We start from the raw sequence: 922,746 nt of genomic DNA on the forward strand, positions 1-922,746 counted from the left end.
AAATCATTGAAAATGCAGTCAGTGTCTCAGACTGCAGAATCGGAAATGCTGCACTAGCACCCGACATAGCAATATGGGGTGATTCATATGCTGATGCACTAAAATCAGGTTTTTCTTCAATTCTACAAGAACGATCTGCGATCGGGTTCATCTTGCATTCTTGCCCAGCAATCCTCGACACGATTAGAGTGGATGATAGACCGGGTTGGCGAAATTTTGGCCGAAAATGCGAAGAACATAATGCCCGGGTTATGACAGAACTTGCTCAGAATAAAAACATCAAAACCGTTGTGATTTTTAGTGGACTAGGTAGCGCCATGGCACCATATGGACCTAACGCAAAGCTAATTCCAAAAAATATGGCCAACCTTGCCAAAGAGGATGTCAGACAGGCGATAGCGGATCGTGTCATTGAGACAGCTCGCTCAGTAGAGCGGCTGGGCAAGGGCGTCATCCTGATAGGAGGCTTCTACGCTGAAGCGAGACATGGCGCGATAGATTTGCTCCGCGCCTATAGGAATGACACCTCAGTCCTCGAAAATGCAACATTTGAGAAAGAAGCTTACGATGCCAAGACTGGGCCTTTGAATTACTACCTCCAGTCTAACAGCCGTGAACGCTTATGGTTCATTGATCCTCAGAGCTTATTCTGTAAATCTGGCTCTGCTGTTTGCACATATTATGACAAAAGAGCGCTTCTAAGGGACAGCGGGCACCTCACTGTTGAAGGGGCTCGTAGACTATCTATCATGATAGCAACGGTTCTCGATCAAAACCATATCCCCAGATGATCTCGGATTTTTGCAGCGAACACTTGCAATAACGCTAAAGCAAAAAAACTTGCGAAACTTCCGTATTGGGAAAAATAGGCTTGGTGCGGACGGCGGGACTTGAACCCGCAAGACCAGAGGCCGGCAGATTTTAAGTCTGCTGCGTATACCGATTCCGCCACGTCCGCTTGCGGGTTTTATCTACACAGCGCAGGCGGGTGTGGTCAACGGGGCGTTGAGGGTGCGGGGTGGATTTAACCGCACCAGCTCTGATTTCTCGCGCCAGCCGGGCGAGCCAGCCCTTCGCGAACAAGCTGATCGGCAAAGGATACACCTGACCTTGACAGGGTGGATGCGCCGCCAGCAGATGCCACCTGAAAGCCGCCGGAATTCAGCATGTCGCGCAGACGTACCTTGGCGGTAAAACCTCGCTGACGCTCCTCCAGGCAGCGGGCCTGATCGGTTTGCGGCACGTCGATGCCGGCCAGCTTCATTTTCTCGCCATTCAGCCAGAACGTGTTGCCGTCAGCCACGCAATTGTTGAGGCCAGAACGACCACAAAAGGCGAAAGTGCCGGGCTTTGCGGTTAGCGATACCTTTTCCACCGATGGGCGGGGGGATGGCAGCGTGGCGCTTGCCGTCTGCGTCGAGGCGCCTGCCAAGGGCATGGCGATGCTGCGCGGTGGCACCGGTGCGCCGCTTGCCGGAAGTGCCACGGTCTGTGTTGCGGCAGGCCTCATGCGCTCGCTCGCTACATCACGCGTCACGGGTTTGGGTGGGGTTGTCGCCGGTCTGGAGACGGCAGCGACGGTGCCTTTCAAGGCTGGCATCAGGCTGTCGCGGTGCTCATAGACCTGGATGCCGCCGACGGCGACACCGAGCAGCAACAGCCATGACCACATGCCCGAACCGCCAGATTTGGCAGATGAACGGCGGCGGCTTGTCGGTTTTCTCTTGCTCACGGGGATCACTCCTTGTCCATGCGCATTATCGGCCCAAGGGGTTTCCGAAAGGTTGGCATTTGACATAAATGCGGATCAAAAAATGAATTTATCCACAACTCATGTGCGTCGCCGCACCCTTTAATCCTGCACGTGTCGCACAAACAAGGAGACGTTAGCGCACCTGATCCAGCAGGCGCTTGCATTCCAGAAGGTCGAACAGCGCTTCCTGCAACAGTGCCCGGTCATCCTTGCTGATGCTGGATTTACCGATGGAAATCTCCGGTGTGTCGTCTCCAGCACCTCCGAAGCCGAAGAATCGGCCACTTGGTTTGGCCTTGGGACGTCCGACGACTTCGTCTTCCTCTGCGTTCGTGACACGTGGCTCAACCGTTTCACCGCTGGCCGCCATGATGGCTTCCATCGTTGCCATATCGCCTGAGGCGATAGCCGAGACGAAGCGGTTGCCGTTGGTCTTCAGCAGCTTCTGCACGCCCTTGATCGTGTAGCCGTGGTCGTAGAGCAGGTGGCGAATGCCCTTCAGCAGATCGACGTCATCGGGGCGATAATAGCGGCGGCCGCCGCCGCGCTTCATAGGCTTGATCTGCGGAAAGCGGGTTTCCCAGAAGCGCAGCACGTGCTGCGGCAGGTCCAAATCCTCAGCCACTTCACTGATGGTTCGAAAGGCGTCGGGGCTTTTATCCAAGGTCCACTCCCATCCACACCAGAGGCAGGATTTCAAAACACCATTTAAGCTACGATGCGAATCGCACTGATTTCAACGGCTTGAAGGTTGAAATTCAACTATGTTCACAGGAGATAAGGAATCCTAGCGTGCAGAAATCAAAGCCCTGCACGATGGCGACTGCGTCAGGAGACCGCTTTTTGAGTCTTCTGCTTTGCCTTGCGGGCGGAGTGCGCCTTGAGAATGCGCTGCTTCAAAACGTTGGAGGCCTTGAAGGTCATGACGCGTCGTGGCGAGATCGGAACCTCTTCGCCGGTCTTGGGATTGCGACCGATACGCTCGTTCTTCTCGCGGATCTGGAACGTCGCGAAGGAGGATAGTTTTACAACCTCCCCACGTGTTATCGCGTTGCAGATCTCGTCGATCACGGTTTCAACCAGTTCGGCGGATTCGGTTCGGGACAACCCCACTTTTCGAAACACAGACTCGGCTAGATCCGCACGTGTCACTGTTTTCCCGGCCATATTTCCCCGCACCGCTCTCTTTTATCTCGTTGAAGCCGTCCAAGATTATTGCCCTTGGGACGACCGGTCAAGCAAAGTTTCAGAATCGTTTAGGCATTTCCAGCAATGGTGGCAATGGCTTACACGGCTGCGTAAAGAGAATTTTACCAGCGCAGCAGAACTGCACCCCAGGTAAAACCGCCACCCATGGCTTCCAGCATGACCAGATCGCCCTTTTTGATGCGGCCATCGGCGGCTGCAACGGCCAGCGCAAGCGGAATGGATGCGGCAGATGTGTTGCCGTGCTGGTCCACCGTAATGACGACTTTTTCACCGGGAATACCAAGCTTTTTGGCCGAACCGTCGATGATCCGACGGTTTGCCTGGTGCGGCACCAGCCAGTCCAGATCGTCCGCCGTTGTTCCCGTGGCCTCGAATGCAGCCTCGATGACATCGGTGATCATGCCCACCGCATGCTTGAAAACCTCGCGGCCTTCCATGCGCAGCTGACCGACCGTACCGGTGGTCGAAGGTCCACCATCGACGTAGAGTTTGTCCTTGTGCGATCCGTCGGAGCGCAGGTTGGATGTCAGAATGCCACGATCAGACGTCTTGCCCTCGCCCTCGCCCGCCTCGAGCACCACCGCACCCGCACCGTCCCCGAACAGCACGCAGGTCGTGCGGTCGGTCCAGTCGAGAATACGCGAGAAGGTCTCGGCGCCAATCACCAGCACGCGCTTGGCCATGCCGCCGCGAATGTAGAGATCGGCAGTTGCCATGGCATAGACGAAGCCGGAACAGACGGCCTGAACGTCGAATGCAAAGCCACTGGTAATGCCAAGGCGGTTCTGGATGTTGACGGCAGTTGCAGGAAACGTGTTGTCGGGTGTCGAGGTCGCAACGATGATGAGGTCGATCTCGTCAGGCTGAAGACCGGCGTTTTCAAGAGCTGCACGGGCCGCAGCCTCACCCAGAGACGAGGTCGTTTCGCCCTCGCCCGCAATATAGCGCTGCTTGATGCCGGTGCGCTGGACGATCCATTCGTCAGTGGTATCGACGATCTTTTCGATGTCCTGGTTCGTCATGACTTGCTTCGGAAGCGCTGCCCCGAAACCACGTACTACTGAGCGGATCATCCGTTATTCCTCATCGACCACGAGAGCTTCCGGCGCCGGTGGCGGCAGCCGTCTTGCGTGGTATGCTTTCAAATCGTTTTCTATTTTTGCGGTCAGTCCGTTATGGGCCATATCATAGCCCACATCGACCGCGGACGCGAAACCAAGCGCGTCCGTGCTGCCATGGCTTTTGATGACGATGCCGTTCAGACCGAGGAACACGCCGCCATTGACCTTACGCGGGTCCATCTTCTCGCGCAGCACGTCGAATGCGCTCTTGGCCAGGATGTAACCGATCTTAGCGATGAAACTGCGGGAAATCGCCTCGCGCAACAGCGTGGTGATCTGCTTTGCCGTACCTTCCGCTGCTTTGAGCGCGATGTTGCCCGTAAAGCCTTCGGTGACGACAACATCCACGGTGCCCTTGCCGATATCGTCACCTTCCACGAAACCGCGATAATCGATGGTGCCAAGGTCGGCTTCACGAATGAGGCGACCGGCTTCGCGGACCTCCTCCTGCCCCTTTACTTCCTCGACGCCGACATTCAGCAGTCCAACCGTCGGGCGGTCGATGTCGAACAGCGCGCGCGCCATGGCGCCGCCCATGATGGCAAAGTCGAGAAGCTGCTGCGAATCCGCACCGATGGTCGCACCGACGTCCAGAACGATGCTTTCGCCTTTGAGCGTCGGCCAAATACCGGCGATCGCAGGGCGCTCCACCCGCGCCATGGTGCGCAGGCAAAACTTCGCCATCGCCATCAGCGCGCCGGTGTTACCGGCAGAAACAGCGACATCCGCTTCGCCAAGCTTCACCGCTTCGATGGCGCGCCACATGCTGGAGACGTAACGCCCGCGGCGTAGCGCCTGGCTTGGCTTTTCGTCCATGGCAACGGAAACTTCGCAATCGAAAAATTGCGATTTGTCCCGAAGCTTGGGAAATTGCGCCAGAATAGGATCGCATTTGCTCTTCTGCCCGTAGAGCAGGAAGGTCACATCGTTATGACGGTCCAGCGCCGCAGCAGCGCCAGCGATGGCAACATCAGGGCCAAAATCCCCGCCCATGACGTCAATTGCTATTCTGATCACTCGTCCCTGATCCTTTTTACCGCCCTGCGGCGAAATTTTGCGCGAAAATACCGTTTCCGCGCCTGCTTACAACTGAATTCTCGATCGCATGCGATCCGTTCAGTCCTTTTTCCAGTCCTTCAATGCTGCAAAAGGCGACGGTTTTTTGTCCTCTTCCGCCTTTGTCTCACCATAACCCGCGAAATCCACATCCGGTTTGCGCGGATAGGGGTCGATGCCGAGCGCCGCAAACTCCGTCACAACGGCACCGACGTCGATCGTATCGCCGGTGAACTGGTCCGGTGTATCGGGACCATCGGGGTCCAGCACGATTTCGCCCTGCTCGTTCGTCATCATCCGCGCCAGCTTCGAACCCTCGGGCACGAAGATGTGCTCGAAGGTCTCGTCCAGAACGCTTTCCACCGGCTCCAGCGTGACGACGCAGGACTGCGTCAACGCCGCCTTCACATCACCGGTAATCTTGACACCATCGCGTTTCCAGCGTGTGACCTGCAATTCGCTTTTCAGATATTCGACGGACAGCACATTCCACAGCTTCGCCAACGCCTTGAGTTCATCCTCACTGGCGGACAGACGAATCCTGACGGGATTGGCGGAAATATGACCTACCTTGACGGGGTAGGAAAAAGGAACGTCGTCATTGGCCGCGTTTTGCGAATTCATTAAAACCTCTTAAACTCCGGGGCGGGCAGCGTCACATTGCCCGTCGCGATCACGTCTTCCGACTGTGCAGACAGGGCGTCGGACGCCATCATCATCCAGTTGGCAAGGCCGTCCATCGAAGGGACCGGCGCTTCTGCCTGTGGGTATATATTGCGCGCGAGGGCTGCGGCAAGGGCTTGCGCATCCCCACCATCCAGCGCTGCGGCGTAGGATTCGAGACGACCGTAGAACATTCCAGCAAATTTCTTCATGCGTTTGGGCACGCCCTGGTCGCCAATGCCAAGCTCGCGCATGGAGTGGTCCAGATCCTGAAAAAACGCGTCGATGATCTCCTGGGCAATCTCCTGTCCACTGGTTTCAGAGGTTTTCGTCCGGCGGAAATACAGAATCATCACGATCGCTAGAAGCTCGAAACGGCCCATGACGGTATCGGGAACATTGAGGTGCAGATAGAAGTCAGGCTGGCGTGCAGCGCTCGTCAGCGCCGTATATTGCCTGTCAACGATCGCACCATTGCTGTTTTTCTTCTTGAAGAGACCGAAGACCATCGAAATTTCCGAATATTGATCGACGAAATCGCGTCTCGTCCATTGCCCTTGTTGCATGATTGCCAAAGCTGGTTTACCGAAGCATCCGAGAATTGCAATGCCGTTGAGGTCACGTTCATCGTTGGGCTGAAACAGTCGAAGAGAAGCGCCGGAGGAAGCGTCATTTTCACGAAGCCATTGCATTCCTTTGTGAAGCGGGGGTTTTGTGTCCCCGGATTGACATAATCATGTGTACAGAAGCGGTACACACGTCAGCATACCGGAAGGTGCCATTCATGATCGCAGTCGGGGAAACGCAGGTGAGCAAGCAGAAGTCCGCAACGCAGACACGTTTTCTGAGCAAGACTGCCGTGGCAATCGTCATCGCATCCAGCCTGTTGACGGCCTGCTCCAGCACCACCGACGTCTTCCACAACGGTTATGTCGCCGATGAACAGTCGCTGCAACTGATCCCCGTCGGCTCAAGCCGCGAACAGGTGTTGCTGACCATGGGCACGCCATCGACCACAGCCACCTTCGGCAACGAAGTTTTCTACTACATCTCCCAGAAGCGCGTGCGTAAGGCAGCCTTCATGAAGCCAAAGCTGGTCGAGCAGAGCATTCTTGCGATCTACTTCGACAAGAACGGCGTCGTATCGCAAAAGGCGAACTACACGCTTCAGGACGGCAAGGTCTTCGATACGATTTCGCGCACCACCCCAACAGGCGGCAAGGACCTGACCTTCCTGCAGCAGCTTCTGTCCGGCGGCACGGCAGGCGCTGGTATCGCCAAGAGCATCCTGGGTCAGTCCAGCGGCAGCAGCGACGGTTTCTGATCCGGCAGACGGATATGCAAAAGGCCCGCGAGATTGTCTCGCGGGCCTTTTTTTGTTTGATGTCCTATCTCCCCTATCCATCATACCGGCCTCGAGCCGGTATCCAGTCGCCACGCGTCTACGTGGCAAGAGACCCCGCATCAATTGCGGGGTGACGGAGGGTGGGACAGCAAGATCGTCTCGTTACCCCCTCACCTCACGCCATATCAATGCGCCAGCACAGCCAACAACAACAACGCCACGATGTTGGTGATCTTGATGGCAGGATTGACCGCGGGACCAGCCGTGTCCTTGTAGGGATCACCGACCGTATCCCCGGTCACCGATGCCTTGTGCGCATCCGAACCCTTCATATGCGTCACGCCATCCTTGTCGATGAAGCCATCTTCAAAGCTTTTCTTGGCGTTGTCCCACGCGCCACCGCCCGATGTCATGGAGATCGCCACGAACAGACCGTTGATAATCACACCCAGCAGCGATGCACCAAGGGCAGCGAAAGCCGAGGCTTTCGAACCTGAAATCAGCAGCACACCGAAATAGACAACCAGCGGAGCCAGAACCGGCAGCAGCGATGGAACGATCATTTCGCGGATCGCCGCCTTCGTCAGCAGATCCACCGCTCTGCCGTAATCCGGCTTTTCCGTGCCCTGCATGATGCCCGGCTTTTCGCGGAACTGACGGCGCACTTCCTCCACGATGGCGCCCGCAGCCTTGCCGACAGCCGTCATGGCGATGCCGCCGAAGAGGTAGGGGATCATGCCGCCGAACAGCAGGCCTGCGACGACATAGGGGTTGGAGAGGCTGAAGGAAATCTCGCCGATATCCTTGAAGTAGGGATAGAGATCGCCATTAGCGGCAAAGTAGGCAAGGTCGTTGGAATAGGCCGCAAACAGAACCAGCGCGCCAAGGCCAGCCGAGCCGATAGCGTAACCCTTGGTCACCGCCTTGGTGGTGTTCCCCACGGCATCCAGCGCATCCGTCGCCTTGCGGACATCCGGGTCGAGACCCGCCATTTCCGCAATTCCACCGGCATTGTCTGTGACAGGGCCGAAGGCATCGAGGGCCACAATCATGCCCGCAAGCCCCAACATAGCCGTCACGGCGATACCCGTGCCGAACAGGCCTGCGAGCTGATAGGTCGAGATGATGCCACCGACGATGACGATGGCAGGCAGAGCAGTCGACTCGAGCGAGACGGCAAGCCCCTGAATGACGTTGGTGCCGTGCCCCGTGACGGAGGCCTGCGCGATGGAATTGACCGGGCGCTTGTTGGTGCCGGTATAGTATTCGGTAATGACCACGATCAGTGCGGTAACCAGAAGCCCCAGAAGGCCGCAGAAGAACAGGTTGGTACCGGTAATGTCCTGTCCGGCAACCGTACCGATGCTGCCCCAGCCGATGGTGAGCGACGTAGCTGCCGCAAGACCCGCGACGGAAAAGACGCCGGTTGCGATCAGGCCCTTGTAGAGCGCGCCCATGATGGAATTGTTAGTGCCGAGCTTGACGAAGAATGTCCCCGCAATCGAGGTTAGAATGCACACGCCGCAGATGGCCAGCGGATAAAGCATCGCGCTTTCCAGCACAGGCGCACCAGCAAAGAAGATCGCAGCGAGAACCATGGTCGCGACGACCGAGACCGCATAGGTCTCGAAAAGGTCGGCCGCCATGCCAGCGCAATCGCCAACGTTGTCGCCGACATTGTCCGCAATGGTGGCAGGGTTGCGTGGATCATCCTCGGGAATACCCGCCTCGACCTTGCCGACGAGATCGCCGCCCACATCCGCACCCTTGGTGAAGATACCGCCACCAAGCCGGGCGAAGATGGAGATCAGCGATGCACCGAAGCCAAGCGACACCAGCGCATCGATGACTTCACGCGAGCCCGTGGCATGGCCAAGGCCTGCCGTCAGCACCAGATAATAGATGGACACACCCAGGAGCGCGAGACCGGCCACCAGCATGCCGGTGATGGCGCCGGATTTGAACGCGATGTCCAGACCTGCGGCCAGGCTGTGGGATGCGGCCTGCGCGGTGCGCAGATTGGCACGCACCGAGACATGCATACCGACGAAACCGGCAGCACCTGACAGGACGGCACCGATGATGAAACCGATAGAGGCTTCCTGCGATAGCAGGAACCAGACGGCGATTGCGACGATGATACCGACGATTGCAATGGTAAGATATTGACGGGTGAGATACGCCTGCGCGCCCTCGCGGATGTAGCCTGCTATTTCCTGCATGCGCGCGGTGCCCTGATCGGCATCCAGAACGCTTTTCGTTGCCCAGACCGCGTAAACCACGGACAGGACACCGCATAAAATTACCAATGCAATAACGGTCATTCGCACTTACCTCCTATGTGCCGGGCTCACTCCCTTCCCGGCGGGCGAAACCATGCGCGGCGCGAGAAACCAAGCCCTGACGCCGAGGTAAGCCGCTCGTTCTCCTCCAAGGACGAACGGCTTGCGCGGCAAAGATGCGTTGGCAAAACCCGCCGCGTCAAGTGCGAAGATGACTGGCGGAAATCTTATCACTCTGATTCAGAGTGGTTTTCGCTTTTGTTTTAGAAAAAGGAAAAGAATAAGCAGAAGGCATGTGCCTGCGACCGGCCATATCACGAGGTTCATGACCGACCAGCCCCATGTTGTGAACACCTGCCCCGAGGCAAAGGACGACAGCGCGACCGTGCCGAACAGGATGATATCGTGAAAGCCCTGCACCTTGTCCGCTTCGTGCGGGCGATAGCTGGAGGACACGATGGATGTCGCGCCGATGAAACCGAAGTTCCAGCCCATGCCTAAAAGAATGAGCGCCGCCCAGAAATTCCAGAGCGCAATGCCCATATGCGCAACCACGGCGCAGGCCATCAAAACCAGAAGCCCCGCAGCCACGACCTTTTCCGCGCCGAAACGGGAAATCAGCATGCCGGTGAAGAAACTCGGGCCGAACATGGCCAGCACGTGCCACTGAATGCCGAGCGTCGCCATTTCGCTGGGAAAGCCGCAGCCGATGACCATGGCCAGCGGCGCGCCGATCATCATGAAGGTCATCAGCGCATAGGAACCGATGCCGCAGATCATGCCGGTCATGAAACGATGCGTCAGCACGATCTCTTTAAGCGGCCGCGCTGGTTCTGAAATTGTGGATGCGCTGCGCAATTCGGGAAGTTTGAGAAAGGAAAAAACGGCAGCAGCGATGAGACCCAGAGGAATGAGCGCCATGAAAGCACCGGCAAACAACACGGGCTCGAATGCATCCTTGCCGAAAATGGCCAGTTGCGGCCCGAGAATGGCGGAAATCACTCCACCAGCCAAAATCCAGGAAATGGCCTTGGGCTTGTAGAAAGAAGGAGATGCGTCCGCCGCGGCAAAGCGGATTTTCTGGGTAAAGCCACCGGCGACACCGATCAACAGCAGGCCGAACGCAAACAGCCAGAAGTCGGCACGAAACAGCGCGAGTGACGCGAGCCCTCCCCCGGTGGAGCAAAGCAGCGCGCCTAGAATGAAGCCCGTCTTGCGGCCCAGAAAGCGGGCGGCGAAAGCCACCGCGATGGCGCCAATGGCAACGCCGACGTTGAAACCCGTCAGCGGTGCCGTTGCCAGCGATTTGTCCGCGCCCAGCAATTGATAGCCCGCCAGCGCCCCGACCGAAAAGCTGAGCGGCCCGGCAGATCCCATGACGGCCTGCGCCATGGTCAAAAGGAAGACATTGCGTTTGGCGTCGTTCAGTTGTTGTTCAAGTCCCGGAACAGAAACGGCGCTCATATCTTCCTCGTGTGTTTTTAGCGCTTTACCTCGCCGCGGATCTGCTTGGCAATGCGGTCCAAAACCGCATTTACCAGCTTGGGCTCGTCATGTTCGAAGAACGCCCGGGCAATCTCGACATATTCGGTCACGATCACGGCGACCGGAACGTCCTTCCGCTCCAGAATTTCGAACGTTCCAGCACGTAAGATAGCGCGAACGGTGGTGTCGAGACGCGACAGTGGCCAGTCTTCCTGAAGGGCGGAGCGCACCAGCGGGTCGATCTTGGTCTGGTCGCGCACGACGCCCGCAACGATGGAGCGGAACCAAGATGGATCGGCCTTGAGATAGGTCTCGCCGTCCACTTCCTGACCGAGGCGGTGTGCCTCGTATTCAGCAACCACTTCCATCACGCCGGTGCCGCCGACATCCATCTGGTACAGCGCCTGCACGGCAGCAAGCCGCGCAGCACCACGCTGGTTGACGGGCTTCGTGGAAGGCTGACGTGGCTCGGAACCGTTATCGGTATTGCTCATGCTTTCAGCCACCCAGCTTTTTCTTCAGTTCGATCATGGTCAAGGCAGCGCGGGCTGCAAAGCCACCCTTGTCCTTGTCGGACCGGCGCACGCGCGCCCAGGCCTGATCTTCGTTCTCGACAGTCATGATGCCGTTGCCGATCGCAAGCGATTCACTGACCGCGAGGTCCATAAGCGCGCGCGAGGATTCATTGGAAACGATGTCGAAATGGTAGGTCTCACCGCGAATGACCATGCCAAGCGCAACGAAACCGTCATATTCCGTGCCTTCATCGTCAGCAGCATCGAGCGCCATGGCGATGGCAGGTGGAATTTCCAGCGCGCCGGGAACGGTGATGATGTCATAGGTGGCGCCAGCTTCATCGAGCGCGAACTTCGCGCCATCGAGAAGAGCATCGGCCATATCGTCATAAAAACGTGCTTCCACGATGAGAAGATGAGGCTTGGACATGGGAATTTCCTGAAAAGCTGCGCCGGATCATCCCGGCTTTTGGCGCGGTCAAACCATGGCTTGCCACGCTTGGCAAGTATTTTTAATGCAATGCTGCTCACCCGCCGCCCGCGACGGGTGCTGCAAAAGGCCAGTTGCGCCAGTTACGTCAGGCAGATTGGGTCGGAAATTCCGCAAGCCTGGCCGCGTAGCGTGCCATCGTATCGACCTCGAAATTCACGAAATCACCCGCCTGCCGGTCGCCCCATGTGGTGACGGACAGCGTGTGGCGGATGAGGAGGACATCGAAATCCGTACCGTTGACGGCGTTGACGGTCAGCGATGTACCATCAAGCGCGATGGAGCCTTTCGGTGCAACGAATTTCGCAAGATGCTGCGGTGCCCGCAGGCGAATGCGCACGGCCTCGCCTTCCGGTTCGATGGACAGTATCTCGGCCTTGTCATCCACATGACCTGAAACGATGTGCCCGCCGAGTTCGTCACCGATCTTCAGCGCCCGCTCCAGATTGACGCGGGTGTCCTTGGTCCAGCTTGCGATGGTGGTCAGACGAAGCGCCTCTTCCCAGGCCTCCACCTCGAACCAGCGCTCGTTGCTTCCCTCTTCCGGCAGCTTCGTGACGGTCAGGCACACACCGCCATGGGAAATCGATGCGCCGATGTCGATCGTTTTGGGGTCATAGCTCGTCGCAACGCGCAGACGCACACCTTCAGGCAGCGCCTCAAGCTCGGACACGGTTCCGACGTCGGTGACAATTCCGGTAAACATCAAAGCGGCCTTTCAAATTCAAAACAGCGATCCGGCCCGTAAGCGGTTTCGCCGACAAATGTAAATTCCTCTGGAATATCGGACCGCTTGACCGGGCTTTCAAGCCCGCCCGCGCCGACGATCATGGGGCTTTCGAACAGCAGGATACGGTCTACGAGGCCGGCTTCAAGGAAGGATTTCGCGACGTGAGCGCCACCTTCGACCAGAAGTTCAGATATTCCGCGGTTGGAGAGCAGGGTTAGGAGAGATTGGAGGGTTTCGGTTTCGAGGATTTCGACGCCCGAGGCTTCGAGGTGTTGGCGTTTGTGGGTGGCGCTACCCCCCTCTGCCCTGCCGGGCATCTCCCCCACAGGTGGGGAGATCGACTCGCGGTTGGCTGATCGCTCCACTCCGGAACCTGTATCGGACGCGTCGACCATTGATTCATTTTTAGCGTCTGACCCTGAGGGTGAGGTGTCCAGCGATGCCAGCGCCCAGCCAATCTCCCCACCTGTGGGGGAGATGTCCGGCAGGACAGAGGGGGGTAGCTCCGCACTCGACCCCAGCCGCGCCACAACCACACCCACATCCCCAGCCGTCCGCACCAACGTCGACCCGACCGGCAACTCCAACCGCCGATCCAGCACAATCCGCACCGGCGAGCGGTGCTCAAGCCCGGCAATCCGCACCGTTAACTCAGGGTCATCGGCAATCGCAGTCCCAATCCCAACCAGAATAGCACCACACCGCGCCCGCAGCTCATGCACGGCGTGCCGCGATTCAGGACCGGTGATCGCCACCTGCCCTGCCCCAACCCGGCCAATCATACCATCCGCAGAAATTGCAATTTTTAAAATCACATGCGGACGTTTCTTCATCTTCCGCGTGAGATATCCGGCCATCAAACGCTCGCCCTCACGGCGCAGCAAGCCGGTTTCAACCGCAATCCCGGCATCCCGCAAAATCTGGTAGCCGCGCCCGGAAACCCGCTCGTCCGGGTCATCGACGGCGACAACCACGCGAGCCACACCGAAATCCACCAGCGCGTTGGCGCATGGCGGTGTTCTGCCGAAATGGGAGCAGGGTTCGAGGGTGACATAGGCCGTCGCTCCCCTCGCCGCTTCGCCCGCGATCTCCAGTGCCTGGCGCTCCGCATGCGGGCGTCCGCCAATCGCCGTCACGGCTTCGGCGATGATCTCGCCATCTTTGACAAGAACACAGCCGACGGAGGGGTTGGTATCTGTGAGGCCTGTATGGCTGCGGGAAATCTCGATTGCCCGTGCCATGAACCGTTCATCATCGGCGCGGGTCGTCAAGGTTTTACGCTCCAGCGTCCGTATCACGCGCAATCTTGGCGTTGATCTCAGCAATCACGTTCTCGAAATCTTCCGCATGGCTGAAATCGCGGTAGACGGATGCGTAGCGTACGAATGCCACGTCATCGAGACCTTTCAGAGCTTCAAGCACCTGCAAACCGATTTCTTCCGATGGAATTTCCGTCTCACCGGAGCTTTCCAGACGTCGCGCAATGCCGGACACCGCTCGCTCGATGCGATCGCGATCCACCGGGCGCTTGCGCAGCGCGATCTCGAAGGACCGCACCAGCTTTTCGCGATCGAAGGGCAACTTGCGGCCGCTCTTCTTAATGACCATCAACTCGCGCAACTGCACGCGTTCATAGGTCGTAAAGCGACCGCCGCAATCCGGGCAGATGCGCCGCCGGCGGATGGAGGTGTTATCCTCTGCCGGACGCGAGTCCTTGACCTGCGTATCTTCCGAGCCGCAAAAAGGGCAGCGCATCGCCTAATCCCTCTTATAGATATGGGTACATCGGGAACCGGTCCGTCATCGCGACAACCTTCTCCCGGACCGCAGCTTCAACGCTGGCATTGCCTTCATCGGAGTTGGCAGCCTTGAGGCCATCCAACGTCTCGACGATCAGCTTGCCGATTTCGCGGAATTCCGCTTCCTTGAAGCCACGTGTCGTACCGGCTGGCGTGCCGAGACGAACGCCTGAGGTGACGAAAGGCTTTTCAGGGTCGAACGGAATGCCGTTCTTGTTGCAGGTGATGTAGGCGCGACCGAGTGCTGCTTCCGCCCGCTTGCCGGTCGCGTTCTTCTTGCGAAGATCGACCAGCATCAGGTGGTTGTCGGTGCCGCCGGACACCACATCCAGACCGCCTTCGACCAGCGTTTCGGCAAGTGCCTTGGCGTTTTTGACGACCTGTGCGGCGTAATCCTTGAACTCCGGCTGAAGCGCTTCACCGAATGCAACGGCCTTTGCGGCGATGACATGCATCAGCGGGCCGCCCTGAAGGCCGGGGAAAACAGCCGAGTTGAACTTCTTGGCCAGATCCTCGTCATTGGTCAGGATCATGCCGCCGCGCGGGCCGCGAAGCGACTTGTGGGTCGTCGTCGTGGCAACGTGGCAATGCGGGAAGGGCGATGGATGCTGGCCACCGGCCACCAGACCGGCAATATGCGCCATGTCGACCATCAGGTAGGCGCCGACTTCATCGGCAATCTCGCGGAAACGCTTCCAGTCCCAGACGCGGGAGTAAGCTGTGCCGCCAGCCAGAATAAGCTTCGGCTTGGTTTCCTTGGCCTTGCGCTCGACTTCGTCCATATCCAGCAGGTTGTCGCCTTCGCGCACGCCATAGGACACGACGTTGAACCACTTGCCGGACATGTTGACCGGCGAACCGTGCGTCAGGTGCCCCCCGGAGTTCAGGTCAAGACCCATGAACGTATCGCCCGGCTGAAGCAGCGCGAGGAACACGGCCTGGTTCATCTGCGAACCGGAGTTTGGCTGAACGTTGGCGAAATTGACGCCGAACAGCTTCTTGGCGCGCTCGATGGCCAGCTCCTCGGCAATATCCACGAACTGGCAGCCGCCATAATAGCGCTTGCCCGGATAGCCCTCGGCATATTTGTTGGTCATGATCGAACCCTGCGCTTCGAGAACGGCGCGGGAAACGATGTTCTCAGAAGCGATCAGCTCGATTTCGTGGCGCTGACGACCCAGCTCCTTCTCGATCGCGCCGAAGATATCGGGATCAGCGTCGGCAAGCGGGCGGGAGAAGAAGGCATCTGTATTCGTCATGATGATAGCTCCTGAGACAGTCATGCGATGGCGTCTTAACGCCCTGCCCTTTCAAGAGCAAGACAGCCTGCGAGATTTGCCCGTCAAACTGCGACCTTCAGCGGAAATATTCCATCCAAGCCCCAAACAAAAAAGCCGCGCTTCGAAAAACGCGGCTTTTGACAGGCCTGACGTGGCAGATCAGTTGCGCGGCAACAGATCGTCATCGATGGAGCCGGAAGGCTGCTCCTGCGTATAGGTGGTGTTCAGCGCCAGCTCGGCATTGCCGTCCTTGCTGTAGATGTCGTCGCGGAACTGCACGACGCCATCGCGTGTCGACCATGCCGTGATGTAAACGAAATACACCGGAATTTCCTGCGCCAGCTTGATCGGCGTGTTGACACGGGTCGCGATGACCCGTTCGATTTCCTGACGCGACCAGCCGGGCGTGTCACGCAGCATCCACGATGTCAGGTCGCGAACGTTCTGCACGCGAACACAGCCCGACGACTCGAAACGCATCAGCTTGTTGAACAGGCCCTGCTGCGGCGTGTCGTGCATGTATTCGTTGTTCGGGTTGTGGAAGTTGATCTTGGTCGAGGACATGGCGTTGTTCTTGCCCGGATCCTGACGGAACATCAGGTTCGGGGCCTTAGGCGCGTTCCAGTCGATCGTCGTCGGCGACACTTCCTGCCCACGGCCATCCAGAAGGCGGATGTTGTTGCGCTCCAGATAGGTCGGGTCCTTCTGCATCAAAGGCACGATGTCCTTTTCGATGATCGAGCGCGGCGCCGTCCAGTAAGGGTTGAGAATGATCTCGTAAATCTTGGAGTTGATGATGTGGGTCGGGCGGGTATCCTTGCCAACGACAGCCGTGTTGCGCAGCACGACGCGGTTGTTCTCGACCGCTTCGATGGACGCCGCCGGAATATTCACCATCACGTGGCGCGGGCCGAGATCGCCCGACATGGTGTTGATGCGAACAAGGTTGGTCTGAAGCTGCCCCAGACGAATCTGTGCGGAAACATTCAGCGCCTTCAAGGTGTATTCACCGATAACGCCATCAGCCGGAAGGCCGTGGCGCGCCTGGAAGCGCTTCAGGGCACCATCGACATAGGAATCGAACGCGCTGGAAATACCGGCTTCACGCGGCAGGTCGCCGGAGATCATCAGACGCTGGCGCAGGGCCTGAATGGATGGATCGCTGACGCCAATCTGAAGTTTCTGCTGGCTTGGCGGCACTTCCGGCCAGCCACCGTTGGAAACGATCTGCTGATACTGCATCATCGCCTGCTGCACGAAGCCGGGCGACTCAGGGCTCAGAACCGGGGTGTTGGACGCAACACCGGCAGCGGCGCGCGACGAGTTGGCATCGAACTGATCGTCCCAATTGCCGCGACGCGACGATCCGATGAGATCGTTGAACGCATCTTGCGCAAATGCGGGCGCGGCAAGAGCCACAGCGCCGAGGGAAACGGCAGAGCGCAACATGGCGCGCCGTGAAACAACTTCGGGGACGATTTTCTTTGTCATTTTACCTACCAGCCACTTTATCAGGCATCATAAACAACGCCTAAAACAACATCGTTAACAAACACGTATGGACGCGCCTGCCGGCAGGAAGAACTCTATGCGAACGATGGATGACGCATGACGCGAACACAGGAGAAACCGCCGGCTCCTAGCATGTGGCGGTCCCATACCAATATGGCCAATTCGTGTCACCTGATGGCGCCTCACGAACCCGTGTTGCCAGGTGATTTTGCGATTGCAGCGCACAAAAATGCAACAAGCCGGATGCGCCCCCACATCCGGCTTTGCTTGATGATACGATATTGCCGATCGATTACAGGCGGTAAGCGATCGAGTCGTTCCAGAAACGGTCCAGACGCTGGAGCATCTTGTTCATTTCTGCGAACTCGCCGGTGCCGATGCCGCCGACTTTTTCGATGGAGCCGATGTGGCGCTCATAGAGGCCTGCAACGGTTTCTGCGATGTCCTGGCCCTTTTCGGTCAGGCTGATGCGAACCGAGCGGCGGTCGATGCGGGAACGCTGGTGGTTGATGAAGCCGAGGTCTACCAGCTTCTTGACGTTGTAGGACACGTTGGAGCCGAGGTAGTAACCACGCGAGCGCAGCTCGCCGGCGGTCAGTTCGGATGTGCCGATGTTGAAAAGCAGGAGCGCCTGAACTGCGTTGACATCATCGCGACCCTGACGGTCGAACTCGTCCTTGATGACATCGAGAAGGCGGCGGTGGAGGCGCTCGACCAGGTGAAGCGATTCCATGTAGAGAGAGCGGATGGTTTCGTCCTGAGCGTCGGAAACGATGGCCTGTGGCTTTGCTTTGCTATTGATCATGACTGCCTCACTGTTTTGTTTGGCGGTGTTTGTTTGTTTCCCGCCTTGAGACCAAATCTAAGCAATGCGCATAAAATTCTACTTAAAATGCACGATTAATGAAACGTTACTTGCATGTCTCGCTTTTGATGAGTGTTGTACCGGATTCAAAATCGCCCCGGTCACCGCTATATATTTCAATGACTTATGCCAAAAAATCTGCCAAAAAATGGCCTCAATAGCTTTAATTTTATGGTAAATCAATTCTTGAGCGTTCGTCGTTTTGGCGTGCATCGAGCCAGAAAGCGACCTGGAATAGTATATAAACAGTTGAGATTATGCCGTGCATGATGGGCACCATGGTGTTGTGCCCGAATATATTCGGCCACACCCTGTACATGGCGATCTGGGTTCCGGCACCGATGACCCACATGACGGCGCCCCAGGACGCGCCGAGCCAAAGGCCAAGGGCTGCAACCGGGAAAACGACGGCCAGACTGGTGCCTGCCACGCGCCATGGCATGTTGAGCATATCGAACCGCGCCTGCCCGCCCACCGAATAGCCCGTCAGCATCGCCCAATATTGCAGGCCGAACCAGAAACACGACAGCGCCACCAGTCTCAGAAAGACGATGTAGAGAATTTCCGCGAAAGGTCGTTTGGGATGAGGGAGAGAATCAGGTTCCATGGGGCGAAGATAATGACCTGTTGCGGGCGCGACCAGCAGATATTGCGCTGCGACACGGTGACTGTCAAAACCCCGCAACGATCTGCCGCATTCGCATGTGCGTTACATTGTGTTATGGGCCACTCTGAATGAAGCGACGTTTTGGACGCCGTCACATCCGCACCCCTCATTCCTGTGCTTGTCACAGGAATCCAGTCGCCGCGCGTCTGCGCTGCGCAGGGACTCTTTTCAGCCCATAGACATGGGCTGGCTGGATTCCTGTGAAAAGCACAGGAATGAGGGTGAGCAAAGTGACCGCGTCCAGACAGCGGCGTCCCGTACCGTCGGTATGAGTGGTGCCGCATCTGGAAAGGCAAAGGTATATGAACGACAAGACCCATCTGGTAGATCACATTACCGGTCACCGCCGGATGCGCAGAAACCGCAAGGCGGACTGGACGCGCAGGCTGGTGCGCGAGAACCAGTTGACGGTGGACGATCTGATCTGGCCGGTCTTCATCGTGCCGGGTACCAACATTGTGGAGCCCATTCCCGCCATGCCGGGCGTCAACCGCATGAGTGTGGACCGCTTGGTGGAGGCAGCGAAGGAAGCAGCCGATCTCGGCATTCCCGCCATCGCGACCTTCCCCAACATCGAGATGAACCTGCGTGACGAGACAGGATCGCAGTCGCTGGAGGCCAACAACCTCATCAATCAGGCCACCGTCGCCATCAAAAGGTCCGTCCGCAACATCGGCGTCATCACCGATGTGGCGCTGGACCCTTTCACCAGCCACGGCCATGACGGCATTTTGCGCGGTGACGATATCGTCAACGACGAAACCGTGGATCAGGTCGTCAAGGCCTCGATCATGCAGGCGGATGCCGGTGCCGATATCATTTCCCCCTCTGAAATGATGGATGGCCGCATCGGCGCCATTCGTCGCGGGCTGGATGCTGCCGGCCACCAGAATGTCGGCATCATGGCTTATGCCACCAAGTTCTCGTCCGGCTTTTACGGTCCCTACCGCGAGGCGATCTGCACCAGCGGCCTGCTGAAGGGCGACAAGAACAGCTATTACATCAACCCCGCCAACGGCATGGAAGCGATGCGCGACGCGGCGCTCGATGTGGAAGAAGGCGCCGACATGCTGATGGTCAAGCCGGGCCTGCCCTATCTCGACATCTGTTGGCGCTTGAAGGAAGCCTTCGGCCTTCCGACCTTTGCCTATCAGGTCTCCGGCGAATACACCCAGATCAAAGCCGCCGCCATGCAGGGCTGGATAGACGGTGAACGGGTGATGATGGAAACCCTGCTCTGTTTCAAGCGCGCGGGTTGCGATGGCATCCTGACCTACTTCGCGATCGAGGCCGCAAAGAAGCTCGCAAAGGGTTGAGCTACGGCTCATTGCATTGCACGGTTTTCCACACCATATAATTTTGCGAACAGGAGAACCCGTCGATGACACTCGACCCGAATACGACATATGTACCCACCGAAGACTGGCGCGCCTATAGCGGCGTGCTGAGCCGCCGCGTGTTCGCCTTCATCATCGATTACATCATCGTGGCTCTGCTGTGCATTCCGGCCGCCGTTATCGTCTTCTTCCTTGGTGTCATCACGCTCGGTCTCGGCTTCGCGCTCTATCCGATCCTCATCTTCGTCGTTGCCGTGCTGTATTTCGGCCTGACGCTGGGCAGCTCCGCCCAGGCAACACCCGGCATGCGCGCCATGGGCATTGCAATGGCGCGAACGAACGGTCGGCGAATCGACTTCCTTCTATCTACGATGCACATCGCGCTTTTCTGGATCCTGAACTCGGTGCTGACACCATTGATCCTGCTGGCAGGCCTGTTTACGGAACGTTCGCGTCTGCTACACGACTTCCTGATGGGCACCGTTATGGTCCGAACGACTTGATTGACACGCTCATATAAGGAAAGTCACATGGGCTGCCTCAAATTGATGTGCAGCCCCCATCTGCCAGTTGACGTTTCAGGGCTTTTTGCCATTCTGGTACCAAGGTCTTGACGGGCGAAGGGAGCGATCAGGGTTCGATGAACACGCAGGCGACGCCTTCTCCGCAATTTTATCTGACAGCTCCGGCCACCTGCCCCTATCTGCCCGGCCAGCTGGAGCGGAAGGTCTTCACGCATCTTGTCGGTCCACGCGCGACCGATATGAACGACCTGCTGACCCAGGGCGGCTTCCGTCGCTCCCAGAACATCGCCTATCGCCCGGCCTGCGAAACCTGTCGCGCCTGTGTTTCCGTACGCATTCTGGTGGACCGTTTCGTGCCCACCAAGTCCATGCGCCGCGTTCTCAGCCATAACAATGACCTCGTGGCCACCGTTCACCAATCTGAACCCTCCACTGAGCAGTTTTCCCTCTTCCGCCGCTATCTCGACCACCGCCATCAATCCGGTGGCATGTCGGATATGTCGGCGCTGGACTACGCCGTCATGGTGGAAGACACGCACGTCAACACCCGCATCATCGAGTATCGCAAGCGCGAGCCGGGTGCTGGCATCGATGACAGCAAGCGCGGCGAGCTGATCGCCGTCGCGCTGACGGACACCATGAGCGACGGCCTGTCCATGGTCTATTCCTTCTTCAACCCCGACTATGAGAAACGCTCGCTCGGCACCTTCCTCATTCTCGATCACATCGCCCGTACTCGCACGCTTGGCCTGCCGCATGTCTATCTGGGTTACTGGGTCAACGGCTCGGAGAAAATGGGCTACAAGGTGCGCTACCACCCGCAGGAACACCTGACACCGCGCGGCTGGGAACTCTACGAGCCCGAGCAGGTCTGAACAGACCGCCTTCCCGATACAATGCCAAAACAGCAGGACGCTTCAGTGCCGAAATCCTTTAAGACAGCTCTGCTCACCGCCGCGCTGATGACGATAGCCACGCCTTTCGCCCATGCGCAAACGGGCAGATGGAAACCTTCCGAGCAGATCAAAACTTACGCCATCACAGGCAGTTCCGGCATCGATCTCTACCGTTCCATCGGCGAACGTGGGCCGCAGGCCGGTGTTCAGGCCGTGGCACACACCACTTTCAAGCTGACATGGCGGCGCGATTACCGCCCCCAGCCAGACGGTGCCTGCGTGCTGGCAACCGCCCGCCCCAATCTCACTATTATCTACACTTGGCCGAAAGCACCGGCAAAACTGCCACCAGATGTCGCCGCAAGCTGGCAACGCTTCATCGCAGGCGTCGAAAAACACGAGCGCGTTCACGGCCAGCACATTCTCGAAATGGTCAAAAAGATCGAAGCCTTCAGCGTTGGCCTTCGGGCCGAGGACGATCCGAAATGCCAGAAGGTGCGCGTCGTTCTCCAGCAGCGGCTGGGAGAACTCTCAAACGAACAGCGCCAGCGCGGCCGTGATTTCGACAAGGATGAGCTATCAAACGGCGGTGCGGTGCATCAGTTGATCCTGACGCTGGTCAACGGCCCCTGAGCCAAAAGGCCCGCTACTCCGCCGCCTCGCCTTTCAAAACCGGCTCTGCCAGAATGGCGATCTCCAGTTCATAGGAATAGCCTTCCAGCATCGTATAGGCCTGCTCGATAACCTCGATCTGCGTTTCGGCGTTGCGAATGGCATCGGCAATGGACTGGCTGCGTGCCCGCAGCATCGAGCCCAGCACATCCGTTTCCGGCTTGCGGCCCAGACGGTCCATATGCTTGCGCACGCGGGCACGGTGACGCTCCAGCTCCAGAATATGAAAACGGCTCTTCAAAATATCGTCCGTCAGCTTGCGCCGCATGGCGGCAACGGGATCGAAGCTGCCGGGTTCGCGCTCGTCTAGAATGAACTCGTTGACCAGAGTTTCCAGCATCAGCAAACCCTTGAGGTCCTTGGCATCGGCCAGTTGCGGATCATAGCCCGTGTCATCAAACACCCGGCGGCGCACAGGGTCCTTCAGCAACTCATAGGCCAGTTGCAGCTTCGCGAACTGATCGGCATCGCCACCACTGTCGGGGTGCGCGCTTTTAGCCACCTTGCGATAGGCAGACTTGATCGCCGCCTCATCGGCATCGCGCTCAACACCCAGCAAAACATAAGGATCGATCACCGAAACACCTGCACTCGCATTCTCGAAAACAGCCCTCACCCACACCAAGCGGCCAGCACCATTACGGGATCATACGCAATTTTAGCCGTCCAAGGCACCCCTTGCATGAGGTTTTGAACGTAAAACAACATCACCCGCCAGCATTCACCAGCCGCGCTACGCCATTGCCCGCAAATTTGTCCAGCGCATGGCAGAACCAAAAAACCGCTCGCCATACACCATCCAGGCAGGCCTTTCGGATTATAGCGCAGCCCATAAAACCGGTGTAGATTAGCGTAAACTTCTGGAGGGAGGATCACGCCATGGCAGAAACCATTACCCAAACGGTAACCGACTACGTGCAGGCCATGAGCTACGGCGATGCCAGCCTGCTGCGCGAAGTCTTCGACCCGCGCGCCAGCATCGTCGGCAATTACGAAGGCGCCACCGAGTGGCTATCGCTGGAAGACTTCATCCACCAGATCCGCTCCGCAGGCAGCGGTTTGCAGGAACACCAGCCGGACCACGAAATCCACGGAATAGACCGCACCGGCGACACCGCCTCCGTCAAACTCACCAACCGCTTCGCAGGCATGCATTTTTCCGAATACCTCTGCCTGCTGGAACGCGACAAAAACTGGACCATCATCCACAAACTCTACGCCCTCCTGGAATAACCCAACCACCCCACCCCCAACTTTTTTCACGCGGAGACAAAATTTCTGCTTTACACCACCAGAGAATCTGATAATTCCACCCGCACTGGAATGCCCTTGTAGCTCAGTTGGTAGAGCACCTGATTTGTAATCAGGGGGTCACGAGTTCGAACCTTGTCGGGGGCACCAGTTTCTTTCCCAAAGAAATAAATCGGCGTTCTGGTGCGTAGTTGCGCACCACTTTCTAATAAGCTGTCCATCCAATGATGGTCGAAAACACGCCTTGCTTTTGGTAAGACTAATTTTTCCTGATCTAAACGGACCAGACGGAAAAGATTCCGTAGGCCGCGCCTACCGGAAATCCTATGTAAAAACTATAGCGACGCCACCAAGGATATTCTTTAGGCAGCGGCTCAGGCTCATCCTCTGGTATTTTCTTAAAAAAACTCATTATGAACAATGACATACGAGACAGGCCCGCTTCAAACAGAAATTGAATCAAAAGAAACGGCAGCATCAGGAGCAGAACTATCCAAAAGCCGCGAACGACCACGACTCCCAGCGTGGCCACCATCAACCCGACGATTGCTCCGAAAGCCAGCGTCGCAGCTGCCCACGCTAAATCGGATGGTCTGATTTTCTTTCCGCCCATTTCCAAGAAATGCTCCGATGCTATCGAAAATAAATCGAGTCCATATCACCCCAAATCCAGCGTCATCACCACCGGGCAATGATCCGAAGCCTTGGGCCGGTCCCAACCCGTCCGTGGATAGCGCTCAACCTCCTGCCCCGGCGGAAAGATGGTGCGATAAGGCTGACCACCGCGGATGATTTCAGGCGCGCTTTTGGCGCTGATCTCCGCCAGATGCGGAGAGAGCCAGATGTAGTCGAGTTGGCAGAGATGCTGTTCCTGCGGGCCACGGGAGTGGTAGAGGGTCCAGCGGTCCATCTCGTCGCGGCGTTGCATGGGGTTTATCGCAAAGCCGTCCTTGCTGAGAATATCGAGCGCGCTGCGCTCCTCTTTCACCGGCGTGAAGCTGTAGCCGGTACGGCGGTTGCCGGAAATGATGACGCGCTCCTGATAGTCGTTCATGTCGCCGCAGATGGCGAAATTCATGGAGCGGGACTTGTCTGCTCCGAAACGGTTTTCGATGATGCGGCGGATGGCCCGTACCTCCGCTTCGCGCACCGGCATGGTGGAAAGCCGGGCATCACCCGCTTCCCTCGCATTGGTCATAGACTTCAGATGCGTCACATACAGCGTGAACGGTTTGCCGCCGATGCGCAGATTGAGTTCGAGGCAATCGCGTTTGAAAATCTTGTCGTCTATGCGGTTGGTGAGTGCCAGTTCAGGCGTGAAGAGTTCAAGCTCGCGATAGGTCAGCGTCGCATGACTTTTGATCTCGACAAGCTCGATCTTTTCGCCATCCAGCGTTTCGTCGCGCATGATGACGGCGACATCGATGCCGCGGCTGTCATTGCCTTCCACCAGATATTTCTGGCGATAGCCATTGCCCACCATGCGGTAGAGATAGCCGTATTCGAAGGCCTGCAAGGCGGCCATGTTATCGACTTCCTGAAGGCAGAGAATGTCGGCATCCGCATCGGCAATGGCCAGAGCCGAAAGCTGGCGGGTATCATCGGTCGATGCCAGCATGCGCGCGCTTTCAAGCGCCTGGTAGGTCGCCTCGTCGCGCACATCGAAAAGCTGCATGGCCCGGTCGCGCCGCGTCTGGTTGCGAAAGCCGGTATAATCGAAACGCGTCATCAGGTTTTCGATGTTGAACGTGGCAAGCCGCAGCGACATGAATCATTCCCGGTTGGTCTCAGGTCAGACTAGCCGTTAATCCTGTCACGGCAAGCATTACAGCCGCCATGCAGACCTGATGATAATGGGAAGGAGCGAGCCGATGGCAGCAGGTTCGCGAGAATAGGCGCGCAACGCCTGCCCGTCCGGTAGCGTCAACCGCAGGGAATAGCGCTCGCCCTCGTAGAGAATGTTGGCAACCCGGCACGGTATGCCATTGCCATCCTGTATCACATCCTGCGGGCGGACTAGAATATCACCGTGCGGTGATAACGAGCGTTCCGTCATCATCAGCGGCTTCAACAGGCTCCAGTCCAGAGACCGTGGCGCGCTTTCAGGCAGGACCAAGGACAGGATAGCACCCTGCCCCACCAGCCCACCGACGAGCCTGCCTTCCGGCCTTGCATAAAGTTCCGCCGGTGCTGCCATCTGCAATAATTTGCCTTCGGACATCACGGCGACATCCGTGGCCAGCGCCATGGCTTCGGCCTGATCGTGGGTGACGTAGATCATCGTTGCGCCTGAGGTGGCATGGAATTCGCGGAAGGTTTCTTCCATTTCCTGGCGCAGATGCCGGTCGAGATTGGCGAGCGGTTCGTCCAGCAGAACGACGTCCGGCTCCGTCACGAGGCAACGGGCCAGCGCCACGCGCTGCCGCTGGCCGCCCGATAATTCGGATGGGCGGCGGTTGGCATAGGCCTCCAGCCGCACGGTGGCGAGCGCGTGTGCCACCTTGCGCTTGTAGGTCTCCCCGGAAATGCCGCGCACTTTCAGCGGATATCCTGCATTGTCGGCCACCGTCATATGCGGCCACAGCGCGTAGGACTGGAAGACCATCGCCATGTTGCGGCGTTCCGGTGGCACCATGCTGCCGGCATCGGCCAGCACGCGTTCGCCCAGCAGAATGGAGCCATCGGTCGGTTGCTCGAAACCGGCAATCATGCGCAGCACCGTCGTCTTGCCGCAGCCGGATGGGCCCAGCAGCGCCAGAAATCCCCCATCCCGAATGGTGATGGAGACATCATCCACCGCTGGTTTTCCGGTGCCAAAACGCTTGGACAGGCGGTTGAGGATCAGTTTCGCCACGGCACAACTCCCTTCGGCAGCCTGGCGCCGAGAAGTTCGAGAAGCAGCATCAGCACCACCACCATGATCACTACCAGCACGGACAGTGCGGAGGCCAGATTGAAGCTGCCGCTATCATCGAGATTATAGATCACTACGCCCAGCGTCTGCGTGCCCGCCGACCAGAGCAGCGCCGAAACGGTCAGTTCGTTGCAGGCGATGAGAAAGACCAGAATGACCGATGCACCCGCAGCAGGCCCGACCAGCGGCAAGATGATATCGAACATCCGCCGCCAGAAGCCAGCCCCGGCCAGCCGTGCAGCCTCCTCCAGCGCCGGGTCGAACTGCGTGAAGGCACTGACCATGGGCTTCAGGCTGACGGCGAAGAAGGAGGAGAAATAGGCCAGCAGAATGATCCAAAGCGTGCCGTAAAGCGTCACGCCCAGCAGCGGAATAGGTGCCGCAAACAGTAGCACGTAGGATACGGAAATGACGACGCCCGGCAGCGCATAGGGAATGTCCACCAGCGCCGACAGCAGGAACATGAAACGGCTTTTGCCGCGCACGAGGAAATAGGCCGTCAATACTGTCACCACAAGGAGACAAAGCGATGTCGCTGTGGCCAGAAACAACGAGTTGGCGAAGGCCGTTCGCGTCACCGCCTGCCGAAACAGAATCTCCTCATAGGCATGCAAGCTCGCGGTTTTGAGACTGAGTGGGACGCCATAGGCGGGTGCCAGCGAACTCGAGACCAGCGCCATCAGCGGCGCGACCAGCATGAAGAATATGCCGAGCCAGAGTGCTGTTTCCACCAGCCCCCGCCATGGCCCCAGCGTGAAGGTCGCCGCCTTGCCGGATAGGCCGATGATGCGATAATCGCGCCCCTTCATTGCCCGTTCCTGAATGGCAAGGCCCAGCACCGAGATGATGGCGATCATGCCGGAGAGCATGGCTATATCGCCAAAGGTGCTGCTGCCAAAGCTTGAAAAACGACTGTAGATCAGCGTCGGCAAGGTGAAGATGGAGGCGGGAATACCGAGTATGGCCGGAATGCCGAAATTGCCAACACCTGAGACGAAGGAGATGGCAGCACCCGCAATCAGCCCCGGCACGGCCAGCGGCAGGATAATGTGTTTCAGCACCTGCCAGGAAGATGCGCCGGAGAGCTTGGCCGCCTCGATGCCATCCTGCGGCAAGGCCAGAAGCCCCGCACGAAGCGAGAGATAGACCAGCGGCGCATGCTGCACGCCCAGCAGCAAGGCAATGCCAGCAATGGAATACAGCGGCTGCGGCGAGCCCAGAGGCGGCGCAAGGCCGATGGCTTTCAGCAGCGTGCTGGATGGCCCCGTCATGCCGATCCACGACAAGGCAGTCACCTGCGGCGGGATCATCATCGGCAGCATAAACAGAAAGCTTAAGATCGATTTCCCGCGGATATTGCACAGCGTCAGCGCTAGCGCGAAACCGGCGCCAATGGCAAGCGAGATCACCATGCCGAAGAAGGATGTGGACAGCGTGTTCAGCACGGCGTCCCACAGCGCCGGATCGCTCAGCAGCGGCCACATGTCACCTTTGAGTGACGAGATGACACCGGTATAGGCCAGCCGCCCGAGCGGCAGCGCGCTCAGCATGAAAACGACTGAAACCACAAAGGGAAACAGCCAGCGCGGCTGGCTGTTTCCACTGTTCGAACGTGCGGGCATGAAGGTGGATCAGCCCTTGGAGTCGAAGATATCGGAGAAGGTTTTCAGGTCCTTCTCGGAATTCTTCAACGCTTCGGACGCGTTGATCGGCAGCACCTTGATCTTGTCGCGCGCAGGAAAACCTTCCGGCAGGGCAACGTCGTTGCGGGCCGGGATATAACCGAGCTTGACGAAGCCTTCCTGTCCCTTCGCGGACAGGACATAATCCACGAACTTCTTGGCGGCATCGGCATGTTTGGTGTTGGCCAGAATGCCGACTGGCTCGGTCACGGCAGAAACGCCCTCTTCCGGAAACACGAACTCAACCGGGGCGCCCTTGGCCTTTTCGCGGATCGGCATGTAATCCACCACAACGCCATAGGCCTTTTCGCCAGATGCAACAGACTTCAACACCGCGCCATTGCCGCCAGCAGCAATCGCGCCGTTGGTTTTCAGGGCTTTGTAGTAATCCCAACTCAGGCTATCGACACCAACCAGCGTCTGCGCGTGAATGAGGGCCGCACCAGAGGTCAGTGGGCTTGGCATGGCAACCAGCCCCTTGGCGTCCGGCTTTGCCAGATCCGCCCAGCTCGTAGGCTTCATCGCGGCCTGCGTGTTGTACATGATGCCGGTCGTGATGAGCTTGGTGGAGTAGTAATAGCCATCAGCATCATAAAGCGTCGCATCGTAATGGGCTGCTTCCGGCGACTTGTAGGCCAGCAATTGCTTGGCCTGCTTCATGCGCTCCAGCGTCACGGTATCGGCAATCAGCAGAACGTCGGCAACCGGGTTGCCCGCTTCGATCTCGGCCATCAGCTTGGCCATGATCTTCGGCGTTCCATCCCGCACCCACTGAATGTCGATGTCGGGATTGGCCGCCTTGAAGCCATCGACGGTCGCCTGCGCATCCTCGTTCGGCTGGCTGGTGTAGAGCACCAGATCAGCCGCCTGGGCGCTGCCCATGAGAATGCCGAGCGATACGATGGCCGTGAAGGCGGAAAGAAGCGTTTTCATGAATGCGGTTCCAGTTGCGATCTGGCACCGCTAAAACACACATCCATAACATGTGTGTGACAGGCAGGTTTTAAGCGCCCATCACAACGTAACAGTACCCTCTATCAACACCGTCACCGCACCACCGATCCAGATATCGTCGCCGATCTTGTCGACACTCACGCGCCCGGCCCGGCCCAGAACCGTACCCTGACTTGCCACATAATGTTGTGGCGCAATGCCCTGCCCGATCAGCCATTGCGCGATGCCCGCATTCAGGCTGCCTGTGACTGGGTCTTCGTAACCATCCGCAAAGGCTCTCAGCTCGAAATCCGCCTCGATAGCATCATCCGTACCGCAAGGCGCCGCCACGCCAACCTTCAGCCCGCCGAGAACGGGATAATTCGGCTTGATGTTCAACACATCTTGGCGAGTGCGCAGCAGCAGCGAAATCCAGCCGGGACCGTTATCCGTCCAATTCGCATCGACAACGGTGTCCTTGGCAAGACCAAGACCCGCGATGACCGCCTCAAACGTATCGGCCTCCACCGGACCGGATTTGCGTAAAGGCGGTGCCGCAAAGGCAAGCTTGCCATCCGAAACTTTGACCCTGACGAGACCCGCCTCACACTCCTGCACGACCTCGCTCTTATCTGTTTTACCCTGACGCGAAAGCCAGACGTGGCATGTGCCAAGCGTCGGATGACCGGCGAAGGGCAGCTCACCATGCGGCGTAAATATCCGCACTCGGTAATCGGCATCCGGCGATGTGGGTTTTAGAATGAATGTCGTTTCGCTGAGGTTCGTCCAGTTGGCAAAAGCCGCCATCTGCGCGTCGGAAAGGCCGTCCGCATCGAAGACAACGGCGAGAGGATTGCCCTTGAGTGGCTGCGACGAGAAGACATCCACTTGCTGGAAAGCGTGCTGGCTGGTCATGGGCAAATCCTTTTGTTGGGATGGCACAAAGCAAGATTATTCGTCACCCTCGGGCTTGTCCCACTGCTGTCCGGTTTAAATTTGTAGACACGGCGCACGGTGTTGATTCTATTCGTATTCAAGCGTTTGGCGACGATTTGGACACGAAAGAGAGGCAACACCGTGCGGCATCACAATAGCGTTTTTCGTGATCTTTTGAAGCGCATTTCCTGGTCGACCTTCGAGCGGCTTGTGGATGAGCATGGCACCGATAAGCATATCCGGCGATTGTCCACCAAGAGCCAGTTGATCGCCCTGCTGTATGGGCAACTGGCCGGTGCTGTCAGCTTGCACGAGATCGAAGGCGGTCTGGAAAGCCATTCGACACGCCTTTATCATCTCGGCGCACGCCCGGCCTCACGTTCGACGCTGGCTGATGCCAATGCCAAACGCTCAAGTGCGGTCTTTACCGGTCTGTTTGCCGAGCTGGTCACACGAGCTGGGCGCGGGTTGCGACGGGCCGTCGGCGAGGCGACCTATCTGATCGATGCCACGAGCCTTCGCCTTTCCGGTGCAGGATCGCAATGGGCGCGGTTCTCCCATAAGGCGTGCGGAGCCAAGGTCCACATCGTCTATGATGCGGGCGCAGAGCGACCGATCTATGCCGCCGTTACACCCGCCAATGTCAATGACATCACCGCGGCCAAGGCCATGCCGATCGAACCGGGCGCGACCTACGTCTTTGATCTGGGCTATTATGATTTCTCATGGTGGGCCAGAATGGATCAGGCCGGATGCCGCATCGTCACCCGCTTCAAGTCCCATACACCCCTGACGGTGTTGCATGAGCAGCCGCTGGGGGACGCGGATGCAAACGGTGGTCGCATCCTGTCGGATCGCATTGGTCTGCTGCCTGCCCGTCAGGCCGGCAACCGCAAGAACCCGTTCAGCGACCCGGTTCGCGAGATCACGGTGCAAAGCGATACCGGCAAGGTCCTGCGGATCCTGTCGAACGATCTCGATGCCACTGCGCAAGAGATCGCCGATCTCTACAAGCGTCGCTGGGCTATCGAGCTGTTCTTCAAATGGGTCAAGCAGACCTTGAAGATCAAGCACTTCCTGGGCGTCTCAGAAAACGCCGTGCGCATTCAGATCACCGTGGCCCTCATCGCTTTCCTGCTTCTGCGCATGGCGCAGGCAGACCAGAAGACCATCAAAAGCCCCTGGATCTTCGCCCGCCTCGTGCGGGCCAACCTCATGCATCGAAAAAGAACAGACAGTCTTCTCAAACCACCCAACAGCAGCAGATGCCACAATGACCAGCTGATGCTCCAATGGACGGAGGATTAATAAACCGGACAGCAGTGGGCTTGTCCCGAGGGTCTAATCACGTTCGATGTTGGGGTGCGTCAGTCCCTCGGACGAGCCCGAGGAACTGACGCAAAAAGACGACCGCTTAGACCAGCGGCATCGTCGCAGTCGATTTCGTTTCCGCACCGGCAATCAAACGGCCAAGGCGCTTGATGCCTTCCTCGATCATCTGCTCGTTGGCACAGGAAAAGCTGATGCGCAGCGTGTTGGCGCCGGAGCCATCCGCAAAGAAGGCCTTGCCGGGAACAAAGGCCACGCGTTCGGTGGAAAGCGATTGCGCCAGCAGTTCCGCGCCATCGAGGCCTTCCGGCAGCGTGACCCAGACGAACATGCCGCCTTCCGGCTTCGTCCAGCGGGCAGATTTCGGCATGTACTTGTCCAACGCAGCCAGCATCGCATCGCGGCGAGCACTGTAGGCTGCCTTGATCTTGGCGACCTGTTTGTCGAAACCGCGCGACGCAACATGCTCGACGGCCATCTGGTTGATGGTCGAGGAATGCAGGTCCGCAGCCTGCTTCATCAGCACCAGCTTGCGGATGACCGGCATGGACGCAACCACGAAGCCGACCCGAAGACCCGGCGCCAGCGTCTTGGAGAAGCTGCCGGAATAGATCGTGCGGGTCTTTTCGATGCCACCGCTGCGGGCGATATCCAGCGCCATGATCGGCGTGACCGGCTCGCCATCAAAACGCAGGTTCTGATAGGCACCGTCTTCGATAACGGCGATATCCAGCTCATCCGCCAGTTCCAGCAGCTTGTGGCGACCGGCCAGATCGACGGTTTCGCCCGTCGGGTTTGAGAAATCCGCCGAAAGATAGGCAAACTTCACCGCACCGCCAGTCTTCGCCGCCGTGTCACGGTAAGCCTGCGGCGTGCGGTTACCGTTCGGGTTCAGCTGATCGTAGGTCGGCTCATAGGCGTTGAACGCCGAGAGAGCGCCGAGATAGGTCGGCCATGTCACCAGCGCGGTGTCGTTGGGTGAAATGAACAGCTTGCCGAGATAATCCAGCGCCTGCTGCGAACCCGAGGTGATGAAAACGTTATCGACGGCGCAGTCGATGCCGATCTTCGCCATGTCCTTGACGATCCATTCGCGCAGCGGCTTGTAGCCTTCGCTGACGGAATATTGCAGAGCCGAATTCACCTGCGGACCAGAGAAAATATCCGCGTAAGCCTGCTTGAATTCCTCATCGGGAAACAGCGCCGGGTCAGGAATACCGCCCGCAAAGGAAATGATGTCAGGCTGGTCCAGAAGCTTCAGAAGCTCGCGGATTTCAGAGGCTTTCATCCGCGATGAGCGCGTGGCGAAAATTTGTTCCCAATCAAGCATAGGGTGGTTTCCTCATATTTCGTTTTCTTGCGCAAATATGTACAGAAATCACGATAGGTCAGCAATGCTGACTTATCGGTTTTCGGTACGGTTTTTCAGATTTTTTGCGCCTGCTCCCAAATTGCCGATACCAAATACAATCTCTCCGCAGACTTCACAATCTGCTTCACGATGGATTGACGACAGGGCATTTTCCGGCTCGATTGCGGGCCGATTGATTTGATCGCAGGAGGAGACGACATGCTCAAGAATATCGACCCGGCGCTGAATGCCGATGTGCTGCACGCGCTGCGCGCCATGGGCCATGGCGACACGCTCGTCGTCACCGACACCAACTTCCCCTCCGACAGCGTCGCCCAGTCGACCAATGTCGGGCAGGTGCTGCGCATGGAAAACATTTCCGCTGCCCGCGCCATGAAGGCCATCCTCTCCGTCTTCCCTCTCGACACCCCCCTCCAGCCCTCCGTCGGCCGCATGGAAGTCATGGGCGCGCCTGACCAGATCGAACCGGTGCAGGCCGAGGTGCAAGCGGAAATTGACGCCGCCGAAGGCAAGCCCGCGCCGATGTACGGCATCGAGCGTTTTGCATTCTACGAACAGGCGAAAGATGCATACTGCGTAATTACGACGGGCGAGACGCGGTTTTACGGGTGTTTTATTCTGACGAAGGGTGTGATTGCGCCGGGAAATTGAGTTCGCCTCTCAACATGTTGTTATGTGAGCGAGGAATTTAATACACCTTCATTCCTGTGCTTGTGACAGGAATGAAGGAAGGCACATCCAGCTTAAACTCTAAGCTTCGGTCGGAACGCGCTCGATCACGTTAGCCCATCACCGAATCGGCGTCCCTTGATGAAACCGCAGCACCCAATCGTCACCATTCCGGCTCCAGATCGAAGATCGGTTGGCACGCTCGGTTCCGCTTGAATAGACGACTTCGCTGACATAGGTGACCTGCACGATGTCTTCCGACAAATGCCTGGCGTGGAAACTGGGGAATGGCAAAGTACACTCAATCACCGTGGCCTTGCTAGGATCAAAGACCATTTCCGCTCTGGCATAAGTCCGGCCCGAACGTCCGAACTCAAAGAAATCCTTCGCGAATATTTTCTCGATAAACGCGGGATCGAACCGCGTTTCGCTGATCCACAGGATCTCTTCCAGACGGCGGATCGTATCGAAATCCTCATCTGACAGCTGCGTGTCCGATTCATGCATGACATACCTCACTGGTTGTGTCTTGGCACTATCACAGCACGTGTTTACCAGGCTGGCAATAAAATGCCCGCGAAAAGCATTTTCGCGGGCATTCTTGATGAGTTCATGCATTTGCCTGACGATCAGATTTCCAAGGAAACCTGAGCCATCCGTCATCGAAAGGCTTAGTTCACAGCCTTGTCGACCAGCTTGTTCTTGCCGATCCAAGGCATCATGCCACGCAGCTTGGCGCCAACTTCTTCGATCTGGTGGGTGTCGTTCATGCGGCGGATGCCCTTGAAGCGCGAGCCGCCGGCGCGGTATTCCTGCATCCAGTCGGATGTGAACTTGCCGGTCTGGATGTCGGTCAGAACGCGCTTCATTTCAGCCTTCGTTTCGGCAGTGATGATGCGAGGACCGGTGACGTATTCGCCCCACTCGGCAGTGTTGGAGATGGAGTAGTTCATGTTGGCGATGCCGCCTTCGTAGATCAGGTCCACGATCAGCTTTACTTCGTGCAGGCACTCGAAATAGGCCATTTCTGGTGCGTAACCGGCTTCGGTCAGTGTTTCGAAACCAGCGCGGATCAGCTCGACGAGACCGCCGCACAGAACGACCTGTTCGCCGAAGAGGTCGGTTTCGCACTCTTCGCGGAAGTTGGTTTCGATGATGCCGGAGCGACCACCGCCAACGCCGCAGGCGTAGGACAGCGCAACTTCAAGCGCGTTGCCGGATGCGTTCTGATGAACGGCAACGAGGCAAGGAACGCCGCCGCCCTTCTGGTATTCACCGCGAACCGTGTGGCCTGGGCCCTTCGGTGCGATCATGACGACGTCGAGCGATGCCTTCGGCTCGATGAGGCCGAAGTGAACGTTGAGGCCGTGGGCGAATGCAATGGCTGCGCCGTCACGAATGTTGTCGGCAATGTCTGCCTTGTAGATGTCGGCCTGAAGTTCGTCAGGCGTTGCCATCATCAAGAGATCGGCCCACTTTGCAGCGTCTGCAACGGTCATGACCTTGAAGCCATCGGCTTCGGCCTTCTTGATGGTGGCAGAGCCAGCCTTCAGCGCGATGACGACGCCAGTCGCACCGCTGTCCTTCAGGTTCAGCGCATGCGCGCGACCCTGGGAACCGTAACCGACGATGGCGACATTCTTCGCCTTGATGAGATTGAGATCGGCATCACGATCGTAATAGACGCGCATTTCGGTAGTCCTTCCTTGATAGATGATGGTGTTGAAACCGGATGTCAGGCGGCCTTTCCGCCCGTTTCCGAATGTACCTTCTCCGTGCCGTAGAGCGTGAGAAAGGCCGAAACGGCCTTGCGCGCCCGCGCGGAAAAATCCTTGGCCTGCGCCTCGCCGAGCAGCATGCGCACATGCAGATCGGAAACGATCAGGCCGTAAAAACTGCGATAGGCGTCTTCGAGATCATCGAAGCGCAGATAACCGGAGCGGCGACCGGCCTCGATGAGACCCCGCGCCCGCTTGTCGATCTGGCGACGACCGCGCTCGACCAGCAGGTTGCCCAGCTTGGAGCCATCGCGGCTGGCCTGGCCGATGGCCAGACGGTTCAGCGCCAGCGAAACGTCGCCTGCCAGAACGTCCAGAAGATCATGGGCAAAGACCTCGAGATGGTCGATCAGTTGCGGCGCAGACACCCGGTCACCCGCCTTTTCAAAGGTACGGACCTTGCTCTGCTGAAAGGTGATCATCGCAGCCAGCAGGCCGTCACGATCACCGAACCACTTATAGAGGCTTTCCTTGGAACAGTTGGCAGCGCGCGCCAGACCCGATGTCGTCAGCGCTTTTTCCCCGCCCTCGACCAGCAAACGCAATGCCTGTTCCAGAACGGCGTTCTGGCGCGGCGAAAATTCCTGCGATGTGTTCGGATCGGTCCCCACCTTGTCCACTCCATCTCGAATATTATGTACCGTACGGTACGGTTCGAGTGTTGTTTAAGGGGAGCCACGTGCAGGGTCAAGAACTTTTTTGAAAGAGACGCGCGATTTGACGCGACGCAACATGAGCGCTTTCACAAGTGTATGAAGCATCAGGTATCCGCTTCGAAGCGCTGCCGCGCAACCTTGACGGCATCGTGGTTTTCCAGTGCCCAGTTGATCACCTCCGACAGGGGCCGGTACAGCGAGCGACCCAGCGGCGTCATGCTATATTCCACGCTGGGAGGCTTGGTGGGAAACACTTCGCGATGAATGTAACCGTCGCGCTGAAGATCGCGCAATGTCTGTGTCAGCATGCGCTGCGAAATATCCGGCACCATGCGGCGCAATTCCCCAAAGCGATAAGGCTTTTCCGACAAGGCCTGCAGCAACAATGTCGACCACTTACCGCCGATTTGGTTGAGAAGGTCGCGCACCGGGCAATTGTCGAAATCCAGATTGGCAAAATCTGGCGATGGCGCAGATGCCTTCGGCTTCAATCTGGAAATCGTCGCAGTCATGGTGGTTCCTTTTTGGTAACGTACAGCGGAAAACATGCCTTCTTTACAGATGCACCGTAATTCCTATTTTAGCCTTACTCTCTTTTTGAGACCACCGCAAAGGAAACAGTCATGAGCAAGATTCTCGTCACGGGCGCTTCTGGTCAACTCGGTCAGGCCATCATCCGCCACATCATCGAAACATACCACGTGCCCGCCTCCAGCATCGTGGCTGCCAGCCGTGACACTGCGAAACTATCAGACCTCGCCGCCAAGGGCATCGAGACGCGCGCGGCGGATTTCGACGATGCCGCATCGCTGGAAAAGGCCTTCACCGGCATCGATACACTGCTGGTGATTTCCACAGACGCCCTCGCCGTTCCCGGCCAGCGCCTGGCACAGCACAGGGCAGCGGTTGAGGCCGCGAAGAAGGCTGGCGTGAAGCATCTCGCCTATACCTCCATGCCCAACCCGGGCAAATCGCTGGTCTCCTTCGCGCCGGATCATCTGGGCACCGAACAGGCCATCAAGGCAAGCGGCCTGCCCTACACCATCATCCGCAACGCCTGGTACTTCGACAACTATCTGCATTCGGCGCCGCATAATCTGTCCACCGGCCAATGGTTCACCGCCACGCAAAACGGCAAGGTCTCCAACATCAGCCGCGATGACTGCGCTCGCGCCGCAGCCGCCGTGCTGGCCAAGGGCAAGGCCGAAAACAAGACCTACACCATCACCGGATCACAGGCTGAGACCACCGAAAAGATCGCGGAGACCATCTCGCAAGCTGCGGGCAAGCCGCTCGCCGTGGTGCAGGTATCCCCCGCCGATCTGAAAAAAGGCATCGAAGGTGCAGGCCTCCCCGGCTTCGTGGCGGACATGCTGGTCTCATCGGAAGAAAACGTCGCAGCTGGTAATTTTGATATCGTGACGACGGATTACGAGACACTGACCGGTGAGAAGCCGCAGACAGCAACGGCATTTTTCGAGGCGCATAAGGCTGCGCTGGCAGGGTAAGGGTTGGCGGAAACGCTACAACTGTCTGAACAAACGGCACCCACGTTCGTCATCCTCGGGCTCGTCCCGAGGATCTAGAGCGCTTCACCTTTTGACGGAACCATATCCTGCATTTCTGATGTAGTTTGCGCATTCGTCGGGTCGGATCGTTTCGACCAGCCCGCCAATATGCCGCCAGGTATCTTCGATGCTGCGCTTCTGTGCGTGGCGCATCCAGTGCTTTATCTTCGAGAAGGCCTGTTCGATTGGATTGAGGTCCGGCGAGTAGGGTGGCAGGAACCATAGCCGAGCACCGGCAGCCGTGATCGCCTGACGGACTGCCGCGGATTTGTGGCTGCCAAGATTGTCCATGACGACGATGTCGCCTGGCTTGAGAACCGGAACCAACTGCTGTTCGACATAGGCACGAAAGCACTGACCGTTGATCGGTCCGTCGAAGACACAAGGTGCTGCCAACCGATCCTTTCTCAATGCACCGAGGAATGTCAGCGTACGCCAGTGCCCATGCGGCGCAAACGCACGCAGTCGCTTGCCTTTGGGTCCCCAGCCCCTGATGGGTGTCATGTTGGTCTTGATCCAGGTCTCATCAATGAAGACCAGCCGTTCAGGATCGAGGTGATGCTGTAAGGTCTTCCATCGCTCTCTTCTACGGGCGACATCGGCACGCGCCTGTTCAAGGGCGAACAGCGTTTTTTTTAAAGCGCAGCCCCTCGCTGCGGATGAATTTCCAAATCGTATTGTGGGAGACGGCGATGCCTCGCAAGGCAAGTTCGGCCTTCAGTCCATGCAGTGTCAGGTGTGGATTCTGAGCGAGCCGTTCGGCAATGAAGCTGCGATGTGGCTCCAGGATGCGCTTGCGGTAACCACCCATCTTGCCTGGACGAACCGATCCGGTCGCACGATGGCGCTGAGACCATTTCACCACCGAAGACGCGGCCACATCAAAGCGCGCTGCAACGGCACGGACGCTTTCGCCGCTCGACACGGCTGCGACAACACGTTCACGAAGATCATTTGATATCGGTGCGGTCATCAGATGCTGGCCTCCATCCAGCCAACATCAGTGAATCACATCAGAACTGATTTGGGAATCAAACCCGATTTAGAAAGACGTGGAAACGCTCTAATCAGGCTTCTGCGGATGCGACGTGGCTGATATCAGGGACAGGCCCGAGCATGACGACCGTGGGTGTGGCCCTGCTCGACCCCATAGAAAGCGAACCGGACCTTATCGTGCCCAAACATGAGGGCGACCTACTAAAGCCCCTCGGCCTCATACCCATACAACCAGTCGAAATCCGCCAGAAACGCCTCCGGTGGTCGCATGGAAAGCAGCACATCGCGCCCGATCCGCATCGGCCCGCTGGCGTGATAGGCAAATTTGTTCAGCGCCGCGCGCTTGCGGGCCTTATCGATGCGCGGAAGGCGATGCGCCTCGAAACGTGCCAGCGTTTCCGCCAACGGCTGATCCCGCCCTACAAATGCGGCAAGTTCGAAAGCGTCTTCGATGGCCATGGCGGCACCCTGCGCCGCAAACGGCATCATCGCATGCGCGGCATCGCCGATCAGCACCGCGTCGCGACCATTGTGCCAGCGCCCCTCGCCTGCCTGAAACAGCGGCCAGAATGTCGGCTGGGCAGTGGTTTGCAGCATGCTGGCAAATACCGGGTTCCAGCGCCGAAACTGCTTCAGCAGCAGCGCCTGCTGCTGGCCCTGCGCCTCCGCCTTCCAGGTGTCGCCGGGATTGGTGCCAGCCGCAATGGCAACGATGTTAAACCCGCCTGTTCCCGCCAGCGGATAGGCAACCAGATGCGCGGATGGGCCGAGAAAAGCGGTAACGGAGCGGCGGTTCAAAAACGCGGGCGCGCCCTGCCCTGGCACGGTAAACCGCCACGCTATATTACCCGAGAACGTGGCCGATGGACTGCCCGGCACGGCGTAACGTGCGCTTGACCACACACCATCGGCACCCATGATCAGGTCATGCTCCTGAAATGTTATTGCCGAGATGATCGCTTTATTGACCGCATCCAGTCGCTTGCCCAGATGCAGGTGGCAGAGCGGATTTGCTTTCACCGCCGCCAGCAGCGCGCTTTGCAGCGTCGCCCGGTGCAGCACGCCATAGGGCGCACCCCAGCGCTGCCGAGCCACTTGGTGCATGGGCAGCGAGACGAGCGTTTTGAGCGACTTGCCGGAGGCGAGATCGACCGTTTCGGGCTCAAGCCATTGCGCCTCGATCTGCGGCAGAACGCCCAGCGCAGACAGAATACCGGCGGCATTGGGCGAGATTTGCAGGCCCGCGCCCACTACTTCCAGATTGTCGGCCTGCTCGATGATATCGCACCGCACGCCATACCTGGCAAAGGAAAGGGCAGCGGTCAGACCGGCAACGCCGGCACCGATGATCGCAACGGATTTTACGGGCATGGAAAGCCCCAGCTAAAATGGCAGGTCAGGCCGCCTTGACGTGGAAGACGCAACCGGGCGGGTTGGTCTGGGTTGCCTTCAGCGATCCATTGAAACGGAAAAGCGTCGAGCAGTAGGAACAGACCTTCTCGTTGTCGTCGCCCATATCGATGAAGATATGCGGATGATCGAACGGCACGGATGCGCCCGTGCACATGAATTCCTTGACGCCGATTTCGATGACGCGGTGTCCGCCATCGTTCTGGAAGTGGGGAATGGTATGCCCGGCCATGTTCGTCTCCAAATGCACGCGTGGGTGAGCCTCTGCTCACATCATTGCGGATATGTAGCGTCAAATCCTTTTGACCTCCACAGAAAATATTGCCCGATATGTTCAACCATTCGATTTCCTGACATATGGTGCCGCAAAAAGGATGTCCTTGATGAATCTCAATGTGCCGCAATATCAGTCGTTCTCCCATGAAGGCCTCCAGCTCTCGTTTTTCGATGCGGGCAACCCGTCCGGCGTGCCGGTGCTGCTCATTCACGGTTTCGCCTCCAGCGCCGCGGTCAACTGGGTGCATCCCGGCTGGGTGAAGACGCTGGGCGATGCGGGTTACCGTGTCATCGCGCTCGACAATCGCGGCCATGGCACCAGCGACAAGCCGCATGATCCCGACGCCTACTATCCCGCTAAAATGGCACAGGATGCCGTGGCCCTGCTCGACCATCTCGGCATCGCGAAGGCCCATATCATGGGTTACTCCATGGGCGCGCGCGTCTCCGCTTTCGTCGCCTTGGCAAATCCTCAGCGCGCTTTGTCGCTGGTGTTCGGCGGCCTCGGCATCGGAATGGTGGATGGCGTTGGCGATTGGGACCCGATTGCAGATGCCCTGCGGGCACCGTCGCTGGATGTCGTCACCCATGAGCGTGGCCGCATGTTCCGCGCCTTTGCCGACCAGACGAAAAGCGACCGCATCGCGCTTGCAGCTTGTATCGAAACGTCGCGCGTCCTGGTGACCCGCGAGGAAGCGGCAGCCATCGCAATTCCGACGTTGATTGCTGTCGGCACCAAGGACGATATCGCTGGTTCGGGCGAAGAGCTTGCAGCGCTCATGCCGCACGCAAAAGCCATCGATATTCCAGGCCGCGACCACATGCTGGCCGTCGGCGACCGGGTGTTCAAGGCTGCCGTATTGGAGTTCTTCCGCGAGATTGACACTGAGAGCTGATCTCAAGCACTCATTTTCTAAAAAGCTGTCAGAAAAACTCATCCTTTCGCGTCTTTAATCGCGTTGGTAAATCACCATTTCTAGGCGACGCTTTTTTCTGTATAAATCAACGACACGAATTTGAGGGAGATCCTCCATGGTCGTACGCATAGATGCACGTCAGCAGGACCAACTGTCCGTTGTTGATCCCATCTGGGGAAGCCTCCAGAACGAGGCCCGCACCGCCGCATCGCAGGACCCGCTGCTGTCGGCCTTCTTCTATTCGACAATCCTCAACCATCATTCTCTGGAAGAGTGCGTGATCTACCGCATCTGCGAGCTTCTGGACCACCCGGATATGCAGGCGGTTTTGCTGCGCCAGACCTTTGACGAGATGTTGCAGGACTGGCCGGAATGGGCCGCGATCCTGCGGGTGGATATTCAGGCCGTCTATGACCGCGACCCCGCCTGCACCCGCTTCATGGAGCCGGTACTGTATTTCAAGGGCTTCCACGCCATCCAGACGCACCGCCTCGCCCACTGGCTATGGAACAAGGGCCGCCGTGATTTCGCGCTCTATCTGCAAAGCCGCGCATCCAGCGTTTTCCAGACGGATATCAACCCGGCAGCGCGCATCGGCAAGGGTCTTTTCCTCGACCACGCGACAGGTCTCGTCGTGGGTGAGACGGCAGTCATCGGCGACAACGTGTCCATCCTGCACGGCGTAACACTCGGCGGCACTGGCAAAGAAGGCGCAGACCGCCATCCGAAAATCCGCAGCGGCGTGCTGATCGGCGCAGGCGCCAAAATTCTCGGCAATATCGAGATCGGCAGTTGCTCACGCATCGCCGCCGGTTCCGTCGTGTTGAAGCCGGTTCCGCCCAATGCCACCGTTGCCGGTGTGCCGGCCCGCGTGGTGGGAGACGGCGGATGCAACGAGCCTTCGCGCATCATGGACCAGATCATCGGCGCGGATATCTGAGAGTATTTTCAGGTGCGTCCGTACAGATCACGCCGACGATTTGCCTCTTTGACTTTACTTTCGCCTTTAAGCCATGCCAAAAGCGGGCACATTTTAAGAGTCACGGCGTCCTGATGACGCGTCTCGCAAGACGCGTTGCGCCGTGGGAACCGCACAGGAGAAGACTGGTGAAAGCCGACGAAATCAAAAAACTCGACGCCTATTTCAAGCGTACCTTCAACGAAAAAATGATCGTAAAAGCCCGCCCCCGCAAGGACGATTCGGCAGAAGTCTATGCTGGCGAAGAATTTCTTGGCGTCGTCTACATCGATGACGAAGACGGCGACCGCTCCTACAATTTCTCGATGGCCATCCTGGACGTCGATCTGTAATCACCAGCCGGTGACGACATGTTTCAAAACCGCCCGCGACGACACGTTCGCGGGCGGTTTTGTTTTTGAGAGCGTTTTAAAACAGACATACAGCTCTGGTTGTAGCCGCATTGTTTTCCTGTATCCTGCCGCGCATTGTAGACACAAATTGCGGATTTTTATCTTGGGTAAAGTTCATTTTCATTTCTCTGACATAGAGACGTCGTTCAGCACACCAGTCGCTCCACTGCCATTGTCTGAAAAAGAACGCGCCCTGATCGTAGCCCATTGGCAGCGCGTGAATGCTGAGGGCAATTTTTTCAACGGCCCGGTTCTCGCTGCTACGGCAATCGACGTTAATGGCGCGCCCAAAGTTTCGGTTTCCACCACCGACTACGCGCATTACCTCTACGCAAATGCCCATCCGACAGCCACGCCCTGCCATATCGTATATTGTGCAGCTGCCATCGTCACCAGCGACAATTACGTTCTGTTTGGCGAAATGAACTCGTCAACCTCCTCGCCGGGACAACTGCAATTCGTTGGCTGCAACGTAGAGATTGCCCCGGATGGGTCGATCAGTGGCAGGCATTGTTGCGAACGTGAAGTCATTGAGGAGATTGGGTCGGCCTTTCTGGAGATGGCTGAAGACTTTCGGCCTCTCTGCATCAAGACCAGAGGTAAAGCCGATCACGTCGGAATCTACTACGTGCTACACGTCAACGCGACCAAAGTGGAGGCGCAAGCTGCGTTCGACGCGCATCTGGCACAATTGCGCCTCGCCGGAGAAAAGCCGGAACTCGTTAAAGTCCATTTCGTGGAGTTGACGCAATCGGCCATCACGCAATTTTTCCACCAGAACAGCGAGCGTTGTGTGGACTATCTCGCGCCACTTCTCACCGATCACGGACAGGTGTTGCGCCGATAAAACTTTTTAGAATAACCCTCGGAACCAATCTTTTGCTGCTCCGTTAATCCCGCGTCCCCCGATGAAGCGTGGGGTTACGATCACCGGGACGCCCCCTGATCCCCGACGTAATCCCACGCTTCCCCCTTTCCCCACATGTGAATAACGGCGCTACCGCAGCTGCATGATTTGCCCGTCCTCAAGACGAGTTTTCCACCTAGCGGCATGGCATTTGCATAAAAATGTCATGGAAATGCAAAAAAGTGGAAATAGGCGCTTGCGGAGAATCCAGTGCCTGACTATAAGGGCGCCACAACGCGTACGCGCCCTTCGTCTATCGGTTAGGACGTCAGATTTTCATTCTGAAAAGAGGGGTTCGACTCCCCTAGGGCGTACCACTTCCCCAATCTTATCATTGCGATAAAGACATTTGCTCATCCAGAGTGCAAGCGATGTTGCGCGCAACTTCAAATATATAAAGAACAGTCTCATGGTGCCAATGCAGCGTCCAGAATGCGCAGTTGCACCTTGCGTTGGCCTTGCCACTGCTCGGCACCCAGCGTGCCTGCAACGTGGATTTGACGGCCACGGGCGTTCATCAGCATGTGGCCCAATGGGGCGTCTGCGGCGCGGAAGGCGATGCCGTCGAGGCGGGAACCATCCAGTGCTTCCAGCGTGATTTTCACATGCGAAGTGCCGACCACGCGCACGTCGCGCAGGCGGTGCGCGGGCACGGCGAAAATGGGCTGGGAGTGGCCGGAGCCGTAGGGGCCTGCCTGTTCCATCTGCTCGACCAGATCGAGCGTGGCACCGGACGCGCCAATCGCACCATCGATCTTCAACACGCTGTTTTCCACCAGTTGAAACACGGCCTTTTGAGCGGCTTCTTCGAAGAATGTTCTGAGCCGACCGAGATTGGCACGTTCTACCGTCAAACCTGCTGCCATGGCGTGGCCACCGCCCTTGACCAGCAGACCGGCCTCCACGGCATTGCGAACCATGCGGCCCATATCGAAACCATTGATGGAGCGACCAGAACCGCTGCCCTTGCCCTGCGAATCGAAGGCGATGGCGAAGGCCGGGCGGCGGAAACGGTCCTTGAGGCGTGAGGCGAGAAGGCCGACGATGCCGGGGTGCCAGTTTTCCCTTGCTGTCACGATGACACCGGCGCCGCTGCCATCTCCATATTCGAACAGCGCTTCCGCCTCGGCCTCGGCCAGCATCACGGCTTCCATGGCCTGACGCTCGCGGTTCAGCTCGTCCAGCTTTTCGGCGATCACCTCGGCCTGGCTGCTATCATCCAGCGTCAGCAGACGACTGCCGAGTGCGGCATCGCCGATGCGTCCGCCTGCGTTGATGCGCGGGCCGACGAGAAAGCCGAAATGGTAGGGCGTGACGGGACCGCCAAGGCCAGCCTTCTTGAATAGGGCGGCAAGGCCTGCGTTGTTCATATGGCGTGCGGCGATGAGGCCCTTGACCACATAGGCACGGTTGAGACCCTTCAGCGGCACGACATCGCACACCGTTGCCAACGCCACGATATCGAGAAAGGACAGGAGATCGAGCGTGTAGGCGCGGCTGTCCCGCTGGTCCTTCAACACGCGCGATGTTGCCACGAGAACGAGGAAGACGACACCTGCGGCACAGAGGTGCCCCTGCCCCGACAGATCGTCCTCGCGGTTTGGATTGACCAGCGCCACCGCTGGCGGCAGTTCGGTGCCGACCTGGTGGTGATCGATAACAACGACTTCGGTTCCCGCATCTCGCGCCGCTGTCAGCGATTCGTGGCTGGTGGAGCCGCAATCGACGGTGATGATGAGTGTCGCGCCATTGGCCGCGAGCTGCTGCATGGCGGCGGGATTGGGGCCGTAACCTTCGAAAATCCGGTCGGGAATGTAGATTTCCGGTTCCAGCCCGAAATGGTGGAGGAAGCGGTACATGAGCGCTGAGGATGCCGCACCATCGACGTCATAATCGCCGAAGATCGCGACTTTTTCGTTGCGTTTGATGGCGGTGGCGATGCGTTCTGCGGCCTTCTCGCAGTCTGTCAGCGTATGCGGATCGGGCATCAGGGAACGGATGGTGGGGTCGAGGAACGCGAGCGCGTCATCCACACTCACACCGCGTCCGGCCAGCACACGGGCGACGAGTTCGGGAATGCCGTGAACCTGCGCCATGGCCAGCGCGCGGTTCTGCCCGGCCTGATCCAGCCGCGACATCCAGCGCTGTTCCGTTGCCGACCGCTCTACGCCGAGAAAGGCTCTCGGCACAGTATCGACCGTCTCACTCATTGCCATGCTTCAGCTTACCCATACCGCCCTATGATTTCACTACGGGCTAAAGGCCGAAGCGGGCTTTTTCAAGTGCAAAGAGGTGCGCTTGCGCCGCTCACCACAGCGGCATGAAGATGAAGGCGGCAAATCCGCAGACGATGGTGGCGACGAGAGCCAGCGCCCGCCAGTCCCGCTCCTGTCCTTCCATCTCGAATTCCAGACTGCGAACGTTATCATTGGCACCGGTGCGCTTGTATTTGCGCGCGGCATCCGACTGAACGAAATGGTCTTCCTTGAACAGTATCGTGGTTTTCACGTCCGCGCCTCCCTTCGCCTGGTGAATTTGCAATCAGAATATCATCATAATCACGTTCTTTGCAAAGACTTCGATGATCAAAGACTGTGATATTGCGGTGGATAGGCTTCGCCGTTCACGCGGCGCGCAGGCGCCCGTGGCATGACTTATCCGACCCTGGAAAACACACGCAGATGCGGTGATGTCTTCTGGTATGTGTGTCGTTGGCGTCCGCATCTGCGTGGCCTCCGGGCAGTCCTCATTCCAGTCTATCGAAGGATCGGGTGTGGCTGGGACCGTGAATGATCCAGCCAGCACCCTGCCCCCGGTTTGGCAAACTGTTGCTGCTCGCTGGCCCGAATGCCCAATGGCTTCGGAACAACGTGGCATCAGCACACCGGTCAGTCACGGCACCCGCCACCACCGCCCGCACGTTACAGGCAATGACTTGAGAGTACCGGTTCCCAGTCGCCGCAGTGTCTCGCGATACACCCGGCTGTGAAGACGAGGATATTCTAGGCATGGGTTCAGGGACCATTGAGAAAAGAATCTGCGAAAAAATCGAGATTTTTCAAAATTCGCACAAGGCATTGAATTTTAATGTGTATTTCTTCAAAACAGAGAGAGATTTGCGTTTAGCTTAGCAGAAAAGCTCTGAAATCATTCACATTCGTGCCCGTTGGCCCGGGCGCGAAGATGTCTCCGGCGAGATTGAACGCCGTCCATGCATCATGCGCTGACAGCAGCGCGCGGGCATCGCCACCGGCGGCGCGGATGCGGGTGATGGTGTCGCCATCGCAGAACGCACCGGCATTGTCTTCGGAGCCGTCTATGCCATCGGTATCGGCAGCCAGTGCGGTAATTCCGTCAACGCCTTGCAAGTCCAGCGCAGCAGACAGCAGGAATTCCGTGTTGCGACCGCCCTTGCCATAGCCGCCGCTGCCGATCGTGACCGTGGTCTCCCCGCCAGAGAGAATCACCATAGGCTTGTCGAAGGCATCGCCAGCAGCAAACTCTCGCGCGAGTGCCGCATGCATGCGGCCAATGTCCTTCGCCTCGCCCTCGATACTGTCTGACAGGATGAGCGGGTGGACGCCGTGCTCGCGCGCGAGCGCCGCTGCCGCCTGAAGGGAAACGCTGGCGGATGCGATGAGGTGCACTTCGTTGCGCGCAAAGGCGGGGTCGGTCGCTTGCGGTGCTGATGCGGCAGCGATGCTGCGAAGGATCGGTTCGGGAAGATCAATGCGAAAATCTCTGATAGCCCGCATTGCGTCCTCGGCATTGCCAGCATCCGGCACTGTGGGGCCGGATGCGACGAAGGCGGGATTATCGCCCGGGACATCGGAAACGACGAGGCTGACGACACGGGCCGGATGCGCCAAGGCCGCCAGCCTGCCGCCCTTGATGCGCGAGAAATGTTTGCGCACGACATTCATGGCCGAGATCGGCGCGCCGGATGCCAGCAGCGCCTGATTGAGCGCAATCTCATCCGCCAGCATAAAGCCCTGCGGAGGTGCCGGCAGAAGCGCCGAACCGCCACCGGAGATCAGCGCAATCACCAGATCGTTTTCGCTGAGGCCACCGACATGCGCTATCAAAGCCTGTGCTGCCACGATACCGGCATCATCCGGCACCGGATGGGCAGATTGCAGGACCCGCGTTCGCTCACACTGGGCAATCGGCCCATGGCGGGCCACCACCAGCCCATCGAACGGGTGCGTCCATGCCCGCTCGAAAGCCTGCGCCATCTGGCTCGCCGCCTTGCCAGCACCGACCACTACGGTACGCCCCTTGGGTGGCTGTGGAAGGTGACGCAGGATCGCCTCATAAGGGTCCGCGGCCTTGACCGCGGCAACGAACAGCTTTTCCAGAAATGCACGCGGATCGGCAATCAATTCAGGTCTCCATCGGGCAGGCGTCGAGTTCAGTCTATTGCCGCAGCATGACCGTGGGAAAACGGCAGTGCAAGGCCGGAAAGAGCGGAATTGAACTTCACCCACGCTCGCGCGTTCGGGTTTTATGCGAACGAAAAGTGAGGAAGCCGATGTCCAACACCGAAAATCTCGGGCCGGAATATCACAACAACAAGGATAAGGAACGGCTACGCGGCCGCCGCATCGTCTGGTCCCGCCGCAAATCCAAGCCCTGGACCCTGACATTCATCGTCATCGGCGTGTTGATCGTAGCTGCCAGCGCCACGGCCGTGACCTATCTGGTGACATCGCATCCGGGCAAGCCGGAGCCAAATGTCGGGCTGGAAACACAGGCGCAACCTTTGAGGTGAGCAGACGGCTTTAAATGACCGACGGCTTCCGCCTGCTAAACCAGCAACTGAGCCCCAAACTGGGCCTCATACAACCGACTATACGGCCCCTTGCCTGCCAGCAGTTCTCCGTGATTGCCCGTTTCCACGATGCCGGTTTCGTCGACCACCACGATGCGGGAGGCGTCGCGGATGGTGGCGAGGCGGTGGGCGATGACGAGGGTGGTGCGCCCTTTGGCGAGTTCGGCAAGTGAAGCCTGAATGGCGCGTTCGGTCTCGGTGTCCAGCGCCGAGGTTGCTTCATCCAGAATGAGGATGGGTGGGTTTTTGAGGAACATGCGGGCAATCGCCATGCGTTGTTTCTGCCCGCCGGACAGTTTCACGCCGCGTTCGCCGATGACCGTATCCATACCCTCTGGCATATCCTTGATGACGTCATCCAGCCGCGCGCGGCGGGCTGCTTCCCAGATGTCGGCTTCGCTGGCACCAAGGCGGCCATATTCGATGTTTTCGCGGATCGTGCCGCCAAACAGGAACACGTCCTGCTGGACAATACCGATCTGGCTGCGCAGCGAGGTCAGCGTCATCTGCCGGATATCGATGCCATCGATGCTGATTGCGCCACCGGTCACCTCATAGAATCGCGGCAGCAGCGAGCACAGTGTCGTCTTGCCAGCGCCTGAAGGTCCGACGAAGGCCACGGTTTCGCCTGCGCGGATGGTAAGGTCAATGTTGTTCAGGACCTGCTTGCCGTCGCTGTAGCCGAAGCTGACATCGCTGTAAGCGATTTCACCGCGAAGGTGGGACGCCTCGATGGCGCCGGGCGCATCGGCAATATCCGGGTCGGTATCGACCAGTTCGGTAAAGCGGCGGAAACCGGCGATGCCCTTGGGATAGGTCTCGATGACGGAGTTGATCTTTTCGACCGGGCGGAAGAAGACGTTGACCAGAAGCAGGAAGCCGACGAAGCCGCCATTAGTGAGATCGCCCGTCAACACGAACCACGCGCCGCAGATCATGATTATCATCTGCGTCAGGCGCATGCTCATATAGCTGAGCGAGGTGCTGGCGGCCATGATCTTGTAGGCATTGAGCTTGGTCTGGCGGTAACGCTGATTGTCCTTTTCGAACAAGGCACGCTCGTGGTCTTCATTGGCGAAAGCCTGCACGACGCGCATGCCGCCGACATTTTCTTCGATTCGCGCGTTGAAGGCACCGACGCGACCGTAAAGCGAGCGGAAATTGTTGGTCATGCGGGTGCCGTAACGGCTGGTAACCCACGCGGTGATCGGCACGATGGCCGCGGTAACCAGGGCCAGTGGCACGTTGACGGACAGCATCAGCAAGAACGCGCCGATGAAGGTCATGATGGCGATGAACAGGTCTTCAGGGCCATGGTGAGCGACCTCGCCGATTTCCTCGAGGTCTTTGGTCAACCGCCCGACGAGATGGCCGGTCTTTTGATTGTCGAAGAATCGGAAGGACAGTTTCTGCAAATGGTCGAAGGCGTGTCGCCGCATATCGGTTTCGATATTGATGCCCAGCATGTGCCCCCAATAGGTGACGATGGCCATCAGCCCGGTGTTGACGACATAGATGACGAGAAGGCCGATGGAGGCCAGCATGATGATCTGCCAATCCCCGGCGGGCAGCAATACATCCACGAAGACCTTGACCGCCATGGGAAAGCCTAGTTCCAGAAGGCCGGAAAGGATGGCGCAGGCGAAATCGACAATGAACAACCCACGATAGGGACGATAATAGGAAAAGAAACGGCTGAGCATGACCACGTCCAGAGCGGCCTGTTTCGCCGCAGAGTTCTAAAATGTGACCTCAAGTCTCATATTTGTTAGAACAGGCCAAGGCATGTTGCGTTATTTTTACCAAAATCGTGCAATAAAAGCGAAGGACAATATAAAAACGAAATGCTGATGGAATATGCTGTGATCTGCACGCTAAATGATGGCAGAGTGCAATTCTCAGGGGAATGCGAGAGAGACGCTGGTGAGTAACGCAGACAATCAAAGAAAGACCAGCGAACCAAGATGGCTTGGTCCGGCCACACATGCGCGCACGGCGCTCGTGCCATCCATTTCCGCTGCCCGCTGGCTTCTGGTTCTGATTGTCGCTGCTGGTATCTACTTCTTCTACGGGTTTCTGGTGCCGGTTCTGGCTGCGCTGGTCATCGGTTTTGCCAGCTGGCCGGTTTACCGGGAATTGCTGCGCCGGGTTGGCGGCAACAATTCCATTGGCGCGACGATTGCGCTGCTTCTCATCATCGCCTTTCTGATCGTGCCGATTTTCATCGCAGCCTCCTACACCGCAAGCGAAATCCGCGAGTGGTTCGGCTGGGCCGTGGAGGTCAACAAGGTCGGCGCGCCGGTGCCCGACTGGATCGCAGCACTGCCGGGCGTCGGCGCGTGGATGAGCGAACAGTGGGTGCGCTATGTCGGCACGCCGGGTGCCATCGGCGAAGTCATACAGCTCGTCAGCGGTGCGAATATCGGCAACATCTATCGCGCCATCGTGGCCGCCGGTAATGGTGCATTCCACCTGATTCTGACGCTGCTGTTCATGTTGATCGCGCTGTTTTTCGTCTATCGCAACGGCGTCAGTTTTGCCCGTCAGATCGATCTGGTGGGAGAGCGCATTCTGCCGACGCGCTGGGAGCGTATTTCCCGTGTCGTCCCCGCCACCATCAGCTCTACCGTCACAGGCATGACGCTGATTGCGATCGGCGAAGGCATTATTTTAGGCGTGGCCTACTGGATTGCGGGCGTTCCCTCACCCGTCACGCTGGGTGTTCTGACCGGCGTCATGGCGCTGATCCCCGGCGGCGCGCCTCTGTCGTTCACGCTGGTGTCGTTCTATCTCGTTGCCAGCGGCTCTGTCGGCGCTGGCATCGCCCTGTTTGCATGGGGCTCGGTGGAACTCTTCATCGTCGACAAGACCATTCGTCCGCGCCTCGTCGGCGGGCCCATCAAGCTGCCCTTCCTGCCGACCTTCTTCGGTCTGGTAGGCGGCGTCAAAACCATGGGCTTTCTCGGCCTGTTCATCGGCCCGGTGCTGATGGCGCTGCTGGTTGCCGTGTGGCGTGAATGGGTCCGCGAAGTCGAGATTTCGGCCGTCGAGGGTGAGACGATCGAGGCGAAGGCAGACATTGTCGAGCCACCGCCGCTGCGAAAGACGGCGTCCTAGAGCTTCATCTCCATAAACATGCTGAGCGGATCGGGCTTGTAGGGCGCGAATGGCTCGATCTCGGTAAAGCCCGCCTTGCGGTAAAGCCCTATGGCTTCCGGCTGGCTGATGCCGGTTTCGAGCCGGATGGCAGAGAGGCCAAGGCCCTGCCCGCGCGCAATCAGTGCGTCCATCATCATCTGGCCGATCCGCAGGCCACGCGCCGAGGGATCGACGAACATGCGCTTGATTTCTGCCGTGCCATCGCCCGCCTCCACCAGCGCGCAGCAACCGACGATCTCGCCATCATTGCGCGCCACGAAGAAGGATACGGCGGGCTTTTCCAGCGTATCGATATCGACCATATGGTTGCTTTCCGCCGGATAGAGCGATGCCATATAGGCGTTCGACATTTCCATGAGGCGCAGCACGTCTGGCTGGCGTGGCGGTTCAAGCTTGATTTCGACTGGCATGCTGGTTCCCATTAATATTTTGCGAAGTCCGATCTTTGCGTCGCATTAAGACTGCAATTTCGCTAGATCATGGACACGTCTTAAGACAATTCTTCTGCGAGAGGCAACAGAGCGACAATGAGAACAGCGCTTGTTTTGATGACCATTCTGGGCTGCGATGACACCGCAACCGATTGCCAGCACATCGCCACGCTGCAGCAGCGCTGGACGAGTATCGAACTGTGCGATGCCGAATCGGAAAACAAGCTCGGCCAGTTCGTGAATGCGAATTATCCGGTGATTGTTGCCGTGTGCCAAACGCCGGAAGAGCCAAAGACGGATATCGCCAAGGCCGATCCGCACACGCCCGACACGGCTGTGCCACCGGCGCTTGCGCCGCAGGAAGAACAGACGCTGACACAGAAAGCCATCACCCGCGTACGCCGCATTCTGCCATCAACAGAGGGTGTGAAGGAAGTGCTGGGCAAGCCGGTGCGCATGGTGGAAGACAGCTATTCCTGGATCGCCCGTCGACTGTCGAAATAACGTCAGGCGGCCTCGGCGACCAGGGTGGAATTCAGCGAACGGGCGCGGCTGCGCTGCTGGGCCATCTGGAGTTTTTCGACCATATGGACAAGCTCGCGCATGGTCGCATCGGCGCTGGTGTCGGAAAATTTCGCCAGAAGGCCGGAGGACAGCTCGGCAACCGGGTTGGCATAAGGGGTCTCAGCCACCTGGCGCCAGAGCAACGTTGCTTCCATGAAGATATCCAGCACGGCACCGAACAGCCCGGTGGACTGGAACAGTGCCTTCATGGCGTGGTGGCGACCTGTGGCCAGAATGGAGCGCACCTGCCGCTCATCAAGGCCAGACAGGTTGGAGATGGCTTCGGCGAAGAATGCCAGCTTGCCGGAGCAGAGCAGGTTCATCAGGAAAGCGGGCGTCAGATCGCCCCTTGCGCGAAGATGCTCGACCAGAAGCGGCATGGCCTCCCCCGTCACATCGCCCGCGATCAGCACGGTTGCAGCTTCCGACGCATCGCGGATGACGCCGGACAGGCGTGCGGGCTGCATGGCATAACAGACAAGGTTTGACGCGGCCAGCGCTGCGCCGATATGGCCGACGATGGCGTAGCGCACATCAGCGGGAAGATCGTCACGGTGCAGCAGGAGGTCGCGGATTTCAGCATCCTGCGCATAGCGCTCGGCAACGCGCCGCAGCGTAAACGGCGTGATGCGCGCGCTGCTGTTTTCCAGCAGGATCGACAGTTCCATGAGATCGCCGATTTCAGCCAAGGCCGCACAGGCGCCCGGCTCCAGAAACGGACGGGCGGCAACCATGGAGCGGGTCGTGGCCGTGCCGTTGCCGACGAGATCGACAAGATCCGTCTCCCGCAGCACGGGCGAATGGATGATGACGACACAGGCGATATCCGGCTGGTCTTCGGCCAGTGCAAAAATGATGGGACGTGGGGCAACGGGCGAATAGGCCAGAGTTTCGGCCAGCGCCAACCGCACCTTGGGCGATGGATCGTCCAGCAGAAAGGTCATCGCCTCATAGGCGCTGTCTTGCCGGTCCTGCGGCAGGGTGGATTGCACATAAGCCTGCGCAAGTGCCGTCGCTGCCTTGGACCTGTCGCCAGACCGCGCCTTTTCAGACCACCGAAGAAATGCTTGTACGATCACCCTGCGCCCCAACACCAGACATACCGACTGTATCTGGCAGAATCGACGCGATGTGAATCGGGCTCTGCCTCTGTGTCGAACCTAGGGGCAAAAGGTTTACGTTTGGTTCACCATATTCATTAACTGGGTGGTGGTTTGATCGAGGTTCGAAACAATTTTTCTTTCCGTCATCCTAGGGCTTGTCCCTAGTATCTAACCACGCTTCTGCGGATGCTACGTCGGTAGATCCTAGGGACAAGCCCTATGATGACGGAAGTGGGTGTGTGATGGCGGCGCCCTAAAGTTAGGCTACAGGTCTAAGACCTTCAGCGCTGGCCGGGACGTGTGAGCTGGAACACATCCGTCCCGCCATCGCAATAATCGCGGTAACCCATGCGGGCGATGGGGCGGGCGCGGGCCATATCGATGCGCCCGTTTTCGATGACGCTCTCATCGAGATGGATGCCCATGACCTGGCCGAATACGACCCAGGTCTGCGCTTCGACGCCATCGACATCCACAGGGCGAATGATTTGCGTGACCCGGCATTCCAGTGCGGAATAGGCCTCTGCCACATAGGGCGCATCCACCAACTCGCCAGCCTTGGGTGTGAGACCGGCGATGTCGAATTCGTTCACGTCGTACTCGACCGGCGCGGACGATGCGTTCATCTGTTCCACCAGATGCCGACTGACGAGGTTTGCGGTGAAAACACCGGTTTCCTCGACATTGCGCACGCTATCCTTATGGCCGCTGGAGGCAAACATCACCAGTTTCGGTGTGTCCGACACGGCGTTGAAAAAGGAATAGGGCGCGAGATTAAGCGTGCCATCCCTGCCCTTCGAGCCGATCCAGCCGATGGGGCGCGGCGCGACGATGGCCTTGAACGGATCATGCGGCAGACCGTGGCGGTTGGTATCGGTTGCGTAAAACATCAGGCCTCACCCACCCATGTCACGACATCGGCCAATTCAGGGCGAGGACGCTCGACTGCCGGAAATGTGGTGGAGCCGATATAGATGAAGCCAGCGATCTTCTCGCCAGCATTCACGCCCAGTGCCGGGAAAAGGGCTTCGTCATAAGACACCCATTCCGTCAGCCAGTTGGCAGCATAACCGTTAGCATTGGCTGCAAACAGCATATTAAGGCAGACCGCGCCTGCGGACATGACCTGTTCCCATTCCGGGATTTTGACATGCGGCGCGGCTGTGCTGACAACGGCGACAACGACGGGCGCGCGGGTAAAGCGCGTGCGTTCGACTTCCTGATAATCGGCACCGATATCAGGTGTTTTTTCAAGCGCCCGCTTCAGGACGGCTTCGCCCAGCCGCTGACGCTCTTCGCCGCGATAAACGATGAAACGCCAAGGTGCCAGCTTTCCATGGTCGGGCACGCGCACTGTCAGGCGCAGAATTTCCTCGATCTCTGCCGTATCAGGACCCGGCTCGGTCAGTTGCAATGCCGGGGTCGAACGGCGGACATTCAAATAATCGATGAGGGAGATATTGTCTTTCATGACAGAAGCGTTCCATTGTCGTACATATGAAATCAAGGGCCTTGAAATAGCCACCGGGTGGCGTTTGAAGTGGTCCTCGAAGAACAAGAAGTCAATGCGGTTGAGAGAAATGACGTCCATCAAAATTGCGACCGGCCTATGCGTGGCACTCGTTTCGACCGCGCTGCCAATGGGCGTTGCCTTTTCGCAGGATGCATTCAAGGACTTCAAACAGCTTGGCGGCACGCAGAAAATGCCGAAGCTCAACGCGTTTACCGCGCCTGCGGCACCGGATGTCGAAAAAACCACCTCCCGCGATATCGTCATGGAAGCCAAGCTGACCAATGAAGGCGAGCCGATGATGGAAGGACTGGCATGGCGTGTTTTCAGCCCCATCCCCGGCCCTGACGGCAAGCTGCCGATGCTGGCAAGCTCCGACGGCGGCTCTGCCGAGTTCCACCTGTCGCCGGGCGATTACTTCGTCAACGTCTCCTTTGGCCGCGCAGGCGTGACAAAGAAGCTGAATGTGCCTGCCAGCGGCAAGATCGACAAGCAGGTACTGATCCTCGATGCCGGTGGCTTCGTGCTAAACGCGGTGGCCGGAACCGACAAGCGCATCTCACCGGGCCAGCTGAAATTTTCGGTCTACTCCTCCGACACGCAGGAAGATGGCGAGCGCCGTCTGGTGATGTCCGATGTCAAACCAAACACCGTGATCCGCCTCAACGCAGGCACTTACCACGTCGTCTCCGAGTATGGCGGCATCAACGCAGTCGTGCGCGCCGACATTCAGGTGGAAGCAGGCAAGCTGACGGAAGCAACGCTTCAGCACCACGCCGCACAGGTCACGCTGAAACTCGTGTCCGAACATGGCGGCGAAGCGATTGCCGATACGGCATGGTCGGTGCTGACGGGCTCCGGCGACCTCGTCAACGAAAGCGTCAGCGCCTTCTCCACCATGGTGCTAGCCGACGGCGAATACACGGCCATCGCTCGCAACAAGGACAAGGTCTACCAACGCAACTTCAAGATCGCATCAGGGCAGGATTCGGACGTGGAAGTGCTGATGAAGGACCAAGCCCCGGATGATACGATGGGTGATTTTGAATAGGATCGAGGCGGCGCTTTAGTTGTTCTCGGTGTTCCGTTGGCCTATTGCTGAAGAATAAACCTCCCACATTGACAAAATTACGTAAAATACGTAATTTATCTATCAATAAGGAGATAGATTATGGGTTCAGCGCTCCAAATACCCGCATCAGATTTCTCTCGTCACTTTGGACGAATTCGTGAAGCAGTGCATGAGGCCGGAGTGATCGAGGTCACGTCGCATAGCCGTGTTGTGGGCGCGTATATTAGCGCAGAAGAACTTGAGCATTTCAACCGCCTCAAACGACGTGAAGTACAGGTGCTTCATGTTAGCGAAATCGATGACCGGCTGCTTAACGAGATTGAAAACGCAGAGTATGGCGTCGTATCCAAGTGAACCTGCCAGACCCTACTCCGGGTCTCGTCATCCGGTTTGATTACACTTGGCACAGAAACCATTTAAGGAAAGAACGACCGTGCGCCATCGTTCTGGCCTCGAGTGAAACCGGCATTGTAACGGTTGTTCCCATTACTCATTCCTACCCAGATATCGGGGAAGAAGACCAATCGTTGCAGATACCCGAAGACATCTGCAAAGCAATAGGTTTGGACGAGGACATCAGTTACGTTCGGCTGAGCGAGGTCAATCGGTTCGAGTGGCCTTCAGACCGTATCAAACCACTACCAAACAATCCCTCTCGCTGCGACTACGGAACGTACCCAAAGATTTCTTTCTGGAAATAAAAAAGAGCCTGGCAGCCGCCGTCCGAGCCGGACGCGTCAGCACTTCCAAAGTTTGAACGATCCCAAATCGCCCGGTAGTCGATCCTCGGGACGAGCCCGAGGATAACGTTGAGAGTATCGCCTCAGGCTACGATGCCATTCGCCTTAGCAGCCTTCGCCGCACGCTTGCGCTTCACATCCGGTGGTGTCGCCTCATCCACGAGGTTGGTAATCGCTTCGTCCAGCGCATACGACGTCTGGGCCTGCGAGCCCAGGCGGCGGATGTTGACGGTGCGTTCTTCGGCTTCCTTCTTACCACAGACGATGATGACCGGGACCTTGGTGACCGAGTGTTCGCGGACCTTATAGTTGATCTTCTCGTTGCGGAAATCGGTTTCAACCGAGAGGCCCGCATCGCGCAGGGCTTCGGCAACTTCACGACCGTAATCGTCTGCATCAGACGTTATCGTTGCGACGACGACCTGCTGCGGCGCGAACCAGAGCGGCATGTGACCGGCGAAGTTCTCGATGAGAATGCCGAGGAAGCGTTCCATCGAGCCGCAGATGGCGCGGTGGATCATCACCGGCTGGCGCTTTTCCGAGGCCTGATCGATGTAGAAGGCACCGAAGCGTTCCGGCAGGTTGAAGTCCACCTGCGTGGTGCCGCACTGCCATTCGCGCCCAATGGCATCCTTCAGTGTGTATTCGAACTTCGGCCCGTAAAACGCGCCCTCACCCGGCAGAATGTCGGTCTTGATGCGGCCTTCGGACTTTTCTTCGATGGATTTGAGAACATCGGTCATGACGCTTTCGGCGCGGTCCCATACTTCGTCGGAGCCGACGCGCTTTTCAGGGCGCGTGGAGAGCTTGACGACGATTTCCTCGAAGCCGAAGTCCTTGTAGACCGACAGGATGAGATCGTTGATGCGCAGGCATTCCGCCGCCATCTGCTCTTCCGTGCAGAAAACGTGGGCGTCGTCCTGCGTGAAGCCGCGAACGCGCATCAGGCCGTGCAGCGCACCGGAGGCTTCATAGCGATGGACGTTGCCGAATTCTGCAAGGCGAACAGGCAGTTCGCGGTAAGACTTCAACCCATGCTTGAATATTTGAACATGGCCAGGGCAGTTCATCGGCTTTAGCGCGAAAACGCGGTTATCCGCTTCCTCGTCCTTCGGATGCGTGAACGCATAGGCCGATTTAACGGCGAACATGTTTTCCTGGTACCAGCCCCAGTGCCCCGAGGTTTCCCACAGCGAAGCGTCCAGAACCTGCGGCGCGTTGACTTCCTGATAGGTGCCTTCGAGGTTGCGGCGCATATAGGCCGTCAGGGTCTGGAACATGCGCCAGCCCTTGCCGTGCCAGAAGACGACGCCCGGACCTTCTTCCTGAAAATGGAACAGATCCATTTCGCGGCCGAGCTTCCGGTGATCGCGCTTTTCGGCTTCGGCCAGAATGTGGAGATACTGATCCAGCTCGTCCTGCGTGGCCCATGCGGTACCGTAGATGCGCGTCAGCATCGGGTTGTTGCTGTCGCCACGCCAATAGGCACCGGCAACCTTCATCAGCTTGAAGGCCGTGCCGATCTGTCCAGTGTTGGCCATGTGCGGGCCACGGCAAAGGTCGAACCAGTCACCCTGATAATAGATCTTCAGGTCCTGCCCCTCGGGAATGGCATCCACGAGTTCGACCTTGTAGCTCTCACCCTTGGCAGCGAAGACTTCCTTGGCCTTTTCGCGGCTCCAGATTTCCCGCGTGAACGGCTTGGAGCGCCCGATGATTTCCTTCATCTTCTTTTCGATCTTCGGCAGATCTTCCGGCGTGAAGGGCTCGTTCTTGGCGAAGTCGTAGTAGAAACCGTTTTCGATGACGGGGCCGATCGTGACCTGCGTGCCGGGCCATAGTTCCTGCACGGCTTCGGCCATCACGTGGGCTGCATCGTGGCGGATCAGTTCCAGAGCACGCTTGTCATCACGGGTGACGATCTCGATCTTGCCATCGACGATGTTGTCTGAGAGGTCGCGCACAGTGCCATCCAGCGCAATCGCGACGGCTTTCTTTGCAAGCGACTTGGAAATGGATTCGGCAACATCGCGTCCAGTCGTGCCGGGGGCATACTGACGAACGGAGCCATCGGGAAATGTTAGGGAAACGGCGTCTGACATCATAATTCTCCTGTCCAGTCCCGCCAACGAATGCGGGTGGTGCTGTTGACCGGCTGACGCCGGAATGTGAACGCGCGGGTGATAATGTGGAATCCGCGCTGAGTAAAGAATTTTAAGAAAGCGCGGGCAACCGCCAGAAGGCCCGGGCTTCCTGCGGCAGCTTCGAAAGGGTTCGATTGAAAGCATCCGGGTCTACGTTCCGCCCCAAAGCTTCTGCTACATCCCGAATGGCAGAATCGGTCGAGAGATTATGGTTGTGGCGCAGCGCTCGAACTTCCATCATCATTTCGGTTTCGCTGCCGAATGCACGCCTCTCTTCGCTGACGTCCCAATCGCTGACGAAGATAGCACGTAGAACCGGCGGCAATGCGTTCGCAAAGTCCAATGCCTGTTGCACCGTCAATCTGCGGCGAAACACCTGAAGCACTGCCTGTAACATCGTGTAGGCCTGATGCGATGTACTCAGCATGGAAACCTCTTTCAGGTCTTCCATGAACCGGTCGAAATCCACCGACGCCTGACGGTACTCCATCGGCATAGGCACGTGCTTATCCCCCTGTGTTGGTTTGCTTTCTGGCCTGCCTCCAATAGGACCATGGTGCCCACCAGACATATGTATCGTCCAATTTTTCCACGACCGGATCAAGTCCGCTCGTCCCACCGGGTCCGCAGCGGGCGACACGAAAAAGCGTCAACCATCCGCCTGCCCAGAGGCCATGGCGCGCAAAAGCCTCATAGCCATATTCGGAACAGGTGGGAATGTGGCGGCAAGAATTGCCGACGAAGCCGGAGAAGGCGAGCTGGTAGAAGCGGATAAGGCCCATGCCGAGAAGACGTCCCGGCGTTTTGGCAAAGGAGCCTGACCAGTTGCGGGTTTTCGGCGTCTTGTCGGGGTGCTGGCAGTTCGGGTCGTTGCACACAGCTTAAGCCGGAAGGCGCTGCTCGGCCTCGATCTGGTCGAGACAGTCGCAGATGGCATCGAAGGTGAGCATTGTCGAGGCGTGACGGGCTTTGTAATCCTTGACGGGTTTCAGGATGCGCATATCCACAAAGCGGCCCTCCGGCCCCTCGCCGCCTGCCGTCAGCATGGCCAGCATATCGGCGCGTGCCTGACGCACTTCGCCGCTGGTTGCGCCGACAACGTTGTTGGCCATGATGGAGGACGAGGCTTGACCCAGCGCGCAGGCGCGGACCTCATGGGAAAAATCTGTGACCACACCATCGGCAAGCTTGACGTAAACCTTGACCTTGGAGCCGCAGAGCTTGGAATGTTTCTGCGCGCTGGCATCCGCATCCGGCATGGGACCGGTCAGCGGAATATTGCCGGCGAATTCGAGAATACGGTTGTTGTAAATATCGTCCATTGGCTGGTCCATTCGCGCAGGATTGATTTTTCAAACACTGTGTCATCAGTGGCAAGGCTTTTCTGCACGGGCGTCACCATTATATGTTACGACACATCGTCGTCATCAAGGTGCGGTGAATTTAATCCTTCCGTCACCGTTTTCGTGACCACAGACTTGCCAAATTGCCTGAAACCAACCAGATAGCAGGCGCGGCAACTTTGTACTCATGCCGTAACCTAATATTCAGGTGCGGATTTTCAACCGTGCCGGGAGACCAAAAAGATGGATGCTATCGTGAAGAATTTCCCCGGTGCAGGCACAAAGAACGACGCGGTCGATACGCGCCCCACACAGGCGGAAGCCGAAGACGCCGTGCGCGTTCTGCTTCGCTGGGCGGGCGACAATCCCGAACGCGAAGGCCTGCTCGATACGCCCAAGCGCGTGGCCAAGTCCTACCGTGAGCTCTTCGGCGGTTATGATCTGAATGCCAGCGACGTTCTGGGCACCACCTTCGAGGAAGTCGGCGGTTACGACGACATTATTCTCGTGCGCGACATTCCGTTCTACTCGCATTGCGAACACCATATGGTGCCCATCGTCGGCAAGGCGCATGTCGCCTATCTGCCAGCAGGACGGGTTCTGGGATTGTCCAAGATTGCCCGCGTGGTCGAAATCTACGGCCGCCGCTTGCAGACGCAGGAAACGATGACGGCGCAGATTTCGCTGGCCATCGAGACGACGCTGAAGCCACGCGGCGTGGCCGTGATGATCGATGCCGAGCACATGTGCATGTCCATGCGCGGCGTGCAGAAGCAGGGCTCCACCACGCTGACGACCAGCTTCACCGGCACATTCAAGTCCGAACCGGCGCAGCAGGCGCGGTTCATGACGATGGTCTACAACCGCTAAGATTAAAATCGATCTGACAGGGCGGCGCGGGCCGCCCTTTTTGATTTCTGCCAAGGCAATTCTTTGCCGCTTGTCATCAGAGGTTCCCATGTCTTCGATATTTCCGCCCGCACCTGCGGACAAGGAAGAGCTTGAGTCATCAGGTGCCTTCACACCGAAATTCGATGCCCACGGCCTCGTCACCGCCGTCGTGACCGACATCAAGGACGGCGAGTTGCTGATGGTGGCGCATATGAATGCGCAGGCGCTATCGCTGACGCTCGAAACAGGCATCGCGCATTATTACAGCCGCTCGCGCGATAAAATCTGGAAGAAGGGCGAGACCTCCGGCAACCTGCAGACCGTGCGGGAACTGCGCACCGATTGCGATCAGGATGCCATCTGGCTGAAGGTTTCAGTCGCAGGCCACGATGCAACCTGCCACACGGGTCGCCGCTCCTGCTTTTACAGGACTGTGACATTGGAAAACGGTCAGGCAATCACGACCGTTACTGACGAAACGCGGCACTTCGACCCGGCGGAAACCTACGGCACTCCGAAAAACTGATTATTTCCATTCCCTGCGCTCTTGTTACGATTATTATAGGAGTTGGCACAGTAAACTACAGATTGAGTGCATCTGCTTGGGAGTGAAATGGATGTTGGGTTGGGGATTGAACCGCGAAAATCCGGCAGCGATGGCGGCCTTGGAAAAGGTCGAACAGCAAAACTCTGCGCCCCTGCCCAAAATTCCCGATAACCGCATTGCGCTGGCACTGGGTGGCGGTGCCGCACGTGGCTGGGCCCATATCGGAGTTCTGCGGGCGCTGGATGAGGCGGGCGTGCAGATCGGCATGATCGCGGGCACCTCCATCGGCGCGTTGGTTGGCGGCTGTTATCTGGCAGGCAAGCTGGACGAACTCGAAGAATTCGCGCGATCGCTCACCATGCGCCGCATAGCAGGCCTGCTGGACCTGACGATTGGCGGCGGCGGCCTGTTCGGCGGCATGCGGCTGACCAAACGCATGCAGGAGCACCTTGTCGGCCTCAACATCGAAGACCTGGGACACCCCTTCATTGCCGTGGCAACGGAGCTTAAAACTGGCCACGAAGTGTGGGTGCACCAGGGCGACCTGATCACGGCGCTGCGCTCATCCTACGCTCTTCCTGGCATTTTCGAGCCTGTCCGCTGCAACGGCAGAACGCTGATCGACGGCGCACTGGTCAACCCGGTGCCTGTCTCCGTCTGCCGCGCCTATGAACAGACGCTGGTGGTGGCGGTGAACCTCAACTACGACATTTTCGGACGCTCCGCGGTGGTCAAGCACGGTGCAGGGCAAGCCAGCGGAGAACCCTTGCCCAAAGCACCATCCGAGACAGCACGCGTGGGCCTTCCCGGCGTCATGGTGCAAGCGTTCAACATCATTCAGGACAGGATTTCCCGCTCGCGCCTCGCCGGTGACCCGCCGGACCTGGCGCTGCATCCGCGCATCAACCACATAGGCCTGTCGGAATTCCACCGCGCCGCCGAATCAATCGAGCGCGGTTATGAGGAAGCGCGCTCGAGAATACCGGAACTGAAACGGATGCAGCAGGTGTTTCAGGGGTGATTGTGTCGGAAGGCACCCTCCCTCCGTCATTCGGCCTTGAGCCGAAATCCAGCGGCGCCACCTCGACTGCCGTCATCCTCGGGCTTGTCCCGAGGATCTGACCACGTTGAATGTCGGGGTGAGTTAGATCCTCGGGACGAGCCCACTGCTGTCCGGTTTAAACTTATGTCCATTGGAGCATCAGCTGGTCATTGTGGCATCTGCTGCTGTTGGGTGGTTTTAGAAGACGGTCTGTTCTTTTTCGATGCATGAGGTTGGCGCGCACGAGGCGGGCGAAGGCCCAGGGGCTTTTGATGGTCTTCTGGTCTGCCTGCGCCATGCGCAGAAGCAGGAAAGCGATGAGGGCCACGGTGATCTGGATGCGCACGGCGTTTTCTGAGACACCCAGGAAGTGCTTGATCTTCAAGGTCTGCTTGACCCATTTGAAGAACAGCTCGATAGCCCAGCGACGCTTGTAGAGATCGGCGATCTCTTGCGCAGTGGCATCGAGATCGTTCGACAGGATCCGCAGCACCTTGCCGGTATCGCTTTGCACCGTGATCTCGCGAACCGGGTCGCTGAACGGGTTCTTGCGGTTGCCGGCCTGACGGGCAGGCAGCAGACCAATGCGATCCGACAGGATGCGACCACCGTTTGCATCCGCGTCCTCCAGCGGCTGCTCATGCAACACCGTCAAGGGTGTATGGGACTTGAAGCGGGTGACGATGCGGCATCCGGCCTGATCCATCCTGGCCCACCACGAGAAATCATAATAGCCCAGATCAAAGACGTAGGTCGCGCCCGGTTCGATCGGCATGGCCTTGGCGGCGGTGATGTCATTGACATTGGCGGGTGTGACGGCGGCATAGATCGGTCGCTCTGCGCCCGCATCATAGACGATGTGGACCTTGGCTCCGCACGCCTTATGGGAGAACCGCGCCCATTGCGATCCTGCACCGGAAAGGCGAAGGCTCGTGGCATCGATCAGATAGGTCGCCTCGCCGACGGCCCGTCGCAACCCGCGCCCAGCTCGTGTGACCAGCTCGGCAAACAGACCGGTAAAGACCGCACTTGAGCGTTTGGCATTGGCATCAGCCAGCGTCGAACGTGAGGCCGGGCGTGCGCCGAGATGATAAAGGCGTGTCGAATGGCTTTCCAGACCGCCTTCGATCTCGTGCAAGCTGACAGCACCGGCCAGTTGCCCATACAGCAGGGCGATCAACTGGCTCTTGGTGGACAATCGCCGGATATGCTTGTCGGTGCCATGCTCATCCACAAGCCGCTCGAAGGTCGACCAGGAAATGCGCTTCAAAAGATCATGAAAAACGCTATTGTGATGCCGCACGGTGTTGCCTCTCTTTCGTGTCCAAATCGTCGCCAAACGCTTGAATACGAATAGAATCAACACCGTGCGCCGTGTCTACAAATTTAAACCGGACAGCAGTGGGACAAGCCCGAGGATGACGGCAGAGGTGTATTGCCGTCTATTACCAATTTACTGGAAAGGCCAAAATGCCGTGCCATTTAAGACAGCGGCAGGTCGATTCCAGAGTGACAGCGAGGACGCCCCTACCCCGCAATATAAGCCTTGATATGCTCCGCTTCGGCCTCCACCTCGCTGATACGGGCCTTCACCACGTCGCCGATGGAGATGATGCCGACGAGGCGGCCGCTGGCTTCTACGGGTAAGTGGCGGAAGCGGCCGCCGGTCATGAGTTCCATGAGATCGTCGGTGGTGGAGCCTTCGTGACAGCGCGTCACGTTCTTGGTCATGACATCTGCCACTGTTACCTGCAATGCGCCTGCGCCATGGCTGGCGATGGCCTTGACCATGTCGCGTTCCGTGAAAATGCCGAGAATGGCGCCCTTCTCATCGACCACCACGACCGCACCGATGCGGTGTTCGTGCAGGGTCACGGCGGCATCGCCCAGCGACATGCCGGGATCGACAGTCACCACATCGCGGCCCTTGAGATCGAGAAGCTCTTTCACAAATACAGGCATATTGTCCTCCTTGTCCGACGGTCCTAGACACCGCGCGCCGCGTCTCCTCCACAAACGCACGGTCAGGCTGGATGCCAATGGTGCGCCAGCGGACCATCGAAATCAATAGATTTCAGCGGCTTGGCAAAGCTCAATCGATTGTATCTGCAAACTGGCGGTCCACAGGTTTGCGGTCGAACAGTGCAAAAAACAGGAAGCCCAGCAGGAAGCCGAAGATATGCGCATCCCACGCCACTTCGCCGCCAGCATCGCCAAACAGGGGAATGCCGACAGCAATCAGCACATTGCCGAACAGCCACATCAGCGTGAAGATAAGCACCGTTCGGTTGGACAGAGACTGGAGGATGCCCTGACGCGGCAGGAGATGGCCAAGCGACGGGTGGTAGCGTCCGCCGCGTGCGGGAAACACGAAGCGGCACGCCGCGCCCATCAGCGCCGAGACGACACCGGATGCGCCGATCAGCACCGTTGGATCACCCCAATGCAGGAATGCGTGGCCGAAGGCGGCGACGGCTGACGAAATGCACCAGAGCAAAATGAAACGCGACGTACCGATTCGGCGCAGCACCGGCGCACCGAAAGCCATCAGCCAGAGGCTGTTGAAAAGAATATGTTCGATGCCGCCATGCAAAAGCGAATAGGTGATGGGCGTCCACAGCCACTCCAGACCTTGTTGCGACAGTGCCGTGGCGTAGCGCAGGGGAATGAAGCCGAAGGTGAACAGGAACCAGCCGTAACCATCATCCGACAGGACATAGGACGAGATCACATGGATGACGACCATCAGCGCAATGACGGCGACGAGCGCGCCAGGCAGGTTGAAAACAGGGGTTTTCTGCGTGGCCTGCGCCTGCTCTAGCTCATCCACTTCGGGCCGTTCACCGTCATTATGCGTCATCAGCCCGTCTTCTCCTCGTCTCGCGTTCCGCAAAAGCCATTGGGAGCAATATAGTAACGCTGCGAGAAAAAGAAGCACCGACAAGGGCGCGCACCTGCAACTAAAAATGCCGTCGTGCCTTTTGTTGACCAGACGCGTGGCATGGAAATCGCTTGGACATCTTCAGCACCGCACATCAAGACGGCTTGTGTCCCGAAACGACACAGGTGCGGCGGCCCGGAGACCGTGTCATGAAGACAAATGCAAGTCTGGAGATCTACGCCTATTGGGATGCGTTGCGCGGCGAGCGCGCGGCACCTTTGCGCAGCGAGATCGACCCGTCGCATATCCGCCATGTGCTGCCCGACCTCTTCGTGCTGACCGATGCGGGCGATGACGCGCCCGTATTCCGCCTGACCGGAACGCGTCTCTACAATCTGTTCAGCCGCGAACTGCGCGACACGCCTTTTTCGATGATATGGCAACCGGATGCCGCCGAAGACGCCTGCCGCATTGCCAATGGCGTATTGCAGCACGAGCGGCCCGTGGTTTTCGACATCTGGTCCGAAAGCGTCAGCGGCCATGTCGCGCAGGCTTTCGAAATGTTGCTGCTGCCGCTGGAGGCGGAGCCGCACTTTCCGCCGCGCCTGCTGGGCGCCCTGATTTCCGATCCGCCGCTGGTGGATTTCGGCCAGCCCTTCAAGCCGCTCGCCTTGACGCGCAGCCGCCTGCTGGAGGAAACATCGGTGCAGTTGATGGCGCAGCGGACAGACTTCGGCTTTTCTTTGGATCGGTCTGTTTCATTATAAGAACCTACAATTATAATCGGCGTTAGTTACAGAACGGTCTGTTAACTCGACATCTGTAAAGAAGGGGGATCATTCCTCTTTACTGTGCTGCCCATGTTCTCATCCCGCTCAACCACCGTCGCATTTGCCGCCCGCTCCGTGGAATCGTCGCCTGCTGCCGAGGTTTTGCCTGTGGCACTGACTGGCCGGTTGATGGTGCCGTCGCAGGACGAGTATGATTGCACCGCGCACGAAATGACGGCAGAGACGGCACGCATCACCTGCTTCGTGCGACCGCGCAATGGCGACCGTATCATTGCCTATCTCCAGCACATCGGACGCGTCGAAGGTATCGTCAAGGCACTGACGGCGGATGGCTTCACCATCGCCATCATGGGCACGGAGCGCAAGCGTGAGAAGCTGGCTGCACAGCTGGCCTGGATTGCCAAGCGCCATGCCCTCGGCCTGCCGGAAGACCGCCGCCACGACCGTCTGACACCGCGCAACCCGCGCGCCGACCTGATGCTGAGCGACGGCAATATCGCGCCATGCAAAATCATCGACCTTTCGCTATCAGGTGCTGCGGTCGAAATCGACATTCGCCCTGCCATGGGCAGCAATGTGCGGCTGGGCAATATGGCTGGCCGGATCGTGCGCCACTTCATGGAAGGCGTCGCCATCGAGTTCGACGCGGTCCAGTCGCGCGATGCGCTAATAGAATTTCTATAATCCACCGACCCGCGCTCTAAACAACCGGCTACGCCTCGCGTCAGCCGGTTTTTTTGTGCCCGAAATTGCCGACAGCGAGCCTTGACGCGCAGTTTTTTGAACCCGAAATGCAGAAAAAACTGTGCCATTGCGGGAAAACGAAGAAATTTCAGAAAAATATCCGGAAAAATTGGCTGAAAATGCATCTCGAAACGCAACCTTTGATAGATTTTTACACCCGATAATTGTTCATCTGGCGTTCAGAATGCAAATGCATTGGGACAAGTATAGTCAAAGAATAGTTTAAGGGGCCGCACAAGGTTGAATGGTGCCCTGCCGCGTTAACCAAAAGCGGTTAAGAGACCATATTTTACAGCAACTTAAGGATAAATTCCAATAGAAATCATAATCGAAACGATAAAATTTGAATCAAATTTTGCTCAAATACAGCTAAAAACAACATCAAATAAAGCGCAGTTTTTCCTAAATTTAACGTCGAATTTGAGCGCCGTTATTTGCTGGCGGTCAAAATATCGGTGGCATTCTTCTCCTCACAACGGGGAGACAAGAAATGAAAAAAATCAGCCGTTTAGGATTTATGATTGCAGCAATGATCGCAGGTGCCTTTGCAACACAGGCAGAAGCATCGCCAGCCGCCGCAATGCGCATCATGGGCAAAGCCAATCCACCGATTGGTCACTACGAGTTTTGCCAGACCTACCAGAGCGAATGCCAGCCAACATCCGGCGACCGTGGCCCGCTGCGGTTGACGGAAGAAAACTGGAAGATGATCCTGGACGTGAACTACACGGTCAACACCACGATCACACCGATGACAGACATGGAAATCTACGGCGTTGAAGAGCGCTGGGCTTATCCAACAACTGTTGGCGACTGTGAGGACTACGTTCTTCTCAAGCGCAAGATGCTGATGAACAAGGGCATCTCCGCCTCCGACCTGCTGATCACGGTCGTCCTTCAGCCAAACGGTTCCGGCCATGCGGTTCTGACCGTGCGTACCGACCGTGGCGACTTCGTTCTGGATAACCTGCGCAACAAGGTCATGGACTGGTCCGAGACCGAATATACCTACCTCAAGCGCCAAGACAGCGCCAATCCGGGCCGCTGGGTCAAGGTTCAGGATGGCCGCGCCGTCAACGCCGTCGCAGGTATCAACTAACATCCAATGCTTATTGGCCGGCCCGTTTCCCCGCTTTTCTGACGGCCGCGCCAAAGAGCCGGTTCCTTGCCCCGGAACCGGCTCTTTTTTTGTGTCGCAGTTGCTAGAGCATTTCAGCAAAAGTGCGAAGCGGTTTTGCGCCCGGATAATGCGTTAAAACAAACAGATAGAGCGTTTTCGCGTTTCGAAGAAAAGCGGAAATGCTCTAGAGAAGGCCGAGTTCGGCGAGTTCGCGTTTCAATTCCGATGGCATGTCTTCGGGCAGGCCAGCACCGCCGAGATCACGCGGGGCATCGTCGGCAGTCAGATACCGCCAGCCCTGAAACGGTCGCTTGGGCGCGGGTGAGGTTTCGACCACCTCCGGTCCCAGAACCAGATCGCAGCGAGAAATACCGTCTTCGCCCTTGAAGGAGCGGATATCGAGGATCGACTGGCGCGCCTGTACCTGGCCTTTAATGACCCAGTATAGCGAGCCGCCATCCAGCAACTCCTCCGTCCGCTTGGGAAACATGCGCGTGGTGTGAACGCTGTGGGGTTCCAGCCCAGCCGCGATCGCGGTGAGCGCACGGTGGGAAACCCATTCGCGCAGATCGTCGATGGAATCTGCGCCGACACAAAGCTTGATGAGATGAAGAGCCATGGCCCTATCAAGGCCGTTTTGGGCCTTGCGTCAAGCATTGATAGGTTGCGCTGTTCAGCACTCCACGACATTCACGGCAAGGCCACCGGTAGAGGTTTCTTTGTACTTCTCGCTCATGTCGTTGCCGGTCTGGCGCATCGTCTCGATACAGGCATCCAGCGGCACGAAATGCTCGCCATCACCTTTCAGCGCGAGCGAAGCGGCGGTTACGGCTTTCACCGCGCCCAGTGCGTTTCGCTCGATGCAAGGGACCTGCACCAGTCCGGCGATGGGATCGCAGGTCATGCCGAGGTGATGTTCGAGTGCGATTTCCGCCGCATTTTCGATCTGCGCGGGTGAGCCACCCATGACGGCGGCAAGACCGGCAGCGGCCATGGCGGCGGCAGAGCCGACTTCGCCCTGACAGCCGACTTCGGCACCGGAAATGGAGGCATTGTGCTTGATGATGCCACCGATGGCGGCAGCCGTCAGCAGGAAATCCCTGATGTCATCCACCGTCGCATCTTCATGGAAGTGGCGGAAGTAGCGAACCGTGGCGGGCACGACACCGGCGGCGCCATTGGTCGGCGCTGTCACCACGCGACCGCCCGACGCATTCTCCTCGTTGACGGCCATGGCGTAGACGCTCAGCCAGTCATTGGCGAGCAGCGGGTTCAGGCGGTTACTGCGCCACTCGGCGTTCAGCTTGTCGTGAATGGAGCGGGCGCGGCGCTTGACCTTGAGGCCACCGGGCATGATGCCCTCGCCTTTCAGGCCGCGTTCGATACAGCCGTTCATGGCCTCCCAGATCTGGTCCAGCCGGTCATCCAGCTCCTGACGGCTCATGACGGTTTCCTCGTTGGCGCGCTTCATCTGCGAGATGGTGCGCCCGGACCGCTCGGCCATCTCCAGCATCTGCTTGGCCGAGGCGAAGGGATAAGGGACCTTGGGGCCATTATCGACCGTCTTTCCGCGCTGGCGCATTGCCTCCAGCTCGGTATCGGTCACCACAAAGCCACCGCCGACGGAGTAGTAGATGCGCTTCAAGAGCATCCGGCCCTGATTGTCATAGGCGGAAAAGGACATGCCGTTGGCGTGTCCCGGCAGTGGGTTCTTCTTGTCGAAGATCAGGTCTTCGGCGGGGCGAAACGCATAGGACGGGTGTCCAGCGGGTGAAACGCGTCCGGTCGTCTCGACCTGCGAGATAAGCGCGTCCATCGCATCGGGATCGACGAGGTCGGGGCGTTCTCCCGTCAGGCCCAGCACGACGGCGCGACCAGAGCCATGGCCAATGCCGGTAAAGGCAAGGGAGCCGTGCAGACTGACCTTGATGGCAGCAACGGTAGCGCCAGCTGGCCGTGGCCATTCATCCGAGAGGATTGTCTCCAGAAAGCGGTTCGCAGCCGACATGGGACCCATGGTGTGCGAACTGGAAGGCCCGATGCCGATCTTGAAGACGTCGAAGACCGAGAGAAACATGTGTATCCTGCCCTATGTATAGACTTATCGGGCCAGTCTATCCGAACCGTGGCATTGCGCCACATCAAAAATGGCCATGGCCTGTGCCGCCTGCGACATCATCCGGTTCAAACGAAAACAGCACGATTTCCGAGGAAACCGTGCTGCAATAACTGAAATATCGATGAGAGATTTTTACGGGCTACCAAATACGTAGGTCAAAGCGAGAAAAGCGGCAAAACCTGCAAGCGCGCGAAATGTTACGGCCCAGCAGGATTTCTGTGCGGTTTCGTCCATGATTACTCCAGCGTGTTACTCTCAGGCCGCTCATGCGTCAGCCAGTGGGTGAACCATTTATTAAAAACTTGTGACAAACGCAAATGCAAAAAACGGCTAAAGCAAGGCGTATTTGCCCATCTGCCATTCACTCACTGCATAGGTACAAGAAATTACAATGGCTTACCTGTTCAATACGAAACAAGGCATGCCGGAAGCCTGTCTCAATTTAGACCAAAGTGTAAACGGGGTCATATTTCGTTCACCATGATGCCGCCAGCTGTGTATAAACCCGCGCGGCGCAAGCCATTTGCCCCAACGGCCTGCCAGCCATATTGAACGCGTCTCGCATCTGGCTTATCGGGCATTCAAAGAATGATCGAACCCCTCGAGAAAGCGGTGACACAAATGCAAGCCACACCTTCCTCCTTCCCGGGTCGCGACACCGTCGCGGCGAAAATCGCCTCGTTCAGCCCCGAGGACGAAAGCTGGTTGAAACTGCTGCTCGAAAACGCGGCCCAGGACGAAAATCTGCTGGAAGGTCTGCGTCTGTTTCTGGACCAGCAGGCGGAAGCGCGGTTTCTCAACTCGCTGAAGCTGGAAAAATCTGGCGAATGGTTTGGTGTAAACGCCCCTTCCCGCATGCAGATTCGCCTTCACGAAGTATCGAAGAGCAGCCAGCATGCAGCCTTCACGGCATTTCGCAGCGGGCTGACGAAATCAGGCGGTCTGGAAAAGGCCTATCCGAAGGCACCGCTCTAAATCTGAGGGCTTAGTCAGGCACCCTGTCCACCACGGCAATGATGGGACCCATGGGGTGCCACCAGTCGCGACGTTTCGCGGCTGGAATATCGACGCTGGAAATGCTGCCATCCAGATAAAGCGCGTTGGGCGTATGCAGCCGATCGCGAAACAGCGTGGCGAAATCGTAGAAGCGGACGGCATTTTCCGAGATCGCGAAATGCACCATGCCATCCTCAGATACGCCGACACCATTGCGGGTATTGAGACTGTCGCTCTCGGGCAGGAAGCGCGGATGCAGTTCGCCATCGATGACGAGCATGGGGCCTGACTGGGTGGCGAAATCGGGCTTCAGATTGGCATTGAGATAGGCGCTGGTTTCCAGCACACCCGCCGTCTTGCCATCCATGAAAAATACGCCGTTGGGCTGCATGTGAAAATTGCCCCAGCCACCGCCAGTGCTGATCGTCTTCGTCTCGACGCCATTTTCGATGTGAAGGCCGACGGGCGACAAATCCCGGTGATACATGCCACCATTCATGGCAAAGGTGACGAAGCTGTGCTGGCGCCAAAGGGCCGATGACAGCGCCTCGAAGGACCCATAGGGTTTTCCCGCGACGTGGTCCCACTGGTAGAGCCGGATATTGCTTTTGGCAGGATCGAAGCTGCAGACGGTGTAGCGGCCACCCATATGGTCTATGGACTGACAGAAATCCGGCAGATCAGCCGCATTCACCGTTGTCGAAAACAGAAACGGCAGCAGATATCGTGCAAGCTTTCTCATCGTCCCTCGTCAGTCATGCGCTTCGTCGTGTGCACGCTTAGCAGAGGCAGAGAGACGAGAGTATGGCATAGCGCCAACGTTTCGGTGATAACAAAAAAGGCTGGCGAAGAGCGCCAGCCTTTTCTTGGATATTCAGCGGGACAGATTATCTGCGCGCGGCGCGATCAACGCTGCGTCCGGCAGCCTGTGTGCCATCCACAGTGCCTGCCACGTCCTTGCCAACGCCGCGGATCGTGTTACCGCAAGAGCTAAGGGAAACGAGAGCGATAAATACCGCAGCAATGGATGCGAAGAAACGTGTAGACATGCGTGAAACTCCCCTTGTGTTTGCGCAGATCGCACAAACGTGATGTCAATAGCGGGCAGATAACGCCGGATAACGGGGCCGGTTCCACGCGGTTGAAAAAATAATCCGATAAATTTCAAACAGCCTGCGCAACGTCGCGAAACGCGTTGCGAATGCTGTCTGCGACGGCCTGCACCGGACGTGTCGGTTTGTCTGCAACGATGAGACGAATATCGAAGCAGCCGAGTTCCGGCAGACCGTCTTTTTCGCTGAGGATAACCATGTCGTTTTGCACGTATGAGCGCGGCATAGGCGCAATTGCCAAGTCAGCCTCGATGGCCGCCTTTTGCGCCATGGTGTGGCCGCTGAGATAGGCCACGCGGAAGCGGCGACCCTGCTTTTCCAGCGAGGTGATGGCCTCGGAACGCCAGATGCAGCCGTCTTCCCAGATCGAAATCGGCAGCGGATCGCGAAGATGCGCCGTGCCGCATTTGGCACCGGTCCAGACCAACCGCTCGCGCATCAGCACTTCGCCGGTGTTGCGCAGTGGCAGAGAGGCGCAATTGACGAGCGCGATATCAAGCCGCTGCTCATCCATCCGCTTGTAGAGCTGTGAGCTGGAATCGATGGTGACATCGACCATGATGGCCGGGAACGCATCGGCGAAACGTTTGAGAATTCCGGCCAACAGGCGACGCTCGCCAATATCCTCAGGCGCGCCGAGGCGCACGACGCCCGACAGTTCCGGCATGACGAAGCGCGACACGGCCTCGTTGGACAGAGCGATCATGCGCCGGGCATAGGTCAGCAACGTCTCGCCATGGGCGGTCAGCGTCACGGAGCGCGCATCGCGCAGGAACAGCGTCGTCTTCAACTGCTCTTCCAGTTTCTTGATCTGCATCGATACCGCAGACGGCGTGCGGAAAACGACCTCAGCCGCCGTGGAGAAATTGCCGGTCTCGGCAATCGCCACAAAGGTTCTCAAGATATCATTGTCCAGCAGCGGCAAGGGTTGGCGGAAGGATACTGTCATGGCGATAGCCTTCAATTTTTCTCATTGATACATCGATATCATTTCGTTTGATTGAATGTCAACATTGCCGCACTCTCCTCACCATGCCGCTCGAGACACTTAGGCAAGCATAGGTTTTCGAGCATTTCGACACATAACGATTTTCGATCGATGACATAAAAATCATTCGATTGTTTGATGACATGCTTGAGCGCATATCTTCGTCGTCAACCGCCCATGAAACATGAAAGGAGATTGGACATGACCATGATCATCACCCACAGCAGGGGGCCATCGAGGGTCCGGCTGCATTCGCTATACTGGTTATCCCACCTTGTGGACCTAGGCCGTGATCTTCACGCATCCTGGCGTCGCAGGCAGTCTCTGCGCGCTCTCGAAGCCCTGCCCGCAGAAACGTTGAAGGATATCGGATGGCCATCAAGCGACAACAAGCGCATGCGAATTGCGCAGAAATAAACGCAGACAATATCGGACGTTGAATGGCTCGCAGAACCTGTTTCTGACGAGCCATTTTTTTGCACTGCGGAACAAATGGGCGACCACCACATTTTCCCCTGCCCCAATCAGCTAAGAGGATATTTATGGCCCAGTTCGGTTCCAGCATTCTGCCCGGCGACTTCACCCGTCTCGGCGCCAATTTCGACGGTGATGGCGTCAACTTCGCGATCTTCAGCGCCCATGCCGAACGCGTGGAACTTTGCCTCTTCGATGAGAGCGGTCAAAACGAAATCGAGCGCATCACACTGCCGGAATTCACCAACGAAATCTGGCACGGTTTCATTCCCGGCCTCAAGCCCGGCGCGCTCTACGGCTACCGTGTACACGGCCCCTACGACCCGGAAAACGGCCACCGCTTCAACCCCAACAAGCTGCTGATCGACCCTTACGCCCGTGAACTGGTGGGCGACATCGCGTGGGGTTCCGAGCAATTCGGCTATATCCTCGATGCCGAAGACAAGGACATGTCCTTCAACGACTCCGACAGCGCGGCCAAAATGCCGAAGTGCCGGGTGATCGACCCCAACGACCATGATTGGGGCAACGACAAGCGCCCGAATATTCCATGGTCGAAGACGATTTTTTACGAAACGCACGTCAAGGGCTTCACGCAACTGCACCCCGGCGTGCCGGAAAATCTGCGCGGAACCTATGAGGGTCTCGGCGACAAGCAGATCGTCGATTACATCAAGAGCCTTGGCGTTACCTCCGTCGAGCTGCTGCCGATCCATTCCTTCCCGGATGATTCGCATCTGCTGGAAAGAGGGCTGAAGAATTTCTGGGGCTACAACTCCCTCGGCTTCTTCTCTCCCGCATCGCGTTACTATGGCCCACGCGGCATGGCTGGCTTCCGCGATATGGTCAGGGCATTCCACGATGGCGGCATCGAGGTCATTCTGGATGTGGTCTATAACCACACGGCTGAAGGCAACGAGCTTGGGCCGACCTTGTCCTTCAAGGGTATCGACAACTTCTCCTATTACCGTACGATGCCGGACCAGCCGCGTTACTACATCAACGACACCGGCACCGGTAACACCGTCAACACCTCCCACCCGCGCGTCTTGCAGCTGGTAACGGATTCGCTGCGTTACTGGGCCGAAGACATGCACATCGACGGCTTCCGCTTCGACCTCGGCACCATTCTCGGTCGCGAGCCGGAAGGTTTCGACCAGCGCGGCGGTTTCTTCGATGCCGTTGGTCAGGACCCGGTGCTGTCAAAGCTGAAACTGGTCGGTGAACCCTGGGATATCGGCCCCGGCGGCTATCAGGTCGGCGGCTTCCCACCCGGCTGGGCAGAATGGAACGACAAATATCGCGATACGGTGCGTGAATACTGGAAGGACGAGGATGGCACGGCGGGCGACTTTGCCGCGCGTATCATGGGCTCCGGCGACGTCTACGATCTGCGCGGCCGCAGGCCATGGTCCAGCGTCAACTTCATCACCGCCCATGACGGCTTCACGCTGAACGACCTCGTTTCCTACAACGAGAAACACAACGAGGCGAACGGCGAGGACAACAAGGACGGCCACGACCACAACCGCAGCTTCAACTACGGCGCGGAAGGCCCGACCGATGATGAGAACATCATTGCCGTGCGCGATCGCCAGAAGCGCAACTTCATCGCAACCCTGTTCCTGTCCCATGGAACACCGATGCTGCTGGCCGGTGACGAATTCGGTCGCAGCCAGATGGGCAACAACAATGGCTATTGCCAGGACAGCGATCTGAGCTGGGTGCATTGGGAAAACCTGCCGGACAGCGCCGAGACTCTGCGCAAATTCACCGCGCGGTTGATCGAGCTCCGCCAGAACCACTCGATTCTACGCCGGGACAGCTGGCGCGACGGTACCCACACGACATGGCTGAACCCCGGCGGTGGCGAGCAGACGGAAGCACAGTGGAACGATCCGGGCTCCACATCGCTTGGCCTGCGCATGTCCCGCGATGGCGGTGACGATGCGGAAGAGTGGAACGACGTTCTGATTCTCTTCAACCCCCATGACGGCGCGGTGGAGTTCAAGCTGCCCGATGCCGAACATGGCTGGATGACAGAGCTGACGACCGCAGACCCGGAAACCGGAGGCGACAAGATCGCCAATGGCGATAACTACACGGTTGAAGGTCGTACTCTGGTGCTGTTGCGGGCTGCATAGTGGCGACGGCTGACGGGTTAAGTGCACACGAGCGGGGTTTGGATATCGACAGCGCTTCCCCTCACCGCCGTCATCCTCGGGCTTGTCCCGAGGATCTAATCACCCGCCCGCGCACTCTTCCCGTCGAATGCGCTTGAACGGCAGCAGATCCTTGGGACAAGCCCAAGGATGACGTCGGAAAAGAACAAAACGCCGGGCGAAATCCCGGCGCTTTTTTTGTCTCAGGGATGGCTGAGCTGGATGCCCGGTAGCCGCATGCTGCGCTTCCTGCGGCTCTTGACCTTGCCCGCGATCGATGCGCGCAACGCAAAGAAGATGTCGTCGAGGTGGTACGGCTTGCTGAAGAAGCGGACATCATTCGGCAGGTCAAGCGTATCGGGCGAATGGCCGCCTGACGTGACGATGACGGACATGTGCTCCTGACACGTCTCGATCATGCGGACCAAGTCCAGACCGGACAGGCCGCCGGGCATGTCGATGTCGGTGATGACGGCTGAGATATTGGCGACTTTGCCGATGGTGGCGACGGCTTCCAGCACGTTGGATGCTTCCAGCACCGTATACCCCGCCTCCTCCAGCGCATCGGCAAGCGTAAAACGAATGATCGGTTCGTCTTCGACGATCAGTACGGTCAAGCCAGTTTCAGACATACGCAATACTCCGCTCAAAAGCACCGGACGGGAACGGCGGCGCCGCTCAAAATGTCCGTGGCTGAAACAAAAGACGAAGCGGCGGTTCAGTGTGTCTCTCGTCAGTCCGCCGTTCCCTCACGTCGATAGAACGCGCAACGTCGCGATAGTGATCAAAGGCTGCGCCCGAAAATTGAAAACAATATTAATAAAATGCAAAATACTGAATTAAGATGTCGCTAACCTTACCATCGTCGGCTGGTGGTTTGACGAACATCAAGGCCCAATCACTCTTAGTTTTTTTGACAGCAAATAAGGCGTGTCGTATCTTGTGCCGAGAGTGTCGCATTTGCGATATACAGCGGACCGTTTCCAAGCAAGGAATTGCGTTTCCGCAATGGAGCATGGTCTTGATGAGCAAAACTCCTTCCAAAAAGCGCTCCGTGGTCTTTTTCATGGTCCCGCAATTCACCATGCTTCCCTTTACGGCGGCGGTGGAAACACTGCGCATCGCCAACCGAATGCTGGGCTATGCCGCCTATGAGTGGCGCCTGGCTTCCGCTGATGGTCAGAAGGTGGAATCATCGGCTGGGATCGCGCTGGAGGCCAAGACCTCGCTAGCGGAGGAGCGCAAATCCGTCAGCGGCGAAAACCGCCCCGACATGGTGCTGATCTGTTCGGGTATCGACATCGAGCAATACAGCAACAAGTCCGTCAACGCGTGGCTGCGGGAAGCCAACAATCGCGGCATCGCCGTCGGCAGCCTCTGTACGGGCGCACATGTGCTGGCCCAGGCAGGACTGCTGAATGGCAAGCGCTGTGCGATCCACTGGGAAAACCTGCCCGGCTTTTCCGAATCCTTTCCGCAGGTCGAGGTCTACGCCGACCTCTACGAGGTGGATGGCAACATCTACACCTGTGCGGGCGGCACGGCTTCGCTGGATATGATGCTGAACCTGATCGGGCAGGATTTCGGCGAAAACCTCGTCAACCGCGTCTGCGAGCAGCAATTGACCGACCGGGTGCGCAGCCCGCATGACCGCCAGCGTCTGCCCCTGCGCGCGCGTCTCGGCGTGCAAAACGACAAGGTTCTCTCGATCATCGAGTTGATGGAAAGCAATCTGTCCGAACCGCTCTCGCTGCTGGATATCGCCGATGATGCGGACCTTTCACGCAGGCAAGTGGAGCGGCTGTTCCGGCAGGAAATGGGACGTTCCCCCGCCCGCTACTACCTCGAGATCCGGCTGGACCGGGCGCGGCATCTTCTGGTGCAGTCGGCTATGCCGGTGGTCGAGGTGGCGGTCGCCTGCGGCTTCGTCTCGGCTTCGCATTTCTCGAAGTGTTATCGCGAAATCTACAATCGCACGCCGCAACAGGAGCGCGCCGAGCGCAAGCTGGTGATGAGCGCATCACGCATGGCAGCAGCGGCCAGTCAGGGCAAGGCCGCGCATTAAGCCCCGAACTGGCGGACCGCTGCGGCCAAATCTTCGGCGGTGAGGCCGGGGCCAAGGCGTTGCGCGGTTTCTCCATGCAGCCAGACGGCAGCGGCGGCGGCCTCAAACGCCGGAACCTTCTGAGCCAGAAAGCCGCCCGCGATACCCGCCAGCACGTCACCCGAACCCGCCGTCGCGAGATACGGCGGCGCATTGGTGTTGACGGCGGCACGGCCATCCGGGGCGGCAATGACCGTGTCTGCGCCTTTGTAGATGATGACGGCATTGGCCCGCGCCGCAGCAGTCAACGCTCTCTCGATCTTGCTCAGGTTCTTGTCCGCTATGAGGTCTGGAAACAGCCGACCGAACTCCCCCTCATGCGGCGTCAGAATGCGCGGTGCGCTGGAGGCGAACAGGTCGAAAAGCTGCTGCGGATCGTCCTTGAACGCGCTGATACCATCGGCATCCAGCACCAGCGCCTTGTCCTTCAACAGCGCGACGAAGCGGTGCGCCTTTTCGAAATCGCCGAAGCCGGGACCGAGGACATAGGTTTCGTGGCGTCTGTCCTCCAGCCACGCCGCCAGCGCATCATCGCCGTCGATGGGCGACACCATGACGGCGGTGAGGGTCGTAGAAAGCACGGGCACGGCATCTAAAGGCGCGGCGACGGTGACGATACCGGCACCAGCCCGGAAACCCGCCATCGCTGCCATGCGCGCAGCACCCGTGGCGTGGGATGGGCCGGAAAATACCGTGAGATGTCCGCGCTTGAACTTGTGCGTATCATCGTCCCCGCGCGGAAAAGCTCCGGTCCAAAGCGCCGGGTGGTTCTCCACGACAGCACCGCTGTGTTGGCTCAAAATGCGCTGGGGAATGCCGATATCGAAGACCTCGACTTCGCCGCAGAGGGAACGACCCGGCATGAGAAGATGACCGGGCTTGCGCGCCATGAAGGTGACAGTGTGCTGCGCCCGAAACGCACTGCTGAGTGCGACGCCCCGACGCCCGCACAAGCCCGAGGGAAGGTCCACGGCAATGACGGGAAGGCCCGCCTCCTCCACGCGAGCAATCACCGCCGAGACCTCTGCCGGAACATCGCGAGACAGGCCAGCACCGAAGATGGCGTCGATCACCACGTCGCCGGGTTGCGGCTGGTAGCGCTCCAGCGGTTCCGTCGGGCCGTTCCACGTTGCGAATGCCTGCTGCGCCGCGCCCTGCAAGCTCCTGATATCCCCGAAGAGATAGAGGGCGACTTCGGCACCGCTTTCGCGCAACGCCCGTGCCGCCACGAAACCATCACCGCCATTGTTGCCGGTGCCGCACAGCACAGCGTAACGCGTCGCCTGCGGGTAATGTCTGAGTGCGCTGGCAGAGACCGCCTGCCCTGCCCGCTCCATCAATGAGGATATGGACATGCCGCTTTTTTCGGCGTCCGCATCGACCCGGGACATGGCGGCGGGATTGAGTAAAGCATGGGCGATGGAGAAGGTCATGGGATCATACCAGCGCAAAACGAAGGAAAAGGCAATCGGCGCATAAATAGGCAAAATGGATTGCGCAAATGATAGGCAATTGAATAACTTATAAGCAAATGTTGATTTCGTATGACTTTTATGTTGCGCTTTTGAAATTGGGTAAAATCGTGGAAAAATCCGGTTTCCAGCCAATAGGAACGGTATATTTGTCCACAGAAACAGAGCAGACGCGTCAAAATTGGCGTGGCCGACAGTTTTTTTGAAGTTTTTTTATTCAAAGCGGCTTCCGATCTGGCACGATACGTGCATTCTTGTGGCAGAGCGGAAAGACCGCTTGAACGGGAGAAGCGGAGAGATATTTTCTCATGAAAAAGATCGAAGCGATCATTAAGCCTTTCAAGCTCGACGAAGTGAAGGAAGCCCTTCAGGAAGTCGGACTTCAGGGAATAACGGTTACAGAAGCCAAGGGCTTTGGTCGTCAAAAAGGCCATACGGAACTCTATCGCGGCGCGGAATATGTCGTCGACTTTTTGCCCAAGGTCAAAGTCGAGGTCGTGCTTGCGGATGAAAACGCGGATGCCGTTATCGAAGCCATTCGCAACGCTGCCCAGACAGGCCGCATCGGCGATGGAAAGATTTTCGTTTCCAACGTGGAAGAGGTCATTCGTATCCGTACGGGTGAGACAGGCGTAGACGCCATATAAAAAGACTGGGCCCGTAAAACAGGGGCTTAACCTTGTCATCATTACACTCAAGGAAAAGTTTAAAATGACGACCGCAAACGATATTCTGAAGCAGATCAAGGACAACGACGTAAAGTTCGTCGACCTGCGCTTTACCGATCCCAAGGGCAAGTTGCAGCACGTGACGATGGACGTCGCCTGCGTGGACGAAGACATGTTCGCTGATGGCGTCATGTTCGACGGCTCCTCCATCGGCGGCTGGAAGGCCATCAACGAGTCCGACATGGTGCTGATGCCCGACACGGGAACAGTTCACATGGACCCGTTCTTCGCGCAGTCCACCATGGTCATCATCTGTGACATTCTCGATCCGGTCTCCGGCGAGTCCTACAACCGCGATCCACGCGGAACGGCCAAGAAGGCCGAAGCCTACCTCAAGGCGTCCGGTATCGGCGACACGATTTTCGTTGGCCCAGAGCCGGAATTCTTCGTGTTTGACGACGTGAAGTACAAGGCAGACCCGTACAACACGGGCTTCAAGCTGGACTCGTCCGAGCTGCCATCCAACGACGACACCGATTACGAAACCGGCAATCTGGGCCACCGTCCACGCGTCAAGGGCGGCTACTTCCCGGTTCCTCCGGTCGATAGCCTTCAGGACATGCGTTCTGAAATGCTGACGGTTCTTGGTGAAATGGGCGTGGTCGTTGAAAAGCACCACCATGAAGTCGCTTCTGCACAGCACGAGCTGGGCGTGAAGTTCGATACGATGGTTTCGAGCGCCGACAAGATGCAGATCTACAAATATGTCGTGCATCAGGTTGCCAACGCTTACGGCAAGACGGCAACCTTTATGCCGAAGCCGATCTATGGCGACAACGGCTCCGGCATGCACGTTCACCAGTCCATCTGGAAGGGCGGCAAGCCGACCTTCGCTGGCGACGAATATGCTGGCCTGTCTGAAACCTGCCTCTACTACATCGGCGGCATCATCAAGCACGCCAAGGCGATCAACGCTTTCACCAACCCGACAACCAACTCCTACAAGCGTCTGGTTCCAGGTTACGAAGCACCGGTTCTCTTGGCCTATTCTGCCCGCAACCGTTCTGCATCCTGCCGCATTCCGTTCGGCTCCAACCCGAAGGCAAAGCGCGTCGAGGTTCGCTTCCCCGACCCGGCCCAGAACCCGTATCTCGGCTTCGCCGCGATGCTGATGGCCGGTCTCGATGGCATCAAGAACAAAATCCATCCCGGCAAGCCAATGGACAAGGATCTCTACGATCTTCCTGCAAAGGAACTCAAGAAGATCCCAACCGTCTGCGCCTCGCTGCGTGAAGCCCTCGACAGCCTCGACAAGGACCGCAAGTTCCTGACGGCTGGCGGCGTGTTCGATGACGACCAGATCGATGCCTTCATCGAACTGAAGATGCACGAAGTCATGCGCTACGAAATGACCCCGCATCCTGTCGAATTCGACATGTACTACTCGGCGTAATGGCCGGGAAAAGGCGCTCCTCGGGGCGCCTTTTTCTTTTGCCGTTAGGTATGGCGGGTGTGGCTCACCCCCCTCTGCCCTGCCGGGCATCTCCCCCACAGGTGGGGAGATCGACTCTTGGCAACCCCTCGACTATCTCTGACGTTGGGATTGGAGCATTGCCAGCGCGCCAAGCTAATCTCCCTCCTTGTGGGGGAGATGTCCGGCAGGACAGAGGGGGGTAAGCCACACCCACCACCATCAATGACCGACAGCCCGTCGACAATAATACGCATACCGGAAAGCCTCCATGACCGCAGCCACCGACACCGCCCCTCGCCTGCGTGACTGGTTGATTTTCCTCGCCGTACCCTTCTTCTTTTCCAGCAACGTCATTTTCGGACGCGGCGTCATTGGTGAGGTCTCACCCTTCGTTACCGCCTTTTTGCGCTGGTTCTTTTCGGTGCTGTTCGTCGCCCCCTTCATCATCCGAGACTGGCGGGCCTGCCTGCGTTTTATCCGTACAAAAACATTGCTGTGGCTTGTGCTGGGCTTCCTCGGCATGGGGATTTGTGGTGGCGTCGTCTATTGGGGCCTCACGCTGACATCGGCGGCCAATGGCACGCTGATCTATACGACATCGTCGCTGTTTATCATTCTGATCCAGCGCATACTCTACGGTCGCGCAATCCGACGGCTGGAGGTTGTCGGCATGGTCATCGCTTTTGCAGGTGTGGCGGCCATCGTGTTGAAAGGTGATGCGTCGCAGCTTCTGCACCTCGATTTCAATCTCGGTGATCTCGCCATTCTCGTCGCATCGATTTCGTTTGCCATCTACTCACTGCTGTTGCGAGATCCTGCTGCGAGAGAGATGGCGTCGCTCAGCCTGTTCGCCGTCATCGCATTGTCTGGCGCGCTGGTGCTGTTGCCACCTGCTGCCATGGAATTAGCCTATGGCGGCATGCTGCCCTCTTCGCTGTCCGCATGGGGCAAAATCGGCGGGATCATTGTTTTTGCGTCGGTGTCCGCGTTTTACTGCTTTACCCACACGGTGCGGGTCTTCGGACCGGCGACGGCAGGCATTACGCTTTATATGATGCCACCCGTGTCAATCGTCATGGCTGTCGCGTTTCTCGGTGAGCGCTTCGAACATTATCATGCGGTTGGTATCGTATTGGTAACAGGCGGCGTAGTGCTGGCGACAGCGCCTTTCGGAAAGCTGAGGTAACAAAATCGTACCTCACAACCGAATATCTTGATATTTTTCATTCGTACCCCAAATGGTATGGGGAAAGGATGTGCATGCCATGAAACAAAGAGACGCAAAATTTACGATTGGCGAGGTTGTTCGTCACAGGGTGTTTCCGTTCCGCGGTGTGGTATTCGACGTAGACCCGGAATATGCGAACACCGAGGAGTGGTGGAACGCAATTCCTGCGGAAATCCGTCCAGAACGTGACCAGCCCTTCTACCATCTGCTGGCAGAAAACGACGACACGGAATATGTCGCCTACGTCTCCGAGCAGAATCTGGTGCACGATGAAAGCGACCAGCCGCTGCGCAACCCCAATCTTTCCCGCATTTTCGACACCACTCCCAATGGTGTGTTGCGGGCGAAATCAGCGATGACTCACTGACCGCCATAACTGAAATCTGAACAACAAAAAACCGGCCTGAAATCTCAGGCCGGTTTTTTTAACGTCGAATATCTTAGTTCGCAGGCTTGGACTTTGCTGCGTCCTGAGCGGCTTCGAGCTTCTTGCGAGCTTCTTCAGCCTTCTTCTGCATGCCTTCCTGAAGGGAACGCTGGCTTTCAGCAAGCTGCGACTGCGTGATTGGCTGGCCGTCATAAGCACCGGTGAAGCCACTGAGAGCGATCTTGATCGGGTTTGGCGCGCGACGGAAGTTGATGGAGGTGAACACGATTTCCGTGCCCTTCTTCATGCTGGCAATCATCGCATCCGTCAAAGGCACTTCAGCCGTGCACTTGTCTGGAAGGCAGACAGCGTAGTCGAGCTTCTGGCCCTTGGCACCATCGATCTGCATCATGACGCCCGGAGGCAGCAGGCGTGCAGTTGGAACAGAAACCTGAAGCAGCTTGCGGTTGACCTTGCCTTCAACGCTGATGAGGCCGACAGCCGTGATCATCTGGCCGTTCTGGGCGAGAACAACGTTCTGCACGACGCAAACATCATTGTCTTCCTGCTTGCTGCAAGTCTTAAACCAGCCAAGCGGAGGCGCACCGGCACCACCTGCAGCAGGAGCAGCCTGCTGAGCCTGCGATACGGCTGGTGCAGACACGGCACCCAGCGAAAGAACGAGAGCAGACAAGCCTGCGCGGGTAAATGTGTTTGCGAATTGCATCATAAGAGTTCCGTCTCCTGAATTTTCTTATGCGAAGCAGAACGGGACGAACTGCTCAACATCATCGGTATCCGTCTGCCCGTTCCACTGTCGTTTAAATGAGGCAAATGCGTGACCCGACGGTTTCGGCAACCCTGTTACATCCCGTTGAGTGCGATATCCAGCACTTCTTTCAACTTTTCTTGAGCGCCGACAGATTTTCCGTGGTCGGATGCCTGCCATAGTTGGGTGTGATACATTCCCGCGGGAATCAATACAAGACGGGCGGCGTTTGGCCAACGTAGCAATGCCGTGATGAGACAGCCCGAATGTGACAGGACAATTACCATGCGAAGCCTTTTGGCGTTCATCCCCGCCCTTCTTTTTTCAGGTCTGGCGATGGCGGAACCACTCCACGGGATTTCGATGCATGGCACGGTAGCCCTGCCCTCCGACTATAAGAACTTTCCCTATGTGAAGCCGGACGTAAAAAAAGGCGGTCGCATTTCCTACGGCGTCGTTGGCACCTTCGATAGCCTCAATCCCTTTGTTCTAAAGGGCATGCGCACCACAGCGCGCGGCGTGTGGGACCCGGAATTCGGCAATCTGCTCTACGAGCCGCTGATGCAGCGGTCCAACGACGAACCCTTCTCGCTCTATGGCCTGCTGGCGGAAACCGCCGAATGGGATGACGACCGCACCTACATCCAGTTCAACATCAATACGAAAGCCAAATGGCAGGACGGCCAGCCTGTTACGCCCGATGATGTGATCTTCACCTTCAATCTTTTGAAGGAAAAAGGCCGCCCGCCCTTCAACAGCCGCCTGAACGGCGTGGCTAAGATGGAGAAGATCGGCGAGCACGGCGTGCGCTTCACCTTCAACGAAAATGCCAATCGCGAAACGCCACTCATTCTGGCGTCTTCGACACCGATCCTGCCGAAGCATGCCATCGATCAGGCGACATTCGAGCAAGGCGGCCTCGGCCCCGTGGTCGGCTCTGGCCCATACCGAATCAAAACGCTGCGCCCAGGAGAGCGTGTGGTTTGGGAGCGTAACCCTGATTACTGGGGCAAGGATGTGCCGTCCAAGGTCGGCTCTGATAATTACGACGAGATCAGCATTCTCTATTTCCTTCAGGTCACGACCATGTTCGAGGCCTTCAAGAAGGGCGATATCGACATCTACCCCGAAGGCGATGCCATCAATGGCTCAGCCGACTCATCACATTGGGGGCAGGCTTACAATTTCCCGGCCGTGCATCGCGGAGACATTGCCCGCGACGTTTTCGAATCGCGCCTGCCATCGGGCATGTTCGGCCTCGTCTTCAACACGCGACGCGCCATCTTTGCCGATGAGAAAGTACGCGAAGGCCTGTCCTATGCTCTCGATTTCGAGTGGATGAACCGCAACATTCTGGGCGGCGCCTTCCAGCGGACGCAAAGCTATTGGCAGAATTCGGCGCTCGGCGCCTTCGGCAACGCGGCGGATGCACGTGAACTTGCACTGCTGGGCGATGCCGCCAAGAAACTTCCGCCTGCACTGCTGGCTGGTACCTATGCCATGCCCGTGACCGATGGTTCCGGTGCCGACCGCAAGGTGCTGAAACTCGCCGTCGATAGGCTGAAGGAAGCCGGTTACACGATCAAAAGCGGCAAGATGTCCGATGCCAAGGACCGCCCGCTCGCCTTCGAAATCATGACACAGAACCCGGCGCAGGAGCGCATTGCGCTGGCCTATCAGCGGTCGCTGCGCCTCATCGGCGTCGATATGGCCATCCGCTCCGTCGATGACGGGCAGTATCAGGCCCGCTCCAACAGTTTCGACTATGACATGATCATCCGCTCGCTGCCGTCCTCGCTGTCGCCGGGGGCCGAACAGCTTAACCGCTGGGGCTCTGATTCGCGCGATGCCAATGGCAGCTTCAACTATACGGGCGTGGCCGATCCCGACGTGGACCGTATGCTGGAGGCGCTTTTGCAGGCGCGCTCGACCGAGGATTTCCAGGCCGCTGTGCGCGCCTATGACCGGCTGCTAACCGCAGGCCACTACATCATTCCGCTCTATTATATCGGTGCGCAGTGGGTGGCGCGGTGGAAATATATCGAGCGACCCGAGGCCACGCCGCTTCTGGGCAACCAGAAAAGCACATGGTGGGATGCACGCGCTCAATGAGGCGCGCAACATGGTTCTCTTGAGGTAACGCCTTGCGCACGCGCGGCAACGCCCCTAGATGAAGCGGATATTTTCGGGTCTGAAAGGGAAGCACCATGCAACGCATTGTTATCGACGTCGTCTCGGACATGGTTTGCCCGTGGTGCTATCTCGGCAAGGCGCGGCTCGATCTGGCGCTGGCCGAAATTCTCGATGAGGTTAGCGTCGATGTGAACTGGCGTCCCTATCGCCTGAACCCGGATTATCCGCCTGAGGGCGTGGACCAGAAGGCCGAGCTTGAAAAGAAGCTGGGCGGCAAGGACAAGGTCGAGCAGGCGCACGAGATGCTAACGCAGCTTGGCAAGGAAGTCGGCATCGCCTTCGATTTCGACGCCATCAAGGTCGGCCCCAATACGCTGGATGCCCACCGCCTGTCACTCTGGGCCCATGCCGAGGGACGCGAATTTCAGGACAAGGTCGTGAACGAACTGTTCCGCGCCAACTTCGAGGAAGGCCTGAACATCGGTGACCACACCGTGCTGGCCGATATCGGTGAAAAGGCCGGGATGAACCGCGAAGTCGTGGAGAAGCTGCTCGCGTCTGACGCGGACAAGGACACGGTCGTTGCGGAAATCGACGCGGCTCAGCAGATGGGTGTTTCGGGCGTTCCCTTCTTCATTCTCGACCAGAAATACGCGGTCAGCGGCGCGCAAAGCAAGGAAGTGCTGATTAATGCACTGCGGGATATTGCCAGAATGAAGCTGGAAGAGCATAGGGCAATGAACTGATCGTCAGCGCCTCCCCGCTGTCGATTTCCGGCCCCTAATATTTTCAGGTGTTTCCGTGTCCGATAGCACGTTGAAGGGCATTCTGCTCGCATTCGCAGCCTTTGCGGCCTACGCCTGGAGTGATGCGAGCGTGAAGCTCATCGAAGGGCAATTGTCGCCCATTCAATCCGCCTTTTTCGGCGCGCTGTTCGGGCTCTGCGCCCTGCCCTTCATCCGCAAGCGCAATGACGACTGGCGCGACATCGTGCGCACCACCAACCGCCCACTGTGGCTGTTGCGCTTCGTGTCATCCGGCCTCGGCGCCATCACCTCGGTCACGGCCTTCACCCATCTGTCGATGGCGGAAGCTTTTGCGCTTATCTTCCTGCTGCCCGCTTTCGTCACCATCATGTCGGTTCTGTTCCTGAAGGAGCAGGTCGGCATCAAGCGTTGGTCCGCCGTCATAATCGGCTTTGCCGGTGTGCTCGTAATCTTGAGGCCCGGTTTTCGCGAGCTGTCGACCGGCCATTTCTCGGCCATTGTCGCGGGTCTCTGCGGCGCGATTTCGATCGTCATCTTCCGCGCCATGGGGCCATCGGAAAAGAACATCTCGCTTTATGGTGCGGGCTTGCTGGGAACATTGGTGATTTGCGGCGTGGCGATGACGTCGTCCTTCACCCCGCCCAATGCCGAGCAATGGATGTTCCTGGCCGGTTATGGCCTCCTCGGCGCTGTCGCTAACGTGCTTGTCATGTACGCGGCGAAATACGCACCCGCCGCCGTTATCGGCCCGACGCAATACAGCCAGATGCTGTGGGCTATCCTGTTCGGTTATCTGGTTTTCGGAGATGCCGTCGATGGCTGGATGCTGGTAGGCATTGCGCTCATCATCGGCTCAGGCCTGATCACACTCATTCGCGAACGGCAGAGGCACGTCGCTCTGCCCACGTCGATTGCGGCGGCAGACCAGAATGTTGCCGTCGCGATGACACCGGAGAGCGATGGGGAAAAGGCGGACTGATCAGCCCACCCTCGGCACCGTCAATTGCAGACACGCACACGATACATATCGCCGTAGCCATCCTGACGCCATGCCAGATGGCAACGGGGATAAGCGGGCTCATAGATGACGGGTGGACCGTAGACGGGCTGACTGTAAACGGGCGTATAGCTATAGGCTGGCGGGCCGTAATAGTTCCGCGCGCCCGCAATCAACGCGCCGCCAACGACGGCCCCAGCGATACCTGCGCCAAATCCGCGTCCGAAATTGTTACGTGCTTCTGCCTGGCTGGTGGTGGCAATTGTGGTGCCCGCAATTGTCAAAGCAACCAGACCAGCGGTGACGAACCTGTTCATGGTGGTCAACATAGTCCTGCTCCTTCGTTCATCGGCTCCCGGCGAAATCATGCCGTGCCGACGAGAACGAGGTTATGCCTGCCAAGCCTACGGCCAGATGTCCGTTTGATTAAATCGCCGTAAGAAACGGCGATCCTTACAGAGTCAGGGTTTCGCCAGTTCCGCCAGCTGCGTCATCACCATCGCAGCGCCCGCCAGACGCTTCTCCGGCGTTGGCAGATCGCGGGTCAGGAACACGCTATGGTCAGGCCTGATCTTCGCCATGGAGCCTTGCTTGGCGATGTAGCCGACCAGTGCCGCGGGGTTCGGGAACTCCTTGTTGCGGAACTGCACGACGACGCCCTTCGGCCCGGCATCCAGCTTTTCGACATTGGCCGTGCGGCACAGCGACTTGACGTAGACGATCTTGAGCAAATGCTGCACTTCCTTCGGCAACGGGCCGAAACGGTCGATCATCTCGGCACCGAAGCCGTCGATTTCGTTCAGATCGGTCAACTCGCCAAGGCGGCGATACAGACCCATGCGCAGATGCAGATCCGGCACATAATTTTCCGGGATCATGACCGATGTGCCGACCGAGATCTGCGGCGACCAGCCGGTGTCGATGACATCATCCTCGCCCTTCACCTCGGCCACGGCCTCTTCCAGCATCTGCTGGTAAAGCTCGAAGCCGACTTCCTTGATGTGGCCGGACTGCTCTTCGCCCAGCAGATTGCCAGCGCCGCGAATATCCAGGTCATGGCTGGCGAGCTGGAAGCCGGCACCGAGTGTGTCGAGCGATTGCAGAACCTTCAGGCGGCGCTCCGCCATGGTCGTCAGCACCTTGTTGACCGGCAGCGTGAACAGCGCAAAGGCACGAACCTTGGAGCGTCCAACGCGACCGCGCAGCTGGTAGAGCTGCGCCAGGCCGAACATATCGGCACGGTGGACGATCAGCGTATTGGCTGTCGGCACATCGAGGCCGGATTCGACGATGGTGGTGGAGAGCAGCACGTCATATTTGCCATCATAGAAGGCGTTCATGATGTCTTCCAGCTCACCCGCCGCCATCTGGCCGTGGGCAACAGCAACCTTCAGTTCCGGTACGTCGGATTGCAAGAAGGCATGGATATCAGCGAGATCAGCCAGACGCGGGCAGACATAGAAGCTTTGGCCGCCGCGATAATGCTCGCGCATCAGCGTTTCGCGGATGACCAGCGCGTCGAACGGCGAAATGAAAGTCCGTACCGCCATGCGGTCCACCGGCGCGGTGGTGATCAGAGACAGTTCCCGCACGCCGGTCATGGCCAGCTGTAACGTGCGCGGAATGGGCGTGGCCGACAGCGTCAGCACATGCACGTCGCTCTTCAACTCTTTGAGCCGTTCCTTGTGCTTCACGCCAAAATGCTGCTCCTCATCAATGATGAGAAGGCCGAGATTGGCGAAATTGATGCCAGCGCCGAGCAGAGCATGCGTGCCGACGACGATATCCGTCTTGCCCTCGGCCACTTCCTTTTTCGTCAGCGCCAGTTCCTTGGCACCCACAAGACGCGATGCTTGCTGAACGCGGATGGGCAGGCCACGGAACCGTTCGGAGAAGGTACGGAAATGCTGGCGCGCCAGCAGTGTCGTCGGGACGACAACGGCAACCTGCACGCCGTTCATGGCGGCCAGGAACGCAGCGCGAAGCGCCACTTCCGTCTTGCCGAAACCGACGTCACCGCAGATCAGACGATCCATCGGGCGACCTGCCCCCAGATCATCCCGAACGGAATCGATGGCATTCTGTTGGTCTTCCGTTTCATCATAGGGGAAACGAGCCGCGAACTCATCATAGAGACCATCGGGCGCAATCAGTGTCGGCGCGTGGCGTACCATGCGCGCTGCGGCGATGCGGATGAGATCACCCGCCATATCCAGCAGGCGCTTTTTGAGCTTGGCCTTGCGCATCTGCCATGCGCCGCCACCCAGCTTGTCGAGATTGGCTTCCGCCGCATCCGAGCCGTAACGTGACAGAAGATCGATGTTTTCGACCGGCAGAAAAAGCTTTGCCTCATCGGCATAATGTAGCTCAAGACAATCACGCGGCGCGCCAGCCGCCTCAATGGTGCGCAGACCGACGAAGCGACCGATACCGTGTTCGGCGTGAACGACGAGCGAGCCTTCGTCCAGCCCCGCGACTTCCGAGATGAAATCCGCACCGCGTTTGCGCCGCTTTGAACGGCGCACCATGCGGTCGCCCAGAATATCCTGCTCACCGATGACTGCGAGATTGCCGGTTTCAAACCCGGCCTCAAGGCTCAGCACCGCAGCGGCAGCCTCGCCCTTACCGAGCTTTTCGACTTCCTTGAACGACTGGATGGTCTTGATGTTCTCAAGCCCATGCTCGTTCAACACTTGCAACATGCGGTCGAGCGACCCTTCCGACCATCCCGTTATCAGCACCTTCCAACCCTTGGAGCGACGCTCGGCAATGTGCTTGACGGCAAGCGTGAAGACATTGATGCGCTCTTCGCTTTCGCTCTCCGTCTGCGACTTCGCCCAACGCGGACCGACATGGGCATCCAGCGTTGCGACCGGCTTGTCCTTGGAATCCTGCTCGTTGAACGGCGTCAGGCGTACCGCGTTGACGGCGTTCAGGGCCTCATCGAAGCTCTTGCCGCCGAGATAAATCTGGCTGGGTGAGACGGGCTTGTAGGGCGCGCCCTGCGTTGCGCCTTTCGTCTGGCCGGATTGCTGCCGTGCCTCGAAATAATCATGCACCAGCTTGGAGCGTTCGACGGCAGCCTCACGCGCCGTGTGGTCGGTAACGATGCGGAAGCCCTTGAGATAATCGAAGGCCGTTTCCAGATACTCGTAAAACAGCGGCAGCCAATGCTCCATACCGGCATAGCGGCGTCCTTCGGACACTGCCTGATACAGCGCGTCATCCCGTGTCGCCGCGCCAAACAGCGAGAGATAGTTCTTGCGGAAGCGGCTGATCGTATCCGGTGTCAGCGTCACTTCGCTCATCGGGTTCAGACCGAGCGAACGCGCCTGGCCGATGGTGCGCTGGCTGGCGGGATCGAAAGTGCGGATGCTCTCCAGCGTATCACCAAAGAAATCCAGCCGCACCGGCTCTTCCGTGCCGGGCACGAAGACATCGAGAATACCGCCGCGCACGGCGAACTCGCCCACTTCACGCACCGTCGCCACACGGTCGAAACCATTGCGCTCAAGCCGGGCGGCGATGTCGTCCATGCGGATCTGGTTGCCGGGTTTGGCCGAAAAAGCGAGGCTTTCGATGACGTCACGCGGCGCCATCTTCTGCAACATGGCGTTGACGGTGACGAGTACGATGGCCGGGTGCGGCTTCTTCTGGTGGTGGATAAGGCCGGACAGGGTGGCAAGACGGCGGGCCGACACATGCGCGCTGGGCGACACGCGGTCATAGGGCAAGCAATCCCAGGCGGGCAAGCTCAGAACCGGAATGTCAGGCGCAACGAAGCCCAGCATCTGCTCCAGATCGGCCACGCGCTGACCATCGGAGAGCACATAGGCCACGGGCGTGCCCTGCCGTGCCAAATCCGCGAGCAAAAAGGCTTCCGTGCCCGAGGGCACGTTGCCAATGGTCAACGGCGTATCGGCCGATGCCACCAGCCTGACATCGAATCCGGCTATCATTTTGGGCTATGTCCGTTCTGGGCAGTGACCAGATCGAAATCTGGGCGGTAGGAAATGATCTTCTCAAAAAGGGGCGTCTGGAATTTTTCCGGGATAGCCTGCGCGCCCGTCACCATCTGCACGAGGTCCTGATCCTCCTCATTCATGATGATTTCAAGCTCGTCCAACTGTTTATCCGAGAGATCGGCAATGTTCTCTTCCGCAAACTGGCCGAGAACAAGGTCCATTTCCCTGATGCCACGATGCCAGCACCGATAAAGAATGCGCCTGCGCCTCGGATCGAGGTCGGCGCTCGTGCGTACCAGTCCTGTCATCGCATTTCCTTCCCTGTGGGACGACTTACGCTTCCACAGCCCACCTGCCGGTCCCTGCACCACCACCCTCATTCCTGTGCTCGTCACAGGAATCCAGCGACCTGACGTCTGTCAGGTCAACGAGTCTTTTCAGCCCAAGTCCTTGGGCTGACTGGATCCCTGTGACAAGCACAGGGATGAAGGAGAGGAAAGGATGGCCGAAAACAGCGGGCCTCGTAATCGCGGAGCGTCCTTCAATCAGATTCATCTGTTGCCTCTCCTATAGAACAGGACAGGAACGATTGGGAACAGGTTTTTACGCAAATATCGCCACAGGCCGGAAAATCTACCGGTGATAAACCGAGTTTCTCATCCCACCGCTCTTGCATTGCGCACGCCCTTCCACGATTTTGCTCGCCATGCGCCCCGCCCTCCTCGATCCGCTGTTTGCCACCGTCGCCACGCTGACCGGCGTAGGGCCGAAGCTTGCCGATTTGCTGGCGAAGCTTTTGGGCAGGGAAAGCGTCGAGGAAAGCCGCGTTGTCGACCTTCTGTTTCATGCGCCCTACAACATCATCGACCGGCGCAACCGACCCGGCATCGCGCATGCACCACAGGGCGCCATTGTCACCATTCAGGGACGTGTGGACCGACACCAACCGGCACCGCCCGGCAACCGGTCTGCCCCTTATCGGGTCTTCCTGCATGATGAGACGGGCGAACTGGCCCTGACCTTCTTCCGCGCCAAAGGCGACTGGCTGTCCAAGGCCCTGCCGGTGGACGAAGAGGTGATGGTCAGCGGCAAGATCGACTGGTTCAATGGCCGCGCCTCCATGGTGCACCCGGACTTTATGGTAAAGGTCTCGGAGGCCGAGAACCTGCCGCTGGTCGAGCCTGTCTACCCGTTGACAGCCGGGCTCTCGCCCAAGGTCTTGCGGCGAGCCATTGACGGCGCGCTCACCAAAATGCCGGTCTTTCCCGAATGGATCGACGAAGCGCTGGCGGCACGTGAGAGCTTTCCGCATATCGCCGATGCCTTTCGCGATCTGCACGATCCGCGGGACGAGGCCGATATCGACCCACAAGCCCCTGCCAGACGTCGCCTCGCCTATGACGAGTTTCTGGCCGGTCAGCTTTCGCTGGCGCTGGTGCGCCAGAGACTGCACAAGGTCACCGGCCAACCCATCCGCGCCAAAGGTGATTTTGCCGCCAGAATTCTGGCGAACCTGCCGTTTTCGATGACGGCAAGCCAAAGCGCTGCGGTGAAGGACATCCTCACCGACATGGCAGGTGAAGACCGCATGCTGCGCCTGTTGCAGGGTGATGTCGGCGCGGGCAAGACGCTGGTGGCGCTGATGGCCATGGCGACTGCCGTCGAGGCTGGCGGCCAGGCCGTGCTGATGGCCCCCACCGAAATCCTCGCCCGCCAGCATTTCGCGACGATCTCGAAATTCGCTGCCACCGCCGGCATTTCCTGCGAGGTGCTGACAGGCCGCACAAAGGGCAAGGAACGCCGCGAGATCGAGGAGCGCATTGCCTCCGGTGAAGCGCAAATCATCATCGGCACCCACGCGCTGTTTCAGGATAGCGTCAGCTATAAGAACCTCGTTCTGGCGGTGGTGGATGAGCAGCACCGTTTCGGTGTCCACCAGCGCCTGCGGCTGACTGCCAAGGGCATCTCGCCGCATATGCTGGTCATGACGGCAACCCCCATTCCCCGCACGCTGGTTCTGGCCGCTTTCGGTGACATGGACGTTTCAAAACTCCTGGAAAAACCGGCAGGCCGAAAGCCGATCACGACTGTGACCATTCCCACCGAGCGCATAGGCGATATCGTTGCACGGCTGAGAAGCGCACTGTCCGAAGGCAAGAAAGCCTACTGGATCTGCCCGCTGGTGGAGGAATCGGAGGAATCCGATCTCATGTCGGCGGAGGAGCGCCATGCTGTTCTGTCCAAGTCACTCGGCGCAGACATCGGCCTCATCCATGGCCGCATGAGCGGACCGGAGAAGGACGCCGCGATGCTCGCCTTCAAGACTGGTGAAACCCGCCTGCTGGTGGCAACCACCGTCGTGGAAGTGGGCGTCGATGTGCCGGATGCGACGATCATGGTGATCGAGCATGCCGAAAATTTCGGCCTCGCCCAGCTCCACCAGTTGCGCGGGCGCGTGGGCCGTGGCGACGAGGCATCCACCTGCATTCTGCTCTATAAGGGACCGCTCAGTGAAAACGGCAAGGCACGTCTTTCCATTCTGCGTGATAGCGAAGATGGCTTCCTGATTGCCGAAGAGGATTTGAAGCTGCGCGGCGAAGGCGAACTTCTCGGCACCCGCCAATCCGGCACGCCCGGCTTCCGCATCGCTAGCCTTGAAGCCCACGCCGACCTGCTGGAAATCGCCCGCAAGGATGCCGCCTATATCATCGAACGCGACGCAGAACTAACTAGCGAGCGAGGCCGCAATCTGCGCACCCTGCTCTATCTCCATCGCCGTGACGAAGCGATCCGTTTCCTCCATGCAGGCTAACGACCATGAATGACATGCCCCTACCGCCTGCAGCCTTCAGCAAAGGCTACGCGCTTTGCTCACCAGACAACCTGCTGCTGCCGGAGACCTTCGCCAAAAGTGAAAAGAAGGCCATCGGAAAGAACTTCAAGAAGCCGGGCCGCAAGAAAGCTTGGGCAGAAGCCCAGGAAAAAGGATGGAGCGTGCGCTTCGTCTATATGCGCGTGTTCGTGCCGGTGTTTCATTCGACATCCACAGTTGGCGGCGAGGTTTTTGACGACGATTGACCGTCAAACCGGCGCAATCGCCTTGGGCAGTTCGAAATCCGGGGCCACGAGACCGCCGGAGATCAACAGCTTTGCGCCGTCTTCCGGCGACATGTCCAGCATGATGATCTTGTCTTTGGGCACGAACAGCAGGAAGCCCGCAGTCGGCACCGGCGTTGGCGGCAGGAAGACGGCCACCATCTCCTGACCGATTTCATTGAAGCGATACGCCAGTTCCCCCTTGGCATCCGACGCCACGAAAACCATGGCCCATGTGCCGGGCGATGGAAACTCGATGAGGCCGACCTTTTTGAACGAGCTGGAATGTTCCTTCAGAACCGATTCGAACAGCTGCTTGATGCTTTTGTAGATGGGCCGAACGAAAGGCATGTGGTTGAGCACCGACTCGCCAAAGCCGACGATCCATTTGCCGATGAGGTTGTTGCCGAGAAAACCAATCAGCGTAATGCCGATGACCGCCACCAGAAGGCCGAAACCGGGAATGGCGACATCGAAATATTGTTCGGGATCGTAACGCGCCGGAATATAGGGCTTAACCCAACTGTCCACCCATTGCAGGAAGGTCCAGACCAGCCACATGGTAATGGTCACAGGTGCAAGGATGAGCACGCCTGTCAGGAAGCTGTTGCGCAAGCGTGTTGCGAAAGAAATTTTGACGGGAATTTCGGTCATGAATCCGCATACATTCGAGAAACTTCAAGAGATGAAGACCTTCTTGAACGGACAATGACCAGACCTGTTCCGTGTTTCAAGTGAATTATCGGTTACACAAGCTCAGCGCATGAAAGCTTTGCCGATCGCGCTATTGCGCCGACGCCTCTATGTGCTCCCCATCTGTTGAAAGAACGCGTTTTCGGGCACGGAAAAGCACGATGCTGGCAATGAGAGCAAAGACGTTGATGCCAAGGGCTGTTTCCTCGACCGATCCTCCGAAGACAAAGCCCGCTTCAAAGCCGATATTGGCGTGATATGTAAGATAAAGTAACTTTTCCTGCACGCCATTGAGTATCACCGGTATTTCGAACCCCGTGGACCAACGCATTTCCACCGGGCCCCAGGCAACGATCGGTATTTGGGTTACGAATAACCCCAGAACCCAACGGTAGGCCCAAGCGTCTCCTCTGATGAAGCGGCAGCCGACATATAGAGACCACAAAAAGAGCAAAGCAATCGTGACAAAAACGGCTACAGCATCGGAAGCGCCCTCGTTGATTTTTTGAGGTATCGTCAGCGCTAAAAAGCAGAGTGCGACGGCAGACCCCCCGATCATGGAGATCGCCAGAAACCGTGTTAACCAGCTGTGATTGAACATGAACCCTCAACATTAAGTGACGACGTTGAGGATTTCATAAGGACAGCAAAAACACAACTTTTAAGAGTTGAAACCAGGAGAATTTACTCCACCGTCACCGACTTCGCCAAGTTGCGCGGCTGGTCCACATCCGTGCCCATGAAGACTGCGGTGTGATAGGCCAAGAGCTGGATCGGGAGCGAGAAGACCATCGGAGCGATGATTTCGTCCACGTTCGGCAGAACGATGGTGGCCATCGTTTCGAGCTTGGAGGCGGCAGCGCCCTTCTCGTCGGTGATGAAGATGATCTTGCCGCCGCGGGCTGCGACTTCCTGCATGTTGGATACGGTCTTGTCGAAGAAACGGTCATGCGGGGCGATGACGATGACAGGCATGTTCTCATCGATCAGCGCAATCGGCCCATGCTTCAACTCGCCTGCAGCATAGCCTTCAGCGTGGATATAGGAGATTTCCTTGAGCTTGAGCGCGCCTTCCAGCGCCAACGGATAGCTGGTGCCGCGACCGAGATAGAGCACGTCCTTGAAGCGGGAGAGATCACGCGACAGGGTTTCGATCTGCGGCTGGATGGCGTTGAGCACTTCGCTCATGACACGCGGCATTTCGATCAGGTTTCGAACAAGGTCCGTTTCCTGCTCAACCGTCAACGTGCCGCGGGCCTTGCCAGCGGCAATGGCGAGCGAAGCCAGAACGGCCAGCTGGCAGGTGAAGGCCTTGGTGGAGGCGACGCCGATTTCAGGACCTGCGAGAATCGGAAACACCGCATCCGATTCGCGCGCCATGGTGGATTCGCGAACATTGACGACCGTGCCGATCTTGAGGCCGTTTTCCTGGCAATAGCGTAGCGATGCCAGCGTATCTGCCGTTTCGCCGGATTGCGAAATGAAGAGTGCTGCCTGCGTCGGCAAAAGCGGCATTTCGCGGTAGCGGAATTCCGAGGCGACATCGATTTCGACCGGCAGGCGCGCATAACGCTCGAACCAGTATTTTCCGATGAGGCCGGACAGATAGGCCGTGCCGCAGGCGGAAATGGCAAGGCCGCTCAGCTTGGAAAAATCGATGGCCGGATCGGCATCCTTCACGCGCTTTTCGGCGAAATGCACATAGTGGCTGAGCGCGTGGGAAATGACTTCCGGCTGCTCGTAGATTTCCTTTTCCATGAAGTGCCGGTGGTTGCCCTTGTCCACCACATAGGCCGTCGCTTGCGAAATCTGGCGCTGGCGCTGAACCGGCTTACCGGAGAAATCGATGATTTCTGCACCCTTGGCGGTGATGATGGCACAATCGCCGTCCACCAAATAGGTGATTTCATTGGTGAAGGGCGACAGCGCGATGGCGTCCGAACCCAGGAACATTTCGCCACGTCCGTAACCGATGGCAAGCGGAGGGCCGGAACGCGCAGACAGCAGCGTCGTAGGGTCATCCTGAAACATGACGCCCAGCGCATAGGCACCGGTGACGCGGTTGAGCATGGCCAGCATGGCGGCGCGGTGATCAAGACCATCGCGGGTGAATTTTGCCAAAAGCTGAGCGACGACTTCCGTATCCGTCTGGGTCGTGAAGGTGGCGCCGTCTGCCGTCAGCTCATCGCGCAACTCGGAGAAGTTCTCGATGATGCCGTTATGGACGACGGCCACGCCATCCACGAAATGCGGGTGGGCGTTGGTTTCGTTCGGCACGCCATGGGTTGCCCAGCGCGTGTGGGCAATGCCGGTCAGGCCGGGAAGCGGCTCTTCCGACAGCTTCTTTTCCAGATTGAACAGCTTGCCCTCGGCGCGGCGGCGGGCCAGTGCGCCGTCATGGATCGTTGCGACGCCAGCGGAGTCATAACCCCGATATTCCAGACGCTTCAGCGCATCCACGAGGCGCTCCGCAACCGGCTGCGTTCCAACAATGCCAACAATGCCGCACATACAATTCTCCAAAAAAATTTAGGGCATCGAGTCGGTCGAAGTCTTCTTACGATCCGATGCTTTTGATAGCCGAAGTCCTAGCGATTTCCGCAAAAATCGCAATTGCAACCGCGGTCACTTTCAATGTCTATCCGTTACGATTGTCAGGGCTTCTTCTTGGCGTTCTTGATGGCCTGCGCGCGGGCTCGAATATCCGTGGCGCGACCTTCCTTGATCTCCTGACGGGCACGGCCAAAGGCAAGCGCATCGGCAGGCACATCCGCGGTGATGACGCTACCGGATGCGACATAGGCATCGTCCCCGATATTGACGGGCGCGACCAGCGAGGAGTTAGAACCAACAAAAGCATTCTTGCCGATTCGCGTCTCGTGCTTGTTGATGCCATCGTAATTGCAGGTGATCGTCCCTGCCCCGATATTGCTTCCAGCACCGACAAAGGCATCGCCGATATAGGTCAGGTGGTTGACCTTGGCACCCTCACCGATCTCGGCCTTCTTCACCTCGCAGAAATTGCCGACCTTGGAATTGGCACCCAGATTGGCACCGGGACGCAGACGGGCATAGGGACCAACCGTCGCGCCGCCGCTGACATGCGCGCCTTCGAGATGCGAAAAGGCGTGGATGACGGCTCCCGATTCGATGGTGACGCCGGGCCCGATCACCACATTGGGTTCGATCAGCGCCTCCTGTCCAATCTGCGTATCCCAGGACAGGAATACGGTTTCCGGCGCAATCATCGAGACACCATCGATCATGAACTGATGGCGCGCGCGCTCCTGCCAGAGCTTTTCGATGGTGGCCAGTTCGGCGCGGTTGTTACAGCCGATCAATTCGGTCTCAGGCGCATCGATAGCGACGGCCTTGCCGCCCAGTGAGCGGGCGATTTCAACGATATCCGTGAGATAATATTCGCCTTTGGCGTTGTTGTTGCCAATGCGGATGAGAAGATCCAGCGCACGACGACCATTGATCGCCATCAGGCCACTGTTGCACCAAGTAACCTTGCGCTCGTCCTCCGTTGCGTCTTTTTCCTCGCGGATAGCAACGAGTTCACCATTCTCGACCAGCAGACGACCATAACCCGTCGGCTTGTCGGTATGGAAACCGATGACCACGACATCGACATTCTCGCTCAACGCCTGACGCGCCTTATCAAGCGTTTCGGATGTCAGCAGAGGCACGTCGCCATAGGTGATCAGAACGTCATCATACCCGCTTTCGATGGCGGCGCGCGCAGCCAGAACCGCGTTGCCGGTGCCGAGACGCTCTTTCTGGAGATAGGGCTCGACGCTGACGCCAGCACCGCGCGCCGCATCCGCCACCTTGTCAGCATCCCGGCCAACAACCAGTGCTGCGGCACTGACGCCAGCGCCTGCGACAGCCTGCATCACATGCGCAATCATCGCCCGCCCAGCCACCGGATGCAGCACTTTCGACATGGATGACTTCATCCGTGTGCTTTCACCAGCAGCGAGAATGACGGCAAGGCAACTGCGTTCCATTGGTATCTCCGTAACAAACAAACGACGCGTACCAGAGCACGCGTCGGTCATTTAGCAGTTGCGCCATAAAGATCAAAGCAAGATCGAAATCTTAGGATTTGACGGGGCCGTTTGCCTTATAGACAGCCAGAAGTTCGCTGATCTCGATCCCCTCGATGGTAGCACCCATCAAACCGCACCCAGAGAACTGCGCACCGGTCAGATTAGCGTTTTTGATAACGGCACCCGACAAATTTACGGCGTTCATGGCCAAGCCAGACAGGTTGACGTCATTTACGGACCAGCCACTCATGTTGCTGTCATTAAAGGACGCACCTGAAAAATTGATTTGGTTGAAAGAAGTGCCCGAAAGATTAGCATCATTGAAAGTCGAGCCGGAGAGGTCGCTGTCGTTGACTTCAAGAATCTCTGTCGTCCGAAATAACTTCATCTTTTTCTCCAAAAAAAATGCCGCGCATATTTCAATATGCGCGGCATGATAGTGATGAAGAATTTTAGACGCAACCGTTACTGCGGCAGCTTGTCGTCTACGCCTGCGACGTAGAAGTTCAGGCCGAGAAGGACCTTGTCTTCAGCCTTTTCGCCAGCCTTCAGCCACTCGGAACCGTCCTGCTTCTTGATCGGGCCGGTGAAGGGGTGCAATTCGCCGGACTTGATCTTGGCTTCGGTTTCCTCAGCCATTTTCTTTACGTCATCTGGCATGTTGGTGTACGGCGCCATGGTGAGGATGCCGTCTTTAAGGCCATCCCAGACCGATTCGGACTTCCATGTGCCGTCCAGAAGCGCCTGTGTGCGCTTGATGTAGTAAGCGCCCCAGGTATCGACGATGGCCGTCATCTGCGTGGTTGGACCGGCCTTGATCATGTCGGATGCCTGACCAAAGGCTTTGATGCCACGCTCGGCAGCAACCTGCATTGGGGCCGTGGTGTCGGTGTGCTGCGTCAGAATATCGACACCCTGGTCGATCAGTGCCTTGGCAGCATCGGCTTCCTTGCCGGGGTCGAACCATGTGTTGGCCCAGACGACCTTGACCTTGAATTCAGGGTTCACGGACTGTGCGCCCAGAACGAAGGCGTCGATGCCCATCACGACTTCAGGGATCGGGAAGGACGCGATGTAACCGGCGACACCCTTCTTCGACATCTTGGCAGCGATCTGGCCCTGAATGTAACGTCCCTCATAGAAGCGCGAATTGTAGGTCGCGAGGTTTTCGGCGTTCTTGAAGCCGGTCGCGTGTTCGAACTTCACCTTCGGGAACTTCTGGGCAACCTTGACGGTGGCATCCATGAAGCCGAACGACGTCGTGTAGATCAGTTCGCAGCCGGAACGGGCCATGCGCTCGATGGCGCGTTCGGCGTCTGGTCCCTCGGGAACGCTTTCGAGGAACGGCGTTTCGATCTTGTCGCCGAAATGCTTCTGCAATTCCTGACGGCCGATGTCGTGCGCCTGTGTCCAGCCGCCATCGGTCTTGGTGCCGACATAGACGAAGCAGACCTTCTTGGCGTCTGCGGCCTGCGCGGCGGGAATGGACCCGACGATGGCGGCGGCCGAGGCGGCCAGTGCGATGATGATTTTCTTCATTTTTACCCCTGCTTGGTTAGGCGTGAACCTGGTTTTTTAGCGGTCCGGCACGAACGGTTTGCCGAGCGATGCCGGTGTATTGATCAGCGTTGTGCGACGATTATGGGAGATGATGATGAGGACCACAATAGTCGCAATGTAAGGCATTGCTGAAAGAAGTTGGGATGGCACACCGATGCCGAGAGCCTGTGCGTGAAGCTGGCCGATGGTAACTGCGCCGAAGAGATAGCCGCCCGCCAGAACCCGCCATGGCCGCCAGGAGGCAAACACCACCAGCGCCAGCGCAATCCATCCGCGGCCTGCCGACATGTTTTCCACCCATTGCGGCGTATAGACCAGCGACAGTTGCGCACCGGCCAGCCCCGCACAGGCACCGCCGAACATGACGGCGAGGTAGCGCGTGCGGATGACATTGATGCCCAGAGCATGGGCCGAACCGTGATTATCGCCAATGGCGCGGATTTTCAGGCCCGTGCGGCTTTTGAACAGAAACCAGCCAATGCCGATGACAAGCGCAATCGACATATAGAAGATCAGATCCTGCCGGAACAGAGCCGGTCCGATGACGGGGATTTCGGACAGGACCGGAAAGACGATGGGCGGCAGTTTGACGCCGGGCAGACCGACGAAGGTCTCACCCAACATGCCGGACACGCCGAGGCCGAGAATAGTCAGTGCAAGTCCCGTCGCCACCTGATTCGTGACCAGCGTCAGCGTCAGGAAACCAAACAGCAGCGAAAAAACGGCACCGGATGCGATACCAGCGACAATGCCGATATAGGGCGAGCCGGTGATATGGGCGGCGGCAAAAGCGCAGACCGCGCCCATAATCATCATGCCCTCGACACCGAGGTTCAACACGCCTGCCCGTTCCGTAACCAACTCGCCCAGAGCGGCGATAACAAGCGGCGTAGCAGCGGTGATGACGGTCAGAAGGATCGCCTGAAACATATCCATCATGCGGCTCCTTCGCTGCTGTTGCCGCGCCCGAAACGGATACGGATTTTGTAGATGATCAGCGTATCGCAGGAGAGCACAAAGAACAGCATCAGCCCCTGAAACACGCGCGTAACCTTGTCGGACACGCCGATGGAAAGCTGCGCCGCCTCGCCGCCGAGATAGGTCAACGCCAGCACGAAGCCGGAGGCGATGATGCCGAGCGGATTCAGGCGACCGAGAAATGCAACGATGATGGCGGTAAAGCCGTAACCGGGCGAAATGGACGGCTGCAAATGGCCGATGGAGCCGGAGACTTCGGAAATACCGGCGAGACCCGCCAGCGCGCCAGATAGCACCAGCGAAAACCACACCATGCCGCGCGAGGAGAAACCGGCAAAGCGTCCTGCCCGTGGCGATTGACCCAGCACGGTGACCTGAAAGCCCCTCAGCATAAAGCGCATCATGAACCACAGCGCGATGGCGGCGATGATGGCAAAGACGATGCCCCAATGGGCGCGACCGGATTCGAGAATTTCCGGCAGCACGGCGCTTTCGTTGAAGGCTATCGTCTGCGGGAAATTATAGCCAGCCGGATCACGCCAGATACCCCGCGTCAGCCAGTCCAGGAACAGCTGCGCGACATAGACCAGCATCAGGCTGGTCAGGATTTCGTTGGTGTTGAAACGCGTTTTGAGCAGCGCCGGAATGCCCGCATAGAGCGCGCCACCGGCAGCACCCATGATGAGCATCAGCGGCAGGATCATTGGCGACTGCCACTGCGGATAAAGCACCGGCAGGATGGAACCGGTGATCGCGCCAATGGTGAACTGTCCTTCAGCACCAATATTCCAGTTGTTGGAGCGGTAGCAGACCGACAGGCCGACCGCGATGAGGATCAGCGGTGCCGCCTTGATCGCCAGCTCATGCAGCGACCAGACTTCCAAGAGCGGATCGATGAAGAAGCAATAGAGCGCGCTGAACGGGTTCTTGCCCAGTAACGCAAACATGATGGCGCCGAAGACCAGCGTGAGGGCGAGCGCCAGCAGAGGCGAGAGAATGGCGAAGAGATTGGAAACGCCGGTACGTTTTTCGAGCTCAATGCGCATGTGCGGCAGCCTCCGCATGTCCCGCGTGAACACCGCCCATCAAAAGTCCGATCTTTTCTCGGTTCATCTCGCCCGCCGGGTAGGATTGCGACAGACGTCCATCGGAAATGACGGCAATGCTGGAGGCCACTTCAAAGATTTCATCCAGGTCCTGGCTGATGACGATAACCGCAGAGCCTGCCTTGGCGAGATCGACCAGCGCCTGGCGAATGCGGCTTGCGGCCCCGGCATCCACGCCCCATGTCGGCTGGTTGACGACCAACACGGAGGGCTGGCGATCCAGCTCTCGCCCGACGATGAATTTTTGCAGGTTTCCGCCTGAAAGCGATCCCGCCAGCGGATCATCCCCACTTTTGCGCACATCCATGGAGGTGGAAATACGCTTGGCTGCATTCTTTATTGTGGAACTGCGGATGACCTTCAGAAAACCGCCGGTCAAAAAGGCTTTTTTGTCGGAGCGGCAGCGGGCGAGAAGCAGATTGTCGGATAGCGTCATGGTCGGCACCGCGGCGTGGCCGTGGCGTTCTTCCGGCACAAAACCGGCACCCAGCAGGCGGCGGCCATTGATGCCCATGCGCCCCACCGGCTTGCCACGCAGAAATATCGAGTCATCCTTCGCGACAGGATATTCACCGGAAAGCGCATCGAACAATTCCCCCTGCCCGTTTCCGGCAACACCGGCAATGGCCAGAACCTCACCGGAGCGGACGGTCATGGAGATATCTTTGAGCGAAACGGCGAACGGCGTGCGGGCCGCGACCGAAAGGCCGATCATCTCCACACTCACGTCACCAATGGTGCAAGTGTCATCGCGCTGAATGCCCGCGACATCCGAACCCACCATCATGCGTGCCAACGAGGACGGCGTTTCCTTGCGCGGATCGCAGGCGCCGGTCACCTGGCCATGACGCAGAACGGTCGCGCGGTCGCAGATGCGCTGCACCTCTTCCAGACGATGGCTGATGTAGAGTACCGAGCGGCCCTCGGCCTTCAGCTTCGCAAGTGTTTCGAACAGACGGTCGGCCTCCTGCGGCGTCAGCACGGAGGTCGGTTCATCCAGAATGATGAGCTGCGGGTTTTGCAACAGCGCACGCACGATCTCGATGCGCTGGCGCTCGCCCACCGAAAGGTCGGCGACGTGGGCATAAGGGTCGAGCGGCAGACCATAGGCCTTGGACAGCGCTTCCGCCTCGCGGGCAATCTCTTTCAATGAAATCTTCGGGTCCAGAGACAGTGCGATGTTTTCGGCGACCGTCAGCGCTTCGAACAGCGAGAAGTGCTGGAAGACCATGCCGATGCCGAGCTTGCGCGCCTCACCCGGAGAAGTGATGCGAACCGGCTCACCCTTCCACAGGATGTCGCCTGCCGATGGTTCCAGCACGCCGAACAGCATTTTGACCAGCGTGGATTTTCCAGCCCCGTTCTCACCCAGCAGCGCATGAATTTCACCGGGCGCAATATCGAGATCGATCGCATTGCAAGCGCCGAATGTTCCAAACAGCTTGGTCAGCTGGCGAACGGACAATAGAGGCAAGGCCCCAGACGTCACCGATCCCGTCACCTGTTCCCCTTTTCCAACCCGGTGCCGCACTTTCTATGAAGTGTTGAGCCGCCGGATCGATAACCATGCACGAAAATTGGGCAGTGCCCGTTATTGATACTAAATACCGGTTTTATGGCTGCGCACAACTGCAAAACAGACCGGGCATGCAAGTTTTGAACGACTGTTTTTACTATTCCGTACGGGTGCCGAGTTTCGGAAACAATTGCATGATCCCACCGACGCAATAAAGATAGAGCCCGGTAATTGCCACGCCCACGGCCACCCATGTCGGCGTGTCGAAATGCAGCAGAAGCGAATAACCGCCGAGCACGCACCATACGAGGAAAATCGTCATGTTAAGCGGGCGCAGACGCTTGACGCGCACCGGATGCAGAAAATTGATATTCAGGAAGGTCAGGATGACCGAAATGGTCACGACGGTCATGGCCGTCGTCGCGCTCGCATCTATGACGAACAGCGTAAACACCACCATGTTCCAGACCACGGGGAAGCCGGAGAAGAAGTATTCGTCCGTCTTCATGCCCATATCGGCGTAGTAAATGGCGCTGGACACCACGATCATGCCTGCAGCCACGAAGGACCAGGGCTCACCGATCATGCCGCTTTGATAAAGCGCGAAGGCGGGCAGCAGGACGTAGGTCACGTAGTCGATGATGTTGTCGAGCGTATCGCCGGACCAGTTGGGCAGAACCTCTTTTACCCGCACCTTGCGGGCAATGGGTCCATCGATACCGTCGACAGCAAGCGCTAGACCCAGCCACCAGAACATATCAACGAAGCGATGCTCAGCGGCCGCCACAACGCCCAGAAACGCAAGGAAAGAACCGGATGCAGTGAGAATGTGAACCGAGAAGGCCCGCATCTCTGCATAGGGCACGCGCTTGTATTTGAATATCTTCATCAGCGCATGCGCCTCGCTTTAATCCGCAATATCCACTCCGGTATGCGACCATTCATCGCTGTTTGCAACCATTCCTCACGGCTTATCCTCGGACTAATATGGATTTTACATCAGGATCATGGCCTCCGCGACACATCTGCCGTCTGGATTTGCCGGGCCGGAAATCCTATGTTGCAGACGTGGATGCGCGTCAGAATTGGAACGACACGATGAAAAACGTCGAGATCGCTATCGTTGGTGCTGGCCTTGCCGGACAAATCGCCGCCATTGCGCTGGCGCGTTCCGGTCGCAGTGTGGCGCTGATTGCGCCGAAAACCGAAAAGGTAGACAAGCGCACGACGGCGTTGATGGACCAGTCCATTCGCTTTCTCGACCGCCTCGGCCTCTGGTCAAAGATCGAGCCATCCGCCGCCAAGCTTTCCACGATGCAGATCATCGACGGAACCGATCGTCTTCTGCGCGCGCCGACCGTCGCCTTCCGCTCCTCCGAAATCGGCCTAACTGCCTTTGGCTGGAACATGCCGAACGAAGCACTGCTGACGGCGCTTGGCGAAGCGGTCGCGCAGGAAAACAACATCACCGTCATCGACGCGGTCGCCGAGACCATCGATATCGGTCAGCACGATGCCACCATCACGCTCGATAACGGTGAGCACATCTCGGCAAACTTTTTGATCGGTGCCGATGGCCGCAAATCCAGGGTGCGCGAGGTCGCCGAAATCGGCGTGCGCACATGGTCCTACCCGCAGACGGCGCTGGTGCTGAACTTCGCCCACACCCGCCCGCACGGCAATGTCTCCACCGAGTTCCACACACCGACAGGCCCGTTTACGCAGGTACCATTGACGGGCGACCGCTCCAGCCTCGTCTGGGTGGTAACGCCGGAACAGGCTGCGGAACTCTCCGCGCTGCCGCTCGATCAACTGAGCCTTCGGGTGGAAGAGCGCATGCAGTCCATGCTCGGCTCCGTAACCGTCGAAGACAGCGTCCAGACATGGCCGCTTTCCAGCATGACCGCCCATCGCTTCGGCAAGGGCCGCGTGGCACTGGTGGGTGAAGCGGGACACGGCTTTCCGCCCATTGGCGCGCAGGGCCTGAACCTCAGCCTGCGTGATATCATTGTCTTGACGGAGCTTTTGGGCACGTTGACGGGCGGACCCATTCCCGCCGATGCAGGCAACGCATTCGACCGTCGCCGCCGCGCAGATGTGGTGAGCCGTACCTTGAGCGTCGATCTGCTCAACCGCTCGCTTCTGTCCAGCTTCCTGCCGATGCAGGTGGCGCGCGCAGCAGGCCTGCATGTGCTTTCCAACGTCGGACCCTTGCGCGGTCTGGTCATGCGAGAAGGCATCGAGCCGGGCCGTGGGTTGAAGGCGCTGCCGTCTCTTCTGGTTGGCAGCCTCAGACGCTCATGGAACGGATGACATACAGCACGCCCGTCACGGTAAACACCGAAAGCACCGTGGAAATCAGGATGGTTGCCGAGGCGCGCTCCTGCCAGACCTGATATTGCTGGCCGATGACAAAGACATTCGTTGCCGTGGGGAGTGCCGCGAGAAGCACCGCCGTCGAGACCCAGACGGGATCGAAGTTTCCAAACGACGACAGAATGGCATAGGCCAGCAGCGGGTGCAAAATGAGCTTTGCCGGGACGATATAGCTGACCTCGACCGGCACACGCTTCAAAGGTCGCAGCGCCAGCGTCACCCCCATGGCAAACAGGGCGCAGGGTGCTGCCGATTGCGCCAGATAATCCACAAGTTGCTGCACCGGCTGCGGTGGTGCCCAGCCGATGACAGCCGCCAGAAACCCTGCAATGACCGACAGGATAAATGGATGCGTCAGCACCTTCTTCGTCACATCACCCGCCAGTTTCAGTGGTGACCGCTTGTCCCCACCGGCCAACGCCATCAGTGCCGGTGCGGTGATGAAGTGCATGGCGTTTTCCAGACAGACGATCAGCGCCACCGGCACCGCCGCCCGTTCACCGAAAGCCAGCAGCGCAAGGCCGGGGCCCATGTATCCGATATTGCCGTAGCTTCCCGCAAAACTTTGAATGGTGGAATCAGCCAGACTGTTGCGGCGGACAACGTAACCAATGACGAACAGCAGTGCGAAAATGGAATAGGTCGCCAAAAGGCTCAGGCCCACGAAATCCATGCGCGCCAGTTGATCGACCGGCGTCTTTGCCACCAGTTTGAAGAACAGCGCGGGCAATGCGGCATAGATGATGAAAGTGTTCAGCCATCCCATTGCTTCGGCAGATTGGCGGGTGATGCGCCCGGCCAGATAGCCGATGAAAATCAGTCCGAAAAATGGAAACAGCAATCCGGCGATGTCGGCCATGGCTCCCCTCGCCGTGTTTTATGCCCCGGCAGCGTTTAGCCGATTTGCATGAGGATTGGAAAGCTTTCCTGAAACCAGATTGCTACGTTGGTGACGAAACCGGACATGAAGGCAATGCCGGTCAGCACCAGAAGCACGCCCATGGCCTTTTCCACCACGCCAAGATGGCGGCGGAAGCGGGCGAGAAACCGCATGAAGCTTCCCGAAAAGGCAGCGGCAATCCAGAACGGTATGGCAAGACCCGCCGAATAGACTGCAAGCAACATGGCGCCGTCACCCACCGTGTCCCGCGATGCGGCAACGCCTAAAATGGCACCCAGCACCGGGCCGATGCAGGGTGTCCAGCCGAAGGCAAAGGCGAGCCCCATGATATAGGCACCCGACAGCGTCGCAGGCTTGCCGCCGCTTTGAAAACGCGCCTCGCGCGAAAACATGCCGATGCGGAAGACGCCGAGAAAATTCAGACCCATCAGAATGATGATGAAGCCGCCGATCTTTGCCAGAATATCGAGATTCTGCCGCAGTACCATGCCGATGCTGGATGCCCCTGCCCCCAAAGCGATGAAAACCGTGGCAAACCCCAGCGTGAAAAACAGTGCCGCCAGCATGACGGCTTTTCGCACCTGCGGCTTTGCGTCAAACTGGTCATCACGGAACTGCTCGACGGAAACACCGGCCATGTAGCACAGATAGGGCGGCACCAGCGGCAGAACGCAGGGCGACAGAAACGACAGTGCACCCGCCAGAAGCGCTGTGAAAAGGGATATATCGGCGATGGACAAGGCAGAACTCCGCGAGATTTCGAAATGCATTTAGCGCCGCCAACCCCTTACGACCAATCATCTTTTTGTATCAGCGACAAAAAAACGCAGGACGGAGAAATAATCGCGTTTTTATGGGTTGACCGCAGACCTGCCCCTCCCTATGTTCCGCCCACTTCCGAGGGGCGCTTCGCCGCCAACCGGAACAAGCGTAGTTTTGCCGATAAGGCGATTGAGACGCGCAGACGAAAATGGTGAGAGAGGCTAGCTCAGCTGGTAGAGCAGCGCACTTTTAATGCGCGGGTCGTGGGTTCGAGTCCCACGCCTCTCACCACTTCCCACTATCTTCCAAAACTTTCTCAACGTGCCTTCAATCGCGATCTCAAGCGTTATCAGAACGCTCCCAAAACCTCACCTTCGGCTTGCCGAGGGTTGAGAATACGGATGCGTATACAGCGGAATAATGCCTGTAGTTGAAACCAATCACGCTGATACCACATTGTTATGTGGTCATCGTGCCTGCCGATTATCGGCATGGGGGTGATTTGGAGGATGCATTCATGAACAATCGTACCGTGACTATCGTCATTGCGGCCATCGTCGTTATTCTGGCAGTCGCCTATTTTATGACTGGCTCTCAAACCACAAGCACGACCGGGACAACGGCCAGCCCGCCGCCCGCGACAACGACGCAGCCTGCAACACCGGCTCCGGCAACACCCGCACCCGCGACGCCAGCACCATCAACGCCTGCACCGGCGACACCTGCACCAGCCGCACCGGCTCCTGCAACGCCATAAGCGCCTTGATCTAGCGTTCGCGCTATCTGAATGAAAATCGAGCGCTCTGCCTTTTCCAAGGTGGGGCGTTCTGCTTTACAGGGAGTTGGAGGTCTTGCCGGTTCGGCGGCAGCGCCAGTTCCAGTCGCGTGGTTCACCCAGATCCATATGGACCGATTCGGTGTGGCAATAGGTACCAACGCCACCGCGATCCGGCAGAGAGCGGAGATAGTTGGCGAGGTCCCACTTCGTGACGCCACTGACCTGAATATCGGCAGCATCACAAGTATAATGTTTCGAGCCCTGCGTCGTCGCCTTGGGTGGCCGGTAACCTGAAGTTACCATGGCAGGCCGCCGGTAATGCGCCTCGACTTCCTTGATGCGCTTGATCATTTCAGGCTTGAAGCAGCCCACATTGACCTGCTCCGTCTGCACCAGCAGCCCGTTGGGCGATATGCGACTGAGACCGGAGAGAGAAGCGAGTTTCATCAGGCCCGCAGGCTTATCGTCTTCATCGACATGCGTATCGTCGAACTCATCCGTCATCGACGCGCGACCGTTGAGCGCAATGCCTGCTGCCTGTTGCCCGACGCTCGATCCCGGCAGAGCCGCGACCTGAGTAAAACCAGCCGTCGCCGCAGAGCCGCGCTTTTTTGCAGCGCTTGCGAAAAATGCCGCGATGGGAACGCTTGCCGGTTCAACCGGATTGGTGGTTTTCGTCGGCGCCGCCTGCGCAACGACAGGCGCGGCAGTGGGAACCGGTGCGGGCACGGCACTGGCAGAATGTTGCTCGGCCACCGCCGCAGCGGCAGTGTTGGCAGGCGGTTGAACGACCGCTGGCGCGGAATAGACGCTGTTCAATGCTGGCGCGACCTTCGGCGCTGGCGCATAGGCCGGAACGCTACCAGTTTCAACCGCTTGCGCTGGTGTAGCCGCGACCGGCTGGGAATTTGCGTAAATGCTCAGCGAGCTTGCGGAAATGCCAGTGGGCTGCGTGGAAAGACCTGAAATTTGTGGTGCCTGACCGTAAACCTGCGGCGTGCCCTGTGGTGGTGGCGTTGCAGCGACATGGGTGGCGGGTGCTGTGGCACCCTGTGCAGACACCATGGCGGGATCGACATATCCAGTGTTCTGACCGTGATTCGCTACGGCTGCTTGCGCTGTTGCGGCGGGGGCTGCCGTCGTTGCCGGCGTCAGCGCGGCAGACACGTTCTTGTCGTCCGAAACAGCAGAAACGCAGCCTGAAAGCGCCATAAGGAACACGACAGAGAGACAGCGCTGAGCTGTGTATGCCGATTTACCGTTGACGATTTTCAAGGCAAAGCCTCCGCAAATTCTTTTCAACTTCACCGACCCTCTATCACAGCGCTGCCGACACTGGATAGGCATTTTCGTCATTTGACGATGCCTGCCCGGCCAGTCGCGCCAGCGCTGCGGTATCTCGATGCCTCATTGAAAAGGAATCAGCTTACCAAGAGCCGGTATTCTCCATGGATATCCACGGCTCGGCTGGTGCAAGGCTTGCGCCTTTCTGCAGTATCTCGATGGAAATACCGTCAGGTGAACGCACGAAGGCCATGTGACCATCGCGCGGCGGGCGATTGATGGTAACGCCACCGGCCTGAAGCTTGGCGCAGGTTTCGTAGATATCGTCCACCTCGTAGGCCAGATGGCCGAAGTTGCGTCCACCCGTGTAATCCTCGGCATCCCAATTGTAGGTCAACTCAAGGCAAGGCGCTTTATTGTCACGCGCAGCGGGTACATCGTCGTGCGCGGCCAGAAAAACGAGCGTAAAACGCCCCTTTTCGTTCTCGATACGCCGAACTTCTTCCAAACCGAACAGTTCACCGTAAAAATTCAGGGATTTTTCGAGGTCTTTTACCCGAACCATCGTGTGCAGATAGCGCATGTACTTCTCCTTCGCGTTTTAATCTTGCCGTTACGGCAGGTAAGTCCTTCGCGTTTTAATCTTGCCGTTACGGCAGGTAAGTCAGCCCTGAGCAAGCCCAGAGACATAAAAGCAGGTGGATAAATCGAAAACTAGGGCTTGCGCGAAACCGTTACCAAGATGTTAATCTATCTTCAGGGAATCAGTTGACCGGTAGTGGTGCGTGCGTAGAGGGGCTGGGCGGAAATGGCTGATAGAATGTCGTCGAAAAATGTGATCGATTTCGAAGACCTTTCGAGCGATGCGGTAGACCTCATCGAGATCACCGGCGTTGTCAAATGGTTCGATGTTGCCAAAGGCTTCGGCTTCATCGTGCCGGATAACGGCATGCAGGATGTTCTCTTACACGTTTCGTGCCTGCGACGCGATGGCTTTCAGACCATTCTCGAGGGCACACGCATCGTGGCGCTCATCCAGCAGCGGGACCGTGGCTACCAGACGTTCCGCATTCTTTCCATGGACCAGTCCACGGCCATCCACCCATCCCAGCTTCCGCCGGTTCGCACCCACGTGCAGGTCACGCCATCCAGCGGGCTTGAGCGCGCAATCGTGAAATGGTTCAACAGAACCAAGGGCTTCGGCTTTCTGACGCGCGGTGAAGGCACGGAAGATATTTTCGTACATATGGAAACCTTGCGCCGCTTCGGTCTCGCCGAACTGCGTCCGGGACAGGTCGTGCTCGTTCGTTTCGGCGATGGAGACAAGGGCTTGATGGCGGCGGAAATCCACCCCGATAACCCTGTTACGGTTGGAATGGCACATTGATGATCAAGACTATCTCGAAATTTGCAGTGAGTGCCCTTGTGGCGCTCACTTTTTGCATTGTGTCCGCCCTGCCCCTCGCGGCCCAGGAAAAATTCACGTCCGAGCCGCTGTCCATTCAGACTGCTGATGGAAAGACCCACGACTTTACAGTCGAACTGGCCACGACGAACCCCCAGCGCGAACAGGGATTGATGTTCCGCAAGTCCATGGCGCCAGAGAACGGCATGCTGTTCGATTTCGGAACAGATCGCGAAGTAACGATGTGGATGCGCAACACGCTCATTCCACTCGACATGGTGTTTATTTCAAAAGCTGGGAAGGTAACGCACGTCAGCGCCAATGCCGTACCGCATTCGGAAGACATCATCAGTTCTCGCGGACCCGTCCGTTACGTGTTGGAACTGAATGGCGGCGTTGCGAAGACACTTGGCATCGCCAAGGGCGACACTGTTAGCAGCAAGCAGATCGGCAGCGCTCAATAGAAGCAGCCGCCGGCCGGGCGAACACCGCCCGGCAAAGGTGTCACATCAGTAGCAAGGCTCGATGTGGCTGAGGATACGGCAATTGGAAATCGACGATGCAAGGTTGATCGCAATATCGATTGCCTCGACCGAGTCGGCCGTGCCTTCCAGATAGATCACATCATTATCGACAGAAGCGGAGATGCTGGACTTTTCCAGACCCGATTCAAATGCCAGTGCTGACGTAATCGCCTGGCATACACCAGCGGTGCGTTCGCCAAAAAAGCTTTCCTGAATGCCAGATAGGTTGAACATGATCGGCCCTCCTGTATCATGAGCGTATGCTAATAACGCTCTTGTGGTGATTTCGTTCATCTTCGGTTCATTCATCTTCCATTCATCTTGGGAAAAAAGATACCCCTCCTCTGTTCACTTTTTTCGTGAACGGGAACTAATACGTGAATTTGCGGTTCGCGCAGAGGACCATGGGAAGGAGGATCCGATGCTCATTCATAAAACTGAACCCTGTCACCACGCCGAGTGGATCAAGCCGGTTGCTATCCATCTGCCGCTTTGCGCGGCACTGGAAATCTACAGCCCGCTCATCGCACTCGACATGCTGATGTACCGCTGGCCCAACGATCACGGCCCCGAATACGAAGAAGCACGCAAGAACTGCCTCGCAGCAATCGCAGGCCGATGCGACCTGGAAACAGCCCGAGAATCGTTCATGGTTGCGAGCAACCACGCGCATGTGCTGAACGTGCATTGAATTTCGGAAGTGACACGGGGGTTCGCCGCTCCCGTGTTTTTTAATTTTATGCCCGGTAGAGTTCGAGCCGGCGCAGATGCAGCGAGACCGCCATCCGTGTTGTGACACCACAATCTTCTGCCAAGCAGAGATTGCAAGCTAAGCTTTCGATGTTATATAACCGTCATGTTCCTCGCATATCCACCTGAACGTGTACGTGACCGACGTCTGGTCCAGCACGTTGCAGGATATTTTTATGACGACCACTAGCGAACGCGACCTTCCGCTCTATCCCTTTATTATCACGCTTTTTACCGGCACAGTTTGCAGCTCGATGATCGGGCCATACATGGCTTTCTATATTGTCGAAGGCCTTGGCCGTTCGCCATCTGCCATCAGTCTCTACGCTGGGATGGTAACGGTGCTGGGTATTTTCTGTACCCGCACATTCGGGCGGTGGCTGGATGCGGGAAAAGCACCATTCCCCCTGATCGGCGTCGCACTAGCAGGGTATGTTCTCGCAACATCTGCTTTGTCCCTCGCTCCGACTTTCGAAGTCTTGCTGACGTTTGGCGTGCTTGGTTTCGGCTTGAGCAGCAGTGCAGTCGCGACCATGTTCAGCTTAGGAAGAGTTGTCGCGGAACGGCGCAAAATCGCGCTTGGGCGTTCCAACGCTCTGATGCGGACAACCACATCAACGGCATGGATGATGGGGCCTGCAATAGCTTTTCTCGTATCAGAGCGATTCGGCGAGGCTTCCGTATTCAAGCTCGCACTGGGATTGGCGTTATGCTGGGCCGTGATGTGGTGGAAAATCATCCCAAGAGGCCTGACGCTGAACCCTAAAAACGGATCAGCCGACAGGCAGGTCGCGCAACGGCCCGTCGGTCTCTGGTTAGCAGCGGCCTTCATCTTTTGCCTGTCGTCAGCACACTCCCTAACGTTCAGCGCATTGCCGCTGTTCTACGTTCGAGAGGTAGGCCTGCCAGGCTATGCGCCAGGAACGGCGTTCAGCATGAAGACATTCTTCGAAGTCATCGCGATTTTTTCAACGCCATGGATCATCTCACGCTTCGGCCTTAGAGGGCCGCTCTTCGCAGTAGCGCTTCTTGCCGCAGCCACGATCCAGCTTCTGTCGCATATTCACAGTTATCCCCAGATGCTGGCGGGAGCAGCACTTGAGGGACTGTATTATGGTCTTTACGCCAGCCTCGGTATCAGCTTCATCCAGTCATTCGCCGGTGATCGCCCTGCCCAAGCGACTGCACTTTACTGGAATGTCCTGAGCGTCAGCGGAATTCTGGCGGGCCCGGCAGTCGGCCTGATCGCCCAGGCCTACGACTTCCGAACCGTCATTCAAATCTCCTCAATCGTCGCAACATTCGCTGCGCTAATCATGATGGCGTCTATGCGGCGTCGAGGGCGAGCTTGATCAAAATGAATGTTCCAGTAAGTTTGTACGGACGATAGATGGATAGGCTTTCTTCTCAAGGTTGGAAGAAACAAAATTTATGAAAAAAATTTTATTCATTATCTTCGCCGTTCTCGTTCTTTTTTTAGGATAGCAACTGATGTTCGAACGGGACGATCCTGCTCAAAATCCACCGCGGGTTATCGAGGTCGCTATGGGTATGACGGTAAAGGACTTTATTGAAAAAAACCGTCTGGATATGGGGAAGCGAGTTCCACAAGGTTATGGTATCGACGTCGATAAGCTTACTGATGTGATGCCGATATTTTTTGATGACAATTGGATTGCATTACGTTTCCTGGATGGAGCGCAGAGTTTTAACCTGCCGCCTGGACGCACACTTCAAGTCTCCCAGCGCGCGGGGCGTGTTATTGGAATTTCATTTCGTCCTTTTGCCCAACCAAGACCTCTGAAAGACATGATAATTTATGTTAACGAACTTCTTGGGACGTTAGAGAAGGAAGGATGGAAGCCGACCTCTCCTTCAACACCGCCAGCCAGTGCAGACGATTTCGACAGTGCAGGAAAAAATATATTCGCAGAAATGGTGGCCACAAGCGGTAGCAAACTTCAGATGACGCTCAGAGATTACGGTCTGGCTCCCAGACATGAAAGCTTTATACTCTTGCCAGACCCAACTTATAAGCCAGCGGAAAGTAGCCGCACATATCTACTTGAAGTCGATGTTATGGATTATGATGGCAGAGTATACGAGGAGCTTATTTATCCTAGACGATTGTTTGAGACCTCAGATCTCGACAAAGCAATACCGTTGCGGCGCTGGATCGAAGATCCCGATTGGTTCCCTGAAAAGGCAGGGATGGTGCCCACATCTTCAGAGGAGCGCGCTCAACCCGATTCCTCCAATTGGAAGATGCCGTCCCGGTAGTCCGAAAAGAGATCGGTGGGTTGCTGCTGATTGACGCGGTGCAGTGTAAGAACAACTGGAGGACAGGTTCATCTCTGGTTATGTAGAGCTAACGAGCAGTATTGTCCCAGAGATCAAGGACCGGCTTATTCCAAGCATGTCACACGGTGACTGATAGATAGAAATTCCGTCCATTATACTAGGATCGGAGATGGTTACATAACTGATGAAAAAGCTTCTGATATTTTTAATTCTATTGATCGCCCTCACTTACGTGTGGAACTTTATGTTCCAAATTAAGGACCCAGCTGACAGTGAGCCTCGCTCCATTGAAGTTGCCATGCGCATGACGGTCAGGGATTTTCTCGATCGTAACAAGTTGCAAACCGGGCCACGTGTTCCTCAAGGTTATGTCGTAGACATCGACAAGATTGGCGACACTTCACCAATCTTTTTTGATGATAATTGGATTTCGCTTCACGTGTTGGATGGCGCTCAAAGCTTCGATGTGATCCCAGGGCGCACTCTTCAAATTACGCAGAGAGCAGGAATTATCAATGGGGCGGCTTTCCGTCCCTTCGCGCAGCCTAAGCCCCTAGATGAAGCTCGGACATATGTGACTGAACTAATTACATCACTTGAGGCTAAAGGTTGGCAACCGACATCGCAAATCCGCGTGCCATCCGGTCCTGAAGATTTCGACTCGGGCGGCGAAATGTTGATCGCTATCATGAAGTCTCCTAGTGGAAACGACCTTGATTTAACACTGCGGGACTACGGCTTAGCTCCGAGACAAGAAAGTTGGATTATTGCGCCTGATCCGACTGCTCAACCTGCAAAGAGCACGCGTACCTACTTGCTTGATGTTGATGTGACCAACTTTGAAGGCGATCTTAGCTACGGAGACCTGATTTACCCGCGGCGCATTTTTGAAAAAGGCGAAACGGCCTCGTATCTCCCACTCCGTTACTGGGTTGAAGACCCGGGTTGGACGCCTGAGAAAGCCGGCATGGTACCTAAAAAACCCGAAGAGCGGGCTAATGCCGAATCGTCGAAGTGGAAAATGCCGCCCAAATAGGGGTTTTGGAGCTTTGAAATGTATAGTCCTGTCGTCTTCAAAAACCATATGCTTCTCTGCTAGATGGTTTATCCCGGTCCAAAGCCGCACGTTGGCGATCGGAATCATCCGCTCGGCTTATGAATCGACTTTCTTTTCAATGAGGTCGCGCGACATTTCAACACAATTGCATTGAAGCTTGTTGCTCGAATCCTTACACCCTGCTCGAGCAAATTTTGTTCGCGATAACAGGTCCTCTTTTTAGGTCGTTTTATGAGCCTGCATGGACGCTGACAAAGGAACGCAGATGTCGATCACCGTAAAGAAAGTTATTCCCGCTGCGCGTATGCGCCAGTTCCATCAAATGGTTGATCGCTGGCTTAACGAGGGGCCAATCAGACTCGCGACGAACGCCACGATCACCGCAATGGACAACGCCGGACTTCCGAAAGATGAACAGGCCGCGATCATTGAGGACCGGGATATCATCATGAAACACAATATGCGTCTCGGTGTCATCAGCGAGGTCTTCGCACCAGCCATCGAGAAAACGGTGAATTCGTCTCGATCAGGAAATGACGCACAAGATGAGATCGCTCGGTTGATTGTCACTGCAATCAGCATCCGTCAGGACGATGACAGTGAACTCGTCACATTCACCTTTACAAGTGAAGCTGAGGCAGACGCATTCGATAAAGCGATTTGAGAACGTGGTCGGTGGTTTTCGGTCTTACCGATTGATAGACACCGCGCCGTTTTGAGCCCATTCGCGTCAATTGGCACGAGCCCTCCCTTATCGAGGCTCGCTTCCCAAAAATGATATTTCCAGAGCGGGTTAGGTTTGTGGTGGAGGCAATTTGGCACGCAGCGTATTTGTGGTGGACTTAAATCCGGGATAGGCAGGATCGCTTGACAGCCCTACTCTTGCATCGATCTCGTCCAATTTACGCCTCGCATCCTCTGGTTTTCGTTGCAAAATCAGAGTTTCTGCCTGTAAAACCATTGCCGCAAGAACCTGGCGCCCGATTGGCCCTTCGTTGATGCTGCGGTAGAGTTCGATAACTGCATTGAGAGGCTCCAGCGCCGTCTCGAGACGATTTGTTTCGAAATCTTCATGTCCCATATTCACATAACTGGCAGCGACCATAACGCCGATATCTACGTCTTTCTTCGTGCCAAAGCGTCTCTGTAACTGACCATAGGCAGCATAAGAAGCGGACCGATCTGTGTGTTGCAACTTGTGACCCTTGTTGTACAGCGCAAGTGCCAGCAGACGCTCGTTCGCCAGTTCAGGGCTCTCCGACAACCTCTCAATCACCTGATCAAGTATTGTGACGACCTGTACGTCCGATGCGCTGGAAGCTTGCTCGATGAGGCGACGCGCCTCCGGATCGGCTCCGGGCAAGAGTCGTGTACTGATCGGGCCATCGCTTGGCAATGACGATACATACCATGGAGTGGGCTTCGGCGCCGGTGTCATTGCGACGGAATATGCGATCAGCGCCAGACCACCCAGACAAAACACAGCCGTACAAACAAGTTCGATGAGCGAAGACCTCCACCAGCCGGTTCGACGGACTGGAGGAACAGATTGCGAGTCAAAAACCAACCCTTCCCTATAGTAAGCAAGCTGCATCGGATCGACCAGCCCGCTGCGCACATCGTTGAGGCCAAGCTCGTCCACCAGAATATCGAAGCGATCTGGTTTCAAAGGCACTTGATGTTCAAACATATGTTCAGCGATGGCACGGGCAAGAACTGGTTTAGAGGTCAACGGCCAATCGGCCATGCGTTCCCGCAACCACTGTCGAAAGCGATTGGGATCAAGATGCTGACTTTCTTGCAGCAAAGGGTCCACGAAATCCGACAAGGAGAATATGAATTCTCGACCCAGCACAACGTCATCGGCAGGCAATAGCGAAAGTTCCTCGACTGGTGCCGTATCCGCAGCTGGCCCGGCGCCGGGATGCGGCATTCGTTGTGTCTCGGGGTCGCTACCTATATTTTCCAGCGGCAAAGTCGACGTTTCGTTTGCAACCGTATCCATGGGCTGGTGGCGATGGTCGCGCCAGCGGATGAAATCCAATGCTTGCTGATAAGCCTGGTGCAACGCTTGGAACCCAACCGGGTCTTCGTCGGGCCGCGTTGCCTTCAATCGTTTGGCATAGGCACGCTTGACGGCTCTTTCGTCAGCGCCCTCGTCCAGTTCGAAAGCCACCAGCGGATGGGTCATCTCGGATCGATTTCAGTGAGAACTCTGACCAGATCGTCACGAAACCGAGAGATCTGCCTTTCGTCCTGTGTGTTCAGCACACCGTTGAAATGCATGATGGCATTTTGCAACATCTCCCGGTGCTCCAGTCTTTCCTCATAAAGGCGCTCTGCCCTTGCCATCAGCGCGAGATTTTCCTGCTGCTCACGCGGGTGCACCTTGATCGCCTCCAGCTTGGCCAGCCGTTCGCGGATTTCCGCTTCACTCAATCCCGTCTGTCCGCGTTCGATGACGATCTCGTGGTGAGCGCCTGTCGCTTTGACCCGAGCCTCGACCTGAAGAATGCCATCGATGTCATAGGTAAATCGGGCAATGACCCCGCGGTCGGCGGTTTTTTGCGCTTGAGGGATAGGAACCTTCAACTCACCGAGCAGGATGTTCTTGTCTGCGATGGGGTTTTCACCCTGATAGATACCGAAGGTTATCGTTGTCTGAGCCTCGTTGACCGGCAAGAATTCTTGCTCCCGGCTCACGGGAACAGTGCTGTTGCGCGGGATGAGTGGTAGGAAATAGCCCGGCTGAAACTGCCCGCTGACATCCTGGCGTGAGATATTGGTGCCCAAAGTGTATGGGCTGACATCGGTCAGAATCACTTCCCGCAGACTGGCATCACGTCCTTTGAGCCCGCTTGCGACGATGGCACCGTGGGCCACGACCTCGTCCGGGTTGACGTGACGTAGCGGCAAACGCCCAAGCAGGCGAGTCACAGTCTTGATAACAGGTGACATGCGGCTTGCGCCGCCGACCATGACGATGTCGTCTAGATCATCCGGTCTTAATTTAGCATCGAGAAGCGCACGCTCAAGAGGGCCACGCAAGCGTGCGAGCAGCGGTTCGGCCAAAACTTCAAACCGTGCCTGATCAATCGACCATCTGATGTCGCGAGCGCCGATCTTCGCTTCCAGCGCCACCTCTTGCGTGCCGGAAAGCTGTCGTTTGATCAATTCCATGTGGCGGCGCAGTTGCAGGCGTTCGGAAGGCGGTATTTTATCGAGATCGAGCTTTAGATCCGCTGCGGCCGCATTCATCAGCAGATCGAGAAAATCCTCCCCGCCTAGAAAATTGTCGCCGGCACTGGCATGAACCTCAACGACGCCATCGAAAATCTCGACAATTGATACGTCGAACGTGCCACCGCCCAGATCGAAAACCAGAAACCGGCTTTCGCCTTCTCTGTCTTGCATACCATATGCGAGCGCCGCTGCTGTCGGTTCATTGATCAGCCGCTCGACCTTCAGTCCCGCCATCTCGGCTGCCAAGCGGGTCGCCTGTCGCTGACTATCGGAAAAATAAGCAGGCACCGAGATAACCGCTTCCGTGACTTTATGACCAGTCGCAGCTTCCGCATCGCCAATCAGGCTTCGCAGAACAAAGGAGGACAGTTCTTCAGGTCGAAAATCCTGGCCGCCAAGACGTGTTTCGCGCGCTGTTCCCATCCAGCGCTTGAAGGTAGCAACACTGCGATCCGGGTGGGTGACGAGCCGGTCCTTCGCTGCTTCACCTACGATGACGCCATTGTCGTCGAAGCTGACGACTGACGGCGTCAAGGTAAGTCCACTGGCATTGGGAAACAGGACAGGGCTTCCGTTTTCGAATGTCCCGATCAGCGAGTTTGTCGTTCCAAGATCAATACCGACGATCATGCATGCTTCCAGTCGCATAAGCCTCTGTGCAACGCGAAAACACCACTTGCAGCCTCAACGTGTCAAGCCCAAAAAGACAATCGATAGGCTATGCGAGACCGAACTTTGCGAAAGAGTGTTGCGACAAGCGTCCTTGGGCCGCTTCAGAAAAATGGAGTTAGCCGAACACCTTAGGATTTCCGTGACATCCGAGTTTGTTCGATGGTGGAAAGCATCCATGTGGCTCTGAGCCTGCGAGGGAGTCTTTCATCAGCCAGACGTTCTTTCAGGGCTTCTATCAGCTCTGGGGTAGCAATAATGCGGGCTAGACGACAATAATTGCGAAATTCTTGCGTGTTTCTTTCATCAACGATTTTGAGCAAGACCTTTTCCAATCGTCGAACCTGCTGGTTCGACAAGGTCACTTGTTTTAGAAACCTCGCAAGGTTCGCCTTGATATAGCCAGATCGAAAGAACCACGGGTCAGCCTCGAGGAACTCGATGGCCATTTCCACACCGCGCGCGTCGCCGTTTTTCAGCCGATCATAATGCTCCCAGAAGCCTGGAGGGTAAGCCGCTTTGGTGGCATTGTAAAACCGCTCTAGTAATGCGGGCTCTCGTGGAGAAGTATTGATAGCTCTTCGCGCCTCCTCAACATTTTTTGCCCGTTCTGTCCATGCAAACTTGCTCAATGCGCGCTTTCCATTCAAAAATACCTATAAACTACGACGATCGTAGCAAATAGGTCTTTCAGGTCACAATCCGGCTCCCGCTGTCCCGCTCTTCTTGGGTCTTGCGCACCCAGCGCCAGAATGGATCATCCGACGTCTTGGTGAGCTCGTCTGGAACCTCGTCCACTATGTCGGAGGCCATGGCTGGGATCGAGACACCGTAGCGCTCGATCAGCCAAGCCCTATAGACCGCATTCAGGTTATCATCAGCCGGTGGCTCGTCGGGCGCGCCCAAACAGTCCTCGCTGATGTCCTCGTAGCCGATCGCCAAAAGCCGCAAAGTCAAAATCGATCTCCAGCGCAAAATTCTCCAGCAGCGTAGGGTTCTGGATTTCCTCAACAATCGATAGAGCAATTGCGGTCACTCATTGGCTTGGCCGGATAACGATGCCGGCTGACGAGCCTACCTGAGTAATGGAGAATCCGATCGCCCCTCGCTTCCAAACTCCATTGGCGTAACGCTGCCAACGCAGCACTTGGCCCTTCGCGGACTTCCGGACCAGCTCAATAAATGACCATCGACCCGCTCGCGGAGTCCCCTTCTACGCCGCACGGGAAGTGGCCTGATAGGTAATAATACGCTAGCGAGTGATAAAAACCCGGGTCGAGAACATCTGCAAACTCGCATTCCAAGCAGAGATGCAGAATGTCCCAACGGGCCTCGAGCGTAACCGCGTCAAGGTATTGCGGGTTGATATAGGCCTGCAGCTTATCGCTGATCAGCGCCTCGGCATACGGCTTGACGATATTGACTCTATCGTTCCACGTCGCATAAGCCGATTTGTCTTTCTGAAGCAGCTTCACTCTCCATGCATTTGCCGCCTCCAAACGAGTATTCTCCCAAGCTAGGGATGAGGCATGGCTGATTGCTTCTGGCCAAGATGTCAGCAGCCTGACGCCTTCGATATCTCCAACACCAACCAGTCGAAACCACTCAACGCTATTAAGTTTGTCTAGGGTGGCAATTGTACGTCGATGCGGGTTTGCCTGAGACAAGCTCTATTTGCCTTTTTCAGCGTTGGTATCTTTAGCAAAATGTTAGCGAAGCAAGGGCACTTCGTAAATTGCTAAGTCCGTTATTAGCGCAAATCTGTTATGATGACTGACGCCGCTTTGGCCGAAGCAGACGCTGGAATTTCCTGTTTCTTTAGGCGATTGCACTATAAGCAATGGATCAAAGTTCTTATCCGTCGTACTTAGCCAGAGTCGACGAAGGCGTAGACCCTCGAGAAATCTGCTCGGGCAGCGTCCTTTCGATGGACCATGAAAATGTAGTCGCCGTGGTCGCCGAAGTTGAAATCTGCTTCGCCTCCGGATGCGAGCTTGACCAGAATGAACCAGCCATCTGCCGCGGATATATCGGACCAGCCGTGTTGTGATGCATGTTTAGCAGCCATTTGCTGGATCGCAGAGAGCTCGCGAACGCCGGTTATGCCGAACATCTGGTGCTGTGGTCCATCTCCGATTTTAAAGCGCTCGCTGATCGCGATGGAAAAATCCGATGGGTCTTCGATGCCGAGATCAGCATAGACCTTAGGGTTGTTGTTCTCGCCGCGCTGGCCAAAGGGAGCGCTTAATGAGCGTTCGAAGCGCAGCGTCTGCGCCGAGCGGCTGAATTCGTATTCGGAGGCAAAAGCCCTGACAGGTGCGCCGTCGCGGCTGAATGTCATGAGACCGGCCTCGTCAACACCAAGCGATAGTCCGTCAACAGCCTGCCCATTCGGAACAAATCGCCTGAGGTCGCTATCCCAGACGATCATCTGCGACGCCGAGATTGCCGTGTCCATCGCGTCTTCCGACACTGTATGGGGCGTGAGAGTTGCGTCCACTGACGAGTAAAGGACGCGCCAATCCGTGTAGTCCGTTCCCGTGAACAACGAGATCAACCCGGATTCCGGTAGCGCTTCCGGCCGATCGGGCACGTCAGCGAGATTGATCTGGGCAAGATAATTGAGGTGCAAGCCGTTGTCGTCGCGCGGCCAATCTACGTCGGCAGGCAGGTCGGGACCACCGCCAATGCGGCTTAGTCCAGCGATTTTGCAGTCGGCGGCATCACGTTCAACCATGGCAACCGTTGGCATCACGATCAGTCGCAGGGCGTCACGCTTATCCTCAAAACCAGCGTCAACCACAGCATCGTTAAAGCGCTCCTCGATACTGGCCACGGGTGCCTTTGCCGCCGCTGCCTTTTCCACGCGCCGTTCTTCATGGCTTTGCTCGATACGGATGGCTGACACCCGCTCCATGTCGTCCTTCAGTCTTTCAAGGACAACAACGGTCTCGGCTTCCGCCGCAGCTCTCGCCTCGTTCGCTGCATTGCCTTCAAGCGTGAGGCGGATGGATCCCAGAAGACGCTCAAAATCCGCCTCGATCTCGATGAGATCGGGCGCACTGACCATGGCAGTGGCGTGGTACCAGGTTGAGCCATCGGCCGACACCAAAAGGACGCGCAGGCGGTACCAGTCGCGTTTTTCCTTCGTTTCCCAGTCCTGCAGACGATCCTTTACCTTGCTCATCTCGCCCGTCATGCCCGCGAAGGTGACAGTCTTTCGCTCCACGATCTTACCGCCGTTGTCTGTAAGGCGTTCGCCGAACCATTTTTCCGGCGATTTTCTCTCACGCTTGGAAGACCACACGCTCATCTGTGGCGAGAACGCGGTCTCAGGATGACGACGCAATCCGATTGATCCTGCAAAGACGCGGACATTTTCAAATATCGGATTTACTTCGATCGAGAATTCCGGCGTTTCGACCAGCTTCATATGAGACCCCCAGCGCAGACGTAGTCGCTTCGATACTCGACCAGATCAAAAACTTGCGCAATGGCCACAATGCCGTGATCCGGTCGCGGCAGGTTCTGCCGATGAACGGACATGACGTCATAAGTCCGGCGAAGCCAAGGCGACAGAGCCTGACTGGTGATTGCGCCGTCTTGGTTTGTCCCTGAAGCAGTTCTGCGCATTGAAATCATTGTGTTATTTTCGGGCCTTCCAAACTCCCTTGGGCATACTGCTGGATTTGATTTGGGCAGGTTTGAGATATGGATACAAAAAAAGCCCGCCGAAGCGGGCTTTAACCTCAGGGCTAGGTAGCTCTATAGCACGTACCCAGCACGAGCCAAATCCGAGCGTCGGTAGAATCTGGCGACGAATCCGTCAGGCTCAAAAATCGGAGCAATCCCGGCCGCTTCAAGCTCGACCTTGATCAGCGCCCTGTATCTATGCAAGAAGACTTCGTCGTAAAGCTCTCCGACAGCGTAGAATCCGGAGTGAGCCGTCTTGTCGATGCCAACATGGAAGAAGTGTCCGCCCGGCTGCAGGCTCTTCAAACGCAACAGCAGCTCGCCGTTCAGTCTCTGCAGATAGCCAATTCCGAACCTCAGAATATCCTCGCGCTGTTCCAGTAGGATTCGACGTGATCAGGCTTGCGTCATTTCCAATCGTTCCATTCCCCGGACGACGGTTCTGGGGTGAACCTTGTACTGGCGGGCGACGTCGCAAACGGACATACCTGCGTTGATCGCCGCGCGAATATCGCAACACTGCACGGTGTTCAATGCCGGCCGCCGACCCGGATATTTACCGCGCGCCTTCGCCGCCGCGATGCCTGCAATGGTCCGTTCCCGGATCAAGGATTTTTCGAATTCGGAGATGGCCGCGAAGATGTGAAAGATCAGCTTTCCGCCCGCAGACGACGTGTCGATGTTCTCCGTAAGGGACAGGAACCCAATCCCGCGTCGCTTGAGCCCGTCTATGAGCGTGATCAGGTGCCGGATCGACCTTCCTAGGCGATCCAGTCTCCAAACGACCAGCACGTCGCCTTTTCGGAGAACTTTCATCGTGGCAGAGAGACCAGTCCTTGTCCGCTGGGCGCCTGACACTCCATGATCTTCAAAGATTCGAACGCAACCGGCATCGCGCAGAGCGTTCTTCTGTAGATCCAGATGCTGGTCAGCCGTCGACACTCGCGAGTATCCAATTCTTGCCATGAATCCTTCCAAATCCCCCATGCGGTTAGACCGGCTTGACAGAAACGAACGGTTTCGCGGAGCAGGAAGACGCAAGCATACAAAAAGCATTATGGACAACATTCCCAACGGGTCATGCATGAGACAAAACAGTTTTATGCGTCGTGACAAAACCGTTGGTTTTTGTCGTCGGATACCCTGGTTCCGGCCCTCGTGGATATGAGGGGATGAAGCAGCCTGCCTCGTTCAAATTGATTTCGCGGCTGATGACGGATGCGTGGATATACAGCCAGGACGGTCATCGTGATGAGTCGGGCATTTATGCTCGAATCCTTGAGAGGCTGCGGTCAAACATGATCCTCGCCGTCATCGAAACTCGGGCGCTCAATCCAGACGACTTCGCCTTGGACTTCATCCACAAGTACAAAGTGCCCACGGGGATGTCTGCCATGCGGGATCTTCTAGAGTCCCGAAAACTTTCGGAATTTCCTGACCAGCAGCATCTGCGCAGACTGATGATACCGGCTTACGTCAGTACGATGGAGCACTGTCGTCCCCGAACTGACCGTATCACCGCCGGGATCCTCGACATGAACATGATGTATGACCGCTTGATCCTCCCAAAGGAATCCCAAAGGCCGCAGCGAGTGGTGCCTGGTCCTGATCGATGTTAAGTTTCTCTTGCCAGCAGTTTCGAAGACAGCCGTGTCAGACATCGATCTCGGCATCCTGCAATTGCTCGCTGAGGGAGCGACCATGAAGGAAATCGCAGAGGCATCGCATCGATCCTTTCGAACGATCCATCATAGAGTTGAGCGTCTGAAGACACTGCTTGGCGCGAGGAACCTTGTGCACCTGGCAGCACTTTCCATATCCGCTGGGATCGCCGACGCCCCCTCCTCAGAGGAATGATCTTGCGGGAGATCAAACGGACAAGCTGCTGCAAGGCAGCCATCTCATGACTGCGCCGACATTCTATCCCGAAATGACTCGCACCACCGGCGATCGCTGTAGCGCAGCCATCTGGCGAAAAACGATGCCTCGAAGTAGTCAGGGCACAAAGTCTGAAAAGTCTGCTTGCGCGCTTCCGTTTCGATATGGGCGCCACGGGCTTCTTCCTGTGCGACGCGGTCAGCATGGGCCGACCACGAATCCAAATCATCGGCCCGATGGAGTTTGAGATGAGGGCTGCCGCGATCACGAGCGTGGCAAAAATTGGAGCGCCGACGACGACGCCGAGGAAAAGAACCCGTCTGCGCTTACGAACATGGCTGTCGATCATTGCAGCCTCACATCGTCTTCAATTCGCGGCCAGCGAACTTTTGACCAACACGGGTCTTTTCCAGTTCCTTCTGGAGCGCGAGGGAGTCCTGGCGCACACGTTCGATGCTCGCCATATGGTTGAGAACGAATAGCGCCACGGGAGGAATGAGGGCCAGCCAGAACACGTTTCCGAGCCCTATCGTGAACCGTGCCGGCAGAGCGAACATGATCAGTCCGAGGATGTAGGCGCCCGGAACGGCTTTCACCATCGTCGCTGCGTGGGAAACCCTGCTCGTATTGGCGAATGCGAAGTGATTGACACCCCGATCTTTGCTTTCACTGGCGATGAGATGAAAGATGGACTGCTTCCAGGACCATATGCGCCGGAAGTAAAACGTACATTCATTGCCGACTTCGATTTCTGGATCGATTTTTTCGTTGGTAGTCACCCGCTGAAATTTCAGCAGTTCGCCATCGGCACTTTCAACGATCACATGGGCATAGTGCCAGATGTCGTCGATGGCATCCAGACCGTTGTAACCCATGAACGTTCGTCCATTGGCCTCCCGTACGGTGCCTGTAATTTTGATAATGTTCGGATTGCTCTCGACGGTCACTTGCAGCTCCCCATTGTTTCTGGGGACGCTGCCGTATTTCGATTAAAAGTTCCGTCACCCTGCCAGGGAACGAGTGCCCGATTAGCTGCGTTTATCGGAGACGTTATCGTTGAGATCACGCTGATTTTTCGACGAGCAAAGGTCCTGTCAGATTTGAAATCCTTATTCGCCTTAATTTCGTGGAAATCCATGCTTTTGCCACAATTATCGATTGCATTTGTTTGAGATTTTGTTGGCAGATTGATATTTTCTTCACTCCATCGTCGAGGTTTCCCATGACCGACCAGCCTTCATCCGCCGATTTCATCCAGGCGAGCCGTGTTTTGAAGGTCAAGTCGCCACTCGGCGAGGACCAGCTGCTACCGGAACGGATGGTCATCAACGAGGGTGTCTCGCAACTCTTCGAAATCCAGTTGAACGTCCGTGCGAAGAAGGAATCGGTGAAGCCGGAAGAACTGATCGGCCGTCTGGTCGATGTGTCGGTTGAGGTGCAACAGGGCGATGGCGAGGCTGGCAGTGGTATCCGTCGTCCGTTCAACGGTCTGGTGACGGACCTGCATGAGGGGCCACCGATTACCCGCGGTCTACGCTCTTACGCCATGACCATACGTCCACAGATGTGGCTGCTCTCCCGCCGATCCGATTGCCGCATCTGGATGGACAAGACCTCGGTGGATATCGTCGAAACGCTGTTTTCCGAACACGGCATTCCAGCGCCGGACACGTCGGGCATAATTTCACTGCCACCGGTGCAGCACTACAGTACTCAGTTCAACGAAACGGACCTTGATTATCTCTTGCGCCGCTTTGAAGAAGACGGTCTTTTCTACTTTTTCAGCCATGAAGAGGGGTCTCACAAGCTGCATGTGGCCGATACTGCCAATGGATGGCTTGGGCCATCGCCTTCCGCACAGGGTGAAGGCAGGGTGAGATTGGCACAGGGATCGTCGGATCGCAACCACATCAATGACTGGGCTCGCCGTTTTTCCTATGTGCCGGGTCAGCGCGCCGGTGCCGACTGGAATTTCGAAACGCCCTCCATGGTGCCGGGCACAATGACGCCGTCTCTGGTGCAGATGCCGGACGCCACCAAGCGCGAGCTTTACGAATTCCCCGCCCGCATCAAGACCGTGGCCGAAGCGGAACGTGCGCAGAAACTCAGAACCCAGTCCACCGAAGCCGATCACGACCGCGTCTTCGGCGCATCGACCTCTCGCATTCTGGAAGCAGGTCGCCGTTTCACCCCATATGAGGAAGCCCACCCCGAGCACGAATACGAAGAGCATGTGATCATCCGGGCCAGCCACACCATCGTGGATCGCTCCTATGAGACCAACAGCAACGAGCCGGAATACCGCAACGCCTTCGAAGCCATTCCCGCCCGCGTACCCCTCACCCCGCATCGCACGACCAAGCGTCCGAACATTGAAGGCACGCAGGTCGCTATCGTCGCCGGTCCCAAGGGCGAAGAAATCCACCCGGATCAATATGGCCGCATCAAGCTGTGGTTCCCGTGGGACCGCAAGGCGAAGAAGGATGGTACGGATACCTGCTGGGTGCGCGTAGCGCAAAACTGGGCCGGTTCCACCTGGGGCGGTCAGATCATTCCGCGTATTGGGATGGAAGTCATGGTTGCCTTTGTCGATGGCGATCCCGATCGCCCGCTGGTGACGGGCGTCGTGCCCAACCCAGCCAATGGGGTCCCTTATGATCTTCCTGGCAACAAGACGCGGATGGTGCTCCGCTCGAACACCCACAAAGGCCAAGGGTATAACGAACTGTCCTTTGAAGATGAAGCTGGACAAGAGAACATGTTTCTTCACGCGCAGAAGGACCAGACCCTCAAAGTTCTCAACAACCGCGTGAAGCGTGTTGAAGCTCACCAGGTCGAAAGCGTGGGGCAAAACAAATCCATCGATGTCGGGCAGAACCATCAGGAGAAAATTGGCGGGTCGATGAACCTGACGGTTGGTGGTGGAGCGAGCGGCGTCCCGTTGTTAGGAATTTTGAGCGGCATTGCTGCGGCTGGCGGTCTTGACAGCAAGAATGGTGCAGCGGCGATTGATAATCCCCTGCTTCAACAATTTGCTGGTGCGATTGCGTCTTCCGGTGTGGCGACGGAGGCTTCCTCGCTCATGGCAAACGCTGATGTCACCAATGCTGGTAATTTTGCCAAGGGTGCGGGCAGCGAGCAGACGTCCACTGGCTCTGCGCTGGGTGGGCTTCTTAGCAAGTTGTTCCCACTGAGCGGCATCGTCACCACTGTGATCGAGAAATTTCGTACCGACACGATTGGTATCGCCCGGACCGAGCAGATCGGTGTCTACAAAAACACGACGGTTGGTCACACGATGACAATCAATGCCGGAGAGGAATTCATCATTAAGTGCGGCCAGTCGAAATTGATGATGGACAAGGATGGGAATGTGACGATCACAGGCACGAAATTCAATTTCGCGGCCTCCGGCCATGTTCAGATCAACGGTGACGTTATCGACCTGAACTGAGGTGGGCTATGCTGGGACGTAACAACACCCCTTTTGCCGCAATCGGCTTCGAGCAGGCTCATCGTGATGGCCACGACATGGGCGTGATCGCCGTCCGTGGCAAATACACGATTGGCGACGATGGTGAACTTGCTCTTGCCCCTGAGCAGGAGCTTGTTCTGGTCGACGAGTACGAAGGAGATCCTCACACGACGCCTTTGCTGAAAGCGGCCGATCTCATACCGTTCAAGCCATCGACCGATATCAGCATTATTGGAAAAGCTTACGCACCCGCAGGGAAACCCAGCGCCGAGTGGATTGCTGGGGTGCGCATCGGCAAGTGGGCGAATGCTGTTCGCATCAATGGACGTCGCCATTGGCTTTGGCGGGCCAAAAGCTGGCACCTCTCAGCAGCGGAACCGATCGAAGAAGCCGCAATGGATTATCGGAATGCTTCGGGCGATCTGAGCTGGGATCATCATGATGATCCAGAGGTGCCGCAAAATCCTATAGGGATCAAAAGACCACCGAGAGAGGGTAACGAAAACGATGATGCGTTACCTGTTGCTCTGATCGATTCTCTCGACGATGACTATTCCGATATCGCCAGCAAAGCACCAAAAGGATTTTCACCTGTACCGCCGTTCTGGCGTCTGAGACAGCAATATGCAGGAACATACGACGACGCGTGGGTAGCTGAGCGCCATCCGCAATTGCCGGAAGACTTCGACTACCGTTTCTACCAGTCTGCCCATCCTGATATGATTTACCCAGGCTACCTGGCAGGCGATGAGTCCATCGAGCTTGCCCGTCTGACGCCGGGAGGCGGAACCCTTCGGTTTTCGTTGCCCGGCGTACAGCCCACAGCGCTTTATCGGTGGCGTGATGGACGAGAGGTCCGGGTTCTTCTCAATCTCGATGGCTTACACATCGACCTTCGCCAAGCGCCGTACCAGGTGGATATCACCTGGCGCTCGTGGTTGCCGATCTGCCCGAATTTTTTGCGCATTGAACTGACCGTCGATGAGCTTGATACAATGCGAGCGTCAGGCCTTCCTAGAGCGACAGTTGATGGTCTTTCAGAGGAGATCGCATGAGCATCCCTCCTCCCCGTGAAGGTAGCCGCGCCACGCACGAAGGTATCATCATTTCGAAGTACCCAGACGTATGCCGCTCCCCAACGGCGCCCGTGCCCTACACCATCATCGCGTATCAAGACGATGATGCAAATACGGCTTCCAGCGTCTTCATGACGGGCCAACGCGCCCACAAGCAAAACTCCATCGTGACGAAGTGCACGGGCGACGAACCGGGCAAGGGATTGGGTGTCTGCTCCAACACAGTGTCTTCTATCTGCCACCGGAAACGGCATTCGAACAATGTTCGTATCGAAGGTCAGTGGGCCACGCGGGATAGCGACGAATGGTGGATGAATAACAAGAACACCGTTGGGAAGTTGGTCTGGCCCAAACATCAAAAATCATTCGGCCCAACGCCGCCTCTTTTAGTTTCCGATGATATGTATGCTGAGGATTCAGATGAGGGCAAGATAATGTCGGATGCATTGCCGGATCCGCTCGTTATGAATGCGCAGTATGCTCAAAACGCTGCGGTTGCTCCTACTCCGGTTCAGCAGAACAGTAATCCCGTAAATCCGGGCCAGGTTCCGAGCGGCGGTAGTCCTTTCAATCAAAATGGATTCAATGGAAAAGGCGAAATCCCACCGTCAGCCAACGACAATAAGCCAGAGGAGCTAAGCCGATGGTGGAAGATAGTGAACATGTTGAAAAACATCAAAACAATCTCCCCAAGCGGACCCGGTGCAATGGAGGCCATGTCATATGCAGATTATTGGCTGAAACGAAATGTGAACCAACCGCAAGATTGGTACAAGAAGGGTTTATGGGTTGGTGACCCGACTCAGAAGGAACACTACGTCGATAATGACGTACCGAATGGCTCAGGCATTGAGGCGACTGCACAGCGCACCGATAAAAAACCCGAGCCTCATTCAAGAACTGAAGGAAATACAAGCATTCTGGGTAAACCCAAGAAGGACGAAGAAGAAAAGAAGGACTGCGGTTGCCACGTAGGATCGTACGACAAAATGAAAAAGAGTTGTAATACTCTGTGCGGTCCAGGATATCAGGCCCATCACATTGTGCCAGATTATACTCTGCGTTATGGCACAAGAGCAGAGGCTGAACGCGATGAAAAGCGCATACCAGGATTGCCAAAATTCGGTGAAGGCCCCTCCATTTGTCTGTTTGGCCAAAAGGCGGATGCCGGTAGTGAACATGGCCTTGCCCACGCTGCAGATATGCAAGTTTACACAGCCGGATCAGGCTCAAGTACACCTCAAGGTACAACGGATATCGGTACAATAACTGCGATTTCTATGAGCGCCGCAATCTCAGCCAAGGGTGGAAAATGTGTCGCTGAGATTACTTTGGAGCTTCAAAAGCACCCTAATCTATTTTCTGACATTCTTGGTCGCACAACTATTCCGCCACCGATTGAGGGCGTTGATAAAGCTTATGAATTACTGAAAAATGGCGTTCGGGCGACAAAACATTGAAAGAAGACGATGCAAAAAAAATCCAAAATCAGTTTCACGAGACTATGCGCTGTAAGTTACGATATTGCTTATCTTGGGACGAACCCGGAAGGTCAGGAACTTGCGACGCCATTTACAGCAATATGCCAGTACAATCATGGCGAATGGTCTTACGAAGCCTTCGACTTTTCACTCGCAAGTCTCTCACTTTACGAGGCGCCGGAGCAGTCTTACCGCATTCTGTATGTTCTAGCGGAAGCCGGTATTGCGGTTGATTTCGATACGAAGGCGCGTGAAATTCTGATTCCGGCGAAGGCGCCAATACGGAAAGACCATCGGTTAGGTTATCTTAGAAAGATACGACAAATTGGGGAACATTTGTTTGCTTGTGGTGACGGAGGGCAGTTACTCCAGCGAGCATCGGGTGGTAAGTGGGAAATATTGGACCCAAAATTTCTTGATGGGCCAGACGCAACACTAGATCCAAGCTCTAAGCTTCGGCAGCATTTGTTTAAAATGCATGACCCCTCTAATAACACTCAAGAAAATTTTGATCTTACATCTAAATTGATTTTAGATAACGCACTTAATGTTATTTGGGACATTGCGGGCCTTTCAGAGAAAGACATTTATCTCGCCAGCGAAAAGAATGCCGTTTATCACTATGACGGGGAGCGCATCTCAAAACTCGAAACGGAGGCAGACAGTGGAATACTTGCAGTCCACGCGGTCGATGCCGACACAGTATATGCCTGTGGACGGGATGGTAATTTTCTCTTTGGCAATAGCCGTGACGGCTTCCGCAAATTGAGTGTCCCAGGATCGCCTGTTTTCAACGGAATGGCGAGCTTTCAGGGCAAGCTTTACCTGTCCAGTATTGGTCGTCCGCGCGGTCTTTTTGTTTTTGATGGGGCAAAACTTGAGCGCGTCGAAGGCGATCTCGTTCCCGGCATTGATGACGTCTCCGCCGTCTCTGCTGTTGGCGACGAGGTGTTGTGGGTGATGGGAGAAAAGGATTTGCTGCGTTTCGATGGAAAAACCTGGGAGCGCATTTTGTTTCCTAGCAGTGAAACAATGACGCCGTAAGGCAAGCCATGAAATTAAGCTTCACCAACTGCCAGGCTGTATCCTTGGACTTGTTTTACCTTCGAGGCAGCCGTGACGATGCAGATGCTTTCGCGCCGTCTTCTCGTGTGTTGCAATATGCCAAAGGACAACAGGGAAATGGGCGCGATTGGGCCTACGACGATTATCCCTTCGCCTCGAATGATATGACACTCTACCGCTGGGACAGGATCGACGCCCGCATTCTCTGCGTCTTGGGAGAGCCTGGTCTGGTCGTTTCTGCCGATAAAGAATTTAACGACGAGATTATGATTGATCCCTCTCGTACTTGGCAGAATGGTTTGAGGCTGGGTCGGATGACACGTCTTCGTCAAATGGGAAATGAGCTTTACGCTGCCGGTGAAGGAGGACAGACATACTTGCGCAAATCCGGCGCATGGGAACCGTTGGACGTATCATTCTTCCGTCCCGAAATGGATCCTCATTGGAACCGAGAGTTTTTTCCTCCGGGCTTTCTTGAAAATGGCGGCAACGAGAATAAATATTTGCTCGATAATCCTGATATACTAAAGCGCCATACTGATCGCCTCGTCGAAGTTTTCCGTGACGACCTGATTTACGGTATCAATGGCCCTGATGAGAGCACAATTTATATCTGCGGCAAAGATGGCCTTTTGGCCGCTCGAACAGATCAAGACGGTTTCCGACGCCTGCCGGAACTTACCGAACAGCGACTTCTTGATATTGTTGTCTTGGACGAGGAACGCATTCTGGTCTGTGGCGAAGGCATACTGCTGATCGGGAATCACCGCGATGGTTTTCGTCAGGCTGCAAACGTATCGCATGAGTTGACCTTCCGTCGGATGGCCACGTTTGGCGACAAGGTTTACCTAGCCGCACCCGGCGCTGACGGCATACGTGGCGGACTGTACAGCTATGACGGAAAAAGCCTCTCCAAAGTAGAGACCGGTTTACCCCGTGAAATCGGCGGCCTGTCCTCGTTGAGTGCTACAGATGAGATGCTGCTTGTCGTCGGTCACAAGGAAATCGTCCGCTTCGACGGAAAGACCTGGGACCGGATCGATTATCTTGGAAATGCGACGGGTGGAAAATAAGTGCTCCTCGGGCCAAGTTAAGGTAAAAAATGCCAGCCAGGAAAAACCAACATGCTTAGTATCGCAGATGATATCTTCGAGAAAATCAATTGCTTTGGCGTCGGGCGTTGGCTTGGCGACCTGGCACTGAAGCTTGGTTTTGATCTTCCGGGACAAAATCTCTCGCCTGGATCGTTTCACACTACAAACCTTGGGCGAGGCCGTATTCTCACTATCGGACGGACCGACCAGTCCATGCCGGATAATAAAGACGCACTCTATCTCTATCGTGTGCAGGGCGGCCCTTCGGGCTAAATCCAGTTGAAGAAACGCTCTCTTCGGCAATGTCGAAATTATCAAGGGATACCGCCGGGGGAGACGCAAGCGACCGCCGTGTTTCTTTTTTTCTCAACGAAGGCAAAGTGATTGAGCTTCAATTCAACGAATGGATGACCGGATTTGGAAGAATTTTGATGGCAGGTCTTGGGGGGCCTATAGGCTGGAGTGAAACGTAGGTCGCCACTTCATGTAGTATCGGGTGATTTCAACAATAACGAAGATGCGGCCTTTCTTCGCAAATTAACCCGAGAGGATGATTATGACACCAGGCACACCGGTCTCTCTCGGAAACGGATTTGCAATATCCAGCCGCTTCTGATTATCGTGGGCTTTCCAGATGAGACTTCTGAAAGTGACACTCCGCTCACGCGAATATTTTACCTGAATTTAGACGGCAAGACGTTGTTCACTTATCAAGAATGGCCCGGAGAAACTGTCGTTTCAGCGTGTTTGCGTCGGCCAACTGAATCGAGGACAAGAGCCGGATGTTTTTTGTCTGATAATGGTCGTATTCAGATATTGAACTCTAATGAACACATTAAAGAAAACTTAAATGTCGACCCTAACAATTTTGGCTCGATGCGCAGCATCCAAGAAATTGGCGAGACGCTTTATGCATGTGGTTTTGGTGGGCAAGTCTATCGGCGTTGGAATACCGGCTGGGAAGCCATTGATGGCGGCCTAGAAGATCAATCGAAACGCACTATGCGCGAGGAGCTTGGCATCGGCGAATTTGCCAACCAGCCCATACTCGACATTGAGAAACAGCTCGAATTGAGTAAACAAAGGCCCAACTTCACGAAGATCGATGGCCTATCTGAAAGCGATGCCTACCTTACCGGCTTGAACGGTACGATCATGCACTACAATGGTGCGATGCTGTCCCGACTTTCCTCGCCGACAGACGTCCACCTACTCGATATCCATTGCGTTAATCCGGATCGAATTTTGATGGTAGGGTACTCTCAAACGCTTCTAATCGGTAGCGCAACGGGGGGCTTTTCAGTGGCGCACGAATTTGATGACCCATTAACATTCTATTCCGTTCGTGAATTCCGTAACGAAATATATGTTGGCACGACGGCTGGGTTAAGAAGGTTCACAGGAAGCGGTTTCGAAGTCGTCCACGAACCGTCATCTGGTCTGGATGCCTCGACGGTAATTCAGCAGATCGATAGCGTCGACGACGAATGCCTTTGGATAGTCGGCGACAGACATATTTGTCGCTATGACGGTGTCAATTTCAAGAAAATTGAACTCGTTGATAACAAGGGGCTGTGATCCTATTCTGACAACTGGGCGTAGCGAGCAATGGCTGCCGGATTATGAAGATACGCTATATGTCTATCGCGTGCAGGCCACGCCTCTTCGTCCATGTTGCAGTTTTCTCCTTCGACACATCCAAAGTGCTTTACCTCCAATACAACGAAGAAAAGACTTGCTCTCTAGGGTTTTGATGGAGCGTCTCGAAATCAAACGCTCCTTGAAGGCACTATATCACGGGTCGCACCAATCAGCATCTCGATCTCCGCCGATCACATATCCTGGTCATGGTGAGTTAACTTTGATCTATCGGGAACGAGCTGAACAATGGAACGCAAAATGGCTAATCCCGAACCCCCAGTTCAAAAATTGACCGCTCGAGCTCAACGTCCGGTCAAGTCAGACGACAACACCATGTACGCGATCAGTCGGGTTGATGCCGACCGCCATGGCCAAAATGCATGGCTGGTCAATCTTTCCAGAGGTGGGAAAACTTTTCAGATGACGTTCAGCGACGGTACGTACGGCGGACGCGCGCAGGCTTTGACTGTTGCCAAGGCTTACCGTGATGCGGTTCTGAAGGTTGTACCACCTCTCACCAACAGAGAGATGCGTATGCAAGTGCGCAAGAACCGCTCTGAAGGTAGCAATCTGCCGGGTGTCTACTATACCGAACCCGGTAAGCACTCGAAAGATGGCGCCTGGATCGCCAGGATTGAATTGCAGGTTGATGACGGCGGCCGCGGCTCTCCGGCAAAGCGACATCGCAAGGCCCTCACACGGACGTTCAACGTCGGCAAATATGGTTACGACGAAGCGCGACGCCTGGCGGAGGAAGAGCTTATCCGCATGGTGCTCGTAGTTGAAAATGGCGAGGAGCCCGCGCTGCGAAGTCCTGCCGCTTTGGCTTTACATCGAAAGTTAAGCGATACGGAAAAGTGAGCAAGGTGCTTGGGAACATCCAACATCACGAATATCTCTTGGAAGCGCAGACCTTCTGTCTCACGGGTGACCAGGAGGCGCGAGTCTCGGATGTCAACAACCGTATTGCGTTTGACGGTGGCAATGGGAAGGTAACTTTACAGTTAGAGGGCCTTTTGCAATCAAAGCACCCTCCCCGATGAAAAGCGAGATCTTAATGCAGAGACGATGATGGAGTTCAAACCTGCGAGCCGTCCAAATTCTCCTCGGTCACAGGAAACTCGAAAGCACAGTTCGCTACCTTGGCGTCGAGGTGGATGACGCTCTGAGAATCGCTGAGCAGATTGAGCTGTAGAATTCTGACCATCGGCGTTCGCCGATGGTCTCCCTCGCGCCAACTGCGGACATCCCAGTTCGCCGGTCAATGAAGGCCCTGTTGAACCAGCTCTTCTTGTCTAGCTATCGCTTTTTCAAGAAGCCAACCATCCTCTGAGCGTGTCCGAAGGCTCACGGACAGGAGCAACGACCGTGTTCGCTCGCTGAGCAGCCAGGAACGCGTTTCGTTCACAGTCTTCTGGGGCACATTCTCCCGATAGGCCCGCTCGGATGGATCGCTGGCAAAAAGATTGTCTGATAGCAGCAGGTTGGCGACTTGGAGCGCGCAACAGTCATCATTTGATACGAGGACGTCGGTCCGCAAGCGACCAAGGTCAATGTTCAGTATCGCAAGGCCCACGAGCCACTTACCCGCAAGGTAATCATCCGTATGCTGCGTGAAAGCATCCACGCACGCGTGGACGAAAATCTCTTCGAGGGATTGCTGCTCGTTTTTCGGCCACGCCCGCCATTCTGCCGACTTCAGCTTCAGAGCAATCATCTCAGGCTCAACTACACCAGACTCCGTTGCAAGGTCAAGGAGCCGTGGCAGGAAGTGCTTGTAATCCTCGACGGTACCGACGGTCGTTAATGCTGCAGATGCATATTCTTGAACATCTCCAAGGTGCAGAAGCCTTATAGGCTCGGCGGTCAGTTGCTTCAGGAGCATTTCTGGATCGCGCAGCGGCGAAGCGTTAAGAACCAGTGGACGGCGGTATCGAGCAAACGCATCGTACGCAACGTCAAGCTTTTGACGTAAATTGAGGGAGTCAGGCACAGGCAATCCTATTTATCGGCTTCGCTTTGAACAGCGTTGATGATCACCAGCCATGGTCAATTCCGCTTTGCGTCAAGGGCGCTAGGCCCGTCGAGGGAGAAGGAAATCAACTTCTGCTTCGCATCCGCTAACGCATCGGAAAACGTCTCGAAATCGATGACGAGAGGGGCATTGGCGGGATCGCTGTCCCGATAGCGGGAATAAATGCTCACCTCAAACTGATCCAAAGATCGCTCCTGGCTCACCACCACCAATTCGCCATTGTCGAAGAGGATTTCAGCAACTAATTCTTCATATGCCGTGTCTGAGGTTATCGCAATTTTGTAGCTCAATCGAATCGCTCCGGTCTATTGTCTTCCTCCGAAGACGACGATAATCAGCCACCGGGATGGCTGCAATGGGCCAATAGCGTCGCTCACTTCGCGAAAGGCGGACATGCCTGCGCGGCTTTATGACGATCGATTCGGCTATTACGAGCTAGGATTCAGCGCTGCCGCTGGTCCGAGAGCGGACGTTCCTGCCTGCTGTCATATTGCTTCAACAGTTGGCAAACTCGTTCGACGTGCTCCCGGACGTTCTCCTTCGCCTCTCTGTCTCTTCTCGGGTTTCCACTCCATAGACAGAAATCGAAAATACCCCGTCCACCTGCTAAAAACGGCCACCAAGCCTGACCGACAGATGCGATGCGCTGCTCAGGGGCAACAGCTTCGTCACCTATCTCGGATATCAGTCCCTCAATGAAGCAGGCTGAACCAGCTTGCGCCTGATGTAAGGTCTTCCAAATGGCGACGAGGCTCTGGTCAAGTTGCTCTTCGATCGTGTCGGCATTCATTGCCTGCTCCAAAGTGTGCCTTCGTTCGATATACTATAGAGCAGAGTTATTGAAACGACAGATACTAGAAAACGTGTCCCGCACCCAAGCTGTGCCCGCCTTATGAGGCAGTTTTGGACAGGCCGCTGAAGTTACGAGACCGCTTTGGACAAAGCCGGGCGATTTCCGATGCTTACGAGACGCTCATGCCCGGTATTTGTTGCCGACGACTAGCCCTACCTGGCGGTTGCCATCTGAGTGGCCTAGGTGCCACGCTCCCGCCCAACTGGTCGGTCCTCTGGCGTATTCGGCGCGGCGAATGAGGTTGCCCATCGAGATGCGGTCGTCGACCCAAGCCAAACCGTGGTCGTGCGCTTTGGAAATCTTGACGCCATCCGCATATCCCGAGACACGATAGTCCAAATCAGTTCGATCGGAACATGCCACGATTCAGACTGCCGCCCGTAGGAAGAAGTCATAAGGCTGGGGGGCAAATCCTTTGATGTCGTCCGGTCTTCACGTCGATGGCTGGAACCCCAGAACAAACCGGGCGACCTTGGCTGACGACATCTCACACGGTTTTAGAAAAGCCCGCGTGGTTCCGCGGTAAAGGTTAAACGACACGATGTCCGTTGCACCCAGAGCCTCTGCGTAGAGCCAGAGCCGCCGTCCATCTGCGGAGCGTCTAACGCTCGCTCCCCACTTCCTTCCATCGAAAGTTCCTTCCACATAGCCCGACGGAAATTGTGCGAGCTTATGCTCAAAATCAGGTACGACGGCATTGTTCTCCTTCACGGTCACGGCGATAGGCACTCCTCGCAGATGCCGCAACAGTCTTCATCCATCGTGGCAGGCTGTCCGCAGCAATCACAAGATGCCTTCGTTCCCTCGGGACAAGAGTTCCGCTCCGGCGGCAGGATATCCATTTCGTCGTGGTCATATACAGTCGTGAGGATCAGGTCGTCCATGTCGAGGCTTCGGGAAACAGCCTTGAGATGGTGATCCCAGCCACGCAGTCAAGATGGATTTGTTAGCAGAAAATCCGCTCGGAGACGTAAGCGGAAGGCTTAGGGCACCAAGGATTGGCGTTGTGGTATTTTTGACGCCCGCATCTCAAGCTAGCCCGTAGGGTTAACGAATCCTTACCAAGATCAGTCTACTTGCAAGCCTTTACCCAGAAAATCTGTCACCGGCTCGGTCCCCTTGCGCTTGGTAAACTGTACGGAAAAACTCCCGTCATCATCGCTAATGCGCTGGATCCCTTGAGTTTTTGCAGCATCAAGAAGCTTGTCAAAGTCAGCTTTTGCCTCTGTCGGGGTCCAAGCGTGAACACGTCTCATGGATTGGCGCTCCTCTGCCGTGCTGGGAATCACAGAAAGGTTTTACCAGCCTCTCTAACGTACCGTTACAATCGTCTCCGATCAATCGGTCGGACGGTACACAGGAGTGACTGTAATGGCATCCGACTACATCATTCTCGACACGAATATTCTCTCCGACGCACAAAAACCAAGGCCTCGACCCGAGCTCGTGGCTTGGCTGGAAACACTGCCTCCATCAAAGGTAGCGATCCCCTACTCCGCATTCTTCGAAATATCTTACGGGATCGAACTTATTGCCGATACCGATCCGCAACGTGCAAATAAACTCAGGGCTTGGCGCGATCATTTTCTCAGCCTCGACTTTATGATACCCGACACGACTCCGGAAGTTGGTGCGATTATCGCGCAAATGGCATGCAGAGGGCCGCTCAAAGATCACTGGATCATGTGGCCCGACGCTTCTGGAAGTCAGAAAAAGAAGCTGAAGTTCGGCAGCGATCCCATGATTGCGGCAACTGCCATCGCACACGAGATGCCGATCGCAACCTTGAAAGTGAAAGACTTCTTACTGATTGATCGGTACTTTCCTCTTCCCGGACTGTTTGATCCACTAAGTTTGGAATGGATCGTGGATCCTCCTTTGGGCTGGAGTTTCGACGGAGACTTAAGCTCCTCGCAAGAGAAGATGCGTGTGGACGCAGCAATAAAACGAAGTGAGGCCAATTCAAGAAACTGTACAGTGATAAGGCTCCGCGCGTGAGCGAGCTTCTAACGTCGCGCATCGTCCGAAAGCAGTACACTTCAATGGCAACCCAATAGTGGCAACGCATGGAATTACACGACTGGCCCGCTCACCTGAGCGGGCCTACACGAGCGTGAATCCGAACTGAGGAAGGTCGTTTTGCAACAGCATCGCAGGCCTTGCGTCAACATCTTCCAATACCAACCTCAACCTCATTAGTCGCCTGACCACCATATGGCGATTTTATTGAACAGCAACCGACGGCGAGTGTGCATAAACCCATTTGGTTCAAGCGCTTACCCTGGGTGGGTCCGTTGCGTCGGCCCATAATGGTGCCTCAGCAAAAAGAAGTGTCGGGATAAAATGCCCAAATCAAATAACGCGATATGCCCCGATCAGACCGCGCAGGGACAAACCTTTTCAGCGAAATCAGAATCACGCACCTTAAATAAAATCAGATACTTAAAAGAAAGGTGGCGACCCCTGCAGGACTCGAACCTGCGACCTACTGCTTAGAAGGCAGTTGCTCTATCCAGTTGAGCTAAGGGGCCAATTTTTTAAATCAGTGCGTCCAGGGCTGGGTGCGGCTGAACTTGAAATTGTCGGTGTAGGATACGACCTTGCGCGTGGCTTCCTGTGGCTGAAGAACGCGGTATTCGATGCTTTTGCGCTGGGCGTAGGCTTCTGCCTGTTCCTGCGTTTCGAAAAGAAGTTTGACCTGCTGCTTCATATCGGAAGACGACGTGTAGCCCATGATCGGATCGATCTTGCGGGGCACTTCGGCATCGAACTCCAGCACCCATTGATTGGTCTTGGCCTTGCCGGATTGCATGGCAGTCTTTGCTGGGCGATAAATTTTTGCAGACATCTCAAACTGCTCCGGTCTTACGATCAAGCGGCGTTCCGCCTTTTTCAGCACAAAAAGTGATCGTTGCCGACCGCAGCAGTGCTCAAACTCGTTTGGACCGACTCAACCATGAAGTCAAGACGCTCATTCCTTACAGATACGGAAACCATAGAAAACCAGGGATGATAAAATTCGACGCTTCGACTTGCATGGAAAGGGTGAACGCTGTTTTATCGGGCCCTTATGCAAAGGGTCATCGTCATGAATGAGAACGTCATCAAATTCCGCAAGCCGGAGCCACCGAAGCAGCCTCGTCCACAGCTGCGCAAGTTCGCGATCGTTGCAGGCGTCATCGCGTTCTTCATCGCGGCCTGGGCCTATTTTCAGTTCCTCGCATGAGGGACTGAAAAGCACGCAGCACGACGCTTAAGCGCCGCAGCAGTATCAGATCATTTTTATGAGGATTTATCGAAGCCACTGTTATCACAGGCTTTTAAGAAATGGTCGGAGTGGAGAGATTCGAACTCCCGACCCTCTGGTCCCAAACCAGATGCGCTACCAGACTGCGCTACACTCCGTCTTTCGATGGTGGGGAGATACACGGTTCCCCCCTGCCCTGCAACAGCAAAATCAAAAATCTTTTCAGTTTTTGCATCGCACCATGTTTTTTGGTGGATAACGAAGTTTTCCCAAGAAACGAGTGCGTGTGCAAAGAAACGAATGACGCAGTTTTCGAAGATTTTGGCAACCTGAGGTTATTGATTTAGCTAGATTTTAACCAATGCGTCACTAAATCAGCCCGTACGACACGGTTAACACCGAAAGCATGATGCGCATGTCGGGGCCTCGGGGGCATTCTATTTAAAAACCATTGTTTTTACTGTGTAACGTTTGGTGCCGATGGAGTCGCGCACCACGCGGGGGGAACGTTCGTGCTCGAAAACTTCGGAATCAAAACCAAAATCCTGTCGCTGCTTGTTTTGCTCAGCGTCATTTCACTGTCGGGCATTGTTTACATGTCCCACCGTTTCGCCCAGGCGAACGAGATTTATCACGGCTTCATCACCAATGAGAGCCAGGCAGCCGTACTGGGTGCCCGGGCATCCGCTGGCGTGTGGACCGCAGTGGCCATTTCGAGCCGCCTGATGAACACCGATCCGACGACGCCCACTTACAAGGAAGTCAAAGAGAAGTACGACAAGGATATGCAGGTCGCCGCCGAGCGATTCGAGTCAATCGGCGTTTCCGTGCCGAGCCGGCGGGAAACCATGCAGAAGATTCTGGCGACGCAGCGCCTGGTGAAAGCCAACATCGACAAGATGCTGGCACTGGCGGCTGCCGACAACAGAGCCGAAATTCCCGCTATCCTGAAGGAGAACGACGGGCTGCTGAGACAATTGTCGTCCGAGACGGGTGGCAACAACACGGCGATGATGGAAATCCTGACATCAGGCGGTGACCGTATGTCGGCCTCCGTCCGCTCATCGATCAAGTGGAGCATCATCAGCCTTGGCCTTGGTATCGTGCTGGCTTTCGGGCTTGCTCTTTACGTCGCCAATGTCGGTATAACCGGCCCTATGGCGCGCCTGCGTGCCCTTATGTCCAGCCTTGCAAAGGGTGAAACGGCAGCCGAAATCGACGGCATTCACCGCAAGGACGAGATCGGCCAGATGGCGCAGGCCGTGGCCGTTTTCCGCGATAACGCCATCGAGCGTGCGCGGCTTTCGCAGCAGGCCGATGCCGCGCAGGTGGCGACCGAAGCTGAGCGCGTGGAGCGCGATGGCCAGAAGGCCCGCGAATCGCAGGAGCTTCAGCACGCCGTAACCGAGTTGGAGACAGCCCTTGGTCGTTTGTCCGATGGTGATCTGGCCGTACGTATCGACAACGAGTTCGTTCAGCATCTGGATGGCCTGCGCCGCAATTTCAACGGTTCTGTTCAGAAGCTGAATATCGCCATGAGTTCTGTCGGCGGCAATGCGCACACCATCAGCGCCGGTGCAAACGAATTGCTGGGTGCGGCAGACAATCTTGCCAAGCGCACGGAGCAGCAGGCCGCATCGGTCGAGCAGACGGCAGCGGCTCTGGAAGAAATCACCACGACGGTGAAGGATGCCGCCAAGCGCGCCGATGAGGCAAGCAAGCTGGTGGTTCGCACCCGCGATGGTGCGGAAAATTCCAGCAAGATCGTGCGCAACGCCATCGAGGCCATGCATCAGATCGAAAACTCCTCGAAGGAAATCGCCAACATCATCGGCGTTATCGATGACATTGCCTTCCAGACCAACCTTCTGGCCCTGAATGCCGGCGTGGAAGCGGCCCGTGCAGGCGAAGCAGGCAAGGGCTTTGCCGTGGTGGCGCAGGAAGTGCGGGAACTCGCGTCCCGGTCTGCCAATGCCGCGAAGGAAATCAAGGCGCTCATCACCGCCTCGGGTGATCAGGTGCGCACCGGTGTGACGCTGGTGGGTGAAACCGGTAAGTCTCTGGACACGATTGCGTCAGAGGTGCAGGAAATCAACCGGCATGTTCACGCCATTGCAGAAGCCTCTCGCGAGCAGTCGCTGGGTCTTCAGGAAATCAACACCGCCGTTAACACCATGGATCAGGGCACGCAGCAGAACGCGGCGATGGTGGAAGAATCCACCGCGGCCAGCCACGCCTTGGCGCGCGAAGCACAGAGCCTGACGGAAATGCTGGGGCAGTTCCGCCTTGGTGACAATGCACAGGCACAACGGCCAAACGCCTATGCTGCAAGGCCGCACGCAGCCGGAGCCGCTTCCAGCCCCGCCCCCTCACCGGCCCGCAGCCTTGGCCGCAAACTAGCCAGCGCCTTTGGCGGCGGCGCAGCAGCCGTGAAGCAGGAGCCCGAGTGGGCCGAGTTCTAAACATAAATCTCCAGCCGGGCGGCTCTGTCGCCCGGCTGTTTCTGTTTATGATGATTGCTGCATAGAACACCTGGCGCTGTCTCGCCCTTGACACCGCAAACCGCGGGTTGCGCCCATCATTACCAAGAATTCACTTCCCCCTGCCACAAAGCTGTGCGACGTCCGATGCAACGAAATTCGCATCGCCGACTTCATATTCAGCGCTGCCCCGACCAAAAAGCCGGGACATGGCGCGAGAAACGGCCAAGTTTTGCAGGTATACGACATGATAACGCCCGATGACGCTGGCAACACCACGACCAAGCCAGCGCAGGAACCCGACCTCCGCGACATTCTGAAATCCTCCCGATCCGGCGGCAAGAAATCTCGCAGGTTCACCTATGGCGTCGTCGCGCTTTTGCTGTTGGGCGGTGCTGGCACCTATTATTATATGTCCAACGCATCAGGCGTTGCCTATGTCTACACGACGCAGGACGTCAAGAAGGGCGAGCTTTCCGTCATCGTCACGTCAACCGGCTCCGTGCAGCCAACGGATCAGGTGGATATTTCCAGTGAGCTTTCCGGCACGATCCGCAAGGTCAACGTGACCTATAACACCGCGGTCAAATCAGGCGATGTGCTGGCAGAACTGGATACCAACAAGCTGGAGGCGGATGTGCAGAGCGCGCGCGCCAAGCTGGCATCGGCTAAGGCCAGTGTCCTGAAGTCGCAGGCCGATCTCGGCTCTGCCAAATCCTCCATGGAACGCCTGAAATCTCTGGTACAGAACCGTGTTTCCAGCCAGCAGGATCTGGATGTGGCACAGTTCAATTATGATGCTGCAGCCGCAACGCTTCAGGTCAACAGTGCCACTGTTCTGTCCTCGGAGGCGGACCTGCGACTGGCGGAATTGAACCTCGGCAAGGCAAAAATCATCTCCCCCATCGACGGCGTGGTGTTGACGCGGAGCGTGGACCCGGGCGCTACGGTCGCTTCGTCGCTCAACGCGCCGGTGCTGTTCACCATCGCGGGAGACCTTCGCCATATGGAATTGCAGGTCGCGATAGATGAGGCTGACGTGGGCAAGGTACAAACCGGCCAAACGGCGACCTTCAACGTCGATGCCTATCCCGAGCGCAGCTTTCCTGCCGCAATCGAGACCGTGCGTTTTGCCTCCGAGACCGTGTCCAACGTCGTGACTTACAAGGGTATTCTGACGGTGGATAATGCCGAGCTGCTGTTGCGGCCCGGCATGACGGCGACGGCAAACATCGTGGTCGAGCAGGTAAAGGACGCGATCCTAGTGCCCAACGCTGCCCTTCGCTATGCACCACCGCGCGAATCTGCATCGCGTGGCGGTGGGTTGATGGGCCTGTTTCGTCCGCCACGCATGGGCCGACAGCGTGGCGGCAATGACGCAGCGGCTAGCAATAAGCGCAGCGTCTGGGTGTTGCGCAACAACAACCCCGTTTCCGTGCAGGTCGAGACCGGCTCTACCGACGGCCAATTCACGGCCATCACATCGGGTGAGATCAAACCTGACGATCAGGTCATCACCGATGCTACCCAGCGCAGTGGTTGAGGTTGCCATGACAGCCGAACCACTCATCGAATTTCGAGACGTCATCAAGCAATATGGCCTCGGCGAAGCAAAAATCCGGGCGTTGGATCGCGTCAGTCTGTCGATCTACCGGAGCGAATTCGTCGCTATCATGGGTCCATCCGGTTCCGGCAAATCGACCTCGATGAACATCATTGGTTGCCTGGATAAGCCGACCGGCGGCGAGTATCTGTTTCAGGGCGTGCCCACCAGCGGTTTCGATAACGAGCAACTAACGCTGCTGCGTCGGCACATGCTGGGCTTCGTGTTTCAGGGCTTTAACCTGCTGCCACGAACATCTGCCGTCGAGAATGTGGAACTGCCCTTGATATATCGCGGCATGAAGGCGGCAGAACGACGCCCGCAGGCCATGGAAGCGCTGGCGCAGGTGGGACTGGCCGGGCGCGAGCACCACACCACGCAGGAACTTTCCGGCGGACAGCAACAGCGCGTGGCTATTGCCCGCGCTATCGTGACACGCCCTGCCCTACTTCTGGCCGATGAGCCGACCGGCAATCTCGATACCAAGACCAGCACCGAAATCATGGAGCTGATCACCTCGCTCAACCGCGACAAGGGTATCACCGTCGTCATGGTCACCCATGAAGAAGACATAGCGGCTTACGGAAACCGGCTCCTGCGGTTCAAGGATGGGCATCTGGAATCCGACAGCGCCGCTAAACGGCAGGAGGTTGCAGATGTTTCTTGAAACCGCGCGCCTCGCACTGCGCGCCATTAGCCGCAATATCTTGCGCTCGTTTCTCACCGTGCTCGGCGTCGTCATCGGCGTTGCCGCCGTCATCGCCATGGTCACGATCGGCAACGGCACGACCGCACAGGTGAAATCTGAACTGTCACGCCTTGGCACCAACATGCTGTTCGTACGCCCCGGCCAATTCGGCCCCGGCCGTGCCAGCACGGAAGCCAAGCGCTTCAATGACCACGATATACAGGCCATGCGCGATCAGCTGAGCGGAATCAGAGCCGTCGCGCCCGTCAACAGAAGCTCGACAGCCACCGTGATCTATGGCGGCAAGAACCACTCCACCAGCGTCGTTGGCACCACCAATGATTATCTGGTCACGCAGGACTGGACGCTGTCACAGGGCCGCACATTTCTGCCAGCGGAAGATCGCGGCGGCCAGATCGGCTGCATCATTGGCGAAACCGTGCGGCAGGAATTGTTCGGCTCGGCAAATCCCGTCGGCCAGACCATTCGCGTCAGCAATATCGCCTGCCCTGTCATCGCCGTTCTCGCCCGCAAGGGACAATCAGGTCTGGGCGACGATCAGGATGACACCATCATCATGCCGCTGAAAATCCACCAGCGACGCATTGGTGGCACCACCACCATCTCAAGCATCATGGTGTCGGCGCAGGACGGCGTATCCACGGCCAAGGTGCAGTCCGACATTGAAAATCTGCTGCGTGAACGTCGTCGCATCGCGCTGGGTCGCGATGATGATTTTACCGTCAACGACATGGCGCAGATCGCCTCCGCCATGACGGGCACCACCACATTGCTGACAGGCCTGTTGGGCGCTGTCGCTGCCGTCAGCCTTCTGGTCGGTGGTATCGGCATCATGAATATCATGCTGGTATCGGTGACGGAACGAACACGGGAAATCGGCATTCGTCTGGCGATCGGCGCGCTGGAAAAGCAGGTGCTGACACAGTTTCTGGTGGAGGCGGTCATGCTCTCTGCCTTCGGCGGCGTGGCAGGCATATTGTTTGGTCTTGGGCTTGCCTATAGCGTCGTCAGCTTCCTTGGCGTGCCCTTCGTCACCAGCCCGGCGATCATCGCGCTGGCGTTCGCGTTTTCAGCGGCGATCGGCGTCATCTTCGGGTACTTCCCGGCGCGCAGAGCCGCTAGCCTCAGCCCGATCGAAGCGCTGCGGCACGAATGACGCAGCCCGTTGTCATTCATCCATCCCCTCTCCATATAAGAAAGGTATGAAAGAGGAGTTTTGAAGTGAGCGTCGCGTTTGTCAAAGAAGAGAGTGCCGAAACCGCAGCAGAAACTCAGCTGCCGGATCGCCCCGTTTCGCCGCATCCCAATCTCGTCACCGAAGCCGGGCTAAAGGCGCTGGCGGCGCAGGTTGATGCAGCCCGCAAGGCTTTCGATGAGGCAAACGCCATCGAAGATATCAATGAGCGCCGACGACTGGCGGCACCGCACATGCGCGACCTTCGCTATTTTTCTGAACGCCTGCATACCGCCCAGCCCATGCCAGCACCTGAAAGCAACGATGTTGTCGCCTTTGGCAGCACGGTTACGTTCGACAGGGATGACGGGCGCGTGCAGACATTTCGTATCGTTGGAGAAGACGAAGCGGACCCGAAGGCGGGCTCGATGTCACATGTATCCCCCGTCGCCCGCGCCCTTTTGGGCAAAGCCGTGGGTGACCTCGTGCAAGTTGGCGATCAGGAGCTGGAAATCACCGCAATCGCCTGATTGGCGGGTTGCGGGCTGGGCAGACAAACGGTATCTGATCGGTCATCAAGCTCTGTCCGAACAATAAGGCCGGTCCTCCCATGTCTGTGGATTTTCTCGTCACCCATTCCGGTGGCTTCCATGCCGATGAACTGCTGTCCAGCGTCATCCTCACCCGGCTGTTCCCGCAGGCGAAGATCGTTCGCAGCCGCGCACCAGAATGGATCACATTGGGCGAAGATCGCATCATCTATGATGTCGGCGGCGCCTATGACGCGGAAGCACGCATTTTCGACCATCACCAGCGCGGCGCGCCGCTTCGCGAAGATGGTCAACCCTATAGCTCGTTCGGACTGATCTGGAAGCATTACGGCCATGCCTATCTTAGCGCCTACGGGATTCCAGAAGGTCACATCGAAACAATCCATCAGTCGTTCGACAAAAGCTTTGTCCTGCCCATCGACCTCACGGATAATGGTGCACTCAGCCCATCGATTGCTGGTCCTCTCGCGGGCCTGACCCTGCCGTCCCTGCTAGAAACGCTGAAACCAACCTTCGACAATGACGACCCGAAGGCAGACGATCTCGCGTTCCACGCAGCCCTTTCGATTGCCCGCAGTTTCGTTGAAGCCAGCATCGAGAAGAAGGCTGCGAAATTGCGTGCCGAAACGCAGGTGCTCCACTCTATCGAGGCCGCAGGTGAAAGCCGCGTTCTGGAACTCTCCCGCGGCATGCCCTTCCGCCCCGCCATCATCAAGGCTGGCGCAGACCACCTGCTCTTCGTCGTGCATCCCCGTGACAAGGACTGGTGCGTCACCGGCATCCGCCGCGCCGACGAAGGCTTCGAACTGCGCGCCGACCTGCCAGCCGCATGGGCCGGTTTGACGAATGGTGATCTGGAGACAGCCTCGGGTGTGGAAGGCGCAACCTTCTGTCACAACGGACGATTTATTGCTGCGGCGAAGACGCGCGAAGCAGCGTTGGCCATGGCTGAGATTGCTGTGCGGGAAGCGGTTTAAGCAGCGCTATAAAGACGCAGACTAGCCCATTCGTCATCCTCGGGCTCCTTCCGAGGATCTAATCACGCTGCGAGAAATGAGACCTAGCAGATGCACGGGCCTGTCCCACTGCTGTCCGGTTTAAACCGACGTCCATTGGAGCATCAACTGGTCATTGTGGCATCTGCTGCTGTTGGGTGGTTTTAGAAGACTGTCTGTTCTTTTTCGATGCATGAGGTTGGCCCGCACGAGGCGGGCGAAGATCCAGGGGCTTTTGATGGTCTTCTGGTCTGCCTGCGCCATGCGCAGAAGCAGGAAAGCGATGAGGGCCACGGTGATCTGAATGCGCACGGCGTTTTCTGAGACGCCCAGGAAATGCTTGATCTTCAAGGTCTGCTTGACCCATTTGAAGAACAGCTCGATAGCCCAGCGACGCTTGTAGAGATCGGCGATCTCTTGCGCAGTGGCATCGAGATCGTTCGACAGGATCCGCAGGACCTTGCCGGTATCGCTTTGCACCGTGATCTCGCGAACCGGGTCGCTGAACGGGTTCTTGCGGTTGCCGGCCTGACGGGCAGGCAGCAGACCAATGCGATCCGACAGGATGCGACCACCGTTTGCATCCGCGTCCCCCAGCGGCTGCTCATGCAACACCGTCAGGGGTGTATGGGACTTGAAGCGGGTGACGATGCGGCATCCGGCCTGATCCATTCTGGCCCACCATGAGAAATCATAATAGCCCAGATCAAAGACGTAGGTCGCGCCCGGTTCGATCGGCATGGCCTTGGCCGCGGTGATGTCATTGACATTGGCGGGTGTAACGGCGGCATAGATCGGTCGCTCTGCGCCCGCATCATAGACGATGTGGACCTTGGCTCCGCACGCCTTATGGGAGAACCGCGCCCATTGCGATCCTGCACCGGAAAGGCGAAGGCTCGTGGCATCGATCAGATAGGTCGCCTCGCCGACGGCCCGTCGCAACCCGCGCCCAGCTCGTGTGACCAGCTCGGCAAACAGACCGGTAAAGACCGCACTTGAGCGTTTGGCATTGGCATCAGCCAGCGTCGAACGTGAGGCCGGGCGTGCGCCGAGATGATAAAGGCGTGTCGAATGGCTTTCCAGACCGCCTTCGATCTCGTGCAAGCTGACAGCACCGGCCAGTTGCCCATACAGCAGGGCGATCAACTGGCTCTTGGTGGACAATCGCCGGATATGCTTATCGGTGCCATGCTCATCCACAAGCCGCTCGAAGGTCGACCAGGAAACGCGCTTCAAAAGATCATGAAAAACGCTATTGTGATGCCGCACGGTGTTGCCTCTCTTTCGTGTCCAAATCGTCGCCAAACGCTTGAATACGAATAGAATCAACACCGTGCGCCGTGTCTACAAATTTAAACCGGACAGCAGTGGGCCTGTCCCGAGGATCTAATCACATTGCGAGAAATGAGAGGTAGCAGATACTCGGGACAAGCCCGAGCATGACGAAGGTGAGGTTTGCGACCTAACGCAAAACGGTCTTCTAAACCCCAACCGCCTCCTGGCGTTGCTTTGCAAGCGCCGCCAAATCCGCAGGCTTCAACTCTACCGACTCGCCACAGCCACAGGCTGACGTCTGGTTCGGGTTCGTAAACGTAAACCCGGATCGCAGCGTCGTCGTCTCGAAATCCATCTGAGTGCCGAGAAGGTACAGCACAGCCGACGGTTCGATCCAGACTTTGGCGTCCTGAAATTCGATCAAGTCATCCTTGGCGGACGGTTCGGTCACCATGTCGATGGTGTATTCCATGCCAGCGCAGCCACCTTTTTTGATGCCCACGCGAAGGCCTTTGGCATCAGGCCCGGAATTTTCGACGATTGCTTTGACACGGGAAGCCGCAGCCTCGGTCATCGTCATTACTGCAAAGCCCATGGGCCCATTCTCCTTCAACAATCGGGTTCAAGGCCCGATGCTTTCATGGATTGAATCTAGTCTCATCGTCAGCCGGTATCAAGCCTTAGTACCAGCCGACGGCAACCTGCGCTTCTTCCGACATGCGATCCGGCGTCCATGGTGGATCAAAGGTCATCTCGACCGTGACGCCCGACACGCCTTCGACAGCACCAACGGCATTTTCCACCCAGCCCGGCATTTCTCCGGCAACAGGGCAACCGGGGGCGGTCAGCGTCATCATGATCTTGACCATGCGGTCGTCTTCGACATCGATCTTGTAGATCAGACCGAGTTCGAAAATATCCGCGGGAATTTCCGGGTCGTAGACGGTTTTGAGAGCAGCGATCACGTCGTCGCTGATGCGCGCCAGTTCATCCGGTGCGATATTGGAAACCTTTGCCGGAACGTCTGTTACGGCTGGTGTCTGCTCGGTGATGTCAGTTGTCATGATCCTGATCCTTCAGGCGAAAAATGTGCGGGCATAATCCAGCGCTTCGGCCAGAGCGTCCACTTCCGCGCGCGTATTGTAGAGGCCGAACGATGCACGGCATGTGGAGGTGACGCCGAAGCGTTTCAAGAGCGGCATGGCGCAATGGGTGCCAGCACGCACGGCCACGCCGCGCCTATCGATGACCATCGAGACATCATGGGCGTGAATACCCTCAAGCTCAAACGAAAAGATACCACCCTTGCCCGGCGCATTGCCGATGATGCGCAGCGAATTGATATCACGCAACCGCTCGGCGGCGTAAGCTGCAAGATCCGCCTCATGCGCCGCAATCGCGGCACGGCCCACACCCTCCATATAATCCAGCGCATAACCAAGACCAATGGCCTGAACGATGGGCGGTGTACCCGCTTCGAACCGATGTGGCGGCTCGTTATAGGTGATCGCATCCTCGGACACGTCGAGAATCATCTCGCCGCCGCCCTGAAACGGACGCATCTCTTTCAAGCGGTCGGCCTTGCCGTAGAGCACCCCGATGCCGGACGGGCCGTAAAGCTTGTGGCCTGTCATCACATACCAGTCGCAATCGATATCGCGCACATCGACAGGCATATGAACCGCAGCCTGGCTGCCATCGACCAACACCGGAATGCCACGCTCATGCGCGATGCGGCAAATTTCCTTGACGGGAACGACGGTACCGAGCGCATTCGACATGTGCGTGATAGCGACGAGCTTGGTCTTTTCGGTCAGACTCTTTTCGAAATCCTCGATATGGAAAGCACCGTCATCATCCACCGGCACCCAGACGAGCTTGGCACCCTGCCGCTCACGAATGAAATGCCATGGAACGATATTGGAATGGTGTTCCATGATCGAGATGACGATCTCATCGCCCTCGCCGATCTTCGGCATACCATAACCGTAAGCAACCGTATTGATCGCTTCGGTCGAGGATTTGGTGAAGACGATCTCGTCCACCGAACCGGCATTCAGAAAGCGACGCACCTTTTCGCGCGACGCTTCATAAGCATCCGTTGCGGCATTGGAGAGAAAATGCAGGCCGCGATGCACGTTGGCATATTCATTCGAATAGGCGTTCGAAATGGCATCGATGACGACCTGCGGCTTTTGCGCGGACGCGCCGTTGTCCAGATAGACCAGCGGCTTGCCATAGACCTCGCGCGAAAGGATCGGAAAATCCTTCCGCACGGCTTCGACGTCATAAGGGGCGGCCACGGCGGCGCGTTCGCGATCAGGCATGATGTTCCAGCCAGCTGGCGATGATGTCTTCCAGCGCCTCTACCAGTTGTTCGTCTTCCAGCTCTTCGATGATCTCATCGACAAAAGCGTTGACCAGCATGGCCCGCGCCTTCGCACGCGGCACGCCACGCGCCATCAGGTAATAGAGGTGGTTGTCGCTGATATCGGCAACGGTCGCACCATGGCCGCACTGAACGTCATCTGCGAAGATTTCCAGTTCCGGCTTGGCCGAAAACTCGCCATCGTCAGACATCAGCAGCGTGTTGCAGGCCATCTTGGCATCGGTCTTCTGAGCATCGGGCGCAACCCGGATCATGCCCTGGAAGATGCCCTTGGCGCGGTCGAACACAACGTTGCGGAAGACTTCAGTCGAGGTGGTGTTGGGCACATTGTGGCCGAGAACCATCGTCACGTCGGTATGCGTTTCGCCACCCAGAAGATTGACACCACGGATGGAAAGGTCGGAGCCCTCGCCGTTGACGTCAACACGCAGTTCCTGACGTACCAGCTTGCCACCGGCATTGATGACGAACAGCCGCAGCTTGGCATCCGCACCCATGATAATTCGCAGCTGACCAAGGTGCGTATCGGCTGTACCCTGTTGCTGGAGAATGACGTAGGTCGCTTCCGCGCCGTCCTGAACCTCGATCTCACTGACCGAAGAGACGAATGCGGCTTCATCGGTCACCGATAGGTGACGTTCGATGATCGTTGCCTTGGAGCCTTTGCCGAAAGTAACAGGGAAACGGCTGTGAACCTGCCCTGCCCCATGGATCGCCTGAAGCTCGAGCGGATTGACGAAGATGGAATCATCGGGAACGATGACAGTCAGACCGTCGCGCACGAAGCTGCCATTGATCCGACCAATCGCGTCATCCTTGCTGGCAGCAACGAGAGCGGCGGCAGCGGTGCCATCGGAAAGGCTCTCCGCATAGCTTTCGATCTTGAAGCCTTCGATTTCGGAATCGATAGCCTTGCCGTGCATGATGTAAGCAATCGGCGCACCGGCCACGAGTGCAGCACGCTTTTCGATCATGGGTGCAGGCGCATCTTCAGGGATGCCGCGCAGCAGCGTTTTCAGATCGGTGTAGTGCCAGGCCTCGACGCGACGCGTCGGCAAGCCGCCGGTCTTCAGATCGTCAAACAGAACATCGCGAGCAGCTACGACGTTACCGTCGCCCGGTAAAGCGCTGAACTTGGCGGTGAAAGCGTCTGCCAGCGCGAGTTCCGCTGGCGTCTGCCGGTTGGTTGTTTGCATGTTCATGACATCACCTTTCCCAGCCAATCAGGCTGCTTCACCGATGATGTCGGCGTAACCGTTGGATTCCAGATCGAGCGCCAAGCTCTTGTCGCCGGAACGGATGATCTTGCCCTTGTAGAGAACGTGAACGCTGTCAGGCACGATGTAATCTAGCAGGCGCTGATAGTGGGTGATGACGATGGTTGCACGGTCTGGAGACTTCAGCGCGTTGACGCCATCGGCCACGATCTTCAGCGCGTCGATGTCGAGACCGGAGTCGGTTTCATCCAGCACGCAAAGCTTCGGCTCCAGCAGCGCCATCTGCAGAATTTCGGCGCGCTTCTTTTCACCACCGGAGAAGCCGACATTGAGCGGACGCTTGAGCATGTCCATGTCGATCTTCAGATCGCCAGCAGCTTCCTTCACCTTCTTGATGAAGTCAGGCGTCGTCAGCTCAGCCTCGCCGCGCGCCTTGCGCTGCTCGTTCATGGCAACCTTCAGGAACTGCATGGTGGCAACGCCAGGAATTTCGACCGGGTACTGGAAGGCAAGGAAAATGCCCTTGGCCGCACGCTCGGCAGCGTCCAGTTCCAGAATGCTTTCGCCGTTATAGAGAATGTCACCGGAAGTGACTTCGTAATCTTCACGGCCCGACAGAATGTAGGACAGCGTGGACTTGCCAGAGCCATTCGGCCCCATGATAGCCGCCACTTCACCAGCAGCAACCTTCAGGTTCAGGCCCTTGATGATTTCAGTTTCGGTATCGGCGATCTTTGCGTGCAGGTCGATGATTTCAAGCATGTTTGTTTCCTAACTCTTAGGACGGTTTAAAAGTCCGTCTTGTAAGCCCTCTTAAAGGCCAGTCTCAATTCTCACATCCGTCATCCTCGGGCTTGTCCCGAGGATCTAATCACGTCAACTATAGTCACCCAACGCCCGCGTATTTTCATGCGGCATATAGGCATTTTCGATCTCGTCAATGCGCTCGTAAAGGTCTTCCCAAGTTGGATTAAGTCCCTCTATCAGCCTGATTTTCCATTCACGCAGATAGCGCTTCAACGATTTCTCCCGCTGGATCGCCAGCACGATATTCGGATGGGTTTCGAACCATACGAGGCTCTTTGCCCTGTATTTCTCGGTGTAACCTTTTCGTACTGCATTGCGATGTTCCCAAACCCGTGCCCGCAAATCGCTTGTGACACCTGTGTAGATCACACCCCGTGGTTTGTCGGACATCATGTAGACGAAACCGCTCATCCTACATTCCACGGCAGTAGATCCTCGGGACAAGCCCGAGGATGACGAAAAACGTTAGCCCACGCTTCCCTCAAGCGAAATCCCGATCAGCTTCTGCGCTTCAACCGCAAATTCCATCGGCAACTGCTGAATGACGTCCTTCACGAAGCCATTGACGATCAGCGCAATGGCCGACTCCTCGGGAATGCCGCGTTGCAGGCAGTAGAACAGCTGGTCCTCGGAAATCTTGGACGTCGTTGCTTCGTGCTCGAACTGGCAGGACGAGTTCTTTGCTTCGATGTAAGGCACCGTATGCGCACCGCACTTGTCGCCGATCAGAAGGCTGTCGCACTGCGTGAAGTTGCGCGTGTTGGTCGCCTTGCGGTGAGCCGAAACCTGGCCGCGATAGACGTTTTCCGAAAAACCGGCAGCGATGCCCTTGGCAATGATACGGCTCGACGTGTTCTTGCCGAGGTGGATCATCTTGGTGCCAGAATCGATCTGCTGATGGCCATTGGACACGGCAATCGAGTAGAACTCGCCACGGCTGTCGTCGCCGCGCAGAATGCAGGATGGGTACTTCCAGGTGATGGCAGAGCCGGTTTCGACCTGCGTCCACGAAATCTTCGAACGATGGCCACGGCAATCGCCACGCTTGGTCACGAAGTTATAGATGCCGCCCTTGCCGTCCTTATCACCAGGATACCAGTTCTGGACGGTGGAATATTTGATTTCGGCATCATCGAGCGCCACAAGCTCGACCACGGCAGCATGAAGCTGGTTTTCGTCGCGCTGCGGCGCCGTGCAGCCTTCGAGATAGGACACGTAAGCGCCCTCTTCCGCGATGATCAGCGTGCGCTCGAACTGGCCAGTGTTCTTCTCGTTGATGCGGAAATAGGTGGACAACTCCATCGGGCAACGAACGCCCTTCGGCACGAACACGAACGAACCATCGGTGAAGACGGCGGAGTTCAGCGTCGCATAATAATTGTCCGTCGTCGGAACGACCGAGCCGATATATTTCTTGATGAGGTCAGGATATTCGCGAATGGCTTCCGAGATCGACATGAAAATCACGCCAGCCTTCATCAGCTCTTTCTTGAATGTCGTGACAACCGAGACTGAGTCGAACACGGCATCCACGGCCACGCGGCGGTTTTCGACGCCAGCCAGAATTTCCTGTTCCATCAGCGGAATGCCGAGCTTCTCGTAAACCTTCAACAGCTCAGGGTCGACATCCTCAAGCGATTTCGGGCCGGGCGTGCTCTTTGGTGCCGCATAATAATACAGATCGTTGAAATCGATCTTGGGGTAATTGACGCGCGCCCAGGTGGGCTCTTCCATCGTCAGCCAGCGCTGGTAAGCCTCAAGACGCCATGCAAGCATCCATTCGGGCTCTTCCTTCTTGGCGGAAATGAAACGGATCACCTCTTCGGACAGGCCCTTCGGAGCCTTGTCCACCTCGATCTCGGTTTCAAAACCGTATTTGTACTGGTCCACATCGATCTGGCGGACCTGATCGATCGTTTCCTGAACCGCTGCCATAGTCGTTCTCCAATCTCGCCGGATCCAAGGTCCGGTGGCTTGTCAACGTATCAAGACGGAAGACCCGCCTTCATTCGTGGTCGAGCATAACTTTTATCGCTATGCATTATTTAGTGTTCGGATGGCGCTTTTCACACTCTCCGGCAAGCGGAAATTTGACTTTCCGCAATTGTTTTTGGCCTCACGCCGCCTGCACAGCCAGCTTTCGTCGCCCTGCAATCTTGGCAAACGCCGCGATGGCCTTGTCGATATCAGCCTCAGTCGTTGCCGCACCCAGCGAAATGCGCAGGGCACCCAGCTTGGGATCGTGCCCCATGGCCGTCAGCACATGGCTCTCGCCTACCTTGCCCGAAGAACAGGCAGCACCAGCCGAAAGCGCGATGCCTTCAATATCGAATGCGATCTGGCCCGTCTCTGACTTCAGGCCCGGCAGGGTGAAAAATGTGGTGTTGCAGACCCGCGCCGCATCGTCGCCGTGGATAATAACATCCGGTGCCATAGCGCGCATCGCGTTTTCCAAAATCCCACGCAATGCACCGAGACGCTGCGCTTCCTCATCGAGATTTTTCAATGCTTCGACAGCAGCCGTTCCAAACCCGATAATAGCGGAGGTGTTTTCCGTGCCGGAACGATGACCCTTTTCCTGGCCACCACCATGGATCAAAGGCTTCGGCATCATCACCTCACCGCGGGAAATCAGCGCACCCATGCCCTTTGGGCCGCCGATCTTGTGTGAAGACACGATTAAGAAATCAGCACCGAGCGCTTCTATATCCACAGCAATACGGCCAACCGCCTGAACGGCATCGACAACCAACAGACCGCCAGCGGCGTGAACCAGACGTGCAGCTTCTTCCACCGCCTGAACGATACCGGTCTCATTATTGACCAGCATCAGCGCCACCATCGGAAGACCTTTAGTGGCGTCATGCGATGCCAGCGCAGCCTCAAGCGCCGCGAGATCAAGAACGCCATTAGACGTCACCGCGATTTCGCTGACATCGGCCTTGTCAAACCGCCCGCCCTCACGAATGGCCGGATGCTCGATGGCCGAAACATAGAGACGACCGATAGAAAGCGCCGAACGCCCCATCTTGAACGTGGGCGACAGCACAAGATTGGCAGCTTCCGTCGCACCGCTGGTAAAGATCACATGTGACGCCTGCGCACCGACCAGCTCAGCCACATCGCGGCGCGCGGATTCGATTGCGGCGCGCACTGCGCGACCTTCCTTGTGGACGGAAGACGGGTTGCCGGACATATCCAAAGCAGCAACAAACGCAGCCCGGACGGCGGGCAGCAAGGGTGCCGTCGCGTTCCAGTCCAGATATGTGCGCGTTGTCGTGCTCATGGGGAAACTGTCTGTCTAACCTATGATTGATGCGCCAAAGCGCATTTTCCTTGAAATTTCCGTCGTGCTTGCCTTATGACACGTCCAACAGTGCAGACAGCACACGAAGTTTCGAATAGTTCTAAACTGGGTTTTAGAAAAGCTGACCTTCCCCGTCAAGTCTTCTTGCGCATGGAAAAGGTTTAGAAACACAAAAACACGACCGGAGTACCTATGCCCGAAGTCATTTTCAACGGCCCTGCGGGTCGCCTCGAAGGCCGCTACCAGCCGTCCAAGGAAAAAAGCGCCCCGATTGCGATCATCCTGCACCCGCACCCGCAGTTCGGCGGCACGATGAACAACCAGATCGTCTACCAGCTCTTCTACCTGTTCCAGAAGCGCGGCTTCACGACATTGCGCTTCAACTTCCGCTCCATCGGCCGCAGCCAGGGCGAGTTCGACCACGGCGCAGGCGAGTTGTCGGATGCCGCATCGGCGCTCGACTGGGTGCAGAGCCTGCACCCAGATTCAAAGAGCTGCTGGGTGGCCGGCTACTCCTTCGGCTCGTGGATCGGCATGCAGCTTCTAATGCGTCGCCCTGAGATCGAAGGCTTCATGTCGATTGCGCCACAGCCCAACACCTACGACTTCTCCTTCCTCGCCCCCTGCCCGTCGTCGGGCCTCATCATCAATGGCGATGCCGACAAGGTCGCGCCTGAGAAGGACGTCAACGTTCTGGTGGAAAAGCTGAAGACCCAAAAGGGCATCCTCATCACCCACCGCACCGTTCCCGGCGCCAACCACTTCTTCAACGGCCAGGTGGACACGCTGATGGCCGAATGCGAGGATTACCTCGACCGCCGTTTGAATGGCGAGTTGGTGCCGGAGCCTGCGGCGAAACGGATTCGCTGATTGATGTTGGTGATATCCCCGGATTAGTCCGGGGACACGCCACCGCGCCTGCTATGAAATAGCGACGGGCACCCCAACACCGTCACCCTCGGGCTTGTCCCGAGGGTCTGATAATGCTCCTGCGGATGTGACGTGATTAGATCCTTGGGACAAGCCCAAGGATGACGGCAGTAGTGGTGGCGCTGACCGTAATCTACAGGAAACCAAGCTCACCCCTCGTCCTTCAACGTTTCCTTCTGCGTGATCAGCCGGGCGCTGTGCTGTCCGCTGAGGTAGATCCACAGCCAGCTCCACGCCACCGCCAACCGCGAGCGGGTGCCGATGAGAAAGTAGATGTGGGCGAGGCCCCATATCCACCATGCCAGCACCCCTTTCAGCTTGATCCTTCCGAAGTCGGCCACGGCAGCGCTTCTGCCGATGGTGGCGAGATTGCCCTGATGGCGGTAGCGGAATGCGGCGGGCTCTGTCGTGCCATTCAACCGGGCCTTGATGACCTCGGCGACGAAAGCACCCTGCTGTTTTGCGGCGGGGGCAACGCCGGGCACCGGCTTGCCATCCGCCTGCATCACAGATGCGGTATCGCCGATGACGAAGATATCGGGATCGCCTTCGATGCTCAACTGCGGCCCGACCGTGGCGCGCCCTGCTCTGTCGGCCTTCACATCGAGCCACTGTGCGGCGGGGGAAGCCTGCACGCCTGCGGCCCAGATAATGGTGCGGGCGGGGATGAATTCGTCGCCGATCTTGAACCCGTCTTCCGTGCAGGACGATACCGGCGTGCCCAGCACGACCTCTACACCCAGATGCTCCAACGCCCGCTTGCTGTAGGCCGAGAGATCTTCGGTAAAGGCAGCAAGAACACGCGGGCCTGCTTCTACCAGCATCACCCGCGCCTTGCGCGTATCGACATTGCGAAACTCTGGCGGCAGAACCTTGTGGGCAAGGTCTGCAATCATGCCAGCCATTTCCACGCCCGTCGGCCCGGCACCGATGACGGCAAAGGTCAGTTGCGCCTGACGCTCTTCTTCCGTCTTGGCGAGTTCCGCCCGCTCGAACGCCAGCAGCAGGCGGCGACGGATGGTGGTCGCGTCTTCCAGCGTCTTGAGGCCGGGCGCGTGTTTTTCCCAAGCATCGTTGCCGAAATAGGCATGCCGCGCGCCGGTGGCGAGCACCAGAGTGTCGAAGGCGACGGTGTCGCCGGACTTTAGAATGACGGTGCGATTTTGCCGGTCTATATCGCCGACCTCGGATAGCAGCGTGGTGACCTCAGGCCTGTTCTTGTAAAGACGGCGGATCGGCCAGGCGATTTCGGATGTCGCCAGCGCGGTCGTGGCGACCTGATACAATAGCGGTTGAAACAAATGATGGTTGCGACGGTCGATCAGCGTAATGCGAACCGGTGCGCCTTTCAGTCCATGAACGACCTGCAATCCGCCGAAGCCTCCCCCAACGACGACAACGTGATGCTCCTGCATAAAATCTGCCCTTCTCAAATTGATAAGCCGCACACCCCTGTACCTCTCGGAGAGTGCGCGGCTTCAATATAAAGGCAAAAATTGACGATAGTTATGAAATAGACTGACCGCAGGCGCGGCAAAATCGCCGTACCGTTTCCGCCATTCCAAACTCCAGCGCATCGGCGGTCAGGCCGTGACCGATGGAAACTTCGGCAAGGTAGGGAATGCGCTGAACGAGCGGCGGCAGGTTGGCAACGGTGAGATCGTGACCCGCATTGACCTCCAATCCCAGCGCATGGGCAAAATCAGCCGTCGCGCCCAGCTTTTCGAGCCAGATACGGCCCTGCTCTTCATTGTCGAAACAGCCGCCGTAGGGGCCCGTATAAAGCTCGATCCTGCTCGCGCCGGTTTCCGCAGCAAGCTTGACGGCGTCCTCGTCACCATCGCCATCGGCAAACAGCGAGACACGCATGCCACCGGTTTTCAGACGCGCAACGCTCTCCTTCAAAAATCGCGCATGCTTTTTGAAATCCCAACCGTGGTCCGATGTCGCCTGCGCCGGGTCATCGGGCACCAGCGTCACCTGCTCGGGCTGAGCTTCCTCGCACAGCAAAAGTAAATCTTCGGAAGGATAGCCCTCGATATTGAACTCGGCTTTGGGAAACTCATCATCGATCAGCGCCCGCAGCACGGGCAGGTCCGAAAAGCGGATGTGCCTCTGGTCGGGGCGCGGATGCACCGTCAGTCCACTCGCACCCGCTTGCAACGCGATGCGGCCAAACTGCGCAACATCTGGCCAAGGCAAGTCGCGGCGGTTGCGAAGCATGGCGATGGCATTGAGATTGACGGAGAGTTTGGCTGGCATGGTCCGACCGTTCGTTTTCAAGAAAGGAAGCCTTGTTTCCTCCACTATTCCGCCTCCCGCAAGCGCTTTGCAAAAAATAATTGAAAACTTGCGGAACCAAACATCGACATCCGCATTCTACTGCCAATTAGGGCTAGGGATTTATTATGTCGAATGAATATTTCGCGTCTGAGACGCATCTAAAAGTGCATCAAAATCTGGACATTTCAATAGAAGCGGGAATTGACGAGCTTCTGAGGGACGAGCTTCCCACACGGCGATCCTTAACGGGAAGAGCGCGCAACGAAGCCCGCTGGAGAGCAAAACCTATGGCGGAAGAGCCCAAGACATCGCCGCAGCGGCAGATGTCGACAGTCAGCCGCAAAGGTTTTCTTCCAGAAGTTCCACTTCCCTCCAATATGCCGCCAGAACCCGTCGCGATCGCCGATATGGCCAATATGTTCGGCGTAACTCACCGCACACTGCATTTCTACGAGGAAAAAGCCATCATCTCTTCGCGCCGTGCGGGTCTGATGCGCATCTATTCCCACCAAGATGTCCACTGCATGGCCGTCGTGAATTTCTGCCGAGAGATTGGCATTCCCGTCGCCACCATTCAGGACATCATGCAGAAGCTGACGGAAACGTCGAGCCAGTCCGAGGCCGACGCGCTGTTTCAGGACGTGTTGAATACCCGCAAGAGCGAACTGGCCGGTGAAATCTCGACCGTGCGTCGCCAGATCCAGCAGATCAGCGATGTTCTCGTGGTCAACGACAGCGACGGGAAAACCGAAGACGCTGACAACGAAGGCGCTGAAATCAATCTGAACGCACAGGAACGGAAGTGCCTGGAGCTGATGGCTGAAGGTTACGCCCCTGTTCGGCTGGCACGTACGCTCGGAATTTCCAGCGACGAGCTTCAGAAGCTGGAAGCCTGCGTCATGGAAAAAGTCAGCGCCAACAATCGCTTTCAGGCGGTTGCCAAGGCCTTCATGCTGGGCGTGATCCGTCACGATGGAGAAGCGGCATCGCGCGGATAAGCGCGGCCCTTTCAACGTAAAATCAACGCCTGCGCAGCACACACTGTCGCGGGCGTTTTGCTGTTTTAGAGACTGTCAGCGAACGATGGTCAGGGTTTCCGCAGCGCGGGTAATCGCCGTGTAGAGCCAGCGCTCACGCGAATCGCGAAATGCAAAGCTCTCGTCAAACAACACCACATTGTTCCATTGAGAGCCTTGGGATTTGTGCACCGTCAGCGCATAACCATAATCGAACTCGTCGTATCGCTTGCGCGTCGTCCACGGAATTTCCGTTTCCGTCTCTTCGAACGCGGCCTTGAGCAGCTTGATCTTGGCCGCACCCCGATCCATATCGTCATCTTCAGGACGGATCATCAGGTTGATGCCGGGCTTGACCGTTTCACGCGATGAACTCATCACCTGCCACAGCGAACCATTCAACAAACCCTTTGCGGGATCGTTGCGCAGGCACACCAGCTTGTCGCCGGATTGCGGATAATCGGCCGTGAAACCCTTCAACTCGCGCAGACGCTGATTATAGCGGCGGCGGGTGCGGTTGGTACCGACCAAGACCTGATCGGCGTCCAGCACCAGTCCCTGCGTCACCTCGTTCTTGGAAATGACCTGCGCTGCGCCATAATCGCCGCGCATGATTTCCTTGCCTTCGCGCACATCCATGGCAAGCTGGATGATGGGGTTGTCCTTCGCCTGCCGGTGAATTTCCGATAGCAGGAAGTCGGGTTCCTGTTCCGTAAAGAACCCGCCACCGCTGACCGGCGGCAGCTGCCCGGGATCGCCCAGAACAAGAATGGGAGTGCTGAAGCTCATCAGGTCGCGGCCCAGTGCCTCATCCACCATGGAGCATTCATCAATGATGATCAGCGCTGCCTTGGCAAGCGGGCTCTGGCGGTTGATGGAAAACATCGGCGCGATAGATGTCTTGCCCGTCTCTTCATCCTCCACCGCCTCTTCGCCGCGCGGGCGATAGATCAGCGAATGGATGGTGCGGGCGTTGGAAGCGCCACGGGAGCGCAGAACCTGCGCCGCCTTGCCGGTGAAGGCAGCAAACAGAACCTCTCCATCGACGTTTTCAGCGAAGTGCTTGGCAAGTGTCGTCTTGCCCGTACCGGCATAACCGAACAGCCGGAAAACCGGCGTCCGGCCTTCCTTCAGCCAGCGCGAAACAGCCTTCAGGGCTTCATCCTGTTGCGGTGAAAATTGCATGCGCTCTCATCGCAGGATTCGAGCGTGCTGCGCAACCGAAAAAGAACGAAAGAAGAATAAAGGCTGGCGGAATAACTATTTCAGCCAAGAATGAATATTAAAAGTCATCATTAAGATTTTAACTATCGGTCAATTGGTTTCAAATATTATCTCGACTGTGCGGATTAGATATTAGGGATATCAAATCCGCATCATGAAACGGACCAGAACGACACGTCGGCTTTCCAAAAGAAAACCCCCGAAAACAATAAAAAAGTTGTTCGCATCAACGCCATGCCCATTCACATGCACTAACTTTGACTAAGGGGTCGGGTAAATATGTTTTCTTTCAAGAACCTATCAACCAAGACGAAAGTCGTCTCAGGCACAGCAGCACCTGTAGTTCTGGCCATTGCCATCGGTGCAATTGCCCTTACAAGCATTTCTTCCATGGTCCAAAGTAACGGTTGGGTAGACCATACCAACCAGGTCCTGCAGAAGACCGACGCGATCACCGCAGCAGCCGTGGATATGGAAACCGGCATGCGCGGCTTCATCATCACCGGTCAGCAGAATTTTCTTGAGCCCTATCGTCAGGGCGAACAGAACATCTACAAGACGATCAATGAGCTGAAAGCCCTGGTCGCCGACAACCCGACGCAGATCGGACGTATGAACAATGTCGAGAAGGCAATTGGCGACTGGCAGAAGAATTTCGCCGAGCCGCAGATCAAGACGCGCGGTACGCTGGCTGACACGACCTCCATCGGCGATCTGAACAAGCAGCTCGATGCATCGCAGGGCAAGGCCTATTTCGATGGTCTTCGCGGTTTTATCAAGGACGCACAGGCCGACGAGCGCACATTGCTGGCAAAGCGCAGCGCCGAAAACGACGCGACCATTTCCAACGCCATCAGCATGATCTGGACCAGCCTTGCGGCTGCGGTGGTCATAGCCCTTATCGCTGGTCTCATGATCGGCTCCGGCATTTCCAAGCCCTTGCTGGCAATGACATCCGCCATGAAGCGCCTTGCCAGTGGCGAAACGCAGCTGGACATTCCAGGCGTTGGCCGTAAGGACGAAATCGGCGAAATGGCGGAGACCGTTCAGGTCTTCAAGGAAAACGCCATTGCCAAGATCAACATGGAGCGCGAGGCGGAAGCCAACCGCAGCATGAGCGAAGCGGAACGTGTGGAGCGCGAGCGCCAGAAGGCCAAGGAAGCATCCGACATTCAGTTCGCCGTGGATGGACTGGCGCAGGGCCTCGGTCAGCTTGCGGACGGCAACGTCGCCCACCGCATCACGACACCGTTCGTCGAGCATCTCGACCGTTTGCGAAACGACTTCAACAACTCCGTCGGCAAGCTGCATGAAGCTCTGGTCTCCGTTGGCAAGAACGCCCGCGGTATCGATGCTGGCGCCAACGAAATCCGCTCTGCCGCAGACGATCTGTCCAAGCGCACAGAACAGCAGGCCGCTTCCGTCGAAGAGACGGCAGCAGCGCTCGAACAGATCGCCACCACCGTTCGTGACTCCGCCAAGCGTGCCGAAGAAGTCGGCGGCCTTGTCACCAAGACACGTCTCAGCGCCGAACATTCCGGCAAGGTCGTTCGTGATGCGGTCATCGCCATGCAGCAGATCGAGAAATCATCCAGCGAGATTTCCAACATCATCGGCGTCATCGACGAGATCGCCTTCCAGACCAACCTGCTTGCTCTGAACGCAGGCGTGGAAGCGGCACGTGCCGGTGAAGCCGGTAAGGGCTTTGCGGTTGTTGCGCAGGAAGTGCGTGAACTGGCGCAGCGTTCTGCCAACGCGGCCAAGGAGATCAAAACGCTGATCGTCACCTCTGGCGATCAGGTTCGCTCCGGTGTGGAACTCGTCGGCAACACCGGCAAGGCGCTGGAAGGCATCGTTTCCGAAGTTCAGCACATCAACCAGCACGTCAATGCCATCGTGGAATCGGCGCGCGAACAGTCTGTCGGCATTCAGGAAATCAACTCTGCCGTCAACACCATGGACCAGGGCACCCAGCAGAACGCCGCCATGGTCGAACAGTCCACGGCTGCAAGCCATAGCCTTGCCAAGGAAGCTGCGGCGCTGAACCACCTGATCACGCAGTTCAACCTCGGCGATGGCACGTCGGGCCGCTCGGTGCAGCTCGCTTCCTCGTCCTCGGCGCCTGTCGCCTCGCCTACCCGCCAGTTGATGCGCAAGGTGGCCGGAGCCTTCGGCGGCGGCAGTGCTGCGGCAGTGGACAAGTCCTGGGAAGAATTCTGATCCCAGCCTGAACCCAAAACAAAGCCCACGGGAAACCGTGGGCTTTTTGCTTTCTACGGCACTTATTTCAGCATCGGCCAAAGGCTGATAACCAGCAAAACCGCCATGGTGATATTGAACCATTTGAGCCGTGCCGGCACCGACAACCATTCCCGCAGCGCCGAACCGAAACCGGCCCATGTCGAAACGCTGGGCAGGTTGACCGCCGCGAACGCGACACCCACCAGCATGACTGTGAAATAGTACCGCGCATCATCCGTATAGGTCGCCATGGCCGTCACCGCCATGACCCACGCTTTCGGGTTGACCCACTGGAACGCCGCAGCGGCAAAAAACGTCATCGGCTGCGCCCCGACCTTGCCATCACCCAGACTGCGCGACGTACCGATTTTCCACGCGACCCACAGCAGATACGCACCACCAGCGAATTTCAGCACCGTGTAGAGCAACGGCACGGAATGCAGCAGCGCACCCAGCCCCAGACCGACGCCGATCAGCAGCGACAGAAACCCGGCACCAATGCCCAGCATATGTGGAATGGTGCGGCGAAAGCCGAAATTCACGCCCGATGCGAACAACATCATATTATTCGGCCCCGGCGTGATCGATGTCGTAAAAGCGAAAAGCAAAAGCGCGATAAAGGTTTCGATCGTCATCCCGTCCCCCGATACGCCAGACTATGAGAGCTTTTTCGCAAAGGCCAGTCGTTACAGCGAATGGAAATCCTCACAAGTTTTGATGGATCGACGTATCGGCTGCTTGGTTTAGACTGTTCAACGCAGCAATCTCGGGAGAACCACATGTTCGACGAACTTCCAACCGTCACCCTTCCCTCCGGCAAATCCATTCCGGCGCTGGGCCTGGGAACGTGGAACATGGGCGAAGCCAGCACCAGTGCCGCACAGGAAATCGCCAGCATTCGCAAGGCAGTGGAACTGGGCATGCGGGTTATTGATACCGCCGAGATGTATGCCGATGGCCGCTCCGAAGAGATCGTGGGTCAGGCCATCAAGGGCCTTCGCGAAGAGACCTTTCTGGTCAGCAAGGTCTATCCCTTCAATGCAAGTGCGCAAGGCACCATCGAAGCCTGCGAACGAAGCCTCAAGCGGCTGGGTACAGACCACCTCGATCTCTATCTTCTCCATTGGCGCGGCTCGCACCCACTGGAGGAAACAGTTTCTGCGTTCGAGCGGCTGAAAGCCGATGGCAAGATTCTCGACTGGGGCGTATCGAACTTCGATACCGACGATATGGAGGAACTGTTCTCCGTGCCGGATGGCAGGAATTGCGCTGCCAACCAGATACTCTACAACCTCTCCCGTCGCGGGCCGGAATACGATCTCGTGCCATGGTGCCAGCACCACGGCGTGCCGGTGATGGCCTATTCCCCCATCGAGCAAGGCCGCCTTCTTTCCAACCATGAACTCATTCGCGTTGCCAAAGCCTATCAGGCCACTCCAGCGCAGGTGGCCCTCGCCTTCCTGCTGGACCGCGACGGCGTGATGCCCATTCCCAAAACCGCCAATGTGGAACGCGTGGTCGAAAATCTCGGCGCTATCGAACTGGAGATCACCGAGGAAGACTGGGCCGCACTGGATGCAGCGTTCCCACCGCCGACGGAGAAGCGGCAGCTGGAAATGTTGTGATTCGCGATCAACGACTTACCGCAGTTTGCGGAATCGGATTGGCAACGAATTGAATTGATGATTGAGAATGCAGACACAAAAAAACCGGGCGCCAATGACGCCCGGTTTTATATTTTTCATCTGATATCAGTTGATCAGAATTCTTCCCAATCCGACTTGACCGCCGCATTACCGTTGAAGGCCGAGGCCACCTTGCGGCCAAGGGCGCGGGCTGGCGAGGGAGCGGGACGCTCGCTTGCCGTTGCCTGGCGCGGTGCTTCGTATCCACCACCCAGCCTGAACTGGCCCAGCAACTGGTTGAGCGACGCCGCTTCCTTTGCAAGGCCGTGGCTGGCTGCCGTCTGCTCTTCGACCATGGCCGCGTTCTTCTGCGTGTCCTGGTCCATCTGGTTCACAGCGGTGTTGATCTGCTGGAGACCGGAAGACTGCTCCTGCGCCGCGTCCACGATGGCCACGACATGGCGGTTGATTTCCTGCACTTCGGTCACGATGGTTTCCAAGGCACGACCGGTCTGGCCGACGAGTTCGACGCCTTCCTGAACCTGCGTGTTCGAAGTCGTGATCAGCGCCTTGATGTCCTTCGCAGCATTTGCGGAACGCTGTGCAAGCTCGCGCACTTCCTGTGCCACGACCGCAAAGCCCTTGCCTGCTTCACCGGCACGTGCCGCTTCAACACCGGCGTTGAGTGCCAGAAGGTTGGTCTGGAAGGCGATCTCATCGATCACGCTGATGATGTTGGAGATTTCAGACGAGGACTTCTCGATCTGCTCCATCGCAACGACGGCCTTGCGGACGACGTTGCCGGACTGTTCGGCACCCGTGCGAGCCTTGGCAACCAGATGACCGGCTTCCTGTGCACGCTTGGTGCTGTCCTTCACCGTCGTAGTGATCTGCTCCAGAGCTGCTGCGGTTTCTTCTACCGATGCAGCCTGCTGTTCGGTGCGCTTGGCCAGATCATCGGCAGCCGAGCGGATTTCATTGGCACCGGCGTCGATACCGCGAGCGTTTTCGGCAACGCGAGACAGCGCCGATTGCAGCTTTTCAGCGGACGAGTTGAAGTTGCTGCGGACAGCATCGAGATGGGCAGCGAAGGGCTGGCTGATGCGATAGGACACATCGCCGTCCGACAGGCGCGACAGCGCATCGGCCAGATTATCGACGGCAAAGCTGGTGTCTGCCGCTTCCTTAGCCTTCTGCTCCTCACGGGCAATGCGTTCCTTCTCGGACAGGCTGCGATTGGCATCAGCTTCCTGTTCGAGACGAGCGCGCTCAAGAGCGTTTTCGCGGAAGACGGAGACGGCCTGCGCCATATGGCCCAACTCGTCCTTGCGGTTGAGACCGTCGATCTCTTCCTTCGTCTGACCGCTGGCAAGAGATGCCATGCGTGCGCTCAAACGTGCAACGGGTCCGGTGATGCCGCGTGCAGAAACCCAGAGGGAGGCAATGATGGCGAGCGCAAAGAGAATGCCGAGAGTGACAAGCGAGGTCAGGATCGCGGAGTTCGTCTGGTCCGTCAGTCCGTCGGATTTGTTCAGGACCGACTGAAGATTGCTTTCGCTGATGTCGCGAATATCGGCGCGCCATTGTTCGATGGAAGGGCCAACCTCGAGAAGCGTCTTGCGCGCGGTATTGAAATCGCCGGCGCGGATCGAAGCCCAGACTTTGTCCAACGAACCGACAATGGTCTTTGCCCGATCGTTCATGACATCAAGCTTGGGAGCGACTTCCGGGACGAGCTTCTTGGCATTGTCCAGACGGCGCGATATCGCTTCGATATCTTTCTTGTATGTCGCCTCGATCTCGGTCGGCTTGATCGACCGCTCGGACATCATCAGGCCGATGGATGTGTCATAGCCAGCCGAAACCAGAGATGTGTTGGAGCGAAACAGTTCAGTCGCGGCTATCGCGTCCTGAGAGATGAAATCTGAATAGGTACTGTCGGCAGTTTTGTAGTTGGACGATACGAAAGCAACGCCACATAAGCCAACAAGCGCCACGGGGACGATGAGGGAGAGTATTTTGGTGCGGATTTTCGCGTTCTCTAGAAACGACATGTGTCCTCGCGTTAGGCATCTGCCAGACGACAATAGCGCGCTACCCTCCCTCCCCCTGTTTCAGGTCAGAAGCCATTGCTTTGTCGATCTCGGGGATACGCTCCATCATGGAGCGAAAGACAGTCTCTGTTTATGATGAACGCATTGATAAAGGCTTAATATACGCCAAATACGTGAAATTGAATATCAGGCGGAAAACGTAAATACCTACTGTTTTCATCAACTTACGCAACGTTATGCTGCGAAATACTGTTTCAAAAAAATACAACCAGAGGGTACCCGAGGGGCTTTGATCCGCCAATCCCGGTCTGCCGCGTATGCAATAGTTCCGTCGAATCAACGACGGAAAAACGGCGTCTGTTTCAACAGCCAATAGATCGGAAAAGCCAGGATCATTAGAAAAATGCTCGCTTCATGGGTAGACGCGGCATCGGCCCACTTGTCCACCAGCGAATTGCTGCCGAAGATGCCAAGGGCTATAAGAGTGAACCCAGTCAGGCTGATGAAGGCTGTAACGAGCCAAGCCCACCATTCAAACAGCAGTTGGCCTTCAGACGCGAGATGAAGGGTAAAGGCAGAGCCGGCAAACAGGATGACGCCAAGGGTTAGCAGATAGCTACGGCAATAGAGCGCCCATGCCTGTCGCGTTTTTGGCTTCACTTCAGCACCTCGAAAATTTCTTTGTGTCGGATGCCGGTGACGACCGCGGTGATCGCAAAGGCGACGAACAGGATGACGTGAAGCTTTCCGGCAATGGAAGACAAATGCGCTCTGGCTTCCTGACCGAATATCGTTGCTCTCTCGAGACAACGCGGGTCGAGCGGTCGGATGGATCTGGTGTGGAAAGGACCAAAATCCTTTCGGCGCGCCAATCGATAGAACATCACCAATTGGAAACCGATCAGCAGCAGAATCGCGCCAAAGCCGGAGATTACGAAAATTTCCTTGGAACTCAAATGCACGAGCCTTTCCTGTTTTCATTGAAATTACAGGATAATACGACGCGCTTGCAACCCGTAAGAGCACAAAAAAGCCCGCAGCGAAACACTGCGGGCTCATAGATTGGCAGGAGGCTGAGGGAGATTACATCCCCTGCGGACCCCGGTTCATTGCTGCAATGCCGGTGCGGCATACTTCGAGGAGGCCAAGCGGCTTTATGATCGTCAGGAACTGGTCGATCTTGGAGGACTTGCCGGTGATTTCGAAGATGAAATGCTCCAGCGTCGCATCCACCACCTTGGCGTGGAAGGCATCGGCCAGCCGCAGCGTTTCGGCGCGGTCCTCGCCCCGTCCGGCCACCTTGATGAGCGCGACTTCACGCTCGATGGGGCGGTCCTGTCCGTTCTGGCGGGCGCGAACCGTGAGGTCCACGACGCGGTGAACGGGCACGATGCGCTCCAGCTGGGCCTTGATCTGCTCCAGTACGCCCGGCGTGCCACGCGTGACGATGGTGATGCGCGACAGATGCGCCTCATGTTCCGTTTCCGAAACCGTCAGGCTTTCGATGTTGTAACCGCGACCGGAAAACAGGCCGATGACGCGGGCAAGGACGCCGGGTTCGTTAGCGACGAGAACCGAAAGCGTATGGTTTTCAACGGTTTCCGTTTCCTTCTGAATGAAGTAGGCCGAACCGGTGGGCTGTAGATGTGCATTCATATCCGTATTCCTCTCCGGTTCTCAGACTAGCTGACGGCCCTTGGCATCGATGGCGTTGGCAACGACTTCGTCTGTTGCCTCGTCCGGCAACAGCATCTCATTATGTGCCTTGCCCGATGGGATCATCGGGAAGCAGTTGGTGAGATTAGCGACGCGGCAGTCGAAAATCACCGGGCGCTTGACCGCGATCATTTCCGCGATCTTGTCGTCCAATTCTTTCGGGTCGTCACAATACATGCCGACGGCGCCATAAGCATCGGCCAGCTTGACGAAATCAGGCATGGCTTCGGTGTAGGAGTTGGACAGACGGTTGCCATGCAGCAACTGCTGCCACTGCCGCACCATACCCATATACTGGTTGTTCAGGATGAAGATCTTGACCGGCAGATTGTACTGGATGGCGCAGGCCATTTCCTGAATACACATCTGGATCGAGGCATCACCGGCGACATCGATAACCAACGCGTCCGGGTGAGCGACCTGCACACCGATGGCAGCCGGGAAGCCATAGCCCATGGTGCCCAGACCACCGGAGGTCATCCAGCGGTTCGGCTGTTCGAAGCCGAGGAACTGCGCGGCCCACATCTGGTGCTGGCCGACTTCCGTCGTGATATAGGTATCATGCCCCTTGGTCGCCTCGGACAGACGCTGAAGCGCATATTGCGGCATGATGACATCGTTGGAGTTCTTGTAGGCAAAGGAGTTGCGAGCGCGCCAGCGCTCGATCTGCTCCAGCCACTCCGCCGTCTGCGCCTTTTCAGGACGCTTCGGCAGCGCCCGCCACAGGCGAACCATGTCTTCCAGAACATGGGCAATATCCCCAACGATCGGTACATCGACGCGCACGTTCTTGTTGATCGAGGACGGATCGATATCGATGTGGATTTTCTTGGAGTTCGGCGCAAACGCGTTGAGACGGCCCGTGATACGGTCGTCGAAACGCGCGCCGACGCAGATCATGACATCACAGTCGTGCATGGCCATGTTGGCTTCGTAGGAGCCATGCATGCCCAGCATGCCCAGCCACTTCTCGCCAGATGCCGGATATGAACCGAGGCCCATCAGCGTCGATGTGATCGGGAAGCCAGTCAGTTCAACCAGTTCACGCAGCAGGCGCGTGGCTTCCGGGCCGGAATTGACGACACCGCCGCCCGTGTAGAGAACCGGGCGCTGCGCCTTCGACATCAGTTCGATGGCGGCGTGAACGGCGTTGATGTCGCCCTGAACCTTCGGCTTGTAGCTCTTCTGCTGAATGGCAGCGGATGGCGGCGTGTAGGTGCCGGTCGCGAACTGGATGTCCTTGGGAACATCGACAACGACAGGACCGGGACGACCCGTCTGGGCAATACGGAAGGCTTCATGAATGATGCCGGCCAGCTCGTTGACGTCCTTGACCAGCCAGTTGTGCTTGGTGCAGGGGCGCGTGATGCCAACGGTATCGCACTCCTGAAACGCATCGGAACCGATCAGCGAAGTTGGAACCTGGCCGGAGATGCAGACGAGCGGAATGCTGTCCATCAACGCGTCCTGCAAGGGCGTAACGGCATTGGTAGCGCCGGGACCGGAAGTGACGAGCATAACGCCGACCTTGCCGGTGGAGCGGGCGTAACCTTCGGCGGCGTGGCCTGCACCCTGTTCGTGGCGAACCAGAATGTGCTGGATGTCTTCCTGCTGGAAAATCTCGTCATAGATCGGAAGAACCGCACCGCCGGGATAGCCGAAGATATGCTCTACGCCATTGTCCTTGAGCGCGCGCAGAACGATTTCCGCGCCTGTCATGGTGTTGCTGTTATCCGTATTGTCCTTATCCGTCATTGCCTGTTCCATCCCGATTTGGCTTTGGATATCGTGGGCCATATGGCCTGTGTGAAGACATAAAAAAAGGCCCCTTGAGGAGCCTCGTTCAGCGCATGGGTGCTTTCGCCGGATGGTTACACCATCCTGCCCATGCGCCGTCCCACCACGATAAGTACGTTAAGATTTTTCATGGGTCGGAGTGTTAGACACAAAACCAATATCCGTCAACGCATGTTGCGGAAAAAATCGGCATTCATTTCCATTTATTGCGAAAGACGCGCGTTTGAAGACATAAAAATACGCACTCTCTACACCGATTATTAAACGCCATACTGTAAATTTTCAGGGATAATCGGGACAAACCCGTGGGCGGCCGAGTGAAAAGGCCAACAGGACCTATGACAGGGGCGAGACGTGTTCAACGACGACCTTCGCAAATCTGCAAAAGCAGGCGAGCATGACCGCCGCGATGATTCGACGGCAGGAAACCGCCTGCTGGGCCACGTCATTTCCTGCACCGGCGCCCGCGCCACCATTTCCGCCATCACCGAACCGGGCAAGACCGACCTTGCCGAACTGTGGTCTGTCGGACGGCTGATCTCCATCGATCTGGGTGAAACCCGCGTCGCCGCGCTAACCTACGCCATGAAAACAGGCCAAGTCGAATGGTCCGATAACAGCAGCAATACGTTGTTGATCGATGTCGAGCTATTGGGCGAAATCCACGCTATGCAGGACGGATCGGAGCGTTTCTCAACCGGCATTTCGCGATATCCCTATCTCGGCGCAGTCGCCCATCGCATCCGCTCCAGCGATCTTATGCGCATCTATGAAACGCAAGGCCGCGGTGCCTGTGTGGTCGGGCGGTTGACGCAGGATGACAGTATCGATGCCACCATCAGCATTCCGCAGATGCTGTCGAAGCATTTCGCCGTTCTGGGCTCCACCGGCGTCGGCAAATCCACTGCCGTTTCACTGCTTCTCAACAAGGCAATCGAAAAAGACCCGAAGCTACGGGTACTGATCCTCGATCCGCACAATGAATATGCCGCTGCCTTTCCCATGACATCGGTCGTCATCGATACCGATACGCTGGATCTGCCCTTCTGGCTGATGAAAATGGAGGAGTTCACCGAGGTACTCTATCGTGGCCGCAAGCCGGTGGCCGAAGAGCTGGACGTTCTGCGTGACCTCATCCCGGATGCGAAGCGTGCCTTCCGTGGTGCGGACAATTCCGTCATGCGTCGCGCCTCGGAAAAATCCTCGCTGACGTCAGATACGCCAGTCCCCTACCGTATCGCCGATCTCTTGGCGCTGATCGATGAGCGCATCGGGCGGCTGGAAGGCCGTGATGAGAAGCCTGCACTGCGCAATCTCAAAATGCGCATCATGGCCGCGATCAACGATCCGCGTTACCACTTCATGTTCTCCAACAGCACGATTACCGATACGATCATGGAGACCGTGGCGCATATCTTCCGGGTGCCGGGAGAAGGCAAGCCGATCTCGGTGTTTCAGCTTGCGGGCATTCCATCCGAAGTCGTGAATTCCGTGGCCTCTGTTCTGTGCCGCATGGCCTTTGAACTGGCGCTGTGGAGCCAGGGTGCCATCCACACGCTGGTCGTTTGCGAAGAAGCGCACCGTTACGTGCCCGCTGACCCCTCGCTCGGCTTCTTCCCCACGCGGCAGGCCATTGCCCGCATCGCCAAGGAAGGCCGCAAATACGGAGTTTCGCTCGGCATCATCACCCAGCGCCCTGGCGAACTCGACCAGACGATCCTGTCGCAATGCTCGACAGTGTTTGCCATGCGCCTCTCCAATGAAAGCGATCAGGACATCATTCGCTCCGCCATTCCGAATTCGTCCGTCTCGACCACCAGCTTCCTGTCCTCCATCGGCAATGGTGAAGCCATTGCCTTCGGTGAAGCCATCAGCGTACCGATGAGAATTCGCTTCAACCGCGTGGCCGCCCACAGCCTGCCGAAAGCAAATGGCATCATGCCGCACATCGCGGAAGACACGCCCGATACGGTCGATCTTCGCTCCATCGTCAAACGCATGCGCGCCGTCACTGGTCCCGACATTTCCGGCTTCCGCCAAAGCTACGAAGCCAAAATCGCCCAGGACGCGGATGAGGACGAGTTCGAGAGCTGGAGCCAGGAATTCAAAGGACAAAGCAACAGCAATGAACCCTACCGCCCGGAAATGTTGCCCCGCAGCTCGGTTTTCTCTGGAAAGGCGCAGATGACGGAGGCGGCTCCAAAGCTCTCGCCTCTCGCCGAAGAACCCCGGCTTTCTCTGCGCGATAGTTTGTTGAAGAAGCCGTTGGGGAGTTTGTATCGGGAGGATTGATGGGCTTACGTCATCCCTTTTCCCTCCCTCATTCCTGTGCTTGTCACAGGAATCCAGTTAGCCCAAGTCTTTGGGCTGGAAGAATCCTCCCGCCGCGCAGACGCGCGTCGGCTGGATTCCTGTCACAAGGACAGGAATGAGGGAAGAGATGGCTCACGGCAACACCCTCTCCCAATCCTCCCCCATCTGGTTACGAAACCATGTCATCTGCCGCTTGGCATATTGCCGTGTCGCCGCAGCAGCTTTTTCGATGACCTCGGCCTCGCCCATGCGTCCCGCCAGCATCTCCGCAATCTGCGAAACGCCGATGGCCTTCATCACAGTCGCATCGGGAGAAAGCTCCAACGCCAGCAGCGCCTCCACTTCTTCAACGGCACCGCTTTGCATCATGCCCGCAAACCGGCGGTTAATGCGATCATGCAACACCGCCCGTTCCGGCAGCACGACAAGCTTTTGCGCCCGCACCGGATCAATGATCACCGGTCCGGTCGCCTGCTGAAACGTGCGAATGGATTTCCCGGTGGCCTCAAGCACCTCCAGCGCGCGGACGATGCGCTGGCCATCGCCTGGCTGCAGGATTTGCGCCGTCTGCGGGTCGCCGGTCGATAGTTCGGCGTAAAGCCCCGCCGGTCCCTCTTCCAGCAGCCGCATGCGATAACGCTCGCGAATGTCTACCGGAATGGCCGGCATATCCGACAGGCCACCGGTCAGCGCCTTGAAATAGAGCCCCGTGCCGCCGACGATAACGGGGTAACGACCCTCACCGCGCAATGTTTCCAGAAGCGCCGTCACCTCCCGCAACCACTCGCCCGTCGAATAAAGTCGTGCAGCGGGAACGTGGCCGTAGAGGCAATGCGGCACACCCTCCATGTCCGCCGCGGAGGGGCGCGCTGTCAGCACTTGCAGCGTGTCATAAACCTGCATGCTATCGGCATTGATGACGACACCATTCTTCTCCCGGGCCAGACGAAGCGCAAGCGCGGACTTGCCGCTCGCCGTCGGTCCGGTTATCAGGGTCGCATTGAAGTCGTCAGCAAGGTTTTTCATCATGGCTCTCGTTGCCACGCTTATCGCCAATCCGTCAAATCCTGTTCTGAATTCCACCATTGCAGAAAGTGCCGCCAAGGCGCTCGACGCATCCGGCCTCTATTGGCTGGCGGACGGCATTGCCTGCGATCTGGTGCTGCGCGACGGAACCGATAGGGCAGCGGCAGAACGCGTGCTGCGCATGGCCATCGTTGACCGACCTATCGATATCGCCATTCAGGACCAGGACAATCGGCGCAAGAAAATCCTGATCGCCGATATGGACTCGACCATGATCGGCCAGGAATGCATCGATGAACTGGCTGCCGAAGTGGGATTGAAAGAGCAGGTCTCCACCATCACCGCCCGGGCGATGAATGGCGAGATCGCATTCGAGCCTGCGCTGCGGGAGCGTGTTGCCCTGCTGAAAGGCCTGCCGATTTCCGTGGTGGATGAGGTCATCGAAAAGCGCATCACGCTCACACCCGGCGGCATGGAACTCATCGCCACCATGAAGGCCAAGGGGCATTACACGGCGCTGGTCTCCGGCGGATTCACCGTTTTTACGAGCCGGATTGCAGCAACGCTGGGCTTCGATGAGAACCGCGCAAACATTCTGGGTGAGAAAGACGGCCTTCTCGATGGTACCGTGGCGGAACCCATTCTGGGCAAGCAGGCCAAGGTCGATGCTCTCAACGACATCGCCGCAAAGCTCGGCATATCACCTGACGATGCCTTGGCGGTGGGTGATGGCGCCAATGATCTCGGCATGTTGCATCTGGCCGGTTCCGGCGTTGCTCTCCATGCCAAGCCCGCCGTCGCAGCGGAGGCAAAAATCCGCATCGACCACAGCGACCTCACCGCCCTACTCTACCTCCAGGGCTACAGAAAGTCCGACTTCGTTACCCCATGATTGTCAGCGGAACACCAAGGCTGATCCTTCGGGATTGGAAACAGACGGACCGGGATCTCTTTCGCGAGATCAACGCCGACCCCCAGGTGATGGAGTTCTTTCCACATCAGCGCAACCATGACGAATCCGATGCTGCGCTGAAGACCGTCAACGAGATGATCCACGCGACCGGATACGGCTTTTACGCGGTGGAACTGCGCGAAACCGGCGAACCAATCGGCTTTTGCGGCATCGCGCCCGCCAATCTGGAAGGCATTTTCCCGCGCGGCACGATGGAAATCGGCTGGCGGCTGGCAACCCGTTACTGGGGTCAGGGCTATGTAACGGAAGCGGCAAAATCACTGCTCGCAATGGCTTTCGATGAGAAGAAGCTCCCCGAAATCGTGTCCTTCGCCGTTCACGACAATCTGCGTTCAATCGCAGTGATGAAACGTATCGGCCTTATCCGCGACCCATCCCGCGATTTCCTGCACCCTCGCGTGCCGGACAGCCACCCACACCTCAAGCAGCATGTGACGTATGCTCTAATGCTGGAGCGGTGGTTGGGGAAGTGAGTGGCCTGTGGTGCCCACCTCCGTCACCCCGGCCTTGAGCCGGAATGACGGAAGATGGGTAGGGCTTTAAAAATAATCAATGCAAACCGAACACCCGCAACAGTTCCTCACGCTGGCGCACGAACGCCGCTGAGCTTCTGTCACGTGGGCGTGGAAGATCGATGTCGATGATGCGAGGAGCAGCGCCCTTTTCGCGCGGCAGGATGAGAATGCGGTCGGCGAGATAGATCGCTTCTTCCAGATCATGCGTGACCAGCACCGTCGTCACGTCCTCCTCCCGCCAGATGCGCGCCAGCTCCTGCTGCATGCTGATTTTCGTCATCGCATCGAGCGCGCCAAGCGGCTCGTCCAGCAGCAGAATTTCGGGCTGCACGGCAAGGGCGCGGGCAATGCCCACACGCTGCGCCATGCCGCCGGAAAGCTGACGCGGATAGGCGGTTTCGAATTGCTGCAGGCCGACGAGATCGATGTAGCGCTGCGCCCTCGATCGAGCCTGATCTTTCGACACGCCCTGCGTTTCCAGCCCGAAAGCCACGTTTTCGAGAACCGTCAGCCATGGCAGCAGGCGCGGCTCCTGAAAGATGACCGCCCGCTCCGAGCCCACGCCGTGCACGGCGTTGCCGTCAATCAGCACCTCGCCGGTATCTGCTGCCTCGAGCCCGGCCAACACGCGCAGTAGTGTCGTCTTTCCAGAGCCACTGGCGCCGACGATAGCAAGGCTCTCGCCAGACACGATCTTCAGGTTGATATCTTTGAGAACCTGAAAAGGTTTGCCATTGAGGTGGTAGGATTTGGAGAGATGGCGGATCGCCACCTCCCCGCGAACGGATTGCGCCTGTGTCATGGTGCGTCCTCAGTTGCTGGCTGTTTCAGGCGCGTAGAGAATGTTCTTGGCCGTGATCTGGCCTTCCTTGACCTTGCCTTCACGTGTCAGAATATCGATCCAGAACTGCAAGTCACGGTCCACCGCCTTGCCGCCCGGGCGAACGCCGTAGCCCCGGAAGTATTGCGCAATATCAGGGTTCTCGCCACGTTCGGCCAAAGCCTTGGCGAAAATCTTCTTCGTTTCTTCCGGGTGCTCGCGTGCGTAATCGAGAGCACGCTGCGATTGCTCAACGAAGATTTTCGAGGCTTCGGGATGCTTGATGGTAAAATCGCGGCGCAAGACGATGAAGCCACCGGCGATATCGCCCAGCACATCGGTATCATCGAAAATCGGACGAATGCCGCCAGCGGCCTTTGCCTTGCCTTCGAATGTCGTTTGCCAGTAACCGAAAGCGGAAATGTCCACCTGCCCGGAGCGCAGGACCTGCTCCAGCTGCGGGCCGGGAACGACGACCGGCTTTGCAGCATCCGTCGGCAGGTTTACGGAATGCAGGGCTTCGCGGATGGTGTAATCCAGATGCGCGCCGAGCGTATTGACCGCGATCGTCTTGCCAGCAATGTCCTTGATATCCTTGATCGGGCTATCGTCCAGAACATAGAAAACCGACTGCACCTCGTCATTGATCCCGTTTGACGGGAACGCGGCCACGAAGTCATTACCGCCGATGATCGAGTTCAACACGGCAGCAGTCGCGGCGCTGCCGATCTCGACATCACCGGATGCCAGGGCAAACAGGGAGGCCGGGCCACCCGTGGCATAACCGACGTTTTCGATGGTGACACCGGTGCCTTTGAAGTAGCCGAGTTCCTGCGCCAACTCCTGGGCAGAAAGGCCGCCCTGGCTTGCAAGGTAGCGGAATTTGACCTCTTCGGCGGCGGGCGCGGCACTCGCGAAACCAAAAATCAGGGCAGCCGAAAGCAATAGCTTACGAGAATGAAAGCTCATGGGTTTTTCCTTTGAAAAAGAGAATGTGTCTAGCTGATGGGCATTACTGCGAAGGCTGCGACCAGCGACAAAGCTTGCGTTGCAGAAGAACCAGCACGGCATTGGCAGCTAGCCCCAGAAGCGCCAGCAGAAGGATGGCGGCAAACATCAGCGGTATCTGGAAATTATACTGCGCATTCATGACCTGAAAGCCGATACCCTTGTTGGCACCGATCATTTCGGCGGCGATCAAGAGAAGCAGCGCTGTCGTTGCAGACAGTCGCAAGCCGACGAAAATGGCTGGTACGGAGGCTGGCAGAACGACGCGGCGGAAAATCGTCAGCGGTCCGGCACCGTAGGTTCGTGCCATCTCGATCAACTTGCCGTCCACTTCCTTCACGCCGCCAATGGTGGACAGGAGTATGGGAAACAGCGTTGCCCAGAAGATCACGAAAACCTTCGATGCTTCGCCAAGACCCAGCAGCAGAATGAAGACGGGGTATAGTGCCAGCGCTGAGGTCTGGCGGAAGAACTGCAACAGCGGATCGAGAGCCCGCTCCACCGCCGTGACCTGCCCCATGAACAGACCGAGCGGAATGCCGATGGCGACCGCCGCTGCGAAGGCGATGCCGGAGCGTTGCAGACTGATGCCGATATCGTCGATCAAGGCGCCGCTGGCAATGCCCTTCCACAACGCGCCGACAATGGCGTCGAGCGGCGGAAACACCGCCGGATTGATCCAGCCCAAAACGCTGGAAATCTGCCAGGCAGCGAGAAAGCTGAGGACGAGGCCATAGCGGGAGAGGAACGGCCCGATCAGGCCGCGTACGACCTGCCCCAGCACCGGCGCTCGGGTTTCCGTCTGTCGGTATTGGAGCGACCTCGGGAGAATGACTTTTGCATCTTCAAACGACATGATCGCGTCTCACTCTGCGGCCTGAACGACCGAACGGGCGGCAGTCCAGCGATTGACGGGATATGGCAACCCAAGATTTTCGCGCAGGGTCTTGCCCTCATATTCCGTGCGGAACAGGCCACGGCGCTGCAATTCGGGAATGACCAGATCGACGAAATCATCCAGCGCGGTTGGCAACCATGGCGGCAGAATGTTGAAGCCGTCAGCAGCTTCGTTCTCGAACCATTCCTGAAGTGTATCAACAATCGTCTCTGGCGTACCGACGATGGTGAAGTGGCCGCGCGCAGACGCGATCCATTGATAAAGCTGGCGAATGGTGAAGTTGTTCTCGTCTGCGATCTGGCGGATGAGCGTCTGACGGCTCTTCATGCCTTCGGTCGGAGGTGCAACCGGCAACGGTCCGTCCAGATCATGACCACGCAGGTCCAGCGTGCCGCCCGTCAGGCCGTTCAGCAGGCCGACACCATCTTCTTCCAGAATGAGCGACGTCAGCCGCTCATATTTCTCCTGCGCCTCTTCCAGTGTGCGTCCCACGAAAGGCGATACGCCCGGCATGACGAGAATGTGGCTGGGGTCGCGACCCAGGCCCCGCGCCCGTGCCTTGATGTCACGGTAGAATTCCTGCGCCGTCTCGAGATGCTGATGCGCCGTGAAGATGACCTCGGCAGTCGCAGCCGCAAGCCCGCGCCCATCATCCGACTGGCCAGCCTGCACGATAACCGGATGCCCCTGAGCGGAACGTGACACATTCAACGGCCCGCGCACCTGAAAATGCTCGCCGCGATGGTTGGTCTCGTGCAGCTTGGAAGGGTCGTAGAAAACGCCGCTCTCGGCATCACGGGTGAAGACATCATCCTCGAAACTGTCCCAGAGCGCCTTGACCACATCCACATGTTCAGCCGCGAGACGGTATCTATCGGCATGCGGCAACTGGGTCTGGCGGTTGAAATTTTGCGCCGTCGGGTCACCGGTGGTGGTCACGACATTCCATCCTGCCCGCCCGCCGGAGATCAGGTCCAGCGAAGCGAATTTGCGAGCGGTCGTATAGGGCTCTTCATAGGTCGTGGAGGATGTCGCGATAAAGCCCAGATGGGTGGTAAAGGGCGCGAGCGCCGAAAACAGCGTCGTCGGTTCGAACCCGGCAACCTTCGCATTGCCGCCTTCCCGCGCCCCGCCAAATCCAATCGCCAGATTGTCGGCCAAAAAATACGCGTCGAAAAGGCCGCGCTCTGCCGTCAGCGCCAGTTGCTTGTGAAACTCGAAGTTCAGCGCCCCATCGGCAGGCTGATCTGGATGCCGCCACGCCGCAACATGCTGCCCACCACCGGGCAAAAACGCACCGAGCCTTATTTTGCGTGTCATATTCTTCTCCCCTATGACCTGCAAGTCATTGAAAGTAAAAACTTTCCAGACTTTGCGTCGATACCGTTCGTCTTGGAACGGCGTTGTGCGGATGAGAAGAAGCCTACATTGTCTATTATTTTAATATAGAAAATAGATTGCTTAGTTGGATGTCAGGCGGAATGATATTTGCGCATTTCGCGAAGAACGGAAAATAATTGCGGAGGGGTGTTATTTGGAGGTGTTTCAGCGAAAGTTGAATATGCGAATATTCATGCCGCCCTCATTCCCGTTCTGGTCAAAGGAATCTAACCAACCCAAGTCTTTGGAATGAAAAATCTTCCTGCCATGCGGAAGCGCGGCACCTGGATTCCTGTGACAAGCACAGGAAGGAGGGGAGAAACCTACTCGTCCCCCTCACCCTTATCCAGCTTGCCCTGATCCAGCACGCGGCTGGCCTTCTCGTTCAAAGCGGAGGTGAGGTTCTTTTCGGCCTTGGTGCGGCCAAAGGTCAGGCGGTTCTGGTCCGCCTGCTTTTCTTTTTCGGAACGCGCCTTCTGTTTGCGAAACTGGCGCAGATTAACGACATCGCCGGTCAAGACATCTCCTCATCTGCGCCGTGCAATCACTTGTTCTTGCGGAAGGCATCCAGCGAAACGACCGAACCAGGCTTCTTTTCCTCGTCGGACTTCTTGTCTTCAGACGAAGCAGGCTTGCCCTCGGCAGGAACGGGATAAGCGGTGATTTCCGCTTCCACGACTTCCTCTTCCTCGGCCAGGGGAACGTCGAATTCCAGCTCGAAATTGACGGAGGGGTCGTAGAACCCTCTGATCGCATTGAACGGAACGACCAGCTTTTCCGGTGTGTCGGAGAAGGACAGACCGATCTCAAACTGAGTTTCCGTGACCTTCATGTCCCAGAATTGATGCTGGATGACGATGGTCATCTGCTCGGCATATTTGGCCTTGAGGTGCTGCGAGATGCGAACACCCGGCGCGCCGGTCAGGAAGGTTATGAAGAAGTGGTGGTCGCCGGGCAGCCGTGTCGTGGCTGCGACTTCGCTCAATACCTTGCGAATAACGCCGCGAAGGGCATCCTGTGCGAGAATGTCGTAACGGATATGATCCTGCCCCATGCGGTCCTGTCTTTCCTTATTCGAACGTCTTTTAACCAAGTATACGCAATGTCTTACACCGCAGCAACGGAAAAGCCCTGCTTGCCGCGAGTCATTTCATCTTATAGCCAATTTCGGCGAAAGGGAGAAGGTGGAGGTTTCTGTTGCCAGGTACCTCCGAACCCCGCCTTACGGGGCTAACCGTAAGGACTTAAGTCGGAATTCCCACACCGCCATTAGGCAGCGAGAGCGTATTCCTTAGCGTTGTTGTCATTTGCAACTACACTTGTGACCCGATAACGGCGGTATCATGCCGAGCAAAAGTTCGATCTTTACACCCTTGTCGATCCTATTTCGCCCCCATCAAAAGCCGGCCTCATCAACAAGCCCGCCGGTTTTTGGTGGAGGCGCCGGGTACCGCCCCCGGGTCCAATAGGTTTATTCCATCGACCGTTTATCGCCATAGCCGGATTTGCACCCGGCAAGGCTCATATAGGCGTTTCGTAGCTCCGAGAAAAGAGGCTCCATGACATTTCGATGAAAGGTTGTGCGCAATTCTTGACGGAGCAAGGCAGTTGGCACATTCTGCTTATCAAGCGGCACCTAAACCAAGGGCCGTATACCGCGGAGGAGAAGGACATGACGGACTATCTCGCAGATGTGAAAATATACGATGCCGATGCTGATGAAGCCACGGTCAACAAGATCGTCAAGCATCTGGGCATCGCGCTGCGTAATCGCGATTCCTCTCTCGTCTCGACATCCGACGCGGAAGAGCTAACCCGGGTCAAAACCAACTGGATCGGCAAGAAGCTGGGCGTCACCGGCCCTGACGCCGATAAAGCCGTGGAAGAAACCATCACCGCAATGAAGGGCGACCGCACAAAATCGCGCGTGACCTTCTATTATCTCGTGGCAAAGCATCTCGGAAAGCTCGAAACCCTTTGATTTCTGTGGGTGAGCCCACTCCCGACACTGGTTCCGCCGCCGCAAAAGCCTATAATAACCGCTTACAAAGAATCGGCGGCGGACTGATATGAAGCAATATCTCGACCTTCTTGCACATGTGATGAACACCGGCAGCGACCGTGGCGATCGCACCGGCACCGGCACGCGTTCCGTCTTCGGTTATCAGATGCGGTTCGATCTGTCGGAAGGTTTCCCGGTTCTCACCACCAAGAAGCTGCATCTGCGCTCCATCATTCATGAACTGCTATGGTTCCTCAAGGGCGAAACCAACATCGCGTATCTTAAGGAGAACGGCGTTTCCATCTGGGATGAGTGGGCCGATGAGAACGGCAATCTCGGCCCCGTCTATGGCGCGCAGTGGCGCTCCTGGCCAGCGCCCGATGGCCGCCACATCGACCAGATCGCGCTTCTGATCGAGAGCCTCAAGACCAACCCCAACTCACGCCGTCATATCGTGTCGGCCTGGAACCCTGCCCTTGTCGATGACATGGCGCTGCCGCCCTGCCACTGCCTGTTCCAGTTCTATGTGTCGGATGGCAAGCTGTCCTGCCAACTCTACCAGCGTTCTGCAGATATCTTCCTTGGCGTACCCTTCAACATCGCATCTTACGCGTTGCTGACGCTGATGGTCGCGCAGGTCACGGGCCTGAAGCCGGGCGATTTCGTTCATACGCTGGGCGATGCGCATATCTATTCGAACCATTTCGAGCAGGCCGAACTTCAGATGCAGCGTACGCCGAAAGCGCTGCCCACCATGCGCCTCAACCCGGATGTCAAAAGCCTGTTCGACTTCAAATTCGAAGACTTCACGCTGGAGAATTACGAGGCCGACGCCTCTATCAAGGCACCGATTGCCGTATGACCAAACCTCGCGTTACGCTCATCGCTGCCGTATCTGAAAACAATGTCATCGGCCGTGATCTCGATATGCCGTGGAAACTCTCGACGGATTTGAAGCGGTTCAAGGCGCTGACCATGGGCAAGCCCATGATCATGGGTCGCAAGACATTTCTGTCGGTAAGAGAGCGGCCCCTGCCCGGTCGCCCGCATATCATCATAAGTAGAAACCCGGACTATCGCCCAGATGGCGTAGACGTGGTTTCGTCGCTTGAAGCCGCACTTGCCCTTGCGAAGGAAAAGGCGCAAGCACTTGGCGTCGATGAGATTTTCGTGGCTGGCGGCGGCGAAATTTACCGTCAGGCGATGCCCTTCGCCGATCAACTTTCCGTCACCCATGTCGAGGTTTCCCTGGAAGGCGACACGTTTTTCCCGCAGATCGATACTGATGTTTTCGAGAAAATCGAGGAAACACCCCAGCCTGCTGGGGAAAAAGACAATTATCCGGTGAGATTCGCAACCTATCGTCGCTATCGGCAAGCGGTGTGAACTATTTACCGTGATTGGGTATTAAGTTACCGCCTCTGCGTTGAAACGCACCGCTCTCCTACTTATAACTGAGCCTACAGTCCCGCCTGACATGTGCAAGCGTGTTGATGAGGGAGCGGGAGAGTTTTTTAGCATAAGAGGTATGGATGCCCTGGAGCAATCAAAATGGCGGCGGCGGTGGCCCGTGGGGTGGCGGCGGTAACGGCGGCAGCGGCGGCGGTGGAAACAACCAGGGCGGACCCTGGGGTCAAGGACCGAACCGTCCACGCGGTGGTGGCGGCGGCGGCGGCAATGGCGGCCCTCCTGATATCGAGGAAATCATTCGCCGCAGTCAGGATCGTTTCAAGAACATCCTTCCGGGCGGCCTGAATGGTGGCGTTATCGCCATTCTCGTGCTTGTTATCCTCGCCTTTGTCGGCATCCAGTCCATCTACACGGTTCAGCCGGATGAACGCGGTGTGGAACTTCGTTTCGGGAAGCCTAAGGACGAAGTTTCGATGCCGGGCCTGCATTTCCACTTCTGGCCCATTGAAACCGTCGAGATCGTCAAGGTTACCGAGCAGCAGCAGAACATCGGTGCGCGCGCCACATCTACATCCGCCGCAACGGGCGTGATGCTGACGGGCGACCAGAACATCGTCAATGTTCAGTTCTCGGTGCTCTACACGGTGGCCGATCCGAAATCCTACCTCTTCAACGTGGATACGCCAGCCGAAACCCTTCAGCAGGTTTCCGAAAGCGCCATGCGTGAAGTCGTTGGCCGTCGTCCGGCGCAGGATATTTTCCGCGATAATCGTCAGGCGATTGCCGCAGATGTTCGCTCCATCATTCAGGCGACGATGGACGGCTACGGCGCTGGTCTTTCCATCAATGCCGTCGCGATCGAAGACGCAGCACCACCGCGTGAAGTGGCCGATGCGTTCGACGAAGTGCAGCGTGCAGAGCAGGACGAAGACCGCTTCGTTCAGGAAGCCAACCAGTATGCCAACCAGAAGCTGGGTGCAGCCCGTGGTCAGGCAGCGCAGATCGTTGAAGAAGCCAACGCCTATAAGGGCCGCGTCGTGAACGAAGCTCAGGGTGAAGCACAGCGCTTTATCTCTATCTACGACCAGTACCGCACGGCGCCGGAAGTCACCCGCGAGCGCATGTTCATCGAAACGATGGAACAGGTTCTCAAGGGCTCCAACAAGATCATCATCGATGAAAAGCAGGGAGTGGTGCCTTATCTGCCTCTGAACGAAATCATGCGCGGCAATACCGGCGCAGCACAGCAGGGAGGCAACTGATATGGGTAATCGTCTAACCGCAATCCTCCTCGGCCTCGCCGTCATCCTGTTCTTCGTTTACTCCTCGTTTTTCGTGGTCAACGAGCGCCAGCAGGCCATCGTCGTCCGCTTCGGTGAAATTCAGGACGTGAAGACCGAGCCGGGCCTGTACTTCAAGCTGCCATTCGCCTTCATGGATGCGGACCGGGTTCAGTACATCGAAAATCGCGCATTGCGTTTCGATCATGACAACATCCGCGTTCAGGTTTCCGGCGGCAAGTTCTACGAAGTGGATGCCTTCGTGGTCTACCGCATCACGGATGCCCGTCGCTTCCGCGAAACGGTATCCGGCGATCAGCTCTCTGCCGAAATGCGCCTGCGCACCCGTCTCGATGCATCGCTGCGTCGTGTTTACGGTCTGCGTGGCTTTGAATCCGCGCTGTCGGATGCACGCGCCTCGATGATGCAGGAAGTGCGCGACGATCTGCGTGCAGACGCCGAAACACTGGGCGTCAGCATCGTGGATGTCCGCATCCGCCGCACGGACCTCACACAGGAAGTCTCCCAGCAGACCTTCGAGCGCATGAAGTCCGAACGTTTGGCAGAAGCCGAACTGATCCGCGCTCGCGGTAACGAAGAAGGCCAGCGCCGCCGCGCCATCGCGGACCGTCAGGTGGTCGAATTCGAATCCGACGCCCGCCGTCAGTCCGAAGTGCTGCGCGGTGAAGGCGATGCCGAACGCAACCGCATCTTCGGCGACGCCTTCCAGCGTGACCCAAGCTTCTTCGAGTTCTATCGCTCGATGGGCGCCTATGTCACGGCACTGAACGGAAACGGCACGACGCTGGTGCTTTCACCAGACTCGACCTTCTTCCGTTATTTCAACAACATCGAAGGCAGACCCACGCAGCCCGCACCCCAGGCAACCCCGCCTGCCGCACCTGCGAATTGATTGATGACTTGATAAAAAGGGCCGGTGGAAACATCGGCCCTTTTTCTATGTCGAACGAAACATGGGATTGCCGTGCGAAGCCTTTCATCGTCGATTGATGGAGCGCTTGCGCGACGACAACTTTCCTGTACGGCTTCCATTTCGGTGGATGAGCAATAGATTCGGGCTTATTCACGAAAAGGTATTTTTACACTTCATCATTCCGCCTTATGCTTGGCTATTAAGCTAGGCCCAGGTTTTGCAAGATGCGAGGACGCTGTATGCCCGTTACCACTCTTTCGCCATTCCGCAGCAGCATTGCCGCCGTGGCGGGAATAGCCATGATTGCAGGTGGAATGGCTGTTCCGGGACGCGCGATGGCGCAGAGCAACGGGCCAGCATCGGTGGCCGATCTTGCCGCTCCGCTGCTGGATGCGGTGGTCAACATCTCCACATCGCAGAGCGTGAAGGCCGAGGGTAAGGGCCCTACCCCGCCGAAAATTCCCGATGGCTCGCCCTTCCAGGAGTTTTTCAAGGATTACTTCGACAATCAGAAGCCGGATAGCGGCGGCAAGGTCAGCTCGCTGGGCTCTGGCTTCGTGATCGATCCCGCAGGCTATGTGGTGACCAACAACCACGTCATTGAAGGTGCCGACGATATCGAGGTCATCTTTCCCAACGGCAACAAGCTGAAAGCCAAGCTTGTCGGCACCGATACCAAGACCGATCTTTCGGTTCTGAAGGTAGAGCCAAAAACACCCTTGAAAGCCGTGAAATTCGGTGATTCCCGCGCCATGCGCATCGGCGACTGGGTCATGGCGGTCGGTAATCCCTTTGGTCTCGGCGGTTCTCTCAGCGTGGGTGTGGTGTCGGCACGTGGCCGCAACATCAATGCAGGCCCCTATGACAACTTCATCCAGACGGACGCCGCGATCAACAAGGGCAATTCCGGTGGTCCGCTCTTCAACATGAAGGGCGAAGTTATCGGCATCAATACCGCGATTATCTCACCCAGCGGCGGCTCCATCGGCATCGGCTTTTCCGTGCCCACCGAACTGGCACAGAACATCGTACAGCAGCTGATCGAATTCGGTGAGACACGTCGTGGTTGGCTGGGCGTGCGAGTGCAGCCGGTAACGGATGATATTGCGACGAGTCTTGGCATGGATGCGGCACGCGGTGCATTGATCTCAGGCGTCGTCAAAGGCGGCCCGGTCGAGAACGGCCCGATCCAGCCAGGCGATGTCGTTTTGACCTTCGACGGCAAGGCCATTCACGAAATGCGGGATCTGCCGCGCGTCGTTGCGGAAAGCCCTGTCGGCAAGGAAGTCGATGTCATCGTCCTTCGCGACGGCAAGGAGCAGACGGTCAAGGTCAAGCTTGGCCAGTTGCAGGATAGCGCCGACGAACAGCAGCCGGGCGCTGGCAGCGATGATGCCATGCCGGAAAACGGTGAAGGCGGCGAGATGACCGACCCGAACGACAAGAGTGGCGACCAGACCGAACAGCAGGCGCCGGACCAGCGCGAAGGCCCGCAAACCGTTCTCGGAATGAACTTGGTCACGCTGACCGATGAGTTGCGCACCGAAAAGAGCATTGCCGAAAGCGTGGAAGGTGTTCTCGTCGCCAGCGTCGAGGCTGGTTCGGTGGCTGAACAGAAGGGCGTCAAGGCAGGCGATGTCATCGTCGAAGTCGGCCAGGACTTCATGGAAGTGCCCGGCGACGTTATGGTCCGGGTCAACGGTCTGAAGTCTGCCGGTCGCAAGAATGCGCATATGATGGTCGCGGATGCGCAGGGAAATCTGCGTTTCGTTGCAGTGCCGCTGGAATAGGTTTGGGTGCGGGTCGTCAGCGTCATCGCTGGCCACCCGTCATTCCTGACCATATTGCGGGGAACTTCCCCGCAATGACTGGCGTTGTAAGAAGCCAGCAAAATGAAACAGATTCAAAATCATAATCTTACGTGCAAAACTTGAATCCAGCTGGCAACGTCTTGAATCAGTTCGGAAAGCTCATATTTTGATACGCAAGCATTCCACCACCCTTCACGGGCACCGCACGAGTATCTCACTCGAAGATGCCTTCTGGGACGAATTGCGGACCATCGCCGAAAAGCGGAAAATGAGCTTCGCTGCTCTTCTCGCCGAAATAGACGACAACCGCCCCGAGACCAGCAATCTGTCTTCCTCTCTGCGCGTCTATGTGCTGAATTGGCTGAAAAGCGAAACACTGGACGACTGATTGCGAATGACCATCCTCAAAGCTCTGGCGATCTGCATCCTCACGGTCTTTGCAGCCGGTGCCGTCAACGCTCGGGAAACCGGCGTCATCGCTGGGGTTAAAGTCGAAACCTTCAGCAGCGGACAGAACGGCCCTCGCCCTGTCGTGGTCATCCTCAGCGGCAGCAAGGGGTTCGCGGCACCAGCATATGACGGGATCGCCCGTCAGTTCTCAGGCGCTGGGATCGATGTATATCTTGCCCATCTGCTGACTACCGACGATCTGCATCAGATAAATTCCTTGCAGGGTGCGAAGCAGCGCATCGATTACTACCAGCAACGGCGAAAAGACTGGATCGGCAGCACGGCCAAACTGCTCACAGCACTAGGTAAACGACCAGAATACCACGGCCGCATTGGCTTACTGGGCATCTCTCTCGGCGCGGAAAGTGCTGCTTTAGCGATATCGAGCCGCGCGCCTTCGAACGCCGTTGTGCTTGTGGATGGAGCGCCCTCAAAAGCGTTTCCGTCAGGCAAGTCACCACCGTTCAAATTGATTTGGGGCAGCGAGGACACGGTCTTTACGCTCACCACCGGGCAGCGCTTTGTGCAAGAGGTCAACAAGGCGGGTGGCCATGCAACGCTGAACATCTTCCAAGGCGGTCACGACTTCTTTTTGAAAGATACGAAACAGGCAAGTGAAGCGTACAAGACGGCGATTCAGTTCTTCAAGTCAGAACTGGATGGAGATTCACTGGGCTTTGGTAACGTGACAAGCGCGAACCATCAAAAGCTGGCGCTGGCTACCGGTACGCCTGAAGCAGCACCACTCCGTAACCGCGAGATGGGGTCGGATAATCAGCACCCACAAACGGTATGCCCGCTCACGGCGTTCCCGTGTTCGGGGCCGGTGAATATTGCCGGATCACCTCTTGCGTCGGCGGCACCGTGAGAACTGGGCCGGACTGCGGCTTGGGCTCGGCGTCCTGCTGGCGTTTCAGCCGCTCCTGATTGGCCTTCTCGGCTTCCAGACGTTCCTGAGCCAATGCGCGCAGGCGCTCCTCTTCCAGTTTGCGGGCCTCCTCTTCTTCCTTCGCACGCTGAGCAGCCGCTTGCCGCTCCGATGCCTGGAAGCGGTAGAGCGCGACTTCACGGCGTAAGCGCTGCTTTTCCATGACGCTTGCCTGCAAGGCCTCGACACGGCGACGTTCACGCTCGAAAGCGCGCAGGGAAAGATAGCCCGTCAGTCCTGATACATCGGTGGTCAGCGCAGGCTGCGCAAGCGGACCGGTGTAGTTCAGGCGAATGGAGGGCTCGGCGCCGGCGATTTCTTCCGCACCGGCGTTGAAGAGAAGCTCGACACCGCCGGTCAGCGATTTATTGGCGAGATCAAGTGCCAGATCGCCATCAAACGAAACCTGCGGCGTGGAAGCGGTAATCGTCTGCATGCGCAAGTTGCCACCGTTCAGCGTAAACGGCATGGTCACGTCGCCAAGTGGAATTTCACCTTGCCAGAGATTCGCATCCACCAGCGGGCGAACCTTTGCGGCATCGATATTGCCTTGAAGGTCGTTGGCCGCCTGAAGCCAAAGCGGGAACGCCGCCTGGTTCAAACCGCGCAGCACGAGGCCACCAGCACGGATTTCACCAGAGCCACCTGCCGATGACAACAGCTCCGCGGCGCTCTTGCCCGTCGATTCCGCCGTCATATCCAAGGCAAAACGACCGGCTGCGACGGGCTTGTCGGCACTCTTCCACATCACGGCATCAGGGTTGGCACCCGATACCGCGATCTTGGTGCGGAAAATGCCAGCGCCATCGCCGGTTGCCAGCGCAACGCGACCGGAGACCTTACCGCCCATCCAATCGCCAGCCATATCATCCAGAGACAGCGTGCCATTGGCGTGGTTGAGCGCGAATGTGAGACCAGTGACGGTGCCGAACGCACCCGTATCGAAATTGGCAGCTTTTATCGCAAGCGAAGCCTCAAGCTTTGGAAAGGCCGGAAGAGAGACAGGCTTTGCACTGAGTGCACCGGATTCAGGGTCGATGACAGGGCCATACATGGTATCGCCCAGCCATGTCAGATCGACGTTCGCAAGCGAAAGATCACCCGTGAGCTTATAAGGTGCAGCTTTCAGGACCGAGAGATTGCCGGAAAATGCATTGCCACCCGCCTGGCCGGAGAGGTTGGCAAGCGTCGTCTTGTCCTTATCGGACGTCAGCTTCGCCGTCGCCTTGGTGGACATGCCGCCACCCAGTTGCGGCAGGCCGACGGTGTTCATAATGAGATAGGGCTCGATATCCGCACTCTCCAGCGACACATCGGCATTGCCCTGCGCAAAATTGTCAGCGCGCAGCGAAAAACTGCCATTGGCGGAAAAATGGGTACGTTCCGTCGAGAAGCGGAAATCCGTCTGCACCGGTGAACCCATCGTGCCGTTGAGCTTGAGAGACAACAACCCTTCACCGTCTGCATCGAAAGGCAATGGATCGAGACCGGCCTGCCCGAACAGGATCGCCGTGGACTGGTTCTTGAGAACAGCCTCCAGTGTCAGCGCGGTATCGTCGGTATCTGAGAGAACATCGGGAAGCTTGGCGACGGCAGACACGCGGCTGCCATTGATGGTGCCGGACACGGCTGCATTGGCACCGCCATTGTTCTTGTCGACGGACAGGTCAACGGCAATATCGGAGTTGGCATACCAGGCAGCACTTCTGACCAGACGATCGACTAGCGGATGCTGTGGCAGTTTCTGGCGCAGCAGATCGAACAAGGGCTGCATGTCGGCAGCGTGAAGGTTGATGGTGCCCTTGCCCGCGAAATCGCTAGACGAGCCCTTCACCTGCCCCTTGGCGCGCACTTCCGCACCGGCAATATCTCCAGCATTCATCATGTCCAGTGTCAGAACGCCGCCAGCAGTGGTGAAGGCGGTTTCCACACGGTTGGCCGTCACACCCGCCATATTGATGCGGTCTGCCTTGAACTTGGCGGTGATGCGGTGATCGAGAACGGAGGAGCCGACCTGATCGCCAAGAACCAGCCCGCCCAAAGCTTTGAGCGCATCCAGATCGATCTCGTCACCGGCAAGGTCGATGTCGATGCTGGCGCTCTTGTCTTCAGACTGTCGCGCGATGCGACCCTTGAGCGACGCCTGACCTATCGCAAGTTCCAGCTTTTCGAAGCGCTGCGCCTGCGTGGTCAGCGACACGGTGGAGGAGAAGCCCGCAGCATTCAATTGGCGAATGGCCGGATCGACCGAACCGGACAACCAGTTGGCAAGACCGGAGGGCTGGTTGGAGGCAACAAGGAGATCGCCGTTGAACGCCGGGCCACCGGTCAGCGTCAGAGACCCCTTTGCCTCCAACTGCGTGCGACCGGGCAGCACCGCCACCGCATTTTCCACCTGCCAGCCCGCACCATCGGGCCGCACATCCAGCCGGATGTCGCGAATGGTCGTGTCATCGGACACCAGCGCTGGAAGCCGGATGCTGGCCTTGCCCGGCACCTGCGGCACCGGTATGCGCGCGATCAGGCTGGCAAAGGCCTCGATGCGCTGACGCACGGGCACAGTCGGTGTGCGTGATGTCTTGCCGGTCTGCACCGGCGCAGGAGCAAAGCGGTTGAAATCAATTTGCTGGCCATCTGCCGTCAGTAGAAATTCGGGTGCGGCCCCGGTGTCGAGGGTCGCTTCGCCAGTAATGATATAGGGATTTTCCGTGCCACCCAGTTCCATGCGGTAGCTGGGCACCCGGACACGGCCATTGGTCAGCTCGAAGCTGCCGCGTGTGCGCGGTGCAGAAAGACTGGCCTGCGCGTTCTGCTGCTTTTGCTTGTCGTCCTGCCTGAAGTTGAATGTGAAAGAGCCGCTATAGACGGGGCGTCCACCCGTTGCGGCGATGGCGCCATCCAGATCGATTTCCACCGGATGCTCATCCGGCAGCATACGCAGACGAAGACCCATGCGACCGACGCTCGCATCCGGTTCGCCACTGGAGAGGGAGAACGACCCGGCATGGCCATCAACCGCAGCCCGGCCTTCTGCACGCCATGGACCGGCCAGCGACTTCGCCGACATATCGGCGTTGAGGCCCGTGACCGTGCGGTTGCGGCCCGATTGCTCGTCGACGAATTCGATCTGCCCGCCTTCGATGCTGACATTTTCCAGCACGACGGTCTTTGCCGGAATAACCGCACGGCTTCCGCGCGTCCAGTCCAGCGTGCCGTCTTTCAGCAGGCGAATGCGCGCCTTGGGCTCTTCGATACGCATGTCGAAAATGCGCGCTTCCCCGGAGAGGAAAGGTGCCAGTTCGGCATCCATGGAAAAACGGGCGACCTGAATTTGCGGTGATCCATCGGCATCCATACCGGCGCGCACATCATGCAGGGTAACGGATGGGAACGGCAGCAACCGCGCTTCGACAGGACCATGCACCACGACCTTCTTGCCGAGGATGAGGCTCGCCTGATCCTCGAAGTTGCGCCGGAAGTCAGTCCAGTCGATAAAATAGGGAATGAACAGCGCCGCAAACAGCGCCACGACCACAAGTCCGCCCAGAAAAACCAATATGCGTCCGAGCACGACCCGGTGTCTCCCTTAACCTGCGATGAAAACTATCTTTTTTTACTGCCAGAGCAAGCACGATTTCGCCACCGCGAAGATTGCTCATACAGGATCTATCCGAAAAAGCTTACCCGGATTAAAGATATTATCGGGATCAAGTGACCGCTTGATGGCAATCATCACATCCAGTGCATTTCCCGCCTCTTCCGCCAGAAAGCTCATCTTGCCCTGCCCTATTCCGTGTTCGCCGGTACATGTGCCGTCCATGGCGATGGCCCGCCGGTTCAGCCGGGCAACGAAAGCCTCCGTGTTGGCGACACTCGTCGCGTCCTTGCCGTCGAACAGCACAAGCACGTGGAAGTTCCCGTCACCGGCATGACCGACGATCGGCGCAAGCATTTGGTTGTCGAGGATATCCTGCTGCGTCTGCGTCACGCATTCCGCAAAGCGTGAAATCGGCACGCAGACATCGGTAGACAGAACGTCCAGATGCGGAGCAAGCGCCTTGGACGCCCAATAGGCATCATGGCGCGCCTTCCACAGTTTCGCCCGCTCCTGCGCATCATTCGTCCAGCGGAAATCGGCGCTACCGCATTCCTGCGCAATCTCGGAAAACTGCTGGGATTGCAGCGCGGTGGTTTCCTCCGTGCCATGAAATTCCAGAAACAGCGTCGGCTTTTCTTCGTAGGACAGGCCTGAATAGGCGTTGCAGGCACGGATCTGCACCTCGTCCAGAAGCTCGATACGCGCCACGGGAATGCCCATCTGCACCGTCAAAATCACGGCATCACAGGCCGCCTTGATCGTATCGAAGGTGCAGACACCACCGGCAATCTTTTCCGGGATGCCCTGCAAGCGCAAAGTCACCGATGTGATAACGCCGAGCGTCCCTTCCGCCCCGACAAACAGGCGGGTCAGATCATATCCGGCAGAGGATTTGCGTGCGCGGCGGCCCGTGCTGATTTCCTCGCCATTGGCCGTAACGGCGGTCAAGGCAAGAACATTGTCCTTCATCGTGCCATAGCGCACGGCATTGGTGCCGGAAGCCCGCGTGGACGCCATGCCGCCTATGGACGCATTGGCACCGGGATCGATCGGGAAAAACAGGCCGGTGTCGCGCAGATAGGTGTTCAACTGCTCACGGGTCACGCCGGGCTCGACCGTCACGTCAAGGTCTTCGGCATTGACCGACAGAATGCGGTTCATGCGGCTGAAATCCAGCGAAATACCGCCGGAGGGCGCGTTGACCTGACCTTCCAGCGATGAGCCAACGCCGAAGGGAATGACGGGAACCTTGTGCTGCGCACAAGCCTTCACCACTGCCTTTACGTCGTCTGTCGTCTCGGCAAACACCACACCATCGGGCAACTGCGTTGTCAGATAGGTGGTGGTGTGGGAGTGCTGCTCGCGAAAGGACTGGCCGGTCTGAAGCTTGTCGCCAAGCTGCTGTTTCAGCAGATCGAGAACGGCGGAAATAGCAGCCTCGTCCTTCGTGCCAGACACCACATCCTTTAAAGCCATGTTCTTCTCCGCTGCCATGCAAACCCGGACTCACCCTCAAGGGCAAGTCCGGCTGGTATGTGACAGGTCTTTAGCTTTGTCCAGCACAGCCGTTTCGAGATGGGCGCCAGTGCTGGCACATTATTCCGCGGCCAGAAGCGGCTTGTCTTCCTCGATCGCCCGGCGGCGGATGGCCGTTTCCAGCTCGCGGTGAAGACGCACGTCTGCATCCGCCTGCGGCTTGGCAAACCGCGCGATCAGCAGGTAGGAGACCGGGGTGATGTAAAGCGTGATCAGCGTTGCAAAGCCAAGACCGCCGACGATGACCCAGCCCAGCGCGATACGGGCTTCCGCGCCTGCACCCTGCGCCAGAACCAGTGGAACGCCACCAAGAATGGTGGCGATCATCGTCATCATGACAGGGCGAAGGCGAATGCTGCATGCCTTTTCGATGGCTTCGCGAACGCTTGCACCCTGATCGCGCAGATGGTTGGCGAACTCAACGATCAGAATGCCGTTCTTCGCCATGACGCCCACCAGCAACACGAGGCCGATCTGGCTATAGACGTTGAGGCTGGAGCCGGTGACCAGCAGCGCAATGACGGCGCAGGCCAAGCCCAACGGCACCGTCGACATGATGATGACGGAGCTCAGCACACTTTCAAACTGTGCGGCCAGCACAAGGAAGATGATGGCGATGGCAAAGCCGAAGGTCAGCACCATGCCGCTCGAATTTTCCTGCAAGGTCGCAGCTTCGCCCAGAGGCAGAAGACGCGCGCCCGACGGCATGATGGACCCGGCCAGTTCATTGACCTTGGCCACGGCATCGCCCAGCGAAACACCTTCGCGAAGGTTCGCGGTAAAGCCGACGGAGGGTAGCTGCTGCTCACGATTGAGCTGCGGCGCAACAGCCGTCTCCTTCAGCGATGCTATGACCGACATCGGCACCATGCGACCGTCTTTGGCCTTGAGGAAGATGTTTTCGAGATCGGTTGGATCGTTGATCGGGCGCGTCGAGGAAAGAAGGCGCACGGGAACCGCATCGCCATCCACGAACACATCCAGCACGGAACGGCCTTCCAGCAGCGATTGCATGGCGGTCGAAAGGCCGGTGATATCGATGCCGAGATCGGATGCCCGCTCGCGGTCGATGGAAACGGACAATTGCGCCTGGTTCGGCTCGTTATCGAAACGCGGCGTATCGAACAGGCCGCTTTCTTCCATGGCCAGCAGAAGCTTCTGCGTGGATTCCGTCAGCGCCTGATAATTGGTGCCGATCATCGCCATGCTCAGACCATTGCCAGCGCCACGAATGCGAAGGCTGTTAGGCTGCGATGCTGTGGCACGCAGACCCGGCACCGTCTGCGCGGCCGCGTTGACGTCCTGCGCAATCTGGTTCTGGGTCCGCTCCCGGTCGGCCCACGGTGCCAGCGTCAGCACCACGAAGCCTGTGTTGGACGAACCGTTCATGCCGGTGATAGAATAGATATTCTGGATCTCGCCACTGTCACGCAGTGGCTGCAAATTTTCCTCGATCCGCTGCAACTGGTCGCGCGTATATTCAAGGCTCACGCCCTGCGGCGCAGTCACGCGCATCATCACCGACGAACGGTCTTCGCGCGGCGTCAGCTCGTTCTGTACCATGCCGAACGCGGCCCAGGACACCCCGGCAAAAGCAACTGCGACGATGACGACGATCAGCGGGTTGTTGAGGCAGGCGGAAAGCGAACTCTTATAGGTGGAGGCAAACAGGTTGCCGAACCACGCCAGCGGCCCGGTCTGTTCCTGTACGCCGTTTTTCAGCATGCGCGATGCCAGCATTGGGCAAAGGGTCAGCGCAACGATGGAAGACAGACCGACGGCAAAGGCCAGCACGAAGCCGAATTCTCTGAAAAGACCACCCAACTGACCGGGCAGGAAGGACAGCGGAATGAACACGGCGGCCAGCGTTGCTGTCGTCGCGATAACGGCGAAGAACACTTCCTGCGTGCCAAGCACGGCAGCAGCGCGCGGCCCCATGCCTTCCGCTCTGCGTCGTACGATGTTTTCGAGCACCACGATGGCGTCATCCACCACCAGACCAGTGGCCAGAACGATGGCGAGAAGCGTCAGAATATTGATCGAGAAGCCGACCATGTAGATCGCGACGATGGTACCAATCAGCGCGACCGGCATGGTAATGGCCGGAATGAGCGTCGCACGCCAATCGCGGAAGAACAGATACAGCACCACGACAACGATCAGTGCGGAAAGACCGAGCGCGAGCTGCACCTCGTGCAACGCACCTTCGATGAACACCGCGTCGTCGCTGGTGATAACGATGCGAGTGTTTTCTGGAAGGTTGGGTGCCATCGCAGCCACGGCGGCCTTCACACCCGTCGAGATGTTGAGCGTATTGGATTGCGCCTGACGGATAACGCCCAGGCCCACACCCTGCACGCCGTTGGAGCGCAGCGAGGTGGTTTCATCATCCGCACCCAGCATAACGCTGGCAACATCGCGCAGACGCACGCGGTCCTTGACGATGAGATTCTCGAATTCCGCAGGCGTGGTCAAGCTGGCTGTAGCGCGCACGACGATATCCTGCGTCGAACTTTTCAGAGAACCCGCCGGAACGTCCAGCGCCGCAGTGCCAAGCGCATTCGACACATCGGTGACGGTCAACCCGCGGCTGGCGAGCGCGCCCTGATCGAGATCGATGCGGAAAACCTTTTCCTGGTCGCCGTAAAGCTCCACGTCGGCCACGCCATCCACGGCGGCCAGACGGTCGATGATTTCATCGTCTACAAGCTTGGTCAGGTCTTCCATGCTGAGACTGGAGGACGTCACGGCCAGTCGCATGATCGGCTGGCTGTCGGAATCGGCCTTGATGATCTGCGGCTCGTCGGCATCGTCAGGCATCTGGTTGGTGATGCGGCCAATGGCATCGCGCACATCGTTGGACGCAACGGCGATATCGACGGTGTCGTTGAATTCCATCGTCACGCGGCTGGTGCCGAATTGCGAGGCGGAGGAAATGGTCTTCACACCGCTGACGCGGGCTACCGCGCCCTCGATGGTCTGCGTCACTTCCTGGTCGATGGTCTGCGGCGATGCACCGTCATAGGTCGTACGCACCGTGATTACGGGGCGGTCGACATCCGGCAATTCGCGCACATCTACGCCCACCAGTGCGGCCAGACCGGCGACAACCAGAAGCGTATTGATGACGGCAGCCAGAATGGGGCGTCGGACGAAGAGAGCCGTGAAAGCCAGTTTGGAATCGGTTCCGCTCGGCGGCGTCTGCGCTGTCATCGGCTGGCGACCTCCGGTGCTTTCTTCTGACCGGCGGTACGAACCGTTCCGCCCTCGCGCACGCGCTGCAAGCCTTCGATGACGACAGGATCATCCTGCGCCAACTCGGCCTTTACCAGCACGGAATCCGGGTTGCGCTGAACGACCTGAACACGAACCTTGTGCGATTTGTCATCCTTCACGCGCCACACATAGGAGCCTTCGCCATCCCACTGAACGGCCAGGGGATCGACGGAGGGGAAGTTTTCACCGGTAAAGCCCATCGTCACGGCAAAAGACATGCCTGCGCGCAGATCGTCATTGGCATTGTCGAACACGGCCCGGACGCGGACGGTACGGCTCGCCTCATCGACGCGGTTATCCACGGCTTCGACCTTGCCTTTGAAGGTTTCGCCAGGACGCGAAATCGACGTCGCCTCCACCGGCATGCCAATCTTGATGGCCGTCGTGAAACGTTCGGGCGCCCAGAAATTGACGAGGATTTTCGAGCGGTCGTCTATGCTGACGATGCTGGTCTGCGTCGTGGCGTTATCACCCACATTGATGGCGACGATACCGGCGATGCCATCGATCGGGGCCACGATATTGCGGCGCTTGAAATTCAGCTCAGCAGTGCTGACCGCAAGCTTCGCTGCCTCTTCGGCAATCTGCGCATCCAGCACATCCAGCCGGGCAACGGAACGCAGGTTGCGGTAGGAGGTCGATTTCTCGACAGCACTGCGCAGGGAAACCTGCGCCTTTTCTCGTTCGATCAGTTGCTCGTCATCGTCCAACCTTGCCAGCACATCGCCCTTTTTGACGCTCTGGCCAGATGATACGAGGATTTCCGAAATCAGACCGGATGCCTGCGGAGTGACCACCACGGACTGGATGGCCTCGCCATTGCCAATGGCGTTCATGCGGTCGTTGACGGTACCGGTCTTGACGGGTGCGATGGACACCAGCGTTGCGCTGTTGCCTCTTCCGCCGCCCTGCCCTCTTTGACCACCGCCAGCGGAAGCAGCACCGGCAGTTTGAGCTGCAGGTTGTTCGGCACTGATCAGCCCCGCTTTGGAAAGCATGATCCTGCCGTCTGCGGACATGTATGCCCATAGACAGACACCAGCACCGACCACAGCAAGACTGACACCAACCTGCTTCCAAACCTGCATACACGTCTCCGAATTGATACTCGTAACCGCTTCATTTGCATGGATTGCGGCCGCTTATAGATTGCGCGGCAGTATGTTTGCTTGCCAAAAACAACGCAACGCACAAATCCGTTTCTTACATAATTGTAATTTGCGACGTTTTCTAAAACAGCACGAACACATGGGTAATAATAATATAGCCTGTACTTGGTTGCCAGCGTCGCGCAAAGTTTCGCCGGGCGCGATCACACGTTGGAGGAGGAGCCACGATGAGTACCGTTTCAAAAGCACGAAACCCGGAAGCCGACCCGCGTGTCAAAGCGGTGTTCGACGATATCCGCACAACGCGAAAATCCGATTTCATCAACAATATGTGGCTCTATCTCGCCTTCGATCCCGATCTTCTGGAAAAGACGTGGGCTGAAGTCAAAGCCGTCATGGCCACGCCCTCGGCGCTCGATCCTGTCGTCAAGGAAATGCTCTACATAGCCGTATCCGTCACCAATGGCTGCTCCTACTGCGCCCATTCCCACACGGCAGCAGCGCAGGCGAAGGGCATGACGACGGAGCAGCATGCCGATTTGTTGCGCGTCATCTCGCTCGCCGCCAAGACCAACCAGTTGGCGACCGCACTACAACTTCCCGTAGACGCGGCCTTCGATGCGGACCAGAAACCCCTGTAAAAATGCCCCGCAATAGGCGTTTTGATGCTGAAAAGCGGAATAAAAGCAGAACACGGTTATGGCCTTTCCGCCCCGAATCACTACATTGGGCCGCATGAGCAATAGTTTCGACGATATGCCGTTCTTCGATGAAGAACCTTCAGAGCCACGCCGCCAGCCCGCAGCCCCACCCGCCGCAGGCGGTTTGGGCATTGCTGCGCAGGCCATGGCAGCCCGCGACAAGTCTCGTTCTGCGCCGGATTATCTGGCAGGTCTGAACCCGGAACAGCGCGAGGCCGTCGAAACTCTAGAAGGCCCGGTTCTGGTTCTGGCAGGTGCAGGAACCGGCAAGACGCGGGTGCTGACGACCCGTATCGCCCATATTCTCGCAACGGGCCGTGTCTACCCCAGCCAGATTCTTGCCGTGACCTTCACCAACAAGGCCGCACGCGAGATGAAGGAACGTATCGGCGTTCTCGTCGGCGGTGCCGTCGAAGGCATGCCGTGGCTCGGCACCTTCCACTCCATCGGCGTCAAACTGTTGCGCCGCCATGCGGAGATGATGGGCCTCAAGTCGGACTTTACCATTCTCGACACCGACGATGTGGTGCGGTTGATCAAGCAGCTCATTCAGGCCGAGGGTCTTGATGATAAGCGCTGGCCCGCCAAGCAGTTCGCAGGCATGATCGATGGCTGGAAAAACAAGGGCCTGACGCCGCCGGAAATCCCGGAAGGTGACAGCCGCGCTTTTGCAAACGGCAAGGGTCGTGAGCTTTACGCCGCCTATCAGGCTCGACTGAAGACGCTGAACGCCTGCGACTTCGGCGATCTGCTGCTGCACCCGATCACGATTTTCCGCAAGCATCCCGATATTCTCAAGGAGTATCATCAGAAATTCCGCTACATTCTGGTGGACGAGTATCAGGACACCAACACCTGCCAATATATGTGGCTTCGCCTGCTGGCCCAGCGCCCAAAGGGCGAGCCGCAGAATGTCTGCTGCGTGGGTGACGATGACCAGTCTATCTATGGCTGGCGCGGCGCGGAGGTGGACAACATCCTGCGCTTCGACAAGGATTTCGTCGGTGCCAAGGTCATCAAGCTGGAGCGCAACTATCGCTCCACCGAACACATTCTCGGTGCCGCCGGTCATCTGATCGCGCACAATGAAGGCCGTCTCGGCAAGACGCTGTTCACAGACCGTGTCGATCCGAACGACGAAAAGGTCGTGGTGCATGCCGCCTGGGATTCGGAAGAGGAAGCCCGCGCTGTCGGCGAGGAAATCGAGCAGTTACAGCGCATCAAGCACCCGCTGAACAACATGGCCATCCTTGTGCGCGCTTCGTTCCAGATGCGCGAATTCGAAGACCGCTTCGTAACCCTTGGCCTGAACTATCGCGTCATCGGCGGCCCGCGATTCTATGAACGCCTCGAAATCCGCGATGCCCTCGCCTATTTCCGCCTCGTCTGCCAGTCGGCTGACGATCTGGCGTTCGAGCGCATCATCAATACGCCAAAACGAGGCCTTGGCGACACAACGGTGCGCAACCTGCATGATTATGCCCGTGCGCGCGACATTCCTATGCTGGCCGCTGCCGCCGACATCATCGAAACCGATGAGCTGAAGCCGAAGGCGCGCAAGGCGCTGTTCGATGTGGTGCAGGATTTCCGGCGCTGGCAGGGCCTGCTGGAAAACACCGACCACACGGTTCTGGCCGAACAAATCCTCGATGAGAGCGGCTACACGGCCATGTGGCAGGCGGATAAAACCGCTGAAGGACCCGGCAGGCTTGAAAACCTGAAGGAACTCATCCGCTCCATGGAAGCCTATGAAAGCATGCGCGGCTTTCTGGAACACGTCGCGCTGGTCATGGATGCCGAACAAAACGCAGAGCTCGATGCAGTCTCAATCATGACGCTGCACTCGGCAAAGGGTCTGGAATTCGAAACAGTCTTCCTGCCCGGCTGGGAGGAAGGTCTTTTTCCGCATCAGCGTTCCCTCGATGAAGGTGGTCGCTCCGGGCTGGAAGAAGAACGTCGCCTCGCCTATGTCGGTATCACCCGCGCAAAGCGCCGCTGCCATATCTGGTTCGTATCCAACCGTCGCATTCACGGTCTGTGGCAATCCACCCTGCCATCCCGTTTTCTGGATGAGTTGCCTCCGTCTCACGTCGAAGTTTCGGCGTCGGAAACCAGCTACGGTGGCTACGGCGGGCGTGGCGGTTACGGCCAGTCGCGCTTCGATAAGGCCGATCCTTTCACCAATAATTATTCCACACCCGGCTGGAAACGTGCCCAAGCCAACAAATCCGACGCCACCCGTGACAATTGGGGTACTCGCTCCGGCCACTCGGTAGAGCGCATAGGCTACGGAGAAAGCGGTCCTAAAACGCGCACGATAGACGGCGAACTCGTCGCAAAATCCGTTGCCGACACACCGTCCAAATTCTCCGTCGGCGACCGCGTTTTTCACCTCAAATTCGGAAACGGCAATGTCGCAAGCGTCGAGGGTAACAAACTGACCATCGACTTCGACCGTGCCGGACAGAAAAAGGTGCTGGATGGGTTCGTGGAGCGGTCGGACAAATCTGCCTAATCGGCTGAAAGTCCTTGAAAATCGACACGCGAAAGCAAGCGCTTGCAATCCATGCGATGCGCTTGCTATGACCATAAAGGCCTGAAATTATTGTGCTATCGGCGTCTCACCTGGCGTAAAGCCAAGGAGATAAATGGCGGCGACGATGATTGCCAGAATGAAGATCGAGATGACGAAAAGAGTCATGCGGTTCAGTGGTTTGCGGGTCGTTTTTTTCATGGCCAGATAACCCGCTGGATGCCGGATTGGTTCCGATAAAATCCTGTCATGACCATCCATCAGCGAAATTCGATTTTGCATCACTACCACATCGGCTAGAAGGTTTCGCTCTCACTGGAAACGCTACAAGGCTGCCCTGCCGCCTTAAGTATTTGGTCGATCATGAACAACAGCACACCCATGCGTTCCAACCCGCTGCACCTTGCGGCGGCCTTTGCCAGTGGCGGTCTTTTGACGCTGATGGTGCACTTCAACGGCATGCTCGCCCATTTCGGCAACGCGCTGTTTTCCTCTTGGACAGCGCATGGCACCGGCACGGTCGCGGCGCTGATATATCTTGCCCTGCTCTACCGAAAACCTGCAGGCGAGAAAGTTCAAAAGCCTAAGGCACCGCTCTGGGCCTATTTTGGCGGCGTCTTTGGTGCTGCCATCGTGATGCTGACATCCACAGCAGTCAATTCGCCGCTAGCGCTTTCAGGCACTATCGCGCTTGGTCTGGGCGGTCAGGTCATCTTCAGTCTAGCTGCCGATCTCTGGGGCATGTTCGGCCTGCCGAAGCGCCGACCTGATCTGCGTGATATCAGCGCCATCGCGCTCATCTTAGGAGGAAGCGCGCTTATTATTCTGGTTGGGAGAGCCGCATGACGCTCTGGATTGCCATGGCCATTGCAGGCGGCGTTTTCGTTTCGCTCAGCCGCCAGATCAATGGTCGCCTCAGCCTGTCCAATTCGCCGCTGATTGCGTCGTTCTGGAACCATATCGTCGGCTTTGTGGTGCTGACGGTGCTGGGTCTGGGGCTTGGCGGATTGGTGCCTGCGGGTGCAGCGGATGCGCCGTGGTACGCCTTCATCGGTGGACCGATCGGGGTCGTTTTCATTGCCTCGGGCAGTTGGCTCATTCCGCGTATCGGCGCCATCAACACGGCACTTCTGGTCATCAGCGGTCAGATGGTGTCAGGCGTCGTACTGGATCTTTTCAGCGACCAGCCACCAAAACTATGGGCGAGCCTGCTTGGCATCCTGCTGATCCTGGCGGGAATGGCGCTGACGCAACGGCGCAAATAACTTGCGTCAGCTGTCTGTGCTGCGAGAGAACATGCCAAACAGCGTTTTTCCGCCGCTCTTGGAGCCACTTGCCGTCATTGCGGGACGACCGGAAAGCTTTGGCACGACCACGATGCGCTTGACCTCGCCCCGCTTGAACGCTGCCAGGAAGCGGGTGTAATCCTTGAACACCACGCAGCCGTTGGATTCACCGCGACGTGCCAGCATGTAGGTGTGGGCCAGAAGGCCATCGCGACCATGCGGCTTGATGCCGTTTTCCGGTGTCAGACGAATGGCCTCGACGCCGTGGAACAGCGATTCGCGCATCGTCAGGCGGTAGCTGGATGGTGGCGTGGCACCGCGCATTTTCACATGCACGAAGTCTGGATTGTCGCGCATCTTGCCGATACCGGAATGCGCTTCCAGCTTCTCACCGCCCGGCATGTGCACCACGCCAGCGGAGATATCGTAGATGGCGGTGCCATTGCCACGGTCTGGCCACGGCACGGCATCCATCTTGGTCTCGCGCATCGGATTATCAGGCCGCGCGAAGGCGACCATTGTATTGGTGGCAGGCGCCGCCGGTGCAGGCGTGCGGGTCGGAACGGGGGCAGCAGCAAGCTGCTTTTCCGCCAATGCCGGACTTGCAGGGCGCGGGGTTGGCTCCACATCCGCGGCGTCAGACATTTTCGGACGGAAGCTCGGCAACGGAACTGTTTCCGGCAACAGATCGATTTCGGCGTCGGCAGTCGTCTGCGGCTTGCCGAGCGCGACTTCGAATGCGGGATGTTCTTTCGCCTGCGTTTCCAGCATGGCGAGTTCCGGGTTTTCATCGGAACGACCCAGCGCAGAATCGACGATTGCCGATGGGCGCAGTGCGGCCAGCGCCTCGGCTGTCGCCCTGCCCTTCGCGTCCAGCGCAGTGCCAGCACCGAAACGGTCGGCAAAGGCCTTGGCACCAATGTGATGTTCGGCCGCGAGACGGATGCCCTTCTGGCTACCCTGTCCGTTTTCCGAAAGGCGGGAGAATTTGCGGATGTGAACGTTGCGCGCAACGGCATCGGTCGTTGCGTTTCCAAAGCGATCGAGACCCGACACCACCATGGTGTCGAAGTGCCCTACCCCGTGGGAAGCCTGCGCCATGCCGTGAAGCGAAGCGAAGGCCGTGATGGCGCAGACGCCAGCCAGAACGCCGCCGCCCAGAATGGCGGTGAGGCCGCTGAAGCCAGATGCTCCAGGCTTTTTTGTGCGGGAAGCGCTGCGAGCGCGCGCTGCTTTACAGGCCACGACAGGTGACGCCATGATACTCGATACTCGAACTGGTTACGCAAGACCGGAAAAATCCGGTCGTCGGGTGAACGCCACGAGCACTCTGCGAAAACGACGCAGGCCTCGGAGCTGACTGGTTCGAAGGATGCCGAATTATGGTAACCAAAGTCTTTACAAGTCCCCTGAAATCGAAGTTCTTTGAAGCTTGCATGCGTTTCTCTGGGCCAGGTACCGTTTTGCCACGCAATAAAATGCGAGGCTAGAGCGATGAAAATGGCGCGCCAGAGATTTCGATATGGATACTAAATGATTCTCCCCATCGACAACGCTCCCCTATATGCCGACTTCGCCGAAAATTGGCTACAATTGCGGCGACCTTGCGGCAGAATGGACTGCGAAGCCGTCGATATCAGCCTTTTAGCTTGATTCCGGGCATCTCACTTGTCATCTTGACGGCACGTTCGGAGGAAATACCATGAAGGCGCTGCTACTCATCGACATCCAGAACGGCTTTTGCCCTGGTGGCAACCTTGCCGTGGCAGGGGGTAATGACGTCGTGCCCATCGCCAACGCCCTGATCGATAATGGCGGCTACGACCTCATCGTCGCCTCGCAGGACTGGCACCCGGCAAATCATGGCAGCTTCGCCTCCCAGCACCCCGGCAAGCAGCCTTTCGACATGGGCGAACTCTCTGGCCAGCCGCAGGTCATGTGGCCAGACCACTGCGTGCAAGACACAGCCGATGCCGAATTCCACCCGGACCTCAACACGGAGGCCTTTGATTACGTACAGCAGAAAGGCGAAAATCCCGCAGTCGACAGCTACTCGGCCTTCCGCGACAACGACCAGTTCGCCACCACCGGCCTTGCGGATTATTTGCAGCGGCAGGGCGTCACCCAGCTGGATGTCTGCGGCCTGGCAACGGATTATTGCGTGAGCTTTTCCGTGCTGGACGCGCTGGAGATGTTGCCCGAGGTGAAGGTCCGCTTCATCGAAGATGCAAGCCGCGGCATAGACTCCGAAGGCATCCGAAAGGCCATCGCGACCATGCGCGACAAGGGCGTCGCTATTATCAACAGCAACGACGTCTTGGGTGTCTGAGGCCCGTTACCGGCGCGGCGGATGCCGTTCCAGCACGTCGATATCGGCTGCCGCATCTTCCATCCGTCGCAGAATGGCGGCGTGGGCATCCAGCAGGCCTTGATTATAAAAGAACGGCCCAAGGATTTCTCCTAGCCGTTCGACCAGCATCTCGGCCTGAAGTGCGCCGATGTCGATGTCCAGTTCCTCGGCCAGAAATGCACGGGTGGCGGATATCATCTCCGCCTTCTGCTGCTTTTCGATCACCAGATCCTTCATCACCGTCTCCCTCAACCGCTCCACCGTAAGGCAAGGTTCAACAAATTCAATCAAACCATTCCTTAAATTTGTTTGTGTTGAAAAACGTCACGCGGTACGAGCGGCACTCATAGAATGTCTTTCCGGCACAGGACCGGTTTATCCCATGATCCATGCAACATTTCAGTCCGGCATCCGCCTCGGATTGCCCGTCGCCCTCGCCGTTTTTCCCTTCGGCGCGCTGTTCGGTGCCGTCGCTATCGATAATGGCCTCACCATTTACGAGGCAACGCTAATGAGCGGCGTGATCTATGCGGGCGCAAGCCAGCTGGTCGGCATAGAGCTGTTCAATCAGAACCTGCCGGCATGGCTGGTGGTGCTGTCCATCTTCGCCGTCAATTTCCGGCATATTCTCTACTCGGCAGCCATGGTGCGCATCGTGCCGGAATGGTCCTTCGCCAAGAAAGCCTTTGGCTTCTTTTTCCTGGTCGATCCGCAATTTGCCGAATCCGTGCGGCTGAAGGAGACCAATGGAAGCGTCAACTTCGCCTGTTATATGGGATACGCCGTCATCGTCTACGTGCTGTGGATGGTATCGACGGTGCTCGGCGCCTCACTCGGCAACCTCATCGGCGATCCCAAGGCCGCTGGGCTGGATGTGCTTCTGCCCATCTATTTCATGGGCATGGTTCTTGGCTTTCGCAAGCGCGCCAGCTTCTATCCCGTCATGCTGGCCAGCGCCGTGGGCGCCATCGCCGCCTATCATTTCGTCGGTTCGCCCTGGCATGTCAGCATCGGCGCGGCGACAGGCATTCTGCTCGCCGTCATTCTTCCGCCTGCAAAAACCGATGACAGCGTGACCAAAGTGGAGGCCGTGTGATGGGCGCGATGTTCGACTTGCAGACGCTGATCATCATCTTTGCGGGTGCTGTGGCGACCTATTTTACTCGCGTCGGCGGCTATGTGCTGATGACGCGCATGAAGACCATCCCTCCCCGTGTAGAGGCCGGTCTCAACGCCGTTCCCGTAGCGGTGCTGACGACGCTGGTCGCACCCGCCTTTTTCGAAGGCGGATACGAGGTCAAGCTTGGCATGATCTTCGCGCTCATCGTCGGATTGCGCTTTCCCGGCCTGATCATGCTGGTATCAGGCTGGGCGCTTGTCGTGGCGATGCGCTATTTTTCTATCGCTTGATTTCGGCGGTAGCGGCAACCAGCCACTGCTGAACATCGGCATCTGATATCAGCGGCATCAGCTTTTCGCGAACCTGCGCGTGATAGCTGTTCAGCCACGCCAACTCCTCTTCCGTCAGCAGCGAAACGACGATCAGGCGTCGGTCCACCGGGCACCAGGTCAGCGTCTCGAATGAAAGCATCGGCAGGTCACCGCCTTCGACAGGCTCTGCCTCGCGAACGTGAACGAGGTTTTCGATTCGGATGCCGAATGCGCCGGGCCGGTAATATCCCGGCTCGTTCGACAGGATCATGCCCGGCAGCAGCTCCTGCTGCGACACGCGCGAGATACGCTGCGGCCCCTCATGCACCGAAAGATAGGAGCCGACGCCGTGGCCCGTGCCATGGGCAAAGTCCGCTCCAGCTTTCCACAGCGCAATGCGCGCCAGAGGATCGAGATCGCACCCGCGTGTACCCTTAGGGAAACGCGCAAGACTGATGGCAATGAAGCCCTTGAGCACCAGCGTGAAGAACCGCTTCTGCTCCTCGGGCACATTGCCGATGGCCACGGTGCGGGTGATATCCGTCGTGCCGTTGATGTATTGCGCACCTGAATCGATCAGGAACATTTCGCCGTCATTGATGCGGCGGTCGCTCTGCGTCGTTACGCGATAGTGCATGATCGCCGCGTTTTCACCCGCACCGGAAATCGTATCGAACGAGATGTCCTTAAGCGGGTTCTGCATGGTCTGGCCAACCCGCGCGCGTGCAGCTTCCAGCGCCTCCACGGCCTTGATTTCGGTGAGCGAACCCGGCTGCTGGCCATCCAGCCACGCCAGAAACTCCACCATGGCGGCACCGTCCTGCACGTGGGCTGCGGCAGAACCGGCAATCTCGGCTTCGTTCTTGCAGGCTCGCGGCAGCTTGACCGGGTCCGGTGCGGTCACCACCGCGCCGCCAGCCTCGGTAATGGACAATGTCAGCGCAACCGGTGTGACATCTGTATCGGCCAGAATGCGCCCGGCAGCGCTGGCGATGGCGTGCAGACGCGCGGCAATTTCAGTGGGCGCCAACAGCGTGGCGAGGGGCGCGAGATAGGCACCCACTTCATCGCCCACCTTGCGTTCGTCCACAAACAGATCGGCCTTGCCGTCGGCGTAGATGATGGCGCGCGCCAGTGGATGCGGTGTGTGCGGCACGTCATTGCCACGAATGTTGAAAATCCAGGCGATCGACGATGGATCAGTCACCAGAACGGCCTGCGCCTTGCGCGCCGACACGATCTCGCCAATCGTCGCAATTTTTGCCGTGGCCGGAATGCCGGTCACATTGTCAGGCTGGAGAATGACAGGCTCGAGCGGTTCTGCCGGGCGGCCTTCCCACAGGGGATCAAGCGGATTGCTCTCCAACAGAACGACCGAACCGCCCTTTTCGGACAAAGCCGTCTCGAAACGCGTCACTTCCGCGCCGGTGTGCAGCCAGGGGTCGATGCCGAGGCGGAAGCCATCAGGCGCATGATCCGCCAGCCACTTGGCAGGCGGCGCCCCCACCAGATCGCCACCGGTAAACACGGCCGGGTCGACCTGCGAGGCAAGCTGGGTGGTATAGCGGCCATCCACGAAGACGATAGCCTGAGTGCGTGTGACCAGCACAACCCCGGCAGAACCTGTGAAGCCCGTCAGCCAAGCCAGTCGCTCAGCCGATTCGGGAACATATTCGCCCTGATATTCATCGGCGCGCGGCACCAGAAAGCCATCGATGTCGAGTGTATCGAATGTTGCACGCAGCGCCTCGACGCGGGTCTTGCCAAACTGCGGGGTGGATTTGTTTTCGAAGGACTGAAACATGAACTGCTTTCCGAACTGCTGGATTTCACAGGGACCATAGCCCGCCAGCATTGCGATGGTCCAGATGAAAGCGGCAGAAGCCGAAGAGCAGATATTTTCCGCACAGATATTGAGCATTGCACAGGAGAAACCGGTGACCTTATGACTAAGACATGCGACAGATGCATGCCTCCATTGTCGATACCCTCCTAACTCAAGGCAAACATTCGGCCTATATAGATAGCACCACAAGGGCAACGGAAAGCCCAAGGGATAAGGACCAAAGCAATGGCAAATTCGTTTTTTCGCAACGCATACGACCGGGTTGTTGAAGCACGCGCCCGCAAAGCAGACCGCTATGTCAGCCGCGCATTGCTCAGCCTCGACGACTCCACGCTGGCTGCCATCGGTAGAAACCGTGCCGAACTGAGCAGCAAGGCAAAGGGCAGCTACTCCTACTGGTAATCGCCGCAACGGCGCTTCTCGAAGCACCCATAAAATGACCGCTTGAGCTTCTCCTCCCAAAGCTCGCGGGTTCGGTCATCAAGACCGATCGAAAAGGCGGCGCGCAAGCGTCGCCTTTTTCGTTTGCTTATCAGTCGCGACGCAGATGGATCGTGACCCAGCCATTGCGCCAGATGGTTCTGACGTGGCTGAGGTGCATGCCGTTATAGGCCGACAGCACCTTCCAGCGTTGCGACGCCAGAATGCCGGACAGGATGACGGTGCCGCCGGGTGCCAGATGCGTCACCAGTTGCGGCGCCATCTTGATCAGCGGACGCGCCAGAATGTTGGCGATGATGAGGTCGAAAGGTCCGTGCTTGCGGAAGGAATCGGAATGAAAGCCGGGTGCCGTTTCCAGCGCCATGCCGGAGACGATGCCGTTCAGGCGCGCATTTTCCTTCGCGACCTTGATGGCGACGGGATCGATATCTGTTGCCAGAACCGGCACCGGGCGCATCTTGGCAACCGCGATGGCGAGAACACCACTGCCGGTTCCAAGGTCCAGTGCGTTGCGAATAGTCCGCGCGCGCAGCACCTGCTCGATCATTTCCAGGCAGCCAGCAGTGGTGCCATGGTGACCGGTACCGAAGGCCTGACCGGCCTCGATTTCGATGGCGATGTCGTTGATCCGAACCTTGTCCCGGTCATGCGAGCCGTGGACGATGAACCGCCCTGCCCGCACGGGCTTCAAACCTTCCAGCGACTTGGCAATCCAGTCGACATCGGGAATGACTTCGCGTTCGAGCTTGAGATCAGGGAACGGGACGTTCAGCGCATCTTCGACGCGTTCGCGGGTCTCTTCCTCATCGGCCATCAGCAGATAGACCGAGGCCTCCCAGATATCGCGCTTCTCATCCACCTCGGTCGTGGCAATCGCCACATCCTCTTCGCCGAAGACCTCAGACAGCAGGTCCAGCACTTCGCCAGCCTGAACTTCAGTGGTGGTCACAAAAAGACGAATTTCGCTCACGGCTCACGCTTTCTACAGATAGGTTACAGCCGTCAGCCTTTGCCATAAATCTCCAGCCAGTCCAATGCGGCAAGAGCGAGATTATGCGTCGGCGATCAGGTCTTCGTCAGATTTTGCAGTTTCTGCACCGCCGTATCGGGATTTTCGCCGTAGGCAATGGTTCCGGCGAAGCGTCCCTTTGCGTCGAGCAGAATGACAGAGGCGGTATGATCCATGGTGTATTCGCCGCTCGGGTCCTTGTCGTCCACCGGCACCTTCTTGGCGTAGATGCGGTAACCCTTCAACGTCTCGGCAATCTTATCCGGCACGCCGGTGATGCCGGTGATGCGCTTGGAGACATTGGAGATGTACTGGTTGAGAATTTCAGGCGTATCGCGCTCAGGATCGACCGAGACGAAATAGGCCTGCATCTTGTCGCCTGCCGGATCGACCTTCTCCATCCAGCCATTCAACTCGAACAAGGTGGTGGGGCAGACTTCCGGGCAATGGGTAAAGCCGAAAAACAGCGCGGTCGGCTTGCCCTGAAAGGCTTTTTCGGTAATTGGCTGGCCGTTTTGCGCAACCAGCTGGAAAGGCGTGCCGTAGACTTCCTCGACCATCTGGTCGCGGCTCTTGGTCAGTTCCATCGTTAGCCAGGCCATAACGCCCATCAACACGACCACGGCACCCCAAAGCGCAATGCGAAAATTTTTCATGCCATTCCCCGATCAGCACAGAACCAGCCTATGCGCCGCTTCTATCTCACGCTGCCGCCTGTCTGCAATTCAAGAAGAGGGTGATCGCGGCCAATGCGCTGATTTGTCTCAAAAGCACCAGGCGATGCCGCTTTGCACGGAAGACAGGAAAATATCCGTGCCATGCCGTATCCAGCCCTGAAACGTGACGATGGCAAGCAACAACGCACCGCAGGTAGCGGCGGCAATGCCAAGCATTTTTACGGGACTGGCGAGTAACTCTCTCATCTCACAAATATACTCGCAAAAAAGCCAGCGTGAAACAACGATGATGTGATGTTTAAAGCCTGCCGTTAGGAAAAGTTAAATGGTTTTTGCGCATGATCATCGCCAGCGGTCCGCATAAGCGCACGACATGACGTCACCGGGACATTGGTCCGACACCGCATTATGTTCCAAACCACATTCGGCCAGCCAAGAGAGCCGTCAGGAAAAGTGCGACCATGTCGAACGCCATCAAACAATCCGGCGCATATCTGGAAATCGTGTCCTTTCATCTCGGCGATCAGGAATTCTGCATCGACATCATGGCGATCCGCGAAATTCGCGGTTGGGCGCCGGTGACACCGATGCCACACACACCGCCTTACGTTCTCGGCCTCATCAACCTTCGCGGCGCAGTTATTCCCGTCATCGACATGGCATGCCGTCTGGGCATGAAGATGACCGAACCATCCGAGCGCTCCGCCATCATCGTCACCGACATCGGCGGCAAGTTGGTCGGCCTTCTGGTCGAACAGGTCTCCGACATGATGACCATCAAATCCGAAGACCTTCAGCCAGCACCTGAAATCATCCCCGAAGAGCAGCGCAACTTCTGCCGCGGCATCGTGGCACTGGAAAAGAGCATGGTCTGCTTCCTCAACCTCGACACCGTCATCGCCGACGAGCTTTCGCGCGAAGCCGCTTGAGGCCAAATACAGTTCACGAACGCGAACGGCGGGCCTAAAGCTCGCCGTTTTGACGTTTAACGACCACCTCTCCTCCGTCATACCGGGCCTGACCCGGTATCCAGTGACCGCGCGTCTGCGCGGTCAAAAGACTCTTTAGCGCCGCAGACGCGGCGCTGCTGGATTCCGGCTCAAGGCCGGAATGACGGAAGAGAACTCAAGGCTTGCCCTTCGCCCACGTCACCGTCTGCCCATAAAGCGGCACCGTGGAAATCGCCATCTTGGCGGAACCATCCGTCAATTCGCGGGTGTGAACGAGGTAGACCAGCGTGTCGTTGGCCTTGTCGTAAATCCGGTTAACGACCATCTTCTTCCAAACGAGCGACATACCCTGCCGGAAGACTTCCTCGCCCTCCTTGTCCAGGTCGATATCGCCCACCTCGACCGGACCGGTCTGGCTGCAGGAAATCGCGTTGTTGGAAGGGTCTTCGAACCAGTTGCCGTTTTTCAAACGGTCAATCACACCACGGTCGAAATAGGTAACGTGGCAGGTCACGCCCTTGACCTTGGGATCTGCGATGGCCTCGACCACGATGTCGTTGCCGGTCCAGTCCACACCGACCTTGCCAACAACCTGCGCAACTGCGGCAACCGGCAACAGGGCAAGGCCCGCAACCACCAGAGAACGAAACGCTTTAGCCATAACCCAAACCCTCACATGAACTGCCATAGAGATAGGTCTGCGCAGGCGTACAACAAGACGTGATATCAGCGTTTTCTCATGGTGCAGGGCGCGTAGCCTGTGGCGTGTAGCCGCCCGGCCACCATGCCGATCTTTTCGGGGATGTGGTGGATGTGCTCGACGGCAAGCGCTTTGGCCGCCGCAATCGATGCCGCCGCGCAGACAACGGCGTCTTCGGCAGCATTGTGGTGCACGAAGCGCAATTGCAGATGGTGAGCAATGATATTGAGCTTGTGCGATGGCAGCGACGGCCAGACGCGTTGCGACATCTTCACGCTGCAAAAATAGGAAAGCTGCGGATAGCTCTGGCGATACTTATCGAAACTCGCCCGCATGACGCTGAAATCGAAGGCCGCGTTGTGCGCAATCATCGTCGAATCGCGGAGATCATCGATGAACTCGTCCATCACCTCGGGAAATTCCGGCGCGTCTTCCACGTCGCCGGGTCTAATGCCGTGGATGGCAACGTTGAACGGGGAAAACCGCATATCCCTCGGGCGGATCAACCGCTCTTCCACCCGCACGATCCGTCCATCCTCGATCCACGCCAATCCAACGGAGCAAGCGCTGCCACGCTCTTCATTGGCGGTTTCAAAATCGATGGCGATGGTCTTCAAGTGGTGATTCCCGTTTGCTCTTTGCACGGCATAAAGCAAACAGACGCGAAAATGAACTGCCCACAGGAATCGGGTGGTCACGCGCATGTGAGCGGATTACACAAAAGCCAGAATAAATGGCGAGGGGACATCGAACGTGGCCGTGCATAAACAGATGAATGCGAGTGAATGGGCATTGCTGGTTGCCTTGTCGATCCTGTGGGGCGGATCGTTCTTCTTCGTCGGCATCGCGGTGAAAGAACTCCCGCCCGTCACCATCGTGACATTGCGCGTCTCGATCGCAGCACTTGCCCTGCTCACCGTCTGCCGCATTATGGGCTATCGCATGCCCAAAGCGCCCCAGGTGTTGCGCGCCTTCTTCGGCATGGGTCTGCTCAACAACATCATTCCCTTCTGCCTCATCGTCTGGGGCCAGACCCATATCGCCAGCGGCGTCGCCTCCATTCTCAACGCCACCACACCGCTTTTCACCGTCATCGTTGCACATCTGCTGACGAACGATGAAAAGCTGACCATCAACAAGCTGGCAGGCATCATCATCGGTTTCGCCGGTGTCGCCACCATGATCGGCCCGGCGGCACTGACCGGCGAAAGCTCCAGCCTCTGGGGCCAACTCGCCATTCTCGGCGCGGCAATCTCCTACGCCTTCGCCGGTATCTTCGGCCGTCGCTTCAAAACCATGGGCGTACCACCGCTCGTCACCGCCACCGGGCAGATTTCCGCATCCTCCATCATGCTCATTCCGCTGGCCCTCATCATCGACCAGCCGTGGTCGCTCGCCATGCCAAGCGGCGAAGTCTGGGCCGCCCTGCTCGGCATCGCCCTCCTCTCCACAGCCCTCGCCTACCTCATCTTCTTCCGCATCCTCTCCTCAGCAGGCGCCACGAACCTGGCGCTTGTCACCTTCCTCATCCCTGTCAGCGCCATTCTGCTGGGCTCTCTTGTGCTGGGCGAACAGTTGGAAGCGAAACATTTCATCGGCATTGCAATGATAGCTGGTGGATTGGTCGCGATTGATGGGCGGGTGTTTCGCAAAAAAATATCCGAGAAGGTGCTGTAACGGCTGCAGGATAAATCGAAGCTACCCCGCAATCAGCGCCAGCCACTCATCCTCATCCATCGTCTGCACGCCAAGCTCTCGCGCCTTGTCCAGCTTGGAGCCCGCACCCGGTCCGGCCACCACGTAGTCCGTCTTTTTGGACACGGAACCAGCCACCTTGGCACCGAGGCTTTCGGCACGGGCCTTTGCTTCGTCGCGGGTGAATTTCACAAGTGAACCTGTGAAGACTACCGTTTTGCCTGCCACCGGGCTGCCGTCCGTCGTCGGCTGTTCGGCTTCCTTCGGGCGCAGCTCTTTCATCAGCCGGTCGATGACGTCGAGGTTACGTGGCTCCTTGTAGAACTCCACGATGGCCCGGGCCACGACTTCGCCAATGCCGTCGATGCTGTTGAGCTCGTTCCAGGCATCACCGGTCACGTCAGCGGCGGCCTTCATCGCTTCTTCGAAATGCTGATAGGTGCCATAGCTGCGCGCCAGCAGTTTCGCCGTCGTCTCGCCCACATGGCGGATGCCGAGCGCGAAGATCAGCCTGTTAAGGTCGATCTCACGGCGCGCATCAATGGCGTCGAACAGCTTCTTGACGCTGGTCTTGCCGAAGCCGTCTATGTTCTCAAGCTTTGTGAGGTGCGAATCTTCCTGCCGCTTTTTCAGTGTGAAGATGTCAGGTGCGGTTTTCACCGAAAGGGCCGGATCTTCGCTTTCGAAGAAGAAATCGATCTGCTTGGTGCCGAGACCTTCAATATCGAAGGCGTTGCGCGAGACGAAATGCTTGAGATGCTCCATCGCCTGCGCACGGCACACGAAACCACCGGTGCAGCGGGTCACCGAATCCAGCTTGCCGGTTTTCTCATTGCGCTCACGCACGGCGTGACTGCCGCAGACCGGGCATTTCCTAGGGAACTCATAGGCCACTGAATCCGCCGCCCGCTTTTCCAGCAGAACATCCAGCACCTGCGGAATGACATCCCCCGCCCGCTGCACAATAACCGTATCACCCACGCGGATATCGTGATCCTCGGGGCGAATGCGCTCGCCATTATTGCCAATGCCTTCGATGTAATCGGCATTGTGCAGCGTGGCGTTGGTGACGACGACACCGCCGACCGTGATCGGCGTCAGCCGCGCAACCGGCGTCAAGGCACCGGTGCGGCCAACCTGTATCTCGATCTTTTCGACAGTCGTGAAAGCCTGTTCCGCCGGGAACTTATGCGCGGTCGCCCAGCGCGGGCTGCGGGATCGGAAGCCAAGGCGTTCCTGCAAATCCAGACGGTCGACCTTGTAGACAACGCCATCGATATCGTAATCGAGATCAGGTCTCGCGATGCCGATTTCCTGATAGTGTTCAATCAGTTGCTGGGCGGAAGTGAATCGCTTCATGAAGGGGTTCACCGGAAAGCCCCATTCCCTGAATTTTTCCACGATGCCGAATTGCGTATCGGCAATGCGCGTCGGCTGGCCGCCATCGGATACCTCACCCAAGGCATAGGCGAAGAAACGCAGCTTGCGCTTGGCTGTCACAGTCGCATCCAACTGCCGCAGCGAGCCGGAGGCCGTGTTGCGCGGGTTGACGTAGGTCTGCTTGCCCTCGGCTTCCATCTGCGCGTTCAGTGCCAGAAAATCGCTCTTGGCCATATAGACCTCACCGCGCACCTCCACCACGTCAGGCACGCCCTTGGGCAAGCTGTTAGGGATTTCCGTGATGGTCAGGATATTGGCGGTCACGTTCTCGCCCGTCGTGCCATCGCCACGGGTCGCCGCCGTTTTCAGCTTGCCGTTCTCGTAGCGGATCGACATCGAGAGGCCGTCGATCTTCGGCTCCGCGGTAAAGGCAATCGAATCATCCGGCAGGTTGCCGAGGAAGCGATAGACCGATGCCACGAAGTCCTGCACGTCTTCATCGGAAAACGCATTGCCGAGCGACAGCATGGGCCGCGCATGGACGATGGGCGCGAAGGTAGGCAGAGGCGCAAAGCCGACTTTCTTCGATGGGCTGTCCGCCCTGACAAGATCGGGGAACGCCGCCTCGATGGCGTCGTTGCGGCGCTTCAGCGCATCATATTCGGCGTCCGATACTTCAGGCGCATCATTGCCGTGATAGAGCGCATCATGCCTCGCAAGCTCTGCTGCCAGAAAGGCAAGCTCGGCAGACGCCTCAAGCTCGGACAGTTTTTCAACAGGGGTCTGGTCTTGGGACATGGGGCTCGCCTCGTGCAGGAATCGAAGTTGTTTTTAACGCAGCCTGCCCACTTTTCAACGCCAAGCTTTCGCGTAATCTGATTTCCGGGAGTGAGCAGCAACGGGGATACAACCATGGACATGACGACGCTCATCGCATTCGCCGCCGCCTTCTTCGTTTTTGCCGCCAGTCCCGGCCCTGACAATATGACCATCGTCGCTCGCACGATAACCCACGGTGCGGCATCCGGCCTTGCCTATGGCGCCGGAACCGTCGCAGGCATCCTCATCTTCCTGACGCTGGCCGCATTCGGCTTATCCATCCTTGCCGCCGAAATGGGAACGGTGATGACGGTCCTGCGATATGCGGGCGCGGCCTATCTGATCTGGATGGGCATCAAACTATGGACGGCGGAACCCGTGGTGCCGGAATTGCAAGCCGTGAAGGCGCGCGGCAACCTGTTGTCGATCTTCGCGACCGGCATGGCGCTCAACCTCGGCAATCCGAAAATGCCGCTGTTTTATGTGGCGCTGCTGCCGAACGTGGTCGGAGCCTCGCTGACGGTGGATCATCTCGCCGCGCTGGCGGGTGTCATCCTGACTGTTGAAGCCCTCGTCATCGGCGGCCATGTCGCACTCGCCGTGCGCGCCCGCACATTGCTGCGCTCTGAAAAGATCGTGCGGCGCGTCAATCGCACCGCAGGTGGCGTGATGATCGGTTCTGGGGTTGCGGTGGCGGTCAGCCGTTAATCCTGCGCCGCCAGCAGCTTTGCAGCCGCCGCCCTCGCCTCATCCGTCACCGAGGCACCGGCCAGCATGCGGGCGATTTCTTCGGTGCGGTGTTCGGGCTGCATCGTGGCAACGCGGGTCGCAATGCGTTCCGTGCCGTCGCCGGATGGTCCCTTTGAGATCAGCAAATGTGTGCCAGCGCGTGCCGCCACCTGCGGCGCGTGGGTCACCGACAGAACCTGAACGGTTTTCGAGAGGCGCTTCAACCGCTGGCCGATGGCATCCGCCACCGCACCACCGACGCCCGTGTCGATTTCGTCGAAGACCAGCGTGGGCGCCGAACCACGATCTGCCAACGCAACCTTCAGCGCCAGCAGGAAGCGCGAGAGCTCGCCACCCGACGCCACTTTCATGATCGGCCCGGGACGCGTGCCGGGGTTGGTCTGAACATGGAACTCTACGACATCGATGCCATCAGCCGAGGCAGACGCTGCATCGCTGGTCACTTCAACGGTAAAGCGCGCACGTTCCAGCTTCAGCGCCGGAAGTTCGGCCATGACAGCTTCTGACAGCGCCGAAGCGGCGTTGTGGCGTTTTTCGGAAAGCGACTGGGCGGCGCGATCGAAATCAGCCTTCACCACGCCAAGCTGCTTTTCCAACTGCCCCAGTCTTTCCTCACCGGCATCCAGATCGGCCAACTCGGCCACCATGCGCTCGGCAAGTGCGGGAAGCTCCGTGACCGGCACGGAATATTTGCGACCGGCAGCGCGCAGCGCGAACAGCCGCTCTTCGACGCGTTCCAGCTCGCGTGGATCGAATTCCGTGCGGCGAAGGGCTGCCTCGACTTCCATCTGCGCGTTCGACAGGCTGTCGAGTGCAGCATCCAGCAACTGCACCGTTTCTTCCAGCAGGCCTGGTGCTTCGTGGCTCTTGCGTTCCAGACGGCGCATCATCGACGCAATCATCGGAACTGGCGATGCGTTGCCATTGAGAAACTCGCTGGCCTCACCGATATCGCCGGCAATACGTTCGGATTTCTGCATTACGCCACGGCGCTCGGCAAGCTCGTCTTCTTCGCCATCGAGCGGCGACAACACTTCAAGCTCTTCGACAGATGCCCGCAAATAATCCGCCTCGCGGGCCGCAGCTTCCACCTTGGCGCGGTGCACTTTCAGGCCGCGCTCGGCATCTTTCCAGGTACGGTACAGCGCCTGCATGGCCACTGCTTCATCGGTCAGCCCGGCAAAGGCATCCAGCAGCGTGCGGTGGGCGTTGGTGTCCACCAGCGCACGGTCGTCATGCTGGCCGTGGATTTCCACCATGTGCAGGCCAAGCTGGCGCATCAGTTGAACGGAAACGGCCTGATCGTTGACATAGGCCTTGGTGCGGCCATCGGCGGATTGAACCCGGCGGAAAATCAGGTCGCCATCATCATCCAGCCCGTTTTCGCGCAGAAGGGCACGTGCGGGATGCTCCATGCCCACTTCAAAGGTGGCAGTCACCTGCCCCTTGTCTTCGCCGTGGCGCACAAGGCCGCCATCGCCGCGCCCACCGAGCGCCAGCGACAGACTGTCGAGAAGAATGGATTTACCGGCACCCGTTTCGCCAGTCAGCACGGAGAGGCCCGCCTCGAACCCAAGGTCGAGCCGTTCGATCAGAACGATGTCGCGGATCGATAGCTGGACCAACATGGCTTATGCTCTGTCCTCAGGCTCCCACCAGTTTTTTACCGGCGCGGGAAATCCAGGATTCCCTGTTTTCGCGAGGCGCAAGCCCCTGCCCCTTCAACAGCTTGAAGGAATCGTCGTACCACTGGCTGTCAGGATAGTTGTTGCCGAGAACAGCAGCAGCAGTCTGCGCTTCATCCGCAAGGCCCATGGCGTAATAGGCTTCGGTCAGACGGGCCAGCGCTTCTTCGATCTGGTTGGTGTTCTGGTACTGCTCAACAACGATTCGGAAGCGCGATACGGCAGCAAGATATTCCTTGCGCTCAAGATAGTAACGGCCAACCTGCATCTCGCGACCGGCAAGCTGGTCGCGTGCAAAGCGGATCTTCGCCTGCGCATCTGCGACATATTCCGAATCGGGGTAATCGTTGACCACCTTGTTCATCGCCTCGATCGTGCGCTGTGCAGCGCGCTGATCCTGCGTTACGTCGGCGATCTGCTTGGAATAGGCCAGACCGATCATGTACTGAACGTAGGCCGCATCCTTGGCACGGGGATATTGCTTGAGGAAGCGCGTGCCGGATGCAATCGCGACTTCATTCTTATTCTGGCGGGTGGCGATGAAGGTGTTCATCACCAGCGCCTTCTGGCCCCACTCAGTGAAAGGATACTGCTTGTCGATGGCCGAGAACTTGCGACCGGCTTCGGTCATGTTACCGGCATTCATGTTGGCGAGGCCCTGCTTGTAGAGCACGTCAGGCGGATCGGTTTCGACGCCGAGCTTGGTGATGTCGATGTCGGGGTCGGACTGGCAAGCTGTCACCAGTGTTCCGGCGCCAATCAGCATGAGCGATACGAGCGCTCCCCGTACCGTTCCATTCATCGCACCAGACACTACACGCTTCATTCGTTAGTTCCCACTTCCGCGTAAATACAGAACATCGGCTTTTCCTGTGGCGTTTCTAGCCATAAAAGCGTCCGCAGGGCAACGCAATGATGACGCAATAACGCATTTTTATGGCATGGCACGTCGTAGCCGATGTTTATCTGAAGGCTTGCATCGCCATTTTACTGTGTTTTTCGGTCGCGATACAAAAAAGCCGCCCACACGGACGGCTTTTTATTTTTTGTGTCTATAACTCACGCCGACCAGGGCGCAAACTCGGACTGCTGGATGGCAACGAATTCCCGTGCGCGAACCACCGGGCTGCGAGCGCCGGGAGCCTCGACGATTTCATAGGCAGACGAATCGTTTAGCAGCGCCTTCAAAGCATTGGCATTGACCTTGTGGCCACCGCGATAGGAACGGTAGCAGCCGATGAACTGCGTGCCTGCCAGGGCCAGATCGCCCACGGCGTCCAGCGTCTTGTGGCGGACGAATTCGTCCTTCTCGTAACGCAGGCCTTCCATGTTGATCACAGTGTTGTCGTCGGAAATGACGACGGAATTTTCAAGCGAGGAACCCAGCGCATAACCAGCGGCCCACAGACGCTCGACATCACGCATGAAGCCGAATGTGCGGGCGCGCGACAGTTCGTTCTTGAATGTATCGGGCGTCAGGTCGCCCTTCCAGATCTGGCGACCAATCAGCGGCGTATCGAAATCGATTTCGACTTCGAAGCGCGTGCCATCATACGGGCGGAACTCGGCCCATGAAGCACCGGCCTCGATGCGCACAGGCTTCACGATGCGGATATAGCGGCGCTTTACGCCGAGGTTCTCGATGCCGACTGATTCGATGGCTTCGATGAAAGGCATAGAGCTGCCATCCATGATCGGCACTTCAGGACCGTCGACTTCAACGATGAGGTTGTCGATGCCCATGGCGTAGATACCGGCCATGACGTGTTCAACTGTCGCGACGGATTGCGTGGCCGAGCGACCGATGACGGTGCACAGGTCGGTGTTGCCCACATTGGCGGAAACGGCCTTGACCTCAACGGAGGTGCCATTGTCGAACTGGCGGCTGAAAACGATGCCCGTGCCCGCTTCCGCAGGCTGGAATGTCATGGATACCGGGTTGCCTGAATGCACGCCAATGCCCTTGAGCTGAACGGGGTTGGCGATCGTTGTCTGGAAACCGAGCAGTCCGATGGTCATGCGAGTCTTGCCTTTTCATGTGAACCAGCCTGCTAACCCGGCATGGCCCAAATTTCAACCGAGGGGAATAATCATCGGAGAAACCGCGTTATATTCTCGTCTCATCGTCATACATACGCACAGTGGGTGCCTATCTCAAATCACTGTTGATTTCGCTTTGTAACAGACCCAAATCTTTGAAAAAGCTAATCTAAAACCGCGCAATCACAGCCTTATAAGACAACAATACCCGGGTCTTTGGGACCCGGGTATTGGCATTGCAGAGAATCGGCAGATCAGTTGGACTGGCGGCGAAGGAACGCCGGAATCTCAAGCTGGTCGTCCTCGTGCTGGCTGGCAGACGAAGGCGTCTGACGGCCATGATCGTCCAGATTGCCACGGCGCGGTGCGTAGAGGCTGGCCTCCTGCGACAGCGGGCGACGCTGCTGGTTGGCCAGGCTTGGCGCGTCCATCATGTCGGATGGAACGGCTTCTTCCTCTTCGCGGCGACCGAGCGAATTGGTGATCCGCTTCAGAAGGCCCATCGGGCCACGCTCTTCAGGAACAGCCGATGCCGGGTGGGCGCGGTGATCCATCTCAGCCTTGACGACTGGAGGGAAGTCCTCGACCTTCGGCATGCGGACCGGCTCTGGGGCGCGGGCGACAGGGGCTGGCTCGTGATAAACCGGTGCCGGTGCCTGCTGCATGCGGGGTGCAGGTGCTGCCACCTGTTCCGCCGCATGGTAAGCAGGCACTGGTGCGGTGTGCACTGGTGCTGCGGGGCGAGCAGCAACCGGTGCTTCCGCTGGAGCGGCTGCGAACAGCTTGCTCTGAGGGCGGAATTCGGCTTCTGCCTGGGCCTGACGGAGACGCTGTTCAGCGGCCGCCAGTGCCAGTTCCCGTTCCATTTCGGCATCGCGAATGGTCTGGGCGATTGGGTCTACGGTCGTCTTTGGTGCCTGCATGACTGGGGCAGGCTGCACTGCGGCCGGAGCAGAAGCAACGGCCGCGGAAGGACGGATAAGCGGCTTTGCAGCAGCAGCCTGGCGAAGCTCTTCGGCGTTGCGTTCCATCTGGCCAGGAACGCGGTCGATGCCGGTGGCAACGACGGATACGCGAATGAGACCTTCCAGAGCTTCGTCGAATGTCGCGCCGAGGATGATGTTTGCGTCTGGATCGACTTCTTCGCGAATACGGGTCGCAGCTTCGTCGACTTCGAACAGGGTCATGTCGCGACCACCGGTGATGGAGATCAGGAGGCCCTGTGCACCCTTCATCGATGTTTCGTCGAGCAATGGGTTGGCAATCGCCGCTTCCGCAGCCTGCATGGCACGGCCCTGGCCGGAAGCCTCGCCGGTACCCATCATCGCACGGCCCATTTCGCGCATGACTGAGCGAACGTCGGCGAAGTCGAGGTTGATAAGACCTTCCTTCACCATCAGGTCGGTAATGCAGGCAACGCCGGAGTAGAGAACCTGGTCGGCCATCGCAAATGCGTCAGCAAACGTGGTCTTGTCGTTGGCAATACGGAACAGGTTCTGGTTTGGAATGACGATCAGCGTATCGACGGACTTCTGCAGTTCCTCGATGCCCTGTTCGGCCAGACGCATACGGCGACCGCCTTCGAAGTGGAAAGGCTTTGTCACGACGCCAACCGTCAGAATGCCCTTGTTACGGGCAGCCTGTGCCACGACGGGTGCAGCACCTGTACCGGTACCACCGCCCATGCCGGCAGTGACGAAGCACATGTGCGTGCCGTTCAGGTGGTCGATGATTTCATCGATGCACTCTTCGGCAGCAGCGCGGCCGACTTCCGGCTGCGAACCCGCGCCCAGACCTTCGGTAACGTTGACACCGAGCTGGATAACCCGGTCGGCCTTCGTCATCGTCAGAGCCTGTGCATCCGTGTTGGCAACGACGAAGTCGACGCCCTGAAGGCCAGCCGTGATCATGTTGTTCACAGCGTTACCGCCGCCACCTCCAACGCCGAAAACGGTGATGCGTGGCTTCAGCTCGGTGATATCCGGCTTTTGCAGCTGTATCGTCATTTTAACATTCCTTCTTTCTCTGGCCGCATCGCCCCGCAGGCCAATTCTTAATCAACTCACTCAGTCCCCTGCCCGATGGGCAGACAGAGGTCAGAAACTTTCCTTCAGCCATTGCCCTACGCGGGCTATCCGGCCACTACCTGTTCCGAACGGCGAGAACATTCCGTTCTGCGCCGCATGGATTTCGATGTCCGCGATCTGCGGATAAATCATCAGCCCGCAGGCTGTGGAAAAGGCCGGGCCTTTGGCCGCGACCGGCAGGCCGGACACGCCCATGGGGCGGCCGATGCGAACGTTGCGGGCCAGAATGCGCCGCGCCGTTTCCGGCAGGCCGGTCAACTGGCTGGCTCCTCCGGTCAGAACCACGCGCTTGCCAACAATCGGGGAAAAACCCGATTTCTGGATGCGGTCGCGAATCAATTCCAATGTCTCTTCGATGCGGGCCCGAACGATGCGGCTGACGAGAGCACGAGATACCTGCGAAGGCTGGTCGCGGTCGTCTTCGCCAATCGGCGGAACGGCAATCATGTCGCGGTCGTCGGAACCGTTGGCCAGCGCCGAACCGTGAACGACCTTCAGGCGCTCCGCATCTTCGATACGGGTCGACAGGCCACGGGCCAGATCGGTGGTGACGTGGTGTCCGCCGAGACCGATGGCATCGGTGTGAACCAGACGGCCCTCGGCAAAAACCGAAATCGTCGTCGTGCCGCCGCCCATGTCGATGGCCGCACAGCCAAGTTCGACTTCATCATCCACCAGAGCTGCAAGGCCGCTGGCATAAGGTGTCGCAACAATGCCTTCGACCGACAGGTGAGCGCGGTTGATGCAAAGCTCCAGATTTTTCAGCGCCGTGCGTTCAGCCGTGACCACATGCATGTCCACGCCCAGCATATCGCCATACATGGACAGTGGATCGCGAATGCCGCGTTCACCATCCAGCGAGTAGCCGGTTGGCAGCGAGTGCAGGATCGCGCGGTCCTGGCGCAGAGACTGCTGGCTGGCAGCAATCAGAACCTTGCGCAAATCGCCCGATTCGACTTCCTGCCCGCCCAGATCAATGCTGGCGGTGTAGATGTCGCTGGCGATACGGCCTGCGGAAACATTGACGATCAGGCTATCGACGGTGAGGCCTGCCATGCGCTCGGCGGCATCGACAGCCAGACGAATGACGCCTTCCAGCGCATCCAGATCGGCAATGACGCCGGATTTCACGCCGCGCGAACGCTGGTGACCGATGCCGATGACTTCGACCTTATGCGTGCGACCCGGCAGCACTTCGGTTTCCTCACGCGGTGTGAGACGACCGATCATGCACACGACCTTGGTGGAACCGATATCAAGAACCGAAACCACATGGCTGCGCTTGGAAGACAGAGGCTTCAAGCGCGGGAGACCGAAATGGGAAGAACCAAAAAAGCTCATGTGTTCTTCTCCGCCAACTTGATCGCCTTGGTGCGTGCTTCGACAGCCTTCTGGCGACGCTCGGCTGCACCTTCGGTCAGCTGCACGGTCGTGCGGTCCGAAAGGCGCAGATCGACGGCAGCCACGTCACGGGAAAGAACCTTTTCTTCCATGTCCATACGCGACAGCAATTGCAGGGCCTTCGGAACATTCTCTTCCGGCAGCTTGACGACGATGCCGTTATCCAGATGCAGGTCCCAGCGACGTCCGGCAATGCGAACATAGGCGCGAACGCGGTTGCGAATTTCCGGCCAGTCGGCCAGCTCATCCACGAAGCTGGCAGCACCCGTTTCGGCATCACGGCCGACGAACAGCGGCAGACCGGCGTATTTGTTGTCCCGCAACGGCGCGATCACGCTGCCGCTCTTTTCGATCAACGAAAGCTCCGTGCCGTGCTGCCAGATACCAAAGGCCTGACGTTCCTTCAGACGCACTTCGATGGTCTTGGGATAAATCTTGCGGACGTCGACATCTTCGACCCACGGCAATTCTGTCAGCTTTTTGCGGGCTGCGTTTACATCAAGCGCGATCAGCGATGTCGCGCCATCAAGGCCGAGCAGCTGGAAAATGTCGATTTCGGACGTCTGGATGTTGCCGGAAACCTTTACGTCCTCGATGGCAAAGCCGGCAGCCGATGTCGTGGCCTGCGCAACGACATTGGTGTGGCCACCCAGCGACATGCCGTAAAGGCCAATTGCCGAGAAGAATGCCAGCGTTGCCAGCGAGCCGGTATGCGCGGGAATGTGGATGCGTCCGGTGGCCAGCGACACGCCGAAGCGAAAGCCCTTACGCAACGGACGTGGCAAAACCATGCGTTCATCGGCTGCTGCCGAAGCGAATTGCTCGCGCTTTTTTTGTCCCGACTTTTTGCGGTTTATCGCGAACACGAAGCGTCCTCCACCATCCAACGGACAAGCTCGCCAAACGAGCGGCCCGCATGAGCTGCCATTTCGGGCACGAGGGAGGTCGGCGTCATACCGGGCTGAGTGTTGACCTCAAGCCAGATAATCTCGCCATCTTCTGAGAAACGGTCGTCGTAACGAAAGTCCGAACGGCTTACGCCACGGCAGCCAATCACCTGATGCGCCATAACCGCCAATGATTGGATTTTTTGGTAAATTTTTGGTGAAATTTCTGCAGGAATGACATGCTTTGAGCCACCCTTCACATATTTCGCATCGTAATCGTAAAATGTGTGACCGAGTGGCACCACCTCTGTGACGCCCATCGCCTCGCCATTCATCACGCCGCAGGTGAACTCGCGACCATGAATGTAGCGCTCGACCATGACCTCATCGCCATAGCGCCATTCCGACGAACCGATGATTTGCGGAGGATGCGACTGATCTTCCTGCACCATGACCACGCCGAAGCTCGAACCTTCGCGCACGGGCTTTACGACATAGGGCGGTGCCAGCGGATGCTGGTTACCGATATCGAAACGGCTCATCAGCTTTTCCGGCGCAACAGGAATACCCGCAGCAGCAGCAACCTTCTTGGCCTGCGACTTGTTCATGGCAAGCGACGACGCCAGCACGCCCGAATGCGTGTAGGGAATTTCGAGATATTCGAGGATGCCCTGAATGGTGCCGTCTTCACCGTAGGGACCGTGGAGCGCGTTAAAGGCAACGTCGGGGCGCAACTTCGAAAGCGTCGCAGCGATATCACGGTCCACGTCGACACGTGTAACCTTGAAGCCCTCGCCTTCCAAGGCGGATGCGCAAGCCTCTCCCGTCGAGAGGCTGACTGGCCGCTCGGAAGAAAACCCACCCATAAGAACAGCGATATGTTTGCCGCTCATGACAACCTCTGACACCAAAAACACCTGACCAAGATAACCGGACCAGAAACCTGCTCCGCGATTCTCTCGCCCGCTCCGTGGCAAACACTTAAGCGCCATTAAGGTTAATGAAGTGTTTACTTTCGTTAGCCGAAACGACCAGCGACGCGATTTTTCTTAAAGAATCACATCAACCCCGGATTCCCTCCTTGGAATCAGAGAGTTGGCGCCAATGCAAGATTCAGAATTTCAACGGGATGAAATAAAATCGTTGCGCGAACGAGAGATCACAGCCGGGAAAGCAAGATCGATTCGTTAAGATCCGCCGCTTTTCCCCAGCCATTTTTGACAATTGCCGATGCGTTTACCGCGGGCTTTTGTACCTACCTCCTACTTCATTCTATGATCACGCCGAACGGAGGCACGCCTAAATGAGAGAGAATTCAATATGGCACAGCATTGCCGGTGGCAGGGAGATGCTGGACTGGTTTGGTGGCACCCATAAATTTCACGATGCGCTCTTGCAGGAACTTGTCATAAGGGCAGACAGCACGGGTTCGTTGCGGCTCAACACGTCGATCCTCACAGATGCGGTCGATGAAAATGGCTTTCTTATTTCTGAAAAGCATGCGGACGTAATCCTCAATCTGGGTGGCATTCACACCGTCAACCTGACTGACCTGGATATGATGCCCGGTATCATTTTAATGCTGGACATCATCCAAACCGACTCGCTCTTCAAAATCGAATGGTCCGCCAGCTATGGCGTAAACGGTCATATCATTGCCGGCACCTCGATTTTTCGCTCACGCCAAAACCCGCCGAACCACACATCACATGAAGCAAAACGACGCACGAACACCGATAATCGTCCATTTTTTCCAGAATATTGCGTTTTAACCGTTTCAAAGGATCGAAAATTGCGTTAACGCAACCTCACCCCGGTAAAGGGTCATAAGTGTTACTTAACAATGGAAAAATCCCATGTCCGACGCGATATCCAAGGTATCGCCGACCGCTGACGCTTCGAACGATGTAAAGACAAATTCGCCTGCACGAGTTCTTACTGCCAGCGTGGTCGGCACGACCATCGAGTTCTTCGACTTCTACGTTTATGCGACCGCAGCAGTGCTCGTGTTCCCAACGTTGTTCTTCCCCAACAACGACCCGATGACGGCGCTTCTGGCCTCTTTCGCCACGTTCTCCATCGCTTTCTTCGCCCGTCCGCTGGGTGCCGTGGTCTTCGGCCATTACGGCGACCGCGTGGGCCGCAAGACGACGCTCGTTGCTGCGCTTCTGACAATGGGTGTCTCCACCGTCATCATCGGCCTGTTGCCATCCTATGAAACAGCTGGCGTTCTGGCACCGCTGCTTCTGGCGCTGTGCCGTTTCGGTCAGGGCTTTGGCCTTGGTGGTGAATGGGGTGGCGCCGTGCTTCTGGCAACGGAAAACGCCCCTCCCGGCAAGCGCAGCTGGTACGGCATGTTCCCGCAGCTCGGCGCTCCACTCGGCCTCTTCCTTTCCTCCGGCGTCTTCTGGCTGCTGCTTCACCTGATGTCGCAGGAAGCCTTGCTCAGCTGGGGCTGGCGCATTCCCTTCGTCGCGTCGATCATCCTTATCGCCGTTGGCCTGTGGGTGCGTCTATCGATCACCGAAACGCCTGCCTTCCAGAAGGCTATCGACAAGGAAGAGCGCGTCGCCGTTCCCGTGGCCGAACTCTTCCGCCATCACAAGCGCAGCCTGCTGCTCGGCACATTCGTGGCGCTGGCAACCTTCGTGCTGTTCTATATCGGCACGGCCTATCTGCTGTCCTACAACGTCAAGGTTCTGAAAATTCCGTTCCTCGACGCGCTGGAAGTTCAGCTCGTCAGCTCCGTCGTCTTCGGCATCTTCATTCCCATCGCCGGAAAGCTGGCCGAACGCTTCGGTCGTCGCGAAGTCCTGATTGCCACGACCGTGTTGATCGGTGCCTTCTCGTTCCTCCTGCCCGGCCTGATGACCGGCGGCGAAGGCTCGATCTTCCTCTTCGCAGCACTCGCCATGGCACTGATGGGCATGACCTACGGCCTCATCGGCACGGCACTCGCAGCCCCCTTCCCGACGACGGTTCGCTACACGGGCTCGTCCATCACCTTCAACATGGCCGGCATCTTCGGCGCATCGCTGGCGCCCTACATCGCCACATGGCTGCAGGTGAATTACGGCATGGGCTACGTCGGCTACTATCTCTGCGTCGCCGCGCTGATCACTCTGTTGTGCATCATGCTGTCGCGCAAAGACGAAGTCTAAGCCGTCATCTTCACGTTGAGATCGAAACAGCCGGATCAATCATCCGGCTGTTTTCGTTTGTAGAGATCACCCTGCAAGACTTTGTTCGTCGACGACAACATGATTGCGTCCAGATTGTTTCGCCCTGTAGAGCGCAACATCGGCACGGTGCATGACGTTCTCGAACAGCTCATCATCTCTGGGCATCGAGATACCAATCGAAATCGTGACATTGATGGAAACGCTCTCGGCCACAAAAGGCTGGGCCTCAACCGACTGTCGGCAACCCTCGCAATACGCAGAGAAATCGGCGAGCGGAATGTTTGACGTCGCAACCACAAACTCCTCACCGCCGAGCCTGCTCAAAAGCGAAGATGCCGGAAACGCCTCCGCGATGCGCCGTGCAATGCCGGATATCACTGCATCTCCAGCGGCATGACCGTAATTGTCATTAATCGACTTGAAGTGATCGATGTCGAAGAACGCCAGACAATAGTCCTCGTCCAGATGCTTTGCATCGGCATGCAGCCCCGCCCGGTTCCGCAGACCTGTCAGACCATCCGTATGGCTGAGATGTTTGTAGCGCTCATGGGAAATGGAAAGACATTTCACCTGCTTGGCGATGATATGCGACAGCACGAACGAGATCGGAAACGTGATGAAAACGGTCAAAGTGCTGCCAACCCATAAAGCTGTCTTGGGGTTGGGAACAAATCCTAGGACAATCAACGTGCTGAGTGCGGTTACGTTGAGGACAAGAGCGATCAACGTAACCGTTATTGAGAAAGCAGATGCAAAACGCAGCGGCTGGAGTGTAGTGCGATCTTCGGACGTGGCTAGACGAAACAAAAGCGGGGGCAACAGATAACTGCCCGGCATCGTTTCATTGTCAGCTACCAAGGAACGCCTCTACTTCTCTCCCCGGCATGAAAAGGCCGAGGCGCTTGATTTCCCACTCCAGGCGAATGCCTGCATGTTCGAACACGCGCTTGCGCACCGCTTCACCCAGATATTCCAGATCGTAGCCGGTCGCGTGACCGGTGTTGATCATGAAATTGCAATGCAGCGATGACATTTGCGCGCCGCCGATGACCATGCCGCGACCACCCGCCTCATCGATGAGGCTCCAGGCCGAATGTCCTTCGGGGTTCTTGAACGTTGAGCCGCCAGTCTGCTCGCGGATCGGCTGAACCGTTTCGCGATGGTGGCGAACGGCGTCCATGTCAGCGCGGATTTTCGCCCGGTCTTCCGGGTGGCCTTCGAACAGGGCACCTGTGAAAATCAGATCCTTGGATGCTTCGGAGTGGCGATAGCTGTAGCCCATATCCGCATTGGACAGGGTGTGCTGATTGCCCTGACGGTCCACGGCGTAAACCTCGACGACACGATCCTTCGTCTCGCCGCCATTGGCACCGGCGTTCATGCGCAGCGCGCCGCCGATGGAGCCGGGAATGCCGTAGTAGAAATGGAAACCGCCGATGCCGTTATCCATCGCCATGGCTGCAATGTGCTTATCCGGGCAGATCGCACCCGCCTTGATGCGGTTTTCGCCTGCCAGTTCCACCTGGCCGAAGCCTTTGGCGGACAGACGAACGACGACGCCGGGAATGCCGCCATCACGGACCAGCAGGTTGGAGCCGACGCCGACAACCGTCAGCGGAACGTCTTCCGGCAGGATTTTGAGGAAAGCGATGAGGTCATCCACGTCATGGGGCTGGAACATCAGTTCCGCCAGACCACCTGCCCTGAACCACGTTACGCGATCCATCGGCGAATCCGGCGTCAAACGTCCTCTGAGTTCCTTTACTCCGTCGCCGAGTCTCTCCAGCAACTTTACCCCATCCACCTGTCTCATGCAGACTTTCCTGAAATGCTATCCAATTCTGAGGGCAGCACTGCCGCCCACTGCGTAATATTACCAGCTCCCAAAAGAACCACGAAATCACCAGGTTTCGCAATGCCTGCAACTGTCTTTGCCAGATCGTCGCGGGAAGAGAGGTGGCGCGCATCGCGATGGCCCGCAGCTCTGGTGGCTGAAACGAGCGTCTCGGAGTTCACACCCTCTATGGCATCTTCGCCCGCCGGATAGACCGGAGCAAGAAGAATTGTGTCGGCATCGTTGAAACAATGCGCAAAATCTTCAAACAGGCTGGAAAGGCGCGAATAACGGTGCGGCTGGTGCACGGCGATGATGCGACCGCTACATGCTTCACGCGCGGCCTTCAACACGGCCTTGATCTCGACAGGGTGATGGCCGTAATCGTCGAAGACCTGCACGCCGTTGGACTCACCCGTCAGCGTGAAACGGCGCTTGACACCGCCGAAAGAGGCCAGCCCCTTCTTGATGTCTTCGACAGAAATTCCCAGACGGTTGGCGACCGCAATAGCCGCCGTCGCATTCGAAACGTTGTGACGGCCGGGCATCGGCAGCACGAGATCGGTGAAAGTGAAAATCTTGCCCGTGCGGCGACGGCGGATTTCGACGTCGAAAATCGACTTGGTCCCGTCGATACGGACATTGGAGAAGCGCACATCGGCCTGCGGGTTTTCCCCGTAAGTGATGACCTTGCGGTCTTCGATCTTGCCCACCAGCGTCTGCACTTCGGGATGGTCGATGCACAACACACCGAAGCCATAGAAGGGCACGTTTTCCACGAACTGGCGGAATGCGGCCCGCACGGCGTCGAAATTGCCGTAATGGTCCAGATGCTCAGGGTCGATATTGGTGATGACGGCGACATCGGCGGGCAGTTTCAGGAAGGTGCCGTCCGATTCGTCGGCCTCCACCACCATCCACTCGCCCTCACCCATGCGGGCATTGGTGCCGTAAGCGTTGATGATGCCGCCATTGATGACGGTCGGGTCGAGATTGCCTGCTTCCAGCAGCGTAGCGACCATAGAGGTCGTCGTCGTCTTGCCGTGCGTGCCGCCAATGGCGATGGCATTACGGAAGCGCATCAGTTCGGCCAGCATTTCGGCGCGCCGAACGATCGGCAGGTGCTTTTCGCGCGCCGCTGCCAGTTCCGGGTTGTTCTTCTTGATCGCGGTGGACACCACGACCACCTCTGCATCGCCGAGGTTTTCCGCAGCCTGTCCGACAAAGACTTCGATGCCCTTGTCACGCAGACGCTGCACATTGGCGCTGTCTGCCTGATCGGAACCCTGCACGCGGTGACCGAGATTGTGAAGCACCTCGGCAATGCCGCTCATGCCGATGCCGCCGATTCCGATGAAATGGACAAGACCTATGGCTTTCGGCATCTTCATGGATGCACTCCTTCTTTATTTTTTGCTTTAAATTGCTGAACGGACTGACCAGCCGCAATCGCTTCCACCAGATCGGCCAGACGCTGCGCCGCATCCGGCTTGCCGGTCGCTTTCGCAGCCGCCGCCGTGTTGGCCAGACGATCAGGATCGTTCATGGCATCGCTCAGCAGCGATGACAGCTTTTGCGGAGACAGTTCGGACTGTTTGATAACGCTTGCACCACCCGCAGCAGAAAGCGCTGCGGCATTGGCCGCCTGGTCATGATCCAGCGCATGCGGATAAGGCACCAGAACGGATGGACGCCCGATGACGGAAAGCTCCGACACCGTGGAAGCACCCGAACGGCTGATGACGAGATTGGCACCCGCGATCCTCTCTGCCATGTCGCCAAAGAACGGCGAAACGTCCGCCTTCACACCCAGCTTGGCATAGGAGGCAATGACGCTATCCTTGTCTTCCGGGCGCGCCTGTTGTGTCAACGAAATGCGAGAACGCATCTCGTTCGGCATCAGGCAGATGGCGGCGGGCACGGCGCCGGAAAAGAACTGCGCGCCCTGACTTCCACCGAACACGACGAGCTGGAACGGCTCACCGGCCCCAGACGGCGCGTAAGCAATGTCGGCAGCCGTCAGCACGGCGGGACGAACGGGGTTGCCGGTCGTCACGGTCTTGTCGGCATAATCGCCCTTGTTTTCCGGCAGGAAGCCACCGGCGATCGCTTTGACGCGCTTGGCCAGCGCCTTATTGGCACGGCCCATTACGGCGTTCTGCTCATGGATAATCGACGGCACACCGAGGCCAGTGGAAGCCAGCAGCGGCGGCACGGTGGGGTAGCCACCGAAACCGACAACGGCCACCGGCTTCAGCTTGGTTACGAGACGGCGGGCGGCGCGAAGGCCGGTCCATAGTTTCAGCAGCGCCTTGGCAACGGAGATAGGGTTCTTGGAGCCGATGGTGGCGGAGGGTACGACGTGAATTTCATCGGCGGGAAATTTGCCTGCGTAGCGTTCGGCACGGCTGTCGGTCACCAGATGCACGGCGTAACCGCGCGCCTTCAACTCGTATGCCAGCGCCTCTGCCGGAAACACATGGCCGCCGGTTCCCCCGGCGGCTAGCAGAACGATGCCTTTGCTCATACTCTTTACTCCGCAGGAAGGCCTGCATTGACCCGGAAGAAACTGCGCTCCTGCGCACGTTTTTCAGGGCGGTGGCGTGTCAGCGCCAGAAGAAAACCAGCCGTCACGCAAATCGCCATCATGGACGAGCCACCATAGGAAATCAGCGGCAGCGTCATGCCCTTGGCAGGCATCAGTTCCAGATTGACGCCGATATTGATCATCGACTGCATGCCGATTTGCAGCACGAGACCGGCCACCGCGAAGCGGACGAAATCGTCCTTTTCCTTGAAGGCGTGGCTGAGGCCGCGCAGCACGATGAAGGCGAAAATCATGACCAGCAGCATGCAGAACAGGATGCCGAACTCTTCCGCCGCAACGGAAAAGATGAAGTCCGTATGGCTATCGGGAATGATGCGCTTGACGATGCCTTCGCCCGGCCCCTGACCGAACCAGTTGCCGCGAATGATGGCTTCGCGGGCGGTATCGACCTGAAACGTATCGCCCTCGCCCGTCCAGAACCGGTCGATACGACCTGCAACGTGCGGCAGCATCAGATAGGCAGTGATGATGCCACCGACGCCAAGGCCACCCAGCATGATGATCCAGAACCACGGCACACCGGCCATGAAGAACATGCCGCCCCAGACGACGGAGGTCAGAATGGTCTGGCCGAAGTCCGGCTGCGCGATCAAAAGCGCGGCGACGATGCCGAAGGTGATGATGGCAAAGAGATTGCCGGGAATTTCAGGATGGCGCGCACGCTCGGCAAACAGCCAGGCACAGACGATGACGAAGGCAGGCTTCATGAATTCTGAAGGCTGAATGGAGAACGAACCGATGGAAATCCAGCGGCGCGCGCCCTTCACTTCGATACCGAAGAACAGCGCAAAGATCATCATCAGCAGCGCGGCAATCAGCATGATCACGGCCACGCGGCGCACCTGCCGCGGCGTCAGAAACGACAGGCCCACCATAATGGCCAGCGATGGCACCATGAACATGGCCTGACGCTCGACAAAGAAGAAGCTGTTGAGGCCGATACGCTCGGCAACCGCAGGTGACGCCGCAAAAGATAGCATCAGCCCGATGCCCATCAGCGCGATGAAGGCCGCGAGGAAGAAACGGTCGATGGTCCAGAACCATTCCGCGACCGGTCCACGGTCGATACGGCTTACCATTTCATCACTACTCCTTTTCCGAGCCAACCAACATCGTCACGCCAGTCAGTGCTGCAACATGGCCAACGAACGAATCACCACGTATTTCGAAGTTCTTATATTGATCGAAGCTTGCGCAAGCCGGTGATAGCATCACGACATTGCCGTCGCGACCATCCTTCTGCGCGTCCATTGCGGCATGTTCGACAGCCTTGTCGAGCGTACCGGAGATTTCGTAAGGCACCGCCTCACCCAAGGTCGATGCAAACTCAGCCGCCGCCTCGCCGATCAGATAGGCCTTGGCAATATGGGAAAACAGCGGCGAAAGACTGGATATGCCACCCGCTTTCGGCAGGCCACCGGCAATCCAGTAGATACGGTCATAGCTGGAAAGTGCCGGTGCTGCGGCATCGGCATTGGTCGCCTTGCTGTCATTCACGAAGGTCACATTGCCACGACGGCCCACCGGCTGCATGCGGTGCTTGAGCCCGGGGAAGGAGCTGAGCCCGGCCCGCACCTCATCCTCCGAAATGCCGACAGCAAGGCAAGCCGCAATCGCTGCCGCCGCGTTCTGAGCATTGTGGCTACCGCGCAGCGTCTGGATGCCATCGAGATCAACGAGCAGCGACGACGTGCCACCCTGCGCCTTCATAATGCGGCTACCCTCGGCATAGAGACCATCGGCCACGACGTTGCGCTTGGAGATGCGCAGCACGGTCACACCGGCGCGCTCGATGCGGTCGGCAATCAGCGTGCAATAGCTGTCGTCAACACCAACGACGGCCGTATCGCTGCCTGCAACCAGCCGCTCCTTGATATCGGCATAATGCTGCATCGTTCCATGACGGTCGAGATGATCAGGCGTCAGGTTGAGCAGAATGCCAGCGGTCGGGTTCAGCGTCGGCGCGAGGTCGATCTGGTAAGACGAGCACTCGACCACGTAAAAGCGTTGCGCCTTCGGCGGTTCGAGGCTGAGTACAGCCGTGCCGATGTTGCCGCCTAACTGTGTATCGCGACCGGAGGCTTTCAGAATATGTGCGATCAGCGCCGTCGTGGTGGATTTGCCGTTGGTGCCGGTAATGGCGATAAAGGAGCTATTCGGCGCGTGCGCACGGCGTTCGCGCACGAAAAGCTCGATATCGCCGATCACCTCTACACCGGCGGCCTTCGCCAGATCGACGGACCAATGCGGCTTTGGATGCGTCAGTGGCACGCCGGGTGCCAGAACGAAAGCGGCAAGCTTCGACCAATCGAGCGTGCGCAAATCCGCCGTTGGAATGCCCTCGGCACTCGCCTTGGCCACACTGTCAGGATTGTCATCAAATGCCGTCACGTCGGCACCACCGGCAACCAGTGCCTTGGCAGTGACCAGACCAGAGCCGCCAAGCCCGAACAGCGCGACCTTTTTTCCGGCAAGTGAGGTGACAGGGATCATGCCGTTACCTCAACTTCAGCGTTGCGAGGCCGAGCATGGCCAGACCAACGGAAATGATCCAGAAGCGAATGACAACCTGGCTTTCCGTCCAGCCCTTCTTTTCGAAATGGTGGTGGATCGGCGCCATCAGGAAGACGCGTTTGCCGGTGCGCTTGAACCAGAACACCTGAATGATGACCGACAGCGTTTCCATGACGAACAGGCCACCAACGATGATCATGACGAGCTCGTGCTTGATCGCAACCGCGATGGAGCCGATGAGGCCGCCCAGCGCGAGCGAACCCGTATCACCCATGAAGATAGCGGCTGGCGGTGCGTTGAACCACAGAAAGCCGAGCCCCGCCCCGATAACCGCGCCAACGATGACCGCAAGTTCACCCGTTCCGGGCACGAAATTGATCTGGAGGTAATTGGCGAAAATCGCGTTTCCGACCAGATAGGAAATGATGCCGAAGGTCGCAGCAGCAATCATCACAGGCACGATGGCAAGACCATCGAGACCATCTGTCAGGTTCACCGCGTTACCCGCACCGACGATGACGAAAGCGCCGAACAGCACGAAGAAATAACCGAGGTCGATCACGAATTCCTTGAAGAACGGAAAGGCGATCGAACTTCCAAGCGTCCCGCCATGCGGCGCCGTTGCCAGTGCGACCTCCATCATGAAGAACACGGCAATCGCGGCAATGACGAACTCGATGCCGAGACGGGCCTTGCCGGAAAAGCCCTTGTCGCTCTGCTTGGTGACTTTCAGATAATCGTCGTAAAAGCCGATGGCACCGAAGCCGAGCGTTACCATCAGTACCGAGACGACGTAAACGTTGGACAGATCACCCCACAACAATGAACCGCCAAGGATACCCGCCAGGATCATCAACCCGCCCATGGTCGGCGTACCGGCCTTTTTGAAATGCGTCTGTGGACCATCGGCGCGGATCGGCTGACCCTTGCCCTGGCGAATGCGCAGCGAATTGATGATGGCAGGACCGAACAGGAAGACGATCAGCGCGGAGGTGAACAATGCAGCACCGGCCCGGAACGTAATGTACCGGAACAGATTGAAGACTTGAACTTTGTCCGACAGTTCAACGAGCCAGATCAGCATGTGTGCCCTTTCGAAAGGCGATCAAAGCAGCGGGCGTCAAAAATTGTGCCTGCGCCACCTCGAGTTCTTGTTTGTTTCAGCAACGAGCAATCGAAAACAGCATCGTGCCATTCATCCAGTGCTCTAAATCTGGCGTTCCGTCTCGGGGAATGCCGGATACTTGTCAAGAAGAGCCGTCACGATCTTGCCAAAACCGATGCCAAGTGACGATTTTATCATCAATACATCGCCCGGCTGGACCCATTTGAGAACGAATTCATTGAGTTCGGCAGTCGTCGGGAACCACGCAACGGTCACGCTCTCCGGCAGGGCATCGCGCAGTGCGGCCATCGACTCACCCGCCAGCCACACGTGCTCGATGCCAGCCGATAGAAGCGGACCGGACAATTCCTCATGCACCTCGGCAGAAAACTCGCCCATCTCCAGCATATCGCCCAGCACGGCCACGCGCCGTCCACTGCCCTTCACTTCGGCTGCGGCCAGAAGCGCTATGGCGGCCCGCATGGAAGCCGGGTTGGCATTGTAGCTCTCGTCGATCAGCAGGAACGAGCCTTCGCCAACCGAAAGACGGTGGCGCTGGCCCCTGCCCTTCACGGGCTCCAGTGTGCCCAGCGCTGCAAAGGCCTTGTCAAGGTCAGCACCCGTCACCGCAACGGTGCCGAGAGCCGCCATGGCGTTTTCGGCAATGTGACGACCGGCAGCGCCGATATGCAGCTCGCTGGTCTCGCCATTGATGATGGTCCAGATGGTCGAACCGTTGGGCGTATTCTCGTAATCGGCAAGGCGGAAATCTGCCTTGGCATGCTGTCCAAATGTCAGCACGTGTTCGATACCCGCATCGAGTGCTGCGCGCTCGAGCTGCTCGAACTGCGCATTGTCGCGGTTCAGAATAACCGCGCCACCGGGCAGTACACCGTCGAAGATTTCAGCCTTTGCCGCCGCAATCTCTTCCAGATTGTTAAAATTGCCGAGGTGAGCAGCCGCGATGGTGGTGATGATGGCCAGATGCGGCTTGACCTGCTTGACCAGCGGGCTGATCTCACCGGCGTGGTTCATGCCCACTTCGAAAATGCCGAATTCCGTATCGGCCGGCATGCGCGCCAGCGTCAGCGGCACGCCCCAATGGTTGTTGAAGGACGAGACGGCGGCATGCACCTTGCCCGAGGGTGCCAGCACCTGCCGCAGCATCTCCTTGGTCGTGGTTTTGCCGACAGAGCCGGTGATGGCGATGATACGCGCCGATGTTCGCTCTCTGGCAGCGATGCCAAGCTTGACCAAGGCCGCCAGAACGTCTTCCACCACGATCATCGGCACGGTCAGTCGTCCAAGCGCAGGCAGCTTGCCTTCCGAAACGACCAGAAGGCCCGCACCGTTGGCGACCGCAAAGCTTGCGTAATCGTGGCCATCCACCCGGTCACCCTTGATGGCGAAGAAAGCTTCGCCCGGCTGCACCGTACGGCTGTCGATGGAAATGCCCGTGATGCCTTGCGGCAGGTTGCCGACCGGACGGCCTGCCATTACGGCGACCATGTCCGGCACTGTCCATAACCAGTTCAAATCTTCAATCCTTCCAGCGCGGTACGCACCTGTTCATGATCCGAGAACGGCAATGTCACGCCGCCCACGATCTGACCTTCCTCGTGCCCCTTGCCCGCAACGATCAATGTATCTCCACTCCCCAGCAGCGACACGGCGTGGCTGATAGCCTCTGCCCTATCGGCGATTTCCAGCGCACCGGGTGCCGCCGCCATGATTTCGGCTCGGATGGTCTGCGGCTCTTCGGAGCGCGGATTGTCATCCGTGACAACAACGATGTCGGACAGCCGGGTCGCCACTTCACCCATGATCGGGCGCTTGCCCTTGTCGCGGTCTCCACCGCAGCCGAAAACCGTAATGATGCGACCGGATGTGAACGGCCGCACCGACGTCAGCACATTTTCCAGCGCATCCGGCTTGTGCGCATAATCCACATAGGCCAGCGCACCGTTCTTCGTCTGGCCGATCAGTTCGAGACGGCCCGCAGCCCCCACCAGTTTCTCAAGCGCCTTGAGCGCCACCGACGCCGAAACACCGGTCGAAATCGCAAGCCCTGCGGCAACCAGCGCATTGGCCACCTGAAAATCACCGGCAAGCGGAATATCGACTTCGTAAATTTTGCCCTGATGATGCACTTCGATCATCTGCTTATGGCGGAAATGCTCGACGCGCTTCAGCGTCAGATAATCGCCTTTGCGACCGACGGTGCGCACATCATGGCCCGCATCCGTCGCCGCCTTGATAGCGCGGTCCGACCACGGATCGTCAGAGAAGATGATAACAGGCGAACCCTTCGGCAAAAGCATATCGAACAGCCGCATCTTGGCGGCCATGTAGTCTTCAATGGTGGGATGGTAATCCATATGGTCGCGACCGAGATTGGTGAAACCGGCAGCGGCCAATTTCACGCCATCCAGACGGCGCTGGTCGAGGCCATGGCTGGAGGCTTCCATCGCCGCATGGGTTACGCCTTCGTCGGCCAATTCTGCCAAGAGCGCATGCAGGGAAACAGGATCAGGTGTCGTCAGCGAACCATATTCCTCGCGACCCGGCGCAATCACACCTGTGGTACCGATCTGCGCCGCCGCATGGCCCGCAGACTTCCAAATCTGGCGAATGAAGGAGGCGACGGAGGTCTTGCCCGCCGTGCCGGTCACGGCAATCATGGTTTCGGGCTGTTTTCCGTAGAAGTTGGCAGCAGAAAGAGAGAGATAACGACGCGGATCAGCGACAACAAGAACCGGCACAGCGGCATCCACGGCATGACCGGACACGACAGCAACGGCACCCTTGGCCACGGCGTCCTGCACGTAAGTGCTGCCGTCCGCCTTGGTCCCGGCCAACGCCACGAACAGCGATCCCGGCTGGGCCTTGCGGCTGTCAGCCGTAATCCCGGTGATTTCAAGCGCTCCGGCGTCTGTCCGAAGCAACTCATTCAGTTCGGGGAACTCAGCCCCCGAGAGATCTCGCAAATTCATCGATATGTCCGTCTTGTCCCCCCGGCGCGAATCGCCGGTCCGTGGTAAGCTGTAACAATCAATAAGACACCAGCAAGGCCGATCCGTCGCTGCCGAACTTTGGCTTTACACCGAGAATAGCAGCAGAGCGGCTGATGATATCCTTCACCATCGGCGCTGCCGTATTACCGGCAAGAGCTGCCCCATTACCCTTGTCGGTACGCGGCTCATCGATGAAGGTCAGCACCACATATTGCGGGTCATAGATCGGGAATGCGCCCAGAAAAGCGTTGAAGTTCTTGTCGTGCACATAGCGACCGTTCACGACCTTATCTGCCGTACCCGTCTTGCCGCCAACGTCGAAGCCTTCGACGCGCGCATTGCGACCGGAACCCTTGGTGCCGTTCCAGTCGAACAGGAAGCGCATGTCCTTGCTGGTCGTCGGTTTCATGACCTGCGTAGCGACCTGATCTGCCTGTTCTCTAGTGCGAGGCAAGAAGGTCGGCTCGATCAGCTTTCCACCGTTGACGAGCGCCGCACCGGCAATCGCCGTCTGCAACGGAGTTGTCGACACACCGTGACCGAAGGAGATGGTGATGGAATTGATCTTCTTCCATGTGCGCGGCTGCGATGGCATGGCCACTTCCGGCAGTTCCGTCTTCATCCTCGACAGCAGGCCAAGCTTGGTCAAAAACTCCTTGTGGCCATCAATGCCCACGGTGTCGGCAATCTTAGCCGTACCGATGTTGGACGAATACTGGAAGATTTCCGGCACCGACAACATGCGGCCTTTGCCGTGGAAATCCTTGATGGTGAAGCCACCGATGCGGATCGGCGCGCGGGCATCGAACATATCGTTGATGTGGACCTTGCCGGAATCAAGACCCATGGCGATGGTAAAGGACTTGAAGGTCGAGCCCATCTCGAACGTGCCGTTCGACATACGGTTGAGCCAGCCTTCTTTAGCGCCTTCCGCCGGATTGTTGGGATCATAATCGGGCTCGGAAACCATGGCGAGGATTTCGCCGGTATGCACGTTGATCACGACGGCGCCAGCGCCGAGAGCCTCTGTTTTCTTGATCCATTCGCTCACCACTTCGCGAGCAATCGCCTGAACGCGCAGATCGATGGAAAGCTTTACAGGCTCCAGCGGCTGATCGGACGTCATGCCAAGCGCCGTCAGATCGGCCAGGCCCTGATTATCGAGATAGCGTTCCATGCCGGCGACGCCACGGTTATCGATGTTGACGTGACCAACGACGTGAGAAGCCGTCGCGCCGCCGGGATAGAAGCGGCGCTTTTCAGGGCGGAAACCAATGCCGGGAATGCCAAGCGCCAAAATCTGGCTCTGCTGCTTCGGCGTCAACTGACGACGCAGCCACTGGAAGCGTGATTCGGATTTCAGTTTCTGATAGGTGCCGCGCGTGTCGAGATCGGGCAGAACGGTGCGCAGTTTCTCGATGGCTTCATCGACATCGACAATGCGGTGCGGTTCGGCAAACAGCGAGACGGTGCGAATATCAGTGGCAAGCACCTCGCCGTTGCGATCCAGCAGATCCGGCCGCGAGGCCATCAGCCTGTCGGCGGGCGCAATGCTGGAAACCGTTTCCGGCTGCGTCATGCCATACTGAACCAGACGACCGCCCACGACACCGTAAAAGCAGATGAAGCCGAATATCAGCAGGCCGACGCGGGTCTTTGCCTGCGTCGCACGGCGTTTGCGGGCACCCTCAAAGGCGGCGTGATCCGTCACACCTGTGGTGCTTGCGGAAAAATGAGCCCTGCTTTTCAGAACCATGACACGGGAGAGAAAAGACATCAGTCCACCGATCCAGTTATCGTTTCATCCATATCGCCAGACTCGTCACCGGCATCGACGCTGACAGGCGCTGCCGGTTTGGGCCGCGAGACCGGCGCGCGTGGTGCAGGCACCGGAACAGGCTTGCCACCGGTGGCGACGATCTGTCCTGCCGGTGCAGACTTCTGCTTGGCTCCGCCCAGTGTCGCTCCGGGCTTGGAACCATTGACGGCAGCCGCAATCACATCCTCGACGCTCATGCCTTCCGGCTCCGGCGGCTGCGGCAGTTGCGAGCGTAGCATCGGAAGCTCTTTGGGCTGCGAAAGCTGCGTCGGCTCTGTCGGCGCCAGCGAAAGATCGGCCTGATAGGCATTCACCAGCCGGTGCAGGCGGTTCGGCTGCGTCAGAAGCGCCCAGTCGGCCCGCAGAAGGTCAATCGTGTCCTTCTCCAGCCGAATTTCCGTTTCCAGCTTCTTGACCGATTCGAGCTTGAGATCGGCCTGATGCTTGATGGAATAGGTCACGACGGCTGCCGCCACCATCACACCCATCAGCATAAAATCGAGGGTCCGCAGCATATCAGCCTCCCATTTTTTCAAGGCTGGCGAGATCGGGCAGCTCGAAGATCGACAGATCGGCAGGCCGCGCTGGCGACGTGGTGCGAAGTCCCGCACGCAACTTGGCAGAACGGGCCCGAGGATTGATGTCGGCCTCTTCGTCGCTAGCCGCAATCATCGGCTTGCCAACAGCATCGAAAATCGCCGACTTGGCGGCCAGCATCGGCATATGGCGAGAGCCCGATGCACGGTCGGAACGATCTGCGAAATACTTCTTGACGATGCGGTCTTCCAGCGAATGGAAGGTCACCACGACCAACCGGCCACCGGGCTTCAAAGCCTGCTCGGCTGCAAACAGCGCCTGCGCCAGCTCGCCAAGCTCGTCATTGACGAAGACGCGCAGCGCCTGAAAGACGCGCGTCGCCGGGTGAATTTTGTCTTTCGCCTTGCGCGGGGTAACGATCTCGATCAATCCAGCCAGATCACGGGTGGTCCGAAACGGCTCTTCGGCACGCTTCTTTTCGATAGCGCGGGCAATGCGGCCCGGCTGCTTTTCTTCGCCCAGAAAACCGAAAATGCGAATGAGATCGCCCACCTTGCAGCGGTTGACGACATCTGCCGCAGATACGCCCGATGCGGACATGCGCATGTCCAGCGGGCCATTTTTCTGGAACGAAAAACCGCGCTCGGCCTCATCGATCTGCATGGAGGAAACGCCGATATCCAGCACGATGCCATCGAGGCCTTCGGCTGGTGCATGCGCGGCAAGATTGGAAAATTGCGACTGGATGAGAGAAAGACGCCCGCCATTGGCAGCAACCATGGCCTGCCCACCGGCAATCGCAGTCGGGTCGCGGTCGAGCGCGATGACATTGGCGCCCTGGTCGAGAATGGCTTGGGTATAACCGCCAGCACCGAAGGTACCGTCGAGAATGACTTTGCCGGGCGCTGGCTCCAGCGCCTTTATAACCTCGTGGAGAAGAACCGGAATGTGGCGAACCGGTCCGCCACCGGCTTCAGAAGATCGTCCGCCAGAATTCACCGCCATTCCGTTTCCCCGTCCTATCCGGGGCGACCAGCGGTAAAACCGCGCCCCGTTCTTGCCGCCTTCTGCGCCTCGTGAAACGCGTCCGGCTGCCACAACTGAAAATGATCCGCTCGACCCACAAAGGTAACCTCGGTGGTGATATTGGCGAATTCCCGAATGAAATCCGTCACCATCAATCGCCCTTCGGCATCGAGTTTCATGAAAATGCCGCCGCCGTGGACCAGCAGCGACATCGCGTTCGCCTCCGGCGAAAACGCGTCCATGGACGCGATCTGCCGTTCGTATCGTTCGAGCAAGTCCGGGCCACCCACGCTGATGGCCGGAAATGCAAAATCCTGGAGACAATAAAGCTCCTGGATGCCACGGTCCGCCAGCACCGAGCGAAACAGCGACGGAACCGAAACGCGCCCCTTGGCGTCGATCCTGTTTGTCACGTTCGATAAAAAGCGCCCCATTGTAAAACTCGCCAAAGCCACCGCATGCAGAGCCGCAACCCGCACCGAGAGGCAACACCGTTACGCACGACAAATCGCTGACCGGTAGGACGTAATGCCCATCGGACCCTTGCAGGCCTCTCCGTTTCAGAGATTGCGGGTCAAAAACACGACCCTTTGTGGTGTGCATTTGGGATACCATGGGACCATATGGGCGTCAATGGGAGAAGCCAGTGGGATACCGGCCTCGGATCGAATATTCATATCCCGTTAAGTTTAACGAATGGTTTACCGTGTGCATTCAAGCACTTGCCGGACGACAACAATTTATCGCCTCTAAAATCTTTTTTTATTAGAAAAAACAAATACTTGCGGGCCCCGTCACGCGGGGCGCACAAGCACTTGGAATAAAAAGAGAATTTGCCAGTTGGCCTGTAAGCCGGGTTCTGTATGGCCCCGGTTTGACCCGGAACGTGGCAGCCATTCATCTGGGACGGCATTTGCACGCCGCCTCTCGCAACCCACCCGGATAACTCGCCCAAAAACCGGCTGTAGATACGCTTGCGCGCATCCCGCGTTATCCCTATTCGGTCTTGCTCCCGGTGGGGTTTACCATGCCACCCCTGTTACCAGCGGCGCGGTGGGCTCTTACCCCACCCTTTCACCCTTACCACTATAAAAGTGGCGGTCTACTCTCTGCGGCACTTTCCCTAGGGTCGCCCCCGCCGGACGTTATCCGGCACCGTGTTTCTGTGGAGCCCGGACTTTCCTCACCTTACCGTCTTTCGACATTGGTAAAGCGCAGCTGCCCGGCCAACTGGCAGGGGCTCCTTAGACGGGTTCAGAAACGAAAGCCACCGGAAAATCCGCGAACGGATCATTACGCAGAGAAAGCAGGCGCGAAATCCGCAGCATATTCCGTATCGATGATCCGTCCTTCCACCAGAAGCTCAGCGCCCAACCGCCCGATTTCATCGGAACTCTTGGCCGCCGTACCGCAGCCGCCGGTCAGAACGGCGATGCTTGGTGACGCCGTATAGCCGATCGCCGGAAACCCGCTCGGCGTGTAAGATGTCACGCAAGCCGCCATGGAAATGCGCGAGCGGTCGATGGAAGGAATCAGCGTTTCGATGATATCGGAGAAGTCGTCGCGCACCTTGGCGCTTCCGCCTGAGCGGAACCATTCACGGATTTCGCGGTCGCCGTTCAAAACAATATCGACAGGCTCACCGCCGATCTTGAGATAGGTCTTGCCATAGGGATAGCGCACGGGCGGCAAGAGATAGATGTGCTTGCGCGGATCGGCTGGCTCATAGATCAGCGATGGCATGCCCGCGTAGCGATGCAGCTCGTCGTCTGGAATTTCAAAAAATGCCACCGTGCGGCCATTGACCTGCATCTCAAGCTTCTGCGGCAACAACCCCTCAGCAACGGAAAACCCGCCCGCCGCGACGATCACTTTCTCCGCCGTATAGACCTGGCCGGACGCGGTCGTCACCGTCGCAACACCGCCCTCTTCCCGCACGCTAACGGCAATGTCATCGATCCGCGTCACCCCGCGCTTTTCAGCACTGACGATCTGCGCCCGCACCATCTCACGCGGATTGACCCATCCGGCGTTGCGCCTCTCGAACACGCCTTCGCACCCACTCTCGAACGCAAAATAGGGAAAGCGATCCGCCAGCGCCACATCATCCAGAATCTCGGTTGCGACACCCAGCGTCTCCGCCGCTGCGCAAACATTCTCGATATAGTCAAAGCCGGTGCCGCGTTTCTTGCCAACAATCAGGCAACCAACCTCACCGTAAAATTCCACGCCGCTCTCACGCTCGATCTCGGCGTATCGGGCAATCGACCGATTGGCCAGCCGCGCCCAATCCGCATTGCCATCGATCGTGCGGGTAATACGCGCCGCATCATAATGGCTCGCAAAAACACCGGTATGGTTCTTGATATCCGCAGGCTCACGCGGGCCGATCAGCGCGACGCCATCCGTCTTTCCAGCCAGATGCCGCGCCGCAGCAGCCCCCATCATGCCCGCACCGACCACGATATATTTGAACTGTGTTGCCATGTTCGAGCTCACCGAGTTTCGATTCCGTTACAATGAGTTGTAGCTGCTTGGTGAATCGATTCCAGAGGTTTTGGGCTGAGATGATGGTTGAGAACAGTGGGTGTGGCTTACCCCCCTCTGTCCTGCCGGACATCTCCCCCACAGGTGGGGAGATTGAATCGCGGTTAGGTTTCGGCCATCTCGTACGTTGAGACTGGAGAGAAGTTAGTGCGCCCAGCCGATCTCCCTCCTTGTGGGGGAGATGCCTGGCAAGGCAGAGGGGGGTAAGCCACACCCGCCATCATCCAATGCAGCACCTCAAACAAAAACCGGCCCCACCTGCCCCGCAAAATTCTCTTCCGTCAGCTGTCCGTCCAGCAGTAACACCGCCCCCAATCGCCCGATCTCATCGGAAGACTTCGCCGAAACAAAGTTCCCACCCGTCAACACGGCAATGTTCGAAGACTGCGTATAGCCAATATAGGGATAACCCGTGCGGGTAATCGACGCGACGCAGGAGCCTGACGTGACCGGGCACCCCTCCAGCTTCGGCATAAGCTCGATAGCCCGCCGCTCCAGAAACGCCACCTCGCTCGCCGTGCCATCAGAGTGGAACCAGCGCACCGCCTCATCCAGCGTCTCCAGCCTGCTCTTCTCGCTCTCGCCGCCGATTTTCAGGTAGGTCTTGCCATCGGGATACAGCACGGGCGGCAGGATGTAGACGATGTCATCGGCATTTTCCGCCAGCACGATGGTCGATGGCATGCCCACGAAATCGCGCTGCTTCTGCTCGTCCAGTTCGAAAAACGCAATTGTGCGGCCCGTCGCTGCCATATCGACTTTCGATGGCAACAGATCGGCCATATTGGTGAAACCGCCCGCCGCGACGATCACCTTGTCCGCCGTATAGCGCTGGCCCTCGTTCGTGACCACCTCCACACCGGAGGCCGTGTCATCGATGCTCACCACAGTCTCGCGAATCAGCGTCGCACCTTGGCGTTCTGCAATTGCGACCTGCGCCTTTACCAGCGCGCGTGGATTGACATAACCGGCGTTGCGCGGCTCGAACCAGCCATCGTGATCATCGGGCAAAGAAAACATCGGGAAACGAGCCCCGATCTGCGAGGCAGCGTATTCCTCCACCGTAAGCCCCAGCCGGTCCCGCGCCGCCATGGCCCCCGCCACATAGTCTCCTCCAAGCCCTTTGCCGTTTCCGGTAAAGAGGCACCCCGTCTCGTGGTAAAAACGAATACCGCTCTTGGCTTCGATCTCGGCGTAACGGGCAATCGAGCGTTTCGCCAGTTCCGCCCAGACCGGATCGCCATCGAAACCGCGGGTAATACGGGCTTCATCGTAATGGCTGGAAAACACGCCGTTGTGGCTCTTGATATCGAGCGGCTCAGCAGGGCCGATCAAAGCCACGCCATCCGTTTGGGCCGAAAGATGGCGTGCCGCAGCAGCCCCCATCATGCCAGCACCGACGACGATATATTTGAAATCCGCCATTTTTCGCATCCCCACGGCCCTCGCCCAAACCCTTGGGCGGAAAAGACTTTTTTACAGCCGCGTAGACGTGCGTCTACTGGATTCCTGCGACGATCACAGGAATGACGGCGGTGGAATGCATCTAGCCTTCCAAAATCGCCTGCACCTTGCCGCAATAGCGCTTCGAAACCGGGTTCATCCGCGTAGCGCCATGGCCTGCATTGTAGCGCAGAATAGTGTCGCATACCTGCCCGCCACCTAGCTGGTGCGCGGTTGCCAGATATTGCATGCCCCAGCGTATGTTGGTTTCGGGATCATAAAGCGCTTTCGTCGTGCCGCGATAGCCCATCATCCTTGCCGTGGCGGGCTTGATCTGCATGAGACCAACCTCACCGGCACTGCCGCGTGCTTTAGGGTTGAACTTGCTTTCCACGGAAACGACGGCGTGGGCCAGATTGGTCGGCACGCCGTAGCGCTTGGCATATTTGACGATGAGATCGGAGTAGTTATTCTTCAGGCCGGTTGGAAGCGTCTTTTCGGGGATGGGATAGCCAGGCTTGCGGAAATAGGTTTCCAGAGTGACCGTCTTGGTCTTCACGTCGTCCTTGGCAAAAACAGGTCCGCTCTGTGCGGCAAGCATGGCAAGACAAGCCGAAACAGCAACAATCATTCTTCTCATTAGTATAAATGGTCTCCGACCGTGAAGACTGTGGAATTCGTCCGCAATAGCGCTCAAGTCAGGAAGATCATCGAAACGATCCGGCGCACGTCTTCATCATTGATACTGGCGACTTGGGTTTCTCACTGAAACCGGTCGCGGGTTGATGAGGCGTATTAAGTGGCGCATTAAGGATATACTGTGGCAAATCGAAAAATATCGACTGCCGAGCCCTCAATATTAGAAGAATTTTCCGAAAATCGCGTCTAGGCAGCGCGAAATTTCGGCAACTCGGAGATCAAGCGGTGCAACGTGTCGATGGTGGAAAAATCAGCAATGCCATCCACCAGAGCGGGCCGGAAATGGCGCTGGAATGCAGCCACCGCGCCTTCGGTTTTCTCGCAATAATGGCCTGTTATTTCAACGCCGTATCCATACAGCGACAACATGGATTGCAGCGCTTCGACCGGCTGTCCGCTATCGCCCCGCTGAAAGAACCTGCCACCGCCAATGGTTGCTGGAGGAACCCAGTGTCCGACACCGTTTTGCGACAACACGTCCCACGGAAACTTTTCGCCCGGATCGATCTTGCGCACCGGTGCGATATCGGAGTGCCCCAGCACCCGTTCCGGCGCGATGGACCACCGCTCGCCGCAATCGCGACATAATTCGATGACGGCACGGATTTGCGCCTCAGGAAAGTCCGGCAACCCCGCCGGATGCCCGGCATTGGCAATCTCGATACCGATGGAGCGCGAATTGATATCGTTTGAGCCATCCCAAACGCTTTTGCCCGCGTGCCATGCCCGACGCGTTTCCGGCACCAGCTGTATCACCCGGCCATCTTCAAACACGAAGTAATGGCTGGAGACCTGGCTTTCGGGATTGCACAGCCAAGACAGCGCGCTGTCTGCGGTGCCCATGCCGGTATAATGCAGAATGATGATGTCGGGCGCGCTCACATCGATGCGCTCGCCATGGTTTGGCGAAGGCACGACGGTCGCGCCCTTATAGTCCGCAGTGAAATCACTCATGCGACGCGGCGTTCTTTCTCGATGGCCGCATAGGCCGCATTCAACGCCGCCATGCGTTCATTGGCTGCCGCATGCAGTTCCATCGGCACGCCACGCGCAATTAGCTTGTCCGGGTGGTGTTCGGCCACCAGCGAACGATAACGCTTGCGAATATCCATGAAGTCGTCACCAGGCGAAACACCCAGTACACGGTAAGGGTCGCGCCCTTCCATATGCACGTGCCGCGCCATGATCATTTCGAAATGATCTTCGGTGATTCTGAAAATCTCTGCGATGCGGCCCAGAAACGCCATTTCGCGCTCATGAATCAAGCCATCGGCCTTGGCGATATGAAACAGCCCGTCAATCACGCTTTCCAGCATGTCGCAATTCTGTTCGCCCGAACCGCACAGGCCAGACAGGCGCTCTGCATAGGCCTCGTAGCCTGCAACGTCCTGTCGTGCGAGGTTGTAGAGCCGCGCAACGTTTTTGGCTTCCTCTTCAGGAAAGTCGAATATCTGGCGGAATGCTTTAACCTCGGCATCGTTGACCATGCCATCGGCCTTCGCCATCTTGGCGGACAGCGCGATGATGGCGACGGAGAAGGACACCTGACGACGGGTTTCCGGGTCGCCTTCGAAGACGGTTCTGACAGCCTCGATCACGCGTCCAAGCACGTTGCCTGCTGCATCGCCGATTGCGCCGAGCAGCCGTTCCCACAGCGATGAAAGTTGCAAACAGGCGAAATCGTACATCATTCCTCCAAGCATAAGGCCCGATTTGCTGAATGCAATATGCATAACGGTCGCATGCCATTAACTTTTCTTCATCTTGCGATCATATCGACTGACTTGAATTGCTAATACGTCGAGAACGCCAAATCGGTTTTCCACAGGCTGGGATGACCGCCGAAGGTCGCGTGTCAATTGAAACGATTATATCGGCTAACTCATTCAATCGCTTTGAAATTCCGCGATTTTCTTGAGAAATTCACTTTACATGCCACATTCTGTCACGCATCCATTTGCCACGACATCTTTGCAAAGAACTCGAAGGAGAGCCACGATGGCTAAACAGAAAGTCGCAATGTTGACCGCAGGTGGTCTTGCGCCCTGCCTTTCTTCCGCCGTGGGCGGGCTGATCGAACGCTACAGCGACATTGCTCCTGACATCGACATCGTGGCGTACCGCTCCGGTTATCAGGGCGTGCTTCTGGGCGACAGCGTCGACATCACCAAAGATATGCGCGAGAAGGCGCCTCTCTTGCACCGTTACGGCGGCTCGCCCATCGGCAACAGCCGCGTGAAGCTGACCAATGCCGCCGACTGTGCAAAGCGCGGCCTCGTCAAGGAAGGCGAAAACCCCTTGGCCGTCGCGGCAGATCGTCTCGCGAAGGATGGCGTCACCATTCTCCACACCATAGGTGGCGATGACACCAATACGACAGCCGCCGATCTTGCGGCCTATCTCGGTGCCAACGGCTATAATCTTACTGTCGTCGGCCTACCGAAGACGGTCGATAACGACGTCGTGCCGATCAAGCAGTCGCTGGGCGCATGGACCGCAGCCGAAGTCGGCGCGAACTTCTTCGACAATGTCAGCAACGAGCAGAGTGCCGCACCCAAGACCTTCGTCATTCACGAAGTCATGGGCCGCCACTGCGGCTGGCTGACGGCGGCAACCGCCCGCGCCTATATCCAGAAGACAAAAGGCAATGAATATGTCGAAGGTCTGTTGATGGGCGAGCAACTCAAGAGCATCGATGGCCTATACCTGCCGGAAATGGCATTCGATATCAAAGCCGAAGCCGAGCGCCTGAAGAAGATTATGGACGATACCGGCTTCGTCACCCTGTTCGTTTCGGAAGGTGCCGGTCTCGATTCCATCGTTGCCGAGCGTGAAGCGGCTGGCGACACCGTCAAGCGCGATGCCTTCGGCCACGTCAAGATCGATACGATCAATGTCGGCGGCTGGTTCCAGAAGCAGTTCGCGGGCCTCATCGGTGCGGAACGCACCATGGTGCAGAAATCCGGCTATTACGCCCGCTCCGCCCCGGCCAATGGCGAAGACCTTCGCCTCATCCAGAGCATGGTCGATCTGGCCGTCGAAAGCGCCTTGAACAAGGTGTCCGGTGTGACCGGCCATGACGAGGATCAGGGCGGCAAGCTGCGCACCATCGAGTTTCCACGCATCAAGGGCGGCAAGCACTTCGACCTGTCGACTCCATGGTTCGGTGATGTGATGAGCCACATCGGCCAGCCCTACAAGGCCGCCTGACCGCACACTCCATCCGTCTTTACGCCGCATTATGCGATCAAGCTGATCCACTGTGGCGTAAACACACCGCCCCGACGATATCTGTCATCGGCCTAGAAATCCGTTTTGGTTTCGGGGCCGATGCTGTATTCTTGACGAAAATGACGTCGGGGAGGGCAAGGAGGAAAGCATATGTCCGCACAAGTCTGGCTGGTCTTTTGTGCAGCCTGTGTGATTCTGTTCGCATTGCCCTCGCCCATCTCGTTCAAAGTCGCGAGCTACGCCGCCATTCGCGGTAAGCGCGCCCTCGTCGCTGCCGTCACAGGCGCAACGCTCGGCATCGTCACCACCGTTACAGCCGCAGCCATTATCGTCGCAGGCGCGGAGTTTCTCCCCTCTCCTGTTCTTTATATCGCGCAGTGGGCTGGCACCGGCTGGCTGATGCTGTTCAGCCTGTGGACGATTGCAACGCCCGCCGCCCGCGAAGCCAATGCCGACAACGACAATCTGCGCGGCAAGACGTTCGGCACCATCTTCACTGATTGCTTCGTCCAGGCATCGCTGCGTCTGCGCTATTTCGGCTTCTTCGTAGCCTTCCTCGTGCAATTCGTTAACGGCACCCGCGATGTGGTGGAAATGGTGACACAAATGCAGGCCGTCGTCCTGCTCATGGCCTTCGTCTGCATCCTCGCCCAGGCCTGCTTTGCTCGCTTCACCATCCGCTCCGTGCGGCGCATGTCGGTCGCCAAAAAGCTGAAAAATCCCCGCCGTACGCACTTCATCGCAGGCCGTGCCGTCACCGCCGGATACCGCCGTATCGCTGCCTGAAAATTCACTGTCACGTCCCGGCTTGCCGGAATCCTTACGATAGGTTAATGATCGCCGGATAGGGACTGCCTGCTTCGTTTGAAACGGGGGTATCAAGTGACAGGCGCACTCAAAGGCGGCAGCATGAAAATTTCAGGCAATTTTCGTCGAAAATCGGCGCTACTTCTGTCGTCCACGGTGGGCATCGCGCTGACACTGGCAGGATGCACCAGCGTCGAAGTGGCATCCAAGAGCGATGCGCTACAGCCGAAAATCGCCTCAGCGCCCCAGACACCCGCAAGCGTAACGACCGACGCCCAGGCCGCCTCAGCAGGCACGACCGCCCCCGTCGAAGTTGCGTCCAACACAGCAACTGAAACACTGCCCACCACCGCCGCCGTCAAGGGTGGCCGCGTGGCGCTTCCGCCAGCAGCGGAAATCGCAGCAGCCGCCGCCATAGACGCACAAATTCAGCCACAGGCCCAGACGACGGTTGAGGCCCAGCAGGTCGCACTCACAGCGCCAGCTGCACCTACACCTGCAACGACTGCGGTCATGCATCAGGCCAACACTGCCGCCCTGCCCCAGGTCGTTGCCATGAAGGGCAGCTTCCCACCGGCCCCTGGCGCGCCGGGAACACCTTCGGCTGCTGCCGTTCCACTGACAGAAGAGATGATGAAGCAGCAGAGCGTCATCCCGGTTCCGAAGCCGCAGGGCGCTATGCTCGCCTATGCCTCGGCCCCGCAAAATGCAGCGCTCGCCGCCATCAGCACCCGTGAAGGCCTGACCACCGCACCGGACGCCCCCACGATGATGGGTCGCCAGAAGCTCAGCGGCCTCATCAGCAAATACGCCACCATGTATGACGTGCCGGAAGATCTCGTGCACCGCGTGGTCATGCGCGAAAGCCGCTACAATCCCCGCGCCGTCAACGGCGGCCACTTCGGCCTCATGCAAATCAAACACGCCACAGCCCGCTCCATGGGCTTCGACGGCCCCGCCTCCGGCCTTTTCGACGCAGAAACCAACCTCAAATATGCCGTGAAATACCTGCGCGGCGCATGGATGGTTGCCGATAATGACCGCGACAATGCCGTCAGGCTCTACGCCCGCGGCTATTATTACGACGCCAAGCGCAAGGGCATGCTGCACGTGTTACGGAAGTAACGGCGGCTCGATCTTTTCCAATCATTGAATGTCGGCACATGGGGCTCCCCCCCTCTGCCCTGCCGGGCATCTCCCCCTCAGGTGGGGAGATCGAATCGTAGCAAGCTCTCGCCCATCTTGAACGTTGCGGATGGGATTAGGTGCGCGCGCCCAGCCGATCTCCCCACCTGAGGGGGAGATGGCCGGCAGGCCAGAGGGGGGTAAGCCAAGCCCGCCAACGTTTAATGCAGCATCCACACCCCGTCATCAAACTGTTGCGTCTCATCGCTAAACGCCTCTCAACCGAATGAGAGGTCGAATCCCATGACGAGTGTCGCGCCGAAGACCGGTTTCAGCAAAAACGTAAAACTCAAAGCCGCCCTCCTCCAGCACAAGGCCCTGTCCACCAGCGGCCTGTCGGAGCGCCTGTTCGGCGTGCTGTTTTCCGGTCTTGTCTATCCGCAAATCTGGGAGGACCCGGATGTCGACATGCAGGCCATGGAACTGCGCGAAGGCCACAGCATCGTTACCATCGGGTCAGGCGGCTGCAACGTGCTGGCCTATCTGTCGCGCCATCCCGCACGCATCGATGTCGTCGATCTCAATCCGCACCACATCGCGCTGAACAAGCTCAAACTCGCCGCCTTCCGCCATCTGCCTGCACATGGTGACGTTGTACGCCAGTTTGGCGTGGCGAATGTGCGCTCCAACAGCGATGGCTATGATCGCTTCATCGCCCCGCATCTGGATGCCCAGACCCGCGCCTATTGGTCCAGACGCACCCTGACGGGCCGTCGTCGCATCTCCGTATTCGACCGCAATATCTACCGCACCGGCCTGCTTGGCCGCTTCATCGGCGCGGGCCACGTTCTGGCGCGCCTGCACGGCGTCAAGCTTCAGGACATGGCGAATGCTCGCTCCATCGACGAGCAGCGGCAGTTCTTCGACAGCAAGGTCGCACCTCTCTTCGACAAGCCGATGATTCGCTGGCTGACGAAGCGTAAAAGCTCGCTGTTCGGCCTGGGCATTCCACCGCGCCAGTATGATGAGCTTGCAAGCCTTTCCGACGGCAACACGATTGCGCCGGTGCTGCGCCAGCGCCTCGAAAAACTGGCGTGCGACTTCCCGCTGAAGGATAACTACTTCGCCTGGCAGGCCTTCGCGCGCCGCTATCCTCAGTCACAGGAGGGCGCCCTGCCGGATTATCTGCGTCAGGATTACTATGCGGCAATTCGCGAAAACGCGGCCCGTGTGCATGTCCACCACGCGACCTTCACCGAACTGCTGGCCACAAAGCCTGCCTCATCGGTTGATCGCTACGTGCTGCTCGATGCGCAGGACTGGATGACCGATACGCAGATCAACGAGCTGTGGTCGCAGATCAGCCGCACGGCGGCACCTGACGCCCGCGTCATTTTCCGTACTGCGGCGGAAAAAAGCGTCATCGAGGGACGCCTCTCGCCGGATGTCGCCGCGCAGTGGACCTATCTCGCGGAGCGTTCGCAGGAGCTGAACGCGCGGGACCGTTCCGCCATTTACGGCGGCTTCCACATTTACCAGAGGGCCCAGGCATGAAGAGCATCGGCGATAATATCAGCCTCGGCGATGTCAAACACGCCAACCTGATGGACCGCATGTACCGCCACCAGCGGCACATCTACGATATAACCCGCAAATACTACCTTCTGGGCCGCGATACCACCATCGACAGGCTGGACGTTCCCCAGGGCGGCAGTCTGCTGGAAATCGGCTGCGGCACGGGCCGCAACCTCCTGCGCGCCTCCCGGCTATTTCCCACTGCAAAGCTCTACGGCCTCGATATTTCCGCCGAGATGCTGACGACCGCCAGCGAGAATTTCGGCGGCCATCGCGAACGCCCCATCCTGCGCGTTTCCGACGCCACCACCTTCAAGCCCAGCGAATTCAGCCGCACCAACGGCTTTGACCGTGTGATGATTTCCTACGCCGTGTCGATGATACCGGATTGGGAAAAGGCAATCGAACGCGCCGTGCTGGCACTTGCCCCCGGCGGTTCGCTGCACATCGTGGATTTTGGCCAGCAGGAAGACCTGCCCCGCTGGTTCCGCAGCCTGCTTCAGGCCTGGCTCACGAAATTTCACGTCACGCCACGCAACAACATGCGCTACGTGCTGGAAGCCATCGCAGGCACCCACAATGCCACACTGGAGTTCCAGCCAATCATGCGTGGTTACGCATGGCGCGCTGTGCTGACGCTGCAGAAGGGTTGAAGTCGAAACATAGCCCACGGCAGTGGGTGTGGCTCACCCCCCTTGTAACTTCCCTTCACCGTCATTTGGGTGTGTACTGTCCAGTGCGGTGGCGGATGTGAGACCGAAGCCCCTTAGGGACACCAAGCCCGTGGCAGAGCCCGGTCGTGCATCCGCCGTTCCATCGAACCCGAACAGTCGCCAGGGCCGCTTGCGCGAGCAAAGCCCGCTTAGGCAAGGATGGGATAAGATGGATATTATCGTTGGTATAGATGTCTCCAAGGATCGCCTCGACGTTGCGGTTTCACCCTCAGGTACAAGCTTTTTCGTCGGAAACGACCATGACGGCATCGAAGAGCTGGTGCTTCGCCTCAAGGCGGAAAAGGTTGATCTCGTGGCCGTGGAGGCGACGGGCGGCTTCGAAACGCTGGCGGTGGCAAAGCTTGCGGCGTGCGACATCTGCGTGATCGTCGTCAACCCGGCGCAGGTCCGGGCCTATGCCAACGCCATCGGTCGGCGTGCCAAGACCGATGCGATCGATGCAGCCCTGATTGCCGCTTTCGTCGTGGCGACGAAACCGCAGATCCGGTCGCTGCCCGATGCGCAAACCCAGGCGTTATCGGCCCTTGTCGATCGCAGACGGCAGATCGTTCAGATGATCGTGGCCGAAGAGAACCGGTTGCGGATGGCGTTGGACAAGACCACCCACAAAAGCATCAAACGGTTGTTGGCTGCGCTCAACCGCGAGAAGGACAGCATTGACACGGATATGGATGAGCATATCCGCAAGTCCCCCTTGTGGCGTGTGCGCGAAGCACTGCTGACCTCGGTTCCAGGTGTCGGGCGGGCCACGGCACGCACGCTTCTGGCCGAAATGCCGGAACTTGGCAGCCTCAACCGCCGACAGATCGCATCCCTTGCGGGACTGGCACCATGGACGCGGCAATCGGGCAAGTGGAAAGGCAAGAGCTTCATCGGTGGCGGGCGCTCCAAGGTGCGGGCGGTGCTGTTCATGGCAGCACTGGTCGCATCTCGCCACAACCCGTTGCTCAAGGAATTCCGCGATCGTCTCGTGGCATCCGGCAAGCCCAAGATCGTCGCCATCGTGGCCACCATGCGCAAGCTACTCACCATCCTCAACGCCATCATCCGGGAGAATAAACCATGGCAAAACGCTTGACTGCCAAGACAGTCGCTCTGCCCTGCCGGGCATCTCCCCCTCAGGTGGGGAGATCGAACCGCGGATAGCTCTCGGCCTCCCTGAATGTTGTGGAGTTGGAAGTGACTAGCGATAAAGTTGCGGACGGAATGCGGAGCAGGCGCCCAGCCAATCTCCCTCCTTGCGGGGGAGATGTCCGGCAGGACAGAGGGGGGTAAGCCACACGCTCTGCCTATCGATATGCTTCAACACAAGGTCGACTACATTTCTCCACACAGCACCTTGCCATAACGGCTTGTTTACCCTGTTATGGTAAACAGAAGTTAACAGCGCGTCTTGCAAGACGACTGGTGGGAAAATCATACGTTCTGGGATCATCATGCAGCGGCTACTTCCGGCTCTTTTCGCGACTGCGCTCATGTTGAGCGGCTGCACCTCTACCAGCTATGACTTTCTCGAGACAGCATCCGTCGCCAAGCCACGTTTCAAGGATAACGATCCGCACGATTTCGGCTCCAGATCGCCGCACAAGCACGAGGTTCACGGCATCGATGTCTCCAAGTGGAATGGCGATATCGACTGGGCCACGGTTCGTAAATCCGGCGTGTCCTTCGCCTTCATCAAGGCCACCGAAGGCACAGATCGCATAGACGCACGCTTTGACGAATACTGGCGCGAAGCCTCTGCGGCGGGCGTGCCGCACGCGCCCTATCACTTCTATTATTTCTGCGCGACTGCGGATGCGCAGGCGGACTGGTTCATTCGCAACGTGCCGAAGGAATCCATGAAGCTGCCGCCGGTTCTGGACGTGGAGTGGAACCCGGCCTCCCCCACCTGCAAGACGCGGCCTGCACCGGATGTCGTGCGCGCCGAACTTCAGCGCTTCCTCACCCGCATCGAAACCCACTATGGCAAGCGCCCGATCATCTACACCAGCGTCGATTTCCATCGCGACAATCTGGTCGGCCAGTTCAAGAGCTACCCGTTCTGGGTGCGCTCCGTCGCGGCGCACCCAACCGATATTTACAGCGATCGGCAATGGTCGTTCTGGCAATATACCGGCACCGGCGTCATTCCCGGCATCAGCACGCCAACGGATATCAACGTCTTTGCCGGGTCGGAAAAGAACTGGCGAACCTGGGTGGCTTCTGCGTCCAAGCCACGAAGCTGATGATCCAGGCTTGATTTTTCCACCAGATACGGCAGATGTGCTGCGAAATAATCGCTTGGCGTCGGAAACAAACCGTTCGGTTGCGCTTTTCCCACGTCTTGCCCACGCTTCCGCCAAAATCTTGGCCAAGGCAGGGGCATCATTTCATTTGAGGAATTCGGATGTTCAGCTTCTCGCCCCGCAGCTTCGCACTTGCTGCCACCCTTTTCACATTATCCTGCGGCTCCGCACTGGCCGTCCCCCTTGTAACCTCGCCGGATGACCCGAAGCAGGTTGCTTGCGGTGGCGATCTCGCAACGTTTCTGGCAGGCGTAAAGACCGAAGCCGTCGGCAAGGGCGTTCCGGCAGAGGCTGTCGACAAGGCGCTGGCTGGTGCGCAGATCGACCAGAAGGTTCTGTCGCGTGACCGTGCACAGGGCGTATTCCGCCAGACCTTCCTTGAATTCTCGCAGCGTACCGTCAGCCAGGGCCGCCTCGATCTGGGTCGCAAGAAGCTTCAGGAATACTCCGCTGCCTTCAAGCGCGCCGATGACGAATTCGGCGTGCCCGCTGGCGTCATCGCAGCCTTCTGGGCCATGGAAACGGATTTCGGCGCCGTGCAGGGCGATTTCAACACCCGCAACGCGCTCGTCACCCTGTCGCACGACTGCCGCCGCCCGGAACTCTTCCGTCCACAGCTGATCGCGCTCACCGAAATGGTGCAGCACGGTGACCTAGACCCCGCCACCAACACCGGCGCATGGGCCGGTGAAATCGGTCAGGTCCAGATGCTGCCCAAGGACATCATCGCATTCGGCGTGGATGGTGACGGCGACGGCCACGTTAACGTCAAGTCCAGCAGCCCGGATGCCATTCTGACAGCCGCCAAGTTCATCCAGCATCTCGGCTTTAAAAAGGGCGAGCCCTGGATTCAGGAGGTCTCCGTGCCCGAAAATCTCCCGTGGGAAAAATCGGGCCTCGGCGGCACCATGACGGCTGCTCAGTGGTTCGACCTTGGTGTGACCCCACGTGACGGCAACAAGAATTTCGCCGCCCTGCCCGCTGCCCTCATTCTGCCGCAGGGTCGCAAGGGACCGGCCTTTATCACCTACCCGAACTTCAACATCTATCTGGAATGGAACCAGTCCTTCATCTACACCACGTCGGCTGCCTATTTCGCGACCCGCTTCATGGGCGCCCCTGTCTACGCCAAGGGTAACCCGGAACCCGGCCTTGACGATGCCGCCATGAGGGAACTCCAGACGAAGCTCGATGCCAAGACGCATGATGTCGGCAAGATCGATGGCATTCTGGGTTCCGGCACCCGCATCGCCGTTCAGCGTGAACAGCAGCGCCTTGGCCTTCCCGCAGACGGCTGGCCGACCCGTGCTCTGCTGGACGCGCTTTAAGACGCTCGATACGCAGATTCGGACTGATTAAGACAAACGGCCGTGGCATTAACCACGGCCGTTTACTTTTTTCACATTTCGCACCTAGTTTTTCACACTGTAATATAACTTGTATATCAACGCATTGGCAGCAAAATGCTGAAATTTCATGCGCTTGTCAGGTGCACCGCATCATAGAATTTGCTTTTCAAGAGACACAAATCGGTCATAATGATTACTGTCAACGTAAAGGAGGCAGAGCATGGGACTTACAAATTCTCTTAATGCCTTAGCAGTCGGTGTTGCGTTCGCGTTTGTCGGAGTGATGTTATTCATCTGACACGCACCTTGGGGTTATCGCAGACACCCGGTAGTTGATCATCATTTGCCATAGAAAAAGCGCAGGTTTTCCAAAACCTGCGCTTTTTACATTTGATGATATCGCGTTGGAAAGTGCGGCTTTACGCCGCCGATCTTCTCAATGGCCGAAAGCCCACGTTTTCCAGAACCGCATTGACCAGCGGCGCGCGGTTCATGGTGTAGAGATGGAATTCGTTGACGCCGCGCCGTTGCAGGTCAGCGAGCTGCTCGGCAGCCACATCAGCGGAAACCTTCGCGCGTCCCGCAGGGTCCTCATCAAAACCGGCAAAACGGTCATCCAGAAATGATGGAACGCTAGTGCCACAACGACCGGCAAAACGCTTCAACTGCGTCAGGTTCTGGATCGGCATGATACCCGGCACGACTGGAATGGTGATGCCCGCCTTGGCGACACGCTCCATGTAGCGCTCGAAAATATCATTATCGAAGAAGAATTGCGTCAGCGCCCGCGTCGCACCATTGTCGGCCTTGCGCTTGAGCATATCGATATCGACAGCGTCGCTTTCGCTCTCCGGGTGCTTTTCGGGATAGGCCGAAACGGAAATCTCGAAATCACCGATCTCGCGCAACCCGCGCACCAGCGCTGCGGCGTTTTCGTAGCCTTCAGGGTGCGGCTTGTAATCCGTACCGATGCCGGTGGACGGGTCGCCACGCAGGGCCACGAAATGCTTTACGCCCGCCTCGCGGAATTCCTCAACCACATCATGCACTTCCCTCTTGCTGGCATCCACGCAGGTCAGGTGCGAAGCCGTCGGCAATCCGGCAATGGAGATCATGCGCTGCACGGCCTGAAGCGTGGGAGCCTTGGTGGTGCCGCCTGCGCCATATGTCACCGACACGAAGTCCGGGTTCCAGCGCGAAAGCTCCTCGACGGTTTCCCACAGCTGCACGTCCATATCCGCGTTTTTGGGAGGAAAGAACTCGAAGGAAAGCTTGAAATTTCCGTGTTCGCGGTGGTCTGCCTCAGTCTTCGTCATGTCATGCCCTCCCGGCGGAAAGAAGTGGTGCGTCAATCGCCTCCTCGCCCGCAATCAGCAGGCGTGGATCGCGCGCAACCCAGATTGTTACGTCGAGAGACTGGGCAGATGCCTTGCCGGAATGCAGATCGAATGCTTTTTCCGGTGTGAGGCCAGCCTTTTTCAGCCACTCTTCCATGGTTTGATGTGAGAAGCCGAGGCGCACATGCGCATGGTCTTCCCTGAGATATTCCAGCGAATGCGGCGCCAGATCGATGATGACAAGACGCCCGTTGGGGCGCAGCATGCGCGCCGCCTCGGCAAGTGCCATTTCCGGGTGATCGAGGAAGTGCAGAACCTGATGCACCACCACAAGGTCGAAATCCTGACCTTCCAGCGGCAGGTTCAGAATATCGCCGTGCCGGACAGAGGCATGCGCCACACCGGCCTTGTCGAGATTGGAGCGGGCAACGGCCAGCATGTCGCGGCTGGCATCGATACCGATGGCGCGGCGATAGGTGCCGCTGAACAATTGCAGGATGCGGCCCGTGCCGGTTCCCAGATCGAGCATCGAATCGACCGGCGTCGTGCCGATCAGTTTCAAAAGCGCACCTTCCACCGCATCATCGCTGACGTGCAGGCGGCGAAGCTCGTCCCAGGCCGAAGCGTTGCGGCTGAAGTAATCCTGCGCCCGCTCAGCCCTCACCCGCTTGACCGCAGAGAGACGCTCGCTATCACGCAGCAGAACGGAATCCGTGGGCGATGCGACAGCCAGCAACTGCTTTATCATCTCGGCGGACTTGCCATCCTGACGCAAACGGAAGTATGCCCACGCACCCTCCTGGTAACGGTCAACAAGATTTTCCTCGGCCAGAAGCTTCAGGTGACGCGAGATGCGCGGCTGCGACTGACCCAGAATCTCGGTCAGATCCGTCACGGTCAAATCGCCAGCCGCCAGAAGCGCCAGCAGACGAAACCGCGTAGGCTCCCCCGCCGCCTTCAACAGCCCAACCAGATTATCAAGCCCTAAAGCCAACACCACACCTCAAGCCAATCAACATATAAAGATATCTTTATACGATTAGCGCGGATATGCAAGACGGGTGCGTCGCTGGGCACCAGAAAATCGACACATGAATTTCAGCCGCTGCTTTGCTTTGACCGGTGGGCGGAACACGCAGTGTCTGCTCATGGCAGAAGCGCCGCCCCTGCTTTCTCACTCCCCAGAATGTCACCGGGATTCCGCAATGGACAATCCTTCACGGACAGGCACCCGCATCCGATACAGCCTTCCAGATCGTCTCTCAACTGCGTCAGCTTGTCGATCCGGCTCTGGAGTGCCGCCCGCCACGCGCTGGCGAGTTTCTTCCAGTCTTCGGCATTCGGCGTCCGACCATTCGGCAATCCCGATAAGGCCTCCTTGATTTCAGCAAGCGGAATACCAGCCTGTTGGGCAATCCTGATAACGGCCACACGGCGCAAAATCTCTCGCGGATAGCGCCGCTGGTTTCCGGCATTGCGCGACGCTGCCAAAAGCCCTTTCGCCTCATAGAAATGGATCGTGGAAACGGCAACGCCGCAGCGCCTGGCCACCTCGCCAACCGACAGCTCCCGATGAATATCAACCATACCCTATTGACCTCAACTATAGTTGAGGTCGTATGAACCCTATCAACTCATCAATCAAGCGTCAGTACGACCAACAGGAGTTGAACCATGATTTCCATCAAAGGCCTTTACGAGACCCATCTGACCGTCTCGAACCTCGATCGCTCGATCGATTTCTACCGTGACGTCGTCGGCCTTGAACTGGCGCACACCATAGCGGACCGAAACGTCGCCTTCTTCTGGATCGGCGGGCGCGAAACTTCCATGCTCGGCCTATGGTCGATCCACAGTTCACCGATGCGAATGAGGCTGCACATCGCGTTTCAGACGACAATCGATCAGGTCATCGAAGCGCCCGCATACCTGCGCACCCAAGGCATCGTTCCGCGCAACGGCGCAGGCATGGAAATCAACGAACCCAGCGTCTTCCCCTGGATGCCATCGGCCAACGTCTATTTCAACGATCCCGACGGCCATCAGCTGGAATATATCACGATTTTACCGGGCAAGGCTCGGCCCGACATTCCGGGTATGATGACGCTTTCGGAGTGGAACGCGCTCGATAAAGGCTAGCGCTGCAACGCGTGAGATATTCGACGCCTCATATAGCAAAAGAGGCGGCAAGTGCCGCCTCTCTCAGTTCTATTTTGTAAAACTTAGAACTCTTCCCAATCCGATGTCACGGCCAGCGCCGCATTGCCGTGCGTCATTGGAACGCTAAGGCGTGCCGCAGGACGCACCGCTTGAGGCGCTGAGCGTGTCGCAGGCGCCTGTCTGCTGGCACCCTGCTGACCCAGTTGGAAGTTCGAAAGAAGACCGTTCAGGTTCGCGCTTTCCTGTGCGAGCGAAGCACCCGCGGCATTCATTTCTTCCACCATTGCCGCATTTTGCTGTGTGGCCTGGTCCATGTGGTTTACGGCCGTATTCACCTCGGCAAGACCCACGGACTGTTCCTGCGCTGCTGTCGCAATCGCTTCCATATGAATATTGACCGACTGCACCAGTTCGGCAATCTCACCCAGTCCTGCGCCCGTATCGCTAACGAGGCGCACACCTTCACCCACAGCGATGGCGGAATTGCCGATCAGTTCCTTGATCTCCTTGGCGGCCTTGGCAGACCGTTGCGCCAGTTCGCGCACTTCCTGAGCGACAACAGCAAAGCCCTTGCCCGCCTCCCCCGCACGCGCAGCTTCCACACCGGCGTTGAGCGCCAGCAGGTTCGTCTGGAAGGCGATCTCGTCGATCACCCCGATGATCTGGCCAATCTGTTTGGAGGAATGCTCGATCTTCTCCATGGCAACAACCGCGTTGCGCACCACGTCACTGGACGTGCTGGCCTTTTCGCGAGCCGTCCGCACCACGCCGCGCGCTTCGGCAGATCGCTTCGATGTCGAGGTCACATTGGCGGTAATCTGCTCGAGCGCGGCAGCGGTTTCTTCCAATGAAGCAGCCTGCTGCTCCGTGCGCTTGGCAAGGTGGTCCGACGCAGACGATATCTCGTGCGAACCGCCCGTCACCGTCGAGACCGATTGGCCAACGCTGGCGAGCGTTTCGCGCAATTGCCGAACCGAACTGTTGAAGTCCACCCGCAAGGTTTCGAACTGCGATGACAGCGGTTCGTGCAATTCGCACAGCATATCGCCTGCAGCCAGCCGCTTCATGCTGGCAGCGAATGTGCTGGTGGCCTGCACCAGACGCGCCTCGGCCTCGGCTTCTGCCGCACGCTGCATCTCCAAGCGTTCACGCTCAGCCTTGGCGCGGTTGTCAGCTTCCGCCGCTTCCAGTTCACGGTTGCGGATGGCTGACTGCCGAAAGATTTCGACCGCCTGCTCCATATCGCCAATCTCGTCCTTGCGGCCCGAGGCAATGGCAGCACTGTCGATCTCGCCCTTGGCAAGCCGACCCATGGCAGCCACCATCGTCCCGATGGGGCGAACGACGGTCATAGCCATGATGCCGGAGAAAATCACCATCGCGAAGCCGCCAGCAAGTGTCAGCAAGCCGATGATGACGAGCGTCTGGAAAGCAGCCCCCGCGCCCGCCTTTGCGAGATCGGAAATGCCGGTCAGATTATCCGTTTCAATCTGCTTCAGCTGCTCGATCCGTTTGGTGGCGGTCGAAAACCACGTTGTGCTGTCCAGAGCACTTAGATCGGCATCCTGCCCGTTCGCCACGATTCGCGAGCGGAAATCGGCAATGTCCTTGGAGGCTGCGGACAGAAGGCCGCCATAGCTTGCCTTGCGCTGCGGTGTCTGCGCCAGCAGGAATGTATCGATCAGCGCCTGCTGGCCACCGGCCATGGCCGCAAAATCAGCAAAGCGCGCCGGGTCCATCTTCTTGGCCGTTATGAAGCCATTGGCGAGCCCGCGTTCCTGCCCGGCAAGCTCCTTCGCCTTCATCAACTCGGCATAGGCGCCGATCTGGCGAGCGATATTCGGATCACCCACTTCCTCGACGAGATCGGACGCGATCGAAACAATATTGCCGATTGCCGAAGTATAGGAGCCGAAGGCCTGACCACCAGTTGCCGAAAGACTATCCACAGACTGACGCAACTGCAGCGTCGATGTCAGACTTGCTTTGGCGGCGGCATATTGTGCTGCGAGAGCGTCGCCGCTCACGCCGGAAAGGGATGCGGAAATCGTATCGAACTGGCTCGCGACACCATCGGTCTGGGTGCGCGCGCTCGCAAGTTCTGAAACATTCTTGGTACCCTTGGAGCCGATAAAGCCCGCCGTCAATCCGCGCTCGACCTGAAGGGAGTGCGCAATGTCGCTCAGTTTCTTCAACTGCTCGCTGATGACAACGACATCATTCATGTTGTGATAGTCGTTCAGGCGTGCCGAAAGTTGAACATATGACAGATAACCGGCTGCAAGCATCGGAAGGGTCACCGCAGCCCACAGCCTTTTGCTGATCGCAATATCGACCAATTTCATGAGGTTCGCTCCTTCATCGTGACCTCATGCCACCCCGCCGCGCAGATCATATGCACAGACCCGAATAAACATCACCTTTATTAAATAAGACTAAATCAGAAGTATTTCTTGAGCGCGGCGGCTTATTTGACAATAATCAATAAGTATAAAATGCCCAAAATAAAAGCCGCTGCATCAAATTGATGCAGCGACTTTCAAAGCTTCGCTTATTTTATCGGCAGATCAGCGCGTCAAACGCTTACACGCCTGGCTTCCCGGGTTCAGCGCATCTGCACCCAGACGACGGATCTTGTCCTGTTCGTAGTCTTCAAAGTTGCCTTCGTGGCAAGGTCATCGGTCGGGAAGGCGGCTACCCTATCTCTGATCAACAAAATCTATGGTAACTGCGTGACATGGCCATTTCCACGTATCTCCGAGCGACGCAGGACCGCATTGCCGAACAGATCGATATTTCCGTTTCCGGAGATCGAAACATCGGCGCTTGTCTTCGCTGTTATCTCTGCATCACCGTTTCCGCGAATATCGATCTTTGCCGATTGAGTCGTCAAATTCTTGAGCATCGCCTTACCCGAGCCCGAAATAGTCAGATCGACGTTCTCTGTGGTCCCGGCAGCAATGATGCTCCCGCTTCCTCGAAGATCAAACCGTATCTTGGGTTGGTCAACATTCATCAAGCCAAGCTCAACATTGCCGTTTAACTTCCAACTGGCAATGGCTGGGCCGGATATACGCACATCCAGCGGAGATGCTGGCCAGCCAGGATCGCAGTTCAAGCTTAATTTTCCGCCCTCCATCCGAACATGGTCAAGCAAGCTTCGATTGCCGCTTATGACCATTTCCGGCCTTTCTCCACGCTCGTAGCGCACTGTGGCCGGTAGACTGATCTCCAGACTGTCAACCACATCGAAAGGTAAAGTGATTTGATCATCCGCAGAAACGGATGATCCGCAAGTCGATCCCACGGCACCCCACAATATCTTCACGTCGCCGGGGTTATGTCCGGCAAGCCCAATGCCCACCGCCAGAAAAGCGACCGCTCCTGTCAGCCCTGCCGCTGCCACCAATACCAGTCTTCGGGTCATTTTATCATCCTTGAAAAAAGGGTAGCGTCAAAGGCCGCCTTGAGCTGGCGTGGCCAATTTAAAATGCAGTCGGGCATAACGCCCAAACAGGCGGATGCCGGATCCCACCGCCAACAGCAGCAAAGCGCCGCCGCCTATGAAGAAGCTGATCAGCCCCACACCGATGAAGACATTACCCACTATCGTCGCAAGAGTGCTACCGGCTTGAAAAACCACAGCAGTAAAGATGATTTTGAGGCCAAAGGCGCCAATGGCTGCGAGAGCCAGAGCAAAGCCCAAGATCGCGGCGCTCATTATAAAAAGCATCGGCAGGAGTAAAACCACGTCCAGAATGGCCAACCCCGCCAGCGCCACAACCGCTGCCAGCATGTTCGAGACACTCCATTGCGCCTCGAAGCGACGCAGACCCGCATCCGCTTTAAGTTCTCGTGCAATTCTGGCCGGATCACCCAAGGCAGCAGCGACCTCGGCTTGCTGCCGACCGGAGATTTCAGACTCTGCGAAATGGGCAGAATAGTCTTCAACGATATCGTCAATCTCATGAGGCGGCAGGCCCTTTAGACCGCGTCTCAATGCGTGCAGAAAGGCGTCTCTGGTCATTTCAAATCCTCCAGAAGTTTTTCGACCGAGCCCGCAAAGGAGCGCCAATCCCGTCGATGAGCTTCGAAAACCGTCTGACCCAAAGGCGTTAGCCGATAATATTTTCGAGGTGGCCCGCTGCTCGATTCAACCAGACGCGTAGCCACCAGGCCGTCATTCTGCATGCGCCGCATCAGCGGATAAATCGTGCCTTCGCCCATTCCCACCGCCGCGACCAAGGTGCTGGCGATTTCGTAACCATAGCTCTCCCCCCGTGACAAAACGGCCAGAACGCATAGGTCGAGAGCGCCTTTTCTCAACTGAACCTGGATCGAGTCGACCATTCCATTCCCCGTGTTTACAAAACATATATAACACGGTACCTGTTATTGCAAGGTAGTGAGAACTAGATATCGAAGTTCACCATTTCATCGGCGACAACCCGTTCGGGAACCGGTTGCACAGCAGTTTTCGCGAGCAGGAGAAATCATCATGAAGCGCTTACATCTGGCTCTTGCCGCCAGCTTTTGTCTGGCCATATCGCCCGTTCAGGCAGCAGGCCTGAAATTCCTCCACATTCCTGACGGGCCGAATGGTCCCGCCATAGACGCGGCAATGTGGTCGCCCTGCATACAGGCGCCTGCCGATGTGAAAATCAAATCCATGACGTTACCGGCAGTGCTAGATTGCCCGATTTCCGGGAACAAACTACCGCTCGTGATTGTATCGCATGGCTATGGCGGATGGTATTTCGGTCATCATGACACTGCCGAGGCCTTGGCCGATTTCGGCTTTATCGTCGTCGCCATCAATCATCCCAACGCAAACTATGCCGATATGAGCCGCGCGAATGGTTTGGGCGCCCTCATCAACAGACCCGCTGATATCAAGCGAACCGTCGATTTCATGCTCACGGCATTTCCCGACAGGTCCAAGATCGATCCGCAACGGATCGGGTTCTATGGCTTCTCCCAAGGTGGCTATACTGGTCTTGTCGTTGCCGGTGCCAATCCAGATTTCAGCAAATTACCGCCGCGCTGCGCAGACCCGAAAGCAACAGACTGCCCGCCACCAAATCAAGCCCGTCCTGCGCAACAAAAGACACTGCCACTCGCGCCGCTGACACACGACCCACGCATCAAGGCCATGGTCGTCGCAGACCCTTTGAGCATTGTGTTTCAAACGCCAGATAGCGTGAAGGATGTCACAATTCCACTTCAGCTATGGGGCTCGCAGCTAGGTGGGGGTGGCGGCGCATCGCCAAAAGATGTTGCGACATTGGCGCGAGTCCTGCCCGAAAAGCCCGATGTACGGATCGTGCCCAATGCCGTCCACATGTCGTTTCTGACGATGTGCCCCATAGGCCGGGAGTCGTCGGACGCCTGCAAGGATGCCCCTGGCTTTGACCGAACAGCCTTCCACAGGCAATTCAATGCCGAGGTGGTCGCTTTCTTCCAACGACACCTCGCGGAATAAAACGGTCAAACATAAAAAACAAAACCCGTCGTATTCATGGAATACGACGGGTTCGGTATCGTGTCAGTTCAGGCGCAGATCACCGTGTCAAACGCTTGTAAGCCTGGCTGCCCGGATTCAGCGCATCTGCACCCAGACGGCGGATCTTGTCCTGTTCGTAGTCTTCGAAGTTGCCTTCGAACCATTCCACATGGCCGTCGCCTTCGAAGGCGAGGATGTGGGTGGCAAGGCGGTCGAGGAACATTCTATCATGGCTGATGATGATGGCGCAGCCAGCGAAGTTTTCGAGCGCTGTTTCCAGCGCGCCGAGTGTTTCCGTATCAAGGTCGTTGGTCGGTTCGTCGAGGAGGAGAACGTTGCCGCCCGCCTTCAGCATCTTGGCAAGGTGCACGCGGTTGCGCTGACCACCGGAGAGGTTGCCGACCTTCTGCTGCTGGTCGCCACCCTTGAAGTTGAACGCACCGCAATATGCACGGCTGTTCATGTCGAACTTGCCAAGCTTGATGACTTCGGCACCGCCGGAGATTTCTTCCCAGACGGTCTTGCTGCCATCCAGCGCATCACGGCTCTGGTCGACATAGCCAAGCTGCACGGTCTCGCCGATGCGAACCGAACCGCTATCGGGCTTTTCCTGACCAGTGATCATCTTGAACAGCGTCGTCTTACCGGCACCATTCGGGCCGATGATACCGACGATACCGCCCGGTGGCAGCTTGATCGAGAGATCGTTGATCAGCGTGCGGCCTTCGAAGCCCTTGACGATGCCTTCCATCTCGATGACCACCTGGCCGAGACGTTCCGACACCGGAATGATGATCTGCGCGTCGCCGGGGCGCTGCTTGTCGGCGGCATCCACCAGCTGCTCGTAGGACTTGATACGCGCCTTCGACTTGGCCTGACGCGCCTTGGGGCTGGATGCGATCCATTCCTGTTCGCGCGAAATCGCCTTCTGGCGGCCTGCGTCTTCGCGGGCTTCCTGCTGCATGCGCTTGGCCTTCGCCGTCAGATACGCAGAATAGTTGCCTTCGTAAGGAATGCCACGGCCACGGTCGAGCTCGAGAATCCAGCCTGTGACGTTATCCAGGAAGTATCTATCGTGGGTAATCATCATCACGGCGCCGGGGTAATCGCGCAGGTGCTTTTCGAGCCATGCGATGGTTTCGGCGTCAAGGTGGTTGGTCGGTTCGTCGAGCAGCAACAGGTCCGGCTTGGACAGAAGCAGACGGCAAAGCGCGATACGACGGCGCTCACCACCCGATAGCAGGGAAACGTCGCTCTCTTTTGGCGGGCAGCGCAGGGCTTCCATCGCCATTTCGACCTGCTGTTCCAGATCCCACAGGTTCTGGCTGTCGATGATGTCCTGAAGCTTGGCACCTTCATCGGCGGTCTCATCGGAATAGTTCATCATCAGTTCGTTGTAACGCTCAAGCACAGCCGTCTTGTCGGCCACGCCCACCATGACGTTTTCGAACGCGGTCTTGGTCTCGTCCAGATGCGGTTCCTGCTCGAGGTAACCGACGGTCGCACCTTCGGCCAGCCAGGCTTCACCGGTGAATTCCTTGTCCTGACCGGCGATGATGCGCAGCACCGTGGACTTACCGGCACCGTTGGGGCCGAGAATACCGATCTTGGCATCGGGGTAGAACGACAGGTTGACGTTCTCGAGAATCTTCTTTGCGCCGTAAGACTTGTTCAGCCCCGACATGTGGTAGATGAATTGGCGTGCCATTGTAGCGAATGCTCCACGTCAGTTTGGGAAAGTTGCCGCTATGTAGGGTAAATAGGGCGTTGGAGCAACCTCCAACCAAGAATAAGCCAAGCTGTGGAGACGGGAATGGACGATATGATGTTTGGCGAAATCAACCGGCTGGAAAGCCCTTCCGGCGCCACCCTCGCCTACCGGCATCAACCCGCCACCGGCACGCCGCGCGGTGTTCTGCTCATCTGTCACGGGCTTGTCGAACATGCCGGGCGCTATCGCCGTTTCGCCGAGGTCATGTCCGCACAGGGCTTCGAGGTCTACGCCCACGACCATCGCGGCCATGGACGCACGAAGGCGGGGGATGCGCCCATCGGGCGCTTCGCCTGGAAGGACGGCGTGAGCAAGGTCATCGCAGACGCGATGGCGATCCGCACATTGGCCGCAGAACGCCACCCCGGTCTGCCCATCATACTCTTCGGCCATTCCATGGGTGGCCTCATCGCGCTCAACACTGCCGTCAGCCACCCGGATGCCTTCGACGCCCTGTCGATCTGGAACTCCAACCTCAACACCGGCGTCATGGGCCGTCTGGCGCAGGTCGTTCTGCGCATCGAAAAAATGCTGAAAGGCTCCGACGTGCCCAGCGCCATCCTGCCCAAGGCAACCTTCCGCATCTGGAACAGCAAGATGCCGGAAAAGCGCACCACCGCAGACTGGCTGAGCCACGACAAGGCGGCAGTCGATGCCTATGTTGGCGATCCGCTCTGCCAGTTCGAAGCCAGCGTCTCGCTGTGGCAAGACGTGTTCGAGATGTCCTATCGCGGCCCGAAACTCATCTCCCGCCTCCCCAAAACCCTCCCCATCCTTCTCGTCAGCGGCAACGAAGACGCCGCCACCAACAATGGCCGCGAAATCGTCTGGCTGGCTCAGCAGTTCCGGGCAGCAGGCTTCAGCAACGTGACCGACCGTATCTACCCCGGCATGCGGCACGAAACGTTGAACGAAATCGGCTGGGAGGTTCCGGCAGCAGATTTCGCGGCCTGGGCGCGAGAGGTGGCGGAGTGACTTTGCTTGCGCCCTCCCTCATTCCTGTGCTCGTCACAGGAATCCAGCCGACGCGCGTCTGCGCGGCGAAAGGACTTCTCAGCCCAAGACCGGGCTGACTGGATTCCTGTGGCAAGCACAGGAATGAGGGTCGTACTGAGTGACCATACATTTCACTGCCGAAACGGAATGACTCCATGAGATTATTTCACATGCATGCAGAAGAGGGCCCGTCTATAAACTTCTGAAATGTGTGAGACAGACATGGCAGAGACTTCCGATAAGAAACAGCCGCCCTTGAAGGGCATTCGTGTGATCGAGCTGGCGCGCGTGCTGGCCGGTCCCTGGGCCGGGCAGATGCTGGCCGATATGGGTGCCGATGTCATCAAGGTGGAAAGCCCCGATGTCGGCGACGATACCCGCGCCTGGGGGCCGCCCTTCGTGGAGAGCAAGGATGGCGATAACCTTTCTGCCGCCTATTACCACTCCACCAATCGCGGCAAGCGCTCGATTACCATTGATCTGAAGACCGAGGAAGGTCGCCAGACCGTGCGTCGGCTGGTGAAAACCGCCGATGTCGTCATTGAGAACTTCAAACGTGGCGGGCTGGAGAAATACGGGCTGGATTACCAGTCGCTGCGAGCGCTGAACCCCAAGCTCATCTATTGCTCCATCACCGGCTTCGGCCAGACCGGGCCCTACGCGGATTTTGCCGGTTACGACTATATCGTTCAGGGCATGTCCGGCTTCATGTCGATTACCGGCGAGCCGGATGGTCAGCCGATGAAGGCGGGCGTAGCGGTGGCCGATATTTTCACCGGCATCTATTCCGTCACCGCCATTCAGGCTGCCCTCATCCACGCCATGCGCACCGGCCGGGGCCAGCATATCGATATGGCGCTGCTGGATGTGCAGTCTACCGTGCTGGCCAACCAGAACATGAACTACCTCATTTCCGGCAAGGCACCCGTGCGGCTGGGCAATGCCCACCCCAACATCTCGCCTTACGAGGTGGTGCCCACCGCTGACGGCTTCCTCATTCTGGCCGTTGGCAATGACGGGCAGTTCCGTCGCCTCTGCAAAATCCTCGGCATCGACGCGATCGCGGACGATGAACGCTACGCGACCAACAAGGCGCGCGTCGCCCACAAGGTCGAGGTCCGCCAGATCGTTTCCACTGAAACGCTCAAATGGATGAAGCGCGATCTGCTGACGGCCTGCGAAACCAATGCCGTGCCCGCTGGACCCATCAATTCCATCGAGGAAATGTTTGCTGATCCGCAGGTTCAGGCCCGCGGCCTGCGCGTCGATCTGGAAGCCGCCGATGGCACCGTCATTCCGGGCGTCCGCACCCCCATCGTGCTATCCGAGACACCTTTGCACTATAATCGACCGAGCCCTCGTCTGGGCGAGCATCAGGACGAAGTTCTGGCCGAACTGGCTGATATTGAAAGGACCATTGCGCCATGAAGAGAACCGGCGGACAGTTGATTGTCGAAGCCCTGAAAGCCAATGGCGTGTCGCGCGTCTCCTGCGTGCCGGGCGAAAGCTATCTGGCTGTGCTGGATGCACTCTACGAAAGCGGCATCGAATCCGTTGTCTGCCGCCAGGAAGGCGGCGCAGCGATGATGGCCGATACCTGGGGACGGCTGACCGGCGAGCCCGGCATCTGCATGGTCACACGCGGTCCCGGCGCAACCAATGCCTCCGCTGGTCTGCACATCGCCATGCAGGATTCCATTCCGATGATCCTCTTCATCGGTCAGGTGCAGCGCGATGCACGTGAGCGTGAGGCCTTTCAGGAGGTCGAATACCGCCGCGCTTTTACCGAATTTGCCAAATGGGTCGGCGAGATCGATGATGCCCGCCGCATCCCGGAATTCGTCACCCGCGCCTTCGCCATCGCCACATCCGGTCGTCCCGGCCCTGTCGTTTTGAGCCTTCCAGAGGATATGCTGGTCGATCTTGTGGACGCACCGCAGGCCAAACCCTACACGCCGGTGGAAAACCACCCCGGCTCGAAGCAGATGGCAAAATTCGCAGAGCTTCTGGGCAACGCCAAGCGTCCCATGGTCATCGTCGGTGGCACGCGCTGGACGGAAGACAGCGTGGCGAAATTCAAGACATTCGCTGAAACCTTCAAGCTGCCCGTCGGCTGCTCCTTCCGTCGTCAGGCTCTGTTCGATCACCTCAGCCCATCCTATGCGGGCGACGTCGGCATCGGCATCAACCCGACGCTGTCGAAAGAGATCAAAGAGGCCGATCTCATCGTGCTTCTCGGCAGCCGCATGTCGGAAATGCCGTCTTCCGGCTACACCCTGCTCGACATCCCCTACCCGTCGCAGACGCTGGTGCACATCTTCCCGGATGCCGAAGAGCTTGGCCGCATGTATCGCCCCGATCTCGCCATCTGCGCCTCCACCAGCGATTTCGTTGACGCGCTGGAAAGCCTTGAGGCGCCCCAAAACCCGGTCTGGGCAGACCGCACCGCTGCCATGCACGACGCGTATCTCAAATGGTCCACCCCGCCAAAGACAGGACCCGGCCCGGTGCAGATGGGCCCGATTATGGACTGGATCGAAGCCAATGTGCCCGTCGACGCCGTCTTCACCAATGGCGCGGGCAACTACGCCACATGGCTGCACCGCTTCCACCGCTTCCAGCGTTTCAACACGCAATCTGCCCCAACCTCCGGCTCCATGGGTTACGGCCTGCCAGCCGCAGTCGCCGCCAAGCACCTGTTTCCAGAACGCGAAGTCGTCTGCTTTGCGGGCGATGGCTGCTTCATGATGCACGGCCAGGAATTCATCACCGCCGTGCGCTACGGCCTGCCGATCATCACCGTGCTGGTCAACAATGGCACCTACGGCACCATCCGCATGCATCAGGAACGCGAATATCCCGGCCGCGTCAGCGGCACCGACCTCGTCAACCCCGACTTCGTCGCCTTCGCCAAGGCCTATGGCGGCCACGGTGAACTGGTGGAGAAGACCGAAGACTTCGGCCCCGCCTATGAGCGCGCCAGAGCCAGCGGCAAGCCAGCGATTATCGAAGTGAAGCTGGACCCGGAGGCGATTACGCCTGCGCGGACGTTGACGCAGATTCGTGAGCGGACGTAATGTCGCCCTTGCCGTCCACCTCATTCCTGTGCTTGTCACAGGAATCTAGTCAGCCCAAGTCCTTGGGCTGAAAGGAGTCGTCCGCCACGCAGACGCGCGGCACTGGATTCCTGTGACATCAACAGGAATGAGGAAAGATAAATGGCAGAGCAGACACCAGCGGTCATAACCGCACGCAGCGCCACAGTCGAACCATCCGTTGGTGCACCCTTCGAGGCCGTCCGCGTCGCCCGCGATGTGCTCCACACGTCGCGCACCGCCGGTCTCGCCACGCTCGATCCGCATAGCGGCTATCCCTACAACACGGCCACCAACATCGCCGTCGAACCGGATGGCACCCCCTTCTTTTTCACCGCCCGCCTCGCGCTCCACGCCCGCAACATCGAAGCCGACCCGCGTATTTCCCTGGTACTTGCGAACTTCAACAAAGGTGATGCGCTAACGTTGCCGAGGCTGACGCTGGTGGGAAAAGCCGAACTCATCGGCGAGAATGAGGTACTGCTCGCCAAAGCGCGCTATATCGCTCGATATCCGAAGGCCAAGCTCTATCTCGCGCTGCCAGACACCCAGCTTTACCGATTGAACACAGAAGGCGTCCAGATCAATGGCGGCCCTGCACGCAATGCCAGCAACATCACGCCTGCTGATCTGCGCACCAATCTTTCCGGCGCTGAGCAATTCATGGCAGCAGCGGAGGCTGAAGCAGTTCGTCTCAATGCGATAAAGGGCGAGGCATCGCGTCTGGCAGCCCTGGCGGGGAAGAAATCAGGCGCTTGGAAAATCACGTCTATCGACCCGGACGGGATCAACCTCGCGTCGATAAGTGATCTTGCTCGGCTTTGGTTTGACGAGCGTGTCGTGGATTTGAATCAACTTTCGAAGGCACTGACTCAATCTTTGAAATGATAGAGATAAGGGATTCAAAACGAAACAGAATTTCCGTCTGCTTGACAAGATAGCAAACGGCAGTGCGTGTGGCTTACCCCCCTCTGTCCTGCCGGACATCTCCCCCACAAGGAGGGAGATTGGAAAGACGCATGCTCACCGCTCAATCCGCAGCATTGAAGATGGGCGAGACCTCTCCACGAGTCGATCTCCCCCCTTGAGGGGGAGATGCCCGGCAGGGCAGAGGGGGGTAAGCCACCCCCACCAACATCAACTCAACACCCACCCCAAACAAAAAAGCCAGCCCCAAAGGACCGGCTTTCTCATCGAAACATCAAACCGCTCAAACAGCAGCCGTCACAATGAACTCGACCTTGTAATCCGGTGTCGCAAGCGCTGCTTCGCTTGTCGCACGGGCTGGTGGGTTTGCCGGGTCGATCCAGGCTTCCCAGACGGCGTTCATTTCGCCGAAGGTGGACATGTCGGAGATGTAGATGATGGTCTGGAGGATCTTCGACTTGTCGGAGCCAGCGAGCGCGAGCAAGCGGTCGACTTCGGCAAGGGCAGACTTGCTCTGCTCGGTCACGGACGTGCCTTCACCGACCTGACCAGCGAGATAGACCGTGTTGCCGTGAACGACGGCGCCGCTCATGCGCTTGCCGGGTTCGATACGCTTGATGCTCATGCTGAAACTCCTGTTGGTACTTTGGGCAGAAAATGACGGCTGAAAATCAGCCGCGGATATGATGGGTCTTTTCGTAGATCGCCGTGGAGCGCGCGCCGGAGCGGCAGAAGCCGAGCATCGGGCGCTGAAGTTCGTCCAGCGCATCCACCATGCCGGTCACGGCATCGGCATCCACGCCGAAGCGTCCAACCGGCACGTGCACGACGGCGATGCCGAGTTCTTCGGCCCGCTCCGCGATGTCGGCAAATAGAGGCTGACCCTCTTCCTCACCATCCGGGCGGTGGCAAACAATGGATTTGAAGCCGAGCGCCTTGACCTCATCGAGATCGGCAACGCTGATCTGGCCGCTTACGGAATAGTCGTCGTCGATACGCCTGATATCCATCGTCATATCCTCCTGTCGTCAACAGCAATCTGGCCTGTTTCAAGCCATGCCGCCCTAAATCCGCATTCGGTGTAAGGGGTTAAATCCAGTGCGTCAATGACAGGATTTTTCAAAAATATGGCCATTCAAAGAATAGAAAAGCGCAAGCCGTAACGCCTGCTTTCACCCGGTTGCAGCATGATGAACTCTCCCGCCTCGAGCAATTGCGCACGGTCTACCCAGCGATGCGAGACGGGCTCGATACCCATCACATCTGCGGGACTCTGCTGGTTTCGCCACATCTGGAGATAGGGCAGCGTATCGGCACGAAAGGCGACGCGAAGGGTGCGCCCGCCGATGGCTGCAATCGGCCCCACAGACATCTGCGCCCAGCCCTCACCGGTGACCGGCACGCAGAACACACCGCCCGGCTCTTCGCCAAAACGCCAGCCAAACCCGCCGCCCTCGAACATCTCACCGTCCAGCCGCACGTCGTCATCGAAAAGCCGTGCGCCGATGTTCATGTGGTACATATGAAAGACCGGGCGTGGCCGGTCGCTGGTGTTGGTAACCGTGTCATCGAGGCTGATTTCGCCGCTTGCGCCGTCAATGTGCCACTGCCGATCCAGACGGGCTGTGCCACCATCTGCAAGAACCACCGGAACCGTTGCCGCTGCGCGCGCATTATCTTCCGAGACCACCCAGTCGGTGATCTCGGCGGGGTGCGACGAGAACGATCCATGAAGAGGGTAGCGCCTGCCGCTATCATCGCCTTCGATGGGTTGAGGGTGGCGAATGTGGTCGGGGCCGCAGGTGAACATAAAGCCTTCCAGCGAATGGTCGATGCGCGCATCGCCATCATCGGGAATGGCCCGGCCGGGCGCAATATCGATGCCATCAACCACACAGGCACCGATGTCGAAAACGGACGTTTCGTCCAGATAAATGGTTGGGGATAGTCCTGCTTGCAGGGCGCGCATGCATCCTCCTCTTCAATCCGTTGGCTTCGATCGTTGACGTAGCGATCACACAAAAGCTATCGCAACGTCATGAAATTAAGATTGCGTTAATCTCGAATTCACCTTTTTCACAATAGGGTCAAGATTAACGTGTGTGTAATGGGCAAGAACCCAGGGATCGCAGAATCGTGAAACTTTTAATTAACGCAATGTTTTGTCTCGCGGCTGCGGCGACACCCATTCTGGCACCTTTGCAGGCCAATGCTCAACAGCCGATGCTTGTCGCGCCTGACGGGCGCGTGGTGGACTATATGCCGGAGCGCGGTGACATCGTCATCAGCCGAGACCGCATGGGCCGCACCGTCTATTACGACCGTTACGGCAACCTGCTGGCCACGGAAATGCCGCGCGGCGCACCAGCCCGCCGGGAGGCTCAGGCCGACCCGTATCGCGACCCGTACTACAATCAGGGCGGTGACTATTACCCACCGGCACCGGGCCAGGCCGACCAGTATCAGCAGCCGCAGCGCCAGTATGGCAACCAGGGCAACGGTATGCCCCGCGATTACCGCCAGTATCGCGGCGATGGCAGCGACGACAATGTCTATACCGGCTCTGTCGCAACCCGCCCCGGCGATGTCGAAAGCGGCCCGCTTGGCGAACCCATGCCCGGCGAAAGCACCACGGCCATCGTGCCGCAGCCAGATCACCTCGTCGAGCGTAACCAGCCGGTCACCGCACCAGTCAATCGTTCGCGCCAGGAAATCGTGGCACTTCAGGTCTTTCTCGACCGCGAAGGCATTTCGCCCGGCGTCATCGACGGCAAGATGGGCGACAACGTCAACAAGGCGATTGCCGCTTGGCAGGACATGACGGGCGAGCGTCTGGACCCCAACAACACCGACGACATTCTGGAGCGCCTGCGCAACACCGGTGGTCTGGCGATCGTCGATTATACGATTACCGCAGCAGACGCGGCAGGTCCCTACGTGGCCTCCATTCCCGATGACTACGCCGAAAAGGCACAGCTTCCGGCCATGGCCTACACCTCGACATCAGAGGCGCTCGCCGAGCGCTTTCATATGGACGAGACCTATCTGAAGGAACTCAATCCAGGCGTCGATTTCACCGTTCCCGGCACCATCATCAAGGTCGTCAGCCCCGGAGACACGAAAAAGGGACAGGTCGCCCGCATCGTGGCGCACAAGGGCATCAAGCAGGTATTTGCCTATGACGAGAGCGGCGTGCTGATTGCCGCCTATCCGGCGACCATCGGCTCCTCCGACACACCGTCGCCATCCGGTACACATACGGTAGAGCGTATCGCGCTCAATCCGGGCTATACCTATAACCCCAAGATCAACTTCCAGCAGGGCCAGAACAGCCAGATTCTGCAGATTCCGCCCGGCCCCAACGGCCCTGTCGGCACGGTCTGGATTGCTCTGTCGAAGCCGACTTACGGCATTCACGGTACACCGGAACCTTCCAAGATCGGCAAGACCAACAGCCACGGTTGTATCCGCCTGACCAACTGGGATGCGACGGAACTGGCCAAGATGGTCCGACCGGGAGTGGTTGTGGAGTTCGCGGAGTAAGGGGTACACTTCTTCTCCGTCATTCCGGACTTGAACCCCTGCTATCTGGCTAGATTGAAGGATGTCTTCGGCGGCGCGCCCCTCACCTCCGTCACCCCGCACTTGATGCGGGGTCCAGCAGACGCGCGTCTGCGCGGCGGAAAAGTTATTTCAGCCCAAGGACTTGGGCTGGCTAGATCCCGGCTCAAGGCCGGGATGACGGTCGTGGGGTGCAGACCTATCCATCACCCGAGCTTCGGCACCCGCTTTTCACCCCTGCGCTCCGTCAGGAAGAACGCAAAAGCCATCGCAGGCAGCGCAAAACCGAGCCATGAGGCCGCTGTCCACTGCCCCTGCGCATAAGCCCAGCCACCGAGCGCCGAGCCGACAGCTCCACCCATGAAGAACGTTGCCATGAAGATGCCGTTGAGGCGGCTACGGAACTCCGCACCCAGCGTAAAGATGGCGCGCTGGCCCAGTACCAGATTGGTGGTGACAGCAAAGTCCAGCACGATGGCCGCAACCACCAGCAGCGCCAGCGACAGGTGAGAGCCCTCCGGTGCTATGTGTGTCATGAGGAAGGATGCCATGGCAGCCAGCAGCGCACAGAGCGTCGCCGCCCATGTCCAACCGCGATCCGCCATCCGCCCGGCAATGGGTGCCGCCACAGCACCGGCGGCACCGGCCAGCGCAAACAGCGCGATTTCGCTTTGCGTCATGCGGAAGGCGGGCCCGCTGAGATAGAGCGGCGTGACTGTCCAGAACAGGCTGAACGCTGAGAACATGCCTGCCTGATAGATCGAGCGACGCTGCAAGAGCCGCGTGTTTACGGCCAGCTTGCCCATAGAGGCCAGCAATGTGATGTACGGCAGCTTCGCATCCGGCATGCGGCGTGGCAGCAGGCGGTAAAGCACGAGCGCCAGAACGGCCATGACACCAGCCGAGATCAGGAAAACGCCGCGCCAGGAAACCAATTCCGAGAGAACGCTGGAAACAGGCCGCGCCAGCATGATGCCGATCATCAAGCCGCTCATGATGCTGCCAACAACGCGGCCACGTGTGGCGTCAGGTGTCATATGCGCCGCCAAGGGCACGATCATCTGCACCGCAACCGAAGCGACCCCGACCAGAAAGACGGCGGCGAGAAACTGTACTGCATGCGGCGCGAAGGCAGCACCGATCAATGACAGAACCGCCATGATGACGGTGATAACGATCAGCTTTCTGTTTTCGATGAGATCGCCCAACGGCACCACGAACAGCAGTCCCAACCCGTAACCGATCTGTGTCAGCGTCACGATCAAGCCCGTTGCCGCCGCAGACAGCCCAAGTTCTGCGCCTATGGGGCCAGCGAGCGGCTGGGCATAATAGATATTGGCGGCGATCAGCCCGCAGGCCGTGGCCAGCAGAAAAATCATGGCGGAAGAGAGTGTCTCTTCCTGTGCGGCCTCAGCGCCGAGCACCGTAGATGTCATTACCCGTCTCCAAATTAGGAAATACTCATTTCCCAAATACACATAAAAATCAGTCGAAAACCTTCATGGCAACATCGACCACTGAACTCAGTTCCGCTTTCGTCAGCCCCGTCTTGCCGACCACCCGCATGCCGTAAATGATACAAAGCGCCGTCTTCGCCAAAGCGGCTGCATCCTTGACATTTGACACCGAGCCATCCGCCTGCCCCTCACGCACAAGGCGACCCAGAATGTTTTCACGGGCATCGATGGCGCCACGCACAACGCGGGCCATATCGTCATCCAGCGAGGCGAGATCGGCAGCGGCACCGACGACGAGACACCCCTGCCCGCCGGATGGGCCGACGCAGGCATCCGCATAGAAATTCATGCCCGCCAGCAGCTTTTCTCGCCCGTTCCTGCCGGTCTGAACAGACGCTTCGAAACGCCGTGATTGCACCAGTTTGTAGCGCTCGACGGCGGCAATATAGATGTCCTTCTTGTCCTTGAAGGCCTTGTAGAGACTACCCTGCGTCAGTTCCATCGCTTGCGTCAAATCCCCCACTGATGTCGCGTGGTAGCCGCGTTCCGAAAACACGCCGATAGCTTTGTCGATGGCAAGATCGACATCGAACTCACGCGGACGTCCGCGCTGGCGTGTGTTGATTAAGGATGGGCTTGGCTGTGTCATGAGTGGCAATATAGGAAACGATCATTTCCAAATCAAGCACAAAATACGCCCGGACAGAATCTGTACCGGGCGCCTGAAAAGATTAGGCCGCCCGGCGGCTGAAAAACTTGAGATCGCGACCGGAGCGAACGACGCGTACAGGCATCAGGCTCATCACCTCATTGGCGAAATTGCGCACATTCTCCATGGCTTTGTCGACATTGCTGACCTTTTGACAGTCGAGCGCAGCCAGCGTGCCGCCATAGTCGAAGATATCGCGGAACGCGGCGCGTTCGGCAATCGGCGTAGCCAGAACGCGGACATTCTTGGCGGCGAGCAATGCTTTGACCACCAGCATCGAGCGTGTGCTGACCATCGCGTTGACGCGGGTGAGAACAACCGAGTGATCAATCGTGATGCCCATCTTGCGGTTCAGCAATTCGATATGCTCGAGAACCTCGGCAGCTCCGCGCGCATCCATAGCAGAACCCTGGACCGGGATGATGACGTGGTCCGAAATGCCCAGCGCCATCGTCAGCAGCGGACTTTTGGTGCCCGGCAGATCGATGATGAAACAGTCCGTGCTGGCCTTGTTTTCGCGGATATGGGTTTCCAGCGATGCCATGGTGACATGGGAAATGACCGAGAGGTTCTGAACCGCACCGGACATGTCCGACCAGCGCGAAATCCACAATTGCGGATCGGCATCGAGAACGGTGACACGGTGACCGGTGCGCGCAAGTTCCGTGGCCAGCAGCAGAACCGCAGTCGTCTTGCCCGCGCCGCCCTTGGTGTTTGCAAATGTGATAACTGGCATAGGGCCCCCAAATGCAGAGCCTGACTTCATCGCTCTTCAACGCACCGCGACATTCATGGTGCACTGTATATTGTTAACGAAGATGGTTAACGAAATGGAAATGGCCGTTGCGATTTGTTGTATAGCTCTGCTCGGGGTCTCCAGTTCAGCCCTTTGAAAAATCCGGCAGAGCTTGAAGACAAGCGTCGCCGTTCACGCGGCGCAGATGCGCCCGAGGTGTGCTGAAGCCCTTGAGAACACACGCAAATGCGGCAGTGTTTCAGGTATGGTCGTCGTCGGTACCGCATTTGCGTGGTCTCGAGTCCTATGAATTCTCAGGCCGGGCGTTGAACGCACCGGCCTGAGTTCAGTTTTCCGATGTGCCTTTCTTCTTCCATGTCCGAAAACCGTTTACGGAATTTCGAACATTTCATCAGTCAGGCCCATCGGTCGTCGCATTTGATGATCACCCGCACGTCTACGTCCAATCACCACCCTCCGCCTGCCCCGACAGTGTCTCGCGAAAACACTCCAGCCGCGAAAGTGTGGAGATTGTAGGCATGGGGTTGGTGGCCGTGGAGAAAAAATTTTTGACTTTTTTTGGGTTGGGAAGAGTGGTGGGGGAGCCGCATATTCTGCCCTCATGCTGAGGTGGCGCGCAGCGCCCTCGAAGCATCCGCTGCTCGCTCTGCCTCAAGCCCGCAACCCTCGTCCTTCGAGGCCCCTGCGGGGCACCTCAGGATGAGGGTTGCTGCGTTGCGGCCTGTCTCCGCCTACTTCAAAGTGAGATATTGCGTTGCGTCCTAAGCACCCTGCCTCTTAACAGCAGGCAGGGCACAATCACGTCAATCAAAAGCACTCCAGAAACAGCGCCTTCGTATTCTCCGCCGTCATTTCCACCGGGTTACCACCACAGCTTGGGTCCTTGATGGCCTCTGCGACAAGCTCATCCACACGGTCAGGCTTGATGCCCATGGCCGTAAGGCTTTCGGGAACACCGAGCTCCTTACGAAGCTCCAACACATAATCATAGAAGCCGTCGAAGCCGCCTTCGATGCCGAGATAGGCCGCCGCGCGGGCGATCTTGTCTTCGATGACGGGGCGGTTGAAGCGCAGGACGGCGGGCATGACGACGGCGTTGGTCATGCCGTGGTGGGTGTTGTAGACGGCGCCGATGGGGTGCGAGAGCGAGTGGATGGCGCCGAGACCCTTCTGGAAGGCGACGGCACCCATGGCGGCGGCGGCCATCATGTTGGAGCGTGCCTCGATATCCGTACCATCCCTAAAGGCGCGCGGCAGATATTCCTTCACCAGCCGCAGGCCTTCGAGCGCGATGCCCTGACTCATGGGGTGGTAGAAGGGCGAGGAATAGGCTTCCAGGCAATGGGCGAAGGCATCCATGCCGGTGCCGACCGTGATGGCCTTGGGCATGCCGACCGTCAGTTCCGGATCGCAGATGACCACGCCGGGCAGGAATTTCGGGTGGAAGATGATCTTCTTCACATGGGTCTGCGAATTGGTGATGACGCTGGCGCGACCGACTTCAGAACCCGTGCCTGCGGTGGTGGGCACGGCAACGATGGGCGCGATGCCATCGGAGTTGGCACGGGTCCACCAGTCGCCGATATCCTCGAAATCCCAGACGGGGCGGGTCTGGCCAGCCATGAAGGCAACGGCCTTGCCGAGATCGAGACCGGAGCCACCGCCGAAGGCAACGACGCCATCATGGCCTCCATCCCTAAAGGCTTTCACGCCCGCTTCGAGATTGACCTCGTTGGGGTTCGGGTCCACGTCCGCAAAGATGGCGCGGCCAAGGCCTGCCTCTTCCAGAATATCCAGCGCGTGGCCGGTGATCGCCATATTGGCTAGGCCTCTGTCGGTGACGAGCAGCGGCTTCTTGATGCCGAGCGTCTTGCAGGCGTCAGCCAATTCCTTGATGCGGCCGCGCCCCATCTTGATCGGGGTTGGATAGCTCCAGTTTGCGACGATGTTCATTTCGTGACTTTCTTCAGATGGTAGGATTTTGGACGGGTCAGGTTCTGGAAGCCGATGACCGACAGCGAGCCGCCGCGACCGGTATCCTTGACGCCGGTCCAGCACAAAGCAGGATCGAGATAATCGGCACGGTTCATGAAGACGGTGCCGGTTTCGATCTCGCGACCGATGCGCCCTGCCCGCTCAGCATCCTGCGTCCACAGCGATGCGGTGAGGCCGTATTTGCTGTCATTCATCAGACCGATGGCTTCGTCGTCGTTCTTCACCTTCATGATGCCGACGGCGGGGCCGAAGGTTTCCTCGGTCATGAATTCCATGGAGTGATCGACATCGATGAGGATCTGCGGCGCGACATAGGCGCTTTCGCCATCGTCGGCAGCAAACAACTTGGGATCGACCAGCGCCTTTGCACCTTTGGAAACGGCATCGGCCACCTGCTGGCGCACCACCTTGGCGAAACGCTTATTGGCCATCGGGCCGAGGGACGTTTCCTGCTCCAGCGGATTGCCGAGCTTGTAGTTGGACACCCAGGCCACGGATTTTTCAACGAAGGCATCGAACAGCGATCCGTTGACATAAACGCGCTCGATGCCGCAGCAGCATTGGCCGGAGTTGAAGGTCGCACCATCCATCAGCGTGTCGACCGCCGCATCCAGATCGGCATCTTCCATGACGTAACCGGGGTCCTTGCCACCAAGTTCCAGACCAAGGCCGGTGAAGGTTCCGGCAGCGGCCCGCTCGATGGCACGACCGCCTTCGACGGAGCCGGTAAAGTTGACGAAGTTGAACAGGCTTTCGGAAATCAGCGCCGAGGTCGTCTGGTGATCGAGGAAGAGGTTGATGAACACATCCTCCGGCACGCCCGCTTCCACGAAGGCGCGGACCATGCGCTCGCCCACCAGCAGAGTCTGCGCGGCGTGTTTGATGACAACCGTGTTGCCCGCCATCAAGGCTGGCGCAATGGTGTTGATCGCGGTCATATAAGGGTAATTCCACGGCGCAATGACGAAAACCACACCATGCGCTTCGCGCTCAATGCGGCGTTCGAAATTGCCGCTTTCCTCGATGACCAGCGGTGCCAGCGCATCGGCTGCGATGGAAGCGACGTAGTTGGAGCGTTCGTTGAAGCCTTTGAACTCACCGCCATAGCGAACCGGGCGGCCCATCATATGGGCCAGTTCAGGCACCACCTCGTCCACCATCTCGTTCAGCCGGGCCACACCTTTCAGCACCAGTTGAACGCGATCTTCCAAGGGGCGGCGCGCCCAGGATTTTTGCGCGGCGCGCACTTTCGATACGGCTCTCCGCGCCGCGTCCAGCGACATCGCCTCGCGCTCGGCATAGACCGAACCGTCAATCGGCGAGATATTCTGGATCATGACCATGATGGTTTTCCTATGATTTGTTATGCCCGTTCAAAACCGCGCGCGACTTCCCAATCGGTCACGCGGCGGTCGTATTCTTCCTGCTCCCACTTTGCGGCGCGAACATAGTGGTCGATCACATCATCACCGAAAGCGCTGCGCAGCATCTTGGAAGTGTTAAGGTGATCCGTCGCATCCCGCAATGTCTTGGGTATCTCGCGGATGTCCTTGCCGCCGTAAGCATCGCCTTCGAACTGCGCTTCAAGCTCCATCTTGTTTTCAATGCCGTCAATGCCTGCCGCAAGCAAGGCCGCCATGGCAAGATGCGGATTGATATCCGATCCACCGACGCGGCATTCGATGCGGATGCCCTTGGTGTCTGCGCCGCACAGACGATAGCCCGCCGTGCGGTTATCTGTGCTCCAAACGGCCTTGGTCGGCGCGAAGGTGCCTGCCATATAGCGCTTGTAGGAGTTGATGTAGGGCGCCAGGAAATAGGTCGTCTCACTGGCATGCGCCAGAAGCCCGGCCACATAATGCCGCATCATGTCGGACATGCCGTGTTCGCCGTTCTTATCGAGAAACATCGGCGTCTTGCCATCCAGGCTCCACAGCGACTGGTGGATATGCGACGAGCTGCCTGCGGCATCGTAATTCCACTTGGCAAGGAAGGTGACAGCCTTGCCCTTGGACCAGGCGATTTCCTTGCAGGCGTTTTTGATGATGGCATGGCGGTCGGCCATGGTGAGGGCATCGGCGTAGCGGACGTTGAGTTCAACCTGGCCTGCCGACGCCTCGCCCTTGCTGTTTTCGATAGGGATGCCAGCGGCTTGCAGATTGTTTCTGATGGCGCGCATCACCTCTTCTTCCTTGGTGGTCTGGAAGATGTGGTAGTCCTCATTATAGGGGCTGGCGAGCTTGAGATCGCGGTAGCCGCTGGCGCGGGCGGTTTCGAAACTCTGATCGAACAGGAAGAATTCCAGCTCGGTGGCCATAAAGGCTTTCAGGCCCATGGCCTCCAGACGTGCGACCTGCTTCTTCAGAAGCGCGCGCGGCGAGTGGGCGACTTCGGCGTGGGTGTGATGGTCATAGGCATCGCACAACACGAGTGCGGTGCCTTCCAGCCACGGCACGCGGCGCAGAGTCGAGAGGTCAGGCTTTAGCGTATAATCGCCGTAGCCCTTGTCCCAGCCGGTGGATTTGTAACCGGGAACGGTTTCCATCTCCATGTCGGTGGCCAGCAGGTAGTTGCAGCTGTGGGTTTCCTCATAGGCGCTTTCGACGAAAAATTCCGCCTGGAAGCGTTTGCCCATCAGACGACCCTGCATATCCACGAGGCATGCCAGAACGGTATCGATGCGCCCTTCGGCCACGTCTTTTTTCAGCTCGTCGAATGTGTAGGTGGTCGTCATGATCGTTTCGTTCCCTTTGTTTTATGGGGCGACCGTTGCCGGTCGCCCTGTTTATCGGTCAAGCCTTGGAAGCCGCCGCATTGAGTGCGGCCTGCTTGTGCTCCAGCGCAAATTCCTCTTCCGGCGACAGGATGAGGCGGTGACGGCCGACCAGCGCGAAATAGGCGATGGCGACAGCAAACCACAGCGCCACCCAGATGACACCCTTGGTGAAGTTCGGGTCCTGCACCTGATAGAGCAAGGTTATGACAGCGATGATAATGGTCAAAACAGCACCGGGAATGCCGAGCGGCGAACGGAAGGGCCGTTCGATATTCGGCAGGTTACGGCGCAGCATGATGAAGGAGATGGCCTGCATGATGTAGGAGAACATCGCGCCGAACACGGCCATGTTGAGCAACACGCTGCCGATGATGCTGCCGCCTTCCGTGGCACCCAATGCGAACCAGATGGTCATCATCACGGCAAGACCGACGATGGCACCCGTCAACATCGCGACATGCGGTGTCTTGAACTTGGGGTGGGTGACCGACAGCGCCGTTGGGAAATAGCCTGCGCGAGAGAGCGAGTAGATCTGGCGGCCCTGCGCATAAAGAATGGTGTGGAAGCTGGCGATGAGGCCCGTGAGAGCCACGAAGCCCAGGAGAACCACGCCACCATCACCATAGACAGCCTTGAAACCATCCAGCAGCGGCTCCAGCGAAGAACCGAGATGGAAGGCACCAATGCCTGGTAGCGAAGGGTTGAGCAGCACAATCATGAAGGCGGAAATCATCAGCGTGATTATGCCGAGAATGATGCCCTTGGGCATATCGCGCTTCGGATCAACAGATTCTTCGGCTGCCAGCGGCAATTGCTCAATGGCGAGGAACAGCCAGACCGCGAAAGGCAATGTGGCGAGAACGCCGGAGAAGCCGAAGGGGAAGAACGAGCCATTTCCTTCAGGCAGTTCCACCGCCGCACCATCCGGGCCAACGCCGATGTTCAGAGCCCAGCGGGAGAAGTCCATATTGGGAATGGCGCTGACCCAGAAGAAGACGAGAACACCGAGCGATATCAGTGTGATGACCAACGTTACCTTGAAGGACAGTTCAAGTCCGAAGACGTTGAGCGCCAGGAAGATGACGTAGAACAGCACCCACAGAAGCGGTGAATAGACCGGATCGAGCCCCAGGATGGAGTTCACATAGGCCGTGATGAAGGTGACAATAACGGCGGGGGTGAGGACGTATTCGACGTTCTCGCAAAGCCCGGTGATAAAGCCGCCCCACGGGCCCATGGCCGTGCGCGCGAAGGAATAGGCTGCTCCCGTATGTGGCAGTGCCGGGCTCATTTCCGCAATCGAGAATGTCAGCCCCAGATACATGACGGCGATGATCATGCCCGCAACCAGCATGCCACCCCAGCCGCCGGTGGCAAAGCCGAAGTTCCAGCCGGAAAAATGACCTGAAATAACCGCGCCGACGCCCAGAGCCCAGAGCGACCAGACACCCGCATAGCGCGAGAGCCCTCTTTTTTCGAAATAGGATGCGTCAGCCTTCTTATAGCTGACGCCTGATGATGAATTATCCATGCCGTTCTCTCCTGATCAAGAAAAACAGGCCGTCAGCCGGAATGGCCGATTTTGCCCCAGTCTCGGCGCGATGGGAAAACCCGATCACGCCATGCACATCTGCTGTTCCCACGTTGCACCCCGGACCTGTGCGGCCTTCTTTGGATATGCAACGGCATTCCTGCCCGGCGGGACAATTCCCGCCAAAGCAAATTCAGGGGCTGTGAGCGGCGATTGCCTTTGTCAAAAGCTCACTCAGAAAACCGGCAGCAGCCCGCTGCCCCTCCTCATTCTGGATCAGGTCGTTTCTGACCTCGATCATGACGTTCAAAAGCCCGTTCGGCAACGCGTGGAGGCGCAGCGTATGCGTTACGCCGTCCTCTGGGCCATAGGGTTCGTTGCGCTCGACCTTGAAATCTCCAACCGCAGTGTGATCCAGCATCGCATCCACCAGCCGCGCATCCGTATCGTGCAGAAGACCGATTTCGACCTCACGGCGCTTGCCGTGATAAACGGGCGTGAAGCTGTGCATCGTCACCAGAACTGTCTCAATTCCAGCTTCCCGCCTCTCGTCGACGAGGTCGCTGACGCGGGTCTGAAACGGGATATACAGCGCTTCCGTGCGGGCAAAGCGCTCTGCCTCACTCAAATCCGCATTGCCGGGAATGTCGTAAATCTCACTGGTAACCGGCATGGCGGAAGGCGATTCCGGCGGGCGGTTGCAGTCGTAAATCAACCGGGAATAATTCTGGTAGATGACGGTGGCGTCGAGGCTTGCAGACAGAAGACGGGTGACGGCAAGAGCACCGGGGTCCCAGGCGATATGGCTTTTGCGGACATCTTCGCTGAGGCCCAGAGTGCCGAAGCGCGCGGGCAGCGTGTGAGAAGCGTGTTCGCAGACGAGCAGCACCCGGCCCTTGCCGAGCGGGTTTTCCACGACAACGGGCTCAGCCTCGCCGCTTGTGAAAAACTGTACTTGCACCGTCATGGTGTACCCCGCTGTCAACATCACTGTCCCCCGACAGTTAGAAAAGAATTCTTCACACACGCCAAAGTGTCAAATGGTTTTTGAAATTTTCTCTTCATTTTTTCGATTGACTCCTTTTCCCCGCCGTATCTTAATCAGCGCTAACAGACCGGCGAAAAGCTCGGCTAGGGGAAAAGTTTGCACAGTTCGGCTGCGACCGTTTCGGACGTTATCCAGGCTCAGTACGAGACCCTGACGCGTGCCGAAAAGCGCCTTGCCGAAAGTCTTCTCGGCAATTACCCGGTCTCGGGGCTGGGCAGCATCACGACAGTTGCGGAAAATGCCGGGGTCTCGACGCCGACGGTGGCGCGCATGGTGCAAAAGCTCGGTTTCAAAGGGTATGCCGAGTTTCAGGGAAGGCTGCATCAGGAGCTGGAAGCCACGATTTCCAACCCCATCGCCAAGCATGACCGCTGGGCCAGCAACGCGCCGGGCCTGCATATTCTCAACCGCTTCGCCGACGCGATAACGGGAAACCTGCGCGATACGCTGAGCGATCTCGATACCGCATCCTTCGACAATGCTGCCACCCTTCTGGCGGATAGAAAACGCAGCATCTATTTCGTCGGCGGGCGCATTACCGGCGCGATTGCCGAATATTTCTTCACGCATATGCAGGTCATCCGCCCCAAGACGGCGCTGATGTCGTCCAATTCCAGTTCATGGCCGCAATATATGCTGAACATGAATGCGGGCGACGTTCTGGTGATCTTCGATATCCGTCGTTACGAGCAGGACATGGTGACGCTGGCGCAGGTGGCGCACGACAACAATGTCCGCATTCTGCTGTTCACCGACCAGTGGACGTCCCCCGTTTCGCGCTTTGCCGAACATACGTTTCGCGTGCGCATCGAAGCGCCATCCGCATGGGACAGCTCGGTCGTGACGCTGTTCGTGGTGGAAGCGCTGATCGAGGCGGTGCAAAGCAATGGTTGGGATGAAACCCGTCAGCGGATGAATTCGCTGGAAGGCCTGTTCGAGCAGACCCGCCTTTTTCGAAAGCCGGGAAAAGAGGAGAACTGAAGAAAGCGTCCACCAGCGAACGAATGGCGCAACACGAATTTTTTATGTCGTTTCTCAAATATCCTGGCGACGACAGGGCGCAATGATGGCAAGAAAACGGCAGGGACCATAATGAGGGCGGGAGACCGCCTGAAAAATCCGTCACATAACATTCATGCAACCCACGTACAGCGTCGTCAGACGCATCAGACACCAGAGGAGAACTAACCGTGATCTCGCACAGCCGCCGACTGCTATCGCTCACCACCGCATTGGTCATCGCATCCACTGCGATCGCTTCTGCTGCACCGAGCGAAGAACTCATCGCTGCCGCCAAGAAGGAAGGCATGCTGACGACCATCGCCCTGCCCCACGACTGGTGCGGTTACGGCGACGTCATCGCCTCCTTCAAGGCAAAATATCCTGAAATCCAGGTCAACGAGCTGAACCCTGACGCCGGTTCTGCCGACGAAGTGGAAGCCGTGAAGGCCAACAAGGACAATAAGGGTCCGCAGGCTCCTGACGTGATCGACGTCGGTCTGGCGTTCGGCCCACAGATGAAGAAGGAAGGCCTTCTCCAGCCTTACAAGGTTTCCACCTGGGACGAAATTCCTGACAATGTGAAGGATGCCGAAGGCTACTGGTATGGCGATTATTACGGCGTCATGTCCATCTTCGTGAACAAGGACCTCGTCACCAATTCTCCAAAGGATTGGGCCGATCTGCTGAAGCCGGAATATGCCGGTCAGGTTGCTCTCGCCGGCGACCCGCGCGCCTCCAACCAGGCTATTCTGGGTGTTCTCGCCGCCGGTCTTTCCACTGGTGCCAAGGACGGCAAGGAAGCCGGTGAAGCTGGCCTGAAATACTTCGCCGACCTCAACAAGGCTGGCAACTTCGTGCCTGTCATCGGCAAGGCCGGTACGCTGGCACAGGGCGCAACACCGATCGTCGTCGCATGGGACTACAATGCGCTGTCCTGGGCAAAGACGCTGAACGGCAACCCGCCGACAGAAGTCGTCGTTCCTGAAAAGGGCGTTCTGGCTGGTGTTTACGTGCAGGGCATCTCTGCCTACGCACCGCATCCTAACGCTGCCAAGCTCTGGATGGAACACCTCTATTCCGACGATGGTCAGCTTGGCTGGTTGAAGGGCTTCTGCCACCCGATCCGCTTCAACGCGATGGCAAAGGCCAACAAAATTCCGAAGGATCTGCTCGACGCCCTGCCACCGGCAGCAGCATATGAAAAGGCCATCTTCCCGACACTCGAAGACGTCGATGCCAACAAGGCTGCCGTCACCGGCGGTTGGGACAAGGTCGTCGGCGCCAACGTGAAGTAACGAACGAAACAGCCGCTCCTATCTTTTTGAAAGCTGAGGCTTTTCAAAAGCCGGAGCGGCTGATTTATATGATAGAAGACCGCGATGATCGCGGCGTTTGGGAACATCATATGTCATCAAACACCCATGGCGCGCCACCGCGACCAGCAGCCGGGCGTCGCCTGAAGCTGGAATGGCTGGGCGTTCTGCCATTTGCAATTTTCATTGTGCTTTTTTTGATCATGCCGACGATGAAGATCGTCATTGGCGCATTTCAGACGCCGGATGGCAGTTTTACGTTTGAAAACATTGCAGGCCTGTTCACCGAATCCATTCTCTCGGCCTACTGGATTTCCATCAAGATCAGCGTCGCATCCGCCGCACTCGGCTGTCTGATCGGCTTTGGCGTCGCGACCGCCGTTGTTCTCGGTGGCTTGCCGCAGAAAATTCGCGCACCGCTTCTGACATTTTCCGGCGTGGCCTCGCAATTTGCAGGCGTACCGCTCGCCTTTGCCTTTATCGCCACACTCGGCCCTGTCGGCCTCGTCACCGTGTTTTTGAAAACCCAGCTTGGCCTTGATCTGCGCCTTCTTGGCTTCAACATTCTGTCTTTCTGGGGCCTGACCGTTACCTATCTGTTTTTCCAGATACCGCTGATGATCCTCATCATCACACCGGCGCTGGACGGGTTGAAGCGCGAATGGCGCGAGGCGGCGGAAATTTTAGGCGCAAGCGGCTTTCAATACTGGCGCATGGTGGCCTTCCCCATTCTGCTGCCCTCCATTCTCGGCACATTCTCGCTGTTGTTTGCCAATGCCTTCGGCGCGGTTGCGACTGCGATTGCGCTCACCGGCTCGTCTCTCAACATTGTGCCCATTTTGTTGTTCGCGCAAATTCGCGGTGACGTGCTGGGCAATCCCAATCTCGGTTACGCGCTGGCCTTCGGCATGATCCTTGTCACCTGCATCGCCAACATGCTCTATATCTGGATGCGCACGCGCAGCGAAAGGTGGCTGAAATGAAGCGGATTTTCGCCTGGGGCGCGCTGCTGTTCGGCCTGCTCTATTTCGCCCTGCCTTTGATCGGCATGACCAACTTTTCGCTGAAGATGCGACGCGGCGAATACTCCTTCGACGCCTACGCCAAGGTTCTCGGCGACCCACGCTTTCAGGAAACCTTCAGCTTTTCCGTCATCATGGCGCTCGTCACCATCATCTTCGGCGTGGTGCTGGTGGTGCCGACGGCCTATTGGGTGCGGCTGAAACTGCCTGCTCTGCGCCCCGTCATCGAGTTCATCACGCTGCTGCCGCTGGTCATTCCCGCCATCGTCATCGTCTTCGGTTACATCAGGCTCTACAACACCTCCAGCTGGTTGCCGCTGACGGGGACGACATCAGGCACCAACCTGCTGCTGATGTTCGGCTATACCACGCTCGCCCTGCCCTATATGTACCGTGCCGTCGATACCGGGCTGCGCACCATCGACATCACAACGCTGACGGAGGCCGCACAAAGTCTCGGTGCGGGATGGACGACCATTCTCGCCCGCATCATTCTGCCGAATGTGCTGGTAGCGGTGCTGTCTGGTGCGTTTTTGACCTTCGCCATCGTCATCGGTGAATTCACCATGGCAGCGCTTTTGAACCGCCCGGCCTTCGGACCGTACATGCAGTTGCTGGGTGCCAACCGTGCCTACGAGCCTGCCGCCCTTGCCGTCATTTCCTTCGGCATCACCTGGGGCTGCCTAGGCCTTATCCAACTCGTCTCGCGCTATCAAAAAGGCGCGCCTCCCAAGGCCTGAGGACTTATTTTATGAGCTTTTTGACACTGCACAACATCAGAAAATCCTTCGGTCAGGTTCAGGTCGTCCATGATTTCAACATGGCGATCGAACAGGGCGAATTCGTTTCCTTCCTCGGGCCATCGGGCTGCGGCAAGACCACCATTTTGCGGATGATCGCCGGTTTCGAGACGCCGAGCGACGGCTCCATCGTCATCAACGGCAAGGACCAGACGACGCTGAAACCCAACCAGCGCAACATCGGCATGGTGTTTCAGGCCTATGCGCTGTTTCCCAACATGAATGTCTACGAGAACGTCGCCTTCGGCCTCAAGATCGCGGGCAAGCCCAAGGCGGAAATCGATGCACGGGTTAAGGAAATGCTGGCGCTGATCCATCTCGATCATCTGGCCGACCGTTACCCCTACCAAATGTCGGGCGGGCAGCAGCAGCGCGTGGCTCTGGCGCGAGCGCTCGCCCCGAAGCCGCAGGTATTGCTGCTGGACGAACCACTCTCGGCGCTCGATGCCAAAATCCGCGTTTCGCTGCGCGAGGAAATCCGCCAGATTCAGCGCAAGCTCGGCATCACCACCATTTTCGTCACGCACGATCAGGAAGAGGCGCTCTCCATCTCCGACCGCATCGTGGTCATGAATGCCGGACGCGCCGACCAGATCGGCTCTCCCTTCGAGATTTACAACAGCCCCTCCACCCGCTTCGTCGCTTCCTTTGTCGGCACGCTGAACCTGATCGACGCGACGGTCGTGGATTCCTCCGCCAGCACCATCCAGATCGGCGACCAGCAGGTTTCGTTGAAGAAGCCACTGAACAAAGCCAATGGCGAAAAGGTCACTGTGGCGCTGCGGCCCGAGGCCGGTTCTCTGGGTGAGGCCAACGTCGGAGACGTCGCGATATCGGGCACGGTGACCTCCAGCCACTTCCTCGGCTCGGTCATCCGTACGCGTCTGGATGTCGGTGGCGCGACGCTGTCCTTCGACATGTTCAACGATCCCGGCACCGCACCACCGGCCATTGGTGAGCGCATCACGCTGAAATTTGCATCAGAAGATTTGATGATTGTAGCAGACTGACGCACTGTTTCCGACTGAGAGATCGGGCTAGAAAAAAAGCCATCTCAGGAGAGCCATTATGCGCGCATTATTCTACGAACGCTTCGGTGAAACGCCTATCATCGCCAACCTGCCAGACCCGGAGCCGACGCCGGGCGGCGTGGTCATCTCGGTCAAGGCTACCGGCCTGTGCCGCAGCGATTGGCACGGCTGGATGGGCCATGACAGCGACATCCGCCTGCCGCATGTGCCGGGCCACGAATTCGCAGGCGTGATTTCCTCCGTCGGCAAAAACGTCATGCGCTTCAAGGTGGGCGACCGGGTGACCGTGCCCTTCGTGTCAGGCTGCGGCCATTGCCAGGAATGCCGCTCCGGCAACCAGCAGGTCTGCGAAACGCAGTTCCAGCCGGGGTTCACCCATTGGGGCTCCTACGCCGAATATGTCGCCATCGACTACGCCGACCAGAACCTCGTGCACATGCCCGACGAGATGGGCTTCGACACAGCTGCCAGCCTCGGCTGCCGCTTCGCGACCTCCTTCCGCGCGGTGGTCGATCAAGGTCGGCTGAAGGGCGGCGAATGGCTGGCCGTACATGGCTGCGGCGGCGTGGGCCTCTCCGCCATCATGATCGGTGCCGGACTTGGCGCACAGGTCGTCGCCATCGACATCGTTGAGGACAAGCTGGCTCTGGCGAAAGAACTGGGCGCGACTGCCACCATCAACAGCCGCGATGTCGCCGATGTCAGCGAAGCCGTGCGCGACATCACCGGCGGCGGCGCGCATGTCTCCGTCGATGCACTCGGCCACCCGCAGACCTGCTACAACTCCATCAGCAACCTGCGCCGTCGCGGCCGCCATGTGCAGGTGGGCCTGATGTTGGCAGACCATGCGATGCCGCAGATACCGATGGCGCGGGTGATTGCGCATGAGCTGGAGATTTACGGCAGCCACGGCATGCAGGCTTGGCGTTATGACGATATGCTGGCGATGATCCGGACGGGCAAGCTCTCGCCGGAAAAGCTGATCGGACGGCATATTTCGTTGTCGGATGCGGTAACGGCGCTGCCTGCAATGGATGGGTTCAGGGATAGCGGGATTAGTATTATTGATCGGTTTGAGTAGGTGATTGAGCGGCAGTGGGTGTGGCTAGCCCCCCTCTGCCCTGCCGGGCATCTCCCCCACAGGTGGGGAGATCGGCTGTGGATACCTCTCGCTCATCTCTAAGGCTGCGGATAAGGTTGGGAGCATGCGTCTTGCCGATCTCCCCACCTGTGGGGGAGATGTCCGGCAGGACAGAGGGGGGGTAAGCCACACCCGCCGCCTCAACCGTAAATCCCATTGATTCAAGCCACCGCAATCGCCGCCAAAATCGTCATCAGCGCGGAGATGCGATTGATCTTGCTTGCAGTGTAAGACGCAACCCCATCCCTGCCCCAAAAAATCCACGCGCCAAGATACAGCACCGTGTGGGCAACGAAGAAGAAAACGAGCGGGCCGATGAACAGCGCGCCGATGCCAACACCCCAAGGGCCATCGTTTGCAGCGCCGGTGATGAAACCAGCACTCAGGATCGTCAGGGTGACAAACACCAGAATGAGAGATGAAAGCTGCTGCACATTAATCTCCACGTGAGGACGTCGATCACAGTCGCAACCAATAGGTACATTCAAATAATCTAATATAACGTAAATACTTTGTCGACAATGCTGCGCTCTGAGGAATCTTAAGTGCAGAACAAAAAAGGGCAGATGTCTCCGCGCTTTTTGTATTTTCAAATCAATGCTTAAGGGCCGATTTTAGAATCAAACTTGCAACCACCTGAATCGAAGTATCAGGCCGTGGTCTCTACGTATTTTTCTGCTTCGCCTATCGTCTGTTCATTGGACAATCGCGGTCTGCCGTGACGACGCATTCTCGTTCATCGGTTATCCCACCTCGCCAGTCTCGATAGGTCGCGCAGAGTTGATCGATGGGATCAACGCCATCAGGAGAACTATAGGATGTGGCATTCAACCCTTTGGCAACGATTTCGTTGACGACCGCACGGTCAGACCAGCAGATACGATTGCCAAGATAGGCGCGTTCGAGGCTTTGGGAACGAAGGAGTGGTGTAAGGTCGATCTTTCGATGCCCCTCCAGATTGACATATTTCAGATTGGGAAGCGCCGCCAGAACAGATATATCGGTGTAATCGGAGGCGCTTAGGGTGAGAGTTTCGATATCGCGCAACTGTTCGAGCACCGATAAGTCGGAAATTGCAGTATTTAAAAGAGTGAGAGACTTCAGGCGGGTATTCACCGACAGCGGCGTCAGTTCCTTAATTGTTGAATGGACGATATTGAGGTGCTCGAGCGAGACAAGTCCGGCAATTGGCGCGAGGCTGGCGAGCCCATTTGGCTGAAGCGAAAGCTGCCGCAGCCGCTTCGCGCCCGAAAGCGCCGAGAGGTCGCGTGCGCCGTAGAGCCGAACGTTGGAAAGTCCCTTGATGTTGGCGAGATTTTCGATATCGCCCGTCTGCCAGGAGTCGTGGTCAATCTCGATCTCGGCTTCCATCGTCCGAAGCGGCGCCAGATTATCTTTCTCGCTGGCACTCAGCGACAGGGATTTCAGCTGCGAGAGACCCGCGACCGCCGAGAGATCCGCTCCCCTGACCTCTCCAAGCTCCAACCGCTTGATGCCCGTTAGCTGCCCGATACTGCCGGTATCATGGATGAGAGCAACCGAGATACGAAGTTCCTGCAGGTCCTTTGCCGCGATCAAAGGCGCCAGACTATCGATCTCGGTATGACCGAGATCGATATATTGCAGGCCAGGTAAACGCGCGACGTCCGCAAGCAAACTCTTCGACACTTTCGGAGCAGACGGCACCTCGAGTGGAGAATTTGGGTCTACTAGGTTGAGCGACAGGCAGTGTGTCTTGTCAGTGTTCGAAGGACAGTCGGCGTCCGGATGAGAACCATATCGCTCCAGAGCCGCCTTGTGCTCCGGTACAACATCCGGCACCAGATAGTAATAGGCACTGCTGCCCACCAAGACGCCTGCCAGTATCCCAATCGCAAAAATGCGCGTTCGTCTCGAAAAATAAACCAAGTGAAACTCCGTGTAACACCCTTACCTTACAAGCAAGGAAAGGCGCCATGGCACTTACAGTCACGCCGCCGTCTCGACCTCTTTTTCGGCTTCGACCGGTACGTAGTTCAACACCGGTCCCAGCCAGCGCTCGATCTCCTTGACAGGCATGCCCTTGCGCTTGGCGTAGTCCTCGACCTGGTCACGCTCCACCTTGGCGACGCCGAAATAATAGCTTTCGGGGTGGCCGATATAGAGGCCGGAGACGGAGGAGCCGGGCCACATGGCGTAGCTTTCGGTCAGCACCACGCCGGTCTCTTCCGTCGCATCCAGCAGGCGGAACAGGGTTTCCTTTTCGGTGTGATCCGGCTGCGCCGGATAGCCAGGGGCTGGGCGGATGCCCGCATAGGCCTCACCGATCAGATCGTCTGGGCCGAAGCTTTCATTGGCGGCGTAACCCCAATATTCCTTGCGGACGCGCTCATGCATGCGCTCGGCAAAGGCTTCGGCGAAACGGTCGGCCAGCGCCTTGACGAGGATGGAGGAGTAATCGTCATTGGCGCGTTCGAAGCGTTCGGCAATCGCCACTTCCTCGATCCCCGCCGTGACCACGAAGCCGCCGACATAATCGGTGACGCCTGTGTCCTGCGGCATGACGAAATCCGACAGCGCCACATTGGGGCGGCCATCGCGCTTGGACAGTTGCTGGCGAAGGGTGAAGAAGGTCGCAAGGTCTTCCTTGCGGCTTTCATCCGTGAACAGGCGGATGTCGTCGCCCACTGCATGGGCGGGCCAGAAGCCGATGACGGCGCGCGGGCGGAACCACTTTTCGTCGATGATCTTCTTCAGCATCGCCTGCGCATCGGCAAACAGCTGACGCGCCGCCTCGCCCTGCTTCTCATCTTCGAGAATGGCGGGGTATCGGCCCTTCATTTCCCAGGTCTGGAAGAACGGCGTCCAGTCGATGTATTTGGCAAGCTCTTCCAGATCGTAGGTCTCGAATGTCTTGGTGCCCAGAAACTGCGGCTTCACCGGCTGGTAGGCCGTCCAATCCACCTTGTGGGCATTCGCGCGCGCACGGGCCAAAGGCAGGCGAAGCTTTTCCCGTTCATTGCGAGCATGGGCGTCTGCCACCTTGGCGTATTCAGCCCTGATACCCTCGATATAAGCAGGCTTCTGATCCTCGGACAGCAAGGCTGATACGACGCCCACGGCACGCGAAGCGTCAGTGACGTAGATCGCCTGCCCCTTTTCGTAACGCGGATGGATCTTGACCGCAGTGTGCACACGGCTGGTCGTGGCACCACCGATGAGCAGTGGAATGTTGAAGCCCTGGCGTTCCATCTCTGCAGCGACATGCACCATTTCATCCAGCGATGGCGTGATGAGGCCGGACAGGCCGATGACATCAACCTCCTCGGCAATGGCCGTTTCGAGAATCTTCGTGGCAGGCACCATGACGCCGAGATCGATGATCTCGTAATTGTTGCAGGCGAGAACGACACCGACGATGTTCTTGCCGATATCGTGCACATCGCCCTTCACGGTCGCCATCAGCACCTTGCCGGCGGCCTTGCGCTGATCGCCGCCATTGAGGCGCTTTTCCTCTTCCATGTAGGGCAGCAGAACAGCCACGGCCTGCTTCATGACGCGGGCGGATTTGACCACCTGCGGCAGGAACATCTTGCCCGAACCGAACAGATCGCCCACCACATTCATGCCCGCCATCAGCGGACCCTCGATGACATGCAGGGGACGGGCCGCCTGCTGGCGCGCCTCTTCCGTGTCGGCATCGATGTAATCGGTGATGCCGTTGACCAGCGCATGTTCGAGACGCTTCTCCACTGGCCATTCGCGCCAGGCGAGATCCTGTACTCGGGCTTCGCGGCCCGGACCGCCACGGAATTTTTCCGCTACTTCCAGCAGCCGTTCGGTGCCATCGGCACGGCGGTTCAGCACAACGTCTTCGCAGGCTTCGCGCAGTTCCGGGTCGATGCTCTCGTAAACTGCAAGCTGACCGGCATTGACGATGCCCATATCCATGCCAACCTGAATGGCGTGGTAGAGGAACACGGCATGCATGGCCTCGCGCACCGGCTCATTGCCGCGGAAGGAGAAGGACAGGTTGGACACACCGCCGGAAATATGCACCAGCGGCATGGTTTCGCGGATGGTGCGGGTGGCGTTGATGAAATCGACGCCGTAATTGTTGTGTTCCTCGATGCCCGTTGCGACGGCAAAAACGTTGGGGTCGAAGATGATATCTTCGGGCAGAATGCCTGCTTCTTCGGTCAGCAGCTTATAGGCGCGGGTGCAAATCTCCACCTTGCGCTCGTAGGTATCGGCCTGCCCCACCTCATCGAAGGCCATGACGACGACGGCGGCACCATAATGGCGCACCAGACGCGCCTGCTCCAGAAACTTCTCCTCGCCTTCCTTCAGCGAGATGGAGTTAACGATGGACTTGCCCTGAACGCATTTCAGGCCAGCCTCGATGATCTCCCACTTGGATGAGTCGATCATGACAGGCACGCGAGCGATATCCGGCTCGGCAGCGATGAGGTTGAGGAACTCGACCATGGCCTTCTGGCTGTCGATCAGGCCTTCATCCATGTTGATGTCGATGATCTGAGCACCGTTCTCCACCTGGTCACGGGCGACGGCGAGAGCGGCGGTATAATCGCCAGCGGTGATGAGCTTGCGGAACTTGGCGGAGCCGGTGACGTTGGTGCGCTCGCCGACGTTGACGAAGGGAATGTCCTTGGTCAGCACGAAAGGCTCAAGGCCCGACAGCGACATGAAGGACCGGTGTTCCGCCACCTTGCGCGGCGCATAACCGGCAACGGCATCGGCAATGGCGCGGATGTGCTCTGGCGTCGAGCCACAGCAACCGCCGACCACGTTGACGAGGCCTTCACGGGCGAATTCCGCCACTTGCGCGGCCATCATCTCAGGCGTTTCGTCGTATTGGCCAAACTCGTTCGGCAGACCTGCGTTCGGGTAAGCGCAGATGAAGGTGTCGGCAACTTCCGACAATTCCTGCAAATGCGGACGCATGGCGCTGGCACCCAGCGCGCAGTTGAGGCCGACGGTGAAGGGGTTGGCGTGGCGCACGGAATTCCAGAAGGCGGACGGCGTCTGACCCGACAGCGTACGACCGGAAAGGTCTGTGATCGTGCCCGAGATCATCACCGGCAGATGAATGCCCTTGGCGGCAAAACGCTCTTCGCAGGCAAAGATTGCCGCCTTGGCGTTCAGCGTATCGAAAATGGTCTCGATGAGAATGAGATCGGCACCGCCATCGATCAGGCCGTCAATCTGCTCGCCATAGGCAACACGCAGGTCATCGAAGCTGACGGCACGGTAACCGGGGTTGTTCACATCTGGCGAAATCGACGCCGTGCGGTTGGTAGGGCCAATGGCACCGGCCACGAAACGGCGACGGCCATCTTCCCGCTCCGCGCGCTGGGCGGCGCGGCGCACGATGAAGGCACCTTCGCGGTTGAGATCGTAGACAGCACCTTCCATCTCGTAATCCGCCTGCGCGATACGCGTGGAGGAAAACGTGTTGGTTTCGAGAATATCCGCGCCCGCCATGGCGTAGCGATAATGGATTTCCTCGATCGCATCCGGTTGGGTCAGAATGAGAAGGTCGTTGTTGCCCTGCTGATGACAGGCGCAGCCAATAAAGCGTTCCCCCCGGAAATGGTCTTCATCGAAGCCAAGCCCCTGGATCTGCGTACCCATGGCGCCATCGAGAACAAGGATGCGCTCCTGGGCCGCCTGCCGCAGCGCCTTCAGGATTTCCGCGCCGTCTCTTTTGCCCCCTACCGGGCCAAACAGATCATCCAACATCGGCACACTCCTCATTCTCTTGCTGATTTGCAATATGTCAGTCACATAAAGATATCTTTATGTCAATATATCGTTGATTTCCAGCATTGGTATCGCGTTCTATCTCAAGGCTACGAAATTTCCGTTATGGATGACACCGTTACGTCCCAAAGATATAGAGAATCGCATGAAGCCTATCATACGGAGGAAAGCATGACCGAGGCGGAACACACGAAAACGAACTGGAGCACCCTGCCCTGGCACCGGCAATGGCTGGCTAAGCAGGCTGAAGGTCTGTTCGACTTCTTCCAGTACCGCGCCATCAATCCAAAAGGCGGCTTTTTCGATCTCGACCGGCAGGGCGTGCCACTTCAGCCGGACAATCCGGTTCGCGGCATTCATATGTCGGCCCGCATGGTGCATTGCTTCTCCATCGGCCATCTGCTCGGTCGCCCCGGCTGCGGCGATGTCATCGACCACGGCATGACCTATCTGTGGAACCACCACCGCGACACCGAGCATGGCGGCTATTTCTGGCAGGTGGATGAGACCGGCCCGGTCGACGCCAGCAAGCAGGGTTACGGTCATGCCTTCGTGCTGTTGGCGGCATCATCGGCGAAAACCGTTGGTCACCCGCTGGCAGACCAGATGCTGGCCGACATTACCGAGGTGCTGGAGACAAAATTCTGGGAAGAAAAATACGGCGCGATCAAAGAGGAATTCAATCGCGACTGGTCTCCCATCGAGAATTATCGCGGCCAGAACTCCAACATGCACCTGACCGAAGCGTTGATGGCGGCCTTCGAAGCCACCGGTGATAAGACCTATCTGACGAAAGCCGAGCGCATCGCCGACCTCATCATCCGCCGTGCTGCTGGCGCGCTGGACTTCCGTGTGCCTGAACATTTTGACGAGAACTGGGTCCTGAACAAGGATTATTGCGGCAACGAGATGTTCCGCCCATCCGGTTCCACCCCCGGTCACTGGCTAGAATGGGCACGCCTCATCCTCCAGCTCTGGGTGCTGGCAGACCGCAAGCACGAATGGATGCCGATAGCGGCAAAATCGCTATTCGTCCAGTCCATGGCCCTCGGTTGGGACCGGGAAAAGGGAGGCTTCTTCTATACGCTGGACTGGGACAACACGCCCGCCAAGACGGAAAAGCTGTGGTGGCCGATGTGCGAGGCGGCCGGTGCCGCGCATTTCCTCAACGAACACCTGCCAGCAGACGAGTTCTACGAAGACAGCTATCGCCGCGTCTGGAGCACCATCACCAACAGCTTCCTCGACCACCAGAACGGTGGCTGGCATGAGGAACTGACGCACAATCTCACCCCGGCCAACACCATCTTCCCCGGCAAGGGCGACATCTATCATGCTCTGCAAGCCTGTCTCATTCCGCTGTTTCCGGCGGATGGCAGTCTGACGAAGGTGATTTTGGAAAAGGGCGGGCGGTTTTAGGATGTGCGCAAGATTCGCAGGAGAGTACACTCTCCTCTCCGCCGTCACCCTCGGGCTTGTCCCGAGGGTCTAGCAAACCCCAACATCCAACGTGGGTAGATCCTCGGGACAAGCCCGAGGATGACGAAAGTGGATGCGTTTTAGAACCCGATCGTTTCCTCGAAATCATCCCAGGACTGGTACATCTCGTAGCGACCGACGCCTTTGATCGGCACGTGGCCGTAATAGGGCGACAGCTGAAACTCGGCGGCCCGTTCGCTTTTCTTGGCCACCGCGCCGACATAGATCGCGGAGGCGAGACCGGTGCGGTTGGCGCCGTGTTCGCAGTGAATGAGGATGGGTTTCGGCGCGTCCTTCATCATCCGCACCAGTTCTTCGGCCCGGTCCTGCGGCAATTCCCTAGCGGAACTCATGGGAAAATCGATCATCGCCACGCCGTTGGCGTCAGCGGCGGATTTCTCCTGCCCATACCAGCCTTTCGGGTTTTCATCGCGCAGGTTGATGATGGTCTTAATGCCGAACTGACGTGCATAGGCCTCGACATCGCTGCCACTCGGCTGGGCAGAGCGGTAGAGTTCGCCCGGCAGAACCTCGTGGAAATTGCCGGTGAGCTGGTTGATGCCCATGTGGGCAGCAACAGACGCCGGAAGGGCGATGAGGCAGACGATGCCGATTTTCAAAACGCGAGACACAGAAACCAACGGAAGACCTTCTGGAAAATTTCAAGAATTGAGGCCCAGATGGCATCGCTTGGTGTCGCATACAATATGCTATAAGTAGTATCGCAGCCCGAAGGCCAGATATGGTCGGTCCTTGAACACCGGCAGACGCCTTGTAGGCTGGTTTCTATTAGCGGATTTTTTCTATCCTGCATGTCGGCTTCAAAAAATTGTGAACCTCGGGTCGATAGGGCTGTCAAGAGATAAACCGGCGCTACTCGAACTCCGCCGAATTCACCGTCACCCGCCATTCAAGATTTCTGGCCTCTACATTTTCGTTGTTGCGAAGCCGGAACGGACGGCACGCCGCATAGGTCTCGTGCGGTTCCAGACGACGCTCGCTGACCTGATAGGGATCGAACGAAACCGAGGCACGAAACGCGGCTTCGAACCCTTCCAGCGTATAGGTCAGGCGGCGCACGGCAACAGAGTTGGTGTTCTGAAAGCTGACGCGGATCGGCGCATTGGCTTCCGTGCAGGAGGGATCGAAGGAAGCGGTGGCGACAATCGCATTCAACCGCTCGCCGGAGCGCCACCAGTCGAACATCACCCACGCAACCGTCGATGCCCAAACAATAGCAAGACCGATCACCACGGGCTTGAGATGTCTCGGGAACGCCATCAGAAAAAGCAGCAGAGCTGCCGTTAGAACAATGCCGACGATCATGTGCGTGGGATGCCTGTTGTCGCCGTGGCCGGTTGTCTCGTCATGGTGCCTCCCTGATCAATCTGCATATGCATTCACCGATGTGGCGACCTGCACGGCGTGTCAAGCTACACGCAGTGCCTGCAACGCACCAAAGGTGGATACACCCGCCAGCGCTCCGCAGCCAACACCTTTGCGTGATTGCTCAACTCGATGGGATGGACGGTCTGCGGATGGCGTCAATGAGGGCCGAGATAACGGCGACAAGGACGAGCAGCGTAGTACCGTTAAGAGGAAGCGGCAAAAGCATTTGCCCTATCGCAACCTCTCCTCCCAGCAACAGGGCGATCTGCGTTGCTGCGACCAGAAGCGCAACAGACAAAGGAAACGTGACTCCCGAACTTGAGAAAAAGCGCCGATATCCAATGGCGAAAATGGGGATGAGAACCGGCACGATCCCGAACATGTAAATGTTCATCGAAAAGGAATGCGAGACGAAGTAGGGCGCGAGATAAGCAATCGGGGTCAGAATGTACCCACCGGCGATGGCGGCAAGCAGAGGCGGCCAGATGACGACATTCAACAAAGGTACATTGTGTTTCGCACGTGTAACGCTTGCCTGCTGCCCGCCGATGTTCATGACAGCGCGAGTGGCGAACAAGCTCAGTGCCGCACCGATGACGATCAAAAGCAACACCAGCATCAATTGCTTGCCCTCAACCGCGCCCGTGCGTAAAAATTCAAACGAATTAGACAGTTGCGCAGGCAAGCCAATGAGCGCGGGCAAAAGCCAGACAATCCAGAACCCGGCGACGAGGCTCGGCAAGGCAACCTGTCTCGATAGAAACAGCAGGACCGCAACGCCACCCACCAGCGATGCGACGATGGCAACATGGGTAAAGGTGCTGTCATCGACCAGAAAGCCCATCGCTGAAAATGATCGTGCGATGCCATCGGCCTGCGACAAGGCTACCAAAAACGCGATAATGTTTTCAACACCGACGAGAGTGGCGCTGTTGTCGAGGCGCGGGGCGACAAGGCGCACAATCTGCCCTAAAGCGAGCGCCGTCAGAACAGGCCCGGCACCCAGCGCAAGAACAGATAGTCGCGAACTGTCGCCAGCGCTCAACTGCGTTTCCATGGAAGCCGGATCCAGCCCCGGCAGCATGATATTCCACCCGACTATGGCCACGAGCGAGACCAGAACGACCCGCAGCGCAAGGCCCAAAACACTATTGCCAGGAATATTAGGATCACCAACCATAACGCTCATCAAATATTCTCCTTACGCAACCACAGATAATAGCCTAAGTCATACGCCTGTCACGTATGTCCGGCCAAAAGTGCGAAAAGCAATTCTCCACTTATCGTGTCGTCATAACATCCCTGCGATCAATAGTGCGCGGGAATTCAGAGAAGGTGCATCGGGTTGAAAAACATCCTGTTCGTTTGCAGCCAGAACAAACTCCGCAGCCCAACCGCCGAACAGGTCTTCTCAACCTGGCCACACATCGAAGTCTCGTCCGCCGGCACGAACAACGACGCCGAGAACCCTCTGTCCACCGAACTGATCGAATGGGCCGACATCATCTTCGTCATGGAAAAGACGCATCGCACGAAAGTACAGGCCAGATACCGATCCGCGCTCAAGGGCAAACGCCTGATCTGTCTGGATATTCCAGATAACTATACATTCATGGACCCAGCGCTCGTCACATTGCTGGAGACAAAGGTGCCCAGATATCTTTGAGCGGGAATCATGACGTCGAGGGAGCAAAACAAGATAATGTGGTGGGCCCGGAGAGACTCGAACTCCCAACCAAGCGGTTATGAGCCGCCGGCTCTAACCATTGAGCTACAGGCCCTTCCGGTGGCGTTTGGCCGTTCGGAATGCGGGGTTGCAATGGTTCAACCGACGCGGATTTGGCTTTAACGTAAATTTTTGGACGCGACAAGCCGTTGTGACAATCGTCGTGTGAACTATGCCGTATTAGCTACATAATCTCCTGCGACACCCTCAACAGGGACGCTAATGAAGAGGAAACTTAATGACATCGAAACTCGCACGCTCCGTGGCGCTTTGCGCTTTTACCGCTCTGGTGGCCTTGCCTTTGGTTGCATCTGCACAGGAAAGTACGAAACGTGAGCCGGTCATCAGTGTCTCGGGGGAAGGTGATGCCGCTGTTGCGCCGGATATGGCGATTTTGTCGTTCAGTGTCGTGAAGCAGGCCGAGACGGCGGCTGCGGCGTTGAGCGAGAACAGCAAGGCGATGACCGAGGTTCAGGCTGCGCTGAAGACCGCCGGTATTGCCGACAAGGATTTGCAGACGAGCAATTTCTCCGTCCAGCCCGTCTATAAGCAGTTCGAGCCAAAGGACGGGGTTTATGTTCCGCCTGAAATCACCGGCTATCAGGTCACCAACGGCCTGACGGTGCGGGTGCGTGAACTGGCCAAGCTGGGTCAGATTCTCGACAGCTCCGTAAAGCTTGGAATCAATCAGGGCGGCGATATCGCCTTTACCAACGACAAGCCGGAGGCGACCGTAACAGAGGCGCGCAAGGCGGCAGTCGCCGATGCCATCTCCAAGGCGAAGACCCTGACGGAAGCGGCTGGCGTCAAGCTGGGGCGCGTGCTGGAAATCAGCGAGAACATGCAGCGTCCCATGCCCATGCCGCAGACCATGATGCGCGCCGCCGCTATGGAAAAATCGGATAGCGTGCCGATTGCCGCAGGAGAAAACACCTACAAGGTCAGCGTCAACGTGACCTTTGCGCTGGAGCAATAAACAACTTGTGGGCGCTTGAAAAAGCGCCTCCTTTGCTTTGATCACAAACAAAAATGCCCTCGCCGCGAAACCGTGGCGAGGGCATTGTTTAGTGGCAGTGCCTGAGGTTAGCGGCGGATGACCGGGCAGCCACGAACGTTGGCGAAGACGATACGGTCACGACCGCGGCGGTCGAAACCGGCGACGACGACGCGGCGGGGCGAAACATCAACCACGCGTGCGCGGCGCAGGCCCATACGGCTGGCCTTTTCTTCGGCCATCCAGGACGAGCAACGATCGCGGTCACGTCCACGGTCCGGGCGACCCCAGCCATGGCCGCCGCCGTGGCGATAACCATCCTGCACGTAGATGCCATACTGAACATCCGGTCCTGCGGCTGCGGTGGTCGCCGTCGCGGAAATACCACCCAGCGCGATGAGGGCTGCAACGCCTGCTTTTGCAAATGTGTTGATCATTGTCATACTCCGTTTCCTGACGTTCGCCGGGCTGCCAAACAGACCGGTCGAATTACCCTGACGATAATCAGCGCCACGTGAACGCTTTCAGAACCAGTCGTTCAGCCTATATTCATGGGTTCGAACAGACATCACGGCGAGAGATGCAAGACGATTTCGCGGTGGTGTGGCTGGTTGCGATGTTCGAAAAGATAGATGCCCTGCCATGTGCCCAGCACGAGCTTGCCGCGTGAAACGGGAATGCCGATGGACACTTGCGTCAGCGCGGACTTGATGTGCGCGGGCATATCGTCGGGGCCTTCCATGGTGTGCACCACCCACGCCATGGAGGGATCGCTGGAGGGCGGCACGAGGCGTGCGAAGAATGTCCTGAGGTCCTTTTGCACATCCGGGTCGGCATTTTCCTGAATGAGCAGCGAACAGGAGGTGTGGCGCACGAAGACGGTCAGCAATCCCTCGGTCTGCCCGGATGATCTGACAAACGCCTGGGCGGCATCCGTGAATTCGTATAGCCCCTGCCCCCGTGTGGCGATTTCGATGGAAGTTTGCGGCACTGTAAATTTCACTTTCAGCTATGGAACCAAAGTTCTGCTCATTCGTTTGATGCAATCACGCTATGGTCTGTGCGGACTTTCGATGTCTAAGACGTCGAACGTGAGGGGCACATAAGGGAACCACACGAAGTATGCACGACGATACCCGGCAACAAAACTGCGAATTGCCTCTGCTGGTTCAGATACAGTTATTCCATACGTTTCCTTTGGCGGAGAATGGTTTATTGAAGAACATAAACTGTAATCCTTCCGCCCAATTGCGCCATCGAAAGACTAGCATATGACGTCGACAGTTCAGCAGGTCGATCTTACCAACTGCGACAGAGAACCCATTCACATCCCAGGATTTATTCAGCCGCACGGTTGCCTGATTGCCTGTGACAGCGCGATGCGCACGGTGCTGCGCCATTCGCTGAACTGTGCGGAAACGCTTGGGTTTTCCGGCCCGATGCTGGGCTTGCCGATCGAGCAATTTCTGGGAAATGACGTCGTTCACGACCTGAGAAACGCGCTGACGGTGACGGCGAACAGCAGTCGCCCGGCCATGCTGCCGAAGGTGAAGCTGCCCGATGGCAAGATGTTCGATGTGGCCATTCACCGCTATAAGGCTGTCTCGATCATCGAGCTGGAAGCAGCAAGCGACGAATCACAGCCACTGCACACCGCGCAGTTGATGATCGACCGCATTCGCGAGGCGGATGATGTCGACAGCCTGATTTCTCGCACGACACGGCTGGTCAAGGCGATGCTGGGCTATGACCGGGTGATGGTCTACCGCTTCGAGCAGGACGGTGCGGGCAAGGTTATCTCCGAGGCCAAGCAGCCAGCGCTGGAAAGCTTTCTGGGGCAGTATTTCCCGGCCAGCGACATTCCGCAGCAGGCGCGTGCGCTCTATCTCAAGAACACCTTGCGCATCATCTCCGATTCCAACGGTGAACGTGTTCCGGTGGAGCCAGTGCTTGATGTATCGGGCGAACCGCTCGACCTTTCGTTTTCGCATCTTCGCAGCGTATCGCCCATCCATTGCGAATATCTGCGCAACATGGGCGTTTCGGCTTCTATGTCGATTTCTATCATCAATGATGGCGAGTTGTGGGGGCTGATTGCCTGTCACCACTATTCACCGCGCATTCTGCCAATGCCGATGCGGATTGCCGCTGAGATGTTCGGTGAATTCTTCTCGCTGCATCTTCAGGCGCTGAAGCAAAAGAAAAAGCTGGCAACGGCGCAGGATGCCCATGCATCCCTCGACAAGTTTCTGCGTCTGGCCGCCCATCACAACAACATCGAAGAGCTGCTGGTCGAGAACCTGCCGGATTTTAGCAGACTGCTGCCGTGCGATGGCGTCGGCGTGTGGATGGACGAGAGCTGGTCCAGCGTGGGCCACGCACCGCCTGAAGAGATGGCGCCGCAGCTCGGCCGCCTCGTCAGTTCCATTTCGGAAGGACGCGTCTGGGCCACCCACTCCCTCATTCACCATATGCCGGAAGCCGAACATGTGTTCGACGATATCGCGGGCGTCCTGGCCGTGCCGCTTTCGCAGGTCAAAAACGACTATCTGCTGTTCTTCAGGCGCGAGCTGGTACAGACGCTGAACTGGGGCGGAAACCCGGACAAATCCTATGAGGTTGGCCCGCTCGGCGACCGGCTGACGCCGCGCAAGAGCTTTGCGCTGTGGAAGGAAACCGTTCACAAGCAGGCGCAGCCGTGGACGGAAGAAGACCGGCAGATTGCCGAGGCCGCCCGCGTTGCGCTCGTGGAAGTCGCGTTCCGCCACAGTGAGCTGCTGGCGGGCGAACGTGCGCAGGCCGAAGTGCGCCAGCGCATGTTGAACGAAGAGCTGAACCACCGCGTCAAGAACGTGCTGGCCATCATCAAGTCGCTGGTTGGTAACCCCACGCAAGAAGGCCGCACGCTGCAGGAATATGTATCGGCGCTGAAGGGCCGCATTCAGGCGCTGTCCTTTGCGCATGATCAGGTCGTGCGTGGCGAAGGGGGCGGGCTGCTGCGGGATCTGCTGGATGCCGAGCTTTCGCCGCACCGCTCTGCCGAAAGCGAAATTTACGCGCATGGCCCAAGCGTGCTGCTCGATTCGCGCGCCTTTTCAGTCATGGCCCTTGTCCTCCATGAACTGGCGACCAATGCCGCGAAATACGGCGCGCTGGCGCAGGCCGGTGGCAAGCTCAACGTTGGTTGGGAACTGAACGACATGGGCGACTGCCTGATATCGTGGCGGGAAACCGTATCCGGCACCGTCACGCCGCCGACGAGAACCGGTTTCGGCTCAGCCCTCATTAGCCGAAGCGTGCCCTATGATCTCGGTGGCAAGAGCAAGATTACCTATCACAACAACGGCGTCGAAGCGGAAATCCTGCTTCCCGCCCGTCACGTCACTGCGGGGCAGACGCCCCTTACCCAGGACACCGCCGTTGGCGGACCGGTCGACCTCACACCCTATTCCTCGGAGGAACCATTGCAGGTATTTCTTGTCGAAGATCAGATGCTGATCGCCATGGATGTCGAGTACATGCTCGAAGGCCACGGTATCACCAACATCGAGACGGCAACGTCATCCGCGATGGCGCTGGACAAGCTGAAGAGCCTGACGCCGGACGTCGCCATTCTCGACATCAATCTGGGCAATGATACCTCCATCCCCGTCGCCTACGAGCTGCTGAAACGCGGCGTGCCCTTCATGTTCGCCACCGGCTATGCCGACGGCATCATGATCCCGCCGGAGTTCGCCCACGTGCCGGTCATCCGCAAGCCTTACGACGAGGATTCGTTGATGGGCTCGATCGGGAAGCTGGTCGGCAAGCAAGTGCTGGCGTAAGCGCCGCTAATTTGCGCGCAAATCCAAACGCCTGATCTCGTCCGAAGACAGTTTTGGACGGATTTCGTAGCGAAAGTCGGTGACGATGTATTTGTCGATATCGACCTCGCAGCGATAATCGATGGGAAACCACTGCGGGCCGATGTTGAACGCTGCTTTGGCGTCCAGCACGTTACCGGCAAGGTCTCTCTTCAGGAACTGCAATCCGTCAGGCGCGCCACCTTGTGGCGCCTCCTTGATCTGCGCCACTACCTCGGCAAAGCATAGCTGCATCACCCGGTCGCGCGGCGGCAGATTACCGAAGATTTGCCGCATCATCGGGCCCGGCCGCTTCGATGCCGCCAGTATCTTTCTAGCAGGCTTTAGCTTCGGATCACCCTCTCCATCAGGCACGACTGTGGCAGGCTGTGCAGCAGCAGGCTTTATCTCCGGTTTCGGAGTGGGCACCACGGCAGCAACCTCCTGTTCCGGCACCGGCGCTTCTGCGGCAGGTATCTCGCCCTGCTCTGCTGTTGATTCGGCAACTGACGCTTCGGACGTCGCCTCCGCTTCTGCGGGTTCTGGAGACGGCGGGGTGGCAGGTTGCGGCGTGTCTGCCTCCTTTACCGGTTCTGGTTCCGGCTTCGGCTGCTCCTGCCCTGCGGCGTCCTGCTGACCCGGGTCGTCCCGCTCATCCAGTTGCGTCGGCTCCGGGCGCATGGCGACGGATGACATTTGTGATGGCGGCGGTGGCGGCGGCGGTTGCTCTTGTGGCTTTTCTTCCGCAGGTGGCGGCGGCGGAGGCGGCTCTTCCGCTTTCTTTTCCTCCGGCTTCGGCGGCTCTTCCTTGGGCGGTTCCTCTTTAGGCGGCTCCACCATTTCCACGCTGACGCTCTCCGGCTCGGCTGGTGCTGGCGTAGGTCCCGGCCATAGCAGATAGGTCGTTCCGATAAGAACATGCAGCATGATCGAGAGCGGGATTGTCCAGCTCCCCTGCCACCATTTGTTCTTGCCAGTCGTTACCATCAGGGCATCATGTCCTTTGATTGCTAGAGATAGCGGTTTCCGACGCAATCACCATCCGAAAAAAGAAAAACCCGGCCAGAAACTGACCGGGTTTGATGTCTTCCACTGGCGAGAACTCAGCTATCCAGGAACGAACGCAGCTTACGCGAACGGCTTGGGTGCTTGAGCTTGCGCAGCGCCTTGGCTTCGATCTGACGAATACGTTCACGGGTCACCGAGAACTGCTGGCCGACTTCTTCCAGCGTGTGGTCCGTGTTCATGCCGATGCCGAAGCGCATGCGCAGAACGCGTTCTTCGCGTGGCGTCAGCGAGGCCAGAACGCGAGTCGTGGTTTCGCGCAGGTTGGCCTGAATGGCGGCATCGATCGGCAGAAGCGCGTTCTTGTCTTCGATGAAGTCACCGAGATGCGAGTCCTCTTCGTCACCCACGGGGGTTTCGAGCGAGATCGGCTCCTTGGCGATTTTCAGAACCTTGCGGACCTTTTCCAGCGGCATGGCCAGCTTTTCAGCCAGTTCTTCCGGTGTCGGTTCGCGACCGATTTCATGCAGCATCTGACGCGATGTGCGAACGATCTTGTTGATCGTTTCGATCATGTGCACCGGAATGCGGATGGTACGGGCCTGGTCGGCAATCGAACGGGTGATCGCCTGACGGATCCACCATGTCGCATAGGTCGAGAACTTGTAACCGCGACGATATTCGAACTTGTCCACGGCCTTCATCAGGCCGATGTTGCCTTCCTGAATGAGATCGAGGAACTGCAAGCCACGGTTCGTATATTTCTTCGCAATCGAGATCACCAGACGAAGGTTGGCTTCCACCATTTCCTTCTTGGCGATGCGCGCTTCGCGCTCACCCTTCTGCACCATCGAGACAATGCGACGGAATTCCGCAATCGAGATACCGGTTTCGGTCGCCAGATTCTGGATTTCCTGACGGATATCACGGATCGTGTTGTTTTCTTCGCGTGCGAATTCCTTCCAGCCCTTGGCGGCCAGATTGGCAATCGACTTCATCCAGTTCGGATCGAGTTCCGCACCGTGATACTGCTCAAGGAAGCTGTCGCGCTTGACGCCGTAGGATTCGGCCAGACGCAGAAGCTTACCTTCGTTCTGCATCAGACGCTTGGAGATGTCGTAGAGCTGCTCGACAAGGCTGTCGACGCGGTTCTGGTTCAGCGACAGCGACTTCACAGCCGTGATCAACTGATCCTTCAGTTCCTTGTAGCGACGCTCCTGGCCGGTGGACAGCGTGCCGGTGCAGGCCAGACGTGCTTCGACCTGCTGATCCTGAAGCTTGCGCAGCTTCTTGTAGGTGTCAGCGATTGTATCCAGCGTTTCCATGACCTGAGGACGCAGTTCGGCTTCCATGGCTGCAAGCGAAAGGTTAGACTCGTCGTCGTCCTCTTCTTCCTCTTCCAGCGGCAGGCCTTCACCACCGACATTGGTCACGTCGTCTTCACCCGATGGCGAACGCGCGCGACGGGTCTTTTCCTTTTCCTCGGCAGCCTTGCGGTCCGCTTCGATCTTTTCCGGGCTCTGGAACTGCGGCGCAGCCTTGGCTTCCGGGCCGGAATAGGTGGTTTCCAGATCGATGATTTCGCGAAGCAGCGTCGTGCCTTCGTTGAGTTCGTCGCGCCAGATGATCAGCGCCTGGAACGTCAACGGACTTTCGCAAAGACCGGAGATCATCGTCTCGCGGCCAGCCTCGATGCGCTTGGCAATCGCGATTTCGCCTTCACGCGACAGAAGCTCCACAGAGCCCATTTCGCGCAGATACATACGAACCGGATCGTCGGTACGATCCGTCGGTTCTTTCTTCTTGGCCGTTGCGAGAGCGGTGCCGGCGGAAGGCGCAAGTTCGCCACCCTCGGACTCTTCAGCCTCGGAATCGTCGCTCTCGGTTTCGGTAGACGCTTCTTCGGCGTCCTCGTCCTCAACGACGTTGATGCCCATTTCACTGAGCATCGCCATGATGTCTTCGATGCGATCAGGATCGACCTGATCCGAAGGAAGCACTTCGTTCAGTTCGTCCATGGTGACGTAGCCGCGTTTTTTCGCGGCCTTGATCATTTTCTTGACCGCGTCATCCGAAAGATCGAGAAGCGGCCCATCCGTCGCAGCATCGCGTTCGTTTTCAGCTTCTTCGTTTTCTTTGACTTTGGTTGCCATGTATCTCGTCGCTTTCCCTGACGCTAATTCGCTTCGCCGCAAGACCGTTCGCCTTGAAAAGGCATCCGGCTATGGCCGCGAATCACTGTCAAACACCTAACGGAATGATCTTTAATTGCCGATTAACCACGGCTACCACCAGCGGAATATCAAGACAGTGCATCCGGAAATGCTTTCTCACGCAATTTCGATCCGCCAAGGCCCATTCCACCTTACTTTTCCTGGAATGGTGATTCCCGCTATTTCCCGTCACGTCAAGCCTTTATGGCCAGAGCGAGGGCTAAAAACCAAAAAAGCCGTCATTGCGGCAACATTTTGCGGGCCTTCACCAACTTAATCCCTATTTAGGGTGATCTTCACAAAAGACAAGCCTTTAACGCCACCAAAACGCTAACCGTGACTGTAGGCCGGCCCCTTTACCCGACCGGACATGACACCGAAACCATCTATGATCGCCTCCTGATTTTCCATCCGTCCAATCTCCAACTGTACCTCGGAAAGTGCGCGCATGAGCTGAACCATGCGGTCGCCATCTCCCGCTTCCGTCGCCTCGGCAATTTCACGCTCCAGATCGATTTTCTGCCACCGCAACGCCTTCGTTCGCTTGTGCAGGGAAAGCGACTGGGTGTAGCCCTCGCGGGCGTCTTCAGGTGCTGCCTGCTCGGTGGCGGTCCAAAGCCGAGCGTTGCGCACCTGCTGGTTCATCGCCTTCAAGAGCGCGTCGAAGCCATGCGCCTCCAGGCGTGCGATCAGGCCTTCACGCGAAAGCTCGGCACCGTTTTCAGCTGCATAGGTCAAAACCTGCGACCAGAGTTTCTGCAAATCGCGGTTCTCGTAATCGATGGCGGCGATCTCGTCATATTCCTCCAGCAGCAGTTGCGGATGGTTGACGATGGTCAGCGCCAATACGCTTTCACGCAGCGCAGGCGCACCCAGATAACCTTTGACCAGTCCCGACTGGCTGAGCCGATCCGAGATACTGCCGGAGCCGGTGGTCGTCCCGCGTGGAGGGGTTCGCTGCCCGTTACGCGCACTACCGCCCCCACTGCCACGCTCGAAATTGCGGTTTTGTTGGTTGCCACGCTGAAACTGCGGCTGGAAGAACGCATTCAGCCGCTCGCGCATGTCCTGCTGGTAAAAGCGGCGGACACTTTCGTCGCCGATCACGGACACGATTTGGCGCAGCCGGTTTTCAAGTTCAGCACGCTTTTCCGGCGTATCGAAGGTCACCGACGCCGTTTCGCGGCTCCAGATCATCGCGGCCAGCGGCTTGGCTTCCGCCAGCACCCGGTCGAACGGCGCCCTGCCCTCATGGCGCACCAGATCATCCGGGTCCTTGCCATCAGGAAGCAATGCGAAGCTGACGGAGCGGCCCGGCTTGATGTGCGGCAGCGCCAGATCGGCGGCACGGCTGGCGGCGCGAATGCCCGCACCATCGCCATCGAAGCAGAGGACCGGTTGCGTCGACATCTTCCAGAGCAGATCGAGCTGGCTATCCGTCAGGGCAGTACCGAGAGGCGCGACAGCGTTTTCGACACCAGCCTGATAGAGCGCGATGACATCCATATAGCCTTCGACGGCAATCACCGTGCCGGAGGACTGTGTGGCGCGGCGCGCACGGGCGAAGTTATAGAGCACGTTACCCTTGTGGAAGAGTTCCGTTTCATTGGAATTGAGATACTTCGCCATCGCATCCGCCGCCATGGCGCGACCACCGAAGGCAATCACCTTTTCTCGCGATGACAGGATGGGGAACATGATGCGGTCGCGGAAACGGTCGTAAGAAACAGGCACATTCTCATGCACCACCAGCCCGCAGGCCTCCATCTGTTCCTTGGCAATGCCCTTGGAGGCCAGATGTTCTTTCAGCGCGTTGCGACTATCGGGCGCAAATCCCAGCCGGAAGGTCTCGATGGTGCGCCCCGTCAGCCCACGGTCACGCAGATAGGCCCGCGCCCGCGCACCGGCGGCTGTCTGCAACTGATCCTGAAAAAACAGCGTGGCCATTTCCATGACGTCTTGAAGCGTCGCCCGCTCCCGCTCGCGCCGTTCCGCCTGCACATCTGGCTGCGGCATGGAAACGCCAGCCATATCCGCGATCTGCTGGACGGCTTCTGGAAAACCCATGCCATCAAGGTCGGTCAGAAACCGAAAATGATCGCCCGAGACGCCGCAACCGAAGCAATGGTAACGGCCCTTGCGGTCCTCGCAATGGAAGCTCGGGCTCTTCTCGCCGTGGAACGGGCAGCACGCCCAATAGTCACCCTTCGACGCGTTGCTCTTCTTCCTATCCCACGTCACACGTCTGCCGATGACATCGGAGATGTTCACCCGGTCCCGTATCTCGTCAAGAAATGAGTTAGAAAAGCGCATCGTTACCTGAAATCAGTGCCTGTTTCGGCCAGCCTTTTATATAAGCGCAGCTGAGAGAGATTACCAAGGCCAGAAACGGGTAGTGCCCGTTATTCACAGGATGCCTTGACAGAAGTGTATATACAAATGAATATACACATAAGCGCAGGACGTGCTGACGAACAGTGTTTCTAGGAACGCCCTATGCTCGTATCGAAAGAATTTGCCTCGTTCGAATGGGACGAGAACAAACGCAGCGAATTTGGTCAAGCACGATATCGACTTCGAAGATGCGTTGGAAGCGCTTAGCGAACCACATATCGAGCTTTTATCCAACAGAAACGGAGAAGTCCGCATCTGCGCTATTTGTCCTTTGGGTCGCCGCCTCATAACCGTCGTTTATACGATGCGCGGCGATATATGTCGGATCATCTCTGCGCGCGCGGCGAGGAAAAATGAGCACAAACTCTATCACTCGAATGACATTGAATGAACTTCGAGCCAAGCGAGCACGTGGCGAGAAAAGCGCTACCGACTGGGCGCGCGTCGATGCGTTGACTGATGAGGACATCGAGCGTGCGATGCGCGACGATCCTGATTGGGCGGAGTGGATCGATGTCGACTGGTCGAAGGCTGAGGTCGTTGTGCCCGTCGCAAAGAAATCGATCTCAATCCGGCTGGATGAGGACGTCATCGACTTCTTCAAGGCAACGGGCAAGGGATACCAGACCCGCATGAACGCGATATTGCGCCACTATGTGCGCGAGCAGAGAAGCAACAAGAGCTGATCGGCAGACTCAGTGCATGCCCACGCGCCAACTTCTGGCGAATTTAGGGCAGCAAATCTCTGCGAAACATTATGTTTTTGTAATTTGAAGGCGGTTCCATACAGGCCTAATTTCGCACCATCGGCATGATGCCGAGTGTACGCGTAATGTCTTGATTTCGGCGACTTCCCCCAATGAGCCGATATGGCGCTTCATCGAAAGCGCCTTCCAGACATCAAAAAGGCAGGGCGCCCACATGTGCCCTGCCTTTTCATTTGGTAGCGGAATTTACTTCAGCAGTTCCTTGATCAGTGCCGATGCCTTGCCGAAATCGATCTGGCCGGGGTAGCGCTCCTTGACCACCGCCATAACCTTGCCCATGTCACGCAGGCCCGAAGCTTCGGTTTCGGCGATGACGCCTTCCAGAATGGCGCGCACCTGCTCTTGCGGAATTTCTTCCGGCATGAAGCTCTTGATGATGACGATCTCTTCGCGCTCCTGATCGGCAAGCTCCGCCCGTCCTGCCTTGTCGTAGATACCGGCGGATTCTTCGCGCTGCTTGATCATCTTGGCGAGAATCTGCAGAATTTCCTCGTCGGAAACCGCGTCCTTACCAACGCCGCGATTGGCGATGTCGCGATCCTTGACGGCGGCCTGGATCAGCCGGATCGTCGAAATCTGACGAGATTCGCGGGCTTTCATGGCGTCTTTGAGGGTGTTGGCGAATGTATCGCGGATCATGGTTCTCTCCTTGAAAAAGTCCTGCCATCGGGCAAAGTCCGGTCGGGCTTTTTCTTCATAATTTTGCCAGCGGCATAAACGAGCCAGCGGCTTTCAGCAAATCTTTTACATAAGCGCCTGATTTGGCTGGATTTTAAATCCAGCTAATCCACAGGGCTGCGGTTGACCGATAGCAACCCTTTCGTTATTTTCCGGCACCTGCACAGGATTTTAACGAAGGTTACGACGCGAAGGCTTTCGCGCGCCCTTATCCGCGACAAAACATGACCGCTTTCACCCTGCCTTTCAAGAGGCGGGCCGGAACGGCAGAAACGGAAAACGAGATGACCGAGACAGCTCCCTGGACCACCCGCAAACCCACCGCCATGCTTGTTCTGGCAGATGGCACAGTGATCGAGGGAACCGGCATCGGCGCAACCGGCAAGGTGCAGGCGGAAGTCTGCTTCAACACGGCGCTGACTGGCTATCAGGAAATCCTGACCGACCCGTCCTATCTCGGCCAGATCGTCACCTTCACCTTCCCGCACATCGGCAACATCGGCACCAATGAAGAAGACATCGAAGACCTGACGCCTGCGGCCCGTCGTGGCGCAGTCGGCGTCATCTTCAAGGCCGATATTACCGACCCATCCAACTTCCGCGCAGCCAAGCATCTCGATGCATGGCTGAAAGCCCGCGGCATCATCGGCCTCTGCGGTGTCGATACACGCGCGCTGACATCGTGGATCCGCGAAAACGGTGCGCCGAACGCGGTTATCGCCCACGATCCGAACGGCGTCTTCGATATCGAAGCGCTGAAGGCGGAAGCCAAGGCCTGGAGCGGTCTCGAAGGTCTCGATCTCGCCATCGAAACCACATCCGGCCAGTCTTCCGTCTGGAGCGAGACGCCTTGGGTGTGGAACGAAGGTTACGGCAAGCTTGATGAAGCCGATGCCAAGTACCACGTCGTTTGCGTCGACTTTGGCGTGAAGCGCAACATCCTGCGCCTCTTTGCCGGTCTGGACTGCAAGGTCACCGTCGTGCCTGCGCAGACATCCGCCGAAGACATCATGGCGCTGAAGCCGGATGGTGTGTTCCTGTCCAACGGCCCGGGCGACCCGGCAGCGACCGGCATCTACGCCGTTCCAGTTATTCAGGACCTCATCAAGACCGAGCTGCCGGTGTTCGGTATCTGCCTCGGTCACCAGATGCTGGGTCTGGCCGTTGGCGCAAAGACCGAGAAGATGCATCAGGGCCACCACGGCGCGAACCATCCGGTGAAGGACTTCACGACCGGCAAGGTGGAAATCGTGTCCATGAACCACGGCTTTGCCGTCGACACCAAGTCCCTTCCCGACGGTGTTGAAGAGACCCACGTTTCGCTGTTCGATGGCACCAATTGCGGTCTGCGCCTGACCGGCAAGCCGGTCTTCTCCGTTCAGCACCACCCGGAAGCATCGCCCGGCCCGCAGGACAGCCATTACCTCTTCCGCCGCTTCGTCAACCTGCTGCGCGAGAAGAAGGGCGAACCGGCGCTCGCAGAGCGCTGATAAGACTCCGAAATTGAAGAGACCATGCGGCCCGCTATCAGCGGGCCGTTTGCATTTCGCGCTTTACCATCAGGTAGAAGCGGGTCGTTAGCAATATGGCAGCGGCCGACAGACCGACCACGAAGCCGAACCAGACGCCGGGTCCACCGAAGCCCAGCGGAAATGCGGTAATCCAGGCCAGCGCCAGGCCGATGGGCCAGTAGGAAATCAGTGCCAGGATCATCGGCACCCGTGCGTCTTTGAGGCCCCGCAGCAAACCGGCAGCAACTGCCTGAATGCCATCCACCAACTGAAATACACCGGCGATAATGACCAGCGTGCTGGCATAGGCCAGCACTTCGCGCGCGCCGGGAAGGTTGGGATCGAGGAACCAGCTTGCGAGATATTCGGGTGCCAGAGCGAATAGAAGGCCGCCGCAGGCCGCGATGGCACAGGCCACGCCGTAGACCGTGATCGCTGCGCGAACGAGGTTCGGGTAATCGTTCTGCCCGTGCGCCACGCCGATCCGCACGGTTGCCGCCTGTGCCAGCCCAAGCGGGATCATAAAGGCAATCGAGGCAAGCTGGAGCGCGATGCCGTGCGCCGCCAGCTCCAGCGTGCCGATCTGGCCCATGAGAATGGATGCAGCCGAAAACAGCGTCACTTCCGCCAGAATGGTGACGCTGATGGGCAGGCCAAGGCGGATGACTTCCCACAAGGCGTGGAAATCCGGTCTCCAGAAGCGCACGAACAATTCGTATTTCCGCGTCTCCTCCCGCGTCTGGATATAGACGACAATGAAAACAAGGCTGAAAGTGTTGACGATGACGGCGGCGAAAGCAGCGCCGATCATGCCGAAAGCAGGCAAACCGAAGTGTCCGAGCACCAACCCGTAAGCCAGAAAGCCATTCACGAGCAGCATAGCGATGGTGATGTAGAGAATGATGCCAGCGCGCCCGATGGCGCTGACCAGACCGCGCATGACATAAAACAGAAGCGCGGGCAGCAGGCCGAACTGGGCGACGGCGAGATACGCTCCCGTCTGCGCGGAGACGGCAGGATTCTGCCCAAGCGCCACGAGAATTTTTTCCGCACTGAGAAACAGCGGCACCGTCAACAGCCAATAGACACAGGCGACCCACATGCCCATACGCAAGGCACGGCGCGCGCTCGTGGCATCACCCTGCCCATAGGCGTTGGCAACCATGGGCACGACGGCGACGGAAAATCCCGAGCCGAAAATGAAGACGACGAAGAAAAACTGTCCGGCGAGCACCATCGCAGCCAGCTTTTCAGCGCCGAGCTGCCCGACGATCACCATATCTGTCGTATGAATGCCAAGCTGCGCCAGTTGCGCACCAATCAGCGGGATTCCCAGCGCAAGCGTCGCGCGCAAATGCGCACCCCAGGAGTTGGCACCAACCTTTTGGGCGTTCTCAACCGCAACCGACGATAACATGGCATTCCCTCAAAAAAACAAAAGCCGCTTCCCTGCAAACGAGGAGAGCGGCATTTTTCTCGATACGATATTTGCACCGACTGCGCAAGAATGTGGCAGACGCACAGATTTCACTCAACGCGGCACACCGCCAGACGGTTTGCAGCTGTCTTATACTCGAAATAATGAGATGCTATGATGCCGAAAATGTAATTTATATGAATGAAATCAATGGTATATATCGGCACTCACGAATTGTTTACGCACAGACGATAAAGCAAAGACTTACGTAACGGAATGATCTCTGGGTGCATGAGGCACGCCATCAAGGCCAACAGGCATGTCTCCATAATCCGGTTTCCGGCTCCACCTAGAGGTTCAAATTGCCTAGAAAATCCAACTTGATGACGCGCATCGTCGTCGCGGCATCCTGTGTCGTCGTTGCCGCCTTTGCGGGTTTTTCGTTTTACATCGACGGTCTTCAGCGCGATGCGACCAATCACTTCGTCGGAGACAAGATCAACGCCGCTGGCAAGCAATCGGCCCAGAGCATCGCCAACTGGCTGAATGGTCGCGTCATGATGACCGAAATGGTCGGCGCTTACATGGTCAAAGCAACCGATCAGACGCGTCTGGACCTTGCGCTGCAAAACGATGTGCTGGCGCGGGAATTCAAGTCCACCTATTTTGGTGATGAAGCCGGTAACTTCACCAACTTCCCGTCGACGACCATGCGTGCGGGGTATGACCCACGTCAGCGCCCATGGTACCAGGCTGCAGTCAAAGCCAATTCCACCGTGCTGACGGAGCCCTACACGGACGCGACCACGGGCAAACTCGTTGTCAGTGCCGCCCTGCCCGTCAAGCGAGATGGCAAGCTGGTCGGCGTTGCCGCCAGCGACTTCCTGCTGACGACGCTGGTTTCCATGATCGGCTCCATCGACGCGGGTGATGCGGGCTATGCGTTTCTGGTGAACAAGGACGGCAAAATCCTCATCCATCCCGATGAAGCGATGGTCAACAAGACGCTGACCGACCTCTTCCCCGTGGCGACACCGAAGATTTCGCAGGCCATGTCGCAAACGCAGATCGGCGGCGTGGATAAGATCACCAGCTTCATTGCCGTTCCCGGTCTTCCCAATGTCGAGTGGTCCGTTGGCCTCGTCATCGATAGCAAGACGGCCTTCGCCTCCATCGCCAAATTCCGCGTTGCCGCCGTCGTCGCCACCATTCTGGCCGTGGCCGGTATGATCGCGTTTCTCGCTTTCCTGCTCAACAGCCTGATCGTCAGACCCGTGACGCAGATGACATCGGCCATGGATCAACTGGCCGCTGGCGATCTGGATGCCGCCATTCCCGGCCAGGAGCGCAAGGACCAGATCGGCTCCATGGCAGCCGCCGTCGCCGTCTTCCGCGCCAATGCGCTGGAACGCCGTCGTCTGGAAGGTGACGCCGAGCAGACGCGCAATCTTTCCGAACAGGAACGTGCCGAGCGCGAGCATATCAGCGCCAAGGACGCCGCCGATATTCAGTTCGCGGTAGACTCGCTAGCCAAGGGTCTCGCCCATCTCTCCGATGGCGATCTGAACTACCGTATCGAAACGCCGTTTGTGTCGCGCATCGACCGTCTGCGTGAAGATTTCAACGGCTCCATCGCCAAGCTGAACGGCGCGCTGGTCAATGTTGGCCAGAACGCTCACGCCATCGATGCCGGGGCCAGCGAAATTCGCCAGTCTGCCGATGACCTTGCCAAGCGCACAGAACAACAGGCAGCATCGGTCGAAGAAACTGCCGCCGCACTGGAAGAGATCACCACCACGGTCAAGGACTCGGCCAAGCGCGCCGAGGAAGTCGGTCGTCTGGTGGAGCGTGCCCGCGCCAATGCCGAACAATCCGGCGTGGTCGTCGGCGATGCCGTCAAGGCTATGGAAGGCATCGAGCAGTCCTCATCCGGCATTTCCAAGATCATCGGCGTCATCGATGAAATCGCCTTCCAGACCAACCTTCTGGCGCTGAACGCAGGTGTCGAAGCCGCACGTGCCGGTGAAGCCGGCAAGGGTTTCGCCGTGGTCGCACAGGAGGTCCGTGAGCTTGCCCAGCGTTCCGCGAATGCTGCCAAGGAAATCAAGACCTTGATCAGCGCCTCTACCACACAGGTAGAAGCGGGCGTATCGCTGGTGGGCAACGCCGGAAAGGCGCTCGAAATCATCGTCGCCGAGGTTCAGGAAATCAACAAGCACATCAACGCCATCGTGCTGTCATCCCGTGAACAGTCGACCGGCCTGCAGGAAATCAACACCGCGATCAACACCATCGATCAGGGCACGCAGCAAAACGCCGCCATGGTCGAGGAACAAACCGCCGCCAGCCACGGCCTTGCCTCCGAAGCTGCCGCGCTCAACACCCTTCTGGCGCAGTTCCAGCTTGGAAATGCCGGTCACCAGAACCGCAACGGCTACCGCCGCGCGGCCTGATCTGACGACGATGTGAGAAGACGAGAGGCGTGACCGGGTAACGGCCACGCCTTTTTGTTGGAGGTATGGCGCGATGGCTATGGAGTGTCTGGGCAGCACACTGACTACCGTCATCCTAGGGCTTGTCCCAAGGATCTAACCACGCACCCGCGGACTCTCCCCGTCGAGTGCGCAGGAACGGCGGCAGATCCTTGGGACAAGCCCAAGGATGACGGCAGTGGGTCTGCACTCTCAAACCGACCTTGTAGCCCCGCCCAAAACCCGACACCTTAACCGAGAGGCAGTTGTGAGTCGGGATGGAGGACATCATGGTATGGGAAATCGTGTGGCGCGGGGTCGCCATGGGCATTGGAGGAACCATTTTCATGGATGTCTGGGCCATCATCCTCTACCGCCTGTTCAAGCAACCCGCTGCGAATTGGGGACCGGTAGGCCGCTGGTTCTGGCATTTGCCCAAGGGCACGGTTTTTCATGACAGCATCGCGAAAGCAGCACCCTACGAGCATGAAGTGGCACTTGGCTGGATATCCCATTACGCCGTTGGCATCATCTACGGCATCCTGCTTGCAATGATAGTACCCGCGGGGTGGTTTGCCGCACCGACATTTCTTCTGCCGTGGATCGTGGGCATCATCACCGTCGGCGCTGGCTGGTTTCTGCTTCAGCCCGGCCTTGGCATCGGCTGGGCGGCATCCAAAACACCAAATCCGAACAAGGTGCGAGCCCTGAACCTCGTGGCACACACGATCTTTGCCCTCGGCATGTTTGTGACGGCGCTGATCATTCGCTGATACGCGAAAAAGGGGGCTTACGCCCCCTCCCCCAAGTCTCGAACGTTCGATCAGATGTCTGCCGAAAACGTATCGCAATCTTCGACGCGACCGCTTTGGAAACCGCGCTTGAACCACTCTGCGCGTTGTGCGGAAGTACCGTGGTTGAAACTATCCGGCACGACATAGCCCTGCGACTTCTTCTGCAAAGTATCGTCACCGATCTGGTGGGCTGCATTCAGAGCTTCCTCCAGATCGCCCGCTTCCAGAATACCCTTCTGCTGCGTGGACTTGCCCCAGATACCGGCATAGCAATCGGCCTGAAGCTCAACCTTGACCGACATCTTGTTGGCCTCCGTCTCGCCCATGGACTGACGCTGGCGGTTGAACTCGGGCAGGACACCGGTCAGGTTCTGAACGTGGTGACCGACCTCATGTGCGATAACATAGGCCTGCGCAAAGTCACCCGATGCACCGAAACGCTTGTCGAGTTCGCGGAAGAATTCTGTGTCGAGATAGACCTTGCGATCGACCGGGCAATAGAACGGCCCACTGGCCGAAGACGCCGTGCCGCAGGCGGAACGCACCTGTCCACCGAACAACACCAGTGTCGGCTTCTCATAGGTCTCGTTGGAGGCACTGAAAATCTTGCCCCAGGTATCTTCTGTTTCTGCAAGAACCGTGCGCACGAACGCCGTTGTCTCATCACTGGACTGGCCCTGCGGCCTGGTGCCCGTGGTCTGTTGAGTGCTGCCGCTATCGCCGGAGATATCGCCGCCGGACAAAAGCGTTAGCGGGTTGATGCCCAAAGCCCAGCTAATCAGCAGGATGACGACGAGGCCACCGATGCCGATGCCACCGCCGCGACCGCCGGTGGGCAAGCGAAAACCGCCGCCCCCACCCATGCCGCCGGACGACATTCCACGTCTGTCTTCAATATTGTCGGATTGGCGACGCCCTCTCCACTGCATGTCAGTCTCCCCTTACTTGCCATGCTGAAACGCTAAACTCTCCAAAGCGTTCCGGCACCTTAGCTGTTAGCGAAGACGTAGGCTCCGCCCTTTTTCAAGGCGCGCTGGTATGCGGGTCTCGCGCGGATGGTTTCAAGGTAGCGACGGATCGCCTTGCGGCCTTCCATCCCCTCCGCACGGCTCATGGCCGCCTCCACCGGAAAGCTCATCGCAATGTCTGCACCGGAGAGCTCATGTCCAACGAAATAACCAGTCGCCGCGAGCTCGTTGTCCCAATAAGCAGTGTGATCCGCCAGCTGCGGGTCAACCAGCTTGCCCATCACGCCTTTTGAAATCATGCTCGCAACGGGCCGCAGGAAAAACGGGACCTGGCCCGGAATGCGCGAAAACAGAAGTTTCAGCAGCAGCGGCGGCATGGCGGAGCCTTCGGAGTAATGAAGCCAGTAGACATAACGCTGGTGGTCATCCGTTCCCGGCTGCGGGCGAAACGCACCCTTTCCATAGGTATCGATCAGATATTCGATGATGGCGCCGCTTTCGGCGTAAATCTTGCCGCCATCTTCGATGACGGGCGACTTGCCAAGCGGGTGCACCGCTTTCAGGCTCTTCGGCGCACGCATGTCCGGCCCGCGTTTATAGGTCTTTACCTCATAGTCGAGGCCGAGTTCTTCCAGCAGCCAGAGAATGCGGTGCGCGCGGGAGTTTTCCAGATAATGAACGGTGATCATAATGCCCTGTTCTGTGCGTGTGAAAGCAAACTTAATTCATTCAAATGACTATACGTTTTTGCGACCATAAAGGATCATGTCTGCTATCGCGAATAGCGTGTTCCAAATTTCCTGTCGGAAACAGAAGATTCGGGGTTCCGTTCACCAAGACATTTGCCTATAAGCCGCTTCTAGCCTGAAAAGATTGGAATTGCGCGCCCGCGGCCGGTGAGTTTCACCATGGCCGTTTTTTGCGCAACGAGAAAGCGGAACGAGAGCCATGCCGAAGCGCCAAGATATCAAGTCCATCCTTATCATCGGCGCTGGACCGATTGTCATCGGTCAGGCATGCGAGTTCGACTATTCCGGCACGCAGGCCTGCAAGGCGCTGAAGGAAGAGGGCTACCGGGTCATTCTGGTCAACTCCAACCCCGCCACGATCATGACAGACCCCGGTCTGGCCGACGCGACCTACGTCGAGCCGATCACGCCTGAAGTCGTTGCCAAGATCATCGCCAAGGAACGTCCCGACGCGCTGCTGCCCACCATGGGCGGCCAGACGGCGTTGAACACGGCGCTTTCCCTGAAGCGCATGGGTGTGCTGGATCGCTACAATGTCGAGATGATCGGCGCCAAGCCCGAGGCCATCGACATGGCCGAAGACCGCGCCTTGTTCCGCGAAGCCATGAAGCGCATTGGTCTGGAAACACCTAAGTCGATGCTGGCCAACGCCACCGACATCAAGGATGCAGACCGCAAGACGCATGAAGCAGCCCGCGCCGACCTGAAGGCAAAGCTTTCCGGTGCAGAGCTCGACAAGGCGCTCGACAACCTCGAAAACCAGTGGAACCTCGGCGAGACGGACCGCAAGCAGCGCTACATCAGCCACGCCATGGCGATTGCCGCGCAGGCTATTGATGTCGTCGGCCTGCCAGCCATCATCCGCCCGTCCTTCACTATGGGCGGCACCGGCGGCGGCATTGCCTACAACCGCTCGGAATTTTTCGAAATCATCGGAGGCGGTCTGGATGCATCGCCCACCACCGAAGTGCTGATTGAAGAATCGGTTCTCGGCTGGAAGGAATATGAAATGGAAGTCGTCCGCGACAAGGCGGACAACTGCATCATCATCTGCTCCATCGAAAATATCGACCCGATGGGCGTGCACACTGGCGATAGCATCACGGTCGCCCCTGCCCTGACGCTGACGGACAAAGAATACCAGATGATGCGCAATGCATCGATCGCCGTCCTTCGCGAAATCGGCGTCGAAACAGGCGGCTCGAACGTGCAGTTCGCCGTCAACCCGAAGGACGGTCGTCTGGTCGTCATCGAAATGAACCCGCGCGTGTCGCGCTCGTCTGCGCTTGCCTCCAAGGCCACCGGCTTCCCGATTGCCAAGGTCGCCGCCAAGCTCGCCGTCGGTTACACGCTGGACGAGCTGGACAACGACATCACGGGCGGCGCAACGCCTGCGTCCTTCGAACCGTCCATCGACTACGTCGTCACCAAGATCCCGCGTTTCGCCTTCGAGAAATTCCCAGGCGCATCGCCAATTCTGACGACCGCCATGAAGTCGGTCGGTGAAGTCATGGCGATTGGCCGTACCTTCGCAGAGTCGCTTCAGAAGGCCCTTCGTGGTCTGGAAACCGGCCTTACAGGTCTCGATGAGATCGAAATCCCCGGCTACGAAGAGGGCGAAGGCTCCAAGAACGCCATCCGCGCTGCCATCGGCACACCGACGCCGGATCGCTTGCGCATGGTTGCGCAGGCCTTGCGCATGGGCATGTCCGAGGCTGAAGTACACGAAAACAGCAAGATCGACCCATGGTTCATCGCCCAGTTCAAGGCGATCGTGGACATGGAAGCCCGCGTGCGCGAACACGGCCTGCCACAGGACGCTGAAAACCTGCGCTCGCTGAAGGCCATGGGCTTTTCCGATGCCCGCCTCGCAAGCCTGACCAAGAAGCGCCCGAAGGAAGTGGCGGAACTTCGCAACAGCCTCAATGTTCGCCCGGTCTTCAAGCGCATCGACACCTGCGCCGCCGAATTCGCCTCGCCCACCGCCTACATGTACTCCACCTATGAGATGCCTTTCGTTGGTCAGCTGCGCTCCGAGGCGCAGGTTTCCGACCGCAAGAAGGTCGTCATTCTCGGCGGTGGTCCGAACCGTATCGGCCAGGGCATCGAGTTCGACTATTGCTGCTGCCACGCCGCCTTCGCGCTGAAGGATGCTGGCTTCGAAGCCATCATGATCAACTGCAACCCTGAGACTGTCTCCACCGACTACGACACCTCCGACCGCCTGTACTTCGAGCCGCTGACGGCTGAAGACGTGATCGAGATCATGCGTGCCGAGCAGGAAAAGGGCGAGTTGGTCGGCGTCATCGTGCAGTTCGGCGGCCAGACACCGCTGAAGCTGGCCGAAGCGCTCGAAAAGAACGGCATTCCGATCCTCGGCACAGCGCCTGATATGATCGACCTTGCCGAAGACCGCGACCGTTTCCAGAAGCTTCTGATGAAGCTGGACCTGAACCAGCCGAACAACGGCATCGCCTATTCCGTCGAGCAGGCCCGTTTGGTCGCCTCCGAAATCGGCTTCCCGCTGGTCGTGCGCCCGTCCTATGTTCTGGGTGGCCGCGCCATGCAGATCATCCATTCCGAGGGACAGCTCCAGACCTATCTACTGGACACCGTTCCGGGCCTGGTGCCCGAAGACATCAAGCAGCGCTACCCCAACGACAAAACCGGCCAGATCAACACGCTGTTGGGCAAGAACCCGCTGCTGTTCGATAGCTACCTGACCAATGCGGTCGAAGTGGACGTCGATGCATTGTGCGATGGCGAAAATGTCTTCGTGTCCGGCATCATGGAACACATCGAAGAAGCCGGTATTCACTCCGGCGACAGCGCCTGCTCGCTGCCATCCCGCTCGCTGTCCGAAGAAACGTTGAATGAGCTGGAGCGCCAGACGACGGCCATGGCCAAGGCGTTGAACGTAGGCGGCCTGATGAACGTGCAATATGCCATCAAGGACGGCACGATTTACGTTCTGGAAGTCAACCCGCGCGCCTCGCGTACCGTGCCGTTCGTCGCCAAGACCATCGGCGCGCCAATTGCCAAGATCGCGGCCCGCATCATGACCGGCGAAAAGCTGGATGCGGCGATTGCGGCTTACGGCGCAAAGCCCGATCCACGCAACCTCAAGCATATCGCTGTCAAGGAAGCCGTGTTCCCGTTTGCCCGCTTCCCCGGCGTCGATATTCTGCTGGGACCAGAAATGCGCTCCACCGGTGAAGTCATCGGCCTCGACACGGACTTCGCGCTCGCCTTTGCCAAGGCGCAGCTGGGCGCCAGCGTCGATCTGCCTCGCTCCGGCGCTGTGTTCGTGTCTGTCCGCGATGAAGACAAGGAACGGGTTCTGCCTGCCATCCGCCATCTGGTGGAGATCGGCTTCAAGGTTCTGGCAACCGGCGGCACACAGCGCTTCCTCGCTGAACAGGGCATCGATGCCGAAAAGATCAACAAGGTGCAGGAAGGGCGTCCACACATCGAAGACGCCATCCGCAACCGTCAGGTCCAGCTGGTCATCAACACGACGGACAGCAACAAGGCGATCTCGGACTCGAAATCGCTGCGCCGCGCGACGCTGATGCAGAAAGTGCCTTATTACACGACGATGTCAGGTGCTGAATCCGCAGCGCTTGCCATAAAGGCGCTCAAAGCCGGCAGCTTGGACGTAAGGCCTTTGCAAAGCTACTTTTGATCCGAGCAGATCATAGAAGGTTCATAAACCGGCCTGCCAACATGCAGGCCGGTTTTGCTTTATCCAGACTTTATCATTCGGCATGGCGAATGGAGGGAAGATGATGGACACAATGGAGATTTTTAACGAGCGGCTGTTCTCAGTCGACCGCGAGACGCTGTTTCAGGCATTTGCTAATCCGAAGCTGCTGGAACAATGGTGGGGTCCACACGGCTTTACCAATAAGATCACCGCATTCGACTTTCGTCCCGGCGGCACATGGACCATCACCATGACAGCCTCGGACGGCACGGATTTCCACAACGTCTTGACGTTTCGCGACATCGTAGCGCCGGAAAGCATCGTGTTCGAGCACCATGAGCCGATGCACGTCTACACGATGAGCATGAACTTCATCAAAAACCGTGCTGGTACGATTTTGCAATGGCGAATGGTGTTTGAAGCGACGGATGCAAACCTGCATCTGGAGAAATTCATCACCGCCGCCAACGAGCAGAATTTCGACCGCCTTGAGGCGGTTTTAAACGAGATAACAACATCAAGCTGACAGCGCGGCAGCTGACGCGGGTCCCACCTCCATCAGCCTAAGAACTGCCTGCATATCCTCCCGGAACCGCTGAAACTCCTCGGCCTTTCTTTGCTCTTCCGGTATGCGCAACAAATAAGACGGATGCACCGTCACGAAGAGCATCCTGCCGCCGTCCATGGGTATGGGCCTGCCGCGCATGTCCGACAGTTTTTCCTTCAAATCCGTCAGCGCAAACATTGCCGTCGCTCCCATCGCCACAATGAGCTTGGGTTGAACCAGATCGATCTCCCGCGTCAGCCACCAGCGACAACGCTGCACTTCGCCCGCGTCCGGCCGCTGGTGAATGCGCTTCTTTCCGCGCGCCTCGTATTTGAAATGCTTTACGGCATTGGTGACGTAGAGCGATTGGCGCTCAATTCCCGTCTCGCCCAGCACCTGGTCGAACACCTTGCCCGCCGGACCGACGAAAGGACGTCCGGCCAGATCTTCGAAATCTCCAGGCTGCTCGCCAACGACCATGACGTCAGCATTGACAGGGCCTTCTCCAAACACCGTTTGCGTTGCCTTGCAATGCAAAGGACAGAGCGTGCACCCTTTCGCCTCGTGCTTCAAACCTTCCAGCGTATCTGCATCCGGCAAAACGGGCGCTGGCCTGCTTTCCGCCGCCGCCTGTATGCGATGGTGAAACAGTTGCGGCTCGGTCGCCGCCTTTACGCCCATTTCCAGCACGCGGGCCTCAGCGTTCAGGATAAGGCCGGGTATGAGGTCCGCTTCGGGCAGGTTCTTCCAGTATTTCTTCGGCATCTCCGCCGTCATCGCCTTGATTTTCAAGCGGGCGGGATTGAAAATATTGGCGTAATAGGTGCGCCACAGCTCATCCGTCTCATCGGACAAATCCGGCTGCTCGGCGGCAAGCCGTGATGTTTCGAGTGTTTTACCATCCCAGCGCGCCGACCCCTTGGGCGTTGCGATGACCCAGTCCATATCGGTGAAACGACGCTGAAAAAACGCAGCCTTTCGCTCGACGATGAAATGGTCAGGCTCGAACCACGCAATGAACCGGCGGCGAGCGGCGACACCCTCCGGCAGTGGCACTTCCTTGAAACGCACGAAAGCCGTCATCTTGTGGCTGTCGCGGCGCACGGATTTTTCCATCTTCCGCGCTTCGGAAACATCAGGGTCGGACTTGAACTGCAACAGCGCCCTGTCCTGCCCTAAACGCCACAGCAACCGATACAGCAATGAAAACCGTTCCGGTGCGCTGTGACAAATGATGGTTTGTGCCAAGGGAATGAAGGCCGAGGGCACGTTGACGTTGGCCGATCCGCCGCTCGATGGCAACCGGTCACCCTCCTCAAAGCCGAACAACCCTTTCTCTTCCCCCTGAAACCGCCAGTCGATCTCCTGCGGCGCGACATTTGCGGAAAGAAACGTTCGCGCAGCATCGCGCCACTCGTTGAAATCTCCCCGGCCCTCCAGCGCCACCCTGTACATTACAGCAGCGACAATTGTTCAGGCTTTGGGGTAAACATGTCGCGCAGGTCGGGACGCTCCGTCAGCTTGCCGGGAGTCCATCCTCCCGCCACCACAAAGGCTTTCACCTTTTTCAACGAGACGCCAAAGCGGGCGATATCCTCCAGCCGCAACTGCCGGAAACGCCGCGATGAGAGAATAGATTTGACGGTCTTGGTGCCAAACCCCGGTACACGCAGCAGCATCTCGCGATCTGCCGAATTCACGTCCACCGGAAAACGCTGGCGATTGGCCAAGGCCCATGCCAGTTTCGGATCGATATCCAAATCCAGCATACCGTCTTTCTGCGTCGAAGCGATTTCGCCGATATCGAAACCGTAGAAGCGATAGAGCCAGTCCGCCTGATAAAGCCGGTGCTCGCGCATCAAAGGCGGCTTGATCAGCGGCAGGTTCTTCGACGAATCGGGAATAGGGCTGAAGGCCGAGTAATACACACGTCGCAATCCATAACTACCATAGAGGCGCGCGCTCGTGGTCAGAATGGTCGTGTCGTTGGCACCATCGGCACCGACGATCATCTGGGTGCTCTGGCCCGCCGGGGCAAATCGTTTCACCCGCTTCGTCCGCAGCGTCGGTTCCCCAGCCTCCTCGATTTTCAGGCGAATATCGGCCATGGATTTTCGGATGTTGGCGGGCTGCTTTTCAGGTGCAAACTGGCCGATGCCGCTATCGGTGGGAAGCTCGATGTTGATCGACAGGCGGTCTGCATAAAGCCCGGCCTCTTCCACCAGATGCGCCGATGCCTCGGGTATGGATTTGAGGTGAATGTACCCCTTGAAACCGTGGGTCACGCGCAACTCTTTGGCCACCCGCACCAGTTCTTCCATCGTATGATCGGACGAGCGGATAATGCCGGAGGACAGAAACAGGCCCTCAATGTAATTACGCCGGTAAAACTCCAGCGTCAGCCAAACCACCTCTTCTACCGTAAACCGTGCCCGCTCCACATTGCTGGAAGAACGGTTGACGCAATAAGCACAGTCATAGATGCAGAAATTGGTCAGCAATATTTTCAGCAGCGAAATGCAGCGTCCGTCGGGCGCATAGGCATGGCAAATGCCCGATCCTTCCGTTGAGCCTAACCCTCCCGACCCAGAAGAACTACGCTTTGTCGTGCCGCTGGAAGCACAGGACGCATCATACTTCGCTGCATCGGAAAGGACGGCCAAACGCTCTCTAATCGACTTTTTCATAACAATGTTCACTATATGTTCTTGAAATCTCTGTCAAGAACGGTCTAAAAAGCTTCAGTTTTTTACAGGAAATCATCAGGTTCAAATTTGCTGGCAATCCGTTGCCGACTTCTGATATAGTCGCGGGAATTGTGATTTTGACTGGTTCCGTGGTTTTGCCCCGGGACCTGTTTCTTTTTGTGTCTGCGGGTACCGCAGGATGAATGCGAGGAAGAAAAAAATGGTAGAAAAAGTACCGATGACTCAGGGTGGATTCGTCAAGCTGCAGGAAGAACTCCGCTGGCGTCAGCAGGAAGAGCGTCCCCGTATCATCGAAGCTATTTCGGAAGCGCGCGCCCATGGCGACCTGTCCGAAAATGCGGAATATCACGCCGCCAAGGAAGCCCAGAGCCACAATGAAGGCCGCGTTGCCGAACTTGAAGACCTGACGGCCCGCGCCGAAGTCATCGACCTGTCGAAAATGTCTGGCTCCACCATCAAGTTCGGCGCAACCATCAAGCTGATCGATGAGGATTCCAACGAGGAAAAGACCTACCAGATCGTTGGTGATCAGGAAGCAGACGTGAAGCAGGGTCGCATCTCGATCTCCTCGCCCATCGCCCGTGCCCTCATCGGCAAGGAAGTCGGCGACAGCATCGAAGTGAACGCGCCGGGCGGTTCGCGCGGTTACGAAATCCTCTCCGTCAACTGGGGTTGATTCCCAGATCCCCTCCCCGCGAGATCCCGATCGTGCCCTATGTCGACTTGGCCGATGTCCAGGTGCTTGCGCCCAACTTCAAGCGCAGGCTCTCTGGCGTAACATCCACCATCATTCAACTCCTGCCCGTTCAAAACAGGCAGGGGCAGATGGTGGCCGCCATTGGGCCAGGACTACCACCAGACCTGCCGCATGTTCGCTTTCGCGATCTGTGGCGCCTGTGGCAGTTGGGTCCCCGCCGCACGCCCCGCATCTGGCACGCCCGCCGCAACATCGAAATGCTACCCGGCATCGTGATGCGCGATATCCTGCGCATGAAGCTAAAGCTGGTCTTCACCTCTGCCTCCCAACGCAAACACAGCGGCTGGACGAAGTTCCTCGTCTCGCGCATGGATGCAGTGATCGCAACCAGCAGCAAGACGGCGTCCTATCTGGAGGTGCCGAGCACCGTCGCGATGCACGGCATAGACACAGACCGTTTCTCCCCGCCCGCCGATAAGGCCCAGGCAAAGCAGTCGCTTGGCCTTAATAGCGGCCAGAAATATGCCGGATGCTTCGGTCGGGTTCGCCATCAAAAGGGTACAGACCTTTTCGTAGACACCATGATCGCCGTTCTGCCACAACATCCGGACTGGTCTGCTATCGTCGCCGGGCGAGCAACCGGGCCGCATATCGAATTCGAAACGGGGCTGAAGGATAAGGTTCGCGCCGCAGGCCTCAGCGACCGCATTCTCTTCGTAGGCGAACACACCAACATCAATGCCTGGTACCGCGCCCTAGACCTCTTCATCGCCCCCCAGCGCTGGGAAGGCTTCGGCCTGACCCCACTGGAAGCCATGGCGACGGGTGTTCCGGTCATCGCGACGGACGTGGGTGCTTTTCCTGAATTGATAACGGCGAATACCGGTGAAATCACCCCCCGCAATGATTTGGGAGGCATGAGCGCGACAGCAACACGCTGGATGACAGACGATGCAATGCGCGGCGAAGCATGCGTTGCAGCACGTCAGCACGTCGGGCAGCATTTCACCATCGGGGGCGAAGCGGCCAATCTTGGTCGCATCTACGACGCTGTTACGGCTTACGTTTGAAGAGTTCGATATAGGCTGAGGCGACAGCTTCTTCAGAAAACTGCTGCATCAAGGTTGCGTGTCCACCGACAGCGACACGTTCAGCTAGAGCCCGGTCACCCAGAAGATTTCCGATCGCCGCTGCAAAGCCCTTTTCATCATCAATCTCGGCCAGCAACCCGTTCTCGCCATCTTTCATAAACCAGGACGGCCCCTCGGATTTGGAGGAGACGACCGGCTTTTTCTGCGCCCAGGCTTCGAGAATGACATTGCCCAGCGGCTCATGGCTGGACGCCATCACGAACACATCAGCCGCCGCCACATAGGGTCGCGTTTCGTCCTGCCAGCCGATGAAGCGAACGCGATCACGCATGTCGCGCGAATCGACTTGCGCTTCTAGCGCTTCGCGCTCCTCCCCATCTCCCGCCAGCCACAAATAGACCCCCGGCAGTGTGGAGACGGCATCGATCAGCGTGTGAAAACCCTTGCGCTTAACGAAACGCCCCATGGACATCACCACGGGCGCATCCGGCGGCGTATCCAGTTGCGCCCGAGACACCGGCGCGATCTCCTGCGTGCTGGTGAAGTTGGAGATGACCTCCACCCCACGCGTCCAGCCAATGTTTTTCACGTGTTCGGCAATGCCGGGCGTGTTGCAAACGAGAATGTCGGTATTCTTGAAGTAATCCAGTTTTGTCGGGTAATCGCCCAGCCGAGATAACTTGATGCAGCCCTTATAGGCTGGCATCAACCGGCTTGGGCGTGTCGCCCAAGACATCAGCGCATTGGGCTGTTCGTGTCGCGCCATGCGCATCACCTTCATAGGCAGCAACAGTCTATCCGGCGAGAGATTGCGAAAGTTGCTTTCGATGATGCCGCATACTCCGTCGATATTCTTGCGCCACAAACGATTGGGGCGGATGACCGCCGTCTGCTCCACGCCCCTGCTGGCCAGTGCATTGACGAGATGCACGAAAAAACGCTCCGCGCCGCCATCCTTGCCCAAATGATAATGCATGACTTTCATGGTTTATTCCTTCCGCGCTCCATGTCATCGACATTCGGTCGCCGTTTCAGCGCGTGACGCTGATGTATTTTGGCCTGAGTGAGAAACGCGTAAATCCCGCCTGTTGCCGCCTCGATCAGGCCAGGCACACCGCAACGCCACAGGCCATTTCGAAAATAAAGCCTCAGGAAATACAGCCAGGGCGATACCAGGAGTTTTGAAAGCCGGGCCTTGCGACCCTCAGCAAATTGCTGATCAGCTTTCAGGGTGGAGTATTTGTTCTCTTTCAAAATCTGCTCATCGATGATGAGTGGGCGGTAATGCAACAGACTGCCCTTTTCCGACGCGCTGACCTGCCCCACTGGCACGATGCCCTCATGCACCTTCTGGGAAAGATCGTAAGCGCCCTTGCCGTTGCGGATGAGCCGAAGATTCTTACGCTCGCGCACATTTTCAGGCGTATAACCGAAACCGATGAGATAGGGCCGCCGCGCCACTTTCCAGCCGACAACATTCTCCGACGCAGAGAGCAGTTCTGGCAGCTTAGCTCGCAACGCATCATCCAGCCGCTCATCCGCATCGATATTCAGACACCACGCCTGCGTGCATTGCTCCAGCGCAAACTGCTTCTGCCCTGCATAGCCGCGCCAGGGCTCGTACATGAACCTGATCGGCCAGCCCTTGTCGATATAAGTCTGAACCAGCGTTTGAGTGCCATCGGTTGACCCGGAATCGACGATGACGATCTCGGCACAGCCTTCTAGGCTCTCAATGCAATTGCCAAGATAGGCTTCCTCGTTGAGGCAGATGATAAAGGCGGAGACGCTCTGTTTTTGCATACTTTCTCTTACACGGAAAAGCCTGACACGAAATCAGTGTCTGCCATTGCGACGCAAAGTCTATAGGGTGGCAAAGCGGTCAATTGCAAGCACTTGCCAGCGCGGGGAGACCTCTGCCCAACATTCATCGACCTATAGTTGGGCCAAGTGTGGAAATCTGAGGTTTATTTTGATGCGCAGTTAAGATATCGCACAATGAACAGCCAGGGTAGCAGGCGCAGGCCACATATCGCAGCAATGTCAAAAAGTTTTTTCCAAGCTCTTGTTGCATTTCCGGGATCTGAAATAGCGTGCTTGCGAGACTGATGGCTAGCAGACCACTTTTCTATTGTCCGGTTACGGTGTCTTCGTGCAGGCAGCGGCAGCGCGCGTTACTCACTCACCCACGAACTCGCCGCATTGACAATCTTCTTCTGTATTCCACGTTGATCACGCCAGTCGCGGCCTGTGTCTTCTACAACTGGAACACCGCCCGGTGAAAAGATGTAGTTTTCGAAGGGCGCTATGTGCTCTTCGAGCTTCTTGTTCACATCAGAATAGAACTGCTTTTCTGGGTCAAAGGCCGGATCCATCAGTTCGGCGCTGCTGCGCGCCACCTTTCCGTCCAGCACGGAGGGTGACGTGGTGAATTTCGTGTAGGTGCCGCGTGGCACTCTGATGCCTGCGAATTTCCAGTAGTGTTTGCCGCGGTGCAGATGACCCCGCTTCTTGATGTCCCAGTTCTGGCTCGCACTATGAAACGAGACCTGCTTGACCTTGTCGTTGAAGCAGGCTTCGACACGTGCGTCCAGAGTGTCCAGCGCAATCCAGTCATCTTCGAGATGGAATACGTAATCGGCACTCGTGGCCTGCCACAAACGTTTCACGGCGGCGCCGAAGCCCGCTTTTTCCGGCGTGTATATAATAGGGGCGGGAAAATACCGCTTGAGCAGGGAAATGCACTGCGCTTCGTCATCAGGCGTGCCGAATATGGGATCGATGTTGGCGTAGACGTTGACGACCCTGTGAAATTTGAAGGCGTTCTGGGAGAAACTTTCCAGTGTCCGTTCCAGAAGATCGGGGCGGCGGCCCGCAACGATGGTGATATCGATATGCATACTCATTCCCCGAAAACCAAACCTATCAATCAGACTGAATGCAAAAAGACCAGTTCCTCAAACCCCAACCAGCCCCAACCGCTTCACCTGACGGATCGTCAGCATGGTCCGCACCGTATCCACATGTTCGTCCGCCGTCAGCACCTCGATGACGAAGTCCTGGAACTGGGTCAGGTTTTCGGCGATGCAGTGGAGCAGGAAGTCGCTGTCGCCGGAGACCATCCAGGCTTGGCGCACCAATGGCCAGCGATCGGTGGCGGCGGCGAAGGCTTTTAGGTTGGTTTCGGACTGGCGTTTCAGCCCCACCATGCAGAAGGCCACGAGATCGAAGCCGAGCTTCGGTGCATTCAGCATGGCGTGGTAGCCTTCGATAATGCCCGCGTCTTCCAGCTTGCGCACGCGGCGCAGGCAGGGTGGTGCCGAGATGCCGACGCGGTCTGCGAGGTCGACATTGGTCATGCGCCCGTCACCCTGCAATTCACGCAGTATTTTCAGATCGATGGCATCGAGTTCGACGCTGGCCAATATGCTCTTCCTTGTTGAGCTAGAATGCTTCCTTCTACTCTACGGGACGGGATTCGCAATAATCCTACGCGCCAGCGACACAAAATTACGTGTAGAGTGGCGTATGCCCTGTTGGTAACGCAAGGCTGCCCTTGAATATCGGCACTGGACACTCTTAAATACCGGACAACGAAGGGGTGTATCGCGATTGAGCCGGACGCATGGCTCCCACATCTGCCACCCTTCACACAGAAAGGAATGTTCCATGTCCGTCCGCCACTCCAAAGTCCTGATTATCGGCTCCGGCCCCGCTGGCTATACCGCCGCCATTTATGCGGCCCGCGCCATGCTGGAACCGGTTCTCATTGCCGGTATGGAACAGGGCGGGCAGTTGATGATCACCACTGATGTGGAGAATTATCCTGGTTATGCCGACCCCATTCAGGGGCCGTTTCTGATGGACCAGATGCTGAAGCAGGCCGTGCATGTGGGCGCTGAGATCGTCAACGATCTGGTGACCGAGGTGGAGACCACCCGCCGCCCCTTCACGGTCAAAACCGATTCCGGCGCTGTCTGGACCGCCGATACCCTGATCATCTGCACCGGCGCCAAGGCCAAGTGGCTGGGCATCGAAAGCGAACAGCACTTTCAGGGCTTCGGCGTTTCGGCCTGCGCCACCTGCGATGGCTTCTTCTACCGCAACCGGGATGTCATCGTGGTCGGCGGCGGCAATTCGGCTGTCGAAGAGGCGCTCTACCTCTCTAATATTGCCAAGTCGGTCACGGTCGTGCATCGCCGCGATAGCTTCCGTTCGGAGAAGATTTTGCAGGAACGTCTGTTCGCGAAGTCCAATGTGAACATTCTCTGGAACAGCGAGATCGCCGAAATCACCGGCACGCCTGCCAAGCCACCGATGCCGCCTTCCGTCACTGGTGCAAAAATTCGCAACACGAAGACGGGCGATATCACCGACATGCCTGTTCACGGCGTCTTTGTCGCTATTGGCCACGCGCCAGCGGTCGAGTTGTTCGAAGGCAAGCTGAAGCTGAAGCCGAACGGCTATATGTGGACCGCACCTGATTCGACGGCGACCGATGTCGACGGCATTTTCGCCGCGGGCGACGTGACCGACGATACCTATCGCCAGGCCATTACCGCTGCGGGCATGGGCTGCATGGCAGCGCTCGAGGCCGAACGTTTTCTCGCAGCGCAAGCGCCGCTTGCCGTTGCCGCTGAATAAGAAAGGCTAAACACCGCATGCCTATGCCGTTGGACTGGGACAAACTGCGCATATTTCATGCGGCCGCCGAAGCTGGCTCCTTCACACACGCAGCAGACAAGCTGCATCTCTCCCAGTCGGCCATCAGCCGTCAGGTCAGCGCGCTGGAACAGGATGTCGGCGTCAAGCTGTTTCACCGCCACGCGCGTGGCCTCATTCTGACCGAACAGGGCGAGTTGCTGTATCGCACCGCGCATGACGTTCTGTTGAAGCTCGAAACCGTCAAAATGCAACTGACGGAAACGACGGAGAAACCGAGCGGCAAGCTGCGCGTCACCACCACTGTCGGCCTTGGCCAAGGCTGGTTGACGGACAAGGTGCAGGAATTTCTCCAGCTCTACCCGGAAATGGCCATCCAGCTCATTCTCGACAATGAAGAGCTGGATGTGAACATGCGCCATGCGGATTGCGCGATCCGCTTGCGCCAGCCACAGCAATCGGACCTCATCCAGCGCAAGCTGTTTACCGTGCACATGCACGTCTATGCCGCGCCCTCCTACATCAACCGGTACGGAGAGCCGCAGTCGATCGAGGATCTCGATAATCACAAGGTCATTTCCTTCGGAGAGCCGGCGCCGAACTATCTTCTGGATGTGAACTGGCTTGAGAATGCCGGGCGCTCTTCTGATAACACGCGGCTGGCGCATTTGCAGATCAACAGCCAAACGTCGATCAAGCGCGCCTGCCTGCTGGGAATCGGCATTGCATGCCTGCCAGACTACATCGTCGGGCGCGATCCCGGCCTGATCCAGCTGTCGTTGCCCGCAGATATTCCGTCGTTCGATACCTATTTTTGCTACCCGGACGAATTGAAGAACGCTGCCAAACTGAAAGTTTTCAGAGACTTTATTGTCGCCAAGGCGCGCAACTGGAATTTCTGACCCTCTCAATCAGCTGAAAACGTAGTAGTATGAGCAGCTTAGCGACATCCCTCAGAGGTGGCGCAACGCATTTTCATTGGCAGATTTGCGAAATAAATATGACAGCGAATAGCAGTGATGCGCCAGACGCAGGGCTGGCCTGCACAAAAAAGAGTTGAATGCTGCCCAAGAAAGCATCATATCGCACACAGCTGATGCACACGGCGGCTTTTCCTCCCAGTTCCGCCGCGTCAGCTGTTCCCCTCTGGAGGTTTTATAACCTTCACACTTATAAGGGCCCTGGAGCAATCCGGTGGCCCTCTTTTTTTACCCGCAAAATTTTTCTCTCTACCAGAGGTTCATTGAACAAATCGCCCTTGTTCTTGGCCGCCTGCACTTCCATATTGATATTAGCTGTTGCGGATGCGGTCGCATCGAGCAGCTGTTCCCCTCTGGAGGTTTTGGCCTTCAAACTGTCAGGCCGCGGAGAAATCCAGCGGTCTTTTTTTTGCTTTGCGAAATCAAAAAGAAATCTCATCCGCGCACTTGATATCGATAAATCTCGATATAAATATCGTAATGTGCAGATATACGGAAACGATATGAACCACGAAGACGCCCTGAAGGCCATTGCTCATCCGGTGCGATTGAAATTTCTGGAATGGCTGAAGGAGCCCGATCAGCATTTCAATCAGGCACATCCCTTCACCATGGGTGTGTGCGCGCATCAGTTCGAAATTTCAGGCCTGTCGCAATCGACCGTCTCCTCCCACCTTGCGGCCTTGCAGGCCGCCGGGCTGGTCCGGTCGCGAAAGGTCGGGCAGTGGAATTTCTACGAGCGTGACGAGGACAATATCGCAGCCTTTCTCCGCTATCTGAACCAGAAGCTTTAAGCGCGCTTTTTCGGCGCTCTCTATCAACCAGAAGAGAAAGCACTTTCATGACTAAACTGTTCGAACCTGCACAGGCAGGCGATATTTCGCTGGCAAACCGCATCGTCATGGCCCCCCTCACCCGCAACCGTTCGCCGGGCGCAATTCCCAACAATCTCAACGCTACCTATTATGAGCAGCGCGCAACGGCAGGCCTTATCGTCACCGAGGGCACGCCTGTCTCACAGCAGGGTCAGGGTTACGCAGACGTACCCGGCCTCTACAAGCAGGAAGCCATCAATGGCTGGAAGGCCGTAACCGAAGGCGTGCACAAGGCAGGCGGCAAGATCGTCGCGCAGATCTGGCACGTCGGTCGCATTTCGCACACCTCGCTGCAGCCACATGGCGGCCAGCCGGTTGCGCCGTCCGCCATTAAGGCCAAATCCAAGACCTACATCATCAATGATGACGGCACCGGCAGCTTTGCCGAAACATCCGAGCCGCGCGAGCTTGGATTGAACGAAATTCCCGTCGTGCTGGAAGATTACCGCACCGGCGCGCGCGCAGCCATCGATGCAGGCTTCGACGGCGTGGAAATTCACGCTGCCAACGGCTACCTCATCGACCAGTTCCTGAAATCCGGCACCAACCAGCGCACGGATGAATACGGCGGCTCCATCGAGAACCGCGCGCGCTTCCTTCTGGAAGTCGTCGATGCGGTCGCCAAGGAAATCGGCGCTGGCCGGACGGGCATCCGCCTCTCGCCGGTGACGCCTGCCAATGACATCTTCGAAGCCGACCCGCAGCCTTTGTTCGACTATGTTGTACGCGAACTCGGCAGCCGTGGCCTGTCCTTCATCCACGTCATCGAAGGCGCAACCGGCGGTCCGCGCGATTTCAAGCAGGGCGACAAGCCTTTCGACTATGCCGCTTTGAAGGCCGCTTACACCAATGCCGGTGGCAAAGGCCTGTGGATCGCCAACAATGGCTATAACCGTGAGAGCGCAATCGAAGCGACCGAAAGCGGCAAGGTCGACGCCGTGGCCTTCGGCAAGGCCTTCATTTCCAACCCGGATCTGGTTCAGCGCCTAAAGGACAATGCTCCGTTGAACGAGCCTAACCAGGCCACCTTCTATGGCGGCGGTGCTGAAGGCTACACCGACTATCCGGCTCTGGCATAAAACGAAAAAGCCGCGCATTCATTCGGGTGCGCGGCTTATCTCATTGCATGTCATGCATGCGATACGGCTCGCGGAACCTTGCCAACATATTCTGGCTTCAGGCATTTGAGAGAGATAAGCGTCGCACACACAGCATCATCGATGGCTGTTTGCGGCTCATCACCAAGAAAGCCGGTGAGTTTTGTGTTGCTCATCCTGATCGGCACCTTCCACAAATAGCGCATTTCGGCCACCTCTCGAAACATCGGCACGAATGGTGAGGCAAGCTTCAACAGCCACCAAGGCGTCTGCTTGACCGAAATCTTGTGACCAACCACCCGCTGGATGGCTGCTGACATGCCTTTACCATCAGCATCCCAAAATCCATCCATGTGGTAGACTGCGAATGGCTCAAGCTCATCTGCACGATCCAGCAAGCGACCCATCGTTTCGGCGACATCCGGCAGATAGGCCCACTGGTGGCCGACTCCAGGTGAACCGGGGTTGGAAATCCGCGTAATCTTTTTGCCCGGCGTGACAAGACCCTGGCTGAACCAGTTGTTGTTTGCACCCGGGCCGAAGAAATCACCGGCGCGAACGATGAGCACCGGTGTTTCCGGTGTCGCGGAAGCCTGTAGCCTTCTCTCCATCTCGACGCGGATGCCGCCCTTACGTGTCACCGCATTTTGCGAGCTATCCTCCGTTGGAAATGGAAAGGCATCGGGCCCGAAATTATAGACCGTTCCGGGTAGCACAATCCGCGCATCGACTGCTTTCGCGGCGGCGATCGTGCTGTCCAGCATGGGAAGAACGAGTGTTTCCCAATTCTTGTAACCCGCCGGGTTGACGGCGTGCACGATCAGGGAAGCACCCTCCGCTGCTTTCACCACATCGGATGCGCTCATGACATCGCCCAGAACCCATTCCAGTGTGGCACTGATCGACTGTGGAACATTGCCCCGAACAAGCGCCCGCACGCGCCAGCCCCGGCGCAGCAGCATATCCATGGCGTGTCCGCCAATACCGCCACGCGCGCCCAGAAGAAGTGCTAATGGCTTTGTCGTCTCATTATTGTTGGTCAATGCTATCACTCCATGTGAATTCATCGCTGGAGTATGAGCGCACTATCCGCTATACGAAATTGTCTAAATATGTTGAATGGCTATACGGAAATCCATGATCAAAGAACGCGAGATCAGCTGGGATTATTACCGCACCTTCCTCAATGTCCTACGCGACGGATCGCTGTCTGCCGCCGCCCGCGAACTCGGCATAACCCAGCCGACCGTAGGCCGCCACATCGGTGCGCTGGAGGAGAGCATGGGTTTTCAGCTCTTCATCCGCTCGCCCCACGGGCTGGTCCCAACGGATGCGGCAATTGCCTTAAAGCCCTACGCCGAAAATCTTGCAGCCACCGCCTCTGCCCTCTTGCGCGCCGCTTCAGGTGAAGTGGGAAAGATCGAAGGGGCCGTGCGCATCAGCGCGTCCGATGTCATTGGCGTGGAAATCCTACCGCCGATCATCGCAGCGCTTCAGGAACTGCATCCAAAGCTGGAGATCGAACTTTCACTGTCCGATACGCTCGAGGATTTGCTGCGTCGCGAGGCAGATATCGCCATCCGCATGTCCGAGCCGGTCCAGGATGCGATCGTCATGCGCTATATCGGTAATTTCAGGGTCGGTTTCTACGCGAGCAACGACTATCTCCAGAAAATGGGCACGCCGCTGTCCAAAGCCGATCTCACCAACCACCGCCTCATCGGCTTCGACAGGAAAACCCCCTTCATAAGAGCCACCCTTCAGCGAATGAGAAAAGACAACCCGAGCATCCCAGACGCCGAAAATATCCCATTTGCCATTCGCGCCGACAGCAATCTCGCACAGCTATCCATGATACGTGCCGGTGCAGGCGTAGGATTTTGCCAAGTCGGCCTTGGCAGCCGTGACCCGAACCTAACCCACATTCTGCCGGAAATGGAAATACCGCTGCACACATGGGTCGCAATGCATGAGAACCTGCGCACATCTCCCCGCTGCCGCGCCGTTTTCAACGCGCTGGTTGACGGACTGAAAGGGTTTTTAAAAACAGCGGACCCTGACGCGCTCGCCAGCAAAAGATAAATCTCCGTCTCAGCTCAGACGGCATTGCGGCTCGGTTGCGGCTCCTCATAAACGTCAACCACCTCAGCCTCCGGCCTGTCACCGCCCTGGCTGTATTCTTCGTGCCAGCGGCCTGCTTCATCCTGATAGGCAATCTCTGTGTCTTCATCGCCGACCTGCTGCTCGGCGGCGGCGATGCGGGCGGCCTGGACGGCGTCGGAATGGGTGGGAAAGGCTTCGGAATAGGCTCCGCTCATGCGGTAAGCCCAGCCGCCATCATGCTCCACAATCTCATACACCACTTTGGTCATGCACACTTCCTCCTCTAGATTGAAGGAGCGTGGCAACCTTTGCCGCAAACATGCATTGAAGGACGAGATCGCGGCATTGTTGCCATGTCCTTGAGTGCACTATCCTACCAAATTGCCCAATGTGCAAATCCCGCATGTTGCCGCAGCCTTGATCATCATCAATCCACGATACGGAAGGGCGACCATGTCGATTGCGACGACGCTGAAAGAGGAGCGCATGTTGTTTGCGGCGGTGCCATGCGCAGTCGCTGCATATTTCGCAGAACATATGGTGATGGAACAGAGCAAGACGCTCTCATTCGTCGTGGCCGCAGCGCTGATCGGCGTGATCATTCTCGTGTCGATGCGGGTGGCGCATCACGCAGAAATCCTTGCTGCCAAGGTCGGCGATCCCTATGGCACGATGATCCTCACGCTGTCCGCCGTTGCCGTCGAGGTGTTGATCCTCGCAATCATCATGCAGGAATCCACCTCCCCCACGCTGGTGCGCGATACCATCTATTCCGCCGTCATGATCGATATCAATGGCATCCTCGGCATCGCCGCCCTGCTGGGAGGACTTCGCCACGGTGAGCAGCCCTATAATGACGATTCCGCCCGCACCTATGTGGTGATGATCCTGACCGCCATGGGCATCTCCATGATCGTGCCGGAATTCATTCCAGAGGCGAAATGGCATTTTTATTCCATCTTCACCATCGGCGCGATGATTGCTCTCTACGCACTTTTCCTGAAAATGCAGGTCGGTCCGCACAGCTATTTCTTCAGCTACCGCTACCCGCGCACGGAGCGGAAGAAAACCGCTGCCGAGCAGCAGGCCGAGGCGGAGGACGAGGACGACGAAGGCCCCGCTTCCTATTCCATCGGCGTCATTCTCGTCGGCGTCGTCATTATCGGCGTTCTCGCGGAATTCATGTCCGCCTTTCTCAGCAACGGGCTGGAAGGCAGCGGCGCGCCGTTGGCACTGATGGCGGTCGTCGTCGCGACGATCTCTGCGGCACCGGAGATCATGACGGCTATGCGTTCGGCTCTTCGCAATCGCATGCAGTCGGTCGTCAACATCGCCATGGGCGCTTCGCTATCGACGGTGATCCTGACCGTGCCGGTCATGGAGGCGATCGCTCTCTATACCGGCCAGCCATTCATCATGGCCATGACGCCGGTGCAGACGGTGATGGTTTTCATCACGCTCTTTGCGGCTGCGATCAATTTGAATGATGGTGAGACGAATGCCATCGAGGGTATGACGCACTTCATTTTGTTCGCGACATTCCTCATGCTGCTGTTTCTGGGTCTCTGAAACAAAAAAGCCCAGCATCGCTGCCGGGCTTTTCCTCAATTCAATCAGGGATTAGCGGCAATTCGCGCAGAAGCGCTGAATGCGGTTGCAGGCTTCTTCCAGCAACTTCTCAGATGTCGCGTAGGAAATGCGGAAGTTGGGGCCGAGGCCGAAAGCAGAACCGTGCACAACCGCGACGCCTTCCGTTTCCAGAAGCTCTGTCACGAAGTCTTCGTCGGTTTCGAGCACTTTGCCCGAAGGTGCGGTCTTGCCGATCAGGCCTGCGCAGGATGGGTAGACGTAGAAGGCACCTTCCGGCATCGGGCAATTGATGCCCTTGGCCTGGTTCAGCATCGATACGACGAGGTCACGACGGCCTTCGAAGATCTTCTTGTTTTCAGGAATGAAGTCCTGTGTACCGTTCAGCGCTTCCAAAGCAGCCCACTGCGCGATGGAGGTCGCGCCGGAGGTCTGCTGACCTTGGATCATGTCCATGGCCTTGATGAGCTGCAACGGGCCTGCGGCATAACCGATACGCCAGCCGGTCATCGCATAGGCCTTGGACACGCCGTTCATGGTCAGCGTGCGGTCATAGAGCGAAGGCTCGACTTCCACAGGTGTCACGAACTTGAAGTCGCCATAGGTCAGGTGCTCGTACATATCGTCTGTCAGAACCCAGACATGCGGATGCTTGACCAGCACGTCCGTCAACGCCTTCAACTCGTCGTGGCTGTAGGCAGCACCCGATGGGTTGGATGGGGAGTTGAACAGGAACCACTTGGTCTTCGGCGTGATCGCCTTTTCCAGTGCTTCCGCTGTCAGCTTGAACTTGCCTTCGAGCGTGGTCTGAACGAAGACAGGCGTGCCGCCGCATATCGACACCATTTCCGGGTAGCTGACCCAGTAAGGTGTTGGAATAATAACTTCGTCGCCGGGGTTAAGCGTTGCCATGAACGCGTTGAAAAGAATCTGCTTTCCACCTGTGCCGACAATCGTCTGCTCCGGCTTGTAATCCAGACCGTTTTCGCGCTTGAACTTTTCGGCAATCGCCTTGCGCAATTCTGGAATGCCCGAAATCGGCGTGTATTTCGTTTTGCCGGCGTTGATCGCGGCAATGGCTGCTTCCTTGATATTGTCGGGCGTATCGAAATCCGGCTCGCCTGCACCAAGGCCAATCACATCGCGACCCTGAGCCTGCAATTCACGGGCTTTCTGGGAAACGGCGATGGTGGCGGAGGGCTTTACGCGGGAGAGAATGTCGGCAAGGAAGGCCATTTTTATCGGTCCTATTGAAATTGACATCGGCAGAAGTTTGCGGCTGTCGCCTTCTGCGCAAAGTGGTATGTCGAAAGACGTACCGGGTTTCAAGGTCAGATGCCATGAAAACGTTACACTTCATGCAGCGCAGATCATTTTGACGGCCTAAAAGGCGACATCCACCCGGCCCCACAGCTGTATTTTATGCATCGCTTAACTATCGCGAAACGCTTTGCGTGCTATGGTGCAGGGGTTGAGATGATTTCCGGGTAGAACGCCGTGGCACCCAAAAGCATTTTCTCGAATCTGATGCGCGAAGCGGATGGCTCTTGGTCCACGACCTACGCGCCGTTCACCCTCAAATCCGCACTTCAACCCATCTTCCGGCGGCTCTCCGACGGGCGTTTCGATATCGATTCCTTCGAAGGGCTCGTACGCCCGCATCAAGGCTCGGAGTTGGTCTCGCCAGCCCAACTGTTCGCCCAAGTCCACCCTGACGATATCGAAGCCATCGATAGCATTTTGCGGACCATTCACATTCTCAATACCGGCGCGCTGGAACGCTCCCGCGCACGCATTTTCGTCAACTTCCATCCCGGCCTGTTTCGCACACCCGGCAAGATGCGCCAGGAGGTGGAACGGATGCGGCTGTCAGCCCATGAGGCAGGCATGTCTCCGGATCGCATCGTTTGCGAAATCGCTGAAAACAATGCGTCCGAAGCGGGTCTCGTCGCCGATTTCGCCGGGCATATGCGCGCCATGGGCTTTCGCGTCGCCATTGCCGACTATGTTGCAGGCGATACCGATATCGAGCGCGTCAAACTGATCAAGCCTGATTATGTGAAGTTCGAAGCCGCATGGGCGCGGCATTTCATGCGCAATTCCGCCGGTGCTGCCCTGCTGCGCGTCATCGTCAAGCAATTTGCGACCGAAGGCATCGAGCCCATTTTCGAAGCGCTGGAAGACGAACGCGAAATCGAACTGTGTCAGGACCTCGGCGTCTCACTTATGCAGGGTTATGCACTGGCACGACCGGAGCTGGCTCCGACGACCTTCAACGAGCGCTTCCCAGAACTGCTTGGGGCATCGCGTTCCGCCCTCTCCCCACCACGCCCTACGGACCCGCCCCGCTTGGCTGCCGGGCCCGAGCCGCGCGGCGTGAAGCCCGTTCGCACCTTCGGAAAACGCGGAACGTAATGGCTGCTTAAAACAACGTTAACCGTTGCCTTGATATCGCCACACTAAATACGCCGGACTGTCCGAATTCGGTCCACATGGCGTCCACTTCCAAGTCGATTTTTGCACCACGCCGCGCATGTCTGTGCCGCAGCGAAGCAATGCCCGACATACTTCCAAAAATCGACACGCAAAGACGTGCAAAGGGACCGCGACGATGTTTCTCAATGATCGGAATTCGGCAGACCGGCTGAGAGCGCAGCGGATGCTTTTTTCTCTATGGATGGCGCTGGCCGCGCTAGTCGTCATCATCACCATGGCAGCAGGACTGGCCACGACGTCCCACGCCGCCGAAACCGTCGATATGATGACGACATCATCCATCGCCACGGCTCCCATATCCAAGGCATCCGACCGAATCTTCGTGGTCGTTCTCCTGACGACAGGCTTTCTCACACTTGCAATTGGTGGCGTCGTCCTGACGATGACAACCATTCGTGAAAGCGCACCACGAAAACGCATCGACTGATGCATAACCGGACTTGATCGACAGTCAAACGACGTGATCAGCGAAACAGGCTCAATAAAATCTGGGCGCTGTTATTGGCAATCGATAGAGCCTGAATCCCAAGTTCCTTTTGGCTTTGCAAGGCACGCAGCCGACCGGCTTCTTCTTCCATGTTCGCGTCTACAAGCCGGCTGACCCCGCTGTTCACCGAACTGCGCAAGCTCGTGACAAAATCATCCTGAAGGCCGATACGCATGCCCATCGCGCCGATCTTTGCTGCGCTGTTTTGCATGTCGCTCAACATGTAATCCACGACGGACGCCATTTCGGAGATTTGTTCATGCGTGGTCGTTTCAGATAAGGCAATCTCGACCTGCGGCAGGACCGGAGTCCCCATATAGGTGGTTCCGCTTCCACGTCCCTGGATCAGCATGTAACCCGTAGAGAGCCCTAGATTATAAGCATAAGTGTCCGTGGTCAGTATGCCAAATTCGCCATGGGTCAGAAGTGAATCGTCAATCAACGCGCCGGAAAAAGGCCAGGATTCGGGATAGGTGATCAGATCAAACGTCATCGTTTGCAAGGAAACCGAGTCGTCATCTTTCCGTACGAATGACGTCACCACCTTCGGATTGCCGATTGCCACCGGGTCATCGCCTGTGTCGAACTTGAGCCAGTTTTCCCCATTGAAACTGGCACTGCTGGCAACGGCGCGAAGCTGGTCCTTCAACTTGGTCAATTCGTCAATGATCTTCAGCTTATCCACACTGGGCTCTGCGGCGAGAACGAGTTTGGCCTTGAACTCCGACACGATGTCGATGGCCGCTTCCATGCCCGCATAGGCCGTGTCGGTTTTCGCAGCGCCTACCCCCATGGCATCCTGAACGGCTGCGAGGGCATGTTCATCCGAACGCATCGTCGTGGCGATCGACCAATAGGCGACGTCGTCGGAGGCCTCCTGCACACGATATCCCGTCGAAATATTGGATTGTGTCTGGTCGAGCTGAGAATTGATATGACGCAATGTTGCAAGAGCCGCAGTTGCTGATGAATTGCTGATCAAACTCGTCACTGATATCGACCCACTAAAAGACTGAATATTGTAAAATCTTAGATTGTAAATTTAAAAGAGCTCTTAACCATGACGGCTAGAATTCGGGTGTCCGCCCCTCCCCACGACCTTCAAGCGGGCCAGAAAGACAATCTTCCTCAGCGGTGAAATCTGGCCTCTTTCGGGGTCCAAATTGCCTTGCTGCACCCGCGCTTCGCTGATAGATCAGCCCCTCAACTCGCACCTCGCCAATTTGAAACTCGAAAAAGACGGCGCGGCGCTATTTTGTGGTGATCACCATGACGCGCATTCAGGCCAATCTTGTTCTCCTGCTCGCCGCAGCCATCTGGGGTGGCGGTTTCGTGGCGCAATCCACTGCCATGGCCAACATCGGCCCCTTCTGGTTCGTCGGCTTGCGCTTTGCGATTGCTGCACTCGCCGTGCTGCCCTTCGCCATGGCGGAAAGTAGCCGGATGAAGGCAAAGCCGAGTGCGGGCGACATGAAATCCTTCTTCCTCGTCGGTATCGCGCTGTTTCTGGGCGCCACCACCCAGCAGGTCGGCCTTTTGACCACCACGGTCACGAACTCCAGCTTCCTCACCGCACTCTACGTCATCTTCGTGCCGGTCATCGCCGTGCTCATCTATCGCCGCCACCCGCACTGGATCGTCTGGCCCGGCGCATTGATGATGCTGTGCGGCATTTTCCTGCTCTCGGGCGGCGCCGTAACGCGGCTGACAACGGGTGATTTTCTCAGCATCACTTGCGCCTTCTTCTGGGCGATCCAGATCACGCTTGCCGGTCGCTTCGTCATGCAGAGCAACAGGCCGCTGGCGCTGTCGTGCACGCAATTTGCAGTCTGCGCCGTCCTCAGCATGATCATCGGTGCGTTTATCGAGCCCATCAACTATAACGCGATTGCCGCGTCGATCACCGAAATCCTCTATGTCGGCCTGGTCTCGTCAGGTCTGGCGTTTGTGCTGCAAGTCATCGGCCAGCGCTACACGACGGCTCCGCAGGCTGCTATTTTTCTGTCGTCGGAGGCGCTTTTCGGGGCTTTGTTTGCCGCGATCTTCCTGCAAGAGGCCATTCCGTCCGCCGGTTACATCGGCTGCGCCATCATTTTCGCGGCTATTTTGCTGGTGGAACTGGTTCCAGAGCTTTCCAAACGGCGAAACAACCGTATAATCAGCGGCACATAAGCAATTTGCATCATTCTACATTCAGCGAAGATTTACTCTTTTCACGCGAAAATGCGTCGTAAATTTCATCGTCAGCGATGTTTTCGTTTCACATCCGCGAAAGCACGAGAAAAATTCTGCCAGACCTGCCGTAAGCCGCTTTCACAGCGACTGCCGAGCATTGCGCGTGTCTAAAAACTTTCGCTTGCCAATTTTAAATAAACACAGCAATCTGTTGCGGTTCGGGCAAGTTGCGAGCATGGGAAGGCCTACAAAATGAATGCTCCGGGGATAAAAACTCCGGGCGGCGGGGACAAAAAATAACGTTGATCAGAACGTCAAAAGCTTTCCACGCGAAGGTCCATTTTCTCAACATTCAAAAACTGCCTGCCGTACGCCCTCACGGGCAAAACTGTAATGCTGCCTGGAGCTGAACACGGGCAGAGCGAAAAGGACCTGATGCATGGCCGAGACTGGCACCGTTAAATTCTTCAATACCGACAAGGGCTTCGGCTTCATCAAGCCAGACAATGGTGGCGCCGATATCTTTGTTCACATCTCTGCCGTACAGGCTTCTGGCCTGTCCGCACTCTCAGAAAACCAGAAAGTGAGCTTCGACACTGAACCGGATCGTCGCGGCAAAGGGCCGAAGGCAGTCAACCTGCAGATTGATGGCTGAACCCTAACGACTTTCTCTTCTCGTTGAAGCCCGGCAGGAATGCCGGGTTTTTTTGGTTTCGGGATGTATGCCGCAACTCGCTGCCATCCCACTTCAAGGACTAAACTCCAGCAATATTGCCCTATTCAGCCGGCTTGTTCTGCTCTCCCGCCGCCGCACCCGGATGATGCGCATAAATCCCCTGCAAATAGGGGTTGGTCCGGCGCTCTTCGCCGATGCGCCCGCCGGGGCCATGGCCGCAGATGAAGCCGACCTCGTCGCCTAGCGGCAGGACCTTGTCACGGATGGAAGCCAGAAGCTGCGCATGGTTGCCGCCGGGAAGGTCGGTGCGACCGATCGAGCCGGAAAACAGGACGTCGCCGAGATGGGCGAAGGCCTGCGCACGATTGTAATAGATGACGTGGCCGGGTGCGTGGCCGGGGCAATGGTAGACCTGGAACACATGGTCACCGAAAGAGATGCTATCACCATCGTTCAGCCAGCGATCCGGCAACACGTTTTGCAAGCCGGGTATACCGTATTTTTCAGCCTGAACCTCGATGCGCTCCAGAAGCGGCTTGTCATCCTCATGCGGGCCGACGATGGGTAGCGACAGCTTTTCCTTGAGCTCCTTGGCGCCACCGGCGTGATCAAGATGCCCGTGCGTCAGCCAGATTTCCTTGAGCGTGATGCCGTTTTCCGCCACGGTCTGGAGGATGACATCGACATCCCCGCCGGGGTCCACGATCACGCCTTCCTTGGTGTCTTCATCGAAAAGAATGGTACAGTTCTGCTGAAATGGCGTCACAGGAATGATGCCCGCCTGTAGCTTACCCATGGTCTCTCCTTCTCGAAAATACGCCTCTCTATAGACTGCCAATCCACGGCGCACAACAAAGTGTCGCACACTCAGACGCCCGCAAAAACGGGTGCCGCTGAACCCCGGTGGGAATTTAAGCAATCACAAAAACGGGAACAGACCGGTAACTCACGCGTTCTTGCCCCAGTCTTCAAAGGAGTGAGACATATGAACAAGAAGCTGAAACTTATGATCGCCGGTGGTGCGCTGACGCTGCTTGCTGGATATGCAAACGCAGCCATGGTCGCGACAACGGCATCCGATCTTTCCGTTCGATCAGGTCCCGGTGAGGAATACCCCGAAGTCGGTCTTGCGACCCGTGGCAGCGATGCGGTTCTGGATGGATGTCTTGATGGCAGCGCATGGTGCCGCGTTGAAGTAAACGGCCTTCGCGGCTGGGCAAACGCCGATTACCTGAACGTGATGTACGAAGGCGCACCTGTTATTCTGCGTGAGCGTCGCTCCGACATCGACGTGCCGGTCGTGACCTATGAGAAGACATCGAGCGCGCAGGCTGAACCAAATCCGGGTGACCCCAACCTCGGTCGTGTTGGCGAAGTCGATCCACCAGAAAACATCATGACCTATATCGACCGTCATCCGGGCGAATCCGTGCGCTATGAAGGCGATGTCGTGATCGGTGGCACAGTGCCAGCCAGTGCTGAACTGGTGACGATCCCGGACTATGAATACCAGTATGTGCGTCTCAATGACCGCGCAGTGTTGGTAGAGCCCCAGACCCGTCGCGTCGTTTACGTTTACCAGTAATCGATCCGATTTTTTCGAGCGAAAGAGCGCGGCATGTCCGCGCTCTTTTTGCGTTCGGACGTGCCGCCAGCAGAATATGATTGATGTGCAACCGACGTCATATTATCGAACGCAACACAAAATGATCGCGTGCATGCTCCCGTTTGCCACATTTTCGGGTAGTGTCGCGGCATATGTAAAAGCGTCACACCGTGACAAATAAAATGAAGGAACCAAAGTGCCTGCGCAGTCGCTGAAAAAGACCGCTCTCAAACAAGCGCCAGCGCTTCCGCATGTCGATGACAGCAAGATCGATTTCGATACGATCGAGGCGTTCTTCTTCGCCTACCGCGATTTCGTGTCCGATCCCGATGTCATTCTGTCCAAACTGGATTATGGCAGGGCGCACCACCGCGTCGTCTATTTCGTCTGCCGCCAGCCCGGCATGACGGTGGCCGACCTGCTGGATACCTTGCAGATCACCAAGCAGAGCCTCGCCCGCGTGCTGAAACAGTTGATCGATGACGGCTATATCCGACAGATGGCCGGGCCCGAAGATCGTCGCCAGCGCAGGCTCTACCCCACGTTGACGGGACGCGAACTGGCGTTGGCGCTCAGTGACCCGCAATCGCGCCGCATAGACCGCGCACTTGAGGCCATGCAGCCGGAAGCCCGTGCCTGCGTGCGTGAATTTCTGGCACGCATGCGCGATGCCGAAACGGACCGGCCATTGACCGGTGTGGAGGACTAAGATGGCAAGCAGCCCACCCAAGCAGCCATTGGCCGAAGACGATGCAGCGCATCTGCTAATCGTCGATGATGATTCCCGTATTCGCGACCTGCTCCAGCGTTTTCTGGGTGACAAGGGCTACCGCATCACCGCTGCCGCAGACGCAGCAGAGGCGCGCCGGAAGATGGAGGGAATCCGCTTCGATCTCCTCATTCTCGATGTCATGATGCCCGGTGAGAACGGCCTGTCTCTGACGAAATCCTTAAACGAAAACAAATCCGTACCCGTCATTCTTCTCACCGCCCGTTCGGAAGCCGATGCGCGGATCGCCGGGCTCGAGGCGGGCGCGGATGATTATCTGGCAAAGCCTTTCGACCCGCGGGAACTGGTGCTGCGCATCAACAATATTCTGCGCCGCAACGCCTCCCCTGACACACCGAAGATCGAGCAGATCATTTTCGGACCTTATAATTTCTCTGTGCCCCGCAAGGAATTGCGGCGCGGGGCGGAGATCATCCGCCTGACGGATCGCGAGCAGGACATCATGCTGCTGTTTGCGCTGCGTGCAGGCGACACCATTCCCCGCCATGAGTTGGTGGATGCCGAAGCGGATGTAGGTGAACGCACCATCGACGTGCAGATCAACCGGCTGCGTCGCAAGATCGAAGACGATCCGGCCAACCCCGTCTACTTGCAGACGGTACGCGGCATCGGTTACCGTCTGAGTGTCGATTGAAAGCCTGTAGGGCGATACCATGGCAAGCCTCGATTTCATGACTGTGGCGAGAAACAGTGCCCCCGCACGGGCCTGGCGCTTTTTCACGCGCTGGCTGCGGCACTGGTTGCCAACGGGGCTCTACACCCGCTCGCTTCTCATCATCATTCTGCCCATGGTGCTGTTGCAGGTCGTCGTCGCTGCCGTGTTCATGGAGCGCCACTGGCAGATGGTGACAGAACGCCTGTCCGCCGCCGTCACCCGCGACATCGCCGCTGTCATCGAATTGCTGGAGACAGACCCAGAAGAGGACGATTACCAGCGCGTTATCCGCATTGCTCGCGAACGTCTCGACCTCAGCATCTATATCGAGCCGAAAACGCCACTGCCGGAACCGCGCGCGCAGCCGTTTTTCTCCATCCTCGACACCATTCTCGCCGACCAGATCCAGCAGCAGATCGGTAGGCCATTCTGGCTGGATACATTCGGCAACGGCGCGCTCGTCGAAATCCGCATTCAACTTGATAACAAGACCCTGCGCGTCTTTACCCGCCGCAGCCAGGCCTATGCCTCCAACACCCATATCTTTCTGGTCTGGATGGGCGGCGCTTCGCTGGTGCTGCTGGGCATATCCATCCTGTTCTTGCGCGGACAGATCAGACCTATTCTGGCGCTGGCAAAGGCCGCCGAGAGCTTCGGTCGTGGACAGAAAATCACCGCCTATTCCCCCCGTGGTGCAGATGAAGTCCGCCGCGCCGGTCTGGCCTTCATCCTGATGCGAGAACGCATCGAGCGCCAGATGGAACAGCGCACCGCCATGCTGAATGGCGTCAGCCACGATTTGCGGACCATTCTCACCCGCTTCAAGCTGCAACTGGCACTGGCGGGAGACAACCCTGACCTGGAGGGGTTGGACAAGGATGTCGACGACATGCAGTCCATGTTGGAAGCCTATCTCGCCTTTGCGCGGGACGATGCCGAAGAGGCGATTGGCAAGCTGGAACTGGCCCCTCTGTTCGCTCGCTTTTCCAGCGACTACCAGATGTGCGGCAAAACCTGCACCTACACCCTGAACGGCGTGGACGAGTTGTCGGTGAGACCAAACGCTTTCGCCCGCTTGATCGGCAATCTGGCTGCAAACGCCCATCGTTATGCCAGCACGCTCAACATCGAAGCGCATCGCGCCCCGAAATCGATCACGCTTGTTTTCGATGATGATGGGCCCGGCATACCGGAAGCATCCCGTGAAGACGTCTTTAAACCGTTCTACCGTCTGGACGAGGCGCGTAACCTCAACGCATCCGGCACCGGCCTTGGCCTGTCCATCGTGCGCGATATCGCCAGAAGCCATGGTGGGGATGTGACGCTGGATGACAGCCCGCTGGGTGGATTGCGTGTCATCGTGAAAATTCCGGCTTGAACTGATCGAGCAAGCCCGATCAGCACATTTTCATGCCGTTGGGAACGCCCTGCTCCACACCGGCGAGCACGATGTCGCCATTGCCGTCCGCAAAGCCCAGCGTCAGCACTTCGGAGCGGAAGGGCCCGATCTGGCGCGGCGGGAAATTGACGACGGCGAGCACCTGTCGTCCCACCAGCGTGTCCAGCGTATAGTGAACGGTGATCTGCGCCGATGATTTCTTGACGCCAATGTCTGCGCCGAAATCTATTCTGATCTTGAAGGCTGGCTTGCGCGCCTCTGGAAAGGCTTCAGCTTCGATGATGGTGCCAACACGGATATCGACCTTCTCGAAATCGGCATAGCTGATGTCTGCGCTCATCGTCGGCTCTCCCTGATCTTCAGCTGGCGCTAGACGGCCAGCTCTTCCGCGCGCAGTCTGGCAGCGGCAATCGCCTTGTCGAACAGCGGCTGCATGCCATTGTCATCCATAAGGACTGACAGGGCAGCCGCCGTCGTGCCGCCCGGTGACGTCACGTTTTTGCGCAGGCGCGAGGCGTCCTCGGGGGACTGGTGAAGCAATTCCCCAGCCCCCGCGACGGTTTCCCGAGCAAGACGCATGGCGAGGTCCGCCGGCAAGCCGCATTTGCGACCCGCCTCCGCCATGCACTCCACGAGATAGAAAACATAGGCAGGTCCACTGCCGGACAAGGCGGTAACAGCGTCGATATCGCCTTCCGTCGCAACCCATTCGACAGGGCCGCTGACTTTCAGCAGGGTTTCGACCAATAAGCGCTGCTCTTCGCTCACTGCATCATTAGCATAGGCACCGGTCACGCCACGCCCGACCATGGCAGGCGTATTGGGCATGGCACGAATGGCCGCAGACTTGCCGAGAGCCGCCTCGATGCCGGACAGCGTCTTGCCCGCAGCAATGGAGACGACCACGGTCTGTGGCCCCACCAGTGCCTTCAGCGGCGGCAGAACGACGTCCATCAATTGCGGTTTGACAGCGAGAAACAGAATGCTCGCCGTCACGTCCTGCGGTGCAGCCGTCAGATGTGTTGCGCCAGCTTCCGATATCATCGCCATCATGGCGTCAGATGGGCCGGGATCGACGACGATGATCGAGGAGCCTGCAACGCCTTTCTTCAACCAACCGGCAAGCAGGGCGCCGCCCATGTTGCCAGCACCGACGAGAACAAGCGGACCCGATGCGAGCGACACCATGGCTCAGGCCTCTCCGACGGTTTCGAAGAGCGCAGCTTCCATCGCAGCCTTGGCTTCCATGCCGGACCAGACGACGAACTGGAACGCCTGGAAATACTGTTCGCAGGCTTCGAGAGCGCTGGAAAGGAGAACTTCCACCTGCTGGTTGGTAGGCTCGGCACCGCCTGCCAGCAAAAGCGACTGACGGAAAATGATCACATCCTCCTGACGCCATAGATCGAAATGACCCATCAGCGTCTGGCCGTTGACCTGCGCCAAGAGACGGATGACTTCGTTGACGCGGTGATCGGGGATCTTGATATCGAAAGCGCAGGCGAGATGCAGCGCTTCGAACTGTTCCATCCATGAAAACGACACATGGTAATCGGCCCAACGGCCTTCGACCGTCATGGCAATTTCATCTTCGCCGGAGCGTTCGAACGACCAGTCGTTGGACGCGGCAACGAACTCGATCATATCGACCGGGTTGGAGTAACGCTCGACTTCAAATTCCATTAGGCTCATACGGCACCTTCTCAGCCGGAAATGAATGTTCTGTTTCGCACGCAAAGGCACAAAAACGCACACGCAATTGCCGGGTTACAAATTCTTACGGATGATGCCCGACGCCGCCAGAATAACGCAGTGAACCTGTCTGGAGCTTACGGAGTTCGTTTCGAATCATCATGTAAAATCAGTGTATAACGAGCGAGTCCCCGCGCCACCCCCAGCGCCCTGATTTTGCAATCAGAACTGTGTATATCTCCTGCGACGAAACCTCAGTTGTGAGTCATAACTGACTCTGCCAATTGTGTTTTTCGGGTGTTTCCACAGACGTTAAAAAAAACTGAATGAAATCGCTTGCTTACCCCCGGCGAATCCCCACTGCGGTGCAAACTGCTTCGAAATGATACAAAAACGAAAAATGCCGGACCTTGGGGAAGGCCCGGCACCAGAATCAAACACGTCAAACTGGCTCAGGAAGCAGTTGTCGAAGACTTCGCTTCGAGTGCTTCGATGCGCGCGCGCAATGCATCGTTTTCGTCGCGGGCCTGAATGGCCATTTCGCGCACGGCTTCGAATTCCTCGCGCTTCACCAGATCGAGGCTGTTCAGCCAACGCTCTGCTTGAGCATGAAAAGCCTGCTCCACTTCCTTGCGCATGCCTTGGGCTGCGCCCGCAGCATCCGTCATAAGCTTTGCGAATTCATCGAAAATACGGTTGGTTCCTGTCGTACTCATGGTGCGATGTCCTCGTCAGTATCGGGAAAGGCCAGACGCCTTTTCGGTCCATGGCTTTCAGGTAGGCACTCGCCCGCCACGTTGCAAGCAAAATAAGGAACCACCCGCGCGGCCAGCGATTTCACAGCGTCACGATGCCGCCGAAGAATCGCCTTGACCGCACCCTTTTCAGTCGCCATTTTCCCGCTCCGGGAAAAGAATGATTGAGATATCCAATTCTTAAACGAGCGCTCTTAAGTTCCTCGCCCTCAACGCAATGACAATGGATGACGCGATTTGTTTGGACCCCTCGCCCAGTTTTCGATCATGCCCTTCCCGAACATCGATCCGGTAGCGTTCAATCTTGGGCCGCTGCCCATCCACTGGTACGGCATCGCCTATGTCATCGGCATCATGCTGGGCTGGTATTATGCCCGCAAGGTGAGCCTGACGGATCGCCTGTGGCCCGGCAATGCATCACCCGTCACGCCTGTGCATCTCGATGACTTCATCGTCTGGGCTGCCGCTGGCATCATTCTGGGCGGGCGCATCGGCTATATCCTGTTTTACGACATGGCCGCCGTGGTCGAAAACCCTGTCAGAGCCTTGCAGATATGGAATGGCGGCATGTCGTTCCATGGCGGTTTGATCGGCACGACCATCGCCATGATCCTGTTTGCGCGCCGCAATGCCATTCCCGTCTGGAGCATGTTCGACATCATCGCCGCCGTTGCCCCGCTCGGCCTGTTTTTCGGTCGTATCGCCAATTTCATCAATGGCGAGTTGTGGGGCAGACTGACGGATGTGCCGTGGGCGGTGGTGTTTCCCACGGGTGGACCGTTTCCGCGCCACCCCAGCCAGCTTTACGAAGCGGGCTTGGAAGGCATCATATTGCTGATCGTGCTCGCCGTTCTTATCTATGGATTCAATGCGCTGAAAAGTCCCGGCACCGTGACGGGCGTTTTCGTATGCGGCTATGCGCTTTCCAGAATCTTCGTGGAATTCTTCCGCGAGCCGGATGCGCAGATCGGCTATCTTGCAGGAAATTGGCTGACCATGGGCATGGTCCTTTCAACGCCCATGTTCCTCCTCGGCGTTTGGGCAGTTCTACGCGCGCGCCGCGCCGTGGCAACAGAGACAATCGGGTAACACACCATGCCGACACCGCTCGCACGTCGCATCAAATCCATCATCCGTCTCAACGGCCCTATGAGCGTGACCGATTTCTTTTCGCTGTGCCTGGCAGACCCTGAACACGGCTATTACAAGACACGACAGCCCTTCGGCCGCACCGGCGATTTCGTGACCGCACCGGAAGTTAGCCAGTTGTTTGGCGAAATGCTGGGCGTCTTCATCGTACACGCATGGCAAAGGCATGGCACGCTGGCCAACGCACGGCTGGTGGAAATCGGCCCGGGCCGTGGCACCATGATGGCCGATATGCTGCGGGTGATCCAGCGCATCGCACCGCCGCTCTATGAGAGCATGACGGTGCATCTGATTGAAACCAGCCCGCGCCTGACGGAAACCCAGCAGCAGACGCTGGCCAGCCACGGGACTAAGATTTCCTGGCACGACAGTTTCGATGACGTGCCACCCGGCTTTCTGCTCATTGCCGCCAATGAGCTGTTCGACGCCATTCCCATCCGCCAGTTCGTCAAGACGCCGCAAGGCTTTCGAGAGCGCGTGGTGGCGATGGATGCGCAGGACGAGCTGATCTTCACGACCGGTCTTGCCAGCATCGACCCGGAGCTTCTGCCACCCTTCCCCGAAAAGCAGCCCATCGGCACGATCTTCGAATATTCCCCTGCTCGCGAGGCCGTGATGGCAGCGCTGTCGCAGGCGCTGAAACGGAACGGCGGCACCGCTGTCATCATCGATTACGGCCACACGATTTCGGGCTTCGGCGATACGTTGCAGGCGCTGCGCATGCACGAGTTCGATCCGGTTCTGGCGCATCCCGGTCAAGCGGACCTGACCAGCCATGTGGATTTCGAAAGCCTGTCCAAAACGGCGCAAGCCAACGGCATCCACATCAACGGTTGCCTGCCGCAGGGTGACTTCCTTTATGGCCTCGGGCTTAAGGAACGCGCCGAGACGCTGGCAGCCAATGCGACACCCGACCAGACGCTGGAAATTGCCGAGGCCGTCAACCGGCTGGCGGGCGAAGGCGTGGGGAAAATGGGTGCGCTGTTCAAGGTGCTGGCCGTATCGGGAGCACCCGTGCATCTGCTGCCGTTCCGCGCACTGGATTGACATGCCCACCGGGCTTGGGCCAACATCGCGCCAAATCGAAGCAGCGAAAAGCTGCCGTCGGCACCCAAAGCGGTGCGCCTACAGGAAACACTTGCTCGCGACCGTTCGGTTGAAAATCAGCGGCATCGCCAAGGAATGACACCGTAATGCAGGACGAAACGCTGCCGCTTCCCCTTCAAAGCCCGCTGCTGACCGCTTATAGCGGCAAGAGCATCCGCCACGGCTTCTTCAGCCGTCAGGGCGGCGTATCGCAAGGCATCTATCGCGGCCTGAATGTCGGCCTCGGCTCGCAGGATGTGCGCGACGCGGTTGTAGAAAACCGCACCCGCGTTTCCGCATGGTTCGGACTGCCGACAGAAAAGCTGGCGACCGTTCACCAGATACACTCACCCGACGTCGTGGTCATCGACGATAGCTATGCCGGTGACAGACCGCAGGCCGATGCGATGGTGACAGCCACACCCGGCATCGTGCTGGGCGTGCTCAGCGCAGATTGCGGACCCATTCTGTTTGCCGATGCAAATGCAGGCGTTGTAGGCGCGGCCCATGCCGGTTGGAAGGGTGCCGTCTCCGGCGTGCTGGAAAACACGATCGAGGCCATGATTGCGCTCGGCGCAAAACGCGAGGACATCGTTGCAAGCCTTGGCCCCTCCATCAGCCGCGAGCACTACGAGGTGGGGCCGGAGCGCGTCGAAAGCCTCAAGGAGATGAACCCCGGTTACGCCACCTATTTCTCACCCTCGCCCAATCCGGGCCACGCCTTTTTCGATCTCAAGCAACTGACCATGGACCGCCTTGTGGCTGCTGGTGTGCGGGCGGACAATCTTGGTCTGTGCACCTATCCCGAGGAAAACGGTTTCTTTTCTTTCCGCCGCACCACGCATCATCAGGAACCGGATTACGGGCGGCAGGTTTCAGCAATAGCAATTCTGGAGAACTGATATGGCTTTGCACTTCGACGCTGCCGAATTCGAGGCACGCCGCGCTCGCCTGACCGAGAAAATGGCAGAAGAAAAGCTGGATGCCATTCTGCTGTTCGCACAGGAAAGCATGTATTGGCTGACCGGTTACGACACGTTCGGCTACTGCTTTTTTCAGACGCTGATTGTCAAGGCCGATGGCACCGTGACGCTGCTGACCCGCTCTGCCGATCTGCGGCAGGCGCGCCAGACATCCAATATCGAGGACATCGTCATCTGGGTGGACCGCCTGAATGCCGACCCGACGCTCGATCTCAAAAACCTGCTGAGCGAGATGGACCTTCTTGGTTGCCGGATCGGTGTGGAATACGACACCCACGGTATGACAGGTCGCGTCGCGCGCCTGCTCGACCATCAACTCGCCAGCTTCGGCCAGATCATCGATGCATCCGGTCTCGTCGGGCAACTGCGTCTGATCAAGAGCCCGGCGGAAATCGTCCATGCCAAGCGCGCCGGGGAACTGGCCGACGATGCGCTGGATGCCGCGCTGAAAATCGTAGCGCCCGGCGCTGATGAGGCCAACATTTTGGCCGCAATGCAGGGCGCGGTCTTTGCCGGTGGCGGCGACTATCCGGCCAATGAATTCATCATCGGTTCCGGCCCAGACGCTCTGCTGTGCCGCTACAAGGCCGGACGTCGCAAGCTGGACGAGAAAGACCAGTTGACGCTGGAATGGGCTGGCGTCAGCGCGCATTACCATGCCGCCATGATGCGCACCGTCGTGGTCGGTGAGCCGGAGTTTCGGCAAAAGGAACTCTACAATGCCTGCGCGGAAAACATCCGCGCCATCGAGGAAGTCCTGCGACCCGGCAATACGTTCGGCGATGTCTTCGACGTCCACGCCCGCATCATGGACGAGCGCGGCCTGACGCGCCACCGTCTCAACGCCTGCGGCTACTCGCTCGGCGCGCGTTTCTCGCCGTCGTGGATGGAGCAGCAGATGTTCTATGCTGGCAACACGCAGGAAATTCTGCCTAACATGACGCTCTTCGTCCACATGATCATCATGGACAGCGACTCAGGCATCGCCATGACGCTCGGTCAGACCTACCTGACGACCGAAGGCGCCCCGGAATCGCTCTCGCGCCACAGCCTGGATTTGCTGACGGTTTAATCTGGATTTGACTCCCATCGAAGTCGAACCGTACATTGGTCGAAATGACGGTTCGGCGGGAGACATCATGAGGGGACATCCGGCATGCAGCGGCTAGGGTTGGTACTTGCAATCCAAAGCCTTTCGCTCGCTTTATCGGCCTGCAACACGACGGATACGCTGACACCGCTGGTGGATGTCGGCCATGGCAACACGCAATCGACACCCGTCACTCAGGGCGATCTCGACCAGATGGCGGCAGCAGCGGACCGGTCTCCATCAGGCGTTTCCGCGCAAATTCCGGCCTATGCACCGCAAAATACCCGCCAAGCCCAGGCGCAAGCGATAACGAGCGGCGCACAATATGGCCAGCCGGTCGCCTCGCAGCAGACACCGCCCGCACAGCCCCAGAACCAGCCCAATACCCAGACTGCGTCCCTGCCCTCTGGCTCCGCCGCTGGTACAATCCGATTCCTTCCCATCATCGGCGCGCCGGTTCAGGCCGTAACGCCGCTTTCACGGCAACTGGGTGCGGAAGCACGGGCAAAGGGTCTGACCATCCGCCCCTCTGGCGATACGAGCACGGAAAACATCCTGAAGGGATATCTCTCCGCCTTTGCCGATGGCTCCAATGTGACCATCATCTATGTCTGGGATGTTCTGGATGCAAATGGCGCCCGCCTCCACCGCCTGCAAGGTCAGGAAACCGTTCCCGCCCGCGGCAGCGACCCCTGGGCATCGGCATCTGACAGCACCATGCAAAAAATTGCGGCGAAGACATTGAACGATTACCAGTCGTGGAAACAGGCACAACGGGGATAGGCCCGTTGAATCCTGTGGGAAAACCTGTCGCATTGCGCGAAGTCACAAAGTTTTCATGAAAATTAAGGGTAACATCCTCTGACCTCTTGCATTCACGGGCAACACCGCTATTAAGGCGCCCATGGCAAAACGGCGTGTCCGGCACCCTTCGGGTCGGGTATTCCTCCCCGTTGAACGACGCAGGGACCGCAGAGAATATCATCTCTACCGGATCTCGGGCGATGGCATGGAAACAGGCGGCACCAATGAAGGTTTTCGCAGGCAATTCGAACCGGCATCTGGCCGAAGCGATCTGCAAGTATCTTAATGTTCCCTTGGGAAATGCCACTGTAAAGCGGTTTGCGGACCAGGAAATATTCGTGGAAATCGGTGAGAACGTGCGTGGCGAAGATGTCTTCGTCGTGCAGTCCACCTCCTTCCCGGCAAACGACCACCTGATGGAACTGCTGATCATGATCGACGCCATGCGTCGTTCCTCGGCAAAGCGCATCACCGCCGTGCTTCCCTATTTCGGCTACGCCCGTCAGGACCGCAAGGCCGGTCCCCGCACACCGATCTCCGCTAAGCTTGTCGCCAACCTGATTACCGAAGCCGGTGCCGATCGCGTCATGACGCTCGATCTTCACGCCGGACAGATTCAGGGCTTCTTCGATATTCCGACCGATAACCTCATCGCCGCGCCCATTCTGGCCCGCGACGTGAAGGAACATTACGACACCAAGAATGTCATGGTCGTTTCGCCTGACGTCGGTGGCGTGGTACGCGCCCGCTCATTGGCCAAGCGTCTGGACTGTCTGCTGGCGATCGTCGACAAGCGTCGCGACCGTCCTGGTGAATCCGAAGTCATGAACGTCATCGGTGACGTGACCGGCAAGGACTGCCTGCTGATCGACGACATCGTCGATTCCGGCGGCACGCTTTGCAACGCGGCTGAGGCTCTCCTGAAGAACGGCGCAACCAGTGTGACGGCTTACATCACCCACGGCGTGCTTTCCGGCGGTGCCGTTGCGCGTGTGGCCTCGTCCAAGCTGCGCGAACTCGTCATCACCGACAGCATTCAGCCGACGACGGCGGTTCAATCCGCCCACAACATCCGCGTCATCACCACGGCCACCCTTCTCGGCGAGGCGATCAACCGCACATCGCTAGAGCAGTCGGTCTCGGGTCTGTTCGACTAAAACAGCCAGGTTTACGCACGAATTGAACCCTATTCCGCCGTCGCCCTCGATCGGCTTTGGGTGAAAAGGCGTTCATATTCTTTCGCGCCCAGAATCCGCAGGCGCGTCCCTGACCGGTGCAAACTACCCATAACCATACGCAGCATTGCCATCGCATAGCGACCGCTTTGCACGGCGATGCACGAGATGTCCGCGAGAACGGGCCTGACCGTGAAGACGTGCCGGTGACTGCCGATTGCAAGGGCGCGGTAGAGGAAAACCGAGATCATGGCGGCGAAGAGTACCGACATGACCGTATCGCTCAGAAAATGCCGTCCAGCAGCCATACGCATCATCGCCGTGGTTACGATGGCAGCGATTGCCAGACACGCACAAACGACTTTTCCGATACGAGACAGTTGCGGCCAGATGAGCACGCAAAACGGCAGGACAAGGCTTGCCACCAACGCGACTTCGCCGGAGGAGAAGGAGCAGTTGGAGGAACACTGGTTCGCGAGTTGAAATGCTGGCGTAAACAATTGCTGCCCGCCGAACTCGATGACACCGTTAGGCCGCGCACGGCCCAGATTTGACTTGAGGATACCGTTCACCAGCATACCCGCACAGGAGGCCGTGCTGATCCACAAATAGGCCCACACCCTCCAGCCCGTTTTCTGCTGCTGCCCAAGCGCGAGATTGCCAAGGAAGATGAGGAAGGCGATGACGGCGATAACCTCGCCGCCTCTTCTGATGACGTTTCTCCAGAACTCGAAGACCGGGCCGCCTGCCCACCAGCGACCTGCCTCCCCCATGAAGAACAGTTCTGCGACTCTGAGATCGATGAAAGGACAGATGGCAAGGACGATGACAGCAAAAAGCGTTGCAATCGTCAGCCACATGGTAATCCGCATATGGGCGATATCCACGTCGGTCATCGGCTCGACCTGCGTGGCGCATGAAAAAATGGACCGCTCGTAAAAATGTAATGGTGCATATCGATCTATCGCAAAATGACAGAAACGATATGCGCTAGGCAGATTACAGTTTTAAGTCGGATCGCGTGATCCGCTGTGATGGATTTCCGGCTCCCGGAAGCTTTCGCCTCCGGGAGTATTCCGGCAGGTCACCCCACCGGTTCCGGGGAGGATCGTGCGTAACCGATCAGAAGAAGCCGAGCTTGTTGGGGCTGTAGGAGACCAGCAGGTTCTTGGTCTGCTGATAGTGATCGAGCATCATCTTGTGCGTTTCGCGACCGATACCGGACTGCTTGTAGCCGCCAAAGGCAGCGCCTGCCGGATAGGCGTGATAACAATTGGTCCAGACGCGACCCGCTTCGATGCTGCGCCCCGCCCGGTAAGCCGTGTTGGTATCGCGGCTCCACACACCTGCGCCGAGGCCGTAGACAGTGTCGTTGGCAATCTCGATGGCTTCATCTAGCGTCTTGAAGGTGGTGACGGAGACGACGGGGCCGAAGATTTCCTCCTGGAAGACCCGCATTTTGTTGTTGCCTTCAAAGATCGTCGGCTGGATGTAGAAACCGTCCTTGAGGTTGCCCGACAGCGATTTCTTGTCGCCACCGGTCAGCACTTTCGCGCCTTCCTTCTTGCCGATTTCAAGATAGCTCATGATCTTGTCGAACTGTTCCTGCGAAGCCTGAGCGCCGATCATGGTCGAAGCATTCAGCGGATCGTCCTGGCTGATGGCTTCGACGCGCTTGATGGCCTTTTCCATGAAGCGATCATAGATCGACTCGTGCACCAGCGCCCGGGACGGGCATGTGCAGACTTCGCCCTGGTTGAGCGCGAACATCGCAAAGCCTTCCAGCGCCTTGTCGAGGAAAGCATCGTCTTCGTCCATCACGTCTGCAAAGAAGATGTTGGGTGACTTGCCACCCAGTTCCAGCGTGATGTTGGTGACGTTATCGGCAGCATAACGCATGATTTCTTTGCCGACCGATGTCGAGCCGGTAAAGGCGATCTTGGCAATGCGGCTGCTCTGCGCCAGCGGCTTGCCTGCTTCGGTGCCGAGACCATTGACGATGTTGACGACACCCGGTGGTAGCAAATCCTCGATCAGCTCCATGACGAGCAGAATGGAGGCTGGCGTTTGCTCAGCGGGTTTGAGAACCACGCAGTTACCAGCGGCCAGCGCCGGTGCCAGCTTCCATGTCGCCATGAGGATCGGGAAGTTCCACGGGATGATCTGGCCGACGACGCCCAGAGGCTCATGGAAATGATAGGCCACTGTGTCATTGTCGATCTGGCCGATGGAGCCTTCCTGCGCACGCACACAGCCTGCGAAATAGCGGAAGTGATCAATGGCGAGCGGAATGTCGGCATTCGTTGTTTCGCGCAGCGGCTTGCCGTTGTCCCAGGTTTCAGCGCGCGCGATGACTTCGAGATTGTCTTCGATACGCTGGGCGATATTCAACAGAATGTTGGAGCGCTCAGTCACGCTGGTGCGGCCCCATGCGGCGCGTGCTTTGTGCGCTGCATCGAGCGCGAATTCGATATCACTGGCGTCAGAACGCGGTACGTCGCAAATCTTTTGGCCTGTGACCGGCGACAGGTTTTCCATATAGCGACCGGACTTTGGCTCCACCCACTGGCCGCCGATGTAGTTTCCATATTTCAGCTTGAACGGGGTTTCACCAGCCTTGTGCTGGACCTGAATGTTCATGAGTTCATCCTCCCTGATGAATGCGACCTTTTGGTCGCGTGACAGGAAGGTGAGCGCAGACTGGGACGATTGATAGGGCGGCGCCGATATTCCGCACCGCACAGTGTTTCACATCTGCGACAGCGCAATCTAGGAATGTATGTCCCGATGGCACGAAATCTGTTGGGATGATCATACCTCCCTCATTCCTGTGCTTGTCACAGGAATGAGGAAAGACAGCTCTTCTAGTGAACCGAAAGCTTCTTCATCTTGCGGTGAAGCGTTGCGCGGCTGATGCCCAGCAGCGCTGCTGCCTGCGTGATATTGCCATTGGCGCGCAGCAGGACGCGGCGCAACGCTGCCCGCTCTGCATCGGCGAGATCGGCGTGTTTGTCGTGCCGGTCTTCGCGAAGAGCGTCAGATGCTGGAATGCCAGCGGCGAGGTGCGAATCGTCAAGCCGCAGCGCAAGCCGTGCCGCTCGCGTTGCGCCGAGAATGATGTCGTCCTGATCGACCGCCAGCAAAGAGAGTGCCGTCGCATTGCCGGACGGAAGCATGAGAATGCGCGCGCCCGGAAAAGCACGGCGAAACAGATTACCCTCGATGCGCTGGGCAGCATCGCGCACCGCCTGCGTCAGCACGGAAAAAGTCATTTCGTTGACGTCGTCTCGGCACGTCGAAATGTCGAGCGCGCCGGTCACCTGCCCGCGATGATCCCGGATGGGTGCCGTCGTGCAGCACAGGCTGATGTTCGATGAGAAGAAGTGCTGATCGCGGTAGATGGTCACGGAGCGCTCATCGGCCAGAGCCGTTCCGATGCCATTGGTTCCGACACTCGCTTCGCTCCAGAGCGCACCAGACCAGAGACCGAGTTGGCGAAAATCGCGGTCATCCGTCGCCGCACCACGCCGCTCCAGCGCCACGCCGTCCGCATCCGTCAGCAAAAGACAGCAGCCCGCCTTGCCGACAGCGGTAAAGATACGATCCAGCTCGTCAGCACTTTCGGCAATCAGACCCGCAGAAATCTCGCGCGCCCTGCGAAACTCGGCGTCGGCAAGGAATATCGGCTCGCTGCTTTTTTCAGGCGACAGGTGATGCATCGTCATGCATCGGCGCCAGGACGCGATGATGGGTGAACTCGCCGCCGCCGATGGCTGGCTGGCGCTCTGGTACACATGATCCGCATGTGCCGTACCGATGGACATATGCTCCTCCCGATTTTTACCGGGATGGTGCGCCTGATACCATCAGCTTTCAATAGAAAAAAGTGTGAAGGGTCAGCTTGCCAGCGGAAGCGTCTCGATCGAGGCAGTCTCATCGGCAGGCAACACCCTGTTGACTATGGCATCGATGGTGGTCGCAGGGCCCGGGCGACCGTAATAATAGCCCTGAACATGCTGGCACCCTTCCTGACGCAGGAACTCCAGATGCGCCTGCGTCTCCACGCCCTCGGCCAGCACCGGAATGTTGAGACTGTTGGCGAGGATGAGCGTGGAGCGCACGATGGCCTGCGACTGCACATTGCTGCCGAGACCTTCCACGAAACCGCGGTCGATCTTGATCTTGTCGAAGGGGAAGCTCTGCAAGGTCGACAGCGAGGAATAGCCGGTGCCGTAATCATCCATCGCAATGCGCACGCCGAGCGCTTTCAGGCGGCGTATGGTCAACAGAGCGTGACGATGGTCGGCGATGATGCCGCTTTCGGTGATTTCCAGCTCCAACCGCTTGGGCTCCAGCCCGCTTTCCAGCAGGATGCGCTGCACCTTGCGCACGAAATCCGAATCCGAAAGCTGGAGCGGTGCGACGTTGACGGCAACGCTAAGCGGGTTCTTCCACCGCACTGCTTGCAGGCACGCCTCACGCAGAACCCACTCTCCCATCTCGATGATGAAGCCGGTCTGTTCGGCGATCGGAATGAACTCCGCGGGCGAAATCATGCCACGTTCGGGGTGGTTCCAGCGCAGCAAGACCTCAAAGCCAACGATAACACCGGTGGCCGTGTCATTCTGCTGTTGAAAATACAGCTCGAACGCACCCTTTCCGAGACCGGAACGCATGCTGACGGCAAGCGCGTTGCGGGCGCGTGCGGCCTCGTCCATGGATTTGTCGTAAAAGCAGATCGTCCCGGAAACATCCGTTTTGGCGCGGTACATGGCAACATCCGCCTGCGCGATCAGAGCATCCGGGTCTTTGGTGCCGGAACCGCCGACAGCGATGCCGATGCTCGCACCCACCGACAGGATCGTCTCGTTCCATTCGATAGGCCTGACGACCGCGCCCAGCAAACGATGCGCAAATTCCAGCCCGTCGGTCCGGGCATAATAGCGCGGCAAGACGGCTGCGAACTCATCGCCACCGACACGCGCGATGAATTCACCCGGCCTCAAAACGGAGCTCATCCGGTCTGCCAATGCGCGCAGCACCGCATCCCCTGCTCCATGGCCGTGGACGTCGTTGATTTCCTTGAAACGGTTAAGGTCGAAAGCCAGCAAGGCAAAGCGGGCTGTCGGATCATTGCTGCGCGTGGACAGGGCCTGCAAATGCTCCTGAAACGCAGCGCGGTTGGGAATGCCCGTCAGTGCATCGTGCAGGGAAAGATGGCGGTAACGGGCAACCGCCTGCTGGCTGTTTTCCGAATCGATGACATAGGTGGAGAAACCGAAGGCGAGAAGAACGAAAGTGATGATGATTGCGCTACCACCCATCACGCTCGGCGAAACCAGAGACGGCTCGATCGCCAACGCCGGATCGTATGATACGGAGAAGGCCGCCATGGCGGTGAAATGGGTGGAGGCAATGGCAAGCACGAGAAACGTCATGCCGCTATATTTGCAGAACCAGTTCACGGGCCGCACGACGCGGTTGGTGGCCAGTATGCCGAAGATACCACCCAACACCATGGACGCCACCACATAAGCAGGCTCCCACACCAGCGAGCCCTGCACGGTGTAGGCGGCCATGCCGGTATAATGCATGCAGGCAATGCCCAGCCCGATGATCAACCCGCCGCCTTCGGCCAGCGCCGTGTTGCCGCCATAGGTCGCAATCGCAAAACCTGCCGTTGTTGCCAGCACCGAAATAACGAAGGAAAGCCCGGTGAAGCCGGGCAGAAAGCCGACATTGCCGGGGGCCTGATAGCCCAGCATCGCCACGAAATGCGTGGTCCAGATCGTGGTGCCGCCAATCATGCCCGCGAGGAAAAGCCAGTTGACCCTCTGGATCGACGCGTATTGGCGCGCCCGTGCAAACAGCCGCATCGTCAAAAAGCTGCCCAGTATACAGATAACCACTGCGGCAAGCGTGTAACGCGGGTCGTGGTCTATCGTCAGGCAGGTCAGGATTTGATACATAGAGATCACGCATCTGTTGAATTGTTTCAGACTATAATGGTGATCCCGTTTGCGCCGGGTTTACCGACATAGATAAGCAGATATTAAATTACTCTCCTGAAAGGTGCGCTCGTCGCAGCGCGTTAAATCACGGCGCGAGGCTGGAGAGACCTGTGCGATGCGTCTGCGGCCCTTGCCTTTGCGGCATCTTTGGACTATAGGGCCCGCATCCGTGTAGACACCCTTGGAGGCAACGCGGGCGAGACGGCGTTTTCGAAGGCCTTCTCCAGTTCAATCCGCTGTGTCGGATTGGGCTCTCCAGACAACCTAAAAGGATTATGCCATGAGCAAAGAATCTTATGAGCTCAAGGCCGAAGCGCGCGAACGAGTTGGTAAGGGGTCCTCTCGTGAACTACGTCGCAACGGTTTGATTCCTGCTGTCATCTATGGTGACAAGCAAGCCCCAATTTCTATCGCGATTTCGACCAACGAAGTCACGAAGCGCGTCCAGGCTGGCGGCTTCATGACGACTGTGGCAACGCTCAACGTCGACGGCAAGAAGTACAAGGTTCTGCCGAAGGACTACCAGCGCGACCCAGTCCGCGACTTCATGGTGCACGTAGACTTCCTGCGCGTATCCGGCAACTCGCAGGTCACTGTTGAAATTCCGGTTCACTTCATCAACGAAGACAAGTCGGAAATCAAAAAGGGTGGCGTTCTCAACATCGTTCGTCACACTGTCGAAGCCCACGTACCGGCAAACGACATTCCTGATGCGATCACCGTCGATCTCGACGGCCTGAAGATCGGCGACAGCGTTCACATTTCGCAGGTCAAGCTGCCGAAGAACGTTGCCCCTGTCATCACCGACCGCGACTTCACCATCGCAACCATCGTGCCGCCAACTGTCGCGATCGTTGACGAGACCGAAGAAGCTCCGGCAGCAGAAGACGCTTCCGAGTAATTTTGCTGGCGCCAAGACGCCGCATTTTTCTCTTCATTCAAAGCCTCGCATCGCAAGATGCGAGGCTTTTTTCATGCTCTGTGACGGGCCTGTTTGCCGGTCGTTCGTTTTGTAATTCCTATTTTTAGCAAGAGTTAATCATCCCCGGCAACGATACGTCAAAACTTTAGGTTTAGGTCTGATGTATTCGCACGTTCGGACCATTCGTCGGCTCCGCTCAGCATTTTATATTTAGGGAAGAGGCTTCATTATCGCGCAGGCGGGGAATTCTGTGCGGCAAAGGGTTTACAGGGCAAAGGGACGACAGTTGCTACAGATGACTCATTCCGTCGAAAGTCGCTTCATCGCGATCGTATCAGGCACCGTTCTGGCGCTGATCGTTCCGCTCTTCACGATCCTGTTGATGCTGTCCCACCATGAGTCCGTCGCCAATCAGAAAGACCGTCTGGAAATCCTGCTCGTCGCCAACTCGCAGGCGCTCGGGCGCCCGCTATGGGACCTCGATGACGACAGCATCAACCAGATCACCGGAACGCTGGTGACGGACCCCGCCGTCTACATGGTGAAAGTGCGTGATACGCTTGGCCATCTCGACATCACCCAGACCGCAGGCAGCACCTTTTCCACCGATACGTCCTCGATCACGCGCGACATCACCTACAAGAACCTCGACGGAGAAACGAAGGTCGGCAGCATCACCGTCTTTTTCCAGAATGTCGGCCTTTTGACCTCGCTCAGCAATCTCGAACTCGCCTTCATTTCCATCTTCATCCTGGCGATCCTCACCATTTTCGCGACCGCCATCATTGGCAACCGATTGATGGTGATGAAGCCTCTGTTGCGCCTTACGGCGGCCATCGAGGCCACCCGGCGGCTGGGCGCTCGTCACCATGTGGACTGGCGCTCCAAGGACGAAATGGGGCGGCTGGCGCAGAGCTTCAATGAAATGCAAATCCAACTAGATCGCGAAGAGCAGGAAATCAAGAAAGCGCATCTGCGCACAACCGAAATCTACAATCGCACCCCTGCCATGCTGTTTTCGCTGGACCCGGCAGACCGGATTTCCGCCGTGAGCGATTACTGGGTGGAAGCAACCGGATACCAGCGTGCAGACGTTCTGGGCCGCAGCTTCGCAGACCTCATCGTGCCCGAGGATCGCGCCCGTTTCGTGCTGCGCAAACACCACGAACCCACGGCTGATTCTGCAGCAGGAAGTTCCGAACTGACCCTCCACTTCCAATGCGGTGATGGCCGCTTCATGGATGTGCTGATTGCAGAAAAGACCCTGGACCTCGGCGATGGCTATTATCGTTCCGAGGGTTTGAGCGTCATGACCGACGTGACGGAACTGCGCCGTTCCGAGCAACGGAACCGCCTGCAAGCCATCTCGGACCACCTGACCGGCCTGTTCAACCGCCAGGGCTTCGAGGCCATTCTGGACGAAAAAATCATCGAGGCCGACGAAAACGGCACCGAGCTTGCGTGTCTGTTCGTCGATCTCGACCGCTTCAAAATCATCAACGACAATCTGGGCCATGCTGCAGGCGACGCTGTTCTCAAGACCTTCGTGGAACGGCTCAAGCTGCTGCTGACGCCGCTCGATAGCGCATCGCGGCTGGGCGGAGACGAGTTCGCCATTTTGCTGGCGGGCCCGAATACCGACATCCGCGCCACCCGCATCTGCGATCAGATTTGCGCCATCTTCGACACGCCATTCGATGCTGCCGGACACAGCGTCCGGCTGAGCGCCAGTATCGGTCTGGCGCTCTATCCCACCCACGCAAAGACGGCTGCGGAGCTCCTGCAAAACTCCGACATGGCCATGTACAGCAGAAAGCGCGCGGGCAAGAACGGCGCGCAGATGTTCGACCCTGCCATCATGAACGAGGCGCGCGAGCGCGCGGAGATCGAGCAGGACATAGAGCAGGCACTGGAAGGCAACTGGCTAGAAGCGCATTTCCAGCCGATCCGCAATCTGACCAACGGCGAAACGGTGGGCTTCGAGGCACTGATGCGGCTCAACCATCCGCGCAAGGGCATCCTGCCGCCCGCCGCCATCATCGGCGTAGCAGAAGAAAATGGCACGATCCGCCGCATCGGTAACGCCATTCTGGATCATTCCATCCGCAATCTTGCAGCCCTTTCAAAGCTTCCGGGTCTGGAAAAAGCCTATGTCGCGGTCAATTTCTCCGCGCTGCAATTCGAACCCGGCCTGCCCACCCGCATTGCCGGCCTTCTATACCGCCACGGCATCGTGCCTGGCCGGTTGGTGGTAGAAATTACCGAAGCCGTGCTGATGCATGACGATCCGCAAATTCGTGCCGTGCTGAGTGCCATTCGCGAGTTGGGATGCCGCATCGCGCTCGACGATTTCGGCACCGGCTATTCCTCGCTGAGCTACCTCAATCGCTTCCCGATCGATATCGTCAAGATCGACCAGTCCTTCACGCGCTCCATTCGCGACGACGTGGCCGAGATCAGCCACAGAAGCCGGATGCTGGTCGAGGGCATCAGCGCCATCTCGCACAAAATGAACTGCATCGTCATCGCCGAGGGGATCGAGACACGGGAGCAGGAGGCAATGTTGAAGGAAATCGGCGTTGATTGCGGACAAGGCTATCTGTTTGCAAAACCGCAGCCGATCAGTGCCTATATGGCAGCCTTCGACAAGCAGGACGTAAGGATGAAAGTCGGGACCTAACATCATCGGGGAGGATGAGGGGGCGATGTGGCGAATTCTTTTGGCGTTGATGACACTAGCCATGCCCATTTCGGCATCGGCAGAAACGCTCTACATTTCAACGGAAGAATATCCGCCGTACAACGTACGGGACGGAGACGGGCACCCAACTGGCGTCTACATGGACCAGTTGAAGATCATCTTCGAGCGCACCGGCATCCAGTATGAGGCCAGTGTGCTGCCTTGGGCGCGCGCACTGGCGCTGGCCAAAACCGAGCCCATGCACTGCGTTGTAGCCGCGGCCCGCACACCGGAGCGTGAAAACCAGTTCAAATGGGTCTCCCCCATCCACACCGACCGCAATGTCCTCGTGGCAGTGAGCGGCAGGAATTTGAACATCAAGACGCTGGATGACGCCAAGGCCTACACCGTCGGCACGCAACGCACCGACTATACTGAGTCCCTCCTCAAATCGCTGGGGTTTCCCAGAGTCGATCTCAGCGCCGATTTCGACACGACGCTGCTGAAACTGGTCGCGGGCCGCATCGACCTGATGCCGATGTCTGAAAGTGCGCTCAGAAAACTATCGCCCACTGCATTTTCGGAAACCGTGCTTTTGACCCAGCAGAGCCTCGGCATGGCCTGCAACCAGCTTGTGCCGAAAGAGTTGATCGACAAAATGCAGGCCGCGCTCGACGCCATCATTGCAGACGGCACCCAGCGTCGTATCTACGAAAAACATGGCCTTGTGACCCGCCCATAGGGGATCAATATAGACAAAACCGTTGACACCTGCCCTTTTTTTCGGTGGTGAAGGGCAAGTGTAAAATCAACCGAGCGGACACGCCCATGATCATCATTGCAGGCCTCGGCAATCCCGGCACGCAATATACAGGCAATCGACACAACATCGGCTTCATGGCCGTCGATGCCCTGCAACGCCTGCCATCCTTTTCGCCATGGTCGAAGAAGTTCAAGTCCGAGATATCAGAAGGCGAGATCGCGGGCGAAAAAGTCCTGTTGATGAAACCTCTGACATTCATGAACCTGTCGGGCGAATCCATCGGTGAGGCCGCGCGCTTCTACAAGGTGAAGACGGGCGACGTCATCGCCATTCATGATGAGCTGGATCTGGTAGCCGGTCGCGCCCGCATCAAGATCGGCGGCGGTCACGGCGGCCACAATGGCCTGAAATCCATCGACGCCCATTGCGGCAAAGACTACCGCCGCCTTCGCCTCGGGATCGGCCACCCCGGCGACAAGGAACGGGTGCAAGGCCACGTGCTGGGTGACTTCGCCAAGAGCGACAAGGTCTGGCTGGAGCCGCTTCTGGACGCCATCGCCGACAATGCCGAAATGCTAGTCAAGGGCGAGGATTCGCAGCTGATGAACAAGCTGGCGCTTGCCGTCGGCGTCAAATCCGAAGAAAAGAAAGAAACAGCAAAGCCTGCTGCCAAATCGCACATTCATCAGGCCCGCAATTCCGCTCAGCCTAAGAAGCTGCCGGAGACCGGACCGATGGCGGAGATGCTGAAACGGATGTTCGGCAAGAAGGACTAATTCGACATCTGTTCAAAACGGTCGCCTTGAACTTGCCGAATATACAACCCAAGACCGATTCGATTATCCCGTTTTATTGATGTGAGGAATGTCGATGCCCGGTTTAAAAACAGTCTCCTACCGGCTGACGGCAGAGGAATTTGCCAAGGGAACGGATCACTTCAGGCGCCAAGGAAAGAAGAATTACCTGATATCTTTTCTGTTCTTTCTCGCAGTGATTGCTTTTGTAAACTGGCAATCCCATCCTTCAACGGTTTTTGACCTTGTCATCACGAACCTGACAATCATTCCTTCCATTATTATTGCGTTATATATTCTCAATCGTCTCGGCAAAAAGAAGACGATAAAAAACGTCCGAAACTCTCCCTTTGGAAATCTTGATCTCACGACCGAATGGAACGACGACGCCTTGAGCATTCGCCATTCAAACGGATTTCAGAGATATGAATGGATAAACTTTCGGGGCTGGAGCGAGGATCAAACCATGATCACCCTCTTCTACGGACCCAATCTCTACATTCCTCTGCCCAAACGCACATTCGATGATGGACAAGAATCCGACCTGAAGGCGCAGCTCCAAAGCTCAGGATTACAAGAAATCAGGCTGATGCCATTTTGACGTCACCGTAGGCGATGTCTGATGGCAGATACGCTGCCTGACATACTTGAAACTTCCCGTCCCGACACCATTTGCCTGACATGATCAAAACCGAAACACGTCCAGCCAGAGATGCAAAGCCAGTGCGGACTCCACAAAGATGAGTTCCGGCATGCAACACGAAACCATGGCGGAAGCGTTGAGCCGCCTGCCCGACGAAATGCCTGAAAAGGTTACGCTGGCAGGCCTGCTGGACAAGCTTGGAGACAAGGCCATGGCCTTCGTCCTGCTGGTCTTTGCCATTCCCGCCATCGTCCCGACGCCTGGCATTCCCGCAGGCATGATCTTTGGAACGGCGCTGGCCATCCTGTCGCTTCAGATCATGTTCGGCTCACGAAAGCTGGTGCTGCCCGGTTTTCTCGGTCGCCTTTCCGTTTCTCGCTCGATCATCGAACTTACGGCCAAGAAGGCGGCGCCACGACTGGCGAAGCTGGAAAAACTATTGCGACCGCGCGGTCATGTTCTGGCTGAACATCTTGGCCCGGTCAGCATCGGCATCGTCATTTTTCTGATGGCGGTGCTCATCGCCTTGCCTATTCCTTTCGGCAACATGCTTCCGGGCCTCGCCGTTCTGGCGATTGCGCTGGGATTGGCGCAGAAGGATGACATGGCCGTGTTGACGGGACTGGCTCTCGCCATTCTCTCCGTCATCACCAGCGGCGCCATCCTCTACGGCGGATGGGCGCTGATTTCCGGCTGGTTGGGCTTTGACCAAACTGCCGTCTAAGCGACGTCTTTTGCGGGAATCCTCGGCGTTTGCGGCAACAAGGCTTGACCTTGCCGTGCCCATTCCGCAAAAGGCTCGCTAACGGATTTCTTAAAATAGAGACAGGTTCAAGCCATGGGCTTTAAATGCGGTATCGTCGGTCTGCCCAATGTCGGCAAGTCCACACTTTTCAACGCGCTGACGAAGACGGCAGCGGCACAGGCGGCGAACTACCCGTTCTGCACCATCGAGCCTAACACGGGCGAAGTGGCCGTGCCGGATGCGCGCATGAAGATTCTGGCTGATATCGCCGGCTCTAAGGAAATCATCCCGACCCGCATTTCCTTCGTGGACATTGCAGGTCTGGTACGTGGCGCGTCTAAGGGCGAAGGTCTGGGTAACAAGTTTCTGGCAAACATCCGCGAAGTGGACGCTGTCGTCCACGTTCTGCGCTGCTTCGAAGACGATGACATTACCCACGTTGAAGGCCGTATCAACCCGGTCGGCGATGCAGATACCATCGAAACCGAGCTGATGCTGGCCGACCTCGAAAGCCTTGAGCGCCGGGTGGAACAGACCCGCAAGCGCGCCTCGTCCAAGGACAAGGACTCGTTGACCCAGCTCCCGGTCATGGAAGCCGTCATCAAGCTGCTTCATGACGGCAAGCCTGCCCGCCTGCTGCTGAAGACACTCGCTGCCGATGAAATCGAGGTTCTGAAGGGCCTCAACCTTCTGACCTCGCACCCTGTGCTCTATGTTTGCAACGTGGCAGAGGCCGATGCGGTCGATGGCAACGAGCACACCAAGGCCGTGACCGAGATGGCAAAGGCGCAGGGCGCGGAATGCGTCATCATTTCCGCCGCTATCGAATCCGAGGTTGCGCAGCTTCCCGAAGACGAATCGAAGGAATTCCTGTCCGCTCTCGGTCTGGAAGAAGCCGGTCTCGACCGCCTGATCCGCGCAGGCTACCACCTGCTCGATCTCATCACCTACTTCACCGTGGGCCCCAAGGAATGCCGCGCCTGGACAATCGAGCGTGGCACCAAGGCACCGGGCGCTGCTGGTGTCATCCACACCGATTTCGAACGCGGCTTCATCCGCGCCTTCACCATCGCCTATGACGACTACGTTGCTTTCAAGGGCGAAGTGGGCGCCAAGGAAGTCGGCAAGGGCCGTGACGAAGGCAAGGAATATGTCGTCAACGATGGCGACGTGATCCACTTCCGCTTCAACACCTGATCCTGCATCACAGAGAAAACCGGCCCGCGCCCGTCGCGGGCCGTTTGCATTTCAGATCACGACAGTTTCCAAGACCAGCATAGATTTGACCTTTACGTAAAAGACGAAGTTACGCTAGGCTGATGAAACGCATGCCAGCGAAGGAGGAGTTCGCCAGTGAAATATACGTTTGAGGATTTCACGCCGGGACGGAGCTTTCCGCTGGGCCCGAAGGTCGTCACCGCGAACGAAATCATTGAATTTGCGTTGGAATTCGACCCTCAACCGATGCATCTCTCGGAAGAAGCGGGCAAAGCCAGCATTCTGGGCGGCTTGGCGGCGTCTGGCTGGCACACCTGCGGGATGTTGATGCGCATGACAGTCGATAGCTACATCAACAACTCCACCTCGCAGGCAGGACTTGGCATCGATTTCGTTGAGTGGAAAAAACCGGTTCTGGCGGGCGATACGCTGAGCGGCACATCGACGGTGATGGACCAGCGCCGCTCTACCTCGCGGCCCGACATGGGCGTCATAAAGCTGCGGCACGAGTTGCAGAACCAGCGCGGGGAGACGGTGTGCGTCGTCGAACTCAACGCCATGCTCTCCACAGCCTCGGAGAAAGCGACATCATGAAGTTCATCGACCTCTATCCGGCAGATGTCAAACTCGAGCTTGGCACCGTCCATTTTTCGGCTGAATCCATCATCCGCTACGCTGAAAAATTCGACCCGCAGCCATTTCATCTCGATGCGGACGCGGCCAAAAACTCGGTATTCGAAGGGCTCTGCGCCTCTGGCTGGCAAACCAGCGCCTCATGGATGAAGTGCTTCCTGGCCTACTGGTCTAAAGAAGTCAGACGGCTAACGTCCGACGGCATAGAGCCACCGAAGCTCGGCCCCTCACCCGGCTTTCGCAATCTGAAATGGCTGCGCCCGGTCTATGCGGGCGACGACATCACCTATTACGCAACCATGATTGCGTCCCGCCCCCTCGCCTCCCGTCCCGGCACCCACCTCAACACCACGCTGAACGAAGGCGTAAACCAGCACGGCGAAACCGTTGTGTGGTTTGAGAGCAACGTGCTGGAGTTTGATTGAGGCTCCCGGATCGTTTCCGGCAGCCTCTCTGGTAGGTCAGTGCCCGGAAAACTCCACCAGCGTGCGGACTTCGACACCGAGGTCCTCAAGCTTCTTTCGGCCACCAAGGTCCGGCAGGTCGATGACGAAGCAGGCTGAGACGATCTCGGCCCCCATCTGACGCAACAGTTTGACGGCACCTTCTGCCGTTCCGCCCGTTGCAATCAGATCGTCCACGAGAATGACCTTTTCGCCCGGCTGGACCGCGTCGACATGCATTTCCATCTCATCGACACCGTATTCGAGGCTATAGGCAACGCGCACCGTGGTATGCGGCAGCTTGCCCTTCTTGCGGATCGGCACGAACCCGGCTGAAAGCTGGTGGGCAACAGCACCGCCCAGAATAAAGCCGCGCGCTTCCATCCCCGCAATCTTGTCGATCTTCGTTCCGGCATAGGGCTGAACCAGTTCATCCACCGCGCGGCGAAAGGCACGCGGATTGCCAAGAAGCGTCGTGATATCGCGAAAAATGATGCCCGGCTTCGGATAGTCGGGAATGGAACGAATGGCGGCAGAAAGCTCCGAAGCGATAACGGTCATGATATTTCCGATGTATATGAATGGATGGATCGTCAGAGGACCTTATCAACTCGGTCGCGGCTGACCAATAGGAAATACGTCTTCGATCCGATTGGATCATCAGGCAGTTACGCCAGGACACAAAAAAGCCCTCGCGGAAAACCACGAGGGCTGATCGTAAACAAGTGTCTCGAATCGTCAGTGTTCCTTGCGGGAGTAGACCGACTTCTTGGTGAGATAGACCAGTGCCGTGAAGATCATCAGGAAGATGATGACCATGAAGCCGGTGCGCTTGCGCTGTTCCAGATGCGGCTCTGCGGCCCACATGAGGAATGCGGAAACGTCCTGCGAATACTGGTCCAGCGTCTGCGGGGTGCCATCGTCGTAGGTCACCTGATCGTTGCTGATCGGTGGTGCCATCTTGAGGGCGATCGCACTGCCGAAATACGGATTATAGTGCGTACCTTCGGCGACTTCGATACCGGCTGGCGCATCCTGATAGCCGGTCAGCAGGGCGTGGATGTAGTCTGGTCCACCTTCCTGATAACCGCCGACAACAGGGATCATGTCGATGAGGAACTGCGGGAAACCACGCTCGACGCCGCGTGCCTTGGCCAGCAACGACATGTCAGGTGGTGCCGCGCCGCCGTTGGAGGCCGCAGCCGCTTCCTTGTTCGGATAAGGCGACGGGAAGTGATCCGATGGGACGGCCTTGCGGGTGAACATCTCACCGTCCGCATTGGGGCCGTCCTGCACTTCGTATTCGGCAGCGAAGGCTTTGACCTGATCTTCCGAATAGCCGAGATCTTCCAGCGTGCGGAAGGACACCAGGCTCATGGCATGGCAGGCGGAACAGACTTCCTTGTAGACTTTCAGGCCGCGCTGAAGCTGGCCCTTGTCATACTTGCCGAACGGTCCGGCGAAAGACCATTTTTCTTCCTGCGGTTTCAGGATCGGGAAGTGCCCGCCTGCAATCGCATGTTCGGTCTGTGCCTTGAGATCATGGCCTTCTTCTGCGGCGGAAACCGCAGAACCAAACCCGCCAAGTGCAGCGATAAGCGCGATGCTCGTTACAAGCTTTTTCATTGTAATCGTCCTTCTCTCGCGCTCAGATCTTGACGGCAGCCGCAGGGGCGGCAGCAGTCTTGCCGTTCTTTTCCAGAACGGCCTCAGTGATGGAGTTCGGGATACGCCTTGGCGTCTCAAACAGGCCAAGAAGCGGCATGATGATGAGGAAGAAGCCGAAGTAGTAGAGCGTGCCGATCTGCGACATGACGACATAGGTGCCTTCCGCAGGGCGCGAGCCGAGCCAGCCGAGCATGATGGAGTTCACCACGAAGACCCAGAAGAACATCTTGTACCAAGGGCGATAAACGGCAGAGCGAACCTTTGATGTATCCAGCCATGGCAGGAAGAACAGGACGATGATCGCACCGAACATCACCAGAACGCCACCGAGCTTGGAATCGATAGGGCCGACATTGAAAGTGATGGCGCGCAGCATGGCGTAGAATGGCAAGAAGTACCATTCCGGCACGATATGCGCCGGTGTCTTCAACGCATCCGCCATGATGTAGTTGTCAGGATGGCCGAGGAAGTTGGGCATGTAGAAGACGAAATAGGCGTAGACGAGCAGGAAGATGGAGATGCCGAGTGCGTCTTTCAACGTTGCGTAAGGCGTGAACGGAACCGTGTCCGTCTTCGTCTTGACTTCAACGCCTGTCGGGTTGGTCTGGCCGGTCACATGCAGAGCCCAGATGTGCAGGATAACGACACCCACGATCATGAAGGGCAGCAGGTAGTGCAGCGCAAAGAAGCGGTTCAGCGTCGGCTGATCAACGGCAAAGCCACCAAGCAGGAACTGCTGGATCCACTCACCCACGCCCGGAAAGGCCGTGAAGAAGCCGGTGATGACGGTTGCACCCCAGAACGACATCTGACCCCAGGGCAGCACGTAACCCATGAAGCCGGTTGCCATCATAAGAAGGAAGATGATGCAGCCGAGAATCCAGAGGATTTCGCGCGGAGCCTTGTACGAGCCATAATAGAGGCCACGGGCAATGTGCAGGTAAACGGCAATGAAGAAGAACGACGCACCATTGGCATGCATGTAGCGCAGCAGCCAACCGTGGTTGACGTCACGCATGATCTTCTCGACCGAAATGAACGCAACCGACGTTTCGGCGGCGTAATGCATGGCCAGAACGACGCCGGTCAGGATCTGAACGATCAACATGACGGCAAGCATGGCGCCGAAGGTGTAGGCGTAGTTCAGGTTGCGCGGAACCGGATAGGCTATGAAACTGTCATAGACCATACGTGGCAGCGGCAGGCGAGAATCGACCCATCTTTCGATACCGGTCGAGGGCTGGTAACTGGAATGACCACTCATTTCAAATGTCCCCTTATCCGATCTTGATCACGGTATCGGATGTGAATGCGAAGGTCGGAATATGCAGGTTTTCCGGCGCCGGACCTTTGCGAATGCGGCCCGCCGTATCGTAGTGCGAGCCATGGCAGGGACAGAACCACCCGCCGAAATCGCCGGCCTGACCCAGCGGAACACAGCCTAGATGCGTGCAGGAACCAACCATGACGATCCAGTTTTCCTTGCCGGCACCTGCGGAACGGTCAACGTCCGTCGCCTGCGCTGCGGCATCGAGGTTGGCGTTGCGGGCGACCGGATCCTTCAGATCGGCCAGCGCAACGGCGTTAGCTTCCTCGATTTCCTTGGGCGTACGGTTGCGAATGAAGATCGGCTTGCCGCGCCATTTGACGGTCAGGGACATGCCCGGCTCGACACTGGCCACATTGACCTCGATGGACGCAAGCGCCAGCGTCGATGCATCTGGACGCATCTGATCGATGAAAGGCCAGACAACGGCAGCAGCGCCGACAGCGCCCGTCATACCGGTGACTAGATACAGAAAATCGCGACGGGTTGGTTCACCCGCAGCGTCTTGGTCATTTACGTGCTCGCTCACCGCTACACCATCCTCTGCGCTGATTTTGTTGAAAGTCGCATGAGTCCTCCAGCTCTGTTTTGATCCAAGACAAACTCCGTCCCTAGAGTCCCGGTCAGTGCGCGACGATTAAATCGCACCTCTTCTGCTTGATCGCAAAATATGGCGGACCTTGGCAAGAGGAAAGCACACAAAGCTGCCGTAATTCTGCCTTGAGAGCCATTTTTCTCTGCCTTTTCCTGCCCTCATGTCCATCCTGCAACATTGTATGGCGCATTGGCGCGTGATAATTAGAATCACAGGGAGCCTGTAAAACGAGGTTTTAGGATTGAAAGCTAGGCTCACCTGCGTCACGGCGCTTGCGCTCGTACTTGCGCTGTCCGTCATAAGTGCCCGATTTTTCGTTGATTTATGGCTGCTGGCCTTCGTCACCAGTTTTCAGCTGCACATTGCCGTTCTGGTCGCAATCGCCGCTCTTCTGTGCCTTGCCGTGCTTCGCTCTCGCGTGTTCTTCATCATCATCACATGGGCATTCACGCTCAGCGCTCACGCTCTTTATATGGAGCGCGAGTTCGTGACGGACGGTTACGCGCCGAAAGACGCTCGCGCCTTCCGACTGCTTTCCTTCAACGTGTTGATGGAAAACAGCGCCAACGCCGAATCAATCGCTGACACCATCATCGCCTCGAATGCCGATGTTGCCTACGTGATGGAGGCTGCGGCCCTGACCGCTGTGCTGCCGCGCATCCAGCAGACCTACCCATATCGGCTCGGCTGTGGCGAGGGCACGCAACGTTGCGATCTGCTGATCTTGTCGAAACGACCACTGGATGATGCGCGCATCGGGACGCTGAGCTATGTCAGCCGCGAAAGGTTTGGTATGGCCGTTGTCGATATTGACGGCGTGAAGCTGACGCTGGCCGCAGCCCACCTCGCAAAGCCCTATTTCGATGAGTACCACCGCAATGAACTGAACCGCATTCGGTCCACCATCGCAGCCGTCTCAGGTCCGTTGATTCTTGGTGGCGACTTCAACTCCGCCAGTATTGCACCGGATATGCAAGATTTTCTGCTAGATACGGACCTGAAGAAGGCACAGTGGGAACCGGCGACGTGGCCTATCGACGCCGGTGCGTTCGGCATCGCCATAGACCACATCTATGCACGCAGGCCTGCAACCTTGATGAGGCTGGAACGCCTGCCGCAGAACCTCGGCTCAAACCATTTCGGGCTGATAGCCGATTTCAGGATCGCGGCGCCTTGAGACGCTACTGCGCGACCTCATCTGGCGAAAGAAACCCGCCGGATTGACGCGCCCAAAGCTCGGAATAAAGCCCGCCGCTTTCAACCAGCTGCGTATGGGTGCCCTGCTCCACGATGCGCCCGGCATCCATGATGATCAACCGGTCAAGGGCTGCAATGGTTGAGAGACGGTGGGCAATGGCCAGCACGGTCTTGCCACGCATCAACTCATCCAGATTGCTCTGAATGGCGGCCTCGACCTCTGAATCCAGTGCGGAAGTCGCCTCGTCCAGCACCAGAATAGGCGCGTCCTTCAGCATCACGCGAGCGATGGCGATGCGCTGACGCTGGCCACCGGAGAGCTTCACGCCCCGCTCGCCCACATGCGCATCCAGCCCCTTGCGGCCTCGCTGGTCTTCCAGACGTTCGATGAAATCATCCGCCTTGGCGCGTCGGATCGCGGCCAGCAACTGCTCCTCATCGGCATCCATGCGCCCGAACATGATGTTATCGCGAATGGAGCGATGCAGCAGCGACGTGTCCTGCGTGACCATGCCGATATGCGCGCGCAACGTTTCCTGGCTGACCTTGGCGATATCCTGCCCGTCGATCAGAATGCGGCCCTTCTCGACGTCGTAGAAACGCAGCAGCAGATTGACGAGTGTGGACTTGCCCGCCCCTGAACGGCCCACGATACCGACCTTTTCGCCAGGCTCGATATCGAGGTTCAGGTTGTCGATAACGCCCTTGCTTCGTCCGTAATGAAAACTGACATTGTCATAGCGAATACCGGGTTTGGATACGACCAATCCCGGTGCACCCGGCACGTCCACCAAATCGATCGGCTGAGAAATCAACTCGGCGGCATTTTGTACGGTGCCGAAATTGCGCATGATCCCGTTGAACTGCGTCATCAACCGGCCCAGCAGGAAGTTGAGACGCAGCACAAGCGCCAGCGTAAACGCGACTGCACCGGAACTGATGCGACCCGACAGCCACAGATCGATACAGAGCGCTGCCATCGACGTGATCATGATGCCGGACAGCAGCGCCATGGAGGCTCTTACGCCGGTGATGAAGCGCGTGAACATCATGGTCTTCGACTGGAAGATATCGAAACCATCACGCATATAGCGGTCGTTGGCATCGTCACGGCCAAACAGCCGCAGCGTCTGGATGTTGCCATAGGCATCCACCATGCGGCCAGACAGCATGGATGCGGCTTCCGCCGTTTCCCGCGAATGCCTGCGAATGCGCGGCACGAAATAGCGCGCCAGCATCGAGAAAATACCGACCCAGACCACCACCACCACGGCCAGACGCCAGTCCAGACCGCCAATCAGAAACAGCATCGAAACAGAGTAGATACCAACGAACCAGACGCTTTCCATCAGCGATGTGACCAGATCGCCCGCCGCCTGTCCGCCAGACCAGACCTTGGTGACAATGCGACCGGAAAAATCGTTTTGGAAGAAGCTCAGCGATTGCCGTGCCACATGCATGTAGGACTGCCAGCGCACGAGATTATAAAAACCGGGCGTAATGATCTGTTGATCCACCAGCGCCGTGACCATGGTGACGACGAAGCGCACAACCGCAATCAGAACCAGCATGCCGATTAGCTCATAGCCATGATCGGCAATGAGTCCGGCCCATCCCGCGCCCGGCTTGACGGTGGACAAAATATCCACCAGCCGCCCGACAAACCAGAACAACGCCGCCTCGATAGCCGCCGTTAGCCCACCCAGAACCAGCATGGCAAAGAACGGCGTTTTGGCTTGCCTGAGATAGAACCAAATAAAAGCAAACGTATCTTCCGGCGGACGCAGATCGTCCTTGCGGGCGAAGGGCTTGATCCAGTTTTCGAAATAGCCAAAAATACGGGTGATGATCATGGATTTTGTATAGGTGGAATTCAGCCACGGGCAAAGCGGCGAGGAGATTATATTTTGGTAATGGTTGTTAGATAAGGCGCCTAAAACCATCGTTTGCTCAAATGGATCGCTGACGCCTTGACAGACTCTTTCGTCATCCTCGGGCTTGCCCCGAGGATCCACTCACGTATCTAAAATTGCGACGAAGCAGATGCTCGGGACAGGCCCGAGCATGACGAAAGAAAAGATGCCCCAAGAGTCCGAAGCTACTCCCCCGCCACCTTCATATCCGGTTCTTCCTCCGCAATGAATCCACCAGACTGGCGCAGCCACAGATCGGCGTAGATACCGCCGTGTTCCACCAACTCCCCATGCGTGCCGGCTTCGACGATCTTGCCCTTATCGAGAATGATAAGGCGGTCCATCTCGGTCAGCGTTGACAGACGGTGGGCGATGGCGATGACGGTTTTGCCTTCCATCAGCGCAAACAGATTTTCCTGAATGGCCGCTTCCACCTCCGAATCCAGCGCCGAGGTCGCCTCGTCGAGAATGAGGATCGGTGCGTTTTTCAGGAAGACACGGGCGATGGCGATGCGCTGGCGCTGACCGCCGGAAAGCTTGACGCCGCGCTCGCCGACCTGCGCATCAAGACCTTGGCGGCCATGCATATCGACAAGCGTTTCGATGAAATCCCAGGCGTTGGCGCGCTTTGCCGCCGCGATGATCTCTTCATCCGTGGCGCCCGGATGGCCATAGGCGATGTTTTCACGAATTGTCCGGTGCAGCAGCGACGTATCCTGCGTGACGACGCCGATCAGCGAACGCAGGCTATCCTGCGAAACCGTGGAAATATCCTGCCCGTCAATGAGGATTTTGCCCGATTCCAGATCGTAGAAACGCAACAACAGGTTCATCAGCGTCGTCTTGCCTGCACCTGAGCGACCGACCAGACCGACCTTTTCACCGGGCTTGATATCGAGCGAAAGGCCTTCGATCACGCCCTTGTTCTTGCCGTAGTGGAAACGGATGTCCTCGAAGCGGATTTCGCCCTTGTGAGCCGAAAGTCCGGGTGCATTGGCTGCATCGACGATATCGTGCGGCTTCGACATCATGCTCATGCCATCGTAAACGGTCCCGATGTTTTCAAACAGCGATGTGACTTCCCACATGATCCATTGCGACATGCCGTTGACGCGCATGGACAGGCCGATGGCAACCGCTACGGAGCCGACCGAAACAGAGCCCATCATCCAGAAATAGAGGCCGAGCGTAGCAGTCGAAAACATCACCAGCGCATTGTTGATATCGATGCTGATGTTGAAGGCGGAGATACGGCGCATCTGCCGGTGGACGGTGTCCAGAAATACGCTCATGCCTTCGCGCGCATAGATTTCCTCACGACCCGCATGGGAAAACAGCTTGATGGTGGCGATGTTGGTGTAGCTGTCCACTATGCGGCCCGTCATGAGAGACCGCGCATCGGCCTGCTCGCTGGCGAGGCGACCGAGTTTCGGCACGAAATAGGTCAGGATCGCGATATAGGTGCACAGCCAGAAGAGGAGTGGCAAAGCCAGCCGCCAGTCTGCAGCCGCCACCATGAACAGCATCGAGCCAACGAAGCTGATGGCGTAGACGAAGACGTCGATGACCTTCAGCGCCACTTCGCGAATGGAGAGCGCCGTCTGCATGACCTTGGTGGAAACGCGGCCTGCAAACTCGTTGGCGAAGAACGTCATGGAATGGCGCAGCAGGAAACGGTGCATATGCCACCGGGCAATCATGCCGAAGTTTCCTGCCAGCGTCTGGTGCATCGTCATGGTGTGAATGGTGCCCATCAACGGCAGGGCCACCAGCACGAGGCCACCCATCACAGCAAGATGCCAGCTCTCGTCCTGAAGGAAGGTTTCCCGGTTGGCCGATGCCAGCCAGTCCACGATGTTTCCAAGGAACTGGTAGAGCATCACTTCCGCAACCGCGATACCCATGGACATAAGGCCCAGCAGAAGCAGCCAGGGTGCAGCGGGTTTGACGTAATGCCACATGAACGGCAACAGCCGGTTGGGCGGCACGACAGGCGTGGCTGCGGGAAAGGGATCGAGACGTTTTTCAAACCAGCCGAACATGGCCTAGCTCCGGGCATAAAAACCTTGATAACGGCGCCGGGAGACCGAAGCTCCGACCGCTGCCCAAGGAAAGAACATGGAATATGGCCGCAACAGCCACATGACGAAACAGAAAAGGAAAGCGCGGTCAGACCGCAAAAACACCTAGGCCTGTGAAGGCGACACAAGGGCCGGGAGGCGATATCGAACAGGTATATTCATCTGAACCTCCGTGGCTGGTGTTGAAGATGCGCCCTTGTAGCTCAAAAAATATGCATTGACCAGCACCAAACAGCCCTCGATTTCCAAGCACGCAGCTTACGACACCCATATGTCGGTAAGACAACGAAGCGCCTGCCCGGCTGTGCTTGTTTCAACGCCGCCCGCCGTGGTAAGCCGCCGCCAGTTCGACGCGAAAGACAAGACCATGCCCGATCTCAGGATCGCCCTCTATCAACCGGACATCCCCGGCAACACCGGCACCATATTGCGCCTGGCGGCGTGTCTGGGCTTGGGTGTCGATATCATCGAACCGGCGGGCTTCGATATCTCCGACCGCAACCTGAAACGTGCCGGCATGGACTATATTTCCAGCGCATCGCTCACCCGCCATGTCAACTGGGAGCGCTTCGAGGAATGGCGCGCCACGACCGGCAGACGCCTGCTGCTCGCCTCCACCAAAGCCGCCCTGCCCTATGTCGATATTGCCTATCGCCCCGACGATATCCTGCTGTTCGGACGCGAAAGTGCTGGCGTGCCAGACCATGTGCATAACAAGGCAGACGAGCGGCTGATCATTCCAATGGTCGAAGGCCAGCGCTCCATCAATGTCGCCATGTCGGCGGCGATGATATCAGGAGAAGCCTTGCGCCAGACGGCGTGGGCGTAAGCGCCATTTCGCTTCAAAATGTCGTAATCAGCCCTGTACGATGGCGTATTTCGGGCCTATGTTTATTAGCCAACTAAAGATTCCGCCTTCCGAAACGTTTTGCGCATCCCGTCGTCCGAACGCGCCATCGGTTTCGGGCAAGGCCATGCGTTCACAATAAGAATACTGACGGAAGGAGGGCGACCAAGCATGCAATCCACCATCATTATCGTCAATCTGTTGGGCGCTGTCGCCCTGCTGTTGTTCGGCCTCGCGCAAGTGAAAGACGGCGTGACCCGCGCTTTCGGCGTCAAGCTCAGAACCGTGCTGGCGACCGGCACGAAGAGCGCGCTGCGTTCGCTGCTGTCAGGCTTCCTCGCCACCATCGCCCTGCAAAGTTCGACCGCCACCGCACTAACGGTGGCGTCCTTCGCCGAACGTGACCTCATCCGCCCGCGCATGGCGCAAGTCGTGCTGCTGGGTGCCAATATCGGAACCGCCGTCACGGCCTGGATTTTTGCGACCGGTGTGGCGTGGCTGTCTCCCATGCTGATCCTTACAGGTCTGATCGTGCGCAAGGGCGCCTCCAGCGCGCGTCAGGGCAGCGGCACCGCATTGGTCGGCGTTGGTCTGATGTTGCTGTCGCTTCATTTGCTCAGCGCGGCGACCGAACCGATGCGTGATTCCCCCGCGCTTGGTGCCTTCATCGGCATGCTGGATGATGCGTGGCCCGTCGCGCTGCTGCTGTCGGCGGCTTTGGCCTTCGTTTCATCCTCCAGCCTCGCCGTCGTGGTCCTCATTCTGTCGCTGGCATCCGCAGATATTCTGTCCACCGGGCTCATCATCGTCCTCATTCTGGGAGCAAACCTTGGCGGTGCGATCCCGCCCGTTGTTGCCACTCTGTCTGCACCGGCATCGGCCCGCCGCATCACCATCGGCAATCTCGTGGTTCGGGCCGCAGGCTGCGCCATTGCCCTGCCGCTTGCCGGTTACGGGGCGGAATTGCTCCAGAAACTTCCACTGGCGCAGGCCATGCTGCCGGTGGATGCGCATCTGATCTTCAATCTGGCGCTCGCAACCATCGCATGGCCCTTCTCCGGTCTGATCTCGGATATGATGGCAAAGATGGTGCCGGATGATCCGCAGACGGACGAAGGTCCGCATTTTCTCGATGCCGATGCGCTCGACACTCCCGTTGTGGCGCTCGCCAATGCTACGCGCGAAGTTCTCGTGGTCGGTGACACCATCGAGCGGATGCTGATCCGTGCCGAAAATGCCTTCAAGCACAATGATCTCGCCCCGCTTGCCGAAATCATAGCGCTCGAAAAGAAGGTTGATACGCGCCAGCAGGATGTGAAGATTTACCTCTCCCAGCTGGGTCGCAAAGGACTGGACGAGCACGATGCCCGCCGCTCCATCACCATCATCGATTACGCCATCAACCTCGAGCATATCGGTGATATCGTTGAAAAAGGGCTGGCCGAACAAATCCGCAAGAAGATCGTCAACGGCTTCAAATTTTCCGATGACGGATATGACGAACTGAAGACGCTGTTCGATATGACCATCGAAAACCTGCGCGCTGCACAGAGCATTTTCGTAACAGGTGATTTCGACCTCGCCCGCCGTCTGATGGAAATCAAGATCGATATCAGGCGGCTGGAAAAACAGTCATCAGGTCGCCATCTGGAACGGCTGCGGGATGGCCTGATGCAGAGCCTGCAAACCAGCTCGCTGCATCTGGATATGTTGCGCGACCTCAAGCGCATCAACGCCCACATCGTCTCCGTCGCCCATCCCATTCTCGATCAGGGCGGCGTGTTGGGAGAAAGCCGCCTTCGGGCCGCAGACAACCGGTCGTAACATCAATCGGCAGATGGCAGGCGGCGCATGGTGAACTCAATGCGGTCGCCTTCAAGTGTGCGCCAGCTTTCCACTTCGGTCCAATAGGCCGCCTTGGGAAACTCGTCGAACCATTCCTTGGCTTTCGCGCGCGCTTCACCGCGTGTCAGACAAAAGGTTTGGCGCACGAACATGCCCTGCTTGTTGTTTTTGCGTCCGCCAGCGGCCTCGTCCTGCCGGTGGGCGTCGAGCCTGCGTTTGAGGCCAGCCAGGGGTGGCGGTCCGGTAAATTTCGTCATGACACTCACCTCTCTTTTCAAAAGATAGTGTGAGACCCGGCGCTTGGCGAGTCGAATTTGTGTCTATGCCGCGTGGCTGATAAACCGGGCTGGACTCAACGATTCGACTTGAAGGACATCGGATATGGAACGGCCCGTTTTGCCGAAAGGCTTGCCCGACGACATCGAGGACAAGAAGGCGCTGGCCAAGGCATGGTTCGAAAGCCTTCGCGATACCATCGTCGCCTCCTTTGAAACCATCGAGGATGAGCTGGAGGGCCCGCTGGCCGATCACGAGCCGGGCCGTTTCGTCCAGAAAGAATGGCAGCGCGACGGCGGCGACGGCGGTGGCGGCAAGATGTCGATGATGGAAGGCCGCGTCTTCGAGAAGGTCGGCGTTCACACCTCGACCGTCCACGGCGAATTTCCGCCGGAGTTTCGAGGCCAGATTCCCGGCGCCGAAGAAGACCCGCGTTTCTGGGCATCCGGCATTTCGCTGATCGCGCACCCGGTCAATCCCAATGTTCCCGCCGTGCATATGAATACCCGCATGGTGGTCACATCCAGTCACTGGTTCGGTGGTGGCGCAGACCTGACGCCGGTTCTCGACCGCCGCCGCACGCAGGACGACATCGACAGCCAGGTGTTTCACCGCGTGTTCGAAATCACCTGCAACCGCCACGCTGTCGCGGATTACCCACGTTACAAGCAGTGGTGCGACGAGTATTTCCATCTCAAGCATCGCAACGAGCCCCGCGGCATCGGCGGCATCTTCTTCGATTGGCTGCACCCGGATGAGGAAAAGGGCGACTGGAATGCCAATTTCGGTTTCGTGCAGGATGTCGGGCGCGCCTTCAACCTGGCCTACCCCAAGATCGTCCGCAGCAATTTCAACAAGCCCTGGACGGAAGAAGACCGCGACGAGCAGCTCGTGCGCCGTGGTCGCTACGTCGAATTCAATCTTCTCTATGACCGGGGCACGATTTTTGGCCTGAAGACGGGCGGCAATGTGGATTCGATTCTCTCATCCCTCCCGCCGGTGGTTCGCTGGCCGTGAAAGCTCACGAAAAGTTTGATGTTTGTTAGCGATTTCATGCCAAATTTAGAAAATTAGACCTTCGTAAACAACAGCACCGGTGATAGTCTTCAATCCTCAGATGACTGGAGGAGCTATCATCGTGATTACTTCAAACAGCATGCCCAAATCCGCTGTCGGCACCAATCAAACCCGTGCCGTCCCGACACCTGATGTCATAGACCGTCTTGCCGCTGAAATGCGCGCGACGGGAGACCGAGAACTCCCACATTCCTTTTACGTCGAGCAGGCAAAACGCAAGCTGGCCAATGAGGCCGCCGCGAACGACGACCGCGTGAAAATCAGCCGCACTGTGCCCGCCGCGGCAACGTCATCCGTCTTCCATTGCTGGGCGCACTCCGACACAGTCTGACGGGAACTTATCCCTGCCGCACCCGTTTGCTGAACAGCAAGGCACCTCCGCTTGAAGCCTTAGTGCCCTGCATTTCACAATGGGAGGCAATGATGAGATTGTTCGAATGTGGAACCCTTGTGCCGGGTTGCGAATGGCACTCACGCGCTGATGAAGATGCAGAACTGGTGCGCCGCGCCGTCGAGCATCTTCGGCAGGCGCATGGCGAAACTGTAATCCGCGAAAACATGGTCGAGAACATCAAGTCGCGCATTCGCGATGAAAACGTCGTTCAGGCCTGATCCCTGACCGCTGTTTCAAGCCGGGCGGTGAGCGCTGCCCGGTCGAGTGAGAAGTTGAACTCGATCCATTTCTCCTCAAGCCCCGTCAAAATCTGGCCGACACGCGGCCCCGGCTCCACGCCAGCCGCCAGCACGTCTGCGCCTGTGAGCGGAAATTGCGGCTTCTGGAATTTTTCTGTTCGGGTCAGGAGTGCCGAAAGGCGGGCAATTTTCTGCATCGCGGCTTCACCCGCCGAGATATCGGCCCTCGCCGCAGCCAGAGCCAGTTTCAATTGTAAAAGCACGCCATCGACGCCCTGTCGGTAAAGCAGACGATCAAACGCCGCATCCGCAACCGCAGGATCGATGGCGGTCGACTCGGCCCATAATTTGAGCCGCTTTGCCTCGGCATTCGACATGCGAAGACGCGCGGTCAGTGCGCTTATCCTCTCGGCATCGGGCGGTACGATTGCCGCAAGACGCATCAACGCGTCCGGCTCCCAGCCAAGGGCCTGTTCGGCTGCGACGAGACCGTGGATGGCGTCAATGCCCCACTTCTCGGTTTCAGGCAGCACCTGCGCCAGCACGCCGGATTGCCGCATCCACAGCAGCGCCCGCGAAGGGTCTGTCGCAGATAGAAGCTTTTTCATTTCGCTCCAAACACGCTCAGCCGACAGCGTGGAGAGTTTGTCCTTGGCACGAGCACTGGCCCGCAGACCATCGGCATCCGGGCGACCAGACCCGTAATGCGCAAAAAAGCGGAAGAAGCGCAGAACGCGCAGATAATCCTCGGCGATGCGGGTATCGGCATCGCCAATGAAGCGGACGTTGCGCTTTTCGATATCGGGCAAGCCGCCGATAAGGTCGATCACCTCACCCGAGGCATCAGCATAAAGCGCATTGATCGTCAGGTCGCGGCGCTCCGCATCGTCCTGCCAGTCGGTGCCGAAAACCACCTGCGCGTGGCGGCCATTCGTTTCCACGTCTCGGCGTAGGGTGGTGACCTCGAAGCCTTCACCATCCAGCACCAGCGTTACGGTGCCGTGCTCGAAGCCGGTCGGGACGGCCTTTATGCCCGCCTGTTTGGCGCGGTCCACCACGTCTTGCGGCGGCAACGTCGTTGCGATGTCGATGTCGCCCACCGGCATGCCCATCAACGCATTGCGCACGGCGCCGCCGACGACCCGCGCCTCACCACCATCGGCATTCAAAAGCGCCAGTATCCGCTGTAGCGACGGCTTGGAAAACCAGTCCTGCCCGGCAATGTTGCTCATGAATAAAACCTTTCGTAGATGCTGCGCACGATACCCGCCGTAATGCCCCAGATATAGCGTTCGCCATAGGGCATTTCATAGAAAAACCGCTCCCTCCCCTGAAAGATGCGGCTGCCGCGCTTGTGATTGTCGGGGTTCATCAGAAACGACAGCGGCACCTCGAAAACCTCGTCCACTTCTGTGGGGTTGAGGGTCAGATCAAAGCCGGGCTTGACCACTGACAGCACCGGCTTGATGCGAAAACCCGTGCCGGAAATATAATCCGGCAACCGCCCGACGGTCTCGACAAAGGAGCGCGACACGCCGATTTCCTCTTCCGTTTCGCGAAGAGCCGCATCTTCCGGCGAGCGATCTTCCTTGTCTATACCGCCACCGGGAAAGGAAATCTGGCCGGAATGCTTGCGAAGTGTCGCCGTGCGCTGCGTAAAAATGACCCGTGCTTCATCGCCATAATCCACCACCGGCACCAGCACGGCAGCATCTTTCAGCCGAATACCCTCACCCGCTAATCGTATACCCGGGTTAAGAACATGATCGCCATTGTCCCCGTCCTCACGCTCGGCCACGCCCTCGCCTTCCGAGAGAACACGATGCCGGAAATTGGCGGCTGAGAAAAATGAGAGATCATCCATGGTAGGCAAAACCACCGGAATATTCCTCATTCCTGTGCTTGTCACAGGAATCTAGCCAGCCCAGTTCTGGGCTGAAAGACTCTCCACGCTGCGCAGACGCGCAGCAACTGGATTCCTGTGACAAGCACAGGAATGAGGAGCATTGAAGGGTCTGGCAGTCGGATAATATCATTTTGACAATTCACTTAATTCAGCTGCTGGCATGATGGCAAACACCTGCCCGCCAGATCGCACGGCAAACATATCTTTTCCTTCGATTTCAACCACTTCGCCCAGTTCCACCAGATCATACATGACGGCGCGCGACACCAGAGCCTCCAGCCGACCGCGCACGAGAAGATAGGGCTTCAACTCGCTGTTTTCACCGCTGATTTCGAAACGCAGCGGGTGCTCGGGCCCCACTTCCACCACATCGCCCACATTGGTACGGAATGTGAGAAGCGGCACACCATCTTTTTCGCCCACATTCATCTCGACCGCGATAAACGGCGCATCGACCACGCGGATGCCGACCTTTTCCACAGGCGTTACGAGATAGGTCCTACCGTCTTCATCCTTGCGCAAAACGGTGGAAAACAGCCGCACCAGCGGCGCGCGGCCAATCGGCGTGCCCATGTAGAACCATGTGCCATCGGCGCGGATTTCCATATCCAGATCGCCACACAACTCCGGGTTCCAGCGTTCGACGGGTGCGGGACCGCGCACCTTTTCGCCAGTCTGGTCGGCAGCGCGCGAAATCAGGGCTGCGAGCCCTGCGGCATCCGGTGCCGAATTTATCGTCTCAACCGCCATATTCGAGCCCTGCTTTGTCCATTATTGAGAGTATCGGCATGAGTAACGAGATAGTCATTCCAAGGCTGCTTGTCAGCGGGCAGGATGACAATAAGCTATAGGCAGCGCGAAATCCGTCCTGTAAGCGGTAGTAGGCTTGTTAAGACGTGACAGCGGCGTTGGTTTTGAGGAGAGCGATATGGGCATGATGAACACCAGCGAAACCCTCGATGAAAAAGCGATCATCGCTGCTGCCGAAAAGGCGCTGTCCGACATCGCCGCCATCAGGAGTGAAGTTTCCAAGGTCATCTTCGGGCAGGAAACAGTCGTTGAAAACACGCTGCTGGCCATCCTTTCCGGCGGCCATGCGCTGCTGGTCGGCGTTCCCGGTCTTGCCAAGACCAAGCTGGTGACAACCCTTGGCACCGTTCTCGGGCTCGATGCAAACCGCATCCAGTTTACGCCAGACCTCATGCCCTCGGATATTCTCGGTTCCGAAGTCATGGATCAGGATGAAAGCGGTCGCCGCTCCTTCCGCTTCATCAAGGGCCCGATCTTCGGTCAGTTGCTGATGGCCGACGAAATCAACCGCGCCAGCCCGCGCACGCAGTCTGCGCTGTTGCAGGCCATGCAGGAATATCACATAACGGTCGCTGGCCAGCGCTTCGATCTGCCCAAGCCTTTCCACGTTCTGGCCACCCAGAACCCGCTTGAGCAGGAAGGCACGTACCCGCTGCCGGAAGCCCAGCTCGATCGCTTTTTGCTGCAGGTCGATGTCGGATATCCTGATCTGGCCGCAGAACGCCAGATCCTGCTCGATACCACCGGAACAGCGTCGGGCGAGGCCCGCCGCATGATCGAAGGCGATCGTCTCATCGAAATCCAGACGCTGATCCGCCAGATGCCTGTCAGCGACAAAGTGGTGGATGCCATTCTGGCTCTGGTGCGCTCAGCGCGCCCCGGCCATGGCAACACACTGACGGACAAGAACGTCGCCTGGGGTCCGGGGCCGCGTGCCGGTCAATCGCTGATGCTGACGGCCCGCGCCCGCGCGCTCTACGAAGGCCGTCTCGCACCATCGCTGGACGATATCTTCGCGCTTGCCGAACCGGTTCTAGAACACCGCATGGCGCTGACATTCGCGGCCCGTGCCGAAGGCATGTCCGTGCGCGATGTCATCGCAGCCCTTGTGGAACAGGCCAAGAACTGACCGTCCGCCGTCCAATACGTTAAGGAGTGCATGTGGCATCCATCGGCCAGATCGTAGAGCAGACGCCCGGCAGTGACGTGCTGGCCCGTGCGCGCCAGCGCGCCGCTCTGGTGCCCGATTGCATGGTGGAGGCAAAACGCATTGCCAACACCGTGACGGCGGGCTGGCATGGTCGCCGTAAGCGTGGCATTGGCGAAAACTTCTGGCAGTTCAGACCCTATGCCGATGGCGAAAGCCTGTCGCGCATCGATTGGCGCCGGTCCGCGCGCGACGATCATACCTATATCCGAGATCAGGAATGGGAAGCGGCCCACACAATCTGGCTCTGGGCGGATCTGTCGCCTTCCATGATGTTCAAGTCCACCTTGGGCTCAGTCTCCAAGGAAAGCCGCGCCTTGGTGCTGATGCTCGCACTCGCTGAAATCCTGGCCCGCTCCGGCGAGCGCATCGGCTGCCCCGGCATCATGGAGCCGATTTCCGCGCGCAACTCAGCGGAAAGGCTGGCAACGGCCATCATGCATGCGCCCGCAACCACCGGCCTGCCGGATACGGCAATGATCCGTGGTTCCAGCGAGCTGGTGCTGATCGGTGATTTTCTGGATGACGCCACGACCGTGATGGAGCGCCTGTCGCCGCTTGCCCGCCGTGGCCTGCGCGGTCACGTGGTGGAGATCGCCGACCCCGCCGAGGAAGTGTTTCCCTATAGCGGTCGCACCGAGTTCTCGGACCCGGAAACCGGCGAAAAACTGACCGCCGGTCGGGCAGAAACCATTCGCGAAGATTATACCCGTGCGTATTTAGCACGGCGTGAGGCAATGTCCTCGTCGCTTCGTCGCCTTGGCTGGAATTTCGTCTTTCACCGCACGGATCATCTGGCATCCGAAGCGCTGGTTGCCATGCACATGTATCTCTCCGGCACCCCGGCTGGCGGTGCCAACGGAGGCCGCACATGAGCGCCCTGCCCTTCGTTTTCACCAGTCCCTACATCCTGCTTGGTCTTCTCGCCCTGCCCGCCATCTGGTGGCTGCTGAGGCTGACGCCGCCGCGCCCGAAGGCGGAAATCTTCCCGCCGCTGCGCATTCTGGCAACCGTGCTGAAACGCGAGGAAACACCGTCTAAAAGCCCTTGGTGGCTGACAATTCTGCGTATGTTGCTGGCCGCAGCGGTCATTCTCGCACTGGCCGATCCGGTCATCAACCCGCGCAACAACACGCTGGCGGGCGATGGCCCCCTTGTGCTGATCATCGACAATGGCTGGGCCTCGGCACCCGATTGGGAGCGCCGCGTGCGCACCGCAGAGGCCCTGATCGGCGATGCCGAACGTGCCGAGCGCCCCGTGTCGATTGCCTTCACCGCAGACCGCGACCACGACGCCGAACCGGGCACGACAGCCGCAGCCCGCGAGAAGCTCGCCGCCGCCAAGCCACAGCCGCTGGTGCCCAATCGTGTGCGCACCGCAGAAGCCGTTATCGAAGCCATGAACGGCACCAATCCCGGCACTCTCGCCTATGTCACCGATGGCGTCGCCACACCTGAAGACCGGGCCGCGCTTAGCAGCCTTGCCACCATGCAGGCAGCTGAATTCCGCGTGGTCGAAGGTGATGGACAGGCCGTTACGGCGATAACAGGTGCGGAAAACGGTGCTGAAACCATGACAGTTGCTCTTTCGCGCCTTGAAACCAGCGGGCCATCGACCCTCATTGTCAGCGCGCAGGATAGTCAGGGCCGGGTTCTTGCCAGCGACAACGCCACCTTCGCGCCGGGTGCAGCCGAAACCACTGCCGTTCTCAGTGCTCCCTTCGAACTGCGCAACGATTTCGCACGCTTGTCCATCGACCGGCTATCGACGGCGGGCTCGGTGCATCTGCTGGATGACGGTTTCCGCCGTCGCCGCGTCGCCCTTCTGGCAGGCGAGACCGGCAATGATTTCCAGCCTCTCCTTCAGCCGCTGTTCTATATCAGCCGCGCGCTTCAGCCCTATGTCGATCTGGTGCCGCAACGGCAGGCGGACCTTGCCGTCGCCATTCCAGAGTTGCTGCAATCCAATCCATCCGTCATCGTCATGGCCGATATCGGTCGCCTGCCGCAGGAAACCTACGCGCCCATCCAGCGCTGGCTGTCGCGTGGCGGTACCTTGATCCGCTTTGCCGGCCCGCGCCTTGCAGCGGCCCCGGCGGACGATCCGCTAGTGCCGGTGACCTTACGTCAGGGTGAGCGCGCACTCGGCGGCGCTCTTTCCTGGGCAGAACCGCAGCCACTGGCCGATTTCCCGAATTTCGGCCCCTTCGCAGGCATGCCGAAGGCCGATGGCGTTCACATCAAGCGGCAGGTTCTGGCCGAACCGACGCCCGATCTGTCGGAACGCACATGGGCAAGCCTTGCCGATGGCACGCCACTGGTGACCACCCGCAATGTCGATGCAGGCCGCATCGTGCTGTTCCATGTCAGCGCCGAAGCCAGTTGGTCGGACTTGCCCATCTCAGGCCATTTTGTGGAAATGCTGCGCCGGATCGTCCAGCTGTCACAGGTCGGCGGCTCCTCGGCATCCGCCAATGCACCCACCGCAGCCCTGCCGCCTTACCGCCTGCTGACCGCAACCGGCGCGCTCTCGCCTGAAATCGGCACCGCCCGCCCGCTGGACGTAAAGCCCGGCCAGGCTCCTGCTGCCAGCTTCGACAATCCCCCCGGTCTCTATGGCACGGAATCCGGTTTCGTCGCGCTCAACCTGCTTCCGCCGAACGCAACGCTGCGTCCCATCGACACCGCGCTTGCGGGAACCGCAACCACGCGAGAAGGCCTCGTCGGCGAAGCCGCCAGATCGTTGCGTCCCTCCCTGTTCATCGCAGCCTTGCTGATGCTGTTTGCCGACAGCCTCATCGTTCTCTTCATGAACGGCGTCTTTTCTCGTCTGCCCCGCGCCCGCTCGTCGGCTGCGGCCATTCTGCTGACATTTGCCGCTGGCCTGACGATTTTTGCGCCTGACATCGCCCGCGCCGATGACCCGAAACCCGGTGACGAGGCCATCTTCGAGCGGCTGGACACAACGCATCTGGCCTATGTCCGCACCGGCGAAGACGATGTCGACCGCATTTCCGAACAGGGCTTGCAGGGGCTGACCGAGTTCATGACATGGCGCACGACGCTGGAGCCCGGCGCGCCGGTGGGGCTCGATATTTCCAGCGACGAGTTGTCCTTCTATCCCATCATTTACTGGCCGATTTCAGCCACCGCGCCGATGCCGTCCACTGCCGCGATCTCACGGATCGATGCCTATATGCGCGCGGGCGGCACCGTGTTGTTCGACACACGCGATCAGTTTTCGTCGCTTGATGGCGGCGGCAACACGAGCGCCAATGGCCAGCGCCTTCAGGAAATCCTCGCTAACGTCGATATCCCACCGCTGGAACCCGTGCCGAAAGACCATGTGCTGACGCGCTCGTTCTACCTGTTGAACAATTTCCCCGGTCGCTACTCCGGCAGTCCGCTCTGGGTGGAATCGCGGCAGGACGCGGCAAAGACGACATCGGGCATCTCCTCATCAGGTGATGGTGTGTCGCCCATCATCATCACCAGCAATGATTTTGCCGGTGCGTGGGCCGTCGATGCCAATGGCGCACCGGTGCTGCCCACCGTGCCGCCGGATGAGGTGCAGCGCGAACATGCGTTCCGCTCCGGCGTCAACATCATGATGTATATGCTGACCGGCAACTACAAGGCCGATCAGGTGCATGTGCCCGATATCCTCCAGCGGTTGGGGCAATGATATGACACTGACCTTCGCTCCGTTCCTGCCATGGATCGTCATCGCCATCATGGCAATCGCCGCCTTCGTGCTGGCCATTATCGGCCTGTGGCGCGGGGTGCGCGGTGCGTGGCTGCGCGGGCTGGCGCTTGCCGCACTGTTGCTCGCGATCTCCAATCCGCTTCTGACCAATGAGGAGCGCGACCCACTTTCGACCATCGTGCCCGTCATCGTTGACCGCTCGCAAAGCCAGGACGTACAGCAGCGCCCTGAACAAACGGAGCAGGCGCTGGCGACGCTGAAAGAACGTCTCGCGCGCTTCCCGAGGATCGAGCCGCGCTTTGTGGATGTCAAGAACGATCCTAACAGCGATGCCCCGGCGACCAATCTGTTCTCGGCGCTCGCGGCTGCCGTCTCGGACGTTTCGCCATCCCGCGTCGGCGGCGCGATCCTCCTCAGCGATGGGCAGATCCACGACATTCCGAACGTCACGCCCAATATCGAGCAGACTCTGGGCTTCAAGGCGCCTATTCACGGCCTGATCACCGGACGGGCAGATGAGTTCGACCGGCGCATCGAAGTGGTGCGCGCGCCGCGCTTCGGTATCGTCAACGAGCAGCAGGAACTGACGCTGCGCGTCTTCGATGACGGTCGCGCACAGGGTGGTCAGGCGGAAGTGACCGTGAAGATGAATGGCGAGGAAATCGCGACGCTGGAAGCGACGCCCGGCCAGCCTCTGCCCTTCAGTTTCAAGGTCCCGCGCGGCGGCAACAACGTCATGGAATTTTCCGTGGCGGAACTGCCGGGCGAGGTGACCACCAGCAACAACCGCGCCGTCCACGTCATCGAAGGCATCCGCCAGAACCTGCGTGTGCTCCTGGTGTCCGGCGAACCGCACGCGGGCGAGCGCGCATGGCGCAACCTGTTAAAGTCGGACACGTCGGTCGATTTGGTGCATTTCACCATTCTGCGTCCACCGGAAAAGCAGGATGGCACGCCGATCAACGAGTTATCGCTAATTGCTTTCCCGACGCGTGAGCTGTTTGTCGAGAAGATCGAGGACTTCGACCTCATCATCTTCGACCGCTACCAGCATCGCGGCGTGCTGCCGATCCTTTACTATGATTACATCGCCCAATATGTCGAAAAAGGCGGCGCGCTGCTGATTGCCGCCGGGCCCGAACATGCGGGGCAGGATTCCATTGCCATGACTCCCCTCGCCTCGGTGCTACCAGCACAGCCCACCGGCGAGATGCATCAGGCAGCCTTTTATCCGCGCCTGTCCGAAGCAGGCAAGAAGCACCCCGTCACACGTGGTCTGGAGGGTTCAGCCGAAGAACCACCGCAGTGGGGCCGCTGGTTCCGCACCGTCGGTGTCGAGCAACCGCAGGGCCAGACCGTGATGCTGGGTGATGGTCAGGACCCGTTGCTGGTGCTGAACCGTCAGGGAGAAGGCCGTGTTGCCATGCTGCTGTCCGATCAGGGTTGGCTGTGGGCACGCGGCTTCGAAGGCGGCGGCCCGCATGTCGGCCTCTACCGTCGCATCGCCCATTGGCTGATGAAAGAGCCCGAGCTTGAAGAAGAAGCGCTGACAGCCCGCGCCAATGGCCGCACGCTGGAAATCACCCGCCAGACCATCGGCGACAATCCCGGCGATGCCACGGTCAAATTCCCCACCGGCAAGACCGAGACGATGGCGTTCACGCAGACAGAACCCGGTCTCTACAAGATCGAACGCCGCATGGACGAAACCGGCCTCTACGAAATCACCAACGGCGACTTCACCACACTCGTCCATGTCGGCGCTGTGGACGCACCGGAATTCAAGGCGATGATCTCGACCACGCAACCCTTGCAGCCACTGGTCGATGCCACGAAGGGCAGTATCCACCGTGTCGTGAACGACAATGACCGCGTCGTGCTGCCAGATATCCTGCCCGTGCGCGGCGATGTGCGGGTGGCGGATAATGACCGCATGCTCATTCGCCTGACGGACGAAACAGTGCTGAAAGGCGTCAACACATTGCCGCTCTTCGCCGGTTTCGCGGGCCTTGCCGCACTTCTGCTGGCCTTCTCCGCGCTCTGGTGGCGTGAAGGGCGCTGATGGAACCGCGTATTGCCATCAGTGACTCCGACAAGGAAAGCGAAGCGGCCATCCTCGCTGGGCTGAAAGCCTACAATGCCGAACGGTTCGGCCCAAGCGATTGGCGGGGACTCGTCATATCGTTGCGTGATGACGATGATAACATCATCGGCGGGCTGAGCGGCCACACGGCGCGCGGCTGGCTTTACACCTCGCTTCTCTTCATTCCGGAAGATATGAGGGGCAAAGGTCTTGGACCAAAACTTCTCGATCTTGCTGAAAAAGAAGCCCTTAAAAGAGGGTGCCGAGGTGCCTATATCGATACGATGAATACAGACGCTTTGCGCCTTTATCAGAAATGCGGCTATGTGGTTTTCGGCCAAATCGAAGATTTTGGCAACGCGAATATTATGATCTATCTCAAAAAATCACTTTCATAAATAATAGCTTACGGAAACTCTCCATGACAGACAGCAGTTCTTTTGAACCTTTCACGTTCTCACTGGGCAAGGCCCGCATTACCGCATTATCAGACGGTATCCTCACGGCACCCATTGGCAGCCTCTACCGCCTGGGCTCCGACCAGCCCACCCCTGAAAAATTTCCAGACGCTCCGGCTGAGCTGTCAGTCAATGCATTTCTGGTGGAAACAGACGACAAGAAAATCATGATCGATGCCGGTTCCGGCGCGCTTTATGGGCCGGCACTTGGCAAACTGAGAGCAGCGCTGGAAACCTTGGGCGTGTCACCAGATGACATCGATGACGTTATTCTCACCCATATTCATGCCGATCAGACCGGCGGTTTGATCGCGGACGGCAAGGCCGTTTTCAAGAATGCCACGCTGCATATTGGCAAGACGGAAGCCGCCTTCTGGCTGACGGATGGCGCTGCCGACGCGCCCCATGCAACGGAGAAGGTCAAGGGTCAGATCGCCCGCGCGCACGACACGATCGATCCCTATGAAGTAGAAAATCGCGTCGAGCTGTTTGAAGACAACGGCGATATTCTGCACGGTTTCAGCGCAACTTTGCACGCTGGCCACACGCCGGGCCACCTTGCCATCCGGTTTGAGAACAACGGCGAAACGATCGTGTTCGTTGGCGATATCGTCCATGGCAACCGCGTGCAGTTCGACAATACGGCAGTGACGATCGATTTCGATTACGATCAGCCAACAGCTGCAATCACGCGCGCTGCTGCTTTCCAACAGGCCGCCGACGAAGGCTATCTTATCGCGGCAGCACACCTGCCCTTCCCCGGCATTGGCAATATCAGCCGCAACGGTGAGCAATATCGCTTCGACGCCTATAAGAAATAGCGAAGAACGCGGCGGCGCGTGTAAGCGCCGCCGCGTCTGAACGTACTCTCAAATTGCTAGTATCGACGCAAAGAGCTGAGTTTCAGGCTATCACGCGGTAGCGCGAAGAGGCTCCACAGTGGCTTCTTCATCGAGAAATGCGATGGATTCGTTACAGTTCCGCCAGGCAATCAAGCCCTTTAGCCGTTCATGCGTGTCATCCGCCAGCGGCACGACAAGCACCCGGTTCATATCGACAGGGCCCGGGAAATCCAGCGCCGCATAGGCGACCTTCTCGAAACCCAGCGGCATATAATACGGCGGATCACCGATCAGAATAACGCCTTCCGAACCCTTGCGCCTGGCGGCAGCAATGGCGATCCGCACCAGTTCACGACCGATGCCCATGTTCTTGTGCGAAGGCCGCACGGCGAGAGGGCCGAGCATGTGCCCTTTCACGCCGCCAGCCAGAACCGGCGTCATGCGGACCGAGGCAATCGTCTCGCCATCGTCTGCGCAGATATAGGAGATCGAGCGGTCGTGCGGGCCCTGCTCGCGAATGCGGGCAGCAGCACGGGTGTGCCGACCGGGGCCGAAGGCTTCTGCATTGATGAGTTCGATAACGGCGTCGTGAGACGCGTCTTCGGTGAGGTAGACCAGTTCGTGCTTGGACATGAAGGGACCGGAACGTTAAAATACGGATAGGACGATGTGACGGCTGCGCCGGTTAAGGCGTTCGAAGCGTCAGCGTCGTCGGAGCATCCGTGTTGCGGTCATAAAGCAGAATTCCCTCAGAATTGTGATAAACGCGGATATCAGGAAAATTCCGACGCGTCCAGAACAAATACAACCCTCAGCCATTCAATGATGCGAGTGTGATACGAACGCACTGTTCACGTCCCCAGGGGTTCACTTCCCGCAAAGCCATGCCTTACAGTGCGTGCAACAACATGAAGGAGAAAGCGCGATGGGTATGCTGGTTGAAGGTGTCTGGAAAGACGTCTGGTACGACACCAAAGAAACCAAGGGCCACTTCAAGCGTAGTGCCTCGCAGTTTCGCAATTGGCTGACATCGGATGGTGAGCCTGGCCCTTCCGGCACAGGCGGCTTCAAGGCCGAGAAGGACCGCTACCACCTCTATGTATCCCTCGCCTGCCCCTGGGCGCACCGCACGCTGATCTTCCGCAAGCTTAAAAAGTTGGAAGACTTCATTTCCGTTTCGGTGGTTGATCCGCTGATGCTGGAAAACGGCTGGGAGTTCAAACCAGCAGATGAACGCACACCCGGCGCAACCGAAGATCACCTCTTCGGCGCGTCCGCCATGTGGCAGGTCTATACCAAGGCAGACCCGAACTATTCCGGCCGGGTGACCGTGCCTGTGCTGTGGGACAAACGGCAGAACACCATCGTCTCGAATGAATCGGCTGATATCATCCGCATGTTCAACGGCGCTTTCAACGACCTGACGGGATCGACAAGCGATTACTACCCGGAAGCCCTGCGTGCAGAGATCGATCCCCTCAACGATCTGATCTACGACACCGTCAACAACGGCGTCTACAAGGCAGGCTTTGCCACCACGCAGGAGGCCTATGAGGAAAGCGCCGTCAAGATTTTCGAGACGCTGGAAATGCTAGAAAAGCGCCTGGCCGATAAGCGTTTCCTGCTCGGCTCGCAGCAGACCGAGGCAGATTGGCGACTGTTCACCACGCTCGTGAGATTCGACCCTGTCTATGTCGGCCACTTCAAATGCAACATCCGCCGCATCCACGACTATCCCAATCTGACGGGATATCTGCGCGATCTCTACCAGACATCAGGCGTTCCCGAGACCGTGGATATGCGCCACATCAAGGAGCATTATTACCGCAGCCACAAGACCATCAACCCGACGGGAATCGTGCCCGTGGGTCCAGAGCTCGATCTGGACAGAGCCCATGATCGGGACCGTTTGGGTTGAACTACCAGTAATCATCCGGCTGCACGTCACCCGCCAACTCGGCAAGCCGTCTGCGAGTTGCGGGCGTCGTGCCATCAGGCAGAGCGTCAAGTGGGAAAAACCCGCTGTCGCTGATTTCGCGGTCGGGCACCTTTGGGGCGGTTTGCGTCACCTTGAGGCGGTAAAACAGCACATGGTCACGGTTGCTGGTGCGGTTGTTGAAATAGACATGAAAAAGCTGCGGCGTGGACGTGGCAACAAGGTTGCCCTCCTCGCGGATTTCTTTGTGCAGCGCCTGTAACCCGGTTTCGCCGCGCTCCACACCACCTCCCGGCATATGCCAGCCTGAAATATAGGTATGCCGCACTAGAAAGGCCCTGCCCTCAGCATCGAAACAGGCAGCACGGACACCGAGTGTCATTCCGCGACTGAGAAAGAAGAACGCGTGAAGCATGCGTTTGGCAATATTCCGAAGCAACCGCCGGAACCCTTCACCCCGCCCAAGGTTTTCACTCACGTCTCAACTCTCCGTCAACTGGTACCCGATAAACCAGATACTGCTTCACACTTTGGCGTTCAGCGCTTATCCCTTTGAAAAATCGAGGTTTCGCATTGTACGCTCCAACATGGATAGATTATGTCTGAACGCATGTTCAAACTTGCCCACATCTCCGATATCCATCTCGGCCCGCTGCCCAAACTCACCTTTCGGGAGCTCGCATCTAAGCGCATCCTTGGATTTGTGAACTGGCGCCTCAATCGTCGCAAGCATCTTTTCAGCGACACGCTGGAAAAGGTGGTGGACGATATGGAAAGCAAGGCGCCTGATCATGTCGCGATTACTGGCGATCTGGTCAATCTGGCAACCGGCATTGAAATCCGCGCCGCCGCCGACTGGCTGGAGGAAGTGGGCGATCCGCTGAAAGTCTCGGTCGTTCCCGGCAACCACGATGCCTACGTGCCCGGCGCGCATGATAAGGCCATGGCCGCTTGGTATCCCTTCGTGCACGGCGATGGCGACAAGGAAAACTGGGACGAAGACCGCAAGATTTTCCCCTACATGCGGGTACGCGGACCTGTGGCCATGATCGGCTGCTCGACCTCCATCGCCACCCCACCCTTTTCCGCCACCGGCTATTTTGGCCGGAGACAAGCGCGCGCCACTGCCGAATTGCTGAAAAAAGCGGGCGAAATGGGCCTGTTCCGCGTGGTGATGATCCATCACCCACCCATTCGCGGTGCTGCCTCCACTCATAAACGCATGATCGGCATCCGCCGCTTCGCAGCCGCCATCGGCACCGGCGGCGCGGAACTCGTGCTGCACGGCCACACCCACCTCAACACCGTCTACTGGCTGAACACCCATCGCGGGCGTGACCACACCCCCGTCGTCGGCATCGCCTCCGCCTCGCAAGGCCCCGGCGGCGAAAAACCCCGCGCCGGATACAATCTCTTCCACATCGACGGCGGCCCAGGCACTTGGAACGTAACTTGCGAACGCTATGGCCTCAATGAGAAAGCCACCGGCATCGAGCTGGAAGATGTACGGGTGTTTTACACCAATGGCCGCCCGCTGGGCTTTAGCAACCCGGTGGAACAAGGGGATGATGAGTAGGCGGATTGATGACACCTTAAAAATCTGACTGAAGATACCCGCCTGATCTTGTGGATCACGAATAAGACATGCACTCTTTCATCATGAAAGGTTACGTCTACATCTTAGCCTCAAAACGAAATGGCACGCTTTATATCGGCGTAACCAAGAACTTATCAAACAGGTTGTTTGAGCATCAAAATGAGCTGACCCCAGGATTCACTTCAAAATATGGGGTTAAAACACTTGTTTGGTTTGAAGATCATGACCTTTTGACCACGGCCATTATGCGTGAAAAAACCATAAAAAAGTGGCCTCGGCAGTGGAAATTAAACCTCATCGAAAGCACGAATCCGGACTGGCTGGACATCTCCCATCACTTACATGGAATATGAGGGGAAGTTGCGCATTATGCATACTCCCCTCATTCCTGTGCTCGTCACAGGAATCCAGTCGTCGCGCGTCTGCGCGGCGAAGGACTCTTTTTCAGCCCAAAGACTTGGGCTGACTGGATTCCTGTGACAAGCACAGGAATGAGGAGGGGGGAGAAAGCTAGGAGACTCTTCCCCGCTGCTCCAAAACCCGGTTCGCAGCAGACACAATCGCCTCCAGCGAAGCAGCCACAATGTTCGTGTTGATACCCGCACCAAACAGCTTCCCACCCGGATGCTCCATCTCGACATAGGCGATGGCCGAGGCGTTGGAGCCGTGTTGCAGGGAGTGCTCGGAGTAATCATTTACCGAGAGATCAATGCCGAGGTAAGTCGACAACGCATTGATGAAGCCATCAATAGGGCCCGTGCCCTTGCCCTCAATACGCTTGATCTCGCCATTGTCGGTAATTTCCGCCGCGACAACGCGCACACCCTTATAATCACCCGCAGGATAGGTGTGGTGATCGACGAATTTGAGACGTGCATTCGGCTGGGTCACGTATTGCGCGATGAAGTGCTCGTAGATGCGCTTGGCTGGCAGTTCCACGCCTTCCTCATCGGTAATGCGCTGGATTTCCTCGCGGAATTCCACCTGCAAGTTGCGCGGCAGGTTGATGCCGTAATCCTGTTGCAGAATATAGGCGATGCCGCCTTTGCCGGACTGCGAGTTGATGCGAATGATCGCCTCGTAGGAGCGACCGACATCCTTCGGGTCGATCGGCAGATACGGCACTTCCCACACAGGATGGTTGGCAACCTTGATCGCCTTCATACCCTTGTTGATCGCATCCTGGTGCGAGCCAGAGAACGCGGTGTAGACCAGTTCACCCACATAAGGGTGGCGCTCGGGGATCGTCATTTCGTTAGAATATTCATAGACCGACTTAATGTGTTCGATATCGCGGCAGTTGAGTTCAGGATCGACGCCCTGCGTGTACATGTTCAACGCCAGCGTCACCACATCGACATTACCCGTGCGCTCGCCATTGCCGAACAATGTGCCTTCGACGCGGTCCGCACCGGCCATCAGGCCCAGTTCGGTGGCGGCGATGCCGGTGCCACGGTCATTGTGCGGATGCAGCGAGATGATGACGTTTTCGCGGTTGTCGATGTTGCGGCACATCCACTCGATCTGGTCGGCATAGATGTTCGGCGTTGCCATCTCAACGGTCGAAGGCAGGTTGAGGATCAGCTTGTTGTCCGCCGTTGGCTTCACGACTTCAACCACCGCATTGCAGATTTCCAACGCCACTTCCAGTTCCGTACCGGTAAAGCTCTCCGGCGAATACTCGAAGCGATAACCGCCACCGGCCTTGGCGGCCATATCGGTGATCATCTTGGCCGCATCGACGGCGATCTGCTTGATACCGGGCACGTCCTTGGCAAACACCACGCGGCGCTGCAATTCAGAGGTGGAATTGTAAAAGTGGATGATCGGGTTTTTGGCACCTTCCAGCGATTCGAAGGTGCGCGTGATCAGTTCCGGACGGCACTGCACCAGCACCTGCAATGAAACATCATACGGCACGCCACCCTGCTCCACACACCAGCGGGCAAAGTCGAAATCTGTCTGCGATGCCGAGGGAAAACCGATTTCGATTTCCTTGAAGCCCATTTCCAGCAGCAGCTTGAACATGCGCTCCTTGCGATCATGCCCCATGGGGTTAACCAGCGACTGGTTGCCATCGCGCAAGTCGACCGAACACCAGATCGGCGCCTTGTCGATAGTTTTCGATGGCCAGGTGCGGTCCTTGATGTCGATGACAGGGTATGGGCGATACTTCACGTTCGCGTCCGGCATACCCTTGGAAGTCTGAGAGGTCTTGGCGTCCATAATCTTGCTCCTTCCACGCATCGCGGCTGAAAAAGCCTTGGCAGATGCGCGCCCAAACGGGCCTTAAATCCAGTATAAAGTGAGATTTCGAGTTGAGGAGCGTTGGCACCAGCGGGCTTTCGGCCGCCGGGCGCTCCTCACTGGACCCGGCAACCGCGTGTAAGGTCGAGGCTAAGAAGCGAGAGTGCACCGCATGGGCTGGCCTTCGCAGAAATCTGCGTGCTCATGCCTAAAATGGTTGCGGTGCGAATGGTCATAGTGAATCTTATAAGCGGCGTTTTTTTGGGTTGCAAGGGCATCTTCAATTTTTCACGCGTTTCATAAAGCCCGTCAGCGCCAACATCAAACCACCACCAAGCAAACCCCAGAAAGCGCCGGAGATTCCGCCGAATGACAGGCCCGACGCAGTAATGAGGAACGTTATGGCTGCGGCTTCGCGGGTTTCGGGGTCTTTGAAGGCAGCGACGGCCGAACCGGAGAAGGCACCGACCAATGCCAAGCCCGCAACCGCCTGAATGAGAATCGGTGGGGCGAGCGCCACGAAGGCGGTGACGACGCCCGCCAAAAGGCCGAAGATCACATAGCCCACGCCGCTGACGATGACCGCCCAATAGCGACGTTTGGGGTCGGGTTGGGCATCTTCTCCAGCGCACATGGCGGCGGTGATGGCGGCGAGGTTGACGGCATGGCCGCCGAAGGGGGCGGCGAGCAACGAGAACAGCCCGGTGGTGGCAAACAATTGCCCAGGCTGGGGATCGTAATTGTTGACCTTCAAAACAGCGATCCCCGGAATGTTTTGCGAAGCCATGGTGACGATGAATAGCGGCAGCGCGATGGAGATCAAGGCTTGCAGGTTGAACACCGGCATAACGAATTCCGTCGGTGGTGCCAGCGATTGGGCTATGCTGTCCAAGGCCCCTGCGGGAATATCGACGCCGAAGATCATGACCAGTACGAAGGCGGCAAGGGCCGCGGGCACGGCAAACAGGCGCTTGAACGCACCAACGATGATCCATGCCAGAATGATCGGCAGACCGAGCGCCGGGTTGAAGCCGATGGCCTTGATGGGCGCGAAACACAGGCCGATGATGACGCCCGCCAGCATGGCATTGGCCAGCGGCGTGGGAATGGATGCCACCGCCCGCCCGAGCGGCTTGAACAGACCTGCAATGATGATCAGCACCGCGCAGATGATGAAGGCACCCACGGCAGCGGAGAAGCCACCCTCGATCACCCCCGTCGCCGCCAGTAGCGCGCCACCCGGCGTGGACCATGCAATGCTGATCGGAAGTCGTGTCATGGCGGAGAGAACAATGGCGCAGAGGCCGACAGAAACCGACAGCGCCATCAACCCGGATGCCGCTTCGAAATCCGTCGCGCCTACGCCCTTCAGCCCTTGCAGCACCACGGCAAAGGAACTGGCAAAACCGACGAAGGCCGTCAGCAGGCCCATGAACAGGCTTTGAAGGGAGAATTCTTTTAACATGGTTGGGGCTCTGGCACGGAGAAATGGCGATCATCATTGCAGATCAAAAAACACTCTCGCTGGCAAGGTTGCTTTCGCTAACGAAGGTACTCGCGTATGACTTGTGCAAGGTGCGTGTGCCCTGCCCTGTTGTTCTCGCCATCCCGCCCGTGTAAACCCACGCCATCAACAGCGAGATATCACATGCTTCCTTGGATAGAACTGGACCGTGCGGCCATTCCCGGCGACGGCACCGAACTGCGCCTGAAGCAGCGCGGCCAGGAGTTTTCCATCATGCTCGGTTCAAACGAGTTGATGAACAGCCGGCTGAGCGGCTCGGAAGAAGCCTTGGCGACACTCTCCTGCGAACGCATCGCGGGTCGACAGAACCAAAGCATGCTGATCGGCGGGCTTGGCATGGGCTTTACCCTGCGAGCAGCCCTCGGCGCCCTGCCTTCAGACGCCCGAGTGACCGTCGCTGAATTGGTGCCAGCGGTCGTGGAGTGGGCGCGCGGGCCGATGGCGGAGCTGCATAAGGGCACGCTCGATGACGCCCGCGTTGATATTCATGTTGGTGATGTCGGTGCGCTCATCCGCTCGAAAAAGGCCGCCTATGACGCCATCCTTCTGGATGTCGATAATGGACCGGATGGACTGTCGCGGCCTTCGAATGACAGTCTTTACGATCGAGAAGGACTTGAAGCAGCGAGAACCGCCTTGCGCCCAAAGGGCATCCTCGCGGTCTGGTCATCAGGCCCGGATGCTGCTTTCACCCGCCGTTTGCGGCAGGCCAGTTTCGCGACGGATGAGGTCAGCGTTCGCGCCAATGGCAAGCGCGGCGGCGCGCGCCATACGCTGTGGCTGGCGGCCAAGGCTTAGGAGCCAGCCTGCCGCCTTGAGGTCGAGCGTTCGCCAAGAGCATCCAACGCATCGGCATTGTCGCGACCCCAGGCATAGAGCATCTCCACTGGTTCGATGAACCGGTTTCCCAGCGGCGTCAGGCGATACTCCACGGCGGGCGGCCTCGTTTCAAAGACGTGGCGAGTGATCAACCCTGTGCTTTCCATTTCCCGCAGCGTCTGCGTCAGCATCTTCTTGGAAATGCCCGGCAGGCTGCGTTCCAACACGCCAGTGCGTGCCGCACCATCATGGAGCTTGTGCAGCGCATGCAGAATCATGCTCGTCCATTTGGTCGAGAAGAGTTCGAGCACACGCCTGGGCGCGCAATCCTCACGCCATTCCGCTTCATGGCTTCCCGGCTTCATCGTGGTCACCCTTTGGTATCCATGTCCCCAATCAGTGCCATCTACACTTAGGTGCGCAGAATGCCTAGTTATGTCTCAACAAAAAAGGAGCAAGATCATGGTGAAAACGGCATTGGTCGTCGGCGCAAGCGGTATCGTTGGCAGTGCAACTGCCAATCTTTTGCTGAAAGAAGGCTGGAGCGTTTACGGACTTTCGCGCAAGCCCGGCACGCAGGAGGGGATAACCCCGGTGGCCGCAGATTTGCAGGATGCAGCGGGAACGGCAAAAGCTCTGGCAGATGTTCGCCCCGACGCGGTCTTCATCACCACATGGGCGCGGCAGGATAGCGAAGCGGAAAACATCCGCGTCAATTCCGCCATGGTGCGCAACCTGCTGGATGGTTTGAGCTCGGGCAAATCCACCCGCCATGTGGCGCTGGTCACGGGCCTGAAGCATTATCTCGGCCCGTTCGAGGCCTATGGCAAAGGCACGCTGCCGCAGACGCCGTTCCGCGAGGAACAAGGCCGTCTCGATGTCGAGAACTTCTACTACGCGCAGGAGGACGAAGTCTTTGCCGCCGCCAAGCGCGATGGTTTTTCGTGGAGCGTGCACCGTCCCCACACTGTCATCGGCCAGGCCGTTGGCAACGCCATGAACATGGGCACGACGCTGGCGGTCTATGCCACCATCTGCCGCGAAACGGGCCGCCCCTTCCGCTTCCCAGGCTCAGCCGCCCAATGGAACAGCCTGACGGACATGACGGATGCCAATCTGTTGGCGAAACAATTGCTGTGGGCCGCAGAAACGCCTGAAGCGAAGAACGAAGCCTTCAACGTCGTCAATGGCGATATCTTCCGCTGGAGCTGGATGTGGGGCCGCATCGCGGACTGGTTCGGCATCGAGCCTGCGCCCTTCGACGGCACCGTCGTTCCGCTCGAAGAGCAAATGAAACACGATGCCGAGATCTGGAATAAGATTGCCATTCGCGAAAATCTCGCCGAGCCAGACCTTACCCGCCTTGCATCGCCATGGCACACCGACGCCGATCTGGGCCGACCGATCGAGGTCGTCACCGACATGGGCAAAAGCCGCCGTCTGGGCTTCAAGGAATATCAGCCAACGGATGACGCTTTCTTTGCCCTATTCGAGACGCTGCGAAAGAACCGCCTCATTCCCTGAGCGTAAAAACCTTTATTCAAAGCAATAAAAAACCCGCATCTGCCATGCCGATGCGGGTTCAATAATTAGGTGAAACAGAGCCTTAGATTTCGCCCTGCGATGTGACGATCTTGCCGACAAGGCCATAGGCCACGGCTTCTTCCGCACCCAGCCAATAGTCGCGATCGATATCCTTGGCGATCTTTTCTTCCGTCTGGCCTGTGGTCACCGAGAAAATCTTGATCAGGCGCTTGTTCATCTTGATGATCTCGCGCGCCTGGATTTCGATGTCGGACGCCATGCCGCGCGTGCCGCCGGATGGTTGGTGCAACAGGAAGCGTGTGTTCTGCAGGCAAACGCGACGCTCTTTCGGCACCGATACGTAGATCAGCGCACCAGCGGAGGCGACCCAGCCCGTGCCGATGATCCAGACCTTTGGCTTGATGAACTTGATCATGTCGTGAATGCTATCGCCGGATTCGACGTGGCCGCCGGGCGAATTGACGTAGACGCGGATATCTTCGTCGCTGGCAGCGGCAAGCGCCACGAGCTGCGTGCAAACCTTCTGCGCCAGTTCCTGCGTGATGCCGCCATAGATGAAGATCGAACGCGACTTGAAAAGATTCGCTTCCGTTTCCTTGCCGATCGGCAGTTCCTTGCTCTTGTCGTCTTCGTCTTCGTTCATGTGGCGGTCTCCAACGTAATTCATTACCTACCGGACATAGTGTGATTTGTTTCGTAAAACAATGAGCGAAAAAGACAAGGCGCGGAACTGCTTAATAAACAGAGCACCGGCAAATGACGCATGGACAGTCTGTTTGGACTTGCGATATCGTTAACTGCGCGACCCCAGGGCGACCCAAGCGCCTCTTCAGCCGCGCCTGTAAAAATTCGAGAGGGAACAATGTTCAAAAGACTTTCACTCGCCGCAGCAACGCTTGGCCTCACCACATTGCCAGCCTTCGCCCATCTGAACCCGGAAGAACACGGCTCCTTCATGGCCGGATTTTCGCACCCGCTGTTTGGTGCAGACCACATCCTCGTCATGGTCGCCGTCGGCATCTGGGCAGCGCAGATTGCCGCATCCAGAGGTAAGGACAGAGCGCTCCTCATCATTCCCGCAGCCTTCGTCGGCACCATGGCCATCGGCTTCCTGCTGGCGCTGGGTGGCATCGCGCTGCCATTCGTCGAACCGGCTATTCTCGCTTCCGTTATTGCACTCGGTCTTCTGGTCGCCATGGCGACACGCGTTCCCGTCAGCGTTGCCGCTGCCATCGTTGGCGTCTTCGCGCTCTTCCACGGCCATGCGCATGGCGGTGAACTGGGCAGTGCGGGCGCGCTTCAATTCGGCGTCGGCTTTGTGATCGCGACCGCATTTCTGCATCTTGCCGGTATTGCGCTTGGTCTTGGCATTGCGAAGCTGGGAACAATGGCTGGGCGTATCGTCGGCGGGCTGACGGCGCTGGCTGGGCTTTCGCTCGCCTTCGGCGGCTGAGCAACCTTACAAAAATGTAAGAAAATGCGGCTTTCAAAAGTCGGATTTGAACCCTAACTCCTTGGTGTGCGTTTCTCGACACGCCAAGGAGGCAAACGATGTCACCAGAAGAAACCCAACTGCTCAAATCCCTGTTCGACAGGGTCAAGTCCGCATCCGCCACGCCGCGCGATGCGGAAGCGGAAACACTGATTTCGCAGGCTGTAAGAGATCAGCCCGCCTCCCCCTATTATCTGGCACAAGCCGTTATCGTGCAGGAAAAAGGGCTGGAAGCGGCAGCGGCGCATATTCGCCAGCTAGAAGAGCGCATCAACCAGCTTGAAAGCGGCAACACGGTGCCACAACAGGCACAGCAAGGCGGCTTTCTCAGCTCCATTTTCGGCGGCAGCCAACAGCAGGCACCTGCGCCCACGCCAGCTACAACCTATCGCAACGATACATCAGGCCAAACGCAGGGCCCTTGGGGGCGAAGCAACGATGCGCCTCAACCCGCTGGCCCATGGACTGGCCAGCAGCCATCCGCATTCGGACGGACCGGCGGCGGTGGCTTTTTGCAAGGTGCATTGGGAGCCGCGGCAGGTGTAGCTGGCGGCATGCTGCTCGCCAATTCATTGAGCGGCATCTTCTCCAACCATGTTGCGTCAACAGGCTGGGGCTCCGGCCTGGGTGGTGCTGGAACCGGTGCAGCCCCGGTGGAGGAAACCGTCATCAACAACTACTATGGCGATGACGACAAGCCCCAGCCGGATGCTGACAATGGCGGCAACGATGTGCAACAGGCAAGTTACGACGACGACAGCAATGACGACGCCGACTTCGATTCAGGCGACGGTGATTCCTTCGTCTGAGCTTTGACTTGCCGAGGGGTCAGCCGCGACCGCGATAGGTCGCGACACCCTGCTCGGGTAGCCACACGCCTTCAGGCGGTGCGCCCGTCTGCCAGAACACATCAATGGGAATGCCGCCGCGCGGATACCAATATGCGCCGATGCGAAGCCACTTTGGTGCAAGCAACTCGACCAGCCGCTTGGCAATATAAACAGAGCAATCCTCGTGAAACGCGCCGTGGTTGCGGAACGCGTGCAGGAACAGCTTGAGCGACTTGGATTCGACCAGAAAATCGCCCGGAATATAATCGATGACGATATGGGCAAAATCCGGCTGGCCCGTCATGGGGCAAAGCGACGTGAATTCCGGCGCGGTGAAGCGCACGACATAATCGGTCCCGGCATTGCCGTTCGGCACTTTTTCCAGAACAGCTTTTTCCGGGCTTTCAGGCGATGCGACTTGCGCGCCCAGTTGCGACAGGCCGGAAACATCCGTGACTGACATCTTTTAAACTCCTGCTTCTTGAAACTCGACCCGAACGCCATGCGCCTGTTCACTTTCAGGCTCCACATGAATGGCCAGCACGGCACCCGGCACGGCTTCCTTTATGGCATCTTCCAGCCGGTCGCAAATCTCATGTGCCTGCCCGACCGAAAGAGATGCCGGAACCACCACATGAAAATCGATGAAGGCGACGGCCCCCGCCCTGCGGGTCTTCAAATCATGCACATTGAGGATACCGGCTGAATTCTCCGCAATCGCCTTCTTGATCGCCTCATCCTCTTCCGGCTCCACGGCACGGTCCATCAACCCGCCCAGAGAGTGCAGGATGACCTTGGACCCCTGAAACAGAATGTTGATGGCAACAACGATGGCGAGGATGGGATCAAGGATGGCGTAACCGGTCGCAATCGCCAGCACGAGGCCGATCAGAACGCCACCGGAGGTCACCACATCCGACATGATGTGCTGCCCATCCGCCAGAAGTGCCGGCGACGACTGCTTCCTGCCGACTCGGATCAACACCGTGGCCCAGATGCCGTTGAGGATACCCGCGAAGGCATTGATAGCAAGACCGAGCGCCGGTGCATCAGGCAGATGCGGAGCCATGAGGCCGCCCCACGCTTCCTTGACGATCAGCAACGCGGCAACGACGATCAACACGCCCTCGACCACGGCAGAAAGATACTCCGCCTTGTGGTGCCCGAACTGGTGATCATCGTCGGCAGGTTTTTGCGCGTAACGAATGACGAAATAAGCGATGAAGGCCGCGACCACATTGACGGTCGATTCCAGACCATCCGACAGCAGCGCCACGGAGCCTGTAACCCACCACGCCAGAAGCTTTAGCCCCAATACCGTAATAGAGAAAGGGATGCCCCATAAAGCAAGCTTTCTGACAAGCGCGTGACCCTGTTCGTTCATGACCTGTCCCCGTGCGGTTGCGAATGAATTGCAGAAATGGACCCCAAAACGCATGAACCGCCCGCACGAGGATTCGTGCAGGCGGTTCATATGTGCGGCTTCTATGATTTAAAGTGGGCGCGAGGTCAAGAGCCCTCAGCCTGTTCCTGTTCGCAGAAACGGATGCGGTTTGCGAAGGGATCGGTAATCTCCATCTGAAGCCCCCAAGGCAGCTTTTCGACACCGGGCTTCATGAAGGTGTAATCCTTGGCGGCAAGCTCCCGCTGGTAAGCCTCTACGTTGACGGTGCTGACAAACACAGTCGACCCCGGCGTCGCATCGCCGTGGTGCCCGCTGAGATGGAGGAAGAGGCCTGCGCGGGAAACCTGCATATAAAGTGGAAAATTATCGCCGAAGCGATGCTCCCAGTCGACCGAGAAGCCAAGGAACTCCACATAGAACTCCCGCGCTTTGCTCTCATCAAAAATGCGGAGGATCGGAAATGTTTTCACAAAACGAATGTTGTCGATCTCGTCTGCCATTCTGTGTTTCTCCCGCAACTGCCGTAGGCAAGATTACAAAGGTGCTGTACCAGCGCTTTGGACGATGACCTCAGTATTATGCAACCTCATCGACGCCGTCAAAAGCGGAGGAAGCGGTGTCCACCAGCCGGTCCGCACGCCCGCTTGCCGCAGGGCGGCGGCCGTCCATGTGTTGCAGCCGAGCAGAACATTGAAACCTCCGACGGCTTCGAAGAAGGCATCGTAGGGTCCGTAAGCTGTACCGAGAAGCGGAACTTGCTTTCCCTGTGATTGAGCAAAGCTGGACATGATGAAGTCGAGCAATCTTTGATATCCCTCGCCCGATAGCGCGACGGTGGTCACGCTCTCATCCGCCAGCGAAAGGTCTCCCGTCATTGCGACGTGCATAACCGCGCTGTCCAGCGTCAGGCTTTTCAACACCGGCATCGGCTTGAGGTCCGCCCATGTCGGGGTCTGCGTGTAAAACGCCCGTCCGCCCCAGCCGAACACCAGATAACGGACGCCGGGGTTATCGATTTCCAGCAGCCCCTCGCGTAGAAATCCAAAGCGTGCCAGAAGCTCTGCATCAACAGGCAGGGCAATGTCCGTGTGGATCGGATTGCTGAGAATCAGGATGCGATGAGACGTATCTGCCCCGACCTCGGATTTGTCACCAATGATCGACCTTGGCAGCAAGGTGCCAGCGGCGATGCTGATGAGGACCAGCACCAAAGCGATGCACAGATGTTTGAAGAACTTCACTATGCATCACCCGCAGAGCTGAGGGGAGACGGCGGCGCTTCATAACGCCGCCGATAGGTTTTGTCCGCTCAGGCCGCCTTGACCTTTGCCTTGCGCACCAGATGCGTCACCACATTCTCGATCATCCGCATACCTGCATCGCCGCCCAGCGTCATGATCGATTCCGGGTGGAACTGCACTGCGGCGACTGGCTCTTTCGTGTGTTCGATGCCCATGATGGTGCCGTCATCACTTTCCGCCGTGATCATGAAATCGCGCGGAAGCGTGGCCGGATCGGCGAAGATGGAGTGGTAACGACCCACCGTGACCTCCTTGCCAAGGCCGGAGAACACGAGGCCGGGTTCCAGTACGCGGATGCGCGAAGGCTTGCCGTGCATCGGCACTGCAAGCTGCCGCAACTCACCGCCGTAGGCTTCCGCCAGCGCCTGAAGCCCGAGGCAGACGCCGAAGATAGGCAGATCGCGCGAGCGGGCGGCCTTGATGGTTGCCTTACAATCAAAATCGCTGGGGTTGCCGGGGCCGGGGGAAAGAACGACGAGGTCTGGCTGAAAGCGGTCAAACACTTCGGCGGCCACCGGCGAACGCACCGTGGAAACGGTCGCACCCGTCTGGCGGAAATAGTTGGCGAGCGTATGCACAAAGCTGTCTTCGTGATCGACCAGCAGAATTTTAACGCCGGTGCCGACCTTGGCCGAATCCCGCTGGGTTGCTGCGGAGTTCTGGCCCTTGGCGTCACGGATGGCTGTAATCATGGCGGAGGCCTTCAGTTCTGTCTCGGCTTCTTCTTCCTGCGGATTGGAGTCGTTCAGCAGCGTGGCCCCTGCCCTGACTTCGGCAATACCATCCTTGATGCGAATGGTGCGCAGCGTCATGCCGGTGTTCATATCGCCATTGAAACCGACCATGCCGATGGCACCACCGTACCACATGCGGGAACTCTTTTCATGGCCTTCGATGAAGCGCATGGCCCACAGCTTCGGCGCACCGGTCACGGTCACCGCCCATGCATGGGACAGGAAGCCGTCGAACGCATCCATGTCGTCGCGCAGGCGACCTTCGATATGGTCCACCGTGTGGATGAGGCGCGAATACATCTCGATCTGGCGGCGACCGATGACTTTCACCGAGCCGGGTTCGCACACGCGGCTCTTGTCGTTGCGATCCACATCCGAACACATGGTCAGTTCGGACTCGTCCTTTTTGGAATTCAACAGCTTGAGGATCTGTTCGCTATCGGCAATGGGGTCTTCGCCGCGCTTGATGGTGCCGGAAATCGGGCAGGTCTCGATGCGGCGACCCGAGACGCGCACGAACATCTCAGGCGATGCACCCACCAGATATTCCTGATGGCCAAGATTGATGAAGAAGGAGTAAGGCGACGGATTGATGGCTTTCAACCTGCGCGAAATGGCCGATGGATTGCTATCACAACGCTCCAAGAACTTCTGGCCGGGCACGACTTCGAACAGATCGCCCCGACGGAAGCTTTCCTTGGCTTTGACGACGAGTTCGGAATATTCCCCTGGCTGGTGATCGCCACGCGGCGGAATGGTATCGGTCATCTTGAAAGGCTCCGGCGCAATCTCTTCCGCCTTGCCATGGGTCGTGACGCCATCCTTTTCGAAGTCGTAACGGTCGATCCACGCCTTTGCGGAGTGGTGATCGACGACGAGGATTTCGTCGGGCAGGAACAGAACCATATCACGCTGATCTTCGGGGCGTTCCAGCGACAGCTTGATGGCGTCGAACTGGAAGGCCAGATCGTAACCGAATGCACCGAACAAGCCGATAGCCGCATCTGCGCTGGAGTAAAACAGATCAACGACGGCACGGAGGGCAGTAAAGACCGTCGGGATTTTGGAGCGCTCTTCCTCGGTGAAAACCCGGTCAGGCTCGTTGACGACGAGGTCCAGACGGCGCGCGGTGGAGGCACCTAGCGTCAGGTCCGGTGTGGCCTTCAGCTTGTCAGCGATGAAGGAAAGCAGCACCTCGCCACGGCCATTATAGGCTTCGATCCACATGGTGCGGCCAAAGCAGGAAATGCCGAGCGGCGGATCGATGATGGCGGTATCCCACCGCGTATAGCGGCCCGGATATTCATAATTGGAGGAAAACACCGCGCCGCGGCGGGAATCCAGACCTTCCACATAGCTGTCGATCGAACTTGCGTAATCCGCCGCGCGGCGCTGGCGTGTGACCTTAATGCCGCCCTTGGTCTCGTAGATTTCGGACCCGTCATCCTGAGTAATTGTTACCATTTCCTAAGGCTCTTCCCGTTTGTAGACCCGATGACAGGCAGCAGAATAACAAAAAAGCCGCCTGAGATTTCGGGCGGCTTGGACTTGTCTTGTAAACATGACTGGTCGTGGCCGCGTTAGCTGCCCCACCACCAGATAGCAATGTTGTTCGACACTGTGTTCATGGCGCAAATTGTTAGCGGCAAGTCAGGCCCTTGGCAAGCAGATTTGCGCGGCCATCGAACCGAAACACCTGCTCAGGCGTTGTGGCTCCTGCCGCAACAGGGGAGCGACCGGTCACCATGTATTATCGTCTCATGATAACAGCAGCCAGCATGCTGCTGATCGCCGCCTCCGAACCGCCGCAGGACGTGCCGGTTCCACAGCCCAAACCCGAGCAGCAAGACAAGGCAGCCACCACACCCGCGCCCGACGTGAAGAAAGACGAAAAACCAGTCGAGCCGCCAGCGGAAAACACCGTGCCGAAGCCCGAGGAAAAGCCTGAAACCGCGCCCAAACCGGATGAGCCCAAAGCCAAAGCGGACGAGGAGAAGAAGCAACAGGAGCCTGCTCGCGAACCGGTCAAGGAAGAAAACCCGGAAGAACTGAAAGCCTGCCTCGCGGAGCTGACGCAGTTGGGCGCGCAGTTCAAGGAACTTCCGCCCATCAAAGGCGAGGAAGACGGTTGCGGCATCGCCTCACCCATCGAGCTTTCGACCGTCATCCCCGGCATAAAACTGGAACCCGAAGGCACCATGCGATGTGAAGCAGCCCTTGCACTCTCGCGCTGGGCCAAGAACGTGGTGGTGCCGACGGCAAAAATCGCGCTTCCGGGCAAAAACGTCACCGCCTTCGGCAACGCCTCCACCTACATCTGCCGCAATCGCAACAGCGCGGAAACCGGCAAGATTTCCGAGCACGCCAAAGGCAGCGCCGTCGACATCGCCACCATGACCTTCGACAAGGGCGAACCGCTGGTCATGAAACCGCGCGGCGAAGACGGCACGATGGAAGGTGCCTTCCAACGCACCATCACCACCGCCGCCTGCCTCTTCTTCCGCACAGTCCTCTCCCCCGGCAGCGACGCCACCCACCAGGACCACCTTCATCTGGATGTGCTGGAGCGAAAGGGCGGGTATTTGTATTGCCGGTAAGAGCATCCTTTGTCGCCCGAGATGTCAAAAACGCAACAATCCAGTTCACATTAATAAAACATGAGTATTTTACTCAGATTCAAACTTGACTCTTTTAGTCTTCATTTATAGCTAGAGGACAGGCCTTCCGTGGGGGTAGGCAATTCCGATGTCCGGGGCATGTAATGAATTCGAAACAATTGAAATACCGTGGTTTTCTACGCGGAACAGCGCTGCTTGTCGTAATGGGCGCAACAGTGCCAGCAATGGCACAGGAAACATCCCAGTCAGGCTCAACCCTGCTTGAGACGATCACTGTTCAAGGAAAAGTCAAAGGTAATGGAGAAGCGGAAAACTCACCTCTCACCCAGAAAACCGACCGCGTCGTCATTCAACAGCGCATGGTCACGGATTTTAAAGACTTCGCGCGTCGCGTGGACGCTGGCGTCAATTTCAACGGACGCACCAACAGTGTGAACCTACGCGGACTTCAAAACGACCGCGTTCTGACCACACTCGATGGCATTCGCGTTCCTTGGCTGACCGATCCGCGCGACTCAGCACGCGGTGGACTGAACGCCTTCGACTTCGACAGCCTTTCCTCGGTCGACATAACCAAGGGCGCAGATTCCAGCCGCTTTGGCTCGGGTGCACTGGGTGGCGTCGTTGAATTGAAGACCCTCAACGCGGAAGACATCATAGAAGCGGGTAAGAATTTCGGCGCTGTAACGAAAAGCACCTATGACAGCGGAGACACAAGCTGGAGCAACAACGCCGCCATCGCTGGTCGCGCCAACGATACGTGGTTGCTGGTTCAGGGCGGCTATAAAAAGGGTCACGAGACCAAGAACGAAGGCACGATCGGCGGGTTCGGCACAACCAGAACCGATGAAAATCCCGGCGACTTCGATCAGAAAAACATACTCGTCAAACTCCATCAGTATATCGACGGCGGCCACCGAATCGGCCTCACGGGCGAACTGTTCAATCGTGACGAAGACTTCGACAATATGCAGGGAACCACCGCGAGCTATCGACAAGGCACCCTGAAATCCGGAGAGGAAGTTGACCGTAAACGCATCTCTGCATCTTACGATTTCCTTTCGCCGGATAATTCTGACTGGCTTGATCAGGCAAATATCGTTGCTTACTGGCAGAAGCAAAAGCTGAACAACACGACCAATGGCTTCCGCTTGCAAGATGCCCGCGTTTTTGCACCAAATGGCGCGGCATTGTTGTACGGTTTTCCCACAGGCATTTATAACCGCGATAACCTCCTTGAACAAACCTCTTACGGTTTAAGTGGAAATGCGTCAAAAGAGCTTCAGCTTGGTGGTATTTCGAATAAAATTCGTTTCGGTGGAGAGCTTAGCTGGCAAGATACGCACCAGTACTCGGCTGGCATCGACAATTGCCCTGACGTGGACTGGACGACAATCGCTCAACCATACGGCCCCCAAAGCTGCCGCATGCTGCATTCGAATTCTTCTGACATGCCGGATGTCGATAGCGTCATTTTCGGCATGTATGTGGAAGACGACATCAAGCTGATGAACGACAGCCTGACCATCACGCCCGGTTTGCGCTTCGACTATTACAAGCACTCGCCCAAAAACACGGCGGCCTATCAGGACAGCCCCCTGTTCGATGCGGATTACCTTGAAGGAACGAGCGATTCTCGTTTCTCTCCGAAGCTGCGCGCCGCATGGCAAGCGACGTCGGAACTGGAACTCTTTGCGCAATGGTCTCAGGGCTTCCGCGCACCAAGCGCGACCGAGCTTTACCAGACATATGGTGCACCGGGTTCTTATGCTCGAATCGGCAACCCCGATCTTGAGACTGAAACCAGCAATGGCTTCGAAGTTGGTACCAAGTACAGCGCTAGCGATTACAATATCTCTGCGACGATCTTCGACAACTATTATCGTAACTTCATCGATACTGTGACCATAGCTCCTCCGGGCGGAGATTTTCCAGTCGGCGGTATTACAGGTTACGACAATCTCGCGCGCGTCAGAATTTATGGCGTCGAACTTGCAGGTGAATGGCGTTTTACGGACAACTGGCGCACGTGGGGCTCACTGGCGTGGTCGCATGGTCGTGACACGGGCACTGGTGCTTACCTTAATTCCGTTGCACCGCTTCGCGCCATTGCAGGTTTAGGTTATGCCGCCGAGACATGGGGCACCGACCTTTCGCTGACAATGGCATCGGCGAGAGACAAAGTCAGCGGAACAGGTTTCAAAGCGCCCGGATACGGTGTTGTCGATACCACGGTGTGGTGGCAACCTGAGCAGATTACCGGTTTGAAAATACAAGCTGGTATCTTCAACGTGTTCGACAAAAAATACTTCAACGCCATCGACGTTCCAGATGGCACCACGGTGGCAAGCACGGACTTTTACAGCGAGACAGGCCGCTCGTTTAAGGTGTCCGTTACCAAGAAGTTCTGAACTCAACCCCTTTGGAAACTAGAAAGCGCCGGGATTTATCCCGGCGCTTTTGCATTGGTGGAGCGCACAGGATGGACCTTGTCAGAAATTTTAGCCACGTCGCATTTTAAGAGCGTCACCCCACCATGGCACTTGAAGCACAGCGCGGGACCGTCTAGATCAACCCGCGAAACAAGACCCCTCAGCCAATGGACCCACCTGGAAACCGCCGATGAAATCTCTGGAACTGCTCGTAGAACGCATCATTCTTTCCAGCCGCTGGCTGTTGGTGGTGTTTTACCTGGGGCTTGTGGCGGCGCTGGCGGTTTATGCTTTGTCGTTCGGCTTCAAGTTTCTCAAGATCGCCGAGAACGTCTTCGTCTACACGGATGCCGAGATGATTCTGGCGATGTTGGCGTTGATCGATGCGGCGCTGGTGGCGAGCCTGATCGTGATGGTGATGATTTCGGGTTACGAAAACTTCGTCAGCCGCTTCGATGAGGGCGAGGACAAGGTTTCCTTTCTGGGCAAGCTGGATGCAGGTAGCCTCAAGATCAAGGTCGCATCGTCCATCGTGGCGATTTCCTCCATCCATCTTTTGCAGATTTTCCTGAACGCCAATCAGTATACCGACAGCAAACTCATGTGGTTCACCATCATCCACCTTGCCTTCGTGGTATCGGCGGTCATGCTCGGTTTTCTTGAAAAACTGATGGCAAAAAGCAAGCCTGCTCAGGGCACGACGGACATCTGATCTCTCGCCACCACCTAAAGCGATAAGGTATTTCAATAGCTTAACCAAGGGTTGCCACGCGTGCATGCAACGTTGGTTTCTATATGCACCTATTTGAATTAAAACAGTTCGTAATAATATTACGAACAGGGAACCAAAATTGAAATAAACAGTGGAATTTTTGGCTGGTTCGTATATTTGTCACCGATAACATATTAATTATCACGAACGAAAAATTTGATGATCACGCTCGAACGGCAATCGCTACTGAGTCAAGAGATATCGGCCGCAGAAAGCCGTCCTCGCTGGCTACAGGTGCTCTCGAGCATCGCGAAAGAGTTCGGCTTTACCCATGCAAGTCTGATGCGGATACCGCATCCTGAAGAGAACCTGCTGGCGGTTACACTCGTGGAATCAACCCTGCCGATACGTTTCATCAGGGAATTCGACTCGATGCGGCTGCTGGGTGTTTGCCCGGTGCTTCCGAAGGTAAAGCAGTCTTTGATCCCGCAATTCTGGGCTTTGAGTGATCTCGATACGGGCGAGCCGGAAGCGAAACCTATTGTGGAGCTTCTGACGAAGTACGGTATTGCCAATGGCTTGGTCATTCCCACAAGCGCGTTGAACGGTGACAGGCATCTGGTACGTTTCGATGGTACGTGCCCGGCGCTGTCGCAAGTTGCGATCAACGAGCTAGGCATGATCGCCATCCACGCCTTCGACGCCTATGAGCGCATGCGCCGGGCTGAAATGGTTGCGCCCCGCACCCTGACCAAGCGCGAGCTGGAGGTCATCCACTGGACTTCCCAGGGGAAAACTTCAGCCGAGATCGGCCAGATTTTGTCGCTCTCCGACCACACCATCAATGCCTATCTGAACAACGCGATCCGCAAGCTCGATTGCGTCAACCGCACGCAGCTTGTGGCAAAATCCATTCGCCTTAAACTGATCAGCTGACGCCTCGCAAAAGCGAAGCGCCAGTCTCCCTCTTTATCTGTCCAGCACGGACCGCAGCTCGACAAGGTTCGAGCGCACTCTCAGCACATAGAACCCCATGGTTGCCAGATGCGATGGCATGATCCAGCCGCTTTCGTCACCATTGGAAATAACGAATGGCTGGATTTTGAGGGCCGCACGGGTCTGAAGCAGCGTGTCGTTCCACAGGCTGGTCAGATTACGCTCGCGAATGACCTGTGAAAAATCGGCACCGGCTGCGGAGAGAATGCCGTAATAGCCGTAAAGCTGGCCGTAGGCGAACCAGAAGCGGTCATCCGCACGGGTATCGAACCAACCGCCATTGTAGTTTTCCGAACGCTCGCGAAGGATGGCGGACGTGCCACCAATATCGTTGGCGATACGGTCGATGAACTGGATGAGGTTATCCGCGCGGCCATCAAATACGGAGTTGCACTGGGACAGGCTCGCGTTGAACTTGCGTAGGCTTTCCGCCGCAGAGCGATAATAGCTCGGGCTGGGTGTTTTCGGGCCAAAAGGGTTCAGACCAAAATACCAGGAATACTCGTCGAACTGCAGATTGCCACGGGCGCTTTGAAGGTTGGAATCGATGCCGGAGGTGCCGCGAACGCGGCCAATCGAATCGACCAGCTCGACTGATGTGCGGCGCACGGCCTGATTGACGCCACGCTGGAACGAGGCCTTGTTGTCGAGAAACGGCGTGCTGTCCCAATCGATGCCGAACAGGCCCAGACGATAGAGCAGCATCGAGGAAATCCATGAATTCTGGTCGACATTGAAGTCGATCAGGTCCGCCGACATATCGACGATGGCGGAGCTCTGGCAGCTTTTGGCCGTAGCGACCACGGGTGCAGCAGGTTCGCTTGTGGTGGTGGTGCTCGTGGTAGAAGGCGCGGGCGTCGCTGCGGGCAGTTCCTGCCCTGCACTCAAAGTGCGCTCGGAGTATTTGTAATTGTTGACGTAATCAGGATTGAAGTTCGTCCATACCTGCGTCTGCCAAATGAAATAGCCGTAGAGACCAACGATGAAAATGAGTATTGCGGCAATCGGGAGTTTGACGAAGCCTTGCCGGTTTCCATACCACCCGTTGGCTGCGCGAAACGGCCAGAAAAGCCATGCGATCACGAGAGAAACACCGCTCCCAAGCGCTGCGAATATGCGCTTGAAAAACGCGATTACCGGATCGAGCATCTTTAAACTCTCCTTGACGCAACAATAACGCGATCCGTGCGTGGATCGCTGCCGACAACATATGGTGCCGACAGGCCCGATACAACGGAAGGGCGCGCGTTTTTCCCGTCTTGGTTACGTCAGGCGTCCGGTTTGGCCTCACTGGAGCGCCGACGCAGCAACGCCTCATCGATCCTTGCCTTGCGTTTGTCGATATCCTGCATGGTCACACCGCCCTCGGTGTGAAGCCGCAAAAGCTCCTCGAAAGCGTTGAGCGGCAGCGGTTTCGTTGCTGCATCATCGGAGGAGGTAGACCGTTGCGCGAGTGCCGACAGAGGTTCCAGCGTGCCATAGGCTGCATCATAAAGCTGAAGACAGCGCTCCGCCTCGATGGAAAGCTTGTTGATGACGAGTGTTTGGAGCGCAACCTGATCATTAAGCACGTCGATCAGATCACCCAGCAAAACCGCCTGACGATCCAGCACGTGGTGTTCGTCGCTCAGACGCTTGCGGGTCGCCAGAACCGTGTCGTAGAGCGCAGTCGTCTCGGCATCTTCCGCCTTCAGTTGCTCGAGTCGCACCGTATCTGTGGCGTCGTTGATCTTGCGTTTGAGGGTGCTGAGAGCAAGAGCAAGCTCCTTGTCACGCTGGCGTGCTTCATCCATGGCGGAGACGACGGTGCGGCGCTTTTCCATGCTGGCAACAAGCTTCGGTTCGCAGGAAAGAACCAGCGCGCTCGCATTTTGTCTGTCGGCCAGTGCCAGTTCATGGACGCTGGCTGCCTCCAGAAGCGTGGACCGCAAGCTGTCCGCAATGGCCAGCGTTCTTGCCCTCACAGCCTTGAACGAGCTTGCCTTGGCCCGTCGGAAGAAACTAAAAAATGATTGAAGGCGACCGACCTCATCAACCCTGTCGAAAGCCGCATAGGCGTGGTCGGTGCGCGCCGCCACCGTGCTGGCGAAAGTCAGAAGATCGGCCTCGAGCGACCCCTTCGCAGTACGAAGTTCAGCCAGTTGCGCTGTTTCGGTCTCGAAAACGGATTGCGTGGCGACATCGGGCAGATCTCCCAACGTCTCGGCCAGCATGGACGTTAACGTCTGCACATGCTGCGCCTGCGCTTTCGTTTTCTCGAGCTGGCTGTCAAAAGACGGCAATTTCGCCATATGGGGTAATCTCCCGAATCACGAGCCGGAAAAGAGGCCGCTCATATAGATATGCGCGACCTTTTCTCAATGCGGGAAACTTAAAAGCGTTCAGAGATTGAGCTTGGTCAGTTCCGCATCAAGTCTTTCCCGCGCTTTCTTGGGCAGCTTGCCCGTTTTGATCGCTTCCAGATTGGCTGGCGTCTCGCCGACGACGACCAGAGCCACCATGCCCATGCCCATATGCGGTGTGCATTTGAAGACGTAGGCGCCTTCCTTGTCCACGGTAACCTTCAGCGTTTCGTTCATCTTGCCTTTGTATTCCTCGACGCCATCGGGAATGAGACCCTTGATGGCGGCTGCATCGTGGCCCTTATCGATTGGAACGAAGGTGATGGTATCGCCGACATTGGCTTTGACGGCTGCGGGTTCGAACACCATGGCCTGGCCGTCCGAGCCCTTGTTGAGCATCCTGATCTCGATATCGGCGGCCAAAGCCGGAAATGCGAGGACACCTGCCAGAGCAGCGCCGGCAATGAGGCGGATAACATTGTTTATCATGAGGCTAACTCCCGAGCGAAACCGCGGTTGTGCGGTTTTCCATGCCCTGTCCTACGCCTCGAAGCGCCCCTGTTCCTTGACCAAAATCAAATGGGCCAACCTGTCGCAGGCAGGCCCGGACCTCACTCGCCCTTGACGGCCTCCAGCCAGTGGCGGCGGCAGAAGGACACATATTTCTCGTTGCCACCGACATCGATCTGCGCGCCTTCGCGAACCACCTGACCGTCGGAATCGAATCGGGCGACCATGGAGGCCTTGCGCCCGCAGTGGCAGATGGTGCGGATTTCGCGTAATTCATCGGCAATGGCCAGAAGCTCTTTGGATGCAGGAAACAGTTTGCCCTGAAAATCCGTGCGCAAACCATAGGCCATCACCGGAATGCCCAGCTTGTCGGCAATGGCGGCCAGTTGCCAGACGTGGTGCTCCGAGAGAAAATTCGCTTCGTCGATGAAGACACAGGCAACCGGTTCTTCCGCATGCAGACGATCAACTTCGACGAAAATATCCGTGGTATCATCGAAAACCATCGCGTCGGAGGAGAGGCCGATGCGCGACGCGACCTTGCCGACGCCTGCGCGGTTATCGAAGGCGGCGGTAAAGATCAGCGTCCGCATGCCACGCTCGTGGTAATTATACGACGCCTGCAACAGCATGGTGGATTTACCGGCGTTCATTGCCGCATAGTTGAAGTAGAGCTTGGCCATCCTGCCCTCCGGTCCTTGTTTCTGGCCTTTTGCAGGGTGGACTGGACAAAGGGCAAGAGCGGGGTGACAAAACACACAGGTTTCGCCCTTTTGAGACACGCCAGAGATGCGAGCGAAAATTTTACACCGTGTCGCAAATGCGCATGAGTTGATTGTGCGTCGCATATATTGATAATGGATAGGGAACTTGAAAAACAGGGAGTAAGCAATGCTTGCAACAAACCACCGCTGTCTGGCCCTTGCCGCAGCAGTTTCTGCAATGGCACTCTTCACCACCGCCGCTTCGGCAGCGGAACCTGCCAGTTGCGGCACCGTCCGCTTTTCAGACGTCGGCTGGACGGATATTACCGCCACCACAGCCACGGCCTCTGTCATTCTCAAAAGCCTTGGCTATGAGACGGATGTGAAAATTCTTTCCGTACCAGTTACTTACACTTCCCTGAAAAACAAGGACATCGATGTCTTCCTCGGCAATTGGATGCCGACTATGGAAGGCGACATCAAAGCCTATCGCGACGACAAGTCGGTGGAAACGATCCGTGAAAACCTGACTGGTGCGAAATATACGCTGGCCACTAACGCCAAGGGTGCCGAACTCGGCATCAAGGATTTCAAGGACATCGCAGCGCATAGCGACGATTTGGGCGGGAAGATTTACGGCATCGAGCCCGGCAACGATGGCAACCGTCTCATTCTGGGCATGGTGGAAAAAGACTCGTTCGGCCTCAAGAGCTTCGACGTCGTCGAATCCTCCGAACAGGGCATGCTGGCGCAAGTGGCCCGTGCCGAGAAATCCGGCGACCCCATCGTGTTCCTCGGTTGGGAGCCGCACCCGATGAACTCCAATTTCAAGCTGACTTACCTCACCGGCGGCGACGATGTTTTTGGGCCAAACCTCGGTGGCGCCACGATCTACACCAATGCGCGCGCAGGCTATGTGCAGGAATGCCCGAATGTCGGTACCTTCCTGAAAAACCTGTCTTTTACGCTGCCCATGGAAAACGAAATCATGGGCAAGATCTTGAACGACGGCGCAGAGGGCGAAGTCGCGGCAACCGAATGGCTGAAGGCTAACCCATCCGTCATCGAGCCATGGCTTGCTGGCGTGAAGACGAAGGATGGCAGTGCAGACGCCCTGCCGGCCGCCAAAAAGGCTCTCGGCCTCTAGCCGCAGGTCTCAGTGCCTTGAACCCGTCTTCCGGCCAGCCGGTCGGAAGACGACCATGACTCCGTTCACGAAAGGTCCGATCTTACCGTGGAATGGCTCAGCGCTTCTCAAAATCGTTTGCCGATCGGTCGATATGCCAAGGAGGCAGTCGATTGGTTGACCGGAAATCTCTCTTTTTTCTTTGATTGGTTATCCTTCATTTTCGAAAGCGTCATCGACGCTTTTCTCTATGTTTTACAAGCACCCCATCCGCTCATCATCGTCGCGCTGCTGACAGCGCTTTCGGCGTGGATGCGCCGCTCCATTGGCATGCCACTTTTTACTGCCCTCGGCCTGCTGCTCATCATTAATCTGGGATACTGGAAGGCGACTACGGAAACGCTGGCGCTGGTCATCGCAGCCAGCACCGTTTGTATGCTTGTCGGCGTGCCGCTCGGCATCTTCGCGGCCCGGCGCAAATGGGCCTATGCGTTCATGCGTCCGGCTCTGGACCTGATGCAGACCATACCGACTTTCGTCTATCTGATCCCGGCGCTGGTGCTGTTCGGACTCGGCATGGTGCCGGGATTGATCGCAACGGTCATCTTTGCCCTGCCCGCCCCCATTCGCCTGACACGGCTCGGCATCATCTCCACCCCGCCTGCTCTGGTGGAGGCTGCGGTCGCATTCGGTGCAACACCGTCGCAGGTGCTTCGCAAGGTCGAACTGCCGTTTGCTACGCCGCAGATCATGGCGGGGCTGACGCAAACCATCATGCTGTCGCTGTCAATGGTGGTTATTTCCGCTCTGGTGGGCGCCAACGGTCTCGGCGTGCCGGTCGTGCGTGCGCTCAACACTGTCAACATCGCCATGGGTTTCGAGGCCGGGCTCTGCATCGTCATCGTGGCGATCATACTCGACCGCCTGTTCCGACTTCCAGGTTCGGAGGATGAAGCATGAGTGACGCGATTATTTTTGAAAATATCGACATCGTCTTCGGCAACAATCCGCAAAAGGCTTTGTCCCTGCTGGATGGGGGCAAGACGCGTGCCGAAATCAACACGCAGACAGGCCTTGTGCTGGGTGTCGCCAATGCGTCACTCAGCGTCAAGGAAGGCGAAATCCTTGTTTTGATGGGCCTTTCGGGTTCTGGAAAATCGACACTGCTGCGCGCCGTCAACCGTCTCGCACCGGTGGTGCGCGGCACCGTGAGCGTCAAGACGCCCTCCGGCTATGTCGATCCCTACAAGACGTCTACGAAAGCGCTGCGAGAGCTTCGGACCCACACGGTTTCCATGGTGTTCCAGCAGTTCGGACTGCTGCCCTGGCGCAATGTGGCCGACAATGTCGGCTTCGGGCTGGAGCTTGCAGGCATGGCGGACGCTGAACGCAAGAAGCGGGTGGCCGAACAGCTGGAACTCGTCAATCTCTCGGATTGGGCAGACCGAAAGGTCGGCGAACTCTCGGGCGGCATGCAGCAACGCGTTGGCCTCGCCCGCGCCTTTGCGACAGGCGCGCCGATCCTGTTGATGGATGAGCCCTTCTCTGCGCTCGATCCCCTCATCCGCAGCCGCCTTCAGGATGAGCTGCTGGAATTCCAGAGCCGTCTGAAAAAGACGATCCTGTTCGTCAGCCACGATCTGGATGAGGCCTTCCGCATCGGCAACCGTATTGCGATGATGGATGGCGGGCATATCATCCAGTGCGGCACGCCGCAGGAAATCGTCAAGAACCCGTCCAATCAGTATGTCGCGGATTTCGTGCAGAACATGAACCCGATCTCGATGCTGACGGCGGCGGATGTGATGCGAAAGGGCGTGACGGCAGAAAATTCAGGGCTGTCGGTAACGGCCACGGCGCGGCCCAACTCGCCGCTGGTCGATATCCTCGACGCCATGACGCGGCAACCGGGTGCCATCGGCATCGTCGATAACGGCACCATCGTGGGCACCGTCTCCGCCGACGATGTGGTGCGCGGACTGACCATGCACCGGCACAGATGAGACAAGCGGCTGCGGCATGGAAACATCGTGCCACAGCCTCTCTTGCGCCCCCGGCTATCTGAGATCGCGCGATTCTGCTGACATATTTCCATCTCGAAATGTATCGCAGCCGCTTGCCCAAAGCGAATCTGTAAGACTGCTTTCCAACGTGACAGTGCGAAATCTGGGGGGAGAGCGGAAAAATCGTAAACCATTCAGCCGGATAATGATTTTGCAATTGAAAAAACGAAATACCCGCAACCACAGCGATAACGAAAATTTTACCCAATGAACTTTGTTAGAGCCGCTTAAAATAGAATTTTCGACTATTTATTTACAATAACACGCCAAAACACATCAATTTCACATAATGCTAATAAAGGGTAGTCTGTACCTTAGATTTAGGTATATACAACGATCTTACCGAATTGATACACTTGAGCCATATAACATTTCGTTTTGCCAATGATGTGGTCCGGGGCGGGCTTCACTCAGGAGAAGTGAGAATATGAATACAGAATCGCTTTCAGAACAGTCCACTGCAGCCGCAGGCCTTCTTTCCGCTATGGCAAACCCAAAGCGGCTGATGATCCTTTGCAGCCTCGTCGAAGGCGAAGTGCCGGTCGGCGTACTTGCGACACAGGTCGGACTTAGCCAGTCCGCGCTCTCCCAGCACCTGTCAAAGCTGCGCGCACAGCGTCTGGTGAAGACACGCCGCGACGCACAGACCATCTACTATTCCAGCACATCGGAATCGGTGAAGAAAATTCTGGCAACGCTTGAAAGCATCTACTGTTCAACAGAAGCCGCCAGCGCGGAAAAGACTGCCGCTTGATGATAGCGCGAACATCGGCTGTGGGTCGGCTTCATTAAAGCTGGCTGCGCGGATGCAAAGCATTGAGCGCCACGGGTCCGTGAGGATGCGTGGCGTTTTTCGTTTCTGCTAAGCAACAGGCTGCATCTGGGCTTTCAGATTGGTCGCAGCTTTTGCATATCCACCATCACCACCATCGACGAAATGCATGTGGTCGCGGGACAACGGTGATGGCACGATACAGGTCATGAGTGCCGTGTCCTGCTCATGCAGCCCGTAAAAGCAGATGCCCTCGCGTGATGCACCTTCCAGCCGAGCCTTGATCTTTTTCAAGGTGTCGGGGTCGACATCCACCGTCATTTTCAGTCCATCATCGAACTTTCGGAAATCCGTGTTGCTGGCGACCGAGCGTTTATATTGGACTGGATCGAACCGACCAACCGTCTTCTTGAATGAGTAAAGCACGGCGATCAGGACGGTCTGGAACAGCACCCATGCGCCCTTGCGAATTTGCGAGAGACTGTCGCGATAGCCAGACAGCGCCTTGGCTTCCAGCACCAGCCCTTCCCTGATGAAACCCAACGGCGGCCCCTCCACCGGCACCGGGTGACCACCACGCCCGTCTTCGTTTGCCAAAGCCACGATCTCGGCGACGATACCCCGGAACGCCAGTGGATCAGTGTTGGGGCCCGGTAGCGCAATGATCGAAACGACTTTGCCGCGCGCAGCTTCAATCGGGTTCCAGCGACAGGACAGCCCCGTGAGGTCAGGTCTCGAACCGCTTTCCGCAGCGCTGATGAGATAGTGCCCGCTTTTCATCTGCTCGTCCGCCCAGTGATTTCCACCCCCGGAAAACATGGCGTAGGACACGTCGTCACTGGCCTGAAAGCGCGCCACGCGAACATCGAGCCCGTTTTCGCGAATGGCCGACACGGGAACTATTGCGGCTCTCAGCGTCAGTCGGATGTCGTCTGCGACCCACGCCTGCACCTTGGACAACGCCTCGCGTGCCGCATCGATCTGTGACGGGGCAATAGCCACCGCCGCGCCATCACCGCCAAAGATGAAGGGCAGATCATGTCGTTGCAACGCATTCAGCAGGCCGGAAATCACGCCAGCGCCCGCCATGTTCACTGCCTTGTAGCGACCGCTGTCGATGGCACCGGTCGAGTCGATGATGTCAGCGAGCGCAAGTGCCCAGCCATCCGGCAAGGCGCGGTACAGCGTCGGGTCGGCCACATCTTCGAAATGCAGAAAGACCGGCAGATTTTTCAGGAACTCTTCGTCGGACGGTGTCATGGCATTACTATCTCCCCGTCAGCGTTGAAAAGCCAGAGACCATGGCCCACAGACAGGGCATCTGGTCTGCACTCACAGAGGATTTACGCTCCCCGTTCTGAAATAGATCAAACATGGCTTGCGAAATCGCCTCTGACGGGTAAGACCACAACAGGGTGTCGGAAATCAAACATGAAACGGCACCGTTTTGTCGGGGACAGGGATGATCTGCGCTGCGCAAGCGCTCCTGCCACGGTGATATCCAGGGGACACGACCCAATCCAAGGAGAGACTATCATGAAATTCAAGATTCTATCCGGCCTGACGCTTGCCGCTTCCGTCGCTTTCGCACCTCTGGCGCATGCCGAGATCGTCATCGGCCTCATCGCGCCGCTGACTGGTCCCGTCGCTGCCTATGGCGATCAGGTGAAGAAGGGCGCGCAGACCGCCGTCGACGTCATCAACAAGAATGGCGGCATTTTGGGCGAGCAAGTCACTCTCAAGCTGGCCGATGACGGCGGCGAGCCGAAGCAGGGTGTATCTGCCGCAAACCAGCTGGTTGCCGAGGGCATTCGCTTCGTCGTTGGCCCTGTCACGTCGGGCGTTGCCATTCCGGCATCCGACGTGTTTGCCGAAAACGGCATCCTGATGGTGACGCCGACGGCAACCGCACCCGACCTGACGAACCGCGATCTGTGGAACGTGCTGCGCACCTGCGGTCGTGATGACCAGCAGGCCGAAGTTGCGGCCAAGCTTGTGCTGACACAGCTAAAAGATCGCCGCATCGCCATCATTCATGACAAGGGCGCTTACGGCAAGGGCCTGGCCGATTCCTTCAAGAAGACGATCAATGGCGGCGGCGTGACTGAAGTGTTCTACGACGCGCTGACACCGGGCGAAAAGGATCTGAGCGCGCTTACCACGCGTCTGAAGTCCGAGAATGTCGATGTCGTCTACTTCGGCGGTTACCACCCTGAAGCCGGTCTCCTGGTTCGCCAGTTGAAGGATGCCGGTGCCAAGGCAACCGTCATCGGTGGTGATGGTCTGTCCAACTCCGAATTCTGGAGCATCGGGGGCAATGCGTCCGCTGGCACCATTTTCACCAACGCTGCTGACGCAACCAAGAGCGCCGATTCCAAGGCCGCAGCCGAAGCATTGAAGGCCGCCAACATTCCCGCAGAAGCCTTCACGCTGAACGCTTATGCAGCCGTGGAAGTGCTCAAAGCCGGTATCGAAAAGGCTGGCAGCGCAGAAGACGCGGAAGCCGTCGCCAAGGTTCTCAAGGCTGGTGAACCCGTTGCAACGGCCATCGGCAAGCTGACCTACGGCGAAACAGGCGACCTGTCGTCGCAGGCATTCTCGCTCTACAAGTGGGAAAACGGCAAGATCGTTTCCGCAGAGTAATCGATCCTGATAGGCAAATTGAAACCGGGTGCGGATGACGCGCCCGGTTTTGTTTTATGGTAAAGCAAGCTGGACAAGCCCTTGGCGCATCTGGCTTAATCTCCACCAACCAAGAATTGACATGAGGTGACACGTGGCATCGGCACTTGAACGCAGGATCGATCAGGGTACAGCGCGCGAGAAGGCGGATATCGTTCTGAAAGGCGGTCGCTTTTTCGACCTCGTCACGGGCGAGCTCGTGGCCTCAGACATAGCAATCTGTGGCGACACCATCATCGGCACCTGTGAGAGCTACGCGGGCGTGGAAGAAATCGACATCACCGGCAAGATCGTCGTGCCCGGTTTTATCGATACGCATCTGCACATCGAATCCTCGCTGGTCACGCCGCATGAATTCGACCGCTGCGTGCTGCCTTACGGTGTTACGACGGCCATCTGCGATCCGCATGAAATCGCCAATGTTCTCGGGTCCGAAGGCATCCAGTTCTTCCTCGATTCCTCGCTGGAAACCATCATGGACATTCGCGTCCAGCTGTCATCCTGCGTGCCCGCCACACATCTGGAGACATCCGGCGCCGATCTGCCAATCGAAAAGCTGCTGCCGTTTCGCGACCATCCCAAGGTCATCGGGCTTGCCGAGTTCATGAACTTCCCCGGCGTGATCCACAAAGACCCTGTCAGCATGGCAAAGCTGGAAGCCTTTCAGGGTCAGCACATCGATGGTCATGCGCCGCTTTTATCCGGCACTGCGCTCAACGGTTACCTGTCGGCAGGCATCAGGACCGAGCATGAATGCACGACCGCCACCGAAGCGCTCGAGAAAATTCGCAAGGGTATGCACATACTGGTGCGCGAAGGGTCCGTGTCCAAGGACCTGCATGCTCTGATGCCCATCATCACGGAGCGGTTGTCACCCTATCTGGCGCTCTGCACCGATGACCGCAATCCGCTCGATATCGCCGAGCAGGGCCACCTCGATTACATGATCCGCACCGCCATCCGCAGCGGCGTGGAGCCGCTGGCGATCTACCGCGCGGCCTCTATTTCCGCCGCGAAAGCGTTCGGACTGAGAGACCGTGGCCTCATCGCACCCGGCTGGCGCGCCGACCTCGTTGTTATCGACACGTTGCAGGACTGCAAGGCCAGCATGGTTTTCTCGGCAGGGCGCAAGGTGACCGACGAACTCTTCGCCACGCGAAAGCCTGTCGCTGCCGTTGGCCTCGACAGCGTCAAGGCCCGGCCCGTTCAGGCCTCGCATTTCGGCGTTCCCGCAACCGAAGGCGAGACGCCTGTCATCGGAGTCGTGCCGGGCAAGATCATCACCGAGCATCGCCGCTACACGCTGCCGACGGATGGAAACCAGACGACTGTCGATCTCGACAACGACATCATCAAGGTCGCCGTCATCGAGCGCCACGGCAAGAACGGCAATCACGCCAATGGCTTCGTGCAAGGCTTCGGCCTGAAGAAGGGTGCCATCGCCTCGACGGTCGGGCATGACAGCCACAACATCTGCGTCGTCGGGGTCAGCGAAGACGACATGGCGCAGGCGGCAAATCGCCTTGGCGACATCAAGGGCGGCTTCGTCGTAGTCGAGGACGGCAAGGTCACCGGCGAGATTGCCCTGCCCGTGGCGGGCCTGATGAGCCTTGAGCCTTACGAGACCGTGCGTGACACGCTGCACGACTTGCGCAAGGCAGCGTACGCGCTGGGCACTACGCTGGAAGAGCCCTTCCTACAGGTGGCGTTCCTGCCCCTACCCGTCATTCCGCATCTGAAGATTTCGGACATGGGAATGGTCGATGTCGATCGCTTTGCGCTGATCACATCTTCATCCGGCTAAAGAAATAGGCCTTAATATAAAGATGTACTCATATTAAATTAAGATAGTTACGTTAAATAACCTGTTGTGGGATTGGAGTATCGCTGCCGGAGCATTCTGTGGTTGTAACGAGGATAGACAAGTCGCAATTGAAGATTGGCATGTTCATCGAAGCTGTCGAAGGCGCATGGCAGGACAGCCCGACATTGGGGCGGCGTTTTACTGTCAGATCAGGCAGTGACATCGATCTGATTTTAAACAGCAACGTCAGCGCGGTCTTCATCAATACTGCCTTGGGCCGCGATATCACGTCTGCTTCACACGGTTCCGGCGCGCGCAACATCACCACCGCGACCAAACAGGACAAGTTCGAGACGGCACTGAAGATCAAGGATCAGGCAGCGCAAGCGCGCTCGCTGATCGGCGACGTCTGTCAGGGTCGCACCATCTCGCCTGAGGCCTTCACGCCCCTGGTCAACGACGTGGCGAAAACGATGGAGGAAAATCCATCGCTTTACATCGGCATGTCACGCCTGCGCTTCCGCGACAGCGCCACCTTCGTCCATTCGCTGGCGGTGGCAGCGTTGATGCTGCACTTCGCAAGGTCAATGCAGATGGACGAGGAAACCGTGCAGCAGCTTTGCATGGCCGGCATTCTGCACGACATCGGCAAGCTCACGATATCCTTACAGGTCCTGCAAAAGCAGGGGCCCTTGAACGCGGCAGAGCGTGCGCTGATGGAGCAGCACCCCGAACGCGGCTATCAACTTCTGTCGAACACGCCCGGCATGTCACCGCTCGTGCTCGAAATCTGTCGCTCCCATCACGAGCGTCTGGATGGCAAAGGCTATCCAGACCGGCTTGCCGCCGAAAAGATCAGCACGGAAGTGCGCATCTCCACCATATGCGATGTCTTCGACGCGCTGACCTCCGCGCGACCCTATAAGAAAGGCTGGTCATCCCAGCAGGCGCTAAGCTGGATGATGTGCCGTGAAGAGCAGTTCGACAAGGCGCTGCTCTGGCAGTTCATTCTCAGCCTCGACCCCGAGATGACCAAGGGCATCTTGTAACCGCTCAACCGATCCTGCCGCAGAACACATCCAGCGCATCAAGCTTCACCGTACCGGCATCGAACAGAGGCTCGAAGCTCGGCATGCTCAGCACTTCAGTGACCGTCAAATTCTTAGGGATCAGAAACTCGACCGGCTCCCGGGTCAGATTGAACACGAAGAGCAGTGTCTCCCTGCCCTTATGGCGGGTGAAGGCAAGAAGGTCCTGTTGAGTGCCGAGAAACACCATGTCGCCATCCCGCAGCGAGGCGTGGCTTTGCCGGAAGGCCAGTACGGCCTTGTAATGGTTGAGCACGGAGTCCGGTTTGCGCTCCTGCCCGTCCGCCGCCAGCATGGCATGTGCGTAGGGCACCGGCAGCCAGGGCTTGTCGGCGGTCGTGAATGCTGCATTGGGTTTGCCCGTTTCCCAGACCATCGGCGTGCGGCAGCCGTCACGGCCCTTGAATGCTGGCCAGAATCGTATGCCGTAGGGGTCGCGCAAATCTTCGAAGGCAAGTTCGGCTTCCGTCAGCGCCAGTTCCTCGCCTTGATAGAGGCAGATCGACCCGCGCAGCGTGGCAAGAATGCTGAAAGCAAGCTTTGCCACGCGCATATGGTCTTCCGCACCCTCAGAAAAGCGGCTGAGGTGGCGCACCACGTCATGGTTGGAAAATGCCCAGCAGACCCAGCCATCTGTCACAGCTTTCTGGAAGCCACTGACGGCACCGCGAATATGGCTGGCAGAGAAATCACCGCCCAGAAGGTCGAAGGTGTAGCACATGTTGAGCTTGTCACCGTCAGCCGTATAGGAGGCGACCGTCTTGAGAGAGCGGGCACCGTCCCCCACTTCGCCCACCGTCATGCGGCCTTGATACTCGTCCAGAAGCGAGCGGAACCGCTTGAGAAACGCGATGTTCTCGACCTGCGTCTTATCGTGGATATGGCTCTGCATGCCGTAGGGATTGACGTCAGGCGCATCTAGGCCCGCATCGTCGCTATCGGGCTCATGCGGCGGGTTATCGCGCAGCAGCTTGTCGTGGAAATAGTAGTTGACGGTATCGAGACGGAAACCGTCCACGCCGCGCTCCAGCCAGAAACGAACCGTTTCCAGCAAAGCATCCTGCACCTCGACATTGTGGAAGTTGAGGTCCGGCTGGGAGGCCAGGAAGTTATGCATGTAATATTGCTTGCGCACGCCGTCCCATTCCCACGCGGGACCGCCAAAGACCGACAGCCAGTTTGTGGGCGCCGTGCCATCCGGCTTGGGGTCGGCCCACACGTACCAGTCCGCCTTCGAATTCGTGCGGCTTGCCCGGCTGTCCTTGAACCAAGGGTGCTGGTCTGATGTGTGGGAGATCACCTGATCGATGATGATCTTCAGACCCAGCCTGTGGGCCTCGGCAATCAGCGCGTCGAAATCCGAGAGCGTACCGAACATCGGATCAACATTGCAGTAATCGGAAACGTCATAGCCCATATCGGCCATGGGCGAGGTGAAGAACGGCGAAAGCCAGATACCATCGACGCCGAGCGATGCGATATATGGCAGGCGCTGGGTCACACCGGCAAGGTCACCGAAACCATCGCCTGTCGTATCCTGAAACGAGCGTGGATAGACCTGATAGATCACCGCTCCCCTCCACCAGTCTCCGTCTTGCGTGGCAATGTTGGCGGAGGTGTTCAGGTCCGGCATGGGCAATCTCCAGTGAATCTCCCCGAAGCATATAAAGCCCGCCTCCATTCGTAAACGGCAATCATGCTGCATTTGCGAAGACAGGCCACTCATATGATGACTTGCCCTTGCCAGCTTGCGGCAGGCATCGTAATGCGAAACGTCAATGTATGGGAGGCAATTGCATGGGCGGACGGTTTCTTTCTATCGGCGAATGCATGGTGGAGCTTTCGCAGGCGGGCGATGGACTGCTGCGCAAGGGCTTTGCCGGAGATACGCTCAATACCGCCTGGTATGCCCGTGCCTGCCTGCCCGCAGACTGGACGGTGGATTACTTCACCGCACTGGGCGACGATCCACTTTCCCAGGAAATGCTCGACTTCATCCAAGCAGCGGGCATCGAAACCGCCAACGTTTCGCGCATCAAAGGCGGCACGCCGGGGCTTTACCTCATCAACCTCAAGGATGGCGAGCGCACCTTCAGCTACTGGCGCAGCACGGCTGCGGCACGCCAGCTTGCCACCGATGCCGATCATCTCCGAGGCACGATCGAGGCGGCAGACCTCATCTATTTCTCCGGCATCACGCTGGCCATTCTCGCGACACCCAACGCCGTCGATACGTTTCTTGCAGAAATGCGCCGCGCCAAGGCCGCGGGCAGACGCGTGGTGTTCGATCCCAACATCCGGCCTCGCCTCTGGTCCGACCGGCAAACCATGCTGGATACCATTACCCATGGCGCCCGTGCAGCGACCTTGGTCATGCCAAGTTTCGATGACGAAGCGGGCAATTTCGGCGATACCAATGTCGAGGCGACCATTGCCCGCTACCGCGCGCTTGGCGTGCGCGACATCGTCGTCAAAGACGGCGCAAGGGGCGCGACGCTCGATTTCGATGGTGAACGCTCCCACGCAACCGCTGTGCAATCAGCCTCGGTTGTCGATACGACCAGCGCCGGTGACAGTTTCAACGGCGCATTCCTGTCGAAACTGGTGGCGGGCGCTGCCCCTCAAGACGCCGCAGCCTTTGCCGCAAAAGCAGCCGCCACCGTCATCGGCCACCACGGCGCGCTGATCGACCCGGCCTTGCTGCCGAAGGGCTGACATCAAGCTGTAACATGCCTGCCGCATACACGCTAAAGTCCGGCCCAGCTCCGGGATTCGCTAGTGCGGGGGTCAATGCATGACCAGAATTACCATCGTCACCGATGCCTGGCATCCACAGGTCAACGGCGTCGTGCGCTCCATCGAAAACACTAATGCCGAACTGGAGCGCATGGGCGTAGAGGTCTGCATGGTGACGCCGCAGAGCTTTCATTCCGTTCCCTGCCCCACCTACCCCGAAATCCGCCTTTCCGTTGCCAGCTATCGCCGTGTTTCCAAGGAAATCGAGAAAAGCCAGCCGTCCTATGTGCATATCGCCACCGAAGGGCCGTTGGGCTTCATGGCACGCCGCTGGTGCATCAAGCACGGCATGCGCTTTTCGACTAGCTACCACACGCGCTTTCCCGAATATGTCGCGGCCCGCTTTCCTATCCCTGAAAGCTGGCTTTATGGCTTCGTGCGCTGGTTCCACAATGGCGGCAGCGCCTGCATGGTGGCGACGCCCAGCCTTGAGACGGAACTGAACGCCCGTGGCGTCAGAAATCTCAAACGCTGGAGCCGCGGCATCGACGCCGCGCAGTTTTTCCCGCGCGAGAAAGTCGCCCGCCCCTTCGACCTGCCACGCCCCATCTACATGACGGTTGGTCGGGTCTCGGTGGAAAAGAACCTGCCGGAATTTCTCGACCTAGATCTACCCGGCTCGAAAGTCGTCGTGGGCGATGGCCCGGCGCGCGCCGACCTTCAGAACAAATACCCCGATGTGCTTTTTACAGGCGTGAAAACCGGCAGGAAATTGGCCGAAGCCTATGCCCAGGCCGATGTCTTCGTGTTTCCTTCCAAGACGGATACCTTCGGCAACACCATTCTGGAAGCGCTGGCCAGCGGCGTGCCCGTCGCAGCTTTTCCGGTGACCGGCCCCATCGACATTCTGGGCGGTCACACTAAGGCGGGAGCGCTGAGCGAAGACCTGCGCACGGCCTGCCTTGCCGCGTTGGAATGCTCCCCGGACGCAGCACTTGCGCTCTCCCGCTCCTATTCCTGGGAAACGGCATCCCGGCAATTCCTGAACAACGTCACCTCGGCTGCCAGCAGCGGCGTGCCGGAATTCTACGCAACATCGCCGGCGTAAGGCCGCAAGCACGGTGAAATCTGGACGCGCCGCGCATTTTTAGCCGCAAGCGTCTGGACGAACTCCGCTTGTCCTGTCACAAGGCGTGCGGGATGCGACTGCCGCTATCTATAGAGCGGGGTCGGGCTGCTGATTGACGTCAGGCGGCTGCCGCGAGTTTACGCTGGCCGTCCTTTTCAAAATCCATCACCATGCGCCAGTCAGCGGATTTCCCACAAGCGGAATTGTCCGGCTTTTACCGTTGCTATCGCTGACAGAAATGGATGGCTGCATCTGCTTGGGCGATTTGCGAAACCATCCCGCTGCGATGGATGCGAGATCGCCGACCATGCCGTGCTTGCGCCAGTCGGCAAAACGGCGGGCGGTCGCTTCCGGCTCGGACTTGTAGAAGAAGTCACCGGACTGGCTGAGATCGTTGATGGACGGTGCCATAGATGACAGTGGCGTTTGAAACATTTTCGCCGGTATGGAGAGCCCCGCCGCCGCCTGCGTAAACGCCGGGGCCATGAAATCGATCGCCCAGCCATCCGCCTCCAGCCAGCAGTGAAAATTCTCGCCTGCACCGGTCACATGACCATCGTCGCGATGATCAGCGAACAGCAGGTTTGTGCCACCGAGATTATAAGCCGCCAACCCACCCTTCGGCTTGGCCTTCACCTTGTAATGATGCTCCAAAATGAACGCTCCAAAGGTGCTGAAAAACATCGAAGCGGTTGCTGGATCGGCATTTTCGTTGATCAGCAGGCTGTTGATGACGCGGTAGATGCGATGATAATCGGTCTGCTTGATCAGCATGATAAGTCCTCAAGAAATATTATCGATGCCTGCAACAGCGCTATGCCCGCGGCTCCGAGCCGTACGGGCTACGGTGTTTGAATGCGGAGATGGTTCGATGGACTGCGTTGAACGAACTCGGCTTCGACGTGCCGGAGCACTTTGCGTTGACCCGCGAAAGGCACCATTGTCAACGCCTCGGTGAAGGACACCCAACGGAACTCGCTGTGCTCTTCATTGATCGTGACGTCCGCACCAGCGTCGACAAATCCCACGAAAACCGGAAGCATGCTGATGGCATTGCGGTCTGCCTCGTAGAACTGCTCGCAAATATCAGCAGAATACAGCTGTTGGCAGACCAGTCCCGTCTCTTCCTTCACTTCTCGCAGCGCTGTCTGCCATGCGGTTTCCCCGTCTTCGATACCGCCCGCAATCTGGCACCACTCACCGACCAACGTATGGTTCCGGCGCAGCAACAACACCTGATGGCCGTTGGAAACTTCGCGGATTATGACAACCGATACCGCGAAACAACGGATTGGAATGTCAGCCATGAATTTCACTCCGTCGATGAAGCTTACCGCCTCTTCTTCGCCTTGCTCTCGAACGGATTATCCGAACCCCGATAATGCACGCGGATCGGCACGCCGGGCATGTCGAAATCCTTGCGCAGATTGTTGACGAGATAGCGTGTGTAGGATTCCGGGATCGATTCCGGGCGTGTGCAGGAAATCATGAATGCGGGCGGGCGAGCCTTGACCTGCGTCATGTATTTGAGACGCAGGCGGCGACCGGAGACCGCCGGTGGTGGATGCTGGGTGACCTGAGCATCCAGCCATTTGTTGAGCTTGGCGGTGGAAATGCGGCGGTTCCAGATTTTGTCGGTGTCGATGATGTTCTGCATCAACCGGTCGAGGCCGTAGCCGGAATGGCCGGACATGGGCACGGCGCGGATGCCGCGCGCCTGCGGCAGGAGACGCTCGGTCTTTTCACGCAGGTCGGCCAGGAATGCTTGGGGATCTTCGACCAGATCCCACTTGTTGAAGGCTAGCACGGCAGCGCGGCCCTCACGTAGCACCAGATCGACCAGCTGCAAATCCTGCTTTTCGAAGGGGATTGTCGAATCGAAGACGATGACAACGGTTTCGGCAAAGCGGATGGAGCGGAGAGAATCCGCGACCGAAAGCTTTTCCAGCTTCTCTGTGACGCGCGCCTTGCGGCGCATGCCCGCCGTATCGAACATCTTGATGGTGCGGCCACGCCAGTCCCATTCGACGGAGATGCTGTCGCGGGTAATGCCTGCTTCCGGGCCGGTCAGAAGGCGCTCTTCACCAAGATACCGGTTGATCAGCGTCGATTTTCCCGCATTCGGGCGGCCGATGATGGCCACGCGCAGCGGCTTGGTCTCGTCGTAAACAGGCTCTTCTTCTTCCTCGTCTTCCTCGCCATCAAGATCACCGTGGCGCAGGACGACATCGGTTTCGGCCTCGTCAAAATCATCCTCCGGCGGAAACGCCACGTACTCGCCGATGGCGGCAACGATGGCATCGCGAAGGTCGATCATGCCCTGACCGTGTTCTGCGGAGATCGGGCATGGCTCGCCAAGGCCGAGCGTATAGGCATCGTAGAAACCACCGTCGGAGCCGCGCGCTTCCGACTTGTTGGCCACCAGCACCACCGGCTTGCCACGACGGCGCAGCATTTCGCCCAGAGTTTCATCGGCAGGCGTCAGGCCGAATTTGGCATCGACCACGAACAGGGTCAGATCGGCCTCTTCGATCGCCTCTTCCGTCTGTGCCCACATGCGACCTTGCAGCGTGTCAGGCGCGGATTGCTCCAGACCGGCGGTATCGATGATCGTAAAACGAAGGTCGATGAGTTTCGCATCGCCCGGACGGCGGTCACGGGTAACGCCCGGTGTGTCATCGACAAGCGCCAGCTTTTTGCCAACCAGACGGTTGAACAGCGTGGACTTGCCAACATTGGGACGCCCGACTATGGCGACGGTGAAACTCATGGGGAAACCCTAACTTGAATAACTGAGGCGCGAATTTACGCTGCCTTGCCGGATGCGGCAATATTGTCGAGCATGATCTGCGCGCGGCTGGTGACATTACGCGGCGCCTGAACATCTGCGGTGATCTGCTCGAACCACTGCTTTGCCTTGGCGAAATCGCCCGCCTTGTAAGCGGAAAGACCCAGCGCTTCCCGTGCGGAGTTGCGCATGGCCTGCCCCTCGCCCGTCAGCACTTCCGCCTGCGCCGAAACCTGCTCATAAGTGCCGGTGTCAACCAAGAGCCATGCAGCGCGAACCTTGGCAGTATCGCGGAAGACCTGCGGAGCACTGTTGTCGTTACCGATGGCGGTGAAGGCAGCGATGGCGCCAGCAGCATCACCCTTTTGGGCCAGAAGCGTGGCGGACCGGAACTTGGCGAGAACCGGATAGGATCCGTGGCCTGCCGTTTCCAGATCGGAAAAGGCCTTCATCGCTTCGTCGTTCTTGCCTTCCTGCGCCAGCTTCAGCGCGGTGGCAAACTGGTCGCCGGAGGCCGATGCGCGGCTGGTGTTCCAATATTCATAGATACCGGCACCCACAGAGCCCAGAACGATCAGTACCGCGGCACCAACGACGACGATGCCGTAGCGTCCCCAGAAATTGTTGAACTGCTCCGAACGAATCTGCTCGTTTACTTCGCGGATGAAGGTGTCATTCTCGTTCGCCATCGAATTCTCCGTTACCCGCACCGGAACAGTTGCCGTTCATTCGGTCTGCGGACATGCCAACGCCCTTTGTCGCGACCAGCAAAAAGGCCAGCCACGATCATTGGTCGGCCTTCTAGCCTATTTTCCCCTATATGTAAGGGGAAAAGTCAATTTCTTACATCGCGATAGGCTGCACACCAATCAACCATTCGTGCAGCTTCCAGATGAAAGCCGCCCACAACACGATGCCGAGCACCACAGCGGCAATATCGTAACGCGCCGAAACGAACGCGCGGCTGACCACTTCACCGGCGCGCGCGCGACGCTTCAAGAGGACGCGCATGACCACGCCCCACGCCAGAAACGATGCAAACAGGATCACGGACGAGGTCTCGCCATTGGCCAGAAGATGCGACGTCGCCCATATCTTGACCGCAAGGATCAGCGGATGCTTGGTTTTGGCAACGATATGACCAGCAGGCAGGCAGCCTGCGGCCAGACAGATCATCGCAAACAGCATCAACGTCAGCGCGATATGGCTCATCCAGACCGGCGGATAATACAGCATGCCCGTAACCTGCCGCGCCTGATCGAATGAATAGGCAACCAGCAGAATGGCGAGTATGCTGACCAGCGAGTAGACGATTTTCCAAGGAGTTGCGCCCAGGCGGGCAATCATACCATCACGCCAAGCGGGCGCGATGAATCGCAACGAATGCGTAACAAAGAAAAACACGAGACAGAGAATCAGCAGCAGCATGTAGCGCTCCCCAGCGGTGCGAAAAAGACATGCTAGGGAAGTATGGCGAAAACCGCAAAATTGCCAGACAAATCAAAGCTTCGCCTTATTACCGCGTCAAAAGGCCTCTGCCTTCCCATAGAATGTGGTCAATCATGTTTCGTACCTTTGCTGTTTTAAGTCTTTCATTGTCCGTTGCCCTGCCTGCCCTCGCGCAAACAGACGAGAAGCCGAAGCAACTCGTCCTGGTGTCTTTCGATGGCGCGGGCGATAACGCGTTGTGGACACGCAGCCGCGAGACCGCAAAAGAAGTCGGCGCGCATTTCACCTATTTCCTCGCCTGCACGCTGGTCATGGACCGCAAGACCAGCGCTAAAAGCTATCAGGGACCGGGGCAGAAAACCGGGCGATCAAACGTCGGCTTCGGGCAGTCCATCGACGAAGTCGAAACCCGCCTTGGCAACATCTGGGCAGCGAAACAGGAAGGCCACGAAATCGCCAACCACACCTGCGGCCATTTCGACGGTGGCAACTGGACGACAGACGAATGGGACGCCGAGTTCACATCCTTTACCAGCACGCTGGAAAATGCCTGGCAGATGATCGGCAAAAAGGGCGAGGAGCCGCAAGGCTGGCGCGATTTCGTAAAAGGTATCAACGGCTTTCGTGCACCCTATCTGTCCCAGAGCGACGCCTTGACCACCGCGCAGAAGAAGCACGGTTTCGTCTATGATGCGACGAGCATCACCAAGGGTCCGGCATGGCCGGTGAAGAAGGACGGCATCGAACATTTCGGTCTGCCGCTCATTCCTGAGGGGCCGAACGACCGCCAGATCATCGCCATGGACTACAATCTCTTCGTGCGCCACTCCATGGCCATCGAAAATCGCGAGAAATCAGCGGAGTTCGAAGAGCGCGCCTACCACGCCTTCCGCGCCGCCTTCGACAAACAATATGACGGCGAACGCGTCCCCCTCCAGCTCGGCTTCCACTTCGTCAAAATGAACGGCGGCGCGTACTGGAATGCGTTCGAGCGGTTGCTGCGCGAAGTCTGCAAGAAGGAAGACGTTGCCTGCGTAAGCTATGCCGAGGCGATGCCGATGATCGAGGCGCGGCGCGGGGCGAAGTCGGAGGGGTGAAACTCTCGCGGATGGAAACGAAAAAGGGTGGCACATGGCCACCCTTTTTTGTGTCAGGTCGGCTTGTTCGCCGCCAACTCACCGTCTTCCGCCTCACGCTTCAGATAGCGCTGATCGATTTCCGGCAGCGGCTTGTCGTCAATAGCGGCCTCGAAGGCCTTTAGGCGTTTATGGATGGATAGAAGCTCGATGATCGTTGTCCACGAATTGACCAGATACTGGAAAGAGTTACTGACCTGACCAAACGCCGTGGATATCTGCTGGAATATACCATAGGTAATTTTGCCCGCGACAATGGTGGGAACCAGCATGAGTAGCAAAAATACCGCATCAGCCTGCAAGTAGAAATAGCGCGCAACGTTGAAGTATAGATAGTGCCAGTACATCCGGAAATAGTTCTTTCGGACATTGCCGAAAAGCTCTTTTACGGTCACCGGGTCCGCTCGCTCAGCATGGTCTTCGCCGTAAACAAGCTCTTTACGGTAAGCAGCTTCAACACGTTGATTTCGGAAATTCAATCCGGGCAATCTAATTCCGGCAGTAGCCAACAGTATGGTGCCAAACGCTGACCATAGAATCGCGAGCCAGAACAGAGCATGTGGTATTTCGCCGATAATTGGCAACTCAGAGACGTAGCTCGATAGCGAGAACAGAATTGGCAGGAAAACGACGAGCGTCATAACAGAATTTATAAGCGTAATTCCGAGGCCTTCGACGGTCGCCGAGAACCGCATCGTATCTTCCTGAACGCGCTGCGACGCACCTTCGATGTGACGTAGCTTCTCCCATTTTGACATGTAGAAGTTGTTCATAGCTGTCCGCCAACGGAAGACATAATGGCTTGTGAAAAAGTCGGTCATGATTGAAACAACCATGCTGAAAAATACCAGCTTGGCGAAACCAATTTGCAGACTGTAGAAATCCCAAGCCGTTATGCCTGGCTGTTTGGCAAGCGCATTCTGAAGCAAATCACCAAAAGGCCGTCGAAAATTATTAATGACGACGCTGACTTGGACCCCGAAGTACGTAACGGCGATAATCAGAAGGGAACCCCAAATCGACCAGTATTTCCATGGGTGGTCTTTGGCGGCTACCGTCCAGAATGCACCAAATATGCCAAGGCATGCCGTCAGATACGCGTAGAAATACAGATTGGCAGGTACGATGAAATAGGTGAGATCGAAGGGTTCTTGCTCAGGCATCACATATCCAAGCGAGGCACCGACAGCCTGAAATACAAGATACCAACCGAAAATAGCGACAAACGCCCAAATCACTGCGGAGGTGAAAAACAGTTTGGGTTTTGGGAAGAAGGAATGGAACACGTTTTGAACTCTCGCGAGTTTTGAGGTCGGCCATTATTGGCGAAGCAGTTTTGTGGGAAACTAGGCCAGAAATCGGTCAGCAGCAATGCGGCAAACGCTAACTTACGAAGATGTAAGATAAATCGACGGTTCGGCAATCATACATTACCAAACCATTACTTACGGCAAGCCTGCAAGCGTCGAAAATTACTCGGCAAGCGTGAGGATCAGCGGGCCGTTCTTGGTCGCCACAACCGTGTGTTCGAACTGAACCGTTGGTGCGCTCGGGTCGCTGAACAGCGTCCACGGATCGTCATCACCATCCTCGGCCCAATAGGCACCCATGGACAGGAAGGGCTCGACCGTGAACACCATGCCTTCTGTCATGATCCGGGTTTCATCCTTGTCTGGCCATGTCGCAAGTTCGGTCGGCTCCTCGTGAAGGGAGCGACCGATGCCGTGGCTGGCAAGGTTGGTGATCAGCGTGTAGCGGTTTTTCTTGGCGAAGGCCCCGATAGCATTGCCGATGTCGGCCAGCGGGCGACCGGATTTGATCTGTTGCAGGCCGGTCCACATGGCGCGCTTGCCATCGCGGCACAGGCGCTCGATTTCCTTTTTGACGGGCGGCACGGCAAAGGACGAGCCGGTATCACCGAAGAAACCATCCTTCACCGCCGACACGTCGATATTGACGAGATCACCCGCCTTGATAACGCGGGGACCCGGGATACCGTGGGCCACCTCTTCATTGACGCTGATGCAGGTGGCGCCGGGAAACTGATAGCAGAACTCCGGGGCAGACACCGCGTCGTTGTCGTCGAGAACCTTGCGGCCAATGGCGTCCAGCTCCAGCGTGGTGATACCCGGTTCCAGCCGATCAGCCATGCTCTGCATCGCCAATGCGCAGATGCGACCAATGTCTTTCAGCTTGACCAGTTCTTCTTCGGTGGAGATGACCATTGTTGTTCCGTCGTGTTTTTCAGGCCACGCCTTTCGCCCTATCGGCACGTCCAGTCAATTCTTTTCTGACGATTGGGGCGACTTTGGTGCCGTACAGCTCGATACCGCGCATGATCTGATCATGCGGCATCAGGCCAATGGCCATCTGCAACAGGAAGCGGTCATTCTTGAAAACACCGTGTGCCCTGATGATCTTTTCCGCCACCAGCTCCGGCTCGCCCAGAAACAGATTGCCTTCCGGCCCACGCGCCACGTCGTACTGCGCACGGTTGGTCGGCCCCCATCCGCGTTCGCGACCGATGCGGTTCATCACCTCGGCCTGCGGACCGTAGAATTGATCGGCAGCTTTGTCGGTGGTGTCGGCGATGAAACCGTGGACGTTGATGCTGGTTTTCTGCTTTGCCGCATCCTGACCCGCCCGGCGTGCGGCCTCGCGGTAGAGATCGAACAGCGGCGCATATCGCCGGTATTCGCCACCAATAATGGCCAGTGCAACCGGCAGACCCATGGCACCGGCGCGCGCCACCGATTGCGGTGTGCCGCCGACGGCAATCCACACCGGCAGACGCTCCTGAAACGGACGCGGATAGACCCCGCGCCCGTTGATGGGCGGGTGCGTGTTGCCGGACCACGTGACGATCTCCTGCTCACGGAGCGCCAGAAGCAGATCGAGCTTCTCGCTGAACAGCTCGTCGTAATCCTCGAGATTATAGCCGAACAGCGGATAGGATTCGATGAAGGACCCGCGACCGGCCATGACCTCAGCGCGTCCGTTGGAGAGAAGATCGACCGTTGCAAATTGCTGGAACACGCGGATCGGATCATCGGAACTGAGCACGGAGACGGCGCTCGTCAGCCGGATATTTTTGGTTTTCACGGCAGCAGCGGCCAGCACTGTCGAGGGCGACGAAATCGCATAATCGGGGCGGTGGTGCTCGCCAAGACCGAACACATCCAGCCCGACCTGATCGGCGAGCTCTATTTCCTCCAGCAGGTCACGAAGCCTTCGCGCGCCCTCTGGGCCCTTCGGTGCGTTGGGATCGACGTCCGCGAATGTGTAAAGCCCCAGTTCCATGCCTATGTCCTTCCGTATCTCTTTTCAGAGATAGGCATGGATGCCGTTGGAGGCAAACCCAAAATATAGGAGAAAACCTTCGATGGATTAGATGGACCGCTGCAATATCAATGACGCTGAAGCAGCGCCTCCATCTGCTCGGCTGCCGCGTTCCAGCCTTCCTCGAAACCCATATCCTCATGGGTCTTCTTGTCTTCCGCCGTCCAGTGCAAGGCGCGCGCGATATATTTCGTCGCACCATTGCCAGCGTCTTCGAAGGTCACATAGCCGGTCATGAAAGGGCGATCACCCGGCACCCAGCCCTCGCGAAACGCATCGGTAAAAATGAGGCGCTGGTTGGGAACAACGTCAAGAAACACCCCGAGATTTTCATAGACCTCGCCGGTCGGCGCATGCATCGTGGTGTTGAAGGCCCCGCCAGGTCGCATATCGATCACGGCCCGCGATGTCTGATACGGCAAAGGCGCCCACCACTGGATCAACATTTCAGGGTCCGCCCAGGCCTGAAACACCTTTTCCGGCGGTGCATTGATGATTCGGCTCAGTGACAATTCATGCTCTGCGATCTTCTGCATCCGCTGTCCCTCCCCTAAGACAGCGAATACCATATCGCATTTTAGCAATAACTATAACTCACCATTTTTAGGTAGCGCTCAACGTCCGGCGAACCGCATTTTTCCAGCCCTTGATCTTACGCTCGCGGGTCTCATTATCCATTTTAGGCTCGAAACGTTGGTCGCGCGACCAGGCGTCGGAAAACGCCTTCATGTCAGGCCAGACACCGGCCTTGCTACCCGCAAGCCAGGCGGCACCGAGTGCGGTCGTTTCGAGGATAACCGGGCGGTCTACGGGCGCGTCGATGAGGTCGGAGAGGCGCTGCATCGTCCAGTCGGAGGCGACCATGCCGCCATCCACCCGCAGAACCGTGTCGCCATTGGCATTTTTCCAGTCCTTGTGCATGGCGTCAAGCAGATCGCCAGTCTGGTAGCAGACAGCCTCGAGTGCCGCGCGGGCAAACTCTGCCGGACCCGTGCCACGCGTGAGCCCGAACATCGCGCCGCGTGCATCGGCATCCCACCAGGGCGCGCCGAGGCCAACGAAGGCTGGCACCAGATAGACGTCCTGAGATGGATCGGCCTTTTCGGCCAAAGCGCCGGTTTCCGAGGCAGAGCCGATCACCTTCAAGCCATCCCGCAGCCATTGTACCGCAGCGCCCGCCACGAAGATGGAGCCTTCCAACGCGTATGTGGTCTTACCATCCAGCCGGTAGGCAATGGTCGTCAACAGTCGGTTTTTGGAACGAACCATGTCTTCGCCGGTGTTGAGCAGCGCAAAGCAGCCCGTGCCATAAGTGGATTTCAGCATGCCGGGTTCAAAACAGGCCTGTCCGATGACGGCAGCGTGCTGATCGCCCGCCACGCCGAGAATGGGGATCGGCGCGCCGAACAGTTCTTCATCCGTCACGCCGAATTCGGCAGCACAATCCAGCACCTCCGGCAGAACCGAAGGCGGCACATCGAGAATGTCGAGAAGCTGCTTGTCCCAGACATTCTTTTCGATGTTGAACATCAGCGTGCGCGAGGCATTGGTGGCATCGGTCACGAAAGACTTGCCGCCGGTCAGCCGCCAGATGAGGAACGTATCGACAGTGCCGAAGCAAAGCTCACCCTTTTCGGCCCGCTTACGCGCGCCCTTGATCTTCGAGAGCAGCCAGGACAGTTTGGTGCCGGAAAAATAAGGGTCGAGCAGCAGGCCGGTTTTCTTGACGAAGGCCTTTTCGTGTCCATCCTTCTTCAGCTTTTCGCACAGCTTGGCGGTGCGCCGGTCCTGCCAGACGATGGCGTTGTGCAGCGGCTTGCCGGTATCTCGCTCCCACAGCAGCGTGGTTTCGCGCTGGTTGGTAATGCCGATGGCGGCGATATCCGAGGCTTTCAGCTTGGCTTTTTCGAGTGCCTGTTTGATGGACCAGACGACGCTTTCCCATATCTCTTCCGGGTCATGCTCCACCCAGCCGGAATTGGGAAAAATCTGGCGGAATTCTTTCTGCCCCGTGCCTGCCACCTGCATCGAACCATCGAAAACGATGGCCCTTGTCGATGTCGTACCTTGGTCGATGGCGAGGATATATCCGCCCATGCATGCCTCCCGAAACTATGTCTGCGGCAAAACAATATGCGCGGCGGGGAAAGTCAAGCCACCGCCGCATGCATCCTCATGTCAAATACGATTGCCAGTTCCCCCGGTTTAAGCATAACCTGATGTAAAGCGTTGCAACGTTGGGGAAAAAAGGGGAACGCATGCACAGGACTGTAATCGTAACCGGCTCTACCAGCGGCATTGGCCTTGGAATAGCGCAAGCCTTCGCCAATGATGGCTGCAACGTCATGCTCAACGGTTTCGGCGATGAGCACGAAATCGAAGATACGCGCCTGTTGATGGAAGCGGAAAGCGGAACCCGCGTGCTCTACCACCCCGCCGACATGACAAAGCCTGACGAAATTGCCGACCTGATCAAGACCACCCACGAGAAAATGGGTGCAGTGGATATTTTGGTCAACAATGCGGGTGTGCAGCATGTGGCCCCAGTGGAGGAGTTTCCGCCGGAAAAATGGGATCAGATCATCGCCATCAATCTGACCAGTTCTTTCCACACCATGCGTGCTACGATTCCGCTGATGAAGGCCGCTGGCAAAGGCCGCATCATCAACATCGCCTCGGCCCACGGTCTCGTCGCCTCACCGTTTAAATCTGCCTATGTCGCGGCAAAACATGGTATCATCGGCCTGACGAAATCCGCAGCACTTGAGCTTGCCGAAACCGGAATTACCGTCAATGCCATCTGCCCCGGCTATGTGCTGACATCACTGGTGGAAAAGCAGATACCCGATACGGCAAAGTCACGCGGCATCAGCGAGAACGAGGTTAAGAACGATGTTCTACTGCGGCTGCAAGCGACGAAGGAATTCGTGAAGGTCGAGGATATCGCGGCGACCGCGGTCTTCCTGGCCAGCGACGCGGCCAAGCAGATCACCGGCACGCATATCTCCATCGATGGCGGCTGGACCGCCCAATAACGACAAGCATACGAAGGCAAGGCATGAAAGACGCAATCAGCTTCATCCTCAACAACGAGACCGTTTCTCTTCGGGATTTCGGCCCGACAGAAACGCTGCTCGATTATCTGAGGCTGCAAAAACGACTGACCGGCACCAAGGAAGGCTGTGCAGAGGGTGACTGCGGCGCCTGCACCGTGCTGGTCGGGCGGCTGATGGACGGCTCACTGCGTTACGAAACCGTCAATGCCTGCATTCGCTTCATCGGCTCGCTGCATGGCAGCCACATCGTCACCATCGAGCATCTGGCCAGCAAGGACGGCGTTCTGCATCCGGTGCAACAGGCCATGGTGGATTATCATGGCTCGCAATGCGGCTTCTGCACCCCGGGCTTCGTCATGTCGCTTTATGGCCTATGGCTGACGAGCGACAAGCCATCGCGTGCAGACATCGAAAAGGCCTTGCAGGGCAATCTCTGTCGCTGCACCGGCTACGAGCCCATCATTCGCGCCGCCGAAAGCGTTACGGCTGCCAAGCCCAGCACCCTGTTCGACCCGATAGAGCGAGACCGCGCCAGCATCATGTCCCGCCTCTGGGCCATTCAGTTGAATGAGACGATCAACGTCAGCAAAGATGACTGTCGCACCATCATCCCCTCGAACCTCAACGAGTTCGCAGCCGCCTACGCCGCCGAGCCCAAGGCGACCATCGTTGCTGGCTCTACCGATGTCGGCCTGTGGGTAACGAAGCAGATGCGGGCGCTGAACCCTGTGATCTTCATCAATCACTTGAGCGAGCTGCAATCGATATCAGTCGAAGACGGCGGCATTTCCATTGGCGCTGGCGTGACTTACGCCCACGCCTTCACCGTTCTCGCAAAGCACATTCCACCCTTCGCCCGCCTGATTGACCGCATCGGCGGCCAGCAGGTGCGCAATATGGGCACAATCGGCGGCAACATCGCCAACGGCTCGCCTATCGGCGACACCCCACCGGCGCTGATCGCGCTGGATGCGACGCTCACCTTGCGCTCTGCGTCCGGCAGCCGGACCATGCCGCTCGAAAAATACTTCATCGATTACGGCAAGCAAGACCGCTTCGCGGGCGAATTCGTGGAGAAGATTTTCGTACCGATCCCGGCGGCTGATGTGCATTACGCCATCTATAAGATTTCCAAACGTCGCGATGAAGATATTTCCGCGCTCTGCGCCGCCTATCATCTGAAGCTGGATGAAGCAGGTATGGTCAAAGACATCCGCATCGCCTTTGGCGGCATGGCGGCAACGCCCAAGCGTGCCGCGAAGTTGGAAGGCGCGCTTATGGGTCAGCCATGGACTATGGAAACTATCGAAGCGGCGCGCGATGCCATCGATGATGATTTCCAGCCTTTGACGGACTGGCGCGCTACTGCCGAATACCGGATGCTGACGGCGAAGAACCTGCTGACGCGGTTCTTTTTGGAGACATCCGGCGAGCGGCAGGAATTGCAGCGCTTCGAATTGGCGGAGGCCTGAGCCATGGACACAAACACCTTCGAGCGCACCAAAACCGCTGTCGATGGCAAGATGCACAACTCTCTGCGGCATGATTCAGCGCACAAGCATGTCACCGGAAGTGCCGAATATATCGATGATATTCCCGAACCGGCGGGCATGATCCACGGTGCTATCGGCATGGCGGACCGGGCGCACGCCGAAATCGTGTCGATGGACCTCTCAGAAGTCGAAGCCACGCCCGGTGTTCTCTGGGTCATGACCGGCAAGGATGTGACCGGCGAAAATGATGTTTCCTCCGGCGGTCGTCACGACGAGCCGCTGCTGGCGGAAATGCTGGTGCAGTTTCACGGCCAGCCGATCTTTGCAGTGTTTGCCGAAACCCGCGACATCGCACGCAAAGCAGCCCGAAAAGCAAAGATCACCTATAACGACCTACCGCACTGGAGCGATATCGACGGCGCAACGGAAAACGGCGACCCGCTCGTCACCCCCGGTATGACGCTTCAACGCGGCGAAGCCGAGCTGGAAATGGACGTCGCCCCACGCCGCCTGACCGGCACGATGCGTATTGGCGGGCAGGAGCACTTTTATCTCGAAGGCCACATCGCCATGGCGGTGCCAGGCGAAGATGATGAAGTGACGGTATGGAGTTCCACCCAGCACCCCAGCGAAATCCAGCACATCGTCAGCCACATTCTGCAGGTGCCATCCAACGCCGTCACCGTGCAGGTAAGGCGCATGGGCGGTGGTTTCGGCGGCAAGGAAACGCAGGGCAATCAGTTTGCAGCCCTCTGTGCCATTGCCGCCAAGAAGCTGAACCGTGCCGTCAAGATGCGCCCCGACCGCGATGAGGACATGACCGCCACCGGCAAGCGCCACGACTTCCGGGTCGATTATGAACTGGGCTTCGATGACGAAGGCCGCATTCACGCGGTGGACGCCACCTATGCCGCCCGCTGCGGTTTTTCCTCCGACCTTTCCGGCCCGGTGACCGACCGTGCACTGTTCCACGCGGATTCAAGCTATTTCTATCCGCATGTAAAACTGCAATCGAAGCCGTTGAAAACCCACACGGTTTCCAACACGGCCTTCCGTGGATTCGGCGGCCCGCAGGGAATGCTGGGGGCTGAACGCTTCATCGAGGAAATCGCCTATGCGGTGGGCAAGGATCCACTCGAAATCCGCAAGCTGAATTTCTACGGTCAGCAGGGTTCGAACAGAACTTTGACACCATACCATCAGGAGGTCGAAGACAACATCATCGCCCGCATCGTTGAAGAACTGGAAACCTCCAGCGATTATCAGGCGCGGCGACAGGCAATCATCGAGTTCAACAAGACGAGCCCCATCATCCGCAAAGGCATCGCGCTGACGCCGGTGAAATTCGGCATCTCCTTCACCATGACCGCCTTCAATCAGGCAGGCGCGCTGGTGCACCTCTACAATGATGGCTCCATCCACCTGAACCATGGTGGCACGGAGATGGGTCAGGGCCTTTACACCAAGGTCGCGCAGGTCATTGCCGATGCGTTTCAGGTGGATATCGACCGCGTCAAGATCACCGCCACCACCACGGGCAAGGTGCCCAACACATCCGCCACCGCCGCCTCTTCCGGCACCGACTTGAACGGCATGGCGGCCTATGATGCGGCGCGTCAGATCAAGGAGCGCCTCGTCAAATTCGCCATGGAAAAATGGAATGTTGGCGAAGGCGAGGTTACATTCCTGCCGAACCGTATTCGTGTGGGAACGGAAGAAATCGCCTTTAACGACTTCATCAAACAAGCTTATTTCGCCCGCGTCCAGCTTTCTGCCGCAGGCTTTTACAAGACGCCGAAAATCCACTGGGACAGGGCAGCAGGCAAAGGCACGCCGTTCTATTATTTCGCCTATGGCGCATCCGTCTCGGAAGTCTCCATCGATACGCTGACCGGCGAATATATGATGGAGCGCACCGATATTCTCCACGATGTCGGCAAATCGCTGAACCCAGCCATCGACATCGGTCAGGTCGAAGGTGGCTTCATCCAGGGAATGGGCTGGTTGACGACGGAGGAACTGTGGTGGGATGCCAAGGGGCGACTGCGCACTCACGCGCCGTCCACCTACAAGATACCGCTGGCGTCGGACCGCCCGAAAATCTTCGATGTGAAACTGGCGGAATGGGCCGAGAACGCTGAGCCCACTATTGGTCGCTCCAAAGCCGTCGGCGAACCGCCGCTTATGCTGGCGATTTCTGTGCTGGAAGCATTGTCGATGGCGGTGGCCAGCGTTGCTGATTACAAGGTCTGCCCGAGGCTGGATGCGCCTGCGACGCCTGAACGGGTGTTGATGGCGGTGGAGCGGTTGAGGAAGGTGTGAGGTGATGAGGCAACGCTTGAGTGCGGAGCAGAGCCCCCTCTGGCCTGCCGGCCATCTCTCCCACAAGGGGGGAGAAGATATGCCGCACCCTCTCCATCACTCACGCATGTCTCTGCGACTGAAGCGAAGGCCTAGCCACACGGTTTCTCCCCCCTTGTGGGGGAGATGGCCGGCAGGCCAGAGGGGGTTCGCGGGCACCAAGGCCGACGCCCATGCCTGACACCCCCATCTCCTCTTTTCTCGATGGATCAAACCCCACCATCCTCATCGAAATCGAATCCGTAAAAGGCTCTGCCCCACGCGAAGCCGGAACCTTCATGCTCGTTTCATCAACCCGCATCTGGCAAACCATCGGCGGTGGGCAGTTCGAATATATGGCCATCGACCACGCCCGCGCGATGCTGGCGGGCAAGACAGCCAACGACACCATGGACATCCCGCTCGGCCCCGAAATCGGCCAATGCTGCGGCGGGCGCACCCTGCTGCAATTCACAAAGGTCACACCCGCAATCGCCGAAGGGCTGAAGCAGCGCCTAGTGCAAGAGCACCAGTCCCAGCCCGCCGTCTTCATCTTCGGCGCGGGCCATGTGGGCAAAGCTCTGGCCCAGGCACTGGCCCTCCTTCCACTCTCCATCACCGTCATCGAGACGCGGCGTGAGGAACTGGTTTGGCTACCTGAGACCGTGTCGTCCCACATTACCGCGATGCCCGAAGCCATGGTGAAAGCCGTTCCCGCTGGTGGAACGGTGATCATCGTCACCCATGATCACGCGCTGGATTTCCTGATTGCCAAGGAAGCGCTTGCCCGCGCTGATCTGGCCTATGTCGGCATGATCGGCTCCAAGACCAAACGCGCCACCTTCGCGCACTGGCTGGAGCGCGAAGGTCAGCCAACGTCAATGCTAGAGCGACTGGTTCTGCCCATCGGCGGAAACACCGTGAAAGACAAACGTCCCGCCGTCATAGCGACCTTGGTAGCAGCCGAAGTGCTTCACGCAATTCATCGCTTTGCCGCACCCGCCCCGGCCCGATCTGATCGCGACCATCCAGCAGGCCAAGATCGCGTTTGATGTGGTCCTGCATTTCGTCTTCCTGCGACGGGTTCGATTGAGCCGATTTTCGCGTAAACCAGTCCAATATCCATAGTCGCGCAAATAGCCGTGGCCAGACGCTGAGAGCGGCTGTACGCATATCATTTCTCCCAAAGTTCTTTTGATGCTATGGAGAAGAAATGCTCCTGTTTTCATGGAAAAACCAATGAAACTTCTGATGATATGGATAAAGAGAACTTATCCATGAAACTCTCCCGTAACGTACCCCTGAATGCCATGCGCGTGCTGGAAAGTGCCGCGCGTCACCTGAGTTTCACTAGGGCTGGCGAAGAGCTGGGCATGACGCAGACGGCGGTGAGCTATCAGATCAAATTGCTTGAGGATTTCGTCGGTGCACCGCTGTTCCTGCGCAAGCCACGGCAGGTGGAACTGACTCAAACGGGCGAGTTACTGGCAGGTCGGGCATCGCAAGCCTTCGGTATTCTTGCGACGGCGCTGGAAGAAGCGCGCAACAGGACGGCGGATGTTCTCATCATCTCCTGCACCACGACCTTCGCGCATCAATGGCTGGCGAGACGGTTGGGCGTGTTTCAGGCCAGATACCCCAAAATCTCGGTGCAACTGGCTCTCACCAACGAGATCGTGGACTTCGCCCGCACCAATGTCGATATCGGCATTCGCTGGGGCAAAGGCGATTGGCCTGACGTCATCAGCCGTCGAATCATGCGGCTGGATTTTGCCCCAGTCGTCAGCCCCAAGCTTGCCGCCACCATCGGCGGGCTGAAGCATCCCGCCGATATTCTGAAACTGCCCATCATCAGCCCCAATGATCGCTGGTGGAAACACTGGTTTGCGGAAGCAGGGGTGACCGAGACCGATCTCGACAGCCGAACCGGCAGCGACTTCGGCATCCAGAATCTGGAAGCGCAGGCGGCCATTGCGGGCCACGGCGTTGCCATCGTCAATCCGGTCCACTTCGCCGAAGACATCGCATCCGGTCGCCTGCTCCAACCCTTCGACCTGGTCTGCAATGATGGCCACGACTACTGGATCGTTCATCACGAAAGCCGCCGCAAGGTCGCCAAGATCAAGGCATTCAGCGAGTGGATGGAGGAGGAGTTTCCGACGGAGCCGTGATTGCTGCGTTTGCGCTCAACAAATCTGTCGGTTTCGCAGGTTCCCTCTTTTCTGACGCTCGAAATTCTCGCACAGTGCGGTGCAACGTCAGGGGAACATAATGTACGAATATGCCATTGCGTGGGAATGGATGGCCTTTGCCGTCAGGTGGCTGCACGTGATCACCGCCATCGCCTGGATCGGCTCATCCTTCTACTTCATCGCACTGGATTTGGGGCTGGTGAAGCGCCCGAACATGCCGCCGGGTGTTTATGGTGAAGAGTGGCAGGTGCATGGCGGCGGTTTCTACCATGTGCAGAAATATCTGGTCGCGCCTGCCTCGATGCCGGAACATCTCACTTGGTTCAAATGGGAAAGCTACGCCACGTGGCTTTCCGGGTTTGCCATGCTGTGCATCGTTTATTACGGCGGCGCTGATCTGTTCCTAATCGACCATTCCGTGCTGGAACTCACGCAGTTTCAGGCCATCTGTCTGTCGCTGGCCTCGCTCGCCATCGGCTGGGTGTTTTATGATCTGCTGTGCAAATCCCCCATCGGCAACAACACCTGGGGCCTGATGGCCGTGCTCTACATTGCGCTGGTGGCGATGGCCTGGGGTTATACGCAGGTGTTTACGGGCCGCGCGGCGTTCCTGCACCTGGGTGCCTTTACCGCCACAATCATGTCGGCCAACGTCTTCATGATCATCATTCCCAACCAGAAGATCGTCGTCGCCGACTTGATCGCCGGTCGCACGCCGGACCCGAAATATGGCCGCATCGCCAAGCAGCGTTCGCTGCACAACAACTACCTGACGCTGCCCGTCATCTTCTTCATGCTGTCGAACCACTATCCGCTGGCATTTGCCACCCAGTTCAACTGGATCATTGCAGCGCTAGTCTTCCTGATGGGCGTCACCATCCGCCACTGGTTCAACACCACCCACGCCCGCAAGGGCAGACCCACATGGACATGGCTGGTCACGGTGCTGATCTTTATCGTCATCATGTGGCTTTCCACCGTGCCGAGGGTGCTGACCGGCGAACAGGAAGAAAAAGCAGCGAAGCTTTCGCCCATTCAGCAGCTTTTCGCAGCCGATGTGCATTTCGCCTCAGCGCGGGATGTGGTGCAAAGCCGCTGTTCCATGTGCCATGCGGCAGAGCCGGTCTGGGAAGGTGTTCCCTTCACACCAAAATTGGTGAAGCTTGAGACAGATGCGCAAATTGCGGCGCATGCACGGGAAATCTATTTACAGGCGGGACGCTCCCATGCCATGCCCCCCGGCAACATCACGGCGATCACGCCGCAGGAACGCAAGGTGCTGACCGCATGGTATGAGAGCGCCGTATCCCAAGGAAAAACGGAATGAGCATGCTTCTGCTGCGCGGACGTCTCTTGAGCTTCAACCGCGCACCGCTCGCAATCGATGATACGGCAAGCTATGTCTATATCGAAGATGGCGGTCTGCTGCTGGAAAACGGCAAGATCAGCGCCATTGGCGAGTATGCGGACGTCCGCGCGCAAGCACCTGAAGACATCGAAGAAACGGACCACCGCCCTCACCTCATCGTGCCGGGCTTGATCGATCTGCACATGCATTTCCCGCAAATGCAGGTCATCGGTTCCTACGCCGCCAATCTGCTGGAATGGCTCGACACCTACACCTTTCCGGAAGAGTGCCGTTTCGTGGAAAGCGCCCATGCGCAACGCATCGCCACCCATTTCTACGACGAACTGATCCGCCACGGCACCACAACGGCTGTCGCCTATTGCTCGGTTCACAAGACATCTGCCGACGCTTTTTTTGCCGAGGCCATGAAGCGCAATATGCTGATGGTGGGCGGCAAGGTCATGATGGACCGCAACGCCCCGCAAGGCCTGCTGGACACACCGGAACTCGGCTATGACGAGACACGTCAGGTTATCGCAGACTGGCACGGCAAAGGCCGCAACCACGTCGCCATCACGCCTCGCTTCGCGATCACCTCGACGCCGAAACAGATGGAAGCAGCACAAGCGCTGGCGCAGGAATTCCCTGACCTCTTTATCCAGACGCATCTGTCTGAAAACCTGGACGAGATCAACTACACCTGCGAACTCTATCCCGATGCCATCGACTATACCGACATCTATGTCCGCTATGGCCTGATGGGCAAAAAGACGCTGCTCGGCCATGCCATCCATCTGTCGGATCGTGAAGCCGATGTGCTCTCGGAAACCGGCGCGGTGGCCGTTCACTGCCCCACATCCAACCTCTTCATCGGCTCCGGCCTGTTCCCAATGAAGAAGCTGCAACGGCGAGAAAAGCCGGTTCGCATCGGCGTGGCCACCGATATTGGCGGCGGATCGAGCTATTCCATGCTGCGCACCATGGACGAAGCCTACAAAATTCAGCAACTGCTGGGAGAACGTTTAAACCCGCTGGAAAGCTGGTACTTGATGACGCGCGGCAATGCCGAGGCGCTGTCGATGGTAGACCGCATCGGCACGCTGGATGTTGGTACAGATGCCGATATCACAGTGCTCAACGCATCTTCGACGCCTGCAATGGCATTGAAGATGGAAGTGGTGACCAGTCTGACGGAAGAACTTTTCCTGATGCTGACCATGGGAGATGACCGCACTGTGGTTGAAACTTACATCGCAGGCATAAGTGCCAAAACTATACTTTAGGATGCATAATTTTTAAGAAAAGAAGTGTGTTCGAATTTAATTATATTTAAACATTAATTATCTAATGGTCTCTTAGGCAGAACATCGACCCCGGTCGCCATGACGGCACACCGCTCTGTCATGCATCACCATTTCCTACGAACTATCCGCTCTCTGAAGTGTTTTCGCACAGCCGTTCTCCCGCGGCTGCGCCTTCGAGTGCCTTGTGTTCGCAGTAACTAAGTCTACCGCGAGGAACGATGTCATTTCTTAAAAACGCAAGTATTCGGACAAAAATCCTATCTTTGATCATTCCGCTATGCGTTGTGGGACTGAGCGCTACGGTCTTTATTTCCAGCCGCTACAAGGCAGCGGATACGAGCTATTCCGACTTCATTGCGAAGGACAACATCGCGAGCGTCGAGATGGCACGTGCTAACCGCAATATGGTCGCCTCTGCCTACGGCGCATATCAAATACTGACCTACCGTCAGCAAGACCCTGGAATGAAAAGGGCGCTGGATTTTTATAACGACAGCAAGGCCAAGCTTTTCAGCAGGTTTGACCGTGTCAAAGAACTTGTTCCAACCGAAAGCGCAAAGATCGATTCCCTTCTGACGCGCGCGAAAGAGGTTATTTCCATCACCGACCAGGCTGTTCAAATGGGCCAGGTGGATCAGGATGAACAGGCGAAAGCCGTTCTGGCGAAAGCTGACGCTTTAATTTTACCTCTGACAACGGACAATGCTGCATTTCTGGACGGCATGGTCAAAGCAGTCGGCGTCAAAAGTGACGCACTGAGCGACCAGACGAACTCCACCATTTTCACGTCCTTGATGGTGGTCGGCATCACCTTCGCACTGGGTATCATCGCCTCCCTCGTCGTTGCCGCCAAGGGGATCACGACACCGATCGCATCCTTGCGCGAACGGATGATTTCGCTTGCTCAGGGTCAGACGGCAGCGCCTGTCGAAGGCCAGGACCGCAAGGATGAAGTCGGCCAGATGGCAAAGGCCGTTTCTGTCTTCCGCGACAACGCCCTTGAGAAGATTCGTCTGGAAAAGGAAGCCGAAGCCAATCGCAGCGTTTCCGAGAAGGAACGTATCGACCGTGAAGCGCAGAAAGCACAGGACGCCGCAGACACGCAGTTTGCTGTCGATCAACTGGCAAAGGGTCTGGGCCGTCTTGCAGATGGTGACGTGGCATACCGCATCGAAACGCCATTCGTTTCGCACCTCGACACACTACGCAGCAACTTTAACGGCTCGGTTGCCAACCTGAACGACGCCCTGCGTGCCGTTGGCCAGAATGCCCGCGGTATCGATGCCGGTGCCAACGAAATCCGCTCTGCCGCGGACGACCTCTCCAAGCGCACGGAACAGCAGGCGGCGTCGGTTGAAGAAACCGCAGCCGCTCTCGAAGAAATCACCACGACGGTGAAGGATTCGAGCAGCCGCGCCGAAGAAGTCGGTCATCTCGTTGCCAAGGCCCGTGATGGTGCGGAAAAGTCCGGCAACGTCGTGCGTCAGGCCGTGACCGCCATGAACGAGATCGAACGCTCTTCGGGCGAGATCACCAACATTATCAGCGTTATCGATGAGATTGCCTTCCAGACCAACCTTCTGGCCTTGAACGCAGGCGTTGAAGCGGCCCGTGCTGGTGAAGCCGGTAAGGGCTTTGCGGTTGTTGCACAGGAAGTACGTGAACTGGCGCAGCGCTCTGCCAAGGCTGCGAAAGAGATCAAGGCATTGATCACCACGTCTGGCGAACACGTTCGCTCTGGCGTGACGCTGGTGGGTGAAACCGGCAAGGCACTTGAGGTCATCGTCACCGAAGTCCAGGAAATCAACCGTCACATCACCGCGATTGTCGAATCGTCTCGCGAACAGTCGGTCGGCCTTCAGGAGATCAACACCGCCGTCAACACCATGGACCAGGGCACGCAGCAGAACGCGGCTATGGTCGAACAGTCGACAGCGGCTAGCCACAGCCTTGCCAAGGAAGCGGCATCCCTCAACCAGTTGCTGTCTCGCTTCAACCTCGGTCAGGGCGAAGGTTCTGGCCGGACCATGCCATCGGCTGCGCCAGTCAGATCCGCATCGGCCACGTCCAGACCCGCACCATCTCCAGCCCGCGCACTCGGTCGCAAGATTGCAGGCGCCTTCGGTGGTGGTTCATCGGCAGCAGCGGTTGCGCAGGATACCTGGGAAGAGTTCTGAGCCATCCCAACAAAACACTGACACTGCGGGCGCCATTGGCGCCCGCTTTTTTATGGGACATCAGTTCCAGAAGGGTCTGGAGAACAGCTCCGCCCCGAGGACCAGAAGGCAGATCAGGAACCATTGCCGAAATCTCGCCGGACTGACGATCCGGCGGATGGATTGCCCAAGCCACATGCCAAGAAGTGCTGGCACGATGGCGAGTGCCGAAAGCCCCAAATCATCGATCTGCACGGCGGCTTGAGACGCCAGACCCAGCGCCAGCGCTACGGTTGAAACCGTAAATGAAAGCCCGAGCGCCTGCACCAGCATATCGCGATCAAACCCCATTGACTGGATATAGGGAACGGCGGGCATCACGAAGACGCCGGTAGCACCTGTCAGAAGTCCCGTGATGAGACCGATGAGCGGCGATAGAAAGCCCATCAAATGCCGGGGCACCACAAGAGGTCGCGCCAACAGGCTGTAGGCGGCATAGACGACCAGTGCCGCACCCAGCGCCGATGTCGTCCAGCGCGCCGCACCGCCCGTCATCAGTTGAACACCGATCAGGGTTCCCGCAACGATCGCAAGCATCATCGGCCAGAGACGAAGCAGAAGCTCCCGAAAACTCGGCCCCGCAAAAAGCTGCCAGATATTGGTGACGAAGGACGGCAGAAGCAGCAGGCCTGCCGCTGCGACGGGCGGCATGAAAAGGCCCAGAACGCCCATGGCAACGGTCGGCAGGCCCATGCCCGTCACCCCCTTGACGATGCCCGCTAGAACGAAAGTTACGGTTATTGCTGCAAGAAAACCAATGTCCATCGTCGTCATCAAATGCGTCTCGTCGTTGTCGTCGGGTCTGTTTTACGCCCTGAGATTTTCCGATGCTACGGCAACGACCGAAACGACGAGCGTTACCGTTCTTGTCCGCAGCGGCCCCCCATAAAACTCTTTCAGAACATGCCTTTTCACTTAATTTCAGTTACCACTCAGGCCTAAGTTCGTGTTATGCGGTTATCATTCAAATGTGAAAGATCATTTCATGGCCAAAATCCTCACCATTGCCGACCTGAAGAAAAAGGCGAAGCGCCGCGTTCCCAAGATGTTTTTCGACTATGCCGATAGCGGCGCATGGACCGAAAGCACCTACCGGGCCAATGAAGATGACTTCGCCAAGATAAAACTGCGCCAGCGCGTGCTGGTGGATATGACCAATCGCTCGCTGGCAACCGAAATGATCGGCGAGAAGGTCTCGATGCCCGTGGCGCTTTCGCCGACCGGGCTCACCGGCATGCAGCACGCCGATGGCGAGATGCTGGCGGCCAAGGCGGCAGAGGAATTCGGCGTGCCCTTCACGCTCTCCACCATGAGCATCTGCTCCATCGAAGACGTGGCATCGGTCACCTCGCGCCCCTTCTGGTTCCAGCTCTACGTGATGAAGGACCGCGACTTCGTCAACAATCTGATCGACCGGGCGAAGGCAGCGAAATGCTCGGCGCTGGTGCTGACACTCGATTTGCAAATCCTCGGGCAACGCCACAAGGATCTGCGCAACGGCCTTTCGGCCCCACCCAAATTCACGCCCAAGCATATCTGGCAGATGGCAACGCGTCCGCAATGGTGCGTGGACATGCTGCGCACCAAGCGCCGCAGCTTTGGCAACATCGTCGGCCATGCCAAGAATGTCTCCGACCTCTCCTCGCTTTCCTCATGGACAGCAGAGCAGTTCGACCCGCGCCTTTCCTGGGAAGACGTCGCCTGGATCAAGCAGCGTTGGGGCGGCAAGCTCATTCTGAAGGGCATTCTGGATGAGGACGATGCGCGCGCTGCCGCCGATACTGGTGCAGATGCCATCATCGTTTCCAACCATGGCGGGCGCCAACTCGACGGCGCGCTTTCTTCCATAGCCATCCTTCCCAAGATCGTGGATGCAGTCGGCGACCGGATAGAGGTCCACCTCGATGGCGGCATACGCTCCGGTCAGGACGTGCTGAAGGCGATCGCCATCGGCGCGAAGGGCACCTATATCGGCAGGCCATTCCTCTACGGTCTGGGTGCCGATGGCAAACAGGGCGTGACGACGGCGCTGGAAATCATCCGCAAGGAAATGGATATCACCATGGCGCTGTGCGGCAAACGACTTCTGACGGACGTCGACCGCAGTATTCTCGTGCAATGACGCTGCGCCTCAAGTGCGCTTGATCCCTCACATTCGCGTGAGGGATCAAGGCCTGTTTCTGTTGTCGTCGGATGGATGCTCTACGGAAATGCGCGACCCCCTACCGCTTATGCCCGCGCTGTCATCTTGAACCTAAGCCCCTGAAAATCAGGCTTTCGCGATACCTGTTCCTCTCCTTCAGTCACACCAACACGCCCCTTCCAAAACTCTGCAAAACCGCTGCCAAGCCCCAGATTTGACCCGCCACCAGTCGGGGTCGATTTTCATACTTAATTAAGGCTCAAGGCAGTCTTTAAAGTCTTAGCGGTTTTGTTGCCTGACATTGGCTTCAGCTTGCAAAGCTTCGGGCGGTACAGACGGACAAGGGGAAATGCATGTCGGGAAAGATCAGACGGAGAATGGCTGGAGCATGGATTTTTGCTTTTGCTTTCTTCTGCGCGATCGTCTCTTTTGGGGCAGCGCCAGCGCAGGCGCGCTATGCGCACATCATCATCGACGCGAAGACGGGCAAGGTGCTGGACTCGCAAAATGCAGATGTCATAAACTTTCCTGCCTCCCTGACCAAGATGATGACCCTCTATCTGACCTTCGAGGCGCTGCATGATGGCCGCCTGAAACTCGATCAGCGCATCACCATGTCCAAGAACGGCGCGGCGACCATTCCCTCCAAACTCTGGGTCAAGGCGGGCACGACTTTTACAGCGCGCGAAGCCATCTATGGCATGATCGTCAAATCCGCCAACGACCTTGCCGAGGGCATGGGCGATCATCTGGGTGGATCGGAAGCCAAGTTCGCGCAGATGATGACACGCAAGGCCCGGCAACTGGGCATGACGAAGACGGTGTTTCGCAACGCATCCGGCCTGCCCGACAGGGCGCAGGTGACAACGGCTCGAGATATGGCAAAGCTGGGGCTTGCGCTTCAGCGGGATTTCCCCAGAGAATACAAGATGTTCAACACAACATCCTTCAAATTCAGGGGCAAGACGATCCGTGGCCATAACAGGCTTCTGACCCGCTATCAGGGTGTGGACGGCATCAAGACCGGCTACACCAACGCTTCGGGCTTCAACCTCGTCAGCGCCGTCAACCACAATGGCCGCAGCGTCGTGGGCGTGGTTCTGGGCGGGCGGACGGCCCAGCGCCGTGACAACCAGATGGTTGCCCTGCTGGACAGGACCCTGCCCAAGGCGTCGAGAACACGGGTCAACGAACAGCTCATCGCCAGCGCCAGCACCAGCCGCACATTCGACGTACCGCCCGCAACCGTGCCGCTGCCAATGTTTGCCGAGCGGCGTGAGCCTGCGACCACTCAGGTCGCCGCAGCCAATGGTGCAATCGCCGACATGATCCAGACCTCGTCGGTGGCGCCAACCGCATCTGCGCATAGAAGTGCATGGGAAGTTCAGATCGCTGCCGCCGATTCAGAAGCCGCCGCCCTGACGCTTCTCCGCAATGCGCAATCCTCTCTCTCTGCCGGACCGGCAGCGAACATTGCACCCTACACGGAAGCCGTACGCAGTGGAGGCGTGACGCTCTACCGCGCCCGCTTCACCGGCTTTGACAATCAGGCCGATGCCCTCTCGGCCTGCAAGGACCTGAAAGCGCAATCCTATTCCTGCGTGGTCATGTCGAGCAACGGCTAGCGGCGACAGGCTTTAGTCCTGCCAGCCGCTGGCGATAGCATTTCCGATTCGGTCCATGCCATTGCGGCGCGCAAGCTCTGCCATCGGGGCCGTGTCGTAGGGTATTTGCCGGTAAGATACCTGCCACCCGTGGGCAGTCTCTTCGAGAACAGCGTAGGCCGCAAGCGCGTGTCCCGCATCCACCTGATGATGGAAGGGTTCGTCATCCTTCCAGCCGGGGCAACCGACGCTGCCCGGATTGACGATAAGACGTCCGTCAGACAGCTGAACTGTGCGCGCAATATGCGTGTGGCCGCATAACATCAATGGCTGTTCGATACCCGTCGCAAGCGCCTCGATCTCTGCACGCGCACGAAGATGCAGCACGCCCTGCGGTAGCAACTGTTCCAACCAGTAATCCAGATCGCCTTTCGGTGACCCATGGCAGCAATAGGCAACGTCCTTGAAAACCATCTCGAACGGCAAGGCCTTCAACCAGTCGAGATCGGACGGAGAAAGCTGAGGATAGACGGTTTTTTCCCACGGTCCCATCTCGTCGAATGGCTGCTCGATCAGGGCGCGGTCATGGTTTCCACGGACACTCGGAATGCCGCCATCGATCAACAGCTTTGCGGTTGGCCCGGCATCCAGTGGGCCGCTGAAGCAATCACCCAGATTGACGATGTCTTCGATCCCAAGCTTTCGTATATTTGCCAAAACGGCTTCAAGCGCAGCGTAATTTCCGTGAACATCGGCGATTGCAGCAAAAATCATGATCGTTAGCTTCCCCGATAGGTCGAGTAACTATAGGGCGAGAGCAGCAGCGGCACGTGGTAATGCCCTGTTTCATCGGCAATGCCGAAGCGAATGGGTATGACATCCAGAAACGCCGGTTCCGGCAGCGTCAGCCCTTTGGCGCGCAGATAGTCGCCTGCGTGAAAGACCAGTTCGTATTGACCGGCGCGAAACGCCTCTCCAATCAGCAAAGGCCCGCCATCGACACGACCATCGCTATTGGTTTCAACAATTTTCAGCTTCTCGCGGCGCTCCCCATCCAGCCGGTAAAGCTCGATTTTCAGACCTTGCGCGGGTGTGCCATGGGCGGCATCGAGAACATGGGTCGTCAGGCCGGTCATAGGGTTGGCTCCGCAATGAAATAGGGCTCGTCGTAAAAATATTCCTCGAGATTATTGCCCGGCCCATCCCGGTCAACAACGAGAAAATCGCAGGTCTCACCTACCGTCATCAACGGGTGATGCCAGACGTTGCGATGGTAATTCACACCTTGACCAGCATTCGCGATGAAGACGTTGGGCTTGCCCGGTCTGCCATTCTCATCATGCGAAACCACCACGAGAAAGGGTTTGCCGGACAACGGCGTAAAACTCTGACTGCCCAGTGGATGACGCTCCATCATGTCAAGCGTATAAGGAAATCCGCGTGCCTTGCCTCTGAAAATATTGAGCACCACCCGCGCGCCCTCACCCACGACATCGGCCTGCGACAGGGCGTGGTAACGTTCGGTGTTGCCGCCATTGATGAGGCGCATGGATGATGGTTCGGGCTCGATGACATCGCCGAATGGTGCGAATGTGTGCCGTGTGAGGGGCTGTATTTCAATAAAGTCAGTCAATGCTATTCACCTTGGGCCCGCCAATGACTAACTGTATCGAGCCATTGCAATAACTCTGGTATCGTCGTTTGCGTCGTTTCCCAAATGATGTTTAGATCCAGAGTAAAATATCCATGCGCAACCCGGTTACGCAAACCGCGGATCGAATGCCAAGGGAAATCCGGATGATCTTCAATAAAATCCGGGTACGTTTCCATCAGACGAACTGCGGACTCACCGATCACGATAAGGCTCATGCCGACAGCATGTTGCGTCTTTATATCTGAAAGAAACTCGCCCTCCTGCATTCCAGAAACGAAACTTCTCGCAGCTTCAGCGGCTCTCCTCATATCAGCAAGATAATCTAACCGCCGATCCAAACTCATATCGGCTTAGCTTCCGAAAGAACACGAAGCTTTACTCGCTCCGGAAAATCCCCCGGAGTGAGGAGATGGATTTTTGTTCCGAGCATCATTTGCTCAAGAGCGTCCTGAAGACCTCCAAGGCTCAGCAATGTTGAGCCCGGCAACGCATCCACCAGAATATCCAGATCGCTATCCGGCCTGTCCTCGCCGCGCGCAACGGAGCCGAAGACACGGGGGTTTGCCGCGTTAAAGCGTTTGGTCGCTTCGCGGATGGCTTCACGGTTGTTTTCTAGCACTTCCGAAGGTTTCATCGCACATCTCCTGCAACGCAATATAGAGCGTCGCAGTTACGGTGAAAAGACGGTTGTATGCGCATCCGGCTCAGCCCTGCGGCAACACGGCGGATAGGCGCAGCCACGCGATCTTTTCCACCTGCGCCGACGCCGTTGCGAACTCGTCTTGTGCATCATCATGAATACGCTGCTCGAATGCTTTCAAGATGTCAGCCTTATCAAGCCCTTTCACAGCAATGATGAAGGGGAAGCCGTTTTTTTCGACATAGGCGGTGTTGAGTTCCGTGAAGCGACCGTGCTCCTGCGACGTTAGCCGGTCGAGGCCTGCCCCGGCCTGCTCACGGCGGCTATCGTCCGTCAGGCCGCCTGCGATGGCAAGTTTTCCAGCGAGGTCCGGGTGCGCGCGCAGGACGCCCAGTCTTTCCGCCTCGGACGCCGCGCGGAACTGCGCAACGAGCGCGGCGTGCAGGCTTGCCGCTGTTAGTGGTTCAGCAATTGCGCCTGCATCGAAGGCCCGCTCAGCAATGAACGGTGAATGCTCGAATATTCCGCCAAAACGGCTGATGAAATCCCCCCGCTCCATCACAGTGTCTCCGGCTTGTGGTGCGCATGCCAATGACGAGCGATTTCAACGCGTTGCGGTATCCAGACCTTGTCATGGCCAAGAACATATTCGATGAAGCGGCGAAGTGCTGCCGCCCTACCCGGGCGCCCAACGAGGCGGCAATGAAGACCGATGCTCATCATTCTGGCAGAGCCTTCTTCACCCTCCTGATAGAGCACATCGAACGTGTCCTTCAGATAGGTGAAGAACTGGTCGCCGGAATTGAAGCCTTGCGGTGTGGCAAAGCGCATGTCGTTGGCGTCGAGCGTATAGGGAATGATCAGGAACGGATCGTTCCTGGCGCCTTTGACCCAATAGGGAAGATCATCCGCATAGGAATCGGAGGAATAGAGGAAACCACCCTCCTCCATCACCAGCCGCAAGGTGTTATCGGACGGTTTGCCCTGATACATTCCATAGGGGCGCTCGCCGGTCAGTTCGGTGTGTAGACGCACCGCTTCCTGAATGTGTTTGCGCTCTTCTTCTTCAGAGAAATCCTTGTATTCCAGCCAGCGGTAACCGTGGCTGGCAATTTCCCAGCCCGCTTCCTTCATGGCGGCCACCGCCTCCGGGTTGCGCGACATGGCTGCGGTGACGCCGTAGACTGTGGTTGTCACGCCAAGCGAGGTGAACATGCGCCACAGCCGCCAGAAGCCAGCGCGCGATCCATATTCGTAGATCGATTCCATGTTGAGGTTGCGCTGCCCGAGCCAGGGTTGCGCGCCGACGATTTCGGACAGAAGCGATTCGGATGCCTTGTCGCTGTCGAGAATGCAGCTTTCGCCGCCTTCCTCGTAATTGATGACGAATTGCACCGCAATTCTGGCATCACCGGGCCATTTTGCATCGGGAACAGTGCGGCCGTAACCGACGAGGTTGCGGGGATAGTCAGCCGAAATCATCAAATCACCTTCACGCAAATTTCGTGAACGGTAACATCGCGGCCCGGAAAGTCGAGTGCATTTTACTGCATTCTCTGATCAGGCACTCTTGCGCGCGGAGACCCGCCCCATGGGGTGCAGCGAGTGCACGCGGAAAGGTGCGCCGGGCTCGTCTTCCACGAAAAGCGCAAGGTTGGTAAACTCGACCGGACGTGCCAGAACAGGCTCGAAAACACCTCGAACGGCCTTTTCCACCCTTGCACAATCGGCTGGAACGACGCCGCCCGTCAAAATCATCTGAAAGCGAAACTCGTCCATCACGTAAGGGTGGCCCCAGCGATGAAGGTTGGTCAGTTGCGTCGCCGACAGCCGGTCCGGGTCTGCGCGTTCGATATCGGCATCGGAGAGCGGCATGCGATAACGGTCGAATTCCTGCACCACGCTTGCTGCCAGAAAATTCAGGGTTTCGGACTGCCATGACGGGACCAAGCCGTAGGTATTGCCGAGCTTGGCGATTTCGAGAGGTGGCAGCGTGAAGGGCTGATGCGTGCCGGCGAAATGCATCAAGGCGCGCAGCAATGCCGCCTCCCCCACCTCATCGAGCAGCCGAAAGGGAGCCTTGATCGCGCCGTGGAAGCCGTAACGGCGCGGCAGCGCGGTGTGATAAGAAATTTCCTGCATGCCGAGGCTTGAAACCGCAGGTGGTTCAACGCTCTGCCCGGAGTAGACGTCACGGCCCAACCAGGCGGACGCCGCATGGCTAAGCGGGTCGTTCGGGGTCGGCGTAAAATGGATGGCATACCGCATGCGTCGTCACCTCGCCGTCCGAAACGGTTTTCATAGCTCTATTGCATGAGCCAAGCTGTTAGGTGATTTGCGTGACAGATTGACGACTATAAAAGCCGCGACGTCACATCTTTGCGTTGAAAACACGAATGTGATCGTCGAGTGTAAAACTATCGGGCACAGCGGCCACGTTGCCCAAAACCGCGTCCAGCGCGGCATCGGCCAGTCCGTGCGCCAGCCCGAAACTGACCTTGAAGCCACCCGTCAGCGCCACGATGCACGGGTGATCGGGATGCCGCCCGACCATGGGGTCGCGTCCGATGGCCTTTGGCCGCAGCCCGGCCCAACGCTCGATCACGGTTGCATTGCGCAGTGACGGCACGATCTGCCTTGCTTTTTCGATCAGCGTATCCAGCAATGCATCCGTCGAAAAGGCGTCATCGAAATCCTCTTCGCTGGTGCTGCCGATGGCGACCGTGCCGTCCTCATGTGGCACCACGTAAAGTCCATTCAAGAACACCACTGGCAAAGACGGGTCTATGTCTGCGCGCAACAGCGCCGCCTGCCCTTTAACGGGCTGGCCAAGTTTTGGGTCCGAAGACAGGCCGAATGCACCCGACAGCAGCGGGAAAGACTGGTGACCTGCGCAGACAACGGCATGGCCAAACGCGATCTGTTGCCCAGTCGTCAACTGTGCCGTTCCAACGGGAGAAAGCGTCGATACGCCGCACTGCTCCATCACGCGAACATGCCGGGACTGGCGTAGATAATAGGCAAGGCTTGCGATGAACGCTCTGGGGGACACTTTGGCGGCCAGCGTGTCGTGCACGAAACCTGCCTCGCCCGTACCTGCATCCACCCAGCCATCGACAGGTGGCGCATCCAGCACGTCCCAGCGAAATTGCTCTCCGGCTGTGCACCAGTTCACGCCTGCTTCGTCACTGTGGCGTTCGGCAATTGCGCGAAGGTGAGGCTTCGGCAGCGGAATAAGCCGCCCGCAACGGCGGTAACCGGCAGACAGACCGGTCGCGGCCTCTATCGCGGCGATATCCGCCTCAAGGCTGACGAGCGCATCGAACTGGAATTGCTTCTTGTCGGACCAGCGATCCGGCATGTGCGGCATGAGAGCGCCCAGAAGCCCGCCGCTTGCGCCATCGCCGATGTTTCCCACGTCCAGCAACAGCGTATCGATACCCAGCCTGTCAGCCTTGACCGCCGCCCAAAGCCCCATGATGCCACCGCCGATGATCAACAAAGGCACGCTGGAGGGCAAAGGTGATTGACCTGTTTGATCGGGAAGACTATCGGCTTTGACCATGACACACCCCGATAACAGTGGACCGGAACGAGCCGGTTCAAACATGCTGGATTGGCGAGAGGGCGATATGCCCTATTCGTTGGCCTTTGGCGATCATTTTTATTGCCAGACCGATGGCAGGCAGGAATGCAGCCATGTTTCGCTGTCCGGCAACGGTTTGCCGGAGCGGTGGCAAACTGCGCAGGGAACGTTCCGCATCGGCGAGCTCGGCTTCGGCACGGCGCTGAACCTTTGCGAGACGTGGCGGCAGTGGAAACTCTCAAGGCCTGCCGATGCGCAGCTGCATTTCGTGTCCTTCGAGCTATACCCGATGACGGCGCGCGAGCTGGACCGAGCGCTCTCCCATTGGCCGCAATTGGATGCCGAACGCAAAGCCTTCGTCGCGCAATGGCCTTCAGACCCGGAGGGCTGGGTTGAGATCACTCTGGATGAGCAGACACGTCTGACCGTTTTCTGCGGAGATGCCATGCAGGGCATCATCCAAAGCACCGATACATTCGATGCTTGGTATCTCGATGGCTTTGCACCGGCGAAGAACCCCGAGATGTGGACGCTGGACATCATGTCGGCGGTGTTTGATAAGACCGCTCCCGGCGGCACCTTCGCGACATTTGCAGCGGCCGGTTTCGTGCGGCGCAATCTGGGCGAGGCCGGGTTTAAAGTCGAAAGACGGCCCGGCTTTGCCGGAAAGCGCGAAATGCTCTGCGGCACGAAACCCGCCCTATAGAGCATTTCCAGCAAAAGTGCTAAGCGGTTTTGCGTCCGGATAATGCGTTAAAACAAACAGATAGAGCGTTTTCGCGTTTCGAAGAAAAGCGGAAATGCTCTAGTCCCGAACGAAAAACGCCCGGATTTGCATCCGGGCGTTTTTCATTTCAGATCAGAACCGATCAACCGCGCTTGCGGCCACGACCGGCATTACCGGCAGGACGACCCTGACCGGCAGGGGCAAAGGAGCCAGCCTTACGTGCCGGACGACCCTGACCACCGCGATGGTTGCGGTTGCCAGCAGGCTTGCCAGCAGCAGCGGCAGCGCCTTCGGTCTTCGGACGCTTGAAGTCGGACGTCACTTCCAGATCGTTGTCACGCTCTACAGGTGCAAACTCGCCGGCACGCTGGCCACGGAAGTCGCCGTTGCGGCGTCCGCCGTCACGAGGACCGCCTTCGCGATGACCACCGTCACGGGGGCCACGTGCAGGACGGTCGCCATGGGCGCGTTCGCCACGTTCACCACCCTGACGACGCGGACCGTTGGCATTGGCGCGATTGCCACCGTTGCCGCCACGGTTGTTGTTGCCGCGCGATGGGCTTGCCAGACCTTCAGGACGTTCGCCCGAAAGGACCGGAATTTCGATCTTCATCAGCTTTTCGATGTCGTGCAGCAGACGGGTTTCGTCCGGTGCGCAGAACGCGATAGCGATGCCATCACGACCCGCACGCGCCGTACGACCGATGCGGTGAACATAGGCGTCGGCCACTTCCGGCAGATCGTAGTTGAAGACGTGCGTCACGGCAGGAATATCGATGCCGCGTGCTGCCACGTCGGTTGCGACCAGAACCTGAACTTCGCCGTCCTTGAAGCCCTTGAGCGCACGCTCGCGCTGACCCTGGCTCTTGTTGCCATGGATCGACTGGACCTTGAAGCCGATGTGCTCCAGATGCTTGGACAGCTTTTCAGCGCCATGCTTGGTGCGCAGGAACACGATGGCGCGGCCATCCGGGTTGTCTGTCAGCGACTTCTTCAGAAGTTCTGTCTTGTCGTTCTTGCCAGCAACGAAGTGAACATACTGTTCGACCTTGTCGGCGGCCTTGCCCGGAGGCGTGACCTGAACGGTAACAGGGTTGGTCAGGTAGCTGCCTGCGAGGTCGGCGATTGCCTTCGGCATGGTTGCCGAGAACAGAAGAGTCTGGCGGCCAGCAGGCACCATTCTGGAAATCTTGCGCAGGTCATGAATAAAGCCGAGATCCAGCATCTGGTCGGCTTCGTCAAGCACGAGATACGTGACCTTGGACAAGGAAATCGCGTTGCGTGCGATGAGGTCGAGCAGACGGCCAGGCGTGGCAACCAGAATATCTGTGCCCTTTTCCAGCTGTAGCTGCTGCTTGTTGATGGACGCGCCACCAACGACCTGATTGATCTTCAGATGCGTCTTGCGCACGAAACCACGCAGGCTCTCGCCGATCTGGTTTACCAACTCGCGCGTTGGCGCAAGGATAAGCGTTCGGGTCGTGCGGTTTGCCGGACGGTCGGGCTGCTTCAAAAGCATTTCGATAATGGGAAGGCCGAAAGCGGCGGTCTTGCCGGTACCGGTCTGTGCAAGGCCGATCATGTCGCGGCCTTCGAGAAGAAGAGGAATAGCCTTTTCCTGAATAGGAGTAGGCGTTGTGTAACCGAGCTGGGTGACACCGGCCACGATTTTTTCGGAGAGGCCGAGTTCGCTAAAACTGGTCAATAGTATACCTTTCGGGGCGCCAAAACGCTTGCATCCGGATCAGCCTTGCTGTCCGGTTGTCTTGGCGTCAAGAACCCCGCGTGAATTGGGAACTTGTGGGTTGGAATGACTTTCTGCGCTTCAGTGCGGCGCGTACGCCGTCTCCTGTATCAATGCGCTTTTCCCTCATGCGTCATCGTTTTTGTTTGACGCTGCAGCTCACGCGGCTGCCTAAGGGTGAAAGCTTGATGGGGGATGTGGTCTTTTTGGCAGGGAAAGTCAAGTGAATGTTTCTGGGCATGCTCGTCAAACATGCCCAGTTGACGAAACGGGCGATGTGCTGTGCCGTGTCAAAACACTAACAAATGGTGAAAAACTATAGTTAAAAAGCTCTTGATATCTCGTCCAGCTCATAGCCAAGTTCATCATTCTACAATAGTTTCCGATCTACAAGAAAACGTAGATAGACGCGCTGATTCTATTGCGTTTCGTAGCAACGACGGAGACTATTTTGGTTGAGGGAGGTGGATTGCTTGAAAAAGCGCGTGAAGGCGTTCTATCGCTGGATCTGCCCGCCTGCATCAAAGATAGCCAGCTTCGATATGTCTGCGTGAATGAAGCCTATGCCCGCTTCGCCGGTCGCACGCCGTCTGACTTTACGGATAAAACCACCCGCCAATTGCTTGAGACCGCCGACGACCACGAACGCGAGGACAAGGAAAGGCGCTGTCTGGTATTTGCAACGGAAGAGATTGCCGCGTGCAAGAGCCACTTTCGCGATGAAACACACGGTTTGAAATGCGAGCGCTTCGAGACCGAAGACGGCGCCCTGTTTTTATATGAGGTCTTTGAGACAAGACCGTCTGCCGCCGTTGACCGATCCGCCGATGAACCCGCAACGCTGATCGACACCAGCATTCTCGACCTTCTGGATGTAGCAGTCGCGGTCTATGCCGCCGACAACCGGCTGCTCTATTCGAACGAGCGGTTCGAGAACCTCTATGCTGATTTGAACCTGAACTGGCAACCGGGCCTGCGCCTTGAAGACATCGCTTTGGCATTCTACGACCGCTGTTTAATGGCGGGAGAGCCTGATGGCGAAAGAGTAGCTAAGCGGAAAATCTGGTTTGAGGAAAGGCTTGCAGAAATCAGCAAACCTTATTCCGAATTCATCGACGAAATTCCTGACGGTCGCTCCATCCGCTTCATCAACAAGCGCCTGGAAAACGGCATGCTCGTGGCTCTGCGCATCGATATTACCGATGCCAGAACGCAGGAAATGCTGATGGAAAAGCACACGCGCGAGAACTGGCTGTTCCGGGAAGCGCTGGAGCGCCTGCCGGTTTCCGTCTTCATGCTGGATAGCAAGCGCCGCCTCACCTATGCCAATGCCTCCTACGAAGCGTTCTGGGGCGAGCCCAGAGAAAAGTTCTACGGGCTGACGGAAGAGGAACTCTTCGTCCATGAAGGCGAACGGTTCAGAGGCGAAAACGCCCATGTTCTGGAAACCGGCGAGGCACTAGAGAGAGCCGAAGACATCACGCTGAATGACGGCACGGTCGTTCCGACTCTTGTCAGGGTGGGCCGCATCATCAGCCCCGCCAATGAGCCCTACTTGGTCGGCTCGGTCACCGACACGACCCTTTTGATGCAGCAGAGCCAGGACCTGCTTGCCGCCCGTAACGACGCCGAAAGACTGCACGCCGAAGTCGAGTCCATTCTCCAGTCGCTGCCCGTTGGCGTCATGCTGCTGGGGCCTGACCTCACCATCGAATACGCCAACAAATCCTTCTATGACCTGTGGGAAGTCACCGAGCAGATCGATCTTGTCGGCCAGCCTTACCGCCGCTATTTCGAAATGGGCTATGAAAGTGGCAAATATGATTTCGGTGATACCAGCTTCGAGGATGCCTATCGTGACCGCGTCAAACGGCTGAGCCTCGTCGAGGGTTACACGTCGAGAGAGGTCGAGAGCAAGGCTGACAAGTTCACCATCCTGTCCAAGCGACGCATCGCCGGGGACAAGATTCTCATCACCTTCGCCGATAGCACCGCCGTACGCGCGCGGGATCGGGAGATCAGCACCACGCGTCAGGAATTGCAGCGCGTCGGCGAATATATGCAGGATGCGACGCGCGTCATGGCGCAGGGTTTGGCGCTGATCCAGAACGGCAAGTTCATCATGTCGAACGAGGCGATATCGCGCATGTTCGACGTCGCGCCCGAGTTGGTAGCCCCCGGAAAAAGCTGGATGGGCTTTTTTAATTTTTGCGCTGAGCGTGGCGATCTCGGTGACGAGACAGAGACAGCATCAGCCCGCACGCAATTGATGGACAAACTCGCTTCCGGCCAGCCGTTTTCCCGATCCGTACATGTGAACAAGACACGCTGGCTGAACGTGGAATCGACCATGGGCGCCGGTGAATATTGGCTGATCATCGTCACCGACATCACCGATATGAAGCAGCGCGAGGCGGAACTTGAGGGCCTACTCGCCCGCGCTGAAGCTGCCGACAGGGCGAAATCCGAGTTTCTGGCCAATATGAGCCATGAAATACGCACACCGATGAATGGCGTACTGGGCATGGCAGAACTGCTGGCCAAATCCCAACTCGACACGCGGCAGCGGACATTTACCGATGTCATCGTCAAATCCGGCAATGCGCTTTTGACGATCATTAACGATATCCTCGACTTCTCCAAGATCGACGCCGGTCAGATGACGCTGCGCAACACGCCTTTCGACGCTGCCGAGGCAGTGGAAGACGTAGCATCCCTGCTGTCCTCACAGGCGCTGGAAAAAAACATCGAACTCATCGTCCGGGTCGATCCGTCGTTGAAGCAGATCGTCAGCGGCGATGCCGGTCGCTTCAGGCAGATCGCAACCAATCTCATCGGCAACGCCATCAAGTTTACCGAAACAGGCCATGTCCTGATCGAGCTTTCCGGCGAGAGGGCAGACGACAGCGAACTCATGCTGATCCTGTGCGTCAGGGATACCGGCATCGGCATTGCGCAGCATGAACTGGACCGCATATTCGAAAAGTTCAGTCAGGCTGATGCATCGTCCACGCGCAGACATGAAGGCACAGGTCTCGGACTTGCGATAACGGTCGGTCTGGCCGGGCTTTTCGGCGGCAAGGTGGATGTGGAGAGCATCGTCGGTCAAGGCTCCACCTTCACCGTCACCCTGCCCTTGCGTGTGGTTGAAGAACGGAGCGAACAGGCGATCTCACCGACCGACATGAGGAATGTCAGCGTTCTGGTCATCGACGACAATGCCATCAACAGGCAAATCCTGATCGAGCAATTGACGCGCTGGGGTATCGACAGCCACGCAGCGGAAAGCGGCAACGCCGGTCTCGCCATTCTGGAAGAGGCAGCCCGGATCGGCTTTAGTATCGACGCCGTTGTTCTGGATTACCACATGCCCGAGATGGACGGCATGCAGGTGGCCGCAAAGATCAGAGCCGACGCCCGCCTTGATGGCACAGCAATCATTTTCCTGACGTCGATGGACGCCGTCAACACCGAACGCGACATCCAGTTCGACGCCCATCTGATGAAACCAGTGCGAGCACGGCTTTTGCGAAAAACGCTGACGGATGTGGTCCGAACATCGCGATCAAAGCGCGCGGTTCCACACCGGCCAGATGCGACGGCTGCACAAACGCTTCCCGCACCCGCGGTCAGATCGACGCCCCATACGCCGCAGCCAAAAACAAAGACAAGGCCCACGTCGTTGGACGTGCTGATTGCCGAGGACAACGACGTCAACCAGATCGTTTTCACGCAAATCCTGCAACAGACCGATCTTCGCTTTCGGATCGTCGCCAACGGCAAGAAAGCCGTCGAGGCGTGGAGTGAGGACAATCCGTCCATCGTCCTAATGGATGTGTCCATGCCTGTGATGAACGGACATCAGGCAACGCAGGCCATTCGTGCGGAAGAAGACCGGCTGGAAACGGGTGCGCGCGTGCCGATCATCGGCGTCACCGCCCATGCGCAGGACAGCGACCGTGACCTGTGCCTCGCCGCCGGTATGGACGACTATCTGTCAAAGCCCATCAGCCCGGAACTGCTGCAAGCCAAGATCGACAAATGGTTGATGAGGGTCCCAGACAAGGCGCGAGACCTGAAATCCAATTAAAAACGCCGCCTGAGAAGCTCTCAAGCGGCGTCGGCAACTTTGTCTGCGCGGCGATAATTACCGGCGATTTCCATCCACGGAAAAAGCACCCGGGCCTGCAAAGACCAGATACAGGAAGATGAAGCAAAACAGGATGGCGCCGTCGCCACCGTTCAGCACCGGGTAAAAGCTCTTCGGTGCATGTGCCATGAAGTAGGCGAAAGCCATCAGACCCGAGGCCAGAAATGCAGCCGGACGCGTGAAGAGGCCGACGAGGATCAGCACACCGCATACGGTTTCGATAATGGCGGCCGTCAGCAACATGGGAGGAAGCGAGCCTTCCATCTGGGAAGCAGGAAAGCCGAAAAGCTTCTGCGTGCCGTGTTCAATGAACAGCAGCGCAGCGATGATCCGCAGTGCAGCCAGAGCGTAGGGCTGATACCGCGACAGTTTGTCAAAAAATGCCATGTGTTTGTCCTTATGACGCAGGTTCGATCTTTTGATCGTTAAAACCTAACTTAGAAATACAACTAATCGAGATACACGGTTTGCATCCAAAAACAACATGCTCTGCGATCACTTAGAAGTGCGTGGAAAAGGCTGATCGCCCGCCCCTCCCCACGCCCGGAGAAAATCGTCGAAAACGCAACGAAAACGGCGTCTTATCTCATGCGAACATGACGGGTCAGCGACAACATTAAGGCGCAGATCAGGATGCAATAGATGCCCATCACCATGATTTGCGCGGTGAATGCCACGCCCCAGTCGATCAGCACACCGCCCAGACCAGGCCCCAGCGCCGAGGCAAAGACCATGATCGCGACGATCACAGCGCGGATCGCGCCCAGAAATTTGACGCCGTAAACTTCCGGCCAAAGGCTGCCGAAAAGTGTGAGCGAAAATCCGTCCGAAATTCCATAGAGCACCATGAACGCGAAAACGACCCATGGCGCATCGATGACGCTGAGCAGGACACAGCCGATACCAAAGGGAATGAGATAGAAAGGCAACAGGCGGAGCGCTGAAAACCTATCGACGAGATAGCCGGAGAGCAACGAATTGGTCACGGCAACCACGGCGTAAATCAGAAACGCCGACGCGAATGTCTCGACCGGCCAGCCCTTGGATTGCGACAGATGCACCTGATGGAAGAAAATCGTGTTGCTGATAAAGGCGGGCGGCAGCATTCCCAGCATCAGGCCGTAAAAATACGGATCGCGCAGCACCTCACCGCGCGTCCAGTGTCTGGTAACAGCAGCTTTCTGAGAGACTGCCACCGGGGTTGGTATGCGCTCGTGCTTGATGAGCGAAAGAAGCGGGATCAGCAGAACAAGCATGAAGACCGCCACCGCGACCCAGAGATTTCGCCATCCGAACGCGGCGATGCCCGCCACCGCCAGCAGCGGCAACATCGCCTGCCCCGCATTCAGGCCCAGCGCCGATATCGACACGGCACGGCCACGTTCGGCTGCAAACCAGCGCCCTATAGTCGTATAGGCAGTGTGGACCATCATGCCTTGCCCGAACAGACGCAGAAGAAACAGACCGAGAATGAGCACCGCAAGAGACGTGGCTTGCGACAACAGGATGGCGCCAAGCGCGAGTGCAATGGCTGTCATCGACATCACGAGGCGCAACGCCTTGGCATCCAGAAGCTTTCCCAGCCAGACGAGACTGAACGCGGATGCAAGTGTGACGCCCATATAGATGAGCCCGAATTCCCCATCTGTGAGACCAAGCTCACGCCTGATTTCACCGCCGGAAAGCGAAATGAAGAATGTCTGGCCGAAGGAGGACGCAAACAGCATCGCGAAGCCAGCACCCAGCCAGCGGATGTTATCGCGCAGAAAGAAAAGCAATTGAAGACCCTGACATTATAGGACCAGCCTGATCAGGCTATCATGCGCACCTGGGGCTGTTCCACCGGATTGAACGGCTGGAACGTTATGTCGGTCCCGACGATGGTTGCAACCGTGTTGGCGCAAATTGTTTCCCATTTTTCCGCGCCCGTTCCAAACGGTTCGGACGCAATGGCAATGCCTGCCCCCATGTTGCGCCAATACAGGGTCGGTGGCCGGTCATCGCTCGACCAGCGGAAAGCATGGATTTTGTCCCCATCCGCGTGGATGGCGCTGAAGCGAATTGGCAGGTGGAGACCTGAGCGATCAACGACATCGAGGCACAATTGAATGGTTTTGCGAAACGCCTCGATCGGATCGAGGTCGAGACCGAAGCCCGCCGCAATCAGGAACATCGCCTCGCTATCGCCATTGCCTGCCCGCGAACAATAGACCTTATCGGGGATATGCGCTTCGATAGTGCGCTTGACCTTCTCATAGTCGCCGATCTGGCCGTTATGCATGAAGAGATGGCGGCCAAAGCCGAAAGGATGGCAATTCGCCATGGAAACGCCGCCGGTTGTGGCAGAGCGAACATGGGCGAGAAACATGCTGGAGCGCAACTGGTGGCACAGCGACGTCAGGTTTCGATCAGACCACGCGGGCAAAATCCCGCGATAAATGCCAGGCTCGTCCCGATCGCCATACCAGCCGATGCCACAGCCATCGCCATTCACCACCGTTTTCGCCTCCCGCGCCGCCATCGACTGGCTGATCAGCGAGCTTTCCGGCTCGATCAGAAGGCTGTCGAGCCAGACGGGAGAGCCGGTATAGGCGAGAAAACGACACATGCTGGGCACCGTGGCGGGTTGCGATCCGGCTCTCAAAGCGCCGGATCAAGGCGTTTCTAAGATCGTTAGGCTTGCAGAACCACCACACGAGCGCCAACAGGTACGCGCTCAAAGAGATCGACGATGTCGTGGTTCAGCATGCGAATGCAGCCACTGGACATGGCGTGACCAATGGATTGCGGCTGGTTTGTGCCGTGCAGGCGGAACATCGTATCGTTGCCGCCCCGATACAGATACAAGGCGCGGGCACCAAGCGGATTGTTCGGGCCGCCCGGCATGCCGCCTGCATATTTGAGGTTCCGCTCAGGCTCACGGCGGATCATGTTTGGCGTTGGCGTCCAGCTTGGCCATTCGGCTTTGCGACCCACATAGGCATCGCCCCTCAGCGCAAGGCCCTGGCGTCCGACGCCGACGCCGTAACGCATGGCCTGACCATTGCCCATGACGTAATAAAGACGGCGAGCAGGCGTATCGACAACAACGGTGCCCGCTGGGTACGTGGTCGCATACGCGACCTGCTGACGGCGAAGCTCGGGATTGATCTTGTCCAGCGGCATGGCCTTCAGCGGAAATTTTTCATCCGGGATGGCTGCGTAGTTGTTTCTCTGCTGTGCAAAATTGGTGCTGGCGCAACCAGCAAGAAGAAGCGGCAATCCAAACAGGACACCACGGCGCGAAATAGACATGTAACCCCCGGTCGATGAATCTCTTTGTTACCAAGGAGTATAATTTTATGGTTAACAAACCTCTAATCCGCAGCATGCGACGATTAACGAAAGATCGCTTCGAGACGCGAATTGCATGCCTACTGGCGGCGTGTAAGTGGTGAAAACTTGTGCAGTCTTTAGGTTGCAATGGTCCAAACACACCTCTTCAGACAGTTTGCGGGACGCAACCTTTTGGCCCGCTGCCGCATTTTAACGCAACAAGGACCAAAACTGCTTATTTTATGTGTGTTTAGCGTCCGGGGACCGATCTAAAAAATCTGACTTGAGACGACGCATGGTTCTTGCATTGCGCTCGTCCTTGTAATCAAATGGACAAAAATGGGGAACCTAAAGTTGGCATTTGACGAAATGATAAATGCGGACTCATCGCCGCGAAGCCCATACGAAAAGTATAATGATTGGTACAGCCGGCAGGACAGATCGCACCTGATCCAGAAATCCCGGGATGCCGAAAACATATTTCGAAAGACCGGCATTACATTCGCCGTTTATGGGCATGCCGACAGCGCTGAAAAGCTCATCCCCTTCGACATCATTCCCCGCATCATCTCCGGTCGTGAATGGCGCAAGCTGGCGCAGGGTATCGAACAGCGCGTGCTGGCGCTCAACGCCTTTCTGGACGACATCTACCACAAGCAGGAAATCATTCGCGCCGGACGCATCCCCCGCGAACTGATCGAGCGCAATGAGGCGTTTCTGCCTGAAATGATCGGCTTCAAGCCGCCGGGCGGCGTTTACACGCACATTGTCGGCACGGATATCGTGCGCACTGGCGAAGACCAGTTCTACGTTCTGGAAGACAATGCCCGCACGCCTTCCGGTGTCAGCTACATGCTGGAAAACCGCGAAACCATGATGCAGATGTTCCCGGAACTGTTCCACGAGAACAAAGTGCAGCGCGTCGAAGATTATCCCTATCAGCTGCGTCAATCGCTGGCATCGCTGGCACCTCCGGGCTGCAAGGGCAAGCCGCGCGTCGCCGTGCTGACCCCTGGCATTTTCAACTCGGCCTATTACGAGCACTCCTATCTGGCAGACATGATGGGTGTGGAGCTCGTCGAAGGATCTGACCTGCGCGTCATGGATGGCAAGGTCAAGATGCGCACGACTCGGGGCTATGAGGCCATCGACGTGCTCTACCGTCGTGTTGACGACGATTTCCTCGACCCCCTCACCTTCCGCCCGGATTCGGCGCTGGGTGTTCCTGGCATCATGGATGTGTACCGTGCAGGCAACATCACCATCGCCAATGCACCGGGCACGGGAATTTCAGACGATAAGGCCATTTATTCCTATATGCCTGAGATCGTCGAGTTCTATACGGGCCGCAAACCCCTGCTGGAAAACGTGCCGACATGGCGCTGCTCCGAGCCGGACAGCCTGAAATACGTTCTCGACAATCTGGCCGATCTGGTCGTCAAGGAAGTTCACGGCTCGGGCGGCTATGGCATGCTCGTCGGCCCAACGGCGTCCAAGAGAGAACGCGCCCTGTTTGCCGACAAACTGCGTGCGCGCCCCTCGAACTACATCGCACAGCCCACACTTTCGCTTTCCACAGTGCCTATCATGGTGAAAAACGGCATCGCGCCACGCCACGTCGATCTTCGTCCCTATGTTCTCGTCTCGGACAAGGTGAAAATCATACCTGGCGGGCTGACACGCGTTGCCCTCAAGCAGGGATCACTGGTCGTGAATTCCAGCCAGGGCGGCGGCACCAAAGATACGTGGGTACTGGAGGACTAAGCCATGCTGGGAAGAACGGCGAACGGACTCTACTGGATGTTCCGCTATATCGAGCGCGCGGAAAACATTGCCCGACTGGTGGATGCAGGCATGCGCGTGTCGCTGACCCGCAGCGGCAGTGCCGACGAAGACTGGGACGGCGTGCTGCAAAGTGCTGGCGCACGCGAGGAATTTCTCCAGACCCATGAAAAGGTGACCTCGGTCGATGCCATCGATTACATGCTGCGCGACAAGGCCAACCCCTCCAGCGTCATGTCCTGCATCGAATTCGGCCGCAACAATGCACGCATGGTGCGCACCGCACTGACACGTGAAACATGGGAAGCGACCAACGAATTCTGGATTGAACTCAAGAATCTTCTTGGTCGCAAAGTAAAAGCCGCGGAATTACCTCAAGTCATCGATGTTATTAAACATCGGGCAGGACTTGTGCGCGGCGCCTTCCACGGCTCGATGCTGCGCAACGATCTCTACAACTTCTCGCGCATCGGCACCTTCATCGAACGCGCCGACAACACAGCGCGAATTCTCGATGTGAAATACTATGTCCTGCTGCCCGCTGCGGCCCAAGTCGGATCATCGCTGGACAATGCCCAATGGGAGTCGATCCTGCGCTCCGTTTCGGCCCACCGCTCCTATGGTTGGGTCTATGACGCAGAGTATAAACCGGCCAATATTGCAGACTTTCTGATTTTAAACGGAAGGATGCCAAGATCACTGGCCTACTGTTACGAAAAGATCGTCAGTAACCTTGGCCATCTCGCCGAAGACTACAGCGAGAAACATAAAGCCCACGATACCGCAGCAGCTATTCTGGCGACCTTGCAGAAAACGACGATAAATAGGGTGATGGATCAGGGATTGCACGAGTTTCTCGAGCTGTTCGTCAACAAGAACGCCCAACTGGGGCAGGAAATCACGGATGGCTACCGCTTCTATCAGTAAGCGGACGTGAGACGGGGATACGACATGCGCCTGAAGATCAATCACACGACCGAATATCTCTATGACGAGCCGGTCCCCTATTCCCTGCAACGCCTGCGGTTGACGCCTGCAAGCGGGCCGACGCAGACCGTGAAGGAATGGGAAGTCACCGTCGATGGCGCAACGCTGGAAGTGCGCTACGACGACCACTTCGGCAATCGCGTCGAACTGGTGGAAACCGAGGGCCCGCGCAGCGCCGTCAAAGTCGTTGCCCGTGGCGAAGTCGAGACCATCGACAAGGCTGGCGTCTTCGGCGCCCATGTCGGCAACGCGCCGCTGTGGTTGTTCATGCGCGAGACGCCGCTGACCAAGCCCGGCAAGCTCATCCGTGAACTCGTTCGCCAGTCTACCGGCGACACGCCGTTGGAGAGACTGCACGAGTTGATGGCACTGGTTCATCTCGAGGTCGAATACGAAACCGGTTCGACAGGCACGGAAACGACGGCGGAGCAGGCTTTGGAAGCGGGCAAAGGCGTCTGTCAGGACCACACCCACATCTTCATTTCCGCCGCCCGCCATATGGGCATGCCCGCCCGTTACGTCTCCGGCTATCTGATGATGGAAGACGTCGCAGAACAGATCGCCACCCACGCCTGGGCCGAAGCCCACGTTCCCGGTCTCGGCTGGGTGGGGTTCGATGCCGCCAACAAGCTCTGCCCTGACGAGCGTTACGTCCGCATCGCCAGCGGTCTCTCCTATCGCGACTGCGCGCCGGTTTCCGGCATGCGCGTTGGCCTTTCCGATGAAAGCCTGACGGTATCAGTCACCGTCCAACACGCCCAAAGCCAAAGTCAGTCACAAAGCTGACCATTCCCACCTGCTGACTGTCACGCCCGGCTCGCGATCCCGTGATCGCGAGCCGGTTTTTTATATCTCCACCGTTCTTCGAACGATCCAGAGTTTCACGCGCCTTTACTGCCTACATCACCAGATTATGCTTTTATTTTGGATTTTTACTGGTCCATAATTCAAGAATGGCCTCGTTAGAATCCTACTTTTCTTGAAAACCACAACTTGAAATACTTTTTATCTCTTGGAGTCCTGCGAAAACCAGCCAAACCCAAAAAAAGTCACCATCTGGGCGTTAGAGACTGTTTTTTATTTTGCGTGCAAATACAACACGCAAATACTATTAGAATGACCTGCACATGATTCGGAAATCCATCATTATGGCTCAGCTTATTTCGCACTTTAAGAATATGAGAGTAGTTTAGACTCTGTGTTAACTTTGGTAACACATGGGTCTGCCCGTCGTGTTAACCAATAATTCACACTTGGCGTACAATAGTGACGCTGTTCATGTGAGGTGTCCGTGATCGCACGATCTTGAGTGCGACGCGCGCACCGAAAGCTTCTGTCAAATGGGCTCTAGTGAACGATGGCGTAGGGACCAGACTCTCGAAGAGAGTTCTGCACGCATGATGCCCCCCGATGCGCCGGCTCTACACGAGCCATGTTCTGCTTAACATGCTGTTGTCCACAAGGACGCTCACTCGATCGACGCTACCGTCGAGCGCTTGAGACACCTTATCAATTCGCGCCTTGCGCATCCGGGGGACCGGATCAGCCCTCGTGGTTGCGCGGCAGAGAATTGATACGGCGAATGGCGCTTTGGTCAGTTATCAACGGGGGCACGTGTCCATGACTTCGATTATTTCTTCCCTTTCTGTCAAACAGATTGCCAATCTTTCAACCACCACTATGGCCAGCCTGAAAACCTCTGACGTTGCTGCCCTGAGCGCAACCCAGACTGCTGCGCTATCTTCCAAGCAGATTGCAGCACTAGACGCTGGCACGATATCCTCATTCAAGACAGACGCGATCGCTGCCATCTCGGCAAAGGCCATCGTCGGTTTGACCGTTGATCAGCTTCAGGCGGTCGCCACGAACCAAGTGTCGGTTCTGTCCGCAAGCCAGATCGTTGCAATGTATTCCAGCCAGTTGGCAGCCCTCACGACCGGTGGCATCGAAGCATTGACCTCGACACAGGTTGGTTCTCTGACAGCCGCTCAGCTTGGAACACTCGACGCTGGCGAACTCAACTCCTTCACGACGAATGAAATTGCTGCTCTTAACGTCAAGTCCCTTGCTGGCCTGACAACGGATGCGATCTCTGGTCTTACCACCAACAAGGTGGCAGTCCTCAGCACGCCTCAGGTTGCAGCACTGACAGACAAGCAACTGGCATCGATCTCTTCCGCACAGCTTGCTGCTTTCGGAACGGGTCAGATCGCTGCACTGACTGCAAAGCAGATCGTTTCCATTTCGACCGACGCCATCGTCGGACTGACAAGCAATCAGACAGCCGTGCTCAGCGCAACTCAGCTGGCAGCTATCACAACCGCACAGTTGGAAGCCTTTACCACAGCCAACATCGCAGCATTGACCTCGACACAGGTCGGCTCCCTGACAGCCGGTCAGCTCGGAACACTCGACGCTGGAGAACTCAACTCCTTCACGACGGATGAAATTGCGGCCCTCAGCGTCAAGTCGCTTGCCGGTGTAACAACGGACACGATGGCTGCTCTTGCAACCAACAAGATCGCTGCTCTCACCAACCCTCAGATCGCAACACTGACAGATAAGCAACTGGCATCGATCTCATCCGCTCAGCTTGCTGCTTTCGGAACGAGCCAGGTTGCTGCACTGACTGCAAAGCAGATCGTTTCCATTTCGACCGACGCCATCGTTGGACTGACAAGCAATCAAACAGCGGCACTCAGCGCAGCTCAGCTGGCAGCTATCACAACCGCACAGTTGGAAGCCTTCACCACAGCCAACATCGCAGCATTGACCTCGACACAGGTTGGTTCTCTGACAGCCGCTCAAATCGGAACGCTCGACGGTGGCGAACTCAACTCCTTCACGACCGATGAAATTGCTGCCCTCAGCGTCAAGTCTCTTGCCGGTGTAACAACAGACACGATGGCCGCTCTTGCAACCGACAAGATCGCTGCTCTCACCAACCCTCAGATCGCAACACTGACAGACAAGCAACTGGCATCGATCTCCTCCGCACAGCTTGCTGCTTTCGGAACGGGTCAGATCGCTGCACTGACTGCAAAGCAGATCGTTTCCGTGTCGACCGACGCCATCGTCGGACTGACAAGCAATCAGACAGCAGCGCTCAGCGCAGCTCAGCTGGCAGCTATCACAACCGCACAGTTGGAAGCCTTCACCACAGCCAACATCGCAGCGCTGACCTCGACACAGGTCGGCTCCCTGACAGCCGGTCAGCTCGGAACACTCGACGCTGGAGAACTCAACTCCTTCACGACCGATGAAATTGCTGCCCTTAACGTCAAGTCCCTTGTAGGCCTGACGACGGACACGATGGCTGCTATTGCAACCAACAAGATCGCCGCCCTCACCGCCCCTCAGGTCGCAACACTGACAACCAAACAAATCTCATCCATCACCTCGGGTCAGCTTGCTGCGCTTACAACAACACAGATCACTGCACTGACAGACAAGCAGGTTGCAGCTCTTAATTCAGAGATGTTGTCAGGCCTGAAAAGCGAGCAGGTGCAAGCCCTGAGCAACAAGCAACTCGTTGCGCTCACAACTGCACAGTTGGCAGCCTTCACGACTGGTAGCATCGAAGCATTGACCTCGACACAGGTCGGTTCTCTGACTGCCGCTCAAATCGGAACACTCGACGCTGGAGAACTCAACTCCTTCACGACGGATGAAATTGCTGCTCTTAACGTTAAGTCCCTCGCTGGCCTGACAACGGATGCGATCTCTGGTCTTACCACCAACAAGATTGCCGCCCTCAGCGCTCCTCAGGTTGCAACACTCACAGACAAGCAATTGGCATCGATCTCTTCTGCACAGCTTGCTGCTTTCGGAACGGGTCAGATCGCTGCACTGACTGCAAAGCAGATCGTTTCCGTGTCAACCGACGCCATCGTCGGACTGACAAGCAATCAGACAGCAGCGCTCAGCGCAGCTCAGCTGGCAGCGATCACAACCGCACAGTTTGAAGCTTTCACCACAGCCAACATCGCAGCGCTGACCTCGACACAGGTCGGCTCCCTGACAGCCGGTCAGCTTGGAACACTCGACGCTGGCGAACTCAACTCCTTCACGACCGATGAAATTGCTGCTCTTAACGTCAAGTCCCTTGTTGGCCTGACAACAGACACGCTGGCTGCTCTTGCAACCAACAAGATCGTTGCTCTCACCGCCCCTCAGGTCGCAACACTGACAACCAACCAAGTTGCATCCATCACCTCGGGTCAGCTTGCTGCACTTACAACAGCGCAGATCACTGCACTGACAGACAAGCAGGTTGCAGCTCTTAATTCAGAGATGTTGTCAGGCCTGAAAAGCGACCAAGTGCAAGCCCTGAGCAACAAGCAACTCGTTGCGCTCACAACTGCACAGTTGGCAGCCTTCACGACTGGTAGCATCGAAGCATTGACCTCAACGCAGGTCGGTTCTCTGACAGCCGCTCAAATCGGAACACTCGACGCTGGCGAACTCAACTCCTTCACGACCGATGAAATTGCTGCTCTTAACGTCAAGTCCCTCGCTGGCCTGACAACGGAAACACTGGCTGCTCTTGCAACCAACAAGATCGCCGCCCTCAGCGCTCCTCAGATCGCAACACTGACGGACAAGCAACTGGCATCGATCTCTTCCGCACAGCTTGCTGCTTTTGGAACGGGTCAGCTCGCTGCACTGACAGCAAAGCAGATCGTTTCCGTGTCGACCGACGCCATCGTCGGACTGACAAGCAATCAGACAGCAGCACTCAGCGCAACTCAGCTGGCGGCTATCACAACCGCACAGTTGGAAGCCTTCACCACAGCCAACATCGCAGCACTGACCTCGACACAGGTCGGCTCCCTGACTGCCGCTCAAATCGGAACACTCGACGCTGGAGAACTTAACTCCTTCACGACCGATGAAATTGCGGCCCTCAACGTCAAGTCGCTTGCTGGCCTGACAACGGAAACGCTGGCTGCTCTTGCAACCAACAAGATCGTTGCTCTCACCAACCCTCAGATTGCAACACTGACGGACAAGCAACTGGCATCGATCTCTTCCGCTCAGCTTGCTGCTTTCGGAACGAGCCAGGTTGCTGCACTGACGGCAAAGCAGATTGTTTCCGTGTCAACCGATGCTATCGTCGGACTGACAAGCAATCAGACAGCGGCGCTCAGCGCAACTCAGCTGGCGGCTATCACAACCGCACAGTTGGAAGCCTTCACTACAGCCAACATCGCAGCATTGACCTCGACACAGGTCGGTTCTCTGACAGCGGCTCAAATCGGAACACTTGATGGTGGAGAACTCAACTCCTTCACGACGGATGAAATTGCGGCTCTTAACGTTAAATCGCTTGCTGGCCTGACAACGGACACGATGGCTGCTCTTGCAACCAACAAGATCGTTGCTCTTACCAGCCCTCAGATCGCAACACTGACGGACAAGCAACTGGCATCGATCTCCTCCGCACAGCTTGCTGCTTTCGGAACGGGCCAGGTTGCTGCACTGACGGCAAAGCAGATCGTTTCACTGTCAACCGATGCTATCGTCGGGCTGACAACCACTCAGGCTGCTTCCATCAGCGCAACTCAGCTGGCGGCTCTGACAACCGCACAGCTGCAGGCCTTCACCACCGCCAACATCGCGGCGTTGACATCCACGCAGGTAGCAGTTCTGACATCTGCACAGGTCGCAACACTCGACGCTGGAGAACTCAACTCCTTCACGACCGATGAAATTGCGGCCCTCAACGTCAAGTCGCTTGCTGGCCTGACGACTGAAGCAATCATGGGCATGGAGGACACTAGGATCGACGCAATGTCGGACACTCAAAAGCAGTCGCTCAACGATGCACAGGTAGCAGCAATCATTGCCGCCTATGGCAACATCTAAGACTGAATGATACCAAGCTCAAACACGAACGGCGCGACCTAGGTCGCGCCGTTTTCTTTTTGCCCCACCTATTACAAGACACAAACGCGGCAGATCGGGTCTCGTCGAGTGACTGACATCAAGCAGACCTGAAGCACAACAAAGACGATTGGCGAAGAACATACGGAACCACGCCCCGCAACCATTTGCGGCTATCGAGGATGCGCTTTTAACGTTACACTTCCGCCAAGCAAGAACCCGCTGCTGGCCTGAACGGCCAAGTCCCCTACAACCATCATCGTTCCATTCCCGAAGACGACCTAGAGCGTTTATTGTTAATTGAGCAGGTTTTCGTCAGGGCAAGCTTGGCTAGCGAACGGCATTATCCCAGGTACTGTCACGCCGAAAGCTTCGAGCCTAGCGAAAAATGCCCGCAGAATGCTTCCATTTAACAAGGAAGCGCTCTAGGCCACCGCAAAGACACCTTGTCAACCGTGGGTGCAATATCCCCCTTCCCGAACGTGTAGCTCTAGACCGCAACGGTTTTCGACGGCACGCAGATCACTCAGAAAAATGGATTGGACATACTGCCCAGCTATCAAGCCTGCCCGTCGGATGTCCTCATTCGACGTGGCGGCCCTCGCTCTCGCTTTATTCTCGCGAACACGCTCAGTTCTCAGAAACAAAAAAGCCCCGAGCCGGGAGGCTCGAGGCTTTGCGGTGAGGTTTGGAGCGCTTCTCTACAAAGGGGAAACGCTCTGAATGAATGGCTCAGAGTTGGCCGATGGAGATGGTTTCTTCCATTTCCACCTTTAGCACATTGCGCAGCGGCAGGCCGAAACCTTCGGCTTCGATTTCGAAGACGTCGCCTGCTTCGGGCTTTACGCCATCTGCGAAGGATAGCGTTGCCGTGCCGAACATGTGGACGTGGACTTCGCCTGGTGCGCGGAATAGGCCGTATTTGAAGTGGTGGTATTCCAGATTGGCGAAGGTGTGGGACATATTATCCTCACCCGACAGAAACGGCTTTTCGAAAATGACCTTGCCGTCGCGTAGGATGCGGGACGTACCGCGGATATCCGACGGCGGAGCGCCGATACGGATTTCTGGGCCGAAGCTTGCCGGGCGCAGCTTGGAGTGGGCGAGATAGAGATAGTTCATCCGCTCCGTGACGTGATCCGAAAACTCGTTGGAAACGGCAAAGCCGATGCGGAAGGCCTGGCCTTCATCGGAGATAACGTAAATACCAGCCATTTCGGGCTCTTCACCACCATCAAGCGCAAACGACGGCGACATCAGAGCCGCACCTGGTGCGGTCGCGACATGGCCATTACCCTTATAGAACCACTCAGGCTGAACGCCCTTCTGGCCCGCAGCAGGCTTTCCATTTTCGTGGCCCATCTTGAACATCTTCATCGAGTCGGTCAGCGTTTCCTCTGCCGCTTCGCCAGCCTTCTTATGCATGCTGTCACGCGTGGCAGCCGAACCCAGATGGGTAAGGCCGGTACCTGTCAGGTGCAGATGGGCAGGATCTGGATGCGTGATCGGCGGCAGGAACTTGCCTTCAGCATAGGCTTCCTCGAGGTCGATAGCATCGCCATAACCGCGCGCTTCGATGACCTCAACCAGCGTCTTGCCGGCATTGGCAGCTTCGAGTGCCAGCGCGTAGACGGACTCTGCATTGTTTACAGCACGCGCCTGTCCACCCTCGTCACGAGCGGCGACGATAATGCTTCCGTTCGCATTCTTGATCTGAGAAATCAGCACGGTAATTCCTTTCAAAGACGTTTGACGCCTGCATCTCATGAAAGTGGCCGGAAACCGGCCACTTGTTATCATTTCAACCTATGGAACGAGAGCAATCAGCCCTTGTTCTTGTTGTAGACGTCGAAGAAGACGGCGGCGAGAAGCACGAGGCCCTTGACCATCTGCTGGAAGTCGATGCCGAGACCGACGATCGACATGCCGTTGTTCATAACGCCCATGATGAACGCACCGATAACAGCACCGGTGATCTTGCCAACGCCGCCGGATGCCGAAGCACCGCCGATAAAGCAGGCCGCGATAACGTCAAGCTCGAAGCCCACGCCAGCTTTCGGCGTTGCGGAGTTCAGACGCGTCGCGATGATCATACCGGCGAGACCAGCCAGCACACCCATGTTGACGAAGGTTAGGAAGCTCAGTCGCTCGGTGTTGATGCCGGAAAGCTTCGTCGCCTTCTCGTTACCGCCCATGGCGTAGATACGACGACCAATGGTCGTGCGGCGCGTGACGAAGCTATAAAGCGCGATCAGAACCAGCATGACGATGAGGACGTTTGGCAGGCCACGATAGGTCGAAAGCTGGTAGCCGAGGAACAGGATTGCGCCAGCGATCAGCAGGTTCTGGACGATGAAGAAGCCGAAAGGCTCGACATCGATACCGTGGCGAACATTCACCTGACGGCGGCGCAAAGCCAGCACGAACAGAGCAAGCGTGATCGCGAGCGTCAGCACCATGGATGTGACGTTGATGCCTTCGATACCACCGATATCCGGCAAGAAGCCGGTGCTGACGACCTGGAAATCGACAGGAAACGGACCGATGTTCTTACCGCCCAGCACGAAGAGCGTCAGGCCGCGGAAGACGAGCATGCCCGCCAGTGTCACGATGAAGGACGGAATGCGGTGATAGGCGATCCAGTAGCCCTGCGCCGCACCGATCAGACCACCGACGCCAAGGCAGATGAGCGCCGCCAGAAGCGGATTCATGCCCCATTGCACGGTCAGGATGGCCGCGACCGCGCCGACGAAGGCGACGATCGAGCCAACTGAAAGGTCGATATGCCCTGCGACGATGACCAGCAGCATGCCGAGCGACATGATGACGATGAACGAGTTCTGGAGGATCAGGTTCGTCAGGTTAACAGGGCGAAACAGAATACCGCCGGTGTAAAACTGGAAGAAAACCATGATGGCGACGAGCGCGATCAGCATGCCGTATTCGCGAATGTTGGCGCGAATATACGAGCCGACTGAAACGACGTTGCTTTCTTCGGTGGATGTGTTGGCCGAACTCATCAGTTCTTCTCCCCTGAGCGCATGATAGCGCGCATGATGCTTTCCTGGCTCGCCTCTCCCTTCGGCAATTCGGCGACAATCCGTCCTTCGTTCATAACGTAGATGCGGTCGCAATTGCCAAGCAGTTCGGGCATTTCCGATGAGATCATCAGAACGCCTTTTCCGTCGGCGGCGAGCTGGTTGATAATGGTGTAGATTTCATATTTCGCGCCGACATCGATACCGCGCGTCGGTTCGTCCAGAATGAGAACGTCAGGGTTCGAGAACAACCATTTCGACAGAACGACCTTCTGCTGGTTGCCGCCGGAAAGGTTGACCGTTTCCTGAAAGATGCCGGACGAGCGGATGCGAAGGCGTTTACGGAAGTCGTTCGCGACCGACATTTCCTTGTGGTCGTCAATGACGCTTGCAGACGACACACCAGCAAGATTGGCAAGCGTGGTGTTGTGCAAAATATTGTCGTTGAGCACGAGGCCCAGATGCTTGCGGTCTTCGGTTACGTAGGCAAGACCGGCATCGATCGCTTTGCGAACAGTGCTGACATCCACAGGCTTGCCATGGATCAGAACGTCGCCGGTGATCTTATGACCATAGGACTTGCCGAACACGCTCATCGCAAATTCGGTGCGGCCAGCGCCCATCAGGCCAGCAATACCCACGACCTCGCCCTTGCGGACATTGACGTTGATATCATGTAGAACCTGACGATCCCGGTGCTGCTGGTGATAGGCGTTCCAGTTCTTGACTTCGAGAATGGTTTCGCCGATCGGCACATCGCGTGGCGGATAGCGGTCTTCGAGATCGCGGCCCACCATGTTGCGGATGATCACGTCTTCGCTGATCTCTTCGTTATGACAGTCGAGGGTCTTGACCGTCATACCATCGCGCAGAACCGTGATCTGGTCTGCCACCTTACGCACTTCGTTCAGCTTGTGCGTGATAATGATGGAGGTCAGGCCCTGCTTGCGGAACTCGATCAACAGGTTGAGGAGCGCTTCCGAATCGCTTTCGTTCAGCGATGCCGTTGGCTCGTCGAGGATCAGGAGCTTCACGCTCTTGGAAAGAGCCTTGGCGATTTCCACCAGCTGCTGCTTACCCACACCGATGTCGGTGATCAGCGTCTCAGGTGATTCCTTGAGGCCAACCTTTTTCAACAGCTCGCGCGTGCGGTTGAACGTCTGCTGCCAGCTGATGACGCCATTGGTGGCGATCTCGTTGCCGAGAAAAATGTTTTCCGCAATCGACAGAAGCGGGACCAGGGCCAATTCCTGGTGAATGATGATGATGCCTATTTCTTCACTGTCGTTGATCGCGCGGAAATTTCGCAGCTGACCTTCGTAGTGAATTTCACCGTCATAGGTGCCAGCGGGGTAAACGCCTGAAAGGACCTTCATGAGGGTCGACTTTCCGGCACCGTTTTCGCCGACGAGTGCGTGTATCTCACCCTGGCGAACCTTGAGGTTCACGTTCTCCAGCGCTTTCACGCCCGGAAACGTCTTGGTGATATTCCGCATTTCGAGGATGGTATTGTCCATATCGCAATCCAGCGCCGTACAATCCGGCGTTCTTTTTTGAAGAAGCGGGGACAGGCAACAAAGCCTATCCCCGCCACGATCATAGAAGCTTACTTGAGCTGGTCTTCTTTGTAGTAACCGCCGTCAACGAGAACCTGCTTGTAGTTCTCCTTAGTAACAGCAACTGGCTTCAAGAGGTAGGAAGGAACAACCTTGACGCCATTTTCATAGGTCTTGGTGTCGTTCACTTCAGGCTCTTTGCCCTGCATGACGGCGTTGACCATGCCAACAGTAACCTTCGCGAGTTCGCGTGTGTCCTTGAAGATGGTGGAGTACTGCTCGCCAGCGATGATCGACTTGACGGAAGGCACTTCAGCATCCTGACCGGATACGACTGGCAGCGGCTGGTCCTTGGAGCCATAACCTACGCCCTTGAGCGAGGAGATGATGCCGATGGAGATACCGTCGTAAGGCGACAGAACAGCGTCAACCTTTGCGTCTGTGTAGAAGGCAGAGAGAAGGTTATCCATACGGGCTTGGGCCGTTGCTGGATCCCAACGCAGCGTACCGACCTTGTCCATGCCCATCTGGCCGGACTTCACGACGAGCTTGCCGCTGTCGATGTAAGGCTTGAGAACGGACATTGCGCCATCGTAGAAGAAGAAGGCGTTGTTGTCGTCTGGCGAACCGCCGAACAGTTCGATGTTGAATGGACCCTTGCCATCCTTCAGGCCGAGCTTGTCGGCAATCGATGTTGCCTGCAACACGCCAACCTGGAAGTTGTCGAAGGTTGCGTAGTAGGAAACGTCGCCGCTGTTACGGATCAGACGGTCATAAGCGATGACCTTGATGCCCTGCTGGCCAGCCTGCTTGAGAACGTCAGACAGTGTCGTGCCGTCGATCGAAGCGATAACCAGAACCTTTACGCCCTTGGTAACCATGTTTTCAATCTGGGACAGCTGATTCGGAATATCGTCGTCAGCGTACTGCAGATCGGTTGTGTAACCGGCTTCCTGAAGCTGCTTGACGATGTTGTTGCCGTCATCGATCCAGCGTGCGGAAGACTTCGTTGGCATAGCAATGCCGACTGCGCCCTTGTCCTGCGCCCAAACAGGGCCAGCAAATGATGCAGCGCCGATGGCACAGGCCGCAAACAACGAAATAATGGATTTCATATACTCTCTCCCTTGGAACCCTCTTTCAGGCGTTGTTCTGTACAAATCACCTGTAAATTCATGACCGAGCGTCAGGAGTTTAGCTTACTCGAATTGAATGCAAAGACACAATCCGAACTTTTGCCACTCCTCCCCGGCACAGGCGCAACCTGTTCTGAATCCATATAACTGTCAAATAGAATATATTGCTTTTCCTATATCATTTTTGTTATATTAAATCGGTATAATTGCCTATCCCGCTTTCCCGGGGTGCAATGGGGAAAGCGCCATGGAACGAAATGGAACGGATTCGTTCGAATTTTTATCGCTGACAGAAGACAACCCCCTGTTGCGCGCAGGTCTGAAAATGACCCATTTGCGCATGCTGGTGACGATTGAAGAACACGGCCAGGTAAGCGCTGCGGCAGCTGCGCTGAACATGACCCAACCCGCAGCATCCCGAATGTTGTCCGAAATGGAGGCCATCGTGAAGACGCCGTTGTGCCAGCGGGCGTCACGCGGCGTGGTCCTGACGCAATTCGGCGAGGCACTGGCGAAACGTGCGAAAAAGATTCTTCTCGAACTTCGCGAGGCAAGTCGCGAGCTGGCACAGATGAAATCAGGCGGCGGTGGCTCGGTCTTCATCGGGTCCGTCACCGCACCCGCCATCAGCCTTGTGGTGCCTGCGTTGCGAAAGGCGATGGACACCTATCCTGGTATCGAGGTCAATGTTCAGGTGGAGACGAGCAATGTGCTGGCGCGTGAACTGCTGGCCGCCCGCCACGACTTCGTCATTGGCCGCATTCCTGATGATATTGACCCTGCTTTGTTCAACGCGCATGAAATCGGCATCGAACGCGCCTGCCTTCTGGTGCGCAAGAATCATCCGTTGTTGGCAACAGCGCCTGCGAAGCTGGAAGACCTCTCGCAATATGACTGGGTGTTCCAGCCACCGGGTGCCCTGCTGCGGCGGACGATGGAAGATGTATTTCTGGCGCAGGGCGTGGCGCTGCCGCGCAACATCATCAACACCCCCTCCATCGTGCTGACACTTGCCATCGTGACGCAGACGAATGCGATTGCGCCGCTAGCCTATGAAATGGCGGAATTCGTTTCCGGCCAGCACTCGCCCATGGGCGATATTCGCATTCTGCCGACGGAATTCGAACTCAGCGTCAAGCCTTACAGCCTCATCATGACCAAGGATCGTGCCCTGCCGCCCAGCGCGCAGTTGTTGTACGATCTCGTTCTGGAAGAGAGTCGGAATCTGACGTGGAATTGAAGGCGCAAGCCAGAGACCACCTTGTTATGATCTCGTGACGCACCAATCGGGAAGATCGAATGCTGTTCGGACAGTCTGTTTTTCAGTCAGTGGTGGAACGCCTGGAACGCGAGGCGGAGGACGAGCCTTCCGTCGAGGATGCCAAGCCAAGCCTTGGCATGAACAGTTTCAGCGCCAGTCTCGTCTTCGACACGGCAACGCAAGACCCATCCTCTGCCAATCTGCCGCTATCGTCTTACCTCGGCTTTCTGGAAGAGCCATCGGCGCCGGTCGAACCCGTGCCGGAACCCCAGGTCATGCCGCCGCACCTTGCCCGCACATCGCTGGCCGACGTCTCCGAGGAACTCGGCATTGGTGACAAGGACACGATCGAGACGCTGAACGAGAAGCGCCGCAGCTTTGCCCGGATGAACCATCCCGATACGATCAGCCCGGAATTCCGTGAGAATGCGACACTGCGAATGACAGCCGCCAATCTGCTGATCGATCAAGCCATTCGCTTCATCGGCAAATAGTCAGGCCTCGTCCGGTTCCACCGGCTTGGGCTCCTCAATCTTCTCAGGCGCAGGCTTGAACGTGAACAGCAGCACATAGGCCGAATAGGCCGCAACACCGCCCACTACCGTTGCCCAGAATATCTCATGATTGATGAATTCGATGACGGCCCACACGGTTGAGAAACCAACGATCAGCAGCCGCACCCAGAGGGGCTTGTAGATGGGGTGGCTCGTGTCGATGTTCAGCATATCGTCTCCATGCGCCTTGTCGGCTGCGCTCAGCCTGTCTGTTGCGCGGCCATACCAGAGGTCAGGATATCTCCATCCAGACGAGACAATGCAAGCCCCATGTGACCATCGAAGACCAAAGTCTGCTCATCTGGCTCGATTGTGATGTCCGGCAGGCCAGAGATGCGCACGACATTGGTCTGCACCATGCCCTCCAGAATGCTGGCCTTGAGAAGATCGAAAAACCGGGTTCCCGGCCCCGTCACGAATAACGGCATGTGACCGTGCAGGCTGAATAGCCGCGACAGACCATTGCCAAGCGCCAGTCCCGCCTGCCGAAAGGCAAAGGCCGCCATACGGTTGCCGGAGCGCGCCGAGGCGGCGATTTTCTCGACCTCTGCAAGCGGCACGAATTTGGCCGGTATCGTATTGGTCGAAACCTCGAAGGCGGTCCGCAATATTCCGTAGAACCCGCTATAGGCCTCCACGCACCCCCTCGCCCCGCAACGGCAGAGCGCACCGTCCGGCACATGCAGCATATGCCCGAAATTGAGTGCAATGACATCGGCGCGCCCGTCCCCGACATCACGCGCCACACCTAGCCCAATGCTGTGTCCGAGCGAGAGTGCCGTCAGCGACTTCGCAGCACCATCGGCGCCACGCATGCGCATCCACAGCGCTTCGGCAGCCAGCAGCGTTTCATTGTAGAGATAGACCCGTGCCCTGAAATGCACGGCCAAAAGCGTACGAAAGTTGACCTGCCCCTCCCCCAGCACCGGCGACCACAACAGCGTGGCACTTTCGGTATCCACCAATCCCTTACTGCTGATGGAGATATGAAGAATGGCGCTCTGCGCGATTTTTGATCGGGCTGCCAGACGCAGAAGACCGGCGAGAACCGCCTGCGCAAAACTCTCGCTCGTGCCGGAGGCCCGCGCCTCGCCGAAGCGGTCCATCAGCTTGCCGGTAAAATCCACGAGGGAATACTGAACGGCATCCGAGGAGATCACCACGACGGCGACATAGCCGAAGCCTCTATTGGGTTGAAACAGAACACGTGGACGCCCCCTGCCCGATGCCGCCTGCTGTTCCGTTCGTTCGATGAGGCTGAAGCGTTCCAGTTCTGCGGTAATGGCGGAAACCGTGGCCGATGCCAGCCCTGTCAGGCCTGCCATATCCGTATGGGACAGATTGCCGTGCCGACGCAGTGCGCCCAGCACGCGAAGACTGTTTTGCTGTCGGACCAGCTCTGTGCTTGCTATGGCCGACATCGCTTTTCAGTTTCCTCGTTTGTTTTCCACGCCATAAACCCTGTGCGTTCCAGCCGCAACCAACCCCATGAAAACAGACGTTTTCGGGCCTGTTGACAGCATCTGGATTCTCTGACATCTAATTTCTCGACTGTCGAGAAAAAATGCTGACCGCATAGCTCGACAGGTTTTCTGGCACGCACGCAGGCATGGAGGTGCCACGTGTGTTGCCGTCACCCGGGAGGACATTCATGAATTCTTTTGCCAAGTTGTTGGCGGGTACAGCCGTACTCGTGTCGCTGCACACCGCAGCCATTGCTGCCGATCTCGTGGTCGGCGTGTCCTGGTCCAACTTTCAAGAAGAACGCTGGAAGACGGACGAAGCCGCGATCAAAGACGCATTGAAAGCATCCGGCGCCAAATACATTTCCGCTGACGCCCAGACATCCGCTGCAAAGCAGTTGACCGACATCGAAAGCCTGATTGCCCAGGGAGCAAACGCGCTGATCGTGCTCGCGCAGGACAGCAGCGCCATCGGCCCGGCCATCGAGAAGGCCAATGCCGAGGGAATTCCGGTTGTCGGCTATGACCGCCTGATCGAAAACCCAAGCACCTATTACATCACCTTCGACAACAAGGAAGTTGGTCGCCTGCAGGCCAGGGAAGTCTTCAAGATCAAGCCGACCGGCAATTATGTCTTCATCAAGGGTGGTTCGACCGACCCGAATGCGGACTTCGTGTTCTCCGGCCAGATGGAAGTGCTGAAGGACGCCATCACCTCCGGCAAGATCAAGAATGTCGGCGAGGCCTACACGGACGGCTGGAAGCCTGAAATCGCCCAGAAGAACATGGAACAGTTCCTGACCGCCAACAACAACAAGGTCGATGCTGTCGTGTCGTCCAATGACGGCATGGCGGGCGGCGTGGTCGCGGCGCTGGAAGCACAGGGGTTGGCGGGTTCCGTTCCCGTGTCCGGTCAGGACGGCGACAAGGCTGCGCTGAACCGCGTAGCGCTTGGCACACAGACGGTTTCCGTGTGGAAAGACAGCCGCAAGCTCGGCAAGAAGGCGGGCGAAGTCGCTGTCGCGCTCGCCAAGGGCACCAAGATGGAGACGCTGGAAGGCACCATCAAGTTCAAGGGCGGCACCCAGGGTGTGGAAATGAGCTCCTATTTCCTTGAGCCGCAGGCCATCACCAAAGACAACCTGAATGTCGTTCTGGATGCCAAATGGATCACCAAAAGTGAACTGTGCCAGGGCGTAAAGGGCGGCACCGTCGCTGCTTGCAAATAACGCGCATGGGGTCGTGATGGCAGCGATGGCTTAGGCGTCGCCATCGTCACGACCTGACGCCAGCCGCCGCGGGGCAATCCTCGCGGCGTTTCCGGCACGCGCGAGACACGACATATTTCAGGGAGTATAATAACCATGGCGGAACAAACCGTTGTCGCACCGTCATCCGAGACCAGGGTTGAACGGGGCAACCCGTTGCGGCGTTTTCTGAACGCGACGGAAATAGACACCCGCTTGCTGGGGATGGTGGTGGCGCTGTTTGCGATCTGGGTCGGCTTTGAGATCCTGTCCGGCGGCCTGTTCCTGACCTCGCGCAATTTGTGGAATCTTTCCGTTCAGGCTGCATCCGTATCGGTCATGGCCACGGGCATGGTGCTGGTCATCGTCACCCGCAACATCGACCTCTCGGTCGGCTCCATCCTCGGTTTCGTCGGCATGATCATGGCCGTGACGCAGACACGCTTTCTGCCGGGATGGCTGGGCTATGACCACCCCATGTCCTGGGTGTTCGCGCTCAGCGTCGGCATCGCACTCGGTGCCGCCATCGGTGCGTTTCAGGGCGTCATCATCGCCTTCATGAACGTGCCATCCTTCATCGTCACGCTTGGCGGCCTGCTGGTCTGGCGCGGTGCCGCGTGGATGGTCACCAGCGGTGCGACGGTTGCGCCCATGGACACGCGCTTCCGCCTGATGGGCGGCGGTGCCGATGGCTCCATCGGTGCCATGGCCAGTTGGATCGTCGGCATCATCGCCTGCGTTCTCATCGTCCTCACCATCATCAATTCACGGCGACAGCGCAAACGCTTCGGCTTCCCGCTCAAGCCCATCTGGGCCGAGTATTTCATGGGGCTGGTCGGCTGCGGTGTGGTGCTGGGTGCCGTGAAGGTGCTGAACAGCTATTACATGCCTGTCAATCTCGCCCGCAAATATGCCGAAGCAAACGGCATCGCCTGGCCGGATGCGGGGTTGGAGATATCGCTGGGCGTTGCCATTCCGGTGCTGATCGCGCTTGGCATCGCCATCGTCATGAATTTCATCACCAACCGAACCCGCTTTGGCCGCTATGTCTTCGCCATCGGCGGCAACCCGGAAGCCGCCGTTCTCGCTGGCATCAAGACCCGCTGGGTGACCATCCGGATATTTGCCCTGATGGGCGCGCTCTGCGCCATCGCAGCTGCCATCTCCACCGCACGTCTCAACGCCGCGACCAACGCGCAGGGCACGCTGGACGAACTCTACACCATCGCCGCAGCCGTTATCGGCGGCACGTCGCTGGCCGGTGGTGCGGGCACCATCGCCGGTGCCATTCTCGGGGCCGTGGTTATGCAGTCACTCAACTCCGGCATGGTGCTTTTGGGAATGGATACGCCACTGCAAAGCATCGTCATCGGCATGGTGCTCGTCATGGCCGTCTGGCTCGACACTGTTTATCGCGCCAGAGCGAAATAATAAAAAGAGGAGTTTCCGATATGACGGACCGATCCACTCCGCTTGTGGAAATGCGCAATATTTCCATCTCCTTCGGTGGCATTCACGCGGTTGAAGACGCTTCCGTGGATCTGCACGCCGGTGAAGTCGTCGCCCTGCTCGGCCACAACGGTGCAGGCAAATCCACGCTGATCAAGATACTCTCGGGTGCCTATCGCCGGGACAGCGGCGACATCCTGATCAACGGCGAGGATGTCGATATCCGCAACCCGCGTGATGCGAAGAAATACGGCATCGAGACCATCTACCAGACGCTGGCTGTGGCAGACAATGTCGATGCCGCTGCCAATCTCTATCTTGGCCGCGAACTGCGCACCCCCTGGGGCACGCTGGATGATGTCGCAATGGAAGCCTCGGCTCGCGAGGTGATGGGCCGCCTCAACCCCAACTTCAAGCGTTTCAAGGAACCGGTAAAAGCACTCTCCGGCGGCCAACGGCAATCCGTCGCCATTGCCCGCGCCATCCTGTTCGATGCCCGTATCCTCATCATGGATGAACCAACGGCAGCACTCGGCCCACAGGAAACGGCGCAGGTGGGTGATCTCGTCAAGGAACTGAAGAAACAGGGCATCGGCATTTTCCTGATCAGCCACGATATTCACGATGTCTTCGATCTCGCAGATCGTGTCTTCGTCATGAAAAACGGCAAGGTCGTGGGCCATGCCAAAACCGAAAATGTAACCAAGGACGAGGTCCTGGGCATGATCATTCTCGGCAAGGTGCCAGCAGGCGCCGCCGCTGGCCCCGGCGCCATGCGCATGTGAGAGCCTTCAAAGCAAAAAGGTGCGGTAAACCGCACCTTTTTTAACAGTGCCGCGAAGCCTGCGAAGACGATATCAGTCCTGAATGCGCCGCAGAAGACCGATCAACTGGTCGCGCGCCTTCTCGCCACCCAAACGGTCGATCAACTTGTCTTCGTGCTCTCTCCAGATATGGGAGATGTCATCCATGACGGAACGACCCTCCTCCGTCATTTCCATGAAATGAACCCGCCGGTCGGTTTCCGAGCGGCGTCGCTGCAACAGGCCCTTGTCTTCGAGGCCATCGATGATGGCGACGAAATTGGCGCGTTGAATGCCAAGCGCCTCTGCGACATCGCTCTGCTTGAGGCCCGTATTGTTGGCGACCAGAATCAAAACCGAAAAATCGGCTGGCCGCAGTCCAAAGGCCAGCAAGCTCTCGTTAAATTCTGTCACAACCGAAAGCTGTGCGCGTCGGAGCCGGTAAACGACTGCCTCCGAAAGGATCGAATAATCAATTTCCCCCTTAGACACCAGGGGCTTCTCATCGGCTTCATTATAGGAAACCTTGCCTCTGCCATGCTCAAATGCGAGACCTACCGTCATTTTAGCCCCTTTGATTCGTCCCGTGAACTATAGTTAATTACCCAATTACATGTATTAGAACAAGGTTTAATAATAGATAAAGCAAAGGTATAAACTTTCGCATCCGTTATAAGTCGCACCCATGACAAGTTAGCGCAAACATCAAGCACCCCAACACGCAGACCCGCTAGCCATGCGAATGCGAGCACCCCACCACACACCGTGGAAACCCTTCAAAAGGGCAAGTTATTCAATATGAAAAGCCCGCGCGGACCCTTCACCGTCAGCCCACTGACCAAAATTTGATCGACATGCTTTCCCAGCGTGCAATTTCTAAGCGAAAAAATTTCAAGATTTCGAACGTTTCCAGACGAATCTTCCCCCCTAGCTCCTAGCCACACCATTTTACGCATTGATGCGCAAACAAAGCTGAGCTAAGAACCAATCACCACCAGTTGCGATTCATCGCACGCACGGATGCACCCGTAGCTCAGCTGGATAGAGTGTTGGATTCCGATTCCAAAGGTCGCAGGTTCGAATCCTGCCGGGTGCGCCATTAAACAATTTTTCAATATTCTCTTTTCGAGCGATTTTTGTTCTGTCTCCATTTCACGAGATAGCCGAAGCCAGGTCCGATCAGCATTCCACCGATTACCCAATGGATCAGAGTTAGTGGCTTCTCGTCAGGATCATGCCCAGTCACGAAGAGGAAGAGAAAGAAAGCGGCCACGCCAGCGGCCAAGAGGAAAACAGGAAACATCAGGCTTTGTCGAAAGCTATGCATGAGGTTTTCTCCAGAAGGATTTGTCTGCAATCTAGCCAAGTCGGACATGTTTGCAAGAAACGACCCGCCTAAACCAGCTTGGCTAGCGGTAGCTTGGCCTTATCCAACTCGGTCAATGGAAACTCCTCGCTTTAACCTTCAATCTATTAACGAGCTGATTCCTGATGAAGACATCCCTCGGTTCTCCTCTCCGCATCCTGATGGTGCTTTAAACACGGCATCCATGTCAGGCAGACCGGAAAGGTTCGCATTTTCATGCGCAGTAGTACGCCATTTCCAGATACCTCCCGTCACCGAGGCGCTTTCGCGTAGCCCTTCACCAATATCGGCCCGGTGGGACGTCCTGTCGGCGATCCGCCTGATTGTTCCAGAGTGATTTCGTAGAGTTGCTCATCCGTGGGCTTGGGAAGCCGTGGGGTCGCGAGGCTGGCGGAGCGGTGCTCGTTGAGGAGGCCGAGGGATACCGGCCCTGTGTCGCGGTTCGGCAGCGTCCAGACCTGCATGGTCTTGCCTTCGGGCACCGTAAAATCTGCGAGCAGACGGACGCTGGCGTGTTCGTTGCTGAAATCCTCAACGATGGCCTGCGGCTCGCCCGCATCGTTGAGCAGAATGGCAATGACGACCGGGTCCACCTGGCGCATGAGTGACCAGCCGAGACCCACCGTGAGCAGCAGGGACGCCGCGAGCGATGTGATGGCGGTGCGTTTCCATGGGGAGGCTGTGTTGTCGTTGGTAGCGGGCGGGCGGGCCGCGGCGCTCACAGGTGCGGGCGCGGCGCTTAATCCGTCATCGATGCGTTGCCATAGGGATGCACTTGGCGTAACGGCCTCAGCGGAGGTATCGAGCGGCAGAAAACGCTCGCGGCTGGCCGCGATGGCGCGGCGCAGATCGCCGTCATCTTCCACCTGCGCTTCGACACGGCTCATGTCGTCGTCATCCAGCAGGCCAAGCACATATTCATCAGCAATGCGGTCGAGGTCTTCGCGGGGAAATGTCATGCCATGCACTCCCGCAGAGAAGAGAGGCCGCGCCTGATCCACGACTTGGTGGTACCCAGCGGTATTTTCAGCCGCCCGGCTATTTCGCCGTGGGTATAGCCGCCGACATAGGCCATGAGAATGCCGCGACGTCTGGTTTCATCCAGCGTTGAGAGACAGTCCCGCAGCCTGCTGTCCTGATCCAGCCGGTGCCAGGATGTCATGATATGCTCGACATGGTGGGCTTCCTGCAAGGTGTCGAGGTGGTCATCGGTAACCAGATCCTCGCGTTTTCCATCGCGCAGCATGTTCAGCGCACGGTTACGAACGATGGCATAAATCCAGCCGCGGGCCGATCCGCGCTCTGGCGCATATTGATGCGCGTTCTTCCAGATGCGGATGAAAGCCTCTTGCACCACCTCTTCAGCCAGATCGCGCCGCCGCACGATACGCTCGGCTACAGTGATCAGGCGCCCGGCCTCCGTGTCGAAAATCAGTCGCAGACCATTTCGATCACCCTTGGCGCAAGCCTTGAGCGCTGCGCTAAAATCGTCTGCCACTGTCTGCCTGACGTCCAAAGGGCCTCTCCCGGGCGTAGTTTTCATATGAGAAACATACACATGAAAACCATGCATGGATGCAAATCAAAAAAAAATTTACCCACCTGCATCCAAACCGCCTTCCCCATGTGTCTACCCTTTGAGAGCGATGAACAGCGGTCTGCTGGCCACCTCTTTAAACGGATAGAAAACGGGAGAAAGATATGACCATCCTTCGCACTGCAACGATTGCTTCCGCCCTGCTCGCAACGACGGCAACCTTCGCCTCTGCTGCGCCCGTGCTGGGCCTGACGGGCGACAAGACACTCGTCATGTTCGATACCGAAAAGCCTGCCGTGACCAAGACCATGGACGTCACAGGGGTCGACAAGCTGGTCGGCATCGATTTTCGTCCGGGCAACAAAGCCGTCATCGGCGTAACGCCTGACAACACCATCGTGTCGATCAACCTCGAAACGGGTGCCGCCACCGAAGTGGCGAAGATGGACAAGTCGCTGACAATGACGCAGGCCCCTGTCATCGTTGATTTTAACCCGATGGCGGACCGCCTTCGCTACATGACCGGCACCACCAACCACCGCGTTCACCCCGATACGGGTGCTGTGACGGTCGACGGTGTGCTGGCCTTCGAAGATGCGGATATGCACAAGGGCGAGACACCCAACATCGTGGCTGCCGCCTATACCAATTCCTACGGCAAGCCTGAAAAGACGGCGATGTACAACATCGACGCCACGATTGGCGCGCTGGTGCAGCAGACGAAGCCGAATGACGGTACGCTGAAGTCCATCGGCAAACTGGGAATCGATGGCAAGCCAGCAACCTATGCCTTCGATATTCAGACGACGGCAGAAGGCAAAAACACGGCATGGCTTGCCGCTGATAAGGCGCTTTACACGGTTGATCTGGAAACGGGCAAGGCCACCAAGGCTGGCGATATCACCGGCGTTGAGACACCCGTGCGGGCCATCGCCGTTTTGCCTCCGATGTAAACCGACAACGCAATGGGCTGGCCGGTTCCGAACCGGTCAGCCCATTCTTTATTTGCCGTCGTTGGCAATCTTGGCTTCCAGCGTTTTCGCGATGGATTTCAGGTTGCGCTTCTTACCGGAGATTTTCTCGATGGCCGCGATAGCCAGATCGCTCGCGACGTAATCCGATTTATGACCGAGATTGTGCACGACGATGAGTTCAGCACCCTTTACGTCCCGCGCCAGGTGGCGTGAATGAATCTCTGTGGAAACGACATTGTCGGCATCGCCAGCAATGATCACCGTTGGCGCTTTTATATCACGAAAACTGGCAGACGCCGTCTTCGCCCATGCATTCAGGCCACCCACTTCCTGCGCATTGTGGCGGAAGGCGACAGGGCGTAACGCCTGATAGGCCCGCGTTTTGGAGATGTAATCCGCTGGTCTCGGGTTTGGCGTGAACACGGATTTCACCGCCCCATCGATAACGAGAGCACCGGCGGCAGGCGCAATCAGCGTGCTGAACAACACCCCGGCAACGGGCGTGCGGGCTGCATCATAATACCATGATACGCCGCCCGGCCATGGGTAGAGCGCAGGCGACAGGAACACCAGGCCTTCCACCATGTCTTTGTGGCGTACAGCGAATGCAGCCGTTATGGCGCCACCGAAGGAGTGGCCGACGATGATGGCTTTTCTGATACCCCTCTTCTTCATCAGAACGGCAATAGCGTCTGCCTGTGCATCCGGCTGAACATTGGCCTTGGGGCCGACATCCGAGCGTCCGTGTCCGGGCCTGTCGACAAACAGCAGCGTGGCCTTGCCTTCCAGCTTGTCGCGAAAAGCGTACATCGGATCATAAAGGCTGGTGCTCGCGCCGTGAATGAAGACGATGGGCGGCAGGCTGGCACCTTTTTTGGCGGGCAGCAGCACACTGTTCATCTTGAAACCGCCAACGTCGATTTTTATCTCTCCGGTAACGACTGAGCTTGCCGATTTTTCAGAGGCCAAAGCACTTCCCCCAAGCATGATTGCTGCGAGAATACCAAACACGGGAATGAAGTGAGACGCCATGATGAACCTGAAATAATGTAAGAACCGCTTGATGCAGCGGTGATGCTAGATACTCAAGAGATCGAGACCCGGTCGTCTGGAGACGCCTGACGCGGACGACCGGGTCCTTTAACGGGCGATACGCCCATTCAGTTTTTCCGTGATCCAGTGACCCGCGACTGCGGAAACTGCCGAAAGCGTCGAGCCCCAGATCAGGTCGGCAACGGTCAAGGTCGTAGACCAGTTTGCAAGCGTTGCCTGATTGGTCAGATCGTAGGTTCCGTAGGCCATAAAACCAAGCAGACCACCATAAAGAAACGACGTGCCGAACTTTGCGGTCACCAAACCGGGGCGCACGGCGAAGAACGTCAGGCCAGCCGCATACATGAGGTAGAACAGGATGGCGGGAGCAAGCCGAAATTCAGTGGCAAGCATGTCGCCTAGCGCTGGCCTGTAAAGCACATTGGCCATGACGCTCAACCATACGAAGTCAATCGCGACGAAGACGATCAGTGTCGAGATATAGGCAACGGCGCGCTTCTTCATTGGGTACCCTTAAAGTTTGCGATCAGGACTTGATACGTGACCAGTTGACGCCCTTGCAGACGATCCCGGCCAGAACGCAACCCTTCGTGGTCATGGTGTCACCCTTGACGGAAACGGTCAGCTTGTAGGTCAGGTCGCGCTGGGGGTCGAAGGCCGTTCCGGCATATTCGCCATCCGATGTTGGCTTGATGCTCATCACCAGCTTGTCGCCGGTCTTTTCCTTGGGCGTGCCGGGCTTGATCCACGTGTTCGTGGCACAGATATCAGCGCCGCACGGGCTGATCTGGACTTTGGCGTTTCCGTCACCCCGGGCCCACTGGCCGCTGATATCGGCGGCAGAAGCGGCGCCAGCCGACAGGGCAAAAATGCAGACTGCGTATTTGAATGCCGTTTTCATCAGTATCTCCTCCACCGAAACATTAGCCCAGCCCTGTTGTTGAAGATTAGAACGGTGGAAAGGTTTCATTGGATCACAAAGAAACTCTGCGTTGGCTTTTTTCTCTACCTGATGAAACCGATCTGTTCTGAGAACCGTAGTCTCCTGAAAGCAGAACAACGTACGGGTGAATGTGACAGCGATGAATTATGGCCTGTTGATCTTCCTTGCCATCTTCCTCAGCCTTGCGATGGCTGCGGCATGGGCAATACAGCGAAAAACCGGCGCAAGCGGCTGGATCGATACGATCTGGTCCTTTGCGATTGGGCTTGGCGGTCTCTTTGCGATCGGCTTTTCCGATGGTACGTTTGAACGGAGGGTTGCGGCTTTCCTCATTATCGCCGTCTGGTCCATCAGGCTTGGCAGCCACATCGGCTCACGCACCAAAGGCGGAGGAGAAGACCCGCGCTACGCAAAACTGGTAGAAGAATGGGGCACAAATGCCAGCCGCCGCCTGTTCCAGTTTCTGCAAATTCAGGCACTGGCCGGTTTCATTCTGGTTATGGCAATTTATGTCGCGGCCTCCAACAGTGCGCCCTTCCCGACCATTCTTGATATCGCAGGTGTCGTCATTGCACTGATCGCGCTGGCGGGCGAGGCCATCTCCGACTGGCAGCTTGCGCATTTTCGCAAGAAACCGGAAGCCCGCACAGAGGTCTGCGAGGAAGGCCTCTGGCGCTATTCGCGCCACCCCAATTACTTCTTCGAATGGCTGTTCTGGTGCGCATGGCCACTGCTGGCGTTGACGGGGCCATCACCCGCTGGCTGGGCAGCACTGCTTGCCCCGGCGTTGATGTACTGGCTGCTGGTCCACGCATCAGGCATTCCGCCGCTGGAGGAACACATGCTGCGCTCTCGTGGTGAGAAATTTCGCTCGTTGCAGCGCCGCGTCAACGCATTTTTCCCGGGTCCAAGAAAAGAGGAGGTCTAACAAAATGAACATGCTGGCTTTTGCAATCAACGCCGCAGAAAAAGCACCGCTCTCGGACAGCCTCACGCTGACCGGCATCGATTTCCTATGCAACAGAACCAAGCGCAAGCTGGAAAAAGTGCCGCATGACGAAGAGCTTGCCTTCGTCCGCGACATGGGGAGCTTCCCTGTCGCGACTCACACCGATGAGGCCAACCGTCAGCACTACGAAGTACCAGCAGAATTTTTTGCTTTGGTGCTGGGCGCGCAGCGAAAGTATTCCTGCTGCTATTATCCGAGTGCCACGACCACACTCGATGGTGCCGAAACCGCCGCCTTGGCGGAAACCGTCAAGCACGCCGATATCCATGATGGAATGGACATTCTGGAACTGGGTTGCGGCTGGGGTTCGCTGTCGCTCTATCTTGCCCGCCAGTTTCCGAACTCTCGCGTGACCTCTGTCTCAAACTCCGCATCGCAGCGGGCCTATATCATGGAGAGGGCTGAGCTTCAGGGCGCGCAGAACCTGACCGTCATTACCGCCGACATGAACGATTTTGGGCCGTCAGGCACCTACGACCGCATCGTTTCGGTTGAGATGTTCGAGCATATGTCCAACTGGCGCGCGCTGTTTGTGCGCACGCGCAGCTGGCTGAAGGAAGATGGCAAGCTGTTCATCCATGTGTTCAATCACAAGGATCGCTCCTATCGTTTCGATCAGAGCAACCCGGCAGACTGGATCGCGCACCATTTCTTCACCGGTGGCATCATGCCAGCGCTCGACCTGCCGCATCGGTTCGAGGACATCTACAATGTCGAGGCGGAATGGCGCTGGTCGGGTGACCATTACCGCCGCACGGCGATGGACTGGCTTGCAAATTTTGACAGGGAATCCGTGAAGATCACCCCTATTCTGCAACGTGTCTATGGCAAGGATGCCAACCTGTGGCGGCGACGCTGGCGGCTTTTTTTCCTCGCCACCGCCGGTCTTTTTGGGCACGACAAGGGTACTGTCTGGGGCGTTGGTCACTACCTTCTGACGCCAGCGAAATCGTAAAGCCATGGCGGAGGATGGAAAGCGCGATCCCTTGACGGCGGCGACATTGACCGTTGCCTGGGTGATTATTCTGAACAAGCCTTTCTATCCGCTGACCATCTGGTGGCTGGTGGGAACAGGTGTTCAGGCGTCGCTGATCAGCGTCGTGTCCATGCTGTTTTTCCTGTCCATTCCGCTTATCGCGCGCCGCTCGGCGCTGGCCGCGCGCGTGGCATTGCCGCTGATCGGCACCATAGACACGATCTTCGAAACCAAGCTGTTCGGCACCGACTCCGGTACCGAACTCTTCTTTGCAGCTTGCATCATGCTCGTGGCGTTATCGTTCCGGCAAAGCGAACGTCTCTGGCAGATAGGGATGACCGGCATCGTCTTCGCAGGCTTTCTCTGGACGCGCTACATGGTCGGCGATGCCCTGCACATCTGGAGCGAGTCCGATCTTGCCAAGCTTTTCAACCTCAACGCTTTTGCCGTCGCGTGTCTCACGGCTTTCATCGCACTTCGCTATGCTGGGCTGAACCGGGAGGATCACTCCTCCGGGACGAGACCGTCATAAACTTCCAGCAATGCTGCCGAAATCACCGCACCCAGATTGTTCGCCGCTTCGCGAATGGCAGCTTCGTCTCCATCACGCGAGGCGATGGCAAGGTCCGACCCCTCGGCTGAAATGATCGCCTTGGCGCGCTCGATCGCCCACAATCCAAAATCGCCGCGATTGTCGATCGATACAGTGTCCATAGCGTCTTTTCTCCACCCGTCATGCCGGTTGCGGCCTTTGTCCGATATAGTGCCAATGAGCCTCGGCTGTCAAAACTTGAGAGGTCATTGTAAACCCGCTACCAACCACTGGCTGATATCAAGCGGGATCAATGCCGCATTGTTTGCGTTATATTTCTGATCGGTTTGATCGATATATCTTTAAACGACCTGGAATAAGGAAGAAATTCTCATGAGCCTGAAGTTTGGAACGAGCGGTCTTCGCGGACTTTCGCAGGATTTGAAGGGCAAGGCATCCGCCATATATGCCACCGCCTTCGCACGACATCTTCTGGCTTCGGGACAGGCAAAAGCAGGCGATCCCATTTTGATCGGACAGGATTTCAGAGACTCAAGCCCGGACATTGCTGAGACCTGCATCGGTGCTCTGGCAGCAGCAGGCCTGAAACCCATCGATTGCGGGGCGCTGCCGACACCGGCTTTGGCGCTCTACAGCATGTCCCTCAAGGCTGCGGCGCTGATGATCACCGGATCGCACATCCCCGCAGATCGAAACGGCATCAAATTCTATCGCCCGGATGGCGAGATCGACAAACAGGACGAAACCGCGATTGCCGATCTTGCCAAGACGGTCGAGGCGGAAAATATCTCTGTAACCTCAGCGAGCGCTGAAAACCGGGCGGAGAAGGCCAATGCTTTCTTTTTCGAACGCAACGCTTCTCTGTTGCCGGAGAAGTCCCTGTCAGGCCTCAAAATCGGCGTCTACCAGCACAGCACAGTTGCCCGCGACCTCTTCGTAGACGTCCTGAAGCACTACGGCGCAGATGTTCTCACACTCGGTCGTTCTGAGACATTCATTCCCGTAGATACGGAAGCTGTCGCTGCCGACACCCTTGAGAAGCTCAAGGCATGGTCTGCCGAACATAAGCTCGATGCGATAATCTCCGCCGATGGTGACGGCGACCGCCCATTGCTGGCGGATGAACACGGCGACCCCCTGCGTGGCGATCTGCTCGGCCTCATCACCGCAAACTTCTTGAAGGCGGATGTCGTGGTCACGCCCGTCACCTCGAATTCCGGCATCGAAGATAGCGGTGAGTTCGAGGTTCTGCGCACCAAGGTCGGCTCGCCCTTCGTGATCGCAGGCATGGAAGAAGCTCTGTCGAAAGGCAACAAGGGCGTGATCGGCTTCGAAGCCAATGGCGGCTTTCTGACGGCCTCGCCTTTCACGCTGAATGGCAAGACGGTCTCAGCTCTGCCGACCCGTGATTGCTTCCTGCCTTTGCTCGCGGCTTTGAAACTCGTCGCCGAACAGAAAAAGCCACTCTCGGAAATTGCTGCCGCTTACAAACTCCCGGTCGCCGCCGCCGACCGTTTGCAGGATTTCGCGCAGGAAAAGAGCGCAGCCCTGATGGAGCATTTGCGGTCCTCCCGCACGAACCTCGAAAGCTTTCTTGCGCCGGTGGGCGCGGTCAAAGAGACCAGCGATATCGATGGCCTGCGAGTCACACTCACAAACGGCGACACCATCCACTTCCGTCCCTCCGGCAATGCGCCGGAAATGCGGTGCTATGTGGAAGCCGCCAATGAAGACGATGCCGACGCCCTGCTGAACAAGGGGCTCGATCTTATCCGCAACTTCGGCTGAGAAAATTCCGAGGTGCGGCGAAGCGAATTGCCGCACCTGTCCTTTGCTGTTGCGCTTTTGGCCGTGAAGCGGCAAAACCGACGGGAAACGGAGACTGCACCCGGTGTCGGACGAAACCATCACGCTTTATGAAGCCATTGGCGGCGAGACCACCGTCCGCGCACTGACGAAGCGTTTCTACGCGTTGATGGATACGTTGCCCGAAGCCGCCCGCTGCCGCGCCATTCATCCACCAGAGCTTTCCGGCAGCGAGAACAAATTCACCGATTATCTGCTCGGCTATCTCGGTGGACCGCCGGTTTACGTCGAAAAATACGGCCATCCCATGCTGCGGCGACGGCATTTCGTGGCACCAATCGGCGCGGCGGAGCGAGACGAGTGGCTGCTGTGTTTCCGCCGCGCCATGGATGAGACGATCGAAAACCCGAAGCTTCGCGAGATCATCTGGGCACCGATAGAACGGCTCGCATTCCACATGCAAAATCAGGAAGAGACTGCATCATGAGTATGAGCTGGCTGCGCCCGACGAGCCTTTTCCTCTCCGGTCTTCTGGGTGCCAGCGGCGTGGCGCTGGCGGCGGCGGCAACGCACACCGGCGCAACGCAATTGCTGGGCAATGCGTCCACCATGTGCCTTGCCCATGCGCCCATTCTTCTCGGCCTCTATGTCGGCTGGGAGCGCATCAAAACCGCAGCACCGGCAGCCATTCTGCTCGGTCTTGGAACCGCGCTTTTCGCCGGAGATCTCGTCTCACGCCATTTTACTGGAAGCGGTGCCTTCCCGATGGCCGCGCCCATAGGTGGCCTTGGCATGATACTCGGCTGGGTTGCCGTGACGGTCGCCGCCTTTTTTAAGGCGGCAGGCCAGTAACATCTCAATTGGCGGCAGCGCGATCGTTCATCGTCTGAAGCGCCCGCTCCAGGCTGGATTTGCTGCCATTGCGCAGCGGAATGAATGTCTTGCCGAACTTCTTGCAGCCGGACTTTACCCGCAAACACGCATCATGGCTGATACAGTCGATAGGGCAGAACACGCAATCCACCGAGGGAAGCAGCGTATCGATGCGCGAAACGGCCTCGCGCAAACCGCCATCGTGATGGATGAGTTCGGCGTCGAAATTGCTGGCGATCTGGCGAAGATGCGCAACCTGACAATCACGGCCGCCCACGTAAAGAAAGCTTTTAGGCCCGGGAGGCGCTTGTTGGACGACGGATTGCGCTGCCTGCTGCGGTGCGTTGCCCCGCTTGCCGTTTCGCTCCGCCTTCTTCTTTTCCTTGCGCGCCATGCCTCACCTTATCGTTGAAAACCATTACCTGTGCGATCAGGTTGGCGCCACGATAATAAAGATGAGTTTTAGAGTAAAGTATAAACTTGATAATTCGCATCATGTTTTTTGAGTGGGTGTGGAAACGATCCCCAGCCCGCCCATGAAAAGCTGTTCCAGAAACCGCGCGGCATCCTCAAAACGCCCATCACCCGCATTTGCGCCCAGCACGGCCCGCACCTGCACATCGAAATCCGCATAGTGCTGAGTCGTTGCCCATATCGAGAAAATCAGGTGGTAGGGATCGCAGGCCGTCATGCGTCCGGCCTTGATCCACGCGCGAATGACGTCCGCCTTTTCATCTACCAGACGTTTCAGCGGTCCCTTCAACTCATCCTCGACATGGGGGGCGCCTTGCAAAACCTCATTGGCGAAAAGTCGGCTTTCACGCGGATAGTCCCGCGCCATCTCCAGCTTACGGCGCAGATAGGAGCGGATTTCCGAGTGCGGATCACCAGCAGCATCGAAGGCGCGCAGGGGATCGAGCCACGTGTCGAGCACACGCTCGATCAGCGCCCGGTGCATGGCCTCCTTGGTGCGGAAATAATACAGCACGTTCGGCTTCGACATGCCCGCGACCTCGGCAATCTGGTCGATCGTCGTGCCACGAAATCCGTTCACCGAGAAAACATCGAGCGCCGCTTCAAGAATGGTCTCTTCTTTTTCTTCCTGAATGCGTGTCCGTTTTTGCGTTTTTGCCGCTCTGGGTATGGGCATGAAAGGTCTCTGACTGTTTTGAATGCAATTGGTAGATCGATCTGGGCAAAAAATATTCTGATATATACGCGTGTCCGGAAAATACTGCTTTACACAGCATAATTCCCTCGGTTTCTTCTAGAGGTCAAAGCCTAAATTCACAATGTTTACCAGGCGGTCAAATAATCGACCGTCCGTTTTCTGCAAGCAATTCGCCGCCCGGCCTATCGATCGGCACGCCCCTTGCATGATGACTATCAAACAGGTGAGGAAAAGACTGGCATGCCGGAAACACCCGCAAAAAATCTGACCATCAACGGCAACCGCTTGTGGGACAGCCTGATGGACATGGCAAAGATCGGCCCCGGCATTGCTGGCGGCAACAACCGCCAAACACTGACCGACGAGGATGCGCAAGGCCGCGACCTTTTTAAAAAATGGTGTGAGGCCGCAGGCATGACCATCGGTGTCGATGCCATGGGCACCATGTTCGCCACGCGCCCCGGCACCGACGCAGATGCCCTGCCCGTCTATATCGGCAGCCATCTCGATACCCAGCCCACCGGCGGCAAGTTCGACGGCGTCTTGGGTGTGCTGGCCGGGCTCGAGGTCGTCAGAAGCCTCAACGATCTAGACATCCAGACCAAACACCCAATCGTTGTTACAAACTGGGCCAATGAAGAGGGCGCGCGCTTTGCCCCTGCCATGCTGGCATCCGGCGTGTTCGCAGGCATCCACGATCTCGACTACGCCTACAGCCGCACCGACACTAGCGGCAAGACCTATGGCGAAGAACTGAAACGGATCGGTTGGCTGGGCGATGAAGAGGTGGGTGCGCGCAAGATGCACGCCTATTTCGAATATCACATCGAACAGGGCCCAATCCTCGAGGCGCAAAACAAACAGATCGGCGTCGTCACCCACTGCCAGGGCCTCTGGTGGCTGGAGGTGACGTTGACCGGTAAGGAAGCTCACACCGGCTCGACGCCGATGGCCATGCGCGTCAATGCAGGCCTCGCCGCCGCCCGCATTCTGGAAAAAGTGCAAGAGGTTGCCATTGCGCACCAGCCGGGCGCGGTTGCCGGTGTCGGGCAGATGATCTTTACCCCCAACTCACGCAACGTCCTTCCAGGCAAGGTGGTCTTCACCATCGACCTGCGCACGCCCTCGCAGGAAAAGCTGGACGCCATGCGTGCCATCTTCGAACGAGAGGTGCCACTCATCGCTGAACAACTCGGCGTCGGCTGCACCATCGAAGCCATCGGCCATTTCGACCCCGTCACCTTCGACCCCACACTCGTCGGGCGCGTGCGCGATGCGGCAGAAAAGCTTGGCTACACCCACATGGACATCATCTCCGGCGCCGGTCACGATGCCTGCTGGGCAGCACAGGTCGCTCCCTCCACCATGATTTTCTGCCCCTGCGTGGACGGCCTTTCCCACAACGAAGCCGAAGACATTTCCCCCGAATGGGCCGCCGCTGGCTGCAACGTCATGCTGCACGCCGTGCTGGAAACTGCGGAGATCGTGGAATGACCACCATCATCAAGAACGGCACCATCGTCACCGCCGACCTTACCTATAAGGCCGATATCAAAATCGATGGCGGGGCGATCATCGAGATCGGCCAGAACCTGTCCGGCGGCACCGTCCTGGACGCCACGGGTTGCTACGTCATGCCCGGCGGGATCGATCCGCATGTGCATCTGGAAATGCCCTTCATGGGCACCTATTCGGCGGATGATTTTGAGAGTGGTACCCGCGCGGCGTTGAGCGGCGGCACGACGATGGTGGTGGATTTCTGTCTGCCGGAACCCGGCCAGTCGCTTCTGGATGCACTCAACCGCTGGGACAACAAGGCAACCCGTGCCACTTGCGATTATTCTTTCCACATGGCCGTGACATGGTGGGGCGAGCAGGTCTTCGATGACATGAAGACCATTGTTCAGGACAAGGGTATCAACAGCTTCAAACACTTCATGGCCTATAAGGGCGCGCTGATGGTGAATGACGACGAGATGTTCGCCTCCTTCTCCCGCTGCGCCGAACTCGGCGCACTTCCCATGGTGCATGCGGAAAACGGGGATATCGTCGCGCAGATGCAGGCGAAACTGCTAGCGGAGAGTAATAACGGTCCGGAAGCGCATGCCTATTCCCGCCCCGCCTCCGTCGAGGGCGAAGCCACCAACCGCGCCATCATCATCGCCGATATGGCAGGCGCACCGCTCTATGTCGTCCACACCTCCTGCGAACAGGCGCATGAGGCCATTCGCCGGGCGCGGCAGAACGGCATGCGGGTCTATGGCGAACCGCTGATCCAGCATCTGATCCTCGATGAGCGCGAATATGCCAACCCCGATTGGGACCACGCCGCCCGCCGCGTCATGTCGCCGCCGTTCAGAAACAAACAGCATCAGGACAGCCTCTGGGCAGGACTTGGCGCAGGCTCGCTGCAATGCGTCGCGACCGACCATTGCGCGTTTACCACTGAGCAGAAACGCAATGGCGTCGGTGACTTCACCAAGATACCCAACGGCACTGGCGGGCTCGAAGACCGGATGCCACTACTGTGGACCCATGGCGTGACGACGGGCCGCCTGACGATGAACGAATTCGTCGCCGTAACCTCCACCAATATTGCCAAAATCCTCAATCTCTACCCGAAAAAGGGCGCGATCCTCGTTGGCAGCGATGCAGATATCGTCGTCTGGAACCCGACGCTGGAAAAGACCATCACTGCCAAAAACCAGCAATCCGCCATCGATTACAACGTCTTCGAAGGCCAGACGGTGCAGGGCCTGCCGCGCTTCACGCTCTCTCGCGGTGTCGTGGCAATCGAAGAAGGCACGGTAAAAACCCGCGAAGGCCACGGCCAATTCGTGGCCCGCGAGCCCTACCCTGCCGTGAGCAAAGCACTGTCTACCTGGAAAGAACTCGTCGCACCCCGCAAGGTGGAACGATCGGGCATTCCGGCGAGTGGGGTGTGATGATGACCGAAGTCCGAAATTAAGAATTGTTTCTTCAAAAGAGGCTGCAAACCAACCAGCGAAGAATATCTACAACGGAAGACATGCGTGATTTTTGAAGCGAGGAAGGCACCTCAACGTGACTAAGCAAATACTGAATGCCATCGGCCAGTTCGTTGCAACATATTTGGTTGCGATAACGGTGGGTACTCTGGCGGTCTTGCTTGTCATGCAAATTTACGTCGTCACGGATGATCCCAAACTAGCTGATTTTAACCCACTGATTCTGTTAGGGAGGTTCGCCTTGCTTTTGCTCTTCGGTTTACCCTCCACGCTTATTCCAGCGGTGGTACTTCACGTTTCTTCTAGGTTTATCCGGACGACAGTCACGAATTATCTCGCCCTCGGCTTCCTAATGGCGGTTATGACGACATATGTTCTTTACCAACTCTTACCAGACCCAGGTGAAAGTTTCAGATCCTCGTCAGAAAACATATGGCTGTACATTAGGCGTTTCTTTTTACTCCTTCCAGGAGGCCTAGCTGGAGCAATGATATTCTACAGGCAAGCCCAGAAAAGCCGGGCTACAGATAAGCCTTTGCGATAACGACAGGAAACAATGATTTTGAAAGCCGCAGAAATTGAGAAAATAGATAGCCGTTTCGTCGTTGTGTCGGCACGCAATCTCGGCCTGACCTTTGAAACCGGGGACGGTCCGGTGCATGCGCTTTCCACCGTCGATCTGGAGGTGAAGAAGGGCGAGTTCGTCTCCTTCATCGGGCCTTCCGGCTGCGGCAAAACGACGTTTCTGCGCGTCATCGCCGATCTGGAAAAGCACACATCAGGCGACATCACCGTCAATGGCACGACGCCAGAAAACGCGCGCAAGGACCGGTCCTACGGTTACGTGTTTCAGGCCGCAGCCCTCTACCCGTGGCGCACGATCGAGAAGAACATCGCACTTCCGCTGGAAATCATGGGCTACACCAAGGCGGAGCAGCAGGCGCGCATCGAACGCACGCTCGATCTGGTCAACCTCAGCGGCTTTGCCAAAAAATTCCCCTGGCAACTGTCCGGCGGCATGCAGCAGCGCGCCTCCATCGCCCGCGCACTCGCCTTCGATGCAAACCTTCTGCTGATGGACGAGCCCTTCGGCGCGCTGGACGAAATCGTCCGCGATCACCTCAACGAGCAGCTTCTGAAACTGTGGAGCACTACGGGCAAAACCATCTGCTTCGTCACGCATTCCATTCCCGAAGCCGTCTATCTCTCGACCAAGATCGTCGTCATGTCCCCCCGCCCCGGTCGGGTGACTGACATCATCGAGTCAACTTTGCCCAACGAACGGCCGTTGGAGATACGCGAGACGCCGGAGTTTCTGGAAATTGCACATCGGGTGCGCGAGGGGTTGAAGGCCGGGCATAGTTATGAGGGGTGAGCCGTTGTCCGTTTTACCTGGGGCTACCCCCCTCTGCCCTGCCGGGCATCTCCCCCTCAAGGTGGGAGATTGGCTGGGCGCACCGATGTCGCTTCAGGCTCAACGACAGAGTTTGCCGAGAACTCTCCACGAATCGATCTCCCCCCTTGAGGGGGAGATGCCCGGCAGGGCAGAGGGGGGTAGCCACAGGCATAAGGTAAGAGGAGGCCACCCATGACCACCCTCCGGCACCGCATCCTCCCCGTCCTCACCATCCTCCTCGCGATCCTCGTCATCTGGCACATTGCCGTCGTCTATCTAAACCTGCCCTTCGCGCGCGATCAGGCTGCCAGAGCAGGCCAGCAGCCGAGCTTTACCGAACTCCTTCCGCAGACTTTCGCTCAGGAACGCCCGGTTCTGCCCGCCCCGCACCAGATCATCGCGGAGTTGTGGGATACGACCGTCAACAAGGCCATCACCTCCAAACGCAGCCTCGTCTACCATGCGGGCATCACGCTTTCGGCGACGCTGCTGGGTTTTGCGATCGGCACGGCGCTCGGCATTTTGCTGGCGGTGGCCATCGTCCATAATCGCGCCATGGATCGCTCCGTCATGCCGTGGATCATTGCCAGCCAGACGATCCCCATCATTGCGGTGGCACCGATGATTATCGTCGTGCTGAATTCTATGGGTATTTCCGGCCTGCTGCCGAAGGCGCTGATTTCGACCTATCTCAGTTTCTTTCCCATCGTGGTCGGCATGGTGAAGGGGCTTCGCAGCCCTGAGAGCATTCAGCTGGATTTGATGCACACCTATAACGCCGCACCATCGCAAATCTTCTGGAAGCTGCGCTGGCCGTCTGCCCTGCCCTATCTCTTCACCTCGCTGAAAATCGCAATCGCCATCTCGGTGGTCGGAGCCATCGTCGGTGAGTTGCCGACCGGTGCGGTCGCGGGCCTTGGCGCAAGACTGCTGTCTGGCTCCTATTACGGCCAGACGGTACAAATCTGGGCAGCGCTGTTCATGGCTGCCGCGGTTGCGGCCATTTTGGTGTCAATCGTCGGCATCGCTCACACAGCAGTCTTGAAGAGAATGGGAGAGCGGCCATGAGCAATCCCGGCTGGGTCATCGGCGCAGTCCTGTTCTGGCTTGCCGTCTGGGCGTTGAACGAATGGCTGGTGCGCCAGCATTTCCAAGCACCCAGCGCAAAACGCGCCAGCAGCATCGCCATCCCGCTCATCTTCGGGGCGGCGATCATCGTGCTTTGGGAAGGCATGGTGCGTGGCTTTGCCATTCCGTCAATTCTTTTGCCAGCCCCAAGTGCCATCTTCCTGCGCCTCATCAACTCCGTCCCTATTCTCTGGGCGGATTTCCGACAGACGTTTCTGAAGGCCGTGCTGACGGGATATATACTTGGCTGTGGTCTGGGCTTTGCTATCGCCATCATCATCGACCGCTCGCCCTTCCTGCAACGCGGGCTCCTGCCCATCGGCAATTTCGTCTCGGCACTACCGGTGGTCGGTATCGCGCCCATCATGGTCATGTGGTTTGGCTTCGACTGGCAGTCGAAGGTTGCCGTCGTTGTCATCATGACGTTCTTCCCGATGCTGGTGAACACGGTGCAGGGGCTGTCCGCCTCCAGCCACATGGAGCGTGACCTGATGCACACCTATGCCGCCAGTTGGTGGCAGACGCTGGTCAAGCTGCGCCTGCCCGCCGCATGGCCGTTCATCTTCAACGCCTTGAAGATCAATTCCACGCTGGCGCTGATCGGTGCCATCGTGGCGGAGTTCTTCGGCACGCCCATCGTGGGCATGGGGTTTCGCATCTCCGCCGAAATGGGCCGGAGCAATGTGGATATGGTCTGGGCCGAGATTGCCGTGGCGGCCATCGCAGGCTCTGGCTTTTACGGTTTGGTGGCGCTGGCAGAGCGCGCCGTCACCTTCTGGCATCCGTCCGTCCGCAGTGGACGCACGTAAACAACGAAAAAAGGGAACAGCGATGAAAAACAGACTTGCATCCATGCTTCTGGCCGGAGCAACGCTGATGACGGCGTTTAGCGCACAGGCCGCCGAAAAGGTGACGCTCCAGCTGAAATGGGTCACGCAGGCCCAGTTCGCCGGTTATTACGTGGCCAAGGACAAGGGCTTTTACGAAGCCGAAGGTCTCGATGTCGAGATCAAGCCGGGCGGCCCGGATATTGCCCCTGCGCAGGTTCTGGCAGGTGGCGGTGCAGATGTCGTCGTGGATTGGCTGCCCTCCGCGCTTGCCACCCGCGAAAAAGGCGTTCCGCTCGTCAACATCGCCCAACCCTTCAAAAAATCCGGCATGATGCTGACCTGCCTGAAGGAAAGCGGCATAACCAAGCCGGCGGATTTTAAGGGCAAGACGCTCGGCGTCTGGTTCTTCGGCAACGAGTATCCATTCCTGTCATGGATGGCGCATCTGAAAATCCCGACCACCGGCGGAGCCGATGGCGTAACCGTGCTGAAACAGGGCTTCAACGTCGATCCGCTGTTGCAAAAGCAAGCCGCCTGCATTTCCACCATGACCTACAACGAATATTTGCAGGTGCTGGAAGCGGGCGTCAAGGCCAACGACCTTGTCACCTTCAAATACGAGGATGAAGGCGTCGCGACGCTGGAAGACGGTCTTTACGTTCTTGAAGACAAGCTGAAGGACGCCAAGTTCAAGGAGAACATGGTGAAATTTGTGCGCGCTTCCATGAAGGGCTGGAAGTGGGCGGAAGAGAACCCCAATGATGCCGCCGATATCGTGCTCGAAAACGATGCCTCCGGCGCGCAGACGGAAGCACACCAGAAGGGTATGATGACCGAAGTCGCCAAGCTGACGGCGGGCTCCACAGGCGCGCTCGACAAGGCCGACTATGACCGCACCGTCAAAACGCTTCTGGGTGGCGGTTCCGATCCCGTCATCACCAAGGAGCCAACAGGCGCTTTCACCACCGAAATCACGGACGCCGCTTTGAAGTAGAATAACAAGCGGAAGGCGCGCAGTTATGTGCGCCTTCCGCCCGCCAACATCATCGATATCTGAATAATGCGATATTCAAAAATGTATATGCGCTGTATCGGTTAGACGGATTGAATTAGCCTTCGCGACGAATTACATTCTGCCTCGACAGACCTAGGTTTTTACCTTGCGATAAACATGGCCAGTGAGACGGCGTGTTTTGTGGAGGACGCAGAGATCTGCGAGGTAAGGGACGTCTCGTCACCCCTATTTTGCATTCATCGTCGCATGACTTTCAGGGCACGGATGTGCGGTGGACGTGCGATCCGACATTTGAACGGACAGGCACATGCAGCGTAATACAATCGCCCCCCGGCTCGCGGTCATCATGGTTTCGGCTCTGGTTTTGCCCGGTATCGCTGGTGCGCAGACCGCAGCAGACCGGAAAAACCTGCCCTCCATCGTCGTCAGCAAGGCCGCCACCCGCGATCTGGTGGATCGCGTCATTGCCACGGGCACGATTAGACCGGTGGACGAAATCTACGTTCAGCCGCTGGTCGACGGCCTGTCGGTGGACAAATTGAATGTCGATATCGGCGACAGGGTGGAGGCCGGTGCCGTGCTGGCGGAACTTTCGAAAGACAGCCTGCTGCTGCAAAAAAGCCAGCTTCAGGCCAACAGGGCCAAGGCCGAAGCCGGTGTTGCGCAGAACAAGGCGCAGGTCATCGAGGCGCAGGCCAATTACGATGACGCCGTGCGCCAGCGTGATCGGGCAGACCGTCTCGGAAAATCCGGTTCCGGCTCTGTATCCCAAGTCGAACAGACCGCCGCCGCCGCCGATGTGGCCAATGCCCGCCTTCAGGCCTCCAGACAGGCCGTGACCGTGGGTGAAGCGGATATCAAAGTCGTGGATGCTCAGATCGAGGATATCGATCTCAAACTGGCGCGCACCAGCGTCAAGACACCGGTTGCAGGCGTCGTTTCCGCCAAGAATGCACGCGTCGGCGCCATTGCCAGCGGCTCGGGCAATCCGCTGTTCACCGTCATCAAGGACAACGCGATCGAACTCGTCGCCGATCTCTCGGAAACCGATATCCAGCAGGTCAAGATCGGCCAAAGGGCCATCATCACCGTGGCCGGTGGCCGTAACAGGATCGAAGGCAAGGTGCGGATCGTCTCGCCCACGGTGGATGCCACCACCCGCCTCGGCACGGTCCACATCGTGCTGCCGACGGATAGCCCGGCCCGCGCCGGCATGTATGGCAGCGCAGAGGTGGTCATCGCCTCCGCCAACGCACTGGCCCTGCCCCTGTCCGCCGTCACCTCGGGCCGTGATGGTTCGACCACACGGCGCGTGGAAGATGGTGTCGTCAAACAGGTGCCTGTCGAAATCGGTATTCAGGATGGTGGTTTCGTGGAAATCAGAAGTGGAATTTCCGTCGGTGATGTGGTGGTCGAGAAAGCAGGCGCCTTCGTGCGCGATGGTGATAAGATCAACCCGGTCCCGGCTGACGCCGCAGCCTCGAACTGACTGAGGGAACACCATGAACTTTTCCGCATGGTCCATCCGCAACCCGATTGCGCCGCTGCTCTGCTTTGCCCTGCTGCTGTTTTTGGGCGTCAAAGCCTTTTACGATCTGCCGATCACGCGCTTTCCCAACATCGACGTGCCGGTGGTGGCGATTACCGTGACCCAAAGCGGTGCTTCGCCCTCAGAGCTTGAGGCGCAGGTCACCAAGGAAGTCGAAGACGCGGTCGCCTCCATCAGCGGTATCGATGAGATACAGTCCACCGTCACCGACGGCCAGTCCCTGACAACAGTTCTGTTCCGCATCGAAAAGCCCACGGAAGAAGCCGTTCAGGACACCAAGGACGCCATCGATAAAATCCGTAGCGAATTGCCTGCGGATATCGAGGAGCCCGTCGTCAGCAAGATCGATGTCGAGGGACAGGCGATACAGACCTTTGCGGTCTCCTCCCCCAACATGACGCTGGAAGAACTTTCCTGGTTCGTGGATGACACGATCAAGCGTGCACTTCAGGGCCAGTCGGGCATCGGCAAGATCGACCGTTACGGCGGTGCGGACCGCGAAGTGCGCGTGTCGCTCAACCCGGCCAAGCTCGACGCCTACGGTATCACCGCGTCGGATGTGAACACCCAACTGCGTGGCACCAACATCGACCTCGGCTCCGGTCGCGGACAGGTGGCAGGCAACGAACAGACCATCCGCACCTTGGGCGATACCCGTGATGTGGCCCAGCTTTCCAACACCACCATTTCGCTGTCCAACGGTCGCTTCGTCAAATTGTCGGAACTCGGAACGGTCACCGACACCTATGAAGAGCCGAAATCCTTCTCGCGTTTCAACGGCAATCCTGGCGTGACCTTTGCGGTCTTCCGCTCCAAGGGTGCCAGCGAAGTCTCGGTTGCGGAAACAGTCGCACAAAATCTGGACAAGGTGCGCGCAGACCACCCCAATGTCTCCATCGAAATGGTCGATGACGCCGTCTACTTCACATACGGAAACTATGAGGCTGCGCTTCATACGCTGGTAGAAGGCTCCATTCTCGCCGTCATAGTGGTCCTGCTGTTCCTGCGGAACTGGCGTGCGACCCTGATTGCTGCCGTCGCCCTGCCCTTGTCGGCCATCCCCACCTTCTGGGTCATGGATGTGCTGGGCTTCTCACTCAACCTCGTCAGTTTCCTCGCGCTGACGTTGGCAACGGGTATTCTGGTGGATGATGCTATCGTGGAGGTGGAGAATATCTCCCGCCACATAAAGATGGGCAAATCGCCCTACCGCGCCTCGCTGGAAGCTGCCGATGAAATCGGCCTTGCGGTGATCGCCACCAGCTTCACCATCATTGCCGTCTTCGTGCCCGTGTCCTTCATGCCGGGCATTCCCGGCCAATACTTCATCCAGTTCGGTCTGACCGTCGCCTTCTCTGTGTTCTTCTCGCTCATGGTCGCGCGCCTCATCACCCCGTTGATGGCCGCCTATTTCATGCGCGCGGATGATGCGGTGGATGACCATCACGACAATGACGGCTGGTTGATGAAGGCCTATACGCGCATGGTGACTGCGACGACCAGAAAATGGTGGGCGCGGTACCTGACGTTGCTGGGTGCCATCGGCTTCCTGATCGGCTCCGTCGTCCTGCTGGCTGGCGTTCCCGGCAGCTTCCTGCCGCCGGACGATGCGTCTCGCGTCGTACTCTCCATCGAGCTTCCACCCAATGCGACGCTTGAAGAAACCGACGCCACGACGTCGAAAATCTATCAAGCAGTAAAAGATATCAACGGCGTCGAAAGCGTCTTCATTCTGGGCGGCGCATCGCCGAAGGGCGATCTGGAACTGCGCCGAGCGACGGTACGCGTCATTCTCCAGCACATCGACCACTCGCTGCTGAAAACGCTTGTGAATGACGGTCTCGGCTCCATTCCGTTGATCGGCCCTCACCTGCCGAAGGTGGAAGACACCGGCAGAACCCGCCCGCAATGGGATGTGGAGCGGGATATTTTCGCCAGCGTCAACACCATCCCCGACGTTCGCATCATCAAGCTCAACGACCGTGCGGAACGCGAACTGAGCTTCAACTTCCTGTCTTCGAACGAAGAAGATTTGCAAAATGCCGTCGGCATTCTGGAATCGCTTCTTCGTGCCTCGCCGATCCTCGTCAACGTGTCGTCTGAAGGCGCTTTACCGCGGCCCGAGCTGCAAATTCGCCCGCGTAAGGATGAGATCGCTCGTCTCGGCATCACCCCGCAGCAGATTTCGCAGACCGTGCGTGTCGCCACCATCGGTGATATCGACGCGCAACTGACGAAGATTTCGTTGGATGACCGGCAAATCCCCATCCGTGTGCAGGCATCGCTGGATGTCCGTCGCGATCTGGCCGCCATCCGTGCCTTGAAAATCAAGACGGCGACGGGTGCGACCGTTCCGCTCTACAGCGTTGCCGATATCGACTACTCCGAAGGCCCAAGCTCCATCAAGCGCAATGACCGCAACCGGGTCGTTTCCATCGGCTCGGACGTGCCTTTCGGTACCGCGCTCGATACGTCGTCCGCCGAATTCAAACGCATCGTGGCAGAGGCCAAGCTGCCAGCATCCGTGCGCTTGGCGGAAAGCGGTGACGCCAAGGTGCAGGGCGAAATGCAGCGCGGCTTTACCAACGCCATGCTTCTCGGTCTGTTGCTGGTGCTGGTCGTGCTTATCCTGCTATTCAAGGATGTTATTCAGCCCTTCACCATTCTGTTCTCGCTACCGCTTGCCATTGGCGGCGTGGCGGTGGCGCTTATCATCACCAACAACGCACTCTCCATGCCCGTCCTCATCGGCATTCTCATGTTGATGGGCATCGTGACGAAGAATGCCATTCTGTTGGTGGATTTTGCCATCGAAATGCGCCGACACGGGCTGGAACGGGTTCATGCCATGGTGGAAGCTGGCCGCAAACGCGCCCGCCCGATCATCATGACTTCGATTGCCATGTCCGCGGGGATGTTGCCGTCAGCGTTGGGTGTCGGTGAAGGTGGCTCGTTCCGCGCACCGATGGCCATCGCCGTCATCGGCGGCATCATCGTCTCGACCGTCCTCTCTCTGATCGTCGTGCCCGCCTTCTTCCTTATCATGGATGACCTGTCACGGCTGCTCGCCCACCTCTTCGGCCGCTTCATCGGCAAAAAGGAAGAGGAGCATCCGGTTCTCTCGAATGAGGAACTGTCGGAAGTGGCACGCACCAACCAGGACGCGCTTTCAGGCCTTGAGGAGCGCTTGGCCAACATCGAGCAGAAAAACGGCCCCGCTTCCAAAACGGCGGGGAATGCCAACAATGTGCTGCGCCTGCCGCCACTCGCCGCCGAGTAAGCTAAGGACTCGAATATTTGGAAAACGCCGGGCACCGCCCGGCGTTTTGCGTGTCGGCCAACGCCTTTCGAAAATTGTCATTGTTTGATCGAAATCAAGTCCGTCTGAACCGCTGCTGTTATCTTACGCGCATGGGAACATCGTCCTCAGACCAAGCATCCGTCCGGTCTGAAGGCTTTCGGGGAGTACGCTGGACGTGAACGGCATGGTAAAACTGAACAGCAAAGAGAAAACCATCCTTTTGAATGCGCCCTTCATCGGCGCTGGAGACGACATCTCGGCGGCGAAGCTGATGGAGGCATCGACCATCGTCACCGTGCCCGCACGCAGCGTCCTGTTTCGCGCGGGCGATCACGCGGAACATCTCTACTGCGTTCTCAACGGTTATGTCCGCCTCTACCGTCTGAGCAAGGATGGACGCGAGGCCGATGTGAGGATTTGCGGGCCCGGCGACAGCTTCAACGAATGCCTGATTTTCGGTACGGATCGATATCACTACCACGCACAGGCAGCAGAAAGCTGCACCGTCTCCCGCTTCGATCTGGACCGTCTCAGAACCATGGTCGAGGACGATCCAAAAATTGCCAGAACCCTGATGCAGTGGCTCTCGCGCAGTCTGACGACGACGATGGACTGTGTGGCTAATGATCGGCTTCAGACCGCACCCCAGCGTGTCGCCAACTATCTTGTCACGCAGGGACCACGAGACGCCACGTCCTTTTCACTGCGGCTGCCGTTCCAGAAAAGCGTTCTGGCGGGCAAACTCGGCCTTGCACCTGAAGCGCTGTCACGCGCCTTTTCCAGCCTTCGCGATGTCGGTGTCATCGTGCGAGGCCGGATCATTCAGGTCAGCGATATCGCAGCCCTCAAGCAGTTGTAAAACGATCGAAAACGGAGCGCGACCGCTCCGTTTGATATTACAAACCGCCGTGCTGCTTCAGAAAGCCAACGATGCTATCCACGCCATCACCGCGCTTCATATCGGTGAAGATGAAGGGCATGTCCTTGCGCATCCGCGTCGCGTCACCATCCATGACGTCGAGATCAGCGCCGACATAGGGTGCTAGATCCTTCTTGTTGATCACCAGCATATCTGAGCGCGTGATGCCAGGACCACCCTTGCGCGGTATCTCCTCACCCTGACAGACCGAAATCACATAAATGGTGATATCCGCCAAATCCGGGGAGAAGGTCGCCGCCAGATTATCGCCGCCGGATTCGATGAAGACGATGTCGAGATCGGGGAAGCGTTCGTTGAGACTAGCGATGGCTTGAAGGTTGATCGTGGCATCCTCACGAATGGCTGTGTGCGGGCATCCGCCGGTTTCTACACCCACGATGCGCTCAGACGGCAGGGCCTGCATTCGCACCAGCGCTTCGGCATCTTCCTTGGTATAGATGTCGTTGGTCACGACTGCGACGGAATAATCCGCGCTCATTGCCTTGCAAAGCTTTTCCGTCAGCGCGGTCTTGCCAGAGCCGACAGGCCCACCGATACCGACCCGCAAAGGGCCATTTCGCGATTTCATTCCATTTTCCTTCCAAGCATTTCGTTCATTCTATTTCACCGCCGGGCCTATGATCGGAATAGTCGCGTTTCCATCGTCTCATGCCGCATGGCCGCCATATCAGCCAGAATGGTCGCCGAGCCCAGATCATCGAGCGTTGACGCCGCAGCGCGCTCGGCAACAGCGGCAATGTTTGCCTCCAGATGCGCCAGAATAGCAACGCCATCCTTCTGTCCAGCCACGCCTAGACGAATGCCAGCAGAGACGACTTGCGAAACCGATGAATGCAGATAGGCCGCCAAGGCGTCCCTCAATGCAATTCCATGGGCCGCAGCAATGGCCCCCACCGCGATCGGATAGGGCGTGCTCCTCGGCAGGCGCTCGAAAACCGCGTTTGGCCACGCAATGGCAGCATCCTTGAAGGCATCTCCCAGCAACACCGTTTCGCGGTAACGTTCCGCCGACCCCGCCAGCGCCTGCGCCAGTTCCACGAGTTCAGCCAAAGCATCGGCCTCCCCGTAACTAGTCCATCCCTGAGAGAATAGAACGGCATCATTCCAAAACGTTCCACGATCCAAAATGACGGAAATCCACTGCCGCAGATCGGCGGCGTTGACGACGCGCCGGTCGTTCACGGCACTTTCCAGACCACCGGAATAGGAAAACGCCCCCAGCGGAAACGCTGGCGACATCCAAGTCAGCAGTCGCAGCAGTGCGTCCACGTTCCCCGCTGTCATCTCTTAATCGTGGCTGTGGTGATGATGGTCATGCGCGTGGGCATGGCCACCATGGGCGTGATAAGCGCCCCGCGCAGGCTGGAACGGCTCATCGATGTCCCGCACCGTCGCACCCAGTCCTTCCAGCATGGCCCTGATAACGTGGTCCCGCAGGATGAGGATGCGGCCTTCCTCAATCTGCGCCGACAAATGCCGGTTGCCCAGATGCCAGGCCAGCTCGATGAGGTGCAGCGTGTTTTTGGCTTTCACCTCGAACAACTTCTCATCTGCCGCCCGGACTTCCACGAGATCACCATTCTCGACCACCAGCAAGTCGCCATGGGCAAACAGCACCGCTTCCTTCAGATCCAGCATCACCATCTCGTCATTCTGAAGATGCAGCAATTTGCGCCGCAGGTGTCTCTGGTCGTGGGCGAGAGTGACATAACCGGTCGGTTCGTCCGCAGGCGTGCCAGCGGGTAGATAGGATTGAACGCGCAGCATGATCTTTCCAGATTGAATTTCAGTGCTTTGGAAGTTGAAGGATCACGCGGGGGAATGCAAGTCGATGCCGGCAAAATGCGCGCTCATACAGGCGCTTGAATGATGATGTCAGGATGCGACGAGCAGATTGGATTTCAGGTTTTCGATGACGTGGGAAACGGGAAGCTCTTCTTCGTGACACACGCAGTTGCGGCCCGATGCCTTGGCGAGATAGAGCGCCTTGTCGGCAATCGCGAAGGTGTCGTGTTTGGACCGCGATGGCTCGATATCGGCAACACCGACGGAGACCGTCGTCTGCAACTGGGTGCCGTTATAGTTGATGGTCAGGCACGAAACGCGGATGCGGGCCAGTTCGATCAGCGTCAGCCTGTCCTTGCGCAGCCCGCCGCGCACGATGACGGCGAACTCCTCTCCGCCCAGCCGCGCCACGCAGTGGAAATCCCCGAACACATCTTCGATGGCTGCCGCCGCTCGTCTGATGACAACATCTCCGGCGGCATGGCCGTAGCTGTCGTTGATCCGCTTGAACCGGTCGAGATCGAAGATCGCCAGCGAAGCGTCGTCAACGACTTCATCGAAGGACTGGTTGAACGCGCGGCGGTTCGCCAGTCCCGACAGGGTGTCGGTTCTGCTCAACCGCTCGAATTCCGCGTGGGATTCGTGCAGCTTACGGATCGCTGTCCCGATGACGGAGCACAGCATGCCGGTAACGATGCCGCCGACGATCCACGCCATGACGACGCTGTAACCCAGCGCTTCGAAAAGCGGCAGTGGCAACAGGTGGAAGAAGCTCGCAACGGCGATGACCGCGCAACTGACCAGCACAGACAGAATGATGGAAATGAACACCATTTTGGTCGCAAAAGTGCGAAGATTTTGCCCTTCGCGGGGATCGCTTAAACTCATTTCTAATGAAATAAATTTCCTCAAACGTTCAGTCATCACACCTCACCCTTGCATGACATGATCGATAAAGATCAGAGATTGGCTGGAAGTAAATCAATTGTCTAAATTTTTAGCTACCGGAGGTATATTTGTGGAATACTGCGCAATGAACAGAATTATGTAATTATTTTTATTGCGCCGCAGCAGAAACAGCGCAAACGCTGGCAAACCGCTTCGCGCAGCGTCTTAGCCTATAGTCTAATGGCACGACCCAAATGGCAAAGCGGAAACAGTCATTTTGATTTTTCTGTCCGTTTTTTGAACGGTTGGCGCTTGGAAATATTAATGCCTGCAAAAAACGAAACCCGGCGCGAGGCCGGGCTGCGTATCGCCATCGTTAAAACCTCAAGCGGCCATACGCGCCTTGAGGTTTTCGAGAATGTTCTGCGGTGAGGAAACGCCATAGGGGTCGGTTTCGCAATTGTCGGAATAGCCCTCTTCCTCGAACCATTGCTCGACCACGCCGTCATTGACGATGGCGGCATAGCGCCAGGAACGCATTCCGAAGCCGAGATTGTCCTTGGCGACCAGCATGCCCATCTTGCGCGTGAATTCGCCGGAACCATCGGGGATGACCTTGACGTTTTCAAGGTTTTGACCCTTGGCCCAAGCGTTCATAACGAAGGCATCATTGACCGAAAGGCAATAGATTTCATCGATGCCGAGGGCGCGAAACTCCGGTGTCAAACGCTCGAAGTCGGGCAGCTGAAGGGTGGAGCATGTCGGTGTAAAAGCGCCAGGCAGCGAGAAAAGAACGACCTTCTTGCCCTTAAAGTAATCGTCAGAGGTCAGATCCTGCCAACGATAGGGGTTTGGGCCACCAACGGCCTCATCGCGAACACGCGTGCGGAAGGTAACGGCAGGCACTTTTTTACCGAGCATGATTTTCTCCTGATGAGCGTTGCGGCGCAAAATTCTTGAGAACCGATCGCGCCTGAAAACAGGTTTTCGGGATAAACCAAATCAGGTTGCAGCGCAGCAAAAACCTGCGTCTGCAAGGCAGTCATGCACAGGAGGAAATGCTTCCGCCGATCGTACGCTGTCTCAAAACAGGAAATAACGTTGCGCCATGGGCAGTACAGTAGCGGGTTCGCAGGTCAGGAGATCGCCATCCGCCCGCACCTCGTAGGTCTCAGGGTCGACCTCGATATGCGGCGTCAGCGAGTTGTGGATCATCGATGCCTTGGAGATGCCGCCGCGCACATTTCGCACGGCCACCAGCTTCTTGGCCACACCCAGTCGTTGCGACAAACCGGCATCCAGCGAAGCCTGCGATACGAAGGTGACGGAAGAGTTGGTACGCAGTTTGCCGTAAGCAGCAAACATAGGTCGGTAGTGCATTGGCTGGGGAGTCGGGATGGAGGCGTTGGGATCACCCATCGGCGCCGCGGCAATCGAACCGCCCATCAACACCATTTCAGGCTTCACGCCGAAGAACGCCGGGTTCCACAGCACCAGATCGGCCCGCTTTCCAACCTCGATGGAACCGATTTCGTGGCTGATACCATGGGCGATGGCCGGGTTGATGGTGTATTTGGCGATGTAACGACGAACGCGGAAATTATCGTTCTCGCCCTTCTCTTCCTTCAAACGACCGCGCTGGCGCTTCATCTTATCCGCCGTCTGCCACGTGCGAATGGCGACTTCGCCCACGCGGCCCATGGCCTGGCTGTCGGAGGAAATGATCGAGAAGGCGCCGATATCGTGCAAAATATCTTCTGCCGCGATGGTTTCCTTACGGATGCGGCTTTCGGCGAAGGCGATGTCTTCCGGTATCGACGGCGACAGGTGATGGCAGACCATCAGCATGTCCAAGTGTTCTGCCAGCGTGTTGATCGTGTAGGGTCGCGTCGGGTTGGTCGACGACGGGATGACGTTGGGATTGCCGCAAATCTTGATGATGTCAGGCGCATGGCCACCGCCCGCCCCTTCCGTGTGGAAGGCGTGGATGGTGCGCCCGTTGATGGCGGCAATCGTGTCTTCCACGAAGCCGCTTTCGTTCAGCGTATCGGTGTGGATCATGACCTGCACGTCGAATTCGTCGGCAACGCTCAGGCAATTGTCGATGGCAGCTGGCGTTGTGCCCCAGTCCTCATGCAGTTTCAGCGACGACGCACCAGCGAGGATCATTTCCTCCAGCGGCAAGGGCAGCGAGGCGTTGCCCTTGCCCGCAAGCGCAAGGTTCATCGGAAAACCGTCGAAGCTTTCGATCATGCGTTCGATGTGCCAAGCACCGGTGCAGGTGGTGGCAAGCGTGCCGTGCGCCGGGCCGGAACCGCCGCCCAGCATGCAGGTGATGCCGCTCATCAAGGCTTCTTCGATCTGCTGTGGGCAGATGAAGTGAATATGCGCGTCCATGCCGCCTGCCGTGAGGATTTTGCCCTCACCGGCAATGGCCTCCGTGGAGGGGCCGACGATGATCGTCACGCCCGGCTGCGTATCGGGATTACCCGCCTTGCCGATGGCGTGGATGCGCCCATCCTTCAAGCCGACATCAGCCTTGTAGATGCCACTGTGATCGACAATGACGACATTGGTGATGACGGTATCGACCGCACCCTCAGCCCGCGTGGCCTGGCTTTGTCCCATGCCATCACGAATGACCTTGCCGCCACCGAATTTCACCTCTTCGCCATAGGTCGTGAAGTCCTTCTCGATCTCGATGAAGAGTTCGGTATCGGCAAGACGCACCTTATCGCCCACCGTGGGGCCGAACATGCTGGCATAGGCTGCGCGGGAAATCTTGTAAGGCATGGAAATCAGGCTCCTGGGAAGGCGGAGAAAACAAAAGCGGCGATCAAATCAAAACCCATCGGCAAGAGTGCGAAGCTCTTCGGCGCGTTTCGTGCTCATATCGGCAAGGCAGGACGAAACAAGCATTGGCTCCATGGTGCCACCACGCGCCTGAAAGCCTGCCGTTTCGCAATTGGCGTCTCGGAACTCGACCCACGCGCGCTGCGCGGCAACCAGCGCATCGACCGCGCCCTTGCTATCATCGTCAGCGGCCTTGTCCCACGCGCTCATCTTCTTGCGAACCTGCTGATAGGCCGCATTCAAATCCTTGTCAGCCGTTTCATATTCAATCGCCGCACAGGCATTCATATCCGCCTGCGTCGTCGGCGAGTCACAATCTGGCTCTTCCTGCGCAAACGCCCGGTCGACCATGACGCTAGAGGGCAACGCTGCCAAGGCGAGCAAAAAGCTGAGTGACATATGGCGCAACGACGTGGCGATCATCATCACAGCTTTCCCATGACGAGTTTGCGAAAACCATAGACTTCGCGTTTGCCTGAAAGCGGCACCAACGTCACCTCACGCTTCTGACCCGGCTCAAAACGAACCGCTGTACCGGCAGGGATATCCAGACGCATGCCATGCGCGGTCTCTCGCACGAAATCGAGAGCCGCATTGGTTTCCGCAAAATGATAGTGGCTGCCAACCTGAACCGGCCGGTCGCCCGTATTGGAAACCTCGATCGTGATGGTGGGCTTACCGGCGTTCAGTTCGATCTCGCCATCTGCGGCAATGACTTCACCTGGAATCATGATCTTTTCCTTTAATCGTCACGCCGCTTTGATCGGAGCGCAGCCTTCGGCTTTCAATACACGGATCGTCGAGGCTGGATTGTTCACCAGCTTGCCCGCCGGGCGCACGGGACGCCGCACCAACTCTCCACCGCAATTGGGGCAGATGCCCGCCAACGTGTTGGTGGCGCAATCCTTGCAATAGGTGCATTCGAACGAACACATCATCGCATCGAGACTATCGGGGGCTAAATCCCTGTCACAGCATTCGCAGTTGGGGCGAAGTTCCAGCGCCATATGCTGATCCTTTAGCGTATTGGTTCGTGCACGGTCACCAGCTTGGTGCCATCGGGGAAGGTTGCTTCCACCTGCACGTCGTGGATCATTTCGGCGATGCCTTCCATGACCTGATCGCGGGTGATGACATGCGCACCGGCTTCCATCAACTCAGAGACTGCGCGGCCATCGCGCGCGCCTTCCACGACGAAATCGGTAATCAGGGCAATGGCTTCGGGGTAATTGAGCTTGACGCCACGCTCCAGACGCCGACGTGCCACCATGGCAGCCATGGAAATCAGAAGCTTGTCTTTTTCTCTGGGGGTGAGGTTCATGGTCGTCCCGTTTCTAGAGCGCCATGCGTTTTTTTAGAACGCATAAAGGACGCTCGAACTCTTAACTAATTCGCGCATCAGAGATTCCAGACTTTCGGCACTGGCGCACCATTTCGCAAGAGCGAAATGATCGGAAACAGCATTTTTCTCAGGGTGAAACCATCCTGCGCCGAAAGACGCACGACGAGCTTTCCCGTCCAGGCGCTGGCGCCGCCGGAAATTCCAGCAATAGCCCGGATTTTAGGCAATAGCGCTTCACTGAGAGGGCCGATGTAAATCAGGGTGGCGAAAGCAACCTGCCCGGAAAGAACAGGGGACGTGCGGGTCAGTTCTGCGATATTCCCGTCCAGCCGCAATTCTTCCGCATGAACCAGCTTGCCGCCGTGGCGAATGCGCCAGCGGTCTCGAAACAGCCCCTCCTCCATCATCTCGCCCATGGCCTGACGACCGAGCAAAACAGCTTCGACAGCAATGAATTCGGCGGAGGCATCGATATCCGCTTCCAGCCTGCGCGTCAGGGAAGCGCGGTCAAAAAGGATGGTTTCCTGTGGCAGCCAGTGAAGTCTGGCGTTGGGCCCAACAGTGACGCGGGCGGTGACTTTCGTCGTGCCGGAGGCGGCTTTGTAGACTTTTTCGCAGGCCTGCGTGGACACCACGAGCGATGTCCCCGCACCGGCAACCGCTTGCCATTCCATCTCGTCGCCTCCGGTCAAACCGCCGGAGGAGTTGATGAGAACGGCTTCCATTTCGTTGGAAAAGGTTTCGGGCAACCGGATTTTGGCGCAGCCTTCCTGAAACAATTCGTCCAGACGGCTGCGCCCATTCAGGGCTTTCGTTACAATGCGTCCTCGGCCACGGGCGCGCTGCGGACGGGGTTCAGGGATGCTTTGCTGGTCTGGCTGCACGTCGTCTCCGAAGCTTTGGCGGATGCGGAAGCGGGAACCGCTTTCACAGAGCAATCCGTCTTCGCCGTCGCGTCGACAACCATCTGCCCTTCCGTATTCTGGAAGAAGTCCCACATTCTCTCAGCCGCATCAACCTGCCGAATGATTTCAGTCGGCATTTTACGGTCCACGGCCTGCTGAACCTTGCCGGCGGCTTCACTGACGGGCTTGCGAATAACAGCTGCAGCGGATGCGACCATGTCCGCCTTCATCGTTGCGCGCGGCCAGGCATGGTCCCATGCATCGATGACGTAGGAGTGGATGCGCGCACCGCTTTTGCAGACGTCATAGGAGTTCAAAGTAAAGCTATCGGTGGATTTGCTTTTGACCGCGCCCTTGCAGCCATCGATTTCCGCCCAGCGCTTCAACGCAGTCTCACCACTGTACTGCCAATAGGGTTTGCCACCACCCTGATAAGGGTTGGCAGGGTCCTTCAGCCCAGCGAAGGCAACGATGGAGAGCGGCTTTGCGGGCGTGCAGCTTTTGGCGTCCGGTGCCCACTTGCCCTGATTTTCCATCGGCAGGCCCGCGCGCAAAGATGCCACGAAACCGGCAGCTGCGAAATCATTGCTGCCCCCGCACAGATATTGCGACAACATGCGCCCGCCACCGGAATAACCGGAGCCGTAGAAACGGGCTTCATCCACGCAGAGCTTGGATTTTACCATGGTGATCGCGTCGCGGATAAAACCGGGCTCATCCAGCCCACCGTCGCGCTTGGTCACGCCGGGAACGTTCCAGGCGTTTGTGCCCGGCAACTCGCCGCTGAGGCTGCCCTGAAGCGCCACGACGATAACGCCCTCGCGCTCGCCGACTTTATCCCAGCCGCTGCGGTCCAGCTGTCCGTTCGGATTGCTGTTGCTGCCATGGAAATCGAACACGACAGGCATTTTCTTGCTTCCGTCATAAGACGACGGAACAAAATAAACGCCGGAGCGTTTAGAGCCCTCAGACATGAGAGAAAACGCGTGTCTGCCCGGTTGCATTGTCTGCCCGCAGCTCGAAGCCAAAGCTGCGGCGTTCGTGACTGTGAGAATGGCAAAGCCCGCGACCAAAACGCGAGCAGGACGGACAAACCGGAGCAACCGGCTAGCAGCAGTCGTAAATTTCATCGGCACGCCTTTATTGGCACTGTTCCCGGCCTACTATGCCGGAAAATATGTGGAATGTAAGGGATCGACGGAAGCGGCATGCAGATGGCTCAGCCATTGTGTCTTGCATGCAGCAGTTTCGTTGCCAATAACACACGTATTACTCAATGAAACGCTAAAATTGCGCATGAATGCTATGCAAAGCTGCAATAGCGGTCACGATTTACATCATTGTTATCCGTTCGTGAGCCGAAAATGATAGTATAAGGTATTATTATACCGTTAGATGTCTCCGCGCCTCAGCCGTATCCAAGGTTTCAGCCACACCTTCGTGAACAATCTCGCCGCGGTCCATGATGTAGACGTAATCCGCAAGCTCCCGGCAGAAGTCCAGATACTGTTCCACCAGCAGGATCGCCATGCCGGTGGAATCCCGCAGATATTTGATCGCCCGCCCGATGTCCTTGATGATGGATGGCTGAATACCCTCGGTCGGCTCGTCCAGTACGAGGATTTTGGGACGTGTTACCAGCGCACGCCCAATGGCAAGCTGTTGTTGCTGTCCGCCGGACAGGTCACCCCCGCGCCGCGACAGCATGGATTGAAGCACCGGAAACAGGCTGAAAATATCGTCAGGAATGAACCGTTCCTTGCGCGGCAGCGGCGCATAACCCGATTGCAGGTTTTCCTGCACCGTCAACAACGGAAAAATCTCCCGGCCCTGCGGCACATAACCCACCCCGCGCTTGGCGCGTTGGTGAGGAGCAAGCCCGTTGAGGCTCTCGCCCCCGAAACTTATCGTGCCGCCGCTGAGCGGATGCTGGCCGGTCACGGCCCGCAGCAAAGAACTCTTGCCCACGCCGTTGCGCCCCAGAACGCAGGTGATCTTGCCCATTTCCGCATTGAGCGAAATACCTCGCAGGGCTTGCGCCGCACCGTAATGGAGATTGATGTTGTCGACGCTTAGCATTCATCCACCTGTTTTAGTTCAGCAAGGTTCGCCGTAAAGCCTGCAAGGCAAGCTCCTGTTCGCTGGTCTTTTCGCCACCCACTTGGGCGACCTCATCGGCAATATCGATCAGTTGAAGCCGTTCATCGACATCCAGCGCGTTCGCCCAGATATGGCGGAAACGGCGAATGGGATCTTCGGGATTGACGACATTCTTCGAAGCCCATTCTCCAAAGACGATCACTTCTTCCATGTCCTTTGACGCGATGATGTTTTTCATCCTGTCTCGAACAACCAGTTTTGCCGCTTCCACATGCATCGGCTTTTCATTGGCGAGGCACATGAAGAAGGCAACGGCAGCGATGGCTGGATCACGGATGGAGGCAATCGGTGCGATCTCGGCCTTCTTGCGAAAGGACCGGCGCTTATAGGCGCCGCGCATTTTCTCAACCGTATCGATGATTTCACTGCCCGCTTCTCGCATCATCTTCAGCCGCCAATACCAAACCGCCGCACCGCCAATTGCCATTACCAAAAGTCCGATCAACGCCATGAAATCAACTCCAGATTTTAAATTTCAGGATTTAAATCCGGTTCTTATGACAGGCGCAAGTAGGACCCTTCTCTTTCTACCGCCCCAGATAGTTCTCGATTACCTTCGGATCGCTCGACACAAAATCAATTGATCCTTCAGCCAGCACCGATCCTTCGGCCAGACACGTCACCTTCACACCAAGCTCGCGTATGAAGCCCATGTCGTGTTCCACCACCACCACGGAGCGGGTCTTGGCGATTTCCTTCAGCAGCACCGCCGTCTCAGCCGTCTCGGCATCGGTCATGCCTGCCACCGGCTCATCCACCAGCAACAGCTTCGGTTCCTGTGCCAGCAGCATGCCGATTTCCAGCCATTGCTTTTGCCCGTGAGAAAGATTGGCGGCCAGATCGTTGCGGCGGGAACCGAGGCGGACGGTCGAAAGGATTTCCTCGATACGAGCCTTGTCCTCTTCCGTCAGACGATAAAACAGCGTGGCGAAGACACCCCGTTTGCGGTTCAGCGCCAGTTCCAGATTGTCCCAGACCGTGTGGCTTTCGAACACGGTCGGCTTCTGAAATTTGCGCCCGATGCCGAGCTGCGCGATATCCGCCTCGTCCTTCTTCGTGAGGTCGATGCTGTCTTCGAACAGCACGGTGCCGCTGTCGGGCCGCGTCTTGCCGGTAATGATGTCCATCATCGTCGTCTTGCCAGCACCATTTGGGCCGATGATGGCGCGCAACTCTCCCGGCTCGACGACAAACGACAGCGAGTTGAGGGCCCGGAAGCCATCGAACGACACGGATACGCCATCCAGATAGAGCAGGCTTTTCGTTCTGTTTTCGGCAATCGTGTTCATGGTCTCTACTCCGCTGCCTGCTGTGCCGGTTTAGGCCCGTCGTCTTTGCCGACATTCCTGCTCGCCTCCGCCGCCGAGGCGGCGCTCTTTTCACGGCGGCCCACCCAATAATGCTGGATGGTCCCAACGATGCCCTTGGGGAAAAACAGCGTGACGGCGATGAACAGCCCGCCCAGCGCAAACAGCCAGAATTCAGGGAATGCGCCGGTGAAGTAGCTCTTGCCACCGTTGACCAGGATTGCGCCCAGGATCGGTCCGATCAGCGTGCCGCGCCCGCCGACAGCCGTCCACACGACAACCTCGATGGAGTTGGCAGGCGCAAATTCGCCGGGGTTGATGATGCCCACCTGCGGCACGAAAAGCGCACCCGCAATACCCGCCATCATGGCAGACACGACGAAGGTGAAGAGCTTGATATTCTCCACCCGGAAACCGAGAAACCGCACACGGCTTTCGGAATCACGCACACCCACGAGCACTTTGCCGAACTTGGAATTGACGATGCCGGAGGCGATCAGCAGGCAAAGGGCCAGCATGATCGCCGTCATGGCAAACAGCACGGCACGGGTACCATCGGCCTGAACGGAAAAGCCGAGGATGTCCTTGAAGTCCGTCAGGCCGTTATTGCCGCCGAAGCCCATATCGTTGCGGAAGAAGGCGAGCAGCAGCGCATAGGTCATCGCTTGCGTGATAATAGAAAGATAGACGCCGTTGACGCGGGAGCGGAAAGCAAACCAGCCGAAGACAAAGGCGAGCACGCCCGGCACGACCAGCACCATCAGCATGGCAAACCAGAACATGTCGAAGCCATGCCAGAACCATGGCAGTTCCTTCCAGTTCAGGAACACCATGAAGTCGGGCAGAATGGGATGACCATAGGTGCCGCGCGTGCCGATCTGGCGCATCAGATACATGCCCATGGCATAACCGCCGAGTGCGAAGAACGCTGCGTGCCCCAGCGAGAGAATGCCGCAGTAACCCCAGACAAGATCGAGCGCCAGCGCCAGAATGGCATAGGACAGATACTTGCCCAGCATCGACATGATATAGGTCGGAATGCGGAACGCACTGTCTGCGGGAAGCAGCAGGTTGGACGCAGGCACAAGCAGCGCAATCGCCAGAATGATGCCGATGGCAATGGAGATGCGGCGGTCGAGTGCGCGCAGGAGGAAGCCGGTAATCATGCTTCTATGGCCCTTCCCTTGAGTGCGAAGAGCCCGCGAGGCCGCTTCTGGATGAACAGGATGATGAGAACGAGAACGAGGATTTTGCCGAGAACCGCACCGACGGTGGGTTCAAGAAATTTGTTGAGAACACCCAGCGTCAGCGCACCGACGAAGGTGCCCCAGAGATTACCGACCCCGCCGAACACCACGACCATGAAACTGTCGATGATGTAGGACTGGCCGAGATTTGGGGAGACGTTATCGATCTGGCTCAGCGCAACACCGGCCAGCCCGGCAACGCCAGAACCCAGTGCAAAGGTGAAGGCATCAACCCAAGGCGTCCTGATACCCATGGATGACGCCATGCGGCGGTTCTGTGTCACGGCCCGCATTTGCAGGCCGAAGGCGGAGCGCTTCAAGAGAAGCAGAAGGGCGAAGAACACCGACAGCGAGAAGCAGACGATCCAGACGCGGTTCCAGGTGAAGTTGAGATAGCCGACGCTGAAGGAACCGGACATCCAGCTGGGATTGCCGACCTCACGATTGGTCGGGCCGAAAATGGAACGCACGCCCTGCTGCAACATCAGCGAAATGCCCCATGTCGCCAGCAATGTTTCCAGCGGACGACCATAGAGAAAACGGATCACCCCGCGCTCCATGACCAAACCCACAGCACCGGTAACGAGGAAAGCCACCGGCAGCGCAATCGTCAGCGACCAATCGAACAAAGCGGGATAGTTGCTGCGGATCACCTCTTGCACCATGAAGGTGGAGTAAGCGCCGATCATCACCATTTCGCCATGCGCCATGTTGATGATGCCCATCACGCCGAAGGTAATGGCAAGGCCGATGGCCGCCAGCAACAGAACAGAGCCGAGCGACAGGCCGTACCAGATGTTCTGCGCGGCATCCCAAAGCGCCAGCGTGCTTTCGATTTTGATGATCGCAGACATCACATCTTCGCGCAGCATCGGGTCGAGCGACGGAGACGCAGATTGAAGAATGCCGATGACACCGCGACCGCCGATATTCGCGATCGTTTGGATCGCCGCGCGTTTTTCCTCAACGGAACGGTCGGACGCCAGCACCGAAACCGCACGTGCCTCTTCCATGCGGGTCCGCACCTGCGCATCCGTTTCCTTGGCAAGTGCTGCTTCCAGCAATTGCAGGTTTTCCGCGCTCGGCGCCTTCAGCACCGCATCTGCTGCGGAAAGGCGGACGGACTTTTCCGGGCTAAGCAACGTCAGACCGCCGAGGGCTGCGCGAATGACGCGGCGAAGATTGTTATTGACCTTGATCTTGGCAACCGCCGCCTTCGGCGCTTCACCAACACTGTCGCCGTTCAGCGGATCGATGAGCGTAAAATTGGCACCGGCGGGTTTGGTCATGAAAACGAGGTTGTCAGCTTTGCGAACGTAAAGCTCGCCCTCTGCAAAGGCATTCAGCGGCGGGACCACGCGTGGGTCTCCGGTCGCCGCGATCTGCCCGATCAGCGCTTCGGCCTGCTTGAAATCGGCAGTGCCGAGGGAGTCGATGAGGGGTTTTGGGTCGCTTTGCTGAGCGAAGGCAGAAAAAACGATGCTGAGCAGCAAGCTAATGGTGACGAACAAACGACGAAACATGATCCAAGTCCCCCTTGGAGCCTGCGCTGCACCTAGATACAGGCTGGCAAAACGTAACAGAAGAGGGATTTGGCCCTCGGATTCTGCCTCCCTCTCCACGTCATCCTCGGGCTTGGCCCGAGGATCTACCACAGCAGCGGCGTATTCTCGTTGACGAAGAGTGTGGAGCGGAGGCAGCAGATCCTCGGGACAAGCCCGAGGATTACGTTGCGTGAGAGGAGCGGTGCCAGCCAAATCACTTGACTAGCACTCCCGGCCCTCGCGCGTATCAGCTACCCTTGCCGCCGCACTTGCCCGTCGCAACGTTGAAGTTGCCGCAGGACATTGGCTTGCGCCAATCGGAGATCAGGTCTTTCGAGTCAGGCAGGTAGTCCGACCATTCGTCACCAACAACCTGTGGCGTTTCCTGAACGACCTGGAACTGGCCATCCGCCTGTATTTCACCGATCAGCACCGGCTTGGTGATGTGGTGGTTCGGCATGACGGTGGAGTAGCCGCCCGAGAGGTTCGGCACGGAGACACCGATGATGCTGTCGAGAACCTTGTCGGTTTCCGTCGTGCCAGCGGCTTCAACGGCCTTCACCCACGCGTTAAAACCGATATAGGCGGCTTCCATCGGGTCGTTGGTCACGCGCTTGTCGTTCTTTGTAAAAGCGTGCCATTCCTTGATGAACTCGGCATTGGCAGGGCTATCGACGGACTGGAAGTAGTTCCAGGCAGCAAGGTGGCCAACCAGCGGGCCCGTATCGAGACCGGCAAGCTCTTCTTCACCAACAGAGAAGGCCACGACTGGAATATCTTCGGCCTTCACGCCCTGGTTTGCCAGTTCCTTGTAGAAGGGAACGTTGGCGTCACCATTGATGGTGGAAACGACGGCCGTCTTCTTGCCAGCCGAGCCGAATTTCTTGATATCGGAGACGATGGTCTGCCAGTCCGAATGGCCAAATGGCGTGTAGTTGACCATGATGTCCTCAGGCTTCACGCCCTTGGATTCCAGATAGGCCTTGAGAATTTTGTTGGTTGTTTGTGGGTAGACATAGTCCGTACCCGCCAGAACCCAGCGCTCGACGCCTTCGGTGTTGGCCAGATAATCCACTGCGGGAATGGCCTGCTGGTTCGGCGCGGCACCGGTGTAGAAAATGTTGCGGGAGGATTCTTCGCCCTCATACTGCACGGGATAGAATAGGATGGAGTTCAGCTCTTCGAACACCGGCAGAACGGATTTGCGCGAGGACGACGTCCAGCAACCGAAAACGGCAGCGACCTTATCCTGGCTGATCAACTGACGGGCTTTTTCAGCAAAGAGTGGCCAGTCGGATGCGGGATCGACCACAACGGCTTCGAGCTTCTTGCCGAGAACGCCACCCTTCTTGTTCTGCTCGTCGATGAGCATCAACATCGCATCTTTAAGGGTGGTTTCGGAAATGGCCATGGTGCCGGACAAGGAGTGCAGCACGCCGATCTTGATCGTGTCGTCAGCGGCGAATGCACCGTGGAAGGCGGTGGTGGACATAATGGCGCCGAGCAAGGCGCCGGTCAGCATTGTCTTGAAAGTCATAGGAAGGACCCCTCTCCTGTTCAGCCTCTTTGGGCTCAGCGGTTATTTTACCGCTGCTGGGAGGGACTATCGGCTTCACGACCGTGAAACCGTATACGTTAATTGACGTAGATGGGGTGGCGAAACGGGAACATAGGCGCAAAGCAAAGCGTCACGCCGGAAGCGTTCCGCATTTTCGCGCAACGTCGGCTCAGTTGTGCGGCTTGTCCAGATCGGGCTTTTCCGAAATGGCGTCCTGATGGTACCAGCTGTCGAAATCCACATAGGTGGTTGGCGATGTCACAGACTTTACCTGCGCAACAGGTTCATGGCGAAAACCCTTGAACCCTGCCCGCCCACCGACAGGGAACTGGTAAATCGTTGCGCTTTGCATGTTGGGGTCGCTTCTCATGAGACCTTCTCCCTTTCGAACGCTTCAGCATTTTTGCTTCATCTACAATATAGCGCGAAAGGAGCCACAATTCACCCCATCTGATTAAATAAATATCATAAAGCCTAAATTTTAATCACATTAAAAATCATAAAGTTCAAAGAACAGTCTTTATGCAGATAGTTTGAAAAATCCGAAGTTTTTGCAGAAATATTGCTCTTCTTTTTAAAATCGGCATCATTTTTGGTCAAAAAATAACGCCTGCCTCCATAAAAGCATCAGATATTGCAGCTTTTTTTAAAAAAAGGTTACGCTATGCATGAGGCTGTCCGCGCGACCACTTAACGACTCACCGACAAAAAAATCGCGACCTCTTTCAGGGTATGCATCGAACTGGCACGGCGCATGCATAGAGATAGGCAGAACTTGAAAGCGGGTACGACTGTCTTGCTCGCCTAGAGAACACGCATCGCATTTTAACCTATGAGAGGTTCGTAATGACTAAGTTCAAACTCGAGTATATCTGGCTCGATGGTTACAAGCCGGTAGCAAACCTGCGTGGCAAGACGCAGATCAAGGAATTCGACGAATTCCCGACACTCGAGCAGCTTCCGCTCTGGGGCTTTGATGGCTCCTCCACGATGCAGGCTGAAGGCCACAGCTCGGATTGTGTTCTGAAGCCCGTCGCCATCTATCCAGACCCAGCCCGCACCAACGGCGCACTCGTGATGTGCGAAGTCATGATGCCGGATGGCGTTACACCGCACGCTTCCAACAGCCGCGCAACCATCCTCGACGACGAAGGCGCATGGTTCGGCTTCGAACAGGAATACTTCTTCTACGAAGACGGTCGTCCGCTCGGCTTCCCTGAGCAGGGTTACCCAGCTCCACAGGGTCCATATTACACAGGCGTCGGCTACAAGAACGTCGGCTCCATCGCTCGTGAAATCGTTGAAGAGCATCTCGACCTCTGCCTCGAAGCAGGCATCAACCACGAAGGCATCAACGCCGAAGTGGCCAAGGGTCAGTGGGAATTCCAGGTATTCGGCAAGGGCTCCAAGAGCGCGGCCGACCAGATCTGGATCGCTCGCTACCTGCTTCTTCGCCTGTGCGAAAAGTACGGCATCGACGTCGAATTCCACTGCAAGCCACTCGGCGATACCGACTGGAACGGCTCTGGCATGCACTGCAACTTCTCCACCAAGTTCATGCGCGAAGTTGGCGGCAAGGAATATTTCGAAGCCCTCATGGGTGCCTTCGAAAAGAACTGGAAAGAGCACATCGACGTTTACGGCCCGGACAACCATCTGCGCCTGACCGGCAAGCACGAAACAGCGCCATGGAACAAGTTCTCCTACGGCATTGCTGACCGTGGCGCATCGATCCGCGTTCCGCACTCCTTCGTCAACAACGGCTACAAGGGCTACCTTGAAGACCGTCGTCCGAACTCTCAGGGCTGCCCATACCAGATCGCTTCCGTCGTTTTGAAGACGATCGCAGAAGTGCCGCTCGCAAAGTCGGCTGCTGCCTAATATTTGAAAATGGCGTCGCTCTATCCGGGCGACGCCATTTTTCCGTCTGCCCTCGGTCGCAGACCTCAGACCGTTTCGGAGGCTATGGAAAACCGGCATGGCCGCAAGGCAACGCATCATCCCCGTCAGGCGCGAATATAATCGTTGGGTCGCCAACCAGACGCTGGAAGATTACGCGCTGCGCTTTACCGCCAAAAGCGCCCGGCAGTTTTCCTCAAGCCGCATTTCCCACACCGCTATCGGCGCGATTTCGTTTCTGGCACTGGAAGCCATCGGCGGCGCGATTACTCTTTCCTACGGCACGACGAACGCGTTTTTCGCCATCCTCGTCGCCGCAACCGTCATGCTCGCCGTCGGCATTCCCATCAGCCGCTACGCCATCCGCTACGGTGTGGACATCGACCTTTTGACGCGTGGCGCCAGCTTCGGCTATATCGGCTCCACCATCACATCGCTCATCTATGCCGCCTTCACCTTCATGCTGTTTGCTATCGAAGCATCCATCATGTCGGGTGCTCTGGAACTGGCGCTCGGCATACCCCTGTGGATCGGCTACATTATCTCGGCCATCATGGTCATTCCGCTGGTCACCCATGGTGTGCGGCTCATCAGCCGGTTCCAGATCATCACCCAGCCCTTCTGGATCGTCCTCAACGTCCTGCCCTTTATCTTCATCGCCTTTCTGGATTGGGAAAAATTCGATCTGTGGCGCGCCTTCGCAGGCATTCACCACGCCTCCGGCCCGCCCGGCACCGTTGCGGATTTCAATCTCGTTGAGTTCGGAGCCGCCTCTGCCGTCATTCTGGCGCTGATGTCGCAGATTGGCGAGCAGGTGGATTTCCTTCGCTTCCTGCCAGCCGATGGCAAGCTGAAGCTGCGGCATCGCTTTGCCGTATTTCTCGCCGGCGCCGGTTGGGTGCTGGTGGGCGTGCCGAAACTGCTGGCGGGCTCTTTCCTCGTGGTGCTGACCTTCAGCTCCGGCGTATCGGTGGACCGCGCCGCCGATCCCTCACAAATGTACCTGACCGCCTTCGGCTACATGATCCCGAACCAGAATGCCGCGCTGCTGCTGATGGTGGCTTTCGTGGTCGTTTCGCAGTTGAAGATCAACGTCATGAACGCCTATGCGGGGTCGCTGGCGTGGTCCAATTTCTTCTCGCGCCTAACACACAGCCACCCGGGCCGTGTCGTCTGGCTGGTGTTCAACGTGCTGATCGCATTGCTGCTGATGGAACTGGGCATCTACCGGCTTTTGGAAGAAACGCTCGGCATCTTCTCCATCGTCGCCATGGCGTGGCTGTGCACCATCTCAGCCGATCTTTTCATCAACAAACCGCTTGGCCTTGCGCCGCCCGGCATCGAGTTCAAGCGCGCGCATCTTTACGACATCAACCCCGTTGGCGTCGGCACCATGGCGCTGTCGGCCACGGTTGCGCTGACTGCCCATTTCGGCACCTTCGGTGCGCTGGCCGCATCGCTTGCGCCTTACCTCACCCTCATCGTCGCCTTCACGGCATCGCCGCTCATCGCCTGGGGCACGAAGGGCAAATTCTACCTTGCGCGCAAACCGCGCCAGAAATGGAAGGAAGCCAGCGGCATCACCTGTTCCATTTGCGAGCATGATTTCGAACCAGAAGACATGGCCTGGTGCCCGGCCTATGCCGCGCCCATCTGCTCGCTCTGCTGTTCGCTGGACAGCCGCTGCCACGATATGTGCAAGCCAAAGGCCAAGCTCAACTATCAGGTGGCAACAGTCGCCCGCACCTTCCTGCCAAATGATCTGGTCGCCCGGCTCTCTAGCCGGTTGGGCAGATATGCCATGTCGGCGGCGCTCGCCATCGCCGTCCTCGGCGGCACCCTCGCGCTCATCGCCCATCAGGTCGGCACCGCCTCCCCTGCCACCGTCGATGTGGTCAACCGCACTATCCTTGCCGTCTTCTTCGTCTTTGCCGTCATCGCTGGAATCGTCTGCTGGTTTCTGGTGCTGGCGCATGACAGCCGTGTCGTGGCGGAAGAAGAATCCTCTCGCCAGAACACGCTGCTGTTAAAGGAAATCGCCGCGCACAAGAAGACCGATGCGGCACTTCAAAACGCCAAGGACACAGCGGAGGCGGCAAACCGGGCGAAGAGCCGCTATGTCGTGGGCTTAAGCCACGAATTGCGCACGCCGCTGAATGCCGTTCTTGGGTATGCGCAAATCTTAGAGCGCGACGAAACCATTCCCCAGCCGCGCCAGTCCGCCATCAAGGTTATCAGGCGCTCTGCAGACCACCTCTCCGGGCTGATTGACGGTCTCTTGGATATTTCCAAGATCGAGGCAGGCCGTTTGCAGGTCTACTCCAACGAAATCAATATCAAGGACTTTCTGGACCAGATCATCGATCTGTTCCAGCCGCAGGCGCAGGCCAAGGGGCTGGACCTGAAACATGAACGCAGCAGGGCCCTGCCGCAATATGTTCGTACCGATGAGAAACGCCTGCGCCAGATCCTCGTCAACCTGCTGTCCAACGCCATCAAGTTTACCGACGCAGGCACCGTCAGTTTCGATGTCACCTATCGCAGTCAGGTCGCAACCTTCACCATTTCCGATACCGGGCGCGGCATTGCCGAAAAGGATTTGAGCCGCATCTATGAGCCCTTCCAGCGCGGTGAGGCAGAGAGTATTCGCCCCATGCCGGGCCTCGGCCTTGGCCTCACCATCACACAACTGCTGACCAATACGCTTGGCGGGGAAATCTCTGTTGTCAGCGAAAAGGACAAGGGTTCGACCTTCAAGGTCCGGCTGATGCTCTCGGCAGTAGACCGCCCCAACACGGCACCGGCGGCGGAAAAGACGATCGTCTCCTATTCCGGCCCACGCCGCACCATCGTCATCGTGGACGACAATGAAGACCATCGCGAATTGATGCGCGAAGTGCTGGGTCCGCTCGATTTCGTGGTGCTGACGGCGCAAAGCGGCCCGGAATGCCTAACACTGATCGAAGGCGTGAAGCCCGATCTCTTCCTGATCGACATCTCCATGCCCGGCATGAGCGGCTGGCAACTGGTATCTCGCCTGCGTGAGGCGGGCCAATCGGCACCCCTCATCATGCTGTCAGCCAATATCGGCGATGGCTCTGTCGCCGGTGCGGGCGAAGACAATCACAACGATGCGATCGCAAAACCCGTCGATATTCGCCGTCTATGCGACAAGCTCGCGGTTCATTTGGGCCTCACCTGGGTTTACGAAACCGATGCCCCTGCTAAGCCAGCAAAAGCCGACATCACCACGCCGGGGCCGCAGCACATCAAGGATTTGCAGCAGCTGGGCGAAATCGGCTACATCAGAGGCATAGAGGCAAAGCTTGCCGATCTCGCCCGCACATCGGAAAATCTGGCCTTCACCGAAGAACTAACAACCTATGTCCAGTCCTTCGACATGGCGGGCTATGCCGCCTTTCTCCGCCGTTTTGAAAACCCAGAACCCAGGGAGCGTCAGCCATGAGCGTACCGTCTGCCGCGCTAGCCAAGGATATCGTTCTGCTGGTGGATGACAGCCCAGATGCGCTGGGCTTCCTCACCGATGCGCTGGAACAGTCAGGCTTCTCCGTGCTGATCGCCACATCGGGCCAAGCCGCTCTCAACATCGCCGAACGCATTACCCCCGATATCATTCTGCTGGACGCCGTCATGCCATCAATGAATGGGTTCGAGACCTGCACGCGGCTGAAATCCAACGCCGCTGTGACGCAGGTCCCGGTCATCTTCATGACCGGGCTGACCGAAACGGAGCATGTGGTGCGGGCACTTGAGGCTGGTGGCGTAGACTACCTGACCAAGCCGATCAACATCGATGAGTTGCGCGCTCGTATTCGTGTTCACCTCTCCAACGCCCGTTCCGCCCAAAGCGCGCGGGTTGCGCTGGATGCTGCGGGCCGCCATCTGCTGGCCGTGCGCGCAAACGGCGCCATCCACTGGTCGACACCGCAGGCCACGCGGCTGGTCAATGCTGCAACGGGCCGCGACGACGGAATGGACATCGTGTCACGCCATATCGCTGAATGGCTGGAAACGAGAGGCAATGACGCCCTTCGCGAGACACCGCTCACCATAGAGCAGCCCGACCGCGCCACGCTGCAACTCACATTTCTGGGCGCGATGGGACCGGACGAACACCTGTTTCGCCTGACCGCAGCCAACGACAAATCCGCCGATGCGCTGCTGCGCCAGCATTTCACGCTGACCGTCAGGGAATCGGAAGTGTTGCTGTGGATTGCCAAAGGCAAATCCAACCGCGATATCGGTGACATACTGGGCCTTTCAGCCCGCACCGTGAACAAGCATCTGGAACAGATCTACGTCAAGCTGGGCGTTGAAAACCGCGCGTCAGCCGCGGTAAAGGCCGCACATATTCTGCATGATACATAGCAAAACGGGCGCTGATGACGCGCCCGTTTAACAGACTATGGACTGCGATATTAGCGGCAGATACGCGTTTCCTTGATCACAACGCGACCGTGGTGATGCGAGCGGACCTTCTTGACAACGCAATCGCGGGCAACGCGGTGGTGGCGCGGGCGGTACTCTTCGCGCATTGGAGAGCGAACCTTCTGCGTCGTGGTCACGGTAACCGTGTCAGCGTATGATGGTGCCGAAAAGGCGAATACGGAAGAGACAGCAATCAGGGAAGAGATGAGAAGTGTTTTCATGTCAGGAACCTCTTGGTTGGGTTGCGAACAAACGCGTGATCGAGCCAGCGGTTCCACCCCGAAATATTAATCCTGCGTAATGTTGCCGCTTTTGAAAAACACTTTGTTCCCAATAGTATAGGAGAATGAATATTAGACGCGAGACAGATAATCTGGTCATCCTTTCGGGCTGCTCCGGCGGCGGCAAATCGACCCTGCTATCAGAGCTTTCCAGACGCGGTCATGCAACCATAGAGGAGCCCGGTCGCCGCATCGTAAAGCAGGAAACAGACAGCCAAGGGTCGGCTCTTCCGTGGGTTGATATGGAAGCATTCGCCCGCCGCGCCGTCGCAACGTCCCTTGGGGATCACGAGCAAGCACCTGACACAGGCTGGGTATTTTTTGATCGGGGCCTGATCGACGCAGCCTCGGCTCTTCACGCCGTCTGTGCGGATGGGCTGCTTTACGAACTGAAGAACAGTCACCGCTACAATCCCCTCGTTTTCCTGACGCCGCCATGGCCCGAAATCTACGTTTCCGATGGCGAACGGCAACACGATCTTACAGCGGCGATCGAAGAGTATGAGCGCCTGGTTCGCGACTATGCCGATCTTGGTTATGAAACGATCGTCCTTGCGAAAATGAGCGTGGCTGAGCGCGCCGATTTCGTTTTGAGCCGTCTGGGTGGACCTAACGGTTCTCGATAAGCTTCGACACCGTGACGAATTCGAAGCCGCGTTGACGCAAGCCATCGATAATCAGCGGTAGCGCCTGTCGAGACACTTCGCGGCTGCGATACATCACATGCATGATGATAATCGAGCCATTCATGGCGTTATCGATGACGTATTTCGCCAATGCATTGGGATTGTCCGCAACCTCGGGATAAGATTCAGGCTCGACATCCCACATGATGGTTTTTCGGTCATGTTGCGAAAGATACCAAGGCAAGGTCAGAAGCTTCTTGCCGTAGGGCGGGCGAAACAGGATTTCTCCCTTATATCCCGCCGCCCGGATGGCCGCATCGGTCCGCTCAAGCTCATCTTTCACCGCTGACAGGCTCGACCATCGCATATCGGCGTGGGAGTAGGAGTGATTGCCGATCTCGTGACCCGCTTCTGCAATGAGCCGTGCCTGCGGCAGATTTTCAGCTGTTTCCTTGCCGATCAGAAAAAACGTCGCTTTCACGTCGCGGTCTTTGAGGACGGTCAAGACATCCTTCGTAAACCGTGCGGAAGGACCATCGTCGAATGTAAGTGCTACGACGGGCTTGTCCGTTTCGACGCGCGCAATGATGTCGCCGAATAACTGCGTCGTACGAGAGTTGCTGTACACATGGAGCGAGACGATCGCCGTCAGAAGAACGGCAAGGATGCCGCAGCCGATCACAACACGCCGTATCGTCATTGCTATTCCTAATTGCAATATTCAGATGACGATGTTGTTGCCGGTCTTGTTGGCTCCATTGTGGCGATGCCATGACAGGGCGCCTATTAACGAAAAAAGCCCGGCATCGCTGCCGGGCTTTCTTTTTCTAATCCGATAAGGCTCAGGTGCCCTGCTGGAAGTAGCTGTACTTGCCGTCTGGGCCCTTCTTCCACTCGTACATGACGTAGCCTGGAAGCTTCGGGTCGCCCTTTTCGTCGAAGGAGAGTTCGCCGAGAACGGTCGAGAACTTGCCCTTCTTCATGGCTTCGGCAACTTTTTCTGCGTCGAGCGAGCCTGCATCCTTGGCAGCGGCAGCAATGGTCTGCACCGCAGCGTAGGAGTAGAGCGTGTAAGCTTCAGGGTTGAAGCCAGCAGCCTTGAACTTCGCAACGAGGTCCTTGTTGGCTGGGTTGATGGTTGGATCGGGACCGAACGTGTTCAGCGTGCCTTCGACAGCATCACCGGCGATGGAAGCAAGTTCGTTGGAGACGATGCCGTCACCCGAAACGAGCTTGGCCTTCAGACCCTGGTCGGCTGCCTGGCGAATGATGAGACCGGCTTCGGTGTGGAGACCACCCCAATAGATGACCGATACGCCAGCTTCCTTCATCTTGGCGATGAGGGCCGAGAAGTCCTTGTCGCCGACGTTTACGCCTTCGTAGATGGCTTCCTTCACGCCAGCAGCGTTGGCAGCCTTCTTGGTTTCATCGGCAAGACCCTGACCGTAAGGTGTCTTGTCGTGAATGATCGCGACTTTTGCATCCTTGAAGTGGTCAGCCAGATACTTGCCGGCAATGCCACCCTGCTGGTCGTCGCGACCGCACGTGCGGAACGTGTTCCACAGGCCGCGCTCGGTGAAAACAGGGTTTGTTGCAGCAGGCGTGATTTCGAGGATGCCGTTTTCTGCGTAAACTTCGGACGCCGGAATGGAAACGCCGGAGTTGAAGTGACCGACGACGAACTTGACGCCGTCAGCAACGAACTTGTTGGCAACCGAGATGCCCTGCTTGGGGTCGGACACGTCATCGCCCAGAACGATCTTGATCTGTTCGCCGTTGATGCCGCCTGCAGCGTTGATGTCTGCCGCAGCCTGCTCAGCGCCCTTCTGGAGCTGTGCGCCAAATGCCGCGTTCGGGCCGGTCAGCGGGCCGCCGACGCCGACGAGAATGTCAGCCCAGGCAGATCCACTGAAGGCGACCATTGCGGTCAGCGCAACTGCGGAAAGAAGAGACTTCTTCATTATATTACTCCCAGTTCCATTGGTTGGGTTGATTATCCCTGCCTGCTCAGCACCCACCTTAACTGCTCAGGCTGTTCCACTCTTGCGCGCATTCTGAGTTCAGAAAAACGTCGCTGTCAATCTTTCTTCTTGTAAGAAAATGCTGAAGTACGGTCATAAAGCCAATAGTACTTATCGACCATCTGACTGGTGCGGCGCATGCGAAATCCGACCGTCGCAAAAGCGAGCAGCAGAACGACATCGGTCACGTAATAAAACGCATCCAGCATGGGTCCGGCAAACAGCGCGTAGTGCAAAAAGCGCATCACCACACCCAGAAGCAGGGTGTACAAAACCACCTTCGGATAGTCTTCCCAGCCATCGGCCACGGACTTGCCCGTGCGCCAGGCCGTCCAGAAACCCAAGAGCACCACGAGCGCGCGCAAAACGTAGCGAACGCCGCTGTCACTTTCGAAAAAAAGTCCCTGCATCTTTTTCCCCATCAGGGTTCATTGGACCAGCCGCAGAACCTGCCTTGATATTGCGCCCGCCGTTTGCCGCCGGGCTTTATTGTTATGTTGAATCCGGAGCCGCACGACGACGCGTAGACCCGGTTATCGACGCCCGCTCGCGCGGGCGCAGACATTAGTGGCGACCGCCTTCGAGATAAGCAGCACGAACTTCGGGATTAGCCAAAAGCTCCTTGCCGGAACCGCTCATGGTCACCTTACCGTTGACCATGACGTAAGCGCGGTCCGAAAGCTTCAAGGCCGCGAAAGCGTTCTGCTCGACGAGGAAGACGGTCAGCCCCTCTTCCTTATTCAGCGTCTTGATCGCCTCGAAGATGCCCTTGACGATCAGCGGTGCCAGACCCAGCGAAGGCTCGTCAAGCAGCAGCAGCTTGGGACGCGACATCAGCGCGCGACCGATGGAGAGCATCTGCTGCTCGCCGCCCGAGAGTGTGCCGCCACGCTGGCTCTGACGCTCTTTCAAACGTGGGAACATGACGAAAATCTTTTCGACATCTTCCTTGAAGTATTTGAGGTTGTCGAGATTGGCACCCATCTGGAGGTTTTCCAGAACGGTCATGCGCGGGAAAATGCGTCGACCCTCTGGCGACTGTGCGATGCGGCGGCGTGCGATGAGGTGCGTCGGCACCTGGGTGATGTCTTCGCCATCGAAAATCACCGAGCCGGTACGCGCCTGCGGACTGCCGCAAATCGTCATCATCAATGTCGATTTGCCGGCACCGTTGGCGCCGATAAGGCTGACGATTTCGCCCTTGTTCACTTCGACATCGACGCCAGCCAATGCGCGAATATTGCCGTAATAGGTTTCGACACCCTGGACTTTGAGAAGGGGTTCACCGGACATCAGATTGTCCCCCCAAGTTCTTCTGCAATCACTTCTTCCACTTCATCATCCTCGACACCCAGATAGGCGGCGATGACCTTCGGGTCGTTCTTCACGTGGTCAGGCGTACCATCGGAAATCTTTTGGCCATATTCGAGAACGACGACGTGGTCGGAGATTTCCATGACCACCGACATGTCGTGTTCGATCAGCAGCAGAGACGTTCCGTCAGCACGAATGCCGCGCAGCAGATTGTTGAGTGCCAGCGATTCCTTGGGGTTGAGGCCCGCCGCCGGTTCGTCGAGGCACAGCAGTTCCGGCTCCGTGCACATGGCGCGGGCAATTTCCAGACGGCGCTGCGCACCATAGGGAAGGTCACCCGCCGGGTCGTCGGCACGATCGGTCAGATCGGCCTTGTCGAGCCAGTATTTGGCCTTATCGATGGCTGCTGCTGCCGCCTTGCTGTAAGTCGGCAGACCGAGAAGGCCCAAAATAGTGTAGCCGGATGCCTTCATCAGCGCGTTGTGCTGGGCAACCAGCAGGTTTTCTAAAACGGTCAGACCCGAAAACAATCGGATGTTCTGGAAGGTACGGGCAACCTTGGCCTTCTTGGTGATCTCGAAATCCGGCAGACGTTCAAGCAGATGCTCCTCGCCGGTTTTGCGCCGCATGGTGATCATGCCCATAGTCGGCTTGTAGAAGCCGGTAATGCAGTTGAAGACGGTCGTCTTGCCTGCGCCATTGGGGCCGATCAGCGCGGTGATCTCACCGCGCTTGGCTTCGAAGGAGAAGTCGTTGATGGCCATCAGACCACCGAACTTCATGGAAAGATGCTCGACTTTGAGGATCGTGTCTTTTGTCATTTCACTGTTACCGGAAACCATCAGCCGTGACCTTCCTTGGTGAAGCTGCCGGATACGGTCTTGCGCTCCTTGAGGAAGGCCGTGGGCTCACGAGAGCCGACGAAGCCGCGGGGTTTGAACAGCATGACGATAACCATCGCCAGGCCGAACAGCAGCATGCGGTAGAGTTCCGGTGTGAACTCGGGGCCAAAGACGTGCTTGAGGAATTCCATCTCGCGCAACAGTTCCGTGCCACCGACCATGACGACAGCGGCGACCGCGATACCCGTCAGCGAACCCATGCCGCCCAGAACCACGATGGCGAGGATGACAGCCGATTCGAGGAACACGAAGCTCTCAGGTGAGACGAAGCCCTGACGTGCAGCAAAGAACGAGCCCGCAAAACCGCCAAACATGGCACCCGTAGCAAAGGCCGTGAGCTTGGTCTTGACTGTATCGATACCGAGCGAGCGGCAGGCGATTTCGTCTTCACGCAGCGCTTCCCACGCACGACCAATCGGCATGCGGCGCAGCTTGATCGTCACATAGGCGGTCAGCATGCACAGTAGCAGAATGACGTAGAACAGAAAGATTTTGTAATAGGCCGACGACATGGGCAGGCCGAAGGACTTGGCGAAGTTGTTTGGCGCACCGACATCGAAGGACCAGATACCGAAGATGGATGCCTTGGCGATACCGGAAATACCGAAGGTCCCCTTGGTGACTTCGGTCCAGTTCAACAGCACAAGACGAATGATTTCGCCGAATGCGAGCGTCACAATGGCAAGATAATCGCCGCGCAGACGCAGAACCGGGAAGCCGAGAATGATGCCCCAGAACGCGGCAAGGATACCGGCCATGGGCAACAAGACCCAGAAAGACAGGCCGAAATAGCTGGATAGCAACGCGTAGGAGTAAGCACCCACGGCGTAAAAAGCGACATAGCCGAGATCGAGCAGGCCAGCGAGACCCACCACGATGTTCAGGCCCCAGGCCAGCATAACATAGATGAGGATCTGGATGCCGAAGTTATCGACTAGTTTCAGCGAGCCCTGAACACCGAATAGGCCTACGGCGATTGCCGGGTAGATGACGAGGAAAACCAACGCAAGCTTCAGAAAATGCTTGTGAAAGAAGCCCTTGTTTTCGGAAATTTCCAGCACGCCGCTTTTGGCTTTCGCCAGCTTGCGGTGGTCAAGATGCGGCTTGATAAAACCAACGATCAGGAAGCGCCCAACGGCGGCAATGGCAACGAATATCGCCAGCAGGCCCCAGCGCGTGCCCCAGATCAACTGGTTGTTGATGTCCTGATAGGTCACGACACCGATGTAAAGAATGAACATTCCAAACGAGACGAAGCCCGCGAAGATGCCCTCTTTCAAGGCCTGCGCCATCAGGCTCGGGCCAGAGGTTTCGTTTTCGGAAACAGTGTTTGCCATGATCTTAAACCTTCTCGACTTCCGGACGGCCCAGAATACCGGTCGGCTTGAAAATCAGCACGAAGGCAAGAATTCCGAATGCGGCAACGTCCTTATAGGCGATGGAGAAATAAGCCGACCACAGGCTTTCGATGAGGCCAATCAGCAAACCACCCAGTACGGCGCCCGGCAGCGAGCCGATGCCGCCAAGAACAGCCGCCGTGAAGGCCTTCACGCCCGGAATGAAGCCGTCGTTGAAGGAAGCAACGCCGTAATACATCAGATACATGGTCCCTGCCACGGCAGCGAGCGCTGCCCCCATGACGAAGGTGATGGAAATCGTGCGGTCGACATCCACACCCAGAAGGGCCGCCATTTTGCGATCCTGCTCGGTTGCGCGCTGTGCACGGCCAAGCGGCGTCTTGTTGACGATATACCAGAAGGCGAACAGCAGAACCGAGGTGATGGCCACGATGATGAGCTGCTTCAGCGAAATGGTGATCGCGCCGAAATGGTAGGTTTCGGTCACCAGCGTCGGGATCGGCTTGTTGCGCGGGCCCTGGGTGACCTGAATGAAGTTGGACAATGCAATCGACATACCGATGGCGGTGATCAGTGGCGCGAGGCGGAACGAGCCGCGCAGCGGACGATAGGCCACACGCTCGATCGCCCAGTTCCACAATCCGGTCATCAGCATGGCGACAACCATCATGACCAGAAGCAGGATTGCGACCGGAATACCGGCGAAAAACGTCGTGAGAATAAGAAAAACGATCAGGGCAGCGAAGCCGCCAAGCATGAAAATATCGCCGTGGGCGAAGTTGATCATGCCGATGATGCCGTAAACCATCGTATAGCCAATAGCGATAAGGCCATAGATCGATCCAAGAGTCAGCCCGTTTATGAGCTGCTGGATAAAATACTCCATATCTTTCCCCCGGACCCGCTCTCATAGGGAACAGGTCTCGTTTATGTTGATTCCGGGGGCTGCATTATCTGTCCCCCTTGGTTAAAACCCATATCGCGTTCGGACGAAATGTGAAGTCAAAAATCTGTAAAACAGCTTTTTATTTGGTATTTCCCCATGGAATGGCGCAGCAAGCCTCACAAAGGTCAGAATTTTGGCAACCGCTGCCGTAAAAAGCGGCTCATAACCACGCAAAACTTGCTGCGACAGCACATATGACCCATCACCAGCGCATGAGACGTCGCGTTGTAAATTGCGTGACGAAAGCTTATGTCGTCTCTGCCGGAGATTGCATCCGGCGAGCGCCAAAGGGACTTCGATGCTCGACATATTAACAGCGGCGACCTTGAGGGCTGGCAAAGAGATCATGTCGGTTCGTGCCGCGGGTCCGCATGTCACCTACAAAAATGACTGTTCGCCAGTGACCGAAGCCGACCAGCGAGCCGAAGACGTTATCCTGGAAGCGCTGGCGCAGCATTTCCCGGACATTCCCATCATCGCCGAAGAGGCTGCGGCCAATGGCGTCGTGCCCGAGGCGCATGACGAATTCTTTCTGGTGGATCCGCTGGATGGCACCAAGGAGTTCATCTCCGGCAAGCAGGATTTTACCGTCAATATCGCTCTTGTGCGTGATGGGACGCCTGTTCTGGGCGTCGTTTATGCTCCGGCACTGAAGGTGCTATGGACAGGTGATGGCAACGTTGCCTGCAAGGTCCAGATATCCGAAGACTTCGAGCAGATAGATGTCCGCAAGGTGCGCTGCCGCGCCAAGCCGACCATCCCCATCGCCGTCATCAGCCGCTCGCACTGTACGCCGAAGACGGAAGCCTTCGTGGCAGAGCATGGATTGATCGACAGTATCTCCATCGGTTCATCGTTGAAGTTCTGCATGCTGGCGGAAGGCGCTGCCGACGTCTATCCGCGCTTCAGCCGCACCATGATGTGGGATACGGCAGCGGGTGACGCGGTGCTGCGCGCAGCGGGTGGCATCACGCTGGATATGGCCGGTCTGCCGCTGCGATATGAGGTGCTGGATGGCGACGAAGACGCCCTGGCCAACCCCGATTTCATTGCCTGGGGCGCCGCTCCCTAAGCGGCCCGAATTTTTTCAAATTTTTTTTGATTTTTTCTCAATGGTCCTCCGCGTGGCCGCACAATCTCCAGCGCAACGGAGATCGACCCATGACGGAACAGACCACGAGACTTGAACTTCCCTTTATTCTGCCCTCGCAGGCGCAGAAACACGTGACCCATAACGAGGCGCTGCAACGGCTTGATGCCATCACCCAGATGGTGATCCGCAGCGAGGCCAGTACCCCGCCACAGACGCCGGATGAAGGCGACTGCTTTCTAATATCGGCATCCCCCACCGGTGATTGGGCGGGCAAAAGCGGCAAACTGGCGTCCCGGCAGGATGCCGGGTGGCTTTACATCTCCCCGCGCGAAGGCTGGCAGGCATGGTTTGCCGATTCCGGTCGCCTGAAAGCGCTACAGAATGGCGCATGGCAGGTCCTCCACCTGCCCGATAGTGCCAGCTTCCAGCAACTCGGCATCAACGCCACGGCTGACGCATCGAACCGGCTTGCCGTCTCGTCCCCCGCCAGCCTTTTTACCCATGCGTCCACGGGCGGCGGGCACCAGATGAAGGTGAACAAGGCAACAGCGGCAGAGACCGCCTCACTGCTGTTTCAATCCGGCTGGAGCGGACGTGCGGAGATGGGACTGGCTGGCAATGACAGCTTCTCCATCAAGACCAGCGGCGACGGCAGCAAATGGACGACGGCGCTGAGCATTTCTGGGGAAGGTCACGTCTCCATGCCTGCACGGCCCGTAGCACGCGCCGGGCGCGCGGCAGGCAATGTTGCCCACGCGGCGGGCTCCGCCTCCGGCTTCACCGACCTTCCCGTTCAGCAGGGCGGCTTCGCGCTCGGCAATGTCGTGACAGATACACTGAAGGAATTGCGAGTACCGGTGACGGGTCTTTACACGGTCACCCTGTCACTCGCCGTCGTCTCCTCCTCGGGGCACGGTGTCGCGATTAGGATCAACGGCGCGGCAAGCTCCTTTGCCATCAATGGCACGACATCGGCGGCCAACAGCCTGCAATCGGCAAGCTTCACAATTGCGCTCAACGCAAACGACCGCCTGTCGCTGGGTCATACCGGCACATGCCAGTTAGCATACGGAGCGGGAAAAACCGAGTTGTCGCTGACGATGCTTTAAACAGCTAGCCACCACGCCCTGTCGCCGCGTCGAAAGACCGGCGGCAGGAACGCTACCGGAGAGAGTGAAAAAAGCACGATGAGGAGGCCTCAAGTCGCTGCCTGCCAGTCGAACGCGAATATTATGAAATTCAGATATGACTTTATTTCACAAAAACTGGCACAAAAAACGACAAAAGCATTTTTTCTTTACCCGCAGGAATCCAGCAAAGCTCGAACAAATCAGGCGAAACCATTCAAATTCTTAACAAATTGTCTCTGACTGCTTAGGTAATTTTTAAAGGTACGGCCCTAGAGTGCATCTGCATATGGTCTTGAGTTTGTGTAGAGTGTCCAATGACCGAAATGATACGCCCACGAGTTAAATATGTCATCGGCCCCGATGGCAGCCCTCTTACGATTGCCGACTTGCCCCCTGCGGACACGCGCCGCTGGGTCATTCGTCGAAAGGCAGAGGTTGTCGCCGCGGTACGAGGAGGACTATTGAGCCTCGAGGAAGCCTGCGAACGTTACACACTGACAGTTGAGGAGTTCCTCTCCTGGCAGTCTTCTATCAGTGACCACGGCCTTGCCGGTCTGCGCACCACGCGTATCCAGCAATACCGCCACTAGTTTACGCGTTCCCCTCAGGGAAAGCATCGACAAAATGAAGCGTCACCTTTCTCCAATCTCGGGGAAGAGTGGCGCTGATTTGTTTGGCCCGGCAAAAAATGCGATGGTTCTGATCAGAACCAGTTGCTCGCGCGGGTGATTTTTGGCGCAACGCCCAACTCCCCCAAATTGCTCATTAACAGCCCATCATCCTGAGAACATCACCGCTTTTCATCGCATAAAAAACCGCCCGGAGATCGAGCGGTTTTTTCGTTTTGAAACCTGTCTGCCAAGTCATCAAGAAGATTGGCAACCGACGACGAGACATGACGTCACGTCATTGAAAGCAGCCTCCTGATCCACAGGCCACCGTCAATGAGGACGTTTCGTTTCTTCGTAACGGTTCAGGCCCGAGCGCGAATCGCCACGTCGCGATTTTCAAGAGCAGACGCTCTTTCGAACTCGGCCTGCACTTCTTCCAGCACCGTCTCGGCTGCTTCTTCCTGCATCTTCAGTTCACGAATGGAAACCTGAAGATTATCCGCGCGCTGGCGAGCAGCTTTCGCGAATGTCGGATAGGCAAAGTGCGTCGGATCGGTAATGCCCGATTTGCTCTCCTCCAGAGAAATCTGATGGACCAACTCCTTGGCCATTCGTTCGAATTCGGACATCATCATCTGCAATTGCTGCAACTGACGACGTTTTTCGTTGACCTGAAATTCCTTCAGGCGAACTAGGCTGTCACGCGACTTCATACGCAATACTCCGTGGATAGCGAGACCCCGGTCATAACTGGAACCGACCCTTCACTCCGGCCTGTGCCGGAATGTTCCCGAAAAGTTACTCGACGTTAATAAAAAATAGGCGTCGTTAACCTTTCGTTTACGGGCATCGTTAATGATAAGGCAGATCATTTAAAGGTCGGTAAACGCCAAGTCCGAAAAAGCGGACACGACAATGTAGGAGTCGATTGAATCACTTAACGGGATTTGTTCACGTTATGATTCAAGTTTGGTGATGCGGATTCACGTTTGATAACAGCACGCTGGAGCCATTATTTAATAAATTCTGCACACCTTGCCAAAGGTAATTAGAATTTGTTAACCATTTGGTGGCAGCCTGCAAATCAGGCAACGACTGGATCCGTATCGCGCAAAAGGCAATCATTTACCTTCCGCGGCGGCAAAGGGGATAATTATGCGGGTTCTACTAATCGAAGACGACAGCGCAACAGCTCAGAGCATTGAGCTGATGCTGAAGTCGGAAAGTTTCAATGTTTACACGACCGACCTCGGAGAGGAAGGCGTGGACCTTGGAAAACTCTACGATTACGACATCATTCTGCTCGACCTCAACCTCCCCGATATGTCGGGTTACGAGGTTCTGAGAACGCTTCGCCTGTCCAAGGTAAAGACGCCAATCCTGATTCTCTCAGGCATGGCGGGTATCGAAGACAAGGTTCGCGGCCTCGGTTTCGGCGCAGACGACTACATGACGAAGCCTTTCCACAAGGATGAGCTCGTCGCTCGCATTCACGCGATCGTTCGCCGTTCCAAGGGCCATGCCCAGTCGGTCATCTCGACGGGCGAACTGATCGTCAATCTGGATGCCAAGACGGTTGAAGTCGGCGGTCAGCGCGTTCACCTGACTGGCAAGGAATACCAGATGCTGGAGCTGCTTTCGCTCCGCAAGGGCACCACGCTCACCAAGGAAATGTTCCTCAACCACCTCTATGGCGGTATGGACGAGCCTGAACTGAAGATCATCGACGTTTTCATCTGCAAGCTGCGCAAGAAGCTGGCAAATGCTGCAGGCGGCGCGAACTACATCGAAACCGTCTGGGGCCGTGGCTACGTGCTTCGCGAGCCCGATGGCGCGACGGAATTCCTAGAGACTGCTTGATCCTACAACCAAGCATGATCCCCAAAAAAACCGCCCTCAACAGGCGGTTTTTTTCGTTTTCAACCATGATTTTAAGTGTCACCAACTCCCCTCATTTCAGGAGCGTTCGCCATGAGATTGAGAAACGCGGTTTCAGCCGATGCTTCGAGCCTCGCGGCCCTTTCAATGGAAGTCTGGGTCGGCACCTATCTGCGAAAGGGGATCAGCAGCTTTTTCGCGGATTACGCGCTCGCGGAATTTACGGTAGCCAAATTTCGAGCTGTTATCGAGGCCGAAGATGACATCCTCATCGTCTCTGACAACGACGAAGGTATCGACGGCTTCATCCGCGTGACGTTCGACAGCCCCTCACCCGGACCGGACGGCTCACGGACCGAGATTAAGACACTGTACGTCCAGCCAAGACACCATGGAAAAGGGATCGGCAAAGCTCTGTTGAAGGAAGCACTTGCGGCCTGCGCAGCACGTGGATGCGGCTCGGTCTGGCTGGCGGTTAATTCCGAGAATACCGCAGCACTCGCTTTTTATCTGGCAAACGGCTTCCAATCCGTCGGCCAGACACATTTTCGCATCGCAGATCAAGCCTATCTCAATGAAGTGATGACACGACAGCTACCGTGATGCGGTGAGCGCAGACGTGACAAAACGGGCCGCCAGCGGCAGCCCGTTGCATATCTCAAGAAAAACGAATCAGGCGGCTTCGACCATTTTCGCGCTGAAGACGATTCGGTCTTCGTGGACTTCATATTCGATCTTCATGCCGGATTCTTCCGCCATCAGCAGCGTGTAGTAGGGCTGGACCGAATGGGCGTCGACGGCTTCTTCTTCCGTGCCCTCGGCAAGCGCTACGAATTTTGCAGGAAGGCGCATCATCCGGCCTTTGACTGCGATTTCGAAGCGTGCATCCGTTTCAGGGTTTTCCAGCGTGATATCGACATTACCGCCGCGTGGAATGGCGCTGTAAGCAACGAGAAACAGGTTGAGCAGCAGTTTTACGCGGTTCTTGGGAACGATGGCGCGTGGGCCTGTCCAGGTTACCTCGGCCTTCTTTTCCGCAGCAGCGAAGTCCTTGGCGGCCTTTTCGGCCTCGCCCGTATCGATGGACGCACCGGCGGAGCCCGAAGCACCGAAGGCCAAACGAGCGAACTTGAGGCGTACGGATGCGTTGACTGCGGATGTGCGAATGAGATCGAGTGCGTCGGCATCCGAGCCGCCTTCGTCGAGAAGCTCCAGTCCGTTGTTGATGGCACCCACGGGAGAGATCACATCATGGCACACGCGACTGCACAGAAGCGCCGCCAGATCGGGGCCGGACAGCGTCAGATTAGGTTTGCTCGTCATAAAATTCTCTCCTGCGCAAGTCTGCGCGGACCGTGTGGAAGTTATTAAGCCATAATGACACCATATTTGGTAAACCGATTGTTAATATCATGGTTTCAAAATGCCAAATGTCTAAGAGTCCGTTTGGAAACTCGGCGGCGGAGATTCGACGAATGATTTTTGTGGCTGACAAGGAGAAGATCGTAGGCGATATCTTGTGATATCGGCAAGATTTTCGACGCAGTCTGGCGCGAAAAGCATCGACGAATCGACCCGTCCGAGGTTTTCAAACGGACTCTTACAGGGCAAAACGAACGAAACAGACGGACGGAATTGACGATGCGACTTACCGAACTCCGCACCATCGCACGCCTCGGACTGGTAAAGATTTTCGTGGTACTCGCGAGCCTTTGCGTGTCTGCCGCGCATGCCTCTGCCCAAAGTAGCGACCAATATTCCATTCAGGAAATTGTTGACGCTGGCCACGGCTTCTTTGGCGAAACCACCGGCGGTCTGGCAAAGGTGGTGGAACGCGCCTTCCAGCAATACGGCCTGCCCAATGGTTATATCCTCGGACAGGAAGGCTCCGGTGCCTTCGTGGCCGGTCTGACCTATGGCGAAGGCCAGCTTTACACCAAGAATGCCGGTCAGCACCCCGTCTTCTGGCAGGGCCCTTCGCTGGGTCTGGACTACGGCGGACAGGGCACACGCGCCATGATGCTGGTTTATAACCTCCCTGCCGTCAATTCGCTCTACCGTCGCTATGGCGGCGTCAGCGGCTCGGCCTTCATCGTGGCTGGCGTTGGCATGACCGTGCTGAAAAACAGCGACGTGACGATTGCCCCAATCAGAACCGGTATCGGCGCACGCCTCGGCATCAATGTCGGCTATCTGAAACTGACACCGCAGCCGACATGGAATCCCTTCTGATTCGCAATCGACACCGATTCGCGTAAAATGCGGTTTAAGGCCGCCCTTGGCGGGATAAGGCCTGGCGCAAGATTGGTGTGAGAGAAATCGCGCCTTGAGAATAAGCCGTGATGCTGATGACCTCGTGGAGGTCCGGCATTGCGTTTGTGAGTGGAGACGACCTGCGTGATCGAGTACGCCCTTCTTTTCGGCCTGGGTTTTCTCTCTGCCATTTTGCTCGTTTCGTTGATGGCACCCGCCATTCATCGCCGCATCGTCGTTTATACGGAGAAGCGGCTGCGCGCGACGATGCCAATCAGCCCGCAGGAAGTTCGCGCCCAGAAAGACATGGCGCGCGCGCTCTACGCTGCTGAAAACGCCCGCACGCGGCAGGAACTGGATGCCGAGCGTGAAAAGGCGCTGTCCCTGAAATTCAGGAACGACAACGCCGTAACCGATGCGAGCAAGCTTCTGGGCGAGACGCGTGACCTGAAAACGCAGTTGGAGCAGATGACGCTGGAAGCCAACGACCTGCGCGCCAAGGCTCGCCGTCACGAAGATGCAGCCGCACGTCTAAAGGCAGCGCTGAACGATGCCGAGGAAACCGCTCTTTCCAGAACACACGAAATTTCCAGCCTGACCAAACGCGTCAGCGCCATCTCGCGTGAACTCGACGATCTTAAAATCACCCTGTCGGCCCGAGAAATCGAAGTGGAGCAGGCCAAGCACAAAACGGCCTCCTGGCGCCGGGAGCGGGAAAGTCTGACCAAGGAACTCGAAGAGGCCAACGCCAAGAACCGTGAAGCGGCCAACCACATGAACCGCGAGAGCCGCAAGGTCGCACGGCTGGAAGAGCAGCTGGCGCAGGAAGCCGCTAGAGCCGCCGATCATGAGACGCTGCTGGAACGCCGTGCGCAGGAAGTGGCCCGCCTGAAAGAACGCGTAGCAGGTATCAGCGAGACAGCAGCCGTCGAGCCCATAGCGGCGGTCGCAGCGCCTCTCATCCAACTTGGCGACAAGGCGGCAACGCCGGATAGGCTTGCCCGCGAAATCGAGGATATCCGCAATCAGGGAACGGCACTGACCGAGCGCTTGCTGAACGGAAAAGGCAACGGCAACGATGAAGCCATCCGCCGCGAGATATCGCAGATTGCCGCACGGATGATCGCGCTGACCGCCGCACAGGAAGGCGAGACATCACCGGTTCACACCATGATCGCAGATGTGGGTGAGGACGGCGGGCGGAAAAACCTAGCCAACCGCGCCATCGACGCCATGGGGCAGCTGAAAAACTGACCGTTTTCGACGCCTCAACAAAAAAATCGAGATAGATCGCTTTAAAAATAAAGACCGATAAAATTGTACCTATCGGCTTAAATCCCCCGCAAACAGTGCCCTGTAATGTGGTTGTCAGTGGCGCCGAACAGAGATGTTGGCGCAAACAACAACAAGCGGAAAGACCGGCAGCAGACCGGCCAACGTAAAAAAACGGGGTATGAACATGTTCAAGAAGCTTTTTGCCGCTGCCATCTGCGGCGCTGTCATCGCCTCGATCTCCACGCATGCAGATGCAGCCGGCCCCGGTGGTTTCGCGCGCGGATTTGCCAAGGTCGAACACGAGGTGGTCACGTCAGTTGCGCCAATGACCAGCGCCGACACCATCGACATCTCACGCCAGCAGGCCCTCTCGGCCCTCGATCAGTATTTCAAAGGCTTCGATCAGTCGCCCGACGCCCGCTAAGCCCATTCACACCATCATGACTGACTTGCCGCCGGCTCCTTATGGGACCGGCGGTTTTTTTCGTTCTGCAACAGCAATACCACCCAGCGTCAGCGATAGCGCGATGATCTGATAGGGGTGCAGCACCTCACCCAAAATCATCACCGATAAAAGCGTGCCGAAGACCGGAATGAGGTTGATGAACAAGCCCGCACGGTTGGGGCCGATGCGTTCCACACCCAGAATGAAGCATATCTGCGCAATGAGCGAGGCAAACAGCGCGGTGTAAAGCGCGATTACCCAGCCCTTCGCGTCCGGCCAAACAGCCGTTTCCTTGGCGACTTCCCAGAGCATCAGGGGCGCCGACGTCACGAGCGCGCCGATAGCCGGAATGGCCATCAGCGTCCGCCAATTGACCACGGGTTTCCAGCGCAGCATCACAGTGTAGACGGCGTAGGACAGCACCGCGAGCAGCATGATCGCATCACCGACATTCATCTGTAACTGAACTAGAGACATCAGGTCGCCGTGCGACGCGAGAAGGCTCACACCTGCAATGGTCAGGAAGAAGCCGATGATCTGTCCAGCAAAAATCTTCGTTCGAAACAGGATGAAATTCAGCGCAAAGATCACCATCGGAATGCCCGCCTGAATGACGGCAACGTTGATGGCGGAGGTGTATCTAAGCGCAGTGTAAAGAGCCGCATTGAAGCAGGTGTAGCCGATGGCGCCCAGAACGAAGAAATAGGGCAGCTGCTTTTTTACAACCGGCCAGTCCCGCACCAGTTGCGGCAGGGAGATCGCGAGAATGATGACCACCGCCAGCGTCCATCGCAGAAAGGTCAGTACCATGGGGCTTACATGCCCGACGGCCAGCTTTCCAGCCACGGCATTTCCGCCCCAGCACAAGGTGGCGATGATCAGGACGAGATACGCTCTTGAAGTCACGGAGATTTCGACTTTCGACTGGATGCCCAAGGCTGTTCTGCACCGCCGATTCGCGTTCTGCAAGCGCAGATGACGCACCTGAAATGGCTTCACCGCTGAAATGCCTCGGAAAAAGCAAGGTTTCGCCGCATAAACAGGGTCGCTTTCCGCAAAACAACGCAGTATACATTCGCGGGTTTGAGTTAGGGGCGTTTTTTTGGCGCCATGAGCAGGAAAGCAAGAAATGACGAATGTCGTGGTGGTCGGCTCGCAGTGGGGCGATGAAGGCAAGGGTAAGATCGTTGACTGGCTGTCGGAGCGTGCGGACGTCGTCGTTCGCTATCAGGGCGGTCACAATGCGGGTCATACGCTTGTTATCGATGGCGTCAGCTACAAGCTGTCGCTTTTGCCTTCCGGTGTCGTGCGTCCGGGCAAACTTGGCGTTATCGGCAACGGTGTCGTTGTCGATCCACATGCGCTGATTGCCGAAATCGGCCGTCTGGAAGCGCAGGGCGTAACCGTTACGCCTGACAATCTGCGGATTGCCGACAATGCGACCCTCATCCTCTCCCTGCACCGCGAACTGGACGGCATGCGCGAAGACGCAGCCTCCAACAGCGGCACGAAGATCGGCACCACCCGTCGCGGCATCGGCCCCGCCTATGAAGACAAGGTTGGCCGCCGCGCCATTCGCGTCATGGATCTGGAAGACACTGAAGCGCTGGCCGCCAAGGTCGACCGCATTCTGACGCACCATAACGCGCTTCGTCGCGGTTTCGGTGCAGCGGAAGTCAGCCACGAAACAATCATGGAAGAACTGACGTCGGTTGCCGACCGCATCCTGCCCTTCAGCGAAACCGTGTGGCTGCTGCTGGACAAGAAGCGTCGCGCTGGCGAGCGTATCCTGTTCGAAGGCGCACAGGGCTCGCTGCTCGACATCGACCACGGCACATATCCCTATGTAACCTCATCCAACACCGTTGCCGGACAGGCAGCTGCCGGTTCCGGCATGGGTCCGGGCTCGCTCGGCTACATTCTCGGCATCACCAAGGCCTACACGACGCGCGTCGGCGAAGGCCCGTTCCCGACGGAATTGCACGACGAAGTCGGCCAGTTCCTGGGCGAAAAAGGCCACGAATTCGGCACCGTGACAGGTCGCAAGCGCCGTTGCGGCTGGTTCGACGCCGCACTGGTACGCCAGTCGGTTGCAACCAACGGCATTACCGGCATCGCGCTGACCAAGCTCGACGTTCTTGACGGTCTCGAAGAGCTGAAGATTTGCGTCGGCTACAAGCTGGACGGTCAGGAAATCGATCATCTTCCAGCAAGCCAGGGCGCCCAGGCGCGGGTCGAGCCTATCTATGTGACGCTGGAAGGCTGGAAAGAATCGACGGTCGGTGCCCGCAAATGGGCGGATTTGCCTGCTCAGGCTATCAAATACGTTCGTCAGGTCGAAGAACTGATCGGCGCACCGGTTGCGCTTCTTTCTACAAGCCCTGAGCGAGATGACACAATACTTGTGACTGATCCATTTGAGGATTAATGTCCTCTGCGATCGAGTTTCATAAACCATATCGGGCCAGTACGTCGTTGGCCTCGACGAGAAAGTGCTTATGGCGGATTTTGTAGCAGTCATTCGCAAGGCCGTGGATGGCTTGGCGAACAATACTCCCGAAAACCGGGCGAGGGTATACGACAAGGCGCGTAGCGCAGTCGTGCGCCAGCTTGAAAACATGAAGCCGCGCCCGCCGGAAGAATTGTTGAAGCGGCAGATCCTCAAGCTCGATACGGCAATTGCCGAAGTTGAAGGAGAATATTCCGAGGCCCTACCGGCTGCGGAAGAAGAAGAGCAGTCCTACATTGCACCCGCAGTACCGGTTGCCACACCCGTGGCACCGGATACGACCTCTCCCTATTACGAAGAAGAGGTCGCCAGAGACCAGCACGACGAACAGGATGAGGCCGTCGAGCCGGAACCCGTCTACGCTGCACCTGTCGAAGAAGAACCAGCACCGCAATATTCTACCTACAGCGAAGAGCCCGCCGTAGAAGAGCGCTATGTAGAGCCTGAGCCAGACTATGTGGCACCGGAAGCGGAAACGAAGAGCTACTTCACCACTGCGCAGGAAGAGCCTCGCTATGAAGAGGACGTATACGAGCCTGTAGCAACGACAGAGCCGGAGCCCGTCGCCGCTGAAGAAGAGCATGCGCATGAACACTGGGTTGGGCAGGATACGCCCGCTGAACAGGCATGGGCTTACGAAGCCGATGAGCCTGCGCCACATGCGTCCGAAGATCGGCATGCAGAGCCGGTGAAGCATGCGGAAGACGATGTTTTCCACGAAAACACGCCGCTTCCCTACGCAGCCAGCTATGCAGCCCCCTCGCCTTACTACCAGGATGTGAACCCAGACGCTTCCCGCGAAGAACAGCGCAACGAAGAGGTTCATTTTGGCGAAGCTCCGCAGTTCGGTGAAGAGGTGGATCATCACCCGGAGCCCAAGGCGGACGCACAGAAGCCATCCCCTGCAGTCGTTGAGGATTACTCGACATACTTCGATGACGCTGCACTCGATCTTCCCCCGAAAACCAGCCCCGGTCTGCCACGCGCCGACAACGATCCCTTTGCCCCGCAGGCAGCCCAGAAGGACGATAAGGAACGTACCCCCTGGGACGATCTGGAAGAGCTGATCGGCTACGACGGCGCTTCCGGCAATTCCTCGACCAGCAATGGCAGAAGCGATTTCGATTCGGGCGTTGCGGCGGATGGAATTCCGGCTGCGGCCTATAGAACCAAGAAAAAGCCGCGCCGTAACTACGGCGCGATGGTGCTTTCGCTTGGCGGCATTCTGCTTCTGGCTGGTGGTGCCTATGCGATGTGGGTCAACCGTGACGCCTTGAACGACATGGTCGGCGGGCTCGTGCAGTCTGCGCAGACCGGCACCGCGACAACGACGACCCCACCCCAGACGACGTCCAACACGACCACAACACCTCCTGCGACGACACCTGCACAGCCGACAAGCACCAATGGCCAGCAACCAGCCACGCCGACGCAGACTGCGGCTGTGGATGATGGTTCCGTTAGCGGCACCAAGTTCACCCAGCGCCTTCTGACCGATGGCACGGAAAAGGACGAGGGCGCAGGCCCCGGCGCCAACGGCCAGCCGGTGACGGCTGAAGGCCAGTCCGTCTACGTACAGAACGAAGAGGCGCCTGCAGCACCAGCTGCAAACACGCCAGCGGGTGCTGCTGCACCGGCTGGGCAGACACCGGCCGCGCAACAGCCTGCTGCCGCCGCAGCATCGGGCCATCGCATGTTCCTTTATGAGGAAGTGCTGGGCCAGACCGTTCCGACCGCCATCGAAGGATCGGTCTCATGGTCGCTGCAAAATGAGCAGGATGCCAATGGCAAGCCTTCCCCAACGGTTCAGGGTCAGATCACCATTCCGGGCCGTGGCCTCAGTGCTTTGATCACCTTCAAGCGCAACACCGACCCATCCCTGCCCGCCAGCCATCTGGTCGAGATCGTTTTCTCGGTCGGTTCCGGTTTCGAGGGTGGAGCGATCGACAGCGTTCAACGCATTGCGATGAAGAGCACCGAGCAGGATCGCGGAAACGCCCTGATTGCGGTTCCAGCAAAGATCACGGACGATTTCCACATGATCGCGCTCAACGACTTCCCGGATGCGTTGAAGACCAATCTGGAATTGATGCGCACCCGGGACTGGATCGATATCCCCGTATCCTACCGAAACGGTCGCCGCGCGTTGTTGACACTCCAGAAGGGTGCAGACGGCAAGGCGGCTTTCGAGACGGCTCTGCGCGAATGGAGTGCAGCGGTTCCTACGACCGGTCAGTAGTATCGTCAGTATCAAAATGAAAAAGGCCCCGGATGCGATCATCCGGGGCCTTATTTTTATATGTAAGTGATGCGCACCTGGTGCCGGAGAACCGTCTACAAAACGTCGCCTTAAGCGTCGACGACACGCAGAGCCTTGGCCGCCTCCAGCGCTTCCTTCTGGACAGCTTCCTGAACCTTTTCGAAAGCGCGTACTTCGATCTGGCGCACGCGCTCGCGGCTGATATCGAACTCGGTAGACAGGTCTTCCAGCGTAACAGGATCTTCCGACAGGCGGCGCGCCTCGAAAATTCGGCGTTCGCGCTCGTTCAACACGCCCATGGCCTTCGCCAGCATGCGTCTACGCGTATCGAGTTCGTCCTGCTCGATCAGCACGGTTTCCTGACTGTCGTGGTCATCGACCAACCAGTCCTGCCATTGGCCCGCTTCGCCTTCCGCAGCCTTGATCGGCGCGTTGAGCGATGCGTCGCCGTGCAGGCGGCGGTTCATCGAAATGACCTCTTCTTCCGACACCTGAAGCTTGGTCGCGATTTCGGTTACATGCTCCGGCTTCAGATCGCCGTCGTCGATAGCTTGTATCTTGCCCTTGAGGCGACGCAGGTTGAAGAAGAGGCGCTTCTGATTGGCCGTCGTGCCCATCTTCACCAACGACCATGAGCGCAGAATGTATTCTTGAATGGACGCCTTGATCCACCACATGGCATAGGTCGCCAGACGAAAGCCGCGCTCGGGGTCGAATTTCTTGACCGCCTGCATCAGGCCCACATTGCCTTCGGAAACCACTTCGCCAATCGGCAGGCCATAGCCGCGGTAGCCCATGGCGATCTTCGCCACGAGACGCAGGTGACTCGTCACAAGCCTGTGTGCTGCATCGCGGTCACCATGTTCGGCATAACGTTTGCCAAGCATGTATTCTTCCTGCGGCTCCAGCATCGGGAACTTGCGGATTTCATCGAGATATCGATTAAGACCGGCTTCACCGGCGGTAATGGAAGGCAAACTATTGCGGGCCATAAAGCACCCCCTTATCTTTGTTCTAGGCTGGATCCCCTTTTGGGCGAACCAAAGTCGCGGGTCGAATTTCGACCCCGCACGAACCCAATTGTCAGATATGTATTGCGCGCACTCGATTCAAGCGCGCGCAAGCTTGGCACGTTATAAAATAACTCTGCCTTGGTTACCCTGAAAACTTGTCAGCGATAAATTCGTTCCGAAAAATTCGTGAGGCCGGACCGGATCATCAACTCGTAGATCATGCGACGACCCATGGGATTGTGTAGCCGCGTGACCTTTGCACCCAGAAACTCCGTTTCCACATGCTCGAAAGCAAGCAGTTCCGGCGCCTGTGTGACCACCTTTTCATAGTAGTCGTGATATTCGCGGCGACACACATAGGTCTTGTATTTCGTCATGCAAAAGGCACTGAAGTGATCACCGTGTTGGCGAAGGAAGTCCGCGACACCAACGGTAACTTCAGGCCATTGCGGATTGAACGTATCGTCAAATGCGATAATGCCATGATCGGCCAGAACATCCATCGCCAGCCTGCTGTCAGCCAGAACGTGATGCAGCATATGGCCGCCATCGACGCTGAAAAATCGGACCCTGCCAACCTTCTCCAGAATCTGGTCCGGCGTCAATTGCGTGCTGTCGCCCTTGATCACAAGGTTTTCATCGACCTTCAGGTCAAGACGTTTACCGTTGTCCAGAAAACGCTCGTATTGGCGGCATTCGCCATCGGCGTCGTTGAGGTCGAACAAATCAACCGCCAGCACATCGCCATCATTGCCTATGGCCTTGCGAAGGAGAAAGTAAGAACGGCCATAGAAGACACCGATCTCGGCAACTCCTCCTTTCAGTGACTTTTTCTGCTGAGCATGGAGTAGCGACGTAAAAACAAGAGCATCGGGAGGATCAATATAACCTTCGATTTTTTGTAGGTCATGAAAGATGAATTTACGGTCATTCACGTTCATTGCGCCTTACCCCTGTTTTCTGCATGTGGAATAGCAGGTTGAAGGAAATTTCAATCTAAGATAGATTTATTATTAACGCCGGTTGCCGTTTCTATACTGCTTGTTGCAATGCAAAAAACTAAGAATAATTGAAGCGAAATTGAGACAAATTGTTTTTACTTAACATTCACGAATTCGACTAAGCTAATTTTCGTATGTTATTTGATACTTAGGCGAATGTTCTCCAACACGAATGGCGCCGGTGAGACGTTCTCACCAGCGTAAACGTGTCGTCATTTGGGCGTGTCAGGCGCGCAGAACGACCGCCAGGGCATCCATATCGTCAGGCATATCCGTCTCGAACTCCATCACCTCACCGGTGCGGGGATGTTCGAATGCGAGCAAGTAGGCATGCAGGGCCTGGCGCGGAAACAGGTTGACCACATCTCTGGCATCATCCGGCAGAAGGTTGGCCTTGGTTCGGAAGGCCGCGCCATATTCCGGGTCACCGATCAGCGGGTGGCCGATATGGGCCATATGAACGCGGATCTGATGGGTGCGGCCTGTTTCAAGCCGGCATTCCACCAGCGAGGCAAGGCACGTCGCATCCGGCTTTTCGTGATAGCGCTCGATCACCTCGTAATGCGTAATCGCCTCGCGCGCGTCGTTGGAGTCTTCGTTTTTCACCGCACGCTTGGTGCGGTCGGCACCGCGGCCAAGCGGCGCATCGATGGTGCCGCGCAAGGTTTTCGGACGCCCCCAGACGATGGCTTTATAGGCGCGCTCTAGCGGCCCCGTGCGACCGTGGTCGGCAAATTGCGCAGCCAGATGCCGGTGGGCATTGTCGTTCTTGGCAACCACCATCACGCCGCTGGTTTCCTTGTCCAGACGGTGCACGATGCCGGGGCGCTTGACGCCGCCAATGCCGGAAAGACTATCACCGCAATGGTGGATCAGCGCATTGACCAGCGTTCCGGTCCAGTTACCGGCACCGGGATGCACGACGAGGCCAGGCGGCTTCAAAAGCACGATGAGGTCTTCGTCTTCATATTCCACCTCGAGCGGAATATCCTCACCCTTGGGTTCCGGGTCTTCCGGCTCCGGCATGGTGATCTCGATGCGGTCGCCCGGATGCACCTTCTTCTTCGGCTCGGTGATAGGCTTCTCATTCAGAAAAACCGCGCCCTGCTCGATCAACGCCTTGATGCGGCTGCGCGACAGATCGCCACCGACTTCGGCTGCCAGCCATGCATCGAGGCGTCCTTCGGCATCTTCCCCGGCAATCAGGACTTTCCTTGCGTCTCCGCCTTGTTTAAAGGGGTCGTTCATTCTTATTTTCCGATCACTCAACAATATCCAAGGATCCCGATGACGCAGATCGAGCAAGCCGAACAGGACGACCAGCCGTTAGACCCGGCCATGGAAAAAGTTCGCCGCAAGATGATCCGTTTGCAGATCGTGTCGGGCTCCGTAATGTTCATCAGCCTTATGGCTGTCTTCGGTGCGGTTGTCTATAAGGCGGTCGGCCCGTCCAAGACGGCGACAAGCGCAGCAACGAACACCGTTCCTTCGGACGCGCCGGTCGCTGCCACCGCAAGTCTGCCACAGGGCTTCACCATCGAAAACGTCTCTTTCGCCAATGGCGACATGCTGTTTTACGGACGTCTTGCCAATGGCACGCGCAAAGCACTGGTGTTCAACGTGCAGGCCGGTCGCTTCGTCGCAGACATTACCATCGATGCCCGTTGATTTGCCTGATATCAGAACCTTTATCCCGATAACGCAGGCCGACGATCCGCGCATCGCCGATTTCCGTGATGTGAAGGAGCGCGACCTGACCGGCAGGCAGGGCCGCTTCATCGTCGAAGGCACGGTCGTTCTGCGCATGCTGGCCGCAGCGCACAAAGCTGGCGGCGACTTCGCGGCTGAAAGTATCCTTATCCTCGAGAACCGTCTGGCAGGCATCGCCGACATTCTCGATGCCTTCCCGGCTGATGTGCCGGTCTATGTGGCGAAGGCCGAGGTGCTGGATGCCATCGTCGGGTTCCACCTGCACAGGGGCATTCTGGCGATCGGAAAGCGGACAAGCGAAAACGACCTGACGGCGAACATCCGGCAATTGCCTGACACCTCGCTCGTGCTGGTTGGCTGTGGCATTTCCAATCATGATAATCTCGGCGCCATGTTTCGCAACGCCGCCGCTTTTTACGCCGATGCGGTGTTCATGGACACCACCTGCTGCGATCCGCTCTATCGCAAGTCCCTGCGCGTCTCGGTCGGCTCGGTCTTATCGGTCCCATACCATCGCGGCGGAAGCGCCGTTGGCATGCTGGAAACGCTGGCGACTGAAGGCTTCGATATCTGGAGCCTTTCCCCGGCGGGCACTGCGGAAATCCGCGATATACCCGCATCGGCCAGAATGGCGCTCGTCATCGGCACCGAGGGGGACGGACTGCCGCAGGACGTGCTGTCCCGCTTCCACACCGCCCGCATCGCCCAGTCGCCGCAACTCGATAGCTTGAATGCCGGAACGGCGTCGGGGCTGGCGCTCTATCAGATGGCAAGCGCCATGGGCCGCATCTGATTGTAAATGAAACCTTAATAGATCGCATTTGCATTAACCTTGTCTCAAAACCGACCGTTAAGATTTACAATTTAGTAATGAGCGGAACGAGAGGTTTCGCGATGCGTGGCGTATTTGTCGTCGTTTTTCTTTTGACTGTTCTGGCTGGCTGCGCGACGGCTCCGTCGCAGATCACCAATGCTTGTGCGATCTTTGAACAGCGAAACGGCATGTTCAACAACTGGAAAAAAGATGCGCAGGCGGCAGAGCGGGAGTTCGGCGTGCCGGTGCCGGTTATGATGGCCACCATCTACACCGAATCCAGCTTCCAGCCCTATGCCCGCCCGCCGCGCAACAAGCTCTTCGGCTTCATTCCCTGGGGGCGTAAATCCACCGCCTATGGCTATGCCCAGGCGCTGGATGGCACGTGGAAGGTCTATCAGCGCGAGACAGGCCGCTGGAACGCCAGCCGCACGGATTTCACCGACGCCATCCACTTCGTCGGCTGGTACCACGCGAAGAGCAACCGCCAGAACGGCATCGCGCTGAACGATCCTTACAATCTTTATCTCGCCTATTATTCCGGCCACGCGGGCTATTCGAACGGAGTGTGGCGCAACAACCGAGCCATCCAACAGGCCGCCCGCCGCTCCGCCAATATGGCCATCCGCTACGAGAAGCAGTTGCAGGATTGCGGGTACCGGTAAGGCCTTTAGAGCACGGGCAGTGTGCTAAGTCCTCCCGTTTCGTCATGCTCGGGCCTGTCCCGAGCATCTGCTACCTATCCAGTTTTGCAACGTGAGTGGATCCTCGGCACAAGGCCGAGGATGACGACAGGGTTACATGTAAGGTGCCAGAAACACCTTCGCCTCTTCAATTTCATTCCCGCGAATGTCATGACCACCAGCGTGCCATTCCATCTCAACTTCACCGCCCTGTGCCTTGAAATAATTCGCCAGACGATTGGTCAACGGCATCGGGCAGATCGGATCACGTTCCCCTGCCGTTATCAGCACCCGGCGAGAGTCTGGCGCTGGCGCGGGCTTCGGGTCGAACGGAATGAGTGGGTGCATCAACACCGCTGCGTCGAACAGGTCAGGGAATTCGATCAGGACGTTCGCCAGAATATTCGCACCGTTGGAGAAGCCGAGGCCCAGCACAAGACCCGACTCGTGATAATCGCGGTTGGCCGTCACGAAGGCTGCCATCTGCTGCGTGGCACGATCGAGGTCGGCCATGTCATAGACGCCTTCCGCCGTTCGGCGGAAAAAGCGCGCTGCACCGAACTCTGCGACATCGCCCCGGGGCGATATGACAGTCGCGTTCGGCAACAGGCGGGCACCGAAATCGAAGAACTGATTTTCATCGCCGCCCGTGCCGTGAAAGACGAAAAAAGCGGGCCGGCCCGGCGCCCCGGCGCGGGCCTTGTGAATGTAGCTATCCTTGCTCATGGACATGTCTCCCTTGAAGGGCTTGCGGCGATAGCGCCACAAGCCTTCACGTCAGTTACTTTGCGCTATCGTCCAGCGGTTCCAGATGCTGCTCCAGCGTGGCGCGCAGATGTGCGTGCTGCGAAGGCAATTGCAGCGCCTCGCCCAAATGCGCCGTGTCCTCGTCACGGTCGAAGCCGGGCTCGTTGGTGGCAATCTCGAACAGAACGCCACCGGGCGTGCGGAAATAGATCGCCCAGAAGTAATCACGGTCGATGACCGGCGTGACCTGATAACCCGTATCCATCAGAGCCTTGCGGACTTCCAGCTGCTTCTCACGGTTTTCGACCGCAAAGGCGATATGGTGGACAGAACCGGCACCAGCCCGTGCGCCTGAAATATTCGGCATGGTTTCAATGTCGATGACATCGGCCCCATTGCCGCCGGGCATGCCCAGCCGCAACACGCCATCCTGGCGGTCCACTTCCTGGTACCCCATGAACTTCAACAGTTCAGCTGTGGCACCCTCATCCTGAAGGCGCAGCGAAGCGCCCTGAAAACCCCTGATGGCCTGATCTTCGCCAACGCCATTGGCGGTCCATTGCGCGCGCTCGTCGTCCTTGATTTCCACCAGCGCAAAGCCATCGCCATCAGGACCGGCAAAATGCAGGCGCTTGTTGCCAAAGGCTTCATCGGCCTTCAAGCCATCGACATTGGCCTTGATGAAACGATCTTGCCAGTAACCCAGAGATCCCTCGGGCACGGAAAACAACGTGGTACCGACTTCGCCAGTGCCCTGGCGACCGCGCGCAATGTGCGGGAACGGAAAGTACGTCATGACCGAGCCGGGCGTGCCGACTTCGTCACCGTAATAGAGGTGATAGACATCGGGCGCATCGAAGTTTACGGTCTTTTTGACCCGGCGCAGGCCGAGCGTGTCGGTGAAGAAACGGTTGTTACCACGCGCACTCGCGGCCATGGATGTCACGTGGTGCAAGCCTTTGATCTGGTTCAGCATCTTAAACCCCTGGATATTGGCGGGCTCGCGGAAAGCGATGCCCTTCGTTCATGGGCTCAAGATGGTGCAGATGACGGCGTTCGTAAAGACAGAACGCTCAGAACGGATTGTTCTCAATTTGGAGACGGTAGCGTGAACTGTTCAGCAGATAGTACGCCACTTAGTGGTCGTCATTATTGGCACCCTTCACCCAGTAACCAGCCGTCACGAATGCCGTCTTCGGAAGCTTCGCGTCTTCGGCCAGCATTTTCTTGACGATGCGGGCTTCGCCCTTCTCGCAGCCAACGAAAACATGCAGTCCTTCAGAACCCGACCATGAATGCGCGCGCAGCGCCTGCGCCAGCAAACCCGCCGTTCCAGCGGCTTGACCGTTGCGATAGAGCCAGTTCCAGTTCATGTCAGATTTGGAGTAAATATTCTGCCGTTCGTTTTCATTGTCGATTTCGGCGTAGACCGTCAGTTTTTTACCCGCTGGCATATCCTCGGCCATACGCAGCATGACCGGTAGCGCGGTCTCATCACCGGCAAAAACGTAAGTCTCCGCATCCGGCATTTCGCCGCCGGGGCCGACGATGCCAACGATATCGCCTGCGGCAGCCGTCGCGCCAAAATGCGCACCCGGCATATCGTCACCCTCATGCATGACGAAATCGAGATCGATTTCCCCACGCGCGACATCGCCGGAGCGGATGGTATAGACGCGCCGGGCCTGCTCATCCTCGCCCTTTGCCCAGACAATGGCACCGGTCTTCGACAGATGCGGCCAGACTGGCGTACGGGTTTGATCGCGCAGGATGAGAATACGGACATGCAGACCGCCATTCATCAGGCGCTCGATGCCCTTATCGATGGCAATCACCACGCGGCGCATTTTCGGGGTCAAATTGTAGGCCCGCACCACCCGACCGCTGAAGAGATTGGGCATCTCGCGCATGTCAGAGCCATGGCCTTCCCAGCGGAAGTCCAGCGACGTATCGCCAGTAAACTCGACGATATGTTCTGCCACCATGGCCTTGACGGAGAGCAGCACATTTTCAGAAACACAGTTGATCCGTGCTGCGAAACGTCCGTCTTCCGCATCGAACGTGCCGTTGCCGTAATCCGCCTCGAAGTGCAACGCCTGCCCCTCGCGGGTCATCGTCATATACTCGGCAAAATGCTCGTGGAACGCATCGACGATGGCAGCTGGATCGGGAAGAACGACAGATGTTTGCGCAGACAGAAGCACCGGCTTAAATCCTTCAGATTATAGTCCGGTTATCTTTAAATCACCCGATCTGAAAGTGCAAAGCCGTTTTGCGCAAGGTCGTGTATTTTGGCAGCACCCCAACACCCCGCTTTTTTTTTGAAGTCCACCACCAACCCATTCGTTACGTTAATTTAACTTGACTGCCGTCGGCTCGCCTCTAGTTTCACCTCATAACTTTGTTACTGGAGTGGATCGTGAATAGATTTGCGGTTAATGCAGCTTTGGTTTTGACAATTTCAGCGGCGCTGTCGAGTTGCGTCACCACCAACGCCGACGGTGTGAAACAATATTCTTCCCAAAAGACGACTGTGAGCGGTGATCGTCTCAAAATCAGTCGAGTTGCCATTGTAAAACGCGATTGCAACATGCGCACATTTGCAGAAATGCGCGTAATTGATCCTCCTCAACACGGCAAGGTCGATATCGTTCACGAGAAAGTCGAAGGCAAGTTTTCCGGCGATTACAAGCTTTGCACAGGCAAAGAGGTGATGGGAACCGTCGCCTACTACACGTCTCAAAAGGGATATGTCGGTCGTGACAAAGTCGTCATCCGGGCATCATCGGAGGACGGCATCGTTCGCGACTATGTGTCTGAGATCAATGTCGTCAAATAGGCTTCAGGCGGTGTGACGGGATCAGACATCGGCTGGCAACTGCCAGTCGATTGGCTCCCGGCCTTTAGAAACCAGAAACTCGTTGGCTTTCGAAAAATGGTGGTTTCCAAAGAAGCCGTTATGGGCCGAGAGCGGTGAGGGATGCGGTGATTTGAGGACCAGATGCTTGGACTGGTCCACGAAGGCCGCCTTCTTCTGCGCGTAGGAACCCCACAGTAAGAAGACCACGCCATCGCACTCGTCATTCACGGTGCGGATGACGGCATCGGTGAACTTTTCCCAGCCCTGCCCCTGATGCGAGGCTGCACGGGATTGTTCCACCGTCAGCACGCTGTTGAGCAACAGCACACCTTGCTTTGCCCAGCTTTCCAGAAAGCCATGGCGCACGGGCACAATACCCAGATCGCTCTGCAATTCCTTGTAGATATTGACGAGCGATGGCGGCACGCGGACGCCCGGCTGCACGGAAAAACACAGGCCATGCGCTTGCCCTTCCCCGTGATAAGGGTCCTGCCCGAGAATGACGACTTTGACCTCGTCCAGCGGCGTCAGGTCGAGAGCGCGAAAATACTCGCTGCCCTTGGGAAAGATATGCTTGCCCGCATTTTTCTCGGCAAGTAGAAACTCTTTCAGCTTGAGCATGTAGGGGCTGGCGAATTCTGCGGAAAGAACGTGTTTCCAGCTTTCTTCCAGTTTGACGCCTGCCTCTGCCATGAAGAACCTCGTATTATTTGAAGCGATTGCCGCGTTCCAGCACTTCAATCTTGTACCCATCCGGGTCGCAGATGAAGAAGTATTTCGCGAAAGGCGTGCCTTTGTATTCAGTGTTGACGATCTTGCCGACCGAAAGGCCAAGCGCCGTCAGCCGCGCATGCTCGGCATCCACGTCTTCGACGCTCACAGCAATATGGCCATAGCCATCGCCCAATGCATAAGGCACTTCGCGGCCCTTGTTGATCGTCAGCTCAAGCTCGAAATCACCTTCGGCATTGCTGAGATAGACCAGCGTGAAGGTTTCGAACTCGAAACGCTCCGCGATCTCCAGACCGAAAACCTGATTGTAAAAACCCACCGAACGCTTTTCGTCCAGCACCCGGACCATAGAGTGAATAAGTTTGGCCATGGTGTTTCCTTCTTCCTGCTTCGTGGTGTCCTGCTTATGCCGCAGGCATCGGGGCAGGCAGATAGCCGCTGGAGCCGAGAGTTTCAACCCTTGAGGCCATTTCGAGGCGCATGGCAGACAATCACCCACGCCTCGGCACTACGGCTTCCCCACTATCCTGATATCAAAACTCATGATACCGGCAGGCATGCGCATCCTTTATCTCTGTCTTGGCTGGCTCATGGTTGCCACCGGCATCGTCGGTGCCTTCCTGCCGATTTTGCCTACGACGCCGTTTTTGCTGATCGCGCTCTGGTGCTTCTCCAAATCATCGCCGAAGCTGGAGGCGTGGCTTCTGTCCCACCCCAAATTTGGCCCGTCGCTCAGAAACTGGCGGGAAAAAGGTGCCGTCCCGCGCAAGGCGAAAATCGCCGCCGTGTCTTTGATGACAATGAGTTACGCGATCTTCTGGTTCGGTACCGAGCCAACGGCGCTACGGGCAACCATCGTCGCCGCCGTCATGCTGGGCGCTGCCCTCTACGTCTCGACCCGGCCCGAACCCTGAACGTTTCTTACCGGTGGCGTGATTGCGGCAGCACATAGGGTACGTGCCCAGCGGGTATGCGGCCCACGGTGCCGCCAATGCCATAAACCCGCGCAATCGTCTCGTCGTTGATCGTTTCGCGCGAGGGACCGCAGGCGGTAATTCTGCCGCGGTGCATGACGATAAGTTGATCTGCAAATTCCGCCGCGAGATTGAGATCGTGCAGAACGGCCAGCACCGTGCCGCCGTTTTTCGCAAAGTCCCGCGCGGTTTCCAGCACGGAAATCTGGTGACCGAGGTCGAGGCTCGATGTCGGCTCGTCCAGCAGAAGCGCCTTCGCCTCCCCGTTCTCGACGGCCTGCGGCACTTGCGCAAGCGCACGCGCGAACTGGACGCGCTGCTGCTCCCCGCCCGACAGCATGTTGTAGGCTCGCCCCTCGAAACCGCTCAAGCCAACCTTGGCGAGTGCCGCCCTCGCCTGCTCTTCCGGCTGAAAAGACCCCTGCGCCACGGCACCCATGCGCACGATTTCCAGCGCTGTGAAGGGAAACGACAGCACCGTGCTTTGCGGCAACACGGCCCGTAGTCGGGCAAGCTGGGCCGGTTTGAACAGTCCGACATCGACAGTACCATAGGCAACGGCGCCCGTATCTGCACGCATTTCGCCTGAGAGCACCTTCATCAGCGTTGATTTTCCAGCCCCGTTGGGACCGATAATGACGCTGAACGTGCCCGGCGAAAGCTTGATGGAGACATCGTCCAGCAAACGGCGGCCGGATCTCGTGACGGTAACACCACGCGTGGAAATCATGACACGTTCCTCAGACCCAGCCCGTTGTCACGGCCCAACAGCAGAAACAGGAAGACCGGCGCACCGATCAGAGCGGTGACGACGCCGATGGGCAGTTCGGCGGGTGCTGCCACGGTGCGCGCGAAACTGTCGGCCAGAAGCAGCAATGCTGCCCCGCCGATGGCGGAGGCGGGCAGCAGAAACCGGTGCGACGAACCGATGACAAGCCGCAGCAGATGCGGCACGACGATGCCCACGAAACCGATCGACCCAGCCGCTGCAACGCTCGCTCCGCAGGCGGCGGCAACGGCAACGATGACGACGCGCTTCAGGCGCTGCACCGGTATGCCCATGTGAAAGGCAACGGCATCTCCCAGAATCAGCGCATCCAGCCCCTTCGACACGAAGGGAATGCTGGCGAGAAGGAGGAGGAAAAACGGCAGCGTCGTCCAGATTTTCAAAGACGTCGCTCCGCCCAGCGAGCCAAGGCTCCAGAAGGTGATGTCGCGCAGCGCCCGGTCATCGGCCACGAACATCATCAACCCCATCAATGCGGCGCTGAGCGCGGCAATCGCAATACCGGCCAGAACGAGAACGGTGGTGGAGGTGGAGCCGTTGCGGGTCGCAATCAGATAGAGCAGCAGCGTATTGATCAGACCACCGAAAAACGCCATCAGCGGCAGAAAATGCGCCCCAAAAAACAGCGCAATCGGCGCCAGCATGCCGCCGCCCAGCGCCAGTGCCGCGACGGCAAACAGCGCAGCCCCCGACGTGATGCCGATCAGGCCGGGATCGGCCAGCGGGTTGCGAAACAGCCCCTGCATCATGGCACCCGAGACGGCAAGCCCGGCCCCGATCATCAGGCCGAGACCCGTGCGTGGCAGGCGCACGGCCTCAAGGATCACCCGGTCGCGCGCATCCATGGTATCGGCATGTCCAGTAAAATAGAGCCAGAGTTCATGCAGCCCCACACCCGTCGGACCGCTGGCCAGAGAGACGAAGCAGGCAAAGACCAGAACCGAAACGAGTGCAACAATCGTGACGGCACCCTTGCGAGAACGGTCTCCTGCTATGGGACCCGCGCCCTGGCTCACCACTGCGGCACTCATGGCTTCACGATTTCAGGGTAGAGCTTGGCGGCAAGTTCCCGTCCTGCCGCAGGGGTGCGCGGACCGAAACCGATGAGATAAAGACCATCCATGCTGATCAGCGACTTGGACGCCGCAGCCGGTGTGGATTGGAAGGCCGGAAGCGCAAATACCTGATCGGGATTTTCCGCATGGTTGCCGCGCTGCATGGTCAAGACCACTTCGGGAGCTGCCGCAATCACGGCCTCATCGGTCAGCGGCTTGTAGCCGGTGATTTCCTGGGCCGCATTGATACCGCCTGCCATTTCGATGATGGCCGCCGCTTCCGTATCCTTGCCAGCCGCCATGATGCGACCGCCTGCGGTGGAGAGAACGAACAGCACGCGCTTTTTCTTGTCCCCCACGCCAGCTACGTCACTCGCCAGCGCCGCAAGGCCCTTGTCCACCTCATCGGCCAGACCCTTGGCTTTGGCCGAAAGACCGACCGCTGCGCCGACATCCTCGATTTTCTTGGCAATAGCGCTCGGCAGCGGCGGCGTATCGACGGTCACCATCGGCACTTCGCTGGCCTTCAGAATGCCGATCACGTCGGCAGGACCGGCACCGTCTTCCGACAAAATGAGATCGGGCTTTTGCGAAAGAATGCCTTCCGACGATAGTGCACGCATATAGCCGATATCGGGCTTCGTCAGTGCTTCTGCCGGAAAGCTGCTGGTCGAGTCACGGGCCACGATGCGGTCTCCGGCACCCAGCGCGTAGAGAATTTCGGTGATCGTGCCACCCACCGCCACGATGCGCTTTGCCTGCGGATTACCCTGATCGGAGGCGCTGGCGGCCACGGGAGAGAGTGCCAGCGAAACAGGAACAATGGCACTGATGATGAGGGAACGAAGTAAAAGCGGCATGGCGTGATCCTGAAACAATGCGGCGCGCTACAGCCTGCACGCCATATAAGTTGAGTTAATTACACATCTTTATAAACCGCACAATCCGATAAGTTGACTATTTTTGTTATCTTTAATATCTCCGTCCCCAGGGGCAGCGGTGCCAACACTGGTGCCAGAACTGAAAGGGAGACTATCCATGTTTATTGCCATGAACCGGTTCCGTGTCGTGCCGGGCTTCGAAGAAGCGTTCGAAACCATCTGGCGCGAGCGCAAGCGCCATCTGGCCGAGATGCCGGGCTATGTCGAGTTTCACATGCTGAAGGGCGCCAAGGCCGACGACCACACGCTTTATGCATCCCACACCGTCTGGGCCACCAAAGACGATTTCACCGCCTGGACGAAATCCGAACAGTTCCGCGCAGCCCACGCCAATGCCGGCAACAATCGCGGCAAGGTCGAATATCTGTCCGGTCCGCATTTCGAAGGCTTCGACGTGATCATTCACGAGGGCCAGAACGGCGAAGACCTGCCCGTGGCAGCCCAGGCATGAGCGACACGTCCATTGCCGAGCGCGCAAGGGCAGCGCTTGCCGAAAAACCCGATGGCGTGGTGGAAGCCATTGCGGCAACTGCTGGCGTGACACCGGCTGACGTGCTGGCCGTTCTGCCGCACGGTGCCGCCGTCTCCGCGCCCGCCGAGAAGTTCATCGATATCTGGAACGAGCTACGCAGCTGGGGCGAAGTTCTGATGATCGTGCAGACGCCGGACATCGTCTTCGAAGTTCCCGGCCACCTGCCGGAGGGAACGGAAGGACATGGCTGGTTCAACATTCATGGTGACAGCCCCATTGGCGGGCACATCAAGAAAGACAATTGCGCGACGATCACCTTCGTGGACCGCACGTTCCATGGTCGCCGGTCACTGTCCGTCTGGTTCATGAATGCCGGTGGCAGCGCCATGTTCAAGCTGTTCGTGCGCCGCGACGAAAACAAGGAACTGATGGCCGACCAGCTTTCGAAATTTGAAGCGCTGCGCGACAGCTTCCTCTCCTGACGAAAACTCAGCCGCTACCTCTAATTTCGGTAGCGGCTTTTCCTTTGAACATCCAATGTCGCTTCCGGCATGGCTTGACCCTCCCATCATGCCCTATCCATTCAAGGCCTTGGTTCTGTGCGAGAGGCTTTTCGCCGTTCCCGACCTGCGCTATAGGCCGTTGCGACACATGATGAGGGGAAGCCGATGACGACCTATGTTTTGACCGTAGCCTGCACATCCAAACGCGGCATCGTCGCCGCCATCTCGGGTTATCTGGCGGACAAGGGTTGCAACATCGTCGACAGCTCCCAGTTCGACGACCTCGAAACCGGCAAATTTTTCATGCGCGTCTCCTTCATTTCCGAGGAAGGCCAGAGCATGGACAATATTCAGGCTGGCTTTGCGCCCATCGCGACGGAATTCGGCATGGAGGCCAATATCTACAGCGATGGCGAACGGACCAAGACACTGCTGATGGTGTCGCGTTTCGGCCACTGCCTGAACGACCTGCTCTATCGCTGGAAAATCGGCGCGCTGCCCATTGATATCGTCGGCGTGGTCTCCAACCATTTCGAATACCAGAAAGTCGTCGTCAATCACGATATCCCCTTCCACCACATCAAGGTTACGAAGGAGAACAAGCCGAAGGCCGAAGCGCAATTGCTGGACCTGATCGACACCAGCGGTGCAGAACTGGTCGTGCTGGCGCGTTACATGCAGGTGCTCTCGGACGAAATGTGCCGCAAGATGTCGGGCCGCATCATCAACATCCACCACTCCTTCCTGCCCAGCTTCAAGGGTGCAAACCCCTATAAGCAGGCTTACGAGCGCGGCGTAAAGCTCATCGGTGCGACAGCGCATTACGTCACCGCCGATCTGGACGAGGGCCCGATCATCGAGCAGGACACGGTTCGCGTCACCCACGCGCAATCGGCGGAAGACTACGTCTCGCTGGGCCGGGATGTGGAAAGCCAGGTCCTGGCCCGCGCTATCCACGCCCACATCCACCACCGCACCTTCATCAACGGCAACCGCACCGTCGTCTTCCCACCAAGCCCCGGCAGTTACGCATCGGAGCGGATGGGGTGATTTTTTACCGATGAGAATCTTGAACTTTATTTTCGCTGGGGAGCAACCGACCGCCTGACTGACCGTTGTTTTCACGTTATCAAACACAGAGGTCTCCCTCATGAAAAAGCTGATTATTGCCGGTGCCGCGCTGTTCCTCGCGGCAGGGTCTACGTTTGCCCAGCAGCCACCACCACCGCCTCCAGGGGGCGCGCCAGACGCGGGCCAACAGGCTGATGCGCCACCGCCTCCTCCACCACCTCCGGGTGCTGGACCAAGAGCCGATGTTCCTCCTCCACCGCCACCACCCGGCCATTGGGGTCCTAAAGACGGCGGCCCACGAGAAGGCGGTCCGCGTGATCGTATGATGATGCCACCGCCACCTCCGCCACCTTCGAAGGGCGCTCATTTCCGCCTGGAGCAGGGCGAAACCAAGATCGATATCAAATGCGCCGATGATGAGCCGATGAAGGCTTGTTCGGACATCATGATGCAGTTGATCAACAAGATTAACGAGTAATATTCCATTCGACCGATGAAGCGGCGCTCAGGCGCCGCTTCAGGAAAAACGGACGGTGGCTTTCAGCCCTTTTCCAGATGTACCGTCTTCCAGTGACAGCTGCCCGTTAAACAGCGCAGCAATCTCCTCGACAATGGCGAGGCCAAGTCCTGCGCCGGGTGCCGCATTGCCATCGCCTCTGGCGAAGCGCTGCCGCACGACATCTCTTTTTTCAGCAGAGATTCCTGGGCCGTTGTCTTCGACCTCGATAAACGCCGAGCCCTGAACATTTCCTACCCTCACCGTCACCTCCGCACCCCGCCCGGCATAGGCGATGGCATTGCTGATCAGGTTGCCCAGCAACTCTCCCAACAGCAACGGTTCTGCCGGAATGCTCGCCATTTCCACCTGTTCGAAACCAAGGTCGATGCCAGCATCTGCTGCAACAGGCACGTAGTCAGCCGTGACAGATTGCGCCAGCGAGACGAGATCGACCTCGACGAGGCTTTGCTTCTCTCCAGAACCGGCAGCATCGATATTGGCCATGCGCAGCAGTTGCGCCAGAATATGCTCTGCATGTGCGACAGAAGCGTCGCCCTTGTGAGCCGCCGCCTGCGCCTCTTGCAACGTCGAAGCGCGCGCCGAGAGGGCCAACTGCGTGCGAATAATCGCAAGCGGTGTTCTGAGCTGATGGCTGGCATTCCCCGTAAAGTGCCGCAGCGCATCCAGTGCAGATTGCAGCCGCACCATGAACGAGTTGACGGTTTCCACGAGGTTCTCGACTTCCACCGGCACGGATTGGCGGATCGGATGCAAATCATTGGGGCTGCGTTCAGCGATGGCTTCGCTGAGGCGGTAAAGCGGGCGCAGCGAAATCGTCACTGCAATCCACACGATAATAGCGGCACCGATGATCATGAACAGAAGGCGCAGAGCGGAGCGAATGATGATGGCCTGCGCCAGGCGGCTACGCGCAATCGTGGTCTCTGCCACGGTCACGGTAAACGGCACCGAGTTGACGCCCGTCGAGGCAAACCGCTCGATGGCCGCGACACGAATGGGCTCGCCACGAAATTCGGCATCGATGAAAATCGGCGCGTCACTGCGCGCCTTGTCCACCGAGGGCAGATTTTGATAGCCGGTCAGGAACTGACCGTTGGGGCCATCCACCCGGTAAAACACCCTGTCTTGCGCTGCCGATGTCAGCATTTCCAGCGCGACATAGGGGATATCCACCTCCAGCGAACCGTTTTCAGACACCACGACCCGCTCGGCAATTGCCAAGGCAGAGCCGGAGAGCACACGGTCGGAAACGATATTGGCGGTGTTGATAGCTTCACGATAGGTATCGGCCAGCGCGATGCAGCCGATGATCGCCGTGGAAATCAGAAGCCAGCCCAGCAGGCGCCGCCGCAGCGAATAGGCGGCCTGCCTCATTGCGCGGTCTCCGGCAGTTTTTCGAGGTAATAGCCGATGCCCCGCGCCGTCTTCACCGTCAGCCCGTGAGGCCCCAGACGTTTGCGCAGACGGCTGACATATTGCTCGATGGCATTGCCGGAAAGCTCGTCATCGAATCCGGTCAGAGACTGGACGATGGCTTCCTTTGCCACCACTTTTCCGGCGCGCATGAACAGCACTTCCAGCAGCGCCACCTCGCGTGCGGGAATGTCGAGCGGATGCCCTTCGGCGGAAAATGTGCGCGATGTCAGATCGAAGGAGACGTTACCGAAGCTGGCCAGCGAAGAGCGCAGACCGGCATTGCGGCGGAGCAGCACCCGCACCCGCGCCTCGAATTCATTGATGTCGAAAGGCTTGGTCATGTAATCGTCGGCACCGAGATCGAGCCCCTTTACCCGCTCCTCCGGCGAACCGCGGGCGGTGAGGATCAACACCGCCGCCTTGTCCTGACGGGCGCGCATGGAACGCAACACGTCTATGCCGTCCATTTCCGGCAGGTTGAGGTCGAGAATGACGAGATCGAAATTTTCAGCGGCAATGGCGGCAGAAGCGGACGCGCCATCGGACACCACATCCACGGCATAGCCGCTTCCGCGCAACAGCGCAGAAAGGCCTTCCGACAAAACCTGATTGTCCTCCACCAGCAGAATTCTCAACGCCAGCAATCCTCCATTTGGCTTTGAAACTATCCAAGCCTTTCCGTCTTGTGAATGGCAAGGCGCTGCGGCATGATCTTTTCCATGCGTATTCTTCTGTCCCTCTGTCTTTTCCTGACGGCCGCCACCTGTTTGAAGGCGCAGCAGATGCTGTTTCCTGCTCTTTCCGGGAAGGCAGACGCGGAAACGCTCGTGGTCTATTCTTCATTGGACGAGCCACTTGCCACGCCCATGATAGAAGGTTTCCAGAAAGCAAACCCGGATGTGGCGGTCTCTTACGAGGACATGCTGACGGGAGAGATCTACGATCGCATCGTGCGGGAAACGGACGCCGGTGAAAAAACCGCCGACTTCGCTTTCTCCTCGGCCATGGACCTTCAAGTCAAACTCAGCAATGACGGCTATGCGCAACGCTCCGATCTGCCGATGAGCGCACGCTGGCCCGCCTGGGCCAACTGGCGCAACACGGCCTATGCGCTGACCTTCGAACCCGCCGTCTTCGTCTACCACAAGCCGAGTTTCCAGACCGAAAAGCCCCCAGCCAGCCGCGCGGAGTTCGTGGATTATCTGGAGCGGCACGCCAAAGAGGTCCACGGCCGCATCGCAACCTACGACATCGAACGTTCGGGCGTCGGCTTCTTGTTCATGTCGCGGGATCAGGAGCAGTTCGGTGATATCTGGAATGTCATCAAGAGCATGGGCACGGCGGGCGTGAAGGTTTACTCCACCTCATCCGCCATTCTGGAACGCATCTCGGATGGCCGCTTCGTGCTGGGCTACAACATCCTCGGCTCCTATGCGGCGGATTGGGCATCGCGCCACCCCGATGTCGGCATCGTGCTGCCGAAGGACTATACAGTTGTCATGTCCCGCATCGGGCTGGTGCCGCAGGCGGCGCGCAATGCGGAACTTGGCCGTCGCTATCTGGAATTTTTCATGTCGAAGGAAGGCCAGACAATCATGGCGCGGCAGTTGCAGATCCCCGCCGTCAGCCCAGATGTGGCGGGCGACAACACGGCCAACATGATGCAGGCCATCCACGGCGCGCAATTGCGGCCCGTGCCGGTCAGTCCGGGACTGATGGTCTATCTCGACCAGGTCAAACGCGCCCGCATCATCGAGCGCTGGAACGAAGCTTTGCGCGCCCAGTAGACGTCTTTCAAAAATTAATAGACAGTAAATGTGCTGAGGAATTGCCAAGCGTCAGTTAGATGACAGCTTTCTATGGTGCTGTGCAGTTCTTCGTTCATCCGTGGAGGCGGACTGAAGAAGCGGGAGGATAAGTCTCACAGGACAGATGGTTCGGGTCGCTAACTTGCCACCCTTGATGTCGTCCGTGCGCGCCCCTTCCGCGATCACAACAACATGCCGAAACGGCATACAAGGAGGGTTCACTTTGAAGCATTTCCTCATCGCTTCGCTTCTCGCAGGCGCAATGGCACTTCCAGCGGCAGCAGCCGACTACACCATCATCGCACCGGCAAACCCCGGCGGCGGCTGGGATCAGACGGCACGTTCGTTGCAGACCGTTCTGCAGGAAGACGGCATTTCCAAGCGCGTTCAGGTTCAGAACGTTCCCGGCGCTGGCGGCACTATCGGCCTTGCCCAGTTCGCAAGCCAGCAGAAGGGCAATCCCAACGCGCTGATCGTCGGCGGCTACGTCATGGTGGGTGCGATCCTCACCAACCATGCACCTGTCACGCTGAAAGAAGTGACGCCCATCGCGCGTCTGACCGGTGAATACGAAGTCATCGTCGTTCCCGCATCGTCTGAAATTCAGAACATCGGCCAGCTGATCGAAAAGCTCAAGAAAGACCCGGGCAGCGTATCCTGGGGCGGCGGTTCGGCTGGCGGCACAGACCACATCACGGCGGGCCTGATTGCCAAGGCTGCTGGCGTCGATCCAACCAAGATCAACTACATCGCCTACTCCGGCGGCGGTGAGGCTCTGGCCTCCATTCTCGGCGCGCAGGTCACAGCCGGTATCTCCAGCTACGGCGAATTCGAAAGCCAGGTGAAGGCCGGAACCGTTCGTCTTCTCGCTATCTCCAGCGAAGCCAAGATCGACGGCATCGAAGCCCCGACGCTGAAGGAAAGCGGCCTCGACGTCGTGATCCAGAACTGGCGCATGGTTGCAGCACCTCCAGGCCTGACGCCTGAGCAGGAAAAGGCTGTTAGCGCCGACGTCGAAAAGCTGGCGAAGTCTGCCAAGTGGCAGGAAACTCTGAAGACCAAGGGCTGGATGGATACCTATCTTGCCGGTGACGCTTTCAAGGAACAGCTTGCAAAAGACACCGCCTCGACAGAAGCCATCCTCAAAGACATCGGACTGGTAAAATGAGCCAGGGTTCATCCCCTTCCCAAGCCACAAAGCGCCGCCCTGATTGGGCGGCGTTCGGCATCGCCGTTTTTCTGGTCATCGTCGCCGCCGTGATCTTCTGGGATTCGGCACGGCTTGCCAGCGTCACCGGTTATTCTCCGGTTGGCCCGGCAACCGTTCCTTACGCCATTGCCTTCTGTCTTGTCGGTCTGGCGATCTGGACCGGGTTCGAAGCATGGCGCAATGAATTTCCGGCCCGCGACAAACAGGAAATGGGACCTGTTTTCTGGGTCATCGCCGGTCTTGCCGCGCAGATGCTTCTGCTGAACGTCGCAGGCTTCTCGATTGCCACCGGCCTGCTCTTTGCGTTTACCGCGCGCGCCTTCGGCAAACGCAAGCTCTGGTATTCGATCCCCATCGGTATCGTTTTCAGCTTCATCATCTGGGTGATCTTTGCGCAGCTGCTACAACTCTCGCTGCCTGCCGGACCCTTGGAGCGGCTGTTCTTCTGACGGCCGATCCACTCGATAAACAACAAGACATGAAGCCTTGGCGCCCGCATTTTAAGCGCAGCAAGGGCTTCACCCGACAGGGGGACAACTGTCCATGAGCACTTTTGATTTTCTGCTGCAAGGCATCGCGGTTGCTGCGCAACCGATGAACCTTCTCTATGCGCTGATCGGCGTTACGCTCGGCACTGCCGTGGGCGTTCTGCCCGGCATCGGCCCGGCACTGACCGTTGCGCTGCTTCTGCCCGTCACCTACCAGCTCGATCCAGCCGGATCGCTCATCATGTTTGCCGGTATCTATTACGGCGGCATGTATGGCGGCTCGACCACGTCGATCCTGCTCAACACACCCGGTGAAAGCGCCTCCATCGTCACAGCGCTGGAGGGCAACAAAATGGCCCGCGCGGGACGTGGCGGACCGGCGCTTGCCACCGCCGCCATCGGCTCCTTCGTGGCTGGCCTCATCGCCACCATCGCTTTGGCTTTCGTCGCGCCCTACATCGTCAAGCTGGCGCTGGTCTTCGGCCCACGCGAATATTTCGCGCTGATGGTGCTGGCCTTCGTTACCGTCTCGTCGGCCTTCGGTGATTCGGCACTGCGCGGCCTCACCTCCCTCTTCATCGGCTTCACTCTCGCCATCGTCGGCATCGACCAGTTGACCGGCCAGACGCGCATGAGCTTCGGCATTCCCGATCTGCTCGACGGCGTGGAAGTCACCACACTGGCTGTCGCCATGTTCGCTATCGGTGAAACTCTGTTCATCGTGGCGCAGGGCCAGAGCGGCGACGAGAAGGTCGAAGCGGTCAAGGGTTCGGTCTGGATGAGCGCCCAGGATTGGGCTCGTTCGTGGAAACCATGGCTGCGCGGCACGTTGATCGGCTTCCCCATCGGTGCGATGCCAGCAGGCGGTGCAGAAATCGGCACCTTCCTGTCCTATGCGACGGAAAAGAAGCTGTCGAAGCACCCGGAAGAATTCGGCCACGGCGCCATCGAAGGCGTTGCAGGTCCTGAAGCGGCCAACAATGCGTCCGCAGCCGGTACGCTCGTGCCGCTGCTGACGCTCGGTCTGCCGACAACGGCAACGGCTGCCATCATGCTCGCCGGTTTCCAGCAGTTCGGCCTTCAGCCCGGCCCGCTTCTGTTTGCGACAAACCCGCAGCTCGTCTGGGGCCTGATCGCCAGCCTGTTCATCGCCAACCTCATGCTGCTGGTTCTCAACCTGCCGCTGATCGGCCTGTGGGTAAAGCTGCTGACCATTCCAAAGCCGTGGCTCTACGCTGGTATCCTGCTGTTTGCGACGCTCGGCACCATCGGCGCCAACCCATCGGTCTTCGAACTCGGCATGCTCCTGGCCTTCGGCATCCTCGGCTATGTCATGCGTATCTTCGGTTACCCGATTGCGCCTGCGGTCGTAGGCCTCATCCTCGGGCCGCTGGCCGAACAGCAATTGCGCCGTGCACTCGCCATCGGTCAGGGTGACCCTTCGGTTCTCTTCACCTCGTGGATTGCCGTGGGCCTGTTCGTTGTCGCCGCAGCCGCCTTCTTCATCCCACTGATCATGCGTATTCGTGGACGCGGACAGGTGCTGACGCAGTTGGCTGCCAACGAAGACTAAGACAAAAGGCGTTTCCTCCCAAGAAAGCCTCGGCCCCGCATTCGTAAGGATGCGGGGCTTTTTGTATCAGGAACAGAAAGGAGCCCGTACCGTTTAGACCATACGAATAAAGGCTGAGGAAAACCCGATGCGTCCCTATGTGCTGCTGCTTCTTGCGGGTCTGGCATCCTGCACCACCGCTTACACTGTCGAGCCCATTCCGGGCAGCATCACCTATGGCGGCCAGCCCAGAACGAAGCTGACGAAATCGCCTGTTGGCAGCACATTCAACCATGATTTCATCATGAACGATGGCCGGCGCGCCTATGAGACCTACCGCATAGAGCCGGACCGCTCTCTGACACTGCTGAACCGGGAGATCATCAGCGACGTCCCACCCGATTGATCGTTTGCAGCTTCTCGCCCTGTTGAGAGGATGAATGGAACGACTGTCTCGCTAACTCGTTGCTTTCTCGAACGTTTCGAAAATACCCATGATCGATGTGTCAGGAGAGAAAAATGAGAACGCATAAGACAAGAAACGATTTACCGTCCAATACCAAAGCAACTGTTATCGGGCTTTTGAACGAAGCTCTTGCCTCCGTTATCGATCTGTCCCTCGTCACCAAGCAGGCACACTGGAACCTCAAGGGTCCGCAATTCATTGGCGTCCACGAATTGCTGGATCAGTTTCGTGCCCTTCTCGACAAGCATAGCGACACGATTGCAGAGCGCGCGGTGCAGTTGGGCGGAACGGCGCTGGGCACGGTCCAGTCGGTCAATTCGACGTCGAAGCTCAAGTCCTACCCTACCGACATCTACAAGATTCAGGATCATCTGGATGAGTTGATCGAGCGCTACGGCGACGTTGCAAACCTCGTTCGCAAGTCCATCGACGAGGCGGATGATGCCGGTGATGCCAACACTGCCGACATCTTCACGGCAGCGTCGCGTGATCTCGATAAGTCGCTTTGGTTCCTAGAGGCACACGTCCAGGAAAAAGCCTGATTACAAACGAAAGCGCCCGGCGAAAACCGGGCGCTTTGTCTATCCTCTATGACCAATCAATGGCGACGCAGAACCGCTTTGCCGATGTCCCGCAGCATTTCGTGATCGAGAATGCCGCGCTGGGCGCTTCTGATCAGCACTGCTGCACATTCGTTGGCTACATGGCTGCTTCGGTCCTCAAGGCACTCGAAGCACACGCCATCAAATATAGTCTGAAGGTCAGTGACCTGTTGGGGCGACAGTTGTGTGCCCACACGTTGAAAAGCCACGTACGACAAGGCTCATCCTCCCAAAGATGCGAATTATCCGTACTCAATTACAAGAATGTTTAGGTTTTACACCTGATCGAATCACATGTCGAATCGGATTTTAACGAATTTTCAACGATTATTTTTCTGGAACTCCAATCAATCGCCACCCGTTACTGATTCGTCACAACGAGGAGAATGTACATGGACTGGAACCGCGTAGAAGGTAACTGGAAACAGGTCAAAGGCAAGATCAAGGAACAGTGGGGCAAGCTGACCGACGATGATCTGGACCAGATCGCAGGCAAGCGTGAGCAGCTTGAGGGTAAAATCCAGGAGCGCTACGGCGTAGAAAAAGACCATGTCAAAAAGGATGTCGATACCTGGTACGATCGCCAAACCTGGTAATGACAATTAAAACGAACATACGAAAATGCCCGCATCGAGCGGGCATTTTTGCGTTAGGTACGCATCTCAGGTCGGACGCAGACCAAAGTCGTGTAATGCCTTCTCGATGAGATTGGGCGAGACGGGCTTCGTCAGAAAAATCACCCCCGGCGGCAATACGCCTTCGGCAGGATCGTACCGGCCAGAAATGACGACGACCTTGATATCAGGCCAGCGGCGATGCGCGACATTGGCCAAGCCCAGACCATTGATCGAGCCCGGCATATCGATATCCGTCAGAATGGCGTGGATGGGCGCATCACGTTCCAGCATTTCGACAGCCTGATCGGCCGTGGACGCTTCCTCTGCCACGAAGCCAAGGTCTGAAACCATATCGACGAGATCAAGGCGAATAAGCCCGTCATCTTCGACTATGAGGAGGCGCGGTTGCATCAATCAATGCTCCTGCTGAAAACTGGAAAGGTCTGCAGAGATGATGCAGCGGAGACCACCGGCATCATAGGCAATGTCGACCCGGCTATCTGCGGCACCGGCAAGACCGGCTTTGATAAGACGTGAGCCGGACCCGACGCGTTGCGGCATGGCGACAACAGGGCCTCCGGTTTCAGTCCACAAAAGTTCAAACCTGTCCTTCGCTTCGCCCGTCACATGCCAGCGAATATCGACCCGGCCTTCCGGCACCGACAATGCACCATACTTGATGGCGTTCGTCGCAAGCTCATGCAGGATCAGCGAAAGCGATAGCGATGGACGCGAACCAACCCGAAGATTAACGCCTGATACGGTAAACCTTGACGCCATCGGGTCGTTATGGACCTCAAGCATCTGGTTGACGAGTTTATGGACATGCGACGTGCCGAGCCCGCCCTGGATCACCGTGTCATGGGCCGCGCTCAATACACCGATACGGGCCGAAAGCGTCTTGCGTGCGCTATCCAGACTTTCGGCGGAGCGCAACGTCTGCGAAGCAATAGCCTGCACCATGGCGAGCTGATTCTTAAGGCGATGACCAAGCTCGTGCGAGATCAGTTCGCGATGCTTCTGCTCTGCCAGCCGTTCCGTGACATCCTGCGCCTGCACGAGAATCCCCGTGATTTCACCGGACCCGGAACGCATCGCCTGATAGACGAGATCGATCATGCGGCTTTGTTTTTCGCCATCCGGTCCACGGTTCAACTCCACCGGTACGGCGCGCGCGGCGAAAGGCTTACCGGTTTTGTAGACATCATCGAGCAGGTCGATAAAGCCCTGCTTGACGACTTCGGATACCGCTTCCGCAACGGGACGTCCGATGATGTCACGACCGACGCCGATCATCGAGTAATATTCCTCGTTGGCGAACTCGAAGATATGGTTCGGGCCACTGAGCGTCGCGATGCCGGATGGCGACATCTGGAAAATCTGCAGCAGCTTCTCGTGCATGCTTTCCTGTTCGCGCCGCATGATGATCTCGTTGGTGATCTCGCTACAGGCACAAAACATGCCCAACACGATACCACTCTGATCGCGCACCGGCGTATAGGAAAAGGAAAAGTGCGTTTCCTCGGGGTAGCCCTTGCGGTGCATGATGAATTCGATGTCATCCATCGACGTGCCCTGCCCGGCATAGGCCGCCGAAATAATCGGATCAACCGCCTCCCAGATATCAAACCATAGTTCTTGGAAGGAATGCCCAAAGGCCGCAGGGTGGCGGTTGCCACACATGACCGCATAACCGTCATTATAAAGACAGGTCTGCTTGGGACCCCAGACGATGAGCATGGGTTGCAGTGATCCAAGCATGACGTTGACGAGCGTCTGAAGCTCCACAGGCCATGAATCGGGAACGCCTAACGGGCTATTTTCCCAAGCAAAACCCCGGAACAAATCTCCGCATTCGCCACCGCCTACAAAATTCAAAACTGTCCCCGTACGTCCTGTTCCCTCCACGACAACTCATTCGTCCTGATTTGGTTCCATGACAAAACGCAAGTCTGCGCCCGGCCCAAATAAGGTCTGAGAAAGTCTCGCCGAGACCGTTTAGAAAGATGCCGAGAGGAAAAAAGCAGGTCCTTATTTAAATTTCACTAATTTGGAACGAATGGACTCTCCCGCAGTTTGAGATGCACGGAGCTGTGAAAAAGCGGCCCGCATAAGAGGAAATCATTATGAAGAAAATCATTCTTGCGGCAGCGCTGCTCAGCGCCACTGCCTTGTCTGCTGCTGCCCAGACGTCCGCACCTGCCACCAGCACCGATGGCAACACGCCAGCCGTTGCCACACCGGAAACAAAGAACCCGACTGCCCCTGTCGAAGGCGCCAACAGCTTTACCGAAGAGCAGGCCAAGACGCGTATCGAAGAGGCCGGTTATTCCGAGGTCAAGAACCTCATGAAGGATGACAAGGGCATCTGGATGGCTGCGGGCATGAAGGACGGCAAGGCTGTCACCATCGCCATGGACTACCAGGGCAATGTCGTCGCCAAGTAATCACGCCGTCACACGCTGACGCAACAGAATTTTGAGGAGCACGACATGAAAACCATTACCGGACTTTTTGACGACCACGCAGATGCACGCGAAGCAGTCACCGCACTGGAATCCGCTGGCGTACCGTCCAAGGACATCAGCATTGTTTCGAACAATGCACATAACCGCGACCACGCTGACGAGTCCAAGGCCGCTGAAGGTGCTGGAACCGGCGCAGGTATCGGTGCTGTCGTTGGCGGCGCTGGCGGTCTTCTGACTGGCCTTGGCCTGATGGCGATCCCGGGCGTTGGCCCGGTTGTTGCAGCCGGTTGGCTTGCAGCAACAGCCGCAGGTGTCGCAGCCGGTGCGGTTGCAGGTGGTGCAGCTGGCGGTATCGTGGGCGCGCTGACGGACTCTGGCGTGTCTGAAGAAGATGCCCATGTCTACGCAGAAGGTGTGCGTCGTGGTGGTACCATCGTTACGGCAAAGGTAGACGACAACCACGTGTCGGAAGCCGAAGCCATTCTCAAGCGCTCCAACTGGGTCGATCCCGCGGAACGCCGCACAGCTTACAATGAGCAGGGCTGGCAGCGTTTCGACGATGCGCTTGATCCATACGACACGAACCAGATTGAAGAAGAGCGCAAGCGCTACAACCGCCCAACGCTCTGATTGATGACTACTGCGACGTCTCCTTCAAACACTGAAAACTGAAGCGTCGTGAAATTTGCGGGGCCGCCTTTTCCGGGCGGCCCTTTTTTCATCAATGCTGCCTCTGTGCAGTTCACGCTCACAACCATCAGGGAGATGCGTCATGGCCAAGAAACCGGCTAATCCACCATCAGTGCAGCCAACGGACGTCGTGACCATCCACGACCAAAAAATGCAGCGTGGTTCAGGGGGCGAGCTGCACCAGTTTGCTGAGGGCGATACGCCTGTCATGACCACCGCACAGGGTGGACCCGTGGCCGACGATCAGAATTCGCTGCGGATCGGCTCACGTGGCCCCTTGGTCGTGGACGATTTTCACTTCCGTGAGAAGATGTTCCACTTCGACCACGAACGCATTCCCGAGCGCGTCGTCCACGCCCGCGGTTATGGCGCCCATGGTTATTTCGAAACCTATGAGTCCCTTGCGGACTATACCAAAGCCGATATCTTCCAGCGCAAGGGCGAGAAGACGCCGGTCTTCGTCCGGTTCTCCACCGTTGCCGGTAACAAGGGTTCTGCCGATCTTGCCCGCGATGTGCGCGGCTTTGCCGTCAAGCTCTACACGCAAGAGGGCAACTGGGACCTCGTCGGCAACAACATCCCTGTGTTCTTCATTCAGGACGCGATCAAGTTTCCCGACCTGATCCATGCCGCCAAGCAGGAACCGGACCGCGCCTTCCCGCAGGCACAGACAGCCCATGATAATTTCTGGGATTTCATCAGCCTGACACCTGAGAGCATGAACATGGTCATGTGGATCATGTCGGACCGCACCATTCCCCGCTCCCTGCGCTTCATGGAAGGCTTCGGTGTCCACACCTTCCGCTTCGTCAATGCGGATGACAAATCCACCTTCGTCAAATTCCACTGGAAGCCAAAACTCGGCCTTCAATCGGTCGCATGGAACGAGGCCGTCAAGATAAACGGCGCAGACCCGGATTTCCACCGTCGCGACCTGTGGAACGCCATCCAGTCAGGCGATTTCCCGGAATGGGAATTGCAGGTACAATTGTTCGATCAGGACTTCGCAGACAGCTTCGACTTCGACATTCTCGATCCAACCAAGATCATCCCGGAAGAAATTCTCCCGCCCAAGGCCATCGGTCGCATGGTGCTGGACCGCATGCCGGACAATTTCTTTGCCGAGACCGAACAGGTCGCCTTCATGACGCAGAACGTGCCGCCGGGTATCGATTTCAGCAACGATCCATTGCTGCAAGGCCGCAACTTCTCCTATCTCGACACGCAATTGAAGCGTCTGGGCGGTCCAAACTTTACGCATCTGCCCATCAATGCACCGAAGTGTCCCTTCGCGCACTTCCAGCAGGATGGCCACATGGCTATGCGCAACCCGGTGGGCCGAGTGAATTATCAGCCCAACTCGCATGGCGAAGGCCCGCGCGAATCGCCCACAGCCGGTTACCGCCACTTCCCGGCGGAAGAACAGGGCACAAAAGCGCGCCTGCGTCCTGAAAGCTTCGCCGATCATTACAGTCAGGCACGCCAGTTCTACATCAGCCAGACGGGTGCAGAACAACGCCATATCGCCTCGGCCCTCACCTTCGAGCTCAGCAAAGTGGAAATACCGGCAATCCGCGAGCGGATGGTGTCTCACCTTCTGAACATCGATGAGACGCTGGCAACGACCGTAGCTCAGAAGCTAGGCATGCAGACGATGCCGAAACCTGCGGACGCGGCCATGCCGACCCGTCAGGACCTCGACCCATCGCCCGCGCTCAGCATCGTTGAAAACGGTCCGAAGCGCTTCGAAGGTCGCAAGCTCGGCATTCTCGTGACAGATGGTGTCGATGCCGGTCTGCTATCTGCACTGACAGGCGCGGTGACGAAGGAAAAGGCTGTCTTCGAACTGATCGCTCCAAAGGTTGGCGGCGTGAAGGCGTCCGATGGGAGCTTGATCAAGGCCCATCACATGATCGATGGCGGTCCATCGGTCCTGTTCGATGCCGTGGCGTTGCTGATCTCAACGCAGGGTATCGAAGACCTTGTCGATGAAGCTGCCGCACGCGATTTCGTGGCCGATGCCTTCCAGCATTGCAAATTCATCGGCTACGTCGAATCGGCCATGCCGCTCATGCAAAAGGCCGGTCTTGCCGAAGCGCTGGACGAAGGCGTCATCGCCCTGCCGCAGGATGAAGACCCTGCAGACTTTGTTGCCAAACTCGGCACTCTCCGGGTCTGGGGCCGCGAGCCATCCGTCAAGCTCGGCAAGGCATCTCCACCGCTCAAGTCATGAGAGGACAAAGCGCGGCATTCGTGCCGCGCTTTCACCATGAACTAGGCTCCAGGAAGGGTTGGATGACGCAGGTTTCAAAGCGCGGGCGCATCGTCGTCATCAGCGATTTCCAGGATGGTCCGGCCTTTGCCGCCCAAGTACCGACCATCGAGGAATTCCAGACGCAGTGGCAGAGCGGTGCACGCGGCACACCTGCCGACCCTTCAGAAAACAGACCTGATTTCGAAGTCGAAGGCGGTTACATCGAGCGCTTGCCGCTGGCCTGCGTCAAGGCAGGGCTTGTCGACGCCGTGGAAATCTGGACGCATTGGCGCGGAGATAATCCGCCACCACCGGATATGTGCCAGGCCCCCCTCTTGATACGGCGTTCCTTTCAAATGAATGGGCCGCACGCACCCTTCAGTTCCAACGATATGCTGGCTCACATCAACACCTTTGGCCCGCCTGATATCCTCTGCGTCTGGGGGCTGGGCGTCTCGGAAGAGATTTTGATCGCCTGCGAAAAAAGCTATAAAATATATAATTCCATCGATGCACCTGCGTTGCGCATTCCGCCCGATGTCAGCAGGCATTTCGACCTCGTCATCACAGGCGCCGAATGGCAATCGCGCGCGGTGAAAGACCTTCATCCGCATGTGGAAACCGCGATAATGCCGATCGGGCCGGAGTTTGCGTCCGACAGCATGTTCTACCCGACTGCCGATAAAAAACCCTATGACATCATCTATGTCGCAGCAGCGCAGACCTACAAACGGCATGACATTCTGTTTGATGCGCTCGCGAAACTTCCGCGTTCCATCCGCGCCCTTTGCGTCTTCGGCTATGGAGAACTGAGCGACGACCTGCGCCAGCAGGCCCGTGACCTCCAGATCAGCGTGGATTTCGTTGGCCCGCCAGGTGTTCCCTTCTCCGAGGTCAATCGTTTGATGAACCACGCGAAATTCGGCGTCGTCTGCGGCGTCCATGACGGCGCACCAGCCATTTTGACGGAATATATGCTGGCCGGATTGCCCGTTCTCGCCAACAGCGATCTGAGCTGCGGACTGCAATATATCACGCCACAAACCGGTCTCACCGCGACGGCTGATCAATTTCACGATGGTATTCTGATTATGCTCGAAATGGCATCGACGTTTTCACCAAGGCAGGCCGTCATCGACAACTGGACATGGCCGCACACTGTCGAAAAGCTGCGAAAACTTATGCGCACCTAAGAATATTAGAAAGTTTTCAAGATCGCAGGAACAAACCCCTTTTCGTCCGGTTTGGAAATGCCCCTCAAACGCGGATCCGCCAATGAATCTCTCCAGTTCGCTTTCCCCATCATCACATGCAACACCCGAGCGTAAGACACCGCTAATTTGTTTTTCGCATCTCAGATGGGATTTCGTTCTGCAACGCCCGCAGCACCTGATGGGCCGTTTTGCCCGGGAAAGAGCCGTCTTCTTCTTTGAGGAATTCATTCCGACTGACCACCATCTGGCCTATCTGGAAATCCATCCGTTCGAGGGAACGACGGTGAAATCCATTCGCCCGCGCATTCCGCATTGGTGGAGCGAGGCGGATCGTGAATTGGCACTCGCGAAACTGCTGGATGATCTGCTGGCCATGTATGGTGCCGCAAAGCCCATCCTCTGGTTCTACACACCCGTCATGTTCAGCTTTGCACGCCACGTAGATGCCTCTGCGGTCATTTATGATTGCATGGACGAGTTGGCGAACTTCAAATTCGCGCCGCAGCACATGAAAGAGATGGAGGCCGCGCTGATGGCACGGGCGGATGTCGTCTTTACCGGCGGCTACAGCCTGTATGAAGCCAAGCGCCGTCAACACGACAACATCCACCCCTTCCCATCAGGCGTGGATGTCGCGCATTTCCAATCCACACGCCGCAACCTTCAGGAACCGGCAGACCAGCTTTCCATCCCCGGGCCAAAGCTCGGTTATTACGGCGTGATCGATGAACGTCTTGATCTGGTGCTGCTTGCGTCAATCGCGAAGGCGAGACCGGATTATTCTTTCGTTATCATCGGCCCCGTTGCCAAGATTGCGCCTGAGGATTTGCCGCGCGCCGGCAATATCCACTATCTCGGCCAGAAGCATTATAACGAGTTGCCCGCCTATCTCTCAGGCTGGGATGCAGCACTGATGCCGTTTGCGCTGAACAGTTCGACGCAGTTCATCAGCCCCACCAAGACACCCGAATATCTCGCATCCGGTCGCCCGGTCGTCAGCACCGCAGTGAAGGATGTCGTTCGGCACTATGGTCATGTCAAAGGCGTTTTCTTAGCAGCCGATGCAGATGCCTTCGCAAAGGCATGTGATGCGACGCTGGCCTTGAAAAAAAGCGCAACCGATTGGTTGGCCCCCGTGGATGTCATGCTCGACGGTTCCTCCTGGGACAAAACCTTCATGGCCATGAAGACGCTGATGGATGAGGCGGTGCTCGCCAATGCCTATCCCACAATTCCCGCGTCGCAAGCCTTACCCCGCGCCCTGCCCCGCACCGAAATCGCTGCCGTAACTCCATGAGCAAACAGCACCGTCGTATCGTGCTTGCGACCGACAGTCTCGACCCATCCGGCTTAGGCGAGCATATGCTGACGCTTGGTCTGGCGTTGCGTGACGATTGGGACGTCACGATAGCAACCCCATCCGGCTCCGCGCCGGATTTGATAACGCGCGCCGCACGGCACGGGTTGGCCGTCAAGACATCGGTTGACGCAGCCGATTTCGAGCAGTGGCTCACGACCTCCGGTGCTAGCCTTCTGCATGTCCATGCAGGTATCGGCTGGGAAGGTCACGTGCTTGCCCGGGCTGGCATGTCCTGCGGCATTCCCGTCATCCGAACGGAGCATCTTCCTTACCTTTTGACGGACGAAGACCAGAAGCTGCACTACGAACGGGAATGTGCAAACCTCGCCCACCGCATTGTCGTTTCCGAAGCATCGAAGGCCAGCTTCGAGGCCAATGGTGTCAATGCGGATGATCTGACCGTCGTACGCAACGGCACGTTTCCGTTGGAGCGGCCCGCCGATCCCACGGTCGACATTCTGAACGGCATCGGCGACCGGAAAATCCTGCTGACCGTCGCCCGCTTTTCACGACAGAAGGACCACGCATCCCTCATTCATGCGCTGCCGGACATCGTTGCCGTGCACCCTTCTACGCTGCTGCTTCTCGTGGGCCGTGGCGAAGAGATGGATGCCACCAGGACACTGGTCCACACGCTGTCGCTTGGCGATCACGTTGTTTTCGCAGGACACCGCAGCGATATCGCAGCCCTGATGGCCCGAGCCGATCTCTTCGTTCTACCATCGAAATTCGAAGGATTGCCGATTGCAGTGCTGGAAGCCATGTCGATTGGCCTGCCCGTGGTCGCCACCAACATCGGCGGCAACAGAGAGGCTCTTGGCCCGGACCATCCCTTTTTTACCGAGTGCGGAGACCCCGCCTCGCTCGCACGTACCGTCATTGCCGCTCTTGATAATGAGCCAGCAGCAACAGCCGCCGGACAGTCCGGCACCCGACGATTTGAAGACGAATTTTCAGCACACCGCATGGCAACGGAAACCGCCGCCGTCTATGGCCGCGTTCTGTCCCGCCAGCCACAGCAAACACAAGGACATACCCCTATGAACAGGTCACGCATCGGCTTTATCGGCGTCGGCGGCATTGCAAACCGGCATCTGGATATTCTGGCCGGGTTTGAAGATGTCGAACTCGTCGCTTTCGCCGACCCGGATTTCGCCCGCGCCGAGCAGCCCGCCGCCCGTTTCGGTGCCAAAGCCTTCGACAATCACCGCGACATGCTGGACCAGCAGGTTCTCGACGCCGTCTATATCTGCATCCCGCCCTTTGCCCATGGCGATGCGGAACGTGACCTGATCCGCCACGGCGTCCCGTTCTTCGTCGAAAAGCCTATAACTCTCGATCTGGCGCTGGCGGAAGAACTGAGCGCAGCCATCGAACAAGCCGGGCTGATCACCGGCGTCGGCTACCACTGGCGATATCTCGACACCGTCGATGAGGCCCGCGACCGTCTGGCAGACAATCCTGCCCAACTGCTGTCAGGCTACTGGCTGGACCAGACCCCACCGCCGCAATGGTGGTGGAAAACGGAAGGGTCCGGCGGCCAGATGGTGGAGCAGGCAACCCATATCGTCGATCTCGCCCGCTACCTTGTCGGCGAAGTTATCGATGTCTACGGTCAGGTCGGCTTTAGAGATCGCGACGCTTTTCCCGGCCTCGATGTGCCCGCCGTCACCACTGCAAGCCTCACCTTCCAGTCCGGCGTTATCGCCAACATCTCCTCCACATGCCTGTTGGGGTGGAGCCATAAGGTCGGCCTCAACATTTTCGCTGACCGCATGGCCATCGAGCTGACAGACCACGACATCATGGTGGATGTCGGCGCGGGACGCCCGGTGCGCCACGCCGAAGGCGATCCCGTCTGGCGCGAAAACCGCGATTTCATCGATGCCATCAGCGGGGGCGAAAACCATATTCGCTGCACTTATCAGGACGCTCTGGCAACGCACCGGGTGGCACTGGCGGTTGCGACCTCGGCCCGCAGTGGCGAGACAGTGAAGCTGGATGCGCCCGACATCACCCGTAATCCGTCTGCACCCCTGTTCCATCCGCCCCGCAACGACGAACCGCAGGGCCTCGCCCCCGGCCACCGCATCATCCGCTCGCTGGGCATCGAAGCACCGGGCAAAGCCTACCTCTTCGATTACGAGGAAGGCCCGCCCGGCGATGGTCAGGTTCGCCTTGAAACCCTCTACACCGGGTTTTCGGCAGGCACCGAACTGACCTTTATGAAAAACACCAATCCCTATTTTCATTCCCGTTTCGATGGTGGACGCGGCGTCTTCATCGAAAACGAGCCCGATCTACACTATCCCGTGCCGTTCCTCGGCTACATGGAAGTAGCCCGCGTGACGGAGTCTCGCGCTGGTGGTTTCAGCGACGGCGACGTGATCGCCGGAACCTATGGTCACAAGAGCGGCCACACCGCTAACCCATTCCACGACGTGCTGCTCCCGCTGCCTGAGGACATCGACCCCGTTCTCGGTGTTCTCGTCGCGCAGATGGGCCCCATCGCCGCCAACGGCATTCTGCATGCCGACGCGGACGCGCTCGGCTCGAGCGTGCCCTCTTTCGGCGCGGGCATCGCCGGACGCAATGTGATCATCATCGGTGCAGGCACGGTGGGCCTGATGACGGCGCTCTTTGCGAAACGCGCAGGCGCGCTCGATGTCATCATCGCCGATCCCTCGCCCTTCCGGCGAGAAAAAGCCCAAACCATGGGCATCACGGCAATGGAGGAGCACGATGTTTGGCAACACGCAAAAGCGCGCTGGCACAATGGCGGCAGAGACCGCGGCGCCGATGTCGTCTTCCAGACCCGCGCCCATGGCGAAAGCCTGCACACGGCGCTGAAGGCGTTACGCCCGCAGGGCACCGTCATCGACCTCGCCTTCTATCAGGGCGGTGCGGCCCGGCTGCGGCTGGGGGAGGAATTCCACCACAATGGCCTCAACATCCGTTGCGCACAGATCAACCGCGTTCCTCGCGGACTGGCCGAGCAATGGAACAGGCCTCGCCTAGCCCAGGAAACCATCGGGCTTCTGAAGAGCTACGGCAAAATCATCCGTGAACAGATGATCACCCATATCGTGCCCCTTGAAGACGGCCCCGCCTTTCTGGCCGATCTCGTGGAAAACAGGCCCGAATTCCTGCAGATCGTTTTCAAGGTCAACGAATGATACCGCAACAGCCACCCGTCCGCATTCTCTTCGTTTTCGCATGGCTTGTCGTGGGCGGTGAGGAAACCGAGGTCCGGCTGCTGGCCCGCAACCTCGACCGTTCCCGCTACCAGCTGGATATCGTTGCGTGCTTTCATAAGGAAGGCATGCCGCACCAGACGCATGACCAGTTGCGGGAACTGGGTGTGGATGTCGACACGACACCCTACAGCCTGTCTTTCGAGGACACTGTCGCGTATCTGGCCAATAAAATCCCGGCTTATGACGTCGTTGTCTCCTGCCAGAATGTTGCTGACATTTATCCTGCGTTGGAGCGCATGCATTGGCGCCCGCCGCTGATAGAGCACGGCGGGCTGGTTTCGGAAGCCCTGGCAGGCCCCAAACACCACACCAGTCGCTATGTCGGTGTCTGCCGCTCCATCTGCGATGCCGCTGCATCCGTCATGCCGGGACGCGAAGACCACGTCACCGAGATACCCTCCATGGTCGACCTCGGCGAATTCGACAGCAGCAAGCGCGTAGCCATGCGCGCGTCCTTGACAGTGGACGACGATACTTTGCTGGTCGGCTGGGTCGGCAGGCTCGACCCCAAGAAAAACGTCGAGGACTTCCTAGAGGCAGCGGCGCTGGTCCACGCACAAAATCCGCAGGTCCGTTTCGTCGTTATTGGTGGTCCAGACGCCTTCATGCCCGAATATGCGATCCATTTGAAAGACCTGGCTAAGGCAAGGAACCTTGATGGCATCCTGACGTTTCTGGGCGACCGCAAGGACATCCCTGCCCTCCTGTCGGCACTCGACATCTTCGTCTGGCTGTCCAAGGGCGAAGGCATGCCGCATGTCATTGCCGAAGCCGGTGCGGCTGGTCTGCCGGTCATCGCCACGCCAGACAATGGCGCAGCACAGCAGATCGAAGACGGCGTGTCCGGCATCTTCGTGCCCTATAACGACCCCACAGCGGTCGCAGCCGCGATACAGCGGCTGGCCGCATCCGCCGATCTACGCCGCAAACTTGGGCAAGCGCTTCAGAACAAGGTCGAAACCACCTACAGCGCGCAAGCTGTCGTGCCGCAATGGAAACGCCTCATAGCACAGGTGCTGAACGAGCGACCGGCAGCTCGCCCGACCGGCATTTTCCAATCCTTCCTGCAAGGTGGCTTTGAATGCTCCACGCACCGGCTGCGACCCCGCGACGGTGAAACCGAGGGCAAACGTCTCGACGTCATTGCTTCCACGCACCATGACCGTCACGCAGCAGTGGATTACCAACAACTGGCGTCTCACTCGATCCGAACCGTGCGCGATGGCCTGCGCTGGCATCTTATCGAAAAAGCGCCGGGATACTACGACTGGGCAAGCTTCCTGCCGATGCTCGAAGCAGCCAATGACACCCGCACCCAGATCATATGGGACTTGCTGCATTATGGCTGGCCCGATGATATCGACATCTGGTCACCGCATTTCGTCACACGTTTCGCAAAGTTCGCCGCAGCCGCAGCACAGCTCGTGAAAGACCACAGCGACGCCGTCCCCTTCTATTCGCCGGTCAATGAAATCTCGTTCTTCTCCTGGGGCGGCGGCGACGCTGCCTATCTCAACCCCTTCGCAAACGGGCGTGGTTTCGAGCTCAAAGTCCAACTCGCCCGCGCAGCCATCGCCGCCATGGACGCCATCCTGGTGGTGGAACCCCGCGCCCGCTTCGTTCACTGCGATCCCGTCATCAACGTCATAACCGATCCCTCCCGCCCATGGGAACGCGGTGTGGCTGAAGGCCACCGCCAATCGCAGTTTCAGGGCTGGGATCTGCTGTCAGGCCGCATGTGGCCGCAGATCGGTGGCCACGAAAAATATCTCGATATCGTCGGCGTCAATTACTACCACAACAACCAGTGGATCCACGGCGGCCCACCCATCGACATGGACCACCCGCTCTACAAACCCTTCAGAACAATCCTGACTGAAACCTACGCGCGCTACGGCAAGCCCATCTTCATTGCTGAAACCGGCATAGAAGGCGACCGCCGCGCCAGCTGGATGAGCTATATTCAACAGGAAGTCACCGCCGCCATGAAATGTGGCGTGCCGGTAGAAGGCATCTGCCTATACCCCATCGTCAACCACCCCGGCTGGGACGACGACCGGGCGTGCGAGAACGGGCTGCTGGCGGCGCAATTTACGGACGGCAAGCGAGACGTTTACGAGCCGTTGGCAAAGGCTTTGAAGTTTTCTGCTGGGAAATGAGTGGTAGCGGGAGAGGGACTTGAACCCCCGACACGCGGATTATGATTCCGCTGCTCTAACCACCTGAGCTACCCCGCCACAGAGGGACGTGACAGTCGTGTAACTGTCCGTCCATCAGGATGAGCGGCTTATAAGGTGCCGCTCCCTTTGGTGTCAAGCGCAAGATGCGCAAAAACGTCGCTTTCTCTCTTGCGGCGAAAACCTGAATGGTTTCAGGCTGCAACCGGGTTTTGTAACAGCGCTTTCAGCGATGCCTCGGCTTCCGGTGAACGCTCAGAGCGCTCGATGAACCCGCCGCCATAGACGCGGGCGTCTGCGCCGGGGGCGGAGTAGAGAACGCAGGCTTGGCCGGGGGCAACGCCTGCTTCACCGATTGAAAGATCGACGTAAACGCCCTTTTCATCCACATGCAACACAGCTTCGGCTGGCGGACGGGTGGACCGCACCTTGGCGAAGCAAGCAAAGCCCTCACCCGCGTCACTGGTCAGATCGCCATCACCCAGCCAGTTCATGTCACGCAGATAGACACGGTGTGTCTCCAGCGCCTCGCGTGGGCCAACCACAACGCGGCGGCCACGGGCATCGAGGTGCACGACGTAGAGCGGCTCACCGGTCGCCACGCCTATGCCGCGGCGCTGGCCGATGGTGTAGTGCACGATGCCATCGTGGCGACCCAAAACGCGGCCATCGAGATGGACGATATCGCCCACCAGAGCGGCATTCGGCTTCAGCTTGTTGATGATATCGGTATATTTGCCCTGCGGTACGAAACAGATGTCCTGGCTGTCGGCCTTCTTGGCGACGACGAGGCCCATCTCTTCGGCGAGCTCACGCGTTTCAGCCTTGGAGAGACCGCCCAGCGGAAAGCGCAGATAATCGATCTGCTCCTGCGTCGTCGCAAACAGGAACCAGCTTTGGTCTCGGTCGCTATCGATTGGGCGGTAAAGTGCGCGGCGGTTGGGATGACCGGGCACAGGGTTGAGCCGCGAGCGGATATAATGGCCGGTCGCCAGCGCGTCCGCTCCCAGTTCCTGCGCTGTGGCGAGGAGATCGGCAAACTTGACCGTCTGGTTGCACGCAACGCAAGGCACTGGCGTTTCGCCCATGGCGTAGGCTTCGGCGAAGGGATTGATCACCGTTTCGCGAAATCGGGCTTCGTAATCTAGCACGTAATGTGGAATGCCCAGCGTTTCGCAGACGCGGCGCGCGTCATCGATGTCCTGCCCTGCGCAGCACGAGCCAGCGCGGTGGACGGCAGCGCCGTGATCGTAAAGTTGAAGGGTAATGCCGAGGACATCGTAGCCCTCGCGTTTCAGGATTCCGGCCACAACGGAGGAGTCCACGCCGCCGGACATGGCGACGACAATCCGGGTGTCTTCCGGCTTCTTATCAAAGTCGAGCGTGTTCACGTGTTTTCCAATCGTCAGTCATACCGGGGTTCAAGGCCCCGCCGCCTGTCGTATCCGGCTTAACCGGAATTAAGGTGCTGCGTATAGGAAAAAACGACCGAGAACGCAAGTAGAGGGCGGTGGACCGCCCTCTGCTGTTATTATTGCTGCGATGAATGGATCAGGCGCCAGCAGTCTTCTGACCATTGCCCAGCCACTTGTCACGCTCGCGCCACAGGGCAGGCAGCGACAGAAGGGCCACACCCACCAGCGCGATGATAGTCTTTTCCACCTGCGTCAATTCTGCGGTACGGCCATCAAGGTAGTAGATGCCGTAGACGATGGCGACGTGCCAAACGTAGACCTGAAGCGAGTGGCGACCCAGAAGCTGAAGAAACTTCAGCGACAGAACCCAGATCACCGCGGCAGCGGCCTTCTGCACCAGCGGGTTGTGGTGCTTCGGACCAGCAATCAGCAACCATGTCAGGCCAACGCCGACGGCAAGGAAGTTGATCAGGTATACAGGGCCGAAGTCAGCACGGATTTCCATGGTGGAGAATTTGCCCATCATGAATTCCGGCATCAGGTTCCACGCCGTTGCAATGCGCAACGGTACGAAGAACAGGCACACGAGAAGGGCTGCCTTGGCAATCCAGCTACGCTGTGGCGAGAAGATCTTCGTCCACGCGATCTTGTTCTGAGCCGTCATCGCACCCATCACCAGAGCCGAGTAGAACACCAGCTGCCAGCCGAAGAGATTGAAGCTGACACGAATGCCTTGCTCGTCGGCACCCTTCACCAGTTCGTTCAAAGGGGTCGTGAAAAGCTGCTGCAAACCAAGCTGACCGGCCATCCACACCAGAAGCGAACCGGCCATCACGTAGGCCCACTTGCCGTCGAGGCAAAGCTTCACCAAAATCGGCGCGAAGATCATGTAGACGATATACTGCGGCAGAATATCCATGAAGGTCGGCTGGAACAGGAATGTCGCGATGGCAGCGAGACGCAGAGGATCGTCAAACGACGTCATGCCGAGCCAGTTGTACCAGATGTACGGCGCATGCGGGATGATCATCCGCACGAACAGCACGGCGATGACGAGGCCCATAGCGTATTTGTAAAGCTCGAGAGCACGGCTCCAGATCATGTCGCGACCGGCTTCATAGCCATACTTCATCATCTTGCGGGCATAGACCATGCCTATGAGAAGACCGGAGAGAAAAACAAAGCCTTGCGCGTCTTCCACGAACGCAAACTGCCGGTGATTGATTTCCATCAGCCACAGGCCACCGGCGAAAACGAGGTGGTTGATAAGCATGAAGACGAGAAAATACCCGCGCATCCCATCGATCAGGTCGAAGCGTTTCATCTAGATTGCTCTCCATACTCGCAGGCACCTGTAAGACAGGGGTGCCTGATCCGAACGACTGAATGGCCCTTGGGATGCCACTCAAACTTGGACCGTGAACGCGATTTCTAAGCTACGGTTCCGCCAAAAAGAACGATTTGCTGCTCGCGACAGTTTCACATTGCTGTGTTGCGCCTTGGTTAGAGCGGCTAGACTGAACGTCGGATGAATGAAAAAAGGCGATTGCGTGGACCAACTGCGGCACACGGGATCAGCCTGGAATGGGCCATATCGGTGAAAGCCTGCCCCACAAGGGCTTACAAAAAGATGTGGCCGGTGCAGGATTGATGCCTGCACCGGCCACAATTAAAGCGAGTTTTTTTATCGGTTCAGGCAGCGGCCTGAATGGCGGCGACCTGCCATGGCGAACCATCGTGACGAACGAATGTCCACATCTCCACCGATTCTTCCGGCTTATGCTCGTCGCCCTGAACCACCTTGCCTGTGTTACGATCGCGCATGATGTCGATAGCGGAGTAACGCATCGCAACAGTTGCGTAATCCTTGCCCTCCTCATGCCAGGCTTCGGCAACATCGCCCTGCAACAGCGTCACATCGCGAACGTCGTTCTTGACGCCGCTCGTGGCATTGTCGCTCAGTTCTTCCGCGAGGTAGGACATGGCTTCGGGCGTCGTCAACTGGCGAAGCGCGCTGTAGTCCTCGGCAGCATAGGCAGCCTGTACGTTTTCCAGCGTCTTCTGGAAGGTTTCGAGATCGCCCTGTGTCACGCCGATTTCATCACCCTCAGATGCCGCATTGGCATGTGCCGGGCCGCGTGGCGTCATGGCCGCAGCAGCAGCGGTTGCGCCCACGGCTGCACCTGTCGCCTTGGAACCCATCTGCGGGATTTTAAACCCGCCGAAAGAACCCTGATTGTTCTGGGAAGCCGACTGATCGTTACGGGCCGAGTTGGAGCCTGTGACGCCGCCGAAAGCGGGCTGGCCCTGACGGCGCGATGCGAAGAAGCGCATGGCGAGCATGACGAGACCACCGATCAAAAGAGCCTGGATCAACAGACCGAAGAAACCGGCCATGCCGCCAAAGCCGCCACCCATGAGCATGCCGAACAGGCCACCCATCAACAAGCCACCCATGAGACCGCCCATCATGCCACCGAACATACCGCGGCTCTGCTGCGGAGCCTGGGCCGTATTAGGACGTGCTGCATTCGGCTGTGTCGCCTGATTGGTATTCGGCGTCATGCTGCGGTTGATCGGCGCGGACTGCCCGGGTGCGGTGTTCGTGGCAGGCGGCGCGGAGAACGTTCTCGTTCCACGGCTACCAAAACCACCACCGGCACGTCTTGCTTCGGCCATGTCAACGGCGACGAACGAAACGGCGATCCCGAGTGCGGCAACCGCAAACAATCCTTTAAAGCGCCTGAAGGCAGCGAACATCGTCTTCTCCTATTACACCGCCCTCCCATTGAGCGGCTCTTGACGGTCGATATAGCAACTATGGATCATCATTTTTAGGGGAATGGCATAAAATTTTTCGTGATATGCAACCCTTGGTAATTGTAAGCGCGATGATACAAAAAACCCGGCAGAGAATTTCTCCTCTGCCGGGTGATGATGGTTCTCGAATGTCTGCCCGAATGCTCAGTCGACGTTGAAGGACAACGACTTGACCTGACGGATGGCTGGGTTGGCGCGCAACTTGTCCAGCACGTCTTCGGACACGGGACCATCGACGTAAAGAAGCGCGATGGCGTCGCCACTTTCCTTCTCCCGGCCCAGCTGGAAGTTGGCGATGTTGACGCCCGCTTCACCAAGCGTCGTGCCCATGAAGCCGATCATGCCGGGAACGTCGGTGTTGGTGATGTAGATCATGTGCTGACCGACATCGGCATCCATATTGATGTTCTTGATCTGGATGAACCGTGCCTTACCATCCGAAAACACCGTGCCGGCAACGGAGCGGACCTGATTTTCGGTCTTCACGGTCAGCTTGATGAAGCCGTCGTAAACGCCGGTCTTGTCGCGCTTGACCTCGGAAAGGATGATGCCCTTTTCCTTGATCATGATTGGCGCGGAAACCATGTTGACGTCAGACACCTGCGGGCGGATGAGACCGGCCAGCAGTGCCGATGTCAGCGCCTTTGTGTTCATGCTGGCGGTTGCGCCATCATAGAGGATTTCGATTTCCTTGGTGGCGCTCTCCTGCACCTGACCCACGAAGGAGCCGAGAACGTCGGCCAGCTTGATGAACGGCTTCAAGCGTGGAGCTTCGTCGGCGGTGATCGACGGCATGTTGATGGCGTTGGAAACGGCACCCTTGACGAGGTAATCCGACATCTGTTCTGCAACCTGAAGCGCAACGTTTTCCTGGGCTTCCGTTGTCGAGGCGCCAAGGTGCGGCGTGCAGACGACGTTTGGCAGGCCAAACAGCGGGCTTTCGGTCGCAGGCTCGACCTCGAACACGTCGAAACCGGCACCAGCGACATGGCCTGATTTGATGGCGTCGGCAAGCGCTGCCTCATCCACCAGACCACCACGGGCGCAGTTGATGATGCGAACGCCGGGCTTGGTCTTGGCAAGGTTTTCAGCACCCAGAATACCGCGCGTCTTGTCGGTCATCGGCACATGCAGCGTAATGAAATCGGCCTGTGCGAGCAACTCATCCAGCTCGACCTTGGTCACACCCATTTCCTGCGCACGCTCTGGCGACAGGAAGGGGTCATAAGCGAGAACATTCATCTTGAGACCGATGGCGCGCGAGCAGACGATGCCGCCGATGTTGCCCGCACCGATAACGCCCAGCGTCTTGCCGGTGATTTCGACACCCATGAACTTGGATTTTTCCCACTTGCCTGCCTGCGTGGAAGCGTCCGCAGCCGGAAGCTGGCGGGCAACGGCGAACATCAGCGCAATCGCATGTTCGGCTGTCGTGATGGAGTTGCCGAATGGCGTGTTCATCACGATGATGCCGCGACGCGAAGCGGCAGGAATATCGACATTATCGACGCCGATACCGGCGCGACCGATGACCTTGAGGTTGGTCGCAGCTTCGATCAGCTTTTCCGTTGCCTTGGTGGCGGAACGGATGGCCAGACCATCGTAGTTGCCGATGATTTCGGCCAGCTTGTCCTTGTCCTTGCCAAGCTTTGGCTGGAAATCGACGTCTACGCCGCGATCGCGGAAGATTTGGACGGCGGTTTCCGACAGTTCGTCAGATACGAGTACGCGAGGTGCCATGGTGTGGGCTCCTTGAAAAGGGTTCAGTCTTGAAAGCGAAAATACGCGGCCCTGCCGTGGCAGGGCCGGAATGGATCAGGCCGCAGCCTTGAAGGTCGCAGCCTTCTGCGTTTCGAATGCCCACTTCAGCCAAGGCATGACGGCCTTCATATCAGCCGTTTCGATGGTCGCACCGGCCCAGATGCGAAGACCTGATGGAGCATCGCGGTAAGCACCGATGTCCAGCGCGACGTTTTCCTTTTCGAGAAGGGCAACCATGCCCTTGGCGAAATCGGCCTGCGCGGCGGCGTCTAGAGCGGCAACATCCTTGCAGACGATCTTGAGGCAGACGGAGGTGTTGGAACGCGTTTCGTCAACGACAGCCAGATTGGCGATCCAGTTATGCTCGGCCACGAAGTCGAAGATGACTTTCGCATTGGCATCCGCACGGGCCATGAGGGCGTTCAGACCACCGAGGTTCTTCGCCCACAGCAGCGCATCGATATAGTCTTCGACGCACAGCATGGATGGCGTGTTGATGGTTTCGCCGGTGAAGATGCCTTCGATCAGCTTGCCGCCAGATGTCATGCGGAAAATCTTCGGCAGCGGCCAGGCCGGTACGTAGGTCGTCAGACGCTCGACGGCGCGTGGCGACAGAATGATGACGCCATGGCCGCCCTCGCCGCCCAGAACCTTCTGCCAGGAGAAGGTAGTGACGTCGAGCTTGGAGAAGTCCATGTCTTGCGCAAATGCGGCAGAGGTCGCATCGCAGATGGTCAGACCCTTGCGATCAGCGGGAATAAAATCGGCGTTTGGAACGCGAACACCCGATGTGGTGCCGTTCCAGGTAAAGACCACGTCACGGTCGAAATCGATGGTGGAGAGGTCTGGCAGAACGCCGTAGTCGGCTTCTACTCTGCGCACGTCCTTCAGCTTCAGCTGCTTGACGACATCGGTCACCCAACCGGCACCGAAGCTTTCCCACGCCACCATTTCGACGCCGCGTTCACCGAGCAGCGACCAGAGCGCCATTTCAACGGCGCCGGTGTCGGATGCAGGAACGATACCGATGCGATAATCGGCGGGAACATTCAAAACGTCACGGGTGAGATCGATGGCCTGCTTCAGCTTGGCTTTGCCAACCTTGGCGCGATGCGAACGACCAAGCGGTGCATCGGCGAGAGCTTCAAGCGACCAACCGGGACGCTTCGAGCAGGGACCAGAAGAAAAATGTGCATTGCCCGGACGTGTGTCCGGCTTAACGATATCTGTCATTTGACTACCCTTTCAGATAGGCGCTCCACGTTAGGGTGGAGTGTCCTGACGCCGTTGCTATGCCTCTCGCCTGTCGCAGTCAAGAAGAATGTGTCGCTTGCACAAAGAATCCTGGCCGAAACGCGCCATCTATCCCCAAACGAAAACCGCCCGCACCCTTTCGGGCACGAGCGGCAGAACTTACGGAGGAAGCTTGAACGTTACTTGTAAACGCTCGGCTGCAGAGGAATATCGGCTGGCGGAATGTACTGCGCCGTATCGCAGCCATTGAAGACATAACGGCCACCGACGCGCACTTCGTGCGACGTGATACCCTTGTCGCGGCCGCCGGACGTCAGGCCACTTCCGCTTGTGCCGAACATGCTGCCGCTGCCGATCTGGCGGAAACGATAGCCGACGTCGGCCTTCAGGTTACAGGTGACATCGATCGACGCACCGGCCATCAAGCCGTACGCGAAGCGCCAGTTACCTTCACCATCGATCTCGCAGTTACCGCAGCTCGACAGCTTGTCCCACTTCACATAGGCACCACCGATACCAGCGCCGAGATATGGCGTGATGCGACCGTAGGTTCCCAGATCTACATAGGCGTTTGCCATGAGAGCGTAAGCGCGCATTGCCGAGTCGGCACGATTGAGTTCAGGTGCAACGCCGCTGAATTTGGATTTCGCCATGTAATCGAATGTCAAATCCGTACGCAGATGATTGTTGATCTGATAGCCAACACCACCACCCACTACGAAACTGTCTTTCAAAGACCGATCGCCGAAGCTCAAACGCTGAATGGTTGGACCAGCGAACGCACGGTCAAAATCCGCACCACGCGACCTGTTGAACGAATAACCCACATCACCGCGCAGATACCAACCGCTTGCTTCCTGAACGGACACTTCCGGTGCCTGATCAACGAATGCTGGCTGCGGCTCTGCCTGATAGACATCTGCTGCAAAAGCGGTTTGGCATGCCATCAATGCGGCGACGACACCGATCAGGCTCTTTTTCATTACAAGGCTCCCTAAGCGGTATCGGCGCCAGATGCGGCGAATACCCGTGAATTCATCATTTACGAAGCCTGAAGGAAATTGGTTAAATCCCTGTTAAATTCGGGAATACATCTGGTTATTTTGCTAACAGACTTGGTTAATACTCTTTTACCGGTTGGAGAGCTCCATCCGGCTTCAAAGAATAAAAATCTCCATATGCGTGTATTTTCAGCGCGTAACTTCGTATTAGTATGCATAAGCCTATGCGACTGAAATAATATTTTGTTAGCTAATATTATTGTCCTTCTCGCAACAGTCATCACCTATTGTAAGTATAAGGCGCCCATTGACTGCGGCGGACCGACGATAGTCAGACATGACGTGCTGATCTCAGAGGGAATTCCTTCCCTACCGCCTGATGGCCCCATCCGCCGGAGGGCGCGTTCAAAATACTTCAAGGTCATCCTTTCTTGAGCACGCCACTGAAATACTTCATTGAGTTGGTGAAGATACCGGACAATAATCCGCCGCTGCTGGTCGCGAAATACCGCGCATTTTGCCGGCAGATGCCGATGATGTATTTCATTTTGATATCGAGCACCTGGGCTCTGGCGGCAACGCATCTGCCCGTTGCGCCGCTGCGGCTGACCGTTGCTGTGCCTACCGCCTTTACCATCATCAGTGTAATCAGGGTCATCTTCTGGTGGAAGTCGCGAAACGAAATCCCCTCGCCTGATTATGCGTTGTCAGCGCTCAGAAGAACACAGCGCCTGTCGGTCGGTATTTCCGTTTCCTTTACGGCCTGGTCCCTTCTGCTCTATCCCTATGGCGACGCCTATCAGCAATCTCACATTGCGTTCTATATGGCGATCACAGTCATTTCGTGCATTTTCTGCCTGATGCATGTCCGCTCCGCGGCGCTTTTCGTCGCGACCATCGTCAATGGCACCTTCATCGTTTTCTTTACAGCCACCGGCCACGCCACCTTCATCGCCATCGCCATCAACATTCTTCTCGTCAGCTTCGGTATGCTGGCGGTATTGATGGTGAACTACCGCAATTTCGAGCGCATGATCAGCGCTCAGCAGCAGACTCAGGCGCTCAGCAACGAAAACCTGCGGCTGGCCAATATCGATAGCCTGACCGAACTTCCGAACCGCCGCGCTTTCTTCAAGCATTTGGCAGAAGCGTTCGAAGCTGCCACCAACGATGGCAAGCGGCTCGCCATCGGGGTTATCGACCTCGATGGCTTCAAGCCGGTCAACGATCTCTACGGGCATTCCTCAGGCGACCGCCTGCTGGTGGAAGTCAGCAACCGCCTGACAGATGAATTCTCGTCCAGCAACCTCTTCCTCGCGCGTCTCGGCGGCGACGAGTTCGCCTTCGTCATTTCAGATGTCGCCGATGACTGTGATGTGGTTGCCGAGGGGCATCGCATGTGCACTGTGATGCGCTCGCCGTTCCATCTGCCGGATGCTACGATCATGATCTCCGGCTCCATCGGCATCGCCGTCTTCCCGGATCTGGCATCGACACCGGAGGAACTGTTCGACCGCGCCGATTATGCGCTTTATCACGGCAAACGCCGCAAGCCCGGCAACAGCACCCTCTTCACCGCTCGTCACGTCGCCGAGATTCACCGCGATGCGCGCATCGAGCAGACGCTGAAACAGGCCGATCTGGCCAGCGAACTTTCCGTCGTGTTCCAGCCCATCGTTGACCTCACTTTGCACGAAACAACGGGTTTTGAAGCACTGGCGCGGTGGAACAGCAAAGTGCTCGGGCAGGTCTCGCCCGCTCAGTTCATTCCCATCGCCGAGCGCGCAGGCATCATCGGCAGCCTTACGCGTCCGCTGTTGAAGAAGGCGCTGACCGCCGCCCGCAAATGGCCGAACCGTTTCCGCCTGTCCTTCAATCTCTCGGCGCAGGATTTGAGCAGCCCGGAAGCGGTGATGAGCATCATCGCCATCATCGAGACAAGCGGCTTCGAAGCATCGCGTCTCGACCTGGAGATTACCGAAACGGCTTTCATTCACGATACCCGCCAGGCGCGCCAGTCGGTGGAAATGCTGCGGCAGATCGGCTGTGGCATTTCTCTGGATGATTTCGGCACCGGCTATTCCAGCCTGACCTCACTCCACTCCCTGCCGCTGACCAAGATCAAGATCGACCACAGCTTCGTTCACGAGATACAGGACAACGTAGCCAGCGAGAAAATCGTCCGCTCAGTGCTGACGCTCGGTCGCGAAATGGGTCTGGATGCGATTGTGGAAGGCGTGGAAACTGTCGAAGAAATGGCCGTGATCAGAAATCTCGGCGCAAAATTCGTTCAGGGTTATCTGATCTCGAAGCCGATGGACGAAAGCGCCATCCCCGGCTTCCTCGCCCAAGAACGCGACGCAAACGCGGTCCTCGCCCGCTCTGCATAGTGGGTTAAACAAAAAGTGCCAGCGCTGCCGCTGACCCGATCGATTGTTTATGCTGCCGATCTTGCGTTGGCGATAACGCCGACCAGATCGTTAACGATACGCTCGACCTGCGCGCTGTCGTCACCCTCAGCCATGACGCGGATCAGCGGCTCGGTGCCGGATGGGCGAATGACCAGACGGCCATTTTTGGCCAAAGCACTTTCCGCATCGGCGATAGCCTGCTTCACCACAGGGTTTTCCAATGGCTTGCCGCCAGTGGTCCGTACATTTTTCAACAGCTGCGGCACAGGCTCGAACTTGCGGCAGACTTCGCTCACCGTGCGACCGGACCGCTTGACGCGGGCTAGAACCTGAAGTGCAGCCACAAGGCCGTCACCCGTCGTACCATAATCCGACAACACGATATGTCCGGACTGCTCGCCACCGACGTTGAAATCATGGTTGCGCATGTGTTCAACCACATAGCGGTCACCTACCTTCGTGCGCGCCAAGGTCATGCCGTTGTCCGTCATGAAGCGCTCGAGACCCAGATTGGACATGACGGTCGCGACGATGCCGCCGCCACGCAGGATTTTATCCTCGGCCCAGCTTGCCGCAATCGTCGCCATCAACTGGTCACCATCGACGATCTGTCCCTGCTCATCCACGATAATGACGCGGTCCGCATCGCCATCCAGCGCGATGCCGATATCGGCGCGCACCTCGTGCACCTTCTTCTGCAGGGTTTCAGGATAGGTCGAGCCGCATTCGAAATTGATGTTTGTACCATTCGGCTCGTTGCCGATGGTCACGACCTCCGCACCGAGTTCCCAAAGTGCTGCCGGAGCAACCTTATAGGCTGCGCCATTGGCGCAATCGATGGCGATCCGCAGACCGCTCAGCGTTACGTCACGCGGGAGCGTGCGCTTGACGAATTCGATGTAGCGATAAATATCGCCATCCACGCGCTTGGCACGACCGATCTCGCTGGGCTTGGCCAGTTGCGCATAAATGTCCTTGTCCAGCAGGTCCTCGATTTCGAGTTCCAGCTCGTCGGACAGCTTGTAACCGTCGGGGCCGAACAGTTTTATGCCGTTGTCTGCAAAGGGGTTATGCGACGCCGAAATCATAACACCGATATCTGCACGAAGGGATCGCGTCAGCATGGCAACCGCCGGTGTCGGGATCGGGCCCAGCAAGAACACGTCGAGCCCCGCCGCCGTGAAACCTGCGACCAGCGCATTTTCCAGCATATAGCCTGAAAGACGCGTGTCCTTGCCAATCACCACACGGTGGCGATGGTGCCCGCGCCGGAAAATCGTACCCACCGCAATTCCGACACGCATGGCAAGATCAGGCGTCATGGGGAAGACGTTGGACTGACCGCGAATACCATCGGTTCCGAAATAGCGACGTGTCATGTGAACTCCAGATTTGTATCGGGGCAATCAGCACGCATGAAGCGTGACCAGCTTTTCAGGCTAGATGCCATAAAAGCCAGCGGACAGCACGTCAATTACCGCGAATATCCAACATATGTTGTTACCACACGCGCTTCTCCCCAACAAAGAGAGGCGCAAAGAAAAGGCCGCCCGCGAACGGACGGCCTTGAATAACTTTGATTTTGGACTTCAGATCAGTGCGGCTGCGGCTCCATGCCACCTTCCGACTCACCATCACCCTTGGCTTCGTTCGGACCGTCTTTCTTCGTTCCAGCCTTCGGCACGGCAGAGCCACGGCTGTTCGGAGAATCGTCGCCCAGATCACGTGGCGGCTTCTCGCCGCGCATCAGACCCTTGATTTCCTCGCCTGTCAGCGTTTCGTATTCCAGCAGACCTTCCGCGATGGCAACGAAGCCATCGTGGTTTTCGGTCAGAATACGGCGTGCTTCAGTATAGGCTTCGTCGATCAAACGGCGCACTTCGGTGTCGATGGTCTGCGCTGTGGCCTCAGAAACGTTCTTGGACTGCGAGACGGAGTGACCGAGGAATACTTCCTGCTGGTTTTCACCGTATGAAACCTGTCCGAGCGCGTCGGAAAAGCCCCACTGCGTGACCATAGCACGGGCAAGCTTGGTGGCCTGCTCGATATCGGATGAGGCGCCCGAAGTAATGTTTTCCTTGCCGAATGTCAGTTCTTCAGCCACACGACCACCCATCATGATGATGAGACGGGAGACCATCCACTTGTAGCTCATGGAATAGCGGTCGCCTTCCGGCAACTGCATGACCATGCCAAGCGCACGACCGCGCGGAATGATGGTCGCCTTGTGCAGCGGATCAGCCACGGCAACCTTCAGCGCCGTAATGGCGTGACCGGCTTCGTGATAGGCCGTCAGTTTCTTTTCGGCTTCGGTCATGGCGGACGAGCGGCGCTCCGCACCCATCATGATCTTGTCCTTGGCGTCTTCGAATTCGGCCATGGTGACGACGCGTTTGTTACGGCGCGCGGCCATAAGCGCTGCTTCGTTGACGAGGTTGGCCAAGTCGGCACCCGAAAAACCGGGTGTGCCACGGGCCAGAACCTTGAGATCGACATTCGGTGCCAAAGGCACGTTGCGGGCATGGACCTTCAGAATGCGTTCACGACCGACGATATCTGGGTTCGGAACGACGACCTGACGGTCGAAACGGCCTGGACGCAGAAGCGCGGGGTCAAGAACGTCAGGACGGTTGGTCGCTGCGATGAGGATGATACCTTCATTTGCTTCAAAACCATCCATCTCAACCAGCAGCTGGTTCAGCGTCTGTTCGCGCTCATCGTTACCGCCGCCAAGACCGGCACCACGGTGGCGACCGACGGCATCAATTTCGTCGATGAAGATGATGCAAGGCGCATTTTTCTTCGCCTGTTCGAACATGTCACGAACGCGGCTTGCGCCAACGCCGACGAACATTTCCACGAAGTCAGAGCCGGAGATGGTGAAGAACGGCACATTGGCTTCGCCCGCAACGGAGCGTGCCAGAAGCGTCTTACCCGTACCGGGAGGGCCGACCAGCAGAACACCGCGCGGAATTTTGCCGCCTAGGCGCTGGAATTTCTGCGGGTCGCGCAGGAATTCAACGATTTCTTCGAGATCCTGCTTGGCTTCATCCACGCCTGCGACATCATCGAACGTCACGCGACCATGCGCTTCGGTTAGAAGCTTGGCCTTGGATTTGCCGAAGCCCATCGCACCGCGAGAACCACCCTGCATCTGACGCATGAAGAACAGCCAGACACCGAGAATGAGGAACATGGGCAGCAAGGTGCCGAGATAGCTCAGGAAGCCGGACGAACCGTCGCTTTCAGGCCGAGCGACAATGCTGACATTCTTGCTCTGAAGACGTTCCATCAGCGCATCGTCGATCACAGGCGAGTATGTCTGAAACGCGGTGGCGTTTTCCGTATAGGTGCCCAGTACGCGATTGCCGGTGACGGTGACTTCACGCACACGCCCGGCGTCCACATCCCGCAGGAACTGCGAATAGGGGATCTCTCGCGAGCTCGACTGCGAAGGCGACGTCTGGAACATGCTGAACAAGGCGATCAGCAACAGAGCGATCACTGCCCACAGGGCGAAATTTCTAAAATTTGGGTTCATTGAACTCCCCGAACTCCAACGGGCAAATGCGCGCCCGCCATTATGTTGTGCCTAACATAAGGACGACAGTTGCCCTTGCCAAGGCAGGTGGAAGCATCAGATGCGATTTGAGGTAAAAACTGTACGAAAAATCCTTGCGAAAAGCGCAGCTTGCCCTAGACCGGAGCCTGCGGATAGGCCGGGCAACCGATAAGAGCAGCAACGGCATTCGCCAATTGAAGGTCGAAGCGCGGCAAAAACAGATCGTAAGGCGCCATTACCCTGCTCAGCAACACCCCTTCTACAGCCATCGCTTGACCCTTGCTATCAACGATGAACGGCATAGTTTCCAGGGCACGGCGGGCAACACCGGCAGGAACGAGGGAGGGGAAACCCGGCTCCTCCCCACTCTGCAACGGACCACGTGCGCGCACGATAACATCGTCGGCAGTGCCGTTGGTTATCTCGAAGCGTTCGTCCCACACGATTTGTTGACCGGCAGCCACCGGCATTGTCGCGACACCACGGTTTTCCCGGACGAGATGAAGCGCATGTTGGCGTCGGTCGAACACCACACGCGCGGCAGTCACCCTGCCGGGCTCACCTGCCGTCGCAAGAGCCATGACCCGATCCATGCTGTCAGCCGCCATCGCAAATCGCCGCCCGCCGACCACGCTGGCGAGCGCCGAAAGAGCATAGCGAAGCGTCGAGGGTTCCGATTTCAGGCCACCAGCATCAAGAGTGAACACCGCGCCTGCATGGCAAGACACATGATTTTCAATGAGATGCGCCGCTTCTGCAGAGAGGTCAAAGCGGTTGATTGACTGATCAATCAATATCCCGGATGCGGTGTTCCGTGCTCGAACGCGCTCATATTTGCTGTCTTCGTTGCTGGGGTCGTCGTACCAGCCTTGCCCAAGGCTCGTCAGAAAATCTCTGATGTCCTGCCGCGTCGAATTGAGAAACGGTCGCATGATCCAGTGGCGCCGGTCGTAAAGAACGGCATCTGCCATGCCTGCGAGGCCGAGATTATCCGTCCGCCGACTGCGGGCGCTGCGCATCGCAATCGTCTCGCGCTGGTCGCCAAGCGTGTGTCCCACGACGATCATGTCGGCACCGATCTCGTCTGCGACCTCGGCAATCAGCGCATAACGCACAAGCCGGGCGGCGGCGGAAAGGCCGGTGGTGGGTTTGGGATCGTTCCATCGGCGAATATGGCTTGGGATGTCGATGCTGGCACACAGTGCCGCTACGCCTTTCGCCTCCTCCGCCGCTTCAGGGCGAAGCGCGTGGTCGATAGTGACGGCGTGTAAGGAAATGTCGTTTCTGCCCGCATCCTGCACGACTTGCCGCAGCGCAAACAGCAGGCCAGTGGAGTCACTGCCGCCGGAGATGGCAACGAGGATCACGGAGGGTGTTGAAATCTTGTCGATAAATTGCCGTGCAGCCTCAAGCGGCGCAATCGGGCTTACGGGAAACGGCATGTCGTCATCACCGCTTCGCCATATTACTGGCAGCTCAGGCGCTTCTGTTCGCTGGTAACCTTGCCCAGAACGGTCTTGGAGGCGCTGGGATAGCGCTTCGGCACTTCGCGAAGTGTCGCGCAGGCGGTTTCCTTGTTGTCGAGTGCAGCCAGCGACATGCCAAGCTTCAACAGCATTTCAGGCGCCTTGGGCGACTTGCTATAGGTCTGGTGCGCATTGAGGAATGTCTTGGCGGAATCCGTGAACTTGCCCTGACTATACTGCGCTTCGCCGAGCCAGAAATTGGCATCCGCAGCCTTGGCACCCTTTGGGTATCCCTGAATATACTGCTCGAAGCCCTTTTCCGCAGCCTTGTAGTCGCCGGAGAGAACGTGGCTATACGCCGCCTGATAGATATCGTTTTCGCTGGTCAGCGCTGCCGTGTTGACCGGATCGGGGCTGGCGGTGCGTCCCGTTTCCACGCCCGGAAGCGCGCCCGAGGAATTGTTGGCATTGGAGTTCAGCGTACCGCCGACGGGCAGACCACGCGAATCCAGCTCGATGGATCCGAGCGTCGTCTCGCTTGGCGCAGCCGTGCCGCGCGGTCCTGTCGCCGTTGCGCCCGGTGCTGCACCACCCATTGAAGCGCCGCCCTGGGACGGCGTTTCAATGATGGTTGCGACATCGTCCTGAGGACCAGCCGATGGCATCTCGGCTTCGGCCTTCTTCTTCGGTGCCGGTGCGGCAGACTTGCCACCTTCCAGCTCCTGGAAGCGAAATTCGTTGTCTTCCTGGGCCTTGCGGATCGTTTCCTGCATTTGCAGCAACTGGAAACTCATTTCCTCGATACGACCGTTCAGTTGTCGGATTTGCTCTTCAAGCTGCTGGACACGGTACGTATCGTTCGCCTGAACATTGATCACCGGTGCCTGCTGCGTCTTTACCGTGCTCGAGTTCCCACCCCAGCCCAACAACGGTCCTGAAACGGCTGTGCCGCTCAGTCCGGTGAAAGCTGCCAGCCCCAGCATTCCCGCCACGACAAGTTTCTTCATATTGCGTCCTGTCTGGTTGATTTGCGCCCCAACGACGCAAAACCGGATTTTTTCCATCTCGCGTAAAAAAGCAACTTAACTTCGGCTAAACTATGAAAAAAACAAAAGGCGGCCCGAAGACCGCCTTTCACATGTCATCACTTCACTGCGAAGCAATTACATGCCTGCGCCACCCAGAACGGTCACGGCGCGACGGTTCTGCGACCAGCAGGAGATGTCGTCGCAAACGGCGACCGGACGTTCCTTACCGTAGGAAATGGTCTTCATGCGGTTTGCAGGGACGCCCTGCGAAGCCAGGAATTCTTTGGTGGCAGCTGCACGGCGTGCACCCAACGCAAGGTTGTATTCGCGCGTGCCGCGCTCATCGGCGTGGCCTTCGACTGTGATGGCGTAGTTAGGATAACGGGCCAGCCACTGTGCCTGACGCTGCAGGGTCTGCTGTGCGTCTGCGCGGATGGATGTGCTGTCCGTATCGAAGAAGATGCGGTCGCCGACATTGACCGTGAAGTCCTGCGAAGAACCAGGCGTAGCAGAACCTGCACCGCCACCCAGGCCGAGCTCGCCAGCGCTGTTCGGCATGTTCTTCTTGTTGGCGCAACCAGCCAGCGCAAGCGCAAGCGTCAGTGCGATCATGGCCGGATTACGGGCAATTCTCTGCATCGGGCCGAGTGCCGAAGTGTTTGTACGGCTCATAGCCGGTCTCTCCTTAGAATTCAGTAACGTTGCCAGACAATAACCGAATGCAGTTAATTGCCCCCAAACAATTATGGTTAACAGAAAGGAAATGTCCCGCTTTTTTTTGCGCCCTCACGACATAATTGCAGAAGAAGGCAGGGCATTTCCCGGTAGGACATGCGTAGAAAATATGACGGCACCCTTAGCGAACGCCGCCACAATGGCAGATCAATCCAGCAGCGGTGACCAGGCCGGGTCGGACGCAAAGGTCGGCGTCTTGACCAGCTGTTCGTTGTAACCGCTCAGATCGATGGAATAGAGCTGCGGGCCACCGGCACCGGCTGCCTGACGGAAGAACATCAGGACACGGCCATTGGGTGCCCATGTCGGTCCTTCATTGTGAAAGCCGGAGGTCAGAATGCGCTCACCCGAGCCATCGGGCTTCATGACACCGATGGAGAATTTGCCGCCCGACTGCTTGGTGAAGGCAATGAGATCGCCACGCGGAGACCAGACTGGTGTGGAATAAGAGCCATCGCCAAAGGAAACGCGCGTCTGGCCAGAGCCATCGGCATTCATCACGTAAATCTGCTGGCGTCCGCCACGGTCGCTTTCAAAGGCAATACGCTGGCCATCGGGCGCGTAGGATGGCGCGGTGTCGATAGCCCCGGTGTTGGTCAGGCGGGTCGTCGTGCGCGAACGCAGATCCATGGTGTAGATGTTGGCGTTGCCTTCCTGCTGAAGGCTCATGATGACCTTTTGACCATCCGGCGAAAAGCGCGGCGAGAAGGTCATGCCGGGGAAATTGCCGACCACTTCACGCTGCCCGGTTTCCAGCTGCAACAGGTAAACGCGTGGCTGCTGGCCTTCGAAGGACATGTAGGTCACTTCCTGACGGCTGGGCGAAAAGCGCGGCGTCAGAACGAGGTCCTTGGTGTTGGTCAGGTTGCGAACGTTGAATCCGTCCTGATCCATGATCGACAAAGCGCGCTTGCGGTCGGTCTTCGGGCCGCTTTCGGAGACGAAAACAACGCGGGTATCGAAGTAGCCCTTTTCGCCTGTTACCCGCTCATAGATGGCATCGGCGATGATATGCGCCACACGACGCCAGTTTTCCGGCTGAGTGAAGAACTGCTGGCCGGTCATCTGCTGGTTGGCGAAGGTGTCCCACAGGCGGAACTCCGCACGCAGACGGCCATCGGCTTCCTTGGTTACGCGGCCCGTGACCAGCGCCTGCGCGTTGATGACTTTCCAGTCTTCGAAACGCGGCTGCTGGTCAGGATTGCTGATCTTTTCGATGAAGGCGTTCTTGTTGATAGGGGCAAACAGGCCCGAACGCTGGAGGTCGGCGGCAATGACCTGCGAGACCTGCGCACCAATGCCATCGGCAGAAATGAAATCCGTGACGGCGATGGGCAGCGGCTGCACATTGCCCTTGTTGATGTTGATCTGAACCTCAGCACTGGCCGGTGTTACCGCAGCGAACGACAACAGCATGCCAGAGGCAACCATCACCGCGCGCAGGAGAGACAACTTGATCATCGAGACAAGCCTTTCAGCTTCATACAAAAATTGGACATCGATTTGGGTAGTGGTTCGTTCATCGGTCCCAAAACTGTCGGTTAAATGGCAAAATCGGATGGATCGAAGTTCAGCACCAAGGTATTCCATCCTTTTTCGCCGTCATATTTTTCGCGCGGCAGGTTCTGCAAAGGCGCAGACCGCAAAAGTGCGCGGCGCGTGCTGCTTTCAACAGCCCGGCGCGTTCCTTCCGGTCCACCTGTCGCCGTAATCTCCGGCTGACCCACGATATTGCCCGATGGGTCCAGCGAAACGCGAATGACCACCCGCACTTCAGCCACACCCGTCAGACCACCCGGCATGTTCCAGTTGCCCTGAATCTGGCCGCGAACACTGTCGATTTCACTGGCGCTGAGGCCGGTGCCAATCGTCTTCTTGCCGCCAAGCGAGGCCGTTTCGGTGGAGCGCTTCGCGCCGCCACCGGACGGTGCCTGCTTGTTCAGCAGAGCCGAGATTTCATCGGCATTGAACTCGCTGGCCTGGGACGCGGCAGCTTTTGCGGTTTCCTGCTTGCGGTCTGCGGGCTTCTTGTCGGATGGCTTTTCGTTCGACTTGGCCTGATCCGGCTTCTTCTCCGCGGGCTTTTCGGCAGGTTTCGTCTCCGCAGGTTTCTGCTCGGCCTGTTTGGGCGGCTCCGGCTTGGGCTCAGGCGGCTGCGGGCGCGAATTCGGACGCGGCACATTCGGCGGCACGGGAATTTCGGCAGGTTCCTGATTTTGCGGCGGAGGCTCCTGCGCCTGCTGTTGGGCTGGCGGCTGTGTCGGCGTCGGTGGCGTCGCTATTTCGGGCTTGGGAATGGGAAGTGACGCCGTTTCCTGCGGCTTGGGCGCAGATGTTTCTTCCTTGACGATATCCTTCACCTCGTTGGGCTTGGTATCGACAACAGGCGCGGGCTTCTCCTGCTTGGGCGGAGCGGCAGCACTTTCATTATTGTTGGGCTTGGTCGTCGGTGTCGGCGGCGCCTCGATGTCGGTGGTGTTGTTACCCACGTTTTGTGCATTCGCCACGATATCAGGACGGGTCGTGGGTACAGGCGCAGATTTCTCGGCCTTAGCCGCATCCTTTGCACCCTGCTGGATCTGCGTCATCTCTTCCACGGACACGAGATCGACAGGCATCGACTCAGCCTGAGATACCTCGAGCTGTGCCGGCGAGCCCAGGGAAACCAGGGCCACAGCCAGCAGCGAGGCGTGCACAATCGCGGATGTGGTGACGCTGCCCTTCATGCTGAGATCAATTACCCTGTTTCTGTTGTGTCACGAGACCGATATTCTTGAAGCCCGCAGCCTGAATACGCGCCATGACATCGGCGACGATGCCGTAGGCGGCGACAGAGTCAGCGCGCACGAAAATACGCTCATTGTAGCCGGTCGTCGAAATTGCCTGCAGCTTGTCTGCCACTTCGGCAGCTTGGATCGGTGTTTCCTGCAAATGGATGACGCCATCAGCATTGACCGAAATCGTGATCGGCTGCGTATCGGAATTCAGCGCATTGGCGGATGTCTGCGGCAGATCGACAGGCACGCCGACCGTCATCATCGGTGCTGCCACCATGAAGATGATCAGCAGCACCAGCATGACGTCGACGAGCGGCGTCACGTTGATTTCGCTGATTGCGCCGCCGCCTCTGCGGCGTCCCCGGCCCCGGCGTCCACCGGAACCACCGCCGCCACCGCCTGCTGACATTCCCATATCGTTTACTCCACTCGCTTCAGTGCGCGCTTACTGCGCGGCCTGACGTGTCTGCAGCTTCTCATCGATCTGACGCGACAGGATTGCGGAAAACTCGTCCGCGAACCCTTCCATCCGTGCGTGAAGCTTGCCCGCATCGCCCGTGAACTTGTTGTAAGCAATAACGGCAGGAATAGCGGCGACCAGACCGATGGCCGTTGCCAGCAGCGCTTCCGCGATACCCGGCGCCACGACGGCAAGGTTGGTGGACTTCGATCCGGCAATCGCCTGGAAAGAGGTCATGATACCGATAACCGTACCGAAGAGGCCGATGAACGGACCGGCAGAACCAATCGTCGCCAACGAACCGAGGCGGGCTTCGAAGGTCTCGCTCTCACGCGCCATCGTCACATCCATTGCCCGGTCGATACGCATCTGAAGGCCGATAGGCGACCGTGCGCCACGCTCGAAGGATTTTTTCCACTCGCGCATAGCAGCCACGAAAATCGCAGCAAGACCACCATTTTGACGGTCGGACAGGCTGCGATATAGCTCTTCAAGAGACTGGCCTGACCAGAACACCTGTTCGAACTGGTCGAACTGGCGCTTTGCCTTGCCGAAGGCGACATATTTATCGATGACGATGGCCCATGTCCAAACCGACGCGGCAAGAAGACCGATCATCACCATCTTGACGATGAGGCCAGCCTGCATGAACAGAGCCCAAAGACTTACGTCGTGCGTTGCCGCTGCCAAACCTGCCTGTTCCATAAAAATCCAATCCCCGAATCCAAACGCCCGGTGCATGACCGGGCGATTTAAACGCGCATCAACGCTTGAGGTCCTCCAGCCACCGCCGAAAACCCCTTGAGCCATGCCCCGATATTGCCATTACGCCTTACTTGCCGGTAAATTTGGTAAAAGGAAGGCGTGCGGCGCACAAATACCGAATGGTTAAGGTAGACTACATTATGGTTAAGAGAGTGTTACGAAATAAGCACTTTAAATAGGAAGTGCGCGATAGAGCTTTCTTACTTCATGAATTTTTCGGCAATGGTATCAGGCAGACGGCGTGGTCTTCCCTTGGCGTTGATCACAGCAATAATCACTTTCGCGACAATCAACAGCGTATCGCCCCGCCGTATCTCCTGATTGAGCACCATCTTGGCACCACCGGCTTTCTCTGTCAGCGAAGTGATGGTCAACACATCGTCCATCCGTGCCGGTGACTTGAAGTCGATTTCCATGCGGTGAACGACAAAAACGAGTCCCTCCTCATCCGCTGTCAGCAGCGCACTCTGCTCGCAGCCAAGGCACCGCAGATAATCGGTGCGACCACGTTCAAGGAAATGCAGATAGCGGGCGTGGTAAACGAGGCCGGAGAAATCGGTGTCTTCATAGTAGACTCGCTGAGTCAACCGGTGGCCGTGTTCGATGAGTTCGCCGGAGAGGGATACGGTTACGTCATTCATGCGAAGGTCCTGAGTGCAAATGAATTGGAGCTTTCCCCTCTCGCACAATGAGATGTTCACTCTGCCGCGGCAGCGCACTGATGCGCTCGGCAATAAAAGCCGGTCTCAAATCGTGTTCTTTCAACGCAGAGGCGGTCGCAGGCAACCATCGGAATTCGACTTCAACACCATCCACGACTCGGTGGACAATATCGGTTTCATGAAACGGAAAAGCCTGTTCGAGATGGATCAGGTAATAGAAGGCCAGTTCATGCGCATCGTATTCGCCATAAGAAAAGAAGTTCTCCGCCGACCACAAGAGACGCTCGATCCGCGCCTTAACATGCAGTTCTTCCTCAATTTCCCTCAGGATCGTTTCTTCCGAACTTTCCCCGATCTCGGCGCGACCACCAGGCAGCGCCCAGTAGCGGTCGGTGACACTCCTGTTCACCAAGAGATATCCATTATGAAAGATCAATCCAGCGACGCGAAAGCTGAAAAGCTGCGGCTTGTTGTCGAGCCTGATCATATGTCGGGGAGAGCATGCGGCGGTCATTTATCGTCCAGATTACCGTCATCCCACACAATATGGCGTGTGGACGCAGGAAGGTTTTCGATCTCACCGGCGATGAAATACGGTGGAATATCAAGCTGCGTCAAGGTTTCCGTGGTCGCTCTAGCCCAGCGGAACTCCAGCGGATGCTTGCCATCCTGCATGCGGTGGACGATGTTTTCTTCGTGGAAAGGAAACGTCTCGGGCAATTCCATCAAGTAGTAAAAACCGAGCTCGTGCCAGTCTTTGCCCTCGTAATGGAAGAAGTTCTCCACCACCCAAAGCAACCGCCCGACTTTAGCCTCGACGCCAAGTTCTTCCACCATTTCCCGCGCCAACGTGTCCTGCGACTGCTCGCCCATTTCGGCACGACCGCCGGGGAAACTCCAGAATTTTTCATGCGTTGCCCGGTGCACCAGCACATGGCCATCCCGGAAGGCTATGCCTGCCACACGCATCTGGAAGATACGCTTGGGTTTGAATTTCATGCGGATGCGAGTGTCTTCAGTCATATGTTTTGTCTTCCGGGAACAAGAGGTCACGTTCAGACCAGCCTAGCGCGTCCAACTCCACTTTGCGAACCCCCGCATCGTCGCCGACGATAAATTCGTCCAGTTGTGGTGGTTTGACGAAGGTGCCGGACAACATCGCATGGACCTGCCCGCGATGATGCGTCTGATGTTGAAAGAGATGCGTGAGAATATCGTCGCAGCGGTCCTGCTGTATTCGCTCTGCCCGATGCACCCGCACGGACGCAGCCAGATTATCCGGCTTCAACATATCCACAAAAGCGATGAGGTCCTCGTCCAACTGCGCCTGCGCATCCTGCAAAGCAGGCATGTCGCCGAAAGGCTCGTCCTGGGCAAACGCGGCATACCCCAACGTCCCGCCCTTCAATGCATCCAAATAAAACAGATCGACAAGATAGATGTGATTCAACGTCGCGCGGATCGTCGGAAAGAAACTGGTGCGGGGAGCGACGAATTCATCCTGCGAAAGCTGACCGCAAGCGGTGTGAAGTCTCAGATTTGCCAGCCGATTATTGCGCGCCAGTTTTCTGAACACGCGGCACGGATCGTAGCTCATGTGGTTCCTCACTCACGTCTGTTGGCAGAACGGAAAGAGTAGCCAGTCTTTAAAAGATCAACTGGCTTTTTCCAGTTCTGAATGGCTTTTCAGCACCTTGCCGCCGTCTTCCTGCGCAATAAGGTAGGCGGGCTCTTCCTCGCTTGCCTTGCGCTTGATGACGGAGCCCTCAATCTTGCGCTCGACATCTTCAGTGAAACTCTCGGCAACCTTCCCTTTGCCCTTGCCCGATCCCCATTTCCACTGGACCTTTGTACCTTTGCGAAATTTCGTCATGTCATACTCCGCACCAAAGGCTTGGAAATGGTGGGGATGGCCGGTTGGTTCCTAGGCTTGCCCCAACTCAATCACGACGATTTCCGGCGGAGACATAAAGCGCACGGGTGCGATGGAACAGCCGAGCCCGCCGGATACGACGAGATGCCGGTCATTCTCGACGACATGACCATACGCATAGCGTGCGCCGAACCGCGAGGGAACGGCGGGGCGCCACCCGAACAGATTGACCTGACCGCCGTGGGTGTGACCCGACAGCGTCAATGAAACGCGTTGCGGAACCTTCACGAAAATATCCGGCTCATGCGCCATGAGAATGACAGGTGCATCATCGGTAATCTGTGCAAGCGTGCCCGGCAGGTCATCGAGGCCGGTCGTGCGCCGGCCCGTCAGATAGGCCCATTGGTCCTCCAAGCCCGCAATCCAGAAGGTCTGAGCGTTGGTGCCACAGCGAACGGCGTGGTTGGAGTGAACCTGAATGCCGACTGACCGCAGCGCCTGGTGCGCGATGGTTTCCCGCAATCTCAACCGCTGTGCTTCCGGGTCCTGCCACCAATCGTGATTACCACAAACGGCATGCACGCCCTGCGGTGCTTTCAGCCCCGAAAGCGCCTTCGCCCAATCTTCCGGCGGAACGACGCCCGTTACCAGCTTCATGCCTGACATATAATCGCCCAGCAGCAGCATCACATCCCCACCGAGTGTATTAGCGTAATCGCACAGTCGGGCAATGCGATCGGCGGGCATCCAGGGCTCGCAGGCGTGAAAATCCGCCAGCGCCACGATGCGCAAGCTTTGCCCCTTCGGCCAGCCGGGCGGATTGATGCGGTACCGCGTAGTCGAAAGCCGCGCCAAAGGCTCGATGCCGCCCGCATAGGCGCCAAGAGAGACCAGCCCCGCCGCCATCGTCGCAGCGGTCTTGAGCAATGCGCGGCGGGTGATCACGATCAGTCGTCCTCGAGCGTCATGCGAAACTGTGCCGCTTCGATGTCTTTTGGCGGCTGCATGCCCAGATGTTTCCACGCCGTTGCGGTGAGAATACGGCCACGCGGGGTGCGCTGGATAAAGCCCTGCTGGATCATATAGGGCTCGATGATATCCTCGATGGCATCGCGCGGTTCCGACAAACCAGCGGCGATGGTCTCGATACCGACGGGCCCGCCGCCAAAATTCACCGCAATCATCGTCAGATAACGCATGTCCAACTGGTCGAGGCCCATATTGTCCACCAGCAGCCGCGTTAGCGCCTCATCGGCAATCTGGCGTGTCACTGATTCCGCCCGCGCCACCTCGGCAAAGTCACGCACCCGGCGCAACAGCCGCCCGGCGATACGCGGCGTTCCGCGTGAACGGCGTGCGATTTCGCGCGCGCCCTCCTCCGTCATCGGCAATCCCATGATCCGCGCGCCACGCCGCACGATCAGTTCAAGTTCCTCGACGGTATAGAAAGACAAGCGAACGGGAATGCCGAAGCGATCCCGCAACGGGTTTGTCAAAAGCCCGAGACGGGTGGTAGCGGCGACCAGCGTAAATTTCGACAGATCGATCTTTACAGACCGAGCCGCCGGCCCCTCACCGATGATCAAATCGAGCTGGAAATCCTCCATCGCCGGATAGAGGATTTCCTCCACAGCCGGGCTCAAACGGTGGATTTCATCGATGAACAGAACATCGCGCTCTTCGAGATTGGTCAGCAACGCAGCCAGATCGCCCGCCTTGGCAATCACTGGCCCGGATGTCGACTTGAAGTTGACACCGAGTTCCTTGGCCATAATCTGCGCCAGCGTCGTCTTACCAAGGCCGGGCGGGCCTACGAACAGCACATGGTCCAGCGCTTCGCCGCGGTTCTTTGCTGCCTCGATGAAAATCTTGAGGTTGGCGCGCGCCTCCGCCTGACCGGTAAAATCATCCAGCGTCTGCGGGCGCAGCGTCGTATCGATATCCTCGCCGCGCTTTTCCGAAGAAATCAGCCGTGCCGCGTCGCTCATGTCAGCATTTCCATTCCGGGTATTTTACGCGCCGCTTTCTGGTCGAATGTATAGGTCACGGTGCAGCCAGCCATTCTGTTCATTTCCGAAATGACGGCATCGGAAAAATCCGCGCCGGAATTGCGGCAAATATCAATCGCGTTGCCGACCACTTCATAATCCGGCACCTCGATTTCACGACGTTCGAGGATAGCCTGAATAAAATCAAGAACGGCGTCTTTGGAGTAGCCATAAAACCGCTCCAAAACCCAAGCCGTTTCCATCATCACGACCACACCAACGACCAGCGTATCGTTCTCCCCGAGCTCGTCGATAAAGTTTACCACGCGATCCCTTTGAGCGGGATCATCATTGACGGCAACACGCAGAAGAATATTCGTATCGATACCAAATCGACCGCTCATTCATCATCCTCGTTGCGAATTGATTCCTCATAAGCTTCAGACACCGAATATCCGATCGCAGGATTCATGTCGCCAATTGTCAGCTTCCTGCCGTTGGGTGGGGCGCCCAACAAACCCGCCAGATCGTTGAATGACTGGTTGCGCGGCACGACGACCATCTCACGGTTACGGACCCAGACGTAGCATTTGTCACCTGGTCTGATGTCAAGCTGTTCGCGAACGCTCTTCGGAACAGTCATCTGTCCTTTGGATGTGATGGTGGTCTGAAATCCCATGATCGCAAACTTTCTTACTTTTTGGAAATTGTAAGGAAAATAACACAGGAAGGCTTACCGCGAAAGCTCCTTCAACCCTAGCCGGATCAGCTTGGCGCTATCGCCACCCTCTCCGCCGTTCTTCAGCGCCGCAGCAACCGCATTGGCGGCTTGGTCGCGGGAATAACCGAGATTGGTGAGTGCCGAGACGGCATCGGCCACCGGAACGGCGGCGACCCCTTCGCCGAGTTCCTGCTTGAGGCCGATGGAGGCGGATGCTTCGCCCGCAAAGGCTGGGGCCTTGTTGCGCAGTTCAGTGACAATGCGCACCGCCACCTTTGGACCAACGCCGGGGGCACGCGAAATGACCACCTTGTCCTGCAGCGCGATGGCATTGGCAAGCTCGGAGGGAGACAGCGTCGAAAGCACCGCCAACGCCACCTTGGAACCCACGCCCTGCACGCTTTGCAACAGGTTGAACCATTCGCGTTCCAGTGCGCTCATGAAGCCGAACAGCTTTAGCTGGTCTTCCCGCACATAGGTTTCGATGAAGAGAACAATCGCCTCACCCGCCGATCCCAGCCGTGACAGGGTGCGGGCCGAACAATGGGCCACGTAGCAGACGCCATGCACATCGACGAGAACGTAATCGTCGCCAATTTCATCAATGGTGCCTTTGAGTTTTCCGATCATGTCGATGCCCGTTCGGTGAGTAAAAGATTAGCTGGCGGCCAGCACGCGCCGCATGCGCTCGCCCACGCGATTATGGGCATGGCAGATGGCGATGGCGAGAGCGTCCGCCGCATCATTGCCCTTGAATTCCGCCTTGGGCATCAGAATTTTCAACATCATATGGATTTGCTGCTTGTCGCCGTGGCCAACGCCTATGACGGCTTTCTTAACAGCATTCGGTGCATATTCGGCCACCGGCAGACCTGCGCGTGCCGGAACCAGCATGGCGATGCCACGTGCCTGACCAAGCTTCAGCGTTGCCACCGCATCCTTGTTGACGAATGTCTGCTCCACCGCAGCCTCATGCGGCTGATGCGAATGGACGACGTCCGCCAGGCCATCATGCAACTGGCAAAGCCGTGAGGCCAGATCCATATCGCCGTCAGACGTCACCGTGCCGGAGGCCACGAAACGCAAGCTGTTGCCGAGTGTTTCGATGACACCCCAACCCATTCGCCGCAGCCCCGGATCTATCCCAATAATTCGAATCGCATTTTGCATATGGCACCCTACCGTTCAGAGGTGAAACCTGCCAGCGATAAGTGAACAAAACGACAACATCTGTGATGTGTGCACGGCTTCCGGACCCAGCACTCCAAAACGGCGCAACCTTGGACCAGTTTTTTTGATGCATAGATCAATTCGGCGCGACCGCTCTGGCAAATTCCGCACTGCAACTTACATCGGGTGCAAGCTGAAATTCCAAAGGAGCGTCCGATGATCCCTTTTTCCATTCTCGATCTGTCGCCCATTGGTGAAGGTGAAAACGTGAGCAAGGCGCTTGAGAATTCGCGCCGCATGGCAATCAAAGCTGAAGAACATGGCTATGAGCGTATCTGGCTTGCCGAACATCACGGCATGCCGGGCATCGCCAGCGCTGCCACCGCACTCGTGATTGCCCATGTCGGGGCAGCGACCTCGCGTATTCGCGTCGGTTCCGGCGGCGTCATGCTGCCAAACCACTCGCCACTGGTCATTGCCGAACAGTTCGGCACGCTGGCCGCACTGTTGCCCGGACGTGTCGATCTCGGCCTTGGCCGCGCACCGGGAACAGATATGCGCACCGCCCGCGCGCTGCGCCGGAACCTCGACGCGGGTGCGGAAAACTTCCCGCACGACATTATCGAGCTACAGCAATATCTCGGCGCACCGCAGCCGGACCAGTCGATTCTGTCAGTGCCAGGCATGAACACAAATGTGCCGATCTGGCTTTTGGGCTCCAGCACCTACAGCGCCCATCTCGCCGCGGCTCTCGGCCTGCCCTACTCCTTCGCGTCGCATTTTGCACCAGATATGCTGATGGACGCCATTGCAATCTACCGCGAACGCTTCCAGCCGTCCGCCACTTTGCAGAAACCTTATGTCATGGTCGGCGTCATGGGCGTGGGTGCTGATACGGATGCAGAGGCGCAGCACCTCTTTACCTCCGCCCAGCAGCAATTCGTCAACCTGCGCAAAAACGTCCGTACCCAGTTCCCAACTCCGGTGGAGAACATGGACGATTACTGGAGTGACATGGAGCGCATCACCGTCGATCACACACTGCGCTACGCAGTCGTTGGTTCTCACGCGACGGTGGAGCGGAAACTGGCGGAATTCCTGTCTGAAACGGAAGCGGACGAACTGATCGTCTCGATGCCTGTGCACAGCATAGAAAAGCGTTTGCGCTCTGTTGAGGTCTTTGCAGAGGTGCGTAGCGGTCTGAGGCAGGCTGCTTAAGACGCTTAAGTAGAACCAGCCACGTTGTTCACGGCGAGGCAGCAGCCAGTGCTGCCGCGATCTGTACACTTACCTGTGCCGCAGAAAGATCAGCGTCGATGCAACACGCTTTCCCAAGCGTGTTGTAAAAGCTGAAAAGTGGTGCTGTCGCAGACAAGAAATTATCGTAGTTGATCTTCAGCGTCGAAAGCCGCGATCCGATGTCGGATTGAATGTGGGTTGCGGCTACACTCAGGCGGCTGACCATCACGTCAAAGCTCATGTCGAAAAATATGGCTAAATCGAGCGGCCTCTCAATACGAGAAAACATATCATCCAAGGCCTGCGCCTGCGGAACGCTTCTGGGCAGACCGCTCAGAATATAGTCTCTGCCGATTGCCTCATTCGCAAGTTGTTGTTCGAGCAATCCGACAAGGACATGATCGGGAATAAGCCGTCCCGAGGAAATTGCTTCCTGCGCCTGCTGCGCGATCGCCGTATGAGAACACATGGCATCACAAACCAAGTTTCGATTACTGATAAAAGCAGCTCCGTTGCTTTGCGCCAAAATAGCGGCTTGCGCCGTCTTTCCTGCACCAGGTAAACCGATAAGTGTCACATTCACGATCAGCGGTTCCTATGTCGCCATCAATCACGACGGCCTGCTCGCCCTATACCTGTTTCCCAAAAGAAAACCCTGGGCGGTGAGGCCCAGGGTCCATGATGACGACGAATAGTGGTGGTTATCAAGCCGAAAGCTTGGCCATGATTTCTTCGGAGACTTCGAAGTTTGAGTAAACGCTCTGCACGTCGTCGTCGTCTTCGAGATTGTCGATGAGCTTCATCAATGACTGCGCTCTTTCTTCGTCGACCGGCACCGTGTTTTGCGGCTTCCAGATCGATTTTACGCTGTCGGCTTCGCCCAGTACGCCTTCCAGCGCCTTGGACACTTCGTTCATCGCTTCGAAACCGCAGATGATGGTGTGGCCGTCTTCGCTGCTTTCAACATCGTCGGCACCGGCCTCGATGGCGGCTTCCATGACTTTGTCGGCATCGCCAACGGCGGGTTTGTAGGTGATTTCGCCAACCCGGTCGAAGGAGAAGGAAACAGAACCCGTTTCGCCCAGCGCGCCGCCAGCCTTGGTGAAGATCGAGCGCACGTTGGACGCCGTGCGGTTACGGTTGTCGGTCAGCGCCTCGACGATAACCGCCGTGCCGCCCGGACCGTAGCCCTCGTAACGCACATAATCGTAGTTTTCAGCATCGGCACCGGACGCCTTCTTGATGGCGCGGTCGATGTTGTCCTTCGGCATCGATTGCGCCTTGGCGTTTTGCACTGCCAGACGCAACGCCGCGTTCATGCTTACATCCGGCAGACCGGATTTGGCCGCAACGGTGATTTCACGTGCGAGCTTGGAAAACATCTTCGAACGGATCGAATCCTGTTTTCCCTTGCGATGCATGATGTTCTTGAACTGTGAATGGCCAGCCATGGCACCCCTGATCGGATCGTTTGTTTGGATTGGGGGCCTTATAAGTGCGTTAGCCCTGCGGTTCAAGCCCGTAAGCCACTCTTCTCGCGATACATGAAGGAACTGAAATCTATGCTCTTCGTTGTGGATAGGAGAGCGTCGGCGGGCGGTTGCCCGGTTGTCGTACTGTCAAAAGAAAAAACGTTAGGAGACTATTTCATGGTCAGTCTGAGTGAAGCACGCGAAGCCCCCGCCCGCCAGCTTTGGGATGAGATCAATTCCGTTCACGCCGGAATGCTGGGTCTCGAAGGACTGCACAACCACATGCAGCCGATGGCTCCACACGCCGACCCCAAGACCAACACCATCTGGTTCTTCACCAAGAAAGACGCAGAGTTGGTGCAATCGCTGAAATCGGGCGCAAGGGCGCATTTCTGCGTCATCGGCAAGGACCATGATTACCATGCCTGCCTTTCGGGCAAGCTGGAAGTGCGCGAAGACCGCGCCAAGCTGGACGAATACTGGAACTCGGTCACGGCGGCTTGGTATGAGCACGGCAAGAGCGACCCGCAGCTGACGATGCTTGCGCTTCATGTCGATGACGCGGATATCTGGGCCTCCACCGACAGCACGCTGAAATTCGGCTGGGAAATCGCCAAGGCAAATCTGTCTGACGATAAAACCCCTGACGTCGGCGTTCGCCAGCACCTGACGTTCGCCTGAACAACCTCCCCGTCATCCGTTTCTTACATGCCTTGCGGCACGAGAATTTGCGGCTGGCGGGGAAGGCTTCTCATCGAGACCCGGATCACCGGGTCGGAGGCATAGGCGATCGTAAACTGCTTGCCGAATGTCACCAGAAACTGCTCCAGCGCATTGGGTTGATGCATGGGCAGGATAAGCGCCGAGCGAAGGCGTTTGACGATCCGGCTCATACTGTCGGAGCCCATGGTCAGCCCTCCATCCACTGGCACCATCAGCACATCCAGACGCCCGATTTCGGCATATTGCGTTTCCGTCAGCTCATAATGCAGATGGCCGAGATGACCGATGCACAGACCTGCGACCTCGAAAATGAAGATTGAGTTTCCATCCTTCTGCAACAGCCCACCGCCGCCCCAGCGGTTGCGAATGTCTGAGGTCACATTGCGGATATAGACATCTCTCACCTGCAATTTATGCACCGCCTTCTCGCCCGGAACATCGCTCCAACCATGCAGAACGTGTTTGATACCGGGGTCCGGGTGCATCGTGTAATGCGTCGAATGCGCATTGTTCATCGTCACCACAATTGGTGTGACGGGCGGGCGGTAGACGCCGTTATAATCAGTGGCAATTGTCACGCCTTCCGGCGAGGTAATCAGAAATGTCGAGTGGCCGATATATTGTATCGCCACCTCTTCCTTCGCCGTGGCTTGAGCCAGCCGGACATCCGCAGACTTGACGCTTGCAAAGGTAACGTCCGGCAGACTTTGAGCAATCGCCTGGCACTGGCTGATCGGAGGGCGGCTCACGGAGGGACGGCTCGGCTGCTGCTGAGCCGATGCGGCGCCAGCAATCAAAAGCCCTGACACTGCAAGAATGAGCATGCGAAGCATCAACACCACTCCCGGAAACGAGATGAGTGAGGAAAGGATGCGGCAAGGTTGGAAGATCGTCCAGAAGCAAGAGCGGGATGCCGCTCACAATGTCGTCATTGGAGGTGGGGGATAGGTGAGGTTAGCCTGTGGCGTTTACACCCCTCACCGTCATATAATACCAAGCATCAAGCCCAAAAAGCCGGAACCGTCTCCGACAAACGCGGCCCCATCCGCAGCGGCGCGATCTTCTCCGCCAGCCCCGTGCGGTCGGAAATCTCCACACCAACGCCACAGATGGTCGCGGGACCGCTGGCCGCTTCGAAACGGCCCTTCGGCATTTTGGAAATGAACCGGTTGATCGGCTCTTCCTTTTCCATGCCGAGCGAAGAGTCATAATCGCCGCACATGCCTGCATCCGACATGTAGGCCGTGCCGCCGTTCAGGATTTGAGCGTCTGCCGTCGGCACATGCGTGTGGGTGCCGACGACGAAGCTTGCGCGACCATCCACGAAATGGCCGAAGCACTGCTTTTCGCTGGTCGCCTCGGCGTGGAAATCGAACACGATGGCATCCGCCTGTTCACCCAGCGGGCAGGCACCCAGAATGCTTTCCGCGGAGCTGAAGGGATCATCTAGCTCTGGATGCATGAAGACACGCCCCATGATGTTGGCGACAAGAATACGCGCGCCGTTGCGGCCATAAAACAGACCGGAGCCCTTACCTGGCGTGCCCTTGGGGTAATTGGCAGGCCGCAGAAACTGGTCGTGCCGTTCGCAAAAGGACACCGCCTCTTTCTGGTCCCAGACGTGATTGCCGGTCGTCACGACGTCGGCACCGGCGTTGATCGTCTCGAGATAAATTTCCTCGGTGATGCCGAAACCGCCAGCGGCGTTCTCGCCGTTGACGATGACGAAATCCAGCTTGAGATCGGAGATCAGCCCCGGAAGACGCTCCCACACCGCCGTGCGGCCCGACTTGCCAACCATGTCTCCGAGAAAAAGAAGTCTCATCCAGCCGTCCTGCCCTTGAAGTAACGCATGCCGCTCTCGGTCAGAACGGCATCCAGCGCCACATCGTGCGGCTGCGCGGGCACTGATGGCACTTCCTGGCAGTCGAATGCAATGCCGATAAGGGTTGTATCAAGTCCTTTTGCGTGAAGTTTGGCAATTGCCCGGTCGTAATGCCCGGCTCCATAGCCAATCCTGTGGCCTGCCGCGTCGAAAGCCGATAGCGGCACCAGCAAAATCTCCGGGTCCAGCACCACCGCATTTCCATCCGGGCCTGTGGTGCCGAAGCCAGTTTTGACCAGTTCGCCTTCCTCGGCAAATTCCCGGAAGACAATCGTCTCCGGTCCAAGAACCACGGGCAGGCAAATCCTGGCACCCTTCCAGCGCAACGTCTCCATCAGGAGGCGCAGGTCCGGCTCGGAGCGGATGGGCATAAAACCAGAGATAATCGGACCATCCGTCACATCCAGCGCCATCGCACCATGTGCGGCGATAACGAGACTTTTTGCACGGCGCTCTTCAACGGAAAAAGCGTCCCGCAAGGCGAGACGCTCCATTCTGATCCGTGCTTTGTCAGGCAGACCCGCCGTCATTATGCAGCCCGGCTGACCAGCACCTTGTCGATGCGGTGACCATCGAGATCGATGACTTCGAAGCGCCAGCCGTTGCGCGTGATGTGCTCACCCAGTTCCGGCAAGCGGCGAAACTCGTCCAGCACCAGACCGGCCACGGTTTCGAATTCGGCATCGTCGGAAATCTGGAAACCCATGCGGTCGGCAAATTCGTCGGCTGGCATCCATCCGGCCACGAGGAAGCTGCCGTCTTCGCGCTCCACCATGGCGGGCTCTTCGCCATCGTCTTCCTGAAACGCGCCGGTAATGGCCTCAAGCACGTCGCCGGAGCTGATGATGCCCTCGAAGTGGCCGTATTCGTCATAAACCAGAACCATGTGCACCGTGGAGCGGCGCAGGGACTGAATGACATCGACGGCACTCGTCAGGTCGGAGACAACTGGAACTTCACGCAGCAATTCGCGAATATTCAGCTCGCGGCCGGAGGCCAGCGCATCGAACGCATCCTTTGCAAAGAGAACACCGAGAATCTCATCGGAAGCACCATTACGAACCGGCAGGCGCGAGCGCTGCGTTGCGCGCAACTGCTCACGAATTTCTTCTGCCGTGTCCTCGATATCCACCACTTCCACGTCGCGGCGTGGCGTCATCAGGCCGCGCGCATTGCGGTCGGCAAGGCGCATGACGCTGGTGATCATGGCGGATTCTTCGGTTTCGATAACACCGGCGCTATGCGCTTCGGCCAGAACCGTGCGAATTTCATCGTCGGTCACGGACGCATTGGACTCACCGCTGTGGCCCAGCAGCGCCAGGACCAGCTTGCCGGAACGATCCAGCAGCCAGACGACGGGCGCACCGATCTTGGACAGCATCACCATGGCAGGAGATACCCGCACGGCCACCTTTTCAGGGTCGCGCAGAGCAATCTGCTTGGGCACAAGTTCGCCAACGATCAGCGAAAGATAGGTAATGGCGACAACCACGACACCGACGCCGATGGCGTCAGCTGCGCGGTCCGGCACGCCCTGTTCAAGAAGCCATCCGGTAAAACGGGCACCAAGCGTGGCGCCGGAGAAAGCACCAGAGAGAACACCGACCAGCGTAATGCCGATCTGCACGGTGGAAAGAAAGCGTCCGGGGTTTTCTCCAAGGGTGAGCGCCATGCCGGCGCCTCTGCTGCCTTGCGCGGCAAGCACTTTTAGCCTCGCCGGTCTGGAGGAGACAACGGCAAGTTCGGACATGGCAAGCACACCGTTGAGTACGGTGAGCAGAACCACGATCATAATTTCAGTAAACAAGTTTAGCTCTTTTTGGGCTGTTGAACGGCATGTCGCGGCTGCAACCACAATCGCTAAAGTTGAGAGCGGGAGCGCACATACCAACACGGATAATAGGGAATTGTTCCACCAATGCAATGACCAGCGGATTAAAAAACAAGCGGCACAGCCAGTTGGCCATGCAAAAAAGCGCTGCCGGAGCGCGTGGCGGCGGCCTTGGTCCGTGGAGAACAACTGACAACCGCGTCGAGGCAAAAGTGAAAGGTGCGATCCGCGGCGACCGATGGAGGTTTACGATCCTGGGTGCCTACAAACGTAGGTGGGCGCCATATGTCCAAGCCCACGGGCCTGGCCAGGGACAGCTCCCTTTGGATCGAGTATGGCCCCAGGGATTGAGTTTCCTGTCGAGAAGCGCAGAACGCACCTTCTATATAGGACGGTTCTGGGAGCAGCGGAAGGGGGTTAACGGCGAGAATGTTGCGGTGGAGCGTGTGGGACAAACAATCCGTGCAGTTTGGGTGTGATTGCCCAATCGAAACAAACCCGAACCCTGTGCCAGAACGTCAAAAAAACTAAAGACGTATCAATTCACGACTGGCTTCGGTCGTGCCACCAGTTTCTCCGTGATCCCGTTAAGACGCGAGGAAAGATCGGAGATGGCGTTCACCACCAGCTCATCATTCTTCGCCTTGCTCTGGGCCATGCCGTCATGATTTTTCTGCAAGGATGCGAGCTGGCTTTCCAGCGCTTCGATCTTGCGCGATAGCTCCGACATTTCATCCGTGATCATGATGCCCGCCATGACGGTCAGCCGGAGATCGCCAATTTCACCGAACTGGCTTTTGAGATGACCGACATACTGGTCGAACTGGCTGGCCAGATCGGTCAGATGGGCCTCCTGCCCTGCCTCGCAGGCCATGCGATAGGCCTTGCCGTCGATCATCACGGTGACTTGAGCCATGGATAAAACTCCTTATCGGTCCAGCACGGCGCGGATCGTTTCCATCGCAGTCACCAGGCGGCGGGAAACCTCGCGGTTGACTTCTTCGAGGCGATTGGCTCGAAACTGCGACTGGTCGAGCTCCTGCGCCAGCCGTGCGCGGTCCACATGCACACGCTTCACCTCGCTCTCGACTTCGCCATTCTCGCGCTGACGCTCGATGCGCATATCGATGGCGTTCTCAAGGCTGTTGATGGCGGAGCCTAGCTCCGACAACGCGATCTGTATGGTTTTATCCGCCGTCATCGTTTCTTCCAAACCGCAAGCAGCAAGCCGAATCGTTATTGCTTGGTGTCAATCATGGCCCGTGCACGATATGACCTGATTAACGGCCACGTCAATCAAACCAATACATTCAAGCACTTTGCGCTGTGGATGAATGCAGCACGCCAAGGGCAGAAAGTTGGCGACGGCCTGAATATTGCCAAAATACGAAACGATTTTTGTTGCAGATCGAACTGCAAGCGGCGTTGGTTTTATTGACTCGCCCGCCCTACCTGCTATGGATCAACCCGCTTTTTGGATAGTCACAATGGCTATCTCCTTTCACCCGGAACAGACGGAAAAGCCATGATTTCTCGCGATAAACACGACCGGATGGCCAATGCAATCCGCTTTCTTGCCATGGATGCTGTGGAGAAGGCCAATTCCGGCCACCCAGGCCTGCCAATGGGCGCTGCGGACGTGGCCACGGTTCTCTTCACGCGTTACCTGAAATTCGATCCGAAGGCATGGCAGTGGCCAGACCGCGACCGCTTCGTGCTGTCGGCCGGCCACGGCTCCATGCTGCTTTACTCACTCCTTTACCTCACAGGGTACGAGGACATGACGATCGACGAGATCAAGCGTTTCCGTCAGCTTGGTTCCAAAACAGCCGGTCACCCCGAATATCATCACGCCACCGGCATCGAAACCACGACCGGTCCGCTGGGTCAGGGCATCGCCAATGCCGTCGGCATGGCCATTGCCGAGCGCAAGCTAGAAGAAGAATTCGGTTCCGATCTTCAGAGCCACTTCACCTACGCGCTGTGCGGCGATGGTTGCCTGATGGAAGGCATAAGCCATGAAGCGATTGCGCTGGCTGGCCACCTGAAGCTCAACAAGCTCGTGTTGTTCTGGGATAACAACAACATCACCATCGACGGTGAAGTCGGACTGTCGGACTCGACAGACCAGATCGCCCGCTTCAAGGCCGTTCACTGGAACACAATTGAGATCGACGGTCACGACCCGGAAGCGATTGCCAACGCCATCGAAGCCGCCCACGCCTCCGACCGCCCAACCTTCATCGCCTGCAAAACCGTCATCGGTTTTGGCGCGCCAAACAAGCAGGGCACGCACAAGGTGCACGGCAACCCGCTAGGTGCCGAAGAAATCGCCGCTGCCCGCAAGAGCCTGAACTGGGAAGCCGAACCTTTCGTCATCCCGGAAGACGTGCTTGACGCCTGGCGTCTGGCTGGCCTGCGCTCCACCAAGACGCGCCAGGAGTGGGAAGCTCGCCTGGAAGCGACCGACGCCGACAAGAAGGCCGAGTTCAAGCGCCGCTTTGCCGGTGACCTGACTGGTAATTTCGACAGCTCCATCGACGCCTTCAAGAAGAAGGTTGCCGCCGATAACCCAACGGTTGCCACCCGCAAGGCATCTGAAGACACGCTCGAAGTCATCAATGGCATTCTGGCCGAAACGATCGGCGGCTCTGCCGACCTGACGCCATCCAACAACACCAAGACGAGCCAGATGAAGTCGATCACGCCGACCGATTTCTCGGGCCGTTACCTGCATTACGGCATCCGCGAACACGGCATGGCAGCAGCCATGAACGGTATTGCGCTGCATGGCGGTCTTATTCCTTACGCTGGCGGCTTCCTGATCTTCTCGGATTATTGCCGTCCTTCCATCCGCCTGGCAGCCCTCATGGGCATCCGCGTCGTTCACGTGTTGACGCACGACTCGATCGGCGTTGGCGAAGACGGCCCGACCCACCAGCCGGTCGAGCAGATTGCCGCACTTCGCGCCATTCCGAACCTTCTCGTCTTCCGCCCTGCGGATGAAACCGAAACGGCTGAAGCCTGGCAGTTCGCGCTGCACCAGAAGAACCGCCCGTCGGCACTGGCTCTCACCCGTCAGAACCTGGCTCCGGCCCGCAAGGAATACGAGGAAAAGAACCTCGTCTCCTACGGCGCATACGAACTGGTTTCGGCAAGCGACGCCAAGGTCTCGATCTTTGCATCCGGTTCGGAAGTCGAGATTGCGCTGAAGGCTGCCGCCGACCTCAAGGTCAAGGGCATCTCCACCCGCGTCGTTTCTGTTCCCTGCTTCGAACTCTTCAAGGAGCAGCCGGAGACCTATCGCAAGGCGATCATCGGCAACTCGCCGGTCAAGGTTGGTGTCGAAGCCGCCATTCGTCAGGGCTGGGATTACTTCATCGGCAATGACGGCGCGTTTGTCGGCATGCACTCCTTCGGCGCATCCGCCCCTGCCAAGGATCTCTACAAGCATTTCGGCATCACGGCAGAAGCCGTCGTTGCTGCGGCAGAAGCGAAGCTCGGCTGAGGGCTTCGCGCCCTCGACCACCCATACAAAATCGAGATATTGACAGGGAGTATGTAAATGACTGTAAAAGTTGCCATTAACGGTTTTGGTCGCATCGGCCGTAACGTCCTTCGCGCTATCGTGGAATCCGGCCGCACGGACATCGAAGTCGTTGCCATCAACGACTTAGGCCCGGTCGAAACCAATGCGCATCTGCTACGCTACGACAGCATCCACGGCAAATTCCCGGCTGACGTGAAGGTCGAAGGCGACACGATCATCGTTGCTGGCGGCAAGCCGATCAAGGTCACAGCTGTGCGCGATCCAGCCCAGCTGCCGCACAAGGAACTCGGCGTCGATATCGCGCTGGAATGCACCGGCATCTTTGTTGCCCGTGACAAGGCAGCCGCTCACCTTACCGCCGGTGCAAAGCGCGTCATCATCTCGGCGCCTGCCGAAGGTGCGGATCTGACGGTCGTCTTCGGTGTCAACCACGACCAGTTGACGAAGGACCACCTCGTCATCTCCAACGCATCCTGCACGACAAACTGCCTGGTTCCAGTCGTCAAGGTTCTGGATGACGTCGTCGGCATCGACCACGGCTTCATGACCACGATCCACTCCTACACCGGCGACCAGCCAACGCTGGATACCATGCACAAGGACCTGTACCGCGCCCGCGCCGCTGCCCTGTCCATGATCCCGACCTCGACCGGCGCCGCCAAGGCCGTTGGCCTCGTACTGCCACACCTCAAAGGCAAGCTCGACGGCACGTCTATCCGCGTTCCAACGCCAAACGTCTCGGTCGTCGACTTCAAGTTCGTGGCCAAGAAGGCAACGACCGTCGAGGAAATCAACAACGCCATCAAGTCCGCCTCCAACGGCGCGCTGAAGGGCATCCTCGGCTATACCGACGAACCATTGGTCTCCCGCGACTTCAACCACGACAGCCACTCTTCCATTTTCGCAACGGACCAGACAAAGGTCATGGAAGGCAACTTCGTGCGTATCCTGACCTGGTACGACAACGAATGGGGCTTCTCCAACCGTATGTCCGACACGGCAGTGGCGCTGGCCAAGACGATCTGATTTTTCGCAGATAGTGAATGAGCAAAACCCGGCGGGAGCGATCCTGCCGGGTTTTGTGTTTTGGGACATCAGTTTTCAGGTTAGCCCAGCGCGGTCTGCTGATCGATTGGCTTACCGCTGAACGGCGCGACATTGATCTCGCCTTCCCGCTTGCGCGCCTGCGCAATATCAAAGCTGTTCTGCATCCTCATCAACGTATCCATTGACACACCGAAGGCTTTCTCGATTCTCAACGCCATCTCCGAAGAGAGATGCGAGCGTTCATTCAGCAGAGCCGACAAGGCCGCTCTCGTGACACCGAGGACCTGCGCCGCAGCCGTGACAGATAGGCCTAGCGGTTCGATAATCTCGCTTTTGATGAAACCGCCGGGGTGAGCGGGGTTTTTCAGGCGGATGCCTTGCATCGCATTCATAGCCACCTCCTAGTGATAGTCTTCATAGTCGAGATCGACAATCTCGATTTCCGCTTGATCGATCCGCAGCGTGATCCGCCAGTTCTTTGTAACGAACAGGCTCCAGGTGCCCTTGCGATCACCGGTCAGTTGATGCGCCTTCCAGCTCGGAACCGTGCGTAATTCGTCTTCGCGTTCCATATCCTGAAGGAAAGAAACGATGCGAAGCAGTTTCGGCACCACGGCCGCCTGCAAGCCGGACGCGTCATCGTCCTCGATCAAACGGCGCAAACCCTTATGGATCACGTTACGGATTTTCATGAGATCAAACTAACAATTGGAATGAAAAGCGTCAAGCTACACTATACACCATATGCCTAATTTACGTAACGTCAAATCAATCTGCAAACCGTCATTTTCCTCCTCGCTCGCCTTGCTCTGGTCCATATTCGCCCGGAAAAATCCAACTAGGGATTCGGTCGCGTCGCTCTGCGCATCCTGCCCTGCCGTATCATTCGATACACCTCGCCTTGCCCTGCCCGCTGCGCGAAACCCCTGCGCCGTGGCCGTCCAAAACGTGGCGCATTGACTGCTGACGTGCGGGAGCATGTGCGCCACGCGGCCTTTCAGGAAAAGGACGTGTGCGTGGAATCGTTTTATTTATTGCTGCTCGTCGCCACCGTCCTCGTTCTTGTCGCTGCCTTTTCCAGCCTCATCGCCTACCGCTTTGGCGCGCCGCTGCTGCTTCTTTTCCTGATGATAGGCCTTGCAGCGGGCACAGATGGGCTGGGCATTCATTTCAGCAACAATCCGCTGGCCTACATGCTGGGCTCGCTGGTGCTGGCCGTTATCCTGTTCGATAGCGGCTTCGGCACATCGATCCAGTCTTTCAAGCTGTCCGCCGGGCCATCCATTTCTTTGGCCACTGTCGGCGTGGTGCTGACATCGGTGTTTTTTGCAGGTGCCGCAGCCCTGCTTCTCGGCTTCTCCTGGCTGGAAGGCCTGTTGCTGGGCTCCATCGTCGCCTCCACGGATGCGGCCGCAGTGTTCTTTCTGCTGCGCATCGGCGGTATTCATATCCGCGATCAGGTGCGCTCCACCCTTGAAGTCGAATCCGGCACCAACGATCCAATGGCGATTTTCCTGACTGTCGCGCTCGTGGAAGTCGTCTCGAAAGGTCAGGGCATTGCGGGTTTCGATACCAGCTTCCTTCTCCTGTTCATGCAGGAAATGGCGTTGGGCGTCATCTTCGGCTTGGGCGGCGGGCTGATGATCGTCACTGTCGTCAACCGCTTTCAGGTGGATCGCGGCCTTGTGCCGATCCTTGTTCTAGCGTTGGCGCTGCTGGTATTTTCCGCCACCGGAGCGTTGCATGGCAGCGGTTTTCTGGCGGTCTATGTCGCGGGCATCGTTGCAGGCAATCGCAAGATTTTCGCCAAGGGCGCCATCCGCCGATTTCATGAGGGCATGACGTGGCTGGCGCAGATCATCATGTTCTTGATGCTCGGCCTTCTCGCAACGCCCTCGCAGTTTCCTGCCATCATCGTGCCTGCAGTGTTACTTGCGCTGTTCCTCATCTTCATCGCAAGACCGTTGGCCGTGTGGCTCAGCCTCATGCCCTTCAACTATACCCAGCAGGAAACGACCTTCGTCGCCTGGGTGGGCTTGCGCGGTGCTGTCTCCATTCTGCTGGCCATTCTGCCAGCACTGGGCGGGTTGCAAGGTGCGGAAACCTATTTCAACGCGGCGTTCATCATCGTTCTCGTTTCGCTTCTGTTGCAGGGCTGGACCATCAAACCCGTTGCCACACGCCTCGGCCTCATCGTGCCGCCGCGCATGGGCGATGTCGACAAACTCGAAGTGGACCTGCCCGGTACCGCCACCCACGAACTGGTATCCTACCGCGTTGCAAAAGGCAGCGCGGTGTTACAGGGGGAGCGCATTCCGCGCTGGGCCATGCCGTCGCTGGTGGTGCGGGAGGGCAAGTCCATTCGCTATCAATATGCTGGTCGCCTGCGCGAAAACGATCTGGTCTATCTCTTCGTCATTCCCATCAATTCACGGCTTCTCGACCGGCTGTTTGCCAGCGCAAAACCGGTGACAAAGGATGACGAAGACCTGTTCGGCACTTTCGCCATCTCGCCCCAGCGCCCCGCGCGAGAACTGGATGCCTCCTATGGGCCGGGCCTTTTGACCATGCAGGAGCAATCGCTGACGGTTGCCGAGCTCATCACCAGCCGTCTGGGCGGCAAGGCCGAATATGCCGACCGTGTGCGCCTGGGCTCATTGATCCTCATCGTCCGAGATCTCGATGAGAACCACGCCATTTCCAGCGTCGGCATTTCACTGGAACCTGTGGAGCCCGCCATCACCCTGCCCGTCTTCATCAGCCTGAAGGAAATCGTCCACCGAACACGCAGCCATTTTGCCGAGAAACGGCGTACGCGCCGCGCAGCAGCCACCGGTAACCCCATACCAGTGGCGGGCGACGACAGTACGCAGGCAGAAAATGATCGTTGAGCGGCTTGCACCTCGGGTCAAGCATAGTATGTTCGCGCGCAAAGCCATTCCATCAACGACAGCAGGATCGACCTATGCCCGCCTTCAAGACCCTCGATCACCTCACCGATATCGCCGGAAAGCGCGTTCTTGTGCGCGTAGACCTCAACGTTCCGGTTGCTGACGGCAAGGTCACCGACAAGACCCGCATAGAACGCGTTGCCCCTACTATTCTCGAACTGTCGAAAAAAGGCGCGAAAGTCATTCTGCTGGCCCATTTCGGTCGCCCGAAGGGTGAGCCCGTCGCCGACATGTCACTATCGCTCATCACCTCTGCTGTGGAAGAGGTTCTCGGCCATACCGTTCACTTCGCCTCGGACGCGATTGGAGAGCCTGCGGCAACCGCTGTTGCCGCCATGCAGAATGGCGACATTCTGCTTCTGGAAAACACCCGCTTCCACAAGGGCGAAGAAAAGAACGATGCCGCCTTCGTGGCCGAACTGGCAAAGAACGGCGATATCTACGTCAACGACGCCTTCTCCGCCGCCCACCGTGCCCACGCTTCCACCGAAGGTCTTGCGCGCCACCTGCCCGCTTACGCTGGCCGCACGATGCAGGCAGAGCTTGAAGCGCTGGAAAAGGGTCTCGGCGCACCTGCCCGCCCAGTCGTTGCCATCGTCGGCGGTGCAAAAGTCTCTTCCAAGATCGACCTGCTGATGAACCTCGTCAAGAAAGTCGATGCGCTGGTCATCGGCGGCGGCATGGCCAACACCTTCCTTGCCGCACGCGGCACCCATGTCGGTAAGTCGCTCTGCGAGCATGATCTGGCCGAAACCGCCAAGCAGATCATGATCGAAGCCGCGACCGCAGGCTGCGCCATCGTGCTGCCAGAAGACGGCGTCGTTGCGCGTGAGTTCAAGGCCAATGCCGAAAACGAAGTCGTTGATATCAACGAAATCCCCGATGACGCAATGGTTCTGGACGTCGGTCCGAAATCCGTCGAAGCCATCAAGGGCTGGATTTCCCGCGCCGAAACGCTGGTCTGGAACGGCCCCCTCGGCGCCTTCGAAATCGCTCCCTTCGACAAGGCCACGGTCGCCGCTGCCCAGCATGCAGCCGAATGCACCAGAAACGGCAAACTCGTCTCCGTCGCCGGTGGCGGCGATACGGTGGCCGCATTGAACCACGCGGGCGTGGCGGACGACTTCACCTACATCTCTACCGCAGGCGGTGCGTTCCTGGAGTGGATGGAAGGCAAGGTCCTCCCGGGTGTGGCGATCCTCACCGAACAGAAGTAGTTGTCAAAAATCACTATGCCGAATGTGCCTTGGCGGTCATATCTACGCCAAGCGCACGCATGACGGCCAGCGTCGTTTTTAGCGTCGGGTTTCCCCGTTCGCTGAAAGAACGATAAAGCTGTTCGCGCGACAGCCCGGTCTTGCGGGATATCTCGGTCATACCCTTGGCGCGTGCCACCACGCCAAGGGCTTTGGCAACATAGGCCGCATCGCCTGTTTCAAATGCATCAGCCATGAAAGCGGCGATTTCTTCATCATCCACCAGTGCGGCGGCTGGGTCGTACGTGGAAAGCTTTTTACTCATCATCTAAAATCCATTCCTTGGCAAGTTTCTTGGCAGCAGCACTGTCGCGGGCTTGAGATCCCTTGTCTCCACCACAGAGCAAGACGATCAGGAGATTTCCGCGCTGCTGGAAGTAGATGCGATATCCCGGTCCATGGTGAATCCGCAGTTCACTGACGCCCTCACCAACTGGCTCAACGTCTCCCGGCAACCCTGCTGCCAGCCGCGTCAACCGCGCTGCGATGAGGGTTCTGGCACGCTTATCTCTGAGGCGGGATTCCCATCTGACGAATACAGCTGTCTGCCTTAGTTCGATCATAAGATTTTGTAGTGTAAAAACTACAATTGTACAATCCTCGCTGAACCAATCATTTCGCATTTAAATTTTTTAAAGATTTTCTAAAGTTTCAAACGATTGAAAGCATTTCAATCGTTTCAATGATTTAGCGCGCCATTTTCCTGCCTTGGAACTTCTGGTACCCCAAAATCATTGTGTCAAAGGAGATCTAAAATGACAGAACGTCTTGAAGACATCGCAGTGAAGATGGTTGCCAACGGCAAGGGTTTGCTGGCCGCGGATGAATCCACCGGCACCATCAAGAAGCGCTTTGACACTATTGGTCTGGAATCCACCGAAACGAGCCGTCGTGATTATCGCGAAATGCTGTTTCGCACGGAAGACGCGATGAGTGGTTGCATCTCGGGCGTGATCCTCTATGAGGAAACCCTGTTTCAGAAAGCAGCAGACGGCACGCCTTTCGTTGACATCATCAAGGCTGCTGGCAGTCTCCCCGGTATCAAGGTTGATATGGGCGCCAAGCCGCAGGCTTTATTCCCCGGCGAAACGGTAACGGAAGGTCTTGACGGCCTGGCCGAGCGCTTGACAAAATATTACGAAGCAGGTGCACGTTTCGCCAAGTGGCGTGGCGTCATCAACATTGGCAACGGTCTGCCGACATGGGGTTCGATCAAGGCGGATTCGCAGGCTTTGGCCCGCTACGCAGCTCTCTGCCAGCAAGCTGGCATCGTGCCGATCGTAGAGCCGGAAGTGCTGATGGACGGTGAACCAGGCAGCCACAGCATCGACCGTTGCGCAGAAGTGACCGAATGGGTCCTGCGCACCGTCTTCACCGACCTGTACGACGCACGCGTCAATCTGGAAGGCATGATCCTCAAGCCAAACATGGTCATTGATGGCAAGAACGCTCGCAAGGCCTCTATCGACGAGGTTGCGGAGAAGACCGTCAAGGTTCTGAAGGTAACCGTCCCATCGGCAGTGCCCGGCGTTGCTTTCCTGTCGGGTGGCCAGTCAGCCGAAGAAGCAACGGCTCACCTCTCCGCCATGAACAGCGGTTATGATCTGCCATGGGCGCTGACCTTCTCCTATGGCCGCGCGCTTCAAGAGACCGCCCTCAACGCATGGGGCGGCAAACAGGAAAACGTCGCGGCTGGACAGCGCGCCTTCCGTCACCGCGCGGAAATGAACTCGCTGGCGGCCCTTGGCAACTGGACAGAAGAGCAGGAAAAGGCCGCTTAAGCCTTTAGCCCAGCGCTACAACGCTTCAAAAGATGATCGACCACCGCCCGTGACACTATTGCGGGCGTTTTTTGTCTTTCTGTTATCTCACGTCAATCTCCTCCCGCACCTCTTACCATTGCATCATATTGACCTTCGCGTAAAAGTAACTCGAATCTATCGGGAGGGATTGATGGAGCGGTTTGACGTTGTGGTTGTGGGTGCCGGGCTGGCTGGGCTAGTTGCGGCGACGGAGGCGGCGGAACGGGGTCTGGCGGTCTGCGTCGTCGATCAGGAAGGGCAGCAGAACCTTGGCGGGCAGGCCTTCTGGTCGTTGGGCGGATTGTTCTTCATCGATAGCCCCGAGCAGCGTTTCATGCGTATCTCCGACAGCCTCGACCTTGCACGGCAGGACTGGCTTGGTTCTGCGGGCTTTGACCGTACCGAAGACCACTGGCCGCGATTGTGGGCGCAGGCCTATCTGGAGTTTGCAGCGGGTGAAAAGCGGGCATGGCTGCACGGGCTGGGCATGCGCTGGTTTCCGGTTGTCGGCTGGGCAGAGCGTGGCGGTGCCCATGCACACGGCCATGGCAACTCCGTGCCGCGTTTCCACGTGACATGGGGCACCGGTCCCGGTGTGCTGGCACCCTTCGTGGAGAAGGCGCAGCGGCTCGCAGGACGGGGATTGATCACGTTCAGGTTCCGCCATCAGGTGGATGCGCTGGAGACTGTGGATGGCGCGGTAACCGGCATCTCCGGCTCGCTGCTGGCGGCTGATCCTGTCCAGCGCGGGGAGAAAAGCAGCCGCGATGTGGTGGGCGACTTCCTGTTCGAGGCGTCCGCCGTCATCGTCACCTCCGGCGGAATTGGCGGCAATCATGATCTGGTGAGACAAAACTGGCCGGTCGACCGTTTGGGCCAACCGCCGGGGGAAATGGTATGTGGCGTGCCCGCGCATGTGGATGGTCGCATGATTGCTATCACCGAGGCGGCAGGTGGCGCGGTCATCAACCGCGACCGCATGTGGCATTACACCGAGGGCGTCAAGAACCACGACCCCATCTGGCCGATGCACGGCATCCGCATCCTGCCCGGCCCCTCGTCCTTCTGGTGCGATGCCAGTGGCGACCGCCTGCCAGCACCTGCCTTGCCGGGTTTTGATACGCTGGGGACACTGAAAATCCTGCGCGAGCGCGGCAGCGATTACAGCTGGTTCATTCTGACGAAAGCGATCATTAAGAAGGAGTTTGCGCTTTCCGGTTCGGAGCAGAACCCGGATCTGACAGACAAGAATATCCGCCTGCTGCTGAAACGTCTGGGCAAGGAACCGGCAGGCCCGATTAAGGCCTTCATGGAGCGCGGCGAGGATTTTGCCGTGCGCGATACGCTGGAAGAATTGGTGCAGGCCATGAACGCGATCAGCGGCGAGGACAGGCTGGACGTCTCACATATCCGCACGCAGATCGAGGCGCGGGACCGAGAGCTTGCTAATAGCTTCAGCAAGGACGCGCAGATCACCGCCATCAGAGGCGCGCGCAATTATCTCGGCGACAAGCTGATGCGCACTGCCAAACCTCACCGCCTGCTGGACCCGACAGCAGGACCGCTGATTGCCGTGCGTCTGCACATCCTGACGCGCAAGACGCTGGGGGGCCTGCACACCGACCTTCAGGGGCGTGTGCTGGATGAGACTGGCAACGCCATTTCCGGCTTGTATGCGGCAGGTGAAGTTTCTGGCTTCGGCGGTGGCGGCATGCATGGCTACAACGCGCTGGAAGGCACGTTTCTGGGCGGGTGCCTGTTTTCGGGCCGGGTTGCCGGTCGCAGCGTCGGCGCTTAGCTGGACTTCACCAATGTCACGACCTCGTCGCTACCCGTCTCGAATTGCAGGCGGGCGAGCTTGGCATAGAGGCCACCTTGGCGAATGAGGCTCTGATGGGTGCCCTCTTCGATGATGCGGCCCTCATCCATCACCAGAATACGGTCTGCCTTCAGCACGGTGGCAAGACGGTGAGCGATAACGATGGTGGTGCGTTTGCTGATGGCCTGATCCAGCGCCTTCTGCACCAGCGTTTCGCTTTCCGCATCCAGCGCCGAAGTAGCTTCGTCGAGCAGCAGGATCGGCGCATCTCGAAGGATGGCACGGGCAATGGCAATGCGCTGGCGCTGGCCGCCGGATAGCGTTACGCCGCGCTCGCCGACAACGGTGTCATAACCTCCGTGAAGCTTGGTGATGAAGCCATCCGCCTGGGCTGCAAGAGCGGCTGCGCGCACCTCCTCGCGGGTCGCATCCGGCTTGCCAAAGGCGATATTGTCATGGATCGAAGTCGCGAAAATCGCCACGTCCTGCGGCACGATGGCAAGACGCGACCGCAGCTCTTCCAGCGAGACAGAGCGGATATCGGTGCCATCAACCGTAATGCGGCCCGACTGCGGATCGTAAAAACGCATCAGCAGCGAAAACACCGTGCTTTTACCGGCACCGGATGGGCCGACGATGGCAACCGTTTCACCGGCGGCAACCGTGAAGGACAGGTCCGAAAGGATCGGCCTGCCCGCCCCTTGCGGGTAATGGAAGGCAACGTTCTCAAAACACGCTTCACCGCGTGCGGGGCGCGGCAAGGCCGCGGGCACAGCAGGCTCTTCAACTGGAGATTTTTCGTTCAGCAGTTCCGACAGGCGTTCTGCAGCACCCCCCGCCTGCGATAGTTCACCCCAGACCTCGGACAATTGCCCAAGAGAACTGGCCGCGATGACGGAGTAGAGAACGAATTGGCTGAGCGTGCCCGCCGAAATCGTACCCGTCAGCACGCCATGGGCGCCGTACCACAAAATGGCAACGACGCTGCCGAAGACGAAGCTGATGGCGACCGCCGTCAGTACGGAACGGGCGCTGATGGCGGCGCGGGCACCCTGATACGCCTTTTCGACGGCGTCGTTATAACGGCTGTTCGCCAGCAGCTCAGCATTGAAGGACTGGATCGTGCGGCTGGCCGATATGGTTTCAGCCGCAAAGGCCGAGGACGCCGCCAGCGTATCCTGCGTGGTTCTGGAGCGCGAGCGCACCGAGCGACCAAAGGCGATCAATGGAAAGACGATGAGGGGAATAGCCAGCAGCGCAAGACCCGCAAGGCGCGGGCTGGTATAGACCATCATGACCACCCCACCCAGACAGAGCAGGATGTTGCGCAGCGCAACGGAGGCGGAAGACCCGAAGGCGGATCGAATCTGCACCGTATCGGCGGTCAGACGCGAGGCGAGTTCACCGGAATGATTGGTATCGAAGAAGGCCTGCGACAGCGAGGTGAGATGAGCGAACACATCGCGGCGCAGATCGGTCACCACACGCTCGCCGATGGTCATCACAAAGTAATAGCGCATGGCGCTGGCCAAGGCCAGAACGACCGCAATCGCCATCAGCACTGCAAAGTAGTTGTTGATCATCGCGCCATCGGCACCCTCGAAACCGTGGTCGATAATCCGACGCACCGCAAGCGGCAGGGCAAGCGTGGTGGCGGAAGACAGAACAAGCGCAAACAGGGCGGCGGCAACCAGCCCGCGATACCGCTTAAGATACGGAAAGAGACTGGCCAGCGGTTTCGGCGTCCTGCGGCCTGCCGTTTTCTGGTCCTGAATAACTGCCACGTTCTACTCCTGCTTTGCCGCTCATCCGTGGCTTTTCAGCCATTCCTGCGGCAAATTCCGCATCTCTGACAATGTGTGCTGCCAAGTGTGGAGCCAAGCATCGGCAGGCACTTGTTATCTCGGTGACCTTCATGTATAGGCTCCGCATCGAATTGGGAAGCCATGGCCAAATGGTCTATGGCTTCATTATTGAATTGGCTCAGTTGACGCAATTGCGGCAAATGGTCCGCAAGTCACCAAAGCAGGAATATTGTCATGAAGGCTGAAATCCATCCAGACTATCACATGATCAAAGTGGTCATGACCGATGGCACAGAATACGAAACATTCTCCACTTGGGGTTCCGAGGGTCAGACCATGAACCTCGAAATCGACCCTAAGTCGCACCCGGCATGGACTGGTGGCAACCAGCAGCTCATGGACCGCGGCGGTCGCGTTTCCAAGTTCAACAAGCGTTTCGGCGGCCTCGGCCTCTAATCCTGTTGATACCTATGAATGCAAAAACCCTGGAGCGATCCGGGGTTTTTTGTTGTTTGGGTGTTGGTAGGTGTGGCTTACGCTACCGTCGCACGGGCTTTAAGCTAAAGCCGTTAAGTCATGGTGAGAGGTAGCTTTCGCGGAAATGCCCTTACCTCCGTCACCCCGCACTTGCTGCGGGGTCCAGCAGACGCGCGTCTGCGCGGCGACAGAGGTTCTTTCAGCCCAAGGACTAGGGCTGACTGGATACCGGCTCAAGGCCGGTATGACGGAAAGAAGGGATGCCTCCCCTGCACGGCGCCATTCCCGGCTAAAAACAAAAAAAGCAGGCCGAAGCCTGCTTTCCAAATTCTTGTTTCGACTGAAACTCAGTTTCCAGCAAACGCCGTGCGCAGCAGGTTGAGCTGAGCCTGAACGCTGTTTTCATTGTCAGGAACCTTTGTCGCTTCGGTAGGGCGATAAATCTCGCGGTCCAGCAGAGCAACGCGGTTCTGGAGACGCAGGGAACGCTCTACGAGGTCACGGAAGGACTCAGGCAGATCGTTCCAGCCGGGTGCATTGCGATCAACGTTGAAGTTGTCGAGACGAACCTTGTTCTTCTCGCTCAATACTTGATCACGGCTCATCTCACCATTGTTAACAGCGCGCTGAAGAAGAAGCCAGGAGGCCATCTGCATGAGACGCGTTGTGAGGCGCATGGATTCCGCTGCGTAGAGGACGGATGCCATGCGGGGCAAAACTTTGGAGGCAGCACGGCCGGAGCCGTCCAGATAGGTCGCTGTCTCTTCCACCAGAGTCATACCCTCTGTATAGAGAGTTTTGAACTGGTTGGATGCTGCAGCGCGGCCAGCAAAGCTGATGGTATTCAAAACCTGTTCTGACATTTTTCCAAATCCTGCTTACGCACCATACTAACTGGCAACGGGATAGAGGCTTAATAGTTCCGGCCTCTTTGTATTTTCAGGATGATACCAATAGCCCAAATGCGCAAGCTGATTATTAAAGAAAGGTTAATACCCACAGCTTTGGCAATATTGCAGGGCGACAAAAAAAGAGCCGCAAAAGCGGCTCTCAAGGTAAAACAGGGAGAAAAATCAGACCAATTCGCCGTTGGGAGAAACTGCCTGAAGTTCAGAAGAACTGAACATGTATAGTAATCGCTTAAAAAGCTTAATTTATCGTTAATGGTAAACGAAAAACTGCACCGCGCTGTAACGTTAACAAAACGTTCCTCGCTACATCAGCTGCGAAACAGGCTTTCGGCAGCCTTGCGACCGGCGGACTTCTTCTCGCGCTCGGCTTCCAGCCTTTCGATTTCCGCTCGCAAAATTGTGATGCGTCCCGTCAGCTCATCGACGGATAGAAGGCTGATATCACCGCCGACCACGTGAGTCGTGGCGGGCGATTTGGGCAGGTCGTCCTCGAATACACTCATATTCCGGCTCCTTTTTCCAGCTCCGCATCGTCCTCGATGTACTGCGGCGCGCGCGGATCGAGCGACACACTTTCAGGCGTGGCCATCGGTGCTGCTGCGGCTGTGGAGAAGTTGTCCTTCTCCGCCGTAGGCAGCGCCGCCCGTTGCCTGGAGCGGAATATAGCATAGGCAGTGATAAGAAGATGGGAAATCGCCGTGACCCCGAACAGGGCGTAAGGACCGTAAGACGTCATGATCGGTCCGCCCAGCGTGGGGCCGATAATGGTGCCGATACCGTAAAGCAGCAGCAGCCCGCCAGAGACCTTGACGAAGTCTTCCGACGACGCGAAGTCGTTGGCATGGGCGACTGCGATGGGGTAGAGCGCGTTTGCCGAGGCGCCATAGACCGCGACCATGCCGATCAGCACATAGACATGGGACGGCTGAATGACGGCGACGGCCAGTCCAGCAAAGGCCGCGAGCCCCGACAGTCCCGCCAGAACGAAACGGCGGTCTATCCGGTCAGACAGCTTACCGGCAGGAAACTGCGCCAGTGCACCGATGAAGATGGTGACACTGACCATGATGGCGATGGTGGTGGGATGCAGCCCTGCCCGTGCACCGAAAACCGCACCCAGCGTACCGTAGGCACCGTTGGCGATGCCGATGAGGAGGATGCCGACAAAGGAAACCGGCGAGGTGCGGTAGAGGGCGGGTAGATCAAGCTTGACCTTCTTCAGCGGTTGCGGGCTTTCTGCCTTCGACAACATGGCTGGCATGATGGCGACGCAGTAGATGATGGCGCAGACCATGAACAGCGACGTGGTGCTGACATTGCCGAAGGGCACGACGAGCTGACCGGCGACCACGCCGAACAGCGTGATGGCAATGTAGAGCGAAAAGATCGCCCCACGGCTTTCATTGGTAGCGCGCTCGTTCAGCCAGCTTTCGATGATCATCGATGTGCCTGCCGTGCAAAAGCCGGTAATGGCACGCAAAGCGACCCAGGACACATCATCGATGAACAGACCCGTCAGCAGCACCGTCAGGCAAATGAGAGCGACGAAGCTGCCGAAAGCCCTGATATGGCCCGCACGCCGCACAATAGCGGGTGCCACGAAGCAGCCGATAACGAAACCCGCAGCCCAGGACGTACCGAGGAAACCAAGAACTTCGTTGGAATAACCTTCCGCCGAACCACGTACCGGCAAAAGCAGGCCCTGAAGACCGTTGCCGAGAAACAGAAACAGGGTGCTGGATAAAAGTGCGAATACGGGTAGAAGATTTCTGCTCATAAAAGCCACTCTCATGCTGCTGCGATGCACTGTATCGGGATAGACGGGAATGTGCGCGAATAGGTTGCCGCCATAGGTGAACATAAAAATGTCCGCCCTGTGACGCTCATTCAATAAAGACAAAAGGTTTCGCGATGACGAAGGCAATCGGGCTTTTTCTGCTGCTGGCGATGTGCATTCAACTCATCCGCCCGCTCGGGCTACCGGGTCTGCGCCGCCGTGGCGATTGCTGGAAGATTGCCGCCGCAGCCTTCGTTTTATGGACACTGGTACTCCTGCTGCGCCCTTAAGAGCCGACGTGCGAAATCGAGCCATATCGCACTATCGGGACTTGCAAGATGTACCGGCCTATCGCTCGGTCAGCTTCAGCTCGATGCGGCGGTTCTGGGATCTGGCTTCCGGCGTATCGCCATCGGCCAGCGGCTGATACTCGCCGAACCCTGCCGCAACCAGGCGGTTGGCCGGAACGCCCTTGGAAATTAGATACTTCACAACCGATGTCGCGCGCGCTGACGACAGCTCCCAATTGTCGCGGTAGCGACCGGAACCGGACAATTGCACATTGTCGGTGTGGCCATCCACGCGCAGAACCCAGTTGATTTCGGCGGGAATTTCCTTGGCTAGGTCGATCAGCGCTGCCGCAAGCTTGGCCATTTCCGCCTGCCCCTGCGGGTTCAGATCATTACCGCCAGATGGGAACAGCACCTCCGACTGGAACACGAAACGGTCACCGACAATGCGGATGTTTTCGCGGTCCGACAGGATTTCGCGCAGTCGTCCGAAGAAATCCGAGCGATAGCGGTTGAGCTCCTGTACGCGCTGCGCCAGCGCGACGTTGAGGCGACGACCGAGATCGGCGATCTTTACCTGCGAGGACGTGTCCTTTGCCTCGGATGCCTGCAAGGCGGATTCGACCGAGGCGATCTGGGCACGCAGCGCGGCGATCTGCTGGTTGAGGAGATCGATCTGAGCCGAGGCCCGCGTTCCGGCTTGACGCGCATCTTCCAGTTCACCACTCAACTGACCCACACGGGCATTGGCAGCAGAACTGTTGCCCGCACCGGCATCCAGCAGGGATTGCAGGCGCGATCGCTCGCTTTCCGAGGAGGCGAGTGTGGATTGCAGGTTGGCGAGCGTGTCTTCGATGTCCTGTTTGCTGCCTTTTTCAAGCGCGAGCAATTCAGTCAGTTCGGAAATCTGGTTGTTGAGGCGGTTCAGCACCTCGTCCTTGCCGGAAATTTCACGCGAGAGAATGAACTGCGCCAGCACGAAAACCGTGAGCAGGAACATAATGGCCATGAGCAGTGTGGACAAGGCATCCACGAAACCCGGCCAGTAATCGACACTCCGGTCGCGGCGGCGATTGCGCCCAAGCGCCATAATCACTCGCTCCCGTTATCGTGGCGGATGGAGCGCGGAGCGTTCTTCTGCTCCGCATCGATCCGCGCCGACAGGCGGTCCAGCGTGCGACGCAGGGACCGGGATTCCTCCTGCTGGGCCTCGATCCAGTCCCGCAGCATCTGCTGCTCGCCGCGCATGTTCTTGACGAGGCCCTGAATACCTTCCGCAAGGCTGGTCATGGCCGCCAACGAACGCTCGGTGCCGACAGCACCATAGCCTGCGCCTCTCGCCTCACCCGTCACATCCGTGCCGGGATCGGTCACCGACGACAGCCAGTTTTCAAGCTCAGTGTAAAAACGGTTCTGGGCGCGACCGGCCTGCAAATCGAGAAAGCCGAGAATGAGCGAACCGGACAGACCCAGAAGCGACGAGGAAAACGCCGTGCCCATACCCGCAAGCGGTGCCGTGAGACCTGATTTCAGCGATGACAGAATATCGGTGCTGTCACCCGCCGTTGGGTCCAGCCCCTGAATGACATCGCTGATGGCGCCGATGGTGCCGATCAGACCCCAGAAAGTACCGAGCAGGCCGAGAAACACCAGCAGGCCGATGAGATAGCGGGAGGTATCGCGCGATTCATCCAGCCGGGTGGCGATGGAATCGAGGATGGAGCGCTGCGTGACGGTCGAAAGCCGCACTTCGCCACGCTTGCCGATGACGGAATGCATGGGTGCCAAAAGCTTCGGCGCACGGCCCGCCTTATCGACGGTGCCAGCAGCCTGAAAGCCGTTGAACCAGCGCACTTCAGGGCGAAGGCTGAATATCTGCGTGAAGACCAGAATGATGCCGATGACGAGAACGCCGAGGATGAAACCGTTCAAGCCCGGGTTGGTCATGAACGCCGACTGCGCCTGCCTAAACAGAATGGCGGCCAGAAACGCAACGATGATGAGGAAGATGATCATCGTCCACAGAAACGGCGTGGGGCTCGACAGCTTGTGATGATATTGCTTCGTCACCGGTTTCTCGACACCGAGATCAAGCCGTTCAGTATCCGCCATAATGCCCATTCCCTCTGGTATTGCCGCAACGCCCGCGCGAAAACCTCAGGGGATTCGGCAGCGCGTTACGGTTACGACGGGAAGCTAGTGTAAAATTACGACGAATTGAAGTGAAAAGCCGGTAACGTGACAAGGGTTTTTGCACGGCGTGGTCATGCCATGGCTGTCGAAGGTGTTGTTTGGCGGGAAATCCAGATTGTGTGACCGTACCTATCGTCCGTCATCCCGCACTCGATGCGGGATTCAGTGCGATCAAGTCCTTGATCGCAAAATACTCTTTCGCACCGCAGACGCGGCGCTGCTGGATTCCCGCTCAAGGTCGGAATGACGGGTGGAGGGTGTCTTAACGGCCCGGAACCGGACGGTTGACGACTTCCGTCAGTGCCCTGTGGATATATTCGTTTCCGGCGATGACGCTGCCATTGTCGAAAATGTCCTGACCGCCCTTCATGTCGCTGACGAAACCGCCCGCTTCACGGATGAGAACGAGGCCAGCGGCGATGTCCCACGGTGCCAGACCGGTTTCCCAGAAACCATCGAGGCGACCGGCAGCGACATAGGCGAGATCGAGGGACGCGGCACCGAAACGGCGCACGCCAGCCACTTCGCCCATGACGTGACGAAGCTCGACCAGAAACTTACCGTGATCGCCACGGCCCAGATGCGGAACGCCGCAGCAGACGACGCAATCGGTGATCTGCTTGCGCGCAGCAACGCGAATGCGGCGATCGTTGAGGAACGCCCCGCCGCCACGCTCGGCGGTGTAGAGCTCATCGGTCGCGGGGTTGAAGATCACGCCAGCGACGATTTCGCCATTGCGCTCCAGCGCGATGGACACGGCAAACTGCGGAATGCCGTGCAGGAAGTTGGTGGTGCCATCCAAGGGATCGACGATCCAGCGGTGTGCGCCATCAGAGCCCTTTTCCTCGCCACCCTCTTCACCCAGAAAGTCGTAGGTGGGGCGGGCCTTCATCAGCTCGTCATGGACGATCTTTTCGGCTTTCAGGTCCGCCTGCGAGACGAAATCGCCGGGGCCCTTGACTGAAACCTGCAGGTTCTGCACTTCACCGAAGTCACGCGACAGCGATTTTCCGGCCTTGAGGGCGGCCTGAACCATGACATTGAGAAGGGCTGAACGGGCCATAAAAATGTTCCTGAAAGGTGGCTGAACCTGCTAGCCAAAATTGCTGGCAGGCACGCGGATATGGTTTCTGATGGAAAGTTTGCGGTTCAAGACCACAAAACGCGCTGGATTTCAAGGCAAAAAGCCTATTCCGCCCGCAGCTCAGGCAGGCCGGAAGCGGTTGGCTGCTTCGATCGCCTTCTTCTGCTGGTCCTCTTCGATGCCCAGATAGAAATCCTCGAGACCGGGGTCCTTCAGTCCTGCACGACGAGACAGCACGTACCATTTTGCGGCTTCCACCGGGTCTGGCTTGGTGCCCAGCGCCTGAACGTAGAGATGCGCGACCTTGTTCTGCGCCACGACATTGCCGCGCTGGGCGGCACCGTAGAGCCAGCGGAAGCCCTCTTCCAGGTTTCGCTCGCCGCCTGTCCCGTTCACCAGCCATATGCCGAGATCGACTTGCGCAGTATCGAACCCGGCCTTTGCCGCCCGCGTCAACCAGTCACGCGCCTTCGCCTTCTTTTCAGGCGGAACGTCCTTCAGGCTGAAATAGAGCTGAGACACCGCATATTGCGCATCCGCCACGCCCTTCTCGGCAGATTTTTCGTAAAACGGCAGGGCCGCATGCAGGCCGTTCGGCCCCGGCGTTTGGGAAACAAGAATTTGCGCCCAGTTGAATTCCGCCTCGGCATTGCCGGCCTCTGCGGCGCGGCGCATGTAGTCATCGGCCAGCGTCTTGTCGTGCTTGACCAGCTTGCCTTCCATCAACAGCAAGGCGAATTTGAACATGGCGACGGGATCGCCACCCTTGGCCCCCTGCTCGTACCAGAAGGCCGCCGTCTTGTCGTTGCGGGCGATGCCGAAGCCGCGCGACATCATTTCGGCTACCAATGTCTGGGCGGCGGCGTCACCCGTCTGGGCGCGGGTCAGCGCTTTGGACAGCGCCTGGACATATTCGCCGCGCTGATAATGGCCGTAGGCCTCGTCGATCTTGCCGGTAAACTTTTTCTCGGGCGGAAGTGCGGGCAATTCCGCGCCCATGCGCTGATAGACATTGACGCCGCCCGATGGCTGCAAATCCTTCTGCTCGTCGGAAACCACGCGTCCCTTGCGGATCGGTTCGGCATCCGCGTCAGAAGGGCGCGACAGAACCTCGGGCGATGGCTTGCTGGCCGGTCCGAAATCCGTGTCCTCGCCCATCGGCGTCGCATCGTCAGGCGTGGTCTGCGTCTCAACCCCCGGCAACAGCGGCTGCTGCTGATCTTGCGCGGAGGCAGCATGCGGCAGGACAACCCACGCAAGTGCGAAGGCGGTGGCAGAGAGACGGAAACGAAGCAAGCGAGCGATCATCGCGTGTATCAACCGCCAAACCGTGGCGCTTTTTCGTCAAGCAACGCATTCGCTTCGGCCACAGCCCGAGCCGCGCCCGCGGCATGGTCAAACACCGCCAGTCGCAGCGCCACGAATTCTACCCCGGTTTCAGCGACGGGGACGACGGAAGCGACATCCGAACCGCCCATCACGATGGCAGGAATCTCGATCATGGAAGCCCACCATTCGCCCAGCGCCATGTTCTTGGGGTGCGCTTCCGGCTTGATATCGCCTTCCAGCTTGCCGAAGAACATGTAATCAGGGTTGCTTTCACCCTGCTCCAGCGCCTTATGGCGGTCATCTGCATTGCCGCCGCCGACGATAAGCTTGGGTGCGAAGTTCTCGACAGCCTCGGACAGAGCTTCGGCACCGCCGATGACATGCAGGCCATCTGCCTTCACGCGGCTTGCCGTGCGGCTGTCGCCCGCAACCAGCGCCGCAGCACCGGCTTCCTGAACCATTGGCACCAGCGTTTCGGCACGTTTCTGGAAAGTCGCATCGTCGAGATCGTACTGCGGAATGATGACAGATGCGACATCCCCGCCCCGCAGCGCATCTGCCAATGTGCTGGCCTGATGGGCGACATCGTCATGCGCTGGAACGATCAAAACGAGGCGGCAGCGATTTTTGGGGGCAGTCATCGGTTTTTCCATTTCCGCAGACAGAACGCTTCACGCGCAATCTGCACTCGTTTTCATGTCATACTTCCGATAAACCGGACAGGCGAAAGGATCAACCGCCATCCATGCTGCCCGATTTCCAATTTTTCCTCGTCGCCATCCCCGCAGTCATCCTCGTCGGCCTGTCAAAAGGCGGGCTGGGCGGCGCTTTGGCATTGATGGGCGTGCCGTTGATGGCGCTGGCCGTGCCGCCGGTGCAGGCGGCTGCAATCTTTCTGCCGATCCTGATTGCCATGGATATGGTGGCGCTATGGGCATGGCGACACCACAATCACCGCGAAACGCTGCTGATCCTTTTGCCTGGTGCCTTGATTGGCATCGGCGTGGGCTGGGCGACCTCTGCCATCATCTCTGCCGATACGATGCGTTTCATGCTGGCCATCGTCACCATCATCTTCGTGGCCCAGTATTTTTATGATCGCTTCGTCAAAGGTCCCAAGGTGGAGGTGGTCGCAAAACCTCAAAATCGCGCAAAGGCGACACTTTGGGGCTCGTTTTCAGGCTATTGCAGCTTCGTTGCGCATGCCGGTGGACCGCCATTTCAGATTTACGTAATGCCGCTGAAGCTCGACCCGAAAAGCTATACCGGCCTTTCCGTTCGCTTCTTCGCCATCGTCAACGCCATCAAGCTCGTATCGTACTTCGCATTGGAAGCTATCGATACCACCAACCTCCTCGCATCGTTCACGCTGCTGCCGGTGGCCATCGTCTCGACCATGCTGGGTGCGCGGGTGGTCAGGTATCTGAAACCCTCGGTCTTCTATCCGCTGATGTATACGATGGTTCTGCTGGCGGCCCTTAAATTGCTGTGGGACGCCGTGGTCTGAACAGGCCAAACAAAAGGCCCTGATCGCGATAGCAATCAGAGCCGGGCTTTCAGGCTGCGACGTAAACGAAACTGACGTCAGGCAACAAAGATATTGGAAATTTAATGCTTCGTGGAGGCTTGCAGCCTCTGCATTTCGTCCTTCAGGCGCAGTTTCTTGCGTTTAAGATCCACAATCTGCTTATCATCCGAAGAGGGGGAAGCGAGAACGGTTTCGAGCTCCTCCTCAAGAGCACCGTGTTTCTTTTCCAGCGATGCTATATGAGCCTGAATGGTCATGCGGCACGTCCTTCCTTGTTGAACCTACCTCCAGCGCTCCATCGCTGGAGTTTCAGGTTTACGACACCAATGTGACATGGAACGCCTCCCTTGTCGAAGGAGAAATCAAGGCAATATCTGGGCAAAATGCTGACACGGGAAACTTCCCGTTACCGTCATTTGGTGGTACAGGCACCAAGACCGACAACAAAATGGCCGGATGGCGGTCCGGTTGTACCATATGGGGAAGACAAGAGATGCCCGATCAGGATCAGGCCGACGTTCGGCTGGTACTTGCGCGACTTCGCCAGGAACATGAAGATTACGATGCGGCGATCAACGCCATGATCCAGACCAACTGCGAAGCCTTGCGCATTCAGCGGATGAAGAAGAAGAAGCTGGTCATCAAGGACAAGATGACCCATATCGAAGACCAGATTATTCCTGATATCATTGCCTGATACGGAGATTGACCGTTGAGCACAGAGACACCGCCCGTCGCCATCATCATGGGTAGCCAGTCCGACTGGGAAACCATGAAAAACGCCGCCGACACGCTGGATGCGCTGGATGTGGAATATGAAGCCCGCATCATTTCCGCCCACCGCACGCCCGAGCGTATGTTCAGCTTTGCCAGCGGCGCGCGCGCGGAAGGCTTCAAGGTCATCATCGCCGGTGCCGGTGGTGCGGCCCATCTGCCGGGCATGACAGCAGCGCTGACGCCGCTTCCGGTGTTCGGTGTTCCCGTGCAGTCCAAGACCATGTCGGGGCAGGACAGCCTCTACTCCATCGTGCAGATGCCCGCCGGCATTCCCGTCGGCACGCTCGCCATCGGTCGCGCTGGCGCTATCAATGCCGCCCTTCTGGCCGCAGCGGTGCTTGCGCTATCGGACGAAGACCTCGCCGACCGGTTGGATGACTACCGTGCCCGCCAGACGGCAGCGATTGCCGAATATCCCCTGGATAGCGCGCAATGACAGCGACGACTTCAGGCAAATCACGAACCATCGGCATTATCGGTGGCGGTCAGCTCGCCCGTATGCTGGCCATGGCCGCAGCCCGCCTCAACTTCCGCACCATCGTGCTGGAACCGCAGGCCGACTGTCCCGCTGCCCAGATCTGCAACCGCCAGATCGTCGCCGCCTATGACGACGAAAAGGCGCTGAGCGAACTTGCCAGCGTGTGCGACGTCGTCACCTACGAGTTTGAAAACGTCCCGGTGGTTGCCGCCGAAATGCTGGCCGCCTCCGTCGCCGTCTACCCGCCCCCGCGCGCACTCAGCGCCTCGCAGGACCGGCTGACGGAAAAGAGCTTCCTCAACGATTGCGGGATTCCAACTGCCGGTTTTCGCCAAGTGGACAATCAGGCCGAACTGGAAGCAGCGCTATCCGAATTCGGCGGCAAGGGCGTTCTGAAGACCCGTCGCATGGGGTATGACGGCAAGGGCCAGCGTGTCTTCAAAGGTGGCGAAGACCTGACCGGTGCGTTCGATGCGTTGGGCGGCGTACCGCTCATTCTGGAGAGCTTCGTTGCTTTCGAGCGTGAAATATCGATCATCGCCACACGGTTCATCGATGGCACGGTGACCTGCTACGACCCCGCTGAAAACGTTCATCTGGGCGGAATTCTCCACACCTCCACCGTTCCCGCCAAGCTTTCCGAGGCCGCAAGAGCCGTCGCGGTGCAATCTGCGGAGAAGCTTCTCGCGGCGCTTGATTACGTCGGCGTCGTCGGCATCGAGTTTTTCGTTCTGGACGACGGATCTCTGGTTGCCAATGAAATGGCCCCCCGCGTTCACAACACCGGCCACTGGACGGAGGCCGCCTGTGTGGTCTCGCAGTTCGAGCAGCATATTCGCGCCGTTGCAGGGCTTGTCCCCGGCTCCACAGAGCGCCATTCGGACTGCGTCATGACCAATCTGATCGGTGATGACGTTGATGATGTGCCGCAATGGCTCGCCCAAAAGGACTGCCTCGTGCATCTCTATGGCAAGACGGAAGCGCGTGCAGGCCGCAAGATGGGCCACGTGACGCAACTCCTGAATGCCGGAAAACCCGGTGTTTCCAGCCAAATTGACTCTTAGCGTGTTGACACGCTGGGGATGACAAGGTAATTGCCTGCCAACCGAAAAGAGCGCGCCCTCGTAGCGCGTTTTTGATTGTTTAGATATGCGTGGCAAGAAGCGTCACGCCAAACTGCGGACCAGTAAAATGAAGATCAAGAACTCGCTTAAAGCGCTTAAGGCCCGTCACCGCGATAACCGTCTGGTTCGCCGCAAGGGCCGCGTCTACATCATCAACAAGATGAACCCACGTTTCAAGGCTCGTCAGGGCTGATTACCGGGTGTATCTGTGCCCGCCTTGTCGTGGCGGATCACATTGTTGATAGACCACAAAATTTGATTTCATAATTGGCGCAGCCGGATTATTCTGTCCGTATGCGCCAGTTTTGTTTTTATGCCCTTCTCGCCGCCTGTCTCGCAACATCTGCGAGCGCCGAGCCTCTGACGACAGCCTCCCCTGCTGCCGATTCGCCCCCCACGGCTCAAGCGACGACACCACCGGCAACGCTATCCGACGACGCGGTCACCGGCCTGTTTTCCAGTCTCAGAAAAGAACGCGACGCCCAAAAGGCACGTGTCATCGCCAACGAGATTGTCGGCGAGTGGACCGATTCGGGCAGTGCAACGATCAATCTTCTGATGAAATGGTCGCAGGAAGCCGCCGAAGAAAAGCGCAAGGCTGCGACTTACGATTTTCTGGATCAGGCTATTCTACTGGAGCCGGATTATGCCGAGGCATGGTATCGCCGCGCATTGGTGCATTTTGCCGATGGTGATACCCGCAAGGCCATGTCGGACCTAAACCAGACGCTGGAAAAAGAGCCGCGCTACTTCCCCGCCCTCGCCAGCCTTGCCAATATTCTCGAAAGCTCAGAGCGCAATGAACTCGCTTTGAAGGTATGGGAGCAATACCTCGCGATCTACCCAGCCGACAAAGAAGCGCAGAAGGAAGCCAGCGATCTCTCGGAGAAGCTGGCGGGAACGCGCAGCTAACATCAGCCGGTTAGCAAAATGCGATTGCCTTAAGCGACTCCGATGCGCAAGAGATCGTGGAAGTGCACCAGGCCGATGGGGCGATTGTCTTCATCGATCACGATCAGCGCGCCGATATGATGCTTTTCCAGCGTCGCCAGCGCAGCCGTTGCCAGAACGTTTCTGGTCACCGTCTTCGGGGTTGCCGTCATGATGTCATCGACGGCAAGCTCCGACAGATTGCGCGTCAAATTGCGCGCCATGTCGCCCTCGGTGACGATGCCGCAGAGACGGCCCTCGTCATCCAGCACAGCCACGCAACCGAAATGCTTGCGCGCCAGAACGCCGATGGCGTCCTGAAGCGGTGTGCCCTTGGCCACCAGCGGCAGGCGCTCGCCCGTATGCATGATATCGCCGACAAGCGCGAGGCTCGCGCCGAGTTTTCCGCCCGGATGAAAGACGCGGAAATCACCCGCGGTAAAGCTGCGCGCTTCCAGCAACGCGATGGCCAACGCATCCCCCAGCGCGAGCTGCATCATGGTCGAGGTGGTGGGCGCAAGACCGTGCGGGCACGCCTCCTGCTCGTTCGGGATCAGCAGCACGATATCTGACGACTTCGCGAGAGAGGCATCGGGCGCGCAGGTCAGCGCAATCAGCGGAATGGAGAAGCGGCGGGTGTAGTTGATGATGCTGCGAAGCTCGACGCTCTCACCGCCCTTGGAAATGGCCAGCACCACATCATTGCCGCCGATCATGCCCAGATCGCCGTGGTTGGCTTCTGCCGCATGCACGAAGAAGGCAGGCGTTCCCGTTGACGCGAAGGTCGCCGCCAGCTTGGCACCGATATGCCCGCTTTTGCCAACACCCGTGATGATGAGCCGTCCGCCGGATTTACCGATGGTCTCCACGGCCCGCGCGAAACCATCTCCAAGTTCGCCCAGAAGCGCGTTTTCCAGCGCAATCAGGCCATTCTTCTCGATAGACACGGTCCGCAATGCAGACTCGACGGCATCGTTTTCAACCAGTGTGACAGCTCTCGTAATCATGCCCGGACTGATACTCTTTTCAATAAACGGTGTCTATCGGCCAAGCGCGCAGTTTGACGACTATCATGCGGGATTGGTCAACCAGATGTTAACCACATGCTTTTACTTTCGGGTAATAAATGGAAACGGGTCGAAGTGAGCATGGTTGATAAAAGCACCGCAGGACGTCTGTCGACGTGGCGGAAGGCAGCGGCAGCGCTGTTGGCTTGCACCGTGCTGTGCCCGGCGGTGGAGGCGTTTGCGCAGTCAGCCACGCCGCCGCAGACATCGCCTGCCACCACACGCCCTTTGACCAGCGCAGACCCCTACTTTGGCCAGAACGATCTGTCCGTCATCGATCCTGACAGCAACAGCATCCAACGACAGCAAGCCCAGACCGACCGCACCGGCGACACGACCACGACGGGCGGCGTTCGCCCACCCTATACACCCGGCGGCGCGGTGGTCGAGCCGACAGATGAAGCGATCGAATCCATCGATACCCGCGAAAACACGTTTGAGCCAACCGTCGATGGCGGCGAGAACGCCACGATAGACGATGGCACCGCCCCCGGCATCCGCGTGGGAACACTGACCCTGCGTCCCTCGATCAGCCAGACGCTGAACCATGAGAACAAGACATTCGCCAACGGCTCCACAAGCCGCAACTATCTGACCTCGGAAATTCGCGGCACGCTGACCAGTGACTGGGCCCGCCACGCACTGACGATCACCGGCGATGGGGCCTATCAGCGCAATCTCGGCGGCAGCAGCGCAGGTGAGGAGCCGAGCGCCAATATCGGTGCCGATCTGCGCCTCGACCTTGGCGATGGCACGGAGGCGCACCTCACCGCCGGATATGCCTTCAGCCGTGAAGATACCAATGATCCCAACGCCGTCTCTGGCGCTTCGGTGCAGGGCGGCGAACATGTGTTTACCGGCGGCGCATCCGTGGAGCGCAATGTCGGCATATTGAAAGCTCTTGCGGCTCTCGATCTTTCCCGCACGATTTACACGGATGCAAAGGGCGTCAATGGGCAGGCGATCAGCCTCAGCGATCGCGACCGCTACGGCGCGGGCATTCGCGGACGGCTGGGCTACGAACTGTCCCCTGCCCTCATACCCTTCCTCGAGGTCACGGCTGGCCTGACGAATTACGACCAGACGCGGGACAACACCGGTTATGAACGGTCATCCCAATCCTACGGCGCGAAAGTGGGTGCGCAAATCGATCTGGGCGAGAAGCTGAAGGGCGAAGCGGCCATCGGCTATCTCCGCAAGGGTTATGACGACAACAGGCTTTCCGCAATCGACGCGCTGACCATTGATGGCAACGTTGTATGGTCACCGCAGCGCGGCACGAATGTCAGCCTGGGCCTTCGCACCACCATCGAGGATTTCGCGGGCGGCGCAAGCAGCGGCTGGATTTCTCGGCAATTGACGGCTGGTCTGACACAGCAGTTGCGAAGTGATCTCGTGGCAAGACTGACCGCCGGAATAGAGCGCCGCTCCTACCTCACATCCAGCATTCAGGATGAAACCGAATATGTCGCCGGGGCCGGGCTGACATGGAGCATCAATCGCTATCTCGATCTGACCACCGATATCAGCTACGAGACGACCCCGGTGACCGACAACAGGCAGTGGCGCATCGGCGCCGGTCTGACACTGCGGCGCTAAAACAAAAATCCCGGCGCGAGGCCGGGATATCTGCATTTCGATAGAAAACTATCACTTCAGCCTGTCGACGAGGGCCTTCAAAGGTCCTTCGATGGTTGGGCGAATATCGCCACGTTCCAGCGCAAAAGCGACGTTGGCGAGGATGAAACCATCCTTGGCGCCGCAATCGAATGTTTCGCCGTTGAAGCTGTAACCGGCAAATTCCTGGGATTTCGCCAGCGTCAACATGCCATCGGTCAACTGAATCTCGTTGCCCGCACCGCGTTCCTGGTTTTCGAGAATGTCGAAAATCTCCGGCTGCAGAATATAACGGCCATTGATGTAGAAGTTGGAAGGAGCCGTGCCCTTGGCTGGCTTTTCCACCATCTGCGTGATCTTGAAACCGTCATTACCCACGGCGTCACCAACACCGACAATACCGTATTTGTGCGTCTGGTCGGGCTCGCACTCCTGAACCGCCACGACGTTGCCACCTGTCTGATCATAAAGATCGACCATGCCCTTGAGGCAGCTTTTTTCTGAATGCATGATCATATCAGGCAACAGAACCGCAAACGGCTCGTCGCCGACAATGTCACGCGCACACCATACAGCGTGGCCAAGACCGAGCGGCACCTGCTGACGCGTGAAGCTTGCCGTGCCCGCCTTTGGCAGAAGACCGGCCAGCAGGGTCAGTTCGGCATTTTTGTTGCGCTCGCGCAGCATCTGCTCAAGTTCGAACTGAATGTCGAAGTAGTCTTCGATCACCCCTTTCCCACGGCCCGTTACGAAAACGAAATGCTCGATACCGGCTTCAGCTGCCTCATCCACCACATATTGGATGACCGGCTTGTCGACCACGGTCAGCATTTCCTTCGGAACCGCCTTGGTTGCCGGCAGGAAACGCGTTCCAAGACCCGCCACCGGGAAAACTGCTTTCCGAATTTTCTTCTGTTCTACCACACGTTCCTCCTGGGAGACTCAACTGCATCAATAATCGCGCACGACTTTGTTATCCCAAAAGTGGCAAACTTTTGTAAAAGATGACGTTACCTTTGGTTAATGGTAAAGAATTTGTTGACTTTGAATTGCTAAAACATCGCTAAGCCCGATGCGTATCTCGCAATCGAACTGAAATTCGAGAGAAACGAAAGACTGCCGATGAAAAAGCTGATCCTTTCCCCCATCCGCTCCCAAGTCCGTAAATTTGGCTGCATCGCGTTTGCGGGTATCGCAATCGCGCTTGCGCCAGCGCCTGCCAATGCCGATGCAGGCTTCCGCCAGTGGATCAACCAGTTCTATGCCACCGCCGCCAAGGAAGGCATCAGCAAATCGACCTATCAGAAGGCTTTTGCCGGTGTGACAGAGCCCGACCCGGACGCGCTGCGCAAGGCAACCTTTCAGCCCGAATTTACCACTAAAATCTGGGATTACGTCGATAGCCGCGTGAACCCTTACACGGTGCGCATCGGCCGTGAAATGAAGATGAAGCACGCCACGACGCTCAACTGGATCGAGCGTAACTTCAAGGTGGACAAGCATGTCATCCTCGCCATCTGGTCGATGGAATCCAATTACGGCGCGGTTTTGGAAAAGCCGGAACGCCTGCACAATATTCCGCAGGCGCTGGCAACCCTTGCCTATTCGGACCCCAGACGCGGCAAGTTCGCCCGCACGCAGCTGATCGCAGCCCTGAAAATCCTTCAGAACGGTGACGTGACGCCGAAGCAGCTGACCGGCTCCTGGGCTGGCGCCATGGGCCACACACAGTTCATTCCCACAAGCTATCTGCTTTATGCGGTTGATGCTGATGGTAACGGCAAGCGCGACATCTGGCACTCCATTCCTGATGCGCTGGCAACGGCTGCCAATCTCTTGGCCAAAAACGGTTGGGAACCGGGCCGCACCTGGGGTTACGAAACTGTCGTTCCAAATGGTGGCGGACGTTATGAGGGCCAGACCAAGAGCATGGCCGAGTGGCAGAAGCTCGGTTTCGCGCGCCCCAGCGGCAAGGGCTTTCCACGCGGTGCAGACCGCGCCATGCTGAAAATGCAAGGCGGTGCCAATGGCCCAGGCTTCCTGATGACGAAGAACTTCTTCACCATCAAGAAATACAATTCGTCGGATAGCTACGCTCTGGCCGTTGGCCTTCTGGCGGATGAAATCGCTGGAACCGGCGGCATGCAGCAGCGCTGGCCACGCCCGGACAACACGCTGGACGTAAAAGAAAAGTTTGAATTGCAAACCCGCATGAAAGAACTTGGCTATTACGATGGCGAGGTCGATGGCAATTTCGGCTCCGGTTCCAAGGCGGCCATCAGCGCCATCCAGAAACGTATGGGCATGGAAAACGATGGCGAGCCCTCGCGACTGTTGCTGCGCGCCCTGCGCAATTGACAGACTTGGCTTGCGGCCTCAGACTTAGAAGACAATAAAAAACGCCCAGGAGGCTAACGCCGTGGTGCACAAGACTGCAGGCAATTTTTGGAGGATAACACGGCGCGGAAGTGCCGTGTTTTTGTCCCTCGTCATCTGCCTGCCGGTGACATCGCAGGTTGCCCAAGCGCAGGAAATGCGCGAGCGTCGCACCCTGTTCGAAATGATGTTCGGCAGCCCCAACCGGCGCGATGACCGCATGTATGCGCCCGACAGAGAGCAGCCGAGAATGCGCAGGCAGCCCTCACGGGAAAATCGCGCCGTAACCCGCCCACAGGCACCGCGCAAGACGCCATCCGTGGTCCAGATGCGCACCGAAAAGCCCGGCCCCGTTGCCAAGCTTGAAAATGCTCGCCGTGTTCTCGTGGTGGGTGATTTTCTGGCCGGGGCCATGGGCGAAGCGCTGGTTTCGACCTTTGAAAGCTCACCCGCCATTGCAGTAGATGTGCGCTCCAACGGTTCCTCCGGCCTTGTGCGCACGGATTATTACGACTGGTTTTCCATTCTTCCACAATTCATCAAGGAAACCAGCCCCGCGACCATTATCATCATGCTGGGCTCCAATGACCGCCAGCAGATGGTCATGGGCGATGTCAAAGAAAAATACGGCACCGACCTCTGGCTCAAGGAATATGAGCGCCGCATCGATGCGCTGATTGCGCTGGCCAAACGTCAGCAGGTACCCGTTCTCTGGGTCGGCCTTCCGGCCTTCCAGTCGCCGTCATTGACCGCCGATTTCGTGAATTTCAACCGCCTATACCGCAGCCATATCGAAAAGGCGGGCGGAGAATTCGTGGATGTCTGGGACGGCTTCGTCGATGAGGCCGGAAAATTCGTGACGACCGGGTCCGATGTCAACGGCCAGCAGGCGCGCCTGCGCGAGGCAGACGGCATCGGCATGACGCAGGCGGGCAAACAGAAACTGGCCTTCTACGTCGAAAAATTCGTCCGCCGCCACCTGGATGGCGCAGGCCCCGATCTGATGAAACTCGACGGCAGCAATCTACCAGCGCTCACCTCCCTCCCGGCGCTGGGCATAGACGCCCAACAGGTCCGCACGCAGCCTATCAGCCTCACCGACCCCGACCTCGATGGTGGCGATGTGCTATTGGGAGGCAAAACCCCTCCCAAACTCTCCGTCATGGAATCCCCTCGCGAAAAACTAACCAAACGCGGCCTGATGGACGACGCCCCGCTGGGACGGGTGGACGATTACCGCGTGCCCGCGCCTGCGGAGACGGCGGCGAAGTAAAGGCGGCGACGTCATCGTCAAGGCCATAGTCAAAGCCGGATTGATGAGCTTTTGCCGTTGAATTAGCGTGGGTAAACAAACGGCCGAAGTCTGCCGTTGGCCCGAAGCGGTCATAAATTCGCTCCAGGTAAGAGCAAAAATGACTCTGATGCGAAGAGGAATGGAACGCCTTGGGAGACGCGTTTGCGATGGTCAGGCCGATATCAAAGATCAGACTTGCGATTTCCACCGACGCCCAGACACTCGGGGTCATTGGGCCCGCGACTTATGCGACAAGCTACGGTTATCTATGGGATGATCCACTTGCCTTGTCAGAGCAACTCCACACTTTTGGTGCCGATGCGTTCCGTTCGTTTATGCGCCGTGAAAACACACGGGTCTGGATCGCCGAGATAGACAACACGCCAGTGGGGTTCCTTACGATGGTGCTTGGCGTTGCTGATCCGGTAACTTTCGAAACAGACGGGGCTGAAATACCGCGAATATATCTTCTACCGGGCGCTCAGGGACATGGTTTGGGCCGAATGCTGATTGACGCCGCAACGTCTGAGGCAAGCAGGGAGGGGTTGCGGTATGTATGGCTGGATGTCATGACGTCTGCCACAAATGCCATTGAGGCTTATCGCAAATGGGGATTTGTCGACATTGGGAAAAAGCCCTTCACCCGCCCGGTGAAAGCGAAATTTAAGGACATGATTATACTTCGGAAGTCTGCTGCTGTTTCGCATTAGTCTTCCCATCACATCTCACAGAGTTTCGCCATGTCCGCTTTATGGCGGGAAGCGGAAGACGGCAGTTGGCGCATCTGCGTGAATCGAGGCAGGTTCCGCTTCGATCCGAGCGCGTGACAACCCGAGCTTCAATGCGGGACTGAACGAAAAGGCTTGGAGCTCATCCAGCAGCCGGTCCGACATCATGCCTTCAAGTGGTCCAGCGCCCAACTGGCCGATTGCCTTTTGATGAACCACTACGTCTGCCCTGTCGATTATGGCCAGCACTCTCCACAGGACCATGTCTCCGGCTCTTTCGAAAGGCTGGTCGTCCACCACCAGTTGTCAGTGTCCTCCGCATTCAAGAATGGCATACCAACAAAAAACCTCCGAAGGGTAACCCTCGGAGGTTCAATTGTTCAGTTTCTGAATGCCTCAGCTCGGCAAAAGCGTCTCGCCCATCAGTGCTTCATCGATGGCACGCGCGGCCTGGCGGCCTTCGCGGATGGCCCAGACGACCAGCGACTGGCCGCGGCGCACGTCGCCTGCGACCCACATCTTGTCGACCGAGGTCTTGTAGTCCTTGTCGTTGGCGATGACGTTGGTGGAACCGCGACGGTCGGTGTTGAGCGTCAGCTTGCCGTCCATCTCTTTCAGAACGCTATCGGTGGCAGGGCCGGAAAACCCGATGGCGATGAAGGCGAGGTCGGCCTTGATGATGAATTCCGTGCCTGCGATGGGCTTGCGGCGCTCATCCACCTGGCAGCACTTCACGCCTGTCAGCACGCCGTCTTCGTCACCGACGAATTCGAGCGTTGCGACCTGAAATTCGCGGGCTGCACCTTCGGCCTGCGAAGAAGACGTGCGCATCTTGGTCGCCCAATAGGGCCAGACGGCGAGCTTGTCTTCCTTCTCGGGCGGCATCGGGCGAATGTCGAGCTGCGTGACCTTCACTGCACCCTGACGGAACGCCGTGCCGACGCAGTCAGACGCCGTATCACCACCGCCGACGACCACCACATGCTTGCCACCGGCAAGGATCGGATCGGAAGGCCAGCCGACGCTGTCGATGCTTTCGCGACCGACGCGGCGATTCTGTTGGACGAGGTAGGGCATGGCATCGTGGACACCATGGAATTCCGTGCCGCCGATGCCAGCCGGACGCGGTGTTTCCGAGCCGCCGCAATAGAGCACGGCATCGTGTTCCGCGAGTAGCGTTTCGACGGGCATATCGACACCGACATTGACGCCGTAATGGAACGTCACGCCCTCGCCCTTGATCTGCTCGACCCGGCGATCGATGAAGTTCTTCTCCATCTTGAAGTCGGGAATGCCGTAGCGCAGCAAGCCGCCAGCCTTGGATTCGCGCTCATAGACATGCACATCGTGACCCGCACGCCCCAGTTGCTGGGCCGCCGCCAGACCGGCCGGGCCGGAACCGATGATGGCAACCTTCTTGCCGGTGTGAACCGTAGCAGGCTTGGGCACGATAAAGCCAAGCTCATAGGCCTTATCCGCAATCGCCTGCTCGACCGTCTTGATCGCCACCGGCGCATCTTCGAGGTTCAGCGTGCAGGCTTCCTCGCAGGGTGCCGGACAGACACGACCGGTGAACTCCGGGAAATTGTTGGTGGAATGGAGGTTGCGGATCGCCTCTTCCCAGTTGTTGTTATAGACCAGATCGTTCCAGTCGGGGATCTGGTTATGAACCGGGCAGCCGGTCGGGCCATGGCAATAGGGAATGCCACAGTCCATGCAACGCGCCGCCTGCTTCTGCACTTCCGGGTCCGACATGGGAATGGTGAATTCCCGGAAATGGCGAATACGATCCGACGCCGGCTGATACTTGCCAACCTGACGATCTATTTCCAGAAAACCTGTAACCTTGCCCATGTCTCAGTCCCTTCCGCGGCCTATCGAAGCCAATTTTCAACTTTCAATCCCGGTACGCGGGAAAATTCTCTCTCATTATCCGTCACGACCACCGCATCGAGCGCAAGCGCGTGTGCGGCGATCAGCATGTCCATCTGGCCGATCAACTGACCCTGCTCCTGCAAGGTACTGCGTATATCGGCGTAGTGCATATCCGCAGGCGATGCCCAAGGCGCGATCTCGAAGTTTGCCAGAACCTGCTCGACCAGCATTTCCAGCCGCCGTGAACCACGGTTGCGATATCCAAATCGAAGTTCCGCCGCCACAATGATGCTCGTCCCCAAATCCCCAATCGCAAGTGCCGCCGTGCGTTGACCCACCTTCTCTTCAGGAGATCGGATCAGGTTGGAGATGATGTTCGTGTCGTACAGATACCTCATTCTGGAAAATCGATGTCCACCGGCTCCGGTGGATAGTCCTCGATTTCCGGCATCTGGTCTTCCTCAGAAAGCGGCTCAAGTGTGCGCAGCCACGCCACCAAACCCGCAGGAGAGCGAGGCGCCCTCACCGGATGAACAAGCAGATCACCATTTTCATTCATGCTGATTTCCACCTGATCCGCTTCGAATTCGAATTCCTTGGGAATTCGTATCGCCCGGCTTCTCCCATTGTTGAAGACTTGTGCAATCTTGACGACGTTCATGACCGCCTCCATCCTGTAATATGACAAAGCATATCACAGGACTTGTCGAAACCCAACTACTCCGCCGCAACACCCATCTTCATCCGCTCCATATCCTCAAGCGCGCGGCGGTATTCGACCGGCATGACCTTGCGGAATTTCGGGCGGAACTCGCTCCAGCGGTCGAGGATGTCCTTGGCGCGGTTGGAGTTTGTGTAGTGGAAGTGGTTGGAGATCATCTGATAGAGGCGCTCCTCGTCGTGACGTGTCATGTCCTCGGAAACGTCCACGCGTCCCTTGTGCATGAGGTCGCCGCCGTGATGGTGCAGTTTTTCCAGCATGTCGTCTTCTTCCGGCACCGGCTCCAGCTCGACCATGGCCATGTTGCAGCGCTTGGCGAAATCGCCCTGCTCATCCAACACATAGGCCACGCCGCCGGACATGCCGGCTGCGAAGTTGCGGCCCGTTTCACCGAGAACCACGACGATACCGCCGGTCATATATTCGCAGCCGTGGTCGCCCACGCCTTCGACAACGGCGATGGCGCCGGAGTTGCGAACGGCGAAACGCTCACCCGCCACACCACGGAAATAGCACTCGCCGGTGATGGCACCGTAAAGCACGGTATTGCCGACGATGATGGAGTTTTCCGCAACGATGCGGGCATTTTCCGGCGGACGCACGATGATGCGGCCACCTGATAGGCCCTTGCCGACATAGTCGTTACCGTCACCCACCAGATCAAAGGTGATGCCGCGGGTCAGGAACGCGCCGAAGGACTGACCCGCCGTGCCGCGCAGCAGCACATGGATGGTGTCGTCCTTCAGGCCCTTATGGCCCCAACGCTTGGCCAGCGCGCCCGAGAGCATGGCACCGGCGGAACGGTCGACATTCTTGATCGGCACTTCGAAGACCACAGGCTCGCGGTTTTCGAGAGACGGCATGGACTTCTCGATCAGCTTGCGGTCGAGAATATCGTCGATCGGGTGCTTCTGGCGCTCGGTCCAGTAGGTCGCTTCCTTGGGTGCATCGACCTTGTGGAAGATGCGGCTGAAGTCGAGCCCCTTGGCTTTCCAGTGTGCCAGCATCTCATCCTTTTCGAGCAGTTCGGAAGCACCGATGATCTCATCCAGCTTGGACACACCCAGCGAAGCGAGAATTTCGCGCACTTCTTCGGCCACGAAGAAGAAGTAGTTGATGACGTGTTCCGGTGCACCCTTGAAACGCTTGCGCAGAACCGGGTCCTGCGTGGCAACGCCCACGGGGCAGGTGTTGAGGTGGCACTTGCGCATCATGATGCAACCCGCAGCAATCAGCGGAGCCGTTGCGAAACCGAATTCATCCGCACCCAAGAGAGCACCGATAATGACATCACGGCCCGTCTTCAAGCCGCCATCCACCTGCAACGCGATGCGCGACCGAAGGCCGTTCATGACAAGCGTCTGCTGCGTCTCAGCAAGGCCGATTTCCCAAGGGGAACCGGCATGCTTGAGTGAGGTAAGCGGCGACGCACCCGTGCCGCCATCGAAACCGGAGACGGTGATATGGTCGGCGCGCGCCTTGGCAACGCCAGCCGCAACCGTGCCGACGCCGACTTCGGACACGAGCTTGACGGAAACATCGGCTTCCGGGTTGACGTTCTTCAGGTCGTAGATCAGCTGCGCCAGATCTTCAATGGAATAGATGTCATGGTGCGGCGGCGGCGAAATGAGGCCGACGCCCGGTGTGGAGTGACGCGTCTTGGCAACCGTCGCATCCACCTTATGGCCGGGCAGCTGACCGCCTTCGCCGGGCTTGGCACCCTGCGCGACCTTAATCTGCAACATATCGGCATTGACGAGATATTCCGTCGTCACACCGAAACGACCGGATGCGATCTGCTTGATAGCGGAACGCTCAGGGTTCGGATTGCCGTTGAGCAGCGGCAGGTAACGGTCGGATTCTTCGCCGCCCTCGCCCGTGTTCGACTTGCCGCCAATGCGGTTCATGGCGATGGCAAGCGTGGTGTGTGCTTCGCGGCTGATGGAGCCGAAGGACATGGCACCGGTGGAGAAGCGCTTGACGATATCGACGGCAGGCTCGACTTCATCGACAGAGATCGGCTTGCGACCCAAAGCTTCCGCGCCCTTGAGCTTGAACAGACCACGAATGGTGTTCATGCGCAGGTTGGTGTCGTTCACCATCTCTGCGAATTCGCGATAACGTTCCTGGCTGTTGCCGCGCACGGCGTGCTGCAAGGTGGCAACTGCATCCGGGCTCCAGGCATGGCTTTCGCCACGCATGCGGTAAGCATACTCGCCGCCGATATCCAGCGTACTGGCCAGAATCGGGTCCTTGCCGAAGGCGTCTGTGTGGCGCGATACGGTTTCCTGGGCAATTTCCGTCAGGCCAACGCCTTCAATTTGCGTGGCGGTGCCGAAGAAATATTGCTCGATGAACTGCGAGGACAGGCCAACGGCGTCGAAGATTTGCGCGCCGCAATAGGATTGATAAGTGGAAATGCCCATCTTGGACATGACCTTGAGAATGCCCTTACCGACAGCCTTGATGTAGCGATAAACGACTTCATCGTCGGACACTTCCTTGGGGAACGCGCCATGCTTGTGCATGTCCAGAAGCGTATCGAAGGCGAGGTACGGGTTGATAGCCTCAGCACCATAACCGGCCAACAGGCAGAAATGGTGCACTTCGCGCGGCTCGCCAGTTTCGACGACGAGACCGACCGATGTGCGCAGACCCTTGCGGATCAGGTGATGATGGACGGCAGCGGTTGCCAGCAGCGCTGGGATTGCGATGCGATCCGGCCCGAGCTGACGGTCAGACAAGACGATGATGTTGTAACCACCGCGCACGGCGGATTCCGCACGCTCGCACAAACGGTCCAGCATTTCAGGCATGCCTTCGGCGCCACGCTCCACATCATAGGTGAAGTCCAGCGTCTTGGTATCGAAACGGTCTTCTGTGTGGCCGATGGAGCGGATCTTTTCCAGATCGCCATTGGTCAGGATCGGCTGGCGCACTTCCAGACGCTTGGCGCGGGCTGCACCTTCGTGATCTAGAATGTTCGGGCGCGGGCCGATGAAGGATACGAGGCTCATCACCAACTCTTCGCGGATCGGGTCGATCGGCGGATTGGTGACCTGCGCGAAGTTCTGCTTGAAATAGGTGTAAAGCAGCTTGGACTTGGACGACATCGCCGAAATCGGCGTATCCGTGCCCATGGAGCCGATGGCTTCCTGACCGGTCGTTGCCATCGGCGACATCAAAAGCTTGGTGTCTTCGCTGGTGTAACCAAAAGCCTGCTGACGGTCGAGCAGCGACACGTCGCGACGCAGAGCGCGTGGCTCTACAGGCTTCAGGTCTTCGAGGATCAGCTGGGTACGGTCCAGCCATGTGCGGTAAGGATGCTTGGTGGCAAGTTCTCGCTTCACGTCCTCATCGGAAATGATCGCGCCCTTGTCCATGTCGATCAGCAGCATCTTGCCGGGCTGCAAACGCCACTTCTTGATGATGCGCTCTTCCGGCACCGGCAAGGTGCCGGCTTCGGATGCCATGATGATACGGTCGTCATCGGTCACGAGATAACGGGCTGGGCGCAGACCGTTGCGGTCCAGCGTCGCGCCAATCTGCTTGCCATCGGTAAAGGCAACAGCGGCCGGGCCATCCCATGGCTCCATGAGAGCGGCGTGATATTCATAGAATGCCTTGCGTTCCGGCGACATGGATTGGTTGCCAGCCCACGCCTCGGGGATCAACATCATCACGGCATGCGCCATGGAGTAACCACCGCGCACGAGGAATTCGAGCGCGTTGTCGAAGCAGGCGGTGTCCGACTGTCCCTCGTAGGAAATCGGCCAGAGCTTGGAAATGTCGTCGCCAAACAGCGGCGAGGCAACGGATGCCTGACGCGCCGCCATCCAGTTGACGTTGCCGCGCAGAGTGTTGATTTCGCCGTTATGGGCGACCATGCGGTAGGGGTGCGCCAGCTTCCAGGATGGGAAGGTGTTGGTCGAGAAACGCTGGTGAACAAGCGCGACAGCGCTTTCGAAACGCGGGTCGGACAGATCCTTGTAATAGGCGCCGACCTGATAGGCCAGGAACATGCCCTTATAGACGATGGTCGAAGACGACAGCGAAACCGGATAGAAATCCTGCGCTTCCTTGCCGCCGCCAGCATCATAGATGGTGTTGGAAATGACCTTGCGGATCAGGAACAGTTGACGCTCGAAATCGGCATTGGTGGCAGCATCGCGACCAGCACCGATGAAGACCTGCACATGGTGCGGCTCGGTTGCGGCGATATCGGGCGCTTCCGACAGCGAGGAGTTGTCGACAGGCACATCACGGAAGCCGAGGAACTGCTGACCGGCGTCGGCGACAACGTCGATGATGACCTTCTTGTAGTGTTCGATCTGGGCTGCATCGCGCGACATGAAAATGTGGCCGACGGCATATTCGCCAGCCTTCGGCAGCGTGACGCCCTGAAGCGCCATTTCCTCGCGGAAGAACTTGTCGGGAATTTGCACCAGAATGCCCGCGCCATCACCCATCAGGGGATCTGCACCGACGGCACCACGGTGGGTCAGGTTTTCGAGAATGAACAGGCCATCCTTGACGATCTGGTGCGACTTCTGGCCCTTCATATGCGCCACGAAGCCGACGCCGCAGGCATCATGCTCGTTGCGCGGATCATAAAGACCCTGCTTTGGAGGCAGACCACCAATCGTCGCGCGCACGGCAGCCTTCGGCTGGGCGCTCGTCGGACAGTCATTGGTCAACATCGCCGCGGCGTTTTCGCCTTCCAGCTTGATCGTCATTTTTCGTCCCTCCTGCAACAGGTTGCATGGCTTCACGCAGAGAGGCGGATGCTCGACCTCTTTCACCGTTTCCGGATAATGGCTTTGCGTCCGCTTATCAATTTAGGACAGCAATGCTGTCTCAATTCTGGTGGGATTTTGACAGAAACAGCTACGCTCTGCAAGTCCACCCCGACATTTTATAAACACAGAAAATGACGCTATATGTCTCGGTCGTGAATCTTCGCGCAATTTTCTTCCGACAAAGCGACGAAATCATTGCTTTCATTGCTGGATTTGCGTTCCCCGCGATAAGGCCATAGAACGACAATCGTTTGTCAGTCCGGCCACTCCCAACTCATCGAAAGTGCAGACCCATGTTTTTTGCTTCCGACAACTGGGCAGGTGCCCACCCCGCAATCAATGAGCGGTTGATGAAAGAATCCACCCGGTTCGCCGCCGCGTACGGCACAAGCGAACTGGACCGGGCCATCGAGAAGCGCTTCAACGAGATTTTCGAGCGCGAAGTCGCCGTGTTCTTCGTTGGCACCGGCACCGCTGCCAATTCTCTGGCCATGGCCAGCGTCGCCCGCCCCGGCGGCATCGCATTTTGTCACTCCGAAGCCCACGTGATCGAGGACGAATGCGGAGCGCCGGTCTACTTCTCCAACGCCTCGCGCCTGATGCCGGTCGCCGGACCCAACGGCAAGATGCTGCCAAAGAACCTCGAAGCCGCCATCGGCCGCTTTCCGCCCGGCTCCATCCATCAGGGCCAACCGATGCTGGTGACAGTAACACAGGCGACGGAACAAGGCACGGTTTACGAGTTGGATGAAATCGACGCCATCTCGGCAATTGCCAAAAAAGCCGGTGTACCGCTGCACATGGATGGCGCCCGCTTCGGCAACGCCATGATCGCACTCGACACCACGCCAGCGGAAATGACATGGAAGCGCGGAGTCGATATCCTGTCCTTCGGCGCAACCAAGAACGGTTGCTGGTGCGCCGAAGCCATCGTCTACATGGATCCGAAAACGGCAGAAGACCTGCCCTTCATCCGGAAGCGCTCCGCCCAGCTTTTCTCCAAAACCCGCTTCATGGCCGCCCAATTCGACGCCTATTTCAAGGACAATCTCTGGCTGGAACTGGCCTCCCACGCCAATGCCATGGCGACGCGCCTGCGCGAAGGACTGTCGGCTTCCAACAGTGCACGCCTGGCCTGGCCGACCCAATCCAACGAGCTTTTCGTGGTGCTGAACAAAGACAAGGCCAAAGCCGCCAAAGAAGCCGGTGCCAGCTTCTACGACTGGCCCGTACCGCACGACATGCCGGAGCCTGTGGGCGAGAACGAACAGCTCATTCGGCTTGTGACCAGCTTTGCAACGCTGGAAAACGACGTGGATGATTTCTTGCGGATTTGTGGCGGGGCTTGAAGCGGAACGGAGCTGAACCCTCACTTGCAATTTCTAACACTTGAGCAAAGCTCAAGATGTTGAAATTGCTTTCTCTCCCACAGGGGGAGAGATAACGCGAATGCCGCGCCGCTTGCTCTTTTACCTCTCCCCTTGTGGGAGAGGATAGAAAATCAAGAGCTTAGCAGAGCTAAGTCTTAGATTTTCTTGGTGAGGGGTACCGCCACGCGTTCAAGCAGCACTCCCCGGCACCATCCTCTTCGCCATCACCAGTTTCGACAGCGCCTCCACCAATTCCGCATCCGCCCCCTTTCTCGGCTGGAGCACGAATTCCACATCTTCCAGTGCCGGAAGCGCGCCCTTCGGCAGTTCCCGCAAGCCCGATGGGGCCATGCTGCGGGGCTGGACCAGAACGCCCATTCCGGCGCGGGCGGCGGCGGTTAACCCGCTGAGACTGCCGCAGGTGCAGACAGTGCGCCAGGCGACACCGGCGCGGTCGAGCGCTTCCTGGGCTGCCTTGCGGGTGATGCTTGGCGGCGGGAAGGCGATGAGCGGAAGGGCGTTTTCGCGCGACAGAACGGCATCCGGGTCTTTCGCCAGCCACACAAGCGGTTCGCGGTAAAGGAAGTGACCGAGGTGATCGCCTAGCCGTCTTTTGGCCAGCACGACATCTAGCTCGCCATTGTCCTGCATTTCGTAAAGAGAGCCGCTGAGCGCCACCGTCAGTTCCAGATCGACCAGCGGATAGAGCCGCGTGAACTCCTCCATAATGACGGTCAGGCGGCTCGCAACGAAATCCTCGGAGACGCCAAGGCGCAGGCGACCGCGCAGCCTGCTTTCACCGAACAGAGCCGCGACCTTGTTGTTGATATCCAGCATGTTGCGGGCGTAACCCAGCAAGGCCTCTCCCTCTGGCGTCAGGCGCACGCGATGGGTATCGCGTGCGATCAAGCGTTGACCGAGAAAGGCTTCCAGCCGTTGAATATGCTGGCTGAGCGTCGACTGGCCAATCCCCAGGCGTTCTGCGGCGTGCGTGAAACTCATGGTCTGTTCCAGCGCAATGAAACTGGCGAGGTGTTGGAGGTTCAGCATGCTCATCCTGAAACGTGATAACTGTTAGTTTTTGCATCTCGTTTCATGATGAGCGATACTGTGCGCGAGTTCAAGACTAAACCGAATAACGGAAAGACGTCCCACCATGTCCCGCTTCCTGCCAGACCGCTTCACCATGATGCTGGTTGCCACTGTCATCGTTGCTTCACTGCTGCCGATCAGCGGAGTGCCGGCGCATTATTTCTCCATCGCGACCAAATGTGCGATTGCACTGCTGTTCTTTTTGCATGGTGCACGGCTGGCACGGGACGTCGTTGTTGCGGGCATTCTGCACTGGCGTCTGCATCTTGCCATTCTGCTCGTCACCTTTGGCCTGTTTCCGCTGCTCGGCGTCGGGTTGGGTTATATCCCTGAAAGCATCCTACCCGCCCCGCTCTACCTCGGCGTCCTCTTTCTGTGTGTGCTGCCGTCTACGGTGCAATCCTCCATCGCGTTCACTTCCATGGCAGGTGGCAATGTCCCAGCTGCAATTTGCTCGGCGTCGGCCTCCAATATTTTCGGCATGTTCCTGACACCGCTGCTGGTCGGTTTGCTGTTTACCGTCGGTGGTCAGGGGGGCGGCTTTTCGCTGGATGCGTTCGCCCAGATTTTTCTGCAATTGCTGCTGCCCTTCATCGCAGGCCAGTTGCTCCAGCCATGGATCGGCGACTGGATACGCGCCCGCAAGACACTGCTGTCTCCGGTGGATCGCGGCTCCATCCTGATGGTCGTCTATCTCGCCTTCAGTGAAGCCGTCATCGAAGGCATCTGGAAGGAATTCACCCTGCGAGACATCGCCGTCCTCATCGGCATCAATATGCTCCTGCTCGCTGTTGTCTTGTGCGTCACCATGTTCGGCAGTCGTCTGCTGGGCTTCAAGAAGGAAGACGAAATCACCATCACCTTCTGCGGCTCCAAGAAAAGCCTTGCGAGCGGCGTGCCGATGGCGGGCGCGATCTTCGCGGGTCAGAGCATCGGCGCCATCGTGCTGCCCATCATGCTGTTTCACCAGATTCAATTGATGGCCTGCGCCGTGATTGCTCAACGTTACGCCAACAGGGCCAAGGAAAAATCGCAGCGCGTAGCCGACGAGCTTGTACTGCCGGAAGCATAAAACAAAAGCGGCCCCGAAAGGGGCCGTTCGTATCATGGGATGAGAAGATCAGTTGACCTGGGTCGGCGTAACCTGCGCTTCGATCTGTTTTGGCTCATCCGTCACGTCTGAAACAATCGCGATACGGCGCGGTTTCATCGCTTCTGGAATGTTGCGGAAGAGATCGATGTGCAGCAGACCGTTCTTCAGAGAAGCGTTCTGTACCTCGACGTGATCGGCAAGCTGGAAGCGGCGCTCAAAGGCGCGCTTGGCAATGCCGCGATAGAGGAATTCGCCCTCATTGTCCTTGGTGTCTTCTGCCTTTTCAGCCTTGACCGTCAACACGTTGGCACGAGACTCGATGCTGAGTTCGTTTTCATCGAAACCGGCCACCGCCATGGTGATGCGGTAGGTGTTTTCGCCGGTGCGCTCTATGTTGTAGGGCGGGTAGGCCTGTGCCTGCTCCGGCTGGCCGAGACCATCGAGCATGGAGAAAAGACGGTCGAAACCGACTGTGGAGCGGTAAAGTGGCGAAAAATCAACGTGACGCATGGTGTCCTCCTAGGAAGCGACTGTTTGCGGTTATGGTCCTCACCCCGTTTGGGCGATGAGTGACCGGATACGGCCCCGTTCTGGCGACCGTGACCAAGAGATGGGAAGGCCCGTGGCGGAGTTCAAGAGGATTTTCGCGCCAGATGCGATGTGAACTTTATCTGAACGAGAGATTCCGAAATCGTTCATTTTACCATCGCTAAATAAGCAGCATCGGAGGCTATCTCCGGCGGCAGAAGTGTAACGTCCCTTCTTCTTCTGTCATCTTCGCCGGAACCGCGACTGCTAACACCGACGGTTCCGGCAATTTTTCCCGCAATGCGCACCTTTTCCTTTGACGCCAACCGGCCCGCCACCTATCCCGTTCTGAAACACCTTTTCAGTGCCAAGTCGGAAACAGCACCCATGACCGAAGCCATATTGCACGCCACCCCGGGCAACCCCGTGCCCGAAAACCACATTGCAGGCTTCTTCACCGGTCACAAAAACAGAAAGCTGCGCTACGCCATTTTCCGCTCCAGCCGGTCCGTGGCGCGCGGCACCATCGTGCTGCTGCACGGTCGCAACGAATGCATCGAGAAATATTTCGAGACGATCGACGACCTCACCACAAAAGGCTTCTGGGTCGCCACCTTCGACACGCGCGGACAGGGCGGATCTGACCGGCTGCTGAAGAAAGTGCAGGCTGGTTACGTCCGACGCTTTGCCGATTACGGCAAGGATATCTCGCTGTTTTTAGAGCAGGTGGTGCTGCCCGACGCGCGCCTGCCCTTTTTCATGATCGCCCATTCCACCGGCGGACTTGCCGCCCTTTCTGTAGCGCCGATGCTGTCCAACCGCATCGAACGCATGGTGCTGAGCTCACCCTTCGTGTCACTCAGCGGCCAATCCTTGCCAGCAGGGTGGATCAGGATCATCGCCACGCTGCTGACCCTCACCGGCTTTGGCGGCGTCCAACTGGGCAAGGACCAGCGAGAACGCCAGTTCGAGGGCAATCCGCTGACATCGGACCCTGTGCGCTTTGCCCGCAATGCGTCCATCGGCCTCAAACATCCCGAACTCTTCATCGGTGCACCCACGGCGCGCTGGCTGTTCGAAGTGTTGAAGACCATGCCCTGGGTAACGAGACAGGATCATCTGACCAGGATCACAGTCCCCACACTCATCCTCGCGCCGATGCTCGACACCATCTCCCGCTACGCCGCGCTGGAAGAACTTTCCCGCAACTTCCGCGCCGCCCAACTCATCCCCGTCACCGGCGCCCGCCACGAATTGTTGCTGGAACGGGACGTCTATCGCACCCAGGCCCTAGCCGCCATCGATGCATTTTTCGCGCCGGAGGACTGAGGCGGCAAGAGAGCATGTCCCACTTGAAGGGAAGCATCCCACTCGGTTGGCCACGCCCTGAATAAAAAATGGCGGCGCAAAAGCCGCCGCCATCAGGATTTCTCAGGTGAAGCTGTGGCGAGGCCAAGGCCTTGCCGCAAGCATGATCATTCCATGCCGAGTGCGGCCATATAAGTCTGCAAAATCGTTTCTTCCTCGATACGCTCGTTGGCGTCTTTCTTACGCAGACGGATGATCGTCCGAATGGCCTTGGTGTCGTAGCCGCGACCCTTGGCTTCGCCCATAACATCCTTGATATCACCCGAAATCGCCGCCTTTTCTTCTTCAAGACGCTCGATGCGCTCAATGAACTGGCGCAGTTCGGCGGCGGCGACGGTTTCGGTTGTGGCTGTTTCGTCCATCATTTCATCCTTCATGGTGGCGGCTCATCTGGAGCCTTGTGCGTCACACGGCGAAGTCTTCGCCTGCTGCCGTTGCGGGCAGCTGAAATTCCCGGCTGGTGCACTGCCCGGCTGCGAGCCTCACGTCAAGCCGTTTTGGGCCACAGCGCCCTTATTCCTTAAGTGAGTTCTGCGCGAATGAGACTTTCTGGGCGTCGCTCGCCTCGGCCTGATGCAGGCTTTTCCACGTATCATAGGGCATGCCGTAGACCATCTCGCGCGCAACGTCCTTGCTCACGTCATGGCCTGCATCCTTAGCCGCTTCCGCGTACCAGTTGGACAGGCAGTTACGGCAGAACCCTGCCAGATTCATCATGTCGATGTTCTGCACGTCCGTGCGCTTCTGCAAATGGCTGACCAGCCTGCGAAAAGCCGCCGCTTCGAGCTCCATTTTCTGCCGTTCGTCGAGTTCGCTCATCATGGTCTCCGCTCAATAGGGTCCGGTTCGCGAGGCGAACTGCCGATATTCGTGCAGGGTGGGATCATCGTTCATTGCGGCAAAAATGGGGGCGAGCCGTGCTGCCCAGTCTGCAATACCCGCCTCATCGCCAATCAGGTCTTGGCGCACTTCAAGGAGCGCATGGGGAACGCCCTTCACCATGCAGTGACGATACATCGTGTCGCCCTTGAGCGCGCCGTCATAGGGCTCGTTGTCACCCACAAGAATATCGCCCGCGGCTCGCAGATGCGCCAGCAGAGGCCTGACCGCCCGGTGATCCGTGTCCCACAGCACCGCTGCATGCCATGGGCGCGCGACGTCTTTCCAAAACGGCGTGTAGGAATGGAGCGACAAAACCAGAGGCGCCTTGCCGGATGTCGAGGCAACGCGGTCAAGTACCTCACCCACGGCATTGTGATAGGGCCGATGATACGCGTTGAGGCGCAAATTCCACTCATCAGAGGTGATTGGATGGTTGCCGGGAATAATGGCGCCATCGGAGATTTTCATGATGAGCGTCGGGTCGTCCTCGCCGCGATTGGGGTCGATCAGCAGGCGGGAAAAACGACTCATCACTGCGGGCACACCCAACTGCGCGGCCAGTTTGCGCGTCAGACCCTTGATACCGATGTCGAAAGCGATGTGCCGGTGAAAAGCGGCTTGCGGCAGACCCAGATTCCCGTATTTTGACGGCAGAAGGTTCGTGGCGTGATCTGCAAGCAGGACCATGCCTTTGTCATAATCACCTTCTAGGATTTCGTATGGCTGGAAGTCTGACATTTGGGATTTCTTGATAGCCGCTGAGGAGAGACGCTTGATGGCATGGCTAGACGCCACGCGCAAGTTTGGAAGCCCGGACAGCCATCGGCACCGACGTACGAGAGACCCGACCGGAGATATAATCGATTGAACTCGCGTTGACTTTCTCGGGCGTCCGCGCCAAGAAGTGTTCTCATATCATAACCATGGAATCCGGATGGAAGCCGTGCCACACACATTCTCCGCTCTCCTTGCTAAATACCGGCGCGCGATACGCTTTTTCTCCGCAGCCGCCGTTCTCAGCACCCCCCTCCTCGTTGCCCAACCGGCATGGGCAGACTTCCGTGTCTGCAACAGCACGCAGAACCTCGTCGGCGTCGCCATCGGCTATCGCGGACAGGAAGGCTGGGTCAGCGAAGGCTGGTGGCAGGTGCCTGCCTCCACCTGCGCCACGCTGATCGAAGGCGAGTTGCAGTCACGCTATTACTATCTCTACGCTGAAGACGCCGCCCGTGGTGGCCGATGGACGGGTGACGTCAACATGTGCGTTGCCGAAAACGAGTTCAAGATCAACGGTGTAGACGATTGTTACGCCCGTAGTTTCCAGCGCATGGGTTTCAAGGAATACGATACGGGCAGACAAGGAAGCTGGATGGTCCAGCTTTCGGACACGCCAGGTACACAGGAAAGTCAGAACTGATGAAGCGCAATCGTAAAGTCAAAATCCTTGCAACTCTCGGGCCTGCTTCGTCCGATGAGGCAATGATCGAGAAGCTCCATCTGGCCGGTGCCGATCTCTTCCGCATCAATATGAGCCATGCCAGTCATGATGTAATGCGTAGCCTGATCCAGCGCATTCGCGCCGTGGAAAGCCGCGTTGGTCGCCCCATCGGCATTCTGGCCGACCTTCAGGGCCCCAAGCTGCGCGTCGGCAAATTTGCAGACACCAAGGTCGATCTCGTTCAGGGACAGACATTCACCCTCGACAACAACGAAGCGCCTGGCGACAAGAACCGCGTTTTCCTGCCGCATCCAGAAATTCTGGAAGCCGTAAAGCCGGGCGATCGCCTGCTGATCGACGATGGCAAGCTGCATCTGCGCGCTGAAAAATGCGACGGCAAGAGCATCGTCACGACGGTCGTTTCCGGCACGAAAATCTCCGACCGCAAGGGCATCAGCCTGCCTGATACGCTTCTCGGCGTCGGTGTCCTGACGGATAAGGACCGCGTCGATCTGGACGCCGTTCTGGCCACGAACGAAGTGGACTGGGTTGCCCTGTCGTTCGTTCAGCGGCCTGAAGATCTGGTCGAAGTGCGCAAGATTGCAGGCAACCGCGTTGGCCTGATGTCCAAGATCGAAAAGCCGCAGGCTGTTGAACGCATCGAGGAAATCATCGCGCTGTCAGACGCTCTGATGGTGGCCCGTGGTGACCTTGGCGTGGAAATGCCGCTGGAAGCCGTTCCGGGCATTCAGAAGCAGCTGACACGCGCCTGCCGCAAGGCTGGCAAGCCGGTTGTCGTTGCCACGCAGATGCTGGAATCGATGATTTCGGCTGCGGTTCCAACGCGCGCCGAAGTGTCCGACGTTGCGACCGCCGTGTTCGAAGGCGCAGACGCCATCATGCTGTCTGCCGAATCCGCCTCCGGTGACTACCCGGTCGAAGCCGTCTCCACCATGGCTTCCATCGCCAGCACCGTGGAGCAAGATCCCTACTACTCCAACATCATCTACGCACAGCGCCCACAGCCTGAAGCAACTGGCGCCGACGCGATTTCGCTCGCAGCGCGCCAGATCGCCGAAACGCTCGGTCTCTCTGCAATCGTGACCTACACATCGTCAGGCACCACCGGTCTGCGTGCCGCGCGCGAGCGCCCACAGGTGCCGATCATCGCGCTCTCACCAATCATCCAGACGGCACGCCGCCTGTCGGTGGTCTGGGGCCTGCACTGTGTGGTCACGGGCGATGCCAGCGACCAGGACGACATGGTCAACCGCGCCTGCCGCATCGTGGTGGACGAAGGCTTCGGCAAGCCGGGCAACCGCATCATCATCTCCGCTGGCGTCCCGCTCGGCACCCCAGGCGCCACCAACATGGTCCGCATCGCCTATATCGGCTCCGACGGCCAGAGCGGCGTTTGACGTAATGCACGGAGCGGCCTGAACGCCGCTGCCTATATCCTGAAACGGGAAAAAAGCGCGGAACATTCCGCGCTTTTTTTTATGGCTGGTCTCTGCCGGAATATCAGTTCGAAGAGTACGCCCTGACAATCACATCGACCTGAGCATCGCTCATTTGCTGAACCTGCTCGGTCGTGAAGGATTTGATCTTCGCAGCCGAGAGCCCCGAAAGCGTTTCGGTGCTCAGTCCAGAGATGGCATTCTTCTTGATCGATGCGATCTCCACATCCGTAAAGCTGCTGAGCTCATCAGAAGACAATGTCGCGGTGTGTTTAGCGCTCAATGCAGATATCTGCACGCTGTTGAGAGCGGTAATGTTGGCGAGGGTCAAAGCGTCGAAACTGGCCGTGCTGAGGGACCCGATCTGCTTTGATGTCAGCGCTTCCAGCTTCTTGACATCGAGACCAGCCATGAGATCGGTCGAAAGACCACTAAGCTGCTTTGCCGTCAAGGCGCCAAACTGGTCATCCGTCAGTGCCGCCATTTGTGCGGTCGAAAGGGCATTCATCTGAGCCGTCGTCAGAGAAGCGATCTGCGCGGTGGTGAGAGCCATAAGCTTACTGCTGGAGAGCCCCGCAAGCGCATCCGTCGTCAGGCCGGAAATGGAGGCCTTCTTCATCGAAGCGATCTCGCTGGAAGTGAAACTGTTGAGTTCATCAGCCGATAGCGTCGCGAGGAGCTTTGCGCTGAGGCCGGCAACCTGACCATCCGTCAAAGCGGCGATGCTGACGGAACTCAAAGCATCAAACTGTGCCGTGGAGAAGGCCGCCAGTTGCTTCGTCGTCATGGCATCGAGTTTGATACCCGAGAGATTGGCAAGTGTATCAGTCGAGAGACCTGCGATCTGCTTTGCCGTCAATGCTGCGAACTGGCTCGATGTCAGGGCCGCCAATTGCGAAGAGGTCAAGGCCTGCATCTGCGTAGACGTCAGTGCCGATATCTGCGCGGTGGTTAAAACCGCAATCTTGCTTGTTTGAAGACCCGCAATCGCATCCGTCGTAAGGCCGGAAATCGACGTCTTCTTGATTGAAGCAATCTCGCTGTTGGTAAAGCTGTTGAGTTCGTCAGCCGTTAGTGTGGCGATCAACTTGGCGCCAAGCCCCGAAATCTGTCCGTCGTTCAAAGCCACGATGCTCGATGAATTCAAGGCTTCAAACTGCGCGGAAGAAAAGGCCGCGATCTGCTTGGTGGTCATCCCGTCAAGCTTGCCGCCGGCCAGAGTGGCAATCGTATCCGTAGAAAGCCCGGCGATCTGCCTGGCCGTCATCGCTCCAAACTGCGCCGATGACAGCGACGACAGTTGCGTATCTGTCAGCGCCTGCATCTGTGCGGACGACAGGGCAGAAATCTGGACACTCGTGAATGCGGCAATCGTGGCCGTCGAAAGGTTTGCCATCGCTTCCGTCGATATCGCGGAGACAGCGGTCTTCTTGATGGACGCGACTTCTGAAGCCGCGAACTTATTGAGTTTTTCTGCGGAGAGTGTCGCTATCTGCTTTGCGCCCAGCGCGGAAACCTGTGACGCGTCGAGCGCTTCGATATTAGCCGAACTCAACGCCCCAAACTGGCTGGTCGTCAGCGATGCGAGCTGTTTGCTCGTCATCGCCTTGAATTGCGTAGACGTCAGATCGGTGATGATTTCTTCCGAGAGACCAGCAATCTGTCTGGGAGAAAAGGCGGAAAACTGCGCTCCGCTCAGTGCGCCGAACTGCGTTTTCGTCAGCGATCCGATCTGGGTCGACGACAAAGCGCCAATCTGGACCGTCGTCAGGGCAGCAAGCTTGTCTGTCGTCAACCCGGAGAGCGCCGTCGGATCGATGGAGGAAATCGACGTCTTTTTGATGGAAGCAATTTCAGCGCCGGTGAAGCTGTTCAAATCGTCTGCGGACAGGATCGCAATCTGCGACGAGGTCAGTGCCGACACCTGCCTGCTGTCGAGCGCTTCTATCTGCTCATCGGAAAAGGAATCCAGCTGGTCGGCGTAAAGCGCGCTGATCTGCTGAGTCGTCAGACCGGAAATCTGTCCTGCGCCGATCGCGTCCAGCTGGTCCAGGGACAGGCCGGTCACCGCTTTGGGCGCGAGCTGACTGATGACCTGGTTACTCAGAGAAGAGATCACCCCGGCGTCAAGGACACTGACCTGCGTCGATGTTAGAGCTTTGACTTGCGCCGCACTGAGACCAACGAGGTCGTCACTCGTCAACGTCGAAATCATGGAGGTTGCAAGAGACGCAATCTGCCGCGGTGAGATATTGGCGAGTACAGAAGTCATGAGCGCGAGACACCGTAAATTACTGATCAGGAATGAAGTCTACACAACGAAACTTGCCCCGGTATTGCGCGATAGACTGCGACAGCCGTCGTAACACGGCGCACAAATTCCATCGCAGCCAAAGGGCAGAGCCATCTTGCAAACAGCTATAGTCGGGAACATGGCTCATAAGAGCCGGGCGCATCAAACTAGCTTCATGCGTGCAGAATTCTATAAACTCTGCCTGTGCGCCGAGAGACGAAATCGTCTCGATCTACATGGTCTAATCAGCAAAAATCTAAATGAGACACTTACTATACTAACCATCTGTACAATAACAACACAGATAATTCTCGTCAAGATCACACCGCCAAGTTTATGCAACCCCCACTACCAAATAAAACGAAAAGGCCCCGTCATAGGGATGACAGGGCCTTTTCTATTTCTGGATGCACAATCAGTGCAAAATTCAGGGCATCTTGATCGGTGTGCTGAAGCGGCTGGAGTCGATCGCTGCGGCACCCGGGCGGAAGCTGGCGGTTGCCGCAGAGGCGGACATGTCGTGGCTCAGCATACGGTTGTTGACGACGCGTGGAGCCTTGACTGCGCGACCGGTTGCGCCCTTGTCCTGGCTCAGTGCCCAGTCGGAGATTGCTTCCTGCGTCAGACGACCACCGCTCACCATGGCCTTTTCGGATACGGCAGCATCCTGCTTGCTTGGGCGACCACCCTTGGTGGGAAGACCGGCAACCAGACCGCTGTCCTTTGCACGGGGCTTCACGTCGAATGCGTCGCCATAGGCGGCAGCGGCAGATGGTGCAGCCTTGGCCGTCTCTATACGCTTGGCGGCAGGCTGTGTTGCGGTGGCGCTGCGATCGAGGGAGGCCGGGAACTGTGCAGCCGATGGCATGGCCGTCGCGGTGATGGAGGAACGGGCATCCTGTCCGCTCTGCTCAAGGGCAGCAACGACCACGGGCGAAAGGCTTGCCTGCTGCTGCTCGGCATCGTCTTCCTGGCCATCGGTGTCTGCATTGGCAGAAGCAAGCAGTGCTTCGGCAACAGCCGGACGGTTGGCCGGAACCGGAACGTGGGCCGCCAGCGCATCACCCGGCATGTCTTCGGAGCCGAGAGCAGCTGTCATGACGGAACCGTCGGCGTCACCCTTCATGCGGCGCGGCCCGAGAAGGGTCGGCACAGGAATAGAGTATTGCGCCAGATCGGCGAATTGCTGCTCGGCGGGTGCGGCTGTCGGCGTTGGCATGGTTGCCGCCTGAAGCGCATCCTGCGCGGCATTACGAGCCGGTGAATAGAGTGCCGTGGCCAGACCCGTCTGGTTTTCCTGATTGCGGAACGCAGGACGTGCCGTTGGCAACGGGGCATCGACAACGCCCGGCAGCGGCTGAGCGGATGCGACAGCAACTGCGGCTGGCGCCTCTTCCGGCTCCTGCGCAACGGGAGCAGCGGCAGGCGCCGAAGACCGGGCTGCAGGTGCAGGTGTTGCAATGCTTTCGGAATCTTCGTCCTCGTCACCACCGCCAAACAGCGTGGCCAGCAACGTCTTGCGCTTGCCGCCAGAGGAAGAGCTGGCAGGACCGTCACCGGCTGTGCCGGCGACCTGAACCGATGAAGAGCTGACGCGCTTCTTGTAATCGGCAAGGGCCACATCATAGCCCGGCAAAGGCTTGCCATCGGCAGGCAGATGGATGGTGTTGCCTTTGGGGAAAATACGCACCAGTTCTTGGCGGCTCATGCGCGGCCAGGCACGGACATTGCCGACATCGAGATGCACGAAAGGCGAGCCGGAGGTCGGGTAGAAACCAACGCCACCGATCTGCATCTGCATGGCGATTTCACGAAGGCGGGAAAGCTTGACACCAGGAATGTAGAAATCCATGGCCTTGCCCAATGTGTGCTGGCTGCTCTTTGCGACACCCTTGGTGCGCGACCGCAGCATGCCATTGGTTTCTGGCGAGCGGAAAGCAGAGACGACATTGATATAATCGGTGCCACCGGAACGGCGATAGACTTCCCACACCAGATCGAACAGACGCGGGTCCATCTTGGTCGGCTGATTGCGACGCCAGTCACGCAGGAAGCGGTTCAGCTCCTGAAGACCTTTGGCGTCATACTTGCCGTTTCGCTTGAACGTGATGACGGCTTTTTCTTTGGTGTGGATATAATAGAGCTTGAGACTACGGGTCTCGGCGGCGGCCTGCGTCGCCGAAAGTCCAAGGGCGGGCATGGCGACCAGCATCAGGCACACGCATGTAACGACGCGTGCCGACAGCTTCGTGCCTATATCTTTAATCAAGCCGCGCGCTATCTTGCCCGAGAGCGCGATATTCCGATGCAGATAAAGCAATTTGATCCCCGCCTGGCAGACAATTCGTCACATTGTCCCACATGAACCTCAATTACGGTCACACGATGGCAATTTTGCCACACATGGACATTCATCCTCTATATAGTGAATGCGATACTAACAAGAGGTTTATAGACCGTAAGTGAATATCCTTGCCCAGGAGTTAACAAATATCGGTTTTGCTAAACTAAGCCGGCTTTGCCGCCATCAAGCGGCATCACGCAGCGGATCATCGGGATCAATGCCATAATCCTTCAACTTACGGTATAGTGTCGACCTTCCGATGCCGAGTTTGCGGGCCACCTGGCTCATCTGTCCACGATAGAACCGCAGCGCAAACCGGATCAGTTCCTCTTCGATATCGGCAATCTTGCGCACATCACCGCTGTCATCGGTCGAGGCAATCAGGCTGCCGCCGGGAAAGACGGCGCCGGTCGAGCGATCATCGTCATTCGCCATAGCCTCCATCACGGACACGATGTCGGCGGTGCTGCTGCGTGTTTCGACCGGTGGCGGTGCGACCAACAGGGAACGCTCGCTCGGGCGGTGCGGCATGTCTTCCACGGCCACGCCGTCCATGAACTCGGGCACCTGAAGCGCGATCTGCGGGAAATCCGCTTCCGTCAACTCGTCACCCTGGGCCAAAACGACCGCGCGGAACACGGCATTTTCCAGTTGGCGAATATTGCCCGGCCAGTCGTAAGCCGTCAGCAAGGCCAGCGCACCGGCGCTGACGCCCAGCGAATGCGGCAGTTTCTGCTCGACGGAAAAACGTTCTGCAAACACGCGCGCCAGATAGGGAATGTCTTCCTTGCGCCGACGAAGGGCCGGAATGGTGATGGGGAAGACGTTGAGGCGATAATAGAGGTCTTCGCGGAAGCGGCCTTCCTTGACCTCTTCGATCAAATCCTTGTTGGTGGCCGAAATTAGCCGCACGTTGACCTTCTGGACTCGTGCCGAACCGACGGTCTCGATTTCGCCCTGCTGCACCGCGCGCAAAAGCTTGACCTGCACTTCGAGCGGCAGATCGCCGATCTCGTCCAGAAACAGCGTGCCGCCATCGGCTTCCATGAACTTGCCCATGTGCTTTTCGGTGGCACCGGTAAAGGCACCCTTTTCATGGCCGAACAGAATGCTTTCCACAAGATTGTGCGGAATGGCGCCGCAATTGACGGTGATGAACGGCTTGCCGGAACGGTCGCTGCCGGACTGCACGGCGCGCGCGATCATTTCCTTGCCGACGCCGGATTCGCCTTCCAGCACGACCGGGATATTGGATTGCGCTGCCCGCTGCGCCAGTTCGATGACGCGCAGCATGGCCGGGCTTGCCGACACGATATCATTGAAATTGACGGCGTGGTTGCGCGAACGTTTGCCGGTGCGGGCCTTGGCCTCGCGCTGGTCGAGCTTCAGCGCATTGGCAATGGCCGAACCGATGCGCTCTGGCGACACGGGCTTGACCACGAAATCGAAGGCACCGGCGCGCATGGCCTGCACCACCGTATCGATGCCGCCCTGGCCGGTCTGGACGATGACGGGCACATCGGTGCCCAGCTCTCCAACAGCCTTGAGAAAAGACAGACCGTCCATCTCCGGCATCATCAGATCAAGAACGATCACGCTGATATCGCCGCTGTGTTGTTTCAACAGCTCCAGTCCGACCCTGCCGTTTTCGGCAAGGATTGGGTGGTGACCATAACGCTCCACCGCTTGTTTAAGCAGGCGGCGCTGAACAGGGTCGTCATCGATAACGAGTACTTGCGCTGTCATGTCAGGCTCCGGTTTCCGGTTTATGGACCTGCTTCATGCTGGCCCTTTGAACCGAATGTGACATGGAAGGCTTGAACATCCAGTTTTGAGATTTGCTTGCATTTTATGCATTGCCACGGGAAACAGAGCCCCCATATGCTTTGGCGAAGAGATAAAGAGGAAAGCCCGATATGACCTTGACGACATCGATCCCCCTGCCCGCCTTTTCGCCCGCAGACGCAGGGGCTGCCGCCCTCGGTGACCTCCCGACATGGAAGCTGTCCGATCTCTACCCCTCTGCCGATTCACCGCAATACAGGCAAGCGCTGGAAAAGGCGGCGAGCGACGCAAAGGCGTTCGAAGCGAAATGGAAGGGCAAGCTGGAAGCCGCCGCCAAGCTTTCCGGCGATCAGGGCCTCGGTGCCGCACTGAAGGAATATGAAGCGCTGGACGATCTTCTCGGTCGCATCGGTTCCTTCGCTGGCCTCACCTATTTTTCCGATACATCGAACCCTGCCAACGGCAAGATTTATGGTGACGCCCAGTCGAAGCTCACCGAGATGTCGTCGAATCTGCTGTTCTTCGCGCTTGAGCTCAACCGCATCGAAGACGCGACGATCGACGCAGCCATCGCCAACGATCCGCTGACCGGCCATTACAAGCCGTGGCTGGTGGATTTGCGCAAGGACAAGCCGCACCAGCTGGATGACAGTCTGGAACAGCTGTTCCTCGAAAAGTCGATGACCAGTGCCGCCGCCTTCAACCGTCTGTTCGATGAAACCATGTCGGAGCTGCGTTTTGAGGTCGACGGCAAGAGCCTGGCGCTGGAGGAAACGCTCAACCTGCTTCAGGAGCCGGACACGGAAACCCGTAAAAAGGCAGCGCAGGCGCTGAGCGCCACCTTCAAGGATAATCTTCGCGTCTTCACGCTGATCACCAACACGCTCGCCAAGGATAAGGAAATCTCCGACCGCTGGCGCAAATTCGAAGACATTGCCGACAGCCGCCACCTGGCCAACCGCGTCGAACGCGAGGTGGTGGATGCGCTGGCGCAGGCGGTGACGCAAGCCTATCCGCGACTGTCGCACCGTTACTATAAGATGAAGGCCAAGTGGCTCGGCATGGAGCAGATGAACTATTGGGACCGCAACGCACCGCTGCCCGATACGTCCAACGCCGTCATTCCCTGGGACGACGCCAAGGACATGGTGCTCTCGGCCTATGGCGATTTCGCGCCCGAGATGGCCGATATCGCCCGCCGCTTCTTCGATGAAGAGTGGATCGATGCGCCTGCCCGCCCCGGCAAGGCACCCGGCGCCTTCGCGCATCCTACCGTGCCCTCCGCGCACCCTTACGTGCTGGTCAACTACCTCGGCAAGCCGCGTGACGTGATGACGCTGGCGCACGAGCTGGGCCATGGCGTGCACCAGGTGCTGGCCGGTGGACAGGGCGCTCTTATGTGCGCCACGCCGCTGACCTTGGCCGAGACGGCATCGGTCTTTGGCGAAATGCTGACCTTCCGCAAGTTGCTGGATGGCACCAAGGACGCACGCGAACGCAAGGCGCTTTTGGCCCGCAAGGTCGAAGACATGATCAACACGGTGGTGCGCCAGATCGCGTTTTATGAGTTCGAGCGCAAGGTGCACACCGCCCGCAAGGACGGCGAGCTCACCGCAGAACAGATCGGCGAGCTCTGGCTCTCCGTCCAGCGGACAAGCCTTGGACCAGCGATCAAGATTTCCGAGGGCTATGAGAACTGGTGGACCTACGTTCCGCACTTCATCCACTCGCCCTTCTATGTCTATGCCTATGCCTTCGGCGATTGCCTCGTCAACTCGCTCTATGCGGTCTACCAGAATGCCGATAGTGGTTTTCAGGACAAGTATTTCGAGCTGCTGAAGGCTGGCGGAACTAAGCACCATTCCGAACTGCTGAAGCCCTTCGGTCTCGATGCGACCGATCCTTCCTTCTGGAACAAGGGCCTGTCGATGATCGAAGGCTTGATCGACGAGTTGGAAGCGTTGGATAAAGAGTAGGGATAATCCGGCGAGGCTCCCATTTCGGGCAAGCTTCGCCGGTTCATATGCCTCACCTTACGTAAACAGCATCACGGACTAAGAGCATGAAGCGTAAACCGGCTGATTTGACCCTACGGGAAACATTGCGCTGGGAACCCGAAACCGGTTTCCGGCGGCTGGAACAGCACATGCGCCGTCTGCTGCGCTCGGCCGACGCGCTGGGCTTTCGCGCGCCTGCCGATACGGCTAAGGCGCTGAACGCTGCGGTCAGCGGCAGCGAGCCGATGACCGTGCGTGTAGTGATGAACTACAAGGGCGAATTGGACATCGCCGCCGAACCCTTCATTCCGCTTTGTGAGGGTGCCGTCTGGCGGGTGAAGATTGCGGAGAAGACGCGTCTGGATTCCAGCGACACCTTCTACCGCCACAAATCCTCGCGCCGCGAACCCTATGATGCCGCACGCGCGGAGTTTTCAGCCAAGGAAGCGGACGAAGTCCTGCTTTTGAACGAGCGCGGCGAAATTTGCGAGGGATCCACCACCAGCGTCTTTGTGGAGGGTGCGGAAGGCCAATTGCTGACCCCGCCACTCGACAGCGGCATTCTGCCGGGCGTGCTGCGCGCCGATCTTATTCGGGAACGCAAGGCCCGCGGACAGGCACTGAGGCCGCAGGATTTGGCGGGACGGAAGCTGTTTGTTGGTAATTCATTGCATGGGTTGGTGGCGGCGGAATTGGTGTGAGGTAAGCGGCCACGCTTTCGTTGGCTTTACGTTTATGCACCGCGGGTGTGGCTACCCCCTCTGCCCTGCCGGGTATCTCCCCCACAAGGAGGGAGATCGGCAGGAGGCATGCTCCCACTCCATCCGCAGCAGTAGCGATGGGCAAGAGGTTTCAACGAGTCGATCTCCCCCCTTGAGGGGGAGATGTCCGGCAGGGCAGAGCGACTGTCTTGGCAGTCAAGCGTTTTGCCATGGTTTATTCTCCCGGATGATGGCGTTGAGGATGGTGAGTAGCTTGCGCATGGTGGCCACGATGGCGACGATCTTGGGCTTGCCGGATGCCACGAGACGATCGCGGAATTCCTTGAGCAACGGATTGTGGCGAGATGCGACCAGTGCTGCCATGAACAGCACCGCCCGCACCTTGGAGCGCCCGCCACCGATGAAGCTCTTGCCTTTCCACTTGCCCGATTGCCGCGTCCATGGTGCCAGTCCCGCAAGGGATGCGATCTGTCGGCGGTTGAGGCTGCCAAGTTCCGGCATTTCGGCCAGAAGCGTGCGTGCCGTGGCCCGCCCGACACCTGGAACCGAGGTCAGCAGTGCTTCGCGCACACGCCACAAGGGGGACTTGCGGATATGCTCATCCATATCCGTGTCAATGCTGTCCTTCTCGCGGTTGAGCGCAGCCAACAACCGTTTGATGCTTTTGTGGGTGGTCTTGTCCAACGCCATCCGCAACCGGTTCTCTTCGGCCACGATCATCTGAACGATCTGCCGTCTGCGATCGACAAGGGCCGATAACGCCTGGGTTTGCGCATCGGGCAGCGACCGGATCTGCGGTTTCGTCGCCACGACGAAAGCGGCAATCAGGGCTGCATCGATCGCATCGGTCTTGGCACGCCGACCGATGGCGTTGGCATAGGCCCGGACCTGCGCCGGGTTGACGACGATCACGCAGATGTCGCACGCCGCAAGCTTTGCCACCGCCAGCGTTTCGAAGCCGCCCGTCGCCTCCACGGCCACGAGATCAACCTTTTCCGCCTTGAGGCGCTTCACCAGCTCTTCGATGCCGTCATGGTCGTTCCCGACGAAAAAGCTTGTACCTGAGGGTGAAACCGCAACGTCGAGGCTATCCTTGGAGACATCTATACCAACGGTTATATCCATCTTATCCCATCCTTGCCTAAGCGGGCTTTGCGTGCGCAAGCGGCCCTGGCGACTGTTCGGGTTCGATGGAACGGCGGATGCACGACCGGGCTCTGCCACGGGCTTAGTGTCCCTAAGGGGCTTCGGTCTCACATCCGCCACCGCACCGGGCAGTACACACCCAAATGACGGTGAAGGGAAGTTACAAGGGGGGTAAGCCCCACCCAAAACAGCCCAACATTACCGCCCCTCACCCCAACACCCATTCCACCCGTGACCGCCCTTTTTGCTTCGCTTCATACAACGCACGGTCGGCCCGCTGATATAGCTCCGTACTACTCTCCCCCGGTTGGAACAGCGCAAGTCCTGCCGAGCAGCTGTAACAAAAATCCGCAGCGCCCGGAAAAGGGCATGATGTCCGCACCTTTTCTAACAGCCGCTCCACGATGCCGATGCACTCGGACAACACAGTTCGGGGCATGATGAGAGCGAATTCCTCGCCGCCGACCCGACCGAACGTGTCGGAGCGGCGGATGGTGGAATGGGCGATGCGCACGAAATCACGCAGGACGATATCCCCGCCCTGATGACCGAAACGGTCGTTGATGCCTTTGAAGAAATCAATGTCCATGATGCAGAGCCCAAACGGGCTTTCGAGGCCCTTCTGGACATTCTCGACCTGTACGGCAAGTTTGGTGAAGACAAAGCGGCGGTTGGCGGTTCCGGTCAGTTCATCGGTCTGGGCGGCACGCATGGCAATGTCGCGGTCTTGCCGCAAGCTGCGCTGGTTCTGTCGCAATTCGGTGATATCGCTGCCCACGCACAGCATCCAGCCATCCGCCTGTACCGTCTCCGTCATCCAGATCCAGCGCCCGTCATGCAGGTCTAGCTCCAGCCCGCGAAACGGCAGCTTGCCGCGACGTGACTGCGCCGACAGAAACCACGCCTCGTAATCGGACGTGGTGATGATCAGGCCTTTCCGATCGCGGTAGTTCGCCAGCAGAAGGTCAGCCCATGTCGGGAATGCGTCATCAGGAACATTGAAGGCCTGCCGAAACGCACGATTGGCGTGGCGAAGCCTGTCTTCCGTGTCGTAAAGGGCGATAAAGACAGGCGTCATGTCCTGAAGCGCGATGACGCGCTCGATAAGACTATCCAAACTGGCAGTCTCCTGACGCACTCTCGTTTTCTCCGGTTGAACCTAACTGCAACTTCTGATCCGCCCCATTATAATTGACGAATTGAAAATTCGTAGTCCGAAGCTATATCGATGATTTTATCAGGGGCCGGGGCCTGACGATTTACCCTTTGCGCAATCTTCATACGCCCGTCATCCGGCTACCCTTTATTGTTGGTGGGTATTCATTTAGCTTAAGCATTGTCTTCACAAAGGAAATTCAGAATGACGGACGTTGAACATCCGATTTACGGCGAAATTACCGGTCCCATCATCATGATCGGTTTCGGCTCCATCGGGCGCGGCACGCTTCCCTTGCTGGAGCGGCACTTCAAGTTCGACCTGTCCAGGCTCGTCGTCATCGATCCACGTGAAGACATCGCCGAGTATCTTCAAAGCCGCAACATCCGGCATGTGCGCGAGCATCTGACCAAGGAAAACTACAAGGATGTGCTGAAGCCGCTCGTCAAGAATGTGGAAGGCCAAGGTTTCTGCGTCAACCTATCCGTAGATGCCTCCTCCGTGGATCTGATGAAGCTGTGCCGCAAATACGGCATGCTCTACATCGACACCGTCGTCGAACCCTGGCCCGGCTTTTACTTCGATACCGATGCGGACAATGCCGCGCGCACGAACTATGCGCTGCGCGAAACCATGCTGAGGGAAAAGGCCAAGCGCCCCGGCGGCACGACGGCTGTTTCCACCTGCGGCGCAAACCCCGGCATGGTCTCGTGGTTCGTCAAACAGGCGCTGGTCAATCTGGCAAACGATACGGGCCTCGAATTCGAAGAGCCGGCAGCGCATGATCGCGAAGGCTGGGCGAAGCTGATGCAGACGCTGGGCGTCAAGGGCGTCCACATTGCCGAGCGCGACACCCAGCGCGCAAAAGACCCCAAGCCGTTCAACACCTTTTGGAACACGTGGTCGGTCGAAGGCTTCATTGCCGAGGGCATGCAACCGGCGGAACTGGGTTGGGGCAGCCACGAAAAATGGATGCCGAAGAACGCCAAGAAGCAGAAGAAAGGCCGCAAGGCCGCCATCTTCCTTGACCAGCCCGGCGCCACCACCCGCGTGCGCACATGGTGCCCGACGCTAGGGGCGCAATACGGCCTGCTCGTGACCCACAATGAAGCGATATCGATTTCCGACTATTTCACCGTGCGTGACAAGCGTGGCCATGTCGATTTTCGTCCGACCTGCCATTACGCCTATCACCCGTGCAACGATGCGGTGTTGTCGCTCTACGAAATGTTCGGCAATGGCGGCGCAGCCCAGCCGGTGCAGCACGTCTTGACCGAGGGCGAGCTGACCGATGGCGCTGACGAACTCGGCGTGCTGCTCTACGGCCATGAGAAGAATGCCTACTGGTACGGCTCACGCCTGACGCTGGAAGAGGCTCGGAAGCTTGCTCCTAACCAGAATGCGACTGGACTTCAGGTCAGCTCTGCCGTGTTGGCGGGCATGGTCTGGGCGCTGGAAAATCCGCAAGCCGGTATCGTCGAGGCAGACGAGGTGGATTACCGCCGCTGCCTCAGCATCCAGCGTCGCTATCTCGGGCCCGTCGAAGGACATTATACCGACTGGACACCGCTTGAAGGCAGGCCCGGTCTCTTCCCAGAAGATATCGATGCGGATGATCCATGGCAGTTCCGCAATATTCTGGTGCGCGGATAGAGCCGCTACACGCCCTCTGGTGCCGGTTTGCAACGCTCTCATTTTTGTGGAGGCCCTTGGGAACCGGTGCATAGAGGTCGTCGTTCGCTTGCAATAAAACCAACTTCAATCCATGGTCTTTTCACAGAGATCGACAAGAATCGCAGGAGACGAAAGAGATGAATTTCAAGACAGGCGCCGCCTTGGTTCTGGCCGCAATTGCCGCCTCTTCATGCGCTCCTAACGCGCCATCGCCTCGCCCCATGGCATCCGCCATGCCGCAGGGTCCGGCTGTTGATGGCCGCTGGGTGGACAAGAACGGCATCGTCTCCACCTTCCAGGCGGGCGCCTTCTCCACACGCTCGACAGACAGCAATACGCTGCTGGCATCCGGCACCTATGTGACGCTGTCGCCAACGCTTTACGAGATCAACATGACCTCGCTGGTGCGCAACACGCAGTCGCGCGTTAATTGCGCGCTGATCTCCCGTTCGCAGCTCAACTGCACCACGGATAGCAACAGCCAATTCACGCTGACGCGTCAGGGCTGAGCCAGCAAAACAGAGTGCTTGCGTTAATTTCAACGCGCGCGTGCAGCGCGCGTTTTTTATTTGCACAACCCTGTCATATTTCTACTTGCGGCAGATGCTGCGAGATGAAAACATCGCCTTTGAACCAGTGTCATGATTTCGCAGTAGCTATGGCAGCAGGACGAGCCTTCCGGCTTCGTACACGGCAAACAGGAGAGAGAAGACGATGAACAGGATTTTGAGATTTGGCCTGATGACCGCCTCGGTCGTTGCGCTTTCCGCCGGTGCGGCTCTGGCCGATTACCAACTCAATATTCTCCACATCAACGATCTGCATTCGCGTATCGAAGCGATCAACAAGTTCGACTCCACCTGCTCCACGGCTGAAGCCGACAAGAAAGAATGCTTCGGCGGCATCGCCCGCGTCAAAAGCGCCATCGACGCCCGCCGCACAGAGCTTGGCGCCAATGCCAACATTCTCGTGCTGGATGCTGGCGACCAGTTTCAGGGTTCGCTGTTCTACACACAGTATAAAAGCGGTCCCGTTGCCGAATTCATGAACGGCATCGGTTTCGACGCCATGGCCATCGGCAACCACGAATTCGATGATGGTCCGGCGGAACTGCTGAAGCTCATCAATGCGGTCAAGTTCCCGATCATTTCCGGCAACACCAAGATTGCCGATGGCTCCGAGCTGAAAGACAAGTTCAAGGGTTACATCATCAAGGAAATGGGCGGCCAGAAGGTTGCCGTCGTATCCGTGCTGGCCACAGACACCAACGAAACATCGTCCCCCGGCGACAAGGTCACGTTTGAAAACGAGATCGAGTATCTGAAGGGTGCCGTCAAGGAAATCCAGGATCAGGGCGTCAACAAGATCGTTGTGCTATCGCATGTCGGTTACGTCAAGGATCAGGAAATCGCCCGCTCGGTCGATGGTATCGACGTCATCGTCGGCGGCCACAGCCACACGCTGCTCTCCAGCACCGATCCGAAGGCCGCAGGTCCCTACCCCACGCTGGTCAAAGACCCATCTGGCGTCGATGTTCCGATCGTCACCGCCTATGCCTACTCCAAATATCTCGGCGATCTGACTGTCACCTTCGACGATAACGGCGTGGTGAAGTCCACCAGCGGCGCACCGAAGCTGCTCGATGCATCCGTCACACCGGACGAAGCCTTCACCAAGCGCGTCGCCGAACTGGCTGCTCCGCTTGAAGAAATGAAGCAAAAGGAAATCGGCACCAGCGAAGCGGCCATCGATGGCGCGCGCGAAGTCTGCCGCGTCAAGGAATGCACCATGGGCAACCTGGTGTCGGATGCGCTGCTCGACCGCGTGAAGGATCAGGGCATGACCATCGCCATCCAGAACGGCGGCGGTTTGCGCGCTTCCATCGATGCCGGTCCTGTGACCATGGGCGAAGTGCTGACGGTTCTGCCATTCCAGAACTCCATCGCCACCTTCCAGATCAAGGGCGTCGATCTCGTCGCAGCGCTTGAAAATGGTGCGAGCCAGATCGAGGAAGGCGCAGGCCGCTTCGTGCAAACGGCTGGCCTGAAATACAGCTTCGACCGCTCCAAGCCAGCCGGCAGCCGCATCGTCTCCGTCGAGGTCAAGGAAGGCGATAACTTCGTCAAACTTGACCCTGAAAAGACCTATGGCGTGGTGACCAACAACTATACCCGCACCGGCGGCGATGGCTTCAAGACCTTCGCAACCAAGGCCATCAACCCCTACGACTTCGGACCAAGCCTTGAAGATGCCGTCGCCGCCTATATCGGTTCGCACAGCCCCTACAAGCCTTACACCGATGGCCGCGTGATGGATGTAACGCCAGCCGACTACGTGGCACCTCCAAAGGAAGCCAAGCCAGCAACACCTGCGGCCCCTGCACCTGCAACAACTGCGCAGGCTCCAGCTGCCACGGCACCTGCGGCTCCCGCTCCAGCCGCAACGGCGCCAACCACCCCGGCACCGGCAACCACGACATCGGCCCCTGCCACGACACCAGCCGCTGCTGGGAAATACGTCGTTGCACGCGGTGACTCGCTGTGGAAAATCGCTGCCGAGAAATACGGCAACGGCGCAGAGTGGAAGAAGATCGCTGAAGCCAACGCGCTGAAGCGTCCAAACCACATCGAAGTTGGTGAAGAACTGAACGTTCCGGCGCAGTAATTGTTCGATATCACTCTATCGAAGCCTGCTCGGTAACGGGCTTCGATAGAAGACTCTATTTTTGACCGCGGACGCATAAATGCCGTTTGCAGCAGAGGTCAGTGGGTGTGGCTCACCCCCCTCTGTCCTGCCGGACATCTCCCCCTCAAGGGGGGAGATCGATATGCTGCGACGTTGCGGCTATCTTCAGCGTCGATCGTTTTAGCGAAGGTCTCTCGCCTTGCCGATCTCCCCCCTTGAGGGGGAGATGTCCGGCGAGCCACACCCACTGACCTCTACCGCATCACTGTTCAGAACTCAGATGGCTACACTTATATCCATATATCACTCAGTCCTCACCACGCGTTGAAATGCCGCGCAGGTTCTATCAAAAATCAATTCAGATTGGCGGATCAATGCTCTACAACATGATCCAACACGATGGTCCTGGCGTATGTCTGGCCAAACAATGTAGGTTCAGGACGATGATCGAAGATAACTCCACGCTTCAAACCGCTCATTTCCCGGCAGATCACCCGAAGGTCGCCTTCGGCAAGGTCGGCGTTCTCCTTGTCAATCTCGGCACACCCGATGGCACCGACTACAAATCGATGCGCCGTTATCTGGCGGAGTTTTTGAGCGACAAGCGCGTTATCGAGTGGTCGCGGCTGTTCTGGTACCCCATTCTCTACGGCATCGTGCTCAACAAGCGCCCGCAGAAAGTGGGCAAGGCCTATGAGGAAATCTGGAACCACGATCTGAACGAGAGCTACCTGCGCACCTACACCCGCAACCAGGGCGAGGCGCTTGGAAAGATGCTGACAGACCTGCCCAATGTGGTGGTCGATTGGGGCATGCGTTATGGCAACCCGAGCATTGCCGAACGCATGGACGCGCTGAAGGCGCAAGGCTGTGAAAAAATCCTGCTGTTTCCGCTCTATCCGCAATTTGCGGCGGCAACGACGGCCACCGTCAACGACAAGGCCTTCGAATATCTGATGAAGCAGCGCTGGCAACCTGCGCTGCGCACCGTGCCGCCCTACCACGATGACGAAACCTATATCGATGCGCTCGCCAACTCCGTCAAAGCGCATCTGGCGACGCTGGATTGGGAGCCTGAAAAAATCCTCGCCTCCTTCCACGGCATTCCGCAGTCCTACTTCAAAAAGGGCGACCCCTATCATTGCCAGTGCATGAAGACGGGTCGCCTGCTGCGCGAAAAACTGGGATTGGATAAGGACCGCTTCATGATCACCTTCCAGTCCCGTTTCGGGCCGGAAGAATGGTTGCAGCCCTACACTGACAAGACGGTGGAGAAGCTTGCCAAGGAAGGCGTCAAGCGCATTGCGGTCATGAATCCGGGTTTCGTGTCCGACTGTCTGGAGACGCTGGAAGAAATCGCGGGCGAAGCTGGCGAAATCTTTCACCACAACGGTGGCGAGAAGTTTTCACATATCCCTTGCCTGAACGACAGTTCAGAGGGTATGCGGGTTCTCGAAAAGGTTGTACGCAGGGAGTTGCAGGGCTGGGTGTAAACGCAGCCGACATAAGACCTAGCAGCATATGAGGGAGATGGGGATGTTTGATCTGGGTGGTTTCGATATTGTCGTGATCGTCGTCGTGGGGCTCGTCATTCTGACGCTGTTTGCCGGCATCAAGACGGTGCCGCAGGGCTATCGCTACACGGTGGAACGCTTCGGGCGCTACACGCGCACCCTCGAACCTGGCCTCAATATCATCGTTCCGTTCATCGAAAGCATCGGAACGCGCATGAATGTCATGGAGCAGGTGCTGGATATTTCACGCCAGGAAGTTATCACGCGTGACAACGCCAGCGTCACCGCAGATGCCGTTGCCTTCTATCAGGTGCTGAACGCGGCGCAGGCCGCCTATCAGATTTCCAATCTGGAAAATGCCATCCAGAACCTGACCATGACCAACATCCGTTCGGTCATGGGCTCGATGGATCTTGACGAGCTTCTCTCCAACCGTGACGCCATCAATGAACGCCTCCTGCGTGTTGTCGATGAAGCCGTTGGGCCATGGGGCATCAAGGTCACGCGCATCGAAATCAAGGACATCGCGCCGCCAAAGGATCTCGTGGAATCCATGGGCCGCCAGATGAAGGCGGAACGTGAAAAGCGCGCACAGGTTCTGGAAGCGGAGGGGTCGCGCGCTGCGCAGATCCTGCGCGCCGAAGGGGCCAAGCAATCCGCCATCCTCGAGGCCGAGGGCCAGCGCGAAGCCGCCTTCCGCGATGCTGAAGCGCGCGAACGTCTGGCCGAAGCGGAGGCCAACGCCACCCGCATGGTCTCGGAAGCCATCGCCGCAGGTGATATCCACGCCATCAACTACTTCATCGCCCAGAAATACACCGAAGCCATGGCGGCCATCGGTACCGCGAAGAATTCCAAGATCGTGCTGATGCCGATGGAAGCTTCTTCGCTGATCGGCTCGCTCGGCGGTATCGGCGCCATTGCCAAGGAAGTGTTCGGTCGCGGAAGCGATGCGCCGTCCGCACCCGAAACCCCTGCCCCGACACGCCAGCGCAGCTCCGTTCCGCCGTCCTCCAGCCGCCCATCGGCCCAGACCATCAATGTGACCATCCCCAACAACCCGTTCGGCCCGTCATCGGAGAGATGAGATGATCGCGAGACTCGTCACCGATCTCGGCCCGTGGAGCTGGTGGATACTGGCGGCCCTGCTGCTGGCCGCAGAATTGCTGGCACCCGGCGTGTTCCTAATCTGGATCGGTGCCGCCGCCCTCGTCATCGGCGCCATCTCGCTGGCGCTGTGGGACACTGCCATCTGGAGTTGGCAGCTGCAATTGTTGCTATTTGCCGTCCTGTCGATCGCATTCGCGCTTCTTGGCCGCCGATATTACGGCAGAGACCACGCCAAAACCGACGAGCCCTTCCTCAACCAGCGCGAAGCCAGCCTCATCGGCCGCACAGCCACCTTGCATGAGCCGATTGCGGAAGGCCGTGGTCGTATCAAGCTGGATGACACATGGTGGCCCGTACAGGGCGAGGACGCACCTGCCGGTGCCCGAGTCCGCATCGCATCCGCCCACGGGCGCACGCTCACCGTGGAGCAGGTTCCGAACTGACAAGCTGCGGGTTTCACGCACACCTCGTGAGCGCTCGGTTCGCCCTTTGGCTGATTCGAGTCTCATCATCTGAGCGCTATGCTGCACTGCACCATGCAACTGGTGCATCTCTTATCTTCCTGAAAATCAATTCTGAATTCGATAGCGATGCTGTAGGCATGCTGTCCATTGTCAGATGGATAAAAAGGTTTTCAAGACATGGATTTGCAGCCACCCGCAGATATGGAACTGACCCTACGTACCCTCGCCATGCCCGCCGACGCCAACCCGGCAGGCGATATTTTCGGCGGATGGGTCATGTCACAGATGGACTTGGCCGCCTTCGTGCGCGCCAATGATGTGGCAGGCGGTCGCACGGTCACGGTGGCCGTCAACGAAATCGTCTTCAAGAAACCGGTCAAGATCGGCGACACGCTCTGCGTCTACACCCGCATCGAAAAAGTAGGCCGCACGTCCATCACCCTCAAAATAGAAGCCTGGACCCGCCGCCACTCGCAACAATCCCGCGACAAGGTCACGGAAGCGGTGTTCATCATGGTGGCCGTGGATGACGAGGGCAACCCGAGGGCGGTCGGTGGCTAACCCACCACTCAGCTAGAAGCGCTCTTTAATGGCGTTGCTGAGTGTCGTTGCAACAAACGCAAAATCGGATTTGCTTAGAACTTCACGCCCAGACCAACCCGCACAGCGTTCTGATCGATATCACCGTTGAGCAAAGGGCCTAACGCGCCGTAATCGTAGTTTTTGTCGCCGAAGTCAGTATAGCGGTATTCAACGCGGCCGAAAATCATGTCGGTGAACGCGTAATCAACACCAGCACCGACCGTGTAGCCGTTAAAGGTCTCTTTGTTCTTTGGAAATCCCGGCGTCACAAGATAGCCGCGTCCGACAGCCCAGCCAGCGGTGCCGTAAACGAGAGCCCGGTCGAATGCGTAACCCGCGCGGGCCCGAACAGAGCCCTGCCAGTCCAAGCCGTATTCGAACCGGTCAGGCGCAAGTATTGTCAGCGTGCCATCGCCCCAATTGCCGTCGAAATCGCCTTCCACACCGAGAACCCAATTGTTGTTGAACTGGTGGTTGTACCCTGCAAAGGCTCCCAGAACGCCACCGTTGAAATTGGCTTCCAGCGGTATCGCCGCGATGCCGGAGATATCCTGATTGTCCCACGCATATCCGCCCTGCACACCAGCTGTGAAGCCGGTCCATGAGAACGCCTGTCCGGAAATGGCCACAGGTGCCTGCGGTGCCTCGTAAAATGCATCCGCAGCCATCACGGTTGAAGCGGTCAGAGCAAAAGCTGTGGCAATGACGATTTTTTTCATTTTGGGCACTCTGGTTGTGTTGGTTTTAATATGTAACCAACGCCAGAAAAATGCTGTAGCGCCGCCGCAACAAAGCAAGAGTTTGCTTTCATTCGGCTGAGGCATTTTCAAAGACAGAAATTTCCAGCCTCTCATTGCAGGCAGAAGGGGGCTCGCAGTACGGTTGGCCAAAACGCAAAAAGGTCTCGCAATTTCTTGCAAGACCTTCACGCATGAAATCGGATGGTGGGCGTGACAGGGATTGAACCTGTGACCCCTACGATGTCAACGTAGTGCTCTCCCGCTGAGCTACACGCCCTCCGTTGAGGCGCATAAATCACAAAACCGGAGGAAGCGTCAACTGCTTTTTTTCAGTTTTGTGAAAGGTTTATGCGAGGCCTTACGCCACAAGGAGTTTGTTCACTTCGTCGACCAGATCGCGCAGGTGGAAAGGCTTGGAAAGGACCTTTGCGTCCTTCGGTGCCTTCGAATCAGCGTTGAGGGCGACAGCTGCGAAGCCGGTGATGAACATGACCTTGAGGTCGGGGTCGAGTTCGGTGGCGCGGCGGGCCAGTTCGATGCCGTCCATTTCCGGCATGACGATGTCGGTCAGCAGCAGCGAGAAGGGCTCTTCACGAAGCCGGTCATAGGCGCTTGCGCCGTTGTCGAAGGAGGAAACCTTGTAACCAGCTTTCTCCAGCGCCTTCACGAGGAAGCGGCGCATATCATTGTCATCTTCCGCAAGAAGAATTTTCTGTACCATTTAAATGACCGTAACTTCTGATTTATTGGGAATACCTTATCCCGATCATACCGCATTCTCAGTAAATATCATGTGAACGGTAGAATCAGGACTCGGACGACTGCTGCACAGTATGGACTTGCTCTGCCTTAACTGGCAACATGAAGCTTCTGGCAGAATTATGACATGGTAAACGGGGCGGAATGGACTGGGTCACGGGCGAGTACGAACTCTTCGAGGTGCACGAACCCGCCGTTCACAGCATTCCGTTCGTATATAACTCCCCCCATAGCGGTCGCTGCTACCCCGTTTCTTTCCTCGAATCATCCCGGCTGAACGCCTATGAAATCCGAAGATCAGAGGATCATTACGTCGATGAGCTGTTTTCCGGGGCGACCGATATCGGCGCGCCTATGCTCAAGGCCAACTTTCCCCGCGCCTATCTGGATGTGAACCGCGAGCCATATGAGCTTGATCCGCGCATGTTCGATGGCGCCTTGCCGTCATACGCCAATATAGGCTCCATGCGCGTGGCGGGCGGCCTTGGCACCGTGCCGCGCATCGTGGCTGAGAACATGGATATCTACGCTCATCGCCTGTCCGTGGATGAAGGCATCAGCCGCGTCGAAAGCATCTACAAGCCTTATCACGCCTGCCTGCGCAAGCTCGTGTCGCGCACCCACGCCAGTTTCGGCATGGCAGTGCTGATCGATTGCCACTCCATGCCGGGCAATATCCGGCTTGCCAGTTCCAACATCCGCCCGGACGTCATCATCGGCGACCGTTACGGCACCAGCGCGTCTGCGGAAATATCCCGCGCGGCCCTTTATTTTCTGGAAGAGCTGGGCTTTACCGCCGTCTGCAACAAGCCTTATGCGGGCGGCTTCATAACAGAACATTATGGACGCCCAACCCGCTCGCTGCACGCCTTGCAGATCGAGGTCAGCCGGGCACTGTATGTGGACGAGAAAACGCTTCTGAAAACGGCTGAGTTCTATGCCGTGCAATCTGCGCTCGATACCTTCATGCGCCAGCTCTCGGCATTCGTGTCGGAATACGCCCTCGACATGGCCTTCGCCGCCGAATAGCGGCCTCCTTCCCCAGCGCTTTTTAAAAACACCGCCACGCGGCCAAAAAAAACCGCGCCTTGGCGCGGTCAAGTCTAGGGAGGAAACACCCAAGGAGGGTATTTACAGTCAAAGACTGTGTCATGAAGCTACTGACAACATGCTCATTTGTCAATCAATTTTATTTCCGCCTACATTATATGCAATTTATCGCGCGCTGCGCGTTTATTGGTCGGCGCTAAATCGAAATTGCTTCATTTTGAGTTTCAGGCAGCGCGACACATCGTGGTGGACGTCAGCCATGGAAGCGGGTTATGTCCTCTTCGGGTTCAAAATGGTGAGGTTCTGATGCTGCCAGATCGCGATTTCTTCTTTCGTATTGCCGATGCCGCCAAGGCGGAAACGCTGCCACGGTTTCGCATCGGCACCGCCGTCGCCAACAAGCAGGATGGCGGATATGATCCGGTGACGGAGGGCGATCAGGCGGCGGAAACGGCCATTCGCGCTCTGATCACGGAGCATTTTCCTGACCACGGCATTTTGGGTGAAGAGCACGGTAGCGTGGGGATCGATCGCGAACATGTCTGGGTCATCGATCCCATCGACGGCACCCGCGCCTTCATCTCGGGCCTGCCGGTCTGGGGCACGCTGATCGGCTTTCAGTCTTCTGGCCGCGCCACCATGGGTGTGATGGACCAACCCTTTACCGGCGAGCGTTATTTTGCCGATGGACAGGCCTCTTGGTATTTCGGCCCCGGCGGCGACCGACAGATCAAGACCCGCGCATGCGAGACGCTGGCGGACGCCATTCTGTTCACCACCTCCCCGCATATCTTCACCCCGCAGGAAGCCGCCCGTTACAAACCGGTGGAAGAACAGGTGCGCCTGTTCCGCTATGGCGTGGATTGCTATGCCTACGCCCTGCTGGCCGCCGGTCATGTCGATCTCGTCATCGAATCCGGCCTGAAACCCTATGATGTCGGCGCACTCATTCCCATCATCGAACAGGCAGGGGGCGTCATCACCAACTGGGATGGCGGCAGGCCGGAGGCAGCCGGTCGCATCATCGCCGCTGGCAGCAAGGCCTTGCACGAACAGGCGCTTGCGCATCTTTCAGGAATGTAAGTCCATTGCGCGGTTAAGTTGCTGTTATTTTCGCGCCAACACCGCGATATATCGCCAAAACTGCAGACCATCCTCGAGAAATGAAAGCGATGAGACGAAAAAGTAACCGTTGGTTAACCATACTACGGCACTCTGGCGTTGAATTCTTTTATCTTCATCTACTGATATACGCGAGGATCGCTATGGCATATGACTGGAGTGGGAATACCGTCAAGCAACAGCGTTGCGACTGGGTCATCATCGCTGCTTTGCTCGCTCTAGCCATCGTCGTCATGGCGACACCACTGGCGCTCATGCGCGGAGCAACACCAACATCCGTTTTCGACACGACATCCGTGGACGCCAGCCCGAAGCTGGCAAAACTCTAAGCTCTACGCCTTGATCAGATCGAGATGCAGCACGCGCGGCGACAGGACCTGAAGAATGGTCTCAGAGCGGCCAATATAGACAATCGCGGTATCGGTCATGCCAGCCAGCACGGCAGACAGCGTATCGACCGTTTCTTTCTCCAGCCCTTCCAGGAGGTCGTCGATAAATAGCCAGCGCGGTTTCAGCAAAACAGCATTGGCCACCCGAACGCAGGCTTGCTCGTCGGAATCAAACTTCTTGTCCCAGCGAATATTGTCGTCCATGCGCGGGATGATGTGGCCGAGACCGCATTGCTGCATGGCATCCAGAAAATCCTGTTCCTTGAACTTCTGCGGGCTGCGCGGATAGCACAGAATCTCACGCAAGGGGGCTGCCGGTAAATATCCGTGCTGTGCGATGAATAGCGTTTCCTCTCGCGGCGGCATGGAAATGGTGCCGCGCCCCCAAGGCCACAGCCCGGCAATGGCGGCAAAGAACAGGCGACGGTTGACGCCCTGGTCGCCGTTGACCATCAGCCGGTCTCCGACATTGATCTCCACCGGCGCCTCGCGCAGACGGAACACACGCGACATATCCTGCCCGCCAACCTCAGGGCATATCTCGACGGATGTCAGCCGGATCGAACCGGTCGTGGTCCGTTCGATGTCGATGGCGTTGCCGTGGCGCTCCACGCTGTCCATCTGGATCAGGGCATTGCGGAAAACAGAGACGCGCTGCAAATTGGCTTTCCACGCAGCGATCGGGCCGAAATTGTCGATGTACCAGCGCAGTGCCACATTGACCTGATTGAAGGCGCCCACCGCCATCATCAGCCCGCCGAAGCTTAAATGCCCGGAGAAGTAAACCGGGGCAGCGATCAGAATGGGAGCAACGATGGCAAGCCAGCCGTAGCCTGACGATACCCACGTCAGATGCGTCAGCGCCATGGCAAGGCCACGAATGACGACCAGAACAGCGTTGATGTCTTCACCGATGCGATGACGCTCGTTCTTTTCGCCGCGCGCCAGCGTAATCGCCGTCAGGTTTTCGCTGGCCCGCATCAGGGAAAAGCGTAGCTCCGCTTCCTTGGAATAGCGCTCCGCATTCAGCGGCACCAGCCGGTAACCGACAAGGTTGCTCAGCAGCGATGCCGAGCCCGCATAAATCAGTGCCGCCCAGACCATATAGCCCGGTATTTCAACCATCTTGCCGCTGATCTCTATGGCAAAACCGGCAGACAGACCCCAGAGAACACCGATGAAGCTGACCAACAGAATGGTGGCGTTGACGAGGCCGATGGCCAGGGCCGTGCTGCTTTCAGCAAGGTTGCGCACATCGTCATGCAGGCGCTGGTCCGGGTTGACGGCAATGGCACCGAAGCCGGAAAGCCTTGCGGCCCGGCCCGGCTTAAACCACTGGTCGACCATGTCTTTCGCCAGGCCCTCGCGCATGTTCAGCGCCGTCATCTGGTTCAGCCAGGTCTGAAAGACGTTGAGAAGCAGCAGCGAGCCTGCAATCATCGCAAACACCTGAAGCTGGTGCAGAAACGAGTTCAGATCGCGCCGTTCCAGCGCGTTGTAGAAAGGTGCGTTCCACTCGTTCAGCTTGACCTGCCCATAGGCGGTGACAAGGATGATGGTCAGCAGCGCACACATCAGCGCAATCAGCCTGCCCCGGACGGGAGACGTCCAGAACGCACTACCCATCATCTTCAATTGAGACCTGAAATCCAGATCGAATGACGGGTGGCCGGTTGTCTCCGTGGACAGATTACCTTGCGCCATCAGTACCTTGCCATTTCCATAATGATTCGAATTCCAGCAGTTCTACAGGCGTCGACTATAGGTGCGTGTCGTGACAGCAATAGCATGACGCGGGGGCTTGTCTACGTCCCACGCACGGCCTGGACCAAGACGGTCTGCAGCAATGCCACCCGGCACTGAAATGTTCCTTGCTTTATTTGCGTGCATTGCACAAAGTCCAAGCAATCAAGAGGGGCGGACAATCCGCGCAAACCGGAAAAACCGGGCAAGGGCAAGTATGTCAATCAAAGCAAGCATCTATCATCTGACGCATTATAAATATGACAGTCCGATTCGCCTCGGACCGCAGATCATCAGATTGAAGCCTGCGCCGCATTCTCGTACCCACGTCATCAGCCACTCGCTCAAGGTCTCCCCCGCCAATCACTTCGTCAATTTACAACAGGACCCTTACGGCAATTTTCTGGCGCGTTACGTCTTTCCTGATCCGGTAACGGAATTCCGCATCGAGGTCGATCTTGTCGCGGATATGACGGTCTATAATCCCTTCGACTTTTTCGTGGAGGAAAGCGCCACCTACTGGCCTTTTGAATATCCCGAAACGTTGAAGGCCGACCTGTCGATCTACCAGACACCAGAGCCGACGGGCCCGCTTCTGGAAAACTACCTGAAAACCCTCGACTGGACGGCGGGCCAACCCACCGTGGATATGGTCGTCGGTCTCAATGCCCGGCTGCAAAGCGAAATCGGCTATGTCATCCGCATGGAAACCGGTGTGCAGACGCCCGAGGAAACGCTGGGAACCGCCAAGGGCTCGTGCCGCGACACGAGCTGGCTGCTGGTGCAAATCCTGCGCCATCTCGGCTTTGCCGCCCGCTTCGTGTCTGGTTATCTCATTCAATTGACACCGGATTTGAAGGCGCTGGACGGCCCCTCGGGAACCGAGGTGGACTTCACCGATCTTCACGCCTGGGCGGAAGTCTATCTTCCCGGCGCGGGTTGGGTCGGGCTTGACCCGACCTCGGGCCTGCTGACCGGCGAAAGCCATGTGCCGCTGGCCGCAACCCCGCATTTCAGCAATGCCGCCCCCATTTCCGGCGGCTATTATGGCCAGGCCAACACCGAATTCGCCTTCGATATGAAGGTCACCCGCGTGGCCGAACATCCGCGCATCACCAAGCCCTTTTCGGACGAAAGCTGGGACCGCCTGAACGCCTTGGGCGAAGAGGTTGACAAGGTTCTGGCGCAACAGGATGTGCGCCTCACCATGGGCGGCGAGCCTACCTTTGTTTCGATCGATGATTTCGAATCGGGCGAATGGAACACAGACGCGGTTGGACCGACCAAGCGGGAAAAGGCCGATGTGCTGATCCGCAAGCTGCGCGAGCGCTTCGCCCCCAACGGCTTCCTGCATTACGGTCAGGGCAAGTGGTACCCCGGCGAAAGCCTGCCTCGCTGGACGTTTTCGCTCTATTGGCGCAAGGACGGCCAGTCCGTCTGGCACAATCCCGATCTGGTCGCCCGCGAAGGTGCCGATACCGGTGTCACCTCGGAAGATGCCGAAAAGCTTCTGACCAACATCGCCGCCAATATCGGCATCGCCCCGGAACTGGTGCTGCCGGCTTACGAAGACCCGGCGGAATGGCTGATCAAGGAAGGCAACCTGCCTGACAATGTCGATCCATCCAATTCCAAGCTGAAGGACCCGGAAGAGCGCAACCGCATCGCCCGCGTGTTCGAGCGCGGCCTGACGACGCCGACTGGCTACATTCTGCCTGTGCAGGCTTGGAATGCTAAGGCGACATCCGAAAAGCGCTGGATGAGTGAGAAGTGGAAGACCCGGCGCGGCCGCATCTTCCTCGTTCCCGGTGATAGCCCGGTTGGCTACCGCATTCCGCTCGGCACCCTACCCCACGTGCCGCCATCGAAATTCCCCTATATCCATCCGGCCGATCCATCGGTGACCCGTGGCCCTCTGCCGGATGCCGTGGCACCCACCGAACGCGTTCTGCCGGAAGCTTCGTTTCAGGCCTCGGAAGGGGCAACGCAGGAGCGCATCGAGCAATCGATCAGCGATATCAACGGCGAAGTCCGCACCGCTTTGTCGGTGGAAGCGCGCGATGGACGTCTGTGCGTCTTCATGCCGCCGGTGGAAGAGATCGAGGACTATCTCGATCTCGTCGCCGCCGCTGAAAAAGCCGCGACCGATCTTGGCCTTCCCGTCCACATTGAGGGCTATACCCCGCCGCATGACGAGCGCATGAACGTCATCCGCGTCGCGCCCGATCCCGGTGTTATCGAAGTCAACATCCACCCGGCGGCCAGCTGGAAGGATTGCGTCGACATCACCACTGCCGTGTATGAAGACGCACGTCAGACACGGCTGGGTGCGGATAAATTCATGATCGACGGTCGCCACACCGGCACCGGCGGCGGCAACCATGTGGTGGTGGGCGGTGCCAACCCCAATGACAGCCCGTTCCTGCGCCGTCCCGACCTGTTGAAGAGCCTCGTGCTGCACTGGCAGCGTCACCCCTCGCTGTCCTATCTCTTCTCCGGCCTGTTCATCGGCCCGACAAGCCAGGCACCGCGCATCGATGAAGCCCGTCATGACAGCATGTACGAGCTGGAAATCGCCATGGCGCAGGTGCCTATGCCGGGCAACGGCGAAGCACCGCCGCTGCCATGGCTGGTCGACCGCCTGTTCCGCAATCTGCTGACGGATGTCACCGGCAACACCCACCGCTCCGAGATTTGCATCGACAAGCTGTTCTCCCCGGATGGCCCGACGGGTCGCTTGGGCCTAGTGGAATTCCGTGGCTTCGAAATGCCGCCGAATGCCCGCATGTCGCTGGCCCAGCAATTGCTGGTGCGTGCCATCATCGCCCGCTTCTGGAAGAACCCTGTCGGCGGAAAATTCGTGCGCTGGGGAACGGCGCTGGCCGACCGTTTCATGCTGCCGCATTACATCTGGGCGGATTTCCTCGATGTTCTCGCAGACCTGAAGGAAAACGGCTTCGACGTGAAACCGGAATGGTTTGCCGCCCAGCTGGAGTTTCGCTTCCCCTTCTTCGGCGAAGTCGAATATGAAGGCTCGAAGCTCGAACTGCGTCAGGCGCTGGAGCCATGGCATGTCATGGGCGAACAGGGTGCCATCGGCGGCACCGTGCGGTATGTGGACAGCTCCGTGGAGCGTTTGCAGGTGCGGCTGGAAACCTCCAACCCGTCGCGTTACACGGTGGCCTGCAACGGTCGCGCCGTGCCACTGAAGCAGACGGAAAACTCGGGCGTCTCGGTCGCTGGTGTGCGCTTCAAGGCATGGCAGCCCTCGCAGGGTCTTCACCCGGCCTTGCCGGTCAACACACCGCTAACCTTCGATATATATGATACATGGTCGAACAGATCGATCGGTGGCTGCATCTATCATGTTGCCCATCCGGGCGGACGCACCTATGAGACGTTCCCCATCAACGGAAACGAAGCGGAAGCCAGAAGGCTTGCCCGTTTCGAGCCCTGGGGGCACACTGCCGGCCAATATACGTTGTGGCCGGAAGCTGCGTCGCCGGAATTCCCGCTGACGCTTGATTTGAGACGCCCGCAGGGAGTGTGACTTGGCAAAGGCACCGGCAATGGAACGGACAAATGATAAACCCGGCATGGCCTCCATGCTGGATTATCGTTCCATGCCCGGAATTGCTGATGAAATGCTGGATATCAATGGTCGCATCCGCCCCGTCTGGCAGCCTTTCGTCAACGCGCTTTCCCGCATGGAAGAGCGCGAATTGCATGAGCGCTTTGCCCGCACCGACCGTTACCTGCGCGACGCCGGCGTGTTTTACCGCGATTACAGCGCGCAGGGAAACACCGAGCGCAACTGGCCGATTTCCCATATTCCCGTCCTGATCGACGACAAGGAATGGGAAGCGGTCTCCCACGGGCTCATTCAGCGCGCCAATCTGCTGGAGAGCATCGTTGCGGATTTTTACGGTGAAAACCGGCTGGTCCAACAGGGTTACGTGCCGCCGTCGCTGCTTGCCTCCAACCCGGAATATCTGCGTCCGCTCGTGGGCGTGAAACCGGCGGATGGCCACTATCTGCATTTCTGTTCGTTCGAAATAGGACGCGGGCCTGATGGTCACTGGTGGGTGCTGGCAGACCGCACGCAGGCACCATCGGGCGCGGGCTTTGCGCTGGAAAACCGCGTCGCCACCACCCGCGCCTTTTCCGATATCTACGCCGAATCCCATGTCCACCGCCTCGCCTCCTTCTTCGGCGCGTTTCGCGATACGCTGCAATCTCACCGCCAGCACCCGGATGACCGCATCGCGGTTCTAACGCCCGGCCCCGCCAGCGAAACCTATTTCGAACACGCCTATATCGCCCGCTATCTCGGCTTCATGCTGCTGGAAGGTGAAGACCTCACCGTCGTCAACAACCGCGTCATGGTCCGCACCGTGGCCGGTTTAAAGCCTATCGGCGTGTTGTGGCGGCGCCTCGATGCCTCCTATACCGACCCGCTGGAGCTGGACCAGAACTCCCATATCGGCACGCCCGGCATGGTGCAGGCGCTGCGCTCCGGCTCGCTCAGCATGGTCAATGCGCTGGGGTCCGGCATTCTCGAAACCCGTGCGCTGCTCGCCTTCATGCCCGCCATCTGCCGCCATCTGCTGGGCGAAGATTTGGCAATGCCGTCCATCGCCACATGGTGGTGCGGCCAGCCGTCCGAGCGCGAACATGTTGCGCGCAATATCGAACGCATGGTCATCGGCCCGGCCTATTCGCGCCTGCCCTTCTTCGATGATAACGGCCAGTCGGTTCTCGGTTCTTCGCTGCGCGAAACGGCCAAGGATTCTATCGGTGACTGGCTGGCAAGCGACGGCCACAAGCTCGTCGGCCAGGAAGTCGTCACGCTGTCCACAACCCCCGCTTTTGTCGATGGCAAACTGGTGCCCCGCCCTATGAGCTTGCGCGTCTTCGCGGCCCGTACGCAGGATGGCTGGCAGGTCATGCCCGGTGGCTTTGCCCGCATCGGCCGCAGCAACGATACCGCGGCCATCGCCATGCAGGCAGGCGGCAGTGCTGCCGATGTCTGGATCGTCTCCGACAAGCCGGTGGAACGCACCACGCTTTTGCCAGCGGAAGAAAACTTCATCCGCAACATGCCCGGCAGCCTGCCGAGCCGCGCCGCCGATAATCTCTTCTGGCTGGGCCGTTATATCGAGCGCGCAGAAGGGGCGTTACGCATCCTGCGCGCATGGCACGCTCGCTATGCTGAATCCGCCGATCCGAAGCAGCCGCTTCTGGCCCACGTCACCGAATACCTCGAAACCGTGGATATTGACGTAGAGGAAGCCGTTCCCGCAAGCCTCATCGCCAATCTCAACAGCGCCATTTATTCCGCCAGCAATATCAGAGACCGTTTCTCACCCGATGGCTGGCTGGCGCTGAACGATCTGGCCAAAACCGCCCGCCGCTTCCAGAGCAAGGTGGCCGCGGGTGATGACGCCACCCACGCCATGACGGTTCTCTTGCGCAAGCTGGCGGGCTTTGCCGGTTTGGTGCATGAAAACATGTACCGCTTCACCGGCTGGCGGTTCCTGTCCATCGGTCGTTATCTGGAACGCGGCCTGCATCTCACCCGTCTTCTGGGCCATATGAGCGGGCCGGATGCGCCTGACGGTTCCCATGACATGCTGCTCGAAATCGGCGACAGCGTCATGACCCATCGCCGCCGCTACAACGTCAACACGGCAGCACTGACGGTAATGGACCTGCTTGGCCTCGATCCGCTCAACCCGCGCTCCATTCTGTTCCAACTCAACGAAATCCGCACCGAGGTGGAGCAGCTGCCCAATGCTTTCGTCAACGGGCAGATGTCGCCCTTCTACCGCGAGGTCATGCGCGTCCATTCCGGCCTTGCCGTGATGACGCCAGAAAACCTGTCGCCCGCCGTCTTCCGGCAATTGGAGCAGGATCTCGAACATCTCTCGGACCTTCTCGCCCAGACATATCTCGGATAAGCCATGCTCTACGATCTGACGCTGCACATGGGCTATATCTACGATACGCTGGCATCCGGCGCGCGCCACATCATCCGCATCATGCCGCTGTCCATCCCCGGTCGGCAAAGGCTGATCGCAGGCACGCTCAGCGTTTCCCCCTCCCCGGATGAGCGCACCGTCTTCAATGATTTTTTCCAGCAAAGCGCTACGTCCGTTTTCCTGCGCGCCTCCCACGACAAGCTGGATATCCGCATGCAGGCTCGCGTGTCCGTGGAGAGCCCGTCTCTGACGGCAGATTTCTCGCCGCAACTTGCGAGACTGCCCGCCGAACTGGCCAGCGTCTGGTCGCTCGATCCACAGTCACCGCATCATCTGGCAGGCATCAGCCCGCGCATCGGTGAGAACGCAGCCATTGCGGCCTACGCCCGCGAAACGATCCAGCCCGGCATGACCATCCGCGAAATCGCGATGGCGCTGTGCAAGCGCATCTACAAGGACTTCAAATATGATGGCGAAGCGACCACGGTAGACACCACACCGGCGGAAGCCTTCAAGCTAAAACGCGGCGTTTGCCAGGATTTCTCGCATATCATGATTTCGGCACTGCGCAGCCTCGGCATTCCTGCCGGTTACGTCAGCGGCTTCCTGCGCACCATACCGCCAGCGGGCAAGGAACGGCTGGAAGGTGCAGACGCCATGCATGCCTGGGTGCGCGTCTGGTGTGGAGAGGCGACGGGTTACATCGAACTCGACCCGACCAATGACATCGTCGCTGGCAGCGACCACATCGTAGTCGGCTACGGTCGAGATTACGCCGATATCGCCCCCGTTATCGGCGTGCTGAAAAGCTACGGCAACCAGCAGACCACGCAGGCCGTCGACGTCATTCCCGTCAAGCATTGAAGCTGCACCAAAATGGAACGAAACCCGTGTCGCAACGGCACAGAGCCTCGTTTCACGACAAAAACCTGTCCCGTTTCCAGCACTCGATAAATTTACTCACGTTACGTTAGGAAAATCTACATCGCCTGTAGGTAGTGGTGATTCCATACGATAATCGAACGGGCGGACATGATGTTCAATGGGGCCGGAATGACGAAACGGGTGCGCGCACTGCTGACAGACAGACAGGGCAATTTTGCCATGATGACGGCGCTGACGCTGCCTTTGCTGATGGGTTTTGCGGGCGCTGGTCTTGAACTGACCAAGGCCCTGCAGGTCAAATCCGATCTCCAGAACGCAGCCGATTCGGGCACGCTTGCTGCCGCCACCAAGTTTCGTGAGACCGAGGGCAAGTTGAGCGACGACCAGCTCAAGGCAGAAGTGAAACAATTCCTCGGTGCGACGGATTTCGCAAAGGAACTGAAGCCTGCCGACAAGCAAGAGCTGGACGAGAACATCAACTCGGTCGCTTCCCGGTTCAAGACATCCAAGGGCGATGGCTTCCGCATCGCCACCACCGTCAGCTACAAAATGCCGCTGAACCCGCTGCTGAGCTTCATCGGCGCCAAAACGCTGACACTCAGCGCCACCAGCACGTCCGAAAGCAGCTTCAACAACGGCTCGCCGCTATCGATGTATCTTGTCCTGGACCGCTCCGGCTCAATGTCCTTCAAGACCGATACGATCGACAAAAGCAAAAGCTCCTGTCAGAATTTCACGGTGGAGAACTGGACCTCGAAACCCTCGACGGTTAAAGCCTCGAGCCCGTGTTACGTGGCAAAGAGCACCTCGCTAAAAACCGCCGTCAACTATCTGGTGGCGACCCTCAACACATCCGATATCACCTACAAGGCGAGCGGATCACCTGAATCGACCTTTGTCCGCACCGGCGCAATCGCCTATAACGACAAAAGCTTTGCCGGGCAGGATATCGACTGGGGAACGCAAAAGGCCAATGCCTATGTGCAAGCCATCCCGCTCGTCCCGGAAGGCGGAACCAATGCGGACGCCGCGCTCATTACCGCCTTCAACGCACTGAAAAGTACCAACACCAAAGAAAGTGACGAGCACAAGAAGAAAGGCAATCTTTCGTTCAAGCGATACATTGTTTTGATGACGGATGGTGAAATGACCGGATCGAGCAACAGCTGGAACGCGGCGGTGGATGCTTCAGTGCGCGCCACCTGCGCCAAAGCGAAGGCCGACGATATCGACATCTTCACCGTCGCCTTCATGGCGCCGCCCAAGGGCAAATCGCTTCTCCAGGCCTGCGCCACCAGCGCGGACAACTATTACGCGCCGGAAAATATGGAAGAAATCGTTGCTGCCTTTGGTGATATCGCCCGAAAAGCCTCTGGAAATGTCAGCCGCCTGACCAACTGAAATCCTTAACGCCTATTTGATAGACCACGGAAACCACATCGGTTTTCGTGGTTTTTTGTTATTTTCACATCATGTCCATAACCCTGTCATATCTCTCTAAGTCATTCACGTTTCCGACAAAACGGCTGTTGCCACGGCCCGATATCGGTGCATAAATCACTGGTATAACTGGCATGCCGGATCGACAGAATCAGACACTCTCCTCCCAACAAGGTGCTGACCGACCAATGATCAATAAACTCGTCACCAACGATCTTCCTCGTCCCGCCCCGCGTAGTTCGGAACCAGAAGTTCTCGCTTCCGAAATCATCGAGCGACTGACCTACCGCATCGGCAAGGACGTCAAGGTTGCCAAGCCGCACGACTGGCTGACCGCCACCATTCTGGTCATCAGAGACCGCGTCATCGACAAGTGGATGGAATCTACCCGCAAAGCCTATCAGCACGACAGCAAGCGCGTTTATTATCTGTCGCTGGAATTCCTCATCGGTCGCCTGATGCGCGATGCCATCTCCAACCTTGGCCTGATGGGCGAAATCAAGGATGCGCTGACATCGCTGGGTGTCGAGTTCGACGTCATTGCCGGTCTGGAGCCGGATGCCGCCCTTGGTAATGGCGGCCTTGGCCGTCTCGCTGCCTGTTTCATGGAATCCATGGCGACCGTCGATATCCCGGCCTATGGCTACGGCATCCGTTACGTGCACGGCCTGTTCCGCCAGCAGATGGCCGACGGCTGGCAGGTGGAACTGCCCGAGACATGGCTTGCACACGGCAACCCCTGGGAATTCGAGCGTCGTGAAAGCTCCTACGAAATCGGTTACGGCGGTTCCGTCGAGACCGTCGGCGGCTATGAAGAGCCGCAGCGCTTCGTCTGGAAGCCTGCCGAGCGCGTCATCGCCACCGCCTTCGACACGCCGGTCGTCGGCTGGCGCGGCACCCGCGTCAACACGCTGCGCCTCTGGTCTGCCCAGCCGATCGACCCGATTCTGCTTGACGCCTTCAATGCGGGCGACCACATCGGTGCTCTCAGAGAAAGCAACAAGGCCGAGGCCCTGACCCGCGTTCTCTACCCTGCGGATGCCAATCCTGCCGGTCAGGAGCTGCGTCTGCGCCAGGAATATTTCTTCTCGTCGGCCTCGCTTCAGGACATTCTGCGCCGCCACTTGCAGCAATATCCCGACCTGACCAATCTGCCGGAAAAGGTCTCCATCCAGCTCAACGACACGCATCCGGCCATTTCCATCGCCGAATTGATGCGCCTTCTGTGCGATATTCACGGCATGGAATTCGAAGAGGCCTGGACACTGACGCGCGGCACCTTCTCCTACACCAACCACACGCTTCTGCCCGAAGCGCTGGAAAGCTGGCCAGTGCCGCTGCTGGAACGCCTGCTGCCACGTCACATGCAGATCATCTACGCGATCAATGCCAACACCCTTCTGGTTGCCCGCAAGGAACAGACGATGAGCGACCAGCAGGTCCGCTCCATTTCGCTGATCGAAGAAGGCGGAGAACGCCGGGTGCGCATGGGCAACCTCGCCTTCATCGGCTCGCATTCCATCAACGGCGTGTCGGCGCTTCACACAGAGCTCATGAAGGTCACGGTGTTTTCCGACCTGCACAAGCTCTACCCGGACCGCATCAACAACAAGACCAACGGCATCACCCCACGCCGCTGGCTTATGCAGTGCAATCCGGGCCTGACGGACCTCATCCGCCAGTCCATCGGCGACGAATTCCTTGACGATGCCGAAAAGCTCGCAGCACTCGACCGTTTTGCCGAAGACAAGGGCTTTCGCGAAAAGTTTGCCGAAATCAAGCGGCAGAACAAGGCGCGCCTTGCCAATGTCGTGGCACAGCGCATGGGCATCCGCCTCGATCCATCCGCTATGTTCGATATTCAGATCAAGCGCATCCACGAATATAAGCGCCAGCTTCTGAACCTCGTCGAAGCCGTTGCTCTTTATGATCAAATCCGCTCACGCCCGGAACTGGATTGGGTGCCACGCGTTAAGTTCTTCGCTGGCAAAGCAGCACCGAGTTATCACAACGCCAAGCTGATCATAAAGCTCGCCAATGATATCGCGCGTGTCATCAATAACGATCCGGCGGTGCGGGGTCTTCTGAAAGTGGTTTTCATTCCAAATTATAACGTGTCCCTTGCCGAAATCATGGTTCCGGCTGCTGACCTGTCAGAGCAGATTTCGACGGCTGGCATGGAAGCATCCGGCACCGGCAACATGAAATTCGGTCTGAACGGCGCGCTGACCATCGGCACGCTCGACGGTGCCAATGTCGAAATGCTTGAGCATGTCGGCAAGGACAATATCGTCATTTTCGGCAAGACCGCAGAAGAGGTTTCGCAGGCACGCTCGGAAGGTCACGATCCGCGCGCCATCATCGAAAATTCCGCTGAACTGTCGCAGGCGCTGTCATCCATCGCCTCTGGCGTCTTCTCGCCTGATGACCGGTCCCGTTTTTCGGAACTGATGGACGGCATCTATAACAATGACTGGTTCATGGTCGCCGCCGATTTCGACGCTTACGCCCAGGCACAGCGTGATGTCGACGCAATCTGGAGCGATCCTTCGAGCTGGTACGAAAAAACCGTACGCAATACGGCACGCATGGGCTGGTTCTCGTCCGACCGGACGATCCGGCAATATGCAACCGAAATCTGGAGGGCCTGATGAAGAAACCGCTCAACACTGCCGACGACAAAAAGACTGGCGCCATCAACCCGGCGGAAATCGAGGCAATCAAGAGCGGTTTGCATTCCAACCCCTTTGCCGTGCTCGGCGTTCACCAGACGCCGGACGGCTTCGTGGCCCGTTGCTTCATTCCCGGTGCGGAAGAAGTAACGGTCATGACCCTTGATGGCACGGTCGCCGGGGAGCTGACGCGGACCGATGCGGATGGCTTCTTCGAAGGACCGATCGAGATTTCGAAGCGCCAGCCTGTTCGCTACAGAGCCCTGCGTGACGATGCAGAATGGGCGGTGACCGATCCCTATAGTTTCGGTCCCGTTCTCGGCCCCATGGACGACTACCTCGTGCGGGAAGGCTCGCATCTTCGCCTGTTCGACAAGATGGGCGCGCACCCATTGAAGCTGGAAGGCGTCGAAGGTTTTCACTTTGCCGTCTGGGCACCGAATGCGCGGCGCGTGTCGGTCGTCGGTGACTTCAACAATTGGGACGGTCGCCGCCATGTCATGCGCTTCCGCAAGGACACCGGCATCTGGGAAATCTTTGCGCCGGACGTTTATGCCGGTTGCAGCTACAAATTCGAAATCATCGGCCCGCATGGCGAGTTGCTGCCGCTGAAAGCCGACCCCTATGCCCGCCGCGCCGAACTGCGCCCGAAGAATGCTTCGGTCACCACACCGGAACTTGTTCAGGAGTGGAGCGATGAGGCACACCGCAAGCACTGGGCCAGCATAGACCAGCGCCGCCAGCCGATCAGCATCTACGAAGTGCATGCCTCATCGTGGCAGTACAACGACAATGGCGAGTTTCTGACATGGGACGAACTGGCCGCACGGCTCATCCCCTACTGCGCCGACATGGGCTTTACCCATATCGAATTCATGCCTGTAACCGAGCACCCCTATGATCCGTCCTGGGGCTATCAGACCACCGGCCTCTATGCCCCGACCGCGCGTTTCGGCGAGCCCGAAGGCTTTGCCCGCTTCGTCAATGGCGCGCACAAGGTTGGTATCGGCGTCATTCTGGACTGGGTGCCCGCCCACTTCCCGGTCGATGAGCACGGTCTGAAATGGTTCGATGGGTCGGCCCTTTACGAACATGCCGATCCACGTCAGGGTTTCCACCCGGACTGGAATACCGCGATCTACAATTTCGGTCGCGTCGAGGTCATGTCTTACCTCATCAACAACGCACTCTACTGGGCCGAGAAATTCCATCTCGATGGCCTGCGCGTCGATGCCGTAGCGTCCATGCTCTATCTCGATTATTCCCGCAAGGAAGGCGAGTGGGTGCCCAATGAATATGGCGGTCGTGAGAACCTGGAATCCGTGCGTTTCCTCCAGCAGATGAACACGCTGATCTACGGCAACCATCCCGGCGTTATGACCATCGCCGAAGAATCCACCTCGTGGCCGAAGGTATCGCAGCCGGTTCATGAGGGCGGTCTCGGTTTCGGCTTTAAGTGGAACATGGGCTTCATGCATGACACGCTGAGCTATTTCCAGCGCGAGCCTGTGCACCGCAAGTTCCACCATCAGGAACTCAGCTTCGGCCTGCTCTATGCCTTCTCAGAAAATTTCGTGCTGCCGATTTCCCATGACGAAGTGGTGCACGGCAAGGGCTCGATGATTGCCAAGATGCCGGGAGATGACTGGCAGAAATTCGCCAACCTTCGCGCCTATTACGCCTTCATGTGGGGTTATCCCGGCAAGAAGCTGCTGTTCATGGGCCAGGAATTCGCACAGTGGAGCGAATGGAGCGAGAAGTCGTCGCTCGACTGGAACCTGCTGCAATATCATATGCATGAGGGCATGCGCCGCCTCGTGCGCGATCTCAACTTCATGTACCGCTCGAAAGCCGCGCTGCATGCGCGCGATTGTGAACCGGAGGGCTTCCAGTGGCTTTCGGCGGATGACCATGAAAACTCCGTTTTTGCATGGCTTCGCTTGGCACCCGGTGAAAAACCGGTGGCGGTCATCAGCAACCTGACGCCTGTCTATCGCGAGAATTTCTACGTGCCGCTGCCCACCGCCGGCCGCTGGCGCGAGGTTCTCAACACCGATGCCGAGATTTACGGCGGCACCGGCAAAGGCAATGGCGGACGCGTGCAGGCCGTCGATGCAGGCGGCACGATCGGAGCGACGCTGACATTGCCGCCGCTTGCCGTCATCATGCTGGAACTGGAAGCTTGACCCTGCGGGGCCGCAAGGCCCGGTGCGGAGACATGAAAGAAAATACGGGAATTTTATGGGAGGAATGCAATGAGTGAAAAAAGAATTCAGCCACTGGCACGTGATGCAATGGCCTATGTGCTGGCCGGTGGCCGTGGCAGCCGCCTGAAGGAACTCACCGACCGTCGCGCAAAGCCTGCCGTCTATTTCGGCGGCAAGGCGCGCATCATCGATTTCGCCCTGTCGAATGCACTCAATTCCGGTATTCGCCGCATTGGCGTTGCCACCCAGTACAAGGCCCACTCGCTGATCCGCCACCTCCAGCGCGGCTGGGACTTCTTCCGTCCCGAACGTAACGAAAGTTTCGATATTCTGCCCGCCTCCCAGCGCGTATCCGAAACGCAGTGGTATGAAGGCACCGCCGACGCGGTCTTCCAGAACATCGACATCATCGAGTCCCACGGCCCGGAATATATGGTCATTCTGGCGGGCGACCACATTTACAAGATGGACTATGAATACATGCTGCAACAGCATGTGGACTCAGGTGCCGATGTCACCATCGGCTGCCTTGAAGTGCCGCGCATGGAAGCCGTCGGTTTTGGCGTCATGCACGTCAACGAGAAGGATGAAATCATCGATTTCATCGAAAAGCCCGCCGATCCGCCAGGCATTCCCGGCAATCCGGATTTCGCCCTGGCGTCCATGGGCATCTACGTGTTCCACACGAAATTCCTGATGGAATGCCTGCGTCGCGATGCTGCCGACCCGAATTCCAGCCGCGATTTCGGCAAGGATATCATTCCCCATATCGTGCAGCATGGTAAGGCCGTGGCTCACCGTTTCGCATCGTCCTGCGTACGTTCCGATTTTGAAAATGGTCCTTACTGGCGCGATGTCGGTACCATCGATGCATACTGGCAGGCCAATATTGACCTCACCGATATCGTTCCCGACCTCGACATCTACGACAAGTCCTGGCCGATCTGGACCTATGCGGAAATCCTGCCGCCTGCCAAATTCGTGCATGACGATGAAAACCGCCGGGGTTCGGCGACCTCGTCTGTCGTCGCGGGTGACTGCATCATCTCCGGCTCGTCGCTCAATCGCAGCCTGTTGTTCACCGGTGTCCGGGCCAATTCCTACTCACGCCTTGAGAATGCCGTTGTGCTGCCGAGTGTGAAAATCGGACGCCACGCGCAGCTCAGCAACGTGGTGATCGACCATGGCGTCGTCATTCCAGAAGGGCTCGTCGTTGGAGAGGACCATGACCTGGACGCAAAGCGCTTCCGCCGGACAGATAGCGGCATTTGCCTCATCACCCAATCGATGATCGACAAGCTGGATTTGTAGACCCCATGAATGTTCTGTCGGTTGCATCCGAAGTCTATCCACTCATCAAGACCGGGGGGCTCGCCGATGTCGCTGGCGCGCTTCCCATCGCGCTCAAGGCCTATGGCGTTACCACCCGCACGCTGGTTCCCGGCTATCCCGCCGTCAAGGCGGCGGTATCGGATGCGGTCAAGATCGCCGAATTCACCGACCTCTTGGGCGAAAGCGCCGATTTGTTGGAAGCGCATCATGAGGGGCTGGACCTCCTGATCCTCGATGCACCCGCTTACTTCGACCGCCCGGCTGGCCCCTACCTCGATTCCACCGGCAAGGATTTCGAGGATAACTGGAAGCGCTTTGCAGCCCTGTCTCTGGCCGCAGCCCAAATTGCGCAGGGCAAGCTGGCGGATTGGCAACCGGACCTACTGCACGCCCACGACTGGCAGGCGGCTATGGCGCCGGTCTACATGCGCTATGCAGAAACGCCGGAAATTCCCAGCGTTCTCACCATCCACAACATCGCGTTTCAGGGTCAGTTCGGCGCAAATATCTTTAGCCAGTTGGGCCTGCCCGCCCATGCCTTCAACACGGAAAGCATCGAATACTACAACGATATCAGCTTCCTCAAAGGCGGCGTGCAGACATCAACGGCCATCAGCACGGTCAGCCCATCCTATGCAGAGGAAATTCTGACGCCGGAATTCGGCATGGGGCTGGATGGCGTTATCAGAAGCCGCGCCCATGTCATGCATGGCATCGTCAATGGTATCGACGCAGAGGTCTGGAACCCCGCAACCGACCACCTCATCAACGACAATTATTCCGCCGCCAACCTCAAGCTGCGGGCGCGCAACAAGGTTTCGGTCGCCAATCATTTCCGCATCGATCAGGGGGACGGCCCGCTGTTTTGCGTGGTCTCGCGCCTGACATGGCAAAAGGGTATCGATCTCGTCACCGAGGTCGTGGATGACATCGTCGCCATGGGCGGACGTCTGGTCGTGTTGGGTGCTGGCGAGATTGCGCTGGAAGGTGCTCTTCTGGCCGCAGCCTCGCGCCATCCGGGCCGCGTCGGCGTAGCCATCGGCTACAACGAACCGCTGTCTCACCTCATGCAGGCGGGCTGCGATGCCATCATCATCCCCTCGCGCTTCGAACCTTGCGGCCTGACCCAGCTTTATGCGCTGCGCTACGGCTGTATTCCTGTGGTTGCGCGAAACGGCGGGCTGAACGATACGGTTATCGATGCCAACCACGCAGCCGTTGCCGCGAAGGTGGCAACCGGCGTGCAATTCACCTCGATCACGCCGGAAGGCTTGCGCCAGGCTATCAGGCGCACGGTGCGCTATTATCACGATCAGAAACTGTGGACGCAGATGCAGAAGCAGGGCATGAAATCGGATGTTTCCTGGGAAAAAAGCGCTGGCCTTTACGCCGCGCTCTACGCCCAACTTATTTCGAAAGGCCAGTAAATGACCATCAAGACCGTTCAGACCACAGCATTTCAGGACCAGAAGCCCGGCACATCGGGCCTGCGCAAGAAAGTGCCGGTCTTCGCGCAGGAAAACTACGCGGAAAACTTCATCCAGTCGATCTTCGACAGCCTTGAAGGCTTTGCGGGCCAAGCGCTGGTGATCGGCGGCGACGGTCGTTATTACAATCGCGAAGTCATCCAGAAGGCTATCAAAATGGCCGCAGCCGCCGGTTTCGGCAAGGTGCTGGTCGGTCAGGGCGGGATTCTATCAACGCCTGCGGCGTCCAACATCATCCGCAAATACAAGGCCTTCGGCGGCATCGTGCTTTCAGCCAGCCATAACCCCGGCGGCCCCAACGAAGATTTCGGTATCAAGTACAACATCGGCAATGGCGGCCCAGCCCCGGAAAAAATCACCGACGCCATCTTTGACCGCACGAAGAACATCCAGACCTACAAGATTGCCGAGGCCGCCGATATCGATCTCGACACCATCGGCAGTTCCGATGTGGCTGGTATGACAGTCGAAGTCATCGATCCCGTGACCGATTACGCCACACTGATGGAAGAGCTGTTCGATTTCGGCGCTATCCGCAACCTGATTGCAGGCGGCTTCAAGGTGGTGGTTGACTCGATGAGCGCCGTCACTGGCCCTTATGCCGTTGAAATCATTGAAAAGCGCCTCGGCGCGCCGTCGGGTTCCGTTTGGAATTCCGTTCCCTTGCCAGACTTCGGTGGCCACCACCCGGACCCGAACCTCGTCCACGCCAAGGACATGTATGACGACGTGATGAGCGCCGACGGCCCGGATTTCGGCGCAGCATCCGATGGTGACGGCGACCGCAACATGGTGGTCGGCAAGGGCATGTTCGTCACCCCGTCCGACAGCCTTGCCATCATCGCCGCCAATGCGACACTGGCACCCGGCTATGCCTCCGGCATTGCAGGCATCGCCCGCTCCATGCCGACAAGTGCTGCCGCAGACCGCGTGGCCGAAAAACTCGGCATCGGCATGTATGAGACACCGACCGGTTGGAAGTTCTTCGGCAATCTTCTGGACGCGGGCAAGGTCACCGTCTGCGGCGAAGAAAGCTTCGGCACCGGCTCCAACCACGTCCGCGAAAAGGACGGCCTCTGGGCCGTTCTGTTCTGGCTGAACATCGTCGCCGTCCGCAAGGAAAGCGTCAAGGATATCGTCACCAAGCACTGGGCCGAATATGGCCGCAACTACTATTCACGCCACGACTACGAAGAGGTCGACAGCGACGCCGCCAACACGCTCGTCTCCATCCTGCGCGAAAAACTCGCCACCCTGCCCGGCACCACCTACGGCGCGCTGAAGGTCAAATCCGCCGACGACTTCGCCTATAACGACCCGGTCGACCAGTCCGTCAGCAAGAACCAGGGCATCCGCATCCTCTTCGAAGGCGGCTCCCGCATCGTCATCCGCCTGTCGGGCACCGGCACATCGGGTGCCACACTGCGCCTGTATGTCGAGCGTTACGAAGCCGATGCGTCGCGCCACAATATCGAAACGCAGGCTGCTCTGGCCGATTTGATCTCGGTGGCAGATGCGATTGCGGGGATCAAGAAACATACGGGACGTGATGCTCCGACGGTTATTACGTGACGGTTCGCTGGGGCAGCGGGTGGGGTTTACCCCCCTCTGCCCTGCCGGGCATCTCCCCCACAGGTGGGGAGATCGACTCGCAGCAACCTTTCGGTCATCTGAACTGTCGAGATTGAAGTAAAGTCAGCGCGCCCAGCCAATCTCCCTCCTTGTGGGGGAGATGCCCGGCAGGGCAGAGGGGGGTAAACCCCACCCACAAACCCAAAAAACGGAAACCCATGCCAAACCCCACCGCTTTCCGCCTCGGCGCAACACTGACGGAAACCGGCACGGCATTCTCCGTCTACTCCCGCCACGCCTCCCAAATCGACCTCTGCATCTTCGACCCGACCGGCGCCACCGAAACCGCCCGCCTGACGATGCAGCGCGGCGACAACGACATCCACCGCATCACCACCAACGCCCCAGTCGGCACCCGCTACAACTTCCGCGCCAACGGCATCTACGCCCCCGACCACGGCCTCTGGTTCGATCCCTCGAAACTGCTGCTCGACCCCTACGCGACTGAAATCGACCGAACATTCACCCACGATCCAAGTCTCTACACGTTCGGCGAAGACACCGCCGCCGCAATGCCGAAGGCGATCGTGCGACATCACGCGCCAGCCCTGAAGCAACCGCCGCAGTTCACCCCCGGTGGCCTGATCTACGAAGTCGCCGTCACGCCCTTCACCATGCTTCACCCGGATGTTCCCGAAGCCATCCGGGGCACCGTTTCCGCACTCGCCCACCCCGCCATCATCGCCCATCTGAAACACATCGGCGTCGATGCCATCGAACTGATGCCCATCACCGCCTGGATCGATGAGCGTCACCTGCCGCCACTCGGTCTCACCAATGGCTGGGGCTACAACCCCGTCGGCTTCATGGCTCTCGACCCGCGCCTTTGCCCCGGTGGCGTGGACGAGTTGCGCGATACGGTAGCCACCCTGCATGAAAACGGCATCGGCACTATTCTCGATCTGGTCTTCAACCACACCGGCGAAAGCGACCGTTTCGGCGCGACGCTATCGCTGCGCGGGCTCGACAATCTCAACTATTACCGCCACGCCAAAGACAACCCCGGCACGCTGGTCAACGATACCGGCACCGGCAACACCGTTGCCTGCGACCATCCGCATGTGCGCCGCCTCATCCTTGATACGTTGCGCCATTTTGTGGCCCATGCGGGCGTGGATGGCTTTCGCTTCGACCTAGCCCCAATCATGGGACGCACAAACGAAGGCTTCGATATGGCATCGCAGACGCTCCATGCTATGCACACCGATCCAATCCTGCACGATCGCATCATGATTGCCGAGCCTTGGGACATCGGTCCCGGCGGTTACCAGCTCGGCAATTTTCCCGAAAACTTCCTCGAATGGAACGACCGCGCCCGTGATGATTTACGCCGCTACTGGCGCGGCGATGCGGGCACAACAGGCGCGCTGGCCGATGCGCTGGCAGGCTCATCCGGCATTTTTTCGCGCCATAACCGCACCCGTACCCGCAGCATCAATTTCCTCGCCGCCCATGACGGCTTTACCCTCTTTGATCTCGTTTCCCACGCCCATAAGCACAATGATGCCAATGGCGAAGACAACCGGGATGGTCACAACGAAAATCACTCCTGGAACAACGGTGTCGAGGGCCTCACGGACGACCCGACGATCAACGCGGCGCGCATTGCCGATGTCAAATCCCTGCTGTCGACGCTATTCGTCACCCGTGGCACCATCATGCTGACGGCAGGCGATGAGGGCGGGCGCAGCCAACGCGGCAACAACAACGCCTATTGTCAGGATAACGCCATCACCTGGGTGGACTGGGCAAACCTCTCGCCCGAAATCATCGACCACACGGCCTATCTCTCCGCGCTTCGCAGGCGCTTCGATGTTTTCTCGCAAGATGCGTTTTTCTCGTCCAACACCGATGATGTGCGCTGGCTCTCGGCCACCGGCGTGCCGATGTCTGTGGCGGACTGGGAAAACCCCCAAGGCGTACCACTGGCCATGGTGTTGAAAACCCATGACAATCATCATGACATTCCTGCCGAACTTGCCATTCTCTTCAACCGCAGCCGCGATGTCGTGCCTTTCACCCTGCCGGGAGACTGGAAGCCATTGGGCACGGATTTCGGCAATCCGGCCTATCTGCCCGCCCGCTCCGTCGTATTTTACATCCGGTGAGTTGCTGCGATGCAAAAACAAGATTGTTCTTTAGCCTTGCCCCTGTAAACTCCACCCTGCTGCTTTCGTAACATTTGTCGCGAGGAACCATGCCCAAGGAAATCTCTCTATCCGAGGTAAAAGACCTTGTCGGTTCCGAAGTTGGAATATCCGACTGGATCACGGTCGATCAGGCGATGATCGACGCCTTCGCCAAGGCAACGTTGGATGATCAGTTCATCCACACCGATCCCGAGCGCGCCTCCGCCGAAAGCCCGTTCGGCGGCACCATTGCCCACGGCTTTCTAACGCTGTCCCTGCTCTCTGCCATGAACTACAGCGCCCTGCCGAAAATCCGAGAGCAGACCATGGGCATCAATTACGGCTTCGACAAACTCCACTTCGTCGCCCCCGTCAAAAGCGGTGCCCGGATCCGCGGCCACTTCACCCTTGCCGAAGCCCGCTTTCGCGGCGGCGCCATGCTGATGAACACCTATGACGTGACAGTGGAAATCGAGGACGAAAAGAAGCCAGCCCTGACGGCGAGGTGGACCACCATCAGCCAGTTTAATCCGGAAGACCGACCGGACGAGGATTAGGACCAGTATCCTAACGTCATCATCATTCCTGTTGAACTGCGCGTTCTCTTATCGGACAAACATCGCCAGCAAACATTGCGCGCAATGTTTTCTCTAAACCATGGGAACATGTTCTTCCAATCTGCGTTGAATTCCACACGCATTGAGGGGGAATTTCAATGGCAGAATCAGTAACAAAACCCGACAACTCAGCTGAGCCGACAACCGAACTCAAACGCGTGATCGGGCCGGGATTGCTGCTCCTGTTCATCGTGGGTGATATTCTCGGCACCGGCATCTACGCGCTGACCGGCCAGGTGGCCGCAGAAGTCGGTGGCGTCGTCTGGCTACCCTTCCTCATCGCGTTCGGCGTCGCTCTTCTTACCGCCTGCTCCTATCTGGAACTCGTCACAAAATACCCCAAGGCCGCCGGTGCAGCGCTTTATACGCACAAGGCTTTCGGCGTGCATTTCATCACCTTCCTCGTCGCCTTCACCGTCATGTCGTCGGGAGTCACCTCTGCCTCCACCGCCTCACGCGCTTTTGCCGCCAACTTCACCACCGTCACCGGGTTGGATTTCGGAGCCTTCGGCGTCACGGGTGTCGCCATCGCCTTCATCGCAGCCATCGCGCTTATCAATTTCCGAGGCGTGGGCGAAAGCGTGAAGATGAATGTGGTGCTGACCGTGGTTGAACTCACCGGCCTGCTCATCATCATCGGCATAGGTTTCTGGGCCATCGGCAATGGTCAGGGCGATGTATCGCGCGTCTGGACCTTCGAGCCGGCAGGCGAACACGGTGTCATCTGGTCCGTCGTCGCGGCCACCACGCTTGCCTTCTTCGCCATGGTCGGCTTTGAGGATTCGGTCAACATGGCCGAGGAATGCAAGCAGCCAGCCCGCATCTTCCCGAAGGTGCTGCTGGGCGGCCTCGCGATCACCGGCGTCATCTATGTTCTCGTCGCCATCTCCGCCATCACGCTGGTTCCGGCAGCTGATCTTGGCGAAGGCGAAACCCCGCTGCTAAAGGTGGTTGCCGCAGGCGCACCCAACTTCCCAATCGGTATCTTCGGCGTTATCACCATGTTCGCCGTCGCCAATTCCGCCCTTATCAACATGATGATGGCCAGCCGCCTGATCTACGGCATGAGCCGCGAGGGCGTGCTGCCCCCCGCACTCGGCAAGGTCCACAAAGGCCGCCAGACCCCGTATATCGCCATCATCTTCACCTCGATCATCGCCATCGGCCTCATTGCCTTTGCAGGCGGCGTGCCAGCACTCGGCGGCACCACAGCCCTGCTGCTGCTCGGCGTCTTCACCATCGTCAATGTCGCGGTGCTGGTGCTTCGCAAGGACGAAGTCGCCCACAAACACTTCCGCACCCCCACCATCCTACCCATCATCGGCGCCATCAGCTGCTTCTTCCTCGTCGGTCCGTGGACAGGGCGTGATATGGTGCAATATTCGATTGCCGGTGTCCTGCTGTTTATCGGCGTGTTGCTGTGGCTGGCGACTGTTGGATTTATGCGGATGCAGGAGAAGGCGGCTTATGGTGAGGACTCATTCAAGTCCACGCTATGATTGCTGATACGAGAGCAATTGCAGAGAGATAGTTTGCGGCGAGCCTGTCGTATCTTGTTGCGATGCGTCGCCAGTTTTTGAGCCTGCAGAACAGGCGTTCAATGACATTTCTGCGCCTATAAGCTTTGCGGTCGAGTGGATATGGTTTTTTCCGTGTCGCCGATGATGGGATGACGGCCTTGATCTTATGACCTTTGAGCCATCCGCGCAGGCTATCGGCATCATAGGCCTTGTCGGCGAGAAGGCGTCTGGTCGGGCGCACGGCTTCCAGCAAAGGAATGGCCATCCTGATGTCTGCGATGTTTCCTGGTGTCAGAGCAAACGCGACCGGTCTGCCGCAATGATCGGCCAGACAATGGATTTTGCTTGTTCTTCCTCCGCGTGACGTGCCAATCGCTTGCGCCCACGCCCCCCTTTTGAGCTTTGAGCGGAACGATGCGCCTTGATGTGCGTGCTGTCGATGGACAATTCTTCAGGGACGGGGCCGGTTGCAGCCATCTTTTCAAAGATGCGTTGCCAGATGCGCCGTCGTGCCCAACGGTGATAGCGATTGTAGATGGTTTTGGCAGGCCCGTATTCCGGCGGAACGTCACGCCACCGGCAGCCAATTTTCAGCACATGAAGAATACCGGAAATCACACGTCGGTCATCGACACGGCGAGCACCGGGCTGATTCTTCGGCAGGTACGGCTCAATCGCAGCCCAGGCCTCATCAGAAAGCCAGAAAAGATCGCTCATCATGAACATCCTTGCTTTGAAACTCAAACAAGCAAGAATCATGCAATAAAGACAGTTGTTTGATCAGGTCCTCATCCTAGAGTTTCGACCGGATTTCGGCACGGTCGAAACGAACCTCCGAAATAGGCGATCCGTTTTCTGTCATTTTAAGCGATCTCAAAACCAAATTGAGGTCCGGCGCATAATGTTGATCGAAGATTATGGGTGCTCCATTGATCATTATGGTGGTCACCCGAACCTTCCATACGCGATAGGAGCAGTCCGAAATCGTTTCGTTTCCAAACTCCAAGAAGCGTAGCTGAACCCGTCCTTCGGCAGTTATCTTTCTGTGGTCTCTTAAGACGAAATTTGTCATCCAGACCTCCAGTTCCGGTAGTCTGGAAAGACGAATCTCACCTGAATAAAAAATCTCTTGTCTGCCTTTTGTAGAGACGCGTTCGCGGGGGAGCAGGGCATGAGCATACTTCGCTGAAACGGGCTCAAACGCTTTACCACGCGACATAATACGTCGCTCCTCGATCAAGCCATCCTTCTCCCGATAAAGCGTCGATAAAAATGGATTATCTCGCGTCAAGACAACGCCCTTTTTGATATCGTTCTCCATAAGGCACCTTGCTGCGGACGGGCTTGCGAAGGAGAAGACCACCAGAATAAGGGATAAAAATCTTAACCGCATAAATGATCACCAACCCTCAATCTTCATTTGCACAAGATACGCCACAACCACAAGGCTAGTGATTTGGTGCGCGACTGGCAAGCTCAAGCATCTACGCATCAAGAGCTCCTCTTCCTACAATCCTAAAACCGCACTCCACTGGGCACCTATATTCCCCCACACGCAAAAAAATCACAGGTGTTGCCAAGCACGGTTGCAATCCGCCGCAACGGTGATACATCGAAATTCCGGCTCCCATTTCAAAAGGAAATATTATGCCGGACTTTTCCACACTCATGCTTTTTTCCGCCGCAGCTCTCGTTTTAACAGCGACCCCCGGTCCCGATATGTTGCTGATTGCTTCACGCAGTGTCAGCCAGGGACGGTCTGCGGGTTTCCTCACCTATGCCGGAATAGCTGCGGGCACATATTGCCACGCAATCGCTGCCGCACTTGGCCTTTCCCAGCTGTTTGTGAATGTTCCCATTGCCTATGAGATCGTGCGCTGGGCGGGCTGCGCCTATCTGCTCTATCTGGCGTACAAGACGCTTCGGTCACAAAGCTCCGCCTTTGCGCCATCGGCAGGTCTCAAGAAACTTTCGGGCAAACGGATTTTCAGCGAGGGTCTGGCGACCAACATTCTCAATCCCAAGATGGCGCTGTTCGTGCTGGCGCTTTTCCCGCAATTCATCGACCCAAATGGAAGTTCGATGCTCGTTCAGACGGTGGTGCTCGCCAGCATTCTGAATGGCGTGGGTTTTGTGGTGAATGGCACGGTCATTCTGTTGGGCACCAGCATCCGCAACCGCTTGTCCGCCGTCAGCCGGTTTCCCAAACTACCGCAATATTTGCTGGCAACCGTGTTTGCCGGGCTTGCATGCCGTCTGGCACTCGGCACGAAAAACTGAAAACACCCTAAGAGGGCGTTCTCTCAGGCATCCCGAGCGCCCTCTTCCAGCAAGCCGAACACATAATCCGCAAAAGAGCGCCAGCACTCCACCCGGAACGTATCTTCCGTCACCCGGAAAAGCACGACTTCCGCCTTGCTGAGCAGCGTGCGCGAACATGCGCCAACGGGGAAGGCATTGAGCGAGAAATCCTGCGGGCAGCCGGCGTTTATCGTGGCTTCAGCACTTTCACCTGAAACCGTCATGGCCACGTTGCGGTGGGAAACATCGGTGGCGGAGTGGGGGGCTGAAACGCCGGCGCAGGCGTCGAGCAGATTGCTTTCGCCCTGGTCGATGACGAGCCATTCGTCTGGCCCGAGCCAGAGTGCTGCGCGCAGGCCAGAGGTGGTGGAGGTCTTAGGTGACTGCGGCAGGCTGATGTCCAGCGCCTGCGAAAGCTCACTGACAGCATCCGCCTTTGCCCGCAGCGACAGCCGATAAGCGGGTGCGGCCATCTTTATCGAGACGGTTGCGGAACCGGCGCGGGCGCCTTCCAGAACCAATGTGCGGTTTGCCAGATCAGCCATTGATGCGGCCTCCTTCCTTGTCGAAGAACACCATGTCCGTCACCTGAACCGCAATCGTCTTGTCGGCCAAGGGAATATAGAGCGTCTCACCCATCCGTGCCCGGCCACCGGCCACCAGCCCGAAGGCGATGGAGCGGCCAAGATTTTCGGACCAGTAGGATGAGGTCACATGCCCCAGCATGGTCATCGGTTTCGGCTGGTTCGGATCGGCCACGATCTGCCCACCCTCTTCCGGCACATCATGCGGATTTTTTGGCAGCAGACCCACGAGTTGCTTGCGTCCCTCACGCTTCAGGTCCGGGCGTTGCAAACCACGAATACCGACGAAATCCGTCTTCTTCTTGGACACCGCCCAACCAAGCCCGGCATCGTCAGGCGTCACTGTGCCGTCGGTATCCTGACCAACGATGATATAGCCCTTTTCGGCGCGCAGAATATGCATGGTCTCGGTGCCATAGAGGCAACCGCCGACGGCTTGCGCCCGCTCAGCAATTTCCTTCCACACGGCCGGACCAAAATCGGCGGGTACGTTGATTTCGAAACCGAGCTCTCCGGTAAAGGACACACGGAACAACCGCGTCGGCACGCCGCAAATCTTGCCCTCGGCAATGGCCATATGCGGGAAGGCGTCGGGCGAAAGATCGATGCCCTCCACCAGCGGCGCAATCACCTCACGCGCCCTAGGCCCCTGCACGGCAATAACCGCCCATTGTTCGGTGGCGGATGTCAGCCAGACATTGAGGTCAGGGAATTCCGTCTGGAGATAGTCTTCCATATGATGCAGCACGCGCGGCGCACCGCCGGTCGTCGTTGTCACATGGAACCGGTCTTCGGCCAGACGCCCAACAACACCGTCATCGTAAACGAAGCCATCTTCGCGGGTCATGATGCCATAGCGGCAGCGGCCCGGCTTCAGCGTATCCCAGGCATTGGTATAGAGCAGGTTGAGAAATTTTGCTGCATCGGGCCCGACAACCTCGATCTTGCCCAGCGTGGACGCGTCGAACACGCCCACCGTTTCGCGCACCGTTTTGCATTCGCGGTTCACCGCCTGGTGCATGTCTTCACCGGCGCGTGGATAGAACCAAGCGCGCTTCCAGTTGCCAACATCTTCGAAGGCTGCACCGGCTTCCTCTTCCAGCGCATGCATCGGCGTCTTGCGGGCAGGATCGAACAGCTTGCCGCGCGAATGGCCCACCAGCGTGCCAAAGGTCACCGGCGTATAGGGCGCACGGAATGTCGTCAGTCCTACGGTCGGCAGCGGGCGGCCCAAGGCTTCGGACGCAATGGCCAGACCATGCATGTTGGACATCTTGCCCTGATCCGACGCCATACCATTGGTCGTGAAACGCTTGATATGCTCGATGGAATGCATGCCTTCGCGCACCGCAAGGCGAATATCTTTGGCGCAGACATCGTGCTGGAAATCGATGAAAGCCTTGACGTTGTCGCCTTTGCCCGCCCCTTCCGCAGCGCCAATCATGCCGCCGGTCCACACATGCGCGTTGGCACCGGAAAACTCTGCCGTACCACCACCGGCGGCAGCCGCCTCGGCAATCAAATCTATAAGATCATCCGTGCCGTTGCAGGCACCGATGGAAACGCAATCCTGCACATGCACATCGGGCAGAAAACGCTGGTTTTCCGTGTCGTATGTCAACTTGCCGCGTGATTGCGAAAACAGATGGACGGATGGCGTCCAGCCAGCGGAAACCACCAGCGCATCCACCTTGATCTTGCGCTTGAACGAACCGCCATTGCGACCCACCGTCATGGAGGAAACACGCAGACGCCCCGACGTGTTGTAAACACTATGGCCCGCCAACACCTCGATGCCCAGCGCCCGCGCCTCATCCAGAAGCTTTACATCCGGGTTGGCGCGGCAATCCACGATGGCGGCAATCGCCACCCCCGCCCGCTTCAGATCGAACGCGGTTTCGTAAGCCGAATCATGCGCTGTATAGACACCCACATTGTGGCCCACCGTCACGCCGTAATGGTTGAGATAGGTCCGCGCAGCCGAGGCCAGCATGATGCCGGGGCGGTCATTATTGGGAAACACCATGTGCCGCTCGATAGCACCGGTCGCCAGCACCACCTTTTTGGCCCGCACCTGCCATAGCCGCTCACGCGGGGCATGCCCCGGTGTCGCCAGATGGTCGGTCACACGCTCGGCAAGGCCGATGAAATTGTGGTTGTAGTAGCCGAATACGGTGGTGCGCGTCAGAACCTCAACATTCGGCATGACCATCAGCTCGGCGAAGGTCTTCTGCGCCCAGTCGTAGCCGTTCAGACCATCGATGATCGCGCCGGTGTCGAAACGCAGCGCGCCGCCAACCTCCGGGTTCTCATCCCCCAGAATAACCTTCGCGCCCGTCCTGGCCGCAGCCAGCGCCGCCGTCAAACCGGCCACGCCACCGCCTGCCACCAGAACGTCGCAATGGGCATAACGGCTGGCATAATGATCGGTATCGCCTTCCTTTGGCGCGTTGCCCAAGCCCGCCGCCCGACGAATAATCGGCTCATACAGCTTGTCCCAGGCAGCTTTCGGCCACATGAAGGTCTTGTAGTAGAACCCCGCCACGAACATCGGCGAGAGAAAATCATTCACCGCGCCGACATCGAAGGACAGCGACGGAAAACGGTTCTGCGAAGAGACAACAGCCCCGTCGAACACTTCCTGCACCGTGGCCCGCACATTCGGCTGCTTGCGGCTGCTGTCTCTGGAAACGTCGATCAGCGCATTCGGCTCTTCCGGCCCGGCAGACAGAAAGCCGCGCGGTCGGTGATACTTGAACGAGCGGCCAATCAGATGCACGCCATCGGCCAGCAGCGCGGACGCAACCGTATCACCCTGCAAGGCCGTGTGGATCTTGCCATCGAAGGTAAACCGCGCGGTGCGCGCAGGCGTCAGGCGGCCAGCGCCTTTGATGCGATAGGCGCCGCTCATCGTGCCGCTCCTTCATGTCCGGCCATAACGGTGGCCTCATCCGGCTTCGGCTCGCCTGCCTTGTAAGTCAGGTGTATCTTGTCGGTTACCGAATGGCGCGCGGCGTTGAAGAACCGCCCACAGCCATGAATATGCCGCCAGCGCTCGAACACCATGCCCTTGTCATTGTCGCGCATGAAGAAATATTCGGCGAATTCCTCATCGGAAATGGCCGAGATATTTTCGGGCCGCGCAATATGCGCCTCGCCCGCCCAGCGAAATTCCAGCTCGGAACGCTCTTCTTCACAATAGGGACAACGGATCAGCAGCATGTTTTCGCCTCAAAGAGAGCTTTCCGGAACGATCGTTCCGGCGGGTTGATCACACAGACGCTTTCCCATGGTCACATAGGGATAAAGCCTGCCCATCAGTTCGTTTATATCGGTAAAGGCCTGAAAAACCTTGATCTTTCCCAAATTGACAACTGCCATCATCATCGGGTTTACATCCAGCAACACGGGCTCTTCCTGCTCGCCCTCGTCATTTTCGGCAACGAAATAGACGAGCTTTTCGCCCATTGCGGGTGCACAAAGCAGCATCCCCTTATGGGCTACGAAGGGCCAGTCCCGCTCGCCTTGCGCCTTACGAATGGTCTGCACGCGAAAATCCTCAGCCTCAGGCACCATCTTCGCCGTCTCCACCGGCGTCACAGCGAACACTGCCGCAAAAAGCGCCTCCGGCACCATCAATGCGCCACCGCCGCAGCCGCTGCCTCATCGATAAGCCGCCCCGAACGGAACCGCTCCAGGTTAAGCCCTTCCGCCAGCTTATGCGGCTCGCCACGCGCGATCAGATGCGCAAACAGATGCGCCGACCCCGGCGTCGCCTTGAACCCGCCTGTGCCCCAGCCGCAATTGACGAACAGGTTCGGTACCGGCGTCACGCTCTGGATGGCGGACCTGTCGGGCGTGTTGTCGGTAATGCCGCCCCATTGGCGCATCATCTTCACGCGGCGGAAAATCGGGAACAGTTCACAGATCGCATCCAGCGTGTGGGTAATGATCTGCAAACCGCCGGTCTGGGAATAGGAGTTATACTGGTCCGTGCCAGCGCCGATCACCAGCTCGCCCTTGTCGGATTGCGAAATATAGGCATGCACCGTGTTGGACATGACGACGCAGGGGAAAATCGGTTTCAAAGGCTCAGATACCAGCGCCTGCAACGGGTTGGAGGCCAGCGGCACCCGCACATCGGCCATGTTCATGATGACGGAGGAATGCCCCGCCGCCGAAACACCGATCTTCTTGGCACCGATAAAGCCGCGATTGGTCTCCACCCCCGTCACCGCACCATCCGGTCCGCGACGAATGGCCGTGACCTCACAGTTCTGGATGATGTGAACACCGCGATCCGAGGCCCCACGCGCATAACCCCAGGCTACCGCATCGTGCCGCGCCGTGCCACCACGCCGCTGAAGGGCAGCACCATTGATGGCGTAGCGCGCATTGGCGGATATATCGAGCGGCGGACAGTAGGCCTTCGCCTGTTCCGGCGTCAGCCATTCATTGTCGATGCCATAGAGGCGGTTGGCATTGATATGGCGCTTGAACGACTGCTGGTCGTGCACATTGTGCGACAGCATCATCACGCCGCGTGCCGAATACATGACGTTGTAATTGAGATCCTGGCTCAAGCCTTCCCACAGTTTCAGGGAATGCTCGTAAATATCCATGCTCTCTTCATAGAGATAGTTGGAGCGGATGATGGTGGTGTTGCGCCCGGTATTACCGCCGCCGATCCAGCCTTTTTCCAGCACCGCGATGTTGGTAATGCCGTGCTCCTTGGCCAGATAATAGGCCGCACCCAGCCCATGCCCGCCACCGCCGATGATGATGACGTCGTATTCCTTGCGCGGTTCAGGAGAGGCCCACTGCGCCTCCCATCCCCTGTGCGCCCGCAAGGCCTCGCGAGCCACGGCAAAAACCGAAAATTTGCGCATTCGCGAACCACTCCCTGGAAAACCGGCTGGACTGCTCCGGCAGAAACATACACATCGCAAATCAAAAAGCACCGCAATGTTCATTTTGCGACGCGGCGACATATTGTTTCGACATAGGCCCTCAGAACGCTTCTATCTTTGCTTTTTAAGGCTTTGAAGGGTTAACGGCTGGACTTTGGGGACGCGATCTGGTATTGCAGCACACCAATCGCGTGGCCGCTCGGCCAACCGAACGATTTTTTGTTTGCTTGCGAATGCCATAATTCACACGGCAAAAATAACCAACCAAAGGAACGGGATTCACGTGCAGGTACTAGTCCGCGACAACAACGTTGATCAGGCACTTCGAGCTCTTAAGAAAAAGATGCAGCGCGAAGGCATTTTCCGCGAAATGAAGATGCGTGATTTTTACGAAAAGCCGTCCCAGAAGCGCGCCCGCGAAAAGGCTGAAGCTGTTCGCCGCGTTCGCAAGCTTGCCCGCAAGCGTATGCAGCGCGAAGGTCTGATTGCAGGCCCACGCCCAGCCGGCCGGGCTTAAGGCCGTTTTTTAGACGTTTTTGAATGCTTAGGGGGCGGGGGCGATATTTTCGCCACCGCTCTTTGAGTTTATGATCTTGGAACGGGCTTGGTAGAGGGAACCCAAATCGCATGAACGCTGTTGATACCCGTGATTCTATAAATCCGTTTGTAATCCCAAGCGGCGTATCTCAGAGAAAAAATATGCGGCTTTGGTCCTCCCTAATTGTATGCGGCGTGCTTGTGACCCTGTCCGGTTGCGCCACCACCACCCAGACAAGCGACGTATTCCAGCTCGACCGTGCACAGGGGTCGCAGGAAAACATCAGTTCGCTGACCTCGGTCATCAACGCAAATCCGCAGGACCCGGAAGGCTACAATGTTCGTGGCTCAGCCTATGGTCGCTCAGGCGACAGCAAGCGTGCCATCGCCGATTTCGAGCGCGCCTTGCAGCTCAATCCGCGCTTCTATCAGGCCTATGCTAACCGTGCGCTGGTGTACCGCAACAGCGGCCAGCAGCAACTGGCACTTCAGGACTATAATTCGGCGCTGCAGATCAATCCCAGCTATGATGTCGCTCTCATCGGTCGCGGCAATCTTTACCGCCAGACCGGTCGCGTCAACGAAGCCTTCAACGACTTCTCCGCCGCCATCAATCTGGACACGACGGATGGTCGCGCATGGCACAATCGCGGCCTGATCTACCAGCTGCGCAATCAGCACACCCAAGCCATCGAGGACTTCTCGAAAGCGATCTCGCTCTCGCCGAACTCGCCTGAGCCATACAATGGCCGTGGCATTTCCTACGTCGCGATGAACGACGATGAAAACGCCTTCGCTGACTTCAACCACGCCATTGCTCTCGACGGCGACCTTGCCGAGTCCTGGGCAAACCAGGCGCTGGTCTATGAGCGGCGTGGCGAAAGAGACAAAGCCGCCAAATCCTACGGCCACGCCGCCCGTCTCGACCCCAAATACAAGCCAGCCGTGGACGGTCTGGCCCGTACCCGCGGTGGCAGCGCGTCGTAACAGGCCCGTTCAGGTTCATGTCAGAAAGGCCCCTTACCTCTACACACCTAACGTGGAAAGGTCATGACATGAAACACATACGCACCACACTCGCCGCCGCCGCTATCCTGATGATGGCGTCGCAGAGCTATGCCGCAACAGTCGTCAAGGTCGTTGAAGGCGGCGAAGCCGGTGGCCCCATGACGCTCACCCTCGACCAATCCACCATCAAGGCCGGCGAGACAACCTTCCACGTCCATAATGACGCGATGTCGGAAGAGCACGAGATGGTTCTGGTGAAACTCAAGTCTCCTAATGAAAAACTGGACGTCGTCGCTGGAAAAAACCGCATCGACGAGAAAAAGCTGAAGAGCATGGGCGAGGTCTCCGAACTGAAACCCGGTGCAGACGGCCAGCTCAAAGCAAAGCTTACCCCCGGCTCCTATGTGCTTCTCTGCAACATCAAGGGTCATTATCAGGCCGGTATGCACGCCGCCTTGACGGTGACGAAGTAATCATCACAAACAACGGCGCTTCAGGCCAGCGCAGCCTGAAGCCACTCCAAAGCAAAAAGCTAGCCTCAGTCCGCCGCACCCCCATTATCACGGGCTATCGCAGCTTTTAGCAATGGCAATAACTCCCGATACGTTTCCAGGAAATCATCGTCCATGCGGTGATTTGAACCGCGAAACGCCATGAACAGCTCGTTTCGAAGATCAACAAGAGTCTGACGTTTGCTAGCCTGCGCAGCATCGGACGCCGCGTTGAAAGATCCGAAATGCTGATATCCATTAAATGAGAGCGCGAACGCCACTATGGCATCGCGATCGGTGGGATCAGGAAGCTCATCAACTCGCAGAGAGCTGTCAGGCCTTAAAACCGGTTCCACTGCGCTATCCTCCTCGCCGATATAGCCGCCCGTTTGTCGCTGCCACAGGCGCGCATAAAGCCCGCCTTGTGCCAACAGCGCGGTTGGCGACCCCTCTTCAACGATGCGACCCTTATCCAGCACCACGATCCGGTCCATCCGGGCGATGGTGGACAGCCGGTGGGCAATGGCGATAACTGTTTTGCCCGTCATCAACATGTCCAGCTTTTCCTGGATTGCCGCCTCGGATTCGCTGTCGAGCGCGGATGTCGCCTCATCGAGAATGAGGATCGGCGCGTCTTTCAACAGCACGCGTGCAATTGCCACGCGCTGGCGCTGACCGCCGGAAAGCTTGACGCCCCTGTCACCGACGAAGGCATCGTAACCGCGCCGTCCCTCGCTATCGGCAAGGTCCGCAATAAAGCCGTCGGCCTGTGCTGCCCTCGCCGCCGTAGCAATCTCCTCATGGGAGGCATCCGGCCTGCCATAGCGAATATTGTCTCCAACGGATCGGTGCAGCAGCGAAACGTCCTGTGAGATGACACCAATGTTTTCGCGCAGGCTGGCCTGCGTCACCGACTGGATGCTTTGTCCGTCAATGCTGATATTGCCCTGCCCCGGCTCGTAAAATCGCAAGAGCAGATTGACCAGCGTCGTCTTACCCGCACCGGAAAGACCGACCAGCCCAACCTTTTCGCCCGCTGCCACCTTCAAGGTCAGATGATCGATCACCGTCTTTTCGGCACGATAGGCAAAATGGACCTGCTCGAAATTGATCTCGCCGCGCGCTACGATAAGCGGCTTTGCGTCCGGCGCATCGACGATCGTTGGCAGTGTGGTCATAACCGGCATCGCATCCTTGATCGTGCCGATAGCCTGAAAGATTTGCTGACCCATTTCCAAAAACGCCCGGGCATTGGCGGAAAGCCGCTGGGTCAGGTAGATCGAGCCCGCAAACTGGCCTGTCGTCACGAAGCCATCGACCATGCCCCAAAAGCCGATACTCAGCATTGCAATCCACAGGACGACGTTGAGAAGAAGAATGGCGGTGCTGGTCGTCAGATAGACCCGTCGCTCGCGGTGCTGGGTATCGATGACCTCGGTGAAGACCTTGCGCAGAGCCCCGGCTTCGCTGTCTTCCGCCGCGAACTGTTTCACCATCTGAATGTTGCTGTAGAGATCGGTCATAGACCCCACCAGCAGACTGCGCTTCTTGGCAGAGCGGCGTGCAAGCTCCGAAAATTTCGGCACGGCCATAACGGCAATCGCAATGCTGACGACGATCCAGACAAGCACCGGCAGCGCCAAAGGCCATGCCACAGTGCTCAGCAGCACAAGCGAACCTACGAATTGCACGAGAAAATACGGTATCGAGTAGAATGCGACAGTCACCTGCTGCTGCACCGCGGATGCCGCCTGCGATAGACGCGAAGCGACCTGGCCCGCAAAAAGATCATGGAAGAAGCCGATATCCTGACGCTCGACCGCCTTGTGCCCCTGCCACTGAATGGCGGCGGGCATGCACACAGCGACCGTTTGCGACGTCAGCGTGTTGGCCATGAAGGAAAGCAGCGGCTGCACTGGAAACAGCAGGACGACCATGATGGTCAGCAACGGCCACTCGCTTTGCAGAAATGCCGCCGCACCCTTGGCGGTGACACCGTCGACAATGGCCGAAAAGCTCCAGATCAGAAAAAGATTGGTGGCTTCCATCAGCATCGCGAAAACTGAAATCGCGAGGAGCACGCCCCGAAACATCCGCACGAAGTGCAAAAGCAGGTGAAAAGGCCCCTGCGATGGGATGGGTCTGTAGGGAATGTCGAGCGGTCGTATCAGCCGCTCAAAGGGCCGGTAAGCGAAGTCTGAAAAAGCCATGGCGCTCTGCAGTAACACTGGAAAAGAATGGTGGCAGTATCAGTAATAGCCAACATTGAACCATGGATTGCGGTGATCGCAAACCCTTTAACGCAGATTGTAGAAAAGTTTCCCGCCGTAGCAGCGATCCAGGATCGATGGGTAAGCACGGCGCAGGAATGCTCCGCCGTGCCAGAGACGATCAACGCAGCAGAACGAATCCCGCGATATTCAGGATCAGGAATACCAGAAGGCCACCGAAAAAACCGCCGGTGGTGAAGAAGCCAACCGCCATGGCGATCATCAGCACGATCACCATCATCGTGCCGTACTTCGCAGCGGTCAGAAAACCGTCATAGGTCTTTTCGTGTTCGGGATAATTCATCGGCGCGCCGACTTCGACTGGACCCGTGTGGTGTTCGCTCATGCCATTTCCCCTTCAATTACCCAGATTTCCGCCCGTTACTCCAAACGCCCACGGCGTTTTCCTCACAGGGCAAAAAAGTGCAGAATGCTCCAATGCCAAGACCTACATGGAACCGATGAAAAACGCAACGGACCGTGCCGGCGCTCTTGCACCGCATTGGATGCATTTTCACCGCCGCTAGACTTGTGGTCTACGGGTCGAAAACAGTGCAGCCAAGCAACAGACGCGCCAGCAATTCTTGCCAAAGCGCCTCTTTACACGGTGCAAAGCGCTATCCCAGTTGCATTTCGTAAAACCAACTCCTACACGAAATAGTGGGGAGGACGTCCGAAGCATTCGCAAGGCAAGCGAAAGCATCGCTATCAGGGAACGGCACGGACGGATTCTGCGCATTAACCCGCAAAGGGATCGAGGAGGGGAAAAAATGACGGCTCTTCTAAAACTAAGCGCCCTTATTGACTGGTTCAGTGAGGCGATGGGCAAGTTTGCAGGCTATCTTGTCCTGATCTGCTGCCTCGTCAGCGCTGGCAACGCCATCGTTCGCTATGTCTTCAACTACAGCTCCAATGGCTGGCTGGAAATCCAGTGGTACATGTTCGCCTTCATCGTTCTGGTCGGCGCGTCCTACACGCTGCGGATGAATGAGCATGTGCGCGTGGACATCATCTATGGCGCGATCTCGGCCCGCACGCGGCTCTGGGTCGATATTATCGGCATCACACTCTTCCTGCTGCCCGCCTGCTTCTTTCTGGCGTGGCTCAGTTGGCCGATGTTCACCCTGTCGCTGGCCCAGAACGAAGTCTCGTCCAATGCCGGTGGCCTCATTCGCTGGCCGGTGAAGTTCATCATCTTTGCGGGCTTTGCCCTGCTGGTCCTTCAGGGAATATCCGAACTGGTGAAGCGCATCGGCGCGCTGAACGGGCTCTACGAGCTCGACACCAAATACGAAAAACCGCTCCAGTAACTCAGGCGCTGATCGCTAAGGATATTTCCATGTTCGAATACGGTATTCTGCCGCCGCTGATGTTCCTGGGCATGATCATTTTCATGCTCTACGGCTTCCCCGTGGCTTTCTCCCTTGCCTCCGTTGGCCTTCTCTTCGGCGTCATTGGCATTTTCACGGAGCATTTTTCGCCAGCCTTCCTGCAAGCCTTGCCACTTCGCATTTTCGGCATCATCTCCAACGATCTTCTGCTGGCCATCCCCTTCTTCACCTTCATGGGTGCCATTTTGGAGCGATGTGGCCTTGCTGAAGACCTGCTGGAAGGCACCGGCAAACTGTTCGGAGCTATTCCAGGCGGTCTTGCCTATGCCGTCATTCTCGTCGGCGCGATCCTGGGCGCCATCACCGGCACGGTGGCGGCCTCGGTCATCACCATGGGCGTCATATCCCTGCCCATCATGCTGAAATACGGTTACAATCCGCGTCTCGCCACCGGCGTCATCGCCGCATCCGGCACCATCACGCAGGTCATCCCGCCTTCCCTGGTGCTGATCGTTCTCGCAGACCAGCTCGGTAAGTCCGTCGGCGATATGTACCTCGGGGCTATCGGCCCATCGATCCTCCAGGTAACGATCTTTATTCTGTTCATTTTCGTTATGTCGAAGCTGCGGCCCAAGGACCTGCCCGCCCTGCCGCCGGAAGCCCGCGGAGAGTTGAACCGCGCTCTGGTGTTCAAGGTGCTGGCGGGTATGGTCCCCTCCATCGTTCTGATCTTCCTCGTGCTCGGCACCATCTTCATGGGCCTTGCGACACCCACGGAAGCAGGCGCGCTCGGCGTCGTCGGCGCCATGGCGCTGGCCGCTGCCCATCGTCGCCTCACCTGGGATCTCGTCAAGCAGGGCATGCATTCCACCATGCACATCACCTCGATGGTGGTGTTCATTCTGGTCGGCGCGACATGCTTCAGCCTTGTCTTTCAGGGCATGGATGGTTCGTTGTGGATCGAACACATGCTGTCGGGCATTCCAGGTGGTCCCATCGGCTTCCTCATCTTCGTGAACATCTTCATCTTCTTCCTGGCCTTCTTCCTCGATTTCTTCGAAATCGCCTTCATCGTCATCCCGATGCTGGCCCCTATCGCGCAGTCGCTCGGCATCGACCTCATCTGGTTCGGCGTTCTCATCTGCATCAACATGCAGACCAGCTTCATGCACCCGCCCTTTGGCTTTGCGCTCTTCTACTTGCGCTCCATCGCACCGCGTAGCGTCAAGACTTCCGATATCTACATGGGCGCGATCCCATGGCTGGGCATGCAGCTCATCCTCGTCGCCATTGTCATCTTCTGGCCCGAATCCGTTACCTACTGGCTGGACAAGACACCGCAGGTCGATCTCAACACCATCAAGATCGAAGTCCCCGCCTTCGGCAACGGCGGCGGCAACACCATGCCCAATTTCGGCCTGCCGCCAATGGACGGCGCACCGGCCCAACCGGGCGGAAACGGATTGCCCGGCATGCCAAATCTCAACGAGCCACCGAAGATCGGTCCTTAAGGGAAACACTTGATGCGTGTGGACTGATGTATTATATTGGTGAAGTGGAAGGCAGGGTTGCACCCCCGCCTTCCGTTTGTTCTTGCTAGAAATTGAGCCGGACAGTCAATGACCAGCCTGTCCGGTTTTTCCTAATCAAAAACGTAATGCTCAGTGGTTTCCACATCGCATCACCTCCACGATTCGAGAGCAAGGCCGTTACCACGGTCGGCGGGGCCCGTCACCGCCGATACGTCCTGCTGGTAGGACGTTAGCTGCTTTTGCTCTGAACGCTGTTATCATAAATTGCCCACTGACTTTGTCGAGCGAATTTCAACTATAAAGCGCAAAAACCCGGACCTTTCGATCCGGGTTCGAGTCTCACCTGCGGTTGGTGTCGTTCAGAGCTTGCCGTTGCGCTGCTGGATCATCATGAAGGTATCGAATGTGTATTCCGCGAGCTGCATCCACAGATATCCTTCGCGCTTGAAGGCCACCTGATCTTCATAGACCTTTTTGAAGTCAGGATTGACGGCAGAGATTTCAGCGTAAACCTCCAACGCCGCCTTGTAGCAGGCATCCAGAATATCCTGGCTAAAGGGCCGCAGCGTTGCGCCTTCTGCCACGATCTGCTTGATCGCGGTCGGGTTTTTGGCGTCGTATTTCGCCATCATATTGGTGTTGGCGAAGGCGCATGCGTCCTGCAAGACGGCCTGATATTGTTTCGGCAGACTGTTCCACTTGTCCAGATTGACGAAAGAATGAATGACAGGGCCGCCTTCCCAGAAGGCCGGGTAGTAGTAGTATTTCGCGACCTTCTGGAAGCCCAGCTTATGGTCGTCATAGGGCCCCACCCATTCCGCAGCGTCGATGGTGCCCTTTTCCAGTGCCGGATAGATATCGCCACCGGCAATCTGCTGCGGCACCACGCCAAGCTTTTCGACCACCTTGCCAGCCAGACCGGCAATGCGCATTTTCACGCCCTTGAAGTCTTCGACGGTGTTGATCTCCTTGCGGAACCAGCCACCCATCTGCACGCCCGTGTTGCCTGAAATCATGCCGTAGAGATTGTGCTTGGCGTAGAACTCGTTGAGCAGCTTGTTGCCATTGCCCTCATAAAACCAGGAATTCGTCAGGCGCGCATTGAGACCGAAAGGAATAGCCGTGCCGATGGCGAAGGTCGGGTCCTTGCCGACATAGTAGTAGGAGCAGGTGTGGCACATCTCGACGGTGCCGGACGACACGGCATCCGCCGCCTGAAGGCCGGGAACGATTTCGCCCGCGGCAAAAATCTGGATGTTGAAATTACCGTCGGTCGCAGCATTGACGTGGTTGGCGATGTCTTGCGCGCCGCCGAAAATCGTGTCGAGCGATTTTGGAAATGACGATGTCAGCCGCCACGTGACCTTAGCCGCCTGTTGCGCGATGGCGGGTGCGGCCAGAACGGTTGCGGCGGCCACGCCCGCACCGGACACAGCACCTTTTTTGATGAATGAACGACGATCCATGAATATCCTCCCAGATATGAAGCTCGCCAATAGCCGATTTCCCCTCCGCTATCTGGCATAGCGAGAGGAAAGCACGAGCCCGGGCCACTGACAAGCAGGACAGCCAAGAATAAAATGCCCGGGAAGCCCTGTTGTCGGGCAGTTCAGATCAATATTTTTAATCAGTCGAAATATACAGTAGCATCCCTATACTTTAGGCGAAGGCCGTGCGCAATTTTGCTGGATCGGGGCGCTTGACGAACAGGTTTTGCGGTTTCAAAACAGGCAGCAGATTCACGCCGGAGCCGTCATGTCCAAGCCCATCATCGCCATCCCCGCCGATATTCGCCATCTGGATGGCGCGGAATGGCACGCGGCACAAACGCAGTATCTCGCCGCCGCCTTGAAAGTGGCCGATGTCATGTCCTTCATCATCCCGGCCTTCGAAGCTGGAAACGATGTGGATGCCATTCTCGACCGGGTGGATGGACTGCTGGTTTCCGGCTCTGCCACCAACGTTCACCCGTCCCTTTACGGCGTCGAAGCCAAGGATAGCGACGGCCCTTTCGACCCCGGCCGGGACGCCACGAGCCTGCCGCTCATCCGTCGCGCCATTGATCGCGGTATTCCGATGCTGGCCATCTGTCGCGGCATTCAGGAACTCAACGTCGCGCTGGGCGGCACGCTTGCCAGCGAAATTCAGGAACAGCCCGGCATTTGGGACCACCGCAAACCTCATGATATCGACCGGGATAAGGCCTTTGCCATTCGCCAGCCCGTCTTTGTCCGAGAGGGCTCCTGTATTGCCCAGCATCTCGGCTTAACAGGCGAGGTGCAGATCAACTCCCTGCACCGCCAGGCCATCGCGGAAACCGCCCCCGGGCTTCAGGTAGAGGCGACGGCCGAGGATGGCACCATCGAAGCCGTCTCGGTCATCGATTCCAAAGGCTTTGCCGTCGGCGTCCAATGGCACCCGGAATACTGGGCGCAAACGGATGCCCCGTCACGCGCATTGTTCGAGGCCTTTGGTAACGCAGTGCGTGCCTATCAAGCAACCAAGGCTTGAGGCCAGTAACAGCCCAGTTACGCAGCCTGCCGCGTGGCGTTCCCGGGTTCCAGCTGGAACTGGCCGACCATGGCAGACAGCGATAATGTAGCGTCAGCAATCGTCTTGCTGACCGCATTGGTTTCCTCCACCATCGCTGCGTTCTGCTGGGTCATCTGGTCCAGCGTGTTGACGCTGGTGCTGATTTCCTGAAGCCCCGTGGATTGTTCGCGCGCGCCGGTGGCAATGCTGTCGACATTGGCGTCGATGCGGCAGACGAAATTTTCGATCTGGGTCAGCGCGCTGCCGGTGGATTGCACGAGCTTCACGCCGCTTTCCACCTGTTCTCCCGATTTGCCGATGAGGTCGCGAATTTCGCGCGCGGCTTTGGCAGAACGTTGGGCGAGCTCGCGCACTTCCTGCGCCACAACCGCAAATCCCTTGCCCGCGTCTCCGGCACGGGCTGCTTCCACGCCCGCATTCAAAGCCAGCAGGTTGGTCTGGAACGCGATCTCGTCGATGGTGCTAACAATCGACTTGATTTCACTGGCTGCGGTTTCGATGCGCTGCATGGCGGCAATCGCTTCACCGACGACATCGGAGGATTGCGATGTGGAGCGGCGCGCTTCCTTGACCAGGTCGCGCGTGTCGTTGACCCGCGCCGTCGATGTCTTGACCGTGGTGGCCACCTCTTCCAGCGCCGCCGCCGTCTCTTCCAGCGCGGCCGCCTGCTGCTCGGTGCGGCGGGCAAGGTCGTTGGCGGCACCGTTCATTTCCTGCCCCTGCTGGCGCAAATGGTCGGCCTCATGCATGATCGTGCCGAGCGTGGTTTGCAGCCGTGTAACGGTGGCGTTGAAATCGCCACGAAGCGTCTCGAATTGCCGCTCCAGCGTAAAGCGAAGATCGCAATTGGACAGGTTGTTGAGACCACGGCCCAGTTGCTCAATAGCAAAGCGAAGGGCGTCCGCTTCGGCTATGCGCTCCTTCTCACGCGTTTCGCGCTCCCGGTTGGTGGCAATGCGGGACTGCTCGGCCTCATCTTCGAGCTGACGCTTGGCCAGACCGGCATCCCGGAAAATCGAGAGTGCGCGGGCCATCGCGCCGATTTCATCGTGCCGTTGCAAATGCGGCGGCGCATCGTCCAGATTGCCACCCGCCATGCGCGTCATGGAGCCGGTAATCTCGTTGATCGGCGCAATGGCCCGGCGTCGCAGGAAAATAGTGGCGGCAATGGAGAGAACGATCAGGAGCCCGCCAAGCGTGTAATTGGTGTTTTGCAGGAACGAGGTCTGCGCTGCCGCATCAACTTCCTTCTGCTTGCCGTATATCGTGCCCATATCCACAAGTTGGTTCACGGCATCTTCATGCGCGTGAAAGCTGGCGCTCAGCGCCGGCAGCGATGCGGTGATCCGGGCAGGGTCTTTGGATTGCAGGGCTGGCAGCGTGTCGGTATCCAGCAGCTTCCAGAACGCATCGCCCTTGATCAGCACGTCATTCTGCAATTTCTCCTTCAGCGCATCGGGAAGCGTCGTCGTCTTCCAGTATTCGCGACGCTCCTGATACTGCCCTTTGAGAACTTCGATCCGCTCGACATTCTTCGCAAGCCTGCCACCGTCAAGCGCGCTCTCATTGGTCAGAGCATAGGTCTCGATCAGATAGAGCGGCGGCGGCAGGATGTCAGCAATCAGGTCCTTGCTGTCGATGATCTCCTGATAGATCGGGCCATTCACCTTTAGCGTGTCGAGTGCGTAAGCACCCATTAGCAACGTCAACGTAATGCCAGTTGCGAGTGCGACGCCGCTGGCGGTAACGATGGCCGAGATAGTCAGTTTCATGGCAAGCGATCCAGAAAGAAGAACGGGGGAATTTCGAGCGCGCCGATGTGCGGCGCGGTGTCTTGACGATGGCAGTACCGTCGTAAAGGTCTGCCAGAATGCTCATGATGCATTCCACCCGAGTTCATCTCAGGGACAGGTCGTGCAAATCTGCAAAGACTGCGTTTTACGGAGCATTTACTATACGCGTATATTTTTGATTAATATTTTCTGAGACACATAATGATTAACATAGTCTAATTATCTAAAATACCGACGGCCAAAATTCCTGCTTTCACGCTCTGTTTTTTACTTTCACCTTTGATCTGTCTCAAATCACACCGCTTGCGCCCATGCTTATTGGCCACGAAGAGATGCGGCCTGCGGATTTGCTTTATGAAAAGAAGACCAAAGCGCCTCTCTGGATTGATCAAGGAGAGAGACATGTTCGCCAAATTTCGCACCGTCACCTTGCTGGCAACCAGCCTTTGCCTGTCGCTGCCAGCGGCCCTTAACGCCGCAGACCTCGCGCCCTTTGCACCGGCACCCACGGCAGAAGAGGCGATTGCTGCGTCCAGCGCATGGATGCTACGCGTGCGTGGCCTTGGCGTCATCACGCATGATAGCGGTTCGGTCGATGGTGTCGCAGGTGCTGGCCTCGCCTACTCAGACACAGTCATTCCCGAGTTCGATGTCAGCTATTTTTTCACCGATAACATCGCCGCCGAACTCATACTGGGCACGACCTTCTCCAAGATCAAAACCACCGGCTCCATCGGCGATATCGATGTCGGCAAGACCTGGCTTCTGCCCCCGACCGTGACCTTGCAATATCACTTCACCAACTTCGGCGCCTTCAAGCCCTATGTCGGTGCGGGTGTGAATTACTCGCTGTTCTACAACCAGTCCGAAAAGAACGGCTTTACCAATCTCGATGTGAAGAACGATTTCGGCGCGGCCTTGCAGGTCGGTTTCGACTACATGGTGACAAAGAACTGGGGCGTAAATTTCGACGTGAAGAAAATCTTCCTCGAAACAAAATGGAGCGCCGACCTCAACGGCACGCCCGTCAGCGGCAAAGCGAAGCTCGATCCATGGCTGATCGGCGCTGGAGTCACCTACCGATTCTGATCGGGCATGCCGGTCAGAAACTGCCGCTGAAACGGGTCGAGACACTGCTGCCGCGATAAGCGTCAGCAGTGTCAAGTTCGTCATGCAGCAGGCGTGCAAACTCGATTTCGATCTTGCGATCATGCCCGGCATCCAGCCCCAGCGTTGCAACCAGCCGTCTTTCGCCGCTGTTGTAGTCGTAAAAGATCCAGTCCTTATGGCTCCGTTCCACCGCAAGATCGAATGTCAGCGACTTCGTCGGCTTGGTCTTGATGACGGCCTTCCAGCGACGCTGGTATTCACCCAGTGGGTCATCGATATCATAGAGCGCATAGTCCCTTGAATAGGCTGCGCCCAGTGAAAGTCTGTCGTCGAGCTTCCACTCCGCTTCCGCACGCAGATAGGGACGCGTGCGCTTGACCTGATTGCCGACCTCATCACCTGCAATCGTCGTCAGTCCCGCCTCCATAAGAACCGTAAGCCTGTCACCGAACGTGCGCCCATAGGCAAGCGAGCCGCGCATGTTGGTCGCAGGAAAACGCAGATAGAGGTCCGCCTCCCGCTGCCGCTCCGGTATCAGGCTGGCATTATAGGCAAACGTCACCCCGGCCTCCCCACCGGCAAGCGCCCTGACGTGGCTGGCTTTGAGGCCAAGCAACGCTTCGTTGGCATCGATCCGGGTTTCAAACCCTTGGGGTAAACGCGCCTTTCCCTTCATCAGATTGGTATAGCTCGCGGTGAGCGTGCTCTTCCCGCCCAACGCATCCAGCGTGGCTGCCGTCGATAGGTCGATCTTATGGTCCAGACGACGGAAGCCAAAGGTTTTACCGCCATCGATATAATCGATGTCGCCAGCATCGCTGCGCGTGCCACGCATCTGCGCAGTCCATTCCAGCTTTTCCGAGATTTGACGACTGAGGGTAAAGTTCACCCAGCTATTGTGCTCATCGGCGAACCGGTATTTGGGAACGAAAACCTCCTGATGATGGAAGGAATAACCGAATTTGGTGCCTTCGCGCTCGATCTCGCCCTCAAAGCCAAGGCCCGTGCGCAGGCTCATGGCCGCGACGCGGTTGGTGTCGCCAAAATAATTGGTGTCGTAACTGGTCTCGGCCTCATAGGTCACGGTGGGTTCGCCGCTTGCCGTACGCACGCAAACACTGCACATCAGCACCGCAAGAGCAAAGCGCAAGAGCATCAATATCTCCGAAATCTAATTGAGAGATATCTTATAGATAGATGGTTAACGAGTTTTGCTTGGCAAACTCGGCTTTGGGTTAAAACACACATACGACCGCCCGTCAGGACCTCGGGCCCAGCAAGCAAGCATTTGAATCAACTTGGATATGTTAATATTAACGGTTTATTATAACATTAGCATATGCTTGCATTAGATTCTCCTAATTGTACTTTCAAAACACGCCAGACGGCGATGTTTACAGATCAAAGGAGAGAGAAATGCTGACTAAAATAGCGTGTGTTACTGTCGCTCTGACCGTTGCTTCCATGGCCTCGGCCCATGCCGGGGGTCTGCTTGGCGGCCTTCTCGGCGGCAACAGCAACAAAGGCGGCCTCGTCAACGTCTCGCCAAACCTCAATCTTGGCGTGGGCAACGTCCTGTCCGGTAACAAGACGGGTGTTCTGAGCGGTATTCTCAATGGCAACAAGACATCGGTCGATGCCCTGAACAACGATAACGACCGTGGTGGTTATAACAAGAAGAAGCGTCGCCACTAGCGTGCTGTCCCTCGTGCGTCCTGACCTAACGCACGGCGCTAAAGGCTAATTCATTCTGCTGAAATCTTGCGGAAGGGGGGCTGAAAAGCTCCCCTTTTTTTGGCAGTTCCCTCGGGATCAGACGGTAATGTCGACGATACCACAATCGCCTGCTTCAGACGCAAAGGCCAGCAGATTGCCGGTATTGCTCCACGCCATGGAGGTAATCGCTCCCTTGCCCGGACGACGCAGCAGCGCCTCCTTCTGGTCGGCCAATCGCACGCCCAGAATCATACCATCGGCGAAACCGATGGCCAGAACCTCATCCGCCGGGTGAAACGCGACATTGGTCACCATGATGTTGGCGCGGGTGCCGAGTTCCAGCGGCGCCTTGCCCATCGGGCCGTCCTTGCCCGCAAACGGCCAGACGATGGCAGCCGGTGCGCCCGAAGATGCCAGCCACTTGCCCTTGTGCGACCACGAGATGGATTTGACCTTGGCCGGATAGCCGGTCATGCGCATGTGGCGCGCATCCGTGCCACCCTTGACCGCGTCCAGCTTCCAGCCATGCAGCGCATTTTCCTGCATAGTCGTCACCAGAAACTTCCCATCTGCCGAGAACGTCACGCCCGTATGGGCACCCTTCCAATCCAGATCGATCGGATCACCGGCACTCGCCACCCAGTGCAGGGTCACGCCATTATAGCGGGCTGCGGCAATGCGCAGACCTTTCGGCGCAAAGGCAATCGCCTCCACCGTGCGCTCTTCCTTGAATTCCTTGGTGGTGCCGTCGTTCAACCGCACGAAACTGGATTTGCCGACGCCATAGGCCACCGCATTCTGCGGGCCACCGGCAACGACGCTGATCCATTTACGCGGCACATGCGCAAGCTCGCTCACCGAACCGTCATGGCCAATCCGCAGCACCCTGCCATCTTCGCCGCCGGTCAGAAGCGTCGCACTGTGCGGATCACGCACGCAGGTCAGCAGACCCTTATGCGCCTCCATAACTTTCTCCCCGCCATCCAGCCGGTGAATATTGCCGGAGGCTGCGGCAAAAAGCGGAATATCACCCAGAAAATGCGTCGCGACGACGTGGCCTTCGAGGTCAAGAGGGGCAACGGTGGGCATGGGTCAGTGGTCTTTCGTTTTATATTCGTGAATGTCGTTTCTGCCTTGGTCGGCCCAAGACATGGAAGGCACCCGCCCCACTCTCCGTCACCCCGGCCTTGAGCCGGGGTCCAGCAGCCGCGCGTCTGCGCGGCTTGAAGAGTCTTTTGCGATCAAGGACTTGATCGCACTGGATCCCGCATCAAGTGCGGGATGACGAAGGCAAGGGCCTAAAGCATCAAGCAGCAACGCACGCGTTAAAACTGTTCTCCAGCTTCTCACGGTCCAGATTGCGACCGATGAACACCAGGCGGCTTTCGCGCTTTTCGCCTTCTTTCCAGGCGCGCTGGTGATCACCTTCGATGATCATGTGCACGCCCTGCACCACGTAGCGTTCCGCATCGTCCTTGAAGGCAATGATACCCTTCAGGCGCAGAATGTTCGGGCCATCGGTCTGCGTCACCTTCTGAATCCAGGGGAAGAACCGTTCTGCATTCATTTCGCCGCCGCGCAGCGAGATGGACTGAACGGTCACATCATGGATCGCTGACACTTCGCCATGATGGTGGTGTCCATGATCATGGTCATGATGATCGTGACCGTGATGGTCGTGCCCGTGGTCATGGTGGTGGTCATGTCCGTGGTCATGGTCGCAATCCGGTCCGCAGACATGGTCGTCATGGCCGTGCTCTAGGAAATGCGGGTCGTTTTCCAGCGCACGTTCCAGGTTGAACGCACCCTGATCCAGAACGCGGGCAAGATCGACACCGGAGCGGGTCGCCTTGTAGATGCGGGCAGACGGGTTGATGGCACGCACGATGTCTTCGATGCGGGCCAGTTCTTCCGGCGTCACGAGGTCGGTCTTGTTGATGATGACGACATCGGCAAATGCGATCTGGTCTTCGGCCTCGCGGCTGTCCTTCAGGCGCAGCGGCAGATGCTTGGCATCCACCAGCGCCACCACGGCGTCGAGTTCGGTCTTGGCGCGCACATCGTCATCCATGAAGAAGGTCTGGGCAACGGGCACAGGATCGGCAAGGCCGGTGGTCTCGACGATGATGCCGTCGAAACGGTCCGGGCGGCGCATCAGGCCTTCTACAACGCGAATGAGGTCTCCGCGCACGGTGCAGCAGACGCAGCCATTGTTCATTTCGTAGATTTCTTCGTCCGATTCCACGATCAGATCGTTGTCGATGCCGATCTCGCCGAATTCATTGACGATGACGGCGTATTTCTTGCCGTGATTTTCGGACAGAATGCGGTTGAGAAGCGTGGTCTTGCCCGCGCCCAGATAGCCCGTCAACACGGTAACTGGAATGGGCTTTTTGGTTGTTGCTGCTTCGGTCATGAGAAACCTCTGAAGGAGATGAGCCGCAATGCGGCCTTGAAAGCGTTGCCGTTCATATAGGCGTCTGGCGGAATGAGTTCAAAGAGAATCTGCCGAAGTTTTTTGATCCGTACTTTCAAGCAAATTCATGTCGAAGGCCCTGACATCCTCCAAAAGCGCCACCAGACCAGAGATAGAATGGGCAATGATGGCCTCACCCTTCTGCGCGCTCGCCGCTGCGGCATTGCCCGCCACACCTTGGGCGTTGAGGTCGGACATACGCCAGCCGAAAGCATGCGGCCCGTAGGCACGCAGATGCGTGAAACGCTTTGCAAACTCAGTCTGTTTCGAAGTGAAATTCGCGGCCTTGTCCATCCGCACCCGTTGCGGTTGCAGCGCCAGCATCACCGATGTCTCGATGTCGCCGCCGTGAATATCGATGGCTTTATCATCAGGCGAAATGACACCCTCCGGCATGCCGAACCGCGTCCAGCTCGTCGCCACCGCCAGCATGCCAAAGCGCACACGCGCCTCTGTCGCCACGATGGTCAGCAGCGGAGAATTACCGCCATGCGCGTTCAGCATCACGAATTTGCGGATGCCCTTGTTGTGCTGTGCTTCGGCGATGCCGAGCCACCGGTGCACAGCCTCATCGAAGGCGAGCGTGTTCGTGCCCGGTACATCCATGTGTTCTATGGAATAACCCACAGGCTCGGCGGGCAGGAAGTGAAAGGGCGCATCGGCGGGCAGCGCTTGTCGCAAACGCTCGACGATACCGTCTACGATCAGCGTATCCGTTTCGAATGGCAGGTGCGGTCCATGCTGCTCATGCGCGCCCAGAGGCAGCACCACGATCGCATCATTTTGCGGCTGCGACGGCGCTGTTACGTTATTGTCGTGAATATGCGTATATGTGTCAGACATCTGGCGATCCGCGCCTGCATTCGTTAAGTGTTACAAGAACATATAACCGTTCCGTGATCTCAGAAAAGGCATTTGCTGATGAGCAAGGATAAGCTGGCCAAAAAGAACAAGTCTGCCAAGAAGGCAAAGACCGGCAAGAAGAAGGATCTGCCCTTCGGCCCGGACGAGCTGGCGCAGAGCATTACGCAGGCTGCCCGCTCCATGCGCACCGCGCTCAGCCACAACCTGGCGGAAAGCGGGCTCTATGCCGGTCAGGATGGCGTCATCCTTGCGCTCGCGCAGGAAGGCAGCATGTCGCCCGGCCAGATCGCCCAGAAGCTCGGCGTCAAGGCTCCGACCATGACCCGCACCATCGGGCGCATGGAAGCGCAAGGCTTTGTCGAACGCAGTGCCGGTGATGGAGACGGCCGCCTGACCATGGTGAAACTGACAGAGACGGGCCTCAAAAGCGTAGAGCACATTCACGCGTCGCTGGCAGATTGCAACGCCCGCGCCATGGAGGGACTGTCCGCCAAGGAGGTCAAAACCGTCGTGAAACTGCTGCGCACCATCGACACGAATTTGCAGTCGCAGGAGCTAATCGATTAAAATTTTGAGATCATAATCTCGGTTCTTAAAACCAGTTGCGCGTTTTATTTAAATTGTTTAGTCACAATTTAAATGTCGTTTTGACGGCATGCGTGACCGTAGGAGGGGACCGTGGCGCAAAAAATCAAACTTTCCACCATTGCCGAAAGCCTCGGGCTTTCCACAGCCACGATTTCGCTCGCTTTGCGCGACAGCCCGCTGGTGGCTGCCGATACGCGTGAGAAGATCAAGGAGCAGGCCCGCGCGCTGGGTTATATCTATAACCGCCGCGCCGCCAGCCTGCGCACCTCCCGCTCCGGCATTATCGGCGTCGTCTTCCACGATGTGATGAACCCGTTCTACGGCGAAATTCTCAAGGCCATCGAAAGCGAGCTCGACCGCAGCCGACAGACCTTCATCCTGTCCAACCATTACGATTCCGTAGAAAAGCAGCGCACCTTCATCGAGACGCTTTTGCAACTGGGCAGCGACGGCATCATCATGTCGCCTGCCATCGGCACGCCACTGGAAGATATGACGCTGGCCGAAGAAAACGGCATGCCCGCCATTCTCGTGGCGCGCTCCATGGACGGCGTGGATATGCCGACCTTCCGGGGCGATGACAGCTATGGCATTTCGCTGGCGACAAACCACCTGATCAGCCTTGGCCACCGCACCATCGCCATGGTGGGCGGAACGGACCAGACATCGACCGGTCGCGACCGCTATCAGGGTTACGTCAATGCCCTGCGCAAGGCAGGCATCGAGGTTGACCCAAACCTGCGCATTCCCGGCGCCCGCTCTAAACAAGGCGGGTTCGAAGCTGCCGTCAATTTCCTGTCGCTGCCGCAAAAGCCAACCGCTGCCGTGTGCTGGAACGACCTCGTCGCTATTGGCCTGATGAACGGCATTTCCCGCGCGGGCTTCGTTCCCGGCAAGGACATCTCCGTCACCGGCTATGACGATCTAGAGGAAGCAGCCATCGCCACCCCTGCCCTGACAACCGTTTCCAACGGTCAGGCGGAAGTCGGGCGGCTGGCGGCGCGCGCCCTGCTGGACAGGTTGGCGGGCAGCCATGAGCCTGATGGCATTCACCTCATCAAGCCGGAAATGCGCATCCGCCAGTCCACCAGCCCCTGCATTCCACGCAGTTGAGCCTTTGGCCCCATTGTTGTTTCGAATGCGGGTTCCGCTTTTTGAAATGATCGTCTAGCTTGGCCTCATGCATAGCAGGAGGATACCAAAGCATGTCAGATAGCAAAGCCGTCGTTCTCGTTCCGGGCAAAATTCACCCGCGCGTTCTCGAGCGCTTCGAAGGCAAGGTCGAGGTGGTGAAAGCGCCGGCAGGGCCAGAGCCTTCGCTATCTGCCGATGACGCAAAGCGGATCACGGCTGTCGCCGTCACCGGCGGCTTCAACGCCGCCTGGATGGACGCGCTGCCCAACCTAAAGGTCATCGCCAACTTCGGCGTCGGCTATGATGGCGTGGATGTGAAACATGCGGCATCGCGCGGCATCATCGTCACCAACACGCCTGACGTTTTGAACGACGAGGTCGCCGACACCACGATTGCGCTGCTGATCAACACGCTGCGCCGTTTCTATCAGGCCGAAACCCACCTTCGCGAAGGCAAATGGGTGTCCGAAGGGCCGTTCGCGCTCTCGCCCTTTTCACTGCGGGGCCGCAAGGTTGGCCTGTTCGGCATGGGCCGCATCGGTCAGGAAATCGCCAAGCGCCTCGAACCCTTCAAGGTCGAAATCGGCTATCACACCCGCAGCAAACGCGCCGAACTGTCTTACACCTATTATGCCTCGCTGAAGGAGATGGCGCAGGCCGTCGATGTGCTGATCTGCATCGTGCCCGGCACGCCGGAAACGCACAAGGCCATCAATGCCGAGATCCTGTCTGCGCTAGGCGCAAACGGCGTGTTCATCAATGTCGGTCGCGGCTACAGCGTCGATGAGGATGCCTTGTTGACAGCCCTTCAGGATGGCACGCTGGGTGCTGCGGGTCTCGATGTGTTCTACGAAGAGCCAAAGGTGCCGGAAAGCTTCCTCTCGCTGCCCAATGTCTCGCTTCTGCCCCACGTCGCCTCGGCGTCAGTGCCCACCCGCAACGCCATGGCCGATCTGGTCGTGGACAACGTGTTGGGATGGGTCAACGACGGCAAGGTGCTGACACCGGTGCCCGAAACGCCCGTCAAGGGGTGATGGCCCAGCCATCCCCCCTTGACGTACCAACTCAATCTCTCAGGAAAGCTTGCGGCCGCTTGCCACCAGCATACCGGCCGCACCTGCGAGCCAGCCGCTTTTCAGTTCCAGCGCCAGAAAACGCGAACGCTCGAATGGGCCAGGCATGACCAGATGCTGGGTGTGGCTCGCAAAAAAGCCGAAGCGTTCGTAGTACGGCGCGTCGCCGACGAGCAGGATCGCGCCGTGGTCGCGGCGGGCAGCCTCGGCGATCGCCGCACGCATCAGCGCAGAACCGATACCCTTGCCTTCATGCATGCAATCGACAGCCAGCGGCCCGAGCAAAAGCGCTTCGATGGCACGGCCTTCACGGCTAACGCCAGCCTGAACGCTCCACAGGCGCACGGTGCCGATGACATGGCCGTCTTCGTCACGCGCAACCAGGGCCAGACCTTCGGCGGGAACGCGGCCCGCGCGCAGCTTTTCGGAAGACTTGCGGCGGCGGCCAGCGCCCATGACGCGGTCGAGAAGGCTCTCGCGTGCAACCACGTCGCCCGGATTTTCAACATCGATCTGAAATGTCTGTGGCGTGAAAAATGCACGTACAGAATTGAGAACAGCGGCCATTTCGGCCTCCCGTCACCAAGCCGCCCACATAGCGGCACCTGAATGAAAGCATGTCGCGCAAAGCTGTTGAGCGGTTTTGCGATAACGACATGCGATAAAAAAAGTGAGACCGTTCCGGCCCGCCAGACCACGCCTTATCCTCAACTGGACAGAGGTGCGGCAAGCAGGGTTTGCGCCTGAGCGCGGATGGCCAAGCCGGAACGGGAGGATCCTAAAGACTGTCGCCTGCCCCCAGACAGGCATCAGCCATTCAGATCACATAGGACTTCAGCGGCTCGAAACCGTTGAAGGCGACCGCCGAATAGGTGGTCGTGTAGGCGCCCGTGCCTTCGATCAGAACTTCGTCGCCGATAGTCAGGGAGACCGGCAGCGGATACATGTTCTTCTCGTACATCACGTCGGCGCTGTCGCAGGTTGGACCTGCCAGAACGCAAGGCTCCATCTCGTCGCCGTCACGCTCGGTGCGGATCGGGTAACGAATGGCTTCGTCCATCGTTTCGGCCAGACCACCGAACTTGCCGATGTCGAGGAACACCCAGCGGTGGTTGTCGTTGTCGGACTTGCGCGAAACAAGCACGACTTCCGCCTTGATGACACCGGCATTACCGACCATGCCGCGACCCGGCTCGATGATGGTCTTCGGAATCTGGTTGCCGAAGTGCTTGCGCAGCGCCGTGTCGATGGCATGGCCATATTCTTCGGCAGCAGGCACGTCGCGCAGGTACTTCGTTGGGAAGCCACCGCCCATGTTGACCATCTGTAGGTGGATGCCCTGCTTGGCCAGCGACGCGAAGACGCGCTTTGCATCGCCGAGAGCAGCATCCCATGCGTCGAGGTTCATCATCTGCGAACCAACATGGAAAGACACGCCGTAGGATTCCAGACCCATCTGATGGGCATAGACCAGTACATCGACAGCCATCTGCGGCACGCAACCGAACTTGCGCGACAGCGGCCATTCGGCGCCTTCACCATCGGTCAGAACGCGGCAGAATACGCGGGCGCCGGGGGCTGCACGGGCAACCTTTTCGACTTCCTCATGGCTGTCCACGGCGAAGAGATCGATGCCGAGCGCATGGGCGCGCGCAACATCGCGTTCCTTCTTGATGGTGTTGCCGAAAGAGATGCGGTCGGAGGTCGCACCGGCATCGAGCGCCATCTGGATTTCAGCCACGGAGGCGCAATCGAAGTTGGAGCCCATGCCAGCCAGCAGCTTGAGAATTTCAGGTGCCGGGTTTGCCTTGACGGCATAATAGATCGAGCTGTTTGGCAGAGCATGCCGGAACGCGTGAAAATTATCGCGCACGACGTCAAGATCGACCACGAGGCATGGGCCTTCGGGGCGGCGTGTCTTGATGAAGTCGAGGATGCGTGCAGTCGTCATCGTTGTATTCCCTCGAATGTTCCGACTCCGGGAAAGTCCGGAGGACAAAGGGCGCTCAAGATATGCAGAACGATTCAGCCGGTGGAGGCGCAGAATCATTTGCATACGCTCAAGGCGCAAATGTGAACAACGCCCTGCCAGGAGCATTATTCGGCTTTGTCTGCCATGGGATTGGCGGGAATCATCCCCAACCGCACTTACGGCAATGATGGTGTGCCTCTTCAGTACCCCGGCTGATGGAAAGCCGGAAGAGAACCAGAAAGGCCCGCACCGTCGTTGCTTCGTATGTCCTCGCATTTCCCGGTTGGCCGGAATAGCGACTGGAGGGGTTAATTCCAGGTACCTTACCAAACTCCTCACCACATCGAGGGTCCGGCGGACACACATGGGCACGTGCGACTTTGGGCAACCGGGAGATAAGAATATTCGCTGTAACAATCAAGGGAATTTTTCATCATGTTGCGGATTTTTTTGGCAGACCATTTTATTCTTGAACGATGCGCCCCAAGCGTTCAATTATGTGGAACGAACAGGAGATTTCGATGGACACTCTCACGCGCATCCGGGCTTTCATCGATGTGGTCGAGGCGGAGGGTTTCTCCGCAGCCGCCCGCAAAACCGGGCGTTCCAAGGCTTTGTTGTCCAAATATGTGCGCGAGCTGGAGGACGATCTCGGCGCTCTGCTGCTCAACCGCACCACCCGTCAGTTTTCCATGACCGAGGCGGGCCACACCTACTACCGCACGGCCTCCGATATCCTGAAGGAAATCGATAATCTCGCTGATCTCGTGCGCGAGAAGAATGCCGATTTGAAAGGCAAGTTGCGAATATCCGTGCCCCGCACCTTCATCGATGCCGAAATCGGCCAGAGCCTCATCGATTTCGCCAAGGAAAACCCTGAGCTTTCGCTGGAGATCGTCGCGGAGGACCGTTTCGTCGATCTGATCGAAGAAAGCTTCGATATGGCGATCCGAATCACCAAGCTCGAAGATTCCGGCATGATCGCCAAGAAGCTTGCCGATTTTCGCGTCTATGCCGTGGCCACACCGGATTTCGTGGAGCGCTATGGCCCTTTGAATACCCCGCAGGATCTGGCCAAGGTGCCCTGCATCGTGGATACGAACTCGCGCTTCCACAATCACATCCGTTATTTCGAACCCGGCGGCGGCACCAATTCGGTGGCCATCACCGGCCCTCTCGAGGTCAACAGTCCGCAGGCCACGCTGCGTGCCGCCCGCTCGGGCCTCGGCGTCGCCATCGTGCCGGATTTCATCGCCAAGCCCTCCATACAATCAGGCGAACTCGTGACCCTTTTCGATAACTACATTTCCCGAGACCGGGGCATCTATGCGGTCTATCCGCACCGCCGCTATCTGCCCGCCAAGGTCCGCAGCTTCGTGGACTACCTGTCCAACTGGTTCAAGACATACGAGTGAGCTTTTATGCGCCATAGGGCGCAAAGCCGAAATTCGGTCCCAATTCGCGCTAGAATCAGAAACACACATCGAACAATCGAGACAGACAGCATCCATGAAAAACGTCATCGTCCCACTGGCTGCATGCTTGTCCGCCTGCCTTGCACCCCTCACCGCCTTCGCGCATCCGCATATCTTCGCAGAAGCCCGCATGGAAATCATCGAAGGCTCCGATGGCAACATTCAGGAAGTGCGCAACATCTGGCGTTTCGACGAGATGTTCTCGGCCAGCGTCGTGCTGGACTACGACAAGAATAGCGACGCCAAGCTCGACAAGGAAGAACTGGCCGAAATCGGCAACACGGTCCATGAATCGCTGGCCGAATTTTCCTATTACACCTTCATTACGCTCAACGGCAAAGCCGTCGATTTCGGCAAGCCTGATACCATCCATGTCGATTACAAGGACAATCAGGTGCTGATGTTCTTCTCCGTCAAGCCGCAAAAGCCTCTGCCCATCAAGGGCCTGTTGAGCTTCGGCGCGTGGGACCCGACCATGTATACGGCAATCGATTTCGCCAAGGACACCGACATCGTCGTCAAGGGCCCGCATCTGGCGGCCTGCAAACACAAGGTCGTCAGGCCCGACCCGGACGAAATCATCGCCCAGAACCAAAACAACCTCACCGACGCCTTCTTCAACGACCCCACCGGCACGGATATGACCAAGCTGTTTGCGACACGGCTGGAATTGTCATGCTGAGGGTCTCCTTACTCTCCTCATTCCTGTGCTTGTCACAGGAATCCAGCTGGCGCGCATCTGCGCGGCAGGAAGACTCTTTTCAGCCCAAAGACTTGGGCTGGCTGGATTCCTTTGACGAGCACAGGAATGAGGGAGCAAGGGTGATCGGCTTAGCTCTCGCCACTATAGCCCTACTTGTCCTGATGATCACCAACGCCCACGCCCAATCCCCCCTCGGCATCGGCTCGGCAGAACCATCCATCTCCGTCGGCGGGCCGCTCGGCCCCCTTTTCCAGTGGATCAACGTTCATCAGCAGATGTTCTACCGCTCCCTCACCGGCGCGCTGAAGGCGATGCGGGAAGACCCGTGGGCGCTGGCCTCGCTGATCGGGCTGTCCTTTGCCTATGGCGTCTTCCACGCGGCTGGCCCCGGCCACGGCAAGGCCGTGATCTCTTCCTATATGATTGCCAATGAAACGCAGCTGAAGCGCGGCATTCTGATTTCGTTCATCTCGGCCATCATTCAGGGTGCGGTCGCCATAGCACTCGTCGGCGCCGCCTATCTGGTGCTGCGCGGCACCTCCATCACCATGACCAAAGCAACGCAGACGATGGAAATCGCCAGCTTTGCCATGGTTGCGCTGTTCGGCGCATGGCTTTTGTTCCGCAAGCTGCACAGCCTGCTGACCCGCCCTGCCCCGGCACTTTCAGTGGAATATGCCGCCCCGGCGATAGAAACCGCAACCATGGACGCCAGCCCCATGCGCACCGGCATGGGCAGCGGCCTACGCTTTCAGGGCAAGCCGGTCTTCCCGGATCACGACCAAAGTGGCACTGGGGATATCTGCACCACCTGCGGCAACGCCCACGCGCCCGATCCATCGCTTCTGCGGGGCAAGGATTTCAGCCTTCACGAAGCATGGTCCGCCATCATCGCCGTCGGCCTTCGCCCCTGCTCCGGCGCCATTATCGTCATGAGCTTTTCGATCCTCAATGGCCTGCTGATGGGCGGCGTACTCTCGGTCCTCGCCATGTCCATCGGCACCGCCATCACCGTCTCGCTACTGGCCTGCCTCGCCGTCAAAGCCAAAGACATCGCCGTCCGCTTCGCCGGAACCGGCAGCAAAAGAGCATCCCGCATCACACACGGCATAGAAATCGCGGGCGCGCTGTTCGTGCTGCTGATGGGCCTCGCCCTACTGGGCGCCTCGCTTCAGGCGTAGGCAGCGATTTCGTGCTACCAATTTTGCCGATTAATCCCTAGGTTGTGCTTCAGTTAAGAAGTAGGAGTGTGGGTGTCTGTGGTCAGTCATCGATCAGTGAAACAATATGCTTTCAAGTTCAGCGCAATTGCCAGCGCATCGCTCGGTATTGTTCTGGGCCTTGCCGTTTTCGACGCAAGTCTTCCGTTGTCGAGCTATGGCAAATTTTGGCTTTTGATCACGGCATGCCTTTGCGCAGCCTTCATCGCAGGCCTGATGACAGATTACCTCCTCGCCAGATTGACCAATGCTCCGATTTTTTTCAGAATCGATTTGGCATCCAAACAAGTCCGCTCGTCAGTCGAACGGCGCTTTAAAGGCAACCGCACGGACGAGGAATATCGGCGGATCAAAATCGCTATCGTCGTGCCGCTGGTCATCGTGTGTTTGATCGGGATGTTATTTGTATCAGGGGAATGGGCCGCACATGCTTTCACGATCGGGTTGTTTCTCTGGATCGCAAAAGGCATCTTTAATTTCTTCGATGCGAGCACGGGCTACGGCATTGAGGGCGTGATTGGCTGGACTTTGTCGGGCTTCTTTCTAGCCCTGTTATTCGGATTTTTCTCTTGATGGCGGCGCCCCTGGTAGATCGTCTCCTGACGAAACAAAATGCTGCGAAGTTTGGCACAATTGCCTGCAAAGCTCTCGGTGTTGTTTTCGGGCACGCAGTTTACAATGGCAACCTTCAGCCTATTTCCACCTATGGCAAACGATGGCTTATCGTTAGCATGTGTCTCGGCCTTGCATTTCTCATCGGGATGGTCATCGAATATTACATTCGCAAATTCTACTTAGCGTCTGCGTTACCAGAAGATAGCGGTGAGGATTCGAGCTTGAGTCAGCCTATCCGGGCTCATTTCAGAGTGGACCGCAGCCTCATCGCACGAGGTGCCGTGCTGGCTTTCATCATAGCGGTCTTCGGCTCCGTCGCGATACTCGGCTCCGTGGCCGCTGCTTTGCTCATTGTACCCTTCGTGCTCTTGACTGCAGCAGATAACTACGTCTCGGTGAATTCGGCCGATCGACACTTCAAGGCGTCAGCTATCAGCGCACTCCTCTCAGGCGCGTTTTACGGTCTCTCAATCGGTTATACGCTTAAGATATGAGCATTGCCTAAGGGTTACGTCGCTGATACCGCGCCCTGAGCCAGAAAACCAGAAAGAACGCCAGCACTGCGACCACGTCGAACACAGCGGCGACCCAGACCGAGTAGTGTTCTGCCAGCCATAGCGTGATAGTGGGCATGATGAAGAACAGCAGGCCGAAGCCGACCAGAATGGCGATGGCGGCGATGGCAGAGGCGCTGTTGCTTTTGCCGGTCATGCGGTCAACCTCGCGCGAATGTCTTCCAGCTTCTGCTTCTGAACACCGTCACCGTCGAAATTGTCCGGTGCGAGCCATGCTTCGAAAGCCTGACGGATCAGCGGCCATTCGCCATCGATCATCGAGAACCACGCCGTATCGCGGTTGCCGCCCTTGGACACCATGTGCTGGCGAAAGACGCCCTCGAACATGAAGCCGTAGCGCTTGGCCGTCGCCCTGGAGGGCTGGTTTTCGTTGTGGCACTTCCACTCGTAACGGCGGTAGCCCAGATCATCGAACACATGTCGCGCCATCAGGTAGTGCGCTTCGGTAGCAAGCGGCGAACGTTTCATCTTGATGCCATGCGCCACCGAGCCGACCTCGACCACCCCGTTCTTCGGGTCCGGTCGCATATAGCTCGCCATACCAACGACGTCACCCGTGGCATTGTCGATGAAAACCAGTGTCACCCAGCCAAAGGCGCTCTGCGCCCCGTCGATCCAGTCGCCAAAAGCCTGCGAATTGAGAAAACCGTCCTGCGGGAAATATTTGAGCAGATCATTGATGCCAAGACCACCCAGCGCGTCCCACAGCTTTTCCAGATGCTGCGCCCGATCAAACGGCACAGCGGTCACATAACGCCCCTCCAGCGTTACGGGCTGTGGGGCTGGACATCCTTTGAACTGGCTAAGATCGCGCATTCTTTTCCTCATAAAATGACGGAAAAGACTTAAGACAGGCAGGGAGCAAAGACAACAGGCCGATTGGATGTCGAGCGTGGGTAACCCACAAACAAAGGGCCGCCATTTCTGGCGACCCTCTGGCGCTGCGGTGGATGGGGAAATCAGTGGCCGGCGTCGGGTGGTGGTGCGGCCTTGGGTTTGTTGATCAGGACGGTGAGGAAGATGAGGCCACTGAAGAGGCAGGTCAGCAGCAGGAAGACGTCTGCAAAGGCCAGCAGCCAGGCTTGTTGCGAGACGACGCCGACGAGTTTTTTGACGGCGACGGATGCGCCGTCGAGGCCGTAGGAATCGTAGTTGGCGCCGACGCTGTTCATCCACTCGAGTGCTGCCGGGTTGCCGAAATTGACGTGTTCGGCAATGCGCACATAGTGGTCGTCCGTGCGCTGGCTGAGCAGGGTGTTGATGATGGCTAGACCCACTGCGCCGCCGAGGTTACGGGTGAGATTGAAGAGGCCCGACGCGTTCTTCATGCGGGCAGGCGGCAGGGTGCCGAGCGCGATGTTGTTGATCGGCACCATGCACATCATCAGTCCGAAGCCGCGCAGCAGCTGCGGGATCAACAGCTCGTAGAAGTCCCAGTCGGCGGTCACATAGGTCATGATCCATGTGCCGGAGGCAAAGCTGATGAAGCCGATGACCATCATGATGCGCAGATCAAGCTTGGTGGACAGCTTGCCCGCAATTGGCGCGGTGAAGAACATCGCTAGACCCGAAACGAACATGGTTTCGCCGATCATCAGCGCATCGTAACCCCGCACACGCCCCAGATAGAGCGGATACATATAGGTCAGCCCATAAAGACCGATGCCCATGACGAAGGAAAACAGGGAGCCGATGGAGAAATTCCGGTCGGCAAAGGCTTTCAGGTCGACGACCGGGAAATCCACCTTGAAGGCGCGCCAGAAGAACACGATGCCGCCGATGGCCATGGCAAGCGTGCCCAGCACGATGTGGCTGTCGTTGAACCAGTCGTTGTTGTTGCCCTCTTCCAGCACATATTCCATGGAGCCCAGAAAGACGCCCATGGACAGCAAGCCCCACCAGTCGAACTTCTTCATCAAGGAGCGTTCGGGCTTGTCGAAATCGATGAAGTTCCACGTCACCAAGGTGACGATGATGCCGGGGATGATGTTGACTAGAAACAGCCAGTGCCAGGAAAAGGCATTGGAGAGGTAGCCACCGACCGTCGGGCCGATGGTGGGTGCCAGTGTTGCCACAAGCCCGATGATGGGCGACACCACCGCCCGCTTGGAGGGCGGAAAGATGGTGAAGGCGGCGGCAAAGACGGATGGGATCATGCCGCCGCCTATGAAGCCCTGTATGGCGCGGTACACGATCATCTGGTCGATGTTCGTCGCGGTCGCACACAGGGCGCTGGAAATGGTGAAGCCTGCGGCGCAGGTGGCAAACAGCACCCGCGTGGAGAGAATGCGCGCAAGCGTTCCCGACAGCGGAATCATGATGACTTCCGCAATCAGATAGGATGTCTGCACCCAGGCGATTTCATCGGAACCGGCACCAAGGCCCGCCTGAATTTCCGCCAGCGAAGCGGACACGATCTGGATGTCGAGGATCGACATGAACATGCCGAACACCATCGCGAAGAAGGCGATGAGGCGTCTGCGATCCATCGGGGGATCGGCGGCGGGGGCTGTGCCCACCGCCATGCTGGCTGTTGCCGCCATGATCTTGGTTCCTATCGAAGCTTACTTCGACTGCGCAGTATTGGTCTCTTTGGGTGCGGTGCGGGTATCGACATCCACAACGACGCTCAAACCGGCGCGCAGCTTGTGCTTGGCCAGATCTTTCTTGGAGAAGACGACACGAACCGGCACGCGCTGAATGACCTTGGTGAAATTGCCCGTGGCATTTTCCGGCGGCAGCAGGGAGAAGACAGAGCCGGAGGCTGGCGAAATCGACTGCACCGTGGCTTCGATATCGTGGTCGCCAAAGGCATCCACGTGGACGCGAACCTTGGAACCGGGCTCGATTTTGGCGAGCTGCGTTTCTTTGAAATTGGCGTCGATGTAGAGATCGTCCATCGGCACCAGCGATGCAAGGCGCTTGCCGACAGATACGAGATCACCCGTCTGGACCGAAAGGTTGCCGATGACGCCATCATAGGGCGCGCGCAGAACCGTGAAGGACAGGTCGCGGGCGGCCTTGTCGCGGGAAATCTCCAGCGACTTGACCGAACCCTCGGCTTCCTTGCGCTGGGCGCGCAGCAGATCGATATTGGCCTGAGCGGACACGACGCCCGCTTCACCGGCGACCAGATTGGCCTTGGCCTGTTCCATGGCGATCTGTGCGTTATCCGACGATGCAGCCGTGCCGACATCCTTGGACTGGAGTTCGGTGGCGCGCTTCAGATTGATATCGGCACCCCGCAGTGCTGCATCCAGAGCGCCCTTCTGGGCAACGGCCTGGGCAAGCGATGCTTCCGCACCGGCAATCTGGGCATCGATACGGTTGAGCGAAAGCTGCTGCGTTTCAAGCTGGGCCTGCGCCTGTTCCAGCGCGTTGCGATAATCGCCGTCGTCCAGCGTCACCATCGGGTCGCCTGCCTTCACTTCCTGGTTGGCGACGATATCGACCTTGGCGACATAGCCGGAAACCTTCGGCGAGATGACGGCGATGTCACCTTTCACATAGGCGTCATCCGTGGAGATGAGGAAACGACCATCCGTCCACCACTGGTAACCGTACCAGCCGCCACCGGCCAATGCGGCAAGGACGATGATGGGCAGAACGAACGACTTGCGCTTTTTCTTCTCTGGCGCGGCCGCCTGGTTTGGCGCAGCACTCTGTTCGGCCGCCACGGGTTTTGCCTCGTCGGCCCGTGCTTCGGTCTCTTCAGAGGAATTCACTGCTCGGATCGCACCGCTTTTTTGCACCGACATGGGTAACACCGTTCACTGGAATGTAGAAAATGATTTCGAACTGAACCGTTCGGTTCGATTGACATAATCCGTTTGCTGACACATATCAAGTGACATCGAACCGTTTGGTTCGATATATTGAATCGAATCTAAAACGATTGGCGGATCGACACGTGAGCGAAGACAAACAAATCCTGCATGAATGTCCTGCGCCTTCGGCAGGCCGTTTTGCTGCTGGCGAAGATCCGACGAAGCGCGAACAAATTCTTGACGGCGCATGGCGGGTGTTCAAGCAAAAGGGCTTCGACGCCGCCAGCATGAACGACATCACCCGCGAAGCTGCTGTTTCCAAAGGGACAATTTACGTCTACTTCCAGAACAAGGACGACCTCTTCGCAGCCCTCATAGACCGCCACCGTGCCGAGTTTGCGCTGTCCATGCGCGATATTCTGGCTGGGACGGAGGCGGTGCGGGACGGGCTGTGGCAGTTTGGCGATGCGTTTATTCACAAAGTGACATGCACTGACATGATACCTGCCATGCGCTCAGCGCTTGGCGTGATCGATCGCATGCCGAAACTGTCTCAGCGCTTTTTCGTAGCGGCACCGAACAATGTCCGCGTCGTTCTGCACGATTTTCTCCAGCATCATGTGGAACAGGGCGCGCTTGCCATACAGGATGTCGATATGGCGGCACGCCAATTCATCGAGCTCGCCACCGGCACGTTTTTCAAGATGAAGCTTTTCGGCGAGCTGGTGGGAGAGCCACCGGCAGATGAGGTGGAGCGTGTGCTGTCCAGCGCCATCCATGTTTTTATGTCGGCTTACGGAACCAAGACAGTTTAAGTCCATTCAGCATCCGGGTTTCTCGTATTGCGTGAAATTTCGAGAAAATAGAGCATGACACATCTGTCACACGCTTGTTTCTCGCGCATTCGAATATAAACATTGGTCAGTTTCGAATTGTCGAAGCCGGATAGCTGAAAAGGAAAACAGGCACGTGGATTCCATAATCCCTTTATTGTCCGACCCCGCTGCGTGGGTGGCGCTCGTCACCCTTATCGTCATGGAGGTCGTGCTTGGCATCGACAACCTGATCTTTATTTCCATTCTCACCAATAAGTTGCCGGAGCATCAGCGCGACAAGGCCAGAAAAATCGGTATTGGCCTGGCGCTGATCATGCGTCTGGGCCTGCTCGGCACCGTCGCGTGGATCGTACAGCTGACCGAACCCGTCTTCGAACTCTTCGGTCAGGGCTTCTCGTGGAAGGACATGATCCTCATCGGCGGCGGTCTGTTCCTCGTGTGGAAGGCCACCAAGGAAATTCACCACAATGTGGACCCGGAAGACCACAAGGAAGACATGGTCGGCAACGCTGCCATCACCAGCTTCTCGTCTGCCATCGTGCAGATTCTGCTGCTCGACCTCGTCTTTTCGCTCGACAGCATCATCACCGCCGTCGGCATGACACCGCACGTGCCGATCATGGTTGTTGCCGTCGTCTTCGCCGTTACCGTCATGCTGCTGGCCGCCAATCCGCTGGCCAACTTCATCGAAAAGAATCCGACAGTCGTCATGCTGGCGCTGGCGTTCTTGCTGATGATCGGCACGACGCTGATTGCCGAAGGCATGGGCTTCCATGTTCCAAAGGGCTACGTCTACGCCGCCATGGCGTTTTCGGCGCTGGTGGAAGTGCTCAACATGGTCTCGCGCAACTCGCGCCGGAAGAAAAAGGGCACTGTGCATTAATTGCGCTGAGCCCGTCTGAGAAAAAACGAAAGGCCCGTGTCATGCGGGCCTTTTTGCGTCCGGGGTGATATGATGTCCACGGAGGACGACGACATGGCATTTGTCATCAAGACAGATATCCCAGACCCGGATGCGCAGACATTCTCCTTCACCGCGCAGAAAACCATGTATGGCGGCAAGCATATTGCCGAAGGCGATACGGTGTTTCTGTTTGCGAGCGAGAACGAGGGCGGACGGGGTCTTGTAGCAAAAGGCACCGTCTCGAGCGAGGAAGCCGTGGCCAGAACGCCTGATATTGACCGGCAGACGCCGCGCGTCAGCATCATCGTCAAGTGCACCACCATGGCGACAAAGCCCCTGGGCCGCACGCAGGTCAAGCCCTTCAGGGACTGGGATGATGGCCAGCCCGAAACCGAACTCAATTTCAAACTCTACCGACAGGCGACAAACAAGATCGTCGGCATTTCCGAGGTGACCGCCCGTTTTCTGGAGAGGCACTTCGCGTGATATGACACCGCACAAAGTTTTCGGCAGGCGCGCAGGAACTGCCGATGCGGGCTTGCGTTGTTGGTCACACATCATGCAAAACGTCTTCTTCGTTTTCCAGATTCCGAAAGTAAATCAGTCTCATGACCATCGAGCAGATCTTAGCCTTCAGCGTGATCGCCGGAATGATGGTCGCTTTCATCATCGACAAGTTTCGATATGACGTGGTGGCGTGCAGCGCGCTGCTGATTGCCGTCGCGCTCGGCGTCGTGCCGTTCGACAAGGCGTTTTCGGGTTTTTCGGACGATATCGTGATCATCGTCGCCAGCGCGCTGATCGTCAGCACATCGGTGGCGCGCTCCGGCATCGTCGATACGACGATCAAGAAATACTTTCCGGAGATGCGCTCCAAACATCTGCAACTGGCGTTTCTGATGATCGTGGTCGCCGTGATGTCGGCTTTCATCAAGAACATCGGCGCGCTGGCGATCATGATCCCGGTCGCCTTCCAGTTCGCCCGCAAGTCCGGCAGCCCCGTCTCCTATTATTTGATGCCGATGGCTTTTGCTGCTTTGTTGGGCGGGTTGATGACGCAGATCGGCACGTCGCCCAACATCGTGGTTTCGCGGCTGCGAGAGGAAATGACCGGGCAGAGCTTTTCCATGTTCGATTTCACGCCCGTGGGTGCAACACTCGCCGTGGTCGGCATCGCGTTTCTGACATTCGGCTACAAGCTGCTTCCGGCGCGCGCCAAGGATGGCGCGTCCGTCGAGGATATTCTGGAAGAGGCAAGCTATGCCGCCGAGGCCACGCTGCCTGCCGACAGCCTGATGATCGGCAAGCCGCTGAGCGACCTTCTGAAACAGGCGGATGGAGACGTCATTACGAACACCATCATTCGCGGCCACCGACGTGTTTCGCCGTTCCCTGATGTGACATTGAAGGCAGGCGACACCATTCTTCTGGAGGGGACGTCCGAGGGGCTGGACCGGATCGTTTCCAATGCCAAGCTGACACTATCGGGCAAGCCGATTACCGAAAATGGCCAGAAAACGGTCGATCTCATCGCCATGGAAGCGGTGATCAGCAACGAATCCCTGCTGAGCGGGCTTTCCGCCAGGGAGTTGGCGCTGTCCTACACGCGTGGCGTCAACCTCATCGCGGTCAGCCGACGTGGCCACCGCGTCAATGAGCGGCTGAGCGACCTGACGTTGAAGGCGGGTGACGTGATCGTTTTGCAGGGATCACGCAAGAACCTGCCGGTGGTGCTGCGGGAATTCTCGTTGTTGCCGTTGGCGCAGCGCGAAATCCTGCTGGGTGTGCAGCGACGCGCCTTCATTCCCGTCATGATCCTCGCGGCGGCCATGCTGGCGGCAGCAACGGGCATTGCGCCGGTGGCGGTTGCCTTCTTCGCTGCGGCCTTCGCGATGATCCTTGTCGGCGCCATTCCGTTGACCGAAGTCTACAAATCCATCGACGGGCCGATCCTCGTCATGCTGGCGGCCCTCATTCCCGTCAGCGACTCGCTGCGATCGACGGGAGCCAGCGACCTGATTGCCGGATGGCTGGGCCATGCCGCCCAAGGCCTGCCGCCTTTTGCTGCGCTAGGCATGATCCTGCTGACGGCCATGGCGGTGACGCCTTTCCTCAACAATGCTGCGACCGTGCTGGTGATGGGGCCGATTGCGGCGGGCTTTGCGACGACGCTGGGTTTTCGCCCCGAAGCCTTCCTGATGGCGGTTGCCATCGGCGCCGGTTGCGACTTTCTCACCCCCATCGGCCATCAGTGCAACACGCTGGTCATGGGGCCGGGCGGTTACAAGTTCAGTGACTATCCGCGCCTCGGGGCTCCGCTGTCCGTCATGATCGTCATCGTTTCCATTCCCATGCTGCTCTATGTCTGGCCCGTCTAGGGATCAGTCTAGGACGGGCCAAAACAACCTAATTTTCTTGACGCATGCGGCTGAATGTGGCCTAAGCCATGACAACAGGAAACTGTGGGATGGCAGCGTCTTCAGCCGTTTTCCCGCTTTTTCCATGCATTCAACAACACATCAGTGACACGTGGCTTGCCCCGTATCACCCTGCGTCAGCACGAGTGAATTTCAATGACCACTTCCGGCGTCCGCGTCCGTATTGCACCTTCCCCCACCGGCGAGCCGCATGTCGGCACAGCCTATATCGCACTTTTCAACTACCTCTTTGCCAAAAAGCATGGTGGTGAATTCATCCTGCGCATCGAAGATACCGATGCCACGCGCTCCACGCGCGAATATGAAGACAAGGTGCTGGAAGCGCTGAAATGGACCGGTCTGACATGGTCCGAAGGCCCAGACGTTGGCGGCCCTTACGGCCCCTACCGCCAGTCCGACCGCAAGGACATGTATCAGCCGTTTGCCGATGAGCTGCTGGAAAAGGGCCATGCTTTCCGCTGTTTCTGCACGCCGGAGCGGTTGACGGAAATGCGCGAGGGACAGCGCGCCGCCGGCAAGCCCCCGAAATATGACGGTCTCTGCCTGGATCTGAAGGCGGAAGAAGTGACAGACAAGATGGAAGCGGGCGAAGCCTCCGTCGTGCGGATGAAAATCCCTGCCGAAGGCTCCTGCGATTTCACCGATGGCGTTTACGGCGATGTTTCGATCCCTTGGGACAGCGTCGACATGCAGGTTCTGATGAAGGCCGATGGCATGCCGACCTACCACATGGCCAACGTCATCGACGACCATCTGATGAAGATCACCCATGTGGCGCGCGGCGAGGAATGGCTGGCATCGGTGCCGAAGCACATTTTGCTGTATCGCTACTTCGGTTGGGACCAGCCGACATTCATGCATCTGTCTTTGATGCGCAATGCCGACAAATCCAAGCTGTCGAAACGCAAGAACCCGACGTCCATCTCCTACTACTCGGCACTCGGCTATCTGCCGGAAGCCTTGATGAACTTCCTCGGCCTGTTCTTCATCCAGATCGGCGAAGGCGAAGAGCTTTTGACCATGGACGAGCTGGCTGAAAAGTTCGACCCCGAGGCCCTGTCCAAGGCCGGTGCCATCTTCGACATTCAAAAGCTGGACTGGCTGAACGGTCGCTGGCTGCGCGAAAAGCTGACCCAGGACGAGTTCATTGCCCGCACGCTGGAATGGGCGATGGAAAATGCGCGTCTGACCGAAGGCCTGAAGCTTTCGCAGAGCCGTATTTCGAAGCTCGGCGATCTGCCGAACTTAGCTGGCTTCCTGCTGTCGAGCGATGTCGGCCTGACGCCAGCGTCCTTCGCTGGTCTTAAGAGCAAGACGGAGGAGATCCACGAAATCCTGACCACCGTTGCCGCCGATCTGGAGAAAATGCCGGACTGGACGCTGGAATCCATCGAGCAGGAATTGCGCGATGTGGCCGAACGCACTGGCAAGAAGCTGCGCGTGGTGACGCCGCCGCTCTTCGTCGCCATGTCCGGTTCTTCGCGCTCGCTGCCACTGTTCGATAGCATGGCGGTGCTGGGCCGTTCCGTGGTGCGCCAGCGTTTGAAGGTGGCGATTGCGGTTGCGGCGACGATGGTTGGCGCTGGAAGTTAAGCGGGCAACGCGGCGGGCGAGCCGATGCCAACGGCCGTCGTCCGCACACCTCTCCGTCATCCTCGGGCTTGACCCGAGGATCTACTCACGGTGCCAGGGGTGAGACGTCGAACGTGCCGATGACGCAGCAGATTCTCGGGACAAGCCCGAGGATGACGAGACGGGAAGATACGGGGCAAACAACAAAGTCACCGCATCACCAAACAGAACAACTTGCCCGAAGAAGGCCCCGACGATGACCGACAAGACAACCGAAACCACCGCCCTATCCTCCGACGTGACAGAAGTGCGCCGCCAGAAACTGGCGATGCTGCGCGAGAAGGTTGGCGACGTCTATCCCGCCCATTTCCACCGCACGCTGACCAATGCCGAGCTGGCCGAGAAATACGCAGACATCGAGCCGGACGTTGAAACCGGCGACACCGTCACCGTTGCGGGCCGCGTCTATTCCAACCGCAATTCCGGCATGTTCATGGATATCCATGACGCATCCGGCAAGGTGCAGATCTTCTCCCACAAGGATACGACGCCGCAGGAAGCGCGCGATCTGCTGCCGATGATCGATATCGGCGACATCATCGGCGTGACCGGCAAGGTGCGTCGCACCAAGCGCGGTGAGCTGACGATCAACGCCGAAGAGATCACCATGCTGACCAAGTCTCTGCTGCCGATGCCGGAGAAGTGGAGCGGGATTTCCGATATCGAAATTCGCTATCGCAAGCGCCATCTGGATATTCTCTCCAACGAGGAGTCCAAGCTGCGCTTCCAGCAGCGGTCCAAGATCATTTCCGGCATTCGCCGCTTCATGGAAAACGAGGCATTTCTTGAAGTGGAAACGCCGATGTTGCAGACCGTCTATGGCGGCGCGACGGCTGACCCGTTCAAGACCTTCCACAACACGCTGAAGCAGGACATGTATCTGCGCATTGCGCCGGAACTGTTCCTGAAGCGCACGCTGGTGTCTGGCCTGTCCGACAAGGTGTTCGAAATCAACCGCAACTTCCGCAATGAAGGTGTTTCCACCCGGCACAATCCGGAATTCACCATGCTGGAATGCTACTGGGCCTATGCCGACTACGAAGACATCATGGGTCTGGTCGAGCGCATGTTCGAGACGTTGGCGCTGGCCATCCACGGCACGACGGAACTGGACTTTCAGGGCAAGACGATTTCCTTCAAGGGTCCGTTCAAGCGCGTGCCGATGCCGGATGCGGTAAAGGAAGCCACCGGCATCGACTTCCTGGCCATCAAGACAGACGAAGAAGCACGCGCCGCGGCACGAGCCGCCGGTTTCGAGGTCGAGAAGGACTGGACATGGGGCGAATGCCTGGCCTTCATCTTTGAAGAGAAGGTCGAGAGCACACTGATCCAGCCAAGCCACGTCACGCATTTCCCCAAGGACATCTCGCCCTTCGCCAAGGAAGTACCGGGCGAGCCGCGTCTGGTGGAGCGTTTCGAGAGCTATTGCAACGCCTGGGAAGTCGGCAATGCCTTCTCCGAGCTCAACGACCCGGAAGAACAGCGCAAGCGCATGGTCGAACAGCTGGAGCAGGCCCATGCCCGTGGCGAAAAGGACAAGCAGCTGGACGACGAATTCCTCGACGCCATCGATCAGGGCATGCCGCCCGCCGGTGGCCTCGGCATCGGTGTCGACCGTCTGGTCATGCTCTTGACCAACGCGCCGTCCATCCGCGATGTCATTCTGTTCCCGGCCCGACGCCAGAAGGCCGATTGAGTTTTACGAATAGATACGAAAGCCGGGGGCAGCGATGTCTCCGGCTTTTTTTTGTTTGGGTGATGGGCGGTACAGCGATGGTGGGGGGATGTCGGCATACCCTCTCTCGTCACCCTCGGGCTCGTCCCGAGGGTCTAATCACGCTTCTGCGGAAGCGACGTAGCAGATCCTCGGGACAGGTGTACGTCCCTGATACATAGTTGACAGATGTTCGGAGACATCCCTGACAGTTTGCCATCTGGCACAGGAGGTCGGGATGGCTTGGCGGGAGTTGTCTGTTTTGGATCAGCGACGAGAATTCGTGATGCTTGCGTCTTTGGATGGGGCCAATGTTTCGGCCTTGTGCAGGCGTTTCGGTATCAGTCGGCAGACGGGATATGTCTGGCTGCGGCGGGTGCAGGCGGGAGAGGCCGTGCAGGATCGCTCTCGTCGTCCGCATTCAAGCCCTCGCCGAACGCCCGACGATGTGGAGCGTCGTGTTCTGGATATCCGTGACGAGCATCCCGCCTGGGGTGCCCGCAAGATTGCACGGCGGCTGCAGGATCTCGCAATGGAGCCTCTCTCGGCTTCCACCATTCATGCCGTTTTGACGCGTCATGACAGAATAGGCCAGCAGACGAAGGAGCGGATGGCAAATGGCCGCTTCGAGCGCGAGGCACCCAATCTGCTGTGGCAGATGGATTTCAAGGGGCGCATCCGGATGGCCTGTGGCAACTGGTGCTATCCCCTGACCATCATCGATGATCATTCCCGCTTCGCCATCGCAATCGAAGCCTGCCTGGACGAGCGACTGGGAACCGTGCGCAGCAGGCTGGAGACGATCCTGCGCCGTTACGGTCTGCCAATGGCTATCTACTGCGACAATGGCAACCCATGGGACACGGGCGTGCCCAACCAGTGGACGCGATTGTGGGTTTGGCTGTTGAAGCTTGGTATCGAACTGATCCATTCACGGCCCTATCATCCGCAGGGGCGTGGCAAGAACGAGCGGTTTCATCGCAGTCTCAAGGCCGAGGTCATCGACTTCGCCACTTTTTCGGATCAGGCACACGCGCAAAAAGCTTTCGACCGCTGGCGCGACATCTACAACCACCACCGTCCACATGAGGCAATCGGCATGGCAGTACAAGCCAGCCGCTATAGACCGTCACCGCGTCCTTTTCCAAGCCAGCTTCCAGAGCCAGTCTACGACAGCACCGAGACAATCCGATGCGTCAGTTCCACAAAGGGATATGTCAGTTTCAAGGGCAAAGCCTGGCGTGTTCCCAATGCCTTCAGGAGCGAACGCCTCGCCATTCGCCTCCTGAACCGCAATGGCCTGTATGGCGTCTTCTTCGGCGCCACACAGGTCGCAAAAATCAACCTCGAAAACCCCTGACAAATGTCAGGGATGTCTCCCAACATCTGTCAGGGATGTGTCCAGGCTTTACAACAGGCCCGAGGATGACGGCAATTACCGACCGATATGCTTCTCACCGCGTTTCTTCGCCAGATCGATCTGCTTCTGGCGGTTGCGAAAGCGGGTACGGTCTTCTTCGGTGCGATCGTCATAGCAGCTGGGGCAGGAGACGCCTTCTTCGAATTTTGGCGAGAGGCGAACTTCCGGCGTAATCGGGTTGCGGCAGGCGTGGCAGAGTTTGTGGTCGCCCTCGGCCAGACCGTGGACAACGGACACGCGCTCGTCGAACACGAAGCACGCACCTTCCCACAGGCTCTCTTCCTGCGGCACTTCTTCCAGATATTTTAAAATGCCACCCTTGAGGTGATAGACCTCATCGAAGCCCTGATCCTTCATGAAGGCCGTGGCCTTTTCGCAGCGAATGCCGCCGGTGCAGTACATGGCGATCTTGGGCTTGTTGTGCAGGCCGGGATTGTTCTTCACCCAGTCTGGAAACTCGCGGAAGGTCTTGGTCTGCGGATCGACCGCGCCCTGAAAGATGCCGATGGCGGTTTCGTAATCGTTGCGGGTGTCGATGAGGATCGTGTCGGGATCGGAGATCAGCGCGTTCCAGTCCTTCGGGTCCACATAGGTGCCGACGATCTGGTTCGGATCGATATCCGGCACGCCCATCGTGACGATTTCCTGCTTCAGCTTCACCTTCATGCGCACGAAGGGCATCTTGGACGCACGGCTTTCCTTGTGCTCAAGATGAGTGAATTCTGGCTGGGCCCGCAGATAGGCAAGAACGGCTCCGACGCCCGCATCGGTCCCGGCGATGGTTCCGTTGATACCTTCGGTGGCCAGCAGCAGCGTGCCCTTGACGCCCTGTTCCTGACACAGCGTGAACAGCGGCTCGCGCACGCTTTCAAACCGCGGGAAGCGGGCGAAATGGTACAGCGCTGCCACGAGAAAATTACCGGTGGCGTCCGGGCGGGGTAGGATAGAGTTGTCGGTCATGGCGGCTGAAATACAGCCAGACGGGCGTTTGCGCAATCTTATTTCGCGCTGGCAGCGTCCGTCGGTGAAGTTTTGATTTTCGTCAGGACGAGGCCACAGCCGCTACCGGGCCGCATGTTCCCACAAAGCCGCGATGATGCGGCTCTCGGCGCCAGAGGATTCGGCAAAGACATGATCGGCGAGATCAAGACAGTCCTGCCGCAACGCCTGCTGGCGGCGGGTGATGGTGTCCAGCAAGAGCGTAAGCGTGTCGCCACCGGCAAAGTGCTCGGGCTCCCGGTCTGCAAAGGCTGCGAGCACCGAAAGATCATGCTCGTGGCCAAGAAGGTCCACCAGCCGCTTGGCATCGACTTTCTTGGCGCGCAAAGCGGAGGGCCAGACGCGGCGCAGCAGCGCCAGATGCATCCAGTAGACCTGCCCGCTCTTGCGCAGATCGTGAAAGCTCTCGTCATGGGCGCGTTCGTGGCACTGCTGAAGCGCTGTCAGCGCCTTCTTGCGCTGCCTGCGCCATGTCTGCCGCACCAGCCGCACCGCCGTCTTCGCTCCCGTGGGAAGGGAGAGTTTCGCGAGCGCTTCCTTGCCTGCTTCGCATTCGGCAATGGCCGTGTCGATCCGGGCCTTAAAGTCGCCCTCGTCGCCGGTCAGGGCATCGCGCCTGCTGGCCAGTACTGTTTCAGCGGCGGTCAGGGCCTGCCGCTCATTGTCGGTGCTGGCAAAATTCTGGAGGTAGTGGATCGTTTCCACCAATGCCGCTGCATCCCGCGCCTGCGAGAGCGAGCGGGCGATATCGCGAAACCGCAGGTTTTCAGTGCTGCGAAATTTCGGCTCTTCGCTTTGCACGAAGCGGTAGAGCGCCCGCAGGCGCTTGAATTTCTTGCGCGCACCGTGCACGGCGGCATGCGGGCCATCCGGCTGATTGGACAGGAGAGCGATGGCATCGTCGATCAGCTCCGTGCCGATGCGATGTACCTCGTTATCGAGCGGCTTTCTGGGGTCAATCCTGAATGACATAGCACAGCTCGCTGCTGAGGTCGTCTGTTGCCAGATGCTGGTTGGAATAGCGCGGGTCGCCGGTCACTTCGTCTCCCACCCAGGCCGGTAGTGCTGGCTGGTCCGTCTCGGCGGTCAGTTCCACCTCTGCCACCACCAGCCCCCGATAGAGGCCATCGAACACGTCGATTTCCCAGACGAAGCCCTCATGGGGAACGGTGTAGCGGATTTTCTCGATGATGGTGCCGGGTGCAGTGGCCAGCAGTTCCTCGCCATCGGCGACAGGAATGTCATATTCGTATTCATCTCGGACAAGGCTGTTGGCGCCCACCTTGATGGTCAGGGTCGCCGCTTCGTTTTCCTTGATGCGCACCCGAACGGACCGGTCTTCCAGGGAAACGATGTAACCCTGGCGAAAGCGCGTACGCGTCGCGATTTCCTCGCGCCAGCTGTCATCCGCGACCAGAAACTTGCGTTCGATTTCTTTTGCCATTCAACAGCCTGCCCGATTTTCGGCAACCCTAGCCTATGACGTTGTCATGAAAAAGCAATCAAACTGAAATATTTCGTTTTGCCTCGACACATCAGGCTTTGCGCGGTAATTGAGTGCGCAATTCAATCGATTCAATAGAGGAGACACCATCATGGCCCAGGATTCCGAAAAGCTGCTTTCCATCCTGAAACTCCAGCCGGTGGTGCCTGTCCTCATCGTCGATGACGTGGCCTCTGCCGTACCGCTCGCGCGTGCGCTTGTGGCGGGTGGTCTCAAAGCCATCGAAATCACCATGCGCACACCGGTTGCGCTGGACGCCATCCGCGCAGTGGCTGATGAAGTCGAAGGCGCGCATGTGGGTGCGGGCACCATTCTCAACGCCAAAGATTTCGAAGCCGCGGCCAAGGCAGGCTCGACTTTCATCGTCAGCCCCGGCATCAACAAGAGCGTGATGGAAGCGGCCAAGGGTTCCAAGGTTCCGCTGCTGCCCGGTGCTGCAACGGCCAGCGAAGTCATGCATCTGCGCGACAAGGGCTACAAGGTCCTGAAGTTCTTCCCCGCCGAACAGGCCGGTGGCGCGCCTTACCTCAAGGCGCTGTCCTCGCCGCTGGCAGGCACCATGTTCTGCCCCACGGGTAGTGTTTCGCTGAAGAATGCCAGGGATTACCTGTCGCTGCCGAACGTCGTTTGCGTTGGCGGTTCCTGGGTTGCGCCGAAGGAACTGATCGCAGCGGGTGACTGGGAGGGCATCACCAAGCTCGCAGCAGAAGCCGCAGCGCTTGCCGTCTGAAGTTGAGGCGTTCACGACGGCGTGAACGTGCCTGCCATTTGTATTCGTGTCAGCACTTCCTATCTCCTGTTTATATTCAACAAACAGGAGATTTGAATGTTCGACGCGAAAAAGCTTCTAGACCAGTTTTTGGGCTCCAACGTACCGGGCCTGTCGGGAAGCGTGCGGGATCGGGCTGGACAGGCCACCCAGATCGCGAAGAACAATCCGATGAAGGCAGGCGCCATCGCCGCCGCCATCTTCGGCACCAAGACCGGTCGCAAGCTGGCGGGTAACGCGGCAGCGGTTGGCGGCATCGCCGCCATCGCCGGTCTCGGCTATCTCGCCTACAAAAACTATCAGTCTGGCCAGAAGCCAGAGGCCGTGCAGCAACCGCAGCCGACCCAAGAGCTATTGCCACCACCGGTGGATTCCCCTTTTCACCCGCAGTCTGAAACGCTCTCCAACACTTTCGCGCTGACGCTGGTGCAGGCCATGATCGCAGCTGCCAAAGCCGATGGCCATATCGACGAAGCCGAGCGCGCGCGTATCATGGAAAAGGTGCAGGTCTCCGAGCTTGATAGCGAAGCAGGTGCCTTCATCGAAAAGGAACTGGCCGATCCGCTGGACATCAACGCACTTGTCGCGGCCGCCAAGACCGAAGAGCAGAAGGTGGAACTCTACACCGCGTCCCGCCTGACCATCGAACCCGACAGCCGCGCCGAGCGCGGATATCTGGATTTGCTGGCCGGACGCCTTGGCCTGCCGGACGCGCTGGTGGAGCATATCGAGGCGACGGTTTCTGCTGCTAAGGTTTAATAGCGTTTTATGTGGGTGGGTGAGTGAGTAGGCTCCCCCTCCCCTTATAACCTCCCTTCACCGTCATTTGGGTGCGTACTGCCCAAGTGCGGTGGCGGATAGAGAGAAGCCCGGGGAGGCCGAGGCCCCCCGGCAGAGCCTAGTTTGGGCATCCGCCGTTCCATCGGCCCAGAACAGCCGCCAGTCCCGCTTGCGCAAGAAAAGCACGTAACGCGAGGACGGGATAAGATGGATATTATCGTGGCATAGGTATCTCAAAGAACTGCCTCGGCGCTGCGGTTTCACCGTCTGACGCGCGCGTTTTCGTCGGGACGACCATGAGTTCCAACGATTAAGCACCACCATAACCACGAAACCGCCATTGAGGTACGTACGTCATTTTTTGATTTACGTACCTCAAAAACTCCTCTATGGACCATGGCCGGAGGATGCATGAAGCCTACAGTTCACGATATCGCATCGAAAGCGGGTGTCAGCCTTGCGACCGTTGACCGGGTGATCAACCTGCGTCCGGGCGTGCATGCCTTGACGCGCGCCAAGGTGGAAACGGCGATTTCAGAGCTGGGTTATGTGCGCGATATGGCCGCTGCCAATCTGGCCAAGGGGCGCAGCTATGCGCTGGTCTTCATTCTACCCAACAATGACAATTCTTTCATGGCGGGCCTGCGTGCCGAGGTGCGGATGGCCGCTTCGCGGTCCTATCTGGAGCGTACCTCCATCCGCATCATCGAGGTGCCACCGTTCGATGCGGCGGCGCTGGCGCAGGCACTGGATGTGGCACGCCAGGAGAAGCCCTCCGGCGTTGCCTTCGTCGCCATCGATGCCGAGGATGTGGTGGAGGCCACGGACCGGCTAGCGGAAAGCGGCATTGCGGCTGTCACGCTCGTCTCCGATCTCACCGGCTCGAAGCGAGACCATTTCGCCGGTGTCGATAACGTCGCCGCCGGGCGCACCGCAGCCAGCCTCATGGGCCGGTTTTCATCCGGCAGAACCGGCGACATCGCCGTTCTGGCGGGCTCGATGCTGGTCAAGGATCACCGCGAGCGTCTGGCCGGTTTTCAGGCCGTGATGCGCGACGAATTTCCTGACCTGACCCTGCTGCCGGTGCTGGAAGGCCGTGACGATCCTGACGCTGTCGAGCAACTGACGGCGGATTGCCTGCGTCAAAACCCCGATCTGCTCGGCCTTTACAGTCTGGGGGCCGGTAATCGCGGCCTTATCAAAACCCTGCGTGCATCGCCCTCCTCGCCCTTCGCAATCGCCCATGAACTGACCGAGAACACGGCCAACGCCCTGCGCGAGGGCGTGCTCGATGCGGTGCTGAATCAGGATGCGGGCCACGAGGTGCGCAGCGCTATCAGGGTGCTGAAAGCCCGCGCCGATGGCCTTGCGGTCATCGAGGCGCAGGAGCGCATTCGTATCGACATATTCTTGCGGGATAATCTCCCCTGACACTGACATAGCACTGGAGGAAACATGTATCTCGGTCTCGATTTGGGAACATCCGGCGTCAAGGCGCTGCTGATCGATGGCGATCAAAACGTCATCGGTTCGGCCAATGGCGCGCTGGACGTTTCACGCCTCCACCATGGCTGGTCCGAGCAGAACCCGGCGGACTGGATCACCGCCACGCAAACGGCGATTGCCGGTCTGAAGGCGAAGCACCCCAAGGAATTGTCCGCCGTCAAAGGCATCGGCTTGTCAGGCCATATGCATGGCGCAACGCTGGTGGATGCGGCAGGCGATGTGCTGCGCCCCTGCATTCTGTGGAACGACACCCGCTCCTATGCCGAAGCGGCAAAGCTGGACGCCGACCCGCGCTTCCGTAAGATCACCGGCAACATCGTCTTTCCCGGCTTCACTGCGCCGAAGCTGGTGTGGGTTGCCAATAACGAGCCGGAGATCTTCGCCAAGGTCGCCAAGGTCTTGCTGCCGAAGGATTATCTGCGTCTCTGGCTGACGGGAGAGTATATTTCCGAAATGTCCGACTCCGCTGGCACCTCGTGGCTCGATACCGGGGCGCGCAAGTGGTCAACGGAATTGCTGGAGGCCACCGGCCTCACCGAACAGCAGATGCCATCGCTGGTCGAAGGCACGGACGAGGCGGGAACGCTACGCTCCGAGCTTGCCTCCTCATGGGGCATCTCCGGCAAGGTCGTGGTCGCTGGTGGCGCAGGTGATAACGCGGCGTCCGCCTGCGGCATGGGCACGGTTTCGGAAGGCCATGCCTTCGTATCGCTGGGCACATCAGGCGTCTTGTTTGCCGCCAACGCATCCTATCTGCCCAAGCCCGAAAGCGCCGTTCATGCCTTCTGCCATGCTTTGCCCAACACATGGCACCAGATGGGCGTCATTCTCTCGGCGACTGACGCGCTGAACTGGTACTCCGGCATCACCGGCAAATCCGCTGGCGATCTTTCGACCGAACTGGGCGACGAGTTGAAGGCACCGACAGGCGTCACCTTCGCGCCCTATCTTTCAGGCGAACGCACGCCCCACAATGACGCGGCCATTCGCGGCTCCTTCATTGGCCTGTCCCACGAAAGCGACCGCAAGGCGCTGACGCAGGCCGTGATGGAAGGCGTGACCTTCGCGATCAGAGATAATCTCGAAGCGCTGAAATCCGCCGGCACCTCGATCGACCGCGTCACCGCCATCGGCGGCGGTTCGCGTTCGCGCTATTGGCTGGCGTCCATCGCCACTTCGCTTGGTGTATCAGTGGATATTCCGGCGGAAGGTGACTTCGGTGCGGCTTTTGGTGCCGCGCGTCTGGGGCTGATTGCGGCGACGGGGGTTGATCCAGTTGCGGTGTGCTCGCAGCCGGAAACGGAGGAGACGATCGAGCCGCTGGCGGCGCTGGGTGAGGCCTATGAGGAGGCTTATGGGCGCTATCGGGCTCTTTATCCGGCGATCAGGACGCTTTCGCATTGATGGTCGCCGGGTGGGATTCACCCCCCTCTGTCCTGCCGGACATCTCCCCCACACGGAGGGAGATCGGCTAGACGCTTGCTCCTCGCTCTATCCGCAGGCTTCAAGATGGGGCGAGAGGTTTCAACGAGTCGATCTCCCCACCTGTGGGGGAGATGCCCGGCAGGGCAGAGGGGGGTAAGCCCCACCCACCAACACAAGCGAATAGAACACTTCACTATTTTACCACTATGCAAACCAGGGAGAGAACCATGACCACAGGCTTTTTCGGCGACATCCAGAAAATCAAATATGAAGGTCCAGACAGCACCAACCCGCTGGCCTTCCGCCATTACAACCCCGATGAGATCGTCGGCGGCAAGCGCATGGAAGAGCATCTGCGCTTTGCGGTGGCTTACTGGCACACCTTCACATGGCCAGGCGGCGACCCCTTCGGTGGCCAGACATTCGAGCGTCCATGGTTTGAAGATACGATGCAGGCGGCAAAATTGAAGGCCGATGTCGCCTTCGAATTCTTCTCGCTTCTGGGCTCGCCGTTCTACTGCTTCCACGATGCCGACGTGCGTCCCGAAGGCAAGACCTTTGCGGAAAACACGAAGAATCTCAACGAGATCGTCGATTACTTCGGCCAGAAGCAGGCCGATACCGGCGTCAAGCTTCTTTGGGGCACAGCCAACCTGTTTTCCAACCGTCGCTTCATGTCCGGTGCAGCAACCAACCCGGACCCGGATGTATTTGCCTATTCGGCAGCAACGGTGAAGACCTGCCTGGATGCCACGAAAAAACTTGGCGGTGCGAACTACGTGCTCTGGGGCGGTCGTGAAGGTTATGAAACCCTGCTCAACACCGATGTGAAGCGTGAGCTGGACCAGCTTGGCCGCTTCCTCAATTTGGTAGTGGAATACAAGTACAAGATCGGTTTTGAAGGCACGATCCTCATCGAGCCGAAGCCACAGGAGCCGACCAAGCACCAGTATGATTACGACGTCGCCACCGTCTACGCCTTCCTGCAGAAGCACGGGCTGGACAAGGAAGTGAAGGTCAATATCGAGCAGGGCCACGCCATTCTGGCCGGTCACTCCTTCGAGCATGAACTGGCCATGGCCAACGCCTTCGGCATTTTCGGTTCCATCGACATGAACCGCAACGACTACCAGTCCGGCTGGGATACCGACCAGTTCCCCAACAACGTGCCGGAAATGGCGCTGGCCTATTACCACGTGCTGGAAGGCGGCGGTTTCAAGAATGGCGGCACCAACTTCGACAGCAAGCTGCGTCGTCAGTCGCTCGACCCGGCAGATCTGCTGATCGGTCACATCGGCGGCATGGATTGCTGCGCCCGTGGCCTCAAGGCTGCGGCCAAGATGGTCGAAGACAAGGCCCTGTCGCAGCCGCTGGCAGACCGTTACGCCAAGTGGGATTCGGCAGATGCGCAGAAGCTGCTGCGCGGCGAGTTGAAGCTGGATGAGATCGCGGCGATGGTGGAGCGCGACAACATCAACCCTGAGCCAAAGTCCGGTCGTCAGGAATATCTGGAGAACGTTGTTAATCGCTACGTTTAATAGTCTTTCGCCGCGCAGACGCGCGACGACTAGATTCCTGTGACACGCACAGGAATGAGGGGGAGCTTACCTCCCCCTCATCACTCATCAAAAATCGTTTTCGAAAAAATAAAAAAATTCTCAAATTTTTTTCTCCACGGCCTCCAACCCTCCCGCATAATCCCCGTGCTTTCGAAACAAAGGGGTGCAACGCGCGGCATCCTGGCGGTTCGAAGGCCGGTATCGACAAGCGGTTGCTTAACAAAAGAGCCGTTTCCGTGGACCCACCTCTTGCCACTGGCCAGGCAAGGGACCGGGCGTTCCGATAGGTACCGTGACGTGCAGTTGTAATAGGTCCGGCAAATGCAAGACCTAGACCATAATCCGCCAATGCTTCCCGCATTTGCCGGACATGCCTGATCCCCCGGCCCGCTGTCTTGAATGGAGCGGGCCGGTGAGGATTTTGCTTGGTTACTCGTCTGTGCCTTCTTGTGTGCACCGCAACATCACCTATCTGTATGACGTTTTACGGATAGCCCGGCGTGGCGCATGCGTGCCATGACTTGAGGACCTGTCCCAAGGAGATTTTATGCTGATCGAGAAATTGAACTGGCGTTATGCCACCAAGAAGATGGACCCCTCCAAGTCGGTTTCGCAGGACAAGGTCGACCGCATCATCGAGGCCGCCCGTCTGGCGCCGACATCGAGCGGCTTGCAGCCCTTCGAAATCATCGTCGTCACCAACCCGGAAACGCGCGCCAAGATTCAGGAAATCTCCTGGAACCAGGCGCAGGTCACCGAAGGTTCGCATCTGCTGGTGTTCGCCGCCTGGGACAACTACACCGCAGACCGCATCAACCACATGTTCGATCTGACCAATGACGAGCGTGGCTTCAAGAACGAAGGCTGGGAAAACTATCGCCAATCACTGCTGTCGTCCTACCCTCAGCGTGATGCCGAAGTGAATTTCCAGCACGCCGCCCGTCAGGCCTATATCGCCTTCGGCATGGCCGTTGCGCAGGCTGCTTTCGAAGGTGTGGATTCCACCCCGATGGAAGGCTTCGATCCGGCCAAGCTGGACGAAATCCTCGGCCTTCGTGAAAAGGGCCTGCGCTCGGCAGTTATTTTGCCTCTGGGTTATCGCAAGGAAGAGGGCGACTGGCTGGTCAACCTCAAGAAGGTTCGCCGCCCGCTGGAAGAGTTCGTCTCCACCGTCGAGTGATCGTCCCGCCGCAGATTGCGGTCGATTTTTCCGCTACTGGCGGATAATTGAAAAACCATACCTATAATTCTGTATCGCAGACAGGCATGTTTGCGATACAGAGATGCCGATCCCGGTTTCCATAAGGAAAGTTGAACGTAATGCTCCGGAGCGTCATGCGTTGTCGAATGTGCCAGATGGCAGCATGAGCGAAGCGGCTTTCCCTGCCGCCGGGTTTCGACCTTGGAAATACAGTCCGAAGAGCATTTTATGATATCTGACATTTCAGCGGCTAGTGCCGTGCCATCCGGTCAAGCGGCCAGCGACCCCATGGTCGCCTTTCAAGCCGTGACCAAGACCTTTGGTGACCCCGCCAGCAAAACCTCGTTTACGGCCCTTGCCGGTGTGGACTACGTGGTTCCACGCGGCTCGATCTCCGGCATTATCGGTCGCTCGGGCGCTGGCAAATCCACGCTCATCAGGCTCGTCAACGGGTTGGAACGGCCAAGCTCCGGCAAGGTCATCGTTGATGGTGTGGATGTGGGCGCGCTGGACGAGGCAGGGCTTAGAACGCTACGCCGTTCCGTCGGCATGATCTTCCAGCACTTCAACCTTCTGTCGTCGCGCACGGCCTATGACAACGTTGCTCTTCCGCTGGAAATTGCAGGTGTCTCGAAAGCCGAGATCAAGCAGAAGGTCGGGCCGCTGCTCGACCTCGTCGGACTGGGAGACAAGGCAAACCGCTATCCGGCAGAGCTTTCCGGTGGACAGAAGCAGCGCGTCGGTATCGCCCGTGCGCTGGCGACCGAGCCGAAGCTGTTGCTCTCCGACGAAGCGACATCGGCGCTGGACCCTGAGACCACGCAATCCATTCTGGAACTTCTGAAGAAGATCAATGCCGAGCTTGGTCTGACCGTGCTTCTCATCACCCATGAGATGGAGGTGGTGAAGACCATCGCCAGCCAGGTCGCGGTCATCGACAAGGGGCTGATCGTCGAGCAGGGCAGCACCTTCGATATCTTCACCAATTCGCGCCATGAGACGACCCGCAGCCTGTTGTCCTCTGCCGTCGGCGTGAAGCTGCCGCATTGGGTCACCTCCGGTTTGAAATCGGATGCAGCACCCGGCGACCCCGTGCTGGTGCGCCTCGTCTTCTTCGGCGACACCGCCTTCCAACCGCTCACAGCGCGCCTCGTCGCAGCCATCGGGCCTGATGTGAACATTCTGGCCGGCACCATTGAGGAAATCTCCGGCCAGCCTTTCGGCTCGCTGGTGGTGTCGTATCCGGCAACGTCCGACGTCACGGCGCGTGCCAATCAGTTCTATGCCGAAACCGGCCTGACAACGGAGGTTCTCGGTTATGTCGCCTGATATGATTTTTGCTGTTCTCTGGAAGGGTTTGATCCAGACGCTGCATATGGTGGCGGTCTCGGGGCTGGTCGGTTCACTGCTCGGTTTGCCTATCGGCATCTTCCTCGCCACCAGCGGCAAGGGCGAGTTGTTCGAAGCGCCGATGATCAACCGTGTCATCGGCCTCATCGTCAACGCCGCCCGCTCCACGCCCTTCATCATTCTGGTGGTGGCCATCATTCCGTTCACGCGGCTCGTGGCCGGCACCTCCATCGGCACCTCGGCGGCCATCGTGCCGCTCACCGTGGCGACCGTGCCTTTCGTGGCGCGTCTGGTAGAAGCCGCCATCCGCGAAGTCGACAAGGGTCTCATCGAAGCCGCGCGTGCTATGGGTGCCACACCGCTTCAAATCGTCACAAAGGTTCTGCTGGCCGAAGCCAAGCCCGGCATTACGCTGGCGCTGACGCTCACGCTCGTCAGCCTCATCGGCTACTCGGCCATGGTCGGTGCTGTCGGTGGCGGCGGTCTGGGGGACCTTGGCATTCGCTATGGCTACCAGCGCTTCATGCCGGATGTGATGTTGGCCGTCGTCGTCGTTCTCATCGTGCTGGTCCAGATCGTGCAGAGCGCGGGCGATGCCCTGGCCCGTAGCTTCGACAAGCGCAACCGCAAAAACTAAAAACACAAAACAAAGGAGACACCCATGAAAAAACTCATCATCGCCGCATCGCTCGCCGCCCTGTTTGCGGGCAGCGCATTGGCTGAAACCATCAAGATCGGCGTGACCCCCGCCGAACACGCGCAGATCATGGAGCAGGTCAAGAAGATTGCCGCGACCAAGGGTCTCGACCTCGAAATCCTCGAATTCTCGGATTACGTCGTGCCAAATCAGGCGCTGGCCGATGGCGAGTTGCAGGCCAATTCCTTCCAGCATCAGCCTTACCTCGACAATCAGGTCGCAGATCGCAAGTTCGATCTCGTCAGCGTCGGCACCACCATCACCACACCGATGGGCGTTTACTCCAAGAAGGTGAAGAGCCTGGACGAGCTGAAGGACGGCGCAACTGTCGGCATTCCGAACGACCCGACCAATGGCGGTCGCGCCATTCTGGTTCTGGCCTCCAAGGGTCTCATCAAGGTCAACCCGGACGCTGGCCTGAAGGTCACGCCTGCCGACATCACCGAGAACCCGAAGAACATCCAGATCGTCGAACTCGACGCTGCCCAGCTTCCACGCTCGCTGGATGATACCGACGCTTCGGTCATCAACACCAACTATGCGACTGCCGGTGGCCTGAACCCGAAGAAGGACGCCATCGCTATCGAAAGCGAAAAGTCCCCATACGCCAACGTCATTGCCGTGCGTTCGCAGGACAAGGACAAGCCGTGGGTCAAGACGCTGGTCGAATCCTACCAGAGCCCGGAAGTGAAGAGCTTCATTCTTGAAAAGTACAACGGCACGGTCATTCCGTCCTGGTAAGCAGCTCTTTCGCTGCCCCTTTTTACAACCTCTCCCATTGATATGGGGGAGGTTTTTTTACGTCTGATTAGCCCTAAATCGAAACGCCAAGACATTTACTTCCAGTGCGTCACAATTGCGAACAGGGCCGACCGCTTTTTAATACCTTTTGAAGACTTGACGCGGAATATGCAGCCTTCAGGGGTAGAAAAGATGCTGTTAGATGCCGCATAAGCATGCCAAAACACTGTCGATCGGCCGGAGCACCGCCGTGGCAGGTGTTTTGTCTGCGCTTGCCATCGTCGTGGTCATCGTCACCGTCCTCATTCTGTCTGCGCTCGGCGATGTCGCCAAGAACACCAACGCGCTGGATGAACAGCGCTCGCAGGAAACGACATCCGGCGCCCTCTCCACTTTTCTCAACCAATTGACCGCGACGCTCAACGATTACGCCGCTTGGGACGATGCCGCACGGTTCGCCTATGCGCCTGACGGCCTGGAATGGCTGATCAGCAATTACGGCGATATGACCGTCAACAGCGAATTGTTCGACACCGCTGTCCTCATCGATATGGACGATCAGATTTTGATGTCCTATCGCCAGGGTGCACCAACGGACTGGTCGCTGTCGGATTATTTCGGCGATGGTCTGGCAGGGCTGATCCAGAAGGTGCGCTCTGCTCCAATCGGGCAGGCCCCAGAAGTTTCGGGCTTTCTGCCCACGAAGGACGGCATTGCCGCAGTGGGTGTCGCTCTGGTGCGCAACAAATCCGGCCTGCTGGACGTGCCTGAAGCCAAAAGACGCTATCTGATTTTTGCGCGTCATTTGACGGCGCAGAAGGTCGAACAGCTTGCCCATACATACATCATCAACGGGCTGTCCTTGCAGCCTGCCGATGCACGCCCGGCTTATTTCGTCAGCATCGCTGATCCACAGGGCAACGTGCTGGGCAATCTGACGTGGCGATCGCAAATGCCGGGTGACATCAGCATGCGCGAGGTAAGCCCACGCATCATGGCGGCGATTGCCATCACCATGCTGTTTTTTCTGGCCCTGATCGCAATCGGCTTCACTGCGCTGAAAAAGCTGAAAAGCGATGAGGCGAGCGCTCGCCGCGAATTGTTGCGCGACAGGCTGAGCGGGCTTTACAACCGCCCCGGCCTTTTTTGGGGTCTGAAGCGACTGCTGCTGCGCTCCAAAGAAGACAATTCCTACGTCAAGCTGATCTATCTCGATCTGGATGGCTTCAAGGAAATCAACGATTCCTTCGGGCATGGCGCGGGTGACCTGTTGATCAAGGGTGTGTCTGCAGCTTTGCAGGTGCTGGTGGCCGAACAGGCCTTGCTGGCACGCCTCGGCGGCGACGAATTCGCCATTGCGGTGCAGGGCTCCGATGCCCGCAATCAGGGACGCCAGCTTTGCGACGACTTGCTGTCGCTGTTTTCCGAACCCTTCATGATCGGCGACCGCGTCGCCTCCATCGGTTGCAGTATTGGTACCGCAGTGTCGAAGGGTGGCGATATCGATGGCGAAGAGCTTTTGCGCCGCGCCGATATGGCGATGTACGAGGCCAAGGAAAACGGGCGTGGCCGCTATATGGCCTACGAGCCTCATATGGATACGCGCCGGGAAGAGAAAAACCAGCTTGAGGCCGATCTGAAATATGCCATTGAGCACGACGAGATCAAGGTCGTGTTCCAGCCTGTGGTCAACACGCTGAGCCGCCGCATTACCGGCGTGGAAGCGCTGGCGCGCTGGAACCGCGCAGGCTACGGCCCTGTTTCGCCCGATATTTTCATCGCTGCGGCTGAAAACAGCGGCCTCATCGACCAACTCGGCCTTTCCGTTCTGCGCAAGGCCTGCAAGGCGGCGATGGACTGGCCGCAGGTCAAGCTTGCGGTCAACATCTCTCCCGTTCAGTTCAGAAACCCGCTATTTTCCAGCCAGGTCCAGGCCATTCTAAGCGAACACGGCATCGAACCCTCTAGGGTGATGCTGGAGATGACCGAAGGTTACTTCATTCACCACCCGGAGCGGGCGGCAGCGGCCATCGAAAAGCTCAAGCAGACCGGGGTCAGCATCGCGCTTGACGATTTCGGGTCCGGCTTTGCCAGCATCGGCTATCTGCGGCAATTCGGTTTCAACCGCATGAAGATCGACAAATCGCTGGTCGAGGCGCTGGATGAAGGCGGTCGCTCGCTGGAAATGCTGACGGCGACGGTGGCGCTTGCAAAGTCTCTGGGCATTCCGGTCACGGCGGAAGGCATCGAAACCGAAGATCAGGCTGCCATTCTGCAACTGTGTGGCTGCGATGAATTGCAGGGTTATCTTTTCTCGAAGCCTGTCCAGCCGGAGCAGATTTTCACGCTGCTTTCCGAACAGGATGCGCCCGTGCGGCAGTTGAAGGTTTCGTAACCCTCAACGGTGTCTGCCATTCCCTCGACTGTGTAAATTTGTTCGCGCCGAAAACAGCGTGCAGCGCGACCGCACGTTCATACCCAACATGTCTGGTTTTGAGGTTGAGGCTTAGTGAGAAGGTTTGGCGTCTTCCGCCGGGGCAGCGACAGCAGCAGGCGCATCGTGGCCTGCATCAGCTGCCTGCGCGTGGTCAGGCTCTGCGGCGACTGCAACGGTGGGGCCCTTGCCGAAAATCAACGACTTAATATAAGCGAAACTGAATATGCTAACGCTATCATTCTCCGGCGTAGACGTCAGCAGTTTCGGATCGTCTGGGCCGGCATGGCTATCCTGCGCGGAAGGCTCGCCATGGCCGCCTTCGCCGGACGCCGCGGGTGTCTCACCATGGCCAGCATCTGGTGGTGCTGCTTCGCCGTGGCCGCTGCTTTCACCGTGACCGGCGGCTGGTTTATCGTGTCCGCTTGGTGCCGCGCCATGACCACCTGCCGGTGCGCTTTCTGCGGCGGGATCGACGCAGGGCGTGAAATCCGTGAGGCTTGCGGCCATATGCTGCGTGTCTTCCAGCGGAAGATCGATCCGCAGGCCATAAAAGACGCCGTCTGTGCTGGGCGCACCATCATAATAATAGGCAGAATAGGTTTTGGCATCCGCTTCGGGCGGCAGTTTCGCGACATCGGGAATGAAGAGGACCTGCGCTGCGACTGCCCTGCCCCGCATATCCGAGCGCATGGTTGGGCCGTGTTCATCCAGAATGGAGACCTGCACCAGATCCGGTTTCAGTTCGTCATAGGTGGTCTTGGCGATGCGAAGTGCCGTCTTGACGCGCTCCGGCCCATCACCGCCCTGGGTGCGGATGAATTTACGAATCCAGACGGCACCGTTTTTCTTGATGTTGACGGTTTGCACGATCTTGCATTCGAGGCCGTTGGCGGAGGCCGTGGCCTGCCCGAACAGGCTTTCGCGACCGACCATGATGGCGGCAACGCCGGACGCTCCCCCGAGAAGGAGGACACCGCCACTGATCAATACGAACTTGCGAGAAAACCGTATTCTCTTGAACACTGCTTTCACGTCGATCGTCCCGACATCCACTACCCCGTTAAAAGTCCGAAATTCGCAAACCGCCCAGGCAGCGAACTGCGAAACGATTTCGGCGCGGCGGCAGTGAGACTGCTTCCGTGCATGTATCAATTCTGACCTGTTCACATTGAAGAAGCTTTAACCGAGCCGATATTCCGCTCCGTCAACTGAACCATTTTTGGATTCCGCGAAAATAAGCGAGACGAACTCAAACCATCTTTATTGCGAATGATTTGCAATATCATTGACAAAATCGTTTCACGGCACCAGATTGAGATTGCGAATTAATCGCATTAGGAGTTCTATAGGCTCATGACATCGTCCGCGCTTCGTCTCTTTCTCTGTGTAGCAACGCTTTTCCTGCCCTTTGCGGCGGGTGCAGCCGACAAGCCGAAGGTCGTCACCACCTTCACAATCATCGCCGACATGGCGCGCAATGTGGCGGGTGACGCAGCCGAGGTGGAGAGCATCACCAAGCCGGGTGCGGAGATTCACAACTACCAGCCGACGCCGCGCGACATTCTCAAAGCCCGCAATGCCAATCTCGTTCTATGGAACGGGCTCAATCTCGAGCTGTGGTTCCAGAAGTTTCTGGCCAACCTTGCCGATGTGCCGAATGTCACGGTGAGCGATGGCGTAACGCCGATGTCGATCAGCGGTGGCGCCTATCAGGGCAAGCCCAACCCGCATGCCTGGATGTCGCCCGACAATGCGCTCATCTATGTCGAGAACATCCGCAAGGCCTTGACGCAGATCGACCCTGCCCATGCGGACGTCTATGCCGCCAATGCAAAAGCCTATTCCGACAAGATCAGCCGCGAGATCCAGCCGATGCGCGATGCCATCGCCGCTCTGCCGGAGAACAAGCGCTGGCTGGTGACGAGCGAAGGCGCGTTCTCCTACCTCGCCCGTGATTTCGGGCTGAAGGAACTGTTCCTGTGGCCGGTCAATGCCGACAGCCAGGGCACACCGCAGCAGGTGCGCGGCGTGATCGATGCCATGCGCGAACATAATATTCAGGTCATTTTCAGCGAAAGCACGGTGTCTCCCGACCCGGCCAAACAGGTGGCCAAGGAAACCGGCGCTGCCTATGGCGGTGTCCTCTATGTGGATTCGCTGAGCGAAGCCGACGGCCCGGTGCCGACCTATCTCGACCTGCTGCGGGTAACGACGGAAACTGTTGTGAAAGGTCTCTCCAAATGATGATGGGAAAGCGCAAGGGCGCAGAAACCGGACTGGCCGTCAATGACGTGACCGTGACCTACCGCAACGGCCACACGGCGCTGCGCAGCGCCAGCTTCTCCATTCCGCGCGGCACCATCACCGCCCTCGTCGGTGTCAATGGCGCGGGAAAGTCCACCATTTTCAAGGCCATCATGGGCTTCGTACCGCTAGCGGCAGGCTCCGTTTCCATCTTCGATGTGCCTGCCCGCGACGCGCTGAAAAAGAACCTCGTCGCCTATGTGCCGCAGGCCGAAGAGGTGGACTGGAGCTTTCCGGTTCTGGTGGAAGATGTGGTGATGATGGGCCGTTACGGCCACATGAATTTCCTGCGTATTCCGTCCAAGCGCGACCACCAGATGGTCGATGAAGCCTTGGCCCGCGTCAACATGGTGGATTACCGCAAGCGCCAGATCGGCGAACTCTCCGGCGGGCAGAAGAAGCGAGTGTTTCTGGCGCGCGCACTGGCGCAGGAAGGCCAGGTCATTTTGCTGGACGAGCCCTTTACCGGCGTCGATGTCAACACCGAAGAACAGATCATAACGCTGTTGAAGGCCTTGCGCGACGAAGGCCGCATCATGCTGGTTTCCACCCACAATCTCGGCAGCGTGCCTGATTTTTGCGACCGGGCGGTTTTCGTCAAGGGCACCGTTATCGCTTCGGGCAAGACCGAAGACACGTTTACGGAAGAGAACCTGCAAAAGGCGTTTGGGGGTAGTTTGCGCCACTTCATACTGGGTGGAGCCGACCTGCATAACGACGCCGACCCGCGCCACCTCAAGGTCATCACCGACGACGAGCGGCCTTTCGTGATCTACAGCAAGGATGGCACGGCAACGGCGACCCCGAAAGCGAAGTGCCATGATTGATACTCTGCTCGAACCTTTCACCTATTCCTATATGCTGAACGCCATATGGGTCAGTGCGCTGGTGGGTGGCGTCTGCGGCTTTCTGTCGTCCTATCTGATGCTGAAGGGATGGTCTCTCATCGGCGATGCGTTGTCCCACGCCATCGTGCCCGGCGTGGCGGGGGCCTATATGCTGGGCCTGCCCTTTTCGCTCGGTGCCTTCATCTCCGGCGGGCTGGCGGCGGGGTCGATGCTGTTTCTCAACCAGAAGACCCGGTTGAAGGAAGATGCCATCATTGGCCTGATCTTCACCTCCTTTTTCGGGCTCGGCCTGTTCATGGTGTCGCTGTCGCCGACATCCATCAACATCCAGACCATCGTGCTCGGCAATATCCTGGCGATCACCCCGGAAGACACGCTTCAGCTGGCGCTGATAGGCGGTATCAGCCTTTTAGTGCTGGCGGTGAAGTGGCGCGATTTCATGGTGGTGTTTTTCGATGAAAACCACGCCCGCACGGTTGGCCTCAACCCCGACCTGCTGAAAATCATCTTCTTCACCCTGCTGGCCGCCTCCACCGTTGCCGCCTTGCAGACCGTTGGCGCATTTCTGGTGGTTGCCATGGTGGTGACGCCGGGTGCCACGGCCTATCTTCTGACCGACCGGTTCGAGCGGCTGATCGGCATGAGCTTCGGCATCGGCGCTGGTACCAGCTTCGTCGGGGCCTATCTCAGCTACTTCCTCGATGGTGCCACCGGCGGCATCATCGTGGTGTTGCAGACGCTGATCTTCCTGACGGCCTTCGTCTTTGCGCCCAAGCACGGCTATCTCGCCTCCCGCGCCAAGGCCAAAGCAGCATTGGAAACCGCGCCATGAGCGAAAACCTGCAACTGGCGATCCTGCCGTTTCAACTGCCTTTCATGCAATATGCCTTCGTCATCACACTGATGATTGCGGTGCCGATGGCGATGCTGTCCTGCATTCTGGTGCTGAAGGGCTGGTCGCTGATGGGCGATGCCGTCTCCCACGCTGTTCTGCCGGGCGTCGTCATCGCCTATATCGTCGGCATTCCCTTTTCCATCGGGGCCTTCATTGCGGGGATGATCTGCGCTTTGGGCACCGGCTTCCTCAAGGAAAACAGCCGGATCAAGGAAGATACGGTGCTCGGCATCGTCTTTTCCGGCATGTTCGGGCTGGGGCTCGTACTCTATGTGAAGGTGCAGAGCGATGTGCATCTGGACCATATTCTCTTCGGCGACATGCTGGGCGTTGCCGTCAGCGACATCATCGAGACAGGCCTGATTGCGCTGGCCGCCACGCTGTTTTTGGTGCTGCTGCGCAAGGACCTGCTGGTCCACGCCTTCGATGCACAACACGCCAAGGCCATCGGCCTGCCGGTGCGCCTGCTGCATTATGGCTTGCTGGCGGTGCTGTCTTTGACGGTCGTTGGCGCATTGCAAGCCATCGGCATCATTCTCTCCGTCGCCATGCTGGTGGCACCCGGTGCCATCGCCTTTCTGCTGACGCGGCAGTTCTCCAGCATGCTGATCGTCGCCGTCATCGTTGCCGTCAGCTCGTCGCTGGCCGGAATATGGGCCAGTTTCCTTATCGACAGCGCCCCCGCCCCGACCATCGTTCTGATCATGACCGGTGTCTTCATCCTCGCCTTCATTCGCACCACCGTGAAAGCGCGTGCCACCAACCGCGTGGAAAAGGCAGCGTGACAGACAATTGTCCGCAATTGAAAAGATTATTTCAGAATCTGCGGAACTACCTGCCGTAGATTCGCGTCATATCTACAGGTTGAAGCGTGGGCGCTCGACCGCATCAATTGACGCAAAGAGGTACGACCATGTTGAAGTGGGCTCTTATATTCTTCGTTATCTCACTGATTGCCGGTGTTTTCGGCTTTACGGGAATCTCGGCGGCGACGGCGGGCATCGCCCGTATTCTGTTCTTCATCGCCGTGGTCGTGTTCCTGATCTTCCTGGTGCTTGCACTGATGGCCGGTCAGGCGATCCTCTGATAGAACGAATGTTAAGGAAAACGGCGGGTCTCAGGGCCCGCCGTTTTTTGTTGTGCTCTACCAAGGACTTCCGTCATGCTCGGGCTTGTCCCACTGCTGTCCGGTTTATTAATCCTCCGTCCATTGGAGCATCAGCTGGTCATTGTGGCATCTGCTGCTGTTGGGTGGTTTGAGAAGACTGTCTGTTCTTTTTCGATGCATGAGGTTGGCCCGCACGAGGCGGGCGAAGATCCAGGGGCTTTTGATGGTCTTCTGGTCTGCCTGCGCCATGCGCAGAAGCAGGAAAGCGATGAGGGCCACGGTGATCTGAATGCGCACGGCGTTTTCTGAGACACCCAGGAAATGCTTGATCTTCAAGGTCTGCTTGACCCATTTGAAGAACAGTTCGATAGCCCAGCGGCGCTTGTAGAGATCGGCGATCTCTTGCGCAGTGGCATCGAGATCGTTCGACAGGATCCGCAGCACCTTGCCGGTATCCTTTTGCACCGTGATCTCGCGAACCGGGTCGCTGAACGGGTTCTTGCGGTTGCCGGCCTGACGGGCAGGCAGCAGACCAATGCGATCCGACAGGATGCGACCACCGTTTGCATCCGCGTCCTCCAGCGGCTGCTCATGCAACACCGTCAAGGGTGTATGGGACTTGAAGCGGGTGACGATGCGGCATCCGGCCTGATCCATCCTGGCCCACCACGAGAAATCATAATAGCCCAGATCAAAGACGTAGGTCGCGCCCGGTTCGATCGGCATGGCCTTGGCGGCGGTGATGTCATTGACATTGGCGGGTGTGACGGCGGCATAGATCGGTCGCTCTGCGCCCGCATCATAGACGATGTGGACCTTGGCTCCGCAAGCCTGATGGGAGAACCGCGCCCATTGCGATCCTGCACCGGAAAGGCGAAGGCTCGTGGCATCAATCAGATAGGTCGCCTCGCCGACGGACCGTCGCAACCCGCGCCCGGCTCGTGCGACCAGCTCGGCAAACAGACCGGTAAAGACCGCACTTGAGCGTTTGGCATTGGCATCAGCCAGTGTCGAACGTGAGGCCGGGCGTGCGCCGAGATGATAAAGGCGTGTCGAATGGCTTTCCAGACCACCTTCGATCTCGCGCAAGCTGACAGCACCGGCGAGTTGCCCATACAGCAGGGCGATCAACTGGCTCTTGGTGGACAATCGCCGGGTATGCTTGTCGGTGCCATGCTCATCCACAAGCCGCTCGAAGGTCGACCAGGAAATGCGCTTCAAAAGATCATGAAAAACGCTATTGTGATGCCGCACGGTGTTGCCCCTCTTTCGTGTCCAAATCGTCGCCAAACGCTTGAATACGAATAGAATCAACACCGTGCGCCGTGTCTACAAATTTAAACCGGACAGCAGTGGGCTTGTCCCGAGCATCTGCCACGTTGCATTTTCGGAGACGTGATTAGATCCTCGGGACAAGCCCGAGGATAACGAAGAAGGGTGCGGCAACTGCCGCCCTACGCCGTCCAACCACCATCGATCACATGAATCTGCCCGGTCGTGAAACCCGCCTCGTCCGACGCCAGATAGGTCACCAGCGCCGCGACCTCTTCGGGTTTGGCAATGCGGCCCATGGGTTGGCGGGCGATGAAGTCTTTCAGGGCCTGATCGTAATCGCCGGTAGCGCGCAGGCGCTCGTGCAGGGATGGGCTGTCAACCGTGCCGGGGCAGATGGCGTTGCAGCGGATGCCCTTAGTGACGAAATCGGATGCGATGGATTTCGTGAGGCCAATGACGGCGGCTTTGGATGCTGTATAAGCAAAGCGGTTCGGCACACCCTTCACGCTTGACGCAACCGACGACATGTTGACGATGGCGCCATTGCCCTGTTCCAACATGGCAGGAAGAAAGGCGCGGCAGGTGCGGTACATGGCTTTGGCGTTGAGATCGAAGGAGAAGTCCCAGTCTTTCTCTTCGCAGTCAAGAATGGTGCCAGCATGGACAAAGCCGGCGCAATTGAAGAGAATATCGGCGCGACCGATATCTGCCGCCAGCGCTTTGACGGCATCGCCATCCAGCACGTTCAGCACCTGCGTTTCGGCTTGCGTCAGCGTCGAAAGTGCTGCCTCATTGATATCCGTGGCGATGACGCGCGCACCGAGGCTGATGAAACGTTCCGCCGTGGCGCGGCCAATGCCCTGCCCTGCGGCGGTGATGACGACTGTCTGGCCGCTGAAATCCTGCGCCATATTATGCTCCTCCCGCCCCATGAGGGCCGTAACCTAAATCGAATATGGATCGACAATTCATATGTAAACAGTGTATTCATATAACGTCAAGTGAACATGGCGATGCGGGGCTATACCGCAAGCCGCAAGCGACCTGAGGACGGATGATCGAAGACGACAGTGAACGTTACCGCGCGCCTGCGCTGGACAAGGGTCTCGACATCCTCGAGCTTCTGGCCAGCACCGATGGCGGGCTGACGCAGGTGGAAATCGCCAAGGCCATCGGCAGAAGCCCTAACGAGTTCTACCGCATGCTGGACCGGCTGGTGCGGCGCGGCTATGTGCAGCGGCAGGATGGCGACCGGTTTTTCCTGACGCTCAAACTCTTCGGTCTTGCGCATTTTCATGCGCCGCTGCGCAGGCTGGTGTCCTTCGCGGCGCCCGTCATGCGCGACTTCTCCAACAAGGCGGCGCAGGCCTGCCATCTGGCGGTCTACGATCGTGGCTCCGTGGTGGTCATTGCCCAGCAGGATTCCTCCACCTACTGGGCCCTATCGATCCGCGTCGGCGCGCAGATGAGCCTGTTCAACACCGGCTCAGGCCACGTGCTACTGGCGTTTCAAACGGACGCGCAGCGCGAGATCATGATTGCCGAGCAGCTTCGTGGGGATGAGCTATCCCTGCCGGACGGGTTGATGGAGCGTCTGGAGCAGATCAGGGCCAGCGGTTTCGAGAGCATGAACAGCTTGCAGACGGCTGGCATCAGAAACATTTCCGCGCCGGTTCTGACGCTGGATGGCACTGCCTTGGCTGCGATCACCTGCCCTTACATCACACCTTTGAACAGCGATGCACCGAGCGCGGACGACTGCGTGGGTCTCATCCGCGATGCGGCGCGCACCATTTCGGAAGTGGCCGCCGGACAATAAAAAACGCGACCGGCAGGGGACCGATCGCGTTTTCTTGACTGGAGGTATTATACTTTAATAACGAGCAACTATCGCGAAGGTTCCAGAATTCTTTAAGCGGCCAGTTGCTTGCGAATGATACCGCGCAGGGATTCGAGATCCTTGGCGAACTGGCGAATACCTTCCGACAGCTTTTCCGTTGCCATGGCGTCTTCATTGAGGTGCCAGCGGAATGCCTTCTCATCGAGAGACTGCAAGGGCTCGGCCTTGGCATCGTCAGCAGACAGCTTGCGCTCCAGTGTGCCGGTGTCCTTGTCCAGCTCTTCTAGCAGCGCCGGGCTGATGGTCAGGCGATCGCAACCGGCCAGCGCTTCGATTTCGCCGACATTGCGGAACGACGCGCCCATGACGACGGTGGAGATGCCGTTGGCCTTGTAATAATTGTAGATCTTGCGAACGGAGACGACGCCCGGATCGGTCTCAGCCGTGTAGTCTTCGCCCGTGAACTTCTTGTACCAATCGAGAATACGACCGACAAAGGGCGAGATGAGGAAGGCTTTGGCTTCCGCACAGGCAATGGCCTGCGCTTGCGAGAAGAGCAGCGTCAGATTGCAATCGATGCCTTCTGCCTGAAGCACTTCAGCAGCCTTGATGCCTTCCCAAGTGGAGGCGAGCTTGATGAGAATGCGATCACGCTCGATGCCGCGATCCTTGTAACCGGCGATGATCTGGTGCGCCTTGGCAACGGATGCCTTGGTATCGAAGGAGAGGTCGGCATCGACTTCGGTCGATACGCGACCGGGAACGAGTTCGACCAGCTTTGCACCAACGGAAATCGCCAGACGGTCCGCAATGGCACCAACCACGGCATCGGAATCGCCACCCTGTTTTTTACCCCAGGCAACGGCCTCCGTTACCGTATCGGCAAACATCGGCGTGCCCAATGCTTTGAGAATAATCGACGGGTTGGTGGTGCAATCCACCGGCTTGAGGCGTGCAACCGCCTCGATATCGCCGGTATCGGCAACAACCGTTGTGATTTTGCGGAGCTGGTCAAGTTTGGACGTCATGCCGTTTGATCCTCGTGATCTCTGGAAAACTGCTTCAGCCGGGTTCCGTTCCACGCAGGGGCGCAATGCCGAAACCGGTTGTTTTCTATGTTTCGAGTATCGCGCCGCACAAACCTCAAAGTCAAGACATTTGCGCAATGCAATTGACATAAGTTTCACAAGAGCGATACTCGCCTCTCAACGAGAGCATGGCGAAAACAGTGGCAAAACTGCGAAGAGACACTCACACGGCCTATTCCGAAGCCGCATCCCTGCGGCTGCGGGCCGCGTGGCTCTATTACAATCAGGGCATGACGCAGAAGGACGTGGCGGAAAAACTGGGCATCAGCCGCTCCACCGTCATCCGCCTTCTGGACGAAGCGATGAAGCGATCCGAGGTGCAGATCTGGATCAATGAGGGCATCGAGGACTATGTCGAACTCGCCATAAAGCTGGAAGCGGCTTACGGGCTGGATGAGGCGATCATCATTCCCTCCGCATCATCAAAAGCGGAAGATATCGCCAAGGCCGTCGGCCTCGCACTCGGCCAGTTCCTGTCGGAGGCCGTGCCCGACAACGCTACCATCGGCGTCGGCTGGGGCCGCACCATGACAGCGTCGCTCTCCAGCTTCCGCCCGCCACGCCGGGAAAACTGCAAGGTGGTTTCGTTGCTGGGCGGTATCGTTGCCGTGCACCAGACCAACCCGCTGGATTATACGTGGCGGCTGGCCAGCGCACTGGGAGCGGAATGCTATATGTTCCTGGCCCCGCTGCTAGTGGATTCCGAGGAAACCCGCCGCGCACTCATCGAAAAATGCGGGTTGAACACGCTGTTCGAACTGGCCGAAAATCTAGACCTTGCTATCGTCAGCTGCGGCGATATCGGGCCGCATTCGACCTCGCTCTCGGAAGGCTTCATTTCCAAACAGACCCATGACGAGCTGGTGGCGGCAGGCTGCGTCTGCGACACCATGTTCAACTTCATCGATGCCGAGGGTCGCTCCGTCGACCACCCCATCAACCAGCGCGCCATGGCGATTGGTCTGGATACGCTGAAAAAGGCCAAACACATCGTCCTCGCCTCCGGCGGCGCCCACCGCGCAACGGCCATCCGCGCCACGATCAAACGCATTGGGTGCAATACGCTGATTACGGATGAAGCGGCGGCGCGGGCGTTGCTGGATTTAGTGGAAAGCTAAAAGGGCGGATAATTCAGTAGATCTCGCGGGGCCATTCGCGCGCGCCATGCTGCACGAATAGAACCTGAATATCGTCACCCATGACCCTGTAAGCCACAATGTAAGGCGTGCCGGGTATGACCAGCTCCCGAGTACCCTCGATATCGCCTCTGCGACCAATGAATGGGTTAGATGCTAGAAGGTCTCCGGTCTTCCTGTGAATGAGACCTATGACGCGAGCCGCCGCTCGTGGATTTTGTTCTGCTATATAGTCGCTAATTGCGACGAGCTCTTTTAGGTATCGCCTTGTCCAAATAATACGCACAGCCGATTAAGCCTGATCGTAACGGTTCAGAACCTCGGCAATTTCTTCGTCGCTGGCGAAACTACCATTGTTTGCATCATCAAGCCCTTCTTTGACACCAGCAATCCACTGCTCCTGCCAAGCTATTGAACGGCCATGCGCAAGAGCGTCCTCAACGATCTGGCTTCGGGTCAAACTGCTCCGCGACGCCAGAAGATCGATGCGGCGGTCGATATCATCGGAAAGTTGGATCGTGCTTTTCATTTGCTCTTCACACGCTTTTCACACGGCGGATTGGAATTTAAATCCATATCACATCGTCCGTTCGCCAATCAAACCTTTCCCGTTTCCCAACCCAACATCGCGCGCTTACGGGTAAGCCCCCAGTGATAGCCAGTCAGAGCCCCGCTTTTGCCCACGGCCCTATGACAGGGGACGACGAAGGAGATGGGGTTGGCGCCGATGGCGGCGCCGACGGCGCGGGATGCGGTGGGTTGGCCGATGTCGTGGGCGACGTGGGAATAGGTGACGGCTTTGCCGAGCGGGATTTTGAGCAGGCTCTGCCAGACGCGGACCTGAAAATCCGTGCCGAGCAGGACGACGCGCAGGGGCTGTTCGCTTTTCCATTTGTCCGCATCGAAAATGCGTGACGCATAGGGTGCAGTGGCGGCGCTGTCTTCGGTGTAGTCGGCATTGGGCCAGCGGCGCGACATGTCTTCGAAGCAGGATTTTTCCTCGCCCGCATCCGCGAATGCGCAACCGGCCAGCCCGCGGTCGGTGATCATGATCAGCGCCAGGCCGAAGGGCGATGGGTGGAAACCATAGCGGATGAGGAGACCGCCGCCCTTGGCCTTCCACTCGCCGGGCGACATGGCCTCGTGGGTGACGAACAGATCGTGCAGACGGCTGGGGCCGGACATGCCGACTTCGAGCGCGGCATCCAGAAGCGGCAGGCTTTCATCGCGCAACAGACGCTTGGCGTGATCGAGCGTCACGGCTTGGAGAAAAGCCTTCGGAGACAGCCCGGCCCAGCGCGTGAAGGTCTTTTGCAACTGCGTGGGCGATTGTCCGAGTTGCGTGGCAATGGTTTCGAGTGAGGGCTGATCGCGGTATTCCACTGTCAGGATTTCGATTACCTGCCGCACGGTCTCGTAGTCCGAACCGACCGGGGTGATGTCATCCTTCAGGGTGATATTAGCGTTCATGGCGTGTCTCCTTGGCATGAGACAAAACCACGTGGCGGTGCGTATCTCCACCCGTTTCTTGCGATCACGCGCTAAATTCTGAGCCGCACCGTGGCCAACGCGCCGCGAAAGGCCTTAGCAAAGCTCTCTCGATCATCTGGGTTGAGAAAAGAGCCGATATCCGTCGTGCGCCCCTCGCCCGAGACATGCATGGAGAGAATGCCGATCTCATCATGGCGCCGGACCCGAAACCGCGCCCAGAAGGGATTGAATCGGTATTCGACCATGCGACCTGCGGGTGAAAACTTGCGGATGGAAAGGCTGGTGCGCGAGACCGTGACCTCCTCCCGCGCCTTGGCTGCCCGGTAATTGGCGCGAAAGGCAAAGTAGAGCAGCAGGAAATCCAGCCCCAGAAAAAGGCCGATGGGCCAAGCGCCGGTGACGAGGAAGAAGACGCCGTAGACGAGGCTAACCGCTCCCGTGAGGCAAAGAAGGACGCGAAAACCCTTGCGTCCCAAAGAGCGATAAGGAACAAGTTCCGCTGTAAAAACCGGCTGCTCGTTTACGCCGTCCACCTTGCCGCCCTCACCCGATGTTTGAACGAAGCCTGATCCCGAATTGTAGTCGCAACATGACAATAGCCAAGAAACGATCCAGCACCCAAACGCCGAAAAAGTCAAATTCCACGGCACGCCGCAAGCCCGCGAAGGTCAAGACGCTCTATTCGCATGATGAGCTGGTCGAGATTTTCCGTCGCTTTTCCATTCAGCGGCCCGAGCCCAAGGGCGAACTGGAACACTCCAACCCGTTCACTCTGGTGGTGGCCGTGGCGCTTTCTGCGCAGGCGACCGATGTGGGTGTGAACCGGGCGACACGCGGCCTGTTTGCGGTGGCCGATACACCGCAAAAGATGCTCGATCTGGGTGAGGAACGGCTGATCAGCTACATCAAGACCATCGGTCTCTACCGCAACAAGGCCAAGAACGTCATTGCGCTGTCGCAGATGCTGATCGACCAGTTTGGTGGCGAGGTTCCGCGCACTCGCGAGGAGCTGGTGATGCTGCCGGGCGTGGGGCGCAAGACCGCCAATGTGGTGATGTCGATGGCTTTTGGGGTGCCGACATTGGCTGTCGACACGCATGTGTTTCGCATCGCCAACCGGCTCTGTCTGGCGCCGGGCAAGACCCCGGACGAGGTGGAAGAGCGGCTGGTGAGGATCATTCCCGACAAATATCTGTTCCACGCGCATCACTGGCTGATCCTGCACGGGCGCTACTGTTGCAAGGCGCGCAAGCCGGAATGCGAGCGCTGCGTGATTGCCGATATCTGCAAGGCGCCGGAAAAGACCTGCGATATTCCCGCATCCCTGGTGGAGTTACCGGCCCAGCTGGTTGCTGAATGACGGATCGCGTCTGCTGATCGCCTTGTGCAGATGCACCATCATCGAGGCTGCAAACAGCGGAGTCAGCAGGTTGAGGAAGGGGACAGCCAGAAACGCGGCGATCACCAGACCAGCCATAAAGACTTTCGTGCCGTGCTTTGAGCGGAAGGCGCGGGCATCGGCTGGCGTGCGGAAGCGCATGGCGGCGAACTCGAAGAATTCCCGGCCCAGCAGATAGCCGTTGACCAGAAAAAACGCGATGAGATTGACGCCGGGAACGAGCAGCAGCAACAGCGCGATGATGTTGCCCAGAATGACCACCCCGAAGAATTTGAGCGACGATGGGATAGCCTCGGTGAGCGGCATGGCCGTGCCAGCCGGATCAGCCGGATAATCCTTCTTCTCGATCACCTCGGCCACATCATCGAGAAACAGACCGGCTATGACGGCGGTAACGGGCGAGATCAACAGACCCAGTGCCAGCGCAAGCCCAAGACCGGCCAGAATGGCGAAGACAAAGCTCAACCAGCCGGCCCATTCCGGCACGCCGGGCAGGAGCGAATCAATCCATGGCAAGGCAAGCCAGATGAAGATGCCGCGAACGGCAAACCAGAGCCCGATGAGCACTAAAATCGTGAGGCCGAGGACCTTCCAGAAGGCTGAGCGGGTCTCTGGTGCAAAAAGATTGCCGAAACCCTGCCGCGCGGCGTAGAAAATCATCATTTGCCTCCATTTAGGCGGATTTAAAATCGATCGAGAGGTGCCGCCTGATGGGTGGCAGATAGGGGTATCGACCCCTCTTGGCAAGAAATGCCGCAACCTCCCAAAAAGAAAAACTTCAACCCATTATTTTGTGCTTGAAGAAAAGCAACCACTAAACTATAAAAACAAACAGGCAAAAAGTTGTATTTCTCGTGGGATTGGGGATCGACGGGATGACGCTTCGCCTATGAAACCCTAGTCGTTACGATTGGCAGCGGGACAGCCGCTTCACCACCATCGTCCGCTAAAGAATAGAAGAACGAGGCGTCGTTGGAAAAATTGCTGATTGATCTCACCCGTTCGCTGAAGACCGGTACACCGTCGGAACGGCGAATTGCGAAATACCTTATCGAGCACCTGGCCGAACTGCCGTTCGAGACCGCTGCGACCCTCGCTGAAAAGCTGAGCCTGAGCCCGATGACGGTAGGCCGCTTTCTGCGCTCGCTCGGTTACCGCCAGCTCAGCGACATTCGAGAACATCTGCGCGAGGAAGCGCATGTTCCAGAAGCCGCACCCACAATGGCACAGGAAGCGCCGCAGACGCCCCTGTCATCGCTGATGTTGCAGCAGATTCAGGCCGTTCAGGCGGTTTACGATCTTGCCGGACAATCCGTATGGAAGACGGCGCTGAGCAACATTGCCGAAAGCCGCGATGTGTTTATCGCGTCCTCTGCTGAAAGCTTCGGCATCTGCCGCTACTTCTACACCAAGCTGCTGGAATCGCGTGAACGCGTTCACTATCTCCAGCGCGACGGTGCAACCTACATCGCGCTGATGGACGAACCCGTCGACGGTACGCTGTTGGTGCTGATGGACTGCGGCGGCAACCTTGCAGCCCTGCAGCGTCTTGCGAAGATGGCCATGAAGGCCGGATACAAGACCGTGCTGATCACCACCCGTTTTTATGAGTGGGGTCCTGACAGCGCTGACATCTGTCTGACAATTCCGCTGGGGCCGAATGGTGGTCACAGCATGTTGCAACTGGTGGCCATCACCGAGTTCATGCTGCATTCTCTTTCTCAGAAAAGCGAAACCGGACGCAGAGACCGGTACCGCCGCATTGGTGACATGCAGCGGGCTTTGAATGGCTGAGCTTGATGGAGCGGTTGATAGCCGCTCCATTTTTCTTTTATCGCCCGGATATGACAATGGCGTGACGGCTTATCACAGCCCCGCCAATTCTTCGCGATGCCGGTACATGGCGAGAAACCGCCTGTAGTCCCGGTCGTAATGGCCAGCCGCCTTGTCGGAGTGCCGGACTTCTCCACCGGAATACATGGCCGCACCGGCAGCCGCCAAACCCTGGTGAACACAACCCGCAGAGGCCGCATTCATGGCTGTGCCGAGAAGAACGGCATCTGCCGTGGCCGGAACGACGATGCGTTTGCCCGTCACATCCGCGTAGAGCTCCATGAGAAGCGGATTGTGCACGTGACCGCCGGTGACGTGCAGCGTTTCAACCGTATAGCCGAAGCCTTCCATGGCATCCAGCACATGCCGTGCACCCAGCGCGATCGCCACCGCCGTGCGCCAATAGAGGCGGCAGAGGCTGTCGAAGGAGGTGTCGAGGGTGAGACCGCTGACGACGCCACGGGCGTGCGGATCGGCCAGCGGCGAGCGGTTGCCGTGGAAATCTGGCAAGACATGAAGGTGATCGGCAAAGCCCTCGCCTTCCGTGCGGCGCAAATCCAGCACGCGCTCCACGATGCGGGCATGGAGCGCCGATGTCGGATCGCCGCCTGCGGCATGCATAAGCACGACGTGGTCGAGGAGCGCGCCGGTTGCCGACTGTCCACCTTCCACCAGCCAGTGGCCGGGAAGCACGGCCTGCCAATATGGGCCCCACAGGCTGTGGCCGGGCATACGCGTTGGCGTCAGCGTCACGAGGCAGCTGGATGTCCCGGCAATCAGCGCAACATTGCTGCCGACATTCGATTGCAGACTGCCGCCGAGAGCGCCCAGCGCGCCTGCATAGGCATCGATCATGCCCGCCGCGACGTCGCAATCCGTATCAAGCCCGAGTTCTTCAGCCGCTTGCGCTGAGAGCTTGCCGACGCTCTGGCCGGGCGCGACGGTTTGTGTGGGCAGGTTGCCGCGTTGCAGGAGATCGCCAAGGCCAGCTATTTCAAGATAATCCTGGCGCCAGCCTTGCCCTTCATGGGCCAGAAAATTCCATTTGGCCGTAAGGGTGCAATTGGAGCGCTGCGTGCTGCCGCTTGCCTTCCATGTCAGGAAATCGGCGAGATCGAAGAGATAACCGGCCTTGGCCCAGCTGTCCGGCAGATGTTTTTTGAGCCACATCAGCTTGGGCATCTGCATCTCAGGCGAGATCGAGCCGCCCGCAAAATCCAGCACGGGGTGGCCGGAGGCACTGAGAAAGTCTGCTTCAGCAATGGCACGGTGATCGAGCCAGACGATGGTGTCGAAACGCTCTTCGCCTGTGGTGGACACCGTGACCTGCTCACCCTGCGAACCGCGCACGACGAGCGAACAGGTGGCGTCGAAGCCGATGGCAGCGACGGAAGATGCAGCAATGCCAGCACCCGCCATGGCCTTGCGCACGGCGATGCAGACGGCGTTCCAGATGTCGGCGGAATCATGCTCGGCGTGGTTTTCCTTTGGCCTTTGCATGATGATGGGATGGGTTGTGCGTGCCATCAGCTTGCCGCTCGCATCGAAAACGCCAGCGCGGGCGCTGCCCGTGCCGACATCGACAGCAACAAGATGTTGACGCATGCCCCTCATTCCTGTCCTTGTGACAGGAATCCAGCCGACGCGCGTCCGCGCGGCGGAAAGAACCCTTTCAGCCCAAAGACTTGGGCTGGCTGGATTCCTGTGACAAGCACAGGAATGAGGGAGCAATAAGTGTCGATGCGCACGTCAATCAGCCTTCATTCCAGAACTGCCGCGTATCTTAATGATCGGCCACAAGTTGGACCAAATCCGGCATGGCGTCAAACACCAGATCGGGTTTCAGGCTGGCAATATGGTCACGAAATGCCGGGAACCGGGCATGCGAGCCGCCGGTAAAGGCAAACACGCGCATCCCCGCCGCCTTGGCAGCGGCAATTCCAGCCGGACTATCCTCGATGACGATACAGTCCCTCGGATCAACCTGCATCTGACCTGCGGCATGCAGGAAGAGGTCCGGTGCAGGCTTGCCGTTTTTCACCATGGTGGCGCTGAAGATGTGCGGCTCGAGCTTGTCGAGCAGGCCAGTGAGGCCGAGCGAATAGCGGATACGCTCCGGCTGGCTGGAGGAGGCGACGCAGCGTGGCACCGACAGGCGATCCAGCGTTTCGGCCATGCCCTCTATGGCTTTCAGCTCATCGCGAAAGCGCTGGAAGAGTTCGCTGCGCATGTGTTCGAGAAAATCGATGTCGGTTTCGACGCCGTATTCGTCCCACAACGTCGCGGTCATGCTGGCAACGCTGCGGCCGAGGAAGCGCTGATAGGCTTCCTCTTCGGTGATCTGGACGCCCTGATGGGCGACCATGTCGATCAGAACCGCGATAGAGACCGGCTCGCTATCCACGAGAACGCCGTCGCAATCAAAGATCAGCAAAGGCGCGTTCCCGGTTTGCATGGCACATCTCTTTTCGTCAGCTGACGAGTTTGTTTTGCAGATAAAGTTCAAGCGTCTCGGCTGTACCCTTCTCCCACAATGTCTTCAAGGCATGGGCGAAGCGTTTGCGGAACAGGTCCGATTTGGCGACCTCGCCAAAGATATCGTCCAGCGCCAGAAACGCCATCGGATCGTCCTTGGCCTTGATGGCTGCGGCCTGAAGGCGCTCGGCGCTGGCATCGTTGAATACGATTTTTGCGCCGCTATCGGATGTGCCTGCAAAATAGCGGCACCAGAGCGCAGACACCAGCGAGAGGCCCACAATGTCATCGCCCTTTTCCAGACGATCCGCCGTCGATGGCAGGATGAATTTCGGCTGGCGGTTGGAGCCATCCTGCGCCAGACGCGGAATGGTATCGCCGATCTTGGGGTTGAGGAACCGCCGCTCGATCAGGTCGAAATACTCGTTGAGATCGGTATTCGGCACCGGCGGAATGATCGGGATGATCTCTTCCTTCTCCAGCTTGGCGAGGAAAGCGCGGATCAGCGGATGCTCCATCGCTTCATGCACGAAGTGGATGTCGAGAAGAGCCGCCGGATAGGCAATCGCCGCGTGGCCGCCATTCAGGATGCGGATTTTCATATGCTCATAGGGCGCGACTTCGTGCACGAACTGCACGCCGACCTTTTCCAGCGCCGGGCGGCCCGCCGGGAAATTGTCTTCCATCACCCACTGCTTGAACTCTTCGCAAAAGACCGGCCAGTTATCGTCGATGCCGAAATCATCGCGGGCGATATCGCGTTCGCGGTCGCCGGTCGCAGGCGTAATTCGGTCCACCATGGAATTGGGGAAGGAAACGTTGTCGCTGATCCAGTTGGCAAAGGCTGGATCGGAGATTGCCGCGAGCCCGACGACAGCGTTTTTTGTGACCTTGCCATTGTGCGGAATGTTATCGCAGGACATGACGGTGAAAGGCTGAATGCCCTTGTCCTTTCGGGCTTTCAGGCCAGCGACGATGAGGCCGAAGACCGTCTTCGGTGCCGTCGGGTTCTTGCCGTCTTCGGCAATGGCCGGATGCTGCGGATTGAACGTGCCCGACGCATCGATAAAATAGCCGCCTTCGGTGATCGTCATCGAGACAATGCGGATTTTCGGATCGGCCAGCGTTTCGATGGTGGCTGCGATGTCACCGATCTTCAAGATGTCGATCATCGGGGCGGTGACGCGCGCGCCGGTGCGGTTGTTGTCCTGCTCAACGACCGTCGTCAGGAAATCCTGGGCCGCCAGCTTTTCCCGCATGACGGTGTCAGATGGCAGAACGCCCGCGCCGATGATGGCCCAGTCATGGTCGGCACCTGTGTTGAACAGATCGTCCAGATAGATCGCCTGATGGGCGCGGTGGAAATTGCCCACGCCGAAATGCACGATACCGGCGGAAAGGTCGCTGCGGGAATAGGACGGAACCGACGCCGTTGCCTTGACCTGATCGAGCGTTGCGAGCGAGAGTTTTGATGTCATGAGACGATCCTCGAATTTCCTGTCATGGAGCAGTCGCCGAAGCTGGCCGCTGATACGGCCAGCCATCCGGCGATGCGGTCTGGCCCTTAGATGGCGAGACCCTTGCTATCGAACTTGTGGATTTTGCTGTCATCCGGCGTGATGAAAACGGTATCGCCATGCTGACACGCAAACTCGCCACCGGCACGGGCGGTGATCATACCGATCTCATCGACATTGATGTGGATGAATGTGTCGGAGCCCAGATGTTCGGCCACCGTGACCTTGCCGTGCCACAGACCGCTTTCCTTCGACAGCAGCAGATGTTCCGGCCGAACGCCGACCGTATCGCCACCCTTGGCGGCAGCATAGGCACCCTTGACGAAGTTCATGCGCGGCGAACCGATGAAGCCTGCGACGAAGAGATTGCGTGGCGTCTTGTAAAGCTCCATCGGCGAGCCGACCTGCTCGATGTTGCCGCGATTGAGCACGACGATCTTGTCGGCCATGGTCATGGCTTCCACCTGGTCGTGGGTGACGTAGATCATCGTCGTCTTCAGCGTGTTGTGCAGCTCGGAGATTTCCAGCCGCATGGTGCCGCGCAGCGAGGCGTCAAGGTTGGACAGGGGCTCATCGAACAGGAACGCCGAGGGTTCACGCACGATGGCGCGACCGATGGCGACGCGCTGGCGCTGGCCGCCTGACAGTTGCGAGGGGCGACGGTCCAGATAATCGGTGAGGTTTAGCACGCTTGCGGCATCATTGACCTTCTTGTCGATGACGGCCTTGTCGAGCTTGGCCATTTTCAGCGGGAAGCCAATATTGTTGCGCACGCTCATATGCGGGTAAAGCGCATAGGACTGGAACACCATGGCAAGGCCGCGTTCTGCCGGAGCCTTTTCGCTCACATCCTTGCCATCGATGATGATCTGGCCGCCGGTGACATCCTCAAGGCCTGCAATGAGGCGCAGAAGCGTGGACTTGCCGCAGCCGGACGGACCGACGAAGACCACGAACTCGCCGTCTTCGATATCGAGATCGATGGAGGGGATGACCTTGGCTTCACCAAAGACCTTGGAAACTTTTCTAAGGGAAATGCTGCCCATTTTCTTATTCCTTATTTCACCGCGCCGAAGGTCAGGCCGCGAACGAGTTGTTTCTGGGAGAACCAGCCAAGCACGAGGATCGGCGCAATTGCCATCATCGAAGCGGCAGACAGCTTCGCCCAGAACAGACCTTGCGGGCTGGAGAAGGAGGCGATGAAGGCTGTGAGCGGTGCGGCATTGGTGGTGGTGAGACGAATGGTCCAGAAAGATTCGTTCCACGCCAGAATGATGTTGAGAAGAAGCGTCGAGGCAATGCCGGGGATCGCCATCGGCGTCAGCACGTAAACGATCTCGTTCCACAACGACGCACCATCCATGCGGGATGCTTCGAGAATCTCACCCGGAATTTCCCGAAAATATGTGTAGAGCATCCACACCACGATCGGCAGATTGATGAAGGTGAGCATGATGGTGAGACCAATGCGCGTATCGAGCAGACCGGCATTTCGGAAGATGAGGTAAATCGGCACCAGCACCGCCACCGCAGGCATCATCTTGGTGGAGAGCATCCACATCAGAATATCCTTGGTGCGCTTGGTGGGCGAAAACGCCATGGCCCAGGCCGCGGGGATTGCGATGATGAGGGCGACGATGGTGGAGCCGACCGAGAGGATCACCGAGTTCATGAACGGCTTGAAGTAATCGCGCTGCGTGTTCACAGTGATGTAGTTTTCAAACGTGCCCGATGGCCAGAGGCTGAAGCCCGCAATGGCTTCCGGCTCCGTTTTCAACGACGTCAGAAACGCATAGAGGATCGGGAAGAACAGCAGGAGGGCAATGACCCAGGCGGCGATGGTGAAGCCGATTTTGGAGCGTGTCGAGACTTTACGAGCCATGATCCTGTCTCCTATCGATCGAGGTTCTTGCCGACGGCGCGCATCAGGAAGATGGCGACGACGTTTGCAAGGATGACGGCGATGATGCCACCGGCGGACGCTCCACCCACATCATAGCCCAGCAGCGCCGTGCGATAGATGAGGAAGGCGAGATTGGTCGAGGCATAGCCCGGGCCACCATTGGTGGTGACGAGTATTTCCGCGTAGACGCCGAGCAGGAAGATCGTCTGGATGAGAATGACGACAGTGATGGCACGTGCCAGGTGTGGCAGCGTCAGATAGATGAAACGGCTGAAGAAGCTTGCGCCATCCATTTCGGCGGCTTCCTTCTGCTCTCCGTCAAGCGACTGCAGTGCGGTGAGCAGGATGAGCGTTGCAAAGGGCAACCACTGCCATGCCACGATGATGACGATGGACAGCAGCGGAAACTGCGAAAACCAGTCGATCGGCTGAAATCCGAAGAACCTTGATAGGTCCGCCAGCACCCCGTAACCGGGATGCATGATCATGTTCTTCCAGACGAGGGCCGCAACCGGCGGCATGACGAAGAAGGGCGAGATGACGAGAATGCGCACGATGCCCTGCCCGAAAATGGGCTGGTCCAGCAACAGCGCAATGCCGATGCCGCCGATAACCGTGATCATCAGTACGCCGCCGACGATGACTAGCGTATTCCAGATGGACTGGAAGAATGCCGGGTCGGTGTAGAAATACTGATAATTGAACAGGCCAGCAAAGCTGACATTGGCCGGGTTCAGCAGATTGTAATTCTGAAACGAATACCACAGCGTCATCGACAGTGGCACGATCATCCAGACCAGAAGCAGGATGACCGATGGCGCCATCATGATCCGCGCCAGGTTCTTGGTATTTTGCGTAGCCATGAGGCTCCCTCCCAATTCCGGACCATGCCTCTCAAGGGCACGGAAACGCTTGGCATTTTCTTATTCTGATTGGGTAACGACGCTTAAAGAAACAAATTGTTTGGCAAAGATGCCGCCCGGCCATCAGGGCCGGACGGCGGTTCTTCGGGAGGATTACTTGATGTATCCCGAGCGCGTCATTTCACGCGTGGCTGTGGACTGAGCACCGGCAAGCGCATCATCGACGCTGGACTGACCGGCAACGACTGCCGAGAACAGCTGACCGACCGTGGTGCCGAGCGACTGGAACTCAGGAATGGCCACGAACTGACCGCCTGTGTAAGGCACCGGCTTCACCGTTGGCTTGGTGATATCTGCCGCATTCATGGCAGCGAGCGTCGGTGCTGCAAAGCCAGCCGCCTTCTCGTAATCCGCGTTCTTGTAGAGCGAGGTACGGGTGCCCGGAGGAACGTTGGCCCAGCCTTCCTTGGAAGCAACGAGCTGCGTGTATTCCTTGCTGGTTGCCCATGCGATGAACTTTTCAGCGGCTTCGGCCTTCTGAGAGCTCTTAGGAATGGCGAGGTTCCAGGACCAGAGCCAGTTGCCGTGGTTCTTCAATTCGCCATGGGTCGGGAACAGCGCGTAGCCAACCTGATCGGCAACCTTGCTGTCCTTCGGGTTCGACACGAAGGAAGCAGCAACCGTGGCATCGATCCACATGCCGCATTTGCCCTGCTGGAACAGCGTCAGGTTTTCGTTGAAGCCGTTGGAGGAGGCGCCGGACGGACCGGCATCCTTCATCAGGTCAACGTAAAACTGAAGCGCGTTCTTCCATTCCGGCTGATCGAATTGTGGCTTCCAGTTTTCATCGAACCAGCGACCACCGAAGGAGTTGGTGAGAGCCGTGATGAAGGCCATGTTTTCGCCCCAACCGGCCTTGCCACGAAGGCACATGCCGTTCACATCGGCCTTGCGGTCGGTGATCTTGCGGGCTGCATCGCCGATGAATTCCCATGTCGGGTTTTCCGGCATCTTCAGGCCTGCTTTTTCAAACAGGTCCTTGCGATACATGATCATGGCGGATTCGCCGTAGAACGGTGCAGCGTAAAGCTTGGAATCGACAGTCAAACCACCCTTGATCGATGGCAGCATGTCGGCAACATCGTAGTTATCGCCGAGCTTTTCAAGCGGCAGAAGCCAGCCCTGCTTGGCCCAGATCGGAACTTCGTAGTTGCCGATGGTCATGATGTCGTATTGGCCGCCATTGGTGGCGATATCGGTGGTTACGCGTTCGCGCAGGACGTTTTCTTCCAGCGTGACCCATTCAACCTTGATATCGGGGTTTTTGGCGGTGAATTCGGATGTCAGTCCCTGCATGCGGATCATATCGCCGTTGTTGACGGTGGCGATGGTCAGCGTTTCTGCGGAAGCGAGGCCCGAAAAGGCGAGAGCCGAGCACGCGCCCAGCAGAAGTGTCTTCAAAGTCATGATCTTCCTCCCAGAAGAAGTTTGTGAGCATTCGCTTTGCTCTAGGGCAATTACTCACTTATGGGAGATGAAAGTCAAGCACCTACCTGCGCTGCGATGCACAAGGAATGGCTAACATACTGGTTTTAAAGTGATATTTATGCTCAACTTCTGAGCAAATATTCGGCGGAGGCTTCGTCGGTGATGACGCCATTGAGCAGCCCGCCACGCAGAGCGGCGAGAATGGCCGGTGATTTTTGCTTCCCCTGAGCGATGCCGATCACCGTGCTTGTTTCGCGTGGCGGCAGGGGAACGGAGGCGACACGATCATTGATCGGCGTGTCGAGAAACTGGCCGTCGCGATCAAAAGACCAGCCACAAATCTCGCCCGCACCACCCTTGGCGATGAGGTCACGCATCTCCTGAACCTCGAGGAAGCCATCGACGCAGAGCGGTGCATCCTCTGCCAATTGACCGACGCCGACGAAGGTCACATTGGCGGCGGCGCCCAGCGCCAGCGTGGAGCGCACCATGGACTGCTCATGCAGCAATTCCCGCTCTTCCGCAGACGAACAGAGAACCGGCAAAGGCATGGGGAAATGCCGCGCCTTGATGGCATCGGCCATCGAGAAGATGACGTTGTAATAGGCGGCAGACCCGTCCGGCCCGATATTGCCGGTAAGCGAGACGATGCGATGTTGCGGGCATTCCATCGGCGGCAACTGATCGACCGCAGCTTTGAGAGTCCGCCCCGTACCGATGGCAAGCACGATTGGTTCCGCCTTGCGCAGCCAGCGTTCGATTTCCGCCGCTCCCGCCTCGGCAATGCCGACGGTGGAGGAGACGCCCGCCGGATCGCTGGGCACGACCTCGACATAGTTCAGCGCAAAGCGCTCGCGCAGGGCCTCGCTTTTCTCCAGACAGGCAGCAATGGGGTGATCGAGCCGGACCTTGATCAGACGTTCGGCAACGGCCAGTGACACGAGACGTTGCGCCGACTGGCGGGAGATGCCCATGGCAGCGGCGATCTCATCCTGCGTGCGGCCCGCGACGTAATAGAGCCACCCAGCCCGCGCCGCGTCGTCTAGCCGTCCACCTGTTTCGGATCGTCTGGCCATATGCCTGCCCCTACGTCATTTCCACTGTGCTGACATTTTTCTAGAGCCCGTGTCAAACGCGGCAAGGCACGCTCAGCCCAACAATGGTCCGACCACGAAATAAAGCGTAGCTCTGGCAATGCCGTAGATCACGCCGCTGACGATGGCCACCGAGACGACCGCAAGGACACCACCCAGCAACGCAAACAGGCCATCCCGCTCCAGAAGAGCAAAGGAAAAACAACAGATTGCGATGGCGGGTAGGATATTTCCAAGCGGAATAGGTAAGGCCAGAATGACGGCGAGAAGCAGGCAGATGAGACCGATCAGCCGCTCGAAGACCGGCGACAGCAGGCCTTCCATGCGTGGCCGCAGCAGCTTTTGCACCCACAACAGGACAGGGACGATCTTTTGAACGACCCGGGCAAAATCTTCCCGCGCCAGCGAACGATCGGCAATGACGCGCGGCAGCCACGGGCTTTTGCCCGCGAACAATTGGGCGGCGAGAAAGACCAGGGGGGTGCCTGTTATCGCCGATGTGCCTGGCGGGGTGGGCACGATATTGGGCAGTGCAAAGACCAGCATCAACGCGCCGAAGGCACGGTCTCCCATCGCAGACAGAAGATCACCGACGGAGATGCGCTCGCGGCTTTCATCACCGGCCAGTGCTTGCAGAATATCGACAAGACCGACTTTTGGAGCATCGGGTTCCGTCAATGTCAGGTCGGTCTCTTCAACCGGACCGGAGAGAGCAGGATTATCCGACAGGCGCAGCATAGGGTTTCAACTCCAGGATTATGGTCCCGCTGTAACAGATGAATGGCGGCAGCAATACGACAGGATGCTTATATTCTCGTCGCTCCCCTATCGGCGCAGCTTCGGGTCAAGCAAATCGCGCAGGCCATCGCCCAGAAGATTGAAGCCGAGAACCGCCAAGGCGATAGCTAAACCGGGAAGGATCGCAAGCCAGGGCGCGGCGGCCAGATAGGTCTGCGATTCCCACAACAACCGCCCCCATGTGGGCGCGGGCGGCGGCATGCCGAGACCAAGGAAGCTGAGACCCGCTTCGGTGAGAATAGCGAGTCCCAGCTGGATGCTGACCTGCACGATGATGAGGTTGGTGAGGTTGGGCAGAATGTGGGTTAAGGTAATGCCACCCCTGCCCCGCCCCAGACTTTCCGCCGCCAGCACGAAATCCCGCGCCCATAATTGCAAGGCAGCAGCGCAGGTCAGCCGGGCAAACACCGGCACCATGAAGGTGGCGATGGCGACAATGGAGGTGAAGCGACCGGAGCCGATGAAGGCACCCAGCATCATGGCGGAAAGGATGGGCGGCAGCGCGAAGATGATATCGCAAAGCCGCATCAGCAAGGCCTCTACGACGCCCCGTTGCGCCGCTGCAAATATGCCGACCAGCGTGCCGACGGTAGCCCCGATGGCGACCGCAACCACGGCGGTAGACAGCGAATTCCAGGCACCGACCATCAGCATCGAGAGAATATCACGGCCAAAGTGATCCGTGCCCAGCAAGCCCTGTGTTAGCGGCGGCTTCAGCTTGGCGACGATGTTCATTTTCGTCGGCAGCTGCGGCGTCCAGACGAGAGAGAGCAGCGCAATCGCCAGCAGAGCGCCAGTGATGGTGGCACCCGCCAAAAGGGAAACACTGCGGCGATTGAAACGTCTCATGCGGCACGCGCCCGCAAGCGCGGATCGATCAGCAGATAGGCCATATCGACAAGGAAATTCATCGTTATCACCAGTGCGCAGAAGAACAGCACGACCGACTGCATGACGACGATATCGCGCTGGGTCAGCGCCTGATAGGCGAGCCGCCCAAGCCCGGGCAGATTGAAGACGTTTTCCACCAGCACAGTGCCTGCGATCAGGAACGTGAATTGCAGGCCGATCATGGTGATGACGGGGATTAGCGCGTTGGGCAGAACGTGTTTCCACAGGGTCGCGGTTTCGCCAATGCCTTTGGCACGGACAGTGCGCACGAAATCCTCGCCCATCACCTCCAGCATAGCCGAGCGGCATACTCGCACCAGCACACCCGCTTGAGAAAAGGCGAGCGCCACCGCCGGAAGCACGAGCGCCTTCAATGCCGCACCAAACCCTGCCTGCCAGCCGGGAAAACCGCCTGCGGGCATCCATCCGAGCGTGGTGGAGAAGAGAAGAATCAACAGCAGCCCGACCCAAAAGCCGGGAACGGCAATGCCCGCATGGGAAAACAGGCCGCAGAGAAAATCGATGGTGCCGCCTCTATAGCGTGCTGCCATGACACCCAACGGCAGGGCGATGAGGATGGACAGGCCGACGGCGATAAGGGCGAGCGGAAGGGTGACGGTGAGCCTCTCGAAGATAAGCCCGACAACTGGAACGCCGTAGGTATAGGATTGGCCAAGGTCGCCCCGTGCGATGGCCGCGAGCCAATGGAGGTAGCGCAGCATAAGAGGCTGATCGAGGCCCATCTGTTTTTGCAGGGCTGCGAGTGTGTCGGGACTGGCCGAGGTGCCGAGCATGATGGCTGCGGGGTCGCCTGGGAGCAGGCCCATGACGGTGTAGATGAGGAAGGATACGGCCAGAAGGGTGATGAGGAGGATTAGGATGCGTTTGGAGATGAGGGCGATCATGTTGGTGCCCGGTAGTTGGTAGGCGACAGTGGGCTTGGCTTACCCCCCTCTGTCCTGCCGGACATCTCCCCCACAGGTGGGGAGATCGACTCGTGGTTAGCTCTCGCCCATCTTGAATGCTGTGGATAGAATGGTGAGCGTGCGCCTAGCCGATCTCCCTCCTTGTGGGGGAGATGTCCGGCAGGACAGAGGGGGGTAAGCCAAGCCCACTGTCGCTCACCACTAAGCAAACACACCATCACTCTTCCCAATGCACATCCGCCAAAACATTCGACGGGATCGGTTCATTCTCCCACAGCCCCTGAATCTTCTTGTCCCAAACCCCAAGCTTCGGCATCACAAAGAGAAACAACGCCGGTACATCTTCCGCCAAAATCTTCTGCGCATCCTGATACAAATCTTCCTGCTCCACCGGATCGGCAGTCAGCTCAATGTTCTTAATGATCTCGTTGAAGGTCGGGTTCTTGTAGTTGAAATAGTATGGATCACGCGAAAAGATATCGATATCCATCGGCTCCGCATGCGCCACGATGGTCATTTCGTAGTTGGCACCTTTCAGCACATCCGACACCCATTTGGCCGGAAATTCCGTGGTTTCGATGGTCATCGTCACGCCGATTTCCGCAAACATGGCTTGCAGGACCTGAGAGGTGCGCTGCGCGTAAGGCATCTGCGGCGCCTTGATGGTGAAGCTGAGGCCGTTGGGATAACCGGCCTCGGCCAGCAACGCTTTCGCCTTTTCAGCATCGTATGGCAGCGTGCCGGTCGTATCGACATAGCCACGGTCATTGGGTGTGTAATGACTGCCGATGGCCGTGCCGAAGCCGGACCATGCGCCTTCGATGACGGTTGCGCGGTCCACCGCCATCATCAGGGCCTGCCGCACGCGCTTGTCGTTGAAGGGTTCGACGGCATTGTTCATGCCCGCCACGACCTTCAACTCGGTATTGCCGATGAAGGTGCCCAGCCGCACGTCGCCCTCGAAAGAGCTCATGAGTTCAGGTGCGCCGAATTCTGGGAAGGCATCGATATCGCCGGATTTGAGCGCGGCGGCTTGCGCCTGCGGGTCTGGAATGAAGCGGAAGATTGCCTTTTCGAGCGTAACGGTCGCGGACTTGTCCCAGTAATCCATGTTGCGCGCCAGCTCGACCTTGTCGCCCTTGGCCCAGTTGACGAATGTGAACGGACCCGTGCCGATGGGTGTCGTCTTGTTGGTTTCGGCGGACGTCGTGCCGACCATGACGGATGCTGGCCAACCGAGCCAATAGAGCAGGCTGCCGGAGGGCTGCTTCAGTTTCAGGACCAGCGTCATCGCATCTGGCGTTTCGATGTTGTCGATGGCCGCGAAGAAGCGTTTCTGCGGATTGATGGAGGCATCGCCGCGCGCACGGTCCAGCGATGCCTTGGCGACGGTGGAATCGAAGGCCTCGCCATCATGGAATTTCACGCCGTCATGCAGCTTGAACGTATAGGTCTTGCCGTCCTCGGAAATCTCCCAGCTATCCGCCAGTTGCGGCTGGATCTTGCCGTCCTTGTCGATGGTCACGAGGCCTTGGAAGATGTTCTGCCAGGTGACCTGACCGATGAAGACGTTGGCGCCGGCTGTCGGGTCGAGCCCTGCAGGCTCTGTGCCCATGCCGATGGTGATGGAATTTTTTGCCGCTGCAAAAGCCACCGTGGCGGGCAGCATGGCTGAAAGCGTGGTGGCAACGGCCAGGCCCAAGGCCAGGCGGCGTGTGAGGTTTACCGATTGCAAAAACATGCTGCGCATCATCATCGTCTCCGGTCGAGTGGCGCAAACATTTTGTGTTCAGCGCGTTGCGAAAATCGCTACACGACATCAAGGGTAAAAATCAACCGCCTATTTCGGCAGATTGCCCATAAAGGTCTCGATAAAGCTGGCAAGCGTTGCGGCGGCAAAGGACAGTTCACGATCCGGCGCAACGCAGAGCTCCATGGTCGTGCGGACACCTTTGGACCCCGACAGAGGTACCGCGACCATCTGCCCGGCATCGATTTCCCGCGCGACCGAAAGCGGCGGCAGAAGGGTGACGGCAGCACCATCCAGCACCAGATCTTTCAGCAATTCCAGCGAACTGGCGATAAAGGTCGGATCGAGGACGATGCCCGCTTGCGCAAACAGCGCATCGAAGGCCTGGCGTGCGGCGAAGGTTTTTTCCGGCAGAGCCAGCGGTATGGCAGCGAGGTCTTTCAACGAAATCGAAGGTTTATCAGCCAAGGGATGGCCTGCGGGAAGGATGACATCATAGCCGATCTCGCGCTTTGCAAGGATTTTGACCTCTGATGTTTTGGGCGCAAACAGGGTTATGGCGATATCGGCCTGTGCGGAGACCAGTGCATCGATGGCCTGTCGTGCCGAAGTGATATGAACCTCGAACCGCAGCTTGGGGTAAGTCTGGCTGAACTGCGATAGCGCCGGTGCCAGAAGGCTGGCGACGGTGGCACCATTGGCATAGATCGTCGCGCGCCCCCGCTCCAGCCCCTTGAGATCATCAATCAATTGATGGACGTGACCAAGCTCGCGCAGGGTCTTGCCGGCCCGTTCGGCCAGAAGCTCCCCCGCTGCCGTCAACGTCACGCCCCGGCTGGATCGCTCCACCAATGGCGTGCCGAAATATTCTTCCAGATTTTCGATCTGGCGGCTGACGGCGGTTGGCGCAACATTGAGATTTTCCGCCGCCGCGCGCATGGAGCTGGTGCGGACAAGCTCATCGAAATACATCAATGCGCGTAGATTCATGGTGACGGTGCCCCCTCATTCCTGTGCCCGTCACAGGAAGCTAGTCAGCCCAAGTCTTTGGGCTGGAAGAACTCTTTCGCCGCGCAGACGCGCGTCGACTGGATTCCTGTGACGAGCACAGGAATGAGGGAGCTTGTAGCAGCATCACCCCGACGCCTCAATCGCGCACAAAACCCTCACTCGCCACCAGCAACTGCCGGGTATAATCGGCCTCGAACTTGCGACTTTCCAGCGCCTCCACATCCAGCATTTCCACCACCTTGCCGCTTTTCATCACCGCAAGCCTGTCGCACATGTGGCTGATGACGCCGAGGTCGTGGCTGACCATGAGGAAGGTGAGGTTTCGTTCATGCCGAGCCTGTTCCAGCAGGTTGAGTATTTCGGCCTGAATGGAAGCGTCGAGTGCCGATGTCGGCTCGTCCAGCAGCAGGATTTTCGGCTCGAGGATCAGCGCGCGGGCAATGGCGATGCGCTGGCGCTGGCCGCCGGAAAGCTGGTGCGAATAGCGGAAGCGAAAGCCGGTTCCCAAGCCGACTTCATCCAGCGCGCGGGTGATGCGGCCTTCCTTGTCGTCCAGCCCATGAATGGTGAGCGGCTCCAGCAGCAGCGCATCCACCGTCTGGCGCGGATGCAACGAGCCATAGGGGTCCTGAAACACCATCTGCACATCGCGGTAGAAGCTCTTTTCGCGGAACTTGCTCTTGTAGGTCCGCCCCTCCACCATGAGGCTGCCCTCATCGAAGTGGTTGAGACCGGCAATGGCGCGCAAAAGCGTGGATTTGCCCGAGCCGGATTCACCGACCAGACCGAAGGATTCGCCTTTGGCGACATCGATGCTGACACCGTCGAGTGCGATGTGACCGTCGAAATCGACCAGCAGATCGGAAGCGGAAAGAACTGAGGTCATAAGCGCCACTCCAACTGACGGTCCAGAACCGGCAGCGGATGCCTTTTCTCGCCAATCTTCGGCAAGCAATTGAGCAGCCCGCGCGTATAGGGGTGATGGGCGTTGTCGAGATTGGCAGCCTGAAGCTCTTCCACCACACGGCCCGCATACATGACGAGGACGCGGTCGCAGAAGGACGAGACAAGCCGCAGATCATGGGAGATGAAGATGAGGCCCATGCCGCGATCTCGCACCAGCTTGTCGAGAATGCCCAGCACTTCCAGCTGCACCGTCACATCCAGCGCCGAGGTCGGCTCGTCGGCAATCAACAGTTCCGGACCGCAGACCAGCATCATGGCGATCATGACGCGCTGGCCCATGCCGCCGGAGACTTCGTGCGGGTAAAGCCCGTAGACGCGTTCCGGCTCACGGATCTGCACCGCCTCCAGCATGTCCAGCGCCCGCTGTTTGGCCGCCGATGTGCCGATGCGTTCATGCGTTTGCAGGGTTTCCACGATCTGGCGACCGATGGTCATGACGGGGTTCAGCGAATATTTCGGGTCCTGCAGGATCATGCCGATGCGCTTGCCGCGAATGCTGCGGCGCTGTTTGGCCGAGGCTTTCAAGAGATCGATATCGCCAAAACGCAGGGCATCCGCCTCGATTTTCGCAGACGGCGGCGTCAGCCCCATAATGGCGCGCCCGGTCTGGGATTTGCCGGAGCCGGATTCGCCGACGATGCCGAGACGCTCCTTGCCGAGCGTAAACGACACGCCGCGCACCGCTTCCACCAGCCCGGTGCGGGTGGGAAAGGAGACGCGCAGGTTTTCGACCGTGAGAAGTGGCGCACTCATTGGCCTGCCTCCTTCGGGTCCAGCGCATCACGCAGACCATCGCCCAGCAGGTTGAAGCCGAGGCTGACGATGAGAATGGCAATGCCCGGCATTGCCGCGACCCACCATTGGTCGAGAATGAAGCGGCGACCGGATGCGATCATCGCGCCCCATTCCGGCAGCGGCGGCTGTGCGCCGAGGCCTAGGAAGCCAAGACCGGCGGCGGTTAGAATGATGCCCGCCATGTCCAGCGTCACACGCACGATGAGCGAAGACATGCAGAGCGGCATGACGTGTTTGAGCACGATGCGCCACGGCGATGCGCCCATGAGCTGCACCGCCGCGATGAAATCGGAATGGCGAAACGTCATGGTTTCGGCGCGCGCAATACGCGCATAGGGCGGCCATGAGGTGATGGCGATGGCCAGCACGGCATTCTCGATGCCCGGCCCGAGTGCCGCGACCAGCGCCAGCGCCAGAACGAGTTTCGGGAAAGCGAGGAAGATATCAGTGATGCGCATCAATACGGCATCCACCCAACCACCGGCATAACCGGCAACGGTGCCGACGATGAGGCCGACGGGAGCGGCGATGATGGCAACCAGCAGAACCACGAACAGCGTCAACCGCGAACCGTGGATGAGGCGCGAGAGAATATCGCGACCCTGATCATCCGTGCCGAGCAGATAGCCTGCGCTGCCGGGTGGCAGCAGGCGGGCGTTGCGCAGATCGCCCTGCACGGCGGAATGCGGGGCCAGCACATTGGCAAAAATCGCGACCAGCACCAGTGCGAGAATGATACCGAGACCGGCCAGCGCCAGCCGGTTTTCCGAAAAGCGCCGCCAGATGACGTAGGCGCGGCCAAGCCTTGCCTGACCGCGCGATGCGGGACGGTCGGACAGCAGCCATTCGCGGCTGTAGGGTTTCAATGGTGTCGAAGCTGTCGTCATCGGCTGCGCGTCCTTGGATCGAGCGTCCGGTAGAGCAGATCGGACAGGAGATTGATGCTGATGAACACAGCGCCAATCACGATGGTACCGCCGAGAACGGCGTTCATATCCGCATTCTGCAAGGAATTGGTGATGTAGAGGCCGAGCCCCGGCCAGGAGAAGATGGTTTCCGTCAAAACGGACCCTTCCAGCAACCCGGCATAGGACAGAACGATGACCGTCAACAGCGGCACGGCGGCATTGCGCAGGGCGTGAAACCAGATGATGCGAGTTTCCGAAAGGCCCTTGGCGCGGGCGGCGACGATGTATTCCTGGCTCAGTTCATTGAGCATGAAGGAACGCGTCATGCGGCTGATATAGGCCAGCGAAAAATACCCCAGCAATCCGGCAGGCAGAATGATGTGGCGAAAGAGGTCCCACAGCACATCCCATTGCCCCTGCCAGAAGGCATCCAGCAGGTAAAAGCCTGTCACCGGCGTGAAGGTGAATTCGTAGACGATGTCCATGCGGCCGGGATAAGCGACCCAGTTCAGCTTGGCGTAAAACACCAGCAGCGCCAGCAGGCCGAGCCAGAAGATCGGCACGGAATAACCGACGAGACCGATAATGCGCACGATCTGGTCTATGATGCTGCCGCGCTTGACGGCGGCGAGAACGCCGAGCGGAATGCCGAAGACGGCACCGATCAGCGTGCCGATGGTGGCAAGCTCGATGGTGGCGGGAAAGACCCGGATGATATCGGTCATCACAGGATTTGTGGTCAGCACCGATGTGCCGAAATCACCGGATAGAGCCTGCTTGATATAAAGGAAAAACTGCTGCCAGAGCGGCAGATTGAGGCCGAGTTCCTCGCGCACGCGCTCCACGACATGGGCAGGCGCACGGTCTCCCACGATCGCCAAGGCGGGATCGATGGGGATGACACGACCAATGAAGAAGGTCACCGCCAACAACCCCAAAAAGGTGGTGATGACGGTGACGAGGAAGCCGATGACGGCAGTCAGGCGCTTGTTGGCGCGGCTTTTGCCGCGCCTTGGCCTTGGCACTGTTTCAATGATGGTCACTGGATCAATCCTGCCGGACTATTCCTTGGAGACCGGGTAGACATAGTTGGTGTCGAAGCTTGGTCCAAGCTTCAAACCTTTGACCTTATTGGAGAAACCGGCGATTTCCGTCTTCTGCTCGATGACGACGAACGGGCCGCTTTCCAGAACCTTTTTCTGAAGGTCCTGATACATGGCCGCGCGCTTAGCGTTGTCCTTTTCGAGAAGCGCAGCTTGTGTCTGCTTCGTCAGCTCAGGCACGTCCCAGGCATTGCGCCATGCCAGCGTCTTGTTCTTGCCTGCGTCCGAATTGTCGTAGTTGATGGTGAAGGTTTCAGCATTGGAGTTCGGGTCGAAATAGTCGGAACCCCAGTCACCGATGTAGATGTCATGCTGACGCGCGCGGTATTTCGTCAGCGTCTGCTTGCCATCACCGGGAATGATTTCCAGCTTGATACCGGCCTGCGCTAGGGTCTGCTGCATGTTTTCGGCAATGCCCGTGACCGGCTGGGTGTTGCGCACATCCATAGAAACGGTGAAGCCATCCTTCAGGCCTGCCTTTGCTAATAATTCCTTGGCCTTGGCGACATCCAGCTTGAAGGGATTTTCATCCAGCGCGCCGAGTTGGCCCTTTGGCAGGAAGGTCTGGTGTACCTCGCCGATGCCCTTGATGATGGTGGCACCAATGCCTTCATAATCGATGAGATATTTGAAGGCTTCAACGACTTCAGGCTTTTTCAGATATTCGTTCTTCTGGTTCAGGCCGAGATAATAGACCGTGCCCTTTGGTGCCGAAATAACGGTAAAGCCGTCCTTCTTGGACACGGCTTCCATATCGCCGGGCTCAAGATTACGCGCCACATCGATATCGCCATTTTCCAGTGCCAGACGCTGGCCGGAGCTTTCCTTCATGTGGCGGTAAACGACACGCTTCAACTTTGGCTTCTCGCCGTAGTAATTCGGGTTGGCTTCCAGAATGACAGCTTCGTTGGCCTTCCAGCCAAGGATTTTGTAAGGGCCGGAACCGGCATAACCGGTCTTGAGGAATTCATTGCCGAAATCGCTGTCATATTTGTAATCGGCGCTTGGCGTAACAGCCTTGGCCTTTTCCATCACCAGCTTCTTGTCCACCACGGAGGCAACGGTTGCCGTCAACACGTTGAGAACAAAGCTTGGCGCATAGGGCTTGTCGACCGTCAGCACGAATGTGTTGGCATCCGCAGCCTTGGCCTTTTCCGTGACGTTATCGCCCTTGAGGCCGAACTGCGTCAGCAGGAATGCTGGCGACTTGTCCAGCTTGACGGCACGTTCGATGGAGAAGGCCACGTCGTCAGCCGTCAGCGGATTGCCGGAGGCGAATTTGAGGCCCTGCTTCAGCTTGAATGTGTAGGTCAGACCATCTTCGGATGTCGTCCAGCTCTCGGCCAAATCGCCCTTCACCTTCGATGTATCAGCGATATCGATGGAGACGAGCTTGCTATAGGTGTTGCCGGTGACTTCAGCCGTGGAAATCTCAAACGCCTCCCCCGGATCGAGCGTGATGATGTCATCGATGGCGAAACCTTCGACCAGCGTATCGGCAGGCGTTGCCGCAAAGGCCTGTGGTGCGGCGAGAGAGAGCATCGAAAGGGCCACGCTGGTGGCAAGGATACGGGCGGCTTTGTTGAGCGAATTGTTCATCGTCTTCCCCTGTTTGTATCTCGGTTTATACTCGGTCTCAGGCCGGTTCGTGCCATGCCTGACCCAAAACGCGCAGCCAGTTTTCCCGGCAAATTTTAGCAAGGTCTTGATCAGCGTATCCCGCAGATTTGAGCGCCGCAACAAGATTATTGTTGCCCTTGGCATCGCGGATTTCCGCTGGAACCGTTGCGCCATCAAAGTCCGAACCGAGCGCCACGCAATCGATGCCCATGCGCTCGACCATGTAATCGATATGCTGGACCATGGCGGAAAGCGGCGTGTTGGCGTCATCACGCGCATCCGGGCGCAGCATGGTGACGGCGTAGTTGAGGCCGACCAGACCCTTGCTTTCCTTGATGGCGTCCATCTGCCAATCGGTTAGATTGCGCGCCACAGGCGTCAGGGCGTGGACGTTGGAGTGGCTGGCGATCAAGGGCTGGTCGGTGGTTTTTGCCACGTCCCAGAAGCCTTTTTCAGTAATGTGCGCGAGATCGATGAGGATGCCGAGCTGGTTGCAGCGTTTCACCAGTTCAAACCCGGCATCGGTGAGGCCCGGTGCGGTATCCGGCGACATGGGATAGGCGAAGGGCACGCCATGGCCGAAGATATTGTGTCGGCTCCAGACGGGCCCAAGCGAACGCAGACCTGCCGCATAGAATACATCCAGCGCATCGAGATCGGCGGCGATAGCCTCGCAGCCTTCCATGTGCAGCACGGCGGCGAAGACACCATCGGCCATGGCCTTGCGAATGTCAGCAGTGGAACGGCAGAGCTTCCAGCCGCCCGCCTGATCCAGACGCAGCCCAATGGCTGCCTTTTCCAGCGCGATATCGAGCGATGGCTGGCGCTCCAGCGGGGCTGCGAGCGGCGTTACGTAATGCCCCGATGCATCCGGCTGCTGAAGGATCAGATCACCCGATGGAATGTAGATGGCGCAGATGCCGCCGGCCAATCCGCCCGCCTTGGCGCGCGGCGCATCGATATGGCCCTCATAGGTGCCATCAATGAACTCCGCGACGGGATCGCTTCCCATTTTGGCATTTCGCCACAGCCGCAGAAGCACATCATTATGACCGTCGAAAACCAGTTGCATGCGGAAATTCCAAAAGGCAGGGTAGTGTTTTTTCATTTAAAACCTTGGACTTGATGAAAGCGAGGTGTCCATGGTTCTGGAGGGCACCGATAATCCTAGGCCCATCCTTCACGGCTTCGCAAGTCAAAAAATATGCACGATGAAAAAACGGTCAGACCTCGCCTACCGGAGATTGATCGCCATCAAGTCTGCCACCCATCGCCTGCCTTTTTCAGCATCGGCGTGGTGAAAACGCCCTGCACCCTGCCCGGCCATTGCGCGCCAAAATCCGCCAGCTTTTCGCGCCACTTGTCCGATTGCAGCATGGCGGCACCGATGACCACGGGCTCGATGTTGGAGGCCGCGAGAAGCGACAGACCGGCAATGATGGAGGTGCCGCTGGAAATCACATCATCCACCAGCGCAACCCGCCTGCCCTCCAGAAGCGGCAGCATGCGCGGGTCGATATAGAGCCGTTTCTGCTGCTGGGTGGTGATGGACGACATGGGCACGGACAGTTCGTCCAAGTACCAGAATTTTCGCGAGGTTCCGAGCGGCACGTAGCGGCTGTGACCGAGACGGCGCGCGACTTCTGCCGCCAGCGTCAGGCCCAACGTCGGAAGGCCGACAACGACGTCCACATCGAAGGGTTCAAGCTTTTGCGCCATATCATCCGCCAAAGCTTCTACGACCGGAAAGGACGCCTGATTGATGATGAGCGATGCGAGTGCATGTTCCCCATCGGCGAGCGGGCGGATCGGCAAACGCAATTGCCTGCCATCATCGAGCGCGACGGGGAAGAAACCAGTATGCGGACCGGTGACATCGAAGCTGCCGGGCGCATGGATGTCCTGCCAGAACTCGTGGGGCTTCATGACCAATCCTTTCACAGCGATATTATTTCGGTTTTGCCAGAAGGTTCCTATTAATTTTCAGGGGCTTCTGCACTAGAAAAGAAGACTGTTTTGCTTTCGCAAGGAAATGCCGCCCATGACCCCGCTAGCCCGGTTCGGAAACGACCTGCCTTTTCTCACCGCTTTGCGGCGAGACCTGCATGCGCATCCCGAACTCGGCTTCGAAGAAGAGCGCACCAGCGCGCTGGTCGCAAGGCATCTGGAAGAGGCCGGGATTAGCGTTCATCGCGGCTTGGGCAAAACCGGCGTCGTCGGCACCCTTCAGGTCGGCAACGGCACCCGCCGCATCGGCCTGCGGGCAGATATGGATGCACTTGCCATGCCCGAAATGGCCGACCGCCCCTATAAATCGACCATAGCAGGCAAGATGCACGCCTGCGGCCATGACGGGCACACGGTGATGCTGCTGGGTGCAGCGCGGCACTTGGCCGAGAGTCGCAATTTTTCCGGCACCGTACACTTCATCTTCCAGCCAGCCGAAGAAGGGCGCGGTGGGGCGAAACAGATGGTGGAGGACGGGTTGTTCGAGCTTTTCCCCTGCGATGCCGTTTACGGACTGCACAACATGCCGGGGCTCGACGTGGACGAGATGGCGGTGGTCGGAGGACCACAACTGGCGTCCTCCGATAGCTGGCGCGTGACGTTCAAGGGCGTGGGAACGCATGGTGCAAAGCCGCATCTTGGCCGCGACCCGATCACGGCGGCAGGTAGTTTTCTGGCCGCACTGCAAAGCATCGTCGGGCGCGTGGTCGATCCGCTGCAACCGGCTGTCGTCAGCGCCTGTTCGGTGCAGGCGGGTGATCCGAAGGCGCTCAATGTCATTCCCGACATCGTTGACATTGGCGGCACGGCGCGGGCCTATTCGGCTCGTGTTCGGGACCAGCTGGAAGAGGAAATCGGACGGCTGGCAAAGGGAACTGCTGCCATGTTCGGCATCGAAGCGCATTACGACTTCATCCGCCGCATACCGCCGGTCATCAATGATGCTGAAACAACTGAGCGCGCCTTGAAAGCTGCCCGGAACGTCTTCGGCGACAAGGCACGAACCGCCTTCCCGCCCTCGACCGCCGGAGATGATTTCTCGTTCTTCGCGGGGCAGGCACCGGGCTGCTACGTCTGGCTCGGCAACGGCCCAGCGGTGGATGGCGCGCTGCACCACAATACGTCCTATGATTTCAACGATGATGCGATTGCGTCTGGTGTCGCGTTCTGGACGACGCTGGTGGAGCAGGAATTAGCGGTGGAATAGCCGCGAGGGCCACCCCTTTCGTCATATCAGGGCCTGTCCCGAGTATCTGCTACCATCTCAGCTGTCTCAACGTGATTAGATGCTCGGGACAGGCCCGAGCATGACGGAAGTGAGGGCGGGAAGCCCTCAGCCAAGAATCTCCAGCACCGGCGTTTCCATCACACGGCCCGTCAGCACATCGGCAATGCCCATATCCGTCTGGTGCGGGCCTGTGTTGCAGGCCAGCGTGGCACCAAAGCAGGCCTTGAACACAAGATAGGGCGGCCGCCATTCCACGATCTGGCCGACGGCATCACGCACGACCTCAAAACCGGATGCGACATCTTCCAAACCTGCATCCGACACGAGGCCGGAGAGCGGGAGCGCAAGCAAAGCGGTGACCTTTCCGCCCGATGCGACGGCCATACCGCCGCCTGCTTTGATAACGGCGTTTGCGGCGACCGCCATATCGTCAGCATTGCCGCCGAACACTGTCAAATTATGGCTGTCATGCGCGACTGTGGTGGCGAAGGAGCCGTCCCATTTTCCCCAGCCGGTCAGGAAACCGGTTCTGGTCACGGGGTCGGCCTTGCCGTGGCGGTGGGTGACGGAAATCATCGTTGCGCCCTCCGGCGGCACCACGAAACCATTTTCCACGGCAGCCTCCGCCTCGCCCCATTGGGTGAAACGCGGCTTGTCGATGGTGGCGAGCTTGACCCTTTTGCCCTCGGATTTGACCTTGAAGTCGGAGGGAGAGCGAGGCGTCAGCTTCACCGAGTGCTTGAGCGGTGCTGCATCCATCTCGGTCAGTTCGACCAGCATCTTCCCAGCTTCTGCAACGGGCGTGCCGCTGGCCAGCACATGGCGTGCGGAGAATTGCGAGAGGTCTTCGAAAACGGCGATATCGGCCCGGCGACCGGCGGCGATGAGGCCGAGATCGGCGCGGTGCAAGCGCATGGCCGCATTCAGCGTGGCGGCGCGCAGAGCCCATTCCGGTTTCAAGCCGTAGCAGACCAACCGCCGCACCACATCATCGAGACCGCCGTTTTTAGCGAGATCGTCCGGGAAGACATCGTCGGTGCACAGCGTCAGCGTTTGCGGCAGGTGGCCGAGCGTGTTCAACGCTTCCACGAACTCCGGCAGGAGATGGTCATGCGAGCCGCGCAGCTCTATCGTCAGCCCGGCCCGCAGCTTTGCCATGAGGTCGGCAGCGGATGTCAGCTCGTGATCGGAGGTGATGCCTGCCGCCATGAAGGCATTGAGATCGGCACCCTTAAGGCCCCGCGCATGGCCGCAGATCAGCTTGTCGGAAAACAGGCCTTCCTGAAGAATGGCGCTCATGCGCGGGTCGCGCTCGATGACGCCGCGCATGTTCATGACTTCGGCAACGCCGCCGACCTCCGGCCAGAACAGCATTTCGGCCATGGCGGAAGCGTCGAAATCACCGCCTGCCTGCTCCAGTCCCGGCGCTGATGGCACGCTCGAAGGCGCCAGAAGGATGGTGCGCAACGGCAGCCCCTTGCTGGCTTCCGCCGCCCAGCGCACGCCATCGATGCCATGGACATTGCCGAACTCATGCGGGTCCCAGACGATGGTGGTGACACCGCGCGCAACCACGGCCTGCGCATAGGTCGCAGGCGTCACCATGGAGCTTTCGATGTGCATGTGCGTGTCAATCAACCCCGGCGAAACGTAAGCACCCGTCGCATCCAGAACCTGTGCGGCATCTGTGCGGCTTCCGGCCTCGTGGACGCTGGCAATCAGCGGGCCAGTGATGCCGATATCGGCCAGGCGCAGCTCGCCCGTGACGACATCGACAAGCGTGCCGCCGCTGATCAGGATGTCGAATGGCTGGTCACCGCGTGCAGCCGCCACGGCACGTGCCCGCAATGTATCCTCAATCATTCCATCACGATCAACGATAATGGTCTGTTGTTTCATCGGCTGGCCTCCAGACGCAATGCATCGAGAATGATGGTTTTGGCACTGATAGCATCGACCGTTTCGGCGAAATGCGCGTTGAATTTTTCAGCATGGGCGGCGCGGGTTTCGACAACCGTTCGACCGCGCGTCAATGTGCCGTGAAGCTCGACATCTACACGTGCTTTTTTCCAGCCGACGCACTCCGGGGCCACAAGGGCGACAGCGGCGCAGGGGTCGTAAAGCGCCATGGCATCCCGCCCGCGGCTGGTCGCGATATTGATGAAGCCTTCCAGCATATCGGCAATCAAACTGGCATTCTTGCCACCGGCTGCACGAATAGGTGCAACATCGGATAGACCAGCAGTGACTTTGCGGCAGAGATCGAGATCGACCATGCGCAAGGACAGGCCGTGGGCGATGACGATGGCCAAGGCTTCGGGATCGGCAAAAGCATTGAACTCGGCAGACGCCGTGTGATTACCGGCTGTTACACCACCCCCCATCCATATGAGATCGGTAATGCGGGCGGCGAGGTCTGGCTTTGCGAGGCAGATGGCGGCGATGTTGGTGAGGGGGCCGAGCGCGAGAATAGGCTTGTTTTCGCTGCCCTCTCCCAGCCAATCGCAAAGCGCTTGAAACGCATCGCTGTGCGGCAGATCGGCAGCGTCGGGCAGGCCTGCGCCGACCGTTGGAATGCCTGTGTCGCCGAGAATGGTTTGTCCTGTTTCGAGCTTTCCGAGCACGGGATTTTCGCGGCCCATATGGATGGGGAAGTCCCAACGAAAGGCCATTTTCGCGCTGGCGGCATTGCGGCACACCTGCGCGAGCGGTGCGTTGCCGAACACCAGCGAGAGCCCATCGATCTGAAGCCCGTGAGACGTTGCCACCATCACGGCAGCAATGTCATCGAAGCCCATATCGCAATCGATCCAGATACCCATAATCAGCTGAACACTTTCAGGCTGGCTGCTTTCCTGACAGGCAGGTCGAAGGCGAGCGGCGTGCCGATATCCTGCACCGGCAAGGCGGCATCGACCTCGGCCTTGATCGGCCCCAGCGGCGTATCCAGCAGATATTCCCGCGCATTGCCCGCAAAAGACGTGCCGCGCACAGTTCCCTCGAAAGGTCCTGAACCGAGGGTCACCATGCGCGGCCTCCAGGCAAGTCCCGCCGTACTCGGAACCTGGCCAGAAAGGGGGATGCTTCCGTTATCAGTCTTGAGCAAACCACCCTCGAGACGAAAGATATTTTCGAAGCCGACGAAATCGGCCACGAAGGACGAGACAGGTGCGTTGTAGATGTCTTCCGGCGTGCCGATCTGCTCGATGGCACCGTTCTTCATCACCACGATACGGTCGGCCAGCGCCAAAGCCTCGATCTGGTCGTGGGTGACGAAAATCATGGTGACGCCGGTGGCTTTTTGCACGCGCTGAAGTTCGGTACGCATTTCAAGCCGCAGCCGGGCATCGAGGTTCGAAAGCGGTTCGTCCAGCAGCAGGACCTTGGGGTCCATGACCATGGAACGGGCCAGCGCCACGCGCTGCTGCTGGCCACCGGAGAGTTCCGCCGGTTTGCGGGAGGCAAAGGTGGATAGGCCAACGGATTTAAGCCCGGATGCGACCTTATCATCCAGCGCAGAACCCTTCATGCCCTTCAGCTTCAAACCGAAGGCGACATTTTCGTAGACGGTGAGATGCGGAAAAAGCGCGTAGGACTGGAACACTAGCCCCACCGCCCGCTTGTTGGCGGACACGCGGGTGATATCGGCACCATCAAGATCGATGCGACCACCGGCCACCGGCATCAGCCCGGCAATGGCGCGCATGGTCGTGGTCTTGCCGCAGCCGGATGGGCCGAGCAGTGCCAGCAGTTCGCCCTTGCGGATATCGAGGTTCAGGTCTTTCACGGCAATGGAATTGCCATAGGCCAGCGAGAGGTTCTGGAGCGAGAGATAATTTGCATCAGACATAACGGGAGAACCCCAGAAAACGTTCGGCCATGAAAACAATGCCGATGGACAGGAAGGCGAGCAGCGAAGAGAGCGCCGCAACGGATGGGTCGAAGACGATTTCCATATAGCCCAGCATATCGATCGGCAGGGTGCGCACGCCGGGACCGGAGAGGAACAGCGACACCGGCACCTGATTGAAGCTGGTGACGAAGCCCAGAATGAAGGCCGAGAGAATGCCGCCCCTGATATTGGGCAGTACGACGCGGAAGAAGGCGCCGATGCGCGACGAGCCGAGCAGCACCGCTGCTTCCTCGATATCCGAGCGCAGATTGGTGAGGCTGGCCGACACGACGCGCACCGCATAGGGCAGGATCAGCGCCGTATGTGCCAGAAACAGTGCAAGAGTTATGCCGATGCCGAAGGGAACGACGAAATAGCGTAGAAGCGCCAGACCAACGATAATGCCGGGAACGATGATGGGGGCCGAGACGATGGTTCGGATGGTTTCCGAAAAGGGCAGCTTGTAGCGCGACATGGCGTAGGATGCGGGCACACCGAGGATCAGTGCCGCGAATGTGCCGCCGATGGCCAGAAACATCGACATGGCGAAACTTTCGCGGAAGCTCTCGACTGTGAAGACCTTGGCGATCCATTTCAGCGAAAAGCCCTGCGGCGGAAAGGCCAGCGTATCGCCCGCCGAAAAGGACGCGGCGACGATGATGAGAAACGGGCCGATCAGAAAGCCGATGACCAGCGCAAGCGTGAGCGGAATGAAGAGGTGCCGAGTCATGTCTTGTTCCTTGCCGTGGCGATGCGCTTGAGCAGGATGTTGGCTGCAAAGCACATGACGATCAGAATAAACGCGATGACGCTGGCGGCGACGAAATTGTTGGAAACCGTGACCTGCTGGTAAAGCAGGGTTTCCAGCATCAGAACCTTGGAGCCACCAAGAATGGCGGGCGTGATATAGGCCGTCAGCGAGCCGGTGAAGACCAGCGTGCCGCCGACGACAAGACCTTCCTTGGTCAAGGGCAGGATGACTTTCCAGAATACCTGCAACCAGTTCGCACCGAGCACCCGCGAGGCGGCGATGACGTCTTTCGGCATGTTTTCCAGTGCGCTGATGAGGGAGATGATCATCAGCGGCAAGAAGAGTTGCAGCAGGCCGATGAAGACGGCCGTTTCGGAAAACAGAATGCGGATCGGCGCATCCGTCAGCCCCACCAGCTTCAGCAACTCGTTGACCATGCCGGTACGGCCGAGAATGACGATCCACGCATAGGTGCGCGCCACGGGCGAGATCATCAACGGCAGAATGACGAGGTTGATCATGTGGCCCTTAGAGTTGGCCGGCAGGTTGACGATGGCGAAGGCCGCCGCATAACCAATGATGGCGGAGACAACGGTGACGATCGCGCCGAGCTTCAGCGTGCGCAGAAACACGGCCCGGTTCAGCGGATCGAAAAAGAAATCCACATAGGCCTGAAACGTCCAGCCATCGGCAGTGCGAAACCCTTCCGACAGAAGGATGAACACGGGCACGAGGAAAACCGCCGCCGCAAAGATTGCGGCGGGCAAGGCCAGTGCCAAGGCTTCAGCCCGGTTTTGAAACATGGAGTCTTCTCCGGTGTTGAAATGTCTCCGTCTTTGCTTGGCGGAGGCTTTGTTATTGAGCGTCGGTGGGTGCCAGCCCCCCTCTGCCCTGCCGGGCATCTCCCCCACAGGTGAGGAGATTGGCTGGGCGCGCCGTCACAGTCCAACCGCGACGTTCACTGGAAGAGGAAGGGTTGCCCCGGGTCGATCTCCCCCCTTGAGGGGGAGATGTCCGGCAGGACAGAGGGGGGTGACGTGCGCCAGCACGTAGCGCCCACACCCAGCAACCGTCCTTACTGACCAACCTTCGCGTTCCACTCCGACAACCACTTGTCGCGGTTATCCAGCGTCGCAGCAGACGGGATGAGCTGCAGGCTCTTGGCGGTTTCTTCGCCATAGGTGATGTTGTTGGCCACCTCGTCAGAGACCTTCACCTCCTTGTTGGTCGGGCTATCGACCAGCTTTTCGGCCAGCGCCTTTTGCACATCAGTCGAGAGCCAGAAGTCCATGAACTGAAGCGCGAGATCTTCGTTTTTGCCGTTCTTTGGCACAACGAGAACATTCATGCCGCCTGTCTGGCCTTCCTTGGGTGTTGCCCATGCCAGCGGCAGATCGAGCTTGGTGAAGGGTGCCCAGGAGAAGCGGCCGATGGGGGCGGCCCAGATTTCTTCCTGCTGCATCAGCTGCACGAGCTGTGAAGACTTGACGTAGAAGGTGACGATCTCGTCTTTCTTTTCGCCAACGGCCTCGATCGCGCCGGAGAGATCAGGCGTATCCTTGCCGATGGCCTTGCCCAGCATGTAAAGCGCAGGCGGGCCCTGATTGGTGGTGACATTCGGGAAGGCGACGTGGTCGACCACGCCGTCCTTCAAGAGATCGGCCCAGCTATCGATATTCATCTTGTCGGTGCGGTAGACGATGGAGGTGGCGTAGAAATTGACGCCGACGCTCATGCCATCGCCGTTCGGGTCCTTGGCAATGTCGTAAAGCTTGTCGACATTCGGCACCTTGGAGGTGTCGATCTTCTGGATCAGGTCCTTGCGGGTGGCAGACAACGCATCGGCCATGGACACGATGGCGAGATCGATGACCGGGCTTGCCTTGTTGGCTTCCATCTTGGCTAGGCGCTCGACGCTGTTGCCGGTTTCCACCACCAGCTTGCAGCCGCATTTGGCTTCGAACGGCGTGTAGACCAGTTCCTTGAATTCGTCCTGCGCAAAGGCATAGACGGAAATGGTCAGTGTCTTGTCCTGCGCCTGCGCGGCACCCATGGACAGCATCAGCGCGGTGCCGGATGCCAGAATGATCTTTTTCATGATGTGAGTTCTCCTGCTGTCGAGGTTTTGTTGGCTGCCTGCTTCTTATTGTTCGGGCCGGACGAATGGCGGATGACCAGTTCCATCGCCACTTTTGAGATGTCGGCGATGACACCGCCATTGGCGGAGTGGCTGTCGGGATTGTCGGTATCGATGCTGCGCACCAGCGCGGTGATGGCCAGATCGGCAATCCGCACCATGTCCATGCGAATGGTCGTCAGCGCCGGGGTCACGACAGGCGCCCAGATGAGGTCATCGAAACCTGTGACGCTGGCCTGTTCCGGCACGGTGATGCCATCGCGCTGCAATTCGGTGAGAACGCGGAGCGCGTGGAGGTCTGAAACGGCGGCAAAGGCCGTGAAGCCCTGCGCCACCTTGGCCGCAACGCCCAAAGGACACCCTGCCCCATTCTGATTTTCCAGAGATGCGATCCACAATGCCTCGGTTTCCGCCGTGCCGGAAAGGCCGGAGCGGATACCGCCGACGCGGTCGTTCTGCACGTTGGAGTCAGGGTTGTTGCCGATGATGACAACCTTGCGGTGGCCGAGTTCCGACAGATGGCGACCGATCTGGAATCCGCCATCCCAATGATCGGCAGCGACCGTGTTGCCCGGCGTGGAAGGGGAATCGATAACGGCGACAGGGCAATCGACATTGCCGATGCGCGTGCCGCGACGGGGCACGACGACCATGCCCTCGACGCCGCGTTCGACGAGGCGGTTGATCGCTTCCGTCTGCTTGGCGACATCGCCGTGACTGTCGGCGATCAACACACCATAACCGGCTTTGTCGGCGGCCTTTTCGATAGCCTGAGCGATCTGCGGAAACAGCGGATTGGCGATATCCGGCAGGACCAGGCCCAGAACACCGCTTTTGCCGGTACGCAGCGCACGACCGGCAATGCTGGGCACATAGCCAAGCTCATCAGCCTTCAGGCGGATTTTTTCGGAAAGCTCGGCGGAGACACGGCCCTTGCCGGAGAGCGCATTGGACACGGTTGCCGTCGACACACGCAGTGCCGAAGCGATTGCCGTCAGATTTGCGCCTGCACGACCCGAGGTCATGGCCTGTCCATTCGTGATTAAACGTTTAATCAGGCTAAAGCGAAACTTCATTTTTGTCGAGTCGCCATAAGGTTGATTTTTGTGCGCGAAGGCTAAGTGCCGAAAACAAGCGCGAAATTATCGCCCGGTTTCCATACGAAACGCCTCGACTTCGGCGAGAAGCCACTGCTTGAACAGCACCACGGGCGCGTGATTGATGCGCGAAAGCGGGGCGACGGCATAATAGGAACTGGGGCTTTTGACCTGATGATCGAAAGCGGCGACCAGTTGCCCGGCTTTCAGTTCGATATCGATCAGAAACAGCGGCATCAACGCTACGCCCAAGCCTGCGATGCAGCCCTGCGCCACGCTGGAAAACTGTTCGAACCGCATGGCCGGTGCATTTTGCACGCCAAGCCCAAGGCTCTGGAACCAGTGATCCCATGCGCCGGGTCTGGATGCCATATGTAGCAGCGGCAGGGTCGAGATATCCTGCGCCTTGGCAATGGGGTGCCCTGCCAGAAAAGACGGGCTGCACACCGGTGCCACCATCTCGTCCATCAGAAACGTGCTTTCCGCCGCTGGCCAATCCGGCTGGCCGATATGGATAGCCATATCGAGGCCTTCCTTTTCGAAATCGAATTGGCCGATGCGGGTGGCGAAATTGAGCGTGATTTCCGGGTGGGCCGCCACGAATTTGGGAATGCGCGGCAACAGCCAGCGCGTACCGAAGGTGGGCAGCATGGCAAGGTTCAATGTGTTGCCATGCGTTTTGGTCATAATCTGCAAAGATGCGGAACGGATATCGCCCAGTGCCGTGCCAATGGCTTTGGCGTAGGTCTGGCCCTCGGTGGTCAGCGAAACCCCGCGTGCGCCACGCTCGAAAAGGCGCACGCCAAGTTGTTCTTCCAGCGACAGAACCTGTCTGCTGATGGCCCCTTGCGTCAGCGAAAGCTCGTCCGCGGCCAGCGAAAAACTGCCCAGCCGCGCCACGGAATCAAAGGCGGCGAGCGCGCTGGTGGAGGGCAGAAGTTTGCGGCTGAGCGAGGTCATGGCGCATTCCTATCTGTAATAGCAAAATGAGTAAACATGGCTTGCCGCGATGGTGCCAAAGGCCAATAATCGCGCCAGCAATTTGGAGATTTACCGTGAGCGAACGCACAGCATTCAATTGGCAGGACCCGTTTCTTCTCGAGGACCAACTGACCGAAGACGAGCGGATGATCCGCGATACGGCAGCCGCCTTTGCCCAATCGGAGCTTCTGCCACGCATCAACGAAGCTTATCTGTCCGAAACATCCGAGCCCGAACTGTTCCGCCTGATGGGCCAGACCGGCCTTCTGGGCGTGACGCTTCCCGAAAAATACGGCGCTGCCGAAGCAAGCTACGTTGCCTACGGCCTCGTCGCCCGCGAAGTCGAACGCATCGACAGCGGCTATCGCTCGATGATGAGCGTGCAGTCGTCCCTCGTTATCTACCCCATCTTTGCCTATGGCTCGGAAGAGCAGAAGGACAAGTATCTGCCGGGCCTCGTTTCCGGCGAGTTGATCGGCTGTTTCGGCCTGACCGAACCCGATGCCGGTTCCGACCCCAACGGCATGAAGACCCGCGCCGAAAAGATCGAAGGCGGATACCGCCTGCGCGGCTCCAAGATGTGGATTTCCAATTCGCCGATTGCCGACGTTTTCGTCGTTTGGGCCAAATCAGAAGCGCATGACAACCAGATCCGCGGATTCGTACTGGAAAAAGGCATGAAGGGCCTGTCCGCACCCAAGATCGGCGGTAAGCTGTCTCTGCGCGCTTCCATCACCGGCGAAATCGTCATGGATGGCGTCGAAGTGGGTGAGGACGCGGTGCTGCCTGGCGTTTCCGGCCTCAAGGGTCCGTTCGGTTGCCTCAACCGTGCTCGCTACGGCATTTCCTGGGGTGTGCTGGGGGCGGCCGAAGACTGCTGGTTCCGCGCCCATCAGTACGGCATGGACCGCAAGCAGTTCGGTAAGCCGCTGGCTGGCATGCAGCTTTACCAGAAGAAACTGGCCGATATGCAGACGGAAATCACGCTCGGCCTTCAGGCGTCCTTGCGCGTCGGTCGCCTGTTCGATGACCACAAAATGGCACCGGAGATGATTTCCATCGTCAAGCGCAACAATTGCGGCAAGGCGCTGGATATCGCCCGTCAGGCCCGCGACATGCATGGCGGAAACGGCATCCAGATCGAATATCACGTCATGCGCCACGCGCAGAACCTGGAAACGGTTAACACCTATGAAGGCACGCATGACGTGCACGCGCTGATCCTGGGCCGTGCCCAGACCGGCATTCAGGCGTTTTTCTGAGATAAACCGAAACAACGAAACCGGCGGCCATTCGTCGCCGGTTTTGCTGCGATGCGAAATAAATAATACTTTTTAATGCCCTGACCGGTTGAAACCGCCGCCGCACGAATTAATATAGAGATGTCATCATCGTCTCTGGCAGGTCCATTTGCCATATCCGGTCTCGCTGCCTTCGATTGTCCCGCAACGGAAGACATGTCATGCAGCGCCGGTAAATTCCGAGACCGCAAGTCAACGCCACAGCATCGGCACCATGCCGGTCGGTCAAGTCACGAAGGTATTTCACATGCACAGCTATCCCGACATCAAGCTTCTCATCAACAGCGAATGGCGCGATGCCCTGTCCGGCAAGACCATCGAGGTTCTCGACCCGGCGACCGACGAGACGCTCGGCACAATCGCTCATGCCGAAAAGGCCGATCTCGATCTGGCGCTGGACGCTGCCGATAAGGGCTTCAAGGTCTGGCGCGAAACCTCTGCATTCGAGCGTTCCAAGATCATGCGCAAGGCTGCCGATCTCGTGCGCCAGCGCATCGACTACATCGCATGGCTGATGACGCGTGAACAGGGCAAGCCACTGGCGCAGTCCAAGATGGAAATCGTCAACGCTGCCGACACGATCGACTGGTTTGCCGAAGAGGCCCGCCGCACATACGGTCAGGTCATTCCTGCCCGATTCGGTGGCGTTTCCAACCTTGCCATCAAATTCCCGGTCGGCCCCGTGGCCGCCTTCACGCCATGGAACTTCCCGATCAACCAAGTCGTGCGCAAGCTTTCTGCCGCCGTGGCAACCGGTTGCTCCATCATCGTCAAGGCACCTGAGGAAACACCGGCGTCGCCTGCCGAACTCATCCGCGCCTTCGTGGATGCAGGCGTTCCGGCTGGTGTCGTCAACCTCGTTTACGGCGTACCCTCGGAAATCTCCGAATACCTCATTCCGCATCCGGTCATCCGCAAGATTTCGTTCACGGGCTCCACGCCAGTGGGCAAGCATCTGGCCGCACTGGCTGGCAAACACATGAAGCGCGCCACAATGGAACTGGGCGGTCATGCTCCTGTTCTGGTGTTCGACGATGCCGATCTGGCCAAGGCCATCGAGGTTTCCGCCACCGCCAAGTTCCGCAACGCCGGTCAGGTTTGCGTCGCCCCGACCCGCTTCCTCATTCAGGACAGCATTGCCGACAAGTTCATCGACGGCATCGTGAAATACGCCGAGAGCGTCAAGGTCGGCAACGGTCTGGATGCAGACACGACCATGGGCCCGCTGGCCAACGAACGCCGCATTCCGGCCATGGAAGAGATGATCCAGGACGCCGTATCGAAGGGTGCCATTTTGAAAACCGGTGGCAAGCGCATCGGCAACAAGGGCAACTTCTTCGAGCCCACCGTGCTGACCGACGTCCCGACCTCTGCCAAGATGATGAATGAAGAGCCCTTCGGCCCCGTCGCCATCGTCAACCGCTTCTCCACACTGGACGAAGCCCTGGAAGAAGCAAACCGCCTGCCCTTCGGCCTCGCATCCTACGCCTTCACAGGCTCGGTCAAAACCGCCCATGCCCTCAGCCAGCGCGTCGAAGCAGGCATGCTGACCGTCAACCACAACGGCCTCGCGATCCCTGAAGTCCCGTTCGGCGGCATCAAGGACTCCGGCTACGGCACGGAAGGCGGTTCGGAAGCGGTCGAAGCCTATCTTGAAACCCGCTTCGTCAGCCAAATGAGCTGATAGAGACTTGTTCGACCTATTGCACCCGGCGCTCAAAAGGCGCCGGGTTTTCTTTTGTATTCAAACCTGAGCCGGGAAAATCTTCGCCCTGCGGATGACGATATGGCCGTGGTCTCCGGCTTCGACTGCCGTTTCGGGCGGCACATCGAATTCAAGGAGGTCACCTTCGGTCGTGGACGCAATCACGCGGCGGTCGCCTGCGCGGTCGAGGACGCGGGTGACCTGCGCTGGAATGCCATCGTGCAGGTCTTCCCACTCCAGATCGTTGGGCCGGGCGTAGATATCAACCGGGCCATCGGCCTGGCTATAGGCGAAGGGGACTTCGGCTTTTCCGACGAAAATCTTGCCGGAGCGGGCTGTGCCGGAAATGCGGTTCGCATCCCCGAGGAAACGCATGACGAAGGAAGAATTCGGCTGTCGGCAGACGTCTTTCGGTGTGCCCTGCTGGATAATTTCGCCCTGATTGAGAATGACGACGCGGTCGGCGAGATCGAGTGCTTCTTCCTGATCATGCGTCACGAAAATGGTGGTGATGCCGAGTTCGGTATGGATTTCGCGCAGCCAGCGGCGCAAGTCGCGTCGGACATTGGCGTCGAGCGCACCGAAGGGTTCGTCCAGCAGCAGCACCTTGGGATCGACCGAGAGCGCACGGGCTAGTGCCACACGCTGGCGCTGACCACCGGAGATTTGCGCAGGGAACCGTTCGCCCAAACCATCCAGCTTCACCAGCCGCAGCAGCTCTTCCACCCGCGCATCGATGGCTGCCTTGTCACGTTTGACCTTGGAGACCTTCATGCCGAAGGCGATGTTTTCATGCAGCGTCATATGCGGGAAGAGCGCGTAATGCTGGAACACGAAGCCGACGCCACGGTCGCGGACTGGGATGTTGGTGGCGTCCTCATCGCCGAAATAGATGTGGCCGCCATCGGTATATTCGAGCCCGGCGACCATGCGCAGGATCGTCGTCTTGCCGGAACCGGAGGGGCCGAGCAGGGCCAGCAGTTCACCGCTTTCGATATCCAGCGAGACATCGCGCACGGCACGAAAGGTGTCGAAGGTTTTCACCACGTTTTCGAGGCGGATTTTCATGCGCTTGTCTCCGGCACAGCAGCGGTTTTCTTGGCGCCACGCCCTGCCCCGCGCTTTTCCAGCGCGACCTTGGCAATGATGGTGACGACGGCGAGAGCCGCGAGAATGGATGCCGAGGCGAAGGCGCCTGCGGCCTGATAATCGTGATAAAGCAGCTCGATATGCAAAGGCAGCGTATTGGTCTGGCCGCGGATGTTGCCCGAGACCACCGACACCGCGCCGAATTCACCCATCACGCGCGCATTGCACAGCACGACGCCGTAAAGCAGCGCCCATTTGATATTGGGCAGCGTGACGGAGAAGAAGGTGCGCCAGCCGGATGCGCCGAGCGAGGTCGCGGCCTCTTCCAGATCACGCCCCTGCGCCTGCATCAGCGGGATTAACTCGCGCGCCACGAAGGGTGCAGTGACGAACATGGAGGCCAGCACGATGCCAGGAAGCGCGAACAACACCTTGATGTCATACGCATTGAGGAGCGGACCGAGCAGCCCCTGCAAGCCGTAGACGAAGAGATAGGCGACGCCGGCCACGATGGGTGAGATGGAGAAGGGAATCTCGATGATAACGAGCAGAAACCGCCTTCCCCAGAAATCGAACTTGGTGATGGACCATGCCGCCGCGATACCGAACGCGGTGTTGATGGGCACGGCGATCAACGCCGTGATCACCGTCAGCAAGATGGCGTGGCGGGTATCGGGATGGCCAATGGTGGCGGTGAAAACCTTGACGCCCTGCGAGAAGGCCTCGACGCCGATGATGAGCAAGGGCGCGACGACGAGAAGCGCACCGATTATCAGAACGAACGCGATGAGCGAGCGGCGTACGAGGGGCGCGTCACCCACGCGGGGCGGCTTGCGGCGGGCGGAATGAGCACTCATCGGCTAGCTCCTCACCGTATAGCGCAAGGCGCGTGTTTGTAGAAAATTGGTAACGGCGAGCATGACGAAAGCGGTGATCAGCAGCACGGAGGCGATGGCGGCGGCGGCCTGATAATCATATTCCTCCAGCCGGATGAAGACGAGAAGCGAGGTGATCTCGGTGGAAAACGGCTGGTTTCCGGCGATGAAGATGATGGCGCCGAACTCCCCCAGACTGCGGGCAAAAGACAAGGAAATACCGGCAAGAATGGCAGGCGTCAGCAACGGCAGAATAACCTTGCAGAAGATTTCGAAGTCGGAGCCGCCGAGAGACTGCGCAGCCTCTTCCAGCGCCGGATCGAGGTCCTCCAGCACCGGCTGCACCGTGCGCACGATGAACGGCAGGCTGGTAAACGCCATCGCGACGATGATGCCGAGCGGGGTATAAGCGATCTTGATACCGGCATGGGCAAGGGCGGAGCCGAACCAGCCATTGCCGGCAAACAACGCGGTCAGCGCAATACCGGCGACCGCCGTGGGCAACGCGAAAGGAAGGTCCACGATGGCATCGACCAGACGCCAGCCGGGGAAGCGATAGCGGGTCAGCACCCAGGCCAGCGAAAGGCCGAACACAACATTGAATATGGTCGCCACCAGCGCACAGAGCACGGTTACGCGGTAGCTGGCAACGGCGCGTGGAGACGACACGATGGCCCAGTATTCGGCAGGGCCGAGACTTGCCGCCTTGAAGACGAGTGCGGCCAGCGGCAGGACGACGATGATGCCGACATACAGCAGAGTGACGCCGAGCGACAGTCGCAGCCCCGGCAAAACATTGCGTCTCAAACCCGTCCCCTATCATGCCAAAGCGACCCGGTGGGAGGCCCAGCCGGGTCGACGTTCTCTCAACCAATCAGCGATTAACGGTTGCCGTAAAGCGTATCAAGCACGGCGCCAGACGCGAAGTGTTCTTTCTGGATTTTATCCCAGCCACCGAAGACGTCGTTGACGTTGACGAGGCGGATGTCCGGGAACTGATCCTTGAACTCAGCCGTGACCTTTTGATCGTGCACGCGGTGACCGAACTGCGCGGCGATGCGCTGGCCTTCCTCGGTATAGAGGAAATCGAGATAGGACTTCGCCAGATCGCGGGAGCCGCGTTTGTCCACGACCTTATCGACGACGGCGACCGGAAATTCTGAGAGAAGGCTGACGGAGGGAACGACGCTCTCAAACTTGTCGGTGCCATATTGCTTGGCGATGCCGCGTGTTTCAGCCTCGAAGGTGATCAGCACGTCGCCGACTTCGCGCTCGACAAAGGTCGTCGTTGCTGCGCGGCCTCCGGTATCGAAGACGGGCGTGTTGGCGAACACCTTCTTGATGAACTCCTGAACCTTGGCGTCGTCGTTGTTGAACTTTTCCTTGGCGAAGGCGGTCGCGGCCAGATAGGTATAACGGGCGTTGCCAGATGTCTTCGGGTTCGGGAAAACCAGCTTCACATCATCCCTCACAAGATCGTCCCAATCCTTAATATTCTTGGGGTTTCCGGCGCGCACGAGGAAGGACGGGAAGGAATAGAAGGGCGATGCATCGTTGGCGAAACTCTTCTTCCAATCGGCTGAAACGAAGCCCTGCTTCACGAGAAAGTCGATATCGGTGACCTGATTGAACGTGACAACGTCGGCCTCGAGACCTTCGACAATAGCGCGCGCCTGCTTGGACGTTCCGGCATGCGACTGGTCGATGGTGACGCCCGGATGCGCCTTGATGAAGGCTTCGTTTTCTGCCGCAAAAACTTCACGCGCAACGTCGTAGGAAGCATTCAAAAGCGTTTTCGGCTCCTGCGCAAAGGCAGATGTGGACAGAAGCGTTGCCAGAGCAGCGCCGATAAGCAAGACCCGTTTCATGAAACCCCCGGAATGTCGATTGGTGGGCAACATACGAGACGTGTCCATCAACCACGAGAAACGGCGCTCCTGATCACCGTGCATTGCGAGATTTTTTTGCTACCCATGGGCGATATGGTGGAGATATGTTGCGCGCGGTCAGGCGTCAGTCTTTGCGATCGGCAAACAGCTTCGGCTCGACAGGCTGGAAATATCGCTCAAGAGATGCGGCTTCGACGTCCGAAAGCGTTGCCGGTTCCCACTTCGGGTTCCGGTCCTTGTCGATGAGCGCTGCGCGCACGCCCTCGTAGAAGTCATGATTTCTCAGCACCTCGCAGCCTGCGGCAAACTCCCGCTCCAGACACGTCATCAGGCTGGCACTCTCCCTCCCCTGCCTCAAAAGCCGAAGTGTCAGGATCAGGCTTGTGGGAGAACGTGTATTTAGAGTTGCAAGCGTTTCCTGAGCAAAGGCTCTGCTGTCGCGCGACAGCGCGTCCAAGATTTCCTGCACCGTGTCGAAGTGAAAGGCGGCATCGATGCGCTGTCTCTCGGCAGCCAGAAATCCAGCCGTTGCGGGCCTGCTGGACATGCTTTCAATGACACCGCCGACATCGGCTGAGAAGGCCACGCCCGACAGGGCTTCTATCAGGTCCGGTAGTCGGTCCGAGGTGATGTGATAGTCGGCAAGACCGGCAAAGATGGCGTCCGCCGCGCCGATTTCCCGCCCCGTCAGTCCCAGCCATGTTCCCGTTTCACCCGGAGCCTTGGGAAGCAGCCATGTGGCGCCGACATCGGGGAAATAGCCGATAGCCGTTTCCGGCATGGCAAGGCGGGTTCGTTCCGTGACGATGCGGTAGCGTCCATGCGCCGATATGCCGACGCCGCCACCCATGACGATACCATCCATGAAAGCGACAAAAGGTTTTGAATAGCGCGAGATGGCTTCGTTCAGCGGAAACTCGTCGCGCCAGAAGCGGGTGCGGTCCACTTCGTTTGCCGCGCGGGCCTCGAAGATCAGCCGCACATCGCCACCGGCGCAAAGGCCGCGCGGTCCTTCGCCACACAGGATGACACAGACGATGTCCGAATCGCGCAGGAAGAGATCGAGCCCGGCTTTCATGCCTGAGACCATGGCTTCGTTGAGACTGTTGATCGCCTTGGGCCGGTTCAGGCGGATCAGTCCGACGCTGCCGCGTTTCTCCAGAATAATTTCATCCGTCGCCAGATCGTCCCGCATCATGCCTCCCAACACTTAACTGACGCCAATGTGAGGCTCTCTACGAGATCACGCAACATTTATCGCGTCGCAGCGAAACAGGATGCCCGATTTATCGTTGATTATACGTCGCAAATGACAACCATAGCGTTCTTGCAGTGCAGCAATTTAACTTGACGCAAGAGCTAATATTGGCATGTAATAGTTTGGCAGAATACCGGCGCCGATCCTGTCCAGCGTTCCAGCCGGGACCATACAGACGCAACCCTAGCGGGCGATGACGTAGTAACGGGAGAATGACATGCAGGTTTCACCACAAGACTGGATTAGCAAGAGAGCCTATACCCTTTGGGAGAGCGAAGGCCATCCGCACGGACGCGATGCGGATCACTGGGAACAGGCAAAGAACGAATATGCATTGCTGGAAAATTCCAAGGCCACGAAACCGGCGCACCGGAAGAAATCCGAAGTGAAGGTCGCAAGTCTCGACGAAAAAGCCAAACCAAAGGCACGCGCGCGCAAAAGCGCAACGACGTAAGCATCCTCCCCAGGCGTCGGCGACTGATCACTCAAACTGAACGTAGTAAAAAGCCCCGACAAGCGGGGCTTTTCCAGTCTTTATACAGACGATCAGAACGTCAAAGCGCGGTCGCCGTTCTCATCCTTGATGCGGCTTGGAAGACCGATGCGGTTCAGGATATTCAGGAACGGCTGTGGTGGAAGTTCTTCCACATTGGCCATCTGCTTCACATCCCACTCGCCCGTCGCAATCAGCATGGCGGCGGCAACCGGCGGAACGCCTGCGGTGTAGGAAATGCCCTGTGAGCCGACTTCATTGTACGCGTCCTTGTGGTCCGCCACGTTGTAGATGAAGACCTCGGTTTCCTTGCCGTCCTTGATGCCCTTGACGACATCGCCGATGCAGGTCTTGCCGACGTAATCGGGAGCCAGCGATGATGGATCGGGCAGCACGGCCTTGACGACCTTCAGCGGAACGACTTCCAGACCTTCTGCCGTCTTAACCGGCTTTTCGGAGAGAAGTCCGAGGTTCTTCAGCACGGTGAAGACGTTGATGTAGTGGTCACCAAAGCCCATCCAGAAACGCACATCGGCACCGTCCATGTTCTTGGACAGCGAATGCACTTCGTCGTGTCCTGTCATATAGGCCTTCTGCTTGCCGACGACCGGCAGGTCGAATTCCTGACCGACTTCGAACATCTGGTTCGTCTGCCACTGGTTGTTCTGCCAGGAATAGACGACGCCGGTAAATTCGCGGAAATTGATCTCAGGGTCGAAATTGGTCGAGAACCAGCGACCATGGCTACCGGCATTGATATCGACGATATCGACCGAGGTGACCTTGTCGAAATACTCATCCTTGGCCAAGCGCGCATAGGCGTTGACCACGCCCGGATCAAAGCCGACGCCGAGAATGGCGGTGACGCCCTTTTCCTTGCACTCGGCGGCGCGCTGCCACTCGTAGTTTCCGTACCAGGGCGGATTTTCGCAAATCTTGGTCGGATCCTCATGGATCGCCGTATCCATATAGGCAACGCCTGTGTCCATGCAGGCACGAAGAACGGACATGTTGACGAAGGCAGAACCGACATTGATGACGATCTGCACGCCGGTTTTCACGATCAAGGCCTTCGTCGCCTCGATATCCATCGCGTCAAGCGCATGGGCTTCAAGCTTTACGTCTGTCTTGAGGCTCTTCTTTTCGCGTACGGACTCGACAATCTTGCGGCACTTTTCCAAAGTTCGCGACGCAATATGAATGTCTCCCAATACATCGCTGTTCTGGGCGCACTTATGCGCCACGACCTGTGCCACGCCACCGGCGCCGATGATGAGAACGTTCTTCTTCATTTCAGGTGATGCCTCCTTTTCCCCGCAGGGATGAGTTTGGTTGATGGAAGGAAGCAGACGTTCTGCCCCCACCCCTTTGTTTCGGTCGTGCTTTACGACAGGCTTTGCTGGAAATCCGCAAAGTCGAATTCGCGGACGGCGCGGACAGTGCCGTCCAGTTCCTTAATGGCGATTGTCGGCATTTTCACGCCGTTGAACCAGTTTTTCTTGACCATGGTGTAACCGGCAGTGTCCTGGAAGGACACGCGGTCGCCCACCTTCAGTTCGTTCTCGAAGCGAAACTCGCCGAACACGTCACCCGCCAGGCAGGACTTACCACAGACCATGTAAGCGTGGTCGCCCTCGTTGGGAGAGACCTTGGCCGTTTCGCGGTAGATCAAAAGATCGAGCAAATGCGCTTCGATCGAGCTGTCGACGATGGCAAGATTCTTGCCGTTGAACAGCGTGTCGAGAACGGTCGTCTCCAAGGTCGTGCTCTTGGTGATCGAGGCTTCACCGGGCTCCAGATAGACCTGAACGCCGTATTTTTCAGAGAATTCCTTAAGACGATCGCAGAAGCGATCGACAGGGTAATTGTCACCGGTAAAGTGGATGCCGCCGCCAAGGCTGACCCATTCCGCCCGCGACAGGAGCGTGCCGAAGCGCTCTTCGATCTGCCCCAGCATGCGGTCGAAAAGTTCGAAATCGCCGTTTTCGCAGTTGTTGTGGATCATGAAGCCGGAGATGCGATCCATCACCTTCTCGACCTTGGCCACATCCCACTCGCCCAGACGGCTGAACGGGCGTGCCGGATCGGCCAGATCGAAGGTGGATGAACTGACCTGCGGATTGAGGCGAAGACCACGGGTGATATCAGACGCCTTGTCCGCGAAGCGCTCAAGCTGGCCGATAGAGTTGAAGATGATCTTGTCCGCGTTTGAGATGACCTCGTTGATCTCGTAATCGGCATAGGCCACGCTGTAGGCATGGGTTTCGCCGCCGAATTTTTCGCGACCGAGGCGCACTTCGTAGAGCGACGACGACGTCGTGCCATCCATGTATTGCGACATGAAATCGAACACCGACCACGTGGCAAAGCACTTCAATGCCAGAAGCGCCTTGGCACCGGATTTTTCGCGCACATAGGCAATTTTCTCCATGTTGCGCAGGAGCTTCGTCTTGTCGATCAGATAATAGGGCGTTTGCAGCATCGTTCGGTCACGTCGTTCTGTAATGGAAGGGAAGTTCACACGTCTTGTGACGGGCCTTATAGGATGCTTGTGACAGGAAAACAAACCCGCAGCCCAGATTCAGCAAGAGAGTCGTTTTTTCCCCAACCAGGCGGCAAAGCTGCGGAACCAAACTCTAATGAAGGCGTTTTGGAACTACGCGTGAGCCGTCAAAGGCTCGAAGCGGGAGCAACCGAGGCGACAAGGGGACCGGGCAAAAAGGGGTATCTCAGAATAAGCCGAACACTGTTCAGCGTCTTGGACACCTCAGACTAGTTTCCCAGCTTCTTCACCAACCGCAATTTTGAAAACCACCTCAGAAAAGGAAATATCATGGCGACGGTTCGCAACGTGGAAGACGAAGTACGTAAGGTCGTGGACAGTGGCGATGCAGCGGAAGTATCCGCACAGCTGGCTCAGTTGCGTGAAGATCTTGCCAACCTTGCAGGCAGCGTGAAAGCGCTTGGCGCTGGCGTTTCCTCGGAAGTGAAGGCACGCGCATCGCACGTTGCCGACGAAGCCATTGCTGCCGGTGAAGAAACCGTCGACAAGGTTCGTCACGAAATCCAGTCGCTCAACGATAACCTTTCCTATCAGGTTCAGAAGAACCCGCTTCAGGCATTGGGCATCGCGGCAGCCGCCGGTTTCCTGATCGCTATCGTCACACGGCGCTAAGGCAGCACCATGATTCAAGCGCTGCTGCTCTACATCGCAGACACCCAGCGAGAGGGTCAACTCGTCACACGCCGCATCAAGACCAAGCTCCTGCTCTGGAGCTTGGCTGGCGTGTTCTTCGCAATTGCCTTCATCGCGGCACTGATCGGCGGTTCGATCTATCTTGCGAAGGAACTGGGTGCCGGTCCGGCGGCGCTGGTCATTGCGGGCGTTTCGTTCCTGTTGGGCGTTATCATGCTCATCACCCTGGCGATCATGCGCAGGCCACGGGTCTATGCAACGCGCCCGGTTCTGCCCCTCGCGGCTGCACCCATTGCCGCACAGGCGATGATTGGCGGCGCGATTGGAAAACGACCGTTTACCTCGCTTCTGACCGCGATGGCCATTGGCTTCATCGCGACCCGGACGTCGCTGAGAAAAAAGAAATAATGCCATCTGAGAGCCGCCTCTTAAACGAGGCGGCTTTCTTTTTTCATCCACGATAATTTCCTCTGCCCTTCTGTCGACAAAATGTTACGCAGTCTCCCGACACATCTTTAAATGGAGAGATTGCTGGATGCGGAAGAAAGTCCTTGTCGTCGGCGGAGCCGGATATATCGGTTCTCACACCTGCCTGCTGCTGGCGGAACGTGGATATGAGCCTGTCGTTCTCGACAACCTTTCCAATGGCCATGAAGAATTCGTCCGCTGGGGACCTTTCGAGCAGGGTGACATCAGGGACCGCGCTCGCCTCGACGAGGTTTTCGCCAAGCACAAGCCGGAGGCCGTGCTACACTTCGCAGCGCTGATCGAAGTCGGCGAATCCGTCAAAAACCCCGTTGCATTCTACGATAATAACGTGACCGGCGCGCTGACGCTGCTATCCGCCACGATGGATGCAGGCGTGAAGGCTTTCGTCTTCTCCTCGACCTGCGCGACCTACGGCCTACCGGAACGCGTGCCACTGGACGAAACCCACCGCCAAGCACCGATCAACCCCTATGGCCGCACCAAATGGGTGGTCGAGCAGGCGTTGAAAGACTACAGCACCTATAAGGACTTGAAGTCGGTCATGCTGCGCTACTTCAACGCCGCAGGCGCCGATTTCGAAGGTCGCATCGGCGAGTGGCACAAGCCTGAAACCCACGCCATTCCGCTGGCCATCGAAGCAGCTCTTGGTCGTCGTGAAGGCTTCAAGGTGTTCGGCACGGACTATGACACGCGCGACGGCACCTGCGTGCGCGACTATATCCACATTCTCGATCTGGCCGATGCCCATGTGCGCGCCGTGGACTACCTCCTGGCGGGTGGCGAAACGGTGGAGCTGAACCTCGGCACCGGCACTGGCACGACCGTCAAGGAACTGCTCGACACGATTTCGGAAGTGTCAGGCCGTCCTTTCCCCGTGGAATATGCGGATCGCCGCGAAGGTGATTCCACGACGCTGGTCGCCAACAACGACAAGGCCCGCGAAGTGCTGGGTTGGGAGCCGCAATACACGCTGGAAGACATCATCCGCTCGGCGTGGCGCTGGCACTCCTCCAGAAACGAAAGCATGTAGAGCCGACAAGAGGCGGCGGATCACTCCGCCGCCTTCACCACCTCTTGGTCGCGCGCCGACCGACGAGTTTCCGCATAGGCCATCATCAGGGGAGCCACGCCTTTGATATCGTCGTCACGAAGGGTTTCCGACAGGTAGTAACCGACCGTCCCATCACGATAGACGCCTTCGAAGCCACCGAGACCGGCAACGCAGCAAATGTGGCCCAGCCTCACGCGACCACAGGCATCTCGCGTCATTTCATTGTCGATGAGACCATCCAATGCGCGTTGGCCCGTCTCGGCAGACAAGCCGGAAATTCCCAGCCGCGCGCCTTTGAGAAAAAAGTAGGCGAACATGGCGGTCGCAGAACTTTCAGCGTAGTTGCCTTCGACATCGGGCACATCCACCACCTGCAGCCAACGGCCATCGGCTGTTTGCAGCGACCGTATTTTTGCAGCCAGTCGCCCCGCGCGTTGTTCGATCTCCGTCCGCTCCGCGCCCTGCGGCAGGGTCTCGACGATATCGACGAAGGCCATGGCAAGCCAACCGATGGCGCGACCCCAATGGGCCGGAGAAAGACCACTCACCGGATCCGCCCAGCCTTGCAACCGCGATTCGTCATAGCCGTGGCGATAGAGCGAGGATGTTTCCTCATAGGTCAGATCGAGCGCGGTCAGGAACTGCTTGATGGCGTCCTGTTGCAGATCGACCTGACCAGTCGTATCAGCATATTCCAGCTTGAACGGCAGCGCCATATAGAGCCCGTCCAGCCAGACCTGATGCGGATAGCGCAATTTGTGCCAATAGGGCCCGGCCTGCGTGCGCGGGTGGAAGTGGAGCTGCTCTGCCAGCGGCTTGGCAGCCTCCAGCCATTTCGCTTCTCCCGTCAGCCGGTGCAGGTAGAGCAGGGCCCGACCAGCCAGCACATTGTCGATGTTGAACTCATCGACGCGGTAGCCTGCAAGCCTGTTCTGCGCATCCACCTGACCACCGACGAGCCGCAGCAGATGATCCAGCCAGCGCTGCTCACCCGTCGCTTCGTACAGCGTGATCAGGCCGCGATAGAGACATCCGTCCTCGTAGCACCACGATCCGCCTTTGTAGTACTCGTAATCGCTGCTGTAATCGTCAAAGTAACTGGTCAGCATGGGCTTTGTCATTCTCGGTTGGATCGATGGAAGCGGGATGAAGTCCCGACAGGGTTGTGAACTGCGTGTTTTCGGCGATGATACCGGCATGCCTGAGCGCAGGCAGATCGCTCGCCATTTCAGCCACCTGCGGCTCGGCAGCGGGATCGAAGGTAACGCGGTAATTCTCAATCATTACCTCGCGAATGGGGGATTCCGGCAGGCCGTAAAACACCGCAGCGGCAGTGCCGGCGCCTGATACCTCGACATTGCGCAGCATGAAGCCCGAAAGGTGCGGTGTTTCCGCAGTCACGGGCAAAGGCAGGCGCGACTGGACGAAATCGGAGCGGCCATCGGCATCGCAAAAGTAGAAGGAATTGACGGCCACGGGCGTCGCAACATTCTCCATCCGGCAATCGAGAAGGCTGATATCGGTGACCTCTCCGCCACGCCCGCGCCGCGTCTTGATGCGCAAACCGCGATCCGTGCCGATGAAATGGCACCGGCTGATGGTGACATCGGAAACACCGGCGCTCATCTCGCTGCCCATGACGACGGCGCCATGGCCGCGCTGCATCAGGCAATTGACGATGTCTATCCGCTCCGTCCTACGGTCAGGGCCACCCAGCGGATGCTTCTTGCCAGCCTTGATGGCAATGCAGTCATCCCCCACCGAAATGGACAGGCCGACGAGGCGAACATCGCGGCAGCACTCCGGGTTGAAGCCATCCGTGTTGGGTGAGTCCGGTTCGTTTTCGATGCTGAGGTCGGCGGCAAGAACGTGGTCGCACAACACCGGATGCACCGTCCACGAGGGGGAATTGCGCACCGTAAAACCACTCAACGTCAGATCACGGCAACCCGACAGGAACAGCGTGCGCGGACGGCGTGCACCGCGTCTGCTGTCCTTGGGCCATGTCCACCAGTCGCCCCGGTCGCCGCCCCCATCGACCACGCCTGCGCCTGTGATGGTCAGACCTTCACAATCGATGGCATTGATCACGCTTGCAAAAATCGGTTCCGCCACGCCCTCCCAGGTGCCGAAGACGCGCCCGTCATCGTGCCGCGCTGGAAAGATCGCAAGATCGCTCCAGTCGGACAGAGCCCACAGCTGCGCATCTTTTTCCAACAGAAGCGTCATGTGGCTTCTGAGATAAAGCGGCCCGGTTTTCCAGATACCGGCTGGAATTCTGAGAGTGCCATTTTCAGGCAAAGCAGCGATGGCACGGGCGATGGCGTCTGCATTGTCAGCGAGGTCGCAAGACGCGCCGTGGTCTCTGATATCGATGAGCGCGCTTTCCACAGATGTTGTGAAGGCAAGCACGCCATCATCGATAACAAGGTCGTAACCCGTATCCGGCGCAAGGCCGGACACGGTGAAAACGACCGATAACGTCTGGCCGGTCACGACCACGCCGCCATCCCTGCCCGCCACGCGCCAGTCGAGCGGCTGGGACAAAGCGTGGAAATGCCTTTCGGCATGAACGCTGAATGTTGCCGTGCGCGACGAGGCGGTGATGAGCTGGATAGCGGCATGGGTCATGGGAGTTTCCTTAGATCCCGGCCAGGGCTTCATCGATGGAAGCGATGATTTCGGCAGCGGTATCCTCGGCAGATTGCTGGCCATAGGCAAAGGCTTCCAGATTGGTATCGAAAGCATCGGTGACACGCGGATGCTCGATCAGCGGCGAGACCTTCGGCCCCTCTGATTCCACCACGACCTTGTAGGATTCAGCCTGCACAGGCTTGATCTTGCCCGCATCCGTCAGCGTTTTGATGGCGATCTTGCTGGAGGGAATGCCACGCGTCGCGCCCAGAATGGCCACCGCTTCTGGATCGTTCAGCAGACAATTGATGACCTGTGCCGCCGCCTTCGGTTCCTTGCTGTTCTTCGAGATCGAAAACAACATGGATGGCTTGCGATAGATGCCTTCGGACTTACCGCCTTCGGATTTTGGAGAATGCGCCGGCACGAGTTCCAGACCCTTTTCCAGTGGCGCTGCGATCTTGCCGTAGGTGGTGTCCCACTGATAGGTGCTGGCGTAACGGCCATTGGCCCATTTCGGATTTTCAAACAGCGGGCGGTTGCCACCGGCAGACGAGTTCTTCCAGGACTCGATGACGCCCTTGTCCACCATCGACTGGTAGAAACTCAGCGCTTCCGCCAGTTCCGCTTCCGACCATGCCACCTTGTTTGTCTCAGGATCGATGAAGGTCTTGCCGGTCATCTGCGTGGCACGCAGGATCACCACGATACGGGCATTGAGGCCGTTGCCTTCGGAAGGAGCGGCTTCGAAGGGGTAATAATCATTGCCCAGCTTGGCTTTCAAAACGGGAGCAGCGGCAAAAAGCTCGTCCCATGTCTTCGGGATCGCGATGCCAGCCTTTTCGTAGACCGTCTTGTTGTACATGAAGATGCGACCGGTCGTGGACACCGGAATGCCATTCAACTTGCCTTTGACGGTCGCGCTTTGCAGATCGGCATCCGACCATTGGGTCAGATCGATGACATCCTTGAACTGGTTGAGGTCGGCAAAACCATCGCCGTTCTTGGAAAACAATGGCAACCATGGCCAGTTGGTCTGCATGATGTCCGGTTCGGTGCGACCGGCAAGCTGCGTGGCGATCTTTTCCTGATGGCCCTGCCAGCCGGTGAATTCCGGCGAAATCGTATGGCCAAACTTGGCGCCGCAGACCTTGAGCGCTTCCTGCGTGGCCAGATGCCGGTCGTCGCTTCCCCACCACGACATGCGCAGATTGGCCGCAGACGCACTGCCAAGGCTGGTCGCAGCCAAAAGAATTGCAGTTATGATTGTACGTTTCATTGTCTTTCCTCCCAAGAATTCAACGTAAATTGTGGTGGCTCACGCCAGACTGATATTTTCACCCGACTGGCGACTGAACACATGGGCAGACGCCGCATCCGCCGTCAGCCAGACCTGCTCGTCACGCAATGCCTTGCGGTCGTAGGCCTGCGCCGGAACCACAGCGATGACGCGGTTGGAGCCTGCCTGAATGTGTAGATAGACCTCGTGTCCCATGAACTCGACATGGCTGATCGTGCCCGAAAGGGCATTTGGCGTGTCTGGCGTGGCAAGGCTGAAATGCTGCGGGCGGACACCAAGAATGATGTCCTTCGGCGCATCCGCCTTCAGACGGCCGGTCAGTTCTGGCCCGAGCTGCACCTTCTGCCTGGCAATGTTAATAGCGCCGTCGCTTTCCAGCGTCGCATCGATGAGGTTCATTTCCGGGCTGCCGATAAAGCCCGCAACGAAGGCGTTGGCCGGTCTGGTATAAAGCGTGACGGGGTCCGCCACCTGCATGATGTGACCTTCCTTCATAACGCAGATGCGGTCGCCCATGGTCATGGCTTCGGTCTGGTCATGGGTGACATAAACGACCGTCGCCTGTTGTCCCTCAGCCTTCAGCCGTTTGTGCAAATCGGTGATGCGCACACGCATGGACGCGCGCAGCTTCGCATCAAGGTTGGACAGCGGTTCGTCGAACAGGAAGACCTGCGGCTTCTTGATCAGCGCGCGACCGACGGCCACACGCTGGGCCTGTCCGCCGGAAAGCTGCTTGGGCAGGCGGTCGAGCAGCGCCTGGATTTCCAGCGTCTCGGACACATCCTGCGTCGCCGCCTCGATATCCTGTTTGGAGCGGCGCTTGAGGCGCATGCTGAAGGAGAGGTTCTTGCGCACCTTCATATGCGGATAGAGCGCGTAATTCTGAAACACCATGGAGATGCCGCGCTCGCCCGGTGGCTTATCGTTGACCAGCTCGCCACCGATGCGGATTTCACCGCCGGTGATGCGCTCCAGCCCGGCGATCATGCGAAGCGTTGTGGACTTGGCGCAGCCGGAGGGTCCGACCAGCACCATGAACTCACCATCCTCGATATCGAGATTGATGCCGTGCACCGCGCGGAAGGACGCATAGTCTTTTTCGAGATTGCGGAGTTGAAGACGTGCCATTTCGATTATCCTTTGATGCCGCCAGCGGAGATGCCGTCGATGAAATATTTCTGCGCCACGAAGAACACGACGAGAGCGGGCGTGATAGCGAGCACCGACATGGCGAGAATGCGGTTCCAGTCGAAGGCTTCCGTGGTGTCGATCGACAGTTTCAGGGCCAGTGACACCGGGTATTTCTCGATGGACGACAGGTAGATCAGCGGTCCCAGAAAGTCGTTCATCGTCCACATGAACTGAAACAGGCAGACAGAAATCAGCGCGGGCGTCAAAAGCGGCACGACGATGAAGAACAGCGTCTGCATGGTGGAGGCACCATCGACGCGGGCTGCCTCTTCCATGTCACGCGGGATGGCGCGCAGGAACTGCACGAGCATGAAGACGAAGAAGGCATCACCGGCAAAGGCCGAGGGAACCCAGAGGGGCAGATACGTATCCAGCCAGCCGAGGTCGCGAAACAGCAGATATTGTGGAATGCGTGTGACGACATTGGGCAGGAGAAGCGTCGCGATCAGCGAGGCGAACAGGATTTTCTTGCCCGGAAATTCGAAACGCGCAAAGCCATAGGCAACCGCCGTGCAGGAGATGGCCGTGCCGATCATCTTCGGCAGGACGATCCATAGCGTGTTGAGGAAAAACGTTCCGAATGTGTAGGGCGTCGATGTCTTCCACCCCTTGATGTAGCCGTCCAGTGTAGGATTTTCCGGCCAGAAACCGGGATTGTTGAAAATCTCGGAATTGGTCTTGAAGGATGCCCCGATCAGCCAGATCAGCGGATAGAGCATCAGCAGACCGACGGCGGCCAGCAGGAAATAACGGATGGCGGCACTGATGCGGGCGCGAACCCGCTCCCGGTTACGGGATTGTTCGGCATCCATTGCGGCGGCGTCGATGTTGGAAACAGCGTGATCGACCATGATCAGCTCCTTTTATCGCCAGCGTAGTAAACCCAGTGGCGCGAGGACCAGAAGGCAACGACGGTGAGAACCATGATGATGACGAACAGAACCCATGCGATGGCCGAGGCGTAGCCCATGTCGAACCGCTTGAACGCTTCATCGTAAATATAGAGAGGCAGCAGATAGGTTGATTTCAGCGGGCCACCCTGCGTGATGATGTAGGGGCCGTTAAACTCCTGAAATGCCTGAACCATCTGCATGATGAGATTGAAGAAGATGACGGGCGTGATGAGCGGCAGCGTGATGTGGACGAAGGTTTTCCATTTACCAGCGCCATCGATGGAGGCAGCCTCGTAGAGCGAATTATCGACGCTCTGCAATGCGGCAAGGAAGATGACCATGGCCGAACCGAACTGCCAGATGCGCAGCAGCGTGATGGTGAAGAGCGCATTGGTCGGATCGCCGAACCAGTTGACGCCTTCGAAGCCCAGCAGGGCAAGGCCCATATTGACGAGGCCCGTATCGGCAAAGATGTAGCGCCACAAAACCGCAACGGCGATGGAGCCACCCAGAATGGATGGCACATAATAGGCGGTGCGGAAGAAATTGATGGCCTTCAGCTTGTAGTTCAAAATGACCGCGATGAAGAGCGCGAAAACAAGCTTCAGCGGAACCGTGGTGAACACATAGATCAGCGTCACCCACAGCGACTTGCGGAATGTGCGGTCGTTGGTGAAGAGCTTGATGTAGTTGGCAAGGCCGGTGAATGTCGGCTGGTCCAGCAGATTGTAGTTGGTAAAACTGAGATAGAGCGACGCCAGAAACGGCAGCGTGGTGAAGATCAAAAGCCCGATGATATAGGGCGATAGATAGAAGAGCCCGAGAAAACGATTATCGCCGCTCATGCACGCACTCCGTCATTCCACGGCGTTGCCACCAGCGATATTTCGGATCGAAGCAGCCCCAGAAGGCCGAGCGAAAGTGCCGCGATGACGAACTCATCACGCTGAAATGGATGTTCTTTATTCTGCATCGTTGCTAATTGAAGAGTTCGGATCGAATGCCTCACCTCTAAGGCAAATCCGCCGAAAACCCCAAATCCTCCCGTTTCCTCACCAGCCTATTCTTTTTCAGGCTCAAGAGATAATATGACTTCTTCAGTGGCATGATGGAAATCGACATTTTCGGGAAAAGAGATGGACAAAATTGAAGGTAACGTTTTTGCCGAGATACCGGTCAACGCGCTTGCACTGACGCTGACGCGCTCGACGATCAAGATGCTGCACGCGCCGACATGGAGCATCGACAAGACCAACAGCGTCCATGATTTTCTGATCTGCCTGACGGGAAGTGCAGCCTATGAGATTGGCGGCGAAACCATCATGATGGAGCCTGGGACGGCGATGCTGATTCCCGCCAACACCCGCTTCGTCGGGCGTTCCACCTCAGCAGAACTCTACACCGGGATCGCTCAGCATTTCACCCTCGATCTGTTCGGGCGGCTGAACTTCATTTCGCAGATACATCTGCGAAAAAGCGTGACCTTGCCCCATTGGGACATCCTCGAGCCCATGGTCCAGCGCTATCACGACCTCGCACCGCCATCATCCACCACCCTGATGCAGCATCACCTGCTGATGGTTCTGTTGATGGAGTTTACCAATGAAGCCTTCGTGGAATGGCGAGAGCAATCGGTCGGCAATGTCAGCAATCCAGATGCGCTGTCTCTGGCGATCATGGTGGCCGCCAACCAGATCGCGGTCGATCCTGTCAGCCCGACGGTGGCAGAGCAGGTCATTGCCGCAGCACCCTATAATCCCGATTATTTCAAACGCGAGTTCAAGCGTCAGATAGGCTGGACGCCCGTCAAATTTCAGGAATTCAAACGCATGGAACGGGCTATGGGCCTTTTGGCCAGCGGATGCCATGTCAAATACGCTGCAGAGCAATCTGGCTACAGCGATGCCTATTACTTCTCGCGCATGTTCAAGCGTTACATCGGCATAAGTCCGGCGGGATACAAGGAAGCCGAGAGGCGGCACCGCGAAGGCGCCTATCCTCGTGGTGAAGAGGACGGCAAGATCGTCTATCCGCTGTCGCGCACCCACCTGTCGGCACCTTCGCCTGATGTGGTGGATCATTCGTAACGCCCAGGATTTCCAGCCATAAAAAAACACCGGTCGAAATGGACCGGTGTTTCCGCTACGGCATCATGCCTGTAGCGCCTCTCTCCCAGGAAGAGATTATGGCTTTGGTGCCGTGGTCGTGGTGCCATCGGCGGCAGGTGCAGCAGGCGTTGCCGTGCTACCGCTTGCCTTGTCCTTCATCGTGACGAACTCCGGCGCGGCCTTCAGGCTATCTGCAGTCTCGGTGGTTGTGAGACGGATCGTGCCGCTCTGCGTGTCGCGGGTCACCGTGAGCTTGTCCATGGGGACAGCTACATCCTTGGCACCGATGCCGAGGAAGCCGCCGACGCCGACCACAGCAGCGACGATGCCGCCATTTTCCTCGAGAATGAGGTTGGTCACGCTGCCGATGCTTTCATCGGTCGAAGTGTAGACCGCGCTGCCAATATAATCGTTGGCGCTGATCTGGGTGCTGCCCTGTTCGGTTAGATATGCACCACCGGCTGCCGGTGTCGTCGTGGTCGTTGCCGCACCTGGTGTTGCTGGCGTTGCCGGGGCGGTTGCGCCGGGTGCTGCCGGTGCGGGCTGCGTTGTACCTTGTGCCATAGCAATGGGTGCGAACGTTGTGGAACCCAAGAGAGCGGCTGTGACGATCGTGGTGAGTGTCTTGTTCATTTCGTACCTTCCTTGTTATGTCGAATTAACCTGCTCGGGACGGTTGAACCGTTTCTGTGTGAGCCTGTTGATTTGCAAACGGCGGGGGGCTGGAAATGGTTCCGCCATTTTTTTAGGCATGTAAGTGCTGTTTCAACAGCTAAAATTGATGGATATTCAGGCATATTCTGGGATTGCGCAGCATGATGGCTTGGGCCATTCTGCTGTCAGCCACGGTGATTGGAACGCCGTCAAAAACGCGCGAAACAATGCAGAACAATATCATTTTCAGATTGAGACAGCGGCTGGCGGGATTTTTCCCAATCGCGCCGATAAGAGTGTATCTCGTTGTAATGACAACGGTTATTACACTTCCGTTGATTATTTTCGTCGGTTATCTGATGTTGAAGCTGGAAGCGGACGAGCGCGGCGACCTGCAACGGGAAGCGGTCGAAGATGCGCGCGCCATCAGCCGCAATGTCGATCGCCGTTTGCAGGAGATGGCGACCTCTCTCAATCTGCTCTCCCAGTTCCCAGAACTCGAAAATGGTAACCTCGCGGCTTTTCACAACCGTGTGAGTGAGAGCCTTCAAAAACAGGGCCTTTACGTCATCATCGCGACGTCGGACGGAAAACAGCGTCTCAACAGCCGCGTGTCCTTAGACCACCCGCTGGGCGCCGTGCCACCCCAAATTCGGTTGCCGGAGGCACTGGCTGCTGGAAGGGTCACGGTATCCAACATCTTTTACGGCAACACCAGCAAGGAATGGGTTTTCAACGTTATGCGCCCCCTGCCGCCTGCGCTATCGGCTGCGGGCGATGCCTTGATCATGACCCAGAACGCGCGCGATCTGATGGGGCTGATCTCAACGGATGGCCTGCCATCGGACTGGGCAATTGCCATTCTGGACGGCGACCGCAATGTGGTGGCCTCCAGCACGCCCCAGACCATTGCAGCCGGGACACCCTTTGCTCACACCGCGGCAACGCAGCAGATGCAGGCGTTCAGCGGCAGCTTCGAGGATGAAAACGGTATCATATATGCCTATTCGCAACTGCCCGGCTGGTCATGGAAGGCCGTGATCTGGGGCCCGGCCGACAACAGCCAGTCGGCTCTGGCCAGCACGTGGCGCAAGATGATGATCGGCAGTTTCGCCCTTCTCATCATCGCCATTGCCGGTGCCTATCTGGTTGGCAGGCAGCTTCGCGGCTCGATCCGCCAGTTGGTGGACATGGCACGGCGGATCGGCGAAGGCGAAATCGTCGCGCCCATCGACACCAAGATCACCGAGGCCAATCAGGTAGCGATTGCGCTGTCCAACGCATCCTTCGACCGCAGTCAGGCCGAAGACCGCACACATCTGATTTTGCATGAACTCGTCCACCGTACGAAGAACATGCTGACGCTGGTTCAGGCCATGATGCGCCAGCTTGCGCGCGAAAACACCACCGTCGAGGAGTTCCAGAAGGAAGTCGATCACCGGCTTCGCGGTCTGGGCATGTCGATCAGTGCACTGTCAGATGTGCAGTGGCAGGGACTGCCGATGCGCAAGCTGATTGAGACACATCTCGACGTTTTCGGCAGCGTCGCCGATCAGGTCAAATTGACCGGCGACGATTTCATGCTGTCGCCGGAGGCCGCACAAAATCTCGGGCTCATCGTCCACGAACTGGCCACCAACTCCATCAAATATGGAGCGCTTTCCGTTCCCTCCGCCAAGGTGGAATTGTCGTGGAAACGCGACGCCGATGCGGGCCAAGACTTGCTGACAATCGACTGGAATGAGGTCGGAGGGCCGCCTGCTACGCCTCCCACCCGAAATGGTTTTGGTACGACGATCACCAAACGTCACGCCGAAGGCGCCTTTTCAGCAACGATCACAACGGACTATGCGCAAACAGGTTTCCGGTGGACGCTGGTGGCGCCAGCCCATAATTTCATTTCTCAAAAAAATGCGACCGCGCTCGATTAATTTTCAAATTGTTGGAACCAACGGCGTGGAGTCGCGTTTTTATGGCAAGCCAAGCCTCTCCCCGTCCCCGCCTGAGGCTTGGCGCATGCAGGTTTTGCCCCTGAAAACCTGCCATAAATAGCACGGCTCTACGGAGCCGTGCTTTTTTGTCTCATGCTCATCGTCCGAAAAATTCCAGACTGCATCGCCCTCACTCGCATGACTGCGGGTTGGTGCGATATCGCTGAGATCGGGAATGGGGGATCAGGTTGGAAGGGGCGCTGGAAATCTCAGGAAATAATCGATGTTGTCTGATGATACCGAGTAGGTGGCTTCGCCGCCAAGCGCTGCTGGCACGACCTTTTCCAGAACGACGCTGCCGAAGTGGCTGCGCTTGTCTTCGGCTGAGGACAGCGATGCGCCACTGCCACCGAGCGGTTCCGTCCAGCGAACCTCGAAGAACTCGCCGTCCTTGCGACAATCGAGCGTCAACGGCAGATGGCGAGACAGATTTCCACCATGGCTGACCGTGTTTACCACCAGTTCATGAAAGGCGAGACCCACGTAAAGAGCGCCATTGGGATTGAGAAGAAGGTTGTCCCCCTTCATCTGTATCAGGTGCGGATATTCCGGCAGATACATATCGGCTTGCTGTTTCAACAGATCGAAAATTTCGGCGCCGCGCCAGTCCGAATCCGTAATCAAATCCTGCGACTGTGCCAGCGCGTGTAGCCTGCCGCGAAACTTCCGCAGAAAATCTTCCTTGGTGAAGCTGAAGCGGGCCGTCTGGGCCGACAAGCTTTGAATGATGGCGAGAAGATTTTTCGAGCGGTGGCTGACTTCACGCAACAGCGAGCGCAACAGTTGCTCACGTCGTCTTTCGACGGAGATTTCTCTGATGGTCGTCTTGAGCACGCGCTGCCCGGACATGTTGACGGTTGAATAGACGTGGAATTGGAAGGTCCGATCCTTGCCTGCACTGACTTCAAGCATTCCACGACTGCCTGCGGATGTCAGGTCTTTCTTCAGGTCGGACAGTCTTGCCGAAAGGTCAGGGCCGAACATCGAGAGGTCGGTTGGGTCCTCGCCTGTTTCACCAGGGAGGCTCCACACGTCGGGCAGATTCGCGATGAAGATATATTCCTTATCACGGTCTTGGAGCATGACCGTCTCGTCAGAGTCGAGAAGGGCGAGCACGAGTGAATCGTGCAGGTCGCCCTCGTCTCTCCCAGCATTATGCCACGCCAGCCGATGCAATATGGTCTCCTAACGGGGAACGGCGGTTAAGGTCGCGATGTCCGGAACAACATGCAGACCTCAACGCCGGCTACCAACCCGAGTTCCAAAGTCTCTCAAAGTTCACTGTTGTTTATGCAGCGACACGTGAACTTTCATTGAAGAACAGCGCCTGGCTGATAAGCGCCTTGACCATGTCCGGGTTGAACGGCTTGGTCACGAGGAAGGTCGGCTCAGGACGTTCACCGGTCAGAAGACGCTCTGGGAATGCCGTGATGAAAATGACCGGAAGGGTCGTCATCTGAAGGATTTCCTTCATGGCTTCTAGACCGGAGCTACCATCGGCAAGCTGGATATCCGCAAGGATCATCTTGGGCTGCGTGCGGTGGAACAGTTCCAGTGCTTCCTTATGGGTGCGGGCAATACCGGTAACGTTGTGACCCAGGTCGGTCACCATCTGCTCGATATCCATCGCGATCAGAGGCTCGTCCTCGATGATCATAATATCGGTCGCGACCTGGCGGGCGATTTCGGATGCCGCTTCATCGATTAGCTTGCTGACCTGCGATTCAGGAACGCGCAAAATTTCGGCAACTTCAGCGAGGGAGAATTCTTCGACCGTGGTCAGAAGGAATGCCTGACGCGGCACAGCCGGGACGGCGGAAAGATTGGCTGATGCCCGCTTTTCCCAGCCTGTCAGGTTTTCATCCGTCTTGATGTTGATCGTGACGGAACTAAAGATCGAAACGAACAATTGGTACAGCGAGACGCGATCACTGCTGGTCTGCGGAAAAATGCTGACATCGGCGATGAGCGCTTCAAGGCTTGCGGCAACATAGGCGTCACCGGTAGATTGTGAACCGCAGACAGCACGCGCAAACCTGCGGAGATAAGGCAGATGCGCTGCTATGCGTGTAGAAACTGACATGGAATTCTCCCCTGTACATGCGGCTTGCAACGCAAACCTAATCGAAAAAACGTGGCATTCAAAAAAAAGTTCCAACCGAACGGAACAATTTTTTTAGCCATGCATTGATGTCGAGGTCACCAAAGGAATACCGGAAATCATGAACATGTTTCAATCGGATCAGGATCCGTCTGAAAAGGGAACGTCACCGACGGTTCCCGACTCAGGTAGAGCCGTTATCTCTCGCAAATTACGAGAACTATACGACGCAGTTCAGGACGAGGGCATCCCGGACAAATTCCTCGATCTTCTTGAAAAGCTCGACGAAGCTGAAAATAACGCAAAGGCTTCGAGGCGATAATGGTCACAGAACCGAGCAAGAATGAGCACAATTTCAAGCGCGAGATGCTGGCCGCTTTGCCAAATCTGCGCGCCTTCGCCATCTCTCTGATCAGATCCCGTGACCGCGCCGACGACCTCGTGCAGGATACGATCATGAAGGCATGGGCGAAGCAGGAAAGCTACCAACCCGGCACCAATATGCGTGCCTGGCTCGTCACGATCCTTCGCAACGAGTTTTACAGCCAGATCAGAAAATCCGGTCGTGAGGTTCAGGATACGGACGGGGCTTACACATCGCGCCTTTCCGTGCCTCCAGAGCAGCATGGTTCTGTTGACCTGCAGGACTTCAGGCAGGCCCTAGCCAAGTTGCCTGAAGATCAGCGTGAAGCCATTTTGCTGATCGGCGCATCGGGTTTTGCCTATGAGGAAGCCGCTGAGATTTGCGGATGCCCTGTCGGCACTATCAAGAGCCGCGTCAGCCGCGCGCGCCTGCGCCTTCAGGAGTTGTTGGGCATCGAGAACGAAAACGAGTTTGGTCCAGATGCGCAAATGACAGCTGCTGCTGCCGTTCGCTAAGGCAAGATGATCTGTAGAAACTGAAAACGGCGCGACTCTCGAAGTCGCGCCGTTTTTCATATGCCAACGTCCTTGACCGATTGCATCACCACGAATGTCGAGGTGTTGGCAACACAGGGCAGGCTGGAGATTTTCTCGCCCAGCACCCGCCGGTATTTGCGAATATCGGTGGTGCGGACCTTCAACAGATAGTCGAACGCACCGGCGATCATGTGGCACTCTTCCACTTCCCTGATCTTGCGCACAGCCGTGTTGAAATCCTCCAGCGCCTTTTCCCGCGTATCGGATAATTTGACCTCTGTGAAAGCAATATGCTCCAGCCCCAGCTTGGCGGGATCGAGCGTGGCGCGGAAGCCGAGAATATAGCCCTCCTCCACCAGCCGTTTCAGGCGCGTCTGGCACGGCGTCTTGGAAAGGCCGACCTGGCTGGAAAGCTGCGCCATGGACATGCGCCCATCCTCACTCAACACCTCCAGTATCTTCAAATCGAAATGATCCAGATCGCCTGTTTCAAGAAGTTTTACCATTCGATAATCCGCTTTTATCTGCCAATATAAGTTCATTCAGACTGATATATCCTCGAAATAAGTCCATATCAATTTCTTCGACAATGATATTCTGGCTTTGGAGGAAGAGCGGTCGCCAGCAATGTCGCGCCTCCAGATATGTTCAAGGGAAACGGACCGATGACGGGACTTGCAGCAGTAACCGAAAACGACAGCGCGCAGACCATTTTCGGCGATTTTGCGCCGCCAGTGGGTCCGCAATCGCCGTTGCGCAAAGCCATTACCGCGGCTTACCGCCGGTCCGAACCGGAATGCATCGATGCATTGTTGCCGGATGCCACGGTCACACCTGAACAGGCGACGACGATCCGGGCAACAGCCCGCAAGCTGGTCTCCGCACTTCGCTCTAAAGCCAAGGGCACCGGTGTCGAAGGTCTGGTGCAGGAATATTCCCTCTCCAGCCAGGAAGGCGTGGCGTTGATGTGCCTTGCCGAGGCGCTGCTGCGGATTCCCGATGCAGCCACCCGCGACGCGCTGATCCGCGACAAGATCGCAACCGGCGACTGGAGATCACATCTGGGCGGCGGTCGTTCTTTGTTCGTCAACGCTGCGACCTGGGGTCTCGTCATCACCGGGAAGCTGACTTCTACCGTCAACGACAAAGGCTTGTCTGCTGCACTAACGAAGCTGATTTCGCGCGCAGGCGAACCCGTCATCCGCCGGGGCGTCGATATGGCCATGCGCATGATGGGCGAGCAGTTTGTAACCGGCCAGACCATTGGCGAGGCCATTAATCGCTCGAAAGCGCTTGAGGCGCAGGGGTTTCAGTATTCCTACGACATGCTGGGTGAAGCTGCGACCACGGCCAAAGATGCAGAGCGTTATTACCGTGACTACGAGCAGGCGATCCATGCCATCGGCAAGGCTTCGGCTGGTCGTGGGGTCTATGGTGGCCCCGGCATTTCCATCAAGCTGTCTGCACTCCACCCCCGCTATGTGCGGGGACAGGCAGAGCGTGTCATGGGCGAGCTTTTGCCGCGCGTGAAGGCGCTGATGGTACTGGCAAAAGGCTACGACATCGGTCTCAACATCGATGCCGAGGAAGCCGACCGGCTGGAACTGTCGCTCGACCTTCTGGAAGCCGTTGCGCTGGACCCCGATCTCGGCACATGGCAGGGCCTCGGCTTCGTGGTGCAGGCCTATAGCCGTCGCTGCCCCTTCGTGCTGGATTACATCATCGATCTCGCCCGCAGATCGAACCGCCGCATCATGGTTCGTCTGGTCAAGGGCGCCTATTGGGATGCCGAAATCAAGCGGGCACAGCAGGATGGCCTGGAAGGCTTTCCCGTTTTCACCCGCAAGGTCCATACGGATGTGTCCTACATTGCCTGTGCGCGAAAACTTCTGGGTGCCCGCGACGTGATCTTCCCGCAATTTGCGACCCACAATGCACAGTCCCTCGCCACGATCTATCATCTGGCGGGGCCTGACTTCAAAATCGGCGATTACGAGTTCCAGTGCCTGCATGGCATGGGCGAGCCGCTCTACAGCGAAGTCGTGGGCAGACGAAAGCTTGACCGGCCCTGCCGCTTTTACGCGCCCGTGGGAACGCATGAAACATTGCTGGCCTATCTCGTGCGTCGCCTCCTGGAAAACGGTGCGAACTCCTCCTTCGTCAACCGCATCGCAGACCCAGATGTGGCCATCGACAGCCTGCTGGAAGACCCTGTTGCCGTCGTTTCCGCCATGCCAGTGGCCGGTGCACAGCATGAGAAAATCGCAAAGCCTGCCGATCTCTATCGCGAACGCCGCAATTCCGGCGGGCTCGATCTTGCCAATGAAGACACACTTGCCGCATTGAGCGACGCTCTGTCCGCAAGTGCAACGATGGACTGGAAAGCAGCACCACCGCAGGCCAGCGGCTCCACCCGCGCCGTCGTCAATCCCGGCGATCACAATGATCTGGTGGGTTTCGTCATCGAACCGCGTGAAGAAGACGTGACGGCTGCGCTGAAGGCTGCCGCGCAATCGACATGGCCGCAGACCAACGTCGAGCAACGTGCAGCCTGCCTGGAAAAAGCGGCTGATCTGATGCAGGCGAAATTGCCGGTGCTGCTGGGTCTCATCATGCGCGAGGCGGGAAAATCTGCGCCGAACGCCATTGCCGAGGTGCGCGAAGCCATCGATTTTCTGCGCTATTACGCGCAGGAGGCACGCAGGACGTTCGGGCCCGACCAGCAGGCGCTCGGGACCGTCGTCTGCATCAGCCCATGGAATTTTCCGCTGGCGATCTTCATTGGACAGGTCGCGGCGGCACTGGTGGCGGGCAACACGGTCCTGGCAAAGCCCGCCGAGGAAACGCCACTGATTGCCGCTGAAGGCGTGCGTCTGTTGCACGAGGCGGGCGTGCCCGCAGATGCAGTGCAGCTTCTTCCTGGTGATGGCAAGACCGGCGGGCTGCTGGTGGGCGCCGAGGAAACAGCCGGTGTGATGTTTACAGGCTCCACTGAGGTGGCCCGCCTGATCCAGAAGCAGTTGAGCAAGAGGGTTCTTGGCAACGGCCAGCCCATTCCGCTGATTGCGGAAACGGGTGGACAGAACGCCATGATCGTCGATTCCTCGGCCCTTGCCGAACAGGTGGTGGCGGACGTCATCGCTTCGGCCTTCGATAGCGCCGGTCAGCGCTGCTCGGCATTGCGCGTTCTCTGCCTTCAGGATGACGTGGCGGAAAAAACCCTGACGATGCTGAAAGGCGCGCTGCATGAACTGCGTATCGGCAGGACCGACCGGCTGTCCGTGGATGTCGGCCCCGTCATTACGCAGGAAGCCAAGGACAACATCGAAAAGCACATCGAAGCCATGCGTGCGCTTGGCAACCGGATCGAGCAGATCACGCTGACCGGCGAAACCGGCAAGGGCACCTTCGTTCCACCGACGATCATCGAGCTGAAATCCCTGTCCGACCTGAAGCACGAGGTCTTCGGACCCGTCTTGCACGTCATCCGCTTCCAGCGCGAAAAGCTCGACAGGCTGATCGATGACATCAACGCCACGGGTTACGGCCTGACCTTCGGTCTACACACCCGTCTCGATACGACGATTGCCCATGTACTTTCACGCGTGAAGGCGGGCAATCTCTATGTCAACCGCAACATCATCGGCGCGGTCGTCGGTGTTCAGCCTTTTGGCGGCCGCGGCCTTTCCGGCACCGGACCAAAGGCAGGCGGTCCGCTGTATCTCGGTCGTTTGACGAGACAAGCGCCGCTGGCCGATCACGGCGTTGCGCAACACGATCCCGCCATCGAGCCGCTTGCCGCATGGCTTGAGGGCAAGGGCGAGACTGGCGCCGCAGAAATCGCGCGCATATCGGCGAGACTGTCGAACCTTGGTTATGAAACGGAACTGCCCGGACCGGTCGGCGAACGCAACCTCTATGCACTTCATCCGCGTGGCGCTGTTCTTCTCGTGCCGCGAACCATCAAGGGGTTGCTGCCCCAGCTTGCCGCAGCACTTGCCACCGGAAATAGCGTGGTGATCGACAGGGCATCGGGTTTGGAAGATCAGATGAGCGGCTTGCCATCCGCCATAGCCACGCGCATCGTCTGGTCAGACGATTGGGCAGCATCAGGCCCCTATGCGGGCGCACTGGTGGAAGGTGATGCGGAGCGTGTGCGGGTGGTGAATGCGCTGGTGGCCGGTCTATCGGGACCACTCGTTCTGGTTCAGGCGGCTTCGAGTGAAGCCTTCTCTGAGGCCAAACAGCCCTATAATCTCAACTGGCTGTTGGAAGAAGTATCCGTCAGCGTCAACACCACGGCAGCGGGCGGCAATGCCAGCCTGATGTCCATCGGCTAAAACCATCGGCTGGCGAGACATCCTCGCCAGCCGATCTTTTCTCTGATTATTCGATATCGAAGGTCACGCCCTGAGCGAGCGGCAGCGCCTTGGAATAGTTCACCGTATTGGTGGCGCGGCGCATATAGGCCTTCCAAGCGTCAGAGCCGGATTCACGACCGCCACCGGTTTCCTTCTCACCACCGAAAGCACCACCGATTTCCGCGCCCGATGTGCCGATGTTGACATTGGCGATGCCGCAATCGGAACCATCAGCCGCGAGGAAGCGCTCGGCTTCCTGAAGGTCGCGGGTGAAGATAGAGGATGAAAGGCCGGCGGCAACGGCATTATGGTCTGCGACGGCCTGATCGAAATCGCTGTATTTCATCACATAGAGAATGGGTGCAAAGGTTTCTTCAAGCACAGGACCTGCCTGCTTCGGCATTTCGACCAATGCTGGCTTCACATAATACGCCGTGTCCTTGCCAGCCTCAGTAACGCGCTCGCCACCGGCGACGACGCCACCGTGGGCCTTGGCCTCTTCCAATGCCTTCTGCATGCCATCGAAAGCCGCCTTATCGACCAGCGGGCCAACGAGTGCCGAAGTCTCAAGCGGATTGCCGATGGAAACGGAGGCATAAGCCTTCTTCAGGCGCGGAACGAGCTGGTCATAGACGCTGTCATGCACGAAGAGACGACGAAGCGTGGTGCAACGCTGACCGGCAGTGCCCATGGCACCGAAGGCGATGGCGCGCAGGGCCATGTCGAGATCGGCAGACGGGCAAACGATACCGGCATTGTTGCCGCCGAGTTCCAGAATGGAGCGAGCAAAACGCTTGGCCAGACGCGGGCCAACATCACGACCCATGCGGGTCGAGCCGGTGGCGGAAACGAGCGGCACCTTGGGATGATCGACCAGCGCTTCACCCACGGTACGGTCACCGATGATGACCTGGCTTAGGCCTTCAGGCGCATCTGCAAAGCGGGCGATGGCACGCTCGAAAATGCCCTGCACGGCAAGCGCCGTCAGAGGTGTCTTTTCCGATGGCTTCCAGACGACCGAGTTGCCGCACACCATGGCAAGGGCTGCATTCCATGCCCAGACAGCGACCGGGAAGTTGAAGGCGGAGATGACGCCGACGACACCCAGGGGATGCCAGGTTTCCATCATGCGGTGGCCCGGACGTTCTGTGGCAATCGTCAGGCCGTAAAGCTGGCGCGACAGACCGACTGCGAAATCGCAGATGTCGATCATTTCCTGTACTTCGCCAAGACCCTCCGAGGTAATCTTACCGGCTTCCAACGACACCAGACGACCAAGGTCATCTTTCGAGGCACGCAACTCTTCACCCAGCAGGCGCACGAGTTCACCGCGCTTTGGCGCAGGAACGAGACGCCAGACCTTGAAGGCATCATGGGCCTTGTCGACCACGGCTGCGACATCGCCAGCCGAAACCGTCTGCAAATCGGCAACCTTCTCACCGCTGACAGGGCTGAAAGAGGCCATGTCGCCGCCTTGATAATGCTCCGGCGAAACGCCCATCTTCGCCAGAAGCGCTGCGGCTTCCTTCACGACATCGACTGTGGTTGCTGCTGTGGTCATGGCAATGGCTCCGTGGTTTCTGAAAGGCTGGCAAAATAGCCATTTCATTCTCTTTCACGATCATATACGGCTTCTAGAGGCCTTTTCCAATGAGGAAACCACGTAGGTTGATGCGAGAGCGGAATGGACACACGCAGACGGCTCGTCCCTGACATCGTCACTTTGCAGGCTTTCGAATGCGCTGCGAGGCACGGCAACTTCACGCGCGCTGCCGAAGAACTCAACCTGACGCAAAGCGCCGTCAGCCGTCAGATCAGCGATCTGGAGGCGCAAACCGGCATGCTGCTGTTCGAGCGTATTCGTCGCCGGGTGGTGCTGTCGGAGGCTGGCCGCAAGTTTTTGCCCGACGTTCAAAGGCTGCTGCACCAGTCCGAGCAACTGATGGTGCGCGCGGTGACCGCCGGTGCGTCCAGCACGTCCCTGTCCATCGCGACACTGCCCACCTTCGGCAGCCGGTGGCTGACCCCTCGTCTGCACAAGTTCATGGCCAGCAGACCGGAAACCGTTCTGACTGTGGGATCACGCTCCCAACCGTTCGATTTCGACGAGGAAGGCTTCGACATCGCCATTCACTACGGCCAGCCGGTCTGGGCCCATGGCACCTGCACTTTCCTCTGCAACGAGGTCATCGTGCCGGTTGCAAGCCCAGCACTGCTGGCCATGCGTGCGGTAGAACATCAGGCCGATATGCTCGACGGGCCGCTTCTGCATGTCAGCACGCGCCCCAAACTGTGGACGGAGTGGTTCGAGATGAACGGCCTGGCCTCCGATCAGGCCTATCGCGGAAGCCGGTTTGATCAGTTCTCAATGTTGATCGAAGCGGCCATCAGTGGCCTTGGCTTTGCACTTTTGCCTCGATACCTGATCGAAACAGAGCTAAAATCAGGGCTTTTGCAGGTCATCTTCGACGTGCCGCTGCAGACCGAAAACAGCTACTACATCGCCCTGCCCGAGGGCCGGCAGGACAATGCGCTGGCCCGCGCCTTTCAGAACTGGCTTCTGGAGCAGGTCGGAACACCGCTTTAACGACGGCGCGTGACAGTCAGCACATTTCCGGGTCGATGGTGTAGAGTTCGTGGGCTCTGGCAAATCCGCGTAGCGCAAACCGCCCGATTGACACCATCAAACCACGCATATCCTCTGGGCACATGGCCGTGAACTCACGTGACATCACGGTATCTCGATCCACCGATCCGCAAAGACCGCTGATACGGCTGACCATGTTGACGGCGGGGCCAACCACGGTGAAATCCAGCCGGTTACGGCTACCGATATTGCCATAGAAAACCTCACCGACATGAAGGCCGAGATAGACATCTGTTGTCGGCAACCCTTCCATCCTGCGGCGATGGTTGAGAACTGTGAGGTTGGTTCTCATGGTAATTTCTGCCGCCAGCGCCAAAGCACAACCTGATCGCTGATCGGCATCGCGAAAGATCGCCAGCACGCCATCGCCGATCAGCTTCAGCACGCTGCCACCATGGGCATGGACCGCGTCGATGACCAGACCGGCATAATCGTTGAGAAACGGAATGATCTGATCCGGTTCGGCCCGGTCTGAAATGCCTGTGAAGTCACGCAGGTCCGAAAACCAGAGAACAGCGTCGATCTTTTCGACCTCGCCACGGGTGATCGTGCCACTCATGACCTTGCGACCAGCATCGCGGCCCAGATAAAGATCACTGATGGTGCCGATGATGCGAACGCAACAGGCCGCTTTGAAGGCTAGCGCCAGCGTGGGCAAAAGCATGCGCAAGGCCGCAAGCTCGTCGTCGTGAAAGCCTTCGGGATGTCGCGTCAGCCACTGCGAGTAAAAGGCGTTCATTTCGCCGATGCTGCCCCGATCCGTAAAGCGGTGGATCGTAGCCAGATAATCCGTGTGCCCGGCGTCGCGCAGTTCGGCAAGTTTCGGAAACGTCATCTCCTCACCGAGGTAAAAGCGGTGTCGTGCCTCATGCGCATCTTCCTTTATGAGGTGGAAGAAGACAGAGCTTTCCCAGGCCTCCCGCGCCTTGCCGTCATCGGTGAAATCATAAACGCTAGAGGATTCGAACGCGTCATGGCTATCCCAGCGAAAGGCATGGCCTTCAAAATCGGGGTGCAGCGTGTCCATGAGAATGAGTGCCGAAGAAATCGAAATGCCCGCCGCATTGCACCGCTCGCAAAAGCCAGACAGCATGGCTTCCTCGCCCAGCCCCTCATAGCCCTGCTGCGACAGCCAGAGTGAAATTTCCGAAAGGCTGGATTGCTGGATCATGGATATCGTTTTTTCCCTGAAATAAGCAGCAGAAGATATATTAGATCAACGCATCACAAGCCCTGCGGTGCCTTGGTATCGTCTTCATTTACAACAATTTCTTGAAATCGTCCGTTGAAAACCGGCTGCACGCTTGGCCCCGACACAGAAGGCGGATAAACAGCTACGCAAATTGCTGTCTGACGCGCAGTGCGGTTGCATCTATCCGCCTGCCCTCGTGCCGAAAGGTTTTTCAATGCGTATTGTCATGATTGGTTCTGGTTACGTCGGACTGGTTTCAGGGGCCTGTTTTGCGGATTTCGGTCATGACGTGATCTGCGTCGACAAGATGCCGGAGAAAATCGAGGCGCTGAAAAATGGACAGATACCGATTTTCGAGCCCGGCCTGGATGCCATCGTTGCCAGCAACGCCAAAGCGGGCCGTCTATCGTTCACGACCGAACTGAAAAGTGCCGTCGCCGATGCTGACGTGGTGTTCATTGCGGTCGGCACGCCATCGCGCCGTGGCGATGGCCATGCGGATTTGGGCTATGTCTATGCTGCCGCAAAGGAAATCGCGGCTGCCGTCACCGGTTTTACCGTCATCGTCACCAAATCAACCGTGCCGGTCGGCACCGGTGACGAGGTCGAGCGCATCATCCGCGAGGAAAACCCGAGCGCCGATATCGCCGTCGTCTCCAACCCGGAATTCCTGCGTGAGGGTGCCGCCATCGACGACTTCAAGCGCCCTGACCGTATCGTCGTCGGCCTGTCCGACGAACGCGCCCGGCCTGTGATGACCGAGGTCTATCGCCCGCTCTACCTCAACCAGTCGCCGCTGCTGTTTACCACGCGCCGCACGTCGGAACTAATCAAATACGCCGCCAACGCCTTCCTTGCCATGAAGATCACCTTCATCAACGAAATGGCCGATCTCTGTGAAAAAGTCGGTGGCGATATTCAGGATGTGTCGCGCGGTATCGGTCTCGATGGCCGTATCGGTGCGAAGTTTCTGCATGCCGGTCCCGGTTACGGCGGCTCGTGCTTTCCCAAGGACACGCTGGCGCTGGCCAAGACCGCACAGGATTATGACAGCCCAGTGCGCCTCATCGAAACGACCATTGCCGTCAATGACACCCGCAAGCGCGCCATGGGTCGCAAGGTCATTGCCGCCGTGGGCGGTGATATCAGAGGCAAGAAGGTTGCGGTTCTCGGCCTCACCTTCAAGCCGAACACCGACGACATGCGCGACAGCCCAGCAATTGCCGTCGTCCAGACCTTGCAGGACGCAGGCGCGAAGGTGACGGGTTATGATCCCGAAGGCATGGCCAATGCGCGTCCCTTGATGGAAGGCATCGACTATGCCGCAGGTCCCTATGAGGCGGCTGAGGGCGCCGATGCGGTGGTGATCGTGACCGAGTGGAACCAGTTTCGCGCGCTCGATCTCGACCGTCTGAAATCGATCATGACCTCGCCTGTCCTCGTTGACCTGCGCAACATTTACCGCCCGGACGAAGTGACCGCGCACGGCTTCACCTATGCCGGCATCGGCCGTCCATCGTAAGCGAGGCGAAAACATGCGATATCTGATCACCGGAACGGCGGGTTTCATCGGTTTTCATCTGGCAAAGCGTTTGCTGGATGACGGCCATTTCGTGGTCGGCTTCGATGGCATGACGCAATATTACGATGTGGCGCTGAAGGAAAAACGCCACGCCATTCTGGCCCGCTCCAACGGCTTCAAAGCGCAGATCGGCATGCTGGAAGATGTCGATGCGCTGAACCGTGCCGCTGATCTCGCCGAGCCGGAAGTGATCATCCACCTCGCCGCGCAGGCGGGCGTTCGCTACAGCATCGATTGCCCGAAGGATTATGTCAGCTCCAACCTCATCGGCTCTTGGAATATTTTGGAGCTGGCGAAGAATTTGCAGCCCAAGCACCTGCTGCTTGCCTCGACATCCTCGATCTACGGCTCGAATGAAAAAGTGCCCTTCGCCGAAAGCGACCGCGCCGACGAGCCGATGACGATTTACGCTGCCACCAAGAAATCCATGGAACTGATGGCGCATAGCTACGCGCATCTGCACAAGGTGCCGACGACAGCCTTCCGCTTTTTCACAGTCTATGGCCCGTGGGGTCGCCCTGACATGGCACTGTTCAAATTCGTGGATGCGATCTTGAAGGGCCAGCCCATCGACATTTACGGCGAAGGCAAGATGAGCCGTGACTTCACCTATATCGACGATCTGGTCGAAGGCATCGTCAGGCTCAGCCATATCGAGCCATCAGAAGACAATCGCGTCACGGCTGAAGGCGTGACCGACACGCTGTCGAAGCACGCGCCGTTCCGCGTCGTCAACATTGGGGGCGGACAACCGGTGGAGCTGATGCGCTTTGTCGAGACCGTCGAAAACGTTCTCGGCCAGAAGGCCATCCGCAACATGCTGCCGATGCAGCAGGGCGACGTGCCACGCACCTTTGCTTCCCCTGACCTGCTGCGCGCGCTGACCGGCTATGCGCCGGAAATTAATATTGAAACCGGCGTTGCCGCCTTCGTGGACTGGTATCGCAACTGGCAATCCGGCAAGGCCTGATCTCTCAGGCTGCCGGATTTTCGGTAAGTTTTAGCTGTTTGCCTCTTCACCCTCACCGGCCTGCAACAAGCGGGTCAGTTCGGCGCAATTCGGGTCGTTTGCATCCAGCAACTGTACCGGCGATGTCCAGCCGAGCGTATAGCCAGCCGCTGTGGCGATTGCCCAAGACGGGTCTTCGCCTGCGCGCTGAAGCAGCTTGGGGCCCTGCGCCGAGATACATTGCTGCGATTGCTGGATGGATTGGGCCGATGCATTTGCGCCTTGCATACGCTCCTGCACATCGGCCTGAATGGGGTTGAGGACGAAAAGCGTGATGAACCATGCGGCAATATCGGAAAGCATAAAAAACCTCTGCACTCAGCGAAGATGTCGGGAAAGGTCCGACATCGTGAAAGCGCCGAGACTTTCACCAGAGGGGCCCGGACCAGCGGGTTGATCCAGATGTGGGAGCGGTTCTGCCCAATTCAAGAGACGCGCAACCGATTTCAGCTCCGCGTCCTGTTCTCTAGTGAATTGACGGTCTCACAGCTTCGTTGCGGCGTCGATCAGCGCATCGAAACGCGGCTTGGCGCGCGCAGGATGAGCAACCGATCTATAGGTCTCCGGCAAAGCCGCATCGCCGACCTTGATCAGCATCACCATGCCCATGCCGTAGTGCGGAGAGCATTTGATGCCGTAATAGCCATCATGGTCGAAGCTGACCTCCAGCTCTTCGTTGATCTTGCCCTTGAAGCCTTGGGCACCCTCGGGAACCATGCCGTCGATGGTCGCCGCATTGTGGCTCTTGTGGGTAGCGATGAACTTGACCTTGTCGCCCGGTTTCAGGTGGAGAAAATCCGGCTCGAACACCATCGAACCCTTCTGCCCCTGATTGAGCATCTTCACCTCGAAGGTTTCGGCAAAAGACGGCGTACCCACAAGAAAGCAGAGCAACAGCGTGGCAAGGAAAATTCTGCGTCCGTTCATGATGCGGTCCTTGGAATGGCGTTGGTGGCATCGCGTGGAGGCCGGTACCGGATGTGGCAGCTATCGTCGTCTTCCCGTTCCACATCCACCTCCACGCCGAAGACATCGGCGATCAAATCAGCGGTAAAAACGGTGCAGGGGCGGCCCAGCGCAACGAGCTGCCCGCCTTTCATCACGGCGACGCGGTCGCAGAACATGGCGGCGTGGTTGAGGTCGTGGAGAGCAGCGGCAACCGTCAAGCGCTGCTTGCGCACCAGATGCAGCAAGGCGATCTGGTGGCCGATATCCAGATGGTTCGTCGGTTCGTCCAGCAGCAGAATGTCTGGCTTTTGCGCCAGCGCACGGGCGATGTGCAGCCGTTGCCGCTCCCCGCCTGATAAGGTGTGCCACATGCGCCGTGCGAGATGCTGCGCATCGACATCCAACAATGCTTGATCGACAATGGCATCATCGGCAGCGGACCATGGCGATAACGCTCCAATATGCGGTGTGCGACCAAGCTCCACGGCCTGACGGGCATCGATCCGCTCCTGCGTTTCCGCCTGCTGTTCGACCAGCGCGATGTGCCGCGCGATATCGCGGCGGTTGAGGCTGTGAATAGGCTTACCGTCCAACGACACATCGCCGGAACGCGGTTTTTTCAGGCCGCAGAGAAGCGACATCAGGCTCGTCTTACCAGAACCGTTTGGGCCGACGATTCCCAGAAACTCACCCGGAATGACGTCAAGGCTGACATTCCTGACAATTTCAGTGCCACCGGCAGCCCAGCAGAGATTTCGTGCCGAAAGCATTATAACGCGCTCCTTCGATGCAAAAGAATGAGCGCGAAAGCTGGGGCGCCAAACAGCGCGGTAATGACCCCGATCGGCAGCACCTGCCCGGTGATCAGCGTCCGCGACACGATGTCAGCCGCGATCATGAAGACAGCACCGATCAATGCAGCAGCGGGCAGCAAACGTGTGTGGCGTATACCGACGATCATGCGCGCCGCATGCGGGATGACCAGCCCGATAAAGCCGATGGAGCCGACGATGCTGACCATGACGGCGGTCATCAATGCGGATATTCCGGCCAGGACCACGTAAACGCGACGAACCGGAATGCCAAGCGATGCCGCAGATTGGGAACCGAATGTGAAAGCATCCAGTGCCCGCGCATGCCACAGACATGTGGCAAAACCGGCAATAGCAACCGGCAGGGCCAATGACACATCAGTCCAGCGAACGCCGGAGAGATTTCCGAGCAACCAGAACATGATTCCACGCGCCTGCTCTGCGTTCGCCGCTTTCGTGACGATGAAGGACGTCAAGGCATTGAAAAGCTGTGAGCCTGCGACGCCAGCCAGAATGATCGCACTGTTTCCCCGACCGGCCCGCATTGCCAGAAGGCTGACAAGGGTGAAAGCAAGAAGCGCACCCAAAAATGCACCCAGCGGCATGGTGAGCAGACCCGCGCCAAAACCCATAATGGCGACGCCGACAGCGCCCATCGAGGCGCCTGCCGAAATGCCGAGAATATAGGGGTCCGCCAGGGGATTCCGCAAAAGCGACTGAAGCACGACGCCCGAGACGGCAAGCGCTGCACCACAACAGGCGGCGACAACCGCCCTGCTGAGACGATAGTTCCAGATCACACCCTCATCGATGGCATCCAGCGGATAGCCCGCGTGGAACAGCCGGTTGGCAACAGTCTTGGCGACGACATCCATGGGAATGGATGTCTCGCCGATGGCCGCTCCAAGCCAGAGCGCCAGAAGCAGACACCCAACCGCGATCAGCGCGGCACGGGTGAAGATGAAAAAACCACCCATGCTTACTTGGCAAGTCCGAGCTGGACGACAGCATCGGCCAGAACTTCGATACCCTCGATGGTGCGGATCGTCGGATTCATGGCTTGGGCGTCCATTTCAACCACATGACCCTGTTTGACCGCTGGCATGAGGCTCGTCACCGGGTCCTCTTTCAGGAACTTCTCTTTCACCGCAACATCATCAGCGGGGAAGCGCCTACGATCCATCTTGCCTGCCACGATCAGCGTCGGCTGCGACTTGGCGATGGTTTCCCAGCCAACCGTCGGCCACTCCTCTTCGCTATCGATGACTTTCTTGATGCCCAGCGCCGACATGATGTAACCCGGCGCACCGTTTTTACCGGCGACATAGGGGTCGATATCCAGCTCTGCACTGGAGAACCAGAACACGGCTGAGAGCTTGCCATCCGCAGAAGCAATCTTCTTGCGGGCCGCCGCCTCGCGGGCCTTCAGGTCTGCGACCAGTGCTTCACCCTTGTCCTGAACATTGAAAATCTGCGCCAGTTCGGTCACTTCCTGATAGATCAGGTCCATGGTGAACACGCTGTGGCGAATACCGTCTCCGCCACCGGAATTATCCTTGCCAACGCAATCGGCTGGCGATGTGTAGACGGGAATTTTCAGCTCTTCGAACTGCTCGGGCTTGGCAACGATGCCTTCGGGGCCGACATGCCATTGAAACTGTGCCGTCACCAGATCCGGCTTGACGGCCAGAACACTCTCGAAGCTCGGATCGTTATCGGCGAGACGCTTGACCTTGGCATTGGCCTCTTCGTACCCTTTGAGAACCGGTCCGATCCAGACCGCAGTGCCGACGACCTTGTCGGACAGGCCGAGCAAATACAGGATTTCCGTGGTGCTCTGCCCAAGCGACGCCGTACGCTGAGGTGCCTGCGTGAAGGTCACATCCCGCCCGCAATTCTTAAGCGTCAGCGGATATTGCGTTTCGGCAGCGAAGGATGGCGTGGCCATCGTGGCTGCAACCGTTGCGAAGGCGGCAGCGTAGAGTGTGTGTCTGAGATGGAATGTCATGTCCGATAGTCCCCGATCGTCATTGGCGGCCAGAAGGCGCGACCCTGTGAGTATGATAGATCTTCAGCCCGCGCGTGCACGCATGGGGACAATCTGAAACCGGGACATGGCAGATGGAATAAGGCGCTGGGCGCTCGATGCAATCACGACGTCTCCTGTTCCGGGCATCCCCGCCCGTGACCTTGGAATGAAGTTTAGACGGCAGGTCTCCTGGCTCACGAATTTGCGTCTTCACCCACCTTCCCGCGATGTTGCATCGCAGTGGCTTGACGCTTCGAAAAGCGTCAAAGGGTTGGACAATTCGCTCACAGTTGCGGGGGCAGCCACGGCATCGGACACAACACGTCCTCACCGTATTCCCTATTATTCCTCACGATTGCTCGCTTGGAACCGTCACAACCAGATAGACTCATTCAGCACATGCCGTCAAGTAGAGCTTTTGTAATGTTATTACATTTCAATACAAGTGCTTTGTGTATGACCATAAAAAATGGCCGAGAGCATTGTCTCGGCCATTTCCAAACTGCGGCATCCATCTACTACGACGTCGAACCCGTTACATCGGTGGAACGACACCATTGGTGCCGACCACCACCCGGCCACTTGATAGGGCGCCATCCGTGGCCTTTTCGGACGGCACGAACACCGTCGCACCGGCCTTGATGTCGGCAACGGTCGCAGGCGCGAAGGTAACGACCGGTGTGCCATCCGGTATCGAAATCTTCTTTTCCTTACCCTTATAGGCAACCGTCAAGGTACGACCATCGACCGATTTGACGGCGTCGGCAACGGTCGCGTTGGTCATGGTGCTGCTCGGCTTCAAATCCCAGGCATAACTGCCTTCGCCGGTGCCTTTCATGGCTGCGGGGAAAATCAGCACTTCGAGTGCGCCGTCTCCGCCACTTGCTGTAGGCAGGGAAGCGATGCCGACGTAATCGCCCGGCTTGATATCATCGACGGATGCCTTGGCGACGCTTGAAACCTGCCAGCCGTCTTTGAGCATGATCTTGGCATTGGCACCCTCACGGGTTTTGACCGACAAAGTCGTGCCATCGAGGCCTTCGACTGTGCCGCGCACGCGCACCGCATCGGCGGCCTGTGCCGCGAGGCAGGTTGCGATGGTCAGCACGGTGCTCGTAATCGCTATCGTACAAGTCTTGGAAAAGGATCGCATCTTGGTTTCCTTCGGGAGCCCAGTCGTCTCAAACCGCCGGTGGGCATGGGCGAAATCCACCAGTGTCGTCTTGAGACAGCCCGAAGAATCACGTGCTCGATCCAGGTGTCAAAAACAATCAAAGCCGCCAAACAAGGTTGGCGGCTTCGTTAGGGCACATCAGGGCAACGTGTAGGCGATCACGTAGTCACCGGGTTTGGTGCCGACCGAGCCGTGACCACCCGCCACCATCACCACATACTGCTTGCCGTCATCCATGGCATAGGTCATCGGCGTTGCCTGACCGCCTGCAGGAAGACGTGCTTCCCATAGTTGCTTGCCAGAGGTGAGATCGTAAGCACGCAGATAGTTGTCGACAGCGGCACCCAGGAACGCCACCCCACCCTTTGTGATCATCGGGCCGCCGATACCGGGAACGCCGACCTTGAAGGGCAGTGGCAGCGGCGTCATGTCATAGACGGTGCCGTTCTTGTGCTTGTAGGCGACATCGCCGGTGCGCAGATCGGCGCCTGCGACATAACCCCATGGTGGCGCCTGACAGGGAACGCCGAGCGGTCCGAGGAAAGGTCCCATCAGCACGCCATAGGGCGCGCCATCGTTACGGTTCAGCCCCTGTTCGCTGCCCTTTTCATCCTGTCCCTTCGGCGGAACCTGCGCGCGGGGAACGAGCTGCGATGTGAAAGCCAGATAGGTCGGCATGCCGAACATGACCTGACGCTCCGGATCGACAGCGACGCTACCCCAGTTGAAGGTACCGAAGTTGCCGGGATAGATGAGCGAACCGTTCACCGATGGCGGTGTGTAGCGGCCCTCATAGTTCAGCTGATGAAACTTGATGCGGCAGGCCAGCTGATCGAACATGGAGACGCCCCACATGTTCTTTTCCTGAAGCATATCAGGCTTGAAAGACAGGGCGGATGTCGGCTGTGTCGGCGCGCTGAAATCCTCGGGGATGGCGCCACCCGGTGCCTTTTCTTCGGTCACAGCAAGGATCGGGTCGCCGGTGCGGCGATCCAGAACGTAAATATCACCCTGCTTGGTTGGACCGACCAGCGCCGGAACCTTCTGCCCATCCTTCTTGGTTATATCCAGAAGAACCGGCTGTGCGGGAACATCCATGTCCCAAAGGTCGTGGTGGACGGTCTGGCGGACCCATTTGTCCTGCCCGGTGTTCACATCCAAAGCCACGATGGAAGAGGAATATTTCTCTACACTCTCGCTCCGACCCATGCCGAGTTGATCCGGAACTTGATTTCCCAGGGGGATGTAGACGAGCCCAAGCGCTTCATCGACGCTGAATACTGACCAGCTGTTGGGAGAGTTGGTCGTATAGGTCTGACCCGGCTGAAGCGGTTGGGTCTGCGACGGGTTTCCAGAATCCCAGTTCCAGACCAGTGCACCGGTGTTGACGTCAAACGCCCTGATGACACCGGATTGTTCCTGCGTCGAATAGTTGTCGTTGACGGCACCGCCGATGATAATCTTGTTGCCCGCAATGGCAGGTGGGGATGTGGAATAGTAGTAACCGGCAGGGTTATATTTCATGCCAGCTTCAAGATGCAGCGTGCCCTGGTCGGCAAACGAGGTGCAAACCTGTCCGGTCCCAGCATCGAGCGCGATCAGGCGTGCATCCGATGTCGGAAGGTAAACGCGGGCCGCGCAGGCAGCGCCAGCCTGTGCCGTCGGGTCGGCATAGTACGTCACGCCACGGCATGTCTGGTGCTGGCGATCAGGGTTCATGCCTGCATTGGGATCGTATTTCCACTTTTCCTTGCCGGTCGCCGCGTCAATGGCAATTGCCCAGTTGTGCGGGGTGCAAAGATAAAGCGAGTTGCCAACTTTGAGCGGCGTCACCTGGTAGGTGGTTTCGCCAACATCTTCAGGCTTCTTTACGTCGCCGGTCTGGTAACGCCAGGCTTCTTTGAGTCCGCTGACATTGGTCGCGTTGATCTGGGCCAAAGGCGAATAACGCTGACCGTAGGACGTACGTCCATACTGGTGCCATTCATTATCCGGCACGTCATTGCCATAGGATGGCGACGCCGTGACGATCTCTTCGGGAAGATTGCCTTCGAGATCATTCGGGTTCTGCGTCATCGCAAATGCCGCAGCACCAACGGAAACGAGAACGGCTGTCAGAAGTGGAACCGCGTTGGCGCCGTAGGAAATGCCAGTTGGGCTGGTAAAGCCGAGCGGCTTCCTGATCCAAGGCATCAAAAGCCACATGCCAACGACGATGATGAAGCCACCGCGTGGTCCAAGCTGCCACCAGTCGAAACCGACTTCCCACAGCGCCCACAAAAGCGTGGCGATGACGAAAGCGGCATAAAAATGCAATGCCGCCTTATTTCTCTGAAACAACAGAACAGCGGTTACCACAAATGCGATACCCGCCAATGCGTAATAAAAGCTTCCGCCCAGCATAACGAGCTGCGAACCAAAGCCGAAAATTGCAAGTCCAATAAGCGTCAGGACGACTGCAGTTGATGTCACTGCCATAAAAAGCCCCCGGTGGTCTCCCAGCCGGTGAAACGGGATCAGGTCACAAAAGTTCCTGAAAAAATCACGCTTTCGCCATTTTTTGGAAATCGTTGAAAGCGTCGGTCATTTCATCCCGCGTTTTGCGCGAGGCGATCAGTGCAGCCAGCAAGATGCGCGCCTGTCCCGCCCGCAGGCTGCGGGAATGGATGGCACCGGCTGCGCCCAGATCGTGCCCGCCGCCGCCGCCGCCATAACCGGCGAGCAATTGCCCCACCGGCACACGGCTGGAAACGATCACAGGGACGTCTGCATTCGTGCACCTTTTTACCGCCTCGACGATACGCGCATTGGCGTTGCCCGAACCGAGTGCGGCCAGCACGATGCCCTTTGCGCCTGCGCTCAGACTGGCATCGATATGGGTCGCATCGCAACCGGGATAGATCGCCACGATGTCAACCCGCGTATCAGCCAAATCCGCGGTAAATTGCGGGCTTTGCGGACAGTCGCAGTTGCCGGAGAGATCGAAAGCATCCGGCTCATCGGACGAGCGCTTGTAAAGGCTCCACGCGGGCAACAATCGGCCAGCAAAACAGAGCAGAACGCCCTTGTCGAAATTGGATTGATCGCTTGCAGCCGCAATGGCATCGGCAAGATTGGCCGGGCCGTCGGTGCGCGGATGATCTGCGGTGAATTGCGCACCGGTGAAGATGACGGGTTTGGAAAGGCTGTGCTGGAGATGCACCAGAAGTGCGCTCTCCTCCATGGCATCGGTGCCATGGAGAATGACGATGCCCGCAACGTCAGGATCGGCCAGTTCCCGGCCCACGGCATCACTGATCCGCTGCATGTCGGCGATGGTGAGGCTGGACGAATCCTTGGCCATGAGTTCAACGGGCTTGATCGCCACCGTCTCGTCGCACACGCCGGAAATCAGTGTTTCGCCGCTGAGCGATGGTTTTGCGGCACCGCTCTCGTCGCGTTTGCTGGCGATTGTACCGCCGGTGGCGATGACGGCCACCAGCATTTTGGATGTCACACTCTTCACGTCTGTCCCCGCGCAACCGCGCTTTTCGCCGCATCGGCTTTGGCCAGTTCGTGAATACGGTGGCGCAACATGTACCAGCCCGCAACCAGCGCCGGGGCAATGATGATGAGCGAACCGACCGTCCACGTCCCGGCAGGATAATCCAATGCCATCAGCACCAGCACAGCGAAGAGGAAGACAAGCGTCAATATGCCTGTATAAGGCGCGCCGAACATTCTGAAATCAGGACGGTTCATTTCCCCCCGCCGCGACAGATGCCACAGCTTGAGCTGACATAACACGATGACACCCCACGCGCAAATGATGCCCAGAGCCGAAAGGTTGAGCGCGATCTCGAAGGCCGCAGCCGGAACGACGGCGTTGAGAATGACGCCGATCACCGTGACGACAGCGGTAACGGCGATGCCGCCATAGGGCACGCCCGCTTTGTTCATCTTGGCCAATGCCGCTGGCGCTGACCCCGAAACCGCCATGGAATGCAGGATGCGGCCAGTCGAGTACAGGCCCGCATTCAGCGATGACAGCACCGCTGTCAACACGACGAGGTTCATGATGATATCGGCACCTTCGACACCGATCGAGCCGAAGAAGGTCACGAATGGGCTCTCACCAGCCTTATAGGCCGTGTAGGGCAACAGCAGCGACAGCAACAGAACCGAGCCGACATAAAACACCAGCAGACGGAAGACCACGGTGCGGATGGCGCCTGGAATGACCTTGCGCGGATCTTCCGTTTCCCCTGCCGTCGTGCCGATCAGCTCGATCGAGGCGTAGGCAAACAGCACCCCCTGAATGATGATAAACGCAGGCAATATGCCGTTGGGGAAAAAGCCGCCATTGTCGGTAATCAGGCTGAAGCCAGTCACATGGCCTTCGATCGGCGTCCCGAAAATGACGAAGTAGATGCCGACGACGAGGAATGTCGCGAGCGCAAGAACCTTGATGAGGCTGAACCAGAACTCGAGTTCGCCGAACACCTTTACCGATAGCATGTTCATGCCCAGCACGATGATGAGCGCACCGAGCGCAAACACCCACTGGTCGACACCCTGCAACCAGGGCACATATTGCTTGAAGAAATTCATATAGATGGCGACCGCCGTCACGTCGGCGACCGAGGTCATGGCCCAGTTCAGCCAGTACATCCAGCCAACCGCGAAGGCCATTTTCTCACCGTAGAATTCGCGGGCATAGGATACGAAGGAGCCGGAAGACGGACGGTGCATGATCAACTCGCCGAGCGCCCGCAGCACTAGAAATGCGAAAAAGCCGCAGATGGCATAGACAAAGATCAAGGCCGGGCCGGCAACGGCCATGCGCCCACCGGCACCCAAAAACAGGCCGGTTCCGATGGCACCGCCAATCGCGATCATCTGGATTTGACGCGGTTTCAGCGCCTTGTGGTAGCCCAGATCTTCTTGAATTTCGACACGACCTTTTTGGTCGGTATGATTGGAATTGTTCACTGACATCGCCCCTCCCTAGAGCTTCTCGCCGCCACAGAATCTGCTCCGTAAATGGGAGCGATCTCGCCTCCCCGGAACCGGCGGCATGAGCATCACAGCGCTTGGAGAATAAGCGATTTCTGTAATGCTGTAAGACAGATTAAATTCCAATACTGGCGTTCCCGCATCCCGTCAACCCACAATTACCGCCGTTGACGGAGCGTCAACACAGGCGTAAGCCTTTATAAATCTGTCAAGCAGCATTACAGATATCTGGAGGAGATTGCGATGACAATGCGTAAGGAATACGATCTGCTGGGGGCCAAGGACATTCCATCGGACGCCTATTGGGGTGTGCACACGGCGCGCGCCGCAGAGAATTTTCAAATTACCGGAACGACCATTGGTCGCTACAGCTACATCATTCGCGGGCTGGCCTTCGTGAAGGAAGCCGCAGCACGCGCCAACAACGAGCTCGGTCTTTTGGACACTGACAGGTTGAATGCCATCGTGCAGGCCTGCCGGGAAATTCGCGACGGCGCTTTGCATGAGCAATTTATCGTCGATGTCATTCAGGGTGGTGCAGGCACCTCCACCAACATGAATGCAAACGAGGTCATCGCAAACCGCTCGCTTGAAATTCTGGGGCACGCGAAGGGCGACTATGCGCATCTGCACCCGAATGATCATGTCAATCTCAGCCAGTCGACCAACGACGCCTACCCGACAGCCATCAATGTTGCTCTGATCGAGGCCATCGACGAGCTTGCGGCATCCATGCTGGTCCTTCAGGATGCCTTCGAGCGCAAGGCGAAGGAATTCGATGGCATTCTCAAGGTCGGTCGCACGCAACTTCAGGACGCTGTACCGATGACGCTCGGTCAGGAGTTCCGCACCTTCGCAATCATGCTGGGGGAAGACCGCCTACGGCTGATCGAATCCGCCGCATTGCTGCACGAGATCAATCTGGGCGCCACCGCCATCGGCACACGGCTTAACGCACCTGCCGGATATGCCGAGGTTGCCTGCAAACATCTGGTGGAACTGACCGGTCGCCCGCTGGTCACGGCTGCCGATCTCATCGAGGCAACGCAAGACCCCGGCGCCTTCATGCATCTGTCCGGCGTGCTGAAACGCGTCGCCGTCAAATTGTCCAAGACCTGCAACGACCTTCGGCTGCTGTCATCGGGCCCCCGCGCAGGCATCGGCGAAATCAACCTGCCGCCGGTTCAGGCCGGGTCCAGCATCATGCCGGGCAAGGTCAATCCGGTCATCCCAGAAGTGGTCAACCAGGTGGCTTTCGCCGTGATCGGCAATGACATCACCATCACCATGGCAGCCGAAGGCGGGCAGCTTCAGTTGAACGCCTTCGAACCCATCATCGTCAAATCCCTGTCCGAAAGCATTTCGCAACTGAGCGCAGCTTGCCGCACGCTGGCGGACCGGTGCGTTGATGGCATCACTGCCAATATCGACATCATGGCGCAAAGACTGGAGCAGTCCCTCGGCATCGCCACCGCCCTCAACCCGCTGATCGGCTATTACGCCGCAACGCAGGTGGCGCAAGAAGCGCTGGCTTCCGGGCGAACGGTTCCAGAGGTCGTCATGGAGAAAGGCTATCTCACCGCCGAACAACTGATGGAAGCACTGAGACCGGAACGACTGGCAAACCTGCCCGTGCTGGCCGTAACGCCCTCGGAGACTGTCGAGAAGGTGATTTAACGCGGCTGTTCACCGATGATCGACGTCACCACCTGCTTGACCTGCCCGAGATGCGCTTCCATCGCGCTTCGGGCGGTCTCGCCGGAACCGACGGCAATAGCCTCGGCAATCAGCCGATGCTCGACATTGGAAGCAATACGGCGATGCGCCATGATGTTGAGCAGTTCCGACTGTTGACTGAGCGAATCACGGGCATCCGCAACGACCTTGGCAAACAGCGAGTTGCCGGAGGCCTCTGCGATGGCGCTGTGAAACTCCGAGTCCAGCTTGACCCATTTGTGCGGGTCTTCCTGCACATCCATCGCGTCGCACAACTTGAGAATACGGGTCATCTGCTCACCGCTGCGCCGCACCGCCGCCCAACCGGCAGCGGGCACTTCGATGAAGGGCCGGGCCTCGATGAGATCGCGGGCAGAATAACCACGGTAGGTGAGTTCGCGGCTTGGCTGGTCGGTGACGACGAAGGTTCCGCTGCCGGTGCGGGTCTGGGTCATGCCCAGCGTTTGCAACGACCGCAGTGCCTCGCGAACGATCGGACGGCTGACGCCGTACTTCTCGGCAAGATGCGTTTCTGCTGGCAAACGTGTGCCCACGACCAATCGCCCTGAGACAATAGCCTGTCGCAAGTCTTCAAAGACCGATTCCGCCGCACTTTTTCGACTAATCGGATTTGTTTTGGATAAAAAGTCCGCCCCAGCACTCATGTCATGACATTTTCTAAAGCCGGGTTGGTTGTCAAGGCACGGTGAGGGAAGACCAATGTTAAAATACAAAAGAAATATTTCGGTATGCCTATTTTATAGGCCAGCTGAAAAAGATTGCATTTCATTGTGCGCTGCGTCATCTATGCGCTCATGACGATCCGTGATCTGACCATTCTAGTCATTGATGAAAACGCTATTCGCGCCTCCATTATCGAGGAAGGATTGCGCGAGGCGGGGCATGACCACGTCACAGTGATCCACGAAGTCCATGGCGTGGCGCGGATCATTGACACGCTCTGTCCCGACGTCATCGTCATCGACATCGAAAATCCCAACCGGGACATGATGGAGCATTTGTTCCAACTGACCCGAACGGTGGGACGACCCATCGCCATGTTCGTGGATCGCTCCGACACCGCATCCATCGAAGCCGCAGTCGAAGCGGGTGTGTCCGCCTATATTGTCGATGGGCTCAAGAAAGAGCGCGTCAAACCCATCCTCGATATGGCCGTCAGCCGCTTCAACGCCTTCAGCCGCCTGAAGCGGGAACTGGCAGATGCCAAATCGGCGCTGGAAGACCGCAAGATCGTGGAGCGCGCCAAGGGCATTCTGATGAAGATGCGCGGCCTGTCCGAAGAGGAAGCCTTCGCGCTTTTGCGCCAGACGGCGATGAACGAGAAGAAAAAGCTGTCCGAGATTGCGCAAAGCGTGGTCACGGCTGCCGGCTTGCTGATGTGAGCGGCGCAGGACAGGAAAGGAAGCTTAGGATATGACGACCATCGTCAGCGAGACACCTGGAAGCGGCAGCGCAGACAGCGCGCCAGCTTTGATTGGCAATGACCGCCAACGCACCTTGCGCGCAGGCTTCATTCCGCTGGTCGATGCATCCGTGCTGATCGCCGCCACCGAATTCGGCTTTGCGGAGAAGGAAGGCCTGAAGCTCGATCTCGTGAAGGACGTATCCTGGGCCAATGTGCGCGACCGTCTGGCGTTTCGGCAATTCGATATCGCCCACATGCTCTCGCCCATGCCGGTCGCTTCGATGCTGGATCTGGGCTCCAACCCCTCCCCCACCATCACACCGTTTTCGCTGGGGCGTGGCGGCAATGCGATTACGCTTTCGACCCGGCTCTTCAAGCGCATGCGCGAGGTGGCAGGAATTTCAGAGACGGCAAGCGCGCTCGATGATGCCAAGGCGCTGAAATCGCTTCTGGATGAGATGCGCGCACGCGGCGAAGCCACACCGACCTTTGGTGTGACTTACCCGTTCTCATCGCACAATTACGAATTCCGCTATTGGCTTGCGGCTGGTGGCATCAACCCGGACAAGGACGTCAAACTCGTCGTTGTGCCGCCACCACTGACATCCGACGCCCTTGCCGCCGGCGCAATCGACGGCTTCTGCGTTGGCGCACCCTGGAACATGATGGCGAGCGAACGCGGCATCGGCCGCATCGTCGCCGCCAAGCAGGATATCTGGCCATCAGCACCAGAGAAGGTCGTCGGCATGCGCCCGGAATGGGCGGATGCGCAACCCGAAGCCGTTTCGCGTCTTCTGGTGGCGCTAGATGCTGCTGCGCGCTGGTGTGACGATACGGAAAACCACAGCGCTCTGGCCGCGACGCTGGCGGATGCGAAATACATCGCCGCTCCCGAGGAGATCATTCGCCAAGTGCTGGCCGGACGCTTCAGTGTCGATGCCCAGGGCAACCAGCGCGTCATCGAACGATATTTCACCTTCCATGACAATTTCGCCAATTACCCACGCAAGAGCCAGGCGCTGTGGATCTACAGCCAGATGATCCGCTGGGGACAGGCCAACTTCACGCAGGAAGCCGCCCAAGCGGCGGCACTAGCTTATCGCAGCGATCTTTACCGCGACGCTCTGGGTCCCAGCAACGCACCGCCTGAGTCCGATATGCGCATCGAAGGCGATACGGATGGCGACCGCTTTATGGATGGCCATGTCTTCGACCCGAGCATGATTGAGGGTTACGTGAAAGGCTTCGCAGTCAGCGCAGGCAATCTCGGGTCGGCCAGCACCGAAGACGCCTGATTGTGACGCACTGCACAAATGCTGCGCATCGAAAAAGCTTCTCAGATATCATGTGCGCAAAATATAAGCCGTCAATTTCATGATTGAATTTTGAACAAAGCCCGCAAAATTCAGAAATAACGCTTTCATATCAATTTGTTATTTTCCTCTCTAACGAACTGGCATACCGCTTGCTTGATATAAAACACTCGGTCAATGGCGATCGAGGATAAAAGCGCATCACTGCTGCTTACCAACGACACTGACGTCGCAAGGTTTTTGCTGACCGGGACCTCCCTCCCGGCAAACGCAATCTCCGAGCGGCGTTTTTTTATTTTTACTTTTCGCAAACAAGCGCCGGAACGGCGGATCAAAATGGGGACCATGCGCATGAAACCGACATTCACCGGCAATCTGAGCCGCCGCAGCATGCTGAAGACCACCGCTACCGCCGCCCTGATCACCGCCATGAAATCCGCCTTCCCATCCGGTGCATTTGCGGCAACTGCCGCGCCTGAAGTGACCGGTGCGAAACTCGGTTACATCGCGTTGACCGATGCAGCGCCGCTGGTCGTTGCCGCCGAAAAAGGCCTTTTCGCCAAGTATGGCATGCCGGATGTGGAAGTTGCCAAGCAGGCCTCATGGGGTGCAACGCGCGACAACCTCGTTCTCGGCGGCGCATCCAACGGCATCGATGGCGCGCATATTCTGACCCCCATGCCCTACCTCATGCACACCGGCAAAGTAACGCAGAACAATGTGCCGGTGCCGATGGCCATCCTCGCCCGCCTCAACCTCGACAGCCAAGGCATTTCGGTTGCCAAGGAATATGCCGACACCGGCGTGCAGATCGATGCTTCCAAGCTGAAGGCAGCCTTTGAGAAGAAGAAAGCCGAGGGCAAGGAAATCAAGGCGGCCATGACGTTTCCCGGCGGCACGCATGATCTGTGGATTCGCTATTGGCTGGCCGCTGGCGGCATCAACCCGGACAAGGATGTCTCCACCATCGTCGTTCCGCCACCGCAGATGGTTGCCAACATGAAGGTTGGCAACATGGATGTGTTCTGTGTGGGCGAGCCATGGAACGAGCAGCTGGTCAATCAGGGCATCGGCTTTACCGCCTGCACGACAGGCGAGCTTTGGAAGGGACACCCCGAAAAGGCGCTCGGCATGCGCGCCGACTGGGTGGAGAAGAACCCGAATGCCGCAAAGGCCATCCTGATGGCCGTGATAGAAGCCCAGCAATGGTGCGACAGCATGGATAACAAGGATGAGATGTCCGCCATTCTGGGCAAACGCCAATGGTTCAACGTTCCGCCAAAGGACGTGCTGGGCCGCCTGAAGGGCGACATCAACTACGGCAATGGCCGCGTGGCCCACGGAACCGACTTGCAGATGAAATTCTGGAAGGACGGCGCATCCTATCCGTTCCAGAGCCATGACAGCTGGTTCATCGCCGAGAATGTCCGCTGGGGCAAGTTTGCGCCCGACACCGACATCAAGGCGCTGGTCTCCCAGGTCAACCGCGAAGACCTGTGGCGCGAAGCCGCCAAGGAATTGGGCGTGGCAGCAAGCGATATCCCGACCTCCAAATCCCGCGGCAAGGAAACCTTCTTCGATGGCAAAGTTTTCGACCCGGAAAACCCATCCGCCTATCTCGACAGCCTCTCGATCAAGGCCGCCTCTTAAAAAGCGACAGGATAAAACCATGACCGCAACTGCCCGCAAGACAGACAGCATGGCAACGGCCACCGCCATCCCGAAAAGCGGCACCGTGATTGCCATCGACCGCCGCCAGGCAAAGGGCTTCAACCCCGGAAAGATTGCGGGCGCGATTGCCCGCAACGTTCTTCCCCCACTTGTCGTGCTGGTTCTGCTGCTCGGCATCTGGCAGATGCTCTGTTCCACCCCCGGCGCAACGTTGCCGCCGCCAAGCCAGGTGTTTCAGGAAAGCTATGACCTGATCGTCTATCCCTTCTTCGTCTATGGTTCGCAGGATATCGGCCTTGGTTGGCGGGTGTTGATTTCGCTGGAGCGTGTGGCCTATGGCTTCGGGCTTGCCGCTGTTGCAGGCGTCATCCTCGGCGCCATCGTCGGTCAGTCCATCTGGGCGATGCGCGGTCTCGACCCGATCTTTCAGGTGCTGCGCACGGTGCCGCCGCTGGCATGGCTACCGCTGTCGCTGGCTGCCTTTCAGGACAGCAATCCATCGGCCATTTTTGTGATCTTCATCACCTCCATCTGGCCCGTCATCATCAACACTGCCGTTGGTGTGCGCAACATTCCGCAGGATTACCGCAACGTGGCGCAGGTGCTGCGGCTGAACCAACTGGAGTTTTTCTACAAGATCATGCTGCCATCCGCCGCGCCCTACATCTTCACCGGCCTGCGCATCGGTGTCGGCCTGTCATGGTTGGCGATCGTCGCCGCTGAAATGCTGACCGGTGGCGTCGGCATCGGCTTCTTCATCTGGGATGCGTGGAATTCCTCGCGCCTGCCCGACATCATCGTCGCACTCGCTTACATCGGCGTCGTCGGTTTCGTGCTGGACAAGCTGGTCGCAGCACTCGGCAACATCGTCACCCGTGGCGCAGCGGCGAATTGAGGAGGAGATCCATATGAACGCCTATCTCAAGCTCGATAACATCGATAAATATTTCGACAAGGGCGGCAGCCGCGCCGAGGTGCTGAAGGGCATCAACCTCACCATCGGCAAGGGCGAATTCGTCTCGGTCATCGGCCATTCCGGCTGCGGCAAGTCCACCATGCTGAACCTCATCGCAGGGCTCACCAAGGTTTCCTCCGGAGTCGTTCTTCTGGAAAACCGCGAGGTGAACGAACCAGGCCCGGAACGCGCCGTGGTGTTTCAAAACCACAGCCTGCTGCCGTGGCTGAGCGTTTATGAAAACGTCAATCTCGGCGTCGAAAAGGTCTTCCGCTATTCAAAGACCAAGGCAGAGCGCCACGAATGGGTCATGCGCAATCTCGACCTCGTGCAGATGGGCCATGCCAAGGACAAGAAGCCATCGGAAATTTCCGGCGGCATGAAGCAGCGCGTCGGCATTGCCCGTGCGCTGGCGATGGAGCCGAAAATCCTGCTGCTGGATGAGCCCTTCGGCGCGCTGGATGCCCTGACCCGCGCCCATTTGCAGGATGCTGTCATGGAAATCCATGCCCGTCTTGGCAACACCATGGTCATGATTACCCATGATGTGGATGAGGCCGTTCTGCTGTCGGATCGCATCGTGATGATGACCAACGGTCCTGCCGCCCATATCGGCGAAATTCTCGATGTGCCGCTGCCAAGGCCGCGCCACCGCATCGAGCTTGCATCCGACCGAACCTACCTCAAATGCCGCGAAGCCGTGTTGAAGTTCCTCTATGAACGTCATCGCTTCGTCGAAGCTGCGGAGTAATCCCATGACAGAAAAACTTGTCATCATCGGAAACGGCATGGCCCCCGGCCGCATGCTGGAAGAACTCTTCGAGAAAGCACCGGGCCAATACCAGGTCACGATTTTCAACGCCGAGCCTCGCGTCAATTACGACCGCATCATGCTCTCGCCGGTGCTGTCGGGTGAGAAGTCCTATGAGGACATCATCATCCATGGTGATGGCTGGTATATCCAGCACGGCATCACGCTCTATAAGGGTCGCCGCATCGTCAATATCGACCGCGCGGCGAAGACCGTCACATCCGACCATGGAGTGACGGAAAGCTATGACAAGCTGGTGATCGCCACCGGCTCCGTTCCCTTCATCATCCCCGTTCCGGGCAAGGATTTGCCAGGCGTCATAACCTATCGTGATCTTGATGATGTCGATGCCATGCTGCTGGCGGCGCAATCCAGAGCGAAAGCCGTCGTCATCGGCGGCGGGTTGCTGGGGCTGGAGGCGGCTGCCGGTCTTTCCATGCGCGGCATGGACGTGACCGTGCTGCATGTGATGCCTACGCTGATGGAGCGCCAGCTCGACCCGGCAGCGGGCTACCTGCTGCAAAAGGCGATGGAAGATCGCGGCATCCAGGTCATTACCAAGGCCAACACCAAGCAGATCGTCGGCACCGACAAGGTCGAGGGTATCGAACTCGACAATGGCACGATCATCCCCGCCACGCTGGTGGTGATGGCGGTCGGAATCCGCCCCAATGCGGGTCTGGCGAAGGACGCAGGTCTTGCCGTCAATCGCGGCATCGTCGTGGATGCAGGCATGCGCACATCGGACGGCGATATTCTCTCCGTCGGTGAATGCGCCGAGGTGGACGGCATGGTCTATGGCCTTGTCGCCCCGCTTTACGAAATGGCACGGGTCGCCGCCTCGCATCTGGCAGGCGATACCACACCGGCCTTCGTGCATGCGGATACGCCAACCAAACTCAAGGTCACCGGCATCAACCTCTTCTCCATCGGTGACTTTGCCGATGGCGATGACCGCGAGGAAATCGTGCTGCGCGATGCCACCGCAGGCGTCTACAAGCGCGTGATCCTCAAAGACAACCGCATTATCGGCACCGTTCTCTACGGTGAAACCTCTGATGGCGCGTGGTTCAACGACCTGAAGAAAAAAGCGACCGATATTTCGGAGATGCGCGACACCCTTATCTTCGGCCAAGCCTATCAGGGAGGGTCCCCACTGGACCCTATGGCGGCCGTTGCAGCCTTGCCGGATGATGCGGAAATCTGTGGCTGTAACGGCGTTTGCAAGAGCAAAATCACTTCTACCATCACGTCGAAGGGGCTGACGTCGCTGGACGATGTGCGTGCTCACACCAAGGCTTCGGCTTCGTGCGGTTCCTGCACGGGCCTTGTCGAGCAGTTGATGACACTGACGCTTGGCGACAGCTACAATCCGGCAGCCGTTCAGCCCATGTGCACCTGCACGGAGCTTGGACACGACGATGTGCGCCGCCTGATCAAGGCCAAGAGCCTGAAAACCATTCCCGCCGTCATGCAGGAACTCGAGTGGAAGACCTCTTGCGGCTGCGCCAAATGCCGCCCGGCGCTGAACTACTATCTCGTATCCGACTGGCCTGATGAATATGCCGACGATTACCAGTCGCGCTATATCAATGAGCGTGTCCACGCCAACATCCAGAAGGACGGCACCTATTCCGTCGTGCCGCGCATGTGGGGCGGCGTGACCAATGCCAACGAATTGCGCGCAATCGCTGACGTTGTCGACAAGTTCGAGATACCCATGGTGAAGGTGACAGGCGGCCAGCGTATCGACCTTCTCGGCATCGAAAAGGAAGACCTGCCCGCCGTCTGGGCCGATCTCGGCAAGGCCGGTTTCATCTCCGGCCAAGCCTATGCCAAGGGCCTTCGCACCGTCAAAACCTGCGTCGGATCGGACTGGTGCCGCTTCGGCACGCAGGATTCGACAGGCTTTGGCATTCGCGTCGAAAAATTCATGTGGGGTTCCTGGACACCAGCCAAGCTGAAGCTGGCCGTCTCAGGCTGTCCGCGCAACTGCGCCGAAGCCACCTGCAAGGATATCGGCGTGATCTGCGTCGATAGCGGTTACGAAATCCACTTCGCCGGTGCCGCCGGTCTCGACATCAAGGGGACGGAAGTTTTGGGCCTTGTGAAGACCGAGGACGAGGCGCTGGAGCATATCGTGGCACTGACGCAGATGTACCGCGAACAGGGCCGTTACCTAGAGCGAATCTACAAATGGGCCAAGCGCATCGGCTACGACGAAGTTCGTCGCCAGATCATGGGTGATGCCGACAAGCGCAAGGCTTACTTCGACCGCTTCGTCTTCAGCCAGAAATTTGCACAGGTCGATCCATGGTCGGAGCGCGTATCCGGCGAACACAAGCACGAGTTCAAACCCATGGCGACCATCGGCTTCAACCAAGCCGCAGAGTGACCGACCGCCGCAGGGCGTGACGGACGCTAAGGGTAGTCGGGTGGGCGGAAAGAGGAGTTTCCGCCCACCCGGAGACATCATCGACAAGGACAGGATGAACGCAATGAACTGGGTCGATATAGGCGACATCTCCGACATTCCCCTGCGCGGCGCACGCTGCGTGAAAACGCCCTCCGGCAAGATCGCAGTGTTCCGCACGGCGGACAACGATGTCTATGCCATCGAAGACCATTGTCCGCACAAGGGCGGTCCGCTCAGCCAAGGCATCGTCCACGGCGCGTCGGTCACTTGTCCGCTGCACAACTGGGTCATCTCGCTGGAAACCGGCAAGGCGCTGGGCGCGGATGAGGGTGCCGTGCGCACCATTCCCGTGCGCAACGTGGACGGCAAACTGTCGATATCAATCGAAAGCCTCATGATCGCGGCGGAGTGATATTCGGATGCATATGACGCAAGCTCATTCCCCCAATCGCAACGTCGAAAAAGGGTGCAGCTGTTGCCGCACACCGATCTCCCCCCTTGCGGGGGAGATGTCCGGCAGGACAGAGGGGGGTGAAAGCCGCAGCATGAGAGGGCGACTTTATGCCCACTGAAACCAAAACCACCTGTCCCTATTGCGGCGTCGGCTGCGGCGTGATCGCCAGGATCGAAGACGATGGCGCTGTCTCCGTCAAAGGCGATCCCGACCACCCCGCCAATCTGGGACGGCTCTGTTCCAAGGGATCGGCGCTGGCCGAAACAATCGATCTCGACGGACGATTGCTCTATCCGCAGGTGGATGGCGAGCGGGCAACATGGGATAGCGCACTTGATCTCGTAGCCTCGAAATTTTTGGACGCCATTGCCGAACACGGACCAGACTCCGTTGCCTTCTACGTCTCCGGCCAATTGCTGACGGAAGATTATTATGTCGCCAACAAGCTGATGAAGGGCTTCATCGGTTCGGCCAATATCGACACCAATTCACGCCTGTGCATGTCCTCCTCCGTTGCAGGCCACCGCCGCGCATTTGGTTCGGATACGGTCCCGGGTCTCTATGAGGATATTGTCGAGGCCGATCTCGTCATTCTCACCGGCTCCAATCTGGCATGGTGCCACCCGGTCATCTACCAGCGTCTCGCCGCTGCCAAGGCCGAGCGCCCGGATATGCGCATCGTCGTTATCGACCCGCGCCGCACCATGACCTGCGATATCGCCGATATGCATCTGGCCATCCGCCCGGATGGAGACGTCGCGCTGTTCACCGGCCTTCTCGCCCATCTCGCAAACGGGGCCGCCATCGACCGAACCTACGTCGAAAGCTTCACAAACGGATTCGATGCCGCCACCCAATCCGCCGGGGAATACAGCCTCCCCGAGATTGCGGAAGCCACGGGGCTGAGCATTGCCGAACTCATCCAGTTCTACGAACTCTATGAGCGCACGGAAAAGACCGTCACCTGCTACAGCCAGGGCGTCAACCAGTCGGAAAGCGGCACGGACAAGGTCAACGCCATCATCAATTGCCATCTGGCAACAGGTCGCATCGGCAGGCCGGGCATGGGACCGTTTTCACTGACCGGCCAACCCAACGCCATGGGAGGCCGCGAAGTCGGTGGTCTCGCCAATATGCTGGCGGCCCATATGGCCATCGAGAATGCTGGTGATCGCGACCGTGTTCAGCGTTTCTGGAATTCGCCTGTTATTGCCGACAAACCGGGTTTGAAGGCAGTCGATCTGTTTCAGGCGGTGGCCGATGGGCGCATCAAGGCGCTGTGGATCATGGCTACGAACCCCGTGGTTTCCATGCCCGATGCCAGCGCCGTCGAAGCCGCATTGAAAGCCTGCCCCTTCGTCGTCGTTTCCGACATGTTCGCGATCACCGACACGGCCAAATACGCCCATGTCCTGCTTCCCTCGCTCGGCTGGGGTGAAAAGGACGGGACCGTGACCAATTCCGAGCGACGCATCTCCCGCCAACGCGGCTACCTGCCCGAACCGGGAGAAGCGGCGGCAGACTGGTGGCAGTTGGCTCAGGTCGGTCAGCGTATGGGGTTTGCCGCAGCGTTCGATTACACCGGCCCAGCCGATATTTTCACGGAACACGCCAATCTCTCCGCCTTCGAAAATAACGGGTCGCGTGATTTCGATATCGGCGCATATTCCGCACTGACAAAGCCAGCCTATGACGACCTGTCACCGTTCAACTGGCCGCAGCCATTATCTGGGACCACGCAAACCACACGTTTCTTTGCAGACGGAAAATTCTATCACGCAGATCGCAAGGCCCGCTTCGTCAGCACCGCCCTGCCACAAACATCCCGCATAGATGCTGATTTCCCGTTGACCCTCAACACGGGCCGCATCCGCGACCAGTGGCACACCATGACACGCACGGGAAAAAGCGCCCGCCTTTCGTCCCACATAGCCGAGCCCTTCGTTGAAATGCATCCGCGCGATGCGATGGAAGCTGGCATCAACAGCGCTGATCTCGTGGAAGTCGAAAGCCCGCTCGGCAGGATCATCGTGCGGGCGCTGGTAACGGACCGGCAGGCGCGCGGCAATCTCTTCGTGCCCATGCACTGGAATGACCAGTTTGCCGCCAATGCCCGCGTTGACAGGCTGGTGCCATCAGTAACCGACCCCTTTTCCGGCCAACCGGCATCGAAAAACGTGGCCGTCACCGCGCGCCGCTTTCAGGCGAAAGCCTATGCCTTTGCCGTCACGCAGGCCAAACCGCAAGGTCTCGATTGTGCCTATTGGGCGCTTGCGAAAGCCGAGGGCGGCTACCGGCTGGAGTTTGCCTTTGAGGATGCCCCGGAAGACTGGATCAGCTGGGGCCGGGCCGTCTTCGGCATCGATGTCAGCATAGAACCCATCGGCTATGCCGATAACAGCACAAGTCAGATACGGCTTGCCTTTTTCGATGGCGAGAGATTGCTGGCCGCACTTTACGTCGCCGATACCCCTGTTGCAGTCGCCCGCAATTGGGCGATCTCCCAGCTCTCCATCCGCCACGAGGATTTACGAACCCGCTTTTCCCTTGTCGCAGGCCGCCCCGGTGCGGGCAGAGCCGACCCCGGCGCCACCGTCTGCTCCTGTTTCAATGTCGGCGTCAACCAGATTACATCCGCCATTCGTGATGGGTGCCACACCGTCGAAGGCATCGGGAAAACCTTGAGCGCGGGCACAAACTGCGGCTCCTGCCGCGCGGAAATCCGCGGCATCATCGAAGGTTGCATGAAGACTGCAGCGGAATAATCCCTACGCCTGCGTGAACCGAATGGAATGAAAGGGTTGCGATTATTCTGAATATGGAATGAGGTGCGGCACGACCGAATCTCAAAGAAGATATCCGTGAATACTGATCCATTCCATATTCTAAAAACCATCTACGGCTACGATACTTTCCGTGGCCAGCAGGCAGACATCGTCCAGCATGTCATCGCGGGCAACAACGCCTTCGTACTGATGCCGACAGGCGGCGGCAAGTCGCTCTGCTACCAGATTCCAGCCCTATCGCGCCCCGGCATGGGCCTTGTCGTTTCGCCTCTCATCGCGCTGATGGTCGATCAGGTGGCCGCCCTCCGTCAGGCGGGCGTGAGAGCCGAGGCGCTGAATTCCAACCTTCAGCCGGATGAGCGCCGCGCCCTGTGGGCCGATGTTCGCGCTGGCAAGGTCGCCATTCTCTATGCTGCGCCGGAAACGCTGCTGAAGCCAGACGTGCTCGACGCGCTTCAGGATGTGTCCCTATCGCTCATTGCCATCGACGAGGCGCACTGCCTGTCCCAATGGGGCCATGACTTCAGGCCGCCCTACCGCCAGTTGGATATGCTGACCGAGCGCTTCCCCAACACGCCGCGCATGGCTTTGACAGCGACGGCAGACGAGCCGACCCGCGCCGAAATTCTGGAACATATGCGTATCGACGGCAAGGACGCCTTCATCGCAGGCTTTGACCGGCCCAATATTCGCTACGCCATTATGGAGAAGGACAATCCGCGATCGCAGGTCAAACGCTTCTTGCGGGATCATCAGGATGAAAGCGGCATCATCTACTGCCTGTCCAAGCGAAAAACGGAGGAGACTGCCGAATGGCTGCGCTCCGAAGGCTATGACGCCCTCTCTTACCACGCCGGCATGGCACGCGAAGACCGTGAGGCAAACCAGACCCGCTTTCAGCATGGCGAGTCCATCATCATGGTCGCCACCATCGCGTTTGGCATGGGCATCGACAAGCCGGACGTCCGCTTCGTGGTGCATATCGATCTGCCCAGCAGCATCGAAGCCTATTATCAGGAAACGGGCCGTGCTGGTCGTGACGGTCTACCGTCCGACGTGCTGATGCTCTATGGCTCCGACGACATCGCGTTGCGCAATCGCTTCATCGAAGAATCCGATGCGCCGGACCAGCGCAAGCATATGGAACGGCAAAAGCTGGATGCTCTGCTGGGCTTGGCCGAAACGGCGGGATGCCGCAGACAGGCACTGCTCTCCTATTTCGGAGATACGTGCGAGCCCTGTGGCAACTGCGACACCTGCGCCGAACCACCAGAACTTTTCGACGGCGCCATCGCCGCACAAAAAATCCTGTCCTGCATCTACAGAACTGGAGAGCGCTTCGGTCAGGCCTACATCATCAGCGTGCTGTTGGGCGCCGACGAGGAGCGCATAACCCGATTCGGTCATGACCAGATTACCACCTATGGCATCGGCAAGGAGCACGATAACCGCACGTGGCGAGCAATCCTGCGCCAGTTGATCGCAGCTCGGCTGATCGAAGTCGATCTCGCCGGGCATGGCGGCCTTTCGATATCAGAAACAGGCCGCCAGTTTCTGAGAGAGAAACCTATGCTGATGTTGCGAAAACCTCAGGCGCCGCGCAAAACCAGCCGCTATCGCAATGCGAATGGACGACCAACCGTCAGTCTTCCCGACGAGGATGCGGCTTTGTTCCAGGCCCTGCGCGAGCGCCGAATGGAAATCGCCCGCACCCAGAACCTCCCGCCGTACGTCATATTCCATGACAAAACCCTGATCGAACTTGCAGGCGCCCGCCCGACATCACGTTCAGAGATGGCAAAGGTACCAGGCGTTGGCGAAGCAAAGCTGGATCGCTACGGCCCCGCCTTTCTGGAGGTGATAGCAAACTTCGAATCCGAATAAAGATCAAATCCGCCACCAGCCTATAGTCGATCTAGGTTTCAGCCCTAAGCTTACGCGTCGACCTTCTCGCTCACATCGTCCAAGAGAAAATGCGCGACGACATATTTCGTCTGAAACGGCACGCCACTATCGGAAATATCATCTTCGGTTCCGCCATCGATGGGGTGCCATTTTTGGTAGTGTGGGTTGTTGGTGATGAGGGTGATGGCTTTGCCTGCAAGCTTACCCTGAACCCTGTAGCGCGCTTCAGCCAATGGCCAAATGCGCTCGTAATCCGTCTGGGTCATCCGCACTTTAAGCGCCATCCGCCTTGTTGGCTCACCAAGTGGGTGGCCTGCGGGATCGTTTGTCGGAACGTTGAGCGTTAGTTCCTCAGCACCATCCAGAATGGAATTGAATTCGTCTGGCCACATCCGTCTCATGAAACGCTCCTCCCAAGCTTCTCTTCGTCAGCAAAGGAAATATAGCGCGTCCCGTTCAGCAAGCAATCCCGATCTTTCCAGATGCGTTGCGCTCGCCTGTCAGGATCATGCCGTGGCCTTATGCGCCATACTCACACGAAAGATAACCTTGTCCGCACCCGCAATATCGTGGGCAATGTTGAGAGCGCGGTAGAAATCAATCTCAGTCTCGACATAACCCGTGATCAACACGCACCGGCCTTCCGACTGCACGCTAATTTCGCGGCCCGAGAAATTCGGAAGGTAGCAAAGCTCGGCCTCAATCGCCGCACAACGGGCAGAAGCACTGCCGCCAAGACCAAAACTAAAGGAATTGCTATCATAGACGCTGGTCAAGAACATGGTGTGCACCCTCGGAAACATGAATGTATGATGAACAAGTATTCACGCACACATCCCGTTCCACTGACTCCAAACGAAATCAGCTTTATACAAAAGAAAGCCACCAAACGTGGTGTCTTACGAAGCCAACTCGTCTTTTAGGCGACAAAAGAGCGCTGAGTTGTGGTGGGGGATGAAACTTAGAAGACCGTTTTTGGCATCCTCGGACACCGACTAGCAAACAGGAAATTCCTTTCCCTGACGACCGATGGTCGCCTGTCCTCAATGCGTGCATTCGAGGACTACGTAGCGAATTTGCGGGACTGCCCAGAAACGAGTACGCCCGCCGTGTTATGGCGGGTTCGTTTTTGGAAATTAAAGCGAAGCTGGCTAATCTTGCCCACTTCCGTTCCGTTCTGGTTGATTTGGAGGTATTTTGATTTTTGGTTGCGGGGGCAGGATTTGAACCTGCGGCCTTCAGGTTATGAGCCTGACGAGCTACCGGGCTGCTCCACCCCGCGCCAAGCGTAAATCCCTATTGGATTTATCGCGACTGCGTCACAGCTTGGCTGTGATGCATACTGCCGGAGCAAATCCGTTAGGATTTGTCTCCTGTAAGGGGCGCACCATAGTGTGGTACGCCGATATTGTCTTTGCGTTTTATAACACAAAAGGCCGCGTAGTGAGCGGCCTTTGACTGGCCTTTTGGCCGTTTGTTTTTGCGTTGAGAAGATGTTTTGTGTTGCGTTTTGCAGACCTGGCAGCGACCTACTCTCCCGCGTCTTAAGACGGAGTACCATTGGCGCTGGGGCGTTTCACGGCCGTGTTCGGAATGGGAACGGGTGCAGCCGCCCCGCAATAACCACCAGGTCGGCAAAACGCAACATATGATCCATGCTTTGCATGGATCATATGATTGCTTGTTGATTGGTGTACCTTGTCCTGTTCGCTTGACGCTCACAGGGGACACCAATTGGCCATACGGCACCCTCGAGATGAGGATGTGTTGGGCCAAAACAATCACAGATCCATGATTTCACATGGAAACTGTTGTTTCGAGAAGCTGGAGAGCTGAAGGCTCTATTTAATTTACACGTCTTTCTGTGACTTGTCCGTCCGCAGCGCCTTTGGCGCGTGAGGACAGAAGTATCATCTTCATCTTCGATGAAGATGAACATAATCAATGGGAACGAAGAAGTCGCTCGAGCTATTAGTAACGGTAAGCTTCATGCATTGCTGCACTTCCACACCCGTCCTATCAACGTGGTCGTCTTCCACGGCTCTGATAGGGAACACTCGTTTTCAGGTTGGTTTCCCGCTTAGATGCCTTCAGCGGTTATCCATTCCGTATATAGCTACTCTGCTATGCCCTTGGCAGGACAACAGATCCACCAGAGATACGTCCATCCCGGTCCTCTCGTACTAGGGACAGATCCTGTCAATATTCCTACACCCACGGCAGATAGGGACCGAACTGTCTCACGACGTTCTGAACCCAACTCACGTACCGCTTTAAATGGCGAACAGCCATACCCTTGGGACCTGCTCCAGCCCCAGGATGCGATGAGTCGACATCGAGGTGCCAAACAACCCCGTCGATATGGACTCTTGGGGGTCATCAGCCTGTTATCCCCGGCGTACCTTTTATCCGTTGAGCGATGGCCCTTCCACACGGGACCACCGGATCACTATGACCGACTTTCGTCTCTGCTCGACTTGTCAGTCTCGCAGTCAGGCTAGCTTATGCCATTG

857 protein-coding genes, 11 tRNA genes, 2 rRNA genes, 3 other RNA genes, 7 pseudogenes and 1 riboswitch (2 of these 881 running past the window's edge) are annotated in these 922,746 nt (G+C 57.9%); of the genes and pseudogenes, 386 read left to right on the forward strand and 494 right to left on the reverse strand.

Translation table 11 applies throughout. The annotated features are described in order from the left end of the window. Positions 1 to 791: the 3' portion of an acyltransferase family protein gene (locus HRR99_RS08805; protein WP_233121218.1), read on the forward strand. Its footprint begins 1,201 nt before the window's first position; only the last 791 of its 1,992 coding nucleotides appear in the window; the start codon falls outside the window, past its left edge; its stop codon occupies positions 789 to 791. Between the two features lie 81 nt (positions 792 to 872). On the opposite strand, the gene HRR99_RS08810 is transcribed toward HRR99_RS08805, so the two are convergent. From HRR99_RS08810 to HRR99_RS08845, 8 genes are all read right to left on the reverse strand, one after another. Next, positions 873 to 958, reverse strand: a tRNA-Leu gene (locus HRR99_RS08810). A 66-nt stretch (positions 959 to 1,024) separates the two neighbouring features. Beyond that, positions 1,025 to 1,732 carry a nuclease gene (locus tag HRR99_RS08815; protein WP_233121219.1) on the reverse strand — a complete coding sequence of 236 codons (708 nt, stop codon included), beginning with the start codon at positions 1,730 to 1,732 and terminating at the stop codon, positions 1,025 to 1,027. Positions 1,733 to 1,886: 154 nt separating this feature from the next. Further along, complete coding sequence (locus tag HRR99_RS08820; protein WP_111838122.1) at positions 1,887 to 2,417, reverse strand: MerR family transcriptional regulator; 531 nt, start codon at positions 2,415 to 2,417, stop codon at positions 1,887 to 1,889. 164 nt (positions 2,418 to 2,581) lie between these two features. Next, positions 2,582 to 2,920 (reverse strand): integration host factor subunit alpha, encoded by a 339-nt coding sequence (locus HRR99_RS08825; protein ID WP_111838121.1) that lies wholly within the window; start codon positions 2,918 to 2,920, stop codon positions 2,582 to 2,584. A 143-nt stretch (positions 2,921 to 3,063) separates the two neighbouring features. Beyond that, positions 3,064 to 4,035, reverse strand: coding sequence for a beta-ketoacyl-ACP synthase III (locus HRR99_RS08830; protein WP_233121220.1), 972 nt, complete (start codon positions 4,033 to 4,035; stop codon positions 3,064 to 3,066). 3 nt (positions 4,036 to 4,038) lie between these two features. Beyond that, entirely contained in the window at positions 4,039 to 5,100 is a 1,062-nt protein-coding gene (gene plsX / locus HRR99_RS08835; protein WP_111838119.1) for a phosphate acyltransferase PlsX, read from the reverse strand. 99 nt (positions 5,101 to 5,199) lie between these two features. Beyond that, positions 5,200 to 5,763, reverse strand: a complete 564-nt coding sequence (locus HRR99_RS08840) for a YceD family protein (protein WP_111838118.1) — start codon at positions 5,761 to 5,763, stop codon at positions 5,200 to 5,202. Beyond that, on the reverse strand, positions 5,763 to 6,311 hold the full coding sequence (locus HRR99_RS08845) for a ubiquinol-cytochrome C chaperone family protein (protein WP_233121221.1): 549 nt from the start codon (positions 6,309 to 6,311) through the stop codon (positions 5,763 to 5,765). The genes HRR99_RS08840 and HRR99_RS08845 overlap by 1 nt, the downstream gene beginning before the upstream one ends. Before the next feature lie 275 nt (positions 6,312 to 6,586). Here HRR99_RS08845 and HRR99_RS08850 point away from each other — a divergent pair, with 275 nt between their 5' ends. Next, entirely contained in the window at positions 6,587 to 7,126 is a 540-nt protein-coding gene (locus HRR99_RS08850; RefSeq protein WP_112498813.1) for an outer membrane protein assembly factor BamE, read from the forward strand. 206 nt (positions 7,127 to 7,332) lie between these two features. On the opposite strand, the gene HRR99_RS08855 is transcribed toward HRR99_RS08850, so the two are convergent. The 11 genes from HRR99_RS08855 to HRR99_RS08905 all read right to left on the reverse strand — a co-directional run bounded on the left by HRR99_RS08855 (position 7,333) and on the right by HRR99_RS08905 (position 18,712). After that, positions 7,333 to 9,471, reverse strand: coding sequence for a sodium-translocating pyrophosphatase (locus HRR99_RS08855; RefSeq protein ID WP_233121222.1), 2,139 nt, complete (start codon positions 9,469 to 9,471; stop codon positions 7,333 to 7,335). Positions 9,472 to 9,669: 198 nt separating this feature from the next. Continuing rightward, complete coding sequence (locus HRR99_RS08860; protein WP_233121223.1) at positions 9,670 to 10,893, reverse strand: MFS transporter; 1,224 nt, start codon at positions 10,891 to 10,893, stop codon at positions 9,670 to 9,672. Between the two features lie 17 nt (positions 10,894 to 10,910). Next, on the reverse strand, positions 10,911 to 11,408 hold the full coding sequence (nusB, locus tag HRR99_RS08865; protein WP_111838450.1) for a transcription antitermination factor NusB: 498 nt from the start codon (positions 11,406 to 11,408) through the stop codon (positions 10,911 to 10,913). Positions 11,409 to 11,412: 4 nt separating this feature from the next. Further along, on the reverse strand, positions 11,413 to 11,859 hold the full coding sequence (gene ribH / locus HRR99_RS08870; protein ID WP_112498809.1) for a 6,7-dimethyl-8-ribityllumazine synthase: 447 nt from the start codon (positions 11,857 to 11,859) through the stop codon (positions 11,413 to 11,415). A gap of 148 nt (positions 11,860 to 12,007) precedes the next feature. Continuing rightward, a complete protein-coding gene (locus HRR99_RS08875) occupies positions 12,008 to 12,625 on the reverse strand; it encodes a riboflavin synthase (RefSeq protein ID WP_233121224.1) in 618 nt (205 codons plus the stop codon). Next, a complete protein-coding gene (ribD, locus tag HRR99_RS08880) occupies positions 12,625 to 13,920 on the reverse strand; it encodes a bifunctional diaminohydroxyphosphoribosylaminopyrimidine deaminase/5-amino-6-(5-phosphoribosylamino)uracil reductase RibD (RefSeq protein WP_233121226.1) in 1,296 nt (431 codons plus the stop codon). The genes HRR99_RS08875 and ribD overlap by 1 nt, the downstream gene beginning before the upstream one ends. Positions 13,921 to 13,924: 4 nt before the next feature. Continuing rightward, positions 13,925 to 14,404 (reverse strand): transcriptional regulator NrdR, encoded by a 480-nt coding sequence (gene nrdR, locus HRR99_RS08885; RefSeq protein WP_045228943.1) that lies wholly within the window; start codon positions 14,402 to 14,404, stop codon positions 13,925 to 13,927. A gap of 13 nt (positions 14,405 to 14,417) precedes the next feature. Next, positions 14,418 to 15,707 carry a serine hydroxymethyltransferase gene (glyA, locus tag HRR99_RS08890; protein WP_112498807.1) on the reverse strand — a complete coding sequence of 430 codons (1,290 nt, stop codon included), beginning with the start codon at positions 15,705 to 15,707 and terminating at the stop codon, positions 14,418 to 14,420. 180 nt (positions 15,708 to 15,887) lie between these two features. Further along, complete coding sequence (locus HRR99_RS08895; RefSeq protein ID WP_111838110.1) at positions 15,888 to 17,219, reverse strand: L,D-transpeptidase family protein; 1,332 nt, start codon at positions 17,217 to 17,219, stop codon at positions 15,888 to 15,890. Positions 17,220 to 17,532: 313 nt separating this feature from the next. Beyond that, positions 17,533 to 18,042 carry a transcriptional regulator LdtR gene (gene ldtR, locus HRR99_RS08900; protein ID WP_173645921.1) on the reverse strand — a complete coding sequence of 170 codons (510 nt, stop codon included), beginning with the start codon at positions 18,040 to 18,042 and terminating at the stop codon, positions 17,533 to 17,535. A gap of 232 nt (positions 18,043 to 18,274) precedes the next feature. After that, on the reverse strand, positions 18,275 to 18,712 hold the full coding sequence (locus HRR99_RS08905; RefSeq protein WP_162694384.1) for a DUF6163 family protein: 438 nt from the start codon (positions 18,710 to 18,712) through the stop codon (positions 18,275 to 18,277). A gap of 362 nt (positions 18,713 to 19,074) precedes the next feature. Here HRR99_RS08905 and hemB point away from each other — a divergent pair, with 362 nt between their 5' ends. From hemB to HRR99_RS08925, 4 genes are all read left to right on the forward strand, one after another. Then, positions 19,075 to 20,088, forward strand: coding sequence for a porphobilinogen synthase (gene hemB, locus HRR99_RS08910; protein WP_111838107.1), 1,014 nt, complete (start codon positions 19,075 to 19,077; stop codon positions 20,086 to 20,088). Between the two features lie 65 nt (positions 20,089 to 20,153). After that, a complete protein-coding gene (locus tag HRR99_RS08915; RefSeq protein ID WP_233121228.1) occupies positions 20,154 to 20,612 on the forward strand; it encodes an RDD family protein in 459 nt (152 codons plus the stop codon). A gap of 137 nt (positions 20,613 to 20,749) precedes the next feature. After that, positions 20,750 to 21,508: an arginyltransferase gene (locus HRR99_RS08920; protein WP_233123464.1), complete on the forward strand. Its 759-nt coding sequence runs from the start codon at positions 20,750 to 20,752 to the stop codon at positions 21,506 to 21,508. Between the two features lie 87 nt (positions 21,509 to 21,595). After that, positions 21,596 to 22,162 (forward strand): DUF922 domain-containing Zn-dependent protease, encoded by a 567-nt coding sequence (locus HRR99_RS08925; RefSeq protein ID WP_233123465.1) that lies wholly within the window; start codon positions 21,596 to 21,598, stop codon positions 22,160 to 22,162. A 13-nt stretch (positions 22,163 to 22,175) separates the two neighbouring features. On the opposite strand, the gene HRR99_RS08930 is transcribed toward HRR99_RS08925, so the two are convergent. After that, positions 22,176 to 22,778 carry a J domain-containing protein gene (locus HRR99_RS08930; protein WP_233121229.1) on the reverse strand — a complete coding sequence of 201 codons (603 nt, stop codon included), beginning with the start codon at positions 22,776 to 22,778 and terminating at the stop codon, positions 22,176 to 22,178. A gap of 302 nt (positions 22,779 to 23,080) precedes the next feature. Here HRR99_RS08930 and HRR99_RS08935 point away from each other — a divergent pair, with 302 nt between their 5' ends. Both HRR99_RS08935 and HRR99_RS08940 read left to right on the forward strand, forming a co-directional pair. Further along, complete coding sequence (locus HRR99_RS08935; protein ID WP_233121231.1) at positions 23,081 to 23,434, forward strand: nuclear transport factor 2 family protein; 354 nt, start codon at positions 23,081 to 23,083, stop codon at positions 23,432 to 23,434. A gap of 92 nt (positions 23,435 to 23,526) precedes the next feature. Beyond that, a tRNA-Thr gene (locus HRR99_RS08940) sits at positions 23,527 to 23,602 on the forward strand. A 124-nt stretch (positions 23,603 to 23,726) separates the two neighbouring features. On the opposite strand, the gene HRR99_RS08945 is transcribed toward HRR99_RS08940, so the two are convergent. The 6 genes from HRR99_RS08945 to HRR99_RS08970 form a co-directional block, all read right to left on the reverse strand. Further along, on the reverse strand, positions 23,727 to 24,071 hold the full coding sequence (locus HRR99_RS08945) for a hypothetical protein (RefSeq protein WP_233121233.1): 345 nt from the start codon (positions 24,069 to 24,071) through the stop codon (positions 23,727 to 23,729). Between the two features lie 39 nt (positions 24,072 to 24,110). Then, entirely contained in the window at positions 24,111 to 25,220 is a 1,110-nt protein-coding gene (locus tag HRR99_RS08950) for an endonuclease/exonuclease/phosphatase family protein (protein WP_233121235.1), read from the reverse strand. A gap of 57 nt (positions 25,221 to 25,277) precedes the next feature. Further along, on the reverse strand, positions 25,278 to 26,306 hold the full coding sequence (locus HRR99_RS08955; protein ID WP_233121237.1) for an ABC transporter ATP-binding protein: 1,029 nt from the start codon (positions 26,304 to 26,306) through the stop codon (positions 25,278 to 25,280). After that, positions 26,294 to 27,988, reverse strand: coding sequence for an ABC transporter permease (locus HRR99_RS08960; protein ID WP_233121238.1), 1,695 nt, complete (start codon positions 27,986 to 27,988; stop codon positions 26,294 to 26,296). The genes HRR99_RS08955 and HRR99_RS08960 overlap by 13 nt, the downstream gene beginning before the upstream one ends. Positions 27,989 to 27,997: 9 nt before the next feature. Further along, on the reverse strand, positions 27,998 to 28,981 hold the full coding sequence (locus HRR99_RS08965) for an ABC transporter substrate-binding protein (protein WP_233121240.1): 984 nt from the start codon (positions 28,979 to 28,981) through the stop codon (positions 27,998 to 28,000). A gap of 81 nt (positions 28,982 to 29,062) precedes the next feature. Beyond that, positions 29,063 to 29,896 (reverse strand): PhzF family phenazine biosynthesis protein, encoded by an 834-nt coding sequence (locus HRR99_RS08970; RefSeq protein ID WP_233121241.1) that lies wholly within the window; start codon positions 29,894 to 29,896, stop codon positions 29,063 to 29,065. Positions 29,897 to 30,058: 162 nt separating this feature from the next. Here HRR99_RS08970 and HRR99_RS08975 point away from each other — a divergent pair, with 162 nt between their 5' ends. Next, entirely contained in the window at positions 30,059 to 31,225 is a 1,167-nt protein-coding gene (locus HRR99_RS08975; RefSeq protein ID WP_233121243.1) for an IS4 family transposase, read from the forward strand. Between the two features lie 106 nt (positions 31,226 to 31,331). Here HRR99_RS08975 and HRR99_RS08980 read toward each other — a convergent pair whose 3' ends face one another. Beyond that, entirely contained in the window at positions 31,332 to 32,576 is a 1,245-nt protein-coding gene (locus HRR99_RS08980) for an aminotransferase-like domain-containing protein (RefSeq protein ID WP_233121244.1), read from the reverse strand. Positions 32,577 to 32,816: 240 nt separating this feature from the next. Here HRR99_RS08980 and HRR99_RS08985 point away from each other — a divergent pair, with 240 nt between their 5' ends. Beyond that, complete coding sequence (locus HRR99_RS08985; protein ID WP_233121246.1) at positions 32,817 to 33,269, forward strand: RbsD/FucU family protein; 453 nt, start codon at positions 32,817 to 32,819, stop codon at positions 33,267 to 33,269. Between the two features lie 138 nt (positions 33,270 to 33,407). Here the strand turns inward: HRR99_RS08985 and HRR99_RS08990 are convergent, their stop codons facing one another. The 4 genes from HRR99_RS08990 to HRR99_RS09005 all read right to left on the reverse strand — a co-directional run bounded on the left by HRR99_RS08990 (position 33,408) and on the right by HRR99_RS09005 (position 36,233). Continuing rightward, the gene (locus HRR99_RS08990) at positions 33,408 to 33,950 is read right to left on the reverse strand and encodes a nuclear transport factor 2 family protein (RefSeq protein WP_233121248.1); all 543 of its coding nucleotides are present in this window, start codon (positions 33,948 to 33,950) and stop codon (positions 33,408 to 33,410) included. An 8-nt stretch (positions 33,951 to 33,958) separates the two neighbouring features. Next, positions 33,959 to 34,978, reverse strand: coding sequence for a ketol-acid reductoisomerase (gene ilvC, locus HRR99_RS08995; RefSeq protein ID WP_233121250.1), 1,020 nt, complete (start codon positions 34,976 to 34,978; stop codon positions 33,959 to 33,961). A 44-nt stretch (positions 34,979 to 35,022) separates the two neighbouring features. Then, the gene (locus tag HRR99_RS09000) at positions 35,023 to 35,676 is read right to left on the reverse strand and encodes a TetR/AcrR family transcriptional regulator (protein ID WP_065698258.1); all 654 of its coding nucleotides are present in this window, start codon (positions 35,674 to 35,676) and stop codon (positions 35,023 to 35,025) included. Between the two features lie 149 nt (positions 35,677 to 35,825). After that, a complete protein-coding gene (locus tag HRR99_RS09005) occupies positions 35,826 to 36,233 on the reverse strand; it encodes a winged helix-turn-helix transcriptional regulator (RefSeq protein WP_233121252.1) in 408 nt (135 codons plus the stop codon). Positions 36,234 to 36,344: 111 nt separating this feature from the next. Between HRR99_RS09005 and HRR99_RS09010 the strand changes: the two genes are divergently transcribed. Next, entirely contained in the window at positions 36,345 to 37,229 is an 885-nt protein-coding gene (locus HRR99_RS09010) for an SDR family oxidoreductase (protein ID WP_233121253.1), read from the forward strand. 84 nt (positions 37,230 to 37,313) lie between these two features. Here the strand turns inward: HRR99_RS09010 and HRR99_RS09015 are convergent. The 3 genes from HRR99_RS09015 to HRR99_RS09025 form a co-directional block, all read right to left on the reverse strand. After that, a protein-coding gene (locus tag HRR99_RS09015) for an IS630 family transposase (protein ID WP_233121255.1) occupies positions 37,314 to 38,262 on the reverse strand; the annotation gives its coding sequence in 2 pieces (ribosomal slippage) (positions 37,314 to 37,925 and positions 37,927 to 38,262; 948 coding nt in all). 224 nt (positions 38,263 to 38,486) lie between these two features. After that, a complete protein-coding gene (locus tag HRR99_RS09020; protein WP_233121257.1) occupies positions 38,487 to 39,656 on the reverse strand; it encodes an FAD-dependent monooxygenase in 1,170 nt (389 codons plus the stop codon). A gap of 25 nt (positions 39,657 to 39,681) precedes the next feature. Further along, entirely contained in the window at positions 39,682 to 39,927 is a 246-nt protein-coding gene (locus HRR99_RS09025) for a zinc-finger domain-containing protein (protein WP_111838089.1), read from the reverse strand. Positions 39,928 to 40,078: 151 nt separating this feature from the next. Between HRR99_RS09025 and HRR99_RS09030 the strand changes: the two genes are divergently transcribed. From HRR99_RS09030 to HRR99_RS09050, 5 genes are all read left to right on the forward strand, one after another. After that, entirely contained in the window at positions 40,079 to 40,867 is a 789-nt protein-coding gene (locus HRR99_RS09030; RefSeq protein WP_233121258.1) for an alpha/beta fold hydrolase, read from the forward strand. Between the two features lie 136 nt (positions 40,868 to 41,003). Next, entirely contained in the window at positions 41,004 to 41,828 is an 825-nt protein-coding gene (cysE, locus tag HRR99_RS09035) for a serine O-acetyltransferase (protein WP_233121260.1), read from the forward strand. A gap of 167 nt (positions 41,829 to 41,995) precedes the next feature. Next, positions 41,996 to 42,199, forward strand: a complete 204-nt coding sequence (locus HRR99_RS09040) for a DUF3126 family protein (RefSeq protein ID WP_111838087.1) — start codon at positions 41,996 to 41,998, stop codon at positions 42,197 to 42,199. A gap of 163 nt (positions 42,200 to 42,362) precedes the next feature. Next, entirely contained in the window at positions 42,363 to 43,106 is a 744-nt protein-coding gene (locus HRR99_RS09045; protein WP_233121262.1) for a hypothetical protein, read from the forward strand. 302 nt (positions 43,107 to 43,408) lie between these two features. Next, positions 43,409 to 43,483 (forward strand) — tRNA-Glu (locus HRR99_RS09050). A 90-nt stretch (positions 43,484 to 43,573) separates the two neighbouring features. Here the strand turns inward: HRR99_RS09050 and recJ are convergent. From recJ to HRR99_RS09065, 3 genes are all read right to left on the reverse strand, one after another. Then, positions 43,574 to 45,376, reverse strand: a complete 1,803-nt coding sequence (recJ, locus tag HRR99_RS09055) for a single-stranded-DNA-specific exonuclease RecJ (RefSeq protein ID WP_233121263.1) — start codon at positions 45,374 to 45,376, stop codon at positions 43,574 to 43,576. Between the two features lie 97 nt (positions 45,377 to 45,473). Beyond that, complete coding sequence (locus HRR99_RS09060; RefSeq protein ID WP_233121265.1) at positions 45,474 to 45,674, reverse strand: hypothetical protein; 201 nt, start codon at positions 45,672 to 45,674, stop codon at positions 45,474 to 45,476. A gap of 614 nt (positions 45,675 to 46,288) precedes the next feature. Continuing rightward, complete coding sequence (locus HRR99_RS09065) at positions 46,289 to 47,548, reverse strand: glycerate kinase type-2 family protein (protein WP_233121267.1); 1,260 nt, start codon at positions 47,546 to 47,548, stop codon at positions 46,289 to 46,291. A 149-nt stretch (positions 47,549 to 47,697) separates the two neighbouring features. On the opposite strand from HRR99_RS09065, the gene HRR99_RS09070 reads away from it, so the two are divergent. After that, positions 47,698 to 47,937 (forward strand): hypothetical protein, encoded by a 240-nt coding sequence (locus tag HRR99_RS09070; protein WP_233121268.1) that lies wholly within the window; start codon positions 47,698 to 47,700, stop codon positions 47,935 to 47,937. Between the two features lie 35 nt (positions 47,938 to 47,972). Here the strand turns inward: HRR99_RS09070 and HRR99_RS09075 are convergent, their stop codons facing one another. Continuing rightward, positions 47,973 to 49,700, reverse strand: a complete 1,728-nt coding sequence (locus HRR99_RS09075) for an ABC transporter ATP-binding protein (RefSeq protein ID WP_233121270.1) — start codon at positions 49,698 to 49,700, stop codon at positions 47,973 to 47,975. A gap of 220 nt (positions 49,701 to 49,920) precedes the next feature. On the opposite strand from HRR99_RS09075, the gene HRR99_RS09080 reads away from it, so the two are divergent. Further along, positions 49,921 to 51,114: an AI-2E family transporter gene (locus tag HRR99_RS09080; protein ID WP_233121272.1), complete on the forward strand. Its 1,194-nt coding sequence runs from the start codon at positions 49,921 to 49,923 to the stop codon at positions 51,112 to 51,114. Here the strand turns inward: HRR99_RS09080 and HRR99_RS09085 are convergent. Beyond that, entirely contained in the window at positions 51,111 to 51,566 is a 456-nt protein-coding gene (locus tag HRR99_RS09085; RefSeq protein ID WP_233121273.1) for a GNAT family N-acetyltransferase, read from the reverse strand. The genes HRR99_RS09080 and HRR99_RS09085 overlap by 4 nt on opposite strands. Before the next feature lie 117 nt (positions 51,567 to 51,683). Between HRR99_RS09085 and HRR99_RS09090 the strand changes: the two genes are divergently transcribed. Continuing rightward, positions 51,684 to 52,091, forward strand: a complete 408-nt coding sequence (locus HRR99_RS09090) for a hypothetical protein (protein ID WP_233121275.1) — start codon at positions 51,684 to 51,686, stop codon at positions 52,089 to 52,091. Positions 52,092 to 52,093: 2 nt separating this feature from the next. Here HRR99_RS09090 and HRR99_RS09095 read toward each other — a convergent pair whose 3' ends face one another. The 3 genes from HRR99_RS09095 to HRR99_RS09105 form a co-directional block, all read right to left on the reverse strand. Next, positions 52,094 to 53,245: a DUF2336 domain-containing protein gene (locus HRR99_RS09095; RefSeq protein ID WP_233121277.1), complete on the reverse strand. Its 1,152-nt coding sequence runs from the start codon at positions 53,243 to 53,245 to the stop codon at positions 52,094 to 52,096. Positions 53,246 to 53,535: 290 nt separating this feature from the next. Beyond that, positions 53,536 to 54,144 (reverse strand): flavin reductase family protein, encoded by a 609-nt coding sequence (locus HRR99_RS09100; RefSeq protein WP_233121278.1) that lies wholly within the window; start codon positions 54,142 to 54,144, stop codon positions 53,536 to 53,538. Further along, complete coding sequence (locus HRR99_RS09105) at positions 54,144 to 54,725, reverse strand: nitroreductase family protein (RefSeq protein WP_233121280.1); 582 nt, start codon at positions 54,723 to 54,725, stop codon at positions 54,144 to 54,146. Before HRR99_RS09105 ends, HRR99_RS09100 begins: the two co-directional genes overlap by 1 nt. A gap of 109 nt (positions 54,726 to 54,834) precedes the next feature. On the opposite strand from HRR99_RS09105, the gene HRR99_RS09110 reads away from it, so the two are divergent. Together HRR99_RS09110 and HRR99_RS09115 are read left to right on the forward strand one after the other, a co-directional pair. Beyond that, complete coding sequence (locus tag HRR99_RS09110; RefSeq protein ID WP_233121282.1) at positions 54,835 to 55,815, forward strand: hypothetical protein; 981 nt, start codon at positions 54,835 to 54,837, stop codon at positions 55,813 to 55,815. A gap of 120 nt (positions 55,816 to 55,935) precedes the next feature. Continuing rightward, on the forward strand, positions 55,936 to 56,190 hold the full coding sequence (locus HRR99_RS09115; protein ID WP_111838075.1) for a type II toxin-antitoxin system prevent-host-death family antitoxin: 255 nt from the start codon (positions 55,936 to 55,938) through the stop codon (positions 56,188 to 56,190). A 469-nt stretch (positions 56,191 to 56,659) separates the two neighbouring features. On the opposite strand, the gene thrS is transcribed toward HRR99_RS09115, so the two are convergent. From thrS to HRR99_RS09135, 4 genes are all read right to left on the reverse strand, one after another. Then, complete coding sequence (gene thrS / locus HRR99_RS09120; protein ID WP_233121284.1) at positions 56,660 to 58,678, reverse strand: threonine--tRNA ligase; 2,019 nt, start codon at positions 58,676 to 58,678, stop codon at positions 56,660 to 56,662. Positions 58,679 to 58,790: 112 nt separating this feature from the next. Further along, positions 58,791 to 59,216, reverse strand: a complete 426-nt coding sequence (locus tag HRR99_RS09125) for a DUF2267 domain-containing protein (protein WP_233123466.1) — start codon at positions 59,214 to 59,216, stop codon at positions 58,791 to 58,793. 10 nt (positions 59,217 to 59,226) lie between these two features. Beyond that, on the reverse strand, positions 59,227 to 59,598 hold the full coding sequence (gene yidD, locus HRR99_RS09130) for a membrane protein insertion efficiency factor YidD (RefSeq protein ID WP_233121286.1): 372 nt from the start codon (positions 59,596 to 59,598) through the stop codon (positions 59,227 to 59,229). A gap of 3 nt (positions 59,599 to 59,601) precedes the next feature. Next, positions 59,602 to 60,042 (reverse strand): iron-sulfur cluster assembly scaffold protein, encoded by a 441-nt coding sequence (locus tag HRR99_RS09135; RefSeq protein WP_111838444.1) that lies wholly within the window; start codon positions 60,040 to 60,042, stop codon positions 59,602 to 59,604. Positions 60,043 to 60,306: 264 nt separating this feature from the next. Between HRR99_RS09135 and folE the strand changes: the two genes are divergently transcribed. The 3 genes from folE (at position 60,307) to HRR99_RS09150 (ending at position 62,522) form a co-directional block, all read left to right on the forward strand. Next, the gene (gene folE, locus HRR99_RS09140; RefSeq protein WP_233121287.1) at positions 60,307 to 60,933 is read left to right on the forward strand and encodes a GTP cyclohydrolase I FolE; all 627 of its coding nucleotides are present in this window, start codon (positions 60,307 to 60,309) and stop codon (positions 60,931 to 60,933) included. 88 nt (positions 60,934 to 61,021) lie between these two features. Continuing rightward, positions 61,022 to 61,480: a phosphoribosyl-AMP cyclohydrolase gene (gene hisI, locus HRR99_RS09145; RefSeq protein WP_233121289.1), complete on the forward strand. Its 459-nt coding sequence runs from the start codon at positions 61,022 to 61,024 to the stop codon at positions 61,478 to 61,480. 91 nt (positions 61,481 to 61,571) lie between these two features. After that, positions 61,572 to 62,522, forward strand: a complete 951-nt coding sequence (locus HRR99_RS09150; protein WP_233121291.1) for a patatin-like phospholipase family protein — start codon at positions 61,572 to 61,574, stop codon at positions 62,520 to 62,522. Positions 62,523 to 62,685: 163 nt separating this feature from the next. Here the strand turns inward: HRR99_RS09150 and HRR99_RS09155 are convergent, their stop codons facing one another. The 3 genes from HRR99_RS09155 to HRR99_RS09165 all read right to left on the reverse strand — a co-directional run bounded on the left by HRR99_RS09155 (position 62,686) and on the right by HRR99_RS09165 (position 65,403). Further along, a complete protein-coding gene (locus HRR99_RS09155) occupies positions 62,686 to 63,846 on the reverse strand; it encodes an IS4 family transposase (RefSeq protein WP_233121293.1) in 1,161 nt (386 codons plus the stop codon). A 224-nt stretch (positions 63,847 to 64,070) separates the two neighbouring features. Beyond that, positions 64,071 to 64,505, reverse strand: coding sequence for a CBS domain-containing protein (locus HRR99_RS09160; RefSeq protein ID WP_111838069.1), 435 nt, complete (start codon positions 64,503 to 64,505; stop codon positions 64,071 to 64,073). A gap of 130 nt (positions 64,506 to 64,635) precedes the next feature. Further along, positions 64,636 to 65,403 (reverse strand): rhomboid family intramembrane serine protease, encoded by a 768-nt coding sequence (locus tag HRR99_RS09165; protein WP_233121294.1) that lies wholly within the window; start codon positions 65,401 to 65,403, stop codon positions 64,636 to 64,638. A gap of 230 nt (positions 65,404 to 65,633) precedes the next feature. Between HRR99_RS09165 and HRR99_RS09170 the strand changes: the two genes are divergently transcribed. The 3 genes from HRR99_RS09170 (at position 65,634) to HRR99_RS09180 (ending at position 68,058) form a co-directional block, all read left to right on the forward strand. Then, positions 65,634 to 66,191 (forward strand): PAS domain-containing protein, encoded by a 558-nt coding sequence (locus HRR99_RS09170; RefSeq protein ID WP_233121296.1) that lies wholly within the window; start codon positions 65,634 to 65,636, stop codon positions 66,189 to 66,191. A 93-nt stretch (positions 66,192 to 66,284) separates the two neighbouring features. Continuing rightward, complete coding sequence (locus HRR99_RS09175; RefSeq protein WP_233121297.1) at positions 66,285 to 66,899, forward strand: PilZ domain-containing protein; 615 nt, start codon at positions 66,285 to 66,287, stop codon at positions 66,897 to 66,899. A 550-nt stretch (positions 66,900 to 67,449) separates the two neighbouring features. After that, on the forward strand, positions 67,450 to 68,058 hold the full coding sequence (locus tag HRR99_RS09180; RefSeq protein ID WP_233121299.1) for a transglutaminase-like cysteine peptidase: 609 nt from the start codon (positions 67,450 to 67,452) through the stop codon (positions 68,056 to 68,058). 205 nt (positions 68,059 to 68,263) lie between these two features. On the opposite strand, the gene HRR99_RS09185 is transcribed toward HRR99_RS09180, so the two are convergent. Both HRR99_RS09185 and HRR99_RS09190 read right to left on the reverse strand, forming a co-directional pair. Then, entirely contained in the window at positions 68,264 to 68,698 is a 435-nt protein-coding gene (locus HRR99_RS09185; protein ID WP_111838064.1) for a DUF1489 family protein, read from the reverse strand. Positions 68,699 to 68,752: 54 nt separating this feature from the next. Beyond that, positions 68,753 to 70,156 (reverse strand): L-serine ammonia-lyase, encoded by a 1,404-nt coding sequence (locus HRR99_RS09190; protein WP_233121301.1) that lies wholly within the window; start codon positions 70,154 to 70,156, stop codon positions 68,753 to 68,755. A 663-nt stretch (positions 70,157 to 70,819) separates the two neighbouring features. On the opposite strand from HRR99_RS09190, the gene HRR99_RS09195 reads away from it, so the two are divergent. Continuing rightward, positions 70,820 to 71,173 carry a hypothetical protein gene (locus tag HRR99_RS09195; protein ID WP_233121302.1) on the forward strand — a complete coding sequence of 118 codons (354 nt, stop codon included), beginning with the start codon at positions 70,820 to 70,822 and terminating at the stop codon, positions 71,171 to 71,173. A gap of 10 nt (positions 71,174 to 71,183) precedes the next feature. Here HRR99_RS09195 and HRR99_RS09200 read toward each other — a convergent pair whose 3' ends face one another. The 3 genes from HRR99_RS09200 to HRR99_RS09210 all read right to left on the reverse strand — a co-directional run bounded on the left by HRR99_RS09200 (position 71,184) and on the right by HRR99_RS09210 (position 73,255). Next, positions 71,184 to 71,936 (reverse strand): phosphodiester glycosidase family protein, encoded by a 753-nt coding sequence (locus HRR99_RS09200; protein WP_233121304.1) that lies wholly within the window; start codon positions 71,934 to 71,936, stop codon positions 71,184 to 71,186. Positions 71,937 to 72,081: 145 nt separating this feature from the next. Beyond that, positions 72,082 to 72,243, reverse strand: coding sequence for an entericidin domain-containing protein (locus tag HRR99_RS09205; protein ID WP_111838061.1), 162 nt, complete (start codon positions 72,241 to 72,243; stop codon positions 72,082 to 72,084). Positions 72,244 to 72,358: 115 nt separating this feature from the next. Then, positions 72,359 to 73,255 carry a LysR family transcriptional regulator gene (locus HRR99_RS09210; RefSeq protein WP_111838442.1) on the reverse strand — a complete coding sequence of 299 codons (897 nt, stop codon included), beginning with the start codon at positions 73,253 to 73,255 and terminating at the stop codon, positions 72,359 to 72,361. A gap of 240 nt (positions 73,256 to 73,495) precedes the next feature. On the opposite strand from HRR99_RS09210, the gene HRR99_RS09215 reads away from it, so the two are divergent. Continuing rightward, a complete protein-coding gene (locus tag HRR99_RS09215) occupies positions 73,496 to 73,711 on the forward strand; it encodes a hypothetical protein (protein WP_233121306.1) in 216 nt (71 codons plus the stop codon). Positions 73,712 to 73,836: 125 nt separating this feature from the next. Continuing rightward, a complete protein-coding gene (glgX, locus tag HRR99_RS09220; RefSeq protein ID WP_233121308.1) occupies positions 73,837 to 75,912 on the forward strand; it encodes a glycogen debranching protein GlgX in 2,076 nt (691 codons plus the stop codon). Positions 75,913 to 76,133: 221 nt separating this feature from the next. Here the strand turns inward: glgX (HRR99_RS09220) and HRR99_RS09225 are convergent, their stop codons facing one another. Then, positions 76,134 to 76,562: a response regulator gene (locus tag HRR99_RS09225; RefSeq protein ID WP_111838058.1), complete on the reverse strand. Its 429-nt coding sequence runs from the start codon at positions 76,560 to 76,562 to the stop codon at positions 76,134 to 76,136. A 392-nt stretch (positions 76,563 to 76,954) separates the two neighbouring features. Here HRR99_RS09225 and HRR99_RS09230 point away from each other — a divergent pair, with 392 nt between their 5' ends. Then, positions 76,955 to 77,995, forward strand: a complete 1,041-nt coding sequence (locus HRR99_RS09230) for a GlxA family transcriptional regulator (protein ID WP_111838057.1) — start codon at positions 76,955 to 76,957, stop codon at positions 77,993 to 77,995. Here the strand turns inward: HRR99_RS09230 and HRR99_RS09235 are convergent. Next, complete coding sequence (locus tag HRR99_RS09235; protein ID WP_233121310.1) at positions 77,992 to 79,467, reverse strand: NAD(P)H-hydrate dehydratase; 1,476 nt, start codon at positions 79,465 to 79,467, stop codon at positions 77,992 to 77,994. The genes HRR99_RS09230 and HRR99_RS09235 overlap by 4 nt on opposite strands. 347 nt (positions 79,468 to 79,814) lie before the next feature. Here HRR99_RS09235 and HRR99_RS09240 point away from each other — a divergent pair, with 347 nt between their 5' ends. The 4 genes from HRR99_RS09240 (at position 79,815) to hspQ (ending at position 83,243) form a co-directional block, all read left to right on the forward strand. Beyond that, positions 79,815 to 80,153 carry a P-II family nitrogen regulator gene (locus tag HRR99_RS09240; protein ID WP_007753933.1) on the forward strand — a complete coding sequence of 113 codons (339 nt, stop codon included), beginning with the start codon at positions 79,815 to 79,817 and terminating at the stop codon, positions 80,151 to 80,153. A 64-nt stretch (positions 80,154 to 80,217) separates the two neighbouring features. Next, positions 80,218 to 81,627, forward strand: coding sequence for a type I glutamate--ammonia ligase (gene glnA, locus HRR99_RS09245; protein WP_111838056.1), 1,410 nt, complete (start codon positions 80,218 to 80,220; stop codon positions 81,625 to 81,627). Positions 81,628 to 81,916: 289 nt separating this feature from the next. After that, a complete protein-coding gene (locus HRR99_RS09250) occupies positions 81,917 to 82,834 on the forward strand; it encodes a DMT family transporter (protein WP_233121312.1) in 918 nt (305 codons plus the stop codon). A gap of 79 nt (positions 82,835 to 82,913) precedes the next feature. After that, positions 82,914 to 83,243, forward strand: coding sequence for a heat shock protein HspQ (gene hspQ / locus HRR99_RS09255; RefSeq protein WP_111838054.1), 330 nt, complete (start codon positions 82,914 to 82,916; stop codon positions 83,241 to 83,243). Positions 83,244 to 83,316: 73 nt separating this feature from the next. Here the strand turns inward: hspQ and HRR99_RS09260 are convergent, their stop codons facing one another. Then, on the reverse strand, positions 83,317 to 83,973 hold the full coding sequence (locus HRR99_RS09260) for an invasion associated locus B family protein (protein ID WP_045229040.1): 657 nt from the start codon (positions 83,971 to 83,973) through the stop codon (positions 83,317 to 83,319). A gap of 324 nt (positions 83,974 to 84,297) precedes the next feature. On the opposite strand from HRR99_RS09260, the gene HRR99_RS09265 reads away from it, so the two are divergent. From HRR99_RS09265 to HRR99_RS09275, 3 genes are all read left to right on the forward strand, one after another. Beyond that, entirely contained in the window at positions 84,298 to 86,124 is a 1,827-nt protein-coding gene (locus HRR99_RS09265; protein ID WP_233121314.1) for an extracellular solute-binding protein, read from the forward strand. Positions 86,125 to 86,219: 95 nt separating this feature from the next. Beyond that, positions 86,220 to 86,891 (forward strand): DsbA family oxidoreductase, encoded by a 672-nt coding sequence (locus HRR99_RS09270; RefSeq protein WP_233121315.1) that lies wholly within the window; start codon positions 86,220 to 86,222, stop codon positions 86,889 to 86,891. A 55-nt stretch (positions 86,892 to 86,946) separates the two neighbouring features. Further along, positions 86,947 to 87,891, forward strand: coding sequence for a DMT family transporter (locus HRR99_RS09275; protein WP_233121317.1), 945 nt, complete (start codon positions 86,947 to 86,949; stop codon positions 87,889 to 87,891). Positions 87,892 to 87,911: 20 nt separating this feature from the next. On the opposite strand, the gene HRR99_RS09280 is transcribed toward HRR99_RS09275, so the two are convergent. The 3 genes from HRR99_RS09280 to HRR99_RS09290 form a co-directional block, all read right to left on the reverse strand. Further along, positions 87,912 to 88,238 (reverse strand): hypothetical protein, encoded by a 327-nt coding sequence (locus HRR99_RS09280; RefSeq protein ID WP_233121319.1) that lies wholly within the window; start codon positions 88,236 to 88,238, stop codon positions 87,912 to 87,914. Positions 88,239 to 88,370: 132 nt separating this feature from the next. Further along, positions 88,371 to 91,868: a transcription-repair coupling factor gene (gene mfd / locus HRR99_RS09285; RefSeq protein WP_233121321.1), complete on the reverse strand. Its 3,498-nt coding sequence runs from the start codon at positions 91,866 to 91,868 to the stop codon at positions 88,371 to 88,373. Continuing rightward, a complete protein-coding gene (locus HRR99_RS09290; protein ID WP_233121322.1) occupies positions 91,865 to 92,182 on the reverse strand; it encodes a succinate dehydrogenase assembly factor 2 in 318 nt (105 codons plus the stop codon). The genes mfd and HRR99_RS09290 overlap by 4 nt, the downstream gene beginning before the upstream one ends. A 398-nt stretch (positions 92,183 to 92,580) precedes the next feature. Here HRR99_RS09290 and recG point away from each other — a divergent pair, with 398 nt between their 5' ends. Both recG and HRR99_RS09300 read left to right on the forward strand, forming a co-directional pair. Beyond that, complete coding sequence (gene recG / locus HRR99_RS09295) at positions 92,581 to 94,686, forward strand: ATP-dependent DNA helicase RecG (protein ID WP_233121324.1); 2,106 nt, start codon at positions 92,581 to 92,583, stop codon at positions 94,684 to 94,686. 5 nt (positions 94,687 to 94,691) lie between these two features. Beyond that, the gene (locus tag HRR99_RS09300; protein ID WP_233121326.1) at positions 94,692 to 94,952 is read left to right on the forward strand and encodes a hypothetical protein; all 261 of its coding nucleotides are present in this window, start codon (positions 94,692 to 94,694) and stop codon (positions 94,950 to 94,952) included. A gap of 3 nt (positions 94,953 to 94,955) precedes the next feature. On the opposite strand, the gene HRR99_RS09305 is transcribed toward HRR99_RS09300, so the two are convergent. The 10 genes from HRR99_RS09305 to pcsA form a co-directional block, all read right to left on the reverse strand. Then, entirely contained in the window at positions 94,956 to 95,624 is a 669-nt protein-coding gene (locus tag HRR99_RS09305) for a DUF502 domain-containing protein (protein WP_045229030.1), read from the reverse strand. A gap of 130 nt (positions 95,625 to 95,754) precedes the next feature. Continuing rightward, a complete protein-coding gene (locus HRR99_RS09310; protein ID WP_233121327.1) occupies positions 95,755 to 96,264 on the reverse strand; it encodes a hypothetical protein in 510 nt (169 codons plus the stop codon). Positions 96,265 to 96,347: 83 nt separating this feature from the next. Continuing rightward, the gene (gene glmS, locus HRR99_RS09315; protein ID WP_233121328.1) at positions 96,348 to 98,174 is read right to left on the reverse strand and encodes a glutamine--fructose-6-phosphate transaminase (isomerizing); all 1,827 of its coding nucleotides are present in this window, start codon (positions 98,172 to 98,174) and stop codon (positions 96,348 to 96,350) included. Positions 98,175 to 98,317: 143 nt separating this feature from the next. Next, complete coding sequence (gene glmU / locus HRR99_RS09320) at positions 98,318 to 99,676, reverse strand: bifunctional UDP-N-acetylglucosamine diphosphorylase/glucosamine-1-phosphate N-acetyltransferase GlmU (protein WP_233121329.1); 1,359 nt, start codon at positions 99,674 to 99,676, stop codon at positions 98,318 to 98,320. A 91-nt stretch (positions 99,677 to 99,767) separates the two neighbouring features. Continuing rightward, positions 99,768 to 100,106, reverse strand: a complete 339-nt coding sequence (locus tag HRR99_RS09325; protein WP_233121330.1) for a pentapeptide repeat-containing protein — start codon at positions 100,104 to 100,106, stop codon at positions 99,768 to 99,770. Positions 100,107 to 100,183: 77 nt separating this feature from the next. Then, positions 100,184 to 101,257 (reverse strand): BMP family ABC transporter substrate-binding protein, encoded by a 1,074-nt coding sequence (locus HRR99_RS09330; RefSeq protein ID WP_233121331.1) that lies wholly within the window; start codon positions 101,255 to 101,257, stop codon positions 100,184 to 100,186. A 36-nt stretch (positions 101,258 to 101,293) separates the two neighbouring features. Next, complete coding sequence (locus tag HRR99_RS09335; protein WP_233121332.1) at positions 101,294 to 102,214, reverse strand: ABC transporter permease; 921 nt, start codon at positions 102,212 to 102,214, stop codon at positions 101,294 to 101,296. After that, positions 102,214 to 103,302 (reverse strand): ABC transporter permease, encoded by a 1,089-nt coding sequence (locus HRR99_RS09340; protein ID WP_233121333.1) that lies wholly within the window; start codon positions 103,300 to 103,302, stop codon positions 102,214 to 102,216. The genes HRR99_RS09335 and HRR99_RS09340 overlap by 1 nt, the downstream gene beginning before the upstream one ends. Further along, positions 103,292 to 104,863, reverse strand: coding sequence for an ABC transporter ATP-binding protein (locus tag HRR99_RS09345; protein ID WP_422387258.1), 1,572 nt, complete (start codon positions 104,861 to 104,863; stop codon positions 103,292 to 103,294). The genes HRR99_RS09340 and HRR99_RS09345 overlap by 11 nt, the downstream gene beginning before the upstream one ends. A gap of 172 nt (positions 104,864 to 105,035) precedes the next feature. Then, the gene (gene pcsA, locus HRR99_RS09350; protein WP_233121334.1) at positions 105,036 to 105,767 is read right to left on the reverse strand and encodes a phosphatidylcholine synthase; all 732 of its coding nucleotides are present in this window, start codon (positions 105,765 to 105,767) and stop codon (positions 105,036 to 105,038) included. A gap of 209 nt (positions 105,768 to 105,976) precedes the next feature. Here pcsA and HRR99_RS09355 point away from each other — a divergent pair, with 209 nt between their 5' ends. Next, positions 105,977 to 107,191, forward strand: coding sequence for a UbiH/UbiF family hydroxylase (locus tag HRR99_RS09355; RefSeq protein WP_233121335.1), 1,215 nt, complete (start codon positions 105,977 to 105,979; stop codon positions 107,189 to 107,191). Here HRR99_RS09355 and HRR99_RS09360 read toward each other — a convergent pair. Next, positions 107,169 to 108,113, reverse strand: a complete 945-nt coding sequence (locus HRR99_RS09360) for an AEC family transporter (protein ID WP_233121337.1) — start codon at positions 108,111 to 108,113, stop codon at positions 107,169 to 107,171. The two genes, HRR99_RS09355 and HRR99_RS09360, sit on opposite strands and share 23 nt — an antisense overlap. A gap of 35 nt (positions 108,114 to 108,148) precedes the next feature. Then, entirely contained in the window at positions 108,149 to 108,895 is a 747-nt protein-coding gene (locus tag HRR99_RS09365) for a cytochrome c biogenesis CcdA family protein (protein ID WP_233121339.1), read from the reverse strand. A 237-nt stretch (positions 108,896 to 109,132) separates the two neighbouring features. Between HRR99_RS09365 and HRR99_RS09370 the strand changes: the two genes are divergently transcribed. Next, positions 109,133 to 109,208: transfer RNA gene (locus HRR99_RS09370), tRNA-Lys, on the forward strand. Positions 109,209 to 109,511: 303 nt separating this feature from the next. On the opposite strand, the gene HRR99_RS09375 is transcribed toward HRR99_RS09370, so the two are convergent. The 3 genes from HRR99_RS09375 to gloA all read right to left on the reverse strand — a co-directional run bounded on the left by HRR99_RS09375 (position 109,512) and on the right by gloA (position 111,562). Next, entirely contained in the window at positions 109,512 to 109,733 is a 222-nt protein-coding gene (locus tag HRR99_RS09375) for a hypothetical protein (RefSeq protein ID WP_233121340.1), read from the reverse strand. A gap of 16 nt (positions 109,734 to 109,749) precedes the next feature. Next, positions 109,750 to 110,970: a YcbK family protein gene (locus HRR99_RS09380; RefSeq protein WP_422387259.1), complete on the reverse strand. Its 1,221-nt coding sequence runs from the start codon at positions 110,968 to 110,970 to the stop codon at positions 109,750 to 109,752. A 151-nt stretch (positions 110,971 to 111,121) separates the two neighbouring features. Continuing rightward, the gene (gene gloA / locus HRR99_RS09385; protein ID WP_111838038.1) at positions 111,122 to 111,562 is read right to left on the reverse strand and encodes a lactoylglutathione lyase; all 441 of its coding nucleotides are present in this window, start codon (positions 111,560 to 111,562) and stop codon (positions 111,122 to 111,124) included. A 225-nt stretch (positions 111,563 to 111,787) separates the two neighbouring features. Here gloA and HRR99_RS09390 point away from each other — a divergent pair, with 225 nt between their 5' ends. Further along, positions 111,788 to 112,366 (forward strand): cold-shock protein, encoded by a 579-nt coding sequence (locus HRR99_RS09390; protein WP_111838037.1) that lies wholly within the window; start codon positions 111,788 to 111,790, stop codon positions 112,364 to 112,366. Then, positions 112,366 to 112,848, forward strand: coding sequence for a DUF192 domain-containing protein (locus HRR99_RS09395; protein ID WP_233121342.1), 483 nt, complete (start codon positions 112,366 to 112,368; stop codon positions 112,846 to 112,848). The genes HRR99_RS09390 and HRR99_RS09395 overlap by 1 nt, the downstream gene beginning before the upstream one ends. Positions 112,849 to 112,893: 45 nt before the next feature. Here the strand turns inward: HRR99_RS09395 and HRR99_RS09400 are convergent, their stop codons facing one another. Further along, positions 112,894 to 113,142: a BON domain-containing protein gene (locus HRR99_RS09400; protein WP_111838035.1), complete on the reverse strand. Its 249-nt coding sequence runs from the start codon at positions 113,140 to 113,142 to the stop codon at positions 112,894 to 112,896. 187 nt (positions 113,143 to 113,329) lie between these two features. Here HRR99_RS09400 and HRR99_RS09405 point away from each other — a divergent pair, with 187 nt between their 5' ends. From HRR99_RS09405 to HRR99_RS09425, 5 genes are all read left to right on the forward strand, one after another. Beyond that, positions 113,330 to 113,599: a DUF982 domain-containing protein gene (locus HRR99_RS09405; RefSeq protein ID WP_111838034.1), complete on the forward strand. Its 270-nt coding sequence runs from the start codon at positions 113,330 to 113,332 to the stop codon at positions 113,597 to 113,599. Between the two features lie 235 nt (positions 113,600 to 113,834). Beyond that, positions 113,835 to 115,010, forward strand: a complete 1,176-nt coding sequence (locus HRR99_RS09410) for an MFS transporter (RefSeq protein ID WP_233121344.1) — start codon at positions 113,835 to 113,837, stop codon at positions 115,008 to 115,010. Between the two features lie 139 nt (positions 115,011 to 115,149). Next, the gene (locus HRR99_RS09415) at positions 115,150 to 115,938 is read left to right on the forward strand and encodes a hypothetical protein (protein ID WP_233121346.1); all 789 of its coding nucleotides are present in this window, start codon (positions 115,150 to 115,152) and stop codon (positions 115,936 to 115,938) included. Positions 115,939 to 116,143: 205 nt separating this feature from the next. Continuing rightward, a complete protein-coding gene (locus tag HRR99_RS09420) occupies positions 116,144 to 116,995 on the forward strand; it encodes a hypothetical protein (RefSeq protein WP_233121347.1) in 852 nt (283 codons plus the stop codon). A 262-nt stretch (positions 116,996 to 117,257) separates the two neighbouring features. Next, a complete protein-coding gene (locus HRR99_RS09425; protein WP_233121349.1) occupies positions 117,258 to 117,680 on the forward strand; it encodes a hypothetical protein in 423 nt (140 codons plus the stop codon). 129 nt (positions 117,681 to 117,809) lie between these two features. Here HRR99_RS09425 and HRR99_RS09430 read toward each other — a convergent pair whose 3' ends face one another. The 6 genes from HRR99_RS09430 to HRR99_RS09455 form a co-directional block, all read right to left on the reverse strand. Beyond that, positions 117,810 to 119,207: a hypothetical protein gene (locus HRR99_RS09430; protein WP_233121351.1), complete on the reverse strand. Its 1,398-nt coding sequence runs from the start codon at positions 119,205 to 119,207 to the stop codon at positions 117,810 to 117,812. Next, the gene (locus HRR99_RS09435; protein ID WP_233121353.1) at positions 119,204 to 120,889 is read right to left on the reverse strand and encodes a molecular chaperone HscC; all 1,686 of its coding nucleotides are present in this window, start codon (positions 120,887 to 120,889) and stop codon (positions 119,204 to 119,206) included. The genes HRR99_RS09430 and HRR99_RS09435 overlap by 4 nt, the downstream gene beginning before the upstream one ends. A 170-nt stretch (positions 120,890 to 121,059) precedes the next feature. After that, positions 121,060 to 121,560, reverse strand: coding sequence for a hypothetical protein (locus tag HRR99_RS09440; protein WP_052816247.1), 501 nt, complete (start codon positions 121,558 to 121,560; stop codon positions 121,060 to 121,062). Positions 121,561 to 121,618: 58 nt separating this feature from the next. Next, a complete protein-coding gene (locus tag HRR99_RS09445) occupies positions 121,619 to 121,885 on the reverse strand; it encodes a hypothetical protein (RefSeq protein WP_233121355.1) in 267 nt (88 codons plus the stop codon). A gap of 218 nt (positions 121,886 to 122,103) precedes the next feature. After that, positions 122,104 to 122,595, reverse strand: coding sequence for a hypothetical protein (locus HRR99_RS09450; protein ID WP_233121356.1), 492 nt, complete (start codon positions 122,593 to 122,595; stop codon positions 122,104 to 122,106). A gap of 200 nt (positions 122,596 to 122,795) precedes the next feature. After that, a complete protein-coding gene (locus HRR99_RS09455) occupies positions 122,796 to 124,361 on the reverse strand; it encodes a DUF1963 domain-containing protein (RefSeq protein WP_233121358.1) in 1,566 nt (521 codons plus the stop codon). Between the two features lie 461 nt (positions 124,362 to 124,822). Between HRR99_RS09455 and HRR99_RS09460 the strand changes: the two are divergent. Beyond that, positions 124,823 to 125,005: pseudogene (locus HRR99_RS09460) on the forward strand (flagellin); the annotation flags it as partial. Positions 125,006 to 125,017: 12 nt separating this feature from the next. On the opposite strand, the gene HRR99_RS09465 reads toward HRR99_RS09460, so the two are convergent. Beyond that, a complete protein-coding gene (locus tag HRR99_RS09465; RefSeq protein ID WP_233121359.1) occupies positions 125,018 to 125,587 on the reverse strand; it encodes a recombinase family protein in 570 nt (189 codons plus the stop codon). A gap of 206 nt (positions 125,588 to 125,793) precedes the next feature. On the opposite strand from HRR99_RS09465, the gene HRR99_RS09470 reads away from it, so the two are divergent. Next, positions 125,794 to 126,240, forward strand: coding sequence for a hypothetical protein (locus HRR99_RS09470; RefSeq protein WP_233121361.1), 447 nt, complete (start codon positions 125,794 to 125,796; stop codon positions 126,238 to 126,240). A gap of 82 nt (positions 126,241 to 126,322) precedes the next feature. Continuing rightward, entirely contained in the window at positions 126,323 to 126,478 is a 156-nt protein-coding gene (locus HRR99_RS23275; protein ID WP_422387313.1) for a helix-turn-helix domain-containing protein, read from the forward strand. Positions 126,479 to 126,855: 377 nt separating this feature from the next. Here HRR99_RS23275 and HRR99_RS09475 read toward each other — a convergent pair whose 3' ends face one another. Next, positions 126,856 to 127,446, reverse strand: a complete 591-nt coding sequence (locus HRR99_RS09475; RefSeq protein ID WP_233121362.1) for a hypothetical protein — start codon at positions 127,444 to 127,446, stop codon at positions 126,856 to 126,858. Positions 127,447 to 127,721: 275 nt separating this feature from the next. Between HRR99_RS09475 and tssI the strand changes: the two genes are divergently transcribed. The 8 genes from tssI to HRR99_RS09515 all read left to right on the forward strand — a co-directional run bounded on the left by tssI (position 127,722) and on the right by HRR99_RS09515 (position 137,192). Then, complete coding sequence (tssI, locus tag HRR99_RS09480; protein ID WP_233121364.1) at positions 127,722 to 129,953, forward strand: type VI secretion system tip protein TssI/VgrG; 2,232 nt, start codon at positions 127,722 to 127,724, stop codon at positions 129,951 to 129,953. 8 nt (positions 129,954 to 129,961) lie between these two features. Then, positions 129,962 to 131,029: a DUF2169 family type VI secretion system accessory protein gene (locus HRR99_RS09485; protein WP_233121366.1), complete on the forward strand. Its 1,068-nt coding sequence runs from the start codon at positions 129,962 to 129,964 to the stop codon at positions 131,027 to 131,029. Beyond that, complete coding sequence (locus HRR99_RS09490) at positions 131,026 to 132,510, forward strand: DUF4150 domain-containing protein (RefSeq protein WP_233121368.1); 1,485 nt, start codon at positions 131,026 to 131,028, stop codon at positions 132,508 to 132,510. Before HRR99_RS09485 ends, HRR99_RS09490 begins: the two co-directional genes overlap by 4 nt. Positions 132,511 to 132,519: 9 nt before the next feature. Further along, complete coding sequence (locus HRR99_RS09495; RefSeq protein ID WP_233121370.1) at positions 132,520 to 133,575, forward strand: hypothetical protein; 1,056 nt, start codon at positions 132,520 to 132,522, stop codon at positions 133,573 to 133,575. 8 nt (positions 133,576 to 133,583) lie between these two features. Further along, entirely contained in the window at positions 133,584 to 134,669 is a 1,086-nt protein-coding gene (locus HRR99_RS09500; protein WP_233121371.1) for a hypothetical protein, read from the forward strand. Between the two features lie 51 nt (positions 134,670 to 134,720). Beyond that, positions 134,721 to 134,963 (forward strand): hypothetical protein, encoded by a 243-nt coding sequence (locus HRR99_RS09505; RefSeq protein ID WP_233121373.1) that lies wholly within the window; start codon positions 134,721 to 134,723, stop codon positions 134,961 to 134,963. 189 nt (positions 134,964 to 135,152) lie between these two features. Beyond that, a complete protein-coding gene (locus HRR99_RS09510; RefSeq protein ID WP_233121375.1) occupies positions 135,153 to 136,268 on the forward strand; it encodes a hypothetical protein in 1,116 nt (371 codons plus the stop codon). Between the two features lie 309 nt (positions 136,269 to 136,577). Continuing rightward, positions 136,578 to 137,192 (forward strand): AP2 domain-containing protein, encoded by a 615-nt coding sequence (locus HRR99_RS09515; protein ID WP_233121377.1) that lies wholly within the window; start codon positions 136,578 to 136,580, stop codon positions 137,190 to 137,192. A gap of 400 nt (positions 137,193 to 137,592) precedes the next feature. On the opposite strand, the gene HRR99_RS09525 is transcribed toward HRR99_RS09515, so the two are convergent. From HRR99_RS09525 to HRR99_RS09550, 5 genes are all read right to left on the reverse strand, one after another. Next, positions 137,593 to 138,324 (reverse strand): hypothetical protein, encoded by a 732-nt coding sequence (locus HRR99_RS09525; protein WP_233121378.1) that lies wholly within the window; start codon positions 138,322 to 138,324, stop codon positions 137,593 to 137,595. A 56-nt stretch (positions 138,325 to 138,380) separates the two neighbouring features. Next, positions 138,381 to 138,656, reverse strand: a complete 276-nt coding sequence (locus HRR99_RS09530; protein ID WP_233121380.1) for a hypothetical protein — start codon at positions 138,654 to 138,656, stop codon at positions 138,381 to 138,383. Positions 138,657 to 138,808: 152 nt separating this feature from the next. After that, positions 138,809 to 139,156, reverse strand: a complete 348-nt coding sequence (locus tag HRR99_RS09535) for a hypothetical protein (protein ID WP_233121382.1) — start codon at positions 139,154 to 139,156, stop codon at positions 138,809 to 138,811. A gap of 183 nt (positions 139,157 to 139,339) precedes the next feature. Beyond that, positions 139,340 to 139,558: a hypothetical protein gene (locus tag HRR99_RS09540; RefSeq protein WP_233121383.1), complete on the reverse strand. Its 219-nt coding sequence runs from the start codon at positions 139,556 to 139,558 to the stop codon at positions 139,340 to 139,342. A gap of 728 nt (positions 139,559 to 140,286) precedes the next feature. After that, positions 140,287 to 140,475 carry a hypothetical protein gene (locus tag HRR99_RS09550; RefSeq protein ID WP_233121385.1) on the reverse strand — a complete coding sequence of 63 codons (189 nt, stop codon included), beginning with the start codon at positions 140,473 to 140,475 and terminating at the stop codon, positions 140,287 to 140,289. A gap of 115 nt (positions 140,476 to 140,590) precedes the next feature. Here HRR99_RS09550 and HRR99_RS09555 point away from each other — a divergent pair, with 115 nt between their 5' ends. Further along, on the forward strand, positions 140,591 to 141,217 hold the full coding sequence (locus HRR99_RS09555; protein ID WP_233121386.1) for a PIN domain-containing protein: 627 nt from the start codon (positions 140,591 to 140,593) through the stop codon (positions 141,215 to 141,217). A 456-nt stretch (positions 141,218 to 141,673) separates the two neighbouring features. Here the strand turns inward: HRR99_RS09555 and HRR99_RS09560 are convergent. Together HRR99_RS09560 and HRR99_RS09565 are read right to left on the reverse strand one after the other, a co-directional pair. Beyond that, positions 141,674 to 141,750, reverse strand: a tRNA-Arg gene (locus tag HRR99_RS09560). 11 nt (positions 141,751 to 141,761) lie between these two features. Then, the gene (locus HRR99_RS09565) at positions 141,762 to 142,067 is read right to left on the reverse strand and encodes an ETC complex I subunit (RefSeq protein ID WP_233121388.1); all 306 of its coding nucleotides are present in this window, start codon (positions 142,065 to 142,067) and stop codon (positions 141,762 to 141,764) included. Positions 142,068 to 142,307: 240 nt separating this feature from the next. On the opposite strand from HRR99_RS09565, the gene HRR99_RS09570 reads away from it, so the two are divergent. Beyond that, entirely contained in the window at positions 142,308 to 142,445 is a 138-nt protein-coding gene (locus tag HRR99_RS09570) for a hypothetical protein (RefSeq protein WP_233121390.1), read from the forward strand. Positions 142,446 to 142,547: 102 nt separating this feature from the next. Here HRR99_RS09570 and HRR99_RS09575 read toward each other — a convergent pair. Beyond that, positions 142,548 to 142,624: transfer RNA gene (locus tag HRR99_RS09575), tRNA-Pro, on the reverse strand. A gap of 354 nt (positions 142,625 to 142,978) precedes the next feature. Between HRR99_RS09575 and HRR99_RS09580 the strand changes: the two genes are divergently transcribed. The 6 genes from HRR99_RS09580 to HRR99_RS09605 all read left to right on the forward strand — a co-directional run bounded on the left by HRR99_RS09580 (position 142,979) and on the right by HRR99_RS09605 (position 149,960). After that, positions 142,979 to 144,928, forward strand: coding sequence for a methyl-accepting chemotaxis protein (locus HRR99_RS09580; RefSeq protein WP_233121391.1), 1,950 nt, complete (start codon positions 142,979 to 142,981; stop codon positions 144,926 to 144,928). A gap of 265 nt (positions 144,929 to 145,193) precedes the next feature. After that, the gene (locus HRR99_RS09585) at positions 145,194 to 146,489 is read left to right on the forward strand and encodes an efflux RND transporter periplasmic adaptor subunit (protein ID WP_233121393.1); all 1,296 of its coding nucleotides are present in this window, start codon (positions 145,194 to 145,196) and stop codon (positions 146,487 to 146,489) included. A gap of 7 nt (positions 146,490 to 146,496) precedes the next feature. Beyond that, entirely contained in the window at positions 146,497 to 147,216 is a 720-nt protein-coding gene (locus HRR99_RS09590; RefSeq protein ID WP_233121395.1) for an ABC transporter ATP-binding protein, read from the forward strand. Then, positions 147,206 to 148,414, forward strand: a complete 1,209-nt coding sequence (locus HRR99_RS09595) for an ABC transporter permease (protein WP_233121397.1) — start codon at positions 147,206 to 147,208, stop codon at positions 148,412 to 148,414. Before HRR99_RS09590 ends, HRR99_RS09595 begins: the two co-directional genes overlap by 11 nt. A gap of 65 nt (positions 148,415 to 148,479) precedes the next feature. Further along, a complete protein-coding gene (greA, locus tag HRR99_RS09600) occupies positions 148,480 to 148,962 on the forward strand; it encodes a transcription elongation factor GreA (RefSeq protein WP_233121398.1) in 483 nt (160 codons plus the stop codon). Between the two features lie 80 nt (positions 148,963 to 149,042). After that, positions 149,043 to 149,960, forward strand: coding sequence for an MYG1 family protein (locus HRR99_RS09605; RefSeq protein ID WP_233121400.1), 918 nt, complete (start codon positions 149,043 to 149,045; stop codon positions 149,958 to 149,960). Positions 149,961 to 150,080: 120 nt separating this feature from the next. Here the strand turns inward: HRR99_RS09605 and HRR99_RS09610 are convergent, their stop codons facing one another. The 9 genes from HRR99_RS09610 to HRR99_RS09650 all read right to left on the reverse strand — a co-directional run bounded on the left by HRR99_RS09610 (position 150,081) and on the right by HRR99_RS09650 (position 158,952). Further along, positions 150,081 to 151,247 carry an IS4 family transposase gene (locus tag HRR99_RS09610; RefSeq protein WP_233121402.1) on the reverse strand — a complete coding sequence of 389 codons (1,167 nt, stop codon included), beginning with the start codon at positions 151,245 to 151,247 and terminating at the stop codon, positions 150,081 to 150,083. A gap of 211 nt (positions 151,248 to 151,458) precedes the next feature. Further along, complete coding sequence (sufA, locus tag HRR99_RS09615) at positions 151,459 to 151,848, reverse strand: Fe-S cluster assembly scaffold SufA (protein ID WP_233121403.1); 390 nt, start codon at positions 151,846 to 151,848, stop codon at positions 151,459 to 151,461. Between the two features lie 85 nt (positions 151,849 to 151,933). Beyond that, positions 151,934 to 152,317, reverse strand: a complete 384-nt coding sequence (locus HRR99_RS09620) for an SUF system Fe-S cluster assembly protein (protein WP_233121405.1) — start codon at positions 152,315 to 152,317, stop codon at positions 151,934 to 151,936. A gap of 12 nt (positions 152,318 to 152,329) precedes the next feature. Further along, on the reverse strand, positions 152,330 to 153,580 hold the full coding sequence (locus HRR99_RS09625; RefSeq protein WP_233121407.1) for a cysteine desulfurase: 1,251 nt from the start codon (positions 153,578 to 153,580) through the stop codon (positions 152,330 to 152,332). Then, positions 153,573 to 154,844: a Fe-S cluster assembly protein SufD gene (gene sufD / locus HRR99_RS09630; protein WP_233121408.1), complete on the reverse strand. Its 1,272-nt coding sequence runs from the start codon at positions 154,842 to 154,844 to the stop codon at positions 153,573 to 153,575. The genes HRR99_RS09625 and sufD overlap by 8 nt, the downstream gene beginning before the upstream one ends. Before the next feature lie 21 nt (positions 154,845 to 154,865). Beyond that, positions 154,866 to 155,621 carry a Fe-S cluster assembly ATPase SufC gene (sufC, locus tag HRR99_RS09635; RefSeq protein ID WP_062449420.1) on the reverse strand — a complete coding sequence of 252 codons (756 nt, stop codon included), beginning with the start codon at positions 155,619 to 155,621 and terminating at the stop codon, positions 154,866 to 154,868. Positions 155,622 to 155,735: 114 nt separating this feature from the next. Continuing rightward, positions 155,736 to 156,077, reverse strand: a complete 342-nt coding sequence (locus HRR99_RS09640) for a GIY-YIG nuclease family protein (protein ID WP_233121410.1) — start codon at positions 156,075 to 156,077, stop codon at positions 155,736 to 155,738. Between the two features lie 54 nt (positions 156,078 to 156,131). After that, a complete protein-coding gene (gene sufB / locus HRR99_RS09645) occupies positions 156,132 to 157,601 on the reverse strand; it encodes a Fe-S cluster assembly protein SufB (RefSeq protein WP_042615992.1) in 1,470 nt (489 codons plus the stop codon). A gap of 181 nt (positions 157,602 to 157,782) precedes the next feature. Continuing rightward, complete coding sequence (locus HRR99_RS09650; RefSeq protein WP_233121411.1) at positions 157,783 to 158,952, reverse strand: cysteine desulfurase family protein; 1,170 nt, start codon at positions 158,950 to 158,952, stop codon at positions 157,783 to 157,785. A gap of 213 nt (positions 158,953 to 159,165) precedes the next feature. Between HRR99_RS09650 and HRR99_RS09655 the strand changes: the two genes are divergently transcribed. Further along, on the forward strand, positions 159,166 to 159,843 hold the full coding sequence (locus HRR99_RS09655) for an alpha/beta hydrolase (protein ID WP_045229073.1): 678 nt from the start codon (positions 159,166 to 159,168) through the stop codon (positions 159,841 to 159,843). A 209-nt stretch (positions 159,844 to 160,052) separates the two neighbouring features. On the opposite strand, the gene HRR99_RS09660 is transcribed toward HRR99_RS09655, so the two are convergent. Together HRR99_RS09660 and HRR99_RS09665 are read right to left on the reverse strand one after the other, a co-directional pair. Next, positions 160,053 to 161,318, reverse strand: coding sequence for an NAD(P)/FAD-dependent oxidoreductase (locus tag HRR99_RS09660; RefSeq protein WP_233121413.1), 1,266 nt, complete (start codon positions 161,316 to 161,318; stop codon positions 160,053 to 160,055). 91 nt (positions 161,319 to 161,409) lie between these two features. Beyond that, positions 161,410 to 162,165: a pyridoxine 5'-phosphate synthase gene (locus HRR99_RS09665; protein ID WP_233121415.1), complete on the reverse strand. Its 756-nt coding sequence runs from the start codon at positions 162,163 to 162,165 to the stop codon at positions 161,410 to 161,412. 308 nt (positions 162,166 to 162,473) lie between these two features. On the opposite strand from HRR99_RS09665, the gene HRR99_RS09670 reads away from it, so the two are divergent. Beyond that, positions 162,474 to 163,184: a MerR family transcriptional regulator gene (locus tag HRR99_RS09670; protein ID WP_233121417.1), complete on the forward strand. Its 711-nt coding sequence runs from the start codon at positions 162,474 to 162,476 to the stop codon at positions 163,182 to 163,184. A gap of 75 nt (positions 163,185 to 163,259) precedes the next feature. Here HRR99_RS09670 and HRR99_RS09675 read toward each other — a convergent pair whose 3' ends face one another. Then, on the reverse strand, positions 163,260 to 164,387 hold the full coding sequence (locus HRR99_RS09675) for an ATP-dependent DNA helicase (protein WP_233121419.1): 1,128 nt from the start codon (positions 164,385 to 164,387) through the stop codon (positions 163,260 to 163,262). Between the two features lie 318 nt (positions 164,388 to 164,705). Here HRR99_RS09675 and HRR99_RS09680 point away from each other — a divergent pair, with 318 nt between their 5' ends. Then, entirely contained in the window at positions 164,706 to 166,646 is a 1,941-nt protein-coding gene (locus tag HRR99_RS09680; RefSeq protein WP_233121420.1) for a methyl-accepting chemotaxis protein, read from the forward strand. A gap of 62 nt (positions 166,647 to 166,708) precedes the next feature. Here HRR99_RS09680 and HRR99_RS09685 read toward each other — a convergent pair whose 3' ends face one another. Continuing rightward, positions 166,709 to 167,302, reverse strand: a complete 594-nt coding sequence (locus HRR99_RS09685) for a LysE family translocator (protein WP_233121421.1) — start codon at positions 167,300 to 167,302, stop codon at positions 166,709 to 166,711. 144 nt (positions 167,303 to 167,446) lie between these two features. On the opposite strand from HRR99_RS09685, the gene HRR99_RS09690 reads away from it, so the two are divergent. Continuing rightward, on the forward strand, positions 167,447 to 168,292 hold the full coding sequence (locus HRR99_RS09690; RefSeq protein ID WP_233121422.1) for an aldo/keto reductase: 846 nt from the start codon (positions 167,447 to 167,449) through the stop codon (positions 168,290 to 168,292). A gap of 134 nt (positions 168,293 to 168,426) precedes the next feature. Here the strand turns inward: HRR99_RS09690 and HRR99_RS09695 are convergent, their stop codons facing one another. From HRR99_RS09695 to HRR99_RS09715, 5 genes are all read right to left on the reverse strand, one after another. Further along, the gene (locus HRR99_RS09695; protein ID WP_233121423.1) at positions 168,427 to 170,346 is read right to left on the reverse strand and encodes a methyl-accepting chemotaxis protein; all 1,920 of its coding nucleotides are present in this window, start codon (positions 170,344 to 170,346) and stop codon (positions 168,427 to 168,429) included. Positions 170,347 to 170,682: 336 nt separating this feature from the next. After that, positions 170,683 to 171,006 carry a hypothetical protein gene (locus HRR99_RS09700; RefSeq protein ID WP_233121424.1) on the reverse strand — a complete coding sequence of 108 codons (324 nt, stop codon included), beginning with the start codon at positions 171,004 to 171,006 and terminating at the stop codon, positions 170,683 to 170,685. Beyond that, a complete protein-coding gene (locus tag HRR99_RS09705; RefSeq protein WP_233121425.1) occupies positions 171,003 to 171,308 on the reverse strand; it encodes a hypothetical protein in 306 nt (101 codons plus the stop codon). The genes HRR99_RS09700 and HRR99_RS09705 overlap by 4 nt, the downstream gene beginning before the upstream one ends. A 121-nt stretch (positions 171,309 to 171,429) precedes the next feature. Continuing rightward, entirely contained in the window at positions 171,430 to 172,002 is a 573-nt protein-coding gene (gene ilvN / locus HRR99_RS09710) for an acetolactate synthase small subunit (protein ID WP_111838005.1), read from the reverse strand. Between the two features lie 21 nt (positions 172,003 to 172,023). Beyond that, entirely contained in the window at positions 172,024 to 173,817 is a 1,794-nt protein-coding gene (locus HRR99_RS09715) for an acetolactate synthase 3 large subunit (RefSeq protein ID WP_233121427.1), read from the reverse strand. 396 nt (positions 173,818 to 174,213) lie between these two features. Between HRR99_RS09715 and HRR99_RS09720 the strand changes: the two genes are divergently transcribed. Next, positions 174,214 to 176,151 (forward strand): helicase HerA domain-containing protein, encoded by a 1,938-nt coding sequence (locus tag HRR99_RS09720; RefSeq protein ID WP_233121429.1) that lies wholly within the window; start codon positions 174,214 to 174,216, stop codon positions 176,149 to 176,151. A 153-nt stretch (positions 176,152 to 176,304) separates the two neighbouring features. Here HRR99_RS09720 and miaA read toward each other — a convergent pair whose 3' ends face one another. Continuing rightward, on the reverse strand, positions 176,305 to 177,201 hold the full coding sequence (miaA, locus tag HRR99_RS09725; protein ID WP_233121431.1) for a tRNA (adenosine(37)-N6)-dimethylallyltransferase MiaA: 897 nt from the start codon (positions 177,199 to 177,201) through the stop codon (positions 176,305 to 176,307). Here miaA and serB point away from each other — a divergent pair. Together serB and HRR99_RS09735 are read left to right on the forward strand one after the other, a co-directional pair. Continuing rightward, positions 177,200 to 178,090: a phosphoserine phosphatase SerB gene (serB, locus tag HRR99_RS09730; RefSeq protein WP_233121433.1), complete on the forward strand. Its 891-nt coding sequence runs from the start codon at positions 177,200 to 177,202 to the stop codon at positions 178,088 to 178,090. The two genes, miaA and serB, sit on opposite strands and share 2 nt — an antisense overlap. Then, the gene (locus tag HRR99_RS09735) at positions 178,087 to 178,644 is read left to right on the forward strand and encodes a GNAT family N-acetyltransferase (RefSeq protein WP_233121434.1); all 558 of its coding nucleotides are present in this window, start codon (positions 178,087 to 178,089) and stop codon (positions 178,642 to 178,644) included. Before serB ends, HRR99_RS09735 begins: the two co-directional genes overlap by 4 nt. Positions 178,645 to 178,720: 76 nt before the next feature. Here HRR99_RS09735 and HRR99_RS09740 read toward each other — a convergent pair whose 3' ends face one another. The 7 genes from HRR99_RS09740 to ssrA all read right to left on the reverse strand — a co-directional run bounded on the left by HRR99_RS09740 (position 178,721) and on the right by ssrA (position 184,347). Continuing rightward, complete coding sequence (locus HRR99_RS09740) at positions 178,721 to 179,488, reverse strand: ABC transporter ATP-binding protein (protein ID WP_233121436.1); 768 nt, start codon at positions 179,486 to 179,488, stop codon at positions 178,721 to 178,723. A gap of 9 nt (positions 179,489 to 179,497) precedes the next feature. Further along, positions 179,498 to 180,475, reverse strand: coding sequence for an ABC transporter substrate-binding protein (locus tag HRR99_RS09745; RefSeq protein WP_233121437.1), 978 nt, complete (start codon positions 180,473 to 180,475; stop codon positions 179,498 to 179,500). A 43-nt stretch (positions 180,476 to 180,518) separates the two neighbouring features. Then, complete coding sequence (locus HRR99_RS09750; RefSeq protein WP_233121439.1) at positions 180,519 to 181,370, reverse strand: ABC transporter permease; 852 nt, start codon at positions 181,368 to 181,370, stop codon at positions 180,519 to 180,521. A 9-nt stretch (positions 181,371 to 181,379) separates the two neighbouring features. Next, a complete protein-coding gene (locus tag HRR99_RS09755) occupies positions 181,380 to 182,732 on the reverse strand; it encodes an LLM class flavin-dependent oxidoreductase (protein WP_233121440.1) in 1,353 nt (450 codons plus the stop codon). Between the two features lie 383 nt (positions 182,733 to 183,115). Next, positions 183,116 to 183,310, reverse strand: a complete 195-nt coding sequence (locus HRR99_RS09760) for a DUF4169 family protein (RefSeq protein ID WP_233121442.1) — start codon at positions 183,308 to 183,310, stop codon at positions 183,116 to 183,118. A 26-nt stretch (positions 183,311 to 183,336) separates the two neighbouring features. Beyond that, positions 183,337 to 183,846, reverse strand: a complete 510-nt coding sequence (locus tag HRR99_RS09765; protein ID WP_233121443.1) for an SspB family protein — start codon at positions 183,844 to 183,846, stop codon at positions 183,337 to 183,339. A 129-nt stretch (positions 183,847 to 183,975) separates the two neighbouring features. Then, positions 183,976 to 184,347: a transfer-messenger RNA gene (ssrA, locus tag HRR99_RS09770) on the reverse strand. A 117-nt stretch (positions 184,348 to 184,464) separates the two neighbouring features. On the opposite strand from ssrA, the gene HRR99_RS09775 reads away from it, so the two are divergent. The 8 genes from HRR99_RS09775 (at position 184,465) to HRR99_RS09810 (ending at position 191,547) form a co-directional block, all read left to right on the forward strand. Continuing rightward, positions 184,465 to 184,773 (forward strand): DUF2853 family protein, encoded by a 309-nt coding sequence (locus HRR99_RS09775; RefSeq protein WP_111837993.1) that lies wholly within the window; start codon positions 184,465 to 184,467, stop codon positions 184,771 to 184,773. Positions 184,774 to 184,861: 88 nt separating this feature from the next. Next, complete coding sequence (locus HRR99_RS09780; protein WP_233121445.1) at positions 184,862 to 185,656, forward strand: thymidylate synthase; 795 nt, start codon at positions 184,862 to 184,864, stop codon at positions 185,654 to 185,656. Then, on the forward strand, positions 185,653 to 186,180 hold the full coding sequence (locus tag HRR99_RS09785; RefSeq protein WP_233121446.1) for a dihydrofolate reductase: 528 nt from the start codon (positions 185,653 to 185,655) through the stop codon (positions 186,178 to 186,180). Before HRR99_RS09780 ends, HRR99_RS09785 begins: the two co-directional genes overlap by 4 nt. Before the next feature lie 146 nt (positions 186,181 to 186,326). Continuing rightward, a complete protein-coding gene (hflK, locus tag HRR99_RS09790; RefSeq protein WP_233121448.1) occupies positions 186,327 to 187,466 on the forward strand; it encodes an FtsH protease activity modulator HflK in 1,140 nt (379 codons plus the stop codon). Position 187,467: 1 nt separating this feature from the next. Then, positions 187,468 to 188,397, forward strand: coding sequence for a protease modulator HflC (gene hflC, locus HRR99_RS09795; protein ID WP_112498714.1), 930 nt, complete (start codon positions 187,468 to 187,470; stop codon positions 188,395 to 188,397). Between the two features lie 260 nt (positions 188,398 to 188,657). After that, entirely contained in the window at positions 188,658 to 190,208 is a 1,551-nt protein-coding gene (locus HRR99_RS09800) for a Do family serine endopeptidase (protein ID WP_233121449.1), read from the forward strand. Between the two features lie 187 nt (positions 190,209 to 190,395). Then, positions 190,396 to 190,617 (forward strand): ribbon-helix-helix domain-containing protein, encoded by a 222-nt coding sequence (locus HRR99_RS09805; RefSeq protein ID WP_111837987.1) that lies wholly within the window; start codon positions 190,396 to 190,398, stop codon positions 190,615 to 190,617. 6 nt (positions 190,618 to 190,623) lie between these two features. Beyond that, the gene (locus tag HRR99_RS09810) at positions 190,624 to 191,547 is read left to right on the forward strand and encodes a dienelactone hydrolase family protein (protein WP_233121451.1); all 924 of its coding nucleotides are present in this window, start codon (positions 190,624 to 190,626) and stop codon (positions 191,545 to 191,547) included. Here HRR99_RS09810 and HRR99_RS09815 read toward each other — a convergent pair. The 4 genes from HRR99_RS09815 to HRR99_RS09830 all read right to left on the reverse strand — a co-directional run bounded on the left by HRR99_RS09815 (position 191,480) and on the right by HRR99_RS09830 (position 201,105). Continuing rightward, on the reverse strand, positions 191,480 to 195,178 hold the full coding sequence (locus HRR99_RS09815) for an AsmA family protein (protein ID WP_233121452.1): 3,699 nt from the start codon (positions 195,176 to 195,178) through the stop codon (positions 191,480 to 191,482). The genes HRR99_RS09810 and HRR99_RS09815 overlap by 68 nt on opposite strands. An 84-nt stretch (positions 195,179 to 195,262) precedes the next feature. After that, positions 195,263 to 196,681 (reverse strand): FAD-binding oxidoreductase, encoded by a 1,419-nt coding sequence (locus tag HRR99_RS09820; RefSeq protein WP_233121454.1) that lies wholly within the window; start codon positions 196,679 to 196,681, stop codon positions 195,263 to 195,265. A 120-nt stretch (positions 196,682 to 196,801) separates the two neighbouring features. After that, on the reverse strand, positions 196,802 to 199,954 hold the full coding sequence (locus HRR99_RS09825; RefSeq protein WP_233121455.1) for an efflux RND transporter permease subunit: 3,153 nt from the start codon (positions 199,952 to 199,954) through the stop codon (positions 196,802 to 196,804). Beyond that, a complete protein-coding gene (locus HRR99_RS09830) occupies positions 199,951 to 201,105 on the reverse strand; it encodes an efflux RND transporter periplasmic adaptor subunit (protein WP_233121457.1) in 1,155 nt (384 codons plus the stop codon). The genes HRR99_RS09825 and HRR99_RS09830 overlap by 4 nt, the downstream gene beginning before the upstream one ends. Positions 201,106 to 201,353: 248 nt before the next feature. Between HRR99_RS09830 and HRR99_RS09835 the strand changes: the two genes are divergently transcribed. Together HRR99_RS09835 and HRR99_RS09840 are read left to right on the forward strand one after the other, a co-directional pair. Next, positions 201,354 to 201,767 (forward strand): carboxymuconolactone decarboxylase family protein, encoded by a 414-nt coding sequence (locus tag HRR99_RS09835; protein WP_233121458.1) that lies wholly within the window; start codon positions 201,354 to 201,356, stop codon positions 201,765 to 201,767. Between the two features lie 94 nt (positions 201,768 to 201,861). Continuing rightward, the gene (locus HRR99_RS09840) at positions 201,862 to 204,342 is read left to right on the forward strand and encodes an ATP-dependent helicase (protein ID WP_233121460.1); all 2,481 of its coding nucleotides are present in this window, start codon (positions 201,862 to 201,864) and stop codon (positions 204,340 to 204,342) included. An 87-nt stretch (positions 204,343 to 204,429) separates the two neighbouring features. On the opposite strand, the gene HRR99_RS23185 is transcribed toward HRR99_RS09840, so the two are convergent. Continuing rightward, positions 204,430 to 204,561, reverse strand: a complete 132-nt coding sequence (locus HRR99_RS23185) for a hypothetical protein (RefSeq protein ID WP_277877886.1) — start codon at positions 204,559 to 204,561, stop codon at positions 204,430 to 204,432. A 162-nt stretch (positions 204,562 to 204,723) separates the two neighbouring features. Between HRR99_RS23185 and HRR99_RS09845 the strand changes: the two genes are divergently transcribed. Both HRR99_RS09845 and HRR99_RS09850 read left to right on the forward strand, forming a co-directional pair. After that, a complete protein-coding gene (locus tag HRR99_RS09845; protein ID WP_233121462.1) occupies positions 204,724 to 205,206 on the forward strand; it encodes a DMT family transporter in 483 nt (160 codons plus the stop codon). After that, the gene (locus HRR99_RS09850; protein ID WP_112498704.1) at positions 205,203 to 205,625 is read left to right on the forward strand and encodes a DMT family transporter; all 423 of its coding nucleotides are present in this window, start codon (positions 205,203 to 205,205) and stop codon (positions 205,623 to 205,625) included. The genes HRR99_RS09845 and HRR99_RS09850 overlap by 4 nt, the downstream gene beginning before the upstream one ends. Positions 205,626 to 205,631: 6 nt before the next feature. On the opposite strand, the gene HRR99_RS09855 is transcribed toward HRR99_RS09850, so the two are convergent. After that, positions 205,632 to 206,906: a DUF2778 domain-containing protein gene (locus HRR99_RS09855; protein WP_233121463.1), complete on the reverse strand. Its 1,275-nt coding sequence runs from the start codon at positions 206,904 to 206,906 to the stop codon at positions 205,632 to 205,634. Between the two features lie 442 nt (positions 206,907 to 207,348). On the opposite strand from HRR99_RS09855, the gene pncA reads away from it, so the two are divergent. Continuing rightward, entirely contained in the window at positions 207,349 to 207,975 is a 627-nt protein-coding gene (gene pncA, locus HRR99_RS09860; RefSeq protein WP_233121465.1) for a bifunctional nicotinamidase/pyrazinamidase, read from the forward strand. A gap of 6 nt (positions 207,976 to 207,981) precedes the next feature. On the opposite strand, the gene HRR99_RS09865 is transcribed toward pncA, so the two are convergent. Continuing rightward, on the reverse strand, positions 207,982 to 208,233 hold the full coding sequence (locus HRR99_RS09865) for a DUF2164 domain-containing protein (protein WP_233121466.1): 252 nt from the start codon (positions 208,231 to 208,233) through the stop codon (positions 207,982 to 207,984). A 145-nt stretch (positions 208,234 to 208,378) separates the two neighbouring features. On the opposite strand from HRR99_RS09865, the gene HRR99_RS09870 reads away from it, so the two are divergent. Both HRR99_RS09870 and HRR99_RS09875 read left to right on the forward strand, forming a co-directional pair. Further along, on the forward strand, positions 208,379 to 209,092 hold the full coding sequence (locus HRR99_RS09870; protein ID WP_233121468.1) for an AzlC family ABC transporter permease: 714 nt from the start codon (positions 208,379 to 208,381) through the stop codon (positions 209,090 to 209,092). Beyond that, positions 209,092 to 209,406, forward strand: coding sequence for an AzlD family protein (locus HRR99_RS09875; protein ID WP_422387260.1), 315 nt, complete (start codon positions 209,092 to 209,094; stop codon positions 209,404 to 209,406). Before HRR99_RS09870 ends, HRR99_RS09875 begins: the two co-directional genes overlap by 1 nt. On the opposite strand, the gene HRR99_RS09880 is transcribed toward HRR99_RS09875, so the two are convergent. Then, entirely contained in the window at positions 209,396 to 211,231 is a 1,836-nt protein-coding gene (locus HRR99_RS09880) for an aminopeptidase P family protein (RefSeq protein WP_233123471.1), read from the reverse strand. The genes HRR99_RS09875 and HRR99_RS09880 overlap by 11 nt on opposite strands. A gap of 267 nt (positions 211,232 to 211,498) precedes the next feature. Between HRR99_RS09880 and HRR99_RS09885 the strand changes: the two genes are divergently transcribed. Next, positions 211,499 to 211,675 (forward strand): hypothetical protein, encoded by a 177-nt coding sequence (locus HRR99_RS09885; RefSeq protein WP_233121470.1) that lies wholly within the window; start codon positions 211,499 to 211,501, stop codon positions 211,673 to 211,675. A gap of 130 nt (positions 211,676 to 211,805) precedes the next feature. Here HRR99_RS09885 and HRR99_RS09890 read toward each other — a convergent pair whose 3' ends face one another. After that, on the reverse strand, positions 211,806 to 212,684 hold the full coding sequence (locus HRR99_RS09890) for a 50S ribosomal protein L11 methyltransferase (protein ID WP_233121471.1): 879 nt from the start codon (positions 212,682 to 212,684) through the stop codon (positions 211,806 to 211,808). A 95-nt stretch (positions 212,685 to 212,779) separates the two neighbouring features. Continuing rightward, positions 212,780 to 213,379 carry an SCO family protein gene (locus HRR99_RS09895; protein ID WP_233121473.1) on the reverse strand — a complete coding sequence of 200 codons (600 nt, stop codon included), beginning with the start codon at positions 213,377 to 213,379 and terminating at the stop codon, positions 212,780 to 212,782. A 482-nt stretch (positions 213,380 to 213,861) separates the two neighbouring features. Between HRR99_RS09895 and HRR99_RS09900 the strand changes: the two genes are divergently transcribed. After that, the gene (locus tag HRR99_RS09900; RefSeq protein WP_045228851.1) at positions 213,862 to 214,329 is read left to right on the forward strand and encodes a chemotaxis protein CheW; all 468 of its coding nucleotides are present in this window, start codon (positions 213,862 to 213,864) and stop codon (positions 214,327 to 214,329) included. Between the two features lie 196 nt (positions 214,330 to 214,525). Here HRR99_RS09900 and HRR99_RS09905 read toward each other — a convergent pair whose 3' ends face one another. Continuing rightward, positions 214,526 to 215,011 carry a CreA family protein gene (locus tag HRR99_RS09905; RefSeq protein ID WP_173997623.1) on the reverse strand — a complete coding sequence of 162 codons (486 nt, stop codon included), beginning with the start codon at positions 215,009 to 215,011 and terminating at the stop codon, positions 214,526 to 214,528. Positions 215,012 to 215,076: 65 nt separating this feature from the next. Next, complete coding sequence (locus tag HRR99_RS09910; RefSeq protein WP_045228952.1) at positions 215,077 to 215,667, reverse strand: 3'-5' exonuclease; 591 nt, start codon at positions 215,665 to 215,667, stop codon at positions 215,077 to 215,079. A gap of 154 nt (positions 215,668 to 215,821) precedes the next feature. Between HRR99_RS09910 and HRR99_RS09915 the strand changes: the two genes are divergently transcribed. Further along, entirely contained in the window at positions 215,822 to 216,727 is a 906-nt protein-coding gene (locus HRR99_RS09915) for a DMT family transporter (RefSeq protein WP_233123472.1), read from the forward strand. 21 nt (positions 216,728 to 216,748) lie between these two features. On the opposite strand, the gene ligA is transcribed toward HRR99_RS09915, so the two are convergent. Then, on the reverse strand, positions 216,749 to 218,923 hold the full coding sequence (ligA, locus tag HRR99_RS09920) for an NAD-dependent DNA ligase LigA (protein ID WP_233121474.1): 2,175 nt from the start codon (positions 218,921 to 218,923) through the stop codon (positions 216,749 to 216,751). 114 nt (positions 218,924 to 219,037) lie between these two features. Here ligA and HRR99_RS09925 point away from each other — a divergent pair, with 114 nt between their 5' ends. After that, a complete protein-coding gene (locus tag HRR99_RS09925) occupies positions 219,038 to 219,652 on the forward strand; it encodes a LysE family translocator (RefSeq protein ID WP_233121476.1) in 615 nt (204 codons plus the stop codon). Here HRR99_RS09925 and recN read toward each other — a convergent pair. From recN to HRR99_RS09960, 7 genes are all read right to left on the reverse strand, one after another. Next, positions 219,649 to 221,322 carry a DNA repair protein RecN gene (gene recN / locus HRR99_RS09930; protein WP_233121478.1) on the reverse strand — a complete coding sequence of 558 codons (1,674 nt, stop codon included), beginning with the start codon at positions 221,320 to 221,322 and terminating at the stop codon, positions 219,649 to 219,651. The genes HRR99_RS09925 and recN overlap by 4 nt on opposite strands. Before the next feature lie 16 nt (positions 221,323 to 221,338). Next, positions 221,339 to 222,205, reverse strand: a complete 867-nt coding sequence (locus HRR99_RS09935; RefSeq protein ID WP_111837963.1) for an outer membrane protein assembly factor BamD — start codon at positions 222,203 to 222,205, stop codon at positions 221,339 to 221,341. Positions 222,206 to 222,438: 233 nt separating this feature from the next. Beyond that, entirely contained in the window at positions 222,439 to 223,398 is a 960-nt protein-coding gene (gene lpxC / locus HRR99_RS09940) for a UDP-3-O-acyl-N-acetylglucosamine deacetylase (protein ID WP_233121479.1), read from the reverse strand. Between the two features lie 275 nt (positions 223,399 to 223,673). Further along, a complete protein-coding gene (ftsZ, locus tag HRR99_RS09945; protein WP_111837961.1) occupies positions 223,674 to 225,425 on the reverse strand; it encodes a cell division protein FtsZ in 1,752 nt (583 codons plus the stop codon). Positions 225,426 to 225,515: 90 nt separating this feature from the next. Beyond that, positions 225,516 to 226,847: a cell division protein FtsA gene (ftsA, locus tag HRR99_RS09950; RefSeq protein WP_045228841.1), complete on the reverse strand. Its 1,332-nt coding sequence runs from the start codon at positions 226,845 to 226,847 to the stop codon at positions 225,516 to 225,518. Then, a complete protein-coding gene (locus HRR99_RS09955) occupies positions 226,844 to 227,773 on the reverse strand; it encodes a cell division protein FtsQ/DivIB (RefSeq protein ID WP_422387261.1) in 930 nt (309 codons plus the stop codon). The genes ftsA and HRR99_RS09955 overlap by 4 nt, the downstream gene beginning before the upstream one ends. Beyond that, positions 227,761 to 228,687, reverse strand: coding sequence for a D-alanine--D-alanine ligase (locus HRR99_RS09960; protein WP_233121481.1), 927 nt, complete (start codon positions 228,685 to 228,687; stop codon positions 227,761 to 227,763). The genes HRR99_RS09955 and HRR99_RS09960 overlap by 13 nt, the downstream gene beginning before the upstream one ends. Before the next feature lie 410 nt (positions 228,688 to 229,097). Here HRR99_RS09960 and HRR99_RS09965 point away from each other — a divergent pair, with 410 nt between their 5' ends. Then, positions 229,098 to 229,595, forward strand: coding sequence for a hypothetical protein (locus tag HRR99_RS09965; RefSeq protein ID WP_233121483.1), 498 nt, complete (start codon positions 229,098 to 229,100; stop codon positions 229,593 to 229,595). A 55-nt stretch (positions 229,596 to 229,650) separates the two neighbouring features. Beyond that, positions 229,651 to 230,955 (forward strand): MFS transporter, encoded by a 1,305-nt coding sequence (locus HRR99_RS09970; RefSeq protein ID WP_111837957.1) that lies wholly within the window; start codon positions 229,651 to 229,653, stop codon positions 230,953 to 230,955. A gap of 66 nt (positions 230,956 to 231,021) precedes the next feature. Here the strand turns inward: HRR99_RS09970 and HRR99_RS09975 are convergent, their stop codons facing one another. From HRR99_RS09975 to HRR99_RS10065, 19 genes are all read right to left on the reverse strand, one after another. Continuing rightward, positions 231,022 to 231,606 carry a GGDEF domain-containing protein gene (locus tag HRR99_RS09975; protein ID WP_233121484.1) on the reverse strand — a complete coding sequence of 195 codons (585 nt, stop codon included), beginning with the start codon at positions 231,604 to 231,606 and terminating at the stop codon, positions 231,022 to 231,024. A 217-nt stretch (positions 231,607 to 231,823) separates the two neighbouring features. Next, positions 231,824 to 232,789 carry a UDP-N-acetylmuramate dehydrogenase gene (murB, locus tag HRR99_RS09980; protein ID WP_112498689.1) on the reverse strand — a complete coding sequence of 322 codons (966 nt, stop codon included), beginning with the start codon at positions 232,787 to 232,789 and terminating at the stop codon, positions 231,824 to 231,826. Next, entirely contained in the window at positions 232,786 to 234,201 is a 1,416-nt protein-coding gene (murC, locus tag HRR99_RS09985) for a UDP-N-acetylmuramate--L-alanine ligase (protein WP_233121486.1), read from the reverse strand. Before murC ends, murB begins: the two co-directional genes overlap by 4 nt. After that, positions 234,198 to 235,337: an undecaprenyldiphospho-muramoylpentapeptide beta-N-acetylglucosaminyltransferase gene (gene murG / locus HRR99_RS09990; protein ID WP_233121488.1), complete on the reverse strand. Its 1,140-nt coding sequence runs from the start codon at positions 235,335 to 235,337 to the stop codon at positions 234,198 to 234,200. Before murG ends, murC begins: the two co-directional genes overlap by 4 nt. Before the next feature lie 5 nt (positions 235,338 to 235,342). Beyond that, on the reverse strand, positions 235,343 to 236,497 hold the full coding sequence (gene ftsW / locus HRR99_RS09995; RefSeq protein ID WP_111837952.1) for a putative lipid II flippase FtsW: 1,155 nt from the start codon (positions 236,495 to 236,497) through the stop codon (positions 235,343 to 235,345). 7 nt (positions 236,498 to 236,504) lie between these two features. Further along, complete coding sequence (gene murD / locus HRR99_RS10000) at positions 236,505 to 237,911, reverse strand: UDP-N-acetylmuramoyl-L-alanine--D-glutamate ligase (RefSeq protein WP_233121489.1); 1,407 nt, start codon at positions 237,909 to 237,911, stop codon at positions 236,505 to 236,507. 4 nt (positions 237,912 to 237,915) lie between these two features. Then, the gene (mraY, locus tag HRR99_RS10005; protein ID WP_112498686.1) at positions 237,916 to 239,016 is read right to left on the reverse strand and encodes a phospho-N-acetylmuramoyl-pentapeptide-transferase; all 1,101 of its coding nucleotides are present in this window, start codon (positions 239,014 to 239,016) and stop codon (positions 237,916 to 237,918) included. Between the two features lie 123 nt (positions 239,017 to 239,139). Continuing rightward, positions 239,140 to 240,573: a UDP-N-acetylmuramoylalanyl-D-glutamyl-2,6-diaminopimelate--D-alanyl-D-alanine ligase gene (locus HRR99_RS10010; protein WP_233121491.1), complete on the reverse strand. Its 1,434-nt coding sequence runs from the start codon at positions 240,571 to 240,573 to the stop codon at positions 239,140 to 239,142. Beyond that, positions 240,570 to 242,030 (reverse strand): UDP-N-acetylmuramoyl-L-alanyl-D-glutamate--2,6-diaminopimelate ligase, encoded by a 1,461-nt coding sequence (locus HRR99_RS10015; RefSeq protein WP_233121493.1) that lies wholly within the window; start codon positions 242,028 to 242,030, stop codon positions 240,570 to 240,572. Before HRR99_RS10015 ends, HRR99_RS10010 begins: the two co-directional genes overlap by 4 nt. Before the next feature lie 58 nt (positions 242,031 to 242,088). Continuing rightward, on the reverse strand, positions 242,089 to 243,828 hold the full coding sequence (locus HRR99_RS10020; protein WP_112498683.1) for a peptidoglycan D,D-transpeptidase FtsI family protein: 1,740 nt from the start codon (positions 243,826 to 243,828) through the stop codon (positions 242,089 to 242,091). Next, entirely contained in the window at positions 243,828 to 244,385 is a 558-nt protein-coding gene (gene ftsL / locus HRR99_RS10025; protein ID WP_233121494.1) for a cell division protein FtsL, read from the reverse strand. The genes HRR99_RS10020 and ftsL overlap by 1 nt, the downstream gene beginning before the upstream one ends. A 1-nt stretch (position 244,386) precedes the next feature. Then, positions 244,387 to 245,412: a 16S rRNA (cytosine(1402)-N(4))-methyltransferase RsmH gene (rsmH, locus tag HRR99_RS10030; protein WP_233121496.1), complete on the reverse strand. Its 1,026-nt coding sequence runs from the start codon at positions 245,410 to 245,412 to the stop codon at positions 244,387 to 244,389. Between the two features lie 14 nt (positions 245,413 to 245,426). Beyond that, entirely contained in the window at positions 245,427 to 245,867 is a 441-nt protein-coding gene (gene mraZ / locus HRR99_RS10035) for a division/cell wall cluster transcriptional repressor MraZ (protein ID WP_065697897.1), read from the reverse strand. A gap of 398 nt (positions 245,868 to 246,265) precedes the next feature. Beyond that, positions 246,266 to 246,667, reverse strand: an RNA gene (rnpB, locus tag HRR99_RS10040) — RNase P RNA component class A. Between the two features lie 59 nt (positions 246,668 to 246,726). Continuing rightward, the gene (locus HRR99_RS10045; RefSeq protein ID WP_233121498.1) at positions 246,727 to 247,920 is read right to left on the reverse strand and encodes an NAD(P)/FAD-dependent oxidoreductase; all 1,194 of its coding nucleotides are present in this window, start codon (positions 247,918 to 247,920) and stop codon (positions 246,727 to 246,729) included. 297 nt (positions 247,921 to 248,217) lie between these two features. Further along, positions 248,218 to 249,405, reverse strand: coding sequence for an FAD-dependent oxidoreductase (locus HRR99_RS10050; protein WP_233121499.1), 1,188 nt, complete (start codon positions 249,403 to 249,405; stop codon positions 248,218 to 248,220). A 121-nt stretch (positions 249,406 to 249,526) separates the two neighbouring features. Beyond that, complete coding sequence (locus tag HRR99_RS10055; RefSeq protein WP_112498679.1) at positions 249,527 to 250,063, reverse strand: lytic transglycosylase domain-containing protein; 537 nt, start codon at positions 250,061 to 250,063, stop codon at positions 249,527 to 249,529. A 245-nt stretch (positions 250,064 to 250,308) separates the two neighbouring features. Continuing rightward, positions 250,309 to 251,076, reverse strand: a complete 768-nt coding sequence (locus tag HRR99_RS10060) for an N-acetylmuramoyl-L-alanine amidase (protein ID WP_233121500.1) — start codon at positions 251,074 to 251,076, stop codon at positions 250,309 to 250,311. Next, positions 251,073 to 251,813 (reverse strand): J domain-containing protein, encoded by a 741-nt coding sequence (locus HRR99_RS10065; RefSeq protein WP_045228950.1) that lies wholly within the window; start codon positions 251,811 to 251,813, stop codon positions 251,073 to 251,075. Before HRR99_RS10065 ends, HRR99_RS10060 begins: the two co-directional genes overlap by 4 nt. 307 nt (positions 251,814 to 252,120) lie before the next feature. On the opposite strand from HRR99_RS10065, the gene HRR99_RS10070 reads away from it, so the two are divergent. The 8 genes from HRR99_RS10070 to HRR99_RS10105 all read left to right on the forward strand — a co-directional run bounded on the left by HRR99_RS10070 (position 252,121) and on the right by HRR99_RS10105 (position 261,210). Beyond that, complete coding sequence (locus tag HRR99_RS10070) at positions 252,121 to 253,332, forward strand: pyrophosphate--fructose-6-phosphate 1-phosphotransferase (protein ID WP_233121501.1); 1,212 nt, start codon at positions 252,121 to 252,123, stop codon at positions 253,330 to 253,332. 171 nt (positions 253,333 to 253,503) lie between these two features. Further along, on the forward strand, positions 253,504 to 254,139 hold the full coding sequence (locus HRR99_RS10075) for a LysE family translocator (protein ID WP_111837940.1): 636 nt from the start codon (positions 253,504 to 253,506) through the stop codon (positions 254,137 to 254,139). 96 nt (positions 254,140 to 254,235) lie between these two features. Then, entirely contained in the window at positions 254,236 to 255,285 is a 1,050-nt protein-coding gene (locus HRR99_RS10080) for a transglycosylase SLT domain-containing protein (protein ID WP_479683813.1), read from the forward strand. Positions 255,286 to 255,588: 303 nt separating this feature from the next. Continuing rightward, on the forward strand, positions 255,589 to 256,839 hold the full coding sequence (locus HRR99_RS10085; RefSeq protein WP_233121502.1) for a BtaA family protein: 1,251 nt from the start codon (positions 255,589 to 255,591) through the stop codon (positions 256,837 to 256,839). Continuing rightward, positions 256,836 to 257,513, forward strand: coding sequence for a class I SAM-dependent methyltransferase (locus HRR99_RS10090; RefSeq protein WP_233121503.1), 678 nt, complete (start codon positions 256,836 to 256,838; stop codon positions 257,511 to 257,513). Before HRR99_RS10085 ends, HRR99_RS10090 begins: the two co-directional genes overlap by 4 nt. Before the next feature lie 229 nt (positions 257,514 to 257,742). Continuing rightward, positions 257,743 to 258,672: an IS110 family RNA-guided transposase gene (locus tag HRR99_RS10095; RefSeq protein WP_233121505.1), complete on the forward strand. Its 930-nt coding sequence runs from the start codon at positions 257,743 to 257,745 to the stop codon at positions 258,670 to 258,672. 358 nt (positions 258,673 to 259,030) lie between these two features. Then, positions 259,031 to 259,822 (forward strand): glycoside hydrolase family 25 protein, encoded by a 792-nt coding sequence (locus tag HRR99_RS10100; RefSeq protein ID WP_233121506.1) that lies wholly within the window; start codon positions 259,031 to 259,033, stop codon positions 259,820 to 259,822. A 161-nt stretch (positions 259,823 to 259,983) separates the two neighbouring features. After that, complete coding sequence (locus HRR99_RS10105) at positions 259,984 to 261,210, forward strand: lytic murein transglycosylase (protein ID WP_233121508.1); 1,227 nt, start codon at positions 259,984 to 259,986, stop codon at positions 261,208 to 261,210. Between the two features lie 440 nt (positions 261,211 to 261,650). Here the strand turns inward: HRR99_RS10105 and metF are convergent, their stop codons facing one another. The 3 genes from metF to soxR form a co-directional block, all read right to left on the reverse strand. Beyond that, the gene (metF, locus tag HRR99_RS10110; RefSeq protein ID WP_233121509.1) at positions 261,651 to 262,547 is read right to left on the reverse strand and encodes a methylenetetrahydrofolate reductase [NAD(P)H]; all 897 of its coding nucleotides are present in this window, start codon (positions 262,545 to 262,547) and stop codon (positions 261,651 to 261,653) included. A gap of 1 nt (position 262,548) precedes the next feature. Continuing rightward, entirely contained in the window at positions 262,549 to 263,562 is a 1,014-nt protein-coding gene (locus tag HRR99_RS10115) for an ArsR/SmtB family transcription factor (RefSeq protein ID WP_111837935.1), read from the reverse strand. Positions 263,563 to 263,714: 152 nt separating this feature from the next. Next, positions 263,715 to 264,155: a redox-sensitive transcriptional activator SoxR gene (gene soxR, locus HRR99_RS10120; protein ID WP_233121511.1), complete on the reverse strand. Its 441-nt coding sequence runs from the start codon at positions 264,153 to 264,155 to the stop codon at positions 263,715 to 263,717. 87 nt (positions 264,156 to 264,242) lie between these two features. Here soxR and HRR99_RS10125 point away from each other — a divergent pair, with 87 nt between their 5' ends. Further along, positions 264,243 to 264,707: a VOC family protein gene (locus HRR99_RS10125; RefSeq protein ID WP_111837933.1), complete on the forward strand. Its 465-nt coding sequence runs from the start codon at positions 264,243 to 264,245 to the stop codon at positions 264,705 to 264,707. Between the two features lie 83 nt (positions 264,708 to 264,790). On the opposite strand, the gene HRR99_RS10130 is transcribed toward HRR99_RS10125, so the two are convergent. The 4 genes from HRR99_RS10130 to HRR99_RS10145 all read right to left on the reverse strand — a co-directional run bounded on the left by HRR99_RS10130 (position 264,791) and on the right by HRR99_RS10145 (position 269,078). Then, positions 264,791 to 267,073, reverse strand: a complete 2,283-nt coding sequence (locus HRR99_RS10130) for a methyl-accepting chemotaxis protein (protein WP_233121512.1) — start codon at positions 267,071 to 267,073, stop codon at positions 264,791 to 264,793. A gap of 374 nt (positions 267,074 to 267,447) precedes the next feature. Continuing rightward, on the reverse strand, positions 267,448 to 268,155 hold the full coding sequence (locus tag HRR99_RS10135; protein ID WP_233121514.1) for a GIN domain-containing protein: 708 nt from the start codon (positions 268,153 to 268,155) through the stop codon (positions 267,448 to 267,450). A 27-nt stretch (positions 268,156 to 268,182) separates the two neighbouring features. After that, the gene (locus HRR99_RS10140; protein ID WP_233121515.1) at positions 268,183 to 268,755 is read right to left on the reverse strand and encodes a DUF1700 domain-containing protein; all 573 of its coding nucleotides are present in this window, start codon (positions 268,753 to 268,755) and stop codon (positions 268,183 to 268,185) included. Next, positions 268,752 to 269,078 carry a PadR family transcriptional regulator gene (locus tag HRR99_RS10145; protein WP_233121517.1) on the reverse strand — a complete coding sequence of 109 codons (327 nt, stop codon included), beginning with the start codon at positions 269,076 to 269,078 and terminating at the stop codon, positions 268,752 to 268,754. Before HRR99_RS10145 ends, HRR99_RS10140 begins: the two co-directional genes overlap by 4 nt. 148 nt (positions 269,079 to 269,226) lie before the next feature. Between HRR99_RS10145 and HRR99_RS10150 the strand changes: the two genes are divergently transcribed. Beyond that, positions 269,227 to 270,210 carry an alpha/beta hydrolase family protein gene (locus HRR99_RS10150; RefSeq protein WP_233121519.1) on the forward strand — a complete coding sequence of 328 codons (984 nt, stop codon included), beginning with the start codon at positions 269,227 to 269,229 and terminating at the stop codon, positions 270,208 to 270,210. 79 nt (positions 270,211 to 270,289) lie between these two features. On the opposite strand, the gene ettA is transcribed toward HRR99_RS10150, so the two are convergent. Next, the gene (gene ettA / locus HRR99_RS10155; RefSeq protein ID WP_112499683.1) at positions 270,290 to 271,939 is read right to left on the reverse strand and encodes an energy-dependent translational throttle protein EttA; all 1,650 of its coding nucleotides are present in this window, start codon (positions 271,937 to 271,939) and stop codon (positions 270,290 to 270,292) included. 105 nt (positions 271,940 to 272,044) lie between these two features. Here ettA and HRR99_RS10160 point away from each other — a divergent pair, with 105 nt between their 5' ends. The 4 genes from HRR99_RS10160 to HRR99_RS10175 all read left to right on the forward strand — a co-directional run bounded on the left by HRR99_RS10160 (position 272,045) and on the right by HRR99_RS10175 (position 276,981). Next, complete coding sequence (locus HRR99_RS10160; protein ID WP_233121521.1) at positions 272,045 to 272,977, forward strand: alpha/beta hydrolase; 933 nt, start codon at positions 272,045 to 272,047, stop codon at positions 272,975 to 272,977. A gap of 243 nt (positions 272,978 to 273,220) precedes the next feature. After that, positions 273,221 to 274,426 carry a succinate--glutarate CoA-transferase gene (gene caiB, locus HRR99_RS10165; RefSeq protein ID WP_233121522.1) on the forward strand — a complete coding sequence of 402 codons (1,206 nt, stop codon included), beginning with the start codon at positions 273,221 to 273,223 and terminating at the stop codon, positions 274,424 to 274,426. Then, the gene (locus tag HRR99_RS10170) at positions 274,423 to 276,075 is read left to right on the forward strand and encodes a thiamine pyrophosphate-binding protein (protein ID WP_233121524.1); all 1,653 of its coding nucleotides are present in this window, start codon (positions 274,423 to 274,425) and stop codon (positions 276,073 to 276,075) included. Before caiB ends, HRR99_RS10170 begins: the two co-directional genes overlap by 4 nt. Positions 276,076 to 276,216: 141 nt before the next feature. Then, entirely contained in the window at positions 276,217 to 276,981 is a 765-nt protein-coding gene (locus HRR99_RS10175) for a HugZ family pyridoxamine 5'-phosphate oxidase (protein WP_233121526.1), read from the forward strand. A gap of 322 nt (positions 276,982 to 277,303) precedes the next feature. Here the strand turns inward: HRR99_RS10175 and HRR99_RS10180 are convergent, their stop codons facing one another. From HRR99_RS10180 to HRR99_RS10190, 3 genes are all read right to left on the reverse strand, one after another. After that, positions 277,304 to 277,645 carry a RidA family protein gene (locus HRR99_RS10180; protein WP_045228803.1) on the reverse strand — a complete coding sequence of 114 codons (342 nt, stop codon included), beginning with the start codon at positions 277,643 to 277,645 and terminating at the stop codon, positions 277,304 to 277,306. 46 nt (positions 277,646 to 277,691) lie between these two features. Continuing rightward, entirely contained in the window at positions 277,692 to 278,030 is a 339-nt protein-coding gene (locus tag HRR99_RS10185) for a protein tyrosine phosphatase family protein (RefSeq protein ID WP_065698253.1), read from the reverse strand. Between the two features lie 125 nt (positions 278,031 to 278,155). Next, entirely contained in the window at positions 278,156 to 278,989 is an 834-nt protein-coding gene (locus HRR99_RS10190; protein ID WP_233121527.1) for a DUF4432 family protein, read from the reverse strand. A gap of 188 nt (positions 278,990 to 279,177) precedes the next feature. Here HRR99_RS10190 and HRR99_RS10195 point away from each other — a divergent pair, with 188 nt between their 5' ends. Further along, a complete protein-coding gene (locus tag HRR99_RS10195) occupies positions 279,178 to 280,563 on the forward strand; it encodes a L,D-transpeptidase (RefSeq protein WP_233123475.1) in 1,386 nt (461 codons plus the stop codon). A gap of 224 nt (positions 280,564 to 280,787) precedes the next feature. Here the strand turns inward: HRR99_RS10195 and HRR99_RS10200 are convergent, their stop codons facing one another. The 8 genes from HRR99_RS10200 to HRR99_RS10235 all read right to left on the reverse strand — a co-directional run bounded on the left by HRR99_RS10200 (position 280,788) and on the right by HRR99_RS10235 (position 290,773). Further along, entirely contained in the window at positions 280,788 to 282,017 is a 1,230-nt protein-coding gene (locus HRR99_RS10200; protein WP_233121529.1) for an MFS transporter, read from the reverse strand. 49 nt (positions 282,018 to 282,066) lie between these two features. Further along, a complete protein-coding gene (locus HRR99_RS10205; protein WP_233121530.1) occupies positions 282,067 to 282,687 on the reverse strand; it encodes a TetR/AcrR family transcriptional regulator in 621 nt (206 codons plus the stop codon). Between the two features lie 82 nt (positions 282,688 to 282,769). After that, positions 282,770 to 283,483 (reverse strand): ParA family protein, encoded by a 714-nt coding sequence (locus HRR99_RS10210; protein WP_233121532.1) that lies wholly within the window; start codon positions 283,481 to 283,483, stop codon positions 282,770 to 282,772. An 828-nt stretch (positions 283,484 to 284,311) separates the two neighbouring features. Further along, positions 284,312 to 285,457 (reverse strand): iron-containing alcohol dehydrogenase, encoded by a 1,146-nt coding sequence (locus HRR99_RS10215; RefSeq protein WP_233121533.1) that lies wholly within the window; start codon positions 285,455 to 285,457, stop codon positions 284,312 to 284,314. Then, positions 285,454 to 286,842 (reverse strand): aldehyde dehydrogenase family protein, encoded by a 1,389-nt coding sequence (locus tag HRR99_RS10220; RefSeq protein ID WP_233121535.1) that lies wholly within the window; start codon positions 286,840 to 286,842, stop codon positions 285,454 to 285,456. The genes HRR99_RS10215 and HRR99_RS10220 overlap by 4 nt, the downstream gene beginning before the upstream one ends. Positions 286,843 to 286,862: 20 nt before the next feature. Then, positions 286,863 to 288,233 carry a glutamine synthetase family protein gene (locus HRR99_RS10225; protein ID WP_233121536.1) on the reverse strand — a complete coding sequence of 457 codons (1,371 nt, stop codon included), beginning with the start codon at positions 288,231 to 288,233 and terminating at the stop codon, positions 286,863 to 286,865. Between the two features lie 58 nt (positions 288,234 to 288,291). Beyond that, positions 288,292 to 289,806, reverse strand: a complete 1,515-nt coding sequence (locus tag HRR99_RS10230; protein ID WP_233121538.1) for an amino acid permease — start codon at positions 289,804 to 289,806, stop codon at positions 288,292 to 288,294. A gap of 193 nt (positions 289,807 to 289,999) precedes the next feature. Then, positions 290,000 to 290,773: an N-formylglutamate amidohydrolase gene (locus HRR99_RS10235; protein WP_233121539.1), complete on the reverse strand. Its 774-nt coding sequence runs from the start codon at positions 290,771 to 290,773 to the stop codon at positions 290,000 to 290,002. A 177-nt stretch (positions 290,774 to 290,950) separates the two neighbouring features. Between HRR99_RS10235 and HRR99_RS10240 the strand changes: the two genes are divergently transcribed. The 6 genes from HRR99_RS10240 (at position 290,951) to HRR99_RS10265 (ending at position 297,103) form a co-directional block, all read left to right on the forward strand. Further along, the gene (locus tag HRR99_RS10240) at positions 290,951 to 291,835 is read left to right on the forward strand and encodes a MurR/RpiR family transcriptional regulator (protein ID WP_065697864.1); all 885 of its coding nucleotides are present in this window, start codon (positions 290,951 to 290,953) and stop codon (positions 291,833 to 291,835) included. A gap of 209 nt (positions 291,836 to 292,044) precedes the next feature. After that, positions 292,045 to 293,151 (forward strand): ABC transporter substrate-binding protein, encoded by a 1,107-nt coding sequence (locus HRR99_RS10245; protein ID WP_111837916.1) that lies wholly within the window; start codon positions 292,045 to 292,047, stop codon positions 293,149 to 293,151. Positions 293,152 to 293,261: 110 nt separating this feature from the next. Next, positions 293,262 to 294,152 (forward strand): ABC transporter permease, encoded by an 891-nt coding sequence (locus HRR99_RS10250; RefSeq protein WP_233121541.1) that lies wholly within the window; start codon positions 293,262 to 293,264, stop codon positions 294,150 to 294,152. After that, complete coding sequence (locus HRR99_RS10255) at positions 294,149 to 294,931, forward strand: ABC transporter permease (RefSeq protein WP_233121542.1); 783 nt, start codon at positions 294,149 to 294,151, stop codon at positions 294,929 to 294,931. Before HRR99_RS10250 ends, HRR99_RS10255 begins: the two co-directional genes overlap by 4 nt. A gap of 11 nt (positions 294,932 to 294,942) precedes the next feature. Beyond that, positions 294,943 to 296,001: an ABC transporter ATP-binding protein gene (locus HRR99_RS10260; protein WP_233121544.1), complete on the forward strand. Its 1,059-nt coding sequence runs from the start codon at positions 294,943 to 294,945 to the stop codon at positions 295,999 to 296,001. 58 nt (positions 296,002 to 296,059) lie between these two features. After that, a complete protein-coding gene (locus HRR99_RS10265) occupies positions 296,060 to 297,103 on the forward strand; it encodes a zinc-dependent alcohol dehydrogenase family protein (RefSeq protein ID WP_233121545.1) in 1,044 nt (347 codons plus the stop codon). A gap of 221 nt (positions 297,104 to 297,324) precedes the next feature. On the opposite strand, the gene HRR99_RS10270 is transcribed toward HRR99_RS10265, so the two are convergent. From HRR99_RS10270 to metH, 3 genes are all read right to left on the reverse strand, one after another. Further along, positions 297,325 to 297,597, reverse strand: coding sequence for a hypothetical protein (locus HRR99_RS10270; RefSeq protein ID WP_233121547.1), 273 nt, complete (start codon positions 297,595 to 297,597; stop codon positions 297,325 to 297,327). Positions 297,598 to 297,847: 250 nt separating this feature from the next. Beyond that, positions 297,848 to 299,071 (reverse strand): leucine-rich repeat domain-containing protein, encoded by a 1,224-nt coding sequence (locus HRR99_RS10275; protein ID WP_233121549.1) that lies wholly within the window; start codon positions 299,069 to 299,071, stop codon positions 297,848 to 297,850. 60 nt (positions 299,072 to 299,131) lie between these two features. Beyond that, positions 299,132 to 302,905 carry a methionine synthase gene (gene metH / locus HRR99_RS10280; protein ID WP_233121550.1) on the reverse strand — a complete coding sequence of 1,258 codons (3,774 nt, stop codon included), beginning with the start codon at positions 302,903 to 302,905 and terminating at the stop codon, positions 299,132 to 299,134. A gap of 192 nt (positions 302,906 to 303,097) precedes the next feature. Between metH and HRR99_RS10285 the strand changes: the two genes are divergently transcribed. Next, positions 303,098 to 304,345 (forward strand): AGE family epimerase/isomerase, encoded by a 1,248-nt coding sequence (locus HRR99_RS10285; RefSeq protein ID WP_233121552.1) that lies wholly within the window; start codon positions 303,098 to 303,100, stop codon positions 304,343 to 304,345. A 140-nt stretch (positions 304,346 to 304,485) separates the two neighbouring features. Here the strand turns inward: HRR99_RS10285 and HRR99_RS10290 are convergent, their stop codons facing one another. From HRR99_RS10290 to HRR99_RS10300, 3 genes are all read right to left on the reverse strand, one after another. Then, positions 304,486 to 305,046 carry a dual specificity protein phosphatase family protein gene (locus HRR99_RS10290; protein WP_112499714.1) on the reverse strand — a complete coding sequence of 187 codons (561 nt, stop codon included), beginning with the start codon at positions 305,044 to 305,046 and terminating at the stop codon, positions 304,486 to 304,488. 232 nt (positions 305,047 to 305,278) lie between these two features. Then, positions 305,279 to 305,731 carry a hypothetical protein gene (locus HRR99_RS10295; protein WP_233121553.1) on the reverse strand — a complete coding sequence of 151 codons (453 nt, stop codon included), beginning with the start codon at positions 305,729 to 305,731 and terminating at the stop codon, positions 305,279 to 305,281. Between the two features lie 184 nt (positions 305,732 to 305,915). Further along, positions 305,916 to 306,983 (reverse strand): hypothetical protein, encoded by a 1,068-nt coding sequence (locus HRR99_RS10300; RefSeq protein ID WP_233121555.1) that lies wholly within the window; start codon positions 306,981 to 306,983, stop codon positions 305,916 to 305,918. A gap of 156 nt (positions 306,984 to 307,139) precedes the next feature. Here HRR99_RS10300 and HRR99_RS10305 point away from each other — a divergent pair, with 156 nt between their 5' ends. Then, positions 307,140 to 307,460, forward strand: a complete 321-nt coding sequence (locus HRR99_RS10305; RefSeq protein ID WP_233121556.1) for a low molecular weight protein tyrosine phosphatase family protein — start codon at positions 307,140 to 307,142, stop codon at positions 307,458 to 307,460. 39 nt (positions 307,461 to 307,499) lie between these two features. Here HRR99_RS10305 and HRR99_RS10310 read toward each other — a convergent pair. Then, positions 307,500 to 307,575, reverse strand: a tRNA-Ile gene (locus tag HRR99_RS10310). 183 nt (positions 307,576 to 307,758) lie between these two features. Between HRR99_RS10310 and HRR99_RS10315 the strand changes: the two genes are divergently transcribed. Continuing rightward, complete coding sequence (locus HRR99_RS10315) at positions 307,759 to 308,496, forward strand: SIMPL domain-containing protein (protein WP_233121558.1); 738 nt, start codon at positions 307,759 to 307,761, stop codon at positions 308,494 to 308,496. 107 nt (positions 308,497 to 308,603) lie between these two features. On the opposite strand, the gene HRR99_RS10320 is transcribed toward HRR99_RS10315, so the two are convergent. Next, entirely contained in the window at positions 308,604 to 308,951 is a 348-nt protein-coding gene (locus tag HRR99_RS10320; RefSeq protein WP_233123476.1) for a hypothetical protein, read from the reverse strand. A gap of 131 nt (positions 308,952 to 309,082) precedes the next feature. Next, the gene (locus HRR99_RS10325; RefSeq protein WP_233121559.1) at positions 309,083 to 309,505 is read right to left on the reverse strand and encodes a secondary thiamine-phosphate synthase enzyme YjbQ; all 423 of its coding nucleotides are present in this window, start codon (positions 309,503 to 309,505) and stop codon (positions 309,083 to 309,085) included. A 280-nt stretch (positions 309,506 to 309,785) separates the two neighbouring features. Between HRR99_RS10325 and HRR99_RS10330 the strand changes: the two genes are divergently transcribed. Further along, positions 309,786 to 312,338, forward strand: coding sequence for an HWE histidine kinase domain-containing protein (locus HRR99_RS10330; protein ID WP_233121561.1), 2,553 nt, complete (start codon positions 309,786 to 309,788; stop codon positions 312,336 to 312,338). Between the two features lie 6 nt (positions 312,339 to 312,344). Here the strand turns inward: HRR99_RS10330 and HRR99_RS10335 are convergent, their stop codons facing one another. The 3 genes from HRR99_RS10335 to dnaG all read right to left on the reverse strand — a co-directional run bounded on the left by HRR99_RS10335 (position 312,345) and on the right by dnaG (position 317,887). Continuing rightward, on the reverse strand, positions 312,345 to 313,343 hold the full coding sequence (locus HRR99_RS10335) for a DUF930 domain-containing protein (RefSeq protein ID WP_233121563.1): 999 nt from the start codon (positions 313,341 to 313,343) through the stop codon (positions 312,345 to 312,347). Between the two features lie 116 nt (positions 313,344 to 313,459). Next, entirely contained in the window at positions 313,460 to 315,514 is a 2,055-nt protein-coding gene (gene rpoD / locus HRR99_RS10340; protein ID WP_111837900.1) for an RNA polymerase sigma factor RpoD, read from the reverse strand. 390 nt (positions 315,515 to 315,904) lie between these two features. Then, complete coding sequence (dnaG, locus tag HRR99_RS10345) at positions 315,905 to 317,887, reverse strand: DNA primase (RefSeq protein ID WP_233121564.1); 1,983 nt, start codon at positions 317,885 to 317,887, stop codon at positions 315,905 to 315,907. Positions 317,888 to 318,038: 151 nt separating this feature from the next. On the opposite strand from dnaG, the gene HRR99_RS10350 reads away from it, so the two are divergent. Next, on the forward strand, positions 318,039 to 318,359 hold the full coding sequence (locus tag HRR99_RS10350; protein ID WP_233121566.1) for a BrnT family toxin: 321 nt from the start codon (positions 318,039 to 318,041) through the stop codon (positions 318,357 to 318,359). Further along, positions 318,322 to 318,654: a BrnA antitoxin family protein gene (locus HRR99_RS10355; protein WP_233121568.1), complete on the forward strand. Its 333-nt coding sequence runs from the start codon at positions 318,322 to 318,324 to the stop codon at positions 318,652 to 318,654. Before HRR99_RS10350 ends, HRR99_RS10355 begins: the two co-directional genes overlap by 38 nt. Before the next feature lie 267 nt (positions 318,655 to 318,921). Here HRR99_RS10355 and HRR99_RS10360 read toward each other — a convergent pair whose 3' ends face one another. Next, complete coding sequence (locus HRR99_RS10360) at positions 318,922 to 319,374, reverse strand: GatB/YqeY domain-containing protein (RefSeq protein ID WP_233121569.1); 453 nt, start codon at positions 319,372 to 319,374, stop codon at positions 318,922 to 318,924. A gap of 323 nt (positions 319,375 to 319,697) precedes the next feature. On the opposite strand from HRR99_RS10360, the gene carA reads away from it, so the two are divergent. After that, a complete protein-coding gene (gene carA / locus HRR99_RS10365) occupies positions 319,698 to 320,903 on the forward strand; it encodes a glutamine-hydrolyzing carbamoyl-phosphate synthase small subunit (protein WP_233121571.1) in 1,206 nt (401 codons plus the stop codon). A gap of 37 nt (positions 320,904 to 320,940) precedes the next feature. Here the strand turns inward: carA and HRR99_RS10370 are convergent, their stop codons facing one another. Then, positions 320,941 to 322,341: an MATE family efflux transporter gene (locus tag HRR99_RS10370; RefSeq protein WP_111837894.1), complete on the reverse strand. Its 1,401-nt coding sequence runs from the start codon at positions 322,339 to 322,341 to the stop codon at positions 320,941 to 320,943. 362 nt (positions 322,342 to 322,703) lie between these two features. Between HRR99_RS10370 and mcpU the strand changes: the two genes are divergently transcribed. Beyond that, entirely contained in the window at positions 322,704 to 324,794 is a 2,091-nt protein-coding gene (mcpU, locus tag HRR99_RS10375; protein ID WP_277877887.1) for a methyl-accepting chemotaxis protein McpU, read from the forward strand. Between the two features lie 308 nt (positions 324,795 to 325,102). Continuing rightward, positions 325,103 to 325,585, forward strand: a complete 483-nt coding sequence (locus tag HRR99_RS10380) for a DUF2938 domain-containing protein (RefSeq protein ID WP_233121575.1) — start codon at positions 325,103 to 325,105, stop codon at positions 325,583 to 325,585. A gap of 50 nt (positions 325,586 to 325,635) precedes the next feature. Here HRR99_RS10380 and ypfJ read toward each other — a convergent pair whose 3' ends face one another. Beyond that, entirely contained in the window at positions 325,636 to 326,535 is a 900-nt protein-coding gene (gene ypfJ / locus HRR99_RS10385) for a KPN_02809 family neutral zinc metallopeptidase (protein ID WP_233121576.1), read from the reverse strand. A 59-nt stretch (positions 326,536 to 326,594) separates the two neighbouring features. Next, on the reverse strand, positions 326,595 to 327,263 hold the full coding sequence (locus HRR99_RS10390; protein ID WP_233121578.1) for a glutathione S-transferase: 669 nt from the start codon (positions 327,261 to 327,263) through the stop codon (positions 326,595 to 326,597). A 259-nt stretch (positions 327,264 to 327,522) separates the two neighbouring features. Here HRR99_RS10390 and carB point away from each other — a divergent pair, with 259 nt between their 5' ends. Both carB and HRR99_RS10400 read left to right on the forward strand, forming a co-directional pair. Then, entirely contained in the window at positions 327,523 to 331,008 is a 3,486-nt protein-coding gene (gene carB / locus HRR99_RS10395) for a carbamoyl-phosphate synthase large subunit (protein WP_233121580.1), read from the forward strand. A 100-nt stretch (positions 331,009 to 331,108) separates the two neighbouring features. Further along, a complete protein-coding gene (locus tag HRR99_RS10400; RefSeq protein WP_233121581.1) occupies positions 331,109 to 331,555 on the forward strand; it encodes an SRPBCC domain-containing protein in 447 nt (148 codons plus the stop codon). Here the strand turns inward: HRR99_RS10400 and HRR99_RS10405 are convergent. Next, positions 331,547 to 333,031, reverse strand: coding sequence for a UdgX family uracil-DNA binding protein (locus HRR99_RS10405; protein WP_233121583.1), 1,485 nt, complete (start codon positions 333,029 to 333,031; stop codon positions 331,547 to 331,549). The two genes, HRR99_RS10400 and HRR99_RS10405, sit on opposite strands and share 9 nt — an antisense overlap. Further along, complete coding sequence (locus HRR99_RS10410; RefSeq protein WP_233121585.1) at positions 333,031 to 334,263, reverse strand: putative DNA modification/repair radical SAM protein; 1,233 nt, start codon at positions 334,261 to 334,263, stop codon at positions 333,031 to 333,033. The genes HRR99_RS10405 and HRR99_RS10410 overlap by 1 nt, the downstream gene beginning before the upstream one ends. A 220-nt stretch (positions 334,264 to 334,483) precedes the next feature. On the opposite strand from HRR99_RS10410, the gene greA (HRR99_RS10415) reads away from it, so the two are divergent. Both greA (HRR99_RS10415) and HRR99_RS10420 read left to right on the forward strand, forming a co-directional pair. After that, complete coding sequence (gene greA / locus HRR99_RS10415; protein WP_111837887.1) at positions 334,484 to 334,960, forward strand: transcription elongation factor GreA; 477 nt, start codon at positions 334,484 to 334,486, stop codon at positions 334,958 to 334,960. 32 nt (positions 334,961 to 334,992) lie between these two features. Further along, positions 334,993 to 336,051, forward strand: coding sequence for a glycosyltransferase family 4 protein (locus HRR99_RS10420; RefSeq protein ID WP_233121586.1), 1,059 nt, complete (start codon positions 334,993 to 334,995; stop codon positions 336,049 to 336,051). Here the strand turns inward: HRR99_RS10420 and HRR99_RS10425 are convergent. From HRR99_RS10425 to HRR99_RS10440, 4 genes are all read right to left on the reverse strand, one after another. After that, on the reverse strand, positions 336,035 to 337,057 hold the full coding sequence (locus HRR99_RS10425; protein WP_233121588.1) for a glycosyltransferase: 1,023 nt from the start codon (positions 337,055 to 337,057) through the stop codon (positions 336,035 to 336,037). The two genes, HRR99_RS10420 and HRR99_RS10425, sit on opposite strands and share 17 nt — an antisense overlap. After that, a complete protein-coding gene (locus HRR99_RS10430) occupies positions 337,054 to 337,875 on the reverse strand; it encodes a glycosyltransferase family 2 protein (RefSeq protein ID WP_233121590.1) in 822 nt (273 codons plus the stop codon). The genes HRR99_RS10425 and HRR99_RS10430 overlap by 4 nt, the downstream gene beginning before the upstream one ends. A 371-nt stretch (positions 337,876 to 338,246) precedes the next feature. Then, positions 338,247 to 338,972, reverse strand: coding sequence for a glycosyltransferase family 2 protein (locus tag HRR99_RS10435; RefSeq protein WP_233121591.1), 726 nt, complete (start codon positions 338,970 to 338,972; stop codon positions 338,247 to 338,249). A gap of 57 nt (positions 338,973 to 339,029) precedes the next feature. After that, on the reverse strand, positions 339,030 to 339,497 hold the full coding sequence (locus tag HRR99_RS10440) for an Lrp/AsnC family transcriptional regulator (protein ID WP_233121593.1): 468 nt from the start codon (positions 339,495 to 339,497) through the stop codon (positions 339,030 to 339,032). Between the two features lie 244 nt (positions 339,498 to 339,741). Between HRR99_RS10440 and trxB the strand changes: the two genes are divergently transcribed. Both trxB and HRR99_RS10450 read left to right on the forward strand, forming a co-directional pair. Continuing rightward, positions 339,742 to 340,716: a thioredoxin-disulfide reductase gene (gene trxB, locus HRR99_RS10445; protein WP_111837873.1), complete on the forward strand. Its 975-nt coding sequence runs from the start codon at positions 339,742 to 339,744 to the stop codon at positions 340,714 to 340,716. Between the two features lie 23 nt (positions 340,717 to 340,739). After that, positions 340,740 to 341,636 carry a LysR family transcriptional regulator VtlR gene (locus HRR99_RS10450; protein WP_062448936.1) on the forward strand — a complete coding sequence of 299 codons (897 nt, stop codon included), beginning with the start codon at positions 340,740 to 340,742 and terminating at the stop codon, positions 341,634 to 341,636. Between the two features lie 268 nt (positions 341,637 to 341,904). On the opposite strand, the gene HRR99_RS10455 is transcribed toward HRR99_RS10450, so the two are convergent. Beyond that, the gene (locus tag HRR99_RS10455; protein ID WP_233121594.1) at positions 341,905 to 342,153 is read right to left on the reverse strand and encodes a hypothetical protein; all 249 of its coding nucleotides are present in this window, start codon (positions 342,151 to 342,153) and stop codon (positions 341,905 to 341,907) included. Positions 342,154 to 342,217: 64 nt separating this feature from the next. On the opposite strand from HRR99_RS10455, the gene HRR99_RS10460 reads away from it, so the two are divergent. Both HRR99_RS10460 and HRR99_RS10465 read left to right on the forward strand, forming a co-directional pair. Continuing rightward, a complete protein-coding gene (locus tag HRR99_RS10460) occupies positions 342,218 to 342,508 on the forward strand; it encodes an ArsR/SmtB family transcription factor (protein ID WP_111837871.1) in 291 nt (96 codons plus the stop codon). 47 nt (positions 342,509 to 342,555) lie between these two features. Continuing rightward, entirely contained in the window at positions 342,556 to 343,668 is a 1,113-nt protein-coding gene (locus HRR99_RS10465; RefSeq protein WP_233121596.1) for an alkene reductase, read from the forward strand. A 50-nt stretch (positions 343,669 to 343,718) separates the two neighbouring features. Here HRR99_RS10465 and HRR99_RS10470 read toward each other — a convergent pair whose 3' ends face one another. Then, positions 343,719 to 344,729 carry an NAD(P)H-binding protein gene (locus HRR99_RS10470; RefSeq protein ID WP_233121598.1) on the reverse strand — a complete coding sequence of 337 codons (1,011 nt, stop codon included), beginning with the start codon at positions 344,727 to 344,729 and terminating at the stop codon, positions 343,719 to 343,721. A gap of 94 nt (positions 344,730 to 344,823) precedes the next feature. Between HRR99_RS10470 and HRR99_RS10475 the strand changes: the two genes are divergently transcribed. Beyond that, positions 344,824 to 345,768, forward strand: coding sequence for a LysR family transcriptional regulator (locus HRR99_RS10475; protein ID WP_111837868.1), 945 nt, complete (start codon positions 344,824 to 344,826; stop codon positions 345,766 to 345,768). A gap of 14 nt (positions 345,769 to 345,782) precedes the next feature. Here HRR99_RS10475 and HRR99_RS10480 read toward each other — a convergent pair whose 3' ends face one another. Next, positions 345,783 to 346,058, reverse strand: a complete 276-nt coding sequence (locus tag HRR99_RS10480) for a DUF2188 domain-containing protein (protein ID WP_111837867.1) — start codon at positions 346,056 to 346,058, stop codon at positions 345,783 to 345,785. A gap of 184 nt (positions 346,059 to 346,242) precedes the next feature. Between HRR99_RS10480 and HRR99_RS10485 the strand changes: the two genes are divergently transcribed. Next, positions 346,243 to 347,358, forward strand: a complete 1,116-nt coding sequence (locus tag HRR99_RS10485) for a calcium:cation antiporter (protein ID WP_233121600.1) — start codon at positions 346,243 to 346,245, stop codon at positions 347,356 to 347,358. A gap of 51 nt (positions 347,359 to 347,409) precedes the next feature. Here HRR99_RS10485 and HRR99_RS10490 read toward each other — a convergent pair whose 3' ends face one another. Continuing rightward, on the reverse strand, positions 347,410 to 348,612 hold the full coding sequence (locus HRR99_RS10490; RefSeq protein WP_233121601.1) for a pyridoxal phosphate-dependent aminotransferase: 1,203 nt from the start codon (positions 348,610 to 348,612) through the stop codon (positions 347,410 to 347,412). Between the two features lie 261 nt (positions 348,613 to 348,873). On the opposite strand from HRR99_RS10490, the gene HRR99_RS10495 reads away from it, so the two are divergent. Continuing rightward, on the forward strand, positions 348,874 to 349,791 hold the full coding sequence (locus HRR99_RS10495; protein WP_233121603.1) for an EAL domain-containing protein: 918 nt from the start codon (positions 348,874 to 348,876) through the stop codon (positions 349,789 to 349,791). Positions 349,792 to 350,035: 244 nt separating this feature from the next. Then, the gene (locus HRR99_RS10500) at positions 350,036 to 350,299 is read left to right on the forward strand and encodes a hypothetical protein (RefSeq protein WP_233121605.1); all 264 of its coding nucleotides are present in this window, start codon (positions 350,036 to 350,038) and stop codon (positions 350,297 to 350,299) included. 37 nt (positions 350,300 to 350,336) lie between these two features. Here HRR99_RS10500 and HRR99_RS10505 read toward each other — a convergent pair whose 3' ends face one another. Then, positions 350,337 to 351,350 (reverse strand): flagellin N-terminal helical domain-containing protein, encoded by a 1,014-nt coding sequence (locus tag HRR99_RS10505; RefSeq protein WP_233121607.1) that lies wholly within the window; start codon positions 351,348 to 351,350, stop codon positions 350,337 to 350,339. 278 nt (positions 351,351 to 351,628) lie between these two features. Here HRR99_RS10505 and HRR99_RS10510 point away from each other — a divergent pair, with 278 nt between their 5' ends. Continuing rightward, the gene (locus tag HRR99_RS10510) at positions 351,629 to 352,531 is read left to right on the forward strand and encodes a DMT family transporter (protein WP_233121608.1); all 903 of its coding nucleotides are present in this window, start codon (positions 351,629 to 351,631) and stop codon (positions 352,529 to 352,531) included. Positions 352,532 to 352,973: 442 nt separating this feature from the next. After that, positions 352,974 to 353,189: a cold-shock protein gene (locus HRR99_RS10515; RefSeq protein WP_042617292.1), complete on the forward strand. Its 216-nt coding sequence runs from the start codon at positions 352,974 to 352,976 to the stop codon at positions 353,187 to 353,189. A gap of 121 nt (positions 353,190 to 353,310) precedes the next feature. On the opposite strand, the gene HRR99_RS10520 is transcribed toward HRR99_RS10515, so the two are convergent. After that, a complete protein-coding gene (locus HRR99_RS10520) occupies positions 353,311 to 354,006 on the reverse strand; it encodes an MBL fold metallo-hydrolase (RefSeq protein WP_233121610.1) in 696 nt (231 codons plus the stop codon). A 189-nt stretch (positions 354,007 to 354,195) separates the two neighbouring features. On the opposite strand from HRR99_RS10520, the gene HRR99_RS10525 reads away from it, so the two are divergent. From HRR99_RS10525 to HRR99_RS10540, 4 genes are all read left to right on the forward strand, one after another. After that, positions 354,196 to 354,795 carry a DUF1236 domain-containing protein gene (locus HRR99_RS10525; protein ID WP_112499604.1) on the forward strand — a complete coding sequence of 200 codons (600 nt, stop codon included), beginning with the start codon at positions 354,196 to 354,198 and terminating at the stop codon, positions 354,793 to 354,795. A gap of 217 nt (positions 354,796 to 355,012) precedes the next feature. Continuing rightward, positions 355,013 to 355,525, forward strand: a complete 513-nt coding sequence (locus tag HRR99_RS10530; protein ID WP_112499603.1) for a MarR family winged helix-turn-helix transcriptional regulator — start codon at positions 355,013 to 355,015, stop codon at positions 355,523 to 355,525. Between the two features lies 1 nt (position 355,526). Next, positions 355,527 to 356,240, forward strand: coding sequence for a response regulator (locus HRR99_RS10535; RefSeq protein WP_111837859.1), 714 nt, complete (start codon positions 355,527 to 355,529; stop codon positions 356,238 to 356,240). 19 nt (positions 356,241 to 356,259) lie between these two features. Further along, the gene (locus HRR99_RS10540) at positions 356,260 to 357,639 is read left to right on the forward strand and encodes an ATP-binding protein (protein ID WP_233121612.1); all 1,380 of its coding nucleotides are present in this window, start codon (positions 356,260 to 356,262) and stop codon (positions 357,637 to 357,639) included. 19 nt (positions 357,640 to 357,658) lie between these two features. Here HRR99_RS10540 and HRR99_RS10545 read toward each other — a convergent pair whose 3' ends face one another. The 5 genes from HRR99_RS10545 to HRR99_RS10565 form a co-directional block, all read right to left on the reverse strand. Then, positions 357,659 to 358,000, reverse strand: coding sequence for a tRNA-binding protein (locus HRR99_RS10545; RefSeq protein WP_233121614.1), 342 nt, complete (start codon positions 357,998 to 358,000; stop codon positions 357,659 to 357,661). A gap of 29 nt (positions 358,001 to 358,029) precedes the next feature. After that, a complete protein-coding gene (gene proC, locus HRR99_RS10550) occupies positions 358,030 to 358,848 on the reverse strand; it encodes a pyrroline-5-carboxylate reductase (protein ID WP_233121615.1) in 819 nt (272 codons plus the stop codon). A 3-nt stretch (positions 358,849 to 358,851) separates the two neighbouring features. Next, positions 358,852 to 359,352, reverse strand: coding sequence for a type III secretion system chaperone family protein (locus tag HRR99_RS10555; protein ID WP_111837855.1), 501 nt, complete (start codon positions 359,350 to 359,352; stop codon positions 358,852 to 358,854). Between the two features lie 452 nt (positions 359,353 to 359,804). Further along, positions 359,805 to 360,068, reverse strand: a complete 264-nt coding sequence (locus tag HRR99_RS10560) for an accessory factor UbiK family protein (protein ID WP_112499598.1) — start codon at positions 360,066 to 360,068, stop codon at positions 359,805 to 359,807. Beyond that, entirely contained in the window at positions 360,065 to 360,247 is a 183-nt protein-coding gene (locus HRR99_RS10565) for a hypothetical protein (protein WP_233121617.1), read from the reverse strand. Before HRR99_RS10565 ends, HRR99_RS10560 begins: the two co-directional genes overlap by 4 nt. Before the next feature lie 127 nt (positions 360,248 to 360,374). On the opposite strand from HRR99_RS10565, the gene lgt reads away from it, so the two are divergent. The 6 genes from lgt (at position 360,375) to HRR99_RS10595 (ending at position 366,376) form a co-directional block, all read left to right on the forward strand. Further along, positions 360,375 to 361,196 (forward strand): prolipoprotein diacylglyceryl transferase, encoded by an 822-nt coding sequence (gene lgt / locus HRR99_RS10570; RefSeq protein ID WP_111838426.1) that lies wholly within the window; start codon positions 360,375 to 360,377, stop codon positions 361,194 to 361,196. A 6-nt stretch (positions 361,197 to 361,202) separates the two neighbouring features. After that, on the forward strand, positions 361,203 to 362,303 hold the full coding sequence (locus HRR99_RS10575; protein ID WP_233121619.1) for a class I SAM-dependent methyltransferase: 1,101 nt from the start codon (positions 361,203 to 361,205) through the stop codon (positions 362,301 to 362,303). A gap of 146 nt (positions 362,304 to 362,449) precedes the next feature. Next, on the forward strand, positions 362,450 to 363,244 hold the full coding sequence (gene pgeF / locus HRR99_RS10580) for a peptidoglycan editing factor PgeF (RefSeq protein ID WP_233121620.1): 795 nt from the start codon (positions 362,450 to 362,452) through the stop codon (positions 363,242 to 363,244). A 1-nt stretch (position 363,245) separates the two neighbouring features. Beyond that, positions 363,246 to 364,397, forward strand: a complete 1,152-nt coding sequence (locus HRR99_RS10585; RefSeq protein ID WP_233121622.1) for a M24 family metallopeptidase — start codon at positions 363,246 to 363,248, stop codon at positions 364,395 to 364,397. An 84-nt stretch (positions 364,398 to 364,481) separates the two neighbouring features. Further along, on the forward strand, positions 364,482 to 365,198 hold the full coding sequence (locus HRR99_RS10590) for a RodZ family helix-turn-helix domain-containing protein (RefSeq protein ID WP_233121623.1): 717 nt from the start codon (positions 364,482 to 364,484) through the stop codon (positions 365,196 to 365,198). Between the two features lie 245 nt (positions 365,199 to 365,443). Continuing rightward, positions 365,444 to 366,376, forward strand: a complete 933-nt coding sequence (locus tag HRR99_RS10595) for a ribose-phosphate pyrophosphokinase (RefSeq protein WP_111837848.1) — start codon at positions 365,444 to 365,446, stop codon at positions 366,374 to 366,376. Positions 366,377 to 366,405: 29 nt separating this feature from the next. On the opposite strand, the gene HRR99_RS10600 is transcribed toward HRR99_RS10595, so the two are convergent. The 4 genes from HRR99_RS10600 to HRR99_RS10615 form a co-directional block, all read right to left on the reverse strand. Then, positions 366,406 to 367,290 carry a phosphatase PAP2 family protein gene (locus tag HRR99_RS10600; protein WP_233121624.1) on the reverse strand — a complete coding sequence of 295 codons (885 nt, stop codon included), beginning with the start codon at positions 367,288 to 367,290 and terminating at the stop codon, positions 366,406 to 366,408. 226 nt (positions 367,291 to 367,516) lie between these two features. After that, entirely contained in the window at positions 367,517 to 369,034 is a 1,518-nt protein-coding gene (adh, locus tag HRR99_RS10605) for an aldehyde dehydrogenase (RefSeq protein WP_233121626.1), read from the reverse strand. Positions 369,035 to 369,258: 224 nt separating this feature from the next. Continuing rightward, complete coding sequence (locus HRR99_RS10610; protein WP_233121628.1) at positions 369,259 to 370,218, reverse strand: helix-turn-helix domain-containing protein; 960 nt, start codon at positions 370,216 to 370,218, stop codon at positions 369,259 to 369,261. 72 nt (positions 370,219 to 370,290) lie between these two features. Next, on the reverse strand, positions 370,291 to 372,363 hold the full coding sequence (locus HRR99_RS10615; protein WP_233121630.1) for a putative bifunctional diguanylate cyclase/phosphodiesterase: 2,073 nt from the start codon (positions 372,361 to 372,363) through the stop codon (positions 370,291 to 370,293). A gap of 322 nt (positions 372,364 to 372,685) precedes the next feature. Between HRR99_RS10615 and HRR99_RS10620 the strand changes: the two genes are divergently transcribed. The 9 genes from HRR99_RS10620 to HRR99_RS10660 all read left to right on the forward strand — a co-directional run bounded on the left by HRR99_RS10620 (position 372,686) and on the right by HRR99_RS10660 (position 381,228). Continuing rightward, complete coding sequence (locus HRR99_RS10620) at positions 372,686 to 373,306, forward strand: 50S ribosomal protein L25/general stress protein Ctc (RefSeq protein ID WP_111837842.1); 621 nt, start codon at positions 372,686 to 372,688, stop codon at positions 373,304 to 373,306. Between the two features lie 316 nt (positions 373,307 to 373,622). Beyond that, positions 373,623 to 376,007, forward strand: a complete 2,385-nt coding sequence (locus tag HRR99_RS10625) for an EAL domain-containing protein (protein WP_233121631.1) — start codon at positions 373,623 to 373,625, stop codon at positions 376,005 to 376,007. Between the two features lie 25 nt (positions 376,008 to 376,032). Further along, positions 376,033 to 376,749: a substrate-binding periplasmic protein gene (locus tag HRR99_RS10630; protein WP_233121633.1), complete on the forward strand. Its 717-nt coding sequence runs from the start codon at positions 376,033 to 376,035 to the stop codon at positions 376,747 to 376,749. An 86-nt stretch (positions 376,750 to 376,835) separates the two neighbouring features. Beyond that, entirely contained in the window at positions 376,836 to 377,546 is a 711-nt protein-coding gene (gene pth, locus HRR99_RS10635) for an aminoacyl-tRNA hydrolase (RefSeq protein ID WP_233121634.1), read from the forward strand. Positions 377,547 to 377,640: 94 nt separating this feature from the next. Next, positions 377,641 to 378,165 (forward strand): YcxB family protein, encoded by a 525-nt coding sequence (locus tag HRR99_RS10640; RefSeq protein ID WP_233121636.1) that lies wholly within the window; start codon positions 377,641 to 377,643, stop codon positions 378,163 to 378,165. Positions 378,166 to 378,316: 151 nt separating this feature from the next. Further along, positions 378,317 to 378,931, forward strand: a complete 615-nt coding sequence (locus tag HRR99_RS10645) for an exopolysaccharide biosynthesis protein (RefSeq protein WP_233121637.1) — start codon at positions 378,317 to 378,319, stop codon at positions 378,929 to 378,931. Between the two features lie 114 nt (positions 378,932 to 379,045). Next, a complete protein-coding gene (gene ychF / locus HRR99_RS10650; RefSeq protein ID WP_233121639.1) occupies positions 379,046 to 380,149 on the forward strand; it encodes a redox-regulated ATPase YchF in 1,104 nt (367 codons plus the stop codon). Between the two features lie 156 nt (positions 380,150 to 380,305). Further along, a complete protein-coding gene (locus tag HRR99_RS10655; protein WP_233121641.1) occupies positions 380,306 to 380,764 on the forward strand; it encodes a MaoC family dehydratase in 459 nt (152 codons plus the stop codon). Beyond that, positions 380,761 to 381,228, forward strand: coding sequence for a MaoC family dehydratase (locus tag HRR99_RS10660; RefSeq protein ID WP_233121642.1), 468 nt, complete (start codon positions 380,761 to 380,763; stop codon positions 381,226 to 381,228). Before HRR99_RS10655 ends, HRR99_RS10660 begins: the two co-directional genes overlap by 4 nt. 36 nt (positions 381,229 to 381,264) lie before the next feature. Here HRR99_RS10660 and HRR99_RS10665 read toward each other — a convergent pair whose 3' ends face one another. From HRR99_RS10665 to petA, 4 genes are all read right to left on the reverse strand, one after another. Next, a complete protein-coding gene (locus HRR99_RS10665; RefSeq protein WP_003494623.1) occupies positions 381,265 to 381,807 on the reverse strand; it encodes an adenine phosphoribosyltransferase in 543 nt (180 codons plus the stop codon). Positions 381,808 to 381,984: 177 nt separating this feature from the next. Next, positions 381,985 to 382,872 (reverse strand): cytochrome c1, encoded by an 888-nt coding sequence (locus HRR99_RS10670; protein ID WP_111837832.1) that lies wholly within the window; start codon positions 382,870 to 382,872, stop codon positions 381,985 to 381,987. Positions 382,873 to 382,894: 22 nt separating this feature from the next. Further along, positions 382,895 to 384,178 (reverse strand): cytochrome b, encoded by a 1,284-nt coding sequence (locus tag HRR99_RS10675; protein ID WP_111837831.1) that lies wholly within the window; start codon positions 384,176 to 384,178, stop codon positions 382,895 to 382,897. Between the two features lie 13 nt (positions 384,179 to 384,191). Then, positions 384,192 to 384,695 carry a ubiquinol-cytochrome c reductase iron-sulfur subunit gene (gene petA, locus HRR99_RS10680; protein WP_233123477.1) on the reverse strand — a complete coding sequence of 168 codons (504 nt, stop codon included), beginning with the start codon at positions 384,693 to 384,695 and terminating at the stop codon, positions 384,192 to 384,194. 382 nt (positions 384,696 to 385,077) lie between these two features. On the opposite strand from petA, the gene HRR99_RS10685 reads away from it, so the two are divergent. Beyond that, positions 385,078 to 386,013 (forward strand): endonuclease/exonuclease/phosphatase family protein, encoded by a 936-nt coding sequence (locus HRR99_RS10685; RefSeq protein ID WP_233121644.1) that lies wholly within the window; start codon positions 385,078 to 385,080, stop codon positions 386,011 to 386,013. Between the two features lie 4 nt (positions 386,014 to 386,017). On the opposite strand, the gene HRR99_RS10690 is transcribed toward HRR99_RS10685, so the two are convergent. Both HRR99_RS10690 and HRR99_RS10695 read right to left on the reverse strand, forming a co-directional pair. Beyond that, positions 386,018 to 387,886, reverse strand: a complete 1,869-nt coding sequence (locus tag HRR99_RS10690) for an ABC transporter ATP-binding protein (protein ID WP_233121646.1) — start codon at positions 387,884 to 387,886, stop codon at positions 386,018 to 386,020. Between the two features lie 245 nt (positions 387,887 to 388,131). Then, the gene (locus tag HRR99_RS10695) at positions 388,132 to 389,988 is read right to left on the reverse strand and encodes an ABC transporter ATP-binding protein (RefSeq protein WP_233121647.1); all 1,857 of its coding nucleotides are present in this window, start codon (positions 389,986 to 389,988) and stop codon (positions 388,132 to 388,134) included. A gap of 406 nt (positions 389,989 to 390,394) precedes the next feature. Here HRR99_RS10695 and HRR99_RS10700 point away from each other — a divergent pair, with 406 nt between their 5' ends. Together HRR99_RS10700 and HRR99_RS10705 are read left to right on the forward strand one after the other, a co-directional pair. Beyond that, positions 390,395 to 390,856, forward strand: coding sequence for a tRNA (cytidine(34)-2'-O)-methyltransferase (locus tag HRR99_RS10700; protein WP_233123478.1), 462 nt, complete (start codon positions 390,395 to 390,397; stop codon positions 390,854 to 390,856). 189 nt (positions 390,857 to 391,045) lie between these two features. Then, on the forward strand, positions 391,046 to 392,698 hold the full coding sequence (locus HRR99_RS10705; RefSeq protein ID WP_233121649.1) for a Na/Pi cotransporter family protein: 1,653 nt from the start codon (positions 391,046 to 391,048) through the stop codon (positions 392,696 to 392,698). Between the two features lie 2 nt (positions 392,699 to 392,700). Here HRR99_RS10705 and HRR99_RS10710 read toward each other — a convergent pair whose 3' ends face one another. Further along, positions 392,701 to 392,976, reverse strand: coding sequence for a hypothetical protein (locus HRR99_RS10710; RefSeq protein WP_045228661.1), 276 nt, complete (start codon positions 392,974 to 392,976; stop codon positions 392,701 to 392,703). Between the two features lie 124 nt (positions 392,977 to 393,100). On the opposite strand from HRR99_RS10710, the gene hemF reads away from it, so the two are divergent. From hemF to HRR99_RS10725, 3 genes are all read left to right on the forward strand, one after another. Then, positions 393,101 to 394,012, forward strand: a complete 912-nt coding sequence (gene hemF, locus HRR99_RS10715) for an oxygen-dependent coproporphyrinogen oxidase (protein ID WP_233121650.1) — start codon at positions 393,101 to 393,103, stop codon at positions 394,010 to 394,012. A gap of 121 nt (positions 394,013 to 394,133) precedes the next feature. After that, positions 394,134 to 394,403 (forward strand): hypothetical protein, encoded by a 270-nt coding sequence (locus tag HRR99_RS10720; RefSeq protein ID WP_111837826.1) that lies wholly within the window; start codon positions 394,134 to 394,136, stop codon positions 394,401 to 394,403. Positions 394,404 to 394,495: 92 nt separating this feature from the next. Beyond that, entirely contained in the window at positions 394,496 to 394,684 is a 189-nt protein-coding gene (locus tag HRR99_RS10725; protein WP_111837825.1) for a DUF1059 domain-containing protein, read from the forward strand. Here HRR99_RS10725 and HRR99_RS10730 read toward each other — a convergent pair. The 3 genes from HRR99_RS10730 to HRR99_RS10740 all read right to left on the reverse strand — a co-directional run bounded on the left by HRR99_RS10730 (position 394,675) and on the right by HRR99_RS10740 (position 397,361). Further along, entirely contained in the window at positions 394,675 to 395,937 is a 1,263-nt protein-coding gene (locus tag HRR99_RS10730) for a CCA tRNA nucleotidyltransferase (protein ID WP_233121652.1), read from the reverse strand. The genes HRR99_RS10725 and HRR99_RS10730 overlap by 10 nt on opposite strands. After that, complete coding sequence (locus tag HRR99_RS10735) at positions 395,934 to 396,569, reverse strand: CoA pyrophosphatase (RefSeq protein ID WP_045228772.1); 636 nt, start codon at positions 396,567 to 396,569, stop codon at positions 395,934 to 395,936. Before HRR99_RS10735 ends, HRR99_RS10730 begins: the two co-directional genes overlap by 4 nt. 168 nt (positions 396,570 to 396,737) lie before the next feature. Further along, a complete protein-coding gene (locus tag HRR99_RS10740) occupies positions 396,738 to 397,361 on the reverse strand; it encodes a DUF1285 domain-containing protein (protein WP_233121653.1) in 624 nt (207 codons plus the stop codon). 178 nt (positions 397,362 to 397,539) lie between these two features. Here HRR99_RS10740 and HRR99_RS10745 point away from each other — a divergent pair, with 178 nt between their 5' ends. Genes HRR99_RS10745 through HRR99_RS10770 form a run of 6 tightly spaced genes read left to right on the forward strand, consistent with a single transcriptional unit; the run spans position 397,540 to position 405,696 of the window. After that, a complete protein-coding gene (locus HRR99_RS10745; protein ID WP_111837821.1) occupies positions 397,540 to 398,550 on the forward strand; it encodes an AAA family ATPase in 1,011 nt (336 codons plus the stop codon). Between the two features lie 32 nt (positions 398,551 to 398,582). Beyond that, positions 398,583 to 399,503 carry a DUF58 domain-containing protein gene (locus HRR99_RS10750; RefSeq protein WP_233121654.1) on the forward strand — a complete coding sequence of 307 codons (921 nt, stop codon included), beginning with the start codon at positions 398,583 to 398,585 and terminating at the stop codon, positions 399,501 to 399,503. Then, complete coding sequence (locus tag HRR99_RS10755; protein ID WP_233121655.1) at positions 399,500 to 402,313, forward strand: DUF4159 domain-containing protein; 2,814 nt, start codon at positions 399,500 to 399,502, stop codon at positions 402,311 to 402,313. Before HRR99_RS10750 ends, HRR99_RS10755 begins: the two co-directional genes overlap by 4 nt. A 1-nt stretch (position 402,314) precedes the next feature. Then, on the forward strand, positions 402,315 to 404,396 hold the full coding sequence (locus HRR99_RS10760; RefSeq protein WP_233121656.1) for a hypothetical protein: 2,082 nt from the start codon (positions 402,315 to 402,317) through the stop codon (positions 404,394 to 404,396). Beyond that, positions 404,396 to 404,815, forward strand: a complete 420-nt coding sequence (locus HRR99_RS10765) for a GNAT family N-acetyltransferase (RefSeq protein ID WP_233121657.1) — start codon at positions 404,396 to 404,398, stop codon at positions 404,813 to 404,815. Before HRR99_RS10760 ends, HRR99_RS10765 begins: the two co-directional genes overlap by 1 nt. Positions 404,816 to 404,838: 23 nt before the next feature. Next, complete coding sequence (locus tag HRR99_RS10770) at positions 404,839 to 405,696, forward strand: MBL fold metallo-hydrolase (protein ID WP_233121658.1); 858 nt, start codon at positions 404,839 to 404,841, stop codon at positions 405,694 to 405,696. A gap of 90 nt (positions 405,697 to 405,786) precedes the next feature. On the opposite strand, the gene HRR99_RS10775 is transcribed toward HRR99_RS10770, so the two are convergent. Continuing rightward, a complete protein-coding gene (locus HRR99_RS10775) occupies positions 405,787 to 406,350 on the reverse strand; it encodes a GNAT family N-acetyltransferase (protein ID WP_233121659.1) in 564 nt (187 codons plus the stop codon). A gap of 292 nt (positions 406,351 to 406,642) precedes the next feature. Between HRR99_RS10775 and HRR99_RS10780 the strand changes: the two genes are divergently transcribed. Next, the gene (locus HRR99_RS10780; RefSeq protein ID WP_233121660.1) at positions 406,643 to 407,635 is read left to right on the forward strand and encodes a glutathione S-transferase family protein; all 993 of its coding nucleotides are present in this window, start codon (positions 406,643 to 406,645) and stop codon (positions 407,633 to 407,635) included. A gap of 1 nt (position 407,636) precedes the next feature. On the opposite strand, the gene HRR99_RS10785 is transcribed toward HRR99_RS10780, so the two are convergent. After that, positions 407,637 to 408,068 (reverse strand): NUDIX domain-containing protein, encoded by a 432-nt coding sequence (locus HRR99_RS10785; RefSeq protein ID WP_233123479.1) that lies wholly within the window; start codon positions 408,066 to 408,068, stop codon positions 407,637 to 407,639. 195 nt (positions 408,069 to 408,263) lie between these two features. On the opposite strand from HRR99_RS10785, the gene HRR99_RS10790 reads away from it, so the two are divergent. Then, entirely contained in the window at positions 408,264 to 409,229 is a 966-nt protein-coding gene (locus HRR99_RS10790; RefSeq protein ID WP_233123480.1) for a metallophosphoesterase family protein, read from the forward strand. Between the two features lie 83 nt (positions 409,230 to 409,312). Then, a complete protein-coding gene (locus HRR99_RS10795) occupies positions 409,313 to 409,603 on the forward strand; it encodes a GIY-YIG nuclease family protein (protein ID WP_233123481.1) in 291 nt (96 codons plus the stop codon). Between the two features lie 157 nt (positions 409,604 to 409,760). Here the strand turns inward: HRR99_RS10795 and leuA are convergent, their stop codons facing one another. Together leuA and HRR99_RS10805 are read right to left on the reverse strand one after the other, a co-directional pair. Next, entirely contained in the window at positions 409,761 to 411,476 is a 1,716-nt protein-coding gene (gene leuA / locus HRR99_RS10800; protein WP_233121661.1) for a 2-isopropylmalate synthase, read from the reverse strand. A gap of 301 nt (positions 411,477 to 411,777) precedes the next feature. Further along, positions 411,778 to 412,962 (reverse strand): benzoate/H(+) symporter BenE family transporter, encoded by a 1,185-nt coding sequence (locus tag HRR99_RS10805; RefSeq protein WP_233121662.1) that lies wholly within the window; start codon positions 412,960 to 412,962, stop codon positions 411,778 to 411,780. 183 nt (positions 412,963 to 413,145) lie between these two features. On the opposite strand from HRR99_RS10805, the gene HRR99_RS10810 reads away from it, so the two are divergent. Next, positions 413,146 to 413,820 (forward strand): spermidine synthase, encoded by a 675-nt coding sequence (locus HRR99_RS10810; RefSeq protein WP_233121664.1) that lies wholly within the window; start codon positions 413,146 to 413,148, stop codon positions 413,818 to 413,820. Here HRR99_RS10810 and HRR99_RS10815 read toward each other — a convergent pair. Then, positions 413,817 to 414,206, reverse strand: a complete 390-nt coding sequence (locus tag HRR99_RS10815; RefSeq protein WP_065697782.1) for a winged helix-turn-helix transcriptional regulator — start codon at positions 414,204 to 414,206, stop codon at positions 413,817 to 413,819. The two genes, HRR99_RS10810 and HRR99_RS10815, sit on opposite strands and share 4 nt — an antisense overlap. A gap of 97 nt (positions 414,207 to 414,303) precedes the next feature. On the opposite strand from HRR99_RS10815, the gene HRR99_RS10820 reads away from it, so the two are divergent. Continuing rightward, positions 414,304 to 415,365, forward strand: coding sequence for an SDR family oxidoreductase (locus HRR99_RS10820; protein WP_233121665.1), 1,062 nt, complete (start codon positions 414,304 to 414,306; stop codon positions 415,363 to 415,365). Positions 415,366 to 415,447: 82 nt separating this feature from the next. Here the strand turns inward: HRR99_RS10820 and HRR99_RS10825 are convergent, their stop codons facing one another. Continuing rightward, positions 415,448 to 416,029 carry an ATP-dependent Clp protease proteolytic subunit gene (locus tag HRR99_RS10825; RefSeq protein ID WP_233121667.1) on the reverse strand — a complete coding sequence of 194 codons (582 nt, stop codon included), beginning with the start codon at positions 416,027 to 416,029 and terminating at the stop codon, positions 415,448 to 415,450. A gap of 219 nt (positions 416,030 to 416,248) precedes the next feature. Here HRR99_RS10825 and HRR99_RS10830 point away from each other — a divergent pair, with 219 nt between their 5' ends. Together HRR99_RS10830 and HRR99_RS10835 are read left to right on the forward strand one after the other, a co-directional pair. Beyond that, positions 416,249 to 416,839 (forward strand): HupE/UreJ family protein, encoded by a 591-nt coding sequence (locus HRR99_RS10830; protein ID WP_233121668.1) that lies wholly within the window; start codon positions 416,249 to 416,251, stop codon positions 416,837 to 416,839. A gap of 98 nt (positions 416,840 to 416,937) precedes the next feature. Continuing rightward, positions 416,938 to 417,687, forward strand: coding sequence for a DUF2076 domain-containing protein (locus HRR99_RS10835; RefSeq protein ID WP_233121670.1), 750 nt, complete (start codon positions 416,938 to 416,940; stop codon positions 417,685 to 417,687). 19 nt (positions 417,688 to 417,706) lie between these two features. Here HRR99_RS10835 and queF read toward each other — a convergent pair whose 3' ends face one another. The 5 genes from queF to HRR99_RS10860 form a co-directional block, all read right to left on the reverse strand. Further along, positions 417,707 to 418,171, reverse strand: a complete 465-nt coding sequence (queF, locus tag HRR99_RS10840; RefSeq protein ID WP_045228639.1) for a preQ(1) synthase — start codon at positions 418,169 to 418,171, stop codon at positions 417,707 to 417,709. A gap of 3 nt (positions 418,172 to 418,174) precedes the next feature. Continuing rightward, on the reverse strand, positions 418,175 to 419,092 hold the full coding sequence (locus HRR99_RS10845; RefSeq protein WP_233121672.1) for a cation diffusion facilitator family transporter: 918 nt from the start codon (positions 419,090 to 419,092) through the stop codon (positions 418,175 to 418,177). A 125-nt stretch (positions 419,093 to 419,217) separates the two neighbouring features. Next, positions 419,218 to 419,613 (reverse strand): glyoxalase superfamily protein, encoded by a 396-nt coding sequence (locus tag HRR99_RS10850; protein ID WP_233121673.1) that lies wholly within the window; start codon positions 419,611 to 419,613, stop codon positions 419,218 to 419,220. 33 nt (positions 419,614 to 419,646) lie between these two features. Next, positions 419,647 to 420,354 carry a TIGR02117 family protein gene (locus tag HRR99_RS10855; RefSeq protein WP_233121674.1) on the reverse strand — a complete coding sequence of 236 codons (708 nt, stop codon included), beginning with the start codon at positions 420,352 to 420,354 and terminating at the stop codon, positions 419,647 to 419,649. A gap of 68 nt (positions 420,355 to 420,422) precedes the next feature. Next, entirely contained in the window at positions 420,423 to 422,612 is a 2,190-nt protein-coding gene (locus HRR99_RS10860; protein WP_233121675.1) for an anthranilate synthase, read from the reverse strand. Between the two features lie 281 nt (positions 422,613 to 422,893). On the opposite strand from HRR99_RS10860, the gene HRR99_RS10865 reads away from it, so the two are divergent. The 4 genes from HRR99_RS10865 to HRR99_RS10880 all read left to right on the forward strand — a co-directional run bounded on the left by HRR99_RS10865 (position 422,894) and on the right by HRR99_RS10880 (position 427,846). After that, positions 422,894 to 423,745, forward strand: a complete 852-nt coding sequence (locus tag HRR99_RS10865) for an extensin-like domain-containing protein (protein WP_233121676.1) — start codon at positions 422,894 to 422,896, stop codon at positions 423,743 to 423,745. A 245-nt stretch (positions 423,746 to 423,990) separates the two neighbouring features. After that, the gene (locus tag HRR99_RS10870) at positions 423,991 to 426,177 is read left to right on the forward strand and encodes a TonB-dependent hemoglobin/transferrin/lactoferrin family receptor (RefSeq protein ID WP_233121677.1); all 2,187 of its coding nucleotides are present in this window, start codon (positions 423,991 to 423,993) and stop codon (positions 426,175 to 426,177) included. A 211-nt stretch (positions 426,178 to 426,388) separates the two neighbouring features. Beyond that, entirely contained in the window at positions 426,389 to 426,910 is a 522-nt protein-coding gene (locus HRR99_RS10875; protein ID WP_112499551.1) for a TIGR00645 family protein, read from the forward strand. Between the two features lie 219 nt (positions 426,911 to 427,129). Then, positions 427,130 to 427,846 carry a helix-turn-helix transcriptional regulator gene (locus HRR99_RS10880; protein WP_233121678.1) on the forward strand — a complete coding sequence of 239 codons (717 nt, stop codon included), beginning with the start codon at positions 427,130 to 427,132 and terminating at the stop codon, positions 427,844 to 427,846. Between the two features lie 33 nt (positions 427,847 to 427,879). On the opposite strand, the gene HRR99_RS10885 is transcribed toward HRR99_RS10880, so the two are convergent. From HRR99_RS10885 to HRR99_RS10900, 4 genes are all read right to left on the reverse strand, one after another. After that, positions 427,880 to 429,055, reverse strand: coding sequence for a DUF2333 family protein (locus HRR99_RS10885; RefSeq protein WP_233121679.1), 1,176 nt, complete (start codon positions 429,053 to 429,055; stop codon positions 427,880 to 427,882). Between the two features lie 119 nt (positions 429,056 to 429,174). Beyond that, the gene (locus HRR99_RS10890; protein ID WP_233121680.1) at positions 429,175 to 430,197 is read right to left on the reverse strand and encodes a hypothetical protein; all 1,023 of its coding nucleotides are present in this window, start codon (positions 430,195 to 430,197) and stop codon (positions 429,175 to 429,177) included. A 90-nt stretch (positions 430,198 to 430,287) separates the two neighbouring features. Next, on the reverse strand, positions 430,288 to 430,737 hold the full coding sequence (locus HRR99_RS10895) for a pseudoazurin (RefSeq protein ID WP_233121681.1): 450 nt from the start codon (positions 430,735 to 430,737) through the stop codon (positions 430,288 to 430,290). A 122-nt stretch (positions 430,738 to 430,859) separates the two neighbouring features. Further along, entirely contained in the window at positions 430,860 to 431,441 is a 582-nt protein-coding gene (locus HRR99_RS10900; RefSeq protein WP_233121682.1) for a thymidine kinase, read from the reverse strand. A 259-nt stretch (positions 431,442 to 431,700) separates the two neighbouring features. Here HRR99_RS10900 and HRR99_RS10905 point away from each other — a divergent pair, with 259 nt between their 5' ends. The 4 genes from HRR99_RS10905 to HRR99_RS10920 all read left to right on the forward strand — a co-directional run bounded on the left by HRR99_RS10905 (position 431,701) and on the right by HRR99_RS10920 (position 435,405). Further along, positions 431,701 to 432,609, forward strand: coding sequence for a choline ABC transporter substrate-binding protein (locus HRR99_RS10905; protein WP_233123482.1), 909 nt, complete (start codon positions 431,701 to 431,703; stop codon positions 432,607 to 432,609). A gap of 87 nt (positions 432,610 to 432,696) precedes the next feature. Continuing rightward, entirely contained in the window at positions 432,697 to 433,548 is an 852-nt protein-coding gene (choW, locus tag HRR99_RS10910) for a choline ABC transporter permease subunit (RefSeq protein WP_111837788.1), read from the forward strand. Continuing rightward, the gene (gene choV, locus HRR99_RS10915) at positions 433,545 to 434,591 is read left to right on the forward strand and encodes a choline ABC transporter ATP-binding protein (RefSeq protein ID WP_233121684.1); all 1,047 of its coding nucleotides are present in this window, start codon (positions 433,545 to 433,547) and stop codon (positions 434,589 to 434,591) included. The genes choW and choV overlap by 4 nt, the downstream gene beginning before the upstream one ends. Positions 434,592 to 435,078: 487 nt before the next feature. Next, on the forward strand, positions 435,079 to 435,405 hold the full coding sequence (locus tag HRR99_RS10920) for an ArsR/SmtB family transcription factor (protein WP_111837785.1): 327 nt from the start codon (positions 435,079 to 435,081) through the stop codon (positions 435,403 to 435,405). A gap of 108 nt (positions 435,406 to 435,513) precedes the next feature. On the opposite strand, the gene HRR99_RS10925 is transcribed toward HRR99_RS10920, so the two are convergent. After that, the gene (locus HRR99_RS10925) at positions 435,514 to 436,683 is read right to left on the reverse strand and encodes a DUF3095 domain-containing protein (protein ID WP_233121685.1); all 1,170 of its coding nucleotides are present in this window, start codon (positions 436,681 to 436,683) and stop codon (positions 435,514 to 435,516) included. Positions 436,684 to 436,959: 276 nt separating this feature from the next. Between HRR99_RS10925 and HRR99_RS10930 the strand changes: the two genes are divergently transcribed. From HRR99_RS10930 to HRR99_RS10940, 3 genes are all read left to right on the forward strand, one after another. After that, positions 436,960 to 438,066 (forward strand): branched-chain amino acid ABC transporter substrate-binding protein, encoded by a 1,107-nt coding sequence (locus HRR99_RS10930; protein ID WP_111837783.1) that lies wholly within the window; start codon positions 436,960 to 436,962, stop codon positions 438,064 to 438,066. Between the two features lie 133 nt (positions 438,067 to 438,199). Beyond that, a complete protein-coding gene (gene ade, locus HRR99_RS10935) occupies positions 438,200 to 439,909 on the forward strand; it encodes an adenine deaminase (protein ID WP_233121686.1) in 1,710 nt (569 codons plus the stop codon). Positions 439,910 to 440,049: 140 nt separating this feature from the next. Next, entirely contained in the window at positions 440,050 to 440,958 is a 909-nt protein-coding gene (locus HRR99_RS10940; protein ID WP_233121687.1) for an HD-GYP domain-containing protein, read from the forward strand. 4 nt (positions 440,959 to 440,962) lie between these two features. Here HRR99_RS10940 and bglA read toward each other — a convergent pair whose 3' ends face one another. Then, complete coding sequence (bglA, locus tag HRR99_RS10945) at positions 440,963 to 442,630, reverse strand: beta-galactosidase BglA (RefSeq protein ID WP_233121688.1); 1,668 nt, start codon at positions 442,628 to 442,630, stop codon at positions 440,963 to 440,965. Positions 442,631 to 442,794: 164 nt separating this feature from the next. On the opposite strand from bglA, the gene HRR99_RS10950 reads away from it, so the two are divergent. Then, complete coding sequence (locus HRR99_RS10950) at positions 442,795 to 443,712, forward strand: sugar kinase (protein ID WP_233121689.1); 918 nt, start codon at positions 442,795 to 442,797, stop codon at positions 443,710 to 443,712. Positions 443,713 to 443,791: 79 nt separating this feature from the next. Then, positions 443,792 to 444,841, forward strand: coding sequence for a bifunctional monoglucosyl/glucuronosyl diacylglycerol synthase (locus tag HRR99_RS10955; RefSeq protein ID WP_233121690.1), 1,050 nt, complete (start codon positions 443,792 to 443,794; stop codon positions 444,839 to 444,841). A 186-nt stretch (positions 444,842 to 445,027) separates the two neighbouring features. Here HRR99_RS10955 and HRR99_RS10960 read toward each other — a convergent pair whose 3' ends face one another. The 5 genes from HRR99_RS10960 to HRR99_RS10980 all read right to left on the reverse strand — a co-directional run bounded on the left by HRR99_RS10960 (position 445,028) and on the right by HRR99_RS10980 (position 449,078). Next, positions 445,028 to 445,636, reverse strand: coding sequence for a DUF2026 family protein (locus HRR99_RS10960; protein ID WP_233121691.1), 609 nt, complete (start codon positions 445,634 to 445,636; stop codon positions 445,028 to 445,030). A gap of 68 nt (positions 445,637 to 445,704) precedes the next feature. Then, positions 445,705 to 446,169 (reverse strand): NUDIX hydrolase, encoded by a 465-nt coding sequence (locus HRR99_RS10965; RefSeq protein WP_233121692.1) that lies wholly within the window; start codon positions 446,167 to 446,169, stop codon positions 445,705 to 445,707. Positions 446,170 to 446,192: 23 nt separating this feature from the next. Then, on the reverse strand, positions 446,193 to 447,632 hold the full coding sequence (der, locus tag HRR99_RS10970; RefSeq protein WP_233121693.1) for a ribosome biogenesis GTPase Der: 1,440 nt from the start codon (positions 447,630 to 447,632) through the stop codon (positions 446,193 to 446,195). Positions 447,633 to 447,667: 35 nt separating this feature from the next. After that, positions 447,668 to 448,339 carry a tetratricopeptide repeat protein gene (locus HRR99_RS10975; RefSeq protein ID WP_111837774.1) on the reverse strand — a complete coding sequence of 224 codons (672 nt, stop codon included), beginning with the start codon at positions 448,337 to 448,339 and terminating at the stop codon, positions 447,668 to 447,670. Between the two features lie 154 nt (positions 448,340 to 448,493). Then, the gene (locus tag HRR99_RS10980) at positions 448,494 to 449,078 is read right to left on the reverse strand and encodes an NnrU family protein (RefSeq protein WP_233121694.1); all 585 of its coding nucleotides are present in this window, start codon (positions 449,076 to 449,078) and stop codon (positions 448,494 to 448,496) included. Positions 449,079 to 449,212: 134 nt separating this feature from the next. Here HRR99_RS10980 and HRR99_RS10985 point away from each other — a divergent pair, with 134 nt between their 5' ends. Then, a complete protein-coding gene (locus HRR99_RS10985; RefSeq protein ID WP_233121695.1) occupies positions 449,213 to 450,196 on the forward strand; it encodes a polysaccharide deacetylase family protein in 984 nt (327 codons plus the stop codon). A 53-nt stretch (positions 450,197 to 450,249) separates the two neighbouring features. Here HRR99_RS10985 and sbmA read toward each other — a convergent pair whose 3' ends face one another. The 5 genes from sbmA to glpK form a co-directional block, all read right to left on the reverse strand. Then, entirely contained in the window at positions 450,250 to 451,521 is a 1,272-nt protein-coding gene (sbmA, locus tag HRR99_RS10990) for a peptide antibiotic transporter SbmA (protein ID WP_233121696.1), read from the reverse strand. Between the two features lie 186 nt (positions 451,522 to 451,707). Continuing rightward, positions 451,708 to 452,460, reverse strand: coding sequence for a type I methionyl aminopeptidase (gene map / locus HRR99_RS10995; protein WP_233121697.1), 753 nt, complete (start codon positions 452,458 to 452,460; stop codon positions 451,708 to 451,710). A 19-nt stretch (positions 452,461 to 452,479) separates the two neighbouring features. Continuing rightward, positions 452,480 to 453,535: an LLM class flavin-dependent oxidoreductase gene (locus tag HRR99_RS11000; protein ID WP_233121698.1), complete on the reverse strand. Its 1,056-nt coding sequence runs from the start codon at positions 453,533 to 453,535 to the stop codon at positions 452,480 to 452,482. A 107-nt stretch (positions 453,536 to 453,642) separates the two neighbouring features. Continuing rightward, positions 453,643 to 454,110 (reverse strand): SRPBCC family protein, encoded by a 468-nt coding sequence (locus tag HRR99_RS11005; protein WP_233121699.1) that lies wholly within the window; start codon positions 454,108 to 454,110, stop codon positions 453,643 to 453,645. A 67-nt stretch (positions 454,111 to 454,177) separates the two neighbouring features. Beyond that, entirely contained in the window at positions 454,178 to 455,671 is a 1,494-nt protein-coding gene (gene glpK / locus HRR99_RS11010; protein ID WP_233121700.1) for a glycerol kinase GlpK, read from the reverse strand. A 161-nt stretch (positions 455,672 to 455,832) separates the two neighbouring features. Between glpK and HRR99_RS11015 the strand changes: the two genes are divergently transcribed. The 8 genes from HRR99_RS11015 to HRR99_RS11050 all read left to right on the forward strand — a co-directional run bounded on the left by HRR99_RS11015 (position 455,833) and on the right by HRR99_RS11050 (position 467,484). Beyond that, the gene (locus HRR99_RS11015) at positions 455,833 to 456,609 is read left to right on the forward strand and encodes a 3-hydroxybutyrate dehydrogenase (protein ID WP_233121701.1); all 777 of its coding nucleotides are present in this window, start codon (positions 455,833 to 455,835) and stop codon (positions 456,607 to 456,609) included. A 23-nt stretch (positions 456,610 to 456,632) separates the two neighbouring features. Continuing rightward, the gene (xdhA, locus tag HRR99_RS11020) at positions 456,633 to 458,102 is read left to right on the forward strand and encodes a xanthine dehydrogenase small subunit (protein WP_233121702.1); all 1,470 of its coding nucleotides are present in this window, start codon (positions 456,633 to 456,635) and stop codon (positions 458,100 to 458,102) included. A gap of 3 nt (positions 458,103 to 458,105) precedes the next feature. Then, the gene (gene xdhB / locus HRR99_RS11025; protein WP_233121703.1) at positions 458,106 to 460,445 is read left to right on the forward strand and encodes a xanthine dehydrogenase molybdopterin binding subunit; all 2,340 of its coding nucleotides are present in this window, start codon (positions 458,106 to 458,108) and stop codon (positions 460,443 to 460,445) included. Between the two features lie 212 nt (positions 460,446 to 460,657). Continuing rightward, entirely contained in the window at positions 460,658 to 461,515 is an 858-nt protein-coding gene (gene xdhC / locus HRR99_RS11030; protein ID WP_233121704.1) for a xanthine dehydrogenase accessory protein XdhC, read from the forward strand. A gap of 225 nt (positions 461,516 to 461,740) precedes the next feature. Then, positions 461,741 to 462,634 carry a LysR substrate-binding domain-containing protein gene (locus HRR99_RS11035; protein ID WP_045228760.1) on the forward strand — a complete coding sequence of 298 codons (894 nt, stop codon included), beginning with the start codon at positions 461,741 to 461,743 and terminating at the stop codon, positions 462,632 to 462,634. A 100-nt stretch (positions 462,635 to 462,734) separates the two neighbouring features. Further along, a complete protein-coding gene (gene puuD / locus HRR99_RS11040; RefSeq protein WP_233121705.1) occupies positions 462,735 to 463,982 on the forward strand; it encodes a urate hydroxylase PuuD in 1,248 nt (415 codons plus the stop codon). Then, positions 463,979 to 465,286, forward strand: a complete 1,308-nt coding sequence (gene guaD, locus HRR99_RS11045) for a guanine deaminase (protein WP_233121706.1) — start codon at positions 463,979 to 463,981, stop codon at positions 465,284 to 465,286. Before puuD ends, guaD begins: the two co-directional genes overlap by 4 nt. 239 nt (positions 465,287 to 465,525) lie before the next feature. Continuing rightward, a complete protein-coding gene (locus HRR99_RS11050; RefSeq protein ID WP_233121707.1) occupies positions 465,526 to 467,484 on the forward strand; it encodes a methyl-accepting chemotaxis protein in 1,959 nt (652 codons plus the stop codon). 60 nt (positions 467,485 to 467,544) lie between these two features. On the opposite strand, the gene HRR99_RS11055 is transcribed toward HRR99_RS11050, so the two are convergent. Further along, on the reverse strand, positions 467,545 to 468,297 hold the full coding sequence (locus HRR99_RS11055; protein ID WP_233121708.1) for a sulfite exporter TauE/SafE family protein: 753 nt from the start codon (positions 468,295 to 468,297) through the stop codon (positions 467,545 to 467,547). 211 nt (positions 468,298 to 468,508) lie between these two features. Between HRR99_RS11055 and HRR99_RS11060 the strand changes: the two genes are divergently transcribed. Both HRR99_RS11060 and HRR99_RS11065 read left to right on the forward strand, forming a co-directional pair. Beyond that, complete coding sequence (locus tag HRR99_RS11060) at positions 468,509 to 469,645, forward strand: alpha-hydroxy acid oxidase (RefSeq protein ID WP_233121709.1); 1,137 nt, start codon at positions 468,509 to 468,511, stop codon at positions 469,643 to 469,645. Positions 469,646 to 470,043: 398 nt separating this feature from the next. Beyond that, positions 470,044 to 471,291, forward strand: a complete 1,248-nt coding sequence (locus HRR99_RS11065) for a D-alanyl-D-alanine carboxypeptidase (RefSeq protein WP_233123483.1) — start codon at positions 470,044 to 470,046, stop codon at positions 471,289 to 471,291. Positions 471,292 to 471,303: 12 nt separating this feature from the next. On the opposite strand, the gene HRR99_RS11070 is transcribed toward HRR99_RS11065, so the two are convergent. The 9 genes from HRR99_RS11070 to HRR99_RS11110 all read right to left on the reverse strand — a co-directional run bounded on the left by HRR99_RS11070 (position 471,304) and on the right by HRR99_RS11110 (position 477,129). After that, entirely contained in the window at positions 471,304 to 472,044 is a 741-nt protein-coding gene (locus tag HRR99_RS11070) for a metallophosphoesterase family protein (protein WP_233121710.1), read from the reverse strand. 5 nt (positions 472,045 to 472,049) lie between these two features. Continuing rightward, positions 472,050 to 472,406 carry a hydroxyisourate hydrolase gene (gene uraH, locus HRR99_RS11075; RefSeq protein WP_233121711.1) on the reverse strand — a complete coding sequence of 119 codons (357 nt, stop codon included), beginning with the start codon at positions 472,404 to 472,406 and terminating at the stop codon, positions 472,050 to 472,052. Next, positions 472,403 to 472,903 (reverse strand): ureidoglycolate lyase, encoded by a 501-nt coding sequence (locus HRR99_RS11080; RefSeq protein WP_233121713.1) that lies wholly within the window; start codon positions 472,901 to 472,903, stop codon positions 472,403 to 472,405. Before HRR99_RS11080 ends, uraH begins: the two co-directional genes overlap by 4 nt. 2 nt (positions 472,904 to 472,905) lie before the next feature. After that, positions 472,906 to 473,268, reverse strand: a complete 363-nt coding sequence (locus tag HRR99_RS11085; protein WP_233121714.1) for a HepT-like ribonuclease domain-containing protein — start codon at positions 473,266 to 473,268, stop codon at positions 472,906 to 472,908. Continuing rightward, the gene (locus HRR99_RS11090) at positions 473,265 to 473,558 is read right to left on the reverse strand and encodes a nucleotidyltransferase family protein (protein WP_111837755.1); all 294 of its coding nucleotides are present in this window, start codon (positions 473,556 to 473,558) and stop codon (positions 473,265 to 473,267) included. The genes HRR99_RS11085 and HRR99_RS11090 overlap by 4 nt, the downstream gene beginning before the upstream one ends. Before the next feature lie 70 nt (positions 473,559 to 473,628). Continuing rightward, on the reverse strand, positions 473,629 to 474,126 hold the full coding sequence (gene uraD, locus HRR99_RS11095) for a 2-oxo-4-hydroxy-4-carboxy-5-ureidoimidazoline decarboxylase (protein ID WP_233121715.1): 498 nt from the start codon (positions 474,124 to 474,126) through the stop codon (positions 473,629 to 473,631). Further along, a complete protein-coding gene (gene puuE / locus HRR99_RS11100) occupies positions 474,123 to 475,046 on the reverse strand; it encodes an allantoinase PuuE (protein ID WP_233121716.1) in 924 nt (307 codons plus the stop codon). Before puuE ends, uraD begins: the two co-directional genes overlap by 4 nt. 78 nt (positions 475,047 to 475,124) lie before the next feature. Next, on the reverse strand, positions 475,125 to 475,832 hold the full coding sequence (locus tag HRR99_RS11105; protein WP_112499514.1) for a DUF1045 domain-containing protein: 708 nt from the start codon (positions 475,830 to 475,832) through the stop codon (positions 475,125 to 475,127). 103 nt (positions 475,833 to 475,935) lie between these two features. Then, positions 475,936 to 477,129, reverse strand: a complete 1,194-nt coding sequence (locus HRR99_RS11110; RefSeq protein ID WP_233121717.1) for an NAD(P)/FAD-dependent oxidoreductase — start codon at positions 477,127 to 477,129, stop codon at positions 475,936 to 475,938. Here HRR99_RS11110 and mnmC2 point away from each other — a divergent pair. Then, positions 477,128 to 477,856 carry a tRNA (5-methylaminomethyl-2-thiouridine)(34)-methyltransferase MnmC2 gene (mnmC2, locus tag HRR99_RS11115; protein WP_233121718.1) on the forward strand — a complete coding sequence of 243 codons (729 nt, stop codon included), beginning with the start codon at positions 477,128 to 477,130 and terminating at the stop codon, positions 477,854 to 477,856. The two genes, HRR99_RS11110 and mnmC2, sit on opposite strands and share 2 nt — an antisense overlap. A gap of 163 nt (positions 477,857 to 478,019) precedes the next feature. Here mnmC2 and HRR99_RS11120 read toward each other — a convergent pair whose 3' ends face one another. Continuing rightward, on the reverse strand, positions 478,020 to 479,582 hold the full coding sequence (locus tag HRR99_RS11120; RefSeq protein WP_111837749.1) for a DEAD/DEAH box helicase: 1,563 nt from the start codon (positions 479,580 to 479,582) through the stop codon (positions 478,020 to 478,022). Between the two features lie 508 nt (positions 479,583 to 480,090). On the opposite strand from HRR99_RS11120, the gene HRR99_RS11125 reads away from it, so the two are divergent. Further along, complete coding sequence (locus HRR99_RS11125) at positions 480,091 to 483,711, forward strand: response regulator (RefSeq protein WP_233121719.1); 3,621 nt, start codon at positions 480,091 to 480,093, stop codon at positions 483,709 to 483,711. A gap of 57 nt (positions 483,712 to 483,768) precedes the next feature. Here HRR99_RS11125 and HRR99_RS11130 read toward each other — a convergent pair whose 3' ends face one another. The 4 genes from HRR99_RS11130 to HRR99_RS11145 form a co-directional block, all read right to left on the reverse strand. Continuing rightward, positions 483,769 to 484,158 carry a DoxX family protein gene (locus HRR99_RS11130; protein ID WP_111837747.1) on the reverse strand — a complete coding sequence of 130 codons (390 nt, stop codon included), beginning with the start codon at positions 484,156 to 484,158 and terminating at the stop codon, positions 483,769 to 483,771. A gap of 194 nt (positions 484,159 to 484,352) precedes the next feature. Then, positions 484,353 to 485,549 (reverse strand): MFS transporter, encoded by a 1,197-nt coding sequence (locus tag HRR99_RS11135; protein ID WP_233121720.1) that lies wholly within the window; start codon positions 485,547 to 485,549, stop codon positions 484,353 to 484,355. Between the two features lie 32 nt (positions 485,550 to 485,581). Continuing rightward, positions 485,582 to 486,379 (reverse strand): class II glutamine amidotransferase, encoded by a 798-nt coding sequence (locus HRR99_RS11140; RefSeq protein ID WP_233121721.1) that lies wholly within the window; start codon positions 486,377 to 486,379, stop codon positions 485,582 to 485,584. A gap of 65 nt (positions 486,380 to 486,444) precedes the next feature. Then, complete coding sequence (locus HRR99_RS11145) at positions 486,445 to 487,065, reverse strand: L,D-transpeptidase (RefSeq protein WP_111837745.1); 621 nt, start codon at positions 487,063 to 487,065, stop codon at positions 486,445 to 486,447. Positions 487,066 to 487,440: 375 nt separating this feature from the next. Here HRR99_RS11145 and HRR99_RS11150 point away from each other — a divergent pair, with 375 nt between their 5' ends. The 4 genes from HRR99_RS11150 to HRR99_RS11165 all read left to right on the forward strand — a co-directional run bounded on the left by HRR99_RS11150 (position 487,441) and on the right by HRR99_RS11165 (position 495,723). Continuing rightward, positions 487,441 to 488,850: a circularly permuted type 2 ATP-grasp protein gene (locus tag HRR99_RS11150; RefSeq protein ID WP_233121723.1), complete on the forward strand. Its 1,410-nt coding sequence runs from the start codon at positions 487,441 to 487,443 to the stop codon at positions 488,848 to 488,850. A 3-nt stretch (positions 488,851 to 488,853) separates the two neighbouring features. Further along, entirely contained in the window at positions 488,854 to 489,795 is a 942-nt protein-coding gene (locus HRR99_RS11155) for an alpha-E domain-containing protein (protein WP_111837744.1), read from the forward strand. 24 nt (positions 489,796 to 489,819) lie between these two features. Then, a complete protein-coding gene (locus tag HRR99_RS11160; protein WP_233121725.1) occupies positions 489,820 to 490,641 on the forward strand; it encodes a transglutaminase family protein in 822 nt (273 codons plus the stop codon). Between the two features lie 834 nt (positions 490,642 to 491,475). Next, positions 491,476 to 495,723, forward strand: a complete 4,248-nt coding sequence (locus HRR99_RS11165) for a beta strand repeat-containing protein (RefSeq protein WP_233121727.1) — start codon at positions 491,476 to 491,478, stop codon at positions 495,721 to 495,723. Positions 495,724 to 496,473: 750 nt separating this feature from the next. Here HRR99_RS11165 and araD1 read toward each other — a convergent pair. The 4 genes from araD1 to chvE form a co-directional block, all read right to left on the reverse strand. Beyond that, positions 496,474 to 497,469 (reverse strand): AraD1 family protein, encoded by a 996-nt coding sequence (gene araD1, locus HRR99_RS11170; RefSeq protein WP_233121729.1) that lies wholly within the window; start codon positions 497,467 to 497,469, stop codon positions 496,474 to 496,476. A gap of 95 nt (positions 497,470 to 497,564) precedes the next feature. Next, entirely contained in the window at positions 497,565 to 498,761 is a 1,197-nt protein-coding gene (gene mmsB / locus HRR99_RS11175) for a multiple monosaccharide ABC transporter permease (protein ID WP_111837739.1), read from the reverse strand. Continuing rightward, the gene (gguA, locus tag HRR99_RS11180; protein WP_111837738.1) at positions 498,761 to 500,296 is read right to left on the reverse strand and encodes a sugar ABC transporter ATP-binding protein GguA; all 1,536 of its coding nucleotides are present in this window, start codon (positions 500,294 to 500,296) and stop codon (positions 498,761 to 498,763) included. Before gguA ends, mmsB begins: the two co-directional genes overlap by 1 nt. A gap of 89 nt (positions 500,297 to 500,385) precedes the next feature. Continuing rightward, positions 500,386 to 501,450 (reverse strand): sugar ABC transporter substrate-binding protein ChvE, encoded by a 1,065-nt coding sequence (gene chvE / locus HRR99_RS11185; protein WP_111837737.1) that lies wholly within the window; start codon positions 501,448 to 501,450, stop codon positions 500,386 to 500,388. Between the two features lie 268 nt (positions 501,451 to 501,718). Between chvE and HRR99_RS11190 the strand changes: the two genes are divergently transcribed. Together HRR99_RS11190 and HRR99_RS11195 are read left to right on the forward strand one after the other, a co-directional pair. Beyond that, a complete protein-coding gene (locus HRR99_RS11190) occupies positions 501,719 to 502,711 on the forward strand; it encodes a LysR family transcriptional regulator (protein ID WP_111837736.1) in 993 nt (330 codons plus the stop codon). Positions 502,712 to 502,770: 59 nt separating this feature from the next. Further along, on the forward strand, positions 502,771 to 503,226 hold the full coding sequence (locus HRR99_RS11195; protein ID WP_233121730.1) for a hypothetical protein: 456 nt from the start codon (positions 502,771 to 502,773) through the stop codon (positions 503,224 to 503,226). Here the strand turns inward: HRR99_RS11195 and HRR99_RS11200 are convergent, their stop codons facing one another. Both HRR99_RS11200 and HRR99_RS11205 read right to left on the reverse strand, forming a co-directional pair. Further along, a complete protein-coding gene (locus tag HRR99_RS11200; protein WP_111837734.1) occupies positions 503,227 to 503,457 on the reverse strand; it encodes a hypothetical protein in 231 nt (76 codons plus the stop codon). It abuts the gene before it with no gap. 29 nt (positions 503,458 to 503,486) lie between these two features. Continuing rightward, complete coding sequence (locus HRR99_RS11205; protein ID WP_233121732.1) at positions 503,487 to 504,707, reverse strand: ROK family transcriptional regulator; 1,221 nt, start codon at positions 504,705 to 504,707, stop codon at positions 503,487 to 503,489. Positions 504,708 to 504,937: 230 nt separating this feature from the next. On the opposite strand from HRR99_RS11205, the gene xylF reads away from it, so the two are divergent. From xylF to HRR99_RS11220, 3 genes are all read left to right on the forward strand, one after another. Then, positions 504,938 to 505,978: a D-xylose ABC transporter substrate-binding protein gene (xylF, locus tag HRR99_RS11210; RefSeq protein ID WP_233121734.1), complete on the forward strand. Its 1,041-nt coding sequence runs from the start codon at positions 504,938 to 504,940 to the stop codon at positions 505,976 to 505,978. 135 nt (positions 505,979 to 506,113) lie between these two features. Beyond that, entirely contained in the window at positions 506,114 to 507,427 is a 1,314-nt protein-coding gene (locus HRR99_RS11215; protein ID WP_233121735.1) for a sugar ABC transporter permease, read from the forward strand. A 20-nt stretch (positions 507,428 to 507,447) separates the two neighbouring features. Further along, positions 507,448 to 508,230, forward strand: coding sequence for an ATP-binding cassette domain-containing protein (locus HRR99_RS11220; RefSeq protein ID WP_233121737.1), 783 nt, complete (start codon positions 507,448 to 507,450; stop codon positions 508,228 to 508,230). A 72-nt stretch (positions 508,231 to 508,302) separates the two neighbouring features. Here HRR99_RS11220 and HRR99_RS11225 read toward each other — a convergent pair whose 3' ends face one another. Then, complete coding sequence (locus HRR99_RS11225) at positions 508,303 to 508,812, reverse strand: MarR family winged helix-turn-helix transcriptional regulator (protein ID WP_233121739.1); 510 nt, start codon at positions 508,810 to 508,812, stop codon at positions 508,303 to 508,305. A 458-nt stretch (positions 508,813 to 509,270) separates the two neighbouring features. Here HRR99_RS11225 and HRR99_RS11230 point away from each other — a divergent pair. Then, positions 509,271 to 509,347 (forward strand) — tRNA-Arg (locus tag HRR99_RS11230). A gap of 518 nt (positions 509,348 to 509,865) precedes the next feature. Here HRR99_RS11230 and HRR99_RS11235 read toward each other — a convergent pair. Continuing rightward, a complete protein-coding gene (locus HRR99_RS11235) occupies positions 509,866 to 510,573 on the reverse strand; it encodes an anti-sigma factor (protein ID WP_233121740.1) in 708 nt (235 codons plus the stop codon). After that, entirely contained in the window at positions 510,570 to 511,130 is a 561-nt protein-coding gene (locus HRR99_RS11240; RefSeq protein ID WP_233121742.1) for a sigma-70 family RNA polymerase sigma factor, read from the reverse strand. The genes HRR99_RS11235 and HRR99_RS11240 overlap by 4 nt, the downstream gene beginning before the upstream one ends. Before the next feature lie 185 nt (positions 511,131 to 511,315). Here HRR99_RS11240 and HRR99_RS11245 point away from each other — a divergent pair, with 185 nt between their 5' ends. Continuing rightward, positions 511,316 to 512,104, forward strand: a complete 789-nt coding sequence (locus HRR99_RS11245; RefSeq protein WP_233121744.1) for a DUF4394 domain-containing protein — start codon at positions 511,316 to 511,318, stop codon at positions 512,102 to 512,104. A gap of 48 nt (positions 512,105 to 512,152) precedes the next feature. Here HRR99_RS11245 and HRR99_RS11250 read toward each other — a convergent pair whose 3' ends face one another. The 3 genes from HRR99_RS11250 to HRR99_RS11260 form a co-directional block, all read right to left on the reverse strand. Next, complete coding sequence (locus tag HRR99_RS11250) at positions 512,153 to 513,157, reverse strand: alpha/beta fold hydrolase (protein WP_233121745.1); 1,005 nt, start codon at positions 513,155 to 513,157, stop codon at positions 512,153 to 512,155. Between the two features lie 108 nt (positions 513,158 to 513,265). After that, a complete protein-coding gene (locus HRR99_RS11255; RefSeq protein WP_111837724.1) occupies positions 513,266 to 513,682 on the reverse strand; it encodes a DUF2177 family protein in 417 nt (138 codons plus the stop codon). A 22-nt stretch (positions 513,683 to 513,704) separates the two neighbouring features. Next, a complete protein-coding gene (locus HRR99_RS11260; RefSeq protein ID WP_233121747.1) occupies positions 513,705 to 514,079 on the reverse strand; it encodes a DUF2147 domain-containing protein in 375 nt (124 codons plus the stop codon). A 181-nt stretch (positions 514,080 to 514,260) separates the two neighbouring features. Between HRR99_RS11260 and HRR99_RS11265 the strand changes: the two genes are divergently transcribed. The 3 genes from HRR99_RS11265 to HRR99_RS11275 are packed head-to-tail and all read left to right on the forward strand — an operon-like array spanning position 514,261 to position 516,638. Continuing rightward, positions 514,261 to 515,049: a DUF1295 domain-containing protein gene (locus tag HRR99_RS11265; protein ID WP_233123484.1), complete on the forward strand. Its 789-nt coding sequence runs from the start codon at positions 514,261 to 514,263 to the stop codon at positions 515,047 to 515,049. Between the two features lie 4 nt (positions 515,050 to 515,053). Continuing rightward, a complete protein-coding gene (locus HRR99_RS11270; protein ID WP_233121748.1) occupies positions 515,054 to 516,085 on the forward strand; it encodes an SAM-dependent methyltransferase in 1,032 nt (343 codons plus the stop codon). A gap of 4 nt (positions 516,086 to 516,089) precedes the next feature. Continuing rightward, entirely contained in the window at positions 516,090 to 516,638 is a 549-nt protein-coding gene (locus HRR99_RS11275; protein ID WP_233121750.1) for a hypothetical protein, read from the forward strand. Here the strand turns inward: HRR99_RS11275 and HRR99_RS11280 are convergent. Then, positions 516,611 to 516,820 (reverse strand): hypothetical protein, encoded by a 210-nt coding sequence (locus HRR99_RS11280; RefSeq protein WP_111837719.1) that lies wholly within the window; start codon positions 516,818 to 516,820, stop codon positions 516,611 to 516,613. The genes HRR99_RS11275 and HRR99_RS11280 overlap by 28 nt on opposite strands. 211 nt (positions 516,821 to 517,031) lie before the next feature. On the opposite strand from HRR99_RS11280, the gene HRR99_RS11285 reads away from it, so the two are divergent. The 3 genes from HRR99_RS11285 to HRR99_RS11295 all read left to right on the forward strand — a co-directional run bounded on the left by HRR99_RS11285 (position 517,032) and on the right by HRR99_RS11295 (position 519,317). Further along, a complete protein-coding gene (locus HRR99_RS11285) occupies positions 517,032 to 518,447 on the forward strand; it encodes a phosphomannomutase (protein ID WP_233121752.1) in 1,416 nt (471 codons plus the stop codon). A gap of 103 nt (positions 518,448 to 518,550) precedes the next feature. Beyond that, positions 518,551 to 518,952 carry a group II truncated hemoglobin gene (locus HRR99_RS11290; RefSeq protein WP_233121753.1) on the forward strand — a complete coding sequence of 134 codons (402 nt, stop codon included), beginning with the start codon at positions 518,551 to 518,553 and terminating at the stop codon, positions 518,950 to 518,952. Next, positions 518,949 to 519,317 carry a DUF423 domain-containing protein gene (locus HRR99_RS11295; RefSeq protein WP_233121754.1) on the forward strand — a complete coding sequence of 123 codons (369 nt, stop codon included), beginning with the start codon at positions 518,949 to 518,951 and terminating at the stop codon, positions 519,315 to 519,317. Before HRR99_RS11290 ends, HRR99_RS11295 begins: the two co-directional genes overlap by 4 nt. Positions 519,318 to 519,321: 4 nt before the next feature. Here the strand turns inward: HRR99_RS11295 and HRR99_RS11300 are convergent. After that, positions 519,322 to 519,630, reverse strand: a pseudogene (locus HRR99_RS11300) (DUF2325 domain-containing protein); the annotation flags it as partial. A 201-nt stretch (positions 519,631 to 519,831) separates the two neighbouring features. Beyond that, complete coding sequence (locus tag HRR99_RS11305; RefSeq protein ID WP_233121755.1) at positions 519,832 to 520,488, reverse strand: TetR family transcriptional regulator C-terminal domain-containing protein; 657 nt, start codon at positions 520,486 to 520,488, stop codon at positions 519,832 to 519,834. A gap of 261 nt (positions 520,489 to 520,749) precedes the next feature. On the opposite strand from HRR99_RS11305, the gene HRR99_RS11310 reads away from it, so the two are divergent. The 9 genes from HRR99_RS11310 to HRR99_RS11350 all read left to right on the forward strand — a co-directional run bounded on the left by HRR99_RS11310 (position 520,750) and on the right by HRR99_RS11350 (position 533,574). Continuing rightward, positions 520,750 to 522,003: a Zn-dependent hydrolase gene (locus tag HRR99_RS11310; protein WP_233121756.1), complete on the forward strand. Its 1,254-nt coding sequence runs from the start codon at positions 520,750 to 520,752 to the stop codon at positions 522,001 to 522,003. Continuing rightward, positions 522,000 to 523,454 (forward strand): dihydropyrimidinase, encoded by a 1,455-nt coding sequence (gene hydA, locus HRR99_RS11315; RefSeq protein WP_233121757.1) that lies wholly within the window; start codon positions 522,000 to 522,002, stop codon positions 523,452 to 523,454. Before HRR99_RS11310 ends, hydA begins: the two co-directional genes overlap by 4 nt. Before the next feature lie 598 nt (positions 523,455 to 524,052). Further along, positions 524,053 to 524,871, forward strand: coding sequence for an ABC transporter ATP-binding protein (locus tag HRR99_RS11320; protein ID WP_233121758.1), 819 nt, complete (start codon positions 524,053 to 524,055; stop codon positions 524,869 to 524,871). Between the two features lie 213 nt (positions 524,872 to 525,084). Continuing rightward, positions 525,085 to 525,960: an ABC transporter permease gene (locus HRR99_RS11325; RefSeq protein ID WP_233121759.1), complete on the forward strand. Its 876-nt coding sequence runs from the start codon at positions 525,085 to 525,087 to the stop codon at positions 525,958 to 525,960. After that, positions 525,957 to 526,829 carry an ABC transporter permease gene (locus HRR99_RS11330; RefSeq protein ID WP_233121760.1) on the forward strand — a complete coding sequence of 291 codons (873 nt, stop codon included), beginning with the start codon at positions 525,957 to 525,959 and terminating at the stop codon, positions 526,827 to 526,829. Before HRR99_RS11325 ends, HRR99_RS11330 begins: the two co-directional genes overlap by 4 nt. Before the next feature lie 22 nt (positions 526,830 to 526,851). Then, positions 526,852 to 527,844, forward strand: a complete 993-nt coding sequence (locus HRR99_RS11335; protein WP_233121761.1) for an ABC transporter substrate-binding protein — start codon at positions 526,852 to 526,854, stop codon at positions 527,842 to 527,844. A gap of 328 nt (positions 527,845 to 528,172) precedes the next feature. Continuing rightward, positions 528,173 to 529,354, forward strand: a complete 1,182-nt coding sequence (locus HRR99_RS11340; protein WP_422387262.1) for an efflux RND transporter periplasmic adaptor subunit — start codon at positions 528,173 to 528,175, stop codon at positions 529,352 to 529,354. Between the two features lie 13 nt (positions 529,355 to 529,367). After that, positions 529,368 to 532,694, forward strand: a complete 3,327-nt coding sequence (locus HRR99_RS11345; RefSeq protein ID WP_233121762.1) for an efflux RND transporter permease subunit — start codon at positions 529,368 to 529,370, stop codon at positions 532,692 to 532,694. Positions 532,695 to 532,884: 190 nt separating this feature from the next. Then, positions 532,885 to 533,574, forward strand: coding sequence for a Crp/Fnr family transcriptional regulator (locus tag HRR99_RS11350; RefSeq protein ID WP_233123486.1), 690 nt, complete (start codon positions 532,885 to 532,887; stop codon positions 533,572 to 533,574). A 37-nt stretch (positions 533,575 to 533,611) separates the two neighbouring features. Here HRR99_RS11350 and ureG read toward each other — a convergent pair whose 3' ends face one another. The 19 genes from ureG to HRR99_RS11445 all read right to left on the reverse strand — a co-directional run bounded on the left by ureG (position 533,612) and on the right by HRR99_RS11445 (position 549,614). Further along, positions 533,612 to 534,223 carry an urease accessory protein UreG gene (gene ureG, locus HRR99_RS11355; protein WP_233121764.1) on the reverse strand — a complete coding sequence of 204 codons (612 nt, stop codon included), beginning with the start codon at positions 534,221 to 534,223 and terminating at the stop codon, positions 533,612 to 533,614. A 47-nt stretch (positions 534,224 to 534,270) separates the two neighbouring features. Further along, positions 534,271 to 534,939, reverse strand: coding sequence for an urease accessory protein UreF (locus HRR99_RS11360; protein WP_233121765.1), 669 nt, complete (start codon positions 534,937 to 534,939; stop codon positions 534,271 to 534,273). A 3-nt stretch (positions 534,940 to 534,942) separates the two neighbouring features. Then, positions 534,943 to 535,422 carry an urease accessory protein UreE gene (ureE, locus tag HRR99_RS11365; RefSeq protein ID WP_112498503.1) on the reverse strand — a complete coding sequence of 160 codons (480 nt, stop codon included), beginning with the start codon at positions 535,420 to 535,422 and terminating at the stop codon, positions 534,943 to 534,945. Between the two features lie 108 nt (positions 535,423 to 535,530). After that, on the reverse strand, positions 535,531 to 536,274 hold the full coding sequence (locus HRR99_RS11370) for a GGDEF domain-containing protein (RefSeq protein WP_233121767.1): 744 nt from the start codon (positions 536,272 to 536,274) through the stop codon (positions 535,531 to 535,533). A gap of 438 nt (positions 536,275 to 536,712) precedes the next feature. Then, positions 536,713 to 537,249, reverse strand: a complete 537-nt coding sequence (locus HRR99_RS11375; protein WP_233121768.1) for a peroxiredoxin — start codon at positions 537,247 to 537,249, stop codon at positions 536,713 to 536,715. A gap of 162 nt (positions 537,250 to 537,411) precedes the next feature. Then, on the reverse strand, positions 537,412 to 539,121 hold the full coding sequence (gene ureC / locus HRR99_RS11380; RefSeq protein WP_233121770.1) for an urease subunit alpha: 1,710 nt from the start codon (positions 539,119 to 539,121) through the stop codon (positions 537,412 to 537,414). A gap of 48 nt (positions 539,122 to 539,169) precedes the next feature. After that, positions 539,170 to 539,580 (reverse strand): lysozyme inhibitor LprI family protein, encoded by a 411-nt coding sequence (locus tag HRR99_RS11385; protein ID WP_233123487.1) that lies wholly within the window; start codon positions 539,578 to 539,580, stop codon positions 539,170 to 539,172. Between the two features lie 26 nt (positions 539,581 to 539,606). Continuing rightward, the gene (locus HRR99_RS11390; protein ID WP_233121772.1) at positions 539,607 to 539,912 is read right to left on the reverse strand and encodes an urease subunit beta; all 306 of its coding nucleotides are present in this window, start codon (positions 539,910 to 539,912) and stop codon (positions 539,607 to 539,609) included. An 18-nt stretch (positions 539,913 to 539,930) separates the two neighbouring features. Beyond that, positions 539,931 to 540,188, reverse strand: coding sequence for a DUF1272 domain-containing protein (locus HRR99_RS11395; RefSeq protein WP_233121773.1), 258 nt, complete (start codon positions 540,186 to 540,188; stop codon positions 539,931 to 539,933). Positions 540,189 to 540,199: 11 nt separating this feature from the next. Further along, on the reverse strand, positions 540,200 to 540,502 hold the full coding sequence (locus tag HRR99_RS11400; RefSeq protein ID WP_045228552.1) for an urease subunit gamma: 303 nt from the start codon (positions 540,500 to 540,502) through the stop codon (positions 540,200 to 540,202). 77 nt (positions 540,503 to 540,579) lie between these two features. Beyond that, complete coding sequence (locus HRR99_RS11405; protein ID WP_233121774.1) at positions 540,580 to 541,407, reverse strand: urease accessory protein UreD; 828 nt, start codon at positions 541,405 to 541,407, stop codon at positions 540,580 to 540,582. Beyond that, positions 541,338 to 542,558 carry a CE1 family esterase gene (locus tag HRR99_RS11410; protein ID WP_422387263.1) on the reverse strand — a complete coding sequence of 407 codons (1,221 nt, stop codon included), beginning with the start codon at positions 542,556 to 542,558 and terminating at the stop codon, positions 541,338 to 541,340. Before HRR99_RS11410 ends, HRR99_RS11405 begins: the two co-directional genes overlap by 70 nt. A 253-nt stretch (positions 542,559 to 542,811) precedes the next feature. Then, positions 542,812 to 543,507: an urea ABC transporter ATP-binding subunit UrtE gene (gene urtE / locus HRR99_RS11415; RefSeq protein ID WP_233121775.1), complete on the reverse strand. Its 696-nt coding sequence runs from the start codon at positions 543,505 to 543,507 to the stop codon at positions 542,812 to 542,814. 13 nt (positions 543,508 to 543,520) lie between these two features. Further along, positions 543,521 to 544,039, reverse strand: coding sequence for a hypothetical protein (locus tag HRR99_RS11420; protein WP_233121776.1), 519 nt, complete (start codon positions 544,037 to 544,039; stop codon positions 543,521 to 543,523). Positions 544,040 to 544,115: 76 nt separating this feature from the next. Beyond that, positions 544,116 to 544,877 carry an urea ABC transporter ATP-binding protein UrtD gene (gene urtD / locus HRR99_RS11425; RefSeq protein WP_173998079.1) on the reverse strand — a complete coding sequence of 254 codons (762 nt, stop codon included), beginning with the start codon at positions 544,875 to 544,877 and terminating at the stop codon, positions 544,116 to 544,118. A gap of 5 nt (positions 544,878 to 544,882) precedes the next feature. Further along, entirely contained in the window at positions 544,883 to 546,061 is a 1,179-nt protein-coding gene (gene urtC / locus HRR99_RS11430; protein WP_233121777.1) for an urea ABC transporter permease subunit UrtC, read from the reverse strand. Further along, the gene (urtB, locus tag HRR99_RS11435) at positions 546,058 to 547,665 is read right to left on the reverse strand and encodes an urea ABC transporter permease subunit UrtB (protein WP_233121778.1); all 1,608 of its coding nucleotides are present in this window, start codon (positions 547,663 to 547,665) and stop codon (positions 546,058 to 546,060) included. Before urtB ends, urtC begins: the two co-directional genes overlap by 4 nt. Positions 547,666 to 547,933: 268 nt before the next feature. Continuing rightward, positions 547,934 to 549,223, reverse strand: coding sequence for an urea ABC transporter substrate-binding protein (gene urtA / locus HRR99_RS11440; protein ID WP_111837690.1), 1,290 nt, complete (start codon positions 549,221 to 549,223; stop codon positions 547,934 to 547,936). Positions 549,224 to 549,413: 190 nt separating this feature from the next. Beyond that, positions 549,414 to 549,614 (reverse strand): DUF2735 domain-containing protein, encoded by a 201-nt coding sequence (locus HRR99_RS11445; RefSeq protein WP_112498516.1) that lies wholly within the window; start codon positions 549,612 to 549,614, stop codon positions 549,414 to 549,416. 476 nt (positions 549,615 to 550,090) lie between these two features. On the opposite strand from HRR99_RS11445, the gene HRR99_RS11450 reads away from it, so the two are divergent. The 3 genes from HRR99_RS11450 (at position 550,091) to HRR99_RS11460 (ending at position 555,532) form a co-directional block, all read left to right on the forward strand. Continuing rightward, entirely contained in the window at positions 550,091 to 551,125 is a 1,035-nt protein-coding gene (locus tag HRR99_RS11450; RefSeq protein ID WP_045228543.1) for a glutamine synthetase beta-grasp domain-containing protein, read from the forward strand. A gap of 97 nt (positions 551,126 to 551,222) precedes the next feature. Further along, entirely contained in the window at positions 551,223 to 554,609 is a 3,387-nt protein-coding gene (locus HRR99_RS11455) for a hybrid sensor histidine kinase/response regulator (protein ID WP_233121779.1), read from the forward strand. Beyond that, positions 554,606 to 555,532, forward strand: coding sequence for a response regulator (locus HRR99_RS11460; protein WP_233121780.1), 927 nt, complete (start codon positions 554,606 to 554,608; stop codon positions 555,530 to 555,532). The genes HRR99_RS11455 and HRR99_RS11460 overlap by 4 nt, the downstream gene beginning before the upstream one ends. Before the next feature lie 50 nt (positions 555,533 to 555,582). On the opposite strand, the gene HRR99_RS11465 is transcribed toward HRR99_RS11460, so the two are convergent. Next, positions 555,583 to 555,813 carry a hypothetical protein gene (locus HRR99_RS11465; protein WP_233121782.1) on the reverse strand — a complete coding sequence of 77 codons (231 nt, stop codon included), beginning with the start codon at positions 555,811 to 555,813 and terminating at the stop codon, positions 555,583 to 555,585. 125 nt (positions 555,814 to 555,938) lie between these two features. On the opposite strand from HRR99_RS11465, the gene HRR99_RS11470 reads away from it, so the two are divergent. After that, a complete protein-coding gene (locus HRR99_RS11470; RefSeq protein ID WP_233121783.1) occupies positions 555,939 to 556,499 on the forward strand; it encodes an AAA family ATPase in 561 nt (186 codons plus the stop codon). Here HRR99_RS11470 and HRR99_RS11475 read toward each other — a convergent pair. The 7 genes from HRR99_RS11475 to HRR99_RS11505 form a co-directional block, all read right to left on the reverse strand. Then, complete coding sequence (locus tag HRR99_RS11475) at positions 556,483 to 557,199, reverse strand: polysaccharide deacetylase family protein (RefSeq protein WP_233121784.1); 717 nt, start codon at positions 557,197 to 557,199, stop codon at positions 556,483 to 556,485. The two genes, HRR99_RS11470 and HRR99_RS11475, sit on opposite strands and share 17 nt — an antisense overlap. Positions 557,200 to 557,341: 142 nt before the next feature. Next, the gene (locus HRR99_RS11480) at positions 557,342 to 558,460 is read right to left on the reverse strand and encodes a branched-chain amino acid ABC transporter substrate-binding protein (RefSeq protein ID WP_111837684.1); all 1,119 of its coding nucleotides are present in this window, start codon (positions 558,458 to 558,460) and stop codon (positions 557,342 to 557,344) included. Positions 558,461 to 558,576: 116 nt separating this feature from the next. Further along, positions 558,577 to 558,930, reverse strand: coding sequence for a DUF6867 family protein (locus HRR99_RS11485; RefSeq protein WP_233121785.1), 354 nt, complete (start codon positions 558,928 to 558,930; stop codon positions 558,577 to 558,579). Positions 558,931 to 559,084: 154 nt separating this feature from the next. Further along, positions 559,085 to 559,813 carry an ABC transporter ATP-binding protein gene (locus HRR99_RS11490; protein ID WP_111837682.1) on the reverse strand — a complete coding sequence of 243 codons (729 nt, stop codon included), beginning with the start codon at positions 559,811 to 559,813 and terminating at the stop codon, positions 559,085 to 559,087. After that, positions 559,813 to 560,676: an ABC transporter ATP-binding protein gene (locus HRR99_RS11495; protein WP_111837681.1), complete on the reverse strand. Its 864-nt coding sequence runs from the start codon at positions 560,674 to 560,676 to the stop codon at positions 559,813 to 559,815. Before HRR99_RS11495 ends, HRR99_RS11490 begins: the two co-directional genes overlap by 1 nt. Continuing rightward, on the reverse strand, positions 560,676 to 562,073 hold the full coding sequence (gene livM, locus HRR99_RS11500) for a high-affinity branched-chain amino acid ABC transporter permease LivM (protein ID WP_111837680.1): 1,398 nt from the start codon (positions 562,071 to 562,073) through the stop codon (positions 560,676 to 560,678). The genes HRR99_RS11495 and livM overlap by 1 nt, the downstream gene beginning before the upstream one ends. 4 nt (positions 562,074 to 562,077) lie before the next feature. Continuing rightward, positions 562,078 to 562,980, reverse strand: coding sequence for a branched-chain amino acid ABC transporter permease (locus HRR99_RS11505; protein WP_111837679.1), 903 nt, complete (start codon positions 562,978 to 562,980; stop codon positions 562,078 to 562,080). A gap of 358 nt (positions 562,981 to 563,338) precedes the next feature. Here HRR99_RS11505 and cysQ point away from each other — a divergent pair, with 358 nt between their 5' ends. The 3 genes from cysQ to sciP all read left to right on the forward strand — a co-directional run bounded on the left by cysQ (position 563,339) and on the right by sciP (position 565,853). Further along, on the forward strand, positions 563,339 to 564,112 hold the full coding sequence (cysQ, locus tag HRR99_RS11510) for a 3'(2'),5'-bisphosphate nucleotidase CysQ (protein WP_233121787.1): 774 nt from the start codon (positions 563,339 to 563,341) through the stop codon (positions 564,110 to 564,112). A gap of 89 nt (positions 564,113 to 564,201) precedes the next feature. Continuing rightward, entirely contained in the window at positions 564,202 to 565,242 is a 1,041-nt protein-coding gene (locus HRR99_RS11515; protein WP_233121788.1) for a DUF2793 domain-containing protein, read from the forward strand. A gap of 335 nt (positions 565,243 to 565,577) precedes the next feature. Next, positions 565,578 to 565,853, forward strand: a complete 276-nt coding sequence (gene sciP, locus HRR99_RS11520; protein ID WP_027675777.1) for a CtrA inhibitor SciP — start codon at positions 565,578 to 565,580, stop codon at positions 565,851 to 565,853. Between the two features lie 383 nt (positions 565,854 to 566,236). On the opposite strand, the gene HRR99_RS11525 is transcribed toward sciP, so the two are convergent. Further along, positions 566,237 to 566,587 (reverse strand): flagellar export protein FliJ, encoded by a 351-nt coding sequence (locus HRR99_RS11525; RefSeq protein ID WP_111837676.1) that lies wholly within the window; start codon positions 566,585 to 566,587, stop codon positions 566,237 to 566,239. A gap of 442 nt (positions 566,588 to 567,029) precedes the next feature. Between HRR99_RS11525 and ctrA the strand changes: the two genes are divergently transcribed. Beyond that, positions 567,030 to 567,734 carry a response regulator transcription factor CtrA gene (ctrA, locus tag HRR99_RS11530; protein WP_003491823.1) on the forward strand — a complete coding sequence of 235 codons (705 nt, stop codon included), beginning with the start codon at positions 567,030 to 567,032 and terminating at the stop codon, positions 567,732 to 567,734. Between the two features lie 111 nt (positions 567,735 to 567,845). Continuing rightward, complete coding sequence (locus tag HRR99_RS11535; RefSeq protein ID WP_233121789.1) at positions 567,846 to 568,355, forward strand: GNAT family N-acetyltransferase; 510 nt, start codon at positions 567,846 to 567,848, stop codon at positions 568,353 to 568,355. A 69-nt stretch (positions 568,356 to 568,424) separates the two neighbouring features. On the opposite strand, the gene chpT is transcribed toward HRR99_RS11535, so the two are convergent. Next, the gene (chpT, locus tag HRR99_RS11540; RefSeq protein WP_111837674.1) at positions 568,425 to 569,075 is read right to left on the reverse strand and encodes a histidine phosphotransferase ChpT; all 651 of its coding nucleotides are present in this window, start codon (positions 569,073 to 569,075) and stop codon (positions 568,425 to 568,427) included. Positions 569,076 to 569,387: 312 nt separating this feature from the next. Between chpT and HRR99_RS11545 the strand changes: the two genes are divergently transcribed. The 3 genes from HRR99_RS11545 to HRR99_RS11555 all read left to right on the forward strand — a co-directional run bounded on the left by HRR99_RS11545 (position 569,388) and on the right by HRR99_RS11555 (position 571,704). Further along, positions 569,388 to 569,984 (forward strand): DUF1134 domain-containing protein, encoded by a 597-nt coding sequence (locus HRR99_RS11545; RefSeq protein ID WP_162694354.1) that lies wholly within the window; start codon positions 569,388 to 569,390, stop codon positions 569,982 to 569,984. A gap of 165 nt (positions 569,985 to 570,149) precedes the next feature. Further along, on the forward strand, positions 570,150 to 571,259 hold the full coding sequence (locus HRR99_RS11550) for a coiled-coil domain-containing protein (protein WP_233121790.1): 1,110 nt from the start codon (positions 570,150 to 570,152) through the stop codon (positions 571,257 to 571,259). A 205-nt stretch (positions 571,260 to 571,464) separates the two neighbouring features. After that, a complete protein-coding gene (locus tag HRR99_RS11555; RefSeq protein WP_233121792.1) occupies positions 571,465 to 571,704 on the forward strand; it encodes a hypothetical protein in 240 nt (79 codons plus the stop codon). Between the two features lie 39 nt (positions 571,705 to 571,743). On the opposite strand, the gene HRR99_RS11560 is transcribed toward HRR99_RS11555, so the two are convergent. Further along, a complete protein-coding gene (locus HRR99_RS11560) occupies positions 571,744 to 572,631 on the reverse strand; it encodes a DMT family transporter (protein ID WP_233121793.1) in 888 nt (295 codons plus the stop codon). Positions 572,632 to 572,854: 223 nt separating this feature from the next. On the opposite strand from HRR99_RS11560, the gene HRR99_RS11565 reads away from it, so the two are divergent. Then, positions 572,855 to 574,153: an adenylosuccinate synthase gene (locus HRR99_RS11565; RefSeq protein WP_112498525.1), complete on the forward strand. Its 1,299-nt coding sequence runs from the start codon at positions 572,855 to 572,857 to the stop codon at positions 574,151 to 574,153. A 70-nt stretch (positions 574,154 to 574,223) separates the two neighbouring features. Further along, positions 574,224 to 576,473 carry a hypothetical protein gene (locus HRR99_RS11570; protein WP_233121794.1) on the forward strand — a complete coding sequence of 750 codons (2,250 nt, stop codon included), beginning with the start codon at positions 574,224 to 574,226 and terminating at the stop codon, positions 576,471 to 576,473. Positions 576,474 to 576,583: 110 nt separating this feature from the next. On the opposite strand, the gene rpoH is transcribed toward HRR99_RS11570, so the two are convergent. The 3 genes from rpoH to HRR99_RS11585 all read right to left on the reverse strand — a co-directional run bounded on the left by rpoH (position 576,584) and on the right by HRR99_RS11585 (position 579,756). Beyond that, entirely contained in the window at positions 576,584 to 577,486 is a 903-nt protein-coding gene (gene rpoH / locus HRR99_RS11575; protein WP_111837669.1) for an RNA polymerase sigma factor RpoH, read from the reverse strand. A 179-nt stretch (positions 577,487 to 577,665) separates the two neighbouring features. Beyond that, a complete protein-coding gene (locus HRR99_RS11580) occupies positions 577,666 to 578,448 on the reverse strand; it encodes a class I SAM-dependent methyltransferase (protein ID WP_111837668.1) in 783 nt (260 codons plus the stop codon). Positions 578,449 to 578,733: 285 nt separating this feature from the next. Continuing rightward, positions 578,734 to 579,756 (reverse strand): RluA family pseudouridine synthase, encoded by a 1,023-nt coding sequence (locus HRR99_RS11585; protein ID WP_233121796.1) that lies wholly within the window; start codon positions 579,754 to 579,756, stop codon positions 578,734 to 578,736. Between the two features lie 39 nt (positions 579,757 to 579,795). Between HRR99_RS11585 and HRR99_RS11590 the strand changes: the two genes are divergently transcribed. The 3 genes from HRR99_RS11590 (at position 579,796) to HRR99_RS11600 (ending at position 581,697) form a co-directional block, all read left to right on the forward strand. Further along, the gene (locus tag HRR99_RS11590; RefSeq protein WP_233121797.1) at positions 579,796 to 580,176 is read left to right on the forward strand and encodes a hypothetical protein; all 381 of its coding nucleotides are present in this window, start codon (positions 579,796 to 579,798) and stop codon (positions 580,174 to 580,176) included. Next, positions 580,166 to 581,011, forward strand: coding sequence for a TrmH family RNA methyltransferase (locus tag HRR99_RS11595; protein ID WP_233121799.1), 846 nt, complete (start codon positions 580,166 to 580,168; stop codon positions 581,009 to 581,011). The genes HRR99_RS11590 and HRR99_RS11595 overlap by 11 nt, the downstream gene beginning before the upstream one ends. A gap of 101 nt (positions 581,012 to 581,112) precedes the next feature. Then, complete coding sequence (locus HRR99_RS11600; RefSeq protein WP_045228516.1) at positions 581,113 to 581,697, forward strand: transglycosylase SLT domain-containing protein; 585 nt, start codon at positions 581,113 to 581,115, stop codon at positions 581,695 to 581,697. Between the two features lie 132 nt (positions 581,698 to 581,829). Here HRR99_RS11600 and HRR99_RS11605 read toward each other — a convergent pair whose 3' ends face one another. The 3 genes from HRR99_RS11605 to HRR99_RS11615 form a co-directional block, all read right to left on the reverse strand. After that, on the reverse strand, positions 581,830 to 582,441 hold the full coding sequence (locus HRR99_RS11605; RefSeq protein ID WP_233121800.1) for an alpha/beta hydrolase: 612 nt from the start codon (positions 582,439 to 582,441) through the stop codon (positions 581,830 to 581,832). Between the two features lie 55 nt (positions 582,442 to 582,496). Then, positions 582,497 to 583,438 (reverse strand): VOC family protein, encoded by a 942-nt coding sequence (locus tag HRR99_RS11610; protein WP_233121801.1) that lies wholly within the window; start codon positions 583,436 to 583,438, stop codon positions 582,497 to 582,499. Between the two features lie 160 nt (positions 583,439 to 583,598). Then, complete coding sequence (locus HRR99_RS11615; protein ID WP_233121803.1) at positions 583,599 to 584,666, reverse strand: DUF2218 domain-containing protein; 1,068 nt, start codon at positions 584,664 to 584,666, stop codon at positions 583,599 to 583,601. Positions 584,667 to 585,052: 386 nt separating this feature from the next. Between HRR99_RS11615 and HRR99_RS11620 the strand changes: the two genes are divergently transcribed. After that, on the forward strand, positions 585,053 to 585,301 hold the full coding sequence (locus HRR99_RS11620) for a hypothetical protein (RefSeq protein WP_233121804.1): 249 nt from the start codon (positions 585,053 to 585,055) through the stop codon (positions 585,299 to 585,301). A 21-nt stretch (positions 585,302 to 585,322) separates the two neighbouring features. On the opposite strand, the gene ung is transcribed toward HRR99_RS11620, so the two are convergent. Further along, positions 585,323 to 586,015: a uracil-DNA glycosylase gene (ung, locus tag HRR99_RS11625; RefSeq protein WP_233121806.1), complete on the reverse strand. Its 693-nt coding sequence runs from the start codon at positions 586,013 to 586,015 to the stop codon at positions 585,323 to 585,325. 13 nt (positions 586,016 to 586,028) lie between these two features. Next, positions 586,029 to 586,424, reverse strand: coding sequence for a VOC family protein (locus HRR99_RS11630; RefSeq protein ID WP_233121808.1), 396 nt, complete (start codon positions 586,422 to 586,424; stop codon positions 586,029 to 586,031). Positions 586,425 to 586,611: 187 nt separating this feature from the next. On the opposite strand from HRR99_RS11630, the gene HRR99_RS11635 reads away from it, so the two are divergent. After that, on the forward strand, positions 586,612 to 586,968 hold the full coding sequence (locus HRR99_RS11635) for a YbaN family protein (protein WP_233121809.1): 357 nt from the start codon (positions 586,612 to 586,614) through the stop codon (positions 586,966 to 586,968). A gap of 7 nt (positions 586,969 to 586,975) precedes the next feature. Here the strand turns inward: HRR99_RS11635 and HRR99_RS11640 are convergent, their stop codons facing one another. Genes HRR99_RS11640 through HRR99_RS11650 form a run of 3 tightly spaced genes read right to left on the reverse strand, consistent with a single transcriptional unit; the run spans position 586,976 to position 589,730 of the window. Further along, positions 586,976 to 587,758 (reverse strand): heme ABC transporter ATP-binding protein, encoded by a 783-nt coding sequence (locus HRR99_RS11640; RefSeq protein WP_233121810.1) that lies wholly within the window; start codon positions 587,756 to 587,758, stop codon positions 586,976 to 586,978. Next, on the reverse strand, positions 587,755 to 588,846 hold the full coding sequence (locus tag HRR99_RS11645) for a FecCD family ABC transporter permease (protein ID WP_233121811.1): 1,092 nt from the start codon (positions 588,844 to 588,846) through the stop codon (positions 587,755 to 587,757). Before HRR99_RS11645 ends, HRR99_RS11640 begins: the two co-directional genes overlap by 4 nt. Next, positions 588,843 to 589,730: a heme/hemin ABC transporter substrate-binding protein gene (locus tag HRR99_RS11650; RefSeq protein ID WP_233121812.1), complete on the reverse strand. Its 888-nt coding sequence runs from the start codon at positions 589,728 to 589,730 to the stop codon at positions 588,843 to 588,845. The genes HRR99_RS11645 and HRR99_RS11650 overlap by 4 nt, the downstream gene beginning before the upstream one ends. Positions 589,731 to 589,908: 178 nt before the next feature. On the opposite strand from HRR99_RS11650, the gene hmuQ reads away from it, so the two are divergent. From hmuQ to HRR99_RS11670, 4 genes are all read left to right on the forward strand, one after another. Next, complete coding sequence (gene hmuQ, locus HRR99_RS11655; protein ID WP_045228509.1) at positions 589,909 to 590,262, forward strand: heme-degrading protein HmuQ; 354 nt, start codon at positions 589,909 to 589,911, stop codon at positions 590,260 to 590,262. Beyond that, positions 590,259 to 590,765, forward strand: a complete 507-nt coding sequence (hutX, locus tag HRR99_RS11660) for a heme utilization cystosolic carrier protein HutX (protein WP_233121813.1) — start codon at positions 590,259 to 590,261, stop codon at positions 590,763 to 590,765. Before hmuQ ends, hutX begins: the two co-directional genes overlap by 4 nt. 186 nt (positions 590,766 to 590,951) lie before the next feature. After that, positions 590,952 to 591,836: a formyltetrahydrofolate deformylase gene (gene purU, locus HRR99_RS11665; protein ID WP_233121815.1), complete on the forward strand. Its 885-nt coding sequence runs from the start codon at positions 590,952 to 590,954 to the stop codon at positions 591,834 to 591,836. 100 nt (positions 591,837 to 591,936) lie between these two features. Further along, a complete protein-coding gene (locus HRR99_RS11670; protein WP_233123570.1) occupies positions 591,937 to 592,335 on the forward strand; it encodes a hypothetical protein in 399 nt (132 codons plus the stop codon). Between the two features lie 39 nt (positions 592,336 to 592,374). Here HRR99_RS11670 and HRR99_RS11675 read toward each other — a convergent pair whose 3' ends face one another. Together HRR99_RS11675 and HRR99_RS11680 are read right to left on the reverse strand one after the other, a co-directional pair. Beyond that, on the reverse strand, positions 592,375 to 593,751 hold the full coding sequence (locus tag HRR99_RS11675; RefSeq protein WP_233121817.1) for a sensor histidine kinase: 1,377 nt from the start codon (positions 593,749 to 593,751) through the stop codon (positions 592,375 to 592,377). Beyond that, positions 593,748 to 594,428: a response regulator gene (locus HRR99_RS11680; RefSeq protein ID WP_045228504.1), complete on the reverse strand. Its 681-nt coding sequence runs from the start codon at positions 594,426 to 594,428 to the stop codon at positions 593,748 to 593,750. Before HRR99_RS11680 ends, HRR99_RS11675 begins: the two co-directional genes overlap by 4 nt. Before the next feature lie 84 nt (positions 594,429 to 594,512). On the opposite strand from HRR99_RS11680, the gene HRR99_RS11685 reads away from it, so the two are divergent. The 8 genes from HRR99_RS11685 (at position 594,513) to HRR99_RS11720 (ending at position 600,515) form a co-directional block, all read left to right on the forward strand. Beyond that, positions 594,513 to 595,580, forward strand: a complete 1,068-nt coding sequence (locus HRR99_RS11685) for an ABC transporter substrate-binding protein (protein ID WP_233123489.1) — start codon at positions 594,513 to 594,515, stop codon at positions 595,578 to 595,580. Between the two features lie 244 nt (positions 595,581 to 595,824). Continuing rightward, a complete protein-coding gene (locus HRR99_RS11690) occupies positions 595,825 to 596,769 on the forward strand; it encodes a Bug family tripartite tricarboxylate transporter substrate binding protein (protein WP_233121818.1) in 945 nt (314 codons plus the stop codon). After that, a complete protein-coding gene (locus tag HRR99_RS11695; protein WP_065697655.1) occupies positions 596,766 to 597,260 on the forward strand; it encodes a tripartite tricarboxylate transporter TctB family protein in 495 nt (164 codons plus the stop codon). Before HRR99_RS11690 ends, HRR99_RS11695 begins: the two co-directional genes overlap by 4 nt. 94 nt (positions 597,261 to 597,354) lie before the next feature. Further along, positions 597,355 to 598,872, forward strand: a complete 1,518-nt coding sequence (locus tag HRR99_RS11700) for a tripartite tricarboxylate transporter permease (RefSeq protein WP_112498544.1) — start codon at positions 597,355 to 597,357, stop codon at positions 598,870 to 598,872. A gap of 127 nt (positions 598,873 to 598,999) precedes the next feature. After that, positions 599,000 to 599,257 (forward strand): hypothetical protein, encoded by a 258-nt coding sequence (locus HRR99_RS11705; RefSeq protein WP_233121820.1) that lies wholly within the window; start codon positions 599,000 to 599,002, stop codon positions 599,255 to 599,257. Between the two features lie 95 nt (positions 599,258 to 599,352). Further along, on the forward strand, positions 599,353 to 599,859 hold the full coding sequence (dps, locus tag HRR99_RS11710; protein WP_422387264.1) for a DNA starvation/stationary phase protection protein Dps: 507 nt from the start codon (positions 599,353 to 599,355) through the stop codon (positions 599,857 to 599,859). 59 nt (positions 599,860 to 599,918) lie between these two features. After that, positions 599,919 to 600,191 (forward strand): hypothetical protein, encoded by a 273-nt coding sequence (locus tag HRR99_RS11715; protein WP_233121823.1) that lies wholly within the window; start codon positions 599,919 to 599,921, stop codon positions 600,189 to 600,191. A gap of 120 nt (positions 600,192 to 600,311) precedes the next feature. Continuing rightward, complete coding sequence (locus tag HRR99_RS11720; RefSeq protein ID WP_111837648.1) at positions 600,312 to 600,515, forward strand: CsbD family protein; 204 nt, start codon at positions 600,312 to 600,314, stop codon at positions 600,513 to 600,515. A 66-nt stretch (positions 600,516 to 600,581) separates the two neighbouring features. Here the strand turns inward: HRR99_RS11720 and HRR99_RS11725 are convergent, their stop codons facing one another. Beyond that, on the reverse strand, positions 600,582 to 600,947 hold the full coding sequence (locus HRR99_RS11725) for a response regulator (RefSeq protein WP_233121824.1): 366 nt from the start codon (positions 600,945 to 600,947) through the stop codon (positions 600,582 to 600,584). Between the two features lie 3 nt (positions 600,948 to 600,950). Further along, entirely contained in the window at positions 600,951 to 602,414 is a 1,464-nt protein-coding gene (locus tag HRR99_RS11730; RefSeq protein WP_233121826.1) for a PAS domain-containing sensor histidine kinase, read from the reverse strand. 248 nt (positions 602,415 to 602,662) lie between these two features. Between HRR99_RS11730 and HRR99_RS11735 the strand changes: the two genes are divergently transcribed. The 7 genes and pseudogenes from HRR99_RS11735 (at position 602,663) to HRR99_RS11765 (ending at position 613,938) form a co-directional block, all read left to right on the forward strand. Next, complete coding sequence (locus HRR99_RS11735; RefSeq protein WP_111837645.1) at positions 602,663 to 602,983, forward strand: PepSY domain-containing protein; 321 nt, start codon at positions 602,663 to 602,665, stop codon at positions 602,981 to 602,983. A 45-nt stretch (positions 602,984 to 603,028) separates the two neighbouring features. Beyond that, the gene (locus tag HRR99_RS11740; protein ID WP_233121827.1) at positions 603,029 to 603,634 is read left to right on the forward strand and encodes a general stress protein; all 606 of its coding nucleotides are present in this window, start codon (positions 603,029 to 603,031) and stop codon (positions 603,632 to 603,634) included. A gap of 142 nt (positions 603,635 to 603,776) precedes the next feature. After that, positions 603,777 to 605,927, forward strand: a complete 2,151-nt coding sequence (gene katE / locus HRR99_RS11745) for a catalase (protein WP_233121829.1) — start codon at positions 603,777 to 603,779, stop codon at positions 605,925 to 605,927. Between the two features lie 62 nt (positions 605,928 to 605,989). Further along, on the forward strand, positions 605,990 to 607,141 hold the full coding sequence (locus HRR99_RS11750; protein ID WP_233121831.1) for a glycosyltransferase family 4 protein: 1,152 nt from the start codon (positions 605,990 to 605,992) through the stop codon (positions 607,139 to 607,141). Between the two features lie 82 nt (positions 607,142 to 607,223). Then, positions 607,224 to 608,411, forward strand: a pseudogene (locus HRR99_RS11755) (glycosyltransferase); the annotation flags it as partial. A 44-nt stretch (positions 608,412 to 608,455) separates the two neighbouring features. Further along, positions 608,456 to 611,698 carry a glycosyltransferase gene (locus HRR99_RS11760; protein WP_233121832.1) on the forward strand — a complete coding sequence of 1,081 codons (3,243 nt, stop codon included), beginning with the start codon at positions 608,456 to 608,458 and terminating at the stop codon, positions 611,696 to 611,698. Next, positions 611,695 to 613,938: a glycosyltransferase family 4 protein gene (locus HRR99_RS11765; protein ID WP_233121834.1), complete on the forward strand. Its 2,244-nt coding sequence runs from the start codon at positions 611,695 to 611,697 to the stop codon at positions 613,936 to 613,938. Before HRR99_RS11760 ends, HRR99_RS11765 begins: the two co-directional genes overlap by 4 nt. A gap of 1 nt (position 613,939) precedes the next feature. Here HRR99_RS11765 and HRR99_RS11770 read toward each other — a convergent pair. From HRR99_RS11770 to HRR99_RS11800, 7 genes are all read right to left on the reverse strand, one after another. Further along, a tRNA-Met gene (locus HRR99_RS11770) sits at positions 613,940 to 614,016 on the reverse strand. 134 nt (positions 614,017 to 614,150) lie between these two features. After that, complete coding sequence (mnmA, locus tag HRR99_RS11775) at positions 614,151 to 615,347, reverse strand: tRNA 2-thiouridine(34) synthase MnmA (RefSeq protein WP_233121836.1); 1,197 nt, start codon at positions 615,345 to 615,347, stop codon at positions 614,151 to 614,153. 160 nt (positions 615,348 to 615,507) lie between these two features. Continuing rightward, on the reverse strand, positions 615,508 to 616,695 hold the full coding sequence (locus HRR99_RS11780) for an OpgC family protein (protein ID WP_233121838.1): 1,188 nt from the start codon (positions 616,693 to 616,695) through the stop codon (positions 615,508 to 615,510). A gap of 368 nt (positions 616,696 to 617,063) precedes the next feature. Continuing rightward, positions 617,064 to 618,131, reverse strand: coding sequence for a Tim44 domain-containing protein (locus HRR99_RS11785; RefSeq protein WP_233121839.1), 1,068 nt, complete (start codon positions 618,129 to 618,131; stop codon positions 617,064 to 617,066). Between the two features lie 204 nt (positions 618,132 to 618,335). After that, positions 618,336 to 619,931 carry a phosphoglycerate dehydrogenase gene (gene serA, locus HRR99_RS11790; protein ID WP_233121841.1) on the reverse strand — a complete coding sequence of 532 codons (1,596 nt, stop codon included), beginning with the start codon at positions 619,929 to 619,931 and terminating at the stop codon, positions 618,336 to 618,338. A 75-nt stretch (positions 619,932 to 620,006) separates the two neighbouring features. Further along, positions 620,007 to 621,185 carry a phosphoserine transaminase gene (locus HRR99_RS11795; protein WP_233121843.1) on the reverse strand — a complete coding sequence of 393 codons (1,179 nt, stop codon included), beginning with the start codon at positions 621,183 to 621,185 and terminating at the stop codon, positions 620,007 to 620,009. A gap of 200 nt (positions 621,186 to 621,385) precedes the next feature. Beyond that, positions 621,386 to 622,189 carry an outer membrane protein gene (locus HRR99_RS11800; RefSeq protein ID WP_112498558.1) on the reverse strand — a complete coding sequence of 268 codons (804 nt, stop codon included), beginning with the start codon at positions 622,187 to 622,189 and terminating at the stop codon, positions 621,386 to 621,388. Positions 622,190 to 622,740: 551 nt separating this feature from the next. Between HRR99_RS11800 and HRR99_RS11805 the strand changes: the two genes are divergently transcribed. Then, on the forward strand, positions 622,741 to 624,597 hold the full coding sequence (locus tag HRR99_RS11805) for a putative bifunctional diguanylate cyclase/phosphodiesterase (RefSeq protein WP_233123490.1): 1,857 nt from the start codon (positions 622,741 to 622,743) through the stop codon (positions 624,595 to 624,597). Between the two features lie 47 nt (positions 624,598 to 624,644). Here the strand turns inward: HRR99_RS11805 and glmM are convergent, their stop codons facing one another. From glmM to ruvC, 20 genes are all read right to left on the reverse strand, one after another. Next, the gene (gene glmM, locus HRR99_RS11810) at positions 624,645 to 625,997 is read right to left on the reverse strand and encodes a phosphoglucosamine mutase (RefSeq protein ID WP_233121844.1); all 1,353 of its coding nucleotides are present in this window, start codon (positions 625,995 to 625,997) and stop codon (positions 624,645 to 624,647) included. Between the two features lie 215 nt (positions 625,998 to 626,212). Further along, positions 626,213 to 628,159 (reverse strand): ATP-dependent zinc metalloprotease FtsH, encoded by a 1,947-nt coding sequence (ftsH, locus tag HRR99_RS11815; RefSeq protein ID WP_233121845.1) that lies wholly within the window; start codon positions 628,157 to 628,159, stop codon positions 626,213 to 626,215. Positions 628,160 to 628,314: 155 nt separating this feature from the next. After that, on the reverse strand, positions 628,315 to 629,622 hold the full coding sequence (tilS, locus tag HRR99_RS11820) for a tRNA lysidine(34) synthetase TilS (protein ID WP_233121847.1): 1,308 nt from the start codon (positions 629,620 to 629,622) through the stop codon (positions 628,315 to 628,317). Positions 629,623 to 629,645: 23 nt separating this feature from the next. Continuing rightward, positions 629,646 to 630,653, reverse strand: a complete 1,008-nt coding sequence (gene ybgF, locus HRR99_RS11825; RefSeq protein WP_233121849.1) for a tol-pal system protein YbgF — start codon at positions 630,651 to 630,653, stop codon at positions 629,646 to 629,648. Positions 630,654 to 630,809: 156 nt separating this feature from the next. Further along, complete coding sequence (gene pal, locus HRR99_RS11830; RefSeq protein ID WP_111837627.1) at positions 630,810 to 631,346, reverse strand: peptidoglycan-associated lipoprotein Pal; 537 nt, start codon at positions 631,344 to 631,346, stop codon at positions 630,810 to 630,812. Positions 631,347 to 631,556: 210 nt separating this feature from the next. Continuing rightward, the gene (gene tolB, locus HRR99_RS11835; RefSeq protein WP_233121850.1) at positions 631,557 to 632,870 is read right to left on the reverse strand and encodes a Tol-Pal system beta propeller repeat protein TolB; all 1,314 of its coding nucleotides are present in this window, start codon (positions 632,868 to 632,870) and stop codon (positions 631,557 to 631,559) included. A gap of 80 nt (positions 632,871 to 632,950) precedes the next feature. Then, complete coding sequence (locus HRR99_RS11840; RefSeq protein WP_233121852.1) at positions 632,951 to 634,135, reverse strand: TonB C-terminal domain-containing protein; 1,185 nt, start codon at positions 634,133 to 634,135, stop codon at positions 632,951 to 632,953. Positions 634,136 to 634,142: 7 nt separating this feature from the next. Further along, positions 634,143 to 634,601 (reverse strand): protein TolR, encoded by a 459-nt coding sequence (gene tolR / locus HRR99_RS11845; protein ID WP_111837624.1) that lies wholly within the window; start codon positions 634,599 to 634,601, stop codon positions 634,143 to 634,145. A gap of 30 nt (positions 634,602 to 634,631) precedes the next feature. Then, entirely contained in the window at positions 634,632 to 635,351 is a 720-nt protein-coding gene (gene tolQ / locus HRR99_RS11850) for a protein TolQ (RefSeq protein ID WP_111837623.1), read from the reverse strand. Between the two features lie 260 nt (positions 635,352 to 635,611). Continuing rightward, positions 635,612 to 636,052: a tol-pal system-associated acyl-CoA thioesterase gene (gene ybgC / locus HRR99_RS11855; RefSeq protein ID WP_233121853.1), complete on the reverse strand. Its 441-nt coding sequence runs from the start codon at positions 636,050 to 636,052 to the stop codon at positions 635,612 to 635,614. Beyond that, positions 636,045 to 636,587 (reverse strand): NUDIX hydrolase, encoded by a 543-nt coding sequence (locus tag HRR99_RS11860; RefSeq protein ID WP_233121855.1) that lies wholly within the window; start codon positions 636,585 to 636,587, stop codon positions 636,045 to 636,047. Before HRR99_RS11860 ends, ybgC begins: the two co-directional genes overlap by 8 nt. Further along, the gene (locus HRR99_RS11865) at positions 636,584 to 637,096 is read right to left on the reverse strand and encodes an NUDIX hydrolase (RefSeq protein WP_233121856.1); all 513 of its coding nucleotides are present in this window, start codon (positions 637,094 to 637,096) and stop codon (positions 636,584 to 636,586) included. Before HRR99_RS11865 ends, HRR99_RS11860 begins: the two co-directional genes overlap by 4 nt. Beyond that, a complete protein-coding gene (locus tag HRR99_RS11870) occupies positions 637,089 to 637,670 on the reverse strand; it encodes a DinB family protein (RefSeq protein ID WP_233121858.1) in 582 nt (193 codons plus the stop codon). The genes HRR99_RS11865 and HRR99_RS11870 overlap by 8 nt, the downstream gene beginning before the upstream one ends. 57 nt (positions 637,671 to 637,727) lie before the next feature. After that, the gene (locus HRR99_RS11875; protein WP_233121859.1) at positions 637,728 to 637,946 is read right to left on the reverse strand and encodes an HVA1 family protein; all 219 of its coding nucleotides are present in this window, start codon (positions 637,944 to 637,946) and stop codon (positions 637,728 to 637,730) included. Between the two features lie 51 nt (positions 637,947 to 637,997). Then, complete coding sequence (locus tag HRR99_RS11880) at positions 637,998 to 638,891, reverse strand: metallophosphoesterase (protein ID WP_422387265.1); 894 nt, start codon at positions 638,889 to 638,891, stop codon at positions 637,998 to 638,000. A gap of 2 nt (positions 638,892 to 638,893) precedes the next feature. Beyond that, complete coding sequence (gene ruvB / locus HRR99_RS11885) at positions 638,894 to 639,934, reverse strand: Holliday junction branch migration DNA helicase RuvB (RefSeq protein WP_045228474.1); 1,041 nt, start codon at positions 639,932 to 639,934, stop codon at positions 638,894 to 638,896. Beyond that, complete coding sequence (locus HRR99_RS11890) at positions 639,931 to 640,338, reverse strand: PIN domain-containing protein (protein ID WP_111837617.1); 408 nt, start codon at positions 640,336 to 640,338, stop codon at positions 639,931 to 639,933. Before HRR99_RS11890 ends, ruvB begins: the two co-directional genes overlap by 4 nt. Next, on the reverse strand, positions 640,335 to 640,613 hold the full coding sequence (locus HRR99_RS11895) for an AbrB/MazE/SpoVT family DNA-binding domain-containing protein (RefSeq protein WP_233121861.1): 279 nt from the start codon (positions 640,611 to 640,613) through the stop codon (positions 640,335 to 640,337). The genes HRR99_RS11890 and HRR99_RS11895 overlap by 4 nt, the downstream gene beginning before the upstream one ends. A gap of 54 nt (positions 640,614 to 640,667) precedes the next feature. Continuing rightward, positions 640,668 to 641,285, reverse strand: coding sequence for a Holliday junction branch migration protein RuvA (gene ruvA, locus HRR99_RS11900; protein ID WP_233121862.1), 618 nt, complete (start codon positions 641,283 to 641,285; stop codon positions 640,668 to 640,670). A 27-nt stretch (positions 641,286 to 641,312) separates the two neighbouring features. Then, positions 641,313 to 641,825, reverse strand: coding sequence for a crossover junction endodeoxyribonuclease RuvC (gene ruvC / locus HRR99_RS11905; protein ID WP_112498571.1), 513 nt, complete (start codon positions 641,823 to 641,825; stop codon positions 641,313 to 641,315). A gap of 216 nt (positions 641,826 to 642,041) precedes the next feature. On the opposite strand from ruvC, the gene HRR99_RS11910 reads away from it, so the two are divergent. Continuing rightward, positions 642,042 to 643,043 carry an LLM class flavin-dependent oxidoreductase gene (locus tag HRR99_RS11910; RefSeq protein ID WP_233121863.1) on the forward strand — a complete coding sequence of 334 codons (1,002 nt, stop codon included), beginning with the start codon at positions 642,042 to 642,044 and terminating at the stop codon, positions 643,041 to 643,043. Between the two features lie 28 nt (positions 643,044 to 643,071). Here the strand turns inward: HRR99_RS11910 and HRR99_RS11915 are convergent, their stop codons facing one another. Together HRR99_RS11915 and HRR99_RS11920 are read right to left on the reverse strand one after the other, a co-directional pair. Then, positions 643,072 to 643,647, reverse strand: coding sequence for an adenylate kinase family protein (locus tag HRR99_RS11915; RefSeq protein ID WP_233121865.1), 576 nt, complete (start codon positions 643,645 to 643,647; stop codon positions 643,072 to 643,074). Positions 643,648 to 643,768: 121 nt separating this feature from the next. After that, positions 643,769 to 644,515 carry a YebC/PmpR family DNA-binding transcriptional regulator gene (locus tag HRR99_RS11920; protein WP_233121866.1) on the reverse strand — a complete coding sequence of 249 codons (747 nt, stop codon included), beginning with the start codon at positions 644,513 to 644,515 and terminating at the stop codon, positions 643,769 to 643,771. Between the two features lie 198 nt (positions 644,516 to 644,713). Between HRR99_RS11920 and HRR99_RS11925 the strand changes: the two genes are divergently transcribed. Next, positions 644,714 to 645,217 (forward strand): pyridoxamine 5'-phosphate oxidase family protein, encoded by a 504-nt coding sequence (locus tag HRR99_RS11925; protein WP_112498575.1) that lies wholly within the window; start codon positions 644,714 to 644,716, stop codon positions 645,215 to 645,217. Between the two features lie 23 nt (positions 645,218 to 645,240). Here HRR99_RS11925 and HRR99_RS11930 read toward each other — a convergent pair whose 3' ends face one another. The 7 genes from HRR99_RS11930 to HRR99_RS11960 form a co-directional block, all read right to left on the reverse strand. Then, the gene (locus HRR99_RS11930) at positions 645,241 to 646,095 is read right to left on the reverse strand and encodes an MBL fold metallo-hydrolase (protein ID WP_233121868.1); all 855 of its coding nucleotides are present in this window, start codon (positions 646,093 to 646,095) and stop codon (positions 645,241 to 645,243) included. Positions 646,096 to 646,259: 164 nt separating this feature from the next. After that, entirely contained in the window at positions 646,260 to 647,084 is an 825-nt protein-coding gene (locus HRR99_RS11935; protein WP_233121870.1) for a TIGR00282 family metallophosphoesterase, read from the reverse strand. Further along, a complete protein-coding gene (locus HRR99_RS11940; RefSeq protein WP_233121871.1) occupies positions 647,081 to 647,674 on the reverse strand; it encodes a 5-formyltetrahydrofolate cyclo-ligase in 594 nt (197 codons plus the stop codon). The genes HRR99_RS11935 and HRR99_RS11940 overlap by 4 nt, the downstream gene beginning before the upstream one ends. After that, positions 647,674 to 648,936, reverse strand: coding sequence for a hemolysin family protein (locus HRR99_RS11945; protein WP_162698122.1), 1,263 nt, complete (start codon positions 648,934 to 648,936; stop codon positions 647,674 to 647,676). The genes HRR99_RS11940 and HRR99_RS11945 overlap by 1 nt, the downstream gene beginning before the upstream one ends. 258 nt (positions 648,937 to 649,194) lie before the next feature. Continuing rightward, positions 649,195 to 649,353: non-coding RNA, 6S RNA (gene ssrS / locus HRR99_RS11950), on the reverse strand. Between the two features lie 160 nt (positions 649,354 to 649,513). After that, on the reverse strand, positions 649,514 to 649,891 hold the full coding sequence (locus HRR99_RS11955; protein WP_233121873.1) for a cell division protein ZapA: 378 nt from the start codon (positions 649,889 to 649,891) through the stop codon (positions 649,514 to 649,516). A gap of 12 nt (positions 649,892 to 649,903) precedes the next feature. Further along, the gene (locus tag HRR99_RS11960; protein ID WP_111837603.1) at positions 649,904 to 650,176 is read right to left on the reverse strand and encodes a DUF4164 domain-containing protein; all 273 of its coding nucleotides are present in this window, start codon (positions 650,174 to 650,176) and stop codon (positions 649,904 to 649,906) included. A gap of 324 nt (positions 650,177 to 650,500) precedes the next feature. Between HRR99_RS11960 and tkt the strand changes: the two genes are divergently transcribed. Continuing rightward, positions 650,501 to 652,483: a transketolase gene (tkt, locus tag HRR99_RS11965; protein WP_233121875.1), complete on the forward strand. Its 1,983-nt coding sequence runs from the start codon at positions 650,501 to 650,503 to the stop codon at positions 652,481 to 652,483. A gap of 57 nt (positions 652,484 to 652,540) precedes the next feature. After that, complete coding sequence (gene gap, locus HRR99_RS11970; RefSeq protein ID WP_065697620.1) at positions 652,541 to 653,551, forward strand: type I glyceraldehyde-3-phosphate dehydrogenase; 1,011 nt, start codon at positions 652,541 to 652,543, stop codon at positions 653,549 to 653,551. 80 nt (positions 653,552 to 653,631) lie between these two features. Here gap and HRR99_RS11975 read toward each other — a convergent pair whose 3' ends face one another. Both HRR99_RS11975 and HRR99_RS11980 read right to left on the reverse strand, forming a co-directional pair. Continuing rightward, positions 653,632 to 653,964, reverse strand: coding sequence for a HigA family addiction module antitoxin (locus HRR99_RS11975; RefSeq protein ID WP_045228458.1), 333 nt, complete (start codon positions 653,962 to 653,964; stop codon positions 653,632 to 653,634). 9 nt (positions 653,965 to 653,973) lie between these two features. Then, positions 653,974 to 654,264: a type II toxin-antitoxin system RelE/ParE family toxin gene (locus HRR99_RS11980; RefSeq protein ID WP_045228457.1), complete on the reverse strand. Its 291-nt coding sequence runs from the start codon at positions 654,262 to 654,264 to the stop codon at positions 653,974 to 653,976. Between the two features lie 324 nt (positions 654,265 to 654,588). On the opposite strand from HRR99_RS11980, the gene HRR99_RS11985 reads away from it, so the two are divergent. Beyond that, positions 654,589 to 656,463 (forward strand): potassium/proton antiporter, encoded by a 1,875-nt coding sequence (locus HRR99_RS11985; protein WP_233121876.1) that lies wholly within the window; start codon positions 654,589 to 654,591, stop codon positions 656,461 to 656,463. A 74-nt stretch (positions 656,464 to 656,537) separates the two neighbouring features. Then, complete coding sequence (locus HRR99_RS11990) at positions 656,538 to 657,740, forward strand: phosphoglycerate kinase (RefSeq protein ID WP_233121878.1); 1,203 nt, start codon at positions 656,538 to 656,540, stop codon at positions 657,738 to 657,740. A gap of 13 nt (positions 657,741 to 657,753) precedes the next feature. Here the strand turns inward: HRR99_RS11990 and HRR99_RS11995 are convergent, their stop codons facing one another. Both HRR99_RS11995 and HRR99_RS12000 read right to left on the reverse strand, forming a co-directional pair. After that, positions 657,754 to 658,044 (reverse strand): addiction module antidote protein, encoded by a 291-nt coding sequence (locus tag HRR99_RS11995; protein ID WP_233123492.1) that lies wholly within the window; start codon positions 658,042 to 658,044, stop codon positions 657,754 to 657,756. Beyond that, complete coding sequence (locus tag HRR99_RS12000) at positions 658,037 to 658,342, reverse strand: type II toxin-antitoxin system RelE/ParE family toxin (RefSeq protein ID WP_233121879.1); 306 nt, start codon at positions 658,340 to 658,342, stop codon at positions 658,037 to 658,039. Before HRR99_RS12000 ends, HRR99_RS11995 begins: the two co-directional genes overlap by 8 nt. 192 nt (positions 658,343 to 658,534) lie before the next feature. Between HRR99_RS12000 and HRR99_RS12005 the strand changes: the two genes are divergently transcribed. Both HRR99_RS12005 and HRR99_RS12010 read left to right on the forward strand, forming a co-directional pair. Beyond that, positions 658,535 to 659,560, forward strand: coding sequence for a class I fructose-bisphosphate aldolase (locus HRR99_RS12005; protein ID WP_233121880.1), 1,026 nt, complete (start codon positions 658,535 to 658,537; stop codon positions 659,558 to 659,560). Between the two features lie 172 nt (positions 659,561 to 659,732). Beyond that, positions 659,733 to 661,379, forward strand: coding sequence for an FAD-binding dehydrogenase (locus tag HRR99_RS12010; protein ID WP_233121881.1), 1,647 nt, complete (start codon positions 659,733 to 659,735; stop codon positions 661,377 to 661,379). Here the strand turns inward: HRR99_RS12010 and HRR99_RS12015 are convergent. Continuing rightward, positions 661,376 to 663,184 carry an ABC transporter transmembrane domain-containing protein gene (locus HRR99_RS12015; RefSeq protein WP_233121882.1) on the reverse strand — a complete coding sequence of 603 codons (1,809 nt, stop codon included), beginning with the start codon at positions 663,182 to 663,184 and terminating at the stop codon, positions 661,376 to 661,378. The two genes, HRR99_RS12010 and HRR99_RS12015, sit on opposite strands and share 4 nt — an antisense overlap. A 255-nt stretch (positions 663,185 to 663,439) precedes the next feature. On the opposite strand from HRR99_RS12015, the gene rpmE reads away from it, so the two are divergent. Beyond that, positions 663,440 to 663,661, forward strand: a complete 222-nt coding sequence (gene rpmE, locus HRR99_RS12020) for a 50S ribosomal protein L31 (RefSeq protein WP_062452087.1) — start codon at positions 663,440 to 663,442, stop codon at positions 663,659 to 663,661. A gap of 368 nt (positions 663,662 to 664,029) precedes the next feature. Here rpmE and rcdA read toward each other — a convergent pair whose 3' ends face one another. The 3 genes from rcdA to HRR99_RS12035 all read right to left on the reverse strand — a co-directional run bounded on the left by rcdA (position 664,030) and on the right by HRR99_RS12035 (position 666,370). After that, the gene (rcdA, locus tag HRR99_RS12025) at positions 664,030 to 664,545 is read right to left on the reverse strand and encodes a protease adaptor protein RcdA (protein ID WP_233121883.1); all 516 of its coding nucleotides are present in this window, start codon (positions 664,543 to 664,545) and stop codon (positions 664,030 to 664,032) included. A gap of 356 nt (positions 664,546 to 664,901) precedes the next feature. Beyond that, positions 664,902 to 665,096: a DUF1192 domain-containing protein gene (locus tag HRR99_RS12030; protein ID WP_233121884.1), complete on the reverse strand. Its 195-nt coding sequence runs from the start codon at positions 665,094 to 665,096 to the stop codon at positions 664,902 to 664,904. Next, positions 665,093 to 666,370: an MFS transporter gene (locus HRR99_RS12035; protein ID WP_111838407.1), complete on the reverse strand. Its 1,278-nt coding sequence runs from the start codon at positions 666,368 to 666,370 to the stop codon at positions 665,093 to 665,095. Before HRR99_RS12035 ends, HRR99_RS12030 begins: the two co-directional genes overlap by 4 nt. A 134-nt stretch (positions 666,371 to 666,504) precedes the next feature. Here HRR99_RS12035 and HRR99_RS12040 point away from each other — a divergent pair, with 134 nt between their 5' ends. Beyond that, positions 666,505 to 666,660 (forward strand): hypothetical protein, encoded by a 156-nt coding sequence (locus HRR99_RS12040; RefSeq protein ID WP_233121885.1) that lies wholly within the window; start codon positions 666,505 to 666,507, stop codon positions 666,658 to 666,660. Between the two features lie 58 nt (positions 666,661 to 666,718). On the opposite strand, the gene HRR99_RS12045 is transcribed toward HRR99_RS12040, so the two are convergent. From HRR99_RS12045 to HRR99_RS12065, 5 genes are all read right to left on the reverse strand, one after another. Then, entirely contained in the window at positions 666,719 to 667,750 is a 1,032-nt protein-coding gene (locus HRR99_RS12045; protein ID WP_111837590.1) for a peptidoglycan -binding protein, read from the reverse strand. 2 nt (positions 667,751 to 667,752) lie between these two features. Then, positions 667,753 to 668,772, reverse strand: coding sequence for a flagellar motor protein MotA (locus HRR99_RS12050; RefSeq protein ID WP_111838406.1), 1,020 nt, complete (start codon positions 668,770 to 668,772; stop codon positions 667,753 to 667,755). Between the two features lie 343 nt (positions 668,773 to 669,115). After that, a complete protein-coding gene (locus HRR99_RS12055) occupies positions 669,116 to 669,916 on the reverse strand; it encodes an inositol monophosphatase family protein (RefSeq protein WP_233121886.1) in 801 nt (266 codons plus the stop codon). Positions 669,917 to 670,057: 141 nt separating this feature from the next. Then, positions 670,058 to 671,245 (reverse strand): tetratricopeptide repeat protein, encoded by a 1,188-nt coding sequence (locus HRR99_RS12060; protein WP_422387266.1) that lies wholly within the window; start codon positions 671,243 to 671,245, stop codon positions 670,058 to 670,060. Positions 671,246 to 671,253: 8 nt separating this feature from the next. After that, entirely contained in the window at positions 671,254 to 671,907 is a 654-nt protein-coding gene (locus HRR99_RS12065) for a thiamine phosphate synthase (protein ID WP_233121887.1), read from the reverse strand. Positions 671,908 to 672,011: 104 nt separating this feature from the next. Here HRR99_RS12065 and HRR99_RS12070 point away from each other — a divergent pair, with 104 nt between their 5' ends. Continuing rightward, on the forward strand, positions 672,012 to 672,773 hold the full coding sequence (locus tag HRR99_RS12070) for a sulfite exporter TauE/SafE family protein (RefSeq protein WP_233121888.1): 762 nt from the start codon (positions 672,012 to 672,014) through the stop codon (positions 672,771 to 672,773). A gap of 101 nt (positions 672,774 to 672,874) precedes the next feature. Here HRR99_RS12070 and HRR99_RS12075 read toward each other — a convergent pair whose 3' ends face one another. Then, positions 672,875 to 673,051, reverse strand: coding sequence for a YdcH family protein (locus tag HRR99_RS12075; RefSeq protein ID WP_111837586.1), 177 nt, complete (start codon positions 673,049 to 673,051; stop codon positions 672,875 to 672,877). Between the two features lie 236 nt (positions 673,052 to 673,287). On the opposite strand from HRR99_RS12075, the gene HRR99_RS12080 reads away from it, so the two are divergent. The 5 genes from HRR99_RS12080 (at position 673,288) to HRR99_RS12100 (ending at position 676,085) form a co-directional block, all read left to right on the forward strand. Next, positions 673,288 to 673,491, forward strand: coding sequence for a YdcH family protein (locus HRR99_RS12080; protein WP_233121889.1), 204 nt, complete (start codon positions 673,288 to 673,290; stop codon positions 673,489 to 673,491). 48 nt (positions 673,492 to 673,539) lie between these two features. Then, positions 673,540 to 674,007, forward strand: a complete 468-nt coding sequence (purE, locus tag HRR99_RS12085; protein ID WP_422387314.1) for a 5-(carboxyamino)imidazole ribonucleotide mutase — start codon at positions 673,540 to 673,542, stop codon at positions 674,005 to 674,007. Next, positions 674,004 to 675,113 carry a 5-(carboxyamino)imidazole ribonucleotide synthase gene (locus HRR99_RS12090; RefSeq protein ID WP_233121891.1) on the forward strand — a complete coding sequence of 370 codons (1,110 nt, stop codon included), beginning with the start codon at positions 674,004 to 674,006 and terminating at the stop codon, positions 675,111 to 675,113. The genes purE and HRR99_RS12090 overlap by 4 nt, the downstream gene beginning before the upstream one ends. A gap of 127 nt (positions 675,114 to 675,240) precedes the next feature. Then, positions 675,241 to 675,366, forward strand: coding sequence for a type B 50S ribosomal protein L36 (gene ykgO, locus HRR99_RS12095; protein ID WP_007607121.1), 126 nt, complete (start codon positions 675,241 to 675,243; stop codon positions 675,364 to 675,366). A gap of 101 nt (positions 675,367 to 675,467) precedes the next feature. Further along, positions 675,468 to 676,085 (forward strand): tetratricopeptide repeat protein, encoded by a 618-nt coding sequence (locus HRR99_RS12100; RefSeq protein WP_233121892.1) that lies wholly within the window; start codon positions 675,468 to 675,470, stop codon positions 676,083 to 676,085. Between the two features lie 29 nt (positions 676,086 to 676,114). Here the strand turns inward: HRR99_RS12100 and HRR99_RS12105 are convergent, their stop codons facing one another. Then, positions 676,115 to 677,110: a KpsF/GutQ family sugar-phosphate isomerase gene (locus tag HRR99_RS12105; protein ID WP_233121893.1), complete on the reverse strand. Its 996-nt coding sequence runs from the start codon at positions 677,108 to 677,110 to the stop codon at positions 676,115 to 676,117. Between the two features lie 141 nt (positions 677,111 to 677,251). Here HRR99_RS12105 and HRR99_RS12110 point away from each other — a divergent pair, with 141 nt between their 5' ends. Then, on the forward strand, positions 677,252 to 678,769 hold the full coding sequence (locus HRR99_RS12110; protein ID WP_233121894.1) for a surface lipoprotein assembly modifier: 1,518 nt from the start codon (positions 677,252 to 677,254) through the stop codon (positions 678,767 to 678,769). A 51-nt stretch (positions 678,770 to 678,820) separates the two neighbouring features. On the opposite strand, the gene galU is transcribed toward HRR99_RS12110, so the two are convergent. Continuing rightward, entirely contained in the window at positions 678,821 to 679,711 is an 891-nt protein-coding gene (galU, locus tag HRR99_RS12115; RefSeq protein ID WP_111837582.1) for a UTP--glucose-1-phosphate uridylyltransferase GalU, read from the reverse strand. Between the two features lie 198 nt (positions 679,712 to 679,909). On the opposite strand from galU, the gene HRR99_RS12120 reads away from it, so the two are divergent. From HRR99_RS12120 to HRR99_RS12130, 3 genes are all read left to right on the forward strand, one after another. Further along, a complete protein-coding gene (locus HRR99_RS12120) occupies positions 679,910 to 681,145 on the forward strand; it encodes a lytic murein transglycosylase (RefSeq protein ID WP_112498597.1) in 1,236 nt (411 codons plus the stop codon). A gap of 61 nt (positions 681,146 to 681,206) precedes the next feature. Then, positions 681,207 to 682,436: an SGNH/GDSL hydrolase family protein gene (locus tag HRR99_RS12125; protein WP_422387267.1), complete on the forward strand. Its 1,230-nt coding sequence runs from the start codon at positions 681,207 to 681,209 to the stop codon at positions 682,434 to 682,436. A 188-nt stretch (positions 682,437 to 682,624) separates the two neighbouring features. Beyond that, on the forward strand, positions 682,625 to 683,167 hold the full coding sequence (locus HRR99_RS12130; RefSeq protein ID WP_233121896.1) for a GNAT family N-acetyltransferase: 543 nt from the start codon (positions 682,625 to 682,627) through the stop codon (positions 683,165 to 683,167). Between the two features lie 39 nt (positions 683,168 to 683,206). Here HRR99_RS12130 and HRR99_RS12135 read toward each other — a convergent pair whose 3' ends face one another. The 5 genes from HRR99_RS12135 to gltB form a co-directional block, all read right to left on the reverse strand. Continuing rightward, positions 683,207 to 683,449, reverse strand: coding sequence for a hypothetical protein (locus tag HRR99_RS12135; RefSeq protein ID WP_233121897.1), 243 nt, complete (start codon positions 683,447 to 683,449; stop codon positions 683,207 to 683,209). A 132-nt stretch (positions 683,450 to 683,581) separates the two neighbouring features. Then, on the reverse strand, positions 683,582 to 685,039 hold the full coding sequence (locus tag HRR99_RS12140; protein WP_233121898.1) for a glutamate synthase subunit beta: 1,458 nt from the start codon (positions 685,037 to 685,039) through the stop codon (positions 683,582 to 683,584). 20 nt (positions 685,040 to 685,059) lie between these two features. Then, positions 685,060 to 685,458 (reverse strand): type II toxin-antitoxin system VapC family toxin, encoded by a 399-nt coding sequence (locus HRR99_RS12145; RefSeq protein ID WP_233121899.1) that lies wholly within the window; start codon positions 685,456 to 685,458, stop codon positions 685,060 to 685,062. Then, complete coding sequence (locus tag HRR99_RS12150; protein WP_233121900.1) at positions 685,455 to 685,721, reverse strand: antitoxin; 267 nt, start codon at positions 685,719 to 685,721, stop codon at positions 685,455 to 685,457. Before HRR99_RS12150 ends, HRR99_RS12145 begins: the two co-directional genes overlap by 4 nt. A gap of 56 nt (positions 685,722 to 685,777) precedes the next feature. After that, complete coding sequence (gltB, locus tag HRR99_RS12155; RefSeq protein WP_233121901.1) at positions 685,778 to 690,517, reverse strand: glutamate synthase large subunit; 4,740 nt, start codon at positions 690,515 to 690,517, stop codon at positions 685,778 to 685,780. Positions 690,518 to 690,873: 356 nt separating this feature from the next. Here gltB and HRR99_RS12160 point away from each other — a divergent pair, with 356 nt between their 5' ends. After that, complete coding sequence (locus tag HRR99_RS12160; RefSeq protein ID WP_233121902.1) at positions 690,874 to 691,929, forward strand: threonine aldolase family protein; 1,056 nt, start codon at positions 690,874 to 690,876, stop codon at positions 691,927 to 691,929. Between the two features lie 210 nt (positions 691,930 to 692,139). Here the strand turns inward: HRR99_RS12160 and HRR99_RS12165 are convergent, their stop codons facing one another. Then, positions 692,140 to 693,000, reverse strand: coding sequence for a LysR substrate-binding domain-containing protein (locus HRR99_RS12165; protein ID WP_233121903.1), 861 nt, complete (start codon positions 692,998 to 693,000; stop codon positions 692,140 to 692,142). A 106-nt stretch (positions 693,001 to 693,106) separates the two neighbouring features. Between HRR99_RS12165 and HRR99_RS12170 the strand changes: the two genes are divergently transcribed. After that, positions 693,107 to 694,114: a bile acid:sodium symporter family protein gene (locus tag HRR99_RS12170; RefSeq protein WP_233121904.1), complete on the forward strand. Its 1,008-nt coding sequence runs from the start codon at positions 693,107 to 693,109 to the stop codon at positions 694,112 to 694,114. A 48-nt stretch (positions 694,115 to 694,162) separates the two neighbouring features. Here HRR99_RS12170 and HRR99_RS12175 read toward each other — a convergent pair whose 3' ends face one another. Beyond that, entirely contained in the window at positions 694,163 to 694,645 is a 483-nt protein-coding gene (locus tag HRR99_RS12175) for an Hsp20 family protein (RefSeq protein ID WP_112498602.1), read from the reverse strand. Positions 694,646 to 695,050: 405 nt separating this feature from the next. Between HRR99_RS12175 and HRR99_RS12180 the strand changes: the two genes are divergently transcribed. Beyond that, the gene (locus HRR99_RS12180) at positions 695,051 to 695,992 is read left to right on the forward strand and encodes an alpha/beta fold hydrolase (protein ID WP_233121905.1); all 942 of its coding nucleotides are present in this window, start codon (positions 695,051 to 695,053) and stop codon (positions 695,990 to 695,992) included. A 146-nt stretch (positions 695,993 to 696,138) separates the two neighbouring features. Here HRR99_RS12180 and HRR99_RS12185 read toward each other — a convergent pair whose 3' ends face one another. The 3 genes from HRR99_RS12185 to HRR99_RS12195 all read right to left on the reverse strand — a co-directional run bounded on the left by HRR99_RS12185 (position 696,139) and on the right by HRR99_RS12195 (position 697,651). Continuing rightward, entirely contained in the window at positions 696,139 to 696,396 is a 258-nt protein-coding gene (locus HRR99_RS12185; RefSeq protein ID WP_103089095.1) for a DUF2312 domain-containing protein, read from the reverse strand. Between the two features lie 148 nt (positions 696,397 to 696,544). After that, complete coding sequence (locus HRR99_RS12190) at positions 696,545 to 696,850, reverse strand: DUF1244 domain-containing protein (RefSeq protein ID WP_233121906.1); 306 nt, start codon at positions 696,848 to 696,850, stop codon at positions 696,545 to 696,547. A 12-nt stretch (positions 696,851 to 696,862) separates the two neighbouring features. Next, positions 696,863 to 697,651 (reverse strand): N-formylglutamate amidohydrolase, encoded by a 789-nt coding sequence (locus HRR99_RS12195; RefSeq protein WP_233121907.1) that lies wholly within the window; start codon positions 697,649 to 697,651, stop codon positions 696,863 to 696,865. A 196-nt stretch (positions 697,652 to 697,847) separates the two neighbouring features. Here HRR99_RS12195 and HRR99_RS12200 point away from each other — a divergent pair, with 196 nt between their 5' ends. Further along, positions 697,848 to 698,330, forward strand: coding sequence for a DUF1036 domain-containing protein (locus tag HRR99_RS12200; protein ID WP_162694348.1), 483 nt, complete (start codon positions 697,848 to 697,850; stop codon positions 698,328 to 698,330). Continuing rightward, positions 698,330 to 699,769, forward strand: a complete 1,440-nt coding sequence (gene pyk, locus HRR99_RS12205) for a pyruvate kinase (RefSeq protein ID WP_111837571.1) — start codon at positions 698,330 to 698,332, stop codon at positions 699,767 to 699,769. Before HRR99_RS12200 ends, pyk begins: the two co-directional genes overlap by 1 nt. Before the next feature lie 103 nt (positions 699,770 to 699,872). Here pyk and HRR99_RS12210 read toward each other — a convergent pair whose 3' ends face one another. The 4 genes and pseudogenes from HRR99_RS12210 to HRR99_RS12220 all read right to left on the reverse strand — a co-directional run. After that, entirely contained in the window at positions 699,873 to 702,080 is a 2,208-nt protein-coding gene (locus tag HRR99_RS12210) for a hypothetical protein (protein WP_233121908.1), read from the reverse strand. Positions 702,081 to 702,528: 448 nt separating this feature from the next. Then, a complete protein-coding gene (locus HRR99_RS12215) occupies positions 702,529 to 704,313 on the reverse strand; it encodes a peptidoglycan L,D-endopeptidase MepK (RefSeq protein ID WP_479683816.1) in 1,785 nt (594 codons plus the stop codon). Positions 704,314 to 704,628: 315 nt separating this feature from the next. After that, positions 704,629 to 704,829: pseudogene (locus HRR99_RS23280) on the reverse strand (helix-turn-helix domain-containing protein); the annotation flags it as partial. 173 nt (positions 704,830 to 705,002) lie between these two features. Further along, positions 705,003 to 706,191: pseudogene (locus tag HRR99_RS12220) on the reverse strand (sigma-54-dependent transcriptional regulator); the annotation flags it as partial. Between the two features lie 170 nt (positions 706,192 to 706,361). Here HRR99_RS12220 and HRR99_RS12225 point away from each other — a divergent pair. After that, on the forward strand, positions 706,362 to 708,206 hold the full coding sequence (locus tag HRR99_RS12225; protein ID WP_233121911.1) for a M3 family oligoendopeptidase: 1,845 nt from the start codon (positions 706,362 to 706,364) through the stop codon (positions 708,204 to 708,206). A gap of 86 nt (positions 708,207 to 708,292) precedes the next feature. Then, positions 708,293 to 708,928 carry an aminotransferase class IV family protein gene (locus HRR99_RS12230; protein WP_233121912.1) on the forward strand — a complete coding sequence of 212 codons (636 nt, stop codon included), beginning with the start codon at positions 708,293 to 708,295 and terminating at the stop codon, positions 708,926 to 708,928. 216 nt (positions 708,929 to 709,144) lie between these two features. On the opposite strand, the gene HRR99_RS12235 is transcribed toward HRR99_RS12230, so the two are convergent. Both HRR99_RS12235 and HRR99_RS12240 read right to left on the reverse strand, forming a co-directional pair. After that, the gene (locus HRR99_RS12235; RefSeq protein ID WP_233121913.1) at positions 709,145 to 710,074 is read right to left on the reverse strand and encodes an IS110 family RNA-guided transposase; all 930 of its coding nucleotides are present in this window, start codon (positions 710,072 to 710,074) and stop codon (positions 709,145 to 709,147) included. A gap of 229 nt (positions 710,075 to 710,303) precedes the next feature. Then, on the reverse strand, positions 710,304 to 711,212 hold the full coding sequence (locus tag HRR99_RS12240) for a sensor domain-containing diguanylate cyclase (protein ID WP_233121914.1): 909 nt from the start codon (positions 711,210 to 711,212) through the stop codon (positions 710,304 to 710,306). A gap of 243 nt (positions 711,213 to 711,455) precedes the next feature. Here HRR99_RS12240 and HRR99_RS12245 point away from each other — a divergent pair, with 243 nt between their 5' ends. The 7 genes from HRR99_RS12245 to HRR99_RS12275 all read left to right on the forward strand — a co-directional run bounded on the left by HRR99_RS12245 (position 711,456) and on the right by HRR99_RS12275 (position 719,259). Next, the gene (locus tag HRR99_RS12245; protein WP_233121915.1) at positions 711,456 to 712,904 is read left to right on the forward strand and encodes a homospermidine synthase; all 1,449 of its coding nucleotides are present in this window, start codon (positions 711,456 to 711,458) and stop codon (positions 712,902 to 712,904) included. A gap of 158 nt (positions 712,905 to 713,062) precedes the next feature. Beyond that, positions 713,063 to 713,434 carry an outer membrane lipoprotein Omp10 gene (gene omp10 / locus HRR99_RS12250; RefSeq protein ID WP_065701467.1) on the forward strand — a complete coding sequence of 124 codons (372 nt, stop codon included), beginning with the start codon at positions 713,063 to 713,065 and terminating at the stop codon, positions 713,432 to 713,434. Between the two features lie 205 nt (positions 713,435 to 713,639). Beyond that, positions 713,640 to 715,589 (forward strand): 5'-nucleotidase C-terminal domain-containing protein, encoded by a 1,950-nt coding sequence (locus HRR99_RS12255; RefSeq protein WP_233121916.1) that lies wholly within the window; start codon positions 713,640 to 713,642, stop codon positions 715,587 to 715,589. Between the two features lie 464 nt (positions 715,590 to 716,053). Continuing rightward, the gene (hemH, locus tag HRR99_RS12260; protein WP_233121917.1) at positions 716,054 to 717,103 is read left to right on the forward strand and encodes a ferrochelatase; all 1,050 of its coding nucleotides are present in this window, start codon (positions 716,054 to 716,056) and stop codon (positions 717,101 to 717,103) included. 43 nt (positions 717,104 to 717,146) lie between these two features. Next, positions 717,147 to 718,211 (forward strand): SPFH domain-containing protein, encoded by a 1,065-nt coding sequence (locus HRR99_RS12265; protein WP_233121918.1) that lies wholly within the window; start codon positions 717,147 to 717,149, stop codon positions 718,209 to 718,211. Between the two features lies 1 nt (position 718,212). After that, positions 718,213 to 718,677 (forward strand): NfeD family protein, encoded by a 465-nt coding sequence (locus HRR99_RS12270; RefSeq protein WP_233121919.1) that lies wholly within the window; start codon positions 718,213 to 718,215, stop codon positions 718,675 to 718,677. Positions 718,678 to 718,875: 198 nt separating this feature from the next. Beyond that, a complete protein-coding gene (locus HRR99_RS12275; protein ID WP_111837561.1) occupies positions 718,876 to 719,259 on the forward strand; it encodes an acyl-CoA thioesterase in 384 nt (127 codons plus the stop codon). A gap of 74 nt (positions 719,260 to 719,333) precedes the next feature. Here HRR99_RS12275 and HRR99_RS12280 read toward each other — a convergent pair whose 3' ends face one another. The 3 genes from HRR99_RS12280 to cpdR form a co-directional block, all read right to left on the reverse strand. Then, entirely contained in the window at positions 719,334 to 719,999 is a 666-nt protein-coding gene (locus tag HRR99_RS12280) for an outer membrane protein (protein WP_111837560.1), read from the reverse strand. 223 nt (positions 720,000 to 720,222) lie between these two features. Continuing rightward, positions 720,223 to 720,297, reverse strand: a tRNA-Val gene (locus tag HRR99_RS12285). A gap of 81 nt (positions 720,298 to 720,378) precedes the next feature. Next, entirely contained in the window at positions 720,379 to 720,741 is a 363-nt protein-coding gene (gene cpdR, locus HRR99_RS12290) for a cell cycle two-component system response regulator CpdR (RefSeq protein ID WP_027675545.1), read from the reverse strand. A gap of 182 nt (positions 720,742 to 720,923) precedes the next feature. Between cpdR and HRR99_RS12295 the strand changes: the two genes are divergently transcribed. The 3 genes from HRR99_RS12295 to HRR99_RS12305 all read left to right on the forward strand — a co-directional run bounded on the left by HRR99_RS12295 (position 720,924) and on the right by HRR99_RS12305 (position 723,280). Beyond that, a complete protein-coding gene (locus HRR99_RS12295) occupies positions 720,924 to 721,808 on the forward strand; it encodes an N-formylglutamate amidohydrolase (protein ID WP_111837559.1) in 885 nt (294 codons plus the stop codon). 327 nt (positions 721,809 to 722,135) lie between these two features. Further along, positions 722,136 to 722,912 (forward strand): histidinol-phosphatase, encoded by a 777-nt coding sequence (gene hisN / locus HRR99_RS12300; RefSeq protein ID WP_233121920.1) that lies wholly within the window; start codon positions 722,136 to 722,138, stop codon positions 722,910 to 722,912. Positions 722,913 to 723,094: 182 nt separating this feature from the next. Further along, a complete protein-coding gene (locus HRR99_RS12305) occupies positions 723,095 to 723,280 on the forward strand; it encodes a hypothetical protein (protein WP_111837557.1) in 186 nt (61 codons plus the stop codon). A gap of 3 nt (positions 723,281 to 723,283) precedes the next feature. Here HRR99_RS12305 and HRR99_RS12310 read toward each other — a convergent pair whose 3' ends face one another. Beyond that, complete coding sequence (locus HRR99_RS12310) at positions 723,284 to 725,044, reverse strand: ABC transporter ATP-binding protein/permease (RefSeq protein ID WP_112498621.1); 1,761 nt, start codon at positions 725,042 to 725,044, stop codon at positions 723,284 to 723,286. A 256-nt stretch (positions 725,045 to 725,300) separates the two neighbouring features. On the opposite strand from HRR99_RS12310, the gene HRR99_RS12315 reads away from it, so the two are divergent. The 12 genes from HRR99_RS12315 (at position 725,301) to HRR99_RS12370 (ending at position 746,964) form a co-directional block, all read left to right on the forward strand. Beyond that, the gene (locus tag HRR99_RS12315; RefSeq protein WP_233121921.1) at positions 725,301 to 728,633 is read left to right on the forward strand and encodes a transglutaminase family protein; all 3,333 of its coding nucleotides are present in this window, start codon (positions 725,301 to 725,303) and stop codon (positions 728,631 to 728,633) included. 1 nt (position 728,634) lies between these two features. Then, the gene (locus tag HRR99_RS12320; RefSeq protein WP_422387269.1) at positions 728,635 to 731,043 is read left to right on the forward strand and encodes a circularly permuted type 2 ATP-grasp protein; all 2,409 of its coding nucleotides are present in this window, start codon (positions 728,635 to 728,637) and stop codon (positions 731,041 to 731,043) included. A gap of 3 nt (positions 731,044 to 731,046) precedes the next feature. Next, positions 731,047 to 731,928, forward strand: coding sequence for a transglutaminase family protein (locus tag HRR99_RS12325; protein WP_233121923.1), 882 nt, complete (start codon positions 731,047 to 731,049; stop codon positions 731,926 to 731,928). A 189-nt stretch (positions 731,929 to 732,117) separates the two neighbouring features. Beyond that, positions 732,118 to 733,350 carry a vWA domain-containing protein gene (locus HRR99_RS12330; protein ID WP_233121924.1) on the forward strand — a complete coding sequence of 411 codons (1,233 nt, stop codon included), beginning with the start codon at positions 732,118 to 732,120 and terminating at the stop codon, positions 733,348 to 733,350. A 227-nt stretch (positions 733,351 to 733,577) separates the two neighbouring features. After that, positions 733,578 to 736,040 (forward strand): glycogen/starch/alpha-glucan phosphorylase, encoded by a 2,463-nt coding sequence (locus HRR99_RS12335; RefSeq protein WP_233121925.1) that lies wholly within the window; start codon positions 733,578 to 733,580, stop codon positions 736,038 to 736,040. Beyond that, the gene (gene glgB / locus HRR99_RS12340; RefSeq protein ID WP_233121926.1) at positions 736,040 to 738,247 is read left to right on the forward strand and encodes a 1,4-alpha-glucan branching protein GlgB; all 2,208 of its coding nucleotides are present in this window, start codon (positions 736,040 to 736,042) and stop codon (positions 738,245 to 738,247) included. The genes HRR99_RS12335 and glgB overlap by 1 nt, the downstream gene beginning before the upstream one ends. A 69-nt stretch (positions 738,248 to 738,316) precedes the next feature. After that, positions 738,317 to 739,579, forward strand: a complete 1,263-nt coding sequence (gene glgC, locus HRR99_RS12345) for a glucose-1-phosphate adenylyltransferase (RefSeq protein WP_111837550.1) — start codon at positions 738,317 to 738,319, stop codon at positions 739,577 to 739,579. A 5-nt stretch (positions 739,580 to 739,584) separates the two neighbouring features. Continuing rightward, positions 739,585 to 741,027: a glycogen synthase GlgA gene (glgA, locus tag HRR99_RS12350; RefSeq protein ID WP_233121927.1), complete on the forward strand. Its 1,443-nt coding sequence runs from the start codon at positions 739,585 to 739,587 to the stop codon at positions 741,025 to 741,027. Further along, on the forward strand, positions 741,028 to 742,659 hold the full coding sequence (locus tag HRR99_RS12355; RefSeq protein WP_233121928.1) for an alpha-D-glucose phosphate-specific phosphoglucomutase: 1,632 nt from the start codon (positions 741,028 to 741,030) through the stop codon (positions 742,657 to 742,659). It begins immediately after the preceding gene. A 218-nt stretch (positions 742,660 to 742,877) separates the two neighbouring features. Beyond that, positions 742,878 to 744,827: a glycogen debranching protein GlgX gene (gene glgX / locus HRR99_RS12360; protein WP_233121929.1), complete on the forward strand. Its 1,950-nt coding sequence runs from the start codon at positions 742,878 to 742,880 to the stop codon at positions 744,825 to 744,827. 89 nt (positions 744,828 to 744,916) lie between these two features. Continuing rightward, positions 744,917 to 745,405, forward strand: a complete 489-nt coding sequence (locus HRR99_RS12365) for a MaoC family dehydratase (protein WP_233121930.1) — start codon at positions 744,917 to 744,919, stop codon at positions 745,403 to 745,405. A 158-nt stretch (positions 745,406 to 745,563) separates the two neighbouring features. Continuing rightward, positions 745,564 to 746,964, forward strand: coding sequence for an APC family permease (locus HRR99_RS12370; RefSeq protein ID WP_233121931.1), 1,401 nt, complete (start codon positions 745,564 to 745,566; stop codon positions 746,962 to 746,964). On the opposite strand, the gene HRR99_RS12375 is transcribed toward HRR99_RS12370, so the two are convergent. Then, positions 746,948 to 747,702 (reverse strand): IS5 family transposase gene (locus HRR99_RS12375; protein WP_233121932.1). Its coding sequence is split into 2 segments (ribosomal slippage): positions 746,948 to 747,372 and positions 747,372 to 747,702, totalling 756 coding nucleotides; the frame shifts between segments, so codons are not numbered across the junction. The two genes, HRR99_RS12370 and HRR99_RS12375, sit on opposite strands and share 17 nt — an antisense overlap. Before the next feature lie 76 nt (positions 747,703 to 747,778). Next, positions 747,779 to 748,306, reverse strand: coding sequence for a hypothetical protein (locus HRR99_RS12380; protein WP_233121933.1), 528 nt, complete (start codon positions 748,304 to 748,306; stop codon positions 747,779 to 747,781). Between the two features lie 326 nt (positions 748,307 to 748,632). Between HRR99_RS12380 and HRR99_RS12385 the strand changes: the two genes are divergently transcribed. Further along, entirely contained in the window at positions 748,633 to 749,265 is a 633-nt protein-coding gene (locus tag HRR99_RS12385) for a LysE family translocator (protein ID WP_233121934.1), read from the forward strand. A gap of 23 nt (positions 749,266 to 749,288) precedes the next feature. On the opposite strand, the gene HRR99_RS12390 is transcribed toward HRR99_RS12385, so the two are convergent. From HRR99_RS12390 to HRR99_RS12410, 5 genes are read right to left on the reverse strand one after another with little or no spacing between them, the layout of a single operon-like run. Then, complete coding sequence (locus tag HRR99_RS12390; RefSeq protein WP_233121935.1) at positions 749,289 to 749,831, reverse strand: sarcosine oxidase subunit gamma; 543 nt, start codon at positions 749,829 to 749,831, stop codon at positions 749,289 to 749,291. Then, positions 749,824 to 752,781, reverse strand: a complete 2,958-nt coding sequence (locus HRR99_RS12395; RefSeq protein ID WP_233121936.1) for a sarcosine oxidase subunit alpha — start codon at positions 752,779 to 752,781, stop codon at positions 749,824 to 749,826. The genes HRR99_RS12390 and HRR99_RS12395 overlap by 8 nt, the downstream gene beginning before the upstream one ends. After that, positions 752,778 to 753,092 carry a sarcosine oxidase subunit delta gene (locus HRR99_RS12400; RefSeq protein WP_233121937.1) on the reverse strand — a complete coding sequence of 105 codons (315 nt, stop codon included), beginning with the start codon at positions 753,090 to 753,092 and terminating at the stop codon, positions 752,778 to 752,780. The genes HRR99_RS12395 and HRR99_RS12400 overlap by 4 nt, the downstream gene beginning before the upstream one ends. A gap of 9 nt (positions 753,093 to 753,101) precedes the next feature. Further along, positions 753,102 to 753,506, reverse strand: a complete 405-nt coding sequence (locus HRR99_RS12405) for a hypothetical protein (RefSeq protein WP_233121938.1) — start codon at positions 753,504 to 753,506, stop codon at positions 753,102 to 753,104. Continuing rightward, the gene (locus HRR99_RS12410; RefSeq protein WP_233121939.1) at positions 753,506 to 754,759 is read right to left on the reverse strand and encodes a sarcosine oxidase subunit beta family protein; all 1,254 of its coding nucleotides are present in this window, start codon (positions 754,757 to 754,759) and stop codon (positions 753,506 to 753,508) included. The genes HRR99_RS12405 and HRR99_RS12410 overlap by 1 nt, the downstream gene beginning before the upstream one ends. Positions 754,760 to 755,063: 304 nt before the next feature. On the opposite strand from HRR99_RS12410, the gene rpsU reads away from it, so the two are divergent. The 3 genes from rpsU (at position 755,064) to HRR99_RS12425 (ending at position 756,798) form a co-directional block, all read left to right on the forward strand. After that, positions 755,064 to 755,297 (forward strand): 30S ribosomal protein S21, encoded by a 234-nt coding sequence (gene rpsU / locus HRR99_RS12415; RefSeq protein WP_111837539.1) that lies wholly within the window; start codon positions 755,064 to 755,066, stop codon positions 755,295 to 755,297. A gap of 182 nt (positions 755,298 to 755,479) precedes the next feature. Continuing rightward, positions 755,480 to 756,304 (forward strand): tetratricopeptide repeat protein, encoded by an 825-nt coding sequence (locus HRR99_RS12420; RefSeq protein ID WP_233121940.1) that lies wholly within the window; start codon positions 755,480 to 755,482, stop codon positions 756,302 to 756,304. A gap of 68 nt (positions 756,305 to 756,372) precedes the next feature. Beyond that, on the forward strand, positions 756,373 to 756,798 hold the full coding sequence (locus tag HRR99_RS12425; RefSeq protein ID WP_233121941.1) for a plastocyanin/azurin family copper-binding protein: 426 nt from the start codon (positions 756,373 to 756,375) through the stop codon (positions 756,796 to 756,798). 383 nt (positions 756,799 to 757,181) lie between these two features. On the opposite strand, the pseudogene HRR99_RS12430 reads toward HRR99_RS12425, so the two are convergent. Continuing rightward, positions 757,182 to 759,026, reverse strand: a pseudogene (locus HRR99_RS12430) (ABC transporter ATP-binding protein); the annotation flags it as partial. A gap of 181 nt (positions 759,027 to 759,207) precedes the next feature. Beyond that, positions 759,208 to 759,432, reverse strand: a complete 225-nt coding sequence (locus HRR99_RS12435) for an aa3-type cytochrome c oxidase subunit IV (RefSeq protein ID WP_111837535.1) — start codon at positions 759,430 to 759,432, stop codon at positions 759,208 to 759,210. Positions 759,433 to 759,856: 424 nt separating this feature from the next. Between HRR99_RS12435 and HRR99_RS12440 the strand changes: the two genes are divergently transcribed. Continuing rightward, positions 759,857 to 760,396, forward strand: coding sequence for a TRAP transporter small permease subunit (locus HRR99_RS12440; protein WP_233121942.1), 540 nt, complete (start codon positions 759,857 to 759,859; stop codon positions 760,394 to 760,396). A 29-nt stretch (positions 760,397 to 760,425) separates the two neighbouring features. Next, on the forward strand, positions 760,426 to 761,928 hold the full coding sequence (locus HRR99_RS12445) for a TRAP transporter large permease (protein WP_111837533.1): 1,503 nt from the start codon (positions 760,426 to 760,428) through the stop codon (positions 761,926 to 761,928). Positions 761,929 to 762,308: 380 nt separating this feature from the next. Here HRR99_RS12445 and HRR99_RS12450 read toward each other — a convergent pair whose 3' ends face one another. Further along, entirely contained in the window at positions 762,309 to 763,415 is a 1,107-nt protein-coding gene (locus HRR99_RS12450) for a TRAP transporter substrate-binding protein (RefSeq protein WP_233121943.1), read from the reverse strand. A gap of 289 nt (positions 763,416 to 763,704) precedes the next feature. Here HRR99_RS12450 and HRR99_RS12455 point away from each other — a divergent pair, with 289 nt between their 5' ends. Further along, positions 763,705 to 764,460, forward strand: coding sequence for a gamma-glutamyl-gamma-aminobutyrate hydrolase family protein (locus HRR99_RS12455; protein ID WP_233121944.1), 756 nt, complete (start codon positions 763,705 to 763,707; stop codon positions 764,458 to 764,460). Between the two features lie 17 nt (positions 764,461 to 764,477). Here HRR99_RS12455 and HRR99_RS12460 read toward each other — a convergent pair whose 3' ends face one another. Then, entirely contained in the window at positions 764,478 to 766,274 is a 1,797-nt protein-coding gene (locus HRR99_RS12460) for a methyl-accepting chemotaxis protein (protein ID WP_233121945.1), read from the reverse strand. Between the two features lie 423 nt (positions 766,275 to 766,697). On the opposite strand from HRR99_RS12460, the gene HRR99_RS12465 reads away from it, so the two are divergent. Further along, positions 766,698 to 767,384, forward strand: a complete 687-nt coding sequence (locus HRR99_RS12465; protein ID WP_233121946.1) for an OmpW/AlkL family protein — start codon at positions 766,698 to 766,700, stop codon at positions 767,382 to 767,384. 13 nt (positions 767,385 to 767,397) lie between these two features. Here HRR99_RS12465 and HRR99_RS12470 read toward each other — a convergent pair whose 3' ends face one another. Then, the gene (locus tag HRR99_RS12470) at positions 767,398 to 768,561 is read right to left on the reverse strand and encodes a hypothetical protein (RefSeq protein ID WP_233121947.1); all 1,164 of its coding nucleotides are present in this window, start codon (positions 768,559 to 768,561) and stop codon (positions 767,398 to 767,400) included. A 260-nt stretch (positions 768,562 to 768,821) separates the two neighbouring features. Here HRR99_RS12470 and HRR99_RS12475 point away from each other — a divergent pair, with 260 nt between their 5' ends. Then, positions 768,822 to 769,100 (forward strand): hypothetical protein, encoded by a 279-nt coding sequence (locus HRR99_RS12475; protein WP_233121948.1) that lies wholly within the window; start codon positions 768,822 to 768,824, stop codon positions 769,098 to 769,100. Between the two features lie 117 nt (positions 769,101 to 769,217). On the opposite strand, the gene HRR99_RS12480 is transcribed toward HRR99_RS12475, so the two are convergent. From HRR99_RS12480 to HRR99_RS12490, 3 genes are all read right to left on the reverse strand, one after another. Continuing rightward, entirely contained in the window at positions 769,218 to 770,210 is a 993-nt protein-coding gene (locus HRR99_RS12480; RefSeq protein ID WP_233121949.1) for a WD40 repeat domain-containing protein, read from the reverse strand. Between the two features lie 217 nt (positions 770,211 to 770,427). Then, on the reverse strand, positions 770,428 to 771,537 hold the full coding sequence (locus HRR99_RS12485) for a CobW family GTP-binding protein (RefSeq protein WP_233121950.1): 1,110 nt from the start codon (positions 771,535 to 771,537) through the stop codon (positions 770,428 to 770,430). Positions 771,538 to 771,615: 78 nt separating this feature from the next. Further along, positions 771,616 to 772,440 (reverse strand): creatininase family protein, encoded by an 825-nt coding sequence (locus HRR99_RS12490; RefSeq protein WP_233121951.1) that lies wholly within the window; start codon positions 772,438 to 772,440, stop codon positions 771,616 to 771,618. Between the two features lie 78 nt (positions 772,441 to 772,518). Here HRR99_RS12490 and HRR99_RS12495 point away from each other — a divergent pair, with 78 nt between their 5' ends. The 3 genes from HRR99_RS12495 to HRR99_RS12505 all read left to right on the forward strand — a co-directional run bounded on the left by HRR99_RS12495 (position 772,519) and on the right by HRR99_RS12505 (position 775,217). Next, positions 772,519 to 773,028, forward strand: a complete 510-nt coding sequence (locus HRR99_RS12495; protein ID WP_111837523.1) for a MarR family winged helix-turn-helix transcriptional regulator — start codon at positions 772,519 to 772,521, stop codon at positions 773,026 to 773,028. Positions 773,029 to 773,139: 111 nt separating this feature from the next. Beyond that, on the forward strand, positions 773,140 to 774,162 hold the full coding sequence (locus HRR99_RS12500; RefSeq protein ID WP_062584379.1) for a LacI family DNA-binding transcriptional regulator: 1,023 nt from the start codon (positions 773,140 to 773,142) through the stop codon (positions 774,160 to 774,162). Positions 774,163 to 774,254: 92 nt separating this feature from the next. Further along, positions 774,255 to 775,217: a 2-hydroxyacid dehydrogenase gene (locus HRR99_RS12505; protein WP_233121952.1), complete on the forward strand. Its 963-nt coding sequence runs from the start codon at positions 774,255 to 774,257 to the stop codon at positions 775,215 to 775,217. Between the two features lie 39 nt (positions 775,218 to 775,256). Here the strand turns inward: HRR99_RS12505 and HRR99_RS12510 are convergent, their stop codons facing one another. Next, positions 775,257 to 775,823 carry a GNAT family N-acetyltransferase gene (locus tag HRR99_RS12510; RefSeq protein WP_233121953.1) on the reverse strand — a complete coding sequence of 189 codons (567 nt, stop codon included), beginning with the start codon at positions 775,821 to 775,823 and terminating at the stop codon, positions 775,257 to 775,259. A 250-nt stretch (positions 775,824 to 776,073) separates the two neighbouring features. Next, positions 776,074 to 777,207 (reverse strand): ornithine/lysine decarboxylase, encoded by a 1,134-nt coding sequence (odc2, locus tag HRR99_RS12515; protein ID WP_111837520.1) that lies wholly within the window; start codon positions 777,205 to 777,207, stop codon positions 776,074 to 776,076. 542 nt (positions 777,208 to 777,749) lie between these two features. Here odc2 and HRR99_RS12520 point away from each other — a divergent pair. The 5 genes from HRR99_RS12520 to HRR99_RS12540 all read left to right on the forward strand — a co-directional run bounded on the left by HRR99_RS12520 (position 777,750) and on the right by HRR99_RS12540 (position 781,735). After that, entirely contained in the window at positions 777,750 to 778,643 is an 894-nt protein-coding gene (locus HRR99_RS12520; RefSeq protein WP_111837519.1) for a LysR family transcriptional regulator, read from the forward strand. A 94-nt stretch (positions 778,644 to 778,737) separates the two neighbouring features. Beyond that, a complete protein-coding gene (locus HRR99_RS12525) occupies positions 778,738 to 779,385 on the forward strand; it encodes a DUF1007 family protein (RefSeq protein ID WP_112498649.1) in 648 nt (215 codons plus the stop codon). A 182-nt stretch (positions 779,386 to 779,567) separates the two neighbouring features. Then, positions 779,568 to 780,587, forward strand: a complete 1,020-nt coding sequence (locus tag HRR99_RS12530; RefSeq protein ID WP_233123494.1) for a nickel/cobalt transporter — start codon at positions 779,568 to 779,570, stop codon at positions 780,585 to 780,587. A gap of 72 nt (positions 780,588 to 780,659) precedes the next feature. After that, entirely contained in the window at positions 780,660 to 781,199 is a 540-nt protein-coding gene (locus HRR99_RS12535; protein WP_233121954.1) for a hypothetical protein, read from the forward strand. Then, complete coding sequence (locus HRR99_RS12540) at positions 781,199 to 781,735, forward strand: hypothetical protein (protein WP_233121955.1); 537 nt, start codon at positions 781,199 to 781,201, stop codon at positions 781,733 to 781,735. Before HRR99_RS12535 ends, HRR99_RS12540 begins: the two co-directional genes overlap by 1 nt. Before the next feature lie 7 nt (positions 781,736 to 781,742). Here HRR99_RS12540 and HRR99_RS12545 read toward each other — a convergent pair whose 3' ends face one another. The 4 genes from HRR99_RS12545 to HRR99_RS12560 form a co-directional block, all read right to left on the reverse strand. Beyond that, the gene (locus HRR99_RS12545; protein ID WP_233121956.1) at positions 781,743 to 781,952 is read right to left on the reverse strand and encodes a hypothetical protein; all 210 of its coding nucleotides are present in this window, start codon (positions 781,950 to 781,952) and stop codon (positions 781,743 to 781,745) included. Continuing rightward, the gene (locus HRR99_RS12550; protein ID WP_233121957.1) at positions 781,949 to 782,632 is read right to left on the reverse strand and encodes a GNAT family N-acetyltransferase; all 684 of its coding nucleotides are present in this window, start codon (positions 782,630 to 782,632) and stop codon (positions 781,949 to 781,951) included. The genes HRR99_RS12545 and HRR99_RS12550 overlap by 4 nt, the downstream gene beginning before the upstream one ends. A 143-nt stretch (positions 782,633 to 782,775) precedes the next feature. After that, the gene (locus HRR99_RS12555; protein WP_233121958.1) at positions 782,776 to 784,359 is read right to left on the reverse strand and encodes a DHA2 family efflux MFS transporter permease subunit; all 1,584 of its coding nucleotides are present in this window, start codon (positions 784,357 to 784,359) and stop codon (positions 782,776 to 782,778) included. Positions 784,360 to 784,380: 21 nt separating this feature from the next. Next, positions 784,381 to 785,574 (reverse strand): HlyD family secretion protein, encoded by a 1,194-nt coding sequence (locus HRR99_RS12560; RefSeq protein ID WP_233121959.1) that lies wholly within the window; start codon positions 785,572 to 785,574, stop codon positions 784,381 to 784,383. A 152-nt stretch (positions 785,575 to 785,726) separates the two neighbouring features. Here HRR99_RS12560 and HRR99_RS12565 point away from each other — a divergent pair, with 152 nt between their 5' ends. The 7 genes and pseudogenes from HRR99_RS12565 to HRR99_RS12595 form a co-directional block, all read left to right on the forward strand. After that, positions 785,727 to 786,398 carry a TetR/AcrR family transcriptional regulator gene (locus tag HRR99_RS12565; protein ID WP_233121960.1) on the forward strand — a complete coding sequence of 224 codons (672 nt, stop codon included), beginning with the start codon at positions 785,727 to 785,729 and terminating at the stop codon, positions 786,396 to 786,398. Between the two features lie 154 nt (positions 786,399 to 786,552). Further along, complete coding sequence (locus HRR99_RS12570) at positions 786,553 to 787,302, forward strand: TerC family protein (protein ID WP_233121961.1); 750 nt, start codon at positions 786,553 to 786,555, stop codon at positions 787,300 to 787,302. 93 nt (positions 787,303 to 787,395) lie between these two features. Next, on the forward strand, positions 787,396 to 787,809 hold the full coding sequence (locus tag HRR99_RS12575; RefSeq protein ID WP_233121962.1) for a hypothetical protein: 414 nt from the start codon (positions 787,396 to 787,398) through the stop codon (positions 787,807 to 787,809). A 122-nt stretch (positions 787,810 to 787,931) separates the two neighbouring features. Then, on the forward strand, positions 787,932 to 789,701 hold the full coding sequence (locus HRR99_RS12580) for an SLC13 family permease (protein ID WP_233121963.1): 1,770 nt from the start codon (positions 787,932 to 787,934) through the stop codon (positions 789,699 to 789,701). Between the two features lie 195 nt (positions 789,702 to 789,896). Beyond that, entirely contained in the window at positions 789,897 to 791,354 is a 1,458-nt protein-coding gene (gltX, locus tag HRR99_RS12585) for a glutamate--tRNA ligase (RefSeq protein WP_233121964.1), read from the forward strand. 235 nt (positions 791,355 to 791,589) lie between these two features. Continuing rightward, a complete protein-coding gene (lysS, locus tag HRR99_RS12590) occupies positions 791,590 to 793,089 on the forward strand; it encodes a lysine--tRNA ligase (RefSeq protein ID WP_233121965.1) in 1,500 nt (499 codons plus the stop codon). A gap of 256 nt (positions 793,090 to 793,345) precedes the next feature. Then, positions 793,346 to 794,514, forward strand: a pseudogene (locus HRR99_RS12595) (IS481 family transposase); the annotation flags it as partial. 28 nt (positions 794,515 to 794,542) lie between these two features. Here the strand turns inward: HRR99_RS12595 and trhO are convergent. From trhO to HRR99_RS12610, 3 genes are all read right to left on the reverse strand, one after another. Beyond that, a complete protein-coding gene (gene trhO / locus HRR99_RS12600; protein WP_233123495.1) occupies positions 794,543 to 795,487 on the reverse strand; it encodes an oxygen-dependent tRNA uridine(34) hydroxylase TrhO in 945 nt (314 codons plus the stop codon). A 102-nt stretch (positions 795,488 to 795,589) separates the two neighbouring features. Beyond that, positions 795,590 to 796,498, reverse strand: coding sequence for a CHAD domain-containing protein (locus HRR99_RS12605; RefSeq protein WP_233121966.1), 909 nt, complete (start codon positions 796,496 to 796,498; stop codon positions 795,590 to 795,592). Next, positions 796,482 to 796,970: a CYTH domain-containing protein gene (locus HRR99_RS12610; protein WP_111837503.1), complete on the reverse strand. Its 489-nt coding sequence runs from the start codon at positions 796,968 to 796,970 to the stop codon at positions 796,482 to 796,484. The genes HRR99_RS12605 and HRR99_RS12610 overlap by 17 nt, the downstream gene beginning before the upstream one ends. Positions 796,971 to 797,121: 151 nt before the next feature. On the opposite strand from HRR99_RS12610, the gene HRR99_RS12615 reads away from it, so the two are divergent. The 10 genes from HRR99_RS12615 to HRR99_RS12660 all read left to right on the forward strand — a co-directional run bounded on the left by HRR99_RS12615 (position 797,122) and on the right by HRR99_RS12660 (position 809,453). After that, the gene (locus HRR99_RS12615) at positions 797,122 to 797,760 is read left to right on the forward strand and encodes a 2-dehydro-3-deoxy-phosphogluconate aldolase (protein ID WP_233121967.1); all 639 of its coding nucleotides are present in this window, start codon (positions 797,122 to 797,124) and stop codon (positions 797,758 to 797,760) included. 96 nt (positions 797,761 to 797,856) lie between these two features. After that, on the forward strand, positions 797,857 to 798,558 hold the full coding sequence (locus HRR99_RS12620; RefSeq protein WP_111837501.1) for a tellurite resistance TerB family protein: 702 nt from the start codon (positions 797,857 to 797,859) through the stop codon (positions 798,556 to 798,558). A 432-nt stretch (positions 798,559 to 798,990) separates the two neighbouring features. Then, complete coding sequence (locus tag HRR99_RS12625) at positions 798,991 to 800,010, forward strand: LacI family DNA-binding transcriptional regulator (protein ID WP_233121968.1); 1,020 nt, start codon at positions 798,991 to 798,993, stop codon at positions 800,008 to 800,010. A gap of 24 nt (positions 800,011 to 800,034) precedes the next feature. Beyond that, on the forward strand, positions 800,035 to 801,489 hold the full coding sequence (gene xylB, locus HRR99_RS12630) for a xylulokinase (RefSeq protein WP_233121969.1): 1,455 nt from the start codon (positions 800,035 to 800,037) through the stop codon (positions 801,487 to 801,489). 248 nt (positions 801,490 to 801,737) lie between these two features. Continuing rightward, entirely contained in the window at positions 801,738 to 803,048 is a 1,311-nt protein-coding gene (gene xylA / locus HRR99_RS12635; protein ID WP_233121970.1) for a xylose isomerase, read from the forward strand. Between the two features lie 568 nt (positions 803,049 to 803,616). Beyond that, positions 803,617 to 804,249 (forward strand): NAD(P)H-dependent oxidoreductase, encoded by a 633-nt coding sequence (locus HRR99_RS12640; RefSeq protein WP_111837497.1) that lies wholly within the window; start codon positions 803,617 to 803,619, stop codon positions 804,247 to 804,249. 309 nt (positions 804,250 to 804,558) lie between these two features. After that, a complete protein-coding gene (locus HRR99_RS12645) occupies positions 804,559 to 805,599 on the forward strand; it encodes a methionine ABC transporter ATP-binding protein (protein ID WP_233123496.1) in 1,041 nt (346 codons plus the stop codon). Next, positions 805,589 to 806,257: a methionine ABC transporter permease gene (locus HRR99_RS12650; RefSeq protein WP_045228323.1), complete on the forward strand. Its 669-nt coding sequence runs from the start codon at positions 805,589 to 805,591 to the stop codon at positions 806,255 to 806,257. The genes HRR99_RS12645 and HRR99_RS12650 overlap by 11 nt, the downstream gene beginning before the upstream one ends. A gap of 24 nt (positions 806,258 to 806,281) precedes the next feature. After that, a complete protein-coding gene (locus HRR99_RS12655) occupies positions 806,282 to 807,058 on the forward strand; it encodes a MetQ/NlpA family ABC transporter substrate-binding protein (RefSeq protein ID WP_045228324.1) in 777 nt (258 codons plus the stop codon). A 202-nt stretch (positions 807,059 to 807,260) separates the two neighbouring features. Then, the gene (locus HRR99_RS12660) at positions 807,261 to 809,453 is read left to right on the forward strand and encodes a putative bifunctional diguanylate cyclase/phosphodiesterase (RefSeq protein WP_233121971.1); all 2,193 of its coding nucleotides are present in this window, start codon (positions 807,261 to 807,263) and stop codon (positions 809,451 to 809,453) included. Between the two features lie 111 nt (positions 809,454 to 809,564). Here HRR99_RS12660 and HRR99_RS12665 read toward each other — a convergent pair whose 3' ends face one another. Beyond that, positions 809,565 to 810,527: a hypothetical protein gene (locus HRR99_RS12665; protein WP_233121972.1), complete on the reverse strand. Its 963-nt coding sequence runs from the start codon at positions 810,525 to 810,527 to the stop codon at positions 809,565 to 809,567. 321 nt (positions 810,528 to 810,848) lie between these two features. On the opposite strand from HRR99_RS12665, the gene HRR99_RS12670 reads away from it, so the two are divergent. The 5 genes from HRR99_RS12670 to HRR99_RS12690 all read left to right on the forward strand — a co-directional run bounded on the left by HRR99_RS12670 (position 810,849) and on the right by HRR99_RS12690 (position 814,629). Beyond that, positions 810,849 to 811,739, forward strand: a complete 891-nt coding sequence (locus HRR99_RS12670; protein ID WP_233121973.1) for a metal ABC transporter substrate-binding protein — start codon at positions 810,849 to 810,851, stop codon at positions 811,737 to 811,739. After that, positions 811,739 to 812,626 (forward strand): manganese/iron ABC transporter ATP-binding protein, encoded by an 888-nt coding sequence (locus tag HRR99_RS12675; RefSeq protein WP_422387316.1) that lies wholly within the window; start codon positions 811,739 to 811,741, stop codon positions 812,624 to 812,626. The genes HRR99_RS12670 and HRR99_RS12675 overlap by 1 nt, the downstream gene beginning before the upstream one ends. Continuing rightward, the gene (locus tag HRR99_RS12680; RefSeq protein ID WP_233121974.1) at positions 812,619 to 813,479 is read left to right on the forward strand and encodes a metal ABC transporter permease; all 861 of its coding nucleotides are present in this window, start codon (positions 812,619 to 812,621) and stop codon (positions 813,477 to 813,479) included. The genes HRR99_RS12675 and HRR99_RS12680 overlap by 8 nt, the downstream gene beginning before the upstream one ends. After that, positions 813,476 to 814,327 (forward strand): metal ABC transporter permease, encoded by an 852-nt coding sequence (locus tag HRR99_RS12685; protein WP_233121975.1) that lies wholly within the window; start codon positions 813,476 to 813,478, stop codon positions 814,325 to 814,327. The genes HRR99_RS12680 and HRR99_RS12685 overlap by 4 nt, the downstream gene beginning before the upstream one ends. Before the next feature lie 128 nt (positions 814,328 to 814,455). Then, positions 814,456 to 814,629: a DUF1328 domain-containing protein gene (locus tag HRR99_RS12690; RefSeq protein WP_045228307.1), complete on the forward strand. Its 174-nt coding sequence runs from the start codon at positions 814,456 to 814,458 to the stop codon at positions 814,627 to 814,629. A gap of 108 nt (positions 814,630 to 814,737) precedes the next feature. On the opposite strand, the gene HRR99_RS12695 is transcribed toward HRR99_RS12690, so the two are convergent. Beyond that, positions 814,738 to 815,904 (reverse strand): IS4 family transposase, encoded by a 1,167-nt coding sequence (locus HRR99_RS12695; RefSeq protein WP_233121976.1) that lies wholly within the window; start codon positions 815,902 to 815,904, stop codon positions 814,738 to 814,740. 200 nt (positions 815,905 to 816,104) lie between these two features. Then, positions 816,105 to 816,836 (reverse strand): SDR family oxidoreductase, encoded by a 732-nt coding sequence (locus HRR99_RS12700; RefSeq protein ID WP_233121977.1) that lies wholly within the window; start codon positions 816,834 to 816,836, stop codon positions 816,105 to 816,107. A 143-nt stretch (positions 816,837 to 816,979) separates the two neighbouring features. On the opposite strand from HRR99_RS12700, the gene HRR99_RS12705 reads away from it, so the two are divergent. Continuing rightward, complete coding sequence (locus tag HRR99_RS12705) at positions 816,980 to 817,744, forward strand: IclR family transcriptional regulator (RefSeq protein WP_233121978.1); 765 nt, start codon at positions 816,980 to 816,982, stop codon at positions 817,742 to 817,744. 92 nt (positions 817,745 to 817,836) lie between these two features. Here HRR99_RS12705 and tal read toward each other — a convergent pair whose 3' ends face one another. Continuing rightward, on the reverse strand, positions 817,837 to 818,793 hold the full coding sequence (tal, locus tag HRR99_RS12710) for a transaldolase (RefSeq protein ID WP_233121979.1): 957 nt from the start codon (positions 818,791 to 818,793) through the stop codon (positions 817,837 to 817,839). A gap of 188 nt (positions 818,794 to 818,981) precedes the next feature. On the opposite strand from tal, the gene HRR99_RS12715 reads away from it, so the two are divergent. Next, on the forward strand, positions 818,982 to 819,971 hold the full coding sequence (locus HRR99_RS12715; RefSeq protein WP_233121980.1) for a sugar-binding transcriptional regulator: 990 nt from the start codon (positions 818,982 to 818,984) through the stop codon (positions 819,969 to 819,971). 13 nt (positions 819,972 to 819,984) lie between these two features. On the opposite strand, the gene HRR99_RS12720 is transcribed toward HRR99_RS12715, so the two are convergent. The 4 genes from HRR99_RS12720 to HRR99_RS12735 all read right to left on the reverse strand — a co-directional run bounded on the left by HRR99_RS12720 (position 819,985) and on the right by HRR99_RS12735 (position 822,013). Beyond that, a complete protein-coding gene (locus HRR99_RS12720; protein ID WP_233121981.1) occupies positions 819,985 to 820,275 on the reverse strand; it encodes a type II toxin-antitoxin system RelE/ParE family toxin in 291 nt (96 codons plus the stop codon). A gap of 6 nt (positions 820,276 to 820,281) precedes the next feature. Continuing rightward, positions 820,282 to 820,518, reverse strand: a complete 237-nt coding sequence (locus tag HRR99_RS12725) for a CopG family ribbon-helix-helix protein (protein WP_233121982.1) — start codon at positions 820,516 to 820,518, stop codon at positions 820,282 to 820,284. Positions 820,519 to 820,586: 68 nt separating this feature from the next. Then, positions 820,587 to 821,459 (reverse strand): methylated-DNA--[protein]-cysteine S-methyltransferase, encoded by an 873-nt coding sequence (locus HRR99_RS12730; RefSeq protein WP_233121983.1) that lies wholly within the window; start codon positions 821,457 to 821,459, stop codon positions 820,587 to 820,589. Positions 821,460 to 821,530: 71 nt separating this feature from the next. After that, complete coding sequence (locus HRR99_RS12735; protein ID WP_233121984.1) at positions 821,531 to 822,013, reverse strand: DUF2244 domain-containing protein; 483 nt, start codon at positions 822,011 to 822,013, stop codon at positions 821,531 to 821,533. 56 nt (positions 822,014 to 822,069) lie between these two features. Between HRR99_RS12735 and nth the strand changes: the two genes are divergently transcribed. Further along, entirely contained in the window at positions 822,070 to 822,840 is a 771-nt protein-coding gene (gene nth / locus HRR99_RS12740; RefSeq protein ID WP_233121985.1) for an endonuclease III, read from the forward strand. Here nth and HRR99_RS12745 read toward each other — a convergent pair. Next, the gene (locus HRR99_RS12745; RefSeq protein ID WP_233121986.1) at positions 822,814 to 823,539 is read right to left on the reverse strand and encodes a sulfate transporter family protein; all 726 of its coding nucleotides are present in this window, start codon (positions 823,537 to 823,539) and stop codon (positions 822,814 to 822,816) included. The two genes, nth and HRR99_RS12745, sit on opposite strands and share 27 nt — an antisense overlap. A 312-nt stretch (positions 823,540 to 823,851) precedes the next feature. Between HRR99_RS12745 and HRR99_RS12750 the strand changes: the two genes are divergently transcribed. Further along, positions 823,852 to 824,673, forward strand: coding sequence for a MurR/RpiR family transcriptional regulator (locus HRR99_RS12750; protein WP_233121987.1), 822 nt, complete (start codon positions 823,852 to 823,854; stop codon positions 824,671 to 824,673). A 72-nt stretch (positions 824,674 to 824,745) separates the two neighbouring features. Here the strand turns inward: HRR99_RS12750 and HRR99_RS12755 are convergent, their stop codons facing one another. The 20 genes from HRR99_RS12755 to HRR99_RS12850 all read right to left on the reverse strand — a co-directional run bounded on the left by HRR99_RS12755 (position 824,746) and on the right by HRR99_RS12850 (position 846,746). Further along, positions 824,746 to 826,317, reverse strand: a complete 1,572-nt coding sequence (locus HRR99_RS12755; protein WP_233121988.1) for an FGGY-family carbohydrate kinase — start codon at positions 826,315 to 826,317, stop codon at positions 824,746 to 824,748. 178 nt (positions 826,318 to 826,495) lie between these two features. Further along, positions 826,496 to 827,167: an HAD family hydrolase gene (locus HRR99_RS12760; protein WP_233121989.1), complete on the reverse strand. Its 672-nt coding sequence runs from the start codon at positions 827,165 to 827,167 to the stop codon at positions 826,496 to 826,498. Positions 827,168 to 827,183: 16 nt separating this feature from the next. Beyond that, positions 827,184 to 828,665, reverse strand: coding sequence for a mannitol dehydrogenase family protein (locus HRR99_RS12765; protein ID WP_233121990.1), 1,482 nt, complete (start codon positions 828,663 to 828,665; stop codon positions 827,184 to 827,186). A gap of 86 nt (positions 828,666 to 828,751) precedes the next feature. After that, positions 828,752 to 829,750, reverse strand: coding sequence for an ABC transporter ATP-binding protein (locus tag HRR99_RS12770; protein WP_233121991.1), 999 nt, complete (start codon positions 829,748 to 829,750; stop codon positions 828,752 to 828,754). 11 nt (positions 829,751 to 829,761) lie between these two features. Further along, positions 829,762 to 830,586 carry a carbohydrate ABC transporter permease gene (locus HRR99_RS12775; RefSeq protein WP_045228297.1) on the reverse strand — a complete coding sequence of 275 codons (825 nt, stop codon included), beginning with the start codon at positions 830,584 to 830,586 and terminating at the stop codon, positions 829,762 to 829,764. Between the two features lie 11 nt (positions 830,587 to 830,597). Further along, positions 830,598 to 831,470, reverse strand: a complete 873-nt coding sequence (locus tag HRR99_RS12780; RefSeq protein WP_045228296.1) for a carbohydrate ABC transporter permease — start codon at positions 831,468 to 831,470, stop codon at positions 830,598 to 830,600. A 153-nt stretch (positions 831,471 to 831,623) separates the two neighbouring features. Beyond that, positions 831,624 to 832,937, reverse strand: coding sequence for an ABC transporter substrate-binding protein (locus tag HRR99_RS12785; RefSeq protein ID WP_233121992.1), 1,314 nt, complete (start codon positions 832,935 to 832,937; stop codon positions 831,624 to 831,626). Positions 832,938 to 833,080: 143 nt separating this feature from the next. After that, on the reverse strand, positions 833,081 to 834,034 hold the full coding sequence (locus HRR99_RS12790; RefSeq protein WP_233121993.1) for a sugar-binding transcriptional regulator: 954 nt from the start codon (positions 834,032 to 834,034) through the stop codon (positions 833,081 to 833,083). Positions 834,035 to 834,106: 72 nt separating this feature from the next. Continuing rightward, positions 834,107 to 834,790 carry an exopolysaccharide biosynthesis protein gene (locus HRR99_RS12795; RefSeq protein ID WP_233121994.1) on the reverse strand — a complete coding sequence of 228 codons (684 nt, stop codon included), beginning with the start codon at positions 834,788 to 834,790 and terminating at the stop codon, positions 834,107 to 834,109. Positions 834,791 to 834,877: 87 nt separating this feature from the next. Then, positions 834,878 to 835,699 carry an ABC transporter permease gene (locus HRR99_RS12800; protein WP_233121995.1) on the reverse strand — a complete coding sequence of 274 codons (822 nt, stop codon included), beginning with the start codon at positions 835,697 to 835,699 and terminating at the stop codon, positions 834,878 to 834,880. Next, positions 835,696 to 836,646: an ABC transporter permease gene (locus HRR99_RS12805; protein ID WP_233121996.1), complete on the reverse strand. Its 951-nt coding sequence runs from the start codon at positions 836,644 to 836,646 to the stop codon at positions 835,696 to 835,698. Before HRR99_RS12805 ends, HRR99_RS12800 begins: the two co-directional genes overlap by 4 nt. Positions 836,647 to 836,884: 238 nt before the next feature. After that, positions 836,885 to 838,420, reverse strand: coding sequence for an ABC transporter substrate-binding protein (locus HRR99_RS12810; protein WP_422387270.1), 1,536 nt, complete (start codon positions 838,418 to 838,420; stop codon positions 836,885 to 836,887). A gap of 87 nt (positions 838,421 to 838,507) precedes the next feature. After that, positions 838,508 to 839,407: a LysR family transcriptional regulator gene (locus HRR99_RS12815; protein WP_233121998.1), complete on the reverse strand. Its 900-nt coding sequence runs from the start codon at positions 839,405 to 839,407 to the stop codon at positions 838,508 to 838,510. Positions 839,408 to 839,564: 157 nt separating this feature from the next. Beyond that, entirely contained in the window at positions 839,565 to 840,314 is a 750-nt protein-coding gene (locus tag HRR99_RS12820; protein ID WP_233121999.1) for an ABC transporter ATP-binding protein, read from the reverse strand. Beyond that, positions 840,311 to 841,147: an ABC transporter ATP-binding protein gene (locus tag HRR99_RS12825; RefSeq protein WP_233122000.1), complete on the reverse strand. Its 837-nt coding sequence runs from the start codon at positions 841,145 to 841,147 to the stop codon at positions 840,311 to 840,313. The genes HRR99_RS12820 and HRR99_RS12825 overlap by 4 nt, the downstream gene beginning before the upstream one ends. After that, complete coding sequence (locus tag HRR99_RS12830) at positions 841,144 to 842,076, reverse strand: ABC transporter permease (RefSeq protein WP_233122001.1); 933 nt, start codon at positions 842,074 to 842,076, stop codon at positions 841,144 to 841,146. Before HRR99_RS12830 ends, HRR99_RS12825 begins: the two co-directional genes overlap by 4 nt. Next, positions 842,073 to 843,140: an ABC transporter permease gene (locus HRR99_RS12835; RefSeq protein WP_077105808.1), complete on the reverse strand. Its 1,068-nt coding sequence runs from the start codon at positions 843,138 to 843,140 to the stop codon at positions 842,073 to 842,075. The genes HRR99_RS12830 and HRR99_RS12835 overlap by 4 nt, the downstream gene beginning before the upstream one ends. A gap of 18 nt (positions 843,141 to 843,158) precedes the next feature. After that, complete coding sequence (locus HRR99_RS12840) at positions 843,159 to 844,799, reverse strand: ABC transporter substrate-binding protein (RefSeq protein WP_233122002.1); 1,641 nt, start codon at positions 844,797 to 844,799, stop codon at positions 843,159 to 843,161. 37 nt (positions 844,800 to 844,836) lie between these two features. Next, positions 844,837 to 845,892 (reverse strand): dipeptidase, encoded by a 1,056-nt coding sequence (locus HRR99_RS12845; protein ID WP_233122003.1) that lies wholly within the window; start codon positions 845,890 to 845,892, stop codon positions 844,837 to 844,839. Between the two features lie 182 nt (positions 845,893 to 846,074). Beyond that, positions 846,075 to 846,746 carry a phosphoribosyltransferase gene (locus tag HRR99_RS12850; RefSeq protein ID WP_233122004.1) on the reverse strand — a complete coding sequence of 224 codons (672 nt, stop codon included), beginning with the start codon at positions 846,744 to 846,746 and terminating at the stop codon, positions 846,075 to 846,077. A 115-nt stretch (positions 846,747 to 846,861) separates the two neighbouring features. Here HRR99_RS12850 and HRR99_RS12855 point away from each other — a divergent pair, with 115 nt between their 5' ends. Continuing rightward, positions 846,862 to 848,034, forward strand: coding sequence for a M20 aminoacylase family protein (locus tag HRR99_RS12855; protein WP_233122005.1), 1,173 nt, complete (start codon positions 846,862 to 846,864; stop codon positions 848,032 to 848,034). A 126-nt stretch (positions 848,035 to 848,160) separates the two neighbouring features. Here the strand turns inward: HRR99_RS12855 and HRR99_RS12860 are convergent, their stop codons facing one another. From HRR99_RS12860 to HRR99_RS12895, 8 genes are all read right to left on the reverse strand, one after another. After that, entirely contained in the window at positions 848,161 to 849,954 is a 1,794-nt protein-coding gene (locus HRR99_RS12860) for an adenine deaminase (protein WP_233122006.1), read from the reverse strand. After that, the gene (locus tag HRR99_RS12865; protein ID WP_233122007.1) at positions 849,951 to 850,877 is read right to left on the reverse strand and encodes a nucleoside hydrolase; all 927 of its coding nucleotides are present in this window, start codon (positions 850,875 to 850,877) and stop codon (positions 849,951 to 849,953) included. Before HRR99_RS12865 ends, HRR99_RS12860 begins: the two co-directional genes overlap by 4 nt. A gap of 2 nt (positions 850,878 to 850,879) precedes the next feature. Next, positions 850,880 to 851,905 (reverse strand): ABC transporter ATP-binding protein, encoded by a 1,026-nt coding sequence (locus HRR99_RS12870; protein ID WP_233122008.1) that lies wholly within the window; start codon positions 851,903 to 851,905, stop codon positions 850,880 to 850,882. Beyond that, the gene (locus HRR99_RS12875; RefSeq protein WP_103657028.1) at positions 851,898 to 852,677 is read right to left on the reverse strand and encodes an ABC transporter permease; all 780 of its coding nucleotides are present in this window, start codon (positions 852,675 to 852,677) and stop codon (positions 851,898 to 851,900) included. The genes HRR99_RS12870 and HRR99_RS12875 overlap by 8 nt, the downstream gene beginning before the upstream one ends. Beyond that, positions 852,674 to 853,501, reverse strand: coding sequence for an ABC transporter permease (locus HRR99_RS12880; protein WP_233122009.1), 828 nt, complete (start codon positions 853,499 to 853,501; stop codon positions 852,674 to 852,676). The genes HRR99_RS12875 and HRR99_RS12880 overlap by 4 nt, the downstream gene beginning before the upstream one ends. A gap of 272 nt (positions 853,502 to 853,773) precedes the next feature. Next, positions 853,774 to 854,796 carry an ABC transporter substrate-binding protein gene (locus HRR99_RS12885; protein WP_233122010.1) on the reverse strand — a complete coding sequence of 341 codons (1,023 nt, stop codon included), beginning with the start codon at positions 854,794 to 854,796 and terminating at the stop codon, positions 853,774 to 853,776. Further along, entirely contained in the window at positions 854,793 to 855,860 is a 1,068-nt protein-coding gene (locus HRR99_RS12890) for a LacI family DNA-binding transcriptional regulator (RefSeq protein WP_233122011.1), read from the reverse strand. Before HRR99_RS12890 ends, HRR99_RS12885 begins: the two co-directional genes overlap by 4 nt. A gap of 117 nt (positions 855,861 to 855,977) precedes the next feature. Further along, on the reverse strand, positions 855,978 to 856,892 hold the full coding sequence (locus tag HRR99_RS12895) for a LysR family transcriptional regulator (RefSeq protein WP_233122012.1): 915 nt from the start codon (positions 856,890 to 856,892) through the stop codon (positions 855,978 to 855,980). 95 nt (positions 856,893 to 856,987) lie between these two features. Here HRR99_RS12895 and HRR99_RS12900 point away from each other — a divergent pair, with 95 nt between their 5' ends. Continuing rightward, positions 856,988 to 858,175 (forward strand): acyl-CoA dehydrogenase, encoded by a 1,188-nt coding sequence (locus HRR99_RS12900; protein WP_233122013.1) that lies wholly within the window; start codon positions 856,988 to 856,990, stop codon positions 858,173 to 858,175. Here HRR99_RS12900 and HRR99_RS12905 read toward each other — a convergent pair. Continuing rightward, positions 858,160 to 858,330 carry a hypothetical protein gene (locus HRR99_RS12905; protein ID WP_233122014.1) on the reverse strand — a complete coding sequence of 57 codons (171 nt, stop codon included), beginning with the start codon at positions 858,328 to 858,330 and terminating at the stop codon, positions 858,160 to 858,162. The two genes, HRR99_RS12900 and HRR99_RS12905, sit on opposite strands and share 16 nt — an antisense overlap. 131 nt (positions 858,331 to 858,461) lie before the next feature. Here HRR99_RS12905 and HRR99_RS12910 point away from each other — a divergent pair, with 131 nt between their 5' ends. After that, the gene (locus HRR99_RS12910) at positions 858,462 to 859,898 is read left to right on the forward strand and encodes an NAD-dependent succinate-semialdehyde dehydrogenase (RefSeq protein WP_233122015.1); all 1,437 of its coding nucleotides are present in this window, start codon (positions 858,462 to 858,464) and stop codon (positions 859,896 to 859,898) included. A gap of 60 nt (positions 859,899 to 859,958) precedes the next feature. Here HRR99_RS12910 and HRR99_RS12915 read toward each other — a convergent pair whose 3' ends face one another. The 5 genes from HRR99_RS12915 to HRR99_RS12935 form a co-directional block, all read right to left on the reverse strand. Next, complete coding sequence (locus HRR99_RS12915) at positions 859,959 to 860,987, reverse strand: sulfate/molybdate ABC transporter ATP-binding protein (protein ID WP_233122016.1); 1,029 nt, start codon at positions 860,985 to 860,987, stop codon at positions 859,959 to 859,961. Then, positions 860,984 to 861,865 carry a sulfate ABC transporter permease subunit CysW gene (cysW, locus tag HRR99_RS12920; protein WP_233122017.1) on the reverse strand — a complete coding sequence of 294 codons (882 nt, stop codon included), beginning with the start codon at positions 861,863 to 861,865 and terminating at the stop codon, positions 860,984 to 860,986. Before cysW ends, HRR99_RS12915 begins: the two co-directional genes overlap by 4 nt. 3 nt (positions 861,866 to 861,868) lie before the next feature. Then, positions 861,869 to 862,690 (reverse strand): sulfate ABC transporter permease subunit CysT, encoded by an 822-nt coding sequence (gene cysT / locus HRR99_RS12925; RefSeq protein ID WP_233122018.1) that lies wholly within the window; start codon positions 862,688 to 862,690, stop codon positions 861,869 to 861,871. A gap of 74 nt (positions 862,691 to 862,764) precedes the next feature. Beyond that, positions 862,765 to 863,751: a thiosulfate ABC transporter substrate-binding protein CysP gene (gene cysP, locus HRR99_RS12930; RefSeq protein ID WP_233122019.1), complete on the reverse strand. Its 987-nt coding sequence runs from the start codon at positions 863,749 to 863,751 to the stop codon at positions 862,765 to 862,767. Between the two features lie 145 nt (positions 863,752 to 863,896). Beyond that, positions 863,897 to 864,967: an enoyl-CoA hydratase/isomerase family protein gene (locus HRR99_RS12935; RefSeq protein ID WP_233122020.1), complete on the reverse strand. Its 1,071-nt coding sequence runs from the start codon at positions 864,965 to 864,967 to the stop codon at positions 863,897 to 863,899. A 280-nt stretch (positions 864,968 to 865,247) separates the two neighbouring features. Here HRR99_RS12935 and HRR99_RS12940 point away from each other — a divergent pair, with 280 nt between their 5' ends. Continuing rightward, positions 865,248 to 865,484 (forward strand): DUF2934 domain-containing protein, encoded by a 237-nt coding sequence (locus HRR99_RS12940; protein WP_111837456.1) that lies wholly within the window; start codon positions 865,248 to 865,250, stop codon positions 865,482 to 865,484. Between the two features lie 92 nt (positions 865,485 to 865,576). On the opposite strand, the gene HRR99_RS12945 is transcribed toward HRR99_RS12940, so the two are convergent. Both HRR99_RS12945 and nspC read right to left on the reverse strand, forming a co-directional pair. After that, the gene (locus HRR99_RS12945; protein WP_112501023.1) at positions 865,577 to 866,815 is read right to left on the reverse strand and encodes a saccharopine dehydrogenase family protein; all 1,239 of its coding nucleotides are present in this window, start codon (positions 866,813 to 866,815) and stop codon (positions 865,577 to 865,579) included. Positions 866,816 to 866,907: 92 nt separating this feature from the next. Then, positions 866,908 to 868,005, reverse strand: coding sequence for a carboxynorspermidine decarboxylase (nspC, locus tag HRR99_RS12950; RefSeq protein WP_233122021.1), 1,098 nt, complete (start codon positions 868,003 to 868,005; stop codon positions 866,908 to 866,910). 351 nt (positions 868,006 to 868,356) lie between these two features. Between nspC and HRR99_RS12955 the strand changes: the two genes are divergently transcribed. The 3 genes from HRR99_RS12955 (at position 868,357) to galE (ending at position 870,238) form a co-directional block, all read left to right on the forward strand. After that, the gene (locus HRR99_RS12955; protein ID WP_111838384.1) at positions 868,357 to 868,698 is read left to right on the forward strand and encodes an ElaB/YgaM/YqjD family protein; all 342 of its coding nucleotides are present in this window, start codon (positions 868,357 to 868,359) and stop codon (positions 868,696 to 868,698) included. Between the two features lie 9 nt (positions 868,699 to 868,707). After that, entirely contained in the window at positions 868,708 to 869,127 is a 420-nt protein-coding gene (locus HRR99_RS12960) for a hypothetical protein (RefSeq protein ID WP_111837454.1), read from the forward strand. Positions 869,128 to 869,254: 127 nt separating this feature from the next. After that, positions 869,255 to 870,238 (forward strand): UDP-glucose 4-epimerase GalE, encoded by a 984-nt coding sequence (gene galE / locus HRR99_RS12965; protein ID WP_112501026.1) that lies wholly within the window; start codon positions 869,255 to 869,257, stop codon positions 870,236 to 870,238. A gap of 20 nt (positions 870,239 to 870,258) precedes the next feature. On the opposite strand, the gene HRR99_RS12970 is transcribed toward galE, so the two are convergent. From HRR99_RS12970 to HRR99_RS23190, 7 genes are read right to left on the reverse strand one after another with little or no spacing between them, the layout of a single operon-like run. After that, positions 870,259 to 871,368 (reverse strand): glycoside hydrolase family 88/105 protein, encoded by a 1,110-nt coding sequence (locus tag HRR99_RS12970; protein ID WP_233122022.1) that lies wholly within the window; start codon positions 871,366 to 871,368, stop codon positions 870,259 to 870,261. Next, complete coding sequence (gene pglA / locus HRR99_RS12975; protein WP_233122023.1) at positions 871,349 to 872,890, reverse strand: polygalacturonase PglA; 1,542 nt, start codon at positions 872,888 to 872,890, stop codon at positions 871,349 to 871,351. The genes HRR99_RS12970 and pglA overlap by 20 nt, the downstream gene beginning before the upstream one ends. A gap of 10 nt (positions 872,891 to 872,900) precedes the next feature. Beyond that, positions 872,901 to 874,172, reverse strand: a complete 1,272-nt coding sequence (locus tag HRR99_RS12980) for an ABC transporter substrate-binding protein (protein WP_233122024.1) — start codon at positions 874,170 to 874,172, stop codon at positions 872,901 to 872,903. Between the two features lie 39 nt (positions 874,173 to 874,211). Continuing rightward, positions 874,212 to 875,321 (reverse strand): ABC transporter ATP-binding protein, encoded by a 1,110-nt coding sequence (locus tag HRR99_RS12985; protein WP_233122025.1) that lies wholly within the window; start codon positions 875,319 to 875,321, stop codon positions 874,212 to 874,214. Between the two features lie 5 nt (positions 875,322 to 875,326). Further along, positions 875,327 to 876,235 (reverse strand): carbohydrate ABC transporter permease, encoded by a 909-nt coding sequence (locus HRR99_RS12990; RefSeq protein ID WP_233122026.1) that lies wholly within the window; start codon positions 876,233 to 876,235, stop codon positions 875,327 to 875,329. 2 nt (positions 876,236 to 876,237) lie between these two features. Next, positions 876,238 to 877,122, reverse strand: a complete 885-nt coding sequence (locus HRR99_RS12995) for a carbohydrate ABC transporter permease (protein ID WP_111837447.1) — start codon at positions 877,120 to 877,122, stop codon at positions 876,238 to 876,240. Beyond that, positions 877,119 to 877,250 carry a hypothetical protein gene (locus HRR99_RS23190; RefSeq protein WP_277877890.1) on the reverse strand — a complete coding sequence of 44 codons (132 nt, stop codon included), beginning with the start codon at positions 877,248 to 877,250 and terminating at the stop codon, positions 877,119 to 877,121. Before HRR99_RS23190 ends, HRR99_RS12995 begins: the two co-directional genes overlap by 4 nt. A 163-nt stretch (positions 877,251 to 877,413) precedes the next feature. Here HRR99_RS23190 and HRR99_RS13000 point away from each other — a divergent pair, with 163 nt between their 5' ends. Beyond that, positions 877,414 to 878,364, forward strand: a complete 951-nt coding sequence (locus tag HRR99_RS13000; RefSeq protein WP_233122027.1) for a helix-turn-helix domain-containing protein — start codon at positions 877,414 to 877,416, stop codon at positions 878,362 to 878,364. 96 nt (positions 878,365 to 878,460) lie between these two features. Here the strand turns inward: HRR99_RS13000 and HRR99_RS13005 are convergent, their stop codons facing one another. Continuing rightward, a complete protein-coding gene (locus HRR99_RS13005; protein ID WP_111837444.1) occupies positions 878,461 to 879,018 on the reverse strand; it encodes a PRC-barrel domain-containing protein in 558 nt (185 codons plus the stop codon). Positions 879,019 to 879,266: 248 nt separating this feature from the next. On the opposite strand from HRR99_RS13005, the gene HRR99_RS13010 reads away from it, so the two are divergent. Next, positions 879,267 to 880,970 carry a sensor histidine kinase gene (locus tag HRR99_RS13010; protein WP_233123498.1) on the forward strand — a complete coding sequence of 568 codons (1,704 nt, stop codon included), beginning with the start codon at positions 879,267 to 879,269 and terminating at the stop codon, positions 880,968 to 880,970. A gap of 243 nt (positions 880,971 to 881,213) precedes the next feature. On the opposite strand, the gene HRR99_RS13015 is transcribed toward HRR99_RS13010, so the two are convergent. Together HRR99_RS13015 and HRR99_RS13020 are read right to left on the reverse strand one after the other, a co-directional pair. Continuing rightward, positions 881,214 to 882,206: a sensor histidine kinase gene (locus tag HRR99_RS13015; RefSeq protein WP_111837443.1), complete on the reverse strand. Its 993-nt coding sequence runs from the start codon at positions 882,204 to 882,206 to the stop codon at positions 881,214 to 881,216. A 112-nt stretch (positions 882,207 to 882,318) separates the two neighbouring features. After that, positions 882,319 to 883,113 carry a response regulator gene (locus HRR99_RS13020; RefSeq protein WP_111837442.1) on the reverse strand — a complete coding sequence of 265 codons (795 nt, stop codon included), beginning with the start codon at positions 883,111 to 883,113 and terminating at the stop codon, positions 882,319 to 882,321. Positions 883,114 to 883,252: 139 nt separating this feature from the next. Between HRR99_RS13020 and HRR99_RS13025 the strand changes: the two genes are divergently transcribed. Continuing rightward, positions 883,253 to 883,453, forward strand: coding sequence for a NepR family anti-sigma factor (locus HRR99_RS13025; RefSeq protein WP_111837441.1), 201 nt, complete (start codon positions 883,253 to 883,255; stop codon positions 883,451 to 883,453). Next, entirely contained in the window at positions 883,453 to 884,010 is a 558-nt protein-coding gene (locus HRR99_RS13030) for a sigma-70 family RNA polymerase sigma factor (RefSeq protein ID WP_111837440.1), read from the forward strand. Before HRR99_RS13025 ends, HRR99_RS13030 begins: the two co-directional genes overlap by 1 nt. Before the next feature lie 56 nt (positions 884,011 to 884,066). Here HRR99_RS13030 and HRR99_RS13035 read toward each other — a convergent pair whose 3' ends face one another. Next, the gene (locus HRR99_RS13035; protein ID WP_233122028.1) at positions 884,067 to 884,537 is read right to left on the reverse strand and encodes an Lrp/AsnC family transcriptional regulator; all 471 of its coding nucleotides are present in this window, start codon (positions 884,535 to 884,537) and stop codon (positions 884,067 to 884,069) included. A 159-nt stretch (positions 884,538 to 884,696) separates the two neighbouring features. Here HRR99_RS13035 and putA point away from each other — a divergent pair, with 159 nt between their 5' ends. Beyond that, a complete protein-coding gene (putA, locus tag HRR99_RS13040) occupies positions 884,697 to 888,371 on the forward strand; it encodes a trifunctional transcriptional regulator/proline dehydrogenase/L-glutamate gamma-semialdehyde dehydrogenase (RefSeq protein ID WP_233122029.1) in 3,675 nt (1,224 codons plus the stop codon). A 46-nt stretch (positions 888,372 to 888,417) separates the two neighbouring features. Here putA and amaB read toward each other — a convergent pair whose 3' ends face one another. Beyond that, complete coding sequence (gene amaB / locus HRR99_RS13045) at positions 888,418 to 889,953, reverse strand: L-piperidine-6-carboxylate dehydrogenase (RefSeq protein ID WP_233122030.1); 1,536 nt, start codon at positions 889,951 to 889,953, stop codon at positions 888,418 to 888,420. A 123-nt stretch (positions 889,954 to 890,076) separates the two neighbouring features. On the opposite strand from amaB, the gene HRR99_RS13050 reads away from it, so the two are divergent. Then, positions 890,077 to 890,979, forward strand: a complete 903-nt coding sequence (locus tag HRR99_RS13050; protein ID WP_111837438.1) for a LysR family transcriptional regulator — start codon at positions 890,077 to 890,079, stop codon at positions 890,977 to 890,979. 16 nt (positions 890,980 to 890,995) lie between these two features. On the opposite strand, the gene HRR99_RS13055 is transcribed toward HRR99_RS13050, so the two are convergent. Further along, positions 890,996 to 892,210: an adenylate/guanylate cyclase domain-containing protein gene (locus HRR99_RS13055; protein ID WP_233122031.1), complete on the reverse strand. Its 1,215-nt coding sequence runs from the start codon at positions 892,208 to 892,210 to the stop codon at positions 890,996 to 890,998. A gap of 235 nt (positions 892,211 to 892,445) precedes the next feature. On the opposite strand from HRR99_RS13055, the gene HRR99_RS13060 reads away from it, so the two are divergent. Both HRR99_RS13060 and HRR99_RS13065 read left to right on the forward strand, forming a co-directional pair. Further along, entirely contained in the window at positions 892,446 to 893,753 is a 1,308-nt protein-coding gene (locus HRR99_RS13060; RefSeq protein ID WP_233122032.1) for a UDP-glucose dehydrogenase family protein, read from the forward strand. Between the two features lie 13 nt (positions 893,754 to 893,766). After that, positions 893,767 to 894,783, forward strand: coding sequence for an NAD-dependent epimerase (locus tag HRR99_RS13065; RefSeq protein WP_233122033.1), 1,017 nt, complete (start codon positions 893,767 to 893,769; stop codon positions 894,781 to 894,783). A gap of 30 nt (positions 894,784 to 894,813) precedes the next feature. On the opposite strand, the gene HRR99_RS13070 is transcribed toward HRR99_RS13065, so the two are convergent. The 9 genes from HRR99_RS13070 to HRR99_RS13110 form a co-directional block, all read right to left on the reverse strand. Then, a complete protein-coding gene (locus HRR99_RS13070) occupies positions 894,814 to 895,125 on the reverse strand; it encodes a hypothetical protein (RefSeq protein WP_233122034.1) in 312 nt (103 codons plus the stop codon). A gap of 180 nt (positions 895,126 to 895,305) precedes the next feature. Beyond that, entirely contained in the window at positions 895,306 to 895,749 is a 444-nt protein-coding gene (locus tag HRR99_RS13075; protein ID WP_233122035.1) for a pseudoazurin, read from the reverse strand. Then, the gene (locus HRR99_RS13080; protein ID WP_233123499.1) at positions 895,746 to 896,543 is read right to left on the reverse strand and encodes an ABC transporter ATP-binding protein; all 798 of its coding nucleotides are present in this window, start codon (positions 896,541 to 896,543) and stop codon (positions 895,746 to 895,748) included. The genes HRR99_RS13075 and HRR99_RS13080 overlap by 4 nt, the downstream gene beginning before the upstream one ends. Then, positions 896,540 to 897,559, reverse strand: coding sequence for a FecCD family ABC transporter permease (locus HRR99_RS13085; RefSeq protein ID WP_112501039.1), 1,020 nt, complete (start codon positions 897,557 to 897,559; stop codon positions 896,540 to 896,542). Before HRR99_RS13085 ends, HRR99_RS13080 begins: the two co-directional genes overlap by 4 nt. A gap of 2 nt (positions 897,560 to 897,561) precedes the next feature. Beyond that, complete coding sequence (locus HRR99_RS13090) at positions 897,562 to 898,590, reverse strand: ABC transporter substrate-binding protein (RefSeq protein ID WP_422387271.1); 1,029 nt, start codon at positions 898,588 to 898,590, stop codon at positions 897,562 to 897,564. 183 nt (positions 898,591 to 898,773) lie between these two features. Next, positions 898,774 to 899,000: riboswitch (cobalamin riboswitch) on the reverse strand. 146 nt (positions 899,001 to 899,146) lie between these two features. Continuing rightward, positions 899,147 to 899,764, reverse strand: coding sequence for a hypothetical protein (locus HRR99_RS13095; RefSeq protein ID WP_233122036.1), 618 nt, complete (start codon positions 899,762 to 899,764; stop codon positions 899,147 to 899,149). 159 nt (positions 899,765 to 899,923) lie between these two features. After that, positions 899,924 to 902,263 (reverse strand): glucose/quinate/shikimate family membrane-bound PQQ-dependent dehydrogenase, encoded by a 2,340-nt coding sequence (locus tag HRR99_RS13100; RefSeq protein ID WP_233122037.1) that lies wholly within the window; start codon positions 902,261 to 902,263, stop codon positions 899,924 to 899,926. 64 nt (positions 902,264 to 902,327) lie between these two features. Continuing rightward, on the reverse strand, positions 902,328 to 903,269 hold the full coding sequence (locus tag HRR99_RS13105) for an asparaginase (protein WP_233123501.1): 942 nt from the start codon (positions 903,267 to 903,269) through the stop codon (positions 902,328 to 902,330). Positions 903,270 to 903,286: 17 nt separating this feature from the next. After that, positions 903,287 to 904,762, reverse strand: coding sequence for an amino acid permease (locus HRR99_RS13110; protein WP_233122038.1), 1,476 nt, complete (start codon positions 904,760 to 904,762; stop codon positions 903,287 to 903,289). A 261-nt stretch (positions 904,763 to 905,023) separates the two neighbouring features. Between HRR99_RS13110 and HRR99_RS13115 the strand changes: the two genes are divergently transcribed. Further along, the gene (locus HRR99_RS13115; RefSeq protein ID WP_233122039.1) at positions 905,024 to 906,457 is read left to right on the forward strand and encodes an aspartate ammonia-lyase; all 1,434 of its coding nucleotides are present in this window, start codon (positions 905,024 to 905,026) and stop codon (positions 906,455 to 906,457) included. Here the strand turns inward: HRR99_RS13115 and HRR99_RS13120 are convergent. After that, positions 906,454 to 907,161, reverse strand: a complete 708-nt coding sequence (locus HRR99_RS13120; RefSeq protein ID WP_233122040.1) for a FadR/GntR family transcriptional regulator — start codon at positions 907,159 to 907,161, stop codon at positions 906,454 to 906,456. The two genes, HRR99_RS13115 and HRR99_RS13120, sit on opposite strands and share 4 nt — an antisense overlap. Before the next feature lie 150 nt (positions 907,162 to 907,311). On the opposite strand from HRR99_RS13120, the gene HRR99_RS13125 reads away from it, so the two are divergent. From HRR99_RS13125 to recQ, 9 genes are all read left to right on the forward strand, one after another. Then, entirely contained in the window at positions 907,312 to 907,899 is a 588-nt protein-coding gene (locus HRR99_RS13125) for an ANTAR domain-containing response regulator (RefSeq protein WP_233123502.1), read from the forward strand. 31 nt (positions 907,900 to 907,930) lie between these two features. Next, positions 907,931 to 909,217: a CmpA/NrtA family ABC transporter substrate-binding protein gene (locus HRR99_RS13130; RefSeq protein ID WP_233122041.1), complete on the forward strand. Its 1,287-nt coding sequence runs from the start codon at positions 907,931 to 907,933 to the stop codon at positions 909,215 to 909,217. Positions 909,218 to 909,586: 369 nt separating this feature from the next. Continuing rightward, the gene (locus tag HRR99_RS13135; protein ID WP_233122042.1) at positions 909,587 to 910,885 is read left to right on the forward strand and encodes a CmpA/NrtA family ABC transporter substrate-binding protein; all 1,299 of its coding nucleotides are present in this window, start codon (positions 909,587 to 909,589) and stop codon (positions 910,883 to 910,885) included. A gap of 19 nt (positions 910,886 to 910,904) precedes the next feature. Continuing rightward, entirely contained in the window at positions 910,905 to 911,801 is an 897-nt protein-coding gene (gene ntrB, locus HRR99_RS13140) for a nitrate ABC transporter permease (protein WP_233122043.1), read from the forward strand. Positions 911,802 to 911,814: 13 nt separating this feature from the next. After that, positions 911,815 to 912,612 (forward strand): ABC transporter ATP-binding protein, encoded by a 798-nt coding sequence (locus tag HRR99_RS13145; RefSeq protein ID WP_233122044.1) that lies wholly within the window; start codon positions 911,815 to 911,817, stop codon positions 912,610 to 912,612. Between the two features lie 4 nt (positions 912,613 to 912,616). Beyond that, the gene (gene nirB / locus HRR99_RS13150) at positions 912,617 to 915,067 is read left to right on the forward strand and encodes a nitrite reductase large subunit NirB (RefSeq protein ID WP_233122045.1); all 2,451 of its coding nucleotides are present in this window, start codon (positions 912,617 to 912,619) and stop codon (positions 915,065 to 915,067) included. A gap of 103 nt (positions 915,068 to 915,170) precedes the next feature. Next, positions 915,171 to 915,500 carry a nitrite reductase small subunit NirD gene (gene nirD / locus HRR99_RS13155; protein WP_045228280.1) on the forward strand — a complete coding sequence of 110 codons (330 nt, stop codon included), beginning with the start codon at positions 915,171 to 915,173 and terminating at the stop codon, positions 915,498 to 915,500. 149 nt (positions 915,501 to 915,649) lie between these two features. After that, positions 915,650 to 918,307, forward strand: coding sequence for a nitrate reductase (locus tag HRR99_RS13160; protein WP_233122046.1), 2,658 nt, complete (start codon positions 915,650 to 915,652; stop codon positions 918,305 to 918,307). Positions 918,308 to 918,403: 96 nt separating this feature from the next. Next, on the forward strand, positions 918,404 to 920,212 hold the full coding sequence (recQ, locus tag HRR99_RS13165; protein ID WP_233122047.1) for a DNA helicase RecQ: 1,809 nt from the start codon (positions 918,404 to 918,406) through the stop codon (positions 920,210 to 920,212). Positions 920,213 to 920,262: 50 nt separating this feature from the next. Here the strand turns inward: recQ and HRR99_RS13170 are convergent, their stop codons facing one another. The 5 genes from HRR99_RS13170 to HRR99_RS13190 all read right to left on the reverse strand — a co-directional run. Continuing rightward, entirely contained in the window at positions 920,263 to 920,625 is a 363-nt protein-coding gene (locus tag HRR99_RS13170; protein WP_233123503.1) for a hypothetical protein, read from the reverse strand. A 114-nt stretch (positions 920,626 to 920,739) separates the two neighbouring features. Beyond that, positions 920,740 to 921,015, reverse strand: a complete 276-nt coding sequence (locus HRR99_RS13175; protein ID WP_233122048.1) for a BON domain-containing protein — start codon at positions 921,013 to 921,015, stop codon at positions 920,740 to 920,742. Between the two features lie 423 nt (positions 921,016 to 921,438). Continuing rightward, a tRNA-Met gene (locus HRR99_RS13180) sits at positions 921,439 to 921,515 on the reverse strand. Between the two features lie 234 nt (positions 921,516 to 921,749). Continuing rightward, positions 921,750 to 921,864, reverse strand: a 5S ribosomal RNA gene (gene rrf / locus HRR99_RS13185). 319 nt (positions 921,865 to 922,183) lie between these two features. Further along, a 23S ribosomal RNA gene (locus tag HRR99_RS13190) occupies positions 922,184 to 922,746 on the reverse strand; it runs 2,244 nt beyond the window's last position.

This window comes from Agrobacterium vaccinii (assembly GCF_021310995.1).
GTDB lineage: Bacteria > Pseudomonadota > Alphaproteobacteria > Rhizobiales > Rhizobiaceae > Agrobacterium > Agrobacterium vaccinii.

Bases quoted from the DNA above. Each gene is read 5' to 3' on its own strand.
- HRR99_RS08825 (WP_111838121.1), bottom strand. From the start codon at position 2,920: ATGGCCGGGAAAACAGTGACACGTGCGGATCTAGCCGAGTCTGTGTTT.
- HRR99_RS08830 (WP_233121220.1), bottom strand. From the start codon at position 4,035: ATGATCCGCTCAGTAGTACGTGGTTTCGGGGCAGCGCTTCCGAAGCAA.
- HRR99_RS08840 (WP_111838118.1), bottom strand. From the start codon at position 5,763: ATGAATTCGCAAAACGCGGCCAATGACGACGTTCCTTTTTCCTACCCC.
- HRR99_RS08845 (WP_233121221.1), bottom strand. From the start codon at position 6,311: ATGGTCTTCGGTCTCTTCAAGAAGAAAAACAGCAATGGTGCGATCGTT.
- HRR99_RS08850 (WP_112498813.1), top strand. From the start codon at position 6,587: ATGATCGCAGTCGGGGAAACGCAGGTGAGCAAGCAGAAGTCCGCAACG.
- HRR99_RS08855 (WP_233121222.1), bottom strand. From the start codon at position 9,471: ATGACCGTTATTGCATTGGTAATTTTATGCGGTGTCCTGTCCGTGGTT.
- HRR99_RS08860 (WP_233121223.1), bottom strand. From the start codon at position 10,893: ATGAGCGCCGTTTCTGTTCCGGGACTTGAACAACAACTGAACGACGCC.
- nusB (WP_111838450.1), bottom strand. From the start codon at position 11,408: ATGAGCAATACCGATAACGGTTCCGAGCCACGTCAGCCTTCCACGAAG.
- ribH (WP_112498809.1), bottom strand. From the start codon at position 11,859: ATGTCCAAGCCTCATCTTCTCATCGTGGAAGCACGTTTTTATGACGAT.
- HRR99_RS08875 (WP_233121224.1), bottom strand. From the start codon at position 12,625: ATGTTTACCGGAATTGTCACCGACGTCGGAACCGTGTCCGAGCTTGAG.
- nrdR (WP_045228943.1), bottom strand. From the start codon at position 14,404: ATGCGCTGCCCTTTTTGCGGCTCGGAAGATACGCAGGTCAAGGACTCG.
- glyA (WP_112498807.1), bottom strand. From the start codon at position 15,707: ATGACGAATACAGATGCCTTCTTCTCCCGCCCGCTTGCCGACGCTGAT.
- HRR99_RS08895 (WP_111838110.1), bottom strand. From the start codon at position 17,219: ATGACAAAGAAAATCGTCCCCGAAGTTGTTTCACGGCGCGCCATGTTG.
- HRR99_RS08905 (WP_162694384.1), bottom strand. From the start codon at position 18,712: ATGGAACCTGATTCTCTCCCTCATCCCAAACGACCTTTCGCGGAAATT.
- hemB (WP_111838107.1), top strand. From the start codon at position 19,075: ATGAACGACAAGACCCATCTGGTAGATCACATTACCGGTCACCGCCGG.
- HRR99_RS08915 (WP_233121228.1), top strand. From the start codon at position 20,154: ATGACACTCGACCCGAATACGACATATGTACCCACCGAAGACTGGCGC.
- HRR99_RS08920 (WP_233123464.1), top strand. From the start codon at position 20,750: ATGAACACGCAGGCGACGCCTTCTCCGCAATTTTATCTGACAGCTCCG.
- HRR99_RS08925 (WP_233123465.1), top strand. From the start codon at position 21,596: ATGACGATAGCCACGCCTTTCGCCCATGCGCAAACGGGCAGATGGAAA.
- HRR99_RS08935 (WP_233121231.1), top strand. From the start codon at position 23,081: ATGGCAGAAACCATTACCCAAACGGTAACCGACTACGTGCAGGCCATG.
- HRR99_RS08950 (WP_233121235.1), bottom strand. From the start codon at position 25,220: ATGTCGCTGCGGCTTGCCACGTTCAACATCGAAAACCTGATGACGCGT.
- HRR99_RS08960 (WP_233121238.1), bottom strand. From the start codon at position 27,988: ATGCCCGCACGTTCGAACAGTGGAAACAGCCAGCCGCGCTGGCTGTTT.
- HRR99_RS08965 (WP_233121240.1), bottom strand. From the start codon at position 28,981: ATGAAAACGCTTCTTTCCGCCTTCACGGCCATCGTATCGCTCGGCATT.
- HRR99_RS08970 (WP_233121241.1), bottom strand. From the start codon at position 29,896: ATGACCAGCCAGCACGCTTTCCAGCAAGTGGATGTCTTCTCGTCGCAG.
- HRR99_RS08980 (WP_233121244.1), bottom strand. From the start codon at position 32,576: ATGCTTGATTGGGAACAAATTTTCGCCACGCGCTCATCGCGGATGAAA.
- HRR99_RS08985 (WP_233121246.1), top strand. From the start codon at position 32,817: ATGCTCAAGAATATCGACCCGGCGCTGAATGCCGATGTGCTGCACGCG.
- HRR99_RS08990 (WP_233121248.1), bottom strand. From the start codon at position 33,950: ATGACGGATGGCTCAGGTTTCCTTGGAAATCTGATCGTCAGGCAAATG.
- ilvC (WP_233121250.1), bottom strand. From the start codon at position 34,978: ATGCGCGTCTATTACGATCGTGATGCCGATCTCAATCTCATCAAGGCG.
- HRR99_RS09005 (WP_233121252.1), bottom strand. From the start codon at position 36,233: ATGACTGCGACGATTTCCAGATTGAAGCCGAAGGCATCTGCGCCATCG.
- HRR99_RS09010 (WP_233121253.1), top strand. From the start codon at position 36,345: ATGAGCAAGATTCTCGTCACGGGCGCTTCTGGTCAACTCGGTCAGGCC.
- HRR99_RS09020 (WP_233121257.1), bottom strand. From the start codon at position 39,656: ATGCCCGTAAAATCCGTTGCGATCATCGGTGCCGGCGTTGCCGGTCTG.
- HRR99_RS09025 (WP_111838089.1), bottom strand. From the start codon at position 39,927: ATGGCCGGGCATACCATTCCCCACTTCCAGAACGATGGCGGACACCGC.
- HRR99_RS09030 (WP_233121258.1), top strand. From the start codon at position 40,079: ATGAATCTCAATGTGCCGCAATATCAGTCGTTCTCCCATGAAGGCCTC.
- cysE (WP_233121260.1), top strand. From the start codon at position 41,004: ATGGTCGTACGCATAGATGCACGTCAGCAGGACCAACTGTCCGTTGTT.
- recJ (WP_233121263.1), bottom strand. From the start codon at position 45,376: ATGAGTGAGACGGTCGATACTGTGCCGAGAGCCTTTCTCGGCGTAGAG.
- HRR99_RS09070 (WP_233121268.1), top strand. From the start codon at position 47,698: ATGTCCAACACCGAAAATCTCGGGCCGGAATATCACAACAACAAGGAT.
- HRR99_RS09075 (WP_233121270.1), bottom strand. From the start codon at position 49,700: ATGCTCAGCCGTTTCTTTTCCTATTATCGTCCCTATCGTGGGTTGTTC.
- HRR99_RS09085 (WP_233121273.1), bottom strand. From the start codon at position 51,566: ATGCCAGTCGAAATCAAGCTTGAACCGCCACGCCAGCCAGACGTGCTG.
- HRR99_RS09090 (WP_233121275.1), top strand. From the start codon at position 51,684: ATGAGAACAGCGCTTGTTTTGATGACCATTCTGGGCTGCGATGACACC.
- HRR99_RS09100 (WP_233121278.1), bottom strand. From the start codon at position 54,144: ATGTTTTACGCAACCGATACCAACCGCCACGGTCTGCCGCATGATCCG.
- HRR99_RS09105 (WP_233121280.1), bottom strand. From the start codon at position 54,725: ATGAAAGACAATATCTCCCTCATCGATTATTTGAATGTCCGCCGTTCG.
- HRR99_RS09110 (WP_233121282.1), top strand. From the start codon at position 54,835: ATGACGTCCATCAAAATTGCGACCGGCCTATGCGTGGCACTCGTTTCG.
- HRR99_RS09115 (WP_111838075.1), top strand. From the start codon at position 55,936: ATGGGTTCAGCGCTCCAAATACCCGCATCAGATTTCTCTCGTCACTTT.
- thrS (WP_233121284.1), bottom strand. From the start codon at position 58,678: ATGTCAGACGCCGTTTCCCTAACATTTCCCGATGGCTCCGTTCGTCAG.
- HRR99_RS09125 (WP_233123466.1), bottom strand. From the start codon at position 59,216: ATGCCGATGGAGTACCGTCAGGCGTCGGTGGATTTCGACCGGTTCATG.
- HRR99_RS09135 (WP_111838444.1), bottom strand. From the start codon at position 60,042: ATGGACGATATTTACAACAACCGTATTCTCGAATTCGCCGGCAATATT.
- folE (WP_233121287.1), top strand. From the start codon at position 60,307: ATGGATGCTATCGTGAAGAATTTCCCCGGTGCAGGCACAAAGAACGAC.
- hisI (WP_233121289.1), top strand. From the start codon at position 61,022: ATGTCTTCGATATTTCCGCCCGCACCTGCGGACAAGGAAGAGCTTGAG.
- HRR99_RS09150 (WP_233121291.1), top strand. From the start codon at position 61,572: ATGTTGGGTTGGGGATTGAACCGCGAAAATCCGGCAGCGATGGCGGCC.
- HRR99_RS09160 (WP_111838069.1), bottom strand. From the start codon at position 64,505: ATGCCTGTATTTGTGAAAGAGCTTCTCGATCTCAAGGGCCGCGATGTG.
- HRR99_RS09165 (WP_233121294.1), bottom strand. From the start codon at position 65,403: ATGACGCATAATGACGGTGAACGGCCCGAAGTGGATGAGCTAGAGCAG.
- HRR99_RS09170 (WP_233121296.1), top strand. From the start codon at position 65,634: ATGAAGACAAATGCAAGTCTGGAGATCTACGCCTATTGGGATGCGTTG.
- HRR99_RS09175 (WP_233121297.1), top strand. From the start codon at position 66,285: ATGTTCTCATCCCGCTCAACCACCGTCGCATTTGCCGCCCGCTCCGTG.
- HRR99_RS09180 (WP_233121299.1), top strand. From the start codon at position 67,450: ATGAAAAAAATCAGCCGTTTAGGATTTATGATTGCAGCAATGATCGCA.
- HRR99_RS09185 (WP_111838064.1), bottom strand. From the start codon at position 68,698: ATGGCTCTTCATCTCATCAAGCTTTGTGTCGGCGCAGATTCCATCGAC.
- HRR99_RS09190 (WP_233121301.1), bottom strand. From the start codon at position 70,156: ATGTTTCTCTCGGTCTTCGACGTCTTCAAGATCGGCATCGGGCCTTCC.
- HRR99_RS09195 (WP_233121302.1), top strand. From the start codon at position 70,820: ATGCAAGCCACACCTTCCTCCTTCCCGGGTCGCGACACCGTCGCGGCG.
- HRR99_RS09200 (WP_233121304.1), bottom strand. From the start codon at position 71,936: ATGAGAAAGCTTGCACGATATCTGCTGCCGTTTCTGTTTTCGACAACG.
- HRR99_RS09205 (WP_111838061.1), bottom strand. From the start codon at position 72,243: ATGTCTACACGTTTCTTCGCATCCATTGCTGCGGTATTTATCGCTCTC.
- HRR99_RS09210 (WP_111838442.1), bottom strand. From the start codon at position 73,255: ATGACAGTATCCTTCCGCCAACCCTTGCCGCTGCTGGACAATGATATC.
- HRR99_RS09215 (WP_233121306.1), top strand. From the start codon at position 73,496: ATGACCATGATCATCACCCACAGCAGGGGGCCATCGAGGGTCCGGCTG.
- glgX (WP_233121308.1), top strand. From the start codon at position 73,837: ATGGCCCAGTTCGGTTCCAGCATTCTGCCCGGCGACTTCACCCGTCTC.
- HRR99_RS09225 (WP_111838058.1), bottom strand. From the start codon at position 76,562: ATGTCTGAAACTGGCTTGACCGTACTGATCGTCGAAGACGAACCGATC.
- HRR99_RS09230 (WP_111838057.1), top strand. From the start codon at position 76,955: ATGAGCAAAACTCCTTCCAAAAAGCGCTCCGTGGTCTTTTTCATGGTC.
- HRR99_RS09235 (WP_233121310.1), bottom strand. From the start codon at position 79,467: ATGACCTTCTCCATCGCCCATGCTTTACTCAATCCCGCCGCCATGTCC.
- HRR99_RS09240 (WP_007753933.1), top strand. From the start codon at position 79,815: ATGAAAAAGATCGAAGCGATCATTAAGCCTTTCAAGCTCGACGAAGTG.
- glnA (WP_111838056.1), top strand. From the start codon at position 80,218: ATGACGACCGCAAACGATATTCTGAAGCAGATCAAGGACAACGACGTA.
- HRR99_RS09250 (WP_233121312.1), top strand. From the start codon at position 81,917: ATGACCGCAGCCACCGACACCGCCCCTCGCCTGCGTGACTGGTTGATT.
- hspQ (WP_111838054.1), top strand. From the start codon at position 82,914: ATGAAACAAAGAGACGCAAAATTTACGATTGGCGAGGTTGTTCGTCAC.
- HRR99_RS09260 (WP_045229040.1), bottom strand. From the start codon at position 83,973: ATGATGCAATTCGCAAACACATTTACCCGCGCAGGCTTGTCTGCTCTC.
- HRR99_RS09265 (WP_233121314.1), top strand. From the start codon at position 84,298: ATGCGAAGCCTTTTGGCGTTCATCCCCGCCCTTCTTTTTTCAGGTCTG.
- HRR99_RS09270 (WP_233121315.1), top strand. From the start codon at position 86,220: ATGCAACGCATTGTTATCGACGTCGTCTCGGACATGGTTTGCCCGTGG.
- HRR99_RS09280 (WP_233121319.1), bottom strand. From the start codon at position 88,238: ATGTTGACCACCATGAACAGGTTCGTCACCGCTGGTCTGGTTGCTTTG.
- mfd (WP_233121321.1), bottom strand. From the start codon at position 91,868: ATGATAGCCGGATTCGATGTCAGGCTGGTGGCATCGGCCGATACGCCG.
- HRR99_RS09290 (WP_233121322.1), bottom strand. From the start codon at position 92,182: ATGACAGGACTGGTACGCACGAGCGCCGACCTCGATCCGAGGCGCAGG.
- recG (WP_233121324.1), top strand. From the start codon at position 92,581: ATGCGCCCCGCCCTCCTCGATCCGCTGTTTGCCACCGTCGCCACGCTG.
- HRR99_RS09300 (WP_233121326.1), top strand. From the start codon at position 94,692: ATGAATGACATGCCCCTACCGCCTGCAGCCTTCAGCAAAGGCTACGCG.
- HRR99_RS09305 (WP_045229030.1), bottom strand. From the start codon at position 95,624: ATGACCGAAATTCCCGTCAAAATTTCTTTCGCAACACGCTTGCGCAAC.
- HRR99_RS09310 (WP_233121327.1), bottom strand. From the start codon at position 96,264: ATGTTCAATCACAGCTGGTTAACACGGTTTCTGGCGATCTCCATGATC.
- glmS (WP_233121328.1), bottom strand. From the start codon at position 98,174: ATGTGCGGCATTGTTGGCATTGTTGGAACGCAGCCGGTTGCGGAGCGC.
- glmU (WP_233121329.1), bottom strand. From the start codon at position 99,676: ATGGAACGCAGTTGCCTTGCCGTCATTCTCGCTGCTGGTGAAAGCACA.
- HRR99_RS09325 (WP_233121330.1), bottom strand. From the start codon at position 100,106: ATGAAGTTATTTCGGACGACAGAGATTCTTGAAGTCAACGACAGCGAC.
- HRR99_RS09330 (WP_233121331.1), bottom strand. From the start codon at position 101,257: ATGAAGAAAATCATCATCGCACTGGCCGCCTCGGCCGCCGCCATCGTC.
- HRR99_RS09335 (WP_233121332.1), bottom strand. From the start codon at position 102,214: ATGGATATGTTTCAGGCGATCCTTCTGACCGTCATCACCGCTGCTACG.
- HRR99_RS09340 (WP_233121333.1), bottom strand. From the start codon at position 103,302: ATGCGCATTGAGCTCGAAAAACGTACCGGCGTTTCCAATCTCTTCGCC.
- pcsA (WP_233121334.1), bottom strand. From the start codon at position 105,767: ATGAAGATATTCAAATACAAGCGCGTGCCCTATGCAGAGATGCGGGCC.
- HRR99_RS09355 (WP_233121335.1), top strand. From the start codon at position 105,977: ATGAAAAACGTCGAGATCGCTATCGTTGGTGCTGGCCTTGCCGGACAA.
- HRR99_RS09360 (WP_233121337.1), bottom strand. From the start codon at position 108,113: ATGGCCGACATCGCCGGATTGCTGTTTCCATTTTTCGGACTGATTTTC.
- gloA (WP_111838038.1), bottom strand. From the start codon at position 111,562: ATGCGCTATCTGCACACGATGGTTCGGGTAAAAGACCTCGAAAAATCC.
- HRR99_RS09390 (WP_111838037.1), top strand. From the start codon at position 111,788: ATGGCTGATAGAATGTCGTCGAAAAATGTGATCGATTTCGAAGACCTT.
- HRR99_RS09395 (WP_233121342.1), top strand. From the start codon at position 112,366: ATGATCAAGACTATCTCGAAATTTGCAGTGAGTGCCCTTGTGGCGCTC.
- HRR99_RS09400 (WP_111838035.1), bottom strand. From the start codon at position 113,142: ATGTTCAACCTATCTGGCATTCAGGAAAGCTTTTTTGGCGAACGCACC.
- HRR99_RS09405 (WP_111838034.1), top strand. From the start codon at position 113,330: ATGCTCATTCATAAAACTGAACCCTGTCACCACGCCGAGTGGATCAAG.
- HRR99_RS09410 (WP_233121344.1), top strand. From the start codon at position 113,835: ATGACGACCACTAGCGAACGCGACCTTCCGCTCTATCCCTTTATTATC.
- HRR99_RS09415 (WP_233121346.1), top strand. From the start codon at position 115,150: ATGTTCGAACGGGACGATCCTGCTCAAAATCCACCGCGGGTTATCGAG.
- HRR99_RS09420 (WP_233121347.1), top strand. From the start codon at position 116,144: ATGAAAAAGCTTCTGATATTTTTAATTCTATTGATCGCCCTCACTTAC.
- HRR99_RS09425 (WP_233121349.1), top strand. From the start codon at position 117,258: ATGGACGCTGACAAAGGAACGCAGATGTCGATCACCGTAAAGAAAGTT.
- HRR99_RS09430 (WP_233121351.1), bottom strand. From the start codon at position 119,207: ATGACCCATCCGCTGGTGGCTTTCGAACTGGACGAGGGCGCTGACGAA.
- HRR99_RS09435 (WP_233121353.1), bottom strand. From the start codon at position 120,889: ATGATCGTCGGTATTGATCTTGGAACGACAAACTCGCTGATCGGGACA.
- HRR99_RS09455 (WP_233121358.1), bottom strand. From the start codon at position 124,361: ATGAAGCTGGTCGAAACGCCGGAATTCTCGATCGAAGTAAATCCGATA.
- HRR99_RS09465 (WP_233121359.1), bottom strand. From the start codon at position 125,587: ATGGCAAGAATTGGATACTCGCGAGTGTCGACGGCTGACCAGCATCTG.
- HRR99_RS09470 (WP_233121361.1), top strand. From the start codon at position 125,794: ATGAAGCAGCCTGCCTCGTTCAAATTGATTTCGCGGCTGATGACGGAT.
- HRR99_RS23275 (WP_422387313.1), top strand. From the start codon at position 126,323: ATGAAGGAAATCGCAGAGGCATCGCATCGATCCTTTCGAACGATCCAT.
- tssI (WP_233121364.1), top strand. From the start codon at position 127,722: ATGACCGACCAGCCTTCATCCGCCGATTTCATCCAGGCGAGCCGTGTT.
- HRR99_RS09485 (WP_233121366.1), top strand. From the start codon at position 129,962: ATGCTGGGACGTAACAACACCCCTTTTGCCGCAATCGGCTTCGAGCAG.
- HRR99_RS09490 (WP_233121368.1), top strand. From the start codon at position 131,026: ATGAGCATCCCTCCTCCCCGTGAAGGTAGCCGCGCCACGCACGAAGGT.
- HRR99_RS09495 (WP_233121370.1), top strand. From the start codon at position 132,520: ATGCAAAAAAAATCCAAAATCAGTTTCACGAGACTATGCGCTGTAAGT.
- HRR99_RS09500 (WP_233121371.1), top strand. From the start codon at position 133,584: ATGAAATTAAGCTTCACCAACTGCCAGGCTGTATCCTTGGACTTGTTT.
- HRR99_RS09505 (WP_233121373.1), top strand. From the start codon at position 134,721: ATGCTTAGTATCGCAGATGATATCTTCGAGAAAATCAATTGCTTTGGC.
- HRR99_RS09515 (WP_233121377.1), top strand. From the start codon at position 136,578: ATGGAACGCAAAATGGCTAATCCCGAACCCCCAGTTCAAAAATTGACC.
- HRR99_RS09535 (WP_233121382.1), bottom strand. From the start codon at position 139,156: ATGAATGCCGACACGATCGAAGAGCAACTTGACCAGAGCCTCGTCGCC.
- HRR99_RS09550 (WP_233121385.1), bottom strand. From the start codon at position 140,475: ATGAGACGTGTTCACGCTTGGACCCCGACAGAGGCAAAAGCTGACTTT.
- HRR99_RS09555 (WP_233121386.1), top strand. From the start codon at position 140,591: ATGGCATCCGACTACATCATTCTCGACACGAATATTCTCTCCGACGCA.
- HRR99_RS09565 (WP_233121388.1), bottom strand. From the start codon at position 142,067: ATGTCTGCAAAAATTTATCGCCCAGCAAAGACTGCCATGCAATCCGGC.
- HRR99_RS09570 (WP_233121390.1), top strand. From the start codon at position 142,308: ATGAATGAGAACGTCATCAAATTCCGCAAGCCGGAGCCACCGAAGCAG.
- HRR99_RS09585 (WP_233121393.1), top strand. From the start codon at position 145,194: ATGATAACGCCCGATGACGCTGGCAACACCACGACCAAGCCAGCGCAG.
- HRR99_RS09590 (WP_233121395.1), top strand. From the start codon at position 146,497: ATGACAGCCGAACCACTCATCGAATTTCGAGACGTCATCAAGCAATAT.
- HRR99_RS09595 (WP_233121397.1), top strand. From the start codon at position 147,206: ATGTTTCTTGAAACCGCGCGCCTCGCACTGCGCGCCATTAGCCGCAAT.
- HRR99_RS09605 (WP_233121400.1), top strand. From the start codon at position 149,043: ATGTCTGTGGATTTTCTCGTCACCCATTCCGGTGGCTTCCATGCCGAT.
- sufA (WP_233121403.1), bottom strand. From the start codon at position 151,848: ATGGGCTTTGCAGTAATGACGATGACCGAGGCTGCGGCTTCCCGTGTC.
- HRR99_RS09620 (WP_233121405.1), bottom strand. From the start codon at position 152,317: ATGACAACTGACATCACCGAGCAGACACCAGCCGTAACAGACGTTCCG.
- HRR99_RS09625 (WP_233121407.1), bottom strand. From the start codon at position 153,580: ATGCCTGATCGCGAACGCGCCGCCGTGGCCGCCCCTTATGACGTCGAA.
- sufD (WP_233121408.1), bottom strand. From the start codon at position 154,844: ATGAACATGCAAACAACCAACCGGCAGACGCCAGCGGAACTCGCGCTG.
- sufC (WP_062449420.1), bottom strand. From the start codon at position 155,621: ATGCTTGAAATCATCGACCTGCACGCAAAGATCGCCGATACCGAAACT.
- HRR99_RS09640 (WP_233121410.1), bottom strand. From the start codon at position 156,077: ATGAGCGGTTTCGTCTACATGATGTCCGACAAACCACGGGGTGTGATC.
- sufB (WP_042615992.1), bottom strand. From the start codon at position 157,601: ATGGCAGCGGTTCAGGAAACGATCGATCAGGTCCGCCAGATCGATGTG.
- HRR99_RS09650 (WP_233121411.1), bottom strand. From the start codon at position 158,952: ATGAGCACGACAACGCGCACATATCTGGACTGGAACGCGACGGCACCC.
- HRR99_RS09655 (WP_045229073.1), top strand. From the start codon at position 159,166: ATGCCCGAAGTCATTTTCAACGGCCCTGCGGGTCGCCTCGAAGGCCGC.
- HRR99_RS09660 (WP_233121413.1), bottom strand. From the start codon at position 161,318: ATGCAGGAGCATCACGTTGTCGTCGTTGGGGGAGGCTTCGGCGGATTG.
- HRR99_RS09665 (WP_233121415.1), bottom strand. From the start codon at position 162,165: ATGCCAGCCAAACTCTCCGTCAATCTCAATGCCATCGCCATGCTTCGC.
- HRR99_RS09670 (WP_233121417.1), top strand. From the start codon at position 162,474: ATGGCGGAAGAGCCCAAGACATCGCCGCAGCGGCAGATGTCGACAGTC.
- HRR99_RS09675 (WP_233121419.1), bottom strand. From the start codon at position 164,387: ATGCAATTTTCACCGCAACAGGATGAAGCCCTGAAGGCTGTTTCGCGC.
- HRR99_RS09680 (WP_233121420.1), top strand. From the start codon at position 164,706: ATGTTTTCTTTCAAGAACCTATCAACCAAGACGAAAGTCGTCTCAGGC.
- HRR99_RS09685 (WP_233121421.1), bottom strand. From the start codon at position 167,302: ATGACGATCGAAACCTTTATCGCGCTTTTGCTTTTCGCTTTTACGACA.
- HRR99_RS09690 (WP_233121422.1), top strand. From the start codon at position 167,447: ATGTTCGACGAACTTCCAACCGTCACCCTTCCCTCCGGCAAATCCATT.
- HRR99_RS09695 (WP_233121423.1), bottom strand. From the start codon at position 170,346: ATGTCGTTTCTAGAGAACGCGAAAATCCGCACCAAAATACTCTCCCTC.
- ilvN (WP_111838005.1), bottom strand. From the start codon at position 172,002: ATGAATGCACATCTACAGCCCACCGGTTCGGCCTACTTCATTCAGAAG.
- HRR99_RS09715 (WP_233121427.1), bottom strand. From the start codon at position 173,817: ATGACGGATAAGGACAATACGGATAACAGCAACACCATGACAGGCGCG.
- serB (WP_233121433.1), top strand. From the start codon at position 177,200: ATGGCTCTCGTTGCCACGCTTATCGCCAATCCGTCAAATCCTGTTCTG.
- miaA (WP_233121431.1), bottom strand. From the start codon at position 177,201: ATGATGAAAAACCTTGCTGACGACTTCAATGCGACCCTGATAACCGGA.
- HRR99_RS09735 (WP_233121434.1), top strand. From the start codon at position 178,087: ATGATTGTCAGCGGAACACCAAGGCTGATCCTTCGGGATTGGAAACAG.
- HRR99_RS09740 (WP_233121436.1), bottom strand. From the start codon at position 179,488: ATGACACAGGCGCAATCCGTTCGCGGGGAGGTGGCGATCCGCCATCTC.
- HRR99_RS09745 (WP_233121437.1), bottom strand. From the start codon at position 180,475: ATGAGCTTTCATTCTCGTAAGCTATTGCTTTCGGCTGCCCTGATTTTT.
- HRR99_RS09750 (WP_233121439.1), bottom strand. From the start codon at position 181,370: ATGTCGTTTGAAGATGCAAAAGTCATTCTCCCGAGGTCGCTCCAATAC.
- HRR99_RS09755 (WP_233121440.1), bottom strand. From the start codon at position 182,732: ATGACACGCAAAATAAGGCTCGGTGCGTTTTTGCCCGGTGGTGGGCAG.
- HRR99_RS09765 (WP_233121443.1), bottom strand. From the start codon at position 183,846: ATGGGGCAGGATCATATCCGTTACGACATTCTCGCACAGGATGCCCTT.
- HRR99_RS09775 (WP_111837993.1), top strand. From the start codon at position 184,465: ATGACGGACTATCTCGCAGATGTGAAAATATACGATGCCGATGCTGAT.
- HRR99_RS09780 (WP_233121445.1), top strand. From the start codon at position 184,862: ATGAAGCAATATCTCGACCTTCTTGCACATGTGATGAACACCGGCAGC.
- HRR99_RS09785 (WP_233121446.1), top strand. From the start codon at position 185,653: ATGACCAAACCTCGCGTTACGCTCATCGCTGCCGTATCTGAAAACAAT.
- hflK (WP_233121448.1), top strand. From the start codon at position 186,327: ATGCCCTGGAGCAATCAAAATGGCGGCGGCGGTGGCCCGTGGGGTGGC.
- hflC (WP_112498714.1), top strand. From the start codon at position 187,468: ATGGGTAATCGTCTAACCGCAATCCTCCTCGGCCTCGCCGTCATCCTG.
- HRR99_RS09800 (WP_233121449.1), top strand. From the start codon at position 188,658: ATGCCCGTTACCACTCTTTCGCCATTCCGCAGCAGCATTGCCGCCGTG.
- HRR99_RS09810 (WP_233121451.1), top strand. From the start codon at position 190,624: ATGACCATCCTCAAAGCTCTGGCGATCTGCATCCTCACGGTCTTTGCA.
- HRR99_RS09820 (WP_233121454.1), bottom strand. From the start codon at position 196,681: ATGGCTTTAAAGGATGTGGTGTCTGGCACGAAGGACGAGGCTGCTATT.
- HRR99_RS09825 (WP_233121455.1), bottom strand. From the start codon at position 199,954: ATGACAGCGCAGACGCCGCCGAGCGGAACCGATTCCAAACTGGCTTTC.
- HRR99_RS09830 (WP_233121457.1), bottom strand. From the start codon at position 201,105: ATGCAGGTTTGGAAGCAGGTTGGTGTCAGTCTTGCTGTGGTCGGTGCT.
- HRR99_RS09835 (WP_233121458.1), top strand. From the start codon at position 201,354: ATGAGTACCGTTTCAAAAGCACGAAACCCGGAAGCCGACCCGCGTGTC.
- HRR99_RS09840 (WP_233121460.1), top strand. From the start codon at position 201,862: ATGAGCAATAGTTTCGACGATATGCCGTTCTTCGATGAAGAACCTTCA.
- HRR99_RS23185 (WP_277877886.1), bottom strand. From the start codon at position 204,561: ATGAAAAAAACGACCCGCAAACCACTGAACCGCATGACTCTTTTCGTC.
- HRR99_RS09845 (WP_233121462.1), top strand. From the start codon at position 204,724: ATGAACAACAGCACACCCATGCGTTCCAACCCGCTGCACCTTGCGGCG.
- HRR99_RS09850 (WP_112498704.1), top strand. From the start codon at position 205,203: ATGACGCTCTGGATTGCCATGGCCATTGCAGGCGGCGTTTTCGTTTCG.
- HRR99_RS09855 (WP_233121463.1), bottom strand. From the start codon at position 206,906: ATGGCGTCACCTGTCGTGGCCTGTAAAGCAGCGCGCGCTCGCAGCGCT.
- pncA (WP_233121465.1), top strand. From the start codon at position 207,349: ATGAAGGCGCTGCTACTCATCGACATCCAGAACGGCTTTTGCCCTGGT.
- HRR99_RS09865 (WP_233121466.1), bottom strand. From the start codon at position 208,233: ATGAAGGATCTGGTGATCGAAAAGCAGCAGAAGGCGGAGATGATATCC.
- HRR99_RS09870 (WP_233121468.1), top strand. From the start codon at position 208,379: ATGATCCATGCAACATTTCAGTCCGGCATCCGCCTCGGATTGCCCGTC.
- HRR99_RS09875 (WP_422387260.1), top strand. From the start codon at position 209,092: ATGGGCGCGATGTTCGACTTGCAGACGCTGATCATCATCTTTGCGGGT.
- HRR99_RS09880 (WP_233123471.1), bottom strand. From the start codon at position 211,231: ATGTTTCAGTCCTTCGAAAACAAATCCACCCCGCAGTTTGGCAAGACC.
- HRR99_RS09885 (WP_233121470.1), top strand. From the start codon at position 211,499: ATGGCAAATTCGTTTTTTCGCAACGCATACGACCGGGTTGTTGAAGCA.
- HRR99_RS09895 (WP_233121473.1), bottom strand. From the start codon at position 213,379: ATGAAAAATTTTCGCATTGCGCTTTGGGGTGCCGTGGTCGTGTTGATG.
- HRR99_RS09900 (WP_045228851.1), top strand. From the start codon at position 213,862: ATGTCGAACGCCATCAAACAATCCGGCGCATATCTGGAAATCGTGTCC.
- HRR99_RS09905 (WP_173997623.1), bottom strand. From the start codon at position 215,011: ATGGCTAAAGCGTTTCGTTCTCTGGTGGTTGCGGGCCTTGCCCTGTTG.
- HRR99_RS09915 (WP_233123472.1), top strand. From the start codon at position 215,822: ATGAATGCGAGTGAATGGGCATTGCTGGTTGCCTTGTCGATCCTGTGG.
- ligA (WP_233121474.1), bottom strand. From the start codon at position 218,923: ATGTCCCAAGACCAGACCCCTGTTGAAAAACTGTCCGAGCTTGAGGCG.
- HRR99_RS09925 (WP_233121476.1), top strand. From the start codon at position 219,038: ATGGACATGACGACGCTCATCGCATTCGCCGCCGCCTTCTTCGTTTTT.
- recN (WP_233121478.1), bottom strand. From the start codon at position 221,322: ATGTTGGTCCAGCTATCGATCCGCGACATCGTTCTGATCGAACGGCTC.
- HRR99_RS09935 (WP_111837963.1), bottom strand. From the start codon at position 222,205: ATGAAGCGTGTAGTGTCTGGTGCGATGAATGGAACGGTACGGGGAGCG.
- lpxC (WP_233121479.1), bottom strand. From the start codon at position 223,398: ATGACCATCGGACTGCTCGGTTTCCAGACAACGATCGCCAACCCCGTT.
- ftsZ (WP_111837961.1), bottom strand. From the start codon at position 225,425: ATGACGATACAGCTGCAAAAGCCGGATATCACCGAGCTGAAGCCACGC.
- ftsA (WP_045228841.1), bottom strand. From the start codon at position 226,847: ATGAGCTTTTTTGGTTCTTCCCATTTCGGTCTCCCGCGCTTGAAGCCT.
- HRR99_RS09960 (WP_233121481.1), bottom strand. From the start codon at position 228,687: ATGAGCGGCAAACATATCGCTGTTCTTATGGGTGGGTTTTCTTCCGAG.
- HRR99_RS09965 (WP_233121483.1), top strand. From the start codon at position 229,098: ATGAGAGAGAATTCAATATGGCACAGCATTGCCGGTGGCAGGGAGATG.
- HRR99_RS09970 (WP_111837957.1), top strand. From the start codon at position 229,651: ATGTCCGACGCGATATCCAAGGTATCGCCGACCGCTGACGCTTCGAAC.
- murB (WP_112498689.1), bottom strand. From the start codon at position 232,789: ATGAGACAGGTGGATGGGGTAAAGTTGCTGGAGAGACTCGGCGACGGA.
- murC (WP_233121486.1), bottom strand. From the start codon at position 234,201: ATGAAGATGCCGAAAGCCATAGGTCTTGTCCATTTCATCGGAATCGGC.
- murG (WP_233121488.1), bottom strand. From the start codon at position 235,337: ATGAGCAAAGGCATCGTTCTGCTAGCCGCCGGGGGAACCGGCGGCCAT.
- ftsW (WP_111837952.1), bottom strand. From the start codon at position 236,497: ATGGTAAGCCGTATCGACCGTGGACCGGTCGCGGAATGGTTCTGGACC.
- murD (WP_233121489.1), bottom strand. From the start codon at position 237,911: ATGATCCCTGTCACCTCACTTGCCGGAAAAAAGGTCGCGCTGTTCGGG.
- mraY (WP_112498686.1), bottom strand. From the start codon at position 239,016: ATGCTGATCTGGCTCGTTGAACTGTCGGACAAAGTTCAAGTCTTCAAT.
- HRR99_RS10015 (WP_233121493.1), bottom strand. From the start codon at position 242,030: ATGAATTTGCGAGATCTCTCGGGGGCTGAGTTCCCCGAACTGAATGAG.
- HRR99_RS10020 (WP_112498683.1), bottom strand. From the start codon at position 243,828: ATGTCTTTTCTCTCCCGTGTCATGGTTCTGAAAAGCAGGGCTCATTTT.
- ftsL (WP_233121494.1), bottom strand. From the start codon at position 244,385: ATGCTGCGGACCCTCGATTTTATGCTGATGGGTGTGATGGTGGCGGCA.
- rsmH (WP_233121496.1), bottom strand. From the start codon at position 245,412: ATGGCGGTGAATTCTGGCGGACGATCTTCTGAAGCCGGTGGCGGACCG.
- mraZ (WP_065697897.1), bottom strand. From the start codon at position 245,867: ATGGGGCGCTTTTTATCGAACGTGACAAACAGGATCGACGCCAAGGGG.
- HRR99_RS10045 (WP_233121498.1), bottom strand. From the start codon at position 247,920: ATGGCAACACAGTTCAAATATATCGTGGTCGGTGCGGGCATGATGGGG.
- HRR99_RS10050 (WP_233121499.1), bottom strand. From the start codon at position 249,405: ATGGCGGATTTCAAATATATCGTCGTCGGTGCTGGCATGATGGGGGCT.
- HRR99_RS10055 (WP_112498679.1), bottom strand. From the start codon at position 250,063: ATGAGAAGAATGATTGTTGCTGTTTCGGCTTGTCTTGCCATGCTTGCC.
- HRR99_RS10060 (WP_233121500.1), bottom strand. From the start codon at position 251,076: ATGAGTGATTTCACTGCGGACTATAAGGGCGCGACCGTCGTGCCTTCG.
- HRR99_RS10065 (WP_045228950.1), bottom strand. From the start codon at position 251,813: ATGATGTACGATTTCGCCTGTTTGCAACTTTCATCGCTGTGGGAACGG.
- HRR99_RS10070 (WP_233121501.1), top strand. From the start codon at position 252,121: ATGGCTAAACAGAAAGTCGCAATGTTGACCGCAGGTGGTCTTGCGCCC.
- HRR99_RS10075 (WP_111837940.1), top strand. From the start codon at position 253,504: ATGTCCGCACAAGTCTGGCTGGTCTTTTGTGCAGCCTGTGTGATTCTG.
- HRR99_RS10085 (WP_233121502.1), top strand. From the start codon at position 255,589: ATGACGAGTGTCGCGCCGAAGACCGGTTTCAGCAAAAACGTAAAACTC.
- HRR99_RS10090 (WP_233121503.1), top strand. From the start codon at position 256,836: ATGAAGAGCATCGGCGATAATATCAGCCTCGGCGATGTCAAACACGCC.
- HRR99_RS10095 (WP_233121505.1), top strand. From the start codon at position 257,743: ATGGATATTATCGTTGGTATAGATGTCTCCAAGGATCGCCTCGACGTT.
- HRR99_RS10100 (WP_233121506.1), top strand. From the start codon at position 259,031: ATGCAGCGGCTACTTCCGGCTCTTTTCGCGACTGCGCTCATGTTGAGC.
- HRR99_RS10105 (WP_233121508.1), top strand. From the start codon at position 259,984: ATGTTCAGCTTCTCGCCCCGCAGCTTCGCACTTGCTGCCACCCTTTTC.
- metF (WP_233121509.1), bottom strand. From the start codon at position 262,547: ATGACGAAGACTGAGGCAGACCACCGCGAACACGGAAATTTCAAGCTT.
- soxR (WP_233121511.1), bottom strand. From the start codon at position 264,155: ATGGTTGATATTCATCGGGAGCTGTCGGTTGGCGAGGTGGCCAGGCGC.
- HRR99_RS10125 (WP_111837933.1), top strand. From the start codon at position 264,243: ATGATTTCCATCAAAGGCCTTTACGAGACCCATCTGACCGTCTCGAAC.
- HRR99_RS10130 (WP_233121512.1), bottom strand. From the start codon at position 267,073: ATGAAATTGGTCGATATTGCGATCAGCAAAAGGCTGTGGGCTGCGGTG.
- HRR99_RS10135 (WP_233121514.1), bottom strand. From the start codon at position 268,155: ATGACCCGAAGACTGGTATTGGTGGCAGCGGCAGGGCTGACAGGAGCG.
- HRR99_RS10140 (WP_233121515.1), bottom strand. From the start codon at position 268,755: ATGACCAGAGACGCCTTTCTGCACGCATTGAGACGCGGTCTAAAGGGC.
- HRR99_RS10145 (WP_233121517.1), bottom strand. From the start codon at position 269,078: ATGGTCGACTCGATCCAGGTTCAGTTGAGAAAAGGCGCTCTCGACCTA.
- HRR99_RS10150 (WP_233121519.1), top strand. From the start codon at position 269,227: ATGAAGCGCTTACATCTGGCTCTTGCCGCCAGCTTTTGTCTGGCCATA.
- ettA (WP_112499683.1), bottom strand. From the start codon at position 271,939: ATGGCACGCCAATTCATCTACCACATGTCGGGGCTGAACAAGTCTTAC.
- HRR99_RS10160 (WP_233121521.1), top strand. From the start codon at position 272,045: ATGGACGATATGATGTTTGGCGAAATCAACCGGCTGGAAAGCCCTTCC.
- caiB (WP_233121522.1), top strand. From the start codon at position 273,221: ATGGCAGAGACTTCCGATAAGAAACAGCCGCCCTTGAAGGGCATTCGT.
- HRR99_RS10170 (WP_233121524.1), top strand. From the start codon at position 274,423: ATGAAGAGAACCGGCGGACAGTTGATTGTCGAAGCCCTGAAAGCCAAT.
- HRR99_RS10175 (WP_233121526.1), top strand. From the start codon at position 276,217: ATGGCAGAGCAGACACCAGCGGTCATAACCGCACGCAGCGCCACAGTC.
- HRR99_RS10180 (WP_045228803.1), bottom strand. From the start codon at position 277,645: ATGAGCATCAAGCGTATCGAACCCGGCAAGCGCATGAGCGGCGCCGTC.
- HRR99_RS10185 (WP_065698253.1), bottom strand. From the start codon at position 278,030: ATGGATATCAGGCGTATCGACGACGACTATTCCGTAAGCGGCCAGATC.
- HRR99_RS10190 (WP_233121527.1), bottom strand. From the start codon at position 278,989: ATGCGCGCCCTGCAAGCAGGACTATCCCCAACCATTTATCTGGACGAA.
- HRR99_RS10195 (WP_233123475.1), top strand. From the start codon at position 279,178: ATGTTTTGTCTCGCGGCTGCGGCGACACCCATTCTGGCACCTTTGCAG.
- HRR99_RS10200 (WP_233121529.1), bottom strand. From the start codon at position 282,017: ATGACATCTACGGTGCTCGGCGCTGAGGCCGCACAGGAAGAGACACTC.
- HRR99_RS10205 (WP_233121530.1), bottom strand. From the start codon at position 282,687: ATGACACAGCCAAGCCCATCCTTAATCAACACACGCCAGCGCGGACGT.
- HRR99_RS10210 (WP_233121532.1), bottom strand. From the start codon at position 283,483: ATGCCAGTTATCACATTTGCAAACACCAAGGGCGGCGCGGGCAAGACG.
- HRR99_RS10215 (WP_233121533.1), bottom strand. From the start codon at position 285,457: ATGAACATCGTCGCAAACTGGAGCTATCCAACCCCGATCAAGATGGGG.
- HRR99_RS10220 (WP_233121535.1), bottom strand. From the start codon at position 286,842: ATGGTCATGATCCAGAATATCTCGCCGATTGACGGTTCGGTCTATGCC.
- HRR99_RS10225 (WP_233121536.1), bottom strand. From the start codon at position 288,233: ATGACGACCACCTACACATTCGACGAGCTGAAAAAAGACGTGGCCGAA.
- HRR99_RS10230 (WP_233121538.1), bottom strand. From the start codon at position 289,806: ATGGATAATTCATCATCAGGCGTCAGCTATAAGAAGGCTGACGCATCC.
- HRR99_RS10235 (WP_233121539.1), bottom strand. From the start codon at position 290,773: ATGACGGTGCAAGTACAGTTTTTCACAAGCGGCGAGGCTGAGCCCGTT.
- HRR99_RS10250 (WP_233121541.1), top strand. From the start codon at position 293,262: ATGTCATCAAACACCCATGGCGCGCCACCGCGACCAGCAGCCGGGCGT.
- HRR99_RS10255 (WP_233121542.1), top strand. From the start codon at position 294,149: ATGAAGCGGATTTTCGCCTGGGGCGCGCTGCTGTTCGGCCTGCTCTAT.
- HRR99_RS10260 (WP_233121544.1), top strand. From the start codon at position 294,943: ATGAGCTTTTTGACACTGCACAACATCAGAAAATCCTTCGGTCAGGTT.
- HRR99_RS10265 (WP_233121545.1), top strand. From the start codon at position 296,060: ATGCGCGCATTATTCTACGAACGCTTCGGTGAAACGCCTATCATCGCC.
- metH (WP_233121550.1), bottom strand. From the start codon at position 302,905: ATGTTGGATGATCTGTTTGGCCCGGTAGGGGGCAAAAGAGACGGCGCG.
- HRR99_RS10285 (WP_233121552.1), top strand. From the start codon at position 303,098: ATGACCGAGGCGGAACACACGAAAACGAACTGGAGCACCCTGCCCTGG.
- HRR99_RS10295 (WP_233121553.1), bottom strand. From the start codon at position 305,731: ATGATCGTCGGCATTGTTCTAACGGCAGCTCTGCTGCTTTTTCTGATG.
- HRR99_RS10300 (WP_233121555.1), bottom strand. From the start codon at position 306,983: ATGAGCGTTATGGTTGGTGATCCTAATATTCCTGGCAATAGTGTTTTG.
- HRR99_RS10315 (WP_233121558.1), top strand. From the start codon at position 307,759: ATGACATCGAAACTCGCACGCTCCGTGGCGCTTTGCGCTTTTACCGCT.
- HRR99_RS10320 (WP_233123476.1), bottom strand. From the start codon at position 308,951: ATGATCAACACATTTGCAAAAGCAGGCGTTGCAGCCCTCATCGCGCTG.
- HRR99_RS10330 (WP_233121561.1), top strand. From the start codon at position 309,786: ATGACGTCGACAGTTCAGCAGGTCGATCTTACCAACTGCGACAGAGAA.
- HRR99_RS10335 (WP_233121563.1), bottom strand. From the start codon at position 313,343: ATGGTAACGACTGGCAAGAACAAATGGTGGCAGGGGAGCTGGACAATC.
- rpoD (WP_111837900.1), bottom strand. From the start codon at position 315,514: ATGGCAACCAAAGTCAAAGAAAACGAAGAAGCTGAAAACGAACGCGAT.
- dnaG (WP_233121564.1), bottom strand. From the start codon at position 317,887: ATGCGCTTTTCTAACTCATTTCTTGACGAGATACGGGACCGGGTGAAC.
- HRR99_RS10355 (WP_233121568.1), top strand. From the start codon at position 318,322: ATGAGCACAAACTCTATCACTCGAATGACATTGAATGAACTTCGAGCC.
- HRR99_RS10360 (WP_233121569.1), bottom strand. From the start codon at position 319,374: ATGATCCGCGATACATTCGCCAACACCCTCAAAGACGCCATGAAAGCC.
- carA (WP_233121571.1), top strand. From the start codon at position 319,698: ATGACCGAGACAGCTCCCTGGACCACCCGCAAACCCACCGCCATGCTT.
- HRR99_RS10370 (WP_111837894.1), bottom strand. From the start codon at position 322,341: ATGTTATCGTCGGTTGCGGTTGAGAACGCCCAAAAGGTTGGTGCCAAC.
- HRR99_RS10380 (WP_233121575.1), top strand. From the start codon at position 325,103: ATGGTATGGGAAATCGTGTGGCGCGGGGTCGCCATGGGCATTGGAGGA.
- ypfJ (WP_233121576.1), bottom strand. From the start codon at position 326,535: ATGCAGTGGAGAGGGCGTCGCCAATCCGACAATATTGAAGACAGACGT.
- HRR99_RS10390 (WP_233121578.1), bottom strand. From the start codon at position 327,263: ATGATCACCGTTCATTATCTGGAAAACTCCCGCGCGCACCGCATTCTC.
- carB (WP_233121580.1), top strand. From the start codon at position 327,523: ATGCCGAAGCGCCAAGATATCAAGTCCATCCTTATCATCGGCGCTGGA.
- HRR99_RS10400 (WP_233121581.1), top strand. From the start codon at position 331,109: ATGATGGACACAATGGAGATTTTTAACGAGCGGCTGTTCTCAGTCGAC.
- HRR99_RS10405 (WP_233121583.1), bottom strand. From the start codon at position 333,031: ATGTACAGGGTGGCGCTGGAGGGCCGGGGAGATTTCAACGAGTGGCGC.
- HRR99_RS10410 (WP_233121585.1), bottom strand. From the start codon at position 334,263: ATGAAAAAGTCGATTAGAGAGCGTTTGGCCGTCCTTTCCGATGCAGCG.
- greA (WP_111837887.1), top strand. From the start codon at position 334,484: ATGGTAGAAAAAGTACCGATGACTCAGGGTGGATTCGTCAAGCTGCAG.
- HRR99_RS10425 (WP_233121588.1), bottom strand. From the start codon at position 337,057: ATGAAAGTCATGCATTATCATTTGGGCAAGGATGGCGGCGCGGAGCGT.
- HRR99_RS10430 (WP_233121590.1), bottom strand. From the start codon at position 337,875: ATGCAAAAACAGAGCGTCTCCGCCTTTATCATCTGCCTCAACGAGGAA.
- HRR99_RS10435 (WP_233121591.1), bottom strand. From the start codon at position 338,972: ATGCATATCGATATCACCATCGTTGCGGGCCGCCGCCCCGATCTTCTG.
- trxB (WP_111837873.1), top strand. From the start codon at position 339,742: ATGTCCGTCCGCCACTCCAAAGTCCTGATTATCGGCTCCGGCCCCGCT.
- HRR99_RS10450 (WP_062448936.1), top strand. From the start codon at position 340,740: ATGCCGTTGGACTGGGACAAACTGCGCATATTTCATGCGGCCGCCGAA.
- HRR99_RS10455 (WP_233121594.1), bottom strand. From the start codon at position 342,153: ATGAGATTTCTTTTTGATTTCGCAAAGCAAAAAAAAGACCGCTGGATT.
- HRR99_RS10460 (WP_111837871.1), top strand. From the start codon at position 342,218: ATGAACCACGAAGACGCCCTGAAGGCCATTGCTCATCCGGTGCGATTG.
- HRR99_RS10465 (WP_233121596.1), top strand. From the start codon at position 342,556: ATGACTAAACTGTTCGAACCTGCACAGGCAGGCGATATTTCGCTGGCA.
- HRR99_RS10475 (WP_111837868.1), top strand. From the start codon at position 344,824: ATGATCAAAGAACGCGAGATCAGCTGGGATTATTACCGCACCTTCCTC.
- HRR99_RS10480 (WP_111837867.1), bottom strand. From the start codon at position 346,058: ATGACCAAAGTGGTGTATGAGATTGTGGAGCATGATGGCGGCTGGGCT.
- HRR99_RS10485 (WP_233121600.1), top strand. From the start codon at position 346,243: ATGTCGATTGCGACGACGCTGAAAGAGGAGCGCATGTTGTTTGCGGCG.
- HRR99_RS10490 (WP_233121601.1), bottom strand. From the start codon at position 348,612: ATGGCCTTCCTTGCCGACATTCTCTCCCGCGTAAAGCCCTCCGCCACC.
- HRR99_RS10500 (WP_233121605.1), top strand. From the start codon at position 350,036: ATGCTTTTTTCTCTATGGATGGCGCTGGCCGCGCTAGTCGTCATCATC.
- HRR99_RS10510 (WP_233121608.1), top strand. From the start codon at position 351,629: ATGACGCGCATTCAGGCCAATCTTGTTCTCCTGCTCGCCGCAGCCATC.
- HRR99_RS10515 (WP_042617292.1), top strand. From the start codon at position 352,974: ATGGCCGAGACTGGCACCGTTAAATTCTTCAATACCGACAAGGGCTTC.
- HRR99_RS10520 (WP_233121610.1), bottom strand. From the start codon at position 354,006: ATGGGTAAGCTACAGGCGGGCATCATTCCTGTGACGCCATTTCAGCAG.
- HRR99_RS10525 (WP_112499604.1), top strand. From the start codon at position 354,196: ATGAACAAGAAGCTGAAACTTATGATCGCCGGTGGTGCGCTGACGCTG.
- HRR99_RS10535 (WP_111837859.1), top strand. From the start codon at position 355,527: ATGGCAAGCAGCCCACCCAAGCAGCCATTGGCCGAAGACGATGCAGCG.
- HRR99_RS10540 (WP_233121612.1), top strand. From the start codon at position 356,260: ATGGCAAGCCTCGATTTCATGACTGTGGCGAGAAACAGTGCCCCCGCA.
- HRR99_RS10545 (WP_233121614.1), bottom strand. From the start codon at position 358,000: ATGAGCGCAGACATCAGCTATGCCGATTTCGAGAAGGTCGATATCCGT.
- proC (WP_233121615.1), bottom strand. From the start codon at position 358,848: ATGGTGTCGCTCGCATCGGGTCCGCTTGTTCTCGTCGGTGCTGGCAAC.
- HRR99_RS10555 (WP_111837855.1), bottom strand. From the start codon at position 359,352: ATGAGCCTAATGGAATTTGAAGTCGAGCGTTACTCCAACCCGGTCGAT.
- HRR99_RS10560 (WP_112499598.1), bottom strand. From the start codon at position 360,068: ATGAGTACGACAGGAACCAACCGTATTTTCGATGAATTCGCAAAGCTT.
- HRR99_RS10565 (WP_233121617.1), bottom strand. From the start codon at position 360,247: ATGGCGACTGAAAAGGGTGCGGTCAAGGCGATTCTTCGGCGGCATCGT.
- lgt (WP_111838426.1), top strand. From the start codon at position 360,375: ATGCCCTTCCCGAACATCGATCCGGTAGCGTTCAATCTTGGGCCGCTG.
- HRR99_RS10575 (WP_233121619.1), top strand. From the start codon at position 361,203: ATGCCGACACCGCTCGCACGTCGCATCAAATCCATCATCCGTCTCAAC.
- pgeF (WP_233121620.1), top strand. From the start codon at position 362,450: ATGCAGGACGAAACGCTGCCGCTTCCCCTTCAAAGCCCGCTGCTGACC.
- HRR99_RS10585 (WP_233121622.1), top strand. From the start codon at position 363,246: ATGGCTTTGCACTTCGACGCTGCCGAATTCGAGGCACGCCGCGCTCGC.
- HRR99_RS10590 (WP_233121623.1), top strand. From the start codon at position 364,482: ATGCAGCGGCTAGGGTTGGTACTTGCAATCCAAAGCCTTTCGCTCGCT.
- HRR99_RS10595 (WP_111837848.1), top strand. From the start codon at position 365,444: ATGAAGGTTTTCGCAGGCAATTCGAACCGGCATCTGGCCGAAGCGATC.
- HRR99_RS10600 (WP_233121624.1), bottom strand. From the start codon at position 367,290: ATGACCGACGTGGATATCGCCCATATGCGGATTACCATGTGGCTGACG.
- adh (WP_233121626.1), bottom strand. From the start codon at position 369,034: ATGAACATTCAGGTCCAGCACAAGGCTGGTGAAACCCCGTTCAAGCTG.
- HRR99_RS10610 (WP_233121628.1), bottom strand. From the start codon at position 370,218: ATGTCCATCGGTACGGCACATGCGGATCATGTGTACCAGAGCGCCAGC.
- HRR99_RS10615 (WP_233121630.1), bottom strand. From the start codon at position 372,363: ATGTATCAAATCCTGACCTGCCTGACGATAGACCACGACCCGCGTTAC.
- HRR99_RS10620 (WP_111837842.1), top strand. From the start codon at position 372,686: ATGAGCAAAGAATCTTATGAGCTCAAGGCCGAAGCGCGCGAACGAGTT.
- HRR99_RS10625 (WP_233121631.1), top strand. From the start codon at position 373,623: ATGACTCATTCCGTCGAAAGTCGCTTCATCGCGATCGTATCAGGCACC.
- HRR99_RS10630 (WP_233121633.1), top strand. From the start codon at position 376,033: ATGTGGCGAATTCTTTTGGCGTTGATGACACTAGCCATGCCCATTTCG.
- pth (WP_233121634.1), top strand. From the start codon at position 376,836: ATGATCATCATTGCAGGCCTCGGCAATCCCGGCACGCAATATACAGGC.
- HRR99_RS10640 (WP_233121636.1), top strand. From the start codon at position 377,641: ATGCCCGGTTTAAAAACAGTCTCCTACCGGCTGACGGCAGAGGAATTT.
- HRR99_RS10645 (WP_233121637.1), top strand. From the start codon at position 378,317: ATGCAACACGAAACCATGGCGGAAGCGTTGAGCCGCCTGCCCGACGAA.
- ychF (WP_233121639.1), top strand. From the start codon at position 379,046: ATGGGCTTTAAATGCGGTATCGTCGGTCTGCCCAATGTCGGCAAGTCC.
- HRR99_RS10660 (WP_233121642.1), top strand. From the start codon at position 380,761: ATGAAGTTCATCGACCTCTATCCGGCAGATGTCAAACTCGAGCTTGGC.
- HRR99_RS10665 (WP_003494623.1), bottom strand. From the start codon at position 381,807: ATGACCGTTATCGCTTCGGAGCTTTCTGCCGCCATTCGTTCCATTCCC.
- HRR99_RS10670 (WP_111837832.1), bottom strand. From the start codon at position 382,872: ATGAAAAAGCTTGTAACGAGCATCGCGCTTATCGCTGCACTTGGCGGG.
- HRR99_RS10675 (WP_111837831.1), bottom strand. From the start codon at position 384,178: ATGAGTGGTCATTCCAGTTACCAGCCCTCGACCGGTATCGAAAGATGG.
- petA (WP_233123477.1), bottom strand. From the start codon at position 384,695: ATGACGGGCGCTGTCGGCGCTGCTGCCGTTGTCTGGCCTTTCATCGAT.
- HRR99_RS10690 (WP_233121646.1), bottom strand. From the start codon at position 387,886: ATGATCATCACCCGTATTTTTGGCTATTTCGAAAACTGGATCAAGCCC.
- HRR99_RS10695 (WP_233121647.1), bottom strand. From the start codon at position 389,988: ATGTTCGGCTGGTTTGAAAAACGTCTCGATCCCTTTCCCGCAGCCACG.
- HRR99_RS10700 (WP_233123478.1), top strand. From the start codon at position 390,395: ATGCCCGATCTCAGGATCGCCCTCTATCAACCGGACATCCCCGGCAAC.
- HRR99_RS10705 (WP_233121649.1), top strand. From the start codon at position 391,046: ATGCAATCCACCATCATTATCGTCAATCTGTTGGGCGCTGTCGCCCTG.
- HRR99_RS10710 (WP_045228661.1), bottom strand. From the start codon at position 392,976: ATGACGAAATTTACCGGACCGCCACCCCTGGCTGGCCTCAAACGCAGG.
- hemF (WP_233121650.1), top strand. From the start codon at position 393,101: ATGGAACGGCCCGTTTTGCCGAAAGGCTTGCCCGACGACATCGAGGAC.
- HRR99_RS10725 (WP_111837825.1), top strand. From the start codon at position 394,496: ATGAGATTGTTCGAATGTGGAACCCTTGTGCCGGGTTGCGAATGGCAC.
- HRR99_RS10730 (WP_233121652.1), bottom strand. From the start codon at position 395,937: ATGAGCAACATTGCCGGGCAGGACTGGTTTTCCAAGCCGTCGCTACAG.
- HRR99_RS10735 (WP_045228772.1), bottom strand. From the start codon at position 396,569: ATGGATGATCTCTCATTTTTCTCAGCCGCCAATTTCCGGCATCGTGTT.
- HRR99_RS10740 (WP_233121653.1), bottom strand. From the start codon at position 397,361: ATGGCGGTTGAGACGATAAATTCGGCACCGGATGCCGCAGGGCTCGCA.
- HRR99_RS10745 (WP_111837821.1), top strand. From the start codon at position 397,540: ATGGGCATGATGAACACCAGCGAAACCCTCGATGAAAAAGCGATCATC.
- HRR99_RS10755 (WP_233121655.1), top strand. From the start codon at position 399,500: ATGAGCGCCCTGCCCTTCGTTTTCACCAGTCCCTACATCCTGCTTGGT.
- HRR99_RS10760 (WP_233121656.1), top strand. From the start codon at position 402,315: ATGACACTGACCTTCGCTCCGTTCCTGCCATGGATCGTCATCGCCATC.
- HRR99_RS10765 (WP_233121657.1), top strand. From the start codon at position 404,396: ATGGAACCGCGTATTGCCATCAGTGACTCCGACAAGGAAAGCGAAGCG.
- HRR99_RS10770 (WP_233121658.1), top strand. From the start codon at position 404,839: ATGACAGACAGCAGTTCTTTTGAACCTTTCACGTTCTCACTGGGCAAG.
- HRR99_RS10775 (WP_233121659.1), bottom strand. From the start codon at position 406,350: ATGTCCAAGCACGAACTGGTCTACCTCACCGAAGACGCGTCTCACGAC.
- HRR99_RS10780 (WP_233121660.1), top strand. From the start codon at position 406,643: ATGGGTATGCTGGTTGAAGGTGTCTGGAAAGACGTCTGGTACGACACC.
- HRR99_RS10785 (WP_233123479.1), bottom strand. From the start codon at position 408,068: ATGCTTCACGCGTTCTTCTTTCTCAGTCGCGGAATGACACTCGGTGTC.
- HRR99_RS10790 (WP_233123480.1), top strand. From the start codon at position 408,264: ATGTTCAAACTTGCCCACATCTCCGATATCCATCTCGGCCCGCTGCCC.
- HRR99_RS10795 (WP_233123481.1), top strand. From the start codon at position 409,313: ATGAAAGGTTACGTCTACATCTTAGCCTCAAAACGAAATGGCACGCTT.
- leuA (WP_233121661.1), bottom strand. From the start codon at position 411,476: ATGGACGCCAAGACCTCTCAGACTTCCAAGGGTATGCCGGACGCGAAC.
- HRR99_RS10805 (WP_233121662.1), bottom strand. From the start codon at position 412,962: ATGTTAAAAGAATTCTCCCTTCAAAGCCTGTTCATGGGCCTGCTGACG.
- HRR99_RS10810 (WP_233121664.1), top strand. From the start codon at position 413,146: ATGCTTCCTTGGATAGAACTGGACCGTGCGGCCATTCCCGGCGACGGC.
- HRR99_RS10815 (WP_065697782.1), bottom strand. From the start codon at position 414,206: ATGAAGCCGGGAAGCCATGAAGCGGAATGGCGTGAGGATTGCGCGCCC.
- HRR99_RS10820 (WP_233121665.1), top strand. From the start codon at position 414,304: ATGGTGAAAACGGCATTGGTCGTCGGCGCAAGCGGTATCGTTGGCAGT.
- HRR99_RS10825 (WP_233121667.1), bottom strand. From the start codon at position 416,029: ATGAACGAAGACGAAGACGACAAGAGCAAGGAACTGCCGATCGGCAAG.
- HRR99_RS10830 (WP_233121668.1), top strand. From the start codon at position 416,249: ATGTTCAAAAGACTTTCACTCGCCGCAGCAACGCTTGGCCTCACCACA.
- HRR99_RS10835 (WP_233121670.1), top strand. From the start codon at position 416,938: ATGTCACCAGAAGAAACCCAACTGCTCAAATCCCTGTTCGACAGGGTC.
- queF (WP_045228639.1), bottom strand. From the start codon at position 418,171: ATGTCAGTCACGGATGTTTCCGGCCTGTCGCAACTGGGCGCGCAAGTC.
- HRR99_RS10845 (WP_233121672.1), bottom strand. From the start codon at position 419,092: ATGAACGAACAGGGTCACGCGCTTGTCAGAAAGCTTGCTTTATGGGGC.
- HRR99_RS10850 (WP_233121673.1), bottom strand. From the start codon at position 419,613: ATGGCAGACGAGATCGACAACATTCGTTTTGTGAAAACATTTCCGATC.
- HRR99_RS10860 (WP_233121675.1), bottom strand. From the start codon at position 422,612: ATGGTAACAATTACTCAGGATGACGGGTCCGAAATCTACGAGACCAAG.
- HRR99_RS10865 (WP_233121676.1), top strand. From the start codon at position 422,894: ATGTATTATCGTCTCATGATAACAGCAGCCAGCATGCTGCTGATCGCC.
- HRR99_RS10870 (WP_233121677.1), top strand. From the start codon at position 423,991: ATGGCACAGGAAACATCCCAGTCAGGCTCAACCCTGCTTGAGACGATC.
- HRR99_RS10875 (WP_112499551.1), top strand. From the start codon at position 426,389: ATGAAATCTCTGGAACTGCTCGTAGAACGCATCATTCTTTCCAGCCGC.
- HRR99_RS10880 (WP_233121678.1), top strand. From the start codon at position 427,130: ATGATCACGCTCGAACGGCAATCGCTACTGAGTCAAGAGATATCGGCC.
- HRR99_RS10885 (WP_233121679.1), bottom strand. From the start codon at position 429,055: ATGCTCGATCCGGTAATCGCGTTTTTCAAGCGCATATTCGCAGCGCTT.
- HRR99_RS10890 (WP_233121680.1), bottom strand. From the start codon at position 430,197: ATGGCGAAATTGCCGTCTTTTGACAGCCAGCTCGAGAAAACGAAAGCG.
- HRR99_RS10895 (WP_233121681.1), bottom strand. From the start codon at position 430,737: ATGATAAACAATGTTATCCGCCTCATTGCCGGCGCTGCTCTGGCAGGT.
- HRR99_RS10900 (WP_233121682.1), bottom strand. From the start codon at position 431,441: ATGGCCAAGCTCTACTTCAACTATGCGGCAATGAACGCCGGTAAATCC.
- HRR99_RS10905 (WP_233123482.1), top strand. From the start codon at position 431,701: ATGGCACTCTTCACCACCGCCGCTTCGGCAGCGGAACCTGCCAGTTGC.
- choV (WP_233121684.1), top strand. From the start codon at position 433,545: ATGAGTGACGCGATTATTTTTGAAAATATCGACATCGTCTTCGGCAAC.
- HRR99_RS10920 (WP_111837785.1), top strand. From the start codon at position 435,079: ATGAATACAGAATCGCTTTCAGAACAGTCCACTGCAGCCGCAGGCCTT.
- HRR99_RS10925 (WP_233121685.1), bottom strand. From the start codon at position 436,683: ATGACACCGTCCGACGAAGAGTTCCTGAAAAATCTGCCGGTCTTTCTG.
- HRR99_RS10930 (WP_111837783.1), top strand. From the start codon at position 436,960: ATGAAATTCAAGATTCTATCCGGCCTGACGCTTGCCGCTTCCGTCGCT.
- HRR99_RS10940 (WP_233121687.1), top strand. From the start codon at position 440,050: ATGTTCATCGAAGCTGTCGAAGGCGCATGGCAGGACAGCCCGACATTG.
- bglA (WP_233121688.1), bottom strand. From the start codon at position 442,630: ATGCCGGACCTGAACACCTCCGCCAACATTGCCACGCAAGACGGAGAC.
- HRR99_RS10950 (WP_233121689.1), top strand. From the start codon at position 442,795: ATGGGCGGACGGTTTCTTTCTATCGGCGAATGCATGGTGGAGCTTTCG.
- HRR99_RS10955 (WP_233121690.1), top strand. From the start codon at position 443,792: ATGACCAGAATTACCATCGTCACCGATGCCTGGCATCCACAGGTCAAC.
- HRR99_RS10960 (WP_233121691.1), bottom strand. From the start codon at position 445,636: ATGCTGATCAAGCAGACCGATTATCATCGCATCTACCGCGTCATCAAC.
- HRR99_RS10965 (WP_233121692.1), bottom strand. From the start codon at position 446,169: ATGGCTGACATTCCAATCCGTTGTTTCGCGGTATCGGTTGTCATAATC.
- der (WP_233121693.1), bottom strand. From the start codon at position 447,632: ATGAGTTTCACCGTCGCCATAGTCGGGCGTCCCAATGTTGGCAAGTCC.
- HRR99_RS10975 (WP_111837774.1), bottom strand. From the start codon at position 448,339: ATGGCGAACGAGAATGACACCTTCATCCGCGAAGTAAACGAGCAGATT.
- HRR99_RS10980 (WP_233121694.1), bottom strand. From the start codon at position 449,078: ATGCTGCTGCTGATTCTCTGTCTCGTGTTTTTCTTTGTTACGCATTCG.
- HRR99_RS10985 (WP_233121695.1), top strand. From the start codon at position 449,213: ATGTTTCGTACCTTTGCTGTTTTAAGTCTTTCATTGTCCGTTGCCCTG.
- map (WP_233121697.1), bottom strand. From the start codon at position 452,460: ATGGTCATCTCCACCGAAGAAGAACTGGTCAAGCTGAAAGACATTGGT.
- HRR99_RS11000 (WP_233121698.1), bottom strand. From the start codon at position 453,535: ATGGAACTGGGGCTTTACACATTCGCGGACGTCGATCCCAACGCACCG.
- HRR99_RS11005 (WP_233121699.1), bottom strand. From the start codon at position 454,110: ATGCAGAAGATCGCAGAGCATGAATTGTCACTGAGCCGAATCATCAAT.
- glpK (WP_233121700.1), bottom strand. From the start codon at position 455,671: ATGGGCGGATATATCCTCGCCATCGACCAAGGTACGACATCGACAAGG.
- HRR99_RS11015 (WP_233121701.1), top strand. From the start codon at position 455,833: ATGCACAGGACTGTAATCGTAACCGGCTCTACCAGCGGCATTGGCCTT.
- xdhA (WP_233121702.1), top strand. From the start codon at position 456,633: ATGAAAGACGCAATCAGCTTCATCCTCAACAACGAGACCGTTTCTCTT.
- xdhB (WP_233121703.1), top strand. From the start codon at position 458,106: ATGGACACAAACACCTTCGAGCGCACCAAAACCGCTGTCGATGGCAAG.
- xdhC (WP_233121704.1), top strand. From the start codon at position 460,658: ATGCCTGACACCCCCATCTCCTCTTTTCTCGATGGATCAAACCCCACC.
- HRR99_RS11035 (WP_045228760.1), top strand. From the start codon at position 461,741: ATGAAACTCTCCCGTAACGTACCCCTGAATGCCATGCGCGTGCTGGAA.
- puuD (WP_233121705.1), top strand. From the start codon at position 462,735: ATGTACGAATATGCCATTGCGTGGGAATGGATGGCCTTTGCCGTCAGG.
- guaD (WP_233121706.1), top strand. From the start codon at position 463,979: ATGAGCATGCTTCTGCTGCGCGGACGTCTCTTGAGCTTCAACCGCGCA.
- HRR99_RS11050 (WP_233121707.1), top strand. From the start codon at position 465,526: ATGTCATTTCTTAAAAACGCAAGTATTCGGACAAAAATCCTATCTTTG.
- HRR99_RS11055 (WP_233121708.1), bottom strand. From the start codon at position 468,297: ATGACGACGATGGACATTGGTTTTCTTGCAGCAATAACCGTAACTTTC.
- HRR99_RS11060 (WP_233121709.1), top strand. From the start codon at position 468,509: ATGGCCAAAATCCTCACCATTGCCGACCTGAAGAAAAAGGCGAAGCGC.
- HRR99_RS11065 (WP_233123483.1), top strand. From the start codon at position 470,044: ATGGCTGGAGCATGGATTTTTGCTTTTGCTTTCTTCTGCGCGATCGTC.
- HRR99_RS11070 (WP_233121710.1), bottom strand. From the start codon at position 472,044: ATGATTTTTGCTGCAATCGCCGATGTTCACGGAAATTACGCTGCGCTT.
- uraH (WP_233121711.1), bottom strand. From the start codon at position 472,406: ATGACCGGCCTGACGACCCATGTTCTCGATGCCGCCCATGGCACACCC.
- HRR99_RS11085 (WP_233121714.1), bottom strand. From the start codon at position 473,268: ATGAGTTTGGATCGGCGGTTAGATTATCTTGCTGATATGAGGAGAGCC.
- HRR99_RS11090 (WP_111837755.1), bottom strand. From the start codon at position 473,558: ATGAAACCTTCGGAAGTGCTAGAAAACAACCGTGAAGCCATCCGCGAA.
- puuE (WP_233121716.1), bottom strand. From the start codon at position 475,046: ATGATTTCGGCTGACTATCCCCGCAACCTCGTCGGTTACGGCCGCACT.
- HRR99_RS11105 (WP_112499514.1), bottom strand. From the start codon at position 475,832: ATGCGGTATGCCATCCATTTTACGCCGACCCCGAACGACCCGCTTAGC.
- mnmC2 (WP_233121718.1), top strand. From the start codon at position 477,128: ATGACACACCCCGATAACAGTGGACCGGAACGAGCCGGTTCAAACATG.
- HRR99_RS11110 (WP_233121717.1), bottom strand. From the start codon at position 477,129: ATGGTCAAAGCCGATAGTCTTCCCGATCAAACAGGTCAATCACCTTTG.
- HRR99_RS11130 (WP_111837747.1), bottom strand. From the start codon at position 484,158: ATGGCATTTTTTGACAAACTGTCGCGGTATCAGCCCTACGCTCTGGCT.
- HRR99_RS11140 (WP_233121721.1), bottom strand. From the start codon at position 486,379: ATGTGTCGTTTTCTCGCCTATACCGGCTCTCCCGTCTGGCTCGACAGC.
- HRR99_RS11145 (WP_111837745.1), bottom strand. From the start codon at position 487,065: ATGTCTATTTCGCGCCGTGGTGTCCTGTTTGGATTGCCGCTTCTTCTT.
- HRR99_RS11155 (WP_111837744.1), top strand. From the start codon at position 488,854: ATGCTGGGAAGAACGGCGAACGGACTCTACTGGATGTTCCGCTATATC.
- HRR99_RS11160 (WP_233121725.1), top strand. From the start codon at position 489,820: ATGCGCCTGAAGATCAATCACACGACCGAATATCTCTATGACGAGCCG.
- HRR99_RS11165 (WP_233121727.1), top strand. From the start codon at position 491,476: ATGACTTCGATTATTTCTTCCCTTTCTGTCAAACAGATTGCCAATCTT.
- mmsB (WP_111837739.1), bottom strand. From the start codon at position 498,761: ATGAGTTCGGCCAACACATCCACCGAAGAAAGCAACGTCGTTTCAGTC.
- gguA (WP_111837738.1), bottom strand. From the start codon at position 500,296: ATGGACAATACCATCCTCGAAATGCGGAATATCACCAAGACGTTTCCG.
- chvE (WP_111837737.1), bottom strand. From the start codon at position 501,450: ATGAAATCCATTATTTCGTTGTTTGCGGCCTGTGCCATCGGCGCTGCA.
- HRR99_RS11190 (WP_111837736.1), top strand. From the start codon at position 501,719: ATGGAACGAAATGGAACGGATTCGTTCGAATTTTTATCGCTGACAGAA.
- HRR99_RS11195 (WP_233121730.1), top strand. From the start codon at position 502,771: ATGCTGTTCGGACAGTCTGTTTTTCAGTCAGTGGTGGAACGCCTGGAA.
- HRR99_RS11200 (WP_111837734.1), bottom strand. From the start codon at position 503,457: ATGCTGAACATCGACACGAGCCACCCCATCTACAAGCCCCTCTGGGTG.
- HRR99_RS11205 (WP_233121732.1), bottom strand. From the start codon at position 504,707: ATGTCGGCCATAGCAAGCACAGAGCTGGTCCGACAGCAAAACAGTCTT.
- xylF (WP_233121734.1), top strand. From the start codon at position 504,938: ATGAATTCTTTTGCCAAGTTGTTGGCGGGTACAGCCGTACTCGTGTCG.
- HRR99_RS11215 (WP_233121735.1), top strand. From the start codon at position 506,114: ATGGCGGAACAAACCGTTGTCGCACCGTCATCCGAGACCAGGGTTGAA.
- HRR99_RS11220 (WP_233121737.1), top strand. From the start codon at position 507,448: ATGACGGACCGATCCACTCCGCTTGTGGAAATGCGCAATATTTCCATC.
- HRR99_RS11225 (WP_233121739.1), bottom strand. From the start codon at position 508,812: ATGACGGTAGGTCTCGCATTTGAGCATGGCAGAGGCAAGGTTTCCTAT.
- HRR99_RS11235 (WP_233121740.1), bottom strand. From the start codon at position 510,573: ATGACATTTCCCCGCGAAGACCTCGACCGCATTGCTGATGAATATGTG.
- HRR99_RS11245 (WP_233121744.1), top strand. From the start codon at position 511,316: ATGACCATCCTTCGCACTGCAACGATTGCTTCCGCCCTGCTCGCAACG.
- HRR99_RS11250 (WP_233121745.1), bottom strand. From the start codon at position 513,157: ATGGCGTCTCACTTCATTCCCGTGTTTGGTATTCTCGCAGCAATCATG.
- HRR99_RS11255 (WP_111837724.1), bottom strand. From the start codon at position 513,682: ATGAAGAAGCGCGCCGTTGCCTATATCTCGACACTGATCGTCTTCGTC.
- HRR99_RS11260 (WP_233121747.1), bottom strand. From the start codon at position 514,079: ATGAAAACGGCATTCAAATACGCAGTCTGCATTTTTGCCCTGTCGGCT.
- HRR99_RS11265 (WP_233123484.1), top strand. From the start codon at position 514,261: ATGAATTATGGCCTGTTGATCTTCCTTGCCATCTTCCTCAGCCTTGCG.
- HRR99_RS11270 (WP_233121748.1), top strand. From the start codon at position 515,054: ATGAACATGCTGGCTTTTGCAATCAACGCCGCAGAAAAAGCACCGCTC.
- HRR99_RS11275 (WP_233121750.1), top strand. From the start codon at position 516,090: ATGGCGGAGGATGGAAAGCGCGATCCCTTGACGGCGGCGACATTGACC.
- HRR99_RS11280 (WP_111837719.1), bottom strand. From the start codon at position 516,820: ATGGACACTGTATCGATCGACAATCGCGGCGATTTTGGATTGTGGGCG.
- HRR99_RS11285 (WP_233121752.1), top strand. From the start codon at position 517,032: ATGAGCCTGAAGTTTGGAACGAGCGGTCTTCGCGGACTTTCGCAGGAT.
- HRR99_RS11295 (WP_233121754.1), top strand. From the start codon at position 518,949: ATGAGTATGAGCTGGCTGCGCCCGACGAGCCTTTTCCTCTCCGGTCTT.
- HRR99_RS11305 (WP_233121755.1), bottom strand. From the start codon at position 520,488: ATGCCCATACCCAGAGCGGCAAAAACGCAAAAACGGACACGCATTCAG.
- HRR99_RS11310 (WP_233121756.1), top strand. From the start codon at position 520,750: ATGCCGGAAACACCCGCAAAAAATCTGACCATCAACGGCAACCGCTTG.
- hydA (WP_233121757.1), top strand. From the start codon at position 522,000: ATGACCACCATCATCAAGAACGGCACCATCGTCACCGCCGACCTTACC.
- HRR99_RS11320 (WP_233121758.1), top strand. From the start codon at position 524,053: ATGATTTTGAAAGCCGCAGAAATTGAGAAAATAGATAGCCGTTTCGTC.
- HRR99_RS11325 (WP_233121759.1), top strand. From the start codon at position 525,085: ATGACCACCCTCCGGCACCGCATCCTCCCCGTCCTCACCATCCTCCTC.
- HRR99_RS11330 (WP_233121760.1), top strand. From the start codon at position 525,957: ATGAGCAATCCCGGCTGGGTCATCGGCGCAGTCCTGTTCTGGCTTGCC.
- HRR99_RS11335 (WP_233121761.1), top strand. From the start codon at position 526,852: ATGAAAAACAGACTTGCATCCATGCTTCTGGCCGGAGCAACGCTGATG.
- HRR99_RS11340 (WP_422387262.1), top strand. From the start codon at position 528,173: ATGCAGCGTAATACAATCGCCCCCCGGCTCGCGGTCATCATGGTTTCG.
- HRR99_RS11345 (WP_233121762.1), top strand. From the start codon at position 529,368: ATGAACTTTTCCGCATGGTCCATCCGCAACCCGATTGCGCCGCTGCTC.
- ureG (WP_233121764.1), bottom strand. From the start codon at position 534,223: ATGAAATCGCGAAATGGCCCTTTGCGGGTCGGTATCGGTGGGCCTGTC.
- HRR99_RS11360 (WP_233121765.1), bottom strand. From the start codon at position 534,939: ATGACAGCGGGGAACGTGGACGCACTGCTGCGACTGCTGACTTGGATG.
- ureE (WP_112498503.1), bottom strand. From the start codon at position 535,422: ATGCTGCGCGTTCAATCCTATCTACCCGCTGGCACGCCTGCGGACGAA.
- HRR99_RS11370 (WP_233121767.1), bottom strand. From the start codon at position 536,274: ATGGTGTTCATTTCCATCATTCTGTCTGTGCTGGTCAGTTGCGCGGTC.
- HRR99_RS11375 (WP_233121768.1), bottom strand. From the start codon at position 537,249: ATGCTCGGTAAAAAAGTGCCTGCCGTTACCTTCCGCACGCGTGTTCGC.
- ureC (WP_233121770.1), bottom strand. From the start codon at position 539,121: ATGCCTTACAAGATTTCCCGCGCAGCCTATGCCAGCATGTTCGGCCCC.
- HRR99_RS11385 (WP_233123487.1), bottom strand. From the start codon at position 539,580: ATGTCACTCAGCTTTTTGCTCGCCTTGGCAGCGTTGCCCTCTAGCGTC.
- HRR99_RS11390 (WP_233121772.1), bottom strand. From the start codon at position 539,912: ATGATTCCAGGTGAAGTCATTGCCGCAGATGGCGAGATCGAACTGAAC.
- HRR99_RS11395 (WP_233121773.1), bottom strand. From the start codon at position 540,188: ATGGCGCTGGAACTTCGCCCCAACTGCGAATGCTGTGACAGGGATTTA.
- HRR99_RS11400 (WP_045228552.1), bottom strand. From the start codon at position 540,502: ATGAACCTCACCCCCAGAGAAAAAGACAAGCTTCTGATTTCCATGGCT.
- HRR99_RS11410 (WP_422387263.1), bottom strand. From the start codon at position 542,558: ATGAAATTTACGACTGCTGCTAGCCGGTTGCTCCGGTTTGTCCGTCCT.
- urtE (WP_233121775.1), bottom strand. From the start codon at position 543,507: ATGCTAAGCGTCGACAACATCAATCTCCATTACGGTGCGGCGCAAGCC.
- HRR99_RS11420 (WP_233121776.1), bottom strand. From the start codon at position 544,039: ATGGCGTTGATCGGACTTTTGGTAATGGCAATTGGCGGTGCGGCGGTT.
- urtD (WP_173998079.1), bottom strand. From the start codon at position 544,877: ATGAACACGATTGCCGAAAACAGAACGAAAAGCCTGCTCTATCTGGAT.
- urtC (WP_233121777.1), bottom strand. From the start codon at position 546,061: ATGATTACCGGCTTCCTCCTGCGCGCACTCGACCGCCGCATCTCCATT.
- urtB (WP_233121778.1), bottom strand. From the start codon at position 547,665: ATGTTTCGTCGTTTGTTCGTCACCATTAGCTTGCTGCTCAGCATCGTT.
- urtA (WP_111837690.1), bottom strand. From the start codon at position 549,223: ATGACTTTCAAGACAATGCTGACCGGCGCCTTGCTCGGCGCCATTATG.
- HRR99_RS11445 (WP_112498516.1), bottom strand. From the start codon at position 549,614: ATGAGAAGCGACCCCAACATGCAAAGCGCAACGATTTACCAGTTCCCT.
- HRR99_RS11450 (WP_045228543.1), top strand. From the start codon at position 550,091: ATGACTAAGTTCAAACTCGAGTATATCTGGCTCGATGGTTACAAGCCG.
- HRR99_RS11455 (WP_233121779.1), top strand. From the start codon at position 551,223: ATGGCCGCAAGGCAACGCATCATCCCCGTCAGGCGCGAATATAATCGT.
- HRR99_RS11460 (WP_233121780.1), top strand. From the start codon at position 554,606: ATGAGCGTACCGTCTGCCGCGCTAGCCAAGGATATCGTTCTGCTGGTG.
- HRR99_RS11465 (WP_233121782.1), bottom strand. From the start codon at position 555,813: ATGAAAACACTTCTCATCTCTTCCCTGATTGCTGTCTCTTCCGTATTC.
- HRR99_RS11470 (WP_233121783.1), top strand. From the start codon at position 555,939: ATGAATATTAGACGCGAGACAGATAATCTGGTCATCCTTTCGGGCTGC.
- HRR99_RS11475 (WP_233121784.1), bottom strand. From the start codon at position 557,199: ATGACGATACGGCGTGTTGTGATCGGCTGCGGCATCCTTGCCGTTCTT.
- HRR99_RS11480 (WP_111837684.1), bottom strand. From the start codon at position 558,460: ATGAAGAAGTCTCTTCTTTCCGCAGTTGCGCTGACCGCAATGGTCGCC.
- HRR99_RS11485 (WP_233121785.1), bottom strand. From the start codon at position 558,930: ATGCAGGGACTTTTTTTCGAAAGTGACAGCGGCGTTCGCTACGTTTTG.
- HRR99_RS11490 (WP_111837682.1), bottom strand. From the start codon at position 559,813: ATGTCCGGTGAACCCCTTCTCAAAGTCCAGGGTGTCGAAACCTATTAC.
- HRR99_RS11495 (WP_111837681.1), bottom strand. From the start codon at position 560,676: ATGGTTTCCGGTAACAGTGAAATGACAAAAGACACGATCCTCAAAGTC.
- livM (WP_111837680.1), bottom strand. From the start codon at position 562,073: ATGGCAAACACTGTTTCCGAAAACGAAACCTCTGGCCCGAGCCTGATG.
- HRR99_RS11505 (WP_111837679.1), bottom strand. From the start codon at position 562,980: ATGGAGTATTTTATCCAGCAGCTCATAAACGGGCTGACTCTTGGATCG.
- cysQ (WP_233121787.1), top strand. From the start codon at position 563,339: ATGCTCGACATATTAACAGCGGCGACCTTGAGGGCTGGCAAAGAGATC.
- HRR99_RS11515 (WP_233121788.1), top strand. From the start codon at position 564,202: ATGACGGAACAGACCACGAGACTTGAACTTCCCTTTATTCTGCCCTCG.
- sciP (WP_027675777.1), top strand. From the start codon at position 565,578: ATGACCGAAATGATACGCCCACGAGTTAAATATGTCATCGGCCCCGAT.
- HRR99_RS11525 (WP_111837676.1), bottom strand. From the start codon at position 566,587: ATGAAGTCGCGTGACAGCCTAGTTCGCCTGAAGGAATTTCAGGTCAAC.
- ctrA (WP_003491823.1), top strand. From the start codon at position 567,030: ATGCGGGTTCTACTAATCGAAGACGACAGCGCAACAGCTCAGAGCATT.
- HRR99_RS11535 (WP_233121789.1), top strand. From the start codon at position 567,846: ATGAGATTGAGAAACGCGGTTTCAGCCGATGCTTCGAGCCTCGCGGCC.
- chpT (WP_111837674.1), bottom strand. From the start codon at position 569,075: ATGACGAGCAAACCTAATCTGACGCTGTCCGGCCCCGATCTGGCGGCG.
- HRR99_RS11555 (WP_233121792.1), top strand. From the start codon at position 571,465: ATGTTCAAGAAGCTTTTTGCCGCTGCCATCTGCGGCGCTGTCATCGCC.
- HRR99_RS11565 (WP_112498525.1), top strand. From the start codon at position 572,855: ATGACGAATGTCGTGGTGGTCGGCTCGCAGTGGGGCGATGAAGGCAAG.
- HRR99_RS11570 (WP_233121794.1), top strand. From the start codon at position 574,224: ATGGCGGATTTTGTAGCAGTCATTCGCAAGGCCGTGGATGGCTTGGCG.
- rpoH (WP_111837669.1), bottom strand. From the start codon at position 577,486: ATGGCCCGCAATAGTTTGCCTTCCATTACCGCCGGTGAAGCCGGTCTT.
- HRR99_RS11580 (WP_111837668.1), bottom strand. From the start codon at position 578,448: ATGAACGTGAATGACCGTAAATTCATCTTTCATGACCTACAAAAAATC.
- HRR99_RS11585 (WP_233121796.1), bottom strand. From the start codon at position 579,756: ATGAACGACCCCTTTAAACAAGGCGGAGACGCAAGGAAAGTCCTGATT.
- HRR99_RS11590 (WP_233121797.1), top strand. From the start codon at position 579,796: ATGACGCAGATCGAGCAAGCCGAACAGGACGACCAGCCGTTAGACCCG.
- HRR99_RS11595 (WP_233121799.1), top strand. From the start codon at position 580,166: ATGCCCGTTGATTTGCCTGATATCAGAACCTTTATCCCGATAACGCAG.
- HRR99_RS11600 (WP_045228516.1), top strand. From the start codon at position 581,113: ATGCGTGGCGTATTTGTCGTCGTTTTTCTTTTGACTGTTCTGGCTGGC.
- HRR99_RS11605 (WP_233121800.1), bottom strand. From the start codon at position 582,441: ATGAGCAAGGATAGCTACATTCACAAGGCCCGCGCCGGGGCGCCGGGC.
- HRR99_RS11610 (WP_233121801.1), bottom strand. From the start codon at position 583,438: ATGCTGAACCAGATCAAAGGCTTGCACCACGTGACATCCATGGCCGCG.
- HRR99_RS11620 (WP_233121804.1), top strand. From the start codon at position 585,053: ATGCGCACATTTGCAGAAATGCGCGTAATTGATCCTCCTCAACACGGC.
- ung (WP_233121806.1), bottom strand. From the start codon at position 586,015: ATGGCAGAGGCAGGCGTCAAACTGGAAGAAAGCTGGAAACACGTTCTT.
- HRR99_RS11630 (WP_233121808.1), bottom strand. From the start codon at position 586,424: ATGGCCAAACTTATTCACTCTATGGTCCGGGTGCTGGACGAAAAGCGT.
- HRR99_RS11635 (WP_233121809.1), top strand. From the start codon at position 586,612: ATGCGCATCCTTTATCTCTGTCTTGGCTGGCTCATGGTTGCCACCGGC.
- HRR99_RS11640 (WP_233121810.1), bottom strand. From the start codon at position 587,758: ATGATTTCCACGCGTGGTGTTACCGTCACGAGATCCGGCCGCCGTTTG.
- HRR99_RS11645 (WP_233121811.1), bottom strand. From the start codon at position 588,846: ATGAGTGCCGCAGTGGTGAGCCAGGGCGCGGGTCCCATAGCAGGAGAC.
- HRR99_RS11650 (WP_233121812.1), bottom strand. From the start codon at position 589,730: ATGCCGCTTTTACTTCGTTCCCTCATCATCAGTGCCATTGTTCCTGTT.
- hmuQ (WP_045228509.1), top strand. From the start codon at position 589,909: ATGTTTATTGCCATGAACCGGTTCCGTGTCGTGCCGGGCTTCGAAGAA.
- hutX (WP_233121813.1), top strand. From the start codon at position 590,259: ATGAGCGACACGTCCATTGCCGAGCGCGCAAGGGCAGCGCTTGCCGAA.
- purU (WP_233121815.1), top strand. From the start codon at position 590,952: ATGACGACCTATGTTTTGACCGTAGCCTGCACATCCAAACGCGGCATC.
- HRR99_RS11670 (WP_233123570.1), top strand. From the start codon at position 591,937: ATGAAAAAGCTGATTATTGCCGGTGCCGCGCTGTTCCTCGCGGCAGGG.
- HRR99_RS11675 (WP_233121817.1), bottom strand. From the start codon at position 593,751: ATGAGGCAGGCCGCCTATTCGCTGCGGCGGCGCCTGCTGGGCTGGCTT.
- HRR99_RS11685 (WP_233123489.1), top strand. From the start codon at position 594,513: ATGCGTATTCTTCTGTCCCTCTGTCTTTTCCTGACGGCCGCCACCTGT.
- HRR99_RS11695 (WP_065697655.1), top strand. From the start codon at position 596,766: ATGAGCCAGGGTTCATCCCCTTCCCAAGCCACAAAGCGCCGCCCTGAT.
- HRR99_RS11700 (WP_112498544.1), top strand. From the start codon at position 597,355: ATGAGCACTTTTGATTTTCTGCTGCAAGGCATCGCGGTTGCTGCGCAA.
- HRR99_RS11705 (WP_233121820.1), top strand. From the start codon at position 599,000: ATGCGTCCCTATGTGCTGCTGCTTCTTGCGGGTCTGGCATCCTGCACC.
- dps (WP_422387264.1), top strand. From the start codon at position 599,353: ATGTGTCAGGAGAGAAAAATGAGAACGCATAAGACAAGAAACGATTTA.
- HRR99_RS11715 (WP_233121823.1), top strand. From the start codon at position 599,919: ATGGCGACGCAGAACCGCTTTGCCGATGTCCCGCAGCATTTCGTGATC.
- HRR99_RS11720 (WP_111837648.1), top strand. From the start codon at position 600,312: ATGGACTGGAACCGCGTAGAAGGTAACTGGAAACAGGTCAAAGGCAAG.
- HRR99_RS11725 (WP_233121824.1), bottom strand. From the start codon at position 600,947: ATGCAACCGCGCCTCCTCATAGTCGAAGATGACGGGCTTATTCGCCTT.
- HRR99_RS11735 (WP_111837645.1), top strand. From the start codon at position 602,663: ATGAAGAAAATCATTCTTGCGGCAGCGCTGCTCAGCGCCACTGCCTTG.
- HRR99_RS11740 (WP_233121827.1), top strand. From the start codon at position 603,029: ATGAAAACCATTACCGGACTTTTTGACGACCACGCAGATGCACGCGAA.
- katE (WP_233121829.1), top strand. From the start codon at position 603,777: ATGGCCAAGAAACCGGCTAATCCACCATCAGTGCAGCCAACGGACGTC.
- HRR99_RS11750 (WP_233121831.1), top strand. From the start codon at position 605,990: ATGACGCAGGTTTCAAAGCGCGGGCGCATCGTCGTCATCAGCGATTTC.
- HRR99_RS11760 (WP_233121832.1), top strand. From the start codon at position 608,456: ATGAGCAAACAGCACCGTCGTATCGTGCTTGCGACCGACAGTCTCGAC.
- HRR99_RS11765 (WP_233121834.1), top strand. From the start codon at position 611,695: ATGATACCGCAACAGCCACCCGTCCGCATTCTCTTCGTTTTCGCATGG.
- HRR99_RS11780 (WP_233121838.1), bottom strand. From the start codon at position 616,695: ATGAAACGCTTCGACCTGATCGATGGGATGCGCGGGTATTTTCTCGTC.
- HRR99_RS11785 (WP_233121839.1), bottom strand. From the start codon at position 618,131: ATGTTCGCTGCCTTCAGGCGCTTTAAAGGATTGTTTGCGGTTGCCGCA.
- serA (WP_233121841.1), bottom strand. From the start codon at position 619,931: ATGGCACCTCGCGTACTCGTATCTGACGAACTGTCGGAAACCGCCGTC.
- HRR99_RS11795 (WP_233121843.1), bottom strand. From the start codon at position 621,185: ATGACAGATATCGTTAAGCCGGACACACGTCCGGGCAATGCACATTTT.
- HRR99_RS11800 (WP_112498558.1), bottom strand. From the start codon at position 622,189: ATGAAAAAGAGCCTGATCGGTGTCGTCGCCGCATTGATGGCATGCCAA.
- HRR99_RS11805 (WP_233123490.1), top strand. From the start codon at position 622,741: ATGATGTATTTCATTTTGATATCGAGCACCTGGGCTCTGGCGGCAACG.
- glmM (WP_233121844.1), bottom strand. From the start codon at position 625,997: ATGACACGTCGCTATTTCGGAACCGATGGTATTCGCGGTCAGTCCAAC.
- ftsH (WP_233121845.1), bottom strand. From the start codon at position 628,159: ATGAACCCAAATTTTAGAAATTTCGCCCTGTGGGCAGTGATCGCTCTG.
- tilS (WP_233121847.1), bottom strand. From the start codon at position 629,622: ATGCCGTTTCCCGTAAGCCCGATTGCGCCGCTTGAGGCTGCACGGCAA.
- ybgF (WP_233121849.1), bottom strand. From the start codon at position 630,653: ATGAAGAAACTTGTCGTGGCGGGAATGCTGGGGCTGGCAGCTTTCACC.
- pal (WP_111837627.1), bottom strand. From the start codon at position 631,346: ATGAGCCGTACAAACACTTCGGCACTCGGCCCGATGCAGAGAATTGCC.
- tolB (WP_233121850.1), bottom strand. From the start codon at position 632,870: ATGATCAAGTTGTCTCTCCTGCGCGCGGTGATGGTTGCCTCTGGCATG.
- HRR99_RS11840 (WP_233121852.1), bottom strand. From the start codon at position 634,135: ATGAAGGGCAGCGTCACCACATCCGCGATTGTGCACGCCTCGCTGCTG.
- tolR (WP_111837624.1), bottom strand. From the start codon at position 634,601: ATGGGAATGTCAGCAGGCGGTGGCGGCGGTGGTTCCGGTGGACGCCGG.
- tolQ (WP_111837623.1), bottom strand. From the start codon at position 635,351: ATGGAACAGGCAGGTTTGGCAGCGGCAACGCACGACGTAAGTCTTTGG.
- ybgC (WP_233121853.1), bottom strand. From the start codon at position 636,052: ATGAATGACGTAACCGTATCCCTCTCCGGCGAACTCATCGAACACGGC.
- HRR99_RS11860 (WP_233121855.1), bottom strand. From the start codon at position 636,587: ATGACCGCCGCATGCTCTCCCCGACATATGATCAGGCTCGACAACAAG.
- HRR99_RS11865 (WP_233121856.1), bottom strand. From the start codon at position 637,096: ATGACTGAAGACACTCGCATCCGCATGAAATTCAAACCCAAGCGTATC.
- HRR99_RS11870 (WP_233121858.1), bottom strand. From the start codon at position 637,670: ATGAGCTACGATCCGTGCCGCGTGTTCAGAAAACTGGCGCGCAATAAT.
- HRR99_RS11875 (WP_233121859.1), bottom strand. From the start codon at position 637,946: ATGACGAAATTTCGCAAAGGTACAAAGGTCCAGTGGAAATGGGGATCG.
- ruvB (WP_045228474.1), bottom strand. From the start codon at position 639,934: ATGAGCGACGCGGCACGGCTGATTTCTTCGGAAAAGCGCGGCGAGGAT.
- HRR99_RS11890 (WP_111837617.1), bottom strand. From the start codon at position 640,338: ATGAGCGGTCGATTTGGTATCGATACGAATATTCTTCTGCGTGTTGCC.
- HRR99_RS11895 (WP_233121861.1), bottom strand. From the start codon at position 640,613: ATGGGATTTCAGACCACCATCACATCCAAAGGACAGATGACTGTTCCG.
- ruvA (WP_233121862.1), bottom strand. From the start codon at position 641,285: ATGATCGGAAAACTCAAAGGCACCATTGATGAAATTGGCGACGATTAC.
- ruvC (WP_112498571.1), bottom strand. From the start codon at position 641,825: ATGCAAAATGCGATTCGAATTATTGGGATAGATCCGGGGCTGCGGCGA.
- HRR99_RS11910 (WP_233121863.1), top strand. From the start codon at position 642,042: ATGATCCCTTTTTCCATTCTCGATCTGTCGCCCATTGGTGAAGGTGAA.
- HRR99_RS11920 (WP_233121866.1), bottom strand. From the start codon at position 644,515: ATGGCTGGCCATTCACAGTTCAAGAACATCATGCATCGCAAGGGAAAA.
- HRR99_RS11925 (WP_112498575.1), top strand. From the start codon at position 644,714: ATGGTCAGTCTGAGTGAAGCACGCGAAGCCCCCGCCCGCCAGCTTTGG.
- HRR99_RS11935 (WP_233121870.1), bottom strand. From the start codon at position 647,084: ATGAGACTTCTTTTTCTCGGAGACATGGTTGGCAAGTCGGGCCGCACG.
- HRR99_RS11940 (WP_233121871.1), bottom strand. From the start codon at position 647,674: ATGACGGCGGGTCTGCCTGACAAAGCACGGATCAGAATGGAGCGTCTC.
- HRR99_RS11945 (WP_162698122.1), bottom strand. From the start codon at position 648,936: ATGATCGTGGTTCTGCTCACCGTACTCAACGGTGTGCTTGCCATGTCC.
- HRR99_RS11955 (WP_233121873.1), bottom strand. From the start codon at position 649,891: ATGGCTCAAGTCACCGTGATGATCGACGGCAAGGCCTATCGCATGGCC.
- HRR99_RS11960 (WP_111837603.1), bottom strand. From the start codon at position 650,176: ATGACGGCGGATAAAACCATACAGATCGCGTTGTCGGAGCTAGGCTCC.
- tkt (WP_233121875.1), top strand. From the start codon at position 650,501: ATGATTTCTCGCGATAAACACGACCGGATGGCCAATGCAATCCGCTTT.
- gap (WP_065697620.1), top strand. From the start codon at position 652,541: ATGACTGTAAAAGTTGCCATTAACGGTTTTGGTCGCATCGGCCGTAAC.
- HRR99_RS11975 (WP_045228458.1), bottom strand. From the start codon at position 653,964: ATGAATGCGATGCAAGGCATCCGCCTGAAAAACCCCGCTCACCCCGGC.
- HRR99_RS11980 (WP_045228457.1), bottom strand. From the start codon at position 654,264: ATGAAAATCCGTAACGTGATCCATAAGGGTTTGCGCCGTTTGATCGAG.
- HRR99_RS11990 (WP_233121878.1), top strand. From the start codon at position 656,538: ATGCCCGCCTTCAAGACCCTCGATCACCTCACCGATATCGCCGGAAAG.
- HRR99_RS11995 (WP_233123492.1), bottom strand. From the start codon at position 658,044: ATGAGTAAAAAGCTTTCCACGTACGACCCAGCCGCCGCACTGGTGGAT.
- HRR99_RS12000 (WP_233121879.1), bottom strand. From the start codon at position 658,342: ATGATCGAACTAAGGCAGACAGCTGTATTCGTCAGATGGGAATCCCGC.
- HRR99_RS12005 (WP_233121880.1), top strand. From the start codon at position 658,535: ATGACAGAACGTCTTGAAGACATCGCAGTGAAGATGGTTGCCAACGGC.
- HRR99_RS12010 (WP_233121881.1), top strand. From the start codon at position 659,733: ATGGAGCGGTTTGACGTTGTGGTTGTGGGTGCCGGGCTGGCTGGGCTA.
- rpmE (WP_062452087.1), top strand. From the start codon at position 663,440: ATGAAGGCTGAAATCCATCCAGACTATCACATGATCAAAGTGGTCATG.
- rcdA (WP_233121883.1), bottom strand. From the start codon at position 664,545: ATGTCAGAACAGGTTTTGAATACCATCAGCTTTGCTGGCCGCGCTGCA.
- HRR99_RS12030 (WP_233121884.1), bottom strand. From the start codon at position 665,096: ATGAGTGTATTCGAGGACGACCTGCCCAAATCGCCCGCCACGACTCAC.
- HRR99_RS12035 (WP_111838407.1), bottom strand. From the start codon at position 666,370: ATGAGCAGAAATCTTCTACCCGTATTCGCACTTTTATCCAGCACCCTG.
- HRR99_RS12040 (WP_233121885.1), top strand. From the start codon at position 666,505: ATGACGAAGGCAATCGGGCTTTTTCTGCTGCTGGCGATGTGCATTCAA.
- HRR99_RS12045 (WP_111837590.1), bottom strand. From the start codon at position 667,750: ATGGCGCTTGGGCGCAATCGCCGCCGCGACCGGAGTGTCGATTACTGG.
- HRR99_RS12050 (WP_111838406.1), bottom strand. From the start codon at position 668,772: ATGGCGGATACTGAACGGCTTGATCTCGGTGTCGAGAAACCGGTGACG.
- HRR99_RS12055 (WP_233121886.1), bottom strand. From the start codon at position 669,916: ATGGCCCGTTCAGCCCTTCTCAATGTCATGGTTCAGGCCGCCCTCAAG.
- HRR99_RS12060 (WP_422387266.1), bottom strand. From the start codon at position 671,245: ATGATCGCTCGCTTGCTTCGTTTCCGTCTCTCTGCCACCGCCTTCGCA.
- HRR99_RS12065 (WP_233121887.1), bottom strand. From the start codon at position 671,907: ATGACTGCCCCCAAAAATCGCTGCCGCCTCGTTTTGATCGTTCCAGCG.
- HRR99_RS12070 (WP_233121888.1), top strand. From the start codon at position 672,012: ATGCTGCCCGATTTCCAATTTTTCCTCGTCGCCATCCCCGCAGTCATC.
- HRR99_RS12075 (WP_111837586.1), bottom strand. From the start codon at position 673,051: ATGACCATTCAGGCTCATATAGCATCGCTGGAAAAGAAACACGGTGCT.
- HRR99_RS12080 (WP_233121889.1), top strand. From the start codon at position 673,288: ATGCCCGATCAGGATCAGGCCGACGTTCGGCTGGTACTTGCGCGACTT.
- purE (WP_422387314.1), top strand. From the start codon at position 673,540: ATGGGTAGCCAGTCCGACTGGGAAACCATGAAAAACGCCGCCGACACG.
- HRR99_RS12090 (WP_233121891.1), top strand. From the start codon at position 674,004: ATGACAGCGACGACTTCAGGCAAATCACGAACCATCGGCATTATCGGT.
- ykgO (WP_007607121.1), top strand. From the start codon at position 675,241: ATGAAGATCAAGAACTCGCTTAAAGCGCTTAAGGCCCGTCACCGCGAT.
- HRR99_RS12100 (WP_233121892.1), top strand. From the start codon at position 675,468: ATGCGCCAGTTTTGTTTTTATGCCCTTCTCGCCGCCTGTCTCGCAACA.
- HRR99_RS12105 (WP_233121893.1), bottom strand. From the start codon at position 677,110: ATGATTACGAGAGCTGTCACACTGGTTGAAAACGATGCCGTCGAGTCT.
- HRR99_RS12110 (WP_233121894.1), top strand. From the start codon at position 677,252: ATGGTTGATAAAAGCACCGCAGGACGTCTGTCGACGTGGCGGAAGGCA.
- HRR99_RS12120 (WP_112498597.1), top strand. From the start codon at position 679,910: ATGAAAAAGCTGATCCTTTCCCCCATCCGCTCCCAAGTCCGTAAATTT.
- HRR99_RS12130 (WP_233121896.1), top strand. From the start codon at position 682,625: ATGGTCAGGCCGATATCAAAGATCAGACTTGCGATTTCCACCGACGCC.
- HRR99_RS12135 (WP_233121897.1), bottom strand. From the start codon at position 683,449: ATGGTCCTGTGGAGAGTGCTGGCCATAATCGACAGGGCAGACGTAGTG.
- HRR99_RS12140 (WP_233121898.1), bottom strand. From the start codon at position 685,039: ATGGGCAAGGTTACAGGTTTTCTGGAAATAGATCGTCAGGTTGGCAAG.
- HRR99_RS12145 (WP_233121899.1), bottom strand. From the start codon at position 685,458: ATGAGGTATCTGTACGACACGAACATCATCTCCAACCTGATCCGATCT.
- HRR99_RS12150 (WP_233121900.1), bottom strand. From the start codon at position 685,721: ATGAACGTCGTCAAGATTGCACAAGTCTTCAACAATGGGAGAAGCCGG.
- gltB (WP_233121901.1), bottom strand. From the start codon at position 690,517: ATGACGATCAAGCTGGAAGGCGAAAACGCCGCGGCGATGTTGACCAAT.
- HRR99_RS12160 (WP_233121902.1), top strand. From the start codon at position 690,874: ATGTTTTTTGCTTCCGACAACTGGGCAGGTGCCCACCCCGCAATCAAT.
- HRR99_RS12165 (WP_233121903.1), bottom strand. From the start codon at position 693,000: ATGCTGAACCTCCAACACCTCGCCAGTTTCATTGCGCTGGAACAGACC.
- HRR99_RS12170 (WP_233121904.1), top strand. From the start codon at position 693,107: ATGTCCCGCTTCCTGCCAGACCGCTTCACCATGATGCTGGTTGCCACT.
- HRR99_RS12175 (WP_112498602.1), bottom strand. From the start codon at position 694,645: ATGCGTCACGTTGATTTTTCGCCACTTTACCGCTCCACAGTCGGTTTC.
- HRR99_RS12180 (WP_233121905.1), top strand. From the start codon at position 695,051: ATGACCGAAGCCATATTGCACGCCACCCCGGGCAACCCCGTGCCCGAA.
- HRR99_RS12185 (WP_103089095.1), bottom strand. From the start codon at position 696,396: ATGATGGACGAAACAGCCACAACCGAAACCGTCGCCGCCGCCGAACTG.
- HRR99_RS12190 (WP_233121906.1), bottom strand. From the start codon at position 696,850: ATGAGCGAACTCGACGAACGGCAGAAAATGGAGCTCGAAGCGGCGGCT.
- HRR99_RS12195 (WP_233121907.1), bottom strand. From the start codon at position 697,651: ATGTCAGACTTCCAGCCATACGAAATCCTAGAAGGTGATTATGACAAA.
- HRR99_RS12200 (WP_162694348.1), top strand. From the start codon at position 697,848: ATGGAAGCCGTGCCACACACATTCTCCGCTCTCCTTGCTAAATACCGG.
- pyk (WP_111837571.1), top strand. From the start codon at position 698,330: ATGAAGCGCAATCGTAAAGTCAAAATCCTTGCAACTCTCGGGCCTGCT.
- HRR99_RS12210 (WP_233121908.1), bottom strand. From the start codon at position 702,080: ATGACTTCTGTACTCGCCAATATCTCACCGCGGCAGATTGCGTCTCTT.
- HRR99_RS12215 (WP_479683816.1), bottom strand. From the start codon at position 704,313: ATGCTGGTCGCCATGCCCGCCCTTGGACTTTCGGCGACGCAGGCCGCC.
- HRR99_RS12225 (WP_233121911.1), top strand. From the start codon at position 706,362: ATGACCTTGACGACATCGATCCCCCTGCCCGCCTTTTCGCCCGCAGAC.
- HRR99_RS12230 (WP_233121912.1), top strand. From the start codon at position 708,293: ATGAAGCGTAAACCGGCTGATTTGACCCTACGGGAAACATTGCGCTGG.
- HRR99_RS12235 (WP_233121913.1), bottom strand. From the start codon at position 710,074: ATGGATATAACCGTTGGTATAGATGTCTCCAAGGATAGCCTCGACGTT.
- HRR99_RS12245 (WP_233121915.1), top strand. From the start codon at position 711,456: ATGACGGACGTTGAACATCCGATTTACGGCGAAATTACCGGTCCCATC.
- omp10 (WP_065701467.1), top strand. From the start codon at position 713,063: ATGAATTTCAAGACAGGCGCCGCCTTGGTTCTGGCCGCAATTGCCGCC.
- HRR99_RS12255 (WP_233121916.1), top strand. From the start codon at position 713,640: ATGAACAGGATTTTGAGATTTGGCCTGATGACCGCCTCGGTCGTTGCG.
- hemH (WP_233121917.1), top strand. From the start codon at position 716,054: ATGATCGAAGATAACTCCACGCTTCAAACCGCTCATTTCCCGGCAGAT.
- HRR99_RS12265 (WP_233121918.1), top strand. From the start codon at position 717,147: ATGTTTGATCTGGGTGGTTTCGATATTGTCGTGATCGTCGTCGTGGGG.
- HRR99_RS12270 (WP_233121919.1), top strand. From the start codon at position 718,213: ATGATCGCGAGACTCGTCACCGATCTCGGCCCGTGGAGCTGGTGGATA.
- HRR99_RS12275 (WP_111837561.1), top strand. From the start codon at position 718,876: ATGGATTTGCAGCCACCCGCAGATATGGAACTGACCCTACGTACCCTC.
- HRR99_RS12280 (WP_111837560.1), bottom strand. From the start codon at position 719,999: ATGAAAAAAATCGTCATTGCCACAGCTTTTGCTCTGACCGCTTCAACC.
- cpdR (WP_027675545.1), bottom strand. From the start codon at position 720,741: ATGGTACAGAAAATTCTTCTTGCGGAAGATGACAATGATATGCGCCGC.
- HRR99_RS12295 (WP_111837559.1), top strand. From the start codon at position 720,924: ATGGACTGGGTCACGGGCGAGTACGAACTCTTCGAGGTGCACGAACCC.
- hisN (WP_233121920.1), top strand. From the start codon at position 722,136: ATGCTGCCAGATCGCGATTTCTTCTTTCGTATTGCCGATGCCGCCAAG.
- HRR99_RS12305 (WP_111837557.1), top strand. From the start codon at position 723,095: ATGGCATATGACTGGAGTGGGAATACCGTCAAGCAACAGCGTTGCGAC.
- HRR99_RS12310 (WP_112498621.1), bottom strand. From the start codon at position 725,044: ATGGCGCAAGGTAATCTGTCCACGGAGACAACCGGCCACCCGTCATTC.
- HRR99_RS12315 (WP_233121921.1), top strand. From the start codon at position 725,301: ATGTCAATCAAAGCAAGCATCTATCATCTGACGCATTATAAATATGAC.
- HRR99_RS12325 (WP_233121923.1), top strand. From the start codon at position 731,047: ATGCTCTACGATCTGACGCTGCACATGGGCTATATCTACGATACGCTG.
- HRR99_RS12330 (WP_233121924.1), top strand. From the start codon at position 732,118: ATGACGAAACGGGTGCGCGCACTGCTGACAGACAGACAGGGCAATTTT.
- HRR99_RS12335 (WP_233121925.1), top strand. From the start codon at position 733,578: ATGATCAATAAACTCGTCACCAACGATCTTCCTCGTCCCGCCCCGCGT.
- glgB (WP_233121926.1), top strand. From the start codon at position 736,040: ATGAAGAAACCGCTCAACACTGCCGACGACAAAAAGACTGGCGCCATC.
- glgC (WP_111837550.1), top strand. From the start codon at position 738,317: ATGAGTGAAAAAAGAATTCAGCCACTGGCACGTGATGCAATGGCCTAT.
- glgA (WP_233121927.1), top strand. From the start codon at position 739,585: ATGAATGTTCTGTCGGTTGCATCCGAAGTCTATCCACTCATCAAGACC.
- HRR99_RS12355 (WP_233121928.1), top strand. From the start codon at position 741,028: ATGACCATCAAGACCGTTCAGACCACAGCATTTCAGGACCAGAAGCCC.
- glgX (WP_233121929.1), top strand. From the start codon at position 742,878: ATGCCAAACCCCACCGCTTTCCGCCTCGGCGCAACACTGACGGAAACC.
- HRR99_RS12365 (WP_233121930.1), top strand. From the start codon at position 744,917: ATGCCCAAGGAAATCTCTCTATCCGAGGTAAAAGACCTTGTCGGTTCC.
- HRR99_RS12370 (WP_233121931.1), top strand. From the start codon at position 745,564: ATGGCAGAATCAGTAACAAAACCCGACAACTCAGCTGAGCCGACAACC.
- HRR99_RS12380 (WP_233121933.1), bottom strand. From the start codon at position 748,306: ATGGAGAACGATATCAAAAAGGGCGTTGTCTTGACGCGAGATAATCCA.
- HRR99_RS12385 (WP_233121934.1), top strand. From the start codon at position 748,633: ATGCCGGACTTTTCCACACTCATGCTTTTTTCCGCCGCAGCTCTCGTT.
- HRR99_RS12390 (WP_233121935.1), bottom strand. From the start codon at position 749,831: ATGGCTGATCTGGCAAACCGCACATTGGTTCTGGAAGGCGCCCGCGCC.
- HRR99_RS12395 (WP_233121936.1), bottom strand. From the start codon at position 752,781: ATGAGCGGCGCCTATCGCATCAAAGGCGCTGGCCGCCTGACGCCTGCG.
- HRR99_RS12400 (WP_233121937.1), bottom strand. From the start codon at position 753,092: ATGCTGCTGATCCGTTGTCCCTATTGTGAAGAAGAGCGTTCCGAGCTG.
- HRR99_RS12405 (WP_233121938.1), bottom strand. From the start codon at position 753,506: ATGGTGCCGGAGGCGCTTTTTGCGGCAGTGTTCGCTGTGACGCCGGTG.
- HRR99_RS12410 (WP_233121939.1), bottom strand. From the start codon at position 754,759: ATGCGCAAATTTTCGGTTTTTGCCGTGGCTCGCGAGGCCTTGCGGGCG.
- HRR99_RS12420 (WP_233121940.1), top strand. From the start codon at position 755,480: ATGCGGCTTTGGTCCTCCCTAATTGTATGCGGCGTGCTTGTGACCCTG.
- HRR99_RS12425 (WP_233121941.1), top strand. From the start codon at position 756,373: ATGAAACACATACGCACCACACTCGCCGCCGCCGCTATCCTGATGATG.
- HRR99_RS12435 (WP_111837535.1), bottom strand. From the start codon at position 759,432: ATGAGCGAACACCACACGGGTCCAGTCGAAGTCGGCGCGCCGATGAAT.
- HRR99_RS12440 (WP_233121942.1), top strand. From the start codon at position 759,857: ATGACGGCTCTTCTAAAACTAAGCGCCCTTATTGACTGGTTCAGTGAG.
- HRR99_RS12445 (WP_111837533.1), top strand. From the start codon at position 760,426: ATGTTCGAATACGGTATTCTGCCGCCGCTGATGTTCCTGGGCATGATC.
- HRR99_RS12450 (WP_233121943.1), bottom strand. From the start codon at position 763,415: ATGGATCGTCGTTCATTCATCAAAAAAGGTGCTGTGTCCGGTGCGGGC.
- HRR99_RS12455 (WP_233121944.1), top strand. From the start codon at position 763,705: ATGTCCAAGCCCATCATCGCCATCCCCGCCGATATTCGCCATCTGGAT.
- HRR99_RS12460 (WP_233121945.1), bottom strand. From the start codon at position 766,274: ATGAAACTGACTATCTCGGCCATCGTTACCGCCAGCGGCGTCGCACTC.
- HRR99_RS12465 (WP_233121946.1), top strand. From the start codon at position 766,698: ATGTTCGCCAAATTTCGCACCGTCACCTTGCTGGCAACCAGCCTTTGC.
- HRR99_RS12470 (WP_233121947.1), bottom strand. From the start codon at position 768,561: ATGCTCTTGCGCTTTGCTCTTGCGGTGCTGATGTGCAGTGTTTGCGTG.
- HRR99_RS12475 (WP_233121948.1), top strand. From the start codon at position 768,822: ATGCTGACTAAAATAGCGTGTGTTACTGTCGCTCTGACCGTTGCTTCC.
- HRR99_RS12480 (WP_233121949.1), bottom strand. From the start codon at position 770,210: ATGCCCACCGTTGCCCCTCTTGACCTCGAAGGCCACGTCGTCGCGACG.
- HRR99_RS12485 (WP_233121950.1), bottom strand. From the start codon at position 771,537: ATGACCGAAGCAGCAACAACCAAAAAGCCCATTCCAGTTACCGTGTTG.
- HRR99_RS12490 (WP_233121951.1), bottom strand. From the start codon at position 772,440: ATGTCTGACACATATACGCATATTCACGACAATAACGTAACAGCGCCG.
- HRR99_RS12495 (WP_111837523.1), top strand. From the start codon at position 772,519: ATGAGCAAGGATAAGCTGGCCAAAAAGAACAAGTCTGCCAAGAAGGCA.
- HRR99_RS12505 (WP_233121952.1), top strand. From the start codon at position 774,255: ATGTCAGATAGCAAAGCCGTCGTTCTCGTTCCGGGCAAAATTCACCCG.
- HRR99_RS12510 (WP_233121953.1), bottom strand. From the start codon at position 775,823: ATGGCCGCTGTTCTCAATTCTGTACGTGCATTTTTCACGCCACAGACA.
- odc2 (WP_111837520.1), bottom strand. From the start codon at position 777,207: ATGACGACTGCACGCATCCTCGACTTCATCAAGACACGCCGCCCCGAA.
- HRR99_RS12520 (WP_111837519.1), top strand. From the start codon at position 777,750: ATGGACACTCTCACGCGCATCCGGGCTTTCATCGATGTGGTCGAGGCG.
- HRR99_RS12525 (WP_112498649.1), top strand. From the start codon at position 778,738: ATGAAAAACGTCATCGTCCCACTGGCTGCATGCTTGTCCGCCTGCCTT.
- HRR99_RS12530 (WP_233123494.1), top strand. From the start codon at position 779,568: ATGATCACCAACGCCCACGCCCAATCCCCCCTCGGCATCGGCTCGGCA.
- HRR99_RS12540 (WP_233121955.1), top strand. From the start codon at position 781,199: ATGGCGGCGCCCCTGGTAGATCGTCTCCTGACGAAACAAAATGCTGCG.
- HRR99_RS12545 (WP_233121956.1), bottom strand. From the start codon at position 781,952: ATGACCGGCAAAAGCAACAGCGCCTCTGCCATCGCCGCCATCGCCATT.
- HRR99_RS12550 (WP_233121957.1), bottom strand. From the start codon at position 782,632: ATGCGCGATCTTAGCCAGTTCAAAGGATGTCCAGCCCCACAGCCCGTA.
- HRR99_RS12555 (WP_233121958.1), bottom strand. From the start codon at position 784,359: ATGGCGGCAACAGCCAGCATGGCGGTGGGCACAGCCCCCGCCGCCGAT.
- HRR99_RS12560 (WP_233121959.1), bottom strand. From the start codon at position 785,574: ATGTCGGTGCAAAAAAGCGGTGCGATCCGAGCAGTGAATTCCTCTGAA.
- HRR99_RS12575 (WP_233121962.1), top strand. From the start codon at position 787,396: ATGGCATTTGTCATCAAGACAGATATCCCAGACCCGGATGCGCAGACA.
- HRR99_RS12580 (WP_233121963.1), top strand. From the start codon at position 787,932: ATGACCATCGAGCAGATCTTAGCCTTCAGCGTGATCGCCGGAATGATG.
- gltX (WP_233121964.1), top strand. From the start codon at position 789,897: ATGACCACTTCCGGCGTCCGCGTCCGTATTGCACCTTCCCCCACCGGC.
- lysS (WP_233121965.1), top strand. From the start codon at position 791,590: ATGACCGACAAGACAACCGAAACCACCGCCCTATCCTCCGACGTGACA.
- trhO (WP_233123495.1), bottom strand. From the start codon at position 795,487: ATGACCGACAACTCTATCCTACCCCGCCCGGACGCCACCGGTAATTTT.
- HRR99_RS12605 (WP_233121966.1), bottom strand. From the start codon at position 796,498: ATGTCATTCAGGATTGACCCCAGAAAGCCGCTCGATAACGAGGTACAT.
- HRR99_RS12610 (WP_111837503.1), bottom strand. From the start codon at position 796,970: ATGGCAAAAGAAATCGAACGCAAGTTTCTGGTCGCGGATGACAGCTGG.
- HRR99_RS12615 (WP_233121967.1), top strand. From the start codon at position 797,122: ATGGCCCAGGATTCCGAAAAGCTGCTTTCCATCCTGAAACTCCAGCCG.
- HRR99_RS12620 (WP_111837501.1), top strand. From the start codon at position 797,857: ATGTTCGACGCGAAAAAGCTTCTAGACCAGTTTTTGGGCTCCAACGTA.
- HRR99_RS12625 (WP_233121968.1), top strand. From the start codon at position 798,991: ATGAAGCCTACAGTTCACGATATCGCATCGAAAGCGGGTGTCAGCCTT.
- xylB (WP_233121969.1), top strand. From the start codon at position 800,035: ATGTATCTCGGTCTCGATTTGGGAACATCCGGCGTCAAGGCGCTGCTG.
- xylA (WP_233121970.1), top strand. From the start codon at position 801,738: ATGACCACAGGCTTTTTCGGCGACATCCAGAAAATCAAATATGAAGGT.
- HRR99_RS12640 (WP_111837497.1), top strand. From the start codon at position 803,617: ATGCTGATCGAGAAATTGAACTGGCGTTATGCCACCAAGAAGATGGAC.
- HRR99_RS12645 (WP_233123496.1), top strand. From the start codon at position 804,559: ATGGTCGCCTTTCAAGCCGTGACCAAGACCTTTGGTGACCCCGCCAGC.
- HRR99_RS12650 (WP_045228323.1), top strand. From the start codon at position 805,589: ATGTCGCCTGATATGATTTTTGCTGTTCTCTGGAAGGGTTTGATCCAG.
- HRR99_RS12655 (WP_045228324.1), top strand. From the start codon at position 806,282: ATGAAAAAACTCATCATCGCCGCATCGCTCGCCGCCCTGTTTGCGGGC.
- HRR99_RS12660 (WP_233121971.1), top strand. From the start codon at position 807,261: ATGCCGCATAAGCATGCCAAAACACTGTCGATCGGCCGGAGCACCGCC.
- HRR99_RS12670 (WP_233121973.1), top strand. From the start codon at position 810,849: ATGACATCGTCCGCGCTTCGTCTCTTTCTCTGTGTAGCAACGCTTTTC.
- HRR99_RS12675 (WP_422387316.1), top strand. From the start codon at position 811,739: ATGATGGGAAAGCGCAAGGGCGCAGAAACCGGACTGGCCGTCAATGAC.
- HRR99_RS12680 (WP_233121974.1), top strand. From the start codon at position 812,619: ATGATTGATACTCTGCTCGAACCTTTCACCTATTCCTATATGCTGAAC.
- HRR99_RS12685 (WP_233121975.1), top strand. From the start codon at position 813,476: ATGAGCGAAAACCTGCAACTGGCGATCCTGCCGTTTCAACTGCCTTTC.
- HRR99_RS12690 (WP_045228307.1), top strand. From the start codon at position 814,456: ATGTTGAAGTGGGCTCTTATATTCTTCGTTATCTCACTGATTGCCGGT.
- HRR99_RS12700 (WP_233121977.1), bottom strand. From the start codon at position 816,836: ATGGCGCAGGATTTCAGCGGCCAGACAGTCGTCATCACCGCCGCAGGG.
- HRR99_RS12705 (WP_233121978.1), top strand. From the start codon at position 816,980: ATGATCGAAGACGACAGTGAACGTTACCGCGCGCCTGCGCTGGACAAG.
- tal (WP_233121979.1), bottom strand. From the start codon at position 818,793: ATGACGTCCAAACTTGACCAGCTCCGCAAAATCACAACGGTTGTTGCC.
- HRR99_RS12715 (WP_233121980.1), top strand. From the start codon at position 818,982: ATGGCGAAAACAGTGGCAAAACTGCGAAGAGACACTCACACGGCCTAT.
- HRR99_RS12725 (WP_233121982.1), bottom strand. From the start codon at position 820,518: ATGAAAAGCACGATCCAACTTTCCGATGATATCGACCGCCGCATCGAT.
- HRR99_RS12730 (WP_233121983.1), bottom strand. From the start codon at position 821,459: ATGAACGCTAATATCACCCTGAAGGATGACATCACCCCGGTCGGTTCG.
- nth (WP_233121985.1), top strand. From the start codon at position 822,070: ATGACAATAGCCAAGAAACGATCCAGCACCCAAACGCCGAAAAAGTCA.
- HRR99_RS12745 (WP_233121986.1), bottom strand. From the start codon at position 823,539: ATGATTTTCTACGCCGCGCGGCAGGGTTTCGGCAATCTTTTTGCACCA.
- HRR99_RS12755 (WP_233121988.1), bottom strand. From the start codon at position 826,317: ATGCGTCAACATCTTGTTGCTGTCGATGTCGGCACGGGCAGCGCCCGC.
- HRR99_RS12760 (WP_233121989.1), bottom strand. From the start codon at position 827,167: ATGCAAACCGGGAACGCGCCTTTGCTGATCTTTGATTGCGACGGCGTT.
- HRR99_RS12765 (WP_233121990.1), bottom strand. From the start codon at position 828,665: ATGACATCAAAACTCTCGCTCGCAACGCTCGATCAGGTCAAGGCAACG.
- HRR99_RS12770 (WP_233121991.1), bottom strand. From the start codon at position 829,750: ATGGGCAGCATTTCCCTTAGAAAAGTTTCCAAGGTCTTTGGTGAAGCC.
- HRR99_RS12775 (WP_045228297.1), bottom strand. From the start codon at position 830,586: ATGGCTCGTAAAGTCTCGACACGCTCCAAAATCGGCTTCACCATCGCC.
- HRR99_RS12780 (WP_045228296.1), bottom strand. From the start codon at position 831,470: ATGGCTACGCAAAATACCAAGAACCTGGCGCGGATCATGATGGCGCCA.
- HRR99_RS12785 (WP_233121992.1), bottom strand. From the start codon at position 832,937: ATGACTTTGAAGACACTTCTGCTGGGCGCGTGCTCGGCTCTCGCCTTT.
- HRR99_RS12790 (WP_233121993.1), bottom strand. From the start codon at position 834,034: ATGGCCAGACGATCCGAAACAGGTGGACGGCTAGACGACGCGGCGCGG.
- HRR99_RS12795 (WP_233121994.1), bottom strand. From the start codon at position 834,790: ATGCTGCGCCTGTCGGATAATCCTGCTCTCTCCGGTCCGGTTGAAGAG.
- HRR99_RS12800 (WP_233121995.1), bottom strand. From the start codon at position 835,699: ATGAGACGTTTCAATCGCCGCAGTGTTTCCCTTTTGGCGGGTGCCACC.
- HRR99_RS12805 (WP_233121996.1), bottom strand. From the start codon at position 836,646: ATGATCGCCCTCATCTCCAAACGCATCCTAATCCTCCTCATCACCCTT.
- HRR99_RS12810 (WP_422387270.1), bottom strand. From the start codon at position 838,420: ATGATGCGCAGCATGTTTTTGCAATCGGTAAACCTCACACGCCGCCTG.
- HRR99_RS12815 (WP_233121998.1), bottom strand. From the start codon at position 839,407: ATGAATCTACGCGCATTGATGTATTTCGATGAGCTTGTCCGCACCAGC.
- HRR99_RS12820 (WP_233121999.1), bottom strand. From the start codon at position 840,314: ATGACCTCAGTTCTTTCCGCTTCCGATCTGCTGGTCGATTTCGACGGT.
- HRR99_RS12825 (WP_233122000.1), bottom strand. From the start codon at position 841,147: ATGAGTGCGCCACTTCTCACGGTCGAAAACCTGCGCGTCTCCTTTCCC.
- HRR99_RS12830 (WP_233122001.1), bottom strand. From the start codon at position 842,076: ATGACGACAGCTTCGACACCATTGAAACCCTACAGCCGCGAATGGCTG.
- HRR99_RS12840 (WP_233122002.1), bottom strand. From the start codon at position 844,799: ATGAACAATTCGCTCAACAAAGCCGCCCGTATCCTTGCCACCAGCGTG.
- HRR99_RS12845 (WP_233122003.1), bottom strand. From the start codon at position 845,892: ATGCAACTGGTTTTCGACGGTCATAATGATGTGCTTCTGCGGCTGTGG.
- HRR99_RS12850 (WP_233122004.1), bottom strand. From the start codon at position 846,746: ATGAAGCCCCACGAGTTCTGGCAGGACATCCATGCGCCCGGCAGCTTC.
- HRR99_RS12855 (WP_233122005.1), top strand. From the start codon at position 846,862: ATGACCCCGCTAGCCCGGTTCGGAAACGACCTGCCTTTTCTCACCGCT.
- HRR99_RS12860 (WP_233122006.1), bottom strand. From the start codon at position 849,954: ATGAAACAACAGACCATTATCGTTGATCGTGATGGAATGATTGAGGAT.
- HRR99_RS12865 (WP_233122007.1), bottom strand. From the start codon at position 850,877: ATGGGTATCTGGATCGATTGCGATATGGGCTTCGATGACATTGCTGCC.
- HRR99_RS12870 (WP_233122008.1), bottom strand. From the start codon at position 851,905: ATGTCTGATGCAAATTATCTCTCGCTCCAGAACCTCTCGCTGGCCTAT.
- HRR99_RS12875 (WP_103657028.1), bottom strand. From the start codon at position 852,677: ATGACTCGGCACCTCTTCATTCCGCTCACGCTTGCGCTGGTCATCGGC.
- HRR99_RS12880 (WP_233122009.1), bottom strand. From the start codon at position 853,501: ATGTTTCAAAACCGGGCTGAAGCCTTGGCACTGGCCTTGCCCGCCGCA.
- HRR99_RS12885 (WP_233122010.1), bottom strand. From the start codon at position 854,796: ATGAAAAAGATCATTCTGGCATCCGGCACCGCGCTGATGCTGTCCATG.
- HRR99_RS12890 (WP_233122011.1), bottom strand. From the start codon at position 855,860: ATGACCTCGGGTCGTGCAGGCGCAAATCTGACGGCAATCGCTTCGGCA.
- HRR99_RS12895 (WP_233122012.1), bottom strand. From the start codon at position 856,892: ATGACCTCGCTCAGCCGCAAACTTCTGCCCTCCACCAGCGCGCTCGCC.
- HRR99_RS12905 (WP_233122014.1), bottom strand. From the start codon at position 858,330: ATGGCAAATGGACCTGCCAGAGACGATGATGACATCTCTATATTAATT.
- HRR99_RS12910 (WP_233122015.1), top strand. From the start codon at position 858,462: ATGCACAGCTATCCCGACATCAAGCTTCTCATCAACAGCGAATGGCGC.
- HRR99_RS12915 (WP_233122016.1), bottom strand. From the start codon at position 860,987: ATGAAAATCCGCCTCGAAAACGTGGTGAAAACCTTCGACACCTTTCGT.
- cysW (WP_233122017.1), bottom strand. From the start codon at position 861,865: ATGAGTGCTCATTCCGCCCGCCGCAAGCCGCCCCGCGTGGGTGACGCG.
- cysP (WP_233122019.1), bottom strand. From the start codon at position 863,751: ATGAAACGGGTCTTGCTTATCGGCGCTGCTCTGGCAACGCTTCTGTCC.
- HRR99_RS12935 (WP_233122020.1), bottom strand. From the start codon at position 864,967: ATGCGGGACGATCTGGCGACGGATGAAATTATTCTGGAGAAACGCGGC.
- HRR99_RS12940 (WP_111837456.1), top strand. From the start codon at position 865,248: ATGCAGGTTTCACCACAAGACTGGATTAGCAAGAGAGCCTATACCCTT.
- HRR99_RS12945 (WP_112501023.1), bottom strand. From the start codon at position 866,815: ATGAAGAAGAACGTTCTCATCATCGGCGCCGGTGGCGTGGCACAGGTC.
- nspC (WP_233122021.1), bottom strand. From the start codon at position 868,005: ATGCTGCAAACGCCCTATTATCTGATCGACAAGACGAAGCTCCTGCGC.
- HRR99_RS12955 (WP_111838384.1), top strand. From the start codon at position 868,357: ATGGCGACGGTTCGCAACGTGGAAGACGAAGTACGTAAGGTCGTGGAC.
- HRR99_RS12960 (WP_111837454.1), top strand. From the start codon at position 868,708: ATGATTCAAGCGCTGCTGCTCTACATCGCAGACACCCAGCGAGAGGGT.
- galE (WP_112501026.1), top strand. From the start codon at position 869,255: ATGCGGAAGAAAGTCCTTGTCGTCGGCGGAGCCGGATATATCGGTTCT.
- HRR99_RS12970 (WP_233122022.1), bottom strand. From the start codon at position 871,368: ATGCTGACCAGTTACTTTGACGATTACAGCAGCGATTACGAGTACTAC.
- pglA (WP_233122023.1), bottom strand. From the start codon at position 872,890: ATGACCCATGCCGCTATCCAGCTCATCACCGCCTCGTCGCGCACGGCA.
- HRR99_RS12980 (WP_233122024.1), bottom strand. From the start codon at position 874,172: ATGAAACGTACAATCATAACTGCAATTCTTTTGGCTGCGACCAGCCTT.
- HRR99_RS12985 (WP_233122025.1), bottom strand. From the start codon at position 875,321: ATGGCACGTCTTCAACTCCGCAATCTCGAAAAAGACTATGCGTCCTTC.
- HRR99_RS12990 (WP_233122026.1), bottom strand. From the start codon at position 876,235: ATGGTCGATCACGCTGTTTCCAACATCGACGCCGCCGCAATGGATGCC.
- HRR99_RS12995 (WP_111837447.1), bottom strand. From the start codon at position 877,122: ATGAGCGGCGATAATCGTTTTCTCGGGCTCTTCTATCTATCGCCCTAT.
- HRR99_RS23190 (WP_277877890.1), bottom strand. From the start codon at position 877,250: ATGCAGAATAAAGAACATCCATTTCAGCGTGATGAGTTCGTCATCGCG.
- HRR99_RS13000 (WP_233122027.1), top strand. From the start codon at position 877,414: ATGGACAAAATTGAAGGTAACGTTTTTGCCGAGATACCGGTCAACGCG.
- HRR99_RS13005 (WP_111837444.1), bottom strand. From the start codon at position 879,018: ATGAACAAGACACTCACCACGATCGTCACAGCCGCTCTCTTGGGTTCC.
- HRR99_RS13010 (WP_233123498.1), top strand. From the start codon at position 879,267: ATGCAGAACAATATCATTTTCAGATTGAGACAGCGGCTGGCGGGATTT.
- HRR99_RS13020 (WP_111837442.1), bottom strand. From the start codon at position 883,113: ATGTCAGTTTCTACACGCATAGCAGCGCATCTGCCTTATCTCCGCAGG.
- HRR99_RS13025 (WP_111837441.1), top strand. From the start codon at position 883,253: ATGAACATGTTTCAATCGGATCAGGATCCGTCTGAAAAGGGAACGTCA.
- HRR99_RS13030 (WP_111837440.1), top strand. From the start codon at position 883,453: ATGGTCACAGAACCGAGCAAGAATGAGCACAATTTCAAGCGCGAGATG.
- HRR99_RS13035 (WP_233122028.1), bottom strand. From the start codon at position 884,537: ATGGTAAAACTTCTTGAAACAGGCGATCTGGATCATTTCGATTTGAAG.
- putA (WP_233122029.1), top strand. From the start codon at position 884,697: ATGACGGGACTTGCAGCAGTAACCGAAAACGACAGCGCGCAGACCATT.
- amaB (WP_233122030.1), bottom strand. From the start codon at position 889,953: ATGACCACAGCAGCAACCACAGTCGATGTCGTGAAGGAAGCCGCAGCG.
- HRR99_RS13050 (WP_111837438.1), top strand. From the start codon at position 890,077: ATGGACACACGCAGACGGCTCGTCCCTGACATCGTCACTTTGCAGGCT.
- HRR99_RS13055 (WP_233122031.1), bottom strand. From the start codon at position 892,210: ATGATCCAGCAATCCAGCCTTTCGGAAATTTCACTCTGGCTGTCGCAG.
- HRR99_RS13060 (WP_233122032.1), top strand. From the start codon at position 892,446: ATGCGTATTGTCATGATTGGTTCTGGTTACGTCGGACTGGTTTCAGGG.
- HRR99_RS13065 (WP_233122033.1), top strand. From the start codon at position 893,767: ATGCGATATCTGATCACCGGAACGGCGGGTTTCATCGGTTTTCATCTG.
- HRR99_RS13070 (WP_233122034.1), bottom strand. From the start codon at position 895,125: ATGCTTTCCGATATTGCCGCATGGTTCATCACGCTTTTCGTCCTCAAC.
- HRR99_RS13075 (WP_233122035.1), bottom strand. From the start codon at position 895,749: ATGAACGGACGCAGAATTTTCCTTGCCACGCTGTTGCTCTGCTTTCTT.
- HRR99_RS13085 (WP_112501039.1), bottom strand. From the start codon at position 897,559: ATGGGTGGTTTTTTCATCTTCACCCGTGCCGCGCTGATCGCGGTTGGG.
- HRR99_RS13090 (WP_422387271.1), bottom strand. From the start codon at position 898,590: ATGACATTCCATCTCAGACACACACTCTACGCTGCCGCCTTCGCAACG.
- HRR99_RS13095 (WP_233122036.1), bottom strand. From the start codon at position 899,764: ATGCGATCCTTTTCCAAGACTTGTACGATAGCGATTACGAGCACCGTG.
- HRR99_RS13100 (WP_233122037.1), bottom strand. From the start codon at position 902,263: ATGGCAGTGACATCAACTGCAGTCGTCCTGACGCTTATTGGACTTGCA.
- HRR99_RS13105 (WP_233123501.1), bottom strand. From the start codon at position 903,269: ATGCTGGTGGCCGTCATCGCCACCGGCGGTACAATCGCCAGCAAACGC.
- HRR99_RS13110 (WP_233122038.1), bottom strand. From the start codon at position 904,762: ATGTCAGTGAACAATTCCAATCATACCGACCAAAAAGGTCGTGTCGAA.
- HRR99_RS13115 (WP_233122039.1), top strand. From the start codon at position 905,024: ATGACAATGCGTAAGGAATACGATCTGCTGGGGGCCAAGGACATTCCA.
- HRR99_RS13120 (WP_233122040.1), bottom strand. From the start codon at position 907,161: ATGAGTGCTGGGGCGGACTTTTTATCCAAAACAAATCCGATTAGTCGA.
- HRR99_RS13125 (WP_233123502.1), top strand. From the start codon at position 907,312: ATGACGATCCGTGATCTGACCATTCTAGTCATTGATGAAAACGCTATT.
- HRR99_RS13130 (WP_233122041.1), top strand. From the start codon at position 907,931: ATGACGACCATCGTCAGCGAGACACCTGGAAGCGGCAGCGCAGACAGC.
- HRR99_RS13135 (WP_233122042.1), top strand. From the start codon at position 909,587: ATGAAACCGACATTCACCGGCAATCTGAGCCGCCGCAGCATGCTGAAG.
- ntrB (WP_233122043.1), top strand. From the start codon at position 910,905: ATGACCGCAACTGCCCGCAAGACAGACAGCATGGCAACGGCCACCGCC.
- HRR99_RS13145 (WP_233122044.1), top strand. From the start codon at position 911,815: ATGAACGCCTATCTCAAGCTCGATAACATCGATAAATATTTCGACAAG.
- nirB (WP_233122045.1), top strand. From the start codon at position 912,617: ATGACAGAAAAACTTGTCATCATCGGAAACGGCATGGCCCCCGGCCGC.
- nirD (WP_045228280.1), top strand. From the start codon at position 915,171: ATGAACTGGGTCGATATAGGCGACATCTCCGACATTCCCCTGCGCGGC.
- HRR99_RS13160 (WP_233122046.1), top strand. From the start codon at position 915,650: ATGCCCACTGAAACCAAAACCACCTGTCCCTATTGCGGCGTCGGCTGC.
- HRR99_RS13170 (WP_233123503.1), bottom strand. From the start codon at position 920,625: ATGTGGCCAGACGAATTCAATTCCATTCTGGATGGTGCTGAGGAACTA.
- HRR99_RS13175 (WP_233122048.1), bottom strand. From the start codon at position 921,015: ATGTTCTTGACCAGCGTCTATGATAGCAATTCCTTTAGTTTTGGTCTT.